Origin of the sequence: Paraburkholderia sp. UCT70, assembly GCF_050434085.1 — a bacterium.
Taxonomy (GTDB): Bacteria; Pseudomonadota; Gammaproteobacteria; order Burkholderiales; family Burkholderiaceae; genus Paraburkholderia; species Paraburkholderia tuberum.
This window is the reverse complement of the sequence record NZ_JBNPVZ010000004.1, coordinates 690576-1608708: the sequence shown is the minus strand read 5'-3', so window position 1 is coordinate 1608708 and position 918133 is coordinate 690576. Positions and strand designations below refer to the sequence as shown.

At 63.1% G+C, this 918133-nt stretch carries 788 protein-coding genes, 8 tRNA genes, 1 other RNA gene, 56 pseudogenes and 1 other annotated feature (1 of these 854 running past the window's edge); of the genes and pseudogenes, 403 read left to right on the top strand and 450 right to left on the bottom strand.

What is annotated here, in order from left to right; translation table 11 throughout:
- The 3 genes from alr to OKW41_RS32950 all read left to right on the top strand — a co-directional run.
- On the top strand, positions 1–349 hold the 3' portion of the coding sequence (alr, locus tag OKW41_RS32960; RefSeq protein WP_429575232.1) for an alanine racemase. Its footprint begins 722 nt before the window's first position; the window shows 349 of its 1071 coding nt (coding positions 723–1071); its start codon lies off the left edge, out of view; it ends in the stop codon at positions 347–349.
- A 3-nt stretch (positions 350–352) separates the two neighbouring features.
- Positions 353–1729: a DNA repair protein RadA gene (gene radA, locus OKW41_RS32955; RefSeq protein ID WP_184056927.1), complete on the top strand. Its 1377-nt coding sequence runs from the start codon at positions 353–355 to the stop codon at positions 1727–1729.
- Between the two features lie 153 nt (positions 1730–1882).
- Complete coding sequence (locus OKW41_RS32950) at positions 1883–2161, top strand: DUF2866 domain-containing protein (RefSeq protein WP_187615389.1); 279 nt, start codon at positions 1883–1885, stop codon at positions 2159–2161.
- Between the two features lie 70 nt (positions 2162–2231).
- Here the strand turns inward: OKW41_RS32950 and OKW41_RS32945 are convergent, their stop codons facing one another.
- Both OKW41_RS32945 and OKW41_RS32940 read right to left on the bottom strand, forming a co-directional pair.
- Complete coding sequence (locus tag OKW41_RS32945; RefSeq protein WP_018417629.1) at positions 2232–3287, bottom strand: CaiB/BaiF CoA transferase family protein; 1056 nt, start codon at positions 3285–3287, stop codon at positions 2232–2234.
- Positions 3288–3395: 108 nt separating this feature from the next.
- Positions 3396–5351 (bottom strand): ATP-binding cassette domain-containing protein, encoded by a 1956-nt coding sequence (locus OKW41_RS32940; RefSeq protein WP_429575231.1) that lies wholly within the window; start codon positions 5349–5351, stop codon positions 3396–3398.
- Between the two features lie 166 nt (positions 5352–5517).
- Between OKW41_RS32940 and OKW41_RS32935 the strand changes: the two genes are divergently transcribed.
- A complete protein-coding gene (locus OKW41_RS32935) occupies positions 5518–5997 on the top strand; it encodes a glutathione peroxidase (RefSeq protein ID WP_429450313.1) in 480 nt (159 codons plus the stop codon).
- A gap of 10 nt (positions 5998–6007) precedes the next feature.
- Here OKW41_RS32935 and cls read toward each other — a convergent pair whose 3' ends face one another.
- From cls to dapC, 6 genes are all read right to left on the bottom strand, one after another.
- Complete coding sequence (gene cls / locus OKW41_RS32930) at positions 6008–7495, bottom strand: cardiolipin synthase (RefSeq protein ID WP_429575230.1); 1488 nt, start codon at positions 7493–7495, stop codon at positions 6008–6010.
- A gap of 200 nt (positions 7496–7695) precedes the next feature.
- Positions 7696–8580 (bottom strand): 50S ribosomal protein L3 N(5)-glutamine methyltransferase, encoded by an 885-nt coding sequence (gene prmB / locus OKW41_RS32925; RefSeq protein ID WP_429450309.1) that lies wholly within the window; start codon positions 8578–8580, stop codon positions 7696–7698.
- Positions 8581–8594: 14 nt separating this feature from the next.
- Positions 8595–9734 carry a succinyl-diaminopimelate desuccinylase gene (dapE, locus tag OKW41_RS32920; protein WP_429575229.1) on the bottom strand — a complete coding sequence of 380 codons (1140 nt, stop codon included), beginning with the start codon at positions 9732–9734 and terminating at the stop codon, positions 8595–8597.
- 142 nt (positions 9735–9876) lie between these two features.
- Positions 9877–10242, bottom strand: a complete 366-nt coding sequence (locus tag OKW41_RS32915; RefSeq protein ID WP_429575228.1) for an ArsC family reductase — start codon at positions 10240–10242, stop codon at positions 9877–9879.
- Positions 10242–11069 (bottom strand): 2,3,4,5-tetrahydropyridine-2,6-dicarboxylate N-succinyltransferase, encoded by an 828-nt coding sequence (dapD, locus tag OKW41_RS32910; protein ID WP_008923562.1) that lies wholly within the window; start codon positions 11067–11069, stop codon positions 10242–10244. Before dapD ends, OKW41_RS32915 begins: the two co-directional genes overlap by 1 nt.
- Before the next feature lie 73 nt (positions 11070–11142).
- Entirely contained in the window at positions 11143–12363 is a 1221-nt protein-coding gene (gene dapC, locus OKW41_RS32905; RefSeq protein WP_429575227.1) for a succinyldiaminopimelate transaminase, read from the bottom strand.
- A gap of 305 nt (positions 12364–12668) precedes the next feature.
- Between dapC and OKW41_RS32900 the strand changes: the two genes are divergently transcribed.
- From OKW41_RS32900 to def, 5 genes are all read left to right on the top strand, one after another.
- Positions 12669–13754: a DMT family transporter gene (locus OKW41_RS32900; protein WP_429575226.1), complete on the top strand. Its 1086-nt coding sequence runs from the start codon at positions 12669–12671 to the stop codon at positions 13752–13754.
- Between the two features lie 184 nt (positions 13755–13938).
- Entirely contained in the window at positions 13939–17457 is a 3519-nt protein-coding gene (smc, locus tag OKW41_RS32895; protein ID WP_429575225.1) for a chromosome segregation protein SMC, read from the top strand.
- Positions 17458–17570: 113 nt separating this feature from the next.
- Positions 17571–18860: a cell division protein ZipA C-terminal FtsZ-binding domain-containing protein gene (locus OKW41_RS32890; RefSeq protein ID WP_429575224.1), complete on the top strand. Its 1290-nt coding sequence runs from the start codon at positions 17571–17573 to the stop codon at positions 18858–18860.
- 166 nt (positions 18861–19026) lie between these two features.
- Entirely contained in the window at positions 19027–21090 is a 2064-nt protein-coding gene (ligA, locus tag OKW41_RS32885; protein WP_429450296.1) for an NAD-dependent DNA ligase LigA, read from the top strand.
- Complete coding sequence (gene def, locus OKW41_RS32880) at positions 21090–21623, top strand: peptide deformylase (protein ID WP_184066191.1); 534 nt, start codon at positions 21090–21092, stop codon at positions 21621–21623. Before ligA ends, def begins: the two co-directional genes overlap by 1 nt.
- Before the next feature lie 96 nt (positions 21624–21719).
- On the opposite strand, the gene OKW41_RS32875 is transcribed toward def, so the two are convergent.
- From OKW41_RS32875 to map, 3 genes are read right to left on the bottom strand one after another with little or no spacing between them, the layout of a single operon-like run.
- A complete protein-coding gene (locus tag OKW41_RS32875) occupies positions 21720–23786 on the bottom strand; it encodes a pseudouridine synthase (protein WP_429575223.1) in 2067 nt (688 codons plus the stop codon).
- Between the two features lie 6 nt (positions 23787–23792).
- On the bottom strand, positions 23793–26372 hold the full coding sequence (locus OKW41_RS32870; protein ID WP_429575222.1) for a [protein-PII] uridylyltransferase: 2580 nt from the start codon (positions 26370–26372) through the stop codon (positions 23793–23795).
- Between the two features lie 29 nt (positions 26373–26401).
- On the bottom strand, positions 26402–27211 hold the full coding sequence (gene map / locus OKW41_RS32865) for a type I methionyl aminopeptidase (protein WP_429450290.1): 810 nt from the start codon (positions 27209–27211) through the stop codon (positions 26402–26404).
- Positions 27212–27762: 551 nt separating this feature from the next.
- On the opposite strand from map, the gene rpsB reads away from it, so the two are divergent.
- The 16 genes from rpsB (at position 27763) to OKW41_RS32785 (ending at position 44013) form a co-directional block, all read left to right on the top strand.
- A complete protein-coding gene (gene rpsB / locus OKW41_RS32860) occupies positions 27763–28515 on the top strand; it encodes a 30S ribosomal protein S2 (RefSeq protein WP_013089705.1) in 753 nt (250 codons plus the stop codon).
- A 216-nt stretch (positions 28516–28731) separates the two neighbouring features.
- On the top strand, positions 28732–29613 hold the full coding sequence (gene tsf / locus OKW41_RS32855; protein WP_429575221.1) for a translation elongation factor Ts: 882 nt from the start codon (positions 28732–28734) through the stop codon (positions 29611–29613).
- A gap of 222 nt (positions 29614–29835) precedes the next feature.
- Positions 29836–30549 (top strand): UMP kinase, encoded by a 714-nt coding sequence (pyrH, locus tag OKW41_RS32850; protein ID WP_090800588.1) that lies wholly within the window; start codon positions 29836–29838, stop codon positions 30547–30549.
- Positions 30550–30646: 97 nt separating this feature from the next.
- Entirely contained in the window at positions 30647–31207 is a 561-nt protein-coding gene (gene frr / locus OKW41_RS32845; protein ID WP_233801920.1) for a ribosome recycling factor, read from the top strand.
- A gap of 62 nt (positions 31208–31269) precedes the next feature.
- Entirely contained in the window at positions 31270–32049 is a 780-nt protein-coding gene (gene uppS, locus OKW41_RS32840) for a polyprenyl diphosphate synthase (protein ID WP_184022637.1), read from the top strand.
- Complete coding sequence (locus OKW41_RS32835) at positions 32043–32864, top strand: phosphatidate cytidylyltransferase (RefSeq protein WP_429450286.1); 822 nt, start codon at positions 32043–32045, stop codon at positions 32862–32864. The genes uppS and OKW41_RS32835 overlap by 7 nt, the downstream gene beginning before the upstream one ends.
- A 10-nt stretch (positions 32865–32874) precedes the next feature.
- On the top strand, positions 32875–34080 hold the full coding sequence (locus OKW41_RS32830; protein ID WP_429575220.1) for a 1-deoxy-D-xylulose-5-phosphate reductoisomerase: 1206 nt from the start codon (positions 32875–32877) through the stop codon (positions 34078–34080).
- Between the two features lie 7 nt (positions 34081–34087).
- Positions 34088–35482 carry an RIP metalloprotease RseP gene (rseP, locus tag OKW41_RS32825; protein WP_429575219.1) on the top strand — a complete coding sequence of 465 codons (1395 nt, stop codon included), beginning with the start codon at positions 34088–34090 and terminating at the stop codon, positions 35480–35482.
- A 67-nt stretch (positions 35483–35549) separates the two neighbouring features.
- Positions 35550–37853 carry an outer membrane protein assembly factor BamA gene (gene bamA / locus OKW41_RS32820; protein WP_429575218.1) on the top strand — a complete coding sequence of 768 codons (2304 nt, stop codon included), beginning with the start codon at positions 35550–35552 and terminating at the stop codon, positions 37851–37853.
- A gap of 89 nt (positions 37854–37942) precedes the next feature.
- The gene (locus OKW41_RS32815; RefSeq protein ID WP_026225318.1) at positions 37943–38464 is read left to right on the top strand and encodes an OmpH family outer membrane protein; all 522 of its coding nucleotides are present in this window, start codon (positions 37943–37945) and stop codon (positions 38462–38464) included.
- 95 nt (positions 38465–38559) lie between these two features.
- Positions 38560–39672: a UDP-3-O-(3-hydroxymyristoyl)glucosamine N-acyltransferase gene (gene lpxD / locus OKW41_RS32810; RefSeq protein ID WP_429450281.1), complete on the top strand. Its 1113-nt coding sequence runs from the start codon at positions 38560–38562 to the stop codon at positions 39670–39672.
- Positions 39673–39857: 185 nt separating this feature from the next.
- On the top strand, positions 39858–40322 hold the full coding sequence (gene fabZ, locus OKW41_RS32805; RefSeq protein WP_006048683.1) for a 3-hydroxyacyl-ACP dehydratase FabZ: 465 nt from the start codon (positions 39858–39860) through the stop codon (positions 40320–40322).
- 100 nt (positions 40323–40422) lie between these two features.
- Positions 40423–41211 (top strand): acyl-ACP--UDP-N-acetylglucosamine O-acyltransferase, encoded by a 789-nt coding sequence (gene lpxA / locus OKW41_RS32800; RefSeq protein ID WP_184056892.1) that lies wholly within the window; start codon positions 40423–40425, stop codon positions 41209–41211.
- A gap of 3 nt (positions 41212–41214) precedes the next feature.
- The gene (gene lpxB / locus OKW41_RS32795) at positions 41215–42384 is read left to right on the top strand and encodes a lipid-A-disaccharide synthase (protein ID WP_429575217.1); all 1170 of its coding nucleotides are present in this window, start codon (positions 41215–41217) and stop codon (positions 42382–42384) included.
- Positions 42381–43130, top strand: coding sequence for a ribonuclease HII (gene rnhB, locus OKW41_RS32790; protein WP_429575216.1), 750 nt, complete (start codon positions 42381–42383; stop codon positions 43128–43130). The genes lpxB and rnhB overlap by 4 nt, the downstream gene beginning before the upstream one ends.
- Positions 43131–43224: 94 nt before the next feature.
- The gene (locus tag OKW41_RS32785; RefSeq protein WP_429575215.1) at positions 43225–44013 is read left to right on the top strand and encodes a TrmH family RNA methyltransferase; all 789 of its coding nucleotides are present in this window, start codon (positions 43225–43227) and stop codon (positions 44011–44013) included.
- Positions 44014–44071: 58 nt separating this feature from the next.
- Here the strand turns inward: OKW41_RS32785 and ppsR are convergent, their stop codons facing one another.
- On the bottom strand, positions 44072–44887 hold the full coding sequence (gene ppsR, locus OKW41_RS32780; protein WP_013089690.1) for a posphoenolpyruvate synthetase regulatory kinase/phosphorylase PpsR: 816 nt from the start codon (positions 44885–44887) through the stop codon (positions 44072–44074).
- Positions 44888–45402: 515 nt separating this feature from the next.
- On the opposite strand from ppsR, the gene ppsA reads away from it, so the two are divergent.
- The 3 genes from ppsA (at position 45403) to OKW41_RS32765 (ending at position 49414) form a co-directional block, all read left to right on the top strand.
- The gene (gene ppsA, locus OKW41_RS32775) at positions 45403–47805 is read left to right on the top strand and encodes a phosphoenolpyruvate synthase (RefSeq protein WP_429575214.1); all 2403 of its coding nucleotides are present in this window, start codon (positions 45403–45405) and stop codon (positions 47803–47805) included.
- A 118-nt stretch (positions 47806–47923) separates the two neighbouring features.
- Complete coding sequence (locus OKW41_RS32770; protein ID WP_429575213.1) at positions 47924–48379, top strand: NfeD family protein; 456 nt, start codon at positions 47924–47926, stop codon at positions 48377–48379.
- Between the two features lie 87 nt (positions 48380–48466).
- A complete protein-coding gene (locus OKW41_RS32765; protein WP_184022647.1) occupies positions 48467–49414 on the top strand; it encodes an SPFH domain-containing protein in 948 nt (315 codons plus the stop codon).
- A 100-nt stretch (positions 49415–49514) separates the two neighbouring features.
- On the opposite strand, the gene smpB is transcribed toward OKW41_RS32765, so the two are convergent.
- Positions 49515–49961, bottom strand: a complete 447-nt coding sequence (gene smpB / locus OKW41_RS32760) for an SsrA-binding protein SmpB (RefSeq protein ID WP_013089686.1) — start codon at positions 49959–49961, stop codon at positions 49515–49517.
- Positions 49962–50061: 100 nt separating this feature from the next.
- Here smpB and OKW41_RS32755 point away from each other — a divergent pair, with 100 nt between their 5' ends.
- Entirely contained in the window at positions 50062–50499 is a 438-nt protein-coding gene (locus OKW41_RS32755; protein WP_018417666.1) for a type II toxin-antitoxin system RatA family toxin, read from the top strand.
- Positions 50496–50828 (top strand): RnfH family protein, encoded by a 333-nt coding sequence (locus tag OKW41_RS32750; RefSeq protein WP_429450271.1) that lies wholly within the window; start codon positions 50496–50498, stop codon positions 50826–50828. Before OKW41_RS32755 ends, OKW41_RS32750 begins: the two co-directional genes overlap by 4 nt.
- 70 nt (positions 50829–50898) lie before the next feature.
- Here OKW41_RS32750 and OKW41_RS32745 read toward each other — a convergent pair whose 3' ends face one another.
- The gene (locus OKW41_RS32745) at positions 50899–51885 is read right to left on the bottom strand and encodes a DMT family transporter (RefSeq protein ID WP_429575212.1); all 987 of its coding nucleotides are present in this window, start codon (positions 51883–51885) and stop codon (positions 50899–50901) included.
- 317 nt (positions 51886–52202) lie between these two features.
- Here OKW41_RS32745 and guaB point away from each other — a divergent pair, with 317 nt between their 5' ends.
- The 4 genes and pseudogenes from guaB to OKW41_RS32725 all read left to right on the top strand — a co-directional run bounded on the left by guaB (position 52203) and on the right by OKW41_RS32725 (position 57728).
- Complete coding sequence (gene guaB / locus OKW41_RS32740; protein WP_429575211.1) at positions 52203–53663, top strand: IMP dehydrogenase; 1461 nt, start codon at positions 52203–52205, stop codon at positions 53661–53663.
- 6 nt (positions 53664–53669) lie between these two features.
- On the top strand, positions 53670–54413 hold the full coding sequence (locus tag OKW41_RS32735; protein ID WP_429450266.1) for a hypothetical protein: 744 nt from the start codon (positions 53670–53672) through the stop codon (positions 54411–54413).
- A 215-nt stretch (positions 54414–54628) separates the two neighbouring features.
- The gene (gene guaA, locus OKW41_RS32730; RefSeq protein WP_013089680.1) at positions 54629–56212 is read left to right on the top strand and encodes a glutamine-hydrolyzing GMP synthase; all 1584 of its coding nucleotides are present in this window, start codon (positions 54629–54631) and stop codon (positions 56210–56212) included.
- Between the two features lie 222 nt (positions 56213–56434).
- A pseudogene (locus tag OKW41_RS32725) lies at positions 56435–57728 on the top strand (tyrosine-type recombinase/integrase).
- 131 nt (positions 57729–57859) lie between these two features.
- On the opposite strand, the gene OKW41_RS32720 reads toward OKW41_RS32725, so the two are convergent.
- The 3 genes and pseudogenes from OKW41_RS32720 to OKW41_RS32710 form a co-directional block, all read right to left on the bottom strand.
- Positions 57860–58006 carry a hypothetical protein gene (locus OKW41_RS32720; RefSeq protein ID WP_429575210.1) on the bottom strand — a complete coding sequence of 49 codons (147 nt, stop codon included), beginning with the start codon at positions 58004–58006 and terminating at the stop codon, positions 57860–57862.
- Positions 58006–58665, bottom strand: coding sequence for a hypothetical protein (locus OKW41_RS32715; RefSeq protein WP_429575209.1), 660 nt, complete (start codon positions 58663–58665; stop codon positions 58006–58008). The genes OKW41_RS32720 and OKW41_RS32715 overlap by 1 nt, the downstream gene beginning before the upstream one ends.
- Positions 58666–58765: 100 nt before the next feature.
- Positions 58766–59539, bottom strand: a pseudogene (locus OKW41_RS32710) (DUF932 domain-containing protein); the annotation flags it as partial.
- 806 nt (positions 59540–60345) lie between these two features.
- On the opposite strand from OKW41_RS32710, the pseudogene OKW41_RS32705 reads away from it, so the two are divergent.
- The 3 genes and pseudogenes from OKW41_RS32705 to OKW41_RS32695 form a co-directional block, all read left to right on the top strand.
- Positions 60346–60495 (top strand): annotated as a pseudogene (locus tag OKW41_RS32705) (IS6 family transposase); the annotation flags it as partial.
- Between the two features lie 492 nt (positions 60496–60987).
- Positions 60988–62121: a C1 family peptidase gene (locus OKW41_RS32700; protein ID WP_429575208.1), complete on the top strand. Its 1134-nt coding sequence runs from the start codon at positions 60988–60990 to the stop codon at positions 62119–62121.
- A gap of 60 nt (positions 62122–62181) precedes the next feature.
- A pseudogene (locus tag OKW41_RS32695) lies at positions 62182–62697 on the top strand (transposase); the annotation flags it as partial.
- A 28-nt stretch (positions 62698–62725) separates the two neighbouring features.
- Here the strand turns inward: OKW41_RS32695 and OKW41_RS32690 are convergent.
- The 5 genes and pseudogenes from OKW41_RS32690 to OKW41_RS32670 all read right to left on the bottom strand — a co-directional run.
- A pseudogene (locus OKW41_RS32690) lies at positions 62726–63769 on the bottom strand (IS256 family transposase); the annotation flags it as partial.
- A 70-nt stretch (positions 63770–63839) separates the two neighbouring features.
- Positions 63840–63995, bottom strand: a complete 156-nt coding sequence (locus tag OKW41_RS32685; RefSeq protein WP_429575207.1) for a hypothetical protein — start codon at positions 63993–63995, stop codon at positions 63840–63842.
- A 611-nt stretch (positions 63996–64606) separates the two neighbouring features.
- Positions 64607–65452: a hypothetical protein gene (locus OKW41_RS32680; RefSeq protein WP_429575206.1), complete on the bottom strand. Its 846-nt coding sequence runs from the start codon at positions 65450–65452 to the stop codon at positions 64607–64609.
- 310 nt (positions 65453–65762) lie between these two features.
- The gene (locus OKW41_RS32675; protein ID WP_429450257.1) at positions 65763–66188 is read right to left on the bottom strand and encodes a PRC-barrel domain-containing protein; all 426 of its coding nucleotides are present in this window, start codon (positions 66186–66188) and stop codon (positions 65763–65765) included.
- Between the two features lie 535 nt (positions 66189–66723).
- Positions 66724–67014, bottom strand: a pseudogene (locus tag OKW41_RS32670) (IS30 family transposase); the annotation flags it as partial.
- A 9-nt stretch (positions 67015–67023) separates the two neighbouring features.
- Here OKW41_RS32670 and OKW41_RS32665 point away from each other — a divergent pair.
- From OKW41_RS32665 to OKW41_RS32610, 12 genes and pseudogenes are all read left to right on the top strand, one after another.
- Positions 67024–67677: a LysR substrate-binding domain-containing protein gene (locus tag OKW41_RS32665; RefSeq protein ID WP_429575205.1), complete on the top strand. Its 654-nt coding sequence runs from the start codon at positions 67024–67026 to the stop codon at positions 67675–67677.
- 120 nt (positions 67678–67797) lie between these two features.
- Positions 67798–68397 (top strand): 2'-5' RNA ligase family protein, encoded by a 600-nt coding sequence (locus tag OKW41_RS32660; RefSeq protein ID WP_429575204.1) that lies wholly within the window; start codon positions 67798–67800, stop codon positions 68395–68397.
- A 507-nt stretch (positions 68398–68904) separates the two neighbouring features.
- Positions 68905–69306: a DnaJ family domain-containing protein gene (locus OKW41_RS32655; RefSeq protein ID WP_429575203.1), complete on the top strand. Its 402-nt coding sequence runs from the start codon at positions 68905–68907 to the stop codon at positions 69304–69306.
- Positions 69303–70031, top strand: a complete 729-nt coding sequence (gene tadA / locus OKW41_RS32650; RefSeq protein ID WP_429575202.1) for a tRNA adenosine(34) deaminase TadA — start codon at positions 69303–69305, stop codon at positions 70029–70031. The genes OKW41_RS32655 and tadA overlap by 4 nt, the downstream gene beginning before the upstream one ends.
- A gap of 26 nt (positions 70032–70057) precedes the next feature.
- Entirely contained in the window at positions 70058–70984 is a 927-nt protein-coding gene (ldcA, locus tag OKW41_RS32645) for a muramoyltetrapeptide carboxypeptidase (RefSeq protein WP_429575201.1), read from the top strand.
- Positions 70985–71302: 318 nt separating this feature from the next.
- The gene (locus tag OKW41_RS32640) at positions 71303–72016 is read left to right on the top strand and encodes a GntR family transcriptional regulator (RefSeq protein ID WP_429575200.1); all 714 of its coding nucleotides are present in this window, start codon (positions 71303–71305) and stop codon (positions 72014–72016) included.
- A gap of 367 nt (positions 72017–72383) precedes the next feature.
- Positions 72384–73866, top strand: a pseudogene (locus OKW41_RS32635) (NCS1 family nucleobase:cation symporter-1).
- A 48-nt stretch (positions 73867–73914) separates the two neighbouring features.
- On the top strand, positions 73915–74697 hold the full coding sequence (locus tag OKW41_RS32630) for an aspartate/glutamate racemase family protein (RefSeq protein ID WP_187618415.1): 783 nt from the start codon (positions 73915–73917) through the stop codon (positions 74695–74697).
- 194 nt (positions 74698–74891) lie between these two features.
- Positions 74892–75842, top strand: coding sequence for an allantoinase PuuE (gene puuE / locus OKW41_RS32625; RefSeq protein WP_429293195.1), 951 nt, complete (start codon positions 74892–74894; stop codon positions 75840–75842).
- Positions 75839–76360, top strand: coding sequence for a 2-oxo-4-hydroxy-4-carboxy-5-ureidoimidazoline decarboxylase (gene uraD, locus OKW41_RS32620; protein ID WP_429575199.1), 522 nt, complete (start codon positions 75839–75841; stop codon positions 76358–76360). Before puuE ends, uraD begins: the two co-directional genes overlap by 4 nt.
- Before the next feature lie 67 nt (positions 76361–76427).
- Entirely contained in the window at positions 76428–77438 is a 1011-nt protein-coding gene (alc, locus tag OKW41_RS32615; RefSeq protein WP_184056821.1) for an allantoicase, read from the top strand.
- Positions 77435–77947, top strand: coding sequence for an ureidoglycolate lyase (locus tag OKW41_RS32610; protein ID WP_429575198.1), 513 nt, complete (start codon positions 77435–77437; stop codon positions 77945–77947). The genes alc and OKW41_RS32610 overlap by 4 nt, the downstream gene beginning before the upstream one ends.
- Positions 77948–78042: 95 nt before the next feature.
- Here the strand turns inward: OKW41_RS32610 and OKW41_RS32605 are convergent, their stop codons facing one another.
- The 4 genes from OKW41_RS32605 to uraH form a co-directional block, all read right to left on the bottom strand.
- Positions 78043–79389 (bottom strand): type II toxin-antitoxin system HipA family toxin, encoded by a 1347-nt coding sequence (locus OKW41_RS32605; RefSeq protein ID WP_429575197.1) that lies wholly within the window; start codon positions 79387–79389, stop codon positions 78043–78045.
- Positions 79386–79652 (bottom strand): helix-turn-helix domain-containing protein, encoded by a 267-nt coding sequence (locus OKW41_RS32600; RefSeq protein WP_090800516.1) that lies wholly within the window; start codon positions 79650–79652, stop codon positions 79386–79388. Before OKW41_RS32600 ends, OKW41_RS32605 begins: the two co-directional genes overlap by 4 nt.
- A 270-nt stretch (positions 79653–79922) precedes the next feature.
- Positions 79923–81116 carry a urate hydroxylase PuuD gene (locus tag OKW41_RS32595; protein WP_429575196.1) on the bottom strand — a complete coding sequence of 398 codons (1194 nt, stop codon included), beginning with the start codon at positions 81114–81116 and terminating at the stop codon, positions 79923–79925.
- Between the two features lie 159 nt (positions 81117–81275).
- Positions 81276–81629, bottom strand: a complete 354-nt coding sequence (gene uraH / locus OKW41_RS32590; RefSeq protein WP_018417696.1) for a hydroxyisourate hydrolase — start codon at positions 81627–81629, stop codon at positions 81276–81278.
- Positions 81630–82175: 546 nt separating this feature from the next.
- Between uraH and OKW41_RS32585 the strand changes: the two genes are divergently transcribed.
- Positions 82176–83564 (top strand): 8-oxoguanine deaminase, encoded by a 1389-nt coding sequence (locus tag OKW41_RS32585; protein WP_429575195.1) that lies wholly within the window; start codon positions 82176–82178, stop codon positions 83562–83564.
- A 95-nt stretch (positions 83565–83659) separates the two neighbouring features.
- Here OKW41_RS32585 and OKW41_RS32580 read toward each other — a convergent pair whose 3' ends face one another.
- Entirely contained in the window at positions 83660–84592 is a 933-nt protein-coding gene (locus OKW41_RS32580; protein WP_429450233.1) for a LysR substrate-binding domain-containing protein, read from the bottom strand.
- Between the two features lie 270 nt (positions 84593–84862).
- Here OKW41_RS32580 and OKW41_RS32575 point away from each other — a divergent pair, with 270 nt between their 5' ends.
- The 4 genes from OKW41_RS32575 (at position 84863) to OKW41_RS32560 (ending at position 89788) form a co-directional block, all read left to right on the top strand.
- Positions 84863–86461 (top strand): ABC transporter ATP-binding protein, encoded by a 1599-nt coding sequence (locus OKW41_RS32575; RefSeq protein WP_429575194.1) that lies wholly within the window; start codon positions 84863–84865, stop codon positions 86459–86461.
- Between the two features lie 93 nt (positions 86462–86554).
- Positions 86555–87661 (top strand): ABC transporter permease, encoded by a 1107-nt coding sequence (locus OKW41_RS32570; RefSeq protein WP_429576521.1) that lies wholly within the window; start codon positions 86555–86557, stop codon positions 87659–87661.
- Between the two features lie 39 nt (positions 87662–87700).
- Positions 87701–88630 (top strand): ABC transporter permease, encoded by a 930-nt coding sequence (locus tag OKW41_RS32565; RefSeq protein ID WP_090800507.1) that lies wholly within the window; start codon positions 87701–87703, stop codon positions 88628–88630.
- A 63-nt stretch (positions 88631–88693) separates the two neighbouring features.
- Positions 88694–89788, top strand: coding sequence for a BMP family ABC transporter substrate-binding protein (locus OKW41_RS32560; protein ID WP_429575193.1), 1095 nt, complete (start codon positions 88694–88696; stop codon positions 89786–89788).
- A gap of 109 nt (positions 89789–89897) precedes the next feature.
- Here the strand turns inward: OKW41_RS32560 and OKW41_RS32555 are convergent, their stop codons facing one another.
- A complete protein-coding gene (locus OKW41_RS32555) occupies positions 89898–90107 on the bottom strand; it encodes a dodecin (protein WP_018435559.1) in 210 nt (69 codons plus the stop codon).
- 297 nt (positions 90108–90404) lie between these two features.
- Here OKW41_RS32555 and OKW41_RS32550 point away from each other — a divergent pair.
- Both OKW41_RS32550 and OKW41_RS32545 read left to right on the top strand, forming a co-directional pair.
- Positions 90405–91327: pseudogene (locus OKW41_RS32550) on the top strand (NAD(P)-dependent oxidoreductase).
- A 93-nt stretch (positions 91328–91420) separates the two neighbouring features.
- Complete coding sequence (locus tag OKW41_RS32545) at positions 91421–93013, top strand: ABC-F family ATPase (protein WP_429575192.1); 1593 nt, start codon at positions 91421–91423, stop codon at positions 93011–93013.
- Positions 93014–93121: 108 nt separating this feature from the next.
- Here OKW41_RS32545 and OKW41_RS32540 read toward each other — a convergent pair whose 3' ends face one another.
- Together OKW41_RS32540 and OKW41_RS32535 are read right to left on the bottom strand one after the other, a co-directional pair.
- Positions 93122–93325: a DUF1289 domain-containing protein gene (locus tag OKW41_RS32540; RefSeq protein ID WP_429450227.1), complete on the bottom strand. Its 204-nt coding sequence runs from the start codon at positions 93323–93325 to the stop codon at positions 93122–93124.
- A 123-nt stretch (positions 93326–93448) separates the two neighbouring features.
- Positions 93449–94750: an Nramp family divalent metal transporter gene (locus tag OKW41_RS32535; RefSeq protein ID WP_429575191.1), complete on the bottom strand. Its 1302-nt coding sequence runs from the start codon at positions 94748–94750 to the stop codon at positions 93449–93451.
- Positions 94751–95283: 533 nt separating this feature from the next.
- On the opposite strand from OKW41_RS32535, the gene OKW41_RS32530 reads away from it, so the two are divergent.
- From OKW41_RS32530 to OKW41_RS32515, 4 genes are all read left to right on the top strand, one after another.
- Positions 95284–96384 carry a polyamine ABC transporter substrate-binding protein gene (locus OKW41_RS32530; protein WP_429575190.1) on the top strand — a complete coding sequence of 367 codons (1101 nt, stop codon included), beginning with the start codon at positions 95284–95286 and terminating at the stop codon, positions 96382–96384.
- A 90-nt stretch (positions 96385–96474) separates the two neighbouring features.
- Positions 96475–97644 carry an ABC transporter ATP-binding protein gene (locus OKW41_RS32525; RefSeq protein WP_429575189.1) on the top strand — a complete coding sequence of 390 codons (1170 nt, stop codon included), beginning with the start codon at positions 96475–96477 and terminating at the stop codon, positions 97642–97644.
- Complete coding sequence (locus tag OKW41_RS32520) at positions 97641–98573, top strand: ABC transporter permease subunit (RefSeq protein WP_429450220.1); 933 nt, start codon at positions 97641–97643, stop codon at positions 98571–98573. The genes OKW41_RS32525 and OKW41_RS32520 overlap by 4 nt, the downstream gene beginning before the upstream one ends.
- The gene (locus tag OKW41_RS32515) at positions 98570–99388 is read left to right on the top strand and encodes an ABC transporter permease subunit (protein WP_018417711.1); all 819 of its coding nucleotides are present in this window, start codon (positions 98570–98572) and stop codon (positions 99386–99388) included. The genes OKW41_RS32520 and OKW41_RS32515 overlap by 4 nt, the downstream gene beginning before the upstream one ends.
- A 247-nt stretch (positions 99389–99635) precedes the next feature.
- Here the strand turns inward: OKW41_RS32515 and OKW41_RS32510 are convergent, their stop codons facing one another.
- Complete coding sequence (locus tag OKW41_RS32510; RefSeq protein WP_429575188.1) at positions 99636–101126, bottom strand: flavin-containing monooxygenase; 1491 nt, start codon at positions 101124–101126, stop codon at positions 99636–99638.
- 138 nt (positions 101127–101264) lie between these two features.
- Between OKW41_RS32510 and OKW41_RS32505 the strand changes: the two are divergent.
- A pseudogene (locus OKW41_RS32505) lies at positions 101265–101369 on the top strand (TetR family transcriptional regulator); the annotation flags it as partial.
- A 93-nt stretch (positions 101370–101462) separates the two neighbouring features.
- Here OKW41_RS32505 and OKW41_RS32500 read toward each other — a convergent pair.
- From OKW41_RS32500 to OKW41_RS32485, 4 genes are all read right to left on the bottom strand, one after another.
- Positions 101463–102647 (bottom strand): tetratricopeptide repeat protein, encoded by a 1185-nt coding sequence (locus OKW41_RS32500; RefSeq protein ID WP_429575187.1) that lies wholly within the window; start codon positions 102645–102647, stop codon positions 101463–101465.
- Between the two features lie 161 nt (positions 102648–102808).
- On the bottom strand, positions 102809–103489 hold the full coding sequence (locus OKW41_RS32495; RefSeq protein ID WP_429575186.1) for a PspA/IM30 family protein: 681 nt from the start codon (positions 103487–103489) through the stop codon (positions 102809–102811).
- Between the two features lie 460 nt (positions 103490–103949).
- Positions 103950–104615, bottom strand: coding sequence for a hypothetical protein (locus OKW41_RS32490; protein WP_429575185.1), 666 nt, complete (start codon positions 104613–104615; stop codon positions 103950–103952).
- A gap of 383 nt (positions 104616–104998) precedes the next feature.
- Positions 104999–105172, bottom strand: coding sequence for a hypothetical protein (locus OKW41_RS32485; RefSeq protein ID WP_429575184.1), 174 nt, complete (start codon positions 105170–105172; stop codon positions 104999–105001).
- Between OKW41_RS32485 and OKW41_RS32480 the strand changes: the two genes are divergently transcribed.
- Entirely contained in the window at positions 105171–107672 is a 2502-nt protein-coding gene (locus tag OKW41_RS32480; protein ID WP_429575183.1) for a penicillin-binding protein 1A, read from the top strand. The genes OKW41_RS32485 and OKW41_RS32480 overlap by 2 nt on opposite strands.
- An 82-nt stretch (positions 107673–107754) precedes the next feature.
- On the opposite strand, the gene OKW41_RS32475 is transcribed toward OKW41_RS32480, so the two are convergent.
- The 4 genes from OKW41_RS32475 to OKW41_RS32460 all read right to left on the bottom strand — a co-directional run bounded on the left by OKW41_RS32475 (position 107755) and on the right by OKW41_RS32460 (position 114655).
- Positions 107755–108114, bottom strand: a complete 360-nt coding sequence (locus OKW41_RS32475) for a hypothetical protein (protein WP_429575182.1) — start codon at positions 108112–108114, stop codon at positions 107755–107757.
- A gap of 687 nt (positions 108115–108801) precedes the next feature.
- The gene (locus OKW41_RS32470) at positions 108802–110367 is read right to left on the bottom strand and encodes an efflux transporter outer membrane subunit (RefSeq protein WP_429575181.1); all 1566 of its coding nucleotides are present in this window, start codon (positions 110365–110367) and stop codon (positions 108802–108804) included.
- A 14-nt stretch (positions 110368–110381) separates the two neighbouring features.
- Positions 110382–113510 (bottom strand): efflux RND transporter permease subunit, encoded by a 3129-nt coding sequence (locus tag OKW41_RS32465; protein WP_429575180.1) that lies wholly within the window; start codon positions 113508–113510, stop codon positions 110382–110384.
- A complete protein-coding gene (locus OKW41_RS32460; RefSeq protein ID WP_429450198.1) occupies positions 113507–114655 on the bottom strand; it encodes an efflux RND transporter periplasmic adaptor subunit in 1149 nt (382 codons plus the stop codon). The genes OKW41_RS32465 and OKW41_RS32460 overlap by 4 nt, the downstream gene beginning before the upstream one ends.
- A 218-nt stretch (positions 114656–114873) precedes the next feature.
- Between OKW41_RS32460 and OKW41_RS32455 the strand changes: the two genes are divergently transcribed.
- A complete protein-coding gene (locus tag OKW41_RS32455; protein ID WP_429575179.1) occupies positions 114874–115491 on the top strand; it encodes a TetR/AcrR family transcriptional regulator in 618 nt (205 codons plus the stop codon).
- Positions 115492–115576: 85 nt separating this feature from the next.
- On the opposite strand, the gene OKW41_RS32450 is transcribed toward OKW41_RS32455, so the two are convergent.
- Positions 115577–115789, bottom strand: coding sequence for a hypothetical protein (locus OKW41_RS32450; RefSeq protein ID WP_429575178.1), 213 nt, complete (start codon positions 115787–115789; stop codon positions 115577–115579).
- Between the two features lie 268 nt (positions 115790–116057).
- Between OKW41_RS32450 and OKW41_RS32445 the strand changes: the two genes are divergently transcribed.
- A complete protein-coding gene (locus tag OKW41_RS32445; RefSeq protein WP_429575177.1) occupies positions 116058–117122 on the top strand; it encodes a LysR family transcriptional regulator in 1065 nt (354 codons plus the stop codon).
- Between the two features lie 31 nt (positions 117123–117153).
- On the opposite strand, the gene OKW41_RS32440 is transcribed toward OKW41_RS32445, so the two are convergent.
- The 6 genes from OKW41_RS32440 to OKW41_RS32415 all read right to left on the bottom strand — a co-directional run bounded on the left by OKW41_RS32440 (position 117154) and on the right by OKW41_RS32415 (position 123392).
- On the bottom strand, positions 117154–117384 hold the full coding sequence (locus OKW41_RS32440; protein ID WP_184022698.1) for a DUF2795 domain-containing protein: 231 nt from the start codon (positions 117382–117384) through the stop codon (positions 117154–117156).
- 192 nt (positions 117385–117576) lie between these two features.
- On the bottom strand, positions 117577–117831 hold the full coding sequence (locus tag OKW41_RS32435) for a hypothetical protein (protein ID WP_184003891.1): 255 nt from the start codon (positions 117829–117831) through the stop codon (positions 117577–117579).
- A gap of 216 nt (positions 117832–118047) precedes the next feature.
- Positions 118048–119385, bottom strand: a complete 1338-nt coding sequence (locus OKW41_RS32430; RefSeq protein ID WP_184003889.1) for a C45 family autoproteolytic acyltransferase/hydolase — start codon at positions 119383–119385, stop codon at positions 118048–118050.
- 141 nt (positions 119386–119526) lie between these two features.
- The gene (locus OKW41_RS32425) at positions 119527–121260 is read right to left on the bottom strand and encodes a ClcB-like voltage-gated chloride channel protein (RefSeq protein ID WP_429450191.1); all 1734 of its coding nucleotides are present in this window, start codon (positions 121258–121260) and stop codon (positions 119527–119529) included.
- A gap of 112 nt (positions 121261–121372) precedes the next feature.
- Positions 121373–122110, bottom strand: a complete 738-nt coding sequence (locus tag OKW41_RS32420) for a glutathione S-transferase (protein ID WP_429575176.1) — start codon at positions 122108–122110, stop codon at positions 121373–121375.
- Between the two features lie 202 nt (positions 122111–122312).
- Positions 122313–123392 carry a YeiH family protein gene (locus tag OKW41_RS32415; protein WP_429575175.1) on the bottom strand — a complete coding sequence of 360 codons (1080 nt, stop codon included), beginning with the start codon at positions 123390–123392 and terminating at the stop codon, positions 122313–122315.
- 132 nt (positions 123393–123524) lie between these two features.
- Here OKW41_RS32415 and OKW41_RS32410 point away from each other — a divergent pair, with 132 nt between their 5' ends.
- From OKW41_RS32410 to OKW41_RS32375, 8 genes are all read left to right on the top strand, one after another.
- Positions 123525–124418, top strand: a complete 894-nt coding sequence (locus tag OKW41_RS32410; protein ID WP_429575174.1) for a LysR family transcriptional regulator — start codon at positions 123525–123527, stop codon at positions 124416–124418.
- Between the two features lie 235 nt (positions 124419–124653).
- Positions 124654–125448 carry a sugar phosphate isomerase/epimerase family protein gene (locus OKW41_RS32405; RefSeq protein WP_429575173.1) on the top strand — a complete coding sequence of 265 codons (795 nt, stop codon included), beginning with the start codon at positions 124654–124656 and terminating at the stop codon, positions 125446–125448.
- A 133-nt stretch (positions 125449–125581) separates the two neighbouring features.
- Complete coding sequence (locus OKW41_RS32400) at positions 125582–126565, top strand: sugar kinase (protein ID WP_429575172.1); 984 nt, start codon at positions 125582–125584, stop codon at positions 126563–126565.
- Positions 126566–126688: 123 nt separating this feature from the next.
- Positions 126689–127978, top strand: coding sequence for an MFS transporter (locus OKW41_RS32395; RefSeq protein WP_429575171.1), 1290 nt, complete (start codon positions 126689–126691; stop codon positions 127976–127978).
- Complete coding sequence (locus OKW41_RS32390) at positions 127978–128943, top strand: 2-hydroxyacid dehydrogenase (RefSeq protein ID WP_429575170.1); 966 nt, start codon at positions 127978–127980, stop codon at positions 128941–128943. The genes OKW41_RS32395 and OKW41_RS32390 overlap by 1 nt, the downstream gene beginning before the upstream one ends.
- A 54-nt stretch (positions 128944–128997) precedes the next feature.
- Complete coding sequence (locus OKW41_RS32385) at positions 128998–130092, top strand: LacI family DNA-binding transcriptional regulator (RefSeq protein ID WP_429575169.1); 1095 nt, start codon at positions 128998–129000, stop codon at positions 130090–130092.
- An 83-nt stretch (positions 130093–130175) separates the two neighbouring features.
- Positions 130176–131075, top strand: a complete 900-nt coding sequence (locus OKW41_RS32380; RefSeq protein WP_429575168.1) for a YhfC family intramembrane metalloprotease — start codon at positions 130176–130178, stop codon at positions 131073–131075.
- A 96-nt stretch (positions 131076–131171) separates the two neighbouring features.
- Positions 131172–131537 (top strand): DUF3022 domain-containing protein, encoded by a 366-nt coding sequence (locus tag OKW41_RS32375; protein WP_018417736.1) that lies wholly within the window; start codon positions 131172–131174, stop codon positions 131535–131537.
- Between the two features lie 51 nt (positions 131538–131588).
- On the opposite strand, the gene OKW41_RS32370 is transcribed toward OKW41_RS32375, so the two are convergent.
- Positions 131589–132026 carry a PGDYG domain-containing protein gene (locus OKW41_RS32370; protein ID WP_429575167.1) on the bottom strand — a complete coding sequence of 146 codons (438 nt, stop codon included), beginning with the start codon at positions 132024–132026 and terminating at the stop codon, positions 131589–131591.
- A 265-nt stretch (positions 132027–132291) separates the two neighbouring features.
- Positions 132292–132810, bottom strand: coding sequence for a Spy/CpxP family protein refolding chaperone (locus OKW41_RS32365; protein ID WP_184003867.1), 519 nt, complete (start codon positions 132808–132810; stop codon positions 132292–132294).
- A gap of 339 nt (positions 132811–133149) precedes the next feature.
- On the opposite strand from OKW41_RS32365, the gene OKW41_RS32360 reads away from it, so the two are divergent.
- Positions 133150–133608 (top strand): Lrp/AsnC family transcriptional regulator, encoded by a 459-nt coding sequence (locus OKW41_RS32360; protein ID WP_008922942.1) that lies wholly within the window; start codon positions 133150–133152, stop codon positions 133606–133608.
- A gap of 257 nt (positions 133609–133865) precedes the next feature.
- Positions 133866–134963 carry a saccharopine dehydrogenase C-terminal domain-containing protein gene (locus tag OKW41_RS32355; protein ID WP_429575166.1) on the top strand — a complete coding sequence of 366 codons (1098 nt, stop codon included), beginning with the start codon at positions 133866–133868 and terminating at the stop codon, positions 134961–134963.
- Between the two features lie 116 nt (positions 134964–135079).
- Here OKW41_RS32355 and OKW41_RS32350 read toward each other — a convergent pair whose 3' ends face one another.
- Both OKW41_RS32350 and cydX read right to left on the bottom strand, forming a co-directional pair.
- Positions 135080–135661, bottom strand: coding sequence for an AAA family ATPase (locus OKW41_RS32350; protein ID WP_429575165.1), 582 nt, complete (start codon positions 135659–135661; stop codon positions 135080–135082).
- Positions 135658–135804, bottom strand: coding sequence for a cytochrome bd-I oxidase subunit CydX (gene cydX / locus OKW41_RS32345; protein WP_429450171.1), 147 nt, complete (start codon positions 135802–135804; stop codon positions 135658–135660). The genes OKW41_RS32350 and cydX overlap by 4 nt, the downstream gene beginning before the upstream one ends.
- A gap of 339 nt (positions 135805–136143) precedes the next feature.
- Between cydX and OKW41_RS32340 the strand changes: the two genes are divergently transcribed.
- The 13 genes from OKW41_RS32340 to OKW41_RS32280 all read left to right on the top strand — a co-directional run bounded on the left by OKW41_RS32340 (position 136144) and on the right by OKW41_RS32280 (position 154882).
- On the top strand, positions 136144–136584 hold the full coding sequence (locus OKW41_RS32340) for a hypothetical protein (RefSeq protein ID WP_429575164.1): 441 nt from the start codon (positions 136144–136146) through the stop codon (positions 136582–136584).
- A gap of 178 nt (positions 136585–136762) precedes the next feature.
- The gene (gene corA / locus OKW41_RS32335; protein ID WP_429575163.1) at positions 136763–137740 is read left to right on the top strand and encodes a magnesium/cobalt transporter CorA; all 978 of its coding nucleotides are present in this window, start codon (positions 136763–136765) and stop codon (positions 137738–137740) included.
- Between the two features lie 316 nt (positions 137741–138056).
- Positions 138057–139031: a sugar ABC transporter substrate-binding protein gene (locus OKW41_RS32330; RefSeq protein ID WP_429450165.1), complete on the top strand. Its 975-nt coding sequence runs from the start codon at positions 138057–138059 to the stop codon at positions 139029–139031.
- Positions 139032–139387: 356 nt separating this feature from the next.
- Complete coding sequence (locus tag OKW41_RS32325; RefSeq protein WP_429575162.1) at positions 139388–140980, top strand: sugar ABC transporter ATP-binding protein; 1593 nt, start codon at positions 139388–139390, stop codon at positions 140978–140980.
- Positions 140980–142083 carry an ABC transporter permease gene (locus OKW41_RS32320; RefSeq protein WP_429575161.1) on the top strand — a complete coding sequence of 368 codons (1104 nt, stop codon included), beginning with the start codon at positions 140980–140982 and terminating at the stop codon, positions 142081–142083. The genes OKW41_RS32325 and OKW41_RS32320 overlap by 1 nt, the downstream gene beginning before the upstream one ends.
- Before the next feature lie 200 nt (positions 142084–142283).
- Positions 142284–143327 (top strand): LacI family DNA-binding transcriptional regulator, encoded by a 1044-nt coding sequence (locus OKW41_RS32315; protein WP_429450161.1) that lies wholly within the window; start codon positions 142284–142286, stop codon positions 143325–143327.
- 86 nt (positions 143328–143413) lie between these two features.
- Entirely contained in the window at positions 143414–144343 is a 930-nt protein-coding gene (rbsK, locus tag OKW41_RS32310) for a ribokinase (RefSeq protein ID WP_429575160.1), read from the top strand.
- A gap of 358 nt (positions 144344–144701) precedes the next feature.
- Positions 144702–146492: a methyl-accepting chemotaxis protein gene (locus tag OKW41_RS32305; protein ID WP_429575159.1), complete on the top strand. Its 1791-nt coding sequence runs from the start codon at positions 144702–144704 to the stop codon at positions 146490–146492.
- Positions 146493–146862: 370 nt separating this feature from the next.
- On the top strand, positions 146863–147624 hold the full coding sequence (locus tag OKW41_RS32300) for a 2-keto-4-pentenoate hydratase (RefSeq protein ID WP_090805819.1): 762 nt from the start codon (positions 146863–146865) through the stop codon (positions 147622–147624).
- A 581-nt stretch (positions 147625–148205) separates the two neighbouring features.
- Positions 148206–150128: a PrkA family serine protein kinase gene (locus OKW41_RS32295; protein ID WP_429450155.1), complete on the top strand. Its 1923-nt coding sequence runs from the start codon at positions 148206–148208 to the stop codon at positions 150126–150128.
- 162 nt (positions 150129–150290) lie between these two features.
- Positions 150291–151562 (top strand): YeaH/YhbH family protein, encoded by a 1272-nt coding sequence (locus OKW41_RS32290; protein WP_429575158.1) that lies wholly within the window; start codon positions 150291–150293, stop codon positions 151560–151562.
- A 178-nt stretch (positions 151563–151740) separates the two neighbouring features.
- On the top strand, positions 151741–153318 hold the full coding sequence (locus OKW41_RS32285) for a SpoVR family protein (RefSeq protein ID WP_429575157.1): 1578 nt from the start codon (positions 151741–151743) through the stop codon (positions 153316–153318).
- A 256-nt stretch (positions 153319–153574) separates the two neighbouring features.
- The gene (locus tag OKW41_RS32280) at positions 153575–154882 is read left to right on the top strand and encodes an MFS family transporter (RefSeq protein ID WP_187619489.1); all 1308 of its coding nucleotides are present in this window, start codon (positions 153575–153577) and stop codon (positions 154880–154882) included.
- A 135-nt stretch (positions 154883–155017) separates the two neighbouring features.
- Here the strand turns inward: OKW41_RS32280 and OKW41_RS32275 are convergent, their stop codons facing one another.
- Positions 155018–155236, bottom strand: a complete 219-nt coding sequence (locus OKW41_RS32275; RefSeq protein ID WP_429575156.1) for a hypothetical protein — start codon at positions 155234–155236, stop codon at positions 155018–155020.
- 154 nt (positions 155237–155390) lie between these two features.
- The gene (locus OKW41_RS32270) at positions 155391–156506 is read right to left on the bottom strand and encodes a glycosyltransferase family 2 protein (RefSeq protein WP_429575155.1); all 1116 of its coding nucleotides are present in this window, start codon (positions 156504–156506) and stop codon (positions 155391–155393) included.
- Between OKW41_RS32270 and OKW41_RS32265 the strand changes: the two genes are divergently transcribed.
- The gene (locus OKW41_RS32265) at positions 156505–156720 is read left to right on the top strand and encodes a hypothetical protein (RefSeq protein ID WP_429575154.1); all 216 of its coding nucleotides are present in this window, start codon (positions 156505–156507) and stop codon (positions 156718–156720) included. The two genes, OKW41_RS32270 and OKW41_RS32265, sit on opposite strands and share 2 nt — an antisense overlap.
- Before the next feature lie 12 nt (positions 156721–156732).
- Here the strand turns inward: OKW41_RS32265 and OKW41_RS32260 are convergent, their stop codons facing one another.
- The 3 genes from OKW41_RS32260 to OKW41_RS32250 all read right to left on the bottom strand — a co-directional run bounded on the left by OKW41_RS32260 (position 156733) and on the right by OKW41_RS32250 (position 159459).
- Entirely contained in the window at positions 156733–156960 is a 228-nt protein-coding gene (locus OKW41_RS32260) for a hypothetical protein (RefSeq protein WP_429575153.1), read from the bottom strand.
- Positions 156961–157037: 77 nt separating this feature from the next.
- Positions 157038–157967 (bottom strand): LysR family transcriptional regulator, encoded by a 930-nt coding sequence (locus OKW41_RS32255; protein WP_429575152.1) that lies wholly within the window; start codon positions 157965–157967, stop codon positions 157038–157040.
- 94 nt (positions 157968–158061) lie between these two features.
- Positions 158062–159459, bottom strand: a complete 1398-nt coding sequence (locus OKW41_RS32250; protein ID WP_429454463.1) for a DHA2 family efflux MFS transporter permease subunit — start codon at positions 159457–159459, stop codon at positions 158062–158064.
- 151 nt (positions 159460–159610) lie between these two features.
- Here OKW41_RS32250 and OKW41_RS32245 point away from each other — a divergent pair, with 151 nt between their 5' ends.
- Positions 159611–160471: a LysR family transcriptional regulator gene (locus OKW41_RS32245; protein WP_429450144.1), complete on the top strand. Its 861-nt coding sequence runs from the start codon at positions 159611–159613 to the stop codon at positions 160469–160471.
- A gap of 41 nt (positions 160472–160512) precedes the next feature.
- On the opposite strand, the gene OKW41_RS32240 is transcribed toward OKW41_RS32245, so the two are convergent.
- Complete coding sequence (locus OKW41_RS32240; protein ID WP_184022732.1) at positions 160513–160950, bottom strand: carboxymuconolactone decarboxylase family protein; 438 nt, start codon at positions 160948–160950, stop codon at positions 160513–160515.
- A gap of 242 nt (positions 160951–161192) precedes the next feature.
- Here OKW41_RS32240 and OKW41_RS32235 point away from each other — a divergent pair, with 242 nt between their 5' ends.
- The 6 genes from OKW41_RS32235 to OKW41_RS32210 all read left to right on the top strand — a co-directional run bounded on the left by OKW41_RS32235 (position 161193) and on the right by OKW41_RS32210 (position 167923).
- Positions 161193–162251: an NAD(P)/FAD-dependent oxidoreductase gene (locus tag OKW41_RS32235; RefSeq protein ID WP_429450143.1), complete on the top strand. Its 1059-nt coding sequence runs from the start codon at positions 161193–161195 to the stop codon at positions 162249–162251.
- A 499-nt stretch (positions 162252–162750) separates the two neighbouring features.
- Entirely contained in the window at positions 162751–164724 is a 1974-nt protein-coding gene (locus OKW41_RS32230; protein ID WP_429575151.1) for a hybrid sensor histidine kinase/response regulator, read from the top strand.
- A 117-nt stretch (positions 164725–164841) separates the two neighbouring features.
- Positions 164842–166038 carry an acyl-CoA dehydrogenase gene (locus tag OKW41_RS32225; protein ID WP_429575150.1) on the top strand — a complete coding sequence of 399 codons (1197 nt, stop codon included), beginning with the start codon at positions 164842–164844 and terminating at the stop codon, positions 166036–166038.
- A gap of 33 nt (positions 166039–166071) precedes the next feature.
- Positions 166072–166677: an SAM-dependent methyltransferase gene (locus OKW41_RS32220; protein ID WP_429450138.1), complete on the top strand. Its 606-nt coding sequence runs from the start codon at positions 166072–166074 to the stop codon at positions 166675–166677.
- Positions 166674–167339: a glycosyltransferase gene (locus OKW41_RS32215; protein WP_429575149.1), complete on the top strand. Its 666-nt coding sequence runs from the start codon at positions 166674–166676 to the stop codon at positions 167337–167339. The genes OKW41_RS32220 and OKW41_RS32215 overlap by 4 nt, the downstream gene beginning before the upstream one ends.
- Before the next feature lie 89 nt (positions 167340–167428).
- Positions 167429–167923, top strand: coding sequence for a DUF421 domain-containing protein (locus OKW41_RS32210; protein WP_429575148.1), 495 nt, complete (start codon positions 167429–167431; stop codon positions 167921–167923).
- Positions 167924–167975: 52 nt separating this feature from the next.
- On the opposite strand, the gene OKW41_RS32205 is transcribed toward OKW41_RS32210, so the two are convergent.
- The gene (locus tag OKW41_RS32205; RefSeq protein WP_429576520.1) at positions 167976–169379 is read right to left on the bottom strand and encodes an MFS transporter; all 1404 of its coding nucleotides are present in this window, start codon (positions 169377–169379) and stop codon (positions 167976–167978) included.
- Between the two features lie 230 nt (positions 169380–169609).
- Between OKW41_RS32205 and OKW41_RS32200 the strand changes: the two genes are divergently transcribed.
- From OKW41_RS32200 to OKW41_RS32190, 3 genes are all read left to right on the top strand, one after another.
- Entirely contained in the window at positions 169610–169753 is a 144-nt protein-coding gene (locus OKW41_RS32200; protein ID WP_018417771.1) for a hypothetical protein, read from the top strand.
- A gap of 446 nt (positions 169754–170199) precedes the next feature.
- Entirely contained in the window at positions 170200–172791 is a 2592-nt protein-coding gene (gene mprF, locus OKW41_RS32195) for a bifunctional lysylphosphatidylglycerol flippase/synthetase MprF (protein WP_429575147.1), read from the top strand.
- The gene (locus OKW41_RS32190) at positions 172788–174053 is read left to right on the top strand and encodes a virulence factor family protein (RefSeq protein ID WP_429575146.1); all 1266 of its coding nucleotides are present in this window, start codon (positions 172788–172790) and stop codon (positions 174051–174053) included. The genes mprF and OKW41_RS32190 overlap by 4 nt, the downstream gene beginning before the upstream one ends.
- On the opposite strand, the gene OKW41_RS32185 is transcribed toward OKW41_RS32190, so the two are convergent.
- Positions 174025–174306 carry a hypothetical protein gene (locus tag OKW41_RS32185; RefSeq protein ID WP_184022741.1) on the bottom strand — a complete coding sequence of 94 codons (282 nt, stop codon included), beginning with the start codon at positions 174304–174306 and terminating at the stop codon, positions 174025–174027. The two genes, OKW41_RS32190 and OKW41_RS32185, sit on opposite strands and share 29 nt — an antisense overlap.
- Before the next feature lie 129 nt (positions 174307–174435).
- Here OKW41_RS32185 and ilvA point away from each other — a divergent pair, with 129 nt between their 5' ends.
- Positions 174436–175992, top strand: coding sequence for a threonine ammonia-lyase, biosynthetic (gene ilvA, locus OKW41_RS32180; RefSeq protein ID WP_429576519.1), 1557 nt, complete (start codon positions 174436–174438; stop codon positions 175990–175992).
- A 238-nt stretch (positions 175993–176230) separates the two neighbouring features.
- The gene (locus OKW41_RS32175; RefSeq protein ID WP_429575145.1) at positions 176231–177421 is read left to right on the top strand and encodes a 4-hydroxybenzoate 3-monooxygenase; all 1191 of its coding nucleotides are present in this window, start codon (positions 176231–176233) and stop codon (positions 177419–177421) included.
- Positions 177422–177456: 35 nt separating this feature from the next.
- Here OKW41_RS32175 and OKW41_RS32170 read toward each other — a convergent pair whose 3' ends face one another.
- Positions 177457–178347 carry a helix-turn-helix domain-containing protein gene (locus tag OKW41_RS32170; protein WP_429575144.1) on the bottom strand — a complete coding sequence of 297 codons (891 nt, stop codon included), beginning with the start codon at positions 178345–178347 and terminating at the stop codon, positions 177457–177459.
- A gap of 179 nt (positions 178348–178526) precedes the next feature.
- Here OKW41_RS32170 and OKW41_RS32165 point away from each other — a divergent pair, with 179 nt between their 5' ends.
- The 4 genes from OKW41_RS32165 to OKW41_RS32150 all read left to right on the top strand — a co-directional run bounded on the left by OKW41_RS32165 (position 178527) and on the right by OKW41_RS32150 (position 183086).
- Entirely contained in the window at positions 178527–179408 is an 882-nt protein-coding gene (locus OKW41_RS32165; RefSeq protein ID WP_429575143.1) for an SDR family NAD(P)-dependent oxidoreductase, read from the top strand.
- A 10-nt stretch (positions 179409–179418) separates the two neighbouring features.
- Positions 179419–181197, top strand: coding sequence for an FAD-dependent oxidoreductase (locus tag OKW41_RS32160; protein WP_429575142.1), 1779 nt, complete (start codon positions 179419–179421; stop codon positions 181195–181197).
- Positions 181194–181532 (top strand): NIPSNAP family protein, encoded by a 339-nt coding sequence (locus OKW41_RS32155; RefSeq protein WP_018417780.1) that lies wholly within the window; start codon positions 181194–181196, stop codon positions 181530–181532. Before OKW41_RS32160 ends, OKW41_RS32155 begins: the two co-directional genes overlap by 4 nt.
- A 171-nt stretch (positions 181533–181703) precedes the next feature.
- A complete protein-coding gene (locus OKW41_RS32150) occupies positions 181704–183086 on the top strand; it encodes an MFS transporter (protein WP_429450120.1) in 1383 nt (460 codons plus the stop codon).
- A 46-nt stretch (positions 183087–183132) separates the two neighbouring features.
- Here OKW41_RS32150 and OKW41_RS32145 read toward each other — a convergent pair whose 3' ends face one another.
- The 5 genes from OKW41_RS32145 to kduI all read right to left on the bottom strand — a co-directional run bounded on the left by OKW41_RS32145 (position 183133) and on the right by kduI (position 187218).
- Positions 183133–183381 (bottom strand): hypothetical protein, encoded by a 249-nt coding sequence (locus tag OKW41_RS32145; RefSeq protein ID WP_429575141.1) that lies wholly within the window; start codon positions 183379–183381, stop codon positions 183133–183135.
- Positions 183382–183456: 75 nt separating this feature from the next.
- Positions 183457–183873 carry a PXPV repeat protein gene (locus OKW41_RS32140; RefSeq protein ID WP_429450118.1) on the bottom strand — a complete coding sequence of 139 codons (417 nt, stop codon included), beginning with the start codon at positions 183871–183873 and terminating at the stop codon, positions 183457–183459.
- A gap of 693 nt (positions 183874–184566) precedes the next feature.
- The gene (gene kdgR / locus OKW41_RS32135; protein ID WP_429575140.1) at positions 184567–185505 is read right to left on the bottom strand and encodes a DNA-binding transcriptional regulator KdgR; all 939 of its coding nucleotides are present in this window, start codon (positions 185503–185505) and stop codon (positions 184567–184569) included.
- 99 nt (positions 185506–185604) lie between these two features.
- Positions 185605–186375: a 2-dehydro-3-deoxy-D-gluconate 5-dehydrogenase KduD gene (gene kduD, locus OKW41_RS32130; protein WP_429575139.1), complete on the bottom strand. Its 771-nt coding sequence runs from the start codon at positions 186373–186375 to the stop codon at positions 185605–185607.
- 6 nt (positions 186376–186381) lie between these two features.
- Positions 186382–187218 carry a 5-dehydro-4-deoxy-D-glucuronate isomerase gene (gene kduI, locus OKW41_RS32125; RefSeq protein WP_429575138.1) on the bottom strand — a complete coding sequence of 279 codons (837 nt, stop codon included), beginning with the start codon at positions 187216–187218 and terminating at the stop codon, positions 186382–186384.
- A gap of 290 nt (positions 187219–187508) precedes the next feature.
- Here kduI and kdgT point away from each other — a divergent pair, with 290 nt between their 5' ends.
- On the top strand, positions 187509–188531 hold the full coding sequence (gene kdgT, locus OKW41_RS32120; RefSeq protein ID WP_429575137.1) for a 2-keto-3-deoxygluconate transporter: 1023 nt from the start codon (positions 187509–187511) through the stop codon (positions 188529–188531).
- Positions 188532–188562: 31 nt separating this feature from the next.
- Here kdgT and OKW41_RS32115 read toward each other — a convergent pair whose 3' ends face one another.
- Complete coding sequence (locus OKW41_RS32115) at positions 188563–189183, bottom strand: GNAT family N-acetyltransferase (RefSeq protein ID WP_429575136.1); 621 nt, start codon at positions 189181–189183, stop codon at positions 188563–188565.
- A gap of 121 nt (positions 189184–189304) precedes the next feature.
- Positions 189305–190750: an NAD-dependent succinate-semialdehyde dehydrogenase gene (locus tag OKW41_RS32110; RefSeq protein WP_429575135.1), complete on the bottom strand. Its 1446-nt coding sequence runs from the start codon at positions 190748–190750 to the stop codon at positions 189305–189307.
- A 293-nt stretch (positions 190751–191043) separates the two neighbouring features.
- On the opposite strand from OKW41_RS32110, the gene OKW41_RS32105 reads away from it, so the two are divergent.
- The 6 genes from OKW41_RS32105 to OKW41_RS32080 all read left to right on the top strand — a co-directional run bounded on the left by OKW41_RS32105 (position 191044) and on the right by OKW41_RS32080 (position 195896).
- Entirely contained in the window at positions 191044–191247 is a 204-nt protein-coding gene (locus tag OKW41_RS32105) for a cold-shock protein (protein ID WP_007181784.1), read from the top strand.
- Positions 191248–191283: 36 nt separating this feature from the next.
- Positions 191284–191694, top strand: coding sequence for a hypothetical protein (locus tag OKW41_RS32100; protein ID WP_429575134.1), 411 nt, complete (start codon positions 191284–191286; stop codon positions 191692–191694).
- A 380-nt stretch (positions 191695–192074) separates the two neighbouring features.
- A complete protein-coding gene (gene hpnJ, locus OKW41_RS32095) occupies positions 192075–193496 on the top strand; it encodes a hopanoid biosynthesis associated radical SAM protein HpnJ (RefSeq protein ID WP_018417789.1) in 1422 nt (473 codons plus the stop codon).
- Entirely contained in the window at positions 193493–194653 is a 1161-nt protein-coding gene (hpnI, locus tag OKW41_RS32090) for a bacteriohopanetetrol glucosamine biosynthesis glycosyltransferase HpnI (protein ID WP_429575133.1), read from the top strand. Before hpnJ ends, hpnI (OKW41_RS32090) begins: the two co-directional genes overlap by 4 nt.
- Entirely contained in the window at positions 194650–194838 is a 189-nt protein-coding gene (locus tag OKW41_RS32085; protein ID WP_429575132.1) for a hypothetical protein, read from the top strand. Before hpnI (OKW41_RS32090) ends, OKW41_RS32085 begins: the two co-directional genes overlap by 4 nt.
- Entirely contained in the window at positions 194835–195896 is a 1062-nt protein-coding gene (locus tag OKW41_RS32080; protein ID WP_429450101.1) for a lysylphosphatidylglycerol synthase domain-containing protein, read from the top strand. The genes OKW41_RS32085 and OKW41_RS32080 overlap by 4 nt, the downstream gene beginning before the upstream one ends.
- 17 nt (positions 195897–195913) lie before the next feature.
- On the opposite strand, the gene OKW41_RS32075 is transcribed toward OKW41_RS32080, so the two are convergent.
- Both OKW41_RS32075 and OKW41_RS32070 read right to left on the bottom strand, forming a co-directional pair.
- Positions 195914–197317, bottom strand: a complete 1404-nt coding sequence (locus tag OKW41_RS32075) for an ATP-binding protein (RefSeq protein ID WP_429450099.1) — start codon at positions 197315–197317, stop codon at positions 195914–195916.
- Positions 197314–197973, bottom strand: a complete 660-nt coding sequence (locus OKW41_RS32070) for a response regulator (RefSeq protein WP_090805227.1) — start codon at positions 197971–197973, stop codon at positions 197314–197316. The genes OKW41_RS32075 and OKW41_RS32070 overlap by 4 nt, the downstream gene beginning before the upstream one ends.
- Before the next feature lie 378 nt (positions 197974–198351).
- Between OKW41_RS32070 and OKW41_RS32065 the strand changes: the two genes are divergently transcribed.
- From OKW41_RS32065 to hpnK, 3 genes are read left to right on the top strand one after another with little or no spacing between them, the layout of a single operon-like run.
- Positions 198352–198702 (top strand): hypothetical protein, encoded by a 351-nt coding sequence (locus tag OKW41_RS32065; protein WP_184043340.1) that lies wholly within the window; start codon positions 198352–198354, stop codon positions 198700–198702.
- Positions 198703–198721: 19 nt separating this feature from the next.
- Positions 198722–199987, top strand: a complete 1266-nt coding sequence (gene hpnI, locus OKW41_RS32060; protein ID WP_429575131.1) for a bacteriohopanetetrol glucosamine biosynthesis glycosyltransferase HpnI — start codon at positions 198722–198724, stop codon at positions 199985–199987.
- Positions 199987–200817, top strand: coding sequence for a hopanoid biosynthesis-associated protein HpnK (hpnK, locus tag OKW41_RS32055; RefSeq protein ID WP_429576518.1), 831 nt, complete (start codon positions 199987–199989; stop codon positions 200815–200817). The genes hpnI (OKW41_RS32060) and hpnK overlap by 1 nt, the downstream gene beginning before the upstream one ends.
- Positions 200818–200855: 38 nt before the next feature.
- Here hpnK and OKW41_RS32050 read toward each other — a convergent pair whose 3' ends face one another.
- The 3 genes from OKW41_RS32050 to OKW41_RS32040 are packed head-to-tail and all read right to left on the bottom strand — an operon-like array spanning position 200856 to position 206438.
- The gene (locus OKW41_RS32050) at positions 200856–203915 is read right to left on the bottom strand and encodes an efflux RND transporter permease subunit (protein ID WP_429575130.1); all 3060 of its coding nucleotides are present in this window, start codon (positions 203913–203915) and stop codon (positions 200856–200858) included.
- On the bottom strand, positions 203912–205036 hold the full coding sequence (locus tag OKW41_RS32045) for an efflux RND transporter periplasmic adaptor subunit (protein WP_429575129.1): 1125 nt from the start codon (positions 205034–205036) through the stop codon (positions 203912–203914). Before OKW41_RS32045 ends, OKW41_RS32050 begins: the two co-directional genes overlap by 4 nt.
- Entirely contained in the window at positions 205026–206438 is a 1413-nt protein-coding gene (locus OKW41_RS32040; protein ID WP_429575128.1) for a TolC family protein, read from the bottom strand. Before OKW41_RS32040 ends, OKW41_RS32045 begins: the two co-directional genes overlap by 11 nt.
- Positions 206439–206659: 221 nt before the next feature.
- Here OKW41_RS32040 and OKW41_RS32035 point away from each other — a divergent pair, with 221 nt between their 5' ends.
- The 3 genes from OKW41_RS32035 to OKW41_RS32025 all read left to right on the top strand — a co-directional run bounded on the left by OKW41_RS32035 (position 206660) and on the right by OKW41_RS32025 (position 209676).
- Positions 206660–207322 (top strand): response regulator, encoded by a 663-nt coding sequence (locus OKW41_RS32035; RefSeq protein ID WP_429575127.1) that lies wholly within the window; start codon positions 206660–206662, stop codon positions 207320–207322.
- The gene (locus OKW41_RS32030; protein WP_429575126.1) at positions 207319–208683 is read left to right on the top strand and encodes an ATP-binding protein; all 1365 of its coding nucleotides are present in this window, start codon (positions 207319–207321) and stop codon (positions 208681–208683) included. Before OKW41_RS32035 ends, OKW41_RS32030 begins: the two co-directional genes overlap by 4 nt.
- 90 nt (positions 208684–208773) lie before the next feature.
- On the top strand, positions 208774–209676 hold the full coding sequence (locus tag OKW41_RS32025) for a ProQ/FinO family protein (protein WP_429575125.1): 903 nt from the start codon (positions 208774–208776) through the stop codon (positions 209674–209676).
- 27 nt (positions 209677–209703) lie between these two features.
- On the opposite strand, the gene OKW41_RS32020 is transcribed toward OKW41_RS32025, so the two are convergent.
- Positions 209704–211053, bottom strand: coding sequence for a TAXI family TRAP transporter solute-binding subunit (locus OKW41_RS32020; RefSeq protein ID WP_429450082.1), 1350 nt, complete (start codon positions 211051–211053; stop codon positions 209704–209706).
- A gap of 209 nt (positions 211054–211262) precedes the next feature.
- Here OKW41_RS32020 and OKW41_RS32015 point away from each other — a divergent pair, with 209 nt between their 5' ends.
- The 3 genes from OKW41_RS32015 (at position 211263) to OKW41_RS32005 (ending at position 213166) form a co-directional block, all read left to right on the top strand.
- The gene (locus OKW41_RS32015) at positions 211263–211733 is read left to right on the top strand and encodes a DUF2946 domain-containing protein (RefSeq protein ID WP_429575124.1); all 471 of its coding nucleotides are present in this window, start codon (positions 211263–211265) and stop codon (positions 211731–211733) included.
- Positions 211734–211842: 109 nt separating this feature from the next.
- Complete coding sequence (locus OKW41_RS32010) at positions 211843–212775, top strand: hypothetical protein (RefSeq protein WP_429450078.1); 933 nt, start codon at positions 211843–211845, stop codon at positions 212773–212775.
- A 19-nt stretch (positions 212776–212794) separates the two neighbouring features.
- Complete coding sequence (locus tag OKW41_RS32005; protein WP_429575123.1) at positions 212795–213166, top strand: copper resistance CopC family protein; 372 nt, start codon at positions 212795–212797, stop codon at positions 213164–213166.
- Between the two features lie 43 nt (positions 213167–213209).
- Here OKW41_RS32005 and OKW41_RS32000 read toward each other — a convergent pair whose 3' ends face one another.
- The gene (locus OKW41_RS32000; RefSeq protein WP_429293116.1) at positions 213210–214097 is read right to left on the bottom strand and encodes a LysR family transcriptional regulator; all 888 of its coding nucleotides are present in this window, start codon (positions 214095–214097) and stop codon (positions 213210–213212) included.
- Between the two features lie 132 nt (positions 214098–214229).
- Complete coding sequence (locus tag OKW41_RS31995) at positions 214230–214391, bottom strand: hypothetical protein (RefSeq protein ID WP_429575122.1); 162 nt, start codon at positions 214389–214391, stop codon at positions 214230–214232.
- Positions 214392–215044: 653 nt separating this feature from the next.
- Here OKW41_RS31995 and OKW41_RS31990 point away from each other — a divergent pair.
- On the top strand, positions 215045–215791 hold the full coding sequence (locus OKW41_RS31990) for a glucose 1-dehydrogenase (protein WP_429450071.1): 747 nt from the start codon (positions 215045–215047) through the stop codon (positions 215789–215791).
- A 115-nt stretch (positions 215792–215906) separates the two neighbouring features.
- Here the strand turns inward: OKW41_RS31990 and OKW41_RS31985 are convergent, their stop codons facing one another.
- Entirely contained in the window at positions 215907–216806 is a 900-nt protein-coding gene (locus OKW41_RS31985; protein WP_429450069.1) for a LysR substrate-binding domain-containing protein, read from the bottom strand.
- Between the two features lie 118 nt (positions 216807–216924).
- Here OKW41_RS31985 and OKW41_RS31980 point away from each other — a divergent pair, with 118 nt between their 5' ends.
- Positions 216925–218175, top strand: coding sequence for a 2-aminoethylphosphonate--pyruvate transaminase (locus tag OKW41_RS31980; protein ID WP_429575121.1), 1251 nt, complete (start codon positions 216925–216927; stop codon positions 218173–218175).
- A 48-nt stretch (positions 218176–218223) separates the two neighbouring features.
- Positions 218224–219027 carry a phosphonoacetaldehyde hydrolase gene (phnX, locus tag OKW41_RS31975; protein WP_429450064.1) on the top strand — a complete coding sequence of 268 codons (804 nt, stop codon included), beginning with the start codon at positions 218224–218226 and terminating at the stop codon, positions 219025–219027.
- A gap of 4 nt (positions 219028–219031) precedes the next feature.
- Here phnX and OKW41_RS31970 read toward each other — a convergent pair whose 3' ends face one another.
- Positions 219032–219961, bottom strand: a complete 930-nt coding sequence (locus OKW41_RS31970) for a LysR substrate-binding domain-containing protein (protein ID WP_429575120.1) — start codon at positions 219959–219961, stop codon at positions 219032–219034.
- A gap of 46 nt (positions 219962–220007) precedes the next feature.
- Positions 220008–221225 (bottom strand): amidohydrolase family protein, encoded by a 1218-nt coding sequence (locus OKW41_RS31965; protein ID WP_429575119.1) that lies wholly within the window; start codon positions 221223–221225, stop codon positions 220008–220010.
- A 301-nt stretch (positions 221226–221526) separates the two neighbouring features.
- Here OKW41_RS31965 and argG point away from each other — a divergent pair, with 301 nt between their 5' ends.
- From argG to OKW41_RS31935, 6 genes and pseudogenes are all read left to right on the top strand, one after another.
- Entirely contained in the window at positions 221527–222861 is a 1335-nt protein-coding gene (gene argG, locus OKW41_RS31960; RefSeq protein WP_429575118.1) for an argininosuccinate synthase, read from the top strand.
- Between the two features lie 179 nt (positions 222862–223040).
- Positions 223041–224072 carry a diguanylate cyclase gene (locus OKW41_RS31955; RefSeq protein WP_429450056.1) on the top strand — a complete coding sequence of 344 codons (1032 nt, stop codon included), beginning with the start codon at positions 223041–223043 and terminating at the stop codon, positions 224070–224072.
- Positions 224073–224229: 157 nt separating this feature from the next.
- Positions 224230–225765, top strand: coding sequence for a transglycosylase SLT domain-containing protein (locus tag OKW41_RS31950; protein ID WP_429575117.1), 1536 nt, complete (start codon positions 224230–224232; stop codon positions 225763–225765).
- A 117-nt stretch (positions 225766–225882) separates the two neighbouring features.
- Positions 225883–226401, top strand: a complete 519-nt coding sequence (locus tag OKW41_RS31945) for a RidA family protein (protein ID WP_429575116.1) — start codon at positions 225883–225885, stop codon at positions 226399–226401.
- Between the two features lie 75 nt (positions 226402–226476).
- Positions 226477–228303 (top strand): FAD-dependent oxidoreductase, encoded by a 1827-nt coding sequence (locus OKW41_RS31940; RefSeq protein WP_429575115.1) that lies wholly within the window; start codon positions 226477–226479, stop codon positions 228301–228303.
- Between the two features lie 179 nt (positions 228304–228482).
- Positions 228483–230629, top strand: a pseudogene (locus tag OKW41_RS31935) (D-(-)-3-hydroxybutyrate oligomer hydrolase).
- A 109-nt stretch (positions 230630–230738) separates the two neighbouring features.
- Here the strand turns inward: OKW41_RS31935 and OKW41_RS31930 are convergent.
- The 6 genes from OKW41_RS31930 to OKW41_RS31905 all read right to left on the bottom strand — a co-directional run bounded on the left by OKW41_RS31930 (position 230739) and on the right by OKW41_RS31905 (position 238452).
- Positions 230739–233606 (bottom strand): Hsp70 family protein, encoded by a 2868-nt coding sequence (locus OKW41_RS31930; RefSeq protein ID WP_429575114.1) that lies wholly within the window; start codon positions 233604–233606, stop codon positions 230739–230741.
- 5 nt (positions 233607–233611) lie between these two features.
- On the bottom strand, positions 233612–235459 hold the full coding sequence (locus OKW41_RS31925) for an Hsp70 family protein (protein WP_429575113.1): 1848 nt from the start codon (positions 235457–235459) through the stop codon (positions 233612–233614).
- Entirely contained in the window at positions 235456–236055 is a 600-nt protein-coding gene (locus OKW41_RS31920) for a DUF2760 domain-containing protein (protein WP_429575112.1), read from the bottom strand. Before OKW41_RS31920 ends, OKW41_RS31925 begins: the two co-directional genes overlap by 4 nt.
- A 333-nt stretch (positions 236056–236388) precedes the next feature.
- Positions 236389–236985, bottom strand: coding sequence for a hypothetical protein (locus tag OKW41_RS31915; RefSeq protein ID WP_429575111.1), 597 nt, complete (start codon positions 236983–236985; stop codon positions 236389–236391).
- Between the two features lie 39 nt (positions 236986–237024).
- The gene (locus OKW41_RS31910) at positions 237025–237192 is read right to left on the bottom strand and encodes a hypothetical protein (RefSeq protein ID WP_429575110.1); all 168 of its coding nucleotides are present in this window, start codon (positions 237190–237192) and stop codon (positions 237025–237027) included.
- A gap of 15 nt (positions 237193–237207) precedes the next feature.
- Positions 237208–238452, bottom strand: coding sequence for a tyrosine-type recombinase/integrase (locus OKW41_RS31905; RefSeq protein WP_429575109.1), 1245 nt, complete (start codon positions 238450–238452; stop codon positions 237208–237210).
- Positions 238453–238997: 545 nt separating this feature from the next.
- Between OKW41_RS31905 and katG the strand changes: the two genes are divergently transcribed.
- Entirely contained in the window at positions 238998–241256 is a 2259-nt protein-coding gene (katG, locus tag OKW41_RS31900; protein WP_429575108.1) for a catalase/peroxidase HPI, read from the top strand.
- 235 nt (positions 241257–241491) lie between these two features.
- Here the strand turns inward: katG and OKW41_RS31895 are convergent, their stop codons facing one another.
- Positions 241492–242508: an alcohol dehydrogenase gene (locus tag OKW41_RS31895; protein WP_429575107.1), complete on the bottom strand. Its 1017-nt coding sequence runs from the start codon at positions 242506–242508 to the stop codon at positions 241492–241494.
- A gap of 205 nt (positions 242509–242713) precedes the next feature.
- On the opposite strand from OKW41_RS31895, the gene OKW41_RS31890 reads away from it, so the two are divergent.
- The 3 genes and pseudogenes from OKW41_RS31890 to OKW41_RS31880 all read left to right on the top strand — a co-directional run.
- Positions 242714–243271 (top strand): carboxymuconolactone decarboxylase family protein, encoded by a 558-nt coding sequence (locus tag OKW41_RS31890; RefSeq protein WP_429575106.1) that lies wholly within the window; start codon positions 242714–242716, stop codon positions 243269–243271.
- Between the two features lie 37 nt (positions 243272–243308).
- Positions 243309–244185: pseudogene (locus OKW41_RS31885) on the top strand (helix-turn-helix domain-containing protein).
- Positions 244186–244273: 88 nt separating this feature from the next.
- Positions 244274–244912: pseudogene (locus OKW41_RS31880) on the top strand (amine dehydrogenase large subunit); the annotation flags it as partial.
- Here the strand turns inward: OKW41_RS31880 and OKW41_RS31875 are convergent.
- A pseudogene (locus OKW41_RS31875) lies at positions 244911–245498 on the bottom strand (SDR family NAD(P)-dependent oxidoreductase); the annotation flags it as partial. The pseudogenes OKW41_RS31880 and OKW41_RS31875 sit on opposite strands and share 2 nt — an antisense overlap.
- 153 nt (positions 245499–245651) lie before the next feature.
- Positions 245652–246344: an NnrU family protein gene (locus OKW41_RS31870; protein WP_429575105.1), complete on the bottom strand. Its 693-nt coding sequence runs from the start codon at positions 246342–246344 to the stop codon at positions 245652–245654.
- 359 nt (positions 246345–246703) lie between these two features.
- Here OKW41_RS31870 and OKW41_RS31865 point away from each other — a divergent pair.
- Positions 246704–247223, top strand: a pseudogene (locus OKW41_RS31865) (sulfotransferase family protein); the annotation flags it as partial.
- Positions 247224–247401: 178 nt separating this feature from the next.
- Positions 247402–248121 (top strand): response regulator, encoded by a 720-nt coding sequence (locus OKW41_RS31860; RefSeq protein ID WP_429450034.1) that lies wholly within the window; start codon positions 247402–247404, stop codon positions 248119–248121.
- 282 nt (positions 248122–248403) lie between these two features.
- On the opposite strand, the gene OKW41_RS31855 is transcribed toward OKW41_RS31860, so the two are convergent.
- Both OKW41_RS31855 and OKW41_RS31850 read right to left on the bottom strand, forming a co-directional pair.
- Positions 248404–252324, bottom strand: a complete 3921-nt coding sequence (locus tag OKW41_RS31855; RefSeq protein WP_429576517.1) for a YadA-like family protein — start codon at positions 252322–252324, stop codon at positions 248404–248406.
- Positions 252325–252936 (bottom strand): annotated as a pseudogene (locus tag OKW41_RS31850) (ESPR-type extended signal peptide-containing protein); the annotation flags it as partial.
- A 619-nt stretch (positions 252937–253555) separates the two neighbouring features.
- Between OKW41_RS31850 and OKW41_RS31845 the strand changes: the two are divergent.
- The 4 genes from OKW41_RS31845 to OKW41_RS31830 all read left to right on the top strand — a co-directional run bounded on the left by OKW41_RS31845 (position 253556) and on the right by OKW41_RS31830 (position 260422).
- Entirely contained in the window at positions 253556–256612 is a 3057-nt protein-coding gene (locus OKW41_RS31845) for an ATP-binding protein (RefSeq protein ID WP_429450032.1), read from the top strand.
- A gap of 908 nt (positions 256613–257520) precedes the next feature.
- On the top strand, positions 257521–257802 hold the full coding sequence (locus OKW41_RS31840) for a DUF4148 domain-containing protein (RefSeq protein ID WP_429573965.1): 282 nt from the start codon (positions 257521–257523) through the stop codon (positions 257800–257802).
- 388 nt (positions 257803–258190) lie between these two features.
- A complete protein-coding gene (locus tag OKW41_RS31835; RefSeq protein WP_429450028.1) occupies positions 258191–259174 on the top strand; it encodes a LysR family transcriptional regulator in 984 nt (327 codons plus the stop codon).
- A gap of 102 nt (positions 259175–259276) precedes the next feature.
- Entirely contained in the window at positions 259277–260422 is a 1146-nt protein-coding gene (locus OKW41_RS31830) for a porin (RefSeq protein WP_429450026.1), read from the top strand.
- 80 nt (positions 260423–260502) lie between these two features.
- Here OKW41_RS31830 and OKW41_RS31825 read toward each other — a convergent pair whose 3' ends face one another.
- The gene (locus OKW41_RS31825) at positions 260503–260790 is read right to left on the bottom strand and encodes a DUF4148 domain-containing protein (protein WP_429576516.1); all 288 of its coding nucleotides are present in this window, start codon (positions 260788–260790) and stop codon (positions 260503–260505) included.
- 303 nt (positions 260791–261093) lie between these two features.
- On the opposite strand from OKW41_RS31825, the gene OKW41_RS31820 reads away from it, so the two are divergent.
- The 3 genes from OKW41_RS31820 to OKW41_RS31810 are packed head-to-tail and all read left to right on the top strand — an operon-like array spanning position 261094 to position 267124.
- Positions 261094–264333 (top strand): efflux RND transporter permease subunit, encoded by a 3240-nt coding sequence (locus OKW41_RS31820; RefSeq protein ID WP_429450024.1) that lies wholly within the window; start codon positions 261094–261096, stop codon positions 264331–264333.
- A gap of 19 nt (positions 264334–264352) precedes the next feature.
- Positions 264353–265639, top strand: coding sequence for an efflux RND transporter periplasmic adaptor subunit (locus OKW41_RS31815; protein WP_429574239.1), 1287 nt, complete (start codon positions 264353–264355; stop codon positions 265637–265639).
- Positions 265640–265666: 27 nt separating this feature from the next.
- Positions 265667–267124, top strand: coding sequence for an efflux transporter outer membrane subunit (locus OKW41_RS31810; protein ID WP_429575104.1), 1458 nt, complete (start codon positions 265667–265669; stop codon positions 267122–267124).
- 14 nt (positions 267125–267138) lie between these two features.
- Here OKW41_RS31810 and OKW41_RS31805 read toward each other — a convergent pair whose 3' ends face one another.
- The 10 genes and pseudogenes from OKW41_RS31805 to glcD form a co-directional block, all read right to left on the bottom strand.
- A complete protein-coding gene (locus OKW41_RS31805; RefSeq protein ID WP_429575103.1) occupies positions 267139–268611 on the bottom strand; it encodes a heavy metal sensor histidine kinase in 1473 nt (490 codons plus the stop codon).
- Complete coding sequence (locus tag OKW41_RS31800) at positions 268611–269288, bottom strand: heavy metal response regulator transcription factor (RefSeq protein ID WP_429447499.1); 678 nt, start codon at positions 269286–269288, stop codon at positions 268611–268613. The genes OKW41_RS31805 and OKW41_RS31800 overlap by 1 nt, the downstream gene beginning before the upstream one ends.
- 244 nt (positions 269289–269532) lie before the next feature.
- Complete coding sequence (gene pyk / locus OKW41_RS31795; RefSeq protein WP_429450020.1) at positions 269533–270957, bottom strand: pyruvate kinase; 1425 nt, start codon at positions 270955–270957, stop codon at positions 269533–269535.
- A gap of 1 nt (position 270958) precedes the next feature.
- Positions 270959–272250: pseudogene (locus tag OKW41_RS31790) on the bottom strand (glycerate kinase type-2 family protein).
- Positions 272251–272263: 13 nt separating this feature from the next.
- Positions 272264–273055, bottom strand: coding sequence for a hydroxypyruvate isomerase (gene hyi, locus OKW41_RS31785; RefSeq protein ID WP_429575102.1), 792 nt, complete (start codon positions 273053–273055; stop codon positions 272264–272266).
- Positions 273056–273136: 81 nt separating this feature from the next.
- A complete protein-coding gene (gene gcl, locus OKW41_RS31780; RefSeq protein ID WP_429575101.1) occupies positions 273137–274912 on the bottom strand; it encodes a glyoxylate carboligase in 1776 nt (591 codons plus the stop codon).
- 400 nt (positions 274913–275312) lie between these two features.
- A complete protein-coding gene (locus tag OKW41_RS31775) occupies positions 275313–276953 on the bottom strand; it encodes an L-lactate permease (protein WP_429575100.1) in 1641 nt (546 codons plus the stop codon).
- Between the two features lie 295 nt (positions 276954–277248).
- On the bottom strand, positions 277249–278499 hold the full coding sequence (gene glcF, locus OKW41_RS31770) for a glycolate oxidase subunit GlcF (RefSeq protein WP_429575099.1): 1251 nt from the start codon (positions 278497–278499) through the stop codon (positions 277249–277251).
- Between the two features lie 22 nt (positions 278500–278521).
- Positions 278522–279586 (bottom strand): glycolate oxidase subunit GlcE, encoded by a 1065-nt coding sequence (glcE, locus tag OKW41_RS31765; RefSeq protein WP_429575098.1) that lies wholly within the window; start codon positions 279584–279586, stop codon positions 278522–278524.
- The gene (gene glcD, locus OKW41_RS31760; protein WP_429575097.1) at positions 279586–281085 is read right to left on the bottom strand and encodes a glycolate oxidase subunit GlcD; all 1500 of its coding nucleotides are present in this window, start codon (positions 281083–281085) and stop codon (positions 279586–279588) included. The genes glcE and glcD overlap by 1 nt, the downstream gene beginning before the upstream one ends.
- A 403-nt stretch (positions 281086–281488) precedes the next feature.
- Between glcD and OKW41_RS31755 the strand changes: the two genes are divergently transcribed.
- From OKW41_RS31755 to OKW41_RS31735, 5 genes and pseudogenes are all read left to right on the top strand, one after another.
- Positions 281489–282067 carry a winged helix-turn-helix transcriptional regulator gene (locus OKW41_RS31755; protein ID WP_429575096.1) on the top strand — a complete coding sequence of 193 codons (579 nt, stop codon included), beginning with the start codon at positions 281489–281491 and terminating at the stop codon, positions 282065–282067.
- A gap of 91 nt (positions 282068–282158) precedes the next feature.
- Positions 282159–282893: a FadR/GntR family transcriptional regulator gene (locus OKW41_RS31750; protein ID WP_429575095.1), complete on the top strand. Its 735-nt coding sequence runs from the start codon at positions 282159–282161 to the stop codon at positions 282891–282893.
- A gap of 449 nt (positions 282894–283342) precedes the next feature.
- Positions 283343–283723: pseudogene (locus OKW41_RS31745) on the top strand (YoaK family protein); the annotation flags it as partial.
- Positions 283724–283727: 4 nt separating this feature from the next.
- On the top strand, positions 283728–284099 hold the full coding sequence (locus OKW41_RS31740) for a DUF1275 family protein (RefSeq protein ID WP_429576515.1): 372 nt from the start codon (positions 283728–283730) through the stop codon (positions 284097–284099).
- A gap of 298 nt (positions 284100–284397) precedes the next feature.
- Complete coding sequence (locus OKW41_RS31735) at positions 284398–286044, top strand: peptidoglycan D,D-transpeptidase FtsI family protein (RefSeq protein WP_429575094.1); 1647 nt, start codon at positions 284398–284400, stop codon at positions 286042–286044.
- Between the two features lie 403 nt (positions 286045–286447).
- Here the strand turns inward: OKW41_RS31735 and OKW41_RS31730 are convergent, their stop codons facing one another.
- Positions 286448–287392, bottom strand: a complete 945-nt coding sequence (locus OKW41_RS31730) for a cupin (RefSeq protein WP_429450001.1) — start codon at positions 287390–287392, stop codon at positions 286448–286450.
- Positions 287393–287680: 288 nt separating this feature from the next.
- On the opposite strand from OKW41_RS31730, the gene OKW41_RS31725 reads away from it, so the two are divergent.
- The 6 genes from OKW41_RS31725 to OKW41_RS31700 all read left to right on the top strand — a co-directional run bounded on the left by OKW41_RS31725 (position 287681) and on the right by OKW41_RS31700 (position 295878).
- Positions 287681–289822, top strand: coding sequence for an FUSC family protein (locus OKW41_RS31725; protein ID WP_429575093.1), 2142 nt, complete (start codon positions 287681–287683; stop codon positions 289820–289822).
- Between the two features lie 264 nt (positions 289823–290086).
- Positions 290087–291013, top strand: coding sequence for a LysR substrate-binding domain-containing protein (locus OKW41_RS31720; protein ID WP_429449997.1), 927 nt, complete (start codon positions 290087–290089; stop codon positions 291011–291013).
- Positions 291014–291548: 535 nt separating this feature from the next.
- The gene (locus OKW41_RS31715) at positions 291549–292493 is read left to right on the top strand and encodes an NAD(P)-dependent oxidoreductase (protein ID WP_429576514.1); all 945 of its coding nucleotides are present in this window, start codon (positions 291549–291551) and stop codon (positions 292491–292493) included.
- A 189-nt stretch (positions 292494–292682) separates the two neighbouring features.
- Positions 292683–293699: a YncE family protein gene (locus tag OKW41_RS31710; protein ID WP_429575092.1), complete on the top strand. Its 1017-nt coding sequence runs from the start codon at positions 292683–292685 to the stop codon at positions 293697–293699.
- A gap of 194 nt (positions 293700–293893) precedes the next feature.
- Entirely contained in the window at positions 293894–294673 is a 780-nt protein-coding gene (locus tag OKW41_RS31705) for a sterol desaturase family protein (protein WP_429575091.1), read from the top strand.
- A 284-nt stretch (positions 294674–294957) separates the two neighbouring features.
- A complete protein-coding gene (locus OKW41_RS31700) occupies positions 294958–295878 on the top strand; it encodes a bestrophin family protein (RefSeq protein ID WP_429449991.1) in 921 nt (306 codons plus the stop codon).
- Positions 295879–296074: 196 nt separating this feature from the next.
- Here the strand turns inward: OKW41_RS31700 and OKW41_RS31695 are convergent, their stop codons facing one another.
- Positions 296075–297499: a PLP-dependent aminotransferase family protein gene (locus tag OKW41_RS31695; RefSeq protein ID WP_429575090.1), complete on the bottom strand. Its 1425-nt coding sequence runs from the start codon at positions 297497–297499 to the stop codon at positions 296075–296077.
- Between the two features lie 196 nt (positions 297500–297695).
- Here OKW41_RS31695 and OKW41_RS31690 point away from each other — a divergent pair, with 196 nt between their 5' ends.
- From OKW41_RS31690 to moaD (OKW41_RS31655), 8 genes and pseudogenes are all read left to right on the top strand, one after another.
- On the top strand, positions 297696–300023 hold the full coding sequence (locus OKW41_RS31690) for an FdhF/YdeP family oxidoreductase (RefSeq protein WP_429575089.1): 2328 nt from the start codon (positions 297696–297698) through the stop codon (positions 300021–300023).
- A gap of 59 nt (positions 300024–300082) precedes the next feature.
- Positions 300083–301477 carry a cytochrome ubiquinol oxidase subunit I gene (locus OKW41_RS31685; RefSeq protein ID WP_429575088.1) on the top strand — a complete coding sequence of 465 codons (1395 nt, stop codon included), beginning with the start codon at positions 300083–300085 and terminating at the stop codon, positions 301475–301477.
- Between the two features lie 45 nt (positions 301478–301522).
- Entirely contained in the window at positions 301523–302509 is a 987-nt protein-coding gene (gene cydB, locus OKW41_RS31680; protein ID WP_429575087.1) for a cytochrome d ubiquinol oxidase subunit II, read from the top strand.
- A 43-nt stretch (positions 302510–302552) separates the two neighbouring features.
- Entirely contained in the window at positions 302553–302978 is a 426-nt protein-coding gene (locus OKW41_RS31675) for a molybdopterin-binding protein (protein ID WP_429449983.1), read from the top strand.
- Positions 302979–303175: 197 nt separating this feature from the next.
- A complete protein-coding gene (locus tag OKW41_RS31670; protein WP_429575086.1) occupies positions 303176–303679 on the top strand; it encodes a radical SAM protein in 504 nt (167 codons plus the stop codon).
- On the top strand, positions 303670–304173 hold the full coding sequence (locus OKW41_RS31665) for a hypothetical protein (protein ID WP_429575085.1): 504 nt from the start codon (positions 303670–303672) through the stop codon (positions 304171–304173). The genes OKW41_RS31670 and OKW41_RS31665 overlap by 10 nt, the downstream gene beginning before the upstream one ends.
- Positions 304170–304729, top strand: a pseudogene (locus OKW41_RS31660) (molybdenum cofactor biosynthesis protein MoaE). The gene OKW41_RS31665 and the pseudogene OKW41_RS31660 overlap by 4 nt, the downstream one beginning before the upstream one ends.
- Before the next feature lie 35 nt (positions 304730–304764).
- Entirely contained in the window at positions 304765–305022 is a 258-nt protein-coding gene (gene moaD / locus OKW41_RS31655; RefSeq protein ID WP_429449981.1) for a molybdopterin converting factor subunit 1, read from the top strand.
- A 101-nt stretch (positions 305023–305123) separates the two neighbouring features.
- Here the strand turns inward: moaD (OKW41_RS31655) and OKW41_RS31650 are convergent, their stop codons facing one another.
- Positions 305124–306314, bottom strand: coding sequence for a D-alanyl-D-alanine carboxypeptidase family protein (locus tag OKW41_RS31650; RefSeq protein WP_429575084.1), 1191 nt, complete (start codon positions 306312–306314; stop codon positions 305124–305126).
- Between the two features lie 474 nt (positions 306315–306788).
- On the opposite strand from OKW41_RS31650, the gene OKW41_RS31645 reads away from it, so the two are divergent.
- From OKW41_RS31645 to OKW41_RS31630, 4 genes are all read left to right on the top strand, one after another.
- Positions 306789–308009 carry a class I SAM-dependent methyltransferase gene (locus OKW41_RS31645; protein ID WP_429575083.1) on the top strand — a complete coding sequence of 407 codons (1221 nt, stop codon included), beginning with the start codon at positions 306789–306791 and terminating at the stop codon, positions 308007–308009.
- 157 nt (positions 308010–308166) lie between these two features.
- On the top strand, positions 308167–308742 hold the full coding sequence (locus tag OKW41_RS31640; RefSeq protein ID WP_429575082.1) for a TetR/AcrR family transcriptional regulator: 576 nt from the start codon (positions 308167–308169) through the stop codon (positions 308740–308742).
- 292 nt (positions 308743–309034) lie between these two features.
- Entirely contained in the window at positions 309035–309460 is a 426-nt protein-coding gene (locus OKW41_RS31635) for an organic hydroperoxide resistance protein (protein ID WP_429449973.1), read from the top strand.
- Positions 309461–309510: 50 nt separating this feature from the next.
- Complete coding sequence (locus OKW41_RS31630) at positions 309511–310539, top strand: alpha/beta hydrolase (protein WP_429575081.1); 1029 nt, start codon at positions 309511–309513, stop codon at positions 310537–310539.
- A 202-nt stretch (positions 310540–310741) separates the two neighbouring features.
- On the opposite strand, the gene OKW41_RS31625 is transcribed toward OKW41_RS31630, so the two are convergent.
- Both OKW41_RS31625 and OKW41_RS31620 read right to left on the bottom strand, forming a co-directional pair.
- Entirely contained in the window at positions 310742–311290 is a 549-nt protein-coding gene (locus OKW41_RS31625) for a lytic transglycosylase domain-containing protein (RefSeq protein WP_429575080.1), read from the bottom strand.
- Between the two features lie 287 nt (positions 311291–311577).
- Positions 311578–312213, bottom strand: a complete 636-nt coding sequence (locus OKW41_RS31620; RefSeq protein ID WP_429575079.1) for a GNAT family N-acetyltransferase — start codon at positions 312211–312213, stop codon at positions 311578–311580.
- A 294-nt stretch (positions 312214–312507) separates the two neighbouring features.
- Here OKW41_RS31620 and OKW41_RS31615 point away from each other — a divergent pair.
- The 7 genes and pseudogenes from OKW41_RS31615 to OKW41_RS31585 all read left to right on the top strand — a co-directional run bounded on the left by OKW41_RS31615 (position 312508) and on the right by OKW41_RS31585 (position 318767).
- Positions 312508–313683 (top strand): annotated as a pseudogene (locus tag OKW41_RS31615) (IS3 family transposase).
- A gap of 455 nt (positions 313684–314138) precedes the next feature.
- Complete coding sequence (locus OKW41_RS31610) at positions 314139–314876, top strand: dienelactone hydrolase family protein (protein ID WP_429575078.1); 738 nt, start codon at positions 314139–314141, stop codon at positions 314874–314876.
- A gap of 737 nt (positions 314877–315613) precedes the next feature.
- A complete protein-coding gene (locus OKW41_RS31605) occupies positions 315614–316048 on the top strand; it encodes a phosphate-starvation-inducible protein PsiE (protein WP_429449960.1) in 435 nt (144 codons plus the stop codon).
- 760 nt (positions 316049–316808) lie between these two features.
- Positions 316809–317078: a hypothetical protein gene (locus OKW41_RS31600; RefSeq protein ID WP_429575077.1), complete on the top strand. Its 270-nt coding sequence runs from the start codon at positions 316809–316811 to the stop codon at positions 317076–317078.
- 12 nt (positions 317079–317090) lie between these two features.
- Positions 317091–317306, top strand: a pseudogene (locus OKW41_RS31595) (PAS domain-containing protein); the annotation flags it as partial.
- A gap of 818 nt (positions 317307–318124) precedes the next feature.
- Entirely contained in the window at positions 318125–318358 is a 234-nt protein-coding gene (locus tag OKW41_RS31590; protein ID WP_429449956.1) for a hypothetical protein, read from the top strand.
- A 202-nt stretch (positions 318359–318560) separates the two neighbouring features.
- Positions 318561–318767 carry a DUF6494 family protein gene (locus OKW41_RS31585; RefSeq protein WP_116120373.1) on the top strand — a complete coding sequence of 69 codons (207 nt, stop codon included), beginning with the start codon at positions 318561–318563 and terminating at the stop codon, positions 318765–318767.
- Between the two features lie 523 nt (positions 318768–319290).
- Here OKW41_RS31585 and OKW41_RS31580 read toward each other — a convergent pair.
- Complete coding sequence (locus tag OKW41_RS31580) at positions 319291–319896, bottom strand: response regulator transcription factor (protein ID WP_429575076.1); 606 nt, start codon at positions 319894–319896, stop codon at positions 319291–319293.
- A 620-nt stretch (positions 319897–320516) separates the two neighbouring features.
- Between OKW41_RS31580 and OKW41_RS31575 the strand changes: the two genes are divergently transcribed.
- The 3 genes from OKW41_RS31575 to OKW41_RS31565 all read left to right on the top strand — a co-directional run bounded on the left by OKW41_RS31575 (position 320517) and on the right by OKW41_RS31565 (position 324483).
- Positions 320517–321032, top strand: coding sequence for a hypothetical protein (locus OKW41_RS31575; protein WP_429575075.1), 516 nt, complete (start codon positions 320517–320519; stop codon positions 321030–321032).
- A 1103-nt stretch (positions 321033–322135) separates the two neighbouring features.
- Positions 322136–322513, top strand: a complete 378-nt coding sequence (locus OKW41_RS31570) for a response regulator (protein ID WP_429575074.1) — start codon at positions 322136–322138, stop codon at positions 322511–322513.
- A complete protein-coding gene (locus OKW41_RS31565) occupies positions 322510–324483 on the top strand; it encodes an APC family permease (RefSeq protein WP_429575073.1) in 1974 nt (657 codons plus the stop codon). The genes OKW41_RS31570 and OKW41_RS31565 overlap by 4 nt, the downstream gene beginning before the upstream one ends.
- 1 nt (position 324484) lies before the next feature.
- Here OKW41_RS31565 and OKW41_RS31560 read toward each other — a convergent pair whose 3' ends face one another.
- The 5 genes from OKW41_RS31560 to OKW41_RS31540 form a co-directional block, all read right to left on the bottom strand.
- Entirely contained in the window at positions 324485–324892 is a 408-nt protein-coding gene (locus OKW41_RS31560) for a universal stress protein (protein ID WP_429449944.1), read from the bottom strand.
- Between the two features lie 140 nt (positions 324893–325032).
- Positions 325033–325377, bottom strand: a complete 345-nt coding sequence (locus OKW41_RS31555) for a hypothetical protein (RefSeq protein ID WP_429454456.1) — start codon at positions 325375–325377, stop codon at positions 325033–325035.
- Between the two features lie 5 nt (positions 325378–325382).
- Positions 325383–325718 carry a hypothetical protein gene (locus tag OKW41_RS31550; RefSeq protein ID WP_429449942.1) on the bottom strand — a complete coding sequence of 112 codons (336 nt, stop codon included), beginning with the start codon at positions 325716–325718 and terminating at the stop codon, positions 325383–325385.
- On the bottom strand, positions 325715–326413 hold the full coding sequence (locus OKW41_RS31545; protein WP_429449940.1) for a response regulator: 699 nt from the start codon (positions 326411–326413) through the stop codon (positions 325715–325717). Before OKW41_RS31545 ends, OKW41_RS31550 begins: the two co-directional genes overlap by 4 nt.
- A 21-nt stretch (positions 326414–326434) precedes the next feature.
- On the bottom strand, positions 326435–326830 hold the full coding sequence (locus OKW41_RS31540) for a potassium-transporting ATPase subunit C (RefSeq protein WP_429449938.1): 396 nt from the start codon (positions 326828–326830) through the stop codon (positions 326435–326437).
- 356 nt (positions 326831–327186) lie between these two features.
- On the opposite strand from OKW41_RS31540, the gene OKW41_RS31535 reads away from it, so the two are divergent.
- On the top strand, positions 327187–328320 hold the full coding sequence (locus OKW41_RS31535) for a porin (protein WP_429575072.1): 1134 nt from the start codon (positions 327187–327189) through the stop codon (positions 328318–328320).
- 162 nt (positions 328321–328482) lie between these two features.
- Here the strand turns inward: OKW41_RS31535 and OKW41_RS31530 are convergent, their stop codons facing one another.
- From OKW41_RS31530 to OKW41_RS31520, 3 genes and pseudogenes are all read right to left on the bottom strand, one after another.
- A complete protein-coding gene (locus tag OKW41_RS31530) occupies positions 328483–329460 on the bottom strand; it encodes an IS5 family transposase (protein WP_429575071.1) in 978 nt (325 codons plus the stop codon).
- Between the two features lie 702 nt (positions 329461–330162).
- Positions 330163–330656, bottom strand: a pseudogene (locus OKW41_RS31525) (alpha/beta hydrolase).
- Positions 330601–331080, bottom strand: coding sequence for an alpha/beta hydrolase (locus tag OKW41_RS31520; protein WP_429575070.1), 480 nt, complete (start codon positions 331078–331080; stop codon positions 330601–330603). Before OKW41_RS31520 ends, OKW41_RS31525 begins: the two are co-directional and overlap by 56 nt.
- Before the next feature lie 68 nt (positions 331081–331148).
- On the opposite strand from OKW41_RS31520, the pseudogene OKW41_RS31515 reads away from it, so the two are divergent.
- Positions 331149–331889: pseudogene (locus OKW41_RS31515) on the top strand (IS256 family transposase); the annotation flags it as partial.
- A gap of 136 nt (positions 331890–332025) precedes the next feature.
- Here OKW41_RS31515 and OKW41_RS31510 read toward each other — a convergent pair.
- From OKW41_RS31510 to OKW41_RS31440, 15 genes and pseudogenes are all read right to left on the bottom strand, one after another.
- Positions 332026–333147 carry a porin gene (locus OKW41_RS31510; protein WP_429575069.1) on the bottom strand — a complete coding sequence of 374 codons (1122 nt, stop codon included), beginning with the start codon at positions 333145–333147 and terminating at the stop codon, positions 332026–332028.
- A gap of 54 nt (positions 333148–333201) precedes the next feature.
- Positions 333202–333702, bottom strand: a pseudogene (locus OKW41_RS31505) (hypothetical protein).
- Between the two features lie 503 nt (positions 333703–334205).
- Positions 334206–334775, bottom strand: a complete 570-nt coding sequence (locus OKW41_RS31500; protein WP_429449932.1) for an NADPH-dependent FMN reductase — start codon at positions 334773–334775, stop codon at positions 334206–334208.
- Positions 334772–335014, bottom strand: a complete 243-nt coding sequence (locus tag OKW41_RS31495; protein WP_429449931.1) for a hypothetical protein — start codon at positions 335012–335014, stop codon at positions 334772–334774. The genes OKW41_RS31500 and OKW41_RS31495 overlap by 4 nt, the downstream gene beginning before the upstream one ends.
- Positions 335011–336336 (bottom strand): homogentisate 1,2-dioxygenase, encoded by a 1326-nt coding sequence (gene hmgA, locus OKW41_RS31490; RefSeq protein ID WP_429575068.1) that lies wholly within the window; start codon positions 336334–336336, stop codon positions 335011–335013. The genes OKW41_RS31495 and hmgA overlap by 4 nt, the downstream gene beginning before the upstream one ends.
- Positions 336337–336364: 28 nt before the next feature.
- Positions 336365–336688, bottom strand: coding sequence for an NIPSNAP family protein (locus tag OKW41_RS31485; RefSeq protein ID WP_429449927.1), 324 nt, complete (start codon positions 336686–336688; stop codon positions 336365–336367).
- Between the two features lie 22 nt (positions 336689–336710).
- A complete protein-coding gene (gene fahA / locus OKW41_RS31480; RefSeq protein WP_429575067.1) occupies positions 336711–338030 on the bottom strand; it encodes a fumarylacetoacetase in 1320 nt (439 codons plus the stop codon).
- Complete coding sequence (locus OKW41_RS31475; protein WP_429449924.1) at positions 338027–338794, bottom strand: SDR family NAD(P)-dependent oxidoreductase; 768 nt, start codon at positions 338792–338794, stop codon at positions 338027–338029. Before OKW41_RS31475 ends, fahA begins: the two co-directional genes overlap by 4 nt.
- Positions 338795–338825: 31 nt before the next feature.
- Complete coding sequence (locus OKW41_RS31470; protein WP_429575066.1) at positions 338826–340322, bottom strand: aldehyde dehydrogenase family protein; 1497 nt, start codon at positions 340320–340322, stop codon at positions 338826–338828.
- A gap of 2 nt (positions 340323–340324) precedes the next feature.
- Positions 340325–341935 (bottom strand): GMC family oxidoreductase, encoded by a 1611-nt coding sequence (locus OKW41_RS31465; RefSeq protein ID WP_429575065.1) that lies wholly within the window; start codon positions 341933–341935, stop codon positions 340325–340327.
- Positions 341932–342618 (bottom strand): ABC transporter ATP-binding protein, encoded by a 687-nt coding sequence (locus OKW41_RS31460; RefSeq protein ID WP_429575064.1) that lies wholly within the window; start codon positions 342616–342618, stop codon positions 341932–341934. The genes OKW41_RS31465 and OKW41_RS31460 overlap by 4 nt, the downstream gene beginning before the upstream one ends.
- A complete protein-coding gene (locus OKW41_RS31455) occupies positions 342615–343379 on the bottom strand; it encodes an ABC transporter ATP-binding protein (RefSeq protein WP_429575063.1) in 765 nt (254 codons plus the stop codon). The genes OKW41_RS31460 and OKW41_RS31455 overlap by 4 nt, the downstream gene beginning before the upstream one ends.
- Positions 343376–344320, bottom strand: coding sequence for a branched-chain amino acid ABC transporter permease (locus OKW41_RS31450; RefSeq protein WP_429575062.1), 945 nt, complete (start codon positions 344318–344320; stop codon positions 343376–343378). The genes OKW41_RS31455 and OKW41_RS31450 overlap by 4 nt, the downstream gene beginning before the upstream one ends.
- Positions 344317–345213 (bottom strand): branched-chain amino acid ABC transporter permease, encoded by an 897-nt coding sequence (locus tag OKW41_RS31445; protein ID WP_429575061.1) that lies wholly within the window; start codon positions 345211–345213, stop codon positions 344317–344319. Before OKW41_RS31445 ends, OKW41_RS31450 begins: the two co-directional genes overlap by 4 nt.
- A 12-nt stretch (positions 345214–345225) precedes the next feature.
- On the bottom strand, positions 345226–346542 hold the full coding sequence (locus OKW41_RS31440) for an ABC transporter substrate-binding protein (protein ID WP_429575060.1): 1317 nt from the start codon (positions 346540–346542) through the stop codon (positions 345226–345228).
- A gap of 147 nt (positions 346543–346689) precedes the next feature.
- Here OKW41_RS31440 and OKW41_RS31435 point away from each other — a divergent pair, with 147 nt between their 5' ends.
- The 8 genes and pseudogenes from OKW41_RS31435 to OKW41_RS31400 form a co-directional block, all read left to right on the top strand.
- Entirely contained in the window at positions 346690–347478 is a 789-nt protein-coding gene (locus OKW41_RS31435) for an IclR family transcriptional regulator (RefSeq protein ID WP_429575059.1), read from the top strand.
- Positions 347479–347660: 182 nt separating this feature from the next.
- Positions 347661–347756: pseudogene (locus OKW41_RS31430) on the top strand (LysR family transcriptional regulator); the annotation flags it as partial.
- Positions 347757–347999: 243 nt separating this feature from the next.
- On the top strand, positions 348000–348920 hold the full coding sequence (locus OKW41_RS31425) for a LysR family transcriptional regulator (RefSeq protein ID WP_133664551.1): 921 nt from the start codon (positions 348000–348002) through the stop codon (positions 348918–348920).
- A 95-nt stretch (positions 348921–349015) separates the two neighbouring features.
- Positions 349016–350425 (top strand): FAD-dependent tricarballylate dehydrogenase TcuA, encoded by a 1410-nt coding sequence (gene tcuA / locus OKW41_RS31420; protein WP_429575058.1) that lies wholly within the window; start codon positions 349016–349018, stop codon positions 350423–350425.
- Complete coding sequence (gene tcuB / locus OKW41_RS31415; protein ID WP_429576513.1) at positions 350412–351626, top strand: tricarballylate utilization 4Fe-4S protein TcuB; 1215 nt, start codon at positions 350412–350414, stop codon at positions 351624–351626. Before tcuA ends, tcuB begins: the two co-directional genes overlap by 14 nt.
- A gap of 65 nt (positions 351627–351691) precedes the next feature.
- Positions 351692–353008 carry an MFS transporter gene (locus OKW41_RS31410; protein WP_429576512.1) on the top strand — a complete coding sequence of 439 codons (1317 nt, stop codon included), beginning with the start codon at positions 351692–351694 and terminating at the stop codon, positions 353006–353008.
- 222 nt (positions 353009–353230) lie between these two features.
- A pseudogene (locus OKW41_RS31405) lies at positions 353231–354531 on the top strand (ATP citrate lyase citrate-binding domain-containing protein).
- 10 nt (positions 354532–354541) lie between these two features.
- Positions 354542–355754: pseudogene (locus tag OKW41_RS31400) on the top strand (CoA-binding protein); the annotation flags it as partial.
- A gap of 489 nt (positions 355755–356243) precedes the next feature.
- Here OKW41_RS31400 and sucD read toward each other — a convergent pair.
- From sucD to oxc, 20 genes and pseudogenes are all read right to left on the bottom strand, one after another.
- Entirely contained in the window at positions 356244–357125 is an 882-nt protein-coding gene (gene sucD, locus OKW41_RS31395) for a succinate--CoA ligase subunit alpha (RefSeq protein ID WP_429575057.1), read from the bottom strand.
- Positions 357126–357255: 130 nt separating this feature from the next.
- Positions 357256–358425 (bottom strand): ADP-forming succinate--CoA ligase subunit beta, encoded by a 1170-nt coding sequence (gene sucC, locus OKW41_RS31390; protein ID WP_429451608.1) that lies wholly within the window; start codon positions 358423–358425, stop codon positions 357256–357258.
- Between the two features lie 141 nt (positions 358426–358566).
- Positions 358567–358725 (bottom strand): annotated as a pseudogene (locus tag OKW41_RS31385) (electron transfer flavoprotein subunit alpha/FixB family protein); the annotation flags it as partial.
- Positions 358715–358822, bottom strand: a pseudogene (locus OKW41_RS31380) (electron transfer flavoprotein subunit beta/FixA family protein); the annotation flags it as partial. The pseudogenes OKW41_RS31385 and OKW41_RS31380, both read right to left, overlap by 11 nt.
- A gap of 123 nt (positions 358823–358945) precedes the next feature.
- Positions 358946–359980: a 2-dehydropantoate 2-reductase gene (locus OKW41_RS31375; RefSeq protein ID WP_429575056.1), complete on the bottom strand. Its 1035-nt coding sequence runs from the start codon at positions 359978–359980 to the stop codon at positions 358946–358948.
- Between the two features lie 136 nt (positions 359981–360116).
- Positions 360117–360353, bottom strand: a complete 237-nt coding sequence (locus tag OKW41_RS31370) for a formate dehydrogenase subunit delta (protein WP_429449891.1) — start codon at positions 360351–360353, stop codon at positions 360117–360119.
- 8 nt (positions 360354–360361) lie between these two features.
- Positions 360362–363337, bottom strand: a complete 2976-nt coding sequence (gene fdhF / locus OKW41_RS31365; RefSeq protein ID WP_429575055.1) for a formate dehydrogenase subunit alpha — start codon at positions 363335–363337, stop codon at positions 360362–360364.
- Positions 363338–363351: 14 nt separating this feature from the next.
- Positions 363352–364935, bottom strand: a complete 1584-nt coding sequence (locus tag OKW41_RS31360; protein ID WP_429575054.1) for a formate dehydrogenase beta subunit — start codon at positions 364933–364935, stop codon at positions 363352–363354.
- Positions 364932–365405 (bottom strand): NAD(P)H-dependent oxidoreductase subunit E, encoded by a 474-nt coding sequence (locus OKW41_RS31355; protein ID WP_429576511.1) that lies wholly within the window; start codon positions 365403–365405, stop codon positions 364932–364934. Before OKW41_RS31355 ends, OKW41_RS31360 begins: the two co-directional genes overlap by 4 nt.
- Before the next feature lie 83 nt (positions 365406–365488).
- A complete protein-coding gene (gene oxlT, locus OKW41_RS31350) occupies positions 365489–366820 on the bottom strand; it encodes an oxalate/formate MFS antiporter (protein ID WP_429575053.1) in 1332 nt (443 codons plus the stop codon).
- Positions 366821–367043: 223 nt separating this feature from the next.
- Positions 367044–367949: pseudogene (locus OKW41_RS31345) on the bottom strand (HPP family protein); the annotation flags it as partial.
- 83 nt (positions 367950–368032) lie between these two features.
- Positions 368033–369445 (bottom strand): pyruvate kinase, encoded by a 1413-nt coding sequence (gene pyk, locus OKW41_RS31340; RefSeq protein ID WP_429575052.1) that lies wholly within the window; start codon positions 369443–369445, stop codon positions 368033–368035.
- A gap of 50 nt (positions 369446–369495) precedes the next feature.
- On the bottom strand, positions 369496–370887 hold the full coding sequence (gene pntB / locus OKW41_RS31335; RefSeq protein WP_429575051.1) for a Re/Si-specific NAD(P)(+) transhydrogenase subunit beta: 1392 nt from the start codon (positions 370885–370887) through the stop codon (positions 369496–369498).
- Between the two features lie 9 nt (positions 370888–370896).
- Entirely contained in the window at positions 370897–372480 is a 1584-nt protein-coding gene (locus OKW41_RS31330) for a Re/Si-specific NAD(P)(+) transhydrogenase subunit alpha (RefSeq protein ID WP_429575050.1), read from the bottom strand.
- A gap of 1 nt (position 372481) precedes the next feature.
- Positions 372482–373261, bottom strand: a complete 780-nt coding sequence (locus OKW41_RS31325) for a fumarylacetoacetate hydrolase family protein (protein ID WP_429449880.1) — start codon at positions 373259–373261, stop codon at positions 372482–372484.
- Between the two features lie 109 nt (positions 373262–373370).
- The gene (gene frc / locus OKW41_RS31320) at positions 373371–374618 is read right to left on the bottom strand and encodes a formyl-CoA transferase (protein ID WP_429575049.1); all 1248 of its coding nucleotides are present in this window, start codon (positions 374616–374618) and stop codon (positions 373371–373373) included.
- A gap of 93 nt (positions 374619–374711) precedes the next feature.
- Positions 374712–374960: a hypothetical protein gene (locus OKW41_RS31315; RefSeq protein ID WP_429449876.1), complete on the bottom strand. Its 249-nt coding sequence runs from the start codon at positions 374958–374960 to the stop codon at positions 374712–374714.
- Between the two features lie 101 nt (positions 374961–375061).
- Positions 375062–375493, bottom strand: coding sequence for a PAS domain S-box protein (locus tag OKW41_RS31310; RefSeq protein ID WP_429449875.1), 432 nt, complete (start codon positions 375491–375493; stop codon positions 375062–375064).
- Positions 375494–375612: 119 nt separating this feature from the next.
- Positions 375613–376863: a formyl-CoA transferase gene (frc, locus tag OKW41_RS31305; RefSeq protein WP_429449873.1), complete on the bottom strand. Its 1251-nt coding sequence runs from the start codon at positions 376861–376863 to the stop codon at positions 375613–375615.
- Positions 376864–376889: 26 nt separating this feature from the next.
- Complete coding sequence (gene oxc / locus OKW41_RS31300; protein WP_429575048.1) at positions 376890–378638, bottom strand: oxalyl-CoA decarboxylase; 1749 nt, start codon at positions 378636–378638, stop codon at positions 376890–376892.
- A gap of 352 nt (positions 378639–378990) precedes the next feature.
- On the opposite strand from oxc, the gene OKW41_RS31295 reads away from it, so the two are divergent.
- Positions 378991–379377, top strand: a complete 387-nt coding sequence (locus OKW41_RS31295; RefSeq protein ID WP_429575047.1) for a hypothetical protein — start codon at positions 378991–378993, stop codon at positions 379375–379377.
- Here the strand turns inward: OKW41_RS31295 and OKW41_RS31290 are convergent.
- Positions 379374–380341: pseudogene (locus tag OKW41_RS31290) on the bottom strand (LysR family transcriptional regulator). The gene OKW41_RS31295 and the pseudogene OKW41_RS31290 sit on opposite strands and share 4 nt — an antisense overlap.
- A 192-nt stretch (positions 380342–380533) precedes the next feature.
- Here OKW41_RS31290 and OKW41_RS31285 point away from each other — a divergent pair.
- On the top strand, positions 380534–381481 hold the full coding sequence (locus OKW41_RS31285; RefSeq protein WP_429449869.1) for a LysR family transcriptional regulator: 948 nt from the start codon (positions 380534–380536) through the stop codon (positions 381479–381481).
- A 597-nt stretch (positions 381482–382078) separates the two neighbouring features.
- Here the strand turns inward: OKW41_RS31285 and OKW41_RS31280 are convergent.
- The 3 genes and pseudogenes from OKW41_RS31280 to OKW41_RS31270 form a co-directional block, all read right to left on the bottom strand.
- Positions 382079–382351 (bottom strand): annotated as a pseudogene (locus OKW41_RS31280) (NAD(P)(+) transhydrogenase (Re/Si-specific) subunit beta); the annotation flags it as partial.
- 405 nt (positions 382352–382756) lie between these two features.
- On the bottom strand, positions 382757–383476 hold the full coding sequence (locus OKW41_RS31275; RefSeq protein ID WP_429449867.1) for a GntR family transcriptional regulator: 720 nt from the start codon (positions 383474–383476) through the stop codon (positions 382757–382759).
- The gene (locus OKW41_RS31270) at positions 383460–383687 is read right to left on the bottom strand and encodes a hypothetical protein (RefSeq protein ID WP_429575046.1); all 228 of its coding nucleotides are present in this window, start codon (positions 383685–383687) and stop codon (positions 383460–383462) included. The genes OKW41_RS31275 and OKW41_RS31270 overlap by 17 nt, the downstream gene beginning before the upstream one ends.
- A 434-nt stretch (positions 383688–384121) precedes the next feature.
- Between OKW41_RS31270 and OKW41_RS31265 the strand changes: the two genes are divergently transcribed.
- Together OKW41_RS31265 and OKW41_RS31260 are read left to right on the top strand one after the other, a co-directional pair.
- Positions 384122–384370, top strand: a complete 249-nt coding sequence (locus OKW41_RS31265; protein WP_429575045.1) for a hypothetical protein — start codon at positions 384122–384124, stop codon at positions 384368–384370.
- Between the two features lie 100 nt (positions 384371–384470).
- Positions 384471–385038, top strand: a pseudogene (locus OKW41_RS31260) (IS6 family transposase); the annotation flags it as partial.
- Between the two features lie 128 nt (positions 385039–385166).
- Here OKW41_RS31260 and OKW41_RS31255 read toward each other — a convergent pair.
- Entirely contained in the window at positions 385167–386162 is a 996-nt protein-coding gene (locus OKW41_RS31255; RefSeq protein WP_429576510.1) for an IS5 family transposase, read from the bottom strand.
- Between the two features lie 92 nt (positions 386163–386254).
- Between OKW41_RS31255 and OKW41_RS31250 the strand changes: the two are divergent.
- Positions 386255–386395: pseudogene (locus OKW41_RS31250) on the top strand (IS6 family transposase); the annotation flags it as partial.
- A gap of 206 nt (positions 386396–386601) precedes the next feature.
- On the opposite strand, the gene OKW41_RS31245 reads toward OKW41_RS31250, so the two are convergent.
- Positions 386602–386928, bottom strand: a complete 327-nt coding sequence (locus tag OKW41_RS31245; RefSeq protein WP_429449863.1) for a DUF4148 domain-containing protein — start codon at positions 386926–386928, stop codon at positions 386602–386604.
- Between the two features lie 203 nt (positions 386929–387131).
- Here OKW41_RS31245 and OKW41_RS31240 point away from each other — a divergent pair, with 203 nt between their 5' ends.
- The 3 genes and pseudogenes from OKW41_RS31240 to OKW41_RS31230 form a co-directional block, all read left to right on the top strand.
- Positions 387132–387437 carry a PepSY domain-containing protein gene (locus OKW41_RS31240; RefSeq protein WP_429575044.1) on the top strand — a complete coding sequence of 102 codons (306 nt, stop codon included), beginning with the start codon at positions 387132–387134 and terminating at the stop codon, positions 387435–387437.
- A 202-nt stretch (positions 387438–387639) separates the two neighbouring features.
- Positions 387640–389379 (top strand): phage integrase family protein, encoded by a 1740-nt coding sequence (locus OKW41_RS31235; protein ID WP_429575043.1) that lies wholly within the window; start codon positions 387640–387642, stop codon positions 389377–389379.
- A 101-nt stretch (positions 389380–389480) separates the two neighbouring features.
- Positions 389481–390170 (top strand): annotated as a pseudogene (locus OKW41_RS31230) (IS256 family transposase); the annotation flags it as partial.
- Positions 390171–390212: 42 nt separating this feature from the next.
- On the opposite strand, the gene OKW41_RS31225 reads toward OKW41_RS31230, so the two are convergent.
- Positions 390213–390668 carry a GNAT family N-acetyltransferase gene (locus tag OKW41_RS31225; protein ID WP_429575042.1) on the bottom strand — a complete coding sequence of 152 codons (456 nt, stop codon included), beginning with the start codon at positions 390666–390668 and terminating at the stop codon, positions 390213–390215.
- Positions 390669–391110: 442 nt separating this feature from the next.
- Between OKW41_RS31225 and OKW41_RS31220 the strand changes: the two genes are divergently transcribed.
- The 4 genes and pseudogenes from OKW41_RS31220 to OKW41_RS31205 form a co-directional block, all read left to right on the top strand.
- On the top strand, positions 391111–391503 hold the full coding sequence (locus OKW41_RS31220; protein ID WP_429575041.1) for a hypothetical protein: 393 nt from the start codon (positions 391111–391113) through the stop codon (positions 391501–391503).
- A 60-nt stretch (positions 391504–391563) separates the two neighbouring features.
- Positions 391564–392091, top strand: coding sequence for a cyclic-phosphate processing receiver domain-containing protein (locus OKW41_RS31215; protein ID WP_429575040.1), 528 nt, complete (start codon positions 391564–391566; stop codon positions 392089–392091).
- A 587-nt stretch (positions 392092–392678) separates the two neighbouring features.
- On the top strand, positions 392679–393749 hold the full coding sequence (locus tag OKW41_RS31210) for a DNA-binding protein (RefSeq protein WP_429449852.1): 1071 nt from the start codon (positions 392679–392681) through the stop codon (positions 393747–393749).
- Between the two features lie 141 nt (positions 393750–393890).
- A pseudogene (locus OKW41_RS31205) lies at positions 393891–394352 on the top strand (FMN-dependent NADH-azoreductase); the annotation flags it as partial.
- 59 nt (positions 394353–394411) lie between these two features.
- Here OKW41_RS31205 and OKW41_RS31200 read toward each other — a convergent pair.
- Complete coding sequence (locus OKW41_RS31200) at positions 394412–394819, bottom strand: hypothetical protein (protein ID WP_187617906.1); 408 nt, start codon at positions 394817–394819, stop codon at positions 394412–394414.
- 296 nt (positions 394820–395115) lie between these two features.
- Here OKW41_RS31200 and OKW41_RS31195 point away from each other — a divergent pair, with 296 nt between their 5' ends.
- A complete protein-coding gene (locus tag OKW41_RS31195) occupies positions 395116–396468 on the top strand; it encodes an MFS transporter (protein WP_429449848.1) in 1353 nt (450 codons plus the stop codon).
- A gap of 61 nt (positions 396469–396529) precedes the next feature.
- Here OKW41_RS31195 and OKW41_RS31190 read toward each other — a convergent pair whose 3' ends face one another.
- Positions 396530–399064 carry a penicillin-binding protein 1A gene (locus OKW41_RS31190; RefSeq protein WP_429449847.1) on the bottom strand — a complete coding sequence of 845 codons (2535 nt, stop codon included), beginning with the start codon at positions 399062–399064 and terminating at the stop codon, positions 396530–396532.
- A gap of 134 nt (positions 399065–399198) precedes the next feature.
- Here OKW41_RS31190 and fabV point away from each other — a divergent pair, with 134 nt between their 5' ends.
- Positions 399199–400395: an enoyl-ACP reductase FabV gene (fabV, locus tag OKW41_RS31185; RefSeq protein ID WP_429575039.1), complete on the top strand. Its 1197-nt coding sequence runs from the start codon at positions 399199–399201 to the stop codon at positions 400393–400395.
- 82 nt (positions 400396–400477) lie between these two features.
- On the opposite strand, the gene OKW41_RS31180 is transcribed toward fabV, so the two are convergent.
- The 3 genes from OKW41_RS31180 to OKW41_RS31170 form a co-directional block, all read right to left on the bottom strand.
- Positions 400478–400822 (bottom strand): hypothetical protein, encoded by a 345-nt coding sequence (locus tag OKW41_RS31180; protein WP_429575038.1) that lies wholly within the window; start codon positions 400820–400822, stop codon positions 400478–400480.
- 157 nt (positions 400823–400979) lie between these two features.
- Positions 400980–401603, bottom strand: coding sequence for a glutathione S-transferase family protein (locus OKW41_RS31175; protein WP_429336474.1), 624 nt, complete (start codon positions 401601–401603; stop codon positions 400980–400982).
- Positions 401604–401687: 84 nt separating this feature from the next.
- Positions 401688–402587, bottom strand: coding sequence for a LysR substrate-binding domain-containing protein (locus tag OKW41_RS31170; RefSeq protein WP_429575037.1), 900 nt, complete (start codon positions 402585–402587; stop codon positions 401688–401690).
- A 94-nt stretch (positions 402588–402681) separates the two neighbouring features.
- Here OKW41_RS31170 and tam point away from each other — a divergent pair, with 94 nt between their 5' ends.
- Both tam and OKW41_RS31160 read left to right on the top strand, forming a co-directional pair.
- Positions 402682–403479 (top strand): trans-aconitate 2-methyltransferase, encoded by a 798-nt coding sequence (gene tam, locus OKW41_RS31165; protein ID WP_429575036.1) that lies wholly within the window; start codon positions 402682–402684, stop codon positions 403477–403479.
- Between the two features lie 258 nt (positions 403480–403737).
- On the top strand, positions 403738–404103 hold the full coding sequence (locus OKW41_RS31160; RefSeq protein ID WP_184033689.1) for a hypothetical protein: 366 nt from the start codon (positions 403738–403740) through the stop codon (positions 404101–404103).
- A 203-nt stretch (positions 404104–404306) separates the two neighbouring features.
- Here the strand turns inward: OKW41_RS31160 and OKW41_RS31155 are convergent, their stop codons facing one another.
- The 6 genes from OKW41_RS31155 to nirB all read right to left on the bottom strand — a co-directional run bounded on the left by OKW41_RS31155 (position 404307) and on the right by nirB (position 413966).
- On the bottom strand, positions 404307–404672 hold the full coding sequence (locus OKW41_RS31155) for an ArsR/SmtB family transcription factor (RefSeq protein ID WP_429449839.1): 366 nt from the start codon (positions 404670–404672) through the stop codon (positions 404307–404309).
- Entirely contained in the window at positions 404656–405117 is a 462-nt protein-coding gene (locus OKW41_RS31150) for an SRPBCC family protein (RefSeq protein ID WP_429449837.1), read from the bottom strand. Before OKW41_RS31150 ends, OKW41_RS31155 begins: the two co-directional genes overlap by 17 nt.
- Positions 405118–405249: 132 nt before the next feature.
- On the bottom strand, positions 405250–406617 hold the full coding sequence (locus OKW41_RS31145) for an MFS transporter (RefSeq protein WP_184033681.1): 1368 nt from the start codon (positions 406615–406617) through the stop codon (positions 405250–405252).
- Positions 406618–406785: 168 nt separating this feature from the next.
- A complete protein-coding gene (locus tag OKW41_RS31140; protein ID WP_429575035.1) occupies positions 406786–410970 on the bottom strand; it encodes a molybdopterin-dependent oxidoreductase in 4185 nt (1394 codons plus the stop codon).
- Positions 410971–411020: 50 nt separating this feature from the next.
- A complete protein-coding gene (gene nirD, locus OKW41_RS31135) occupies positions 411021–411386 on the bottom strand; it encodes a nitrite reductase small subunit NirD (RefSeq protein ID WP_429449833.1) in 366 nt (121 codons plus the stop codon).
- Positions 411387–411425: 39 nt separating this feature from the next.
- Positions 411426–413966 (bottom strand): nitrite reductase large subunit NirB, encoded by a 2541-nt coding sequence (gene nirB, locus OKW41_RS31130; RefSeq protein WP_429575034.1) that lies wholly within the window; start codon positions 413964–413966, stop codon positions 411426–411428.
- A gap of 594 nt (positions 413967–414560) precedes the next feature.
- On the opposite strand from nirB, the gene cobA reads away from it, so the two are divergent.
- Positions 414561–415361, top strand: a complete 801-nt coding sequence (cobA, locus tag OKW41_RS31125) for a uroporphyrinogen-III C-methyltransferase (protein ID WP_429575033.1) — start codon at positions 414561–414563, stop codon at positions 415359–415361.
- 38 nt (positions 415362–415399) lie between these two features.
- On the opposite strand, the gene OKW41_RS31120 is transcribed toward cobA, so the two are convergent.
- Positions 415400–416281: an MOSC domain-containing protein gene (locus OKW41_RS31120; protein WP_429575032.1), complete on the bottom strand. Its 882-nt coding sequence runs from the start codon at positions 416279–416281 to the stop codon at positions 415400–415402.
- 570 nt (positions 416282–416851) lie between these two features.
- Here OKW41_RS31120 and OKW41_RS31115 point away from each other — a divergent pair.
- Positions 416852–417256: a heme-binding protein gene (locus OKW41_RS31115; protein WP_013089473.1), complete on the top strand. Its 405-nt coding sequence runs from the start codon at positions 416852–416854 to the stop codon at positions 417254–417256.
- An 81-nt stretch (positions 417257–417337) separates the two neighbouring features.
- The gene (locus tag OKW41_RS31110; protein ID WP_429575031.1) at positions 417338–419512 is read left to right on the top strand and encodes a malate synthase G; all 2175 of its coding nucleotides are present in this window, start codon (positions 417338–417340) and stop codon (positions 419510–419512) included.
- Between the two features lie 71 nt (positions 419513–419583).
- On the opposite strand, the gene galU is transcribed toward OKW41_RS31110, so the two are convergent.
- Both galU and OKW41_RS31100 read right to left on the bottom strand, forming a co-directional pair.
- Positions 419584–420501: a UTP--glucose-1-phosphate uridylyltransferase GalU gene (gene galU, locus OKW41_RS31105; protein WP_429449823.1), complete on the bottom strand. Its 918-nt coding sequence runs from the start codon at positions 420499–420501 to the stop codon at positions 419584–419586.
- Positions 420502–420786: 285 nt separating this feature from the next.
- Positions 420787–420930, bottom strand: coding sequence for a hypothetical protein (locus tag OKW41_RS31100; RefSeq protein WP_429449821.1), 144 nt, complete (start codon positions 420928–420930; stop codon positions 420787–420789).
- A 258-nt stretch (positions 420931–421188) separates the two neighbouring features.
- Here OKW41_RS31100 and OKW41_RS31095 point away from each other — a divergent pair, with 258 nt between their 5' ends.
- Complete coding sequence (locus OKW41_RS31095; protein ID WP_429575030.1) at positions 421189–422436, top strand: acyltransferase family protein; 1248 nt, start codon at positions 421189–421191, stop codon at positions 422434–422436.
- A gap of 47 nt (positions 422437–422483) precedes the next feature.
- Here OKW41_RS31095 and OKW41_RS31090 read toward each other — a convergent pair whose 3' ends face one another.
- Both OKW41_RS31090 and OKW41_RS31085 read right to left on the bottom strand, forming a co-directional pair.
- Entirely contained in the window at positions 422484–423218 is a 735-nt protein-coding gene (locus tag OKW41_RS31090; protein WP_429575029.1) for a hypothetical protein, read from the bottom strand.
- Positions 423219–423634: 416 nt separating this feature from the next.
- Entirely contained in the window at positions 423635–424030 is a 396-nt protein-coding gene (locus tag OKW41_RS31085) for a hypothetical protein (protein ID WP_429575028.1), read from the bottom strand.
- A 188-nt stretch (positions 424031–424218) separates the two neighbouring features.
- Between OKW41_RS31085 and OKW41_RS31080 the strand changes: the two are divergent.
- A pseudogene (locus OKW41_RS31080) lies at positions 424219–425205 on the top strand (IS5 family transposase); the annotation flags it as partial.
- Positions 425206–425339: 134 nt separating this feature from the next.
- Here OKW41_RS31080 and OKW41_RS31075 read toward each other — a convergent pair.
- From OKW41_RS31075 to OKW41_RS31040, 8 genes and pseudogenes are all read right to left on the bottom strand, one after another.
- Positions 425340–425825 carry a lysozyme inhibitor LprI family protein gene (locus OKW41_RS31075; RefSeq protein WP_429449814.1) on the bottom strand — a complete coding sequence of 162 codons (486 nt, stop codon included), beginning with the start codon at positions 425823–425825 and terminating at the stop codon, positions 425340–425342.
- The gene (locus OKW41_RS31070; RefSeq protein WP_429575027.1) at positions 425809–426285 is read right to left on the bottom strand and encodes a lysozyme; all 477 of its coding nucleotides are present in this window, start codon (positions 426283–426285) and stop codon (positions 425809–425811) included. Before OKW41_RS31070 ends, OKW41_RS31075 begins: the two co-directional genes overlap by 17 nt.
- Before the next feature lie 119 nt (positions 426286–426404).
- Entirely contained in the window at positions 426405–426836 is a 432-nt protein-coding gene (locus OKW41_RS31065) for a hypothetical protein (RefSeq protein ID WP_429575026.1), read from the bottom strand.
- A gap of 123 nt (positions 426837–426959) precedes the next feature.
- Positions 426960–427127: a hypothetical protein gene (locus OKW41_RS31060; protein WP_429575025.1), complete on the bottom strand. Its 168-nt coding sequence runs from the start codon at positions 427125–427127 to the stop codon at positions 426960–426962.
- 236 nt (positions 427128–427363) lie between these two features.
- Positions 427364–427987 (bottom strand): annotated as a pseudogene (locus OKW41_RS31055) (IS30 family transposase); the annotation flags it as partial.
- A 524-nt stretch (positions 427988–428511) separates the two neighbouring features.
- On the bottom strand, positions 428512–430965 hold the full coding sequence (locus OKW41_RS31050; RefSeq protein ID WP_429575024.1) for a glycosyltransferase family 4 protein: 2454 nt from the start codon (positions 430963–430965) through the stop codon (positions 428512–428514).
- Positions 430962–432428 (bottom strand): flippase, encoded by a 1467-nt coding sequence (locus OKW41_RS31045; protein ID WP_429575023.1) that lies wholly within the window; start codon positions 432426–432428, stop codon positions 430962–430964. The genes OKW41_RS31050 and OKW41_RS31045 overlap by 4 nt, the downstream gene beginning before the upstream one ends.
- 62 nt (positions 432429–432490) lie before the next feature.
- Complete coding sequence (locus tag OKW41_RS31040) at positions 432491–434692, bottom strand: hypothetical protein (protein WP_429575022.1); 2202 nt, start codon at positions 434690–434692, stop codon at positions 432491–432493.
- Between the two features lie 559 nt (positions 434693–435251).
- Here OKW41_RS31040 and OKW41_RS31035 point away from each other — a divergent pair.
- Genes OKW41_RS31035 through gmd form a run of 3 tightly spaced genes read left to right on the top strand, consistent with a single transcriptional unit; the run spans position 435252 to position 438180 of the window.
- Positions 435252–436334 (top strand): acyltransferase family protein, encoded by a 1083-nt coding sequence (locus tag OKW41_RS31035; protein WP_429449803.1) that lies wholly within the window; start codon positions 435252–435254, stop codon positions 436332–436334.
- Positions 436331–437080, top strand: a complete 750-nt coding sequence (locus OKW41_RS31030) for an SGNH/GDSL hydrolase family protein (protein WP_429575021.1) — start codon at positions 436331–436333, stop codon at positions 437078–437080. Before OKW41_RS31035 ends, OKW41_RS31030 begins: the two co-directional genes overlap by 4 nt.
- A 56-nt stretch (positions 437081–437136) precedes the next feature.
- Positions 437137–438180 carry a GDP-mannose 4,6-dehydratase gene (gene gmd, locus OKW41_RS31025; RefSeq protein WP_090804840.1) on the top strand — a complete coding sequence of 348 codons (1044 nt, stop codon included), beginning with the start codon at positions 437137–437139 and terminating at the stop codon, positions 438178–438180.
- Positions 438181–438222: 42 nt separating this feature from the next.
- Here gmd and OKW41_RS31020 read toward each other — a convergent pair whose 3' ends face one another.
- The 15 genes from OKW41_RS31020 to OKW41_RS30950 all read right to left on the bottom strand — a co-directional run bounded on the left by OKW41_RS31020 (position 438223) and on the right by OKW41_RS30950 (position 456716).
- The gene (locus tag OKW41_RS31020; protein ID WP_018418019.1) at positions 438223–438588 is read right to left on the bottom strand and encodes a response regulator; all 366 of its coding nucleotides are present in this window, start codon (positions 438586–438588) and stop codon (positions 438223–438225) included.
- Between the two features lie 31 nt (positions 438589–438619).
- On the bottom strand, positions 438620–439600 hold the full coding sequence (locus OKW41_RS31015; protein WP_429575020.1) for a chemotaxis protein CheX: 981 nt from the start codon (positions 439598–439600) through the stop codon (positions 438620–438622).
- Between the two features lie 33 nt (positions 439601–439633).
- Entirely contained in the window at positions 439634–440173 is a 540-nt protein-coding gene (locus tag OKW41_RS31010) for a hypothetical protein (protein WP_429575019.1), read from the bottom strand.
- Positions 440170–440901, bottom strand: coding sequence for a methyl-accepting chemotaxis protein (locus OKW41_RS31005; protein WP_429575018.1), 732 nt, complete (start codon positions 440899–440901; stop codon positions 440170–440172). Before OKW41_RS31005 ends, OKW41_RS31010 begins: the two co-directional genes overlap by 4 nt.
- A gap of 37 nt (positions 440902–440938) precedes the next feature.
- Positions 440939–443317, bottom strand: coding sequence for an ATP-binding protein (locus OKW41_RS31000; RefSeq protein WP_429575017.1), 2379 nt, complete (start codon positions 443315–443317; stop codon positions 440939–440941).
- Positions 443318–443645: 328 nt separating this feature from the next.
- Positions 443646–444812, bottom strand: a complete 1167-nt coding sequence (locus OKW41_RS30995) for a glycosyltransferase family 4 protein (protein WP_429449792.1) — start codon at positions 444810–444812, stop codon at positions 443646–443648.
- A 70-nt stretch (positions 444813–444882) separates the two neighbouring features.
- Positions 444883–446112, bottom strand: a complete 1230-nt coding sequence (locus OKW41_RS30990; RefSeq protein WP_429336445.1) for a glycosyltransferase family 4 protein — start codon at positions 446110–446112, stop codon at positions 444883–444885.
- Positions 446109–447611, bottom strand: coding sequence for a glucose-6-phosphate isomerase (locus OKW41_RS30985; protein WP_429575016.1), 1503 nt, complete (start codon positions 447609–447611; stop codon positions 446109–446111). Before OKW41_RS30985 ends, OKW41_RS30990 begins: the two co-directional genes overlap by 4 nt.
- Positions 447612–447614: 3 nt before the next feature.
- Positions 447615–448775, bottom strand: a complete 1161-nt coding sequence (locus OKW41_RS30980) for a glycosyltransferase family 4 protein (protein WP_429575015.1) — start codon at positions 448773–448775, stop codon at positions 447615–447617.
- Positions 448772–449713 (bottom strand): glycosyltransferase family 2 protein, encoded by a 942-nt coding sequence (locus OKW41_RS30975; protein WP_429575014.1) that lies wholly within the window; start codon positions 449711–449713, stop codon positions 448772–448774. The genes OKW41_RS30980 and OKW41_RS30975 overlap by 4 nt, the downstream gene beginning before the upstream one ends.
- Before the next feature lie 56 nt (positions 449714–449769).
- Positions 449770–451968, bottom strand: a complete 2199-nt coding sequence (locus OKW41_RS30970) for a polysaccharide biosynthesis tyrosine autokinase (RefSeq protein WP_429576509.1) — start codon at positions 451966–451968, stop codon at positions 449770–449772.
- A 136-nt stretch (positions 451969–452104) separates the two neighbouring features.
- On the bottom strand, positions 452105–453310 hold the full coding sequence (locus OKW41_RS30965; protein WP_429575013.1) for a polysaccharide biosynthesis/export family protein: 1206 nt from the start codon (positions 453308–453310) through the stop codon (positions 452105–452107).
- The gene (locus tag OKW41_RS30960; RefSeq protein WP_429449783.1) at positions 453304–453759 is read right to left on the bottom strand and encodes a low molecular weight phosphotyrosine protein phosphatase; all 456 of its coding nucleotides are present in this window, start codon (positions 453757–453759) and stop codon (positions 453304–453306) included. Before OKW41_RS30960 ends, OKW41_RS30965 begins: the two co-directional genes overlap by 7 nt.
- Positions 453760–453792: 33 nt before the next feature.
- Positions 453793–455238 carry a UDP-glucose dehydrogenase family protein gene (locus tag OKW41_RS30955; RefSeq protein WP_429575012.1) on the bottom strand — a complete coding sequence of 482 codons (1446 nt, stop codon included), beginning with the start codon at positions 455236–455238 and terminating at the stop codon, positions 453793–453795.
- Positions 455239–455318: 80 nt separating this feature from the next.
- Positions 455319–456716 (bottom strand): undecaprenyl-phosphate glucose phosphotransferase, encoded by a 1398-nt coding sequence (locus OKW41_RS30950; RefSeq protein WP_429449780.1) that lies wholly within the window; start codon positions 456714–456716, stop codon positions 455319–455321.
- Between the two features lie 605 nt (positions 456717–457321).
- Here OKW41_RS30950 and OKW41_RS30945 point away from each other — a divergent pair.
- Complete coding sequence (locus tag OKW41_RS30945) at positions 457322–458881, top strand: mannose-1-phosphate guanylyltransferase/mannose-6-phosphate isomerase (RefSeq protein WP_429575011.1); 1560 nt, start codon at positions 457322–457324, stop codon at positions 458879–458881.
- Positions 458882–458950: 69 nt separating this feature from the next.
- On the opposite strand, the gene OKW41_RS30940 is transcribed toward OKW41_RS30945, so the two are convergent.
- On the bottom strand, positions 458951–460141 hold the full coding sequence (locus tag OKW41_RS30940; RefSeq protein ID WP_429449776.1) for a transposase: 1191 nt from the start codon (positions 460139–460141) through the stop codon (positions 458951–458953).
- A gap of 580 nt (positions 460142–460721) precedes the next feature.
- Positions 460722–461021, bottom strand: coding sequence for a YciI-like protein (locus tag OKW41_RS30935; RefSeq protein WP_018418036.1), 300 nt, complete (start codon positions 461019–461021; stop codon positions 460722–460724).
- A gap of 447 nt (positions 461022–461468) precedes the next feature.
- On the opposite strand from OKW41_RS30935, the gene OKW41_RS30930 reads away from it, so the two are divergent.
- The 3 genes from OKW41_RS30930 to OKW41_RS30920 all read left to right on the top strand — a co-directional run bounded on the left by OKW41_RS30930 (position 461469) and on the right by OKW41_RS30920 (position 463434).
- A complete protein-coding gene (locus OKW41_RS30930) occupies positions 461469–461768 on the top strand; it encodes a PsiF family protein (protein ID WP_429575010.1) in 300 nt (99 codons plus the stop codon).
- A 242-nt stretch (positions 461769–462010) separates the two neighbouring features.
- Entirely contained in the window at positions 462011–462460 is a 450-nt protein-coding gene (locus OKW41_RS30925) for a hypothetical protein (RefSeq protein WP_090804804.1), read from the top strand.
- A gap of 386 nt (positions 462461–462846) precedes the next feature.
- Complete coding sequence (locus OKW41_RS30920; RefSeq protein WP_429575009.1) at positions 462847–463434, top strand: BPSL1445 family SYLF domain-containing lipoprotein; 588 nt, start codon at positions 462847–462849, stop codon at positions 463432–463434.
- Positions 463435–463638: 204 nt separating this feature from the next.
- On the opposite strand, the gene OKW41_RS30915 is transcribed toward OKW41_RS30920, so the two are convergent.
- The 10 genes from OKW41_RS30915 to mltG form a co-directional block, all read right to left on the bottom strand.
- Positions 463639–464706, bottom strand: coding sequence for a glycosyltransferase family 4 protein (locus OKW41_RS30915; protein ID WP_429449772.1), 1068 nt, complete (start codon positions 464704–464706; stop codon positions 463639–463641).
- Positions 464707–464963: 257 nt separating this feature from the next.
- Positions 464964–466376, bottom strand: coding sequence for an alpha,alpha-trehalose-phosphate synthase (UDP-forming) (gene otsA / locus OKW41_RS30910; protein ID WP_429449771.1), 1413 nt, complete (start codon positions 466374–466376; stop codon positions 464964–464966).
- 179 nt (positions 466377–466555) lie between these two features.
- Positions 466556–467779 (bottom strand): mechanosensitive ion channel family protein, encoded by a 1224-nt coding sequence (locus tag OKW41_RS30905; protein WP_429449769.1) that lies wholly within the window; start codon positions 467777–467779, stop codon positions 466556–466558.
- Between the two features lie 119 nt (positions 467780–467898).
- Positions 467899–468255, bottom strand: a complete 357-nt coding sequence (locus OKW41_RS30900; protein WP_027197711.1) for a Rap1a/Tai family immunity protein — start codon at positions 468253–468255, stop codon at positions 467899–467901.
- A gap of 213 nt (positions 468256–468468) precedes the next feature.
- On the bottom strand, positions 468469–469200 hold the full coding sequence (locus tag OKW41_RS30895; protein ID WP_429575008.1) for an ankyrin repeat domain-containing protein: 732 nt from the start codon (positions 469198–469200) through the stop codon (positions 468469–468471).
- Between the two features lie 52 nt (positions 469201–469252).
- Complete coding sequence (locus OKW41_RS30890) at positions 469253–470044, bottom strand: TatD family hydrolase (protein ID WP_429575007.1); 792 nt, start codon at positions 470042–470044, stop codon at positions 469253–469255.
- A gap of 93 nt (positions 470045–470137) precedes the next feature.
- On the bottom strand, positions 470138–470653 hold the full coding sequence (locus OKW41_RS30885; RefSeq protein WP_429575006.1) for an N-acetyltransferase family protein: 516 nt from the start codon (positions 470651–470653) through the stop codon (positions 470138–470140).
- Between the two features lie 49 nt (positions 470654–470702).
- Positions 470703–471746 carry a DNA polymerase III subunit delta' gene (locus OKW41_RS30880; RefSeq protein ID WP_429575005.1) on the bottom strand — a complete coding sequence of 348 codons (1044 nt, stop codon included), beginning with the start codon at positions 471744–471746 and terminating at the stop codon, positions 470703–470705.
- A 95-nt stretch (positions 471747–471841) separates the two neighbouring features.
- Positions 471842–472462, bottom strand: a complete 621-nt coding sequence (gene tmk, locus OKW41_RS30875; RefSeq protein WP_429575004.1) for a dTMP kinase — start codon at positions 472460–472462, stop codon at positions 471842–471844.
- The gene (gene mltG / locus OKW41_RS30870) at positions 472462–473472 is read right to left on the bottom strand and encodes an endolytic transglycosylase MltG (RefSeq protein WP_429575003.1); all 1011 of its coding nucleotides are present in this window, start codon (positions 473470–473472) and stop codon (positions 472462–472464) included. Before mltG ends, tmk begins: the two co-directional genes overlap by 1 nt.
- Before the next feature lie 619 nt (positions 473473–474091).
- On the opposite strand from mltG, the gene OKW41_RS30865 reads away from it, so the two are divergent.
- Both OKW41_RS30865 and OKW41_RS30860 read left to right on the top strand, forming a co-directional pair.
- Positions 474092–475159 (top strand): YgfZ/GcvT domain-containing protein, encoded by a 1068-nt coding sequence (locus tag OKW41_RS30865; RefSeq protein WP_429575002.1) that lies wholly within the window; start codon positions 474092–474094, stop codon positions 475157–475159.
- 145 nt (positions 475160–475304) lie between these two features.
- Complete coding sequence (locus OKW41_RS30860) at positions 475305–476171, top strand: NRDE family protein (protein ID WP_184003551.1); 867 nt, start codon at positions 475305–475307, stop codon at positions 476169–476171.
- 65 nt (positions 476172–476236) lie between these two features.
- On the opposite strand, the gene OKW41_RS30855 is transcribed toward OKW41_RS30860, so the two are convergent.
- The 5 genes from OKW41_RS30855 to OKW41_RS30835 form a co-directional block, all read right to left on the bottom strand.
- Positions 476237–477196 (bottom strand): alpha/beta hydrolase, encoded by a 960-nt coding sequence (locus tag OKW41_RS30855; protein ID WP_429576508.1) that lies wholly within the window; start codon positions 477194–477196, stop codon positions 476237–476239.
- Between the two features lie 92 nt (positions 477197–477288).
- On the bottom strand, positions 477289–478170 hold the full coding sequence (locus OKW41_RS30850; RefSeq protein WP_429449750.1) for an SDR family oxidoreductase: 882 nt from the start codon (positions 478168–478170) through the stop codon (positions 477289–477291).
- A gap of 52 nt (positions 478171–478222) precedes the next feature.
- Positions 478223–479221: an NADP-dependent oxidoreductase gene (locus OKW41_RS30845; RefSeq protein ID WP_429575001.1), complete on the bottom strand. Its 999-nt coding sequence runs from the start codon at positions 479219–479221 to the stop codon at positions 478223–478225.
- A gap of 28 nt (positions 479222–479249) precedes the next feature.
- On the bottom strand, positions 479250–479735 hold the full coding sequence (locus OKW41_RS30840; RefSeq protein WP_026225390.1) for a PaaI family thioesterase: 486 nt from the start codon (positions 479733–479735) through the stop codon (positions 479250–479252).
- A 64-nt stretch (positions 479736–479799) separates the two neighbouring features.
- The gene (locus OKW41_RS30835) at positions 479800–481305 is read right to left on the bottom strand and encodes a PLP-dependent aminotransferase family protein (RefSeq protein ID WP_429575000.1); all 1506 of its coding nucleotides are present in this window, start codon (positions 481303–481305) and stop codon (positions 479800–479802) included.
- A 178-nt stretch (positions 481306–481483) separates the two neighbouring features.
- Between OKW41_RS30835 and OKW41_RS30830 the strand changes: the two genes are divergently transcribed.
- Positions 481484–481876 (top strand): hypothetical protein, encoded by a 393-nt coding sequence (locus OKW41_RS30830; protein WP_429574999.1) that lies wholly within the window; start codon positions 481484–481486, stop codon positions 481874–481876.
- A gap of 68 nt (positions 481877–481944) precedes the next feature.
- A complete protein-coding gene (locus tag OKW41_RS30825; RefSeq protein WP_429574998.1) occupies positions 481945–482454 on the top strand; it encodes an LEA type 2 family protein in 510 nt (169 codons plus the stop codon).
- A 20-nt stretch (positions 482455–482474) separates the two neighbouring features.
- Here OKW41_RS30825 and OKW41_RS30820 read toward each other — a convergent pair.
- The 3 genes and pseudogenes from OKW41_RS30820 to OKW41_RS30810 form a co-directional block, all read right to left on the bottom strand.
- Positions 482475–483654: pseudogene (locus OKW41_RS30820) on the bottom strand (acetyl-CoA C-acyltransferase).
- Between the two features lie 147 nt (positions 483655–483801).
- Positions 483802–485892, bottom strand: coding sequence for a 3-hydroxyacyl-CoA dehydrogenase NAD-binding domain-containing protein (locus OKW41_RS30815; RefSeq protein WP_429574997.1), 2091 nt, complete (start codon positions 485890–485892; stop codon positions 483802–483804).
- Between the two features lie 147 nt (positions 485893–486039).
- Complete coding sequence (locus tag OKW41_RS30810; RefSeq protein WP_429574996.1) at positions 486040–487731, bottom strand: 3-(methylthio)propionyl-CoA ligase; 1692 nt, start codon at positions 487729–487731, stop codon at positions 486040–486042.
- 154 nt (positions 487732–487885) lie between these two features.
- On the opposite strand from OKW41_RS30810, the gene OKW41_RS30805 reads away from it, so the two are divergent.
- From OKW41_RS30805 to OKW41_RS30785, 5 genes are all read left to right on the top strand, one after another.
- The gene (locus OKW41_RS30805) at positions 487886–489442 is read left to right on the top strand and encodes a protein adenylyltransferase SelO (protein WP_429574995.1); all 1557 of its coding nucleotides are present in this window, start codon (positions 487886–487888) and stop codon (positions 489440–489442) included.
- Between the two features lie 74 nt (positions 489443–489516).
- The gene (msrB, locus tag OKW41_RS30800) at positions 489517–489939 is read left to right on the top strand and encodes a peptide-methionine (R)-S-oxide reductase MsrB (protein WP_429574994.1); all 423 of its coding nucleotides are present in this window, start codon (positions 489517–489519) and stop codon (positions 489937–489939) included.
- Between the two features lie 162 nt (positions 489940–490101).
- Positions 490102–490632 (top strand): septation protein A, encoded by a 531-nt coding sequence (locus OKW41_RS30795; RefSeq protein ID WP_429449732.1) that lies wholly within the window; start codon positions 490102–490104, stop codon positions 490630–490632.
- Between the two features lies 1 nt (position 490633).
- Positions 490634–490945: a BolA family protein gene (locus OKW41_RS30790; RefSeq protein WP_187635237.1), complete on the top strand. Its 312-nt coding sequence runs from the start codon at positions 490634–490636 to the stop codon at positions 490943–490945.
- 10 nt (positions 490946–490955) lie between these two features.
- Positions 490956–491735 (top strand): peptidylprolyl isomerase, encoded by a 780-nt coding sequence (locus OKW41_RS30785; protein WP_429574993.1) that lies wholly within the window; start codon positions 490956–490958, stop codon positions 491733–491735.
- A gap of 165 nt (positions 491736–491900) precedes the next feature.
- Here the strand turns inward: OKW41_RS30785 and purL are convergent, their stop codons facing one another.
- Positions 491901–496010: a phosphoribosylformylglycinamidine synthase gene (gene purL, locus OKW41_RS30780; RefSeq protein WP_429574992.1), complete on the bottom strand. Its 4110-nt coding sequence runs from the start codon at positions 496008–496010 to the stop codon at positions 491901–491903.
- 315 nt (positions 496011–496325) lie between these two features.
- On the opposite strand from purL, the gene OKW41_RS30775 reads away from it, so the two are divergent.
- From OKW41_RS30775 to pgi, 3 genes are all read left to right on the top strand, one after another.
- On the top strand, positions 496326–497621 hold the full coding sequence (locus OKW41_RS30775; protein WP_429574991.1) for an NAD(P)/FAD-dependent oxidoreductase: 1296 nt from the start codon (positions 496326–496328) through the stop codon (positions 497619–497621).
- Positions 497622–497799: 178 nt separating this feature from the next.
- Entirely contained in the window at positions 497800–499440 is a 1641-nt protein-coding gene (locus OKW41_RS30770) for an NAD(P)H-hydrate dehydratase (protein ID WP_429574990.1), read from the top strand.
- 347 nt (positions 499441–499787) lie between these two features.
- Positions 499788–501410, top strand: a complete 1623-nt coding sequence (pgi, locus tag OKW41_RS30765) for a glucose-6-phosphate isomerase (protein ID WP_429449721.1) — start codon at positions 499788–499790, stop codon at positions 501408–501410.
- Between the two features lie 136 nt (positions 501411–501546).
- Here pgi and OKW41_RS30760 read toward each other — a convergent pair whose 3' ends face one another.
- Positions 501547–502233, bottom strand: a complete 687-nt coding sequence (locus tag OKW41_RS30760; RefSeq protein ID WP_026225394.1) for an ABC transporter ATP-binding protein — start codon at positions 502231–502233, stop codon at positions 501547–501549.
- Here OKW41_RS30760 and OKW41_RS30755 point away from each other — a divergent pair.
- A complete protein-coding gene (locus OKW41_RS30755; RefSeq protein ID WP_429449719.1) occupies positions 502232–502936 on the top strand; it encodes an arylesterase in 705 nt (234 codons plus the stop codon). The two genes, OKW41_RS30760 and OKW41_RS30755, sit on opposite strands and share 2 nt — an antisense overlap.
- 117 nt (positions 502937–503053) lie before the next feature.
- Positions 503054–503395, top strand: coding sequence for a hypothetical protein (locus OKW41_RS30750; RefSeq protein ID WP_026225396.1), 342 nt, complete (start codon positions 503054–503056; stop codon positions 503393–503395).
- A gap of 80 nt (positions 503396–503475) precedes the next feature.
- Here the strand turns inward: OKW41_RS30750 and OKW41_RS30745 are convergent, their stop codons facing one another.
- From OKW41_RS30745 to tig, 8 genes are all read right to left on the bottom strand, one after another.
- A complete protein-coding gene (locus tag OKW41_RS30745) occupies positions 503476–505413 on the bottom strand; it encodes a SurA N-terminal domain-containing protein (protein WP_429574989.1) in 1938 nt (645 codons plus the stop codon).
- An 86-nt stretch (positions 505414–505499) separates the two neighbouring features.
- Positions 505500–505576: transfer RNA gene (locus OKW41_RS30740), tRNA-Asp, on the bottom strand.
- Between the two features lie 47 nt (positions 505577–505623).
- Positions 505624–505699, bottom strand: a tRNA-Val gene (locus tag OKW41_RS30735).
- A gap of 101 nt (positions 505700–505800) precedes the next feature.
- Positions 505801–506073, bottom strand: coding sequence for an HU family DNA-binding protein (locus OKW41_RS30730; protein ID WP_018418077.1), 273 nt, complete (start codon positions 506071–506073; stop codon positions 505801–505803).
- A 319-nt stretch (positions 506074–506392) separates the two neighbouring features.
- Complete coding sequence (gene lon, locus OKW41_RS30725) at positions 506393–508813, bottom strand: endopeptidase La (protein ID WP_429449714.1); 2421 nt, start codon at positions 508811–508813, stop codon at positions 506393–506395.
- A 201-nt stretch (positions 508814–509014) separates the two neighbouring features.
- Entirely contained in the window at positions 509015–510286 is a 1272-nt protein-coding gene (gene clpX / locus OKW41_RS30720; protein ID WP_013089402.1) for an ATP-dependent Clp protease ATP-binding subunit ClpX, read from the bottom strand.
- Positions 510287–510482: 196 nt separating this feature from the next.
- Positions 510483–511136: an ATP-dependent Clp endopeptidase proteolytic subunit ClpP gene (clpP, locus tag OKW41_RS30715; protein ID WP_013089401.1), complete on the bottom strand. Its 654-nt coding sequence runs from the start codon at positions 511134–511136 to the stop codon at positions 510483–510485.
- Between the two features lie 194 nt (positions 511137–511330).
- Positions 511331–512677, bottom strand: a complete 1347-nt coding sequence (gene tig, locus OKW41_RS30710) for a trigger factor (protein WP_184063592.1) — start codon at positions 512675–512677, stop codon at positions 511331–511333.
- 542 nt (positions 512678–513219) lie between these two features.
- Between tig and OKW41_RS30705 the strand changes: the two genes are divergently transcribed.
- The 4 genes from OKW41_RS30705 (at position 513220) to OKW41_RS30690 (ending at position 517289) form a co-directional block, all read left to right on the top strand.
- Entirely contained in the window at positions 513220–514365 is a 1146-nt protein-coding gene (locus OKW41_RS30705) for a glycerate kinase (protein ID WP_429449712.1), read from the top strand.
- A gap of 63 nt (positions 514366–514428) precedes the next feature.
- Entirely contained in the window at positions 514429–514878 is a 450-nt protein-coding gene (locus OKW41_RS30700) for a MarR family winged helix-turn-helix transcriptional regulator (protein WP_429574988.1), read from the top strand.
- 118 nt (positions 514879–514996) lie between these two features.
- On the top strand, positions 514997–515284 hold the full coding sequence (locus OKW41_RS30695; RefSeq protein WP_429449708.1) for a hypothetical protein: 288 nt from the start codon (positions 514997–514999) through the stop codon (positions 515282–515284).
- Positions 515285–515795: 511 nt separating this feature from the next.
- Positions 515796–517289 carry an integrase arm-type DNA-binding domain-containing protein gene (locus OKW41_RS30690; RefSeq protein WP_429574987.1) on the top strand — a complete coding sequence of 498 codons (1494 nt, stop codon included), beginning with the start codon at positions 515796–515798 and terminating at the stop codon, positions 517287–517289.
- Here the strand turns inward: OKW41_RS30690 and OKW41_RS30685 are convergent.
- The 9 genes from OKW41_RS30685 to OKW41_RS30645 all read right to left on the bottom strand — a co-directional run bounded on the left by OKW41_RS30685 (position 517286) and on the right by OKW41_RS30645 (position 523694).
- A complete protein-coding gene (locus OKW41_RS30685) occupies positions 517286–517501 on the bottom strand; it encodes a hypothetical protein (protein WP_429574986.1) in 216 nt (71 codons plus the stop codon). The two genes, OKW41_RS30690 and OKW41_RS30685, sit on opposite strands and share 4 nt — an antisense overlap.
- Positions 517502–517626: 125 nt before the next feature.
- Complete coding sequence (locus OKW41_RS30680; protein WP_429574985.1) at positions 517627–518052, bottom strand: hypothetical protein; 426 nt, start codon at positions 518050–518052, stop codon at positions 517627–517629.
- A 161-nt stretch (positions 518053–518213) separates the two neighbouring features.
- A complete protein-coding gene (locus OKW41_RS30675) occupies positions 518214–518426 on the bottom strand; it encodes a hypothetical protein (RefSeq protein WP_429574984.1) in 213 nt (70 codons plus the stop codon).
- A 130-nt stretch (positions 518427–518556) separates the two neighbouring features.
- Entirely contained in the window at positions 518557–518874 is a 318-nt protein-coding gene (locus OKW41_RS30670) for a hypothetical protein (protein WP_429574983.1), read from the bottom strand.
- 373 nt (positions 518875–519247) lie between these two features.
- Positions 519248–519433 carry a hypothetical protein gene (locus tag OKW41_RS30665; protein ID WP_429574982.1) on the bottom strand — a complete coding sequence of 62 codons (186 nt, stop codon included), beginning with the start codon at positions 519431–519433 and terminating at the stop codon, positions 519248–519250.
- 558 nt (positions 519434–519991) lie between these two features.
- Positions 519992–520537 carry an HAD domain-containing protein gene (locus OKW41_RS30660; RefSeq protein WP_429574981.1) on the bottom strand — a complete coding sequence of 182 codons (546 nt, stop codon included), beginning with the start codon at positions 520535–520537 and terminating at the stop codon, positions 519992–519994.
- A gap of 229 nt (positions 520538–520766) precedes the next feature.
- Positions 520767–521171, bottom strand: a complete 405-nt coding sequence (locus OKW41_RS30655) for a hypothetical protein (RefSeq protein ID WP_429574980.1) — start codon at positions 521169–521171, stop codon at positions 520767–520769.
- Between the two features lie 23 nt (positions 521172–521194).
- The gene (locus OKW41_RS30650) at positions 521195–521632 is read right to left on the bottom strand and encodes a hypothetical protein (protein ID WP_429574979.1); all 438 of its coding nucleotides are present in this window, start codon (positions 521630–521632) and stop codon (positions 521195–521197) included.
- 592 nt (positions 521633–522224) lie between these two features.
- Positions 522225–523694 (bottom strand): hypothetical protein, encoded by a 1470-nt coding sequence (locus OKW41_RS30645; protein ID WP_429574978.1) that lies wholly within the window; start codon positions 523692–523694, stop codon positions 522225–522227.
- Between the two features lie 504 nt (positions 523695–524198).
- On the opposite strand from OKW41_RS30645, the gene OKW41_RS30640 reads away from it, so the two are divergent.
- The 9 genes from OKW41_RS30640 to OKW41_RS30600 all read left to right on the top strand — a co-directional run bounded on the left by OKW41_RS30640 (position 524199) and on the right by OKW41_RS30600 (position 531614).
- The gene (locus OKW41_RS30640; RefSeq protein WP_429574977.1) at positions 524199–524948 is read left to right on the top strand and encodes a hypothetical protein; all 750 of its coding nucleotides are present in this window, start codon (positions 524199–524201) and stop codon (positions 524946–524948) included.
- 522 nt (positions 524949–525470) lie between these two features.
- Complete coding sequence (locus tag OKW41_RS30635; RefSeq protein WP_429574976.1) at positions 525471–526088, top strand: hypothetical protein; 618 nt, start codon at positions 525471–525473, stop codon at positions 526086–526088.
- Between the two features lie 147 nt (positions 526089–526235).
- Complete coding sequence (locus OKW41_RS30630) at positions 526236–526499, top strand: hypothetical protein (protein ID WP_429574975.1); 264 nt, start codon at positions 526236–526238, stop codon at positions 526497–526499.
- A gap of 67 nt (positions 526500–526566) precedes the next feature.
- Positions 526567–527043: a hypothetical protein gene (locus OKW41_RS30625; RefSeq protein ID WP_429574974.1), complete on the top strand. Its 477-nt coding sequence runs from the start codon at positions 526567–526569 to the stop codon at positions 527041–527043.
- 830 nt (positions 527044–527873) lie between these two features.
- Positions 527874–529397, top strand: coding sequence for an IS21 family transposase (istA, locus tag OKW41_RS30620; protein WP_429571429.1), 1524 nt, complete (start codon positions 527874–527876; stop codon positions 529395–529397).
- 5 nt (positions 529398–529402) lie between these two features.
- The gene (gene istB, locus OKW41_RS30615) at positions 529403–530191 is read left to right on the top strand and encodes an IS21-like element helper ATPase IstB (RefSeq protein ID WP_429571136.1); all 789 of its coding nucleotides are present in this window, start codon (positions 529403–529405) and stop codon (positions 530189–530191) included.
- Between the two features lie 250 nt (positions 530192–530441).
- On the top strand, positions 530442–530768 hold the full coding sequence (locus tag OKW41_RS30610; protein WP_429574973.1) for a hypothetical protein: 327 nt from the start codon (positions 530442–530444) through the stop codon (positions 530766–530768).
- Positions 530769–530912: 144 nt separating this feature from the next.
- The gene (locus tag OKW41_RS30605; RefSeq protein WP_429574972.1) at positions 530913–531362 is read left to right on the top strand and encodes a hypothetical protein; all 450 of its coding nucleotides are present in this window, start codon (positions 530913–530915) and stop codon (positions 531360–531362) included.
- A 63-nt stretch (positions 531363–531425) separates the two neighbouring features.
- Positions 531426–531614 (top strand): hypothetical protein, encoded by a 189-nt coding sequence (locus tag OKW41_RS30600; RefSeq protein ID WP_429574971.1) that lies wholly within the window; start codon positions 531426–531428, stop codon positions 531612–531614.
- A gap of 577 nt (positions 531615–532191) precedes the next feature.
- Here OKW41_RS30600 and istB (OKW41_RS30595) read toward each other — a convergent pair.
- Positions 532192–532950: an IS21-like element helper ATPase IstB gene (gene istB / locus OKW41_RS30595; protein WP_429571338.1), complete on the bottom strand. Its 759-nt coding sequence runs from the start codon at positions 532948–532950 to the stop codon at positions 532192–532194.
- A 14-nt stretch (positions 532951–532964) separates the two neighbouring features.
- Positions 532965–534506 (bottom strand): IS21 family transposase, encoded by a 1542-nt coding sequence (gene istA, locus OKW41_RS30590; protein ID WP_429571339.1) that lies wholly within the window; start codon positions 534504–534506, stop codon positions 532965–532967.
- Between the two features lie 222 nt (positions 534507–534728).
- Between istA (OKW41_RS30590) and OKW41_RS30585 the strand changes: the two genes are divergently transcribed.
- The gene (locus OKW41_RS30585; RefSeq protein ID WP_429574970.1) at positions 534729–535091 is read left to right on the top strand and encodes a hypothetical protein; all 363 of its coding nucleotides are present in this window, start codon (positions 534729–534731) and stop codon (positions 535089–535091) included.
- A 314-nt stretch (positions 535092–535405) separates the two neighbouring features.
- On the opposite strand, the gene OKW41_RS30580 is transcribed toward OKW41_RS30585, so the two are convergent.
- The 14 genes from OKW41_RS30580 to OKW41_RS30515 form a co-directional block, all read right to left on the bottom strand.
- Positions 535406–535942, bottom strand: coding sequence for an EcsC family protein (locus tag OKW41_RS30580; RefSeq protein ID WP_429574969.1), 537 nt, complete (start codon positions 535940–535942; stop codon positions 535406–535408).
- 634 nt (positions 535943–536576) lie between these two features.
- A complete protein-coding gene (locus tag OKW41_RS30575) occupies positions 536577–540356 on the bottom strand; it encodes a helicase-related protein (RefSeq protein WP_429574968.1) in 3780 nt (1259 codons plus the stop codon).
- 44 nt (positions 540357–540400) lie between these two features.
- Positions 540401–543637: a DUF1156 domain-containing protein gene (locus tag OKW41_RS30570; RefSeq protein ID WP_429574967.1), complete on the bottom strand. Its 3237-nt coding sequence runs from the start codon at positions 543635–543637 to the stop codon at positions 540401–540403.
- Between the two features lie 13 nt (positions 543638–543650).
- On the bottom strand, positions 543651–544232 hold the full coding sequence (locus tag OKW41_RS30565; RefSeq protein WP_429574966.1) for a DUF7680 family protein: 582 nt from the start codon (positions 544230–544232) through the stop codon (positions 543651–543653).
- 16 nt (positions 544233–544248) lie between these two features.
- Positions 544249–547470 carry an ATP-binding protein gene (locus tag OKW41_RS30560; RefSeq protein WP_429574965.1) on the bottom strand — a complete coding sequence of 1074 codons (3222 nt, stop codon included), beginning with the start codon at positions 547468–547470 and terminating at the stop codon, positions 544249–544251.
- A 103-nt stretch (positions 547471–547573) separates the two neighbouring features.
- Positions 547574–548374, bottom strand: coding sequence for a hypothetical protein (locus tag OKW41_RS30555; RefSeq protein ID WP_429574964.1), 801 nt, complete (start codon positions 548372–548374; stop codon positions 547574–547576).
- A 53-nt stretch (positions 548375–548427) separates the two neighbouring features.
- A complete protein-coding gene (locus OKW41_RS30550) occupies positions 548428–549099 on the bottom strand; it encodes a hypothetical protein (protein ID WP_429574963.1) in 672 nt (223 codons plus the stop codon).
- A 14-nt stretch (positions 549100–549113) separates the two neighbouring features.
- Complete coding sequence (locus OKW41_RS30545) at positions 549114–549911, bottom strand: TIGR04255 family protein (RefSeq protein WP_429574962.1); 798 nt, start codon at positions 549909–549911, stop codon at positions 549114–549116.
- 494 nt (positions 549912–550405) lie between these two features.
- Entirely contained in the window at positions 550406–550678 is a 273-nt protein-coding gene (locus OKW41_RS30540; RefSeq protein ID WP_429574961.1) for a hypothetical protein, read from the bottom strand.
- 117 nt (positions 550679–550795) lie between these two features.
- Positions 550796–551746, bottom strand: a complete 951-nt coding sequence (locus tag OKW41_RS30535; RefSeq protein ID WP_429574960.1) for an ADP-ribosylglycohydrolase family protein — start codon at positions 551744–551746, stop codon at positions 550796–550798.
- Positions 551747–551849: 103 nt separating this feature from the next.
- Positions 551850–552374, bottom strand: coding sequence for an HD domain-containing protein (locus tag OKW41_RS30530; RefSeq protein WP_429574959.1), 525 nt, complete (start codon positions 552372–552374; stop codon positions 551850–551852).
- Positions 552375–552562: 188 nt separating this feature from the next.
- Positions 552563–552859, bottom strand: a complete 297-nt coding sequence (locus tag OKW41_RS30525; RefSeq protein ID WP_429574958.1) for a hypothetical protein — start codon at positions 552857–552859, stop codon at positions 552563–552565.
- Positions 552860–553509: 650 nt separating this feature from the next.
- Positions 553510–553821, bottom strand: coding sequence for a hypothetical protein (locus tag OKW41_RS30520; protein WP_429574957.1), 312 nt, complete (start codon positions 553819–553821; stop codon positions 553510–553512).
- Between the two features lie 2 nt (positions 553822–553823).
- Positions 553824–554354 carry an NUDIX hydrolase gene (locus OKW41_RS30515; RefSeq protein ID WP_429574956.1) on the bottom strand — a complete coding sequence of 177 codons (531 nt, stop codon included), beginning with the start codon at positions 554352–554354 and terminating at the stop codon, positions 553824–553826.
- A gap of 552 nt (positions 554355–554906) precedes the next feature.
- Here OKW41_RS30515 and OKW41_RS30510 point away from each other — a divergent pair.
- On the top strand, positions 554907–555938 hold the full coding sequence (locus OKW41_RS30510; protein WP_429574955.1) for a helix-turn-helix transcriptional regulator: 1032 nt from the start codon (positions 554907–554909) through the stop codon (positions 555936–555938).
- A gap of 1087 nt (positions 555939–557025) precedes the next feature.
- Here OKW41_RS30510 and OKW41_RS30505 read toward each other — a convergent pair.
- The 10 genes from OKW41_RS30505 to OKW41_RS30460 all read right to left on the bottom strand — a co-directional run bounded on the left by OKW41_RS30505 (position 557026) and on the right by OKW41_RS30460 (position 566359).
- On the bottom strand, positions 557026–557436 hold the full coding sequence (locus OKW41_RS30505; protein WP_429574954.1) for an AAA family ATPase: 411 nt from the start codon (positions 557434–557436) through the stop codon (positions 557026–557028).
- Complete coding sequence (locus tag OKW41_RS30500; RefSeq protein ID WP_429574953.1) at positions 557433–557624, bottom strand: hypothetical protein; 192 nt, start codon at positions 557622–557624, stop codon at positions 557433–557435. Before OKW41_RS30500 ends, OKW41_RS30505 begins: the two co-directional genes overlap by 4 nt.
- Positions 557625–558066: 442 nt before the next feature.
- Positions 558067–558348 (bottom strand): cyclic-phosphate processing receiver domain-containing protein, encoded by a 282-nt coding sequence (locus tag OKW41_RS30495; protein ID WP_429574952.1) that lies wholly within the window; start codon positions 558346–558348, stop codon positions 558067–558069.
- Between the two features lie 332 nt (positions 558349–558680).
- Positions 558681–559496, bottom strand: a complete 816-nt coding sequence (locus tag OKW41_RS30490; RefSeq protein ID WP_429574951.1) for an HNH endonuclease — start codon at positions 559494–559496, stop codon at positions 558681–558683.
- A gap of 56 nt (positions 559497–559552) precedes the next feature.
- Positions 559553–560245: an OmpA/MotB family protein gene (locus tag OKW41_RS30485; protein ID WP_429574950.1), complete on the bottom strand. Its 693-nt coding sequence runs from the start codon at positions 560243–560245 to the stop codon at positions 559553–559555.
- A gap of 8 nt (positions 560246–560253) precedes the next feature.
- Positions 560254–561756: a hypothetical protein gene (locus OKW41_RS30480; RefSeq protein ID WP_429574949.1), complete on the bottom strand. Its 1503-nt coding sequence runs from the start codon at positions 561754–561756 to the stop codon at positions 560254–560256.
- A gap of 501 nt (positions 561757–562257) precedes the next feature.
- The gene (locus OKW41_RS30475) at positions 562258–562533 is read right to left on the bottom strand and encodes a hypothetical protein (RefSeq protein WP_429574948.1); all 276 of its coding nucleotides are present in this window, start codon (positions 562531–562533) and stop codon (positions 562258–562260) included.
- Positions 562534–563443: 910 nt separating this feature from the next.
- Positions 563444–565363, bottom strand: a complete 1920-nt coding sequence (locus OKW41_RS30470) for a diguanylate cyclase domain-containing protein (protein ID WP_429574947.1) — start codon at positions 565361–565363, stop codon at positions 563444–563446.
- A 10-nt stretch (positions 565364–565373) separates the two neighbouring features.
- A complete protein-coding gene (locus OKW41_RS30465; RefSeq protein WP_429574946.1) occupies positions 565374–565697 on the bottom strand; it encodes a hypothetical protein in 324 nt (107 codons plus the stop codon).
- A gap of 359 nt (positions 565698–566056) precedes the next feature.
- A complete protein-coding gene (locus OKW41_RS30460) occupies positions 566057–566359 on the bottom strand; it encodes a hypothetical protein (protein ID WP_429574945.1) in 303 nt (100 codons plus the stop codon).
- 294 nt (positions 566360–566653) lie between these two features.
- On the opposite strand from OKW41_RS30460, the gene OKW41_RS30455 reads away from it, so the two are divergent.
- Positions 566654–567916 (top strand): IS110 family transposase, encoded by a 1263-nt coding sequence (locus tag OKW41_RS30455; protein WP_429443797.1) that lies wholly within the window; start codon positions 566654–566656, stop codon positions 567914–567916.
- A gap of 371 nt (positions 567917–568287) precedes the next feature.
- On the opposite strand, the gene OKW41_RS30450 is transcribed toward OKW41_RS30455, so the two are convergent.
- The gene (locus OKW41_RS30450; protein ID WP_429574944.1) at positions 568288–568965 is read right to left on the bottom strand and encodes a hypothetical protein; all 678 of its coding nucleotides are present in this window, start codon (positions 568963–568965) and stop codon (positions 568288–568290) included.
- A 426-nt stretch (positions 568966–569391) separates the two neighbouring features.
- On the opposite strand from OKW41_RS30450, the gene OKW41_RS30445 reads away from it, so the two are divergent.
- The 3 genes from OKW41_RS30445 (at position 569392) to OKW41_RS30435 (ending at position 573646) form a co-directional block, all read left to right on the top strand.
- On the top strand, positions 569392–570417 hold the full coding sequence (locus OKW41_RS30445) for a hypothetical protein (protein WP_429574943.1): 1026 nt from the start codon (positions 569392–569394) through the stop codon (positions 570415–570417).
- Between the two features lie 1967 nt (positions 570418–572384).
- Complete coding sequence (locus OKW41_RS30440; RefSeq protein WP_429574942.1) at positions 572385–572675, top strand: hypothetical protein; 291 nt, start codon at positions 572385–572387, stop codon at positions 572673–572675.
- Positions 572676–573412: 737 nt separating this feature from the next.
- Positions 573413–573646 carry a hypothetical protein gene (locus OKW41_RS30435; protein WP_429576507.1) on the top strand — a complete coding sequence of 78 codons (234 nt, stop codon included), beginning with the start codon at positions 573413–573415 and terminating at the stop codon, positions 573644–573646.
- Positions 573647–573716: 70 nt separating this feature from the next.
- On the opposite strand, the gene OKW41_RS30430 is transcribed toward OKW41_RS30435, so the two are convergent.
- Positions 573717–574244: an H-NS histone family protein gene (locus OKW41_RS30430; protein ID WP_429574941.1), complete on the bottom strand. Its 528-nt coding sequence runs from the start codon at positions 574242–574244 to the stop codon at positions 573717–573719.
- A 343-nt stretch (positions 574245–574587) separates the two neighbouring features.
- Between OKW41_RS30430 and OKW41_RS30425 the strand changes: the two genes are divergently transcribed.
- The 3 genes from OKW41_RS30425 (at position 574588) to OKW41_RS30415 (ending at position 582018) form a co-directional block, all read left to right on the top strand.
- Positions 574588–574968, top strand: a complete 381-nt coding sequence (locus tag OKW41_RS30425) for a helix-turn-helix domain-containing protein (RefSeq protein WP_429574940.1) — start codon at positions 574588–574590, stop codon at positions 574966–574968.
- Between the two features lie 35 nt (positions 574969–575003).
- Positions 575004–576008, top strand: a complete 1005-nt coding sequence (locus OKW41_RS30420; protein ID WP_429574939.1) for a hypothetical protein — start codon at positions 575004–575006, stop codon at positions 576006–576008.
- A 508-nt stretch (positions 576009–576516) separates the two neighbouring features.
- Positions 576517–582018: a DUF4011 domain-containing protein gene (locus tag OKW41_RS30415; RefSeq protein ID WP_429574938.1), complete on the top strand. Its 5502-nt coding sequence runs from the start codon at positions 576517–576519 to the stop codon at positions 582016–582018.
- A gap of 570 nt (positions 582019–582588) precedes the next feature.
- Here OKW41_RS30415 and OKW41_RS30410 read toward each other — a convergent pair.
- The 3 genes and pseudogenes from OKW41_RS30410 to OKW41_RS30400 form a co-directional block, all read right to left on the bottom strand.
- Positions 582589–583308 (bottom strand): H-NS family nucleoid-associated regulatory protein, encoded by a 720-nt coding sequence (locus tag OKW41_RS30410; protein ID WP_429574937.1) that lies wholly within the window; start codon positions 583306–583308, stop codon positions 582589–582591.
- A gap of 183 nt (positions 583309–583491) precedes the next feature.
- Positions 583492–584073, bottom strand: a complete 582-nt coding sequence (locus OKW41_RS30405; protein WP_429574936.1) for a hypothetical protein — start codon at positions 584071–584073, stop codon at positions 583492–583494.
- 119 nt (positions 584074–584192) lie between these two features.
- Positions 584193–585151: pseudogene (locus tag OKW41_RS30400) on the bottom strand (SOS response-associated peptidase family protein).
- A gap of 191 nt (positions 585152–585342) precedes the next feature.
- Here OKW41_RS30400 and OKW41_RS30395 point away from each other — a divergent pair.
- Both OKW41_RS30395 and OKW41_RS30390 read left to right on the top strand, forming a co-directional pair.
- A complete protein-coding gene (locus OKW41_RS30395; protein WP_429576506.1) occupies positions 585343–585816 on the top strand; it encodes a PRC-barrel domain-containing protein in 474 nt (157 codons plus the stop codon).
- A gap of 430 nt (positions 585817–586246) precedes the next feature.
- Positions 586247–586463: pseudogene (locus OKW41_RS30390) on the top strand (hypothetical protein).
- A gap of 89 nt (positions 586464–586552) precedes the next feature.
- Here the strand turns inward: OKW41_RS30390 and OKW41_RS30385 are convergent.
- The 5 genes and pseudogenes from OKW41_RS30385 to OKW41_RS30365 form a co-directional block, all read right to left on the bottom strand.
- Positions 586553–586748: pseudogene (locus tag OKW41_RS30385) on the bottom strand (DUF3562 domain-containing protein).
- A 279-nt stretch (positions 586749–587027) separates the two neighbouring features.
- Positions 587028–587411: pseudogene (locus OKW41_RS30380) on the bottom strand (Ku protein); the annotation flags it as partial.
- A gap of 488 nt (positions 587412–587899) precedes the next feature.
- Complete coding sequence (locus OKW41_RS30375; protein ID WP_187635659.1) at positions 587900–588064, bottom strand: DUF2934 domain-containing protein; 165 nt, start codon at positions 588062–588064, stop codon at positions 587900–587902.
- Positions 588065–588567: 503 nt separating this feature from the next.
- Positions 588568–588792: a dodecin family protein gene (locus tag OKW41_RS30370; RefSeq protein WP_018419043.1), complete on the bottom strand. Its 225-nt coding sequence runs from the start codon at positions 588790–588792 to the stop codon at positions 588568–588570.
- A gap of 491 nt (positions 588793–589283) precedes the next feature.
- Positions 589284–589973: a Uma2 family endonuclease gene (locus OKW41_RS30365; RefSeq protein ID WP_429574935.1), complete on the bottom strand. Its 690-nt coding sequence runs from the start codon at positions 589971–589973 to the stop codon at positions 589284–589286.
- Positions 589974–590515: 542 nt separating this feature from the next.
- On the opposite strand from OKW41_RS30365, the gene OKW41_RS30360 reads away from it, so the two are divergent.
- Both OKW41_RS30360 and hfq read left to right on the top strand, forming a co-directional pair.
- Positions 590516–590725 carry a hypothetical protein gene (locus tag OKW41_RS30360; protein WP_429574934.1) on the top strand — a complete coding sequence of 70 codons (210 nt, stop codon included), beginning with the start codon at positions 590516–590518 and terminating at the stop codon, positions 590723–590725.
- Between the two features lie 76 nt (positions 590726–590801).
- Positions 590802–591065 carry an RNA chaperone Hfq gene (gene hfq, locus OKW41_RS30355; protein ID WP_429448856.1) on the top strand — a complete coding sequence of 88 codons (264 nt, stop codon included), beginning with the start codon at positions 590802–590804 and terminating at the stop codon, positions 591063–591065.
- A 343-nt stretch (positions 591066–591408) separates the two neighbouring features.
- On the opposite strand, the gene OKW41_RS30350 is transcribed toward hfq, so the two are convergent.
- The 8 genes and pseudogenes from OKW41_RS30350 to phaP all read right to left on the bottom strand — a co-directional run bounded on the left by OKW41_RS30350 (position 591409) and on the right by phaP (position 596632).
- Positions 591409–591744, bottom strand: coding sequence for a hypothetical protein (locus OKW41_RS30350; RefSeq protein ID WP_429448854.1), 336 nt, complete (start codon positions 591742–591744; stop codon positions 591409–591411).
- An 86-nt stretch (positions 591745–591830) separates the two neighbouring features.
- Positions 591831–592034 carry a cold-shock protein gene (locus tag OKW41_RS30345; RefSeq protein ID WP_187635655.1) on the bottom strand — a complete coding sequence of 68 codons (204 nt, stop codon included), beginning with the start codon at positions 592032–592034 and terminating at the stop codon, positions 591831–591833.
- A gap of 251 nt (positions 592035–592285) precedes the next feature.
- Positions 592286–593026, bottom strand: a complete 741-nt coding sequence (locus OKW41_RS30340; protein WP_429574933.1) for a 3-ketoacyl-ACP reductase — start codon at positions 593024–593026, stop codon at positions 592286–592288.
- Positions 593027–593091: 65 nt separating this feature from the next.
- Positions 593092–593475 carry a hypothetical protein gene (locus tag OKW41_RS30335; protein ID WP_429574932.1) on the bottom strand — a complete coding sequence of 128 codons (384 nt, stop codon included), beginning with the start codon at positions 593473–593475 and terminating at the stop codon, positions 593092–593094.
- Positions 593476–594232: 757 nt separating this feature from the next.
- Positions 594233–594610 (bottom strand): response regulator, encoded by a 378-nt coding sequence (locus tag OKW41_RS30330; RefSeq protein ID WP_429448123.1) that lies wholly within the window; start codon positions 594608–594610, stop codon positions 594233–594235.
- 253 nt (positions 594611–594863) lie between these two features.
- A pseudogene (locus OKW41_RS30325) lies at positions 594864–595315 on the bottom strand (VOC family protein).
- Positions 595316–595410: 95 nt separating this feature from the next.
- Complete coding sequence (locus OKW41_RS30320) at positions 595411–595650, bottom strand: DUF2442 domain-containing protein (RefSeq protein ID WP_429574931.1); 240 nt, start codon at positions 595648–595650, stop codon at positions 595411–595413.
- A gap of 400 nt (positions 595651–596050) precedes the next feature.
- On the bottom strand, positions 596051–596632 hold the full coding sequence (phaP, locus tag OKW41_RS30315) for a TIGR01841 family phasin (protein WP_429574930.1): 582 nt from the start codon (positions 596630–596632) through the stop codon (positions 596051–596053).
- An 821-nt stretch (positions 596633–597453) separates the two neighbouring features.
- On the opposite strand from phaP, the gene OKW41_RS30310 reads away from it, so the two are divergent.
- Positions 597454–597717, top strand: a complete 264-nt coding sequence (locus OKW41_RS30310) for an XRE family transcriptional regulator (RefSeq protein WP_429361891.1) — start codon at positions 597454–597456, stop codon at positions 597715–597717.
- A gap of 156 nt (positions 597718–597873) precedes the next feature.
- Here OKW41_RS30310 and OKW41_RS30305 read toward each other — a convergent pair whose 3' ends face one another.
- Positions 597874–598425, bottom strand: a complete 552-nt coding sequence (locus tag OKW41_RS30305; RefSeq protein WP_429574929.1) for a hypothetical protein — start codon at positions 598423–598425, stop codon at positions 597874–597876.
- Between the two features lie 419 nt (positions 598426–598844).
- On the opposite strand from OKW41_RS30305, the gene OKW41_RS30300 reads away from it, so the two are divergent.
- Both OKW41_RS30300 and OKW41_RS30295 read left to right on the top strand, forming a co-directional pair.
- Positions 598845–599117: a hypothetical protein gene (locus OKW41_RS30300; protein WP_429574928.1), complete on the top strand. Its 273-nt coding sequence runs from the start codon at positions 598845–598847 to the stop codon at positions 599115–599117.
- A gap of 70 nt (positions 599118–599187) precedes the next feature.
- A pseudogene (locus OKW41_RS30295) lies at positions 599188–599337 on the top strand (cold-shock protein); the annotation flags it as partial.
- 304 nt (positions 599338–599641) lie between these two features.
- On the opposite strand, the gene OKW41_RS30290 reads toward OKW41_RS30295, so the two are convergent.
- The gene (locus OKW41_RS30290; protein ID WP_429574927.1) at positions 599642–599821 is read right to left on the bottom strand and encodes a DUF2934 domain-containing protein; all 180 of its coding nucleotides are present in this window, start codon (positions 599819–599821) and stop codon (positions 599642–599644) included.
- 242 nt (positions 599822–600063) lie between these two features.
- Positions 600064–600366, bottom strand: coding sequence for a hypothetical protein (locus OKW41_RS30285; RefSeq protein WP_429574926.1), 303 nt, complete (start codon positions 600364–600366; stop codon positions 600064–600066).
- Between the two features lie 879 nt (positions 600367–601245).
- Between OKW41_RS30285 and OKW41_RS30280 the strand changes: the two genes are divergently transcribed.
- Positions 601246–601755 (top strand): hypothetical protein, encoded by a 510-nt coding sequence (locus tag OKW41_RS30280; protein ID WP_429574925.1) that lies wholly within the window; start codon positions 601246–601248, stop codon positions 601753–601755.
- Between the two features lie 423 nt (positions 601756–602178).
- Here the strand turns inward: OKW41_RS30280 and OKW41_RS30275 are convergent, their stop codons facing one another.
- Together OKW41_RS30275 and OKW41_RS30270 are read right to left on the bottom strand one after the other, a co-directional pair.
- Positions 602179–602367 carry a CsbD family protein gene (locus tag OKW41_RS30275; RefSeq protein WP_429574924.1) on the bottom strand — a complete coding sequence of 63 codons (189 nt, stop codon included), beginning with the start codon at positions 602365–602367 and terminating at the stop codon, positions 602179–602181.
- Positions 602368–602983: 616 nt separating this feature from the next.
- Positions 602984–603330, bottom strand: a pseudogene (locus OKW41_RS30270) (nitrite reductase); the annotation flags it as partial.
- Positions 603331–603593: 263 nt separating this feature from the next.
- Here OKW41_RS30270 and OKW41_RS30265 point away from each other — a divergent pair.
- Positions 603594–605008: pseudogene (locus OKW41_RS30265) on the top strand (PLP-dependent aminotransferase family protein).
- A 78-nt stretch (positions 605009–605086) separates the two neighbouring features.
- Here the strand turns inward: OKW41_RS30265 and OKW41_RS30260 are convergent.
- A complete protein-coding gene (locus OKW41_RS30260; protein ID WP_429574923.1) occupies positions 605087–605290 on the bottom strand; it encodes a DUF2970 domain-containing protein in 204 nt (67 codons plus the stop codon).
- Between the two features lie 591 nt (positions 605291–605881).
- Between OKW41_RS30260 and copM the strand changes: the two genes are divergently transcribed.
- Positions 605882–606256 (top strand): CopM family metallochaperone, encoded by a 375-nt coding sequence (gene copM, locus OKW41_RS30255; protein ID WP_429574922.1) that lies wholly within the window; start codon positions 605882–605884, stop codon positions 606254–606256.
- A 68-nt stretch (positions 606257–606324) separates the two neighbouring features.
- Here the strand turns inward: copM and OKW41_RS30250 are convergent, their stop codons facing one another.
- The 4 genes from OKW41_RS30250 to OKW41_RS30235 all read right to left on the bottom strand — a co-directional run bounded on the left by OKW41_RS30250 (position 606325) and on the right by OKW41_RS30235 (position 608780).
- Complete coding sequence (locus OKW41_RS30250; RefSeq protein ID WP_429576570.1) at positions 606325–606507, bottom strand: hypothetical protein; 183 nt, start codon at positions 606505–606507, stop codon at positions 606325–606327.
- Positions 606419–606703 (bottom strand): hypothetical protein, encoded by a 285-nt coding sequence (locus OKW41_RS30245; RefSeq protein WP_429574921.1) that lies wholly within the window; start codon positions 606701–606703, stop codon positions 606419–606421. Before OKW41_RS30245 ends, OKW41_RS30250 begins: the two co-directional genes overlap by 89 nt.
- 149 nt (positions 606704–606852) lie before the next feature.
- On the bottom strand, positions 606853–607548 hold the full coding sequence (locus tag OKW41_RS30240) for a glycine zipper 2TM domain-containing protein (RefSeq protein WP_429574920.1): 696 nt from the start codon (positions 607546–607548) through the stop codon (positions 606853–606855).
- 521 nt (positions 607549–608069) lie between these two features.
- Positions 608070–608780, bottom strand: a complete 711-nt coding sequence (locus OKW41_RS30235) for an SWIM zinc finger family protein (RefSeq protein ID WP_429574919.1) — start codon at positions 608778–608780, stop codon at positions 608070–608072.
- A 444-nt stretch (positions 608781–609224) separates the two neighbouring features.
- Between OKW41_RS30235 and OKW41_RS30230 the strand changes: the two genes are divergently transcribed.
- Positions 609225–609698, top strand: coding sequence for an HU family DNA-binding protein (locus OKW41_RS30230; RefSeq protein ID WP_429574918.1), 474 nt, complete (start codon positions 609225–609227; stop codon positions 609696–609698).
- A gap of 238 nt (positions 609699–609936) precedes the next feature.
- Here the strand turns inward: OKW41_RS30230 and OKW41_RS30225 are convergent, their stop codons facing one another.
- Positions 609937–610140 carry a hypothetical protein gene (locus OKW41_RS30225; RefSeq protein WP_429574917.1) on the bottom strand — a complete coding sequence of 68 codons (204 nt, stop codon included), beginning with the start codon at positions 610138–610140 and terminating at the stop codon, positions 609937–609939.
- Between the two features lie 765 nt (positions 610141–610905).
- Here OKW41_RS30225 and OKW41_RS30220 point away from each other — a divergent pair.
- A complete protein-coding gene (locus OKW41_RS30220; protein WP_429574916.1) occupies positions 610906–611334 on the top strand; it encodes a hypothetical protein in 429 nt (142 codons plus the stop codon).
- Positions 611335–611635: 301 nt separating this feature from the next.
- Here OKW41_RS30220 and OKW41_RS30215 read toward each other — a convergent pair whose 3' ends face one another.
- Together OKW41_RS30215 and OKW41_RS30210 are read right to left on the bottom strand one after the other, a co-directional pair.
- Positions 611636–611815, bottom strand: a complete 180-nt coding sequence (locus OKW41_RS30215) for a DUF2934 domain-containing protein (RefSeq protein WP_133662093.1) — start codon at positions 611813–611815, stop codon at positions 611636–611638.
- Positions 611816–612181: 366 nt separating this feature from the next.
- Entirely contained in the window at positions 612182–612439 is a 258-nt protein-coding gene (locus OKW41_RS30210; RefSeq protein WP_429574915.1) for a DUF4148 domain-containing protein, read from the bottom strand.
- Between the two features lie 1458 nt (positions 612440–613897).
- Between OKW41_RS30210 and OKW41_RS30205 the strand changes: the two genes are divergently transcribed.
- The 8 genes from OKW41_RS30205 (at position 613898) to OKW41_RS30170 (ending at position 622972) form a co-directional block, all read left to right on the top strand.
- On the top strand, positions 613898–614773 hold the full coding sequence (locus OKW41_RS30205; RefSeq protein ID WP_429574914.1) for an SDR family oxidoreductase: 876 nt from the start codon (positions 613898–613900) through the stop codon (positions 614771–614773).
- Between the two features lie 115 nt (positions 614774–614888).
- Complete coding sequence (locus OKW41_RS30200; RefSeq protein ID WP_429574913.1) at positions 614889–615695, top strand: alpha/beta hydrolase; 807 nt, start codon at positions 614889–614891, stop codon at positions 615693–615695.
- Between the two features lie 909 nt (positions 615696–616604).
- Entirely contained in the window at positions 616605–618038 is a 1434-nt protein-coding gene (locus tag OKW41_RS30195) for a hypothetical protein (RefSeq protein WP_429574912.1), read from the top strand.
- Positions 617974–618672, top strand: a complete 699-nt coding sequence (locus OKW41_RS30190; RefSeq protein WP_429574911.1) for a phage virion morphogenesis protein — start codon at positions 617974–617976, stop codon at positions 618670–618672. Before OKW41_RS30195 ends, OKW41_RS30190 begins: the two co-directional genes overlap by 65 nt.
- 1620 nt (positions 618673–620292) lie before the next feature.
- Positions 620293–620559, top strand: coding sequence for a hypothetical protein (locus tag OKW41_RS30185; RefSeq protein WP_429574910.1), 267 nt, complete (start codon positions 620293–620295; stop codon positions 620557–620559).
- Between the two features lie 36 nt (positions 620560–620595).
- Entirely contained in the window at positions 620596–620781 is a 186-nt protein-coding gene (locus OKW41_RS30180) for a hypothetical protein (protein ID WP_429574909.1), read from the top strand.
- A 966-nt stretch (positions 620782–621747) separates the two neighbouring features.
- Positions 621748–622071 (top strand): hypothetical protein, encoded by a 324-nt coding sequence (locus tag OKW41_RS30175; RefSeq protein WP_429574908.1) that lies wholly within the window; start codon positions 621748–621750, stop codon positions 622069–622071.
- 562 nt (positions 622072–622633) lie between these two features.
- Positions 622634–622972, top strand: a complete 339-nt coding sequence (locus tag OKW41_RS30170; RefSeq protein WP_429574907.1) for a hypothetical protein — start codon at positions 622634–622636, stop codon at positions 622970–622972.
- Positions 622973–623014: 42 nt separating this feature from the next.
- On the opposite strand, the gene OKW41_RS30165 is transcribed toward OKW41_RS30170, so the two are convergent.
- Positions 623015–623101 (bottom strand) — tRNA-Leu (locus OKW41_RS30165).
- 422 nt (positions 623102–623523) lie between these two features.
- Here OKW41_RS30165 and OKW41_RS30160 point away from each other — a divergent pair.
- Positions 623524–624360 (top strand): squalene/phytoene synthase family protein, encoded by an 837-nt coding sequence (locus OKW41_RS30160; protein ID WP_429574906.1) that lies wholly within the window; start codon positions 623524–623526, stop codon positions 624358–624360.
- A 35-nt stretch (positions 624361–624395) separates the two neighbouring features.
- On the opposite strand, the gene OKW41_RS30155 is transcribed toward OKW41_RS30160, so the two are convergent.
- A complete protein-coding gene (locus OKW41_RS30155; protein WP_429574905.1) occupies positions 624396–625853 on the bottom strand; it encodes a DUF1800 family protein in 1458 nt (485 codons plus the stop codon).
- 385 nt (positions 625854–626238) lie between these two features.
- Complete coding sequence (locus OKW41_RS30150; protein ID WP_429449704.1) at positions 626239–626565, bottom strand: hypothetical protein; 327 nt, start codon at positions 626563–626565, stop codon at positions 626239–626241.
- Between the two features lie 227 nt (positions 626566–626792).
- On the opposite strand from OKW41_RS30150, the gene ompR reads away from it, so the two are divergent.
- From ompR to OKW41_RS30135, 3 genes are all read left to right on the top strand, one after another.
- Positions 626793–627527, top strand: a complete 735-nt coding sequence (ompR, locus tag OKW41_RS30145; RefSeq protein WP_006048917.1) for a two-component system response regulator OmpR — start codon at positions 626793–626795, stop codon at positions 627525–627527.
- A gap of 43 nt (positions 627528–627570) precedes the next feature.
- Positions 627571–628920 (top strand): ATP-binding protein, encoded by a 1350-nt coding sequence (locus OKW41_RS30140; protein WP_013089393.1) that lies wholly within the window; start codon positions 627571–627573, stop codon positions 628918–628920.
- Positions 628921–628996: 76 nt separating this feature from the next.
- The gene (locus OKW41_RS30135) at positions 628997–629545 is read left to right on the top strand and encodes a peroxiredoxin (protein ID WP_090804730.1); all 549 of its coding nucleotides are present in this window, start codon (positions 628997–628999) and stop codon (positions 629543–629545) included.
- Positions 629546–629579: 34 nt separating this feature from the next.
- Here OKW41_RS30135 and ispF read toward each other — a convergent pair whose 3' ends face one another.
- A complete protein-coding gene (gene ispF / locus OKW41_RS30130; RefSeq protein WP_018432029.1) occupies positions 629580–630059 on the bottom strand; it encodes a 2-C-methyl-D-erythritol 2,4-cyclodiphosphate synthase in 480 nt (159 codons plus the stop codon).
- An 82-nt stretch (positions 630060–630141) separates the two neighbouring features.
- Positions 630142–630855, bottom strand: coding sequence for a 2-C-methyl-D-erythritol 4-phosphate cytidylyltransferase (ispD, locus tag OKW41_RS30125; RefSeq protein WP_429449702.1), 714 nt, complete (start codon positions 630853–630855; stop codon positions 630142–630144).
- 122 nt (positions 630856–630977) lie between these two features.
- Between ispD and mfd the strand changes: the two genes are divergently transcribed.
- The 4 genes from mfd (at position 630978) to mscL (ending at position 637531) form a co-directional block, all read left to right on the top strand.
- Entirely contained in the window at positions 630978–634457 is a 3480-nt protein-coding gene (mfd, locus tag OKW41_RS30120; protein ID WP_429574904.1) for a transcription-repair coupling factor, read from the top strand.
- Positions 634458–634629: 172 nt separating this feature from the next.
- On the top strand, positions 634630–635862 hold the full coding sequence (argE, locus tag OKW41_RS30115) for an acetylornithine deacetylase (protein ID WP_429449698.1): 1233 nt from the start codon (positions 634630–634632) through the stop codon (positions 635860–635862).
- A gap of 91 nt (positions 635863–635953) precedes the next feature.
- Positions 635954–636988 carry a threonine ammonia-lyase gene (locus OKW41_RS30110; protein ID WP_429574903.1) on the top strand — a complete coding sequence of 345 codons (1035 nt, stop codon included), beginning with the start codon at positions 635954–635956 and terminating at the stop codon, positions 636986–636988.
- Between the two features lie 99 nt (positions 636989–637087).
- The gene (mscL, locus tag OKW41_RS30105; protein WP_429574902.1) at positions 637088–637531 is read left to right on the top strand and encodes a large conductance mechanosensitive channel protein MscL; all 444 of its coding nucleotides are present in this window, start codon (positions 637088–637090) and stop codon (positions 637529–637531) included.
- A 123-nt stretch (positions 637532–637654) separates the two neighbouring features.
- On the opposite strand, the gene OKW41_RS30100 is transcribed toward mscL, so the two are convergent.
- The 4 genes from OKW41_RS30100 to OKW41_RS30085 form a co-directional block, all read right to left on the bottom strand.
- Positions 637655–639628 (bottom strand): response regulator, encoded by a 1974-nt coding sequence (locus OKW41_RS30100; protein ID WP_429574901.1) that lies wholly within the window; start codon positions 639626–639628, stop codon positions 637655–637657.
- 59 nt (positions 639629–639687) lie between these two features.
- Entirely contained in the window at positions 639688–640179 is a 492-nt protein-coding gene (locus tag OKW41_RS30095; protein ID WP_429574900.1) for a response regulator, read from the bottom strand.
- An 80-nt stretch (positions 640180–640259) separates the two neighbouring features.
- The gene (locus OKW41_RS30090) at positions 640260–641870 is read right to left on the bottom strand and encodes a sensor histidine kinase (RefSeq protein WP_429449688.1); all 1611 of its coding nucleotides are present in this window, start codon (positions 641868–641870) and stop codon (positions 640260–640262) included.
- Complete coding sequence (locus OKW41_RS30085; RefSeq protein WP_429574899.1) at positions 641867–642187, bottom strand: hypothetical protein; 321 nt, start codon at positions 642185–642187, stop codon at positions 641867–641869. The genes OKW41_RS30090 and OKW41_RS30085 overlap by 4 nt, the downstream gene beginning before the upstream one ends.
- A 68-nt stretch (positions 642188–642255) precedes the next feature.
- Here OKW41_RS30085 and OKW41_RS30080 point away from each other — a divergent pair, with 68 nt between their 5' ends.
- On the top strand, positions 642256–642747 hold the full coding sequence (locus OKW41_RS30080) for a hypothetical protein (protein WP_027197613.1): 492 nt from the start codon (positions 642256–642258) through the stop codon (positions 642745–642747).
- Positions 642748–642897: 150 nt separating this feature from the next.
- Here the strand turns inward: OKW41_RS30080 and OKW41_RS30075 are convergent, their stop codons facing one another.
- The gene (locus tag OKW41_RS30075) at positions 642898–645381 is read right to left on the bottom strand and encodes an AsmA family protein (RefSeq protein ID WP_429574898.1); all 2484 of its coding nucleotides are present in this window, start codon (positions 645379–645381) and stop codon (positions 642898–642900) included.
- A gap of 170 nt (positions 645382–645551) precedes the next feature.
- Here OKW41_RS30075 and OKW41_RS30070 point away from each other — a divergent pair, with 170 nt between their 5' ends.
- Together OKW41_RS30070 and OKW41_RS30065 are read left to right on the top strand one after the other, a co-directional pair.
- Positions 645552–646292, top strand: coding sequence for an ABC transporter ATP-binding protein (locus tag OKW41_RS30070; RefSeq protein WP_184033411.1), 741 nt, complete (start codon positions 645552–645554; stop codon positions 646290–646292).
- Entirely contained in the window at positions 646289–647095 is an 807-nt protein-coding gene (locus tag OKW41_RS30065; RefSeq protein WP_429574897.1) for an ABC transporter permease, read from the top strand. The genes OKW41_RS30070 and OKW41_RS30065 overlap by 4 nt, the downstream gene beginning before the upstream one ends.
- Before the next feature lie 82 nt (positions 647096–647177).
- Here the strand turns inward: OKW41_RS30065 and OKW41_RS30060 are convergent, their stop codons facing one another.
- Complete coding sequence (locus tag OKW41_RS30060) at positions 647178–647726, bottom strand: DUF6013 family protein (protein ID WP_429574896.1); 549 nt, start codon at positions 647724–647726, stop codon at positions 647178–647180.
- A gap of 233 nt (positions 647727–647959) precedes the next feature.
- Complete coding sequence (locus OKW41_RS30055) at positions 647960–648976, bottom strand: zinc-binding alcohol dehydrogenase family protein (protein WP_429574895.1); 1017 nt, start codon at positions 648974–648976, stop codon at positions 647960–647962.
- Between the two features lie 111 nt (positions 648977–649087).
- On the opposite strand from OKW41_RS30055, the gene OKW41_RS30050 reads away from it, so the two are divergent.
- The gene (locus OKW41_RS30050) at positions 649088–650056 is read left to right on the top strand and encodes a LysR substrate-binding domain-containing protein (protein ID WP_429574894.1); all 969 of its coding nucleotides are present in this window, start codon (positions 649088–649090) and stop codon (positions 650054–650056) included.
- Between the two features lie 22 nt (positions 650057–650078).
- On the opposite strand, the gene OKW41_RS30045 is transcribed toward OKW41_RS30050, so the two are convergent.
- The 4 genes and pseudogenes from OKW41_RS30045 to OKW41_RS30030 all read right to left on the bottom strand — a co-directional run bounded on the left by OKW41_RS30045 (position 650079) and on the right by OKW41_RS30030 (position 655749).
- Positions 650079–650381, bottom strand: coding sequence for a hypothetical protein (locus OKW41_RS30045; RefSeq protein WP_429574893.1), 303 nt, complete (start codon positions 650379–650381; stop codon positions 650079–650081).
- A gap of 87 nt (positions 650382–650468) precedes the next feature.
- Positions 650469–653252, bottom strand: a complete 2784-nt coding sequence (gene ligD, locus OKW41_RS30040) for a DNA ligase D (RefSeq protein ID WP_429574892.1) — start codon at positions 653250–653252, stop codon at positions 650469–650471.
- 48 nt (positions 653253–653300) lie between these two features.
- Positions 653301–654312: pseudogene (locus OKW41_RS30035) on the bottom strand (Ku protein).
- A gap of 201 nt (positions 654313–654513) precedes the next feature.
- Positions 654514–655749 carry a cytochrome P450 gene (locus OKW41_RS30030; RefSeq protein WP_429574891.1) on the bottom strand — a complete coding sequence of 412 codons (1236 nt, stop codon included), beginning with the start codon at positions 655747–655749 and terminating at the stop codon, positions 654514–654516.
- A 281-nt stretch (positions 655750–656030) separates the two neighbouring features.
- Here OKW41_RS30030 and serB point away from each other — a divergent pair, with 281 nt between their 5' ends.
- Entirely contained in the window at positions 656031–656870 is an 840-nt protein-coding gene (gene serB, locus OKW41_RS30025) for a phosphoserine phosphatase SerB (RefSeq protein ID WP_429574890.1), read from the top strand.
- Between the two features lie 132 nt (positions 656871–657002).
- Here serB and ltrA (OKW41_RS30020) read toward each other — a convergent pair whose 3' ends face one another.
- The 6 genes from ltrA (OKW41_RS30020) to rimO all read right to left on the bottom strand — a co-directional run bounded on the left by ltrA (OKW41_RS30020) (position 657003) and on the right by rimO (position 664450).
- The gene (ltrA, locus tag OKW41_RS30020; protein WP_187620135.1) at positions 657003–658370 is read right to left on the bottom strand and encodes a group II intron reverse transcriptase/maturase; all 1368 of its coding nucleotides are present in this window, start codon (positions 658368–658370) and stop codon (positions 657003–657005) included.
- A gap of 469 nt (positions 658371–658839) precedes the next feature.
- The gene (locus OKW41_RS30015; protein WP_429574889.1) at positions 658840–660024 is read right to left on the bottom strand and encodes a cystathionine beta-lyase; all 1185 of its coding nucleotides are present in this window, start codon (positions 660022–660024) and stop codon (positions 658840–658842) included.
- An 84-nt stretch (positions 660025–660108) separates the two neighbouring features.
- Positions 660109–660777, bottom strand: coding sequence for a hypothetical protein (locus tag OKW41_RS30010; RefSeq protein ID WP_429574888.1), 669 nt, complete (start codon positions 660775–660777; stop codon positions 660109–660111).
- Between the two features lie 63 nt (positions 660778–660840).
- On the bottom strand, positions 660841–662025 hold the full coding sequence (gene bktB / locus OKW41_RS30005) for a beta-ketothiolase BktB (RefSeq protein WP_429449663.1): 1185 nt from the start codon (positions 662023–662025) through the stop codon (positions 660841–660843).
- Between the two features lie 85 nt (positions 662026–662110).
- Entirely contained in the window at positions 662111–663061 is a 951-nt protein-coding gene (locus tag OKW41_RS30000; protein ID WP_429574887.1) for a sugar kinase, read from the bottom strand.
- 3 nt (positions 663062–663064) lie between these two features.
- Positions 663065–664450 carry a 30S ribosomal protein S12 methylthiotransferase RimO gene (rimO, locus tag OKW41_RS29995; RefSeq protein WP_429574886.1) on the bottom strand — a complete coding sequence of 462 codons (1386 nt, stop codon included), beginning with the start codon at positions 664448–664450 and terminating at the stop codon, positions 663065–663067.
- Positions 664451–664465: 15 nt separating this feature from the next.
- Between rimO and OKW41_RS29990 the strand changes: the two genes are divergently transcribed.
- The 7 genes and pseudogenes from OKW41_RS29990 (at position 664466) to OKW41_RS29960 (ending at position 671787) form a co-directional block, all read left to right on the top strand.
- Positions 664466–666127 carry a recombinase family protein gene (locus OKW41_RS29990; RefSeq protein WP_429574885.1) on the top strand — a complete coding sequence of 554 codons (1662 nt, stop codon included), beginning with the start codon at positions 664466–664468 and terminating at the stop codon, positions 666125–666127.
- A 720-nt stretch (positions 666128–666847) separates the two neighbouring features.
- Positions 666848–667288 carry a helix-turn-helix domain-containing protein gene (locus OKW41_RS29985; RefSeq protein ID WP_429574884.1) on the top strand — a complete coding sequence of 147 codons (441 nt, stop codon included), beginning with the start codon at positions 666848–666850 and terminating at the stop codon, positions 667286–667288.
- Between the two features lie 538 nt (positions 667289–667826).
- Positions 667827–667970, top strand: a pseudogene (locus tag OKW41_RS29980) (IS256 family transposase); the annotation flags it as partial.
- 51 nt (positions 667971–668021) lie between these two features.
- Positions 668022–669044: an IS30 family transposase gene (locus tag OKW41_RS29975; RefSeq protein ID WP_429448106.1), complete on the top strand. Its 1023-nt coding sequence runs from the start codon at positions 668022–668024 to the stop codon at positions 669042–669044.
- Between the two features lie 36 nt (positions 669045–669080).
- Positions 669081–670202, top strand: a pseudogene (locus OKW41_RS29970) (IS256 family transposase); the annotation flags it as partial.
- A 291-nt stretch (positions 670203–670493) separates the two neighbouring features.
- A complete protein-coding gene (locus OKW41_RS29965) occupies positions 670494–670955 on the top strand; it encodes a hypothetical protein (protein ID WP_429574883.1) in 462 nt (153 codons plus the stop codon).
- Between the two features lie 361 nt (positions 670956–671316).
- The gene (locus OKW41_RS29960; protein WP_429574882.1) at positions 671317–671787 is read left to right on the top strand and encodes a hypothetical protein; all 471 of its coding nucleotides are present in this window, start codon (positions 671317–671319) and stop codon (positions 671785–671787) included.
- 284 nt (positions 671788–672071) lie between these two features.
- On the opposite strand, the gene ltrA (OKW41_RS29955) is transcribed toward OKW41_RS29960, so the two are convergent.
- The 5 genes from ltrA (OKW41_RS29955) to OKW41_RS29935 form a co-directional block, all read right to left on the bottom strand.
- Positions 672072–673550, bottom strand: a complete 1479-nt coding sequence (ltrA, locus tag OKW41_RS29955; protein WP_429574881.1) for a group II intron reverse transcriptase/maturase — start codon at positions 673548–673550, stop codon at positions 672072–672074.
- Positions 673551–674329: 779 nt separating this feature from the next.
- Positions 674330–674851, bottom strand: a complete 522-nt coding sequence (locus tag OKW41_RS29950; RefSeq protein ID WP_429574880.1) for a hypothetical protein — start codon at positions 674849–674851, stop codon at positions 674330–674332.
- 191 nt (positions 674852–675042) lie between these two features.
- The gene (locus tag OKW41_RS29945; RefSeq protein WP_429574879.1) at positions 675043–675306 is read right to left on the bottom strand and encodes a hypothetical protein; all 264 of its coding nucleotides are present in this window, start codon (positions 675304–675306) and stop codon (positions 675043–675045) included.
- A 447-nt stretch (positions 675307–675753) separates the two neighbouring features.
- Complete coding sequence (locus OKW41_RS29940; RefSeq protein WP_429574878.1) at positions 675754–676230, bottom strand: DUF2628 domain-containing protein; 477 nt, start codon at positions 676228–676230, stop codon at positions 675754–675756.
- A gap of 196 nt (positions 676231–676426) precedes the next feature.
- Positions 676427–676693, bottom strand: a complete 267-nt coding sequence (locus OKW41_RS29935) for a hypothetical protein (RefSeq protein WP_429574877.1) — start codon at positions 676691–676693, stop codon at positions 676427–676429.
- A 605-nt stretch (positions 676694–677298) separates the two neighbouring features.
- On the opposite strand from OKW41_RS29935, the gene OKW41_RS29930 reads away from it, so the two are divergent.
- The 3 genes from OKW41_RS29930 (at position 677299) to OKW41_RS29920 (ending at position 679193) form a co-directional block, all read left to right on the top strand.
- Positions 677299–677727 carry a hypothetical protein gene (locus OKW41_RS29930; RefSeq protein WP_429574876.1) on the top strand — a complete coding sequence of 143 codons (429 nt, stop codon included), beginning with the start codon at positions 677299–677301 and terminating at the stop codon, positions 677725–677727.
- Between the two features lie 96 nt (positions 677728–677823).
- A complete protein-coding gene (locus OKW41_RS29925; protein ID WP_429574875.1) occupies positions 677824–678231 on the top strand; it encodes a hypothetical protein in 408 nt (135 codons plus the stop codon).
- A gap of 65 nt (positions 678232–678296) precedes the next feature.
- On the top strand, positions 678297–679193 hold the full coding sequence (locus OKW41_RS29920) for a hypothetical protein (protein ID WP_429574874.1): 897 nt from the start codon (positions 678297–678299) through the stop codon (positions 679191–679193).
- Positions 679194–679296: 103 nt separating this feature from the next.
- Here OKW41_RS29920 and OKW41_RS29915 read toward each other — a convergent pair whose 3' ends face one another.
- The 8 genes from OKW41_RS29915 to OKW41_RS29880 form a co-directional block, all read right to left on the bottom strand.
- Entirely contained in the window at positions 679297–679866 is a 570-nt protein-coding gene (locus OKW41_RS29915) for a hypothetical protein (RefSeq protein ID WP_429574873.1), read from the bottom strand.
- 178 nt (positions 679867–680044) lie between these two features.
- A complete protein-coding gene (locus OKW41_RS29910) occupies positions 680045–681511 on the bottom strand; it encodes a hypothetical protein (protein ID WP_429574872.1) in 1467 nt (488 codons plus the stop codon).
- 54 nt (positions 681512–681565) lie between these two features.
- Positions 681566–681904, bottom strand: coding sequence for a hypothetical protein (locus OKW41_RS29905; protein ID WP_429574871.1), 339 nt, complete (start codon positions 681902–681904; stop codon positions 681566–681568).
- Positions 681905–681906: 2 nt separating this feature from the next.
- Positions 681907–682407 carry a hypothetical protein gene (locus tag OKW41_RS29900; protein ID WP_429574870.1) on the bottom strand — a complete coding sequence of 167 codons (501 nt, stop codon included), beginning with the start codon at positions 682405–682407 and terminating at the stop codon, positions 681907–681909.
- Complete coding sequence (locus OKW41_RS29895; protein ID WP_429574869.1) at positions 682385–682516, bottom strand: hypothetical protein; 132 nt, start codon at positions 682514–682516, stop codon at positions 682385–682387. The genes OKW41_RS29900 and OKW41_RS29895 overlap by 23 nt, the downstream gene beginning before the upstream one ends.
- A gap of 134 nt (positions 682517–682650) precedes the next feature.
- Complete coding sequence (locus OKW41_RS29890; RefSeq protein WP_429574868.1) at positions 682651–682905, bottom strand: hypothetical protein; 255 nt, start codon at positions 682903–682905, stop codon at positions 682651–682653.
- The gene (locus OKW41_RS29885; protein WP_429574867.1) at positions 682905–683729 is read right to left on the bottom strand and encodes a hypothetical protein; all 825 of its coding nucleotides are present in this window, start codon (positions 683727–683729) and stop codon (positions 682905–682907) included. Before OKW41_RS29885 ends, OKW41_RS29890 begins: the two co-directional genes overlap by 1 nt.
- 159 nt (positions 683730–683888) lie before the next feature.
- Positions 683889–684557, bottom strand: a complete 669-nt coding sequence (locus tag OKW41_RS29880) for a hypothetical protein (protein WP_429574866.1) — start codon at positions 684555–684557, stop codon at positions 683889–683891.
- A 315-nt stretch (positions 684558–684872) separates the two neighbouring features.
- On the opposite strand from OKW41_RS29880, the gene OKW41_RS29875 reads away from it, so the two are divergent.
- The 4 genes from OKW41_RS29875 (at position 684873) to OKW41_RS29860 (ending at position 689151) form a co-directional block, all read left to right on the top strand.
- On the top strand, positions 684873–685439 hold the full coding sequence (locus OKW41_RS29875; protein WP_429574865.1) for a recombinase family protein: 567 nt from the start codon (positions 684873–684875) through the stop codon (positions 685437–685439).
- Positions 685440–685790: 351 nt separating this feature from the next.
- Positions 685791–686162: a hypothetical protein gene (locus OKW41_RS29870; protein WP_429574864.1), complete on the top strand. Its 372-nt coding sequence runs from the start codon at positions 685791–685793 to the stop codon at positions 686160–686162.
- A gap of 650 nt (positions 686163–686812) precedes the next feature.
- The gene (locus OKW41_RS29865) at positions 686813–687889 is read left to right on the top strand and encodes a hypothetical protein (RefSeq protein WP_429574863.1); all 1077 of its coding nucleotides are present in this window, start codon (positions 686813–686815) and stop codon (positions 687887–687889) included.
- 449 nt (positions 687890–688338) lie between these two features.
- On the top strand, positions 688339–689151 hold the full coding sequence (locus tag OKW41_RS29860) for a hypothetical protein (RefSeq protein ID WP_429574862.1): 813 nt from the start codon (positions 688339–688341) through the stop codon (positions 689149–689151).
- Positions 689152–689263: 112 nt separating this feature from the next.
- Here OKW41_RS29860 and OKW41_RS29855 read toward each other — a convergent pair whose 3' ends face one another.
- Both OKW41_RS29855 and OKW41_RS29850 read right to left on the bottom strand, forming a co-directional pair.
- Positions 689264–689497: a hypothetical protein gene (locus OKW41_RS29855; protein ID WP_429574861.1), complete on the bottom strand. Its 234-nt coding sequence runs from the start codon at positions 689495–689497 to the stop codon at positions 689264–689266.
- Positions 689498–689572: 75 nt separating this feature from the next.
- Entirely contained in the window at positions 689573–689929 is a 357-nt protein-coding gene (locus tag OKW41_RS29850; RefSeq protein WP_429574860.1) for a transcriptional regulator, read from the bottom strand.
- 347 nt (positions 689930–690276) lie between these two features.
- Between OKW41_RS29850 and OKW41_RS29845 the strand changes: the two genes are divergently transcribed.
- Complete coding sequence (locus OKW41_RS29845; protein WP_429574859.1) at positions 690277–691071, top strand: hypothetical protein; 795 nt, start codon at positions 690277–690279, stop codon at positions 691069–691071.
- A gap of 319 nt (positions 691072–691390) precedes the next feature.
- Here OKW41_RS29845 and OKW41_RS29840 read toward each other — a convergent pair whose 3' ends face one another.
- The 3 genes from OKW41_RS29840 to OKW41_RS29830 all read right to left on the bottom strand — a co-directional run bounded on the left by OKW41_RS29840 (position 691391) and on the right by OKW41_RS29830 (position 693756).
- Positions 691391–692437, bottom strand: coding sequence for a hypothetical protein (locus OKW41_RS29840; protein ID WP_429574858.1), 1047 nt, complete (start codon positions 692435–692437; stop codon positions 691391–691393).
- 383 nt (positions 692438–692820) lie between these two features.
- Positions 692821–693072: a hypothetical protein gene (locus tag OKW41_RS29835; protein ID WP_429574857.1), complete on the bottom strand. Its 252-nt coding sequence runs from the start codon at positions 693070–693072 to the stop codon at positions 692821–692823.
- Between the two features lie 129 nt (positions 693073–693201).
- A complete protein-coding gene (locus tag OKW41_RS29830) occupies positions 693202–693756 on the bottom strand; it encodes a hypothetical protein (protein ID WP_429574856.1) in 555 nt (184 codons plus the stop codon).
- Positions 693757–694032: 276 nt separating this feature from the next.
- Here OKW41_RS29830 and OKW41_RS29825 point away from each other — a divergent pair, with 276 nt between their 5' ends.
- Positions 694033–694665, top strand: coding sequence for a hypothetical protein (locus tag OKW41_RS29825; RefSeq protein WP_429574855.1), 633 nt, complete (start codon positions 694033–694035; stop codon positions 694663–694665).
- A 214-nt stretch (positions 694666–694879) separates the two neighbouring features.
- Here the strand turns inward: OKW41_RS29825 and OKW41_RS29820 are convergent, their stop codons facing one another.
- The 3 genes from OKW41_RS29820 to OKW41_RS29810 form a co-directional block, all read right to left on the bottom strand.
- Entirely contained in the window at positions 694880–697606 is a 2727-nt protein-coding gene (locus OKW41_RS29820; RefSeq protein WP_429574854.1) for a phage/plasmid primase, P4 family, read from the bottom strand.
- Between the two features lie 569 nt (positions 697607–698175).
- Positions 698176–698706 (bottom strand): hypothetical protein, encoded by a 531-nt coding sequence (locus OKW41_RS29815; RefSeq protein ID WP_429574853.1) that lies wholly within the window; start codon positions 698704–698706, stop codon positions 698176–698178.
- Positions 698703–699224, bottom strand: coding sequence for a helix-turn-helix transcriptional regulator (locus OKW41_RS29810; protein WP_429574852.1), 522 nt, complete (start codon positions 699222–699224; stop codon positions 698703–698705). The genes OKW41_RS29815 and OKW41_RS29810 overlap by 4 nt, the downstream gene beginning before the upstream one ends.
- 44 nt (positions 699225–699268) lie before the next feature.
- Between OKW41_RS29810 and OKW41_RS29805 the strand changes: the two genes are divergently transcribed.
- Positions 699269–700822: a hypothetical protein gene (locus OKW41_RS29805; RefSeq protein ID WP_429574851.1), complete on the top strand. Its 1554-nt coding sequence runs from the start codon at positions 699269–699271 to the stop codon at positions 700820–700822.
- 449 nt (positions 700823–701271) lie between these two features.
- A pseudogene (locus OKW41_RS29800) lies at positions 701272–702504 on the top strand (IS3 family transposase).
- Positions 701550–701666 (top strand) — a sequence feature (AL1L pseudoknot). (Overlaps the previous pseudogene by 117 nt.)
- Before the next feature lie 31 nt (positions 702505–702535).
- Here OKW41_RS29800 and OKW41_RS29795 read toward each other — a convergent pair.
- The 3 genes from OKW41_RS29795 to OKW41_RS29785 all read right to left on the bottom strand — a co-directional run bounded on the left by OKW41_RS29795 (position 702536) and on the right by OKW41_RS29785 (position 705331).
- A complete protein-coding gene (locus OKW41_RS29795; RefSeq protein WP_429574850.1) occupies positions 702536–703891 on the bottom strand; it encodes a hypothetical protein in 1356 nt (451 codons plus the stop codon).
- Positions 703888–704187 carry a DUF5681 domain-containing protein gene (locus tag OKW41_RS29790; protein WP_429574849.1) on the bottom strand — a complete coding sequence of 100 codons (300 nt, stop codon included), beginning with the start codon at positions 704185–704187 and terminating at the stop codon, positions 703888–703890. The genes OKW41_RS29795 and OKW41_RS29790 overlap by 4 nt, the downstream gene beginning before the upstream one ends.
- A 274-nt stretch (positions 704188–704461) precedes the next feature.
- Entirely contained in the window at positions 704462–705331 is an 870-nt protein-coding gene (locus OKW41_RS29785; RefSeq protein ID WP_429574848.1) for a hypothetical protein, read from the bottom strand.
- Between the two features lie 293 nt (positions 705332–705624).
- On the opposite strand from OKW41_RS29785, the gene OKW41_RS29780 reads away from it, so the two are divergent.
- The 3 genes from OKW41_RS29780 to OKW41_RS29770 all read left to right on the top strand — a co-directional run bounded on the left by OKW41_RS29780 (position 705625) and on the right by OKW41_RS29770 (position 707403).
- Positions 705625–705930, top strand: a complete 306-nt coding sequence (locus tag OKW41_RS29780; protein WP_429574847.1) for a hypothetical protein — start codon at positions 705625–705627, stop codon at positions 705928–705930.
- Positions 705931–706146: 216 nt separating this feature from the next.
- The gene (locus OKW41_RS29775; protein ID WP_429574846.1) at positions 706147–706425 is read left to right on the top strand and encodes a hypothetical protein; all 279 of its coding nucleotides are present in this window, start codon (positions 706147–706149) and stop codon (positions 706423–706425) included.
- Positions 706426–706611: 186 nt separating this feature from the next.
- The gene (locus tag OKW41_RS29770) at positions 706612–707403 is read left to right on the top strand and encodes a TIR domain-containing protein (protein WP_429574845.1); all 792 of its coding nucleotides are present in this window, start codon (positions 706612–706614) and stop codon (positions 707401–707403) included.
- A gap of 251 nt (positions 707404–707654) precedes the next feature.
- Here the strand turns inward: OKW41_RS29770 and OKW41_RS29765 are convergent, their stop codons facing one another.
- From OKW41_RS29765 to OKW41_RS29735, 7 genes are all read right to left on the bottom strand, one after another.
- Positions 707655–708698: a tRNA dihydrouridine synthase gene (locus tag OKW41_RS29765; RefSeq protein ID WP_429574844.1), complete on the bottom strand. Its 1044-nt coding sequence runs from the start codon at positions 708696–708698 to the stop codon at positions 707655–707657.
- Positions 708699–708971: 273 nt separating this feature from the next.
- On the bottom strand, positions 708972–709643 hold the full coding sequence (phaR, locus tag OKW41_RS29760; protein WP_429574843.1) for a polyhydroxyalkanoate synthesis repressor PhaR: 672 nt from the start codon (positions 709641–709643) through the stop codon (positions 708972–708974).
- Between the two features lie 137 nt (positions 709644–709780).
- The gene (locus OKW41_RS29755) at positions 709781–710521 is read right to left on the bottom strand and encodes a 3-ketoacyl-ACP reductase (RefSeq protein WP_429449652.1); all 741 of its coding nucleotides are present in this window, start codon (positions 710519–710521) and stop codon (positions 709781–709783) included.
- Positions 710522–710748: 227 nt separating this feature from the next.
- The gene (locus tag OKW41_RS29750) at positions 710749–711930 is read right to left on the bottom strand and encodes an acetyl-CoA C-acetyltransferase (RefSeq protein ID WP_429449649.1); all 1182 of its coding nucleotides are present in this window, start codon (positions 711928–711930) and stop codon (positions 710749–710751) included.
- A 197-nt stretch (positions 711931–712127) separates the two neighbouring features.
- Positions 712128–713942 (bottom strand): class I poly(R)-hydroxyalkanoic acid synthase, encoded by a 1815-nt coding sequence (phaC, locus tag OKW41_RS29745; RefSeq protein WP_429576505.1) that lies wholly within the window; start codon positions 713940–713942, stop codon positions 712128–712130.
- A 606-nt stretch (positions 713943–714548) separates the two neighbouring features.
- Complete coding sequence (gene pgeF / locus OKW41_RS29740; RefSeq protein WP_429449647.1) at positions 714549–715412, bottom strand: peptidoglycan editing factor PgeF; 864 nt, start codon at positions 715410–715412, stop codon at positions 714549–714551.
- Positions 715409–716659 (bottom strand): RluA family pseudouridine synthase, encoded by a 1251-nt coding sequence (locus OKW41_RS29735; protein WP_429574842.1) that lies wholly within the window; start codon positions 716657–716659, stop codon positions 715409–715411. The genes pgeF and OKW41_RS29735 overlap by 4 nt, the downstream gene beginning before the upstream one ends.
- Positions 716660–716697: 38 nt before the next feature.
- Here OKW41_RS29735 and OKW41_RS29730 point away from each other — a divergent pair, with 38 nt between their 5' ends.
- Positions 716698–717558, top strand: coding sequence for an outer membrane protein assembly factor BamD (locus OKW41_RS29730; protein WP_090804648.1), 861 nt, complete (start codon positions 716698–716700; stop codon positions 717556–717558).
- Positions 717559–717651: 93 nt separating this feature from the next.
- Here the strand turns inward: OKW41_RS29730 and rlmD are convergent, their stop codons facing one another.
- The 6 genes from rlmD to surE form a co-directional block, all read right to left on the bottom strand.
- A complete protein-coding gene (rlmD, locus tag OKW41_RS29725) occupies positions 717652–719082 on the bottom strand; it encodes a 23S rRNA (uracil(1939)-C(5))-methyltransferase RlmD (RefSeq protein ID WP_429574841.1) in 1431 nt (476 codons plus the stop codon).
- 149 nt (positions 719083–719231) lie between these two features.
- Positions 719232–720008 carry a 3'-5' exonuclease gene (locus OKW41_RS29720; protein WP_184064915.1) on the bottom strand — a complete coding sequence of 259 codons (777 nt, stop codon included), beginning with the start codon at positions 720006–720008 and terminating at the stop codon, positions 719232–719234.
- Positions 720009–720012: 4 nt separating this feature from the next.
- On the bottom strand, positions 720013–721101 hold the full coding sequence (gene rpoS / locus OKW41_RS29715; RefSeq protein ID WP_018418126.1) for an RNA polymerase sigma factor RpoS: 1089 nt from the start codon (positions 721099–721101) through the stop codon (positions 720013–720015).
- Positions 721102–721112: 11 nt separating this feature from the next.
- Complete coding sequence (locus OKW41_RS29710; RefSeq protein ID WP_429449642.1) at positions 721113–722063, bottom strand: peptidoglycan DD-metalloendopeptidase family protein; 951 nt, start codon at positions 722061–722063, stop codon at positions 721113–721115.
- Between the two features lie 5 nt (positions 722064–722068).
- Positions 722069–723280: a protein-L-isoaspartate(D-aspartate) O-methyltransferase gene (locus OKW41_RS29705; RefSeq protein ID WP_429574840.1), complete on the bottom strand. Its 1212-nt coding sequence runs from the start codon at positions 723278–723280 to the stop codon at positions 722069–722071.
- The gene (gene surE / locus OKW41_RS29700) at positions 723277–724035 is read right to left on the bottom strand and encodes a 5'/3'-nucleotidase SurE (protein ID WP_429449638.1); all 759 of its coding nucleotides are present in this window, start codon (positions 724033–724035) and stop codon (positions 723277–723279) included. Before surE ends, OKW41_RS29705 begins: the two co-directional genes overlap by 4 nt.
- Positions 724036–724379: 344 nt before the next feature.
- Between surE and OKW41_RS29695 the strand changes: the two genes are divergently transcribed.
- Entirely contained in the window at positions 724380–725354 is a 975-nt protein-coding gene (locus tag OKW41_RS29695) for an NADPH:quinone oxidoreductase family protein (protein ID WP_429574839.1), read from the top strand.
- A 78-nt stretch (positions 725355–725432) separates the two neighbouring features.
- Here the strand turns inward: OKW41_RS29695 and OKW41_RS29690 are convergent, their stop codons facing one another.
- The 8 genes from OKW41_RS29690 to ffs form a co-directional block, all read right to left on the bottom strand.
- A complete protein-coding gene (locus OKW41_RS29690; protein ID WP_429574838.1) occupies positions 725433–726257 on the bottom strand; it encodes an ABC transporter permease in 825 nt (274 codons plus the stop codon).
- Positions 726258–726328: 71 nt separating this feature from the next.
- Positions 726329–727141: an ABC transporter ATP-binding protein gene (locus OKW41_RS29685; protein WP_429574837.1), complete on the bottom strand. Its 813-nt coding sequence runs from the start codon at positions 727139–727141 to the stop codon at positions 726329–726331.
- Between the two features lie 127 nt (positions 727142–727268).
- The gene (locus OKW41_RS29680; RefSeq protein ID WP_429574836.1) at positions 727269–728306 is read right to left on the bottom strand and encodes an ABC transporter substrate-binding protein; all 1038 of its coding nucleotides are present in this window, start codon (positions 728304–728306) and stop codon (positions 727269–727271) included.
- A 160-nt stretch (positions 728307–728466) separates the two neighbouring features.
- Positions 728467–729708, bottom strand: a complete 1242-nt coding sequence (locus OKW41_RS29675; protein WP_429574835.1) for a CaiB/BaiF CoA transferase family protein — start codon at positions 729706–729708, stop codon at positions 728467–728469.
- A 108-nt stretch (positions 729709–729816) separates the two neighbouring features.
- Positions 729817–730413, bottom strand: a complete 597-nt coding sequence (gene recR, locus OKW41_RS29670) for a recombination mediator RecR (protein WP_018418135.1) — start codon at positions 730411–730413, stop codon at positions 729817–729819.
- A gap of 227 nt (positions 730414–730640) precedes the next feature.
- Positions 730641–730967 carry a YbaB/EbfC family nucleoid-associated protein gene (locus OKW41_RS29665; RefSeq protein ID WP_008923976.1) on the bottom strand — a complete coding sequence of 109 codons (327 nt, stop codon included), beginning with the start codon at positions 730965–730967 and terminating at the stop codon, positions 730641–730643.
- Between the two features lie 73 nt (positions 730968–731040).
- Positions 731041–733608 (bottom strand): DNA polymerase III subunit gamma/tau, encoded by a 2568-nt coding sequence (locus OKW41_RS29660; protein WP_429574834.1) that lies wholly within the window; start codon positions 733606–733608, stop codon positions 731041–731043.
- Positions 733609–733790: 182 nt separating this feature from the next.
- Positions 733791–733889: signal recognition particle sRNA small type (gene ffs, locus OKW41_RS29655), an RNA gene on the bottom strand.
- A 509-nt stretch (positions 733890–734398) separates the two neighbouring features.
- On the opposite strand from ffs, the gene trxA reads away from it, so the two are divergent.
- From trxA to OKW41_RS29620, 7 genes and pseudogenes are all read left to right on the top strand, one after another.
- Positions 734399–734725: a thioredoxin TrxA gene (trxA, locus tag OKW41_RS29650; protein WP_013089343.1), complete on the top strand. Its 327-nt coding sequence runs from the start codon at positions 734399–734401 to the stop codon at positions 734723–734725.
- Positions 734726–735006: 281 nt separating this feature from the next.
- Positions 735007–736275 carry a transcription termination factor Rho gene (gene rho / locus OKW41_RS29645; RefSeq protein WP_026225411.1) on the top strand — a complete coding sequence of 423 codons (1269 nt, stop codon included), beginning with the start codon at positions 735007–735009 and terminating at the stop codon, positions 736273–736275.
- A 150-nt stretch (positions 736276–736425) separates the two neighbouring features.
- Positions 736426–737067, top strand: a pseudogene (locus OKW41_RS29640) (MFS transporter); the annotation flags it as partial.
- A gap of 15 nt (positions 737068–737082) precedes the next feature.
- The gene (locus OKW41_RS29635) at positions 737083–737916 is read left to right on the top strand and encodes a zinc-dependent peptidase (RefSeq protein WP_429449625.1); all 834 of its coding nucleotides are present in this window, start codon (positions 737083–737085) and stop codon (positions 737914–737916) included.
- 178 nt (positions 737917–738094) lie between these two features.
- On the top strand, positions 738095–738358 hold the full coding sequence (locus OKW41_RS29630; protein WP_090804621.1) for a type B 50S ribosomal protein L31: 264 nt from the start codon (positions 738095–738097) through the stop codon (positions 738356–738358).
- A gap of 307 nt (positions 738359–738665) precedes the next feature.
- A complete protein-coding gene (locus OKW41_RS29625; RefSeq protein WP_429449623.1) occupies positions 738666–740423 on the top strand; it encodes an ArnT family glycosyltransferase in 1758 nt (585 codons plus the stop codon).
- Between the two features lie 2 nt (positions 740424–740425).
- Positions 740426–741805, top strand: coding sequence for an MATE family efflux transporter (locus OKW41_RS29620; RefSeq protein WP_429574833.1), 1380 nt, complete (start codon positions 740426–740428; stop codon positions 741803–741805).
- 121 nt (positions 741806–741926) lie between these two features.
- Here OKW41_RS29620 and OKW41_RS29615 read toward each other — a convergent pair whose 3' ends face one another.
- Together OKW41_RS29615 and OKW41_RS29610 are read right to left on the bottom strand one after the other, a co-directional pair.
- Positions 741927–742337 (bottom strand): carboxymuconolactone decarboxylase family protein, encoded by a 411-nt coding sequence (locus OKW41_RS29615; RefSeq protein ID WP_429449619.1) that lies wholly within the window; start codon positions 742335–742337, stop codon positions 741927–741929.
- Entirely contained in the window at positions 742256–742783 is a 528-nt protein-coding gene (locus OKW41_RS29610) for a MerR family transcriptional regulator (RefSeq protein WP_090804611.1), read from the bottom strand. Before OKW41_RS29610 ends, OKW41_RS29615 begins: the two co-directional genes overlap by 82 nt.
- 310 nt (positions 742784–743093) lie before the next feature.
- Here OKW41_RS29610 and OKW41_RS29605 point away from each other — a divergent pair, with 310 nt between their 5' ends.
- Together OKW41_RS29605 and OKW41_RS29600 are read left to right on the top strand one after the other, a co-directional pair.
- Positions 743094–743672 carry a ComEA family DNA-binding protein gene (locus OKW41_RS29605; protein ID WP_429574832.1) on the top strand — a complete coding sequence of 193 codons (579 nt, stop codon included), beginning with the start codon at positions 743094–743096 and terminating at the stop codon, positions 743670–743672.
- A gap of 101 nt (positions 743673–743773) precedes the next feature.
- Positions 743774–744205: a YidB family protein gene (locus OKW41_RS29600; protein ID WP_018418148.1), complete on the top strand. Its 432-nt coding sequence runs from the start codon at positions 743774–743776 to the stop codon at positions 744203–744205.
- A 179-nt stretch (positions 744206–744384) separates the two neighbouring features.
- On the opposite strand, the gene clpB is transcribed toward OKW41_RS29600, so the two are convergent.
- On the bottom strand, positions 744385–746982 hold the full coding sequence (gene clpB, locus OKW41_RS29595) for an ATP-dependent chaperone ClpB (RefSeq protein ID WP_090804607.1): 2598 nt from the start codon (positions 746980–746982) through the stop codon (positions 744385–744387).
- A 171-nt stretch (positions 746983–747153) separates the two neighbouring features.
- Positions 747154–747684 carry an Rrf2 family transcriptional regulator gene (locus OKW41_RS29590; RefSeq protein ID WP_429574831.1) on the bottom strand — a complete coding sequence of 177 codons (531 nt, stop codon included), beginning with the start codon at positions 747682–747684 and terminating at the stop codon, positions 747154–747156.
- A gap of 266 nt (positions 747685–747950) precedes the next feature.
- On the opposite strand from OKW41_RS29590, the gene OKW41_RS29585 reads away from it, so the two are divergent.
- The gene (locus OKW41_RS29585; RefSeq protein ID WP_429574830.1) at positions 747951–748505 is read left to right on the top strand and encodes a group III truncated hemoglobin; all 555 of its coding nucleotides are present in this window, start codon (positions 747951–747953) and stop codon (positions 748503–748505) included.
- 74 nt (positions 748506–748579) lie between these two features.
- Here the strand turns inward: OKW41_RS29585 and moaE are convergent, their stop codons facing one another.
- From moaE to OKW41_RS29555, 6 genes are all read right to left on the bottom strand, one after another.
- On the bottom strand, positions 748580–749056 hold the full coding sequence (gene moaE, locus OKW41_RS29580; RefSeq protein ID WP_429574829.1) for a molybdopterin synthase catalytic subunit MoaE: 477 nt from the start codon (positions 749054–749056) through the stop codon (positions 748580–748582).
- 56 nt (positions 749057–749112) lie between these two features.
- Positions 749113–749370, bottom strand: a complete 258-nt coding sequence (moaD, locus tag OKW41_RS29575) for a molybdopterin converting factor subunit 1 (protein ID WP_090804599.1) — start codon at positions 749368–749370, stop codon at positions 749113–749115.
- A gap of 45 nt (positions 749371–749415) precedes the next feature.
- The gene (locus tag OKW41_RS29570) at positions 749416–750651 is read right to left on the bottom strand and encodes a molybdopterin molybdotransferase MoeA (RefSeq protein WP_429574828.1); all 1236 of its coding nucleotides are present in this window, start codon (positions 750649–750651) and stop codon (positions 749416–749418) included.
- A 245-nt stretch (positions 750652–750896) separates the two neighbouring features.
- Positions 750897–752348: a threonine synthase gene (gene thrC, locus OKW41_RS29565; protein WP_429574827.1), complete on the bottom strand. Its 1452-nt coding sequence runs from the start codon at positions 752346–752348 to the stop codon at positions 750897–750899.
- Between the two features lie 8 nt (positions 752349–752356).
- Entirely contained in the window at positions 752357–753688 is a 1332-nt protein-coding gene (locus OKW41_RS29560) for a homoserine dehydrogenase (protein ID WP_429574826.1), read from the bottom strand.
- Positions 753689–753778: 90 nt separating this feature from the next.
- The gene (locus OKW41_RS29555) at positions 753779–755026 is read right to left on the bottom strand and encodes a pyridoxal phosphate-dependent aminotransferase (RefSeq protein WP_429574825.1); all 1248 of its coding nucleotides are present in this window, start codon (positions 755024–755026) and stop codon (positions 753779–753781) included.
- A 457-nt stretch (positions 755027–755483) separates the two neighbouring features.
- On the opposite strand from OKW41_RS29555, the gene OKW41_RS29550 reads away from it, so the two are divergent.
- The 13 genes from OKW41_RS29550 to OKW41_RS29490 all read left to right on the top strand — a co-directional run bounded on the left by OKW41_RS29550 (position 755484) and on the right by OKW41_RS29490 (position 768562).
- Complete coding sequence (locus tag OKW41_RS29550; RefSeq protein ID WP_429449601.1) at positions 755484–755858, top strand: Mth938-like domain-containing protein; 375 nt, start codon at positions 755484–755486, stop codon at positions 755856–755858.
- 110 nt (positions 755859–755968) lie between these two features.
- Positions 755969–757813, top strand: a complete 1845-nt coding sequence (locus OKW41_RS29545; RefSeq protein WP_429574824.1) for a glycosyltransferase family 39 protein — start codon at positions 755969–755971, stop codon at positions 757811–757813.
- Positions 757814–757837: 24 nt separating this feature from the next.
- Positions 757838–758209: an SMR family transporter gene (locus OKW41_RS29540; RefSeq protein ID WP_013089326.1), complete on the top strand. Its 372-nt coding sequence runs from the start codon at positions 757838–757840 to the stop codon at positions 758207–758209.
- A gap of 192 nt (positions 758210–758401) precedes the next feature.
- Positions 758402–759553: a DegT/DnrJ/EryC1/StrS family aminotransferase gene (locus OKW41_RS29535; protein WP_429574823.1), complete on the top strand. Its 1152-nt coding sequence runs from the start codon at positions 758402–758404 to the stop codon at positions 759551–759553.
- A gap of 6 nt (positions 759554–759559) precedes the next feature.
- Complete coding sequence (locus tag OKW41_RS29530) at positions 759560–760603, top strand: glycosyltransferase (RefSeq protein ID WP_429574822.1); 1044 nt, start codon at positions 759560–759562, stop codon at positions 760601–760603.
- Positions 760600–761529 (top strand): formyltransferase, encoded by a 930-nt coding sequence (locus OKW41_RS29525; protein ID WP_429574821.1) that lies wholly within the window; start codon positions 760600–760602, stop codon positions 761527–761529. Before OKW41_RS29530 ends, OKW41_RS29525 begins: the two co-directional genes overlap by 4 nt.
- Positions 761526–762572, top strand: a complete 1047-nt coding sequence (locus OKW41_RS29520) for a bifunctional UDP-4-keto-pentose/UDP-xylose synthase (protein WP_429449592.1) — start codon at positions 761526–761528, stop codon at positions 762570–762572. The genes OKW41_RS29525 and OKW41_RS29520 overlap by 4 nt, the downstream gene beginning before the upstream one ends.
- Before the next feature lie 10 nt (positions 762573–762582).
- Complete coding sequence (locus OKW41_RS29515; RefSeq protein WP_429574820.1) at positions 762583–763476, top strand: polysaccharide deacetylase family protein; 894 nt, start codon at positions 762583–762585, stop codon at positions 763474–763476.
- Positions 763477–763673: 197 nt separating this feature from the next.
- On the top strand, positions 763674–764135 hold the full coding sequence (locus tag OKW41_RS29510; RefSeq protein ID WP_429449588.1) for a peroxiredoxin: 462 nt from the start codon (positions 763674–763676) through the stop codon (positions 764133–764135).
- Between the two features lie 117 nt (positions 764136–764252).
- Complete coding sequence (locus OKW41_RS29505) at positions 764253–764387, top strand: hypothetical protein (protein ID WP_260321379.1); 135 nt, start codon at positions 764253–764255, stop codon at positions 764385–764387.
- 103 nt (positions 764388–764490) lie between these two features.
- Positions 764491–766338, top strand: a complete 1848-nt coding sequence (locus OKW41_RS29500; RefSeq protein WP_429449586.1) for a PhoH family protein — start codon at positions 764491–764493, stop codon at positions 766336–766338.
- Positions 766339–766552: 214 nt separating this feature from the next.
- A complete protein-coding gene (locus OKW41_RS29495) occupies positions 766553–767704 on the top strand; it encodes an NlpC/P60 family protein (RefSeq protein WP_429449584.1) in 1152 nt (383 codons plus the stop codon).
- Between the two features lie 51 nt (positions 767705–767755).
- Entirely contained in the window at positions 767756–768562 is an 807-nt protein-coding gene (locus OKW41_RS29490) for an SDR family oxidoreductase (protein WP_429449582.1), read from the top strand.
- 141 nt (positions 768563–768703) lie between these two features.
- On the opposite strand, the gene OKW41_RS29485 is transcribed toward OKW41_RS29490, so the two are convergent.
- The 10 genes from OKW41_RS29485 to OKW41_RS29440 all read right to left on the bottom strand — a co-directional run bounded on the left by OKW41_RS29485 (position 768704) and on the right by OKW41_RS29440 (position 776673).
- Positions 768704–769714: an inorganic phosphate transporter gene (locus tag OKW41_RS29485; protein ID WP_429574819.1), complete on the bottom strand. Its 1011-nt coding sequence runs from the start codon at positions 769712–769714 to the stop codon at positions 768704–768706.
- Positions 769714–770340 carry a DUF47 domain-containing protein gene (locus OKW41_RS29480; RefSeq protein WP_018418171.1) on the bottom strand — a complete coding sequence of 209 codons (627 nt, stop codon included), beginning with the start codon at positions 770338–770340 and terminating at the stop codon, positions 769714–769716. Before OKW41_RS29480 ends, OKW41_RS29485 begins: the two co-directional genes overlap by 1 nt.
- Positions 770341–770455: 115 nt before the next feature.
- Positions 770456–771844 carry a replicative DNA helicase gene (locus tag OKW41_RS29475; RefSeq protein ID WP_184029116.1) on the bottom strand — a complete coding sequence of 463 codons (1389 nt, stop codon included), beginning with the start codon at positions 771842–771844 and terminating at the stop codon, positions 770456–770458.
- Positions 771845–772013: 169 nt separating this feature from the next.
- Entirely contained in the window at positions 772014–772466 is a 453-nt protein-coding gene (gene rplI, locus OKW41_RS29470) for a 50S ribosomal protein L9 (RefSeq protein WP_187618805.1), read from the bottom strand.
- A gap of 27 nt (positions 772467–772493) precedes the next feature.
- Entirely contained in the window at positions 772494–772769 is a 276-nt protein-coding gene (gene rpsR / locus OKW41_RS29465) for a 30S ribosomal protein S18 (RefSeq protein ID WP_006048825.1), read from the bottom strand.
- 2 nt (positions 772770–772771) lie between these two features.
- A complete protein-coding gene (gene priB / locus OKW41_RS29460) occupies positions 772772–773071 on the bottom strand; it encodes a primosomal replication protein N (protein ID WP_008922420.1) in 300 nt (99 codons plus the stop codon).
- A gap of 69 nt (positions 773072–773140) precedes the next feature.
- Positions 773141–773515, bottom strand: coding sequence for a 30S ribosomal protein S6 (gene rpsF, locus OKW41_RS29455; RefSeq protein WP_090804556.1), 375 nt, complete (start codon positions 773513–773515; stop codon positions 773141–773143).
- Between the two features lie 189 nt (positions 773516–773704).
- A complete protein-coding gene (locus tag OKW41_RS29450) occupies positions 773705–774721 on the bottom strand; it encodes an anti-sigma factor family protein (RefSeq protein WP_429574818.1) in 1017 nt (338 codons plus the stop codon).
- Positions 774711–775583, bottom strand: a complete 873-nt coding sequence (locus tag OKW41_RS29445) for an RNA polymerase sigma factor (protein WP_429574817.1) — start codon at positions 775581–775583, stop codon at positions 774711–774713. The genes OKW41_RS29450 and OKW41_RS29445 overlap by 11 nt, the downstream gene beginning before the upstream one ends.
- A 175-nt stretch (positions 775584–775758) precedes the next feature.
- Positions 775759–776673 (bottom strand): LysR substrate-binding domain-containing protein, encoded by a 915-nt coding sequence (locus tag OKW41_RS29440; protein WP_429574816.1) that lies wholly within the window; start codon positions 776671–776673, stop codon positions 775759–775761.
- 172 nt (positions 776674–776845) lie between these two features.
- Between OKW41_RS29440 and gcl (OKW41_RS29435) the strand changes: the two genes are divergently transcribed.
- The 3 genes from gcl (OKW41_RS29435) (at position 776846) to OKW41_RS29425 (ending at position 780545) form a co-directional block, all read left to right on the top strand.
- Positions 776846–778621, top strand: a complete 1776-nt coding sequence (gcl, locus tag OKW41_RS29435; RefSeq protein ID WP_429574815.1) for a glyoxylate carboligase — start codon at positions 776846–776848, stop codon at positions 778619–778621.
- Positions 778622–778750: 129 nt separating this feature from the next.
- Complete coding sequence (hyi, locus tag OKW41_RS29430; RefSeq protein ID WP_429574814.1) at positions 778751–779560, top strand: hydroxypyruvate isomerase; 810 nt, start codon at positions 778751–778753, stop codon at positions 779558–779560.
- A 73-nt stretch (positions 779561–779633) separates the two neighbouring features.
- Complete coding sequence (locus OKW41_RS29425) at positions 779634–780545, top strand: 2-hydroxy-3-oxopropionate reductase (RefSeq protein WP_429574813.1); 912 nt, start codon at positions 779634–779636, stop codon at positions 780543–780545.
- Positions 780546–780804: 259 nt separating this feature from the next.
- Here the strand turns inward: OKW41_RS29425 and OKW41_RS29420 are convergent, their stop codons facing one another.
- The 6 genes from OKW41_RS29420 to OKW41_RS29395 form a co-directional block, all read right to left on the bottom strand.
- Positions 780805–781851, bottom strand: coding sequence for an asparaginase (locus tag OKW41_RS29420; protein ID WP_429449566.1), 1047 nt, complete (start codon positions 781849–781851; stop codon positions 780805–780807).
- A gap of 178 nt (positions 781852–782029) precedes the next feature.
- Entirely contained in the window at positions 782030–782956 is a 927-nt protein-coding gene (locus OKW41_RS29415) for a CysB family HTH-type transcriptional regulator (protein WP_429574812.1), read from the bottom strand.
- A 118-nt stretch (positions 782957–783074) separates the two neighbouring features.
- Positions 783075–784133, bottom strand: coding sequence for a sulfate/molybdate ABC transporter ATP-binding protein (locus OKW41_RS29410; RefSeq protein WP_429449561.1), 1059 nt, complete (start codon positions 784131–784133; stop codon positions 783075–783077).
- A complete protein-coding gene (cysW, locus tag OKW41_RS29405; protein WP_429574811.1) occupies positions 784134–785141 on the bottom strand; it encodes a sulfate ABC transporter permease subunit CysW in 1008 nt (335 codons plus the stop codon).
- A complete protein-coding gene (gene cysT, locus OKW41_RS29400; protein ID WP_429449557.1) occupies positions 785138–786034 on the bottom strand; it encodes a sulfate ABC transporter permease subunit CysT in 897 nt (298 codons plus the stop codon). The genes cysW and cysT overlap by 4 nt, the downstream gene beginning before the upstream one ends.
- A 160-nt stretch (positions 786035–786194) precedes the next feature.
- Positions 786195–787241, bottom strand: coding sequence for a sulfate ABC transporter substrate-binding protein (locus OKW41_RS29395; protein WP_429574810.1), 1047 nt, complete (start codon positions 787239–787241; stop codon positions 786195–786197).
- Between the two features lie 310 nt (positions 787242–787551).
- On the opposite strand from OKW41_RS29395, the gene lexA reads away from it, so the two are divergent.
- From lexA to OKW41_RS29380, 3 genes are all read left to right on the top strand, one after another.
- On the top strand, positions 787552–788202 hold the full coding sequence (lexA, locus tag OKW41_RS29390; protein ID WP_429574809.1) for a transcriptional repressor LexA: 651 nt from the start codon (positions 787552–787554) through the stop codon (positions 788200–788202).
- A 90-nt stretch (positions 788203–788292) separates the two neighbouring features.
- The gene (locus OKW41_RS29385; RefSeq protein WP_429574808.1) at positions 788293–788637 is read left to right on the top strand and encodes a hypothetical protein; all 345 of its coding nucleotides are present in this window, start codon (positions 788293–788295) and stop codon (positions 788635–788637) included.
- 119 nt (positions 788638–788756) lie between these two features.
- Positions 788757–789374: a DUF2939 domain-containing protein gene (locus OKW41_RS29380; protein ID WP_429574807.1), complete on the top strand. Its 618-nt coding sequence runs from the start codon at positions 788757–788759 to the stop codon at positions 789372–789374.
- Positions 789375–789492: 118 nt separating this feature from the next.
- Here OKW41_RS29380 and OKW41_RS29375 read toward each other — a convergent pair whose 3' ends face one another.
- The gene (locus OKW41_RS29375) at positions 789493–789957 is read right to left on the bottom strand and encodes a universal stress protein (RefSeq protein WP_429574806.1); all 465 of its coding nucleotides are present in this window, start codon (positions 789955–789957) and stop codon (positions 789493–789495) included.
- A 420-nt stretch (positions 789958–790377) separates the two neighbouring features.
- Here OKW41_RS29375 and nodI point away from each other — a divergent pair, with 420 nt between their 5' ends.
- Positions 790378–791292 carry a nodulation factor ABC transporter ATP-binding protein NodI gene (gene nodI / locus OKW41_RS29370; protein WP_429574805.1) on the top strand — a complete coding sequence of 305 codons (915 nt, stop codon included), beginning with the start codon at positions 790378–790380 and terminating at the stop codon, positions 791290–791292.
- 19 nt (positions 791293–791311) lie between these two features.
- Positions 791312–792139 carry an ABC transporter permease gene (locus OKW41_RS29365; protein WP_184043958.1) on the top strand — a complete coding sequence of 276 codons (828 nt, stop codon included), beginning with the start codon at positions 791312–791314 and terminating at the stop codon, positions 792137–792139.
- A gap of 91 nt (positions 792140–792230) precedes the next feature.
- Here OKW41_RS29365 and OKW41_RS29360 read toward each other — a convergent pair whose 3' ends face one another.
- A complete protein-coding gene (locus OKW41_RS29360) occupies positions 792231–792653 on the bottom strand; it encodes a hypothetical protein (protein WP_429449545.1) in 423 nt (140 codons plus the stop codon).
- Between the two features lie 281 nt (positions 792654–792934).
- On the bottom strand, positions 792935–793918 hold the full coding sequence (locus OKW41_RS29355) for a LysR family transcriptional regulator (protein WP_429574804.1): 984 nt from the start codon (positions 793916–793918) through the stop codon (positions 792935–792937).
- Between the two features lie 256 nt (positions 793919–794174).
- Between OKW41_RS29355 and OKW41_RS29350 the strand changes: the two genes are divergently transcribed.
- Positions 794175–795599, top strand: a complete 1425-nt coding sequence (locus tag OKW41_RS29350; protein WP_429574803.1) for a M20 family metallopeptidase — start codon at positions 794175–794177, stop codon at positions 795597–795599.
- 95 nt (positions 795600–795694) lie between these two features.
- On the opposite strand, the gene OKW41_RS29345 is transcribed toward OKW41_RS29350, so the two are convergent.
- A complete protein-coding gene (locus OKW41_RS29345) occupies positions 795695–796747 on the bottom strand; it encodes an NADP(H)-dependent aldo-keto reductase (protein ID WP_429574802.1) in 1053 nt (350 codons plus the stop codon).
- 168 nt (positions 796748–796915) lie between these two features.
- On the opposite strand from OKW41_RS29345, the gene OKW41_RS29340 reads away from it, so the two are divergent.
- The gene (locus OKW41_RS29340) at positions 796916–797143 is read left to right on the top strand and encodes a DUF3820 family protein (RefSeq protein WP_018418198.1); all 228 of its coding nucleotides are present in this window, start codon (positions 796916–796918) and stop codon (positions 797141–797143) included.
- A gap of 247 nt (positions 797144–797390) precedes the next feature.
- Positions 797391–797636 carry a hypothetical protein gene (locus OKW41_RS29335; protein WP_018418199.1) on the top strand — a complete coding sequence of 82 codons (246 nt, stop codon included), beginning with the start codon at positions 797391–797393 and terminating at the stop codon, positions 797634–797636.
- A gap of 225 nt (positions 797637–797861) precedes the next feature.
- On the opposite strand, the pseudogene OKW41_RS29330 reads toward OKW41_RS29335, so the two are convergent.
- Positions 797862–798160: pseudogene (locus OKW41_RS29330) on the bottom strand (sulfotransferase); the annotation flags it as partial.
- Here OKW41_RS29330 and OKW41_RS29325 point away from each other — a divergent pair.
- The 6 genes from OKW41_RS29325 (at position 798041) to OKW41_RS29300 (ending at position 806318) form a co-directional block, all read left to right on the top strand.
- Positions 798041–798295 carry a hypothetical protein gene (locus OKW41_RS29325; RefSeq protein ID WP_429574801.1) on the top strand — a complete coding sequence of 85 codons (255 nt, stop codon included), beginning with the start codon at positions 798041–798043 and terminating at the stop codon, positions 798293–798295. The pseudogene OKW41_RS29330 and the gene OKW41_RS29325 overlap by 120 nt on opposite strands.
- A 191-nt stretch (positions 798296–798486) precedes the next feature.
- Positions 798487–798852 (top strand): hypothetical protein, encoded by a 366-nt coding sequence (locus OKW41_RS29320; protein WP_429449531.1) that lies wholly within the window; start codon positions 798487–798489, stop codon positions 798850–798852.
- Between the two features lie 124 nt (positions 798853–798976).
- On the top strand, positions 798977–799978 hold the full coding sequence (gene dusA / locus OKW41_RS29315; protein WP_429574800.1) for a tRNA dihydrouridine(20/20a) synthase DusA: 1002 nt from the start codon (positions 798977–798979) through the stop codon (positions 799976–799978).
- An 89-nt stretch (positions 799979–800067) separates the two neighbouring features.
- Positions 800068–800143, top strand: a tRNA-His gene (locus tag OKW41_RS29310).
- Positions 800144–800285: 142 nt separating this feature from the next.
- Complete coding sequence (locus tag OKW41_RS29305) at positions 800286–801143, top strand: hypothetical protein (RefSeq protein WP_429574799.1); 858 nt, start codon at positions 800286–800288, stop codon at positions 801141–801143.
- 1077 nt (positions 801144–802220) lie between these two features.
- Positions 802221–806318: an NACHT domain-containing protein gene (locus tag OKW41_RS29300; protein WP_429574798.1), complete on the top strand. Its 4098-nt coding sequence runs from the start codon at positions 802221–802223 to the stop codon at positions 806316–806318.
- Positions 806319–806712: 394 nt separating this feature from the next.
- On the opposite strand, the gene OKW41_RS29295 is transcribed toward OKW41_RS29300, so the two are convergent.
- The 18 genes from OKW41_RS29295 to OKW41_RS29210 all read right to left on the bottom strand — a co-directional run bounded on the left by OKW41_RS29295 (position 806713) and on the right by OKW41_RS29210 (position 827636).
- The gene (locus OKW41_RS29295; RefSeq protein WP_429574797.1) at positions 806713–807018 is read right to left on the bottom strand and encodes a holin; all 306 of its coding nucleotides are present in this window, start codon (positions 807016–807018) and stop codon (positions 806713–806715) included.
- Positions 807019–807030: 12 nt separating this feature from the next.
- Entirely contained in the window at positions 807031–807483 is a 453-nt protein-coding gene (locus OKW41_RS29290; RefSeq protein ID WP_429574796.1) for a D-Ala-D-Ala carboxypeptidase family metallohydrolase, read from the bottom strand.
- Between the two features lie 85 nt (positions 807484–807568).
- Entirely contained in the window at positions 807569–815404 is a 7836-nt protein-coding gene (locus OKW41_RS29285) for an LPD38 domain-containing protein (RefSeq protein ID WP_429574795.1), read from the bottom strand.
- On the bottom strand, positions 815397–816074 hold the full coding sequence (locus OKW41_RS29280) for a glucosaminidase domain-containing protein (protein ID WP_429574794.1): 678 nt from the start codon (positions 816072–816074) through the stop codon (positions 815397–815399). Before OKW41_RS29280 ends, OKW41_RS29285 begins: the two co-directional genes overlap by 8 nt.
- A gap of 14 nt (positions 816075–816088) precedes the next feature.
- On the bottom strand, positions 816089–817396 hold the full coding sequence (locus OKW41_RS29275) for a hypothetical protein (protein WP_429574793.1): 1308 nt from the start codon (positions 817394–817396) through the stop codon (positions 816089–816091).
- A gap of 11 nt (positions 817397–817407) precedes the next feature.
- Positions 817408–818436: a hypothetical protein gene (locus tag OKW41_RS29270; protein ID WP_429574792.1), complete on the bottom strand. Its 1029-nt coding sequence runs from the start codon at positions 818434–818436 to the stop codon at positions 817408–817410.
- Positions 818433–818840, bottom strand: coding sequence for a hypothetical protein (locus tag OKW41_RS29265; protein ID WP_429574791.1), 408 nt, complete (start codon positions 818838–818840; stop codon positions 818433–818435). Before OKW41_RS29265 ends, OKW41_RS29270 begins: the two co-directional genes overlap by 4 nt.
- 87 nt (positions 818841–818927) lie before the next feature.
- Entirely contained in the window at positions 818928–820574 is a 1647-nt protein-coding gene (locus tag OKW41_RS29260) for a hypothetical protein (protein ID WP_429574790.1), read from the bottom strand.
- A 2-nt stretch (positions 820575–820576) separates the two neighbouring features.
- Positions 820577–821194 (bottom strand): hypothetical protein, encoded by a 618-nt coding sequence (locus OKW41_RS29255; RefSeq protein WP_429574789.1) that lies wholly within the window; start codon positions 821192–821194, stop codon positions 820577–820579.
- Positions 821195–821554 (bottom strand): hypothetical protein, encoded by a 360-nt coding sequence (locus OKW41_RS29250; protein ID WP_429574788.1) that lies wholly within the window; start codon positions 821552–821554, stop codon positions 821195–821197.
- Between the two features lie 103 nt (positions 821555–821657).
- On the bottom strand, positions 821658–822278 hold the full coding sequence (locus tag OKW41_RS29245; protein WP_429574787.1) for a hypothetical protein: 621 nt from the start codon (positions 822276–822278) through the stop codon (positions 821658–821660).
- The gene (locus OKW41_RS29240) at positions 822271–822954 is read right to left on the bottom strand and encodes a DUF6682 family protein (RefSeq protein ID WP_429574786.1); all 684 of its coding nucleotides are present in this window, start codon (positions 822952–822954) and stop codon (positions 822271–822273) included. The genes OKW41_RS29245 and OKW41_RS29240 overlap by 8 nt, the downstream gene beginning before the upstream one ends.
- Entirely contained in the window at positions 822954–823526 is a 573-nt protein-coding gene (locus OKW41_RS29235; protein ID WP_429574785.1) for a hypothetical protein, read from the bottom strand. The genes OKW41_RS29240 and OKW41_RS29235 overlap by 1 nt, the downstream gene beginning before the upstream one ends.
- A gap of 74 nt (positions 823527–823600) precedes the next feature.
- Positions 823601–824131, bottom strand: a complete 531-nt coding sequence (locus OKW41_RS29230; protein WP_429574784.1) for a hypothetical protein — start codon at positions 824129–824131, stop codon at positions 823601–823603.
- A gap of 64 nt (positions 824132–824195) precedes the next feature.
- Complete coding sequence (locus tag OKW41_RS29225; RefSeq protein WP_429574783.1) at positions 824196–825128, bottom strand: hypothetical protein; 933 nt, start codon at positions 825126–825128, stop codon at positions 824196–824198.
- A gap of 8 nt (positions 825129–825136) precedes the next feature.
- Entirely contained in the window at positions 825137–826276 is a 1140-nt protein-coding gene (locus OKW41_RS29220; RefSeq protein ID WP_429574782.1) for a hypothetical protein, read from the bottom strand.
- Positions 826277–826623: 347 nt separating this feature from the next.
- Entirely contained in the window at positions 826624–826785 is a 162-nt protein-coding gene (locus OKW41_RS29215; RefSeq protein ID WP_429574781.1) for a hypothetical protein, read from the bottom strand.
- Between the two features lie 23 nt (positions 826786–826808).
- Positions 826809–827636, bottom strand: coding sequence for a hypothetical protein (locus tag OKW41_RS29210; RefSeq protein WP_429574780.1), 828 nt, complete (start codon positions 827634–827636; stop codon positions 826809–826811).
- 116 nt (positions 827637–827752) lie between these two features.
- On the opposite strand from OKW41_RS29210, the gene OKW41_RS29205 reads away from it, so the two are divergent.
- The gene (locus tag OKW41_RS29205) at positions 827753–829132 is read left to right on the top strand and encodes an IS4 family transposase (protein WP_429443705.1); all 1380 of its coding nucleotides are present in this window, start codon (positions 827753–827755) and stop codon (positions 829130–829132) included.
- 158 nt (positions 829133–829290) lie between these two features.
- On the opposite strand, the gene OKW41_RS29200 is transcribed toward OKW41_RS29205, so the two are convergent.
- Genes OKW41_RS29200 through OKW41_RS29165 form a run of 8 tightly spaced genes read right to left on the bottom strand, consistent with a single transcriptional unit; the run spans position 829291 to position 836306 of the window.
- On the bottom strand, positions 829291–829890 hold the full coding sequence (locus OKW41_RS29200; RefSeq protein ID WP_429574779.1) for a hypothetical protein: 600 nt from the start codon (positions 829888–829890) through the stop codon (positions 829291–829293).
- Between the two features lie 19 nt (positions 829891–829909).
- Positions 829910–831196, bottom strand: coding sequence for a hypothetical protein (locus OKW41_RS29195; RefSeq protein ID WP_429574778.1), 1287 nt, complete (start codon positions 831194–831196; stop codon positions 829910–829912).
- Between the two features lie 3 nt (positions 831197–831199).
- Complete coding sequence (locus OKW41_RS29190; RefSeq protein ID WP_429574777.1) at positions 831200–831616, bottom strand: hypothetical protein; 417 nt, start codon at positions 831614–831616, stop codon at positions 831200–831202.
- A 1-nt stretch (position 831617) separates the two neighbouring features.
- Entirely contained in the window at positions 831618–831902 is a 285-nt protein-coding gene (locus OKW41_RS29185; protein WP_429574776.1) for a hypothetical protein, read from the bottom strand.
- A 26-nt stretch (positions 831903–831928) separates the two neighbouring features.
- Positions 831929–833938, bottom strand: a complete 2010-nt coding sequence (locus OKW41_RS29180) for a portal protein (RefSeq protein ID WP_429574775.1) — start codon at positions 833936–833938, stop codon at positions 831929–831931.
- Positions 833935–835401, bottom strand: a complete 1467-nt coding sequence (terL, locus tag OKW41_RS29175; RefSeq protein WP_429574774.1) for a phage terminase large subunit — start codon at positions 835399–835401, stop codon at positions 833935–833937. The genes OKW41_RS29180 and terL overlap by 4 nt, the downstream gene beginning before the upstream one ends.
- Entirely contained in the window at positions 835385–836143 is a 759-nt protein-coding gene (locus tag OKW41_RS29170) for a terminase small subunit (protein ID WP_429574773.1), read from the bottom strand. The genes terL and OKW41_RS29170 overlap by 17 nt, the downstream gene beginning before the upstream one ends.
- A 4-nt stretch (positions 836144–836147) precedes the next feature.
- On the bottom strand, positions 836148–836306 hold the full coding sequence (locus tag OKW41_RS29165; protein ID WP_429574772.1) for a hypothetical protein: 159 nt from the start codon (positions 836304–836306) through the stop codon (positions 836148–836150).
- A 630-nt stretch (positions 836307–836936) separates the two neighbouring features.
- Between OKW41_RS29165 and OKW41_RS29160 the strand changes: the two genes are divergently transcribed.
- Positions 836937–837410: a hypothetical protein gene (locus tag OKW41_RS29160; RefSeq protein WP_429574771.1), complete on the top strand. Its 474-nt coding sequence runs from the start codon at positions 836937–836939 to the stop codon at positions 837408–837410.
- 97 nt (positions 837411–837507) lie between these two features.
- Here OKW41_RS29160 and OKW41_RS29155 read toward each other — a convergent pair whose 3' ends face one another.
- Entirely contained in the window at positions 837508–838092 is a 585-nt protein-coding gene (locus OKW41_RS29155) for a hypothetical protein (protein WP_429574770.1), read from the bottom strand.
- Positions 838093–838113: 21 nt separating this feature from the next.
- The gene (locus OKW41_RS29150; RefSeq protein ID WP_429574769.1) at positions 838114–838494 is read right to left on the bottom strand and encodes a hypothetical protein; all 381 of its coding nucleotides are present in this window, start codon (positions 838492–838494) and stop codon (positions 838114–838116) included.
- A 69-nt stretch (positions 838495–838563) separates the two neighbouring features.
- Here OKW41_RS29150 and OKW41_RS29145 point away from each other — a divergent pair, with 69 nt between their 5' ends.
- Positions 838564–839187, top strand: a complete 624-nt coding sequence (locus OKW41_RS29145; RefSeq protein WP_429574768.1) for a hypothetical protein — start codon at positions 838564–838566, stop codon at positions 839185–839187.
- 111 nt (positions 839188–839298) lie between these two features.
- Here OKW41_RS29145 and OKW41_RS29140 read toward each other — a convergent pair whose 3' ends face one another.
- The 3 genes from OKW41_RS29140 to OKW41_RS29130 are packed head-to-tail and all read right to left on the bottom strand — an operon-like array spanning position 839299 to position 840205.
- Positions 839299–839592 carry a hypothetical protein gene (locus OKW41_RS29140; RefSeq protein WP_429574767.1) on the bottom strand — a complete coding sequence of 98 codons (294 nt, stop codon included), beginning with the start codon at positions 839590–839592 and terminating at the stop codon, positions 839299–839301.
- 2 nt (positions 839593–839594) lie between these two features.
- Entirely contained in the window at positions 839595–839810 is a 216-nt protein-coding gene (locus OKW41_RS29135; protein WP_429574766.1) for a hypothetical protein, read from the bottom strand.
- Positions 839807–840205, bottom strand: coding sequence for a hypothetical protein (locus tag OKW41_RS29130; RefSeq protein WP_429574765.1), 399 nt, complete (start codon positions 840203–840205; stop codon positions 839807–839809). Before OKW41_RS29130 ends, OKW41_RS29135 begins: the two co-directional genes overlap by 4 nt.
- A gap of 50 nt (positions 840206–840255) precedes the next feature.
- Between OKW41_RS29130 and OKW41_RS29125 the strand changes: the two genes are divergently transcribed.
- The 9 genes and pseudogenes from OKW41_RS29125 to OKW41_RS29085 all read left to right on the top strand — a co-directional run bounded on the left by OKW41_RS29125 (position 840256) and on the right by OKW41_RS29085 (position 845172).
- Positions 840256–840387 (top strand): hypothetical protein, encoded by a 132-nt coding sequence (locus OKW41_RS29125; protein WP_429574764.1) that lies wholly within the window; start codon positions 840256–840258, stop codon positions 840385–840387.
- Entirely contained in the window at positions 840384–840554 is a 171-nt protein-coding gene (locus OKW41_RS29120) for a hypothetical protein (protein ID WP_429574763.1), read from the top strand. Before OKW41_RS29125 ends, OKW41_RS29120 begins: the two co-directional genes overlap by 4 nt.
- Positions 840551–840784: a hypothetical protein gene (locus OKW41_RS29115; protein ID WP_429574762.1), complete on the top strand. Its 234-nt coding sequence runs from the start codon at positions 840551–840553 to the stop codon at positions 840782–840784. Before OKW41_RS29120 ends, OKW41_RS29115 begins: the two co-directional genes overlap by 4 nt.
- Positions 840781–841704 carry a YqaJ viral recombinase family protein gene (locus OKW41_RS29110; protein ID WP_429574761.1) on the top strand — a complete coding sequence of 308 codons (924 nt, stop codon included), beginning with the start codon at positions 840781–840783 and terminating at the stop codon, positions 841702–841704. Before OKW41_RS29115 ends, OKW41_RS29110 begins: the two co-directional genes overlap by 4 nt.
- Positions 841701–842372, top strand: a pseudogene (locus OKW41_RS29105) (RecT family recombinase); the annotation flags it as partial. The gene OKW41_RS29110 and the pseudogene OKW41_RS29105, both read left to right, overlap by 4 nt.
- Positions 842373–842877: 505 nt before the next feature.
- Positions 842878–843066 carry a hypothetical protein gene (locus OKW41_RS29100; RefSeq protein ID WP_429574760.1) on the top strand — a complete coding sequence of 63 codons (189 nt, stop codon included), beginning with the start codon at positions 842878–842880 and terminating at the stop codon, positions 843064–843066.
- Positions 843067–843134: 68 nt separating this feature from the next.
- Positions 843135–843725: a hypothetical protein gene (locus OKW41_RS29095; protein ID WP_429574759.1), complete on the top strand. Its 591-nt coding sequence runs from the start codon at positions 843135–843137 to the stop codon at positions 843723–843725.
- Between the two features lie 27 nt (positions 843726–843752).
- Positions 843753–843983, top strand: coding sequence for a DUF4224 domain-containing protein (locus OKW41_RS29090; protein ID WP_429574758.1), 231 nt, complete (start codon positions 843753–843755; stop codon positions 843981–843983).
- Complete coding sequence (locus OKW41_RS29085; protein ID WP_429574757.1) at positions 843952–845172, top strand: hypothetical protein; 1221 nt, start codon at positions 843952–843954, stop codon at positions 845170–845172. Before OKW41_RS29090 ends, OKW41_RS29085 begins: the two co-directional genes overlap by 32 nt.
- Before the next feature lie 487 nt (positions 845173–845659).
- Here OKW41_RS29085 and OKW41_RS29080 read toward each other — a convergent pair whose 3' ends face one another.
- Positions 845660–846475 carry a sterol desaturase family protein gene (locus OKW41_RS29080; protein ID WP_429452204.1) on the bottom strand — a complete coding sequence of 272 codons (816 nt, stop codon included), beginning with the start codon at positions 846473–846475 and terminating at the stop codon, positions 845660–845662.
- Positions 846476–846561: 86 nt separating this feature from the next.
- Between OKW41_RS29080 and OKW41_RS29075 the strand changes: the two genes are divergently transcribed.
- Positions 846562–847488 (top strand): LysR family transcriptional regulator, encoded by a 927-nt coding sequence (locus OKW41_RS29075; protein ID WP_429574756.1) that lies wholly within the window; start codon positions 846562–846564, stop codon positions 847486–847488.
- Between the two features lie 34 nt (positions 847489–847522).
- Here OKW41_RS29075 and OKW41_RS29070 read toward each other — a convergent pair.
- Positions 847523–847722: pseudogene (locus tag OKW41_RS29070) on the bottom strand (IS5/IS1182 family transposase); the annotation flags it as partial.
- On the opposite strand from OKW41_RS29070, the gene OKW41_RS29065 reads away from it, so the two are divergent.
- The 4 genes from OKW41_RS29065 to OKW41_RS29050 all read left to right on the top strand — a co-directional run bounded on the left by OKW41_RS29065 (position 847688) and on the right by OKW41_RS29050 (position 849795).
- Positions 847688–848017 (top strand): Abi family protein, encoded by a 330-nt coding sequence (locus tag OKW41_RS29065; protein WP_429452200.1) that lies wholly within the window; start codon positions 847688–847690, stop codon positions 848015–848017. The pseudogene OKW41_RS29070 and the gene OKW41_RS29065 overlap by 35 nt on opposite strands.
- 65 nt (positions 848018–848082) lie before the next feature.
- On the top strand, positions 848083–848811 hold the full coding sequence (locus OKW41_RS29060; RefSeq protein WP_429574755.1) for a methyltransferase family protein: 729 nt from the start codon (positions 848083–848085) through the stop codon (positions 848809–848811).
- A gap of 290 nt (positions 848812–849101) precedes the next feature.
- Positions 849102–849174: transfer RNA gene (locus OKW41_RS29055), tRNA-Arg, on the top strand.
- Positions 849175–849525: 351 nt separating this feature from the next.
- Positions 849526–849795, top strand: a complete 270-nt coding sequence (locus OKW41_RS29050) for a hypothetical protein (protein WP_018418204.1) — start codon at positions 849526–849528, stop codon at positions 849793–849795.
- A gap of 224 nt (positions 849796–850019) precedes the next feature.
- Here OKW41_RS29050 and OKW41_RS29045 read toward each other — a convergent pair whose 3' ends face one another.
- Entirely contained in the window at positions 850020–850262 is a 243-nt protein-coding gene (locus OKW41_RS29045; RefSeq protein WP_429574754.1) for a DUF6566 family protein, read from the bottom strand.
- A 145-nt stretch (positions 850263–850407) separates the two neighbouring features.
- The gene (locus OKW41_RS29040; RefSeq protein ID WP_013089281.1) at positions 850408–850605 is read right to left on the bottom strand and encodes a hypothetical protein; all 198 of its coding nucleotides are present in this window, start codon (positions 850603–850605) and stop codon (positions 850408–850410) included.
- Between the two features lie 241 nt (positions 850606–850846).
- Between OKW41_RS29040 and OKW41_RS29035 the strand changes: the two genes are divergently transcribed.
- Positions 850847–851107 carry a hypothetical protein gene (locus tag OKW41_RS29035; RefSeq protein WP_429449515.1) on the top strand — a complete coding sequence of 87 codons (261 nt, stop codon included), beginning with the start codon at positions 850847–850849 and terminating at the stop codon, positions 851105–851107.
- A gap of 35 nt (positions 851108–851142) precedes the next feature.
- On the opposite strand, the gene OKW41_RS29030 is transcribed toward OKW41_RS29035, so the two are convergent.
- The 4 genes from OKW41_RS29030 to ssuD form a co-directional block, all read right to left on the bottom strand.
- Positions 851143–851358: a TOBE domain-containing protein gene (locus tag OKW41_RS29030; RefSeq protein ID WP_008922916.1), complete on the bottom strand. Its 216-nt coding sequence runs from the start codon at positions 851356–851358 to the stop codon at positions 851143–851145.
- Positions 851359–851415: 57 nt separating this feature from the next.
- Complete coding sequence (locus OKW41_RS29025) at positions 851416–852435, bottom strand: ATP-binding cassette domain-containing protein (RefSeq protein WP_429574753.1); 1020 nt, start codon at positions 852433–852435, stop codon at positions 851416–851418.
- Entirely contained in the window at positions 852432–853280 is an 849-nt protein-coding gene (gene ssuC, locus OKW41_RS29020) for an aliphatic sulfonate ABC transporter permease SsuC (RefSeq protein ID WP_429449511.1), read from the bottom strand. Before ssuC ends, OKW41_RS29025 begins: the two co-directional genes overlap by 4 nt.
- 74 nt (positions 853281–853354) lie before the next feature.
- Positions 853355–854515 (bottom strand): FMNH2-dependent alkanesulfonate monooxygenase, encoded by a 1161-nt coding sequence (ssuD, locus tag OKW41_RS29015; RefSeq protein ID WP_429574752.1) that lies wholly within the window; start codon positions 854513–854515, stop codon positions 853355–853357.
- Between the two features lie 118 nt (positions 854516–854633).
- On the opposite strand from ssuD, the gene OKW41_RS29010 reads away from it, so the two are divergent.
- Both OKW41_RS29010 and OKW41_RS29005 read left to right on the top strand, forming a co-directional pair.
- Positions 854634–854882 carry a hypothetical protein gene (locus OKW41_RS29010; RefSeq protein ID WP_429574751.1) on the top strand — a complete coding sequence of 83 codons (249 nt, stop codon included), beginning with the start codon at positions 854634–854636 and terminating at the stop codon, positions 854880–854882.
- A 168-nt stretch (positions 854883–855050) separates the two neighbouring features.
- Positions 855051–855476, top strand: coding sequence for a hypothetical protein (locus tag OKW41_RS29005; RefSeq protein ID WP_429449505.1), 426 nt, complete (start codon positions 855051–855053; stop codon positions 855474–855476).
- A 64-nt stretch (positions 855477–855540) separates the two neighbouring features.
- On the opposite strand, the gene OKW41_RS29000 is transcribed toward OKW41_RS29005, so the two are convergent.
- Positions 855541–856677: an enoyl-CoA hydratase/isomerase family protein gene (locus OKW41_RS29000; RefSeq protein ID WP_429574750.1), complete on the bottom strand. Its 1137-nt coding sequence runs from the start codon at positions 856675–856677 to the stop codon at positions 855541–855543.
- A 48-nt stretch (positions 856678–856725) separates the two neighbouring features.
- Positions 856726–857574: a TetR/AcrR family transcriptional regulator gene (locus OKW41_RS28995; protein ID WP_429574749.1), complete on the bottom strand. Its 849-nt coding sequence runs from the start codon at positions 857572–857574 to the stop codon at positions 856726–856728.
- Positions 857575–857718: 144 nt separating this feature from the next.
- On the opposite strand from OKW41_RS28995, the gene OKW41_RS28990 reads away from it, so the two are divergent.
- Positions 857719–858693, top strand: a complete 975-nt coding sequence (locus tag OKW41_RS28990; protein ID WP_429574748.1) for an NAD-dependent epimerase/dehydratase family protein — start codon at positions 857719–857721, stop codon at positions 858691–858693.
- Between the two features lie 98 nt (positions 858694–858791).
- Here the strand turns inward: OKW41_RS28990 and OKW41_RS28985 are convergent, their stop codons facing one another.
- Together OKW41_RS28985 and OKW41_RS28980 are read right to left on the bottom strand one after the other, a co-directional pair.
- Positions 858792–859076 (bottom strand): DUF1488 domain-containing protein, encoded by a 285-nt coding sequence (locus tag OKW41_RS28985; protein WP_184029285.1) that lies wholly within the window; start codon positions 859074–859076, stop codon positions 858792–858794.
- Between the two features lie 194 nt (positions 859077–859270).
- Positions 859271–859558 (bottom strand): hypothetical protein, encoded by a 288-nt coding sequence (locus OKW41_RS28980; RefSeq protein ID WP_184068631.1) that lies wholly within the window; start codon positions 859556–859558, stop codon positions 859271–859273.
- A gap of 288 nt (positions 859559–859846) precedes the next feature.
- Between OKW41_RS28980 and OKW41_RS28975 the strand changes: the two genes are divergently transcribed.
- Together OKW41_RS28975 and OKW41_RS28970 are read left to right on the top strand one after the other, a co-directional pair.
- Positions 859847–860038 carry a hypothetical protein gene (locus tag OKW41_RS28975; protein WP_187630069.1) on the top strand — a complete coding sequence of 64 codons (192 nt, stop codon included), beginning with the start codon at positions 859847–859849 and terminating at the stop codon, positions 860036–860038.
- Between the two features lie 82 nt (positions 860039–860120).
- Entirely contained in the window at positions 860121–860510 is a 390-nt protein-coding gene (locus OKW41_RS28970; RefSeq protein WP_090805720.1) for a hypothetical protein, read from the top strand.
- Positions 860511–860556: 46 nt separating this feature from the next.
- On the opposite strand, the gene OKW41_RS28965 is transcribed toward OKW41_RS28970, so the two are convergent.
- Positions 860557–860895 carry a DMT family transporter gene (locus tag OKW41_RS28965; RefSeq protein ID WP_429574747.1) on the bottom strand — a complete coding sequence of 113 codons (339 nt, stop codon included), beginning with the start codon at positions 860893–860895 and terminating at the stop codon, positions 860557–860559.
- A 4-nt stretch (positions 860896–860899) separates the two neighbouring features.
- Complete coding sequence (locus OKW41_RS28960; protein ID WP_184043993.1) at positions 860900–861397, bottom strand: heme-degrading domain-containing protein; 498 nt, start codon at positions 861395–861397, stop codon at positions 860900–860902.
- A 223-nt stretch (positions 861398–861620) separates the two neighbouring features.
- On the opposite strand from OKW41_RS28960, the gene OKW41_RS28955 reads away from it, so the two are divergent.
- The 7 genes from OKW41_RS28955 to OKW41_RS28925 all read left to right on the top strand — a co-directional run bounded on the left by OKW41_RS28955 (position 861621) and on the right by OKW41_RS28925 (position 867215).
- Positions 861621–861697, top strand: a tRNA-Met gene (locus tag OKW41_RS28955).
- 359 nt (positions 861698–862056) lie between these two features.
- Positions 862057–862602 (top strand): NUDIX hydrolase, encoded by a 546-nt coding sequence (locus tag OKW41_RS28950; RefSeq protein ID WP_429449499.1) that lies wholly within the window; start codon positions 862057–862059, stop codon positions 862600–862602.
- Between the two features lie 9 nt (positions 862603–862611).
- Positions 862612–863349, top strand: a complete 738-nt coding sequence (aat, locus tag OKW41_RS28945; protein WP_429574746.1) for a leucyl/phenylalanyl-tRNA--protein transferase — start codon at positions 862612–862614, stop codon at positions 863347–863349.
- Positions 863350–863450: 101 nt separating this feature from the next.
- Positions 863451–864320, top strand: a complete 870-nt coding sequence (locus OKW41_RS28940) for an arginyltransferase (protein WP_429574745.1) — start codon at positions 863451–863453, stop codon at positions 864318–864320.
- Between the two features lie 127 nt (positions 864321–864447).
- Positions 864448–865470 (top strand): quinone-dependent dihydroorotate dehydrogenase, encoded by a 1023-nt coding sequence (locus tag OKW41_RS28935; protein ID WP_429574744.1) that lies wholly within the window; start codon positions 864448–864450, stop codon positions 865468–865470.
- Positions 865471–865575: 105 nt separating this feature from the next.
- Positions 865576–866370, top strand: coding sequence for a cystine ABC transporter substrate-binding protein (locus OKW41_RS28930; RefSeq protein ID WP_429449494.1), 795 nt, complete (start codon positions 865576–865578; stop codon positions 866368–866370).
- 185 nt (positions 866371–866555) lie between these two features.
- Entirely contained in the window at positions 866556–867215 is a 660-nt protein-coding gene (locus tag OKW41_RS28925; RefSeq protein ID WP_027197491.1) for an amino acid ABC transporter permease, read from the top strand.
- Positions 867216–867249: 34 nt separating this feature from the next.
- Here OKW41_RS28925 and OKW41_RS28920 read toward each other — a convergent pair whose 3' ends face one another.
- The 4 genes from OKW41_RS28920 to OKW41_RS28905 form a co-directional block, all read right to left on the bottom strand.
- Positions 867250–868296 (bottom strand): Gfo/Idh/MocA family protein, encoded by a 1047-nt coding sequence (locus tag OKW41_RS28920; protein WP_429574743.1) that lies wholly within the window; start codon positions 868294–868296, stop codon positions 867250–867252.
- Positions 868297–868482: 186 nt separating this feature from the next.
- The gene (locus tag OKW41_RS28915) at positions 868483–869202 is read right to left on the bottom strand and encodes a FadR/GntR family transcriptional regulator (protein WP_429574742.1); all 720 of its coding nucleotides are present in this window, start codon (positions 869200–869202) and stop codon (positions 868483–868485) included.
- A gap of 385 nt (positions 869203–869587) precedes the next feature.
- Entirely contained in the window at positions 869588–870001 is a 414-nt protein-coding gene (locus tag OKW41_RS28910) for a flavin reductase family protein (RefSeq protein WP_429576504.1), read from the bottom strand.
- 37 nt (positions 870002–870038) lie between these two features.
- On the bottom strand, positions 870039–871901 hold the full coding sequence (locus OKW41_RS28905; RefSeq protein ID WP_429574741.1) for an alpha/beta fold hydrolase: 1863 nt from the start codon (positions 871899–871901) through the stop codon (positions 870039–870041).
- Between the two features lie 468 nt (positions 871902–872369).
- On the opposite strand from OKW41_RS28905, the gene OKW41_RS28900 reads away from it, so the two are divergent.
- Positions 872370–873839 carry an oligosaccharide flippase family protein gene (locus tag OKW41_RS28900; RefSeq protein WP_429574740.1) on the top strand — a complete coding sequence of 490 codons (1470 nt, stop codon included), beginning with the start codon at positions 872370–872372 and terminating at the stop codon, positions 873837–873839.
- A gap of 98 nt (positions 873840–873937) precedes the next feature.
- Here OKW41_RS28900 and OKW41_RS28895 read toward each other — a convergent pair whose 3' ends face one another.
- Positions 873938–874471 carry a GNAT family N-acetyltransferase gene (locus tag OKW41_RS28895; protein ID WP_429574739.1) on the bottom strand — a complete coding sequence of 178 codons (534 nt, stop codon included), beginning with the start codon at positions 874469–874471 and terminating at the stop codon, positions 873938–873940.
- A 369-nt stretch (positions 874472–874840) separates the two neighbouring features.
- On the opposite strand from OKW41_RS28895, the gene OKW41_RS28890 reads away from it, so the two are divergent.
- Genes OKW41_RS28890 through OKW41_RS28870 form a run of 5 tightly spaced genes read left to right on the top strand, consistent with a single transcriptional unit; the run spans position 874841 to position 881240 of the window.
- Positions 874841–875092: an acyl carrier protein gene (locus tag OKW41_RS28890; protein ID WP_013089253.1), complete on the top strand. Its 252-nt coding sequence runs from the start codon at positions 874841–874843 to the stop codon at positions 875090–875092.
- Positions 875089–876396 (top strand): acyl-CoA dehydrogenase family protein, encoded by a 1308-nt coding sequence (locus OKW41_RS28885; protein WP_429574738.1) that lies wholly within the window; start codon positions 875089–875091, stop codon positions 876394–876396. Before OKW41_RS28890 ends, OKW41_RS28885 begins: the two co-directional genes overlap by 4 nt.
- Entirely contained in the window at positions 876397–877464 is a 1068-nt protein-coding gene (locus OKW41_RS28880; protein ID WP_429574737.1) for an amino acid--[acyl-carrier-protein] ligase, read from the top strand.
- The gene (locus OKW41_RS28875; protein WP_429574736.1) at positions 877461–878534 is read left to right on the top strand and encodes a DUF1839 family protein; all 1074 of its coding nucleotides are present in this window, start codon (positions 877461–877463) and stop codon (positions 878532–878534) included. Before OKW41_RS28880 ends, OKW41_RS28875 begins: the two co-directional genes overlap by 4 nt.
- 57 nt (positions 878535–878591) lie before the next feature.
- Positions 878592–881240 carry a glycosyl hydrolase 2 galactose-binding domain-containing protein gene (locus tag OKW41_RS28870; RefSeq protein WP_429574735.1) on the top strand — a complete coding sequence of 883 codons (2649 nt, stop codon included), beginning with the start codon at positions 878592–878594 and terminating at the stop codon, positions 881238–881240.
- A gap of 164 nt (positions 881241–881404) precedes the next feature.
- Here OKW41_RS28870 and OKW41_RS28865 read toward each other — a convergent pair whose 3' ends face one another.
- Positions 881405–881554, bottom strand: coding sequence for a hypothetical protein (locus tag OKW41_RS28865; RefSeq protein WP_429449474.1), 150 nt, complete (start codon positions 881552–881554; stop codon positions 881405–881407).
- Between the two features lie 315 nt (positions 881555–881869).
- On the opposite strand from OKW41_RS28865, the gene OKW41_RS28860 reads away from it, so the two are divergent.
- Both OKW41_RS28860 and OKW41_RS28855 read left to right on the top strand, forming a co-directional pair.
- A complete protein-coding gene (locus OKW41_RS28860) occupies positions 881870–882604 on the top strand; it encodes a Crp/Fnr family transcriptional regulator (RefSeq protein WP_184044020.1) in 735 nt (244 codons plus the stop codon).
- 36 nt (positions 882605–882640) lie between these two features.
- Complete coding sequence (locus OKW41_RS28855) at positions 882641–884026, top strand: undecaprenyl-phosphate glucose phosphotransferase (RefSeq protein WP_429449472.1); 1386 nt, start codon at positions 882641–882643, stop codon at positions 884024–884026.
- 276 nt (positions 884027–884302) lie between these two features.
- Here the strand turns inward: OKW41_RS28855 and OKW41_RS28850 are convergent, their stop codons facing one another.
- From OKW41_RS28850 to OKW41_RS28840, 3 genes are all read right to left on the bottom strand, one after another.
- Positions 884303–884725 carry a helix-turn-helix domain-containing protein gene (locus OKW41_RS28850; protein ID WP_429449470.1) on the bottom strand — a complete coding sequence of 141 codons (423 nt, stop codon included), beginning with the start codon at positions 884723–884725 and terminating at the stop codon, positions 884303–884305.
- Positions 884722–884979 carry a type II toxin-antitoxin system HigB family toxin gene (locus OKW41_RS28845; RefSeq protein ID WP_429574734.1) on the bottom strand — a complete coding sequence of 86 codons (258 nt, stop codon included), beginning with the start codon at positions 884977–884979 and terminating at the stop codon, positions 884722–884724. Before OKW41_RS28845 ends, OKW41_RS28850 begins: the two co-directional genes overlap by 4 nt.
- Before the next feature lie 241 nt (positions 884980–885220).
- Entirely contained in the window at positions 885221–886450 is a 1230-nt protein-coding gene (locus tag OKW41_RS28840) for a glycosyltransferase family 4 protein (protein WP_429574733.1), read from the bottom strand.
- 379 nt (positions 886451–886829) lie between these two features.
- On the opposite strand from OKW41_RS28840, the gene OKW41_RS28835 reads away from it, so the two are divergent.
- Positions 886830–887048: a hypothetical protein gene (locus OKW41_RS28835; protein WP_429574732.1), complete on the top strand. Its 219-nt coding sequence runs from the start codon at positions 886830–886832 to the stop codon at positions 887046–887048.
- Positions 887049–887097: 49 nt separating this feature from the next.
- Here OKW41_RS28835 and rpiA read toward each other — a convergent pair whose 3' ends face one another.
- Positions 887098–887793, bottom strand: coding sequence for a ribose-5-phosphate isomerase RpiA (rpiA, locus tag OKW41_RS28830; protein ID WP_429574731.1), 696 nt, complete (start codon positions 887791–887793; stop codon positions 887098–887100).
- A gap of 206 nt (positions 887794–887999) precedes the next feature.
- Between rpiA and OKW41_RS28825 the strand changes: the two genes are divergently transcribed.
- The 4 genes from OKW41_RS28825 (at position 888000) to OKW41_RS28810 (ending at position 889255) form a co-directional block, all read left to right on the top strand.
- The gene (locus OKW41_RS28825; protein ID WP_429574730.1) at positions 888000–888632 is read left to right on the top strand and encodes an RNase A-like domain-containing protein; all 633 of its coding nucleotides are present in this window, start codon (positions 888000–888002) and stop codon (positions 888630–888632) included.
- Entirely contained in the window at positions 888601–888687 is an 87-nt protein-coding gene (locus OKW41_RS28820) for a hypothetical protein (RefSeq protein WP_429576503.1), read from the top strand. The genes OKW41_RS28825 and OKW41_RS28820 overlap by 32 nt, the downstream gene beginning before the upstream one ends.
- 13 nt (positions 888688–888700) lie before the next feature.
- Positions 888701–888862, top strand: coding sequence for a contact-dependent growth inhibition system immunity protein (locus OKW41_RS28815; RefSeq protein WP_429576502.1), 162 nt, complete (start codon positions 888701–888703; stop codon positions 888860–888862).
- Between the two features lie 120 nt (positions 888863–888982).
- Complete coding sequence (locus OKW41_RS28810) at positions 888983–889255, top strand: contact-dependent growth inhibition system immunity protein (protein WP_429574729.1); 273 nt, start codon at positions 888983–888985, stop codon at positions 889253–889255.
- A 93-nt stretch (positions 889256–889348) separates the two neighbouring features.
- Here the strand turns inward: OKW41_RS28810 and rlmB are convergent, their stop codons facing one another.
- Both rlmB and rnr read right to left on the bottom strand, forming a co-directional pair.
- Positions 889349–890092 (bottom strand): 23S rRNA (guanosine(2251)-2'-O)-methyltransferase RlmB, encoded by a 744-nt coding sequence (gene rlmB, locus OKW41_RS28805; RefSeq protein ID WP_184029367.1) that lies wholly within the window; start codon positions 890090–890092, stop codon positions 889349–889351.
- Between the two features lie 132 nt (positions 890093–890224).
- Positions 890225–892708: a ribonuclease R gene (gene rnr / locus OKW41_RS28800; RefSeq protein ID WP_429574728.1), complete on the bottom strand. Its 2484-nt coding sequence runs from the start codon at positions 892706–892708 to the stop codon at positions 890225–890227.
- A 414-nt stretch (positions 892709–893122) separates the two neighbouring features.
- Here rnr and OKW41_RS28795 point away from each other — a divergent pair.
- From OKW41_RS28795 to OKW41_RS28785, 3 genes are all read left to right on the top strand, one after another.
- Positions 893123–893209, top strand: a tRNA-Leu gene (locus OKW41_RS28795).
- A gap of 225 nt (positions 893210–893434) precedes the next feature.
- Positions 893435–893521: transfer RNA gene (locus OKW41_RS28790), tRNA-Leu, on the top strand.
- A 152-nt stretch (positions 893522–893673) separates the two neighbouring features.
- Positions 893674–894906 carry a tyrosine-type recombinase/integrase gene (locus OKW41_RS28785; protein ID WP_429449284.1) on the top strand — a complete coding sequence of 411 codons (1233 nt, stop codon included), beginning with the start codon at positions 893674–893676 and terminating at the stop codon, positions 894904–894906.
- Positions 894907–895438: 532 nt separating this feature from the next.
- Here OKW41_RS28785 and OKW41_RS28780 read toward each other — a convergent pair.
- From OKW41_RS28780 to OKW41_RS28770, 3 genes are all read right to left on the bottom strand, one after another.
- Positions 895439–896245: a sensor histidine kinase gene (locus tag OKW41_RS28780; RefSeq protein ID WP_429574727.1), complete on the bottom strand. Its 807-nt coding sequence runs from the start codon at positions 896243–896245 to the stop codon at positions 895439–895441.
- A 1126-nt stretch (positions 896246–897371) separates the two neighbouring features.
- Entirely contained in the window at positions 897372–898649 is a 1278-nt protein-coding gene (locus OKW41_RS28775) for an ATP-binding protein (RefSeq protein ID WP_429574726.1), read from the bottom strand.
- Positions 898633–899391, bottom strand: a complete 759-nt coding sequence (locus OKW41_RS28770; protein ID WP_429574725.1) for a response regulator — start codon at positions 899389–899391, stop codon at positions 898633–898635. Before OKW41_RS28770 ends, OKW41_RS28775 begins: the two co-directional genes overlap by 17 nt.
- A gap of 319 nt (positions 899392–899710) precedes the next feature.
- Between OKW41_RS28770 and OKW41_RS28765 the strand changes: the two genes are divergently transcribed.
- From OKW41_RS28765 to OKW41_RS28750, 4 genes are all read left to right on the top strand, one after another.
- Positions 899711–900976: an efflux RND transporter periplasmic adaptor subunit gene (locus OKW41_RS28765; protein ID WP_429576501.1), complete on the top strand. Its 1266-nt coding sequence runs from the start codon at positions 899711–899713 to the stop codon at positions 900974–900976.
- 12 nt (positions 900977–900988) lie between these two features.
- Complete coding sequence (locus OKW41_RS28760) at positions 900989–904216, top strand: efflux RND transporter permease subunit (RefSeq protein WP_429574724.1); 3228 nt, start codon at positions 900989–900991, stop codon at positions 904214–904216.
- On the top strand, positions 904213–905640 hold the full coding sequence (locus OKW41_RS28755) for an efflux transporter outer membrane subunit (RefSeq protein WP_429574723.1): 1428 nt from the start codon (positions 904213–904215) through the stop codon (positions 905638–905640). Before OKW41_RS28760 ends, OKW41_RS28755 begins: the two co-directional genes overlap by 4 nt.
- A gap of 231 nt (positions 905641–905871) precedes the next feature.
- Complete coding sequence (locus OKW41_RS28750) at positions 905872–906147, top strand: hypothetical protein (protein ID WP_429449272.1); 276 nt, start codon at positions 905872–905874, stop codon at positions 906145–906147.
- Here OKW41_RS28750 and OKW41_RS28745 read toward each other — a convergent pair.
- Positions 906116–906241: pseudogene (locus OKW41_RS28745) on the bottom strand (IS110 family transposase); the annotation flags it as partial. The gene OKW41_RS28750 and the pseudogene OKW41_RS28745 overlap by 32 nt on opposite strands.
- Before the next feature lie 127 nt (positions 906242–906368).
- A pseudogene (locus OKW41_RS28740) lies at positions 906369–907045 on the bottom strand (IS3 family transposase); the annotation flags it as partial.
- Positions 907046–907671: 626 nt separating this feature from the next.
- Here OKW41_RS28740 and OKW41_RS28735 point away from each other — a divergent pair.
- The 8 genes from OKW41_RS28735 (at position 907672) to OKW41_RS28700 (ending at position 917718) form a co-directional block, all read left to right on the top strand.
- Positions 907672–909039: a TolC family protein gene (locus tag OKW41_RS28735; RefSeq protein WP_429574722.1), complete on the top strand. Its 1368-nt coding sequence runs from the start codon at positions 907672–907674 to the stop codon at positions 909037–909039.
- On the top strand, positions 909036–910094 hold the full coding sequence (locus OKW41_RS28730; protein WP_429449268.1) for an efflux RND transporter periplasmic adaptor subunit: 1059 nt from the start codon (positions 909036–909038) through the stop codon (positions 910092–910094). The genes OKW41_RS28735 and OKW41_RS28730 overlap by 4 nt, the downstream gene beginning before the upstream one ends.
- Positions 910091–913144: an efflux RND transporter permease subunit gene (locus tag OKW41_RS28725; RefSeq protein WP_429574721.1), complete on the top strand. Its 3054-nt coding sequence runs from the start codon at positions 910091–910093 to the stop codon at positions 913142–913144. Before OKW41_RS28730 ends, OKW41_RS28725 begins: the two co-directional genes overlap by 4 nt.
- A gap of 492 nt (positions 913145–913636) precedes the next feature.
- Positions 913637–913933, top strand: coding sequence for a hypothetical protein (locus OKW41_RS28720; RefSeq protein WP_429574720.1), 297 nt, complete (start codon positions 913637–913639; stop codon positions 913931–913933).
- A gap of 233 nt (positions 913934–914166) precedes the next feature.
- A complete protein-coding gene (locus OKW41_RS28715) occupies positions 914167–914442 on the top strand; it encodes a hypothetical protein (protein ID WP_429449262.1) in 276 nt (91 codons plus the stop codon).
- An 819-nt stretch (positions 914443–915261) separates the two neighbouring features.
- Positions 915262–915936 (top strand): response regulator, encoded by a 675-nt coding sequence (locus OKW41_RS28710; protein ID WP_429449260.1) that lies wholly within the window; start codon positions 915262–915264, stop codon positions 915934–915936.
- Positions 915917–917368, top strand: a complete 1452-nt coding sequence (locus tag OKW41_RS28705; RefSeq protein ID WP_429449258.1) for a sensor histidine kinase — start codon at positions 915917–915919, stop codon at positions 917366–917368. Before OKW41_RS28710 ends, OKW41_RS28705 begins: the two co-directional genes overlap by 20 nt.
- Positions 917369–917469: 101 nt before the next feature.
- Positions 917470–917718, top strand: coding sequence for a hypothetical protein (locus OKW41_RS28700; protein WP_429574719.1), 249 nt, complete (start codon positions 917470–917472; stop codon positions 917716–917718).
- The last annotated feature ends 415 nt before the right edge of the window (positions 917719–918133 follow it).

Genomic DNA, 918133 nt, shown 5'->3' with positions numbered 1-918133 from the left:
CGTGCAGACGCTCGGCGAAGGCAGCTCGGTCGGCTATGGGTCGAGATTCACTGCGCGCGGTCCGATGCGCATCGGCGTGGTCGCGTGCGGTTACGCGGACGGCTATCCGCGCGTCGCGCCGGAAGGCACGCCGGTGATCGTCGATGGCGTGCGCACACGGATCGTTGGACGTGTGTCGATGGACATGCTGACCGTCGACCTGACCCCGGTGCCGACCGCCAACGTCGGCTCGCGCGTGGAATTGTGGGGCACCGCGCTGCCCATCGACGACGTCGCGCAGGCCTGCGGCACGATCGGCTACGAGCTGATGTGCGCGGTCGCGCCGCGTGTGCCGGTTCGGGCGGAGTAACGCGTGGCGAAAGCGAAGACGTTGTACATCTGCGGGGAATGCGGCGGACAGTCGCCGAAGTGGTCCGGTCAATGCCCGTCCTGCCAGACGTGGAACACGCTCGTGGAATCGGTCGCGGAGGCGCCGTCCGGTCACCGTTTCCAGTCGCTCGCGAAGAGCACGCCGGTACGGCGTCTCGCCGACATCGACGCGTCGGACGTGCCGCGCTTTTCCACCGGCGTCAGCGAATTCGACCGCGTGCTCGGCGGCGGCCTCGTGCCGGGCGGCGTGGTGCTGATCGGCGGCGATCCGGGCATCGGTAAATCGACGCTGTTGTTGCAATCGCTCGCGGAAATCGCGGCGGACAAACGCGCGCTCTATATCAGCGGCGAAGAATCTGGCGCGCAGATCGCGTTGCGCGCGCAACGGCTGGCGTTGCTCGAACCCGGCTCGAAGGCAAGCGAGTTGCAATTGCTCGCGGAAATCCAGCTCGAAAAAATTCAGGCGACGATCACGGAGCAACGGCCTGAAGTCGCCGTGATCGATTCGATCCAGACCGTCTATTCGGATGCTTTGACATCGGCGCCGGGCTCGGTCGCGCAGGTGCGCGAGTGCGCGGCGCAACTCACGCGCATCGCCAAGCAGTCGGGCACGACGATCATCATGGTCGGGCACGTGACGAAAGAGGGCGCGCTCGCAGGTCCGCGCGTGCTCGAACATATCGTCGATACGGTGCTGTATTTCGAGGGGGATACGCACTCGTCGTACCGTCTCGTGCGCGCGATCAAGAACCGTTTCGGCGCGGTCAACGAACTCGGCGTGTTCGCGATGACCGAGCGTGGTTTGCGCGGCGTCGCGAATCCGTCGGCATTGTTTTTATCGCAGCACGAGCAGTCGGTGCCGGGCTCATGTGTGCTCGTCACGCAGGAAGGCACGCGGCCGTTGCTCGTCGAAGTGCAGGCGCTCGTCGATGCGGCCAACGCGCCGAATCCGCGACGCCTTGCGGTCGGCCTCGAACAGAACCGGCTCGCGATGCTGCTCGCGGTGCTGCATCGGCACGCGGGCATCGCCTGTTTCGATCAGGACGTGTTCCTGAACGCGGTGGGCGGGGTGAAGATCTCCGAGCCCGCCGCCGACCTCGCGGTATTGCTCGCGATCCATTCGTCGATGCGCAACAAGCCGCTGCCGAAGGGGCTCGTCGTATTCGGCGAAGTGGGCCTCGCCGGCGAAATCCGGCCGTCGCCGCGCGGTCAGGAGCGCCTGAAGGAAGCAGCCAAGCTCGGCTTCTCGGTGGCGGTGATTCCGAAGGCCAATGCGCCGAAACAGCCAATCGAAGGCTTACAGGTCGTTGCGGTCGAACGGATCGAACAGGCCATCGACCGCGTCCGCACGCTCGAATAGGCGGGGGCCGGGACGGCTCGCCAGTACTTTGTACGCTTGCGGTCCTGTAATGCCCGGTAAATATCTTCATATTGGCTGTAACCTGGTCGCCATACCTTTTTTCTAAGCTGCAACGATATGCATCCCGTCTGATGCTCGAAAAAGGATCGCGCCTTGAAACAGTCTCGTGAAACCGCTGCCCACCATAACATCCAGGTGCGCGGCTGCCGGGTCTCCGCCCCGATTCATCAGCCGTGGGGCGGCGCTTGCCGGATCGTCGAGTGGATCGACACCGCGGGTCAGATCTCGCGGCGGGTGGTGGCCGAAGACGCAACGGCCGCCGAAGTGCGTGCCACGATCAGCCGCCATGTGGAAGGCCGCAAGCACCTGCTGTACGACGACGAAAAGTCGCCGCGGCAAACGCTGCCGAGGCAGACGCCGACGCGGCGTTGACGGCGGCGGGTTTTTCGATTGACCGGGCCTTGATCTTCATTGCGCCCGCGTCGCGGCTGCGCCACGCGCATTAGGCCCCGTCGTCGTGTGAGTCGGCAGCGCTCGCGGCCACCGCCGCATACGCGTGCGGATTGAACAGCGGATGCTGCGCCGCTTCAGCGGGCGTCAGCACCGGCGACACGCAGCAGTCGAGCGATTCCAGCGATTCAACCCATTCGCCGAGCGTGCGCGTCGCAATCAGATTGGCGACTTCCTGAATGAGTGCCACGGCATCGGGACCGCCGATCGCCTGACCCAGGCTCCAGTGACGCGTCGCCCATTCCGGCCGATCGAGCGCCATGCACAGCGTTTCCCAGAACTTCAATTCGAGCGCGCCGACCGCGAGCCAGCGTTCATCGCTGGTGCGGTAGAGGTTGTAGCAGGGCACACCGCCGTTCAACAGACCACTGCCCGCGGCGGGCGCCGCACCTTCGTTGACGAGCGACACCTGCGCGACGAAGTTGTGCGCATAGCTCGTGTGCGTCATCGATACATCGACGAAGCGGCCCGCGCCGCCTCGCGCGACATGCCACAGCGCCGCGAGAATTTGCGTGACCGCGCTCAATGCGCCGCCGAGCAGATCGGCGATCTGGAAGTTCGGCAGGATCGGCGCACCGTCGCGGTTCGCCAGTTGATCGAGCACGCCTGCATAGCCGATGTAATTCAGATCGTGGCCGGCATGGTCCGCGAACGGACCGCTCGCGCCATATCCGCTGATCGCGCAATAGACGAGCCGCGGATTGGCTGCGCTGAGCGTCGCGTAGCCGAGGCCGAGCCGCTCCATCACGCCGGGCCGGAAGCTCTCGATCAGCACGTCGGCTTCAGCCGCGAGTGCGCGCAGCACCTGGCGTCCTGCTTCGGACTTGAGGTCGAGGCGCGTCTCGCGCTTGCCGCGATTGACCATCCGGTAAAACGCGCCGGGTCGGCCCGCGACACGATCGCTCGACGACTGCATCATCGTGCGAGTCGGGTCGCCCGCGCCGGGCGCCTCGATCTTCAGCACATCGGCGCCGAGCTCGGCGAGGCGCAGCGCGGCCACCGGACCCGGCAGCAGACGCGTGAGGTCGAGCACGCGCAGTCCTTGCAACGGCGGCGCATCGGCTGCCGATGCAGCTACGGATTCTGGGGCCGATAAGCCGGACGTTGAATTCGCAAATGACAAAGCCAAGCTCCCGTGGATGCCGGCGCGGTGCCGCTAGCCGATCTGTTCGAGTTCCTCGTGCGTCTCGAGCCATTCGGCTTCGAGCGTGTCGAGGCGCGCGTTCACGTCTGCCTGACGGCGGATCGCCTCCGTCAGCTTGCTCTTCTGCTCCGGTTCGTAACTCGCGGGATCGGCGACGAAAGTATCGAGCGTCGCTTTCTCCGCGTTGAGTGCGTCCATTTCCTTTTCGATCTTCGCGATGCGGCTTTGCAGCGGCTTCTTCAGATGCGCGAGCTTCTGCCGCGTTTCCGCTTCGAGGCGGCGCTGTTCCTTGCGATTGACGTTGCTGTCGCCACTTGCCGCGCCGTTGGACGCTGCGTCCGACGCACCGGAAGCATTGGCCTTCAGCGCGGCGCGCTGCTCGGCCGCATGCTGCAGCAGCCAGTCGCGGTAGTCGTCGAGATCGCCGTCGAATTCCTGCAGACGATGCTTCGCGACCAGCATGAACTGATCGGTCGTCGCGCGCAGCAGATGCCGGTCGTGCGAGACCAGGATCAGCGTGCCTTCGAATTGCGCGAGCGCCATCGTCAGCGCGTGGCGCGTTTCGAGGTCGAGGTGGTTGGTCGGCTCGTCGAGCAGCAGCAGGTTCGGCTTTTGCCAGATGATCAGCGCGAGCGCGAGGCGTGCCTTCTCGCCGCCCGAGAACGGCGCGATCTTCGCGGTCGCCATGTCGCCGGAAAAGTTGAAGCTGCCGAGGAAGTCGCGCAACTCCTGCTCGCGCGTGTCGGGCGCGAGACGCGCGAGGTGCTGCAACGGGGTGTCGTCCGGACGCAGCGTTTCGAGCTGATGCTGCGCGAAGTAGCCGATGCGCAGACCCTTGCCTTCGCGTACGTGGCCGCTCAACGGTTCGAGCGTGCCCGCGAGCGTCTTGATCAGCGTCGACTTGCCCTGGCCGTTCGCGCCGAGCAGGCCGATGCGCTGACCATTCTGGATCGACAGCATCACGCGCTCGACGATCGGAATCTCGCTGCCGTCTTCGGCATGGTAGCCGCAGCGCACGTCTTCCATCACCATCATCGGATTCGGCGCGGAGTCGGGAGTGCGGAACTCGAACGTGAACGGCGACGCGACGTGCGCGGGCGCGATCAGCTCCATCTTCTCGAGCGCCTTCACCCGGCTTTGCGCTTGACGCGCCTTGGTGGCCTGCGCCTTGAAGCGGTTGATGTAGCTCTGCAGATGCGCGACCGTGCGCTGCTGCTTTTCGTACGCGCTCTGTTGCAGCGCGATCTGCTGCGCGCGCAGCACTTCGAATTGCGAGTAGTTGCCGCCGTAGCGTTTGATCTGCTGGTTCTCGAGATGCAGCGTGACGTTGCAGACGGAATCGAGAAACTCGCGGTCGTGCGAGATCACGATCAGCGTGCCCGCATAGCGATTCAGCCAATCTTCCAGCCAGACGATCGCGTCGAGGTCGAGGTGGTTGGTCGGTTCGTCGAGCAGCAGCAGATCGGAGCGGCACATCAGCGCCTGCGCCAGATTCAGGCGCATGCGCCAGCCGCCCGAGAAGCTGCTGACCGGCTCGCGGGTCTGGTCGAGCGTGAAGCCGAGGCCGAGCAGCAACGCTTCGGCGCGAGCCGGCGCGGTGTAGCCGTCGGCGTCGGCGAACGCGGCGTGCGCTTCGGCTTCTGCCGCGCCGTCGTGCGCGGCGGAGGCCGAAGCGATGCGCGCTTCGATGTCGCGCAGCGCGGCGTCGCCGTCTAGCGTGTAGGCGAGGGCGGTTTTGTCGACGGCGGGCGTTTCCTGCGCGACGTGCGCGATGCGCCAGGTCGGCGGGATCGAGAAATCGCCGCCGTCCGCATGCAGCTCGCCGAGCAGCACGGCGAACAGCGTCGACTTGCCCGCGCCGTTCGCTCCGACGAGGCCGGCTTTTTCACCGGGGTTCAAGGTGAACGTGGTGTTGTCGAAAAGCGGCTTGGTGCCGCGTGCGAGGCTGAACTGATTGAAGCGGATCACGACGTGGCCGGCTGAAGAAAACCGCTATTTTAGACTGCCCGGCGCGTTGCCGGGCGCGCGGCGCCGATGGCCCGGCTGTCACTTTACGCGCGGCCGCCATCCGCCATCCGGCTAACTGTATCGGCAGCGCTTTTGGCATAGACTGACGGCTTTCACAGGAGGGCACATGACATCGATTTATTCGTTCTCGGCACGCACGCTCGGCGGCGCGGAAGCGAGTCTCGCGAAGTACGAAGGCAAGGTGATACTGATCGTCAATACCGCGAGCGAATGCGGGTTCACGCCGCAATACGCGGGCTTGCAGAAGTTGTATGACGCGTACGCGGCGCGCGGGCTCGCGGTGCTCGGTTTTCCGTGCAACCAGTTTGGCAAGCAGGAGCCGGGCGACGCCGCGCAGATCGGCAGCTTCTGCGAGAAGAACTACGGCGTGACGTTTCCGATGTTCGACAAGATCGACGTGAACGGCCCGAACGCGCACCCGCTGTTCCGCTATCTGACGATCGAGGCGCCGGGACTGCTCGGTCTCGAGGCGATCAAGTGGAATTTCACGAAGTTTCTGATCGGCCGCGACGGCAACGTCGTCAAGCGCTATGCGCCGCTGACCAAGCCCGAGGCGATCACCGGGGATATCGAAGCGCTGCTGTAGGCGGGCACGCCTACAGGATCGGCGAAAAGAGCCGCGCGACGTGCATCAGCATGCGTCGCAGCGCGTTCGACTTGCGGTACTCGTCGCGGTCGATTTCGCGCGACTCGGCAAAGTCGTCGAGCAGCATCGTCTCGACTTCTAGCGCGAAGCCGCGGTCGACGGTCAGCACCATGATCTCGAAGTTCAGGCGAAACGAGCGGTTGTCGAGATTGGCGCTGCCGATCGCGGCCGCGCTGCTGTCGATCAGCACGACCTTCTGATGCAGGAAGCCCGGCTGATAGCGGAAGATGCGAATGCCCGCGCGCAGCGAGTCGTACGCATAGAGCTTCGACGCCGCGAACACCACGAGGTGATCGCGCCGGCTCGGAATCAGGATGCGCACGTCGACGCCGCGCAGCGCAGCGAGGCGCAACGCAGCGAATACGGCTTCGTCGGGGACGAGGTAGGGCGTCGTGATCCAGATGCGTTCACGTGCCGCGTTGATTGCTTCAACGAAAAACAGCGAGCAGGTCTCCTGCTTGTCGGCCGGGCCGCTCGGCAGCACGAGGCAGTGCATGTTGTTCGCGGCGCGCTCGTTGGCGCCGTGGTCGCCGGGCTGGTCGAAGGATGGGGTCACGGAATCCGCGGCCGGCGCGTCGAACTCGGGCAACTGCTGCGTGGCCCAGTACCAGTCCTCGATGAAGACGAACTGGATGCTTGCGACCGCCGGACCACGCACTTCGATGTGCGTATCGCGCCACGGCGACAGCGGCGGCTTCGCGCCCAGATATTCGACCCCGACGTTATGACCGCCGACAAACGCGCGCTCGCCGTCGACCGCCACGATCTTGCGGTGATTGCGGAAATTCAGTTGCAGACGGTTGACGAAGCGGCGGTTCGTGGCGAACGGCTGCATCTCGATGCCGGCGGCGCGCAGCGCCGCGACGTAGCGGTGCGGCAGATCGAAGCTGCCGATACTGTCATACAGGAAGTAGACCCGCACGCCCTGTTTGGCTTTGGCGATCAGCGCGTCCTTCAGCATGTCGCCGAGCGCGTCGTCGCGCACGATGAAGAATTGCACGATCACATAGCGGCGCGCGTTCTCGATCGCCTCGAAGATCGCCTCGAAAGTCGCCGTGCCGTTGACCAGCGTGCGCACGGTATTGCCGGGCAGGAACGGCATGCCGCCGAGGCGCGTCAGCGACTGCACGAGCCGCGAGCCGAGCTGCTGCGTCGGCACCCCGGCCGACGACGCCTGCGTGTCCCACACCAGCGGATGCGCGCGCGTGCGCAGCAGCTCGTTCTCGACGCGGCGCGCGTCCGCGTAGCCGGCGAACTTGCTGCGGCCAAGGAACAGGTAGGGTACCAGCGTCAGATAAGGCATCGCGACCAGCGACACAGCCCACGCGATCGCCCCTTGCGAGGTGCGGGTATGGAGAATCGCGTGAGCGGCCGCGATGATGCCGAGAATGTGGGCAACAACAACCAGCGTGCCGACGTGAAGCAGGTCGAATGACATAAGCTCGCGAACAGTTGGCGAAGCGCCGTGGTTCAGGAAACGGAGGCGGCACGGGCTCGCTCCGTGGTCTGCGGCGAACGCGTCGGGCAACGGGCTCAGGCTGCGGTTGCGGGCAAGGCCACGCGCTATCGCGGCGATTGCTCGTGACCCTGCCTGAGAAACGCGCTTGAAACGACGATCAAACGGTCAGCATGCCGGACTCAGACCGGCAAGTCGCTGGCCTGGATCAGAAACACGTTGTCGTCGCCGGCGCTGGTCGACAGCCACACGAGGTCGAGACCGCCGAACGCGGCCTCGACGTGCTCGCGTTCGTTGCCGATCTCGATGACGAGCACGCCGTCTTCGGTCAGCCAGTTGCGCGCGTCCGCAATGATCCGTCGCACGATGTCCATGCCGTCGGCGCCACCCGCGAGCGCCATCTCCGGCTCGTGCTTGTATTCGGCCGGCAGCTCCTGCATCGACGTGGCGTTCACGTACGGCGGATTGCTGATGATCACATCGTAGCGGCGCTGGGCGAGCGGCGCATACAAATCGCCTTCGAACAGCGCGATGCGCTCGTCGAGGTGGTAGTCCAGCACATTGCGCGTCGCGACTTCGAGCGCGGGCGCGGACAGATCGACCGCGTCGACGTCGGCGTTCGGGAACGCGTGCGCGGCGAGGATCGCGAGGCACCCGGAGCCGGTGCACAGTTCGAGCACCGCGCCGACCTGCTCGGGGTCCTCGACGTACGGCTGCAGGCCGTCCTGCAGCAGTTCGCCGATGAACGAGCGCGGCACGATCACGCGCTCGTCGACGTAAAAGCGATAGCCGTGCATCCACGCTTCCTGCGTGATGTACGCGGCCGGCACGCGTTCGGCGGCGCGTCGCTCGATCACTTTCAGCACCGCCTCGATTTCGGCCGTGGTCAGGCGTGCGTCGAGAAACGGTTCGAGCAGGTCGAGCGGCAAATGCAGCGTGTGCAGGATCAGATAGGCGGCTTCGTCGTAGGCATTGGCCGAGCCGTGGCCGAACGACACTTTGGCCTCGCTAAAACGGGACACTGCATAACGCAGCAGGTCGCGGACGGTGCAAAAAGGTAGCGTCATCGCAAAGTTCCAGGTTACGCGATCAGTTGTTCGAGCACGCGGCGATACACGTTCTTCAGCGGCTCGATATGGGCGACTTCGATATGTTCGTCGATCTTGTGGATGCTCGCGTTCAGCGGACCGAACTCGATCACCTGCCTGCAGATGCGCGCGATGAAGCGGCCGTCCGACGTGCCGCCGGTGGTCGACAGTTCGGTGTCCACGCCGGTTTCGTCCTTGATCGCTTGCGCGAGCGCGCTCGACAGCTCGCCGCGCGGGGTGAGAAATGGCAGGCCGCTCACGGTCCATTGCAGTTCGTATTCGAGGCCGTGTTTGTCGAGAATCGCATGCACCCGCTTTTGCAGTCCTTCGACGGTGCTCGCGGTCGAGAAGCGGAAGTTGAACATCACGTCCGCGTGGCCGGGGATCACGTTGGTCGCGCCGGCGCCGCTGTGGAGGTTCGACACCTGCCAGGTGGTCGGCGGGAAATATTCGTTGCCTTCGTCCCAGCGCTCGGCGACGAGTTCGGCGAGCGCTGGCGCCAGCAGGTGCACCGGATTCTTCGCCAGATGCGGGTAGGCGATATGGCCCTGCACGCCCTTGACGATCAGCTTGCCCGACAGCGAGCCGCGCCGGCCGTTCTTGACCATGTCGCCGAAACGCTCGCTCGAGGTCGGCTCGCCGACGATGCAGTAGTCCATGCGCTCGCCGCGCTGCTGCAATGCTTCGACGACCTTGACGGTGCCGTCGGTGGCGGGGCCTTCCTCGTCGCTCGTGATCAGGAACGCGATCGAGCCGCGGTGCTCGGGGTGCGCGGCGACGAACTCCTCGCTCGCGACGACGAAGCCGGCGATCGACGCCTTCATGTCCGCCGCGCCGCGGCCGTACAGCTTGCCGTCGCGCTGGGTCGGCTCGAACGGCGCCGAGTGCCATTGTTCGAGCGGGCCGGTCGGTACCACGTCGGTGTGGCCGGCGAACGCGAGCAGCTTGCCTTGCGTGCCGTCGACGCCGCGTTTGACGGCCCAAAGGTTGGTCACGCCGTTTGATTCTATCGTCTCATGCTCGAAGCCGAGCGCGGCGAGGCGCTCGATCAGGAGACGCTGGCAATGCTGATCGTCGGGCGTGACGGACGCGCGCGCGATCAGTTGTTCGGTAAGGGCGAGGGTGCCGGACATGGATTCAGTACAAGCCACTTTGAAATGAAAAAATGCCGGCTCGCGGTGAGGGCACCGCAGCCGGCAACAGCCTTTGAACGACGCGGCGCGAGGCCGCGCGTTCGACTACCTCGTGCTCGAGCCTGGCGCTTCAGCGCCGCGCTCAGACAAACAGCGCCGCGTACTCGTCCGCCGAAAAGCCGAGCGACTTCACCCGCCCGTTCACGACCAGCACCGGCCGCTTGATCACCGACGGCTTGTGGATCATCAGCGCGATCGCGCCCGGCTGCGTTTCCGCGGCCGCCTTCATGTCGTCGGACAGAGCGCGCCACGTCGTGCCGCGGCGGTTCAGCAGCGCGTCGAGCTTGACGTCCGTGAGCCAGTCCTGCACGAGCGGCTCGGTCACGCCGGCCTTCTTGAAGTCGTGGAACTCGAACTCGACGCCGTGCTCTTCGAGCCACACACGGGCCTTCTTCACAGTGTCGCAGTTCGGAATGCCGTAGACGACGGTTTTGGTGCCGCGCGCCATCAATCGCCTCGCAGCAACTCGTTCAGGCCGACCTTCGCGCGCGTCTTCGCGTCGACCTTCTTGACGATGACCGCGCAGTACAGGCTGTGCGTGCCGTCCTTCGACGGCAGGTTGCCCGCCACCACGACCGAGCCCGCCGGAATGCGGCCGTACGTGACTTCGCCGGTTTCGCGGTCGTAAATCTTGGTGCTCTGGCCGAGGTACACGCCCATCGAGATCACCGAGTTTTCCTCGACGATCACGCCTTCGACGACTTCCGAGCGCGCGCCGATGAAGCAGTTGTCTTCGATGATGACCGGGTTGGCCTGCAGCGGCTCCAGCACGCCGCCGATGCCGACGCCGCCCGACAGGTGCACGTTCTTGCCGATCTGCGCGCACGAGCCGACGGTGGCCCACGTGTCGACCATCGTGCCTTCGTCGACGTACGCGCCGATGTTGGTGTACGACGGCATCAGCACGACGTTCTTCGCGATGAACGAGCCGCGGCGCGCGATCGCGGGCGGCACCACGCGGAAGCCGCCGGCGGCGAAGTCTTCAGCGGTGTAGTTCGCGAACTTCGACGGCACCTTGTCGTAGAACTGGCTGTAGCCGCCGGCCGGCATCGGCGCGTTGTCTTCCAGACGGAACGACAGCAGCACGGCCTTCTTCAGCCACTGGTTGACGACCCAGTCGCCGTCCTTCTTTTCGGCGACGCGCAGCGCGCCCTTATCGAGTTGCTCGATCGCATGGGCGACGGCTTCGCGCACTTCTGCCGGCGCGGCTTTCGGCGACAGTTCGGCGCGGTTGTCCCAGGCGGTATCGATGATGCTCTGAAGTTGTTGCGACATATGCGTGATTATCTGAAGGGTTGAAGTCTGAAGAAGGGGATGCCGTGTAGCTCAAGCAAGGCTTAGGCTGCACTCAGTTGACACTGAGCGAGCGGCAGAATTCGACGATCCGCTGTGCGCCCGCCGTGCATTCGTCGACGTCGGCGACGAGCGCGAGGCGCACGAAATTGCGGCCGGGGTTCACGCCGTGCGCGGCGCGCGCGAGGAACGAGCCCGGCAGAACCGTCACATTATAGTCGGCGTAGAGGCGCAGGGCGAACTCGGTGTCCGTGAGGCCGGTGCGCTCGACGTTGGCCCACAGGTAGAACGCGGCGTCGGGCAGGCGCACGTCGAGCACGTCGGCGAGCATCGGCGTGACGGTCGCGAACTTCCGCAGGTACCTGGCGCGGTTCTCGCGCACGTGCGTCTCGTCGCTCCAGGCGACCACGCTCGCGCTCTGGAACACGGTCGACAGCGCCGTGCCGTGGTACGTGCGATACAGCAGGAATGCCTTGAGAATCGCGGCGTCGCCGGCGACGAAGCCCGAGCGCATGCCCGGCACGTTCGAGCGCTTCGACAGGCTCGACAGCATCACGAGGCGCTCGAAACCGCGTCCGAGCTTGTGCGCGGCTTCGAGGCCGCCGAGCGGCGGCTTCGACTCGTCGAAATAGATTTCCGAGTAGCACTCGTCCGAAGCGATCACGAAGCCGTAGCGGTCCGATAGCGCGAACAGCTCGCGCCAGTCGTCGAGCGTGAGGACGGCGCCGGTCGGGTTGCCCGGCGAGCAGACGTACAGCAGTTGCGTGCGGGCCCACACGTCGGCGGGCACCGCCGAGTAGTCGCACGCGAAGTTGCGCGCCGGGTCGCTGTTGACGAAGTACGGCTGCGCGCCGCCGAGTAGCGCCGCGCCTTCGTAGATTTGGTAGAACGGGTTCGGACAGAGTACGATCGCAGGCTCGCCGTCAGCATCGCGGCGCGGATTGAGCACCGTCTGCGCGAGCGCGAACAGCGCCTCGCGCGAGCCTGCCACCGGCAGCACCTCGGTCAGCGGATCGAGCGGCGGCAGGTTGTAGCGTTGCGCGACCCATTTCGCGATCGACTCGCGCAGCGGCGCCGAGCCGAGCGTGGCCGGATACGCGGCGAGGCCGCCGAGCGAATCGATGACGGCGTCGCGGATCAGCGGCGGGGTTGGATGTTTCGGCTCGCCGATGCCGAAGCTGATGTGCGCAAGGCCGGCCGGCGGCGTGACGTCCTTGAAAAGCAGGCGCAGCTTTTCGAACGGATAGGGCTGAAGGGAGTCGAGTAGCGGATTCACGGACGAAATGGCCTGATCGGGGATGGACGCGGACGAATGGCGGGACAACCGGGCACGCGCGCCGGCGGGCGGCGGCGAACGGACGATTATAGCGTGGCGCGCCCGCGGACCAGGCGGGAGCCTGACGCGCGGCGCGGGAGCAATCCGCGAGGCGGCACACCGGGGCGCCGCGGCGGGAACGGCGCGAAATCCGCCACGGTTCGCGTAAAAGAATACGCAGGAGCAGCAATGTACGCAGCAGTTCAGGAGACGGCCGGCTGGATCCTCATACGACCCGCCCACGACGCCCGTCGGAGTCCCGCCCCATGACCAACTGGCTTCGCAACGGCTGGCCGACGCTCGCGATCATGCTGGGCGCGTCGGTCTGGGGGATGGTCTGGTATCCGCTGCGGATGCTGGCCGCGCTCGGGGTGACCGGCACCGCCGCGAGCGCGCTCACGAGCGGCACCGGCTGCCTGTTCGTGCTGCTCGTGCGGAATGGCGCGCTGAAGACCGTGCGGTGGCACTGGCTGCTGCCGGCGCTCGCGCTCGCCGCGGGTGTCACGAATCTGGGCTTCGTGTGGGGCGCGATCCACGGTCAGGTGATGCGCGTGCTGCTGCTGTTCTATCTGACGCCCGCGTGGACCGCGCTGTTCGCGCATTTCATCCTGCACGAGCGGCTCTCGTGGTCGGGCGCGGCGCTGGCCGCGCTGTCGCTCGCGGGCGCGATGACGATGCTATGGTCGCCGCGTCTCGGCATTCCGGTACCCGGCAATCCCGCCGAATGGGCCGGGCTCGCCGGCGGCATGGGCTTCGCGATGAGCAACGTGCTGATCCTGAAGACGAGCCGCGTGCTGCCGGACATGAAGCCCGAAATGCGCACCGCGGTGATCTTCGGCGGCGCGGCGCTGTTCGGCGCGCTCGCGTCGCTGTTCGAGCCGATGCCCGCGCCGCCCGTCGGCGCGCATCTGGGCACGGCGGCGCTGCTGGTGCTCGGTCTCGGTCTGCTGCTCGCGTCGAACAACATGCTCGTGCAATACGGGCTCTCGCGCGTGCCGGCCAATCGCGCGTCGATCATCATGCTGTTCGAACTCGTCGTGACGGCGCTGTCGGCGTGGCTGTTCGCCGGCGAAGTACCGGGCCCGCGCGAATGGGCCGGCGGCGCGTGCATCGTGCTCGCGTCGGCCTTGTCGAGTTGGGTGCATCGGACGAAATTGGCGCCGCCCGATCCGGCCATCGGGGACACGGACGGGCCCGGCGGCGACGATGGACGCGGTGGTCAATGCGGTGCCAAACGCGGTGCCAAACGCGGTGCCAAACGCGGTGACCAACGCGGTGACGAACACGGCCCTGACGGCGACAGTGACGGCCACCGAAAGGGCGGTAAGAATCGTCCACGCGCGATGGTATGATTCCCCCTCATTAGCCGGCGCAAGCGTACCTGCGTGTGCCTCAGATATGCATGAGCGCATGCAGCCGGCAACCAAATTGCGAAGGCTCGCGAGGTTGCGTGGGGCCGTCCCGCTGCGGCGGTGAACGACTGGCGCAACCTCGCGAGCCACCTATCACTCTCTCTTTTCAAACAGCGAAATCGCCGTGCGGCTCACCTCGATCAAACTCGCTGGTTTCAAATCCTTCGTCGATCCCACGCATTTCCAGGTCCCAGGCCAGTTGGTTGGCGTGGTCGGTCCGAACGGGTGCGGCAAATCCAACATCATCGACGCCGTGCGCTGGGTGCTCGGCGAATCGCGCGCCTCTGAATTGCGCGGCGAGTCGATGCAGGACGTGATCTTCAACGGCTCGACCGCCCGCAAGCCCGGCAGCCGCGCGAGCGTCGAACTCGTGTTCGACAACGCGGACGGCCGCGCCGCCGGCCAGTGGGGCCAGTATGCGGAGATCGCCGTGAAGCGCGTGCTGACGCGCGACGGCACGTCGAGCTACTACATCAACAATCTGCCGGCGCGGCGCCGCGACATCCAGGACATCTTCCTCGGCACCGGCCTCGGGCCGCGTGCGTACGCGATCATCGGGCAGGGCATGATCGCGCGGCTGATCGAGGCGAAGCCCGAAGAGCTGCGCGTGTTCCTCGAAGAAGCCGCCGGCGTGTCGAAGTACAAGGAGCGCCGCCGCGAGACCGAGAACCGTCTGCACGACACGCGCGAGAACCTGACGCGCGTCGAGGACATCGTCCGCGAGCTCGGCACGAATCTCGAGAAGCTCGAGGGGCAGGCGGTCGTCGCGACCCGTTATCGCGAGCTGCAAAGCGACGGCGAGGAAAAGCAGCGTCTGCTGTGGTTGCTGCGCAAGAACGAGGCGGCCGGCGAGCAGCAGCGCCAGCAACGCGCGATCGAGCAGGCGCAGATCGACCTCGAGGCGCAAACCGCGAAGCTGCGCGAAGTCGAGGCGGAACTCGAAACGCTGCGCGTCGCGCACTATTCGGCGAGCGACGCGATGCAGGGCGCGCAGGGCGCGCTGTACGAGGCGAACGCGGAAGTGAGCCGGCTGGAAGCCGAGATCCGCTTCATCGTCGAATCGCGCAACCGCGTGCAGGCGCAGATCGCCGCGCTGACCGCGCAGCGCGAGCAGTGGCAATCGCAGGCCGACAAGGCGCAGGACGATATCGCCGTCGCTGAAGAGCAACTGGCCGTCGCTGAAGAAAAAGCCGTGCTCGCCGAAGAGGACGCCGCCGCGAAGCACGATGCGCTACCCGCCCTCGAAGCGCGCTGGCGCGACGCCCAGGCGGAGCTGAACACCGAGCGCGGCGGCATCGCGCAGACCGAGCAGGCGCTGAAGCTCGAAGCCGCGCATCAGCGCAATGCCGATCAGCAGTTGCAGCAGCTGCAGCAGCGCCATGAGCGGCTGAAATCGGAAGAGGGTGGCCTCGACGCGCCCGACGAGGCGCAGCTCGAGGAATTGCGCGTGCAGCTCGCCGAGCACGAGGAAGTCCTTCACGACGCGCAGGGCCGCCTCGCCGACGCGCAGGAAACACTGCCGCGGCTCGACGGTGAACGCCGCGCCGCGCAGGAGCGCGTGCAGGCCGAAAGCGCGCAGATCCATCAGCTCGACGCGCGCCTCGCCGCGCTCAGGCAGTTGCAGGAAAACGTGCAGACCGAAGGCAAGATCCAGCCGTGGCTCGACAAGCACGAGCTGGGCAGCCTGCCGCGTCTGTGGAAGAAACTGCATGTCGAGGCCGGTTGGGAAACCGCGCTCGAAGCGGTGCTGCGCGAGCGCCTCGCCGCGCTCGAAGTGTCGAATCTCGACTGGGTCAAGGCGTTCGCAACCGACGCGCCACCGGCCAAGCTCGCGTTCTACGCGCCGCCCGCGGCTGGGCAGCCGGCCCCGGCGGCGGGCGCGCTGCGCTCGCTGCTGTCGCTCGTGCGCATCGAGGACGCGGGTATCCGCGCGGTGCTGACCGACTGGCTGGGCCTCGCGTTCGTCGCCGACGATCTGCAGCAGGCGCTTTCGATGCGCACGCAGCTGCCCGAGGGCGGCGCGTTCGTCGTCAAGGCGGGGCACGTGGTCACGCGCGTCGGCGTACAGCTGTATGCGGCCGATTCCGAGCAGGCCGGCATGCTCGCGCGTCAGCAGGAAATCGAAAACCTCGGCCGCCAGGTGCGCGCACAGGCATTGCTCGCCGACGAGGCGAAGGCCGCCGCGATCCGCGCCGAAGCCGCGCACACGCAAGCCGCGCAGGCGCTCGCCGAGCTGCGCCAGCAGGCCGAACGCGCGACGCAGCGGGTGCACGCGTTGCAGATGGACGTGCTGAGGCTCACACAGGCGCACGAACGCTACACGCAGCGCAGCACGCAGATTCGCGAGGAACTCGAAGAAATCGCCGCGCAGATTGACGAGCAGCGGGCGCTGCGCGCCGAGTCGGAAGCGAACTTCGAGCGTCACGACGGCGAGCTCGCCGAACTGCAGGCGCGCTTCGAAGACCACCAGCTCGCGTTCGAAGCACTCGACGAAGAACTGACGACTGCCCGCGGCGAAGCACGCGACCTCGACCGCGCCGCTACCGACGCGCGCTTCGCCGCGCGCAACATGGCGAACCGCATCGACGAATTGAAGCGCAGCATCCAGGTCGCGCACGAGCAGAGCGAGCGCGTCGCGGGCGCGCTCGAAGACGCGCGCGCCGAACTGGAAACGATCAACGAGCAGACCGCGCACACCGGGCTGCAGGACGCGCTCGACATCCGCGCCGTGAAAGAAGAGGCGCTGCGCGCCGCGCGCGTCGAGCTCGACGACCTGACCGCGAAGCTGCGCTCGGCCGACGAAACGCGCCTCACCGCCGAGCGCGCCCTGCAGCCGCTGCGTGACCGCATCAATGAATTGCAGTTGAAGGAGCAGGCCGCGCGCATCAGCGGCGAGCAGTTCGTCGAGCAACTGGCCGCGGCCGGTGTCGATGAAGCCGAACTGCAAGCCAAGCTGACGGCGGACATGAAGCCGTCGTACCTGCAGGGCGAAGTCACGCGCATCAACAACGCGATCACCGCGCTCGGGCCGGTCAACATGGCCGCGCTCGACGAGCTGAAGGCCGCGACCGAGCGTAAGAGCTTCCTCGATTCGCAGTCGGCCGACCTGACGAGCGCGATCGAAACGCTCGAAGACGCGATCCGCAAGATCGACGCCGAAACGCGCACGCTGCTGCAAAGCACGTTCGACGAAGTGAACCGTCATTTCGGCGAGCTGTTCCCGCGTCTCTTTGGCGGCGGCCAGGCGAAGCTGATCATGACCGGCGACGAAATCCTCGACGCCGGCGTGCAGGTGATGGCTCAGCCGCCGGGCAAGAAGAATTCGACGATTCACCTGCTGTCGGGCGGCGAGAAAGCGCTGACCGCGACCGCTCTCGTGTTCGCGATGTTCCAGCTGAATCCGGCGCCGTTCTGTCTGCTCGACGAAGTGGACGCGCCGCTCGACGACGCCAACACCGAGCGTTTCGCGAATCTGGTACGGGCGATGTCCGACAAAACCCAGTTCCTGTTCATCTCGCACAACAAGATCGCGATGGAGATGGCGCAGCAGCTGATCGGCGTGACGATGCAGGAGCAGGGCGTCTCGCGGATCGTCGCGGTCGACATGGAAACGGCGGCGGGTTTCGCCCAGAATATCGTTTGAGTTAACGCCTTCGCGGGCATCCGCATCCACCGCAGCGGCCTGATCGAGCGCCGCGCGGTACGTGGAGCGGACGAGAGGCTCGCGCGGATAGAAGAATTGCTGATGGAGCATGCATGGACGAGTTGACACTCGGTTTGATCGGCGCGGGTGCCGTGGTGGTGGGGGGCGTGGTCGCGTACAACGCGTGGCAGGGCGCGAAGGTCCGCCGCAAGATGCCGCGGCCGATGCCGGCCGACACCGCCGAGAGCTTTGCGCGGGACGAGCATGAGGAGCAGAGCCCGTTCATCGAGCCGGCCCGGCCGACCACGCGGCGCGAGCCGAGCGTGAGCGCCGAGGCGGCCGCGGACCCGACCGCGGCGCGCGTCGAGCCGACGTTCGGCGCGGGCGCCGCACCGCTCGATACACCGGCCGATATCCAGGCCGAGATGACGTCGCCGAACGGTTATCCATCGGCGGACGCCGATACCATGGGCGAAGGCGAACATGCGGCGGCGCCGGGCGCGCCCGCGGCCCAGCCCGCGTCCGCCGGGCACGAGCGGGTCGAACCGATCCTGCCGGCCGCCACGACGATTTCGTCGACGCCGCCCGCGATCGTCGATCGACGCATCGACTGTATCGTGCCGATCCGGCTGAACGGCCCCGTGGCCGGCGACAAGGTGCTTCCGCTCGCGCAGCGCTTGCGTCGGGCGGGCAGCAAGCCCGTGCACATCGAAGGCAAACCCGAAGGCGGCGGCTCGTGGGAGCTGCTGCAGAACGGCACGCGCTATGAAGAGCTGCGCGCGGCCGCGCAGCTCGCGAACCGTAGCGGCGCGCTGAACGAGCTCGAATTTTCCGAGTTCGTGACCGGCGTACAGCAGTTCGCCGATGCGCTCGACGCGGCGCCGGAATTCCCCGACATGCTCGAAACCGTCGCGATGGCGCGCGAGCTCGACGGCTTTGCCGCCCAGTGCGACGCGCAGTTGTCGATCAACGTGCTGTCGGACGGCGCGCCGTGGTCGGCCAACTACGTGCAGGCGGTCGCATCGCAGGACGGTCTGCTGCTGTCGCGCGACGGCACGCGCTTCGTCAAGCTCGACTCGCGGCAAAGCCCGGTGTTCATGCTGCAGTTCGGCGACACCAACTTCCTGCGCGACGACCTCACGTACAAAGGCGGCGAGATGATCACGCTGGTGCTCGACGTGCCGGTCGCCGACGAAGACATCCTGCCGTTCCGGCTGATGTGCGATTACGCGAAGTCGCTGGCCGAGCGCATCGGCGGACGCGTGGTCGACGACGGTCGCCGGCCGCTGCCGGAAAGCGCGCTGCTCGCGATCGAAAAACAGTTGATGACGCTGTACGCGAAGCTCGAACAGGCGGGTATTCCGGCGGGTTCGCCGGCCACGCGGCGCCTGTTCAGCCAGTAAGCCTTTTGCAGCGTTCTACGCGTTTTGACGACGGCCGCACGATGTGCGGCCGTCGTCGTTTCCGGCTTGCGTCGCAGCGCGGCCCGCCCCGAATCAGCGATGTAAAGGGGCACGCTTCCTGCGATAATCCGATGTCCGACTTTCTTCTCGAGAAGCTTCCGACAGCATGGCCCGATCCTCCGTCCCTCCTTCCGCAACCAGCGCTCCGGCCGAGCGGGCCGTGTGGTTGCGCGCGGAACTCGAACGCGCGAACTACGCGTATTACGTGCTCGATCAACCGGACCTGCCGGACGCCGAGTATGACAAGCTGTTCAAGGAGCTGGAGCGCATCGAGGCCGAGCATCCCGATCTGATCGTGCCGGATTCGCCGACGCAGCGCGTCGGCGGCGAGGCCGCGAGCGGTTTCGAGCCGGTCGTGCACGATCTGCCGATGCTGTCGTTGAACAACGGTTTCGCCGACGAAGACATCGTCGCGTTCGACAAGCGCATCGGCGACGCGCTCGGCAACAACGCGAGCGAGCCGCCGGTCCCCGTCGACTACGCGGCCGAGCTGAAATTCGACGGCCTCGCGATCTCGCTGCGCTACGTCGACGGCGTGTTCGTGCAGGCCTCCACGCGCGGTGACGGCACAACCGGCGAGAACGTCACCGAAAACGTCCGCACGATCCGCTCGATTCCGTTGAGGCTGAAGGGTAAGCGCGTGCCGCGCGTGCTCGACGTGCGCGGCGAAGTGCTGATGTTCAAGCGCGATTTCGAGCGCCTGAACGAACGCCAGCGCAGCGCCGAACAACGCGAATTCGCGAACCCGCGCAACGCGGCGGCGGGCAGCTTGCGGCAGCTCGATTCGAAGATCACCGCGCAGCGGCCGTTGTCGTTTTTCGCGTATGGCATCGGCGTGCTCGAAGGCATCGAGATGCCGGCCACCCATAGCGAACTGCTCGACTGGTACAAGGAGATGGGCTTGCCGGTCAATGGCGAGCGCGCGGTCGTGCAGGGCGCCGAAGGCCTGCTCGGCTTCTTCCACGCGGTCGGCGAGAAGCGCGACAGGCTCCCCTACGACATCGACGGCGTGGTCTACAAGGTCAACCGGCGCGACGAGCAGGATGCGCTCGGTTTCGTGTCGCGCGCGCCGCGCTTCGCGCTCGCGCACAAATTCCCCGCGCAGGAAGCGTTGACGAAGCTGGTCGCGATCGACGTGCAGGTCGGCCGCACCGGCGCGATCACGCCGGTCGCGCGGCTGGAACCGGTGTTCGTCGGCGGCGCGACGGTCACGAACGCGACCTTGCACAACGAGGATGAAGTGCGCCGCAAGGACATCCGCATCGGCGACACAGTGATCGTGCGGCGCGCCGGCGACGTGATTCCGGAGGTGGTCAACGCGCTGCTCGAGCGTCGTCCGGCCGACGCGCGCGAGTTCGTGATGCCGACGCAGTGCCCGGTGTGCGGTTCGGCGATCGAGCGGCTGCCCGACGAGGCGATCGCGCGCTGCACGGGCGGGCTCTTCTGTCCGGCGCAGCGCAAGCAGGCGTTGTGGCACTTCGCGCAGCGGCGCGCGCTCGACATCGACGGCCTCGGCGAGAAGATCATCGATCAACTGGTCGAACAGAACCTGGTGCGCACGCCGGCCGATCTGTTTAATCTCGGCTTCACGACGCTCGCGGAACTCGACCGCTTCGCCGAAAAGTCCGCGCAGAACCTGCTCGACTCGCTCGACAAGGCCAGGCACACGTCGCTCGCGCGCTTTATCTACGCATTGGGGATTCGCCATGTCGGCGAATCGACCGCGAAGGATCTCGCGAAGCACTTCGGCTCGCTCGATCCGATCATGGATGCGTCGCTGGAGGAACTGCTCGAAGTCAACGACGTGGGGCCGGTCGTCGCCGAATCGATCCACCAGTTCTTCGCCGAGGACCACAACCGCACGGTGATCGAACAGCTGCGCGCGCCGGGCAAGGTCACGTGGCCCGAGGGGCCGCCAGCGCCGAAGGCGCCGCAGGGCGTGCTGGCCGGGCAGACGGTCGTGCTGACCGGTACGCTGCCAAACCTGTCGCGCGAGGACGCGAAGGAAATGCTCGAGGCGGCCGGCGCGAAGGTGGCGGGGTCGGTATCGAAGAAAACCAGTTACGTGGTGGCGGGGGCCGACGCGGGCAGCAAACTTTCGAAGGCCGAGGAACTCGGCATCCCCGTACTCGACGAAGATGGTATGCGCAAGCTCCTGGAGGGGCACTGATGATTCACGACATTCTGAAGATGGGCGATCCGCGCCTGCTGCGAATCGCCGAGCCGGTCGTTCACTTCGACACGCCCGAGCTGCACCGGCTCGTGGAAGACATGTTCGAGACCATGCACGCGGCGAACGGCGCGGGTCTCGCCGCGCCGCAGATCGGCGTCGATCTGCAGGTGGTGATCTTCGGCTTCGGTTCGAACGAGCGCTATCCGGACGCGCCGCCGGTGCCCGAAACGGTGCTGATCAACCCGACCGTCACGCCGGTCTCGCAGGACATGGAAGAAAGCTGGGAAGGTTGCCTGTCGGTGCCGGGGCTGCGCGGCGTGGTGAGCCGGTTTTCGATGATCCGTTATCACGGCTTCGATCAGTTCGGCAATCCGATCGACCGGGTCGCCGAGGGTTTTCACGCACGGGTTGTGCAGCACGAATGCGATCATCTGATCGGCAAACTGTATCCGATGCGGATTACCGATTTCTCGAAGTTCGGCTTTACGGAGGTCCTGTTCCCGGATCTCGATACGAATAGCGACGACTGACACAGCTGCCGCCAACAAAAAACCCACGCCAAAGTGCGTGGGTTTTTTGTTGTGCCGATGCGCCCGCTCTCAGCAAGGAGGCGCATTGGACGGACCTCAGAACGACTCGTCTTCCGACAGATAGCGCCACTGTCCCGGCGGCAGCGCGCCGAGCATCACCTGGCCCATGCGCACGCGCTTCAGGCCCACCACCTCGAGACCGACCAGTTCGCACATGCGGCGAATCTGACGCTTCTTGCCTTCGCGCAGCACGAAACGCAGTTGCTCGCCGTTCTGCCAGCTGACCTGCGCGGGCTTCAGCGCGACGTCGTCGAGCGACAGGCCGTGGCGCAGCAGCGCGAGTTTTTCGGCCGGGAAATGGCTTTCGACGTCGACCGTGTGATCGCCGTAGGCGACGCGCACCAGATACTCCTTGTCCACGTCCGAGTGACCGCCGATCAGTTGCTTCGCGATGCGGCCGTCCTGCGTCAGCACGAGCAGGCCCGTCGAATCGATGTCGAGACGCCCGGCCGGCGCGAGCTGGCGCAGATGCGACGCCGAGAAGGGGATCCCCGAACGGTCGCCTTCCCAGCGATTCTCCGGCGTGACGAGCGTGATGGCCGGCTGATAGCCGTCCTCCGCCTGGCCAGACACGAGCCCGACCGGCTTGTGAACGATCACGGTCACCTGGCTCGACTGAAAGGCTTCGGCGGCCGGGTCGATGTCGATGCGCTGATCCGGGAACACCTTCGTGCCGAGCGTATCGATGCGCTCGCCGTCGACCATGACCCAGCCTTTCTCGATCCATTCGTCGGCCTCGCGACGCGAGCACAGGCCGAGCTTGGACATCAGCTTGGACAGACGCAGCATGCCCGGCGCGTCTTCGCGATCGCGGCGGGGCGGGTGCGGGGTGTCGATGGTGGTGTCGACGGGGCGGGCGGTTGCTGATGCCGAGGCTCGCGGCTTGGCGGCGCGGGTTGGTCGGTCGTCGCCGAAGCGGCGTTTCGGGGCCGGCAACGTGTCGTCGAAGCTGCGCGCAGGGCGCTCGCGACGCTCGGTGCGTTCGCCGTGGCCGCCTTTTGCCGGCTTCGCGAAGCTGCGCTCGCCACGCTCGCTTTCGAAGCGGCGCGAGGTGCTGTCGCCGCGCGCGCCTCGATCGCCACCGCGACGCTCCTGCGGCTCACCGCGATCGCTACCGAAGCGCGGACGGTCGGCGGCCTCGCGCTCCCGGCGCACCGGACGATCGCCACGCGCGCCGCCTTCCGACGGCCTGCCTGTGCCTGGACGCGGACCGCTGAACGGACGGCGTTCGCCGGCGTCGCGGCCCGGTGCGCGCTCACCAAAACTGCGCGGTGCGCGCTCGCCGCGCTCCGCATTGCCCTCGAAACGACGGGGTGCGCGTTCGCCACGCTCGCCGAATTCGCGCCGAGGAGCGCGTTCGCCACGCTCAGCGTTGCCTTCGAAACGACGGGGTGCGCGTTCGCCACGCTCGCCGAATTCGCGCCGAGGGGCACGTTCGCCACGCTCAGCGTTGCCTTCGAAACGACGCGGCGCGCGTTCAGTCCGTTCGCCGAATTCGCGCCGAGGAGCGCGTTCGCCACGCTCAGCGCTGCCTTCGAAACGACGCGGCGCGCGTTCAGTCCGTTCGCCGAATTCGCGCCGAGGAGCACGTTCGCCACGCTCAGCGTTGCCTTCGAAACGACGCGGCGCGCGTTCAGTCCGTTCGCCGAATTCGCGTCGAGGCGCACGTTCGCCACGTTCAGCGCTGCCTTCGAAACGACGCGGCGCGCGTTCAGTCCGTTCGCCGAATTCGCGCCGAGGCGCCCGTTCGCCACGCTCGGCGCCGCCCTCAAAACGACGCGGCGCGCGTTCTCCGCGCTCGCCTCCCTGAGCCGCACCTTCGAAGCGGCGCGGTGCGCCCGCGGCAGCCGCGCCCCGTTCGCGCACGCCCGACCCTTCGGCACGCGGCGCGCGTGCACCGGCGCCCGCCGGCTTCGCACCGACCGGCCGCTTCGCGCCACCACCCGTCGATGCCGCGCCTTCGCGCTTCGCGCCGGCCTCGGCCTCGAATGGCTTCGGCCGCGCTGGACGGGTCGGCTTACGCGCCGACGCGCTGCCGGGGCGGACAGGGGCGCGTTCGGACGACGCCGGCCGCGGATGCTTCGCTGTTAATTTGATTCGCATGAAATCTCACACTGCGATCGCGCGCAGTAGTTCGGTCTCGACCTGAATTTGCAGGCGGTTGTCCGACAGGCTGTGTCCTTCGAGCAGAAACACGTCCTCGACGCGTTCGCCGAGCGTATTGATCCGCGCCGAGGCGACGCCGACCCGGTGCTCAGCCAGCACGCGCGCGATCGAATAAAGAAGGCCCGGCCGGTCGTTCGCCGACACGGACAGGATGTAGTATTGGCCGCGCTCATCGGCCCGCAGGTCGACGCGCGGCGTAATGGGGAAGGTGCGCGATAGCCGTGACAGCCGGCCCTTCGACGGTCCCGGCAGCAAGGTGCCGTGGCCCGCGAGGCGCGCGGTCAGCTCCTGCTCGACCAGATTGGCGATGTCGCGATAGTGCACGTCCTCTTCGGTATGCGCGACGAGGAAGTTGTCGAGCGCGTAGCCATGGCGCGTCGTGCTGACGCGCGCATCGAGCACCGACAGGCCGTTGCGGTCGAAATACGCGCAGATGCCCGCGAACAGATCGGGCTGGTCCTTCACGTAGACGAGCACCTGCAGTGCCTCGCCGATCGGCGACGGCCGCGCGCGTACGAGCGGCGTCGGCGTTTCGACGTGGCGGTACAGCACGCGCGTCTGCCACGCGATGTCCGCCGCGTCGTGGCGCAGGAAATAGCCGACGTCCAGCTTGTCCCACAGCGCCCGTTGCGCGCCTTCCGGCACGGTTTCGAGACGCAGCAGCGCGAGCGCCTCTTCCTGGCGCGACTTCAGCTCGGAATGCTCGTCCGGCTGGGCACCGCCAAGCACGGCGAGCGTGGTGCGGTAGAGGTCTTCGAGCAGCTTGCCTTTCCACGTGTTCCAGACCTTCGGGCTGGTGCCGCGGATGTCGGCGACGGTCAGCAGATAGAGCGCGGTCAGGCGGCGCTCGGTGCCGACCAGCTCGGCGAAGCGCTTGATCACTTCAGGGTCGCTCGTGTCCTGCTTCTGCGCGACCTGGCTCATCGTCAGATGCTGCTTCACGAGCCACACGACCAGCTCGCCATCCTCGCCTTCGATGCCGTGCTGGCGGCAGAAGCGCCGTGCGTCGGCCATGCCCAGCGTGGAATGATCGCCGCCGCGGCCCTTCGCGATGTCATGAAACAGCGCGGCCACGTACAGCACCCACGGCCGGTCGAAGTTGACGATCAACTGGCTGCAGAACGGGTATTCGTGCGCATGCTCGGCGACCGCGAAGCGGCGCAGATTGCGCAGCACCATCAGGATGTGCTGATCGACCGTGAACACGTGGTACAGGTCGTGCTGCATCTGCCCGACGATGCGCCGGAAATTCAGCAGATAACGCCCGAGCACGCTCGTCTGGTTCATCAACCGGAACGCATGCGTGATACCGGCCGGCTGCTTCAGGATTTCCATGAAGAGCCGGCGATTTTCCGGATCGCGCCGCCAGTGCTGGTCCATCACGTCGCGGGCGTTGTAGATCGCGCGCAGCGTGCGCGCCGACAGTCCCTTCACGCCGGGGGTGCGCTCGTATAGCAGGAACGCCTCGAGGATCGCATTCGGCTCGCGCTGGAACACGTCGTCGGAGGCGATTTCGAGCATGCCCTGCTTTTCGACGAAGCGATCCGACAGCACGCGCGTGATGCCGCTCGTGCTCGGAAACAGCTGCGCCTCGATGTTCTGGATCAGGATCGTCGCGAGTTGCGTGACCGCTTTCGCGGCCCAGTAGTAGCGGCGCATCAGCTGCTCGCTCGCGCGCTTGGTCGCGGTCGGCTTGAGGCCGAAGCTTTCCGCGACCGGCGTCTGCAGGTCGAACACCAGGATGTCCTGGCGGCGCCCGGCGATCACGTGCAGCCGCGCACGCAGCGACTTCAGAAAGCCTTCGTTGTGGCGCAGCTCGCGCGCCTCGCGCTCGGTGATGAGTCCGCGTGCTTCGAGTTCGCGCCAGCTGCTGCCGAAGCCGGCCGCCTGTGTGATCCACAGGATCAGTTGCAGGTCGCGCAGCCCGCCCGGGCTTTCCTTGATGTTCGGCTCGAGCGCGTAGGGCGTGTCCTGAAACTTCGCGTGACGCTGGCGCATTTCGAGCACCTTCGCCTGGAAGAACGCCTTCGGGTCGAGCGCCGCACGGTAGCGCCGAGCGAAATCGTCGAACAGTGCGGTGCTGCCGGTGATGCGGCGCGCTTCCAGCAGCGAGGTACGCACCGTGACGTCGTTGGCCGCTTCCTCGATGCATTGCGACACGCTGCGCACGCTGCTGCCGAGTTCCAGCCCGAGATCCCACGCGAGACTGATGAAGCGCTCGACGCGCGCGTCCAGATGCTCGAGCCGCGCGTCGGGCAACAGCACCAGGATGTCGATGTCGGAGTGCGGCGCGAGTTCGCCGCGCCCATAGCCGCCAACCGCGACCAGCGCGAGGTCGTCGGGCAGCTCGCAGGTGTCCCAGGCGGCGCGCAGCGAATGGTCCGTGGCGCGCGCGAGGGCGGCCATCAACGCGTCGACGTTGGTGGCCGTTCGGAAGCGTTCCAGCAACTGGGCTTTGGCCACTTTGTAGTCCGCCTTGAGCGACGAGGCATGGGAGGGGGCGACGGCTGGAACGCTACTCATTGGCAGGAAGGCGGTGTGGTCGGAATCGGTCAGGCCGTGGCCGCGACCACGGGCGGACGCGCGGGCGTGCCGGCCGACACGGTCAGCACGTCGTAGCCGGTCTCGGTGACGAGCACCGTGTGCTCCCACTGCGCGGACAGGCTGCGGTCCTTGGTCTTGACGGTCCACTGGTCGGGCATCGTGCGGATGTCACGGCGGCCCGCGTTGATCATCGGCTCGATCGTGAAGATCATACCGGCCTGCAGTTCGAACCCGGTGCCGGGGCGACCGTAGTGCAGGATCTGCGGATCTTCGTGGAATACGGTGCCGATGCCGTGTCCGCAATATTCGCGCACCACGCTGTAGCCGAGGCCTTCGGCGTGCTTCTGGATCGCATAGCCGATGTCGCCGAGATGCGCGCCGGGTCGCACCTGGTCGATGCCGAGCCACATGCATTCGAAAGTGGCTTGCACGAGGCGCTTTGCCATGATCGACCCTTCGCCGACGATGAACATGCGGCTCGTGTCGCCGAAATAGCCGTCCTTGATCACGGTGACGTCGATGTTCAGCGCGTCGCCGGTTTTGAGCGCCTTGTCGCCCGGAATGCCGTGGCAGATCACGTCGTTGACGGAAATGCAGGTGGCTTTCGGGTAGGGCGGGTAGCCGGGCGGCTGGTAATTCAGCGGCGCGGGGACCGTGCCCTGGTCCTTCAGCATGTATTCGTGACAAAGATGGTCGAGCTCGCCAGTGGTGACGCCGGCCTTGACGAACGGCGTGATGTAGTCGAGCACTTCGCTCGCGAGCCGGCAGGCGACGCGCATCTTCGCGATATCGTCTTCGTTTTTGATGGTGATAGCCATGGTTTCCTCGGAAGCCTTGCTGGATAAGGCTTGCTGGGTGTTGCGGTGGCCGGGCGGAGGGGCGTCTGCCGGGCACGGAATGCCGGTCGATCCTTAACGCCCCCCGCGCGTGGCGGAATCGAGCCATTTTACAGCAGTGGGGGCCGGGTCGTTGCGCTGGATCGGGCGGCAAGGGCGAAAAGCGCCAGAATCGGCAAATTGGCGGCCCAAAGGACGCCAGGCCGGGCTTCGGTCCCGGCGGCGCGGTCCCGTGCGTAGGACCATCGGCCGGTGGTCGGGCCGGTTGAGTCAGTCGGTCGTCGCGTGCTATACTCTTCGGCTAAGTCGGTCCTAGTCCGCTTTTATTCGCGAGTCCGCAAATTCGCGCATGGCAGCTGGGCGGAGCGGCTTCTCGCGGCACTCCGGTTGTTGGGTGTCGTGAGTTGGAGAAAGTCGTGTCAGGCAACCAATTCGCAAGCCGGCGCACCCAGGGTGTCGTCGCGTGCCCAAGGTAGAGGCGGGCGCGGCCGATACGGCAGCCGGTTTAAGACCCAACCCTCGTGGAGAATTTCATGGCAGTTACGATGCGTCAAATGCTGGAAGCAGGTGTCCACTTCGGTCACCAGACCCGCTTCTGGAACCCGAAGATGGCCCCCTTCATTTTCGGTCATCGCAACAAGATTCACATCATCAACCTCGAAAAGACGCTGCCGATGTACAACGACGCGCTGAAGTACGCGCGTCAGCTGGCATCGAACCGCGGCACGATCCTGTTCGTCGGTACGAAGCGTCAATCGCGTGACACGATCGCCCAGGAAGCGCAGCGCGCTGGTATGCCGTTCGTGAACGCGCGCTGGCTCGGCGGCATGCTGACCAACTTCAAGACGCTGAAGGTTTCGATCAAGCGCCTGAAGGACATGGAGGCGGCGCTGGAAGCCGGTGAAACCGAGCGCATGAGCAAGAAGGAAGCGCTTCTGTTCGAACGTGAAATGGCCAAGCTGCAGAAGTCGATCGGCGGCGTGAAGGACATGGGCGGCATTCCGGACGCGATCTTCGTGGTTGACGTCGGCTACCACAAGATTGCCGTGACCGAAGCAAACAAGCTCGGCATTCCGGTCATCGCCGTGGTCGATACGAACCACTCGCCGGAAGGTGTGGACTACGTGATCCCGGGTAACGACGACGCCAGCAAGGCCGTCGCCCTGTACGCGGCTGGCGTGGCCGATGCGATCCTCGAAGGCCGTGCCAACGCGGTCAACGAAGTGGTCCAGGCTGCGCGTGGCGGCGACGGCGACGAGTTCGTCGAGGTCAACCCGGAAGCGTAAGGCTGCCCAGTGTCCGGCATAAAAGGGGGCTTTCTACAGGCCCCCTTTTTTTAAGTCGCGACGTCTATGACAGTTGTTGTAACGGGCATCTGGCAGAGTGCTCGAGGCGACGCGAGGCGCGTCGCTCACAAAATGCGCGAAAACGCTGAAACGAATTCCTGCCGCCGGCATCGAAATGCGGGCGGCGTGTGACAGACAGAACTCAAGGAGCAAATGATGGCGGCAATTACCGCAAGCATGGTTGCAGAACTGCGCGCGAAGACCGACGCGCCGATGATGGAATGCAAGAAGGCGCTGACGGAAGCCGACGGCGATCTGGCGCGCGCTGAAGAACTGCTGCGCGTGAAGCTCGGCAACAAGGCGAGCAAGGCGGCATCGCGCGTGACGGCCGAAGGCGTCGTCGCATCGTTCATCAACGGCAACGCTGGTTCGCTCGTCGAGCTGAACTGCGAAACCGACTTCGTCTCGAAGAACGACGACTTCCTCGCGTTCTCGAAGAAGATCGCCGAACTCGTCGCGACGCAAAACCCGGCTGACGTCGCGGTGCTGTCAGCCCTGCCGCTCGACGGCCAAACCGTCGACGCAGTGCGCCTCGCGCTGGTCGGCAAGATCGGCGAAAACCTGTCGATCCGCCGTTTCGTGCGCTTCGACACCGCGAACAAGCTGGCGGCGTACCTGCACGGCACGCGCATCGGCGTGCTGGTCGAGTACACCGGCGCGGACGAACAGGTCGGCAAGGACGTGGCGATGCACATCGCCGCGATGAAGCCGGTTTCGCTGTCGTCGGACGACGTGCCGGCGGACCTGATCGCCAAGGAACGCAGCATCGCTGAACAGAAGGCCGCCGAATCTGGCAAGCCGGCTGAAATCGTCGCGAAGATGGTCGACGGCAGCGTGCAGAAGTACCTGAAGGAAGTGTCGCTGCTGAACCAGACGTTCGTGAAGAACGACAAGCAGACGATCGAGCAGATGCTGAAAGCGGGCAACTCGAGCGTGCAGAAGTTCGCGCTGTTCGTGGTCGGCGAAGGCATCGAGAAGAAGCAGGACGACTTCGCAGCGGAAGTGGCCGCCCAGGTCGCTGCTGCAAAGCAACAATAAGCGTTACCTAAGCTTCACCGCCGTACCGTTTGGACCCGCGGCGAGGCAAGACCTCGCCGCGGTCGACAGCGCCGCAAGGCCGCGCACGAGTTGACCCTCGCCGCGCAGCCGCCGCTGGCGAACCTCAGGGTTCGCCAATTTGGCGGTGCTTGCCCGAATCAGCATTTCACCCCTACATTAGTCCCTTGTTGTTGCCCTGTTCTGCGCGATCTGGATACCCCTATGCCCACTGCCTATAAACGCGTCCTGCTCAAACTCTCCGGTGAAGCTCTGATGGGCGACGATGCCTTCGGCATCAATCGCGGAACCATCGAACGAATGGTGGCGGACGTGGCCGAAGTGGTCCGTCTCGGAACGCAACTGGCCGTGGTGATCGGCGGCGGCAATATTTTTCGCGGCGTCGCGGGCGGTGCGGCGGGTATGGACCGCGCAACGGCCGACTACATGGGTATGCTCGCCACGATGATGAACGCGCTGGCGCTGCAGGACGCGATGCGTCACGCCGGCATCGAGGCGCGCGTGCAATCGGCGCTGCGCATGGACCAGGTCGTCGAGCCGTACATCCGGCCCCGCGCGATCCGCCAGCTCGAGGAAGGCAAGGTCGTGATCTTCGCGGCCGGCACCGGCAACCCGTTCTTCACGACCGACACGGCCGCTGCATTGCGCGGCGCGGAAATCGGCGCGGAAGTGGTGCTGAAGGCGACCAAGGTGGACGGCGTCTATTCGGCCGATCCCAAGAAGGATTCGAGCGCGACCCGCTATAGCACGATCAGCTTCGACGAGGCAATCGGCCGCAATCTGCAGGTGATGGACGCGACGGCTTTCGCTCTGTGCCGCGACCAGAAGCTGCCGATCCGCGTGTTTTCGATCGTCAAACCCGGTGCGCTCAAGCGCATCGTGCTAGGTGAGGACGAGGGTACCCTCGTCCACGTGTAAACTTCGTTTACATTACGTGGGCTTTGACGCGAGCCCGGGCCGCCGCATCGCGCGCGCCGGGCGGCTCGCACCGTTTTGAAGGTTCGGAGGTTTAAAAATGTCTGTGGCTGATATCAGGAAGGGCGCTGAACAGAAGATGCAGCGCTCCATCGACGCGTTCAAGAACGACCTGTCGAAGATCCGCACGGGCCGTGCGCACACGGGCCTGCTCGATCATATCCAGTGCGACTACTATGGTTCGCCGGTGCCGATTTCGCAGGTCGCGAACCTGACGCTGATCGACGCGCGCACGATCGGCGTGCAGCCGTGGGAAAAGAAGATGATCCAGGTCGTCGAAAAGGCGATCCGCGAGTCGGATCTCGGTCTGAACCCAGCTACGCATGGCGATGTGATCCGCGTACCGATGCCAGCGTTGACCGAAGAGCGTCGCCGCGAGCTGACCAAGGTCGTTCGCAGCGAAGCCGAAACGGCCAAGGTGGCTGTGCGCAACCTGCGCCGCGACGCCAACGAGCAACTGAAGAAACTCGTCAAGGACAAGGAAATCTCGGAAGACGACGAGCGTCGTGCCGGTGACGACGTCCAGAAGCTGACGGACAAGTTCGTCGCCGAAATCGACAAGCTCGTCACAACGAAAGAAGCCGAGATCATGACGGTCTGACGCCGTTCGGCTCAGCACCTTCTGATTTCCACTTCTTTACTGGCATTACTGTCCCGACGGCCATGACCTATACCAGCTCAACCGTGCGCGTGCCTGAAGTCGCCGCGGTGCCGCGACATATCGCGATCATCATGGATGGCAACGGCCGTTGGGCCACGCAGCGACGTCTGCCCCGCGTGGCGGGCCATACGCGCGGCGTCGACGCGGTGCGGGCGGCCGTCGAGGCGTGCGCGCGGCGGGGCGTCGAATATCTGACGCTGTTCGCGTTCAGCTCGGAGAACTGGCGCCGTCCGAACGAGGAGGTATCGTTCCTGATGCGCCTGTTCGTCACCGCGCTCGAGCGCGAGATCGGCAAGTTGCACGCGAACGGTATCCGATTGCGCGTGGTCGGCGATCTCGAGCGTTTCGACGACAAGATCCGCGATCTGATCAAGCGCGCGGAAACCAAGACCGCGCGCAACACCCGTCTCACGCTGACCATCGCCGCGAACTACGGCGGGCGCTGGGACATCATGCAGGCCACCCGCAAGCTCGTCGAGCAAGCGGCGGCGGGCAAGCCGGTCGAGGTCAACGAGGACGCGTTCGCCGAGCACCTGTCGATGGCCTACGCACCCGAGCCGGACCTGTTCATCCGCACCGGCGGCGAGCGCCGCGTCAGCAACTTCCTGCTGTGGCAGCTTGCCTACACCGAGTTCTATTTCACCGACACGTTCTGGCCGGATTTCGACGCCGACGCGCTCGGTCACGCCATCGCTTCGTACACGGAGCGGGAACGCCGCTTCGGCCGCACCAGTGCTCAGCTTGAGCCGCAATCGCAGAACGTCGATTCGCTTCCATGCTAAAGACCCGTGTCATCACGGCGATCGTGTTGCTGGCAGTGTTCCTGCCCGTCACGCTGTTCGCGCCTGTCGGCGCATTCGGCGCGCTGATCGCTTTCGTCGTCGTGTTCGCCGCGTGGGAGTGGGCGCGCCTGCTGAAGCTCGGTGGCGCGGGTCCGGTGCTGTACGCGCTCGTCGCGGCACTCGGACTCGTCACCAGTACGCGGGTGGGCATCGGCACCGAGCCTGCGCGGCCGTTCTTCCAGGCGGCGGCGATTTTCTGGGTGATCGCCGGTCCATTCGTGCTGCTGCGCAAGCCCGTGCTCGCGCAGGGCGCGTGGCGCGCGTTTCTGTTTCTTGCCGGAATCGTCGGTTTCATCGCGTGCTGGCATGCTCTCGTCGCCGCGCGCATGCAGGGTGTGCCGTTCGTGCTGTCGCTGCTGCTATTGGTATGGCTCGCCGATATCGGCGCATACTTCTCCGGGAAGGCATTTGGCAAGCACAAGCTGGCGCCAGCGATCAGTCCGGGTAAAACCTTGGAGGGGGCGATCGGCGGCTGGCTGCTGGTCATGATCGTCGCGGCGGCGGCGATCTTTTTGCACGCGTTCGAGCCGACCCTGTATTCTGCGCTGCTGGCGCAACTGGGTGCGCTGCGCACGGTGCTCGCGCTGACCCTGCTGGTGGTTTTCAGCGTGGTCGGTGACCTGTTCGAATCGATGATGAAACGTCAGGCCGGCGTCAAAGACTCGAGCGGCCTGTTGCCGGGGCACGGCGGCGTGCTCGATCGCATCGACGCGTTGATGCCGGTGCTGCCGCTCGCCATGCTGCTGCTCGGCTAGAGAAAGAGATATGCAAAAACGTCTGACATTGCTCGGTTCCACGGGCTCGATTGGAGACAGTACGCTCGACGTGGTCGCGCGTCATCCCGAGCGTTTTTCGATTTACGCGCTGAGCGCGCATCGCAACGGCGACAAGCTCGTCGGGCAATGCCTGCGCTTCGCGCCCGAAGTAGCGGTGGTCGGCGACGCTGACACGGCCGCGAAGGTCGCCGCGAAGCTGCGCGAAGCGGGCAGCAAGACCGAGGTCACGTACGGGCCGCAGGCGCTCGTCGACGTCGCGAAGAGCGAGGGCTGCGACACGGTGGTCGCGGCGATCGTCGGCGCGGCCGGTCTCGCGCCGAGCCTTGCCGCGGCGCGCGCCGGCAAGCGAATCCTGCTCGCGAACAAGGAAGCGCTGGTGATGTCCGGCGCGATCTTCATGGACGCGGTGCGCGACCACGGCGCGGTGCTGCTGCCGGTCGACAGCGAACATAACGCGATTTTCCAATGCCTGCCGCGTGAAGCGTCGCTGCATGGCGGCGTTTCAAAGATCATCCTGACCGCATCGGGCGGCCCGTTCCGCACGCGCGAACCGGCCACGCTCGTCGACGTGACGCCTGACGAAGCCTGCAAGCATCCGAACTGGGTGATGGGCCGCAAGATCTCGGTCGACTCGGCCACGATGATGAACAAGGGCCTCGAAGTGATCGAGGCGCACTGGCTGTTCAGCCTGCCCGGCGAGCGCATCGACGTGCTGATCCATCCGCAGAGCGTGATTCATTCGCTGGTGTCGTACGCGGACGGTTCGGTGCTCGCGCAACTCGGCAACCCCGACATGCGCACGCCGATCGCGCACGCGCTCGCGTTTCCGGATCGCGTCGATTCCGGGGTCGCGCAGCTCGATCTCGCGGAGATCGCGTCGCTGTCGTTCGAAAAACCCGACTACGCGCGCTTCCCGTGCCTCGCGCTCGCCATGAAGGCGCTTGCGGAAGGCGGCGTCGCGAGCGCGGCGTTGAACGCCGCGAACGAGATCGCGGTGGAGGCATTTCTCGCGCGCCGCATCGGCTTCATGGCGATCGCCGAGGCGGTCGACTCGGTGCTGAACGCGTTGCCGAACCGCAGCGCGCACGCGCTCGACGACGTCATCGAAGCGGACGCCGCCGCGCGCCGAGCTGCTACCGAATTCATCGCGCGTCTGCCTGACGGCGCCCGTCGCACGGAACGCGCCGTCCAGTGAGGCGTTTATGAATCTGCTGATCGAACTGCTCGCTTTCGCGGTTGCGATTGGCGTACTCGTGGTAGTCCACGAGTACGGGCACTACAGCGTCGCGCGTCTGTGCGGCGTGAAGGTGCTGCGCTTTTCGATCGGCTTCGGCAAGCCGCTCGTTCAGTGGGTCAGTCCGAAGACGGGCACCGAGTGGACGATTGCCGCGCTGCCGCTCGGCGGCTATGTGAAGATGCTCGACGAGCGCGAGACCGGCCCCGGTTCGATTCCCGAAGCGGATCTGCCGCATGCGTTCAACCGCCAGTCGGTGTGGCGGCGCTTCGCGATCGTCGCGGCCGGTCCGGTCGCGAATTTCCTGCTCGCAATCGTGCTGTTCGCGCTCGTGTTCGCAACTGGCGTGACCGAACCGGCCGCCGTGATCGCGACACCCGCGCCGAACACGCCGGCCGCGCTGGCGGGCTTCGAGGGCGGCGAGACCATCGTCGGTGTGCGCACCGGCCGTAGCGATGAGACCGAGCCGGTGCGGTCGTGGTCGGATCTGCGCTGGAAGCTGCTCGGCGCCGCGTTCGATCAGCAGCGCATCGTGCTCAGTGCAAAGGACGTGCACGGCACGTCCGATTTTCCGATGGACCTGCGCGGCCTCGACGAGAAAGACGTCGACGACGATCTGATGTCGCGCCTCGGCTTCGAGCCCGGCGGCGGCAAGCTGACGGTGGCGGGCGTGCAGGCGGGCAGCGCCGCGCAAAAGGCGGGGCTCGTCGCCGGCGACCGGCTGCGCGCGATCAACGGCACGCCGACCGATAATGCCTCGGCCTTCATCGCTTTTGTAAAATCGCACGCCGGCGTGCCGGTCACGCTGCGGGTGGAGCGCGGCGGCCGTGGCGGTCATGCGGCGGGCGCGTTCGAAGAAATCACCATCGTGCCGCAGCTGCAGCGCGATGCGGCGAGCGGGCAGCAGATCGGCCGCATCGGGGCGGAGCTGGCGACCCAGGTGCCGTCGATCGACGTGCGCTACGGGCCGCTCGAGAGCCTCCACCTCGGCGCGCGCCGTACCTGGGATCTCGCGGGGTACTCGGTCAGGATGTTCGGCCGGATGATCGTCGGCGAGGCGTCGCTGAAGAATCTGTCCGGTCCGGTGACGATTGCCGACTACGCGGGAAAGAGCGCACGTCTGGGTCCTGCCGCGTTTCTGTCGTTCCTGGCCCTTGTCAGCATTAGCCTCGGCGTGCTGAACCTGCTACCAATTCCGGTATTGGATGGGGGTCATCTGTTATATTATTTGGTTGAAGCTGTGACCGGTAAAGTTGTCTCCGATCGCTGGCAACTCGTTTTTCAGAGGGCGGGGCTTGCCTGCATCGTCGCGTTGTCGGCGATTGCGCTGTTCAACGATCTGGCTCGTTTAATCCATTTTTAAAGTGTCCGGCGGCGTTCACGAGGGCGGCCGCCAGGCCTGATGCAGCTATACATACTGGGGAAGCACGTTGTTCAAACCTCATCGCTTTGGTCCAAAGACGGTTGTAGCCGCGGCGTTCGCCGCGCATGGGCTGGTTGCTCACGCAACGACGCCCTTCGTGGTGCAAGACATTCGCATTGAGGGATTGCAACGCGTCGAACCGGGCACGGTGTTCGCGTACCTGCCCATCAAGCAAGGCGATACCTTTTCCGACGACAAGGCGTCCGAAGCGATTCGCGCGCTGTACGCGACGGGCTTCTTCAACGACGTCAAGATCGCGACCGAAGGCAACGTGGTGGTCGTGCAGGTGCAAGAGCGCCCGGCCATCGGCACGATCGACTTCGCCGGTATCCACGAGTTCGACAAGGACAACCTGATCAAGGCGCTGCGCGCGGTCGGGCTGTCGCAAGGCCGCTACTACGACAAGGCCCTCGTCGACAAGGCCGAGCAGGAACTGAAGCGCCAGTATCTGACGCGCGGTTTTTACGCGGCTGAAGTCACCACGACGATCACGCCGATCGACCGCAACCGGGTCGGCATCCTGTTCTCGGTGGCCGAAGGTCCGAGCGCGAAGATCCGTCAGATCAACTTCATCGGCAACAAGACATTCAGCACCGGCACGTTGCGCGACGAAATGCAGTTGTCCACGCCGAACTGGTTCTCGTGGTACACGAAGAACGACCTGTACGCGAAAGACAAACTTACCGGCGACCTCGAGAACGTCCGCTCGTACTACCTGAACCGTGGCTATCTCGAGTTCAGCATCGAATCGACCCAGGTGTCGATTTCGCCGGACAAGAAGGACATGTACCTGACGGTCACGCTGCATGAAGGTCAGCCGTACACGATTTCGAACATCCGCCTCGCCGGCAATCTGCTCGACCGCGAAGCGGAACTGAAGAAGCTGATCAAGATCAAGCCGGGCGACCGCTTCTCGGCCGAAAAGCTGCAGGCCACCACGAAGGCGATCGTCGACAAGCTCGGCGAGTACGGCTACGCGTTCGCGACCGTCAATGCACAGCCGCAGATTGACCAGAACAACCACACCGTCGACCTGACGCTTCAGGTCGACCCGAGCCGCCGCGTGTACGTGCGCCGCATCAACGTGGTCGGCAACACGCGCACGCGCGACGAAGTGGTGCGCCGCGAAATGCGCCAGCTAGAAAGCTCGTGGTTCGATTCGAACCGTCTCGCGCTGTCGAAGGACCGTATCAACCGTCTCGGCTACTTCACCGACGTCGACGTGACCACGGTGCCGGTCGAAGGCACGCCCGACCAGGTCGACATCGACGTGAAGGTCGCCGAAAAGCCGACCGGCGCGATCACGCTTGGCGCGGGCTTCTCATCGACGGACAAGGTCGTGCTGTCGGCGGGTATTTCGCAGGACAACGTGTTCGGCTCCGGCACGAGCCTCTCGGTGAACATCAATACCGCGAAGACGTACCGTACGCTGACGGTCACGCAGGTCGACCCGTACTTCACGGTGGACGGCATCAAGCGGATCACCGACGTCTACTACCGCACGTACCAGCCGCTGTACTATTCGACCGATTCGAGCTTCAAGATCGTCACGATCGGCGGTGACCTGAAATTCGGCATTCCGTTCTCCGAAGTCGACACGGTGTTTTTCGGCGTCGGCTTCGAGCAGAACCAGCTCGACATCGACTCAAATACGCCGCAAAGCTATATCGACTACGTGAACCAGTTCGGCCGCGTGTCGAACAACGTACCGCTGACGGTCGGTTGGTCGCGCGACGCGCGTGACAGCGCGCTGGTGCCGAGCCGCGGCTACTTCACGCAGGCGAACGCCGAGTACGGCACGCCGGTCGGGGGCACGCAGTACTACAAGGCCGACATCAACGCGCAGTACTATTACTCGTTCGCGCGTGGCTTCGTGCTGGGCTTCAACTTCCAGGGCGGCTACGGTAACGGCCTCGGCGGCAAGCCTTATCCGATCTTCAAGAACTACTTCGCCGGCGGTATCGGTTCGGTGCGCGGCTACGAGCCGAGCTCGCTCGGTCCGCGAGACGCGAAGACCAACGACCCGATCGGCGGCTCGAAGCTGCTCGTCGGCAATATCGAGCTCACGTTCCCGCTGCCGGGCACGGGCTACGATCGCACGCTGCGTGTGTTCACGTTCCTCGACGCCGGTAACGTGTGGGGAACGGAAGGTAACAGCATCGGCGCAAATGGCCTGCGTTACGGCTACGGTGTGGGTCTCGCGTGGATCTCGCCGATCGGCCCGCTCAAGTTGAGCCTTGGCTTCCCGCTCACGAAGCACACTGGCGACCAGTACCAGAAGTTCCAGTTCCAGATCGGGACGGCGTTCTGATCGGGCGGTGGGTGTTCCCGGCGGCCGGCGTTGCCGGCGGCCGGCTGCGGCGGCGGACCCGGCCAAACTACAGTATCGAGAGGATGACTTTGCTAACCGGTATGTTTTCGAAACGTGTAGCGTGCGCATTGGCGCTGGCAATGACCCTCGGGGTCGGCATGGCGCACGCGCAGGAGGCGAGGATCGCCGCGGTGAATTCCGACCGCATCCTGCGCGAATCGGCGGCGGCGAAAGCCGCGCAGCTGAAGCTCGAGGCCGAATTCGCGAAGCGGGACAAGGATCTCGCCGACATGGCGCAAAAGCTCAAGTCGATGTCCGATGCACTCGACAAGAATGGCGCGACAATGTCGGCGACCGATCGCGCGCAAAAGCAGCGCGACCTGTCGCAGCTCGACTCGGACTTCCAACGCAAGCAGCGTGAGTTCCGCGAAGACCTGAACCAGCGCCGCAACGAGGAACTCGCGGCGGTGCTCGATCGCGCGAACAAGGTCATCAAGCAGATCGCCGAAACGCAGCACTACGATCTGATCGTCCAGGAAGCGGTGTACGTGAGCCCGCGCATCGATATCACCGACCAGGTGCTGAAGGCACTGGCGGCATCGGGCAACTAAGGGCAATTGAGGGCAACTGAGGGTGGCGCACGGCCGCCCCGCACGCCTCGGCGCGCGCCCTCGCAATGATTGAACAGGTTGGAGACAGGATAGGCATGGCATTTGCGCTCGAGGACATCGTCCAGCGGTTCGGTGGTGAAGTAGTCGGTAACGGGGCGCAGCGCGTGAGCAGTCTTGCGCCGCTCGACCAGGCAGGCCCGGACCAGTTGGCGTTCCTCGCCAATCCGAAGTATCTGTCGCAGGTCGAAACGACCCGCGCCGGCGCAGTGCTGATCAATGCCGGCGACCTCGCGAAGCTCGCCTCGCGCGAAGGTCGAAACTTCATCGTCACGCCGAATCCCTACGCTTACTTTGCGCGCATCGCGCAAACCTTCATCGACCTGGCCGGGCCGAGGGCGGTCCCCGGCGTGCATCCGAGCGCAACCATCGATCCTTCCGCCCAGGTCGCCGCGAGCGCGGTGATCGGTCCGCGTGTCACCGTGGAAGCGGGCGCAGTGATCGGCGAGTACGCGCGGCTCGACGCCAACGTCGTAATCGGCCGCGGCACCCGCGTCGGGGCGAACTCACATCTGTATCCGAACGTGACCGTGTACCACGGCTGCAAGCTCGGCGAGCGCGTGATCGTCCATGCGGGCGCGGTGATCGGCTCGGACGGCTTCGGCTTCGCACCAGACTTCGTCGGCGAGGGCGACGCGCGCACCGGCAGTTGGGTGAAGATTCCCCAGGTCGGCGGCGTGTCGATCGCGAACGACGTCGAAATCGGCGCGAACACCACGATCGACCGCGGCGCGATGGCCGACACGATCATCGAGGAGTGCGTGAAGATCGACAACCTCGTGCAGATCGGCCACAACTGCAAGGTCGGCGCCTACACGGTGATCGCGGGCTGCGCGGGCATCGCGGGCAGCACGACGATCGGCCGTCATTGCATGATCGGCGGCGCGGTCGGCATTGCCGGACACGTGACGCTCGCCGATTACGTGATCGTCACCGCAAAGTCGGGCGTGTCGAAGTCGCTGCTGAAGCCCGGCATGTACACGAGCGCGTTCCCGGCCGTGAACCACGCGGACTGGAACAAAAGCGCCGCGCTGCTGCGCAATATCGACAAGCTTCGCGATCGCATCAAAGCGCTGGAGAACGCCACCGTCGACAAAGCCGGCAATGCCACTGACGGCGCCGCAGGTCCACCCGCAGGCAACAAGATCTGACAGTTATCCCGGCGACCCATCGGCACCGCGTAAAATAGTGGTCGAGCATCATGAAGCAAAGCCGGTGGCCGTGACCGGGTGGCACGGCCACCGGTCATCAGAGGCGCCGGTCGTGCGCGTTTTCAACCCACCTGCACCAGCATCCGCAGTCATCATCGCGCAGTCAATGCGTGAGCAGAAACACCATGAGCACCGAAAAAATCAATCTCGACATTCATAAGATTCTCACGCTGCTGCCGCATCGTTATCCGATCCTGCTGGTTGACCGGGTGCTCGAACTCGAACCGCACAAGAGCATCAAAGCGTTGAAGAACGTGTCGATCAATGAGCCGTATTTCCAGGGACATTTCCCGACGCGGCCGGTGATGCCAGGCGTGCTGATCCTCGAAGCCCTCGCGCAGACCGCGGCGCTGCTGACGTTCTCGGAAGAACCGAGCGATCCGTCGAACACGCTGTACCTGTTCGTCGGCATCGACAACGCGCGCTTCAAGCGCGTGGTGGAACCGGGCGATCAGCTGATCCTGAACTGCACGTTCGAGCGTCACATGCGCGGCATCTGGAAGTTCAAGGCGCGCGCCGAAGTGGATGGCGTCGTCGCGGCGGAAGCCGATCTGATGTGCGCGGTGCGCCACACGGACAAAGACGCGTAAAGCCCGCGTCGGGGCAGGTCGCGGCGCGGCAAGGCGCGCGCGCGGCGGCCCTGACGGCAAGGCCATCCACACAACGCAACAGAATCAGAAGCGAGGACGCATGAGCAGGATCCATCCCACCGCGATCATCGAAGCGGGCGCGCAGCTGGACGAATCCGTCGAAGTCGGGCCCTATGCGGTGATCGGCGCACACGTGACGATCGGTGCGCGCAGCACGGTCGGCTCGCACAGCGTGATCGAAGGCTATACCACGCTCGGCGAAGACAACCGCATCGGCCATTACGCATCGGTCGGCGGGCGTCCGCAGGACATGAAGTACCAGGACGAGCCGACCAGGCTCGTGATCGGCAACCGCAACATGATCCGCGAGTTCACGACGATCCACACCGGCACGGTGCAGGACGCGGGCGTCACCACGCTCGGCGACGACAACTGGATCATGGCCTACGTGCACATCGGTCACGACTGCCACGTCGGCAACAACGTGATCCTGTCGAGCAACGCGCAGATGGCCGGTCACGTGACGATCGGCGACTACGCGATCATCGGCGGCATGTCGGGCGTGCATCAGTTCGTGCGCATCGGTGCGCATTCGATGCTCGGCGGCGCGTCGGCGCTCGTGCAGGACGTGCCGCCGTACGTGATCGCCGCGGGCAACAAGGCCGAGCCGCACGGCATCAACGTCGAAGGGCTGCGCCGCCGCGGCTTCTCGGCCGACGCGATCTCGGTGCTGCGCACCGCGTATCGCGTGCTGTACAAGAACGGCCTGTCGCTCGAAGAAGCGAAGGTGCAACTGAAGGAACTCGGTTCGGCCGGCGGTGACGGCGACGCCCCGGTGCAGACGCTGCTCGCGTTCGTCGAAGCGTCGCAGCGCGGCATCATCCGCTAACCGATGACGTTGCAACTCAGTCCGCTGCGCGTCGCGATGGTGGCCGGCGAGCCGTCCGGCGACCTGCTCGCCGCGTCGCTGCTCGACGGCCTCGCCAGCCGGTTGCCGGCCGCCACGCAGTACTACGGCATCGGCGGTCCGCGCATGATCGCCGCGGGTTTCGACGCCCACTGGCCGATGGAAAAGCTGACGGTGCGCGGCTATGTCGAAGCACTGCGGCACATTCCTGAAATCCTCGGCATCCGCAACGAGCTCAAGCGTCAGCTGCTCGCCGAACCGCCGTCCGTGTTCGTCGGCGTCGACGCGCCCGACTTCAATTTCGGGCTCGAGCACGCACTGCGCGACGCCGGCATTCCGACCGTGCACTTCGTCTGCCCGTCCATCTGGGCGTGGCGTGGCGGGCGCATCAAAAAGATCGCCAAGGCCGTCGACCACATGCTGTGCGTGTTCCCGTTCGAAACCGCGCTGCTCGAAAAGGCGGGTGTCGCGGCGTCGTACGTCGGTCATCCGCTGGCCGATCAGATCCCGCTCGAACCTGACACCCTCGGTGCGCGCCGCGCGCTCGGTCTCGCGGAAAGCGGGCCCGTGATCGCGGTGCTGCCGGGCAGCCGGCGCTCCGAGATCGACCTGATCGGCCCGACGTTCTTCGCGGCGATGGAGATGATGCAGCACCAGGAGCCCAGCGTGCGCTTCGTGATGCCGGCGGCGACGCCCGCGTTGCGCGCGTTGCTGCAGCCGCTCGTCGATGCGCATCCGGGTCTCGCGCTGACCATCACCGAAGGCCAGTCGCAACTCGCGATGACCGCCGCCGACGCGATTCTCGTGAAGAGCGGAACCGTCACGCTCGAAGCCGCGCTGCTGAAAAAGCCGATGGTGATTTCGTACAAGGTGCCCTGGCTGACCGGCCAGATCATGCGCCGCCAGGGCTATCTGCCGTACGTCGGCCTGCCGAACATCCTGGCCGGGCGTTTCGTGGTGCCGGAGATCCTGCAGCACTTCGCGACGCCGCAGGCGCTCGCCGAGGCGACGCTGAAACAGTTGCGCGACGACGCGAACCGGCGCACGCTGAGGGAAATCTTCACGGAGATGCATCACGTGCTGAAGCAGAACACCGCGCAGCGCGCGGCCGAAGTCGTGGCGAGCGTCGTCGAGCAGCGGGCGGGGCGGCCATGACCGCCGCGGGCGCGCCTCGCCGGAAGATCGCGGCCACCGTTCGGGTAGTGGCGCAAGTCGGCCTGAACTTCGAGAGCGCCGACGACATCGTCTGCGGCGTCGACGAGGCAGGGCGCGGACCGCTGGCCGGTCCGGTCGTCGCGGCGGCGGTGGTTTTCGATCCCGCCAAACCGATGATCCGTGGCCTCGACGATTCCAAGGCGCTGAGCGCACTCAAGCGCGAAGCGCTGTACGACAAGATCGTCGAGCGCGCGCTCGCGTACTGCATCGCATCGGCGACAGTCGAGGAAATCGATTCGCTGAACATCCTGCACGCCACCATGCTCGCGATGAAGCGCGCGGTCGAGGGCCTGTCGGTCGTGCCGACGCTCGTGAAGATCGACGGCAACCGTTGCCCGACGCTCAGCATCCGTAGCGAGGCGGTGATCGGCGGCGACGCGCTCGTGAAGAGCATCTCGGCGGCGTCGATTCTCGCGAAGGTCACGCGCGACCGCATGCTGGTCGAACTGCACCAGGCGTATCCGATGTACGGCTTCGACGCGCATGCCGGCTATGGCACGCCGCAGCATCTCGCGGCGCTGCGCGAACATGGGCCGTGCGAGCATCATCGGCGCTCGTTCGCGCCGGTGCGCGAAGCGCATTTGCGGTTCGGCACTGGCGTGCCGTTGCCGGCGGCGGACGCCGTCATCGTGGCCGACGCGCTGCTGCTCGACGGCGATGCGTTCGGCGAAGCCGGTCTCGCGTGACCGACCCCGTCAGCGCGGCTCGAGCGCGCTCCGCGCTTGCGTGCCGTTGATTCGCCACTGATTCCTTTTCCATTTCTCACCGCCTTCGCTGCCTGTGAAAGCAATTACCTCGCGGGACAATCCACTCTACAAGCGCCTGAAGGCACTGGCCGGCTCGACACATCAACAGCGCCGCAGCGGCCATGCGCTGCTGGAGGGCTTCCATCTCGCGAGCACGTATCTCGACGTCGCAGGTCAGCCGGAGCTATGCGTCGTCACCGACGGCGCGTTGCGTCACGACGAAGCGCAGGCGATCGTGTCACGCATCGACGAGCATCGGCTCGTGACGCTGCCGGAGGCATTGTTCGGGCAATTGTCGAATGTCGTGCATGGGGTCGGGATTCTGCTGCTCGTCGAGAAGCTCGACGCACCGCTGCCCGAGCGCGTCGAGCAAAACTGTCTCGTGCTCGACGGCGTGCAGGACGCGGGCAACGTCGGCTCGATTCTGCGCAGCGCAGCGGCTGCGGATATCGAGCACGTGTTCTGCGCGCCGGGCACCGCATACGCATGGTCGTCGAAGGTGCTGCGCTCGGGGATGGGCGCGCACTTCCTGTTGCAGATTCATGAGGATGTCGAAGCGCGTGCGCTGATCGAACGTCTCGCGGTACCGATCGTCATCACCGATTCGCACGGTGCCGAAGCGATCTATGACAGCGACCTGAACAGGCCGCTCGCGTGGGTGTTCGGCAACGAAGGGGCGGGCGTGTCGCAGGCGTGGCGCGATGCCGTGTCGTTGCGGGTGACGATTCCGCAGCCCGGCGGTATGGAGTCTCTGAACGTGGCGGCCGCCGCGGCGGTCTGCGTGTTCGAGCAGTGCCGGCAGCAGCGCGGGCGCAAAAAGTAGACTTAAGTGGCGTTGCGAGGGCTCTGGCCCGGCAACGCAACGCCTGCTCGGCCATCCCTCAATACGACGGCCGATCCAGCTTGATCTCCTGCAGGATCGTCGTCGCGATTTCCTCGATCGACTTGTGCGTCGACGACAGCCACTTGATCCCCTCGCGCCGCATCATCGCTTCCGCTTCGTTGATCTCGTAGCGGCAGTTTTCCAGAGCCGCATACTTGCTGCCCGGCCGCCGCTCGTTGCGGATTTCCGACAAGCGCTGCGGATCGATCGACAATCCGAACATCTTCTGCCGATGCTCGAGCAGAGGCGTGGGCAGCTTGCCGCGTTCGAAATCCTCGGGAATCAGCGGATAGTTTGCCGCTTTCACGCCGTACTGCATCGCCAGATAAAGGCTCGTCGGCGTCTTGCCGCTGCGCGACACGCCGACGAGGATCACGTCGGCGTCCGCGAGATTGCGGTTCGATTGACCGTCGTCGTGCGCGAGCGAGAAATTGATCGCCTCGATCCGGTTCTTGTACTCCTCGGTGTCCGCGTTCTGGTGGCCGCGGCCCATCGCGTGGCTCGACTTCAGTTCCAGTTCCTGCTCGAGCGGCTCGACGAAGGTCTGGAACATGTCGAGCACGAGCGCGTTCGAATCCTTGACGATCTGATTCGACGAGCTATCGACGAGCGTGGTGAACACGATCGGTCGACGGCCGTCCTGCACGACCGCTTCGTTGATCTTTTCGAGCGTTGCGTAGGCCTTCTCGGTCGAGTCGACGAATGGCACGCGGACCAGGCGGAATTTCTGGTCGAACTGGGAGAGGATCGAATGCGCGAAGGTTTCGGCAGTAATCCCGGTACCGTCTGAGACGATGAATACGGTGGGCGGCATCAGAGGAGCTGTGAACGTGAAAGGCAAATGAGCCGGAAGGCGCGAGCGCGACAACGCGCTCGAATCAAACCGCGCGGCGGCGGGCGCGCCACGCTCGTGCCCCGCGCGGGCGATCTCGCAAAAGCCCGCTGGCTCGGTCGGCGCGCGATTCGAGGCGCAATTCTCGACCGACTGCCACATTTCAGGAGTCGGCACGGTAGAATAGCGGCAACCTGTTGGATAAGCAATTGCAGGCGATTGGCCGCTAACTTGCCGCGAACGATCGTTCAACGTCACGTTATCTAATGTCAATATGCGTTGAACGCAACAGATCGAGCGGTAAGTCCGCTCAACCGCGTTCTTCGGTGCGTCCGCCTCGTGCTCCACGGCCGGCGCGCCATGCAACGCATCTCCGCCGTCCACGCGATTGCTTATCTAACAGGTTGTGCAAGACACGGGGTCGAGGCTTCCAATGGGCTGCCCGTGTTCAAGCCCACTTGCACGGCCGTGAATTTCTTTCACACTTAGGGGCTTGTATGACTAACGCAGTTACCGTCGCAAAGGACAAGGCGTATGTAGTTCCGTTCGAGCAGTTGCGGATGACCGACGTGGAGATCGTCGGCGGCAAGAACGCGTCGCTGGGCGAGATGATCAGCCAGCTCGCCGAAGCCGGAGTGCGCGTGCCGACCGGCTTCGCGACCACCGCGCTCGCGTTCCGTGACTTCCTTCAGCACAACGATCTGACCGAGCGCATCGCCAAACGTCTCGAGACGCTCGACGTCGACGACGTGAAGGCGCTCGCCGAAGCGGGCAAGGAGATCCGTCAATGGATCGTCGACGCGCCGCTGCAGCCGCAGCTCGAGGCTGACATTCGCGCGGGGTTCGACACGCTGCAACAGAGCTCGCCCGAGGAGCTGTCGTTTGCCGTGCGTTCATCCGCGACCGCGGAAGACCTGCCGGACGCATCGTTCGCCGGTCAGCAGGAAAGCTACCTGAACGTGGTCGGCATCGACGACGTGCTCGATCGCATGAAGCACGTGTTCGCGTCGCTGTATAACGACCGCGCCATCTCCTATCGCGTCCACAAGGGCTTCACGCATGCTGAAGTCGCGTTGTCGGCTGGCGTGCAGCGCATGGTGCGTTCGGACGTCGGCGCCGCGGGCGTGATGTTCACGCTGGACACCGAATCGGGCTTCAAGGACGCCGTCTTCATCACGTCGAGCTATGGCCTCGGCGAAACCGTCGTGCAGGGCGCGGTGAATCCGGACGAGTTTTACGTGTTCAAGACCACGCTCGCGCAGGGCAAGTACCCGATCATCCGCCGCTCGATCGGCTCGAAGCTGATCAAGATGGAGTTCACGAAGCCGGGCGAGTCGGGCCGCGTGAAGACCGTCGACGTCGCGCACGAACAGCGCAACCGCTTCTCGATCACCGACGAAGACGTGATCGAGCTCGCGAAGTACGCGGTGATCATCGAGAAGCACTACCAGCGTCCGATGGACATCGAGTGGGGCAAGGACGGCCGCGACGGCAAGATTTTCATCCTGCAGGCGCGTCCGGAAACGGTGAAGAGCCAGGGCGGCGGCAAGGCCGAGCAGCGCTTCAAGCTGAAGGGCCAGTCGAACGTGCTGGCAACGGGCCGCGCGATCGGTCAGAAGATCGGCGCGGGTCCGGTACGCGTGATCCACGACCCGTCGGAGATGGACCGTGTGCAGCCGGGTGACGTGCTTGTCGCCGACATGACCGATCCGAACTGGGAGCCGGTCATGAAGCGTGCGTCGGCGATCGTCACGAACCGTGGCGGCCGCACCTGCCATGCGGCGATCATCGCGCGTGAGCTGGGCGTGCCGGCCGTGGTCGGCTGCGGCGACGCGACCGACGTGCTGAAGGACGGCGCGCTCGTCACCGTGTCGTGCGCTGAAGGCGACGAAGGCAAGATCTACGACGGCCTGCTCGAAACCGAAGTCACCGAAGTGCAGCGCGGCGAACTGCCGCCGATTCCGGTGAAGATCATGATGAACGTCGGCAATCCGCAGCTCGCATTCGACTTCTCGCAACTGCCGAACGCAGGTGTGGGTCTCGCGCGGCTCGAGTTCATCATCAACAACAACATCGGCGTGCACCCGAAGGCGATCCTCGAGTACCCGAACGTCGATCAGGACCTGAAGAAGGCGGTCGAAAGCGTCGCGCGCGGTCACGCGTCGCCGCGCGCGTTCTACGTCGACAAGCTGACCGAAGGCATCGCGACGATCGCGGCGGCGTTCTATCCGAAGCCCGTCATCGTGCGTCTGTCGGACTTCAAGTCGAACGAGTACAAGAAGCTGATCGGCGGCTCGCGCTATGAGCCGGACGAGGAAAACCCGATGCTGGGTTTCCGCGGCGCGTCGCGCTATATCGCGGAAGACTTCGCCGAGGCGTTCCAGATGGAATGCGTCGCGCTGAAGAAGGTGCGTGAAGAGATGGGCCTCGACAACGTCGAGATCATGGTGCCGTTCGTGCGTACGCTGAAGCAGGCGGAGCGCGTGGTCGGGCTGCTCGCGAAGTTCGGCCTGAAGCGCGGCGAGAAGGGCCTGCGTCTGATCATGATGTGCGAAGTGCCGACGAACGCGATCCTCGCGGAAGAGTTCCTGCAGTACTTCGACGGATTCTCGATCGGCTCGAACGACCTGACGCAGCTCACGCTCGGCCTCGACCGCGACTCGGGCATGGAGCTGCTCGCGGTCGATTTCGACGAGCGTGATCCAGCGGTCAAGTTCCTGCTCAAGCGCGCGATCGAAACCTGTCTGCGTCTCGACAAGTACGTCGGTATCTGCGGCCAGGGGCCGTCGGATCATCCGGACTTCGCGCAATGGCTGACTGACGAAGGCATCAAGTCGATCTCGCTCAACCCCGACACGATCATCGATACGTGGCAGCAGTTGGCAAAGGCGAAGCAGTAACTCGCGAGGTATCGAATGCCGCTTTCGCAGGCGGCATTCGGCACGCGTTAAAGGCACGTGCGCTTCGTGCTATAAACACCCCGGTAGAACCGGGGTGTTTTGCTTTGTGGAGGTCGACGTGGCGCCTGGCGGACTGTTCTGGTGGATCGGGGCGGGTGTGCTTGTCGTGCTGGAACTGATGAGCGGCACCTTCTATCTGTTGATGATCGCGTTCGGCTTCGTTGCGGCCGCGCTTGCGCGCATTGCCGGCGCCGGGACCGATCTGCAATTCGTAGTGGCGGCGCTGGTTGCGCTCGCGGCGGTCGTGGTGCTCAGACGCTCGCGCTTCGGCCGTCGTAGGCGCGAGCAGGCGTCGCGCAATCCGGACGTCAATCTGGATATCGGGCAGACGCTGAACGTGCCGGCCTGGCAGGGGCGCAAAGCACGCGCGACCTATCGTGGCGCGGCATGGGACATCGAGCTGGCCGCGGGCGAACCCGAAGACGCGCAGGTCTACGAGATCAAGGAGTTGAGGGGCAGTTGCCTCGTCGTCGTCGCGAGCCGGCAGCCGAAGGCGCGCGCGAGCGCGTCCTGACGATCTGAGCGCCGGCCGCCCAAGCTGAAAATGCAGGCCCGACCAACCTGCGCACAACTATTCGAAGCAGAATCGGAGGGTAGCGATATGGATTCAACCATCGTCGGGGCAGTGCTGCTGATCGTCGTGATCGTGCTCGCGTCGCAGACCATCAAGATCGTGCCGCAGCAGCATGCGTGGGTGCTCGAGCGCCTCGGCCGTTATCACGCGACGCTGACGCCGGGTCTGAGCTTCGCGTTCCCGTTCGTCGACCGGGTCGCGTACAAGCACGTGCTGAAGGAAATTCCTCTCGAAGTGCCGAGCCAGGTCTGTATTACGCGCGACAACACGCAACTGCAGGTCGACGGTGTGCTGTATTTCCAGGTCACCGATCCGATGAAGGCATCGTACGGATCGAGCAACTTCGTGTTCGCGATCACGCAGTTGTCGCAGACCACGCTGCGCTCGGTCATCGGCAAGCTGGAACTCGACCGGACCTTCGAGGAGCGCGATTTCATCAATCACAGCATCGTGTCCGCGCTGGACGAGGCGGCCGCGAACTGGGGCGTAAAAGTGCTGCGCTACGAGATCAAGGACCTGACGCCGCCAAAGGAAATCCTTCACGCGATGCAGGCGCAGATCACCGCCGAGCGCGAGAAACGCGCGCTGATCGCGGCATCGGAAGGGCGCAAGCAGGAGCAGATCAATATCGCGTCGGGCGGCCGCGAGGCGGCGATCCAGAAGTCCGAGGGCGAGCGTCAGGCAGCGATCAATCAGGCGCAGGGGCAGGCCGCGGCGATTCTGGCGGTGGCCGAGGCGAACGCGCAGGCGATCCAGAAGATCGCGGCGGCGATCCAGCTGAACGGCGGCATGGACGCGGTGAATCTGAAGGTGGCCGAACAGTACGTGAACGCGTTCTCGAACCTGGCCAGGCAGGGCACGACACTGATCGTGCCGGGCGACATGTCGAACATGAGTTCGATGATCGCGTCGGCGCTGACCATCGTGAACAGGAGCAAGGCGGCAGCGGAGCCGCCGCGCGGCGACTTGCGCTGACGAACGGGCAATGCATGCGCAATGAGTGCGTGACGTAAAAGCAAATGGCCCGCACATCGATGCGCGGGCCATTTTTGCATGAGCCGGAAACGAATCGCGTTCAGGTCGGCGAGCGCATCAAGCGCGCCTTCTCGCGCTCCCAGTCGCGCTTCTTCTCGGTCTCGCGCTTGTCGTGCATCTTCTTGCCCTTCGCGAGACCGATCTCGCATTTGACGCGACCGTTCTTGTAGTGAAAATTCAGCGGCACGAGCGTGTAGCCGCGCTGCTCGACCTTGCCGATCAGCTTGCTGATCTCCTCGCTATGCAGCAGCAACTTGCGCGTGCGCACCGGGTCGGGATGGATGTGCGTCGACGCTTCGGGCAGCGGGCTGATGTGCGTGCCGATCAGGAACAGCTCGCCGTTGCGGATCACCACGTAGCCTTCCTTGATCTGGCCGCGCCCGGCGCGCAACGCCTTGACCTCCCATCCTTCGAGCACGAGGCCTGCCTCATAGCGTTCCTCGACCGAGTAGTCGTAGAAGGCTTTTCTGTTGTCAATGATGCTCATGAATGGAAAGTGCCCAACTCGTTTAAAATCACGATTTTAGCAAAGCGGGGCAAGGAAAGCCCGCGGCGCTCGTCCACCGTTGCCACGCGCTGTTCAATTTATGGCAGATGTCCAGAAAACCGTTTTGATTCGCCATTCGGCGGAGCAGATGTTCGACCTCGTCACCGACGTCGACGATTACCCCAAGTTCCTGCCATGGTGCGGGGGCATCGAAATTCGTCACCGGGACGACACCAGCATGGAGGCGAGGATCGATATCAACTTCAAGGGCATCAAGCAGCATTTCGCCACGCGTAACTCGATGGAGCGCCCCACCCGCATCGACATGGAATTCGCCGACGGTCCGTTTCGCAAGTTCACCGGTTTCTGGCGCTTCACGCCGCTGCGCGCCGATGCGTGCAAGATCGAATTCGCGCTGCACTACGAGTTCACCAGCATACTGCTCGAGAAGATCATCGGGCCGGTGTTCAATCACATCGCCAATACCTTCGTCGAATCTTTCGTGAAGCGCGCCAACCAGCGCTATGGTCAGTCATGAGCGCGCGGCTAACGGTAGAGGTCTGCTATGCGCTCGCTGCCGAGCAGACGCTGATTGCGGTCGAGTTGCCCGCGGGCGCGACGCTGCAACAGGCGATCGGCGCAAGCGGGATTCTGCAGCGCTTTCCGTCGATCGATCTGAACACGCAGAAGGTGGGCGTGTTCGGCAAGCTCAAACCGCTCGATACAGTGCTGGCGGACCATGATCGCGTCGAGATTTACCGGCCGTTGCTGGTGGACCCGAAGGTGTCGCGCCAACGCCGCGTCGAAAAGACACGCAAGGCGGGGTCGATCGAGGGGCGGCGTTGGTTGAACAAGGATTCGCGCTAGGCGGCGCTAGTTGGGGGGGCGGTGGATTTTTTCGCGCGCCGCCCGTTTTGCATCATCGCGTCACATCACCTCAAGGCGCCGCCGTCTGCGCCTTATCGTTCATGCCCTCGATGCGCGCCGCCCCCGACGAATCGTCGTCCGAATGCCGGCGCACCGACCACCAGACCCCCGCCACCAGTAGCAGGATCGCCGCGAGTTCGAGCGGGCGTGGCAGGCGCTCGTCGTAAATGAACGCGAAAAGCAGCGCGAACAGCGTCTCGAACACGATCATCTGGCCGGACAGCGTTAGCGGCAGCCGTTTTGCCGCGGCATTCCACAGCCCGTTGCCGAGCCACGACGCGCCGATCGCGAGTGCGAGGTTGAGCAGCCAGAACGTGTGCCAGCGCGGGTCGGCCAACTCACCCTGCGGGCCGCCCGACGGCAGCACCGCGACCACGAGCCACAACGCGCCGCCGAGCGCGCCGGTCACGACGCCCCACAGCACCGACCACTCATTGCCGCTGAAATGCGTCTGACGCTGCAGGTAACGGGCGTTCTCGACCGCGAACCAGGTCCAGCAGATGAGCGCGCCCACCGCGCAGGCCACGCCGAGCAGGCGCGTCGCGATGCTCACCGGCGCCGCGCCCGCCACCGTAAAGACGTCGATATTGATGCAGACGATGCCCGCCACCACGGTCGCGAGCGGCCATGCGAGGCGCGCGAGCGGCACCGCGCCGTGATCGCGCCGGCCGACCAGCGTAACCGTGACCGGCAGCACGCCGACGATCAGCGAGGCCGGCGCGATTCCGATCAGGTGCACGGCGGCCGTCAGCAGCAGGTAATAGACGATATTGCCGGCCAGCGCGAACTTGACGAGCGCGATCAGATCCTCGCGGCTCAGCCGTTTGGCGAGCGAACGCGCGATCGGTAGCGCCGCGGCGAGCGACACGACGCCGTACATCGAGTAGCGGCCGGCGACGAGCAGGAGCGGGGAGACGTCGGGCAGCACCCGCGGCACCAGAAACACCATGCCCCACAAGGCTCCGGCCATGACCCCATACACGACACCGCGCTGCATCGACTGCCTCTGCTGGATAAACTGGAATGGCCGGCAGAATAGCGGTTTTGCGAGCGGGGCGTCTTGTTCGATCCTGCATTCAGGCCGCTCGACCGCCGCTCGACAGGGTACGTGCCGCGAAAATGCCGCCGGCTCTGCTCCGATTTTGCCTGCGGACGCGCAAACGAAACCCGATCGAACCCGACGCGAACAGGCAAGCGAAATCGGCGCATGCCGGAGCGGCAAAAAATCGTCTGAAATTCGCTAAGCTGCTGTTCGCGCAGTGAAAACCGGGGTGGTATCGCGTATAATTCGCTTTTGCGCCTATAGGATTTGCCATGCGTCTGATCCAAACAGCACTCACATTCGATGACGTGCTCCTCGTCCCGGCCTTCTCCGATGTTCTGCCGCGCGACACCAGCCTCAAGACCCGGGTGACCCGCAACATCTCCCTCAATATGCCGCTCGTGTCCGCCGCGATGGACACGGTCACCGAAGCACGTCTGGCAATCGCCATGGCGCAAATGGGCGGCGTCGGCATCATCCACAAGAACCTGACGCCGGCCGAGCAGGCGCGTGAAGTCGCGAAGGTCAAGCGTTTCGAGTCGGGCGTCGTGCGCGATCCGATCACCGTGCCGCCGCAAATGAAAGTGCGCGACGTGATCGCGCTGTCACGCCAGCATGGCATTTCGGGCTTCCCGGTCGTCGAGGGCTCGCAGCTCGTCGGCATCGTGACCAACCGCGACCTGCGCTTCGAAGAGCGTCTGGACGAGCCGGTGCGCAACATCATGACGCCGCGCGAGCGCCTCGTCACCGTCAAGGAAGGCACGCCGCTCGCCGAAGCGAAGGCGCTGATGCACAGCCACCGCCTCGAGCGTGTGCTGGTCGTCAACGACGCATTCGAACTGCGCGGCCTGATGACCGTCAAGGACATCACCAAGCAGACCGAGCACCCGGACGCATGCAAGGACGAGCACGGCAAGCTGCGCGCGGGCGCGGCGGTCGGCGTTGGCGCGGACAACGAAGAGCGCGTCGAGCTGCTCGTGCAGGCCGGCGTCGACGTGATCGTCGTCGATACCGCGCATGGCCACAGCAAGGGCGTGCTCGAGCGCGTCAAGTGGGTCAAGCAGAACTTCCCGCACGTCGAGGTGATCGGCGGCAACATCGCAACCGCCGCGGCCGCCAAGGCGCTCGTCGAATACGGCGCGGACGGCGTCAAGGTCGGTATCGGCCCGGGCTCCATCTGCACGACGCGAATCGTCGCAGGCGTCGGCGTGCCGCAGGTCACCGCTATCTCCAACGTGTCCGAAGCGCTGAACGGCACCGGTGTGCCGGTCATCGCCGACGGCGGCGTGCGCTTCTCGGGCGACGTCAGCAAGGCGCTCGCGGCGGGCGCCAGCGCGGTCATGATGGGCAGCATGTTCGCCGGTACCGAGGAGTCGCCGGGCGAGGTATTCCTGTACCAGGGCCGCCAGTACAAGTCGTACCGTGGCATGGGCTCGGTAGGCGCCATGAAGGACGGCGCGGCGGACCGCTACTTCCAGGACAACTCGGCCAACATCGACAAGCTGGTGCCGGAAGGCATCGAAGGTCGCGTCGCGTACAAGGGTTCGGTCAACGCGATCCTGTTCCAGCTGATCGGCGGCGTGCGCGCGAGCATGGGCTACTGCGGCTGCCGCACCATCGCCGAAATGAACGAGAAGGCCGAGTTCGTGCAGATCACCGGCGCGGGCCTGCGCGAGTCGCATGTGCACGATGTGCAAATCACCAAGGAAGCGCCCAACTACCACGTGGACTAAACGCCCATGAAGCCACTGCTGCGCGTTGTACTGATCCTCGATGCGTTGTTGCTGCTGGCGTTCGGCCTGCTGTTCGTGCTGACGCCGTGGACCTCGCTGTACGACGCGTTGCAACTGGTGCCAACGGAGCCGATGCTGGTCGGCCAGGCGTTCGGCGTCGCGCTGATCGGGCTCGCGTGGCTCGCGGTGCATGCGTCGTTCGACGGGGCGCTGACCTCGACGGTCGCGAAGATCGTCGGTCATGTGCACTGGCTGATCGGCGTGCTGATGCTGGTCTGGCTGCTGGGGCTGCATACGCCGTCGCTGACCGGTTTCGGCCAGATGGTGGCGGTGCTGGCCGGTGTCGTGCTGGTGGTGATCGGGCTCGGCGGCGTGCGACTGTCGGGTGCGGTGCGACGGCGCGAGAAGGGGATCGTGATCAAGCCCTCGTCGAGCAAGGCCGACAGTCGTGCCGATAAGCGTGCCGCGAAAGAAGCCGAAAAGGATGCCGCACGGCAGCGTGAACCCGAACGCGACAACGCGCGCGAGCCACGTGCCTCAGCGGGCTTTCCGGTCTATCACGCCGAGCCGGTGCCAGAGCCCGTCGTGCCGGTCACGCGGCCGGCCAATCCGGCTGCCGCGGCTTCCGTTGCCACTACCGCGCCGCTTCATCCGGCCGCAAGCGAGCCCGGCCTGAGCGAGTCCGAACGCGCAGCGCGCGACACCAGCAACGACGTGCCCGGCGCACCCCGCCCGCCGTTTCATGGCTGAAGCGCCGCGCGCCAGGCCGTTTGCCGAAGCTACCGGATTTCGTTCGCGCGCATCGCAGGCGGCGAGTTCCGTGATTGGCCGCGCCCTTGTGCTTCATCGTAATGTTGGCTGTCCGCGCCGCGCCAAGACCGTCGCCGCGTGGACCGCTTTGAATTCGACGCCGCGCCTCGCGCGCGGCATTCCGTATCCGCTCACTTCTGATTCCGTCCGCTGCCATGCATGACAAGATCCTGATTCTCGACTTCGGTTCGCAAGTCACCCAACTGATTGCACGTCGCGTTCGCGAAGCCAACGTGTATTCGGAAATCCATCCGTACGACGTCGACGCGTCGTTCATCCGCGACTTCGCGCCGAAGGGCGTGATTCTGTCGGGCGGCCCGAGCTCGGTCACCGAGGAAGACACGCCGCGCGTGCCGCAAGCCGTGTTCGAACTCGGCGTGCCGGTGCTCGGCATCTGCTACGGCATGCAGGCGATGGCGCAGCAGCTCGGCGGCAAGGTCGACATCGGTCATCTGCGCGAATTCGGCTACGCCGAAGTGCGTGCGCGCAACCATACGAGCCTGCTCGAAGGCATCAGCGACTTCACCACGTCCGAAGGCCACGGCATGCTGAAGGTATGGATGAGCCACGGCGACAAGGTGCTGGAGATGCCGCCGGGTTTCGCGCTGATGGCATCGACGGAATCGTGCCCGATCGCCGCGATGGCCGACGAACAGCGCCGCTTCTACGGCCTGCAATGGCATCCGGAAGTCACGCACACGGTGCAGGGCCGCGCGATGCTCGAGCGCTTCGTGCTGCAGATCTGCGGCGCGAAGGCCGATTGGGAAATGGGCCACTACATCGACGAAGCCGTCGCGAAGATTCGCGAGCAGGTCGGTAACGAGCACGTCATTCTGGGCTTGTCGGGCGGCGTGGATTCGTCGGTGGCGGCGGCGCTGCTGCACCGCGCGATCGGCGATCAACTGACCTGCGTGTTCGTCGACCATGGCCTGCTGCGCCTGAACGAAGCCGAGCAGGTGATGGCGCTGTTCGCCGATCACCTTGGCGTGAAGGTGATTCACGTCGACGCGAGCGAAGCATTCCTCGGTAAGCTCGCCGGCGTGACCGATCCTGAAGCGAAGCGCAAGATCATCGGCGCGGAGTTCGTCGAAGTGTTCCAGGCCGAAGCCGGCAAGCTGACCGACGCGAAGTGGCTGGCACAAGGCACGATCTATCCGGACGTGATCGAATCGGCGGGCAAGGGCAAGAAGGCCGCGCAAACCATCAAGAGCCACCACAACGTCGGAGGTCTGCCGGAGACGCTGAACCTGAAGCTGCTCGAACCGCTGCGCGAGCTGTTCAAGGACGAAGTGCGCGAGCTTGGCGTGAAGCTCGGTCTGCCGCACTCGATGGTGTATCGCCATCCGTTCCCGGGTCCGGGTCTGGGCGTGCGGATCCTCGGCGAAGTGAAGCGCGATTTCGCGGACCTGCTGCGCCGCGCGGACGCGATTTTCATCGAGACGCTGCGCAACACGATCGACAAGGAAACCGGCAAGTCGTGGTACGACCTGACGAGCCAGGCGTTCGCGGTGTTCCTGCCGGTCAAGAGCGTCGGCGTGATGGGCGACGGGCGCACCTACGAGTACGTCGTCGCGTTGCGCGCGGTGCAGACGCTCGACTTCATGACCGCGCATTGGGCGCATCTGCCGCATGAACTGCTTGGGCATGTGTCGAACCGGATCATCAACGAAGTGCGCGGGATCAACCGGGTCGTCTACGACATCTCGGGGAAGCCGCCTGCGACGATCGAGTGGGAGTGATTTAGACTGCTCCCAAGTCGTTTCGGGAGGTCCGGTTTTTCCTGTTTTTCCGTTAAAAAACAGCGGATTATTGTCGGTCGTGATCCGCTGTGATCCGGACAGTGCCCGGAGGAAATGTCGGTATCGCTGACGGTATCGAGATTTCTCCCTCGGACGGCCTTGTCCGATACCGTCACATCGATCTGACGGTATTGGCTGACGGTATACGTTCGAGGTGTTCTTATGCTCACAGACATGCAGTTGCGAGCGCTGAAGCCGGCCAAGAAGATCTACAAGGTGGCCGATCAGCGGGTCTATATGCGGCAGTGACGCCGTCAGGCGCGGTGAGCTTCCGGTACGACTACCGGGTGAACGGTCGCCGGGAAACCCTGGTTGTCGGTCGGTACGATCCATCACTTTCTGCACGGAAGCCACGCAAGCCAGACGAGCTCGGATTCGGAATGGCTATCAGCCTCCCGGAAGCCCGGCTTCTGCGCGACCAGGCCTACGGAGCAATCCAACGTGGAGAAAGTCCTTCACGGGCGAAAGTCGAGAAACGGATCGAGGCGTCCGAGGCGCAGACGTTTGGTAAATGGGCGGAGAAGTACTTTGCGGAGACTGCTCTTGCCGATTCCACACGATCGATGCGCAAATCGGTGTACGAGCGTAATCTTGTGTCGGAATTTGGCCGGCTGAAGTTGGAAGAGATCACGCCCGCGCGACTGATGGCGCGCTGCGAGAAGATCAGGGAGAGGGGCGCCGCGGCCCCTGCCGTGCAGGCGCGCGACATCGTTCTGCAGGTCTACCGTTTCGTGCAGGCGCGAGGACTAAAGGTGGACAATCCTGCGGAGGCCATCCGCCCGTCTGCCATCGCTACGTTCAAGCCGCGTGATCGGACACTGACGCCGACCGAAATTCATGTGTTTTTCAGTGCACTGGAACGCACGCCGACGATGCCTACGCTGCGTCTCGCTATCAGGTTCATGCTGCTCACGCTGGTGCGCAAGTCCGAGTTCATCTTGGCAATGTGGACCGAGGTAGATTTCGACGCCGCAGTCTGGACAATTCCGAAGGAGCGGATGAAGGCCGGTCGCCCCCACAATGTCTATCTGAGCCAGGCCCTAGACATCCTGGTCGCATTCAAGACGTGCTTCGGAGCGAGTTCGTACGTGCATCCGGGCCGCTATGAGACCGCCTCCCCAATAAGCGCAGCGACGCTAACCGCGTTATTGACAGCACGGTCAAGCTGATGCGCGACGACGGGGCAGATTTTGATCCTTTCACGGTGCACGATCTGCGTCGGACGGCCAGCACGCTGCTGCGCGAAGCAGGGTTCAACACCGACTGGATCGAGAAATGCCTCGCTCACGAACAACGTGGCGTGCGCGCGGTCTACAACAAGGCCGAGTATGCAGAGCAGAGGAGGGAGATGCTCCAGGCGTGGGCAGATATGCTGGACGGCTGGATTGCTATGAATCCAAAGGTGAGCGTCCTGGCGTCGGCACAGCCAGTCAAGACTCGTGAGTGCAACTCTTGAGCTCGAACTTGTATGTGCTCAAGAATGTGCCCGTTTGCACCCTGATTGCCATGTTTGACGCTGGGAGGCAATAAACAAAACCCTTCCTGCCATGTTCGAACACACGAAACACTTGCGCAACTGGGACGCGTTCATACATACCGGGTCATGTCGGGGTTCAGCGCGCCCGCCAGCGCATTGATCGCATGCGGCTTTTCCTCTCCAGCGATGCCGTCGAGCAGCGTGCCCGTGCAGAACGCGAGCAGGTCGAGCAGGGTCGTGCCGGGGTCCTGCTGCATCAGCCACGGCAGCAGGTCGGCGCGTCTCGCGGGGAGCTCGGAAATCCAGCGTGCGCGCAGGTCTCGATGGCGTTCCACGCGGGGCTGGCGGGCAGGTCGTCTGCTGCACGTAGCAGGCTGTCGTGATTGTTCTCGCCGGAAAGCGCCAGGTATCCGCGCGTGGACGTATGCCCGTAGTGTTCGGGCAATGCCTGCGGGATCAATTGCCGGAGGATGGCAGCGAGCGCAACGGCGGGCTGTGCGACCAGTTCCGCGTGGACAGCGGCGGTACGGTGTGCGGTGAGCCGCTGACAGAGTTTCGCGCTGTGGACAGGCTTGACCTTCGGGGTCGGTGTGTCCGCTGCGTCCTGCGCTTCGGCTTCCGGCGTGCCGGGGACGGTCGCGCCTGCCGCATCGAGCGCGGCGCTGTTCTCGCGCCTCACGAGGCCGCGCTCGATGAGAAGTTCGCCTTGCGGGCCGACGATCACGAACGCACCGGCCTCGGCTATCTGATCCGTATCCCAAACCACGATGCGGCTTGCGAGCGCGACGAGCGCCGTATTGACGCGCCCGATTTCCTCAATGAGACGGTCGGCTTCCTCATAGGCATTTTCGTCGTCCTCCGACAACGCCTCGAGCTTTTCGGCCAGTTCGTCCTGCTGCGCGGTACGCGAAACCAATTCGCGCTGCTCGTCCTCCGCTTACGGACGCTGGACCGGACGCGGCCTGCCGTGGCGGTTCAGTTCGCTGCAACAGTTCCGAGTCCGCGATGTATCCCGCGTTCTGGTCGATGCCGGTGATGGGGCGGGTAGATATGGAACGCCCGGTGCGCGAGCGTCCGTGCAGGCCGCCCCTGGTCAGGTTTTCCTGCACCCGGTTAAAGACGGTCCAGAGGTCATCGCGCCGATCCTCGAAGCGACGCGGGGAAAGCAACTGGATTTCATTGATGGGGGCGGGTGCTTCGGCATCGGTCGAGTCGTAACGCAACACGAGTGCGGAGCGGGCGAACGCCTGCTGTTCGTCGCGGTCGAGCATCATGGCGCGCATGCCGTTCTTCTGCTCGCGGATCTGGTCGAAGCCGTCGAGCACGTCGAATGCGCCATTGATCACGTTCTGGATGACGTTGCCTTTGTGTGGTATGCGGATATCGGCGATATTCTCGCCCGCGACCATGCCGTTCTGGCAGACAAACCGGAATGTGTCCGCGAGCATCTGGTAGCTGCTGGTGCCATCGTGCGAGTTCAGCAGCACGATTTCGTCGGCTTCCTCGCCGGTGATCTGGTCAGCATGCCGAAGCCGGAGCATGTGTTTGGTGAATTCGCGCTTGCCCTCATCGCGCACGCGGGTCTGGCAGATCATGAACGGCTGAAAGCCTTCGTTGCGCAGGTCGCGTAGCACGTCGATGGTGGGAATGTAGGTGTAGCGTTCGGAGCGGCTTTCATGCTTGCCGTGCGCGAAGGGGGAAGGGGCTACGCGGCGGATCTGGTCGTCCGACAGAGGGGAATCGGCGCGCAGCATCGGGGCGCCGTAGTGGAAGGAAGAAGCGAGTTGCATGGCAATCTCCACAGTCAAGGTTTGGGACCTGAACCGGGCGAGGGGATGTGCCTCGCCGTCGCGGCTGGGCACGTTCCGGTGGAACTCGAGGTTGGCTTTGCTGCCGCCAGGCTCCCGGGTTCCCGCCCGTGCGACTTGAGGAGCCGATAGCGGGCAGGCGTCAAGGAAAGAGGCGAGGGAGGGGCGCGGGCAACACGGTCCCTCGCCGCTTGATGCCTGCCCGCTATCGGCTACGGTCGCGGGTCAAGGGCGGGAACCTGGGAGTCGGGTGCATGCCATGCCTCGCCAGAAAGCGACGGGATTGACTGCTGTGCTGGAGTTGATGACTGACAACTGGCGCCATCAGGTGATTAACGACCGTGCGCGGCGGCAGGCCAGGCTGCACTCCGAGTCCCCGGATTGATGGCAGTCATGCAGCCTACCGTTCCACGGCCGCGGCCCGGGCCTCTCACTGTGAAGTGCATCGGGACCTTGCCGGCATAAGGACGCGAGCAAGTTCTCGGCCATTGGCGACATTGGAGCGAACTGGGTTCTACGTCAGTAATACGGCGGACTGCTGACGTTGTCGGCATGAAGCAGAGGAGCGGCAGCTTTCCACATCAGCGAACTCACACTTTCGACCCATAAGCGTCATTCGAGTCCCACTTCGCAACGTCCGAAGTTGGACCGACAGGCGACCCTATGGAACTGATCAGCAACCCGTCACCATCAGGCGAGCCATCATCTATGCTGCGACACGGGAAACTACGGTTCTGTTGCAGTAAGGGGCCGGGTTAAAATTCGGCAGCAAAATGTTGAGCTGGCCGATGAAGAAGACAAAGATGCCGCAAACCACACTTGTCCCTGGCCTGGCCAAGATCCTGAAGCGCCTTCATTACCCGCTTGAAGTGATTTTGCTGTGCGTGCGATGGTACGTGGACAATTCGCTGAGTTCGCGCAATCTCGAGGAGATGATGATGAGGGCGAGTGGAAGATCCTCAATCACCATTCGCCGGCGATGCCGGAGTGACACGCCGTGGCGTGAAGGACGGTGACAGTGGCGTGCCTGGCGATCCATCGCCATGGCACCGGCGGACCGTGCGCGTAGTGCGGCGACCTTCTTGGAAGCTAATCGCTTTCGGCGACCATTCCATCTATCTGGGGTGCTTTCAGGATTCGGACTTTTCGTTCCGAATCCTGAAAGCACCTGTATACGCCCGTATATCCAAGCGACGCTAAACGCGGTGCCGGTATATCCCACCGTACAGGCGTTCCTGACTTTCGTGTGATAGCCCAATTCCGGTGGCGGCTGTAATGTAAGGCCATACCCGATGCAGTCGCGCTTTACGCCGCACTGGTCCCCGGTCTGACCCGCGCAGGTGGCATTGAGCCATATCGGGGTTCGTCAAAACATCGCGTCGTTTGTGTTCGCGGCAGCGCCGTCGCACCGGCGCAGACGAGATAATCTCATGAAACTTGCCCGTGTAACCCTGCTCGCCATTCTCTTTTCGCTTCAAGCTTGTGGGGGCGGCGGGGGCGATGGCAGCAGTGGAAACAGTAGCAGTAGCAGCTCCTCAGATACCGGCTTCTACGCGCCGAGCTACGGTGACGCGAGAAGCGACACCCGCTATGAGGCCGACCTGTCCAGCGTCACCCGTCAGGTGATCAGCTACCAGGACGTGGGAAAGGACCTTGTTTCCAACATCGGGGTCTCCGACTCGATGATCAAACTCTTCGGCGACTACAAGGTGCGGCTGACCCAGGCGAGCAAGAACAGTTGCCCGAGTGGCCTGGAAGGTTGTGACACGGCCGATTCGGACTCCTTGGGGGTGGGCCACAGTGCTCTTATCACGAATCTCGAATCCCTGAAGAGCGATATCAAAGATCAGAGCGAACGGGGCACGTGCGTAGCGTTCTCCCTGAACGCCGCAACGGAATTGCTGCTCTCGAGGCAGCAGAACAGTACCAAACTGTCGGAACAGAACACGTACTTCCAGGGAAAGCGACTGACCGACACCTGGAACAACGCCGGACTCGACCCGTACGACACCATCGCTGCATTCGTCGACAACAAGACCAAGTTCGTTCCGGAGAAATCCTGGCCATACAATGGCGATGACAAGTATTGCACCAACTACAACCGCAAGTATCCCAATGCCACCTGCTCGGCTACCGAGGCGCAGGGTGGTGGCAGCGATACCCGGCAGCAGGATTCTACCGCAGCGAGTTCCTCGGGATTTCGGACGACCACGGCGCACAAGCTCTATGCGTCCATTGGCCGGATCAAGCAAGCGCTGTATCGCGGCTACCCTGTGGTCATGGCCATCAACGCGAACTTCGATTTCCAGGTTGCGACGTACAAGGGCGGCGTCGTGTCGTGGGTCATCAAGGCGGACAACTGCGGGACCAGCCTGTGCGGTCACGAAATTCTAGTCGTCGGCTACAAGGACAGCGATCAGGTAGCGGGCGGCGGATATTTCATCATTAAGAACTCCTGGTCATCGGGCTGGGGCGACGGCGGGCTGGCCTACGTCACTTACGAATGGCTGCAACACAGCTTGCTGGACGCACAAGCGCTGGTTCGGATCGACAGCGCGGATTAGTAGAGCGAAACGGTATTGACAACTTACACTATCGGTCAGCTTGACCTTGCCCCTGTTTCGAGAATCCTCAGCTATTTCGGACTCAACCCCTGCGTCTATCAGACCGGTGCGCAACCCGCCAGGCACGGCCGTATCAGCAGGCGGGGACGCTCCTATGCGCGTGCGATGCTCGTTGAAGCCGCATGGTCGGCGGCGCAGTCAGCCGGACCGCTACGCGCATTCTTCCTGCGCATCCGGGATCGGCGCGGCCAGCAGATTGCCGCTGTCGCGACAGCACGCAAGATCGCCGTTATGGTGTGGTACGTCCTCACACGCAATGAGGCCTTCGCGTGGGACCGGCCGGCGCTGACCGCGCGCAAGAACCGCTCACTCGAACTGCAGGCCGGCATGCCTGCGCGCCGCGGCGGCGCGAAAGGCAGTGCAGCAGCCTACAATCTGAAGAGCGTGCGTGACCAGGAACGGGCGATGGCCGAGCAGGCCGAGCGGGCGTATCACCGGCTGTTCTCCCGCTGGAAACAGGCTCGGCCTGGCAACAAGGCCGCCTCAACGCAATGGCCGCCGAGGCAGACGTCATGAAGCTCAAAAAATATCGATCTTGAGGCTTGTCAATTTCATCCGTCGTGCGCAAATGCTGCCAGTGCTCGGCCGGGAAGTCGTAAAACGCCAGCAGGCTCTCCCGGTCCTTCTTCAACGTCTCTGTTGCCTTCGGATATTTCGCCGCGTAGACCGCCACGAAATGATCAAACGCGGTGTACGCGTCGGTGCGCGTGGCGGCCATCCAGATTGCCTGCAGAACTGCTTTGGCTTTGCCTTGCTGTGACTTCGGCAGCGCGTTCAGGACGTTGCCCATCTTGTGGAACCAGCAGCGCTGGCCGCGCGTGGCGGGAGACACCTCCTCCAGTGCGGTCCAGAAACCCATTGCGCCGTCGCCGACTGCGAGCAACGGACCGGCCTGCAGGCCACGCGATTTCAGATCGAGCAGCAGTTCCTGCCACGACGCCTTCGACTCGCGATACCCGTCGCCGATCGCCACACGCTCCTTGCGCCCATCCGGCCTCACGCCGATGATCACCAGCAGGCATTGACCCTCCGAGTTCTCGCTGCGCAGCCCGGTGTGAATGCCATCGACCCACCAGTACACGTAGCGCGACTTCGACAGATCACGTCGGCTCCAGTTGAAATGCTCATCGGCCCATTGCGCCTTCAGACGACTTACCACGTTCGCCGACAGACCTTTGGCGTCCTCGCCCAGCAGCACACTCAGCGCCTCGCTCATGTCGCCGGTCGAAATGCCTTTCAGATACAGCCACGGCAGCGCCGCACTCACGCGCGGCAATTTCCGCACATACGGCGGCACGATCGATGAATTGAACTTCACGCCTGAGCCTGAGCGATCGCGAACCTTCGGCACCTTCACCGGAATCGGACCGGCCGCTGTCAACACCTCGCGCTCCGGCAGATAGCCGTTGCGCACCACGGCACGCTGGCCGTGCAAGGTCTTGATGTTCTCGAATCGCTCCAGCAGCGCCGACAGCTCCGCTTCAATTGCTTGCTGGATCACCTGCCGCGCGCCCTGGCGCACGAGATCGTCCAGGCCAAGACCGACTTCCGATAGACCAACGACTTCTTTTTCCGTAAACTTGCTCATGGTGGATGGTTTGATGTTTGCTGGTTTCCGACTTCGACAATCAGATTCTCAGCTGAAACCTCCACCGCCTTCAATCCTCCGCCTCAACTCCCCCGTACACCACTTTCGACTTTTGCTCATTGGCAAACCAGCTCACAAATCGCTCCCGCGGGATCGCTTTAAGTACTACGATGCGTTCGGCGCTATCGACCGCATGAGTCTGCATCACGTTCTTCGCCAGATCCACGCCAACTCGAGTAATCCTGTTGATGACTTCCCCCTTCCCGGAAGGTTGTAACACCAGCCATGATGGCACCAGACGGTGTCGATCCTGCAATCGGGGAGGTCCTTACCAATTCGTTGAGGAACCCAACGTCGGCGCTGCAAAACGTTCGTCGAACAGGTCCTATCGGCCAACTCCCGCCATTCGACCTTAGGTGCAGGAAGACATTCGAATGTCGGTACCACCCAAAAAAACAGCCTCTCAGTCTGGGGAAGATCGGCGCCGCTTCTCGGCCTTATGCGAAAGGGTGAGCCGACCACGATGAGACGGAGGGCTGCCCGCACAAGAAAAGCCCGCAAGGGATCGCAGGCTGTGGGACAGTCATTCGCGGTTGCGGGCTGTACGAATGGCGCTGGTAACTATAGATCTCGTGGCGCGCACGCTCTTCATTTGGGGCTGACCGAGTCGCACGCACTCTGTACGACGCCGTCATACGCACGGCTCGAATGATCAGCGACGCGGTAACTCACCACCTTTTCATTGCGGATGAAAACTTCGGTAAGCAGGGTGCCAACATAGCCGTTGTAACTGCTACGGTTCTGATCGGGACTGGATTGCAGTGGCCCGGTCAGCCCCTAAAAGCCAGGAGGGCGCGGCAAGGGTAGGCCGGGTGGGGGGGGTGGCAGGGATGGCGGGGACGACAGGGACGGAGGGGACGGCGGGGACGGAGGGGACGGCGGGGACGGCAGGGACGGAGGGGAAGGAAGCTTTGGCAACCCACCTACGGGCGGCTTTAGCATACTGATAACGGATTTGAGCTTCTGGGCGATGGCCTCGGTGACCGCCTTTTTCGCTTCGTCCGCGAGCGCCTCGCACACGGCACGGATGATCTCGGGCGGAGCGGCGCCGTTTGTGGTCGCGCCGATATTGGCGAGATGCAGCGGAGCCAGCGGTACCGTAAGCGGGCCTCCGGGCAGGTGAATGTCAAGTGAGAGCGCGCCGCCCATGACGGTGAGGTTGCGGATGATGACCTTGCGCGCGTTGCTGCGGGCCTGGATGGCAGCCGGGGTGGCGGAATAGGCTTGGGCTTTGTTCTTGATGGTCTCCAGGTTGCTGGTGGCGGTGGGACTTTGCGCCTCGTAAGTAATCTGCGGTGCGATGACTGTGGCGGAATCAACAATGACAGGGCCGCCGCCGAGAAGTGAGCCGCTCTCCACATGCAAGGCGATACGGTCCACCACTACGGCGTAGGGCGAAGAGAAACCAGTGGGGTTGCCCACGGTAAGTCCATGAAGCGCGCCCACGCCGGTTAAGGGCGAGAATTCGACGCTACCCACGAGCACCTGCGTCTGGGTCGCAAGCGCGCCTTCCGTCTCGATGGCGGACTTGATGGATGGTTCGAACCGGGCGAGCAGGGTCCACAGCGCAATAGCGGCGACGGCGAGCAGGGTGGCAACGGCAAGTCCGAGGGTTTTTTGCATGGTGTTGGGTGATCCATGAAAGGCGATGGCCCGTCCAGACGCGCGGCCGTGTTAATCAGCAGTCGCCAATATTGACTACAGAAGTGGCTTGGAAATGGAAAAATGGGAAGGCGGTTTGAAGGGGCTTTGTTCGGACGGGCTACTCTGCAATGCTCCCATCCGAACAGCGCGGGGGCGGGGTGTTGAGTGCGCAGCGTAAGGGGGACTGAAGGGGCAAGCGGTTGAGCGCGAAGCTCGAGTCCGGCGATAGGTCGTTGCCGACTGATCTTGCCAGCCGCAACGACCTCAGCTTAGGACTGTTGAAAACAGGTCACTCTGCCTGAACCTTTTTCGGCTTAGGCGGCGATTGCACCTTCGCGTACTGGAACTCAGGCGTTGCCTTCAGGGCGTCCTTGGTGGCGCCCGGCAGATATAGATTGCCGCCGCGCACGTCGAGTGCGGCGATGGGCACCGCTACGTCATGCGTGGCGACGCCGAGGAAGCCGCCTGTAGCGACGATGGCCGCCGACACGGAGCCGTCCGGCGCCACGATCAGATCTTTGACCGCGCCGATTTTTTCGTTCTGGTCGTTGTAGACCGATTTGCCCAGCACGCTCTTCTTGACGCTCCATCCCTGCAAAAGCGCCTGGGACTGCTGGATAGTGACGCTCAGAGTCTGTGTGCCGGCGACCTGTGCGTGCGCATCGATACATGCTGCAAGTGCCACTGCTACCAATACTGCCTTGTGCAAAGCCATATCGTTCACTCCATGGTTAGATTCGGTTTCTGGCACGTTCTTCGGCCCCCGGGGGCGACGCCGGCCAATGTCCCTTCGCTACCGCGGGCAATGTCCCAATGCCAGTTCAAGGTTGGGACGGCGGGAGTCGCATAGGTTAGTGAAACACCGGCCCGGCGCGGCCGAGAGCCTGTATGCCAGATCGTTGGGCGCCAGTTTATCCACTTGCTGTCGGCTTACAAGCCCCTTGGCGCCAACTCATAGTTCCCGTTTTTGCAACCTTGCCGGCCTACCGTGCGACAGAACCAACGACGCTTAAGCAAGTCGAGCAGCCGACCCAGACCGTGTACCATCCATTGCTAGCGCAATGCGATCGTTGTCACAACTGGCTGCCAATGGACGAAGCCCGTGTGTCGGAACGCCGGCAAGTATTCGATGTGCCCCCGACAGCCTGTGATGGGATCGAGCACCTGTCCCCCGTCCGATTGACGATGAACTGCTACCTGTAGACCATGCCTGACGAACTTACGTGTATGACCGACGTAAGTTGGCGGATTCAACCGGTCGATGCAATAGTTCGATGGAATCGTTCAGCCGGTGTCTCGTAATCCAGGGTCTTTCGTGGTCGCTCGTTCAGCCGTCGTGCCACGGCGTTGAGTTTGGCCTGTGAGTAGACCGACAGGTCGATGCCTTTCGGAAAGTACTGTCTTAACAGGCCGTTGGTATTTTCATTCGAGCCGCGTTGCCAGGGGTGTTTGGGATCGCAGAAATACACGGCAATGTCGGTGGCAATGGTGAACCGTTTGTGGTCCGCCATCTCTGTTCCCCGATCCCACGTAAGCGGTTTCAGTCGAGCGTGAAGGAGCTGGCCGGGCGTGAGCGCGGTCGACTGCGCTTCGCGGCAACGCCGTCGATCGCGGCGGCGATCGTGCCGAAACTGCTCGCCGAATATCGCGCGCTGTACCCGAACATCGAGGTCTCGGTCGACGACGCCGCGCCCGATCGCCTGACCGCGTCGACGCTGACGGGCGACGTCGAGTTCGGCATCGGCACGATCAGCGAGCGCCCCGAGGGCATCACGCTGCAATGCCTCGCGCGCGACAACTTGTGCGCGGTCTGCCGCAAGGATCCGGCACTCGCGAAAAAGCGGCGTGTGAGCTGGAAGGATGCGCTGCAGTATCCGTGGATCGGCATCAAGTCGACGAGCGGCATCCGCGAGTTGATCGACGAAACGTTGTTCACGCTCGGCATGCGCAAGGCGGTCGAGTACGAAGTGTCCTATATGACGACCGGGCTTTCGATGGTGCAGGCCGGTCTCGGCATCGCGATTTTTGCGGGCATTCTGCTCGGGTCGTTTCCACATCGCGATCTGGTCGCGCGCAGGCTCGAAGCGCCGCTCGTCACACGCGACGTGAATCTGATCCGACGCGCCGAGCATTCGCTGTCGCCGGCGGCCGAGTCGTTTATCGAGCTTTGGTACAAACGCATCGGCAAGCCGGCCGGTCTGTAGCGCGTCGCAGTTGCACACGGCCTGTCGTACTGTATGAATATACAGTATCATGACCGCAATGGGCCGCTTGTGCGGCGGTGTGCGGATCGACGGAAAGAATCAGCGAAGGAACGAGGCGCGATGCCTGAACAACTGTGGTTGCCCGGGCTTGAGGCGCCGTCCCCGCCCACCGACGGGCTCTTTTTCGCGGTCTATCCCGATGCCAATACCGCGGCCGGTATCGCGAAGTTCGCGCAGCAGCTTTGTGTGGAGGCACGCGTGCGCAGCGGCGTGCGCGGCAAACCGCTCGCGGCGAACCGCTTGCACGTCACGCTCAGGCATCTCGGCAATTTCGCGGGCGGCTTGCCGGCGGATGTGGTCGAGGCGGCGAAACGGGCGGCCGCGGCAGTCAGCATGGCGCCGTTTACGGTCGAATTCGACGCGGTCGCCAGCTTCGCGAAAAGGCCGCGGCTCGGGCCGGCGGTGCTGGTGGGCGAGCATGGTGTGGACGGACTGCAGGCGCTTCACGATGCGCTCGAAGCGGGCTTGCGCGACGACGGCATCGAGCCCGACGCACGTTTTACGCCGCACGTGACGCTGGCGTACGGGATGCAGTGGATCGAGCGCCGTACGGCCGAGGCGGCGTGCTGGAATGTGCGCGAGTTTGCGCTGATGCACAGCCTGCTGGGACGGACCAGACATATCGTCCTCGCGCGTTGGCCGTTGGTGGCGCCGAGCTGAGGGAGGGGCGTAGGCCACCTCGGTAACGAATTCGCGGCTGTTTCGCGAGGCGCCGGCTAGAACCGCACGCTCGTCCCGCAGCCCCCGGCATAGGCGCCGCCGCTCGCCGCGGCGCCACCGCAAAAAACGCCGCAGCCGGAAAGCAGCACGGCCGCGGTAATCGCCGCCAGCGCGCTACGCACGCCGATCCGCCGAGACGCTTGCCGGCCCCCTCGCACTGGCTGCGCGGCGCAGATCGGACGCGGTTCCGCGATGGGAAGAGCACTGGGACGGCCGATCGGTTTGAATGGCATGGCGGCATCAAATTCGACGAGAGACAACCTCTGCGTGCCGCGACGGTTAAGCGCCGCGCGCATTGTGCGACTTGATGACTTACTCTAAGTCCACGCTGAAGCACCGTCAAATGCCGGGTTGCCGGCAAATCGGCGCCTTTATGCCGTCAAGTGAGCACGGAGCGCCCATGCGCTCCCTGATAGAATGCTCGGGCCGCAACGTTGTGGATTGCAGATGAAATTGCTTGATGCGCTTGTCGAACAGCGTATTGCCGCCGCCGCCGCGCGCGGAGAGTTCGACGACTTACCGGGAGCGGGCGCGCCGCTAGCCCTCGACGACGATGCGTTGGTGCCGGAAGAGGTGCGCGTCGCCAACCGGATTCTGAAAAATGCGGGCTTCGTGCCGCCCGCCGTCGAGCAGCTTCGCGCGTTGCGCGATCTGCAAACGGAGCTGAATGCCGTGAGCGATCAGGCGACCCGTTGCCGTCTTCAGGCGCGCATGCTCGCGCTCGATATGGCGCTCGAATCGCTGCGCGGCGGCCCGATGGTCCTGCCGCGCGAATATTGCCGCCGCATCGCGGAGCGTCTCTCTGAGCGCGTGGGCAATGTCGATGTAGCCGCCGCGGGTTCGCAGTGAACGAGCCGCTCCCGTGTGCCGCCTCGATCGGCTCTTCTGCGCAAGCCGAGGCCGGTGAGAAATCCGTTGGCGCTTGCATCGGCGCGGTCTTCGCACCGGCGGCTGATCACCCGATGGCCGCTGCCGCCATCCCTCCCGGAAATTCCGACGCTCCCATCATCTCCGAACGCGACCTGCGCTTCATGACGCTCGCTCAGGCCGCCGCCGAAGAAGCGCGCGCAGCCGGCGAAGTACCGGTCGGCGCGGTGCTCGTGCGCGGCGACGAAGTCATCGCCACGGGCTTCAATCATCCGATCGGCGCGCATGACCCGTCCGCGCACGCCGAAATGGTCGCGCTGCGCGCAGCCGCGCAGTCGCTCCAAAACTACCGTCTGCCGGGTTGCGAACTCTATGTGACGCTCGAGCCTTGCCTGATGTGCGCCGGCGCGATCATGCACGCGCGCATCGCCCGTGTCGTGTTCGGCGCGCGCGATCCAAAAACCGGCGCGTGCGGCAGCGTCGTCGATGCGTTCGCGAATCCTCGGTTGAACCATCACACGACGGTCAGCGGCGGCGTCCTCGAAGCCGAATGTGGTGCCGCGCTCAGGTCGTTTTTTGCCGAGCGGCGTCGGACGAGTCGCGCAGCCCGCGCGGCGGCGCGCGGCGAAACGGCTGAAGCGGCCGAAGCGGCCGTGGACACCGCCACACCCTCCAGCAGCGAACCGCCCCCAACCACGCCGCTCTAAAACAACAACGCCCAACGGGTTTCGCCATGACCGCATCTCGCACCATCGAACTGATTGCACCATCCGGCTATCCGCATGATCCGGAGGTGCTGCATCGCGCGCTGCATCGGCTGCGTGCGCAGGGGCATCGAGTCGACGGCGAGGAGGCCGCGAAGCGCCGCTTCCAGCGCTTCGCCGGCACCGACGGCGAGCGCGCGGCCGATCTGAACCGGCTCGCCGATCCATCGCGTGAGCTGCCCGATGTCGTGTTGGCCGTGCGCGGCGGCTACGGCGCGGTGCGGATTCTGCACGGTCTCGACTACGAGGGGCTGCAGCGGCGGCTCGCCGATCAGCCTATAGCGCTGGTCGGTCACAGCGACTTCACCGCGATCCAACTGGCGCTGCTCGCGCGCGCCGGCTTGAAGACCTTCGGCGGCCCGATGCTGATGAGTGATTTCGGCGCCGAGCAGGTCAGCGAATTCACGATGCGGCATTTCTGGTCGGCGTTGACGCAGCCGACCATCACGGTCGCGAGCGACACGCCGCAAGCGCAGAGCGTCGACGTAACGGGCACGCTGTGGGGCGGCAATCTGGCGGTGGTGGCGTCGCTTGTCGGCACGCCGTACATGCCGCCGGTGCAGGGCGGCATCCTGTTCGTCGAGGACGTCAACGAGCAGCCGTTCCGCATCGAGCGGATGATCTATCAACTGCATCTGTCCGGCATCCTCGCGCAACAGAAGGCGCTCGTGCTCGGTGATTTCTCGGGCGGCAAGCCGTACGACTACGACAACGGCTACGACCTGCACGCGATGGTCGAGCAAGTGCGCTCGCTGATCGGCATTCCTGTCGTGACGGGGCTGCAGTTCGGGCACGTTCATAACATGGTGACGCTGCCGGTCGGCGCGGACGCGCATCTGGTCGCTAATGCGCATGGCTTCAGGCTGACGGCGTCGGGCTATCCGAGTATTGGCTGAAGCCGTCGTGGGCGGGGCGGAGGCGGGCGGATCGCCCGCTTTTTTTGCGTCAGTAACGCAACTAACTGTCAGTATCTCCACACTCACCACCTCCCACACCCATCGCCAATGTTTGCAGTTTTTGTTGACAAAAACTGGTTGCCAATACTCGTCTTGGCATCATCAAAACCAGGTAAGATTCCCGCCAGACAGCCGCGCAGCTTGGGTCACAGCCTTCCGCTGACGCAGCGTAGCACGAAAACTGTCGAAAATAGACGAAAAAATTGTTGACAATATTTGCGTCCGTCCTATGATGACCAACATACCGAGACGCCAATCATGTCCGACACCGAATCCGTCGCGAACAGTTCGAAGCCCGAAGCAATCGCCGAGCGCATCCGCGCGGCGATCCTCGAGCACCGGCTGGCACCCGGCGCGAAGCTCACCGAAGCTCAGCTATGCGAAGTATTCGGTGTGAAGCGCGGCCCCATCCGCCAGGCGCTATTGCAGCTGGCGAGTGAGCGCCTTGTCGATCTCGAGCCGAATCGTGGCGCGTTCGTCGCGAGTCCGTCGTTGCAGGAGGTGCACGAGGTGTTCGAAATGCGCCGCATCATCGAGCTGGCCGTCGTCGAAAAGATCTGTAGCGGACACGGCATGCGGCGTCTGAGGAACATCGGCGGCATGATCGGCCGGGAACGCAAGGCATTCGAAACGCGGGATTTTCCGGCATGGATCCGCTTGTCGGGCGAGTTTCATACGGAGCTCGCGAACCTGACCGGCAACTCAGTGTTGTGCGATTGCCTGAACGGGCTGGTCGCGCGTTCCACGCTGATTTCCGCGCTGTACGAATCGCTCGGACGCAGCCCGTGCTCGTTCGAGGACCACGAAGCGATTCTCGCCGCGCTCGACGCCGGCGATGCGAAGCAGGCGGCCGCGCTGATGTCGCGCCATCTGCAAAGCGTCGAGTTGAAGATGCTGGATCGCCCCGCGCGCGGGGCAGCGGATCTGCATGAAGTATTCGGCGCGCTTGCGTCGAAAGAAGCATCCACCTAGACAGCCGAAGCCGACTCCACCCCAGGCTGAGGCAAGCAGCAGGCGAGCGCCCGTTCGTGGTGCGCGCCGCACTGAATTGAACTGAACCGATAGATGCACGGCCAGGCGGCCTCGCGTGAGCGCCGCCGGCCCGAACACGCACGTTCGTCGCGAGACGACGGACGTCGGGTAGCGACGCATCGCCGGAAAGCCGTGGCGGCTGGCGATGCGACAACCACAAGTACGTCAGTACGGAGACACGCGCGGCACGGTCCGGGACCACGACGCCGACTTCTTCGACCCACGCGGGACGAGAAGCGAGCAACTGGCATGGCCGATGCAATGTCCGTCGATGCTCTTTCGACGGTCCCTATCCAAAGGAGGAATCATGGCTCAGTTCAGTGCAGCGCCAGGCAGTCACCCCATCTCCAACTATCCGGACGGCACGGCTCAAACCGATCCGTCGATGCCGGCCGGCTACAGCGAGCGGCTCTACAACGAGGACCTCGCGCCGCTGCGCGCGCAGAACTGGAACGCGTACAACATCTTCGCGTTCTGGATGTCGGACGTGCATAGCGTGGGTGGCTATGTATTCGCGGGGAGTCTGTTCGCGCTCGGCCTGACGAGCTGGCAGGTGCTGGTGTCGCTGCTGATCGGCATCACGCTCGTGAACGTGCTGTGCAACCTGATCGCGAAGCCGAGCCAGCTGAACGGCGTGCCGTATCCGGTCGCGTGCCGCGCGACCTTCGGCGTGCTCGGCGCGAATGTCCCCGCAGTGATCCGCGGCCTGATCGCGGTCGCGTGGTACGGCATCCAGACCTATCTCGCGTCGAGCGCGCTAGTGATCGTCGTGCTGAAGTTCGTGCCGCAACTGCTGCCGTATGCGGATGTGCATCGGCATGGCCTGCTCGGTCTGTCGACGCTCGGCTGGGCGGGCTTCATGGTGCTGTGGGTACTGCAGGCGCTGGTGTTCTGGCACGGCATGGAGACCATCAAGAAGTTCATCGACTTCGCCGGGCCAGCCGTCTACGTCGTGATGTTCATTCTCGCCGGCTACATGGTGTATCGCGCGGGTTGGCGCAACATCGGCATCAACCTCGGCGGCGTCAAATATCACGGCATGGAAGTGGTACCGGTGATGATCACGGCAATCTCGCTGGTGGTGTCGTACTTCTCCGGACCGATGCTGAATTTCGGTGACTTCTCGCGCTACGGCAGGAGCTTTCGCAGCGTCAAGCGCGGCAACTTCTGGGGCCTGCCGGTCAACTTCCTCGCGTTCTCGCTCGTCACGGTGATCACGACCGCGGCCACGCTGCCGGTGTTCGGCGAACTGATTACGGACCCGGTCGAGACGGTGGGCCGCATCGACTATCCGATGGCCGTGATTCTCGGCGCGCTGACCTTCACGATCGCGACGATCGGCATCAACATCGTCGCGAACTTCGTGTCGCCGGCCTTCGACTTCTCGAACGTTGCACCGCGTCTGATCAGCTGGCGCGCGGGCGGCATGCTCGCGGCGGTCGCGTCGGTGTTCATCACGCCGTGGAACCTGTTCAACAATCCGGCCGTCATCCACTACACGCTCGACGTGCTCGGCAGTTTCATCGGACCTTTGTACGGCGTCCTGATCGTCGACTTCTACCTCGTGAAGCGTCAGAAGATCGTGCTCGACGATCTGTACACGGTCGCGCCGAGCGGCTCGTACTGGTATCGCAACGGCGTCAACTATCGCGCGGTGGCCGCGTTGCTGCCGGCCCGCGCTGATCGCGGTGATCTGCGTGATGGTGCCGGGGCTCGACGGTTGCGCGAATTTCTCGTGGTTCATCGGCGCCGGACTCGGCGCGCTGTTTTACCGGATGCTCGCACGCTGAGTTTCGCGGGCTTTCGCCGCTGCAATAACGAGTCGAACAGGAGTCGCCATGCGTATCAAACTGATCAATCCGAACACGACGCGCCGCATGACCGAGGCGATGGGGCGCTGCGCGCGCGACGTCGCCGCGCCCGGCACCGAAGTGATCGCCGTCAATCCGACGATGGGCCCGCCGTCGATCGAGGGCTATTACGACGAAGCGCTCGCCACGCCCGGTCTGCTCGCCGAAGTCGCGGCCGGCGAACTGGACGGCTGCGACGGCTACGTGATCGCGTGCTTCGGCGACCCCGGTCTCTATGCGGCCCGCGAGTTGGCGCGCGGCCCGGTGATCGGCATCGCCGAAGCGGCGATGCACGCGGCGAGCGTGCTCGCGCCGGGCTTTTCGGTCGTGACGACGCTCGCGCGCACCTGCGGCATGGCCTGGCATCTGGCCGAGCGCTACGGCATGAAGCGGTTCTGCCGCAACGTGCGTGCGACCGACGTCGCCGTGCTCGATCTCGACAAGCCGGGCTCGGCGGCGCGCCGCATCATCCTCGACGAATGCCGGCGCGCGCTCGCCGAGGACGGCTCGGACGCGATCGTGCTCGGCTGCGCGGGCATGGCCGAACTGTGCGCGGAGATCGAGGACGCGCTCGGCGCGCCGGTGATCGAAGGCGTGACGGCGGCCGTCAAATGGACTGAGGCGTTGGTGACGCTGCGTCTCGCGACGGCCAAGCGCGGCGACTACGCGCGGCCGCTCGCGAAGCGCTACGACGGCGCGCTCGCGTCGTTCAGCCCCGGTCCGCTGCGGGTAAACGCCGAGTCGGCGGACTCGCACATACACTCGCTGTAACACGCACTATCTGCCCGGCTGTATGGGCGCACCGGGGTGTTTTCGCTACACTGGGTCAACTCGGCGCTGCGGTTTGCGCAGCCGCTGAAGCCGCCTGTTGCGTGGCTACACGTGTGAACCCCGCACCGTTGTCGAGGGGTTTCGAACCGCGTTCACGCGCATTCCTGGTCCCGTCACTACGCATCCGTCAAACCATGCCACTCGACCCGAACTACCCGCGCGATCTGATCGGCTACGGCCGCCACCCGGTGCATCCGAACTGGCCGGGGCGAGCGCGCGTTGCGGTGCAATTCGTCCTCAATTACGAAGAGGGCGGCGAAAACTGCGTGCTGCACGGCGACCCCGCTTCCGAGCAGTTCCTGTCGGAGATCGTGGGCGCGGCGGCGTATCCGGCGCGGCACATGAGCATGGAGTCGATCTACGAATACGGCTCGCGCGCGGGCGTGTGGCGCATCCTGCGCGAATTCGAAAGGCGCGACCTGCCGCTGACGGTGTTCGGCGTCGGCATGGCGATCGAACGGCATCCGGAAGTTGCGCGGGCGTTCGTCGAACTCGGACATGAGATCGCGTGCCACGGCTATCGCTGGATTCACTATCAGGACATGTCGCCGGAGCAGGAAGCGCAGCACATGCGCCTCGGCATGGAGGCGATCGAGCGCGTGACCGGCGTGCGGCCGCTCGGCTGGTACACCGGCCGCGACAGTCCGAACACCCATCGGCTGGTCGCCGAATACGGCGGCTTCCTGTACGACTCCGATTACTACGGCGACGACCTGCCGTTCTGGATGGACGTCGAGGTGGCGGGCGGCAAGACCGTGCCGCAACTGATCGTGCCGTACACGCTCGACACCAACGACATGCGCTTCGCCACCCCGCAAGGCTTCAACACCGCGGACCACTTCTTCACCTACCTGCGCGACGCATTCGACGTGCTGTACGAAGAGGGCGACGAAGTGCCGAAGATGCTGTCGATCGGCATGCACTGCCGGCTGCTCGGGCGGCCGGGGCGTTTCCGGGCGCTGCAGCGCTTTCTCGACCACATCGAACAACACGATCGCGTGTGGGTGTCGCGGCGCGTCGATATCGCGCGGCACTGGCACGAAACTCATCCTTACCAGCAAGACAACCGCGAGGCTGCGGCATGAAGGCGATGCAATACACCCTGGACCAACTCAACAGGATCTCGACCGACGCGTTCGTCGCGGCGCTGTCGGGCGTCTTCGAGCACTCGCCGTGGGTCGCGGAGATCGCGGCGCGGGAGCGGCCGTTCGCGAGCATCGACGAGTTGCATCGCAGGATGTCGCAGATCGTCGAAACGTCTGGCGAGGACAAGCAACTCGCGCTGATGAACGCGCACCCGGAGCTGGCCGGCAAGGCCGCGGTGCGCGGCGAGCTGACCGCCGAGTCGACGCGCGAGCAAAGCGGCGCGGGTCTCGCGCAATGCACGCAGGAAGAGTTCGACAAGCTGCATGCGCTCAATCACGCGTATCGCGAGAAATTCGGTTTTCCGTTCATTCTCGCGGTGCGCGGCTACGACCGCCACGGCATCATCGCGGACTTCGAATCGCGCGTGAACAACAGCCGCGCCGACGAACTGCGCGCGAGCCTCGATCAGATCTATCGCATTGCACGTTTGCGGCTCGACGACCTGATCGGCGTGTGACGCGCACTGCGTCACGCAGCGAGCCGTAACGTTTTTCCCGCACCAATCGATCTCAAGGACGACAAAGATGGCACTTCCGATTCTCGACCCCAACGCACCGGAATTCACGCGCCGTTACGTGAACCTGGCGGACCCGCGTCTGGGCGCGCAGGCGCTCGAGGCCAGCGACGAATTCTTCGCGCCGAAGGACCGCATGCTGAATCCGGAACCGGCCGTCTTCATTCCGGGCAAGTACGACGACAACGGCAAGTGGATGGACGGCTGGGAAACGCGTCGCAAGCGCACGACCGGCTACGACTGGTGCATCGTCAAGCTCGCGCGGCCCGGCGTGATCAAGGGACTCGACCTCGACACGAGCCACTTCACCGGCAATTTCCCGCCGGCGGCGTCGGTCGAAGCGGCGCGCGTTGCGGATGGCGAGCCGAATCAGGCGACGCAATGGACGGAGATCGTGCCGTCGACCACGTTGCAGGGCAATAGCCACCACTACCTCGAAGTCGGCGACGCGAGCGCGTACACGCATCTGCGCGTGAACATCTATCCGGACGGCGGCATCGCGCGTCTGCGTGTTTACGGTCAGCCGCAGGTCGACTGGGCCGGCGCGAGCCGCACCGAGCAGTTCGATCTCGCGGCGATGGAAAACGGCGCGTATCTGGTCGGCGCGAACAACCAGCACTTCGGCGCGGCCTCGACGCTGCTGATGCCGGGTCGCGGCGTGAATATGGGCGACGGCTGGGAAACGCGTCGTCGTCGCGAGCCGGGTAACGACTGGGCGATCATCGCGCTCGCGCAGCCGGGCGTGATCCGCAAGATCGAAGTCGACACCGCGCACTTCAAGGGCAATTATCCGGATCGCTGCTCGATCCAGGCCGCGTACGTGAAGGGCGGGACCGACAGCTCGCTCGTCACGCAGGCGATGTTCTGGCCGGTGCTGCTCGGCGAACAGAAACTGCAGATGGACAAGCAGCATTTCTTCGAGAGCGAGATCGCGGCGCTCGGGCCCGTTACGCATGTGCGCTTCAACATCTATCCGGACGGCGGCGTGTCGCGTCTGCGTCTGTGGGGTACGCTCGAATGAAAACGCTCGCCATCGAACCGCTGACGATAGAGGCGTTCGCCGCATTCGGCGACGTGATCGAACTCGAAGGCGCGAAGCAGATTCCGATCAACCTCGGCACGACGATCCGCTATCACGACCTCGCGAAGGTCGACGTGGCCGACGAGCACGGCCGCACGCTCGTCAATCTGTTTCGTGGCCAGCCGCGCAAGCTGCCGTTCGAAGTGAAGATGCTCGAGCGTCATCCGCTTGGCAGCCAGGCGTTCGTGCCGCTCAACGACAAACCGTATCTGGTCGTCGTCGCGCCCGCGGGCGAACTCGACACGAAGAAGATCCGCGCGTTCGTCACCACTGGCTGGCAGGGCGTCAACTACGCGAAAGGCGTGTGGCACCATCCGCTGATCGCATTGGGCGAGACGAGCGACTTTATCGTCGTCGATCGTGGCGGCGAGGGGCTCAATCTGAGCGAGCAGGATCTGGCGGAGTCGCTGTGGCTCACGGAAGATGCGCTGAGCGCGGTGGCGGTTTGATGGCGATGCAGCTGCCGGGTCGCCGGCAGCGTTGTGGTTCGAAGAACAGGCCCGCGACGTGCGTTACGTCGTGGGCTTTTTTGCATGGATGGCGATCACTTGCGCCTGCCAAGCAGCGGCGAATGCCCAATGACTTCCCTGGACCGCTCGGGCGGCTCCGGCGCCGAAAATCCCGCTGCTTCGATGGCCGGCTTGAGCCCCCTGAATTGCAGGCTTTTCTTCGGCGAGCGCAGCGATGTCATGCCGTCGTCCCATGCATGCAGCATCTGCTTGGCGACCGCACGCCACTGCGGTTCGTTGCGCGCTGCTTCGATCAACTCGTGGCCGACGTCGACAGCGGAGTCGCACAGCGCTTCAACCATCTGCGCATATTGCCGCGGGGCGATGCTCATGCGCGTGTTGAAAAATCGTTCCAGCGTTTTACCCGCTGCCCAGGTTTTGCGGCCGTCGACAGGCAGCCCGGGCGGATTGGCTGCGAAGCGCGGATAAGCCTGGGTCGTCACGACATCGTAGACGGGCGTGAACGCGACATCGTCGACCGAGGTATAGAACAGTGCGACGTTCTTGGTGTGGCAGTCCGCATTGCGCACGACGTAGTTCGTCAGCAAATGCCAGCCGAGCTGCTGGAGTTGCATCCGCATGGTGTCGCGATCGAGCAGATACGCTCTTGCCGCGTTGAGCATTTTCTCGCTCGTCGAATTGTATTTTTCGTGCGGTGGCAAGCCGAGCAGACCGCACAAGTCTTCGACGCCATACGCCGGCAGTCCCTGCGCGTCGACATCGAAGCGCTCGACGACGAGCGCCCTGCCATCGTCTGACATCCGCGTGCGCGCAACGTGCGCCACCCCCAGCCGCTCCAGCACCCGCATCGAATGGAACTCGTTGAAACCGAGAAAGGGCGTGTTGTCGTCCGAACCTTTGACGATGTGACGGCTCGTTCGAATCGTCGGCTTACCGAGCTGCAACGGTGTCGATGCGGCAGACTGCGCCTCCGGCGCGATGAACTTCGGCACGACGCCCGAAATGGCCGCTCGCGCGTATTCACGTACGAGTTGCGCGAAATGTTCGGCGGTGTTGTCGCCGTGCAGGATGTGCTGGACGTCGAGCGCCTGGAGTTCGGTGCCCGGCGCCACGCCTTCGGGCGTCACGGTGACCCGGCCGATCCCCATCGAGCCCACGACGGCGAGCAGTGACAGATCGGTTCCGTCGAGCAAGGGCCCGAATTGCTCTCGGATCAGATTCAGCAGATAGCCTTCGGGCAGGTTCTGCCGGAAAAACGGATGCAGGTCGCGTGGCCAGCGCCAAGGCTCTTCGCGCACCGGCATCGTCAGGCTGACGAAGTCGGCCGCGCTCGCATCGCCGTGATATTTGAGGACATAGTCGTCGCGCTCGCGAAACAGCGTGGCAACGTTCTTGCCTAGCACCTGAACGTCGAGCTTCATGGCTGCGCGTCCGGGCTGCGCTGTTCAGCAAGGATGTCTTCCAGCGTGCGGCCATGTCCATGCGCGACGAACTTGAGGTCGTAACCGGCAACCTCGAGCAGGCGCACGAGCACGGACACGCTCATATCGTTCCTGGCGAGCGTTTCCATCCGCGCGACGGTCGTGCGGGCCACGCCCGCGCGGCGCCCAAGTTCTTCCTGCGATAGTTTGCTGTCGCGTCGCACGGCTTTCAGCATGTCCGAGACATCGGCGAGGGTGGTCATTTGTAGCCTCAGGGCGTCAAATTCAACGTATTTGGCATTTATTGTAGCCCAAGAGACACAACAAGGTTATTCGTATTTGTGTCTCTAGGGCTACATTTTATGTATCTTTGACGATTTTTGTAGCCCAAGGGCGACAAACTCCGATTATCGATCTCGCTGACCGCACACGTCACCTTCCCAAACAACAACGGGCTTGCCGCTCTCGCGACAAGCCCGCTTCGCACCCCAGCCTCTGCCTCGGCACCGGCTCCGTGATCCGGACAGACGTCCTTACTTCGCCGCGCCGCCTTCGAACCACGCGGCGATCTTCATCCGCTCGTCGTCGGTCATATGCGTGACGTTGCCGAGCGGCATCGCCTTCAACGTGACCGCCTGCTGGTAAATGCGCTGCGCGTTCTGCGAAATTTCGTCGGGCGTATCCATCAGCACGCCGGCGGGCGCGCTGCCCATCATCGTCGGATGCGCGGAGTGGCAGGCCACGCAGCGCTGCTGCAGCACCGGCGCGATGTCGGCGACCTTCAGCGTCGGCGCGTTGGCGGCCTGCGCCTGCGGCACCACCGGACGCGGCATGGTCCACACGAGTGCCGTGCACATCAGCGCGACGCCGACGAGCGGCAGATACCACAACACCTGGCCGCGATGGCGCATAACGAAGAACTGACGGATCAGCGCGCCGGCCAGCATGATGACGACGAGCACCGCCCAGTTGTACGGATGCGTGTAGGTCATCGCGTAGTGGTTCGACAGCATCGCGAACACGACCGGCAGCGTGAAATACGTGTTGTGCACCGAGCGCTGCTTGCCGCGCTTACCGTAGATCGGGTTCGGCGTGTCGCCCTTCAGCATCGCGTCGACCATCTTGCGCTGGCCCGGAATGATCACGAAGAACACATTGGCCGACATGATCGTCGCGAGCATCGCGCCCATGATCAGATACGCTGCGCGGCCCGCGAAGATATGGCAGGCGAGATACGCCGCGATCAGCACATAAACGCCGACGCAGATGCCGAGAAGTTTGTCGCGTGTGCCGAGAATGCGGCACAGCGAGTCGTAGACGATCCAGCCGGCCGCGAGGAAACCGATCGCCGAGGCGACGGCGACCACCGGCCCCATGTCGAGCACGTTCCTGTCGATCAGGTAGGTGCTCGGCGAGAACAAATACAGCACGGTAAAGAGACCGAAGCCCGACAGCCAGGTCGTGTACGACGGCCATTTCGACCAGTGCAGGTCTTCGGGCATTTCGGGCGGCGCGACCGTGTACTTCTGCATGTTGTAGAAGCCGCCGCCGTGCACGTGCCACAGCTCGCCGAACACGCCGCGACGGCGCTGGTTCGGATCGCTCGGCGGCTTCAGGCTGTTGTCGAGCGCGACGAAATAGAACGATTCGCCGATCCATGCAATGGCGGCGACGACGTGGAACCAGCGAATCGCGAGGTTCAACCAGTCGGTGATAAAGCCTTCCATGAAACTCCTCCACTTCTGATTCGTTGCGCGCGCGATGACGTTCGACGTCGTCGGTCATCGCGCCGACTGCGGATAGAAGACGCAGCGCGGTTGTTATGGGTATCGCGGGGCGCTCGTGCCTGTTCGTGCCGGTTCGGACGCGGCTCGCATCCAGCAGGGCTAGCTGCCCCGATACGTGCTGTACGAAAACGGCGACACCAGCAGCGGCACGTGATAGTGCGCGTCGGCATCGGCGACGCCGAAGCGCAGCACGACGCGATCGACGAAGCGTGGTTCCGGTACCTTCGTGCCGAGCGACGCGAAGTAGTCGCCCGCGCCGAACACGAGTTCGTACTCGCCCGCGACGAGCGCGTCGCCTTCGAGCAGCGGCTCGTCGCAGCGGCCGTCGTGATTGGTGACCGTGGTTTTGAGCGCGCGGCGCGTGTCGCCCGCGAGCGCGAAGAGTTCGACCTTGATGCCTGCGCCGGGACGGCCGTTCGCGGTGTCGAGCACGTGGGTAGTGAGCTTGCCCATTCGCAATTGTCCTTGTGTGAATGCGAGGTGTCGGCGGCGGCCCGATCCATTACGTTTGCGGCGGATCGAGGCTCCACGTCAGTGGCTACATACCCGTCGGCGAATCGAAGCGAGCGCCGTGGCAGCCATTGTAGAAAGGATGCTCTGTCCCGAGCGCGAGCGATAGGAAAGATAATAGTTCGCGCATGATGGACAGCCAGACGAAAGCCGCGCCGGCTCATCGGCCGATCGTACCGGCGCCAAAAATGCACCACTATATTGGCGGTGTGAAGTTGGGTATCGCAACCGCGCGGGTTGTCAGCGGGATTTTGGCTACCGAAGGTAAGCGTTGTGCGGCGCGACCCACGCGAACCCGATGCGGTTCGCGCGAGGTGGCGGCGCGACACACCCGTGCAAAGGCAGGCCTTTGGCATGGAAAACCCCGAAGACGGCGACTCACGCTGGGTAACCGGGCCAATGGCGTTCAACGGAACGCGACGGCACGGTGGCGTGCCGCCGCATCGCGTTCGAACGGCTTTGCATGCAGGCAATCAGGCGGACAGACGAATGACGATGAATGAAGCACTGAAACAACCCGGTAAAACGATGCTTGTGAAGCACGCGGACGTGCTGGTCACGATGGATGACGAGCGGCGCGAACTGCGCGACGCCGGGCTGTATATCGAGGACAACCGGATCGTCGCGGTCGGACCGACCGCGCAACTGCCGCAATCGGCCGACCAGGTACTCGACCTGCACGGCCATCTCGTGATTCCGGGCCTCGTCAACACGCATCACCACATGTACCAGAGCCTCACGCGCGCGATTCCCGCCGCGCAGAACGCCGAGTTGTTCGGCTGGCTCACGAACCTGTACAAGGTGTGGGCGAACCTCACGCCTGACATGATCGAAGTATCGACGCTGACCGCGATGGCCGAGCTGCTGCTGTCGGGCTGCACGACGTCGAGCGACCATTTGTATATCTATCCGAACGGCAGCCGTCTCGACGACAGCATCGCGGCCGCGCGCCGAATCGGCATGCGCTTTCATGCGGCGCGCGGCAGCATGAGCGTGGGACGCAAGGACGGCGGCCTGCCGCCCGATTCGGTGGTCGAGCGCGAAGCGGACATCATGAAGGACACGCAGCGTCTGATCGAGACGTATCACGACGATGGGCGCTACTCCATGCTGCGCGTCGTCGTGGCGCCGTGCTCGCCGTTTTCGGTGAGCCGCGACCTGATGCGCGAATCGGCGGCGCTCGCGCGCCAGTACGGCGTGTCGCTGCATACGCATCTGGCGGAGAACCTCAACGACGTCGCGTACAGCCGCGAGAAGTTCGGCATGACGCCGGCCGAGTATGCGCACGATCTCGGCTGGGTCGGTCATGACGTATGGCATGCGCACTGCGTGCAACTCGACGACGCGGGCATCGCGCTGTTCGCGCGCACCGGCACCGGCGTCGCGCACTGTCCGTGCTCGAACATGCGGCTCGCGTCGGGCATCGCGCCGGTCAAGCGCATGCGGCTCGCGGGCGTGCCTGTTGGGCTCGGCGTCGACGGCTCGGCGTCGAACGACGGTGCGCAGATGGTCGCCGAAGTGCGCCAGGCGCTGCTGCTGCAGCGCGTCGGTTTTGGGCCCGATGCGATGACCGCACGCGAGGCGCTCGAAATCGCGACCCTGGGTGGTGCGCGCGTGCTCAATCGCGACGACATCGGCGCGCTCGCGCCCGGCATGGCCGCGGATTTCGTCGCGTTCGATCTGCGTGAGCCGCATTTTGCCGGCGCGCTGCACGATCCGGTGGCGGCTCTGGTATTCTGCGCGCCGTCGCAGGTCAGCTATAGCGTGATCGACGGCAAGGTGGTGGTGAAGAATGGGCAGTTGGCGACGCTCGAACTCGGGCCGGTGATCGAGCGGCATAACGCGCTCGCGCGGCAGCTTTACGAGGCGGCCGCTTGAGCTCGAGCGGAAGGGGCGGCACTCGCGCCGCGCGCAAGCCGCGAGTCGCCGATCCGTGAGCGGCGGTGCCAATGCGATCGGCGCCGCATGCGGCGTCAGGGCTTGTCGATCAACGTCCGGGTCGCCTCGCCAACCACGCCGCGCAGCCAGCGCACTTCGTCGGAGTAATGCACGCGCTCGTGCCACAGCTGGTAGTACTGCATCGGCGGGAAGTCGAGCGGCGCGGGCATCACGGTCAGCGGCAGAAACTTCGCGTAGTAGTCGGCAAAGAGGCGCGTCGTCGTGAAGATCAGATCGGATTTGATCAGCACGTACGGCGCGAGATTGAAGTAGGGCAGCGTGACGACCACATGGCGCTTGAGCCGCTCGCGCGCGAGATGCACGTCGATCGCGCCGCGCTGGCCGACCGAATACGGCGTCGGCGCGAGATGTGGCGCGTTCAGGTACTGGTCGAGCGTGAGCCCGCCGCGTTTGGCGAACGGATGCGTGTTGCTCATCAGGCACACGATCTGATCGACGAACAGGTTCGACAGATGCAACTGCTCGGGCGGCTCCGGCCAGTTGCCGACCACGATGTCGAGCTTGCCGTCCTCGAGCGCGAGTTCGTAGTCGAATGCGGGGCCGAGCGAATGGAATTCGAGCGTCGCGTTCGGTGCGGCCTTGCGGAAACGTTCGACGACCGTCGGCACGAACAGTACGTTCAGGTAGTCGGGACAGCCGATCCGGTAGCAGCGGATCGACGTGGCCGGATCGAAGTTGTGCTGCTGGAACTTGATGCGCTCGATTTCGCGCAGCGCGTTCTGCACCGGTTCGAGCAGGCGCAGACCGTACTCGGTCGGCACCATGCCGGACTTGCCGCGCACCAGCAGCGGGTCGCCGGTGATGTCGCGCAGACGGCGCAGCGCCGCGCTGATGGCGGGTTGGGACTGGTTCAGTTTGACGGCGGCGCGGGTGACGCTGCGCTCCATCAGTAGCGTGTGCAACACGCGCAGCAGGTACGTGTCGATCGCCTCGCGTTGCTGGCTCATGGATTCTCCGAATATATGTTCTGGCTGATCGAACGAGCGTGGGGGTATACGCGTTTTAATATGGACGAAAAACGGCGTCAAGGGCGACATACCCGCAGAGCTTGTAGCGGCGGGGGTTTGCGGAAATTTTGTCAACTCGACTGAGTGGGGCGAATTAGGTATTGTCATCCGGTTGTGGTGACGGATCGCCCGCCGGCGGGGCGGACCGATAGTCCGCAATCCGGCGGCAAGCAGGCGGCAAGCAGCGTCACGAACGCACTACGGAATCTCATGAGCGACACTCCACTTAGCGACGACGCGCAACTCACCGGCCAGGCGGTGCCTCGGCTCGCGCTGACGGGCATCACGAAGCAGTACCCGGCCGTGCGCGCCAACGACGATGTCACGCTCGTCGTCGCGCCCGGCGAAATCCATGCGGTGCTTGGTGAGAACGGCGCGGGCAAAAGCACGCTGATGAAGATCATCTACGGCGCGGTGCGACCCGACGCTGGCGAGATCCGTTGGGAAGGCGAGACGGTCGACATCGCGAGCCCGGCCGCTGCGCGCAAGCTCGGCGTCGGCATGGTGTTCCAGCACTTCTCGCTGTTCGAGACGCTGACGGTCGGCGAAAACATCGCGCTCGCGCTCGACGAACCGTTCGATCTGAAGACGTTGGCGAAACGCATTCGCGAGGTGTCGGCCGACTACGGGCTCGACATCGATCCGCAGCGGCATGTCCACAGCCTCACCGTCGGCGAGCGGCAGCGTGTCGAAATCGTGCGCTGCCTGCTGCAGAATCCGCGTCTGTTGATCATGGACGAACCGACCTCGGTGCTGACGCCGCAGGCGGTCCGCAAGCTCTTCACGACGCTGCGCCGGCTCGCGGCCGAGGGCTGCAGCATCCTCTACATCAGCCACAAGCTCGACGAAATCCAGGAGTTGTGCGACACCGCGACGGTGATGCGCGGCGGTCGCGTGACCGGCCATGTGACGCCGAAGAACGAGACGCATGCATCGCTCGCGCAGTTGATGGTCGGCCACTCGCTGCCGGACTACACGCGGCGCGAGCACAAGCCGGGCGCGGTGCTGCTCGATGTCAGGCAGTTGTCGGTCGCGAGCGACGATCCGTTCGGCACCTCGTTGCGCGACGTGTCGTTCAGCGTGCATGCGGGCGAGATCTTCGGCATTGCCGGTGTGTCGGGCAACGGGCAGGCGGAACTGCTCGCGGCGTTGTCCGGCGAGAAGCGCGCTGAAAAACGCAGCCTGCCGGCCGATGCGATCACGATCTGCGGCAAACCGGCCGCGCGCCTCGGCGCGGGCGCGCGGCGCGCGCTCGGCTTCGGCTTCGTGCCCGAAGAGCGGCTCGGCCGCGGCGCGGTGCCGGCGATGAGCCTCGCCGACAACGCGCTGCTCACCGCGCATCGGCAGAGCATGGTCAACTCGGGCTGGATCAAAACGGGTGTGATGCGCGCATTCGCGAAGCGCTGCATCGACGCGTTCGACGTGCGCTGCGGCGGCCCCGACGCGCTCGCGCAAAGTCTGTCGGGCGGCAATCTGCAGAAATACATCATGGGCCGCGAGATTTTGCAGGCGCCGAAGGTGCTCGTGGTCGCGCAGCCGACGTGGGGCGTCGATGTCGGCGCGTCGGCGTTCATCCGTCAGCAACTGCTCGATCTGTCGGCGCGCGGCGTCGCGATTCTGGTGATCTCGGAGGAACTGGAAGAGCTGTTCGATATCTGCGATCGCATCGCGGTGCTCGCGGGCGGCCGGCTTTCGCCGGTGCGCGCGACAGGTGCGACCAACGCCGAGGAAATCGGCCGCTGGATGGCGGGGCTGTTCGGCGACCGCGAGGGCGCGGCGCCCGCGGCGGATCAGCCGGCGCATGCATGAGGCGAGGCGTTGCCCGCCGGCCACGCCAGGACGCTAACCACGCACGCGAATGCGGACCCTGAAGAACAGAACCCGAACAAATACACGCTACCCATGACGCTTCCCTATCGACTCGAAGCCCGCACGTCGCCGTCGCGCACGATGCAGCTCGCCGTGCCGCTGATCGCCGCGTTGCTGACGCTCGCGATCGGCTTCCTGATCTTCGGCCTCGTCGGCCGCGACCCGTTGCAGGCGATGCACGGGTTTTTCATCGAGCCGCTGTCGAGCATCAACGGCTGGTCGGAGCTGCTGCTGAAGGCGTCGCCGTTGTGCCTGATCGGCCTCGGTCTCGCGATCGGCTATCGCGCGAACGTGTGGAACATCGGCGCCGAAGGGCAGATGCTGCTCGGCGGCATCGCGGCGAGCGGCGTCGCGATCTATTTCGATCAGGCGAGCGGCTGGTGGATCCTGCCGACCATGATGGCGGCCGGCGTTCTCGGCGGCATGGCGTGGGCCGCGATTCCCGCGTTTCTGAAGAGCCGCTTCAATACCAACGAGATTCTCGTGAGCCTGATGCTCACGTACGTCGCGACGCAACTGCTGATCTATCTCGTGAGCGGCCCGTGGCGCGATCCGCAGGGCATGAACTTCCCGCTGTCGGAGATGTTCAGCGGCGACGCGCTGTTTCCGACGCTGTATGGCGACTGGCACTGGAAATTTCTGCGTGGCACGCGCCTGAACGCGTCCGTGTTCCTCACGCTGATCGCGATTCCGCTCGTCTGGCTGTTCATGCGCAAGAGCTTCGCGGGCTACCGGATGAACGTCGGCGGACTTGCGCCGCTCGCCGCGCGTTACGCCGGTTTCTCCGACAAGAAGACGATCTGGACGTCGCTGCTGATTAGCGGCGGCCTCGCGGGCCTCGCCGGTATGGGCGAAATCGCCGGTCCGATCGGCCAGTTGCAGGCGACGTGGTCGCCGGGCTACGGCTTCACCGCGATCATCGTCGTGTTCGTCGGCAGGCTGCATCCGCTCGGCATCGTGCTCGCCAGTCTGCTGATGGCGTTGCTGTATCTCGGCGGCGAAGCGGTGCAGACCTCGATGCAATTGCCGCAGGCGCTCTCGGGCGTGTTCCAGGGGCTGCTGCTGTTCTGCCTGCTCGGCGCCGACCTGTTCGTGAACTACCGCGTGCGGCGCCGCTCGGCCGCAGCAGTGGCTCGTTAAGTTTGCCAATAAGCTCGCTAATCCGCTTTCAGACTCGATATGGATATCCAGCAAGCCAGCGCGCTCACGTCGAGCGCGATCACCGCGTCGATCCCGTTGATGTTCGCGGGCGCCGGCGAACTCGTCGCCGAAAAATCGGGCGTACTCAATCTTGGCGTGGAAGGGATGATGCTGATGGGCGCCGTCAGCGGCTACGCGGTCACGTCGATCACCGGCAGCCCGTGGCTCGGCGTGCTCGCCGCGATCGGCGCCGGTCTCGCGATGTCGCTGCTGTTCGCGTTCCTCACGCTGACGATGCTCGCCAACCAGGTCGCGACCGGCCTGTCGCTGACGATCTTCGGCATCGGGCTGTCCGCGTACGTCGGCAAGCCGTACACGTCGGCGGCGGTGCGCGCGACGATCGATACGTGGACGATCCCCGGCCTGTCGAACATCCCGGTGCTCGGCCCGGCGCTGTTTACCCTCACCCCGCTCGATTACCTCGCGTTCCTGATGTTCGCCGCGATCGGCTGGTTCCTCTATCGCACGCGCGCGGGACTCGTGCTGCGCTCGGTCGGCGAATCGCCGCAGGTCGCGCATTCGGTCGGCTTTCCGGTGGTCGGCGTGCGCTATGGGGCGGTCGCGTTCGGCGGCGGCATGGCGGGGCTCGCGGGCGGCTACTATTCGATCGTCAATCTGCACCTGTGGCAGGAGAATCTGACCTCGGGCCGCGGCTGGATCGCGCTCGCGCTCGTGGTGTTCGCGACGTGGCGCCCTGGGCGACTGCTGATCGGCTCGCTGCTGTTCGGCGCGGTGACGGGGCTGCAGTTCTATGCGCAGGCGATCGGTGTGCCGGTGCCGACGCAGTTCCTCGCGATGCTGCCGTACGTCGCGACGATCGTCGTGCTCGCGCTGATCTCGCGCAATCCGAACACGATTCGCCTGAATGCACCCGCGTCGCTCGGCAAGCCGTTTTTCTCGGCGGGCTGACGGCGACACAGGTTCTTTATCGATCCGCTCAAACTATTCGCTCATTACGACAGGGGAAAAAACATGAAGAGAAGAAATCTGCTGACCGCTTTCGCTTGGGGTGCGGCGTCGCTGGCGCTTGCGGCGCCGCTCGCGCAAACCGCGCAGGCCGCTGACGTGCCGGGCGTCGCGTTCGTCTATCTCGGCAATCCGGGCGATGCCGGCTGGACCTTCGCGCACGATCAGGGCTCGCGGGAAGCCGAAGCGAAGTTCGGCAACAGGATCAAGATCACGCGCGTCGAGAACGTGCCCGAATCGGCCGACTCCGAGCGCGTGTTCCGCGATCTCGCGAACAAGGGCAACAAGATCATCTTCGGCACGAGCTTCGGTTTCCAGGACTTCCAGCTCAAGGTCGCCAAGGACTTCCCGGACACCATCTTCCTGCACGCGACCGGCTACAAGAAGGCGCCGAACTTCGGCACCTACGACGTGCGCATGTACCAGGGCGCGTATCTGGCCGGCGTCGCCGCGGGCTACGTGACGAAGAGCAACACGCTCGGCTTCGTCGCGTCGGTGCCGATTCCGGAAGTGGTGCGCAACATCAACGCGTTCACGCTCGGCGCGCGCTCAGTGAATCCGAAGGTGCATACGAAGGTGATCTGGATCAACAGCTGGTTCGATCCGGGCAAGGAAAAGCAGGCCGCCGAAACGCTGATCGGCCAGGGCGCCGACGTGCTGCTGCAGAACACCGATTCGAGCGCGACGCTCGCGACCGCGTCGGAGAAGCACGTGCACGCGTTCGGCTGGGACTCGGACATGAAGAAGTTCGGTCCTGATGCGCATCTCGGCTCGGTCGTCGCGCACTGGGGCGTGTACTACAGCGCGGTGATCCAGCAGGTGCTCGACGGCAAGTGGAAGAACGATCCGGTGTGGTGGGGCATTCCGCAGAAGGCTGTCAACCTCGAGGACCTGAACACGTCGGCGATTCCGGCCGATGGGCAGAAGCAGGTTGCCGCGAAGCGCGACGAACTCGCGAACGGCAAGCGCGACGTGTTCACGGGCCCGATCAAGGATCAGTCGGGCACGGTGAAGGTGCCTGAAGGCAAGACGCTGACCGATGCGGAACTGCAGCGCCTGAACTGGTACGTGGAGGGTGTCGACGGGTCGCTGCCGAAGTAAATCGGGCGGTCCGTTGTTGAAAAAAAGCTGCGTCCAGCCCCGCCTGGACGCAGCTTTTCTGTTTGCGGCTTGCGCGTGGCAACGGGCAAGCGTGTCGTGCGGTCGCCGCTCAGTCCTCGATGCGCAGGCCGACCTTCAGCGTTACCTGCCAGTACGCAACCTTGCCGTTCTCGATCTGGCCTCGCGTTTCCGTGACCTCGAACCAGTGCAGATTGCGCAGCGTTTCCGACGCTTTGGCAATCGCGGTGGTGATCGCGTCGTCGATCGATTTCTTCGACGAACCGGTCAGTTCGATCTTCTTGTAAACGTGTTCTGACATGAGTTCCTCCTTGGTGTGCGCCGCTGGTCAGTAAAACGCTGCTCGGAAACGTGCATGGAAAAAAGTATAGGCAACGGTTCGCGCAGTCCGACGGACATATGCGTCCTCGCCAGCGCAATCGCCTGCGCGGCGGATCAGACGTCGCCGCTCGAACCATCGATACCGCACATCGCATGCCCGGTATCGCGCGACTTCAGCGCGGTGCGCGGTCGCTATCATCTGTACGCAACATAAGCCATTCAATCTGATAGCCGACGAGGTTCGAACGTGGAAACTGGTTTTTGCGGCCCCGGTCTGATGGGCGCGCCGATGATCCGGCACCTGCTGCGCGCGGGTCATAGCGTGCATGTGTGGAACCGCACGCGAGCCAAGGCCGAGGCCTTGCGGGCCGAGGCCGCGCACGTCGTCGATACGCCGCGTGAGCTGGCCGCGCGCTGCGACGCGGTGCTGCTGTGCGTAGCGGACGCGGCGGCGGTCGAGCAGATCGTGTTCGGCCCGGCGGGACTGCTCGATGGCGGCCCTGCGGCGCCGCGCCGCATGCGCTGGATCGTCGATCATTCGAGCATTGCGCCGGCCGCGACGCGCGCGCTGGCGCGACGGGTGGCTGATTTCGGCGAGGCGGGCGGGGCGGCGGACGGCGCGGGCGGGCACGGGAACCTCTCGGGATGGCGCTTCGATTGGCTGGATCGACGCGCCGGTTTCGGGCGGCGTCGCCGGCGCCACAGCGGGCACGCTCGCGATCATGGCCGGCGCCGCCGCCAGCGATCTCGCAGCGGTGCGCCCCTTGCTCGATGCCAATGCCCCCCGCGTCATGCACATGGGCGAGGTCGGCGCCGGGCAAACCGCGAAGCTCTGCAATCAGGCGATCGTCACCGCGACCGTCGCCGCGATCGCCGAAGCGGTGAGCCTCGCGCAGCGCAGCGGTATCGACGCCGCGAAGCTGCCCGAGGCGCTCGCCGGCGGCTGGGCCGATTCGGTGCTGCTGCGGACTTTCGTACCGCGCATGACGCAAAGCGGGCTCGCGCCGATCGGCGCGTTGCGCACGTTCCAGAAGGACGTCGATACGGTCGCGGCGACCGCCTGAGACCGGCACGCCGATGCCGGTCGCGTCGACGGTCCAGCAATTGCTGCGACTGGGTGCCGCGATGGGGCTCGCCGACGCGGATTTTTCGGCCTTTATCGACATTCTGCAGACGCCGCGCGGCGGCTCGAGCGGGTGACGCGGGCCGCGCCGGAACAACTGTCGGGTTGAAATCTCCAAACCTGCTAAAATGTTAGGTTTTTCGCCGATATCACATTCAAAGGGACGCGCTGTGCTGTCTACTGCCAATATCACCATGCAATTCGGGCCGAAGCCCCTCTTCGAGAACATTTCGGTCAAATTTGGGGGAGGGAATCGCTATGGCTTGATCGGTGCGAACGGCTGCGGTAAGTCCACCTTCATGAAGATTCTCGGTTCGGATCTCGAGCCCAGCTCGGGCAACGTGATGCTCGAGCCGAACGTGCGTCTGGGCAAGCTGCGCCAGGACCAGTTCGCGTACGAAGACGTGCGCGTGCTCGACGTCGTGATGATGGGCCATGCCGAAATGTGGGCCGCGATGACCGAGCGCGACGCGATCTACGCGAACCCCGACGCGACCGACGACGACTACATGCACGCGGCCGAACTCGAAGCGAAGTTCGCCGAGTACGACGGCTACACGGCCGAGGCGCGCGCGGGCGAACTGCTGCTCGGCATCGGCATCGCGATCGAAGACCACAACGGCCCGATGAGCAACGTGGCGCCTGGCTGGAAGCTGCGCGTGCTGCTCGCGCAGGCGCTGTTCTCGAAGCCGGACGTGCTGCTGCTGGATGAGCCGACCAACAACCTCGACATCAACTCGATCCGTTGGCTGGAAGATGTTCTCAACCAGTACAACTCGACGATGATCATCATCTCGCACGACCGGCACTTCCTGAACCAGGTCTGCACGCACATGGCCGACATGGACTACGGCACGCTGAAGGTCTATCCGGGCAACTACGACGACTACATGCTCGCCAGCACGCAGGCGCGCGAGCGTCAGCAGACCGCCAACGCGAAGGCGAAGGAGCGCGTGGCCGATCTGCAGGACTTCGTGCGCCGCTTCTCGGCGAACAAGTCGAAGGCGCGCCAGGCCACCAGCCGTCTGAAGATGATCGACAAGATCAAGATCGAGGAATTCAAGCCGTCGTCGCGGCAGAACCCGTTCATCCGCTTCGAGTTCGAGAAGAAGCTGCACAACATCGCGGTGGTCGCCGACAGCATCTCCAAGAAATACGAGCGCTCGATCTTCAATAACTTCAGCATCAGCGTGCAGCCGGGCGAGCGCATCGCGATCATCGGCGAGAACGGCGCGGGCAAGACCACGCTGCTGCGCTCGTTGCTCGGCAATCTGCAACTCGACCACGGCACGGTGAAGTGGGCGGAAAACGCCAACGTCGGCTACATGCCGCAGGACACGTACGAAGAGTTTCCGAGCGACGTCACGCTGATGGACTGGATCGACCAGTACCGCAAGGAAGGCGACGACGAGCAGATGGTGCGCGGCACGCTCGGCCGGCTGCTGTTCAATGCGGACGACATTCGCAAGTCGGTCAAGGTGCTGTCGGGCGGCGAGAAGGGCCGCATGATCTGGGGCAAGCTGATGCTGGGCCGCCACAACGTGCTGCTGATGGACGAGCCGACCAACCACATGGATATGGAGTCGATCGAGTCGCTGCAGATCGCGCTCGACAAGTTCGACGGCACGCTGATTTTCGTCTCCCACGACCGCGAGTTCGTGAGCGGCCTCGCGAACCGGATCATCGAAGTGAAGACCAATGGCACGCTGAACGACTTCGGTGGCAACTACGAGGACTTCCTGACGAGTCAGGGCGTGCAGTAAGCGTTTCGATTCACGCTGATCGAATCGCGTCGCAGCAAAAAGCCCGCTTCGTCGAAGCGGGCTTTTTTTTATGGTCGCGTCAACGTGCGATGCGCGCAACGAACACGCTCACACCTTGTCGTTCTGAAACCGCATCGCCGTGCCTTCCCGTTCGATCCGGGCCCAGATCGCGCGCTTTTCCTCGTCGCTCAGAAACACCCAGTTCGACACCTCGCTGGCGGTGCGGCCGCAGCCTTTACAGACCTCGTCGAAGAGCGTGGAGCAGACGCCGATGCACGGGCTGTCGGGAAGATCGTGGAGATTCGAAGTCATCGGAAACCTTGAGGCGGGGAGGCGAAGTCCCGCTATGTTAACCGATGCGCGCCGTGCGCCTTGCGTGCGCCGCTCAGCGTCGTGCGAACTTCATGTCAATTGCGCTGACCTTTGCGTCTGCGATCACGCCGAAGTCGCCAGTTGCCACATCAGCGCGCCATTGAGCGCAATGATGAACGCCGCCGACAGCCACGACAGCACGAGCGGCACGCCGTGCACGCGCCAGCCGCGCATCAGCGCCGCATCGGAAGCGCAGCGGATCAGCGGCACGACCGCGAGCGGCAATTGCAAGCTCAGCACGACCTGGCTCGCGACCAGCAACTGATTCGAGCCATGCTGGCCGAACACGCCCACCGCGAGCAGGGCCGGCCCGATCGCGAGCGCACGCGTGAGCAGCGCGCGTTTCCAGCGCGGTAACCGCAGCCGCAGGAAGCCCTCCATCACCGTCTGACCGGCCAGCGTGCCGGTGACGGTCGCGCTGAGTCCGCACGCGAGCAGCGCCGTCGCGAACAGGATGCCGGCCCAGCGGCTGCCGACGAGCGGCGCGATCAGCCGATGCGCATCGGCCAAATCGGTCACGTCGCGATGGCCGCTGGCATAGAACACGGCGGCCGCGACGATCAGCAGCGCCGCGTTGATCACGAACGCGAACGCAAGCGACCCAAAGGTATCGAGATTGACGACGTGCAGCGCGGCCTTGATCTGCGCGTCGCTGCTGTCGGGCGCGTGATGCTTGACCAGCGCCGAATGCAGATACAGGTTGTGCGGCATGACCGTCGCGCCGACGATGCCGGCCGCTAGCCACAGCATGCCCGCGCTCCTGATCAGCTCCAGGCTCGGCGCGGTGCCGGCGAGCGCCGCGTGCCAGTCGGGTCGCGCGAGCGCGAGCTGCACGACGAAGCACAGGCCGACGAAGCCGATCAGCGCGGCGATCACCGCCTCCAGCCTGCGGCCGCCTTTCTGCTGGAGCGCGAGCAGCGCGAAGGTGCAGACCGCCGACATCAGCACGCCGACCGTCAGCGACACGCCGAGCAGCAGTTGCAGCGCGACCGCGCTGCCGACCACCTCGGCGACATCGCAGGCGATGATCGCGACCTCGCTCGTCAGCCACAGGAACAGCGTCGCGCGCCGGCCATTGCGCTCGCGGCACAATTGCGCGAGGTCGCGCCCGGTCACGACGCCGAGGCGCGACGACAGCCATTGCATCAGCATCCCCATCAGGCTCGACAGCAGCACGATGCCGAGCAGGCGGTAGCCGTAGCCCGCGCCGGCGCCGAGCGCGGTCGCCCAGTTGCCGGGATCGATATAGCCGACCGCGATCAGCGCGCCGGCGCCGAGGAACGAGAACCAGTGCGCCGGACGCGTCGGCTCGACCGGCAGACGTCGGCGCCGGTTGGGACGCGTCGCGAAAGGATTGGTGTTCATCGTGCCAGAGCTTCTGGGAAACGCATCCTGTTGAAAGTCACATGCCCATCGCACGCGCGCAGCGGCTGGCCGGCCATCGCACGACGACGTCGCGCAATACGCATCAAAAGATCATGATAGGAGCATTCGAGCCGTCGTGGCGGCGCCGCGGCGCATGAAAGGCGCGCCGGACGCCGACGCGGCTCTGAACCGGCGAGCACCGTCCGGCACTCGCGCGGGCCAGGGCGGCGCGCCACCCAGGTGCGAGCCAACGCCGACCTGACAACCAGATGACAGCGACTCGACGAAACCCCGCAGCCGGTGCCCGGCGCGGATAAAGCGCGACCGACGCCCGCGTATTTTTCGGTAGACAGGCGCCGATAACCCGTTAAAATTGCGCCCATTTTGCAAGGGTGCGGCCAGAGCCTGTACCGTTTGCGCGACAGCTCCGGGTTTTTTTTTGTGCGGGCAATAATTGGTGGTAGTTTTCGGGGTTTTCAGGGGACCGTGCGGGTGACGGCGCGGCTTGAGTGACGAGAGGATCGGAGAACGGGATGAACAAGCGGATAGTGGGGCATATGGCGGCGCTGATCTTGTGCGCGGCGCCGTGGTTGACGGCCGCTGCGAAGGATACGCAGCTCAACGTGTATAACTGGTCCGACTACATCGCGAAGGACACGATCCCGAACTTCACCAAACAGACCGGCGTCCAGGTCAAGTACGACAACTACGACAGCGACGACACGCTGCAGGCGAAGCTGCTCACCGGCAATTCGGGCTACGACATCGTCGTGCCGACCAGCAACTACGCGGGCAAGCAGATCGCCGCGGGCATCTTCGAGCCGCTCGACAAATCGAAGCTGCCGAACCTGAAGTACCTCGACCCGTCGCTGATGGCGCTCGTCGCCGGCGCGGATCCGGGCAACAAGTACGTGGTGCCCTGGGCGTACGGCACGACCGGCCTCGGCTACAACGTGACGAAGGTCCAGCAGATCCTCGGCAAGGACGCGCCGCTCGATAGCTGGGACATCCTGTTCAAGCCGGAAAACATCTCGAAGCTCAAGGCCTGCGGCGTGTCGGTGCTCGACGCGCCGGACCAGATGTTCGCAGCCGCGCTGCACTACATGGGCAAAGACCCGATGAGCACGAACCCGGCCGACTACCGCGCCGCGCTCGCGATGCTGAAAAAGATCCGCCCGTACATCACGCAGTTCAACTCGTCGGGCTACATCAACGACCTCGTCGGCGGCGACATCTGCTTCGCGTATGGCTGGTCGGGCGACGTCGTGATCGCCAAGCATCGCGCGATCGAGGCGAAGAAGCCGTACAAGATCGAGTACTTCGTGCCGAAGGGCGGCGCGCCGGTGTGGTTCGACGTGATGGCGATTCCGAAGGACGCGAAGCACAAGGAAGCCGCGCTCGAGTGGATCAACTACATCGAGACGCCGCAGGTGCACGCTGCGATCACCAACGCCGTGTACTACCCGAGCGTCAATATGGAAGCGCGCAAGTACGTGGACAAGGACGTCGCGAACGATCCGGCCGTGTACCCGTTGCCGGAAACCATCAAGACGCTGTTCCTGTTGAAGCCGCTACCGCAGGAAATCCAGCGGCTGCAAACGCGGCTGTGGACCGAGTTCAAGTCCGGCCGCTAAGCGGGGCAACAAACAGATAAGAAGCCTATGAAGCCCTCGGTGTTCACCGGGGGCTTTGTTCGTCAAACGCCGGAGTGAAGCAGCATTATGATGAGTAGTGACCAGCCGGGCGCGCTGGCCGGGACGGCGGCCGTGCCGTCGACAGGCTCGAAAGCCGTTACGGGCGACGCAACGGAGCAGTTCATCCAGATCGTCGATGTCGTGAAGAAGTTCGGCGAAACCGTCGCGGTCAAAGGGGTCAATCTGACGGTGAAGAAGGGCGAGCTGTTCGCGCTGCTCGGCAGCTCGGGCTGCGGCAAGTCGACCCTCCTGCGCATGATGGCCGGGCTCGAAACCGTGACGTCGGGCAAGATCCTGATCGATGGCGAAGATCTCGCACAACTGCCGCCGTATCGCCGGCCGGTCAACATGATGTTCCAGTCGTACGCGCTCTTTCCGCACATGACGGTCGAGGCGAACGTGGCGTTCGGTCTGAAGCAGGAAGGCGTGCCGAAGGCCGAGCTGAAAGACCGCCTGCACAACGCGCTCGAACTCGTGCAGATGGGCCGCTTCGCGAAGCGCAAGCCGCATCAGCTATCGGGCGGCCAGCAGCAGCGCGTTGCGCTCGCGCGCTCGCTCGTCAAGCGGCCGAAGCTGCTGCTACTCGACGAGCCGATGTCGGCGCTCGACAAGCAGATCCGCCAGCGCACGCAGATCGAGCTCGTCAACATTCTCGACCAGGTCGGCGTCACCTGCATGATGGTCACGCACGATCAGGAGGAAGCGATGACGATGGCCAACCGCCTCGCCGTGATGAGCGAAGGCCAGATCGTGCAGCTCGGCACGCCGCATGAAGTCTACGAGTACCCGAACAGCCGTTTCTCGGCGGAATTCATCGGCTCGACCAATCTGTTCGAAGGCCATACGGTCGAGGACGAACCCGATCACGTGTTCATCGAAACGCCGGATCTGACGTGCCATTTGCACGTCAATCACGGCATCACCGGTCCGCTAGGCATGCCGGTGACGATCTCGGTGCGGCCCGAACGCATCGCCCTCACGCGTAAGCCGCCGGAGGGCGCCTACAACTGGGGCAGGGGCGTCGTCACGAATATTGCGTACATGGGCGGCTATTCGCTGTATCACGTGAAGCTCGACGGCGGCAAGACCGTGATCGCGAACGTGACGAGCCTGGCGCTCACCGAAATCGATCCGCCGACCTGGGGCGACGAAGTCTACGTGCGCTGGAGCGCATCGGCCGGCGTGGTGCTGACGTCATGAAAGAGGCGCTTTCGTCTTTTTTCGCGTGGCCCGCGCGGCGTCTGAAGTTCAGGGGACGCACCGCGGTGGTGGCGGGGCCGTTCATCTGGCTGCTGCTGTTTTTCCTCGTGCCGTTCCTGCTGGTCGTGAAGATCAGCTTCGCCGATTCGCAGCTCGGCATTCCGCCGTACACGCAGCTCGTCACCTTCGCGGAAGGCGCGCTGCACATCACGCTCGATCTGTCGCACTACGCGTTTCTGTTGACCGACAGCCTGTACTTCGCGACCTATGTGAATTCGGTCGTGGTCGCGGCGATTTCGACCGTGCTGTGTCTGCTGATCGGCTATCCGATGGCGTACTACATCGCGCGCTCCAATCCGGCCACCCGCAATCTGCTGATGATGGCCGTGATGCTGCCATTCTGGACCTCGTTCCTGATCCGCGTGTACGCATGGATCGGCATTCTGAAGAACAACGGGCTGCTGAATAACTTCCTGATGTCGCTCGGTCTGATCCATTCGCCGATCGAGCTGTATCACACGAACACGGCGGTCTATATCGGCATGGTCTATTCGTACCTGCCGTTTCTCGTGATGCCGCTGTACGCGCATCTCGTGAAAATGGACCTGACCTTGCTGGAAGCCGCCTACGACCTCGGCGCGAAGCCGTGGAAGGCGTTCTGGCAGATCACGCTGCCGCTGTCGAAGAACGGCATCATCGCGGGCTGTCTGCTGGTGTTCATTCCGGCGGTCGGCGAGTACGTGATTCCCGAGTTGCTCGGCGGCGCGAACACGCTGATGATCGGCCGCGTGATGTGGAATGAGTTCTTCGACAACGCCGACTGGCCGATGGCGTCCGCCGTCACATGCGCGATGGTGTTGCTGCTGCTGGTGCCGATGGCGCTGTTCCAGCATGCCCAGGCGAAGGCATTGGAGGAGGGCCGCCAATGAAGCCGAATCGCATGCTGCAGTTGATCGCTCTGGGCATCGGCTTTCTGTTTCTGTATATCCCGATCGTCAGCCTCGTCGTGTATTCGTTCAACGAATCGCAACTGGTGACGGTGTGGACGCGCTTCTCGACGCGCTGGTACGCGGCGCTGTTGCAGGACGGCGAGCTGATCACGTCGGCGTGGCTGTCGCTGCGTATCGGCCTGCTGACGGCGTTCGCGTCGGTGATCATCGGTACGTGGGCCGGCTTCGTGCTCGCGCGCATGGGGCGCTTTCGCGGCTTCACGCTGTACACCGGCATGATCAACGCGCCGCTGGTGATCCCCGAAGTGATTCAGGGCATCTCGCTGTTGCTGCTGTTCATCGAAATGGCGCGCTGGATCGGCTGGCCGGCCGAACGCGGCATCTTCACGATCTGGATCGGTCACGTGATGCTGTGCATTTCGTACGTCGCGATCATCGTGCAATCGCGCGTGCGCGAACTGCATCCGTCGCTCGAGGAAGCCGCGCTCGACCTCGGCGCGACACCGCTGCGCGTGTTCTTCTTCGTCACGCTGCCGCTGATCTCACAGGCGCTGGTGTCGGGCTGGCTGCTGTCGTTCACGCTGTCTATCGACGACGTGGTGCTGTCCGCGTTCCTGTCGGGTCCCGGTTCGACGACCTTGCCGCTCGTCGTGTTCTCGCGCGTGCGACTTGGTCTGAACCCGGAGATGAATGCGCTCGCGACGCTGTTCATCGCGGTCGTCACGGTCGGCGTCGTCGCGGCGAACTTCTTCATGCAGCGCGCGGAGCGCAAGCGGGTCATGATGGCGGTTTGAGCTTGCGCGACGCGCGGACATCGCGCGCGACGCGTGATCGAACTGGAAATCGCGGCCCTCACTTCTTCTGACGATAGCGATGATCGAGTCCCTTCTGCGCGTGCTGGACTGGCAGCCGCTCTATCGGCTGTGGGAACTGATCGTGATCATCGTGAAGTTTCTGTGGGAGCTGTTGCAGTTGCTGAGCGGTGGCGGGTAACGAATGCGCCGGCCCATGCCCGCGGCGCCGGATTGCCATTGTGCGGACTCAACGCGCGAAGCAGTAATCCTGCGGGCGCACGCGACGCGTACGCTTGCGAAAGCTGAACGTGAAGCCGGGCCAGATCGCGGTGACTTTGCCGCTCTGCGTTTGATACCAGCTGTGGCAGCCGCTCGTCCACACCGCGTGCCGCATCTCCTGTTGCAAACGCGCGTTGAAATCGCGCTGCACGTCGGCGCGCAAGGTCATCGTGCGCGCATTCTGTTTGCGCAGCACGCGCAGGCAATCGCCGATATACCGCAGTTGCGACTCGATCATGTAGATCATCGAGTTATGGCCGAGCCCCGTGTTCGGGCCGACGATCATGAAGAAGTTCGGGAAGTTCGCGATGCTCGTGCCGAGATAGGCCTCGGGGCCATCGCGCAGCCATAGCGAGCTGAGGTCGGTGCCGTCGAGGCCGGTCACTTCGAACGGCGCGGGCACGTCGTTGACCTGGAAGCCGGTGCCGCAGATGATCGCGTCCGCGCGGTGATGCAGACCGTCGTCGGTCACGATGCCATCCGCGACGATCTCGCGGATACCGCTCGTCACGACGTCGACGTTCGGCTGACAGACGGCCGGGTAATAGTCGCTCGACAGCAGCACGCGCTTGCAGCCGAGCCGGTAGTTCGGCGTGAGCTTCGCGCGCAGCGCCGGGTCCTTGACGCGTCGCTGCAGATAGCTGAGGCCGAACTTCATCGGCATCTTCATCAGCTTCGGATTGACGACGAACGCGATCCCACGCGACTCGAGCTGCCAATAGATCGCGCTGCGAACGAAGCGCTGCGTGAACGGCAGCGTACGGAACAGCCATTGCGCGCGCAGGCCGATCGGCTTGTCGCGCTTCGGCATCACCCACGGCGCGGTGCGCTGGAACAGAGCCAGATGCGCGACACGCGGCTGGATTTTCGGCACGAACTGGATCGCGCTGGCGCCGGTGCCGATTACCGCGACGCGTTTGCCGTTGAGCGGATAGGCGTGATCCCAGCGCGCCGAGTGGAACAGCTTGCCCTCGAAACGTTCGATGCCGGCGATGCGCGGCAGCGCGGGACGCGACAGCGGACCGTTCGCGGCGATCAGCACGTCGGCCTCGACGATTTCGCGCGCGCCGTTCGTGTCGAGCTCGACGAGCCAGATCTGCCGCGCTTCGTCGAAGCGCGCCGCGCTCACTTTCGCATTGCAGCGCACGTAGCGATCGACGCCGTACTTGCGCGCGCAGTGCTGCAGATACGCGAGAATTTCGGCCTGGCTGCTGAACGAGCGCGACCACGCCGGATTCGCCTCGAACGAGAACGAATAGAGATGCGAGGGGACATCGCAGGCCGCGCCGGGGTAGGTATTGTCACGCCATGTGCCGCCGATGCCGCTGGCGGCTTCATAGACCGTAAACGACGTGATGCCCATTTGCTGCAGACGGATGGCCATGCCGATGCCGGCAAAGCCACTGCCGACGATAGCAATGCGCAGCGCGGTGGATGAAGCGGAAGGGACAGGCGTCACAGCGGTCTCCGGCACGGGGCGAAAGCGGCGGGTGAAACGATAGCGGCTACGGCGCGCTGGACTCGCGCGGCGCGACGGGCAGGGGCGAAATCGCGCGTCTACAGCTGTCTACACACGGCTTAACGCGCAGGGTAGACAGACGCATTGATCGATTACGCGGAACGTTTCATCGTGCGGCTGTTTGCGGGGGCGGTCGTGCTCGCGCAGCACGAGGGTAGCCAGGCGGAGTCGGCGCGGGCCTGACTCGAAAAAAGGCGGTACACAAAACCGGCAGGCAAAAAACAGGCTCCGCGAAGGAGCCTGTCTTTTCATTCGACGCGGATCGATCGGGTTCGATCAGGTATCGGTCCAACCGCCGGAATCGTCGTTGCTGCCCATGTCGATGCCGCCGCCGCTGCCGTCATCGTTCCAGTCGTTCGAACCCTGACCGAAGTCGAGGCCGCCGCCGTTTCCGCCGTCGTTGCCGCGCCGGCGCAGTTCGTCGGGGTCGACGATCACGTCGCGCTCGACTACGCGGTCACGCCCATGACCGAGCGCCTCGCCAAGCAGCACGCCGGTCAGCAGACCGCCCATGCCGCCACCCATGCCACCGCCTTGCTGCACGATGACCTGCGGCGGCTGCTGATAGGGACCCTGTTGCGGATACGGCGGTTGCGGGTTGCCGAAGCGCTCGGCCTCCTGCGCGTACGTCGATTGCTGAGCGCTGCCCACGGACGCGGCGGTTGGATCGGGCCGGCCGTCGGCGCGCGCGCGCAGGCTCGCGATGCGCTGCTCGAACTCGTCGAGTGCATAGGGCGGCAGCGGATTCTTGCCGTTCGACAGCGTTTCGACGGCGCCGCGCAACTGTTCTTCGGTCGCTTCCACGTCTTTCTCGAGCAACTCGTGACCCGGCGCGGTGGACAGCTTCACGTCGAGCTTGATCGAACGCACCGTGTTGAGCATGTCGGTGGCGCGCTTCAATTGCGCGCGGCGATCCTCGTCGGCGCGCGTGTCTTCCTGGCTGCGCGCGCGGCGCAAGGTCCAGCGCAGCACGAGCGCGATCACCGCGATCAGAACAATGATACCGATCCACATACCCACCCCCGGACCATGCCGTTGTTGCGCTTGTGACATCATCGCCGACTGTTGCTGCACAGCAGGCGCATTCTGCTGCGCGAACGGATTCGCGGCGTGACGGGTGACGTTGCCGCCCGCGCGTTCCGCGTCGCGGCGCAGGCGCGCTTCGGTTTGCGCGAAGCGGCCCGGGTCGGTGAAGCGGATCTGCGGATCGAGCGTCTTTGCCTGTTGGACCTGCGCGAGCGCCTCGGCGGAACGGCCTTCGCGATCGAGCACCTGGGCGTACAGATAGTGCGCGTGTGCGTTGTTCGGATGCGCTTGCAACACTTCGGTGAGGCCGGCGTCGGCCTGCTGCCAGTTGCCCTGCGACATCGCCGATTCGATTTGCTGGGCGGTCGGCACCGCGAACGCCGCGGCCGACACGAGCAGCAGCGAAGCGAAGGCGGTTGCGAAAAGTTTTTTCATTTGCGGACCGGGCGGGGCGCGCCCGTCTCCATCAGTCGATTGCGGTGGCTGCCTGTGGCGGCCGGTATGCCGGTGCGTTCAGAAGCGAGCGCACCGGCATGTACTGCTACTGCTGTCATTGCTGCGTGTACTTGCTGCGAGGAAGTACACGCATCGAGCATTTACTGCGCCGGCGTATTGAGCTGCTTCTTCAGCGCTTCGAGCCGGTCGTCGACGGACGGGCCGCGGTTCAGATCCGCGAGCTTGTCGTCGAGCGCCTTGCCGCTTTTCTCGTCGGCGGAGTTCAGACGTGCGTCGGAACGCGCGTTCGACAGCGCGACTTTATCTTCGAGCTTCTGGAAATCCTCGGACAGGTTCGTGCCGCCGATGCCGCCGAGTGCGGTGGCCGCGGTATCTTTCGCCTGCGCGATCTGCTGCTTGGCTTGCAGGATGTTCGAGCGCCCGTTCAGGTCGTTGCGGCGCGTGCGCATGTCCTCGATCTGGCTCTTCAGTTGCGCGACCGACGGCTCCAGCGAAGTCAGTTCTTTGGTCAGCGCATCGCGTTCGGCTTCGGCCGTGGCCTGCGCGCTGAGCGCTTCACGCGCGAGCGCTTCGTCGCCGGACTGCAGCGCACGGCGAGCACCGTCTTCATACTTCTTCGCCTTGTCCGCGGCAACATCGCGCTTGCTTTGCTGGGTGGCGACCTGCGCCTGAATCTCGATCAGCGAGTTTTCGGCCTTGCCGATGCTGTCGTCGAGTTCGCGCACGATCTGGCGCGAGTCGCGCGACGGATCCTGCACCGAATCGGCCGCATCGTTCAAAAGACCTTTGAGCGTGCGCGAAATGCTGTCAAAAAGCGACATGAAAACCTCCAGAGAATGTGAGCGGCGCCGACGATGCGTGCGCGCCTGACTGCCTTGAACTACTGCTACTTTACGCCGCCGTGCGCCATGCTGCGCAACGTTCGGACCGGAGTTCGGGGCGCACTTGCCAATTGCAATAGCGCGGTCCGTTTTTGTTGAGGCGCAATGCCGGTTGAGGATTGCCTGGATGATGGAAAGCCGCGATGGGCATGGACTTGACGGCGGATATTACACCATCAGCTGTCTTAAAGATGGCTTAAACGATGCGGCTAGCCGAAGACTCGAACGATGCGCGAAAAGCCGCTGTTTGCGGGTGTGGGCGGGCGTTACCGAGCGGTGTTTCACGCAGGTGTCACTGATGTAACGATATGCAACGGGGACTCGCTGCGTACGCTCGCCTGCATCGCTCGGATGCAGTGATTGCGGCTCGGTGCGCAGTAATTTTCCGTCACGCTTTCCGTCACGCGAAACGGCCGCCTTCGGCGCTTGGGTCGCTGTGCGGTTCGTCGTCGTCGGAGTCCTGGTCGTTGGGGCGGCGCTTGAGTGAGTTGCGCAGACGCGCCGACCTGCCGGGTAGCCGTTTCGACGCGGCGTCGTCGATTGCGTCCGCTTCGGCGTTTACCGCGTTTTCGGCGGCTCGTGCTGCCGTCAGACGCGCGACGGCTTCGGCGGTGGCCGCGGCCTGTTCGTCCTGCCCGGCGGCGAGCGCGGCGGCGACACCCGCGGGAAGCAGCGGGGCGGGGGCATCCGCAGCGTCGGTCGCGAGAGCGGGGCGACCGGCTTGCTGCATCGAGGGCGAATCCACGGCATCGGCCGCGCCAGCCGCCGCCGGAGCCGCCGCGTCTTTCTCATCCGCTTGCAGCGCTACCGGCAGCGCGGCGCGCGCATAGCGCGTACCGCGCGCGACGCGCTGCAGCGCCGCGTTCAGCGGATCGGGCGCGCGCGGCGCGCGCAGCCGGTCGACGATGCTCGCGGCCTTGACCTGTTCGCTGGTCGCGCCGAAGCTCAGCACCGCGCGCCGCATCAGTTCACTCACGCTGATGCCCAGATCCTCGGCAGTCGCGGTGATCGCACGTTTCTGCGCGGTCGTGACGAATACGACGATGCGCTCACTGGGCTTGGACATGATCGACTCGCAGTCTTGTTAGCATGGGCGGATCGGCGCGTGCCTCCGGATACGGTGTCGGAACCCGTCATCGGAACTGCCGTTGGATCCCGCCGTTGGGGTCCCCGTCGCGCGCATCGAGGGACGCGCGCGGGGTTCATCATATGACGAGTTGCGCCGCCACGGAACAAGCGCGGTGCGAAAATCCCGTGACATCAATGAGTTGTAGTGTTTGCGGCCGGTTTGTCCACAGCCCTTTCAACAGAAAATGTTGATAACCCCGCATATGCAGCGCATCGCACGCTGCAATGCGCGCTGCGCGAAATTACAGACCCTTACCAGAAAAAGGCGGCCGGCGAAGGGAATTCTTACAAAAAAACTGCCTTGGACCGCTGCCGATTTCTTTAAAATGCGCTGTTACGTTGCGCCGGACATGGTCCGAGGCGTGCCGTGCGGCCGGCCGGGGGCGAGGTCCGCAGGGCGGCGTACGTCCCGGCCAGGATGTCGAACACGACCCATGCGCGCGCCGCGAGCGCGTGCAGACAGGCGCGCAGTTGCGGGCCCATTATTCCAGTCATGCCAATCATCAAACGACCGCATTCCTCGAACTCTCCGGCCGGTGAAGACCGGGACTCCCACCAACGCACCCCTGGACGCAATGCCGCCTCGCGCGAGCCCGAGCGCGGCCGTCGTTCGATCGGCGCGTCGCTCGTGCTGTGGTTCTTCGGCCTGATCGCGACCGTCGCCGTGGTCGGGGCGCTGATCGTCGGTTATGCGCTCGTCGTGATGGGGCCGCAATTGCCGTCGCTCGACGCGCTGACCGACTATCGCCCGAAAGTTCCGCTGCGCGTCTACACCGCCGATCACGTGCTGATCGGCGAATTCGGCGAGGAGCGGCGCAGCCTGGTGCGCTTCCAGGACATCCCCGACCAGATGAAAAAAGCGGTGCTCGCGATCGAGGACTACCGCTTTTACGAACACGGCGGCGTCGACTTCGTCGGCATCCTGCGCGCCGGTTTCGCCGACCTTGCGCATGGTGGCGCGTCGCAGGGCGCGAGCACGATCACGATGCAGGTCGCGCGCAACTTCTTCCTCTCCAGCGAGAAGACGTACACGCGCAAGATCTACGAGATGCTGCTCGCGTACAAGATCGAGCGAGCGCTGACGAAAGACCAGATCCTCGAGCTGTACATGAACCAGATCTATCTGGGCGAGCGCGCGTACGGCTTCGCCGCGGCCGCGCGCGTGTACTTCGGCAAGGACCTGAAGGACCTCACGCTGGCCCAGGCCGCGATGCTCGCGGGCCTGCCGAAGGCGCCGTCCGCGTACAACCCGGTCGTCAATCCGAAGCGCGCGAAGATCCGTCAGGAGTACATCCTGCGACGCATGCTCGAGCTGAACTACATCACGCAGCAGCAGTACGACCAGGCCGTGAAGGAAGAGATTCACACGAAGAATTCGGGCAACGAGTACAGCGTGCACGCCGAGTACGTCGCCGAAATGGTGCGGCAGATGATGTACGCGCAGTACAAGGACGAAACCTATAGGCGCGGCCTGAACGTGACCACCACGATCGATTCCGCCGATCAGGACGCCGCGTATCGCGCGGTGCGCAAGGGCGTGATGGACTACGAGCGGCGCCACGGCTATCGCGGACCGGAAGGCTTCGTGCAGTTGCCCGAGGCGGGCGACGACCGCGACCAGACGATCGACGACGCGCTGACCGATCACCCGGACAACGGCGAGATCATCGCCGGCGTGGTGACGGACGCGAGCGCGAAGCAGGTGGTCGCGCAATTGGTCGACGGCACCCAGGTGACGGTGTCGGGCGACGGCCTGCGCTTCGTCGCCGCGGCGCTGAGCCCGCGCGCAAACGCGACGCTGCGCATCAAGCCGGGTTCGATCGTGCGCCTCGTCGCCGACGACAAGGGCAACTGGCAGATCACGCAGTTGCCGCAGGTCGAGGGCGCGCTCGTGTCGCTGACGCCGCAGGACGGCGCGATCCGCGCGCTGATCGGTGGTTTCGACTTCAACAAGAACAAGTTCAACCATGTAACGCAAGCGTGGCGGCAGCCGGGTTCGAGCTTCAAGCCGTTCATCTATTCGGCGGCGCTCGACAAGGGGCTCGCACCGGCGACGATCATCAACGACGCGCCGCTGTACTTCCCGCCGAGCACGCCGGGCGGCGACGCGTGGGAGCCGAAGGACGACGACCAGCCTGACGGTCCGATGTCGATGCGCCTCGCGCTGCAGAAGTCGAAGAACCTCGTGTCGATCCGCATCCTGTCGTTCATCGGCACCAGGTACGCGCAGGACTTCGTCACGCAGCGCTTCGGCTTCGACGCCGACAAGACCCCGCCGTATCTGCCGATGGCGCTGGGCGCGGGCCTCGTCACGCCGCTGCAATCGGCGGGCGCGTACTCGGTGTTCGCGAACGGCGGCTACCGGATCAATCCGTATCTGATCAACGAAGTGACCGACGCGCGTGGCGTGGCGATCTCGCGCGCGCAGCCGCTCGTCGCTGGGCACGACGCGCCGCGCACGCTTGAGCCGCGTAACGCATACATCATGAACAGCCTGTTGCACTCGGTCGCGACCGCGGGTACGGGCGCGGGCACCAACGTGTTGAAGCGCTCGGACCTGCAGGGCAAGACCGGTACGACCAACGACGCGAAGGACGGCTGGTTCGCCGGCTATCAGCAGTCGCTGGTGGCGGTCGCGTGGATGGGCTACGACCAGCCGAAGAGTCTCGGCAGCCGCGAATTCGGCGCGCAGCTCGCGCTGCCGATCTGGGTCGAGTACATGCAGCGCGCGCTGCGCGGTGTGCCACAGGCCGAGCCGCAGCAACCCGACGGTGTGACGGTGATGAACGGCGAGCTGTTCTTTACCGACAAGTTGCCGGGGCAAGGCTTCGTCGCGAGCATCGGTCTCGATTCGGGCAATCCGATGGCCGGCGCGACCGATGCGGTGGGCGGTGTCGGCCCGGCGGGCATGACGCCGCCGGTGGTGCCGCCGCCGAGCGTGTCGACGACCGAGAAGAAGCAGATTATGGATCTGTTCGAGTCGAACAAGCCTTGATGTCTCGGATGGCGGATGCGCGGGGGGCCACGGATTCTTAAGCGATACGGGCACGGTCCCGCTCTCGCCGCATACCGTCATGTCAGCGGCGAAACACCTCGACGCGAGGCACATCGTCGGAAAAAGCGGACTGAAGTGCCCACTCCTCGTAGCGTTTCGCGCCGGCAAGATGCTCCGATAACTTCATGGTCAGATCATGCCAGGCTGAATCGCCTTCCGGCACGGTCATGGTACGGCCATCGTCTAGCCGGACGAGCAATACGATCGAATTTCCAAGCCATTGTTCTGACCGCGTAGCGACGATTTCGCAAATATCTCCCCAGGCAATGTGTTGCTCGCCTTGCTGATTTGTCACGACGAGACCCTTATCGCTCAGGGATAGAGCGAAGGAGAATCTGCGTGACGGCAGACGTCCTAGCGGCCAGGAGTTGATCCGGCTCATTATCATGTCGTAGCTCTATTTCCATTTGATTGGGGCGAGGCGCCAGATATTCTCTGCGGCCTCCTTGCCGACATTGTGGCCGAGCCAGCTCGCCATCATTCCACCGGCAATACCCCCCAGCACAATTGCCCCGCCTTCCGCCAACTCTCCTACGACCGGAATCATCAACGATGGCGCGGCCCATGTGCCAGCCCATGCCGCGCCAGCCGCCGCACCTGCCCACATGCCTCCCGTGCCCGCTGCCAATCCACCGATGGCTCCTGCAAATTCCTCAGTCGCTACTCGCTCTTAAGAATCAGTTAGACGGGATTGCCGATCGCGATCCGGACTTTGATGTCTTCATCGTCATTCGATCAGAGACCGGTCATTTGCCTCTCGAAGCGCAACGGTCGCAGTGTCTATCTGAGGCGCTTGCTCGTCTTGAGCCCGAGTTCAAAAGCTCGCAAGAGTGGGCAAGTCCTTTCGCGCCTCAAGCATGCATCGATCTGATAGCACGATTCAGTGATCGATAAACACCGTTGAGGCGCTGCAGAGCACGTGTCCTGTGGCTTGCTTCTGATTCGTTTCGCACCGTACAAACAAATCGTATTAGGTTCAATGCGTTAGCCCGTTGTTCAGACAGTTTTCAACAGGCTCATCAACACGAACTGGGGATAAGTGCGCCGCGTTCCGTACGGAATCCGGGATTTAGTTGGATGTCGCCGTGTTCGTCGTCCCAACCGATGCAGGCGCAGAAGCCGAAGTCGCCGCAGCCGATGATGCGCCGGCCTGATCAACCGGCGGATTCCCCATCGCCTGAAACAGCGCGGCCGTATCCGTCAGCCGCGCGCTCATATAGCGGATCTCGTCGAGCTGCGCGTTGCGCCATTGCTGCTCGCTCGAACGCGTCGCGGCGACGGGCAGCGCGCCGAGCCGATAGCGCGCCGAGGTCTCGTTGAACACGCCCTGTGCAGAACGCGCGGCGACGTTCGCGGCGTCAAGCGACTGCGCGTCGTGCTCGAGTGAGGCGAGCGTGTCGGCGACGTTCTGAAACGCGGCCAGCACGGTCTGTTTGTACTGCGACACGCTCGCTTCGTACGTGTGCTGTGCCGCGCGGCGCTGCGCGAGCAGCGCGCCGCCATGAAACAGCGGTTGCGACAGCGACGCGCCGATGCTCCAGATCGCCCCCGCACCGGACATCGCGACCGGCCAGCTAAACCCGCCTTGTCCCATCGATGCCGACAGCGACAGACTCGGGAACATCTGCGCGGTGGCGACGCCGACATCGGTCGCGGCGGCCTTCAGCGCGGCGTCGGCGGCCTCGATGTCAGGCCGCGTGCGCAGCAGCTCGGACGGCACGACCACCGGCACCTGCTCCGGCACATGCAACTGCGCGAGATCGATGTCGTCCGGCGCGGCATCGGGCGTGCGGCCGAGCAGCACCGCGAGCGCGTGACGTGTGGTGAGCCACTGCTGCTTCAGCGCCGGCAGACTTGCCGACACGCTCGCCGCGCTCTGCTGCGCGTTCAGCAGATCGGCATGCGATACCGCGCCGAGCGCGAAGCGCCGTTCGGTATCGCGCGCCTGATCATTGGCGAGGACCACGAGCCGCTCGGTCGTGTCGATCTGAGCATGCAGCGCGGCGCTCGTGATCGTCGCGGTCACGATGTTCGCGGCGAGCGCGCGCCGCGCCGCCTCGAGCTGGTAGACCTGCACGTTCACGCGCGCGGCGAGCGCCGTGTTCGCGAGACGCGCGGCGCCGAACAGATCGAACGTGTAGTGCGCCTGCAACTGGCCGACGAACACGTTGTACAGAAACGTGTTCGGTCCGATCTCGGGGATCGCGAGCGCGCGATTGCGGGTGGCCTGGCCGCCGGCGTCGATGGTCGGCAGCAGCGAGCTGCCGACCTGCGCGCGCAATTGTTCGCGCGCGGCGGCGAGACTGCGGTCGGTCGCGTCGAGCGTCGGACTATTGCGCAGGCCTTCGTCGACGAGCGCGTTCAGCGCATCCGAGCGGTACAGCTTCCACCATTCGGGCACCGGCTGTGCGCCGGTCACGAACTGCTGCGTGACGCCCTGCGCGGGCACGGTTTGCGTCGGTAGCGGCTCGGCACCGTAGTGCGCGGGCTGCGGCATCGCGGGCGCGTCGCCGTTAGGTCCGAACGAGCAGGCGCCGAGCATGCAGGTGATGCTGGCGATGCTGGTGGCAAGCGTGATACGGGCCAGCGCGTCGAAGCGCGCGCGGCGGTGGCGGGAGAGGGCGGGAATAGTCATGCTCGTGCTCATGCTCAGTTACCCGTGTGCGTGGCGCCGGCACCGGACGGCGTCTGCGGCTCTCGCTCGTCGGCGCGTACGCGGAACGACGCGGCGTACAACGCGGGCAGATAGAACAGCGTGAGGATCGTCGCGCTCGTGATGCCGCCCATCAGCGCGGTCGCCATCGGCCCGAAGAAGTTGGAGCGCAGCAGCGGGATCAGCGCGAGCACGGCGGCCGCGGCGGTCAGCGTGATCGGCCGGAACCGCCGCACGGTCGCGCCGACGATCGCATCGAAACGCTTGTGCCCCGACGCAATGTCCTGCTCGATCTGATCGACGAGAATCACCGAGTTGCGCATGATGATGCCGAACATCGCGATCACGCCGAGCATCGCGACGAAGCCGAACGGCTGGCCGAACAGCAGCAAGGTGAGCACGACGCCGATCAGGCCGAGCGGCGCGGTCAGGACGACCATCAGCACGCGCGCGAAGCTTTGCAGCTGGATCATCAGCAGCATGAGCACCGCGATCACCATGATCGGAATCTGCGCGTTGATCGAGGTTTGACCCTTGGCGCTTTCCTCGACGGAGCCGCCGATCTCGATCCGGTAGCCGACCGGCAGCGTCGCGCGGATCGGCGCGAGCGCGCGGTCCACCGCGTGCGTGACGTCGATGCCTTGCGCGCCGGCCGACACGTCCGACTGCACGGTGATGGTCGGCTGACGGTCGCGTTCCCAGATCACGCCGTATTCGAGGTCGTTGCGCAGATGTCCGAGCGTGCCGAGCGGCACCGGCCCGTTCGGCGTCGACATCGCGAGCGCGGTCAGCTGCGACGGGTCGACGCGTTCGGCGCGCGGCGCGCGCAGATCGACGCTGATCAGCTTGTCGCGCTCCCGATACTGCGTGACCGTGTAGCCGGACATCGTCATCGCGAGAAAGCTGGCGATGTCTTCGGACGTCACGCCGAGTTCGCGCGCGCGTTTCTGGTCGATCTCGAAGCGCACCGAGCGCTCGGCGGGTTCGTCCCAGTCGAACTGCACGTTGCGCGTGCCGCGATTGGCGCGCATCGTCGCGGCGACGCGTTCGGCGATCGAGCGCACGGTCGCGATGTCGTCGCCGCTCACGCGGAACTGCACCGGATAGCCGACCGGCGGCCCGTTCTCGAGGCGCGACAGGCGCGTGCGGATCGCCGGGAAGTTGTTGAGCAACTCCGGTTCGAGCCACTGCGCGAGCTTCTCGCGATCCTTGACCGACTTCGCGGTGATCACGAACTGTGCGAAGTTCGGCTGCTGCAATTGCTGATCGAGCGGCAGATAGAAGCGCGGCGCGCCGGTGCCGACGAAGCTGACTGAGTGATCGATTTCAGGCCGCCCTTTGAGAACCTGTTCGAGGCGCTGCGCCTGGCGCAGCGTTGCATCGAACGACGCGCCTTCGGGCAGCCGCACATCGACCAGCAACTCCGGCCGGTCCGAGCTCGGGAAGAACTGCTGCGGCACGAGCGAGAAGGCGGCCATCGCGAGCACGAACAGCAGCACGGTGATCGCGAGCACGACGAAGCGCCGCTCGATGCACCAGCCGATCCAGCCGCGCAAACGCGTGTAGAAGCGCGTGTCGTAGATGTCATGTTCGTGATCGTCAGGCTCGTGCGCATGGCGCTTGCGCTCGGGCAGCATGTGATAGCCGAGCAGCGGAATCAGCACGACCGCCGCGAGCCACGACGCGATCAGCGCGATCGCCGACACCTCGAAGATCGAGCGCGTGTACTCGCCGGTGCTCGACTTCGCGAGCGCGATCGGCAGGAAGCCGGATACGGTGACGAGCGTGCCGGTCAGCATCGGAAACGCGGTGCTGGTGTACGCGAAGGCCGCGGCGCGCGTGCGGTTCCAGCCTTGCTCGAGCTTCACCGACATCATTTCGACCGCGATGATCGCATCGTCGACGAGCAGGCCGAGCGCGAGCACGAGTGTGCCGAGCGATACCTTGTGCAGGCCGATATCGAACAGGTACATGCACAGCGCGGTGACCGCGAGCACCACCGGAATCGAGATCACGACCACCATGCCGGTGCGCACGCCGAGCGACACGAGGCTCACGATCAACACGATCCCGACCGCTTCGGCGACCGCTTCGAGGAAGTCGTTGACCGAGCGCGCGACCGCGTGCGGCATGCTCGATACTTCGACGAGATTCAATCCGGCGGGCAGCGCGGCGCGCAGTTGGGTCATCTGCTGGTCGAGCGCGCGGCCGAGGCGGATCACGTCGCCGCCCGGCTGCATCGTCACGCCGATACCGAGCACGGGTTTGCCGCCGAAGCGCATCTGCGTGACGACCGGGTCGTCGTAGCCGCGCTTGATCGTCGCGATGTCGCCGAGACGGAACGTGCGGTTGTTGATGCGGATCAGCGTGTCGGCGAGCGCGCCCACGTCGTTGAACTGGCCGCTCGGGCGCACGAACACGCGGTCGTCCGTGGTGGTCAGCGTACCCGCGGGAGCGATCGTGTTCTGCGCGTTGATCGCCTGCCCAAGCTGTTGTGGCGAGATGCCGAGACGCGTCAACTGCGTGTTCGCGATCTCGATGTAGATGTGCTGATCGGGATCGCCGAAATAGTCGACCTTGCCGACGCCCGGCACGCGCAGCAGCACCGAGCGTAGCTGGTCCGCGTAATCGTGCAGTTGCGCGGCGGAAAAGCCGTCGCCTTCGAGCGTGTAGATGTTGGTGTAGACGTCGCCGAATTCATCGTTGAAGAACGGGCCCTGGATGCCCGGCGGCAAGCTCGTCGCGATGTCGCCGACTTTCTTGCGCACCTGGTACCACGTCTCGGGCACCTGGCTCACCGGCGCCGAGTCCTTCATCGTGAAGAAGATCAGCGATTCGCCGGGACGCGAGTAGCTGCGCACGAAATCGATGTGCGGCGTTTCCTGCAGCTTGCGGCCGATGCGATCGGTCAACTGCTCCTGCACCTGGCGCCCGGTGGCACCCGGCCAGTACGTGCGGATCACCATCACGCGGAACGTGAAGGGCGGGTCTTCCGACTGCGCGAGCCGCGTGTAGGCGAGGATGCCGAACGCGGTGGCGAGCGCGATCAGGAATACGACCAGCGCCTGATGACGCAGCGCCCACGCGGACAGATTGAAGCGTCCTTCTTCGTGCGACGTGCTCATGAAGCGAAGTCCTCGGGATGCAGCGGCGCGATCGCGCGGACTTTCTGGCCGGCGCTCACGGTGTGCACGCCTTGCAGCACGACGCTTTCGCCATCTTTCAGGCCGTCGCTGACGACGAATGTGCGCTCGTAGTAGCGCGTGACGGTCACGCGACGCAGCTCGACCGTGTTGTCCGCGGCGCGCACGACCCACACGGCCGGTTCGCGCCCCTCGTGAAACAGCGCGGTGACCGGCAGCGTGAACACGCCGTGCTGCGCGGCGGCCGCGGCGAGCGGCACGGCCGGCGTGACGTCGGCGGTCATGCCGAGGCGCACGTCGGCGCCGGCATCGAGCAGGGTCAGACGCGCGCGCCAGGTGCGGCTTTGCGGATCGGCGGCCGGCGACAGCTCGCGCACGCGTGCGCCGAGCTTGCGGCCCGGCAGCGCGGCGAGCGTGACGCTCGCGTTCTGGCCGACCGCGAATGCGGCGAGCGCGCTTTCGGGCACGTCGCACAGCACGTCGACGTCGCCGCTCCACGCGAGGTTGTAGACGGCCTGACCCGCCGACACGTTCTGGCCCGTGTCCGCCTGTTCAGCCGTGATGACGCCCGCATGACCGGCGACGAGCGTCGTGTACTGCAACTGGTTCTTCGCGAGTGCCGCCTGCTGCTGCGCCTGATCGCGCTGCGCGAGCGCGGACGCGTAGGCGTTGGTGGTCTGTTCGAGCTGCGCGGGCGCGATCAGGTTCTCTTTGGTCTGCGCCCTGTCGCGTTCGAGCTGCTGCTGAGCATAGACGAGGTTGTGCTGCGCGGCGTCGAGCTGCGCTTGCGTGCTCGCGGCGTTTTTCTGCGCATCGGCCGGGTCGAGCAGCGCGACGACTTCGCCGCTTCTCACCCTGTCGCCGAGCCGTACCCGCCGCTCGATGATCTTGCCGGCGACGCGGAACGACAGCGGCGTCGAATAGCGCGCCTGCACTTCGCCGGGCAGCGACGCCGCCTGCAGCGCGTGGCCGTCCGCATGCACGGCGAGCGCGACCACCGGGCGCGGCGCGGGCGTCGCGGCTTCCTTCTTCGAGCAGGCCGCGAGCGCGAGCACGCCTGCCAGCGCCAGCGCGCAGGTCTGCCTGGAGAAACCGCGGTGAGAGGATGGGGGAGACTGCTGGCGCATCGCTGACGATGCGGGAGAACCGGGACGCTTCACAATTACCCCAACTGGAGACAGCGAACGAACACGGCAAGCCGCGCGGCCCGCCAGCGAAGACCCACATGCCGCGTCATGCTAATGGCATACAGGGATGGCTTTGAATGACGAAATGCATTCTAATACAGTCATGTATCTGAATGTCTAGATGGATTTGAATTCTTTTGGGTGCTAGGCTTGCGGCCATGAAACGTCAAAGACTGACAAGAGAGCAGAGCAAGGACCAGACGCGGGAGCGGCTGCTCGATGCCGCGCAGGCAACTTTCATGAAGAAGGGCTTCGTCGCGGCGAGTGTCGAGGACATCGCGGCGGCGGCCGGCTATACGCGCGGGGCGTTCTATTCGAACTTCCGCAGCAAGACCGAGCTGTTTCTGGAGCTATTGCGGCGCGATCACGAAGCGATGCAGGCGGGCCTGCATGCGATCTTCGAAAGCGCGGCGTCGCGCGAGCAGATGGAGGCGCGCGTGCTGCGCTACTACAGCTCGCTGCATCGCGAGAACAAGTGTTTTCTGTTGTGGGTGGAGGCGAAGCTACTGGCGGTGCGCGACGGCCGTTTCCGGCTGCGCTTCAACGCGTTCATGCACGAGAAGATCGAGCAGTTGAGCGCCTATGTGCGCGAGTTCTCGGAGCGCGTGGGCACGCCGATGTCGATGCCGCCCGAGCAGCTCGCGATCGGCCTGATGGGTCTGTGCGACGGCGTGCAGTTCTTCTACACCGTCGATCCGCAGAATGTGCCGGCGGAGATGGCCGAAACGGTGCTGGCGGGGTTTTTCTCGCGCGTGGTGTTCGGGCGCGATGCGTAACGGTAGACGTTCAGCCTGGAGGCGCGGATGCGCGAATGCGCGACCCGGAGGGATCGCGCATCAGATACGGTTCAAGGCGGAAAAATCATTCGACCGGCAGTCGCGCGCAGGCCTCGGCGGCGGGCGCCGCGCACGCGAACGCGTATTGGCCGCTGGCGTCGAGGATTTTTTCCCCGGCGTGCAGGGCAACCTTGATATCGGGGCAGCGCTCGTAACCGATATAGGCCGAGCTCGCGGCGGCCGACCAGCAAACCAGCGAAAACGCGATCTTTTCCAGCAGACGAAAACGATGTGGCATGGCGATGTAGCGGTAACTTTCTGGGCGCTATCTTACCAGTAGACTAGGGTTTATACCTAGCTAAAATCCACGATAGACGCCGTAATAGTGGCGCGATGGACACGCCGCGCCGAATCTGACCGGAATGTCATGTCTGGGTCAGGGTTGGGACATGTCCTATAGCTAGAATCGGTTGCGTTGGGCGGACCCGCGCGCGCCCATGCGGCGCGGGTCGACACAGGCGGCAACGGTTGCGCCGGCCCGGCTTTACCGAGGCAGGAGTCGTCCCATGAATCAACTGCAGTCGATGCGCGTGTTCGTCAAGGTTGCGGACCTCGGCAGTTTCGTCGGCGCGTCGGGCGCGCTGGATCTGTCCACCGCGGTCGTCACGCGGCACGTCGCGGATCTCGAAGCGCGGCTCGGCACGCGACTGCTGAACCGCACCACCCGCCGTCTTTCGCTGACCGAATCCGGCGCGACCTATCTGGAGCGCGTACGCCACATCCTCGCCGATCTCGAGAGCGTCGAGCAGATGGTGGTGGCGCGCAATCACGAGCCGGTCGGCACGCTGCGCATTGTCGCGCCGGTCGTGTTCGGGTTGCACAGTCTCGCGCCGGTCGTGCAGTCGTACGCGGCGCGCTATCCCGACGTCGTGCCCGACGTCACGCTCGCCGACCGCCACGTCGATCTGGTCGAAGAGGGCTTCGACGTCGGCATCCTGGCTGCGCGGCACATGCGCAGCGCGAGCATCGTCACGCGGCGGTTGACGACCGGCTACATGACGGTTTGCGCGACGCCCGAGTATCTGGCGCAACACGGCACGCCGAAGCGCCCCGAGGATCTGCTCAGGCATTCGTGCCTGAGCAGGCCGGCCGAGCAGGGCGGCGAGGAGCGGTTGTTCAATGGGCCGGACGGCGAAGTGCGGGTGCGGCCGACCAACGCGATCGCGGCGAACAACGCCGAGATGCTGCGGCAGTTCGCGCTGCTCGGCATGGGCGTGGCGATCCTGCCGAGCTACCTGATCGGCCGTGATCTGACGGCGGGGCGGCTCGTGCGTCTGCTCGACGCGTACAGTCTGCCGCCCATCGAAATCACGATTGCGTATCCGAGCCGGCTGCATCTGCCGGCGAAGGTGCGGACGTTCATCGACCATCTGGTCGAGCATTTCCAGCCGGAAAGCGCGCAGGCGCGGGATTCCCGTAGCGTGGCGCCGGTGCGGGTGGTGGCCGGGGTGAGCGGGTCCGACGCTCCGATGGCGCGAGAGACCGCCGACGACGCGCTCGGAAACAGCCGCACGACGCGCCGTGTGACGCGGGTGGCGCGCGCGCGGATCGCGGCGTCGTCGCAGTTCTGACGTGTGAGGTGAGGCGAGGCTGAATCCGGGTTCAGATCCCTAAGCCCGGGCCATAGTTGCCGCCGATCAGGCGCGTGACCGACTCGATGTCGACATAATCCTGCTCCGGCATACCATCGAGCATCGCCAACACCTCGTTGCTCGCGCCGGCTTCGCGCGCGGCGTCGACGAGTGCGTCCTTGTTGGTCGGGAATTCGACTTCGCTGAGAAAATCGGCGATCTGCAGATCGATCGATTCGCCGGGGATGTCCGAGGCCGTCATGCGCATGCTCCTGGTGAGCTTAAGTTAGTCACGTCGTTATTGCTGCCACGAAAAGCCGGCGCCTCGCCGCGATGAGTTTCTCGCAGTCTGTTGCAATCCCGCGCGCATCGCTACCCCGTCGTCATGACAGCCGGCGCAAACCGGGCAGGCGCGCCGTCGTAGCCGCGCCGCCGCCCGCCGTTGCGGCGGCCCTCACGTGGTCAGATGCTCGTTCTGACCGGTCAGGCTGCGTTCCAGATGTCGGGACTTCGGCAGCGCAATATGCTCCCAGTGCTGCGGACGGCTGGCGTCGGTGCTCGACACGTCTGGGGCCGGAGGCGCGACCGGCGCGGCGTTCGCGCGTTGGGCAAGCGTGATGGAATCCGTGCTGTCCGAGGCGGTATGAACCGGCGCGGCAAAGCACGAGGCTGACAGCGTCACCATGATTAACAGTGTCGAGGTTTTCATCGCCCGACCTCCTAAAGCTCATGCGGCGCTGACAATCGAGCAAACCCTGTGCCGTCCCGCGTCGAGAGGACGGTGCAAGCCGAGGACGGCATGGCGCTGCGCGGCCCAGGCTCCTTACCATCTTAGATGGCAAATACTGCAACGCGCGCACATTTGCGACAAAACCGTATTGTAAATTCCATCATCGCACGAACAGGCGCGCTCGTCCGCCATGCGCTAGCGCAGCACATCGAAGCGCGTCCACGGCCACGACGGCCGGTCGCGCATATAGCCGTTCAGCCAGTTCCACTGCGGATGCCGCTTCATGAACGCCTGCGCGTCGAACGGCCGGCCGCACGGATGCCCCCAGCGCGCGGTGAAGGCCATCTCGCGGGCCATTTCGCTGTCGACCACCTTGCCGTCGTTCGCGCCCCACGGATTGAACGGCCCGTGATCGGTGCCGCCGAAGCGCGCGTCATCGAGCTCCAGATGCCCGCAGATCGTGCGCGAGCACGGGTTGTCGTTGCGATCGAGATAGACGTCGTGATGATCGGCGATCATCTGCTTCGCGAGCTCGACGTCGATGCTGCCGCGATGCAGTTCCTCGAGCTGCATGAAACGCAGACGCCGCGCACCGTTCTTGCGCACGTCGGTATAGTCCTCGCCTTCGCCGATGCATTCCTGGTTGCGGATCTTCAGATCCGTCGCGGTGTTGTAGCCGCTGTAGAAACCGTCTTTGGTGGTCTCGAAGCCCGCATAGTGCAGCCCGAGTTCGTAACGCGCGATCTCGCCGGTCTTCGTGTCGCCGAGCAGCCAACTGTTCGCGTAGCCGCCGTTGTTCGCGAGCGAGAACATGTCGCACCATTCCTTGATGCTGTTCGCATATTGCGACGCGCGCCGCGAGCGATAGAACTCGGGCGCACCGGCCGCGTTGTAGCCCGCGAAGTTCGAGATCGTCGTTTCGGTGATCATCAGGCCGGCCGCCGTGACCCAGAAATCGGTCAGGCTCGAGATGCAGCCCGGCAGGCCCTGCATCAGGATGCGGTTGCCGCGGTCGGGCACGATGTCGAACACGACGTTGAACGCGTCGCCGGCCGCGTAGCGGTCCCACGAGTTGTGCGCCATCACGATACGGCCGTCGCGCGTCGCGTTGCCGGTCGCGATGAACGCGCTGCAGTGGTGACCGCGCCGGCCGCGCCACAGTTTCGCGCCCAGATGCGGCTGCGCCTGCGCGGCGTGCGTCGGCCACCAGCTTTGCAGCAGATCCATGTAGCCGTTCCACGCGAGCACTTCGGCGAACGGCAGCTTCGCGCCGTCGGCGATGCCATGGATTTCATCGGCGAATTCGGTGTCGAGCTTGCTCGCGAACTGGCTCGTCGCGGCATTGACGAAGGTGTCGAACTCCTCGCCGGTGTCCCATTTGGCGAGATAGCGCGCGGTGCGGATCGCGTTTCTGATTTCGTCGGCGAGCAACTGGCCGTGCTGCTCGCCGCGATCGTACGGCTCGCCTTCGATATGCACGAAAATCCAGCCGGCCTGATCGCGGCGTACGGCCTCGGGGGACGGTTCGCTCATCTTCGCTCCGACGATACGGCGGGCGCTGTCGCTGCGCCCAAGCTGGGCTCACGCGTGCCGGCCGCGTGAACGGCCGGCGGTCTGTCCATTGTAGAGAATCCGCGGCGCTTTGCATCGCGCCCCGCGAAGCCTTCGAAAGCTCTAGCGCGACGGATTCATGCGGAAGTACGCATCGAGCAGCGAGGTCTTGTAGACGACGCCGGCGAGCTTCGGATGCGCGGTGCTTTCGATCACCGGCAGCCGCTCGCCCTGAAACGCCATGAAGTGCTGTAACGCGATGGCGAGCGACATGTCCGGCGTCAGCACGTCGAAATGCGGCTGCAGATAATCGGCGGCGGTTTTCATCGACGTGTCGCGCCGCTCGAGCAGATCGGACGTGATGTCCTTCAGCGCGACCACGCCGAGAAACGCGCCCGAGTCGTTCGCGACGTACAGATACTTGACCGGATACTCGAGGAACACGCGCGTCATGTCGTGCACGGTCGCGTTCGGCGGCACGACGGTCTGCGCGGGGCGGATCAGCTCGCGCATCTGCGTCGCGCGCAATCGCGAGCGCTCCTGCTCCTCGCGATTGCGGCGCAGCGTGATCTCGTACATCGAGGTCTTGCCGATCGCGCGAGCAATGAAATACGCGACCACGCACGACAGCATCAGCGGCAGCACGACCTGATAGCTCAACGTCATCTCGAAGATCATCAGGATCGCCATCAGCGGCGCCTGGGTCGCGCCCGCGAGGAATGCGCCCATGCCGACCATCGCATAGGCGTAAGCGGCCGACGTCGCATGCGGCCACAACGCGTGCATGCCCTGGCCGAACAGCGAGCCGACCGCCGCGCCGACGAACAGCGTCGGCGTGAACACGCCGCCCACCGCGCCGGAGCCGGCCGTCGCCGCGGTCGCCGCGAGCTTGCAGACGAGCACGAGCAGGAGCGCGGACCATGTCCACGGCGAATGCAGGATCGAGTTCACGACGCTGTAGCCGTTGCCCCACACCTCGGGCTCCGCGACCGAAATGATGCCGACCACGAGACCGCCGAGTGCGAGCCGCACCGGCAACGCCACCGGCAGCTTGCGAAAGGCCGCCTTCGATGCGTCGAGCAGCCGCAGAAACTGCGGCGCGGCCGCGCCGCACAGCGCGCCAAGCGCGACGAACAGCAGCACCTCGGGACCGGTCACGGTCGGAAACTCCGGCATCTCGTAGGGCGGCTTGTAGCCGGCGAACTCGCGCATCGTGATGTTCGCGACGACCGCCGCGACCAGTACCGGTCCGAAGCTTTCCATCGCGATCGAGCCGAGCACGATCTCGGTGACGAAAAACGCGCCCGCGATCGGCGCGCTGTACGCGGACGTGATACCGGCCGCCGCGCCGCACGCGACGAGCAGGCGCAGCCGCGGCGGATCGAAGTGGACCCAGCGGCCGATCAGCGACGAGGCGAGCGCCGCGAGCTGTACCATCGGACCTTCACGACCGATCGAGCCGCCGCTCGCGATCGTGAACAGCGACGACACGCTGCGCCACAGACTCAGCCGCACCGGCACGGCGCCGTCGCCGATCGCGACCGCTTCCATGTAGTCGCTGTGTGTGTTCCTGTCGGCGTAACGCTGCGCGATCAGCAGAAACACGCCGGCGACGAGACCGCCCGCGGCCGGCACCCAGATGCGCATGGTCCACGGCAGGCTGCGCGCCGTTTCGACGAAGCTGCCGGAGCGGCCGGTCATCGCCAGTTGCAGCAGTTCGATGCACCAGCGAAACGCGACGGTCGCGAACGCGCCGGCAATGCCGACCACGACCGACCAGACCAGCATCGTGTGGGCTTCTGAGAGGCGGAACAGGCGTTGGGCGCGGGTGCGCAGCTTCAGCAGGAATGAAAGCACGTCGTCGGTACGGGGCGTGAAGGAAGGTTGAAAAAACCGCAGCACAACAGCAGCGCGCCCGCCTCGAATGGCGGGCGCGCGGCGGCGAGCGGGCGGGGGCGGGCGGCGCGGTTCAAGTCGCCGCCTTGTCGAGTTCAGGATAGTGCCGGAAGATGCAGCTTTCGTTATGGCCGATGCGCCGGTCCGAGTCCAGATACGCGGCGATGTTCGGTCTTGCGATCACGGCGTCGTGCAGCGCGGCGAGCCGCGGATAGTGCTCGCCGAAGCGCTTCAGCGCGCGCGGAAACGCGTACAGCAGACCGTCGATCAGCTGGAACATCGACAGGTCGACGTAGGTCAGGGTGTCACCGACCATGAAGCTGTTGCCGGCCGGATTCTGCGCGAGCACGCGCTCGAAGTACGACATGAACTTCGGAATCCGATGGTCGATGAAATCGTTCGCGCGCACCTTCGCCGCGTCTTTCTGCTCCTCGTAGTAGAGGCCGCTCGCGAGCGGATGGTGGGTGTCGTGCGCTTCGGTGACGACGTCAGCGATCGTCAGCTGCAGGCCGTTCGCGACGTAGCGCAGGCTGTCCACCTCCGGCGCGAGATTCAGGCGCGGGCCGAGATAGAACAGGATGTTGGCGGTCTGCGCGATCACCAGATCGCCGTCTTTCAGAAACGGTGGTGCGAACGGCGGATACGGCTCGTCGGGGCTTTGCATCACCGCCATCATCGCCTCGGTGCCAAGGCCCTTCGAAGGCTTGCCGCGCGCGACTTCGACATAGTCGACGCCGGCTTCCTCCAGCGCGAGCCGCACGAATTCGCCGCGGCCTTGCAGGCCATCCCAGTAGTACAGTTCCAGGCTCATCGATCGATCCTCATTCCGGTCGCCCGGACGCGTCGCGGGAAGGCGGTTTCACCGCTGCCATCGGACGTCGCGCACGAGCGGGTTGGGGGAGCAAAGTTCGCAGCAACGAGTATGCCGTGTGATCGGCCGGGATGGTGCGCCAGAAAGCGCAAAACCCCGCGCGCGGCGGGGTGTCGGGGAAGGCGGGAGAGCCGGCGACGGCTCAGTGGAACAGGTGCTGGACGGTCCATGTGATGCCGAGTCCGCCGGCGATCAGCCATACATACAGAATCAGGCCGGTGGTCAGCGCGCGCGGACCCGCTTCGCGAATCTGCGAGAAGCGCGTTTCCATCCCGAGTGCGGTCATCGCCATCGTCAGCGCGAAGGTGTCGAACAGGTTCAGCGTCGAGGTGGCGCTTTCCGGCAGCACATGCAGCGAGTTGATCGCCACGCAGGCGAGGAAGCCGAGTGCGAACCAGGGGATCGCCAGCTTGCGCGGGGCGGCGCCGTCCGTGCCGCCATCCTTCGCGCCGCGCGTCGGGCGGTTCACCCACAGGCCGACCACCAGCAATACCGGCACGAGCAGCATCACGCGGGTCATCTTGACGATCGTCGCGATGTGCGTCGCTTCGGGGCTCACGTTGCTCGCCGCGCCGACCACCTGCGCGACTTCGTGGATCGTGCCGCCGAAGAACAGGCCGGCGCCGACCGTGTCGAGATGCAGCCAGCCTGCGTTGAACAGCACCGGGTAGAGGAACATCGACAGCGTGCCGAACAGCACGACGCTGCCGACCGCCATCGCGCTCTTGTGCGGCTTCGATTGCAGCGTCGATTCGAACGCGAGCACCGCGGCCGCGCCGCAGATCGCGCTGCCGGCCGCCGTCAGGAGCGCGGTGTCGCGATCGAGCTTCATGATTTTCATGCCGGCCCAGGTGCCGATCACGAGCGTGCTGACGACGATCAACACCGACTCCGCGAGACCCGGCAGGCCCACCTGGGCGATTTCCTGCAGGCTCACACGCAAGCCGAAGAACGCGACCGCGATGCGCAGCAGCTTGCGCGCCGAGAAATTCACGCCGGCCGCCCAACTGGCCGGCATGCTGTCGCGCAGCGCGTTGCCGTAGATCGCACCCGCGACGATGCCGACGATCAGCGGACTCAGGCCAAGGCCGGCAATCGCCGGAATCGCCGCGATGCGCGTGACCGCGGCGGCGAACAGCGCGACGAACAGTACGCCGTTGAGCTGGCCGCGGGTGGACAGCGCGGGGGAGGCGGCGGCGAGCGGGGCGCTGGGTGTGGACATGATCGGTGGCTTCGTAACGGACTTGCGTGGGACTGCATGGGCAGCAATGGGGCTAATCCTAAATTAGATATATCGATATGAAAAATCGTGATTTAGAATGTGAAGTATCGGCTCAACGGATATTTAATCGAGATGACCCCGGATCAACTTATAACGTTCGCCGCCGTCGCTGAGCATCGCAACATCAGCCGGGCGGCAGTGGCGCTGCATCTGTCGCAGCCGGCGGTGTCCGGCCAGCTGAGGCAATTGCAGGACGAGTTCGGCGAGCCGCTGTATCAGCGCGACGGCCGCGGGGTGCGCCTGACGCCAGCCGGCGAGCAGCTCGCCGCCTATGCGGCGCGGCTGCGCGACACCTGGCGGCAGGCGCATGCCTATCGCGACGCGCTGCGCGGTCTCGAACAGGGCACCTTGCGGATCGGCGCGAGCACGACGCCGGCGAGTTACCTGCTGCCGTACCTGATCGCCGAATTCCATCGCCGCTATCCGCACGTGACCGTGCATACCGCCAACGGCAACACGGCCGAGATCGTCGGCGCGCTCGGCTCGGTCGACATCGCGATGATCGAGGGTCCCGCCGGCGCCGATCTGCCGCCGGACACGGTCGTCCATGCGTGGCGCGAGGACGAGATCGTCGCGATCATGCCGCGCTCGCATCCGCTCGCGCAGGCGGACCACGGCGGGCGCATCGAGCTCGCGGCGTTCGGCGCGTATCCGCTGGTGCTGCGCGAGGAAGGCTCGGGCGTGCGGCAGACGGTCCAACGCGAGTTCGCACGCGCGGGCGTGCCGATGCGCGTGGCACTCGAAATCGCGGGGGTCGAAGGGGTGAAGGAGGCGGTGCGGGCGGGGATGGGTGTCGGTTTCGTGTCGGCGATGTCGATGCGGCATGAGGACGGCGCGCTGCGGCTCATGTCGCTGAGCCCGCAGCCGCTGACGCGGCGGCTGTCGATTCTGGTGCCGCATGCGAGCGCGCCGTCGCGGGTGGTCGAGCAGTTTCTGGCGATGTGCGTCGCGGACGAGGGCGGCTGACTTCCGCGCTGGCAGCGTATGGGATCGCGAATCCGAACTGCGCGGGGCGCTGCCGTGGCCGGCGCGCTTAGCTTCACGCTCGCCATATGCCGGCCGCGCCTGGGGATTTCCTCTATGGTGCGCGATGGCTGTCCCGAGCACCATTCGCACATCGCAGCGCCCCGGCGCTTTTTTTCTACGTTCGGTTGGAACCGGTTCCAAAAGCGGTTTCGCTTCAGAATTATGTGAGTTGGATATGGCTGATGCAGTGGAGATCGTGGTCGTCGCCAGCGCGTTCGGTGTGAACGCCGTGCGCGCCGACGGCCATCTGAAATGGGCGCAGGCGGCAAAGCGCGCCGGCGCGGCGGGTTTCGAAGTGCGCCGAGAGCTGTTCGCGAGCGACGCGGACGCGGACCCGCAACGGCTGCGCGCGCTCGGCGCGGCGTTGGTCGATCTCGGGCTGTGGTCGGTGTTCTCGACGCCGGCATCGTTGTACGCGGCGGACGGCCAGCTCGATACCGACGCACTGCGTGTCGCGCTCGATCAGGCGGCCGCGCTCGGCGCGCGCTTCGTCAAGCTGCAACTCGGCGGCTTCGCGGGCGAGGCTCACGGCGCGGCCATCGTCGCGCACGTCGCGAGCGGCTCGGGCACCACGGGCGGTGCGCAGCCACGGCTCGTCGTCGAAAACGGGCAACTGGCGCAGGGCGGCTCGCCCGCGCAGTTCGTCGGGCTGTTCGATGCGCTCGCGCGTGAAGGCCACGCGGGCGTGCTCGGCATGACCTTCGATACCGGCAACTGGGCGTGGCTCGACGTCGCGCCGCTACCCATCGCGCCGCAGCTCGCGCCGTACGTCGGGTACATCCATTGCAAGACCACCACGGGCGAGGGCGCGCGGCGCTTTGCGAGCGCGCCGGCCGAGGATGACGCGCCATTGCGCGCGCTCCTCGACCGGCTGCCGCGCGATGTGCCGCGCGGCATCGAGTTTCCGTTCGATCCGAGCCGAATCGACGCGGATGCCGCGCGTTATGTGAGCTGGCTTGCGCGCGTGTAGACGCGCGCGACGCGGCATCACGAAGCGCCTCGGTCGAAGCCGTAGGGAGCAGACGAGGCAGCAACCCAGGCAGCAAAGAACGCATTCCACGCAACACGAATCACCGCATCAGCAGCACCACCAGGAGGCCAGCATGACCCACCCTTACCCCGCCCTCGACGTGATCACCTACGGCGAAGCGATGGCGATGTTCGTCGCCGCCGAAGCCGGCCCGCTCGCGGGCGTCGGGCACTTCACGAAGCGCATCGCCGGCGCGGATCTGAACGTCGCGATCGGCTTGTCCCGACTCGGCTTCAGGGTGGGCTGGATGAGCCGCGTCGGCGACGATTCGTTCGGCCGGTACGTGCGCGACACGCTGACGAAAGAGGGCATCGACCAGCAATGCGTGAGCACCGACGCGCGCCATCCGACCGGCTTCCAGCTGAAGTCGAAGAGCGACGACGGCAGCGACCCGGCGGTCGAATACTTCCGCAAGGGCTCGGCGGCGAGCCATCTGTCGCTCGACGACTACGTCGCCGATTACGTGCTGCCCGCGCGTCATCTGCATCTGACCGGCGTCGCCCCGGCGATCTCGGCAAGCTCGCGCGAACTCGCATTCCACCTGGCCCGCGAAATGCGCGCTGCCGGCAGGACGATCTCGTTCGACCCGAACCTGCGTCCGACGCTATGGCCCTCGCGCGCGGCGATGGTCGAAGGCTTGAACGCGCTCGCCGCGCTCGCCGACTGGGTGCTGCCCGGCATCGGCGAGGGTGAGATTCTGACCGGCCACACGCAGGCGGAGGACATCGCGAAGTTCTATCTCGAGCGCGGCGCGCGCGGCGTGATCGTCAAGCTCGGCGCGCAGGGCGCGTATTACCGCACCGCGACCGATGCCGCGACGATCGCCGGCCGGCCGATCGTGAACGTCGTCGATACGGTCGGCGCAGGCGATGGTTTCGCAGTCGGCGTGATCAGCGCGCTGCTCGAAGGCCGCACGCTCGCGCAGGCGGTCGCGCGTGGCAACCGGATCGGCTCGCTCGCGATCCAGGTGATCGGCGATTCGGAAGGTTTGCCGAACCGCGCCGAACTCGACGCGCTGGAGCTGGCCGAGGTACCGGGCATCGCAAGCGCGGCCTGACGCGGATCGGACCGCATCGATAGCGCTGCATCCACAACCAGCATCGACGACAACAAGAGCGCCCACAGCGCGCCCAGATTTTTTCATCATTGATTCGGGACGACGCCGTCCAAGGAGACTTCCATGACCTCATCGCTTGCGATTCGCCGCTGGTGGACGATCATGCCGATCGTGTTCATCACCTACAGCCTCGCGTATCTGGATCGCGCGAATTTCGGCTTCGCGTCAGCGGCCGGCATCAACCAGGATCTCGGCGTCAGCAAGGGGCTCGCGTCGCTGATCGGCGCGCTGTTCTTCCTCGGCTATTTCTTCTTCCAGATTCCGGGTGCGATCTATGCCGAGCGCCGCAGCGTGAAGAAACTCGTGTTCTGGAGCCTCGTTCTGTGGGGCGGCTGCGCGGCGTTGACCGGCATGGTCAGCAACATTCCGTCGCTGATGGCGATCCGCTTCCTGCTCGGCGTCGTCGAAGCCGCGGTGATGCCGGCGATGCTGATCTTCATCAGCAACTGGTTCACGAAGAGCGAGCGCTCGCGCGCGAACACGTTCCTGATCCTCGGCAATCCGGTCACGGTGCTGTGGATGTCGGTCGTGTCGGGCTATCTCGTGCATTCGTTCGGCTGGCGGCAGATGTTCATCGCCGAGGGCGCGCCCGCGATCATCTGGGCGATCTGCTGGTGGTTCCTCGTCAAGGACAAGCCCGAGCAGGTGTCGTGGCTCACGCAGCAGGAAAAGGACGCGCTCGCGCAGACGCTGCGCGCGGAGCAGGCCGCGATCAAGCCGGTGCGCAACTACAGCGAGGCGTTTCGCACGCCCGCGGTCATCAAGCTGTGCGCGCAGTATTTCTGCTGGAGCATCGGCGTGTACGGCTTCGTGCTGTGGCTGCCGTCGATCCTGAAGAACGGCTCGTCGTTCGGCATGGTGGAGACCGGCTGGCTGTCGGCGCTGCCGTATCTGGCCGCGACGATCGCGATGCTTGCAGCTTCGTGGGCATCGGATAAACTCAACCGCCGCAAGGTGTTCGTGTGGCCGTTCCTGCTGATCGGTGCGATTGCGTTCGCGGCGTCGTACGGGCTCGGCTCCGCGCATTTCTGGGTCTCGTATGCGCTGCTCGTGATCGCGGGCGCCGCGATGTACGCGCCGTATGGACCGTTCTTCGCGATCGTACCGGAACTGCTGCCGAAGAACGTCGCGGGCGGCGCGATGGCGCTGATCAACAGCATGGGCGCGCTCGGTTCGTTCGTCGGCTCGTACGTGGTCGGCTATCTGAACGGCGCGACCGGTTCGCCCGCGGCATCGTATGCATTCATGAGCGTGGCGCTCGTCGCCGCGGTGATCCTGACACTCGCCGTCAAGCCGGCCGCCGCCGAACAACGTGGCCCCGCTCGTCCCACCGTCGCAAGGAAAATTAGCTGATGAACAAGATCGTCGCCTGGAAGTCGCTGCCCGAGGATGTGCTCGCCTATCTGCAACAGCATGCGCAGGTCGTGCAGGTCGATCCGTCACAGCATGATGCGTTAGTCGCCGCGCTGCGCGATGCCGACGGCGGCATCGGCGCGAGCGTGCAGATCACGCCGGCGATGCTCGAAGGCGCGAGCCGGCTGAAGGCGCTGTCGACGATCTCGGTCGGCTACGACCAGTTCGACGTCGACGACCTCACGCGCCGCGGCATCGTGCTCGCGCACACGCCGGACGTGCTGACCGAATCGACCGCCGATACCGTGTTCTCGCTGATCCTCGCGTCCGCGCGGCGCGTCGTCGAGCTGGCCGACTGGGTCAAGGCGGGGCAGTGGCGCACGAGCATCGGGCCCGCGCAGTTCGGGCTCGACGTGCAGGGCAAGACGATCGGCATCGTCGGGCTTGGACGCATCGGCGGCGCGGTCGCGCGACGCGCGGCGCTCGGCTTCAACATGAAGGTGCTGTATACGAACCGCAGCGCGAACCGGCAAGCGGAACGCGCGTATGGCGCGCGGCGCGTCGAGCTCGCTGAATTGCTCGCGCAGTCCGATTTCGTCTGTCTGCAGGTGCCGCTCACGCGAGAGACGCGGCATCTGATCGGCGCCGCCGAACTGCGCGCGATGAAGAAGAGCGCGATCCTGATCAACGCTTCACGCGGCGCGACCGTCGACGAACCGGCGCTGATCGAGGCGCTGCGCAACGGCACGATTCACGGCGCGGGCCTCGACGTGTTCGACACCGAACCGTTGCCTGCCGACTCGCCGTTGCTCGCCATGCCGAACGTGGTCGCGCTGCCGCATATCGGCTCGGCGACGCACGAGACCCGTCATGCGATGGCGCTCAACGCGGCGGAGAACCTGGTCGCCGCGCTCGACGGCACATTGACGACCAACATCGTCAACCGTGACGTCCTGGCGAAGTGATTCGCAGGGCGGCGCGCAAGCTCCCGCCCTCGGACCGACACGAGCGATGAGCGAATGAGCACGACCCCGCCCCCGGCCAGCATGCCGCCTGGTCCCCCGAGCGCGCCGACGCGCCGCGCGACGATCACCGATGTCGCGCGTGAAGCCGGCACCGGCAAGACCAGCATCTCACGCTATCTGAACGGCGAGTTCAGCGCGCTGTCGCCCGAGCTGCGCGCGCGCATCGAAGCCGCGATCGCGCGGCTCGACTATCAGCCGAACCAGATGGCGCGCGGCCTGAAGCGCGGCCGCAACCGGCTGATCGGCATGCTGGTCGCCGACCTGACCAATCCGTACTCCGTCGAAGTGCTGCAAGGCGTCGAGGCCGCGTGCCACGCGCTCGGCTTGATGCCGCTGATCTGCCACGCGGCGAACGAAGTCGAGATGGAGCGGCGTTATCTGCAACTGCTGACCACGTATCGCGTGGAAGGTGTGATCGTCAACGCGCTAGGCGTGCGCGAGGAGACTTTGCGGCCGGTCGGCGACGGCGGGATTCCGGCGGTACTGGTCGACCGACGCGTGGAAGGGCTGGTCGCCGACATGGTCGGTCTCGACAATGGCGCGGCCGCCGCGCTCGGTACGCGGCATCTGCTCGAACGGGGCTTCGAGCACATCTGGTTCGTCGTGCAGCCGTTCGAGCAGGTCAGCTCGCGGCAGTTGCGCGTCGAAGCATTCGATCGGACGATGCGCGACGATGGCCGCGCGCGCGGTCGTACGCTGGTGCTCGATCTCGCCGATGCAACTGCGCTCGAGGGCGGTCTCGCGGAGCTGGATCGCGCGATCGACTCGCTGGGCGGGGCCGGTGCCGAGCCCGCCGGCGCCTCCCCACGCGTCGCGCTGTTCGCGGCCAACGCACCGGTCGCGTTGCGTCTCGCGCTGCATCTGAACGCGCGTTACGGCGCGCACTGGCAGAGCCGCGTCGCGCTGCTTTCCATCGACGATCCGGATTGGGCCGAGCTCGCCGGCATCACGACGATCCGCCAGCCGACCTACGACATCGGTTATCGCGCGGTCGAATTCCTGCACGAGCGCATCGAAGGCGCGCAGACGGGCGCGCGCGACTGCCTGCTGCCCGGCGAGTTGATCGTGCGTGCGTCGACCGCACGCTGATTTCCGGCCAATCTGCGATGATGCGGGCTGCGGCGCGCAGCGGTTGCGCGCCGGGGATTGCAAGGAACCCCGCAAGGATACTCATGGTCGTGCCACCGCTTACCCTCGCGAGCCTCGCGCTCGCCACGCTCGTCATCGCCGCTTTACCGTTTCTGATTTACCGACAATTGCACCGTCCGTTCGCGCTTCGGCCGCGCGACGCGATCGCCGGCGTCGCGGTGTTCGCGCTGTTCGCGATGGTCATCGAGCGTGCGCTGCACGACTATCTGTTGCGCGGCAACGAAACGACCGCGGCGTTCCTTTCGCAGCCGCTCGCGTTCGTCGTCTATGGTGCGCTGGCCGCGGGCGTTTGCGAGGAAGTGGGGCGGTTCTTCGGCATGCGGCTGCTCATGAAGCGCGCGGCGGCGCGGCCGGCCGTGCGCAAGAAGGCGAACGTCGACGCGCCCGCCGGCGTCGATGCAAGCGCGGGCGCGAGCCCCGCCGCCAGCACGACCGCCGACACGCGCACCGCCGCATTGCGCGCCGACGATGGCGCCGCGCTCAGCTACGGCCTCGGCCACGGCGGCGCGGAAGCATGGATGGTCGGCGTGTTCGTGCAGTTCCAGTGGCTCGTGTTCGCGGTCCTCGAAAACCGTGGCCAGCTCGGCGATTACCTCGGCAATCTGCCGGCCGAAGCGGTGATGCGCGTGCATCTGATTCTCGCGAGCCTGACGCCGCAACTGGCCGGCATTTTCGCGCTCGAACGCGTCGCGGCGCTGGTGTTCCAGATCGGCCTGTCGGTGCTGATGTGGCGCGGCGTGCGGGCCGGCTCGCGCGGCATCCTGCCGCTCGCGATCGGGGTGCACGCGCTGATCGACGTGCCTGCGGCAATGACGCAGGCGCGGCTGCTGCCGCTCGCGGCGGCCGATACGATCTATGTGGTGGCGGCGGTGTTCGTCGCGGGACTGCTAATACGGATTTACCGGCGGCCGGCGGCGGCGTGAGCGGATGAGCCGCTGGACAGCAGGCGCCTCGCTATCCCTTCGGCGTTTCTCTAAAATGCGCCTACGTTTCAGGATCTTCATTTCCCGGCAGCCTTCATGGAAGCTTACCAATACGACTGCGCGCATCCGGAGTTCGACGAGCTCGCGCGCGTCATCAGCGATCTGTTTCCCGAGCAGACGCAGTTCATCGAGCGTGCCGCCGACGATGGCACGCCCACACTGACGGTTCACTGGGTAGCAATGCGCTTCGGTTCCACCGCGCGCCGTATCGCGATGACGGTCGCGATCGCGCCGGCGGCGCTCGCGCGTTATCGCGCGATGCCGGCGCGGTTGCGTGGCCGCAGCTTTGCGGTATTGCGCGCGTACGTCGAAGCGAGCCTGGGCTCGCTCGAAGAAATGTACGCGAACGGCCAGGCGGTCCCGCGCGAAGTCACGGTCGATCTCGGCGAAGAGTTCGCGTGAAGCACGAATGAAGCGCGAATGAAGCACGAATGAAGCGCGGGCGAAGCGGATTCAATCCGCGAGCCGATAGACCTTCGCGAAACGCGCGGCCTGCACGACGCCATAGTCGCCGGGCGCGTACTGCATGACCCAGTCGCCGGCCGCGCCGTGCAGCACGTCGCCGCCGCTCGCGGAGCGTGCGAGCGAGAAGGACTCGTCCATCCGGCGGGCGAGTACGACCGCCGGGCGGTTGCGGTAGGCGCCGGCTTCGCCGTGCGCGAGCGCGGCATCGGCGGGCAGGTACTTCGCATCGAAGCGCTCGCGCGACACGACCCAGCGCTCGCCGGTCGAGCCGGTGATCAGCGCATCGCCGCGCACATAGCGGTTCGGGCCTTCGAGGCTCATCAACTGGCCTTCGGCGACGGCGAATTCGACGCTTACCGTTTCGTCCTTGACGACGCGTTGGGCGTGCGGATCGTCACGCAAATCGAGATTGCTGAGTTCGGTCATGAAGCGGGTGGAAGATTAGGGGGTGAGCGTTGCGGCGAGACTTGCCGCTTTGCGGCGATCGTGCGTCGAGTCGCTGGGACGGGTAGCCGGCCCAGACAGCGCGCCCCCGAATAATGCCAGATGCATGAGCCGGGCAGGGGAAGGCGAAAGGCTGAGGCGTGGTGAGAAAGCCGCTGTTCGGGCGCCGGCGGAATTGCCGAAATCAACCGCGTCCGAATCGACCCGCGCCCGCAACGGGGCAACCCCCGCCGCGGGCGCTCTTTCATTACGGCTTGACGGTCGCGTCGCTCGCGGCTTCTGCCGCGGGCTTGCCGCCCTTGCCCTTGCCATGGTGGCCGCGATGATGACCCTCGGGGCCGCCCTGGTGGAACGTCGCGTCGGCGAGCTTCTTCTGCTCCGGCGACAGGCTGCTATACAGCGGATCGAACGCATCGACGAGCTTCTTCATGCCGTCCGCATGCGCCTGCGCGATCGTTGCGTACTGTTTCATGTCGTCGAGCGCGCTCACGTTGGTGGCCGCCTTGCGCTGCTCGAACAACTGGCCCATCGTTTCGCCGTTGCTGCGCATGACGTCGGCGAACGCCTTCCATTGCGTTTCCTGCGCGGGCGTGATCTTCAGTTGCGAGTGCAGATAAGCGATGCGGTCTTCGACGTTGCGTTCGTGGCCGGCCTTGGCCGCGGAAGCCGAGGCCGTGGTGTCCGGCGCTGCGGCCGGCGCGGCGGTTTGGGCGAACGCGCCGCCCATCGAAACGGCCGTAGCCAGCATAACCAGTGCTTTTTTCATCGAAACTCCTGATGTCTGTTCGTTATTGAGACACGGCGCGCGGCGAGCGTTTTGCCCCGCGCCAGCGGCGAATGGCGCCGCACCGCAAGCGGCTGCCGCATTCGCCCGTCGCCGCTATTAGTAACACGTTAACCCTACAATACGGTGCGTGTGCGACAAACGCTTACAACCGAAACGAACGCGAAACGGCTCGCGCCTGAGCGGCAATCGCGCCGACATACTGCGCCGGGGCCGCCCCACAGTGTGCCGTGCATCTGTGACCGTACCGCGTGACATGGCGCCGCTGCGTGCAGACGCGCGATAATCCGCGACATTCCACACCAACTTCCTTCCCCTTCGATGAGACCTCCGCGCCTCGACCAGCTCGACGACCTCGACCGCAACCTCGTTGCACTGCTGCAAGCCAACGCGCGCGAGAGCGTCGCGAATCTTGCGCGGCAGCTCGGCGTCGCGCGCACGACCGTGATCGCGCGCATTGCGCGGCTCGAGCGCAGCAACGTGATCGCCGGCTACAGCGTGAGGCTTGGCCAGGACGTGCTCGATTCGAGCATCGTCGCGTATGTCGGCATCATCATCGCGCCGAAGCACGGGCCGGCCGTGCAGAAACGCCTCGGCAAAATGCCCGAAGTGCAGCTGCTGTGCGCGGTCAGCGGCGAGTTCGACTACGTGGCATGGCTGCGCGCCGATTCGCCGGAGCGGCTCAACGATCTGCTCGATCAGATCGGCGGGCTAGAAGGCGTCGAGCGGACCACGACGTCGATCATTCTCGCGCGCAAGATCGACCGCGGCACGGTGTGAGTCGGCGCGCGGCGTAACCTCTTCGCGAGTGCTGCGAGAGTCCATCGTTGACGCCATTTTTACGCTGTTTCGACAAATCGTTTAACCGGTTCGTCAGAACGTCGAACCTGATGGTCATACCGCAGCATTTTGCGCGTATGAACTGTTTTTGCTTCTTCCTACACTGTCATTCAAGGGTTCGGCCCGCAGGCGCCGCGCGCAACACGCGGCGCACTTCCCAAGCTCGCAGACAGCACATGGATAACAAGGAGAAGCAGATGAAAGTAGCTATCGTTGGCGCAGGTCTGATCGGTCACACCAGTGCCCATATGCTGCGCGAGACGGGCGACTACGAAGTCGTCGCGTTCGACCGCGATCAGCACGCGCTCGACAAGCTCGCCGCCCAGGGCATTCCCACCCGCCGCATCGATTCCGCCGACGCCGCCGTGCTGCGCGCCGCGATCCAGGGCTTCGACGTGCTGATCAACGCGCTGCCGTACTACCTCGCGGTCAACGTCGCATCGGCCGCGAAGGGCGCGGATGCCCATTATTTCGACCTGACCGAGGACGTACGCGCGACGCACGCGATCCGCGCGATCGCCGAAGATGCCGATCACGCATTCATGCCGCAGTGCGGTCTCGCGCCGGGCTTCATCGGCATTGCCGCGCACGAGCTCGCGAATCGCTTCACGGAAATCCGCGACGTGAAGATGCGCGTGGGCGCGCTTCCCGAGTTTCCGACCAATGCGCTGAAGTACAACCTGACGTGGAGCGTCGACGGCCTGATCAACGAGTACTGCCAGCCGTGCGAGGCCATCCGCGATGGCCGCACGCAATGGGTGCAGCCGCTCGAAGGCCTCGAGCATTTCTCGCTCGACGGCACCGAGTACGAAGCGTTCAACACGTCGGGCGGGCTGGGCACGCTGTGCGAAACGCTGGCGGGCCGCGTCGAATCGCTCGACTACAAGTCGGTGCGCTATCCGGGTCATCGCAACCTGATGCAGTTCCTGCTCGAAGACCTGCGTTTGTCGAGCGACCGCGATACGCTGAAGACCATCATGCGCCGCTCGGTGCCGTCGACCGCGCAAGATGTCGTGCTGGTGTTCATCACCGTGAGCGGCATGCGCGACGGTCAGCTGGTGCAGGAGGTGTTCACGCGCAAGATCTTCGCGAAGACCGTCTGCGGCGTGCCGATGAGCGCGATTCAGATCACGACCGCCGGCGCGATGTGCGCGGTGCTCGATCTGTTCCGCGAGCGCAAGCTGCCGCAGAAGGGCTTCGTGCGCCAGGAGCAGGTGTCGCTCGGCGATTTTCTGGCGAACCGCTTCGGCAAGTTGTACGAAGGGCAGTCGTTGGAGGCGATGGCGACGGTTTGAGGCCGGCATGGCTCGCGTCGAATGAAAATCCCCGTACGTCGCCGACGTACGGGGATTTTCCGTTTTTCAGCCATCATTGGGCCAGCGCGGCACTCGCCAGACAGAAGGGAGGGTCGTCATCCAGCCACGATTTGCGCGACGAGCGCTTCATGGTCCGCCGAACTGGGCGCGGTATTGTCGAACATCAGCAGACCCTTGCGGCTCGCGCCGCTCGGCTCGAAGCGCCGCCGCCGGTAGTCGTCCCAGTGCGCGAGCTTGTACGCATCGTTGGGATTCGCGCGCGCGACGATCCGCTGCCGCGCCACGTCCTCCGAGGTCCGCACCCACACGACACGCAACCTCACGTCCGGCGCGACGCCGAGCCACGCATGATCGAACAGCCGCCGCTCGCGCACCTCGCGAGACAGCGGGCCGACGACCAACGCGCTGATGCCGAGTTCGAGATTGTCACGCGCCGTATCGATGAGGCCGCGATACTCGGGGTCGCGCAGATGCTGCAGGAAAAGAGGGCTGTCGCGATCGTTCGGATTGCCGGTCAGCATCGCCATCGCGGCCGCGCTATAGCCGCCGTACAGCGTGTCCTTGTCGAGCAGGCAGAAGGGGGTGCCGCTCACTTTCATCAGCGGGCCGAGCAGTTTTTTCGCCAGCGTCGTCTTGCCCGTGCCCGCATGACCGCAAAAGAAAACCAGAGAAGTCACGCAGGCCTGTCCTCACGCGGCGCGGCGGCGGCTTCGGGGCGCGGGTCGCGCGCGAACGTGCCGTTGGTCTCGAGCCACATCACGTTGATGATGCCGAAGCCGAGCGCCACACCCACGCCGAGAATCCAGGTGAAATACCACATCGCAGTCTCCTTGATCGTGCGTCCGGCGACGCGGATCGACAGGCATGCCGGCAACCGACGATGGCCAGCCGCGAGCGCGGCCGCCTGCACCGATCATGAAGAAGAACGCCGCGCCATGCAAGAGGCGCGGCGCCCGAGCTCCGTGCGCCGTGGCTGGCGGTATGTCCGCGCGTTGCTATGATGCGGAACGGTCATGCGTACGAGCGTACCGTGTCCGCCGAACCGGCGGACGCGGAGCGACGACCCACACCGTGTAGTCGGAAACTCGGGCCGCAATCGGGAGCACAGGGGAGAACCAGCATGCCGATGCGCCTGTCTTGCCGCTGCCGAGCCGCACGGATGGCCGGGTCCGCACGCTGCGCCGCGTTGGCCGCATGCGTCGCGCTCAACGTGCTCACGCTGGCCGGCTGCGCGTCGACGCCGGCCGAGCCGGTACCGTTCAAACCGGTGCCTGCCGAGCGCATCGTCAGACAGGGCTATACGGCGCCGGGCCCCGGCCTCGTCGCGGTGGACGTGCGGCGCGAGCGTTCGCGCGACGTGATCGTGCGGTTCCGCAATGCGCTCGTCTATATCGACGGCGAGCGCGTGACCGACCTGATGAACGGCGAGCACGTGGTGTTCTATCTGCCGCCCGGCGCGCATCGGATCGGCGTATCGACGCAGTTCGATCCGGTCATCGAGCTGAACTTCGTCGTGACGGCCGACCCGCGCTACACGAACCGCGCCTCGGTCACGTTCAACGACGATCACCGCATCGGCCTGCAGCGGGTCGCGCAGTAGCGTGCGGTCGAGCATTAACAATTGGATACGCGCGGCTTAGGTATCGCGCCTTAACATGGCGGCTGATGCAAGCGGCCTGGAAGCGTGCTTGTCCGTTCATGCCGACCCGTCGACCGTCTTACGCAATGCTTACGTGAGAGGGTGGCGAGGTCTGCTTTGTATGCAAGGTAATCCGAACATGCTGATCAATTGCGCCGCCTATCAGGACGGCCGGAAACTCGCCGACATCGATATCGACAGCATCAGCGACTACGTCGCGCGGCCCGAGTGCTTCGTCTGGGTCGCTCTGAAAGACCCGGAGCCCGAGGAACTCGCGGCCATGAAAGACGAATTCAATCTGCACGAGCTCGCGATCGAAGACGCGCAACACGGTCATCAGCGCCCGAAAATCGAGGAGTACGGCGATTCGGTCTTCACCGTGATGCACACGGTCGAGATGGATGAGACAGGCGAGCTGGTGATCGGCGAAGTCGACGTGTTCGTCGGCAGCAACTATGTGCTGTCGGTGCGGCGCGGCACGCGCATCGGCTTCAAGAGCGTGCGCGCGCGCTGCGAGCACGAACCGCATCTGTTGAAGGAGGGCTCGGCGTTCGTGCTGTACGCGCTGATCGACGACGTGGTCGACCGCTATTTCCCGATCGTCGAGGCGATGAGCACCGAGCTCGAAACGCTCGAGGACCGCATCTTCGAGAAGAACGATTCGGCCGCCTCGCGCGCGATCGTGCAGGACCTGTACACGATGAAGCGCCGGCTCGTGATCCTGCAGCACCATATCGTGCCGCTGCAGGAAGCGGTCGGCAAACTGACGGGCGGCCGCATTCCGAGTGTTTGCGCAGGCATGCAGGCGTACTTCCGCGACGTCTACGATCACCTCGACCGGATCGTCAGAACCATCGAGGGGCGCCGCGAAATCGTCGTCACGGCGGTGCAGGTGAACCTCGGCATGATCTCGCTCGCCGAGAGCGAAATCACCAAGCGGCTCGGCTCGTTCGCCGCGCTGTTCGCGGTGCCGACCATGATCGCCGGCATCTACGGGATGAACTTCGAGCGCATTCCCGAGCTGCATTTCAAGTTCGGCTATCCGGTCGTTCTGGTGGTGATGCTGGCGATCGACTTCGTGCTGTACCGGCGTTTTCGCAAGGCCGGCTGGTTGTAGCTGGCGCACCTTTCAATTTCCTCGGGGTTTCACTTGCGGCGCGCGCGATACCAGGCCAGCATAAGCGGCCTGTGTGTCGCGCCGCACGCGACGCACAGGCGTCATCGACTGCACGGACTGAGCGAGGGACCCTTGCCACACGCTGCCCGGATCGATCGAGCGCATTGCGGCGCCGCAGATGTTGCGCGCAGGTGCGTTGCAACACTGCGAATCGTTGACATTCCGAAAGGCGTGCGCTGAGAATAGACCTCGCAAACGTTTGCGCATCACAAAAAAACACGGCTCGCCCGCGAGCCTGACAACCCTGGAGACACGCATGAGCCATCGAACCCGTCGTCGCATTCTTGCCGCCGCAGTTCTCGCCACCGCCTCCGCCGTCCTGCCTTTTTCCGCCGCCCACGCGCAGAACGCCCCGGCTCATAAGCCGAAGGTCGCGCTCGTGATGAAGTCGCTCGCCAACGAATTCTTCCTGACCATGGAGACCGGGGCGAAAGACTATCAGAAGCAGAACCCCGGCAAGTTCGACCTGATCACCAACGGCATCAAGGACGAAACCGACACCGCCAACCAGATCCGCATCGTCGAGCAGATGATCGTGTCGAAGGTCGACGCGATCGTGCTCGCGCCGGCCGATTCGAAGGCGCTCGTGCCGGTCGTCAAGAAGGCGGCCGACGCGGGCATCATCGTCGTCAACATCGACAACCGGCTCGATCAGGACGTGCTGAAGTCGAAAGACCTGAACGTGCCGTTCGTCGGCCCCGACAATCGCAAGGGCGCGCGGCTCGTCGGTGACTACCTCGCGAAGCGCCTGAAGGCCGGCGACGAGGTCGGCATCCTCGAAGGCGTGTCGACCACCACCAACGCGCAGCAGCGTACCGCGGGCTTCAAGGACGCGATGCAGGCAGTCGGCGCGAAGATCGTGTCGGTGCAGTCGGGCGAGTGGGAAATCGACAAGGGCAACGCGGTCGCATCAGCCATGCTCAACGAGTATCCGAACCTGAAGGCGCTGCTCGCCGGCAACGACAACATGGCGATCGGCGCGGTGTCGGCCGTGCGCGCGGCCGGCAAGCAGGGCAAGGTGCTGGTGGTCGGCTACGACAACATCAACGCGATCCATCCGATGCTGAAGGACGGCCGCGTGCTCGCCACCGCCGACCAGTACGCGGCGAAGCAGGCCGTGTTCGGCATCGATACCGCGTTGAAGGCGCTGAGCGAAAACAAGAAGCAGTCGCAGCTGTCGGGCGTCGTCGAAACGCCGGTCGATCTGGTGACGAAGGACACCCTGAAGTAAGCGCGCCGCGCCCGGCGTGAAGCACGAGCCGGGCGCAGCCGGAAAAGCGCACGGGAAGCCGTAAAAATCGCCACGAATTATGCGGATAGCATGTTTTAGAGGCAAACCACCACCCAGCGATCCGCTTTTATTCAACGAACGCTCAAGAATCCCGCCGCACCGCCGTTAATCCCAGAGATAAGCGTCATGACGGCGGCTCGCGTGGCGAGAGGGAGCGCGGCCATGAGCGCCTGTGCATTCCCGCGCAGTGGGCCGCCATGACTCGTGGCAGCCGGGCGCGGTGTGCTGTGCGGCAAGCGCAGCGGACCGCCGGGGCGCCACGAGGGCGCCAGAAGCGCCATGCAACCAGGAGCGCGATGGATTCGACCGACCACGACGCCTTGCCTGTCGTACTGAGCGTCAGCGGCATCGGCAAGACCTATGCCGAACCGGTGCTCGCCGACGTATCGCTGTCGCTGCGAGCGGGCGAGGTATTGGCGTTGACCGGCGAGAACGGCGCGGGCAAGAGCACGCTGTCGAAGATCATCGGCGGGCTGGTCGAAGCGAGCGCGGGCACGATGCGGCTTGCCGACGCGCCGTACGCGCCCGCGAGCCGCACCGAGGCCGAGGCGCTCGGCGTGCGCATGGTCATGCAGGAGTTGAATCTGCTGCCTACGCTGTCGGTCGCCGAGAACCTGTTCCTGAACCGGCTGCCGCGTGCGGGCGCGTTCAGCTTCGGCTGGATCGATCGCGGCAAGCTGCGCGAGAACGCGCGCGAGGCGATGGCGCAGGTCGGGCTCGACGCGATCGATCCCGACACGCTGGTCGGCGAACTGGGCATCGGTCATCAGCAGATGGTCGAGATCGCCCGCAACCTGATCGACGACTGCCGCGTGCTGATCCTCGACGAGCCCACCGCGATGCTGACCGCGCGCGAGGTCGATCTGCTGTTCGAGCAGATCGGGCGGCTCAAGGCTCGCGGCGTCGCGCTCGTCTATATCTCGCACCGGCTCGAGGAGCTGGCGCGGGTCGCCGAGCGGGTCGCGGTGCTGCGCGACGGCCGCCTCGTGCATGTCGACGCGATGGCGAACCTGACGAGCGAGCAGATCGTCACGTGGATGGTCGGCCGCGAGCTCGGCGAGCATATCGATCTCGGCGAGCGCAACATCGGCGCGCCGCTCCTGAAAGTGGAGCGGCTCGCGCGCGGCAAGGTCGTGCGCGACGTGTCGTTCGAGGTGCGCGCGGGCGAGATTTTCGGTGTGAGCGGACTGATCGGCGCGGGCCGCACCGAGCTGATGCGGCTCATCTACGGCGCCGACCGCAAGGACGGCGGCAGCGTGTCGCTCGCCGCGACGCCGGGCGCGTCGCCTACGCCGGTGCGAATCGACTCGCCGGCGGACGCGGTACGCGCGGGTATCGCGCTGATCACCGAAGACCGCAAGGGCGAAGGCCTGCTGCTGCCGCAACCGATCGCGGCCAACCTGTCGCTCGGCAATCTCGGCAGCGTCGCGCGGCACGGCCTCGTCGACGCGAAGCGCGAGAACGCGCTGGCGCACAAGCAGATCGCCGCGATGCGCATTCGCAGCTCGGGGCCTGCGCAGATCGTCGGCGAGCTGTCGGGCGGCAACCAGCAGAAGGTCGTGATCGGCCGCTGGCTCGCGCGCGACTGCCGCGTGCTGTTGTTCGACGAACCGACGCGCGGCATCGACGTCGGCGCGAAGTTCGATATTTACGGCCTGATGGGCGCGCTCGCTCGCGCCGGCCGCGCGCTCGTCGTGGTGTCGAGCGATCTGCGCGAACTGATGCTGATCTGCGACCGGATCGGCGTGATGTCGGCGGGCAGCATGACAGGCGTGTTCGAGCGCGCGAGCTGGAGCCAGGATGCACTGCTCGCGGCTGCGTTCGCCGGCTACCGCGGCCGTGACGCGCTGCTGCACACGCACGGCGTCAACGAAGCAGGGAGTCTGTGATGACCGATCAATCGTGGCGCGAGGCGGCGGGTGTCAAACAGGACGGCCAGTTGGACGGCCAGTTGGACGGCCAGCAGGACGGCAAGCAAGGCGGTGCGCCGGACGCGCCCGCCGTGACGCCGCCCGCCGATCCGTCGGCGCCGCTCGCGAGCGGCAAGCCGGCCGGCACGCGGCTCGGCTTTTCGAACTACCTGGGCCTCGCCGGCGCGCTGCTCGCGATGATCGTGCTGTTCTCGTTGCTGAGTTCGCACTTTCTGACCTACGACACATTCAGCACGATCGCGAACCAGATTCCGGATCTCGTCGTGATGTCGGTCGGCATGACCTTCGTGCTGATCATCGCGGGGATCGATCTGTCGGTGGGCTCGGTGCTCGCGCTCGGGGCGTCGGTGGTCAGCGTGGTGACGCTGAAGTGGGGCTGGGGGCCAGCTGCCGGCGCGCTGCTCGGGGTCGCGGTCGCGGCGCTGACCGGCACCGTGACCGGCGCGGTGACGGTGGGCTGGCGAATTCCGTCGTTCATCGTGTCGCTCGGCGTGCTCGAGGCGGCGCGCGGCATGGCGTATCAGATGACCAATTCTCGCACCGCGTATATCGGCGATGCGTTCGATTTTCTGTCGAACCCGATCGCGCTTGGCATCTCGCCGGCCTTTCTGATCGCGGTCGCGGTGATGGTGATCGCGCAGCTGGTGCTGACGCGCACGGTGTTCGGGCGCTATCTGGTCGGGATCGGCACCAACGAGGAAGCGGTGCGGCTCGCGGGCGTCAATCCGCGGCCGTACAAGGTGATCGTGTTCGCGCTGATGGGCGCGCTGTCCGGACTCGCGGCGCTGTTCCAGATCTCGCGGCTCGAGGCGGCCGATCCGAATGCGGGTGTAGGCCTGGAGCTGCAGGTGATCGCGGCGGTCGTGATCGGCGGCACGAGTCTGATAGGCGGGCGTGGTTCGGTTATCAGCACGTTCTTTGGCGTGCTGATCATTTCGGTGCTGGCGGCGGGCCTCGCGCAGATCGGCGCGAACGAGCCGACCAAGCGCATGATCACCGGCGCGGTGATCGTGGTGGCGGTGGTGCTCGATACGTACCGCAGCCGTCGCAAACGCGCCTGAGGTGTGCGCCGCGGCGTACCGATGAATGAGTGCATGGGACCGGAGTAAGCGCTAAAGCGCTAACTCCGTTCGACCGCGATGAAACTGCATGGGACCGGAGTAAGCGCTAAAGCGCTAACTCCGTTCGACCGCGATGAAACCGCATGGGACCGGAGTAAGCGCTAAAGCGCTAACTCCGTTCGACAGGAGAGCAACAGGTTATGACGACGATCAAGGATGTGGCGGCGGTGGCGGGCGTGTCGTTCACGACGGTATCGCACGTCGTGAACAACTCGCGGCCGGTGTCGGCCGATGTGCGCGCGAAAGTCGAGCACGCGATCCGTCAACTGCACTATGTGCCGTCGGCGGTCGCGCGCTCGCTGAAGGCGCGCTCGACCGCGACGATCGGACTGGTGGTGCCGAACAGCACGAACCCGTATTTCGCGGAGCTCGCGCGCGGCATCGAGGACGGCTGCGCGCGCAATGGCTACTGCGTATTCTTCTGCAACTCCGACGATGACCCCGCGAAGCAGCGCAACTATCTGCGCGTGCTGCAGGAAAAACGCATCGACGGGTTGATCGTCGCGTCGGCCGGCGACGACGCCGTGCTCGCGCAGGCGCTCGCCGACGCGCGCGAGCCGCTCGTGGTGGTGGACCGCAACATCGAGGGAGTCAGCGCGGACCTCGTGCAGATCGATCACGAGAAGGGCGCGTATCTGGCCACCCGTCATCTGCTCGAGCTCGGGCATGTGCGGATCGGTTGCATCACGGGGCCGGTGCGGACCGCGGTCAGCGCGATGCGGGTGCACGGCTTCATTCGCGCGATGGCCGAGCGTGGCATCGAGATTCCGGCCGATGCGATCGTCGAAAGCGATTTTTCGGGGACGGGCGGACATCGCGCGGCCGCGCAGCTGTTCGATACGGTCAGGCCGTCGGCGATTTTCGCGGGCAACGACATGATGGGCATCGGCGCGTTGCGCGCGGCGGCGGAGCGCAATATCAGCGTGCCGCGCGATTGCTCGATCATCGGTTTCGACGATATCGAGCTGGGCCGCTTCACGTTCCCGTCGCTGTCGACGGTCGGACAGTCGGTGCGCGCGCTTGGCGACACGGCCGCGCAGACGCTGATCGACCGGATCGCCGAGGCGTCGTCGAACAGCACCGCGCGGGCGCCTGCGCGCCGCCGCGTGGTGTCGCCGCGGCTGATCGTGCGGGAGTCCACCGCGACATGGGCGGGCGAGGAACGGCGGGATCTGGCGGCCTGATGCGCCGGATCAAGGACGCATTAGGGGCGCTCGAAGGACGCGCGCGCAATAGCGACGCGACCCGTCGCGCAACGGAGGACACTCGAGTGGCAAGCAACCCAACGCGCGCACGCGTCACGGTGGTCGGTAGTCTGAACATGGACCTCGTGGTGCGTTCGCCACGCCTGCCCCAACCGGGCGAGACGCTGGCCGGCCGCGGCTTCGCGCAGGTCGCGGGCGGCAAGGGCGGCAACCAGGCGGTCGCGGCCGCGCGGCTCGGCGCGCAGGTGTCGATGCTCGGCTGCGTCGGTGCCGATGCGAATGGCGCGCAGCTGCGCGCGGGCCTCGAAGCGGAGCGCATCGACTGCGCCGCGCTCGAAACCGGCAGGGAGCCGAGCGGTGTTGCGCTGATCGTCGTCGACGATGCGAGCCAGAACGCGATCGTGATCGTCGCGGGCAGCAACGGCGAGGTCACGCCGGCCACCATCGCGCGACACGAAGCGACGCTCGCCGCCGCCGACGTCGTGATCTGTCAGCTCGAAACCCCGCCCGAATCGGTGCGCGCCGCGCTGGCGGCGGCGCGGCGGCTCGGTAAGACCGTGATCCTGAATCCGGCGCCCGCCACCGGCCCGTTGCCGGCCGACTGGCTGCCGCTGATCGACTACCTGATTCCGAACGAACTCGAAGCCGCCGCGCTGAGCGGTCTCCCCGTCGACTCGCCCGAGGACGCCGCACGGGCCGCTGCCGCATTGCGCGCGGCCGGCGCGCGCAACGTGCTGGTCACGCTCGGTGCGCGCGGCGTGCACGCGTCGCTCGAAGGCGCGGCCGCGACGCTGTACGACGCGCCGCGCGTCGAGGCGGTCGACACGACCGCGGCCGGCGACACCTTCATCGGCGGCTTCGCGGCGCAGCTCGCGCAGGGCGCGAGCGTCGATGCGGCGATCCGCTTCGCGCAGCGCGCCGCCTCGCTATCGGTGACGCGCGCGGGCGCCCAGCCATCGATTCCGACGCGCTCCGAGGTCGACGCATTGGACTGATGCCGCGGTGGCGTTGGCACCGCGCACGCTGCCTGATCGAACTGTACTGCCACCGCTTCGCGCGACTCCGAACGGCTCGCATCTCCACCCATTCCCGCCGCCAAAACGTCAAAAATCGTGCTTTGACGAATATCGCCGCGTTTCCCGGCGCGCCGCGAATACACTCGTTTCCGGTCAACTTGCTTTCAACGTCTTACAACGTCTTTGTTCATACCTTTTAAATGCTTCAAGTCTATGAGTGCGCTGCCGTAAACGGAAATTAGAGCGCTCTATCAAAAAAAGCGCCGGACCTAACACACGCCGCCCCCACGCTGCGTAGGCAGCCGCCGCTCACTGAGTACAGCACACAGGACCAAGCATGTTGAATAAAGGCATCACGATCAAGGCGCGAATTGGCCTCACGATGGCGTTCCTCGCCGCGTTGCTGGTTGCGATCGGCGTTTTCGGTGTGTTCGGCATGAGCCGTTCGAACGACGCCTATGAGGACACGTTCACCAACGCGATGCCGAGTGCGGTGAACATCGGCAACGCGGAAATCTACGCGGCTCGCGAACGACTCGCGCTCGACCGCGCCGCGTTCCTGGTCGGCACGCCGGAAGCGGCCTCCACCATCGAGCGCGGGCGCATGCTCGGGGGCACGTCCGACATGTGGTGGAAAAAATATCTCGATCTGCCACGCAACGCGGACGAAGACCGGCTTGCGCAGGACGTCGCCGCGAAGCGCAACGCGCTGCATCAGCAACTCGAAACGTTCGCGGCGGCGATCACGGCGAACGATCAGGGCAAGCTGGTCGAGGACGCGAAGAATCTGCAGGTCGTCTTCAACGACCTCGTCGGCGCCGACGACGCGCTGCGCAAATACCAGTTCGATTCGGCCAGGCGGGGCTTCGACTCCGCGCAGAGCAGTTTCCAGACGTTCCGCGTGGTCAGCATCGGCGCGCTGGTGGTCGGCGTGCTGGCGGCGGCGCTGTCGTATCTGACGCTGAGCCGCTCGATCGCGCGTCCGCTCGAGGAAGCGCTCGGCCACTTCGATGCGATCGCGGCCGGCGATCTGCGTCGTCCGGTGATCGCGACATCGCGCGACGAAATGGGGCAACTGCTCGAAGGAATCGCCAGAATGCAGCGCAGTCTCACCGAAACGGTGCGCAGCGTGCGCGGCGGTAGCGAGTCGATCGCGACCGCGACGCGCCAGATCGCGGCGGGCAACATCGACCTGTCGTCGCGGACCGAGGAGCAGGCGTCGGCGCTGCAGGAAACCGCCTCGAGCATGGAGCAGCTGACCGGCACGGTGCGGCAGAATGCCGACAACGCGCGCCAGGCGAGCGCGCTCGCGGCCAACGCGTCCGAGATCGCCAACAAGGGTAGCGCGGTGGTCGGCCAGGTGGTCGGCACGATGGGCGACATCAACCAGAGCTCGGCGAAGATCGCCGACATCATCTCGATCATCGAAGGCATTGCCTTCCAGACCAACATCCTCGCGCTGAACGCAGCCGTCGAGGCGGCGCGCGCCGGCGAGGAGGGGCGCGGCTTCGCGGTCGTCGCGGGCGAAGTGCGCAGCCTCGCGCAGCGTTCGTCGGCGGCGGCCAAGGAGATCAAGGAGCTGATCGATACGTCGGTCGAGCGCGTGCAGTCGGGCTCGGCGCTCGTCGACGAGGCCGGCCGCACGATGAGCGAAATCATCGGCGCGGTGCAGCGCGTGACCGACATCATGGGCGAGATCGCGGCGGCGTCGGAGGAGCAGAGCGGCGGCATCGACCAGGTCGCGCGCGCGGTCACGCAGATGGACGAGGTCACGCAGCAGAATGCGGCGCTAGTCGAAGAAGCGGCCGCCGCCGCGTCGTCGCTCGAGGAGCAGGCGGCGCGGCTGCGCAGCGCGGTCGCGGTGTTCCAGGTCGACGACAGCGGCCGTGGCGGTCACGAAGCGGCGTCGGCGCTTGTGGCGCCGAAGCGCCCGGTGTCCACGAGCCCGGTCGCAACACGCGCACGCAAGCTCACGCCGGCTACCGCGCAGGGGGCGTTGCCGGCGAAGTCATCGATCCCGGCCGCGGCCGCTGTCACGCCGCAGGTAGCGGCCGCGTCCACGTCCACGCGCGCGCCGGCCAGGTCCGCGGCGACGGCCGGCAGCGATCAGGATTGGGAGACCTTCTGAGCTGGCTCGGATTCAGGTGTACATGGGCAGCGGCGCTGTCGTGCGTCAGGTGAGTCGAGACGCGCCGTTCGGCGCAACAACCGTTCCCGTTCGCTAGCTGTCCGGCATCCGCGTCGCACCCGCGACGCGATCGCTTCGCGAACAGCCGCGCCTGGACACCCCATGCGCGGTTTTTTTCAGCTCCGGCAAGAATTAACGTTTGCGCGCCGCCACCGCCACCTTTCACCGGCGCGTGTCGCGATCCGGTACATTGACGGGCACGGCCCCGATCCGTTTGCGCGGCGCGCGGCTGCCCGCACCTCCAACAGGTGGCTCCCACATATTGCTACGTCCTGCGAACCCTGCCATGCGCCAGCCACAAAGAACCGACATGACGCGATACGATCTTGCGCAACGCCTCGTCGAGGCACGCCGGCAGCGCCGGCCGATCGACGCGCCCGCACCCGACAGCCTGCCGCCCGACGCGGCGACCGCCTACGCGATCCAGCAGGCGGTGATCGTGGGCCTCGGCGAGTCGACCGGCGCGTGGAAGATCGGCGCGAAGTCGCCGGGCGGCGCCGCGTCGGGCGCACCGATTCCGGCCTCGCTGGTGATGCCGTCGCCAGCGAGGCTCGCGCATGACGGATTCTTTCGCGTGCTGGTGGAGCTCGAGATCGCGTTCCGCTTCGACGTGACGATCGAGCCGCGCGCTCAGGCATATGCGCGCGACGAGGTACTGTCGAAGGTCGGCGCCGTGCTGCCGGCCATCGAGATCGTCGACAGCCGCTTCGCCGAATGGCCGAACGTCGCGCCGCTCGCGCAGTTGGCCGACGCGCAGAACAACGGCGCGCTGATCACCGGCCATCCGGCCGTCTATGCGAGCCTCGCGCGCGGCTTCGACTTCGTGTCGCCGGAACTGGAGCTGAGTTTCAACGGCCGCTCGCTGATACCGGAAGTGACCGGCAATCCGGCAGGCGATCCGCGCGAGCTGCTCGTGTGGTTCGTCAACCATTGCGCGGCGATGGGCATCACGATCGAGCGCAACTGGACCTTGACCACCGGTTCATACGTCGGCGCGCACAAGATCGACGAACCCGGCATCGTGCGTGGTCATATCGACGGATTGGGTGAAGTGGAAATTGAACTGACCTGATCGATGCTGCGGCGCTTGTAACCGCAAATTACAACGCTTGATTCCAAACGGCTGCCCGCGTGCAGCCGTTTTTATTTTGGCGAATTTGAAACGGTGGCAGTCTTTGAATCGTTAACCTGTTCGAATGCATTTGTTGCAACTTTGCCGCTGCCACACCTATGAGAGCGCCCGAACTCATCACGTGCATGCTTTTTGTGACGAAATGTGCGTGCGCAGACAGCCGCATTTTGGTGGAGGGTCGACGGTGCGGGTACGGGATGTGCAATAGCAACGCGGTGACATGACGCGATGCAGCGGTCCGGCGAAGTCGTGCAGGAGCACTGACTAGCGATGCGGTGCTGAAGAAAGTAGCGATACAGCGGTGCGGCAGATGATGTGATTGGTTGCTGCGTGAGTAAAAAAATTGTACGTGGTCGAATCTTTGTTTCCAGGTGAGGATTGTAGCGTGGCGGTTGCGGCGCGATTTTCGCAACGTAGTCCGTGAAAAAAAATTTAAAAGGGTTTAGGATGAATTCGAGCGATGTCGTTTCCGAATAGCGCGCCGCGCACGACATCGCCCCAGACTTCGGCGAGGAGGTAGCATGGATATCTACAGCAGTTTCGCGACCCGCTTCGAGAAAACACGGGAGGACGAACTCTCGCTCGAGGAGTATCTCGCGCTCTGCAAAGACAATCCCGCCGCGTACGCCACTGCGGGCGAACGCATGTTGACGGCAATCGGAGAACCGGAACAGATCGACACTCGCAACGATCCGCGTTTATCGCGTATCTTCGCGAACAAGGTCATCAAGGTATACCCCGCATTCCGTGAATTCTACGGAATGGAAGAGGTGATCGAACAGGTGGTCGCCTACTTCCGGCATTCGGCCCAGGGGCTCGAAGAAAAGAAGCAGATCCTGTATCTGTTAGGACCGGTCGGCGGCGGCAAGTCGTCGATCGCGGAACGTCTGAAGCAATTGATGGAACGCGTGCCGTTCTATGCGATCAAGGGCTCGCCCGTCAACGAATCGCCGCTCGGTCTGTTCGACTACGAGGAAGACGGTCCGATCCTCGAAGAGCAATATGGCATTCCTCGTCGCTACCTGCGAGGCATTCTGAGTCCGTGGGCGGTCAAGCGCCTGCACGAGTACAACGGCGACGTCCGCAAGTTCCGCGTGGTGCGCCGCTATCCGTCGATCCTTCGCCAGATCGCTATCTCGAAGACCGAACCGGGCGACGAGAACAATCAGGACATTTCGTCGCTGGTCGGCAAGGTCGACATCCGCAAGCTCGAACAGTACGCGCAGGACGATGCCGACGCGTACAGCTACTCGGGCGGCCTGTGCCTCGCGAATCAGGGCCTGCTCGAGTTCGTCGAAATGTTCAAGGCGCCGATCAAGGTGTTGCACCCGCTGCTCACCGCGACCCAGGAAGGCAACTTCAAGGGCACGGAAGGCTTCGGCGCGATTCCGTTCGACGGCATCATCCTCGCTCACTCGAACGAATCGGAATGGAAGGCATTCCGCAACAACCGTAACAACGAGGCACTGCTCGACCGGATCTTCGTCGTCAAGGTGCCGTACTGCCTGCGCTATAGCGAAGAGGTCAAGATTTACGAGAAGCTGCTGCGCAACTCGTCGCTCGCCAACGCGGTCTGCGCGCCGGGCACGCTGAAGATGATGGGGCAGTTGTCCGTGCTCACGCGTTTGCACGAGCCGGAGAACTCGAGCCTGTTCTCGAAGATGCAGGTCTACGACGGCGAGAATCTGAAGGACACGGACCCGAAGGCGAAGTCGTATCAGGAGTATCGCGACTTCGCGGGCGTCGACGAAGGCATGACCGGCGTATCGACCCGCTTCGCATTCAAGATTCTGTCGCGCGTGTTCAACTTCGACTCGACCGAGGTCGCGGCCAACCCGGTGCATCTGATGTACGTGCTCGAACAGCAGATCGAACGCGAGCAGTTCCCGCCGGAAACCGAGCAGAAGTATCTGTCCTTCATCAAGGACGTGCTCGCGTCGCGCTATGCGGAGTTCATCGGCAAGGAGATTCAGACCGCGTACCTGGAGTCGTACTCCGAGTACGGTCAGAACATCTTCGACCGCTATGTCACGTATGCGGACTTCTGGATCCAGGATCAGGAGTTCCGCGACCACGACACCGGCGAGAGCTTCGACCGTGCCGCGTTGAACGCCGAGCTGGAGAAGATCGAGAAGCCCGCGGGCATCAGCAATCCGAAGGACTTCCGCAACGAGATCGTGAATTTCGTGCTGCGTGCGCGGGCTGCGAATGCGGGCAAGAACCCCGCGTGGATCAGCTACGAGAAGCTGCGCGTCGTGATCGAAAAGAAGATGTTCTCGAACACGGAAGAGCTGTTGCCGGTGATCTCGTTCAACGCGAAAGGCTCGGCCGAAGAGCAGCGCAAGCATGAAGACTTCGTCAATCGCATGGTGGCGAAGGGCTATACGCCGAAGCAGGTGCGCTTGCTGTGCGACTGGTATCTGCGCGTGCGCAAGTCGTCATGATGCGCGCATGATACTCATGGTGTGCCGCCCGTACGGTTCGACCGTACGGGCAACCGGCGAGGCGCAAGCCGCATAGCATTGCACTGCGCGGCGGGCGTCTCGCGCACCCGAAATATTAGTGCGGCCGCAGGGAATCGCGGTTGCATGGACGGGAGACCGGGCGTGCTTCATCAAATCATCGACCGCAGGTTGGCAGGCAAGAACAAGAGTATTGCGAACCGTGAGCGCTTTTTGCGCCGCGTCAAAAACTATATTCGTCGTGCCGTTTCGGAGGCGGTGCGCGATCGCAGCATCAAGGACATCCAGAACACCCAGAGCATCACCATTCCGCGCAAGGACATCGCGGAGCCGTCGTTCCGTCATGGAGCGGGCGGCCGGCGCGAGATGGTGCATCCCGGCAACTCGGACTACATCCGTGGCGACAAGATCCAGCGCCCGCAAGGCGGCGGTGGCGGCGGCGGAGGCAGTCAGGCCAGCAACGAGGGCGAGGGTCAGGACGACTTCGTGTTCGAGCTGAGCCGCGAAGAGTTCATGCAGTATTTCTTCGACGACCTCGAACTGCCGCGTCTCGTCAAGACCCATCTGATGGCCGTGCCGACGTGGAAAAGCGTCCGCGCGGGCTGGGCCGCGGAGGGCACGCCAAACAATATCGACGTGGTGCGCTCGTTGCGCAGCGCGCTCGGCCGGCGCATCGCGCTCGGCGCGCCGCTCGTCAACCAGCTGCACGAAATGGAGCGGCAGCTCGAAGAGTTGAGGGCCGATCCCGCCGATCGCCGCGACGAGATCAAGCTGCTCGAGGACGACATTCACCATCTGAAGGGACGCATCTGGCGGATTCCGTTCATCGATCCGTTCGATCTGCGTTACGTGAATCGCGTGAAGCAGCCTACGCCGTCGAGCCAGGCGGTGATGTTCTGCCTGATGGACGTGTCCGGTTCGATGGACGAGCAGCGCAAGGATCTCGCGAAGCGCTTCTTCATCCTGCTGTACCTGTTCCTGAAGCGTAACTACGAGCGCATCGAAGTCGTGTTCATCCGCCACCACACGCGCGCCGAGGAAGTCGACGAAGACACGTTCTTCCACTCGACGGAAAGCGGCGGCACCGTGGTGTCGAGCGCGCTCGAACTGATGCGCAAGGTGATGGACGAGCGCTACTCGCCGACTGAATGGAACATTTACGGCGCCCAGGCGTCCGACGGCGACAACTGGACCGACGACTCGCCGAAGTGCCGCAAAATACTCTCGGATGACATCCTGGAGAAGGTGCGGTATTTTGCGTATATTCAGGTGACGCCCGAAGAGCAGAATCTGTGGCTCGAATACGCGCAACTGGCGCTGTCGCAACCGCACATGGCGATGAAGAAGGTCGAAACCGCGGCCGATATTTATCCGGTGTTTCGCGAGCTGTTCGAGAAGCAGGCGGCGACTTCCTGATGGGATACTGGTGGCGCACGAAGCGCCTGAACGACGAAGCGCGCGGCGATTCGTACGACAAGGGGTGACCCGCCGTATGACCGCGCCGCAGCGCAACAAAGGCGTGCCGCAGCGACAGTCGGGGCATGCCGAGGCGTGAGCGGCCAGCACGGGGCCGCTCGCGCCGGAGCAGTCCGCGATGCTGCAGCACGGGACACGCCGGAACGCCCAACGAGGGCAAAGGGAAGTCCGTATGAACGTAGCCGATAGACGGCCTCTGCCGTGCCCGTCCGACTGGACCTTCGAATTGATCGAAGAGTACGACTCGCATATTGCCCGTGTTGCGGAGCAATACGAGCTTGACGTATATCCGATCCAGCTCGAACTCATCAGCGCCGAACAGATGATGGATGCCTATGCGTCCGTCGGCATGCCGGTGAACTACCGTCACTGGTCGTTCGGCAAACATTTCCTTGCTACCGAAAAAAGCTATCGCCGCGGCCAGATGGGGCTCGCGTACGAAATCGTCATCAATTCGAACCCCTGCATCGCCTATCTGATGGAAGAGAACACGATGACGATGCAGGCGCTCGTCATCGCGCATGCGGCCTACGGCCACAACTCGTTCTTCAAGGGCAACTATCTGTTCCGCTTATGGACGGACGCGCACGCGATCATCGACTACCTCGTCTACGCGAAAAACTACATCGCGGAATGCGAGCAGCGCTATGGGCTTGATCGCGTCGAGGAATTGCTCGACTCGTGCCACGCGCTGATGAATTACGGCGTGGACCGCTACAAGCGGCCGCAGAAGCTGTCGCTCCAGAAGGAGTTCGCCGCGCGTCGCGAACGTGAGGCGTATCTGCAGTCGCAAGTCAACGAGTTGTGGCGCACGTTGCCCACGCGCCATACGCCGCTGCCCGAAGAGGTCGAGGGGCGCTATCCGCCCGAGCCGCAGGAAAACCTGCTGTATTTCGCGGAGAAAAACGCGCCGCTGCTCGAAGCGTGGGAGCGCGAGGTGATCCGCATCGTGCGCAAGATCGGTCAGTACTTCTATCCGCAGCGGCAGACGCAGGTGATGAACGAAGGCTGGGCGACGTTCTGGCACTACACGCTGCTCAATACGATGTACAACCAGGGCAAGCTCGAAGACGGCTTCATGATGGAGTTTCTCCATTCACACAGCAACGTCGTCTATCAGCCGCCGGTCACGAAGCCGTATTACAGCGGCATCAATCCGTATGCGCTGGGCTTTTCGATGATGAGCGATATCCGGCGCATCTGCGAAGCGCCGACCGACGAAGACCGCAAGTGGTTTCCGAATCTGGCCGGCAGTCCGTGGCTGCCCGCGATGCACTACGCGATGCGCAACTTCAAGGACGAGAGCTTCATCGCGCAGTATCTGTCGCCGCATCTGATCCGCGAAATGCGCCTGTTCTCGGTGCTCGACGACGACATGCGCGACGCGCTCGAAGTGTCGGCGATTCACGACGATAGCGGCTACCAGTACGTGCGCCAGGCGTTGTCGCGGCAGTACGACATGCATCACCGCGAGCCGAACATTCAGGTGTGGGCCGTCAATACACGCGGCGATCGCAGCCTGACGTTGCGGCATTTCATGAGCGACAACCGGCACCTGTCGTCGGATAGCGAGGAGGTGCTCAAGCACATGGCGCGCTTGTGGCAGTTCGACGTGTACCTCGAGAGCGTCGACGAAAACGGTACCGTCAGAAAACGCTACGACTGCCGGTATATGCCGCCGTCCGTGAGAATCTGAGCGCCGCCTGACTCCCGCCTGAGCGGTCTGTGTCGCCCGTCAAGCCCCTGCCAGTCCCCAACTGGCAGGGGCTTCGTTCTGTTGGTGCGCAAATCCGGCCGACCCGGGGCTTTCATCAGGCCACGCTGACAAAAAACCTTCCTGTGCTTTCATTTATGTAAAATTCGCGCACCCGCGACGGTCGCTCTGGCTGGGCGCGCGACATCAAGGCGGCGCCACGACCGTCCTCCTCGTTTAAATAAGGAAAGACACCAGCATGAACGACCAAACCGAACAATACGTCGTGGCCTCGGCGCACGACACGCGGCGCCGCATTTTTGCAATCGTCGGCGCTTCATCGGGCAATCTCGTCGAGTGGTTCGACTTCTATGTGTATTCGTTCACGGCACTTTACTTCGCGCCGTCGTTCTTCCCGAGCGGCAACACGACCACGCAGTTGCTGAACACGGCCGGCGTGTTCGCCGCGGGCTTCCTGATGCGGCCGATTGGCGGCTGGTTCTTCGGACGGCTCGCCGACAAACGTGGTCGCCGCACCGCGATGATGGTGTCGGTATTCATGATGTGCGGCGGCTCGCTGGTGATCGCGATGCTGCCCACCTACGCGCAGATCGGCGCGCTCGCGCCGGCGTTGCTGCTGCTCGCGCGGCTGTTGCAGGGGCTGTCGGTGGGCGGCGAATACGGCACCAGCGCGACCTATATGAGCGAAGTCGCGTTGAAGGGCCGGCGTGGCTTTTTCGCGTCGTTCCAGTATGTGACGCTGATCGGCGGCCAACTGTGCGCGCTGCTCGTGCTCGTGACCCTGCAACAGACGCTGACGACCGAAGAGCTGAAGGCGTGGGGCTGGCGTGTGCCGTTTGTGATTGGCGCCATCGCCGCGTTGATCGCGCTCTATCTGCGTAAATCCCTTGATGAAACCACCACCGCGGCGATGCGCCAGCGCAAGGAAGCGGGCACGCTGCGCGGGCTGTGGGAGCACAAGACCGCGTTCATGACGGTGCTCGGCTTCACGGCCGGCGGCTCGCTGATCTTCTATACGTTCACCACCTACATGCAAAAGTACCTGGTCAACACGGCCGGCATGCACGCGAAGACCGCGAGCTCGGTGATGACCGCCGCGTTGTTCGTCTACATGTTGATGCAGCCGGCGTTCGGCGCGTTGTCGGACCGCATCGGGCGGCGCCGTTCGATGCTGTGTTTCGGCCTGTTCGCGACGCTCGGCACGGTGCCGCTGCTGCATGCGCTGAAAGACGTGACGAGCCCGTATGCGGCCTTCGCGTTGGTCGTGGTGGCGCTCGCGATCGTCAGCTTCTATACGTCGATCAGCGGCCTGATCAAGGCGGAAATGTTTCCACCGCAAGTGCGTGCGCTTGGCGTAGGGCTGTCGTATGCGGTCGCCAATGCGATCTTCGGCGGCTCGGCCGAATATGTCGCGCTGTGGCTGAAGTCGGCCGGTGTCGAGACGATGTTCTTCTGGTACGTGACGGCGCTGTGTGCACTCGCGGGTATCGTGTCGCTGCGCATGCGCGATCCGTCGTCGGAAGGGTATCTGCGGCACGAGCCGTGAACCGCTAGTCGGACACGGCGAAACGTCGTGCCGCGGTGGCAGCGTTCAGGCGGCGGTCCAGGGCAACCGGGCCGCTGTTTTTCATGGCATCGACGTTTGCGCGTCAATCCGCAAGCGAGGATCAGCGCGCTTCGCTCAACTGACGATCCGTGTCCCCCACGCATGCAGCAGGTCGCACAAGCTCTCGGCCTGTTCCATCCTCGCGCCGCTGCGCAGATGAATCTGCACCGCGCGGCCGGCGATGCCGTCGATCGGTTGCGCGAACCATAACTCGACCGCGAGGCCTAGTCCTTCGGGTTGATCATCGACGACCGGTTCGATCACGCGCGGCTTGAACCACGTATTGTCTGACATGGCGAAACACCTCTGCTGCGAAGACGGCTCGTGCTCATCGTAATCAGCGGCGCGGGCGGGACCAGGTAACGAATACGCGTTTGCCAGGCAGGGAATGCCTGGCAGAAAATCGCCTTGCACCCGCTCGCGCCGGTCGCGACGCGCCTGTCGCAGCTCATATCGGCTTCGGCCCGTTGTCGACGAACTCATCGACCCTCGCGGCCTCATTCACCGTGGCCGCGCCAACGGCCGCGACCGTCGCCATCGAAGGCGTCGCCGCTACGCCGGCGACAGCCTCGGCCGCCGCGCGCGGCATCGGCAGACGGCCACGCCAGGCCGCGCGCGCCAGCATCAGCAGATGGTAGCAAAGCCGCGCGCTAAAGCCGTAGTTGTAGGCGAACAGATGCGCGCTCGCGATCCGCCAGCCCGCGCGCGCCTCGCCGTTTCTCGCGTGAATCGACACCGCGATCGGTACGAGCCGCCGCAGCGCCTGCCGCCGCGACGGTTCGAGCGGCGCCGGCAGACGCAGCGACTTCACGAACGCATAGGCGCTCAACGTTGCGGCCATGCTCGTGCCGCGCGTGCTGTGCGAGACCGACGTCGCGGTCTTCCGATACACCGACACATAGTCGTGCAGATAAAACACCTCGCGCGCGGCCAGGCATAGCTCGGTGCCGAACACGTAGTCGCAGCAGACGCCATACCGCGCGTCGTAGCCGACCCGCTTGACGAGCCGCGCGTCGGCCATCCAGCCGTTGTTCGGAAACATCTGGATCAGGCCGGTGCGGCCCGCGAGCGGCTGGAGACCCTCGCGGGCCTCAGTGCGCCGGAACGCCTCGTTCAGGCGCGCGCTCGCGGCGAGATCGATCGCGCCGTCGTGATCCGCTTCGTATTGCGCACCGAATGCCGCATCGAGCCGCGGATAGCGCTGCCATAACGACACGAGTTTGTCGACGGCGTCGCTCGTCAGCAGATCGTCGTCGTGGATCAGCAGGATCTTGTCGCCGCGCGCCCGCTCGAACAGGCTCGACACATTGCGCGCCTGACCAAGCGGCGGCTCGTGCTTCTCGTAGCGCACGCGCGGCTCGTCGCGGTAACGCTGCAAGATCAGTTGCCGCGAGCGCGCGTCCGTCGAATCGTCGCCAATCACGATTTCGACATGCGGATAGCTTTGCGCGAGGCACGAGTCGACGCATTCGATCAGCAGGTCGGGACGATTGCAGGTGGGCACGCAGATGGACACATGGGCGACCGCCGCACGGGCGAGGGGAGAACTTGACGCGTTGGACATGATGACGCCTTTTATCGATCGGAAGCGGCAAAAACCGGCGGAAAGCGGCAGCCGGTTCGCAGGCGCACACCTTGCTGCAAGCAGCAAAATAGTCCAAGGCGTCAAAAAAATATTCGGTAAAAATGAGGAAGAAATGTTTGCTTACAGAAAGGTACTGGAAGGGAAAAGTGATGCGGCCCGGGTGCACGACGCAGCCAGGGCCGCTCTGATATAGGGTTCTATTTTTTCAACCGACTGACGGTTCGCCCTCGCCGGGCTTTTTGCCCGGACGGTCCGCCGGGGACTGCTTGTGACCTTCGTCGTGGCGCTCGGGCATCTTGCTCTTCGCGTTGTCGCTATGCACGGCGTGGTGCGGATGCGCGAAATCCTCGGTCTGGGCGCTGGCCTCGCTTTTCGATTCGTTGTCGGCCGCGCTTTTTGCTTCGCCTTGGGATTTTTCCGTCGTTTTGCTCATTGCTGCTCTCCTGGAGGGAAGACAAGCCTCCGGCAGCAAGACGCGGACCCGGGCGGGAGCAAACAGACGTTCCGCGCTCAGGCAACCGCGTGGCGCGGCCTGCCGCCCGTCAGCGACATGATGAAGTCGAGAAACACGCGCACCTTGGCCGGCGGATGATGTCGTGACGGATACAGCGCAAACAGCGGGTACACCTCGTCGCCCCAATCCGGAAAGAGCTCGATCAGCTTGCCGCTCGCAAGCAGCGACTCCGCGCCGAGCGCGAGAATCTGCGCGATGCCCTGGCCCGCGACGCATACGCTATGCAGCGTGCCGACGTCGTTGACGGTCAGCCGCCCCTGCGGCGTCAGCGCAAGCTGCTTGCGGCCGCGATGGAATTCCCAGCTGAACGGATAACCGGTGAGCGGATCGCGAAACTTGATGCAGATATGCCGGCCGTCTTCGAGCTCGCCCGGATTCGCCGGCTTGCCATGCTTCTTCAGATACGACGGCGCCGCGACGGTCAGGATGCGCGTATCGAGCAGCTTGCGGGCGACGAGCGTCGACACCGGCGGGTCGCCGAAGCGGATCGCGACATCGAAGCCGTCCCCGACCATGTCGCCCAACTGGTCGCGCGTGACGAGTTCGAGCTGCAGGTCCGGATGTTTGTCGATGAAGCCGCCGAGGCGCGGCCCGAGCACGAGCCGCGAAAAGAACGGGTCCATGTTGACGCGCAGACGCCCGCGCACCGCGGTCGCGCCCTGCGCGGCGGAGGCGGCCGCTTCCTCGAGTCCGCCGAGCAGCGGCACGATCTGCTCGTAGAAACGCCGGCCTTCGTCGGTCAGCGTGACCGAGCGCGTGGTGCGGTCCAACAGACGAATGCCAAGGCGTGCTTCGAGCCGGGCGACCGAGCGGCTTACGCCCGATTGCGACATGTCGAGCGCTTCACCGGCGGCCGCGAAACTGCCGCAATCGACGATCGCAGTCAGGACGCCCATGCCGTTCAGCACGCGCTCATCGAATGGCATCGGGGCTCCCTGCCTGGTAGCCATGGATGCCCGACATGCTAACGCGAAGACCTTTCGAATGCATGCGCTGGCACGCGCTGAAACGCGTCGCGTCTCAACGCCCCGCGCTCGGCGCAGCCTGGCCGCGAATCACGCGCGTGCCCGATGGGTCGTCGAGGTGGCGGAAGATCCACGCGGACACGAGCGTGATCGCGCCGACGCACACGAATGCGAGCCGGAAGCCGAGCGCCGCCGACCATTGCGCCGCGAACAGATTGACGAGCCCGCCGCCGATCGACACGCCAAGCCCGATCGCAAGCATCTGCACCATCGAGAACAGGCTATTGCCCATGCCGGCGTCTTCGTGCGACAGGTCCTTCAGCGTGACACTGTTCATCGCCGCGAACTGCATCGAGTTGGCCGCGCCGAACACCGCGAGGATCGCGATTTCGATCACGAGCGGTGTGCCGCGCGAAATCAGCGAGAACGCGACGATCGCCGAGCCGACGATGATCGTGTTGACGAGCAGGAACGTGTCGTAGCCGTAGCGGCGCACGAGCGGCGCGATCCAGCGTTTCGCGAGCGTGCCGGCGAGTGCAGCGGGCAGCATCATCAGACCCGAGTGCAGCGGCGAGTAGCCGAGCTGCAATTGCAGCAGCAGCGGCACGAGGAACGGCACCGCGCTCGAACCGACCCGGCATACGAGGTTGCCGATCAGGCCGACGCTGAAGTTCGGCTCGCCGAACAGCGACAGCTTGAACAGCGGATCGCGGCGGTTTCTGGCGTACGGAATGTAGGCGAGCGCGCTGGCGACGGCCAACGCGAACAGCCCCGCCGACCACGCCGCTCGATGCGAGGAGACCGGCGCGTCGATCGCGAGCGAAAACGCGATCATGCACGACGACAGCAGGGCGCAGCCGATCACATCGAACGGCGGCGCCTGCGCCTCGTCATGCGACGGCAGAAAGCGGTGCACCGCGTACAGACCGAGCGCGCCGATCGGCACGTTGATCAGAAAGATCCAGTGCCACGTGATCGCCTGCACGAACCAGCCGCCGAGCGTTGGCCCGGCGATCGGGCCGAGCTGCCCCGCGATCGATATGAACGCGAGCGCCGACACGTATTGCTCGCCCGACACGCTGCGCAGCACCGCGAGGCGTCCGATCGGCAGCAGCATCGAGCCGCCGAGGCCTTGCAGCACGCGCGCCATCACGAGCTGACCGAGCGTGTGCGCGCTCGAGCAGCAGATCGAGCCGAGCACGAACACGAGAATGGCGGCGAAATAGACGCGGCGGGTGCCGAAGCGGTCGGCAAGCCAGCCGGAGGCGGGCGTCAGCATCGCCATCGTCAGCGTGTAGGCGACGACGACCGGTTGCATCGCGAGCGGCGCGACGCGCAGGCTGTTCGCGATCGACGGCAGCGCGGTGTTGACGATCGTCGTGTCCAGCGACTGCATGAAGAAGCCGGCGGCGACGATCCATAGTAGGGCGGTTTGAGAGGAATCCTTGGTCATGTTTTCGATAGCCGGCGCGGCGGCGGCAAAGCGCCGCCAGAGCGGGGCCAGGCGGAATTCCGTCATCTTATTGACATCCTCGTCAATCGGGAACCCCACTAAGCTCGCTGACTGTTATCGACAATGCCGATAAGCAGCGCCACAATCACGCATGCTCAATCCAGTCTGGCTCAAGACCTTCTCGACCGTCGCGGCTTGCCATAGTTTCACCGAAGCGGGGCGGCGGCTCGACCTGACGCAGTCGAGCGTCAGCGAACATATCCGGCGCCTCGAACAGAGCGTGGGCCGGCGCCTGTTCGTGCGCGACACCCATTCGCTCGCGATGACACCCGACGGCGAAGCGATGCTCGCGCATGCGAGCGTGATCCTGCAGGCGCTGTCGCGCGCGGAATCGCAGTTTCGCGCGCCGCGTCTGAAGGGGCGCGTGCGGCTCGGCTCGTCGGACGACATCGCGCTCGGCCCGCTCCCCACCGTGCTCGCGGCGTTTCGCAACGCACATCCCGACGTCGAACTGGAAATCACGATCGGCATGACGGGCAGGCTCTACGAGTTGCTCGACGCGGGCGCGATCGATCTGCTGGTCGGCAAGCGCCGGCTCGGTGACCGGCGCGGCGTGCCGCTCTTCACCGGGCGCCTCGAATGGCTCGCGCGGACCGGCACGCTCGTCGATCTGAGTCAGCCGCTGCCGCTGATTCTGGTCGCCGAGCCGAGCGTGACGCGCGCGGTCGTGCTCGATGCGCTCGCCGAAGCCGGCGCGAGCTGGCAGATCGTTTGCACGAGCAGCAGTCATTCCGGCTGTATCGCGGCCGCGCGCGGCGGACTCGGCATCACCGTGCGGCCGCAGTATCTGGCCGCGCGCGGCCTCGCGCCGCCGTTGAATGCGGCCGGACTGCCGACGCTGCCGTCGGTGGAATTCATCGCGCTGGCCGCGAAGCGCTTGAGTCGCCCGGCGGGCACGCTGCTGCAGTTGCTGCATGACAGCGACCTGCGCGGGTCGTGGATCGGGGAGTGAGGCGGGCAGTGCGTCGCCTCATGCTGCCGTCATACCGCCGCTCAGGCCGGCATCTTCCGGAACGAGATCGCGAAGCGGTTCCATGCATTGATCGCCGAGACGAGCAGCGTCAGGTCGACCAGTTCCTCGTCGCTGAAATGCGGCCGCACCGCTTGCCATACCGCGTCGGGCACATGATCGTGCGACACCAGCGTGAGCGCTTCGGTCCACTCGAGCGCCGCGCGTTCGCGGTCCGTGAAGAACGGCGTTTCGCGCCACACGACGACGGTCGCGAGACGCCGCTCGGTTTCGCCGCCCTTGCGCGCGTCCGCCGTGTGCATATCGACGCAATACGCGCAGCCGTTGATCTGCGACGCGCGCAACCGCACCAGTTCGGTCAGCGATTTTTCGAGCGACGATTTGCCGATGCGCTCTTCGACGCCGAGCAGCGATTTGATCGCGGCGGGATTGGCTTTGTAGAAGTCGAGGCGTTGTTCCATGATGGGCTCCTGGGCGGGTTTGACGATGCGATGCATCGGACTGGGGTTAGCTTAGTCCGTCGTTTGGATCATAAAAATGGCCGATTCCAGATATTTTCAGGTAGCCACTTTCGGGCGTTGAACGGGCACGCCTAGCACCCTTACCGTCGACGATGGCATCGTTGCCGCGTGCGGGCCGATTCGGTATGGTGGGTCATCGACGCTTCCATTGCGCCTTTCACCGTGATCCGGAGACCTGCCCCATGACCGTTGCCACCGATCCGTCCGCTGTGCCCACCTCGCCGATCCGCACCGATGTCCTGATCGTCGGCGCCGGTCCCGTGGCTCTGTTCGCGGCATTCGAGGCCGGCGTGATCGGCCTCACCTGTCAGATCGTCGACATACTCGGACGGGTCGGCGGCCAATGCATCGAGCTGTATCCCGACAAGCCGATCTACGATATCCCCGCGATTCCGTCGTGCACCGCGCGCGAACTGGTCGAGCGACTGGTCGCGCAGTGCAAGCCGTTCGATGTGCCGATTCATCTGGAACAGCGCGTCGACACGGTCGAGCAGCGCGACGACGGACGCTGGACCGTGCGCACGCAGCGCGGCCTCGTGTTCGATGTCGCGGCGATCCTGCTCGCCGCCGGTAACGGCGCGTTCGTCCCGCAAAAGCTCACGCTCCCCGAGGCCGAGTCGCTGGAAAAGCGCCACGTGCACTACAGCGTGCCGCGCCTCGCCGATTTCGCCGACAAAATCGTGGTCGTCGCGGGCGGTGGCGATTCGGCGCTCGACTGGGCGCTGGCACTACGCAAGGTCGCGCGGCGCGTGACCCTCGTGCATCGGCGCGCCGGCTTCAGCGCGGCCGATTCGAGCGTCGAGCTGATGCGGCGCGCGGTCGACGCTGGCGAAATGGACTTCGTCGTCGGCGGGATCGCGGCGCTCGATGTGAAAGACGGCGCGCTGCGTTCGCTCACGCTGCGGCAGATCGACGGCGAGACACAGCTCGAAGCCGAACATCTGATCGCGCTGTATGGACTCGTCGCCGATCTCGGACCGATCGCGCAATGGGGACTGACGATTCATGGCGGCCGCGTCGACGTTGATACTTCGAACTACGAAAGCTCGCGGCCGGGCATTTTCGCCGTCGGCGACATCGCGAACTATCCGAACAAGCAGAAGCTGATCCTGTCGGGCTTTCACGAGGCGTCGCTCGCGCTGCGCAAGGCGTACGCTTACGCGTATCCCGACAAGAAACGCGTGCATGTTCATTCGAGCTACGACGCGAAGCTCGCGGAAAAGATCGGCGCGGCGGCTTGACGGGCGCGCCCGCGCAGCAGCAGTTTCGATTCGCGACGCGTGCCGATTCTCAACGATGTCGAGCCGGGCCGGCCGTTGGCATCACGCGACGGTCGGCCCTCCGTTATCTGCTCGTGTTCCTCGCGGCAGGCAGTATTTTCCAGCGGGTCGACTCGCAGCGGCCGCGGCGCTCGCGGCCTTGTCTTTCTTGCTAGCCTCATGGTGGCCAATCGCGCAGCCCGCCGCGTCGTGAATACCTTTTTCAATTGACACGCCTGTTTTTGCCAACGAAGGCCAAAACGGAAAGCCAAAACCGCGGCGCGGCGACGTTTTCCGTCATGACCCGCTAGCTATCGCGAGGCTCGCCGTTATAAGCTTGGCGCCTTATCAGCCGGCGCGCGAGCGCCCTTGGCGACGCATCCCGGCCCCTCCGTGGACCGCGCAACCGCTTGCGCGACGGCTTCGCCGCCGGCCAGGCGCGAGGTTTGCTTAAAACGAAAATTCCAATGACGTGTCCGCCATGACCCAGCTCGATGCTTCTACTTCCCACGACCACGCCGAGCGCGCTCGAGTGCAGGCCGAGGCCGCGCCGTCAGCGCCCGTCGGCGTCGATTATTTGTCGCTCGTGCAGGCGATTTCGGACTACGCGATCTTTCTGCTCGATGCGAAAGGCAACATCGTCAGCTGGAATGCCGGCGCGCAGAAGTTGAAGGGCTATGCGCAGAGCGAGATCGTCGGCCAGCATTTCTCGCGCTTCTATACCGAGGAAGCCGTTGCGCGCGGCTGGCCGACCTACGAGCTGGAACAAGCGGCGCTGACCGGCCGTTTCGAAGATGAAGGCTGGCGCGTGCGCAAGGACGGCACGATGTTCTGGGCGAACGTCGTGATCACCGCGATACGCAACGAGAAGGGCGAGGTCACGGGCTTCGCGAAAATCACGCGCGACCTGACCGCGCAGCGCGAATACCTCGAAGCGCTGCGCCAGAGCGAGGAGCGCTTCCGTCTGCTCGTCGATAGCGTGAAGGACTACGCGATCTTCATGCTCGATCCGCAAGGCTTCGTCGTCAGCTGGAATTCGGGCGCCGCGCGCATCAAGGGCTATACGCACGACGAAATCGTCGGCCGGCACTTCTCGCAGTTCTATGTGCCCGAGGAGGCCGCGGCCGGCAAGCCCGCGCGCGAGCTGGCGATCGCGCGCCAGATCGGCGCCGTCGAAGACGAAGGCTGGCGCATGCGCAAGGACGGTTCGACGTTCTGGGCCAACGTGATCATCACGGCCGTCTATGACGAATCGCGACGCTTGCGCGGCTTCGCCAAGGTCACGCGCGATTTGACCGAGCGGCGCCGGCGCGAGGAACTGGAGCGCTCCGGGGAGCGCATGCGCGAATTTCTCGCGACGCTCGCGCACGAACTGCGCAATCCGCTCGCGCCGGTGCGCAACGCGGTCGGCACGATGCAGATGGAAACCGATCTGAGCCCGGTGGTCGCGCGGGCGCGCGATCTGATCGATCGCCAGGTCACGCACCTGACGCGACTCGTCGACGATCTGCTCGATATCGGCCGCATCATGTCCGACAAGGTCGAACTGCGTATTGCGCGCGTCGATCTCGCCGAGCTCGTCGCGCGCGCGATCGAAGCGGCGCGGCCGTTCACCGACTCGCGCGAGCAGCGCGTGGTCGCGCATGTACCCGACGCCCCCGTGATGATTCGCGGCGACATGACGAGGCTCGTGCAGGTCCTGCAAAACCTGCTGCACAACGCGTCGAAGTTTTCGCCGAACGGCAGCGCGATCGAGATGCAGGGACGTGTCGACTTTCGTATGGCGGTGCTCGAAGTGCGCGACCCCGGCTGCGGCATTCCGGTGCGCTCGCTCGACAAGATCTTCGAACTGTTCGCGCAGGAGAAGGAAGGGCAAAGTTTCGGCGAGGGCGGCCTTGGGATCGGCCTGACGCTGTGCAAGTCGCTCGTCGAAATGCATGGTGGCAGCATCGTCGGGAGCAGCGAAGGACTGGGACTCGGCAGCACGTTCACGCTGAGTCTGCCGCTCGCCTCCGCGCAGTCCGACACCGCGGAGAGCGGCACGATCGATGCCGAGCCCCACGTGCAGCCGCTGCGCATTCTCCTCGTCGACGACAATCGCGATTCGGCCGACAGCCTCGCGATGCTGCTCGAACTGAAGGGCCACGAGGTGCGTATCGCCTACGAGGGCGAGCAGGCGCTGCAGTTCGCGCCGCGCTTCTCGCCGCATCTCGCGCTGATCGACCTCGCGATGCCGAAGATGGATGGCTATGCGACGCTCGCGGCGATGCGCGCGCTGCCCGGGATGTCGCGCACGATGTACGCCGCGATGACGGGTTTCGGCCATGCGAGCGATCTCGATCGAACTCGCCACGCGGGTTTCCATGCGCACCTCGTGAAGCCGGTCGAGATGGCGGTCCTCGACGCGTTGCTCGCGAAGGCGGATGGACGTCTGAGCGGAAGCGGCGGGACGTAGCCGCTTTTTCGCTGCGCGGCTGTCTCGCCAGCCGGGGCACGGTGTTTGCTGCCACTCTGCATACGTTCCGGTCCGCCGCTCGGCGGGCCGTGGATCGAACCGGTGCAGGGAGGCACGATGCTCGACATGCGCGACCACGCGGCCAGCTTCAAGGCCCAGTCAAGGCAGGTCTCAAATCAACACGGTGGCCGCGCACTACGCGCGAGCGCCCGCGCGCCGCAGCCCGGCAAGCCCGCTATCTCGCTCGACGATTTTCTGCGCGACGCGCGTTTCGATGTGAACGATCCCGCTGCCCTCGGAGCACTGCTCGCTGATCTGATCGAGCGCGGCTACGATCGCGCGCCGACCTTGCCATGGCCGGGGCATGGGGAGACGCTGGTGCGCTGGCGCGCGCTGGCCGCCGTCGCCGCATGCGACCTCGGCCTCGTCAAACTGTTCGAAGGCCATACCGATGCGCTTGCGATTCTCGCCGAACTCAATGGTCCGCTGCCGCCCGCGGCAAGCCGCTGGGGCGTGTGGGCCGCCGAGGCGCCGCACGCGCGGGTGCGCGCCATCGACGAAGGAATCCAGAGCGTTGCCGGCGAGGGCGCGCAGGTGCGCCTGTCCGGCACCAAAGCCTGGTGCTCCGGTGCGCAGGTGCTCACCCATGCGCTCGTGACCGCATGGCGCGACGACGAGCCCGTGCTCGCGGCGCTCGCGCTGGACCGGAGCTCGATCTCGATCGATACATCGAAGTGGCAGGCCGTCGGCATGCAGGCGACCGCGAGCGCGGATGTCACGTTCAAAGAAACCGTGGCGACGCTCGTCGGCGCGCCGCATGCGTATCTGCGCCGCGCGGGCTTCTGGCATGGCGGCGCCGGTATCGCCGCGTGCTGGTACGGCGCGGCCGCGCAAATCGCGCGCACGCTGCGCGACGCGTGCGCCCGGCACGCGGACGCGCATCGGCTGGCTCATCTCGGTGCCACCGATGTCGCCTTGCAGTCGGCCGCCGCGCTGCTGCGCGAAACCGCCGCGTGGATCGACGCGCAGCCGTCGGCCGATGCAGCGACGCGCGTGTTGCGCGCGCGTCTGGCCGTCGAGCAGGCCGCGAGCGCCGTGATCGAACACGCGACACGCGCGCTCGGCGCGGGCCCGTTGTGCCGCGACGCGCGCTTCGCGCGGGCGCTTGCCGACCTGCCGGTGTTTCTGCGGCAGAGCCACGCGGAACGCGACCTCGCAGCGCTCGGCGAACGGCTCGTCGAGGCCGGTGACACGACTGACGCGCCGGCATCGCATCAGGCGTCTTCGCAAACACTCGCGCCGTGGACGCTATGACTTTTTTCCCCCAGCCTTGGGAGGATCGCTGAGATGAGCTCGACGGTGCTGTACTTCGATGAACTCTACCGACACAGCGACGATCCGTGGCGTTTGCGCGAAGGCTGGTACGAACGCCGCAAGCGTTCGCTGACGCTCGCGCTGCTGCCGCGGGCGCGCTATCGCAACGCGTTCGAGCCGGGCTGCGCGAACGGCGAGTTGACGGCCGGGCTCGCGACGCGCTGCGACGCGCTGCTCGCCGCCGATCTGCACGCGCGCGCCGTCGAGCTTGCGTGTGAACGCGTGGCGGGCGCATCGAACGTGCGGATCGAGCAGCGCAGGGTGCCGCGCGACTGGCCGACGGAGCACGGGCCGTTCGATCTGATCGTGATCAGCGAGTTCGCGTACTACCTCGACGCGGCCGAGCTCGAAACGCTGGCCGCGCGCATCGCCGGGTCGCTGACGCCGGACGGCACGCTGCTCGCCTGTCATTGGCGCCGGCCGTTCGCCGAAGCGCGCGAATCCGCCGACCATGCGCACGCGCTATTCGATGCGCGCTGCGGTCTCGCGCGTCTCGCGCATCACGACGAAGCCGACTTGCTGATCGACGTGTGGTCGCGCGACGCACGTTCGGTCGCGCAGCGCGAGGGGCTTCTATGATCGGCGTGATCGTTCCGGCGCATAACGAAGAGGCGTTGCTCGCACGGTGCCTCGCGGCCTTGCTCGAAGCGTCGCGACACGAAGCGCTCGCCGGCGAGCAGGTGCGGATCGTCGTTGCGCTCGACGCGTGCAGCGATTTCAGCGGAGCGATCGCGCGCGCTTACGGCGTGCAGACGCTGACGCTGAAGGCGCGCAACGTCGGGATCGCGCGAGCGCTCGGCGCATCGCTGCTGCTCGCGCACGGCGCGCGCTGGCTGGCGTTTACCGATGCCGACAGCCGCGTGTCGCCCGGTTGGCTGGCCGCGCAACTGGCGCTCGGCGCCGATGCGGTGTGCGGCTCGATCGCCGTCGACGACTGGAGCGCGCATCCGCACAGCGTGCGCGAATATTTTCGCAAGACGTATGTCGACGCCGACGGACATCGTCATGTGCACGGCGCGAATCTCGGCGTTTCCGCGGACGCCTATCGGCGCGCGGGCGGCTTTCCGCCGCTCAAGTGCAGCGAGGATGCCGCGCTCGTCGATCGCCTGATCGCGACTGGCGCGCGCATCGCGTGGAGCGCCGCGCCGCGCGTGACCACGAGCGCGCGCAGCGTGGCCCGCGTGCGCGGCGGTTTCGGCGATACGCTCATCTCATGGGCGACGGATGGCGCGCTGGCCTGAGCGACGGCGATGCGTCGCGGGCTCGTCTCGCTCGCAACTATCCGGACACCAGAACATTCGCACGGCAATACGCCGCGGGGAGGACGAACATGATGGACGCGTTTTTCGTTCTATTCGGCCAAGGCAGGGAGCTCGATCCGTTGCAGATGGGTATGCGCTCGATCGCCGTGTTCGTGATCGCGCTCGCGCTGATCCGTGTATCGGGGCGCCGTTCATTCGGGCAGCGCTCGCCGTTCGATTCGGTCGTCGTGATTCTGCTCGGCGCGACGCTGAGCCGCGCGATCGTCGGTGCGTCGCCGTTTATCGCGACCGTGGTCGCGTCGTTCGCGATCGTCGTGTGTCACCGGGTGCTCGCGTGGGCGTTCATACGCTCGCGCCGCTTCGAGCTGCTGGTGGGCGGCGCCGAGCGCGAGGTGTTCAGCGACGGCAAGTTCCACGCGAACGAAATGCACGCGGCGCTCGTCACGCGCACCGACATCGAGGAAAGCGTGCGGCAGAAAACCGGCTCGCTCTCGATGGACGACGTGGCCGCCGCGATTCTCGAACGCAATGGCGAAGTGAGCGTGATTCGCAAGCGCGCGTGAGCGCCCGAACCCGTGAAGAGCGGGGCGCTCGCGCGGGGACACGGCAGCCGGCTCAGCCGCGCCCGCCTCGCGAAATCTCCGCGCCCGCGCCGCGCGGCAGGCGCAGCGTGACCGGAATCGACGCGAACGAGCATAGCCCGACCACGAGAAACGCGGGCCAGAAATCCGACCAGGTGATGCTCGGGTGCCCATGCAGCGCGCGCGAAATCTGCAGCACGATGCCGCCGACCGTCACGCCGAGGCCGAGCGACATCTGCTGCACGACGCTGCCGAGGCTCGTCGCACGGCCGACGTCGCGGCTCGCGATCTCCGCGTAGGTCAGCGAATTGAGGCTCGTGAACTGCAACGCGGGGAAGAAGCCGCCGAGCAACACGACGATCCAGATGATCCACGTCGGCGTGTGCGGGAAAAACAGCCCGCACGCGGCGATCGAAATGCCCGATAGCGCGGCGTTGAACACGAGCACCTGGCGAAAGCCGAAGCGGCGCAGCACCGTGGAGGCGATCGTGCGCATGAACATGCCGCCGAACGCGGACGCGCAGGTGATCAGCCCCGATTGGAACGCGCTCATGCCGTGGCCTTCCTGCAGCAGCAGCGGCAGCAGGAACGGCAACGCGCCGAGACCGATGCGAAATAGCGAGCCGCCGAGCACGCTCGCCTGGAAAGTCGGCACCTTGAAAAAACGCAAATCCAGAAGCGGCAGTGCGACGCGCTGCGCATACGCGACGTAGATCGCGAGCAGCACCGCGCCGAGCGCGCACATACCGAATGCGTCCGTATTCGAAATCAGTTCGCCGCCGACCAGCGACAAGCCGAGCAACAGCAGCACCGCGCCCGCCGCCGACAGCAGGAAGCCGATCCAGTCGAGCGGGCCGGGGTCGGGCTCGCGCGTATTGGCGATATAGCGATTGGTCAGATAGATGCCGAGAATGCCGATCGGCACGTTGATGAAGAAGATCAGCCGCCAGTGCAGATACGTGGTGATGAAGCCGCCGAGCAGCGGACCGGCGGCGGGGCCGAGCATTGCGGGCACGCTCAGGTAATTCATCGCGCGGATGAAGTCGGCTTTCTCCACCACGCGAAAGATGATGATCCGCCCGACGGGCACCATCATCGCGCCGCCGACGCCCTGGATGAAACGCGCAACCGTGAAAGTGGCAAGCGAGTTCGACGCGGCGCATAACAGCGAACCCGTCACGAAGATGCCGATCGCGGTGCGGAATACCGTGCGCGCGCCGAACTTGTCGGCGAGCCAGCCGCATACCGGGATGAACACGCCGAGCCCGAGCACGTAGCTTGTCACCGCGATCTTCAGCGTGACCGGATCGCGCCCGAAATCGCGTGCCATGGCCGGCAGCGCGGTGACGATCACGTTGGCGTCGACGCTTTCCATGAACATCGCGCACGCGACGATAAGAGGCGCAATCAGAGCTTTTTGGGTCTGGGCGACGGTCATATCGGCGAGCCTGCGGCGAAGCGTCGCAGGCAAAGGGGTCATTATTGCACCTGTACGGTGCGGATTGTTAATACCTGCACGATCGATGCGGCCCCTTTACGAATTTTCGGTATCCGGTGCGCTACGTTGGCGTCGCGAGTCGCCAAAAAATATTGTTTTTGTTGCGCTGCGGCACGAAGTCGCTATAATCGGGTTATTGCTTAGGTAGAAACCCTTAATAAGGAGCCGCCATGAACACCGCATCGAATGTCGTCCGTTCCACCCCCGCTGCCAACACGTTCTTCGGCAAGCTGCGCGCGCTGGCGCTGCATGCGCTGAACCTGCATCTGCAAAACTGCGCAGTGATCGCCGAAGCGTACCGGCGCCCGAACTAAGCGCGAGTTTCCCGCGCGGGCCCCGCAAGCCCGACTGTCGTGTCAATGCCCGCTCGAGTAGCGGGCATTGTGCTTTCTGGCCCCGTCAGGCGGAGCACGTTCAGCGAGTCGGCTCCCCAGTCCCACCAGATAGACGCCCGCCGTCAGCCAATTCCGAGCTGCCATCGCCGTTTCCCTTCCTGATACGTGCTTCCGCTCCCGATTACGGCACGCCCAGCCGTGATCTTGATGCCGCGGTTGCGCCGGCCCGATGCCTCGCATCACGCGAGGAAGCCTTACAATCGCGCGCTTTTGACGCGCGACGCGCAAGTGAACTGACGGCAAAATTGCTAATGCTGTCAACCTTTTGCACGTTTTGCCGTTATCACTTTGTAATCGCCGCCACAGGCGATACCGCGCGTGACGACCCGTCGCCGCGACCGCTCCTCGCAAGGCCCGCATTGACCATGTTCCACCGACTTCAACACAGCTTCGAGCGCCTCCCGGCGCTGCTCGGCCGTGCATCGAAAGCGCTTGGCAGCCGGGGCCTTCTGTCGCCCGTGCTCGCGCTCGTCATTTGCGGGTTGCTGCTGGTCGTGCTGCAGCATCTGTCCGAGGCAGTGAATTACCGTTCGGTGATCCGCGAACTGCGCCAGCTGTCGGCGCGCGAGTGGATCGGTGCGCTCGGCGCGACCGCGCTCAGCTACGTCGCGTTGGTCGGGCGCGACGCGGTCGGCCTGCGCTACCTCGGCGCGAGCGTGCCGCGCGCGGCGCTGTGGGTCGGCGCGACGGCCGGTTCGGCGCTCGGCAATGCGACCGGTTTCGGCGCGCTGACGGGCGGAGCGGTGCGCGCGCGCGTGTACGGCGTCGCGAACATCACGCCCGCGCAGATCGGCCGCATGACGGTGTTTACGAGCGTGTCGCTCGCGCTCGCCCTCGTCTTGATGACCGCGCTGGGCATGGTCTGCATGGCGGGCCAGCTCGCGCCGATGCTGCATCTGTCGCCAGTCGCGCTGCGCTGGAGCGGCGCTGCGCTGCTGCTCGCGCTGGCGCTCGCCGCGGCCGCGTGCCGTCGGCAAACCCGGCCGATCCGCACGCGCTGGCAGTGGCTCTCGTTCGATATTCCCGCGCGCCGCGATCTGCTCGCGCAGGTTGCGCTGGCGGTGCTCGACGTGGTCGCCGCAGGCCTCGCGTTGTGGGCATTGCTGCCGCATGCGAACGTGAGCTTCGTCGGCTTCATCACCGTCTACGCGGCCGCGATGCTGCTCGGCCTGATTGGCCATACGCCCGGCGGCGTCGGCGTGTTCGAAGCGGCGATGGTGTTCACGCTGAGCGGCAGCGTGCCGATGCATCAGATGGTCGCCGCGCTGCTCGCGTATCGCGCGATCTATTTCGGCGTGCCGCTGATCGTCTCCGCGGCGCTGCTCGCGGGCTTCGAGGGGCGCGCGCTGAAGAATCGTCTGTCGATGTTGCAGGCGGAGCGCGTGTCGGAACTCGCGCCGCTGTTTCTGAGCCTCGTCACGTTCGTGGTCGGCGGCATGCTGGTCATTTCGAGCGCGACGCCGGCGTTCTGGCAACGCATTCATATGCTGCGCGACCTGGTGCCGCTGTGGGTGCTCGAAAGCTCGCAGATGCTATGCAGCGTGCTCGGCGTGCTGCTGCTGTTCGTCGCGCGCGGCCTGCTGCGGCGGCTCGATGCTGCATGGTGGATGACGCTCGCGCTCGCGTTGCTGAGCCTCGCGCTGTCGCTGACCAAGGGTCTCGCGTTCGTCGAAGCCGGTGTGCTCGGCATGCTGATCGTGCTGCTGCTCGCGACGCGCAAGCGCTTCAACCGTCATTCGTCGCTGTTCGCGGAGCGTTTCACGGCCGTCTGGCTCGTGTCGGTCGCGATGGTGCTGATGCTCGCGACGTGGGTCATGCTGTTCGCTTTCCGTGACGTGCCGTACACGCGCGATCTGTGGTGGCAATTCGCGTTCGACGAGCGCGCGCCGCGCGCGCTGCGCGCGACGCTCGCCGCGAGCGTGTTCGCCGCGACCTTCTCGTTCTGGCAATTGCTGCGTCCGGCGCCGGGTCGCTTCGTGAAGCCGGCGCCCGAAGATCTGCACGACGCCGCGCGCATCGTGCGCGCGCAGGAACGCAGCGATGCCGGTCTCGCGTTGATGGGCGACAAGAGCTTCCTGTTTTCGGAGTCGCGCGAGGCGTTCCTGATGTACGCGAAAAACGGCCGCACGTGGGCCGCGTTGCACGATCCGGTGGGGCCGCGCGAAGAGTGGGCGGGTCTCATCAGCAAGTTCGTCGCGCTCGCGCATGCACATGGCGGTCGCGCCGCGTTCTACCAGGTGCGCGCGAATGCGCTGCCGCTGTATCTCGACGCTGGCCTCACGCTGATGAAGCTCGGCGAGGAAGCGCACGTCGTGCTCGACGACTTCGATCTGAAGGGCTCTCATCGCGCGCATCTGCGCTATGCGCTCAAGCGCGGCGAGCGCGACGGCTTTAGCGTCGAAGTGATCGATCAGGCCCATGTGCCGGCCTCGCTCGAAACGCTGCGCGGCATTTCCGACGGTTGGCTCGACAGCCGCGACGCGCGCGAGAAGAGCTTCTCGGTCGCGGCTTTCCATGACGAATACCTGGCCGCGCAGTCGGTGATGCTGGTGCGCCAGAACGGCGAGCCGGTCGCATTCGTGACCTTCATGACGACCGATATGAATACCGAGGCGACCGTCGGCGTGATGCGTCACGTCGAAAGCGCGTCGCCGTATGCGATGGAATATCTGTTCACGCAGCTCGCGCTGCATCTGAAACAGGCGGGCTTCCGCTCGCTCAGTCTCGGCATTGCGCCGCTCTCCGGCGTGCAGCCGACGCCGCTCGCGTCGCGCTGGCATCGGCTGGCCGGCATCGTGTGGCGCTTCGGCGGCCGCTTCTACAATTTCCGCGGACTGCGTGCTTTCAAGAGCAAGTTCCAGCCGCGCTGGGAGCCGCGTTATCTCGCGGCATCCGGTTCGGGCGTGTTCTTCACGCTCGCGGACCTGTCGCTGCTGGCAGGAGGCCGGCGTTCATGACATTGCATCCGTTGTTCCGGCTCGCCATCGCGGCGAGCGTTCTGAGTTGCGGCGCGCTCGCGCACGCGGCCACCACCACCGTGCCCGGCGGCCGCTATGGCGACGTGCGCGTGACGCAGCCCGAGGGGCCGCTGCGCGGCTTCGTCGTGCTGTATTCCCAGGCAAGCGGCTGGAGCGCAGCCGATCAGCAGAGCGCCGATGCGCTCGCGAAAGCGGGCGCGATGACGGTCGGCGTCGATACCGCGCACTACGCGGCCAACCTCGCCGCGAAAAAGGAAACCTGTCATCAGCTGGTAGGCGATGCGGAGGCGCTGAGCCATCAGCTCGAACGGCAATCGGAGTCGAGCCGCTACTTCGCGCCGATCGTCGCGGGTACGGGGCAGGGCGCGACGCTCGCGATGCACGTGCTCGAGCAGGCGCCGTCCAATACGATCGCGGGCGCGGTGTCGGTCGACGCCGATCACACGCTCGACGCGCGCTTCGAGCCGTGTCCGCCGGACCCGACCGTGATTCGCGACAAGGTGCCGGGCTTCGTCGAAAGGGCGAGCACGGGAAATGCCGATCGCGCGCGTCTCGTTGCATTGCTGACGCCGCATCTGCAGCCGGTCTCGATCAGCGCCGACGACGTGTCCGACCTGCCGCTGATCGAATTGCCGGCCGCGCATCCGAACGGCTTGATGGCGATCGTGATTTCCGGCGATGGCGGCTGGCGCGATCTCGACAAGACGATCGCGCAGGCACTGCAGAAAGATGGCGTGTCGGTGGTCGGCTGGGACAGCCTGCGTTATTTCTGGAGCGAGAAGCCGCCCGCGCAAACGAGCCGCGATCTCGCGCGGGTGATGCAAACCTATGGCGAGCGCTGGCACGCGCAGCATATCGCGCTGATCGGCTATTCGTTCGGCGCCGACGTGATGCCGTTCGCATATAACCGTCTGCCGCAGGCGCAGCGCGATATGGTGTCGCTGATTTCGCTGCTCGGCTTCGCGTCCGACGCCGATTTCCAGGTCCGCGTCGGCGGCTGGCTCGGCATGCCCGCGAGCGACAAGGCGCTGAACGTGCGCCCCGAGTTGACGCATGTGCCGCCGTCGATCGTTCAATGCTTCTATGGCGAGAGCGAGACCGACACGCTGTGTCCGGCGCTCGACAAGACCGGTGTCGAAGTCATCCGCACGAGCGGCGATCATCACTTTGGCCGCGATTACAACGCGCTCGAGCAACGCATTCTCGCGGCATTCAAAAAGCAGAGCGGCGTGCGCGATTGATGTCGGTGTTGGTCGTCTCAGCGGGGCGCGCTTGCCGGTGCGCCCCGTTTTTCTTGTGTGGCACTGCCGCACTGCGCGGAGATTGACAAAGCTTGCCGAGTCGACGAAGATCGCCGACATGAACTGCCTCGACATCCGTATTGCGCTGATTATTAGCATCATTCATCGAATGGTGGGTTAGCGCGCGTCGACTTGCAGTCACACATAACCCGCCAAACGAGGCGGGTTTTTTTATGTCCGCTTTCAGGTTCATTCTCTGCCTGCCTCCTGGCGAACATGCCGCGATTGCTATCGTTTGATGTCGATCGCCGTTGATGCGTTGTTGCATCGAATGTTGCCACCCAGGAGCTTGCCGTGCTGTTAAACGAACTCGAACAGGCCGCTGCAGCGGCCGGGCGCGTCGCCGTCTCACGACTACCTGAAAAAGACCCTGACCGCGCGCGTCTACGACGTGGCGCGCGAGACCGAACTCGAACGCGCGCCGAACCTGTCGGCGCGGCTGCGCAACCCGGTCTATCTGAAGCGCGAGGACAACCAGCCGGTGTTCTCGTTCAAGCTGCGCGGCGCATACAACAAGATGGCGCATATTCCGGCCGAGGCGCTCAGTCGCGGCGTGATCACCGCGTCGGCGGGCAATCATGCGCAGGGCGTGGCGTTATCGGCGGCACGCATGGGCGTGAAGGCGATCATCGTCGTGCCGGTGACGACGCCGCAGCTCAAGGTCGACGCGATCCGCACGCATGGCGGGCCGACCGTCGAGATCGTGCAGTTCGGTGAGTCGTATAGCGACGCCTATGGTCACGCGGTCAAGCTGCAGGAAGAGCGCGGCCTGACTTTCGTGCATCCGTTTGATGACCCCTACGTGATCGCCGGCCAGGGCACCGTCGCGATGGAAATCCTCAGCCAGCACCAGGGGCCGATTCACGCGATCTTCGTGCCGATCGGCGGCGGCGGTCTCGCGGCCGGTGTCGCCGCATACGTGAAATCGGTACGCCCCGAGATCAAGGTGATCGGCGTGCAGACCGACGATTCATGCGCGATGGCCGCATCGTTGAAGGCGGGCGAGCGCGTGACGCTGAACGAAGTGGGCCTGTTCTCCGACGGCACCGCGGTGAAGCTCGTCGGCGAAGAAACCTTCCGTCTGTGCCGCGAATATCTCGACGAAGTGCTGCTCGTGAACACCGATGCGCTGTGCGCCGCGATCAAGGACGTGTTCCAGGACACGCGCAGCGTGCTCGAACCCGCGGGCTCGCTCGCGGTGGCCGGCGCCAAGCAGTATGCCGAACGGGAAGGCATCGAGAACCAGACGCTGATCGCGATCACGTCGGGCGCGAACATGAACTTCGACCGCATGCGCTTCGTCGCCGAACGCGCGGAAGTGGGCGAAGCGCGCGAAGCGGTCTTCGCGGTGACGATTCCCGAAGAGCGCGGCAGCTTCAAGCGCTTCTGCGAGCTGCTCGGCACGCGCAGCGTCACCGAGTTCAACTACCGGATCGCCGACGCGAACTCGGCGCATATTTTCGTCGGCGTGCAGATCCGCAATCGCAGCGAATCGGCGCAGATCGCCGGCACCTTCGAAGCGCACGGTTTTGCCACCGTCGACCTGACCTTCGACGAACTGTCGAAGCAGCACATCCGCTACATGGTCGGCGGCCGCTCGCCGCTCGCGCGCGACGAACGACTGTTTCGCTTCGAGTTTCCGGAACGTCCGGGCGCGCTGATGAAATTCCTGTCGTCGATGGCGCCGAACTGGAACATCAGCCTGTTCCACTACCGCAACCAGGGGGCGGACTACAGCTCGATTCTGGTCGGCATTCAGGTGCCCGGGAGCGACCACGCGGCGTTCGAGCGCTTCATCGAAACGCTCGGCTATCCGTGCTGGGAAGAGAGTAAAAATCCCGTCTATCGACTGTTTCTTGGCGAGTTGAAGCTCGTTTAGCGGATCGGGGTTTACCTGAGGGCACGCCATGCCGCAGCACGAGCCGCGTGTCGTCCAAATCGCCGGAAAACCCCGCCAGTCTTGCGTTTTCGGCCGAAACAGCCGCGCGGCGCTGGCTCCCGCCTTACACCTTCTATCGCGCAACGCGATACGGCCTATCCGCCATATCGCATTGCGGGATAGGCGTAGCGATCGTCACACTGAGCGCAAATTTCATCACCGCATTCAGGAGACATACATGCGCACCCAAGTCGGCATCATCGGTGCAGGGCCCGCTGGCCTGCTTCTTTCCCATCTGCTTCATTTGCGCGGTATCGACTCGGTCGTGCTCGAAACGCGCACGCGCGATCAGATCGAATCGACGATTCGCGCCGGCGTGCTCGAGCAGGGCACGATGGACCTGCTGACGCAAACCGGTCTCGGCGAACGCATGAAAGCCGAAGGCGCGCTGCATCACGGTTTCGAACTCGCGTTCGAAGGCAAGCGTCGCCGCATCGATCTGACCAGCCTCACCGGTCATGCGATCACGGTTTATGCCCAGCACGAAGTTATCAAGGATCTAGTCGCGGCGCGCGTCGCCGCGGTCGCCGAACTGCGTTTCGGCGTATCGGAGACGTCGGTGCACGGCATCGATACCGATAAGCCGTCGATCCGCTATCGCCACGAAGGCGCGGAGCACGAACTGCAATGCGACTTCGTGATCGGCTGCGACGGCTCGCAAGGCGTGTCGCGCCAGGCGATCCCGCAGACGCTGCGCAAGGATTTCGAGCGCGTCTATCCGTTTGGCTGGTTCGGCATTCTGTGCGAAGGCCCGCCGTCGTCGGACGAGCTGATCTACGCGCGCCACGAGCGCGGCTTCGCGCTGATCAGCACGCGCTCGCCGAACGTGCAGCGCATGTATTTCCAGTGCGATCCTAAGGACTCGGTCGACAACTGGTCCGACGATCGCATCTGGGCCGAGCTGCATGCGCGCGCTGATTCGGACGAAGGCCACAAGATCATCGACGGCAAGATCTTTCAGAAGAACATCGTCGGCATGCGCAGCTTCGTGTCGACGACGATGCAATACGGCCGCCTTTTCCTCGCTGGCGACGCTGCGCATATCGTGCCGCCGACTGGCGCGAAGGGCATGAACCTCGCGGTCGCCGACGTGAACGTGCTCAGCAAGGCGCTCGACGCGTTCTACAAGGAAAACCGCGCCGATCTGCTCGACCGTTACAGCGAAACCGCGCTCAAGCGCATCTGGCGCGCCGAGCACTTCTCGTACTGGATGACCAGCATGCTGCATCGTATCGAAGGCGCTTCGGCGTTCGAGCAGCAACTGCAGGTTGCCGAGCTCGAGTACGTGACGACGTCTCGCACGGCCGCGACAGTACTGGCGGAGAACTACGTCGGCGTCGCCGGCGCGCAGATGCAGGCGCAGCTGTAAGCGCTACTGCAAGCACCGCGCGATCATCGGGATCGCTAATTGATCGACAGATCCCGATGCGCGGCCGCCTGAAACTCCTTGGGCGTGACGCCGGTCCGCTTGCGGAAATAGCGGCTGAAATAGGCCGCATCTTCGAAACCGAGCGCATGCGCGATCTGTTTGATGCTCGAACCCGAGTAGACCAGATCGCGCTGCGCCTCGCGTATCAACTGATCGTTGACGAGCGACAGCGGCGAATGGCCAAGCTCCTCACGACAGATGCGCCCCAGTTGCGCTGCGGTCACCCCCAATTTTTCCGCATAAAAATCGATTGGCAGATGCTCGCGCACATGCGTGGCGATCAGTTCGCGTAGCCGTTTGATCTGCGCGGCGCGCCGGTCATTGACGGTCGCGCCCGCGCTCGAGGCGGCATCGGTCAGCCGGGCGACCTGCACAAAAAGTGCAACCATCAGCGACATGCCCGCGGCGATATGGCCGCGCGCGCTGTCGCGAAATTCCTGCTCCAGCAAACCGAACAAGGGCATCAACGTGCGCTCGCCGACCGAGGGCCGCACGGGAATCAGCGCGGGCCGTTGCAGCACCGGCACGAGGCCCGGCGACACCGCTTTCGAAATCGACTCCAGCGCGCGCTGCGCGGCCGTAATCACGAGCCCGTCGATCTCCGGCGAAAACACGAAACCGTGCACCGTTTGCGCTGGAATCAGGATCAGGCATGGCGCTTCGATCGTGAGCTTTTCGCTTTCGATCAGCACGTGGCCCGAACCGCTGCGGATATAGAGAATCTGCAGCAATGCATCGTGCCGGTGCGCGGCGATATGCCAGTCGTTCGGACGACTGCGCTCGACGATCCATTCGAAATTGAACGCGTCGTACCACGGCGGCCGCGCGGACTCTCCGTACAGATCGTAGTTAGGGATATTCCTCATGCGGTTTTGTCTCCAATGTTCGAATTGTCCTGCGATGTGCTGCCTTTGTCCAATTTCGTCCGGAACCGCGTGGCTATACTTTTTTCCATCGAAGACGCGGTCGAATGACGCAGTCTGGTGAAGCCGGCCAACCTAAGCTCGCCGCGATCGTGAACATGGAGATCGGGAGGACTAAGCAAATGAATCAACGGGAAGATCGGCGCGACACACCCGCCAACGCGCGACACTGGCTCGGGCTCGAAGGCAGCGTCTGCGTCGTGAGCGGCGCGGCGGGCGGCATCGGCAGCGCGATTGCTCAGGTGTTGGGCGACGCTGGCGCACGCGCGGCGCTGCTCGATCGCGATGAGCAAAAGTGCCGTGACGTCGCGCAAGCGCTGAACGCGAGCGGTGTCGAAGCGCTGGCGCTCGCCTGCGATATCGGCGACATCGATAGCGTGCGCGGCGCGGTGTCGGAGGTCGAAGCGCGCCTCGGCGTCGCCGATGTGCTCGTGAACAACGCGGGCCTGTTGCGCCCGGGGGGCATCGAAGAGATTGGACTCGATGCATGGAATGCGATGCTGCGCGTGAATCTGACCGGCTACATGCTGTGCTCGCAGCAATTCGGTCAACGCATGCTGAAGCGCGGCGCTGGCGCTATCGTGCATGTCGCGTCGGTGGCCGCGCATCATCCGCAGACCTATAGCGGCGCTTACAGCGCGGGCAAGGCCGGTGTCACGATGCTGTCGAAGCAGATCGCGGCGGAGTGGGGACCACGCGGCATTCGCAGCAATACCGTGTGCCCGGGCATGATCCGCACGCTGCTGTCGGCGGCGTTCTACGAGCACGGCGATATCGAACGCCGGCGCAGCGCGATGACGGCGAGCCGCCGGATCGGCGAGCCGAACGATATCGCCGATGTCGTCGCGTTTCTCGCGAGCGAACGCGCGGCCTATGTGAACGGTGCCGAAGTCGTCGTCGATGGTGGCTTCGAAAGCATGCTGATGGACCTCGTGCCGCGTCCCGGCTTCGAAGCCAACCAGGCCGCGCAGGCCACCCAGGCCGACCGCCAGGTCCGCGCGTAAGGAGACCATCATGACCAACGCAACACGCGGCGCGACACTCACGTGCGACGTGCTCGTGATCGGTTCGGGTGCGGGAGGGCTGTCGACCGCGATCACCGCGCGCAAACACGGTCTCGATGTCGTCGTGATCGAGAAGGAGCCGTTCTTCGGCGGCACGACCGCGTTTTCAGGCGGTGTGCTGTGGATTCCGGGCAACCGTCACGCAAAGAGCAACGGCGTCAGCGATACGCGCGAAGCGGCGCTGACCTATATGCGCAGCGAAACCGGCGCGTGCTTCGATGCCGCCGCCGTCGACGCGTTTCTCGACACGGGCCCTGAGATGCTCGACTTCTTCGAGCGCGAAACCACCGTCAAATTCGTGCCGACGCTGTATCCCGACTATCACCCGAACGTGGGCGGCGGTGTCGACATTGGCCGCTCGGTCGTCGCCGCGCCGTTCGATGCGCGCGCGCTGGGCCATGACATCTCGCGATTGCGCCCGCCGCTGAAGACGATCACGTTCATCGGCATGATGTTCAACTCGTCGAACGCGGACCTGAAGCACTTCTTCAATGCGACGCGTTCGCTCACCTCCGCGCTTTACGTCGCGAAGCGCCTCGCGAGCCATCTGAAGGACCTTGCGCTGTACCGGCGCGGCGTGCAGATCACGAGCGGTAACGCGCTCGCCGCGCGGCTCGCGAAGTCCGCGCTCGATCTCGGCATTCCGATCCATACGAACACGGCCGCTCGCGAGCTGACCGTGGCGAACGGCAGCGTGACCGGCGCGCTCGTCGCCGGACCGCAAGGCGAGATGCGCATCGTCGCGCGACGCGGCGTCGTGCTCGCGTGCGGCGGCTTCTCGCGTGACGTCGCACGGATCGCCCGCGCGTATCCGCATCTGCGGCGCGGCGGCGAACACCTGTCACCGGTGCCGCGCGGCAATACGGGCGACGGCATCGGCATGGCCGAACGTCTCGGTGCGCAGGTGACGATCCGTTATCCGCAGCCCGCCGCATGGATGCCGGTGTCGCGCGTGCCGATGAGCGACGGCAGCGTCGGTGTGTTTCCGCATCTGGTGGATCGCTACAAGCCTGGCGTGATCGGCGTGACGCGCGCGGGCAAGCGCTTCACCAACGAAGCGAATTCGTATCACGACGTGGGTGCCGCGATGATCGAGGCCTGCGCAAACGAACGCGAAACCGCGATGTGGCTGATCTGCGATCACGCGACGATCCGCAAATACGGGCTCGGTTATGCGAAGCCGGCGCCCGTGCCGCTCGGCCCGCTGCTGCGCAACGGCTATCTGAGCAAGGGCCGCACGCTCGCGGAACTCGCGCGCAACGCGGGTCTCGCCGGCACGGCGCTCGAGGCGACCGTGAAGCGCTACAACGCCGACGCGGCGCGTGGCGAAGATCGCGAATTCGGCCGCGGCACGACGTCGTTCAATCGCTATCTGGGGGACCCGGAGCACCAGCCGAACCCGTGCGTCGCGCCGATCGGCGACGGTCCGTACTACGCGCTGAAGGTCGTGATGGGCGATCTCGGCACCTTCGACGGCATCTCGACGAACGTGACCGGCGAAGTGCTCGACGTGAAAGGCGCACCGATCGCCGGCCTGTACGCGGTCGGCAACGATCGCGCGAGCGTGATGGGCGGCAACTATCCGGGCGCGGGTATCACGCTCGGGCCGATCATGACGTTCGGCTATATCACTGGCCGTCATCTCGCGGGCGCGAGTGTGAAAAGCGCGAAGAGCGCAAGCAACGCGGACCCCCGCGCAGCCGAAACCGTATTGAGGACCGGCACATGAGCCAGGGCAAACCTTTCGTCGATCATCGCATCTACACGATCCGTCCGCGCGGCATGGCGGAGTTCATCGACGTTTTCGACCGGCTCGCGATGCCGATTCAGCTCAAGTATCTGGGCGCGCCAGTCGGCTTTTACATGAGCGATATCGGCGCGCTGAACCAGGTCGTGCATCTGTGGGGCTACGAGAGCATCGGCGACTACGACCAGCGCCGCACCGCGCGCGACGCCGATCCGGAGTGGCCCGCTTATCTGCAGGCGTCCGCGCATCTGATCGTCGCGCAGGAGAGCCGCATCATCAGGCGAGTCGACTTCAGGACGCTGACGATGCTGCGCTAGCCGCCCGTTCGAGGAGGAGACAGGCATGAACGAACGGACAGCGCGACGCTCGCAAGCACGGTCGCGACCACCGTCGCGGCGACCGCGTGTTGAACAGCAATTCGAACAATAAGAAAACACCGCTTCATCTCAAGGAGACATCGCAATGAACCAGCTGAAAGGAGCACGCACATGAGCCGCTCCGAACGCAGTGTAGACGTGCAGGCCTTTGTCGACGGACAGCGCTTTTCGCCGTTTCAATGGACGATTCTGGTGCTGTGCTTTCTGGTCGTCGCCGCCGACGGTTTCGACACCGCCGCGGTCGGCTTCATCGCGCCGTCGCTCGTGCAGCAGTGGGGCATCGCGCGCAGCGCGCTCGGCCCGGTGATGAGCGCGGCGCTGGTGGGACTCGGCATCGGCGCGCTCGCGGCCGGCCCCTGCGCGGACCGCATCGGACGCAAGACGGTGCTAGTGCTGTCGGTGTTCTTCTTCGGGCTGTGGAGTCTCGCGGCGGCCCGCGCGAGCTCGATCGAATCGCTGACCTTGCTGCGCTTTTTCACCGGTCTCGGTCTCGGCGCGGCGATGCCCAACGCGGTCACGCTGATGTCCGAGTACGCACCCGCGCGGATTCGCGCGGTCGCCGTCAATGCGATGTTCTGCGGCTTTTCAGGCGGTCTCGCGATCGGCGGTCTCGCATCCGCATGGTTGATTCCGCATTTCGGCTGGCCGAGCGTGCTGGTCGCCGGCGGCGCCGGTCCGCTCGTTCTGAGCGTGATGCTGATACTGTTTCTGCCGGAATCGGCGCAATTTCTCGCGGTGCGTAAGCGCGCCGATCAACGGATCGCGCGAATCCTGCAACGCATCGCGCCCCACGACCGCTTCGACGGATGCCGTTTTTTTGCGGTCGACGTGCGCCGCAATACCGGCGACGCGCGTTCGCAATGGGCGCTCGCGATCATCCTGTCGACGCGCTACCGCTTCGGCACGCTGATGCTGTGGCTCGCCTATTTCATGGGGCTACTGATTTACTATCTGCTGACCAACTGGCTGCCGACGCTGTTCAAGGACACCGGCTTCTCCGGTGAAAAGGCCGCGTTGATGACGTCGCTGTTTCCGCTCGGGGGCATCCTCGGCAATCTGTGCGTCGGCTGGGTGATGGATCGCTTCGCCGGGCATCGCGTGATCGCGTTCACCTATGTCCTCGTCGGCGCGCTCGTGTTGCTGGTCGGGCGGGGCGTCGGCCATCAGGTCTGGCTCGGGACGCTGATCTTCCTGACCGGCACGGTCGCGACCAGCGCGGTCACGTCGATGTCGGCGCTCGCGGCAAGCTTCTATCCGACCCGGGCGCGCGCGACGGGCGTGGCGTGGATGCTGGGAATCGGCCGTGTCGGCGGCGTGACGGGCGCGCTCGTCGGTGCGGCGTTGATGGAGCTCGGCTGGCAGTTCGGCGCCGTGTTCAGCCTCCTCGCGGTGCCGGCCGTGATCGCGGCGGGCGGGGTGGTATTGATGATGCGGCGCGAGCCGCTCGATCACGCATCGGTCGATGAAAACGTCGGCGCCATAGCGATCGAATGAGCGCGGCGTCGGGCGTGCCGCTACGTCTCGAAAGACGCGCGACGACTCAGGACGCGCGCAGCAACGCCATTTCGTTGTGCAGCAGCGCGAGCAATTCGTCGTCGGTTGGCCGCGTGCCCCAGTGGCGCGCGCCGGCCACCGACGCGATCGCCATCCATGAATGCGGTGGAAACCATTCGCGCACCAGCGTGCCGTCCTGGCGCAGGCACAGCTGGCCGGTCAGCTCGCTGTATTCGGCGCAAATCTGCGCGCCGTCGACCTGCGCGGTTACTCGTCTCGGATCATTGCGTAGCACGTCGTCGCTCCTGTCAAAGGGGTGGCGCGAATGCAAGCGCGACACGGTGGCGCGATGGACGCCACCTGCCGTCTATCAATGGTCATGCTCGCGATCGTCATGACCATGACCGTGCCAGCCGTTGTCGTGCCAGTCGCCGTGCGGGCCGCGTGCATCGCGCCATTCGTCGTGGCGATGTTCCCACTCGCGCCGCTCCCACTGGCGACGCTCCCAATAGCGATGACCATCGTAGTAGCGTTCGCCGTACCAGCCCGGAGCGACTATGACCGCGGGAGGCGGCGCAGGCGCATAGACGGGCGCGGGCTGCACATAGACGGGCGCGGGCTGCACGTAGACGGGCGGCGGAGCCTCGACCACGGCGGGCGCGACCGCGATGCCCGGCACGCCGATATTCACGCCGACATCGACGTGCGCGAAAGCGGCCGTCGATGCGCCGATCGCGAGACCCGCGACGACGGTCAACGATACCCAGCGGTTGCGTGAAAGACTCATGATTGTTCTCTGTTGTGTGGATGTCTGTGATGAAGTGGCGAGCCGGACGCGCACCTACTGCGCGTGATGGCCCGATCAATAACGTTCGTAGTAGTGGTCATGATGCGGATGATCGCCAGGGACGACGATGCAGCCGCTCAACGCGCCACCGAGCGTGGCGGCAAGAATGACCAATGCGAGGATTTTTTTCATGATGTTGCTCCCTGAAATCTGTGATGCGAGTGCCTGTCGTGCGAAGCATTTCATCTGATCCGCTTTCGTTTGAACCGAACTCTACTGAGCGGCGCGATTACCGGTGTGTTTGTGTGTAACAGGACGTGTCGATCCGAGCTCGCGCCGAAACGTCGATGCGAGTGCGATGAACGAGGAGGGAAGGCGCCGTGGGTTACGGGTCGAAGTGCCGGGCGACTGTCAAGCGCGCGGTCAAACCCTTGAAGGGTCTATGAAAAAAACCGCATTCAAAGGCAGACGAAGTATGGATTCGAAGCGAAGGTTCGGCGCCTCGGTTGCTGAAAAAAGAAGCGCATCAAATTTTGGCTTATGTATGCGGCGCAGATACATTCGGTTGCAGACTGGGTAAGAAGTTCGGTAGTGCGCTCGGGCGAGCGTGATGGAACGACGCTACACCTGTAGCGTCATCAGCTTGCCTTAAGCTTCGGTGGGATCGGTAAATACGCATCGCGCGCGCGCAACCTACTGCGCGGCCGCGGGCTCCGGGGCGGTCGCTTCGCGATAGCCGAGCCGCGTCGAAATCGCGAGACCGGTCTCTTTGAGCAACGCGACGTAATGCTGCTTCGTGTCGGCACCGCAGCGCATCGTCGGAAACGAAATCGACAGACCGGCGATCACACGGCCGAAGCGGTCGAACACGGGCACCGCGATGCATTGCAGGCCTTCTTCCTGCTCCTCGTTGTCCTCGCCGTAGCCCTGCTCGCGTACGCGCGGCAGGATGCTCAACACCGCTTCGGCGCAGGTCAAGGTCTTTTGCGTCGACTTGCGAAATTCGATGTGCGAGAGCACGTCACGCGCGTCGGCCGGGTCCATCCATGCGAGCAGCACCTTGCCGATCGCCGTGCTATGCAGCGGATTGCGCCGGCCGATCCGCGACTGCATGCGCAGCCCGTAGTCGGCGTCGATCTTGTGGATGTAGATGATCGCGTCGTCGTCGAACGCGCCCAGGTGTACCGCTTCGCGCGTCATCTGGCCGATGCGGCGCATCTCGATGTCGGCCTCGCGCACCAGATCGACGCTTTCGAGCGCTTTCGCGCCGAGCTCGAACAGACGGATCGTCAGCCGATAGCGCTCGGTTTCGACTTCCTGGGTCACATAGCCGAGCGCCTTCAGTGTTTGGATCACACGATGCACGGTCGTCTTCGACATGCCGAGCCGCTGCGACAGCTCGCTGATGCCGATCTGTCCGGTGTCGCCGATCGCGCCGAGAATCGCGAACACGCGCCCGATCGACGACGCCGATTCGCCGCGCTCACCGCTGTCCGCATCGAGCGACGCTGCGCCGGCGGGTTCCTTGCGGGCTTTGCCGCGGGTCTTATCGAGCGCCTTGTCGAGCGTCTTGTCGCGCGCAGTGTTCCTCGCAGTATTCCTGTGTGTTCCCGTTGCCGCCATGTCCGTCATTCCCTGTCTGTGCCAACTCGCCGCTGCGGCATCGAGTCGATGCTCAGCGGCGCGAGAGCATAGCGCGTCGCGCGCACTCGTGGCGAGCTTGTGCCGTCCCTAGCGCGCGAGCCAGCCGCCATCCACCGCCAGTGTATGCCCATGCACGTAGTCCGACGCCGACGAGGCGAGAAAAACCACCGGCCCCGCGAGATCGTCGGGCACGCCCCAGCGGCCGGCCGGAATGCGGCCGAGTATCTGCTCGTTGCGCTGCGCGTCGTCGCGCAACGCCGCGGTGTTCGCGGTCGCCATATAGCCGGGCGCGATCGCGTTCACGTTGATGCGTCGCGCGGCCCATTCGTTCGCGAGCAGTCGCGTCAGACCGAGCACGCCACTTTTCGACGCGGTGTACGACGCGACGCGGATGCCGCCCTGGAACGACAACATCGACGCGACGTTGATGATCTTGCCGCCGCTTTGCTGGCGCACGAACTGACGCGCCGCGGCCTGCGACAGGAAGAACAGGCTCTTGAGATTCACGTCCATGACCGCGTCCCAGTCGTCTTCGCCAAACTCGAGCGCGTCTTCGCGACGGATGATGCCTGCGTTATTGACGAGCACGTCGATGCGGCCGAACGCTTCGAGCGCGGCGCGCACGATGTCGTCGACCGAAAAGGTCGACGCGAGATCGGCGCGCACGTCGGCGAAGCGGCGCCCGAGCGCCTCGACGCGCGCGGCAGTCGTGCCCGCGTCCGCGCGACTGACGCCGACGATGTCGCAGCCGGCCGCGGCGAGCGCGACGGCCATGCCGGCGCCGAGGCCGGTGTTGCTGCCGGTCACGATGGCGACCTTGCCGGTCAGATCGAAAGTGTTCACTGTGTTCGGACTCATGTTCGCTCAGCGCAGCTCGCGGACCGCGAGATGGTCCATGTCACCGAACACCTGGTTCTCGCCGACCATGCCCCAGATGAATGTGTATGCGCGCGTGCCGACGCCCGAATGGATCGACCAGCTCGGCGAGATCACCGCCTGCTCGTTGCGCACGACGATGTGCCGGGTTTCGTGCGGCTCGCCCATCATGTGGAAGACGGCGGCGTCGTCGGCGACGTTGAAGTAGAAATACACTTCCATGCGGCGCTCGTGCGTGTGGCAGGGCATCGTGTTCCACAGGCTGCCCGGTTCGAGCTTCGTCATGCCCGTCGACAGCTGGCAGGTCGGCAGCACGTCGGGCACGATGAACTTGTAGATGGTGCGGCGGTTGCTCGTGGCCGGATCGCCGAGGATTTCGGGCGAGGCCTGGTCGAGCGAGATCGTGCGGGTCGGATAGCTGGTGTGCGCGGGCGCGCAGTTCAGATAGAACTTCGCCGGCTGGGTGGCGTCGGCGCTGCCGAACGCGACCGCTTGCGCGCCCTTGCCGATATAGATCGCCTCTTCGCGGCGCACCGTGTGGCGCGTGCCGTCGACGTCGACCCAGCCGTCGCCGCCGATGTTGATCGCGCCGAGTTCACGCCGCTCGAGCAGATAGTCGACGCCGATCGCCTTGCCGAGCGAGCCCGGCACTTCGACCGCGCGCTCGACCGGCCACACGCCACCGACGATGATCCGGTCGATATGGCTGTACGTGAGCTTCAACGCATCGCGCTCGAAGATCTGCTCCACCAGAAACTCGCGACGCAGCCCGGTGGTGTCGAGCGTCTTCGCGTATTCGCTGTTGATGGCCTGTCTCACGTCCATTGATCGTTCTCCTGTCGGTATGCGGGGCGCGGCGCCGCCTTGTGCCCGAGACTGTAACGCAGAATCTTGATTTCGGAACACCGGTCCGAAAATATTGTGACGGGTGATCGCGGCTGACAACGCATAGCGCGAACGACCGGGGAAACGATAGTCAGGTTTAAGAAAATAAAACGGAACGGCGTTCCTTTCATGATGCTATATTGCGCCGGACAGGGAGAGCCCGGCGTAGAACGGGACACCAACGCGGGTCATTGGCCCGTCAACGGGACGCCACCGTCCATGGAGGAGGCATGAAGATCAAGAAGGCCATCGACCGCATTCCTGGCGGTCTGATGCTGGTGCCGCTGCTGCTCGGCGCCTGTGTGCATACGTTCGCGCCGGGTGCGGGCAAATACTTCGGCTCGTTCACCAACGGCCTGATTACCGGCACCGTGCCGATCCTCGCGGTATGGTTCTTCTGCATGGGCGCGACGATCGACCTGCGCGCGACCGGCACCGTGCTGCGCAAGTCGGGCACGCTGCTCGCCACCAAGATGCTGGTCGCGTGGATCGTCACGCTGATCGCGGCGCGCTTCATTCCGATCGATGGCATCAAGACCGGGCTGTTCGCGGGACTGTCGATGCTCGCGATCACCACGTCGATGGACATGACCAACGGCGGGCTGTACGCGGCCGTGATGCAACAGTACGGCACGAAGGAAGAGGCGGGCGCGTTCGTGCTGATGTCGGTCGAATCGGGGCCGCTGATCAGCATGATCATTCTGGGTGCGACGGGGGTCGCGTTCTTCGAGCCGCGCCTGTTCGTCGGCGCGGTGCTGCCGTTCCTGATCGGGTTTGCGCTCGGCAACTTCGATAGCGAGCTGCGCGAGCTGTTCGGCCGCTGCGTGCATCCGCTGATTCCGTTTTTCGGCTTTGCGCTCGGCAACGGCATCGATCTGAACGTGATCGTCACGAGCGGCCTGCCGGGCATCGTGCTGGGGCTTGGCGTGATCGTCGTGACTGGCGTGCCGCTGCTTCTCGCCGATCGCTGGATTGCCGGCGGCAATGGCGCGGCGGGGCTGGCGGCGTCGTCGACGGCAGGGGCCGCGGTCGCGAATCCGGCGATCATCGCCGACATGATTCCGAGCTTCAAACCGCTGGTGCCGGCCGCGACCGCGATGGTCGCCACCGCTTGCCTCGTGACCGCGATTCTGGTGCCGATCCTCACGGCGCTGTGGGTGCGCCGGCATCATGCGCGCGACGCGCTGCGCGAGGAGTTCGCCACCGCGACGCAGGCGGCGCCGCTCAATGAGCAGCGCGATGCGCCCGTTTGAATGAGTCGGTAGCAGGAAGCCGGCGCGCCGCTCAGCGCGCCAGCTTCGCTTCGAGCATCGCTTTCACCGCCGGCCATTCGTCGTCGATGATGCTAAAGCGCACCGAATTGCGCTTGCGCCCATCGGGCATGATCCGCTCGTGCCGCACGATGCCTTCCTGTTGCGCGCCGATGCGCAGGATCGCCGCGCGCGATTTGTCGTTGAGCTCGTCGGTCGTGAACTGCACGCGCACGCAGCGCATCACGTCGAACGCGTGGCACAGCAGCAGATATTTCGCCTCGGTGTTCACGACCGAGCGCTGCGCCGAGGCGGCGAGCCACGTATGGCCGATTTCGAGCTTGCGGTTCGCGCGATCGACCTTCCAGAACCGCGTACTGCCGACGATCCGGCCAGCGCGGTCATTCTCGTCATCCTCGTCGCGCCGCACGATCACGAACGGCATCACCTTGCCGGCCGCACGGCCGGCGAGCGCGGTGGCGAGATAGGCGTCGATCGTCGCCGGGCCCGGCACGACGGTCGGCTTCATGTCCCACAGTTGCCCGTCGGCGGCGGCGTCGACGAGGGCCTGCGCGTGCTCCTCGCGCAGCGGCCGCAGCTCGACCAACGAGCCGCTCAGCGTGGGCTGCATCGATTCGGCAGAAATATCGTTCATGGCAATAAAAAAGGTCCGCGAGCGGAAGACTCGTGGACCTGGCAGATCGGTTGAGCCGCGCTCGGGAACGATGCGAGCGGCAAAACCGCGGCGCCGTTCCCGAAGCGCGTGATTGACGTGATTAAACCGACATCACCGTGACCGCCTTGGTCACGAGGTAGGCTTCCATCGCCTCCGGGCCGCCTTCCGAGCCGTAGCCGGAATCCTTGACGCCGCCGAACGGCATTTCCGGCGTCGGCGTGGCAGGCTGGTTGATCCACAGCATGCCGACTTCCATGCGCTGCGACAGCAGGTGCACGTTGGCGAACGACTTCGTGTACGCGTAGCCGGCGAGGCCGAACGGCAGGCGGTTCGCTTCGGCGATCGCTTCTTCGAGCTTGTCGAAGCCGCGAATCGCGGCGACCGGGCCGAACGGCTCGTTGTTGAACACGTCGGCTTCGAGCGGCACGTCGGTCAGCACGGTGGCCGCGAAGAAGTTGCCTTCGGTACCGACGCGCTCGCCGCCCGTCGCGACCTTCGCGCCGGTCTTGCGGGCGTCGTCGACGACCTTGGCCATCGCCGTCAGCCGGCGCGCGTTGGCGAGCGGCCCGAGCGTCGTGCCTTCGGCGAGACCGTCGCCGAGCTTCAGGCTTTCAGCGTGCTTGACGAGCGCCGCGGCGAACTCCTCGCGGATGCTGTTGTGCACGAGAAAACGCGTCGGCGAGATGCAGACCTGGCCCGCGTTGCGGAACTTCGCGGCGCCGGCTGCCTTGACGGCGAGCGCGACGTCGGCGTCTTCCGCGACGATCACCGGCGCGTGGCCGCCGAGCTCCATCGTCGCGCGCTTCATGTGCGAGCCGGCCAGCGCCGCGAGCTGCTTGCCGACCGGCGTCGAGCCCGTGAACGTGACCTTGCGGATCACCGGATGCGGGATCAGGTAGCTCGAGATTTCAGCCGGATCGCCGAACACGAGGCCGACCGTGCCGGCCGGCACGCCGGCCTCGACGAAGGCTTGCAGCAGCGCCGCCGGCGACGCCGGGGTTTCTTCCGGCGCCTTGACGAGGAACGAGCAGCCGCAGGCGAGCGCCGCCGACAGCTTGCGCACGACCTGGTTGACCGGGAAGTTCCACGGCGTGAACGCCGCGACCGGGCCGATCGGCTCCTTCAGCACCTGCGACTGCGCGGCAAGGTTGCGCGACGGCACGATGCGGCCATACACGCGGCGGCCTTCGTCCGCGAACCATTCGATGATGTCCGCGGCCGCCAGCACTTCGCCGCGCGCCTCGGCGAACGGCTTGCCCTGTTCCTGCGTCATCAGGCGGCCGATGTCCGCGGCGCGCTCACGCACGAGGGCGGCGGCACGGCGCATGACGGTTGCGCGCTCGTTGGCCGGCACCTTGCGCCAGGCTTCGAAGCCGCGCTGCGCGGCTTCGAGCGCGCGGTCCAGATCGGCGATGCCGGCATGCGCGACCTTGCCGATGGCATGGCCGGTCGCGGGGTTGATCACGTCGAGGGTCTTGCCGCTGGCGGCGTCGCACCATTCGCCGTTGATCAGAAGACGGGTATCGGTATAGCTCGAGATGGCCATGCTGGGTTCCTGTGAGTGGGAAAGCAACTGGTCGCGCGGACGTGCGGTACGAGGCGACACTCCTGCGCGGCCATGAATGAATTGCGGATACTATTTATCTTATCTGATTGCGGGCAATCGCACCGGGCGCGGCCCGCAGGCGCCCGGTCGCGGCATGCGGCTTGCTGAGGCTTGGCACCGGAGCGATTTTGCGGGTCGTGCCGGGGCGCCGCGTCAGCGCTGCACGAAACGCTTGCAGGACGCAGCGCTTCATCCATTCAACCGCTACTACAGCGCATCACGAGGACATCGCCATGCCAACCGGAACAGTGAAATGGTTCAACGACGCAAAGGGCTTCGGCTTCATCACTCCCGATGACGGCGGCGAAGATCTGTTCGCCCATTTTTCGGAGATTCGATCCGAAGGTTTCAAGTCGTTGCAGGAAAACCAGAAAGTCAGCTTCGAAATCAAGCAGGGGCCGAAAGGCAAACAGGCCGCCGACATCAAGCCCGTGTGACGCCGGCCGGGCGGCTCATCCGCATGCGAGCCAACCATGGATAAGGCCGCCGCCTACGCGGAGATCGAGCGCAATGGCGGCGCCGCCTATGCGAAAAACTTCGCCGCGCGCTATCCCGACGAACCGCTGACGCCGTTCTGTCATCGCTATCTGTTCGAGCAGGCGCAGCGCGACGACGCGGCGCATGAGGCGGCCGCCGCCACGCACGACGACGAGCGCGGTTTCGCGCTGAGGTCGCTCGCGCGCATGGAGGCGTCGTCGCATATCGCGCAGGCGGCGGCGAGCGCGTCGCGCGACGCTGCGGCCGCCGCCCACACGTCGGCGCGCGCGGCGCGGCGCTCGGCCTTCTGGACCATGATCGCCGCGCTCGCGTCGGCGCTCGGCGTAGTGGTAAACGCGGCCCTCAATCTCGGCTGGCTCGAATGGGCGAGGCATATCGCGCGATGAGCGACGCGTCGGGCCGAGCGTTCGGGCCCGTGAACGTGGCGTGAATCGGCGACGCCGGCGGGGCTCGCCCGCACGCCACGCGACAACCTATCCATTTACCACACCGATACGACATCGATACGACACGATTGCACGAGCGCGTCGATTGCACAAATCGCCCATCGGAGCATGCCGCGCGCGGTCTGAACGCAGTATTATTCTTCAGGTTTCCTTCAGCTTTGCTCCGTACTATTTGCGCCACTGCCCGTGGCCTTTCCGGACCGCGGCCGCCGCTACGTGCATGTCGAGCACAGGCTTTCTCGACCTGCATTCGGGCAATGGAACAGAATAGATTCCCGACTGAAAACCCAAAGCGCCTATATAGGCTTGCTGGAGCATCCATGAAAACTCTGTTCTTGCAGGCGCCGTCGTACGACGGCTTCGATGGTGGCGCGGGTTCGCGCTACCAGGCCAAGCGTGAAGTTCGCTCGTTCTGGTATCCGACGTGGCTCGCCCAACCCGCGGCACTGGTTCCCGACAGCCGCGTGCTCGACGCCACGGCAGACGGCCTGTCCGTCGACGCCGCCCTCGACATCGCCTCGCAATACGAGCTGGTGGTGATCCACACCAGCACTCCATCCTTCCCGACCGACGCGTTGTTCGCCCAGGACCTCAGGAAGCGCAAGCCGTCGCTGCTGATCGGCATGGTCGGCGCGAAGGTCGCGGTCGATCCGCATAATTCGCTGACCGCGACCGAGGCCATCGACTTCGTGTGTCGCGAGGAATTCGATTTCACCTGCAAGGAAATCGCCGAAGGCAAGCCGTTCGCGCAGATCCTCGGCTTGAGCTATCGCACCCCCGACGGCTCGATCGAGCACAACGAATCGCGCCCGATCCTCGAGAACATGGACGAGCTGCCGTTCGTCGCGCCGATCTACAAGCGCGATCTGACCATCAAGAATTACTTCAACGGCTACCTGAAGCATCCGTACGTGTCGCTCTACACCGGTCGCGGCTGCCGCTCGAAGTGCACGTTCTGCCTGTGGCCGCAAACGGTCGGCGGTCATCGCTATCGGGTGCGTTCGGTCGAGAACGTGCTCGAGGAAGTCAAGTGGATTCGCGACAACATGCCCGAAGTCAAGGAGATCATGTTCGACGACGACACGTTCACCGACTTCAAGCCGCGCGCCGAAGAAATTGCGCGAGGCATGGGCAAGCTCGGGGTCACGTGGTCGTGCAACGCGAAGGCCAACGTGCCTTACTCGACGTTGAAGATCATGAAGGACAACGGCTTGCGCCTGCTGCTGGTCGGCTACGAGTCCGGCGACGACCAGATCCTGCTGAACGTCAAGAAGGGCCTGCGTACGGACATCGCGCGGCGCTTCGCCCAGGACTGCCGGACGCTGGGTATCAAGGTGCACGGCACCTTCATTCTCGGCTTGCCGGGCGAGACGCCGGAGACGATCCAGAAGACCATCGAGTACGCGAAAGAGATCAATCCGCTGACGATCCAGGTGTCGCTCGCCGCGCCGTACCCGGGCACTACGCTCTATAACCAGGCGGTCGAGAACGGCTGGCTCGCGGAGAACAAGGTGATCAATCTCGTCAGCAAGGAAGGCGTGCAACTGGCGGCGATCGGCTACCCGCATCTGTCGCGAGACGAGATGTACCATCAGCTCGAAAACTTCTATAAACGCTTTTATTTCCGGCCGTCGAAGATCTGGGAGATCCTGCGCGAAATGCTGACGAGTTGGGACATGATGAAACGGCGCCTGCGCGAAGGCGTCGAATTTTTCCGCTTCCTGCGCGCGCACGAGGCGTGAGCGCCGCACACCTCGCCGCCGTCACGCTCGCGTACGCGTGCGCGGCGGCGACCGTTGTCGGCATCGGCTACACCGTGCTCGCGAGCGCGCTGATCGGGCGCTTCTTCGCGAGGGATGTAGCCGAACCCTCCAGCTTTCCACCCATTACGGTTATCAAACCGTTGCATGGCAACGAGTGGGCGTTGCTCGACAATCTGTCGAGCTTCTGCGCGCAAAATTATCCTGGGCCCGTGCAATTCCTGTTCGGCGTGCATGACTGCGCCGACCCCGCGCTGCAAACCGTCAACGAACTGCGGCGTCTCCATCCTCAGGCGGACATCACCGTCGTCGCCGATGCGCGTCTGTATGGCCCGAACCGCAAGATCAGCAATATCCTCAACATGGTGCCGCAGGCGCGCCACGACGTGCTCGTGTTCGCCGACAGCGACGTGTGCGTCGGCCCGGACTATCTGCGCAACGTGATCGGCGAATTGCAGCAGCCGGGCGTCGGGCTTGTCACCTGCGCATATCGCGGCCAGCCCGATCCGGGTTTCTGGCCGCGGCTGTCGGCGATCGCAACCAATTACCAGTTCCTGCCGGGCGTCGTCACCGGACTCGCGCTCGGGCTCGCGCGGCCGTGCTTCGGCCAGACCATCGCGATGCGGCGCGACACCTACGAGCGGATCGGCGGTTTCAAGCCGTTCGTGCAGCATCTGGCCGAGGACTACGAGATCGGCGCGGCGGTGCGCGCGGCGGGCGAGCAGGTCACGATTCCGCCGTTCGCAATCGCGCATGCGTGTGTCGAAGCGAGCGCCGCGCAACTCGTGACGCACGAACTGCGCTGGAGCCGCACGATTCGCCGCATCGATCCGCTCGGACACTTCGGCACGGCGCTCGTGCATCCGTTGCCGTTCGCGCTGCTCGCGCTCGCGTGCTCGGGCGGCGCGCCGTGGGCGTGGCTGCTCGCGGCAGTGACGGTGGTTGCGCGTCTCGCGTTGAAGTGGCGCGCGGATCGGGCGTTGCGTCAGCGCTACCGCGATCTGTGGCTTCTGCCGTTATGGGATATCGTATCGTTTGCGATTTTCGTCGCGAGCTTCCGCTCGTCGCGGGTGATCTGGCGGGGCTTCAGCTTCAAGGTCGACGGCGATGGGCTGCTGTCGGCGGCGCAGGACGAATGACGAACGAACGGCAGATTGGGCTGGCAATGAACGAAGAAGTTTCGAGCGGGCGAAACGGGAGCGCCCTGGAGACGCACGGCAGCGCCCCGGCGACACCGGCGGCGGCGCGCACGGCAACGCATGCCGTGGCAGGCGGCGTGCGGCGCACGACGTATATCGAGGTCGTGTGCGAGGTGCCCGCATGATGAAGCATCTGGGCCGCGCGGCTGCGCTCGCGGGTTTGCTGATCTCTTTGTGGCTCGTCTGGCGCGAAGATCCGCGCGCGGTGCTCAGCGCGTTGCGCGCGGCTGGCGCGGGCCTCGTGGTGGCCGCGCTCGCGCATGTGCTGCCAATGATCGCCAACGCGTGCGACTGGCGCTCGCTGATTCGCGGCGCGAACCGCCCCAGCTTCGGCAGGATGCTTCATCTGGTGTGGGTGCGCGAATCGGTCAACTGCATGCTGCCGGTCGCGCGGATCGGCGGCGAACTCGTGTCGTTCCGTATGTTCAAGCGCTGGGGCGTCAGGCCGTCGACAGCGGTGGCCAGCACCATCGTCGACATGCAGCTGACCGTGATCAGCCAGCTGATGTTCACGATGGTCGGGATTGGTTTTCTGTTCGCCAATGCGCAATCGGGCGCGCTGCGGCTCGCCGGGCAGCTCGCGTGGGGCGTGGTCGCGTTGACGCCGGTGCTGTTGCTGTTCGGGCTCGTCCAGCATGCCAATCCGTTCGAGCGCATCACGCGCGTGGCGAACCGCGTGACGAGCGGCAAGCTAACCGCGCTGGTCGGCCAGTCCGCGCAGATCGATCAGTCGATCAAGGTGATCTGGCGCCGCCGCGCGGTCGTGCTGCGCTATCTGTTCTTCTGGCAGCCGCTGCAATGCGTGCTCACCTCGCTCGAAATCTGGCTCGCGCTGTATTTCCTCGGCGCACGCGTGACGCTCGTCGAGGCGATCGTGATCGAATCGCTGATCCAGGCGGTCAGCAGCGCCGCGTTTTTCGTGCCGGGCGGTCTCGGCGTGCAGGAGGGCGCTTTCGTACTGATTGGCGGCGCACTGGGACTCGACCCCGCCACCAGTCTCGCGCTCGCGGCCGCGCGGCGAATTCGCGATCTGTTGATATTCGTGCCGGGCCTGATCGCGTGGCAGCTGTTCGAGGCGTCCGGCAGCGCGCGGCCGCATGCCGCGCCGCACGGCGTGCGCGCCGAACTGGCCAAGCAGCGTTCGGGCGTCGCTGACGCGAACCGGGGCGGCGAGCGGCGCTGAGCGATTGGCGCGCGCCTTCAGCGCGTCGCGCGATAGGCCGGAAACGACACCCGCACCGCAAGCCCCTGGTCCCCGATCCCGGCGCCTAGCTGCAGACTCGCGCCGAAATGCTCGGCGATCCGCGCAACGATCGACAAACCGAGCCCGCTGCCGGTCGCCTGATTGCCGGTAGCGCGGAAAAAGCGGTTCGTGAGCCGCGCGAGATCGTCCGGCGCGACGCCGGGGCCGTCGTCGCGCACGATCAGCTGCACCTGCTCGTCGGCACGGCGCACCGCCACTTCGACATTGCCGCCCGAGCGTCCGTACTTGATCGCGTTATCGAGCAGATTGTCGAGCAGGATGCCGATCAGCACGGGCTCCGCGTCGATCTCGGCGAGCATGTCGCCGACCAGCATCACATTGATGTGCTTCTGTTGCGCATTGCGCCTGTTCGCGAGCAGCGTATCTTTCGCGATCGCCGCCGGCCTCAGCGGCTCGGTGGGCAGCTTCTCCTGCACGTCGAGCCGCGCGAGCAGCAGCAGTTGCTCGGCGAGCCGCGCGCTGCGATCGACGCCTTGCACGACGCGCTCCATCGCGAGCCGCTGCAGCGCGATGTCGGGCTCGGCGAGCGCGACCTGCGCCTGTACCTTGATCGCGGCGAGCGGCGTCTTCAGTTCGTGCGCGGCATCGGCGGTGAAGGCGCGCTCGAGCTCGCGCGCATGGTGCAGACGCGCCAGCATCTGGTTGATCGCGTCGACGAGCGGGCGCACCTCGAGCGGCGTGCGGCCGATGCCGACCGGTTCCATGCGGTTGATGTCGCGCGAACGGATCGCGGCCGACAACACCTTCAGCGGCGCGAGACTCCAGCCGATGCTGAGCCACACGAGCACCGCGAGCACTGGCAGCGCGATCAGCGTGGGCCGCGCGATGCGGCTCGCGACACCGCTCACCAGGTCGCTGCGGGTGTTGGCCAGTTCGAACACACGCACGCAGTGACCGAGCGCCGTTTCGCGCAACGTGAACGAGTGATAGAGCCGACCGCCCAGCGTGACGTCCTGCGCGCCGCTCGCGGGCGGCAACGGCAAATCCCACGCGGCGAGCGCATGCAGTTGCGGGCTGCCCGCCAGAATGGCGCCGTTGGCCGCGCGCACCTGGAAGAGGGCGTCGCGCGGCAGCGTGTCGTCGTCGTCGAGATCGCTCGCGCCGGCCTCACCGCCTCTCTCTTCTTCGCGCACGTCGATGCGCGCATTGGCGAGCGTCATCAGATTGGTCGAATCGAGCAGCGCGAGCATCTGCGCGAGTTCGGCGAGACGCGCTCGTTCCCACGCGGCGACTTCGTGGCTCGCCTGCCGGTAGCTCGACACGAGCGCACCGCCCCATACGATCGCGATGCTGGCGAGCACGAGCAGCACGAGGCGCCGTCGAATCGACGGACCGATCATTCTTTCTCCATCACATAGCCGATGTTGCGCACGGTCTTGATCAGGCTTGCGCCGAGCTTCTTGCGCAGGTTCGACACGTGCACCTCGATCGCATTGCTTTCGATTTCTTCCTGCCAGCCGTACAGGCTTTCTTCGAGCCGCGAGCGCGACTGAGGAATGCCGAGATTGGTCAGCAGTTGCAGGAGGATCGCCCATTCGCGCGACGTGAGCGGCACGCGCGCCTCGTCGATCTGCACCGTTTGCGCGGCCGGATTCACTGTCAGATTCTGGTAACGAATCAGATCGATACTGCGACCTTGTGCGCGGCGCAACAGCGCGCGGCACCGCGCCACCAGTTCGGTGAGATCGAACGGCTTGCCGAGATAGTCGTCGGCGCCCGCTTCGAGTCCGCCGACGCGATCGACGACCGTGCCTTTTGCGGTCAGCACCAGCACCGGCACGTCATTGCCGGCGTCGCGCACGCGTTTGAGCAGTTCCGTGCCGCTCACGCGCGGCAGGCCGAGGTCGAGTACCACCAGGGCATATTGAGTCGTGTCGAGCGCGAGGCCGGCCTTGTGGCCGTCGCGTGCCCAGTCGACGGTGAAGCCGGCCTGACGAAGGCCCGCCTCGACACCGCAGCCGATGAGTTCGTCGTCTTCTACGAGGAGTAAGCGCATGAGGCAAATATTCCATTGTGGGGCTTTATTGCATAACGTCGAGCATTTTGATGCAAGCGGTATTGATGCAGACGAACAATCTGCCGCGTTCCGAAGTGTAACCACGCCGTTCGTTAGCCGCTTCATGCCATGCGTGTGCTTAAGGTTTCCTTCAGCTTGAATCGATACCATCGACGCGCTATAAAATGGTCGTCGCAGATCGTAATGCATGTGCGAGACCACGTTGTCGTCAGACCATCGCAACCTGATCGTAAGGACTTCGATGGAGCGACCGCGAGGCATTCTTTATGCTGGTCGATGGCGTCAACGGACGATCTCGACGAGTCCCGCCCATTGCCAGCATCCGGTCAGGCCGCAAGGCCGCGCACGAGGCACGTTATGAAGCGAGTCACCATCGACATGCTACGAGCCCATCTGCTAGTCGCGTCTCTGACGGCCGCAGGCACGGAAGCGCTGCTGTGCATGGCGTTGCCGGTACTGCCGGTCTCTGACGCTTTTTTCGCTTCGGCATCGTTCAGGCTGTTCGCGCTCGCGCTGATCATCGGCGGCGTGGTGATCGCGCGCGAATTTGCCGAGGTCGCCTTCGAGGTCGCGGTGCGGCGCGACTGCGCGACTCGCGCTGCTCGCGGCGCATGGCCCGCCGTGATCGCAGCGAATTGTCCGCGCCGGTGGCTCGTCGTGCTTCATCTGCGACTAACGGGGCAACCTTTCGTGCTGGCCGAGCACTGACGGACACGGACGACACACAATGGCGGCGCACGCGTTGATTGCATGTCAATGGCTTCTGTTAGCCGCCTGCGTTAGCGCTTCGATCTACACGGTAGCCGCCGCGCTCGCCATGCCGTTTTTCACCGCCCGACATAAATCGAACCATCATGGGGGCAGGGCCGTCAATCGCGCGCTCAGCCGTTCGCTGATGGATTCGCTCGATTGTCCAACCGGGCCGTTCGCGCAGGTCGGTGTCAGCGTGCTGAAGCCGCTATGCGGCGCCGAGCCGCGTCTCTACGAAAATCTGCGAACCTTCTGCGAACAGCGACATCAGCATTTTCAGCTGGTGTTGGGTGTGTCGTCGCCGCACGATCCCGCCATCGCGGTGGTACGCCGTTTGCAGGCCGCCTATCCGAAGTGCGACATCGAGCTTGCAATCGACACGCGCGTACACGGCAGCAATCTGAAAGTCAGCAACCTGATCAACATGGCGGCACGCGCGCGCCACGACGTGATCGTGATCGCCGACAGCGACATCGCGGTCGACTCGGACTATCTCGACAGCGTCGCCGCGCCGCTCGCGGACCCGAACGTCGGCGTGGTCACGTGCCTGTACGTCGCGCGCGGCGTCGGCGGCTTCTGGCCGCGTGTCGGTGCGCTGTTCATCAACGAGTGGTTCGCGCCCTCGGTGCGGGTCGCCCATGCGATGGGCTCGCGCCGCTTCGGCTTCGGCGCGACGCTCGCGTTGCGGCGCGCGACGCTGGAGCGCATCGGCGGCTTCGAAGCGCTGAAAAACTGCCTCGCCGACGACTACTGGCTCGCCGAGCACGTGCGCGCGCTCGGTCTGCAAACGGTGCTGTCGCGCGTGATGGTCGCGACCGACGTGATCGAGCCGACCTTCGCGGCGCTGTGGCAGCGCGAAACGCGGTGGTTGCGCACGATCCGCTCGGTCAATCCGCCGGGCTTCGTGTCGCTGCTGATCACGTTCCCCACGCCGTGGCTGTTGACGAGCGCGGGGCTGACCGTGTCGTTCGCGACGTGTGCTCACGCGCCTTTCGCGGCGGTGGTCGCGAGCGCGTCGGCAACCGCGGTCTGCGTTGTCGCGCGCCTGCTGCTGCACCTGCGCGCGGCACGCCGCGCGCGCACGTTCTGGCGCGATCTGCCGCTGGTGCCGTTGCGCGATACGCTGCTCGCGCTCCAGTGGCTCGTCAGCGCGTTCGGTTCGCACGTCGTTTGGCGCGGCGAGCGCATGCAGCTCGGCACGCCGTCCGCCGAGCGCAGCGGCCGGCTGGACAGCCTCACGTGATGGAGAGCGCAAAACCCACCCAGTCGCGCGGACTGATCACCACTGCCGACGATTTCGGTCTGCATCAGCGCGTCAATATCGCGGTCGAGCGCGCGCATCGCAACGGTGTGTTGCGCGCCGCGAGTCTGATGGTTGGCGCGCCGGCCGCCAAAGACGCGGTCGCGCGCGCGCGTATGCTGCCGGAACTGCGCGTGGGCCTGCATCTGGTGCTGGCCGACGGCGCCGCGCTGGCGCCGCGCGAGCAGGTCGCCGCGCTGCTCGACGAGAATGGCCGCTTCGGCAGCAACATGGTGCGTGACGGTGTGCGCTTCTTTTTTCTGCCGCACGTGCGCCGGCAGCTCGCGCACGAAATTCGCGCGCAATTCGAAGCCTTCGCCGCGACCGGCCTTACGCTCGACCACGTGAACACACACAAGCATTTTCATCTACATCCGACCGTGCTGGGCCTGATCCTCGACATCGGCCGCGACTACGGCATGAAGGCGATGCGTTTGCCGTTCGAAGCGAACGCGCCGCTGTGGCTGCGGCCGTGGATCGCACACGTGAAGACGCGGCTCGAGCGCGCGGGGATCGCGCACAACGATTACGTGGTCGGCATCGCGGCGAGCGGGCGCATGGATGAGGCGACCTGGCTCGCCGCGCTCGCGAATCTGCCGCACGGTGTCGGCGAAATCTACTGTCATCCCGCGCTGGCCGGCGACGCGCTGAGCGACGGCATGCACGACTACCGGCATGCCGACGAGTTGCAGGCGCTGCTGTCGCCACGGGTGGCCGCCGCGATCCGCGCGCTTGGGGGGCGGCTCGGCGGGTTCGCGGATGTGCTTGCGTAGCGCCATGCTTCGCGAAACGCGGAAAACTTTGGCCACGCTCACACCGGCTGCTTTTTCATCAACAGCTTCAGCAACGCCGGCAGCAGCAACAGCACGAGCGGCAACTGCACGATCAGTCCCGAAATGATCGCGATCGCGAGCGGTTGCTGCATCGCCGAGCCTTGCCCCAGCGCGAACGCGAGCGGCAACAGCGCGAGGATCGCGGCGATCGTCGTCATCGCGATCGGCCGCAGACGGTTGCGGCCGGCGGCCTGCAACGCGTCGTCGAAGGGCATCTCGTCGTCGCGCACCAGCGCCTGCAATTCCGACACATAAAAGATCGCGACCTCGGTCACGATGCCGATGATCATCGTCATGCCCATCATCGCGGAGATGTTCAACTCGATGCCGGTGATCCAAAGGCCGATGAACACGGCGCCGGCCGCGAGCAGCGGCATCACCAGCACCGCGAGCGCGACGCGCAGGCGCTCGTACAGGAACAGCAGGAGGCCGAACACGAGTGCGATCGCGGCGCCGAACACGGTCAACAGACCCTTGAAGGCGATCTGCTGTTGCTGGTACAGACCGCCGAGCTCGTAATAGACGCCCGACGGCAGCAGGTTCGCATCGCCGAGCGCCTTCTGCACGTCGGCGATCGTCGAGCCGAGATCGCGCCCGGCGATGCGCGCGGTGACCGCGACCATCCGCTTCAGATTCGAGCGGCTGATCTCGGGCTGACCGGTGACGCTCACGCGATCGGCGACGCGCTTCAGCGCGAACAGATGTCCGTCCGGCGCGCGTATCTGTAGCTGACCCAGTTGCGTATCGGTCATCTGGCGCGCGCCGTTCACGCGCACGCGCACGCCGACCGTTTTCGGGCCGCTCTGGAACTGCGTCGCGACATTGCCTTCGAGCATGTCGGCGACAGCCTGCGCGATCGCTTGCGGGTCCATGCCTTCGGCCGCGGCAGCGGCGGGCAGGATGTGCAGTTCGATCGCGTCGCCGGCGGGATTGATGCCGTCGTTCACGTCGACGATGCCCTGAATCTGGCCGATGCGCGCGGCCACCTTGCGCGCGGTCGTGTCGAGCGTGTGCTGGTCGTCGGAGAAGATCTTGATCTGCACCGGCTGCGGCACCGCGGTCAGATCGCCGATCAGGTCTTCCATCAGCTGCGCGAGCTCGATGCTGACGCCCGGCACCTGCGTGTCGATTTGCGAGCGGATTTCTTCCATCACGGCGTCGATCGGCTCGCGTTTGCCGGACTTCAGCCGCACGAAGAAGTCGCCCTTGTTCGGCTCGTTCAGATCGCCGCCGAGGCCCGCGCCGGTGCGGCGCGAATAGGTCGCGACGTTCGGATTCGCGCGCACGATCTGCTCGATCTGCTTCATCAGCCGGTCCGTTTCGGTGATCGAGGTGCCCGGCTGCGTGTGATAGTCGAGCACGAAGCCGCCTTCGTCCATGCTGGGCATGAAGCCGCTGCCGACGCGCGTGAACGCGAACGCCGCGATGACGATCAACGGCACGACGCCGAGCAGCACGAGCGGTGGCCGCGCGATCACGCGCCCGACCGTCACCGCATAGCGCCGGTTCAGCCACGCGGCGAAACGTGTTTCCTGGTGCTCCTCGGCGTCTTGGGGCTTCAGCCAGTGGTCGCACAGGATCGGCACCGCGAGCCATGTGACGAGGAACGAAATGAACAGCGCGCTCGCCATCGTCAGCGACAGCGCCTTGAAAAAGGCCCCCGTCACGCCCGACAGAAACGCGAGCGGCACGAAGATGATCAGTGTCGCCGCTGACGAACCCGCGAGCGGCCGCGTGAATTCGAGCGCCGCGGCCATCACGCGGCCGTGGAACGCGCGCGCGCCGGCTTCGCGCATGCGCCGCACGATGTGCTCGATCATCACGATCGCGTCGTCGATGACGAGGCCGACCGCGGCCGCCATACCGCCCAGCGTCATGATGTTGAAGCCCATGCCGAACACGTCGAGCAGCAGGATCGTCGCGGCCATCACGACCGGCACCAGCGCGACCGCGATCGCGGTGATCTTCCAGTTGCGCAGGAAGAAGAACAGCGTCAACGCCGCGAGCACGATGCCGATCATGATCGCGTCGCGCACGCTGGTGGCAGACGCGATCACGAGTTCGCTCTGGTCGTACCAGTTCGACAGATGCACGCCCGCGGGCATCTGCGGCTCGAATGCCGCGATCTTCGCGCGGATCGCGCGCGCCATCGCGACACTGTTGGCGCCGGGCTGCTGGTACACGTTCAGTAGCACCGCATCCTGGCCATCGGCGGTGACGCGCATCCATTGCGGCACCACGCCCTGGCTCACCACCGCGACGTCGCCCAGACGGATCTGCGCGCCGTTCGCATTGCCGTTGGCGGACACGACGACGTTGCGCAATTCGTCGAGCTGCGTGATCGTCGAGTTCGTGACGACGAGGTACAGCTTGTCGTGATCCTCGATGCGGCCGTTCGCCATCAGCACGTTGCTCGCGCCGATCGCCTTCGATACGTCGGCGAGCGACAGCTTGTACGCGGCGAGGCGGGCGGGATCGACCGCGACTTCGAACTCGTCCTGCGCGCCGCCGGTCACCTCGACGCGCGCGACGCCTTCCACCGACGACAGCAGCGGCCGCATCTGGAACTGCGCGAGATCGTGCAGCGCCGATAGCGACTGCCGCGTCGACGTGAGGCTGTACGCGAGCACCGGAAACACGGTCGGGTCCATGCGCCGCACCCGCATCGTCGTGCCGGGCGGCAGCGTCGCGAGAATTTCGCCGATCGCCGACTGCGCCTGCAACGTCGCCTGCGCCATGTCGGTGCCCCAGTCGAAGTTCAGCGAGATCTCCGCGGCGCCGCGGCTCGTCCTCGAATCGACGTCGCGCACGTTCGGCACGCGGCGCAGCGCTTCCTCGACCGGCATTGTGACGAGCGTCGTCATCTGCTCGGCGGGGCGGTCGCCCGCGTCGAGCGACACGACCGCGCGCGGAAACGCGACGTTCGGAAACAGCGAGATCGGCAGACGGAATGCGCTCAGCGCGCCGGCTATCGCGAGCAAGGCGATGACGAACAGCAGCGAGCGGCGATGCGTCTGCATCCATTGACCGAAGTTCATCGCGCGCCATCCCCGCCGGCGCGTACCGCCATGCCGTCTTTCAGCTCGTAGTTGCCGCTGCTCACGACGCCGAGCATGGGGTCGAGCGGACCGTCGACGCCGTAGCGCTCGCCGTTTTCGACCGCGATGCTCACCGCGACGCGGCGCGCCTTGTTTTGCGGCGTGATCTGGAACACGTACGCGTGTTGGCCATCCTGCAGCACGGCCGCGCGCGGCACGATCCAGTGCGTGCCGGTGCGGGTCGCGATGTCGCCAGAAACGCGTGTGCCGGGGATGAACGGCGTCTGCGCGAGCGGTACCGTCGCGCCGATGTTGACCAGTTGCGATTGCGGATCGATCGCGGCTCCGACGAGCACCACGCGGCCTTCGATCGACGTCTGTGCGAGCGCCGTGGACAGGCCGTGCAGCGTGACGATGTCGCCGGGATGGATCGTTGCGGCGTCGGTGGGCTCGACGCCGAGCGTCACGTTTGCGCGCGCGTCGCGGCTCGCGACACTCGCGAGTTGCAGAATCGCCGCGCCGGCCTGCACCTGGTCGCCTTGTGCCGTCGATAGCTGCAGCACCACGCCGTCGAACGGCGCGGTCACGACCTTGTTGCCGCTCGTGATGCCGGTCTGATTCTGCGCGGCGAGCGCTTCGCGCGCATCGTCGACGGCCTTGCTCGCGCTGGCGAGCTGCGATTGCGTCGCGAGCCCCTTGTCGTACAGCGACCGGGTACGCACGAGTTCGCCTTGCGCGAGCGTCAGCGCGCTTCTCGCCTGGGTTGCGGCAAGCACGGCGGCAGGATCGGCCTGCACGACGAAGAGTGGCGTACCGCGTTTGACGGTCTCGCCCGCCTGCACGCGCATCTGCACGATACGCGACACGTAGGGCAGGTTGATCGTTGTCAGGTTCGACGCGGTGGCCGCGACGATCCCGAAGCCGCGCACCGGCTGCGCGATTGCGGCGCGCTGCACGCGCACGGTCTGTACCGCGACCGACGGTCGAGCTTCGCTGGCGGCGTTGTCGTCCGCACGAACCGGATGGACCGATGCATACAGCAGGATCGCGCAAACGAGCGGCGCGGCGACGGCCGCAACGCGCGGCCACGGATGCCGCGACGAGAATAGGCTATTTCGCATGAGTGTCGATGAAAGTCTGAGCGGAAGAGAAAGCATCGGGAATCGCGCTGCCGAGCAGCGCCTGCAAGCCGATGCGTTGTTCGGCGAGCGCTTCGCGCAGCGTCGCGACGTCGATGCGTTTCGCGAGCGCGGCGCTTTGCGCATCGGTGTATGCGCCGAGCACGAGGTTGTGTTCGGCGTAGGCCGCCGCGGCTTCGCGCGCGGCGCGCTCGACGCCGGGCAGCGCGGCTTCGGTCTGCTGCAATTGGCGCGCGAGAATCGCGCTGTCTTCGCGCAGCCGGGCGACGTCCGCATACGCCTGGTTCAGGCGGGTCTGGTACTCGTCGCGAAGCCGCTGGCGGGTCGCTTTTTCGATCGCGACATTGCCCTGGTTGCGGTTGAAGATCGGCAGACTCAGGTTGACCTGAAAGCCGCTCGTGTAGATGTTCGACGTGTCGCGCGCCCGCACGAAGCCGACCGACAGACTCGGGAACTGGCTCAGAATCGCCGCGCGATATTTCTGCTCCTGGGCTTCGTAGCCTGCCTGCAGCGCGATCAGGTCGGGGCGGCGGCGGGCGAGCTCGGCGAGCGCGGAGTCGAGTGTGGCGTCGGGGAGCGGCGCGACGTCATCGTCGCTGCCCGATTGCAATTGCAATTGCACGTCGGGCGCGAGACCCAGCAACGCATTCAGATCGTGATGGGTTTGCGCGGCCGCGCGCTCGGCATCGGTGTATTGCTTGCGTGCGTCGCCGTAGGCGAGCAGCGCGGCGGTGAGCGTATCGTCGGTCAGATTGCCTGCGGCGCGCGCCGCGGCCATGCGCTCGTAGCGCGTGCGCGCGAGATCGCGCTGCTGTTGCAACAGCGGCAGCGTGCGCTGCTGGAAGCAGCGCTTCACGAACAGTTGCCGCGCTTGCGCGACGACCTGCCATTCCTGCCACAGCAGGCCGAGATCGGTCTTCGCGAGCGTCGCGTCGGCGGACTGTTTATTCGCGCTGCGCAGCACGATCGCCATCACGTCGATGCTGAGGCCATAATTGAACGCGCGCGTGGCGCCGGCCGCGCCTGGATAATCGCTCGACACGCTCAGTTGCGGATCGGGCAGCAGACCCGCCGAATATGCCTGCGCGCCGGCAATGCCGAGATCGTCGCGGGCCAGCTTCAGATCGGGGTTGTTGGCGACCGCGAGCATCGCGACTTCATCGATGTCGAGCCCGTCGGCGGGATCGAAACGATGCGCGGCCAGTTCGGGCAGCGGCATGCTAGCGGGATCGATGCGGATCCGTTCGAGCGATCGCGCGGACGTCGAGGTGTCCTGCGGCGCGAGCGGCTCGCGGTGATAGGTCGCGCAGCCGCTCATCAGCAGCACGCACAACGGCATCAGTGCACGCCGACGCAGCGCCGCGACGGGATGGAAATCAGGCAAAATCCGGCTCCTGCGAATCATCGGAAGGGGCGAGCGACTCGCGAACGAGGCCTCGCAGAGAGGGCTGATTGTCCGCAGCGCGCGCTTAAGACAGGCTTAACGTCGAATCGCGCGACCCGGGCCGTGCGAAATCGACGCGTCATCAGTATCTCGTAAGGGTTCGTTAAGCTGCCGCGGCCGATAATGCGGCGGCCAAAACCGCACGAAGGAGAGGAGAGGCCATGCGCCTGCTACTGGTCGAAGACGACGACATGATCGCAGAATCGGTGCTGGGCGCGATGCGCCGCGCCGGCTACGCGATCGACTGGGCCGAGGACGGTCGCGCGGCGGAACTGTCGCTCGATAACGGCGTGTACGACCTCGTGCTGCTCGACCTCGGCCTGCCGAAAAAAGGCGGCATCGACGTGCTGAACGCGTATCGCCGCAACGGCGGCGCGGCGCCCGTGATCATCCTGACCGCGCGCGACGCGGTCGACGAGCGCATCCGCGGTCTCGACGCCGGCGCCGACGACTACCTGATCAAGCCGTTCGATCTCGACGAACTGGCCGCGCGCATTCGCGCGCTGCTGCGCCGGCGCACCGGGCAGAAGCAGCCAGTCTACAGCCACGGCGAACTGACGCTCGACCCCGCCGCGCATGAAGTCACCAAGGACGGCGTGCCGCTGCCGCTGGTGCCGCGCGAATTCGCGTTGCTGCAGGCGCTGATCGAGGAGCCGACCCGCGTGTTCACGAAGGCCGAGCTCGAAGAAAAGCTATACGGCTGGGGCGAGGAAGTCGGCAGTAATACGATCGAAGTGCATGTGCACAGTCTGCGGCGCAAGATCGGCGCGGACCAGGTCGTGACCGTGCGCGGGGTCGGCTACCGCCTGAAGAGGTGCGGATGACGTCGATTCGCCGCTGGCTGCTCGGCTGGCTGATCTTCGGCATGGCGGCGGCGTCGATGGTCGCGGCTTTCGCGATCTTCCATACCGCGCGGCGCGAGGCGAGCGAACTCTTCGACTACGAACTGCGCACCGTCGCGCTGTCGCTGCCGTCAGCGCTGAGCGGCGTGGGCAGCCGCGAGCGGCGGGACCCCGACCTCGGCGATCTCGCCGACGACCGCATCGTCATCGAAATCTGGGACCGCAGCGGTACGCTCGTCTATCGCTCCGCGCGGGCGCCGGTGTTCGAGCGTCTGCCGCCGGGCTTTCACACAGTGCCGCGCGGCGAATACCACTGGCGCATCTTCGGCGTCGCGCAGACAGACCGCTATGTGCAGGTCGCGCAACCGGTCTCGGTGCGCGAAGAACTCGCGTTGCATCTCGCGCTGCACACGCTGTGGCCGCTCGGCGTGCTGCTGCCGGTGACGATCGCGCTGGTGCTGCTGGTGGTCGCGCGCGGGCTCGCGCCGATCGGCGGGCTGTCGCGCGCGCTCGCGACGCGTTCGATCGATTCGCTCGAACCGCTGCGGCTCGACGGCAACCTGCCGGTCGAAATCCGGCCACTCGTCGAAGCGCTGAACGATCTGCTGCAACGGTTGCATACGGCGTCGCAGGCGCAGCGCACGTTCATCGCCGATGCCGCGCACGAGTTGCGCTCGCCGCTCGCGGCGCTGAAGCTGCAACTGCAGGCGGCGTCGCGCGATGGATCGCTGAGGGGCGAGGGGCAGACGCTCGAGCGCGTCGAAAATCGGGTGAACCGGATCATCCACCTCGTGCAGCAACTGCTGACGCTCGCGCGCGAAGACTCGCAGCCGGTCACGTCGACGGTGCCGGTCAGCCTGCGCCGCATCGGCGAGCAGGCGGTCAGCGATTGTTCCGTGCTCGCGGAGTTGCGCGAGATCGATCTCGGCCTCGAATGCGAACACGCGCGCACACCGAACGACGCCTATACGGTGCTCGCGGAGCCGCACAGTATCAGCGTGTTGTTAGGGAACCTGATCAATAACGCAATCCGTCATACGCCGCCGGGCGGCCGTGTCGACGTGGTGCTGCGACGCACGGGCGAGCGCGTGGGCTTTGAGGTCGTCGACAGCGGCTCGGGAATTCCGGAGGCGGAACTCGAACGCGTGTTCGACCCTTTCTATCGCGGCGAGGAGTCGAAGGGCGAGGGCAGCGGGCTCGGTCTCGCGATCGTCGCGCGGATCGCCGAGCGGCATCAACTCGGCCTGTCGCTGAGCAACAATGTCGGGGGGCCCGGTTTGCGGGTGTCCGTCACGGGGCTGCGCGCGCCCGCCGCCCACGCGCCCGTCACGGCCGCGAATTGACGATCGTCACTGCGGCTCGGGTTGTCACAAGCACGTGGGCGCACGCTGCTACAATCTCATTTTTACAGATCGACAGATTGGTTGTGCACTATGGGTTTCGAACAACTCGCTGAACTGAAGAAGCAACTGGCCGCGGCGCGCGCCGCCGCAGAGTCCGCCGGCAAGCCCGATCGCAAATCGGCCGCGCGCCCCGCTTCGAAGTCCGCTGGCAAGCCCGCTTCAAATTCAGCGGCACATCCTGGTTCACATGCCGAGCGTGGCGCCAATCCGGGCACGAAGCCCGGTGGCCGGCCCGGCGCGAAGCCGGCTGCGAAGGCCGGCGCTCGCCCGGACGGCAAGCCGGGCACGCGAGCCGGCCGCCCGCAGCCGGCGGGCCACACCGCGCCCGCCAAGCCGGCGGTGGACGCCAAGCCGGTGGACCCGGTGGTGCGCTCGATCGGTCGTCTCCAAAAACGTTTTCCGGTTGCTTTCCCGAAGAATCCGGCCCCGAAGCTGCCGCTGAAGATCGGCATTTTCGAAGACCTCGTCGGGCATGCGAAGGAGCTGTCGCTGAGCGAAGCCGAACTGCGCGACGCGATCAAAACATGGTGCCGTGGCGGGCGCTACTGGAAGAGCCTCGTCGAAGGCGCGGCGCGCGTCGACCTGGCGGGCGTCGAAGCCGGCAAGGTCACGGCGCAGGAAGCGGCGGGTGCTCAGCGCCTGCTTGCGCATCGCGCGGCGAAGGGCGCGCAGAAGGCCGCCACCGCGACGGCAAGCGCGAATGCGCCGACCGATGCAGGTACGCCGGCCGAGGGCGCGGCCGCTGAAGTGTCACATGCCGAAGCAGCGGTAGCGGCAGTCGCGGAACAAGCGGCCCGCCAGGCGGATGTCGCTGCTGCGTCGCCGGAAGCCGCAGCGGCGGATGCCGCGGGGAGCGCGGACACCCAGGCGCAGACCAGAGCGCAACACGAACCGCCAGCCACCGCTCCCGCCGCGCCCCCCTCCCAAGCCTAACCTTGGCACAGCCCGTCATGGCCTCGATCACGAGGCCATGACGGGCGGCGCAGCCGTCAACCGGCTGCGCACGAATCCCACATGCTCGCGCAGCACGTAAAACGCATCCGCATACGCAAGCGGCATGCGCAGGTGGCTCAGCGCCGCCTCGATCTCATCCAGTTGCCCCAGTAGCTGCGTGCGCTCCTCGTCGGTTGCGCCGGCGAGCGCGTGCCGCTCGATCGCGATCAGCGAACCGTAATAACGATAGATGCGCGAGCGCACCCGCCACCGGTACAGCGCCGGAATCACGCGCATGGCGGGCAACAGCAGCACGGCGATCGGCAACAGCAGGACGAGCGTACGATCGCCGATGCTCGCGAGCCAGAAAGGCAGCGTCCGATATAAAAAGCCCTTGCCGGTCCGGTAATAGCGCTGCGCGTCTTCGCTGATCGGATATTCGTGCTCGACCGGGGTCGGGAACTGGCCGGCGCGCTGCAACAGGCCCGCGGCGCCGTGCACTTCCTGCGCCGCCTCGATCAATAGGTCCGAAATCGCCGGATGCAGCGTGCTGCGCGCGACGAGTTCGACCGTCGGACTAATCAGGTGAACGGTCTCGGGCGGAATGCGCCGCTTCAGATCGAGCACGCCGGGCGGCAAGTCGATCTGGTCGAGAAACGGAAAGACGCGTGTATAGGCGCTCGCTTCGTCGAAATTCATCACCGAGATGCCGGGTACGCGCAACAGCCGCAGCATCAGGCCGCGCGTGGCCGAATCGCCGCTCAGAATCGCCGCGTCGACCTCGCCTGCAACCAGCTGCGTGGCGGCCTGCAGGCCGTCGCTCGGCACTAGCGTCGTGGCGCCGCCGGGCTCGATGCCGTTCGCCGCGAGCAGTTGCAGCGCGAGCAGCCGCGTGCCGCTGCCTTCGCGGCCGACTGCGATCCGCTTGCCTTCGAGCTGCGCCAGTTGGGTGAGCGCCGCGCCGCGATAGAACACGACGATCGGCACATAGAACACGCTGCCGAGCGACACCAGCGACGAAGTATCGAGCCCTTCGGCCACCCCGCCCTGCACGAGAGCGATGTCGACGTGCTGCTTCGGATCCAGCAGCCGCTGCAGGTTCTGCACGGAACCTTCGGATTCGAGCACGTTCAGGCGGATGCCGTTGCGCGCGAGGATCTTGCGGTACTGGTTCGCGGTGACGACGAACGAGCTGTCGCGCGGGCCGGCGCTGATCGTGATCGTGCGCGGCGGCGCCGGATTGGCGATCCAGACGATCAGCACGATCGCGAACGCGATCAACAGCGCCGTGATGAAGTAGGGCAGCAGGTGCTCGCGCCATTCGGCGCGCGTAGGTTCGGCGGGAAAGTGCGGAGGCCGCGGACGCTGCGCTTTCATGAAGACTCCGTGCGGGAAGCCAGGTGAAGGCATTGTCGCCTGTGCGGGGCGGCTTTGCCGTCGACGGTTCGCTTTATTGACCGGGCGCGCGGCGGTCGACGAAGCCTGCCACCCACAGCCGAAGAATAACGACGTACATGGCATAATTTGCCGCAAATCGCGGTCTGGCAGTAGTGGACTGCAAAAACTCGCGGCGTGGCGCTGAACGCATGATGAATCGTTGGCATCGGAAGATCGGCAGTTGGCTGGGATTGCTCGCGATCCTGCTGACGACGCTCGCGCCGACCATCTCGCAAACGCTCGCCGCCCACTATCGCGCCGACGCGATGATGGGCGGGCATTGCCAGATGACGTCGATGGACGACACGGCGTCGATGCCAGGCATGCGGATGCAGGACGACACGCCCGACACCACCCAGGCCACCGCCAACCGGCCTGACGACTCCGATGACTCCGCCACGCCTGCCAGCCATGCCGGCGCAAAGCACGCCCAGATGTCCGGCGATGCCTGCGGCTATTGCAGCCTGCTCGCGCATCTGCCAGTGATGCCGAGCGTCGGCATGCTGTTCGTCGCCGCGGTCCGTGCGCGCCAGCATACGGCCGCGGCGCGCTTCGACAGCGTGCGCCGCGTCGAACCGCTGAGCTTCGCGCAGCCACGCGCCCCACCTTCCGCCTGCTGATCCGAATTCGTTACGACGCGATGCGCGAACCCGCATCGCGCCCGCTCGCGCGCGTCCGTTCGACGACGCGCGCCGGCCTCGTCTCAACCGATCAGACAGGATGCACCCGATGCACACACCAGCAATGCGCGGCGGCCGTCCGCCGCGCGCGGCGCCGCTCGTCGCGGCCGCCACCTATGTCGCCTACACCGCTTACGCCGCGTGCGGCGTCGTAGGCCTCATCGCCGCGCCGTCCATCGCGCACGCGCACGCGATCGCGGGCGACCGCGTGTTCCCCTCGACGCTCGCCGTCGACGACCCCGGCGTCGGCGACGAAGCCAACTTCGAGTACGGCCATCAGCGCGTGCCCGGCGACGACGGCGACCAGAGCATCAACACGTTCAGCTTCGAGTACGACAAGCTGATCACGCCGCGTCTGGCGGTGTCGATCGACGGCGGGTACGTGATGCAGAACAACCCGCGCGCGGCCGGCTTCAACAACTTCGGCGTCGGCCTCAAGTACCTGCTGTACGTGAACGAGCCGCACGAGCTGATGACGTCGATCGGCGTCGCTGCGGAGCTAGGCGGCACCGGCAGCCGCGCGATCGCCGACAACTTCTCGACGATCTCGCCGACCATCTACATCGGCAAGGGCATGGGCGATCTGCCCGCTTCGCTCGCGTATCTGCGCCCGGTCGCGGTCACGGCCGAGGCGGCCTCCGCGCTCACCACCGGCGCGGGCCAGCCGAACGCGTTCAACTACGGCTTCACCGTGCAGTACAGCCTGCCGTATCTGCAGCAGCATGTGCACGACGCGGGTTTGCCACAGCCGTTCGCGAACCTGATTCCGCTCGTCGAGATTCCGCTGTCGCGCAGCCAGGGTCAGACGACCGGCACGGTCAATCCGGGCTTTATCTGGATCAATCGCTATGGACAGTTCGGCGTCGAGGCGCAGATTCCGATCAACCGCGCGAGCGGCTCGCACGTCGGCATTCTGGTGCAGGCGCACCTGTTCTTCGACGACATTGCGCCGACCACGCTCGGCAAGCCGCTGTTCCCGTAAGTAGCACAGGAGAAAGACGATGAACAACAGCTTCAAACATCACGCGATGCGCGCGGCGGCACTGATCGCCGGCGTGACGCTCGTGAGCGCGGCGTTCGCGCATGTGTTTCCGCAGAAGCAGGAGCCGGGCGCGGGCGCATCGGTGGCCGCGCCCGCGCAGGTCAAGGTGACCTTCGACGGGCCGCTCGAACCGGCGTTCAGCTCGCTCACCGTCACCGATGCGAGCGGCAAGCCGGTCAGCACGCAGAAGTCCTCGGTCGATGTGCAGCAGCCCGCGGTGATGACGGTGCCGCTGCCGGCGCTCGCGGCCGGGCGCTACACCGTGCATTGGGTCGCGGTGGCGTCGGACGGACATCGAACGCATGGGGATTATGGGTTCGATGTGAAGTAGCGCGGTATGATGCGCCGCGTCGCCGTGCTCACGCACGCGGCGCTCAAACGCGCTTGAACAACTGCCGCGCGAGCGAGCACATCAGCATCGTCGCCGGCGATTCGTCCTGCAGGCGCCGGCTCATGATGATCGGCGACGCGGCGCTTGCCGACGGAATCGGCCGGTACGCGACGCCATGCGCGCGCAAGCCCTCGACGCTCTCCGGCACGAGACACACGCCGACCTGCGCGGCGACCAGCCCCAGCGCGGTCTGCAACTCCCGCACTTCATGGATCGCTTTCGGCTCCAGCGCCTGATCGTGCATTGCCGAGATCTGCTGGTCCGCATAGCTCGGCCGCGGCGTGCTCGGATAGACGATCAGCGTTTCCTCGGCGAGCGCGGCGAGCGTGAGCGGCTTCTTTTGCCGCGCGAGGGGATGGTCCTGCGGCAATGCGGCGATCATCCGTTCCTCGACCAGCACTTCGCGCGCGAGTTGCGCATCGTCGAAGCGCAGCCGGCCGAAGCCGACGTCGATGCGGCCACCTTTGAGCGCGGCCAACTGCTCGATCGTGAACATCTCGATCAGCGACAGTTCGATGTGCGGCGCGGCCTCGCGAAACGAGCGGATCACCGCGGGCAGCGCGCCATACAGCGTAGACGGTACGAAACCGATCACGATGCGTTCCGCGAGTTGCGCGAGCCGGCGCGTGAGCGGCGCGAGCTCGTCGGCTTCATCGATCAGACGTTTCGCCTGCGTGTAGAAAATGCGGCCGGCTTCGGTGAGCCGCAACGGCCGCGAGCCGCGCTCGAACAGCGGCAGGCCGACACTTTCCTCGATCTGCTGGATCTGCCGCGACAGCGGCGGCTGTGTCATATGCAGACGATTGGCCGCCCGCGTGATGTTCATCTCCTCGGCGACCGCGATGAAGTAGCGAAGTTGGCGAAATTCCATGCATGCCTCTGAGGTGTGATGCGTCGGCGATTGGTGTTGCGTTGGTCTGCTGCGCCTTGGGCGCTGCCGGTTGCGGTACGGCTCTGCCGCCGCGGCGCCGCGCGAGGGCAACGAATGATAGCAACAGCGCCGCTAAATACCGGCCAGATGACGCACGAGCGCCTTTTCCGCGCGCGGCGGCGCATTCAGCTCGCGCGTGCTGTTGCCGTCGTCCGTCACCAACGGGTGGCAGCTGTTTGCGGGATCGGGCGTGCGCGCGCTCGTCGAACGCTTATGGCCGATGCTGGCGGGCATCGTACTCGGCACGCCCGTTGCGGCAGCTCGGTCAGCGCGTGCGCGGGCGTATCAGTGCGGCGAGCTTTCGTGGCTGGTTCTTTATCTGTCTGCTCGGCCCCGACGTTCAATCGATGGCGCGCGCATTCGTTTAAAAGACGTTGGGAGCAGCGGATCGCCGAGGAGGGAGATCGTGTGGCCCATTATTCTCGATACGCTCGGCGCGCTCGCGGTGCTCGCGAGCGTGGCCGCGCACATCGCGCTGCTGCTCAGCAGCGAACCAAAGCGCGGTGAATAAAAGCGCTTTGAGTGTGTAGCGCCTGATCGTGGCGTCTGCCCGTAGGAGTCTTGTGCGGATGCACGTCTATGCTGCTGCGTGCCGCTCTTGCGGTCGGTCAGCGCGCGCTTGCGCGACGCCGACGCCGACGCCGCGGCGCAAGCCAAACAGCATCAATCGTCGTCAACCACGCGTAAACCTGGCCATCGAGGTCTGATGCGAATCGATTGTTCGTCGGAAGCGGCGTATCAATTCGTCTCGAGCCGCTTTATCCGGCCTCGCGCCATGCCTAAATTAACGACCAGTGACAGCGCCACTGCATTTCCGGCTTTTATTGGCGTGGACCCCGTGACTCCTCGCGAGGCATGCCGGCGCGAACCATTGAAAGGACACGATGATGAGCAAGCTCACAGGCAAGGTAGCGGTTGTAACGGGTGCATCGAAAGGCATCGGAGCGGCGATTGCGAAGGCATTGGCGGCGCAAGGCGCGTCGGTCGTGGTGAACTATGCGTCGAGCCGCGCGGGCGCCGACAAGGTGGTCGCCGATATCACGGCGGCGGGCGGCAAGGCGGTCGCGGTTGGCGGTGACGTGTCGAAGGCCGCGGACGCGAACGGCATTATCGATACGGCGATCGAAACGTACGGGCGGCTCGACGTTCTCGTCAACAACTCGGGTGTCTATGAATTCGCGGCGCTCGAAGAGATCACCGAAGCGCACTTCCATAAGCACTTCGATGTCAACGTGCTCGGGCTGCTGCTCGTGACGCAGGCGGCGGCCAGGCATCTGGGCGAAGGCGGCAGCATCGTCAACGTGAGCTCGGTCGCGAGCCGCATCACGCCGCCGACCACCGTGGTCTACACGGCGACCAAGGGCGCGGTCGATGCGATCACCGGCGTGCTCGCGAAGGAACTCGGACCGCGCAAGATCCGCGTGAATTCGGTGAATCCGGGCATGGTCGAGACCGAGGGCACCCACAGCGCCGGCGTGATCGGCTCGGACTTCGAAACGTGGGTGGTCAGCACGACGCCGCTCGGCCGTATCGGCCAACCCGACGATATCGCGGATGTCGTCGCGTTCCTCGCGTCGGATGACGCGCGCTGGTTGACGGGCGAGAGCCTGATTGCGAGCGGCGGCTCGCGTTAAGTCTGAAGGGGTTGCCAACGCTGGTGGCAACCCGCGGAACAATTCGAGCGCGATCGCGGGCGGCGGGGCCGGCAGCATGAAGGCCACGCCGCTCCTTGCAGCGACGGCGCGCGAGCTACGCGCGTTGAACATCGGCCCCCGAGACCTCTGTTTCGGCTCCCGGCAACTCCACCGCAAAAAACGCGTCGAGCAGATTCGAACCCGGCCGCTCGGCGAGCCGCGTCAGCGATTCGATCATCTGCACGCGGCAATCGAGCAGCGACACCATCCGGATCCGCCGCGACTCGTTGAACTCTGCGCGCGCAATGACGCCGACGCCGATTCCCTGCGCGACCGCTTCCTCCAGCGCCTCGCGGCCATCCACGTACATGACCGGCTCGACTTGCAACGACTCGCGCACGAGCTCGATTTCGAGCAGTTGTTGGGTGACCGATTGCGGCTCGCGGAAGATCATCGGCTGTTCGACGAGCTCCGCGTAACTCAGCCGGCGCTTCTTCGAGGCCGGGTAGCTCGCCGGCACCATCGCGACCAGCGGATCGCGCCGCAACACGCGCGACTGCAAGCGGCTATGCACCTGCGGCGCGGCCGTGATCGCCGCGTCGACCGCGCTCGACAGCACGCGCTGCATGCACTCTGCCGCATTGGCGATCGACAGCGTGACGACGATGCCCGGGTGCCGCTGGCGAAACGCGCCGATCAGCGCGACGGCGAGATCGGGCGCATCGGCCGCGAGCGATAGCGAACCCGACTCCAGCCCGCCCGCCGATTCGAGCAGTTGGCGCGCGTCCCGCTCGCAACTGAGCATATGCCGTGTCACGCTGAACAGGCGCAGCCCGAGTTCAGTCGTCTCCACGCCGCGCGGCCCGCGCTCGAACAGCTTGACGCCGTAATCCTGTTCGAGCCGCCGCACGTGATCCGACACCGCCGGCTGTGTCAGCGACAACGCCTGCGCCGCTTTCGAAAAGCCGCCATGTTCCGCGACCGCATGGAACGCCCGCAATTGCGCGTATTGCACGTGTGCCTCGCCAGCAGATAAGTTTTTGCGATACCGTCATCGATTATATCGATTTTGCCGATGGACAACGCTTCTGTATCGTGTGAGCTATCGACATAGCGATATTGGAGTTGCGGACATGGAAAGCGCGATCGGCGGTGCGGCGGCGACGTTGGCCGTGGCAGCCGCGGCAACATCGACCCGTTGCACCACACCCTGCGCCGCGCCGGCTGGCGGCGAGCCTTATCTGCTGACGCCGGGCCCGCTGACCACGGCACTATCGACGAAACAGGCGATGCTGCGCGACTGGGGCTCGTGGGACGGCGACTTCCGCGCGATGACCGCCGAGTTGCGCGCGAGCGTGCTGGCGATCGCCGGCGACACCGCGGGCGACTACGACTGCGTGCCGCTGCAGGGCAGCGGCAGCTACTGCGTCGAAGCGATGCTCGGCAGCCTGATTCCGCGCGACGGCCACGCGCTCGTGCTCGCGAACGGCGCGTACGGCAAGCGCGCGGCGACCACGCTTGGCTATCTCGGCCGCGCCTGCACACTGCTCGACAAGGGCGACTACCTGCCGCCGCGCGGCCTCGAAGTCGAGCGCATGCTTGCCGCCGATCCATCGATCACGCACGTGGTCGCGATCCATTGCGAAACGAGCTCGGGCATTCTCAATCCGCTCGATGAGATTGCAGCCGCGGTCGCCAGGCAGGGCCGCAAACTGCTGATCGATTCGATGAGCGCCTTCGGCGCGGTGCCGCTCGACGTGCGGCAGATCGCGTGCGAGGCGTTCGTGTCGTCGGCGAACAAGTGCATCGAGGGCGTGCCGGGTTTCGGCTTCGTGATCGCGCGCAAGAGCGCCCTGCGCGAGGCGAAAGGCCGCAGCCATTCGCTCGCGCTCGATCTCTTCGATCAATGGGACGTGATGAATCGCACGGGCCAGTGGCGCTTCACGCCGCCCACGCATACGGTGGCCGCGTTCCTCGAGGCGCTGCGTCTGCACCAGCTCGAAGGTGGGCAGCCCGCGCGGCTCGCGCGCTACGCCAACAATCGCGACGTGCTGGTGGCCGGCATGCGCGAGCTTGGCTTCGAGCCGCTGCTCAACGGGCGCTGGCGCTCGCCGATCATCGTGACGTTTTTTTCGCCGGCGCATCCGTCGTTCGAGTTCGCGCGCTTCTATGAACTGATGAAGGCGCAGGGCTTCATCATCTATCCGGGCAAGCTGACGGTGGTCGACAGTTTCCGCATCGGCTGCATCGGTCAGGTCGACGAGCAGGTGATGCGACGCGTGGTCGATGCCTGCGCGCAAGCGCTGCGCACGATGGGCGTCACGCACGCGGGGCCGCCGCCCGCCGCGCTCGACGAACGCAAGGCGCTCGCGCAGGCGGCCTGAGCCGCGACAGCAAACCCGATACATTCGGATTCCTGGGGATTCAAGCAGATGAAACACGTGAAGGCAGTGATTTTCGATTGGGCCGGCACGGTGGTCGACTACGGTTCACGCGCGCCGATGGCGGCCTTCGTCGAGACCTTCGAGCAGTTCGGCGTGCCGATCACGATCGACGAAGCGCGCGGCCCGATGGGCATGGCCAAGCGGCCGCATATCGCGGCGCTGATGGCACTGCCGCGCGTCGCGCAGGCTTGGGCCGAGCGCCACGGCCATACGCCGACCGACGCCGATATCGACGCCGTGTACGACGTGTTCGTGCCGAAGAACATCGCGGTCGCGGCGAGCTACAGCGCGGTGATCCCGGGCGTCGCCGAAGTCGCGAGCGCCTTGCGTCAGAACGATATCCGCATCGGCACGACGACCGGCTATACCCGCGAGATCATCGACGAAATCGTACCGGGCGCGGCCGCGCAGGGCTTTGCGCCGGACAGCATCGTGTGCACCGGCGATACGCCGGAAGGGCGGCCGTCACCGTACATGATCTACCGGACGCTGCCGCAGCTCGGCGTGTGGCGCGCGAAAGAGGCGATCAAGGTCGACGACACCGAGGTCGGCATCGAGGAAGGCATCAACGGCGGCACGTGGGCGGTCGGCGTCGCGGTGAGCGGCAACGCGTTCGGCATGAGCGAGGCCGAGGTGAAGGCGTTGCCGGCCGACGAATTCGCCGCGCGCCGCAACGCCGCGACGGCCAGGCTGAAGGCGGCGGGCGCGCATTACGTGATCGACAGCGTCGCGGATCTGATGCCGGTCGTGTACGACATCGACGCACGGCTCGCGCGCGGCGAACGGCCTTGAAGCGTCACTTGAAGAAACCGACCGCGAGATCGATGAACTCGCGCACCTTGCGCGGCACGAACTCGCGGCTCGGATACACCAGCGACACGGCCACGTCGCCATTGAGCACCGCATAGCCGTCGAGCACGCGCACCAGCGTGCCGGCGCGCAACTCGTGCTCGACCATTTCGAGCGGCAGCAGCGCGATGCCCATCGCGCCCAGCGCGGCCTGCTTCTGCATGATCATGCTGTTGACCGTGAACGATGCATCGATGGCGATACTCTCGCCGCTGTCGTCGCCGTCCTCGCTCGCGCTTTCGGCATCGCCGTCACCCTTGCGGAAGATCCACATCGGGCCGGTCGTGTCGAACGGCGCGGCAATCAGCCGATGCCCGTCCAGTTCGGCCGGCGTTTGCGGATGACCGGCCTGCGCGAGATACGCGCCCGCTGCCACCGGCACCGCGTGCGAGTTGATCAGACGCCGCGCCACCAGCGACTCCGAGCGGATCATATGCTCGGTCACGATGCCGACGTCGAAGCCGCCTTCGAGCAGATCGACCCGTTTTTCCGTCAGCGTGACGCGCAGGTTGACTTGCGGAAAGCGCGCCTGATATTCGGCGAACAGCGGCGTTAGCCGAAACAGCGAAAAACTGCCGAGCGCGACGATGCGCAGGTCGCCGGCCACGTCGCGCGACGCCGTGGTCGCGCGCGACTCCACTTCCTCCAGTTCGGCGAGCAGCACGCGGCAACCGTCCGCGTATTGCGCGCCGGCCTCGGTCAGCACGACCTTGCGCGTGGTGCGCTGAAACAGGCGAATGCCGAGATGCTGTTCGAGGCTCGACACATGACGCGTGACGACCGACGTCGACACGTTCAGTTGCCCGGCGGCCTGCGCGAAGCTGCCGACATCGGCCACCTTGACGAAGGCCTGCATGGCCTGAAAAAGATTGATCATTCGAGTCCAAAAAAACGTCTTTGTTGTAGCGGACGGCGTGGCTGAACTACCGCGCGACCAGCGCGCCGTCGCGCGCGGCGACGCGGCCGTTCGCAATGACCAGCTTGCGCGCCGGCCGCGCGACGAGCGCATGCGCGAGCGTGTCGGCGTCGACCAGCACGAGATCGGCGCGTGCGCCCGGCTGCAAACCATAGCCTTCGAATCCGCACGCGCGCGCGGCGGTTCCGCTGACGCAATCGAACGCGAGCGCGAGATCGTCGTCGCGGCGCAGGCCGTAGCGCATCGCGATCAGCATCGCCCGTTCCAGCATGTCGGGCGAGCCGTATGGCGTCCACGTATCGCGAATCCCGTCGTTGCCGCCGAACAGCGTGACGCCGTGCGCGAGGCAAGCCGTGAGCGGCGGCACCGGCACCGACGGCGGTGCGCTCGTCAGCAGCGCGACGCGCAGCTCGGCGATACGCGCGAGCAGCGCATCGCGTTCGCGCTCGGGCAGCGCGCCGAGACAGAACGCGTGACTGACCACCACTTGCCCCTGCATGCCGTGCGCGGCGACGCGATCGAGCAGCAGACCGAGCGTGAACGCGCCGATCTCGCCGGGTTCGTGCAGATGAATGTCGATCGGTTTGCGATGACGCTCGGCGAGCGCGAACGTCAGATCGAGCGACTTCACCGGATCGCCGTCGATCAGCGCGGGATCGAGCGCGCCGAGCACGTCGGCGCCCGCGGCCAGCGCCCGATCGAGCAGCGCGTCGGTGCCGGGCCGGCCGAGCAGCCCCGATTGCGGAAACGCGACGATCTGCAGATCGAGCACGTCGCGCAGGGTGTCGCGCGTGGCCAGCACGCCGTCGAGATGGCGCAGGCCCGCGTCGGTGTCGATATCGACGTGCGTGCGTACGCGCGTCGTGCCGGCCGCCAGAAACGCGCGCGCGAGCGCGAGCGATTGCGCGCCCGCGTCGTGGCCGCTTTCGGCGCGCCAGCGGCGCTCGTTTTCGATGCGATCGATCAGCTTCGGCCCGACTTCGTTGCGATACCAGCGCAAGCCCCAGTTGGTCTTGTCCAGATGCGTATGCCCTTCGACGAAACCGGGCAGCAGCAGCGCGTCGCCGCCGTCCTCGACCGGCACACCGGGCTCGCGCGGCAGAGCGGCGCCGAGCGCGGCGATCCGGCCATCGACGATCGACACCTCGGCGCGCGTGCCGTCGGCGAGCCGCACGTGGGTGACCAGCGAGGCGTTCGTCGTGGGGCGCGGGGTGGTCGTGGTCATGGGCGGCGGGCAAGGGGAATGAACGGGACGAACGGAGTGAACGGCCGGTGCGTTGACGCAACCCGCGATGCTACCCTTAGACGATAATAAATCCGCCCCCGTTACGGCAAATACAGCGTGAATTAATCCGGAAATTCGGCGCGGCGAGATTGCGGCGCGAGGCCGCGCCGACCGGCAATATCCAAGGCCGGACGGCGGTTCACGGTATACTCCCGCGTAACTTGCCTGAACGCCAGGCTTGCCCGATACTCAGCTATTACCCCCAAAATCTCCCCGTACGTCGAGTTTAACGCTACTGCTTATGAGTACAATCCTTGAAAGTCTTCCGATCGGCCAGAAGGTCGGTATCGCGTTTTCCGGCGGCCTCGACACTAGCGCCGCGCTGCACTGGATGCGCAAGAAGGGCGCCATGCCGTACGCCTACACGGCCAACCTCGGTCAGCCCGACGAAGACGATTACGATTCGATCCCGCGTCGCGCCACGCAATATGGCGCCGAAGGCGCGCGCCTGATCGACTGCCGCGCGCAGCTGGTCGCGGAAGGCATCGCGGCGCTGCAGTGCGGCGCGTTTCATATCTCGACGGCGGGCGTCACCTATTTCAACACGACGCCGATCGGCCGTGCCGTGACCGGCACGATGCTGGTCGCCGCGATGAAGGAAGACGGTGTCAACATCTGGGGCGACGGCAGCACGTACAAGGGTAACGACATCGAGCGTTTCTACCGCTACGGTCTGCTCGTGAACCCGGACCTGAAGATCTACAAGCCGTGGCTCGACCAGTTGTTCATCGACGAACTCGGCGGCCGTTCTGAAATGTCGGAATTCATGCGCCAGTCGGGCTTCGACTACAAGATGTCGGCCGAAAAGGCGTATTCGACCGACTCGAACCTGCTCGGCGCGACGCACGAAGCGAAGGATCTCGAAAGCCTCGAGTCCGGCATCAAGATCGTGAACCCGATCATGGGCGTCGCGTTCTGGCGCGACGACGTTCAGATCGCGAAGGAAGAAGTGACGGTCCGCTTCGAGGAAGGCCAACCGGTCGCGCTGAACGGCCAGACGTTCCCGAACGCGGTCGAGCTGCTGCTCGAAGCGAACCGGATCGGCGGCCGTCACGGTCTCGGCATGAGCGACCAGATCGAGAACCGCATCATCGAGGCGAAGAGCCGCGGCATCTATGAAGCCCCGGGCCTCGCGCTGCTCAACATCACTTACGAGCGTCTCGTCACCGGCATCCACAACGAAGACACGATCGAGCAGTTCCGCGGGAACGGCCGCCGCCTCGGCCGTCTGCTGTATCAGGGCCGCTGGTTCGATCCGCAGGCGATCATGCTGCGCGAAACCGCACAGCGCTGGGTCGCGCGCCCGATCACCGGCGAAGTGACCGTCGAGCTGCGTCGCGGCAACGACTACTCGATCCTCAGCACGAAGTCGCCGAACCTCACATATCAGCCCGAGCGTCTGTCGATGGAAAAGGTCGCATCGACGTTCTCGCCGCGCGACCGCATCGGCCAGCTGACGATGCGCAACCTCGACATCACCGACACGCGCGACAAGCTGCGCATCTACTCGCAGGTGGGCCTGCTGTCGTCGAACGAGACGTCGGCGCTGCCGCAGGTGAAGGGCGACAAGGAGTAAAGCGGCGCGTCTGATTACCTGAACGTCGCATCGATCGATGGGCCGGCTCGCGAGAGCCGGCCCATTTTCTTTGGGGCTCCCGGATGCGCTCCGGCGCTTGGGCGCGATCCCACATTCTGTGCTCAAGTTTCGCGTGCCTATGCCGTTGACATAAGCTAAGCCCATTCTGGAACCCTTCCGTGCAACTCGCTTACAGTAACGACCGCCTCGCCAGCCGGATGCCAGTCGACTCGACCGCCGCCGGCGAACCCGAGGTCGAGTCTTCGGTCATCGAGTGGCTGTTGCACGACGACCAGGTGATGCGCGAGTGCTTCACGCATGCGGCGGAGATTCTGAAGAGCGTGACCGGCGCGGCAATTACCGCGATCGTGCTGCTCGACGAGGAGTATCAGCACTATCGCGCCGAGGTCGGCATGGCGATGCCGCTCGTCACGCGTGCGCGCTCGCTCGCCGACTACGCGGTGCGCGATGCCGACCTGTTCGTGATCGAGGATGCGCACAACGACAGCCGCTTCGGCGAATGCATGCTCGTCAAGCGTCATCCGTTCGTGCGCTTTTACGCGGCGATCGCGTTGCGCGCGCCGAACGGCGAGATCGTCGGCGCGCTGTGCGCGATGGACCCGGCGCCGGGCCGGCTCGACGCGGGCCGGCGCGGCGTGTTTTACCACCTGCGCGCGATGATCGAAAACGATCTGAAGATGCGCACGGCCACCGCGATCGATCCGCTCACCCAGTTGTACAACCGGCGCTTTCTGCTCGAAACCATCGCGCGCCGCTGGAAGGAGGCGCGCGACGGCGACGTGATGGGCTCGGTGGTCGTCGACGTCGACTGGTTCAAGCAGTACAACGACACCTACGGTCATCAGGCCGGCGATCACTGTCTGAGTCTGGTTGCCTCCGTGATGCAGGCCGCCGCCGACAGCGAGCGCATCGTGGTCGGGCGCATGGGCGGCGAGGAGTTCGGAATGCTGGTGCTCGAAGCGCAACCATCGATGCTCGAAGACACGCTCGAAACGCTGCGCCAGCGCGTGGCGGACCTCGCGATCGAGCATCGCGCGTCGCCGCTTGGGGTGGTGACGGTCAGCATTGGCGCGTCGCTCACGCGTATCAGCGACCTGTCGCGCCCCGCGCATCGCGACGGTTTCGCGAGCGCTGACCGTGCGTTGTATCGCTCGAAGCATAAAGGACGAAATCGCGTGACGATGGCGTAGCGGGCGTTGGCGATTGCGTCGGTACGGCTCTATCTTCAGTCATGGCGGATTGCTTATAGGACCATCGTCCCATTTTCAGCCGTTGCCATCGTGGCAATATGAATGCGCGTAGTGAACGTCGACGCAGTCGCCGGGTGCGACAGCAGGGTGTTTTACGATGCGCATCATTCAAACGTTGCTGTACATCGCGGCGTTCTGCTCAGGCATGATCGTCGGCCCCGCGGCGTGCGTCGCCGCCCAAAGTGTCGCCGCGCAGCCGGCCGCCTCGTCGGCCCTCCCGGCATCCCCAACCGCCGCGGCGTCGGCTCCCGCAGCGCGCCGGATCGATCTCGGCAATCAACCGTTCACGGGCGATTTCGACGCCATGCTCGACCGGCGTCTGATCCGCGTGCTGGTTCCCTACAGTCGAACGCTCTATCTGAATGAGCAAGGTCACGAACGTGGGCTGACCGCCGGTCTCATGCGGGACTTCGAGCGTTATGTGAACAAGAAGTACCGGGCGACGCTCGGCAAGCGTCCGCTCACCCTGGTCATCATTCCGATGACTCGCGACCAGTTGCTCCCGGGGCTGGTAGCGGGCCGGGGCGACATCGCCGCGGGCAATCTGACGGTCACGGAGGTCCGCCTGAAGCAGGTCGACTTCGTGGCGCCGCGTGACCGGACAGCAGTACGCGAAGTGGTCGTGACCGGGCCGAAGTCGCCGGCCCTCGCGAAGCTCGACGATCTCAGCGGTAAGACGGTCCATGTGCGGCCCAGCAGCAGCTATTACGAGAGCCTGAACGCGTTGAACGCGCGTTTTGGCAAGGAAGGCAAAGCTCCGGTGAAACTCGTGCCGCTGCCCGACGCGCTCGAGGACGAGGACGCAATGGAGATGCTCAATGTCGGGCTGCTCCAGATCCTCGTCGTGGACGACTGGAAGGCAAAGGTATGGGCGCCGGTACTGGCTGGAATCGTCGTGCATAACGATATTTCGGTGCGCGACGAAGGCTACATCGGCTGGGCGGTGCGCCTCAAGAGCCCCAAACTGCGGGACGCGATCAACGACTTCTACCTGAATTACGTGAAGAAGCAGAGTGTCGCGGAAGTCCGTCTGCAGCAGGAAATGAAGCGCATCAAGCAGATCTCCAACAATACGGAGTCAGCGGAGCTGAAGCGGTTCGGGCAGACGGTCGGTCTTTTCGAAAAATACGGTGCGCAGTACCGCTTCGATCCGCTTTTGCTTGCGGCTCAAGGCTATCAGGAATCCCAGCTGAACCAGAGCGCCCGCAGTCACGTTGGCGCAATCGGGATCATGCAGTTGATGCCAGCCACGGGGAAGGAACTTGCGGTTGGCGACATCAGGGTGGCGAAGTCCAACATACATGCGGGAGCGAAATATCTCGATGTGCTGATGGCCCGTTACTTTCCCGATGCTCACTTCTCGGAAAGGGACCGCTCGCTGTTCGCATTCGCAAGCTACAACGCAGGACCCGCAAAGATCGCCAGAATGCGCAAGGAAGCGGCGGCGCGCGGTCTCGATCCTAACAAGTGGTTCAACAATGTCGAAATCGTAGTCGCCGAGAAAATCGGCATCGAACCAACGACGTACGTGCGCAACGTCTTTAAATATTACGTTGCGTACCGGCTCGTCCGGGAGGCCGAGGCCGGACGCGCTCGCGCTATCGGGCAGATGCGCAAGCAGGGCGGAGCGTGAGGGAAGCGGGGCATCTGAAAGCGCTGTCACCGCAGCGACGTGCCGCAGCCACGCCGCGGCGCGATTATCGAGGCGCGCGCGAATAAACGCCGTCGGGCCTTCACGTGGAGTCTGAATATGTCGACCGTTGAAGATCGCTTGCACGCACTTGGCTACGTCTTGCCGGAACCGTTGCGGCTTCCTCCAGGCCTGACGCTTCCGTTCCCATGGGTGCGGGTAGTCGGCCGCAGGGCTTGCATCTCGGGCCATGGGCCGACCAACGTGGACGGTTCGCTGGCCGAGCCACTTGGCAAGGTGGGCAGTCAGGTCTCGCAGGAGCAGGCCTTCGTGGCGGCTCGTCTCACCGCGCTCGCTATTCTGGGCAGCCTCAAGCGCGAGCTCGGAAGTCTGGAGCGCATCGCCTGTTGGACGAGGGTGTTCGGCATGGTCAACTCGGCACCCGGGTTCAACCGACAGCCCGCGGTGATCAACGGCTTTTCGGAACTGATACTCGCTGTCTTTGGCGAGGAGCGCGGCGTTCACGCTCGCAGCGCGGTGGGACTGGCCGAGCTTCCCTTCAACATTCCCGTGGAGATCGAGGCTGAAGTCGAACTTTTTCCACGAGACGCTCGAGCGCTTGCATCGAGCGAGGCGTGAGCTCGTGCCGCCACCGCGGTCGCGAGCGATCGTCTGGGAAATGGAAACGATCACGTTTCAGCGTGGAGGAGCGCCATGGCGAAGCGCCGTGATCTGATCAGGTGGCTTGCGGCTGTCCCGCTGTTCGCCTCTATCTGGCCGTTGCTTCGGCTCGATGACGCTCGCGCTGCGCAGACCCCGCGACGCGTACGACCGGGCGAACCGGGATGGCCCACGCCTTCGGACTGGGCGCGACTGAAACAGCAGGTGGATGGCTACCTGATCCGACCGGAGTCACCACTCGACCTCTGTCGTGAATCTCCCGAGAACGCCGAATGCCTTGCACTCTTCCGTGAACTCAAAAATCCGTACTTCATCGGCGACAGTCCCGTTCTGACACAAACCTGCGAGTGGGTCGGCGCGTGGAAAGCCGAACCCAGTGCCTACGTGGTCGCCGCGAGACGGGTCGAACATGTGGCGGCGGCCGTCAACTTCGCGCGTGAACGCAATCTTCGCGTCGTCGTGCGCGGCGGGGGCCATTCCTATCTCGGCACCTCGAACGCGCCGGGTTCCTTGATGATATGGACGCGCGCCATGAACGAAATCAGGAATCACGATGCTTTCGTTCCGAGCGGATGTGACGGGGTCATTCCACCCGGACCCGCGGTAAGCGTCGAGGCAGGCGCGATCTGGATGCATACCTATGAAGCCGTTACCGGAGGCGTGGGTCGGTATGTACAGGGCGGCGGTTGTGGAACAGTGGGAGTCGCGGGACTGATTCAAGGCGGAGGTTTTGGAACGCACTCCAAACAATTCGGCATTGCATCTGCTTCACTGCTCGAAGCGGAGGTCGTTACGGCGGACGGTGTGGTCAGGGTTGTCAACGCCCGAAGAGAACCGGATCTCTTCTGGGCCTTGAAAGGTGGGGGTGGCGGTACCTTCGGCGTCGTCAGCCGCCTGACTTTGCGCACGCACGAACTGCCGGCCGTGTTTGGCCTCGTATCCTGCGCAGTCGTGGCCCGCTCGGATGTCGCCTACAAACGCTTGCTGGGCCGCTTCGTCGCTTTTTACGCCGACAGCCTATGCAATCGCCACTGGGGTGAACTCGCTACGCTGCTGCCCGGCAAGCGCCTGCGCATCGACATGAGCTTTCAGGGACTCGGCAAGGAAGAGGTTGCAACGCTCTGGAAGCCGTTCTGGGACTGGATTGGCTTGCAGGACGACCTGACCATGATGGCCGCGCCCTCGATCGTCGCCGGTCCGGGGCGGTTGCGCTGGGACGGCACGGCGCTCGCGCGGTTCGTGCCCGGGCTGGTCGTCTTCGATGACCGACCCGGCGCGCCAGATGCCAATTTCTTCTGGGCGTCGAATCTCGCCGAGGCCGGTCATGTGATCCACGGCTTCGACTCGCTGTGGTTGCCTGCAGCAATGCTGGCGCGCGAGCGCCAACCCGAACTCGTCGACGCGCTGATGGGCGCTACGCGTTACTGGCTTGTCGAACTTCATTTTCAGAAAGGGCTCGCCGGCGCCCCTGCCGATGTCATTGCCGCCGGCCTGCAAACCCCAGTCAATCCAGTCGTGGCGGAGTCGTTCGCATTGGCGATCGTCGCGAGCGAGGGGCCACCGGCATTCGACGGACTGACAGGTCATCAACCCGATGTTTCGAAGGCACAGCGAGATGCGAAGCTCATCGGATTGGCCATCAACGAACTCGGGAAAATCGCAACGGCCGGTGGCGCATACGTCGCCGAGAGCAGCTATTTCCAGAAGGACTGGCAAGCGGCGTATTGGGGGGCCAACTATGCACGTTTGCTGTCGATCAAGCAGCGTTACGACCCGCACGGAGTTTTCTTCGTTCGCCACGGTGTCGGCTCCGAAGACTGGAGCGACGACGGGTTCACCCGCATGGCCGATTCCGACTAGCCGGCCGGCTGTTTCGCCCGAATCCTGATGCTCGTTATGGGTATGACCGTGTATTGACTCCAGAGAGAGGTCAATGCACGCTAGCGATGCATCGGTATCCGAAGCATCTCGTTCTAACGAACCAGATGGAGCGGGGTCGGCAACAAGTTGGGTACCGTTGCCAATACAACGTCGTATAAATGACGGAGACAGAAACGATGACAACAGCGAAAAAAATCCCGGCGGCCATGCGCGACCCTTGGAGGCTCGGTACCGCCGCGACCGTGATGGCGTCCGCAATCGTGCTGGCGGGCTGTGGCAGCGGCAACGACGGGCTGCAACCGCCGGCGCCGAGCAACGTGCTGCCTGGCTTCATCAAAAGCGCGGTGACGACGAAATCTTATGACGGCAACAGTGACGATCTGCTGACCGCGGGCCTCGGCAAGACCGGCCTCGCATCGGCGAAGGCGCCCACCATCGCGAATGCGGCGCAACCTACGGCCGCCGAATTGCGGCGTCTCGCGATCTGGTCGAACTATCGGGCGCTCGTCGACATGACGGCGAACGGCGGCTATGGACGCTTCTGGGGGCCCAACGTCGACCTGAACGGCAACGACACGCTTGGCGAAGGCAAGATCGCGGGCAAGGAATACCTCGCCTATGCCGATGACGGCAGCGGCGCGCAGAACGTTAGCCTGCTCGTGCAGATTCCCGCGAGCTTCAATCCGGACCAACCGTGCATCGTCACCGCGACGTCGTCCGGTTCGCGCGGCGTGTACGGCGCGATTTCGGCGGCCGGCGAGTGGGGCCTGAAGCGCGGCTGCGCGGTGGCCTACACCGACAAGGGCAGCGGCAACGGCGCGCACGAGCTGTCGACGAATCGCGTGACGCTGATCGACGGCACGTTGCAGGATGCGACCGCCGCGGGCACGGCGAGCCTCTTCACAGCGAAGCTCGGCAGCAGCACGCTGGCGGCGTTCAACGCGCAGTTCCCGAACCGCTATGCGTTCAAGCATGCGCACTCGCAACAGAACCCTGAGCAGGACTGGGGCAAGAACACGTTGCAGGCGATCCAGTTTGCGTATTGGGCGCTCAACGATTCGTACGGCGCGTTGAATGGCTCGACGCGCACGGTGCGCTATGCGAGCGGCAGCATCACGACGATCGCCGCGTCGGTCAGCAACGGCGGTGGCGCGTCGCTCGCGGCGGCCGAGCAGGACACGTCGGGTCTCATCACGGCGGTGGTGGTCGGCGAGCCGCAGGTCAATCTGCGGCTTGCGCCGCAGGTATCGGTCGCGCAGGGCGGCGTGCCGGTCGGCGCGTTCGGCAAACCGCTCGCCGATTACATGACGCTCGCGAACCTGCTGCAGCCGTGCGCCGCGCTCGCGCCCGCCGCGACCGGCGCACCGTATCTGACCGCGCTGCCGAGCGCGACCACCACCGCGCTGCGCACCGCGCGTTGCGCGTCGCTCGCGGCGGCCGGCGTGATCGCGGGAACGGATACGGTCACGCAGGCCACCAATGCGCTCGCGCTGCTGCATCAGAACGGCTATCAGACCGACTCGGACCTGCTGCAAGCGCCGATGTGGGACTCGCAGGCGGTGCCGGGGCCGTCGCCGTGACCTATGCGAATGCGTATGCGCGCGCAAGTGTCGCCGACAACCTGTGCGACTTCAGCTTCGGCACCACCAGCGCGGCTGGCGCAGCCGGCGTGACGCCGGCGGTGTCGCCGATGCTGACGGTGTTCGGCAACGGCAACGGCGTGCCGCCGACCAATGGCATCAACCTCGTCTACAACGCGGGCGCCTCCGGCGCGGTCGATCATCGGCTCGCGACCGCCGATGCGAGCTACGCGGGCGCCGCATGCCTGCGAGCGCGGTGGACAAGCGGTTCGTTGAATGCCAGCGTCGATGCAGTTCGCGTGAATGCGAATCTGCATGGCAAGCCGACCATCATCGTGCAAGGACGCGCGGATGCGCTGGTGCCGATCAATCACGCGTCGCGGCCGTATCTCGGATTGAACCAGGTGGTCGAGGGCAGCGCGAGCAAGCTGGCGCTGTACGAAGTCACGAACGGTCAGCACTTTGACGCGTTCCTCGGCGTCGCCGGTTTCGATACGCGTTTCGTGCCGTTGCATTACTACAATCTCCAGGCGCTCAACCTGATGTGGGCTCATCTGAAGAACGGCACGCCGTTGCCGCCGTCGCAGGTGATCCACACGATACCGCGCGGCGGCGTGCCCGGAGCCGCACCGGCGCTGACCACGGCCAACCTGCCGGCGATCGCGGCGACCCCGGGTGTCAATGCGATTACCGCAACGAATGGCGCCGTGAACGTGCCGAATTGAGCGGCGCGTGCTGAAGCAATGCGCGCACACAGGTATCCGCCTGTGTGCGCGTTGCTGTGCATCTGGACGCCGCACGAGCGGTGCTGAGCTTCGCGCCGCGCAAAACGCTTTAGCCGCCGATCAGCTTCAACCCGACCGGCAGCGATTCGCCGAACACGCGACCTTCGTCGGCGTTATCGAGCGCGACGACTTCGCTGACCATCGTGACCCAGGCGCGCGGCGCGCTCGCCGCTTCGAGGCGTCGCACGACGCTCGCGCGCAGCGCGTCGGGCAGATCGCGCGAGCGGTCGCCGGTCATGCGGGCGATCTGGACGGCCGCGAAGGCGGCGGGGTCGACCTTCTTCCAGTCGAGCGCGAGGATCGCATCGAGCCATTGCGCGGCGACCTCGGGCGGCACGACGCTATGCGCGCTGCCGTAAAACGGCTGGCGCGCGCCGATCCGTCCGACCGCCCACCAGCTTTGATGGTTTTCCGCGGGTTTTTTCAGGCGAGCGAGCACCGCCTCGCCGAGTTCGATCTTGCGTTCGGCCGGAATCCGTTCGAGCGATGCGGACAGGCGCAGCATATCGGCGAAGCCGGTCTTCGCGACATCGAACGGCAGCTTGTGACGCGATTGCGCGGCCTTCTGCAGATAGTCCATCGCGTCGAGCACGCGCAGCTGCGCATCTTCGCCGAGGCCACCGGCCGCGCGGCGCCACAGCGTCCACCATTCCGACCATACCTGGCTGTCGGTCACGTACTGGATGCCATCGTCGAACAGCGTCCACAGTTGCTCGACGCGCCATTCGTCGAGCGGATAACCGAAGCCGGGCCGCACGCAATAGCCGGCCAGATTCAGCCACAGCCGTTCGTGATCGGCCGAGCGGCGGCGGCGGCGCGCGCGCTCCCACAGCGCGCCGAACAGTTCGCGCAGCAACGCGCTGTTCCAGCTGTCGCGCGGGCCGAGCAGATGTTCGAGCTGCGCGCGCAGTCGTTTGATCTCCTTCGGGTCGACGTTTTGCGCGCGGGCGCCGAAGCAACGGTCGATCAGTTCGATCGCGCGATCGAGCGCCGGGTGGCGTTGCGGTGCGCCCTCGGCGGATAGATCCACTTGCGCGTCGGCGTGGCGCAGCTGGAATTCGAGCAGCCAGCGTTGCGATGGCTCGTCGAGCTCGATGCAATGGACGTCGAGCGTGCCGACCTCGGTCAGCGACGTCGCGATGCGCACGGCGGTTTCGCTAGCGCGATGGCCGTCGCGTGGCTGGACGATCGTCGCGATCGGCGGCAGACGCACGAAGTCGCCGCCCGCGAGGTCGACCAGTTCGCCGGGCTGATACGCGGTGTCCGCGCTCGACGACACCAGGTGAAAGCGCACCGGATGCCCGAGCCGCAGCGCGAACGTGCGGTCCGCGATCAGAATCTCGTGACCTTCCTCGGTGCCGCGCGGCAGCAGACAGATGCCGCGTTGCGCCAGCGCTGCGTCCGGCTCGGCGTCGTCTTTGCCGGCCGGCGTTTCGTCGAGCACCAGAAAATAGCTGCGCGGCGAACCGCCGCCGATTTTCGGCGCGAAGCCCGCGCGCGCGAGCGTATAGGCGACCGCGCCGCGTGCGACCGCGACGTCCGGGTTGTCGTTGTGCAGCACGTTGAGCGGCGCGCCGCGCCACCCGCCGAGCGTGTCGGCCAGACGCCGCGACAGCGCGTCGGCGCGGAACACGCCGCCGTTGAGCAGCAGCGTGTCGGGAACGGGCAGGGCGGCTGTGCCGGATGCGTCCGGCGTGCTGGAATCCGCGCCCAGGGCCTTGCGCGACTGCGCGGCGAAACGTTCGAGAAATGCCGCGATATGCCGCGTGACCGCCGCATCGGTCGCGTACGGCAGGCCGAATTCGACGATTGCGCCGCGCGGCCGGCCCGGACGCTCATCGGCGGCCACCCGCGGCAAGAAACCATCGACGATGATCTTCTCGACCTCGTCGCGCGTGACCTGCGTCGTGCGCGCGCCGCCGATCAGCTTCGAACCCGCGCCGAGCAAGGTGACCGGCGCCGACTCGGGCGCCTGCGCGCCGAGCAATTGCTCCTTCGCGACGCGGCATCGCTCGACCAGCTGCGACAGGCTCGCCGCCGATAGCCGTTGCGGCGCCTGCGCACCGCCGCCGGCACCACCCAACAGCCGCGCCTCGACCAGATGCGCGAGCGCGAGGTCCATGTTGTCGCCGCCGAGCATCAGATGATTGCCGACACCAACGCGCGTCAGGCGCGGCTCGCCGTCGTCGGACAGGCCGACTTCGATCAGCGTCAGATCGGTGGTGCCGCCGCCGACGTCGCAGATCAGCACGAGCCGGGTGTCCGCCAACTCGTCGGCAAGCGTGTCGCGATGCCGGAACAGCCAGTCGTAGAACGCGGCCTGCGGCTCTTCGAGCAGCCGCAGCGACGGCAGCCCGGCGAGCCGCGCCGCTTCGACGGTCAACGCGCGCGCGCCTTCGTCGAACGATGCGGGCACCGTCAGCACGACGTCCTGCTGTTCGAGCGGCGCCTTCGGAAAGTGCTGGTTCCATGCGGCGCGCACGTGCGCGAGGTAGCTCGCGCTCGCGTCGAGCGGCGAAATCTTGCGGACGTCGTCGGGCGCGCCCCACGGCAGGATCGGCGCGACGCGATCGACCGACGCGTGCGACAGCCAGCTTTTCGCGCTCGCGACGAGCCGCCCCGGCACCTGCGCGCCGAGCAGCCGCGCGAGCCGGCCGACCACGACCGGCTGCGTCGCGTCCTTGCCGTGGCCCGACGCCGCACGCGCACCGGACCACGGCAACTGCAGATCGGCCGCGCTCAGTTCGCCGTCGGCCGCCTGATAGCGCACCGACGGCAACAGCGGCCGCGCGGCGACTTCGCCGGGGCTCACGAGTTGCTCGATCTCGAACACACGAATCTGCTGCGATCCGGCTTGCGCGTACGCGAGCACCGTGTTGCTGGTGCCCAGATCGATGCCGACGCTGTACCGCTTCATGTCAATCACGCATTCGCGTTGCCGCGCACGTCGAATTCGACTTTCCAGCGCTCGTCGGAGCCGCGCGGGATCGCTTCGAGTTCGAGCGTGCCCGCCTCGGTCACGCGCGCGTGCAGCTTCACCGGCACGACTTCGCCGGCGGTGCGGCCGGCCGCCGGCAGCGTCGCCTGGATTTCCTCGAGTTCCTGCAACTCCTCGGGGCCCCAATAATCGAGCAGCGTGCCGACCTGATCCTGACGACGCACCGACGAGCCGAAGAAGCGGAAATGCACGGGCTCGCCGACGACCAGCCCGAACTCCTGCGCGGGGAGCTCGGCGTCGGTGCCTTCTTCCATGCCGAACGGCGCGACGCACAGCGCCTGCACCGGCGGCTCGAGCCCGGGCACGGCCGGCATCGCCGATTCGATCGCGATGTAGTACGCGCGCGCGGTGCCGCCGCGAATCCGCACGCCGCGGCCGCGCCGCACGTAGCCGTAGTACGCCGCGCCGCGCGCGACCGCCAGATCGAGGTCCGCGCCTTCGAGCAGACGGGCGGGCGCCGCGCCTTCGGCCGCGAGCCAGCCGTTCAGCGTGCCCATGATCCGTTCGACGAGCAGCGTCGACTTGAACACGCCGCCGTTGAACAGCACCGCGGTCGGATGCAGGAAAGTCGCGTTGGGCGCGACATGCTCGCGCAGCCCTTCGAGTTCCGCCAGCGCGCCGACCTGACGCCCGAGGAACGCCGCCAGATGCCGCGTGATGCCCGCGTCCTGCGCATACGGCAGGCCGAGCTGCGTCAGACCGACCCGCGCGCGGCTCACCGGACGCGCGGCGCTGTCGATCTGCGGGAAGAAGCCGTCGAGGATCGTCTGTGTCAGTTCGGCGCGCGTCAGCTCGGTGCGGATCGAGCCGCCGATCAGCTTCGAGCCGCGGCTCGGCACGACGAGCGGCACGGTGTCGGTGGCGGGATCGCTGAGCAGCGTTTCCTTCGCCGCGCGGCACGCGTAGGTGAGCGCGCGCAGTTGCCACGCGTCGGCCTGGGTACCCTGCGCGGCGAGCTTGCGCGCGACCACGTGCGCGAGCGCGAGGTCCATGTTGTCGCCGCCGAGCAGGATGTGATCGCCGACCGCGACGCGATGCAGTTCGAGATTGCCGTCGCGCTCGATCACCGCGATCAGCGACAGGTCGGTCGTGCCGCCGCCGACGTCGACGACGAGGATGATGTCGCCGACCTCGACCTGCTTGCGCCACTGCCCGCCGCTCTTCTGGATCCAGCTATAGAGCGCCGCCTGCGGCTCTTCGAGCAGCGTCATGCGGGTGAAGCCGGCGCCCTCGGCGGCCTCCGCCGTCAGCTCGCGCGCCGCGGGGTCGAACGACGCGGGGATCGTCACGGTGACGTCCTGCTCGCCGAACGGCGCGTCCGGATGCGCGTGGTCCCACGCCTCGCGCAGGTGCGTCAGGTAGCGCACCGAGCTTTCCAGCGGCGACACACGCGCGACTTCGGGCGGCGCGTCGTTCGGCAGAATGCCCGCGCGCCGGTCGACGCCCGGATGGCACAGCCAGCTTTTCGCGCTCGACACGAGCCGGATCGGCGTGCCGGCGCCGCGGCTGCGCGCGAATTCGCCGACCGCGAATTCGCGCTGGCCGGTCCACGGCAGGTAGAGGTCGCCGGAGGCCAGTTCGTCGGGATGCGGCAGGTACAGGAACGAGGGCAGCAGCGGCAGATTATCGATTGCGCCGGGGCCCGTGAGCTGGGCGATCGACAGCACGTCCTGGGTGGTTTTCTCGCCGTCGCTCGCGTGCGTGTCCACGTAGGACAACGCGCAGTGCGTGGTGCCGAGATCGATGCCGATCGAATAGCGTGCGTCGCTCATAGCTCCACCTCCGCCGGTGCGATGACTTTTGCGTTATGACCGTCCGCCAGCTTCGGCAGACGCACATCCTCGACGCGCCAGCCGCGATGGCTGATGCTGCCGTTGAACGGCGCACTGCCGACCACGTTGCCGGTCAAACGGACCGAGCTCGCGTCGAAGCCCGCGGGCAGCGTCACGCGGCTACCTTCGGCTTCGTCGCGCACCGGGCGGATCGTGAAGTGCTCGCGCAGCGTCGCGCGGCAGCCTTCGTGCACGAGGCGCGCGGCCGCGCCGATGTCGGCGTCGCTATAGGCCTTGATGTCTTCCTCGACGAAATCGATGAAGCGCGCGTCGCGTTGCAACAGGCCGAGCAGTTGCAGCGCGGCGTCGGGGGAGGCCTCCTTCAGCACCGGCGCGGGTTGCGGCTTCGGTTGCGGGGCGGCGGCGCGGGCCGGGGTTGCCGTGGCGGCGGGGGCGGCTGCCGGGGCCGCGCCGATCTTTTCGCCGTTGCGCAAGCGCAGGACCTCGGCGGCGAAGTCGCCATTGCCGAGAATGCTGAAAAACGTGCCGACGGCCAGCGAAATGCGGCCGAGGAAGGATGGTTTCGAATCGCTCATAAAGGCTCCTGATCTGCTCTGTTGGGGACGAGCGGTCCTCGCCGCGCCGCGTGCGCCGGGCAGCGAAGCTGACGGGCCGGGCGGGGCTGTGATGTTGCGGGTCGGCGCGCGGCCCGGGGCGACGATGCAACCGCCGGGCCCTAAAACGGTTTGGGACGCTTCGCGACCGGGTCGGCCGCGCGTGCGGCGCGCGCAAAACCCGTATTTTGCCTTGCGGCGCGCCCGACGCGGGCAAAGCCGGCAATTCTAGCGGGCAATGGGGTGGGATTGGCGGGGAGTTGGGGGAAGCGGGCGATGCAGGAAGGCGCTTTGACAGCGCGCCTATCAGCGACGTTACGACTTCTTCGGATCCTTCGACACCCGCTTTGCCGATGGTGCGGGCGCGGGCCTGACCGGCCCGGCGACGTGCATGACGACGCGGCGCGGTTGTCCGTGCGGGACCGTCGCGGGTGCAGACCTGACCGGTCCGGCGGCGTGCCTGTCGGCTCGCGACGGCTGTTCGTGCGCGGCCATCGCCGGCGCCGGGCCGCCCGGGTGCCCGAGCGGCGGATGCGCGCCGCCCGGATGCTCGCCGCCGCCCGGATGCTCCGGCAGATGACCGTCATGGCTCGCCATCACGCGATGCAGTTCCTCACGGCGATGGAAAACCTCGGCGCGATGATCGCCATGAGAATAGAACTGGCGATGCCGGACGCCGTCCCGGCCGACGACCCAGATATACGTATCGCCGCCGACGATCACCACATCGCGATCGACCACATTGGCGACATACACATCGGTCGGCAACGGCTGATACGCGGTCACGGTCACTTCGTTGACCCGGTTCGGGGCGCTGACGAGCCGGCCTTGCCCACTGGTCACGCAGCCCGCGAGAAAGGTAGCGCACGCAGCCGACGCCAACAGCGCGTTCGTGATGGTTTTCAAGTTCATTCCCCGGTTTGTATTAGTTATTTGTCGAGCGACGCCCGTTTAACGGTCGGCGTTTTGCATTCTTGAGATATGAATCGACGACCAGGGAAATGAGCGGGTAAACGCGCTGGCGCGCGCAGGCGCAAACGCATGCCCGGCGCGCATCGCCTGATGAATTGATCCAACGGAAATAGAAAGAAATAACGCAAAAATTCCGGCGTGTTTCACACGCCCGATCCGCGCTTAATTGCCGCCCGCATTGCCGTCTTTAGACTTCGCGTCGTCCCAGTTCATCCGGTGTCGATTAACGGTCTCGGTATGCCGCGCGTCGTCCTCGGTGTGGAGGTAAAGACTGGTCGTATTCAGCGAAACGTGGCCGAGGTTGTCGCGGATCGTGCGCAGATCGACGCCGCCGTCCGCCTGATGCGAACCGGCCGTATGCCGCAGCCAGTGCGCCGACGCGCGCTCGAGCTCGTCGGCGCGATCGGTGAATTCGGGACCGCGCGCACGCAGCCACATGGCCGCGCCCGCGAAGATGCCCTTGATCGCGTCGTGAATCGCCGAGCGCGACAGGCAGCGGTTGCGGCCCTTGAATGGCAGCACGAGCGGCGTTTCCTCGGCGCGGGTCGGCAGGGCGGCGAGTCCATTGAGCGTGCGGTAGCCGCGCAGCTCCTGAACCAGTTCGGCCGACACCGGCACGATCCGCTCCTTGTCGCCCTTGCCGAGCGTCTCGAGCCACCACTGGTCCTGACCATCGGCGCCGAGCCTTCTGAAGAACTGGCCCATCTGCCCGCCAGCCACCTCGGAAATGCGCATGCCCTGCAAATAGAACAGCGTGGTCAGCCAGCGGCAACGCGCGTAGTAGGCGCGTTGCGCATCGGTATCTTGCGGCAGCTGCTCGACGAACAGCTTCACTTCGTCCCACAGCGACGTCGACAGATAGCGCGTCACGCGCGGCGCCGAGCGCTTCGCGCGTTGTCGCAGGAGCGCCATCGGATTGCCGCGCAGATAGCCGGCATTGACGAGCCACGTGAACATCGCGTTCAGGATGATCAGCGCCTGGCGCTGGCTGGCCGGCGACAGCGGCCCGTTGAACGGCCGCCAGCGCGCGTCGCCGCGCGCGTACTTGCCGCCGTTCGCCGACACCCAGCGCGTGGCCGGCTGCGGATCGGCGATGAACGCCCTGAACAGCAGCAGATCCTCGTGCGTCAGCGACGACAGCGGCTTGCCGAGCTGCACGACGGCCCACAGCAGTAACCGCTCCGCTTCCTTGCGGTAGTTGTCGAAGGTGGTCTTGGTGTCCGCGTAATTGGACAGCCAGGCGCGCACGGCGTCGAGGTCGTTGCGCGCCGATAGCTGCGAGTTTTCCGCCGCGCCGCGATTGGTGCCGTCGCGGCCATCGAGCAGTTCCGGCACGACGAGCGATTCGACGGGCTGGACGGTGGCGAGCTCAGCGTTCGGGGCAGCTTTCGGCACGGCTTTGGACACGGTTCGGGACACTCCTCGGGCGCACGCCGGTTGGCGTCATTCTGCTCCGCTCAGGTGCTGTCAGAAGCGCTCGCCTGAAAAGAAAGCAGTGCCCACTCTGTTGCGGACGAAACGCGAAACCCTATCACACAGTCGGCTGCGCCTGGCGCAAAACAGCCAGGTGCGCTCAAGCTTCGACGCGGTGACGATCGATCGGCATACAGTGATGCAGGGCGCCGCTCGTTTTCCGCCCGCTATAGTCGCCGTCTATTACCAGCATTGCCGTATTCGAATTCTATTGAACTTTGTCCTCGCCTATATTCGAATAGGAGTGGCGCGCCGACCGGAGTCATCCGTTACAGAAACGGCTACGTTTCACTCGACCCTGGATTTCATGAGTGCACTGCCGAGTCATTCGGCTGACCGTCGGGTTTTCGGATCGTCAAATTGCCACGCAAGCCTGACACGATGACAAACGCATAACAAGTACCTTGCATGGGATTGGAGAAAGTGCCGAGGCACCGACTCCGATCGACAACGGAGACATCCTCCAAAGGAGAGAACGCATGTCAAACGAAGCAAAGTGCCCGTTCATCCATACCGCCGGCGGCGGGACGACCAATCGAGACTGGTGGCCGAAGCAATTGCGCCTCGACCTGCTCAACCAGCATTCGAACCGCTCCAATCCGCTAGACAAAGACTTCAACTATGCCGAGGCGTTCAAGAGCCTCGACTACACCGCGGTCAAGAAAGACCTCGCCGCGCTGATGACCGATTCGCAGCCCTGGTGGCCCGCGGACTTCGGCCACTACGGTCCGCTGTTGATCCGTATGGCATGGCATAGCGCCGGCACGTACCGCATCGGCGACGGCCGCGGCGGCGCAGGGCGCGGCCAGCAACGTTTCGCGCCGCTCAACAGCTGGCCGGACAACGTGAGCCTCGACAAGGCGCGCCGACTGCTGTGGCCGATCAAGCAGAAGTACGGCCAGAAAATTTCGTGGGCCGACCTGATGATCCTGAGCGGCAATGTCGCGCTCGAAACGATGGGCTTCAAGACTTTTGGTTTCGGCGGCGGCCGCGAGGACACGTGGGAACCGGATCAGGACGTCTACTGGGGCAATGAAAAGACCTGGCTCGGCGGCGACGTGCGCTACGGCAAGGGCGCGGCCGGCAGGGAAAGCGACGAAGGCGTGATCGTCGCCGACGAGGAATTGCACGGCACTGAGAAGAGCCGCACCGATCCGCCCGGACGCAACCTCGAAAACCCGCTCGGCGCGGTGCAGATGGGCCTGATCTACGTGAATCCGGAAGGCCCGGACGGCAATCCCGATCCGCTCGCCGCGGCAGTCGACATCCGCGAAACGTTCGGCCGCATGGCGATGAACGACGAGGAAACGGTCGCGCTGATCGCCGGAGGCCACACGTTCGGCAAGACGCACGGCGCGGGTCCTGCCGATAGCGTCGGCCCTGTACCGGAAAGTGCTGGCCTCGAGAACCAGGGGCTCGGCTGGCGCAGCAGCTTCGGCACCGGCAAGGGCGGCGATACGATCTCGAGCGGAATCGAAGTCACGTGGACCGCGACGCCGACGCAGTGGGACATGAGCTACTTCCAGAGCCTGTTCGGCCACGAGTGGGAGCTGACGAAGAGCCCGGCGGGTGCGAACCAGTGGGTCGCGAAGGACGCGCAGGCCACGTATCCGCACGCGCACGACCCGTCGAAGAAAGTGCTGCCGACGATGCTGACGACCGACCTGTCGCTCCGCCTCGACCCGATCTACGAAAAGATCTCGCGGCGCTTCATGGCCAACCCCGACGAGTTCGCCGACGCGTTCGCGCGCGCGTGGTTCAAGCTGACGCACCGCGACATGGGTCCGCGCGCCCGCTATCTTGGCCCGGAAGTGCCGTCGGAGCAACTGCTGTGGCAGGACCCGATTCCGGCCGTCGATCACCCGCTCGTCGACGACAAGGACGTCGCGGCGCTGAAGCAGAAGATCCTCGCGTCGGGGCTGTCGGTGTCGCAGCTGGTCACGACCGCGTGGGCCTCGGCCTCGACGTTCCGCGGCTCGGACAAGCGCGGCGGCGCCAACGGCGCGCGCATCCGGCTCGCACCGCAGAAGGACTGGGCCATCAACCAGCCCGCTGAGCTCGCGAAGGTGCTGAAGGTGCTCGAAGGCATCCAGAGCGAGTTCAACGGTGCGCAGTCCGGCGGCAAGAAGATTTCGCTTGCCGACCTGATCGTGCTGGCGGGTGGCGCCGGTATCGAGCAGGCCGCGAAGAACGCCGGGCAGCAGGTGACGGTGCCGTTCTCGCCGGGTCGCATGGATGCGTCGCAGGAGCAGACCGACGTCGAAGCGATCGCGGTGCTGGAGCCGGTCCACGACGGCTTCCGCAACTATCTGGGCGGCAAGTTTCCGGTGGCGGCGGAGAAGCTGCTGATCGACAAGGCGCAACAGCTGACGTTGACGGCGCCCGAGATGACGGTGCTGATCGGCGGCCTGCGCGTGCTGAAGGTGGGCGCCGGCAGCGATGGTGTGCTGACGAGCAAGCCGGAAACGCTGTCCAACGACTTCTTCCGTAACCTGCTCGACATGGGTACGGAATGGACGCCGGTGTCGGAGGCCGCGGAAACGTTCGAAGGTGCCGACACGAAGAGCGGCGAGGTCAAGTGGACCGGTACGCGCGTCGATCTGGTGTTCGGCTCGAACTCGGTGCTGCGCGCCTTGAGCGAGGTCTACGCGAGCGAGGACGGCAAGGAGAAATTCGTGCGCGACTTCGTTGCCGCGTGGGTCAAGGTGATGAATCTGGATCGTTTCGATCTGGCTTGATCCAGCCAGTGCTGGCGAGTGGTTCTTTGCCACGTCGACGCAGTTTTTGAAGGTGGATTTGCGAAGTCATCGAGCGCGCTTGCCGGGATGCCGGCAGGCGCGCTTTTTCTTCGCCTCGTCACTGCTTCCGCGCCGCCGCCTTTCAGATGTTCGAGCACCGGGTGCCGATGACACCCGTGCTGCCCGTAACCAGTATGGTCATACAATCTCCATTGCCTCCGCCGGAGGCAACCACTCAGACCATCTTCAACACCACCCTGAAACGCGCGTGACCGCTCATCATCCGGTCGAAGGCCTGCGCTGCCTCGGCGAGCGGATACTCTTCGATCATCGGCTTGACACCGGTGAGCGCGCTGAACGCGAGCGTGTCCTGCGAATCGGCCGAGGTGCCGGAGGGCCAGCCTTGCACCGAGTTGCGTCCCATGATGAACTGCACGATCGGCACTTCGACCGGCTCTTCGGACACGCCGACCATCACGAGCTTGCCGTTCAGGCCGAGACCGCCGAGCGTCGCGGTCATCGCCTTGCCGCTCGTCACCGTGGCGAGTATCAGCTTCGCGCCGCCCAGTGCCTGCAGTTTCTCGGCGACGTTTTCCGTTTTGCTGTCGATGTAGTGATGCGCCCCCAGTTGCTGCGCGAGCGGGGCCTTGTCCTGACCGCGCGCGATCGCCACCGTGCGAAAGCCCATCTTGCGCGCGAACTGCACGCCGAGATGACCGAGGCCGCCGATCCCGAGAATCGCGACCACGTCACCGGCGCGCGCGCCGCTATTGCGTATCGCGTTGAACGTCGTGATGCCCGCGCAGAGCAGCGGCGCGGCATCGACGTCGGACAGATCGTCGGGAATGCGCGCCAGGGCTTCGACCGGGGCCACCATGTATTCGGCGTAGCCGCCGTCGTAGCTGATGCCGGGGATGAGGGCGAACTTGCACAGCACGAAGTCGCCCTGGCGGCAGTGTTCGCATTTGCCGCAATGCCCGCCGTGCCAGCCGACCCCGACACGCTGCCCGTCCTGCCAGCCCTCGACACCCGCACCGACCGAATCGATCACGCCCGCGATCTCGTGACCGGGCACACGCGGATAGGCCAGGCCCGGCCACAGGCCTTCCTTGGTCATCGCATCGCTATGGCAGATGCCGCAAGCCTGAATTCTGATACGCACATGACCCGCGCCCGCCTCGGGCACTTCGCGTTCGACCAGTTCGAGCGGGCCGCCGGCCTGCTTCACTTCGACTGCTTTCATCGTGGGCATGATGTTCTTCCTTTCCAGTGACGAACGGGACAAGAGGGGAACAAACTCCAAAATGATAGTCCGCGTCCAGGCGGCTCGCCAGAAAGAAGCCGCCGCCGCGTGGTTGATGGCGATGACATCCGATGTAATTGGCGAGCCGCGCGGCTGCCTCTACTCTTCGACTACCGCGCCGTCGCTCCGATGGCGCACACGTCAAGGAGATACCATGTCCAGCTATCCCGTTCACACGATCGAGTCCGCTCCCGAGCAATCGAAACCCGTGCTCCGCAAACTGCAGCAGGCGTTCGGCCTGATTCCGAACATCGCGGCCAAGATGGCGGCTTCGCCGGTGCTGATCAACGGCTTCATCGGCCTGTTCGAGCGCGTGCATGCGAGCAGTCTGACGGAACCGGAGATCCAGACGCTGCTGCTCACCAACGCGGTGACGAACGCGAGCGAATGGGCGGTTGCGTTTCATACCGCGCTCGGCATGAACGCGGGCCTGCGTCGCGCCGATGTCGAGGCGATCCGCCACGGCGGTCTGCCCGACGACACGAGGCTCGCGGCGCTGTCGACGCTCGCGCGCACGCTGATCGAAAAACGCGGCCGCCTCGCCGATGAGGACCGGCAACGCTTTCTCGCGGCAGGTTTCAGCGCGGAGCAGATTCTCGAGGTGGTTGCGGTGGTCGCCGCGTCGACGATCACGAACTACACCGGCAGCGTGACCGAGCCGCCGCTCGAAACGCAGTTCGCCGAATTCGCGTGGCACGCGCCCGCGCGCTGAAGCGATCCCGTTCAGGCATCAACAGGAGGGCAACACCATGAACGTCACGAGTCACGATCCGAAAGTGCAGCCTGGCGATCTCGGCAGTCTGTTGCGCTATTGGCGTGACGTGCGTGGCGTGAGTCAGCTCGATCTGTCGCTCGAGGCCGGCATCTCGCAGCGGCAGATCAGCTTCATCGAAAGCGGGCGCAGCGTGCCGGGCCGCGACACGCTGCTGACGCTTGCGCAGACCCTCGACGTGCCGCTGCGCGAGCGCAATGCGCTGCTGCTTGCGGCGGGTTATGCACCGATCTATTCGGAAGCACCGTGGAATGCGCAGGAAATGCACGGCGTGGTTCGCGCGCTCGAACGGGTCGTGCGTCAGCATGAGCCGTTTCCGGCGCTCGTGATGGACCGCGACTGGAACGTGCTGATGACCAACGACGCGGCCCCGCGCTTCTTCAACTGCTTCATCGACATGACCGCGCGCGAAGGCCCGGCGCAACATGCTGCATCTGATCTTCGATCCACATGGCATGCGTCCGTTCGTCGCCGAGTGGGAGGAGGTCGCGCGAAGTCTGTTGCAACGCGTGTATCGCGAGTCGGTCGGTCATGTAATCGGCGCCAACACGAAGCGTCTACTCGATGAACTGCTTGCGTATCCCGACGTGCCGCGCGACTGGAAGACGCATCATGGCTCGTCCACGACACCCGCGACGCTGCCGATGGTTCCGCTCGGCTTCATCAGCGAGGGCGTGGTGCTGCGCTATTTCTCGATGGTCACGACCGTGGGCACACCGCAAAACGTGGCCGCGCAGGAGTTGCGCATCGAATGCATGTTCCCCGCCGACGACGCCACCGAAGCACGCCATCAGCAGCTGCTCGCGGCGCATGCGTCCCCGCAACCTCCAATATCGGCAAACCGTATGCCGTGATGCGCCGACCCGCGTTTCAACGGCGAGCTGCCGCGGCATCACTTCGCGGTGATTCGCCTTGCAAAGAAAACGGAGATGGGCGCTGCTGATGGCGAGCAGCGTCGCGATATCGACTCAGGTACTCGCAGTCGAACAAGCAGAAGACCTGACGATCGCGAAGATGCCGGCGTAAAGCCCGCATCAGGTGTACGTCATGGACGTGAACTTCCGTTCGATGACGGACGCGCGCACGTACGTGATCGACGCCGACAGCAACCGCCTGCTCGGCCAGATCGATGCCGGCTTCGCGCCGGGTCTCGCGATCAGCCCCGACCACAAGACGAGCTACGTCGCGACGACTTACTTCGCGCGCGGCTCGCACGGCGGGCGTACCGACGACGTCGAAACGACCGACAACACGACACTGCAGATCACCGGCGAAGTCGCGATTCCGCCGAAGCACGCGCAAAGCGTGCCGTCGCCGTACAACACTTCGATGTCCAAAGAGGGCAGGTGGCTCTACGTGTCGAACATCACGCCCGCGACATCGGTCACCGTGGTCAACACGGCCACGCATCAGGTCACGGCCGAAATCGACACGGACGGCTGCGTGCTCGCCAATCCGTCGGGTAACGACCGTTTCACGTCGCTGTGCGAAAGCGGCAAGGCGTTGACCGTCGTGCTCGGCGCGAACGGCAAGGAGAAAAGCCGTAAATTATCCGACGCATTCATCGATGTCGCCAAAGATGCATCCCGGCGAGCGTCGCGTGTGATTCGGCGGGATGCATCGGCGACTTGATGATGTCGGGCGACACCGCGTTGGCGCGGATACCGGCGCGCGCATATTCGATGGCGAGCGAACGCGTCGCGGCATTCAGGCCGCCCTTCGTCAACGACGCGAGCACCGACGGAACCTTGCTGTTCGCCTTTTCGGCGAGCGTCGTGGTAATGCTGACCACGTGACCGCTGCCGTGCTTCTGCATCGCGTCGATCGCGTACTTGGTAATGTAAAAGAAGCCGTTCAGGTTGACGCTCAGGATTGCCGCGTAGTCTTCGGCGGTGTACTGCGTGAACGGCTTCGCGATGAAGATGCCCGCGTTGTTGACGAGCGTATCGACGCGTCCGAAGTGCTCGATGGCAGCGTCGACGACGCGGCGGGCGGTAGCGGCGTTGCCGATGTCGCCGGCCACAGCGACATAGTCGGCCTCGACGGCCGGTGCGATGGAACGAGCCGTGGCGACGACGCGATGACCCTGCGCGCGGAAGGCTTTGACGGTTTCAGCGCCGATGCCTTGCGATGCGCCAGTGACGATGACGACTTTGGAAGTGCTCATGGTTTGTCTCACAGTGTGATTGATCTGGCCTGCTGGCCGTTCGAATCGATGGACCCGATGGAGGGCACTGTAGGCGCATCCGCCGCGAATTCGAACACACACCGTGGACAAAGAGTCTTGCGCCACGAGAACAGATCTCGTGGAATCTGCCGGCTAGAGCCAGCGCCAGATGCCCGCGGGCCAACCGGAGAGCGGGATATGCGCCCAGGTCGCGACGAGCCAGAAAACGACGCCGCCCACCAGCGCGTGCATGCCGAACCCGCCCAGCCGCGCGCGGCCGGCGGCGATCGCCGCGAACGGCAGATAGCTCGTCTTCGATTCCCATGCGGGCCACAGATCGGGTTGCAGCCGCCGTTTCTTGCGGTCCTGTAGCGCGGCACCGACCAGCGCGAGGATGATGATCGCCCCGGCAAGCACGATGTTCCGGGTGACCGGGAACACGGCGATATGGCACAGTCCCCAGAGCGCGAACGACCACATCATTGGGTGACGGGTCACTGCGTACACGCCGCGCGCCGCGTCGGGAAACGCGGCGGGTCGGCCGCCGGTGGGCAACGCCGGGTTGCGGATCAGGGAGCCCATCAGAAGGATCGACGCGATCAGCATGAGCACGGTCACAACTGCCCACAGCGCGTTGCCTGCCGGCCATAGCGGATCGGAGACGGGCGTCCTGTCGTAAGCCATGACCATCCAGCCGAACGTCAGTATCGCAATCAGCGAATAGACGCCCATGGCGCCCCGTTCGCCGATTGCCCGGACCATACCCGCCCGCAGCGGATGGGACAGGAGAAAGTGGCTGGCGACAAAAGCGAATGCCGCCACGACAAGTATGTCGATGCTTTCCATTGGCCCGGCTCCTCAAGTCAGATGATCGGTCGACCGCGTGCATTGCGAGAATACTACTTCGCGCGCCACAACGAATGCAGCGATCGCTTCGCGATTTCGATTGCCGCGCGTCGCAAAACCTTGATTGGCAGTGTCGTCGTCGCAATGGCCGGGACACTCGGCATCGCATCGACTGCGCAAGCGGGGCAATGGGCCGCCAACCATCCCCGGCGCGTCGAAGTGAACAACCGTCTTGCCAACCAGAACAATCGCATACGTCGAGAGGCGAGGCTCGTAGTCTGCATAGCGTCAACGCCCCCGAGTATTAGAGACGCCAAACGATTGCGACTGAATCAATGTTCCGGGAACGCAGCTGGTGCTATCTCGAGCGCGTCGAGGCGCTTGCACAGGGCCGTTCGCGTCTCGTCGACAAGATGCCGGCCAATTTCCTGCGTGCCGGGCTGATTCCGCTGGTCCTGCCGGGCGCGCGCATCATTCACGCGCGGCGCAAACCGGTCGACACCTGTCTTTCCTGCTACACGAAACCGTTTGCGGGCGATCAGCCGTTCGCTTACGAGCTGACCGAACTCGGCGAGTATTCCCGTTACTACGAGCGGCTCATGGCACATTGGCGCAGCGCGCTACCGGCCGGGCGCTTCATCGAGGTCAATTACGAAGCGGTCGTCGATGACCTCGAAGGCGAGGCGCGACGTCTGGTGAATTTTCTCGACCTGCCCTGGGATGACGCTTGTCTGCGCTTCCATGAAAACCGTCGCGTCGTGCGCACCGCCAGTCTTAATCAGGTGCGTCAGCCGATCTATAGGAAGCTCGACAGGTCGCTGGAAGCCGTATGAGGCTTATCTTGGTCCATTGCTGGAGGCGCTGGACAGAACGGGTTAAGAGGGTTGCGCGTAGCGCATTCGATGTTTCGGGGAGGTTCATCCCGACTTACCTGGCTGCCAATCCGTCGACGCGATGAGTTAAACGCCTCATGTATTGCGCTGAAACGAAGCGCGAGATCGCATTATGTGAAGGTAAACCCGCCGAGCGCATATAGCTCACGGTGACTATCATAGTGATGTCCTATTTCAATGACATTGACAATATGGTCGCCTCCGAAATTCGGGTCATACTGGCTGATGACCACCCCATGATGCTGATCGGTATCGAACACGAGTTTGCAGAGGTGAGCACGATCCGACTGGTAGGGAAAGCCAGCAACTCGACTGAACTGATCGCGCTTCTCACGAACGCGCAATGTGACGTTGTCGTATCCGATTACGCGATGCCTGCGGGCGAATACGGTGATGGAATTGCTCTGTTTTCGTTTATAAAGCGCCGGTATCCTGACATCAAGATCGTTGTGCTGACGATGCTGGACAACCCGGCAGTAATACGTGCGCTCGTGACGCAAGGTGTAATGTGCATCGTGAGCAAGTCCGACGCTGCCACCCACCTTATCCCCGCCGTTCATGCCGTCCATCATGGCGGCAAATATTATTCGCCGACCATCAACGAGATCGTCCAGTCGATTGACTGGAACCGCCGGGGCAGGGGCTCCTCGGACGTCCTGAGTCAGCGCGAATCCGAAGTTGTGCGCCTTTTTGCATCGGGCCTGACGGTAAACGAAATTGCCGAACGGCTGAGTCGCAGCAAGAAAACCATCAGTACTCAGAAAATGAAAGCGATGGAAAAGCTCGGCATTGAGCGAGAAGTCGATCTGTTCCGATATGCGTTGGATAATGGAATGGTGACTTCGGCGCAGAAAACACCGGACAGTCCTCCTTCCACAGAATGAACACAGGAAGCGACCCTGCGCTTTCATCGCGCTGCTCGAAAAACCGTCAACCTTCTTTGTGCGGGGGGAATTGAAGCGAGTTACCGCTTGGCAACCGACGTCAGGTTGTCCGAAATGACTTAACTGCTAGAGTCCCGTTCACTGCAACTCTATCCTTGGGTGCGGCAAGTGGGCAAGGCAGGTTCTAGAAGGGCAGTTCAACTGCCACTTTGTTCCCACGAAAGAAGTCTGGGGATCGTGAAAAATCGGGAGAGGGCACACGCACCCTTTCCCGCCAACCGCTTACCACTGATACGAGGCACCAATCCCGGCAGTCGTGCCACCCGCGGACATCCCAACACCCGCTTTCACTTTGATGTTGTCCTTGATACGAGCAGTACCGCCCAGTGCGATCGCCTGATAACCGTTGTAAGTCGCTGCCGCGATACCGAACGACAGTTTCTTGCCTTGATCGACTTCTGGAATCATCGTCAGCGCGGTAGCGGCGGCGATTCCCGAGTAGGCGTTCCTGGCGAGATTGTTGACTGCCTGGTTGGTCGCGTTGATACGCTGATCGGTGTAGTTGTTGGCCTGCTGAACGCCTTGTGCGACCGAGCTGTTCATCTGACCGACATTGACTGCATCCGTGTCTGCGGTACCCGATGCGACGTTGGTGATCTGGCGTTCGTGACCCGCTGAACCCACCGACACCGAGTTATCGCGGTCCGTCACCGAGCCCTGACCCAACGCCACCGAGTTCGAATTGCCAGCCTGCGAGCCCGTGCCGATCGCTGTCGAGTCGACGCCGGTCGCCGCCGCATTGGTGCCCACTGCCACCGCGTTCTCCGCTGCGGCGCTGGCGTTTGCCCCGACCACCGTGCTGCCCGCACCGGTACCCGGCATCGCCGCGTTAGCCACTGCGTCATTGTTGCGGTCCGACGACGAAACATCCGGGGTGACCGGCTGGATGTTCGACACCTGGGAACCGAGATCCTTCACCTGGCCGTTGAGATCCGTCACCTGGTCCTGCAACGCCGACAGCTGGCCGAAGTTCACCGCGTCGTACTGGCTCGTGCCGTTGGCCACATTGGTCAGGACCACCGGACCCGCGCCCAGGCCTCCACCCAGCGTCACGGAACCGAAGTTCACCGAACCGTCAACGTTACGGTCGTACTGCACCGCGCCCGACAGTTGCGTTCCGACATCGCCCACCTGGGTCTGCAGCTTCGTGATGTCCGTGGTGTTCTGCGTGACCCGGTCATCCAGGTTGGTGACGGCATCGCCTACGCTATGCAGGGTCGTACCGCCCACGCTGTAGCTCGGTGCGCTGATCGTGCCGTCCGCGTTCACGGTCGAGCCGCCACCCAGTGCCTGGGCCATGCTCGACGCCGTGCCATACAGCTGGCTGCCGTTCACCGCATCCACGCTCGACGCGTTCACCGCGCCTGCGGCCACGCCTGTCACTGTGCGGTCGCCCGCCGTGCCCGCCATGTTCACCACCGTACCGTCGGTGTCCTTGGCAACCGTAATGTCACGGGTGGTCGCGTCCTGCTGCACCAGACCCACCGAGCCATCAGCCAGTTGGTTCTGCACGTTCGTGATATTCGCGGTGTTCTGCGCGATGTCACTCGCGTTCTGCGTCGTACGGCCGTCGATGTTGGTAACAGCATCGCTGATGCTATGCACCGTCGTGCCGCCCACGGCGTAGCTCGGTGCGCTGATCGTGCCGTCCGCGTTCACGGTCGAACCGCCACCCAGTGCCTGGGCCACGCTCGATGCCGTGCCGTACAGCTGGCTGCCGTTCATCGCGTCCGTGCTGCTAGCCGACAGCGTACCGGCCGCCACATTCGTGATCTGGCGTTTGAGCGTCGCGTTGCCAACCGACACCGCATCGTCGCGGTCTGCGATCGAATCTGCACCCAGCGCCACCGAATTCGCCGCCTGTGCATTCGCCTTCGCGCCAAGTGCCGCGGATTTGTCGCCCGAGGCAGTCGAAAAGTTACCCATTGCCGCTGCACTTCCTCCCGTGGCAAGGGCGTTGTACCCCAGCGCAGAACTATCCGTACCCTGGGCCATCGCGCCTGCGCCGACCGCGGTTCCATGCGAGCCAGCTACGGTGTATGCGCCCAGCGCTACACCAGAATAACTATCGCTTACGGCCGTGTCGCCAAGTGCAATACCGCCCAGCGAAGCACGAGCGTTAGCTCCGATAGCAACACCATTGATATCCGTGTTGGAGCCGTTGCCCGAGACAAGAGGATTATTCCAGCTAGCGGTTGCTGCGCTGCCCACATTGGCGGATGCGCCCGCACCGACCGCAACCGACTTGGCTGCCGCGATCGCATCGTCCGTGCCATCCTCCAGACCGCCCGCCTTGAAGTAGCGACTCGCGTTCGCGATTGCCTGGTTGGTCGCGTAGAGCTGCGAACCGTTCACCACTTCGGTGCTGGTGTCGCTCAGCGCACCGGCCTTCACGCCGCCCAGCGTGCGCACGCCATTCGCGCCGGTGAAGTCCACCGTTGTGCCGTCCAGGTCCCTGGCCACCGTGATGGCCTTGCTGGTCGCGTCCTGCTGCACCAGGCCGACGCTGCCGCCGTCCAGTTGCTGCGTCAGGTTCGTGACCGAGCCTTCCACGTTGGTCACGCGGCCGTCGATGCTGGTGATCGCCGTCGTGTTGGCCGCAACGTTCGTCGTGTTGGCGGCGATATTCGTCGTGTTGGTCGTCACGTTCTGATTGGTCGCGTGCAGCTGCGAACCATTCACCGCTTCGGTGCTGGTATCGCTCAGCACACCGGCCTTCACGCCGCTAAGCGAGCGAGCGCCATCGGTGCCACCGAAGTCCACCGTTGTGCCGTCCAGGTCCCTGGCCACCGTGATGGCCTTGCTGGCCGCGTCCTGCTGCACCAGGCCGACGCTGCCGCCGTCCAGTTGCTGCGTCAGGTTCGTGACCGAGCCTTCCACGTTGGTCACGCGGCCGTCGATGCTGGTGATCGCCGTCGTGTTGGCCGCAACGTTCGTCGCGTTGGCCGCGATGTTCGTCGTGTTGGCCGCGATGCTGGCCGTGTTGGTCGTCACGTTCTGGTTGGCCGCGTGCAGCTGCGAACCGTTCACCGCTTCGGTGCTGGTGTCGCTCAGCGCACCGGCCTTCACGCCGCTCAGCGAGCGAACGCCATCGGTGCCACCGAAGTCCACCGTCGTGCCGTCCAGGTCCCTGGCCACCGTGATGGCCTTGCTGGCCGCGTCCTGCTGCACCAGGCCGACGCTGCCGCCGTCCAGTTGCTGCGTCAGGTTCGTGACCGAGCCTTCCACGTTGGTCACGCGGCCGTCGATGCTGGTGATCGCCGTCGTGTTGGCCGCAACGTTCGTCGTGTTGGCCGCAATGCTGGCCGTGTTGGTCGTCACGTTCTGGTTGGTCGCGTGCAGCTGCGAACCGTTCACCGCTTCGGTGCTGGTGTCGCTCAGCGCACCGGCCTTCACGCCGCTCAGCGAGCGAACGCCATCGGTGCCACCGAAGTCCACCGTCGTGCCGTCCAGGTCCCTGGCCACCGTGATGGCCTTGCTGGCCGCGTCCTGCTGCACCAGGCCGACGCTGCCGCCGTCCAGTTGCTGCGTCAGGTTCGTGACCGAGCCTTCCACGTTGGTCACGCGGCCGTCGATGCTGGTGATCGCCGTCGTGTTGGTCGCGATGTTCGTCGTGTTCAGCGTAGTACGGCTGTCGATGTTGGTAATTGCATCACCGATATTGCTGACCGTGGTGCCACCCACACTGTAGCTCGGCGCGCTGATCGCGCCGGTCGTCGAGTTATAGACAGCATCACCGCCGAGCGCTGCTGCCGCACTGGCGCCAATGCTGTTCGACTTTGCCGCTTCCGATTGCAACTGGCTAACATTCACTGCATCCGTTGCAGCCGAACCCGCCGCCACGTTCGTCACGCGACGTTCACTGCCCGACGAACCCATCGACACTTCGCCGCTGGCCGTGCCCGACAGTGCAGTCGTACCCGGGTTGTAAGCTGCTGCGCTAAGGTCGGCCGTCGTGGTCGAACCCGAACCCAGGGCCACCGAGTTAGCCGCCGATGCAGAGGCGCCATGACCCAGTGCCACTGAGTTATCCCCTGCCGAATCAGCGAGCAGACCCATCGCAACTGAGTAGTTCCCTGTCGAATTGGCGTATGCACCCATCGCCATGGAGGCAGTCCCTTCCGAAGTAGCTAGCTGACCAATTGCAATGCCAGCGTCGCCTGTGCTAAGTGCGCCAAACCCCAAAGCGACTGAGTTCCTAGCCGATGCGCTCGCCTGAAGGCCGAGTGCTGTCGCCCCGTCCCCGCTTGCATTGGATTCTGCGCCGACTGCTGTGGAGCCCTCCCCACTCGCCGCGGCGCCTGCGCCGATTGCGCTTGACTGTACCGCGTTGGCGATTGCATCGCGACCAATTGCAGTCGCCTTGTCCGCAATGGCCCTGGCGTTATCACCGAGTGCCGCAGCACCATCGCCGACTGCGTTCGCATTCGTGCCGATAGCCGTAGCACTATATGCACCTGCCGACGTACCAGAAGTTGCGAAAGCGTTATACCCCATAGCTATGCTGTTGACATTCGTACCATCAGTCTTTGCCCCTGAGCCAATTGCAATCGAATGTAATCCCTTGGCGACACCTCCGCCCGCGTTGTACTGTGCGTGCGCTGCCGGCGCCCACGAGGCTACGGCCACAACCGCAGTCGCTACAACTGCACAAACCTTTGCCTTGTTACGCTTGCCGCCCGCAACAGCATTCTCGGAGGCTGCCACCCACGACCCAAGGGCTTCATTCCAGATAGTGCGATAGGACTTGTTCATTACATGATTCCGTTTAAAGTTTGAAAAGGAATTGAGTTATGCGAACTAATGCCAAATTGCCGTTGCCGTTTTTTGCCGTTCAATATCAGCTGCAAAAAGGAGGCATAACGTTCCCGCAAGCTCATGGCCGCCGTAAGAACCGGCCAGATTCTGCTGCGCCACTCGGGGATTGGCCTGTGCTGAATCTCTCTAACTGGGTTCAGTCTATATTTTTGAGATGGGGCGAAAATAGGTCGTGTCCGAATCGGAGCTGGCCGGTGTTTGAGCGCTGCAGCGCTTGAGATGGCGGTGCCGCCGGTTATTGCGGACGGCGTGGCAACGTCAGAAATCTTGACCGCGCGACAGGTAGTAGAAAGAGGCGCCCTTTGTGTTTCATCGAGTATCGGCGGCACTCCAGCGACGTCCGTCGCCCATGCTTGCGCCGACGAGTGCAACTGCGCGCTGAAGGGGATTGAGTCGTGCATCGCCGAACAGGCAACCACCAGTAGACAATCCGAGGGCAGGCGCAAGCCGCAAAGACTGCCCGCCGCAGGCGGCTCGATCGACGCCAGACACGCAACCGGTCGGAATCGCCGTATGATGCTGAAACCATCCCTTGCGTCCCTGATCCAGGTCCGCCATGCCGTCAAAGAGCATAGATTCCAGCGGGCATGAACGCGTGGTTCATCCGCCCACCGGCGATTCGCGCGTTGATGAGCCGAGCAGACTGAATCGCTATCAGCGGACGCTCGTCATGGGGGCAGGGGTCGCTGTCTCGTTTGTGCTGGTGCTGTTGACCGGCGTCGTGCTGAAATCGGCGGTCACGGACTACATCGACGATCGCTATACCGATTTCGCTCTACGGCAGACTCGCCTGCAACTGGAGTTTCTGGAGCGGGAAAGAACGCTGAGAGCCGCCATCCTGCATGAAGAGTCGACGTGGGGCACGCGGGCTCCTCCACCCGCGACCCTCATCGACGAGTTTGCCGCGCAGCATGGACGAGTCGTTCTGCAGAGGCACAGGAATTTCGACCCGGTGATGATGCTCGGCGATGTGGGTCCGTCGCAGCACGCATCGGAGTTCGCGCCGTATCTGGCGCTCGGTGTTGATTTTGACTATCGTCTCGGACCTTGGGCCAAGGTGCAGACCAGTGCCGTGTCAGGCTATTTCTATTCGCCTGACCGGCGGTTCCTCGGCATTGTTCCTGCTCCGGCATCCGGCGATCTGCTCAAGCAGAGCGGCGCGCAAGACGTCCACGAGCTTCTCGATCGCATTGCACCGGATATCGGCGACCTGACCGACCCAACTGTGGTCAAGCGGTTAGGTGAGGACAGGAGTGCAACATGGTTTCCGCCAGCCACCGATCCCTTTAGCGAACAGCCCGCCATCCGGCTGGTCATGCCGGCCTTTAGCGACGGCAAGATATTCCTCGTGGCTGTCCGCAAGATCTACGTGGCCCCCCTGATCGAAATGCTTACCGGGGAGAAGCGCTACGATGAACAATCGCTGCTGCTCGATTCCGCCGGCAATGTGATCCTCAGCACAGCCAAGCCGGGTACCGGCGCCGCGCTGACACAACGGATTCTCAATTCCCGTACGCAAGGGATGCAACCCGCCGGAGGAGTCCATCGCTCCCGGAATGGATTGTTCATGGCCAGTGCGGAGGTAACGGACTCCGGCTGGACGCTCGTTCACGCATTCACGTGGCGCACCATTTTGCGTGACATAGGTGCACGCCTCGCCGTTTACGTTGCCGCGATGCTGCTGGTCGTGGCTTTCATGTGGGTGCTTCTGTTGATGCTCGATCACAAGCTGTTCAAACCCGACTACGAACGTTCGCAGCGAATATTCGAAAGTGAAGCCCTGAACCGCACGATGGTTGCTGCAGCACCGTCGGGATTCGCCCTGCTGTCTTTCGAGCAGGGCGATATTCTGTTGCAGAGCAACCTGATGCGTACCTACGAAGCGAACACGCATCCGGATGAACCAGGCTTGCACACCCGCCTGCTCGGTCTCTATGACCGCAGCCCCGACGCGCCCGCGTGGCAGTCCGATCTGGAGATGCCGCTCAGACTTGCCGACGGCCGCGTGGACGATCTGCTAGTGAGTATGGTGCGTACCAGGTATCGTGGGAAAGAGGTGCTGCTTTGCAGTTTTTCCGACATTACGACTCTGAAGAACACGGAGCGCAAGCTGGACGAGGCGCGTGCGGCAGCAGACGCCGCCAACGAGGCGAAATCTGCGTTCCTCGCGATAATGAGCCACGAAATACGTACGCCGCTCAATGCCATTCTCGGCAACCTCGAGTTGCTCGGACGCTCGCCGTTGTCACCGTCGCAGGAGGAGAGAGTAGGGGTCATCACGTCGTCGTCCACTGCGCTGCTAGGGATCATCAACGACATTCTCGATTTTTCGAAGGTCGAGTCTGGCCAGATGACGCTCGAGTCGATCAGTTTCGATCTCGGTGATGTCATTCGACAAGTGGGTGCGATGTTCGAACCCGTCGCGCATGCGAAGGGACTCGAATTCGACTGCGTGATCGACGATGCGCTCGCGCCGCGCTATCTGGGTGACCCAACGAGAATCCGGCAGATCGCGGTCAATCTGGTCAGTAATGCGATCAAATTCACTGCTACTGGCGACGTACTGCTCGAGGTTTACCGCAAGGACGACACGGCCGACGATTCGCCCATCGTGATTGGCGTGAGCGACACCGGCATCGGCATGACGCCCCAGCAGCAGGAGACGCTATTTCATGCATTTACCCAGGCCGATTCGTCGATTGCCAGGCGCTATGGCGGAACAGGACTCGGACTTGCCCTCTGTCTGCGCCTGACCGAATTGATGCATGGCACGATCCAGGTGAAGAGTGAGTTGAATGACGGCAGTACCTTTGTCGTGACGTTACCCATTCCGGTGAGTACTGACACACCGGTCGTCGCCCCAGACGATAGCAAAGCCAAATGGGAGTCCACCGGGATCGACACACGCGCCATTCACATTCTTGTGGTCGACGATCAGCTTGCAAATCGGGAATTGATCGCCGCGCAACTTGCTACGCTGGGATACGAGGCCGATATCGTCGATAGTGGCGGGGCGGCAGTGCGGCGCTTCAATGAGCGCCACTATGATCTTGTGATGACCGACATCAATATGCCAGGGATGGACGGGTACGCGCTCGCGCGGTGTCTGCGCGACCAAAGCGCGACGGTGCCGATCATCGCTATTACTGCGCAAGTGGGTGCGGAAGAGCGTTCGCGATGCAAGAAGGCCGGAATCGACGAGGTCCTGCTGAAACCCGTCCTGCTTGGCACCATGGATGCGACGGTGAGGCGGCTGGTCAAGGAGGCCGGCAAACGCCCCGCAAGTGACACCGCAGCCAGGCTCGACATTTCGCATGGGCCATTGCCCGAGCCCATCCATGCTGCGATGAGCCAGGCACTGAAGGAATCGCTCGAGGCGCTGTATGTCGCCATTGAACGGGTCGATATAAAAACGGTGCTGGCCCATCTTCATTCGCTACGCGGCTCCTTCGCGATGATTCAGGAGACCGCGGTGGCGAATGCGTGTGCACAGATGGAGCAGCAAGCCAGAAATAACGACATTCCTGCCGTCAAGGATGGGCTCGATCGTTTCGAACCACTCGCTTATTCGACGCTCGCGCGGCGCGTGATAAGCGCGCAGCCAGAGGCGTGAGTTTTTTTCTGCAGCGCTGAATCAGCAGGCGTCCGGTCACGAACAGACGCTTGTGAATGACCTAACGATTGAATAATCCGCACGCCAATCCTGAACACGACATTATAGTACTAATGTCGTGTTCAGGATTGAATTGTGTAGTATATGGTGCGTTTTACGTTGTATTATCAACATATCCATAAGTGATTCCACCTAAAGGCGTCTGCAAACTGACGCAAATCCCGGGTTAAGGCGGGATATTTCGGTATCCAATGTTTTTGCCAAATTTGCGTGGCTCTCGAATCAGTAGATCCACCCAATGTCATCTAAAAGCGTCAGTCTTTCCCACCGAAAAACATCTGAAAACCTCGGTGTTACTTCCGAATCTGAGCAGTGCCGGTCAACCGCGGACGACATTGCAACAAATTTACGCTGCGTCACCCCTCTCGAGCCAGACGGAATCTAAATCGAACCCCGAAAGTGACGGAAAGATTACAAATCCTTCTGACGCTTCACTGGTGTTCAGGGGAAACTGATAGTCAGGTAAGTACACGACGGGGCGCGGTCGACGACTACCGGGCGAAGACGCGCCTCGTCGCATCCACGCCAGAGACCGTCATGGATCCGGGCCTGTTGGGGGATCAACAAGGTTCATGATTATCCTCTGCCCTGTCCTCTGCAGTGCATAAGCGCGGACCTTGCTCAGCCCCCTACCTCAACGCCTTGTTGCGGCAGAGGCCGCAGCTATCATCCCACGCCGCAATATCGCCAAAGACCGAAAGAAGATATCAAAATCGTAATCAGGCTGTCAGTCTGGGAGCAACGTCAATTGACGACAATGGGCTCATCGGTGCATTGCGTCGGGCATGCCCTGATGAGATCCGATCAACGGGCCGATTGGCAAATTCTTAGAGACTTCGGAGAAAACTGTGAAAAAGACAACACATATAGCGATTGGCGTCCTTGCGTGTTCGATCGCGATGAGTGCCTTGGCGCAGACGCAGCCCACTGGCAAGACCCGGGCGGACGTTCGCGCGGAACTCATCGAGGCGCAACGGGATGGTCTGGTGCCTACGCCGAAGTACGACTACCCGCCAAGCGAAGCTGCGATTGAACGCAATAAGGCACTGTATGCGATCACTCACAAAGGTGAAGAAGTATCTCCTGTTTCAGCGGCGCCAACGCAATCTTCCAGTGAAACGGTGCAGTGACAAGCCTGCCAGGAATGTCTGCGTCTGCGCGCGAATGTCAAACGTGGAGTCGAAGATGACTTTATTGAACATAGCAATCCTTTCCGCTTTTCTTCTTGCGCCCGTTGAGGTCGCCTACGCACGTGATGGACCTCGTGAAGAAGGATTAGGGTAAGGAATACAAAGAAACATGCAATGCCCGCCTCGGACGCACATGGATCGGCAAAGCCGGCGATTTCGGAAGACCGCGCGGTCTGTCGGCGGAGAAATGCGTGTGACGTAGCGTAAGGTCAATGGGCCGCGCCGTGAAGCGAGGCGCATCGTTCATGCGCAGGCAATCTGTTCTTTCCTACCCAACGGCTCGCGAGCGAGCTAGCCTAAAATCCCCCGACCGCTGCGAAACGATTCCATGAATCAATTAGCCTCCGTTCGCATTTTCGCCAAGGTTGCCGACTGCCTGAACTTCGCCGAGGCGGCGAAGCAGCTTGGTATCTCGAATTCGGTCGTCACTCGCAGCGTGGCGGTACTCGAGCAACATCTCAGCGTGCGCCTTGTCAACCGGACCACTCGCCGGGTGTCGCTGACGCCTGCCGGCCAGTTGTATCGGGAGCATTGTGGTGAACTGCTCAGGCAGCTCGCGGCGATGGACGAATGCATGGCAGCTGCTGCCGGCCAACCCGCCGGATCTTTGCGTATTGCGGCATCTTCTTTATATGCTTCGACCGATCTGCCCGAAGTACTAGCGGCGTACCGGGTGCAAGAGCAGCGTACGCAGTTCCATCTGACCGTATTCGATAACATGGCCGATGTCACGGTGGCAGACTTCGATGTATGCTTCAGCGCCGAGCGCTACCTGCGTGATTCGTCGCTGGTTTGCCGGCCGCTCGCACAGACGCGGGACGTAATTGTCGGGAGCCCCGTGTACTTCGCACGTCGGCGGCCGCCACGCACCCCCGAGGAGCTGTCGTCGCATGATGTGCTGGTCGCGTCGGACGCGCCGAGTCGTTACTGGGAGTTTCGTGACAAGCATGGCACGCAGCGCGTAGTGGTACGGCCGATTCTGAGCATGCAAAACCCACTGCTCATAAAGCGCGCAGTCCAGGCGGGCCTCGGCATCGCCCGGCTTTCGCGCTCGCTCATTCAAGGTGAGCTGGCAGACGGCTCATTAAAGCCAGTGTTCGAAAACATCGAATTGTGCGGCGACGCGCGGACAGTGTGGGTGCTCTATTCCGGACAACCGTACATGGCGGTGGCGCTCCGCAGTTTTGTCGATTTCGTGGTAGAACGTTATCGCCAGAATCCACCTGAAGACAAGCGCGAAACTGTCGTTCCCGTGGGAGCAGCACAACACCATTTCAGCAATACTGAACTGCAGTGGACGGGTATTTTGTAGGTCCTAAAGTGCAAATACCTTTCGTCAGATCCCGGCTCCGCGCACCGGCGCGCGAGCTAGATCATGGCGAGGTACTCAAGCAAACCTTAGGAATCTACACTCATGAAGCGACTCCTCATTACGGGCGCAGCGATCGGTTGCACGATCGTCCCGATGGCCGCGCTGGCGCAAAGCAGCGTCACGCTGTATGGCCTGATCGACGAAGGTCTGAACTATACGAACAATACCAAGCAAGGTTCGGCTGTGCAGATGGAAAGCGGCTTTGCACAAGGCAGCCGATGGGGCGTGAAAGGCAGCGAAGATCTGGGCGGTGGCACGAAGGCCCTCTTTCAGCTGGAAAATGGCTTCGACGTCAACTCCGGCGCACTTGGACAGAGTTCGCGCATGTTCGGCCGGCAGGCGTACATCGGTTTGAGCAACACGAAGCTCGGGACCCTGACAATGGGCCGTCAGTATGATTCAGTCGTCGACTATCTCGCCCCGCTTACGGCGAACGGCAATTGGGGCGGCTATCTGTTGTCGCATCCGTACGACAACGACAACACGGACAATTCGTTCCGACTGAACAACAGCGTGAAGTACACCAGTAACGTCTACGGCGGCTTTTCTTTTGGCGGTCTGTACGGTTTTAGCAATCAGGCGGGTGGCTTTGCTGACAACCGGTCGTATAGTCTCGGCGCCCAATTCGTCGCTGCCAACGTTTCAGTCGCAGCGGCGTACATGCAGATCAACAACCCGGGCGGAAACTCCGGTGGGTCGCTTGCAGCCGACGACACGAATTTTTTCGCGAGTCGCCAACAGGTGTGGGGCGCCGGGATTAACTACACGATCGGCTCTGCGATACTCGGCTTCGTATATAGCCACACGGCACTTAATAACGCGACGGGCTCCGTCTATGTCGGCAACTTCGCGAATACGGCAAGCAGCCTGAAGTTTGACAACTTTGAATTGAACGCGAAGTATCAGTTCCTGAAGAATGCGTTCGTCGGAGCGATGTATAACTACACGATCGGTCACTTCAATAGCGCCGCCGGCGATTCGAAGCCGACGTGGCATCAGGTTGGACTGATGGCGGACTACAACCTGTCGCCGCGTACTGACGTGTACGTGCAGGGTATGTATCAGCACCTGGCGGGCGGCAGTGCGTCAGCGGCGCCGCTCAACACGGCGTTTATCACGGGTGCAGATTCGCCTTCGACGACAGCAAATCAGGTCATCACGCGCGTAGCCATTCGCCACCAGTTCTAACCGGTTCGCGCTTCATCGCGCCATCCCGCGCCCACGCATCGAGAGTCCATACGTGGGCGCGCGTTGGTCTTCCCTTTGCATCAGTCACACGTGACGCCCCAATCCGTCGGGCTCGTAGAGGCGAACGCCGTCGCGCTAACCGGGTCGTTCTGGTACCCGATTGCGTAAAGCTCCTTGTTGCGGCCAATTCTCGTGGCTGGCAACGGATAGTTGTTCTCCGGTACCGGCAAGAGCCCATCGGCCTGTGCCTGCACCAGTTGCTGGCGTACTTCGGCGCGCGTCATTCCCGGAATGGCGGTTTGGGCGGAAGCGCTCGAGCCAAAAGTAAGGCTGACTGCGGCGGGTGCGACTGCAACGCTTGAAAGCAGCTTGATCGTGCTTCTCCTATCAGGTTTGGAATTGTGGACATAGCCATGCTTTCCATTCCGATCGCACGACCTGGCCTTTCTCTGACCACGCGACTACGGATTTGCTATCTGCGTGCGGCGGCTGTCGATTGCATTCCCGAAGCGCGTCCGGTTATCCGGCAGATGACAGACTTGTATTGTGGCTGACCGGAACCGGTAAGCACGGCCCACACATACTCCAGACTAGGCCTGAATTCAAGCAGCAGTTTTACTGCGCGAGCCTTGGGTGGGGCAACTCTATTTGCTATTTATCAGGAATTCGTCATGTGGATTGTGAGGCTTGCCCTGCGCCGCCCGTACACATTCGTGGTCCTCGCCGTGCTGATCCTTATCGTCGGCCCGCTTGCGATACTGCGCACGCCGACCGATATCTTCCCGAACATCGATATCCCGGTGGTCAGCATCGTCTGGACGTACAACGGCTTTTCCGCCCAGGACATGGCCAATCGCATCACATCGAATTACGAGCGCGCGCTGAGCTCGGACGTCGACGACATCGAGCATATCGAGTCGCAATCGCTGAACGGCGTCTCGGTGGTGAAGATCTTCTTCCATCCGGGCGCGGACATCAATCGCGCGATCGCCGAGGCAGCGTCGAACTCCGCATCGATCCTGCGCGTGCTGCCGCCCGGCACGCTGCCGCCCAACATCATTACCTATAACGCCTCGACGGTGCCGATCCTGCAACTCGGCCTCTCCAGCGACACGCTCTCCGAACAGCAGCTCTACGACCTCGGCAACAGCCAGATCCGCACGCAACTGGCGACGGTGCAAGGCGCGTCGGTGCCGCTGCCGTTCGGCGGCAAGGTCCGGCAGATCATGGTCGATATCGACCCGCGCGCATTGCAGGCCAAAGGCCTCGCGCCGCTCGACGTGGTCAATGCCGTCAACGCGCAGAACCTGATCCTGCCGGGCGGCACCGCGAAGATCGGCACGAAGGAATACAACGTGCAGATGAACGGCAGCACGGACACCGTAGCCGCGCTCAACGATCTGCCCATCAAGACGGTGGCGGGCGGCGTGGTGTATGTGCGCGACGTCGCCCATGTGCGCGATGGCTACGCGCCGCAAACCAACATCGTGCGCAGCGACGGCAAACGCGCCGCGCTTCTTACCATCGAAAAGTCCGGCAGCGCGTCGACGCTCACCATCATCCAGCAGGTCAAGGCGATGCTGCCGCATATCGTGGCCGGCTTGCCGAGCGCGCTGCACGTCACCGCACTGTCGGATCAATCGGTGTTCGTGAAGTCGGCCGTCGTGGGCGTGGCGCGCGAAGCGCTGATCGCCGCCGCCCTCACCGCCTTGATGATCCTGCTCTTTCTCGGCAGCTGGCGCGCCACGCTGATCATCGCGGTGTCGATTCCGCTCGCGGTGCTGACCTCGCTGATCGCGCTGTCCGCGCTTGGCCAGACCATCAACATCATGACGCTTGGCGGCCTCGCGCTCGCCGTCGGGATTCTCGTCGACGACGCCACGGTCGCCATCGAAAACATCACGCATCATCTGGAGAACGGCGAGCCGCTGCACGACGCGATCCTGAACGGTTCCGGCGAAATCGCCGTGCCGACGTTCGTATCGACGCTGTCGATCTGCATCGTGTTCGTGCCGATGTTCCTGCTCTCAGGCGTGGCGCGCTATCTGTTCGTGCCGCTCGCCGAGGCGGTGGTGTTCGCCATGATCGCGTCGTACTTTTTCTCGCGCACCCTGGTGCCGACGCTCGCGATGTACCTGATGCGCGCACGCAGCAACGCGCTGGTGGCGGGCAATGGACCGATTGCGCGCCTGATCCGCTTTCAGGCCGCCTTCGAACATCGCTTCGAGCGGCTGCGCGAACGCTATCGCGGCGTGCTCGGCGCGGCGATAGCGAGTCCGCGGCGGTTCATCGCGATCTTCCTGCTGTTTTGCATCGGCTCGCTCGCACTGGTGCCGTTTGCGGGCCGCGACTTCTTCCCCGCCGTCGATACTGGCGAGATCCGCCTGCATCTGCGTGCGCCGACCGGCACGCGTATCGAAGACACCGCGCGCCTCACCGACGAAGTCGAAGCCCGTGTGCGCAGCATGATTCCGAAGCAGGAACTCTCGGCGATGCTCGACAATATCGGCGTGCCGGTGAGCGGGATCAATCTGACCTACGACTCATCGGACCCGATCGGCCCGGAAGACGCCGACGTGATGATCACCCTCGCGGCGAAGCACAAACCGACCGCTCAATATGTGGCGAGACTGCGCACGACGCTCGCCAGGGATTTCCCCGGCGTCACGTTCGCCTTTCTGCCCGCCGACATCGTCAGCCAGATTCTCAACTTCGGGCTGCCCGCGCCGATCGATATCCAGATCGTCGGCAACAAGCTCGACGCCAACCGCGCCGTGGCGAACCGCCTGCTCGCGCAACTGCGCGGCGTGCGCGGTCTCGTCGATGCGCGTATCCAGCAGCCCGGCGATGCCCCCGCGATCAACGTCAATGTGGACCGCACGCGGGCGATTCAGGCCGGCCTGCTACAACGCGACGTGTCGCAGAACCTGCTGATCGCGCTGTCCGGCAGTTCGCAGACCACCCCGAATTTCTGGCTCGATCCGCACAACGGCGTGAGCTATCCGCTGATGGCGATGATGCCGCAGTACGACATCAACTCGTTGCAGGCGCTCGCCAATATTCCGGTCGCGCAAACCGGAGGCACCGGGTCCGGCGTGATGACCACGGCCGCAAACACGGGCGGTCCGGCGCCGCAAAACCTGCTCGGCGCGTTGAGCACACTGACACGCGTCACCCAGCAAGCCGTCGTCTCGCACTACAACGTGCAGCCGGTGCTCGACATTTTCGCGTCGGCGCAAGGACGCGACCTCGGCGGCGTAGCAGCAGACGTGACCCGGCTCGTCGATCAGATCCGGCCGCAATTGCCGCCTGGCGCGTCGATCGTCATGCGCGGCCAGGTGCAGGCAATGCACGACTCGTTCAGCGGTCTTGCGAGTGGCCTCGTGTTTGCGATCGCCCTGGTCTACCTGCTGATGGTCGTCAATTTCCAGTCGTGGCTCGACCCGTTCATCATCATCAGCGGCTTGCCGGGCTCGCTCGCGGGCATCGCATGGATGCTGTTCAGCACCGGCACTCGCCTGAGCGTGCCGGCGCTCACCGGCACCATCCTGTGCATCGGCATAGCCACGGCCAACAGCATTCTGGTGATCAACACCGCGCGCGAATTTCACCACGGCGGCAAGCCGCCGCTGCGGGCCGCGCTCGAAGCCGGTTTCAGCCGCTTCCGTCCAGTGCTGATGACCGCGCTCGCCATGCTGATCGGGATGCTACCGATGGCGCTCGGCCTCGGCGATGGTGGCGAACAGAACGCGCCGCTCGGACGCGCCGTGATCGGCGGCCTCGCGCTCGGCACGGTGTCGACACTACTGTTCGTCCCGGTCGTCTACGGGATGGTGCATGCGTGGCTCGACAAACGCCGCGCGGCACGCACCGACACGCAAGAATCCGGCGTTCCCGCCCGCACTCATTGATTCCGACGAGACCTTGCCCATGAACGATTCATCCCTTCCGCCCGAGCTTGGCGAGCGGTCCAAAGCGTCCGCCGGGACCGCCGAGACCGCCGACACCGCGCGTTTGCATAGCGCCAGGGAAACCCGGCATGCCGGCGCCACGCCGGCAGCGGCCGCCAGCATGAACGCGCGCCGCCGCCTCTGGCCGCTTGCGTTGACCGGACTTGCCGCGGCGTTGCTGATCGTCGGCATCGTGCCGCGTCTGCACGCCAGTGCCGCGCTGACGCAACAGACGCAGGCGCAAAGCATGCTCAGCGTGTCGGTCGTCGCGCCGCGCGCCGCGCCGGCCGTCCACGAACTGCTGCTGCCCGGCGCGGTTACGCCGTTCGCGGAAGCATCGATCTACGCGCGCACGAGCGGCTACCTCGCGCACTGGAACACCGACATCGGTACACAGGTGAAAAGCGGTCAGACGCTCGCGACCATCGAAGCCCCCGAGCTCGACGCGCAACTGCGCCAGGCCCGTGCCGACGAAGCCACCGCGCAGGCCAATTTCGACTACGCGAAGACCACCGCGCAGCGCTGGCAGGAGATGCTGAAGACACAATCGGTCGCGCAGCAGGAAGTCGACACCAAGGTCAGCGACATGGAAGCGCGCCGCGCGATGCTCGCGTCGACGCAGGCGAACGTCGCGCATCTGGCCGAGCTTGTCTCATACGAGAAGATCACCGCGCCGTTCGACGGCGTGATCACTGCGCGCAACGTCGACGTCGGCGCACTGGTCACGGCGGGCGGCACGCCGGGCACCGCGGGCATGTCGGGCGAGCTGTTCCACATCCAGCAGACCGGCGTGCTACGTGTCTTCGTCGATGTGCCGCAGAACGACGCGCCCTACGTCACGCCGGCGACCGGCGTGTATCTCACCGCCCAGCAGTATCCGGGCCGTCGTATCGCCGCGAAGGTGGCGCGCAGCACCGATTCGATCGATCCGTCGAGCCGCACGCTGCGCGTCGAGATCGACGTCGATAACAAGGATGGCGCGCTGATGCCCGGCGCTTACACGCAGGTGCATCTGCAGTTGCGATCGACCACGCCGGCGCTCGACCTGCCGGTCAGCGCCTTGCTGTTCCGGCCGGACGGCGTGACGGTCGCCGTGGTCGATAGCAACGGCCGGGCGCTGCTCAAGACCGTGCATATCGGCCGCGATTTCGGCACGCACGTGGAAATCACCACAGGCCTCGCCGCCACCGACCGCGTGATCGACAACCCCGGCGATTCGCTGAACACCGGCCAGATCGTGCAGATCGCGCCGGCCATGCCTGGCTAGGCGCATCGTCACAGAAAGGATTCACCGATGGTTTCCCTGTCTCTTTCACGGCCGGTGCAGCGCCGCACGCTGGTGGCCGGGATGATCGGCGCGCTGCTCAGCGCGTGCTCGACCTTGCCCTCCTATCAGCGCCCGAGCGCCGAGATTCCCGCGCACTATGCGGGCACCGCACCCGGCTGGGCGCAGGCCGCACCGGCTGACGCCACGCCGCGCGGCCCATGGTGGACGATCTTCAACGATCCGGTGCTGAATCAACTCGAAGCGCGTATCGACGTGTCGAACCAGACCGTGCGCAAGGCGGTCGCGCAGGTCCAGCAAGCGCGGTCGATGGTGGACTATCAGCGCGCCGGCTTTTTCCCGACGATTACCGCTGGTGTCGCGCAGGATCGCTCGCGGACCTCACAGAATGTCGAAGGCAAATCGCTCGCGGGCAAGACCGTGCCGGACTATTCGGCGGGCGTGTCGGCGAGCTGGGAGCCGGATCTGTTCGGACGCGTGCGCGATAGCGTGAACGGCGCGCAGGCCGACGCCCAGGCGAGCGCAGCCGACCTCGAAGGCGTGCGCCTGTCGATGAGCGCGGATCTCGCCGCCGACTATTTCTCCCTGCGCTCGCTCGACACGCAGAAGAAGCTGCTCGACGACAGCGTGAGCGCCTACGCGGCCGCGTTGAAACTGCTGCAGCAGCAACTGAAAAACGGTGCGATCGATGCGTCCGCGGTCGCCCAGGCCACGACGCAACTCGAAGCGACGCGCACGCAGGACACCGACATCGATGTGACGCGCGCACAACTGCAGCACGCGATTGCCACGCTGACCGGCGAGCCGGCTTCGAGCTTCACGCTGCCGCCGAACGGCTCGGCTGTCACACCGCCCGCGATTCCGGTCGGCTTGCCGTCGCAACTGCTGGAGCGGCGCCCGGATATCGCCGCCGCCGAACGGCGCGTGGCGTCCGCGAATGCACAGATCGGCGTGGCGCACGCGGCGTTTTTTCCGGATCTGGTGCTGTCCGCGAGCGCCGGCCTCGAAAGCACGTTTTTCGCGCCGTGGCTGAGCGCGCCGAGTCTGTTCTGGTCGCTCGGTTCGCAACTGGCCGGCACGCTGTTCGACGGCGGCAGGCGCGAAGCCGGGTTGCAGGGCGCCACGGCGCAATACGACGGCGCGGTCGCGGACTATCGCCAGTCGGTGCTGGTGGCGTTCCAGCAGGTCGAGGACAACCTGTCCGCCTTGCATTCCCTCGCCGACGAAGCCGCCAGCCAGCAGCGCGCCACCACGGCCGCGGATCTGTCGTTGCGGCTCACGACGAACCGCTTCAAGGCGGGCGCGGTCAGCTACCTCGACGTGGTGACCGCGCAGACGATTGCGCTGACGAACCAGCGAATCGCGGATCAGATTGCCGCGCGGCAGTTGGAATCGAGTGTGTTGTTGCTGAAAGCGCTGGGTGGGACGTGGGGTGGCGAAAGCAAGAGCGCGGCGGGGTCTGTGTAACCGGTTGTACGCCTTCACCTGGCGCGCGGGAACCTCAGCACAAAGCGCGTACTCCGTGCATCGCTCTGCGCATGCACCGAGCCGCCGTGCAACTCCATGATCGTGCGCACGATCGCAAGCCCGAGCCCCGTCGATCCCGTCGAGCCTCGCGACAAGCCCGATGACGGCAGCGAACTGCGTGACGGATCGATGCGATAGAAGCGGTCGAAAATCCGCTCCAGATGTTCGGCGGCAATAGGCTGCCCTTCGTTCGACACGGTCACGCGCACCGCGTCGGCCGATGCGCTCGCGTCCAGCACGATCTCGCCGCCTTGCGGCGTATAGCGGATCGCATTCGCGAGCAGATTACTGACGGCGCGGCGAAACAGTTCGAGATCCGCCGTCAAGCTCGCCGTGCCGCTGACACGCACACGCACGAGCGCCTCTTCGGCAATCCCTTCGAAGTACTCGGCGATATGGCTCAACTCTTGCGCCGCATCGAACTCACGCATGTGCTTGACGAACTGCGGATGTTCCGCGCGCGCCAGAAACAGCACGTTCTCGATCATTCTCGACAGCCGGTCGCACTCTTCCAGATTCGAGGCGAGCAGCGACTCGTATTCATCGACGGAACGCGGCCGGGCGAGCGCCACTTCGGCGGCGCCGCGCATGTTGCTGAGCGGCGTGCGCATGTCGTGCGCGAGGTCGGCGGTGAAACGCGACAGACGCTGAAACCCGTGATCGACGCGCTCGAGCATGGCGTTCAGCGACGCCACCAGCGTCTCGAGTTCGCTCGGCACACGCGCCACCCCGATCCGCGTATTGAGGCGATTCACCGTGACCAGGCTCGCGCTAGCCGCGATATCGCGCAACGGCCGCAGCACGGCGCGGATCAGCAGATAACCGAGCAGCATCGCCAGCATCACGCCGGCTACGCCCGCCAGGTGAAGCCTGTCGCGGTAACGGTCCAGCAGCAGCCAGCGGTCGCTCATATTGCGCGCCACGAGCACGCTCGCCGTTTCGCCGTCGCGTAGACGCGCGTCGGTGAGAATGCCGCGAATCGGCGCGCCGTTGCGGCCGGTCCACTCGCCGATATCGGCCTCGGTGATACGCGCCGAAGCCGCAACGCGCGCGAGCGGCGGCAATGCGGCGAGCGTCGCCGCGCCGCTCGCCGCGCCGCTCGCCGCATTGGGCACGGCAAAAGTCCCGGCGATGTTGTGTTCGACTGCCCGGTTGCCATCGGGATCGAACACTTCCATCGACATGGCCTGATTGCCGAGCACGATGCTGATCAAACGGTCGCCATGCTCGCGAATGCCCTTCGACGTCTCCAGCTCCTCGGCAAGCCGCCGTGCGTGGCGCGCGGCAAGCACGATGTCGAGATTGTCCTGCGCCTTGATCTGCTTTTCGAGCGCGAGATACAGAAAGCTGCCGACCAGCACGAAAACCGCCAGCGTCGTGGCGCCGAAGGCAAGCGCGAGCGTCGCGGCAAGCGAGCGCACGCGCATCAGGCAGTGTCCTTCAGTTCGAGCACATAGCCGACGCCGCGCACCGTGTGAATCAGCTTGATGGGAAAGTTGTCGTCGATCTTGGTGCGCAGCCGGCGAATCGCCACCTCGACCACATTGGTGTCGCTGTCGAAATTCATGTCCCACACGTACGACGCGATCTGCGTGCGGCTCAGCACTTCTCCCTGACGGCGCGCGAGCAGTTGCAGCAGCGAGAATTCACGTGGCGTGAGATCGATGCGCGTGCCGCCCCGCTTGACGCGGCGGCGGTACACATCCATCTCCAGGTCGCCCACCTTGATCAGTTCGCTTTCGCGCGGCGGCCCGCGGCGCGCCAGCGTCCGCACGCGCGCCAGCAGTTCGACGAACGCAAAAGGTTTGACGAGGTAATCGTCCGCGCCGAGCTCCAGGCCGCGCACGCGGTCGTCGATCTCGTCGCGCGCGGTGAGGAACAGCACCGGCGTGGCGCGCGTGCTGCGCAACGTCCTGACGACGGTCCAGCCGTCCATGCCGGGCAGCATCACGTCGAGCACGATCACGTCGTATTCTTCTTCCTGCGCGAGGATCAGCCCTTGCGGGCCATCGTTCGCGACGTCGACCGCGTAGCCGGATTCCTCCAGACCTTTCTTCAGATAGGCCGCTGTTTTTGGCTCGTCCTCGATCACCAGGATTCGCATCGGTTGCTCCGCTTGCGTTGACCATCAAATGATACCGTCAAGCACCCGGGCGGGTGATTACGATCCGGTAATATGCGTTCGCACGGCCACCGGCCATGCCTGCTGTCCCGTTGAACATGGACATCCGCAGTTTGCTGACCGGTTGACGCTGCGAATGCCTAATTGAAACCGCCAAGGGTAACGGGCTGACTACATTACTTTTAAGCGTGCGCTACTAAAATAGACCCGTTACCCAACTTAACGCTCACGCCATTGCATCGAGCTTAGCAATTTGCAGGAGATTGGTCGTCCCTGATTCCCCAAATGGCAATCCCGCTGCAATCACCACCGAATCACCTTGACGCGCAAAGCCTTCGCTCGCTGCCGCTTCGCAAGCGAGTTCGATCATCTCGCCGACGTCGTGTGCGTTTCTAAACGGCAACGCGTGGACACCCCAAACAAGGGCGAGTCTGCGAGCGATCAACACCGAAGGTGTCATCGCTATAATCGCTGTGGATACCCGCTCTCTAGCCGCGCGAAGGCTCGTGAATCCCGACGATGTGTACGTCACGGTAACTGCGGGCGCGATTATCCGAACGACTTGCCGTAAGGCGCAACAAATTGCGTCTGCCGTTGTTGACTGCGCCTTGGTATGTGACGCATCGATTCCGGTTCGATACTCGGGATCGCGTTCGACCCGTTCAATGATCCGATTCATGACAGATACCGCGTCCAACGGAAATCTTCCGCTAGCCGATTCCGCAGAAAGCATGACAGCGTCCGCACCTATGTAAATAGCGCCCGCCACGTCGGAGGTTTCCGCTCGCGTTGGAACCGGCGAATTTGTCATCGATTCGAGCATCTGCGTTGCGACGATGACGGGCTTTCCGGCTTCCCGACAGCTCCGGACGATTCGCCGCTGCAATTCGGGGATCTGTTCCGCAGGAAGTTCGACCCCAAGGTCTCCCCGTGCCACCATAATCCCATCGCAACGCTCAATGATCTCGTCGAGATGGTCAATCGCAAGCGGCTTCTCAAGCTTCGCCATGATCCACGCCCGATCGCCGATGATGGCACGGGCTTCGTCAATGTCTTCCGGGCGCTGCACGAATGACAGTGCAACCCAGTCGACCCCGTTCTCGAGCCCGAACGAAAGGTCCTCACGATCCTTGCGGGTAAGCGGCGATATAGGCAGCATCGCGCCTGGAACGTTGACACCCTTCCTGTCCGAGATCCGACCTGCGACGATGACGGAGGTTTCGGCGAAGTCACTACCTTTCGCTTCTACACGCAGCTTCACCTTGCCGTCATCGAGCAACAACTCTGAGCCTGCTTCGATTGCGGCAAAAATTTCAGGGTGCGGCAAAGGCGCGCGTTCGCTATCGCCCGGTGTCGGATCCAGGTCGAGCCGAAACTTTTGGCCGACCGAAAGCTCGACCGCTCCGGCCTGAAATGTTCCCAGCCGAAGCTTCGGTCCCTGCAAATCCAGGAGGACGCCGATCGGCCGACCGGATTCCTTTTCGAGGTTTCTGATGGCGGAAAGCCGTTGCAAGTGGTCTTCGTGGCTTCCGTGGCTGAAATTCAGCCTGAATACGTCAACGCCAGCATCGAATAGCCGTTGGATCATTCCACTTTCTGAGCTAGCCGGACCAAGAGTTGCGACGATTTTTGCATTGCGAGACCGCTTCATTTCAATTCTCCTGCTGATGGTCAGCGCTTTTCGGAAGTACCAGAACAGCGCGAAAGTCATTCACATTCGTCAGCGTCGGCCCACAAATGACCGAGTCCCCAAGCCCTCCGAAAAAGGTGTGGCCGTCGTTGTTATCAAGACTCGCCTGCGGGTTCATCCCGCTCTTCCAGGCACGGTCTAACGTATTGGGTGAGATAAAGGCCCCTGCTATCTCGTCCCGACCGTCAACACCGTCGGTATCACAGGCGATTGCATGCACCCCATCTTCCCCCTCCAGGGCAATGGCAAGCGACAAGAGGAATTCGACATTTCGTCCACCACGCCCGTCGCCCTTCACCGACACAGTGGTCTCGCCGCCGGAGAGCAAAATACATGGCGCCTTAAAGGGCTGATTACGTCGGGCGACCTGGAGAGCAATTCCCGCCATGACCTTCCCGACATCTCGTGCCTCACCTTCTATCCGGTCGCTCAATATGTAGCAAGGAATCCCTGCAGCCTTCGCAACTTCCGCCGCAGCCTCAAGCGCAATCTGTGGGGCGGTGATTATCTGATAAGCAGAACTCGCCAAAGAGGGGTTACCCGGCTTTATCGATTCTCCCGCCCCGCTCTCCATGATTTGCATGGCGGCCAGTGGCATCGCAATGCCGTAGCGTCGGATAATGCTCAACGCGTCCGCGCAGGTCGATGGGTCAGCAACAGTTGGGCCGGATCCGATATCGACCGGCGAGTCACCGGGCACATCCGAGATCACAGCGTCAATAGTTGCGCCGGATGACATGCGGCAGCAAGACGCCCTCCCTTTACAGCCGAGAGGTGGCGACGAACGCAGTTGATTTCGCTAATCGCTGCTCCCGAATTAAGCAACGCACGGTTGATATCCTTCTTTTCTTCCAAGGTTAATGGATCAAGCGGCAAAGACAGCAGCGATGACGCACCTCCAGACATAAGGCAAAATACGAGATCGTCTTCGGTCAGGCCGCTTACCAGGTCGAAGATGGTCCGGGTTCCGCGCAAGCCGTTAATATCGGGAACTGGATGCGCTGCTTCGACTATCTCGATCCGGCCGCATTGGACAGCGTACCCATATCGCGTTACCACCATGCCCGTCAGTTCACCAGGCCAAATCTTCTCGAGCGCACTGGCCATCGAAGCTGATGCCTTTCCCGCGCCAATGACAATCGTCCTGCCGATTGGTGGCGGTGGCAGAAACGGCGCTATGCATCGCGACGGCTGAGCAGCTTCCACAGCAGCCGAAAACATTTTGTTAAGCAACTCGCGTGGCTCGTTCTTCATTGCAGTATGAGGCTCATTTGGCATAGGACGATCGGTCGATGCTTTTCAGCCAGCCCAGGCCTTCTGCAGTCGTCGTGTGCGGCTTGTATTCGCAGCCAATGTAGCCGCCATAGCCAAGCGAATCGAGGAATTCGAACAGGAACGGGTAGTTGATTTCGCCGGTGCCGGGCTCGTTGCGGCCCGGGTTGTCGGCGAGCTGGATATGCGCGATCAACGGCAGGTTCTTCCTGATGGTCGCCGCTAGCTCGCCTTCCATCCTCTGCATGTGATAGATGTCGTACTGCAGGAAGAGATTGTCCGAGCCGGTGGCGCGGATGACGTCCAGCGCTTCCGACGAACGGTTCAACGCGAAGTCTGGAATGTCATACGAGTTGCACGGCTCGACGAGCAGCTTGATTCCCTCCAGCTTCAGCGCAGTGGCGGCGAAGCGCAGGTTGTCAACAATCGTCGAACGCGCCTTGTCCGCGTCCACGCCCTTCCGAATGCCGACCAGACAGTTCAGTTGCGGCACCTTCAGCGCTTTCGCGTATTCGATCGCGCGGCCGACGCCATCCTGGAACTCGCTCACGCGATCCGGCAGTGACGCGATGCCGCGTTCTCCGGCATCCCAGTCGCCGGCGGGCAGGTTATGCAGCGCAAGCTTGAGGCGGTTCTGCTGCAAACGGTCGCTCAGTTCGGCAATCTTGTACGGGTACGGAAAGAGAAACTCCACCGCATTGAAGCCCACATTTGCCGCCGCGGCGAAGCGCTCGAGGAACGGGACTTCGTTGAACAGCATGGTCAGGTTGGCTGCAAATTTCGGCATGGTCCCTTTCTCTCTGGTCGGTCAGTTGTATAGCGGATCCCGGGCGAACGGAAGGTTCGCCCGGCTGATGCCCCGTCGAACTCAATCCAACAGGCTGACGGCGCTCGGTGCATCGGCACGTGTGACGGCGAGCTCTTCAAACTCGTTGATCGCATCGATCTCGGTGCCCATCGAAATGTTGGTCACACGTTCGAGAATCACTTCGACGATCACCGGCACGTTGAACTCGGCGAGCATCGACTGCGCTTTTTGCAGCGCCGGCTTCAGCTCTTCCGGCTTGAACACGCGAATCGCCTTGCAGCCGAGACCTTCGGCGACCGCGACGTGATCGACGCCATAGCCGTTCATCTCCGGCGAGTTGATGTTCTCGAAGCCGAGCTGCACGCAGTAGTCCATCTCGAACGCGCGCTGCGCCTGGCGGATCAGCCCGAGGTACGAGTTGTTCACGACGACATGCACGTACGGCAGCTTGAATTGCGCGCCGGCCGCGAGCTCCTCGATCATGAACTGGAAGTCGTAGTCGCCGGACAGCGCGACGATCGGCCGTTGCGGGTCGGCCGCGCGCACGCCGAGCGCCGCCGGAATCGTCCAGCCGAGCGGGCCGGCCTGACCGCAGTTGATCCAGTTGCGCGCCTTGTACACGTGCAGGAATTGCGCGGCGGCGATCTGCGACAGGCCGATCGTGCTCACGTAGCACGTGTCGCGGCCGAACACCTGGTTCATCTCTTCGTAGACGCGCTGCGGCTTCATCGGCACGTTGTCGAAGTGCGTCTTGCGCAGCATCGTGCGCTTGCGTTGCTGGCAATCGGCAACCCACGCGCCGCGATCCTTCAGCTTGCCCGCGGCCTTCCATTCGCTGGCGACTTCGACGAACAGTTCGAGCGCGGCCTTCGCGTCCGACACGATGCCGAGATCCGGGCCGAACACGCGGCCGATCTGCGTCGGTTCGATATCGACGTGCACGAACTTGCGGCCCTTCGTATAGACATCGACGCTGCCGGTGTGACGGTTGGCCCAGCGGTTGCCGATGCCGAGCACGAAGTCGGACGCGAGCATCGTCGCATTGCCGTAGCGATGCGAGGTCTGCAGACCGACCATGCCGGCCATCAGCGGATGGTCGTCGGCAATCGCGCCCCACGACATCAGCGTCGGGATCACCGGCACGCCGAGCGTTTCGGCGAACTTCACGAGCAGGTCTTCGGCCACGGCGTTCAGCACGCCGCCGCCCGACACGATCAACGGCTTGTCGGCATCGTTGAGCAGTGTGAGCGCGGCTTCGATCTGCTTGCGGGTCGCCTTCGGCTTGTAGACCGGCAGCGGCTCGTACGTGTCGATGTCGAATTCGATTTCGGCGAGCTGCACGTCGATCGGCAGATCGACCAGCACCGGGCCCGGGCGGCCCGAGCGCATCAAATGGAACGCCTGCTGGAACACGCGCGGCACCAGCGCCGGCTCGCGCACGGTCACGGCCCACTTGGTGACGGGCTTGGCGATCGATTCGATATCGACGGCCTGGAAGTCTTCCTTGTACAGACGCGCGCGCGGCGCCTGGCCTGTGATAGCCAGAATAGGAATCGAGTCGGCCTGCGCGGAGTACAAACCGGTGATCATGTCGGTGCCGGCGGGGCCCGACGTGCCGATGCACACGCCGATGTTGCCCGGCTGGGCGCGCGTATAGCCCTCGGCCATGTGCGACGCACCCTCCACATGGCGCGCGAGCACGTGACTGATGCCGCCGGCTTTGCGCATCGCCGAGTAGAACGGGTTGATCGCTGCGCCGGGCACGCCGAACGCGGTATCGATGCCTTCTTTTTCGAGCACCAGAACGGCGGCGTCGACGGCTCTCATCCTTGCCATGATCGTATCCTTCAATTATTTCGTGGACGAACTACACCTCATCGATACTTTATTACTGCGTTTTAGTTTGCATAAGACCAGAAAGAATCACCTAAGTCGATATCAAATGTATTGAATAGATCGACGATTAGTGGCGCATTCAAGGAAGACGCCGCCTCAGCGGACGATGGCGCTTAAACGTTTCGGAGTGGCTGTCTACGATTGCTCACGACTCAGTGGCTACGAGAGTCGGACGTCCGGCCTGGTAATCGCCAACCTTTGGCTTGATAGCGGATGCAAGGGAAGAGAACGGCATACCCGAAGTATGGCAATGCCGTTCAGTACCCATCGCAGGTCAGCCGCATCGCAAACCAGCCACTCCTGCGGCGGGCGGAAAGCCGTCTGCTGGGGCGGTACCAGGTTAATGATGCAAAGTCGGGATCATCCACGACAGCACGTGCTGTTGCAGAATCACGAGCAGTCCAAGAAGGAACGTCAGAAATATGCTATGCGAGAAGGTCCGTGCGAAAACGATGCCTTCCTTCCCCTTCAATTCCGTCGTTGAAACGCCAGTCGCGATGTTTTGCGGCGAAATCATCTTCCCCATCACCCCGCCCGACGAGTTGGTTGCCGCCATCAGGACTGGATCAAGCCCCAATTGTCGGGCCGCCACGACCTGCAAGTTGCCAAACAGCGCGTTGCCCGACGTATCGCTTCCGGAGAGAAACACCGCTATCCAGCCGAGCGACGCTGATATCAATGGGAAAAATGCTCCCGTCGACGCCACGCCCAAGCCTAACGTGTAGCTCATCCCCGAATAGTTAAGCAGATACGCCAGCCCTACAATCATCATTACGGTTGCTATTGCAATCCGCGTCTGCCGCCACGTTTTGACTACGCAACCGAAAAAGTCACCCAAACCAGTTCGAGTCCAAAGGGTAGTGATGATTGCCGCCAGAAGAATTGCTGTCCCGGTACCCATCGGCTGGAAATCCCAGACCGCCGCGTAAGGCTTGTTATAAAGCGTGACAAAGACGGCGTTGTGCAAGCCCGGCCACTGAACTTTGAGGTCGCCAATTGTAGCGATCTGTGCATGAACCCAGACGATGACCACTACAGAGACGACGATCCAAGGCATCCAGCCACCGTAGCCGATGCGTTTGCTGCCGGTCGCGATTTCCCCAGACCGGATCACTGCAAACGCGGGGTCCGGCTCTGGCTTCCAAACCCTGAGAAACGCGATCGTCACGATTAACGAGGTTAGCGAGGCGAGCACGTCGGTGAGTTGATAGCCCAAATAATTGGAGGTTATGAACTGCGTGAAAGCAAAACTTCCACCCGATACGACAAGGGCTGGCCACAACTTTCCGATTGAACGGATTCCACCATACATTGCAACGACATAGAACGGCAGGAGAAATGCGAAGAACGGCAGTTGTCGACCGACCATGGCAGCAAGCGTGTCCGAGGGGAGCGATGTCACCGCGCCGAGCACCGTGATTGGTACACCAAGCGCACCAAATGCCACCGGAGCTGTATTGAATATCAGGGCGTAAGTAAGAGCCTCAAGCGTTGGAAAGCCGAGTCCGACGAGCAGCGCGCTGGTAATCGCGACCGGAGTACCGAATCCTGAAATACCCTCAAGCAAGCAGCCGAATGAAAAGGCGACTACAAGCAGGACAAGGCGTCTGTCGTCAGGTAAGTGATCTAGCATCCACTGACGAAACTGGTCGAAACGCCCGGACTTAACCGCAATGTTGTAAAGCAGTAGAGCGGTGAACACGATCCACATAACCGGGAGCAGCGCGAGAGCCATGCCGGCAGCAACCGAGTTGAAAGCAAGACCGGCAGGCATGCCCCAAATTGCTATGGCGATAACTAGTCCAGTGATCAGGCCTGCGAGGGAAGCCTGCCACGCAGGGCGACGCAGAATGCCAAGCATTACAAGTGCAACGACAATCGGTATCGCAGCTACCACGAACGAAAGAAGCAGTGAGTTGCCCACGGGGGTAAGCGGCTGCGTATAAATCGCACCTGCTGACAACGGAATGGCCGGATTCATTCTGTCTCCTGTGCCCGATCATCTCGGACAACTATTCATTTACGAACCAGTTCGACGGCGGAAAAGTGCCGTCGCCTGGAGTACGTTGGACGCGACACACGAAGCCGCCTCGATCGCATGGGTAACGACCCCTTCTTTCAGGCCGTGCATCGCGTATCTTCCCCCGTCGGAATTCAGATCCGGAGGACAGGTCAAGCGGAATACTTGCGCACAGGTTCGCCCGTGGGCGCGTGGAGCAGTCTTGAAGAGCCTTGGCGCCCGCCCTTGAGACTGCGACGCCAATTGCAATTTCGGCTCAAACTCCGTGTCCGATGCGCCCTCCCGCGCGTTCCGGGAGCGACTCCTCAACGAGTTCGATCCAGTGGCGAACTGGAGTCCGGCTTGCACCGCTCAGATGCGTCTGGCAACCGATGTTGGCGGTGACGATCGTATCCGGCTTACCACTCTCGAGTGCGTTGAGCTTGTTCTCGCGAAGCTTGGCTGCCAATACGGGCTGAGTAATCGAATATGTACCAGCCGAGCCGCAGCACAGGTGAGCGTCTGGGACTGCTGTGAGATCGAAGCCCAGTTGCTGAAGAATACGTTCAACGGCCCCCCCCAGCTTCTGCGCGTGCTGCAAGGTACACGGGCAGTGAAACGCGACGCGCTGGGTTGCCCCACCTCTTAACTCGTTCAACGGCTCTGCCGCAAGAATTTGAGCAAGATCACGGGCAAGCTCGCTGACGCGCTCCGCCTTGTGAGCGTACGCTGAATCGCGCTGCAGCAATTCACCGTACTCTTTGACGAAGGCACCGCATCCACTCGCCGATATTACAATTGCTTCGGCGCCCGCTTCGATTGCGGGCCACCACGCATCGATATTCCGTTTTGCACGCTCAAGCCCAGCTGCATGAGCCCCGAGGTGATAATCGGTTGCGCCGCAGCAACCAGCGTCCTTAGCAGGGGAAACGCTAATACCAAGTCTGTCCAGCACGCGTGCAGCCGCTGCGTTCGTGTTCGGCGACAGCGAGGGTTGAACGCAGCCTTCGAGCATCAACATACGACGCTGATGCTGAGTTGGTGGCCGAAGTTTCGCGGTGACATGGCGAGGCGGGATTTTCTGCTTCACTGAAGCTGGCAACAGCGGATGCATTGCCCGCCCCGCCCTGAGCGCAGTAGCAAACACTCTTGCGCGAGGTACTACATGGCGCAAAGCAGCGCGAAGCAACCTTTCGGTTGTCGGCCGTGCAACGCGACGCTCGACCTCCGCACGGCCGATATCAAGAAGCTTGTGGTACTGCACTCCCGACGGACACGTGGTTTCGCAGTTTCGGCAACTGAGGCATCGGTCGAGATGAAGCTGCGTTTCCGCAGTGACAGGCTCCCCCTCGAGTACCTGTTTGATCAAATATATGCGCCCGCGCGGACCGTCGAGTTCATTACCAAGCAACTGATAGGTCGGGCAGGTTGCGTTGCAGAACCCGCAATGTACGCAAGAGCGGAGAATGCTCGCCGCTTCATCTGCGCGCTCGAGCTTCTTTGCTTCTTCGCTGAAATTCGTTTGCATCGGATTACTCGCTGGCAGTCGCTCAGATTTCCGCGTAGATGCGGCCCGGATTAAAGATGCCGTGGGGATCCAGCCGCTGCTTCAACTGACGGTGGTACCGCAGCAGGGGCGCAGGTAGCGGGTGAAACGGCTCGTTTGTCTCATGCGAACGCAAGGCAGTCGCATGTCCACCATGCCTTTGGGCGATCTGACGCAGTTCATCTGCTGGCGCTGAAGTGGTAAGCCAGCGTTGAGCGCCCCCCCAATCCAGTAAGGTATCGCCCGGCAAATCGATAACGGGAGCGGTCGGAGGCAGCGAGATTCTCCACAACGGATCCCGCCCGTCAAAGAATGGAAGACGAAATTCGCGCAACGCCGTCCAGAAGGTGTCGTCAGCCTCCTCACCGCCAATGAGCTCGCGTGCCGCACGAACGGAGCCATTGCCCCCTTCGATACGAAGGTGAAGCATGTTCGACGTGTAGCACGCGCCGGCGATGGGCAGCCCCGAACGTCGCCACTCGGCAAGCCTGGACAGTGCATTCGCGACGTCGGTCTCAAGTTCCAGATGAACTGTCGCGCGCGGCTTCGGCAGGACTTTCAGCGAAACTTCCGTGATCAATCCGAGGCAGCCGTAGCTTCCTGTGAGCAAACGTGAAACGTCATAGCCCGCGACGTTCTTCATCACTTCGCCACCAAAACGCATGTGCTTGCCGTTGCCAGTGATCGCGCGACAGCCCAAGACGAAATCGCGCACCGACCCGGCCCACGGACGGCGCGGACCAGACAAACCACTCGCCACCATCCCACCAACCGTCGCAGCTCCCCCGAACGCTGGCGGCTCGCACGGAAGCATTTGACCGGCAGCATCCAGCACGGCATTTAATTCAGCGACAGGAGTGCCAGCCCGAGCGGTAACGACCAGTTCGGTCGGATCGTAGCTGACGATGTCTCTGTGCTTGCGTGTATCGAGAGGTTCTGCATCGACTATACGTCCCAACGCCAATTTGCTGTCACCGCCGCGGATTCGAAGTGGTGTCCGCGTGCTGATGGCCTGCATCACTTGCTCAATGAGTTGCGCGCTGTTGTCGGGGTTCATATCGCGGCGCATCAGAAGCGCTCCAGTTCAGGGAAAGGAAGTTGTCCGTGATGCACGTGCATTGATCCAAACTCGGCACAACGGTGCAGCGTGGGTATGTTTTTGCCAGGGTTCAGCAAGCCGTTCGGGTCAAACGCCGCCTTCACCGCGTGGAATACGAGCAACTCGTCGCTGTTGAATTGCGCGCACATCTGATTGATCTTCTCGCGACCTACGCCGTGCTCACCCGTAATGCTGCCGCCCACTTTCACGCACAGTTCAAGGATTCGTGCACCGATCGCTTCCGCTCTGTCCATCTCGCCCGGGACGTTTGCGTCAAAAAGAATGAGCGGATGCATGTTGCCGTCGCCCGCGTGAAATACGTTCGCAACGCGCAATCCATATTCGATGGACAAGTCAGCAATTCCTTTTAGAACGTGAGGCAACTGCCGGCGTGGAATCGTGCCATCCATACAGTAATAATCTGAAGAGATTCGACCGACAGCGGGAAACGCATTCTTTCGTCCTGCCCAGAATTTCTGACGCTCGGCTTCGTCCTTCGCGTGACGCACATCGGTTGCACCCGCCATACGCAAGATCGCATCGACGCGCTCCACGTCCTCCTCGACGTCCGAGTCAGATCCGTCGAGTTCGCATAGAAGGATTGCTTCAGCCTCGACCGGGTAACCAGCACGGATAAAGTCCTCGGCAGCCCGGATGGCGAGGTTGTCCATCATTTCAAGACCCCCGGGAATAATTCCATCGCCGATAATCTTTGCCACTGCGGCACCGGCGCGTTCGACATCGTCAAAACTGGCGAGCAACACCTTCGCGCTTTGCGGCTTCGGAAGCAGCTTGACCGTAACTTCGGTCACGATTCCGAGCATCCCTTCCGAGCCAGTAAAGAGCGCCAACAGATCAAATCCAGCGCTATCCAGGGCCGCGGAACCCAACGTCAGACGCTCACCCTCAATAGTCAAAATCTCAACTTTCAGGATGTTGTGAACGGTCAGACCGTATTTGAGACAGTGCACGCCGCCAGCGTTCTCGGCCACATTGCCGCCAATCGAACATGCGATCTGGGACGACGGGTCAGGGGCATAGTAAAGGCCGTACGGCGCCGCTGCTTGTGAAATTGCGAGATTGCGGACGCCCGGCTGCACCCGCGCCGTACAAGCATCTACGTCGAATTCGATGATCTTGTTGAAGCGGGCCATCACGAGCAATATCCCTTTCTCAAGAGGCATCGCACCTCCCGAAAGTCCCGTGCCTGCTCCCCGGGCAACTATCGGTATCCGGCGCCGGGCAGCGTACTTCAACAATTGCTCGACCTGCTCAATCTTGTCGGGCAGAGCAACAAGCATTGGCGCGCATCGATACGCTGAAAGCCCGTCGCATTCAAAGGGCCGCATGCTTTCTTTGGAGTCCAGCAATTCCATGTCCGGCAGCAGGGTCCGGATCTCCCTTACGAGCGTGTCCCTGTCGTGCGACGGAAGAACACCGTCGATCACTTCGTCGTAGAGGTAGCTCATTGCCCATACCCCGCCGTCATTGCTTGACAACAGGTGGCGCAAGTACTCGGCGCGTGGACGGGAGGCTCAATCGGCCTGACGAGCGGATGATGGAATTTCTGTGACATTTCGTCTCCTTCACATCGCAGCCCTCGCATAGCGCACGCAGAGCTCCGACCCTATGATTCTGTTTTGGTCTGTTGGCCGACTGGTCGACCACCCGACCAGACGAATCGTAGTCGCGTGCACCGACCGTGGAAACGGGTGGAAACCCTAAAAACGGCACGTCGCGCCAGAAATGAAACCAGCGCCCTAGACGGCGAATTTGCGAGTCAGGTGCCGGCCACACGCATGACTACGTGGAAACAACCAGGAACTTGACCACCAAAATTCGAGATGACTCGAAGGCCGACGTTAGGACCTAATGCTTGATTTCCTTACCGCCCCACCCAAGTCCCCCCGCCCGTCGATCGCCCGTAGCGGCCCCCGACGGATCGATTGGTCCGGCACCCGGAGCATTGACGAACGACCACGCTGCCTTTACAGTTCCCGGAGTGATCAAACCTCCTCACTGGACCATACTACCCTTATGGTTACTGAACCGAACCGGCATCCGAAGACCTCGTATACCGGGACCACTTCAGAGCGGGACACGTTTGCGCGCGATGTCCTTGAACGCGTTACCTCGAAATGGCCACTGAAAGTACTTCAGGTAGTCGCCGAAACAGACCAACCACTACGATTCTCGAGGGTTCTCGAGCAGGTCCACGGTATAAGCCAAAAGATGTTGTCCCAAACCTTACGAACGTTAGAGAAGGAAGGACTGGTCACGCGCACTGTATTCGCGCAGATTCCTCCACGCGTCGAATATGAAGCAACCAAGCTCGGCCGCGATTTGCTCGGTGAAATCGTCCCGGTTTTTCGCTGGATTGCGGCCCGGGAGTCGGCGTTTGTAGCAGCGAGAGCAACGTTCAGTTGTCCGACGAAACCAAGCGAAAGTTGAAGCGTTGATCGCATTCACGACCAGAACTTCCCGCATGAATCAGGCGGGAAGTTGAACCAAAAAATCTAGAGACGCGAAGGAGCCGGCGTAGATGTCTTTTTCCCCAATCACCCCACCACCCCGATTCCGCCTGTCCGACGCCGTCTGCGATCAACTCGAACAACTGATTGTTGACGGGACACTGCGAGCTGGAGAATCGCTACCATCGGAGCGCGACCTGGCGCAACGTTTGAACGTATCTCGCCCGTCGTTACGAGAAGCATTGCTCCGACTGGAAGGTAGCAAACTGATTCAATCCAGGACGGGAGGCGGATATGTCGTCGCAAACTCCAGTTCGCCCCTCATCGCGGACCCGTTGGCGCACTTGATAGCGCGCCACCGCAAGGCGGCTGGAGATATTCTGGAAATGCGTGAAGGACTGGAAGCCGTGACAGTCGAGTTGGCAGCCACACGCGCGACGAAATCCGATATCCGGCAGGTCAAAGACGCCTTGGACGCCCTCGAATCGGCGTTTACCAAGCAGGACCCATACGCCGTGCACGCTGGGCAAACATCGCTGCCGCTGCTTGATGCCGCTTTCCATTTGCGAATTGCCGAGGCTACTCACAACATCGTCCTCGTTCATGTGATGCACGGTCTGTACAACCTCGTACAGAAATCGATTGAAGAAACCTACTCAACATTCGAGAAAAGAGACGCAGACTTGTCGCATCTGATGGAACAGCATCGGCATATCTACGATGCTATTGAGCGTCACGACCCAATTGCCGCACGCAACGCGCTAGTCACCCATCTTGGCTTTATCCGGGAAAACGCTTCCCGCTAGGAAGAGCGTTTTCCGACTCACTGGCCCGAGGACCGCCGAAAAGCATCCGCTGAAGTATTCGCAAGGATGCTAAAGCTTAAGTACCTGCGCCAAATTCGGCGAGTGTACCAGCGCTGTCCAGTCGAGATCCTCCCAACCACATGCGACTGCAGCAACTCGCCTATCACACACGACGCTGGCGACGGGCATGGAAGCCGCAACGTGTTCTGCCTCCCCAAGCGCCATGTCACAAAACCCACGCCGCCATGTTTGATGACCTAATGACCTGCATGCACTTCTACAGGCGGGCCGTCGAGGTAAGCCCTTTCCCGCAAATCTGATTTCCCGGCAGAGAGCTTCTTGCGACGTGAGTCACATCGGTATCCTTTGCGTGTCCGCTGTCATGCTTGACGCACATCAACACAAGCCAAGGCGGAAAACACCTGGTCTCTTTCGAGCATCGCGGATCGATGCGTCACCACGCCAGAAACAGGGATCTCCAGCAAATGCCTCTAGACCAAACCGTCCTGTCGTCACGTCACGAACTGCGTTTGGCCTGGTCGCTCGCGGCAGTCGCCGGCTTTCTCAATGCGACGGGCTTTTGTGTCGCGGGTATTTTCTCGGGCAACATGACTGGCAATGTGACGTCATTGGCAGACAGGATCGCCACAGGCGACCCGCGTTCGGGGCTCTCACTCCTCGTGATCATCGTGCTCTTCATTGTGGGAGCGATGCTTTCTGCGCTTCTTCTCGAGTTTCGCGGTGCAGGTAACCGGGCGCATGCGTGCGCGATCATCTTCATGGCGGAAGCCGTGTCGCTTGTGGTTCTCGCAGTTATAGACGTGAAGGTTCGCACTGCAAGCGGCCTGGTGCTCGTTTTTCGGACTGAGTTTTCTCATGGGTTGCCAGAACGCGGCCGCCGCCGTCGTTTCCAATTTCCGGGTGCGCACTACTCATTTTTCGGGCACATCGACCGATATCGGAGTGAAACTCGGTCTTATCTTCGCTCATGCACTTCAGAGGAATAAGCTGCCTGATCAGGTTGAGCACTTCCACGAACTGAAAGCCAAAGCGCTGACGATGGCAGCATTTTGCGTGGGTGGCGTCGCAGGTGTGATCTCCTATAGCGTGGCCGGAAAAATGAACCTACTTATATCCGCGCTCGGGATCGTTTTTCTCTCGATCCCGCCGCTCATCGTTTCGCGCAGCCCGCAGGTATCAGCGTAGTTTTGCAATGCCTGCGGGGGCGTCAACCACATGCCCAATTCGAGCGACGTATTGTCGCGTCCAACCCCGTAGGTTCCGGATTTTTTTATTCTTCTGACTCCGCACGCCCGCTCGCTTCTTTGCCGAATCCGTCTTTCGACAGCACAAGCAAAGAAATTCCCAGTGGGTCGGCGGATCGTCGATCGTTTCGGAAATCACACTCACTAGTTATTAGATGCCGCGAAACGTCACTTTCAATCAAACGCCACTCGTGAAGGCAAACGTTTCCCGCGGACGGTCGACGCTAGTGATGATTTTCATGTCGATCGCGTTTGGGTCCTGCGCGGCCCGTGCCTTCTGGATTCAGGTTATCGATCGCAAGTTCTATGAAAAGGAAGGCGCCTCGCGAGTTGAACACATCATCGACGTTGGCGCTGAACGCGGAAAGATAATAGACAGGAACGGGATGGTGCTGGCTACAAATGTTCTCGTGAAGTCCATCTGGGTCGATCCTAAGGAAATTCCCGAAGACCTTGAACCCGGCAAACTTGCGATGCTGTCGCGGCTACTCGACATGCCTGCGCAGCAGATCACCGCACAATTCGACAGGGACAAAACATTCGTCTACCTGAAGCATCAGGTACCGCTTGGCGAGGCTGACAAAATCAAGTTTCTGGGCATCCCGGGAATCTACCAGACTACGGAGTACAAGCGTCTATACCCTGAAGAGGAAGTCACCGCACAACTGGTCGGCTTTACCCGCATCACGGGTGAAGGCGAAGACGGCGTAGAGCTTGCCCAAGACGCGAAGCTTGGAGCCGTGGACGGCACCAAGTTGGTCATTCGCGATAGAGTGGGACACGTCGTCGAAGATCTGGAGAACGTGAATGCTGCACGTCCTGGCGTCGACGTCCAGCTTGCCCTCAACGGCAGTATCCAGTACAGCGCCTTCAACGCGCTGCGCTCAGCCGTCATCAGTAGCAACGCGCAGGCCGGCTCCGCAGTTGTCGTCGATGGCCATACCGGTGAGATTCTGGCTCTCGCAAATTATCCGAGCTACGACCCGAACGATCGTTCCTTGCTACAAGGGCCTGCGTTGCGTAACCGTGTGGTGACGGACGTATTCGAACCAGGTTCGATATTGAAACCGTTTACGGTCTCACTAGCTCTCGACCTGCGCCGGGTTTCGCCTGATTCGCTCGTGGAGACGAACCGAACGTTCTCCTTGGACGGAGCCACCATCACGGACGACGCAAATTTCGGCACTTTGACTGTTGCTGGGGTGATCCAGAAGTCAAGCAATATCGGCGCAACGAAAATAGCCCTAACGATGAAGCCCGAGGAAATGTGGAAGATGTACACTGCCCTCGGATTCGGGCACGCTCCAGACCTCGGTTTCCCCGGCGCTGGTGTCGGCATCGTGAGACCGTGGCGAAAGTGGCATCGCATCGAGCAGGCGACGATGTCCTACGGATACGGCGTGTCCGTATCGCTAATCCAGCTCGCGCACGCCTACACGGTCTTCGCGAACAACGGCAGGCTCGTGCCGCTTTCGCTGTACAAGACGGACGAAGCGTCCATCAAAGGTACGCAGATTTTCACAGAGCACACAACGGATGAAGTCAGGGTAATGCTGGAGAGTGTGGTGGCGAAAGGCGGTACTGCTCCTCAGGCCGAAGTCCCTGGATACAGCGTCGGGGGAAAGACAGGAACGGCCTATACCGCCACCCGCCACGGATATGAGAGGAACGCCTACCGCGCATCGTTCGTGGGGGTTATTCCGATCAGAAACCCGAAGCTCGTGATTGCTGTTTCGATCGACAAGCCCAAAGGCGCGAAGCACTATGGCGGTGACGTTTCAGGACCTGTATTCGCCGAGATTGCGCAGGCAGCGATGCGCGTGCTCAACGTCCAGCCGGACGAGCCCGTGACCGAAGCGGCCCATCCAGAGCCGTTGTTGAACTAGCGTGGCGTGAGAAAAAGCTCGGTTACGACGATGGTGCTTAGCTGCCGGTTGCCGGAGGATCCCACGGTCATACGATATGGACCAGTTCACCCCCGTGGAATCTTGAATTACGAGGGGCCGGCTTCACGGCATAAGGACGCCCTTGCGATTACTCGACGAAACCCGGGGGCAGCAAAAAGGCGGAGACTTTTGGTCTCCGCCAGATTTTGGGCTGGTTAGCCCCCTCGTGTCGTCGGTTGTTCCGGATGCTTTGCGGTGAGCAAGTTCTGCCAACGGCACATCGCGTGCCGCGACACCTCGAATCCAGAGACCGCGTGCGCTGCGTCTGTTGCGATGAAACGCTGACCGCCTTGTTCCGTTAAGACGCGCACACGCAACCCGGAGCAAGGCACCCGGTGCCCACTCAATGTGCGAACTGGATATCCAGCGAACGCAGATACGTCTGAAGACCCGCGTCCTGGATTGGGATCACGTAGCCGTTTTCCCCGGACTCATTGAAGTGTGAGTGCCAGTAGCCCGGCGGCGTGACGAAAGCCATACCTGGTTCCCAGTCGACGCGCTCCGGGTTGACGATGTTGCCCTGCTCATCCAGTTCCGTTCCGACAAGCGTATAGCAACCGGGCTTGCACTCCGAAATGAAGTCGAGCGCGATCGACTGGTGGCGGTGTGGCTTTTGCACCGTGTTCGGCGCAATAACGCCAAACATTGCCCACATGGTGTGGGTCACCGTGCGAGTCTGCGGAAATTTCGCGTTGCCAAGCAGAATGCTGACGCGACTGCGCTGACCGGCGCCCGGTGCTCCAGCGACCTTCAGTAGTTCCTGTTCGGCGCGGACTGCGGGGTAAAGCGTCGGCGAAAAGCGCGCTTGCCCGACGTCCGCACCCAGATAGGCGAGCAACGGCGCATCGTTGACGTAGTAGAGCCGCGCGGTCGAGTCAGCCGTCAGCACTGCTTCTGCGCCACCGGGAAGCGCAAAAAAATCCCCCTTGGCGAACTGGAATGAAGTCTTTGGCTGTACTACGGCGCCCGAGCCTTCCAGAACGTAAAAAACCTGCGAAGTCGCGTTCGGGTTCAATGAAACCTTCTCGCCTGCGAGAATACGCACGAAGTTGGCGATCAGCCCAGGACCGGTAGCGGGGCCCTCGCAACGCAGTTCAGCAGACAGGTCAAGCGGCACTACACGCGTCGGACCGCTGTCGTAAAGCGAGGTCAGGAAAGAACGATACGGAACTCGCGAAATCAGCTTCGCGCCGATCGGATTGGCCGACGAAGTGTATTCGAAGTATTGAGCGCCTTGAGTCACTTCATCATCGAGCTCAAGCGTTGAAGCGAGGGTTTTGTCCAGCATGGAACACCTCCAGAAAGTGGACTAGTGAAGAACAGCACACTTATGCGCGTGAGATAGGGCGTTGCGCAAAAGGTTGATGTCACTATAGGAGCAAATTCTCGTGGCTAGAATCGCGCGCACCAAAAATCACCTTTGCAAAGAAGGGATAACTTCGGCCCTGTTCTTCCCGCAAAATTGAAACCTCGCGATAAACGCTCATCAGTTGGCCGAGAACACATAGCCGTTGTCGTTCCGTTAGGCCTGACACCCGCGGCATCTGGTACGCTCGCCTGGTCTTAGCCATGACGTGTGTGCGTCGCCATCAGTGAAGAGGAGCGTCGCGTGATCCTTTCTATCTTTCGTCGCCTGCCGCATCGAAACCAGGCCTTCTTTCGCAATCTCGCGCGTCAGCGCCCCGCGTGGATGGTTTCTTTCGCCATCGAGGAAGCAAGCCTGTCCGAGGGCCTCCGGGCAGCTAGCGCGTCGACCGCGATGCTGCTCGTCGGACAGATTTTGCATAACCCTCTTTTCTCCTGGGCCGCGATCGGCGCGTTCTGGACGTGCCTCGCCGATGCGGCTGGTTCGTCGCGCCGCCGTTTCGCGTCGATGATGGGATTCGCCGTGCTCTCCACCGTGTGTGGCGGCCTGACAGCGCTTGCCTCAGGCGCGGGCGCATTCGCGGCCTGCGCCGCGGTGCTAGCCGTCTCGTTCTGCGCCGGGCTTGCCTCCATCTGGTCGCCCGCCGCCTATCAGCTCGCGCTCGTGACGGCGACCACCTGCATCGTCATGGTGGATAGTCCGATGCACAGCATCAGCGGCGGTGCCCCGCTACTCGGTATCTACCTGAGCGGTTGCCTCGTGGCGACCGTCCTCAGCTTTAGCATCTGGCGCATTCACCCGTTCGGACCAAGCCGTTATGCCGTCCGGCTCGTGTATCAGCATCTGTCCGATTCGGCACGCGATATTGCCTCGCTGGCCACTGATCCCGCCGCCACACGCGCCGATTGGACGCGGCACGCGACCGAATTTCGCGCAATGGTCCGGCAGTCGCTGGAAGCCGCACGCAAAGCGCTGATCAGTTTGCCCCAGTCGCGCGTAGAAGGACGCCAGTTGTTCGGCGATCTGCAACTCGCCCTCGACGACGCCGACCAGATCCTAGTCAGCCTGATCGTCGTCTCAACGGCGGCCGACAATGCGTTGATTCCCGGAAACGCTCCGTGCCGGCCTGGGCAAGACCGCGCAGTACGGCTCGCACGCTGCCTCGGCCTGCTCGCAGAAGTGCTTGCCCGCATCGCGTTGGTCCTTGAAAAGCCGCTTTCGCCGTTCCCGTATCAACTGCGGGCGCGCCTGCCGACAATCGCCCGGCGACTCGAACAGGCCATGGATCATTCGCTCTCCATCCGCCTTTTGTCAGTCAACGCGCAGCGCTATCCGCCCGCAGCAACGGAACAGGACTGGTGGCGCGCCACGCTCGGCACCACGCGCAACGCGCTCAAAACGCTGCGGGCGAACCTGCGGCCTGGTTCCCCCGGCCTGCGCCACGCAGCGCGGCTTTGCCTGGCGACGACGTCCGCGTTCGTCGTCGTGCGAAGCTTTCACATTCCGTTTGGTTATTGGGCAACCATGGCGACACTGTTCGTGCTGCAACCCGCTAGCGGCACGACACTGTCCAGAAGCCTGGAACGCGCGGCCGGAAGTGCGGCTGGCGCCGCGCTCGCCGCGGTGATCGGGCTTATTATCCACAGCCCGCTTGCGATCTCGTTGGTCGTCTTCCCGCTGGTGTGCCTTACGATGGGACTACGGCGCGTCAGCTATAGCTTGTATGTCGTGTTCCTTACCCCATCGTTCGTGCTGGTCGCCGATTTCGCCAAGCCGGCGAACGAGTTCATGTACGCACTCGACCGACTCGGAAACAACCTGCTCGGCTGTCTGGCCGCAGTGCTCGCTACCTGGATCGTCTGGTCAGCGAAAGGCGGCGAAAGTCTCGGCGACGCCGTTGAGCGCGCGGTCGAAACCAACCTCGCGTATCTGGCCGCTGCGGCAGGAATTTCGCATCGATGCGACGGTGAGATCGAGGCACTGCGGCGCGCCGCGGGCCTCGCAAGCACACACGCCGAGGAGATTTATCGACGCAGTTGGCCAAGCCGCACGCCTCAGCGACGCAAGACCGTTGCGACGCTCTCGCTGCTGCGGCGGATTCTGGGAACGGCAGCCGTTGTCCGGGACTCGCCAATTCCGGCGGGAGGAAGTGCGCCGTTCCGTGATGTTCTCTGCACCGCTATCGACAAGATCCACGCACAGGCACACACGAGCACCGACGCGCCACCAAGTATTCCACGTGACATTCGGCTGCGTCCCATCGAGTATGAATTGCTGCGCCAGTTAATGGAACTGTGGACGCTGCGGCGCACCATCGTCGTGAAAGAGCGCGAAGGCGAGCCGGTAACCTAGCGGATACACCAGCCCTTCGGTTGCCTTGCCGACAAGGGTGCGAGGCCCTGTCATTCCCATTGCAGCTCGCGACCAAACCTTGCGTGGAGCCCAAAACAGCAACCCGCGTCCATGTGTTCGGAGCGCGTCGCCATTCGTACCATCAGCTCACGCCCAGTACAGTAGAATATTCAGCCCCCAGGCGATTGCCCGAGCTGCATGCGTGACTCGAGAGTGCGGCAGGCATTGGGCAACAACCTCGACTAGCTATCCCGGAAGCGGACCATGGACTACTTCTCTGCAATACGCGCTTTTCTTCATGCGGCGGAGCTCGGAAGTTTCAGCAAGGCGGCAGATAAAGTTGGGATTAAGACGTCTACCGTTTCGCGCTATATCAACGAACTGGAACGGGATCTGGGAATCGCGCTTTTCAATCGATCGACGCGAGGCCTGGTGACCACCGAAGGGGGACGGGTCTTCAGGGAACACGCGCTCATCGTCATCAAGAGCCTGGACGAAGCACGCGAAATCACAGCATCACTCAACACGTCCCCGCGCGGGCTCCTGCGCGTTACGATGCCGACATCATTTGGGCGCAGACATGTGATACGCCATCTGCCGGATTTCATGGATCGCTACCCCAAAATCGATATCGATGCGGTCGTCACCGACGACGTCCTGAACATCATTGATTCGGGCATCGACCTCGCGATCAGAATTGGTGTTCTCCCGGATTCGCAATTGATGGCGCGGCAACTGGCAGTACATCGAAGGATTGTATGTTCGAGCCCCGCCTATCTGGCACAGCACGGCACCCCAGCGTCTCCAGAGGAACTTGCAAGCCACACGACGCTACGCATGCCGCTTGCGCCAGACGACACATGGTTTTTCGTCAACCGCACGCATCGCACGGTCCCTCGAGAAGAATCTGTGCGACTCCAGAGCCGCTTGCGTGTCAACGATACCGAAGCGGTACTGGATCTCGCCATTGCCGGCCGCGGCATAGCCCTGCTACCCACCTGGGCCATCGGCCCCGCTTTCCGGAAAGGCAAGCTGGTGCAGATCCTTCCTGAGTGGGAAGCCCAGCCTACGCGCGCGGGGCCTGCGGTATGGGCCGTCTATCCCCCCAAGAAGACTGTGTCATCAAAGGTACGGGCGTTTCTCGACTTCTACGCAGCGATATTCGGTCAGGAAGGCTACTGGGAAAGCTGAACGGCCTCGGCCGTGACCCATGCGCGTTGACAGGCTCCGCCCCGGGTCAATCTCCGCGAGCAGCATGACCGCCGCGAATTCTGGCGGCCCTATCCTCAAAAGCGAATGGCGCGCTGTGCAGACCACTTCGAGCGGTCACAGTCGCGTCTGCTGTAGATGCCGACACGGCGGGTCGCACGGGCGCGCGAGGCATCCATGGCAAGGACGGTAACGCTAAAACACCGGCAAAACAGCCGTTACTGCCCCGCAAACGGGCGCAGTTCTTCGCCGCGGCGCCCCAACGATCCATTGCAAGCACATTGGGGCCCGGACAAACGCGACACCCGATGCCCGGCGCACGCATCGCCAGATGCGCAGACGCCATTGCGGCATACCCCTGTGCGCAAAGCAGAGTTCCCCATTAGGTCCTTCCGCACCATGCATGCGACAGCTATTCTGCACGTGACTACGCAGCACCGCTGTTTCGCACGCTCCCCGAGACCGGGCGAGTTACGCGCGTGCAACGGTGTCCGGTGATACACCTTCATTGAAAAAGATGACGACCTCCACACGAAATTCAGACGCAAGCGCTTTAGACCGCAGTACCAGCCAGCCAGGTACAGCGCCACAGCCAACCCGTGTCGGCGTCGTAGGTCTCGGGCGCATGGGATCTGCATTCGCCCGAAATCTGCTGGACGACGGCTATGAAACGGTCATCTTCAGCAAGTGTGGGAAAAACGTAGCCGCTCTAGAGGCAGCGGGGGCCAAGGCAGCAATGAAGTGGATTGATCTCGCCCACTGCGAAATCGTCATTAGCATGGTGCCTGACGATGAAGCGACCGACTCGGTCTCGATATCATTGGCCAATGTGCTCGATACGCATGCCATCCACATTTCAATGAGCACGATAAGCCCTGACGCGTCACGCCGGGCGTCGGAGCGGCACTCCCGTCTGGGGCAAGGCTACGTTGCAGCCCCCGTCCTTGGGAACCCAGACTTCGCTGCCGCCCGGAAGCTGTACATTCTCGCTGCGGGCCCCGATGAGCATGTGGAGCGATCGCTTCCTTTACTTGATCGGCTAGGTCAACGCATTTTCAATGTTGGGCAAAACCCTGAGTTAGCCAATACGTTCAAGCTCGCCGGCAATGCGCTGACGGCGGCCACGTTGCAGAGTATGGGTGAAGTGCTGGCCTTTCTGCATAAGGCAGGCGTTGACCCCAAGGTCGCGTTCTCCGTCTTCACGGAGTCCCTCTTTGATGGAAAAGTGCATAAGGCATACGGAAGAAAGATCGTCGAACAACGATATTCGCCGCCCGGTATGACTTTGCCGCTGGCGGTCAAAGATCTGCGTCTCGCTTTGGCGGAAGCGGAACAGCTTTCAGTGCCGATGCCAGTTGCAAGCGTCGTTCGTGACCGTCTGGTAGCTGCTGTCGCTCGCGGTTGGGAAGATCTCGACTGGTCAGCGCTCGGCAAGCTCGCCGAATTTAGCGCAGGCATCTGACCGGCATCGCTAAGTGTCGGGCTCGACGAAGCGGCGGGTTCGCCCGAACTCGGAATAGCGCCCAGCACGCGGCTGGCAGATATTCCTGGAGATTGGCTTTTTCCCCCTCTGTGGAGTCGGCAAGGAAGGCCTTGCACTCGTTGAGCTTTGAGCATCATTGCGCAATCTAATTCCGAAATGCCCTATTCCATGAAGCTTTCACGTCGCGCGCTGCTTGGCGGTGGCTTCGCCGTTCCGCTGGGTCTCGGCCTGTCGCCATTTCTCGCCCTTCGCTCGAGCCTCGCCAATGCGGCCTCCCCTTCTATCGCGATTGTGATGAACTCCGGCGAAGCCAGCGTCTCGGTGATCGACATGGCGTCGTGCAAAGTTGTCCGAACCTTGCCGACAATGCGTGAGCCCAGCCACTGGGCCCTTTCACCGGATAGAAGCAAGCTCTATATCGCCGACGCCAGCGGCAATGCGCTGTTCATAGTCGACCCGCGCAACGGCACGTCGCTTGGCCACAAAGTCATTGCCGATCCCTATCAGCTCGGCTTTACACCCGATCAACGTTACCTCGTCATCAACGCACTGCGGATCAACTACGTCGACGTGTACCGGTCCGATGACCTGACGCTGGTCAAGCGCTTCTCGCCCGGCGAGATGCCAAGCCATCTGGGCTTCTCGCCGGACTCGCGGTGGAGCTTCAATTCGATGCAGGAGTCTGGCACGCTCGTGTCGTTCGACCTGACGAATATGACGATCCGCTGGAAGTCGGAACTCGGCTCAACGCCCGCCGGCGTGCTTTGGCACAACGGCAAGGTGCTGGTCTGCGTGATGGGCAGCGACCATGTGGCGGAGGTCGACCCAGTAACGGGTAACGTGCTGCGGCGGGTCAAGACCGGTGTCGGTCCACACAATGTCTTCCTCACGCCGGACCGCAGGACGCTTTACGTCACGAACCGTGTCGGAGGCTCGCTGGCAGCGCTCGACTCCGCCACGCTTGAGCTGCTTCGCACGTATCCGCTTCACGCTGGGGGGCCAGACGATATCAGCGTTGCACCCGACGGCAAGCTATGGGTGACGCTGCGTTTCCGTGAACAGGTCGCCGTGCTCGATCCGGCCAGTGGCAACTACGAAACCATCGACGTGGGGCGCTCGCCGCACGGCATCTTTCTCAGCACTCAAATGACCCGGCCTGGTTTCGTTACAGCTGAAAACCTGTAGGGCGCATCATGCTTGTATTTCTCGACAGGTGGTTCAGTATGCTGGCCGGTGAAATCGACACGCATCTCATTCTGCCGGTGCTGTATCACTTCGGCTGGATGGACTGGGAGGAGTTGTCGTTCGACTGGGCGCTTGTCGGCGTCTACGGCCTATTCGCGGTGATCGTCACGTACGCAGTGTGCTGGCCGCTCGAAGTGTTCTTTCCGATCGAGCGCTGGGAAAACCGGAAAGCCGTGGTGATCGACGCGTTCTATACGATTTTAAACCGGGTCGGCGTATTGCCTGTCTTTAGTTTCCTGCTGTTTTATCAGGTACAGGTATGGGTGTACGGTTTTGTGATCGCGCACGGCTACATACCGCCGACGCTCGAGAGGCTTATACCACCGCTTCTCGGGCATCCCGTCATCACCTTCATTGCGTATGCGTTGATACTCGACTGTACCGACTATTGGCGTCACCGCCTGTCGCATTCATCTCGCAGCGCGTACGCACTTCATGCATTGCACCATGCGCAGCGGCAGATGAGTTTCTGGTCGGATGACCGCAACCATGTGCTCGATGAACTGGTCGCCGGCGTCTGGTTCGGCGCCGTTGGTCTCGCGATCGGCATTCCCCCGCTGCAATTTCCGCTGCTGTTCCTGATCATGCGCTTCATCGAAAGCCTGAGCCATGCGAATATCAAGCTTTCGTTCGGCTGGCTCGGCGACCGGTTGATTGTCTCGCCGCGCTTTCACAGGCTGCATCACGGCCTGCGGGCGGCGGGGCGAAACTCCTGCAATTACGGCGCTGTGTTTCCGATCTGGGACATCGTGTTTCGTACAGCCAATTTTTCTGACGAGTACCCGCCTACCGGAGATCGTCGCGCACCGGAATCGATGGCCACGGGCGGCTACCTCGCGCAGCAACTGGGCGGCTTCCAGTTTTTCCTTGAAGAATGGCGACAAGCGGCAAAGGCTGCGCGTTCTCAAAGTTGAAGTGCAACACCTTCACTCGTATAAGGTGTTGCCATGGAAAAACGATACCAATAGCGCCAGGCTGAAGAACCGCTGACGATTGCCAGGATGCCTCTGCAGGCACATACAACTGTCGGAACTGTACCCCTGACGAAGCCGCCAAAATGTAGCTCAAGCCTGCAGTCGATCGCATTTAATCTCCTGCTATGCACCCGCGAGCAGCAGGCAAACACGTCCTGCACCGTGATTCACCCTCTCACAGAGAGTGAAACGCCCCTTTTGACTGCCCATACGTTATCTCCGTCATGATCGTCCGCCCGGCGCCCAACTGGTTTCGCATGCTCTTTGTGTGGCACGGATCTGTCCTTAAGGCAATCCTTCCGCAACTGGCGCTCATGACGCTCGTGAGCGTGCTGGCCATGTGCACGCACGGCCGCATCTTCGGCGAAAAGATTCCGTTGAATACGACGCCCTTCACGCTGTGCGGTGTCGCGTTGACGATCTTCCTCGCGTTTCGCAACAGCGCCAGCTATGAGCGCTATTGGGAAGCACGCCGCCTTTGGGGCACCCTGCTCATCGCCGCGCGTACGCTCACCTCGCAGGTCCGCCGCTACGTGCCCGGCGACAGCGCCCTGTTCGACAACGCCGCTTTCGTTCGCCTCTTGATCGCATTCGCCTATGCGCTCAAGCATCAACTCCGTCACTCGGACCCGTCAGCCGACCTTGCGAAGCTGCTCGGCACCGCACAGGCCTCGGAGCTTCGCGGCCGCCTCTTCACGCCAATGCTGCTGCTCGACGAAGCGCGTAAGCGTCTCGCCGCGCTCAATCGCGCGGGCGTGCTGGCCGACATGCACCTCTGGATGCTCGACAGGCCGCTCGACGAACTCGGCGCGGCCGTCGGCGGATGCGAGCGGATCCACGCGACGCCGATTCCCTTCGCCTACGGCGTTCTGCTCCATCGAACCGTCTACGCGTACTGCGCCCTGCTCCCCTTCGGTCTCATCGACTCAATTGGCTTTGCCACGCCGCTCATCTGCGTATTCGTGTCCTACACCTTGCTCGCGCTGGAAGCCATCGCGAGCGAAATCGCGGAGCCCTTCGGCCTCGCGCCGAACAGCCTGGCACTCGATGCCATGACGCGCAACATCGAACGCGCCGTGCTCGAACTGAGCGACGAGGAAGTGCCGCCCGCGATCCAGCCCGGCCCGTGCTACGAGCTTAGCTAACGTCCAGATGCGGAGAACATCTCATGTCTAGCCCTTTGATGGCGAAACCAGCGTGCCACGCGCCGTGGTGTGCTTCGAACGATGGGCCATGTCCGCTCAGTCGGTGTGGCGAACCCGCTCCCCTTTTCTCCGGTGCGATGATAAAGCCGACGAGACCGGCCGCTTTCAGAGGCCTTAGCGTGCCTGGCAGCCTGCCTCAGCGCGCGCACGCCGTCGCCAGCTTGCCGACCGTGATGACAGCCTGCTCGATTTCGGTCGACCAGGGGCTGCTGTAGTTGAGGCGGATGAAATTCCGGTAGCTGTCCGATACCGAGAACATGTAGCCGGGGCCGATCGTAATGCGCTTTTCGAGCAAAAGCTTGTAGAGCATCATCGAGTCGACCTTCGAAGGCAGCTCGACCCACAACACGTAGCCTCCCGCCGGGCTCGATATGCGCGTGCCGACAGGAAAGAAGCGCGTGACCATCGCTCTCATCAGACTGGCCTGTTGCGCGTAGTTCCTGCGCACGCGCCGCAAGTGGTGCTCATAGCCGTCGCGCTCGAGATATTCCGCAATTGCCAGTTGTGGAATGACCGGGGTAGTCAGCGTGTTCAGGAATTTCAGCTTCTCTACCTGGTCGCGATAGCGCCCGGGCAGCGCCCAGCCGATGCGGTAAGCCGCCGTGAGACTCTTCGAAAATGACGCGCAGTGCAGCACCATTCCTTTTTTGTCAAACGACTTCAGCGTGCTCGGATGCGATTTGCCGAAGTACAGCTCGTTGCAGACGCCGTTTTCGATGATCGGAACGTCCGCGCCGGCAAGCAGTTCCACGAGCGCGCGCTTGCGCTCGTCCGGCATCTGAAAACCGAGCGGATTCTGGAAGTTCGGCATCACCATGCAGGCGGCAATCGGCTGCGAGTCGATGATGCGCGCGAGCTCGTCGATGTCGATGCCGTACTCCGGGTGCGTCGCCACCTCGATCGCCTTCATGCCCGAACGCTCGATGGCGTGGAGCATCGCGTAGAAGGTCGGTGATTCGACCGCAACGACGTCGCCCGCCTTGGCGACGGCCTGCAGGCACAGATTGATGGCCTCCGTTGCGCCTACCGTCACGATGATCTCGTTCGGATCGACGGTCATGCCGTTCTCGAGGTAGCGCCGGGCAATTTGCCGCAGGAGGTCGGGGCTGCCGGGCGGCAAGCCGTTCGTCACTCCCCACAGCGCCTTGTTGCGGCCGACCGCCCACGCATAGCGATTGAGCTTCTCGAACGGAAAGAGCTCGGGATCGGGATAGGGCGAGCCGAGCGGCACGGCCCGGTCGACACTGATCGAGCGCAGCGTCGAGAGCACGAGCCGGCCCACGTCGACGGAAGCAGACACGGCAATCGGTCGTGTCGGGCACAACCCGTGCGCGGAGCGGTCGCCTTCTTGCGCGCGCAGGCTCACAAAGTAGCCTGACTGGGGGCGGCTTTCCAGCAATCCCCGGCTTTCCAGCAACAGATACGCGCGAATCACCGTCGTGATGCTGATGCGGTGCTGCTGGCTCGCCTGTCGAACGGATGGCACCCGGTCGCCGGGCCGATACACGCCTTTACGAATCAGATTTTCGATGTCGTCGGCGAGCCTTTCATAAAGGTTCACAGTCCTTCCCCTGAACGCCGCACGCAGCACAGCGCTTCGACTGTGCTGCCACTCGGCGAACTGTACTTTAGCAAGTCGGGGGATTCTGTGCACTCGTGAACGCGGCCTTTGCTTTTACGCTTACGCCAATCAATCGCAGTATGCGGCTCTGTCGAAAAAAGACCGGGGCCCGCGCGAAGTCAACGGAGCCAAGGGCATGGACAAGGCAAAGCAAAAAGGCAAAATCGAGGCGTATCACCACCCCGCCGCCGGCTGGGGCGCACTGAAGTACGTCGCCATCAATCTGATCAAGGAGCGCGTTGCCGGCAGCAACTATCGTACCCTGTTCAAGCAGAACCAGCCGGACGGCTTCGATTGCCCCGGCTGCGCGTGGCCCGATCGCCAGCACGCGTCGACATTCGAATTCTGCGAGAACGGCGTGAAGGCCGTCGCGGCCGAAGCCACGACCAAGCGCGTCACACCGGCGTCTTTCGAGGCGAACACGGTCGAATCGCTCATGAAGCAAACCGATTACGAACTCGAGCAGCACGGCCGGCTCACCGACCCGATGGTGTACGACGCCCGCACGGACCGCTACCGGCCCATAGCCTGGGACGACGCCTTCGCGCTCATTGCAAGGCATCTCAACCAGCTGGATTCGCCGGACGAAGCCGCGTTCTACACGTCGGGACGCGCGAGCAACGAGGCCGCGTTCCTCTACCAGCTGTTCGTGCGCATGTACGGCACGAACAACTTCCCCGACTGCTCGAATATGTGCCACGAAGCAACCAGCCGCGGTCTGCCGACGACGGTGGGTGTAGGCAAGGGCACGGTCACGCTCGACGACTTCGAACTGGCGGACACCATTATCGTCTTCGGGCAAAACCCGGCCACGAACCATCCGCGCATGCTGGGCGAACTGCGTGAAGCGTCGCGCCGCGGCGCCACGATTGTGTCGGTGAATCCGCTGCGCGAACGCGGTCTCGAACGCTTCGCGAGCCCCCAGCACCCGGTCGAAATGCTGACCTTCAGCAGCACGAAGATCGCCTCGACGTTCATTCAGCCGAAACTGGGCGGAGACTTCGCGCTCATCAAGGGCGTGGCCAAGCATCTCATCGAGCTCGACGACGAGGCGCTTGAAAACCGCACGGAACGCGTGCTCGATCTCGACTTCATCAACCAGCACACCCTCGGCTTCGGCGCGTTCGCCGACGACCTGCGCAACGAGAGCTGGCCGCTTCTCGAAGCGCAGTCCGGCGTCGCCCGCGAAGACGTCGAAGGTCTCGCGCGCATCTATGCCAACGGCAAGCGCGTGATCGCCACCTGGGGCATGGGCATTACGCAGCACAAACATTCGGTGCAGACCGTGCACATGCTCTCGAATCTGCTGATGATGCGCGGCAATATCGGCCGTGAGGGCGCCGGCCTGTGTCCCGTGCGCGGCCACTCGAACGTGCAGGGCAACCGGACCGTGGGCATCGAGGACAAGCCCACGCAGGCCTTCCTTGACCGGCTGGGCAAGGTGTTCGACTTCGATCCACCGCGCGAGCATGGTCTCGACGTCGTCGAGACGGTCGAGCACATGATCGAAGGCAAAGTGAAGGTGTTCATGGGGCTGGGCGGCAACTTCGCCATGGCGACCCCGGACACGCGTCGCACCTTCGACGGCCTGCGTTCCTGCGACCTCACGGTCCACATCACGACCAAGCTCAACCGCAGCCATCTTGTGCACGGTGCCAATGCGCTGATCCTGCCGACGCTCGGCCGCACCGAGATCGACGTGCAAAACGGCATCGCTCAGGGCGTCACGGTCGAAGACTCGATGAGCATGGTGCACATATCGTATGGCATGAACAAGCCCGCCTCGCCGAACCTGATGTCCGAGACGGCAATCGTCGCGAACATCGCGCACGCCACGCTCGGCGACGAGAAGGTGGACTGGCTCGCGTATGCCCGCGACTACGCGAAGCTCCGCGACGCCATCGAGCAGGCCATCGAGGGCTTCGACCGGTACAACGAGCGCATCCAGCACCCGGGCGGCTTCCATCTGCGCGTCGCCTCGCGCGAGCGCGACTGGAAGACCTCGACCGGCAAGGCGAACTTCGTCGTGCACGCCGTGCAGCAGGACACGCCGATCGCCCGTGCGAAGGCAATTCACGGCGAACGCCTGATGACGCTGATGACCACGCGCTCTCACGACCAGTACAACACGACGGTCTACGCGCTCGACGATCGCTATCGCGGCGTCTTCGGCCAGCGACGCGTTGTTTTCATCAACCCGACCGACATAGCCACGCTCGGTTTCGAGAACGGCGACTGGGTCGACATGACCACGGTCTGGGACGACGGCATCGAACGCCGTGCGGACCACTTCCGCCTCGTCGAATACGACATTCCGCGCGGCTGCATCGGGGCGTACTACCCGGAGACGAATCCGCTCGTTCCGCTGTCGAGCGTGGGCGACGTCTGCAACACCCCGACCTCGAAGTCGATTCCCGTGTTGCTGCACCGTTCATCCGAGCCGCCCGTGCTGCCTGCGTTCTGATTGCCCACTGTCGCGTCGAGTCGCGCGCTTCCCTGTTCTCTAATCACCTGGTAATCACCATGTCTATCGAAGCCCTGAATCTGGCCCGCGGTCAGTTCGCCTTGACCGCGATCTTCCACATACTCTGGCCGATCCTCACGATCAGCCTGTCCGCCTTTCTGCTCGTCGTCGAAATCCTTTGGGTCAAGACGAGCGACGTCGTCTGGTACCGCCACGCGCGGTTCTGGAGCAAGCTGCTGCTGCTGAACTTCGCCGTCGGCGTCGTGAGCGGCATTCCCCTGGAATTGGAGTTCGGCACGAACTGGGGACCGTTTTCCCAATACACCGGCCAGTTCTTCGGCAATATCCTCGGCTTCGAGGGGGCAATGGCGTTCATGCTGGAGGCGGGCTTCGTCGGCATCATGATGCTCGGATGGGGTCGCGTGCCCAAAGGCGTGCACCTGTTCGCCACCGCGATGGTCGCGTTCGGCTCGTCCCTCTCCGCTTTCTGGATCATGGTCGCGAACTCGTGGCTGCAAACGCCGAGCGGCGTGACCGTGGTGGACGGCAAGCTCGTCGTCACCGACTACCTCAAGGCGATCTTCAGCCCGGACATGCCTTGGGGCGCGTCGCACATGTGGTTCGCCGCACTCGAAACGGGCCTCGTCGTGATCGCCGGCATCTCGGCATACTACCTGATCAAGCGTCGCGATCCGGCGTTCTTTGTCCGCTCGTTCAAGCTGGCCCTCCTGCTGTTGGTATTCGTCGCGCCCGTGCAGATCTGGCTCGGCGATTCGAGTGGCGTCGACGTCTTCAAAACGCAGCCGGCCAAGGGCGCCGCGATCGAGGGCCACTGGGAAACGAACGCACCCGGCACCGGTGCTAGCTGGTCGCTCCTTGCGTGGCCGGATGCCGCCAAACAACGCAACGACTGGTCGCTTGAAGTGCCCGGCCTGCTGAGCGTTCTCGGCACGCACAGCCTGCACGGTCAGGTCACGGGTCTGAATGACATTCCCGTCCAGAATCAGCCGCCGATGATCCCGCTGCTTTACTACGCGTTTCGCGTCATGGCAGGGATCGGCTTCCTGTTCATGGCGCTCGCGTTCTGGACCCTCTACGCATTGCGCAAGTCGGGCCGCCACCTCGACAAGCTGCTTGCGCAGCGCAAGCTGCTGCTCGCCTGGGTGCTGGCGATCCCGCTGCCGTACATTGCCGTCGAATGCGGCTGGATCGTGCGCGAGGTGGGCCGCCAGCCGTGGCTCGTCTACGGTCTGCTGCGCACCGAGCATGCCGCCTCCGCCATTCCGGCCGGCACCGTTTTGGGCAGCATGATCATGTTCTGCGCCTTGTTCGTCATCCTGATCGTGTCGTTCTTCGTGTTCGCCCGGCGCTGGCTGCGTCAAGGTCCCGATCTCGACCTGATGCCGCCGGCCGGGCCCGCACGCGAGGCCGTTGCGCACGCCGTCGACTATTGATCTGCGCCGTCTCCCCAATTCGCTTTCACCTTACAGGAAGTCATCATGACCCCCGCATCAACCCAGGACCTGTTGAATCACGCATGGTTCGGGCTCATCGGCCTGATGCTCGTGCTCTACGTCGTCATGGACGGCTTTGACCTCGGCGTGGGCGTGCTTACGCTGCTGCAGCGCCGCCAGAGCGACCGCGACCTCATGGTTCAGTCCATCGGCCACGTCTGGGACGCCAACGAAACCTGGCTCGTCGTGCTCGGCGGCGCCCTCTTTGGCGCCTTTCCGGCAGCCTATGCGATGATCCTCTCTGATCTCTACGTCCCCGTGATGGTGCTGATCGCGAGCTTCATCATGCGTGGCGCGGCCATCGAGTTCCGTCACGCGGCCCACTCGAGCAAGACCGTGTGGGACCGCGTTTTCGGCATCGGCAGCCTGCTCGCCGCGGTCTCGCAGGGCATCGTGCTCGGCAGGATTCTTACCGGCTTCGTGCCGGGCGCCTCGAGCCTCGGCTTCGTGGCGGTCACGGCGATCGGCGTCGTATCCGGCTATTGCCTGCTCGGCGCGACCTGGCTCGTGAAGAAGACCACGGGCGGACTCGAGAGCTCGGCGCGCCGCTACGCCATCGTTTCCGTCTTCACGACCGTGGCCGCCGCCCTCGTGGTTTCGTTCGCGACGCTGAAGCTGAGCCCGGTCGGCGTGACGCGCTGGCAGGAACAGGGCGTCTTCCATCTACTGATCGCGCTTGCGGTGCTCGCTGCGCTGGCGTTCCTGTATGTGCTTTACGCGATCCACATGCGTGGCGAACACGGCCCGTTCGTGGGGGCGACGCTGCTCTTCGTGATCTCGTTCGCGGGGCTCGCCATCAGCCTGTTCCCGTACATCGTGCCGGGCCAGCTGACCGTTGCCGCCGCCGCCTCGGATAGCGCGACGCTCACTTTCATGCTCTTCGGCATCGGCACCGTCTTCCCGATCATGGTCGGCTACAATCTCTACCAATACTATCTGTTCCGCGGCAAGGTGATGCTGGTGAAGCACTAGGCGGCCACCGCGCTCCGTCAACACCGCCTTGCGCGCGGACACCGTGCGCAAGGCATTTTTCTTAGTGTCGCCGCGGGCGAAGCGTCACCGGCAAGCGACCCTTCGGCACGCCAGTGTCCGCAGAAGCGCTCGACGAAGCCACCAGCGCACCTCGTACCACGGCCGCGAGGAGGCTCGCGCTCGTGCAATCCACGCGACCCTACGCGCATTTCGTGCGCAGTCCGACCTGATCGTGATGACGGGCGGCGCGTCAGTCGGCGAGCGCGACATGGCCCGCAGCGCGTTGACGTCGCTCGGAGCTTCCTTCGTTCTGTGCGGCATGCGCATGAAGCCCGGCAAGCCGGCCGCGCTCGCGCAACGTACTGCTTTAATCAGACGCGGACTGTGCATTCGGGGCGGAAGGCTGGCGCACTATCCTAAGCGCAACTTGTTCGCGGGCATCGTCCGGCTTTGGAGGCCAGTGCAGTGAAGCCCGATGCCCTACCCTTGTCGCCAGCTACGGACTCTCGAAGAGATCGTGAACGCCATCGCCGAGTCCCCCATCGCCGACGCCGCCGTACCCCAGAGCAGACCGGCCACGACGCCGTTCTCGACACGCTTGCGCGCCCGTTGCGCAGTGTGCGTCTTTCCGTCATCGACCAGTGCAACTTTCGCTGCGCCTACTGCATGCCGCGCGACGTCTTCGATGCCGATTACCCGTCCCTGCGCGCGTCCGAGCGTCTGTCGTTCGATCAGATGGAGAAAGTCGCGGGAGCATTCTCGTCGCTCGGCGTCGAAAAGATTTGCATCACCGGCGGCGAACCGCTCCTGCGGCGCGGACTCGAATCGCTCATTGAACAGCTCGCACGTCTTACGACAGTCAGCGGCAAGCCGACGGGCATCGCGATGACGACGAACGGCTCGTTGGTCGCGGCCCGGGCGCGCGCCCTTCGCGATGCAGGCCTCGGCCGCGTCACGGTGAACCTCGACGCCGTCGATGACGCCTTGTTCCGCCGCATGAGCGACGTCGCGCTATCCGTGTCGCGCATTCTCGACGGCATCGAGCAGGCCTGCCTGCGCGGTCGGACTCGCCCCGGTCAAGGTGAATGCAGTAATCGAGCGCGGCGTCAACGACAGCGAGATTCTGCCGCGCGTGCGCCTTCAGGAATAGGGATGTCGCTGTGCGCTTAATCGAATACATGGACGTCGGTGGCGCGAGCGCCTGGTCGAACGAGACGGTGCTCACGGCACGCGAAATCCGGGCCGTCGTTGAATCCGAATTCCCGCTCGTCCCGCTCGAGGACGGGCAGGAAGCGGCCACTGCCGTCAACTACCGGCACACGCACGGTCGCCGCGAAGTCAGGTTCATCGCGAGCATCTCGCAGCCGTTCTGCGGGTGCGTGCTCGCGCGCACGGGTGTCCGCCGACGGCCACCTCTACCCCTCCCTCTTCGCTACGCAGGGGCCGACCTCAAGCCGTGGCTCGGCGACGCCGTGCCGGTAGTGCAACTGGCCGCGGCCGTGCGTGCGCGCTGGCGCGCGAGACGACCGGTACCCGGAGCCGTGCGCGATCCGGCGCAAGCCGGATTCGGGCAAGGTCTGGCCCACGGTCCGCATGTCGCTGGTCGGCGGCTGACCGCCAGCAGCGCGCCTCACAAAACGTCCCTGGAGAAGAAGACTTTATGACGCATCCCACGCGCGCCCCGGCTGCCCTGCACGATGTCGCGGCGCCCCGCGAACATGGCGAAGACGTGACGCCGCGCGCGGGCATCGCCGCGGGGTGCGAAGTGCGGGTAGAGCACCAGCCGATCGACGTTCAGGCCAACTTCGCGCCGATATGCGCAACGCGAACGTGGGCGCGGTGGTCAGCTTCATCGGGCTCGTGCGCAACAGCGGCGAGTTCGACGACGTCGTCGCACTCGAGCTTGAACGCTATCCCGGCATGACGGAACAGCCGCTATGGAGCATTGTCGAAGAGGCCGTTGCACGCTGGAAGGTGGATGCGGTGAAGGTCGTTCACCGGATCGGCCGCGTCGCGCTCGGTCATGCCGTCGTGGTCGTGGTTGTGGTCGTGGCCGCGCCGAATCGCGCGGCCGCGTTGAAGGCGCGCGAGTTCGTGATGGACTTTCTGAATGTACATACGCCGTTCTGGAAGAAAGAGGTTCGCCGCGACGGCTCTGCCGAGTGGGTCGAAGCCAGAACGCGCGACGAGCAGGCCATGATGCGGAGGGGGCTGACTTAGCGTTGCCCCACCGCCCACGCAACAGGAATGCAACGATGAAACTCACCATCAAGTATTTCGCGAGCATTCGCGAACGAATTGGCATCCAGCACGAAATCGTCGATATCGATGCGCCGCATCTGACGGTGGACGCACTCCGGGCGAGACTCGCCTCGCGCAACGCACGGATAGCCGACGCCCTGAGCGAGGGCCGCCCGGTGCGTACCGCGGTCAACCACGAGTTGGTCGCTGGCACGTTCGTCGTGCGTCAGGACAGCGAAGTCGCGTTTTTCCCGCCTGTCACCGGCGGCTGACGAGGACGGACAACGCAGGCCGCGCGCCGGCGGGCGTCCGCGCACGGACGCCGTCGCTTGGCATGCTGGCGCAGGACGCCGCGAGCCGGGCCCCGATCCCGTCAGCCGGGCCGATTGAGGTGCAGCAGCATGAAGTCCCACGCTCGCGCAAGGAGTCCGGCCTGTGGAACTGCGTCGAGCGCGACAAGCGGCGCCTGTGCGAGAACCCGGCTGTCCGTTGAGACGAGTTCGACGTTCCCCACCTTCTGGTCCACGGCGAGCGGCGCGACGAGCGGTGACACGATTGAGACCTTCGGCTTGACGCCGCGATCCTGACCGGCGGGCACAGTCAGCATCAGGTCCTTCACCACGCCCACCCTGACGCTCAACGACGTGCCCTCGTAGAGGCGGGACGTCTCGACCGCCTGACCGGCCTTGTAGAACGCGACTTCCTCGAACGCATCGTAGGCGAAGTCGAGCATTTTCAGGCTGTCGCGCACACGGTCGGATGCTGTCGGGTCGCCCATCACGACACTGATGACACGCCGCGTCATACCGGGGGCGCCAGGTACGGGCCGCAGGGCGCTGGCGATCAGGCAATACCCGGCGGCATCGGTATGTCCGGTCTTGAGACCGTCGACAGTCGGATCGAGCCAGAGCAAGCGATTACGGTTTAGCTGTCGGATGTTGTCGTAGCTGAACGTCCTGACCGAAAAAATTGGATAGTTCTGCGGAAAATCGTGAATCAGGCGCATCGCGAGAATCGCCAGATCGCCTGCCGTCGTGTAGTGATTCGGTTCAGGCATGCCGTTGACATCCGCAAAGTGCGTGTGGCTCATCCCTAGCGCCTGGGCCTGGGCATTCATCATGTCGACGAAATGCGATTGCGTGCCGCCCACGATTTCCGCCAGTGCAATCGCGGCATCGTTGCCGGACTCTACAATCAACCCGTAGAGCAGATCGTGAACGGACACCGGCCTGCTCGCCTCGATGAACATCCTCGATTCGTCCTTGCCGACGGAACGAACGGCATCGCTGGGCAACACCGTTTCGTCCATGCGGATTTTATTGTCCTGCAGCGCCTGAAAGACCAGATACGCCGTCATGATTTTCGTGAGCGACGCAGGCTCCATGCGCGCCTCGGCGTCCTGCGAGGCGAGGATCTGATTGCTCGACGAGTCCATTAAGACCCAGGCGCGCGCCTTGACCGCGGGCGGTGCGGTCTGGGCCGGTGCGCTATTCGAAAACAGCGCGATCGAGCAAAGCGACGCGAGGAGGACATATCTCTCACGGAGGGACTTGCACAGACTCATACGCTCCTTGTGACGTTCAGTGTTGCTGGAATATGCTAAGGCAGTAGCAACGCGCGCACGCAACCGCGCGGTGCGCATCCCTCTTCATCCGGCCGATTGCGGGACAAGTACGGTAAAGGGCAGCCCGTGCGCCCCGGAAGTCCCTTTTCCAGAATACTGTTTTGCGCGCTGGGCACCGCCATGACGCACAGACGCCGCCTCTCGACAATTCACCATCTTCGAAAATCTGCTTTGCGCAACCGGTATAGCGGTCCCCAAACCACGCGTCCTAGACTACACGGGCCGGCTTCTGCTCCCTCGATCTCCGCCGATCGGACGGGCAGCGGATCGGGGCGCCGAGTGTCCAGACTGCTCGCGTCGCATGGGCAGGCGGCGCCCGGCTCGCATGCGGCACCCGCGGGCTCGCCTCTTCACGCCCGGTGTCCGATCGGCAGCCAGGCAGAAATCGCTACAACGGAAAAAGGAGAATTTTTGATGCTTTGGGGAAAAAAACTGGCCCACTGGTCGGAGGAAATACGGTCGACGTCAAACCTTCCAGCGCGCCTTGTGCTGTGGAATGGTGAGCACTTCGATTTTGGGACGTTCGCCGAGCCTCATGTCACGCTGAACGTCAGGAGCGCATCCGCGTTGCCGTTGCTCCTCGATCCGAGTCTCGACAATCTCGGCGAGGCCTACGTGAACGGCAAGATCGATATCGAAGGCAAACTCACGGACATCATCGACATCGGCTATGCGCTCGCCCGTAGCACTGTGACGAACACCCTCTCTGCTGTGCGCGCCATGCGCGCCATGAGTCACACGAGGCGGTCCGACAAGCGGGCAATCCAATATCACTACGATGTCTCGAACGAGTTCTACCAACTGTGGCTCGACGAAAACATGGTCTACTCGTGCGCGTACTTCGAGAACGGCGACGAAGACCTCGCCGCCGCCCAACTCAAGAAGATCGACCACATCCTCACCAAGATCCAGTTGCAACCCGGACAGCGCCTGCTCGACATCGGCTGCGGCTGGGGCGCGCTCGTGCTGCGCGCGGCCCAGAAGTTCGGCGCGCGCTGTGTAGGTATCACGCTTTCGCAGAGCCAGTTCGATCTCGCCGCTGCGCGCGTGAAAGCAGCCGGACTCGAGGATCGCATCGAGATCCGCCTGCAGGACTATCGCGACGTCGAAGGCCAGTTCGACCGCATCACGAGTGTCGGCATGTTCGAGCACGTCGGCTGCAGGAATCTGCCTGACTATTTCTCTCGGATCCGCGCGTTGCTCACCGACGACGGCATCGCGATGAACCATGGGATAACCTCCACCGGCGCGGACAGTCGCGAGACCAGCCTCGGCGGTAGCGGGTTCATCGACCGATACGTGTTTCCGGACGGCGAACTACCGAACATCAGTGTCGCGCTCGAGGCGCTGCAGAGCGGCGGACTGGAGGCGGTCGACATCGAGAACCTGAGGCGACACTATGCCCGCACGCTCAACACCTGGAGCGGGAACTTCGAGGCGCAAGCCGAGCAGGCCAGAAAGCTCGTCGATGAAGTGAAGTTCCGCATCTGGCGCGTCTATCTGGCGGGTTGCGCCTACGCGTTTGAGCACGACGACGTCTCGATCTACCAGATCGTCTGCCGCAAGGCCGGGCGCAGCGCGGCGACGCTGCCGTGGTCGCGCCGATACATGTACGAGCAGACGCTGCCGCGCTAGCGCATTGGCCCGGATTGATACACGCGGCGGCGCGGTGTCAGCATGCAAGAGATCGCAAGGCGCGGGCACGTGGCCTTTCCGACCCATCGAGCTCTGAAAACAACACAGTCGGAAATCCCACTTGACTAACTACCTATCAGTAGATAAAGTTAAGCCTATGGACACGACATCAACAGTACGCGAGCAGATTCTCGACCACGCGATCACACTGATTATGCTCCGCGGTTACAACGGCTTTAGCTACCGCGACCTGTCGGAACTGGTCGGTGTGAAGACGTCGAGTATCCACTACTACTTCCCGTCGAAGGACGATTTGGTACTTGAAGCGGTCAATGAGTACAGCAGCGAAGTACTCAATACCGTCAAGGCAATCGACGCTGCGTTGCCGGCCGATGCGAAGCTCAGCAAGTACACGAAGTTGTTTGGCAGAACCCTGGGGGACGGCAATCTGATTTGTCTGTGCGGCATGCTCGCGGCCGACATCGAATCGCTGCCGGACAACATCCGGCATGCGATACAGGCTTTTTTCAAGGCCAACGAAAGCTGGCTGGCGAAAGTGCTCGCGCAAGGTGCGCAGGAGCGTACGCTGACGGTCAACGGCAAACCGGAAAATGCCGCGCGCGCCCTCTTCGCGGCTTATCAGGGCAGTGTACTGGCAAGCCGGTTGTTTAAGACGAGGGCCCGGCTCGAAGATATCGAGGCTACCTTGAAAGTAAGTGCGGTAAAGCGGTAGTGCAGTAAAGCTGTATGGTGAGGTGGTGATTCACCTCTTTAATTGGCCGTCTATCTATCTTTGCATAGATAGACTAGGTTAGACGGAAAGCGAGGACATCATATCTCTCCTCGCCTATTTATCTATCTAGCGGTAGATGCATGTCGGCGAATCAACGACCATGAACATGAAACTCATTGGCGTTTTTGTACCATCCGGCGTGATCGCCGCCCGCGCATTGACCGATGGCGGCCGCGCGTAACGCCCACAGTCAACTATTTCCTCTACCACATCTTTGTATTGGGACTTGACCATGTCACTCGAAAAGGTTCTCTATCGCGCTCACGCCCACGCCACAGGCGGTCGCGACGGCCGTGCCGTCGTCCCTGAAGGCAAGCTCGACTTCAGGCTCACCACCCCGAGGGAACTGGGCGGGGCAGGCGGTGAAGGCGCCAATCCCGAACAGCTGTTCGCCGCCGGCTACAGCGCGTGCTTTCTCGGCGCGATGAAGTTCGTCGCTGCCCGCGACAAGATCGCCATCCCGGCAGATGTCTCGATTGACGGCAGCGTCGGCATCGGCGCCCTCCCGAACGGCTTCGGCATCGAGGTCGAACTGAAGATCGCGCTGCCCGGCATGGAGCGCGCAGCGGCGCAGGTCCTGGTCGAGAATGCTCATATCGTCTGCCCGTACTCCAACGCTACGCGCGGCAACATCGACGTCACGCTCACCCTCGTTTGATCCAATTCGTTACGACCATCCTCTAACCCGATCTTAAGAAAGCATCCGCCATGAAATCATTCAAGCCCCTGCTGGTTGCCGTCACCCTTGCTGCCAGCACTACGTGTGCAGTCGCGGCGAACTCCGCTGCGCCCGCTACGCCCGACCACGTAACAAGCCAGTTCCTTCAGGCGCTGAACAGCGGCACGGGACCCGCCCTCAACACACTGCCGCCAGCGAAGGCGCGTCAGGTGCTGGTCGACGCGCAGAACGGCGTGAAGGTCGATCTGTCCGGAATCGACGTATCCAGCAAGACCATCGAGCAGGACGGCATCACCGTGCCGTTGACCGTCGTCCGTCCTAAAGGGGCGACGGGCACCCTGCCGGTGTTCATGTTCTTCCACGGCGGCGGCTGGATTCTCGGCGACGTCCAGACGCACGAGCGTCTGGTGCGCGACCTCGTTGTGCAATCCGGCGCAGTGGCGGTGTTTGTGAACTACACGCCGTCGCCGGAGGCTCATTACCCGGTCGCGATCAATCAGGCCTATGCCGCCACGAAGTGGGTTGCCGCCCATGGCGGAGAAATCGGCGTAGATGGAAGCCGCCTCGCGGTGGTCGGCAACAGCGTGGGCGGCAACATGGCCGCGGTCGTCAGCCTGATGGCGAAGAACAAGCAGGGCCCGGTGATCCGCTTCCAGGGCTTGATGTGGCCGGTGACGGATAACAATTTCAATGATGGATCCTACAACGCCTATGCGGAGGGCCACTTCCTGACGCGCCCCATGATGAAATGGTTCTGGGATGCCTACACGACGGATCAGGCCCAGCGTAACGAGATCTACGCGTCGCCGTTGCGTGCCTCGGTGGATCAGTTGAAGGGCCTGCCGCCTGCGCTGATTCAGGTTGCGCAGTTCGACGTGCTGAGCGACGAGGGTGAAGCCTACGGCCGCAAGCTCGACGCAGCGGGTAACGAAGCCGCGACGACCCGTTATGACGGCACCATCCACGACTTCGGTTTGCTGAACGCGCTCGCCGAAGATGCGGAGACAAAAGCCGCGATTCGCCAGCTCGCGAACGAGTTGAAGACGCGATTGCAGTAATTGCACATAACCCCGATCGCGGTGCGGTAGCGAAGTGCCACTGCGCAGCGGTTGGCACGACAACCCACCGGCTACGGCCCACGGTCTGCGAACAACGAAGCCGCGTTACGCATGTGTCAGATCATTCTGACGCCTTGGGAGACAATCCGGCGCCCCGCCTGGAAATCGTGTAAATGCAGGTCGAGCAGCGCGGGAAAGGGGCTCACCCCCTGCGCAGACCGATCGCGAACTGCCGCATACTGAGCGCGACGCGACGCGCGTAGCCCTTGCTGCCACCGCTGTAGCGCATTAATGCCAGATTCAGATCGCCTTGCGTCGCGTCGAGATAACCACGAAGGATCGAAGAGCCGATGCGCACGTTCTCGGCGGGGTCGGACAAGTCCTTGTTCAGCGCGACCACCTGCGGATGGGCGGTCGGCAGAACCTGCATGAGGCCTTTCGCACCAGCCGCGCTGATCGCGTGACGGTCGAATCCCGATTCTGTCGCAATGATGGCGAGCAGGAGAACGGGCGCAATCGCATAACGGCTAGCTGCGCTCAGAACGGCTTGAGCAATCTGATCCGAGTCGTTACGCGTAACGTGGAACCGGCTGCGCAGCATCGATGCAATGTCGGCCCATGAAGGAGTCGGATCTGAGCCGGCCGTGCCACTGACGGCAGCCAATGGACCGGAAGCCGGCGATGCGTCGGCCGCGTGTGCGGAATTGCCCGGCGAAAGCGCGACCGCAATGCACGCTATCACTGTAGTCACTGTCAACCTTAACGTTGTCGTTTCGCTCCGGCGCATCTCGCTTCATCGTCGTTCAACTGGTTCAAAGTCTATGTCGGTCGCCGTATCGAAAAACAAGAGGCGAGCATGCAACGTAAACGCTGTATCAATCCGACGCACCATGACCGCGCCTTTACACAACTTTGATGTTTCGTGTTGCAGCCGTCTGGAAAGGCGCACTTCTGGCCAACGCCGCTAGTGGGCGCCACCTCTCATGCATCGCCGTTGTGATCAACTGCTCAGCGATCGGGTCAGGTTCTTCCGCAGGGTCATGCTACACAGGCTACGGCATAGCGCGGCAGTTCGAGCCGGCGCGACCAGGTCGCAAGGGTGCGTGCGGCAATCGCGGGCTTGCGTAGGATTGCGCTGTCGTAGCGTTTGCCGTCGAACCTCATGAAGTCCGCGATACGGAAGCCGTGGCTGCGGTAAAACGCAAGCAGATGCGTAGCGGGCTGTGGCGTGTCTAGCGCCAGTTCCGCATAACCCCGCGTCGCCGCCCAATGATCTGCAAAGGCCAGCAGCAGCGTCCCGATACCCCGCGTCTGCCACGCCGGATCGACGCCGAACTGTCGCATGCTGGCGATGTCTGCGTTCCGATACAGTTCGCACGGCGAATAGCGATCCGGCGCATGGAGCGTCACAGTGCCGATCAGACGTCCGTCACACACCACGACATAGCAATCGCCGCGTGTCGCGCGTGCCTTGGTGACCGAAACCGGTTGGTCTGTACAGGTGCAATTGAGCCCCATTGCACCGAGTCGGGCGAAAGCACGATGCAACATTGCGGTTAACTCATCAAATGAATCACGCTTTGGATCGAAGCGACGCAGAACGATGCGTCCCATGCCGCGACGAACATAAGTGACATCCACCGATTTCTTCGCTGCTGCGCCGTGCTTCACCATGACCCCCTCCGACTCTCATCAAGCTAGCCCCAAGTGTAGGTATTGCTGCGTATGCCTCGCAAGAAAAAATGCCGTAAAAAGCGCCGCTTACAGCGGTCAAATCCGTCTTTCGCTCGCTCATGATCCGCTGGCCATCCGGCCAGAACTGCCCTACATTTGCTTGTGATTGCGTGCAGGCCGGTTGGGTGGATGTTTGCCGGCGTCGTCGGTCTGCGTTCGGCAGCGTCGATCTGGGTGAGGTAGGCTGAAAAAATGGACGCCAACATTCCGTAAAATTAAGGAATGGAGGCATAGATGAAACGAATCCCCAAAGCCGTGTACACGAAGGAATTTCGTGAAGAAGCAGTAAAGCTAGCAATGACTGACGGCGTCAGCGTGTCCGAAGCGGCGCGTCGATTGTCGATTTCGATGAAGACGTTGGCGAACTGGGTTCGTGCCGCAAAGGACGGCAAGCTGGAGAACGTCGGGCAAACTCAGAAACCACAGACAGAGATCGAGGCGGAGCTGGGCCGGGTCAGGCGAGAGTTGGCAGAAGTGAAGATGGAGCGCGATCTGTTAAAAAAGTTTGCAACGTACTTCGCGAAGGAGTCGCGATGAAGTACGGCGTAATTGAGCAGATGCGACAGCAGTACCCCGTGCCGCCGATGTGTCGATTCCTTGGCGTGTCCACCAGTGGCTACTACGCCTGGCGCAAACGGCCGCTGTCGTTGCACGATCAGCAAGAGCCTCGGCTCGAAGCGCAGGTGCGTGCGGCTCACGAGCGTACTCGAGAAACCTTTGGCCCGGAACGGCTACAGAAGGACCTGGCGAACCACGGCGTCCAGATTGGCGTTCACCGCATCAAGCGATTGCGGGCAAAGCTTGGTCTGCGTTGCAAACAAAAGCGCAAGTTCAAAGCGACGACCAATTCGATGCACGACCTACCAGTCGCACCCAATATTCTGGACCAGGACTTCAGTGCAAGCGCTCCGAATCAAGCCTGGTGCGGTGACATTACCTACATCGCGACCGATGAGGGATGGCTGTATCTGGCCGGCCTCAAGGATCTGTATAGCGGAGAGATCGTCGGCTATGCTATGAGCGAGCGCATGACAAAACAGCTGGTAATGCAGGCGCTGTTTCGTGCTGTCGCGTCGCACCGACCACCGGCCGGTCTGATACAGCACACGGATCGCGGCAGCCCAGTACTGCGCCCACGCCTATCAGAAGCTCCTCAAACAGTTCGGCATGCAGGCATCAATGAGTAGACGTGGAAATTGTTTTGATAGCGCACCCATTGAATCGTTCTGGGGCTCATTGAAAGATGAACTCGTCTATCATCGCAAGTTCTCGACCCGCGACCAGGCCCGCAAAGAAATCACGGAATACATCGAAATTTTTTACAACCGGCAGCGAACACAGGAACGCCTGGACTATCTGTCGCCGGCCGCTTTCACGCAGCGATTCCATTTGAGTAAAATCGCTGCTTAACCCGTTGGCGTCCACGGATTCCGACCGACCTCATCGAACACGACCGTGGGAGGGCGTTGTATCGACGCAAGCGAAACGATGCGCGTGTCGAACCCGATTCGCTGCGGCAACGGGATAAAGAGCACCGCGATGGCGACGAGCACCGCCAATATTGCGGTGACGAACCGCGTACGGATTTTCATAGCGCCTTGTACTCTCCGCTGTCACATGCGAAGCTATTTTACGGCGGAGTGGAAAGGACGGCGATCGGCGGCACCCGACCCTCTAACGCCGTTCGACATAGCACCGTCTTGACGACAGCTTCCAAGGTACAACGGCCATTCCCTGACCATTAGACGTTTGGCGAAACGAGGGATCGGTTTAATGACTCAGGAGGTTAAATGCACACTGCTGAACAGAAACGGATGTTGACGATAGACTACTCTCGGCACACCCATCGGCAATAGGAGAATTTCATGCCCCACGAACGAGTGACTATTCGAACTCGGGACGGCGAATGCCCCGCGAATATTATGACGCCTGCTGGCGAGGGGCCGTGGTCACCGGTGATTTTCTTTATGGACGCTGGCGGGATCAGGCCTGCGGTGCTTGAGATGGCACAGCGTGTTGCAAACGCCGGCTACGTCGTGTTACTCCCCGACCTCTTCTACCGCTACGGCCCCTACGAAACCCTCGTGCCAGACGAAGTGTTTAAAGGCGACGTGCGCGCAATTCTAGGCCCATTGATGGCTACGACAGGGAATGATAAGGCTGCGAATGACACCGAGGCCTTCCTGGCCTATCTCGATGCCCGCAGCGATGTTAGGGGCACCAATGTCGGCGCAATAGGTTTTTGCATGGGTGGCGGTATGGCGATTACCGCGGCGGCCACCCATCCTGGTCGTTTTGTGACGGTCGCCAGCTTCCATGGTGGCAATCTGGCGACCGACGCGCCAACCAGTCCACATTTGCTCGCGTCCAACCTGAAAGCAGCGGTCTACCTCGCTAGCGCAGAGAACGATGACAGCTATCCGCCGGCGATGGCCGAGCGCCTGGAGAAGGCGTTCGTCGAAGCCGGTGTAAATTACCGCGCGGAAATTTACACCGCCGCTCACGGTTGGATGGTGCCGGACTTCCCAGTATACGACCATGCCGCCGCCGAGCGCGGGTGGGAAGCGTTGTTTGCGCTGCTGAATCAAAACTTGGGCGGTTGAAAATCAATCCGACGCCAGAATGGCGCCTTTGAATGGCCGGTATCAAGTGCGGAAGGCGCCGCTCGAGCGTCCTACCAAACGGCCAAGCGAACGTCCCTTGGTGGCCGACCTCGGTCCCACAGACACCTCCAGTAAACGGGCTAAACGCCGCCTATCGCGACGGACCGTCCTTGACCCTGAGCGGATACGTTGCTTGGAATTGGTCAGGTCACCGCGATTTCAGCGCATAGCCGGCGTGCTCGTCAAACTCAGTCCCCGATCTTGGAGCAGCCATCTCGCGGATAGTTATCCGATGCCGCGTCGCGCGACATACCTGTTTGCGTAATCCGCGATTGCATCGGCGGCGCGTCGCGGCGCGAGTCGCCTGAAGTCGCTGCGGGACGGACGCATGCAAGGGCGTTGGCCTACTCAGGTTCTGCCCCATTTACTATGCCAAACCTGTGGCGACTCTGTGACGCAGCTGTGCGCCACGCCAATATGCTACGTTACATAGCCGCGCCTCGGGTGTCGTTTCCCAAAGAGCGGGAGACAGCTGCAAATGGGCGCTGCCCGTTTGATCCGCGTGAAGCCCGCAATCTGTGCTGCGTCCATCGGCACTGGTCACTATCCCTCTTTCTCAACGGCACGCCCTGCGCGGTCACACTGCGTCCGCTGCAGGCGTGGCAAGCACTCGGTGCACTGGTGCCGACGAGCCGCTACGTTGCAATACCATTCCAACCCCACGAGGAGCAATGTGCATGAAGTATGAAGGCGCTCTGCACCACAGCATCAAGAGGCGGCTCGAGCAAGTGATAGAGATGGCCGAACTGGTCGGCTTGCTGGTCATCGGCATCGGGACCGCCCTGGCGATGGGGCACCTAATCTGGAACATGGCGGACTCCGGCGACGTTACACTGACCGATCTGCTGCTCATGTTTCTATACCTCGAAGTGTTCGCCATGGTCGGGCAATACCTGAAGGCTGGGCAATTGCCGGTGCGTTTTCCGCTCTACATAGCGATGGTCTCGATCGCGCGCGACGTTATCCTGCGCGCTGGCGCGAATACGGAGCTGCATCTTGTCGCCTCGGCCGGCGCCATCTTGCTGATAGCTCTAGGTGTGCTCTTGATTCGTTATGGACAGTCCAAGTATCCAAGCGATACCAACGAACGGCCTGACGAGGAGGCGCGTTAAGCGGGCACTGGAGATGTCGGTAGTCGCGGGACAACTCCGCGTCGTTTTCACAGAGGTATGCATGTCCGCGCCCGCGGGTGCGTCGCGGTGTGAAGGGTGCCGGAGAGACGGCCACTTTGCGCTTACTCTGCGCGAGGGACTGACGCGGGAGTGGCGTCGCGGTTATATGGATCGAGCGGGCGAAGTACGCCCGATACTTGAGCGCGAAGAAAGCCAGTCCGTCGTTGGTGCGACTGGCATTTCATTTTGGACGCGCAGTTTTCGAAGAACGCTTATGAATTTCGACTTTGGGATGGATACGCGATCGGCTGAAGTCGCAGACCCACTTCTGCCGTTGGACGCCTCATCATGTAGACGGCAGCTTTCGCGGCGCAACGGTCATCCGTGCCTCCGCGGCTGCCGATACGCTCTCGGCCATTGCGTACGGTCGCGCAGCGTTGGCCAAGGTCGACCGTTCGGCGGAAGGTAGCGGCGGAAGGTAGCTCCAGACAGGCGCTTTTGATCGTGACCCTCTCCGTTCACTTCATGAGCGTATCTTTTTCGCTGAGCCGCGTCGGTGGCGCGCCTGGCCCCAACCCTGGCCGAGATCCTATTGCGCCGCAGTGGTCGACGTGTATCCTGACCAGATGCATGCTGCTGTAAGCGTTGCTGGAGTTGCCGTCTCGTAGATTGCTTTTCGAGCGCACCTGCCCAGTTAAGGCGGAGAACGAAGCATCAAGCAAGGAGGGCCGCCGAATGATAGGAGGTGGACCGCAGCACCATGAACAAGCCACTCTCTTGGCGAGCCTGGAACGAATCGAAGCGGAGTGCGGCAAAGTCCGGCGAGAGCGCGGAAGCTCGCAAGACCGCCACGGAGGCAATTTGCGCCCGCGACGAGGCAGTGCGGGCCTTGCAGGATAGCGAGCAACAGTATCGCGATCTGACCGAGGCATTGCCCCAACTCCTCTGGCCCACGCGGCCCGACGGCTGGCATGTGTACTTCGATCAAAAATGGTGCGCTTACACGGGTCTGACCTTGGAGGAGAGCTAAGGCCACGGCTGGAACCATGCCTTCCATCCCGACGACCGCCAGCGCGCCTGGGAGCGCTGGAAGCAGGCAACCGAGACAGGCGAGGCGTACGAGATCGAATACCGCCTCCGGCGTGCGGACGGCAGTTACCACTGGGTTCTTGGCCGCGCGCTGCCTCTGCGCGATGCCTCCGGCCAGGTCGTCAAGTGGTTTGGGACCTGTACCGATATCGACGACCAGAAACGGGCCGAGGAAGCGCTACGCGATGCCAACCAGCGACTGGCCGAGTTGGACCGAAGGACTGATATGACTTTCCGTGAGCCAGTGGCTGGCCCGCCGCGAGGAACCAAACGCGGGTTAGCATCACTGCCAGATCCGCTCGTTGAATGTGCTTACAGCCTCCACTTCGTCGTCCGCGACACCTTCATCGCCGGGATTGCCGTTGCCAACCGCATCACTGGTGGTGGTCAATATTCCTGAGGGACTGAGCGCGACGATGTTCGCGACGATAGTGGCTTACCATGGAAATCGCCGCAATTACTAGCACCAATGAGCCGATCAAAGTTCCCATCAACGATTCACTCATTGCACCCCCTTCGTTACCTCCCATCTGTGGTGTCGACCGGCTGAGTTCCTTGCAGGTGTAACTGTCGATCATCGCGTTGAACGATTCGATCGAACGAGTCCCGAGGGTACGTTCCGGGCGCGTCGACCCTGGATCATGATGACGTGTTGCGTGCCAAGGCGTTGCATGCGTAACCCGTGACTTCTTGACGTTGCCAAATGAGAGCTGATGTGGCGTATGACGTTCACTTCGGGCCAAAGGCTCCGGCATGCCGCGACTCGGAACCACCCACCCGTAGGGAAGGGTCAGCGGGGCACGTGGTAATCGGCTGGCCATCAGAACCCCTTTCACAAACGGGGCTAAAAATGACTCCCCGCCAAACCAATTTGCCTTTATGTATTATTTATGCGTCCTGCGAGGAAAGGTAACGTTTTTCCCTTGACGAAGATGGGACGTTAAACTGCCATCGCCGATTCCGCGAACATCGATGAGAGGAGTTGCCATGGTTCTATATCACCACGGCGCAGCAATTCAGCCCTGCGTCACGAAGCATGGCAAAGCCTTTGTAGCGCGTGCATCGATCTTAGCGGAAGACGGTGAAGCTACTTCACTCGGGAATCTCGGAGAGTTCGCGAGTCAAGAATGCGCTTTCGCGTTTGCCGTGCGCAGTGCCACTGCATTCGTGGATGGCGAATCCCTGCCGCGCTCACCTTTTGAACTAGCTCAGGCCGCGTAGCAGCCGCGTAACGTGGCGGCAAGATCACGTCCCTCGCCGATGGCGCAGTGAATGCGGAAGTCGAACTCACCACCCTCGGCGGCGCCAAGATCGTCGCCATTGTCATCGGGGGCAGTTGCTCTCAATAGCATGTCGATGCCCGCCGGCCGGGCTTAACTTCACTGCCGGGAATCTCTCCTTCATCGGAAAATGGGAGCTGTCAATGAATGAAGAAGTCTTCAACCTCAGCATACGCAAGTTCTTAAAAATGGTTGGCGTCAATTCGCAGCGCGAGATCGAGCACGCGGTCGCCAAGGCCCTTGCTGACGGCACCATCGCAGGTACGGAATCGTTTCCCGCAAAAGTAACGCTGGAAGTTGCAGGGCTCAAGCTGAAAGTGGAGTTTGATGGCGAAATCACGCTCCAGTAAGTGCGAGATGACGTTTTCTGCACGGCAGCCGCGACGACTATCGGCAACGGTTCGCGACGGTTTTTCGACCAATGTGCCTTCGGCGACGTCAACCGCGACGGATCGCTGTCGCCAAAGGCAGGCACCGGGCCATCTACTGCCCCTTCGACCATGCTCTCGTTCGGGCATTCGAACGTCGGCTTTACCCGGCGACACACTACCTTCATTGCATCTTGCGCAGGTGTTCACGTGCCATCAACACCCATTGCGTGGAGTTGTCGGTGTGGATGGAATAGATCGGAATACAGAGGAATGTGGCGGAACAAGAAATATATTTTGGCTTTACCCCAGTTCCATTCAATGCACGTGGACTTTCACGCACTCACTGCTCACGCACACGAACGTCAACCGCACAGGTCATCATGTGCTCATCGCTTCCCATTGGGGGAGAACCGGAACGCGTTCGATGCTGCTGGCCAGCAAACGAGATGCTCGCATACCTTGCCTCGCGTTCGCTACGACCTTTCCATTCACGACCATTCGACTAGCACAGGCATTCACGACGATGCGACGGCTCCTCGAACATCGGTGTGACCTGCACTATACCCAGTGATGCGTCGCGGGTGCGCATTCCACTTGTCGCGCGCTGCCAGGCTATTTCCACGTCGCCAACGGTATCGGCGAAGAAGATCAGCAACGCCAGTATCAACATTGCGATCATCGGCCATCCGTTACGGAAACGACGGACATTCATTGCGAGCTCCCTCTTCAAGGCTACCGCGTCCACCGGTTTGTCGAGGAGCGCGACAGCCGGGCTCGCCTGCACCTGCAAACGCAACCCGTCGCTGGGGAACGCGCTCACGAAGATTGTCGGCGGCGCCGCGCCCAGCACGACAAGACGGTCGAGCAACTCCAGGCCTGACATCCCGGGTATGCGGATGTCGGAAATCAGAACTCCATTCTCGGTGCGCAGATGAGAGGTGCGGGCGGCCAGGTAGTCGGCCGCCAGTGAAAAAACCTGCGTCGAATAGCCAATCGACTGCACAAGACTTTCGATTGCGAGGCGCGACGATTCATCGTCGTCGATGATCCAGACCGTCCCAATGACGGGAGTCGGCAGCTGTTGGCTCGATGGACTTCTTGAGGGCATGAGTTGTCTGCCTTAGCTTACCCTGTCCAAACTAGACCCTCGAGCATCGACCTGTCCATTATACCGGCGTATGTTCTGCTATCCCTTCCGGAATGAATAGCCCGAAGCTCGGCACGGCATTGCGGCGTGGCGTGCGCGCTATCCTCAAAACGCCGCCTATGTCCGTTCGAGGTTGTAGCCGCCCCATGCCGGGGCCGCAGCGTTGTCCTCAATCCCAAGACCCCACCGTTGCTGATCAACATGCAGTCATGTCGTGGAAATGCCATCGGCCCGCATGACGCCACCTTGCGTCGGTAGCGACTAGGAAAGAAACCTGTGCCTGCGGCACCTCTGCTCCAGCCCGACGGTGGCCAGGGCGATACCGGCGTATAGCTGCGGAATACAACGGTTGGCAGAAGTCGAAACGCTCGCAGAATGGATTCGATACCAATCTTCGTCCTATCTTGGCAACCATAGGCGGTGCGGCTTGAAAGCGTGACTACTTCGAAGTTATGACGGGTCCCCTGTCGCGACTATCGGAACCAATGCGTTGCAAGCTGTTCACTCGTCGACAGCAAGTAATTCGTAAATGCTTGCAAAGACGCATTCTCGTCTCAGCCTGCCCGTGCAAAGGTTGAACCATGATCAGCAAACAAACAGGTCATCGCTTTGTTCCGCATGCGGACCCGAACGCGAGCGGCAGCAGCGCGCCGCCCGGGCTCGCGGTCATCACTGCAGCGCTCGTCGTCTGCTGGTGGGCACTGATCGAGACAGCTCTGGACTTCGCAATGACAGACGGCGACACCGCGCTGGCCACGACGATAGGCACACGGTTGATCGTGATTGTGTCCGGGCTCGCGGTCGTGCTCGAAGCACGAATTGCACGTCCCTTTTTCTGCTTTCTCTGCGCGATGAGCATACTGGCGGTCGCACCGACCGTTGCCCTCCAGTTCAACGACTCGCTGCTCCAACCCGCGGTCTCTTTCATCGACTGCGCAACCAAAGCGCTCTTTCTCACCTGCGCCTTTATCTCCGTAGAGAGAAGCCATGGCCGCAGCCACCGCGCCGGGAAGAACGCGTCCCCATTACCCGTGCTGTCGCCGCGCATCGCAAGCGCAGACAACAGTTTTCGCCAGACTTCAACCCAAGGTGACTGACATGGCCAACTCCTTGCACCACTGGATCTACATCGGCGCAAACGCATACGACGAATATACGTTTGTCCCTTGGCTTAACCGGAACGTTTACCGGAGAACGGTCGACCTGAGTCGAGTCTGCATCCAGTAACCGTTTATCTGTTTACGTCTGACTGCCTGATCTGACTAGCCGCACGTGGCTCGGAGATCGTCGTGCTGGATCTCAGGCAGCCTGTCTTTGCCATGTTGCGACGGAGACTGCTGTTCTTCTGTTCAAGCAGGAAGGGTCGCTGAAGTCCTACGTGTGCATGTTGCGCTCAAACGTTCTTCCTTCCCAGGCTCACGCAGCGCAGGGCGTTTTCCGGCGCTTGCTGTCTGCGGGTGGGAACTGATCAAGATATCTTTGGACTTCGCATTAACCGACAGCGACGCGGCACTCGCCGCGACGGTAGGCACAAGACTGATCGTGGTCGTGTCTTGACTTGCGCTCGTAGGCGACGCCCCGTTCGCGCGGCCCGTTTTTTGTTTTCTGTGCGCGATGAGCGTGCTTGCAGTCGATCCGGCCATCCCGCTTGAGCTCACAGACTCGCTCCTGGTGCCAGCCGTCTCGTTCATCGACTGCATAACGAAAACATTGTTTTCTCGCTTGTGCGTTTTACTCGTCTCGCAGGAATGGTCGTGACAAGCGCAACCACAGTCACGTTTTTGAAGCAGCCGTACTGCCGCCACGCGACTGACGCGCCGGCAACGCTTTCTCCCCAATCTTCATTTCGAGGTGACTTTCATGTCCAACCATTTGCACAACTGGATCTACGTTGGCGCGAACGCTTACGACGAATACACCTTCGTCCCATGGCTTAACCGGAACGTCTACCGGAGAACCGTCGACTTTTGCAGAGTTTGCATCCAATAGTAGTCCATACGTTTCCACCCAACGTCCCGCAATTCACCGATAGCACTCGACGTTAAGTCGGCCTCTCTGATGTCCAGGTGTTCGTCTTGTTCAGTTTGCGCAGGAGTGTTTAGTTCCCGAGAAACGACTTGGTGGGAACTAAGGTGGGCGAGATATCACCTGAGTTCGCGCAGTCGTTCCACACCTCAATGGCCTACAGAGAGCCCACGTGATGTTTTCAATATTGTTGGTCGATGATGAGCCGGATATCAGGTCCGCCTGGCAACTGATACTTGAGCTGGAAGGCTTCCACGCGCTTTGCGCGGAGAACGGTAAACGGGCGCTTGAACGCCTCGAACATCAACTACCCACCCTCGTAATCACGGACTGGACGATGCCACGGATGAATGGGGGCGAGCTGTGTCGCGAGATAAGGGGTCGACGCCGGCTGGCAGGTATGCCGATTATTATTCATAGTTCTATCGAACAACCTGCGGCAAGCAAAATCAGCTGGTCCGTTTTTCTCCGAAAGCCCTGCCAGGTGGACGTCTTTGTGGATACGGCACGTCGGTTGTGTGTGGACTCGGACCGCCTACTGGCGGAGACGTGAACACCTTCGACAACATCTGGCGTCGGATAGTTGGCAAGCCGCTGGACCCGCTCGATTCCCGGACCCGCCACGCCATCGCGGTCACGCCACTTCTCGCTTGGGTAGGGCTCGGTGCCGACGGCCTTTCATCGTCATGCTACGGGCCGGAAGAAGCTTTTCTGGCGCTGGGCCAGCACACCTCACTTGCATTGTTCCTCGCGCTGGCCACCGCCGCGACGGTCTTCATCATTGCGCTCGGGTACAACCAGGTCATCCAGCTGTTTCCAACGGGGGGCGGCGGCTATCGGGTGGCGACCGCCTTGCTGGGCCCACACCCTGGCCTGGTTTCCGGCGCCGCGCTGCTGGTCGACTATGTGCTGACCATTGCGACGTCGCTGGCGAGCGGCGTCGACGCGTTTTTCAGCTTGCTGCCGGTGGGCGCGCAGGCTTTCAAGCTCACGACCGAACTCACGCTGATCGTCCTGATGACGGGCCTCAACTTCCGCGGGATGCGCGAATCGATCTTGGTGCTGCTGCCGATCTTCCTCGGCTTTGTCGTGCTGCATCTTGGCCTCATCGTTTACGGCGTAGCGGTGCATGGCGATCATTTGGCCGACGTCGTTCCGGGCGCCATCGGCGAAGCGCGCAGCATGTCGCGTGTAGTGGGCCCGCTGGTGGTGGTGGCCCTGCTGATGCGTGCGTTCTCACTCGGCGGCGGTACGTACACGGGCCTCGAAGCCGTCTCGAACAACGTCAACATGCTGGCCGAGCCGCGCGTGCCGAACGGCAAGACGACGATGTTCTATATGTCCACCTCGCTGGCCTTCACGGCAGGCGGCATCATCCTGCTGTACATGTTGTGGCATGCTCAGGCGGTGGAAGGCCGGACGCTCAATGCGGTGGTGTTCGGCAGCGTCATCGAGCATCTCGGGCTCGGCTCCGCGTTTGCACGGCATGCGCTACTCGCTGCCGTGCTGGCCTTCGAGGCAGGGCTGCTGCTGGTCGGCGCGCAAACCGGCTTCCTCGACGGGCCTGCCGTGCTGTCGAACATGGCGTCCGACTCATGGGTGCCGCGCCATTTCCGTGACCTGTCCACCCGGCTTGTCAGACAGAACGGCATCGTCGTGATGGGTATCGCCAGCCTCGCGATCCTGCTCTGGACGCGCGGTGACGTTTCTATCCTGGTAGTGCTGTACAGCATCAACGTTTTCCTGACCTTCAGCCTTTCCCTGCTGGGCTTGTGCATTTACTGGTGGCGCCATCGGCGTGACGGGGAAAACTGGCTGAAGCACTTCGCGCTATCCGCGCTAGGGCTATCGGTCACCAGCACCGTGCTGGTCATTACGCTGATCGAGAAGTTTACGGCGGGCGGCTGGCTGACGGTACTGGTGACCGGCGCGGTGGTCGCGCTATGCATTGTCATCAAGCGGCACTACGGCGAAACCCGCGCACTGATTGCCAGGGAGGACGCCCTCTTCACCGGCGCTGCGCCCGATCCGGGCGACGCGGCCGCGTCACTCAGGCCAGATGCTTCCCAGCCAACCGCCATCCTGCTCGTCGGCAAGCATCGCGGTGCCAGCATGCACGCGCTGCTATGGGTGAACCGGCTATTTCCGGAACACTTCAGGAATGTGATCTTTCTCGCGGTCGGCGAAGTGGACGCGCAAAGCTATGAAGGCTCCGAGCACCTGGAGCGTTTGCGGCAAACGATTACGGCGTCTCTCGAGTATTACGTTGCGCACTGTCGCCGGCATGGCATCGCCGCCGAATACCGGATCGCGTTCGGCACCGACCCTGTCGAAGAGTTCCTCAAACTGGCAGAAGCCTCGATGGAGCAATTCCCGAACAGCGTCTGCTTCGCGAGCAAGCTGATTTTCAAACGGGTGAATGTCCTGACGGCGTGGCTGCACAATCACACACCGGTCGAGATTCAGACGCGCCTGCACCAGCAGGGCAAACAGATGGTGCTGCTGCCGATGAACGTCGGATGATTCAATGAACCATCGTCACCGGTGTGACCGTCCGCGTCAACAACGCCGCGAGCATGGCCAGGCGTCGGAAGAAGCCCATGTGGCTGGCGTCGATCACCATGACGTCGGGCCGGGTCGTGGTTGCGTAGTCGGCGATCGCTTTCGTGTGGTGGCCGAATACCCGTGTCCAGTGGTACGGCACGCCGGCTTCCTCGAGAATCGTGCGCGCGTCGAGCATCGCCTTCAGCGTTGCCTGCTCTTCCCGGCGCACCAGTGAGCTTCGGGTGTGGAAGGCTGCCGCGCGCCCCTGGTCGACGGGTTCGAGGACTTCCAGCAATTCGACCTCGGTGACGCAACGCTCCAGAAACATAAATGTCGCGAAACGTGCGGCCTCGGCCACACCGCTCTTGCCGAGGACGGGGATCAGCATTCGTATCATCGGGAACTCCTGGCCGCTACCTGGCAACCTTGTGCTTCGAGCTTATCTGAAGCCGCGTTAACGTCGCGTAAAAGTATCGGACAGTTTTTGCCGGCCACCGGACATTTGCCGCCCAGGCCGCGGATAGTCACTTACGCCTGCATTGCCGCAGGGTTCAGTTCGATATGCAAAATCACAAGCCACCGTTTCGGACAGTCTTCCGCGATCTGTAGATCCTGCTTGCCGTCATCGCCCTTTTTGACGAAGCCCTTCTCACGCGCGAAGCCGAACGCCCGCCGCGCATCTGACTGCAGCCAGAGCGTCAGCAGTCCACATGTCACGCAGCTGAAAAGCCAGATCGTTTCATGAGGCAGCGCCGTATCGAGCTCCTGCGCCACGTACGTAAAAATCGTCGTGAGCACCTGGTTGGTGACGAAGGCAATGGCAACGACCTTGCACATCCCTCTGAACATCATGGCTGGTCTTGAAGGTGTCATGGCATTCAAATCCCGAGCATGCGGCGAGCTTCGGCTTCTGCCAGCGCCAATGCTTGCGCGTAACTGCCCATCGGCCGGCCACAGCCACGCCCGATGACCTGATGAATCTGCTTGTGGCGCCAGGCGGTGGTGACGCGCAGTGCGCCTTCGAACATCTGGCCCGGAGCGGGGAACACGCAAGCCTCGACGGTGACGTTTCCCTTCGTTTGTTTGAATGCCATGCAACCTCCAGCAAATCCCATATTTTTTGCGGCGAAACGCCAGCCACAAACGATACGGATGTCGCCGTAAAGACCGCAAAAGGATTGCCGGAGGCCGCGTAAAAATCGTGTGAAACTCATTGCACACCGACGAGCCGATACCCCACACCCGACTCCGTGATGATGTGCTCGGGGACGCGCCGGATCGCTTTCGAGCTTGTGACGCAGGTCCCCATGTAGATCCGCAGGTAGTGGTGGTTATCGGTGCGCAACGGTCCCCACACTTCGCCGAGCAGTTGCTCATGTGTCAATACCCGCCCCGGATGCCGCAGCAGTGCGGAAAGAAGACGGTATTCAGTGGGACTGAGATGAACGATGCGGCTGCCTCGCACCACCGTCCGCTCGCCGAGATCGACCGTCACGAGGCCGAATCGCACCTGCGGCGCGCCGACCCGCCCGCAAGCGGCCTGCCGGCGCAAATACGCACGAATCCGCGCGCCGGGTTCGGGCAACCCGAACGGCTTGGCGAGGTAGTCGTCGGCGCCGGCGTCGAGCGCGGCGACGTTGTCTTCCTCACGGCTTCGTGCCGACAGGACAATCACCGGCATCGCAGACCAGCCGCGCAACTCACGGATTACCTCGGTGCCGCCCATGTCCGGCAAGCTGAGGTCGACGATGACAAGATCCGCGAGCCGCGTGGCCGCCTGCGCGAGGCCTTGCGCGCCGGTGTGCGCTTCGAATACGCTCATGCCGTCTGCTTCGAGGCGCGAACGAATGAAACGGCGTATGTACTTGTCAGCGTCGATTACAACAACGGTAACGGTGGGATCGCTCATAACGGCGACGACAAGCCAGGATTAATACATCGGCTTGAGGTCCTCCAGCGCGAGGTTGAGCTTCAGCACATTCCCGCGCGGCTCGCCGAAGATGCCGAACTGCCGCCCCGACGTGTTCCGGGCAACAAGGTCGGTCACCTGATCGAGCGGCAGGCCACGGGCTTTCGCCACACGTGCCGCCTGATAGGCGGAGGCCGCCGGGCTGATCTCGGGGTCGAGCCCGCTGCCGGACGAGTCCTGCCAGTTCGCGTTGGTCGCGAAGCTGATTGCCGTGTTGAAGGCAGCCTCGGGGGTCACGGGGCCGAAGCCTTGCGGGTTTGCGGGCAGCCATTGCTGCAACCGCAGGAACGCATACATCACGAGCACGCCGAGTGTGTTGAACACCAGCACCGCTAGCGCATAGTGCTTCCACGACATTTCAGCGGCGGGGTCCACCCCCGGCGAGTCTGTACAGCACGCGTTCTACCGTTCGTCCAAGGCGACGAACGACGACGGACGAACCGTCGAGCACCGCGGTCCGGTGAACGAAACCGCTCGTGTAGCGGCTCCCTTCGATCATCGTTTATAAAATCTTTGCGAAAAGGGAGCAACTCTTTTGATGAACCGCGATGGCAGTCCCCATAAAATCGCCAGGCTGACGGTACGGAAGCGAACCCCATTCAATGGATGGCCCGCATCACCACTACGAGAGGCCCTTCGTTGAACATGCATTTTTTCGAGATCGTGCTCACACCTCCCGACTCTTTGTTGGGCATTTCATGGAGTATATGTAAGTGAAAAAGAATACCATCGTGGCAGCAGCTTTGTCTGTCTGCGCCGTCGCGGCCCATGCGCAAAGCAGCGTCACCCTATATGGATTGATCGATACAGGTATCGTCTATACGAATAACCAAGGTGGCAGCAGCGCATGGCAGGAACAAAGCAGCATGCTGTCGAACGAAGTATGGGGCCTGAGGGGCAGCGAAGACCTCGGCGGCGGTCTGCATGCAATCTTCCGTCTCGAAAACGGGTTCAACATTCAAAACGGCAAGACCACCTACTCGGGCACAATGTTCGGCCGTCAGGCTTATGTCGGTGTGCAGAGCGACAACTATGGAACGCTGACGCTCGGCCGGCAGTACGACGCCGTGGTCGATAATCTCGGACCGATCGCACTGGCGAACAACGGGGACGGAAACAACCTGGCCGCGCATCCGTTCGATAACGACAACGTGGACGATTCGTTCTATATCAACAACTCGGTCAAGTACGTGAGCCCGACGTATCAAGGGTTGCAGGCCGAGGCACTGTACGGCTTGAGCAACGCGGCTGGCGGCTTTTCGAACAATCGCGCCTATAGCTTTGGCGTGACGTACAACAACGGTCCGATCAATCTGGCGGCTGCTTACCTCCAGCTTAATAACGGTGCATCTAGCGGTACCGGGGCAGTGTCGAACAACGACTTCGTAAACTTCCCCGCAGCGCGGCAGCGCGTGATGGGTGTCGGCGGCAATTACACGATCGGACCCGCGATGGTCGGCCTGCTGTGGACGCACACATTGTTCGACAATACGCAACCCGGTGCGAACACAGTGATCCTGCAGTCATTCGACACCCTGCACTTCGATAACTACGAAGTTAACGTGCACTATACGGTGACCCCTGCGATCTCGCTCGCCGGCGCGTACACCTTCACTCAGGGCGCCTTTGCTGGCGCCACCGGTTCGGCGGACCCGAAGTGGCATCAAGTGACCCTGATGGCAGATTACTCGTTCAGCAAGCGCACCGATGTCTACGTCGAGGGTGTCTACCAACACGCATACGGGGCTGCCGGCTCTGCGTTCGAGGGTGCATTTATTAATGGCTTGTCGCAGGCTTCAACAGGCAATCAGGTTGCCGCGACTGTGGGCATTCGGACGCGCTTCTAGTCGGCGCAGCGTTTAGTTAGGATTAGGGCAAAGCTGAACAAGCGGGTAAATCGGCGACGTGTCAGCGATTTGAACTTCGCCAAGTGATGAGGCCGAGCTTAAGCCCTTGCTTTTCGGCCCTCGCAGGCCTGTTGGGCGGGCACTTTGCCCGCCTTTCGCCCACTATGGGCGTACCGGTGCCATCAGTTTCTTGCGCGACAGGTAGACGTTCGCCAGTGCGAGCGCGACGAACGCCCGGTTGGCGTTCTTTGCCAGCCCTCGATAGCGCACCTTGGTAAATCCCCACAGGCGCTTCACAACCGCGAAGACGTGTTCGACTCGCGCCCGGATCTTCGACTTGTTGCGGTTCTTGCCGCGCTGCACCTCGTCGACTTCGCCGCCCGCACGGCGCGTGCGCTGATTGGTATAGTCGCGCGCCCTAGGCGCCTTGCTGTGGATCAGTGCCTTCTGGCTCGCATAGGCGCTATCGCCGTAGACGCGCCGCTCCTGCCCGTGCAGCAATTGCGGCAGTGGATGCTTGTCATGCACATTGGCGGGCGTGAGCACCGCGCTGTGCGCCAGGCCGCTCTGGCTGTCCACACCGATGTGCAGCTTGGCGCCGAAATACCATTGGCGACCCTTGCGGGTCTGATGCATCTCGGGGTCGCGCGCCTTCTGCTCATTCTTCGTCGAGCTCGGCGCGCCGATGATCGTCGCGTCCACGATGGTGCCGCTTTTGAGCTTCATGCCGCTGGCCTGAAGGACCCGGCCGACTTCGGCAAACAATTGCTCGCCCAGTTTGTGCGTCTCCAGCAGGCGCCGGAATTTGAGCAGCGTCGTCGCATCGGGCACAGCTTCGCAACCCAGGTCAATTCCGGCAAAGCGACGCAGGCTGGCGCTGTCGTAGAGGGCCTCTTCGCAAGCGAAGTCGGCCAGATTGAACCAGTGCTGCACGAAGTGGATCCGCAGCATGCGCTCCAGACCAATTGGCGGGCGGCCATTGCCGCGCTTCGGATAATGCGGCTCGATCACCGCGCACAACTGCGCCCATGGCACGATCGCATTCATCGTGTCGAGAAACTCGTCGCGCCGCGTGCGTTTGCGGTGGGTCTCGAAACCCGCACCTTGATCGGCTGCCATCGCCAGCGTCTGCTGTTTCATCCTGTTCTGCCTTCCTCGTTTAATCCGATCTCTATAACGCTTGACGTGCCAGATTGGTGGACTTAATCAGTGTTGCCTTAGACACTCGCCGCGACATCGGCGCATCGCCCGGCCACCCGGTATCGATGTGCCGACGTATGCTCCAGCGCTTTCGGCCAACGCGGCTCAACTGTTCAGCTTCATTAGCGCAAACCCTGTCGGTTTCTGGTTCCATGTCCACGCGAAGCGCGCTTATCCTTCTTTTCCGCCTTCAGCTTTTTTGCGCATCACTCCGCAAGGATCCAGCTAACAGCGTCTCGAGCCGCCGCTCTTGCACTCCGTGGGCAGACGGCGGCAGTCATTCAGTCCTGGTTCTTGCCCGGTGATCGCTCAACTTCCGACCCGAGTGCGGCGACCGTTGTACTCCAGAAGCCGCCTTCCGATTGATGGAAGCGTGGGTGGCCGAGAAGAGACCACAACAGCCTCTCGCGGTGGCCGGGACAGACGTCTTAACTTACCGCAGAGCAGATTCTCGTAACGATATTCGGTATCGACACGTGACGATGCCTTGCATGAACGTGAAGTCGAATGCTCTGATGGCCGCGGCACGATGCCGTTACGCAAGGCGCCGCTCAAGGTTGCACGGCTTACTTTAGACGCGCTTGCAACTCGTTGGCAAGCTGCCTGGTTGCGGCTTTGGTCGGCGCGTCGCCAGCGAGTGCATTAAGCAAGCCAAAGTCGTGGATCGTACCGTTGAGCGGACCGTGGTGACTCATTGCCCGCAGCGTCGAGTTTGCGACCGTAGGCCTCGCCTTCATCGCGCAGCACGTCGAACTGCGCCACCTGGATCATCGCTGGCGGCAGACCGTTCAGCTGATCCGTTGAAGCACGCAGCGGTGAAGCGGAAATCTCGTTACGCTGCTTCGGATCTTTTGTATAAGCATTCCCGAACCACTTCATCATCGGCCGGGTCAGGAAATGGCCTTCCGGATAGGCGTTGTACGAGCCGTCGCTGAAATTGGCGTCCGCCACCGGCCACATCAGGCCTTGAAGCGGATTGCGAGGCCCTGCTTGTTCTTCGCCATCAGTGAGACGACCGCGGCCATGTTGCCGCCGACGCTGTTCCCCACTACCGCGAGGCGGCTGCCGTCCACATCGATTTCATCGCCACGTGCGGCGACCCACCTGGTGGCCGCGTACGCCTGGTTGATCGCCACCGGGTAACGCGGCCACAGCCCCGGATTGCACGACGAAGTCGCGCACCAGCCGCTCGTGGGTCTGGAAGTCCCCAAGGATCGATCCGCCGCCGTGGAAGAACATGAAGACCGGCATCGTGCCAGTTGCGCCGTGCGGCTGCACAATCGTGATCGGCACGGTGATGCCGTCCTGCTCGATGGTCTTGTTCGACACATCAATGCCGGACAGATCAACCTTCACGCTGTTCTGCGCGTCGATCAGCACCTGGCGCGCCTGAGCCGGTAACAACGCGTTGATTGCCGGTCCTGTGCCGCTGTTCAGCGCATGCAGGAACTGGCTGGTCACCAGATCGGGCGAGGCCGGTGTTGCCGGGCTTGCGGCAATGGCGAGGGTGGAACCGGCCGCAAGAACGGCAGCGAGCAGTAAGGGCTTGACGGTCTTCATGGCTTGTTCCTGTGCGAGTCGGTTGGACGCGTGGTTAAACGATCGTAAGGGTGACGTCGATGGTGCCGCGGGTGGGGAAGGTTCGCGATCGGTCAGGATCAGGCGTGAAATTCAATTCATCGATTGTGCCGCCATATGTGAGGAAGTCACCGCGCGTGAGTGCCGCGCTGCCGTGGCTGTATTTGAAGGGCATTTCGACGGGCGACATGAGCGAGGCGCTGAGCGTGCTACTGGGCGACGATGCCAAGGGTCTGTCGGCGAACGTGGTGAGTCGCCTGACGGCCCAGTGTGCCGACGAGCATGCGAGCTGCAGCCGGCGTGATCTGTCGAAGTCGCACTACGTGTACTAGCGAGTCGACGGCATTCACACCGGGCTGCGCAGCGGGAACTCGGACGGTCAATGCCTGCTCGTGATCATCGGCGTGAGGCCGGATGGGCGCAAGGAGCGTGTGGCAATTGGCGACGGGTATCGCGAGTCGAAGGCGTCGTGCCAGGAACTGCTGCTCGATCTGAAAACGCGTGGCCTGCAGGCCGGTCCGTTGCTGTCAGTCGGCGATGGCGCGATGGAATTCTGGGCCGCGCTGGAAGAAGTGTCTCCTGCTACGCGAGGCCAGCGCTGCTGGTTCCACAAGATGGGCAACGTCCTGAGCGCGCTGCCGAAGTCACAGCAAGGCAAAGCCAAAGCAGATCTGCAGGCGATCTGGATGGCCGCCATGCGCGCCGACGCGTATGCCGCGTTTGATCGTTTCGTGACGGTCTACGCGGCGAAATATCCGAAGGCACCAGAGACGTTGAAGAAGGACCGGGAACAATAGTCCAACAAACCCTGCATCGCGGCGCAGTTTTTGTGAGACGCTCGCGTCCCATCCGATACGCCCGCATGCCATCGCGTGTCAGCGGATGCCCGGGACACAGACCTGTGCTCACCCGGACACCCGCCGACTGTCAGAACAGGTGACGAATGCCCACCTGTACCGCCGTTTCGCTCTGGCCGCCGTCCGGCGTCAAGAACGATCCGGTCGTGATGCTGGCCCCCGCCATCTTGTACCGAGCGGTGTTGTAATTGTTCAGACGCGAGGCTACGCCATACAGTCGCGTCCGTTTCGAGACATCGTAGTTGACGATGACGCCATACTGCCTTGCGTCATTGCCGAGCGACGAGCTGTCTTTGACAAACGCGTACCCGGCGCCAATGCTCAAGAAGGGATTGACACGGAAATCGGCAGACAGCGAATAGGTGCTGTGGTAGTCACCAGGAACGTTGCCTACAGGGCCGACAGCCGGATCATATTTTCCGGCCGGATTACTCAACGCATTGCCTGTCGTAGCAGAGATCACCTCGTTCGCGCGGAAATAGCCGACGTAGATCTTCCCGCGACCGTAGTCATAATTGCCGCCGGCCATAAACTCCTGCACCCGGTTGGAGCTCGTTGCATTGGCGGCGTTCAGGTACGCGAGCGCAAGGTAAAGAGGACCCTGATTGGTTTGGGCAGCCGCTTGGTAGACGGCGTTTCCAGCTAACGTCTCCGGCCGTCCGCCCACCGAGTAGTGAACTTCGAGCTGAGTGTTGGCGATCTTTGGAGAGATATAACTGATGTCGTTATCGAAGCGCGCTGCCCAGCTGGCAAAATTGTTGTACCCCGACCCGTACGTCGCCGCACCGAAGGCGTCGAGTTTGGCGCTATAGGCGAACATCGGCGTGTTTTGACGCCCAAACCTCACCTCCCCGTAGCCCGCTGAGATACCGATCCAAGCTTGCCGGTCAAAAAACCGATACGCGTTCTGCTGCTGTCCCGTGCCCGGATCAAAACCGCTCTCAAGGTCGAATGTCGCAGCGTATCCCCCGCCCAGGTCTTCCTTTCCGAGCAAACCCCAACGGCTCGTGAGTTCCCCGTTGTTGCCCAGCACATACAGCGAAGTATTCTTCCCGCCAACTTTTACCGACTGGTAGCCGCCAAAAACGTCAAGGATTCCGTACAACGTCAACGATGATTGCGCGTGAGCCTGCGACACACCGATTGCGCCAATCGCGGCACCCAAAAACACTGCTTTGATTTTTTTGTTCACTTGTCCCCACATCTCCTGATTGATTGATTGATTGATGTCCTAGAGTCTTTGAATTCAGCTGGCTGGGTGCAGGGCCAGCATGCGCTTGACAATCAGCGCAAGCGGCACCGTGAAGCGGAAGTGAGACATGAACCCATCAATGATCACGACCGGATCAAATAATTCGGGTGATTGTTGGAGGCGATCATGATCGCCGCATGCATCACGATCCACGCGAAGATGGCGTAAAACAATGCCACCAACGTCGCCTCGTACCCGCGTCGGCTAAAGTAAGGCCAAATCGCGGCAAACAAGACGCCCCAGCCAAGCGCGAAGAAGAAGTGAATTGCTGTTCCAACGAAGTTACGCCCATATGCCGATCGACTCTTGCACCTCCTTGCCGAACACCAAGGCCGTTGCATTGCGTGGAATGCCAGCGAGCGACATCAAGTGCTGCGCGCCTACCCAAACAGGGGCCTCGAAAATCCAAATGATCAATGCTCCGGCCAACCCGCCGGCCACTCCGGCGCGAATGATGGCCTTGCGGTTCGGCATCTCCGACGCATTCGTCTTCATTCCCTTGCCGAGTTCGTTGCCGCTCATGCTGAAATTGCTCCCATGTCCCCTCTCCTCATAAAGCTCATTTAAAGAATGTCATTCCTCTTGCTGTCCGCACGAACGATGGCCACACGGCTCTTTCAAGCCAACTCACGTTTCCACGATAGCGATTGCCGCGACAACTGCGGGCACGGCAAGAAAGGAAAACACCGTCGCAAAGCTAAAGCCCAGCGACAGCAGTGCGCCCCCCACAGGGGGTAGTAGTCCTGCGGTCGCTCCCGGAGCGTCCTGTCCAGTGAGGCTTTCAGTTTTTGCGTCCGACACGCCACGCTGAGATCTCGCAAGCCATTGAAAAATCTAGTATTCCTAAATAAAAGCACCAGATTTTTGCGCGAAAAAGGCTAATACCCCTCATAGAGATGAAGCGCAACCGTCGCAACTCGCCGCTCAAGCGGCGGCCCGAACGGCCCCCTCCGCCTGATCTCGCCTCGCCGGTATCAGTCGCCCTCCCCTGTGCCGTATCAGCCCGACATGGCCCGAACTTCGGCCGTCCAAACCGCGAGCGCCGACATCTGGCCTTGCACGAAGGAACGGGTCGCCTCGTCCACGCAGCGGCCTTCTGTGTCGAACTTGCCCACGGCATGGGCGATGAATACCTCGGGCTTGGCCAGCACCATCGCGTCCATGAAGAGCAGCACCTTGCGCAGTTCGTACTGAACGCGCGCGCCACCCACCGGCCCCGGCGCGGCAGACAGGATCGCGACAGGCTTGCGCCGCAAGGGTTGATCGTCGCCGCGCGAGATCCAGTCGAGCGCGTTCTTCAACATGCCGGGGATCGAGAAGTTGTACTCCGGCGTCGCGATCACCAGCGCATCGGCCTTGCGCAGCCGTTCGCGCAGCGCGAGCACCTCGGCCGGCATGCCGCGCGCCATGCTGTCGGCGTCAAAGGGCGGAATGGCACGCCAGTCGACCACATTGAGCGTCATGCCCGGCGGCATGGACTCCGATGCGAGCGTCAAGGCCATCCGGTTGATCGAGGCCGAACGCAGGCTGCCGCAGAGGCCGACGACGTCGATGGGTGGATGCGTCATGAGGCGTGCGTCCCTGGGCTCATTGCTGCGGGCTGCCGGCCTGCGCGACCACGCCGCGCCAGCGCTCGATCTCGCGCTCCACCGTGGTCCTCATCTTGGTGAGGCGAGGAAGGCGACGCCTCGCTTCCGAGGTTGGTCATGGTCGCGAGGAAGGCCGAGTCTTTTGCCGCGGCGCGCACGCCGTCGTTGAGCAGGTTGACGATCGACTGTGGAAGGGTTCGTCTGTCGATGCCGCTCATGCTCGATCTCCTTGGTTCACCAGTCCGCTGCGAAAGCCATCCCACACCGTGTCGTAGTCTGGCTGGAGGTTGTCGGCCTTCAGGGCCCGGGGCGTCGGTCGGAACACATGACGGCTCTCGAACATGAAGGCCAGCGTGTTGTCCACGCGGTGCGGCTTGAGGTCGGCGGTGCTGGCCTTGTCGAAGGTCGCCGCGTCCGGGCCGTGCGGCAGCATGCAGTTGTGCAGGCTGATGCCGCCGGGCACGAAGCCGTCGGCCTTGGCGTCGTACACGCCGCGCACCAGGCCCATCAGTTCGCTCATCACGTTCCGGTGGAACCAGGGCGGACGGAACGTTTCCTCGGCTACCAGCCAGCGCGGCGGGAAGATCACGAAGTCACAGTTGGCCACACCGGGCGTGTCGGTGTTCGACGTGAGCACCGTATAGATCGAAGGGTCCGGGTGATCGAAGCTGATCGTCCCGATCGCCATGAACCGCGCCAGGTCGTACTTGCAGGGCGTGAGGTTGCCGTGCCATGCGACCACGTCCAGCGGCGAATGGCCCTGCCCGCCCTCCCACAGATGCCCGAGGAACTTGTTGACGATGCGCACCGGGCCCGTCTCCTCCTCGAAGCCGGCCACGGGCGCCAGGAAGTCGCGCGCATTCGCCAGGCCGTTGGAGCCGATCGGTCCGAGCTCGGGCAGCCGGAACGGCGTGCCGTAGTTCTCGCAGACGTAGCCGCGTGCCTCGGCTTCGAGCAGCTCCACGCGAAAACGCATGCCGCGCGGAATCAGCGCGATCTCGCCCGGGCTCAGATTCAGGCGGCCGAGCTCGGTGTGAAGCTTCAACACGCCGGCCTGCGGCACGAGCAGCAGTTCGCCATCCGAATTCATGAAGTAGCGCCGGTGCATCGACCGGTTGGCGCAGTAGACATGCGTGGCCACGCCGGTCTGCGCATGCGCATCGCCATTGCCCGCGATGGTCACGATGCCGTCGATGAAGTCGCATCCCTCGGTGGGCATCGGCCAGGGGTTCCAGCGCAGGCGGTTGGCGGGCGTCTCGACCTCGTCGAACGGGCCGGTGTGCCAGCGGCCGTCGTCGATGAGTCGAAACGGCTCGTGCATCGCACTGGGATGCATGCGGTACATCCAGGTGCGCAGGTTGTGGTCGCGCGGCGCGGTGAAGGCCGTGCCGGATAGCAGCTCGGCATAGAGGCCCAGCGGCGCCTGCTGCGGCGAGTTGCGTCCGATCGGCAAGGCGCCCGGTTGGGCTTCGCTCTCGAACTGGTTGCCGAAGCCGCCCTGGTAACGCTCGGTGTCTTCGATGACGGGGGTCGATGGCATGGTTTCTCCTGTCACTTCGTCGCGACGATCACGGTTGCCACAAGGGCTTAAAGAAAGGCGCCGGCAGCAGGATCTGGGACTCCTGGCTCTGCAGCAGCGGCAGCATCCTGACCACGTATGCGCGCCAGTCGGCATCGGCCATGAGCGCCTCGCGCCGCTCGGCGCGCTCGTTCATGTCCTCGTAGGCCCACATGTGGACGATCTGGTTAAGCGCACCCGATTCGCTGCGGTAGTAGCCGACCATGCGCCCGAGGATGCGGCGCTGGATCGCGAGGCCCTCGGCCTCGTACAGGGCCAGGTAGTCCCGCCACTTGCCGGGATGGGTAATGTAAGTGCGTTGTTCGACGAGCATTTCGTGTGTCTCCGGTGCCAGTTCAAGAAGTCGGGGCAACGAGCCGCGCGGCGCAGCGACCGAAGCCGATCCCGATGCGGCCTGGCGCTTCGCAGCGGCCGGTAAGCGCGAGTTCGTCCCCATCGGCCAGAAAGGTGCGCTGCTCGCCGGTCGGCAGCGTCAGCGGCTGCGAGCCGCCCGCCGTGATCTCCAGCAGGCTACCAAGCGCATCGGCGTCGGCCCCCGAGACCGTGCCGGACCCCAGCAGATCACCGGTGTCGAGCGCGCAGCCGTTGCTCGTGTGGTGCGCGACCATCTGCGCGAAAGTCCAATAGAGCAGCTCGGAGCCCGAGCGCGACAGGCGGATCGGCGGCAGGCCCTGTTCGGCCATCCGGCTGCTTTGCAGATACGCATCGAGCGCGATGCGCAGGCCGCCGCGGTGCGCATCGTCTTCGCCGCAGAGGTACGGCAACGGGGCTGGATCGCCTGCGGGCCGCCTCGCCGCGGGCGCGCGAAACGGGGCCAGTGCTTCCGCGGTCACGACCCAAGACGCGACGGTGGTGGCGAAGCTCTTGGCCAGGAAGGGGCCGAGCGGCTGGTACTCCCAGGCCTGGATGTCGCGCGCCGACCAGTCGTTGAGCAGCGAGAAGCCGAAGATGTGCCGCCATGCCTCGTCGACCGCCACCGGTGCGCCGGCGGTCGACGCCGTACCGATGTAAGCGCCGAGTTCGACCTCGTGGTCGAGCCGCTGCGCCGGTGCGAAACGCGGCACCTCGTCAGCGGGGCCCTTCAACTGGCCGTGCGGCCGCTGTACCTTCGCCCCGCTCACGCGCACGCTGTTGGCGCGGCCGTTGTAGGCGATGGGCACATGCTTGTAGTTCGGAAGCAGCGGCATGTCGGGCCGGAACAGACGGCCCGCGTTGGTCGCGTGATGGACCGAGGCGAAGAAATCGGTGAAGCCCCCGATCCTGACCGGCAACGCCAGCTCGACCGCATCGATTGCATGCAGCGCGTTGGCCACGGTCTCGCGCTGCCGCTCGGCGCCTGCGGCTAGCAGCTGCGACGCGCGCGCACGCAGAGCCGAGGCGGCACCGAGGCCCAGCGCCATCAGGTCGTTCAACGTCGGCGCGCGGCATGCCGATGCGGCCGCGTGCGCCCGGCCCGCGAACAGTTCGAGGCAGGCCCCGACCTCGAGGATGCGGTCGCCGATGCCGATACCGCAGCGCAGCGCCTCGCCGGGCAGCCGACGGAACACCGCCAGCGGCAGATTCTGGATCGGGAAGTCTGCGCCCGCGGAGTTCGCCGTCTCGACCCAGCTGCGCAGGTTCGGGTCGTGCGTGGCGTTGATCTCGAGCGTGCTCACAGGCTGTGCCCTCCGTCGATCACGATGCGCGTGCCGGTGGCGGTGCGCAGGTGGGTCACGCAGGCCAGCACCGACAGCGCCACGTCTTCGGGCGAGACCACGCGTCCCAGCGGCGTGAGCGCCGCCTTCTTCTCGAGCTCGTCGCGATGGCGGCCCTGGACGAAGCCGGTATCGACTGCCGCGGGCGAGACGCTCAGAAAGCGCACGCCGGGCCCGAAGGCGCGTGCGAGCGACACCGTCATCGTGTCGAGTCCACCCTTGGCCGCGCAGTAGGCGATGTTGCTGCCCAGCCCGGTGAAGGCCGACACCGACGAGACGTTCACGACCGTGGCATCACCCGCCGCGCGCAGCAAAGGCATCAAGGCGCGGATGATGGAGAAAGGGCCGCCGACGTTGGCATGCAGGATTTCGTTGAAGAGCGCCATGTCCAGCGTCTGCAGGTCGGTGTGCGCGATGCGCTGGGTGAAGCCGGCCGAATTGACCAGCACGTCGACGCGGCCGAAGTCCGCCGCGAGCCGACGCGCCATGTCGGCGTGCGCGGCCGCGTCCGTCAGCGGCATGTGCAGGGTCTGGTGGCCGTCGCCGGCCAGCTCGGCGCGCAGCGCCTGGGCCCGGTCTTCGCCGTGATGGAAGCCGATCACCACCGTGGCTCCTTCTGCAGCCAACAGGCGCACGCAGGCGGCGCCGATGCCGCTGCTGCCGCCGGTGACCAGGGCCACCTTGCCGGCCAGCGGCTTGTTCGGATCGAGAGAGGAAGACGTCATAGGATGGTATGCGGAACGCGGATGGCTGGCTTCACGCATAGCGGACCAGCACCGATTTGATTTCAAGGAAGGACTCGAAGGACTCTTCGCCCAGGTCTCGGCCGTGGCCCGAGGCCTTGCGCCCGCCTTCTGGCAGCCCGGGCCAAGGCATGGGTTCGGTGTTGACCGCCACTTTGCCGGACCGGATGCGCGGCACCACCGAATGCATGGTCGAGAGGTCGCGCGTCCACAGGCAGGCCGACAGACCGTAGGGCGTGTCGTTGGCCATCTGCACCGCCTCGTCGACCTCGTCGAAGGGCGTGACGGTGATCACCGGGCCGAAGAGTTCTTCCTGCACGATGGCCGCCTGCTGGTCGGCCGCCGCCACGACGGTGGGCCGCACATAGAAGCCGCGGGCCTCCACGCGGGGCGCCGCGGTCAGCAGCTCGGCGCCGGCACGCTGCGCGTCATCGAGATGGCGCAGCACATGCTGCTGCTGGCGCGCATTGACCAGCGGCCCCAGCTCGGTGCCCTGCGCAAGGCCGGCGCCCATGCGCATCGCATCTGCATGACGCGCCAGCCGCGACACGGCCTCGTCGTAGAGGCGGCGCTGCACATAGAGGCGCGAACCCGCCACGCAAACCTGGCCCGAGTTGAGGAAGATGCTGCCCGCGATGCCGGGAATGGCGGTGTCGAGATCGGCGTCGGCAAACAGGATCTGCGGCGACTTGCCGCCGAGTTCGAGCGTGGCTTTAGTGACGTTGCGCGCCGCGGCCAGGGCCACCTGCTTGCCCGTCGAGGTCGAACCGGTGAAGGTGATCTTGTCGATGCCCGGATGCGCGGCGAGCGCCGCACCGACCGAAGCCCCCGTGCCTGTGACCACGTTGACCACGCCGGCCGGAAAACCGGCCTCGCGGACCAGTTCTGCGAGATGCAGCACGCTCATCGAGGCTTCCTCCGAAGGCTTGAGCACGACGGTGCAACCGGCGGCCAGCGCCGGCGCGAGCTTCCAGACCGACATCATGAGCGGCACGTTCCAGGGAATGATCGCGCCCACGACGCCCAATGGTTCTTTCTGCGTGTAGCCGAAGAAGGCCGAGCCGGGAATGGGCACGCCGACCTGCACCGTGCGCCCCGTCGCATGCCCAGCGAGCCCCGCCATGTAGCGCAGCACGTCGATGGCGCCGCCCACGTTGAGTTCGCCCGCCATCCACAACGGCATGCCGACGTCGAGCACTTCGAGTTCGGCTAGCACCCGTCGGTCGCGCTCGACCAGGTCGGCCAGCCGTCGCAGCAATGCCTCACGCTGCGCCGCGTGCAACTGCGGCCAGGGACCGTGCTCGAAGGCGCGCCGCGCCGCATCGACCGCGGCGTCGATCGATGTCGCGTTACCCGCGGCCAGGCGGGCGATAAGCTGTCCGCTGCTCGGGTCGATGACGTCGAGGCTGTTTTCGGTGGCGTGCCATTCGCCGTCGATGAAGACGCGAGGTGCCGCGTCGAGCGCTTGCCGTGTTGCGCTGGAAACCAGCGACAGATCGTTCTCGAACATAGTCAGGCTTTCCCGGTAAGGATGAAGTCGGCAGCACGCTCGGCGATCATGATCGTGCCGGCGTTGGTGTTGCCGCGTGGAATCGCCGGCATGATGGACACGTCCGCCACGCGCAGGCCCTGTATGCCGTGCACACGCAGCCGGGTGTCGACCACGGCCTGCGGGTCGATGCCCATCTTGCAGGTGCCGCCCGGGTGGTAGACCGTCTTCGCGTAGTGGCGCACGCGCGCATCGATGGTCGCGTCGGCATCGCCGGCGAACTCCGGCAGCGGCTCGATCTCCCGGCTGACCAGAGCCGCGAGCGACGGTGCAGCCAGGATCTTTCGCGCCAGGCGCACGCCCTCGCGCAGCACGCGCACGTCGTCCTCGTCGGCCAGGGCGCCGGCGTCGAGCCATGGCAGCGCGAGCGGGTCGGCACTGCGCAGGCGCAGTTCGCCACGCGACTTGGGCGCCAGCAGGCAGGGGTTTAGCGTCAGGCCATGGACCATGGGCGGCTCGCGCTCCACGTCGCCCACCAGCACCGGCAGAACATGGAACTGGACGTCGGCACGCCCATCGCCATCCAGGTCGAAGAAGCCGCCCGACTTCACCACGTTCGAGGTCATCAGGCCCGTCTTGAAGAGCAGCCACTGCGCACCATGCCGCAGCGCCGACAGGCCATTATCGTGACCGAAGAGGCTGATCGGTTCACGGGTCTGCCCGTAGACCGGCACCTCCAGATGGTCCTGATAGTTGCGCCCGACCCCCGCCAGGTCCTTGACGACCGGGATGCCCAGCGACTGCAGTTGCGCGCCCGGGCCGACACCCGACTGCAGCAGCACCTTGGCGCTGCCCAGGCCGCCCGCGCAGAGCACCACCTCGCGCCGCACGCTGAAGCGGACCTTCGCATGCGAACCCTTGCTCTCGACGCACTCCAGGCCCACCGCACGCCGGCCCTCGAACAGCACGCGCGCGGCTGTGAGGTCGGTGCGCACCTCGAGGTTGGGGCGCGACATCGCGGGCCGCAAGTAGAAGCGCGAGGTGTTGCCGCGCTCGCCTTCGAAGGCGGTGATCTGGTAGAAGCCCGCGCCCAGTTGCGTGGGGCCGTTGAAGTCGTGATTGAAGGGCAAACCGGCTTCCTGCGCAGCACGCACGAAGGCGGCATTCAGCGGATGCCTGTATGGCGTGTCGATCACCTTGAGCGGGCCGGCGGCGCCGTGCAGCGCATCCGACAGGCGTGCATTGCCTTCGGACTTGCGGAACCAGGGCAGCACGTCGTCGTAGCCCCAGTCTTCGCAGCCGCCGTCGCGCCAGTCGTCGTAGTCCTGCCGGTCGCCGCGGATGTAGATCATCCCGTTCATCGATCCGCTGCCGCCCAGCGTGCGCCCCTGCGGCACGTAGGTGTGCCGACCGCCCAGGCCCGCCTGCGGCTCGGACTTGTAGTCCCACATGCGGTGCGTGCCGAAGACCCGGCTGAAGCCCGCGGGCATACGGATGAAGATGCTGTCGTCCTTGGCGCCGGCTTCGATCAGCAGCACGCGCAGGGCCGGATCGGCCGACAGCCGATTGGCCATCACGCAACCGGCCGAGCCGCCACCGACGACGATGTAGTCATAGTCTTGCGACGTGTTCACAGGAATAACTCTGAGTTGGAATGGTTGGAAATCTCGTCGAGGCGCACGCGCCCGCGTTCGATGGTCTGGCGCAGGTCGCACAGCCCCGGAAGATTGGCGCCTTCGGAGTCGGTGACGAGAATCGTTGGCCCCTGCTGGCGCAGCGCGCGCAGCACCGCTGCCAGGCGCTCGACCAGCGCGGGGGCCACGCCTTCGAAGGGTTCGTCGAGCAGCAGCAGGCGCTGGCCCTGACAGATGGCGCGCGCCAGTGCGGCGAGCTTCTGCTGGCCGCCCGAAAGCTGGTTGCCGCGCCGGTCGATCAGCGGCGCGAGCTCGGGGATCATGTCGAGCACGCGGCTCACGCGCCGGCCGCGCTCGGCCACATCGATTCGCGCCACCTCGAGCGGCAGCACGATGTTGGCGCGCACGCTGAGCTCGGGGATCAGGCGTCGGTCCTCGGGCATGTAGCCCAGGCCCAGCGCGACGCGCTTCTGCGGCGTCCAGGTCGTCACGTCCTGGCCGTCGATCCGCACCTGCCCCGATCGCGCGGGCAAGGCCCCGACGATGGCGCGCATCAGCGTGGTCTTGCCGGCGCCGTTGTGGCCCACCACGCCTAGCACGGTGCCGGACGCCGCGCGCACATCGACCTGCTCGAGCACGGAGATCGGGCCGAAGGCGACGCAAAGCGCTCGTGTTTCGATCATGCGGCACCTGCCTTTGCGCGAAGAACGGCCTTGGAGACCACGGCGTCGCGCATCACGGCTTCGGGCTCGCCGTCGGCGATCATGAAACCGTCACGGAACGCCATGATGCGGGTGACATAGCGCCGAACGATGTCCATGTCGTGCTCCACGAAGAGCACAGTCACACCATCGGCGCGGATCGCGTCGAAGACCACCTCCATCAGAGGCAGCTTTTCCGCCGACGACACGCCGCTGGTGGGCTCGTCGAGCAGCAGAAGCTTGGGCCGTAGCGTCAGCGCCATCGCGATGTCGATGAGCTTGCGCTGTCCCTGCGGCACCAGGCTGACCGGGCGCTCGCCAATGGACTGCAGGCCGAAACGAGCCAGCACCTGGTCTGCGGCGGCGCCGTTCGCGTCGGAGTGCAACGGCTTCAGCAGCCCCTGCTCGCGCTGCGCCGCGAGGGCGAGCGACAGCAGGATGTGTTCGCGCACGCTCATCCCCACGAAGAGCTGCGGCACCTGAAAGGAACGCGCCATGCCGCGGTCGACCATCTGGCGCGGACTGCAGCCCACGACGTCCCGGCCTTCGAGCAGGAGCTCACCGCTGGTGGGCCGCAGGTAGCCGGTCACCATGTTGAGGAAGGTGGTCTTGCCGGCGCCATTGGTGCCGATCAGGCCGACGACCTCGCCGTGCGAGATGCGCACGCTGACCGCGTTCACCGCGATCACCGCACCGAAGCGCACCGTGAGCGCGCGGGTCTCGAGCAAAGGTGCCGCGCTCATGCCGGGACCTTTCGCGTGCCCGGCAGGATGCTGGACAGGCCGCTCGGGAAGCGCACGATCAGCAGCAGCAGCGTGGCGCCGAGCACGAACTTCCAGTACTGCGGCGCGTACTCGAACGCCATCGCATGGATGGCCTCCAGCACGAAGGCTGCGGCCAGCGAACCCCAGACGCCGCCGGCGCCCGCCAGGATCGCGATGAACACGAACTCGCCCGAAGTCATCCAGAAGCCCATGCCCGGATCGACCTGCCCCACGAGGATGGCGACCAGCGCACCCGCGCAGCCGGCGAACACGCCCGACGCCGTGTACTCGATGTGGATCAACCGGCGCGCCGAGTAGCCCAGATACTCCACGCGGACCTCGTTGTGGCGGATCGCCGGCCCGACATGGCCCATCGCAGTCTGCAGATAGCGGGAGATGCCCCAGGCCGTCAACAAAGCCAGCACCGCCGTGAGCAGGTAGACCGAGCGGATCGCGTCGAGGCCCGCGGTCTGCATCGTGAAGAATGAGGCCCGCGCCACCGAGAAGCCGTCGGTCGAGCCCAGGCTCTGTGACTTGAGCAGCACGCCGTAGAGGATCATCGACAGCGCCATCGAGAGCATGGCGAAGAAGATGCCGCGGTATCGGCGCATGAGAAAGCCGACCACGAAGGCGGTGAACCCGGCCACGACGCCGGCGAGCAGCAGCAGCGCCAGCGTGTCGCGCACGCCGAGCCACAACGTGCCCAGGCCGGCGACGTAGCCGCCCATGCAGTAGTAGAGCGCGTGACCGAAGGGCACGAGCCCGGCGCGCAGCAACAGCAGCAGACCGAAGGCCACCAGGCTCCTGGCCAGGGCGACGGCCGCGAGGCTCATCAGCCAGCTCGGCATGAAGATGGCACCTGCGACGAAAAGGACCAGCAGCGCCAGAAGGCCTGCGTCGGAACGTTGGGAACCGCTCATATCTTCCTCAGGGCGGATTGCGGAAAGAGCCCTTCGGGCCGTACGGCCAGCACCAGCGCCATCACCGCATAGACGATGAAGACCTCGGCAAAGGGAAACAGATGGATCGTCGAAGCCCGTGCCAGGCCCACGACCAGCGCGCCGATGGCAGCGCCGGGAATGCTCCCCATGCCGCCGATCACGACGACGGCGAAGGTCACCACGATGACCTCGGCGCCGAGGCCGGGTGCGACCTGGATCATGGGCGCCGTCAACGCGCCACCCAGCGCGGCCAGCACCGCGCCGAGCACGAAGGTGCCCAGGTACAGGCGCTCGACGCCGATGCCCATCGCCGCCGACATCTCCGGGTCGCGGATGATCGCGGTGAGGCAACGGCCGGTGCGCGTGCGCTGCAGCAGCCACCACAGCGACAGGCCGACCACGATCGCGGCTGCCAGCAGCACGAACTCGTAGTTGTTGAACCGCAGGCCGTTGATCTCCGAACTGCCGAGCAGCCCGTAGGGCACGCTCGCCGACCGCGCGGCCGTGCCCCAGATGAACTGGATGACGTCGTCGAGCATGAGCAGCAGCGCGTAGGTAGCCAGCGCCAGAGAGACTTCGTCCCGCCCGCGCAGCCGCCGCAGCACGCCGCGGTCGAGGATCAGCCCCACCACCACCCCCGCAAGCACGGCGGCCCCGAGCTGGATGGCGAAGGCCATGAAGGAAGGCGGCCGGTCAGCGAACCAGTAGCCCATGGCCGTGGCCGCGACGTAGGCGCCGATGGCGTACAGGTTGCCGTGCGCGATGTTGAGGACCTTCATGACGCCGAAGATCAACGTCAGCCCGGCGGCGACCAGGAACAGCCAGGACGCGTAGATCAGGCCGTCGATCAGGATGGTGACAAGGGTGGACATGCGGGGCGTCCCTCACTTCGCCGCGACGATGCCGTCGCACTTGCGCCCAGGCATTCCGCCCTTGAGCCACGCCTCGCTCCTGGCGCCTTCGGGCGGGTTCACGCACTCGGCGGGAAAGCGCATCACGTTGCGCACCGAGACGCTCTTCTTCGCCGCATCGAAGTAGACCTCGCCCACCGCCATGTCCTGGATCGCCTGGTGGCCGTTGCCTAGCGCGAGGCGGATCGTGCCGCTGGGCGTCTCGATGCTGCGGCCCTTGAGCGCCTTGACGAGTTCCGGCGTGCCCGTCGCGCCCGCCTTCGTCGCGGCGTCGTAGGCAGCCTTCAAGGCGAAGAGCGTGTTCGCGTACTGGTAGGCGGTGTAGACCGGCGCATCCTTGTAGGCCGCCCGATAGCTGGACACGAACCAGTCGTTCAGCGGCGATGCGGGCGCGAACAGGCCGTTGGTCCCGCGCGCGGTGAAGATCACGCCGTCGGGAATCTGCGCGCCCATGCGGTACATCGACAGCTCCAGCAGCGGCGCTAAGATCTTCGACTGCTCCTGCAGACCGCGCGGGCGCATCTGCATGAAGAAGGCCTCGAGGTCGGCGCCGGCCATCGAGGTGTGCAGAATGTCGGGGCGGCTGGTCGCGAGCGCCGAGATCTCGGCCGAGTACTGCCCTGCCCCAGGTGTCGGCCACTGCTCGGCGACTACCTGCACGTTGGGCTTCACGGCCCTGAGCGCCGCACTGAAGTCGCGCCACGAATCCAGCCCCAGCGCAGAGTTGGGATTGATGTGGCCGACGGTCCTGGCGGCCGGCAGTTTCGCCTGCGCATACAGGGCCAGCGCCACGCTGTCCATCGTGGTAGTGCCGGCGGTGCGGAAAACGTACTCGTACTTCGCGTCTTCGAAGATCCGCGGGGTGGCGCAGGTGGACATCACCGTCAGTACCTTGAGCTCTTCGGCCACCGGCGCGATGGCCAGGCAGGTGGCGGCGGACCCGAAGCCCATCACCACGTCGGCGCCCTGCTTCTCCACCAGGCCGCGGAACTCGGCGACCTGCTTCGCATTGCCGCCGTTCTCGTCCAGGAAGATCAGCTCGACATCCTTGCCGCCCAGGCCCTTCGAGGTGTTGTAGGGCGCCGGCAGCGTGCCATGGTTGATCGCCTCGGCCATCAGCCGCGCCGCGTTCTGGCCCGGGCCGTTGACCACGGACAGCGGACCAGTCAGCGGCGTGACCACAGCAATGCGCACCTTGCCGTTCTGCGCCTGCGCGGCGCCGAAGGCACCCCACAGGCAGGCAGCGCTCAGCGCCACGGTGGTCCAGCGACGCATGTTTCGAGAATTCATCCTGTCTCCTTCTGGTTGGGCCCGGTTCACTCGGTGCCTGGAGCGCCCTGTGATGGATGTCCAATTAACGGAACATTCCAGAGCACCACGCGACGAATTGTTATCTAATGGCCGGACACAAACCAGCGCTTTGTCCATTAATCGAACATGAAAACAAGCTCCGATGCAGGCTCACTCAAGCGGGGAGTCGTGCTGCTGAAACTGCTGGCGACGGCCGGCAACCGCGGACTCGCACTGTCGGAACTGGCGGCGAAATCGCAGCTACCGCATCCCTCGGTGCATCGCCTGCTGGGCCAGCTCGCGGCCGAGCGGCTGGTGATCCACAACAGCGAGACGCGGCGCTACAAGCTGGGGCCGCTGGCCTTCGAGCTGGGCGTGGCCGGCTCGACGATGCATGACATCCGTGACCTGTGCGAACCGGCAATGAACCTACTGGCCCAGGAGACCGGCGACACGATCTACCTGGTCGTGCGCAGCGGCTTCGATGCGGTGTGCATGCACCGGCGCGAGGGCGAATTTCCGATCCGCGCCCTGGTGCTGGAGGTCGGCAGCCGACGCCCGCTCGGCGTGGGCGCGGGCGGACTCGCCATCCTCTCGGCCATCGGCGACGAGGAGCGCGCCGAGATCATCGCCAGGGTGGCGCCCGGTCTGTCCGCTTTCGGCAAGCTGTCCGCAGAAGATCTGGCCGAAGCCTGCGCGCGATCACGCGAGATCGGCGCGGCCGTGATTCAGAACCGCGTCAGTCTCGGCGTGCGGGCTGTCGGTGTCGCCTTTCGCGACTCGATAGGTCAGGCAGTCGGCGCATTGAGCGTTGCGGCCCTGACCCAGCGACTGAATCAGCGTCGCACCAACCAGGTCGCGGAGATGCTCCTCAGTGCAACAAGGTCCGTCGAAATCTCGATGCGCAAGCGCGCAACCAGTCTGCCTCTTCCTTGATGAGAACGCGGCGCGCCGCACGAGGGGAACAAGGCATAGAAGCAATCAGTGATCAGGGGCGGGAAACGGGAGGAATGGACCATGATGCTTGCCGTCTCCGTCCCGCCTCATCACTTCGCCCGACTTGCTTCCTTGGAGTGCGGCCCTTCCGCTTCTGGCTGTCAGCCGAGGAATTTACGATGATCGAGTTACGACACCTTCGCTACTTCGTCGCCGTTGCCGAAGAACTCAACTTCCGCCGCGCTGCGGAACGAGTGCACATCGACCAGACTCCCCTCTGGGGGTCGTCTTGATGGCGCGCTCCATAGCCGCCTGACAACCCGCCTGCGGATCGAGCGATCTCGGTCCGAACCGTTCTACCTATTGAAGAGGACAGGCAGAAGCGCGACGCCAGGACCGATTCAGATCCCGAGCTTATCGGCTTCCCGACGAATCAAAGAGTCACGTTGCGGGCGCGTTTCGTTTGCCCTTTTCCGTTGCTCTGCGAGAATGCAGCCCATGCAAAGGCTCCGGAGAAACGCATGGAATTGCGACAGTTACGATATTTCGTCAGCGTCGTGGAGCACGGAAGCATGGGCCGCGCGGCGCTCGAACTCGGCGTGGTCACGTCCGCGCTGAGCCAGCAGATCAGCCGGCTGGAGAGCGAGCTATCGACCCGACTGCTGCAGCGCACGTCTAGCGGCGTTGTGCCAACCGACGCTGGGCTCGCGTTCTGGCGGCAAGCGCAGCTTGCATTGCGTCATGTTGACGATGCAGCGCTTGCCGCCCGGCAGGCCCGTCTTTCGGGCCATGTGAGCGTGGGCCTGGCACCGAGCACCACGGGCGTACTGGGATTGGCCTTCATGCAGGCGATGCGCGAACGCTACCCCGACGTCCGGCTGCGCATGGTCGAGAGTTTGTCGGGGTATCTTGCTTCCATGCTTGGCGCGCGGCAGATCGATCTCGCGATCCTGTTCCACGAGGAGCCGGCCCAACGTTGGAGCGTCATACCGTTGCTTGACGAACGGCTGTTCGTCATCGGCACCAGCACGCTTCACGGCATGCCTGCCGGCTCACAAGTACACATCGCGAAGCTGGGCGAGCTGCCGCTCATTCTGCCGAGCGGATCACACGGCCTGCGCGCGCTGTTGGCCGCCTCATTCAAACGCGCAAGGTACGAGCCGCGTATCGTCGCCGAAGTCGATGGCCTTGCCATGCTGATGGACGCGGTGCGCGGCGGGCTTGGGGCAACGATCCAGCCAGGCGCGGCGCTGGCGCGCCCGGAAAACGCGGCTTTAGCGAGCGTCCAGATCGCGGATGCCGACGCGAGAAGACCGAACCTGATCGTCAGCGTCTCCGATGACGAATTGTCGCCCGCCGGGCTCGCTGCGCGGGTCGTGCTTGCCGATGTCGCCCGGGCGGTCGTAGCCGAAGGCCGCTGGCCAGGCGCGACTCTGCGCTAGAGGACCCTTCACGAAAACTGAAGCCCCCTTGCCGCTTTGCTGATGGCGGCGGATGTCGTCGCCTCCTACAGTTCGTCTCAAAGGAGACAACTGAGATGATCGACGTTCTCATCATAGGCGGCGGCAATGCAGCGCTATGCGGCGCCCTCATGGCCCGCGAAGCCGGCGCCTCCGTGCAACTGCTCGAATCGGCACCCAGGGAATGGCGTGGCGGAAACTCCCAGCACACACGAAATCTGCGCTGCATGCACGATGCGCCCCAGGATGTGCTGGTCGACGCCTATCCCGAAGAAGAATTCTGGCAGGACCTGCTCAAGGTCACTGGCGGCCTGACGAACGAGCATCTGGCGCGTCTCGTGATCCGTGCGTCGTCCAGTTGCAGGCCGTGGATGCAGAAGCACGGCGTGCGGTTCCAGCCACCACTGTCAGGCGCATTGCATGTGGCCCGGACCAATGCGTTCTTCATGGGCGGCGGCAAGGCGCTGGTTAATGCGTATTACCGCAGCGCTGAAGCGTATGGCGTCCAGATTCGCTACGACACCCCGATAGACGCCATCGAGCTCGATGGCGACCGGTTCGTCGCTGCGAGAAGCGGCAAGCAACGTTTTGAAGCGCGCGCGTGCGTGCTGGCGGCCGGCGGCTTCGAATCCAATCGCGAATGGTTGCGAGAGGCGTGGGGCCAGAATGAACGCGGCGAGTGGCCCGCCGACAACTTCCTGATTCGCGGGACCCGCTTCAACAAGGGCGTATTGCTGAAATTCATGATCGATGCGGGCGCGGATGCAATCGGCGACCCCTCGCAATCGCATTGTGTGGCAATCGACGCACGCGCGCCTTTGTATGACGGTGGAATCTGCACCAGGATCGATTGTGTATCGCTCGGCGTAGTCCTCAACCGCGACGCGAAGCGCTTCTATGACGAGGGCGAAGACTTCTGGCCAAAGCGGTACGCGATCTGGGGCCGCCTTGTGGCGCAGCAGCCCGACCAGATCGGCTACTCGATTATCGATGCCAAGGCCGTCGGCCGATTCATGCCGCCGGTCTTCCCGGGTGAGCGAGCCGACACACTTCCGGAGCTCGCCCGAAAACTGAAGTTGCCCGAGTCAACCTTCGTCAAGACGATCGACGCGTACAACGCCGCGTGCAGGATCGGAACGTTTGACCATACTGCGCTCGATGACTGTCACACCGAAAACCTGCTGCCACCCAAAACTCACTGGGCGCGTCCGATCGATACGCCACCCTTCTATGGCTATGCATTGCGACCCGGCATCACGTTCACGTACCTCGGGCTCAAGGTCAACGACAAGGCCCAGGTGCATTTCGGCGGACGCCCAAGCGACAACCTTTTCGTAGCAGGCGAAATGATGGCCGGCAATGTGCTCGGCAAGGGTTATACGGCGGGCGTCGGCATGTCAATCGGCACCGCCTTTGGACGCATTGCGGGCGCTGAAGCGGCAGAGGCCGCTACCCAACACAATGGAGTTCACCGTGCACAAGCTTGAAGCACTGGCTCGCGAGGCTCAGGAACTCGCGTCGGCTCCCTCCGGTATCCATCGCTCCATGAGCGAGCTGCCGTCTCCGGTCATTCGCGTTCTTCCGTTGACCGACAACGAAGCTGAAGTCGCAAGACAGATGCAGATATGCAATGCCTGCCGCTATTGCGAAGGATTCTGTGCAGTCTTTCCGGCCATGACGCGCCGACTCGAGTTCGGCAAGGCCGACGTCAACTATCTCGCCAACCTTTGCCACAACTGCGGAGCGTGCTACCACGCGTGCCAGTACGCCCCGCCGCATGAGTTCGCGGTCAACGTACCGAAGGCGATGGCTCAGGTTCGGATAGAGACCTACGCCGAATACGCATGGCCGTCCTTTATGGGCGCGCTTTACAAGCGTAACGGCCTGACCGTCTCGCTCGCGCTTGCAGCCGGTCTCGCGTTTTTCCTCGTTCTCGGCGTCTGGCTGAAAGGGTCACTCACCGGCGAGCGCACGGGCGGAAACTTCTATGCCGTGTTCCCGCACAACCTGCTCGCTGCGCTTTTTGGAGCGGTATTCGGCTTTGCGATCCTTGCACTCGGAGCCGGCGTGACGCGATTCTGGCGTGATGTGTCCGCCGGGACGGCGGCCTCAGTTCCCGCCGTCGCCGAGGCGACGAAGCATGTGCTTGGACTCACTTACCTCGACGGCGGGCACGGAGACGGCTGCAATGAATCGAGCGACGCGTTCACACTCGCACGTCGCCGCTTTCACCATTTCACGTTCTACGGCTTCATGCTGTGCTTCGCGGCCACCGTCGTCGCGACCTTTTATCACTACGCGCTGGGGCTGCACGCTCCCTACGCGTTGTACTCCCTACCTGTGCTTCTCGGCACTACGGGCGGGATTGGCCTGCTTATTGGGCCGGCGGGGCTGCTGTGGCTCAACCTGCGCCGCCACCCGAATCACGGCGATCCGAAGCAGAAACCGATGGATAGAGGCTTCATTGCGCTGCTCCTGCTCACCAGTGCAACCGGGCTCGCGCTTCTGGCCCGGCGCGACACCGCTCAAATGGCATGGTTGCTCGCGGCACACCTGGGCGTAGTCATGGCGCTCTTCGCCACGCTGCCGTACGGCAAGTTTGCCCACGGAATCTATCGGTCGGCTGCACTCCTGAAGTCGTCGATCGAAAAGCGACAAGTCAATACCCTGCAAACCGGGTCCGACTGACCGCAAACCGGTCGAACGCTGTCGACCGGCCGTTAGCAATAAAAATACATCCATGGAGACAAATCATGAACGCCTCATCGTTAGCGGCGAAAGATCCGGTTGGCGCTCGCACGTCAAAGTTCAGCGCAGTCCTGCGCGTCACCAGCGGCAACTTTCTGGAACAGTTCGACTTTTTTCTATTCGGCTTTTATGCCGCCCAGATTGCCAGGGTGTTCTTCCCGTCCAGTAGCGAGTTCGCATCGCTGATGTTGACGTTTTCCGTCTTTGGGGCGGGGTTCCTGATGCGACCGCTCGGCGCCATCGTGCTTGGGGCGTACATCGACGAAGTCGGCCGCCGTAAGGGGCTCATCGTGACGTTGTCGATCATGGCGAGCGGCACGATCCTGATTGCATGCGTGCCGGGGTATACGACGATCGGCATGCTCGCGCCTGCACTGGTGCTGGCGGGACGACTTCTGCAGGGCTTTTCGGCCGGCGCCGAGCTCGGCGGCGTCTCGGTGTACCTTGCGGAAATGGCGTCGCCAGGCCGCAAAGGCTTTTATACGAGCTGGCAATCGGCGAGCCAGCAGGTCGCCATCGTGGTCGCAGCGGCGCTCGGCTATTTCCTTAACAGCTGGATGACGGCGAATCAGATTGGCGCGTGGGGCTGGCGTATTCCGTTCTTCATTGGCTGTGCGATCGTGCCGTTCATTTTCTTCCTGCGGCGCTCATTGCAGGAGACGGAGGAGTTCAAGAAGCAGCGCCATCATCCGCGCGTCGGCGAGGTGTTTCGAACGATGCTGGCAAACTGGCGCACCGTCTTTGCAGGCATGCTGCTCGTCGCGATGACGACCACCACGTTCTACCTGATCACCGTGTACACCCCGACTTTCGGCAAGACGGTGCTGAAGCTCACGACTGCGGACAGCCTGCTGGTCACTATCTGTGTTGGCATATCCAACTTTATCTGGCTACCGATCGGCGGTGCGTTGTCGGATCGTATTGGGCGCCGGCCGATCCTGATCGCGATCACACTGCTTGCCATCTGCTCGTCATACCCGGCTCTTTCCTGGTTGGCGGCTGCGCCAAGCTTTGGCCGCATGCTCGCGGTGCTGCTGTGGTTGTCGTTCTTTTTCGGGATGTATAACGGCGCGATGGTCGCGGCGCTGACTGAAGTCATGCCGGTCAACGTGCGCGTCGCTGGTTTCTCGCTCGCTTTCAGCCTTGCAACCGCCGTCTTTGGCGGATTTACTCCCGCCGTGTCGACCTATCTCATTCAAGTGACCGGCGACAAGGCGGCGCCCGGCTATTGGTTGAGTTTCGCAGCCGTATGTGGCCTCGTCGCGACGCATGTGCTTTATCGACGAGGCGGTGCAGCGGAGCGATCGGCGACCGTCGCCTGACGAGTCGCGCAAGGCACGCATCTCGTCGCCTGGCCCGCAGAGCGGCCGGACCAAAATGCCAATGCGCCCCGCTCCGAATGATTCGGTTCCAACAGCCTTTGCTCGCCGCTCGCCGCGGCCCGGCGAACCGGCATCTCGCGACCGGGTTCACCGCTGTGCGCCCGCAACGTGCTGTTTTGTAAGCAGGCGAAGTGCATTGCTCAAACTTCAGGAGACATTTCCATGCAAATCACCGGTATGTTGCACGGCGCGCGCCTGCTGCAATTCGTCGGATTTCCGGCCAGCGAAATTTTGGGTCCGAGCGCCAGCGAAGAGGAAGTCAAGGCGCTGATCGACCGTCATCGCCAGATCTTCATCAAGCCCGTCTTCAAGGGCGGAGTCGGCAAGAAAGGCAAGGCAGGTTTGCTTGGCCGCGCGACCGACCTGAAGACCGCGCTCGCGGAAAAGGAGCGGCTCTACTTCGCCGAGCATACCGTCGGCCACATCAAGGCGAAGGCGAATGGCGTCACCTTCGAAGCCGGTGTGCCGGCCCAGCATGAGGTCTACTTCTCGATCACGGATTCCACCCGCTTTCGTGCGCCGACCATGACGCTCTCGCACGTGGGCGGCATGGACATCGAGGAGGTCGACCCGAAGCAGGTGGCGATGGTGCCGTTCGATGCGCTGACCGGGTTGAAGGCGTTCGTCGTAGCGAATGCACTGAGCGAGATCGGCGCGCCGAAGGAGATCATTTCGCCGCTCGTGCAGCAGTTGCCGAAACTCTGGGAACTCTTTCACGACTTCGGCATGACGACGCTTGAGTTGAACCCGATCCGCATGCGCGAGGACAGGCACGGTCGCCTTACGCCGGTTGCGTGCGACTTCAAGTGCGGCTTCGATCGCGACGATCCGCGCTGGGCGCGTCTTGGCCTGCCGCCCCATCTGTTCGCCGCCGATTACTCGGATTTCGAGCAGGAGATCAACCAGCTTCGCACCCATCAGGGTCAGAGCGACGTGTATGTGATCAACGAGAAGGGGACGATCCTCGCCCCGACCTTCGGCGGCGGCGCCAACTCGCTCGTGACCGAAATGCTCGGCGACGCCGCGATCATCTCGTCGGATTTCGGCGGCAATCCGCCTTACGCGAAGATGAAGGAAGTGGCGCGCATCTGTTTCAGGCACTGGCTCGAACAGGCGAACGTGCTCTTCATCATTGGCGGCAAGTCCAATAACACGGACATCTACGAGACGCTGCGCGCGCCATGGCCGACGCCCTGCGCGAGCACTTCAGCGAGCACGGACCGACGCCGCTCTATGTCGTGCTGGGCCGCGGAGGTCCGAACCTCGTGCGGGGCATGTCGGCGCTGAGGGACACATGCGACTCGCTGGGCCTGCCTTATCGGCTGTTCGGCTTCGACTCTGACATCAGCGAAGTGATCCAGTACGCACGCCAGGCGGACGCCTGGATGCGCGCCGGCGGCCGCACCGAGATCGCAGCAAGGATTGGCGCGTCACCGAGGCAAACCGAAACGGCTCGTGCCTGAGGAGATCGACATGTACAAGCAAGGCAGCAATACGTTCAAGTATTTCGTTGGCGTCAACTCACTCGCACAGATCGCCACGCGCGAGGATCGCGTGTGCGTGCTCAACATCCTGGGCGGTGAATCGTCGGACGTGACGCCCGTGAGTCACGCATTCTCGGGCGGTAACGTCGTATTCGGCACGGCGCCGGGCAAGGGCGGGCAAGTGCTCGCGACGCCGGCCGGCGATATCCCCGTGTACAACAACGTCCGTGAGGGGCTGCAGGCGGGACACCGGTTCAACTGCGGCGTCGTTTACCTGCCGCCGTCCGCGGCCCGCGACGGCGTCGCTGAACTGATCCGCGTGAATCCCGAGTTGCGGAAGATTTTCATCATCACCGAGAAGATCGCGGTCCACGACGCCCGCGAAATCCGCGCGATGGGCCAGCAGGCGGGCATCGACATCTTCGGCGCGAACGGCCTCGGCGTCGCCGATTCGTGGAATCGCGTGAGGATCGGCGGAGCGCTCGGCGGCGACAATCCTGACGATTCGTTGCGCAAGGGCTCGATCGCGATCTTCTCCAACTCCGGTGGCTTCAGCACGACGATTGCGCAATACCTGCGCATGGGTGGCTGGGGCACGTCGACGGTCATTTCCAGCGGCAAGGACGTCTACATCCACTATGCCGCGCCGGAATTCGCGTTCGCACTCGCCAACGATGCGCGCAGCAAGGCTGCGGTGCTTTACTGCGAACCGGGTGGCTACTACGAGGCCGATGCGGTCTTCACGAAGCCAGTCGTCGCGTGCGTCGTGGGACGGTGGAAGAGCCGCCTCACGCGGGCAGTCGGCCACGCCGGCGCGATGGCCGGCGGCAACGACGATGCGCAAGCCAAGGAACGCTGGTTCATGCAGAAGTTCGGCGTCGAGCGCCTCTTCACGCCGGATGATCCATGCTGCTCGACGAAGGGTGCCGTGGTGACGAACATCGCGCACATCCCGGCCGCGCTGAGCGCCGTGATGCGCGCCAACGCGACGATGCCCGATTTCGAGTCGGAGGGCAGTCTCGCACTCAAACCGTGGTTTGGCTCCGATCAGGGCATCGCGCTGCCGGACGGCCTCGGGATTCCGGTCGTGGAAGGTGTTGCGCCATATAACGAGCAGGTCCATCAGGTCAATCGACAGATCGGCGTGATCGCTCCGCGCCAGGCGCTCAAGGACGCATCGGGCGCGTCGCAGATGGCTGCTGTGCTTCGAACGCATCAGTCGGGCCAGGGCATGCAGTTCATTGATGGCGCGGCGCGCCACGAACAGGCACGTCATTTCAATTTGTATTTCTGACGATCTTATTCTGTTGATCAACCCGATAGTCGCCATTTCCCGCAGCTATCCATCCTGCTTCGCAGGCTCCTGAATGTTATCGCCATTCGGGAAGCCGAACGGTCACGAAACTAGCAACCAGTTGCAAGACACCCGCCTACACGATGATCAACCTGCGGCACTACTGCCGCAGCTAATCGAACGGCGTCGCTGAGGTTTTCGGTTCCGGCGCAGTGCGTCGTGATCCAGCTCACGCCCACCTTGTCAAACTCAGCCTTTATCACCTCAATCCTGTCTTCAATTCAGTCTTGTCGTAACCGTTTTCAGTCCTGACGATACGGTGAAAACCCATCATGGCCGATCACATCAAAACCTGCAACCAGTAGCAGCTTCTCCGACCTTCCCGGCCGTCGGCCGGCTAGATGATCGACCTCAGAAGACGCGCCATTTCCGACGGGTTCTTCGTGACCTTGATGCCGCAGGCATCCATGATTTCCAGCTTTGCTTCAGCGGTGTCCGCGCCGCCCGAGATCAGCGCGCCGGCGTGGCCCATGCGCTTGCCCGGAGGCGCCGTGACGCCAGCGATGAAGCCAACCACCGGCTTCTTCATGTTGTCCTTGATCCACTCAGCAGCGTTCGCTTCGTCCGGACCGCCGATTTCGCCGATCATGATGACGGCGTCCGTATCCGGATTGTCGTTGAACATCTTCATCACGTCGATGTGCTTCAGACCGTTGATGGGGTCGCCGCCGATGCCGACTGCCGACGACTGGCCGAGGCCGATCGCGGTCAGCTGGCCGACTGCTTCATACGTCAGCGTGCCCGAACGCGACACGACGCCGATGCGGCCCTTGCGATGGATGTGACCCGGCATGATGCCGATCTTCAGCTCGTCCGGCGTGATCGTGCCCGGGCAGTTCGGTCCGAGCAGCAGCGTCTTGCGGTTTTCGCGACGCATACGGTCCTTGATCTCGATCATGTCGCGCACGGGAATGCCTTCCGTGATACAGATTGCGAGATCCAGGTCGGCTTCGACTGCTTCCCAGATGGCGGCGGCAGCGCCTGCCGGCGGAACGTAAATCACCGACACGGTCGCGCCCGTCTCAGCCTTGGCTTCAGCGACGCTCGCGTAGATGGGGATGCCTTCGAAATCTTCGCCGGCGCGCTTCGGGTTCACGCCCGCGACGTACGCTTCGCGGCCGTTTGCGTATTCACGGCAAGCACGTGTGTGGAACTGACCGGTCTTGCCGGTGATGCCCTGCGTGATGACCTTGGTGTCTTTGTTGATCAGAATCGACATGTATTGACCTCTGTTCGTTTGGCGTCGCGCGGTAGCGCCACTCGGCGCGATGCTTCACGCCTGTGTCGCTTGCGCGCCGCCACTCGTAAACCTGGCAAATGAGCTGGTAAATGCGCCGTGGACAGCTGGCTTACGCCTTGCCCGAAGCAGCTGCGACGACCTTCTGAGCCGCCTCTTCCATGCTGTCCGCCGAGATGATCGGCAGGCCGGATTCGGCGAGCATCTTCTTGCCCAGGTCTTCGTTCGTGCCCTTCATGCGGACCACGAGCGGCACCTTCAGCGACACGGCCTTCGACGCCGCGATCACGCCTTCCGCGATCACGTCGCAGCGCATGATGCCACCGAAGATGTTGACCAGAATCGCGGTCAGGTTCGGGTTCTTCAGCATGATCTTGAACGCTTCGGTGACCTTCTCGGTCGTCGCTCCTCCGCCGACGTCGAGGAAGTTCGCCGGTTCGCCGCCGAACAGCTTGATGGTGTCCATCGTTGCCATTGCGAGGCCGGCGCCGTTCACCAGACAGCCGATGTTGCCGTCGAGCGAGATGTACGCGAGGTCGAACTTCGACGCTTCGATTTCAGCCGGATCTTCTTCGTCCAGATCGCGGTACGCGACGATTTCCGGGTGACGGAACAGCGCATTCGAGTCGAAGTTGAACTTCGCGTCGAGTGCGATGACCTTGCCGTCGCCGGTCAGGATCAGCGGGTTGATTTCGGCGAGCGATGCGTCGGTTTCCCAGAATGCCTTGTACAGGCCTTGCAGGATCGCGCGAGCTTGCGGGATCGAAGCGTCGGGCACGCCGATCTTCTTCGCGAGGTCGTCTGCTTCCGGGTCCTTCAGGCCAGTCGACGGATCGACGGCAACCTTGTGGATCAGCTCAGGCGTCTTTTCCGCGACTTCTTCGACGTCCATGCCGCCTTCGCTCGACGCCATCACGACGATCTTCTGCGAAACGCGATCGATCACGAGACCGACATACAGTTCCTTCTTGATGTCGGCGCCTTCTTCGATCAGCAGGCGGTTCACCTTCTGGCCTTCCGGACCGGTCTGGTGCGTGACGAGCTGCATGCCGAGGATCTGGTTCGAGTACTCGCGAACCTGTTCCAGCGACTTGGCGACCTTGACGCCGCCGCCCTTGCCACGGCCACCCGCGTGGATCTGAGCCTTCACGACCCACACCGGGCCGCCCAGCTCTTCCGCGGCCTTGACCGCATCATCCACCGAGAAGACCGGCTTGCCGCGCGGTACCGCGACGCCGAATTTCCGCAGGATTTCCTTACCCTGGTACTCGTGAATCTTCATGCGTGATTCCCTTCAGTCTGAGAGTTGGATTGCATTTGTTTATGTTGGCTAAGGAAGGCTCATCTTCGGTACGGGGCGTACATATTCTCGCCGTGAAACGCTAGTACTGCCTGCAAGCAATTGCGCAGCAAGTCCACGGCTCTATAACGCCTTGGCAACGGCTGGCACCGCTTCGAAGAGATCGCCGACGAGCCCATAGTTGGCCACACTGAAGACCGAGGCTTCTGGATCCTTGTTGATCGCGACGATCACCTTGCTGTCCTTCATTCCCGCGAGGTGCTGGATCGCCCCTGAGATACCGCGCGTCCGCCAGCGGCTCCACGCCGTCGTTTGAGTCGATGAGGATCGCGGGGTCCACATCGAACGCGAGCGCCGTGCGCAACGTTTCCTGAGTCTGCTGATCGGTCGCTACATCGATGTGTAGGAGTATCCCGGCGGTCGAATCGAAATCCGGGCCGACGCCAGGGCTTTGTCAGCAGTCTGGCAACGCTAAGCGTTGTCTTCGGTAGTATCTCTGGATCTATGCAGCTTGCGACACCTCTGTCACCCGGTTTTTGCGTTCTAGAGGCGCAAACCGAACAGGCATTTGCTGGGCGATCCGCTCGCGCATCTTGATCAGCGCCAGCACTGTGTCTATGGTCGGCGTCGCCTGCCCGACCAGCCGGCCCATCTCCTGGACAACGGTGAGCAGCGGGTCGATCTCCATCGGGCGGCCGGCTTCGAGATCCTGCAACATCGAGGTCTTGTGCGCACCAACCGCACCCGCGCCATCGATACGCTTTTCGACATCCACGCGGAAATGCACGCCAAAACGGTCACCAATCGCTTTCGCTTCCATCATCATGGTCCGCGACACCGCGCGTGTCGCCGGGTCGCTCGTGATAACGTCCAGCGTTGCGTGGGTTAGAGCGCTAATCGGATTGAAACAGAGATTGCCCCACAATTTCAGCCAGATCTCGTCACGGATATTGTCGCGGATCGGTGCGTCCAGATCCGCAGCAATAAAGATTTCGTGCAGCCTCTGGACTCGCCCAGTGCGCTCACCACTGGGCTCGCCGATCGGGAATTTCTTCCCGTACACATGGCGAATCACGCCCGGTTCGACGATTGCGGTTGCCGGGTACACCACGCAACCGATCGCACGTTCAGGCCCGAGCACGTTCCACTGCTTGCCGCCCGGATCAACGCTGTCGAGCGTGGTGCCGGCGAATTCGCCGCCGTGTTTGTAGAAATACCAGTAAGGAATCCCGTTCACCGCGGTAACAACCGCCGTGTCGGGTCGCAGCAAGGGCTGCATCGCACCCACCACGCCCGGCACCGCATGCGCCTTCAGTGCAACGATCACGTAATCCTGCGTCCCGAGTTCACGCGGATCCGCCGAGCAACGCACCTTGACGACACGCTCCACGCCATCGATCTGCAGACGTACGCCGTTCGCCTGCATGGCGGCGAGGTGCGGGCCTCGCGCGAGGAAACTAACGTCGGCTCCTGCCAGTGCGAGCTGCGCGCCGAGGTACCCGCCAATTGCTCCGGCGCCATAAACACAGATCTTCATCTGTCTCTCCCTGTTTTGAAGTTACGAATGCTGTCGAGCCGACATGGGCATCTATTTCGGCGTGGGTGGCGCGAATTTTTACGCCGGTACGGCCTAGCCCTTAGCGGTATTGCGGGCGCACGCCTACGCTGGGCGATTATGTTTGATCTGGTGTCAGCTCAGCGCGGTGGCCCGCGAGTGCCTCTTGAACAATCTGGCACAACGTCCCTTCGTTTGAAGTATCGAGCGCGGCCAGCAACGCGCGCCGCATGCGCGGCTCCCAGAAGCGGCGGATATGATCGGCGATGCCGGTGAGCGCCTCTTCGTGGTCCGGCATCGATTCGAAGAAATCGCCTATCCGGTTCGCCATGTCGATCAGGTTCTGATTGTCCATCGCTCGCCTCACTTGCCCGACGTCGTGCTGGCCAGCTCGCGCTGCTTCAGCAGATCGAGCTGCTCGCTGTTGAAGCGCGAATAGTCCTGCTGCCATTGCGACGGTTGTTCGACCGGCATCACCTGCACCGCGGTCACCTTGTATTCCGGACAGTTGGTCGCCCAGTCCGAGCTGTCGGTCGTGATCACGTTCGCGCCCGATTCGGGAAAGTGGAACGTCGTGTAAACGACACCCGGCTGCATCCGCTCGGTCACCTTCGCGCGTAGCACGGTCTGTCCCGCACGCGATTCGATGCCGACCCAGTCGCCGGTCTTGATGCCGCGCTCTTCGGCATCGTGCGGATGCAGTTCGAGCCGGTCCTCGTCGTGCCAGCGCGAGTTCTCGGTACGGCGCGTTTGCGCGCCGACGTTGTACTGCGAGAGGATGCGGCCCGTCGTGAGCAGCAACGGATACTTGCGCGTAACCTTCTCCGGCGATGCGATGAACTTCGTGATCACGAACCTGCCCTTGCCGCGCACGAAGGTGTCGACGTGCATCGTCGGCGTGCCGTCGGGCGCGTCCTCGTTGCATGGCCACTGGATGCTGCCGAGCTCGTCGAGCTTCTGGTACGACACGCCGTGGAAGGTCGGTGTGAGCCGCGCGATCTCGTCCATGATCTCGGACGGATGCGTGTAGTCCATCTCGTAGCCGAGCGCGCGCGAGAGCAGCACCGTGACTTCCCAGTCGGCGTAACCCGGCACCGGCGGCATGACTTTGCGCACGCGCGAGATACGGCGCTCCGCGTTGGTGAAGGTGCCGTCCTTTTCGAGGAACGACGAACCGGGCAGCAGCACGTGCGCGTACTTGGCGGTCTCGTTCAGGAAGATGTCCTGCACGACGATGCATTCCATCGACGACAGCGCCGCCGACACATGATGCGTGTTCGGGTCCGACTGCACGATGTCTTCGCCCTGGCAGTACAGGCCCTTGAAGGTGCCGTGCACGGCGGCGTCGAACATGTTCGGAATGCGCAGGCCGGGTTCCGGCTGCAACGTCACGTTCCACGCTTCCTCGAACAGCGTGCGCGTGACGGTATCGCTGATATGGCGGTAGCCCGGCAGTTCGTGCGGGAACGAGCCCATGTCGCACGAACCCTGCACGTTGTTCTGGCCGCGCAGCGGATTCACGCCCACGCCTTCGCGGCCGATGTTGCCGGTCGCCATCGCGAGGTTGGCGATACCGATCACCATCGTCGAGCCTTGCGCGTGTTCGGTGACGCCGAGGCCGTAGTAGATTGCCGCACGACCTCTGCAAGTCCCTGTGGGATTGCCACCGGTGGCATAGATGCGGGCAGCTTCGCGCACCTGCTGGGCCGGCACGCCGGTCACCGCTTCGGTCGCTTCCGGTGCGTTTTCCGGCAGCGCGACGAAATCGCGCCACTGCCCGAACGCGCGCGTTTCGCAACGCTCGGCGACGAACGCTTCGTTCAGCAGGCCCTCGGTCACAATCACATGCGCCAGCGCATTCACCACGGCCACGTTGGTGCCCGGGCGCAATTGCAGATGATGCGACGCCTTCACGTGCGGTGTATCGACGATATCGATCCGCCGCGGATCGACGACGATCAGCTTCGCGCCCTCGCGCACGCGGCGCTTCAGACGCGAGCCGAACACGGGGTGGCCGTCGGTCGGATTCGCGCCGATCACCATGATGACGTCGGCTTTATCGACCGACGCGAACGTCTGCGTGCCCGCCGATTCGCCGAGCGTGGTCTTCAGGCCATAGCCGGTCGGCGAGTGGCAGACGCGCGCGCAGGTGTCGACGTTGTTGTTGCCGAACGCGGCGCGCACGAGCTTTTGCACCAGATAGGTTTCTTCGTTCGTGCAACGCGACGACGTGATGCCGCCGATCGAATCGCGCCCGTGCTTCGCCTGAATCCGGCGGAATTCCGAGGCCGCGTACGTGAGCGCTTCGTCCCAGCTGACTTCGCACCACGGGTCGGTGATCTTCGCGCGGATCATCGGTTTGGTGATGCGGTCCTTGTGCGTCGCGTAGCCCCATGCGAAGCGGCCCTTCACGCACGCGTGGCCTTCGTTGGCGTGGCCGTTCTTGTGCGGCACCATCCGCACGACCTCGTTGCCCTTCATCTCCGCCTTGAACGAGCAGCCGACGCCGCAATACGCACAGGTGGTGACGACCGAATGCTCCGCCTGGCCGAGCATGATGACGGACTTTTCCTGCAGCGTCGCGGTCGGGCACGCGGCGACGCACGCGCCGCACGACACGCATTCCGATTCCATGAACGGCTGGTTCTCGCTGGCCGCCACGCGCGATTCGAAGCCGCGCCCCGCGATGGTCAACGCGAACGTCCCCTGGGTTTCCTCGCACGCGCGCACGCAGCGATTGCAGACGATGCACTTCGACGGGTCGTACGTGAAGTACGGGTTCGACTCGTCCTTCCGGTCCTTCAGGTGATTCGCGCCGTCGAAGCCGTAGCGCACTTCGCGCAGGCCGGTCACGCCCGCCATGTCCTGCAATTCGCAGTCGCCGTTGGCGGGGCAGGTGAGGCAGTCGAGCGGGTGGTCGGAGATGTACAGCTCCATCACGTTGCGGCGCAGCGATTGCAGACGCTCGGTTTGCGTGCGCACCTTCATGCCGGCTTCGACCGGCGTCGTGCACGACGCGGGATAACCGCGCCGGCCTTCGATTTCGACCAGGCACAGGCGGCACGAGCCGAACGGTTCGAGCGAATCGGTCGCGCACAGCTTCGGCACGTTGACGCCGGCCTCGGCGGCGGCGCGCATCACCGAGGTGCCGGCGGGAACCGTCACCGCCTCGCCGTCGATTTCCAGCGTGACGTCAACGTCGGCGTGACGCGCGGGCGTGCCATAGTCGGTGTCGTCGAACAGCGGGCGTGCCGCGCGTTGTTGTGATTGCGCCTGCGCCTTGCACGCGCAGTGGCCGGAGCCGCAGCCGCCAGCGGGAGAGTTGAGCACGTCGGACATGGTGGGCTCCTGGGTCAGGCCGCGGCCGCGTTGGGCGCGTGATGGGACTCGTCGGGCGACGCGTCGGCGAGACCGAAGTCTTCGGGGAAATGGTCGAGCGCGGACAGCACCGGGAACGGCGTCATGCCGCCCATCGCGCACAGCGAGCCGGACACCATCGTGTCGCACAGGTCGCGCAGCAATTGCACCTGACGCGTCGACGTGTCGCCGCTGCGAATCCGCGCGATCACCTCGACGCCGCGCGTCGAGCCGATCCGGCACGGCGTGCACTTGCCGCACGATTCGAGTGCGCAGAAGTGCATCGCGTACTGCGCGAGTTCGGCAAGGTTCGACGTGTCGTCATGCACGACCAGACCGCCGTGGCCGATCACCGCGCCGACCGCCGCATAGGCTTCATAGTCCATCGGAATGTCCCACTGGCTTGGCGGCAGATAGGTGCCGAGCGGACCGCCGACCTGCACCGCGCGCGCGGGCCGGCCGCTCGCCGTGCCGCCGCCGTAGTCGTCGAGCAGTTCGCGCAGCGTCACGCCGAACGCGAGTTCGACGAGGCCGCCTTGCTTCACGTTGCCGGCGAGCTGGAACGGCAGCGTGCCGCGCGAACGGCCCATGCCAAAGTCTTTATAGAACGCCGCGCCGCGCGCGAAGATGATCGGCACGGTGGCGAGGGTAATGACGTTGTTGATCACGGTCGGCTGGCCGAAGAGGCCGGCGAGCGCCGGCACCGGCGGCTTCGCGCGGACGATCCCGCGTTTGCCTTCGAGCGATTCGAGCAGCGCGGTTTCCTCGCCGCATACATACGAGCCGGCGCCTTTCGCGACGAACAGCTCGAAGCGATGCGCGCTCGAGCCGAGCACGCTGTCGCCGAGCCAGCCGGCGGCGCGCGCGCGGGCGATGGCCGTTTCGAGCGTCGCGATCGAATGCGGGTACTCGCTGCGCACGTAGATGTAGCCGACCGTCGCGCCGGTTACGACGCCCGCGATCAGCATGCCTTCGATCAGCATGTATGGATCGCTTTCCATCACGAGGCGATCGGAGAAGGTGCCGGAGTCGCCTTCGTCGGCGTTGCAGACGACGTACTTCTGCGGGGCTTTCGCGCCGCGCACCGTGCGCCACTTGATGCCGGCCGGGAAGGCCGCGCCGCCGCGGCCGCGCAGACCGGATTCGATCAGCGCTTCGCAGGCGGCATCGCCGTCGGTTTGCAGGGCGTTGCGTAGGCCTTCGAGGCCGCCGTGCGCGACGTAATCGTCGATGGACAGCGGGTCGGTGATGCCGATCCGCGCGAAGGTCAGGCGCTGCTGCTTCTTCAGATACGGAATCTCGTCGACCACGCCGACGCGCCGCGCATGCTCGCCGCCTTCGACGAAGCCGGCGTCGAACAGCGCGGCCACGTCGCCTGCTTCGACGTTCGCGTAACCGATGCGGCCTTTGGCCGTGGCGACTTCGACGAGTGGTTCGAGCCACAGCAACCCGCGCGAACCGTTGCGGATCAGTTCGATCTCGATGCCGCGGCGCGCGGCTTCGGTTTCGATCGCTTCGGCCAGCGCATCGGCGCCGAGCGCGAGCGCCGACGAATCGCGGGGGACGTAGATGCGCGTCATGCCGTCACCTCCACGCACTTGCTGGCGGCCGCGAAAATCGCGTCGAATTTTTGCGGCGTGACTTTGGCTTGCAGCGTGCCGTTGAGCACCAGCGCCGGCGACAGCGCGCATTGTCCGAGGCAATACACCGACTCCAGCTCCACCGTCGCGCCATGCTGATGGCCGGCGTCGAAGCGGCAACCGGTGTGCGCCTCGATATGCTGCGCGAGCGCTTCGGTGCCCATGCTGCGGCAGGCTTCCGCGCGGCACAGTTGCACGGTGACGGCTGCGGCGGGCTGCGTGCGGAAGTGGTGATAGTAGGTAATGACGCCGTGCACCTCAGCGCGCGACAGGTTCAGCGCACGCGCGAGCGGCGCAACCGCGTCGGGCGGCACAAAGCCGAGTTCGTCCTGGATCGCGTGCAGCACGGCAAGCAGGGAACCACCACGGCGACTATGCCGCTCAATCAACTCACTAAAATCGGCCAAGATGTTCTCCTGCGGAGCGGTATTGGGATGCCTTCACGTTCGGATCCGACATTGCATTGCGAACACCCGCGTTTCTTTAATGGCACTCACTCATGCGAACCGAGAGGCAACGGTTGAAAGTCGTCTTCCGATACTTTGCTGGGCGCAGCAGAGTTCAGAATCCAGCGGCGTCGCATCGGATACAGGATGACCTTCGCCGACACGCCGGCCAACATCGAAATACACGCAACGAAGACGAACACCGTGTTCCAGCCTCCTTGCGCCGCCAACAGCGAAGCCACTGGCACCATCATCGCGGCGGTGCCTTTGGCCGTATAGAGCGTGCCGGCATTGCCTGCGGCATATTTCCCACCAAACGTGTCGGCACAGGTTGCCGGAAAGTTCGAGAAGACATCGCCGTAGCACAGAAAGACGAGCCCGGAAAACGTGATGAACAAATAGGGGTTATGGCCAAAATGCATCAGCCCCAACAAAGCCAGCCCTTGTCCGAGAAAGGTCATGAACATGGTGTTCTCACGCCCGATCCGATCAGAGATGAAACCGCATAACGGGCGTGTGAAGCCGTTGCACAGATTGTTGATCGACAGCGTCATCGCTAGCAGCGGCAACGTCACGCTCAGCACGCTGACCGGCATCGTCGCAAAACCGTATGACTTGGCGATCGGACCGATCTGAGCTGTAGCAATGATCCCACCTGACGCGACGCACACGAACATGGCGTACATCACCCAGAAAACCGGTGCACGAACCATCTGTTTGGTCGTGTAGTCAGTTTTCGTTGCGACAATGCGCTTGGCACCCGCCGCATGCGCCGGCGGCTTCGGGCGCACCAGCAAGGTTGCCAGCAGAAGAATGCAGACGCCCTGGAACACGCCGAAGAACACTAACGCATGCTCGTAGCCGGAGCGCTGGATCATGTTGGAAATCGGAATCACCGTCAGCGCCGCGCCGGCGCCAAAGCCCGCCGCAGTCAGACCCGCAGCCAGCCCGCGCTTGTCCGGAAACCACTTGAGCGCCGTGCCCACACAGGTGCCGTACACACACCCTGCTCCGACACCGGCAATCACAGCAGCGACGTAAAGCACCGGCAGACTCGGCGCATAGGCATCGAGAACCCAGCCGAGCGCCGCGCAGATCGACCCACCGATCACCACCGGACGAGGACCGAATTTGTCCACCAGCCAGCCTTCGACGGGCACCAGCCAGGTCTCGGTAACGATAAAAATCGAAAACGCCAACTGGATCGCTGCTTGGCCCCAGTGATGTTTGGCGTCCATCGGGACGACAAAGAGGGTCCACGCGTATTGAAGGTTTGCTATGAGCCCCATGCACGCGATGCCGGCCGCCAGTTGGACCCAACGGTTATGCCGGCGTGCCGTATAGCCGCTAAAGGCTGTTTCAGTGTGTGCCACGTTCATTGTCTCCGTCTATTGACTTGTTCGCTTGCCTGATAAAAACACCTGCCCGTCTACGCGGGACAGCCATGATGCTTGAAGACCGTTCCGGGTAAACTCCTGCGCGCGTTGCCATCAGGACAGCTGATCGATATCGTGGCGCGCTGCACTGGCACCCGCTTCGAAACCCTGGCTCCGTTAAGGCTTAAGCCATGATGGGTGGCTTCGACAATTAACGAAAATTAAAGATTCTTATGCTTTGGATTAGCCATCGCTTATGCACTCGATAAGCTTGCTTCGCCACGCCCCCAAAGTCCCCAAGATCGCTCAGCGCAACGCTACCGATCACCCGGTTAGCCGGGTCGGTGACCGGCAGTGCTTTTACGCGGTGTCTTAGCAGCAAACGCCGTGAGGCTTCTCTCTTCATGGATGCCGGTACGGAAATCGGCGGCCGCGACATGATATTTGCGCAGGTCAATTCGCTAAACACGCGGGCATACCCTTGCAACTGCGCGTCGCGCAGCAACGATTCGAGATCGTCGGTGTCAATGTCGAGCCATTCGCTGCGCCGCCTAAGCACCGCTTCCAGATCGCCGCGCGTGAAACCCGAGGGCATCCCCATCGACGCATTCGCACCTTGGGTCGGATTTTGCGCGCCGACATGCGGATAGCGATGTCCAGTCAGCGCATGAAAGACGATCGCGGCGATGAGCAAACTGAATGTCGGCACGGCGATCGGTACGAGGATGAAACCGTAGCCCATTGCATGAATCGCCGGACCACCCAGCACGGCAGTCAGTGCGACCGCGCCTGAGGGCGGGTGCATGCAACGCAGCGCAAACATCGCGCAGATCGCGAGCGCCACGGCTAGCGCTCCGGCTTCGACAGGATGGACGATCCAGCGCGCACACGCGACGCCGACGGCAGCCGAAACGAGAATGCCGCCGATGATCGACCATGGCTGGGCCAGCGGGCTCGCCGGGACGCCAAATAGCAAGACGGCAGACCCGCCCATGGGTGCGACCAGCAGGGGAATCGTCGCGTCGGCTCCGAGCAGAACATGCATCGAGCCACCCGTGAACGCGATGCCCACACAGGATCGAAAGCGCTCCGACCACCTGATTGCTACGCGGTGCGGAGTGAAGCCAAGCAACCGTCAAACAACGGCAGACGCCGTCTTCGTTTGTGACACGTCTATGTCTCCGTCTACCCACTGCACTTCGTGCCCGGCGTCGCTCAGACTCGGGCAATGCGCAGCAGATTGGTGGTACCCGACTCGCCGAACGGCATGCCCGCTGCGATCGCCAGTTGATCGCCTGAATTGGCAAAACCCAGCCTCGCGGCAATGCCGCACGCGGCACTTACCATCTCGTCGACCGATCCGACGTCAGGGCTGACCGTGGAATGGACGCCCCAAACCAGCGCAAGACGCCGCGCCGTCGACAGCTTCGGCGTGATGCTGAGAATCGGCGCGGCCGGCCGCTGACGGGCAGCCCGCAGGCTGGTGTGTCCGGATGTCGTGTATGTCACCGTTGCAACCGCAGCGATGGTCTGCGCAACATCGCGCAGTGCCGCGCAGATCGCGTCGCCCGGTGTACCGAGCGGAAGCTCGTGCTGGGCATCGAGCAGGTTACGGTAGAGCGGATCATGTTCGACCTCCTTGATGATCCGCTCCATCATCGCCACGGCCTGCACCGGGAAGCCACCGCTGGCCGATTCCGCAGACAGCATGACCGCGTCCGCGCCATCGTAGATGGCCGTCGCGACGTCCGATGCCTCGGCACGCGTGGGCACCGGGGCTGAAATCATCGATTCGAGCATCTGGGTCGCGACGATCACCGGCTTGCCGTGGCTGCGGCAGGATCGAAGGATGCGCTTCTGCATGCCCGGCACGCGCTCGGGTGGAAGCTCGACGCCCAGGTCGCCGCGTGCCACCATCACGGCGTCGGCGGCATTCACGATCTCGTCGAGCCGCTCGAGCGCCGCCGGCTTTTCCAGCTTGACCATGAGCCCCGCGCGTTCGCCGATGAGCGCGCGCGCGCCGATCAAATCTTCCGGACGCTGGACGAACGAAAGCGCAATCCAGTCAGCGCCCAGTGACAACGCAAATTCCAGATCGATCAGGTCTTTCTGGGTCAGCACTGGAATCGGCAAGATCGCGTCGGGAACATTCACCCCTTTTCGATCCGACAGGATTCCGCCGTGCATCACCCGGGTGCGGATCCGCTCGCCGTTGTTGTCGAGCACTTCCAGGCGCAATTTGCCGTCGTCGAGAAGCAGCGACTGGCCAGCGGCGACCACCTCGAAAAGCTCTGGATGGGGCAAGCAGACGCGCTTGACGTCACCGTGCGCCGGGTTCCGGTCGAGCGCGAATTCCGCGCCCTCGGCGAGCATCACCCTGCCTTCAGCGAAAGGACCCACGCGCAACTTCGGTCCCTGCATGTCCGCGAGAATCGAAATGGGCCGGCCCGCAGTATGTTCGACCTCGCGAACAAGCTCATACCGGCGCCGGTGATCCTCGTGCGAACCGTGGCTAAAATTCAGCCGGAAGACATCCGCACCGGCGCGAACGAGTTGCGCAATTGTTTCGAGATTGGAGGTCGCGGGGCCGAGGGTCGCGACGATCTTTGCTTTGCGTAGGTGGATCATGATCGATCAGTAATGTGAAGTTAAGGGGAAGTGAGCGCGGTAACAGCGTGTCAAGCGTCAAGCTGCCTGAGCAACGCATCGACGCTGCCCTTCGCATCGCCGAACAGCATCCGCGTGTTGTCCTTGTAGAAGAGCGGGTTGTCCACGCCCGCATAGCCGGTCGCCATGCTGCGCTTGGATACGACCACCGTGCGCGCCTTCCACACTTCGAGCACCGGCATCCCCGCGATCGGACTGCCCGGATCTTCGAGCGCACCCGGGTTCACGATATCGTTGGCGCCGATCACGAGCACGACATCCGTGTTGGTGAAGTCGTGATTGATTTCATCCATTTCGAGCACGATGTCGTATGGCACCTTCGCTTCTGCAAGCAGCACGTTCATGTGGCCCGGCAACCTACCGGCGACCGGATGGATACCGAAACGCACCCTCACGCCGAGACCGTCGAGCTTGCGCGTGATTTCGCTGATGGTCGCCTGCGCCTGCGCCACGGCCATCCCGTAGCCGGGCACGATGATGACCTCGGACGCATCGCGCAGAATCGCGCTAACTTCGTCAACCGTGGTGGGTACCACCTCTCCCGCGACGTCCGCGGAACGCGTGCCGTTAGCCGCACCGAAGCCGCCAAGAATGACCGACACAAAACTGCGGTTCATCGCGCGGCACATGATGTAGCTGAGAATCGCGCCGCTCGAGCCCACCAGCGCGCCGGTCGTGATCAACAGGTCGTTGCTCAACATGAAGCCCGTGGCGGCGGCCGCCCATCCGGAATAGCTGTTCAGCATCGACACGACGACCGGCATGTCGGCGCCGCCGATGGCTATCACCAGATGCACGCCAAGCGCCGCAGCGAGCACGATCATCACGAGCAACGCGAGAACGCCGTCCGCGCCTGACGGCACCGTGAGGAACCGGTAGCCGATCGCGACGCACAGCACCAGCACGGTCAGGTTCAGCAGATGCCGGCCCGGCATCACGAGCGGTTTGCCGCTGATCGTGCCCTGCAGCTTCAGAAACGCGACGATTGAGCCCGTGAACGTGATCGTGCCGATAAAGACGCCAAGATAGATCTCGGACAGGTGGATCACCCGCTCCGCGCCGCCGAACTGGCCGGCTGGCATCAGAAAGTTGGTGAACCCGATCAGCACCGCGGCCAGCCCGACAAAGCTGTGCAGTATCGCGACCAACTGCGGCATCTGTGTCATCTCAACGCGCCGTGCCAGCAGTGCGCCGACGGCTGCGCCGATCACGGCCGCCGCCAGCACGACTGCCAGCCCCGCGCCTTGCGCGATCAGCAGCGTGGCGAGGACCGCGATCAGCATGCCCACCACGCCGTACAGATTGCCGCGGCGCGCGCTCGTCGGATGACTCAGTCCGCGCAGACTCAGGATAAACAGTGTGCTCGCGCCTAAATACGCAATGTTGCCGATTCCGTTCAACATGAGTTGTCCTTAGTTGCGCTGGAACATCTTCAACATGCGCTGGGTCACGAGAAACCCACCGGCGATATTGATCGTGGCGACCAGCAACGCGACACCGCCGAGCACCGTCACCAGCAGGTTCGGTGTGCCAAGTTGCAGCAGCGCGCCGATCACGATGATCCCGCTGATCGCATTGGTCACGCTCATCAGCGGCGTGTGCAAGGCCGGTGTCACGTTCCAGACCACCTGATAACCGACGAATACCGCCAGCACGAATACAGTCAGATGCGCGACAAACGCCGGCGGCGCGAGCGCGCCGAGCGCCAGCAGCGCCAACACCGCGATCGCCAGCAGCACCAGCGACGTGTGGCGCGAACGGCGCGCGGCGGCGGCTTGCTGGTTGGCGTCGATCGGGCTCGTGACGGGCTTCGCGGGCGGCGCACGGTGCGTCGCGATCGCGGCTTGTTTCGGCGGGGGCGGCGGCCAGCTAACAACGCCTTGATGCACGACCGTCGCACCTCGCATCACGTCGTCACCCATGTCGATGCACGGCACGCCGTCTTTCTGCGGTGTCAGATCGGCCAGCAGATGACGGATATTGGTGCCGTAGAGCTGACTCGACTGCATCGCCATCCGGCTCGGCAAGTCGGTATAGCCGACGATCGTCACGCCGTTGACGGCTACCACCTCGCCGGGTTGCGTCAGTTCGCAATTGCCGCCCTGCTCCGCTGCCATGTCGACGATCACGCCGCCCGGCCGCATGGTCTCCAACATGGCTGCGGTAATCAGCTTGGGCGCGGGCTTGCCAGGAATCAGCGCGGTGGTGATGATGATGTCGACGTCCTTCGCCTGCGCCGCGAACAGCGCCATTTCCGCTTCGATGTACTTCGCGCTCATTTGCTTCGCGTAGCCGCCTGAACCGCTGCCGTCTTCATCAACGTCCAGTTTGAGAAACTCGGCGCCCATGCTTTCGACCTGCTGCTCGACCTCGGGGCGCGTGTCGAATGCGCGCACGATCGCGCCCAGACCGCGCGCCGCACCGATGGCGGCGAGGCCAGCAACACCCGCGCCGATCACCATCACCTTCGCGGGCGGCATCTTGCCCGCTGCAGTGATCTGCCCGGTGAATACGCGCCCGAAGTGCTGCGCGGCTTCGATCACCGCGCGGTAACCGGCCATGTTCGCCATCGAGCTGAGCGCATCGAGCTTCTGCGCGCGCGAGATGCGCGGCACGCAGTCCATCGCCAGCACGCTAGCGCCGCCGGCCGCGAGATGCTCGAGCAGCACCGGGTTCTGCGCGGGCCAGATGAAGCTGATCAATATCGCGCCCTTCTTCAGCAACGCCCCTTCATCGACACCGAGCGCCGGATTAAACTCCGGCGCGCGCACCTTGATCACGATATCGGCCTCGGCCCACACGGCACGGGTATCGGTGACGACTTGCGCGCCAGCCGCGCGATATGCATCGTCGTCGAACGCCGCCCTTAGGCCCGCGCCCACCTCGACGCTCACTGCGAAACCGAGCTTCAGCAACTGACCGACGGTTTCGGGCGTCGCCGCGACGCGACGTTCCCCGGCGCGAATCTCGCGCGGTACTGCAATCGTCATCGCCATATCAGATTTCCGTTGACAGCGCGTTCGACAGCACGCCGATACCGTCGATCGATACGTCGACCGTCGAGCCGTCCTTGATCGAGCCGACACCAATCGACGTACCGCAAGCGATCACGTCGCCGGGCAGCAACGTCATATCGTGCGAGATCAGGCTCACCTGTTCCGCAGGCGAAAAGATCATGTCCGCCAGCGGGTAGTTCTGCCGCTCCACCTCGTCGAGCCGCGTCACGACACTGGCCGTACGCCAATCGAAGTCGCGCTGGATCACGGGTCCGATACAACTGAACGTATCGAAACCCTTCGAGCGGCACCATTGCGCAAAGTTGACATCCTCGTTCAGCAATTCGGCCGCCGTCACGTCGTTGATACAGGTGAAGCCAAAGATGTGATCGTTTGCCTCTTCCACCGATACGTTGCGACAGCGCTTGCCGATTACGATCGCAAGCTCCCCTTCATACGCGATCTTGCCACTGTAGTCTTTCGGACGACGAATGGGTTCGCCTGGACCGATCACCGAGGTCGGCGGCTTGATCAGGAACAGCGGGTGGGACGGCGCGGCCTTGCCAAGTTTCTCCGACAGCGCATGGAAGTTATTCCACAGCGCGACGACCTTAGTCGGAACACACGGGTTGAGCAGCGTAATGTCGTCCCGGCTCAACACGTTGCCGCTTGGGACGGCGTCACCGAACATATCTCCTTCGTATTCGGTGACGCGATGGCTTTCCTGCACGCCGAAGCCCGTCTGGCCATCGGCGAGCCGAAAACGTATCCACGATTTCATCGGAATGTCTCCTGCGCGATTCATTGGGGTGCACTGACGCGGCCCGGCGGGTCGCGCCGCAACATCTTGTCCCGCGCGTCAGACGCGCGGTCAGGCACGGCTTACGCGGTCATAACGCGCCGACCGCACGCAAATGCACGATCTGGTCCGCCGAATAGCCGAGCTCGGCCATCACCTCGTCGGTGTGCTCGCCAAGCAGCGGTGAGCGCGTAACTTCAGTGGGACTGTCCGACAGCTTGATCGGATTGCCGACCGTCAGATACTTGCCGCGCACCGGGTGATCGACCTCGACGATCGTGCCGGTCTTGCGCAGCGACGGCTCCTCGGCGATCTCCTTCATCGACAGGATCGGGCCGCATGGAATGTCGTACCTGTTGAGCGTCTCCATCGCCTCGTACTTCGTCCGGGTCATGGTCCAGCGCTCGATCTCGGCAAAAATCTCCTTCAGGCGCGGCAGCCGCGCGGCAGGCGTCGCGTAGTCGGGATCGGTGGCCCATTCCTCCTTGCCGATCACATTGCAGACCTTCGCCCACACCGGCGCCTGGGCGATGAAGTAGATGTACGCGTTCGGGTCCGCCTCCCAGCCCTTGCACTTCAGAATCCAGCCCGGCTGACCACCGCCGGAAGCGTTGCCGGCGCGCGGCACCGCTTCGCCGAAGGTGCCGTTCGGATGTTGCGGATACTCCCGCATCACGCCCGTGCGTTCGAGCCGCTGCTGGTCGCGCAGCTTCACGCGGCACAGATTCAGCACGCCGTCCTGCATCGCGGCGAGCACGTATTGACCTCGCCCCGTCGTCTTGCGCTGATAGAGCGCCGTGACGATGCCGAGCGCAAGATGCAGCCCGGTGCCGCTGTCGCCGATCTGCGCGCCGCTCACGACCGGCGGGCCGTCGTCGAAGCCGGTGGTCGACGCCGCGCCGCCCACGCATTGCGCGACGTTCTCGTAGACCTTGCAGTCCTCATACGGCCCGGGACCGAAGCCCTTGACCGACGCCACGATCATGCGCGGGTTCAGTTCCTGGATACGCTCCCAGCTGAAGCCCATCCGCTCGAGCGCGCCCGGCGCAAAATTCTCCACCAGCACGTCGCACCTCCGGATCAGCGCTTCGAGAACCCGCTTGCCTTCCGGGTTCTTCGTGTCGATCGTCACCGAGCGCTTGTTGTGGTTGAGCATCGTGAAGTAAAGACTGTCCGCCTCCGGAATGTCGCGCAGTTGCACACGCGTGACATCGCCTGCGCCCGCCCGCTCCACCTTGATCACATCGGCGCCGAACCACGCCAGCAACTGCGTGCACGTCGGACCCGATTGCACATGCGTGAAATCGAGAATCCTCACGTCCTCCAATGCCTTGCCCATGTTGCGTCTCCCTAAATTGATCTGTATCTGGTCTGAGCATCGCGCGCGCATTACGCCTCTGATTTCCACCTGGCCACAACGGTACCGCTAGCGTTACCGGGTTGCCGGATTGAGCAGCGCCATCGCCATGCGACGCGCGCCGGCAATGGCCGCCGCTTCGCTTTCAAAGACGACCTCGTCGACAACCTGCCGGTAGGGCAGGAGGTTGGGTTGCGCCTGATGCTTTTCTTCGACCGTGCGGATTGCAAAATAAGCAGCCCATCCGCCGTTGTGGATCAACTGCATCGCGGACAGCTCAAGCCGATATTGCCCAAATACCTCTATGTGCATTGGATTCTTCATGGTAGATCGTCACGATAGCCGGCCAACCGGATCCGGGCGGCCCGGAGCGCGGTTCTCGACCGTCCCGGAACGCGCGTTCGGACATGGCATGACTGCGCCTTTCACGCTCCAACGCGGGCTTCCAGTTCGGCAAGGCGTTTGCGCAGATTGCGCTCCTCCTGGAAACGACTGGTTTCATCGCGAATCACCGCAACGATCCCGGTCAACTCATGTTCCGGTGAATGCAGCAGCGCAACCGTAAATGCGATCGATAGGGAGCGCCCCTCTTTATCCACCGCAGGAACGCGCAGCACATCGTTACCGTAGCGGGTTTGCCCGCTTGCCATCGTCTTGTGATAGCCATCCCAGTGACGTCCGCGCAAACGTGCCGGAATAATCAGGTCCAGTGACTGCCCCAGGGCCTCGCTTTGCGTGAAGCCAAACATGCGCTCGGCAGCAGGGTTCCACAGTGTGATGCGCCCCTGGGCGTCCGAAATGATGATTGCATCACCGATTGCTGCTACCAATTGCTCAAAGTCGATGGCTGTTTGCATAGGGCTACCTGGATTCGAAAAGACTACTGTTCAGTCACTACGGCGTCCATCCAGGGCGCCGCACCTGCATACCCCGACAATGAGAGCCCGGCTACTCCGAGCTCTGCCTGCCAGCGCCGTCAGACAGCCTTGATTTCGCGCAGATTGAAGACTTGCTGCTTGCTATATCCAAGGCTCGCCAGCACCTCGTCGGTGTGCTCGCCGAGCAACGGCGACGCGGTGATTTCAGGCTGAAGATCGGAGAACTTGATCGGGCTGCCGACCGTGAGGTAGGAGCCGCGCTTCTTGTGCTGGACCTCCACGATGGTGCCGCTCGCGCGCAACGACGGATCGTTCGCCAGTTCCTTCATCGTCAACACCGGCGCACACGGAATATCGAATTTGCGCAGGATGTCGACCGCCTCGAACTTGGTCTTGTCGGCGAGCCACGCCTCAATGGTCGCGAAGATATCGAAGATATGTGGCTGACGCGCCTCGGCCGTCTTGTAGGCCGGATCGTCGATCCACTCGGGCTTGCCCAGCGCCTTGCAGATCGGCTCCCATGCGTGGCCCTGGATGGTGAAGTAGATATACGCGTTTGGATCCATTTCCCAGCCCTTGCACTTCAGAATCCAACCTGGCTGGCCGCCGCCGCCGGCATTGCCGCCGCGCGGCACCACGTCGCTGAAAGTGCCGTGCGGATACTGCGGGTATTCCTCGAGGTAGCCGACCCGATCGAGACGCTGCTGGTCGCGCAATTTGACGCGGCACAGGTTCAGCACGCTGTCCTGCATCGACACCGCCACCTTCTGGCCCTTGCCGCTTTTATCGCGGCCGATCAGTGCGGTCAGAATGCCGATCGCCAGATGCATGCCGGTGTTGCTGTCGCCCAGCGCCGCTGCGCTGATCGTCGGCGGGCCATCCCAGAAGCCGGTGGTGGAAGCCGCACCGCCTGCGCATTGGGCGACGTTCTCGTAGACTTTCAGGTCATCGTAATGATGGCCGTCGCTGAAACCCTTCACCGATGCCACGATCATCTTCGGGTTGAGTTCGTTGAGGCGCTCCCAGGAGAAGCCCATTCGGTCGAGCGCGCCTGGGCCGAAATTCTCCACCAGCACATCGGATTCGCGAATCAGCTTTTCGAGCACTTCCTTGCCTTCGGGCTTCTTGGTGTCCAGCGTCAGCGATTTCTTGTTGCTGTTCAACATCGTGAAATACAGCGCGTCGGCGTCGGGAATATCGCGCAACTGATTGCGCGTCACGTCGCCTGAGCCGGGGCGTTCAACCTTGATCACGTCAGCGCCGAACCAGGCCAGCATCTGCGTGCATGCGGGTCCAGCTTGTACGTGGGTGAAGTCGATTATCTTGATTCCGTCGAGGGGATTGGTCACTTTGCTTCTCCTGATGATTAATGGCGTTACTTCTTCATCGCCGCACTTTGGGGGTTGAGATTCGTCAAGCGGCCGCTCTCCGTTCCCGCTGCTTCGTCGATGACGGCGTTGATGAGCGTCGGCTTTCCCGACTTGATGGATTCGATCAGCGCCTTCTCCAACTCCTCTGGCGTCGTGACGTGATAGCCGATGCCGCCGAACGCCTCGATCATCCTGTCGTAGCGCGCACCCTTGACGAAAACCGTCGGCGCCACGTCCTTGCCTCCGGAGTGGTTGACGTCGGTGCCGCGATAAACGCCGTTGTTGTTGAAGACGATCGTGCAAACCGGCAAGTCGTAACGGCAGATCGTCTCGATCTCCATGCCGCTGAAGCCGAATGCGCTGTCGCCCGCAACCGCGATCACCTGCTTGCCGGTCTCGACCGCCGCGGCGACCGCGTAACCCATGCCAATGCCCATAACCCCCCACGTACCGACATCCAGGCGCTTGCGCGGCTTGTACATGTCGACAATGGCGCGGGTATAGTCCAACGTGTTGGCCCCTTCGTTGACGAGCGTGATATCCGGGTTCGCCTTGATCACATCGCGAATCACGCGCAGCGCGCTGTGGAAATTCATTGGCGTTGGATTCTTGGCGAGCATCTCGGCCATCTTCGCCAGATTCTTGTCCTTGCGTTCCGCGAGTGTGTCGATCCACTCCGCGCCAGGCTTCGGGAAGCTCGAATCGATGCCAGCCAGGAGGGCCGACACGCAAGAACCGATGTCGCCGATCACCGGCGCGGCGATGGGCACGTTGCTGTCGATTTCCGTCGGCGTGATGTCGATCTGGATGAATTGCTTCGGCGCGCCCCACGTCTTGCCCTTGCCGTGCGACAGCAGCCAGTTCAAGCGAGCGCCGATCAGCATGACGACGTCCGATTCCGCGAGCACGAACGAGCGCGCGGCCGAGGCCGATTGCGCATGGTTGTCGGGCAGCAGGCCTTTGGCCATGGACATCGGCAGATACGGAATGCCGGTCTTTTCGACGAGCGCACGAATCTCGGCGTCGGCTCGCGAATAAGCGGCACCTTTGCCCAGAATGATCAGCGGACGCTTGGCGCTCCTCAGCAAATCGAGAGCACGCTCGACAGCGTCAGGCGCCGGAAGCTGGCGTGGCGCCGGGTCAACGACGTGTACGAGTGAGTTCCGGCCCTTCGCGGCATCGATGGTCTGCGCGAGCAGCTTGGCGGGCAGGTCCAGGTAGACGCCGCCGGGACGCCCGGATACGGCCGCGCGGATCGCACGCGCAACCCCGATGCCGATGTCCTCGGCGTGCAGTACGCGATAGGCCGCCTTGGCGTGCGGTTTCGCGACGTTCAGTTGATCCATCTCTTCGTAGTCGCCCTGCTGCAGGTCGACGATCTCGCGCTCGCTCGAGCCGCTGATCAGGATCATCGGGAAACAGTTGGTCGTCGCATTGGCAAGCGCCGTGAGCCCGTTCAGGAAGCCGGGCGCGGAAACGGTCAAGCAGATTCCGGGCTTCTGCGTCAAGAAACCGGCAATTGCGGCGGCATTGCCCGCGTTCTGCTCGTGTCGAAAGCTGATGACGCGCATCCCCTCGGCTTGAGCGAGCCGCGTCAAATCGGTGATGGGAATACCCGGCAGACCATAGATCGTGTCGATGCCGTTCAGTTTCAGCGCATCGATGACCAGATGAAATCCGTCAGTCATTTCGGTTGTCCCGCGTTTCTGTGCTTCTTCTGCAGCGCTCTGCAGGGTGCTCCCAGCTTCTGCCATGACGTCTCTCCTCCTTGGCGGGGCGTTGTGTGATTCGTGATATACAATATTCCACATACAGTATTAGTCAAGCGTATTTTTGGAGACGGGGCCGATTGTTGCAGCGCGGCTGGCCGCATTCGCTTGAGGCGAAAGGGAATCACGCACGAACTGTTTGCATTGCACAAACGGGCTGCAGACGGAGGTTTACGATAAGTACTGGAATTTCGGCGTCGCCTTCGAATGAACTCCTGGCCTCGTGGCGCCGAAATACATAAGACAATAGTTATCGTTTATACAAAAAACTTTAACTATCGTATATTGATTCGCGATCCTATCCTTCATCCAAGCCATCCAACTGAAGGAGAAAATCATGGGCCGCTTACACCTTGACGGACTCGAAACCGTGCGCGACCACACCGTGCAGGCGCAACTTTGTGCCTACAACATGGCTTTCTCCGAACTGGGTCTGCGTTTCCGTTGGGACGCGCAAACCTTCGCCTCACTCGCAACGATCGACGACGAACGGGCGCGCATCGCCGCGTACATCAAGGCTCATCATTCGCATTTGCTGAACGCCTACAGCGCGGAATTTCTGAGTCAGGCCATTCTCGACAGGAAGAACGCGCATACCCTGGGAGGTTTCGCGGCAAACGGAAAAATTGCGAATGTGAGTCGCGCGTCGGACTCGTCGCAAGGCTATTCGCGGAGGGCGTGCGTGCCAGACGAGCCGGGTGTGCCTGCGCTCGCGGGCGCTTAAGGCGCGTTCAGCGACGTGGCCGGCATCTGCCCGTTCGCGCTGGCCCACAGTTCATCTACCGACTGGGCAGTGGATGCGCCGGCACCTGCGAATTGAGCCCACGCTGCTGCCGCGTTCGGCTTGAGCGAACGGTTGCGACGGCGCACTTGCATCGTCGTCAGCATCACCTCCGGGAGCAGCGGGAGCGACACGAGACGTTCGGATGGAGCGGGCCAGTGCTCGTCGACCGGCAGTACGCCGACACCCAGCCCCAGTTCGATCATCCGCAGTACAGCGGCGACGTGACCCAGTTCCTGTATCGGTCGCCCTCGGACGCAATGTGTGCTCAAGGCACGTTCGACGACGCTGTGGCTTCCGGCATCGGAATTGAGCGTCATGAGCGGCACGTCGCTCAGTGCACTCCAGGCGGCGAGCGTGGTGCGTCGCGCAAGCGGATGCTCGCCGGACAAGACAGCAGAGAGGGGGTTAAGAAAAGCGCTTGCGCGTGCAACTGGTCGGCCGCCAAAGGCTCCGCGTCCGACACCACGCCGAAGTCGACTTCCCCTTGTTCGACGCGGGTCAACACCGCGCATTGCGGCCGGTCCTGTACCGACACGATCAGATCAGGAAATGCCTCAGCACAGCGTGCAAGACCGCCTGGCACCCAGTTCGATGACAGCACTGGATTGCTGACGATGACCACCACGCCGGTGTGCCCTTCATACGCGGCCCGATTTTCGCGTAACGTCAGATCGATATCATCAAGCAGGCGACCGATGCGGCACGCGAGGCTCGCACCCGCCGTCGTCAATTCGACCTGCCGCGTCGTCCGGTCGAACAGTTTCAGTTCGATCGCTTCTTCGAGTTCGCGCAAGCACCGGCTCACCGCAGACTGCGTGAGGTTGAACCCGCGCGCCGCGCGCGTAAAGCTTCGCTCACGCGCGACGGCGACAAATACTTTTAACTGTTGCAACGAAACGTTCATCAGGCAACCAAACGGGCGCTATTCACTCGTCTGCTCCGGCTATTGGCCTCAGGTGCGAAGGGCGGTTTGCGCTGGTCGGGGCCTGATGGTTGATATCGTCGAGGCGCCCGGTCTCCATGCCAGGGTCATTGCTGAATTACCTATAGTTAAAGGTTGTTACCATATTGATTCACATTCGCCTATATATCGGCCATGACGATGAGAAACGCGACACTCCGGCAGTTGAAGGTCTTCGAGACGGTGGCCCGCCGCCTGAGCTTCTCGCGTGCCGCGGAAGAACTTCATCTGACCCAGCCGGCTGTCTCCAGCCAGGTCCGGCTACTCGAAGAGCATGCGGGGCTGCCGCTCTTCGAGCAGCTCGGCAAGAAGATCTATCTCACGCCCGCCGGCCATGAGATGCTTCACTACAGCCGCGCAATCATCCAGCAGTTCCACGAAGTGGACCAAGCGATGGGTCAGCTGAAAGGCGTCTCCGGCGGCAAGCTCAATGTCGCCGTGATCAGCGCGGGCGACTACTTCTTCCCGCGCCTGCTCGCCGAATTCACGCGCCGCTATCCGGGCGTGGTCCTTAATCTGGCGGTACACAATCGCGAGGAACTGCTGCATCAACTCGCGACCAATCAGACCGACCTCGCGGTGATGGTGCGCCCGCCGCATGAGATGGACACCACCAACGAACCGTTTGCACCGCACCCGTATGTGATCGTCGCCGCGCCATCGCATCCGCTCGCGCACAAGCGCAACATCACGATGAGTCAATTGGCGGGGGAAGCCTTCATCGTTCGCGAGCACGGCTCCGATACGTGGAATTCGATGGAAGAAGGTTTTGCCGGACGAATCGCCAACCTGAAGATCGCGATGGAGATCAAGAGCACTGAGACGATCAAGCAGGCTGTGATTGCCGGCATGGGCATCGCGTTCCTGTCCGCGCATACGATCAGCCTCGAATTGCAAGTGGGCAACCTCGTCGTGCTCGACGCCCAGGGCTTTCCGGTGATGTTCAACTGGTACGTCGTGCACCGGAAGAACAAGCGTCTGCCGCCCGTTGCGGTGGCCTTTAAGCGCTTCCTGATGGAAGAAGGTGCGGATCTGATCGAGAACATCACACGCGTGAAGGCGCTCAGCAAGAGTAAGCAATAGGCTTTGGATCGCCTGTAAAACTTCATTTATTGCAAGTTCGTCGCCAGCTCTATGTTTTCTCACTCGTCTGCACGGGAGCCGGGGGCCGTGAATCACGCTTCGGTTGTGTCTCGTTCCGGTGCGCACAATATCTTTGGCGGCTGCGATAGCGCCATTCGACTCCGCTGCGATACGCGCTCGTGCGTACAACGTGCTGAGTGTCGTCGCGCAGTGCCCATGGTTGCGCGAATTCGCCGCCAGCAGCGGGTGCATTTGATCGTCGCGCCATTCGAAGCGCCCGAGCCAGCCAGGTCGCTGCACGAGGCCGCAGCGCGCATGAGACCGGTGGCCGTATGTGCGGCGAGCGCGTGAAGAGGCACTTCGGCGGCGGCTGCCCTCATCAGATGCGCGCCCAGTGCGGCAGCCAGTCCGCTCATCGCGAGCAACGCGGCGAGCCCGAAGGTCTGCGTCGGTTCCGTTACGAAGCCGTAGCCAAGACATACACACAGCACGAGCGCCGTGAGGTTGACGACGGTATAGCCGGGGCGCGCTCCCGAGCGCCCCGGCTATCGCACCGCGCAGTTTGCAGAACGCGATCGTCGATGCGGTGAAGATCAGCGCGCCGATTAAGACCACGGCGCACAACTCGACACGCTCCACAGCCGCCTTTGCATATGCAGTCGCCGACAGGTACCGCGCGAAACCGCCGGAAATGGCGGCGAGGCCCATACCGATGCCGAGCGACGCCACGAGGTACGGCCTGCGTGTCAGTTCGCGCCGCCGCACGCGCCAGGCGCCCAGCACCGCGCCCGCGATTGCCGCCGCGATAACGTCGCTTCCAGCACCGACGCCCGCCGCGAGCAGCCCGGCAAGCGCTGCGGTCGGGAGCATCGCACACAGATGGCCGTGCCGGCGGCCGCGTTGGCGGACGCCGCGAGCCTCGCCTGAACGACGACACATCGCAGCAAGGACGAAGGAGCGCACATGCCGCAAGGGTGGGGGAATACCGTGTGGGCAGGAAGGGGTTTTCTACTGGCTATCGCACTGGCTGCGGTGCTGGCCGGCACGGAGCAATTGGCGGTCGCGTCGCGGGGGCGCGGGTGAGATCCGGAGCGAGGGACAACAAGGATGGGGGCGCTACCGTCGCGCAAACCATCGTAGCGAGCCGGGGTCAGACGACCTGCATCGGCATTGGCTGCGATCCGGCGAAACCCACGAACTTCATCGATGGCACACCAAAACAACAAGGCCAGTGGTGACAGCACCGCTGGCCTTGTTGTTTTTGACAAGCCACCGTCAATCCAGAAAGTCGCAGTTCGCTTCGACGAACGCTGCAAGATCGAGCGAATGCTGGCGCACGAGCCGCTCGACCAGTTCGGTATCGCGCCGCTCGAGCGCCTCGATGATTCGACGATGATCGGCGATCGAACGCGCTGCCCGATCGCTCCGCGAAATCGTCATCCGGCGCATCGCACGCACGTGAATGAAGATGTTCTTGATCGTGTCGAGGATGATCTGCGACTTCGATAGCTCGACGATTGCCTGATGAAAGGCAATGTTTGCGTCCGAGTATTCGGCAATGTGCTCGGCAGGCGCGGCGTCGCCCAATTTGTCGAACATATGGCGCAGGCGCGCGATTTCCTCGTCCGTTGCATGTAGCGTGGCCAGGCGCGCCGCCATGCTTTCGAGCGCGGCCCACATCTGGATCATCTCGACGATCTCACGTTTGCTCTTTCGCACGATGTAAATGCCGCGGCGCGGCACTGTGCGCAGAAACCCTTCCTGTTCGAGCTGCGTCATCGCTTCGCGCACTGGTGTGCGGCTCACGCCGAGAGATTCGCACAACACGCGCTCGTCGAGTCGAATTTCTTCGCGCGTCTGGTAGATGTCAGTATCGGCAATGGCCTGGCGCAGCATTGCGTAGGCCTTATTGCGCAAGCTCGCGCTTGCCCCGATCGGCTGCAGTGACAGCGTCAACGACGCGACCAATGCTTCAGTTTCAAGTTCTGACGACACTGATCGCCTCTTGTTGAATATGCGCGCGATACGTTGCCGCTGTCGCGGTCGAACTGAACTCCCCGTCCACTGCGCCCAACCGGGCGAAACGGCCATGTTGTGCTGCGCGTTCCACGACCGGCTGCGGAATCCACCAGCTCAGCAGGACGGTAGCGGCAGAGCCTAACCCTGCGACGGCGACGGCAAACAGCGCCAGAAAAACAAAATCCATTTGTAGCTCCGAATGATTGAGTCACGAGACGACTGAATCATATGCTGCATCGCCGCAAACGTCAATATTCTGTATTCAGTATATCACACATCGTGTTGTCTCGATATTGCCTAAAGTTATCATGACTGCAGCTTGGTGGTGACACACAAGATGTGTCCCGGCGGCTTGACGGGCTATAGATCTGCGCCCCTCTGGCTGCGCAGCAGGTATCTGAGGCCACGCCGATCCGGTATCGTGCGCAGGAACCCAAATTCCAGAGGCTCATCACACGCGGCCTATTCATAAGTCTTCGTTTATCGTTATCGACGAAAACATTAATTATCATTCATTGCTTGCCGCTCCTATTCTGTAATCACCGCCGTCGCAACGCGCAAAAGTAGTCGCAATCGATCTGTCGACCAGCGCAAGCAGGGGAGCGGTTGAAGGAGAAGGCCATGAACACCGCCGAGAAGTCTCTGCGCCACCTGGTAGAAAAATGGCTTGCGCCCACCCCGACGGTGCGGATCCGCGTAGTCCAGTTTGGTCGCATGCGCGCAGACAAGATGCGCTATGCGCACATCGAGGCATCGACTCTGACCGGAACGCGCGCAATATTCTTCTTTCGACATGCTGACGGATGCTGGTGCGTGTTTCCGCCTCAGATCGCGCGGCCGTCGATGACACGTTATCCGCTGTCAGCGTGACCCTCCGGCATGACCGTTCTGGAATGGCTCAAAATGCGGTTCTTTTGCATTAAGGCGGTCCGCTATGATGGGCGGAACGACACGAACGACAGAAAGCTCGATGAACACGTTGAATCCGGCGGGGGCCCGAGTGCTGAAACGACTGCATTATCCGCTCGACGTGATTCTGACTTGCGTGCGCTGGTACGTGGCCTATCCGCTGAGCCTTCGGCACCTTGAAGACATGATGGCTGAGCGCGGCGTTTCGGTCGACCATTCGACTGGCACCGCTGGGCCATCAAGCTGTGGCCGGTGCTGAAGAAAGCGTTTCGCCGCCGCAAGCGGCCGGTGGGTACGAGCTGGCGGACGGACGAGACGTACCTCCGCGTCAAGGGGGAATGGCGGTATCTTTACCGGGCCGTCGCGACATGGACGGCAACACCATTGACTTTCTGCTACGCGCCCATCGGGACAAGACTGCGGCCCGGCGTTACTTTGAGCGATCGATCGCCCGGAGCGGTGTACCCAAAACGGTAACCATCGACAAAAGCGGCGCCAATCTCGCCGCGCTCGAAGCGATCAATGCCGATCGTGGAGCGCCCATCAAGATCCGCCAGTCCAAATATCTCAATAACCTGGTCGAGCAGGACCATCGGGCGATCACGCGACGAACGCGGCCCATGCTAGGGAAACGCTGATCAATGGACCAACTGCCCAAGTTGCAGGCGAGATGGCGTCGAAATTTTCAAATGACGAAGCGGATTGACACTCAATTCGGTGAATTGGACGCGTAAACGAGCCTTCCTGCTCGCGTTTCTCATACGCATGACGGATTGCTCCCATGGACCGATCGCAAGAGATTTCGCGCAACCACCAGATTTGCCAAAGCGAACAGGCTGAACAGTTGTGCGGTGTTCTTAGCCAAGCCCTTGTATCGCGTCTTGCGATGGTGAAACAGATTCTTGACGATATGGAACGGATGCTCAACCCGCGACCGGATCTGCGCCTTGGTTCGCTCGACCGCAATCACCAAGTCCTTCAGCGCTCCCTCCTGCATCGCCTTGATCCTTCCCCGCTTGGCAGCGACGTTCCACTTCACGGTCTTGCCCGTCATTTCCTCGCGCTTCTCTACGCCAATGTAGCCCGCATCGGCGAACGCTTGCTCCTCATGTCCGTGCAGCAGGGCATGCGCTTGCGATACATCCGATACGTTGGCCGCCGTGCCAACCACACTGTGGATCAGACCCGAATCGGCATCGACGCCAATGTGGGCTTTCATCCCAAAGTGCCATTCGTTGCCCTTCTTGGTTTGATGCATTTCCGGGTCACGACTCTTCCCGGCGTTCTTGATCGACGGCGGCGCTTCGATTATCGTCGCATCAACCAGCGTGCCTTCTTTCATCATCAGCCCACGCTCGCACAGCGAGATGCCAATCTCGTCGAACAACTTGCGTGTCAGTTTGTGTTCGATCAGCAGGCGCCGGAACTTCAAAAGCTTGGTTGCATCAGGCACGTTCTCGACCGCCAGATCAATGCCGGCGGCGAAGGCTCGCAGCGCGATGCTGTCATACAGGGCGTCTTCCAGTCCTTCATCCGACAGCCCGTACCACTGTTGCAAGAAGTAGATTCGCAGCATTCGCTCCAGGCCAATCGGCGGGCGGCCTCGCGTGCCCTTCGGACAGTGCGGCTCGATTGCCGACAGCAAGCGCTGCCACGGAACTATCTTCTCCATCTCGGCCAAGAAGCGTTGGCGCCTCGTCACTCGCTTCTTGCCTGCAATTTCCGCTTCCGCGAAGCCAATCTGCCTCTTCATCATCGTGAGTCTGTTCCGTGAGCTGCCTTCTATAACGTCCTCAGCTACGCCAGCGATGACCGATGTATCGAGCTGAATAAATCAGCGTTTCCCTAGGGTTCAAGACCTTTCGCTGTGCCCGGCTTGTTCTGGCCGGCATTGAGATTATGCAGACGATCGCCAAAGGACAGATGGAATGGGCTCGCGGAACCCACCCGTCCGCCCCGGATCAATTCTACGAGCTCGCAAGATAAGCAGTACTTCGCATATCGATTCCGCTCGCTCTTTGAGCCTTACCGCGACAAAGCCCAAATTGGCGCGGCCTATCTGCCGTCATTTCACGGATGGGAGCGCCTTTGGATCTTCTCGTCGAATCCTCAATAAAGGCATTCGGTTCGAATCCGGCTTACTCTCAGTGCGCTGCCGTTACTCGACGCGGACGTACCCGACCCGCGCCTGTTCAGTGATGCGCGAAAAGATGCGTCGAATCAGATGCCGGAGCGATGCGTCTGCCGGATTGCGAAGCATCACTGGTTGCGCTTCCCATGCCGGAATCTGACCCGGCGCCTGCGACATTTTTGCTGGCAATGCGAGCCTCTGCCGCCTGTATGTCCGACGGGTAAGTCGATGTATCACGTTTTGCGGGATAGTACCCAGCATTCCCGATCTGGATCAGTTCAGCGCGGACTTGTGCGCGCGTGAGCGGAACACTGGCCTGTTGGGCAAAAGCAACGACCGGGACGCCCAGCATAATGGCCGTGGCAAAGGTAAGGAGAACAGATTTCATGACAGTTCCTGGTTTGCTGGAAATAAAAATTGGCGATGAACCGGTTGCTACAATTCCAATTCTAGGAGAGCGCTAACTTAGGGGAACCTTAGCAAACGGAAAATGCAGCCCGCGCTGCGGGCTTTCGAAATCCATGCGGTTCAGCGTGGCTTAATCCTGCAGTGCCATCATCGATTCTGAATCAATCAACACTGGAGTACGAAATGAAGAAGGAACTCGGTATTGTCCTGGTCGCAGTCGGCGTGCTTGCGACGAGCTTTCCCGCCTATGCATTTACCGGTCAAGAATACGCGAAAGACGCGAACATCAGCATCGAACAGGCGCGCGCTACCGCCTTGAAAGCACAACCCGGAAAAATCACCGATGAAGAGTTGGAGAAGGAAGCGGGAGGCAGCGGGTTGCGCTACTCCTTCGATATTGCGTCGAAACGGGGCACGCAGGAAGTCGGTGTCGACGCGCACACCGGAGCCGTTCTTGAGAACAAGGCGGAAGGACCGAACCCCGACTGATCACCGGCGATCGAATTCGACATAGCATGTATCGAGCGTTCGATTACGACAGCGGCGGAGTCTGACGCAAGTCAATGTTGTAGTGACCCGGTGTGGACAGGACACGGGACAGATAGCAGCGGCTGGAATATTCGGATCAACCGTGCCATTAAGATAAGTTTTCTTATCAAAATGTCTCTGTTTGTCGTCTAAACTTGAGGCCATGAAAACGCGTCACACGTCCCTGCCCTCCCCCGCACCCTCCGGCCCTCCCGGCTTTCCTGACGCCGACGAACTCGCCGTACTGCGGGCCTGGTACGCCGGCCTGCCGGCGCGGCAGGCGGTGGCGCGCTACCTGCCCGTGGCCGTCGGTGACGGCCGATCCGCGCGCGGTGTAGTTGGGCGAATCCGTCGCACGCTGCTGGCCGCCGCACAGGCGCTTCACCGCGCCGATCTCGCCGCCCTGCTCGATCATCCGGCCGACCAGCGCGAACAGCATGCAAAAACCGTCGCGCACGTGATCGAACTCCTGCGCACCGCTGTGCCACCCGAGCCGCAGATCGCCGACGACATCGCGCAATGGCTATCCCGTCGCGCCGTGCGCGTGCTGCGCGCCCACGGCATCACGACGCTGGCCGACCTGACCGTGCGGATTCCGCGACGACGCCAATGGTGGAAAGCGGTCCCCGGTCTCGGCGCGGCGAGTGCGCGCGCGATCGAGCAGTTCTTCGCCGCATGCCCCGCCCTCACCGACAAGGCCCGCGCGCTGGTGGTGGCAAGCCAGCGTGGTGACATCGTGCCGTGGGAAACCCTGCGGCTGGCGCACGAGGTCGATGGCACCCGCGGTACGTTCCGCGCGCCCGTCGCGACCTGTACGCTGGACGCGTCCAATGACTATGAGGCCGTGCAGACCTGGCTCGCGCTGCAGGAGTCGCCCGCCACGCGGCGCACCTACCGCAAGGAGGCCGAGCGCCTGATCCTGTGGGCGATCGTCGAGCGGGGCCGCGCGCTGTCATCGCTGACGACCGACGACGCAATCGCGTACCGGGCGTTTCTGCGGCATCCCTCGCCGCGTGCACGCTGGGTGGGTCCGGTACGGCCGCGTACGTCGCCTGACTGGCGGCCGTTCAACGGCAATCTCTCGGACCGCTCGGTTGCGCACGCGCTGTCGATCGTCGGCGCGCTGTTCCGCTGGCTGATCGGGCAGCGCTACGTGCTCGCCAATCCGTTCTCAGGTGTGAAGGTGCGTGGCGGCAATGGCGCAGCGACGCTCGATGCATCACATGCTTTCACCGAAGGCGAATGGGCGCTCGTGCGCACGATCGCCGACGGACTCGAGTATCCGGATCGGACTGCGTCCGGCACACCTTCAACCGGCTGGAGCAAGGCGGCCGCGCAGCGGCTGCGCTTTTTGCTCGATTTCGGCTACGCGACCGGACTGCGCGCGAGCGAACTGGTCGGCGCGACGCTCCGGGACGTCAGGACCGATGCCAGCGGCGATCACTGGTTGCGCGTGACCGGCAAGGGCAAGAAGATTGCGATGGTCGCACTACCACCGCTCGCCTGGGACGCGCTAGCGCGCTATCTGGCCGAACGCGGCCTGCCGGTTCTTCCGGCGCAATGGCGTCCGCAGACGCCGGTGATCGGTAGTCTCGAAACGGACAGCGCCGCGGCGATCAGCAGCGTGCGGCTGTGGGGCGTGCTCAAGCGCTTTTTTGTGCTCACGGCAGAGCAGATCGAGGCCGACCATCCGCCGCTGGCGACGAAGCTGCGCGATGCCAGCACCCACTGGATGCGCCACACGCACGCCACTCACGCGCTCAGCCGCGGCGCCGAACTGACGACGGTGCGGGACAACCTGCGGCACGCATCCGTCTCGACGACGTCGATCTATCTGCACAGTGATGAAGTGAAACGGGCGCGGCAGATCGGGGGAGCTTTTGGTACTGATAGACGCCGGTAGTCAGATGCAATCAGTCGGAGAACAGCTGGCTTCCCCCTGTCCAAAGCGGCAAGGCCTGTCACTTCCGATACACCGACTTCGCAATACCTGAAATGCATCAGATGTGCAAAAATCATCGTGGCCTGATGCAAAGCGCCGTCCTTGCCGCCCATGGAAACGGGTTGCTCAAGCAGCTCACGAAGATGCTGGTGGAGCGAGCGCTTGAGACGGAGATGTCCGAGCACCTGGGCCATGGCAAGAGCGAAGCGGTGACTAATGCCACTGGCAACACCCGGAATGGGCATAGCGCCAAGACGCTGCAGGGGGAATTTGGCGAGTTGCCGCTCAACATCCCGCGCGACCGTCAGGGGGCGTTCGAGCCGAAGCTGGTGGAGCGCCATCAGACGCGCTGGACGGGCTTCGACGACAAGATCATTTCGCTGTATGCGCGTGGCCTGAGCGTGCGCGAGATCCAGGGGCACCTGGAAGAAATGTACGGCACGGAGGTCTCGCCCACGCTCATCTCGGCGGTCACCGACGCCGTCAGCGAGGAGGTGAAGGTCTGGCAAGGCCGTGCGCTCGATGCGCTTTACCCGATCGTCTATCTCGACTGCATCCACGTCAAGGTGCGCGACAGCGGCGCGGTGCGCACCAAGGCAGTGTACCTGGCCATCGGCGTGAACATGACCGGTCACAAGGAGGTTCTGGGACTGTGGATTGCCCAGACCGAGGGTGCCAAGTTCTGGTTGCAGGTGGTCACTGAGCTGAAGACGCGCGGCGTGCAGGACATTTTTATCGCCTGCGTCGAGGGTCGCGCCGCATCTAGGCCACGCGATCCGCCGTCAGCTGTTCGACTAGTTGGGTAGGTAAGGCACCCTTCGACCGTATCGTCCGTCGATTGTATCGGCCCGGCTAAACAATTCGCCCACACGCTCGAAGCCTATGCTCCGGTAGAAACCAAACGCGCTCTCGCGAGCGCTACACCACACCATGCGTCCAGCCGCAAGCTTCGCATGATCGATGCACTTTTCGGCGAGGGCAGTGCCAATGCCGTGGCCACGCCAGCTGGCTCTGATCGCCATCCCGCAAAGTCTCCGTGTCAGCTCGGGCACGGGGTTTGCCCGTGCGATGGTGCTCACCCCTATGAGTTCATTACCAAGAAAAGCACCGAGATGAAGCGTGTCTGCCTTCCTGTCGGAGCGAAGCTCGCTGCGTCCCGCTGGTGAGTCGGCGTGAAGAACCCGCTCGCGAAGGAGCAGTACCTCCGCGAGCGTGACGGACGCGGTTCGGATACTCGTACTAGTCGTCATCTTCTTCCAGGCGACGTGGGTTAGGACGAGCCACGACGCAGCAGCTCTCGCACATCCAATTGTCGACGTTCTCGCTCAGCGAGTCGAGTGGCTGCAGTTGGCGTCGGTAGCGGACGTTCGCTGGCGGACAGCGGTTGACCGGAACGGGGCGTGAAGACTCATTCGACGGCGGTGAGATGTGCCATTCTTCGACGCCGATTTGCGAATGTCCGCAACATAATGTGCGGCCGTCCCACGCGAATCAGCGACAATGAGGCGCGCCTGGTCCCCCGAAGCATGCGCTCGATCGCGCCCGTAACGCGATTGCCGAGGCGGAGTAAATCAAGGCACCTAAGGCGCGTGAAGAGCAACAAGCGGAGAGCGCATGAAGCGGCTCGCCGACCAAAGACACCGCAGGCGCGCAGCGAGGCAACGCTGCCGGGCGACCGCGAGGAGAAATTTTATGTTGATTGCGAGCGAACTTGCGAAGATCGCCACGGAGTTTCCAGATGATCTTGTACGGATGAGGAACTGTCTCAGGCGCATCGGCCGCACGGCGCCAGACGACGTTCTCATGCTTGCATGGGCCCGGTATTCGGATCGCCTGTGCGCAAGTTGGCTGACGCTGCCGGAGAATGAGACCACGCTGACAGAGATATTGCAGTCTTATCTCCCGGAGTCCGGTGTCCCGACCGGAGAGGCGATTCTCACCACCCTTGAGGAAGCAGAAGGCGAAAACAGGAATGCTGTCCTCCTGTTACCGCTGGATCTGCTGGATCGGCTCGGATGGAAAACTGGCGACACACTTTCACTCAGCGAAGATTCCGGGGGCGGGCTCGCGCTGCGCCGTGCATGACGTGCAAACGACGCGTTCGGAGCATGCTTTACTTCCCCTTCGAGAAAACTTGAACCCGTTATGCCATATCGCCTGTTCGTCGATGATCTTCGGGATCCAGGCTCGCCGGCTTGGGTAGACGTCCGCGACTCAATGTCAGCATCAGGGGCGGAAGCCGATGGCTGTCCCGACGAGATTCCGTTCGACCATGACCTGGGTGGCACCGACACTGCCATGCCCATCGTAAAGCGGCTAATCGAACTGGACCTCGACGTGGGTGGTCAATTCATTCCAACCACCATTCACTTCGCTATTCACAGCGCAAACCCGGTTGGCGAGGCACGCGCATTTGTCGAGGGGAGTTTTCCGCAAGATAAGGTAATTGTGGCTGTGGTGGCTCATTCGTGTAAGCAGCGAGAAGAAATCTCACGGGCACTCGCGGCCGACAATTCGATCGATCAGTCGCAGATGATCGAAACTCGTGATGCAACTGTGGGTGTAATCGAGAATCGTAGGCGTCCGCCCTCTCGACCAGTAACAACGTCCTTCTCCCGATTTGGCTGCACGTGTCTGCCAGCTCCAACTCCGCGGATCGACCAACCCGCGTGAAGGCCGGGAGCCTCCAACGCGGTTATCGCTCATACGCTTGCGGACACGGGAGTTTGCGGTTGCAAGCTAAAATGCAGCCCGTCATGTCATGAACTCCATTCTAAGAGTGATCGAGAGCAGATGGCACCATAGCCCGCGCCAGTTTATGGACCCGCGTGATGTCGCACGCCAGCAAAAATCTGTGCGAGCACACTGCTTGATCAGGCCGGTTGAAATATCGACACGTTGCACGGACGACCAGGAGGACGTTCCAGCGTCCATCGACGATCGTGTCTGGCTTGCTCTGGTTCGACTATGTCGCCGCGAACAATTCAGACCAGCAATCGATTGTCGTTAGCGAACAGTTGCGATGCAGTATCGCAAACTCACAAAAAAGCTCTACGAAACCGACACAGAACCATTGAGATGCATTTTCAGTGGGAACGAATATTTTGACATGAGTTTGCGCGTACTTGAGTCCACGGCAATGTGATACGAAAGCTTCTTGAAATATCTCGCGATCTTTTAATTTTCAATAACTTAACTGAGAATCCGCCGACAGGAGTTTGCGCGGAATCACTCCATATTCCCCCAAAGCCGCTTCCACCATGACCCTCGAAGCCGACATCGAAGTCGTCCGTCAAAACGCGTCGGACACGCAGACGCTTTATCGCGAGGTCTGCGCGTTGCTGTTTTTCCGTTACGGCGAAACACCGACCGCGAATCGCCTGTACCAGCTGGTGCGCAAAGGCAGCATGAGCGCGCCGGCCAAAGCGTTGCGCGATTTCTGGACCGACGTGCGCGACAAGACGCGTGTGGACGTCGGCCGTCCGGACTTGCCGCCCGAGGTCGCAGCGGCTGCCGGCGAATTCGCGGCCCAGCTGTGGCGTCTGTCGAGCGACGCCGCGAACGCCGCGCTCGACGTGTTCAGGCAGGACGCGGACGCGCAAATCGCCGCCGCGCAAGAACAGGCCAGGCAACAGGACAAGCAGCGTCAAGACGCCGTCGACGAAGCCGAACAGGCGGCCAACGATGTCGCGACCCTGCGCGCGCGGATTGCCGGACTCGACGCGCGCATCGTCGAGCTGCAGACCGCCAACGACATGCTGACGGCGCAACTGGCGACATCGAAGGAAGAAATCGCGGCAGGAGCCGCCGCGCTCGCCGATGCCCGCCGCGATTTCGCCGACGAACTCGCGAAGCTGCGCCGCTCGCACGAGCAGAACGAGCAGCGGCTCGCCGCGGCGGAAAAGCGCGCCTTGCTCGAAATCGACGGTGAACGAGCGTCGGCGCAACGTCTGCGCAAGGAGCTTCAGGCGAGTCACGAGCGGGCGGCGACGCTCGAAGCCGAATCGCGGGCCGAGCGGGACGCGATTCGGGACGAGTTGGCCGCATCGAAGGCAGAACTGGCTGCCTCCGCTGCGCGGCATGCCGCGACCCGCGGGCAGCTTGCGGAAAAGGATGCGCTGCTGGCTGAACGGTTGGCGGCGACCGACCTGTTGCGCCAGCGTATCGACACGCTTTCGCGGCAGATCGAGACGGCGCGAACAGAAAAAACGTCCGCGCGCCCTGCCCGCCGCGCCCGCGAAAAATCACCTGTGCAGGGCCGCGCGATGGTGGGCTTCTCGGGCGCACCGTTCGTCAAACGTTCGACCAACGCCAAACCACGCGAAGACTGAGGACTGCCGGCGTCCCGGCGGCATGTCACCACGCGAGTCGCGATAAGTGGTTACCTTGAATTCGACAAAACCGGTTATTCCACCAAGCCAGTCGACCCTCTAACCTGATCTCACGTCAAACCCACCGCAAGGATGGACCACATGAAGATCATGCGCGTCGACGCCAGCGCGAAGCGCGAGCGATCCAATTCCCGCGCGCTCGCCCGCTATTTTCTCGAGCGTCTGCGCGAAGCACGCGTCGACTTCGACGTCGATTATCTGGACTTGACAGTCGACACGCCACCGCACGTCACCGAAGCGTTCGCGATCGCCACATACACGCCCGCGCACGAGCGCACGGCGGCGATGCGGGCGACGCTGGCGTCATCGGATGCCCTGTGCGCGCGCCTTCTCGCCGCCGACGCGTCGGTGTTCGCCATGCCGATGTACAACTGGTCGATGCCGTCTGCGTTCAAGGCGTTCATCGATAGCATCACGCGGACCGGCGTGACCTATCTGCACACGGAAGACAGCGGCATCGTCGGACAGCTCGGGCGGCACAAGGTGTTGTTCATCACGAGCCGCGGCGCGGATCTGCGCGCGGGCTCGCCGTACGAATCGATGTTCGATAAAAAGTGATCGTCATGGGGCGGCGGCGCCCGCCGCCCGCACGCAACGCTGCATCAGAACCGCGGATGACACTCGAAACTGACCGACGACCCGTGCTCGGTCATCGCGCTGACGCCGCTGACCGTCTCCGTATTCACGCTGCTTTGCATACCGCGACGATCGCAGTAGTCGCGCGCCTCGTTCATCGCGAGTTCGTGCGCGCGCGCCCAGGCCATGCGTCCTCCGGTCGCGCTGGCGGCGACCGTGTAGCTGCCGGGCTTGCCGCTCGCGACCACATCCGTGCTCGACGCGCACCCGACGAGACTCGCGCACGCGAGCGCCACCGCCGCCACCCCGCGCATGCGCGTGTGCAGCGGCGCCCTCTTCCTTTCCGTGCTTTCCGCTCGCGCGACGGACGCGACTTCGCGTACCCGCACCGTTTTGCGCGCCTCAGCGAGCATGTCCGAACCCTGATTCGACATCGTGGATCACCTGCATTTTTAACCGATTAATCAGGCAGCAATTATCCGGAATCGTTCGCCCAAGATCAGCCGATACAACCGAAAACACTGTTGCGCCACTCCTAACAATGAACGCGAGCGCCACGCCGCGACGGCGTCCGCAATGAGCGGACCACATGGTTCACAAAAGACCTTCCGGAATCCCTTTTGAGCGTCTAGTCTGTAACGATGCCTGTTCGACGGACAGGCATTTCGAACCGCAGACGGACCCCACCACATAGCGGCATACACCGGTCGCCGAACCGGAGGAGACATATATGGATCTCGAGGCACGTACCCTTCATCGCGTCACGGTTCGGCTCGTGCCGTTCCTGATGCTGTGCTATTTCATCGCCTATCTCGATCGCGTCAACGTCGGCTTCGCGGCCTTGCAGATGAACAAGGCGCTCGATCTGTCCGCGAGCGCGTTCGGCTTCGGCGCGGGCGTGTTCTTTATCGCGTACTTCTTTTTCGAAGTGCCGTCGAACCTGCTGCTCGAACGATTCGGCGCGCGCCGCTGGATCGCGCGGATCATGTTTACGTGGGGTATTCTCGCGGGCGCGATGGCGTTCATCCCGGACATCTCGCGCTTCACCGGGCTCTCGCCCGCGCACGTATTTTTCGGCCTGCGCATTCTGCTTGGCGTCGCCGAGGCCGGCTTTTTCCCGGGCATCATCTTTCTGCTGACCTTGTGGTTTCCGGCCGCGTATCGCGGGCGCGTGGTCGGCTATTTCATGGCGGCGATTCCGCTGTCGACGGTGATCGGCGGCCCGATCTCCGGCGCGCTGCTGTCGCTCGACGGCCGCGGCGGACTCGGCGGCTGGCAGTGGCTGTATCTGATCGAGGCGGCGCCGGCGGTATTGCTGTCGGTCGCGGTGTTGTTGTATCTGACCGACAAGCCCGCCGACGCCACCTGGCTCAGCGCCGAGGAGCGCGACTGGCTGATCGCGCGGCAGAAGCAGGAGCGCGAGCATCGCGAGGCGGTGCGCCACTTCAGCGTGAAGGAGGCGCTGATCAATCCGCGCGTGCTCGCCATCGCGCTGATCTATTTCGGGGCGAACGCGACCAACTACGGCCTGAGCTTCTTCCTGCCGCAGATCGTGAAGTCGTTCGGCCTCACTAATCTGCAGACGGGTTTCGTGACGTCGCTGCCGTACGTGGTCGGCCTCGTCAGCATGATTTTGTGGGGACGGCATTCGGATCGCCATCTTGAACGCCGCTGGCACGTCGCGATTGCGCTGTTCGTCGCGGCGGCCGGCATCGCAGCCGCGGCCGGCCTCGACAATCCGGTGCAGAAGATGATCGCGCTATCGATTGCCGGCTTCGGCATCTTCGGTTGCCTGCCGGTAATCTGGACCTTGCCGGCCGCGTTCCTGTCGGGCGCGGCGGCCGCGGGCGGCATCGCCGCGATCAACTCACTGGGCAACCTGGCGGGTTTCTTCGGGCCGTTCGCGATGGGCTGGATCAAGGACAGCACCGGCGGCTTCGGCGCCGGGCTGCTATGCCTGTCGGGCGCGGGACTCATCGGTGTGGCGGCGGTGTTGCTGCTGCATCACGACACGTCGCTCGAGACGACGCATGGCAATCCGCATGCGCGACCGCCGGGTGATGCGGGCGTCGCGAGGTACTAGCCCTTCTGCCTTACCCCGTTCAATACGCACCCGGGCAGCGCGCCCGGGTCGCAGTTCGCGTTCAGTTCGCCTCGCCCCCGTTATTCACTCCTTCGCCGCCCTGCCCAGTCGCATCGGGCGGCACGAGGTCGTCTGGCGTCGGGGTCGGCGCGAGCGCTGCCGCACCGCCGCCATGCGTTTCGCCATCGACGGTAATGGCGGGCGCCGGCGTGGGAACCGCTTCCGACCCCGACCCCGTCGCCGGCAGCATCGGTGGCAGCGCGCGCGCTTCGCCCTGCATCGCGGACGCGCCCGCTGCCTCTGACGCCGCCGCCGGTGCCGCCACGGCAGACGTCGGCGGCTGCACCGACGCCACCGGCGCGCGCCGCGCCGGAGCACGCGCCACGACCTGCTTGTCCGGCTGCGCCGGCGTGCGCGTGAACAGGTGCCCGATCCAGTCGCGCAAGCGTTCGGCGCGCTCGGCGAACCAGCCCGGCTGCTGCGCGGTATCGAACTTCATGTGGCCGTCGACGAGCCGCGAGCGCTGCGCGCGCTGGAAGAAATCGCCGACGATCGGCAGCGCGCTATGCGCACCCTGCCCCCAGTAATCGCTGCGCAGCGTCACGCGGCTGTCGTTGAAGCCGACCCATGCCCCCGCCACCAGTTGCGGCTGCATCAGGATGAACCAGCCATCCGCGTTGCCCTGGGTCGTGCCGGTCTTGCCCGCGACATCGCCGCGCACGCCGAAGCGCGTGCGGATGCTCGCGCCGGTGCCGCGGCTGACCACGTCGCGCATCACGTCGACGAGCGTGCGCGCCGTGTCGGCGGGCAGCTCGCGACTCGGCGTGGCCGGCTTGAATTCGGCGAGCAGGTTGCCGTTGCGGTCCTCGATGCGCGTGACCATCAGCGGCTCGACGTAGCCGCCGAGGTTCGCGATCGTGCCGTACGCCGACACCATTTCCTTAAGCGTGACCGGGCTCGTGCCGAGCGCGAGCGACGGCACCGGGTCGAGCTGGCTGTCGCGCACACCCATCGCGCGCGCGAGCTTTGCGACCCTGTTCGGACCCACCGACTCCATCACCTGCGCGGTGATGCGGTTGCGCGAATAGGCGAGCGCGTCGCGCAGGCTGATCATGCGGCCGCTCGGCTCGTCCTCGTCGTTCGGCTTCCAGATTTCGCCGCCGGCGAGTTCGATCTGAACCGGATTGTCCGGCAGTTTGTCGTCCGGCTTCGCGCCGGCCTCGAAGGCCGCCGCGTAGACGAACGGCTTGAAGGTCGAGCCCGGCTGACGGCGCGCCTGCTGCACGTGATCGAACGGATCAACGCCAAAGTCGCGGCTGCCGACCCACGCCTTGATCTCGCCGGTACGTGGGTCCATTGCGAGGAAGTCGGCCTGCACGCGCGTCTTCGTGTCGCACACGCTCTGCACGAGCTGGCGATCGGCGAGCAGGCGTTTCAGCGCCTCGTCGTCGGCGAGGCCCGTGTCTCTGGCCGCGCGGAAGTCAGGCGTTTCGCGCAGGAACGTGCGCAGCAGGTCCTTGTCCGCCGAGCAGCCCGCGCGCGTGCCCCACGCGGAGTTCGCGATGTTCTGCAACTGGTTGCCCTGCAGCGTGACCGCCTGGGTCGCCATCGTCTGCAGACGCGAGTCGATCGTCGTGCGCACGACGAGTCCATCGGAATAGATGTTGTAGTCGTTGCGATCGGCCCACGCGACGAGCCATTTGCGCAGTTGCTGCGTGAAGTGCGGCGCGGGTCCGGGCGGCTCGATCTGGCGCTCGAAGTCGAGACGCAGCGGCTTGCGGGCGAGCGTGTCGTACTGGGCGGGTGTCAGCTTGCCGTACTTGACCAGCTGCGCGAGCACCGTATTGCGCCGCTGCAAGGCGCGCTCGGGGTTCAGCACCGGGTTGTAGTACGCGTTGCCCTTCAGCATGCCGGTCAGCGTCGCCGCTTCGAGCACGTTCAGGTCGGATGCGGACTTGTCGAAATAGGTGCGCGCAGCCATCTCGATGCCGTACGCGTTGTACAGGAACGGGACCGTATTCAGGTAGGTTTCGAGGATCTCGTCCTTCGTGTAGAACGCCTCGATCTTCAGTGCGGTGATCGCTTCCTTCAGCTTGCGCGTCAACGTCGGCGCGCGGCCGATTTCGTCGGGATACAGATTGCGCGCGAGCTGCTGCGTGATCGTCGAGCCGCCCTGGCGGTCGCCGGAGAACGTGTGCAGCGCGGCCGAAGCGGTGCGCCGCCAGTCGAGCCCGAAATGCTGATAGAAGCGGTGATCCTCGGTGGCGATCAGCGCGTTCACGACGTTCGGCGAGATGTCCTTCAGCTTGACCCACTCGCGGTTCGACGGCTTGAACTCGGCGAGCAGCTTGCCGTCCGCCGACACGATCTGCGCGGGCTGCTCGATCTTCGCCTTGCGGATGTCGCCGATGCTCGGCGTGAACGGAATCAGCAGCAGCACGTACAGTACGAATAGCACCGGCAGCGCGGCGAGCCCCCACGCGAACGTGCGGCGGGTCGGATGGCGCAGATGCCACGCGGCCTTCGCGAACAGCGGGTTCGCGAGCGTCAGCCCTTTGTCGAGGGCCGCCAGAAAGGAGGAAAAGAGGCGCTTCACTTGCTGTCGTCGGCTGGGAAAGGCGCAATCGTACCAAGATGTGGGGGGTGCGCCGGTTTTTGCTTCGTTCGCGGCATGGAGTGCGGCTCCGGCGGGGCCACTATAATGTCGCCAATTCCGACAAGAGGTGCTTCATGATCATCAAACCGCGTGTGCGTGGCTTCATCTGTGTATCGACCCATCCGACCGGCTGCGAAGCCAACGTCAAGGAACAGATCGAGTATGTGAAGGCACGCGGCCCCATCGCCAACGGCCCGAAGAAGGTGCTCGTGATCGGCGCGTCGACCGGCTATGGCCTCGCCGCCCGCATTAGCGCAGCGTTCGGCTCGGGCGCGTCGACCCTCGGCGTGTTCTTCGAGCGCGCCGGCAGCGAAACCAAGGCTGGCACGGCCGGCTGGTACAACACCGCCGCGTTCGAGAAGTTCGCCACCGCCGAAGGCCTGTACGCGACCAGCATCAACGGCGACGCGTTCTCCGACGAAGTGAAGGCGCGCACGATCGAAGTGATCAAGCGCGATCTCGGCCAGGTCGATCTGGTCGTCTATAGCCTCGCGGCGCCGAAGCGCCAGCACCCGAAGACCGGTGAAGTGTTCAGCTCGGTGCTCAAGCCGATCGGCAAGGCTGTCAATCTGCGCGGCATCGACACCGACAAGGAAGTGATCAAGGAAACCGTGCTCGAACCGGCGACGCCGGAAGAAATCGCGCACACGGTCGCGGTGATGGGCGGCGAAGACTGGCAGATGTGGATGGACGCGCTCGGCGAAGCCGGCGTGCTCGCCGACGGCGCCAAGACCACCGCGTTCACCTACCTCGGCGAGAAGATCACCCACGACATCTACTGGAACGGCTCGATCGGCGCGGCCAAGAAAGATCTCGACCAGAAAGTGCTCGGCATCCGCTCAAAGCTCGCGGCCAAGGGCGGCGATGCGCGCGTCGCGGTGCTGAAGGCAGTCGTCACGCAGGCAAGCTCGGCAATTCCGATGATGCCGCTCTATCTGTCGCTGCTCTTCAAGGTGATGAAGGAACAAGGCACGCACGAAGGCTGTATCGAGCAGGTCTACGGCCTGTACAAGGACAGCCTCTATTGCAGCCAGCCGCATCTGGACGACGAAGGCCGTCTGCGCGCCGACTACAAGGAACTCGATCCGCAGGTGCAAGGCCGCGTGCAGGAGCTGTGGAACCAGGTGAGCAACGACAACATCTACGAACTCACCGATTTCGCGGGCTACAAGACCGATTTCCTGCGCCTGTTCGGCTTTGAAATGAAGGGCGTCGATTACGACGCGGACGTCAATCCGGACGTGCAGATTCCGAATCTCGTGCAGGTTTGAGCCACCGGGGGGCGGGCCCGCTTCGCGAGTTCGCCCCTGATGTTGCCCCTCCTCGCCTCTCTCCCCTCACTCCTTCAACACGTCAGCACGGGTAAGCGCCCTGCAACGCGCGCAGAATCGCCAGCCCGATTGGAAAATCGTCGGAAATGCCCGGATGGTTCGCGAAGAACGCATCGAGCAACGGATAGACCGTCTGGTTGCCGATCGCGAGCGTTTGCGGCGGACAGAACAGCTGCGGCTGTTTCCTCGAGACCAGATCGCCGTTCGCCCAGCCGAACGCGTTGATCGTGCCGGTGATGTACGCCGCATAGATCGAGTTGTTGTCGGCGTGTGCCCAGCGCTTGTATTGCGCGGCCGTCATCTCGGCGCTCGCGTTCAGAGTGAAGCACGCCGCCAGCAAAGCCAGCGCGAATTTCGTTAACCGCATCGTTGAACCTTCAATGTCGCTAAATGGCCGCCATTGTAGGCGACGCGGGGTGCACCGCGCAGCAGCCGTCGAGCGCGGGAATTCACAAGCAGAGTGTAAGCACTTGAAGGCGGATTCTGTAAGCATCGACAGATTGCAGAAGCGCGCGAATCAACGATTACGGCGTGCCGTTTCGGCAATGCTTGCGATACCCGTCGCGCTCGGCCAGGCGCGCCATATAAGCGGCCAGCGCCGGCAAATCGTCGTGCTGCTGCGGCGTTTCGAGCCAGCGGTTCGCGGACAGCGCGATCGGAATATCGGCGAGCGAAAACGCGTCGCCCGCGATATACGCACCGGTGCGCGCGAGTTGCTGCTCGACGATCGCCATATGCTTCGACCAGTTCGCGCACGACGCGGCGATCTGCCGCGGATCCTGATGCTCGGGCGAATGCCGCACGAGCGCGAGAAACGCGTAGCTCCACGAGCGGTTCAATTCGCTGGCCTGCCAGTCGATCCATTGATCACAGCGCGCGCGCTCGACCGGATCGGCCGGATACAGCCCGTCACCCCGATAACGGTTCGCGAGGTAACGGATGATCGAGTTCGATTCCCACAACACGAAGTCGCCGTCGCGGATCACGGGGACCATCGCGTTCGGGTTCAGCGCGCGGAATTCGGCGACCTCGGTCGAGCGAAAGCCCGAGCCCCAGTCTTCCTGTTCGAACGCAAGCCCAAGTTCCGCGCAGGTCCACAACACCTTGCGCACGTTGATCGAGGTGGTCTTGCCGAGTATCTGCAGCATGAGTCGTTGGGTGCCGCGTGGATTGAACGGGTTGAAGGAATGAAACCCGGAAGCCAGCCAGTTTGCCTTGCGCGCGGCGCGCCGTCATCCGGTTTTCAGCGTCGCCTGTTCGCGGATCATGTCGTACAGCGCCTGCGCGGCCGGTGACAACTGCGCGGTCTTGCGCGCGACGAGCACCAGCGTGCGCGACACGGTGGGCTGCGTGAGCTCGAGGGTGCGCACGCTCGGATACGCGCCCTTCTGCAGCGCGAGCGCGGGCACCACGGCCGCGCCGACGCGTTGCGCGACGAGTCCGACGGCGGTCGAACTGCGCTGCACCTCGTAGAACGAACGCAGCGCGAGCTCGCTCGATTCCAACGCGACGTCGAGCAGCGCGCGATTGCCGCTGACCTCGCCGGCGAAAATCAGCGGGAACGGCTGCAACTGCCGCCATGCGATGCGCCGCCGCTTCGCGAGCGGATGGTCCTCGTGGCAGATCAGCACGTAGCGGTCTTTGGTGAGCGCCACGGTGGCGAGATCGGGATGATGCTCGCGCGCGATGTTGATGCCGAACTCGACCTCTCTGCGCAACACGGCCTCCTCCACCGCCGACGACGCGTGATCGAGAATCTTGATGCGATTGTGCGGATAGCGCGCCGAATACGCCTGCAGGATGCGCGGCAGATACTGCACGCCGACGGTCGGCACGCACGCGATCGACACGTCGCCGCGTCGCGCGATGCCCGTTTCGCGGATCTCGACGAGCGCGTCCGCCAGTTCGCCGAGCAGCCGACGCGCCTGCGGCAGAAAATTGCGACCGATTTCGGTGAGCGCCATCGAACGCGTGGTGCGTTCTATCAGCGTGACGCCGAGATAGCTTTCGAGCTTGCGCAGCCGCTGCGTGATCGCGGTTTGCGTCACGTGCAGCGAATCCGCCGCGCTCTGGAAGCTGCCGCGATCGGCAATCGCGACAAAAGCCTGCACGCCGAGCGTGTCGATTTTCATTAGAAAAATGAAGTAATCGGGATCATAAATTCATTTTACTCCGGGCTGTCAGCGGCCGAGAATGGCCGTAACGAACCCCGCGAAGGAGCAAAAGATGACCGACAAAACCGCGAACAAGCATAGCGATTGGCACGCGAAGCAGTACATGCTGTTCGAGAACGAGCGCACGCGGCCGGTCCGCGATCTGCTCGCGGCGGTGCCCTTGAACGGCGCGCGGCTCGCGGTCGACATCGGCTGCGGCCCGGGCAACTCGACCGAGGTGCTGGCCGAGCGGGTGCCGGGCGCGTCGGTCAGCGGCATCGATAGCTCCGCCGACATGATCGCGGCGGCCCGTCGGCGGCTGCCGCAATTCCGCTTCGACATCAGCGACGTTTCGACGTGGGACGCGCACGGCCCCTACGACGTGATCCTCGCGAACGCGGTGCTGCAATGGGTGCCGGACCACGAGCGGCTGTTCCCCGCGCTGGTGGCAAAACTTGCCAGGGGCGGCAGCCTCGCCGTGCAGATGCCCGACAATCTCGACGAACCGGCGCACCGGCTGCTGCGCGAAATCGCCATCGACGGGCCTTGGGCGACGAAGCTGAAGGGTATCGAGCGCACCATGCGCTACGACGCAAACTGGTACTACGCGCTGCTCAAGCCGCTGTGCGCGCGCGTCGACGTGTGGCGCACGGTCTATCACCACCCGCTCGCGGGCACCGACGCGGTGGTCGAATGGTTCAAGGGCAGCGCGCTGCGGCCGTTTCTCGCCGCGCTCGACGACGCCGAACGCGGCGCGTTTGTGCAACGCTATCGCGACGAAATCGTCAAAGCCTACCCGGCGCTCGCCGATGGCACGGTGCTGCTGCCGTTTCCGCGGCTTTTCATCGTCGCGACGCGCGGCGAACGTTGAAGCCGCGCCGGGAACCGCTGCGAGCCGGTAAATACCGGCGCTTCAGCGGCGGGTCGTCCCGGGGCGATCAGATTGCCAGCGCACCACGCTGACGCACCGCCCGAAAGCCCCACCTGTGGCGGCGCCGCACGCTAGGGGTGGTCAGGAATTGCCGCCCGGGAATTCCGCATGCTAATGTTTGTAAAAAGCGTGTGTAAAAAGCGGAGGACGGCGCCCGCCGGCCTCACCGGGAAGCCATTTACTGCAGCGAGCGTCGCCATGAGTGATGTACGCCAACATCTGAGTCCCCGTGACCGCCTGGAGCTGTTGTGCTGGCTCACATGCGGAAGCCTCGGCGCTTATTATCTGAACGAAGACTGGCCCGACGCGGCGTTTCACGTGCAGTCCGCGCACAAGTGGCTCGACCGCCGCGCGCGCGAAGCCGACTGGCTGTGCGTCGCGAAGCTGTCGGCCACCGCGGTCGAAATCGCGCGGCGCCACGCGCGCTTCGTCGATGCCGACTGGGCGCGCGACGCGGTTGAAGAAATTCTCGATACCGACGAACTCGACCCGCAAGCCCGGCTCGTCCGGCAGGTTCTGGCCGACTGCCAGAGCGCGCTGGCCGACAAGCGGATCGCCGATTAGGCGCGGGCTCGTTTTTCTTCCTTTTTTACAGCGGATTGGGGGCCAATTTTTTGGCCCCTTTTTGCGTTGTTCCGCGCTTCCGTGCACGATGCGCCGCTTGCAGTCGGTAAAAAATGCGGCACCCGCCGTCGCGCACAGCCTACCGGCAGGCGGCCAATCCGCGTGCCGGCTCGGTTCGTGCAATCACCACGGACGCCTGCCCTTCATTCTTCGACCATCGTCTTCAGCTTCAGCAGCGCCTGATCCCACTGCCGCGAAATCGCGTCGAGCGCGCGGCGTGCCGCGTCGAGATCCGCGGGCTCGAACGCCCACAGGCGCTCGCGTCCGACCTTCACGTCGCGCACGAGGCCAGCGTCGGCCAGCACCTGCAGATGCTGCGTGACCGACTGCCGCGTGATGTCGGTGCCGGCCGTCAGCTGCGCGATCGACATCGCACTGCCCGCGCACAACGCCGCGACGAGACGCAGACGCGTCTCGTCACCGAGCGCTGCGAACACCGCCGCCGAACTGCGCAGTGTCGCCGCCTTGAGGCCCGCCCTCGCGGGGGCCGCCTTAGCTCGCGCCGACATATCGCTCGACGTTGACCATCTGCTGCTCCCAACCGCTGTCGTTCAGCCGGAACGCTTCCGTGCGGCGCCCGACCGGCAACTGGTCGAAGCCCGATTCGACGACGCGCAGCAGCGTGCCCGACTCGACGTCGCTCAGATCGAATTCCACGAGCGTGGTCGGCTCAGGCGTGTAGTCGATCGTGATGTCGATCGCGGCCGGATGCCAGCGCCACGACAGATGATGCTCGGGCTCGACACGCTCGACCAGCACGTTCATCAGCAGATGCTCATAGCCTGGATAGGTGATGTGCCCCTGCGTGGATTGCCCCGCGACGAACTGCTTGCCGGTGAGGTTCACGCCGAACCATTTGCCGAATTCCTCGGCGTTGGATAGTGCGCGCCAGACGCGCGAGCGCGGCGCCTTCAACAGAATCTGCTTTTCGATGCGATCGGTCGATGAGTTCATATGCAGCCTCCTGACTGCATATTAGAAACACGGCGACCGATATGCAAGCATTCGACTGCGCTTTATTCAGACCATGATGCGTGCGGCGTGCGGCGTGCGGCGCCGGCACGATCGGACGCCGCGCGCCGCGCCTTACTCCGTCGCATGCGCGTGCATGACGCCGGTTTGCATCGACCACGCCATCCACGGCCGGCGCAGCGCGACGATCGCGAGGAACGCGCAAGCCGACAGCGTGCCGAACGTCGCGAAGCCCATTTGATAGCTGCCGGTGCTCTCCTTCGCGATGCCCATCACGACCGGCAGATAGAAGCCGCCGATGCCGCCCGCCGCGCCGACGATGCCGGACATCAGCCCGGTGCGGCCGGCCCAGCGATGCGGCACGAGCTGGAACGTCGCGCCATTGCCGAGTCCGAACGCGACATACAGGCACAGCAGCAACGCAATGCCGCCCGCGAGCGACGGCATCGCCGCCGCGAACAGGAAATCGCAAACCGCGATGATCGCCAGCAGCACGGTCAGCGCGCGCACGCCCGACACGCGATCGGCAATCAGGCCGCCGAGCGGGCGCACCATCGCGCCGGTCGCGGCGAGCAGCGCCATGAACAGGCCCGCGTCGATTTTCGACAGTTGATAGAGGTTGGTCAGCAGCAGCGATACATACGAGGACATGCCGACGAAACCGCCGAACGTGATGCTATAGACGAGCATGATGACCCACGTATCGCGCTCGGCGAGCACCGAGCGGTAGCGTTGCGGCAGCACCGCGATCGCCAGCAGCGCACCTATCACCGGCAGCAGCAGCACGCCGGTCTTGCCCGCGCCGAATAGCCCCGCTTCGACGAGCAGCACGAGCGCGATCAGGCCGACCAGCGTCGTCGCGAAACTGCCGAAGGCGCGCAGCACGCTGCCGGTTTTGATGCCCGCGTCGTTGGCCCAGAAGTACAGCGTGATCGCGGCGATCGCAAGCAGCGGCAAGGCGCCGCCCGCGGCGAGTTGCCAACCGTAGCGCGTCGCCAGTTGCGGGAACAGGAAGCCGTCGAGCACCGCGCCGATGTTGCCGGCCGCGGCCAGCCCCAAGACGAGGCCCTGCACTTTCGGCGGATAGTTGCTGCCGGCCATCGGCAGCGCGACCGCGAAGCTGGCGCCGCCGACGCCGAGGAACACGCCGAGCACCAGCAGCATTTCGTACGACGGCACCGATTGCAGCAACGGCAGCACGATCGTCGGCACCGCCGACAGCAACACACCCATCAACGCAATGCGCTTGCCATGCGCGGACTGATACAGATTGCCGAGCGTCACGCGCAGAATCGCCGCGGACAACACCGGCACCGCGACGAGCAGCCCCTGCTGCGCGGGCGTCATCGCGATGCTCTTGCTGATGAACGGGGCGAGCGGCCCATACAGCACCCAGACGGTGAAGCCCGTGTCGAAATACAGAAAGCAGGCGACGAGTGCGCGCCAATCACCGCTTCGCAGGGAGTGCATCACGTTTTTCATCAGAGATCCTCAGTAAATAAAATGCCGGGTAGTCCAGTTGCTGCGTTACTGGTGTTTTGCGCCGGCATGTCGACCAGAGTTTTCACTCGGACTCGACATGCAAGCGTCATGCCATCGTGCTGTCTGTTGCGAGGCCTTTTAAGGCATCTTCTGAAACGCATCGGCAGCTCAATACACGTCGCGTGCATAACGCTTTTCGCGCGTCAGACGGCTCACGTATTCGAGTGCTTTCTCTTCGCTCATGCCACCGTGAGTCGTGATGACGTCCTTCAGCGCCGCATCGACATCGCGCGCCATCCGGTTCGCGTCGCCGCATACATAGAAGTGCGCACCGTCTTCGAGCCATGCCCACAGTTGCGCACCGTGTTCGCGCATGCGGTCCTGCACATAGATCTTGTCGGCCTGGTCACGCGAGAACGCGACGTCGAGCCGGGTCAGCAGACCGCTCGCGCGCATCGCTTCGAGTTCGTCGCGATAGTAGAAGTCGGTCGCGGCATGCTGTTCGCCGAAGAACAACCAGTTGCGTCCGCGCTCGCCGCGTGCCTGCCGTTCGTGCAGAAAGCCACGAAACGGTGCGATGCCGGTGCCCGGCCCGACCATGATCATCGGCGTGTCAGATTGATGAGGAGGACGAAAGTGCGCGGACTTCTGCACGAACACGGGCACGTCGGTGTCGCTTGCGCGATCCGCGAGAAACGTGGACGACACGCCCTTGCGGTGCCGCCGTCCGTTGCCGTAACGCACCGCCGATACCGTCAGATGCACTTCGCCCGGATGCGCCTTCGGGCTCGATGCAATCGAATACAGACGTGGTTGCAGGCGTTTCAGCATGCCGGTCAACTCGGCGGCCGAGAGGCTCACCGGAAACTCGTGCAATACGTCGGCGAGCTGCTGTCCCCATAGCCATTGCTTCAGATCCGCCTTGCGTTCGGGCGCGAGCAGATCGCCCAGCGCGCCATTGCCGCTGCGCGCCGCGACGAACGCGAGCGCCTCGGCGCTCGGCCGCGCGATCTCGTAGTGCTTGCCGAGCGCATCGGCGAGCCGCATGTCGCCGATACCCGCGACGTGCACCGATGCCTCCGCGTGCAAACCGCTCAGCATGATCAGTTCGTCGACGAGTTCGGGGCAGTTGCTCGGCCACACGCCGAGCGCATCGCCCGCTTCGTATTCGAGGTTCGTCTCGCCCGTTTGCAGCGACACGTAGCGCGTATCCTTCGCGGCGCCCTGCCGGTTCAGGCGCAGATTGCCGACGACGCGCGACGCGGCCGGCCGCGCCTTCGTCGGCACCGCGCCCACCACCGCGTTGATCATGCCGCCCGGCGGCACCGCGTACAGCGCGGCATCCGCCTGCTTGATGCAGACGATCACGCGTTCGAGCCATGCATCGGCGCTTTGCTGATATTCAATATCGCAATCGACACGCTCGGTCAGACGCAGCGCACCCTGCGCGGCGAGCCGCTCGTCCAGACGGCGGCCGTGACCGCAGAACTGATCGTAGTTGCGATCGCCGAGCGCGAGCACCGCGAAACGAACGCCGTCGAGGCGCGGCGCCGTGGCGGCGTTCAGTTGCGTCCAGAAGTCCTGCGCGTTGTCGGGCGCATCGCCGTCGCCGAACGTGCTCGTCATCAGCAGCACGTATTGCGCCTTCGCGAGCGTCGCGACCGAATAGTCGGCCATGCACGCGGTGCGGATTTCGAAGCCCGATTCCATCAGACGCGTCGCGTAACGCTCGGTCAGCGATTCGGTGTTGCCGGTTTGCGAGGCCCACAACAGCGTGACCTTCGGCCGCACGCGCACGATGCGTACGCCCGATTCGCGTGCCTCCTGTTGCGTGGAATCCGGCGGCAAGGCAGCGGCTGACGTCTGGGCCATCGTCGCGCTGCGGCTATACAGTCCCGCAAGCAGACCATCGACATAGAGCCGCTTCACCGCGTCGAACGGTGCGCTGTGCGGCAGCACCGGCACGTTGGCGAGTCCTTGCGCTTCGGCCGAACGCAGGCCACTGACGAAACCCGCCAGATACGCGCGCTCCGCATCGCTGAGCGACGGCATGGGCGCGGGCTCGGGCGGCAGCTGCAGCAAAGTCGTGAGGGCTTCGATACGAGGCATGGGTTGATCCTTGGCGCTGGGCGCTAAAACCGCTGCGTCGGCGGGGGTAGAGAGCGCATCGTGGTCATTGCGAGTGCTCGCGTCGCGATCCGCCGTCACCCGACTCAGCGCGACCGCACAGACTTTCAGTTCGGGCTGCAGAGAAACTGGATCGACCGCGTCGTTGGTCACCGCATTGATGCACAGCTCGTCGCCGAACACGTCGTTCCAGTGCATCGGCGCGAAGCACTGACCCGCGCTCACACGATCGGTGACGACGGCGGGCAGGACCGCGCGGCCGCGCCGCGAACGGATCTCGACTGCGTCCTTCGCGCGAATCCCGAGTTCGGCCGCGTCGTCCGGATGAATTTCGACGAAGGGTCCTGGGTTCAGCTTGTTCAGCATTGCGACCTTGCCGGTCTTGGTCATCGTGTGCCACTGATGCTGCAGACGGCCCGTGTTCAACACGATCGGAAACTCGCGATCGGGCAACTCGGCCGCGGGCTGATACGCACGCGCGAAAAACTTCGCCCTGCCGCTCGCGGTCGGAAAAGCAATGCGCGGGTGGCCGCCATCTTCAGACTTCCTGAGCGTCTGGCTCACGCCGTCATTCAGATAGCGAAGCGGATTGCGCTCGGACGAATCGGCCGACGCGATCGGCCACTGCAGTGGCGAGTCCTTCAAGCGGCGATGACTCGCGCCGCGCAGGTCGTAGCCGGTCGCGGGGTTCGCCGCGCGCGTAAGCTCGGTGAACACTTCGTCGGCGCTCGCATAGCTGAACGCATCGGCAAAGCCCATTTCACACGCGATGCGCGCGATGATCTGCCAATCGGGCAGCGCCGCGCCGGGCGGTTCGATGGCCTGCTGCATCAGCGTCAGATTGCGCTCCGAATTGACCATCACGCCTTCGGCTTCGGCCCACAGCGCGCCGGGCAGCAACACGTCGGCGTAGCGGTTCGTTTCGGTATCGAGGAACGCGTCCTGCGCGATCACGAGTTCGGCCGCGCGCAAACCGGCGATCGCGGTCCGCCGGTTCGCGACGGTCGCGACCGGATTCGTGCAGATGATCCAGCACGCCTTGATGTCGCCCGTGGCCATGCGCGCGAACATGTCGATCGTGCCGTTGCCCGCGTCCGCTTTGAGCGTGCCCGGTGCGATGCCCCACAGTGCTTCGACGAACGCGCGATCTGCGGCGACCAGCGCCGAACGCTGCCCCGGCAGAGCAGGGCCCATATAGCCCATTTCGCGGCCGCCCATCGCGTTCGGTTGGCCCGTCAGCGAGAACGGTCCACTGCCGCGCCGGCAGATGCGGCCCGTCGCAAGATGCAGATTGCACAGCGCGTTGGTGTGCCACGTGCCGTGCGTGCTCTGGTTCAGGCCCATCGTCCAGCAACTCATCCAGTCTTTGGCCGACGCGATCATCTGCGCGGCGCGGCGGATGTCGTCGGCGGCGAGGCCCGTGATGCGGGCGACGTTCTCCGGCGTGTACCCGGCCAGAAACGCGGGCATCGCGTCCCAGCCTTCGGTGTGTTCGGCGATAAAAGCCGCATCCGTTGCGCCGTTTTCGTGCAGCAGATGCAGCAGACCGTTCAGCAGCGCGAGGTCGGTGCCGGGTTTGATCTGCAGGAACAGATCGGCTTTCTCGGCGGTCGTGTTGCGTCGCGGATCCACGACGATCAGCTTCGCGCCCGCCTTCACGCGATCCATCATGCGCAGGAACAGGATCGGGTGGCAGTCGGCCATATTCGCGCCGCTGACAAAAAACAGATCCGCGTGATCGAAGTCTTCGTACGAGCCGGGCGGACCGTCCGCGCCGAGCGACAGCTTGTAGCCGCTCGCCGCGCTCGCCATGCACAGGCGCGAATTCGCTTCGATATTGTTCGTGCCGATAAAGCCCTTCGCGAGCTTGTTGACCAGATACTGCGCTTCGAGCGACATCTGCCCCGACACGTAAAACGACAGCGCATCGGGACCATGCTCGTCGAGCACACGCCGCAGACGCGCGGCGGTATCGCTCAACGCCTGCGCCATCGGCAGCGGCACCGGGTCTTCGTCGCGCGCACGACGCACGAACGCGCCTTCGAGACGACCCGACCTGCGCAGCGCGACGTGGGCCGACTGCCCTTTGGTGCAGAGCCGGCCCAGGTTGGCCGGATGCTCCTTGTCGCCAGCGATCTTCACGACCTGGCCGTCCTCGACGTGCAGCACCATGCCGCAGCCGACGCCGCAATACGGACACACGCTCTTTACGCTGGTAGCAGACATGCGCGAATGATCGGGTTGAAAAATCGGAACGATGGACAAAGGCCGCTACCTCAAACCGCGACCCACACCTGGCCGTTTTCGACGCGCGTGGCAAATGCGCTGACCGAATACGACGGCGTTTCGAGGCATTCGCCGGTGCGCAGATCGAAGTGATGCTTGTAGATCGGCGACGCGACCACGATGCGCTCGCCGAGGCTCCCGACGATTCCGCGCGACAGCACCGCCGCGTGCGAACCCGGATCGAAGTTTTCGATCGCGTAGACCGCGGGCTCGGCCGGCGACTCGACTTCGCCGCCATCGACGTGAAACACGGCCACCTGTTCGCCATTGACGAGCGCGCAAACGCCGGTGTTCGGCACGATGTCGTCGAGTGCGCAGATCGCGGTCCAGGCGCGGGGCAAGGTTTCGTTCTTCATGACTGGGCTCCTTTTGAGTTAAGCGGGAATCGGATGAGGTCAAACCGTCTCGACGACAACGGGAATCTCGATGCGCTGCACCTGCCGCTCAGCGAGCGTTGCCGGCCGGATCTGTCCGCGCTCCTCGACGAACGCGACGTTGCTATCGGACTCGCCGCTGTTGACGAAATGGCGGAAGCGCTTGCGCGTTTCGGGATCGGTGACGGCCTTTTTCCATTCGCACTCGTACGTGTCGACCACATGCTGCATCTCCACTTCGAGCTCGTTGGCGACGCCAAGGCGATCGTTGACGATCACGTCGATCAGATAGTCGAGCCCGCCTTCGAGGTTGTCGCGCCACACGCTGGTGCGTTGCAGTCGGTCGGCGGTGCGCACATAGAACATCAGGAAGCGGTCGATATAGCGCACGAGCGTCGCCTTATCGAGGTCCGCGGCGAGCAGTTCCGCGTGACGCGGCTTCATGCCGCCGTTGCCGCACACGTACAGATTCCAGCCCTTCTCGGTCGCGATCACGCCGACGTCCTTGCCCTGCGCTTCCGCGCATTCGCGGGTACAGCCCGACACGCCGAACTTGATCTTGTGCGGCGTGCGCAGGCCCTTGTAGCGATTCTCGAGTTCGACCGCGAGACCGACCGAATCGCCGACGCCATAACGGCACCACGTCGAGCCGACGCACGACTTCACCGTACGCAGCGATTTGCCGTACGCGTGACCCGATTCGAAGCCGGCCGCGATCAGCTCTTCCCAGATCAACGGCAATTGCTCGACGCGCGCGCCGAACAGATCGACACGCTGGCCACCGGTGATCTTCGTGTAGAGGCCATATTTCTTCGCGACCTGCGCGACCGCGATCAGGCCGTCGGGCGTCACTTCGCCGCCCGGCATGCGCGGCACGACCGAATAGGTGCCGTCGCGCTGGATGTTCGCGAGGTAGTAGTCGTTGGTGTCCTGCAGCGACGCGTGCTCCTTCTTCAGCACGAATTCGTTCCAGCACGACGCGAGAATGCTCGCGACCGCCGGCTTGCAGATGTCGCAACCGAGCCCGCGGCCATGCTTCGCGAGCAGCGCGCCGAAACTGCGCACTCCCTCGACGCGCACGAGGTGATACAGCTCCTGGCGCGAATACGGGAAGTGCTCGCAGACGTGGTTGTTCACCGCGAGGCCCTGCTTCTTCATCTCGGCCTTCATCACCTGCGTGACGAGCGGCACGCAGCCGCCGCACGAGGTGCCCGCGCCGGTCGCGCTCTTCAACGCGCCGATGTCGGTCGCGCCCGCGCACACGGCTGCGCACAGCTCGCCCTTCGACACGTTGTTGCACGAGCAGATCTGCGCGGCCGCGGGCAACGCCTCGACGCCGAGCGCCGGCTTCGCGCTGCCGTCCGCTTGCGGCAGGATCAGGAATTCGGGGGACGCTGGCAGCTCGATACGGTTCAGCATCATCTGCAGCAGCGTGCCGTATTCGCTCGCGTCGCCGACCATCACGCCGCCGAGCAGATGCTTGCCGCAATCGGACACGACGAGCTTCTTGTAGATCTGCTTGCGTTCGTCGCTGAACTGGTAGGTGCGGCTGCCCGGCGTATTGCCGTGCGCGTCGCCGATGCTGGCGACGTCGACGCCCATCAGCTTCAGCTTCGTGCTCATGTCGGCGCCCGCGAATTCGGCCGGGTCGCCGAGCAACTGCTTCGCGACCACGCGCGCCATCTCGTAGCCGGGCGCGACGAGCCCGAACAGCTGGCCGTGCCACAGCGCGCATTCGCCGATCGCATAGATGTGCGGATCGCTGGTGCGGCACGCGTCGTCGATGGCGATGCCGCCGCGCGCGCCGAGTTCGAGGCCGCATGCGCGCGCGAGATCGTCGCGCGGACGGATGCCGGCGGAGAACACGATCATGTCGGTGTCGAGATGGCTGCCGTCGGCGAACTGCATGCGGTGCGTGCCCGCTTCGCCGTCGACGATCGCCATCGTGTTCTTCTGCGTGTGCACCGTGACGCCAAGCTCTTCGATCCGGCCGCGCAATACCCGGCCGCCGCCGTCGTCGACCTGCACCGCCATCAGGCGCGGCGCGAATTCGACCACGTGCGTTTGCAGACCCATATCGCGCAGCGCCTTCGCGCATTCGAGACCGAGCAGGCCACCGCCCACGACCGTGCCCGTTTTCGAGCGGGCGCCGCATTCGCGCATCGCCTCGAGATCGTCGATCGTTCGATAGACGAAGCAGTCGCCGCGCTCGCGGCCCGGCACCGGCGGCACGAACGGATAGGAACCGGTCGCGAACACGAGGCGGTCGTACGGCAGCGTTTCGCCGGTCGCGACCGTCACCGTGCGCGCGTCGCGATCGACCGCGACCGCCCGCGCGTTCAGCTTCAGTTGCACGCCGTGGCGCTCGAAGAAGCCCGGCTCGACGAGCGACAGGTCATCGGCGGTCTTGCCCGAGAAGAACTCGGACAGATGCACGCGATCATAGGCCGCTCGCGATTCTTCGCCCAGCACCGTGATGTCGAGATCGTGCGCGGCCCGTTGCGCCAGGCATTCGACCAGTTTGTGGCCGACCATCCCGTGACCGATAACGATGATTTTCATGAGCGCGCTGTCCTCTGGTGTCCGGCGAAAGCGATTGCGGAAATAAAAACGGCGTCCCGCGAATCCAGCCGAGGGGCCGAATTCGGGGGACGCCGTTGTCCTGTTGGGTGCTGCGGGGCGCGTGCAGTTGTGCTGCAAGCGCGACGAACCCACGTTGGTCCGATGGCAACGCTTATTGCAAGGGCTGTGCCAATTTCGATAAATGCGCCCGAAAGCGCGGTGTGGCGGGGATTTGCGGCAAGTCGCGCGGCTTCGGACCGGATCCGGCGCGCGACGCGTTTTGAGGCGGCCAAGCACAGGGATGGTGCGACGCAGCACTGTCGACGTGCGAAACGAAGGCGCACGGGCGTGCGATCGCCGTCATGTTTTCCGCGTGAATCGCAATGTGTGGCAACGGCTTGCGCGCCTTGATCGGATCGATGGCGTGGTCCTTGCCTTGCTCTTGCGCAACGTCATCGCGGCAACGTCGTCGCGACGCGCAGACTCAACCGTCGACAGGCAATGCAATGGACAACGGCGTCCCCTCGTGATCTTCACGGGCGGGCGCCGTTTTCGTTTCGGGCCGACAGAAACTAACGGCATAAGGACACCAACATGAACACCAACACCGGCAAGGTCACGCTGCTGAGTGCGGGCCCGGGCGACCTCGACTTGCTGACGCTGAAGGCCGTCAAGGCGCTAGCGGCCGCCGACGTCGTGCTGCTCGACGACCTCGCGAATCCCGACATCGTGACGCTCGCGCCGCAGGCGCGCGTGATTCGCGTCGGCAAACGCGGCGGCTGCCGCTCGACGCCGCAGGCGTTCATCGAGCGGCTGATGCGGCGTTATGCGCTGAAGGGGCTGCACGTGGTGCGCGTCAAAGGCGGCGAAGCGCTGCTGTTCGGTCGCGCGGGCGAGGAACTCGCGGTGCTGCGCGATGCGGGCCTCGCGGTCGAGATCGTCAACGGCATCTCGTCGGGCTTCGCGGCCGCCGCGGGCCTCGGCATGTCGCTCACGCATCGGCGGCATTGCCACGGCGTGAGCTTCGTCACCGCGCACACCGAAGATCACGGCGAGCCGGACTGGGCCGCGCTTGCCGCGACGCGCACGACGCTCGCGATCTATATGGGTATGCGGCGCATCGACGGCATCGCCGCTGCGTTGCTCGCGCACCTGCCGGCCGAAACGCCGGCCGCGGTCGTGCAGTGGGCCGGCGGCAGCGACGAGCGGCGCCTGTTGACGCGGCTCGATCGGCTCGCCGCCGATTCGCTCGGCGCGGGCTTCGGCAGTCCGGCGGTGATTCTGGTGGGCAATGCGGTTGGCGAGAGCGCCGAAGCGCCTTGCTGGGAACGCGAAGCTCGCGGCAATCAAGATGGGCAAACACTACCCGCGTCGGCCATGGCGCGGGCAGCCTGATCGGCGATCGAAGCGGGCTTCGCCCGCCTTGCATCCCATCAATCGCCGAACCCGAGCTCCGCGTCGACCTGCTGCCCGACGCGCAGCCAGGCCCCCGCCCCGCTCGCGACCAGTGCGTTGTTGCCGAACGTGACCGCGCCGTCGAAGCGTTCGCTGACGCGATAACCGAGCATCGTGTCGGTCGGCTCGTTCGGCCAGTCGGGATCGGGCGCGCCGCGCGCCTGATCGATGGTCGGCATCGGACAGCGCGAGCACAGCTTGACGAGCCGTAACTCGACGCGCGCGCTCGAGTCCGCATTCGCGCCGACGGCGAGCGTCTCGACATAGTCCTCTTCATAGGCATCGAGGCCGCTGAGCACGATATTGGGCCTGAAGCGATCGATTCTGATCGACGGTGCGCCTTTGCCGTTCAGGCGCGCGTTCAGATCGTCGAGCGAGGCCTGGCCGACCACCAGCAGCGGAAAGCCATCGGCAAAAAAGGTCGTGGCGCCCCCCGTGCTGTCCGTATAGTCCGGATCGACGATGCGTTCCCGCTCGGGATCGAAGCGCAGCAAGCGCGCGGGCAGACCGAGGAATTCCGTGAACCAGGCCGCCGTTTCTTCGCCGGTGTCGAGCCCATAGGCCGCGTCGCGCCACACTGCGGTAACGACCCTGGGTGCCGCGGCGAGCCGCGCGGCATCGAGCGGCGTGCGCAGCTCACGCATGCCCGGCGCGCTGACGATCAGATCCTCTGCGCCGAGTTCGACCTTGATCAGCGCCATGCGCGGATACGCGCGCTGCGTGAACATCGCGCCTTCGGGATCGACGATCATCCAGTTGCGGTCGTATTCGAGGCCCGTCGCCAACAGCCGCGCCTCGGTGAGCGCGATGCCCGCGCAGGATTTGATCGGATAGACGAACAGTTCGTTGATGGTAGGCATGGTTGCACACGCGTCGGGAGCGCAGTTCCGGCGAAGATCGGGGACTGAAAGTAGATCCGTATAGTACCGAAATTAGTGTTGACGTGGACGTGCGAGCCGGACCCTCTCATCGGGCTTTGGCTAACCGGTGTTCGCGTCGCCCATGCGCGGGTCTGGCTCACTCGTGAAAGCGTGAACCGGGCCTCGTTCGCTTGCCGCTGTCATCCAACGATGAACCGAAGCCGTCGCCCCCGCTACGGCTCGCGGCGCGACCATTGTCTGGCCGTAACGAATGCTTCGAAAACCAGCTCATCTGCTGGTCTACCTCGTTATTTCTGAACCAGGCCGCGCTTGTGGACCTCCCCGCGCGTGGCGTTGCGGCGGCACTGTCGAGCGCACGGGCTGAGCCGCCTGGAGAGGCCGCCGTTTCGCGCTGCCTCGCGCGGAAGTAAAATCGTCGGATCAGTCGCGCGCCGGAGAGCCGCAAGAAGCTTGCAACGGAGCCCCGAGGATCTCCTGAAGCGCCGCATCGCCGGTTACCGAAAGAAGCTGTAGAAGCCACCTTCCCATCACCGAGACAGGAAATTCATTATGCTGACCAAACCCGTGTTGACCGTCGCCGAGACGACCCGCATTGTCGATGCCGCCCGCGCGGAAGCCGAGAAAAACAAATGGCCCGTCGCGATCGTCGTCGCGGACGACGGCGGCCATCCGCTCGCGGTGCTGCGTCTCGACGGCGCGGCGCCCTCCACCTCGTATATCGCGACCGAAAAAGCGCGCACCGCGGCGCTCGGCCGGCGCGAAACCAAGGTCTATGAAGACATGATCAACAACGGCCGCACCGCGTTCCTCAGCGCACCGCTGCAGGGCACGCTCGAAGGCGGGGTGCCGGTGATCGTCGACGGCCACGTGGTCGGCGCGGTCGGCGTGTCGGGTGTCAAGTCGGAGCAGGATGCGCAGATCGCGAAAGCCGGCATTCAGGCGCTCGGCGTGTAAAGCGCCGAGCGCCAAAGCAATCCCGAGACACAAACGCGGACCGACGCCCCCTCGTCGGTCCCATAACAGATGGAGCAGTCGATGACTCAGATGAACCCACGCGGCGGACTGCAGGTCGCCGCCAACCTCGACCAGTTCGTTGAATCCGAAGCCCTGCCCGGCACCGGAATCGACAGCGCCGCCTTCTGGTCGGGATTCGACGCCCTCGTGCACGAACTGGCGCCCAAAAATCGGGCGTTGCTCGCCGAGCGCGACCGCCTGCAAAGCGAACTCGACAACTGGCATCGGGCCAATCCCGGCCCGGTGCGGGATCTGCGCGCGTATCGTGCGTTTCTCGAAGGCATCGGCTACATCGTGCCCGTGCCCACCAGCGTCCAGGCCACGACCGACCACGTGGACAGCGAAATCTCCGGACAGGCCGGCCCGCAGCTCGTCGTGCCGCTGTCGAACCAGCGCTACGCGCTGAACGCCGCAAACGCGCGCTGGGGTAGCCTGTACGACGCGCTGTACGGCACCGACGCGATCCCCGAAACGGACGGTGCGGAAAAGCAGAAGGGCTTCAACCCGGTGCGCGGCGCAGCCGTGATCGCGTACGCGCGCAAGTTCCTCGATCAGGCCGCGCCGCTCGCGAACGGCTCGCACGCGGACGCAACGCGCTATAGCGTCGAGAACGGCCAACTGGTCGTCGCGCTGAAGAGCGGCACCACGGCGCTGAGGACACCCGCGCAGTTGGTCGGCTATCAGGGCGACGCGAGCACGCCGTCGGCGGTGCTGCTCAAGCACAACGGCCTGCACGTCGAGATCCAGATCGATGCGAACGATTCGGTCGGCAAGACCGATGCGGCCCATGTCAAGGACGTCGTCGTCGAAGCGGCCGTCACGACGATCATCGATTGCGAAGACTCGGTCGCGGCCGTCGACGCCGATGACAAGGTGCAGCTCTATCGCAACTGGCTCGGCCTGATGAACGGCGACCTGACCGAAGAGGTCACGAAGAACGGCAAGACCTTCACGCGCCGGCTCAATGCCGATCGCGAATACATCGGCGCCGACGGCAAGTCGCAGGTCAAGCTGCATGGCCGCTCGCTGCTGTTGATCCGCAACGTCGGCCATCTGATGACGAACCCGGCCGTAGTGACGAAAGACGGCCACGAGATTCCGGAAGGCATTCTCGACGGGGTGATCACGACGCTGTGCGCGCTGCGCGACCGCCACAACAAGCTGAACTCGCGCACCGGCTCGATCTATATCGTGAAGCCGAAGATGCACGGACCGGCCGAAGTCGCGTTCGCGAGCGAACTGTTCGCGCGCGTCGAAGACCTGCTGAAGCTGCCGCGCAACACGATCAAGATGGGCATCATGGACGAGGAGCGCCGCACCAGCGTGAATCTGCTCGCCTGTATCGCCGAAGCGTCGGCGCGCGTCGCGTTCATCAACACGGGCTTCCTCGATCGCACCGGCGACGAGATGCACTCGGCGATGGAAGCGGGCCCGATGATGCGCAAGGGCGACATGAAGTCGAGCAAGTGGATCACGTCGTACGAGCGCAGCAACGTGCTGGTCGGTTTGAGCGCGGGCCTGCGCGGCCGCTCGCAGATCGGCAAAGGGATGTGGGCGATGCCCGACCTGATGCACGCGATGCTCGAGCAGAAGTTCGGCCATCCGAAGGCTGGCGCGAACACCGCGTGGGTGCCCTCGCCGACCGCGGCGACGCTGCACGCGCTGCACTATCACCAGGTCGACGTGCATGCGGTCCAGCAGGAACTCGAACGCACCGACTATGCGACGGTGCGCGACGAACTGCTCGACGGCCTGCTGACGATTCCGGTCGTCGAAAAGGCGCAATGGAGCGACGACGAAATCCGCGCCGAAGTCGACAACAACGCGCAGGGCATTCTCGGCTACGTAGTGCGCTGGATCGACCAGGGCGTCGGCTGCTCGAAAGTGCCGGACATCCACAACGTCGGCCTGATGGAAGACCGCGCGACGCTGCGTATTTCGAGCCAGCACATCGCCAACTGGCTGTATCACGGTGTGATCAAGCGCGAGCTCGTCGAGGAGACGTTCAAGCGCATGGCCAAGGTGGTGGACGCGCAAAACGCCGGTGATCCGCTCTACCAGCCGATGGCGCCCGGCTTCGACACGATCGCGTTCAAGGCCGCGCAAGCGCTCGTCTTCGAGGGGCGCCAGCAGCCGAGCGGATATACCGAGCCGTTGCTGCACAAGTTCCGGCTCGAGGTGAAGAAGCAGGGTTGAGGCCGTCCGGCCGAAACGACGACGGGCGCCGTGCAATGCGGCGCCCGTTTTTCCTTCCAGGTCGTGTCACTTCACGCGGCTTCTGCCGTCAATTGCGCCGCCTCGCCACCTGACGCTTCGTTCTGCATAAAGGCTTGCAGATACGCCTCGAATTCAGCCTTCACCTCGGGATGGCGCAGTGCGAATTCGACGGTCGCCTTCAGATAGCCGAGCTTGCTGCCGCAATCGAAGCGCGTGCCGAAGTAGCGATACGCTAGCACCTGCTCCTCGGTCAACAATGACTGCACCGCGTCGGTCAGTTGCAGCTCGCCGCCCGCGCCCGGCTTCAGCGCGCGGATATGCTTGAAGATCGTCGGCATCAGCACGTAGCGGCCCACCACGCCGAGATTCGATGGCGCCTCGTCCGGCGCTGGCTTCTCGACGATGCCCGACAGCTTGATCACGTTGTCTTCCCACTCGCGGCCGTCGACGACGCCGTACGAGCGGCTGTCCTCGCGCGCGATCGTTTCGACGCCGATCACCGAGCTGTGATAGTGGTTGAAGGTATCGACGAGCTGACTCATCACGGGCTTCGCGCTATGCAGCAGGTCGTCGGCGAGAATCACCGCGAACGGGCTGTCGCCCACCAGTTTTTCGGCGCACAGCACCGCATGGCCGAGACCGAGTGCTTCGGCCTGGCGCACGTAAAAGCAGTCGACGTTGGCCGGCTTGATGCTGCGCACGAGGTCGAGCAGCTTCTGCTTGTTGCGCGCTTCGAGTTCGGACTCGATCTCATAGGATTTATCGAAGTGATCTTCGATCGCGCGCTTGCTGCGGCCCGTCACGAAGATCATCTCGGTGATGCCGGCGTCGATCGCTTCTTCGACCGCGTACTGGATCAGCGGCTTGTCGACGATCGGCAGCATTTCCTTCGGACTTGCTTTGGTGGCCGGCAGGAATCGTGTCCCGAGGCCCGCTACGGGAAACACGGCTTTGGTGACTTTCAGCATGGTAGGCATTCCCACATCGGTTAGAAATTGGTGTGTTCGCGGACCTGGCGGCCAATCAATGCCGGCGCAAAACCAGCAGAAAAACTGCGAGGTTCACGGAAGCGGTCTTTCTCCGATTCAATTCGGATAATTCACGCATTAATCGCAATGCGATATTGTGAAAAATTGAGGAAATTATTACGTATCTATTGCCAGTTGGTGATCGAGCAAATCCGAAAGTCTTACCTTTCGGACGGCCCCTGGCACGGGTCGCCTGGCGACCCGATGACCGGCTTCGGCAGCACGTCATTCCTGTTCGTCGACCGGTGGCAGCTTGCCTGGGTTCATCCGGTAACGACCAATCGGCTCGTTGCGCAAGGCATCGCGGTAGGCGGAGGCGGCCACCAGGATCAGCAGGACGGCCACGCCGGCCAGTAAATGCAGGTTCATGACTTCACCTCGGGGTCAGAAAATCCTTGCTTTAAATTAGCACGACAAAAGCGATAAATAATTCGATACCCCATCCGTCGACGCGCAATTACAATTCGTCACAAAATCGATGTCGGATTCAATGCGAAATGGAATTTTTTAATCATTTTTCAGGATTGCGGTGTTCTAGCATGGATGCGTCGCGGGTGCGCAAGACGCCCGCTCGAAGGCCTGTTCCGCGCCATTTTTTCTTTTTTCCGCTTCAGATAAGGACCGCGTATGAGCGACCCAGCACTGGATGCCGCCGGCTCATCCCTGCCCCTCTCCCCGCTGCCGCGCCCGGAGAAAAACCCGGCCGCGGCGCATGCGCGCAGCGACGCGCGTGTCGATAGCGCCAGCAAGGAGCACGCGATCGACGCGATGCGAGGCTTCGCCGCGTTACTGGTCGCCTACTTTCATTGCCGCCAGATCGTGTGGGTCGGCATGCAGGCGTTTCATCAGAGCGTCGGACATTCATTGAGTCCCGGCAGTCTCGCCGCGTATCTGACGTTTCCGATCGCATGGGGCTCGGCCGGTGTGCCGATGTTCTTCGTCATCAGTGGCTACTGCATCCATCGCGGCGGCGCGCTGCGGCTCGCGAGCAATCCCGCTTACCGGCTCGATGCAGGCAACTTCTGGCTGCGGCGCTTCGCGCGCATCTACCCGGTGCTGCTCGCGGCGCTCGTACTGACCTTCGCGCTCGATTCGTTGAGCCTGCAATTGCCGCCCGTCAGTCACAAGATTCGCGACATCGGCTGGCATCCGTTTCTGGTCAACCTGTTTTCGCTGCAGGGTGTGGCGGGTAAAACGTATGGCTCGAACGGCGCGCTGTGGACGCTGTCGCTCGAAGTGCAGTTCTATGCGATCTATCCGCTGCTGTTCGCGCTACGCAGACGCATCGGCATGAACGCCGTGCTCGCGCTCGTCGGCGCGATCAACGTTGCGTCCGCGTACGGGTTGGAGCGCCACGATCTGCAGTTCTTCACGTCGTACTGGTTCTCCTGGACGCTCGGTGCGTGGATCGCCGACGCCAAAGCGCGCAACGTGCGAGCGGCGCGTGCGCCGGCATCGCTGTATGTGCTCGCGGCGGTATTGATCGCGGCAGGCTGCGCCGCGTTTCATTTCGGCCAGTACGGCGCGTTCCAGATCTGGGCGCTCGGCTTCGCCTGTTATCTGTACAAGGCGCTCGATGCGCGCAAGGACCCGCAACGCGAAGCGAGCGGCGTGCTCGCGCTGCTTCGCGCAGGGTCGCACGCGCTGTCGCGCTTGCTGTCCCGCGTCGGCGACTTCAGCTTCTCGCTGTATCTGATCCATCTGCCGATCTTCGTGTTGCTGTCGGCGTGGCTGTTTCGTTCGTCGCTGCAGATGTCGATCTGGCCGTCGTTCGGCTATATGCTGGTCGCGGTGCCGGCCGCCTATGTGTTCTATCGGCTCGTTGAGTTGCCTGCGATGAAGTGGTCGGCGAGTTTTAAGCCTAAAGGGCGCTGATAGAACGTCGACATTGGATCAATCCCGCGCGTTCGGGTGCTTCACCATCATTTGATCTCGTTGAATAGCAACGTCGATACCTGGTGCTCATCCTGAATGGAAAATTGAAACGGTATCTCTGGATGCGTAAATTTGAGCCGGAGTTGCTTTAGAGCCGGGACCGGGACAAATCGCTGATCTCTAAACGCGTAGTACGACACTAACAGGCCAACGCGGGATGCCTGTGCATCGTCGAATACGTAACTGTTATTCGGAAAGGCAAGCTTCCCTTCCTTCATCGCCACGACGGCCCGACATGACGAAAGTAAACTCGGCAGATGAAGAAACGTCGGCTTGCGCGCTAGAGGGTTGACCAGCAGCGAGATCTGCCGGTATCGATTTCCGGCTTCGCCCGAACCGTTGCCGTGCCCTTCCACGCAGAGTAAGGGCGGATGCGTATCGGTTCGCGCTGCAATGAATACGTTGGCTGATTGCGGAAAGATTTCCGACACATGCTCTCCGGGGAATGTCGTAGCGTGCGCAAAGCGATAGGATTTGCCGTCGACTACCAGGCGATCCTTCCAGAGCTCAATGTTTAGCGTTTTCCGTTCCAGTTTGGCTTGCAGCTTCATAAAAGTGCCTGGCTCGCCTGGGTAGGAATAGACCACGCCGGCGTTTTGATCGGTCGGGTCCCCGTTTTGTTTGATCGGGTCGCCAAACACTGCCCCCGCTTGGGCAACGTACAAGGCTTCGTAGCTGTCGTAAGACTGAGCCGCATGTGCGCTGCCAGATAGGGCGGCCATAGCCGCCACCAGTATCGTAGTGATTCTCCATCGGTATGCTTTGGCGCCTGTCGCTTTCAGATAGTCGGGCTTAAGCGTCCAGAAAATCGTGCTTCCGTGGGCAGCACTGGAAAAGCAATCGCACATCCTTATTGATCGGATCACTCATCGCCCATCCCCTGCACGCCAAGCCACGACGATCAAATTCGGATGATCCTTCACCGGAAATGAACGCGTTTTCCCTTGTGCAAGCGGCACGTCCTCAACGGGCGTGCGTACGCAGTTCAACAGCTTGTCGCACGTCCACGCGCAGTTCCCTCTCGTTACAGATCGGACTCAACTCAATTTCGATTTATTTCTTGCGTCCAAGAATCGTTTTAACCGTTAAGCATTCCGGATGCTCCGACGATTCCATATCGTCCGGACAAGACAACCATTCATAAAATTCGAGCCGCTGTTTTGCTGCATCCTGCCTGCAGGCCGCCACCTGGAAGTCTGTAGCGCTTGGTGCGTCCCTGCAAATCGATAATGCCGTGAACAAGTGCGCCCGATGGAAGTTGGGCGGTGTAATACGTATTAGGGAGTGCATTACCTCCAGCATCGGCTAGCGTGAACCGCTGATCGAAACGATTCCGTGAGCGTCCGCGACAATCGCACGCCCATGCGTAACCGAGGGCTTCGGCCATGTCGTAACCGTTTGAATACGACTTCAGCCTATCGAACGGAAACCATTCGCCGGTTTCGGGGTTCAGCGCCATTGCAGACGGCATTGGCGGGAAGTTTGAGTAGATTGAATAGGTGATACGGCAAGCTTGGCACTCTTCCTCGTCCATGGCACTTTTCTGATTCTGTTGTTCCGTTTGACCTCTGCTGATTTTCCCAGAACACACCCGACGAATTAATCACCCAAAGCAGCCACGGTCAACAGCTTTAAGGAAACACTGATTTATTCGGCTCGGCGGTCATCGCATCGGCCACCGAGGACGTTGTAAAACGAGGCTCACGGCACGGATCCACGGCGATGAAGCGGCAGATCGGTTTTGCAGAAGCGGAAAGCAAGGGCGCGAAGCGCGTAACCAGGCGGCAGCGCTTTCTGGCGGAGATGGACAAGGTTGTCCCGTGGACACGTTTGCTGTCGGCCATCGAGCCGTACTACCCGAAGGCTAAGCGGGGCCGACCGCCGATTGGCCTGGAACGTATGCTGAGAATCTACTTCCTCCAACAGTGGCACGGGCTGTCGGACGAAGGGTTGGAAGACGCGCTGTATGACAGCATCGCGATGCGTGCGTTTGCCGGCATCGATCTGGCGGTCGAGGACGTGCCAGACGCGACCGCGTTGTTGAAGTTCCGCCGTCTGCTGGTCGAGCATGACTTGACGCGCAAGCTGTTCGACGAGATCGGCATTTCGCTGTGCGAACGCGGCTTGCTGATGATGGAAGGCACGTTGGTCGATGCGACGATTATCGAGGCGCCGCCGTCCACCAGGAACGCCGGGAACAGCCGCGATCCCGAGATGCATCAAACGAAGAAGGGCAACGAATGGCATTTTGGCATGAAGGCGCATATCGGCGTCGATGCCGACTCGGGTCTGGTGCATAGCCTGGTGGGTACATCGGCCAACGTATCGGACGTATCGCAAGCCCATGCCTTGTTGCACGGGCATGAGCAGGAAGCGTTCGGCGATGCCGGCTACACGGGCGTTGAAAAGCGCGACGAGATGCACGGAAATCCGGTGCAGTGGCGTGTGGCTGTCAAGCGCGGAAAAATCAAGGCAATGCGTGACGGTGCGCTGAAGGATCTGCTGATCCAGGTCGAGCGAACCAAGGCGCAGATTCGCGCACGGGTCGAGCATCCGTTTCATGTCGTCAAGAATCTGTTCCGCCATCGCAAGGTCCGCTACAAAGGTCTAGCCAAGAACACGGCGCAACTGTTCACTCTGTTCGCCTTGGCCAATCTGGTGATCGCGAAGAACCGACTGCGCTCGACACATGGGGAAAGTCCGTCATGTGTACGAAAACGCGAGCAGTTGGCCCGTATTCGAGCAAAACTCATCCCGGTCACAACAAAAATTCGTTCGCCGTTCTGACGCTTTCAAACTGACTCGTCGACAACGGTAGCGGCGAAGCATTGATCAGCGTTTCCCTAGTCTCTTAAGACTTCCTGCAATTCCTTGACTCTGTCTCGGGTGATATTTGCCATACACTCCCAAAAGAAAATATAGCGCTCGGCAGCCTCACCCATCATATAGGTTTCGGTGTAACACTCGTTATCGCGGTACTGTGCCCAAGCGTCTTGCGACTTCAAAAAGTAAGGGAGAGCTAACGGTTCGCCTTCCGCTTTAAGTGAACTGTCATTGCCTCCAATCTTGGATTTCGCCGATCGCAGGATTTTATCCAGTGCACGGGCCGCATGATCGAATTTACGGTGCGAACACTGCGCCAAGTCGTCATTGCTTGCATGCTCCCCAGTGTCACACATATGCGCCACATCGGCGGCGCTATGACCTGAAAAATACTGATCCGGCGATTTAAAATAGTGATAATCGAATTTACCGGAATACACGGTCTTAGCGGGTGCAATGATCGGAGCGATCGTGAGTGCGAGTATTAGACTAGTGCGATGAATCATAGACCCCCGCCTCAAACATTTCCGCTTCACGGTGTCGACGCCGCAGCAATCCCTTAAGCGGGTGGCCCTTAACCGTGGCGTACTGCCTCATCTTATCACCTACCTTGTTGTAATCACCAGTATTAACGAAATCGAGCAGACTGTCGCCATGATGTTGAAGGTTGTACATAAAGCACACAAGTGCATCGTATTCAAATTGAAACAGCGGGAGCCGAATTTTTCGATTGATCGTATTTTCCGCCCACTTGACATCTTCCTTAAGTAGCGTCTCGGCCTGTGCTTCGGTTATTCCTTTCTGAAATGGCTTTTCCGATGCGGCGCTGGATATTTTCCCCAAATGAACAAGGTGCCCATATCCAACTGTTGCATTTCCGGCTTTGCTGCCGTCATTGTCGTACATGGTCGCGCTGAACTGTTCCCAACCTTTAAGGAACTTGGTTCCTGCGCGGAAAATTTCCACGGCTTACACAAGCGCGAGGAATATATGGTGACATTTGAATTAGGATCAGTATTGGTTACGCATTCGTGCAGCGGGTCGGTCACATTTACTCCATTGTATGAGTTACTTTGCGAGAATTGTTAGACAGACGCGCGGTGTCCAAGATAGATACGCACCGCTTGCGCGCCGTCTGTCTTGTGCCGCTGTGTACGTCCGATGGAATCAGTGACGCCGCGCGTTAGGAAACCTCGCCACTCAATCGTGTAATACGTGTCGGCGAGTGGCGATCCGTTGGCATCGCGAAGCGTAAGCTCTTCATCGAACAGGCTCGCAGATCGATTGCGACAGAGGCACCCCCCGCCTTGCCCTAACGCCTGCCTCATGTCGTAACCGGATGGGAGAGCCCTGATCGCATTAATCGGAATCCCCTCCTCGGATTTCTGGTTTATCGTCATTGCCTGAGGCATATCAGGCCACTCTTTGTATATCTTGAACGTGATACGACAATCAAGACATTCCTGGTTATCTGATCCCTCGAACATTTCCGCAAAGCGAGCCTTCATTTCTTCCATGATCTCCTCTGCGGAGCGCATCCTTTCGTACATTGGACCCTCCCATAGATTAATTCGCGCTCTCAGACCATTAGACCATTGAGCACGCCTAAGAGCACCATCAGTTATCCTCCACGTGATGGTTCATATCGAATACAACCGAATCCCGTCCTGCGGAAAGCATTCGCCGGTTTCGGCGTTGTGCGCCATTGCGGACTGCATTGGCGGGAAGTTCGAGTAGACTGAATAGGTGATACGGTAAAGCAGGTACTCATCCTTGCCCCCGGTTTCATCCCATTTCTGTTGTTCCATTTGACCTCTGCTGATTTCCCAGAACACACCCGACGAATTAACCATCTAAAACGCGACACGGTCAATGACTTTAAATTGAGACAAAGCCGTTTTGACAGATATTCACAATTGCTCCGGCCATCTCATTTTCAGGTGCATTTTTCCGATATCACCGTCCAACAAAAATGGCGGCATTGAGCCGCCTTCTCCGTAGTGATCGGCGCCAGTTAGTGCTTTGTCCACGAAGCGTGGCGGATTCAACCGGTCGATGCAATAGTTCGATGGAACCGTTCAGCCGGCGTTTCGTAATCCAGTGTCTTCCTTGGACGCTCGTTCAGCCTTCGAGCCACGGCATTGAGTTTGGCCTGTGAGTAGACCGACAGGTCGATGCCTTTCGGGAAGGACTGTCTCAACAGGCCATTGGTATTTTCATTCGAGCCCCGTTGCCAGGGGTGTTTCGGATCGCAGAAGTACACGGCAACGTCGGTGGCAATGGTGAACTGCTTGTGGTTCACCATCTCTGATCCCCGATCCCAGGTAAGCGATTTATACAGTTCCTTCGGCAGCTTTCCAGCATGTCTGATGAGCGCATTGACTACTGTTTCGCTGTCCTTGCTCGCGATCTTCACCAGCATTACATAGCGTGTCTGACGCTCTACAAGCGTTGCAATCTGGCTGCCGCCGCTGCCACACAGGAGATCGCCTTCCCAGTGCCCCGGCACCGCACGGTCTTCCACAGTGGCGGGGCGTTCACGGATTGATACCGCCTCACGGATCCTGCCGTGATCGTCCGTTTTCTGGGTGTGATGGCGCGAGCGGCGTATGGCCCGGGTGCGCCGTAGATGCTCCAGCAGTTCTTTCTTCAGTGCACCCTTAATTTGAGATTGAGACTTTTTGACAAATATTCACGATGATTTCGCGTATCTCATTTTCAATGCATATTTCCGCAATCGCGGTTCAACAAAAAGGGCGGCGTTGAGCCACTTTACCGTCAGGAATCGATGCCGGTCGGGGTTCGTCCGGTGTGCCGGTGTTCTGCGTGATCAGCGCTATTGCATCCATTGCAGCGGCGCGCTGCGGCTCGCGGATAATCCTGCGTGCCAGCTTGATGCGGGCAACTTGTGGCTGAGGCGCTTCGCGCGCATGCCGAAGTCTCGACGCGCAGGGTTTGATCCCAATCTGTGGGGCCACACTACTGCTTCATTCCTTGACGAACTCAAGCGCCTTCTGAGCGAGTAATCAACCTGTCGCCGCGCGAGGTGTTGTCCAGATTCTCTTGGCAACTCTAAAGCCACCCGGCGGTGCAATAAAAAAAACGGAGCGAAAGTCGTTCGAGACTTTCGCTCCGCTACGCCAAGCAAGGACTGGCCAAGCCCTCGTCTACCCTCGCGTAAAAATCACCTCGTCACCGCGCTGCCACGCCGGTCAGAATCTGCGCAACCCCATCCACATAGCTGCGCGTGCCGAAGCGCTCCTGCGCGGTCCGATAGCCGTTCCTGACCAGTTTGTCGCGCAAGTCGCCGTTCGAGCGCAATTCGGCGAGCGTATCGGCGAGCGCATGCGCGTCGCCCGGCGTACATAGCACGCCGTTCTCGTAGTCGTCGATAATTTCGAGCACGCCGCCTGCGCGCGACGCCACGACCGGCCGCTGCGCGAGCATCCCCTCGACGATCACGCGGCCGAACGGCTCCGGGGTGATCGACGTATGCACAACTGAATCGACCGCGCACATGCAGGCCGGAATATCGTGCTGGAAGCCGAGAAAATGCACGCGCTCGCCAAGCTTGTGCGCGGCGACGAAGGCGCGCAGTTCGCTCTCGTACTGGTCCTCGCCGAACAGCGCCGCGCCGACCAGCACCGCATGCATCTGCGGATTGAGCACCATCGCTTCGAGTAGCACATGCTGCCCCTTCCAACGCGCAAGCCGGCTGAACGAGCCGACGAGAAACGCGTCGCGCGGCAGATTCAGGCGCTCGCGCAGCACCGCTTGCGGCACCGTGCGCAATGCGTCGAACGGTTCCGCGGCGATCCCGTTGAACACGACGTCGATGCGCTTGCTGTCGAACCGCGTGAGCTTCGCAAACGCCTGCGCCGACGCAGCCGAATTGGCGATCACATGGGTGAGGCCGAGCCGCGCGCACCACTTGATGATCGCAAGCTGCTTGCCGCCGAAATGCTCGGCGCTGACGATGTCGCGCAAATGCCAGACCACCGGCCGTCGCGCGAGCTTGCCGGCCACCGCGCCGATGACCATCGCCCGCTGCGTGTTCGCGTAGATCACATCCACCTTGCGCGCGCGTTTCGCGGTGGCACGCACGAGTGAGATGAGTCCCTTCAACGCCTGACCTTTTGGCATCGAACCGCCCTGCTTGCGCACATTTTTGAGCGCGCCGGCATCGAGTACAGTGACCTCGACGCCGGTTTTCGCGAGTGCGGTGTTGAACGGCCCGTCGTCGAACAGCACGACCTCGATGCGCGAGCGCAGCGCCTTGACGATTTCGAGCAGCGACAGTTCGGCGCCGCCGAGCACGCCGCTCTGATCGACGGCGAGAATGCGCGGCACGTTCGCGGCGCCCTGCACGGCCGGCCGATACGGCGTATAGGCCGGCAGCGTCGCCGTGTGCAACGCGGGCACCGCCGCGCGCACCTGCGAGAAAAAGCGCTCGCGAAAATGCGCGGCCGAAAACTGCTCGGCGTTGCCGCGGCAATTCTCCGGCAGGAACCGGTGCCGAAGCTCGTCGAAACGATTCACGGCAGCGATGATCGAGTCGGTATCCTGCTCATCGAAGAACATGCCGGTCGGCTTCGGTTCGGACAGATCGCGCACCGTTTCGAGCGCCCCGCCCTTGCCGTACGCGATCACCGGCGTGCCGCAAGCCTGCGCCTCGACCACCGAAATGCCGAAGTCCTCTTCGGCCGCGAACACGAATGCCTTCGCGCGACTCATGCGGTCCTTCAGCACCTCGAACGGTTGATAGCCCATGATCTCGACGTTCGGCCCCGCCTTCGCGCGGATCTTCGCCATGTCGGGTCCGTCGCCGATCACGACGAGCTTGCGCTCGGGCATCCGCGCGAACGCCTCGACGATCAGATCGATTTTTTTGTACGGCACCATGCGCGAGGCGGTCAGATAAAAGTCTTCCTTCTCCGTGCACGGCGTGAACGCCTCGACATCGACCGGCGGGAAGATCACCTGCGCGTCGCGCTGATACACCTTCTTGATGCGTCGCGCGATGAACGCCGAGTTCGCGACGAAGTCATCGACCGAGTTCGACGTGCGGATATCCCAGTTGCGCATGTAATGCAGAATCAGCCGCGCCAGCGCCGACTTCGGGCCGTTGGTCAGCTTCGACTGCTGCAGATACTGATGCTGCAAATCCCACGCATAGCGGATCGGCGAATGCACGTAGCTGATATGCACCTGATCGGGACCGGTCAGAATGCCCTTGGCGACCGCGTGACTGCTCGAGATCACGACGTCGTACGCCGACACGTCGAGCTGCTCGATCGCGAGCGGCATCAGCGGCAGATACGAGCGGTACTTGCTGCGCGCGAGCGGCAACTTCTGGATGAACGACGTCGTCACCGGCTTGCCGCGCAGGAAGCTGCGATCGTCGAGAAAGTCCACGAGGCTGAACAGGTCCGCATCGGGAAAGCACGCGATGATCTGCTCGAGCACTTTCTCCGCGCCCGCGTAGGTGACGAGCCAGTCGTGCACGATCGCGATGCGCACGCTTTTGCTCGCGCGCGGTGCGGTACGGCGCGGTGCCGGCTGGATGCCGGGCACGCTCGTCAGTTCGTCGAGCGCGCTGCGCGTCGCGGGCCTCAACAGTTTTTTTTCAAGGACGTCTTGGTTCATGCGCTTTTCCTCGGATTCAGTCGCAATAGCAGTGAACGCGCAAGATTGCGCAAGGCGGGCGTCATCGTGATCGACCACGCGACGTTCGCGCCGACCATCAGCACACCGGCGGCGATCGCGAGCGCGAGGCTCGGCAGGAAGCTGGCGAGCCACAGGCTGGCGAGCAGGAAAGCGAGATGGGCGAGCATGTCGAGCACGATCTGGCGCGCGCGGATCGCGGCGAAACGCAGCAGCACCGCGTAGTCGAACATCGCGCGGGCAGCGACCGCGACCGCCGCGCCCGTGAGCCCGAAATGCGTGATACCGAGCCACAACGCGCCGGCGAAAAGCGGCAACTCGACGAGGCCGATGCGCGCGGCGGTGGCTGGATTGACCTGTGACTGAATCAGGATGCGCGTCACATTCGCCTGGCCGACGAGCCACACGGCGACGATCATGATGCGGCCCACGGGCGCCGCGACCGTCGCGATCTCGTTGCCGACCCACAGATGCAGGAACGGTTCGAGCACCAGCATCGCGATGAGCGCAACCGGCGTGAACACGCCGTTCAGAAATTCGAGCGATTGCTGCGTGATCGTGTCGGCGTCGGCGCGGCCGACTGCGGAAAGCCGCGGAAACAGCGTGCGTACCAGCGCGGTCGGCACGATGTTCAGACGCGTGACGAGGTTCTGCGGCACCGTGTAGTACGTGACGAAACGCGCGCCGAGCCGTGAACCGAGCATTACGCGATCGAGCGAATCGGCGACCATCGTCGTCACGCTGGCGATCAGCATCCAGCCACCGAAGTTGAACAGCCCCTTTGCGACGCCGAGCCGCGGCGGCTGAATGCTGCGTATTTCAAGCACTTTCAGCGCGTAGCGGCCGAGCAGCAACGCCGCGAGAATCCGCGCGACGACTGCCGCGGCGAGTACGTTCTGCAAAGTCGCGCCGAGCCACCACGCGGCACCGAGCGGCAGCAGCTGGAACAGGAACGTGCCGATCGTCTGGTTCGTGTTGTAGACGCCGAAGCGTTCCGCGCCATTGATCGCGCCCGCGAACACCCACGACACGTTCGCGATCGGAATCGCGACCGCGAGCCACGGCAGCGCCATATAGACTTCGTGCTGCAGCTCGGGCGATACCTTCGTGAAATACGCGGTGTACAGGAACGCGCCGAAGTAGATGATCAGACCGCCGACCACGCCGGTCGTCAGATTGAGCCACGTCGCGCTCCAGAACACGCGCGCGCTTTCCTGCTGATCGCCCGACGCGCGCGCCTTCGAAATATGGTTCTGCGCGGCCATGCTCATGCCGAGATCGAGAATCCCGAAGTAGCCGATCAGCGTCCACACGAGACTGATCACACCGTAGCGCTCGACCCCGAGCAGCCGGATATACGACGGCACGGTCACGAGCGACACGAACGTCGGCAGCACGAGCCCGAAAAAGTTGATCGCTACGTTCCTGAGAATGCCCTTGTCCATCGAATCCCTTCGGTTTTGCGGTTAGATTGCGTGCGGGGCTGCGTCAGCGAGGCCAACGCACCTCAAGGCTTCCAGCGATACATCAGCACCTTGCCGCGCGCGTCTTCCTCGACGAACACCAGGTACTCGCCATCGCCGCGCTTCGTCGCGCTGATACCGTTCGGCACGTCGACCCAACCCGACGCGCGGCCCACTTCGGGGCCCGGCCGGATCACGCCGAGTTCCTTGCCGCTGTCCTTGTCCCACACGTGCACCGCGCCGACCGGCTCGACGCCGAACACGTATTGCCCCTCGACCGTGACGCCGATGATCGTCGCGATGGGCTTGCTCTGCGTCTGCCACGGCAGCGTGATCGCGTAGCGCTGCACCGGCTTGCCGCTCGACCACTTGTCATAGCGCACCAGCACGCGCCCCACTTCCTTCCAGAAGCCCTGCGCGGTCGGCATATCGGCCGTATAGCCGCTCACGTACATCGTGTCGGTGTCCGATTCATAGATCGCGCGATGCAGTTCGCTGAACGGTGCCGGCACCGGGTACTGCGTCAGGTTCGAGTACGAGTAGACCGGGTTGCCCTTCGCGTCGAGTCCGCCGAAACGGAAGCGATAGATGCCCTTTGTATCCCGGGTACGCCAGATGTCGCCGGCCATGTCGACCCACCAGCCCCAGCCGCCCGCGAGCTTCGTGCCACTCGTGTTCAGCGTGTATTCGTCGCGATCGAAGCGCCCGTCGCCATTCGTGTCGCGCCAGATCCAGTCACCACCCGGCGGTGCATTCGGCACCTTCGCGACCGCGCGCTCGCGACCTGCGATAAATCCCGAGGGAATCGCGGTCTCGCCGTCATGCTGCGGATCGAAGCGATAGATCTTCAGATGATCCGCATACATATCGGTCAGATAGAGGAACGTGTGCCCCTTCAACCGCCGCGCGATCGGCAGACCCGGATACTGGTCGGTATGGAACACCGGATCGTCCGGGTACTTGAACCGATTCGACAGGAACCCCGCGTATTTCCAGTCCTGTCCAGACGGCTTCGACAAATCGAGTTCGAAGCGCTTGTTGCCGGTATAGACGCTGTCGGGCCGGGCCGGATCGATCCACGCGCCGTCGACGAACAGCAGCCCCTCGACCTGCCAGTTGCGCTTGCCGTTCGGCGCATAACTTTCGAGCGTCGCGCCGAGGCCCGCGCCGATCGGCTCGTAACGCGGACCGATGCCATTGGTCGACACGTACACGTTGCCGCGCGCATCGACACCCACGCCGGTCAACCCGTTGAATCGCAACGGTCCGGGCTTGCCCGCGACGCCGCTGAAAATGCCGCCGCGCTCGCCGAGCGTGCCCGACTCCGTGTAGCGGCCGTCGCGCTTCGTGAAGAACAGCACCTGCTGGCGCGGACCGTTATCGGCGATCAGGAGGCGGCCTTGCGCATCGACGGCGAGGCCGACCGCGACCGTATCGGCCGGCAGCGTGATGGTCTCGTCGATGCGCTGACCGGTCGCCGTGTAATGCTCGATACCCGGCGCGCGATCGCCGCGCGTGCCGCTGAGCACCCATAGCGTGCCGTCGGGCGCGAGCGCGATACGTCCAGGCTCGTGCACGTTCCACGTCGCTTTCTGCTGCATCGATTCGGCATCGTAGACTTCGATGCGATTGCGCGCGGTATTGGCCGCGAACAGCGTCGTGTCGTTCGCGGCGAGCCCGCCGATCTCGGCGTTCGTGCCGGTCGGCACTTCGTTCATCATCAGAAAGCCGGCCGCGAGCTGCGCGTGCGGGTCCGCGTTTTTAGCCGCGGGCTGAAACGGTGCCACGCGCTTCGGCTCGTCGATCAGGCGCCGCGAGATACCAAACCATTGCTTACCCTTGTCCGGCCACACGCCCGGCTCGACCAGACGTCCCTTTTCATTGCCGACCGCGATCGCGACGAACGCATACTTCCGGTTGACCGCGATCGCATTGCCGCCGGCGTTGCCCCAGCCATGCGTGCCGCCCGCGAAGCCGAGCATCTTGCCGTCCTGATAGACGCTCGCTTCAGCGCCGCTTTCGTCCCACGGCGCGTTCGTATAGACCTTGCCGTCGGGCGTGACCGCGATCGCGGTGATATCGATCTGCGTCCATGTGCCATCGCCAAAGCCGAAGCTGTTGCCGATCCATGAGGTCTTCGCGTTCAAAGCGGTTTCGGCGCGAGCCGGCAGACTGGCCGATGCGGCGACGACGCCGGCAGCGCAGGCTGTCAGGGCCAACCAGCTTTTGAACGTGATACGGCGCAAGGCGGAACCTCCAGTCGATGTCCGGTCAACGCGATGCACGCGGACCTGCGCCCGCTCGGGGCGAAATTCAGTGATGTGGCAAAGCGAAACGAAGCGCAACCGATTGAAGCGCGGCGCCTGAAGGCAGCCGTCCGCACGGCTAAGTTACGCGGAAAAAATGCGGTGACGAAAATCGAAAATAATTCAAAAATATTCGTCCGCTTATGCGTCGCAAAAAGAAACGATTTAAAAAAGCGATAAAAGCGCAAGCCTCGCCGTCAGTTGCCTCGGTCGCGACGATTCCCCGTTCCTACCGATGTGATATCACGCAATGCGCATTTATTACGGATTGCCCGATGCTCACCACATAAACATATAAATCTATCGAGAATGGCCAAAGAAATACCCTGTTTCAATCTGATTCAATTAGCCCATTCCAACGGGTTTTTTCTCGAGTTTCTTTTCCCTAGAATCGATTGCACTTCAGTTGCGACGCGAAGCGCGCGCCTGTTCGCTGGCAAGCCGTGGCGAACCGCGCGGCGCTTCGCCCGGCTCATCCGCTTTACACCATGGACGGTTCATGACAGCCAGCGCATTGCCCCTCGCGCCCTCCCATTCCCGCATCGTGCAGCTCGACGGTCTGCGCGCGATCGCCGTGCTCGCGGTGTTCGCGCAGCACGCGTTGAAAGCGCCGCTATGGATGGGCGTCGATCTGTTCTTCGTTTTGAGCGGCTTTCTGATCAGCGGCATCCTGCTCGATCGCAAGTCGCGCCAGCAGTCGTATTTCAGCTATTTCTATGCGCGGCGCGCGCGCCGCATCCTGCCGCCGTACCTGCTGCTGATGGCCGTGTCGTCGCTGCTGTTCGGCCTCGCGTGGGCGCAGCACTGGTACTGGTACGCGTTCTTCGCGACCAATATCGGCGATGCGCTCAATCAAAGCGGTCATGACAGCCTCAACGTGCTGTGGTCGCTCGCGGTCGAGGAGCAGTTTTATATCTTCTGGCCGTTCGTGATCCTGCTCGTGCCCGAGCGTCTGCTTGGGCTGGTGGCGGCCGCGCTGATCGTTCTGGTGCCGCTGCTGCGCGCGCTCGCGACGCCGTGGTTCGATTCGTTCTGGCCGATCTACTACCTGACGCCGTTCCGCATGGATCTGCTCGCGGCCGGCGCGCTGCTCGCGGTTGCCGTGCGGCGCGATCGCAATGCGCTCGAACCGTTCAAGGGACTCGCGGTGCTCGGCGCTCTGGCCGCGCTCGCGGTGCTGGCATGGCTGCATCTGCACTACCCGCGTTTTCGCGCAGCGAATACGCCGTTGTCGAATGCCGGGCTGTATAGCGTGTCGCTGGTGCTGTGTACATCGATCGTCGTCATCGCGTTGCAGAGCAAGGGCATCGTGAAGCGGCTGTTGTGCAATCGCGTGCTCGTTTATATCGGCACCATCAGCTACACGATCTATCTGATCCACCTGAGCGTGCTGTACATGGTGTGGCCGCTGCATCTGAATCGCTATCTGAGCGCCGCGATCGCGCTCGCTATCACGCTCGTGTACGCGAGCATCACGTGGTTCGCATTCGAGAAGCGCCTGATTTTCGGCGCGCGCGGGTCGGGAGCGACGACCCGCGCCGGCGCTGACGTTGCACGGCAAGCACCGCAAGGCCGCGCATGAACCGCCTGGCCGTTGTTGCTGCCCGCGTGCTGGGTGTCGTGTCGGCGCTGATGCTGATCGCGCCTACAACGCGCGCGGCCGTGGCCGGGCCGGCAGTGTCATCGCCGACGCAACTGCTGATCGACGCTTACGGCGACTCGACCACGCTCGGCATCACCTGCAGCGATGGCCACTGCGGCCCGCAAGCCCGCAACGCCGTCACGTATCTGCAGCAAGCGTTGCAGGCGCATGACGGCGAGCGCGTGCGCGTCACGAACTACGGCGTAGGCGGCACGATGGCCTGGCAGTTGCGCGACGGCACCGGCAATCGTCGCGCGGGGCCGACGGCGGGACTGCCGTGGCGCGAACGTCTCGCCGCCTCGCCCGCGCGGATCGTGTTGATCAACTACGGCATCAACGAAGTGATGCACAACCAGACGCCCGAGCAGTTTTACGCGGCCGAGACGTCGCTCGTGCAAACCGCGCGAGCGCTCGGCAAGGAGCCTGTTTTGCAGACCTCGAACCCGATGCCCGATAACCGGCTCAACGCCCGGCTCGCCGCGATGATAGCGATGACGCGACGCGTGGCCGCCGAACAGCAGGTGCCGCTCGTCGATCAATACATGTATGTGAGCAGCCTGCCCGACTGGAAGTCGCTGATGTCGGACGGCGCGCATCCAAAGCCGGAGTTGTACCGGCTGAAGGCCGAACAGGATTATCGGGTCGTCGAACCGTTGGTGCGGCGGCTGCTGGACAACGCGCATTGAGTCAGGCCCTTACGCGCGTTCCGCTCTCTTTTCTCTCACAAACTAGAAGGCAAGCTATGAGCCAACCACGCAAAGCGATCATCACCGGCGTATCCGGACAGGACGGCGCCTATCTGACCCGGCTGCTGCTCGACAAGGGCTATCACGTGACCGGCACCTACCGGCGCACGAGTTCGGTCAACTTCTGGCGCATGCGTGAGCTTGGCGTGCTCGATCATCCGAATCTGCGTCTCGTCGAACACGACCTCACCGACCTCGGCTCGACGCTGCGCCTGCTCGACGGCACGCAGGCCGACGAGCTGTACAACCTCGCCGCGCAGAGCTTCGTCGGCGTGTCGTTCGACCAGCCGGTGACCACCGCTGAAGTGACCGGCGTCGGCGCGCTGAATCTGCTCGAAGGCCTGCGTATCCTGAGCCCGAAGACACGCTTCTACCAGGCGTCGACCTCCGAGATGTTCGGCCTCGTGCAGGCGGTGCCGCAACGCGAAAGCACGCCGTTCTATCCGCGCAGCCCGTATGGTGTCGCGAAGCTGTTCGCGCACTGGTCGACGATCAACTATCGCGAGTCGTACGACCTGTTCGCGAGCAGCGGCATTCTGTTCAATCACGAATCGCCGCTACGCGGCCGCGAATTCGTCACGCGCAAGATCTCGGACACGGTCGCGAAGATCAAGCTCGGCAAGCAGGACGTGCTCGAACTCGGCAACCTGAGCGCGCAGCGCGACTGGGGCTTCGCACTCGAATACGTCGAGGGCATGTGGCGCATGCTGCAGGCCGACGCGCCCGACACCTTCGTGCTCGCGACCGGCCGCACCGAAACGGTTCGCGATTTCGTGCGCATGGCGTTTACGGCGGCCGGCTATCAGCTGGAATGGTCGGGCAAGGACGAGCGCGAGACCGGCATCGACGTCGCGACCGGCAAGACGCTCGTGCGCGTCAATCCGAAGTTCTATCGGCCGGCCGAAGTGGACCTGCTGATCGGCTGCGCGGACAAGGCGCGCGACACGCTCGGCTGGCAACCGCAAACCTCGCTCGAACAGCTGTGCCAGATGATGGTGCAGGCGGACATCGCGCGCAACGAGCACCACGAGACGTTCTAACACGGCATCCGTGTGCGGCGGGGCTCGCCGCACACTGCCCCGTCAACCCGCCAGTTTCCGGAACGTCTCGAGCACCGCATCGCCCTTGAACGGCTTGACGATCCAGCCCTTCACGCCGGCGGCCTTGCCGCGCTCCTTCATCGCGGGGCTGCTTTCGGTCGTCAGCATGATCACGTTGACGGTCTTGTTCGCGAGTTCGCCGCGGATTTTTTCGACCATCGTCAGGCCGTCCATATTCGGCATGTTCACGTCGCTGACGATCAGGCGGATATTCGAATCCGTTTTCAGCTTCGCAAGGCCATCCTTGCCGTCGATGGCCGTCGCGACGTCGAGACCGTTTTTCGCCAGAAAACCCGCGACTTCATCGCGTACCGTGCTCGAATCGTCCACCACCAGAATCTTTGCCATAACCATTCCCTTGCGTCACCGACGCGTCGTATCAAAACAGATCGAGTTCGCCGGACTCGACGAGATCGTCGACATCCACCGCGTTTTCAGAAAAATCTTCGGGTGACCAGCTCAGGTTGAAAACGAAGCGCTGGTCGATCGACACCGACTGTCCGCTCGCGGCGTCGCTCAATCGATATTGAAACCGCAACTGCGGATTGTCCGAGCCGAACGAGATGTAGCGATGCTTGTGATTGACCAGCAGTGGCACCTGCACCTGACTTGCTTCGCGAGCGTTCTGCTGACCGAGGAAGCGGTCCTTGAATGCCCCCCAGATCAGATTGGTCAATTCGCCGAGCACGTCGTTCAGATCGCGAAAGCCCGGTTGCCCCGCGCCCATGCCGGGGTCGCGTGCCGCGCGGTCGCGATCGATCATGCCGAGCAGCGGCTCCTCTTCGGCCTGCATCAACATATAGCCGCGACACCAGCTGCCTTCGAGCGGAATCAGGCTGAAGACCTCGCCGAAGATGATTCGATCGCGCACGATACTGGGCGTGTCGCGTTGCACCGTGACGCCGTCGAACAACGTGGCGAGCCGCGCTTCCGTGATCTCCGCGATACCGCGCACGAGCGCGTTCGGGAAGTCGAGGCTGAAGATGTATTGATCGACGGCTTCACGCAGCGTCGTCAGATCGGCGGCATTGAAATGCGCGCATGCCGCGTTCGTCAACGGCTTCGGAAGCCGTTCGAGCGGCGCGTTGCCGCTCGAACGCAGGATCACCGGCAGTTCGGGGCGCAAGGCATTGATGCGCGCGGCGGTCGTAGCCGCCTGCTCGACCGATCCGCCGTAGTTATCCGCCAGCAGAACGCCGCCGAGATCGATATTGGTGGCCAGTACCGAGCCGAGGCGGTTGCTGTCGCGCACCTTCAGTGCGATCAGGTTGTGTTCGTCGAAAAAGAGCTTCAGCGCTTGCGCGTGTGCCGGACAGTCGTCGAGCACGAGCAGCTTGCTGACGGGCTTGCTGGTATTCATCGTGTTTCAGTCTGCGAATGCAGTGTTGAGGGGCTAGAAAAGTTCGAGTTCGCCTTCGGCCTCGTCGGCCGTGGCGAGTTCAGCCTTGAAATCGAGCGGCGCCTGCGCGCATAGACATAACGTGACACCCAGCCGGGCCGCACCGCCGATCGTCAGCTCGTACGCCCACACGTGATCGGGCCGCAACTCGTCCAGATACTCGACACAGGCGCCGTTCAATTCATACGGCGTCGACATGCCAAGATCGGGGAAATGATTGACCAGTTGCTGGTTCATGTAGCCGCAGCACAGGTTGCCGAGTTCCATCAGCGTTTCCGACAGCGAACGCGTCGTGTCGCCGCTGGCGTAGTAGGCGTGCGTCGCGTCGTCCTTGCCGAAATGCAGCACGAACAGCAGACGAAAGCCGATCGACGAGATCGTCAACGCCATCGCGCAAGGTCCGGCCGGATGATCGCGATCCCACCTCGGCACCGCCGTGATCTCGCACGAATCGCCCGGCGTCGCGGGCAATCTCGCGCGGGCCGCGTGACAGAAGATGTCCGCGATGCTTTGCTTCGCCTGATCGGTAATCACGCCGCGGCCTGCTCGAGCCGGGATTGGAACTGGGTCGCCAGCACTTCGACACCGCCGAGCGACGCCGTGATCATCTTGCCGCCGGCCTGGATGTCCTGGAACGTCGCCGCCGTCGTCAGGTCGTTGCGATGCAGGCTCTCGCGATAGCTCTTCGACAACTCCTGCGAGCGCGACGCCAGCGAGCGCACTTCGCCCGCGACGATCGAAAAGCCGCGCCCCGCGGTGCCGGCGCGCGCCGCTTCGATCGACGCATTCAGCGAAACGATCAGCACGTGCTGCACGATCGACGACAGCTCCTGGTTCTTCTTGTGCATGTCGCGGTTCTGCGACATCAGCGAAATCATCTGCTCGTGCCAACGCTCGAACGTGATGGTCAGCGTTTTCAGACGGCCCGCCTCGTGCGCGATCCGCGTCGCATGCTGCAGCCATTCGTCGCTTCGCGAACTCGCGGCGTCGAGCGACGCCTGCAACGCTTCGCGATCGTGCGCGCACTGCCCGGCTTGCGCGCGCAGATCGGCGAGCATCGACTCCAGTGCGGCGCGCTCGCTGTTGGCCTGCTCGGCGAGCCGGACCGCCGCGTCGAGTTGCTGCTCGAGAGCCTGCCGCGCGAGCGCGTCGATACGTTGCGCCTGCGCACCCGCGCGAAGCTTCCGACGATAAAAAATTCCCGTCGCGAGTGCGCAGAGGATACCGCCAACGCCTGCGGCCAAAAGATAACTTTCAAGCACAACCTGCTCCCATCGCTTCGTTCAATCCATCAGGCCGTCAGCCTGCTAACGCATCCTCGTCACGCTCGCGCGCTGCATCGGCGGACGCGTCGAGACTGTCCACCGCCCAGTCCCCGGGGAACGACACGACGGTCTGAAAGCGGCGATAGTCCGCGCCGCGGCGATCGTCGGTGAAACGCAATTCGATGCGGCCATGCTCGCGCCGCACGAAATCGCGCACGGCATCCATGCCGACGCCGCGGCCCGAAATCTCGCTGACGGTCAGCGCGGTCGAGAAGCCGGAACGGAAAATCATCTCGGCAATCGCTTCGTCGCTGAGCGCGGCATCGGCGTCGATCCAGCCGCGTTCGATCGCGGCCCCACGGATTTTCGCGAGCGCGAGACCGCGGCCGTCGTCGCTGATGGTGATCTGCAGCGCGTGATGGTCGACGCCCACTTCCAGTTCGATGACGCCGGCCGGGTCCTTGCCGTTCGCGACACGCTCGGCGGCAGGCTCGATGCCGTGGTCGACCGAGTTGCGCAGCAGGTGCGTGAACACATTGCGCAGCGTATGGCTGACCTCGCTGCGCACGCGGTAGCCGTTGTTGTCGATGCTGACGACCGGCGCCTCCTTGCCGAGTTCGGCCGCCAGAGACGGCACCGAGTCGAGCACGCCCGCGAGCGCTTCGTAGATCGATTCGGTGCCCAACAGACGCAGTTCGCGCTGCAACGATTCGCGCATCGACACGAGCGCGTCCCGGTCGGCCGGATCGGCGCTTTCGAGCAGATCCAGCTGCTTCTGGATCAACTCGCGATCGACCATCAGGTAGCGATCCACCGCGCCGCTCTGGCCCGGCCCCTTGCGGCCGAGGCTCACTTCGTTGATCGTCGCGTAGGTTTCGAGCGCGGCCTTCACGCGCTGCAGATCCTCGATCAGAAGCTGCTGGTCCCACGCTTCGCTGCTGTCAGCGCGGCGCAATGCGTCGTAGCGCTGTTCGGTTTCGTGGACGATGCCGGTCAGATGCTGAAGGCTGTACGTGCGCGCATTACCCTTGACGGTGTGCATGTTGCGGAACAGCTCGGCGACGGCTTCGTGACTCGGCTCGTGATGCTGACGGATGATCCGTTCGTTCTCGCTGATGAAGCCCGTCGCGCTTTCGACGAAGTGATGGAACTTCTCCTGACTCACCGCGAGAATCTCGCCGATCATTTCCAGCCGGCGCTTCTGTTCGCCGGCCTCGGCGGCGAGCGCGCGCAGTTCGGTCACGTCGCGCACGCACAGCATCAAACGCAGCACGACGTCGTGTTCGTCGGTGATCGCCGACCAGCTCAGATCAAGCGTCTTCACGCGGCCATCGGCCATCGGCTTGGCGATCTCGTTGACGAGCAGGTGCTGATTGAACTCGAAGTTCATGCTGTCTTCACCGATGCATGCCTGCAGCGCCGCTTCGATCTGTGAGAGCGCATCGCTGTTGATATCGGTGCCGCCGAACACGAGATCGAGCAACGGACGGCCCGCAATCTCGCGCGTCTCGAAGATGGCCTCGAGATAGGCGGAGTACTCCGGATGCACGACCACGCCTTCGACCACCGTCAGAATCCCCTGCTGCATGTTTTGCAGCATCGCCTGGATATCGGCGGTCTTCTGCTTCAGTTGCAGCGAGCTTTGCTGGATCTTCTCGATCATGCCGTTGAACGCGACGATCGAATGACCGATCTCGTCCATGCGTCCGACCGGCACGCGGCGCGTGAAGTCCTGGCTCGCCGCGATCTCGCTCATCTCCACCTGCATGCGGCTCAGCGGCCGGGTGATCTGGCGATACAGCAGCGCGCTGATCAGCAACAGCACGACGATGGCCGCGCCGGTCGCGGCGCCGATCGCCGTCGTCGTGGTGGCGAGCGCGCTGTTCAGTTCGTCGATCGCGGCGTCTTTCTGGCGGTTCTTTTCGATTCGCAGCGTCTCGACGATGCCTTCGAGTTCATCGCGGTATTGCGCGACGTTCGCGAACAGATAGGCCTGCGCCAGTTCGTTCTTGCCGTCGGCCTTCATCTTCGCGGTGTCGTTGACCGCGTTGAAATAATTCGCGAGGCTGTCGCGCGCCTGGCTCACGAGCCCGGTTTGGGCCTGACCTTGCGCGGCCTTCGCCTGCACGTCGAGCGCCGCCTGCAACGACGCTTCCTTGCTCTTCAGCAGGTCTTGAGCCTGCGAGACCATGTTCGCGTCAGGCGCATAGACGAGCGTCATCATCGCGAGCTGCACGTCCTTGACCTGCGATACGAGGTCTGCCGACGCGAGCGCGCTCGGCACGACGCCCTGGGTGACCTGCCTGACGTTGGCGGCGCTGTTGCGGGTCTGAAGCACAGCGTATCCGCCAATGGCGGATAGCGCGACAAGCATCAGAATGACGAGAAGCGTGATGCGGTGGCGGATGGTCATCTGAGAATCCCCGAGATCTGAAAATACAAGGTCCCCGCTTTTTGGCGGGACGCCCGTGTGTTTTTGTACTTTCGGGCGCGGGGATTATCGTCGCGGATGTGTGACGTCAACGTGACGAAGTCGACGCCGGGCGCCACGTTTCAGGGATTTGAAAAATAAGGTTGGAAAATCGCGGCCAGGGGCTGATCCGGGCTCAAGTTCAACAGAAAAGTGCCGTTATTGGTAGCCTGTTTTTTTGCCGGTCTTGCGGCGACATGAACGCGAGGCCCGAACGCAGCGATCCGAGCCCCGCCCTTTTTTCATTCGATTGAACCGCCGCCGCTGCACTTCAATGCAGCACGCTCCCCGCAATCGCTTCGGCATACACCGCCGCGACCCGCTTCGCGATCACCGCGTTATCGAAGCGTTCGCGCGCATAGCGGCGGCATGCATCCGCATCGGGCAACTTCAGCGTACCGTTCAGCGCGCCGGCGAGACCCGCGGCGATCGCAGCTGCGCCGGTCTCCGGCAACACCAGATCGGGCGACAATCCCGCCACCGCCTCGGGCAATCCGCCGACCGGCGTCACCAGCACCGGCGTGCCCGACGCGAGCGATTCGACCGTGATGAGCCCGAAGCCTTCCAGCGCGACGGTCGGCACGACGCTGAGATTGGCCGCGCGATACAGCGCCGCCAGATGCTGATCGGGCACGAAGCCGAGCAGCTTCACGTTGTGTTCGAGCCCCGCGTCGGCGATGCGTGCCTCCAGCTCACCTTCGAGCCGACCCTTGCCCGCGATCAGCAGCAGCACGTCGGGCGCTCTGCGTTTGAGCAGCTTCACCGCATCGATCAGATCTTCGAGACCCATGCGCCGCACCAGCCGTCGCACCGCCAGCACGATCGGTCGGTCCTGCGGCAATTGCAGACGCAGACGCGCCTCGGCCTGCGTGATCGGCAGATTGAACTGCTCGACATCGACGCAGCCCGGCACCACGCGCACGCGCTCCGGCGAGATGCCGTAGCGCGTCGTGAGAATCTTGCCGAACGCGTCGGACAGTACGATCAACCGCGACGAACGCGCGTATACCGACTGCTCCAGATAACGCTTCGCGCGCTGGCCGAACGAATCGGCGCCTTCGACGTGGCTCTCGTCGGCCCACGGTCCCTGAAAATGCGACACCTGCGGAATGCCGCGCGTTACGTCGAGCCCCGGAAACGTATAGAGCGCGAAGTGCGACGAAATCACATCTGGCCGCGATGTGCGGATTTCGTGGCGTAGCGCGCGGCGTGCCGCCATTAGCCGCAGCGGCAGCGATTGCGCGGCGGGGCCGAAACCGTTGATCGCGCCACCGGTATCGGCCGCGACTTTCGGCGAGCCGGCGACGACGCCGCGCACCGCGACGCCCGCGCCCGGCAGCGCGCCGACCAGCGAGTAGTACATGCGGTCGAGGCCGCCCGCGCGTTCGGGAAACCAGTGCATCCCGATCTGTAGTGATTTGATTGAGCCAGTCGTCATGATGGTGTGCCCCTGTGTGTTGCTTCCGGTGAGTTGCTATGTGTAGACGTGGATGGCGCGCTTCGCGCGGTCATTCCACGCTCTTCTGTCCGGCGAGATGGTTCAGCGTCAGCGCATCGTTCTGCGCGACGACCGTCGCTTCCGTCTGGCTGCGCCGGCGGTTTTCCTGCTGCCCCGCCAGCTGCCGGTACAGCGCGATGTATTGCGCGGCCATGCGCGCCCAGCCGAAGCCGGTCGCGAGTTCGCTCGCGGCTTTGCCCATCGCGTGGCGCGCGCTGTCGTCGCCGGCGAGTTGCGCGACCGCGCGAGCGAGCGCTTGCGGGTCGTCGGGATCGTCCAGCACGATGCCGCACTCGGGCGTGATGATCTCGGCGCCGCCGGCCGTGCGCGCGGTCACGACGGGCAGCCCCGCCGCCATCGCTTCGAGCAGCGACAGACTCATCGCTTCGTAGCGCGACGGGAACACGAACGCGTCGACCGAATGCATCAGCACCGGCATCTCCTTCACGAGCCCGAGAAAATGCACGCGATGCGCGATGCCGAGCGCCTTCGCCTCGTCCGGATACGGGCTGCCCGGCAGAAAGCCGGCCACCGCGATCTGCACATGCTCGGGCAGATGCTTCAACGCGGCGAGCACGGTGCCGAGATTCTTGCGCGGCGTGCGCAGATCGCCGACGAACAGCAGCAGGAACACATCGTCTGGTAACCCGAACTTTGCGCGATCGCCGCTCGCCGCCGCGAAGCCCTGCGTGTCGACGCCGTTGTAGATGACGTCCACGCGGTTGCGCGGCGTGAGACCGATCGCGCGGATTTCGTCGGCGACCTTCTGCGACACCGCGGTGATCACCTTCGAGCGCCGGTACGCCCAGCGCTCGAGCAACGCGTTGCAGCGCGTATAGACCGACTGGTACGCGGACCACACGCCCTTCGTGAGACCGAACGGGTAGTACTTGCTCGCGAACCAGCCGCTATGCACGAAATGGGAGGTATTGACGTCGGCGCGCATCCACGTGATGAAGCCGTTCACGTGCAGCACGTCGTAGTCGCGGCGATGCGCGCGCAGCCACAGTGCGCTCTTCGCCGCGAACACCTGCTGGCGCAGCAGATTGGTGGGCCACCAGCGGCCGATCTTCACCGGCGCCCAGCGCACGTTAGGATGCGCGAGCAGCTCGGGCGCCACGTGCGACGCGACCAGCGTCACGCGGATGTTCTCGTCGAGCGCCGCGCGCGCGATCTCGTGGTTGACGCGCCCCTGGCCGTCGTTATGGCGCACTACGTGCGTGACAATGGCGACTCTCAATCCGTGCCTCCGTGGAGAAATAGCGTACGTGCGCGGTTCATTTTTTCGTGGTGAACCGCGGAAAGAATCGAAAAGGCGCCCATGAAAAGCAGCAGGCCGCCGGTGCCGACCAGCGAGTTCGTGAACACGAGCATCGCGAAGGTCGCAAGACACAGGCTCAGGCACGCGGAGACGAACTTGTCGTCGCGCAGCCTGAACGAGCCGAGCACCGCGCGCGTCAGCAGCCACACGATGCCGGACATGTACAGCAAGGTGCCGGGCCAGCCGAGCACGAACGGAATGTTCATCACGCCGCTGTCGAAGTTGCCGTACTGGCCGAGCTGGCCGCCGTCGTTGGAAAGTTTCGTCGAGGTGCCGGTCGCGCCCATGCCCTCGCCCGAGACGTCGGTAAACGCGGTCTTCGCGAAGGTCGCGTAGAACTCGTTACGCGCCGCGTAGCTCTGGTCGTCGTGCAGATTGACGATCGTGTTTAGCCGCGCCTGCATCCGTTCGGCCACCGGACCGACCGCGAGCAGCGGCACGCACAAGCCGGCGAGCAGTACCGCGCTCGCGACGATGCGCAAGCGCACCTTGTTGTTCGACTTCACGAGCTGGATCAAGAGCGCGATGACCCAGCCTCCCCACGTCGAGCGCACGAGGCTCAGCGCGAACGAGAAGAAGCCGAGCGCGGCGGCGATCCAGCGCACGCGATGCTGCGTGGCCATCACGAACACCATCGCGCCCATCATCGCGAACGCGAACGGGCCCGACGAGTTCATCGTGCTGAACACGCGTACGCCCATCGGCACCGGGTCGCCCTGCGAGTTCATCTGCGAGCCGAGCATCCACAGCGCGTCCCACGGCGGCATGATGAAAAACTGGATCAGGCCGTAGCCGCCCATCACCAGCATCCCCCAGATGAACGTGTTGATGATCGTGTCGCGATACTGCGGATACTGGCGCGTGTGCGCCATGATGTGAAAGCCGATCAGGATCGGGTAGAGCCAGTTCGCGAGGTCGTAGGTGGCCGCGAGCGGGCCGCTCGACATCACGCCGATCAGGAACGCGTAGATCAAGCCGAGCAGGATCAGCAGCACCGGCAAGCCTCGGCGCTGCGCGAGCAGCCGGTAGTAGCGCAGCAGCGACAGCCCGCTGATCATCGTGACGGCGAGCGGCGCGACCTGGATCAGGCTCGTCGGCGTGAACGCGCCCTTTGACCAGTCGGCGAGACGCCGCACTTCGGGGCTCAGGAACCACAGCCACCACATGAAGCCGATGTAGCGCGCCGGGCTCTTGAAGTAGAGCCACAGACCCGTCAGGATCGCCAGCACCGGAAACGCCAGCGTGAGCACCGTGCCCTGATGCGCGACGATCAGCACCGCGGCGATCAGCCACAGCAGGAGCGGCGGCAGCCATTCTCGCGGGCCGCCTGACAGCAGCCCGCTCGCGCCGTGTTTTGCAGGGGCGGCGTTGGCCGCGCCTGTCGGCGGCAACGGGTTCGCGCGCGGAATCGTCGACATCGCTTATAGGCCTCCGCGCGATTCGCGCCCGGGTGCGGCGGGCTGCGCGTGCGTGGCCGCGCCGGCGTGCGCGCTCGCCTGCCCGCGCGAGCTCAGCATCTCGCGCGTGATCCGCACGTGCTGCATCGCGTAGTGCTGGGTGGTCAGATCGCGCGCGAGCAGACCGGCCGCGGCTGCCTGCGCCTGGCGCAGCGCCTCGTCAGGCCCGGCGGCGAGCCGGTCGAGCGCATCGCGCAGTGCCTGCGGATTGAACGGCGGCACGTAGGCGGCTTCGTCGGCGGGGAAATAGTCGCGCAGCGCGCCGACGTCGGTCGCGACCATCGGCTTGCCGACCGCCGCCGCTTCGAGCATCACCGTGATACCCGACGCGTGCGAGTTCGGCCGCAGCGGCACGACAATCACGTCGGCCCAGTCGTACAGCTCGTGCTGCTTTTTGATGCCGGAAAACAGCGCGATCTCGACATTCGACGCGCGCAGCGACGCGGGAATGCGCCGCCGCGTCGCGAGCTTCACCGTGTAGCGCGGATCGTTGCCGACCGCCTTGATCAGCGTCTCCCAGTCGCGGTCGCGATCGTTGCCGATCGCCGCGATGCGCAGCGGCGTGCGAGGCGTCCACTGCGTCGGCGGGGTGACCGGGAAGTCGCGCGTGTTCAGGCCGTACAGCAGCGGCGTCGCGTCGCGGTGGAAATAGTCCTGGCACAGCCCGGCGTTTTCGCTCGCGAGTGTGGTCAGCCGATCGGCCCGCGTCATCAGCTTGCGATACAACCAGCTGCGCGCGATGCCGTACGACGGCCACTTGTCGAGCAGCCACACGCTTTGCGCGAGCAGCAGCGGCGACGCGCCCGGCCCCGCCTTGCGTCCGCACAGCAGCAGCATCAGCGCGGCGGACAGCCACTCCTGCTCGGTATGCGTCCAGATCACGTCCGAGCGCAGCATCTCCGCGCGATTGCGCCACGTATGGATGAAATCGAAGCCGAGCGCGGCCTTCAGCGCGCGCCGTACGAGCCGCACGGGCCGGCTTTCGCGCGCGTCTTGCGAATAAGTCAGCGCGAATGCTTCGGACTGCGCATGGTGATAACCGTACAGGCAGCCGATATCGTCGCCCTTGCGATAAAAACGCGGATCGGCGCCGTAAAAGAGATGAACGTGAACCTTCGTGCTCATGCGGACACTCCGCTCTTCGACAGCGCGCGCCGCGCCTCATGCGCGCCTGCGCGAACCTCGCGCCAGCGCGACAGCTTCAACTGCGCCTGCTTCGACAACAGCGCGAGCGCCGCATGCGTGAGGCCCGGATAAAGCCGTGTGCCCACCAGCGTCCACCACCACCACGCGGCTTCGCGGCGCAGCGGCGGCAACTGGTCGCGCAGGATCAGATGGAAGTTGAACGCGGCGTTGCGCAGCGCGGCCATCGTCTGCGCGTCGCGTTTGTCGTCGTCGTAACGCTCGGCCGGGAAATGATCGACCGCGATTTGCGGGTCGTACACGAGCTTCCAGCCCGCGTTTTTCACCGCGAGGCTGAACGCCATGTCGTTGTGCACCTGCGCGCCCGCGCCGCGCAGACGCGCGTCGAAGCGGATCGTGCGCACCGCATCGCGCCGGTAGCTCATGTTGGCGCCCTTCAGGATGTCCACCTCGCGCGCCGCACCGACACCCAGATGATGATTGCCGATGATCTTGCCGTGCGCGGTCACCTTGCCGACCAGCGGCCGCTCGCCGTCGAGCACGCGGCCTTTCTCGTGCACCCAGTCGCGCCCGCCCAGCGCGCCGAGGCGCGCATCGGCTTCGAACGCGGCCGCGATGCGCTCGACCCAGTCGCGGCGCGGCGCGGCGTCGTCGTCGGTGATCGCGATCACGTCGCCGCTCGCGGCGTCGAGCCCGCGATTCAGCGCCGCGACCTGGCCCGGTATGTCCACCGGCGCGATCACGAGCGGCAGGCGGCCGCCCGTGGACGGATCGCGCAGGCACGCATGCGTCGCGTCGTCGTCGACGCGCGCGACCACGATCACTTCGTCGGGCGCGCGCGATTGCCGTTCGAGCGCCGCGAGGCAGCGCGCCAGATCGGCCGGGCGGCGATAGGTCGGTACCAGTACCGTCAGTTTCATCGTGATGTCCTCTGTTCCTGTCGTGCAGAAGTCGGTGCTCGAGTGCGGAGCCCGCGTCACGTGCTCAGGTATGCCTGAGTCGCCGCGTAGCCGCGGTCGTAGCCGACCCGCGAGCGCGCCGGCATGCCGTTGAAGATGCCGCCCTGCACGTGTACGCCCGCCGAGCGCAGGCGTTTCAGCGCATCGGCCAGCTCGACCTCGCTGTGCATGCCCGAGCGCATCACGAAGAACGTCGAGCCCGCATACGCGCCGATGATCGACGCATCGGTCACCGCGAGCACCGGCGGCGTGTCGATCAGGATCACGTCGTAGCGCTTCGCGAGGCCGTCGAGATACTGCGGCAGACGCGGCGACATCAGCAGTTCGGACGGATTCGGCGGACGGCGGCCGCACGAAATGAAACTCAGGCCTTCGATGTTCGAACCGCGAATCGCCTCTTCCAGCGAGATCTGGCCGCTCAGCAACTCCGACAGGCCGTTCTCCTGCATGCCGCCGATCTGACGTTCGAGCGCGCCGCGCCGCATGTCGCCGTCGATCAGCAACACGCGCTTGCCCGAATGGGCGAGCAGCATCGCCAGGTTCACGCTGAGGAAGCTCTTGCCGACGCCGGCCATCGGCCCCGTCAGCATCACGATGCGGTTGCGCGCGTCCATCAGCGTGAACTGCATCGCGGTGCGCAGGCTGCGCAGACTTTCGATCGTCACGTCCTTCGGCCGCGCGTTCGCAAGCACTGGACGCAGCCGTTCGCCGCCCCGCGCATAGCTGTTTTCGAGCTGCACCTGCTCGGCGCTTTGCGGCACGAGGCCGAACACCGGCAGATGGAACGCGCGCTCGACGTGATCGGGGTCGTCGATGCCCTTGAACAGATTGCGGCGCAGGAACACGAAACCGGTGCCCGCGATCAGCCCGAGAATCACGGCCGCCGAGATGATCAGCATCTTCTTCGGCTTGACCGGCGCGCCGGGGCGCAGCGCGGCGTCGACGATATGGACGTTGCCACCGGTGCCCGCCTTCTGCACCGACAGCTCCTGCACACGATTGAGCAGCAGCACGTAAATGTCTTCGGCGACCTTCGCGTCGCGCTGCAACTGCACGGCCTTCACTTCGGTGGCCGGCAGATCGCGGAAGCGGTCCGCGTATTTGGTGCGCTGCGCCTGCAATTCGGTCATCTGCTGACGCGCGGCGACGAGCGTCGGATGGTCGTCGCCGTAGCGCTCGGCGAGTTGCGTCATCTGCAGACGCAACGCGGCGATCTGCTGCTCGTATTGCACGCTGCCTTCGAGGTAGACCTTCGCCTCGTCGCTCGCGTTGATCGAGCCGGACTGACGTTGATAAGCGGTCAGCGCGGCCTCCGCGCGTTCGAGATCGGCCTTCAGGCGCGGCTCCTCGCTCCTCAGGAAGTCGAGCATCTTGCTCGCGTCGGCCTGCTTGTTCGACACGTGCTCGCGCAGATACGACTGCGCGAGCGCATTGGCGACGAGCGCCGCATGCTCGGGACTCTTGTCCTCCAGCGAGATCTGGATCACGCCGGTCTGCTTGCCCTGCTCCTGCACCGTGATCGCCGACTGGAACGCGGTGATCGCATCGAGATCGTTCGAGCGCACGATGGTGAACTCCTGCCCGGGGCGCGCGACCAGCGTGTTGACGACCATCGTCACGCCGCCGCCCTGCGCCTGCTGCCCGACCTGGCCGCGCAGCAGCAGCGAGCCGTTCGGCGCGAACAGTTCATAGTGCTGCGCGTCTATCACGCGCAGCAGCAGCTTCTCGCCTTCGAGCGACGGCGTCACGTCGATCGAATCGACGTCGACTTCTTCTCCGCCCCATGCGTAGGACGTGAGCCCCAGCCACGCGCGCGCGGGCTGGCCCGGCGTCGCGAGGCGCGCGGCGATGTTGCCGAGCAGCGGGATCGTCTTCGGCGTAACGCTGAAGTTCAGCTTCAGCTGCTGCACGACCGGCGCGACCACGCCACGGCTCTTGATGATTTCGATCTCGGCGTCGGTCGGCAGCGACGTCGAGCCGCTGGTGATCGCGGCGCCGGTCTGCGTTTGCGTGAGCGCCTGCGACATGCTGTCGGACTGCTCGACGCGCACGTGCGCATCGGCCGAATAAGTCGGCTTGGCGAGGTAGCAGTACGCGACCGCCATCGCGACGATGATCGCGGTGATCGCGAGCAGCCACCAGATGTCGTCGAGGATCACCTGCACCAGTTGTCCGAGGACGACGTCTTCTTCTTCGGTCTTGATCGGACCAGCCATGTGTGGAGAGAGTTGATTGCTCACTGTTCCATCCCGTGTCGTTGGCTTCGGCTTTCGCGTCAGCGGTACTTCTGCTTTCGTTGCGCGTCCCGCACCGCCCGGACAACGGCGGCGCGGGACGTTACAGGCCAAACGTTCAGCGCGTCAGCTGCTTCAGATAGAACAGCGTCTGCACGCTCGGCAGCACCTGCTGCAACACACGGTTGAACGTGGTCGACGCGGCGGTGCCCACGTACACGACGTCGAGCGGTTGCAACTGGAACTGCGAGGACAGCATGATCGAGTCCGGCTGCGTCATGTCGAGGCGGAACACCTCGGGCGTGGTCGGATGCTCGCGCATGCCGCGCATCACGTAGATCTGGCGCGGATTGGCGTCGGTGTTGAGGATGCCGCCCCCTTGCGTGAGCGCGTCGGCGATTGTCATGCGGCCGCGCACGATCGGCACCTGGATCGGCGTCTTCACTTCGCCCATCACGAAGATGCGGCTGTCGGTGCGGTCCGGCACGTTGACCACGTCGCCGTTCTGCAGCATCACGTCCTGCGTGGTATCGCCCTGATCGAGCATGCGATCGGCATTGAGCACATAGAGCTTGTGGCTGCGCGTGAGTCGCACGCGCTGGATGTCGGCGTCCGGGTTCGTGCCGCCCGAGCGCGTGATCGCGTCGACCAGCGTCAGCGGCACGTCGCTGACCGCGAGCGGTCCCGGCTGCTTCACTTCGCCCGTGACCTGCACCTTCTGGCCGCGATACGACAGCACGCGCACGTCGACCTGCGGATTGCGGATATAAGGCACGAGGCGGGAGGCGAGTTGATCGCGCAACTCGGTCGTGGTCTTGCCCGCGGCCTGGATGCGGCCGACGAACGGGAAAAAGATCGTGCCGTCGGCGGCGATGGTCTGGCCGTACGGATCGGCCTGGCCCGGCAGCGCGGCCGTGTACGGCTGCTGCAACGCACCCGCGATCGTCTGCGTGGTATTGCCGCCCGAGGACAAGGTACTGCCCTGCGGCGTGGTCAGCTCGGGGTGATCCCACACGGTGATGCCAAGAATGTCCTGCGGCGCGAGGTGGTACACGTACAGCGACGGATCGGACAGCGCCGACGGCGGCAACGGCTGGGTCTTCGCGGCGGCGGCTTGCGCCTGCGCCATGATCAGGTTCGCGTCGATCAGATGGACCGGATAGGTTTCGCTCGGCGCCTGATCGTTGTCCTTGAGCCGCGACGTGTCGAGGTAATTGCCCGGTGCGGTCGCGCAGGCCGACAGAAAGGACGTCAGCAGAAGTGAGGCGGCGAGCTTCGTGCGCAAGCTCGCGAATGAGTTTTCGATGCGGGGTTTCTTCAGCATATTTTTTTCAGCCATCCCATGACCAGATGTTCGATGAGCACGAGACTCTCCCTGTATTCGTCTTCCTCGCCGCCGTGCGGATCGGCGACGTCCGAATCGGCTTCCCACTTGCCGAGCGGATAGACCTTGCCGCGTGCGGACGGATCGAGCGCTTCGACCTTGCTCACCTGCGCGCGCTCGGTCACCAGCACGAGATCGGCCGCGCGCACGAGCGAGCGCTCGAGGCGCCGCGCGTGGTGAACGCCGGCCGCGACGCCGCGCTCTTCGAGCAGGCGCCGCATCACCGGGTCCATGCCGTGGCCGTTCACCGCACGAATGCCCGCCGAATGAAACGCAATAGGTGCGGCCCCCGAGCGCGGCGCGCGCGCCTGGCTCGCCTTGAACAGCATCTCGGCGGCGGGCGAGCGGCACACGTTGGCGTGGCACACGATCAGAACGTTGTCGAACATGGCGGACTCTCTCGCGCGGCGATCGCGGTGGCCTCAGCGGCCGGAGGCTGCCGTCGCGGCGAGGTCCGCCGCCTGCATCGAACCGTTCGCGCCGACACGCGCCGGCGCGTTGCGCAACGCATGCCGCCGGCCGATCGCGTGATACTCGATGCCGAGTTCGAGCAGCACGTCCGGCTCGTACAGATTGCGGCCATCGAAGATCAGCGGCGTCTTCAGCATGCGCTTCAGCGCATCGAAATCAGGACTCTTGAAGACCTTCCATTCGGTCAGGATCACGAGCGCATCGACGCCGCTCGCCGCTTCCATCTCTTCAGTCACGAACGAAAGTCGCGCATGCTGCTGCGGCACGTCCTTCAGATCGAGCGCGAGCACGCGCTTCGCTTCGTCGATCGAGACCGGGTCGTAGGCCTTCACGCGCGCGCCGCGGCCGAGCAGCCCGGCGATCAGCTCGCGGCTCGGCGCCGCGCGCATGTCGTCGGTGTTCGGCTTGAATGCGAGACCCCAGACGCCGAACGTGCGGTCCGACAGATCCTCGCCGAGACGCGCGACGATCTTCTGCGCGAGGATCTGCTTCTGTGCATCGTTGACCGCTTCCACCGCTTCGAGAATGCGCAGGTTCGCATTGTGGTCGGCCGCGGTGCGGATCAGCGCCTGCACGTCCTTCGGAAAACAGGAGCCGCCATAGCCGCAACCCGCGTAGAGGAAGTCATAGCCGATGCGCGGATCGGAACCGATGCCGCGGCGCACCGCCTCGATATCCGCGCCGACGCGATCGGCCAGATTCGCGAGCTCGTTCATGTACGAGATGCGCGTCGCGAGCATTGCGTTGGCCGCGTACTTGGTGAATTCGGCCGAACGCACGTCCATATACAGCGTGCGCTCGCGATTGCGGTTGAACGGCGCATACAGGCGCTTCATCAGTTCGCGCGCCTTTTCGCCGGGCACGTCCTCGTCGCAGCCGAGCACGATGCGATCGGGCCGCGTGAAGTCTTCGACGGCCGCGCCCTCCTTCAGGAACTCCGGATTCGACACGACCGAGAACATCTGCTCGACGCCGCGCGCGGCCAGCTCGGCGGCAACCACTTCGCGCACGCGCGATGCGGTGCCGACCGGCACCGTCGATTTGTCGACGATCACCTTGAAGCCGGTCATATGGCGGCCGATGTTGCGCGCGGCCGCGAGCACGTATTGCAGATCGGCGGAACCGTCCTCGTCGGCCGGCGTGCCGACCGCGATGAACTGGATATCGCCGTGCGCGACCGCGGCCTCGACGTCGGTGGAGAACGTCAGGCGCTTCGCGCGGCGATTGCGCGCGATGATCTCCTGCAGCCCCGGCTCGTGGATCGGCACGCCGCCGTTGTTGAGCACGTCGATCTTGCGCGCGTCGACGTCGAGACAGAACACGTCGTGGCCGATGTCGGCCAGACACGCGCCGGTCACGAGGCCGACATAGCCGCTACCGATGATCGTCAGATTCATGGATTGCACCTCGGTAAAAAAGTTGATTCAGGAATGCGCTCGCGCGATGCGTGGCATCGGCGCGGCCCGGCGCCCCGCGTTCAATAGGCGTTGCTGCCCGCGAAGCCCTTCCACAGCGTCAGCACGACGATCTTGATGTCGAGCCAGAAGGTCCAGTGCTGCATGTAGTACAGATCGAGCTTTACGCGGCCCATCATCTTTTCGATGCGATCGGTTTCGCCGCGATAACCGTTGATCTGCGCCCAGCCGGTAATGCCCGGCTTGATCCGGTAGCGGTGCATGTAGCCCTTCACCAGATCCTTGTAGATGTCGTCGTGCTCGAGCGCATGCGGACGCGGACCTACCACCGACATCTCGCCGCGCAGCACATTGATGAACTGCGGCAGCTCGTCGAGGCTGGTGCGGCGCAGGAACGCGCCGACCGCGGTGATGCGCGGATCGCGTCGCGTCGCCTGGGTGATCTTGCCGGCCGCTTCCTTGTGGACCTTCATCGAGCGGAACTTTAAGATCTCGAACTCGCGGCCGTCGATGCCCTTGCGCCGCTGGCGGAAAAACACTGGCCCCGGCGAGCTGAGCTTCACCATCAGCGCGATCGCGAGCATCAGCGGCGCGAGCGCGGTCAGCGCGCCCAGCGCGAACACACTGTCGAACACGCGCTTGGGCAGCACGCGCAAATCGGTGATCGGCGAGGCGGCCAGATTGATCGCGGGCACGCCGAGCAGCTCGACCATCGGCTGATTGAACAGCGTCAGGCTGCCGACGTCGGGGATGAAGCGGATGTTCACGAAGTCGTTGCGCAGATCCATCACGAGGCGATGGATCGCCTTCTCCTTCGAGATCGGCAGCGCGAGCCACAACTCGCGGATCGCGCGCTGCCGTACCAGTTCGATCATGCGCTGATAGTCGCGCTCGACCGGCACGCCCGCGACCGCGTGCGCGGCGTCCGGGTCTTCGTAGGGATTGATCGTGCCGTCCTCGTCGAACACGACGACGGGCTTGAAGCCAGCTTCGGGACGGCCGCGCATCTGTTCGATCAGGAAGCGGCCGTACGGCGCGCCGCCGACGATCGCGACCGCGCGCTGATTGAAGCCCTCGCGGCGCAGCCCGCGCAGGATCGAATAGACGATCACCTTCGTGACGACCAGCAGCACGATCGACGCGAGCGCCCAGTAAACGAGCCACAGCCGCGACAGGCTGTCGGCGCGGTGCACGCTGAAGCTGATCAGCACGCCGGTCACTTCGACCATTAGCCAGCCGCCCGTGACGCGCGACAGCAGATCGTAGAGCGGCTTGCCACGCCACGACTGATAGATGCCGAGCGGCGGGAAGAACACCACCACGAGCAGGCAGCCGAACGCAAGCGACACGCTTTGCATATCGTCGAGCCATACCACTCTGCCGCTGTGCACGCCCGCCGCCAGCACCGCGGCGAGCGCGACCATGGCGATGTCGATGATTCTCGCTAGAACGCTCAGCATGCGCCGCCCCTCTGTTCGTCAGTCAAGTGCGATCCGTCGGTTGGTTGAAATGGCTGTTGCATACGCGTTTCATCGTTGGGCTTCTTTATTTCCGATCTGCCTGGCGGCGCGATTGGACTGAATGAGCCTGAATGGCCAGACCGCAAAATCCGAATGCGAATGGGTGAATACCCTTGTTCATACCTCAATAAAGCGGTATTAAAATTCCCACGACAAGACCGCAAAAAATCTCAAATTGTATCGGTCAAAATTTCGGCATTTTTTATGCATTTTGTGCGGCAATTGTTGCCGCAACGCGGCCCAACAGAAGGTTTCGGGCAGCCCATTCGAGCGCTTTTACATAGAAGCTTTCGCTTTGCCAACAGTTCTGGCGCGAAGCTCGGGCCCCACTCGTGCTGTCATTCTTGCGCATCATTAAGCGAAAAAAATGCTTGCTGATTTTTTCAGGTAATTTTTATTTATAAATAAATCGACGGGACATTTTTTGATGAATTTCGAATAAATTCGACGCGCCTTTTATCGGAATTGTATTTAACGCGCTTTTATTGATTCGCGACTTCGTGATAAAACTCCACGCATTCATCCAGCCTCGAGGAGAGTTCACCATGACAGCTCCGGCCCCGGTCACGCCTGCCGGCACCCGGCCCACCCCCGCCCAATCGCCCATGCCCTCAACCGCAACCAGCGTCAAGCTCAAGGTTCATCCCGTGATTCTCGCGGGCGGCTCGGGCACCCGGCTGTGGCCGATGTCGCGCGAGCAGCATCCGAAGCAGTTGATCGGCCTGCTCGGCGAAGAGTCGCTGCTGCAATCGACGACCCGCCGTCTCGATGGGCTTGAAGCCGGTTATCCGCTTGCCGGCCAGCTCGTGGTCGTCGCCAATGAAGAACAGCGCTTCACGACAGCCGAACAATTGCGCACGAGCGCCAAGCCGAGCCGGCTGATACTCGAACCTGTGGGCCGTGACACCGCGCCCGCGTTGACGGTGGCCGCGTTGTCCGTCGCCGCGCAGGATGAAGACGGCATCATGGTCGTGATGCCCGCCGATCACGCGGTCACCGACAGCGCAGGATTTCACGCGGCGGTCGCCGCCGGCGTACAGCATGCGGCCGCTGGCCATATCGTCACCATGGGAATCGTGCCGACGCGTGCCGAAACCGGCTACGGCTATATCCGCATCGGCGCGCCGCTCGGTTCTGACGATGCGCAGACCGCAGCAGCGGCTCGCCCCGTCGCGCATCGCCTCGACCGTTTCGTCGAAAAGCCGCATCTGGAACTCGCGCAGCGCTATGTCGAATCACGCGAATACTGGTGGAACAGCGGTATTTTCATCGTGCGCGCATCGACGTGGCTCAAAGCGATCCGCCATTTTCAGCCGGCCATTTACGAAGCATGCGAATCGGCCTTCGTGGGCAGCACGGCGGACGGCGACTTCTTCCGGCTGCAACGCGATGCGTTCAGCGGCTCGCCGTCGAATTCGATCGACTACGCGGTGATGGAAAAGCTCGGCGCCGATCAGAGCATCGCGTTGGGCGTGGTCGTGCCGCTTACGGCCGGCTGGTCCGACGTCGGTTCGTGGGACGCGATCTGGGAGATCAGCGAGAAGGACCCCGATCGCAACGTGAGCCGCGGCCGCGTGATGTTCGAAGGCGCGAACTCCACCTTCGCGCATTCCGAAGGACGACTGATTGCCTGCGTCGGCACGCAGGATCTCGTCGTCGTCGAGACCGCCGATGCGATTCTGGTCGCCGACAAATCACGCGTGCAGGACGTCAAGAAGATCGTCAACCGGATTCGCGAGGACGGCGGGCTCGAAGCGGCCAATCATCGCAAGGTGCATCGGCCGTGGGGCAACTACGATTCCGTCGACACGGGCGAGCGCTTCCAGGTCAAGCGGATCGTCGTGAAGCCGGGCGCGCGGTTGTCGCTGCAGATGCATCATCATCGCGCGGAGCACTGGATCGTCGTGCGCGGCACCGCGCTTGTCACGCGCGGCGACGAACGCTTTATCGTGTCCGAAAACGAGTCGGCCTATATTCCGCTCGGCGTTAAGCATCGCCTCGAAAACCCGGGCAAGATGCCGCTCGAAATGATCGAGGTGCAGTCGGGTTCGTACCTCGGCGAAGACGATATCGTGCGCTTCGACGATACGTACGGAAGGCAATGAGGCGCGACCGGTCGCAATGACGAAGCGGGAACCTGCGGCGGCGCAAAGCGGCCGCAGGCACCGCCGGGCTCATCCCACGTATGAAATGAGTTCTTTGTAGGTTGCGGAAAAGCGCTCCGCGGTGCCGCTGTCGGTAGTCACCGTGGGCGTGCTTGCCCCGCCCGCGGTCGCGGTGTCCGACGGATAGCGGCGCAGCGGCGCGCGCAATGCATTCAGTGATGGCTTCAGCGGCCCATGCAACGGCGCGCCGTGATTGCCCGGGTGATTCGCGATGCCATTGACCGATGCCGGTTCCGGCGCGTGACGCAGGCCTGACAACGAACGGTCCGCGGACCGCTGCGCAAGGTTCGCCGACGCGGGCGCGGCCGTTGCGTGGACCATCGTCGTGGCCGCCGCGTCGGTCGCGCATTCGCGATCGATCCACTGACGCGCCCATTCGAGCGCGAACTGCTGCGCGTGCCGCGCATCCGCGAAGCGCGGGCCGACGAGGCCAGAGCGCTCGACGCGCTTGCCGTCCCTGATGATCTCCGCCCACCCGCGATACATCGCATTCGGCACTTCCTCGACCACCACGTAGATCAGATAACCGCGCGAATCGGCGACCTGCATGCCGCGCGGGGCAAGGCCCATCGTCAGCGACGGGCGCGGGTCGTCGACCGCGACGGGCTCGACCGCGCCGGATGCGGCCGGTTCGACGCGCATCTCCGCCGCCATCGCGGACGTCGCGACTGCGGACGTCGCGAACGCCGATGTCGCCACCGCGCTCGCCGGCGCAAGCCCCGACAATTGCCGCGTGATGTCGCCGATCGGATCGGCCGTACGCCATTGGCTCAACGCGCTCGCAACGCCGGGCGCCTGCCACGACTCGGGACTCTTCCACGACACGCCGCGCAGATTGTTGTCTTCGCGCGGGCTCGGGGTTTGCGCAACCGGTGCCGCGGGTCTTGCCGTAACGGGCGGCGCCGGTTGGGGAATGTATGCGAACGTGCGCCCGCTCTGCGACAGCAGGCGGACCATCTCCAGCAGTGTGCCGTTCAGTTGCCACTCTTCGAAGCGGCGGCGGCAGGTGGGACCGGACGGATAGCGGCCCGGCAGCTTCGACCACGGCTCGCCGGTGGTCATGATCCACAGCACGGCATTCGTCACGATGCGCGGTTCGGCGCGCGGCCGGCCGCGCCGATTCAGACGGACGGCCGGCTCGTCGGAGACGAGCGGTGCGAGCAGCGCCCATTCGTCGTTGTTTAGCTCATCGAAAAACATTGGATTTTCTCCACGCGGCCTGGCCTGGCCGCGGCGTTGGGCCTGCCACGGATTCTCAGCGTTCACGATCCGTGTGCGGCCCTCGGTTGCACAAATTTGTTTTGTCCGTTCGGCTCGCTGGAGCAGCCCGCCCACACGTGGTGCGGCTCTTCCCTATTACGAAGCACAAAACGCGGTCTCACTCGTGCATGGGAAAATTTGTGCACGAAGCATACCATTCCAATCTTTGCATGAGTACGGTTGAGACAAGTGTTACGGATAGAAACAATCTTGTCGGTTTCGCTGCGTCGATTCTCGTATTGCCGTAACAGAAGCCGCTGCTTATCCGGCATCGGATCTGTCTATTGCAAAGCACAATACCGCATGACCGAACAGAATGGGCTTTAGAAATGCAATTGCCGATCCAGCATGCATTTCTATGCGCTTTGATGGTTGATGTGAACATCGGTTTCGAGCGTCGGCGAAAGGACTGTGACGCGCCCGCGCGGTGACATGGAGGCAACGGGAGGCGCGCACGCGGCCGCCGCGCATGCGCGGAGTTCGAGGTGTGACAGAAGCGACGAAGTCGCTTCGAACGATGTTACGGGCGCACTGGTTTCGATGCGTGCTCGCCGACGACCGTGGTCCATTCGCGCACGCGCCAACGCGTAACCAGTCCGGAGAGTACGTACGGATCGGCGGTAGCAAAGGCCTCCGCCACCGCAGGCGACGCGCCCGTGAAGAGCAGCACCGCACCGTCCGTCGGCTCCGCGAGCGCGCCGGCCAGCAGCAGTTCGCCGCGCTCGGCGGCGGCCCATGCGAGTTTCAGATGCGCGTCGCGATGCTCGCCGCGCCGCTCCAGATAGTCGGGTACCAACTCGTACATCAACAGGTAATGCATGGCGAGTCTCCTCGCGAGGTTGAGGGTTGGCAGGGAGCGGCATGCACCGGAGCGCAGTTGAGGATAACGGCGACTACCGAATTTCATGCCTATTTTCTATTCAGTTGCATTCGCAGCAATATGAAAATTCTCATTGCCTGTTAACCATAGATCAAAATAGCGGAAACCGTAATTTCGTTTCAATAAGCTTGAAATAATCGCCCCGAGCAATCATGCATTGCATGACAAAATTCGCGGTCTCGTTCATTCGATCGTTTCAAACGCCGCAGCGCCAGTTGCGCCACTGCTCAGGGAAAACGAGCGCGGACCGCTGTCAACCGGAATGCATTTTGAGCCGTTCTCGCAGACGGCATTTGCCATAATGGATGCGCCGATGGGCCCATGGATGCCGTCGTCGCCCGCGCGCATGAACGATCAGAAACGTTTTCACCACCGATGGAGTGTCCCATGAAAATCCAATCCGCTATCGCTACGCTGGTGTTGGGCGCGGTACTCGTATCGCCGGCGTTTGCGCAGAACAGCCAGCAAACCAGGATGGCCGACTGCAACAAGCAGGCCGGCGACAAGAAAGGCGACGAGCGCAAGGCGTTCATGCAAACCTGTCTTTCCGCGAAGCCGGCCGCTGCCGCGCCGATGAGCCAGCAGGACAAGATGAAGGTGTGCAACAAGCAGGCGGGCGACAAGAAAGGCGACGACCGCAAGGCCTTCATGAAGACCTGCCTGTCCTCCTCGGCGCCGGCCAACTGAGCGAAAGGCGGAGCCGTCCCTCACGCCGGCGCCCTCCGATCGACGCGGCGCCGGCGCATAGTTGCGCCCACGCGGCGCTCCGATCGCGTCCCCCCTCCCCGCTTCGTCGTCCACCCGCCGCAACGCGCCGTTTTCTTCTATGATGGCTGCGGAGACGGCCCACCCTCACTCATATAGAACCAAACAACTACGCGGGCCGCCATCTTGTCGTTGGTGCTACTGAGCATCGATCGGAGGCAAGGATGGTATCGAAGCACAAAAACCGCTGGTTAAGGCGGTGGTTGCTGGTCATCATATTCTGGGCCGTGCCTGTGGCGATCGTCGCGGTCAACGAGATCCGCGAGGAAATGTCGTACAACGCGGTCGATCTCGACCGCGCGCTCACCACCTGGAATTTCACCCAGGCGCAGCGCGCCGCCGGGGCGCCCGCACATTGCCATGGCAAGCCCGACGAGGCCAAGGCGGCCGGCTGCCCGGCCGACGTGCTGGCCGCCAACGCGCCGCGCCAGCAGGACGCGATCAACGAATACAGCGTGCGCCGCTCGACGCTATTCGCCTATCTGTGGCACGCGTTTGTCGGCTATTGGATGGTGCCGGCGGCTATGCTGTTCGCGATCGGCGCGATCATCGGCATGGTGCGCCGCGCGCTGCGGCGCCCGCCCGCGGTCAAGAGTCCGGCGAATCACGGGTGAGCGGCGGCCGCGCCGCTTGCACTTCGTCGCAATTTGCCGCGCCGAAACAACACACTCATTGCCATGTCGATGGGCCGCCGCGCGACGCGAAAATCGGTAAAAACCGGCGCATCGTGCGCCCGCGCCGAAGCGTCCCCACAATCGCCGCGGCTCGGGCGCTGTTCGGCGTCGCCCCTCGGATCGTCGCTCGATGCGTGCTCGGAAGTCGCGGGCAAGGCCGGTCAAATTTACTGGGAACACGTCTTGCGGTCAGGCTCAAACCCTTGTCCCATAAGGCTTTTCGCGTTGTCACGCAACGCGCCTTTTGCACCAGCCTGTGTTATAACTCAAAGGCAACCAGGCGACACCACCACGGTTGCGCCCCGGATCCATGACGGAGAAAAACGATGCAAAGACGACAGTTCATGTTGAAGACGACCGCTGCGCTTGCTTTCGGAGGCCTTGCACTCGCCGGGTGCACGACGACGGGCAACACGCCGGACAATGCTCATGTCGACGCCTCGAAACGGCAGTCGATCGACGCCAGCGTCGACGGCACGCTGTCCAAGCTGTTCACGACCGTGCCGGGCTCGCGCGAGCTGGTGTCGAAGGCGCGCGGCGTGCTGGTGTTCCCGTCGGTGCTGCAGGCGGGCTTGATCGTCGGCGGCCAGTATGGCGAAGGCGCATTGCGGGTGGGCGGCGCGACGGTCGGCTACTACAGCACCGCGTCGGGCTCGCTCGGCCTGCAGGCGGGCGCGCAGTCGAAGGCGATCATCTTTCTGTTCATGACGCAGGATTCGCTCGATAAATTCCGCAACGCGGACGGCTGGTCGGCCGGCGTCGATGCATCGGTCGCGCTCGTGAAGATCGGCGCGAACGGCGCCGTCGACACGACCACGGCCACCGCGCCGGTGCAGGTTTTCGTGTTGACGAACGCGGGCCTGATGGGCGACGTCTCGCTGCAAGGCACGAAGGTCACGCGGCTGAAGATCTGAGCGCGCTCATCGGCGCGCTTCACTGATCACTTGCGCGCATCGCGGCGAAGGCCGCGCGGAGGACCCTGCGCGGGTCGTCGCGCGGCCTTTTTGTTATGTATGCCGATGCCGACGCTCGGGAACGGAAAAACTCGCGCGCAAAAAAACGGCGCCGCGCATCGCGCACCGCCGTCCTTCGCTTCGACACGTTCCAACGATCCCGCGTCAACCGCCCGACGAATCGACCACCTTGAACCTCGAGCGCTTCTGTGCGCGAATCACCGACTGATACGCCTCCACATACTGACGCGCCATCCGGTGCGACGTGAAGCGCTCCTCGAAACGCCGCCGCACGCCCGCGCGCGACACCTTGTGCAGCCGGTTCACGGCGGCCACCGCGCCGATCTCGTCCTCGACGATGAACCCGGTCACGCCCTCTTCGAGCACTTCGGGCACCGACCCGCGGTTGAACGCGATCACCGGCGTGCCGCAAGCCATCGCCTCGATCATCACGAGACCGAACGGCTCCGGCCAGTCGATCGGAAACAGCAGCGCATGCGCGCCCGACAGAAACCCGGCCTTCTGATGATCGGCAATCTCGCCGATGTACTCGACGTACGGCAGGTCGAGCAACGGCCGGATATCGCGCTCGAAGTACTCGCGATCGGCCGCATCCACCTTGGCGGCGATACGGATCGGCATGCCGCAGCGGCCGGCGATGCGGATCGCCGTATCGACGCGCTTTTCCGGCGAAATCCGGCCGAGAAACGCGAGGTACTTCTGCTCGACCGGTTGCGGCGTATAGAGCTGCGCCGGCAGGCCGTGATAGACCGTGGTGAGCCAGCGCGCCTGCGGCAGCGGATGACGCTGAGCGTTCGAAATGGAGATCACGGGCGCGGTGTTGAATGTGTCGAACACCGGCTGCTGCTCGGGCAGATCGAGCCGGCCGTGCATCGTCGTGACAAACGGCGTGTCCTGCCGCTTGAATACCGAGAACGAGTAGTAGTCGAGGTGGAAATGCAGCACGTCGAACTCTTCGGCCTGGCGGCGCACGAGTTCCATCAACAGCATATGCGGCGCGATGCGGTCGCGAATGCCCGGATCGAGCCGCAGCGCGCGCGGCCACACCGCTTCGAGCTTCGCGCTCGTGACGGAGTCGCCGCTCGCGAACAGCGTCACGTCGTGGCCTTGCTCGACCAGCGCTTCGGTGATGTACGACACGACGCGCTCCGTGCCGCCGTAGAGCTTCGGCGGCACCGATTCGGTCAGCGGGGCGATCTGCGCAATCTTCATATTGTGTCTCCGTGAGCCGGCGGCTGGCGCGCAATCGCGATGCCGTCGGCGACGCCGAGTATGACAGCGCCATGACGTCGAAACAATGCGCGCGGTCCCTAAGCGTCGCATGCATCGTCGCTACGGGGAATTATTCCCTGGCATCGGTCGAAAAGCCGCAGGTCTTGCAATTGCTCGGTGCTGTTACAAGCGGCTTACATCCGGTGACACGCGGCCACGCGCCGGGTTTGCGCGGGCTCTGGGCCGTCGCCGCGCCGTCATTTGTGGCCGCCGCCCTCGCCCGACCCGCGCACTGGCATGCTGCGCAAATCCCTGAGGAAGCTGTCGCGCCACACTCCGAGATCGTTCTTACGCAGCGCGGCCATGTTGATCTCGTGACGCCGTTGGCGCGCGTCGAGCGGCATTTGCAGCGCACGTTGCAAGGCCTCGCACATGCCGATCGCATCGTGCGGATTGACGAGTAGCGCGCCAGAGAGCTCGGCGGCCGCGCCCGCGAAAATCGACAGCACGAGCACGCCGGGATCGTCGGGATTCTGCGCGGCCACGTACTCCTTCGCGACGAGGTTCATGCCGTCGTGCAGCGGCGTGACGAAGCCGATCTGCGACTCCCGAAACAGCGACATCAGCTTCCAGCGGTCGTACTGCTGGTTCAGATAGCGGATCGGCGTGTAGTCGAGCCCCGAGTAGCGGCCGTTGATGCGCCCTGCCTCGTATTCGAGATCCTGGCGGATCTTCTGATAGGTCGCGACGTCCGAGCGCGTAGGCGGCGCGATCTGCACGAGCGTGACGTTGCCGCGCCATTCGGGCGAGCGTTCGAGCAGCAACTCGAACGCGCGAAAGCGCTCGACCAGTCCCTTCGAATAGTCGAGCCGGTCGACGCTCATGATCAGCTTGCGCCCCTCGAGGCTTTGCTTCAGCTCGAGCACGTGCTGGCGGCTTTCGTAGCGCTTGGCCTGCTCGGCGATTTCGTCGGGGAACACGCCGATCCGGTAGACGCCGGTGCGCAGCTTGCGCCCGAACGCCTCGACGATGCCGTCCGCGCTCACCGTGCCGCGCGCGTGACGCGTCACGTAGTCGTGGAATGCCTGCTGGTCGGTGGCGGTCTGGAAGCCGAGCAGGTCGTAGCACGACATCGACTTCACCAGTTCCTCGTGCGGCGGAATGTTGAGCAGGATCTGCGGCGCGGGAAACGGAATATGCAGGAAGAAACCGATGCGGTTCGTCACGCCCTCGCTGCGCAGCGCCTCGGCAAACGGGATCAGATGGTAGTCGTGAATCCAGATGATATCGTCGGGTTCGAGCAGCTTGACCAGCTTGTGAGCGAGCCATGCGTTGACGCGCCGGTAGCCCGCGTACTCCTCGCGCTCGTAGCGCGCGAGGTCGTTGCGGTAGTGGAATACCGGCCACAGCGTCGCGTTCGAGAAGCCGCGGTAGTACTGGTCGTAGTCCTTGCGCGTGAGGCCGACGGTTGCGAAGGTCACCGCGCCGTCCTGCTCGAGCATCGGCCCCGCGTTGGCGACCGTTTCGCTGACTACGTCGCCGCTCCAGCCGAACCAGACGCCGCCTGCATCCTTCAGCGCGCCGAATACGCCGACCGCGAGTCCACCCGCCGATCCCTTGGTCTCCGTCGGCGTCGCGACGCGATTCGACACGACGATCAATCGGCCCATAGTGCATGTCCTCCGTCATTCTTGCGATGCGCCGCGACGCCTGAGCAGGCGTGGCGCGCCCTTTAGCAGCAATCGGCGTGCCCGCGCATCGCCGGGCTTGCCGAGGGCGGTCGCCGCACGCCGCTCGCGATACCCAACTCGCGATTTGCCACTCGCCACGCGCGATTCGCGACGCCCGGCTAAGCCTGCTCCTTCGCCTTCTGCGCGACCTCGCCCGCGCCAGTGCGGCCGACGCGGCTCGCCACCGGATCGGCTTCGGTATGCGCGGCGGTGCTGCCGGCTGGCGCCTGCCGGCTGCGCGGCAGCCAGTCGCTCGGGCCAGCGCCGCTGGTCTCCAACTCCGCCGACACCTCGGCACGCGCCCGCGGCAGGTATTCCGGGTAATGCCGATGAACGAAATCGAGCAGCCCTTCGCGCACGCGGCAGCGCAGATCCCACGCAAGGCCGGAATCGGGCGCGCTGACGAGCGCGCGCAACTGCATCGCGCGCTCGGTGCAGTCCGTCACCTGCAGCACCTGCACGCGACGGTCCCACTCGGGCGCGTTCTCGACGATGCGCGCAAGCTCCTCGCGCAGCGGCGCGAGCGGCATCCGGTAATCGACGAACAGGAACACGGTGCCGATGATCTGCGAGCTGCTGCGGGTCCAGTTCGAGAACGGATTTTCGATAAACCATTGCAGCGGCACGATCAGACGGCGCTGGTCCCACAGCCGAACCGACACGTACGTGCCGGTGATCTCCTCGATGCGCCCCCACTCGTTCTGGATCACGACGACGTCGTCGAGGCGGATCGGTTGCGACAGCGCGATCTGCAAACCGGCGATCAGATTGCCGAGCACCGGCCGCGCCGCGATACCGGCGACCAGACCGGCGACACCCGCCGACGCCAGCAGGCTCGCGCCGATCTGCCGCACGTTGGGCAAGGTCATCAGCGCACCGCCGACACCGATGATCACGATCACGATCATCACCGAGCGCGCGAGTACGCGCGCCTGCGTATGGATGCGGCGCGCCTGCAGGTTATCGGAGGAATCGAGCGGATGGGCGCGGATGATCGCTTCGCCGATCGCCGCGGCCGAGCGCACCGACAGCCACGTCAGCGCGGCGATCAGCGCGATGCCGGTGATGTCGCGCACCGGTTCGATGAAGTTGAGGGTGTCGGGTGCCTCGGACCAGACCCACGCGAACACGAGGAGCACGAGGGCGAACAGCGACGGCTTGTCGATGTAGCGCAGCACGACGCTCGTCAGCGCGTGCGGCCGCGCGAGACGCTTCACGACGCGCGCGCCGAAGCGGTGAATGCCGCTCGCCACGATCGCCACGATGGCCGTCACGATCAGCGTGCCGAGCCACGTATGCAGCGGCGCGGCCGCCACGCGGTAGAAGTCGTCGATAGTAGGCATAACGGGCATGTTCCTCCGGGCTCGATGAGCGGCGGCGCGCCTGCGCGACTACTGACATCCGGGGCGCACGACCGCGCCTGGGCGTTACAACGGGTTCTTCGATGCGCCGCGGTTATCGATCAGCCGCCGCTCTTGCAGGGAAACGCCTTGCCGAGACCCAGCGAAATCGCCGTGCTCGCGTTGTAGCTCGCGGCGTTCGGGTTCTCGGCGATGTACTTGCGCACCGCGTCGGTCAACTGCGCCGAGCGCGCATCCGGCGGCAGGCAGAAGTACTGGCCGACGCGCGGACCGGTGGTGCCCCCGATCGCGTCGATCGTGTTGAAGATGCCGTCGGCCGCGCCTTCGATGTAGGCCGCGCAGGCGCTACGCGAAGCCACGTCCGTCTTGGTGCACAGCTTGTTGAGGTCGCCTCCCGTAAACGCAGCTGCCGAAAGCGGCAAGGCAAGCGCGCCGGCGAAAATCAAAGCCCGCAGCATGGTGTTCCTTTCCAGGGTTGTTTATTCACGCGGTCTTTCTGCCGCGTCCGGACGGCGCGCTACGCGGCGCGCCGAAGTCGTCATTCTGCACTGTTTTACGCGGCGGCAGCAGGCCGACAGCCGCGCGGCTCGGACAAAACGGCTGCAAAGCGGCACGGCATGGCGAGGCGCCTGACGCTTCGCGGGCGCACCGCGCCGCCTGCCGACAAAACGTCATTGCTTCTGCTGCTGCGTCTGCTGCATGCGCGCCGTGAGCCCTTCGACGACGTCCGGCTCCTTGTAGGTCTTGGCGAAATCGAGCGCGGTCATGCCGATCTGGTTTTTCACCGACAGGTCCGCGCCGTTGTCCAGCAGCAGCTTGACGGTGGAAACGTGGCCGCCGCGCGCGGCCATCATCAGCGGCGTGGTGCCGTTCGGCGAGCCCGCGTCGACGTAGGCCGAGTGGTCGAGCAGCACCTTGACGATGTCGTCGTGGCCGTTCGCGGCCGCGTAGTGCAGCGGCGCCCAGCCCTTCTTGTTGACCTCGGCGTCCTTCGCGATCAGCAGATTCACGAAGTTCAGGTCGCCGACCAGCGACGCCATCATCAGCGCGTTTTCGCCGGCCTTGTCCTGAATCTCGATATCGGTCTTTGGATTCGCAAGCAACGCGGCCGCGACCTTGTCGGATTTCTCGCGCGCGGCGATCACGAGCACCGGGATGCCCTGATTGTCGACGCTGTTCGGGTCCATGCCCTTCGCGAGCAGCTTGTTGACGCCGTCGACGTCGTCGAACTTGACCGACTTGATCAGCGAGTCGATCGGCGCCGCATGCGCGGGCACCGCGACGAGCGCCGCGCACGCGAGCGCGGCGGCGCACGCGAGATGGCGCGCCGGCGCGAGAGCCCGGGCGGCCGACCCGGCGGACAGCGGTTGAAAATCAGCGGACGTCGTCGAAATATTTTTCATATGGTACTTTAGGAAATCTTCCTATCCCTTTGATGTTACGTGGCTTTTTGGATCAGATTCCGACCGGCGCGGCGAGTCCGAACAGTCTGAAAAAGTTTTGCGTGGTGGCGGCGGCCAGCGCCTCGTCCGGCATCTCGCGTTGCTGCGCGATGAAGCGTCCGACATAACTGACGTACGCAGGTTCATTCGGTTTGCCGCGATACGGCACCGGCGCCAGGTACGGCGAGTCGGTTTCGATCAGCAGACGGTCGAGCGGCACGCGGCGCGCGACGTCCTGCACATCGGTCGCGCTCTTGAACGTGACGATGCCCGACAGCGAAATGTAAAAATTCTGCGCGAGCGCCTGCTCGGCGATGGCCCACGGTTCGGTGAAGCAATGCATGACGCCGCCCGGCACGCCGGCGCGCTCCTCGGCCATGATGCGCAACGTATCTTCCGACGACGAGCGGGTGTGGATGATCAACGGCTTGCTGGTCGCGTGCGCGGCGCGGATGTGCGTGCGAAAGCGCTCGCGCTGCCACTCCATGTCGGCGATCGAGCGGCCTTCGAGGCGGTAGTAATCGAGCCCGGTTTCGCCGATCGCGACGACCTTCGGGTGCCCGGCCAGTTCAACCAGCTCGGCTACGCTCGGCTCGCGCATGTGCTCGTGATCGGGATGCACGCCGACCGACGCGTACACGTTGTCATAGCGGCTGGCGATGTCCAGTACCGACGGCAGCGTTTCAAGATCCACCGACACGCACAACGCGTGCGAGACCGAATGGCTGCGCATGTTTTCGAGCACTTGCGGTAGACGGTCCGCGAGTCCTTCGAAATTGATATGGCAGTGTGAATCGACAAACATGGTCAGGTCCTGCGAAAAAGGGGCTTGCGGCTGGGCGATGGCGTGGCCGGGGCCGCTTGGGACAGCTCAGGTGGCGCTGCTTACGCAGCGTGCTCAACCGGCGTGCGCAAGACGCTTGCCAAGAATCACCAGATCGCGCTCGACGCCATCCAGCACCGCGACGCGCGGTAGCGTGCCCCATGCATCGAAGCCGAAGCCGCGGAACAGCCGCACGCTCGCTTCATTGTGACCGAACACGAAGCCGAGCACCGTATCGATGCCTAGACCCGGTGCCGCCTCGAGCGACGCCGCCAGCAGTTGCTTGCCGAGTCCCTGGCCGCGCGCGCGTTCGTCGAGATAGATGCTGACTTCGGCGGTGCGCCGATAAGCCGGCCGGCCATAAAAATCGGAAAAGCTGAGCCACGCGATCACGCGGCCCGCCTGCTTCGGATCTTCGACCACCCACAGCGGCCGCTTCTGCGGGCTGTGCGCATGAAACCACCCATGCCGGCTCTCGACGCTGACCGGCTCGAGGTCCGCGGTGACCTGGCGCGACGGGATCGTCGAATTGTAGATGGCGACGATCGCGGGCAGATCGTCGAGCGTGGCGTCGCGGTAGGAAAGGCTCATGGCGGGTTGGCTTGAATGAAAAAAGACGGAAGGCTGTCCGGCTGCGGGCTCACGCAAACAGCGCGCGATAGCCGATGAACAGTTCCTCGAACACGAGCCGCGCGTTCAACGGATGGTTCTCGACCGCGCGCTGGCGTGTGACGGTGCGCAGAAAACGCGCGAATGCATTGGCGTCGGCCTGGGCGGCGCAGCGGGTGAGCGCGGCTGACGCCTGCGGGAAATAGCGCGGCGCGCCGGCGGTGCGCTGCGCGAGCAGATCGTACATCCAGCGCTGCAGCCAGCCGAGCACGAGCGGCACTGGGAGCTTCTGCAGCGCCTCGCCGCACGCGAATGCGTCGCACCCGGCGCCGGCCGCGAGCTGCTTGAGCGTCCAGTCGCGCAGCGGACGGTTTTCGTCGCTGGCGAGCGCGAGCGCGGCGAGCGGCGCGCCACCCGCTTCGGCGAGCAGCGCGCGGGCGTCGTCGACGCCTTGCGCGGCCAGCCACTGCGCGGCGGTGTCCGGCGCGGGCACGCTCATCGGCCACTGACGGCAGCGGCTAATGATGGTCGGCAGCAAACGGTCGACGCGCGCCGACACCATCAGGAACACGACGCCCGCGGGCGGCTCTTCCAGCGTCTTCAGCAACGCGTTGGCGGCCGCGACGTTGAGCGCCTCGGCCGGATACAGCACGACGACGCGCGCGCCGCCGCGATGCGAACCGACGCCGACGAAGTCGAGCAGACCGCGGATCTGTTCGATCTTGATTTCCTTGCTCGGCGTGCGGGTCTTCTTGCCTTCGTCGCCATCGGCTTTTTCGGCCTTGTCGTCGGCGCCGTTCGCGGCGTTCGCGAGGCCGGCTTCGGCGGCGAGTGCCTCCGGCACGACGATGCGGTAGTCGGGATGATTGCCCTGCGCGAACCAGTTGCAAGCCACGCACGCGCCGCACGGCTCGCCGTTCGGTTGCGGCGCCTCGCACAGCAGACCCTGCGCGAGGTGCTGCGCGAAACGCAGCTTGCCGATCCCCGCCTGGCCGTGCAGCAACAATGCGTGCGGCCAGTGGCCGTGCAGCTGCTGCAGGCGATTCCAGTCATCAGCTTGCCACGGATAGATCATCGTTTGTCTTTTTGAATCAATCGGTTGTAGGCGCCACTTCAGATGTCGAGTGAACATCGTACGAGATTATAAGAAGCGTTTATATCTATTTCGAATCAGATGGTTGCAATCAACTCCTCAAGCTGCTTCTGAATTCGAACGATGCTCTGCGAAGAGTCGATGATAGCGAAACGGTATGGCGCTTCTTCGGCGCGGCGCATGTATTCGGCGCGCGTGCGCTCGAAAAACGCCGCCGACTCGCTCTCGAAACGATCCGGATTGCGCGCCGCGCTGCGCCGCTCGCTGGCGACGGCGGGCGGCAAATCGAACAGCACGGTCAAATCCGGCTGGAAACCGCCCTGCACCCAGCGCTCGAGCGTCTCCAGCTTGTCGCGCGGCAAGCCGCGGCCGCCGCCCTGGTAGGCGAAAGTGGCATCGGTAAAACGGTCGGACAGCACCCAATCGCCGCGCGCGAGCGCCGGCTCGATCACCTCGGCCAGATGCTGACGGCGCAGCGCGAACATCAACAGCGCTTCGGTTTCGAGATCCATCTTCTGATGCAGCACGATATCGCGGATCTGCTCACCGAGCGGCGTGCCGCCCGGCTCGCGTGTCATCACGACCGAGCGGCCGCTCGGCGCGAGCTTCGCCTCGAGCCGTTCGCGGAACCAGCCCAGATGGGTGGTCTTGCCCGCGCCGTCGATGCCTTCAAACGTAATGAATTTGCCGCGCGCCATCATTGCCCTCGAATGTATTTGTCCACGGCCTTGTTGTGTTCGCCGAGGGTGTCAGAAAAGATGCTGCTGCCGTCGCCGCGCGACACGAAGTACAGCGCGTTGCTTTGCGCCGGGTTCATCGCCGCCTGCAGCGACGCGACGCTCGGCAGCGAGATCGGCGTCGGCGGTAGGCCCATCCGCGTGTAGGTATTGTATGGAGTGTCGGTCTGCAGGTCTTTCTTTCTGATGTGGCCGGCGTAGCTGTCGCCCATTCCGTAGATCACGGTCGGGTCGGTCTGTAGCGGCATGCCGGCGCGCAGACGGTTGGCGAACACCGCGGCGACGAGCGCCCGGTCGGACGCCTTGCCGGTTTCCTTTTCGACGATCGACGCCATCGTCAGCGCGTCGTACGGGGACTTATACGGCAGGTTCGGCGCGCGCGAGAGCCACGCCTCGTCGAGACGCACGCGCATCAGACGGTAAGCGCGGCGATAGATGTCGAGGTCGCTGGTGCCCTTGTCGAACAGGTAGGTATCCGGGAAAAACAGCCCTTCGCCGTTGCCGATCGACGCCTCGGGCGCGCCGATTGCGCTCATCAGATCGGCGTCGCTCATGCCGAGCGTGTCGTGCTTCAGCGCGGGATTGGCGTCGAGTTCAGCGCGCATATGTTTGAAGGTCCAGCCTTCGATGACCGTCGCCACATATTCGTTGACGTCGCCGCGCGCGATTTTCTGCAGCACCTCGTAGGGCGTGATGCCGCTCTTGAACTCGTAATTGCCGGACTTCAGCTCGCTTTGCAGCCCGAGCAACCGCGTCATCGCGATGAACAGCTCGGGCTCGACCGGCACGCCGCCGCGATTGAGCTGCAGCGCGACGCTGCGCAGGCTGCTGTGCGGCTTGACGGTGACGTCGAGTTGCGTCGGGGTCAATTCGAGCGGGCGGGTGGCCCAGTAGTATCCAGCGGCGATGGCCGCCGCGGCCAGCACAACGACGAGCGCGCCGGCGACGAAACATTTCTTCAGAAGGGACACGACAGGAAAGAATTAGCGTTTAGATGGCAACGAACTGATTTTTAACGGGAAAGTCTGACGTCGGTCAACATTGAGACTGTGCCGTTTTGCAGCCCTTTCGGCCTTTTGCGACCTGTATTGTATAGATGCGGGCACCAGATGGTCACGGCCGGAAACAACAATATGAAATCCGCTGGCGTCGGTCTGATGCTACTCGAGTCGTACGCTGGCGCAACATAGGTCAGAGTTTCAAAGGTTCGACAATTCCCGACCAAACGCCTTTTCGGCTCCTGCCGCTTTTGACTGTTGTCGACAGTTTCAAACGACGGTTCAGGCTCGTCCGCCTTACTCAGTGACCTCGCCGCAGCCCACCCCGGCGGCGGCTCGTCTGTGACCGCGGCAGCGGACAGCAGATCCGGCACGTCGGGTGCCCGCCCATCTTGCGCCGGACCCTCTGGCAGAACACCCCAACATGGTCACAATATGGGCACAGCCGGAGGGTGATAACGTGCAATCCCCTGCTGCGCAAGGCTCTCAGAAAGCCTTCATCCGCCAGGGACTTGCGAAACGCGACAGGGCTGGACTGAATATAATGACTGTTTGCCTTAGCCAAAGTCAGAATTGACTGTTCCCGGAATCCATGAACACACCGCTCGTGAACGCCTCAGGTAACGCTTCCGGTCTCACTCCCGCCGTGGCGGCGCCCGCCGCCCTGCCCATCCTGCCGCGCCCGTCGGCCGAAGAATTCACCGCCGTGCTCGAGCATGGCGCGTACATGCCGCTGTCGCAGTTCGGCGTGATCGACACGACCGGCGACGACGCGGCGAGCTTCCTGCACGCCCAGTTGACCAACGACGTCCAGCATCTCGACGCCGCGAACGCGCGCCTCGCCGGCTACTGCTCGGCCAAGGGCCGGCTGCTCGCGTCGTTCCTCAGCTGGCGCAGCGGCGATACGATCCGCCTGCTGGTATCGAAAGACGTGCAGGCCGCGGTGCAAAAGCGGTTGTCGATGTTCGTGCTGCGCGCAAAGGCCAAGCTCGCCGACGCGAGCGGCGAGTTCGCGGTGGTCGGCCTCGCGGGCGACGTGCGCGGCGCGCTGTCTGGCGTGTTCGACGCGCTGCCCGACGGTGTGCACGTGCAGGTCGACGGCACAGCGGGCACGCTGATCCGCGTGCCCGATGCGTTGGAGCGGCTGCGCTATCTGTGGATCGGCCCGAAAGCGCAGATCGAAGCGCTGCTGCCGTCGCTCGACGGCAGGCTAAAGCGCGTGTCGCCGGCCGTGTGGGACTGGCTCGACATCCGCGCGGGCGAGCCGCGCATCACGCGGCCGGTCGTCGAGCAGTTCGTGCCGCAAATGGTCAACTTCGACGTGCTCGGCGCGGTCAATTTCCGCAAGGGCTGCTATCCGGGTCAGGAAGTGGTCGCGCGCAGCCAGTATCGCGGCACGATCAAGCGGCGCACGTCGCTCGCCAACGTCGCCGGCGAGCTGGACACGGTGCGGCCCGGCAGCGAGCTGTTCCACTCGGACGATCCGGGCCAGCCGTGCGGGATGATCGTCAACGCGGCATCGGCGCAAGGCGGCGGCGTCGATCTGCTGGCCGAGACCAAGCTCACGGCGCTCGACAGCGGCAGCGTACATCTCGGCGCGGCCGACGGCCCCGCGCTGCGCTTCCTGACGCTGCCCTACGGGCTGCCTGCCGAAGTCTGATCGTTGGAGAGGGTAAAAAGCGGCGCAATCGGGCGCCGTTTTTTATTGACTGCTTTATTCTCGCCTGTTTTTTGCCGCTTTCGTTTGCCGCCTGCGTCGCTGCATCAGGCGGCCGCCCCATGCTCTGAACGGGAGATGCTCCCCGATGTGCCTGATCGTTTTCGACTGGCGACCTGATGCGCTCGATGGTCCGCTGTTCACGCTCGCCGCGAATCGCGACGAGTTCTTCCGCCGCACGGCCGAGCCGATCGGCTGGTGGCGCGACGCGCCGGAGGTGCTGGGGGGCCGCGACCTCGTGGGCGGCGGCACGTGGCTCGGGTTGTCGCGCGACGGCCGGTTCGCCGCGCTGACCAATTACCGCGCGCCGGGCGAAATGCGCGCCGATGCGCCGACTCGCGGCACGCTCGTCAGCGACTGGCTCACGAGCGCCGCGCGCGACGCCGACGGCAATCCGCACGAGACGCCGCTCGCGTATCTGCGGCACGTCGCGCAAACCGGCGACATCTACAACGGCTTCAATCTGCTGGTCGGCGACTGGACGCGTCGCGAGCTCGCGTGGTACTGCAATCGCGGCGCCGTCGACGCAAACAGCGGTCCCGCGCTGCTCGCGCCGGGCACGCACGGCATCTCGAACGCGGTGCTCGATACCGCGTGGCCGAAGCTGGTCAAAAAGCGCGGCGAGCTCGGCACGCTGCTCGCGCGCGATCCGATGCCGCCGCTCGAACGCCTGATTGATCTGATGCGCGATCCGCGGCTCGCGCGCGACGACGAATTGCCGTCGACCGGTATTCCGCTCGAACGCGAACGCGTGCTGTCGGCGGCGTTCATCGAATCGCCGGACTATGGCACGCGCAGCACCACCGCGCTGCGCGTCGCCGCCTATGGCGACGTGATCGGCGTCGCGGTCGCCGAGCGCAGCGACGACAACGGCTCGCACCGGATCGTGCGGCCCGGCGATTTCGAGCGCAGCTTCGCGTTCAATGTCGAGCGCGACCGGATGAGCGTGGCGTGATCGTTTGAGCACCGCCTGGCCGGCGCATTCGCCGCCGGCCGCTCATCGCTTCGCGATCACCGCCCTCACCCGATGCCGAATGCCGCGCGCAACGCCGCCGCGGCGTCCGCATGCGCCTGCGCGACTTCGGGCACGAAGCCGCCCATCTTGAAGAACTCGTGGATCATGCCGGCGTAGCGTTTGAGCGTGACCGGATTGCCGAGCGCACGGAGTTTCTCCGCATAGGCATCGCCCTCGTCGCTGAGCGGATCGTATTCGGCGGTCGCGATCCACGCGGGCGCGACGCCGCGAAAATCCGGCGCACCGCGCTCGCCGTCGAGCGGCGCGAAACGCCAGTCGTCGCGATCGCCGCTATCTCGCACGTAGTGCTCGAAGAACCACTGGATGGTGTCGCCCGACAGCAGGAAGCCGTCGGCGAGGCGCGAGTGCGAGTCGGTCTGCTGATGGCCGGTCGTGCCCGGATAAATCAGCAATTGCAGCGCGAGTGCGAGGCCGGCGTCGCGCGCGAGCACCGCGCAAACCGTCGCGAGCGTGCCGCCCGCGCTATCGCCGCCCACCGCGAGCCGCGTCCCGTCGATGCCGAATTCGGCCGCGTGCGCGTGCAGCCAGCTGAGGGCGTCGAAGGCATCGTCGACAGCGGTCGGAAACTTGTGCTCGGGCGCGAGCCGGTAATCGACCGACAGCACCGCGCACTGGCCGTCGCGCGCGAACATCCGGCACAGCGCATCGTGCGTATCGACGCTGCCGACCGTGAAGCCGCCGCCGTGGTAGTACACGAACGCCGGCAGCGGCTCGGCCCAGCTCGGCTCGACCGGGCAGTAGAGGCGCGCGCGGATCGTCGCGCCGTCGCGCGTCGGCACGCGCAGATCTTCGACGGAGAACATCGGCGCGCTCGCGATCTCGAGGATCGGCGCGCTTTTCTCGTACGACGCGCGCGCCGCTTGCGCCTTCATCTGGTGATACTGCGGGCGTTTGGCCCGCGCGATCATGTCGAGCACCTGCTCGATCGTGGGATTCAGCGGCATGGTTTCGGCAACGCGGTGCGCGTCGCGCATCGGGCGGCGCGCAGTGCGCCAAGGGTTGACAAAAGCCGGTGCACCGACCGCGCAGCCGGCCGCTACTGCGCGTTCTTCACCTCAGGCTTCAGCGACATCGGATCGGATGGCTCGCGCAACTGCTCGATATCCTCGTGACGCAGCTTCACGGTCGCCATGATGCCCGGATGCGTGATGATATAGAAACGCCGCGCGGCGATCGCCTCGAACGCGATGTCGGCGACATCGTCGGCGGTGAGCTTGCCCGACTGCACCGCGCGCTGCAACTGCTTGCCGGCCGAGATCTGCGAGCGCGTCGGCCGGCCCGCGTTGCGCAACTCGTCGGGACGCGCGCGCTCGGCCTCCGCGATGCCGGTCGGCACGAAGGCGGGACACAGCAGCGAACAGCCGACCTCGCCGCCCGCGCCGGCCTGCGCGAGCTTCAGATCGTGATACAGCGTCTCGGTCAGCGCCACCACCGCATGCTTCGACGCGTTGTAGATGCCCATTGCCGGCGGCGCCAGCAGCCCCGCCACCGACGCCGTATTGACGATATGCGCGGGCTCCTTCTGCGCGAGCATGATCGGCGCGAACACGCGCACGCCGTGCGCGACACCCATCACGTTGACGCCGAACACCCACGACCAGTCGTTCGCCGAGCTTTCCCACAGGAACCCGCCGGTGCCGACGCCCGCGTTGTTGAACAGCACGTGGACCTTGCCGAACGCGGCGAGCGCCGCCTGCGCGAGCGCCTCGACCTGCGCGGCGTTCGATACGTCGGTCGGCACGCCGATCGCCTCGGCGCCGGTTTCGCGCAATGCGTCGACGGTTTGCGCGAGCTGGTCCGCGTTGACGTCCGCGAGTACGAGCTTCATGCCGAGCGCCGCGCCCTTGTGCGCGAACGCGCGGCCAAAGCCGCTGCCCGCGCCGGTGATCACCGCCACCTTGCCCGCGAATTCGAACATCCTGTGAGTCCCTGGTTGAGTGGCGGCTTGCCGTTGCATGATGACGTCGCGCTCAGATCAGCTTGACCAGTTGCTTGCCGAAGTTACGGCCCTTCAGCAAGCCGATGAATGCCTCGGGCGCGGCTTCGAGCCCGTGCGCGATCGTCTCGCGATAGTGCAGCTTCTTTTGCGCGACGAGCGTGCCGAGCTGCTTGAGCGCCTCGGGCCACACGTCCATGTGTTCGCTGACGATGAAGCCCTGCACGAGCAGCCGCTGCGTCAGCATCAGCGACGGATGCTTGAGCGGCAGCGGCCGGCCGTCATAGCCCGCGATGAAGCCGCACAACGCGATGCGCCCGAACGCGTTCATGCGCGCGAGCGTCGCGTCGAGCCCGTCGCCGCCGACGTTCTCGAAGCAGCCGTCGACACCGTCGGGCGTGACGGCCTTCAGATCCTGGTACAGGTTACCGGCCTTGTAGTCGACGCACGCGTCGAAGCCGAGCGTCTCGACCACATAGCGGCACTTGTCCGCGCCGCCCGCGATGCCGACCGCGCGCGCGCCCGCCGCCTTCGCGAGCTGACCGACCACGCTGCCCACCGCGCCGCTCGCCGCGCTGACGACCACCGTCTCGCCGGCCTTCGGCGCGATGATGCGGTTCAGCCCGTACCATGCGGTGACGCCCGGCATGCCGACCGGCCCGAGATACGCCGACAGCGGCACATGCGTGTCGTCGACCTTCTGCATGCCCGTGCCATTCGAGGTGCCGTACTCCTGCCAGCCGAACATCGCGACGACCTTGTCGCCGACCGCGAACTTCGGATTCCTCGTCTCGACGACCTCGCCGACCGTGCCGCCGATCATCACTTCGTTCAGCGGCTGCGGCGCCGCGTATGACTTGCTGTCGTTCATGCGTCCGCGCATATACGGATCGAGCGACAGATAGTGGTTGCGCACCCGTACTTCGCCGTCGGCGAGCGGCGCGAGCGGCGTTTCGACGAGCCTGAAGTTATCGGGCGTGGCTTCGCCTTGAGGGCGCGAAACCAGCAGCAATTGGCGATTGATCTGGGCCATGCGGTCGTCTCCTTGGGTTGTTGGGTGCTCAGTCGCTCGGACCGGGCTTCGCCGCCGGGTCGCTGCGCAGACGCTGCCGCGTGACGTCGCGGCCCACCGCGAGGCGGCGCATGTATTTGAAGGTGCCGAGCGCTTTCGCGACGAAGTGGCCTTCGCTGTCGCGGATCTCGCCTTCGCAATAGGCCATCGTCGTCGAGCGATGCAGCACGCGGCCGGTCGCGCGCAACTCGCCGCGTCCCGGCTGCATGAAGTTGACCTTCATCTCGACGGTGACGACGCCGACGCCGTCGCCGGCGAGACTGCGCGCGGCCATCGCGAGCGCGACGTCGGCGAGCGTCATCGTGACGCCGCCATGCGCGACGTCCCACGTGTTCATATGATCGCGTTGCAACGGCAGCACGACTTCGCTGACGCCGTCGGCGGCCGACAACAACTGTGCGCCGAGACGGTCGATGAAGGGACTTTCGGGCAACGATGCATGGCCCGTTCTGGATGAGGTGGATGGATCGGTCATGGCTCAGATATCTGATTTCGTAGCCGACGGCGCGTGTCGAGCCTACGGCGGGAAATGATACCCGCTATCGCGTTGGGGCATGAGCTGCCATCCGTGCCGCGAGGCGCCCTAGTCTGCGCACCGCTTCGTCGGTCAGATCCAGATCCGCACTCGGACAGCTGAGCCGAATGAAGTGATCGAAACGCCCGGCGTTCGAAAATACCGTGCCCGGCATGATGCGAATACCGTCATGCAACGCGGCGTCGAATAAAGCCGACGACGATACGTGACGCGGCAATTCGATCCAGAAAAACATCCCGCCGCGCGGCGGCGTGAACCGCGTGCCGTCGGGAAACGATGCCGCCACCGCCGCGGCCATCCGCTCGCGCCGCAGTTGCAAGCTCTCGCGCAAACGCCGCAAATGGCGCTCGTACGCGTTCGTCTCCAGGAAGCCGGCGAGCACGACTTGCGACAACTGCTCGTTGTGGCGCGACTGCGCGAACTTCAGCATACCGATGCGCGGATGCCACCGGCCGCCGTTGATCCAGCCAACGCGCATGCCAGGCGCCAGCGTCTTGTTGAACGATGTGCAATGGATCACGGTGCCATCGGTGTCCCAGGCTTTCAGCGAGCGGGGCGGCGGCGCGGCATCGACGAGCTCGCGGTAGGGATCGTCCTCGATCAGCGCGATGCCGGCGCGCGCGCACAGTTCGACGAGGCTCGCCTTGTGCGCGTCGGGCATCACGCTGCCGAGCGGGTTTTGCAGATTCGGCACCACCACGACCGCCTTGATGTCGGGATGCGTGTGCAGCGCGAACGCCAGCGCCTCGATCGCGAGGCCGGTGCTCGGGCTGGCCGGAATTTCGAGCGCGCGCAGACCGAGACTTTCGAGCGCCTGCAGCAAACCGAAGAAGCACGGCGATTCGACCGCGACCGTGTCGCCCGGCTGCGTCACCGCGCGCAACGCGAGGTTCATCGCTTCGACGCCGCCGTGCGTCATGATGATGTCGTCCGCGCCGATCTGGCTGCCGGCCTCGAGCGCGCGCCGGGCGATGATCGCGCGCAACGCCGGATCACCGAGATCGGGCCCGACGGCGGTCAGCAAGGTCGGCCGCCGGCGCAACGCGCGCACCGCGGCCTTTTGCAACACATCGGTCGGATAGAGATCGGGCGACGCGGTCGCGCCGCCGAGATTCAGCGCGTGCGGATAGCGCTGAAATTTCGACACGAGCGCCGAAATCTCCGAGTGAATGCCAACGAACTGCGCGGCGGCGCCGGGCTGCATCGCGAGATCGGGCTCGGCGGCGCAGGGCAACGCAGCCGTCGGCGGCACGCGCACGAAATAGCCGGCGCGCGGCCGGGCGTCGATCAGCGCGGCGCGTTCCAGTTCGCGATAGCTCTCGGTCGCCGTCGCGAGGCTCACGCGGTGGCGCTGCATGAACGCGCGCATCGACGGCATGCGGTCGCCCGGGCGCAGCACGCCGTTGCCGATCGCGCGGCGGTATTGGTCGGCCAGTTGCCGGTAAAGCGGCTGGCGCTCGGCTGGCCGGTCCGTCGACGGAGCTTGCGGGGTGAAGAGGAGTTCGCTCATGAGCCGATGGTGCGGATAGTTCGCGCGCGGCGACAGATACACATCGACGTGATTCGGACCGATACAGCGTGACGAAACGCGCCACTGTACCGGTTCAGATTGTCGACACCTGCGGCTGTTTTCATCTGGACGGATTCCCTAAGCTGTGTGACACGAAGACGGCTTAAAGGAATCGGTCATGCCTGTGCGTCCATACCACGATCGCTTTTTACCCGGTGCAGAACTGGATTACACCGCGGCGTCGCATCTTGCCGCCGGACAGATGGCCCTGCACGACTTGCGCGCCCGCAGTTCGATCATCGCGGTCGAAGGTGCATTGCAACTCGTCTTCCGCGATCATTCGCTGGCCTGGCTCGGCAACGACGCCCCGCTCACGTCGCTCAGGTTGCACGAAGGCGAGCGGTTTATGACATCGCAACGTGGCGTCGTGTCGATCCGCGCGACGCTGGCCGATCGCGCCGCGTTCATCGTGCTGCCTGCACGCGCTGAACACAGCGCACGCGGTTTCGTTCTGCAAGCCGCTCGGCGTCTCGCTTGCGTCGTGCGCACACGGTGGCGGCGCGCCGCCTGAAACGTCGCTGCGCGCGCCACGTGGCCGTTACAATGCATGACCAACCCGCTTCGTTCGAGGTGCAGGTCATGTCATTCTTTCGCGCGCTGCAGCCGGGCCTGGTCTCACGGGTGTGGCGCCTGTTCGCCGCCGTCGTCGCTGTCACGCTGACACTCGCTGGCTGCGCGGGCCTGTTCGGCGCCGACCCGTTGCGCGTCAATGTGGCGGGCATCGAGCCGATCGCTGGCCAGGGCATGGAGATGCGCTTCAACGTCAAGCTGCGCGTGCAGAATCCCAACGACTCCGCGATCAGCTTCAACGGCGTGTCGGTCGATCTCGAGCTGAACGGCAAGCCGTTCGCCAGCGGCGTCAGCGACCAGAGCGGCACCGTGCCGCGCTTCGGTGAAACCGTCGTCACCGTGCCGCTGACCGTGCCGGCTTTCGCCGCGGTTCGTCAAGCCTTTGCGCTAGCCGGCGCCGCGCAGTCGGGACAGGTTCCGTACGTTCTGCGCGGCAAGCTCGCGGGTGGCGTGACCGGTACGACGCGATTCACCGATCAGGGGACGCTGAGCCTGCCGTCGTCGGACACGGGCTCGTAATGACGCCGGCCCACGCCCGCTCAAACCACTTCGAACAAACCCGCCGCGCCCTGCCCGCCGCCGATGCACATCGTCACGACGACGAACTTCACGCCGCGCCGCTTGCCTTCGATCAGCGCATGGCCGACGAGCCGCGCTCCCGACACGCCGTACGGATGGCCCACCGCGATCGCGCCGCCGTTCACGTTCAGGCGGTCGTGCGCAATGCCGAGCTGGTCGGCGCAATAGAGCACCTGCACCGCGAACGCTTCGTTCAGTTCCCACAGGCCGATGTCCTCGACCTTGAGGCCGCGCCTTCTTCAACAGCTTCGGCACCGCGAACACCGGCCCGATGCCCATCTCGTCGGGCTCGCAGCCGGCCACCGCGAAGCCGCGGAAGATGCCGAGCGGTTGCAGCCCTTCGCGTTCGGCCAGCGTCGCGTTCATCACGACGCAAGCGGATGCGCCGTCCGAGAACTGGCTCGCATTGCCCGCGGTGATCACGCCGCCCGGCTGCGCGGTGCGGATCTTCGACACGCCTTCGAGCGTCGTGTCGGCGCGAATGCCTTCGTCGCTGCTGACGGTCACTTCCTTCGTGTAGAGACGGCCGCTCGCCTTGTCGGCGACGCCGGCGAGCACCGTCAACGGCACGATTTCGTCCTTGAATTTACCGGCTTCGAGCGCGGCCGCCGCGCGTTGCTGCGAGCGCACGCCGTATTCGTCCTGGCGTTCCTTCGAGATCGAGTAGCGCTTCGCGACGTTCTCGGCGGTCTGCAGCATCGACCAGTAGATTTCCGGCTTGTGCTCGGTGAGCCAGCCGTCGGTCATCATGTGGCCGTTCATCTCGTTCTGCACGCACGAGATCGACTCGACGCCACCCGCGACGTACACGTCGCCCTCGCCGGCGATCACGCGCTGCGACGCGAGCGCGATCGTCTGCAATCCCGACGAGCAGAAACGGTTCACGGTCATGCCCGGCACGCTGACCGGCAAGCCCGCGCGCAATGCGATCTGCCGCGCGATATTGCCGCCCGTCGCGCCTTCCGGATTCGCGCAACCCATGATCACGTCCTCGACGCGCGCCGGATCGAGCTTCGCGCGCTCGACCGCAGCCTGCGTCACGTGGCCGCCGAGCGTCGCGCCGTGCGTCATGTTGAAACCGCCGCGCCACGATTTGGCGAGACCCGTGCGGGCGGTGGATACGATTACGGCGTCAGTCATGCATGTCTCCAATTGCAGTGTCAAAAGTGGCGCGCCGGCTCACTGCCGTGCGTTCAAATGCGCATCACCGCGCCGCCTCTGTCGTTTGATGCGAGCGATGCGGGGGAAACCCGCACCGCTCAATTCGTGGGCTGAAGCCAGCCGCGCTCAGCCGTTGAACCCGCGACCTTCGGCCGCGAGCTTCGCGATGCTCGGCGCGAGCTTCCACGCGTCGCCGTTCGGCCGCGCCGCATAGCGGCGAATCGCGCGCTCGACGTTGTAGAGCCCCACCGTGTCCGCGTACAGCATCGGGCCGCCGCGATGCAAGGGGAAGCCGTAGCCGGTCAGATAGACCATGTCGATATCCGACGCCTTCGACGCGATGCCTTCCTCGAGAATCTTCGCGCCTTCGTTGACGAGCGCGAACACCAGACGCTCGACGATTTCCTCGTCGCTGATCTTGCGGCGCTCAGAGTTGGTTTCCTTCGAGTACTCACCGATCATTTCGTTGACCACGCCCGAAGGGTATGCGGTGCGATCGCCCGCCTTGTAGTCGTACCAGCCGCCGCCGGTCTTCTGGCCGAAGCGGCCCATCTCGCACAGACGGTCGGCGATCTTCGAGTAGTGCATGTCGGGGTGTTCGAGATAGCGGCGCTTGCGGATCGCCCAGCCGATGTCGTTGCCGGCGAGGTCGCTCATGCGGAACGGACCCATCGCGAAGCCGAACTTCTCGATGGCCTTGTCCACCTGCGCTGGCAACGCGCCCTCTTCGAGCATGAAGAGCGCCTGACGAACGTATTGCTCGATCATCCGGTTGCCGATAAAGCCGTCGCACACGCCCGACACCACCGCGGTCTTCCTGATCTTCTTCGCGAGCTTCATCACGGTGGCGAGCACGTCCTTCGCGGTCTCCTTGCCACGCACGACTTCGAGCAGCTTCATCACGTTGGCCGGGCTGAAGAAGTGCATGCCGACCACATCCTGCGGACGTTTCGTGAACGCGGCGATCTTGTCGACGTCGAGCGTCGACGTGTTCGACGCGAGGATCGCACCGGGCTTCGCGACTTCATCGAGCCGGCGGAACACCTGCTCCTTCACGCCCAGCTCTTCGAACACGGCTTCGACGATCATGTCGGCGTGCTTCAGGTCGTCGTAGGAGAGCGTCGGGCTCAGCAGCGCGAGGCGCTGTTCCATCACCTCGGGCTTCAGCTTGCCTTTCCTGACGGTCGCCTCGTAGTTCTTGCGGATCGTCGCGAGACCGCGGTCGAGCGCTTCCTGCTTCGTTTCCAGCAGCGTGACCGGAATGCCCGCGTTCAGGAAGTTCATCGCGATGCCGCCGCCCATCGTGCCGGCGCCGATCACGGCGACCCGATCGATGTCGCGCACCGAAGTATCCGACGGCACGTCGGGAATCTTGCTCGCCGCCCGCTCACCGAAGAACGCGTGACGCAGCGCGCGGCTCTCCGGCGTCTGCACGAGCGCGATGAAGCATTCGCGCTCGAATGCGAGGCCCTTGTCGAAGCCGTCCTTCACACCGGCTTCGACCGCGTCGATGCATTTATGCGGCGCCGGGAAGTTCTTCGCGATTGCCGCGACACTATTGCGCGCGAACTGGATGAAACCGGCCGCATTCGGATGTTCGATCTTGCGGTCGCGCACCTTCGGATGCGGGCCGGCCGCGGCGCCGACCTTGCGCGCGAACGCGAGCGCGGCTTCGGCCAGTTCGGCGGGATTCGCGACGACTTCGTCGAACAGCCCCGAATCGGCGAGCTTTTCCGAGAGCACCGGCGCGCCCGACACGATCATGTTCAGCGACGCTTCCAGACCGATAGCGCGCGGCAGACGCTGCGTGCCGCCCGCGCCCGGCAGGATGCCGAGCTTCACTTCGGGCAGCGCGATCTGCGCGCCGGCCGCGGCGACGCGGTAATGCGCGCCGAGGGCAAGTTCGAGGCCGCCGCCCATCGCGACGCTGTGGATCGCCGCGACGACCGGCTTCGCGCTGCCTTCAACGGCCTTGATGACGGTCGCGAGCGTCGGCTCCTGGGTCGCCTTCGGCGTATTGAATTCGGTGATGTCGGCGCCGCCCGAAAAAGCCTTGCCCGCGCCCGTCAGCACGATGACCTTGATGGCCGGATCGTTCTGCGCGCGCTCGAGCCCTTCGACGATACCCACGCGCGTCGACAGACCGAGCCCATTGACGGGCGGATTGTTCAGCGTGAGGACGGCCACGCCGTCATGATTTATGTAGTCCACTGCCATCTGCGTGCCTCCGTGCGATCCATGCATTGAGGCGGCGCGTGATACGCCGCCCGTCCGGTTCATCGAGCCTGCTTATGGTCAGACTTTTTCAAGCGACGGTTCCGGGGTCAGCAGGCACGATACACCAAAAAAGAACGAACGTTCAATTTATTCCAGAGTGGGGTTTCCCCTGGGACTCGGGGTCAGCGGACAGCTGCGGCCGTCTTCGAGCGCGGACGGCAGCACGTGGTCGCGGAACAGATCGCGCAGCTTCAGCTTCTGCAGCTTGCCGGTCGCCGTGTGCGGTAGTTCGTCGACGAACACGACGTCGTCGGGGATCCACCACTTCGCGACCTTGCCGTCGTAGTACGCGAGCAGTTCGTCGCGGGTGACGTCTTGCCCCGCGCGTTTGACGACGACGAGCAACGGGCGCTCGGTCCACTTCGGATGCGCGCACGCGATGCACGCGGCTTCCGCGACCGCCGGATGCGCGAGCGCGACGTTCTCGACGTCGATCGAGCTGATCCATTCGCCGCCCGACTTGATCACGTCCTTCGAGCGATCGGTGATGTGCAGGAAGCTGTCGGGGTCGATCGTCGCGACGTCGCCGGTCGGGAACCAGCCGTCGATGAGCGGCGAGTCTTCCTTGCGGAAATACCGGTCGATGACCCACGGCCCGCGCACGTGCAGATCGCCGAACGCGACGCCATCCCAAGGCAGCTCGCGGCCATCCTCGCCGACGATCTTCATGTCGACGCCGTAGATCGCATGACCCTGCTTTTCGAGCAGTTTGCGCTGATCTGCGAGCGGCCGCTGGCTCTGCTCCCAGGTCAGCTTCGACAAGGTACCGAGCGGCGACATCTCCGTCATGCCCCATGCATGGATCACCTGCACGCCGTAGTCGTCCTCGAGTATCCGCAGCATCGCGGGCGGACAGGCGGAACCGCCGATCACCGTGCGCTCGAGCGACGAAAACCTCGCGCCCGTTTCGCGCAGGTGGTTCAGCAGACCGAGCCACACGGTCGGCACGCCGGCCGAGCACGTGACGCGTTCGCTCTCCATCAGTTCGTACAGCGACTTGCCGTCGAGATCCTTGCCGGGGAACACGAGCTTCGCGCCGGTCAGCGGCCCCGCGTGCGCGAGGCCCCATGCGTTGACATGGAACATCGGCACGATGGGCAGCACCGAGTCGCGCGCCGACAGGTTCATTGCGTCGGGCAACGCCGCGCCGAACGCGTGCAGCACCGTCGAGCGATGGCTATACAGCGCGCCTTTCGGATTGCCGGTCGTGCCCGACGTATAGCAGAGATACGACGCCTGGCGCTCGTCGAGCGCGGGCCAGTCGAAGCGGCCGTCCTGCCCGTCCATCAGCGTTTCGTAGCACAGCACCGACGTTTGCATCGGCGGCCGATGCGCTTCATCGCATAGTGCGATCCAGCCGCGCACGCGCGGGCACTGCGGCGCGAGCGTGTCGACCAGCGCGGCGAACGTCGTGTCGAACAGCACGTACGCGTCGTCGGCATGATTGACGATGTAGGCGATCTGGTCGGGGAAAAGCCGCGGGTTGATCGTGTGACACACGGCGCCGAACCCGGTGGTGCCGTAATACGCTTCGAGATGCCGGTAGCCGTTCCACGCGAGCGTCGCGACGCGTTCGCCCGGTTCGACACCGAGCGCGATGAGCGCCTGCGCGAGTTGCTTCGCGCGCTGCTCGCAATCGCGATAGGTGTAGCGATGCAGGTCGCCTTCGATGCGCCGCGACACGATCCCGGTGCTGCCGAAATGCCGCGCGGCATGCGCGAGCAACGATGACACGGTGAGCGGCACGTCCATCATCTGGCCCAGCAGCGGCGTCGTCATAAGGCGGGGTCTCCTCGGCTTGTTAGTGGGTCGATGGGTTGGCGGAAGATCTGGCGGCGTCGAGCGCAGCAGCGTGGTCCGAACGATGAAGGCGGCCGCCCAGCAGCGCCGCGGGCGCGGACTTACAATATCGGCTAATCCAGAGGCGCTCAACATGTCGTTTTCCCCAAGCTTTGCAGGGCTATCCGCAGCTTTGACGGATCTTTCCAACACACTCGCCACTCCCCCAGCCAACGCGTTCGCGCGGCTCGGCGGCACGTTCCTCACGCGCCTGCCCGCCGCGCCGCTCGACGCACCCTATCTCGTCGGCTTCTCGGCCGGGACCGCCGCGCGGCTCGGGATGCCCGAGGGCATCGAGCGCGATCCGGGCTTTATCGAGCTGTTCTGCGGCAACGCGACGCGCGACTGGCCGACCGACACGCTGCCTTACGCGTCGGTGTACTCGGGGCATCAGTTCGGCGTGTGGGCCGGCCAGCTCGGCGACGGCCGCGCGCTCGGTCTGGGTGAGCTCGAACACGACGGCGAGCGCAACGAACTGCAGCTCAAAGGCGCGGGCCGCACGCCCTATTCGCGCATGGGCGACGGCCGCGCGGTGCTGCGCTCGTCGATCCGCGAATATCTGTGCTCGGAGGCGATGCATCATCTCGGCATTCCGACCACGCGCGCATTGTGCGTGATCGGCTCCGACCAGCCGGTGCGGCGCGAGACGATCGAAACCGCCGCGGTGGTCACGCGCGTCGCGCCGAGCTTCGTGCGCTTCGGCCACTTCGAGCACTTCTACGCGAACGATCGTGTCGACGCGTTGCGCGCGCTCGCCGATCACGTCATCGAGCGCTTCTATCCGCATTGCAAGGAGGCCGACGATCCGTATCTGGCGCTGCTCGCCGAGGCGGTGCGCTCCACCGCGGATCTGATGGTCGACTGGCAGGCGGTCGGTTTCTGTCACGGCGTGATGAATACCGACAACATGTCGATCCTGGGCCTGACGATCGACTACGGCCCGTTCGGTTTCATGGATGGCTTCGATGCCGGCCACATCTGCAATCACTCCGATACGCAGGGCCGCTACGCCTACCGGCTGCAGCCGCAAATCGCGTACTGGAACCTGTTCTGCCTCGCGCAGGGACTGCTGCCGTTGTTCGGCGAGAAGCACGACGAAAGCGTGCGCGCCGACAAGGCGGTCGAAGATGCGCAGCACGTGCTCGCCGGCTTCAAGGACCGTTTCGCGCCAGCGCTCGAAAACCGCATGCGCGCGAAGCTCGGCCTCGAACAGGCGCGCGACGGCGACGACGCGCTGGTCAACCGGCTGTTCGAAGTGATGCACGCGAACCGCGCCGATTTCACGCTGACGTTCCGCACTCTCGCGCGCCTGTCGAAACACGATGCGAGCGGCGATACGCCGGTGCGCGACCTGTTCCTCGATCGCGTCGCCTTCGACGCATGGGCGAACGACTATCGCGCGCGACTCGCCGAAGAGTCACGCGACGACGTTGCGCGCGCCATTGCAATGAATCGCGTGAACCCCAAATTCGTACTTCGCAACCATCTGGCGGAAACGGCGATCCAACGCGCGAAGGAGAAGGATTTCTCCGAGGTGGAACGGCTCGCGGCCGTGTTGCGTCACCCGTTCGACGAGCAGCCCGAATACGCGTCGTATGCGGGCCTGCCGCCCGACTGGGCGAACTCACTGGAAGTGAGCTGTTCGTCGTGACGCATCGGCGCAGCTGAATGCCACGGCTGCCTCGCCAGAAAACACTGAGACAAACCCGAGACAGGAACCCGACCATGAGCAACCCCGACGATCTCAAGCATGATGCCCCAGCCGTGCAGAAGAGCGACGCCGAATGGCGCGAACAGCTGTCGGACATCGAATACCAGGTGACGCGCCATGCGGCGACCGAGCGTCCCTTCTCCGGCCGCTACAGCGATCACTGGGAACGCGGTATCTACGACTGCGTGTGCTGCGGCACGCCGCTGTTCGAATCGGACACCAAGTTCGACGCCGGCTGCGGCTGGCCGAGCTATTTCCGCCCCATCAACGGCGAGGTGATCGCCGAGAAGACCGACCGCTCACACGGCATGCTGCGCATCGAGGTGCAGTGCAAGAACTGCGGCGCGCATCTGGGCCACGTCTTCGAGGACGGACCGGCGCCGACCGGTCTGCGTTACTGCATCAATTCGGCTGCGTTACAATTCGAGCCCAAGTAACGCGGCGCGGCAGCATCCCTGCCCGCCTTCGGCGCCGCACTGGAAGTGCGCGCGGCGCCCTTCCAATGCGGCAGTCCCGCTCGCCAGCGGGCACCGCGCACCTTGCACGCCAGGCGGGCGCGCTTCAACGTTCGACTCACTCTCCGACTTCCCGATCAGATAATGAAATTCCTGTTCGATCTGTTCCCGATCATCCTGTTCTTCGTGGCCTTCAAGATCTGGGGCATTTTCACGGCGACGGCAGTGGCGATCGTCGCCACGCTGGTGCAGATCGCGTGGGTGGCGTTCCGCCACCGCAAGGTCGATCCGATGCTGTGGGTGAGCCTCGGCGTCGTCGTGGTATTCGGCGGCGCGACGCTCGTGCTGCACAACGACACCTTCATCAAATGGAAGCCGACCGTGCTGTACTGGGCGTTTTCGGTCGCGCTGATCGTGTCGCAGCTCGGCTTCAACAAGAACCTGATCGAAGCGATGATGGGCAAGCAGATCACGCTGCCGCACGCGATCTGGGGCAAGCTGAACCGGATCTGGGCGGTGTTTTTCGTGCTGCTCGGTCTGCTGAACCTGTTCGTCGCGTATCACTACACGACGGATCAGTGGGTCAATTTCAAACTGTTCGGCGCGACCGGCTGCCTGCTCGTGTTCATCGTCGGACAGAGCCTGTGGCTGTCGAAGTACATGAAGGAGGAATGACATGAGCGACCTGTTCATGCACGCCACCACCGCCGAGCGCGCCGCGCTGATCGAGGCGCGCCTCGCGGCCGCGCTCGCGCCCGTCGAATCGATCCGCATCACCGATGACAGCGCGCAGCACGCGGGCCATGCCGGCGCCTCGGCCGGCGGTCATTTCAGTGTCACGATCGTGGCCGTCGCGTTTGCCGGTAAGCCCCGCGTGGCGCGGCATCGCATGGTGTATGATGCGCTGGCCGATGCCATGCAGCGCGGCATTCATGCCCTTGCCATCACGGCGTATACGCCCGAAGAATTTGCTTTGTTGCCCCGCTAGGAACCTTTCGATGACCTTGAAGAAAACCCGCCTCTGGGTATTGCTGGCTGCGTTCGCGGCCGCACCTGCATTCGCACAGAACATCGCCGTGGTGAACGGTACGCCGATTCCGAAGTCGCGCGCCGATGCATTGATCCAGCAACTGGTTCACCAGGGACAGCAGGACACGCCGCAGCTGCAGCAGGCCGTGCGCGAAGAGCTCGTGAATCGCGAAATCCTGATGCAGGAAGCGCTGCGTCGCGGGCTGCCGAACCGTCCGGACGTCAAGGCGCAAATCGCGGTCGCGCAGCAAACTGTCGTGCTGCGCGCGCTGATCGAAGACTTCGTGAAGAACAATCAGCCGACCGACGCCGAAGTCACCGCGCGCTACAACGCGCTCGTCAAGGATGCGGGCGGCAAGGAATATCACCTGCACCATATCCTCGTCGACAACGAGCAACAGGCGAAGGACCTGATCGCGAAGATCAAGGCCGGCGCGAGCTTCGAGAACCTGGCCAAGCAGTACTCGAAGGACCCGGGATCGGGCAAGAACGGCGGCGATCTCGACTGGTCGGACCCGAAGGCCTACGTACCTGAATTCGCGGACGCGGCCACGCATCTGCAGAAAGGCCAGATAACCGACACGCCGGTGCATACGCAATTCGGCTGGCACATCATCCGTGTCGACGACATCCGCGCCGTCACGCCGCCGCCGCTCGAGCAGGTGCGCGCGCAGATCGTGCAGCAGATCCAGCAGGAAAAGCTGCAGGCGTTCGAAGAGAATCTGCGCAAAAACGCGAAGATTCAGTAAGGGTCGGCGGGAAGATCGTCTTCGGATAGTCCGCCTGGCTCTGAAGCCTGAATGCGATAAAGCCGCCCGTGGGCGGCTTTTTTGTTGCTGCAAGATTTGCAGCGGCGGCGTGCGTGGCTGCCGCAAACAGGAGCCGCAGCACGCGGGCGGCAGCCCCTCGACTCATCAACCGAGCCAGCGACGCGCGTTCTGGAACACGCGCAGCCACGGGCTCGCGTCCGTGCCGATCTCGCCCCAGCCCTGCGGATGCCAGCTCATCTGCACCGCGCGATGCACGCGCTCCATGTGCGGCATCAGCACCGTGAAGCGGCCGTCGGCCGTCGTGACCGATGTGATGCCCTCGGGCGAACCGTTCGGGTTGAACGGATACTGCTCGGTCGCCTGATCACGGTGATCGACATAGCGCATCGCGACCGCGACCTTCGACTTGTCGCCCTGCTGCGAGAAGTCCGCAAAGCCTTCGCCGTGCGCGACCGCGACCGGAATGCGCGAGCCTTCCATGCCGGCGAAAAAGAGCGACGGCGATGCCTGCACCTCGACGAGCGAGAAGCGCGCCTCGAACTTCTCCGACTTGTTGCGCGTGAACTTCGGCCATGCTTCGGCGCCGGGGATCATCGACGCGAGGCTGCTCATCATCTGGCAGCCGTTGCAGATGCCGAGTGCGAACGTGTCGCCACGACTGAAGAACGCGGCGAACATGTCGGCCAGTTGCGCGTTGAAGCGGATCGTCTTGGCCCAGCCTTCGCCGGCGCCCAGCGTATCGCCGTACGAGAAGCCGCCGCACGCGACCGCACCCGCGAAATCGGCGAGGTTCGCGCGGCCCGCGAGCAGGTCGCTCATGTGCACGTCGTGCGCGTCGAAGCCGGCGCGATCGAATGCATAGGCCGTCTCCAGATGCGAGTTCACGCCCTGCTCGCGCAGGATCGCGACGCGCGGACGCGCGCCCTTGCCGACGCCCCGAAGGAAGTCCCCTTGGGGGATGAACGGTGCGGCGACGTCGTCTGCCGGATCGAAGCTCAGCATCGGCGTGATGCCCGGGTCGGCCGCGTCGAGCAGCGCGTCGTATTCGGCGTCGGCGCAAGCCGGGTTGTCGCGCAGACGCGCGATGCGCCAGCTGACTTCGCTCCACGTGCGATGCAGTTCGGCGCGCGGCGCTTCATAAAGCTTCTTCGCGTCGCGATAGATCTCGATCACGTCGCGCTCGTTGGTCTTGCCGATCACGTGCGAGCAGGCCGACAGACCGTGTTCGCGCAGCGCGGCGAGCACAACGTCGCGATCGGCCGCGCGCACTTGCACGACGGCGCCGAGCTCTTCGTTGAAGAGCGCGCGCAGCGTGCGGTCTTCGCGGCGGCCGCTGGTCTGCTTCGCCCAGTCCTTCGCGTCGCCGTAATCGGATTCGTGATGCGGGTCGAGCACGAGCATGTCGACGTTCAGCGACACGCCCGCGTAACCCGCGAACGCCATTTCGCAGACCGTCGCCCACAGCCCGCCGTCCGAGCGGTCGTGGTACGCGAGCAGCTTGCCGTCGCTATTGAGCGACTGGATCGCGTTGAAAAAGCGCTTCAGATCTTCCGGATCGTCGACGTCCGGCACCGTGTCGCCGACCTGCTGCGTGACTTGCGCGAGAATGCTGCCGCCCAGACGCTGCTTGCCGCGGCCGAGATCGATCGCGATCAGCACCGACTCGCCGACTTCGCTCACACGCTGCAGTTGCGGCGTCAGATGCTTGCGGACGTCTTCAACCGGCGCGAACGCGGAGATGATCAGCGACACCGGCGCGACCACTTCCTTCGCGACGCCGCTCTCTTCCCAGCGGGTGCGCATCGACAGCGAATCCTTGCCGACCGGAATGCCGATACCGAGCGCCGGGCACAGTTCCATGCCGATCGCCTTGACCGTGTCGTAGAGCGCGGCGTCTTCGCCAGGCGCGCCGCACGCGGCCATCCAGTTGGCCGACAGCTTGATTTTGTCGAGCGACGCGATCGGCGCCGCCGCGATGTTGGTGATCGCCTCGCCGACTGCCATACGGCCAGAGGCCGGTGCGTTGATGACGGCGAGCGGCGTGCGCTCGGACATCGTCATCGCTTCGCCGCTGAAGCCTGCGTAATCCATCGTCGTGATCGCGACGTCGGCCACCGGCACCTGCCACGGACCGACCATCTGATCGCGCGCGGTTGTGCCGCCGACCGAGCGGTCGCCGATCGTGATCAGAAACGACTTGCTCGCGACCGTCGGATGACGCAGCACGCTCTGCGCGACGTCCTGCAGCGCGAGGCCGGTCACGTCGACCGGTTCGAGCCTGCGCTCGGCACGCTTTACGTCGCGGTGCATACGCGGCGCCTTGCCGAGCAGCACTTCCATCGGCATATCGACTGGCTGATGCGCGCCTTCCTGCTGTTCGGCATCGATCAGCTTCAGCTGACGCTCGGCGGTGGCCGTGCCGATCACCGCGAACGGGCAGCGCTCGCGCTTGCACATCGCCTCGAACACCAGCAGATCGGCCGGCGCGATCGCCAGCACGTAGCGCTCCTGCGCTTCGTTCGACCAGATTTCGCGCGGCGACAGACCGCTTTCTTCGAGCTGGATCTTGCGCAGTTCGAACAGTGCGCCCTTGCCCGCACCGTCCACCACTTCGGGGAACGCGTTCGACAGACCGCCCGCGCCGACGTCGTGAATACTGAGGATCGGGTTCTTGTCGCCGAGCTGCCAGCACGCGTTGATCACTTCCTGCGCGCGTCGCTCGATTTCCGGGTTGCCGCGCTGCACCGAGTCGAAGTCGAGCTCGGCGGTGTTGGTGCCGGTCGCCATCGAGCTCGCGGCGCCGCCGCCCATGCCGATGCGCATGCCCGGGCCGCCGATCTGGATCAGCAGCGAGCCTTCCGGCAGATCGTGCTTGTGCGTGTGCTCGTCGGAGATATTGCCGATGCCGCCCGCGATCATGATCGGCTTGTGATAGCCGCGCACGAGACCCGCGACGTTCTGCTCGTAGGTGCGGAAGTAGCCGCCGAGGTTCGGCCGGCCGAATTCGTTGTTGAACGCGGCGCCGCCGAGCGGGCCGTCGATCATGATCTGCAGCGGCGAGGCGATGCGGTCCGGGCGGCCGTACGCTTCGTGCTGGTCGGCCGGATTGCGCTGCGCGAGCGGCTGAGCGGTGTCGCGGGCGTTTTCCCACGCCTCGACGCCGTCCGGCAGTTCGAGGTTCGATACCGTGAAGCCCGCGAGGCCCGCCTTCGGACGCGCGCCGCGGCCGGTCGCGCCTTCGTCGCGGATTTCGCCGCCGGCGCCAGTCGCGGCGCCCGGGAACGGCGAGATCGCGGTCGGGTGGTTGTGCGTTTCGACCTTCATCAGCGTGTGCGTGAGCTCGACGCTGCGGCCATAGTGCTCGGGCAATTCGCTCGCGCCGAGGTCGGCCGGCGTGCGCGGGAACCAGCGCTCGGCCATGCCGCCGACCATGATCGCCGAGTTGTCCGAATACGCGACGATCGTGCCCCGCGGGTTCAGCTTCTCGGTGTTGCGGATCATGTTGAACAGCGACATGTCCTGCTTCTCGCCGTCGATCGTCCAGTCCGCGTTGAAGATCTTGTGGCGGCAGTGCTCGCTGTTGGCCTGCGCGAACATCATCAGCTCGACGTCGGTCGGATTGCGGCCGAGCTTCGTGAATGCGTCCACCAGGTAGTCGATTTCGTCGTCGGCGAGCGCGAGGCCCAGTTCCGCGTTGGCGGTTTCGAGCGCGGCGCGGCCGCTCGCGAGCACGTCGACGGTTTGCAGCGGCTTGGCCGGCAATTCGTCGAACAGATGCAACGCGTGGTCGCGCGACGGCGCGACGCTCTCGGTCATGCGATCGTGCAGCGCGGCGGCGACGGCCGCGCGCGCTTCGTCCGACAGCGTCTTCTTGCCGCCGAGCAGGCCGCTTTTCAGCGTCACCGAGTACTCGACGCCGCGCTCGATGCGGCGCACCTGCGTGAGCCCGCACAGATGCGCGATGTCGGTTGCCTTGCTGGCCCACGGCGACACGGTGCCAAAGCGCGGCAAGACCAGGAAGGTTTCGACCGCGCCACGCTCCTTGCCTTCTTCGAACGGATCGCCGTAGTGCATCAGCGCCTCGATCTTCGCGCTGTCTTCAGCGGACAGTTCGGTCTGCGCATTGACGAAGTGCAGATACTGCCCGCGCACGCCGGTGATATTCGGGTCGATGCGCGTGAGCGTGTCGAGCAGGCGGGTTTGACGGAAATCGGAGAGGGCCGAAGCGCCGGGGAAACACGAGAAGTGGGCCATGGGACTTGACGTTGCGTCGCTCATTGATGCCGGGGAGCCGCGCATGCAGGCGACGTGAGGCGGAAAGGAAGTCCGGGATTATACCCCGGGAACGGGCTTCCAGCGGGCTCCGGGGTGCGTGGGCGGCGGGCCCCGCGCCTGCCCGCGCGACGCGTCGCCGCGGTGCCCGTCGCGTCGCCGCGCGGGTGTTTTGACTGCTATCATTCGCGTTTCACCAGATCGGCGCACGCGGCCCGGGCTTCACCCGGCAGCGCGCCGCATGTCACAGCCAACGGGAACGCGCGCGAGCCGCCCGTCGGCACATCGAATCAGAGCATGGATGTCATCGTCATTGGCGGCGGGATAGCGGGCGTCGCCACCGCTTATCACCTGCGCGCGGCCGGCCACCGGGTATGCGTCGTCGAGCGTCACGCGACCGTCGCGCAAGGCGCCACCTACGGACAAGGCGGCAACGTGCTGCCGACGCCGCTCGACGTCTGGTTCGGCCCGACCTTCATGGCGAGCCGCTACAACGCGAAAAATGGCGTGATCAGCAAGACCGGCTTCAACGGCGCCGCGCGGCAGTTCATCAAGCAGCTCGGAGCATGGCAGGAGCCCGAGGCGTTCGCGCGCCAGTACGCGCTGCTGCGGCCGCTGATCGAATCCTCGCGCGATGCGATGGCCGACGTTGAAGCCCGCTTCGGCCTCGAATTCGAACAGACGAGCGGTCTGCTGTACCTCGTGCGCAGCGCGCACGAATGGGAGCTGAACGCAGCCGCGCTCGATCTGCTGCACCGGTTCGAGGTGCCGCATCACGTGCTGAGCCAGGCCGAATGCGCGGCGTTCGAGCATGCGGTCCCCACAGATCCTGAATTCGCCGGCGGTGTGCTGTTCGAGCACGAGCGCACCGCGAACTGTCCGCTTTTGACCAAGCTCGTCAAACAGGTGCTCGATACCCAAGGCGGCGTGCAGTTCATGCCGAACTGCGAGGTGACCGGCATTCGTCTCGAAAGTCAGCGCGCGGCGGTCGAACTGGCGCCGCGCGACGGCGCGCCCCGCTCACGCGAGATCGACGTGGTCCAGGCCGATGCGGTCGTGGTCGCCGCCGGGCACGGCAGCCTGGCGCTGCTCGAACGCGCAGGGCTCAGGCTGCCGCTGCATCCGCTGCGGCTGCATTCGCTGGTCGCGCCGATCGCGCACGAGGAATGCGCGCCGCACGTCGCGATCGTCGATGCGGTCAAGCGCATCGGCATCAGCCGCATGAACCATCGGCTGCGGATCGCAGGCGGCGCGGTGCTGCAAAGCACGAGCCAGATCGACAAGCCGCTCGGCGAAGCGCTGACCAAGGAGGCGCTCGCGTTGCTCGGCCAGGCGACGCACGACTGGATTCCGGGCGCCGCGCGCATTTCGGCGGCGCTGCCGTGGGAAGGCGTGAAACTGCTGTCGCCCGATGGCTTGCCGGTGATCGGCAACGCGCTGCATCCGCGGCTGTTCATCAACGTCGGGCATGGCCCGGCCGGCTGGGGCCTCGCCTGCGGCGCGGGCAAGCTCGTTGCACAGCTGATGTCGGGACAGACGCCGACGTTGCCGCAAGACACGCTCGCTGCATTGAGGCCGGAGCGGTTCCAGTAAGGTTTCGTGCTGTTCCAGGCGGGTATGGCGGGCTGACAGCCCGCTGTCGATACCCCGCGTTCATCGCACCGCTTCCGCCGCACGCACCGAAACAGCCGCACGCGGTGCGCCTATCGGCACTAACATAGCGATTCCAAAGTCTGCCCGCCGCGCCGCGGGCGCACCGCCAGGTTTCGCCATGACAGACGCAGAAAACTCGCTGCTCTCCCTTTTCGATCCGCTGACCGACTCGCAGCCGCTTGCGCTGCCGCTGCTGACTCTGACCGACTTGCGGATCGCCGAATCCCAGGCCGCCGCGGCCCTGCCCGAGCACACGCTGATGGCGCGCGCCGGTCACGCGGCCGCGCGCTGGCTGCTCGAACGGATCGCCGCGGATACGTCGGTGACGAAGTCGCAGCAGCGCGCGTGGCTGGTCGCCGGCCCGGGCAACAACGGCGGCGACGCGCTGGTCGTCGCGACCGAACTGCACAAGGCCGGCATCGCCGTCGAAGTCTGTATGCCGGTTGAAGTGAAGCCCGCCGACGCGCGCTGGGCGCTCGACGCCGCGCGCGCCGCCGGCGTGCCGATCGACGCGGCGCCGCCCGCCTCGCTCGACGGCTATGGCTGGCTCGTCGACGGTATGTTCGGCATCGGTCTCGCGCGGCCGCTCGACGGCGTCTTCGCGACGCTCGCGCGGCAGCTGTCGCAGCGCACGAAGGCGCGCCCGACACAAGGCGCCGTGCTCGCGCTCGATGTGCCCAGCGGGCTCGACAGCGACACCGGCGCGGTGATCGGCGACAACGGCGCGGCGGCGGTCCATGCGACGCACACGATCACGTTCATCGGCGCGAAGCCGGGGCTTTTCACCGCGCAAGGTCGCGATCTCGCCGGGCGAGTGACGGTCGCACCGATCGGGCTCGTGGCAGGGATCAACGGCCGGGGCAGCCCAGACGCTGCCACCAGCGCCTCACGTGCGGCGATCCAGCTCAGCGCGCCCGATCTCTTCGGCCCCTTCATGCCCCCACGCAACTTCGCGACCAACAAGGGCACCTTCGGCAGCCTCGCGGTGGTCGGCGGCGACACCGGCATGTGCGGCGCGCCGATTCTCGCGGCACGCGCGGCGCTCTACACCGGCGCGGGCAAGGTCCACGTCGCGCTGCTCGGCGAAGGCGCCCCGCCCTACGATCCGCCGCACCCCGAACTGATGCTGCATCCGATCGACACGCTGCCGCTCGATTCGATGGACGCGCTCGCGATCGGCTGCGGCATGGGGCACGGCGAACGCGCGACGCGGGTACTGCACGACGTGCTGCAACTCGACGTGCCCAAGCTGTTCGATGCCGACGCGCTGAACCTGGTCGCCAAGGATCCCGCGCTCGCCGCGGAAGTCACCGCGCGCGGCGTGCAAGGCGATCCGTGCATTTTCACTCCGCATCCGCTCGAAGCGGCGCGCCTGCTTGGCAGCGATGCGGCGAGCGTGCAACGCGACCGTCTCGCGGCCGCGCGCGCGCTCGCGGCGCGTTTTGCGAGCGTCGTCGTGCTGAAGGGCGTCGGCACGATCATCGCCGCGCCCGACGGCCGCCTCGCGCTGAACCCGACCGGCAACGCCGCGCTCGCGACGGGCGGCACCGGCGACGTGCTCGGCGGCATCATCGGCGCGCTGCTCGCGCAGCATCTGCCACGCTTCGAGGCGGCGCTCGCGGGCGTCTATCTGCACGGCCTTGCCGCCGATACGCTGACCGCGCAGGGCCACGGCCCCGCCGGGCTGACGGCCGGCGAGCTGGCACCGATGGTGCGTACCTTGTTGAACCGGCTGTTCTATTCGGCGCCGCTTGCTTGACGCGCGCGATTGCTCTGAATACGAATCGCGTTCGCGGCGCTCGTTCACACCGATGAAACATCGCGATCCCAATCATTGCGAGCGCGCGCAACGCCCTGCTGCCCGTCGCGCATCCCCGCTATACTGATTGCCTGCGCCGCGCGTCGGATCAATCGCGGGTCGCGGCGATACTCCAGCGGGCGCGGGCGCCGTCTCGCGTTTTCGCGAAGTTCATCCGCTTCGCGAAGTATCGTCGGCACCTGTCCCGATCCGGGCCGCGTGGCATCGCTCTGACTGCATCGCCGCATCATTCTCGGCCGCGCTTCATGCGCGCGCCTTCCTTCGTGCCCCTTGGTTAGACGGACGCTATGACCCAGAACTCGCTCCCCTCCTGGTCCTCGCTGCAGACGCATTACGACACGATTCGCGATGCGCATCTGCGCGACTGGTTCGCCCCCGAGAACGATCCCGCTCCCACGCGCGCCGAACGCTTCACGTTCGCGGGCGGCGGTCTCTCAGCCGATTTCTCGAAGCACCGTATCACCGCCGAAACCCTGCAACTGCTCGTGCAACTCGCCCGCGAAGCCGGCGTCGAGAAGCGCCGCGACGCGATGTTCGCGGGCGAGGTCGTCAACCCGACCGAAGGCCGCGCCGCGCTGCACACGGCCTTGCGCGCAACCGACCCGAAGGCGCCGTTCTTCGCCGAAGTGCAGTCCGAGCGCAAGAAAATGGCTGCGTTCGCCGAGCAGGTCCGCAGCGGCGCATGGACCGGCTACACCGGCAAGCGGATCCGTCATGTCGTGAACATCGGCATTGGCGGCTCGGATCTAGGGCCGAAGATGGTCGTGCACGCGTTGCATCATCTCGCGACGCCCGAGATCTCGACGCACTTCGTGTCGAACGTGGACGGCGCCGATCTGTACAACGTGATGCAGCAGATCGATCCCGAAGAGACGCTCGCGATCATCGTGTCGAAGACTTTCACGACGCTGGAGACGATGACCAACGCGCGCTCGCTGCGCGACTTTTTCATCCAGAAAGGCTGCCCGGAAAGCGCGCTGGCGAAGCACTTCGTCGGTGTGTCGGCCAATACGGCCGAAGTCGTCAAGTTCGGCATCGCGCAAGAGAACGTGTTCGCGATGTGGGACTGGGTCGGCGGACGCTACTCGCTGTGGTCGGCCGTCGGTCTGTCGATCATGATCGCGGTAGGTCCGCAACAGTTCGACGAGCTGCTCGCCGGCGCCAACGAGATGGACCAGCACTTCCGCACCGCGCCGCTCGACAGGAACCTGCCGGTGCTGCTCGGCATGATCGGCATCTGGTATCGCAACTTCTTCGGCTCGCAGAGCTATCTGGTCGCGCCGTATTCGCAGGCACTGCATTTCCTGCCGTCGTATCTGCAGCAGCTCGAAATGGAGAGCAACGGCAAGTCCGCGCGTCTCGACGGCGCGTTCGTCGACTATGCGACTTCCGCAGTCACGTGGGGCGAGCCGGGCACGAACGGTCAGCACGCGTTTTTCCAGATGCTGCACCAGGGCCCGACGATCGTGCCGATCGATTTCATCGCGCTGCTGACGCCCGAGCATCCGCTCGCTAGCCATCATCCGAAGCTGCTCGCGAACTGCTTCGCGCAGAGCGAAGCGTTGATGCTCGGTCGCACGCTCGAGGAAGCGAAGAAAGTGGCCGGCCCCGACAAGCCGGAACTCGCGCCGCACCTGACGTTCCCGGGCAACCGCCCCACCGCGACGCTGCTGCTCGACGCGTTGACCGCGCGCACGCTCGGCGCGCTGATCGCGCTTTACGAGCACAAGGTGCTGGTGCAAGCGTCGGTGTGGAACATCAACCCGTTCGATCAGTGGGGCGTCGAACTCGGCAAGATCCTCGGCAAGGTGGTCGAGGCCGATCTGGGCGCGGCGAGTGCCGACGTGAAGAAACATGACTCGTCGACGTCGGCGCTGATCACGCGGGCCCGGGCTGCGTTGAAGCGCTGAATGGAAGTCTGGAGTGCACGATAGCGGGCGATAACGCGCCATAAACAGAAGAAAGCGGGCTACGGCCCGCTTTGTTTTTGCTTCGACGACGACATGCTCGAGGTACGCGAGCGCAAGCCCGCGATCCGCCAGACCATCAAGCGAGCCGCCCCGCTTCGATCGTCACCGTCGTATCGCAACGCCGCGCGAGTTCGATGTCGTGTGTCACGAGCACGAGCGTCGCGCCGTGCGCGCGATTCATCTCGAACATCAGATCGATCACCGCGTGGCCGGTGGCCGCGTCGAGACTGCCGGTGGGTTCGTCGGCGAACAGGATCGCCGGGCGCGTGACGAACGCGCGCGCGAGCGCGACGCGCTGCTGCTCGCCGCCCGACAGCAGCTTCGGATAATGACCGGTACGCTGCCCGAGCCCAACCTGTTCGAGCAGTTCACGCGCACGCGCGGCGGCCTCGCGTGTGCCGATGCCGCCTTGCAGTTCGAGCGGCAACGTGACGTTTTCGAGCGCGGTCAGATGCGGCATCAACTGAAACGACTGGAACACGAAGCCGACCGCGCCGCTGCGCAACGCGGCGCGGCCGTCTTCGTCGAGCTCGCCGAGTTCGCGCCCGAGCAGCCGAACCGAGCCCGCGCTAGCACTGTCCAATCCCGCGAGCAAGCCGAGCAGCGTAGACTTGCCCGACCCGGATGCACCGACGATCGCGACGCTGCTGCCGGCATCGATGGCAAGATCGATGTCATCGAGAATCGTCAGTTCGCCCGCAGCATCCTTAACCCTCTTGCACAAACCCCGCACTTCAATGACTGGATCAGTTCTGTTTGGCATGGTGAAGCGTAGATTGAAAGTGCGCGCCATCGCCCCTCGCGCCGCGGCGCTGTCTGCGGCATTCGGCGCGACCATGATGGCCGCCGCGCTGGTTTCGTTACCGTTGCGGGCTCACGCGGCGAATACGCCCGACCCCGCGAAGCCGGTGATCGTCGTGCTCGGCGACAGCATCTCCGCTGAGTACGGGCTGCCCCGCGATACGGGCTGGGTCGCATTGATGCGTCAGCGTCTGGCCGAAGAGCGCATCGATTATAGCGTCGCCAATGCGAGCATCAGCGGCGACACGACGAGCGGCGGACGCGCGCGTCTGCCCGCGCTCATGGAACGGCTCAAACCGAGCATCGTGATCGTCGAGCTCGGCGCCAACGACGCGTTGCGCGGCGTGCCGCTCTCGACGACCGAGGACAACCTGCGCACGATCATCGAACAGGCGCAGCAAGGCCACGCGAAGGTCGTGCTCGTCGGCATGTACGTGCCGCCCAATTATGGCCCCGACTATACGCAAAAGTTCCACGGCCTCTACGGCCAGCTGTCGAAGGAGTTCCATGTGTCGCTCGTGCCGTTTCTTCTCGCCGGCATCGCGGATAAACCGGATATGTTCCAGACCGATCAGATCCACCCGACGCAGCAGGCACAGCCGCTGCTACTCAACAACGTGTGGCCCGCTCTCAAGCCACTTCTTCGCACAAGTTCGCCGCACTGAAAGATCTGCTAACGACTTGTTTCCGGAACCTGGGGGAACTCGGATCGCCGAGCCGTTCGACATATGGGCAATCCCTGCCACCCGACTCATTCTTGAGCGACTTCTGAGGAGATAACGTTGAAATATTTACCGTTAATCGCTTTGACCGTTGCCATCTCGGCTTGCGCGGCTCAACCGCCAGCCGGCGTTCAGTCGGTGGGTCAAAGCCAGCAGCCGCCTCGCGCCGTCGCAACCTGCATCGCGCAGAAATGGGCGGATAGTTCGCAACAACAGGTGGTCTCGCAAAACACCCTCGCCAACGATCAGGCCATGGACGTCTACGTCCCGGGCCAGCAGCCGCCCAACGGCGCGGCCGCGGTGGTCCGTCCTTCGTATAGCGGCAAGGGCACGTGGGTCGGCTTTCGCGCCGGCGGTGCTGGCGGTGGCAACGCCACCGGCGCGATCAGCGGCTGTCTGTAAAGCTGCCACCTGGCTGTAGATAAAAAAGCCCCGCAAATGCGGGGCTTTCTTTTGGACGAGCAGGTAATGCTTACTGCGGCTTACTGATCGGCCGGCTGGGCGGCGCTGTCGAGCGTACCGTAGAACTTCACCTTCGAGCGCTCGCGCAGCGCTTTCAGATAGGCTTCGGCCTGCGACTGCGCGTCCACCTGCGCGATCTGCTGCTGCGCGACAGCGAGATGCTGCGCGTCGGTGGCCGCGGGCTGCACAATCTGGTTCACGCGATAGATCGCATAGCCGTCGTCGCCGAGATCGACACCGACGTAGGCCGGCAACTTTTGCGCATCGACCTTGTAGATTGCGCTCAGTGCGGCAGGCGGCACGCCCTGCGCGTCATTGCGCGACACCTTCAGCGGCGACGAGAAACTGGCGGTCGCCTTCGACTTCTCGAAATCGGCCAGTTTCGCGACGCCGTCCTTGTGCGCTGCTTCGTTCGCCTGCACGGCGATCACCTTCTGACGCACCGCGTCCTTCACCGCGTCGAATGCGGGCACGGCAGCGGGCTTGTAGTCGGTCACACGCGCGGCGATCAGCGTGTTGTTGCCGACGTCGATGGCCTGCGTATTGTTGTGCGCCGATACCGAGTCATTCGCGAACACGGCTGCGAGGAACTTCGGGTTGTTCAGCGGGCTGTCGGGCGGCAGCTTCGGATCCGGCTGCGGCGTGACCGTCGCCGTCTGGATCTGCAGCTTGAATTTGTCAGCGGCCGGCTGCAGGCTCTTGGCCTTTTCATAGACGAGCGACGTGAAACCTTCCGAGCTGTCGGTGAACGCCTTGCTCGCCAGTTGCGTCTTCAGCTCCCTGGCGATCTGGTCCTTCACTTCGTCGAACGACTTCGTGACCGCCGGCTTTACATCGGTGACCTTGATGATGTGGAAACCGAAGTCGGTCTGAACGATGCCGCTGATTTCGTCCTTCTTCAGCGCGAACACCGCGTCGTCGAACGCCTGGCCGCCCGCGATCATGCCGCGGCCGAAGTAACCGAGATCGCCACCCTTCGATGCCGAACCCGGATCCTGCGAGTTCTGCTGCGCGATCTGCGCGAACTGGTCCGGATGCGCCTTGAGCTGCGCGAGCAACTCCTCGGCCTTCTGCTTCGCTTTGGCCTTGTCGGCCGCGCTCGCGTCCTTCGGTGCCGCGATCAGGATATGGCTCGCGCGCACTTCGCCCTCGGTGCGGAAGTGGGCGATGTTGTTGTCGTCGTAGTACTTCTTCAGGTCCCCGTCGCTCGGCTGCACCGATGCGCTCAGCGCGGCCGGCGACATCACCAGGTACTGGATCGTCGCCGTAGCGGGCGTCGCGAAGTCGTTGCGATGCGCGTCGTAGTACGCTTGCAGTTGCGCATCGGTCGGCTGGATCTTCGCCGCGTAATCGTGCGGATGGAACGCGATGCCCTGCACTTCACGCTGCTGCTGCGCGAGCTCGGTCAAGTGCTGCGCGAGCGTCTTCGACGTGAACGCGCTCGCCTCGATGCTCGCGGGCAGTTGTTGCATAGCGAGGTTGTAGCGCACGCGCTCGTCGTACTGATCGGGCGTCATGCCCTGCATCGCGAGCAGTTGCTTGTAGCGGTCGAGGTCGATCGACCCGTCGGGATTCTTCAGCGACGAGATCACCGGATCGGACAGCAGCGCGCGGCGCACCGCTTCGTCCGATGCGCTCAGATGCAGACGCTGCGTTTCGTCGGCAAGCACACGCTGCTCGATCATGCCGTCGAGCATCTGGCGACGGCGCTCCGGCGTGTCGAACGACTTCATGTCGAACTTCGCGCCGAGCATCTGACGCCCGCGGTCGATCTGCTGGCGCATCGCGTCGTCGTATTCGACACGGGTGATCTTGTGACCGTTGACACTCGCGACGTTTGCACTTTCGTCAAAGAAGCCGCGGAAACCCTGAATACCCACGAAACCCAACCCCGGCAAAATGACGAGGATGAGCATGAACATCATCAGGCGTTGGTGATTGCGGAAAAAATCGAGCATGCGTGAGGGGTGCCAAAAACAGAACGCCCGATCTTACAACAGCGGGCAACAAAAAAGGCGAACCGGAGTTCGCCTTTCGTGGATACTGGCGGAGTGGACGGGACTCGAACCCGCGACCCCCGGCGTGACAGGCCGGTATTCTAACCGACTGAACTACCACTCCTTATACTGCACTTTTGCGACTGGAAACACTGCAGCCGAATCTGAAACTGGTGGGTGCTGAGAGGCTCGAACTCCCGACCTACGCCTTGTAAGGGCGCCGCTCTACCAACTGAGCTAAGCACCCGTTTCGTGATTCAGTGCTTGATGTGTTTTCTGCCTTGCCGCTGCCCTCCCCGTGAATCGTTCATGCAGTCGGGTTAAGCAATTCCTAAAGCAGCAAGCCCATTAGTTTAGCGCATCCTTCAGAGCTTTTCCAGGCCTAAATTTAGGAACTTTTGCTGCCTTGATTTTGATCGCGGCGCCCGTGCGCGGATTGCGTCCGGTGCGCGCGGTGCGCTTGCCGACCGCGAACGTGCCAAAGCCGACCAACGTCACAGATCCGCCCTTCTTCAACGTGTTTTTGACGCCCGCGATGACTGCATCGAGCGCACGGCCCGCCGCGGCCTTCGAAATGTCGGCTTGCTGTGCGATGTGATCGATCAATTCCGTCTTGTTCATTCAAACCCCCGTGAATGTTTATTGGCAATCGTGACAGTGCTTTCCAGCACCTCCCGCCACGCGGCCGGCGCGAACGCCAGGCCGCCTCATTAGAAGCGGCCGAAACCCTTGTGTCAACCGGGGTTGAGCCTGATCGGCGTTATTTTAGAGGGGCGCTTTTGTCACAGTATGTTGCAGCGGAAAGACTGGCGATGCGGCCTAGCGACGAAGCCGCGCGGGCAAAAAAAACCCGCGGCTCTTGACCGCGGGTTTTCCGCTTCAGCAAACGACACCGCTGCAGAATGCTTTGGCGTCAGCGCATTCTGATGCGCATCGAACCTTAGTGCTTGACGACGTCCGTCGCGGCATCCTTGCCCGGCTCAGCCCCGACCGGCGCCGAGGGCTTCGGTTCGTCTTCCGGTAACGCCTGCGGTACACGTTCGAGCGCAAGTTCGAGCACCTTGTCGATCCAGCGGACCGGCACGATTTCGATCGCGTTCTTCACGTTGTCCGGAATCTCCGTCAAGTCCTTGACGTTTTCTTCCGGAATCAGCACCAGCTTGATGCCACCGCGATGCGCTGCCAGCAGCTTTTCCTTCAGGCCGCCGATCGGCAGAACTTCGCCACGCAGCGTGATTTCGCCCGTCATCGCGACATCGGCGCGCACCGGAATACCGGTCAACACCGACACCAGCGCGGTCGTCATCGCGATACCAGCCGAAGGACCATCTTTCGGCGTCGCGCCTTCCGGCACGTGGATGTGAATGTCCTGCTTCTCGAACGCTTCGTCCTTGATGCCAAGACGACGCGAACGCGAACGCACGACCGAGCGCGCCGCTTCGACGGATTCCTTCATCACGTCGCCGAGCGAACCCGTGCGGATCACATTGCCCTTGCCCGGCATCACCGCGGCTTCGATGGTCAGCAGATCGCCGCCCACTTCCGTCCACGCGAGACCCGTGACCTGGCCCACCTGATTTTCCTTCGCGGCCAGACCGAAGTCGTACTTGCGCACGCCGAGGAACGTGTCGAGGTTGCTGCCGTCGACCTTCACCGCGCCTTCCGCCTTCTTCAGCAGAAGCATCTTCACGACCTTGCGGCAAATCTTCGAAATTTCACGCTCGAGCGAGCGGACGCCCGCTTCGCGCGTGTAGTAACGAATGATGTCGCGGATCGCAGTTTCCGTCACATCGACCTCGCCATCCTTGAGGCCGTTGTTCTTCTTCTGCTTCGGCAGCAGATAACGCTGCGCGATGCTGACCTTCTCGTCTTCCGTATAACCGGACAGACGAATCACTTCCATCCGGTCGAGCAGCGGCGGCGGAATGTTCAGCGAGTTCGACGTCGCCACGAACATCACGTCCGACAGATCGAAGTCGACTTCGACGTAGTGGTCGGCGAACGTGTGGTTCTGTTCCGGATCGAGCACTTCCAGCAGGGCCGACGACGGATCGCCGCGGAAATCCTGACCCATCTTGTCGACTTCGTCGAGCAGGAAGAGCGGATTGCGCACGCCGACCTTGGTCAGGCTTTGCAGGATCTTGCCCGGCATCGAACCGATGTACGTGCGACGGTGGCCACGAATCTCGGCTTCGTCACGTACGCCGCCCAATGCCATGCGCACGAACTTGCGGTTCGTCGCGCGCGCGATCGACTGACCGAGCGAAGTCTTACCGACGCCCGGGGGCCCCACGAGGCACAGGATCGGCGCCTTGACCTTGTCGACACGTTGCTGGACCGCGAGATACTCGAGAATGCGTTCCTTCACTTTCTCGAGACCGAAGTGGTCTTCGTCGAGCACGCGCTCCGCATTCGACAGGTCGTTGTTGACCTTGCTCTTCTTGCGCCACGGCAAGCCGATCAGCGTGTCGATGTAGTTGCGCACGACCGTCGCTTCCGCCGACATCGGCGACATCAGCTTGAGCTTCTTCAGCTCGGCGTCGGCCTTCTTCTTCGCTTCCTTCGGCATGCGGGCGGCCGTGATGCGCTTCTCGAGTTCTTCGAGATCCGCACCTTCTTCGCCTTCGCCGAGTTCCTTCTGGATCGCCTTGACCTGTTCGTTCAGGTAGTACTCGCGCTGACTCTTCTCCATCTGACGCTTCACGCGCCCGCGGATACGCTTTTCGACCTGCAGGATGTCGATCTCGGCTTCGAGTTGCGCGAGCAGATGCTCGAGCCGCTCGATCACCGGGAACATCTCGAGGATGTGTTGCTTCTGGTCGAGCTTGAGCGGCAAATGCGCCGCGATCGTGTCGGCGAGACGCCCTGCCTCGTCGATACCCGACAGCGAGGTCAGGATCTCCGGCGGGATCTTCTTGTTCAGCTTCACATACTGGTCGAACTGCGACACGATCGCGCGACGCAGCGCTTCGGTTTCAGCGCTGTCGGCGTGGTCAGGTTCGAGCGGCATGACTTCGCACGAGAACTGAGTTTCCTGTTCTTCGATGGAAAGCGTCTTCGCGCGCTGCAAGCCTTCGACGAGCACCTTCACGGTACCGTCGGGCAGCTTCAGCATCTGCAGGATGTTGGCGATACACCCTACTTCGTACATGTCCTTTTCGGTCGGCTCATCTTTCGCAGCCGTCTTCTGGGCGACGAGCATGATGTGCTTGCCGCCTTCCATCGCTGCTTCGAGAGCCTTGATCGACTTCGGGCGGCCTACGAAGAGCGGAATCACCATGTGCGGGAAAACGACTACGTCGCGCAGCGGGAGCAGCGGCAGCGTAATGCGTTCCGGCGGGAGGAGTTGGGTTCCTGACATTTCATTTCCCCATGAGTGGAATCAGTTCGTTCGATAGGTGAGGCCAGCAGAAAATATTGCAAGCCTCCGCGTGTGGGAAAAGTTCAGTGACTCCGAAGGTTCAGTGACTCCATAGTTGAGAACAACCAGCCTGACCACACGATAAACGAAAAAGCCGTTCACGTCGCCATGAACGGCCTTTTTGCAGAACTCGAAAGCCGATCAGTTCGAACCCGCGACCTTCGGCGCGTCTTCGTAGATCAGCAGCGGTTTGCCGTCGCCGTCGATAACGTTGTCGTCGATGATGACCTTGCTGACACCTTTCATTTGCGGAAGATCGTACATGACATCAAGCAACGCCTGTTCCAGAATCGAACGCAGGCCCCGCGCGCCCGTCTTGCGGCGGATCGCCTTGCGCGCCACGGCCTGCAACGCGGCGGGACGGATTTCGAGCTCGACGCGCTCCATGCTGAACAGCTTGTGATACTGCTTGACCAGCGCATTCTTCGGTTCGACGAGAATCTTCATCAGCGCCGCTTCGTCGAGCTTGCCGAGCGTGGCGACCACCGGCAGACGGCCGATCAGCTCCGGAATCAGGCCGAATTTGATCAGATCTTCCGGCTCCACTTCGCGCAGCACTTCGCCGGCGTCGCGGTCCTGCTTGCTCTTCACGCTCGCGCCGAAACCGATGCCGGTCTTCTCGGTGCGATCGACGATGACCTTCTCGAGGCCGTCGAACGCACCGCCGCAGATGAACAGGATGTTCGTCGTATCGACCTGGATGAAGTCCTGGTTCGGATGCTTACGGCCACCTTGCGGCGGCACCGACGCCATCGTGCCTTCGACCAGCTTCAGCAGAGCCTGCTGCACACCCTCGCCCGACACGTCGCGCGTGATGGACGGGTTGTCGGACTTGCGACTGATCTTGTCGATTTCGTCGATGTAGACGATGCCGCGCTGGGCCTTGTCCACCTCGTAATTACAATTCTGCAGCAGCTTCTGAATGATGTTCTCGACGTCTTCGCCGACATAGCCAGCTTCCGTCAGCGTGGTCGCGTCGGCAATCACGAATGGCACGTTCAGAAGGCGCGCGAGCGTCTGCGCAAGCAGCGTCTTGCCGGAGCCGGTCGGGCCGATCAGCAGGATGTTGCTCTTGGACAGTTCGATTTCGTCCTTCTTGTCGAGATGCTTGAGGCGCTTGTAGTGGTTGTAGACCGCGACCGCGAGAATCTTTTTCGCGCGCTCCTGACCGATCACGTACTGGTCGAGAATTTCGCGGATTTCCTGCGGGGTCGGCAGATCGGACTTGGACAAGCCGGCCTCGATGCCCGCGCCTGCAGCCTCGTCACGAATGATTTCGTTGCACAGATCGATACATTCATCGCAGATGAATACCGACGGGCCAGCAATCAGTTTCTTGACCTCATGCTGGCTCTTGCCGCAAAACGAGCAATACAACAGCTTTTCGCTGTTAGAACCTTTCTTGTCCGCCATAGATGTGTGAGCCTCCGGACACCGGATTAGATAATACGCCGTTTGCCCCCGCCACGCAGTTTGGGCGCGGCAGGGCTAGTGAGCACGATAACGGCGCTTGCCGCAGACGCCCGGACGGAAGTTGAACATTCACAACCGACCCGATGACGGTTTTGCCGCAACAGTGGGCAAAACAGCAGAGCAAAACCGTACCAGATCAGGGACGCTTGTGCGCCACCTGGTCGACGAGGCCGTACGCCTGCGCGTCATCGCCGGACATGAAATTGTCACGGTCGGTGTCACGCGCGATACGTTCGACGGGCTGACCGGTGTGGTGCGCGAGCAGATGATTCAGCCGATCCTTCAGGTACAGGATTTCACGCGCCTGGATTTCAATGTCCGATGCCTGGCCGCGCGCGCCGCCGAGCGGCTGATGAATCATCACGCGCGAATTCGGCAGCGCGAAACGCTTGCCCTTTGCACCGGCCGCGAGCAGGAACGCGCCCATGCTCGCCGCAAGCCCCATGCACAGCGTCGAGACGTCCGGCTTGATGAACTGCATCGTATCGTAGATCGCCATACCGGCAGACACGGAGCCGCCCGGACTGTTGATGTAGAAGTAGATGTCCTTGTCCGGATTCTCGCTTTCGAGAAACAGCATCTGCGCAACCACCAAATTGGCCGTCTGGTCGTTCACTTCGCCCACGAGGAACACGATGCGTTCCTTCAGCAGACGCGAATAAATATCATAGGAGCGCTCGCCCCGGCCGCTCGTTTCCACGACGATCGGCACCAGACCGAGTGCCTGCGCTTCGAGATCCCGGGACGACTGGGAGGTCAACGTGTCCAGCATTTGGGCGCGAAAGGTCATGCAATGGATCCTTGTCTGGAAATATTCTGAATATTAGCTGCTGGACACAGGTTGGTGCGACGAGCCCGTATTCAAGTGCCGTCTTCGTGTGCGCCGCACGACCGGATCCGGTACGTCACACAGATTCATGGCACAAAAAAACGGCGTGCGGGCCGTCGGTCGCTCCGACAGCCGGCACGCCGCTGCAGCGACGCTTACGCTTGCGCCGTTGCGCTTGCCAGTTCCTCGAAGCTCACTTCCTTGTCCGTCACCTTGGCCTTGCTGAGGACGAAGTCGACGACGTTGGCTTCAACGACATACGCTTCCATTTCAGCAAGACGTTGCTGGTTGGAATAATACCAGCGGACGACTTCCTTCGGGTCTTCGTAGCTTTTCGCGAATTCATCGACTTCGGCACGGATCTGCTCCGGCTTCGCCTGCAGTTCGTTCGCCTTCACGAGCTCGGCCAGCACGAGACCCAGCTTGACGCGGCGCTCGGCCTGCTCCTTGAACATCGCGGCCGGGATCGGCGCGTCCTTCGCGTTCGGCACGCCGCGCTGTTCCAGATCCTGGCGAGCCATCGCGACGAGGCGCTCCTGATCCTGCTCGATCAGCGCGTTCGGGACGTCGAGCTCCGAGATTTTCAGCAGTGCGTCCATCACCTGGTTCTTGACGATGGCTTGCGTGCGGCGCTTCGCTTCGCGCTCGAGGTTGTCCTTGATTTCAGCGCGCATCTTGGTCAGATCGCCGTCTTCGATGCCGAGCGATTTCGCGAATTCGCCGTCGACTTCCGGCAAATGCGGCCATTCGATCTTCTTCATCGTGATCGTGAATTGCGCCGTCTTGCCCGCCACTTCCTTGCCGTGGTAGTCGTCCGGGAATTTCAGGTCGAATTCCTTCGCTTCGCCGACCTTCAAGCCGAGCGCCGCTTTTTCGAATTCCGGCAGCATGCGGCCTTCGCCGAGGATGAAGCCGAAGTCTTCGGCGCTACCGCCCTGGAATGCTTCACCGTCGATCTTGCCGACGAAGTCGACCGTCACGCGGTCGCCGTCTTTGGCGGCCGTGTCCGCGCCGCCGTCGCCGTGCTCGCCTGCCTCGCCACGAGCGTGGAAGTGCACGCGCTGTTTGCGCAGGATGTCCAGCGTGCGGTCGATTTCCGCTTCGCTGATGCTGGTCATGGTGCGCTCGATTTCAGCCGTGGCGACGTCGCCCAGTTTCACTTCCGGATACACCTCGAAGGTCGCGTCGAACGCGTAGCTGCCTTCACCAGCGTCGGTCTTCGGCGCGAAGCTCGGCTGACCCGCGACACGCAGGTTTTCGGTGCGGCTGATGTCGAAAAATTCCTTGCCGACCTTGTCGCTCAGCACTTCGGCTTCCACCTGGCCCGAATACTGTTGCGTCACCATCTTGAGCGGCACCTTGCCCGGGCGGAAACCCGGCATGCGCACGTTCTTCGCGAGTTGGCGGATACGCGAATCCACTTCCTTCTGCACGGCATCCTTCGGCAGGGAAATCGTCACGCGGCGTTCGAGCTTGCCGAGGTTTTCAACAACGTTAGCCATGGCTTCAATCGTCCTAAAATTATTCGAGCGAAACAGTTATCTTCTCCGTGCTGCCCGTCGATGTCGCTTCGCATCGATTTGCGCCGATTGCATCGATCACGCGCCTGCGCCGCGGGCTTGCAGGCCGTCGGCAGCACGGTTGAGTCCAAAGAGCCGAATATTTTAGCAAACTATTTGCGCGCCTAGCCGGGATTCGATGATTGCATCGAGTTTTCCCTGCATTCCAGGCGTTTTGAGGGCCATTTTCGGTTAGTTTTGACACAGCGAGCGCGATTTGCCGCTGGCATCGCTATCCGGTTAGCGTCGTGCGTTCCTCGGCGCTCTTTCGTCATGCAACAGAACCTTCGCGTGGACGCTCGCACCCGCTCGCGGCCGACGTGTCGTGGCGGCGATCCCGCCTATGCCTTTCGACATATTCAGCCGACGCCCCCATGCTGATAAGCTAACGCACTCGGTCGGGCCGCCACCGCCGGTCACCAGCAGCCGGTCGCTTCATCCGCTCCAGCAACCGCTTACAACGACCCAAACCTCTCAGAGACACCATGCCGAATTCGTCGCCCTCGCCTGTCGTCGTCATCGCTCCCGATTCATTCAAAGGCTCCCTCAGCGCGGAACAGGTCGCGCAGGCGATCGCATCCGGCGTCCAGCGCGCACGCCCCGACGCGAGCGTGCGCATCTGTCCGATGGCCGACGGCGGCGAAGGCACGCTCGACGCAATGCTCACGAGCGGCGGCGAGCGCCGCACGCTTAGCGTGCGCGGCGCGGCCGGTCCGACGCGCGCAGCGCTGACGGGCCTGCTCACGGACGGCAGCGCCATCATCGAAACGGCGGAAATCGTCGGCATTACGGACCCCGTCGGCATGGGCGTGCCGGTCGAGGCGCGAAGCACGCGCGGCATGGGCGAAGCGATTCGCGCGCTGCTTGATGCCGGCGTGCGGCGCTTTTTCGTCGCGCTCGGCGGCAGCAGCACGAACGACGGCGGCGCCGGCCTGCTGACCGGCCTCGGCTTGCAACTGTTCGACGCGCAAGGCAACGTACTCGAAGGCACACCCGAGCAGCTTGCGCGCGTGGCGCGGGTCGATGCGTCGCTGCTCGACGCGCGGCTTGCCGACACGCAGTTCGTCGGCATGTCGGACGTCGACAATCCGTTGACCGGCGAGCACGGCGCGACCGCGATCTTCGGTCCGCAAAAAGGCGTGAAGCCAGAACAGGTCGCGCCGATCGACGCGGCGCTCGCGCGCTTCGCCGATCTGCTCGAAGCCGCGCTCGGCCGCACGGCGCGTGACCTGCCGGGCGCGGGCGCGGCGGGCGGCCTCGGCTTCGCATTGCACATGCTCGGCGCGCAGTTCGAGCCGGGCGCGGAAACCGTCGCGCGGCAAATCGACCTCGACGCCGCGCTCACGGGCGCCAACTGGCTGATCACCGGTGAAGGCCGTTCCGACGTACAGACGCTGCACGGCAAGGCGCCGTTCATCGCCTGCGCGCATGCGCGCGCCGCGGGCGTGCCCGCCACGCTGCTGTCCGGCGCGATCGACCCCGCCGCGCTGCCGCGTCTTGCCGAATACTTCGGCGGCTGCTTTTCTCCGGCGCCGGGGCCGATCACGCTCGACGTCGCGATTCGCGACGCGGCGCGCCTGCTCGCCAACGAAGCCGAGCAGCTGACGCGCCTGAAATACGGCGTGCGTTGACCCGCGAAACGGTTGCCGCAACAATCACAGCGCCACGACCGTTCCACTCATCACGGGGTGACCATGAAGGACTCCGCCAAAGCCGGGCTCGAGCAGTTCCTCACGTATCGTCTGCATGTACTGAACAAACTGGCCGAGCGCGGCATCAGCGCGCGCTACGCGGCGAAGCTCGACGTGACGCTGCCCGAAGCGCGGGTGATTGCGACGGTGGGGTCGTTCGGACCGTTCTCGATCATGGAGTTGGCACGCCATGCCAATCTCGACAAAAGCCAGGCGAGTCGCGCGGCCGAAGCGCTGATCCGGCAGGGACTCGTGCAGCGAGAATCGAGCGCCGCGGACGGCCGCGTCGTGCTGGTCTCGCTGACGCAGGAAGGCCGCGCGCTGTATCGCAAAGTGATGCCGATCGCGCGCAAGTGGAACGGCGATATGTTCGACTGCCTCAACGAAGAGGAAAGGGCCGCGTTCGGCGGGGCGCTCGACAAGGTGATCCGTGCCATGAACGCGCGGGAGTGATAGCGCGCGGCGAACCGGCCGTGTTTGAAAAGCGCCGTTTCACGGCATGGGCGGCGCGTGTCAAGATTGAGCCTTGGCCAACGCGCCTTCACCCTCTTTTTCATCCAGGGACGTTTCAGTGGACATCAACAAACAGGTCGCGGCACTCACCGCGTCGGAACTCCAGACCGCCGGCGCGAGCCAGGCGACCGCGATCGCGGTCAGCGTCGTGCTGCGTCATCTTCGTTCGCCGGAACTGGCGAAACTGCTGTCGTCGGCATTTGAAAGTCATCAGGCGGTGATGCTGCAAACGCCGTGGCCGGACCAGATGCTGCAGGCGTTCGAGTCGACGCGCCGTTTCCTCGAAGGCGCCGCGCAAGCGGAATTGCCGGGCTCGCAGGAAGCGCCGGGAGCGCCGGGTGCCTGAGTCGCGCGCTCGCGATGAAAGGCAGCGGAGCAACACTGAGGCCTTTCAGAAGACCGCGCAAAAAAGAAAAACCCCGTCGGTCCAAAGACTTGACGGGTTTTTTCTCGACTACCAATAAGTGGTGCGAGGGAGGGGACTCGAACCCCTACACCCTTGCGGGCGTCAGGACCTAAAACATCTACCCGAGTATAAACAGGTCCTGCACAAATTTCGTTCAGTAAGATAACTTCCCGCAAACCCTTACCCAGCAACGCACTGTTTATATTTTCGCAGCAGTTCGCTTGCGAGACGCAGCGGGACACCAATTTTAATTGCAGGTTTCGAGGGTCGTTTTACGGCGTTTTGTGAGTGCACGCACATCTCGCAGCAAGTATCGCACGAGACGTGTTGCGATACGCCCATTTTGCACCCAAAATCAGGGTTAGTCTCGTAGAGCTGCGAGACAGTTCGATTTCAGATAATTTGCGGGCCGCGAGACAACTGCCGCGTCCTATTTTGCGAGCGAGACCACATGGCTGTATTAACAATGACCCCGGACGAGGTTGCTAACCTCACGTGCGTACCGGGCAAGCGGATGACTATCTACTACGACGTCGCGATGAAGAACGAACTGCTCTTCCGCGTGATGAAAACCGGCACGCGCACGTGGTTGGTGGAGACGGCCAACGCGCTTGGCACTCGCGTACAACGTACCTTGGGGCCCTATCCGCAAATGGACCTGGCAACGGCCCGTCGCGAGTGCGTTCGAGTCTGCGCCGACATTGCTGCCGAAGGTGCGGAAGAAGTGTCTGACCTCTCGAAAAAGACGCTTTGGCAAATTCTCGAAGATTGGCGCGATACCACCCATCCCAAGGAATCGACGCTGCGCACCTACGAGCGTGTTCTCAAGACGCACGCCGCAGAGTGGCTGCACAAGCCGCTTCGCCTCTTGAAGCGCGAATGGCTCACTGAAGCCTGTCGGCGTATTGCTGAAGACCGCGGCGCGGCGCGCCAATCCGACCATCTTTTTCAAACCATCCGGGCGCTGTCGAATCACGCAAAGCTGCCCTCAAACCCTGCCGCCGGCATGCGTAAGCGCGTCAAGCAGTCGAGTGTCGAGGGTGCGCGCCCACTGTTCGCGGGTGTGCTGCGCAGCCTGTTCGATGCCATCGACATGCTGGACCCATATCCACGGGCTTACTATTACACCCTCCTGTTTACAGGGTTTCGCGCAGAGGGCGCGCGAGCAATGGAGTGGCATCTGCTCAAGCTTAAACAGGGAGGTGCGTCTACCTACCTCATTCCGAGCAAAGCGACGGGGTTCAAGGACGGTGGCGACTGGGAGTACCCGTTGCATCCCTTTCTCGCGGAGGAACTGCGCAAGTTGCGGGCGTTTCATGCGAAGCGCGGTCTGGGTTCGAAGCACATATTCCCCTCGCTTTCGTCGAAGGATGTGCCGGACACTGCGACGACGAAAAAACAACGACGCGAATATGTGTACCACTACAACGGTTCGCTTGCGCGACTTCGCGAGCTGACGAGTATGCCTCAGCTGCGAAACAACGACCTGAGAGACACAGTCGCGAGCTACTCGATGGCCCTCTTTGGCAAAAATATGATTACGGAAAAACTGCTCGACCACCGTATCGAAGGAGTGAATGTCAGCGCACAAAATGTGGGCATGCTTTACGTAGGCGCGCTCCCCCGCTCATTCGAAGCCTCCGCTCAGGTCCGGAAGGTCTGGGCAGACACCAGCGAGGCGTGGCGTCCATTTATAGAAGCGTACGGTGATGCACTGCTCATGCTCGCCGGCCGGCTCCAGGAAAGGGACATGACGCCGTACCAAAACGATTTGTATAAGTCGAAGGTTAAGCCTGTTTTTCGGGTAGACCAGGACTTCAAACTCGAGGATGGCTTTTCGACGGAGCGTTGGCTTACGTTTGTTGCTCAGGCTCCCCAAATGGCGCTCAATGCTGAGGCGGCTCACGATGCAGCGCAGCGTTTGGTCGAACTGCCGACAAGCTAGGCACGTTTGAGGACGTTGTCGAACCACAGACCGGTGCGCCAGTCGTTCGCGTACGCTTCCACGAGCAGCCGATAGCGCGTATCCATCGGCTCGCTTATGTCCAACTGCTGACAGTAGCGTCTCGTGTCCACAGCCGCGAGCCCCTCTGCAAGAAATGGCTTCAGCCCGCCGTCCACGATGCGTATCGCGATGCGCTCAAGAAAAAACTCCATCGCGGCTTGGTCGTGTCGCTCTTCGTGCGTCGCTCACCTCGATACCTGTGTTTTTATACAGTATATCGAGATGATGCAATGGGGCCACGCAATGCATGGTCCTTAACGCTGGTCCCGCTATTCAACTACGCGAATTGCAGCTCCCGCTCAAACGCGTCGGCGAGTGCGCCAAACGAAGTACAGTCTTCTTCTGAGAAGAAACATTCCTGCAGCGACCAGAAGTAGCGGTCATTAACCCAATACATCTCGCTACCATCACGCATCAGTCCAACAAGGGCATCAATGTCGACGCTGTCAGCGAAGAGCTGGTCCGCGAGCCCGTCCGTATCGAGCACGCCCGCTTCTGCGGCGGCAGCTAGGCTGTCGAAGAACCAAGTCAGCACCGGTGCGCCGGGTTTTTGCGTCAGTGCTTCGACGCTCATTGGCGTCAACGTCTTCGTGACGTGATTCCAACCGCCGAACTCGATTAGCGCGCTTGCTGCACGTTGACCTTCCTCGTTTTCGAACAGCAGCGGCGTAGGACGCGCTGCGTAAGCTTCAATTTTTGCCATCAAAATCCTCGTCTGTTGTGCACCGGCTCTTACCCTAGCCGGCAACAACGCCGGCACGTGGATTAACGACCTTCCTTACAATTCCTTGAGCACAAAATAAGGGGCACGAGCGGCGTGCACCTGCCGTGTGTTGTACTTTTTGTGGAAAGTCCAGTACAGCCCTAGCGTTTATGTTCCTCGGTGGCCTTGAGATACTCGGCAAAAGCCTTGGCTTGTCGCTCTTTCGCTGCGGCGATATACGCCTCCGCCTCTGCGTCGTCGAAATCGCGCCGGCCGTCCGCGTCGCGGGTGCAGACTAGGTCGCCGCGCGCCACCAGCTTTAGCACGTGTGCAGGGCTCACAAAAAGTCGCCGCGCGAGTTCAGGCACGTCCATGGCGCCCCCGGATGAGTCGGCCGATTGCGTGCCCTGCGATTGCTGCGCACGCGGGCACCGCCAAGAGAATCCAGTTTTCGCGCCAAATTTGGGGCAGGTCGACGTGCATGAATGTGCTCCGTGTTTTTTGCTACCAGTGAAGCAGGATGCGCAGGCGAGTCATGAGCCACTGCAGCTCTTCGGGTGAGCACCAGCCTTTGCCCGCGACTGCTTTGCGCACGCGTTCGAGCGTCTCGCCCCGAGCGTTGCCCGAGTGCTTTTCAGCGTCCTTGAGCGTCTTGGGCACAAACTGCCGTGCCAAATCTTCACAAATGTCCCAACGTTCCGCGCGCTGCTCATCTGATTGCAAAACGTACCAGCCGCGTGACAGCACGACGCCGACTTTCGTTTGAACACCAGGAACGACAGCTGGCATGCGCTCCCGAGGAAAATCGTCCGGCACTTTCATTGCGGCAAACCCGCAGCGAAAATTTTGCGAGCAACTGACACGACATCGTCTTCCTGCTCAACGGGTGTCGGCGCGAGATAGTACTGATGCACGTCACCGACAACTACGCTCGGGTATGCGCCGCGCGGCGTGCGAGCAACGTCGAATCGTGCTGTTAGCGCGTGGTCGCAATGAACAAATATCGTGAAAGTGTCTAGCTGCGGATAGGGGCCGTCCGGCCTCAGGTGCTGTAGCGCGCGGGCTATGCGCTCAAAATGATTCTCGCCGTCAATGAACCTCGCCGACCCCTCGCACACGACTGGAAACGTTGATGCTGGCGCATCTCTAACGTACGCGCCCGCGTGAATCCGAACGTCAACGCGATGAAATGTATTCATGGTTTCTGGGGACGACCACGGGACAGGCGGTCGGTCAGATACACGCGACCAAGCGCGTCAGCATACGTCTCCACGTCTGTAATCTCGCTTCCGCACTCCGGGAAGTCGTAGTGGCTGTAGTGAAACACCGACCAGTGCGGGTCTAACTGCTTCAAATGCTCAATCAGCTCGAATACCATCATCCGCTCTCTCCAAAATTTTGCGAGCAATCGTCACGACGTCGTCACCTATCGTAAAAGGCACGGGGGCAATGTCGATGCGATGCTGCGTGCTATGCACGCTGGCGTACGCAAGCCCGTCCCTGCACACTACGCTTACTCGTAGCGAGGCCCGCACCTGAGTGTCAGCGGGCCCGTCGAGCCGTATTTCGTGCACGAAAACCGTAAATCTGTCGGACACAGGATAGGGCCCGTGGGGGTCCGGCCTGTTGAGTGCGCGACGCGCGCTTTCCCATCTCGGCTCTCCGTAGACCAAGGACGTCCCCTCGCACACGATAGTCAGTGTGTCGCCACTGCAGTCTCCGAGGTAAACGGCTACATCCCTTTGTACTGGGCCTTCGACGCGGTACGCGTGCTCGCTGTCGCCCGCTCTGGGCGGACGCGCTAGCCGCTGCTTTTCCCGGTACGCGACGACGCTTTCACGGTCGAGCGTCAAATCTCCGACTGCTATCAGGCGCAGCACGTGCGCTTCGCTTATGTGCAGAACGGCCGCAGCTTCTGCCTCGGTAAAGTCAGCCATCGTCACTCCCCGTGCATAGCAGCCAGTTTTGCTCGCAAATCGGCGAGCACCACCGGCGTGCTGATGCCCTGTATCTCGTGTGTCCTGACCAGTTTGTCGCGGCACCACGTGGGCCAGTGCAGGTAATCGTCATCCACAGCCAGCCAATCGTCGGGTTTGCGACGCAAGACGTCTGACCATACCTGCATGCCACGCGGTGCTTGCCGAAAAGACTCTGCGTCCATGGCGCCGTGATACGTCGCCCCTATCACCCTTTCTCGCAGTTCTGGTGGCAGCTTGCGCGCGACACGTGCAACGCTCTTGTACATGCGGACCCAGCTCGTGCTCAGCACAATGCGCACTCCGGGATATGGCAGCAGCACTCGCTCTAGCAGTTCGGCATGCTCAAAAAGCGTGTGTCCCTCAGGCGATGCGATGTAAGGCCCGCGCCCGGTCCGCATGTGCACGTCTTCAGGGTGGAGGACCCCATCGAAGTCCAGATAGAGAATTAGGCCGCCCGTAGCCACAGGTGGCGGCACTGCAGGCGGTGGGGTTGGAATATCGCTCATTGCGTTGTGTTGTCGTACAGCCCCGCTTCCTGCTGCATCCGCCCCAGTTCGCGCAGCCCTCTGCTAGCAATTTTTCTGCGCTTCTTACGCTACGCCTCGGCTCTTTCTCGCAAAATGTACTTGCGTCCGCGAATAACGACAACGGGGCGAAAGATGTGCTTGCGCATCAGCTTTTTGCGCACATAGCGCGGGCTGACGAAGAGACGCCGCGCTACCTCCGCGACTGACATTAGCTCGTCCATTGTCTTGTCGACCAAACACGCTGTACTACATCCACCGAATTCGCGTTCGGCGTAACCGGCACCCACTCGCTTAGTCCCGTCTTTGCCCATCCTCCGCCCGGAAGCGGACTGTGCATCCAGAATCCCCGTGCCTCACCGCCTCGCACGTCGACAACAAGTCGTAATCGCACGGTGTCAGGCGTCGAGGTCTCCGACACAAGGGCAAGCAAGATGCACGGTTGCGCTGGAAGCTTTTCCGGCGCCTCTTTCAGTTCTCTATAAAGCGCAAGCGCCGAAGTCAGCGCGTGGCGATACTTCAGCGTGGGCCCAGCAATCGCGAGGGCAGCTATTCGCTCCTGCTTTACACCCTGCAAGTGTGAAACGAGAACCACAAACTCGTGTTCCTTTTTCATCTCAGCATTCCTCCCCGGTTGCGTTAGCGGTACCCGTTTAAAAAGTCGTCCCAGTCGTGCGCGTATGCGCAGTCGCGCGCGGGAATTGACGAGCCAGCCAGGTTTTCGCCAAAAAACGTTCGGGTTGGCTCAGGTATTTCGTCCAGCCGCACATAGTGCATGCCATCATCGCGCACATGCACCGGGGCGGTGGGCCGTGTGGGTCGTGGTGGCAGTTCCTCCTTGCCTTCATTCAGCGCTGCGGCAATGCATCTGCCGACGAGGTCCCACACCGATGCCGACCATCTGGGGTATTTGCGCACATGTGCTACGTTGCCAACGGACTCCAGCAGGCCTTCCTGCAATTCCACTTCGTAGTCAGCCAGCGCTCCATTCTTGACTCGGCTGATGTCAGCCGTCGCAATGACCCGCTTGCCACTCTCACGGCCGCCTGGCCATAGTTCAACCGTCACTCTCAGCATCGTCCCTTCTCCGTAACGCGCTAACTGTATTTCGTCATGCTAGCATATGCGCGCATTTTAGTTAGGACAGCGACCTTTGTTGCATCATGCAACTAAGTTTGAAAGCCGTGAATGCCTTTACTGGTGAGGCTTTTCGGGCGAATACGACAAATCTAAAACGGGGTGGAAATGAACGTTACGTACCTGGCAAAACTGGAGCTGAACCTCGGCGTGGGTCCGCGACAGGTGCTCAGCAAGTTGAAGATGGCGTTCGACAGCGACAGCGCGGAGGACCGGTCGCTCCTGCTTACCGTGAACTACGCTAAGCGGCCAGCAGGGTGCAGGCATAAGCTACACACTATTTACGCTGCATCAGGGCGCGACTGGTCGCTGGGTTTCGCCAGCGACCGGGGCGCTTTTCCGAATTGCTGTGCTCTATAAACGATGTGCTGGGCGTCTGCTTGCGGTGGCCCTATGCAAGGCTGCAGGTCACGCAGGTAGAATTTGTGGAAGAGGAGGAGGAGCCTGCACAGTTATCCACAGAGACACCGGCCGCGGCGGCTGTCGTTGCGACATAAGCGCAGTTATGTCGAAACGGCGAGTCACGCTCGGCTCAGTGTGGCCGCCCCTTGTCAATCCAATCCTGCGTCTTACCCATCGGAAGGCAATGGCGGGCACAGTTGTATGCCTCGAGATGCTCCAATTCGGAGTTCAGCAGATTGTTGAACGCAGCAATATCGACTTCGGGGACCTTAACCGCTTTAATAGCCTGGTCGAGGGTGGAACCGAAGAGAACAATCTGGCGCATTGCGTCGCCCAGATGTGCGCGGTAACGGACCCGCAGAGGGTCGGGTCGCGTGGACTGTTCAGACATGCTTTTCACCAATGGTAGGCTCATCTCAACGCGCCGAGGGTAGGCGTCCCGCAGACCTTGGCGATGCTCATCTGTCATTGAATTCTCCAGTTCGTCGAACCAGGCGAACAGTTCCGGCCAGTTGTTCAAACTGAACACTCTCGTGCCATATCGCTCCGACAAGCGCACGCCTCGGTGCGAGACCAGTTCCGCCATGGGCTGGTCCATGATGAAGGCGTCCACGTACGGAGCGTAAGTCGAGATATGCGAAACGTCGAAGAAGACCCCGGATAGCCTTCCTAATGCACGCTCGCGATTCGCGTACGAACCGGCCTTCACTTGCGCTTTCAGCGTCGCGTACATGTGCGCTCGCAGCCATTGATGCGCGCAACTCTTGAAATGCTGCGAATCGAGGAACCGGGCGCACTGCCTGAGCCGCTCGTCGGGTGGCGTCTCCTCGGGCAACTGGGCAAGCAAGCCCTGCACGACCATTGACATCACCGGCGAGTCAAACAACGCCATGTAGTCGCCTCCGCCCACGCCTACCATGAATTCAAGGTAGGCGTCCATATAGCCCTTAGCCGCTGCGTTATATTCAGCATCGACGTCCTGGTCGAAGGTGTTCTGCGACTCTCGCCAACCCGGAAACAGGTCTACTAATCCCTCTACCGACTCCAACTTCAACCGTGCCAGCAACTCTGCGTCGCCGTGATAACCGCCTACCTCGATTCGGAAGTAGCTGTCCCAGTTGCTGACGTGCCCAGGCTTCAGGGCATCGCTCAATTCCGGCTGCTGGTCCGCAGGGCCGTTTTGCTGCCACCGCATGAAGGCACGATGAAGTTGAAACCGGTCCACTTCCGACGACTGCTTGAACTCGGCCCCACGACTGGCAGATTTGATAAACGGATACAGCTCGCCGAATCGCGGCCAGAGATGGGTTTCGTCTTCGTGAATCGATGAAAACGGAGCCACCAACAGCTGGTCGGCCGCCAATTTCTGAATGCGCTCGGCCGCTCGGACGAAGCGGTCGTCACCACCACGAAATGCGCCGCTGAAAAAGAACTGGTCGAGGTAGATGACTTTCTTTCTGACTGCCGGCAGCAAAATGCTTTGCGAGTAGCGGCACCGCATGCAGCCTCGCAAAACGTGGTCGCCGCAGACGTTCACGTTGCCGAACGAGTTTTGCTGTTTGCAGCCCGGGCAATCGCCTAGAACGTAGGTAACCAGCATGTCTGCCTCTCAGAGCGAGTTGTTGTTCGCAAATCATACTGCGACGGTAGTCCCGCGCTATATGGCAGCTGGGAATACACCTCGCACCCGTCGCCCAAACTGAGAAAAGGTAAGTTTGGTATCCCGGCGCCGGAGGGTGGCGAAGCCCTACTGACGGAAGCGGCAATGCCAGCCGCGTTGGCAACCCCGAAAGACACCGTGCTGGCTCCTCCGCAGAAGCCGAAAGCCCACAAACTGCCGCAGGAGCGCTCACGTTCGTAGCGCGAGCAGCGTACGTCTGGTTAGACGAATCACTCTAATATAAATTGAGGGCAGTTAAATCATCGGTTTAGCGCATCAAGGATGTCTATCGCACCTTAACCGAGGAATTACTCTGGGGTGCTCTGGATATGTCTGGTGAGCGGTAGCCTATACGGACTACAGCAGCCGGCAGCAACGCGAAAAGCAATATTGTCGTCGGTCGGCTTGCTTCTTTCAACACGACCACATGAGACATCAACAACGATGACGAACGACCCAACCTCAGTTCCCTCCAACCTGCACGCGGTCAACTCCGGCGCGGACATTCTGGCCATCTTGCGAGACCATTTAACTCGCGATGATGAAACGCAGGACCAAAACGAAGCCTGCGAACAGGCTTTCGAGTTGGCGAAAAACTCGGGCTATCAGCGGGGAGATACAGCGGTCGACCTGCTGCTGTATCTCGTCGCCGTGGCGTCCTATGAAACAGAGAATGGAACGCTTGAGGAATCGTGCGACGAGTTATACAGGTTACGCGGAAAAGAACTCTATGGCGTCTACGTCCGGCGGAACAGCGATGGCGAAGATGAAGTCATCTGGCGAGACGAAGGGGGCGATATTGATTACGCGTATCTTGAGCACATCTGCAAGTACGCTCAACTGCCCGCCGACCTGCGCCCTGATTGGCTCGATGATGACGGCGTTTATCTGTACGTCTACGGTCCGCAAAATGGCGGTAGGTGGGTCACGCTGTTTGAATTGAAATCGATGTGTGACGCCGACTCCGGGCGCGGGGTGGAGATTTGCATCGATGACATTCCTGCAAGCGATTACCCAGAGTTGCTAGCCTTGCAAACGTCAGATGATGTAGATGCCCTTGTTGAAGCTGAGGTGCGCATCGACCGCTCCGGTCAGCGACGCATAGACCTCCGACAGCTAAGACGTCTAACGGGAGGCAAACTCCCGATGCCTCTTCACCAACTTGCGGCTTGTTGCTCGCACGCGAATTGGTGAGCCTCTTTCCTTCTTTCCGTACAAGGCCGGCGTCGACCGGCCATCTAATAACGATGATAACCCTCAACGCGAATATGGATAAAGTCTCAACGGGTCCTTCCGGTTTCATCACTCCAGCACGTATGTCTGTGGACGAGCTCAAGCGGCTCGTGGCAGCAAATAAGCTCGAGCTGCATCTCACTTGGCGGTGGGTCGGCCGCTCGAGGCACGGTGTACTGACTGTGACCAAGGAGGGAATCCAGCTGTTTTCCGAGTCGTTTTCCCGCAGCACCAGAATGTGGGGGGCGGCTGACGAAAAATTCGACCTTGTACGCACTGGCAGCCCAAAGCACCGCGCGGTGGTGAAAGCAATCGCTTCGCTCACAGACAGATTGGCCAGACAGGCCAAGCGTGCGGATGCATTGAACATGGCATCCGAAGTACACGCGTCTCTCAGTTGCTGCGAGCCTCGAACTCCTCGGGTGCGCCGCGAATTCAAATGACCAAGAAATAAAACGGACCCATTCCCACCTGAGTGCGATTATGAACACGCGCCAACTGATTATCGACCAATACGAATTGGGAGCGTTTTCCCCCGCTGAGCTGCGGGAAGCGCTCGAACTCGACATTGATTTCGTCTACGCGTTCGACCCAGAAAAGCTGCGAGAGGTTGGTTTCGAGCACTATGCTAAGGCCGAAACGCTCGCTGAGCCCACGTCCGAGCCGCTCTTTGTCGACAAGGCGCCGGACACTCCCCCGGCGCAGCCCGCCGCGCACTTCATCGCCTACCGCGCAATAGGTTTGTCCGCAGACGCTCCGCTCATCGCGGTGTACTCAGCCGAGCACTTCCAGTCGCTTCTTGCCGACAGCGAAGCCCCAGCCGCTGCTGCGACTAGCAGCTACCGCGGCGAGCAGCTCTTTGTCGCCAGCCTCCTGTCAGCAGAGCGCGTCGCTGCCTACAGGGACCTTGAGGTCAGGGAAGGCGCCGCCGTCATGGCGCAGTTGTTGGCACTGAGCGCGCCTTCCAGTCACGGGTTCCTGACGCCCGTGCACGGCTTCGGTAGCAGCGTTCCTGCTGCCATTGACCACCTGAAAGCACGCGCCGTGTATGTCGTCCAGGCGACCGGCGTCTTCGTGACCTGCTCGCAGCCGACACTTTAGAGGAAGTCCTCTAAATATTTTGCCAGCGGCCCCCCTGCCTTGCGCCCAATCAGGCGCATTAAGCGGGGGCTGCTTTTATGGGCTGCCTATACAACGTATACAGCCCTCAGGGAGCTGTCCTTAAAACCACTCTCACGGATTACCCAAATGAACGCACCCTTTCTCATCTCCCAAACCGCCGAGCAATCTGGCTACGGTTCTGACTATTACAAGGTCGTCCGTGGCCTTACCGAGGCGGAAATCGAAGCCGCTCGTGCAGGTACGCCGGTCTACTTCCGCGCTGACCGCTCAAGCAGGGGAGCCCTTGATACGAACTGGCGCACCGTACGCGTGCACGGCAAGCAGACCTTCCCTCGCGTGCCTAAGGCAGACGCGGTGACGATGCTGCGCAAGCAGACCGGCCTTCTGTAAATCGCAATGGCGCGGCAGGCGCTGCCGGCCCCTGATTCCAAAACAAACACTCTCAACGGTCGACCAAATGAACACCAACGAAACCTACGCCGGCGCCGACATCCTCGCGATTGTGCGCGCTCACTTTGCCGTCAGCGGCGCTGCCGCGGCCGGGCTGACGCCGGAGCAGGCGGTCGCCAGCGGCCGCAGCTACAACGACACCGCAATGGACCTGCTGCTTCACATGCTGTCGGTCCAAGTGCCTGACACGGAAAACGGCACGCTCGAAGAATGCTGCGAGGAGCTGTCCCGCTGTGCGCTTAACACGCAGACGGACCTGGGCCTGGGCGTTCGCGTTCGCGAATACGAGTCCGGCGCGCGGGAAGTCAGCTGGGGCTTTGGCGACGACTACGGGACCACCGTCCTTCGCGACCTTCTCCAGCACGCCCAGCTCCCTGCGGACACGGTGCCGGCGTGGTTTGACGGCGAATGGGTTGAAGTTTTCGAATATGGCACGAACGGCGGCCGGTGGGTCACGAAAGCAAGCCTCGAGGCGCTCGACTGACCCGCACTGACACCCAGGCCGGCAGCGCCGGCCCCTTGATACCAAAACACACACTGACCGCATGGAGGTGCTGCTTCAGGGTCAACCGGGGCAACGCCATGGCTTCGGGCACTTCGACCCTGTGTCCGTAGAACTGGTTTTCTGACTCAAGCGTCGCAATGCATCTTCTCACGCGGCGCATTGATATCGAGGGCCGAACTTGTACTAGGTAACTCCGGCTCGACCACGGCTTCCGAAAAGGATTACGCATAAATTAGGTCTACTATATGTAGTATCAACCTGGTATTATGCGCACATGCTCCAGACTATCATCGACAATAGCGACTTGCTGTTGACGCTCGGCTTCTTCGCTGCGCTTTTCGGCTTCGCTTTTCCAAATACTCTCGGTAACGGAAACGCGGAGTTCTATGCGCGGCTCGAGCAGCAACGCAAATAGCACGTAACGCGTCTCAAAAGAGCCTCGCCAACCTCGGCGGGACTTTCGCTCGTTTGGCAGACAGGAAGTCTCAATAGCAGGTCAATCCGGTCGTGAAAATTTTCATGACCGGACTTGCCATTAAAGCATTGTCACGGATCGGCGTAATGAGGCCATTTCGGGATCGGCGTAATCGAGCCACCAGATGATCGCCGTAATCGAGCCAGTGCAGGATCGGCGTATTGGAGCCACTCGATGATCGGCGTATAGGAGCCACCTCAGGATCGGCGTAATCGGGCCACTTGACCGGCTCGTTGTTATGTCGGGCTGCAGCCCGAAACGCATTTCGAATTTCCGTAACCCGGTACCTTCGGATTCTTTGCCCGGAGGGCCGATGAGTAACAGGAGGTTCGAAGTGTTTGAGTATCGACAGGTTCTGGCGCGTATGCGTCAGGGCGATTCCGACCGCGACATTGCCGGCGCGCGCCTGATGGGGCGCAGCAAGCTGAAGACCGTACGGCAGGTCGCGCTCACCCACGGCTGGCTCGACCCGGGCAGGCCCTTGCCAGACGATGCCGAGCTCGCGGGCATCTTCGGCCGTGACCCGAAGGTGCCGCGTAGCCGCATCTCCACACTCGAGCCGTTTCGCGATCTGTTGCGCGGCTGGTTCGACGCCGACGTACAAGGCACTACGATCTTCAGTGCGCTGCAACGCAACCACGGTTACACCGGCAGCTATTCGGCAGTGCGCCGCTTCCTGCTGCACTTGAAGGCCGAGCGCGGCGTCACCGCAACGACGATTCTTGAGTGGGCGCCAGCTGACGCCGTGCAGGTGGACTTCGGCTCGGGGCCAGCGCTCACGCACGAGTCCGGCATCCCGCTCAAGACGTGGTTCTTCGTCATGACCCTGTGCTGGTCGCGGCATCAGTACGCCGAGATCGTACTGGACCAGACGGTCGAGACATGGCTGGCCTGCCACCGGCGTGCGTTCGAATGGTTCGGTGGTTGTCCAGGCCGCGTCATCATCGACAACGCGAAGTGCGCGATCATCAAGGCCTGCACGTACGATCCCGAGGTGCAGCGCTCGTATGCTTCGGCTGCCGAAGCATACGGTTTCCGGATCGACGCATGTCCGCCACGTGACCCGCAAAAAAAGGGAATCGTTGAATCGGGCGTCAAATACGTCAAACGATCCTTCGTGCCGCTGCGCGAGTTCCGCGATCTCGCCGATGCCAACCGGCAGTTGCGCGACTGGGTGATGCAGCAGGCCGGTGTGCGCGATCACGGCACGACACGTGAACAGCCATTGACGCGATTTACGATCGAGCGCCCGCTGCTCACGCCGCTGCCCGATGTGCCGCCGGTGCTCGCCGTGTGGAGCGAGGTCAAGGTGCATACGGATGGACACGTCGTCTACAGGAAGGTGTTGTATTCCGTGCCGTTCACGCTGGTGGGCAAGCAATTGTGGCTGAAGGCGACCGACACAGTGGTGCAGGTGTTCCACCGGCATGAACTCGTCGCAACACACGTGCGCAAGCGCAAGCCCGGCGATCGCTCGACGGTACGGGACCACCAGCCACCTGAAGCACAGGCCTGGCTTGAGCACAACCCGCAGTGGTGTCTGGCCCGGGCAAAGGAGATCGGGCCAGCCTGCCACGCGGTGATTCTCGCGCTGTTCAACGATACGGTGCTCGTGAACCTGCGCGGCGCGCAGGGCATCGTGCGTATGCGCGAGAAGTACGGCGATGCACGACTGAATGCCGCCTGCGAACGCGCGCTCACGTTCGCCAGCCCGAAGTACCGCACCATCAAGACCATTCTCGACAAGGGGCTGGACAGCCAGCCTGCGGCGGCCCCGGCGCAAACGCCGGCACCCGCCGACACCTATCTGAACGGCGGCCGCTTCGGCCGCGACCTCCAATCTATCCTGCTGCATTGAACATCATGAATCCGAGTCCAGAACTGAATTCCATCCTCAAGCAACTGCGCCTCTCGGGCATCCTCGACTCGCTCGAACAGCGCAACCGGCAGGCCATCGACGGGCAGCTTGCCTACACCGAATTCCTCGCCATGCTGTTGCACGACGAGGTTGCGCGGCGCGACCAGAAGAAACTCGGCGCGCGGCTCGCCCGCGCCGGCTTCGCGCTGGGCAAGACGCTCGAGAGCTTCAACTTTGACCTGCTGCCCAAGCTCAATCGGGCGCACATTCACGATCTGGCCACGGGCCGCTACATCGACGAGAAGGTCTGCATTCTGATGGTCGGCCAAACGGGCGTCGGCAAGTCGCATCTGGCTCAGGCCCTGGGCCACTGCGCGGCCCGCCAGGGGCGCGACGTGCTGTTCATCACGCAGACTGACCTGCTCAAGAAGTTGCACGCCGCGCGCGCTACCGGCCTGTACGAACGCAAGTTCCAGCAGTTCGTGCGCGTGCCGCTGCTGATCGTCGATGACTTCGCGCTCAAACCCCTGCATCCGCCCCACGACGAAGACTTCCACGATCTGATTGCCGCCAGGTACGAGCGCGCGGCGTCAGTCTTGACTTCAAATCTCGACTTCAGCGAATGGGGCGACGCGTTCCCCGACAACCGTATCCTCGGCGCCGCCACGCTTGACCGGCTACGCCACGGCGCCTATCGCGTGGTGATCGAAGGCGACAGCTTCCGCAAGCCCAAACCAATGCCTGAAAACAGCGAAAACGCCGTTGCAAAATCTGGCAAAAAACCGCATTCTTGAGTCCCTTCGAAATCGCGTTTCGGGGCCACTTCTGGTGGCCTCATTATGCCGATCATCACCGGCTCGATTACGCCGATCCGTGACAAGCATCTCACAACTCTCCCAATGCCTGAAACGACGTTTTCGGGGTTCCTACAGGTTGTATGCAGCAAACACTGCATCGGTGCGACGGCATCGTTAACTAACGCCCTTCGGATACCTCGCCGAAGGGCGAGCGGAACTAAGGGGCACAAACCTCGAGGTAATTCACATGGCAATTTCTCTGGCATTGCTCCCGCTGTTGGTGCAGTTCGCAATCCTGGCCGCAGTTGGCTGCGCGTCGAGCGAGATTACTCGGCGCACGTTGGTGCTGCATCGTCAGGGCTTCTTCAAAATGATTCCCAACTTAGCAATCGTAGCTGCATCGGCATTCGTCGCTTTTGCACTCGCCGGCCCGGTCCTCGCAGCGGTAGCCGCCATTTGCTCACTTAACGTACTCATGATGGTCGCCGGTGTCCGCCGACACGTCGTTTGGCAACGTCGGTCCCTGGCAAGTTCGGACGCTCGATACAAGGCTCTTTTTGCACGAAAGAACTGATTCCTGATTCCAAAGCCCTGGCTAACCCCGGGGCTTTTTCTCGGGCTCCCGACCTAAAGAAAATGGCTCATGTGCCGATAACCAAATACGAATGATGCCCTCGACGAAGAGGGTCCCCTTCCATTTCGATTTGAAGAGCCGTTGATGTCAGTCCTTGAATTCAAGCGTAAAGCCGTACCCTTGCACAGCAAGGTTGACGCATTGGCCCGCGAAGAGTCCTCTATCGATTTCGTGCCCGACGAGTGGGAAGTCGACGAACACGGCTTCTACGCAGCTTCAGACTCCGACTGGCTGAGCACGGAGGCTCACTTTGCCCGATACGGGTATCGAATCTGCCGGCACGGGCCGCTCGATAGCTATAAGGCCGGAATGCGCTACTTAGGCGGATTCCTGTCAAAGATTGGTTACCTTCGCGAGCACCCTTGGCACTATCAGCTTTTTACGAAAGACTGGACCGAGGACGAGCATGCATACCTGCGAGCAGTGTCCGATGCGGACATCGAGCGCGTCTTCGAGTTAGTGCCAAAAACTCGTTTTCTTGGCGAGATTGGCAGGAAAATGCGCATGCCCGAAGGATGCGCGCTGATAAGCTGAGTTAATTGCTGACCAGACACGGGTGCCCTTTGAGGTTGTTTATATGGCGTCGCTAGACGTCATATGAAAATCTCTGACCTCATTTCTCGACTCGAACGCATCCTTGACGAGTATGGCGACCTTCCGTCATACATCCCCGATGACTATTTCCACAAACTCGACCCAATACAGCCCGAGGTCGAGCTCGTGCGCGGCAAGCTGGTCCTTTTGCTCGCATCCGTCAAAGCGACCAACGCCCCTGATTATCACTGACGCATCCCCCCTAGAACTTTCGGCATTGACGCGCACGAAGAGAGCCCGCAAAGCAGGCTCCCAAAAATCACGCTTAGCTACGCTGTCATCTTTTACTTGCATCCGTGAACGCAAGCAACCTCAAATGTCGAACAATCGTCCGATAGCTTCCCCGTCCGAGTTCCAGCCGCACGTTTGTCGGCCCTAGTTTTCGCCGCTGCCGTTGTAATGCTACGCAAGCGCAGACGACATCTGCTGCGGACACCCCTTTCCTTCCTCTCATTGATGACCTCAATCACGAAGCGCCGAGTCCCATGACCGGGCACATCTCGTGTAGTCACCAACGAAATTTGGTAATCGAAACCGAGTGCGAAGCAATTGGAATTCATCCATCCTGGCTGCCAATACATCACGATGGAGTTTATCGAAATGGAAGCAACTCGCCTTGATACCCAGTCTCCCGGAGTTCCCACCTGCATATTCCACGCAAATCGAGCGGCCATTCTGCGGCAAAGCGAGCAAGCATTCCACGCGAAACCGAGCAGGCATTCCACAACAAAGCGAGCGCTGCGGACATGGCGACGCGGGGTGAGTTTTTTTACTCCTTCCCGCCTTCGGCGGTCAAACTATTTCGGCGCTTGCGCATCGATTCGCCTGAGAGCGTGAAGCGATGCGCGTTGTGAACCAGCCGGTCGAGAATTGCATCAGCGAGCGTCGGATCTCCGATGGCAGCATGCCAGCTGTCGACTGGAATCTGGCTGGTGACGATCACCGAGCGCCGGCCGTGCCGGTCGTCGAGCACCTCCAGCAGATCGCGCCGCGCCGCATCTGACAGCGGTGCCATGGCCAGGTCATCCATGACGAGGATGTCGGTCTTGGCCAACTGTGCCAGCAGCTTTGCGTAGCCCCCACTGCCGTGCGCGATGGCCATCTCCTCGTTGAACTTCGGCATGCGCAGATAGCAGGCCGAGAAGCCCTGGCGACACGCCTGGTTGACCAGCGCGCATGCAAGCCAGCTTTTACCGAGCCCGGTTGGTGCGACCAGAATGATGTTCTGGTGCGCCCGTACCCATTCGCCAGTGAGCACCCGGGCGAGCAGCGCACGATCCAGTCCACGGGGCTCGCGGTAGTTGATGTCTTCGGGCACCGCGTCCGGGAAACGCAGCTTCGCGCGGCGTAGCCGCGCCGTGAGCAGGCGCGACTGACGTTCGCTTGCTTCCCGTTCGACGAGCAGCCCCAGGCGCTCCTCGAAGCCGAGCTGGTCGATGCTGCTCTGGGATTGCTGGTCGGCCAGCGCGGCGGCCATGCCGAACAGGCGCAACTCGTGCAGCCGCTCGACAGTTGGATGATGCAGCATGTCATGATCTCCTTTCAGTGGTAGTAAGACGGTCCACGCACGTTGGCATGCGCGAGCGGCAATTCGGTCTGGGCGGCGGCCGTGTCGGCCCTGTTCTCCAGACCGTTCTTCAGCGTCGAGGCGATGAACCGATAGCTCGGCGCTTTAAGATCAATGGCACGCTGGCAGGCGGCTTCCAGTCGCGCATGGCCATAGTCCTTGCCCATGCGCAGCACGCCCAGACAGGCGCGGTAAGCCTGCTGTGGATGCTGGCGACCGCCAAGCAGGTGTTCGATGACTGCGGCGGTGTGCGGGCCGATCTCCATGGCCCAGTTGATCAGCCGCTGCGGATTCCACTCGGTGGTCGCTGCCCGATGATTCGCCGGCATGTGGGCGGCGATCGTGGTGTGATGGCCGCGGCGCTCGCTCTTCGCGTGCGCGGCAATGCGCTGACCGCGCAGGAAGATCTCGACGGTCGTCTTCGTGTGGCGCACCTCCACCTGCTCGCGGGCGTGGCTGTATGAGACGGAGTAAAAGTGTTCGTCGAGCTCGACATGGTAATCAATGCCGACGCGAGCAACCTTCCACTGCGCATACTGGTAGGGTCTGTCTGGCAGCGGACGAAGTGCCGGACGATCAAGTTCCTCGAAGGCGCTGCGGCGGCAACCGGGCAGTTTCTTGAACGGCCTGTTGTTCAGTTCAACGAGGAGTGCCGCGATCGCGCGGTTGGCTTCGTCGAGGCTGAACAGCCGCTGGTTGCGCAGCCGTGCCAGAATCCAGCGCTGCGCCAGGAGCACCGACTGCTCGACCTTCGCTTTATCACGGGGCCGACGTTTGCGGGCTGGGATGATCGCCACGGAATAATGCGCGGCCATCTCTCCATAGGTCCGGTTCAGAACCGGATCGTAGAAGTCGGCTTTGTGCACGCCGGACCTCAGGTTGTCGGGGACCAGGATCTCGGGACAACCGCCAATGAAGTTCAAGGCGCGCACATGCGAGCCAATCCAGTCCTCAAGCTGCTGGGTCCAGGTGACTTCGGCGTAGGTGTAGTTTGATGCGCCGAGCGTCGCGACGAATACCTCTGCTTCACGGATCTCGCCGGTGTGCGGATCGACGATGCCCAACCTGTTACCCGAATAGTCGATGAACAGCTTCTCCCCGGGCGTGTGCGTCTGGCGAAGCGTGACCGGCAACGCTGCCGCCCATCGCTCGTAATACTTGCAGAACCAGCTGTAGCCGTAGCCTTCGGGCTCCTGCGCTTTGTACTCGTTCCATAGCAGGTCAAGCGTCACGCCTTTCCTGCCGAGCTCACGATGTACCATCGGCCAATTGGGCATCGGCCGTGTCCGGCTTGACGACGGCGGCGGCGGGAATAGCAGCGCATCCAACGCTGTCTCCTCCATCGTCATCGCCTTCTCGAAGTCCAGTTGTGCGCGCCGTACGCGATCCAGATAGTCCCAGACCGTCGCGCTCGATGCGCCTATCGTCGTCGCGATCTCACGCTGGCTACGCTGGCACACAAAGCGCAGGCGTAGCACTTCCTTGATTTGACGCATGGATAACCTTTTATTCGACATTCGCTCGCTCGACAAAATCGTCAAGCGTGCCATGGTTATCCCGCGTTGCCGTCCCTCCAGCTTACCGCTCGGTTACGCGTGGAAATCGCGCTCGGGCAGTCGCGGAATCCCTGCTCGATTTGCCGTGGAATCGACGCTCGGCTTGCTGTGGAATCCGTGCTCGGTTCGCCGTGGAATTGGTGTTCGGTTTGGCGTGGAATACGCATTCCCACCGTACTGCACATGTCACCAGCCGTGATGGTCGCGGCACTTATGTCGGCGCAAAAGAACGGTCTGAACCTGCGCGAGTGGCTCGACCGCGCTGTCGCGAGTCTCATCGCGGACGACCATCCCGAAGGCGCAGCACCGTGGTCCGTGCAGGCGGCGGATTTGTTTGCACAGGTGGCCAACTGTTCGCCCGAACTATTGCATGGAAGGTGGGCGGCGCTGCTCGAGCTCGTGCGACTGGACCGCTCGCTGTGGCACGAGCCGACGCAGACCGTCGGCGAAATCGAGGACGGAGAACCGTTGAGTGAGCCGTACCTGTCGCCGGCTCGGCTGCGAAAAGCATGGCCAAGACTGGTCGGGCAGGTGTTTTGCCTGTGACGGGTCGGCGGGAAAATGGTGAGCCAAGCCCCGAAGAAGCTTCGATAAATCTATGGGTTGGGGTATGGCGGCGTCGGGTGTAACAACATGTGGTCGGCTTGGAGCCGAAGTTCCATGCCTGAACCTGCTAGAAATGCATTCCGACAGCTACCTCTCCCGCTCTCGCCCCTCGCGAATCCGCTCAAACAATAAGGCGCAAGACGGCAAACCACTAGCCCAGCTTTTCACGCTGCTTCGTCTCAGCAGGTACACAATAGCGCTAGACGTCAAATGTCGTCGCCGGGCGCCACGACGAACGCTACAGCACACCGGAATCAACCCATTGCGCTAACTGTATTGGCCGACTCGATAAATGTGTCGCGTGCAACGTTGCCGACAGTGTTCGTGGTTACTGAGTCAAACGTGGCACCCACCACGCCTCCAAGAAAGGGGACCGCCTTTCCAAGGTTAACGACGCCTGTATTGCCAAACTTTGTCAACAAGCGGAAACTGACGGCCTGGTTAATCTTGGTTATCGTTGCCCCGCTGATGCTTTTAATGGAGTTGATAGCCACTTTTTGAGCGACGGCGATTCCCGCATCTTTCAAAATATCCTTTGCCGCACTTCCAGCGAGACACGTATATGCCAAGGCTTTGACGCGGTCATCGCGCGGGTCATGTCCCCCGATGTAGGCAATAGCGGTAATCATCCGCAACTGAACATAGAGGACGCTTGCCACGTTAGCGGGAATTGTTACGGGCAAGGTGATTAAGCCACCGAGACCGGTCAGGAAGCCCGAGGTCGTCGCTTTAGTGTTTTGCCAGCGAATTAGCGAGTTCGCTGCGTCAACCGACGAACCATTGTTCTTCATATATTGCTCGGCCAGTTCTTCAGCGGTAGCAGGGGTGTTTTGTCTCTGATGGCGCCTGGCACGCACAGCACGCTTACATACTGCGAGTTCGGACGCCCTGTAAGGCGTATCGGCGACGGCGACCGCCTCAGATGGATGGACAAGACGGACGCAAAATGCGGCTGTACTACAGTCGTCCGCCGACTTCATTCACTTGACATCGTCAGCCGAACGTGCATCTGGATGCACGGTTTTTCCGGACGTGCGGATTCCCACTAGCGGTGCCTGCTTCTTGCCGCCGTTGCCAGTTTGAGCAGCATGCCGAAAATCGTGTGACCAGACAGATTGTGCGTGAGTGTTGATGACAAAGTCGCTTCTTGACTGGCAGGCTGTCCTGTCCACCGTCGACAAACGCCTCAATATTATGTCGGCGTCAACCAGCCCGTGGAAAATCAGGGGCGCTCGGTACGGCCCGCTTCCTCAATGTCAAAAGCCCTTTCTAGTCGGCCGTTGGATGCCGGATGCCTGCCCTTACGAAGACTCGCGCGGCAACCTACTGGCAGCCGCTCGCCAGTTACACCCACTTTCTCATCGAGCGGCTCCATCACATTCGCTGATTGCGACGCCAGGTACTGGACCTGTCGCCATACCGGCGTCAATACGGGCGAAGCTGCCCCGACGCCCGCATAAGCCGCTGCGCCAGCTCCCGCAGCTCAATCTCATCCTCTGCCGCCCCCTTTCTGGCCTTCTTGAGCGCCAACCGCTCCTTTTTGAGCGTGTTGGCGATAAAAGGCTGATAGAACGGCGGCACGCACAAGGCCGCACCACTCGCCTCCAGCAGGCCCAATGTCATTTCCGCGTTGACAAGTGCCGCTTCGAGCTTCGATGTTCGAAGCACCCTCGAACCGTCGGGCAGGTAGTGTGCCAGTTCCGCCAGCCTCGCCCCGCTTGGCGCGCCACCAATCAGACTTGCCGCAGCGGCCAGATGAGCCTTCTCGTGCACGGCCCCGGCGCGCGCGGAGACGGCTTCTACGCGCCCCCACCGTTGAAGCCGAGCACCCACCTCCGCCGCGCGGGACGCCGCCGGCGAGATGCCACTGCCGGCTTCGGCAAGCCTGCCCTCATCGACTTCGACAGGCAGTTGTTCAAAGCGGTCAACCTGCACGAGACCGCCGTTAGTCCCAATAGACCAGGCGACCGACGTCGCATGCGAGCCGGGCACAGGAACTTCCGTTCGCACCAGCGCACCGGGCGCCTCGGCGAGCCCCACCATGAAGCTAAGTAGAACTTCGAATTTCGGGTCACCCCAAGTCGCAAAGTGCAGCGCTTCCGTTCTGTCGGGCACCCCACGCTCGTACAACGGCCGCGATATGGTAAGGAAGAATGGCTCCTCACCCGGAATGCCTCGCACAAGCAGCGCTTCCCCATGGTCCGCCCGCACGACCTCCGAGCCGAGCGCCTTCAGCGTCATGGAACCGGTCAGGACGGCGAAAATCTGCTCGAGGGTGACGGGCAGGGGTTCCGTCGCCAGTTCCTCATCGAGCATCGCGTAGAGCGAGTACAGTTCATCCGGCGTCAGCTCCATCGCTTGTGTCCGCTCCCTCGCGAGCTGCAGCCGCTGCCGGACCCTCGCCTCGAGCTGCTCGCGCGTCAGCTCCCCCGCCGCCAGCTGGCGCAAGTCCGCTGGCTGCACGGGCAGAAGGATGACCTGTTGTGCACCGACCATCCCCGCCGCGCCACCGATGCGCTGCTGCAGGCGCACGTAGAGCTCTTCCTCCGCCGTTCCCGGGTACGCGAGGTTCGCCACATGGATGACATTGTGTTTCTGGCCAATCCGGTCAATCCGGCCAATACGCTGTTCGACCTTCATCGGGTTCCACGGAAGGTCGAAATTCACCAGCAGGTCCGCGCTCTGCAGGTTCAGACCTTCTGCGGCCGCATCGGTACACAGCAGCACGTCGATGTCACCCGACATGAACCGGCGCTTGACGTCCTCCCGGGTGGCGCCTGTCCATGACAGCGTGACCGGGTCCATGTAGGCGCATCTCGGTCCAGAAAAGATGCCAACCCGCACGGCAGGCGCACTTCGCTCAATCCAGGACTGGATGTCTTGCAGGGTGTCGAGGAAGCGCGTGAACAGGACAAGCTGGCGTACGCGCCGGTCCGGCAGGACCCGGGCCTGCAGTATCTGCAACAACGCCCGCACCTTGGGCGAGGGCTTCAACGCCAGTGGCTCGAGGTGGCCGATGAGTTCCTCCAGACGGTCGCGCTCCCATTGCAGGTCGGTTTTGCTGCGCGTGTGAAGGCCAGCGAAGGTCACGTCGTCTTCAGCGGTGTCTTCCTCGTCATCAACAGCCTCTTCCCACTCCTCCTCGCCCCATGCCTGCTCAGGCAACCGCCCCTCGATGGCTTGCGACACCTTTTCCTTGCGGCGCAGCAGCGTATCGAGAATGGCCTTGTAGCTCGACGCGAACCGCAGGTTGAAGAAACTCAGCATGAACCCCATGGCGGTCCGCTGCTGACTGTGCGTCTTGACCTGCTCCGCCAGCTCCTGACAATAGGGCTCGAAGCGCTCATACACGGCCCGGTCCTCAGGTGTCAGCTCAACCGGCGGAAGATGGACGCGCCGCTCTGCCAGATTCCCGGACAACTTGCCGTTTTCGCGGTATTTTTGAAGCAGACCACGATTGTGGCGCATCATCACGCGCGAGAGCGGCGCTACGGCGAACAGCAGCCGGGTGACCGCGCGGAGCGCCGGTGCTGCCGGAGCACCGGGTGCAGATTCGATGGTGCCAAGCCAGTGTTCCAGGTCACGCCGGTCACGGCCGCGCAGCAGCGTGCGTTTCACGAACCCTGCCACGGCCTCGTCATAGGTCATCACATGCCGGACGACCCTGGCTAGGAATGCCCATTCCAGGTCCTGCAGGGTTACGCCACGGCGCAGCTTACCCAGCAACTCGTAGTAGGCCAGCGCGACCTGCGGCTCCATGCCGAACGGCCCCAGCCGCCGGGTCAGTGTCGCCAGGTCAATCGCCTCGATGGGTTCTATCTGCACCGGCGTGGCCGTCGCGAGCCACAGGCTGCGCGCCTTGCCTCGCAGAACGTTCTGTGTCGCCCTGTACAGCCGGTTCCATTCGGGCAGCCGGTCCGCCCAGCTGGTGGGGTTAGAGCGGCGGGCGTAGTGCGCCTCATCCAGCAGAACCACGTCCCAGTCTGGCGCGGAAGTCAGGTCTGCCTGGCGTTGTTCGCGTACGATGAGACCCGTCGACACGATGTTGAGGTCGGCCGCAAACAGGGATGTCGCCGGCCGTTCCTCCTCGACGGGAAAGAGCACCTTTTGGCGAATCCGCCCACCGGCCAACGCTCGTGCGAACGGCAGGAAAAACTTGTCAGCGAGCTCACGCTGCCACTGGGGCGCCACGCTCGCCGGGGCCGCTATCAGCACGCGCCGCACATACCCAGACAGGTGCAGCGCGCGCAGCGCCAGCCCGGTTTCGATGGTCTTGCCCAAGCCGACTTCGTCGCAGAGCATCCAGGACAGTGGCCATGCGTCCACGAGCCGGCGGGCGACGATACGCTGGTGCGGCCAGGCCTCGATGGGCGCGGTCTCAATGCCCAGATACTGGCCATTGCGCATGCGAGGCGCGTCCTTGATGAAGGCGAATGACAGCCACTCTGCCGCGCTTGGCTTCAGGTTCACGGGTGCCGCGCTGCTGCTGTCGAGTTCCAACGGGCGTTTGTCATCCGGATTCAACGCGGCAAACGAAATCAGTCGTTGCCTGACAGCGTCCGGCAACGTGACAACCCGGAACGCCGGGTGTTCGTTATTCCACAGTCCGGCGAACTCCAGTTCCGCCTCGTCAGCACGCTCTCGCGCTTCGTCGCTGCGCCAGGCGCAGTGCACGTCGATGTTCTCGGCGTTCAACAGGAGCGCCGTCTTCGACTCGTTCAGCGACCCAGACACGTACATCCGGTCGCCCGCCGCATCCTCTAGCACCGCCCACTTCTCGTGGACGTAGCCATCGACCTGGGACTCCAGCGGCAGAGCCTGCCCGGTCTGCGCATGCACACGCAGCGCGACGCGCACCTCCAGCAGGCCGGCCTTGACCATCCACGCGAGCAGCTCGACACCTCGCGCCTCAGCCTCACTCCAGTTGGCCTGCTCCCCGAGCCCGGCACTCAGGCCGGCCACCAGGCGGTCCTGTTCACCTTTCAGGATGGCTTCGACATCCTTTGGCTCAAGGTCGGCGCCGACAATCAGGCGCATCTGCCCCGCCCTTCCGACAAAGGAGGAGAAGCCCTGAGACGCAGCCGCGAGTGAAGTCGAGCGGAAGTACCCTGCAACCCGGTCGTAGCGCACCGCGCGCTGCAGTACCGGGATATAGAAGTCATGCAGGATACTGACTGCCTTCAGCCCGGAAGTCTTGTACGACAACCGCCAGTTCCAGTCACGAAACCCGCTGCCAGGCGCTGCCGTCATCACGCCACCGCTGCGGACCGCGTGCGCAGGCCGAACAACAAGCTGTCAGCGGCCTTCTTGAGGTCGCGGTCACCGCACTCCAGTGCCCACACTTCCAATAGGTCAATCACGCGCTCGATGTGGTCCTTGGCGTGGGTCTCAACGTAGGCACGGGCCACGGGGATATCGCCCTGCGCATACTTGACCAGCGCCCCCTGCATCACGTCCCACAGGCTCTGAGGGCGCTCCAGGCGCTTCGCTGAGCGTTCATGCGGCTGCGCGACGCGCAGCTTCGAGCCCTTGCGTACCACTGGAGCGTGGTAGCCCACGTCGTCAGCCGCCTGGCCCTGTCCGCGCCGGCCCGTGGCCTCCTGGTTATAGCCCAGCAGGCGGTCGCCGGCTTCCAGCCGGTAGCCTGCCGATTTGGCCTCCATACGCACGTTGAGCGACTTGGCCACGTTGTTGGCCTCGTCAAAGGCCATCGCGCCGAGCCCGAAAATGCCGAACAACGTTAGCGCCATGGAGGTCTCGGGGTCGAGGTCATCCACCGCGAGCCGGCCATGGGTGATGCGGTTGATTTCCTGCGCGGCAACCACGCGTGCCGCTTCGTTCATCGCACGGATTGGGCCGACGGGTTCGTTGCCGTCGACTACCGGCCACGCTTCGGAAAGCACCTGCAAGGCGCGGCCATATGAGGCGACCATGCGGTCCACAGGGTTGAGATGCAACGGCTCAAAATCCTTGAGCGCGCGTTTCACCGCTTCGCGAACCTTGTTCGCGACGCCCGTGCCGCCCAGTCCGGTCCAGGTGGAAGGCACGCGGTCCTCGATGGAGCGCTTGCGGCAGGTTATGAAGATAGAACTCGCAGCAGCAGCGAGGTCTTTCTGGTGCAGTGAGTTCTCCCCCTCTGACTCCACAGGGAAGCTGGCCGTAATCTCCCAGCCGGAGTCGATGAGCGACCGCGTCAAGGTTTCCCACGCATCCTGTTCCTTGTGGGTGAACATAAGGGTCATAACCCCACCGTCCTTCAGCACGCGGCGACAATCTAGAAAGATGGCCGCCATCATTCTTTCGTACGTCTCCTTCGCAGCCTGTTTCCCACCATCTCTCGCTGGATTCGCTACAGCCTCGTCACTCTTGTTTGTCATTCGACGAGCAAAGAGAGCCGGATAGAGCCCCTTGAGGGTCCGCTTCTGCCAGACGTAGAAGAAGTCCGACAGCTCCGCATACTGAACATTGTTGTAATACGGGGGGTCGGCGACGATAAGGTCGACGCTTCCAGACTCAACCACCGACATAGATGCCGCAGCCCCATTGACGATGCGAAGGGGCGGCGCACCGGAAGTAGCCCGATACGCAGGCTCGGCGAGCTCCGCTATTCCCTTGAACGCATCCAGCACCTGTGACAAGCCCCAGGCGGCCCCTGAATTCGGCCCGGAAAAAATCATTTCGCCAAAGGTCCACTTCAAGGAAAAGTCGTGGCGCCCAAACGTCCCCTTGATGACGCCGCGCGTGAACTCCCAACGGGTGTGCTTGCTGTTGTAGTCAAGTCCCTTGTCGATTGCGAACTGCAGGTACGTTACTACCGCCCGCCCCCTTTCGACTCCGAGTTCGGAGAGGATTTGGGACTGCAACTTGTTCAGCTCATCTATCAACGTGACGTGGCCGAGAGTCTGGCGGGGCGTAAACATGTCGAGCCAGTGCGTAATGCCAAACTTGACGATGCCATCCCGTTGGTCACGACGATGACCATATGGAATATCTTCCGTAGGAATTAACCCTGCTTCGTCCCATTGAGACCAGTTCTCCTTGAGTTTCGCTTCCGCAAGTCGCAGCCCCTCGAAATCGCGCTCATTGGGAGCTCGAAAGTAGCGGACCTTTTCAGTCTTAAGTTCGCCAGCACGGGTACCGCTCGCAAAGCTTTGGGGATGACCGTTCCGGTCGAGCTTGGGCTGCAGACGAATTGCCACGGTGCAATAGAGCCGGTCGGTCCACTTTCCAAGTGGGGACTCCCCCCGTGCCTGAGCCTTGATTTCCTCCCCGTCGATGGCCTGTTTGCAGTGCAAGCACTGCCCTACACCGTCGCTGACCGTATAGGCGTCCAAATTCTCACCACGCGGCCCCCGCCCGTTCTCCACCCGGTAGGTCTCAAACCGGACTTTGCCATTGCGGACAGCGCCATCAGTCACCACGCGGACGCCCCACGGGTCGCCCGCCTCCTTCGAAAGCCAATGGGTGTTCAACAACGGTGCTTCGCCACCGCAGTGGGGGCAGGTCACCTGACGGGTATAAAGATAGGAGGTAACTTGTTCCTTGTTGAATGTGTCGAACAAATCGCTATTGCGCCCCAAGGCTGAGCGAAGCAGCGGTACCTCGTGCTCAGGCAAATCACCTTCCGCCAAGAAAACCTCTGGCAAATCATTGTCGAGTCTCCTGAGCAAAGCCCTTCCGAATCGCTCAATATCTTCCTTCAATCCCGCACCAAAGCGTGCCGGATAGTCCAGCGTCGCATGGAGAATGGTTGTCGCCACCGGGTTCAGCTCGTTCGCCACGACGGTGTGACCAAGACGCAGAGCTTCGAAAGGAATTGAGCCCCCGCCTGAGGTCGGGTCGAGCACGACCTTCCCAGACGGTCGATACGGCACTTCGGTGCTATAGGCTCGGTCATACCCATATAGATTGGGCACACGAACACCGTGCTCCTTGCCAATCACCATTAGCGCCTTGAACCACGCTGGGTCGCCGACGCCTCTCTCAACTAGCAAATATTCCAGCGATTCAGCCATTGCGACGGGAATGGCCTTCGACTGTTCAACCCACTTCCGAATAACGGGGTTGTACGCGAGCGCGGGGTCCCTGTCGCAAAGCTCCTGAATGATTCGGTTGTTTTCGTCCCTCTGCTCCTGCTCTGCTGCCAGGGCTCGCAAGACTGGCGGACACACGGGCAACACCTCCTTGCCCTCCCTTCGCTCAACACGCGCCAGAAGAGCGCTGTTCAACGTCCATCGAGCACTACCTAGGATGGCCTGTCGCGTTTCGATGCCCAGTTGACGGATGAAAGTATCTGGGTCAGTCGTCGCCGGGTCCAACGACGCCACAATCGCCGCCCGCGAAGGGGTTAACGGGCGGCGAGCCCACCACACGTGCAGGAAATAGAGCGGCGGCAAAGCCGAACTCGCTCCGCGCTCACGTTGGGTTTCAGCGCCGACCTGGTGGCATGGGAAGCCTGCTTCAATCAGACGAACGTCTTGGGTCATCAGTGTTCTTCAGTTATTTGGTTCGTAGAGCGTCGAGCATGCGCGCCACTCCGGGGTCGTTGGGCTGCCCGCCAAGGAGCAGGCGCAGTCCCGAGATGGCCCAACGATTTGCGTCGGGACCGAAGTCAGTGATACGAGACAGCCAGTAAAGCGCTTCCTCTCGAGAGAACGCCAGCACCCGGCGGGCAATCAGTTCAACGCGCTCAGTATCAGCCAAACGCTCTTGAAGCCTAAAAATCAGCGCCAGCTTAGCACCGGCCTCCTCGTCAAGCGGCAAGGTCACCCTCTGCCTGAGTCCTTCCTGCGTCAGGAAGCGGTCGACTTGCGTCGGCACCCCCGCCGCATCCACCACTGAAGCACAGGTCTTCCTCAGTAAGGGCAGCAAGCGGCGCAACGTTTCTCCCTTCACGAAACCACGCTCCACTAAGCTTTCACCACGACTCGCGGCCACATCATCGCGGCTGACTCGCTCCTTCACCACCAACACCGGCGGGGGCTGGTCTTTCCATTCAGTGATGCGCAGGACGAATGGTGCGCCTTTCACCAGACCCTTTAGCTGGCGGTCATAGTGTTCTTGCAGTGGCAATTTAGCCATGTTGTGTGTGACCCACTCAGGCGCCCTTCAGCTTGTTGACAAGCGCGCAGTCCTTCGCGGGCTCCTTGATTTCGAGTTCGGCACCCGTGGCAGGTCCCACCACAGCAGCGGACATCAGCACCTCGAAAAACTCCTGAAGGAGTTTCATGTCGTCGGAGTTAGCGTTGGTCAGTTGGACGCGCAGAGCTCCGCCGCCCGGCAGCAAAAGGTCATAGACGTCCAAATAATCCACCGTCGACTTGCCGCCGTCGGCCAAGTATATGCTGCCGAGCCGCTTGAGCAGGGGCAAGAGCTTTGCCCTGGATTGCTCGGCTTCGACCCGGAAGCTGCTGTTCACAGAACCCGTCAACCAACCACGTTCCGCCGCCTGGGCTCGGGTGATAATGCTGTGCTCGGGCTTCACCGATTCCAGCAGTGTGTTGCCACCGGTCTTGAGTTCGGGTTTAGTGGCCTGCTCTGGCTCGCCCACGAAGTAGGCAATAGCCTCTTCATTGGCGAGAGAATTCAGCGCGTCAAGCACCAGATTTTGAGGCACGTTGCCATGCTGGGTCGAAATGACGGTCAACACGTCAGTCACCTTGGCCGCCCCTTGGTGAAGAACAGCGTCACGCGCCCAGTCCTTAACCTTTGCGGGACTGACGCTACCGGCCATCCAGTCGCGTTTTTTCGCCCCCGACTCTGTCACGATGCCCCAGCCCGCCTCTTCGAGGTTGACATCCATCGGGACGCCGCCCTGTTCGCGCGCGAAAAACTTGTCAGGACGGTCGTTGTTGTCCAGCAACCGGTACACGCACCAGTACCCCTGCACGGCGCCCTGACGCAAGATACGGTCAAGCAATTCGGGGCGTTCGAGCACCGGCCAGGTTCTGCGCTGGCTGAAGTTGCTGCGCACTGTCTGAATCTGCACGGCATCGACCGCGTCAAAGAAGAGCTTGTTGAGCTGCAACAGCTTTTCCTGGGTCAACGCATCGTCTTGAGTGATGAGCTCACCGTCGTTCTTCAGCACCTCACGCACCTTGGCGATGAGGGCAACGCCGGATTCACCACTCGAAGTACGCACCTCTTTGCGAGCGAGGCTGCCTGATGCGGACGGATACCAGAGCGTGTCGTACAGACGGACTGTTTCGGTTTCGAGAGCCTTCTCGCGCTCGGCTCGTTGGGCGCGAAAGTTCTCTGCGTCCAAGTGCTTATCCGAAAGGCCGTACGCCCCGGGTTGGTCGGCCAACCTCTTCATCGCGATGACCTGCTTCGCGATACCCAAAAGTTTCTCGTAGCCTTGGGCAATGCGCTGCGTCTTGTCTTCATTCCAAGGGCCGTCTTGCGCCGCCTTGCAGGTTTGTGGCAGCAACAGCATAAGCAGGTTCTGATTGCGCCGGGGTCCTGTAGAGGCCTCGATAATCATTTTCTCGGCGTCGATAGTCGAAGTGCCCAATGCAATCACAGCCAGCTGAGGCTGACCAAACTTGTCCTCGACATGTCCAGGCTCGAATACGTCGTGGACGATTCGGAACAGACCCGACCCGTCTTTGATGGCGCTACGGACAATAGTCGCGACATACTCCTGCGCATGCGAATCATTGATACCGTTACGGATGCTGCCCAATGCACGGTTGACCGACGGGTCCAAGCTGGCATAGTAACGACCGTCTCGCTCGCGTAGGTAGAAGGCTTCGTCTTTGAGAGCATTCAGCGCCATCTCGACCTGTGGTCCGGACATGTCGGGCATTACGCAGGATAGCTGTGCGTCCTGTTCGGTGATGCCAAATACGTTGGAGGCGAGCCCCTCGGAGCGGCCGGCGAGGCTGTGAAGGAAAGCCGCGCGCCAGACCACGACATGCATCGGTACGCCGGCCGGATGTGGATTAGCGCGGTCACACAGTTCAGCACGGCTGAATCCCGACTGCATTTCGGCAGAACCGGGGCCGCCCACGTCGGTATTTACGACGACCTGAAGCTCGCCCGAGCCGGTACGGCCTAACAGTTCATTGAGGATGCGCTCATCCTTCAGGTCGATGTCACCCGTTTGCACCAAGGCGAGTGGTCGCTTCTTTTCCCAAAGGTTACGGATGACGAGCGACAGCATCCGCAGGACGCCGCGCGTGCCCTGGAAGTTCTCTACCGACGCGAGTTTCTGGTTGAGAAACTCGATAAAGGTCGGATGGAACGGATAGTAAGCCTGGACCCGCTCAATGTAATCGCCCCCTTGCGCGTACGCTGGCAGATAGCTCGAGGACGCCTTATACGCATGGGCATACAGCTGGGCAACTTCAGCAGCAAGCGCCCGGTCGATATTAGTGAAAAGGCGACGGGCAAGCAGCCTGGAGAGTTCTGAGGCTGCCACGGGAACGACCGTGGTAGCTGCTCGCGCAACCACGCTGTTAGTGCCCTCAGCGGCCTTCTCGGCTAGAGCTACTGCCTCGGCCTCCGAGACCTCTTTACCGACTACTTTGCTCACGACCTCTTTCAAAGTCTTGGCTTGACGCGAGAAGGCATCGCTCGCTCCCGATAGCGTGATGACCACTGAAAGCCCCGGGTTGGTCTGCGCATAGTTCAGCAACGTCATCAGAAACGCCTGAAGCTGCTCAGCGCCATTTGCGCGCGCGGCCTCAAGTCGGGTCGCATACTGGGCCATTTCATCCAGCATAACGAGCACCTTTCTGCCCGCGAAAACGGCCTTCATAAACTCCCGGCCGGGGGACGAGAAGCTCGAGACGTCGTCGTTCAGGGCTTTGTAGAGCGTCTCGCCCCCGACCTGAAACGCAATCTCGCCCCAGAGGGTATATGGTTGAACCCGGGCTCCTTTGACGGCCTGAACGGGCAATTCGTCACCCACGACGCCCACCACGGCGACCTCACCTTCCGACGGCAGGTGCTTCGCGTCAAGCAGCGCGTCCGTGACTCCCGCAAGGGATTTGCCGCGCTTGGCGATGTGTGTCAGTCCAATTAGCGTGTGGGTCTTGCCTCCGCCAAAGCCCGTCTCCAGACGATGTACTGCTGGCGCAGTCAGGTCGCCGGAGAGCCTCCGAAAGACATCGCCCAGTACCTGCCGCATCCCGTTGGTTGGATAGGTAGCCTCGGTGAAAAAAGTCTTGGCGTCGGTATAGACGGCACTCGCCGCTGCTGCCCCGCCAGCATAATGTTCAAAGACCGCCGAGAGGCTGGCTGTGAAGATTTCCGGATTAAAACTGCCTGTGATGAGGTCGTCGCGGGGCTGACAGGCTTGGTATATGTTTGTCATCGGCGTTTCTTAGTGTCAGTGGTCTCAGCGGAGAGGTTCAGGGTAGACTGCTTCCGACGATTCTCCGGAAATGGTCGAGTATCGTTCTTCGGTGACAGTCAGGTCATGGCTGTTCCAGCAAGGGCTGTTGCGGCACGTCTTCCAGGCTCATATAGTCGAGCCGCCATTGCTTTAGCAAGCGACTTTGCTCGATAGTCATCACGCTGTCGGACACCGGTACGCACGACAACAACCGGATATTCGTCCAGGCGCCGCCTCGAAAACATGCGTGCTCAAAGGCATTCTCAATTTCATCGGCTGCCTTCTGCGTTGCCTCGTACGCGAGTTCTTCGTCCTGTGAGCTGTAATACAGAAGTGAGATGCGCAACTGATATATGTCATTCGGACCATCGCGCCGTATTTCCGCTCCATCATCAACGTCGAACAACACTGCCAACACATGCTCACTTGGCTCGTCGAGGGCCTTTGCAATTTTTTTGTCGAGCCTACCGGGCTTTTCCTTCAAGCGTCGCTCGAACTCATCGGCAAACGCAGACCGACGGTACCGCGACGCCAGCCACTTTTGCAGTGTCACTAGCGCGTCGGGCGCCAAGCGCCAGTTGACGCGTGGTGTGCTCGAAAGTACTTGTTCCTTGGGCAACGACATTTTGTCCGTGGCCACAAGTTCGACCGCTACCAGACCCGCCTCAGTCTGCACGCACACATGCAGACGCCTAGCAGTTTTGGCGTGAGAGTCCGCACCAAGTGCGGCAATTCGCCGACCGACGATGACTTCGACGCATGGTTCGCGGTCACTGCTGTTGGCAATGTCGCAGTCGTGAGACACCACAATGACCACTGTGTCGTCCGGGTGCTCCGCGTGCACGAGGCCGAAATCCGATGCTGTCTGGTGCTCGAGCACCAAGCCTTGCCTCCACGGAGTTTCACGACTTTGTGTATCCGACATTGTGCCTCGCGTCAAGCGTCGTCCTCAAGGCTTGGGGAGCCATAGTCGTCCACGTACACAGGTGCCCGCTTGCGGCCGCGAAATTGCTTTGACAGGTGCGCTCGCTGGGCGTCCTCGCGCTCGAGAGTTTTCAGAAGGGCCTTCGCAACGTCAACTGCATCGCCGCCATTTAGCACGGCATCGAGCACCGTGCCGCCTCCCGTAACCTTGCGGCGCAGCGTCTGTGCACCCACCGACACACCCGCATCAGAAAAAACATCTGCGGCACGGGCCAGCATCGCTAGTCGCTCCATTGCTTCGGCGCTAGGTTGAGCTCCGTCCTGCCAAGCGTACACAGCCTGGCGAGACACCCCGAACAGATTGGCCAACTCAAGCACAGGTGGCTTCAACACCTCGCGAATGCGTGCAAGGTCCTCCGCTGGTGTGCGAAGCAAGTCGACTGGGGCACACGTCTGCTGCCTGGTTGCAGCCTCGGAATTCTCGTATTGAATGCCCCAGTTTGACGTCGCGCTACGCTGCTCCAAAAAATGCGGCGTTAGAAGTCCCATCGTGCCAACAACATAGTAGGCATGAGATAGGGACGGCAGCGCTCCAATTTCGAGCGCATCCTCACCGAAGTCCGAGTTCGAACCCGTCAGCGGCCGGAATACAGGCGTACGTGGCATACCGGTTACGGCATACATGCTTGCCTCCTCAATTATTGCCACGCCTTCAAGGCGTAGTCGGTGACAGTGGCTTCGAATGCCATACGAATTCTGGAATGAAGCGTATTCAAACGCTTTCGCAACTCGGTCAGGCTAAAGGGCTCGCGCCCATCGCGCGATGCGTCCGTGTCTATGATGGCATGGACACCATTCACCTGTTGAAAGCGCGGCGGCACCTGCAACCCCTGCGGCTGCAAATCAAACGGGAAGCCAAGCGGACCATTACGGATGATGGTTCTGGACAATAAATTGGCGTCCGGCATTGGAATGTGCGTCTCAGACAGAGACAGACCGATGGGGACGTCCTCCGGCAATCGACCCATCAGGCCAACGACACCTGGGGCAAGATACTTCGCTAATTCAGCTTCCCCACCCTTAGGTACGACTGCATCTAGATAGCGAATTCCAACGCGCTCCGAATAAGCGAGCGAAAGGCACGAGTGCACAATCTCCAAACCAGTGAAAAACTGCTCGGAAAAAGTCTGAAAAGTATCGTACTCGGTTGTCTGGAACGAAAGTGAATTCTGCTCGAGAATGAAACCCCGAGTCCCATCCATGCTCAAAAATGCGTGCCGCAGCGTCGCCGTCGGTATAGGGCGCGGCGCTCCTGGGTCACCATCAACAGGCGTCAAGTTGATGACGAGGGTATTGGAAGGCCGATGGTCAGGAAATCCGGCCCTGCGCATGCTTTCCTGGATATCCGGCACGAATCGTTCAAGCTGCAGAATGGGGTTATGGCGCACTTGGGCAATGGTGAAGTACACCGGTGCATGCTTCATCTTGGTGCCCATGAAACCTCTCGCTTGACAGTGGACTTGACACTTTACACTATACTTGACACCGGCGCCTCTGGGCAAATTCCTTCTGCGCGCCAGGAATGATGCGGCAAGAGGTCACTGGCATCGCTCAACATATAAAAGAAACCGGCCTGGCGACGGGTTCAGTGCGCCATGCGCATCTAAGCGCCAGCGACCCTACAATCCGACAGGAAACAGGGGTAACACGGCAACGGAAACAAACTGGAAGCCCCGCGCTATTGAAGCGCCCGCGGGGCGGGCACCCAAAAAAGCGGCGAGCCCGTTTCGGGAACTCGCCGCTTGACCATGCTTCGCAGCGTGACTATCGATGCGTGCCTCGGTCGAGCGGAGCCAATAGGTCTCAAAATGTCGAACAATCTTCCGTTAGCGTCCACCAGGAGCAAAAACCTGCAAAATATTGTTTTTACGCACTTTCCCGCTCCATAGCCGGCGGCTGAGCTGGCTATGGAGCACGCGTTTGCGCAATCTCACTCACGAGGCTTCGTCAGCTCCGGAAAGGCCTTCAGCGCATCGAGTATTCGTTCTGCCACCTGGTTCCGAATAAAGCGAGACTCCTGAACTTCGTCGCCTGCGTGAAGCGAGAGAAAGGCCCATACAAAGTCAGCGGCATCAAAGGCAATGGCATATGTTCCATCGGACCCCCCGTGCTCGCCATCCCCTGTTTCAAGCTCGCGACGCAGCCGTTGAGCAGCGAAGCCATGCCGTGCAATTTTTTCTAATAGGTAAACCGGGGCTGTCATAAATTCTCCTTGAAAGATGCCCGTATGCCTGAGTCGTTTGGAGTTCCTGGGTGACATTGCGGTTCGCTGCGCACCCATCACGTGCTTTACTTCTTGTAGGCGTTGGCGGGCTTCGCCTCACTGAAATCCTTGCACGAAAGACGACTCACGGAGGAGTCTCTCCACAATGACCTTCCCCTTAAGAGCCTCCCGCCACCGCGTCGGGATTCCAGCATATTCGTACACGAGACCGGCCAGTCCGCCCGCGATGCAAGCAGTCGTGTCCGTATCATTGCCCAGCATGACCGCGCGACGCACGCATGACTCGTAGTCAGTCGTTGTCAGCAGGCATTCAATCGAAGACCACAGGCTATCCACAACATAGCCCGAGCCACGCGGTGGTTCCGCACGAGCGCTCAAGACTAACTTCGCTTCCCGCTCGTTCTCGGTGCCTGCAAATCGCCGACGGAGCTCGCTCTCAGCGAGACCTACCGCCTCGTTTGCTGCCAACCCATTGAGAATCCCGGCGGCCGACAGGGCGTACAGCGCACAGCACAGTTGCGAGCGGACATGTCCATGAGTCACGACGCCTTGCCGCATGGCTAAGTCGATGACGTCATCTGTTGATTGTGCGGCGAACACGACCGGCAGGCAACGCATCAGCGCACCATTCCCGTTGTCCCGCTCTCCGTTCGGACCGGCCTGGCTTGCTTCGACGCCCCTTTGCAACGCGCCGAGAGCTCGTCGCGTCTGGATGCCAACGTCGAAAACGTTGGTGTCAGGGGTCATGTGCCCAGTCTCGTACCATTGCACCAACTGGCGACCAAAGTCATCAAGGTCGAGCGAGGCATCCCGGCTGAGACTGGCAAGCAGGCAGAGCGCCTGCGCCCCGTCGTCACTCCATGTCCCTATAGGGACACCGGCGTGCGCACGACGAAACCCTCTCGGTGGTGTCATCTCGATTTCATGCAACGGCGGAATTTCGGTCGCGTCATGAAACTCGTACGGTACGCCGAGCGCGTCGCCAACCAGCAAGCCGTACAGACCGCCGCGAATACGTTCCCGGTGCTCCAGATTTCGATTCGTCATGTTGCTCCCCCTTCCTCATTGTTGGTGTCTTGCGCAGGTAGATATTGACCGCATGCCGACTCCGCGCAGGAAGTACCGCAATTTCAGCCATTCGCCCTTGTTATTAGGCTGACGGCTCCGCCTCGTATGCTTTCTCGAAAACCGCCTCCAGCACAGGATGCACGCCGCGAAGCCCATCTACCACGGCTTTGGCCCACGCAAAATATTCCCGCTTTCGCTCGACCGACCAGTTTGCCGGTGGGCAAGCCGCAATATCGCGAAGGTTGCAGATTTTGTCGGCAAGCTTTACGAGCTTCGCTCCCCTGCTAATGTGGGGAGCGTGCTCGACCTGCAAACGCTTTCGCTCTGCCTTCGGCAAAGTCTTGTCGTCAGTTACCTCTGCGACGATGTCAGCGACCTGTTGGCCAAACTGGACTAGCAGTTCCTCCATCGAAGTGTCTGTATCTTCAACGGTGTCGTGGAGAATTGCAGCGATGAGGACAGTTTCATCATCTACATTACCTTCGTTCGCCAATACATCTGCCAGCGCAACGGGGTGGTTGATGTATGGCGACGCGTCGGCGTCCTTGCGCCGCTGGTTGCGGTGCTTGTCCGCAGCGAATGCGGTCGCTCGAATTAGTTTGTTCATGTTTGTTTCCCATTTTGACCAGAGCTTGGAGACCACGGTGGCACCAAGAGCCGCACCAGCTTCCTGCTGAATCTATCGGTCGTCGAGCGATGCGTCCTGAGCGTAGTTGACTGCGCCCAGTTTCCCGTGCGCTATTGGAACCACCGTTGAATCGCAGCAATACCAAAAACCGCTGAATCGACAGTCGGTTACGGCTGCAAGCAAACGTGACCTTTGAATTCGAAACCCATCGAGTCGTAGTAGCTCCCACCCGCGAACCGCGGCTCCAGTGAATTCAACACGCTTATGGCGCTTTCTGCGGTCACCTCGGACAGACGCTCCGGCGGTACAGGCGCGCGATACCATCTACCAGAACGACTGAAAGACTCATACTCGATGAAGAAGCGCAGCCAGACCGTGGAACAGCGCGTGCATTTGCTCAGCGTCACATCGCCGTAATTGCTGTTCGTCGTATCGACCCCGCTGAATATTACTTCGGGATTCACGAGACCGCCCGCTGGCTCGAAACACTTGCAGCCTGTTGGATGCACTGATTGCATGATTCGTACTTTCCGTTGTTGTCTTGCTCGGCCGATGCGTCGAGCTTGCCTCGGGTGAGATGCGACGCTACGAGCACATCGTGGTGGCGTCCATCGCGTCAACCTCCGCGACCTCTTCCTCGACGTAACTCTGGGTGGGCTCCGCACAAGTCGGGCAGTAAACCGCTATCTCGCGCTCGTCCAGAACCCTCGCCGATATAAGCCACGGTTGAGACGCGTCTTCGTACTCGCCAACGTTTACCGTTACATGTGGTGCGCTTCGGCCCACCGGCCTGCGGCAAAGAGAGCAACTCGCGGTCATGCTGAAGGGCTGATATGCCAGTTGAAGCGTTGAGACGACAGCAGCCTCCGCGTCACTCCAGCACAAGTTGCCGCAGAAATCTGCGAGCACGTCATCGGTAAGCACTGCGATTACCGTACCCTCCTCAGACTCCGAAACCGTCTGGCTACGCTTCGACAGGCTGAAATATCGCGGCCTAAGGTCGCAACCACACGCTCCACAGTGCCGCCCCTCAAATGACCTTATCATTTCGCCCCCCGATTTCCCTCTCCGCCGTCGCCGGCATATCCAATCCCGACCAGTGGCCTCACCTCAACTACTCTGCACGCTGGTAATCGAACATGACAGACCAGACGTCCATGTAGGCATCATGTCGGGCGCGGTCTCGCACCTCAGACTTGAAATTGGGATACGTTATGCCTCGAACAGCCTCCGCAATCTTTTCCGCCACACGCTCTCTCGGCAGGCGAGCACGGTAACCGTAATCAGTTCCGCCGCCAACCTTGACGTTCGCTTCAGGAAATACCTTTTCAATCTCGCCAGCACGGCGTGCACGGACCAGCAGAGTTGTGCCATCGCCGCCTTTGTCTACGACGGAAAGAAATGCATCGGTAAAGAAAATCCACAAAGCTAGCCTCCGGTTGGTGACGTACTCTGTCCCAGAGCCTTCTCGAGAGCGTTGATGAGCGGCTGGTCGTTGACGTGATGCAGGAACCCGCCGAGCTTCTTGAATGGGACCAGATGGACGGCCTGCGACTCCCATCCCATCGCAGCGGGTGTGCCACCGATACGGCGGGCCAGGTAATAGCGAGTGTAGGTCAGAGAACGGACGGAGTCCGCGAGAAATGCGGTGATTTCAACCTGAAGTCCACACTCTTCGAATGCCTCGCGAATCGCCGCGGCCTGCCGGGGCGAGTTCTTTTCGACACGCCCCTTCGGGAACGTGTTCTGATACCCCGCATAACCGTTCGACGGGGAGACAAGCCAAATCCGTCCGTCCGCTTCGCAGACAACTACGCCCGCTGCTTCGTCTTTGCCTTTGGGACAGTTGAACGGCGGTTCAACGATATCGGCCTGTCCAACTACGGTGTTCCATGCTTCATGAGACTGCGGTGCGTCGGACCACGGTTCAAACGGGATTCCGCTAAGCTGGGCCGGCATGGCTCCGTCAGGGACAGTTGATGCGGCAGAGTCAGGCTGGCTCCAAGTTTCAGGCAGGGTCGGCTTGCTTGGGTGTTTCAGCAAGACGGGCTTTCCAGAATCATCGGGTCTGGGGTGGTATACGTTGGCCATTTGGGTTGGTTCGTAAATTCATCACTTAAGGTCTGATGGCACGGCCTAGTCCCCCACATGCGTTATGACCGCGGTGCAGCGGAAATCATCTGCAGCATCGAGAGGTCAGTACTAGCGCATATGCTTTCTGAATACGCCTCGCATTGCGAGCCACGAGGTCGGCGCATACGATGTCTCGGCAAGGTCACTGACGACGAAGAGCAGATACACCTTCTTGCCGGAACCTCAGTTAACTTTGGAATAACGGCCCGCCACAAACAGACTTTAGACCCATCACAAGAATATTGTTCGCTGAATAAGGCGACGACACCTGCGACCGACCGCGCTTTCACTTCCCACGCTGATGTCTTCGCCGTTCCTGTTGCAAGTGTACCTATGGTATGGGACATTTCTTGTCCTGACACAAGTCCCAAAATTTCGATGGCCAAACTCGATTCCGAAATTCTTGCCGTGCTGCCAACACGGCGTTCGCAACAGCCGTGGCTCACAACGCCGGAGGTGGCAGGCGCGCTGAGGCGCGCGGGCATCGACGTTGCGCACGTCAAGACGGTTCAGAGGAGACTGGAAGCCCTCCTAGATGAAGGTGTTGTGCAAAACCGGCGCGTCGGCAAAGCCCTTGAGTGGCAGCGAAAAGAGGGAGCGAGTGGCATTGCCGCCAAGGCTGGGGCGATGATGACCTTCGACGAAGCGCTCGCGTTGCAGGTGTTGCGGCAGTTCGCAGCCCGTCAGATTCCCGCCCTCGTCAGCTCTGCCCTGGATGGGCTATTTGATGCTGCCAGCGAGCGCCTGGCACGAGGCGCCGTGCACGAAGGCCGGCGCCACGCGAGTTGGCATCGCAAGGTGGCCGTAGTCGATGGAGGGTTTCAGGTCATCCGGCCGCAAGTCAAGGAAACTGTCTTCCAGGCCGTATCGCAGGCGCTGTTTGCCGAGCAACTGCTGCAGATTAGCTATCGGGCAAGGTCGAATCCAACAAGGGAGCCCGCTCCCCAGGTTGTCATGCCGCTCGGGCTCGTCGAGGCAGCCGAGCTGGTCTACCTCGTTGCGAAGCCGCCCGCCAAGCCCGCCGCGGTCATGTATCGGCTTGACCGCATGGAAATTGCGGAAATCTGCCTTGAGTCGTTCACGTATCCCCGGGACTTCTCCCTTTCCCGATATGTTGAGGAAGAGCGGCATTTTGATTTCTTTCCAAAGGGCGAGATTCAGGTCGTTCTTCGGTTTGCAGGCGACGCCTGCCATGCCGTCATCGAAACGCCGATATCGGCGGACCAGACCGTAGAAAAAGGCGATGATGGCTGGGTAACGATACGGGCCACGGTCATGCTCAGTGACCGCCTGCATTGGTGGATTCGCGCATTCGGGCCGTACGTCGAAGTGCTCGAGCCGCCTGCGCTACGGCAACAATTCTCCGAGGAAGCGAAGCGGGCCCATGAGCTCTACTACACCGCCGGCTAGAACTCTGCGTCGCTCGCTGCAAGAGCTGTTCTCGGACCCAAACTTAACGCTAGTCGACGATGCGCACGCCGCAATGTCGATGCGGCAAGCGCGCCTGCTGGCGCAGGTCATGGCAGGCTCTCGCTACGCATCTGCCCGTACCGCGACCTCGTGTCGCCCAGAGACAAGTTCATCGCCCGCAGTATTCATGACCTCATCGGCGCCCGGTGCCGCTGGAAATCGGTGCTCCCGTCGTTCATTCTTCCCACAAGCCTAGTCTGTCAGATATCGTCTCCATAGACGACCCAGCCGCTGCAAATCCAGGCATATCTTGCTCGACGGTTACGATACAACCGCGCCATTGCAGACGTCCCACCGCACCTGCCGTTACCGGCGACACGACGTGCACCGCGCGGATGCGTCTCGACAGCATCATGTCGCCGGAACAATGCGGCTATCGGTCCATCGCGCGTGCGCCAGCCATCACACGCAGATAATTATCAGCGCAAGGACGACTGCGTCTCGCTCCGCCGTCATTTCGCACCATTCGCAGCTCCGCTCACGGCCAGAACTGGCCAATTCACTATAGAGACACCAGATGTCTCAATGCGCAACGACAATAGGTCATCACCAGCCAGCAAGTTCTTTGGCCAGTGACGGGATGGGGCACAGGCGTTCCAATGCGCAGGCAGATTCATACCGCGTACGCCCTGCTTCAGGAATGCGAGCGACTTGACGTCGCTATGAACCGAACTCCGCCGGACAGATGACCGCCGCATGTCAGAGGTCATTTGAAAGAGCATAAGAACCTGTGAGAACTCGATGAAATCCAGTGCAAAAGGAACGGGCACCGTCCAAAGTCCTTACATGGCCCAAAACGTTGACGCCGCAATCTCTCACCTCGAACGGGTGCTATCGTCAGAAGGCGCACACTCGTTGTTCGGCCAAACATACTGGCGGGTCCGGGTCATGCAGGTGAGCGCGACACCGGGGCTAATGCATAGCCAACGAGTGCGACTAAATCGACTGTTGGACCTTATTGCGGACGCTGCAGGTACGTCACCGCATCAAAGTCCTGGCACTGAAAACGCATTTGCAGAAAATATGCCTATCTGATGTTCGTGGTCTTCGTCCATTCACCAGTCGGACGGCAGCAACTATAGAGCGGATGCCGACGCCAGTCATTGGACACGCGCACCATACGAGCGCCTCTGAGCCCTCGCGAACTCGCTGCAGGAAGACGGTGGTGCATCACGGCTCTTGTCTCCTCCGCGAGAAAAATCACGACTTTGGCTGGCGTCGATGCCGGGCAACTTGTCATCGCGCCGACCAGCACCGGCTGGCCCGCGGCAATCGCCAACGCGATTTGTGTCAGAAGCATGCTTTTGCCCGTTCCGCCAGGCGCCGCGACGACGCCGACGGAACCGGCCAGCAGTCCCGGCAAAACGTGGTCGAGCGTAGGCGGAGGTGTGGTGAGGGTCAGGCGGATGTCGAGCCGCAATTCGTCGAGCTTCATCATCGAACGCCTCCCACCACATGCTCAGCGAGCCATGCATCCACATCGCACTCGCGCCAACGCAGCAGTCTGGTTCCCGGGATTTGCAGCCGCGGCGGCACCGCCATCGGATTGCGGCGGAGGTCCTTTTTGATGGTTGCTGGACTGCGTCCAAGCAGCGCAGCGAGTTCGTCAAGGTCGAGGAGTTTCACGGTTTCTGGTCCCAAAAGAAACGGTTTTTCGGGACACGAGCTGGCGTTAGGTGCCGACACGTGCCATTACGTGCCAAGAGGCGACGTAACTGGAGCGTGTAGGCCGACGGGTTTATACCAACGTTTGAGAGGTCCGATTCTTCAGCGACGGCCGATTGCTCAACACCGGCTTCTACTGCCGCGGCGTTAGTAGCTCTTTAAGGAGGGGAAGGCGGCTGCGACAGCCGTCCGCCCGCGACTCCGTCACACCGCAGTCCGGCCGAGGAACAGACCGACCATTTCACGAAAGGCCAGCGACTAAGGCAGCACCGCCGGAGCTGTTCTACACACCTTTTTCTCCCGCGGCGGCAAGGCGGGTTGTCTCGCAAAAAAACGTTCAAAAACCACAACCCACGGGCTCGGCCTGATTGCTCCCGATACTGGAGATAGGAACGCAACAGGCTCACAATATTCTCTTTGCCGACCGGATTGGCGCTGTGGGCAAAGAATGTAAGTCGCTTGGGATGAAGCGGCCGCCAGCGTCCAGCTCCAGTTCTATCAATCGGTTGACAACGGCCATTGCTGTATCGTCGCCGCCGAGGTTGTCGTCGAACGTTATCTCGAACGGACATCCGCAGGACTCCAGCAGGGCGATTGCTTGGCCAGAACTGCGAGCGATAGTCCATGGGGTCGACACCGAATCACGAAGGTCGTCGATGAAGAGTCTGTAGCCGTCGCCCGTCATGCTGGGACCTACCCTTCGCGACCTGCGGCTGAGCCTTTTCCGCCTTCCTGCCCATGAATATGACAGCGCGCAGGTGGGCGGCATCTGAATCAGGAGAGGCAGCGGCGCAAGTCCCGCTTCGAGGTCGCGCACGCCGTGGTGCTGGCGGCCTCTCACGAGTATCGTGGGCGAGAAAAGCTGCTTATCCTCAACTCGTCGCTTTCGCCCCAAAGGCTCGATGCGATTGAAGCGCATGACAAGAAGCAGGAGTCGGACGTCGACCGGCTACCTAGCGTGCTTTTTGCTGCCGCGAGACGCGCTACCCTAAACCCGACGCCGAGAAAAGACCACCGCTACCGCTCCTTCGAAAAGGGTCGACGCATTCTTTCCCCGTAGACTCTTTGAAACTCGATGTAGTCTCGCGAGCGACGCATGTGTTCATGGAGCGGTTCAGCGGCATGACAGCCGATGCATAGAGCTGCTAGGTTCTTGTCTCGGTTATCATTTTTTTGACCGTTACGATGATGCACATGAAGAAAACGCGGATGCTCGCTTAGGTCCAACAAGCAGGCCTCGCATTTATGCCCGCGCACCCGCCGGACCGTGCTCGAAATGAGTGCCCAACCCTCGGCGTAGTCATTGACCTCCGCGTCATTTGATGAGTGCTTTGGCTTTACAGCCAATAGGTCACGCGGATACTTCTTGAAAAAGTCCGGCAGCGCAAAGCCCTTGACGTGTTCGGTCCGCACCGACTTTGCCAAGTGGTAGCCGAAGCCGTTCCAAGAGATATGTACCAAGCAGTTCTGACAGACATTCAGGCGAACCTCTTTAGGCTCAACTGCAGAACCAATGAGGTTGACATCGAAAAGGCCCGTTTCCTTACTCGCGACAACGTAACGCCCGCCCCTATTGTTTTGATGCATCTTGCTGAGCGTGCCGCAGAAGGCGAAATGGTATCTCGGCATTTGCTCTCGATTAACCATCGCGTTCACGTCTCGAATGTAGACGAGAACCCGTCGTCCCTTGTAGCCAAGGGTACCGTCCTCAAGGACCTCGATATCGTCAGCATCGACGTCGATTCCTCGGGTCTGTAGAAGCTCTTCTATCGAAAGCTCTATCTCCTTATACTCCACTTTCTTCGCGAAGGGAGCGGCGAGTGGCGCGCTCATTTTGGTTCGAAGACCATTGAGGGCAGGCCACCCTAGGAAGTCAGGGAGCTCCATATTTATTTGCTTTGCAACTTCTGAGCGATGAGGTCCATTTTCTCACTCGCGTTCGTCACGATACGAAACTCGACGCGCTGGTTGGCCTGTTGAGCCGCAACCGATGCGTCATCGGGTGTCAGGGGATGCGAAGACGACAGACCGTTGGCCGTCACGTGCTGTACAAGCCACTTCTCGTGTGGTTCAACTGCGGACAAGGACATCAGATATTCGAGCGTGCTGCGCGTGCGCGCCTGAGACAACTCCATGTTGCGGAAATATGCAGTCTTCTCGTCCGTTGTGCCGGTCCACGCCGCGCTGGTGTGCCCTTCAATCCGAATTTCTTTGACAGCGTTCTGGTACTGGCCAGAAGTCAGTAGCGCAATGTATCTGGGAAAGAACTGACGCAACACCTCCTTGAACCGCGGACGTAGCTCCGAGGAGCCCGTTGCGAAGAGGACCGTGGGGTCGTTAAAGCGAATAGTCATATCGCCAAGAATCTCGGCGTTCCATTGCTTCAGGTCCTTCGCGAACTCTTTCTGCAGCGCCAACTGCAGGTCCTGCTTGGTGGATTCGTATTCCTTCACCACGAGGGTGGTCGTCTTCTCGACACGGAGCATGAATGCGGCCGTCAGAAGCATGAATACCATCATCAGTCCAGTCATCAGGTCCGCCATCGGTATCCAGTATGACTGGTTGCTGTTTTCGCCTTCCATGTGTCACCTTAGGCCGTTCCGGCCATGCGCACGACGTCACGCAACCTGTCGGTGAGGGGGCCGTAGTCTGATACGAATTTCTCGGACAACGACGCCAGTTGCCGGCCCAGTGACTCAAGGCTCTTGGTGAGTTCCTCCTGAAGACCCCTATCGAGGGTGACCACACTCTGGCGGACATGCTCCATGGACTTGCCTAGGCTTTCGTTGACTTCCGACTGAGACTTGCTGAGCGTGTCGACAAGGAGTTCTTTCATCTCTGCGGACGACGTCTGCAACTGCGTGCCGCACGTCTTTACGACGTCGGTGACATCGGCCTGCGATTTTTTGAGAGTCTCGGAAAATAGGTCCTTCATTTCGCTGAGAGACGTCTGCATCTGGCTGCCGGATGTCTTGATGACCTCGGCGACGTCGACTTGCGACTGCCTGAGGGTCTCCACCATCGCGTCTTTCATCTGGGCGGCGGACAGTTGCAACTGTGCACCACTGAGGTTGACCGACTCTGAGATGTCGGATTGCAGCTTCGCTACGTTTTGCTTCATCGACTCGGTCATGTCATCAATTTTGCGAGCGAACTCAGGGGTGACGTCCTTCATCTGGGTAAGAACGGCCGCCATCGAGCGCTGTGACTCGTCAATCTGCTGATGCTGACTGACAAGACCCTGGAGCGTGGTTTCGAGAGCGCTGGCCACATCGCTGAACCGAGCGGCACGGTCGATAAAGGCAGCCAAACCGGCCGCAGACTGACGCAGGTCGTCGGCCGAGGATTTCTGCACCGCCTGGAGCTTGTCAAGCTCCTCCTTGTACTGCTGCTGCCAGACCACCAACTTCTCGACGGCGGAGTTCAACTGCTTGAAGTTGTCGCCGAACTGCTCGTTAATCTGCGCATTGAAGTCCTTTATGACCTCTTTCAACGCGTCTATGAGAGCCTTGGAGCCATCCTCGGACATGCGCTGCGCGAACGTGTCAAACGAGTTCCGCATCTGCTTGAGTTCGTCGACCTGCTCCTGCCGCATCAGCTTTAATTGGGTGAGCAGACTACCTTCCTCAGTGCCCGAAAGGCTGCGCTGAAGTGCCTGCGTTGCTGCGACCACATCGTCGAGCGTCGCTGATTTTGGCGCGCCCGCCGTTTGTGGAATCGGAGCTTTCTGAAAGTAGTGGCGTGCCCTCAACACGAGCGACCCGCCAACACCACTCACAGAGGCCCAGAACGCAGTCTTCACACCTTCCAGCAGATGAGGGACGCTGTCAGAGACATTAGAAGCGTCAAAATGAAGCAGCGCGGTGGCGATTCCGAGAAAGCATCCAAAAATCCCCACGGTAGTAAGGATTTCAGGCCCGTGCACGACAGAAAACCGGTTAAATCGAACGAACGCAAAAAAGACGGTCAGACCAATATTGATGCAAATGAACACCAACGTTGGTGTGTCTGAGATAACAGTCGCCAGCGGCCCCGCTGCAAATACGCTAGGTGCAAGAAGGGCGCAAACAAGTGGAAGAAGCAGCTTTTTCATTTTCAGTTTCTTTATCTGCTTTGCATCGAAGCCCCCGAGGCCACTTCCGGCCTTCAATGCCTCCTGCGCTACAGAATGGTCTCAAATCACTTTCGAACTAAGCGACTGCATAACGGCAAATCGTACAGATTCTTTAATTACTTTGGAAGCGCAGAAATGCGCCAGTTCGAACACGGGACAATAAAATACTTTGGACGGCGCACGCATGACCGGTAGCTGCAAGTATGAGATTAGTTCATGGTGTGAGCGCACCGGACTTCTTTATGAGCATGGCGAGGCCGCTGCATGCGGTCCTCGACGCCTTCCGCCGCTTTCCTCAGAGTGAAGTGCGCCGTGCCGTGGTATGTGCGATTCGGCGCGCGCGCCGGGCCGACTGAGGACTGGAACGAGCGAAGTGTGCCGCCGCATAACAACGGAGCTGACCGATTCTGGCGCCCAAGCCGGGCGTTACCCAAAATCCGATGCTCTTTATTCCGCGCAGACGCGGGGTTACCGACTCATCTACCCTGTTGTCCGTACGTACCGCTCGACCATCACCACGGCTGCCTCCAGCACCGACAGCAGCCCCGCGTATTCGTCACCAATGAAGTCAACTCCGTCTAACCCGCCGCCACTGTCAGCGCAGCGGCGCACCCCGTTACCGCCAGGCGCGCTGCTGGCGGCAATTTTCTTGCGGTCCGGGACGTGAAAGTACTCGTCCGGCGGCAGGCTGAGCGGGCCAAACATTTCGCCGAGGGCTTGGCCAACAAAAGAGATGGCGAGTTCGCGCGGGGTCATGTCGTTTCTGTAGCGGGAGAGGTTGTCACCTATGGCGAACCGCGTCCGACGCACACCACAGCGCCAGACTTTGGGCATCGCCGGCAACCGGACCAACGACTTTTGTTGCCCGCGCCGTCCGCACATGCACAGTAGGAACCAAGGCGAGTCCTCAATATCCCTTTGCGAGCACCTCAACCGGCGACCTTCCGGCACACCCGGGTTATCCCCAGAATTTGTTGGCAAACCTGGGGACAATCTGCGGGCGTGCGCAGTAAGTCTTTGATTGAAGAGAGATGACGGTCGCAAATACAATGCCGGCATGAAGGCACTTGAACGCCAAGGTGGGCCACCCGGTTACCGCTGTTACCTCGTTACCGCCAAATCCGCACTCATAGTCGGTCAGCGATTGGAAAAGTACCGTGGCGGAACTGGTGTCGCACCCAGGCTCAACGGCCAATATAATAGGCGGCTGCCAAATTTACCACCGCTCGATACCACCAACGAATCACAAAACGAAACTCAAATGCCTCTTCCAAACGGTGTTGACCCAACAGGGACGATTCAGAACATATGCCCTTCCGCGGCATGGCTCGGGAATCGAGGCGAAATTCACGATGCAGAAAGCCTCGGCAACTCGGTCCGCGAGCGCTAGCCGCCGTTCGTTGGCGACAAGAAACGGCTCGGAGGCGAGACTGTGAACCGGGACCAGCAGGACAACCGCGTCCTGCTGGTCTTCGTCGCAATTGCTGTTCACCGACACCGCACCAGTGCCATTGAGCACGATGTCTTCGTGCGGAGGCTCAGCGGCAGATTTTCCGTAAAAGTTAGTGCATTGGGCGCAGGGTTGAATCTAAAGGCCCTTTGTCGGGGCTGGTTCAAGTCCCAGTTTGCTCTGGTCGCATTTTCCGCTAGTCCGGCATAGCGTAGCTCAGGCGAAATGGGAGCTAGACGTCACCCTGTCTTGCACTCTCCCCACGCGGTTCCGTCCCGTCCGCTTTGCAACGTACAAAGCTGAGTCAGCGTGCTCGAACAAATCGGCTGCATCGACTGGCTGGCGTAGGTCCCTATGCGCCACGCCGATGCTGAGCGTCACGACACCCAGCGGGCTACCCAGATGTTTCAGCTGCAAAGACTCGACAGCGGCTCTGATGAGCTCGGCAGTGCGCGCGGCTTCGTCCTGTTCGCAATTCTCAAGCACAACAACAAATTCCTCTCCGCCGTAACGGGCGACCAAATCTCGGTTTCGAAGCGTCATAGCGATGGATCGCCCGACTACCTTGAGACACTCGTCACCAGCCTGGTGACCGTACTCGTCATTAAAATTCTTGAAGTAGTCGATGTCTGCGAACAGGACAGCCACCGAGCCGCCAGATATTGCATCCGCATGTGAAGCCAACAATTCTTCCACCTTGCTATCAAGGTAACGACGGTTTCGCAGGCCCGTGAGGCTATCGACGAATGCCATGTGCCGGAGCTGTTGCTCATCCGCAAGGTGTTTTTGTTCTGCAACGACATAGAGGTCGACATCTCGAACGGTGAACGCCAGCGCGGGCCGCTCGCCCGGAACGCCAGATGGCATTGCTGCGATAAAACTTCGAACCCAGATGTAAGTGCCGTCCGAGCGATGCAGTCGGTACTGAGCCGATTTCTCCTGTGCGGTCGCTCCCGCGTGCAAAAGCGCCCTCTGGAGTTCGAGGTGGTCATCCTTATGGACCAGGTCGAGCATCGATGTTCCTGGCAACATCTCCGGTCTGAACCCGAGAACTGTGTTCACGCGCGGGGAGACATATTGGATTACTCCGTCAGCGGACAGTTCCATCACAACCTCCTCGGACCGCTCGGCTAGGTTCCTGAACCGACGCTGTCCTTCCGATAGCGCAGACAACAAGGCTGTCCGCTGCGTCTGCAAAACCGTAATCGGTAACACGATGGACAAAGCCGCTACTGTGAACAGTTGCAATGCGAGAATTCGGTCTTGCATTGTGGCAAACGGAAAGAGCCAGAGCGGGCCGGTTCCGTGCACCGTCAGGGGAACCGAGATAGTAATGAATATCAAGGTCCCCAAAAGCACTGTCGACAATTCTGCGTGGAACGCCAGTAATGCGAGTGGTGGAAGCATCCAGTACAAGTCGACGTACGACGTGTGCGAGAAGATTATGGTCGCCACCGCTCCTGTCAACGCCAGAAGCAAGATTGACTTTACCCGGTTGCGCCGGTCCAGCAGAGTTCTCCATTCCCCCGACAACAGAACTAGCGTCACGGGCGTGAAAATAAGAAACCCGAGCGCGTCGGAAATTACCCAGTTCGAAAATGACGAAAACGGGTGGCTAGTAAAAATTCCTTGAAGCAGGAGAACGGCGACCACTCCCGAAAGCACCGGTGCAACGATGCAGGCGCCCGCCACGAATCGGATGAACATCTTCGGCTGCAGGAGCGCCCTGGCTGATTTCACGCCCGGCAGCATCAATGCTGCGGCACAGGTTTCCACCAAGCCTGCCGCCGTGAACGAGAACGCAACGTAGAAGGTCTCGTCGCCCATCAGGTTTGCAAGCATGAGCCCAATAGCAGCGCCAGCAAGATAAATCGGCTTGTGCCGTCGCCTCAACAGCATCATTTGGCCAAGGAGGTAGCCGTCGGTAACCCAGATGGCAACGAGCTCGCCCGCCATCGTTTTCAGCTGTCCGCTGATAACAAGAAGTACGAAACCGGCAACCAGCCCTACGAAGCCGACGCGTGCATCTCGCCACAACTCGTCTTGTGCAACCATCCCTCTCAGCTCGCCGACAGCACGATTCAGTCTGGCCGCACGAGCCTTGGCGACATGCACTTTCCCCGCATCCTCCGCCATCTGCCCCGCCTTACATTCTGTAGTCTTGTTTCGGTCTTCCGGAAGCACGATATATCGGCAATGGACTGCACAACTTGAGCGCCCCCGTGGAAAAGGAATAGAGGGAATTGACTAGAAGGGTTTGACATTGTCTTGAGGATGACCCTGCGCGAGCGCACGCGCGGCGATGGAGCGCTACTCCCGTGAAATCGGCATGGATAACCCCCATTGCAGGCCGCGCCCGTGCGGTAAATGCGGTTCGACTCGTCTGCCCCTTTCCATTTCGCAAATAGTCCACATAGATTTTGCCGATTCTGTCGGAGGTGCCCGATGTAGCCGAAAATCGGTCGGGCATCCCCTGAATGACGATGGGACGTCGGGTGAACCGAGATTATGCGTGCGCAACCTCGAACCGATTGCCGACATATGGAAGGCGATTCGTCGACGCGCTCATCGCGCAGTGGCTAACTGAGACCCACCGTATATAAGATATGCCGGTTTGCCGGTTTGCCGATATGCCGCTTATCTAATCGGCGGCATTCTTTGAGCCCAAGGCCTCGCCTCTTCGAATGCTGCGGCGGCCCGGAAAATGTCCGTCTCACGGCCGTCCTCTGACGCCAATGTCTTCGTCAAACTGGTCAAAAACCCAGTTCTTTTGTCTCGGGTGACGAAATGCGCAGCGCCGAAATTTACGCTTTTCCGCAGACGCCGCGCTCAGGTCATCACGTCGGCATAACATGCGGCGATGTCCGCCGACCGTGCAAGGACCGCGAACAGACACGTCAGCATTTCGCCGTCCAGTCGCGCACCGTCGAGTCCCGCGTGGCGCAGAATTTCTGCTGCAAGCCTGCTGCTGGCTACATCACGATGCCCCTGCCAACTTCCATGCTCGATGTCTGTGGCGGAGAGGCAGTCCGTGCATTCCAAATCGCACTCGTCGGGCGGAATGGCGAGATAACCGAAAAGCTCGGCGACAGCTGCGCCGACGTAGGTGATGGCCAGTTCGCGAGAATTCATAGCGTATGGGAACGTGATGGTAGTCCGACGTATTATAGATAGTCCGTTCCGCTTTCATCGATACTGGTGGGACTGGCAGCTCGCTGCCAGTCAATGCGGAACATGCACCCGTGGACTACGAATAAGTCGACCCAAACGCCTGGACGATTGCCGCTTTAGCTTCGAGTCCACGGGTGCGCTTGCGTCCGATAACGAATACTCAGGGTTCGCCGTCACACCGGCTCACTATATTGCCTTCGCTGAACGCAAGCATGCATGTCCCTACCGGGTAATCTATCACTTGCGGAGGTTCGCATGGCGCCGCTATCGAATCAGCATTTCAAGGCTTTTGTCGGCATCGACTGGGCCGATACCAAACATGACATCTGCCTGCAGCAGGCTGGCGACGACAGGCGCGAGTTCGACTGCATTCCTCACCAGGTTACACGCATCGATGAATGGGCAAAGGTATTACATCGGCGCTTTGGTGGCCCCATCGCGATCGCGCTTGAGCTGGCCAGAGGGCCGATCGTCTCTGTGTTGCAGAAACATGCGTTCTTCACACTGTTCCCGGTCAATCCCGCAATGCTTGCGAAGTACCGTGAGGCGTTCAAACCGAGCCGGGCCAAGGACGATCCCACCGATGCCGAGCTGGCACTCGACCTGCTGCTGCGCCATCCTGAGCGGTTCAGCCCGCTCAGGCCGCAGAGCGCCGGCATGCGTTCCTTGCTGAGCCTGATCGAACAGCGTCGTGAACTGGTCGGCGACAAGACCCGGTTCACCAACCGGCTAACCAACGCACTCAAGCAGTATTACCCTCAACCCCTGGAATGGTTCGACGATATCGACACGGTACTGTTCTGTGATTTCCTGACCCGCTGGCCAACTCTGCCAGCAGTCAGGCGCGCGAGCAGAAAGACCCTTGAAACGTTCTTCCATGCGCACAACTGTCGGCGGGCCAAACTGATTGAGGGACGTCTGGAGTCGATCCGTTGTGCTGCATCGCTCACTGATGATCCCGGGATCGTTGCGCCTCACCGCTTGCTCGCATTGATGTTGGTTTCGCAACTGCGCACAGCGCTCGCCGCGATCGACGTGTTCGACAAGGAGATCGCGGCAGTCGCACGCACACTGCCCGACTTCGACCTGTTTGACAGCTTGCCCGGCGCAGGTCCGCATCTGACACCGCGCCTGCTGGCTGCATTCGGTGAGCAACGTGACCGCTTCAGCGGCGCTGATGAACTGCAGAAGTACTCCGGCATCGCGCCGGTCACCGAGCGCAGCGGCAAGAAGTGCTGGGTGCACTGGCGCTGGCAATGCCCGACCTTCCTGCGCCAGACCTTCGTCGAATGGGCCGGCCAGACCATCAACAAATCGTTCTGGGCCGGCGCCTATTACCGGCAACAGCGGGCGAAGGGCAGCTCGTATCAGGCCGCCGTGAGGGCGTTGGCGTTCAAGTGGATACGGATCCTCTACCGCTGCTGGCAGACCGGCACACGATACGACGAGAGCGTCTACCTCAACGCCCTCAGGAAGCGTGGTTCGTCACTCCTCAGGAACCTCGAACTTCCGGGGTAACCCGTTCCGGTCGACGATGACGCAGCTGGTTCCGGGGCCGTGGGTTGCCTCCATTTGACGTGATGTCGCGAGTTGTCCACGGCCGGCCGGCGGGTCGCCTGTTATGACCATGACGCTGGCCGGCGGTGGGCAACTCGCCAGGTGGGCGCGCGACGTTTCTTCGACATACGCCGTTTCATGAATGAGCGACGCCCGAGACTACAGGGTCAAGGATGTGGGCTGCACATGCCCTCGGAAAAACCTTGACGGACTGCCTCAGGGCGTGAAGCGGGCGCACCGTACCCGCATCTGCACTGGCAATCTTTCGCCCGGAAGATGCCCTACTCCGGCGATACAACATGAAAGTGCTCGCCGCAGCGAGCCCCGTCGAATCAGGTGATGCGATGCCCAGCGGTCAGACTCGCCAACGCGCTGTCAATGGAAGCTAGCGGCGAAGACCGCTCGCTCGAACTGGTCGGGACCACGGTAAAAACGGCCTCAGGAATGACGAAAGAAACACAGACATCTGTGACCTCTGGCAAACCGGGAAACCGCTTCATCGAGTCGATGCGCATCGCGCTTTCGAGCATATGCCGGCCGTTTGCCATCACTTCGGCTGCATCCACATCCGCGAGTGATTGCATCAAGGTCCGCACCTGGGTTATTTCCTGCACGAGCAGCTTCCGGCGAATGAGCAGCGCTTCCTCCGTGTCGTTGCGGCCAAGCGACAACTGTACCGGCGCGTCCTGGAGCGACTCGAGCAGCGCGACGACGGACGGCTCGAACAGCGGCAGCACGAACCGGTGCTGAAATGTGCCGACCTGCTGCGCGAACAGGCCGTAGTTACCAGACGCCCCGCCAGTCAGCACAGTCATCTGCATGGTGCACTCACCCATGGCGGCGGCCAGCGCATAGAACATCCGCTCATCGACGTCCCCGCACAGGTACCAGCCGCTCACCCTTCGCTGCAGTGCCGGTCTGTCTGCCAGGCGTTCATTCACTTCGTCGGGCCGCATCACACGTCCGCTACTGACGAGCACACCCTCGATGACCATCGGTTCAAAAAACATCTTCTTTTGTCCTCACACGTGCGCGGTATTGCGCACCCCCATGTAGCGACCCGGGAGAGATGGCCATTGTATTGACCGACGCCGGGCTCCCATCGTCGGCTGACCGTGACTCGGCGGCAGATGTCTGCGGTAGCCCCGAGCCTCCGTCTTGTCAGGCCGCTTATCCCCAGCAGCACGCGGACGATTTTCGTACATGAACAATTCCTCCCGGGCGGGGGGGGGGGTGCAGCGACGTGACGCCTGAACAACGTGGGCGGGGCGGGCTCGTTTTGGCAGTCTCAGGCAGCGCAGTGCCAGGCTTAACCTCGGGTGGGACGCGTCCGCGGAAACAGCGCCGACGCATAAATGAGGCCGGCTGCATTTTAGAATGCTCGCGCATATAACTATTGCGAGCTATTCGTTTGACGCCCTACCCCAGGAGGTCAAATGCGTAGCAGTCACCCACCAAGCCAGTCAGACAACGAAGCGCCACATGGCGCTGTGAGTAAACGCAGTCGCGCGCCTCTACATCCAGATATATGGAAAATCGCCGCCAGTCTGGATGCGCGCACGAAGGTGGCGCTCAGGGAAGCGCTGGCCCGAGCAGGCTTTTCCCGGCGCGCGAGCGATATCGACGCGCTCATCGCGGCCTGCAAAAAAGTCGACGAGGTCCGTCAGGGCCGGCTACGGTACCGCGTGACGCCGATGCCGTCGCTTCTCGAACGCCTTCGCAGACAACGAATGAATGCGGTTCGCGCTACGGCACGCAAATTGTTCCGCCATGGTGCGGCGGGCGGCCATTCAATGACCGTGAATTTCGCCACGACCGCGGGTGACGTGGACTACTCCGTGACGATAGGCCGGAATTGGGATACCTATGCTGGCGCATACAAGGGTTGGGCCGCCAAAGAGGACCATCATGTATTGTGCGTGCCTGCTGACTGGCGGCAGCGCGTCCTCGCTCGTGGGCTCGCGGTCCTGGGTGGCATGATGACCCTGGATGCACACGTGCTCGAGCCCGTCGGTGGCATACGACTCTTCGCTGCAACCTGGGCGAGCCAGGGCCGAGGCTATGACATCCATGTTCACGGCGGATTTATTGCCGTGCTGGACGACGAACATTACCATGCGGAAACCGCCGAAATGGCTCGTCGCGGCGTTCAGCGGAAAGCGAAACTGCGGCGCACTTACGTTGAGAACTACGAGTCGACAGCCGAGGCGTTCGCCGCGCGCTACGCCCAGTTCACTGACGTGGTAACACTGCAGGATGCGCGCACCACCGGCAGCTGCGAGTATGGGATTCGTTCATGGTGTGAGCGCGTTGGGCTTGATTACGAGGTTGGCGAAGCGCCCCTGCAGGCTGTGCTCGAAGCGTTCTGCCGGTTCCCGCAGGCGGAGGTACGCCGGGCTGTGATTCACGCGGTCCGGCGCATACGCCATGACCAAAAAGCCGGTCCGCTTTCTGCCGCATAACAGGGGGGCCCGCACCGTAGTACCGGGTGCTGGACTCCTGACGTAGTGAAACGGTGGCTTGCGATTGACGGGCCACCGTTCAATCAGTCGGAGCCGCTCAGACAGCTGACTATAACCACCATCATTCATCGCCGGGAGCTGTTGCAGTCGCGAAATGCATGCAGGCGTAACAACGCATGGCGTGGGTCGAGTGTGCTACTTGGCCTTACGGAAAGACCTGCCACCGGAGTCGAGAAGAAGTAAGGCCCGCGAGTGCGGGCCCGCAATCAACCACGGTTTAACTCTACGCACTGCAACAGGTAATAAGACTGCAATCCGCTTTATCGCCGATAGGTTCCGTCACACCGACGGCCCCGGTAGTCCCGGAACGCCAGCAACCGCAAGTGGCGGACAATTGTTCCGTAGCAGCCTGTTCCAAGCTCAAGGCGAACGTTTGTCGAACCAATTCGCCGGCGCTGCTTTCGCAGGGACAATGCCCTCCTTCCAGAAGACATCGCCGAACGAGGAGAATGAGTTCTCGCTATCCCCGCACCCCTTGCCCACCCTTTTGACTGCAACGCCTTAAGTAGGCTGTCCTTTCCCGAATCTACCGCATCTTGCCGGCAACAAGAAACGCATTCTCCGCCCCGACGTTATCTCCTATGAGACCGACGGCGTAACGTGGCACGAGATTGACCGCAGCAAACGCGGCGCAGACCGAGAGGCCGCACTCGCGGCATTGACCCGGCGCGTTGGCAGCAAACTGGTGACAGGCGACGTACTACGACGCGTGGTTGTCCATGCAAAAAATGAGCGTATTCTGAAGCGCGCGCTCGCCATTCTTCGCGAACAGGTGAAAGCATCGGACCGACCGCATGCACCGACCGACCGGACTTTTCGGGAAGTTGACGAAGGGTTATTCGAGGTTTGGTCCGAACTTGAGCCTCGTACATCGGACGGGCGCATTGGCCTTGTTGACCGATGCGTCGGGCACGTGGTCGTTCAGCTCATTCCAACCTGGCTTCCCAAGGTGAGACTCAACGCAAAAAACAAGCATCCTTTGAGCGGATGGCTCGGCGAAAACTACTTGCCATACCGCCGGCCTGACTCGCTCGGTCTATGGCCAAAGCCCACTTCGCCGCTGCGCTCGACGAAGCCGGAGGTCATTTCATGGCACTGGCTATATAAGGAGATGGGAGTCGTTCCCATCTTCAATCGATTGAGTACATAAAGCATGCAGGCGTTCGGAAATGTGGCCGTGGTACCGGTGGAAAAACAGACAAAGTCCACCGGCAGGGTCTACTGGGAATTTCGTATGTGCGAGAGTCAACGCGGCACTGACGACTCTCCGGCGTGTGAGACCGGACGACCCGGGCCTCGTAAAGGGCGATTTTGTCAAAGTTACTGGAAAACTCAAGGCGGACTTCTATCTGTCGCGCGAAGGCAAACCGACGGGTACATTGCTCGTCATTGCGTTCGAGGCAGCAAAGATTGCGAAGCCGGCGCCCCAGCCTGCGCCGGCGACTGAAGCGCCGCAGGAAGCATAGGCTACCTTGCTTGATTTCAGCCACCCCTATGGGGTGGCTCTCATTTTGGTAGTCGTCCAGCTATCTAGCGCGCCGCCTTGCATGTGGCGAGGACTTCGCCCCGACCGGGCGCAACATCCGTCGCTATCGCCCGTTCCGCCACTTGCCTCATCTAAAGCGTCTCTCAACTCAATCTAAAACGGCCGAAGCGGCAAATATAAACGTCCGCTCCCTATACGCCGGACACATGACGCAAGCCGACAAACGCGGGTACTACTCCGCGCGGCGACCGCGGGACATGTGCTTAGTTCGAAGCGAGGACGTTCTGATGCACACGCAAACCGCTCCGCAGCACCTTAATTTCGACCACTTCATGCACGTGACCGTCGACACTCGTCACACGTCCGCAGCGTACTCGGACTCCACTGAAACCAACCTCGACTAAACGATGGAGAAGGACTCGTGACATATCTCGAAAACGCCGCGCCCGATTTACATGTGCCCACTATTACGCACGAAGAATTTGTTCTGCGTATGTCTGCCGCCAAGCTGGGGATGAATATTTGCCATACCAGTGCGATGTTCGATTATTTTAACGCTTATATCCATGGCCTCCGCCGTCACTACCATGGCAAGCAATTCGGTTCCAACGAAAAGCTAACGGCGTTCATCAAGAGAGGTGGGGCTTCGAGGGTCGGACTTGAAGACGGGCTTGCCGGAACAATGTGCGACTTTCAAAGATTCTTAGACTGAATTTGCCTCAGCGAACCATAGGGGATTCCATCGCGTCACCCCGCCGAGAAGATGAAGCATCGACCACAGCCCACCGCCTCGGCCAGATACTCGTCCGGCTCCTCTCTTCCAGCCAGTTCCACGGCGTCCCCGTCTCGCGGCGGCGATTGCTTCTCAGGTTGCTCCCGACTCGCTTTCAGCGCCGCCCTCAGCCGGCGGTGCTACCAGCTCGCGCAGCCGGACTTGCCCGCATACTTCTAGGCAGGACGCAGAACTCAAAGACTACCGCGCCCTCCCGTGACGTTCGCGCAGCCTACTTTCGGTGCCCTTTTACCCGCGCTCCCCAAGCCTCATCACCATTGCGAACAGGCAAACTCCTATCGTGGCGAACTCAGCGCGTCGCGGATACAGCCGCATATGCGCTTGTCAATGGCTCACACAAGTTGCCCCAAAAACCAAAAAACGGGTTTTCCTGTCGAGTTGCGGGACGCGGTCCCATTGATGTAGTGTTGACAACACCTTTTCGGCATGGTCCACCAGCGCCAACCGTTCGAGCTCTCCGGAGTTTGGTAAAGCTGTCGCAAGTATCGCCGTCGGGCCCTCGTCCAACTTGCTGCTCGCAATTCGAATCCGAGCAGGTCCATCAGACCGGATGAATCTCATAATCTTTAACGAGGTTCGTTTTGGTTCGTTTTTTCTATCCGCCTGACCCTTTTCGTACACTCGTTGGCCATTTCGACGCCTGCAGTGGCATCTCAATCGGCAACCCGATAAGAACCGCCTTGATTGCAACGACGCTGGTCTTCGCGACAGCAGGCACGGCAAACGCCGCAGGTTGCATCAAGGGCGCGGTGGTCGGCGGGGTCGCTGGGCATTACGCGGGCCACCACGCTGTCGTTGGTGCAGTCGGTGGCTGCATGGTCGGCAGGCACCTTGCGAAACAGCACGCCCAACAGCAGGCCGCGCAAAGTCAGGCAGCACAGGCGCAATGAAACTTCGTCAGCTCGGTGTACCCGGTGGAACCAGAAAGTCGCTGGTCCACCGGGCATCTGAAAACTACGCTTAGACCGTCAGCTCGACGCCATGCTCGGCCGGGGACACCGGGGCGGGCACGGCCACGTTCGTGTGCGGCGCTTTTTTCGCCGGCGCCTTCTTAGCCGCCGCCTTCTTAGCCGGCACCTTCGCGCTCACGGCCTTCTTGGCAGCCACTTTCTTCACCGTAACCTTCTTCGTCAGTGCCGTCTTTGTCGCTGTGCCCTTCGTGGCCGTAGTCTTGGGCTTGCTCGCAGCGCCAGAATCCGCAACCCAGCTAACGCCATCAATCAAAAACTTCGTCCTGTCTTTCGCACCGGCTAGCCACGTCGGAGCGGGACCGCGTCCGCTCCAAGTCGCGCCCGACTTCGGGTCGGCATATTTCGCGGGCTGCGGACCTTTCTGCTGTCCCTTGCCCGCAGTCGCACCGACCGCCTTAGAAGCCTTCTTGCCGGTAGCTTTTGCATTCCTCACATCGCCGACCGCCACCATGCCAATCACTCCAGCACCGCCTGCTATCAGGAATTTGCTGCGATCCTTGACGTTAGCAATCCACATCGACGGGCGACCATGCCGGTTTGCACCCGCATGCCTAGAATCGGTTGCGCTGTCCGTTTGTGGTGCGAGTCATTTCTATCAGAGCGGCTTCATGATGGCAGGCGGTGCGGGCCGATGCCGGCATGCGTCTCGATATGGCCTCGGCGCCGACAGGCAAGGTTCTAAAGCCCCTAGAGCTCGGATGCAGTTTCGTGACTGCGCGGGCTGCCGTTCCAGACTCCATCGCTGCCTTGAATTGCAGCACTCGGCGAGCCTCATGGGCAAGAACGCAAATATTGTCCGCTTCCGAACATAAAGTTGCCCGAGATTCGAATACGCTTGGTGTGTCATATCCAGTACACAGATGGCAACCGCGATGGAATTTGGCGCATATATCCGGGAAAGGCGAGAAGCGCTTCTTACCTCAAGGACGTCACCAAGCCGTGCGCCGGCGTACTCACTGCGCGGGGTTGCCCGGCATCTCGAAATTGAAGCGTCCTATTTGTCCAAGGTTGAACGCGGGGTGGTGTCCCCTCCGAGCGACCAAACCATTCGACGACTAGCAGAGGTGCTCGGAGAAGACGTCGATACGTTGATGCTGCTCGCCGGAAGGGTGTCCCCGGAGTTGCAGGAAATCGTCGGTGCGCGCCCACGAGTCTTTGCAGAGTTGATTCGAGAACTGCGTGATACACCTGACAACGCAATTTTGAGGCTAGTGCGAGAAGTTCGCGACGGCCAATGGTAGTGACTTTCGACAACAACACACGGGAGTTTGACCACATGCTCACCCTTGAAAAAAATACGCTGGTCTTCCGCTTTCCCGAAGTTCACCCCGATGCGGTTTGCGACATCGAGTTTCAGCGCACGCTGCGAATTCCCGACGACAATCGCGAATACCCGCTCCCTCCGGGGCTGGGCTACTTCTCCGTCTCGCACGTAGACGATTACGCGGACCGGGTTCCAGCCCAGTGGGTAGAGCATGGCGGCGTTTTCTTTCCGATGGCCCAGGCTGAAGCAATGTGGATTCGCTTTAGCTCCGACTATCCTTTCGCCATCAAGATTGCAGTCGGTAAGGTAAATGCCGTGTCTGGCCAGCCATGGAGTCCCACGTTGCAAGCAAGGACCTCGGGCAGGGACGGTTCAACAGAGCAGGACTACGTGACCATTCCGAGACAATCATGGCTTGACGGGTTCAATATCGGTCTCGGGCTGGTTCGACAGTTTGTCGCCATGCCGCTCGGCGGCGGATACACGGTAGAGGCACAGCTGACGGGCGCAGAACAATACGGCGGATTGCAGATTATTGCCATCCCGTTGAAAGCGGAACATTATAGGCCACCTGCTCCGCACCACTTCACGGACGAGCTACAGGCCTCGCCTCGACGAGGAGGAGGAATCAAGTCGAGCAGCATGGGATTGGCCGCAGGCGGGCTGATGAAGCAGAAAATCCACGAGGACCCGTTCGGCTATGAGAAATGGGACCAGGCGCATAGCTCGCGTTGCTTCGTCCACATCCTCAACAGCGCCCAATACCAGCCGGTCACCGGGAAACGGCCGCCGGGGAACGTACCTACGGCGGCAGACTATGCTAAGACGGGGCTGCCCTGGTTCATGCTGTACGACGAAAACGAGCCAGCCGTGCTCGCGCCAAGCAAGCTCCGCGAATTGGACAGCGTTGCAGCCCTCGGCGTGAAAAAAGGCGAAAAGCCGCTTCCGGACAACGCACCATTGCTTAGGAAGCTGGTGGTCGCTGGAATTAGAAAGGTTCGGGAAGGCCGCTTCTAAAGACCTTCGCTGCGTTCGACTCAAGGCTAAAGCGGCCGATATAGACCCTCGGCGTCTTGCGCAGGGTAGTACGTTGTGAATAGCGCTTTTTCCCTTCAGCCTTTTAGTTCCCTTCAGCCTTTTTAGTTTCGAGCGCCAGAAGCCAACCGACTGCAGGGGCTATGCGGCTCGCACCAGTGCCGTGTACCGTCTCCCGCAACGCGCTGGTTCCGTTGGCAAGAAAGCTTCCTTGATTCGGACAGCGGCTGAGGCCGTGATGCTCAACGCCACCATCTGAAACAGGAATGCGAACATGTAAGCCGTAGAAAGAGAAATTGGTTAGAAAAGTGTGCTACCCCTCGTGCATCCGCTTCCATGTATTTCCGTTGCTGAATCTAGTCGGTAAGATGTCCCGCACTGCCGCTGTCCGCCGGTGGCCGTCGCCCGCGGTCCTCATGCGGAGTGGGCTTTACGACCAGCGAGGGCAGCACGACAAACGAAGAGCGAGCTATCGCCTGCGAGGACTGTTGTGAACCAAAAACAAAACGACGTAGAAGCGAAAGCGCCGGGGTCCGAGGAAAGCGTTTTCTCAGGCAACCTTCCCATTCGAGAGGCCTTGAATCAACTTCGGCTGCGGCTGCTCGACTTGACAAGCCGCAATCGGTTGCTGAATTTCACTCCATCGGCAGGCAAAACGCTACAGTTCGTTCATTGCAGCGCGGAGGCGGTGTACAGGCGGCTCATTGAGAATCCAAACGCAACCAGTGTCACGCTCGTGGGCGTCCCGGAACCAGAGCGTTCCGCCTGGGTTTCGAAAAATGGCAGGCTCACCCGTCCCGAAGCGCGTGACTACGCCTCCTCGATTGGGCTGGCGACGTCCTATGAGTTGCCTGCGGACAACATTAAGCTGCCAGCGACTTCTGAGTCCGGCAGCCAGATGACGGCCCTCTACTACGCGGAAGACTTAGCCGGCCACTGCCGCAAAATCGAACGGGAAGCAAAGCTGGCGCTCGAAGAGACCGGTGCGAACATGCTCTATCTCGCCCTCGGTTTCTTGGATTATCCCGAAAAGGCAGACAGCGACAAACTGTTCAGAGCACCGCTCGTCAGCGTGCCGGTCAATCTCGTACGGGTCGAAGGTACAAAGCACGATACCTACCGAGTCGCATTCACGGGCGAAGAACTGACTGAGAACATTTCTTTGCGCGAAAAGCTGAAACGGGACTTCGGCTTGTCTCTGCCCGTTTTCAACGAGGAAACTCACTCACTCTCGAGCTATCTCGACGAGGTAGAAGCGACAATAGAACTGCTGCCCCGCTGGAAAGTCCGCCGCATGGCGACGCTAAGCCTGCTTTCGTTCGCGACCATGTTGCTGGTTCGGGAGTTGGGGCCGGAGAACTGGCCGACGGTTAACAGTGAATCCGCGTTGCTCGCCCACCCCGTCGTCAGGCAGGTGTTTGAAGGGAGTGCGCACAAGTCCGACGGCGCCCGCGAGCAATACGCCCCGGAATATCCAATCGACGAGCATGCGCACGCAAACATTCCGCTCATTTACGACGCCGACAGCTCACAGCATAGCGCGCTTATTGACGCCATCGAAGGCAAAAACGGCGTAATCGAAGGGCCACCCGGCACCGGTAAGTCGCAGACCATCACAAACTTGATTGCGGCAGCTCTCTTCATGGGCAAGAGTGTCCTTTTTGTATCGGAGAAGCTTGCAGCTCTCGAGGTCGTCAAAACCCGACTCGCGCAAGCGGGGCTGGAACCTTTTCTCCTCGAGCTCCATAGCAACAAGACCGACAAAAAACGCGTTCTCGACGACATGGAGAAGCGCATCAGCTTCAAGCCGGTCATTCCTGCGGGACTCGACGAGCGTATCGAGACCCTCAGGGCCAAGCGCGACGAACTCAAGGCCTACGCCGACCTGCTAAACAGCGTCCACGGCAATTCGCAAGAATTGACCGTCCATCAAGTGCTTTGGCGCGCAGAGCGATACCGCCAGCAGTGCGAGGACGCGGCGAAAGTAGCGGAGGAGCTGCTCTACCCGCCAGCTCCGAATGTCACGCTAAGCCAGTTCAAAGCTCTCACTGACCGACTGAGTTACGTGGCAAAGCAGTTCCAGCTCATCGACGGCCTTGCTTCCAGTCATCCGTGGTGGGGATTTTTCCCGGAAGAACTGCAGCCGGGTGACGAGGTCCGGCTGGAAAGACTGCTCTCGCAATACATCGAACGGTTTGAACGCTTTGGCGCGGCAATGCGTGGGTGGGAGGCCGTTCTCGGCGAGGGGAACCTCGACTGGTCGCATGAGGCGGCCGAACCGCTGACTTCGAGCCTAGAGGCGCTCGACCCGAGCCGCCCAGACGACATTGCCTTCGATTCGCTGCCGAATCTGTTCACTGCGGACGATACCAACGGCGACCTCGCCGAACAGGCACTCAAACGTCTCGACGCCCGCCTGCAAAACTTGAAAGCGGTGCATGAGGACGCCGGCCGGTTTTGGCTGCGGGACGCGCCGCCTAGTGACGAGGAGCTTCGAGCCTCAGAAGAGCACGGCAAAGTCATCGCTCGGATGGACCTCGGCACCTTGGTGATGTCTGAGGCACAGCGCATTCCCGAGACGCTCAGGTCCGGCATAAGCCGTGCCGAGCGCGGACTGTCACAGTTGACGCAATTGGCGGCGGCTTCCGGACTGCCATTTGACACGTCAGCATCTGGACTTGCACAGACGAAAGCCGTGCTCGCCGTCGTAAAGGGTGCGCCGGACGCAATACATCATTTTCGACATGACGGACTACTGGGAGCGAACAGCGCATCCGTGTTGCGCAAGGCAAAGGTCGACCTAGCGGAACTGGACGGGAGGCGCGCAAAGCTCGATGAGACTTTGTATCTCGATGCGATACCCAAAACGGAGGACGTCGAGGCGGCGGTCGCCACGCTTCGGCAAGGCTCCGCTTGGTACCGCATATTTCAAGGCCCATGGCGGCGCGCTGGTAGTTTGCATCGGGGCCTGGAGCGCAGCAAGAAGAGTAAGAAGAGCCACGATGCCCGCTTGAAAGACCTGGAAGTGCTGCTTTTGCTGCAGGCCGACACGTCCGAGTGGGAGCAACGCGAGAGCGTAAAGCGAGTAGCCGGCGAACACTTCGATGGTCGGAATACGCCCTTTAAGGAACTCGCCCTGACCGCCGACTGGCTGGTCGACGCCAAGCGCGCTCTAACTGCCGCGCAAGTCCCGACGACGATATTTGACCCGTTATCCGTCGACGCTAATCGCATCGCCGCGCTTCGTGCCTATGCTCAACGCGCAGACGCCGCTCTCGGGGAAGTTGACGCGTTCTGGGTCGCGTTTAAAGAAGGTATCCCTTCGAATTCGGTCGCCGCGATGCAGGTACAGCAAGTCAATGCTGTGCAACAACAGCTTGAGCTTGTCGAGCGGTTCGCCCATCAGTTGGAGGGCGCACTTGCAGCTTACTCATCCAATGTTGCGCCGTCGTCCTCGTTCTCCCATGCGGTGCACGCCGTGAAGGGTGCGCACACGGCAGCCGGCTTGCGGCGCGCGGTAGACGCTGACCTCGAGGCTCAACTCTTGCTCGGCACGCGGCTTAAAGGAAAATCGACCGACCTCCGGCCGGTTCTGGCGGCGCTTACCTACGGACGACTCGTCAAGCAGGCCAAGCTTCCGGCCGCCGTTGAGGGGGCGCTCTTATCGCCCTCATGCGCTCGGAACCATGCGAGGCTGACGGCCGTGATAAGAGAAATAGTCGCCGCCTGGGAGGCGGTAAGCTCATTTTCGCGAGACATGGGCGGGTTCGGCTCTTTCGATTTTTCGCAATGGATGGGAGGAAAGACGCTTGGGCAAACCGAAATCGGCGCCGAGGCGGCTGGGCGCGCGAGGCTTGCCGTCGCCAACATGGACGCGTTGCTGCCGTGGGTCCAATACTTTCAGCTTCGGAGCGACGCCGAAAAGTACGGACTCAAGCCGTTCTACGAACTGGTCGAATCGGGGCAAATCCAGTCCGAACATCTGGTCGACGTGTTCGCCTACCGCTTCTACTCCTCCATCGCGGATACGCTCTTTCGCTACTTCCCGAGACTGAGCCGCTTCAGCGGAACCCGTCACTCGAGTGTGCGCGCCGACTTTGCCGCGCTCGACCGCGAAATAATCCGCCTCAGAGGCCAACAGGTGGCAGCGCAATGTGGCCGTCAGCGTCAACTCCCTGAGGGGCGTAACGGCGTGCGCGTCGCCGACAAGTCGGAGATGTCGCTGATTAGGTTTCTGGTAAAGCAATCGCGCCCGCGTGTGCCTGTGCGAAAAATGCTCCAGCAAGCCGGCACCGCTATCCAGCAGTTGAAGCCGGCCTTCTTGATGGGTCCCGAGGCCGTCGCCAAATTCCTCACGCCCGGCGCAATCCACTTCGACATGGTCATAATGGACGAGGCGTCACAGCTCAAGCCGGAGGAGGCAATCGGCGCCATCGCTCGCGGGAGGCAGCTTATCGTTGTGGGCGACCCTAAGCAGTTACCTCCGACTTCGTTCTTTTCGAGTATGGGGCAGAACGCCGACGGAAATGGCAACCAAATCGCGGCCGTCGATGCTGAGAGCATCTTGGACCTGTGCATTAGTCACTTTCAGCCTATTCGCTCGCTGCGCTGGCATTACCGGTCGCGACACGAATCGCTTATTGCCTTCAGTAATTCGGAATTCTACGACGGCAAGCTCGTCGTCTTTCCGTCGCCTTATCCGAAGGGAAAAGCCTTGGGCGTTCGCTATCACTACGTTGGCGACGGGGTATACGAGAACCAGATGAACGACGTCGAGGCGGCGCGAGTAGCGGACGCAGTCGTTGACCACATTATGACGCGCCGGGAGGACTCACTGGGTGTCGTCACGCTGAACGTCCATCAGCGAGACCTTATTGATGAAAAGCTGGCGGAGCGGCTGCGCAGCCTGCCGGCGGCGGACGACTACAGAAAGCATTGGGACTCGGTAGGCATGGACCTGTTCGTCAAGAACCTGGAAAACGTCCAAGGTGACGAACGCGACTGCATCATCATTTCGACAACGTTCGGGAAAGCGAAAGGGACCACGGTTGTACGCCAGAGCTTCGGACCGATTAGCCAGCAGGGTGGATGGCGGCGGTTGAACGTGCTCTTCACCCGAGCGCGGAAGTCCGTCGCAGTGTTCAGCTCAATGCAACCAGAAGACATCGTGCTCGATGAGAAAACACCACTGGGTACCCGTGCGCTTCGAAATTACCTTGCGTTTGCGCGCACCGGTACCTTGCCGCATGAAAAGGAGACAGGGCTTGAACCCGACAGCGACTTTGAGGTCGCCGTCATCGACGTTCTTCGGGCAAGTGGCTATGAGGTGACTCCCCAGCTTGGCGTGGCCGGGTTCCGCATCGATATCGCGGTAAAGCATCCCGACTATCCCTCTTCGTATCTCGCCGCCGTGGAGTGCGATGGCGCGACCTATCACTCTGGCGTCTCCGTGCGAGACCGGGACCGCATCCGTCAGGAAATCCTCGAAAGCCTGGGCTGGAAAGGGAAAATCTGGCGCATCTGGTCAACCGATTGGTTCCGTAGCCCCCGTAGTGAAACGGCGAAGCTTCTTTCGTTCCTCGAATCGCTCAAGCAGGCAGCAGTGCCGCCCGAGCTGCTTGCGGCGCTCGTACCCGCGCTTTTGGAACCGGCATTTGATACGGCGGAGGCGCCAAAGGTCAGGCCAGCCGCGTTACCATCGCGCGCGTCTATGATGGACGACTTATTCGCGTTTGCTGACCAGTTTGAAATATCAGTCGGCGACATCGTGACCTACAGCCCGGCTGACAATCACAACGATACGCTGACTGTGCGCATTACGGCCCACCGGACGGACGTTGCCCAGGGATTGATTGCTCAACAAACCCCACTTGCGCAAATCCTCCTCGGGGCGACTGTCGGCGAAACGGTTGTTTTACGTGTTCCTGCCATGCCCACGCAGGCCCTCCTCATTCGCGAGGTCAAGCGAGACAGTGAGAACGAAGCTGCCTGACGGGACCCGACCGCCAAGCGGCCGTTCATCGCTCGCGACACCGCGTCATGATGCGTATTCCGTAGGTGGCGCACATATCGATAATCAGTGTCCCGCCGTCCACCCATCCCTCCGGGTCGCCCTTGCACTGTCTCTTGTCACGCAGACAGGTGGGCCTGCCGATTTCGAGGGCGGACACGTCATTCTGGGCGATGTCCTGAAGGACGATATGGCGAGCGACCCGCTTCGCGGCATGGCGGCAGCGGCTCTTGCGGACAGCGCGAGGCTTGGTCGTGGCATGGACGCCGACCTTGAGATGGCCAAGGACATGTATGCCACGGCCTTGGAGCTTGGACACCGGTCGGCCGCGTATAACTTGGGCTTGTACTGGGAGGGACGCTGGGGTACGAGTGCTCCCGGCGACGTCGTCCCCGACAGCACAAAGGCGGCACAGGCCTACAAGCGTGGCGGTTCGAACGCAAAATGCGCCGCCCGCCTGGACGCATTGCGGACCCGTTCGAGGTAAACCACGCCAATCGCGCGTGCCGACGCAAAAAAAAGCGAGCTCTGTGTGCTCGCTTACACGGTCGATTAAGCAGCCGCAGCTTCCGGCGCAGCCGCGACATTCGTCGTCGTGCCCACCTTTTTGGCGCCAACCAGTTTCTTCGCCGGTGCCTTCTTCGCTACCGCCGCCTTTGTCGCGGGTTTCTTCGCGACGACTGTCGGCTTGCTCGCAGCGCCAGAATCTGCAACTCCGCTAACGCTAGCAATCAGAAACTTTGCCCGGTCTTTCGCACCGGCTAGCCACGCCGGAGCCGGACCGCGCCCGCTCCAAGTCGCACCGGACTTCGCGTCGCGATACTTAGCCGGCTGCGGACCTTTCGGCTGACCCGTGCCAGCAGCGGCGCTGACTGACGACGAGACCTTCTTGCCCGCAGTCTTGGCCTTCTTCGCACTTGCCACGCCTGCAGCGACGACTGCATCGGCACTACCCTCAATCAGGAATTTGCTGCGGTTTTTCGCGTTCGCAATCCAACCCGGAGCGCGTCCGTGTCCGGACCATGTAGCCCCTGTCTTCGGGTCCTGATACTTCGCTGCGGACGGCTTGGCGACGACCGCAGATTTAGCTGCGGCTTTCGGTCCACGTTTCTTGCCACCAGCATCCGCATCGATGTCGGCGGTTGTCAGGCCGTGCGTTGACATTAACTCGCGAATCTTTTCGATAACAGCACTCGACTTTTTCGCGATGAGTGCGTCTGCTTGGTTCTGCAGTTTTTGGATTTTTGCTTGCAAGGATTCCAGGGGCGTCATTCGCACCTCCGTCGTTGAGATGGTCGCACTATGCCATGCGGGTGACGAAGTCGGCTAGTTCGGCGACCGCGGTCACGAAAGGGCTCCCTCGCACAAGACCCGAAGAATTGCGATAAAGGTTTCCGCTTTAATCGTTGTCCACAAAATCGGCCGCGGTCACCTACTCTCAACGGGGATTTCAAGCTAGGGTTCGCTCAACTCACCTTCCAGAACCCATTGGCGCTCGCTTTCTGATAGCCGCTTAATCCGGAGTGTGCCCGCGCCCTGCAGTCCATTGAATTTACCTGTCGCTCCGCTGACTTCCCACAGGCCGTTGAAAGCAGAACGCGGCTCGCCGCGTTTGCCTGCCACGGTTATCTGCCGCAGTTGCGTCTTCAGATAGAGTATGTCGCCGGGGCCACGAGTGATGACAAGATAGCCGGTTCCCCGACCATTGGTTTCGGGCCCCAAGGTCACCTCGTGGAATCCCCACTCCTGTACCGTCGCGCCGCGAAGCGCTCCCTCAGTCACCACCTTGCCCGAGCGACGCACCAGCGCGACATATCGATTACTGCCGTCTGCAAACACCAGTCTTGTGTATTCATTGGGCAACCCCGGCTCACCCTTCTTTATGTCAAACCGGAGTTCGACTGTGAACGGCTTTGCCTGAGTCAATTGGCCGGCGTGCGGCTGATTTTGCTGTTGTTCTTCCGGTATCGCCGGCGCACACACAGCGCCCAGGGTCATCAAGCTCAGGATGCATGCAAGGACGATTCGATGCTGCATGTTGCCTCCCGTTATGCTCGCTCTTCCGGCAATGCACGGCGCTTTTCCTGTGCGTACCTTATCTCCAGGCACGCCATATCACAGTGAGAACTGGAAAGGCGTAGGAGAGGTGATGGCCTTCATGCAGCCATCCGATGTTCGTAGAAGGGACGGTCCCTGTCATCAAGAATTGCATGCAATGCCGCTAGGTCGCCTGAATTGGGATTTAACCATGCATCATGTTTTCAGGATTGATGGGGATGATGCAACGGTCGTGGCCGGCTGCGGCGACTTCCGGCGGAGGCTCGTCAGTAATCGCCGCGAATGAGAGTAAATCGGGTTCCCCAGGCGCGGACCAGCGCGACCACAAGCAAGCTACCAGCATCTCGTGTGCGGGCTCGGGGCAGAACTCCAAAACAACGTTTCGGTCTTCTTCGCCCTCGGCGAGTACGCGGCCCTCCATCTTGGCTCTGCTGACATTCTCGTAGAAGGTACTGACCACAAGGATGCCGTGCGAATAACCAAAAGGCGGCTTCCAATACCCACCCAGATTGTCGCGACGCGCGTTGTAGGTGCCAGGATATTTGACGTCGTAGGATGCCGGCTTGCCTGCAATGCGGCATTGATAGCGCATAGGCTTTATGACACGCTGTCCGTTTTCCATAACCATGACTGGCGCGTAATGCCCCGGGAATATGCGCGAGTCACGTGGCTCAGGTTCGGTGCGCCGAATGTCGTCGAGCCAACCGAGAGCCTGTTCAATCTTGTTCGCTGCGATGCGCTTGCTCTCGGTCGCTGCTTTCGTGACTTTTGTCTGCAGTGAGCGCTCCGCATCGGCGGGGCGGCTGCGCTGTTTGAACAGGTCTTGCTCTAGCTTGGTCACCTGTTCGGCGTTAAACCGGTCGATGAGAGTCTTGACCTCACGTTCGTCGTCCGACTGCGGGTCGAAAAACGCATCTTCCATCGCTTTTGGCACCTTTGCCTTACTACCCTCCGCGCGCTCGAAGAAGAGCTGAACAAACTCCCGAATGCTGATGACAGCGCCGAACATTTTTACGAACCGCCGGTAGTCCGCCAGAATCTGAGCCGAATAGCACATCAGAACCTCCGTTTTCCACCTATGATGATTGTCGCTTTGCCGGTGCCACCCTGTAAATTTTTACCTGATTTCAAGGCGCACATGCCACGCCTCCGCCCGCCTGGTCTGGCCTGCTGAAGTCACGTTTCGTCCGCCAACCTAGGCACGCGGCTTGCGCGTCGCAGGCGCACCCTTTGTTAAGGAGGTGAATGATGGGCTCAATTAACCCGCAACGTGGCCCTCAAGGCGGAGCCAACATCGTCGGCGGTGGTATCGGCGACGGGCCGGGACCAGACGTCATGGCTGCCGCGACGCTCGACGGGACCAAGGTGATGTCTTCAGACGGCGAACACGTGGGAAAGATTTCAGACATCATGCTTGATGTCCGCAACGGACGCATCGCCTATGCAGTGCTGTCTGAAGGCGGTTTCCTTGGGATGGGGTCCGACCTGCATGCCATCCCATGGAGTGCGCTGACCCTCGATACGGACCAGAAGTGTTTCTTCGTCGACATCACGGCACAGCGCCTCAAGGAGGACCCGGGCTTCGACAAGGACCACTGGCCCGCCATGGCAGATGCGAAATGGGGAGAGTCAACGTACAGCTACTACAATCGGCAGCCGTACTGGTCCGCGACCCAGGAGGTGGTGGAGAGTGACCCAGCTTTCCGGCCGAGTGAGCACTGAAAAACATATCCGTTAAGCCGGTGTTCTGTCAGTCAGTCGCTTTAGTGTCTATGCCACGGCGTGTGGCGCGTTGACCGTATGGTGCGCGACCGTCATTACTGCCAAGGCTGCGATAGCTCGTGCGTGGGAGAAGTTGTCGGCTGCAGCGATTCGCTGAAGCGTCGCAATGTGGAGAAGAAACTGTGAAATTGTGTGGCGGCGGATTGATGTTGCTAGCCTGCATGTCGACCGCATTCGCCGGCGAGCACTATATCGAGGTCTGGGACCCACCAGAGGCGCGGTGCGGGATACATCAGCAGGCCACAAGGCAGCATATCGTCGGTGATGGTGCGCGAGTTGTTGCGCCAGACGTATAAGAAATTCCACGGCAGATAACTCGAAACGTACATCGCGTGAATTCGCACCGTTCAACTGTCGAGGTTACGCGCTAGTGGAAGCTGAGAGCTACATGGGACCGCATCTGGGGCCACGCCATCGTTCAACAGGACGACATTCTTGACCAGGAACGATATGCGGCAAGCGGCACCATCACCCAGCACAACAAGCTTGTTGAAGCCTCGGGCGTCCTCGGCAGCTTTGAGACCGAAGAAGAGGCCGAGCTAGTCGGTCTAGACTGGGCACGTGCTTGGGTGGAGAGCCACTGCTGAGTGCTCGAGGCCCGGAGTGCGCGACATCCAAGGCTTAGCTCGCCCCGAACTCGGGCAAGCTGACTCGGCAGTGTACGGAAGATTCTGCACTACGTTGCTGTTCGGGATTTCAGGCCTTCCCGTACGCGCTTTGCTGCAAAAAGAGGAACGTAATCCAGAATGCGCGCTTCACGCTGATAATCTGTAACGGCGTCAGCGTACATCTTCGACACCAATTCTTCGTCGGTTGTGCGTGGACTCGGCGATGTCATGGACAATTTTCTGCGGGTCGGCGGCCGTCTTCATATGTCCTCCATTCACTACTGGCAGCAATGTAGTGAAGGTCGCGACCGTGGAAACCGCAAATAGAATCGGTCAATGAAGCGTGCGCCACAGGCCTGCATCCTCGAATGCTGACATGCATATTCAGTGCCACACGTATCCCTTAGCGCACGCGGTCACGAGGCATCGCCGTGAGATTCGACGGCAGCCTAGCTCGCCATGAGGCTTCGATTCACTTGAAGTTCGCGTTTGACGGCCGTCGCGACGGCGACCTGCGTCAAACACCGCGCGCGAGAGCTGCCTTTGCCGCAGCAGACTGTAGAGTTTGGCTCCCCGCTTGTCCGGTGCAATGAAATAGGCCTTATCAGTACAGCTGGTCGACCGATTCCTCCGGCATGAAGGAGACAATCTCGACAATATGAGTGGCACCTTCTTCCAGCGCCTTCAGTTCGTCGGGAGTGAATACAATGAACCGCCCTTTCTCAAACTCGTAATCCTTCTTCATGTCGGCACGTGCCACGACCTTGCCGGTGGCTTCACAAACGTACTGCTGCTTCACCCGGCCGCCTTCCGGCGACGGGAAATTGAAGCCTACCCCTGAGGCACTCTCGGTGGCCGAATACAGTTTGACCGGAATGGAAACCAGCGGAAGGAAAGGGTCAACGATGCGATTGAGCGCGCTGTCATGGACTTCTCCTCGTAGCCGGCGGCGGGAAGCTCGCGCGGTTTCTTATTACGGCTGGACCAGCCAGCTGTTGGAGCTAGCCGATACCCTCCCGGCTTTCGCAAGCTTAGCACCGGGAAACCGGTTTCCAAAGGCCGAAGCAACTCAGATGCCCGTGGATGCTCGTAGGCCGCCTTCAGTTGCACAGACCCGCCGTTTGCACGCGAACTGAGCTTTCTGTTCGTCCAAAGCTTTCGCAGAGTCAGTCCAACTCCGAGACGTCGCGCGCCTTGCGCTCGGTCATGCGCGAACCGCCAGTTGTTTTCGCAGGGTATCCAGGTGTGCTACCTGCTAGCGCCGCCGATTTTGGCTCACTGGAAAGCACCCGAACTGGTAAGGAGCAAGGCGACACCCGGACGGTCGGGGTACCTGAGACCGGTCCGGTCAATCGCCAAGACAGGCGCGTGAGGACCCTTGCTCTGGCGCCCGCATTGCCTTTGGCGCGCGCCGCTCAGGCTACTGTGTCGCCCTCAGATGCTGCCGGTGACTGGTCCGCACCCAACTGCTGTCGAGCCTTCTCCCAGTACTCGTCCGCGCGTCCTTCGGGAGAGCCGTCCTTCTCCCACAGATAGAAAGCAAGTGTTCGGATTTGTTCTTCAGTGACTGGCACGTCCATCTCAACCTCCTTAAAGAAAGTGGCCCGGGCGGGCAGGCTAATTACGGCTAGTCGATGGTAGCAAGGCGCCTGCTTGATGCCGCTGGTCGTCGGCGACTCACCGTCTCAGTCTGGCACGGACCGTGGTTGCCCGAACGCTCTTCGCACGTGCGAGTGGTTGTAGCGCTGCAGGCGCCAATGTAAAAAATACTCCTGCCCCATCGGCCAGCGGCGGTTTGACCGTGGCGCGACAGTAGCCGGGCCCGGATGGACTGCGCTATCTGCGATGCGACGAACGTGGTCGAATTTACGTGCGTTGAAGGCGAGCGCGTCCCGCCAGCTCGCAGCGACAAGGGGCGCAGGACGGACCGAAGCCCGCTGCGACGCAGTCATACCGCCCGGCTGAACTGCACGCTAGCGTGAGCATTCTGGGAGTTGCGCCGTCCGCAACTGCCGTACAAGCTCGATGCCGCAAACTTGCAGTGTCGTAAGCCTCTTCTCTGCCGTGGTTCGGGGTCGCCGTTTCATGCTTCGTACTTGAACGACAAAGATACTCGCGCCCGGTATTCAACGACCTTGCCGCTATCGACCCTCATGTCGAGCTTGCAGACTTCGGCGACTCGCAAATCACGCAGCGAGTTCGCTGCAATTTCCACAGCATTTTTCGCCGCATCCTCCCAGGAGGTTGGGCTGGTGCCGATAATTTCCGTGACGCTGTAGACGCTGGATTCGGTGTCTTGCTTGGCCATGATTCTCGCTCCTCTGGGTTAGGAGGCACGGTTTCCGCACCTCAATGATTTCATCATAGGCCGGCCTGCGTGCCACGCGTCGCTTGAAGTAGCAACGCGCGTTGCCATAGTCCCGCCAGGACGCGGGCCAATTTCCAATGGCGAAGCATGTTCGATTGCACAGCGAAACGCCGACACGCTGGCGGCCAGGCGCCAACGAGACGTTCATCGATTCCACATTAGCTTTTGCAGAAGCGGAGTAGATTGGGGGCACCACGCCGAGCCGTTGTCGAGCAGATTATGAATCGCCTTTATCAGCCGGCCCATAGGGGCGGGCTTCAGCAACAATACGTCCCATAGCGGCCCGTCACAGGCAAGAAATGCGGACGCCGCAGAGGTTGGCGTTGGCGATGGCTACAAAGCGGAAGTCCGCATCGAGGAACGACAGTTCTGCGCCGACGTGGTTGCGACACGTACCCGGGCCGACATCAGGATGAATTGACGCACACGGATTATGACTGCGCCGATGTCGCGCGATTCAGCAGCGGCGCATTAGCGTTGGCCTGCTTCGCCTCCCACTGCACCGAGTCATGGCTGACATCCCGAGCCCAGGTCATTTCCGCAACTCGATGGTGTATATCGTCGCAGACCAGGCTGCCGATGGTGCTGACCGACGCACTGACCTGGCAATAGAGGGGCTCGAGCGAGAGTGCTATCGCGAACGCGGAAGCCTGGCGTCGGCCCTCGGCTCCCCAAAATTCAAGTCCCCCATTCTGTCTGACCACAATCACCTCCTTCGCGCCGCCTTCCAGGTACGACGCGACCCTACGGTCCATCTCGCGCTGCCGGTCGCTATCGAGCAGCACTTCTACGCAAAGGTCGGGTACAAACGGCACGGGGGTGTCCCCATCAAGACCTTCCCATTTTTCGGGCGCCATCCATACCACGTCCGGGACCCTGATACCAAACGATGGCGTCACCACCGGCACTGCCATGGCGGCAAGGTGCCCCATCTGTTCGGACAGCTGACAGTAAATGTCTGTGAAGGCCAGCTGGCGCGTCCCCGACGGGCAACCATTCGCCACCACCTCGCCGAACCCGTTCAACTCGTACCGGTCGCGCGCGGCATGTTGCGCGGTCGCGACAAGGCGATGCCATGCGGCAAGCAATCCGTTGCGGTCCAGCAGGATGGGCGTGTCCATGGTTGTCTCGCAGTGGCATTCATTTAAGCGTATACCCTCTCTCTGTGGTTTAACAACGTGTAACACTTCTTTGGTGCTGTGCAGTGCACAATTACAGCTCGGCGAGCAGCCGTTATCGAGTGTCGGCAGCCGCACACTGCGGACTGTCGGTTTCCTTGCTCCTGGAGGCCTTGCAGTCTAGTATTCAAGTAGTTTCTCAGGTTCGCTGTGCACTGCCGCAGGAGGCAACCGATGAGAGCCAGGACACGACGTGCTGAAAGGACATTGGGTGGCGTCAACCGCGTCCGCACCTGCGCGGTGCTGAGTGCGGTCGCGACCCGGAATACAATGCGATTGGCAGCAACGGAAGGCACCACCGAGGCCGCCTTGCCACACGACGTCCAGCACCGCGAGTCACATGAGCCGTCAACGGAGATTCGTGTCCGTCGGAGGCCGAAGCGGGTGCTTAACTGAACTGGCGGGGACGCACGCAAGTTGGCGGGGCCGGGCAGCGCCTCGAGGCAGTCAGCTTAGAGTGAGCTCTGCCGCTGAGGAGTTCCGATATGAAACTTGACGCCGCCACTTTCCGGCAATTGCGTCGCCTGGCTCCCGTCCTCGACGACGTCCTTAACGCAGGCGAGGTCGAGTATGCAGACCAGGCTGTGAATCTCACTGCATTGGCAACCCTGTGCTCACAATTGTTCGACGCATACCGCCACTTGCATCCGAACGATACGGAGCAGGCATGCCTCGACGCCCTCGAGTCGCGGTAACACACTTCCTCTGGACTGGCTCGCGGCTTCAGGTATCGCCCGTACAATCAAAGAACCTATCGCTTTGGCCCAGAACATGACCGCACGCCCATGCGTACAGGACGATTTTCTGCAGACGCTCTTAAAGGCCAAGACCACCGTCAACGTGTTCCTCGTGAACGGCATCAGACTGAGTGGTCAACTGGCCGGCTTTGACCAGTTTGTAGTGCTGCTGGAGTCTGGCTCGGGCGTGCAACTTGTTTTCAAGCATGCCATTTCGACCGTGATGCCGGCCAATGGCAGGGGCCCGGCACGCGATTCCGGCGCGGCGGTGAGTCGGGACAAGCCGAGCAACTTGTGAGTTCGCGTCCGATGAGAACTGTCATGACATGCTGTGGTCTACGCTTGACCTGCGCATAGTCAGGCGACGTCCACGTCGGGAAGGTCAGACAGGCGCGCACAATCCGTACTCTTCGGAACGGTAACTCCGGCGCGCCAAAGGGTCACGTCGCGTTCTGGTACGCCGAGTGACCTGGCCACCCGACTGGAAATCACCTTTGCACGCTTGATGGTTATGTCCAGCCGTGCAGCGAAGGCTCGCCTGGAACAATGGCGCCGCTAGCTGCGAAGTCGCATCACCGTTCCGTTGCCGTATTCACGGACGCAATCCGTCTCCCGCGACAACAGAGGCACGCCAGCGTCATTCACTCGTTAAAGAGGTCGCGGCACGGCCCGTCATATCGAACGTCGAGCGATGACTCGTCCTTGAAAACGAGTCGCTTTACAACTCCGGAATCCTGGACTTTTTGAACGGCGTCCCGTTTCACGAAGACGCCTGGACGTTCATCGGGCAGAACCAGCTGCATCAGCGGACCGTACTTTTGCATGGCGTGGAAGAAGCTGGACTCCAATGAAGGTTCTCTCACACCCAGCCAGTAAACCAGGGCTGCGCCAGGATTTCGGGCGTCGCGTGCGAGAAAGCGCAACGTCTTGCGGGTACCCTGGTAGGACGAGGGTTCGATATGCGACACATCGTGCATGCGGGTCTCCAGCTGGTTGTCCGTACGTTTTGCAAAACGGGCTGCGTAACGTCCCATTCATCGCGACGAGGCAAGCGTCGGGCTTGTTACAGCGGCTTGATGTTGGCAGCCTGCTTGCCCTTCGGCCCCTGCTTCACGTCGAAGCTGACCTTCTGATTCTCCTGCAATGATTTGAAGCCGCTGCCCTGAACCTCAGAGAAGTGGGCGAACAGGTCTTCTCCGCCGTCGTCCGGCGTGATAAAGCCGAAGCCCTTGGCGTCGTTAAACCACTTTACAGTTCCGGTTGCCATATTCACTCCACAAAAGTTTAATGTCGCATTCGCGTTTGCTGTATTTTCACAGCGCGGCGAATCAGGAGGAAGAGTCTCACCACGCTGACACTGTCTTCGCGAGTCACATCGGTCGTCGATGTGCGCGACCGGCCCAGTATTACGCCATCAGTGTGGGGCGCCGCGAAGCCGCTTGCGTCTCGTCGCCACTTCGACGGGAACGCAGGCCTGGACAGCTAGCGGCACGCGTAAAGCACGCGTCCATCGAGGGCTCAACCCATGTGAAGTCCACCGTTGAGCGAAAAATCAGCACCGGTCGCAAAGCCGGACTCATTGCTGGCGAGCCACGAGACAATTGAAGCAATTTCCGACGCCTCTCCGAGACGGCGCACCGGAATGCCCTGAATAATTGCGTCCAGTACTTCAGGACGCACCGCACGAACCATGTCCGTGCCGATGTATCCGGGGGAAACCGTATTCACCGTGATGCCCTTCGTTGCCACTTCCTGGGCAAGCGACATCGTGAAGCCGTGAATACCCGCCTTGGCAGTCGAGTAGTTCGTCTGGCCGAACTGCCCCTTCTGGCCATTCACGGATGAGATGTTGATGATTCGCCCCCACTCCCTGCTGACCATCCCCTCGATGACTTGTTTGGTCACGTTGAACAGGCTCGTCAGGTTCGTGTCGATGACATCGTTCCAGTTCTCTCTGGACATCTTGCGAAACGTGCCATCCCGCGTAATGCCGGCATTGTTCACCAGCACGTCAATCTCACCGACCTCTTTCTTTACCTTTGCAAAAGCGGCTTCCGTGGACTCCCAGTCACCGACATTCCCTTCGGACGCGGTAAAGGAAAAGCCAAGCGCCTCCTGCTCCTTCAGCCATCTTTCCCGCCGGGCAGAGTTGGGTCCACAACCGGCGACGACCGTGAATCCGTCCTTGAACAACCGCTGAGAAATTTCTGTGCCAATTCCACCCATGCCGCCGGTGACATAAGCGATTCGCTTTGACATGCTCTTCCCTCCGGTGTTGTTGTGGTTAAGGATTGAAACTTGTGGTTCGCCTGCATGTATGCGGCTCACGCTGCTTCGCGCGCGTAGGCCGCCCGTGAGGCCGTACCTTTCAGCTTCCGGGCGGCAGGTTTGCGAGCAGATACAGGTACTGGCGGCGCGCTGGGTACCTCCTCTGGCAAACGGCCGCGCTCAATAAAGAGCTGGAGCACCTTGCCCGCCAGCGGATTCCCGCGCTGCTCCAGTCTTCTGGGCAGGGTGTGCGCAAATGATTTCAGGTCGTCGCGTCCGTGCGAGGCCTCGAACTCCAGAATGGTTTCCGAGACCGCAGCGAGCATGCTTTCCTCGTACAGCGTGCTCGCGATATGCGAGGCGCCTCGCGACAACTCCATCTCGTACTTATTGAGGCGCGGTGCCTGGTCGAACGCCGCATCCTGTTTAACTGCCTTCACATTGATTCCCTCCGGGTTTGCGGAAGAGACGCCTGCTGTGCCGCATCCGAAATGCGTACAACTGCATCATTGCGAGTACGATGCCGACCGGACTGCGAACTTCAGAACGTACGGGAATCCACGGAGCACAAACTCCCCTGGCCCGCGTTTCCCGCGAACTGCGAATCAGGCGACCGGAGGCTGCCCCGTGCAAAGCCAGTGAACATCGAGATGGAGGACGGCGGCGAGGCGCGTACAAGCGTTCAGCGGCGGCACGGTGATTCCGCGTCGCCAATATTGCACGTCATATTCGCTCACACCCAGCCACTTCGCTGCGCGTGCCGAACTGATGCCGGCGCGTGTCAATGCCCTGTCGAGGCGTGCGGCCAAGGCGCGCGTCAGGCGGTCATTGCCGACACTGCGCTCGAGATGACCGATACTTTGAGTATGTCGATTCATTTGTCTAACTTCTCTCAGATTATATTTTTTGCAATTCAACACCGGTTATTTCGGTGCCGGCCGAATCTACATATTTGTCATGACGGCCTCATGACGCCATGTTGCCTTTTCGCCGGCACGCCGGATGCCACTCTGGCGGGCGTTATAGTTGCGAGAACAACTATTCCTCCGCGCGTGCAGCGGCGCCAATCCATAAATAAATGTTCACGTTTGCCGTTGCACATATACGACAAAAAGGTCGTCCAAACCATCCGGACGAGCACAACCCGGGCTTGCGTTTAGCTCGGCCCTGGAGTGACCGCAGACAGCCAAGCAATGCCTAGGCGGCCAGGAGCGCGCTCGCCTCACCACAGCTTTGAGCATCTTCAATGACTTGCAAAAGTGCCTCGAGGGAGAACGGTTTGTGCAGACAGACATCGAAAAGCCGCGCGAGTCCGCCGTCCTCACTATCTCCTGTCATGGAGACCATGAAGGGCCGGTCAGCGAAAGGCGTATTGACAATCGACAGTGCGACTGCACTTCCTTTGATTCCGGGCAGGTTCTCGTCAAGCAGGACCAGTTCGAAAGCGCGGTAGCACAGCAGCGAGAGCGCGCTTTCTCCGTCTTCTACCACCGTGGCGCGGTGACCATAGCAGTCAAGCAGGAAAGCCAGACTGTCCGCGACCACTTCATTATCTTCGACGACCAGCACGTCCATTCAATGTCTCCTTAAATGCCAAAAAAACTCGGGTTAACATTGATTCGTATTATTATATTATCCTAATTGTTTTGGATGGCTTACGTATGTTAAATGGTTGCGCCCAACTTCACTAGGCTTTAGCTTAAAAATAGCAGCACGAACGTCCGTGAGTTCGGCGACGGCACTGTCAAAATCATTATGTATGTACTTGACCCACATCCGTAGCCAGCACTATTTAGCCACCTATAAAACTGATAACACGCCTTTCACGTCATGGAAACTTCACGCGACGAACCGTCGGTTTCCGCTGACAACCGCTATCTTTCGGATTTCCTCGCACCGGCGGACGGTGGGTTATGAAACGACTCACCGTCTGCCCCCAAGGCTCTTTCCTGCTCCTGACGGGCATTCGATGTCCTCGCGATTCAAGCTTCGCCGTTGCCTTTTCGACACTATCAATATCAAACTCGAGCCAGGCTTGTGGAGCAGGAATGTCGTCGGGCGAGGAGTCCTTGCCAAAACACGACTGCGCCGCCTGAGAAAGTGGCCACAGGGCAAAACTTTTTGCGCCCTTCAGAGCTTCCGTATGAAGGTAGCCACCACTCTCCTCCTTGAAGGGGATGCCGAGGTACTCGCCGTAGAGCTGGCGGCTTGCCCCACATCACGAACGATTGGACCAAAGCCCGCCATGAACAGAATTCCGGTGTTTCCGATTCGTTCCATGGCATCTCCCCAACAAATAATTGAACGTCCGCTCACGCGATGTATGGCGATACCGCTCCGGTGCCACGCAGGAGCCGCAAAGTCTTTGAAAGGCGTTAGCGACGTGCCGTATCAGACAGAAGGGCAAGCAGCGCAGACACGTTCACATCCTCATCGATTTGAGGCCACAACAACTGCTGGCGGTCCATCGAGATAGCAAATTGTTCGCGCTCAGCTGGCGTTGCTATCTCCAGAACAGGAAACCAGTTCAATGGGAATCGGACAGCCCGACCGTCGGACAGGTCCAGAAGCAAATGCGTGCTGTCGAAACGCACGTCAACTGCCGCACCGCGCATGCTTACCTCCCACGGCGTTGAAGAAAGAACGCACGACGACGCGAGTCAGCACTACCTGAATTGCCGACCGCCTGAAGCTTTGACGTGAAGCAAGGCCCGAAGGGTAAGCAGGCGGCAAAAATCTATCCCAGCTGACACCTCAGCGCAACTCGCTGACATGCACAAGAATGGTCCGCCCCAGTGGACCATTCTTTCTTCAGCTATGTGCCGTGACACGGTCTCCTCGGGTGCGTTGGTCCCGGCGCGAGCCTGGTAACAGACGTCGGCGGACATGACGTGCGCCCGAACGACCGACCAGCGCTCACGAGAACTGGGCTTGTCCGGTAGCGGCCAGGTCGCAGTGTGTGGCCAGGCACGTTAGCTCCTTGCCGCGCGACCACGGGTTCAACGTTCCTTCAAATTATTGCTTCGCCGCCTTCGCAGCTTTTGCTGCCTTATCGACTACCCCGTCAGCCGCTTCGGTCACCTCCGATGCGGCTTTTGTTGCGGCGTCCAGGTTACTTTGCGCGACTTCGACTGCCTGCTTCGTGGCCTTTTGCACGCTTTCCTGAGTGGTGTCGGCCAGCGTGATGGCTTGTTTCAGAAATGCGATTGTGGCTTCGGAGCCGACCGGGGCGCTTTGCGCGAAATTCTCGATGAACGATTGAACCTGGCGGCTGACCTCCTGGTACCGCGCATTGACGACCTCGGCCAGCTGCGTTTGCGTGGTCGAGGCAATCTCCGCAACCTGACGTTCGTACTTCAGGACCTTCTCCGCCGAGTGCAGCGCCAGCGCGTCCTGCAGACCGGTAACTTCCTGTCGGTCCTTTTTCGCCAGCCCGTCCTGCTCGCGTTGGTGCCAATCGGCGAGCGTCGTTTTCGCCGTATCCAGATTCAGTCTGACGAGCTTTTCCTCGCCCTCCAGCATTCTGCTGGCCAGGCCGAAAAAGAAGTCAAGATTGGCTTGCTGGGCTGTAGCAGCCTGTCTCTGAAAATCAGTCATGTTCGCCTCCAGAAGATGTATGCGGAACGCCCAGCATGTTCGGCAACGGTGACCAACTGATGAAGCGCGCCGTCTGGAAGCTCCCGGGTCGGCTGCATTTTCGACACCGGCTCCGCAGGCGTATTGGTCTCGGCCCCGAGCCCGTACAACGTCCTCAGCGCTGGGCTGCGTAAGGGTGCTCTGCGGACGTCGACAGATGCAGGAGCTGCAAACGACGAAAATTCAATTACAGGACCGTAGCGGTGGGGGCGCCAATTGAATCTGCCTATCTGGGGCACCCTTGAAGAAGGGTGTTTTTTCTCTCGCCGCCACCGGCTGGATGCGTCTGCGCCCTGATTGCGCTGGCGCTTTCGCCGGAGACCATCATCGCGATGTGTGACGAGGTCGTGGAACAGCGCGCCGCTCTTTTCCACGCAAGCAGATATTTCGCCGGCGGAACTTGCGGCACCCGCTGGTGACCAAAGCCGGTGACGCACGAACAGGTGCCGACCTTCGAGTAAGTTTTCCGACAGACCTACGTCTGCGAGCGTTGTCATTGCGCTGCTAATTCACTCGAAGACAGCGGCGGAGTGACTTCTGGCCGTGTACGGGATAGGGAAAACGGCACCCGTGTCGATTACACCGGGGCATTTAAAGCGTTAACGCAGAGCGGGGAAGACGCGCCGCAACGGGTGTTCAGGTGCAGTGAAGTTCACGCGAACGACCTGCCAGCCCGAGTGATGGCGTTCGACTGCAAGCATCAACATCGAAGTCGTGTCACACCTTCGTAGCGTGAAGTACCTAGGTTTGGTCACGATGAGTTACACGGAGCATTGCACGTCATGAATCGTCGTCTGAATCTTGATGTACATCTGCAAGGCACTCTCAAACACAACGGCTCCCGGCGGGCCTTCGCAGCACGACTGGACATGACCATCAAGCGCGCCAAGGTGACCTCCGGTCGGGTGGCCAGGTCACTCGGCGTATCGGAACACGAGGTGACCCTTTGGCGCGCCGGAGTTACCGTTCCGAAGAGTACGGATTGTGCGCGCCTTTCTGAACTTCTCGACGTGGACGTCGTCTGGCTATGCGCAGGTCAAGCGTAAGCGACAGCATGTCATGGCAGTTCCCATCGGACACGGCCTCGCACGCGGTTCGGCTTGTCGCCATTCACCGGTGCCTCGGTCGGGTCACGTGCCTGGCTCCTGCCATTGGCCGGCAGCCCGGTCGAAATGGCATGTTTGACACGCCGGCCTCACAACTTACGCGTCGGACTTCCACGGCCATGAGGGGTAGACTCGCCCGCTGCTTTCAACGCTCTCCCGTTGGTCCTCGGCTTGTCCGCCATTGCGCTCGACATCGCCAGCGCTCGGAGCCTCGTCCGCCTGCAAGCTCTCGGAACTGCCATCGGTCGAATCAGCGCACACGTCCTCGCCAGCTTTCACCGACGGCAGGCCCACACCGAACCACCGAACGTCGCTACGCAACGCAGCGACGTACGCACGCCATCCGTTTGCGTTGTCGGCAAACAGGCTCCGTCGAACAGTGGAAGCAAGACGCTTGCGATTCAGCTCAGGCTCAAGCAGTTCCCGTGGCCATGCGAAGAAGGCGTCTGACACCCGCTGAACAAACTGCTCTGCTGTCATCCGCGGCGATACCTGTTCCAGGAGCGGGAAGCCTCCAAGCGGGTCGTGCGCCGCGGCCAGTTCGCGTACGGTCTTGTGGCCGTCACCACATTTCAGGAGGAGGTGCATGACCTCCAGTACGTCACCAAGGTGAAGCAACAAGGCACGGCGCTCGAATGCATCATTCATCTGCTCATTTCTCTCTACGTGAGTCGAAGCACAATTCTAGCTTGCCAGTCGCGCAGCGCTGTGAGAGGCCCGGTGTTGCTTTGCCTCGAGCGGCAAAAACTCGGACTTCTCCGCGGACCTGTCTGACAAGGCGTCCATCCTGTCGCTTTATCAGCAATCCTGAACTGCCGATGCATGGCGAGGCGACAGGAGTCGCCCTCAGGCAACGCGGGCGCGCGGATTTCGATGGTCAGGGTACGAGCCGGACTGTGCCGTCGGCCGTCCGGCTCCTGGCAATTCTCTGAGGCCCACTCACCTCGAAATATCCGGTTTCAGAAATCACAAATCCCTGGTCAACATTGCGGGCGTCTGCGGCGTTAAGGAGATGAACGGTGAGAAACCGTCCCGTTACCTGAACGGAAAACCTGCTGGAGCGGAACATGAAAAACACGAACGAGGAGTCCCTGCGTTGTCAGGTTGAAAAGTGGCTCGCACCGGCGCCCACGATGCACGTTCATGTAACCAGATTCAGTCGCACCGCAGGGAATGGGAGACGCTACGTGTGCGTCGAAACGTCGTCACCAGCCGGAGCGCGCGCGTTGTTTTTCTTCAGGCACGATGACGGCAGGTGGAGCGTGTTCCCGCCCACTGCCAACAGGCGGAAGTCAACTGCAGAGCACCCTCTCGTGCAGGTGGCCGCTGCCACCTTTTGATGACGGTCACGAGTTTGCCGCGCTCACTCCCGGCGCTCGGGATTCAGAAGATGCCAAGGGCTTCGGGTTTATCACGCCGGACGACGGCGGGGACGACCTCTTTGCCCATTTCTCGGAAATCAGTGGGCAAGGTTTCAAGTCTCTGCAAGAGAATCAGAAGGTCAGCTTCGACGTCAAGATGGGTCCGAAGGGCAAGCAGGCTGCGAATATCAAACCGGTCCAGGAAGAAATCTGCGTCCTGGTGGCGCACGATTCCCGGTCCGTTGGGCATCGTATTTTCAGGGCGGAGTCGGCGCAAGAGCGCCGCCCGGCACCAAGCGCCGAGATTCCCCGTCACGCGAAGCTTGGGTACAGGCGGCGCCAGCTTGGACTGTCGTCGCGGTCGCACGCAGCGGCAACGAAGGAATACCGCGCAAGCACCGCGCCGCCGTGCAGTTCGCCAGCAAGAGGAATGTAGTGGCCTGGGTTATGGCTCGGCCACGCACTCAACGGCGTGGCTACTCCTCAGCGCTAGCCGGTTTTCGTCACCCTGGCAGCCGGCCCTTCGGGCCATCTCCGTTGCCGTCGGCTTCTGATTCTTCCTCATCTATCTGAAACTGCGCTTGTTCCCAATACTCGTCGGCGCGTCCCTCCGGGCTGCCGTCTTTTTCCCAGAGCTCGTAGGCCCTTGCACGAATCTTCTCTTCCCGCGAATCGTTATCCATTGCATGGCTCCTGGTAGGTTCCCCACGACCAGCTACTCATCAATTTGTACAGCGACCCTTTCGATGGCAGAAGGCGCAGGAGCTAACGACAGAACGTACAAACTCAAAGTCGGCGAATATATGAAAGCTGCCGGCATTTGATGTTCCGGACGCTATCCTGCAACCAAGGCAACCTGCCGCATAACGCTCCCTGACCGGGAGCCTGACCGTGCAGATTGCCGGGTACACGTCCAACGGCACGCCTAGTAAGCCTTCTTCATTCCGCCGCTGTCTGAGGCAGGCGCAGCCATTCCCCCCTTTTTCTGCATCTTCGGCTTCATCTGCTTTTGCGACATTTCACCTGACTTTCCCATAGTGTTTGCACCCGACGCGCCAGATGGTGACTCTGTCGTTCCGCTTGCATTCGGGGTTCCCATTCCAGTGCCACCCTGGCCTGCACCGGCGCCCCCGCCACCAGTTTTTCCCGCACCCTGCGCGTAGACGGCGCCCGACAGACTCAACATTAACGCCGAAGCAAGCAAGATTCCTTTCGTAGCAACTCGCATGATGGGCTCCTCCGTGTGCAGAGCGACCGGCTGCGACCCCAGGTCGGTGCAGTCCGTGTCCTGGTTAGCGCATTTCCCGTGCCGCTTCTGGCCATGGCATAAGGCCCTTGATTTCATCGTTGACGAAAACAACCAAGCTATCGTGCACACATCGACGGGCCGCGCGCCAGCACGCGAATGCCGCTGCGCTGAACTGGAGGAGTTTCCCAGCGCGCGCTCGCGTATTCAAGGCGGTCGACACAGCGTCTGCAGAATCGGCGGACGACTGACGAAGAATGACGCCGTTACATGCCGCACGTCATCTCACTGGCTGCATTGTTCGCCATCGGTACCACAGACGGCGGCAAGTGTGTCGGCCAAGCTTGCCCGGTGACTCTGGACCCCGACCGTCTCGCACGAGCCGGCTGCCGTCACAGTCACGGCAGCAGTCGCCCCATGTCGCCCGCAAAAAAGGGCTTTCTCCATGGCATGCGCGTTGCGCGCATAAGGGCATCCACTTTTCAGGAGAGCACCATGACAATCCACGAGAGTTCCATCCGCGGCCGGCAGCATGCGAAGCTGCTGCCGCCTGTCAGATAGTCGCACACAGGCAGACCCGGTACATCGGGTCGTTGCCTCCCTCACGGAGGACACCATGACGAATCGACGAAAGAGACAGACGCGCAACGTGCGCCGCGACGATGATAAAGATGAACGGCCTGGAGACGCCCCGAACACCTCTGGCTCACCGGTGCCTGACAGCGCTCCCCCACTCGTGCAGTCAGAGGACGATGACGCAATGGTTGACGAAGACGCGCCGGGACAGGAGTCGCCGGGGCGCGGTGTTGCGCCGGAACAGACCGTTTCCAGCCAGGCACGCAACGAGCGGAGATAGCTGCAATGGACGACCGATTTGACCGACGCGAACTGCTGCTTCACCTCGGCGACATGCTCGAAGTTTTGGGCTGTTTAGCCAGGACAGGTCGGCCGGAGGCGCTGGTGGTGCAGCTTGCGAAGGAGCAGAACTTGTCACAGGATTTCCGCTTCCTCCAGGCGCTTGGGCCGAAGATGACGGTGGCCGAGTTCAGCGCGGGCGTCGCCAGCGCGTTCTTCCTGTGGCCAAAGAAGCTGCTTGATACGGAGCTCAACCGGAATGCGCTTGCGTCAACCGTTCAGCACGACCTTTTTGATGGCAACCCTGACGGCTGGAACTCGTATGTCGGTCACCTCCGGAAGAAGGTGAAGTGGTTCGGGACGGGGCTTCCCCAGATGATAACGGACGCGTTGGCCGAGCCGTTGCACGATGCCGCGGAGGAAGTGAATCGAGTCGGGGTCGCGTCGTCCCCTGAGCGGGATGTGCCCGGCGAGCGGAAGGGTTGGCCTTGGCCCGAGCCAAGGAGGACAACCTGACCCCAGCGAGTCGTCGCATCCAACCCGGATTCAAGGTCCCCAACGCGGCCGGCCCCGCATTGTCAACGACGAAGTCTCTCTTTCGTGAACTGACGGTGCTTGTCGAGCGGCCGACAATCCATGCGAAGCGCCGACTGCGGCTTCCATTTTCGTCTGCGTTCCGAGAAACGTGCTTCGTTATGCCGCCGATGCCAGAGCGACCCACTGACCCTCAAACCTTCTGTGGCGCAACACGCTACCGAGGGGCGACATGACGGCGAGGACGCGCCGTTGAATCTTCCAGCTTAGCTAAACGTATTGGTAACCACGCGCAATGAGGCACCCATCCACCGCCGGTACCGGCGACCAACTTCGCGAGTCGGCCGCCTGATGAGGCCTTTGACGCTGGGTCAATGCATTGACCCAGCCCCGGGAGGCGTGCGGTTAATGGTGACGTGTCGTGCGGTCCTTCGCCGCTTCCTTGGCGTCACCGACGTCTTTCCTGGCTTGTCCCGCGGCTTGCTCAACATCGCCTTTCAGTTCCCGGGCCGGTCTGCCCGTAACCTTGCCCATTGCCTCATTGACCTTGCCCTTCATCTTTTGAGCCACGCCTTTGACCTGGTCCTTGTTCATGATGCCTTCCTCCGAGTATGCGACCGACGTCGCGTTAACCAGATTGCGATAAAAACAGTATAGGAAAAGCGGGGCGTTCGTGAAGCGGAGGGCGTGCACGAACACCAGGTTGCACGATTCGCGTATGGTAAATCGCCGACGACAAGACGCTCACGTGAGTAGCCCCGGGGCTGGCGCTTGCGATATGCGTCCTGCGGACGCGGAACGGTTGAAGCAATAGTGAATGAGGTCCTCGTTGCGCTCGATAAACGCGAGACTCGCCAACTCCTTCCTTCACGCGGCGTGCCCCTTCACCAAGACAACGCCTGCCCAGCACCGGGGGAAACGTGTTCTGAATTCAGATGGGACCGCACTCACTACGGCCCCTACAGCAGAGCGGCCCGGTAAGCCTCATCCCGCCTACGTTCGGCCGGACAGGAGACGGGTCGACAGGTCGCCGCGAGCAGGACAAGGAGCCCTTCGCCCATCCCTCAGTTCCTGCATTGCGGACTACTGGCCGTTTTGCCTTGAGCCGCTCGGTCCGCTGTTTGACGTCGCTGTTCGCGCCGCTACGTGTCCCCTTGAATTTACCTGTCGCTCCGCTGACTCGAGCCAGGCTTGTGGAACAGGAATGTCGTCGGACGTTCGTGCGCGTGGTGAAGTGAGCGGTATGCGTCGGCAGATGGGTCGCCCCCAGCTTTGCCTGCGCCTCGACGGCGCTCCGATAGACGTCGAAGGCAGGGTCATCGTATTCGCGGGCAATGCGGGCCAAAGACGCGCAGCTGTGCGCTCGACAGTTCGCCATAAGGCACAGCCACGCGCAACATGGGTGCGTGCCGTTGTACATACCATCCGTTTTGCAGTCTGAGCGGGCGAAAGTCTTCCTCGCTCAATTGGCCACTTTGCCAACGCTCCAGCTGGTCGCGGAATTGGGCGGCACGGCTTCTAACGAACGCTTTTGTCAAAATCGGTGTATCGATACATGGGTGGGAAGCTTCTCCGGTCATGCTTTTCCAGACGTGCGCTTTTGGGGCGCGGGGCAGACGGCTACGGTAGATGCGTCGACGATAGTCAGGAAGAAGCAGATGCGGTGGATTTGGGCGCAGCAGTGAGGGCTTGGTCAGGCTGCTAGCGTGAGGGGCCGTGAATCCGGGTAGCATGACAGCGAACCGTAGAGGTGACTCGGGGGCGTCACCACGGCTCAGGCGCCCCAAGTTCCCTTCAGCAGCGCGCCGCAAGGTCAATCAATGAATCGCTTCGAAACCATTGCAAATAACCTGGCAGAACAAATCCGCGCAGGGCACATCCCTGTCGGGACCAAGCTCCCGTCTTTGCGCCAAATCATCTCGCAGTACGGCGTCAGTCAGACACGGTATTCCGAGCCTACTATCTGCTCGAGCAGTGGGGTTTAGTCCGCGCCGAAGAACGCGCCGGCTACTTTGTCACCCGTGGCGCGGCTGTCGACGCGCGTGCGCCTGCCGAAAAGCCGGGAGAGGCGCCGAAGAAAGTCGACATCAGCGACCTGGTGTTTTCGGTACTGGAGTCGACCCGACACCCGGACATCGTGCCCTTGGGTTCGGCGTTTCCTTCGCCCAGGCTGTTTCCGTCGGCGCGGCTTTTGAAGTCTCTGGTGGCGGGCACGCGTTCGCTCAGCCCTTGGAGTACGGTCGAGGACCTGCCCGGTAGCGACCATCTCCGCCAACAGATTCGTTTGCGGTACATTGGGACAGGATTTGCCGTTGCGCCCGAAGAAATCATTGTGACCAACGGCGCGCTGGAGGCATTGAATCTTTGCCTGATGGCGGTGACCCGGCCGGGCGACGTCGTTGCCGTCGAATCCCCAGGGTTTTATGCCGCGCTGCAGGCAATCGAGCGACTCGACCTGAGAGCAGTCGAAATTCCAGTGAACCCAGTTTCGGGGTTAGACCTGGACGCGCTGCGAAGCGCGCTCGAGCAACATCCCATCCGGGCATGCTGGTTCATGCCCAACTTTCAGAATCCGACAGGGACCTCGCTGTCGGTCGAGAAGAAACGCGCATTGGTCGAGATGCTGCGCGAAAAGCAGGTCCCGCTCATCGAGGACGACGTTTATCAGGAGCTCCACTTCAGTCGTGACCGGCCTTTGCCCGCAAAGGCATTTGATACTGAAGGGCTCGTCATGCATTGCAGCTCGTTCTCGAAGACGCTCGCGCCAGGCTACCGCATCGGATGGGCGACTGCGGGCCGATTTGCTGACAAGGTGAGGCGACTCAAGCTGATGACGACGCTGTCTGCCTGCATACCTGCCCAAGCGGGGGTCGCCGACTATCTCGAGCACGGTGGATACGACAAGCACCTGCGCTCGCTGCGTTCGTCGCTTCAAGTTCAGCTTGAGCAGATGGAAACGGCTCTGCAGAAGTGGCTCCCCAGTTCGGTGACGTGGCTGCGCCCAGACGGCGGTTACATGCTTTGGGTGCAGCTCCCTCAATCGGTGAGAGCGATGGAGCTTCACGTGCTGGCGAGCAAACGCGGCGTCAGCATCGCGCCAGGGCCTATGTTCTCGGCAAGACGCACTTTCCAGAACTGCATTCGGCTCAACTTCGGGCATCCTTGGGACGCCCGCTTCGATGGCGCGATTCAAGCACTCGCCGACATCCTCGATGACCCTTCTGTCCACGAATGACGGAACGTGACCAACCAGCGCTGCGGTTTCGCTAACGAGACCGGAACCGCGTTGTCATCTTGGCGGCCGAGTAATTCCTCAGAATCCTTGAGCGGAACTCGTCCCATCGACAATCAGATGAACAGCGCCGAAGATGAGCAAACCAATCCCTATGGCGACGGCAACTGCGACAAACGGTAGCAGTAGCATGTTGACGTTAGCTAAATCCGCCTCGTGATTGGCGCGCTTGCGTACTCCAAAGAAGCTGGCCAGCACCATACAGACCATTCGGACAAGTTCCATGATTTTCTCCCGAAAACGAACCATACCGCCATGGTCCCGCACTTGGCACCCAACCAGAAGAAGCAGTTCTGGTCAAATCGAGGTAAGCAGTCGACTCCTGTTGCGGTTGCGACCGAACGCTAAATCCAGCCTCCGTAGTTACTAACTCGGCCTATCAACATCCGTCGCGAAGAAAGCGACCATGTCATTTAATATTCCTCGGAAGATAAACAACCGCTCTATCGCCGCCAGGATGACCAAAAATTCCGCTCGAGATGGCATTCCGCCAAGTCCCAATTCTAGTGCCCCGCCAGACTTCCGGCGTATGGAGCCAAAGGCATTTGAGGAGCTGACGTGCGCTGTTCTCGACAAGGAACCGGACGTAAAGAACTCTGATTTGTTTCATGTGGACGGGCAACCGCAGTATGGAATCGACTCCTGGGCTGATATGCGCCATGAGTTCGCGGTAGTGGTTGCCTCCTCGAAGTGCTACCGAAACCATCACTGACCGGCAGATTGAGGATTGGTCGAATGACTTTCTCAAACACCACGACTCTTACTGTAAAGCGAGAAACGTACGCCGCTTCATTTTAGCGGTGGCATCGCCAATTCATGCGCGCAAGTTGTGCAATATGGTGGTCCAGCAGAAATTGCGCTTCCATGAGCTCTCAGCAGAGTGCGTCGATGCCCGGGATGAATATGTCCAGTACGGCAGATACCGGGGCGGGTCCGTCGACAGCGGCGTTCAAGGAGGCTGACGAGCGCATGATGAAAGGTATGAGTTCCACTCCGTACACTGGAGATGCCGATAAGGATTTCGTGTCACACATGATTCACCATCACCAGGGCGCCATCGAGATGGCCGAGGTGGAACTGAAGTACGGCAAGGACCCCGAGTTGAAGCGGCTGGCCAAGAACATCATCAATGCCCAGCACGACGAAATCGGCTTTATGCAGAGATGGCAGACGAAACGTGGCGGCAAGTAACTGCCTGCGTCAACTCGGGCGAGTGCCCCAATACGGGCGCAACGCGGTTCCGGCTAAGGCTACGGCACCTACCGGGCTGCGAGAAATGGCTCTCGTCGAGGAAGAGTCGCGCTCAGTTCCGTCTGCGACCAATCACGCGCTATGAGGGCCAGCAGCGGCAAATCAGTCGTCGTCTTCGTGATGATGGCGTTCCCATCCACGGTGCCGACCGTGGTCATGCCATCGGCGCTCGTCGCGGTAACCGCCTTCATAGCCGTATCCGTAGCCATAGACTGGAGCCGTCGCGTAGACCACCGGGGGGGGCGCCTCGTACACGACCGGAGGTGGCGCGACATACACGGGACGAGGAACGCCCAGAAAAACTCCGACGTCTACGTGAGCGAAAGCCACGCTGGATGCACACACAGCGGAGATGCCCACGGCAAGAGAAAGGATAGCGCGCTTCATGGAGTTCTCCTGTCCTGCTCAGTTCTGACGGGTGCCAGACACGACGAACGGCGCCGATTATAAGGGTGCCAAGCCGCAGCAGGTACGGCCGGATTGTCAATTCTGTAACCGGCAGTAACCGTAATGGTCCCGCCGGTTTTGGAGGCTGATTACGACGCGCTCAGGGAGTCGCCCGAGACATGAACGCGCTCACCGACCTGGACCGGCGGCTGCGTCGTGTAGTTGAAATTCCGGTAGCTGCCGTCCTGCATTCTGACCTGCACCTGGTAGCTCGTCGCTTTGCGCACAGCATGCTCAATGCCATTGCCCGCAAGGCCACCGCCGACGGCGCCGGCAATCGTTGTCAGAACGCGACCACGTCCTCCGCCGACCTGATTTCCCAACAACCCGCCAGCGACGGCCCCGCCTACGGCCCCGAGACCCGTTGTTGGCTCGGATTCCTGGACCGTATTGACGGCGACTACTTCGCCGGTGTTCGGGTCAACGGCGACCGGCCTCGGCGCGGGTGTTGCGGAGGATTGATTTGCGTCGTTGTTCGCATAGCCGCGGGCCTGCTCAACGGGCACACTATGGCGATGATGGACGCGCGGCTGGGCGGGTGCTTCCTCCCGGGTCACGCGTTGCTCCCCGTTCGGTTGCGGCGAAGCGACCGGTGCGCTGGCGATTTGTGCCGCGACCGGTATAGCTTGCGTCGGAGGCGCCGTTACAGCCCGGGACGTCGGAAGAATGCCCGTCATCGCCGCGATACCTGTAGCGCTGGCGAGGATGACGGCCACGGCGGCAACTGCGACTAAAGGGTGAATGCGCCCACGCTGCGGTGAACTGGAGGTCAGGTTGGTGTTCATGTCGTGCTCCGTTGATGTGTGTCAGCGAGAAGAACGCCGCAACCGACAGAATGGTGCACCGGGTCACTGTGAGATTTGTAAGCAGGTGTATGCAGTGCGCTACGGAGGGTTCAAGGGGAAGCCTCCTGAAGGGCAGACCGTAGAAGCGTCAAGGACAGCCTCGCGTCGAGCCGCATTCTTTTTTAAGGATACGGCGCCGGAACGTTGGTTTCCACTCAGCGCTGACGCGACAGCATCGGCAACGTCCATGGCATGCAGAAAAAACGACCCGTACGTGCTGTCGGGTCCCATAAGGGACGGCTGTCGCCTGGGGTCAATGGCGGCACCGTAATGCCCTGTTGACCATGCCGCGGTGACCATCCGCTGCACGTGTGAAACGAACGCTCCTTACCGGCAGTTACGAACCGGGCGCGGTTTGGATACAAGGACGGCAGCGGAGACAAGCCAATCTGCGACGGGCGCGAGCGGAAATTGCATCGGGACGTTCGATGAGTTCAGGATGACGGCAATGCGCCGGGCTATCACTGACTCCGGTACTCGTTATCCGTGGCTGTGGAAACGGAGAGCGTCGCGATAAAATGCGGTGCTTGATAGGATTCGGGTAACAGAGCAACCCCAGGTATCGAAGTCTGCTGCGGAGGGCTCGCGCCGCGAACAGTAGCTCGTCGCGCGGCGTCATGTCGCGCTCGACCGCTTCCAGCAGCAGGTCGCGCAGGGTGGCTTCTTTCTTCATTGGTCTTGCGCTTCTTGCGAGGCTTCGCCGTCCCAGGCCCCTGGGCGTGGAACACTTCCTCGCCGGTGTTTTCAAGCCATGACAGCGCGACCGCAACCGCGTGCTCGCAAAAGACGCCGTCGCCTCCAACCGGGCAATTGCATTCATAGGTCAGCTCGCCGTCGCCGCCCACGCCCAACTCGACACTGTACCGGTGCGTGCCGCGCACATTGGCGCGAACGACGCTGTGACGCTCTTCCAGGCGAGACACGGCGCCGTCGTGGAAATAGGCTTTAACTCGCGCAAATGTCTTCAGGCCAGACAGCGACTGGACTTCGCTCAATGCAATGACATCGTGAAGTGGTGATGGCAATGGGAGGACGTAGACATGCTTGCATGAAGAAAGATGAATGAAACGGCGCGCAAGCAGTCCAGCTGCAACGCACACTGAAAGACCAACGGATAGCCGCAATCGTTTCGCATCTGCCGTTGACTGCCACGGCAGTTGCAGCTCAGTCAATCCATACTGATTGATACACGGCTGGTCAGCCAGTGTGCCGACAACGCCGGTCCGCGCTCGCCGAGAAAACGTTCTCGCACGCGGTTCAAGTCACACGCCGATAGCATTGAGCTTCCGCGAAAGCACCGCCGCGTCGCGCTCCCACCCTCACTGCGCTGACGGAGTCAGTCGGGGAGGCCTTCCAGCGGGGACAGTCACGGCCAGCAGCGCTGCTTCAATCCGGTCCGCAGGGTCTCACTGGCCGAATGTCCCTAAAGCAGAGTACAGGTCACCGCTTTATTAACTTCTACGCCAAAAATCCCTTGGTTTAAGGCCTCAGACATTGCGTCTTCATGGCGGTCTTGCTACGCTGGCGCCCAACCCGAGGATTTGTACCTTTGCGTTAGTCGGTGACGGCGCAAAGGCAAAGGTCTTGGGCAACCTTTGACTAGAAGCGAGGAACTCATGGCAACCACCACCACGAAGAAAACTGCGGCTCCGGCCACGAAGAAAGCGGCAGCTCCGGCTACGAAAAGAGTGACGGCCGCCAGCAAGAAAGCTCCGCCTGTCGCCAGGAAAGCTGCTGTGCCCGCAGCAAAAAAAGCCGTTGTGGCCGCTCCGTTGAAACCCATCAAGGATTCGTTTACGAAGGCATCGCTGACCGTTCATCTCGCAGAGCGCTCAGGCGTCGAACCCAAGGCGGCAAAGGCGTTGATGGCGGCGCTTGAAGAAACGGTGCTCGCATCGATTCACAAGAAGGGCGCGAAAGAGTTCACGCTCCCCGGCCTGCTGAAGGTTGTCGCGCAAGACGTACCCGCTAAGAAAAAGCGCTTCGGCAAGGACCCGTTCACGGGTGAAGACAAATGGTTCGCGGCGAAGCCCGCTTCGGTGCGCCTTAAGGTGCGCCCGCTGAAGAAGCTGAAGGACGCCGCACTGTAAGCGAAAGTGTTCTGACGTGATAGCGCCCCTCGCGACCAAAATCCGAGGGGCGTTTTTATTTGCGGCGCACGACGTCGGCGTAGCAATTGGATAGCGCGTCGTTTTGTGAGTGAACCGGTCGTGGTTGAGCGCCCGCCAGCTCGCGCGTGAGTATGACGCACGACACTTCTCGTCGGGCCGAAAGCCTCACTACGGTGCAACGGCATTCGACGGCGGCAAGCCTGGCGATGAAAAGCCTTCAGGCCAGCTCTTTGACCTGTCGCGTCGCCCGCTCCGAACCAAGGAGACACTCGAACATCCGAGCCTCAGCTTTCGCGATGTCGTTGAGGGAAGCAGCGCTGAGTTGCTCACTGAATACAGCAAGACCGGTGGATAAAGCCAGGTAATCTGCATCACAGACACGCCACCCGCCGCTTGCGTGCTCTTCGGCGTTGATACGCATAAGTGCGGCTTGTGCCGATTCAATCTCGCTCAGCGCGCTTGCCCAATGACCGAGCCGTCCGAGTTATTCCGCAATCAGAAGGGTTCGACCAAGCGCTGAAAACAGGTCGCGTGAGCCGTGGCCCCGTCGGAAAGCATCCAGTGCAATGTAGCACCGCAGAAGCATCGCCTGCGTCACGGACTCAAGCGAAGCGTGGCTGTAAGTCAGCGCGCGCAGTAAAGGTGACATTGCCGGGCGGCTGTGTTTTCGAGAGCGAATTTTGCGGTTCACGTTCAGTTGTCTGGTAGCGCGGTAAACGGCCAATATGTTGAGTTAGATGGACGAAAAGCAAGATGGCTGCACGACCGCTTTTTGCCGAGCCTCTCAAGGCTACGGCCAGATGGGCTCGTTAGCACGCTGTGACCCATGACACCGGCTCAAACCCGACGTATCTTGCAGCTCAAGGCGAGACACGCGCTGGCCGGACTGTTGTCGCCAATGCCAGCTTGACCCGCATGCCGTAATGCGGACGACAAGTTAGATGAGCTGCAAGGCGTCGATGCTGCAGCCTTGGCTCGATTGGCAGGTAGGCCAATCCGATGTCGGCATGCGGGTCAAAATCATTTTGGCGTCGACAGCAAATCTGCTTGTTCCCTCCCCCTGAGGTTACCGCGTGGTTTTGCCGAAGTACGCCGCTCGGCCGCTTAGCCTCCGGCCAACGGGCGTCGTGTATTATCGTGAACACCGACGTTGCCCCGAAACAGGTTGTCAACACAGGAGGAGCCAATGGACGTATCTTTTCTCATCGACCCACTGCGCGAGACTGTGACAAGTGTCCCGGATGGCTACGCGCGAGCCGCTGAACTGATAGGCACTGATACGGCGAGCGGCTCGCCGCTATGGTCGGAGGCGACTGACCCGGATGCCACTGTCGAGGTGATTACTGCGGACGACAGCCTGATAAACGAGCCCCTTTCGCGTGGCTTTTTCGTGGTCACCTTGACCAGGGACGGTGTACCTTATGAACGCCTATTTGCGGGCAAGGCAATTCTGAACGCCTATGGCAACCCGCCGTCGGACATCAAGGACCAAGTGAAGACGCTGAAAGCTGCACGAGAGCGCGTCAGGTTTCTCGGCTCGGAAGATGCGCTCCTTTGGTTCGAGCAGCACGCAGGCGGTGCCCCCTTCAACCTCGACGGGTCCACGGAAAACTGATTCTCAACGCCGAGCATTTTTGACTCTGTCGGAGACAGCCCTCGCTATACTAGGACCCTCAGTGAGGAACTCTATGTCGGCTATTCCTCAGCGAGCGCCGAGATTCCGCGTCAGGTGAAGCTTGGGTATAGGCGCCTGGCTAAACTGTCGCCGCGGTCGCACGCAGCGTGCAACGAAAGAATACCGCACAAGCACTGCGCCGCCGTGCAGTTCGCCAAGCAATACTAATGTAATGGCCTGAGTTATGGCTCGGCCACGCACTCAACCGCGTGGCGACGCCTCAGCCCGTAGCCGGTTTTCGTCACCCTGGCAGCCGGCCCTTCGGGCCGTCTCCGTTGCCGTCGGCTTCTGATTCTTCCTCATCTATCTGAAAGCGCGCTTGTTCCCAATACTCGTCGGCGCGTCCCTCCGGGCTGCCGTCTTTTTCCCAGAGCTGATAGGCCCTTACACGAATCTTCTCTTCCCGCGAATCGTTATCCATTGCATGGCTGGTGGGTTCCTCACGACCAACTATTCATCAATTTGTGCAGCGACCTTTTCGATGACAGAAGGCGAGCAAGAGCGAACGAAAGAACAGACCAACTCAAAGTCGGCGAACATATGAAGCGTTCCGGACGCTATCCTGCGCTCCCGGCAACCTGCCGCGTAACGCTCCCTAACCGCGAGCCTGACCGTGCAGATTGCTGGGTACACGTCCAACAGCACCACCTCGCATCCGGGTCTTCGCTTTCGCGCCCATCGTCCGCATTGTCGCGCAGCATCCCTGACCTTTTCCAGACCGCATATGAAAGTTGAACGACCCGGGATGGGACGCCTCAAACCCGACCAATGCGAGCAGGCACCGTGCTTATTGACCCCCATACTCCGCGTTTATGCGGTCGAGTTCGCCCGATTTGCGCGCTTGCAGCAACTCCTGCTTGACCTGGGCTCGGGTCTTTCCCGTTGGAGCGCCAGCGTCACTCCTCGTGGCGGGCACACCACCCACCGAGTCTGTCGAAGACACGGTGGAATTTGCGGGCTGCGTTGCAGGCGCCACATTTTGCGCGTGGGCATATCCGAATGCGAGAACGGCGGTGATAGCTGCCGCGACTTTGAGCGGTTTCATATCCATGTACTCCACAAAGTTTCGATTGGTTTGGTTTCTTGAACCGACTACCAGAACCGCTATTTCAAATAAGGTCTCCTGAAACTATCACGTCACGGGCAAAGCGGTCGGACAATTAGCCGCGACATGACGCTCCCCGATTGCGCTCTGATTTAATTGCCCGAAAAAACGTCGCACTGAGGCCTCGGCTGACCCCCTACCGCTTAAAACGAGACTCGAGCAACAACGACTCGCTGTCCAATTACGGTGTGGTCATCCAAATTTCCGCATGCGGGTCAAGCTGGCATCGGCGACCTCAGGCGTGCTAGCTGCCCTGATAGATATCGCAGGACAGGCCCACCGTGCACGAGGCACCGTTTCTGGCTTTGCCGCTGCCGCTGCTTCCGCCGGGCTGGGGCCCGTATCCCAGGTCAGGGGTGCGGTCCATAGTCGTGGCCGGCTGGGCAGTTGTCATGGGCTGCTGGGCAGACGACGGGTCAGTTGTGCCCGACGGTTGCATTTGCTGCGAGTGGGCGGCGCCGGTCACAGCGAGCAGGGATACCGCACTGACTACAGCTAAGAGCTGCACTTTCATCTCGTCACCTCTTTTTCGTCAACGGGTTGCGAATAACACGACCCGGAATAACAAGGGGATTGGCATCCCCACGAGCGCGCGATGGTTGCATTAGACCTGTTCTCGCGCCTTGCTGATTCCTGCTTTCGCTCCACCCAACGCCATACAGCGTCGTCCCCGATGCCGTTTAGCCGAGCAAATGCGAAGCTGGCTTGTGGCACCGTTGGTGCCCAAAGCCGGACTTATTCGATGACTACCTGGGTAATGACGCGAGGCTGGTACCGGGCGGGGCAGAAGGATGCGCAATAAGTGCGCTGGTGACAGGACGTTGTAACGTCAATTGACCAATAAGACCCTTGCTGCGCTTATGTTATAGAACGCCAAGGTCGTGATTGACAGCGGAATCGAGAATCGGCAAATCAGGGGCGACAGTCGCGCCTGGCCGCTCGCACTGCCATCGGAAACAGCGACACACCTGTCGCCCCCCGCATCCAGCTGCCCGAGGCCCCCGTAGATGCAGTCAACGCAGCGCACCGTCGGTGAATACGACGCCGTCAGAGAGTCGCTGGCGACGTGGACTCGCTCACCAATCTGCAGGGTCGCTGCCAGTCGCAGTTAGCACTGGCGTCAGTCGTCTGCGTACCACGCCAATACTTACTCCTGCCGCGGGCACCGAGTCTGCGCGATGCGCCTCGTAGCGTGCTGGCAGCATCTTGCGTGGCAAGGTCGCCAGTTGCACCATACAAAACACAAGCGAAGGAAGCCACGCGCGAACGACGGGTTCAGCGTCTGCGGCTCACGACGAGATGAGTAGCGTACGCCATCCCTTCACGAGTGACGTCTACATCGGCAACGGCGTGATGACGGCAGCAGCGTATGCTACAGGGAGTGTTCAGGAGACAACCATGACCCTTGCCGGCAAGACCATATTCATGTCTGGTGGCAGTCGCGGCATCGGACTCGCCATCGCACTCAGAGCCGCACGCGACGGCGCGAATGTCGCGATTGCCGCAAAGACCGCCGACCCAGACCCACGTCTCGAGGGTACGATTCACACGGCGGCTGCAGCTGTTGAAGCTGCTGCCGGCAGGGCGCTCCCGCTTGTTGTGGATATTCGCGACGAAGAACGCGTGAAAGCCGCGGTTGCCGAGACCGTTGAGTTGTTCGGTGGCATCGATATCCTCGTGAACAATGCCAGCGCCATTCGACTGACTGGCACGCTAGACACACCCGTCAAACGGTACGACCTGATGCACGGGGTCAATGGCAGAGGCACGTTCGTGTGCGCGCAAGCGTGCCTGCCGCATCTCCTCAATTCGCCGAACCCGCACATCCTCACGCTGTCACCTCCGTTGTTCCACGACGCAAAGTGGTTTAGCGACTTTCCGGCATACACCATCGCGAAATACACGATGAGCCTGTTCACATTGGCGTGGGCCGGCGAGTTCAGAGACCGTGGTGTCGCTGTCAATTCCCTATGGCCGAGAACTGCCATCGCGACAGTTGCTGTGCGAAACGAGATTGGTGGTACGGACCAGCTTGCGGCGTGTCGCAAGCCGGAGATAGTCGCCGACGCGGCCCACTATATCCTGACGCGCCCGGCTAAAGAATGCTCGGGCAACTTTTTCCTCGACGACGAAGTCCTGCTGGCTGCGGGCGTCCGGGACTTTGCTCAGTATGACGTGCAGGCTGGCGCTGCGTTACAGACCGATTTATTTGTGGAGGCCCTACCGGGCATGCTTCCAGCGGACAACATGATGAAACCGAGGCAGAACTCGTGAGATATGCAGCCATGCGATGAAGTGTGGGCGACGCCGCCGAACGGATGCCGGATTACGGTCACGACGTCGGCACAATGAGGCGCGTCCGCCAGTCAGGCAGCCGCGAGGAACGGATATGTGGTTGTTGTGGACGACCGTCCGCCTTGCCGTCATCGCCTACGTTGTGGCGGCGATAGCCCTTTACGTTTTCCAAGACCGGCTACTACTCCCTGCGGTCTCAAACGTGCCCGATATCGGGCTTGGACAACATACGGGCTATGATGTCCAACCTTGGCATCCCGCCAGCGGATACGCAGGATATGTCGTAACTCCGGACGGCCGCGAACCGCTCGGAACCTTTATCCTCTATCACGGCAACGCAGAGTCCGCAGAGAACAAGCTGCCGCTTGCAGATGTGTTCGTCCGCTCCGGTTATCGCGCTGTTCTTGTCGAGTATCCCGGCCATGGCAAGCGACCGGGTACGCGGACCATGAAAGCTGCAATGACGGCATCGCGAAGTGCGCTTGCTGAAAGCAGAGCCCAATGGGGCGGTCCCATCTTTCTGGTTGGCGAGTCGTTGGGTGCCGGTATGGCAGCGCAAGCCATACTTGGTGAAGAGTCGGTGGTCGCCGGCGCGCTGCTCATCACGCCGTGGGATTCGCTGGCAAGCGTAGCATCTGAGAAGCTGAGACTGTTTCCAGTGCGATGGATACTGCATGACCACTTCGATGCGGTCGCCGCGCTCGAGCGTTATACAGGTCCACTGGTTGTTGTCGGCGCGGCGAACGACACCCTCATCCCGGTATGGCACGCCGAACGGCTGGCCCTTGAGCATCCGCATGCGCAATTTATGCTCTTGCGTGACGCAGGGCACGACGACTGGTTCAGTTCGATGACGGCCGACCGTTGGCAACAGGCATTGCGGTTGCTGAAAGTGGACTAGCCGTTTCGGCAGGCCTCTCAGTCGCCGTCTCAAGGGAGTATCCGTTCAAGGCTTCCTCGCAGAGCCAAAAGCATAGACGGCATCGGCACTCGGCCCCCCTCTGCGCGGTCGGCGTTGAGCTGGCAACGAATGGCCCGCCTTGGCGGCCCATTCGTTTTTCTGTGCAGAGCAGCGCGACGTCGCTCGGATGCGACTTACATCTCGTCGCCGGTTCAGCTGAAGCACCAGCGAGGACATAAACGTCCAGGTGGAAACCGACCACGAAACCGTTTGTCGCTACCTCGTCGCCGACGGCCGAGGCATCACACCGCTACTAAAAAGCAATAGAACTCCCGACTGCTGCGCGTCGAAACGTGCTCAGAAGTAAGCCCAAGTTAGGCACGCGCTCCGCGCGCCGTTCGCTGCTTCGCACGTCCTCAAGAATGCCAGGTCCGGCATCGTTGCGCGTGCGAAAGAACTGGAGGGAATTGGCATTGGCGGCGAAGTGACCGAGGTCCCGCCAAACGGCTTCGAGCTAACGCGTCCTCTCAGCAACGAGCACTGGGGGCGGCGGCCACACCGCCCTCTTCGAAGTACGTGCGGTCAAGCGATAGCGCTATCCCGAACATCGAAGCTTGCCGCTGGCCCTTTACTCCCCAAACTTCGACCTCTCCGCACCGGCCTACGACAATGACCTCGCTGGCCCCGCCTTCCAGATACGCGCCAACCCTTCGGCAGATGTCCTGCGGCCCGTCCCTTCTCTTGAAGTCGCTATAGAAAGTGCACGAGACACGTTCAGCCCAGTACCGGTTTAAAACCATCGCAGTATACATTTTATAACCGCTCTAACGGGATGCCCTCATGACGACCACTGTATACACGTTCGACGCCCACGAATTCGCCACCTTCACGTTCGACGACATCATCGAGATGGTCGACCTCGATACCGACGTGCTGCACGCGGTCACACCTGCGCTACTGCGCGCGTGGCTCAAAGTCGCTCCGCGTTTGGACGCAGTGCGGATGAAGCAGCTGCTGACGGCAGCGATGCAAGCAGCGGACGATATCGAATGCAGCGACCGCCCGGGTTTCTCGACGCGCGTCACCGACCATACCTGGCTCGCGACGCTCGTTGCAATCACCGGCAATGCCATTTTCAACGAAGTCGACCGTCTGCATAACCTGGAGGTGGGCTACACGACCGAACTTATTGAGAAGCTGGATGCCGAGCGCGAAGTCAAGGCGGAAGCCATGCGTCAAGCCGGCGCTACGGAGGTCGTGCACGCCGAACTCGCCGAAGCTGTCAGTGCGATGGCTGAGGAGAATGGAGAGCCAGTTGCCGCGAAAGCCCCTGCTGCTACCCGTGACCCGGTTCGCGCTGCGGAGTTTCCGCTGGAATACATGCCGCCAGACAACGACTTGCTCGAGGGTGACGAGTCGCTTGCAACACATGACGCCGAAGCCGAGTTGTATCTGCCGGCCGCTCGTACGACGCAGCTCACCCTGCCGCACATTGTGATGCGCTCGCCTATTATCGCGATGAAGCCGCGCAACGCCGTCCGCCCTATGTTCACAGACGCCGAGCCGCTGCGCATTGCTCGCATCTCCGGAATGCGCCAAGGCACTGTTGACATGTCGTATGTCGGCGAAGAACTGCGCTCGGGCGATTGGGAGACCTTTGCGTACATCCTGCGCTTTGCCGCCACCGTGCCGCTTGGCGCGCGCACGCCCTCAATCCGCGTTGTCGACATGCTGAAGGCAATGGGTCGTGACCCGGGAAGCAACAATCGCAAGGAACTGGCGAAGCAGCTGCAGCGTCTGCGTAACGCCGAATTGCGCGTCTGGACAAACGACGTGGCTGTTGTCGAAAGCTGGCAAGCGCTTTTTCTGCAGGAGCCGCTTTTCAAGCGGGGTGACATCTCCGGCGTACGCACGTCTTTCAAGCTGCTCGGCGACATCGTCGAGGCCAAGTCGGAGAAAGGAAATACGCTGAAGTTCACGACTGAGCTGTCGCGCTATGTACGTGCGTTCTTTGGCCAGAAGTTGTCGAGCTGGTACTCGGAAAGCATGTATCAGCAGCTCACCGGCGACCTCGCAAAACGTCTTTTTCTTTTCTATCAGAGCCACGACGGTCGTTTCGACTTCACGTTTGACGAGCTGGTCGAATTCCTCGGTGCAAGCACGGACCGAGAGCAGTTCGGCCGCTCGCTGAAGGCCGCTCACGACGAGCTGACGGCAGCGTGTTTCATCAAGGGCTGGTCGCTTAAGGCTTCCTCGCGCCGCAACGGGCAAAGGGCCTATGTCCTGCACGGTCTCACGGTCGAAAAGAAGACTAAGGTTGACAAGGAATACGACCTCAATTGAGGCACGAAGCGCCCTGCGGGGCGCTTTTTTGATGGGTCTTGGGCTCCCGCAAACGGCGGCAGGTGTCGGCTACACGGTTGCAATCAACCTCGCTCCGCCCAAGTCAACGACTCAATACCCCCCGCTCGACCTAGCGCCCACTGAAAAAGGTTCGCCGCTAGCCACCCCCATCCAGCTTCTGCCGCCATCCGGTTTGCCGGCCGGGATGAACGCGGGCCATTCACCTACTCGTTCAATGTTCAATGACTTGCTGGACGCCTTTAACGCTTACAGCTTGCCCCTGCCCATCGACTACGAACACCAGAGTCTGACGGCAATTGACAAACCGAACCTACCCCGGCGTCAGGCTGGATTGACAGCATTTGCTACGACGAGTCGGGCGTCTGGGACATACGGCACGTCGGACTTGACTGGCCTGTTCCGCAGCATTGCGGCGACGCTCGAGCAGAACATCCAGGCCCGCTTCGATACGAAAACCGACCCCGATGGCGTTCGATGGCCAGCCCGGGCACCGAGCACGGCGAAGCAGCGCGCCCGGCAAGGCCACTCGCAGCCCGAAAATCTGATGCACCCCATAACCCCGACTTTCGAAACAGCATCAATTCGAACACCTTCTCAACCGAGCCAACCCTGACCAAAGGGGCTTAATACGGTACATATCACGAGCAACTCGACGGTCCTGGCAAGGGGCATCTCCCACGACGCGCATTTCTGCTTAGCGCAACCGGAGGGCTCGCTCAGCAAGACAGCGATGACATCGCGAGCACCGTGCAAGCTTATTTCAAGATGCTGATGCAGCAACCATGACTGTTCAAGAAAACCTGTTTTTTGCAGAAGGGCCGCTCATCGAAGCGGTGCGCGCTGGTGTACCGGACCGTGTGGGCGTCGGCGGGTACACCAACTTGCCTACGACTATCCAGACCGCGGGCGCAGTCCGGCGGCGTTCGTCGTCTGCGAAGGTGCGGGGCGAGGCAAGAGCGACGTTCCGGGTGCGGCGCTGAGCGCTCAGTATTGGACGGTCGCTGTGCTTGTTCGAAAAGGCGACGGCGGCGAGTCAGGCGGCCCAGCGCCCTAAGCGGGCGTGCCGTTGGCGCAACTACGCTTTGTTCGGTCTGCGCCTGCCGGGATGCACGCCGCTTTCTTTGTATGAAGGTCCATCGGTTCGTTATTACCCCGGCGGACACGCTGTGTCTAATTTGACCTATCAAATGTCGAGCCCATTGTTCGGGCACTGAAGAACGAGGCAACCGGACAAAAGACACGAAGCCGGAGTCATGTATTTTGCCCGGCTCTCGGGCGAGTTACACGTGTATTGACCGATGTAGTGACCCCTGTATTAACCCGTGTATTGACGAGGAAAAACGTGCGGAAAAATCAAGGAGTTGCCCCCTCCTTAACAAGAAACAGAGTAACAAGTAACAGTTAGGCGGGCGGGCATAGCCCGCCCTTGAGGCGTGCTTTGCACGCTGCGGTACAAGAGGCGCGCACCGCGCGCTAGCCCTTCCTCCCTTCAAACCGTTCAGGAATTTAAGAAAGTCCTCGGCTTTCCGGAGTGAGTGTGACCTACGGCACCCATGGGCAGGGAAAGACGGGGAGAAGAGTTTGAGACGAAGCGGGACTCTTCTAAGCGCGCTGGCAGCGCGCCCGAGACTCTTGTTGCGCGAAGCACATTCGTGCAATAGGGGCTTTGCGGGTCATGAGGGTCCGCTTCAAACAAAAAGTTGCCCGAGTAGCAAAACGGCGGCAGCGAGCGGCTACTCGCCGCACAAATCCTACTTCCACGGAACCCACGGCACTCACTACCAACGTCACCATTTTCAACGCGTCGTCTAGCCGTGTATTTCGCCGGCCATGACGTTTCGCTGAGCCACGTCAGCCGTCGTCCCAGGAAACTGGTTTTTCATATCCCCTGTTTAGGACGCTGTTTATTCGACGTCCAACAGGGGGTTACAACACCTCGTCCCTGGCGCTCAGCCTTGATGCATCAGGCGTTCCGGCGATTTGGACATGCTCCGCGCTCCGCCCGCTTCGGCGGGGAGCCACTTCTCTCTAACTGACCGGAAAACTCCGGGGCTCGACGCCCCTCCATGCTGCCATTCAGACCCCTCGCAAGCCGTGTATTTTGCCCGGATGCCCCTTCGTGGCCATGAGCGAAAGCGGCTGCGGTGGTGACTTAAAACCGGTCGCTATATGTCGTATGCGGGACTTGACCTGCACCCGCGCCTGACATCAATCAACACACTGGAAGACCACCATGTCCACCACTACGAACATCGAACTCGCGAAGCACCTGCCCGTCGTTTTGCCCGACGGTACGCGCACCTCTGTCAGCATCCCGGCCTCCGTCTACCACACGTTTCTCTCCCGGCTCGACGGAGACCGCGCTCGCTTCAATGAGCACCTGAAAGCGGCCTCGCTGACGGCCCGTCCGCGTCCTGGCGTGTCGCGCTCGCTTGCCATCCGCTTCGCGTTGGAAACAGTGCTCGGCGAAGTGGCCGCACCGGCGCCGGCCGAAGCCTGAACATCCATCCAACAACAACGACGAACTCTCTCTCACATGGAAAAATCCTACATCGACCTGCTCAGCGTCAAGGCGGGCCGCACCTCCGGCGTGTATCTGCAAGGCGAAGTCAAAGGCGAAGTCGTGTACATGCCCCTCACCCCGGACGGCGCGCGCCGGCTCTCGGAAGACCTCGCGAAAGCGGCACAAGCGTTTGATGCGCTGACCCAGGTGACCCACTGACGCGCTCACGCGCTGAGAACAAGGCCCGCTCTTCGAGCGGGTTTTTTGTTGGCAGCGAGCGGGGCTCGCTGTGGATTTGCGGCGGTGTTGCTTAGCGCAGGCGGGAGTGCTCAGCGACGCCGCAACCCTCAGCTCGCCATTCGGCTCCTCCCCGGTGCCCCGAAAACCCGTTTTCCGTACCCCGTGACGCGGTATCCCGCCGGGGAGTCGAATGTAAGGCAAGAGTCTCTGACGCGCAGGCTTCCGCACAACGGCAACCCCCACCCCGTGCAGGAGTCCCTGACACGCAGGCCTGCGTTGAGCACACCCGCCTGAGCCTCGAGGCACCAGCCGCTGTTCGCCGTTCTTGCAATCAAAGGGTTGCACATGCCTTGCCTGCGCACGAAGGAGTTACTTCCTTTGCCCACATCTGTATTGATATCAGGGCCGTGGACGGAGCCTTGCCTGCGCACGCGGGACTCTTTTAAATGAGCTTAGCTGTGTACAGAGGCGGCGCACGTCGAGTGCGCAGTGAGGACTCGGTGCGAGAGTTTGGAGGCGCAGGCGGGGTGGCTGCTCATTGCATGCAAGGGGTTGTCTTGAAACGCGCTGGCGTGTCTTGGTCAAAAGTGGCCAGATGAGCGGCCCGGTGGGCCGCACTTGATACCAATGAGATGCATGGCACTCCCGCGCTAGCCGCGCGCTTGCGCCCACGAGCTGTGAAACAGCTCGAACCTGCCCAGGCAGATGAGATGCAATGGATGTGCGTGTGATGTATGGCTTGTGTGCGGGTCTTGCACGGCTGCTGCGCGAGGAGTGCACAGATTACTATTTAGAAGACTTCCTCTAAAGAGCAGCGAAAATGCAAAAAGCGGTTCAGCAGATGGGGGGGTGGGTTTTTTGAGGTGCTTATACCCTATGTACTCGAAGCGAGCCACGAAATGAGCAGCGAGAGTACACCTCAAAACACTCTCACCGGAGGCCTCCATGCCCGCTCTCAAAAAATTCACTGTCATCGACCCGACCGACCGTCTGAACATCAGCCTGAAGATGTCGACGCGCACCGCTATTGAACAGTATCGCGTCTTCTATCAGCAGGCCTACGAAACACCGGTAGAGCATGGCGAACTGATTGAAGAAGTTGTGCGCTCATTTTTCGAAGCAGACGCCGATTTCCAAAAGTTCCAGAAACGCATGTCGCCGGCGGACAAGGCTGCCGTCGACAAAGCACTTGGTATCGACGGCGCCGGGTACACCCCGCGTCGCCTGAATGGCGGCATTTCGGACACGCTCATCGAAGAGCACGTGTAAGCGCCGAGCATCAGCGATGCACTGCCCCGTCACCCGGCGGGGTTTTCTTTGGTCGCGTGCCGCTACCACTCGAGTAGCGTACGAAGCCGGGCCAAAGCGTTCCTCAGGCGTGAGTCCCGAGACAAATCTCCCGTCCGGCATGCGGCGCAATGCCAGTTTCGGCTGTGCGCCGCCCAGGGACGCGGGTGTTGTGTCCCAGGGAAAGTCTTCAGGGACGGCGGGCGGCGGCTTGTTCGTTTCCATGCTGGTCTCAGTTCACGGTCTCCATCCGCAGATTTTACGCAAATCGGCGGGTACACTACGCGCATCGAAATTGGCGAAGGGATGGCCCGCATGGCGGACGGCTTGGTGACAATTAGTGCTGCAGTCATCGCAGCGAGCGGCGCACTCGCAGTGGCATACGCCAGCAACTTCTTGGCGGAGCAATATCGTCGGCACTTGGACAGTACGTCGTGGGCCAGCGCGCTTGCGGGTGAACTCGAGTCGCACGCGAGTGCGTTCAAGTTATTAAGCCGGTTTGCACGGAATGGTACTGATGGCGAGACAAGGGAAACCCCTCCCCTTGTACAGCATGCCGATGCCGACGGACCCGATGTTCGACAGCGCGCCTGCAAAGGTAGGCGTGCTCGGACCGGAACTTGCCGGCGAGTGTGCTTACGCGTATGAACAGCTACGCGCGTTTCGAATCGGCATGCAGGTTATTGCCGAGCACCGGAAGAAGATGGACCCCGGCCAAATAGCGAACAGACTGCTCTACCTGCTCCAGGTAATCGACACAAACGAACAACGACTGTCCGCACTGGTGCATGCACTGTATTCGTATTCCGCCGTGAAATTCGCTGACATGCCGGCGATGACCTGGTGGCGTAAGTCGCGGCGAGCAATCAGGGGGCGCGGGTGAAAGTAAAAGGCCACGTACCTTAACGGTACATGGCCTTCTTTATGGTGCGTGAGGCCGGACTCGAACCGGCACAGGGTTGCCCCCGTCAGGACCTAAACCTGGTGCGTCTACCAATTTCGCCACTCACGCGAATTTTTATACCTAGCAGGCAGGACCGCTGCGATATCGCATGCGATACGGCCTTCTGCGAGACGCCGAAGTATTGCGAGACACCGCGCAGACCCTTGTTTCACGCCACTCTGCAGCAGATTGAGTCCTGCACGCATCACGCGGAGCAACAGGACCTAAACCTGGTGCGTCTACCAATTTCGCCACCCTCGCAGCCGGGTACGCCGCGATGCGTCGCGCCCGATTGTCCTGTGCACTCCCAAGCGCGCTGAACACGCTCCCGAAAGCGTAAGCGCGAGATTCTAACCGATTGATTCGCGCTTGTCTGCATCCGGCGGTATCTGCGCGCGCGACGCCGATGCTACAATTTTCGGCTCGTCGAGACGGGCGCCGCGACGGACGTCGGCGCCCTTCTCGCCAGTCCTTCCCCACACTCCCATCCCGTGAATTTCGACGACTATTGCCAGCAGAAAGCGGCGCCCCCAGGATCGAGCACCTACTATGCGCTTCGCCAGGCGCGCGCCGCCAGTCAGCCGCTGTTGACGGCGCTCTTCGCATTGCGTCGCGAGTTCGAGGAAACGGTCAAGGAGACGAGCGATCCGGCGGTCGGCCGCACGAAGCTCGCTTGGTGGCAGAAAGAAATTGCCGCGCTGGCCGCGGGCTCGCCGTCGCATCCGGTGTCCAAGGCACTCGCGGCCTATCTGCCCGACGCGCAGGCCGAATATCGGGCTCTGCAGGAACTGCTCGCGGGCTTCGAGATGGATCTCGACCAGGCACGCTATCTCGACTATCCGAACCTGCGCCGCTATGTGCATGGTGTCGGTGGCAATTTTGCGTCGCTGGTGTCGCGCGCGGCTGCAATCGGATCGGCCGACGATGCCGCGCAAGCGTCGGCGTGGGCCGCTCCGCTCGGCGAGGCGCTGATGCTCGCGCAGTTCGTCGCCGAAACCGGCAACGATGCCCGGCACGGCCGCATCTACGTTCCGATCGACGAGATGCAGCGCTACAACGTCACCGCCGCCGATCTGATCAACCGCAAATACACCGACGCTTTTACCGAGTTGATGCGGTTCGAAACGAATCGCGCGCGCGACGCGGTGCAGACCGCGCTCGCCGTGGTGCCCGCCAGTGCGCGGCGCGCGCAGCGCACGCTGCTCGCGCTCGCGGCGCTCGCGTTGGCGTTGCTCGATGAAATCGAGCGCGACGGTTATCACGTGCTGCATCAACGCATCGCGTTGACGCCGATCCGCAAGCTATGGATCGCGTGGCGCGCGAAGTAGCCTGACAGCCGGGCGCGTCGATTCGCGCCCAGCGCTCACGCCCGCAGCAACGGCAGCGGCTCGAACCGCTGCTGCAGAATCGCAGGCGCGTCCAACCCCCACCAGGGCCCGAGCACCGTCGCATAAAGCTGGCGAAAATCCACGCCGACCGGCAGGTTGCCATTCCCATCGAGCCGCGCAAGCATCGGCGGCACGCCAAACAAACCGCCCTGCACGCGACCGCCCGTCACGAAGTGCGGCGCCACCGTGCCGTGATCGGTGCCGTTGCTCTGGTTCTCGCGCGGACGGCGCCCGAATTCCGCGTACGTCGTCACGAGCGTATCGTTCCACCGGCCCAACTCGACGAGCGCGGCCTGCATCGCCACCATCCCTTCCGCGAACTGTTTGAGCAACTCGGCCTGTTGTCCCGGCTGGTTCTGGTGCGTATCGAAACCGTTCAGCGTTAGCCGGATCACGGCCACGCCCTGCCCGCTCAACGGCTGCTCCACTGGCGCGCGTCCGGCGCCAGCTATCTTCAGGGTGTCCGAAGCGGCCAGCACCTGCATTGCCGTTTTGATCGAACTGCCGAACGCGCCGCCCGGAAACGCGGTCTGCAACTGAGGCTGCCCTTGCGTCGCACGCAGACGACCGGCCACTTTCACGATGTCGTTTTCGACGTCGAGAATAGGCGCGAGCGCGGGATTGCGCTCGTGCAAGGACACTGGCGTCGCGAGTCGAGAGGCCCTGACGAACTGTGCGGGATTGACCAGCGCGATCGCGCGCGCGCCGTTTGCGAGCGGCCCCATTTCGGCGCTGCCGATCACGACGCCGTCGGCCGCGAAACCGATGGGCACCGGCCCCATCGCGAACGCGCGCGTGAGCAAGCCGTCGCGCAGATATTGGTCGGAGCGTGACGCGGTATGCCAGATATCGATCGAACGGAAATGCGACAGGTTCGGCTGCGCATAGCTGACGCCCTGCGCGATCGCGAGCTGCCGGCTGCGCCAGAGCGGCATCAGCGGCTCCAACGCGGGATGCAGCGCGGTGCGCTCGTCGAGCTGGATCATCGGTTCGCGTTTGATGCCGATGTTTTTGCGCAGCACGAGGTACGCAGGATCGGCGAACGGGATCACGGTGTTCAAACCGTCGTTGCCGCCTTGCAGTTCGATGAGGATCAGCAGGTTGTCGTAACCACGCCCCGGCACGACGGGCGCATTCGACGCATCCCGCCGCGTGCCGCTCGCCGCGCTCTTCGCTCTGGCCGCGCCATTCATGCGCGGCGCCCCCGCAGTCTCGGTCGCGCGAAACAGCTGCTCGACGAACTGTTTGCGCGCGAGCAGCGTCGAGCTGTTGATCCAGGACGCGCCGCCCAGCCATCCTTTGACGTTCGGCGGATAGAACAGGTTCTCGCCGAGCGGGCGGATCTGCGCGGCGAACGGCGCCGTGTTGTCGTAGCCGACAGCGAATGCGCGCAGCGCGCCGATCACGAACTCGACCGGCGACTTCACCAGCACCCCGCGATTGCCATCGCTCCAAAACGCATCGCTGAGAAAAGAGCGCGCGCAGCGTCACCTCGATGTCGTGACCGCTCGCGCGAAACTGCGTGGCGATCGGCTCGACGCGTACCGGGTCCGGCGTGTCGGAGATGTGACGCTGATCCGGCGTCCATGCGTTGCGCTCGGCGCGCGCCGGGATCGGCTCGACTACCCAGTCGGGAGGTCGCGATATCGCTTCGCGGCGTGCGCTCGTGAGTGGCGTGACATCGTGAGCCGAGGCGCCTGTATGCACGAAGACGCGCACAAAAACGCGCCGGTGCTGGCGACTCAACGGAGCAGCGGATCAGAAAGTGGACGCTGAAGATGCAACGGGATTTTTCACGCGGCGATGCGCGCGCTGGGATTAACGCTTGTACAACTCGCGCACGGCGTCTTCGATGTGCTGCCGCAACAGCCGACGCTCTTCAGGCGTCATATGCCCGTCGCGGCGACGTTGATCGAGATCGGGAGGAACCGCGGTGCGCAGCATCGCGTCAGAGGCAGGGCGATCGATGCCCGGGTTGTGGCGGCTGGTTCTGCCATTGCCCGAGCGGGGCGCATGCTCGCTCGTCGCTCTATCTGCGGACGGCTGCGCATGAGCGAGCGTCGGGCCCAGTGTGCCTGCCAGCGTACCGGCAACCGCCAGTGCAATCACGCTCAGGCGCACGTTTGGCCAAACCCCTCCCTTCATTTTGTTCCCTTCGTGGCGCGGCAACCGGCTACCTCAGATGCGTATACAAACCCCGGTAACAGCCGGGTGCGAGAGTTTTGTCGAGTGAAGTATCCACCGAACAGCCGCATTCAGTAAAGCAGTCTAAACGCGCATACTTTACGTCGCGCCACACCGCGGGTAAATTTTGTAACCGACTGTAACCCCAGAAATGGTGTAACCGCGCACCACTTTCTAATCGCGCTAAGATGCCGACCATGGAAACCAAAAACCCTTCGAAAATCCTCGTCGTCGACGACGATCCACGCCTGCGCGATCTTCTGCGCCGCTACCTCGGCGAACAAGGCTTCAACGTCTACGTCGCCGAAAATGCGCCGTCAATGAACAAGCTCTGGGTGCGCGAGCGCTTCGATCTGCTGGTGCTCGATCTGATGCTGCCCGGTGAGGACGGCCTGTCGATCTGCCGGCGACTGCGCGGCAGCAACGACCGCACGCCGATCATCATGCTGACGGCCAAGGGTGAGGATGTGGATCGCATCGTCGGCCTCGAGATGGGTGCCGACGACTATCTGCCCAAGCCGTTCAATCCACGCGAACTGGTCGCGCGCATTCACGCGGTGTTGCGTCGCCAGTCGCCGTCCGAATTGCCGGGTGCGCCGTCCGAGACCACCGAGGTCTTCGAGTTCGGCGAGTTCGCGCTAAATCTCGCCACCCGCACGCTGACCAAGGCCGGCCAGGAAATTCCGCTCACCACCGGTGAGTTCTCGGTGCTGAAGGTATTCGCGCGTCATCCGCGTCAGCCGCTGTCGCGCGAAAAGCTGATGGAACTCGCACGCGGCCGTGAATACGAGGTCTTCGACCGCAGCCTCGACGTGCAGATCTCGCGTCTGCGCAAGCTGATCGAGCCGGATCCGGGCAGCCCGCGCTTCATTCAGACCGTGTGGGGCCTCGGCTACGTCTTCATCCCCGACGGTGCAGCCTGAGTTTGTGCTCCGTTTTCGTTTCTGTGTCACATAAGAAGGGCCCATGCGGATCGACCGGCGCCTCCTGACGCTCGCGTTCGGCGGCCTTTTCTGGCGGACCTTTCTGCTGATCGCGCTGTTGATCGCAGTCAGTCTCGCCGCGTGGTTCCAGAGCTTTCGCGTGATCGAGCGTGAGCCGCGCGCGCAGCGCGTGGCTCTGCAACTCGTCGCGATCGTCAAGCTCACGCGCACCGCACTCCTCTATTCCGATCCCGACCTGCGGCGTGCGCTGCTGCAGGATCTGGAGAGCAACGAAGGGGTGCGCGTGTACCCGCGCGAAGCCACCGACAAATACAAACTCCAGCCCGACGAATCGTTGAATCGCCTGATCGAGCACGACATCCGCGGCCGTCTCGGCGACGACACCGTGATCGCGCAGAGCGTCAACGATATCAACGGCGTATGGATCAGCTTCAAGATCGACGACGACGATTACTGGGTCGCGCTCGACCGCGATCAGCTCGACAACGCCACCGGCCTGCAATGGGCCGGCTGGGGCGTGTTCGCGCTCGCGCTGTCGCTGTTCGGCGCGGCGTTCATCACGAGTCTGGTGAACCGGCCGTTCGCGCGTCTGGCGATGGCCGCGCGCCGGGTCGGCTCGGGGCAATCGCCCGAGCCGCTGCCCGAGCGCGGCATGGGTGTGGCCGCCGAAACCAATCGAAGCTTCAACCAGATGGTGCGCGACCTCGAACAGCTCGAGGCGGACCGCGCGCTGATGCTCGCGGGCATCTCGCACGATCTGCGCACGCCGCTCGCACGGCTGCGGCTCGAGACCGAAATGAGCCCGTCCGATCAGGCCACCAAGGACGCGATGGTCGACGACATCGAGCAGATGGACATGATCATCGGCCGCTTCCTCGACTACGCGCGTCCCGTTCAGCGTGTGCCGGAACCGGTGGACCTCTCGGTGATCGCGAGCGAACTCGCAGCACGCATGCAAAGCGAGGACAGCATGCGGCTGATCACGCGGCTCGCTCCGTCGGCGGTGATCGAGGCCGATGAAACCGACATGCGTCGCGTGGTCGGCAATCTGCTCGAGAACGCGCGCAAATATGGCCTCAGCGACGGCGACGGTGTGCCGCACGTAATTCTCGAAACGCGCGTGTCGCACTCGCGCGTCGAACTCTCGGTGGTCGACGAAGGCCCCGGCATTCCCGAAGACCAGCTCGCGCTCGTCACGCGGCCGTTCTATCGTGTGAATTCGGCGCGCACCCAGGCCAACGGCACGGGCCTCGGCATGGCGATCGTGCAGCGGCTCGTCGCGCGTTATCGCGGCGCGCTACGGCTGCGCAACCGCTCGCCCGGACCAGGGCTTGAAGTGACGATCGAGTTTCCGCTCGCGAAAAGCGCGTGAGCCGACGACGCGCGGCACCGCGCGCCGTCGCCATTCGAAACACGCCGCTTGTTGCGACTTCCGAAGGAGCCTTTTCATGAAAACCGTTGGCGATAAACTCGAAGCGTTCACCGTCATTGCCGCCAAGCCGGGCTTCAACCATCACGAAGAACACGGCGTCTCGGCGTTCGAATACATCACCGAGCAGTCGTTTCCAGGCAAATGGAAAATCATTTACTTCTATCCGAAGGATTTTTCGTTGGTCTGCCCGACGGAAATCGTCGAATTCAGCAAGCTCGTCAAGGAGTTCGAGGACCGCGAGGCCGTGCTGCTCGGCGGCAGCGTCGACAATGAATACGTGAAGCTCGCGTGGCGCCGCGAGTACAAGGAGCTCGACAGGCTCAACCACTACTCGTTCGGCGACGTGAAAGGCGAGCTGATCGACCAGCTCGGCGTGCGCGACAAGGAAGCGGGCGTCGCGCTGCGCGCGACCTATATCGTCGATCCGGACAACACGATCCAGCACGTGTCGGTCAACAATCTGTACGTGGGCCGTAATCCCGAAGAAGTGCTGCGCATCCTCGACGGCCTGCAAACGGACGAGCTGTGTCCGAGCAATCGGACGATTGGCGGCGCGACGCTGTAAGCCGCACCGCCCGTCACCCAAACAAAAATCCCGTTCAGCTCCTGACCAACAACACCGCGGCCTGCGCCTCGATGCCCTCGCCGCGGCCGAGATAGCCGAGCTTCTCGTTCGTCTTCGCCTTGACGTTCACGCGCTCGATCGGCAGACCGAGGTCCGCCGCGATATTGGCGCGCATCCCTTCGATATGCGGTGCGAGCTTCGGCGCCTGCGCGATCACGCTGCTGTCGACGTTGCCAATCGCAAAGCCGGCCGCCTTCACGCGCGCCACGCATTCGCGCAGCAGCACGCGGCTGTCGGCGCCGGCGAACTTCGCGTCGGTATCGGAGAAGTGGCGGCCGATATCGCCCAACGCGGCCGCGCCAAACAGCGCGTCGGTGATCGCGTGCAGCAGCACATCCGCGTCCGAGTGACCGAGCAGCCCGCGCTCGTACGGAATCGTTACGCCGCCGATGATCAACGCGCGTCCCGGCACCAGCGCATGCACGTCGTAGCCCTGCCCAATTCTGAAATCCATGTGCGTCACGTCCTCAAGTGCTGAAGCTTTTAAAGCTTCTTTAAAGCCTTTCTAAATCTTTCCAATGTGCCCAGGCCCGGTTTCACGAACCGGCGGGGCGGCTCAGAATCGCCTCGGCCAGATCGAAATCTTCCGGATACGTGACCTTGAAGTTACGCAGGCTGCCTTGCACGAGCTTCGGCGCGTGGCCCGACCATTCGATCGCGCTCGCCTCGTCGGTCAGATCGTGGCCGTCGGCCTGGGCGCGCAGGATCGCCTCGCGCAGCATGCCGATGCGGAACATCTGCGGCGTCTGCGCCTGCCACAAGCCGTCACGCGCTTCGGTATGGGCGATGCGGCCATCGGCCGACGCGCGGTCGATACGCTTCAAGGTATCGGCGACCGGCAACGCCATGATGCCGCCGACCGCATCGTCCTTGAGCGAACCGATCAGCGTACGGATCAGCGCCGGCGTGATGCCCGGCCGGGCCGCGTCGTGCACGAGCACCCAGTCGGCGTCGTGGGCGCCGAACTCGGCGAGCGCGTGCAGACCGTTGAGCACCGACGCCTGGCGCGACGCGCCGCCCACGCGACGCACCGCGAAGCGCAGATTGCCGAAGCGGCGGGCGTCGAAGTGCTGGTCGTCGGGCGCGATGACGACGAGCGTCTGCGTGAATTCGCTGCACGCGTCGAACGCGGCGAGCGAGTAATGCAGCATGTCGCGGCCGGCGACAGTGCGGTATTGCTTGGGCATCGCGGCGCCGGAACGGCTGCCGGTGCCTGCGCACGGGATCAGGGCAAAGAGACGGGAAGTCACGAGTGCGGATGCCGCCAGGTCAAAGTAAAGGACGGATTTTATAATAGGTCCTTCGCATCCACGCCCGTACACGCGTAAACTTGGCCGTCGCGTGAGCCCCGAGCCGCCCCTTTTTCTCCTTTATGCCAGACATCGCCGCATCCTCGCAGTCCTCCCCGCCCGTCGCGCTCGTCAAGGCCGGCCAGCGTTTCGCCTTCGACGGCACGCGCGGTTCGTCCGACGCGCTGCTGATCGCCCGCTACCATCTCGCGTATCGCGAGAAGATGCCGCTGCTTGCGGTGGTCTGCGAAAGCGCGGTCGACGCGCAGCGGCTGTCGCAGGAAATCGGCTTCTTCGCGCCGGACGCGCGCGTGCGCCTCCTGCCCGACTGGGAGACGCTGCCTTACGACACGTTTTCGCCGCACCAGGACCTCGTCTCCGAGCGTCTCGCGACGCTGCACGATCTCGGCGAAGGCCGCTGCGACATCCTGCTCGTGCCGGCCACGACGGCCTTGTACCGGATGCCGCCTGCATCGTTTCTGGCCGCCTACACGTTCTCGTTCTCGCAAGGCGAGCGGCTCGACGAAGCGAAGCTGAAGGCGCAGCTGACGCTCGCCGGCTACGAGCACGTGAGCCAGGTGGTGCGTCCCGGCGAATATTGCGTGCGCGGCTCGCTGCTCGATCTGTTTCCGATGGGCTCGCCGCTGCCCTACCGGATCGACCTGTTCGACGACCAGGTCGACTCGATCCGCGCGTTCGACCCCGACACGCAGCGCAGCCTCTATCCGGTCAAGGACGTGCGCCTGCTGCCGGGCCGCGAATTCCCGTTCGACGAGGCCGCGCGCACCGCATTCCGCAGCCGCTGGCGCGAGACTTTCGAGGGCGATCCGAGCCGCGCGTCGATCTATAAAGACATCGGCAACGGCGTGCCGTCGGCGGGTATCGAATACTATCTGCCGCTGTTCTTCGAGGAGACGGCCACCCTCTTCCATTACCTGCCCGACGGTTCGCAACTCGCGTTCGTCGGCGATCTGGACGCGGCGATCCGGCGCTTCACCAACGACACGAAGCAGCGCTTCAATTTCCTGTCGCACGACCGCGACCGGCCGATTCTCGAACCGCAGAAGCTGTTCCTGTCGGACGAGGATTTCTTCACGTTCGCGAAACCGTTCGCACGGCTCGTGCTGCCCACCAACGGCGACGGCGCCTGGTCGATCGCGCTGCCGAACCTCGCGATCGATCGTCACGCCGACGATCCCGTCTCGGCGCTGCGCGCGTATCTGAGCACGACGCCGAACCGGGTGCTGTTCGCCGCCGAATCGGCGGGCCGCCGCGAGACGTTGCTGCAACTGCTCGCCGACAACCAGCTGAAGCCCGCCTCGGCCGACAGCTTCGCCGACTGGCTCAAGAGCGACGCGCGTTTCTCACTCGGCGTCGCGCCGCTCGCAAATGGCTTCGCGCTGCCGGGCGACGGCATCGCGATCATCACCGAAACCGAGCTGTACGGGCCGCTCGCGCGCCGCGCGGGACGCCGCCGCCAGGAACAGGCGAGCAACGTCGATTCGATGGTGCGCGATCTGTCCGAGCTGAAGCTCGGCGACCCGGTCGTGCATTCGCAGCACGGTATCGGCCGCTACATGGGTCTCGTGACGATGGATCTCGGCGAAGGCGAAACCGAGTTCCTGCACCTCGAATACGCGGGCGACAGCAAGCTCTACGTGCCGGTCGCGCAATTGCACGTGATCTCGCGCTATAGCGGCGCCGATCCGGAAAGCGCGCCGCTGCATTCGCTCGGCTCGGGCCAGTGGGAAAAGGCCAAGCGCAAGGCCGCGCAGCAGATCCGCGACACCGCCGCCGAGCTGCTCAACCTGTACGCCCGCCGTGCCGCCCGCGAGGGCCACGCGTTCGCGCTCGAACCGAAGGACTACGTGAAGTTCGCCGAAAGCTTCGGTTTCGAGGAAACGCCGGACCAGGCCGCCGCGATCGCGGCCGTGATCGGCGACATGACGAGCGGCAAGCCGATGGACCGGCTCGTGTGCGGCGACGTCGGCTTCGGCAAGACCGAGGTCGCATTGCGCGCGGCGTTCATCGCGGTGATGGGCGGCAAGCAGGTCGCGCTGTTGTCGCCGACCACGCTGCTCGCCGAGCAGCACACGCAAACCTTCAGCGACCGCTTCTCCGACTGGCCGGTGCGCATCGCCGAGCTGTCGCGCTTCAAGTCGACCAAAGAAGCCAACGCGGCGATCCAGCAGATCAACGAAGGCTCGGTCGACATCGTGATTGGCACGCACAAGCTGCTGTCGTCGGACGTGCAGTTCAAGCGGCTCGGACTCGTGATCATCGACGAGGAGCATCGCTTCGGCGTGCGTCAGAAGGAGGCGCTGAAAGCGCTGCGCGCGGAAGTCGACGTGCTGACGCTGACCGCGACGCCGATTCCCCGTACGCTCGGCATGGCGCTCGAAGGCCTGCGCGATTTCTCGGTGATCGCGACCGCGCCGCAAAAGCGCCTCGCGATCAAGACCTTCGTGCGGCGCGAGGAAGACAGCGTGATTCGCGAAGCAATGCTGCGCGAGTTGAAGCGCGGCGGCCAGGTCTATTTCCTGCACAACGAAGTCGAGACGATCCAGAATCGCCGGCAGATGCTCGAAGAGCTGGTGCCCGAAGCGCGCATCGCGGTCGCGCATGGACAGATGCACGAGCGGGAACTGGAGCGGGTGATGCGCGACTTCGTCGCGCAACGCGCGAACGTGCTGCTGTGCACGACGATCATCGAAACCGGCATCGACGTGCCGAGCGCGAACACGATCCTGATCCACCGCTCCGACAAGTTCGGCCTCGCGCAATTGCATCAGCTGCGTGGCCGCGTCGGCCGCTCGCATCACCAGGCGTACTCGTATCTGCTCGTGCACGATCCGCAGGGGCTCACCAAGCAGGCGCAACGGCGGCTCGAAGCGATCCAGCAGATGGAGGAACTCGGCTCGGGCTTCTATCTCGCGATGCACGACCTCGAAATTCGCGGCACCGGCGAGGTGCTCGGTGACAAGCAGTCGGGCGAGATTCACGAGATCGGCTTCCAGCTTTATACCGACATGCTCAACGACGCAGTGAGGGCGCTCAAGAACGGCAAGGAGCCAGACCTCACCGCGCCGCTCGCCGCGACCACCGAGATCAACCTGCACTCGCCGGCGATCCTGCCGTCGGACTATTGCGGCGACGTGCAGGAACGTCTGTCGCTGTACAAACGCCTCGCGAACTGCGAACACAACGATTCGATCGACGGCATCCAGGAAGAGCTGATCGACCGCTTCGGCAAGCTGCCGCCGCAGGCGCATGCGCTGGTGGAGACGCATCGACTGCGGCTCGCCGCGAAGCCGCTCGGCATTTCGAAGATCGATGCCGGTGAAGCGGTGATCGGCCTGCAGTTCATCCCCAATCCGCCCGTCGACGCGATGCGGATCATCGAGATGGTGCAGAAGCACAAGCACATCAAGCTCGCGGGTCAGGACAAGCTGCGTATCGAAACGCGCAGCCCGGATCTCGCGGTGCGCGTCGCGACCGTCAAGGAGACCTTGCGCGCGCTCGGTTCGCCGAGCCGCGGCACGGCGGCGGCGCCTGCTCGCTGAGCGCGGCACGCTGCGCGCACAGGCTCGTGAAAACCGCAGAAAACGGGGGGACGTCCCTCGTTTTTTGCATTGATGCTGCGCTGCGCCAACGCGAGCCCGGCTTTTTGGACATCCTTACGAAAATGCAATTTGGGATATGATCGATAGACACAAAACGCTGGGGAGTCATGTCATGTCTCATGTCGCTGAAACAGCGCAATCGTTGCAGTCGCCCGGCTCCTCCACGTCCCCCGCTTCTCCGATATCTCTACCCTGGGTCACCCGTCTCGTGTCGATGGACACGGTGAGCCGCAATCCCAACCTCGGCCTGATCGAAACCGTGCGCGACGAGCTGCGCGCGGTCGGTATCGACGCGACGCTGACGCACGGCAAGGGCGGCAAATGGGCGAACCTGTTCGCGACCATTCCCGCGCACGACGGCGAAACGAACGGCGGCGTCGTGCTGTCGGGCCACACCGACGTCGTGCCGGTGGACGGCCAGCAATGGGACAGCGATCCGTTCAAGCCGGAGATTCGCGGGGACAAGCTCTATGGCCGCGGCACCTGCGACATGAAGGGCTTCATCGGCGCGGCGCTCGCGCTCGTGCCGGACATGCAGCGCACGAAGCTCGCGAAACCGATCCACTTCGCGCTGTCGTTCGACGAGGAAGTGGGCTGCGTGGGCGCGCCGCTTCTGATCGCCGATCTGATGAAGCGCGGCGTGAAGCCGGACGGCTGCATCGTCGGCGAGCCGACCAGCATGCGCCCGATCATCGCGCACAAGGGCATCAACGCGTATCAGTGCTGCGTACGCGGCCAGGCCGCGCATTCGTCGCTGACGCCGAAGGGCTTGAACGCGATCGAGTACGCGGCTCTCCTGATCTGCTACATCCGCGACATGGCCGACCAGTTCCGCGCGCAAGGCCCCTTCGACGAACTGTACGACGTGCCGTTCAGCACCGCGCAGACCAGCACGATCACGGGCGGCAACGCAATCAACACGGTGCCGGCCGAATGCCAGTTCCAGTTCGAGTTCCGCAATCTGCCGACGCTCGATCCCGAGCAGATCTTCGCGCGCATCGACAGCTACGCGCGCGAAACGCTGCTGCCGAAAATGCTGCGCGAGCACCCGTCGGCCGCGATCGAGATCACGAAGATCGCCGCGGCGCCCGGACTCGATTCGTCTGAACAGGCCGCGATCACGCAGCTCGTACGCGCGCTGACGGCCGACCAGGACAAGCGCAAGGTCGCATACGGCACCGAGGCCGGCCTGTTTTCGAACGCGGGGATTCCGAGCATCGTCTGCGGCCCCGGCGACATCCAGCAGGCGCATAAGGCGAACGAATTCGTCGAGCTCGCGCAGCTCGTCGCGTGCGAGCGCTTCTTGCGCAAGTTCATCCACAGCATGTCGGTCGAGGCCGCTTAGCCCGTTTCGTTGCAGCGGCGCGCAGCCGCAGTGAACCTGCGCGCCGAGCCACGGGTCTCACAGCGACATCGACGACTCCGGAGCGACCGCCATGTCCAGCGCCATGCAGCAGCACACGGATCACACGATCGACGGTGAGCCGATCCCCACGCTCGACGACATCGCCGCGCAGCACTTCGCGTTGACGCCCTGGGTCGCGCGCACGCCGGTGTTCGACCGGCTCGACTTCTCGTCGCTGCGCGGCACCGTCGTCAATTTCAAGTTCGAGCTGCTGCAGGCGGGCGGCAGCTTCAAGGCACGCGGCGCCTTCACGAACCTGCTCGCGCTCGACGACGCGCAGAAGAGCTCGGGTGTCACCTGCGTGTCGGGCGGCAATCACGCGGTGGCGGTCGCCTATGCGGCGATGCGGCTCGGCGTCAGCGCTAAGGTCGTGCTGTTCAGCGCAGCGAATCCGGCCCGCGTCGCGTTGTGCCGCGAGTACGGCGCCGACATCGTCTATGCGGAAGATCTCGCCGAAGCGTTCGAACTGGTGCGCCGCGTCGAGGCCGAGGAAGGCCGCTATTTCGTGCATCCGTTCAACGGCTATCGCACGGTGCTCGGCTCGGCGACGCTCGGCTACGAATGGGCCACGCAAACGCCCGACCTCGAAGCGGTGATCGTGCCGATCGGCGGCGGCGGACTCGCGGCCGGGGTCTCCACCGCGCTGCGGCTCGCGAATCCGAACGTGCACGTGTACGGCGTCGAACCCGAAGGCTCGGACGTGATGAGCAAGAGTTTCGCCGCCAACCATACGGTCAGAATGGGCCACATGCACAGCATCGCCGATTCGCTGATGTCGCCGCATACCGAGCAATACAGCTACGAGCTGTGCCGCCGCCATGTCGATCGGATCGTCACCGTGTCCGACGACCAGTTGCGCGAGGCGATGCTGATCCTGTTCAATCAGCTAAAGCTCGCGGTCGAGCCGGCTTGCGCGGCCGCCACGGCCGGATTGCTCGGACCGCTGCGCGAACAGTTGCAGGGCAAACGCGTGGGCGTGCTGCTGTGCGGCGCCAATATCGACCCGGTCAGTTTTGCCGCGCATCTGGAGCGCGCGCGCCATAGCGAGTCACAGTTTCCTCATTAGCGACGCGCAGCAGATGCGCTTGTTGCCTTGCGGCTAAAGCACTAGCCTATCCGCTTCAGGTTGGTATGATTCGGCTATTCATATCAGGGAGGTGTATGCATGAGCATGATCCAGGAATTTAAAGAATTTGCCCTCAAAGGCAATGTGATGGATCTGGCGGTCGGTGTGATTATCGGCGGCGCGTTTTCCACCATTGTCAATTCCGTGGTTAAAGACCTGATCATGCCGGTTGTCGGGGTCGCTACCGGCGGCCTCGATTTCTCCAATCTGTTCGTTCGCCTAGGCCATATTCCGGCCACTTACAAAGGCAACCCCGAATCGTATAAAGACCTGCAGACGGCTGGCGTGGCGGTGTTCGGTTACGGTTCGTTCATTACCGCGACGATCAACTTCATCATTCTCGCGTTCATCATCTTTCTGATGGTCAAGTTCATCAACAAGCTGCGCAAGGAGCCGCAAGCCGCGCCGGCGGAGCCGCCGCCGACGCCGGAAGACGTGCTGCTGCTGCGCGAGATCCGCGATTCGCTGAACCAGCAGCGTTAATCGTCGAATCAAGCTCGGGTTGCACGGCCTGAGCCAGTGAAATTAAAAGGCCTGTTGCGATCGGCGTCGCAACAGGCCTTTGTGTTTTCACGCTGCCTCCAGCGCGCTGCGCTTTATCGAGCCTTACCCTTCCTTTTGCGCCTTCAATTGCGCCGCGCTTTCGATCATCGCTTCGAGCTGGCCGAAATTGACAGGCTTCGTCAGATGCGATGTAAAGCCCGCGCTCAAACAGCGGCGCACGTCCTCGTCGGTGCCGAAGCCGGTCAGCGCGACGGCTGGCACGTCGGAATGTTCGCGAAACGCCTTGACGAAATCGAGACCAGTGCCATCGGGCAATCCGACATCGCTGACAACCAGATCGAACCTGTGCAACTGCGTCGCCGCAAGCGCATCGTCGACGCGCCCGACCACCGTCACCTGATGGCCCAAGCCGCGCATCAATTGGGCCATCACGTCGGCGGTGTCGGCATGGTCCTCGATCAGCAGCACGGACAGCGAACTCGCCGGCTGCACGTTGCTCGGCACGATGACCGGCGGCGCGGGGGCCGGCGCGGCGGCGGTCGGCAGCGTGATCGTGAAGGTCGCGCCGCAATGCGGACCGGGACTCTGCGCGGTCACAGTGCCGCCGTGCACGTCCGTCAAAGCCTTCGTGATCGCGAGACCGAGACCCAGGCCGCCGAACTGCCGCGTCATGCTTTGGTCGCCCTGCTCGAACGCATTGAACAGCTTGCCGATCTGCTCCGGCTCGATGCCGATGCCGGTGTCTTCGACCGAGATCTGCACCTGCATGCGTTCGTCGCGTGTGCGCACATAGATATGGCCGCCGTCCGGCGTGAACTTCGCGGCATTTCGAATCAGGTTCCACAGCATCTGTTGCAGCCGCGCGCGATCGGCGAGCACGTAGTGATGCGTCGCGTGCTTCTCGACATGCACGTCCTGCTGCTTGACCTGGATTTCGCTGCGAAAGAGTTCGAGCACGCTGTCGATCACGTCGTGTACGTCGACGGTCTCCAGCGACAGCCGCAGCTTGCCGTTCGCGACGCGCGTCAGATCGAGCAGATCGTCGATCAGCCGCGCCTCCAGTTCGACGTTGCGGCGGATCATGCGCACGCTCGCACGCGCCTGCTCCGGCAGTTCCGGGATCATCTCGAGCACGCTCGCGCCCGCGAGCACCGGCGTGAGCGGTGTGCGCAATTCGTGCGACAGCATCGCGAGAAAACGGTCCTTCGCGCGATTCGCTTCTTCGGCGGCCTGGCGCGCGGCCTGCTCGGACTCGAGCAGTCGCTCGCGCTCCTCGATCGCCTCGCGCTGCGAGTGGATGTCGGTGCAGCTACCGAACCATTTGCTGACGTTGCCATCGGCATCGCGCATCGCGACCACGCGCACGTCGAACCAGCGGTACTCGCCGTCGTGGCGGCGAATCCGCATCTCGTGCCGATAGTCGCCGCTGCGGCTCGCGACGGCCTTCAGCCAGCTTTGCCGGATCTGCTCGCGATCGTCGGGATGCACGGCGTCGAGCCACGCGAGACCATGCGAGCCATGTTCGGGCAAGCCGGTGTAGTCGTACCACTGCTTCGACAGGAAGTCGCAATCGCCGGCCGCGTCACAGGTCAGCACGAGATGCGGCAACGTCTCCGACAGCGTGCGGTAATGCAACTCGCGATCGCGCAGCAGTAGCGCTTCGTCGGACGCGCGTTGCAGCCGCACCTGCGACAACACGCGCTCCACGGCCTCTGGCAGATAGTCGAGATAGTCGCCGGACTTCGGCACCACGTCGGACACGCCCGCGCGCAGCGCTTCGATCACGCGCGACTCGTCGGTGAAGCCGGTCACGAGGATCGCCGGAATGCGCACGCCCTCCGCGCGCAGACGCCGGAAGAAATCGAGCCCGGTCTCCGGTCCGCTCAGCTGATAATCGAGCACGAGCAGATCGGGGGCGCCGCGCGCGAGCCGCTCGCGGGCCGCCTCGACGCCGGCGCAGATCGTCACCCGGCAGCCGGCGCGTTCGAGCGACTTGCGCGCGAGCCGCAAGATGCCCTCGTCGTCATCGACGACGAGCACATAGGCGGCGTGCGGCGTGGACACTTCTTCGATCATGCAGGTGCTCTCCGGCTCGGTACGGTGCTCATCTTGTCATGAACGGCTTTCGGACGGCTTCAGGGCGGCGCGAGCCGATGCCCCGGCGGCAGTTTGACCACTTGCAGGAAAAAGCCGAGCCGACGCACGGCCTCGATGAACGCATCGTATTCGACCGGCTTGCAGAGATAGACGTTGCAACCGAGTTCGTAGCAGCGCGCGATTTCGCGCGGATCGTCGGTCGTGGTCAGCACGATCACGGGCACGGCGGCGGTCTCGGGGGCTTCCTTCAGACGCCGCAACACCTCGAAGCCGTCGACGCGCGGCATCTTCAGATCGAGCAGCACGACGAAATTCGCCAGATTCTCGCGCGGCGGATAGGGATGGCCGTCGGCGTCGGTCAACGGCTCAGCGGCCGCGGGGCCGAAGAAGTAATCGAGCGCCTGCTGGCCGTCGCGAAGGCGCACGAAGCCATTCGAAATGCCGGCGCGGCGCAGATTCCGCTCGACGAGCGTCGCGTGGCCGTCGTCGTCTTCGATCAGAACGATGCTGACCGTTTGCGCGTGATTCATAGGCTCTCCGTGCCAACGATTCGTCATCCATGCCGCCGGGAGAATGGCAGCGGCAGTGCCCGCGCCGGCGTGCGCCGCGCTCAGAGGCGCGCCGGCTGCTCGGGCAGCACCACGAAAAAGGTCGATCCGGCGCCTTCAGCCGATTCGACCCAGACGCGCCCGCCGTGCCGCTCGACCGCGCGCCGCACCACCGCGAGGCCGATCCCCTCGCCGCTTGCAACGTCCCCGTGCAGACGCTGGAACGCGCGAAACACCTTCGACAGATACACGGCCGGAATGCCGAGCCCATTATCGCGGACGTAATAGGTGCGCATACGGACCGCGCGCGGCTCGCTTTCGTCGACGGGTTCGGGCGCGAGCGCGCCGACCTCGATGCGCCCGCGGCGCGCCGGATCGAGGAAAGTCAGCGCATTGCCGATCAGGTTGCCGAAGATCTGCTCGACCGCCGCCGGATCGCCCCATGCGGGCGGCAGCTCGCGCACCGTGACGCTCGCGACGCGGTGGTCGATCGTGCCTTGCAGCCCATCGACGACTCGCGCCACCGCGCGCTCGACGCTGACCCGCTGCCACTGATATTCGAGCCGTCCCGCGCGCGAGATGCGCAACAGCGCGTCGATGATCGCCGCCGCGCGCGCGACCGCGGTGCGCAAATAGTGCAACGACTCGCGCACGTCGCCATCGAGGATCTGCGTCATGCGCCGTGCTTCGTTCTCCGACAGACGAGCCTGTCCGACGAGCACGTCGAGTTCGTCGCACGACACGTGCAGCTCTTTCGAAAACCCCTGCAGATTGACGAGCGGCGAGCGCAGATCGTGCGACACGCTGTAGATGAACATCTCGTTGTCCTGCGTTTCCTGGCGCAATTCCTCATTGACGGCCGCCAGTTCGCGCGCGCGTGCTTCGAGCTCCGTCTTCAGCGCCTCCTGCCCGGCTTCCGCCTCGCGCAGACGCGCATCGGTCTGATGTAGCACCGTGTCGAGCGCGGCGATTTCGTCGCTGCCCGACAACGGCGCCGCGAGCGGCCGGCCGCTGCCGAGCCGCTCGGCGTTATCGGTCAGCACTTCGAGGCGTTGGCCGATGCCGCGCGCGAACACGAAGGCGGTGACCGCCCAGATCAACATCGAGCCGAACACCGCGGCGATCAGTGCGCGCTGCTGAAGCTCGCGCCGCTCGCCGAGCGCGCTCGAGCGCTCGACGTCGAGCTCCGACGCCGCCGCGCCGAACTGGGCCAACTCGTCGCGGAACATGGCGATCTGCTCCGGCAACTCGCCGGTTTCGAGCGCGATATAGGGGCGTAGACTGCGCCCCTCGTGCAACGCCTGCGAGATCGCGACACTCTGTTCGCGATACGCGTCGATCGCGCGCCGCATGCTGCGCACGCGCTCGGCCTGGGCCGGCGTTTCAGCGACGAGCGCATCGAGCTTCGCGAGCCGGTCATTCAGGTCGACCCACACCGCATGGCGGTCGATCAGCGAGGCGCTGCCCGTCACCATCGCCGTGCGCACGCGCGCGGCCTGATGCAGCAGCGGATCGACGATGGCCGACGACTCGTAGAGGATCTGCTTGCTGTTGTCGACCCATCGCGCGGCCTGCGCGGTCCGCTCCTGGGTATCGAAGACGACCCCGAGCAGCGCGAGTTCGACCACGCTCGGTATCGCGATCAGCAGCAGACCTTTGGTGAATAGTTTCATGGTTCCGTCAGGGCGTTCAGGCTGTGGTTCAGGCTGCCACTCGAACGGCGGGGCTCGCGCGCACCCGTCGCGCCCTGCAAGGCGGGCGCCGCGCGGCTTGACGGGCCATTATCGACGTGAATCGGAGATATTTCAACGACGCGCCAGCAAGCGCTCGACCACACAAAAATGACTTTTTTATTGGGATGGGATGTTTTTTCCGCGCCGCCTGCGTCTATGATGGAGACAAGGTGTGCTGGGATGCGAATGCGCGCGGCGAGGCGGTTCGGCATGATTCGTGCGGGAGGCGGTGGCGCGATGCGGTAGCGTCGAATCATCGTGAATCCGGCCTTGTCGTATGCTATAAAAGATCGACGTGCGGCGCGCGAAAGCCGGGAGTGGTCGCATGAGGACGCAGCGATTCTTGCAATTCTTTTTCAGGCGAATTTTTATGTCCTTCCCGAAAAAGCGTAGACGCGCGAAGGTGGACGGCGACGAGTCGTTCCTCGCGGTTCTGCGACATTTCAAGCCGTTCGGTCAACTCGACACCAAGATTGCGCGGGCTCGCGCGCAGGACGAACCGGTGCTCTATGCACACGTGCTGCCCGGACTCGACGTGCTTCTATGCAGTGTGCGCGGCGCACAGCCGCCCTACCCCGCACCAGCCGAATTGCGGCGGCGCTGCATCGAATCCATTACCAACGCGCTGGAGCAGCCGCTCGATGGTCTCGAGAATGGCGGCTACTGGTACGAGGCCGACGGCTTCGGCTTCCTCGTGTTCGCGAGCCGTGCGCGCAGCAAGATTCTGACGGAGTTCGGCGCGACACGAATCGGTACCCGCCGCGGCGTGCGTCGCCAGGATGCGTCGGGCGATGCAACACCACGTTCGCTCAGATAGCGCCAATCGGGCGCCCTGAAGTTCAGGGCTACTGACAGGTCGTTCTCTTCGCTTCATCGAAACCCTGGCTCGACGGCAACCGCGCGCAGCTCCTCACGCGGCATCATACCGTTGATTCGGCGATCGCATCATCGACGCGCTCGCCGCGCATCAGCTGCCCTTGTATTCGGCCGCGCTCGCCGGCGACGACGTCGCTGGCTTACGATCCACCGCGGCTGGCGACGACGCGCCGCCCGAGGACTTGTTGACCGGCGCGCCCTCGAGCGACATCGGCGCCTTCGGCTGTTGCTTGACGCCCGGCGGCGGCGCCTTCGGCATCTGCCGCACTTGCGCGAGCAATTGCGCGCACGGTAGCGGCTTGTTGTTGCTCGGCGCGAGCAGCGGGATCAGCGCCGCGAACGGATTGATCAGCCCGAGCCCGACCGCCGCGCCGCCGCGCAACGCGAGCGCGGCCGCATTGACGCCGACGTGCGGATCCTTGAAGGTGCCCTTCACGTACAGCGGCGAGCGCAGCGAAATGACCCGGAAGCCCTTCGTATGCGGATGCACGCCCAGGTCCATCGTCTCGTCGCGCAGATTCACGTGACCGTCGATGTTGATCACCGCGTCGTCGGTATCGAGCGCGAACACGCGCGCTTCGAGTACGCCGTCCGTCGCGACGAAGTCGGCGGCCGCGCAGTTGATCTTCACGTCGCGATTGCCGAACAGCTTTTCGTAGACGACGTTCGCGACGTTGAGCCCGGCCGCCTCCATCAGCAGACGGCTCACGGTGCCGTCGGTCACGAGCGCCTCCAACTCGCCGTTCGATGTCGCCGCGAGCGCCGCCGGCGAATTACCGGTCGCGGACAGCGACGCATCGCCGTTGATCTCGCCGAGCGCGTTCTGCATTGTCTTGAAGCTCGGGAACAATTGCTTCAGCTTGACATGCCGCGCCGACGTCGCGAAGCGGCCCTTCAGCGGTGCCGCGCTGCCATCGAGATGAATGTCCGACGCGAGCGAGCCGCCCGCGACGCCGAACTTCAGCGGCACGAGCGACAGCACGCCGTCGGTCATCACAACGTGCGTGTACAGATCCGTGATCGGCAGGTTCGCGTTCTTGATGATGCGCCGGCCGGTGAACTTGACGTCGGCGTCGATCGCCTTCCAGCGGTCGGTGCGGAACTCCTCGACCGGCAGTGCGCGGTTGCTCGGCTGCGCGGCCGCGTCGCCGCGCCTCGCCTTGCTCGCGTTCGAATCGGCGCCGATCACCGGCGCGAGATCCGAGAACTGCAACAGATGCGACTCGAGTTCGCCCCGCAGCAGCGGACGTGGCTCGCGCCCGGTATAGGTCAACGACCCGTTCAGATCGCTGCCGCCGACCCGGCCTGTAAAGTTTTCATACGTGAACATGTTGCCGCTCGCTTTGAACTGACCGATCAGATGACCCTCGGTCGCGTACGGCGGGGTCTCGGGCAAGGTCACGCCGGTCAGCGAATACAGGCGCGCCATGCTGTTGCCCTGCAACCAGAGACGCAGATCGAGCGCCGCGAGATGCGCCGGATCGGTGACCGTGCCGACGAAGGCGATATGCAGATCGCCGGCTTTGACATCGGCTTGCACCGGGAACGGCCGGTTCGCGTCCTGCAGCGCGAGCACGCCGCCGAGCTTGCCGTTGCCCGACACCGGCGTGCGGTTGTATGTGCCCTTGACGGTCCAGCCGATCGCATAAAGCGGCGTCGCGCGCCTGGCGCCAGGCGCGCTGCCGCTCGCCCCCGAGACAGCCGCGGCCGGGCTGGCGCTCCCGCTGGTGGTTTCGGCCGGTGCGGCGGCGCCGCTCGTCGCGAGCGCGCCGGAACTCGCGGCCACGCCCGACGTTGCGGACGCGCCCGATGCGCCCGACGCCTGCGCCGCCGCTTCATAAGCCGCCGCTGCGGAAGCCGCCTTCGCCTCCGAGGCCGCCTGTGCCTCGGCCTGCGCGGCGAGTTGGCGCGCGCCCGCCCGGCCGACGGCCTGAGCCGACGCGCTGCGCGAGGCCGCTTCCTGCTGCTTCAGCGCGTCGCCGATCGGGATCGGCTGCCCGAGCGTATCGACGACCATCTGCACCTCGACCTTCTTCTGCTGATCCGACAGCGCGATGTTGCCCTTCGCGAACGCGATATCGTGCAGATCGAGCTTCCACGCGGTGGGTCCGCTCGACGACGGCAGCTTGAAGGTCCAGTTATTGCGCCCGTCGACAAGACGTTCCAGATCGACCGACGGATTCACGAGGTTGATCGCCGGAATCACGATGTCGTGCGCGAGCAGCGGCAGCACCTCGACTTCGAAGTCGATTTCGTCGAGCGTCGCGAACTGCGGCTGTTTGGTCCAGTCGGGATTGCCGATCGTGATGTTGGCCGCCGAAAAGCGCGGCCAGGGCACCCAGCCGCGCCAGCCGGTCTCGCCGACCGCATGACGCCAGCCTACCTTCAGGTCGCCGTTGATCGCAAACGGCCGGCCGATCGCCTGGCTGACCTTGTCGTCGATGTAAGGCCGCGCGCGGTTCCAGTCGAAGCTCAGGATGAAGATGACGAGCGCGACGATCAGGATCACGAGCGCCGCCAGCAGCCATGCAAAGATTTTTCCGACCCGTCGTCCGGTGCCGCTCGACCCTGCCATTGAAAGGCTCCGCGTGTTGTTCTACGTTGTGCAACGTGCAGCAGTTATCGTACCTGGCGCGCGAGCATGAATCGGCGCGTCGGTCGTGCGCTGTTGCGCCTCGTCGTTTTATCATGGCGCACGCTTTACCGACAGCCCGACCGGCACACCCTCCCCACGACGTTCCAACCATGACCGATGTTCCCTTCGTCCTCGCCGACGGCATCGTGCGGCGCGATGCGCAGCGCGGCCAGACGCTGTTGCAGCCAACCACCTTCGCCCTGCGCGCCGGCGAGCGCGTCGCGATTACCGGACCGTCCGGCTCCGGCAAGAGCGTGTTTCTGCGCGCGCTCGCGCTGCTCGATCCGGTCGATGCGGGGCGCATCCTGTGGCATGGCGCGCCGCTCGAGCGTGCGCGGATTCCGCGCTACCGGCGCGCAATCGCGTATATCCGGCAGCGGCCCGCGCTGATCGACGGCAGCGTCGAAGACAATCTGCGCTATCCGTTTGAGCTGCGGGCATATCGCGACGCGCGCTTCGATCGCACGCGCGCGGCCAGGCTTGCGATGCAGGCCGGCCGCGGCGAGGACTTTCTCGGCAAGCGCGCAAGCGAATTATCGGGTGGCGAAGCGCAGATCGCCGCACTGATTCGCGTGCTGCAACTCGCGCCCGAAGTGCTGTTGCTCGACGAGCCGACCGCATCGCTCGATCCGGCGTCGTCGCGCGCGATCGAAGCGCTCGTGCAGGCGTGGTTCGATGCCGCGCCGGGCGCTCACGCATCGATGTGGGTGTCGCACGATGTCGAGCAGGCGGCACGCATGAGCGAACGGCATCTGACGATGCGCGCCGGCGTACTGGCCGAACACACTTCCGTGCGGCGCGATGCGGACCAACGCGCTCCCGCGGACCAGCGTCGGGAGCCCCGCCAATGAGCCTGCAGAATCTGAGCTTATGGGACGTCGCGATCGCGACGCTGCTGATCGTCGTGAATGGCGCGGTGTCGGTCGCGCTGAAGCTCGATCTCGAGCGCAAGCTCGCATGGGCGGCGGTGCGCACCGTGATCCAGTTGCTCGCGATCGGCTACGTGCTCGGCTGGGTGTTCAGTTTCGCTCGCTGGTACGTCGTGCTGCCGCTGATGATCGTGATGACGCTGATCGCCGGTTTCGCCGGCGCGCAGCGCGGCAGCCACACCTATGCCGGACAACGCGCTGACAGCGTGCTGTCGATCTGGGTCAGCTCGTGGCTCGTGGCCGCGGTGGGACTGTTCGTCGTGATCCGCATCCATCCGTGGTACGCGCCGCAATATGCGATTCCGATTCTCGGCATGATCCTCGGCAACACGCTGACCGGTGTATCGCTCGGCATCGAGCGGATGACCGAGGAGCTGACCGCGCGGCGCGACCGCGTCGACATGGCGCTCGCGCTCGGCGCGACACGCTGGGAGGCCGCGCAGGCGCCGGCGCGCCAGGCGGTGCGCGCGGGCATGATGCCGACGTTGAACCAGATGGCGGTGGTCGGCGTTGTCAGTTTGCCGGGCATGATGACCGGTCAGGTGCTGGCCGGGCAGTCGCCATTGCAGGCGGTGCGCTATCAAATCGTCATCATGTTTCTGATCGCGGCGGCGTCGGCGCTGGGGACCGTGGGCGCGGTGCTGCTGACGTACCGGCGGCTCTTTTCGGCCGAGCATCAGTTCTTGCCGACGCGGCTCGTCGAGCGTGAGGCACGCAAAGGATGACGCACAAGGATGACGCGCTAGCGCGTGCTACGGCCGCGTGCTACGGCCGCGCACGCGGCCATCATGCCGCGCGCTCGAACCTTCACCGCTTCGCGGTGACGGCGATCTCCGTGCCGTCGGTCAGCGTCAGCGTTTTCGTCGTGCCGTTGACCGGCATCGTGAAACGCACGATCTGACTCACGCGCACATCGTTCGGACACTTGAGCGTCTTGCCGCCGCTCGTCACGGTTTTCACGCCATGCGGCGTCTGCGCCTGGAAGCTCAGCTGGACGGCCGCGGTGCCGTCGCTCGACACGACCGGCGCGAAGCGGATCTGCGTCTGGCGGATCATCGCGCCATTCTCGTCGACCGCCAGCGACGCATAGTCCGGGCATGCGTCCGTCGCGGCCACCGGACCGCCGGGCGGCACGGTCTTCCACGTGAAGTCGTCCGATTCGCCCGAGCGGATCGTGCGGGTCTCCTGGGAATTGCCGAACTGTTTCGACGTGACGCGAACGGTGTAGCGGATCGGACCGTCGAGCGCGGCCTTGTTGGTCACCGTGATCGGCGTGGCTGCGCGAGCAGCCGGCACGAGCGCGCAGGCGAGAGAAGCGACAACGGAAACGGCGGAGAGTTTGAAGCTGAAGCTCATACTGTCACCTCGTTGTTGTGCCGCTGCGCGCTCGCGTCGACGCGACTGCCTGTGCACTGTTCACGCACTGCCGAGGGCCGGCCGGTTCATACCGGCTTGCCTCGCCGCAAGACACGCAACCGTTTTGGCATGCTGCGTCGTCAGTCTAACGCCAAGCGCGCTGCCGCGCGTGCCGTGTCGGCTCTGGTGTTAACCCGCTTGCGGCGACGCGCTTTCTGCGCGTCGATTTCATCTCAGAAGCCGGTCAGCACCAGCTTGCCGATCGCGCGTCCTGCTTCGAGCAACCCATGCGCGCGACGCAGATTCTCCGCGTTGATGCGGCCGAGGTCCTGGCCGAGCGTCGTTCGCAACGTGCCCGCATCGACGAGCCGCGCGACCTCGGTCAGCAGCTTGTGCTGCTCGATCATGTCGGTCGTGCCGAACATCGAGCGGGTGAACATGAACTCCCAGTGAAATGCGGCGCTCTTCGCCTTCAGCAATTCGACGGGCACGGCGGCGCTGTTCTCGACGATCGTGCAGATGCTGCCTTGCGGCTTGATCAGTTGCGCGGCGGCCGGGAAATTACGGTCGGTGTCGTTGAAGATCAGCACGTAGTCGACCTGCTCGATGCCGATCTCCTTCATCTGCGCGGGCACATCGCCGAAATGATCGACGACGTGATCCGCGCCGAGATCCCGTGCCCATTTCGCCGATTCGGGCCGCGACGCGGTCGCGATCACCTGCAGCTTGCCGAGCTGCTTCGCGAGCTGGATGCCGATCGAGCCGACCCCGCCCGCGCCGCCGAAAATCAGCACCGTACGGCCTGCGTCGGCGCCCTGCGGCGATACGCCGAGGCGATCGAACAATGCTTCCCACGCAGTGATCGCGGTCAGCGGCAATGCGGCCGCGTGCGTGAAATCGAGCGACGCCGGCTTGTGTCCGACGATCCGTTCGTCCACCAGATGAAATTCGCTGTTGGCGCCCGGCCGGGTAATGCTGCCCGCATAGAACACCGGATCGCCGACCTTGAACAGCGTGACCTCGGGGCCAGCTGCGACGACAGTGCCGGCCGCATCCCAGCCGAGCACGCGCGGCGTCTTTTCGATGGTATCTTTCGGCGCGCGCACCTTGGTGTCGACCGGGTTCACGGAAATGGCTTCGACCTTGACCAGCAGATCGCGGCCGCTCGCTTCGGGTTTCGGGATCTCGACGTCGACGAGCGCTTCGGCGTGATCGATGGGCAGATAACGGTAGAGTCCGACGGCTTTCATGGCTGCTCCTTGTGGGTTCGGTTGATGTGATGCATGACTCGTATCGTAGGATGGTTCTTATTCTGATAAAACAGCCATAATCACTGAAACATTTTCTGGTTTTTCAGAATAATGGACGATTCAAGCCCGGCCGGCCCGTCCGTGCCCAACGAACGCGAACGGCTCGATCTGCTCGACGTCGCGTTGTTCGTGCGTGCCGCGCTGCTCGCCAACGTGTCGGCGGCCGGGCGCGAGTTCGGATTGTCGGCGGCGGTCGCGAGCGCGCGGATCGCACAACTCGAAAAGATCCTCGGCGCGCGTTTGTTGCATCGGACCACGCGCCGCATCAGCCTCACCCAGGACGGTGAAGTGTTCATGACGCGCGCCGAGGCGCTGCTCGACGCGGCCGCCGCAGCGCGCGCATCGGTCGGCCGCGCGCAGGCCGCACCGCAGGGACGGCTGCGCGTGTCGATGCCGTCGTCGTTCGGGCGTCAGCATGTGTCGCCGGTGATCAGCGAGTTTCTGCGCCGCTATCCGGGTGTCAGCGTCGATCTGCGCCTGACCGATCAGGTGGTCGATCTGGTCGACGCGGGAATCGATGTCGCGATTCGCGTCGGCGTGCTGAAGGATTCGTCGCTGGTCGCGCGGCGGCTCGCGGTCAACCGCCGCGTGCTGTGCGCGGCTCCCGCCTATCTGGCCGCGCGCGGCACGCCGCATCATCCGTCGGATCTCGCGCGGCACGAGTGCATCATCCTGTCGGAGCAGCGCGACTGGCGCTTCGTGACGCCCGCCGGTCCCCTCGACGTGCGCGTGAGCGGCCGCCTCGTCACCGACAACGGCGAGGTGATTCGCGACGCGCTGCTCGCGGGCTTCGGCATCGCGCTGAAATCGACATGGGACGTGGCGCCCTATCTGCGCAGCGGCAAACTCGTCAGCGTGCTCGACAGCTATCGTCTCGCGGACGACGTTGCGATCTGGGCCGTGTACCCAAGCCGCGCGTTCGTGCCGCCGAAGACGCTCGCCTTCATCGACTTCGTCGCCGCGCATTTCGGCGATCCGCCGTACTGGGATCGCGAGCCGGTTGGCCTGGCGGGCGCGTAGGCGCGATGCCCGCTACGCCGCGTCAGCGCTTGCCGCCCTTTGCGCCGCCCTGCTTGCGATCCGAGTTCACATCGGCATGCGCGTCGTTCTGCGTACGTTCCTGATACTCTCCACCGCCGCGGCGGTCGGTATCCTGCTGCCCGTGCTCGATGTCGTCATGCGCCTGCTTGCCGACATGGCGCGGCTCGTCCTCGTGCTGCGACTCGGGATGCTGGTCGGCTTCATGCGGCAGCGGCGCCGCGGCTTCCTGCAACGACTTCGGATCCTTGTTCGCGTGCGGGTCGGCTTGCGGGTCGCCATCGGTCGATTGCGGCAGGGTCTTCATTGCATTGCTCCTTCGCGAAGCGCGTTCGCGCGCAAAGTACGCACGGCGCAATCGCGGGTTGGATTCAGCCACTCGGACGAGCGCTCATCACGCGACGCCCAGACGTTTTTTTATCGCCGCGGTGATGCGCTGAGGCGTCTTTGCGTAGTCGGTCCACGGGTCGTTTCTGAGGCCGTCCACGCGCTCATGAACGTTGCGGATGCCCCATTGATCGCCGCTCGTCGTGCTCTCCAGTTCGTCCCACGCGAGCGGTACCGACACCCCGAGCCCCGGCCGCGCGCGTGCCGAGAATGCGGCCACCGTGCTCGAGCCACGGTTGTTGCGCAGATAGTCGATGAAAATCTTTTTCTTGCGATTCTGCGCGCCCATCTTCGCGCTGAAGTACTGCGGCAGCGTCGTCGCCATGTGCTGCGCGACCGCCTGCGAGAAATCCTTCACTTCGTCCCAGCCGGCCTGCTTCGCGAGCGGCACGACCAAGTGCAAGCCCTTGCCGCCGCTCGTCTTGCAGAACGACTTCAGGCCCAGTTCGTCGAGCAGCGAGCGGGTCAGTTGCGCGGCCTCGACCATGCGTTCCCAGCCGAGCGACGGGTCCGGGTCGAGATCGAACACCATGCGATCGGGCTTTTCGATATTCGACGCGACCGCGTTCCACGTATGAAATTCGACGGTGCCCATCTGCGCGGCGCCGACCAGCGCGGCGAGCGTGTCGATCGTGATCAGCGGAGGATGGCCCGGATCGAGTCCCTCGTGCTGCGTGACGTGCGGAATCGACAGCTTCTGACTGTGCTTCTGGAAGAACAGCTCACCGCCGATATCCTCGGGCGCGCGCACCAGCGCGACGGGCCGCTCGCGCAGATGCGGCAGCATCCATTCGGCGATTGATTCGTAGTACTGCACCAGTTCGAGCTTGCTTGCGCCGCTGCTCTTATCGATCACGCGATCGGGATGCGAGATGCGCACGCCGGCGATTTCGCTCTGTGCACGCGAGCGTGTTGCCGTGGTTCGGGCGGGCGCGCTTTCCTTGGCGGCGGGCCTGGCGGCACTGGCGGTCTTGCTGGTTGCGCGCTTTTTCGGCGCGTCTGTCCGTGGCGTATCGGCGGCGGCGGTTTCGGTTTGCTGTTGCACGTCGGCTCCTTGTCGGGCGGTTTCCCCGACGATCTGGCGCGCCGGCTTGTCGTCGCGCAGGCTGACGAACGACGCCTGGCGCACGATGCCGTCGCCCGTCCATTCGGCGAAGTTGCATTCGGCAACGAGCACCGGCTCGACCCAATGCACGGGCGTGCGGCTGCGCTCGCGCGGTGTGCTCGCGAACGGCATGCGCTTGCTCGGGTGCGCGTCGAGCGCCTGTTTGACCGAGCGCAGCAGCGCCGCGTCGAAGCCGGTGCCGACGCGGCCCGCGTACTGCAGCCGGCCATCGGCGTCGTAGACGCCGAGCAGCAGCGCGCCGAACGCCGCGCGGCTGCCGCCCGGCTCCGAATAGCCGCCGATCACGAACTCCTGGCGGCGCCGGCACTTCAGCTTGATCCACGACGGCGAGCGGCCCGACACATAGCTGCTGTCACGCCGCTTGCCGATGATGCCTTCGAGCGCCATGTCGCACGCGCTCTTGAGCAGCTCGTCGGCGCTGAACGCGAAGTCGTTCGAAAAGCGCAGCACGCGATCATCGACGCCTTCGAGCAGCGCCCGCAAAATCGCGCGGCGCTGTTCGAGCGGCACGTCGCGCAGGTCGTAGCCGTTCAGAAACGGCAGATCGAACAGATAGATCACGATGTCCTGCGGGCGATGCGCATCGAACGCGTTTTGCAGCAACTGGAAGTTGGGCACGTCGCGTTCATCGAGCACGACCGCTTCGCCGTCGAGCCACGCGCTTTGCACACCGAGTGCCGCGAGAGCCTCGATCTGCTTGCTGAACTTTGCGGTCCAATCGTTGCCGTTGCGCGTGAAAACGCTGACGGCCCCGCCCTTCGCTTTCGACGCGTGGTCGATGCGCGCGAGCACGCGGTAGCCGTCGAACTTGATTTCGTAGAGCCAGTCATCGCCCGGCGGCGCGCTGTCGACGAGCGTCGCCAGCTCCGGCTTCAGGCTCGCGGGCAAGGCCGCTGCGACCGCGCCTTCGATGGATGGCGATGCGGCGAGTTCGCGTAGCGACTGCGCGCTGCGCGTAGCGACGATGTCGGGGCGTTTGGGATCGGCTGCGCGGCGCAAGGATGCGGATTTCGCCGGCTTGCCCGCGCTCGTGGCCTTGCCGTTGCGCGAGGTTTTCGTCTCCGCTTTCGATTGCTTCGTTTTCCTGCCTTTCGAAGCTCCGTCGGCCAGCACGCTGCCCGGCAGCTTCTTCAGCACGTCGTAGTCGCTTTCGTCGCGCGCTTCCTCATCGCGCTCCTTGATCAGCAGCCATTGCTCCTTGTCGCCGCTGCCGCGCATGTGGCTCCGCACGAGCGTCCAGCCGCCATGCAGCTTCTCGCCGTGCAAATGAAACTTGAGCTTGCCGGCCGCGTACGACCGCGCGGCTTCGGCCGCGCCGCCCGCCGGCTCCCACGTGCCGCGATCCCACACGATCACGGTTCCCGCGCCATAGTTGCCGGGCGGAATCTCGCCCTCGAAGGTACCGTATTCGACCGGATGGTCCTCGACGTGCACCGCGAGCCGCTTGACCGACGGGTCGAGGCTCGGCCCCTTCGGAACCGCCCACGACAGCAGCGCGCCGTTCAGTTCGAGCCGGAAGTCGTAATGCAGACGCCGCGCGTCGTGCTCCTGGATCACGTAGGAGAGCGTATCGGGCGCGGCACGCTTGCGGGTCGTCGCGCCGGCCGGCTCCGGCGTGTCCTCGAAGCGGCGCTTGCGATGATAGTGGTCGAGTCGGTCGTTCATGGCGATGACTCCGGTGCGTTTGGTGCGATAGACGGCTGGGCCGCGCGCTCAGGCCGCCGCGCGCCGTTTGCGGGACGTTGCGGTGGTTTTCGACGTCGCGCGCCCGCTGCCGCCGCTACCGCTGCGACTGCGCGCCGTGCTTGCCGCGCGCGGCTTTTTGCGCGCGGGCGCGGCCGCCTCTTCATCGGACTCGGCTTCGCTATCGCTCTGATCCTCGTCCTCGTCGGCGGCGCGCTTGCGGCCCGTGGTGGCCTGCTTGCCCTTGCCGCGGCCAAGACTGCGGCGCAGCAGATCGGACAGGTCGAGAATGTCGGCGGACTTGCGCGACTCGTGCGGCGTTTCGACCTCGACGACCTCCTCGGTCTTGCCCGCCTGGATCTTGCGCTCGACGAGCGCCATGATGTCGTCGCGAAACGTATCGTGATACTGCATCGGGTCCCCACGTCTCGCTCATGTCGTCGATCAGCTTTTTCGCCATGTCGAGTTCTTTCGCCGACACGCCGGCGGCCTTCATGCCTTCGGGCGGCACGTTGAATTCGTCGAAATTGCGCACCTCGTCGGCCCAGCGCAGTGTGTTCAGCGCGAGCATCGGACCGAGCGGAATCAGCGCCGCCAGATGCTGCTTGTTGTGCAGCACGACACTGGCGACGCCGATCTTGCCCGACGCCGTCATCGCCTCGCGCAACAGCGCATAGACTTTTTCACCCTTGCGGTCGGGCGTCAGGAAATACGGCGTATCGAGATAGAGAAACGAGATGTCGGGGGCGTCGACGAACGCGAGGATGTCGACCGTCTGCGTCGACTCGGGGTTCGCCGAACGGATTTCGTCGTCCGACAGCACGACGTAGTGATCCTTCTCGTACTCGAAGCCGCGCACGATGTTGTCGCGGGTCACGTCCCTGCCGGTACGCTTGTTGATCTGCTTGTAACCGATCGGATCGATCGTGCGCTTGTCGAGCAGATTGAAGCCGACCTTCTCCGACTGCGTCGCCGGATAAAGCTGCACCGGTACGTGGACGAGCCCGAAACTGATTGCGCCCCTCCAGATCATGTGTGCCATCGCGCGCTCCCCTGTCCCATGGCCCTGAAATATCAGGCGCAGCAGCAAGCGTGCCCGCGTTTCGGCGCGCTCGACACTGCTGCCACGCGTAAAGCAGGAGCGGTTCGGCTCGGCGGCGTGCTGTCATGGGGTTGTAAGTCTTGCGACGAGGCGGCAAAACCTACGGTTTTCCTGGTGCGCGCGGTCTACGCGGCGCCCGCATCAAGGCTCGAGCAGGACCGGTACCGACGCAAACCCGCGAAACCGCACGCGCCCGCCCCGCGTCGGCTCACCATCGACGCGATACGCCGGGAAGCGCTGCACGAAGCGCCCGATCGCAATCCGCGCCTCCAGCCGCGCCAGCGACAGACCCGCGCACTGATGGATCCCGAACCCGAACGCGAGATGCCGGTTCGGGTCGCGGCGGATATCGAAGCGGTCCGGCTCGGCAAACTGCTCGGGATCGCGATTGGCCGCGCCGATGCACAGCGTGACCGGCGTGCCGCGCGCGAGCGCGACGCCGCCGATCTCGGTATCGACGGTGGCCATGCGATTGCCGAGCTGGTTCGAACTCTCGAAGCGCAAGCACTCCTCGACCGCGGTGCCGATCAACTCCGGCTCGCGCAGCAGCGCGGCACGCTCGTCAGGCCACTCGCTCAGCGTGACGAGCCCGTTGCCGATCAGGTTGGTGGTCGTTTCGTGCCCGGCGTTAAGGATGAAAATGCAGTTCTGCAGCAGTTCGGCTTCAGATAGCTGCTGGTCCGGCCCCTCCCCCTGGATCAGCCGCGTCAGCACGTCGTGCTGCGGATCGCCCGGCTCGCGGCGGCGTCGTGCGACGAGGCCGCGCAGATAGTCGACGAATTCGCTGACCGCGCGATTGCCGCGCTCGAACTGCGCGTCGGTCAGCGACGGCTCGAGCGCGCCCAGTATCGCGAGCGACCAGTCGCGCAGCGGCGCGCGTTCATCGTGCGGCACGTCGAGCAGATTGCCGATGACCTCGACCGGAATCGCCGACGCGAATTCGTCGATCAGATCGATACGCCCGCGCTGCGCGGCCGCATCGAGCAGGCCGTCGACGAGCCGGATCAGGGCGGGCTCCATCGCCGCGATCGCGCGCGCGGTCAGCGCGCCGGCGATCAGCTTGCGCACACGCGTATGGCGCGGTGGATCGTTGAACACGAGACTCGTGGTGTGATGCGCGTAGAGGAGAGAGTCGCCGTATTTCGGGCGGAACTCGACGGTCTTGTCGGAGCTGAAGGTCTTGGGGTCGCGGTAGACCGCCTGCACGTCGCGAAAGCGCGTCAGGAACAGCGAGCCGTCGGGCATGCGCCGGATTGGCTCATAGCTGCGCAGTGCGTGATAGACCGGATAGGGATCGGCGTAGAACGCCGGGCTCAGATGACGCAGATCGAAGTCGCGGGCAAGGGAGGATGCCTCGCTGGCCGTTGCCGGGGTCATGCGTTGTCTCCGTGGGGCGTCTTGTTGCGCCCGTGTGGGGTGGTGGGTTCGTGTGACCGTATTCGTTCGGCCTGTTCCGTTACGGCGATGCGCCGATCGCCGGCTTCAGCCAACGCGACGACTGCATCACATGATTCGATGCGCCAGTATGAACCGCACGCCGCCGGAGCGCACGGCAAGCCCGGCACAGCCGCCTGCGACGGGCCAACGCACAGAACCGATACAATAGCGGGATTTTCCGCGCGCCACGCGCCTCTTTCTTCCCGCGTCACCGGTCGTCCATGAACCTCGTCATTCAAAGCGTCGCCCCCCTTTCCGCCGACCACCACAAAACGCTCGTCGCGCTCGCACGCGGCTCGCACGCCGCCGTCATCGACGGGCACGCGATTCGCATCGCCGACGCGAACCTCGCGCAACGCGCCGACGTCGAAGCGTATTGCTATGCGCATCAACTCGACTACGCGTTTGTCGAAACCGGCCGCCAGTTGAGCGACTTCGGCCTCGTCGCGATGGACATGGATTCGACGCTGATCACGATCGAGTGCATCGACGAAATCGCCGATTTCTGCGGGCTCAAAGCCGAAGTCGCGGCGATCACCGAGGCTGCGATGCGCGGTGAGATCAAGGACTTCAACGAGAGCCTGATTCGTCGGGTCGCGCTGCTGAAAGGGCTCGACGCCAGCGCGCTCGAGCGCGTGTACGAGGAGCGGCTGCGGTTGTCGCCGGGCGCCGAACGCATGCTGGCCGGCGCGAAACAGGCGGGCCTGAAAACGCTGCTCGTGTCGGGCGGCTTCACGTTCTTCACCGCGAAGCTGAAGACGCGCCTTGGGCTCGATTTCACGCGTGCGAACACGCTTGAAATCATCGACGGCAAGCTGACCGGCAATATGATGGGCGAGATCGTCAATGCCGACGTGAAAGCGCGCACGCTGCGCGAAACCTGCGCGACGCTCGGCATCGAACCGTCGCGCGCAATTGCGATGGGCGACGGCTCGAACGACCTGAAAATGATGACCGAAGCCGGACTCTCCGTTGCATTCCGGGCGAAGCCGGTGGTGCGGGAAGCAGCCAGCGTGTCGTTCAATTTCGTTGGACTGGACGGTTTGCTGCGGTTGATTTGAGGCCGGCGCTCAAGGGATCCGTTCGGGTCTGCCTGATACTCAGGGCAATCGGCATAGGGGGCAGCCTGAGGCTGCGCCCCTGCCACACCACCCGGCATGCGGGTCCGCACCGGGCGGTTCGGGAAGTTGAGGTTAGGAGAGTCGGGGCACACCCAGCTGATCGAAGTAAGTGATGGTCAGCACGCTGTTGAGGAGCTTGCCGCTGTTGCACCACCAGCGGCGACTGTTCGCCGCCACCTGTTGTGCCACAGAGCATGACGCGCCCAGCGCGCGCAGTTCCCGGTAGATGGTTGAGCCACGGCGCCAATGCTTAAGCTGGATGGCGCGTAGTCGGTGGCGCAGCCACTCATCCAGCTCACGCCAGACTCTGGGGGTTTGCGCCAACCGGAAGTATGCCCTCCAGCCCTGCACATAAGTCCGCAACCGTGCCACCACGTCCTTCATGCTGCGCCCGCCAGATCGGCGGGTCAGTTCACGAATGCGGTGCCTGAACGCCAGCAGCGGTTTGGCCGCCACCTTGCGCTTGACCACACCGCCTGGAGCCACCCATAAGCTGTAACCCAGGAACTTGCGACCGAACACACTCGCGACCGCACTTTTGGTCTCGTTGACCTTCAGGCGCAATCGCCCATACAGACGTCGCAGCAGCACCATTACCCGTTCGCCCGCGCGGCGGCTACGAACATACACGTTCGCATCGTCGGCGTAGCGCGCAAAGCAGTGGCCCCGCCGCTCCAGTTCCTTGTCCACCTCATCCAGCAACACGTTGGCCAGCAGCGGCGATAGCGGCCCGCCTTGCGGCGTGCCCTGGGCTCGCTGCTGAACCACTCCATCATCCATGATGCCGCTGTTCAGATACGCCCTGATCAGCCGGATTACACCAGCGTCTCCAATGCGTTTCTGTAGGCGGTCGATCAGGATGTCGTGGTTGACCCGGTCGAAGAACTTCTCCAGGTCAACGTCCACCACGATTCGCCGGCCTGACTGCACGTACGACTGCGCGGCAAGCACCGCATCGTGTGCACGCCGTCCGGGCCGGAAGCCGTAGCTATGCTCGCTGAAGGTGGGATCCAGAACCGGCTGCAGCACCTGCAGCAGAGCCTGCTGGATCAACCGGTCCGTTACCGTCGGGATACCAAGCTCGCGCTCGCCTCCGTCCGGCTTCGGAATCGTCACCCGCCGTACCGGGCTGGGCCGGTACGTCCCCTTCAGCAGTTGTTCACGAATCGCTGGCCACGCCGTCACCAGATGGCGCGCAGTCTGGTCAACGCCCAGACCATCCACCCCAGCGGCTCCTTTGTTGGCCCGCACCCGTTTGAACGCCCGCTTCAGGTTCTCTCTCGTCAACGCCGCTTCCAGCAACGCTGACCCTGTGCTCCCGGGTTCATGCCGCGGGCAGCCGGCTTCGTCGCTCACAGGTACATGCGCAGCTTCACCACGCGCTGCTCCCGCTCGCCCCGTTTGCACGGGCATCTGACGCATTGCCTGCCGCATCGGCATATCCCTGAACACTCCTTCCCGTTCGGTCCTTCGTCACCAGCTTCAGCCTTGCCGACCTGTCCTGTGACTACTACGACCTCGGCTGACTTCTCGCTCCGGTTCGACACCGTTGCCCTTTCAGGCATGAGGCGAGATCTCCCCAGGTAAGAACGCACTCCTTCACCGCACAACCGCCGGATTTACGGCACCAATCCTTGACCACAAGAGCTTCGCAGATTCGTGCCCGCTCGCCCTGATCGGTGCCGCCTCATATCCGGTTCTTGTCCATCGGCTCACGGCTTTGCTCCACGCTTCCTCCCCACGCTCGGTCACCCTTACGCAGTTGCGCTTCACTTCATTCGCTGTGGTCAGCTTATGGGAGGACTTGCACCTCCAGGAGTGCGCCCATGCTGGGCGCACACAAAAAAGCCCGCCGGGAAGAGATCCCGGCGGGCTTCTCGAACAACGTGTCGAACAGGGCTAACGCGTGTTAAGCCAGCCTGGCCAGGCTCTGCTCGATATCCGCACGCAGGTCCGCCTCGTCTTCCAGACCGATATAGAAGCGCACCAACGTGCCGCGATGCGGCCACTGCGCCGCAGTGCGCATCGACGCGATGTCGTACGGCATCGCGAGGCTATGCGCGCCGCCCCAGCTCCAGCCGAGCGAAAACAGTTCGAGCGACTCGCAAAACGTGTCGATCCGCGCCGCGCTGTAGCGTTCGTCGAACACCACCGAGAACAGTCCGCCCGCGCCGCTGAAATCGCGCTTGTACACTTCGTGCCCCGGACAGTCGGCGAGCGCCGGATGCAACACCGCGACGATTTCCGGCCGGCTCTTCAACCACGTCGCGAGCGACAGCGCCACGCGATCGTGCTGCGCGAAACGCAACTGCATGCTCGGCAGGCTGCGCAGGATCAACGAGCAGTCGTCCGAGGACACGCCGATCCCCATGCGCATGCGCGCCGCCTTCAGCTTCACATGCACGTCGCGGTCGACTGTGATCGTCGCGCCCATCAGCACGTCGCCGCCGCCCGACTGGTATTTGGTCAGCGCCTGCACCGAGATGTCGACGCCGTGGTCGAACGGCCGGAACGCGAGGCCCGCGGACCACGTGTTGTCGATCGCGGTGACGACCTTGCGCGCGCGCGCCGCCGCCGTGATGGCCGGTACGTCGGGCACTTCCATCGTCACCGAGCCGGGCGCCTCGATCCAGATCAGGCGCGTGTTCGGCTGGATCAGACTGGCGATGCCCGCGCCGATCAGCGGATCGTAGTAGCGCGCCGTGATACCGAAATCGCGCGCGAGCCAGTCGCCGTGGTCGCGGTTCGGCGAGTACACGTTATCGGGAATCAGCACGTCGTCGCCGGCCTTCACGAGCCCGAAGTAGACGTTCGAGATCGACGACAGACCCGACGGCTGCAGCAGCGCATGATTGCCGCCCTCGATCGCGGCGAGGCGCTGAGCGAGCGCGATCTGCGTCGGCGTCGCATGCAGGCCGTAGCGCCATTGCGCGTCGTTTTTCCAGTCGAGCGCGCGCATCGCGGCGAGGTCGGGAAACACCACCGTCGACGCGCGCGTGACGGGCGTCGAGAACGATTCGAAGCCCGGCGTGATCTGGTCCTCGGCACGCACGATGCGGGTCTGCAGGCCATGTTTGAATTTGGATTCAGTCATGTGAAGCTCGGTGAAAAACATCGTGAAGCGAGCCTGAAGCAACGGCCGCGCTGCGCGATTCCGGATGCCCGGCGCGCGTGCGCATCAGTAGCCCGTTTGCAGGTTGCTGACGCCGCCCACTGGGTGCCCGCCGGCAGCGGGTGCCGGCGCGGGAGGCGCCGCTGCGCCGTTGGCCGCGGCCGGTTGCGGTGAGGGGGCTGCAGGCCTGGTCGCCGCACCGCCGGCCGAACCGGCCACCGGCACCGCCTGCCCTGCCGCCAGCGGCTTCAGGCTGAATTCCTGCGGGTTCGAATCGTCGACGTTCATGCGGTCGCCTTCGAGCGAGCCGTCCGCCGCGAACTTGCCGACCCAGTTGCCGGTGATATGCGTGCCGTCGTTCGATTCCTCGACTTCGAGCGTATCGCCGTCGCGATCGCCGGCGATCAGAATCACCTCGCCGCTATCGGTGTACTGATACTCGCCGTGCACGCCAGATGGATCGTCGGTCTTGGGCCCGAGCCGCAGCACGATCGGCCGCGCGCCGAGCGTGCCCGCGTAGCGCGGAAACTTCGCGAACTCGGGGCTCGGTTTCAGCGGCAGCTGGATCGGAGGCGGCGCGGCCAGTGCCTTGACCGCATCGCTTTCCGCCCACGCCTGCGACGGCATCCACAGCACCGTGCCGGCGCACAGCAGTGCGGCAGCGCTCGCCACCACGCCGGCGCGCAGGCGCAAGGCGCGCGTTGCCGAACCCTTCGTCACTTTCGCTTCCTGCATCCTGTCCATCCTTGTTACTGGTCCCTGCTCGCTACCTTTGCAGCGCCGGGCTGCCGTGCGCGATCAGAGACGCTCGAAAACCGCCGCGATGCCCTGCCCCCCGCCAATGCACATCGTGACGAGTGCATAACGCCCGCCAATGCGCTGCAGCTCGTACAGCGCCTTGACGGTAATCAGCGCGCCGGTCGCGCCGATCGGATGGCCGAGCGAAATGCCCGAGCCGTTCGGATTGACCTTGGCCGGATCGAAGCCGAGCTCCTTGCTGACCGCGCAGGCCTGCGCGGCGAATGCCTCGTTGGCCTCGATCACGTCGAGATCGGCGACCGTCAGACCCGCCCGCTCGAGCGCCTTGCGGCTCGCCGGCACCGGCCCGATGCCCATGTACGCCGGATCGACGCCCGCATGCGCGTACGACACGAGCCGCGCCAGCGGCTTCACGCCGCGCCGCTCGGCGACGCCGCGCTCCATCAGCACGACGGCCGCGGCCGCGTCGTTGATGCCCGAGGCGTTGCCCGCCGTCACCGTGCCGTTTTCCTTCGCGAACACCGGCTTCAACTTCGCGAAGTCGTCCGCCGTTGCGTTGAGCCTCGCGTGCTCGTCCGTGTCGAACACGACGTCGCCCTTCTTCGACGGAATCGTGATCGGCAGAATCTGTTCCTTGAAGTAGCCGCTCGTGATCGCGTGGGCCGCGCGACGATGCGACTCGAGCGCGAGCGCGTCCTGCGCGTCGCGCGAGATCTCGTACTTGCGCGCGACGTTCTCGGCGGTCACGCCCATGTGGATCGACTGGAAAGGATCGTTGAGCGCGCCGACCATCATGTCGACCAGACGCGCGTCGCCCATGCGCTGTCCGAAGCGCGCGGCCGGCATCGAGTACGGCGCGCGGCTCATGTTTTCCGCGCCACCGCCGATCGCAATGTCGGCGTCGCCGAGCAGCACGCTCTGCGCGGCCGAAACGATGGCCTGCAAGCCCGAGCCGCACAGCCGGTTGACGGTCAGCGCGGGCGTATGCTGCGCAACCCCGCCGTTGATCGCCGCGACGCGCGCGAGATACATGTCTTTCGGCTCGGTGTGCACGACGTTGCCGAACACGACGTGTCCGACTTCGTCGCCCGACACGCTCGCGCGCTCGAGCACTTCGCGCACCACGCGCGCGCCGAGATCGGTCGGCGCGAAATCCTTCAGGCTGCCGCCGAACGTGCCGATTGCCGTGCGCACACCGCTCACCACTACTACGTCCCGTTGCATCGCTTGCCCCTCCTGTTGTCTCTCCAGTTCGCCTGGATGATTGCGCCAACGCAGACCATGCTGCGCCGCGCAGCTTACGTAATATCTACCCCGCCAGCAGCCGCTCGACGGTCTCGCGCGACGGAATCGGCGCGACCGCGCCATAGCCTTGCGTGGACAGCGCGGCGGCAACGTTCGCGTAGCGCGCGGCGGCAAATGGATCGTCGCCCGCGACGATGCGCGCGATGAATGCGCCGCCGAAACAGTCGCCGGCGCCGGTTGCATCGACCGCATCGACGACGTGACCCGGCACGACGCGTCGCTCGTTAGGCGTCGCGATATACGAGCCGTCCTTGCCGAGCTTCAGCGCGACCACGCTCGGTCCGTGCGACAGCAGAAAATCGACGATCTCGTCACGGCCGGTCAGCCCCGTCAGTTCGGTCACATCGTCCCAGCTCGGCAGGCAGATGTCAGTCTGGCGGATCGCCTCGAGCATCACCGCGCGCGCCCGCGCCAGCGGCCACAGCTTAAGACGCAGATTGGTGTCGAAGCTCACGCGCGCGCCATTCGCGCGCGCATGCGCGATCGCTTCGAGCGCGGCGTCGCAGGCGCTGACGCTGATCGCGAGACTGATGCCGGACAGATGGACGACCTTCGCCGCCGCGAGCGCGTCGCGCGGCAGATCGGCGGGTGCATAGCGGCTCGCCGCCGAGCCCGCGCGCAGATAGTCGAACGCGTGGCCGTTGGGGCCGTGAGACACGAAATAGACGCCGGTCGACGCTTGCGCATCGATGCGCACGAGCGACGTGTCAACCTGCTCGCGCTCCCACAGATCGACCAGCAGGCGTCCGAAATGATCGGCGCCGACCGCCGACACGAAACCGGTCCTCGCACCCTGGCGCGCAGCCGCGATGCAGAAGTTCGACGTGTCGCCGCCGAAGCCTTGCAGGTAGTTCGGTTGATCCTTCGCCGACTGGTTGAATTCGATCATCGCCTCGCCGAGCGCGAGGATGTCCGGTGTGTGAGCTTCAGGCTGTGCGGCCGCGCTGTGCGTCATCGCTTAGACCTCGCCCCACAAATCGTGGCCGTCCGCGCCGGTGATCTTCACCGACACGAAATCGCCGACCTTGTAGCGCTTCGACGCCTTGGCGGACGGCGCGATATAGACGACGCCGTCGATCTCCGGCGCATCCGCCGCGGTGCGGCCGATGCCGCCGTCCGCGTTGATTTCGTCGACGAGCACCTTCAGCGTCTTGCCGACCTTCCTCGCGATGCGCTTGGCCGACACCTGCTCGGCCACTTCCATGAAGCGCGCGCGACGTTCCTCACGCATTTCATCGGGCAGCGCGCCGTCGAGTTCATTCGCGCTCGCGCCTTCGACCGGCGAATACGCGAAACAGCCGACGCGATCGAGCTCCGCCTCGCGGATGAAATCGAGCAGCGTCTCGAACTGCTCTTCGGTCTCGCCCGGAAAGCCGGCGATGAACGTGCTGCGGATCGTCAGATCGGGGCAGGTCTCGCGCCAGGCCTTGACGCGCTCCATCACCTTCTCGGCGTTGGCCGGGCGCTTCATGCGCTTCAGCACTTCCGGATGCGCGTGCTGGAACGGCACGTCGAGATACGGCAGCACGTGGCCCTTGTACGGACCCTCGGCCATCATCGGAATCACTTCGTCGACGCTCGGATACGGATACACGTAATGCAGGCGCACCCACGCACCATATTGCGCGGCGAGTTCGCCGAGCGCGGCGACCAGATCCGTCATGCGCGTCTTGATCGGCTTGCCGTTCCAGAAACCGGTGCGATATTTGACGTCGACGCCATATGCGCTCGTGTCCTGCGAGATCACGAGCAGTTCCTTCACGCCGGACTTGAACAGGTTCTCCGCTTCGAGCATCACTTCCGCGACCGGGCGCGACACCAGATCGCCGCGCATCGACGGGATGATGCAGAACGTGCAGCGGTGATTGCAGCCTTCGGAAATCTTCAGGTACGCGTAGTGGCGCGGTGTGAGCTTGACGCCCGCGGCGGGCACCAGATCGACGAACGGATCGTGCGGCTTCGGCAGATGGCTGTGCACCGCCTGCATCACCTCGCCGAGCGCGTGCGGGCCGGTTACGGCGAGCACCTTCGGATGCACTTCCTCGATCAGCCCCGAACCGCTCGCGCTCTTCTTCGCGCCGAGGCAACCGGTGACGATCACCTTGCCGTTTTCGTTGAGCGCTTCGCCGATCGCGTCGAGGCTTTCCTGCACGGCTTCGTCGATGAAGCCGCAGGTGTTGACGACCACGAGGTCCGCGCCGTCATAGGTGCCGGAGATTTCGTAGCCTTCGGCGCGCAACTGGGTGATGATCTGCTCGGAATCGACGAGGGCCTTGGGGCAACCGAGCGATACTATACCTATACGGGGCGATTCGGACTTGGTGATGCTCTGCAGCTTAGACATTTGGGGATTCTTGGAATGACAGCAAAGTCGAGAGTTTACAGCTATTTACGCTTCTCAGACCCGAAACAGGCGGCCGGTAGCAGTGCAGACCGCCAAATAGAGTACGCGAACCGCTGGGCGGCTGAGCACGCCATGCAGCTCGACGAGACCCTCTCCCTCCGCGACGAGGGGCTGTCAGCCTATCACCAGAAACACGTAAAGCAAGGGGCGTTAGGGGTATTCTTGCTCGCGGTCGACGAGGGGCGCATAGCGCCGGGCTCGGTTCTGGTCGTTGAAGGTCTAGACCGTTTGAGCCGCGCCGAGCCTATTCAGGCGCAGGCGCAACTCGCGCAGATCATCAACGCCGGCATTACCGTCGTCACCGCCAGCGACGGCCGAAAATACAACCGGGAAAAACTGAAAGCTCAACCGATGGACCTGGTCTATAGCCTGCTGGTTATGATCCGTGCGCACGAAGAATCGGACACGAAGAGCAAGCGAGTCAAGGCAGCGATCCGCCGGCAGTGTCAGGGATGGATCGCCGGTACATGGCGCGGCGTCGTGCGGAATGGCAAGGATCCACATTGGACCAGCCTCGGCACAGACAACCGGTTCGAGCTGGTTGCGGAACGCGCCGACGCGGTGCGCCTGATGATCGACATGTTTAAACACGGACATGGCGCCGTCAGGACGATTCGCGAGTTGGCGGAGCGAGGATTGTCGATCACAAATGGCGGCAACCAATCCCAGCACATTTACAGGGTCATCCGCAACCGCGCGCTGATCGGCGAGAAATCGCTTGAGGTTGATGGAGAGACGTATCGTCTCCAAGGCTACTACCCGACGCTTCTAACCGAGAACGAATTCGCCGAACTGCAGCACCTGGCCGAACAACGCGGCCGCCGCAAGGGCAAGGGCGAGATCCCGGGTATCGTCACCGGCCTGGGCATTACATACTGTGGCTACTGCGGCACGGCCGTCATCGGCCAGAACCTGATGACCCGGAAGCGAAAGGAGAACGGACACCCCCAAGACGGCCATCGGCGTCTGATCTGCGTAGGCTACAGCCACAATCAGGGATGTCACGTCGGCGGAAGTTGTAGTGTCGTACCGGTAGAACGCGCCATCATGAATTTCTGCGCCGACCAGATGAACCTTACCCGGCTTCTCGAAGGCGATGACGGATCGAAGGCCCTTGCCGCCCGCCTCGCGGCGGCACGGCAGCGCGCTAAAGACGTCGAAACGCAGATCACACGTGTCACCGAGTCCATGCTGGCAGATAGTGACGCCCCTCCCGTGGCGTTCGTGCGAAAGGCGCGAGAACTCGAGTCACAGCTCACCGCCGAGCAAAAGGTAATTGAGACGCTAGAGCATGAACTCGCGGCCAGCGCGAACAATGCCACCCCGGCGGTGGCGGAAGCATGGGCAATGCTGGTTCATGGCGTCGAACAACTCGACTACGAGGCGCGCACTCAGGCCAGACAACTCGTCGCCGACACGTTCAGCAAGATCGTCGTTTTCCGAAAGGGTTTCGACCTGGCTAACAACTCCGAGGACACGATCGACCTGCTCTTAATTGCCAAGCACGGCAATACGCGAATTCTGCGAGTTGACCGTCGGACAGGCGCATGGAAGGCGGCTGAAGATTTGGACTTGTCCGGCGAGATACCGATTCCCACCGGCTCGACCGTCGCCTAACTTCTGCCGCTGCCGATCTGCACCGCCACGGCTCAAGCCTCTATCGGCCGAGACCAGAACCACACACCACGTCCCTTATCGCGCCGCGCCGGATCGGTCCGCCGGCGGCCAGGAACGGTCCGTCGCACTCTGTCGGCGAACGTCTGCTGATGTGCAACGAGCCACCATTTGGCAAAGCGATGGCGAGCGACGATTCGACGGAGGAGCAGCTCCATTTTCAAGTGCTGTGTGCAGCGGCCCGGATTCGATGGCCATTCCGGCCGACCAAGACTATCCGCCCCCGTGCTTCTCGCCCAAGCCAGGGCTTCCGCAATGTGTCATCACGGACGGCATAACGGCTGGTGCGAACCCAGCCGTGAGCCGCGGTTTTCATCCATGCGTCAGCCTAACTGTCCGACCCCATCCTGCTCGCATAAGCCTGCGAGACACTGAGCACAGCAACGCCCCCCAAGACGATTGCGGTGCTAGCCGCGAGGCCCAGCATGAAGGTCACGAATCGATCAGACGATCGCGCGCCGACCTTTACTCCTCCGCGATTCAACTCAAAATCAAAGCTGCTTTCCCGGTCGTGGTTGCTCATATCTTTTTCTCCTCTGGCAAAGTCGACCCAAATGGCGACAATGCGTATTATGCATAAAAAAGCATAAAAGTTATGTTTGTTTCTTTTGTGCATTGAAATGCAATTTATGGCACACTGGTTGCTTTTTCACGGGTCGCGTCATGGCAGAAAAGAAACGAGCGGCGTACGCGGCGTTGGTCGGCGGTGTCTTGGCAGAAGAAAGAGAATTGCGGGGGGTGTCTCAGGGAGCCGCAGCTGGGGCGGCCGGGTTAAAGCAATCGACGTGGGCACGGATGGAGGCGGGCCGTGGCTGCACCCTCGAAAACCTCGGCAAAGCATGTAGCGCTTTCAAGCTTGAGCCATGGAAGCTGTTGAAGGTCGCAGACGACCGAGCGGAAGCCTTGAGGGGACAGGAGATTGAAGTTGTGTTTGAGTCAGAAACTCAAACGGTTGATACGCAGGGTGCTTGGTTGACCGGTAGCGAACTTGCTCGCGTAAGCCTTTCCGCTTTGGCCGCCAAGTCGTCATTAGCCGCTTTGGCTATTGCAGCGGGTGCCGGCATAGCTGGATACATCGACAGGCTTTTCGAGAAAAGGGACTGACGTCAAAGGCCACGCCGTATCACGCACTGATCAGCCGCCTCAACAGACCGGTGCGGACAATACTGGACATAAAACTTGATCTCTCACAGACGCAAAAGCCACCAGGAGTCGCGCATGGATCGACAACCGGCTCCTCCAATGTGGACAGCCTAATCCATCGTGAGCATGGACGGGAGCGAACACGTATCGGCGGCCGCCAGATACGTCCGACCGGGCGCCGTGGGCGGAATGGCCGCTTTGCAGCGCGGTGGTGACATTTGTAGAAACTAGCTGAGGGGCGGCACTGGGTCGGGCGCTGCCGATCGCGGGCGCGCGGCGTTCGGGTTGCGGATACCGTTCGGATCGGGCAGCACGCGGCCATGTTCAGCCCTTCGACCGCGCGCCGTGGCGTACATTCGGGTGTCGGCTCTGAGCGGGGAACCTGGAGTTAAGGTCGAAACTGGTGTTCGGGCGAGGCAGGGATTTGAAGGCGGTGGCGGTTTAGCTGAGAATGTTGCTTGTCTAGAGTAACAACCAGCCAAACCGAGATCCACCACCAATGAAGAAGGTTACAGAAGAAACGAGCGCGGGTAAATCGGAAGCGCCCGCCAGCGGTCTTGATGATTTGATCCAAGAAGGCGCGCGGCAGATTGTCCAACAAGCGATTGAGGCAGAATTGGCGAGCTTGCTCGAACGGTTTGACAAGGCGGCCTCAAATCTGAAGTGCAACACCTGTTTCGTATAAGGTGTTGCGATGCACGAAAGAACTCAGTATCAACAACTTCAGCCTGAAGAGCGCCTGATCATTGCAAGTCTGCATCTGCAGGGTTCGAGTATCCGGGCCATGGCCCGGATACTCGGTCGCTCGCCAGCCACCGTTAGCCGTGAACTGGCGCGAAACAGCTTGCCTGCTGGCTACGCGTCCGTGTCGGCTGAAGCGCTCAGTGCCGCACGCCGCAGCGCGGGTCGCCGCCCCCCAAAGCTTTGCCTGCAAAGCGTCTGCTGGCGCATCGTTCTCACTCTGCTCGAGTGGAAATGGTCACCTCAGCAGATATCGGGCACACTGAAGCGTATGTATCCGACCGACCCAACCCAGCAGGTTTCGCACGAAACCATCTACACGGCTATCTACGCCCAGCCGCGCGGCGAACTGCGCCGTCAGCTCATTGCGTGCTTGCGCCATGGCCACAGCACGCGCATGCCGCGTACACGGGGCACAGACCGGCGCGGACAGATTCCCGACATGGTCAGTATTCATGTGCGGCCGCCCGAAATCGAAGACCGACTGCTGCCTGGGCACTGGGAAGGCGACTTCATCAAGGGTGCCGGCAACCAGTCCTCGGTAGGCGTGCTGGTTGAACGGACCAGCCGTCTGGTGCTGCTTGCCAGGATGGAAGATGCCACCGCCGCTTCAGCGCTGGCCGGCTTCTCCGCCAAACTCAATTCGATTGTCGCGCCATTACGGCAGAGCTTCACCTACGACCAGGGCAAAGAAATGTCGCGGCATCAAGAACTCACCGCCGCAACCGGCGTGAAGGTGTACTTCTGCGACCCGCACAGTCCCTGGCAACGCGGCACTTGCGAAAACACCAACGGGCTGCTGCGCCAGTATCTGCCCAAAGGCACGGACCTTTCGGTCTACAGTCAGGACGAACTTGACGCTATCGCCGACAGTCTGAACAGCCGACCTCGTGCAACTCATGCCTTCCATTCGCCGTTCGAGGTCTTCGCCGCGACCCTTGCTTCAGCAAGTCAACCTCAAGGCTCTAAACATTAAACCCGCTGTTGCGCTTCACTCTTGAAACCGCCCAACGTAAAGACGCTCGATGGAAGGCGAACCGTGATTCGCAACGGCTACCTGCCAGAGCGTGAGGTCGTGACAGCGATCGGTCCGGTCACCGTGAAGGTGCCGAAGGTGCGCGATCGCTCAGGCTCGGGCGTGAAGTTCAATTCGGACATCGTGCCGCCCTATGTTCGAAAGTCACCCCGCGTGTCAGCAGCGTTGCCTTGGCTCTACCTGCGTGGCGTCTCGACTGGCGACATGAGCGAGGCGCTGAGCGTGCTGCTCGGTGAAGAGGCCAAAGGTCTTTCGCCGAACGTGGTTAGCCGTCTGAAGGCTCAGTGGGCCGATGAGCACGCCCTTTGGAATCAACGCGATCTGTCAAACGCGCGCTGGGTCTATTGGTGGGCTGACGGCATTCACACGGGGCTGCGCAGTGACGATTCGGATGGCCAGTGCTTGTTGGTCATCATCGGCGTAAAGCCGGACGGAACGAAAGAACGCGTGGCAATCGGCGACGGGTTCCGCGAGTCGAAGGACGCCTGGTGCGAGCTCTTGCTGGACCTGAAAGCGCGAGGCCTGCAAAGCGGCCCGCTGCTCGCGGTCGGAGATGGAGCAATGGGATTGTGGGCAGCATTGGCTGAAGTGTTTCCGAAGACCCGGCACCAGCGCTGCTGGTTCCACAAGACTGGAAATGTGCTCAACGCTTTGCCCAAATCACAGCATGGTCGGGCCAAAGCTGGACTGCAAGAGATTTGGCAAGCCGCCACGCGCGAAGAAGCGCTCGCGGCCTTCAACCGCTTTACTGATGCTTATTCGGCAAAGTATCCGAAGGCGACGGAGAAACTCACAAAAGACAGAGATCAACTGCTGGCCTTCTATGACTTTCCTGCCGAACACTGGCAGCACTTGCGAACGACCAATCCCATTGAGTCGACCTTTGCCACCGTTCGACATCGAACAACCCGCACGCGCAATTGCGTCTCGCGTGCGACGTTCCTGGGCCTCGCATTCAAGCTGATCGAGTCGGCGGAAAAATCGTGGCGGCGCATTCGTGCACCCGAAAAAATCGCCTCGCTGCTCGAAGGCGTCCCGTTCAAAGACGGACTACCGGTGACCGACAGCACACCGGCTCAGCAACCGCTTGCCGCCTGATCGCGCCGATTAATACGAACACCACATTTGACAATAACTCGGGAACCTGACGCCCGTGCTTGGCGACGGCGGCCTAGCTCGGCGGCGAACTACGGGAAGCGCAAGATGCCGATGCTAGCGTCATTCGAGCGTAGCCGCGTCCAAATGGCGACGAACTGCGGCAGCCAGCGCGGGCGGCTTTCCGAAAAATGGACTGGATTCCCATGGACGTGCCGGACCGCACAATTTGTCAGTTAACAAATGGATTATCGTGACCTAATCGGCCAACTATAACGAAAGGGCGTCCGCAAGATGAAGCGTTCGGTATCGACGATGTTATGTTGCTCTGCATTGCTTGCTTTCGGTGCCAACGCCGAGGAATCGGCGCAGGTGGTGGGGACCCCAAGAACGGCGAAGCTTGAAATGGATGACGGAGCCCTATTAATCGGCGCGGGAAACCTGACCTGTCGGCAGTTTGACGACGAGTTCATTAAACACGAACCCGCCCGGATGTATGGCATCAACCAGTGGGTCTGGGGATTCATGAGCGCCTATAGCGTGCGCAACAATTTTGGTGATAAGAGAAGGGCCGACGGGCTGGGTAATCTGCTGACCGCGCCGGACGGTGATACGGCGCTTGTCTTCCTCTCAAATTTTTGCTCTCTGAATCCGTCCGCACACGTTTTAGACGGCACGGTCGAACTCACGCGGAGATTTGGCGGCCACATAGTCTGGGGCGAAAGACGTCCAGCTCCCGGCTGGGAGGGTTTCTGACCGCATTACCCGACTGGCCAATGGCTCGCCAACCAACTTGACGCGGCGAGCGGCGGTTCCGCTTTTGGAAGCGGGCGTTGCGATGGCGCGAGTCCGAACGGCTGGTCAAGGACGGGTTCGGCCGACCGGGTCGGGCTGCAGGTCGGCCATGAGCAGCCTTTCTCGCGTCTATCAGAGCCGGTGTTTGTCAACGTAGTTGTCGCGTCGCTTTGTACGGGACGCGGTTCCGATTGCTGGCGCAGACTTTTTGCCTTTCGGGCTCCGTGTAGGCTTCCCGGTCAACGAATCGCGTGGTGCTACGCACATACAGGGAATTTTTACAGCTTTACGCTCGGCAGTCGAAAAATCAAGGAGGCCAAGAATGAAGAAGCTTTGGGGATTTCTCGCGCTTTTCGTAGGTGCTTTTCTATTCAAGTTTGCTCCAGTGCTCATGGGAGCGGCGGTGGGTTCTGCTGCAGGCCAATCCTATAGAAGCTCAAACAAAGAGGCCGAAATCGACAAGCAGCTAGTGGCTACAATGAATGAGATAAACAAGAACACACCTATGATGCTGGACAAAATCACGCGTCTGGATACCACGATCGGGCTACATCACCAGTTTACGTACGTCTACACGACGGTCGGCTACAAAGGTGCTGATATTCCGCGTGACGCGTTTGTAGCGCAACTTCGTCCGTACTTGGTGAACGGGCTATGCACCGGGGATGCCATGAAGGTCTTTAGGGACAACAACATCCCCGTCAACTACAGCTACAAAGGGGAAGACGGAGTTGCGATTGCAGTAATCACAATCACAAATAGCGACTGCAAGCGTGTTACTGGCGCTCTATGACGTGGTGCTGTGCTCGTCGCTCACGCCCTTTACGGCGTGAGCCATTTCGGGCGCACTTTAGGGACGATTAAGCATGACAGTTGACTCGTGTTGGTTGGATTGGGTTGGCACCGAATGAGCTCGGGTCTGCAGCAGGCCGGGCTCCGTGCCGGCCCGCAAGCTCGCGCAGCGGCACCAGCACACGGCGCCGAAGGACCGGAATGGGTCGAGGATTGCGGTAGGGATGCCCATTACTGAGCACCCCCCGCACAGATCCCGGCGTGCCCAATTCGGGCACCGGGCTCCTACCTCGGGTGTTTGACGGCGAAGCGCCGGTCAGGCCACGGATGAAGGATTCGAGGGGGCGGAAGCCAGGCATTGGCGATTCGTCTCATTCGCTCCCACGTCATGGCGTCCTTCTGACTGCGCCGCCGGAGCGTGCGCCGCCATAGAGCGGTGACGTGATGTCGAAATGCGCCGAGTGCCCGCGAGTTGGTAGGCACCGCGTGATACGCAAAGTATCCGCGAACTACCTGCCTGAGCCATTGCCCTTGCACTGGAATCGGTTCGTGCATGCGCGTCCGTAGCGCCTCCTTGATCTGCCTGAGTCTCGCCCGCATGCGATCCCCTCGGGTCTTCCGCTGCAACTGGAAAGCCCCGCGACGAGACCTGCCGCAGATAAAGATGAAACCCAGGAAGGTGAAGGTCTCCGGTCGGCCAAGACCCCGGCTCTGGCGGTTGACCGCTGCATAGCGGCCGAACTCCAGCAGCCTCGTCTTGTCCGGGTGAAGCACAAGCGAGAACTCCTCCAGCCTCAAACGCATCGCGTCCCAGAATCGCCGCGCGTCAGCTTCGTGCTCGAAACCGACAACGATGTCATCTGCGTATCGCAGAATGATGACGTTGCCTTTGGCTTCCCGCCGTCGCCACCGGTTGGCCCAGAGATCGAAGACGTAGTGCAGGTACACGTTCGCGAACAGCGGTGAAGCCACTGATCCCTGTGGTGTCCCTGTCTCACTGACGCTAAGCTCTCCGTCTTCCAGAACACCCGCCTTGAGCCACTTGCGCACAAGACGGATGATGCGCTGGTCGCCGATCCGGTGCTCCATGAAACGGACTAGCCATTCCTGGCTAACCGAGTCGAAGAAGCTCCGAAGATCCGCGTCCAGAATCCAGTTCACCGGGGTGTGGGTGATGGCCGTCGCCAACGCATCCAGCGCATCATGTTGACTACGCCCGGGCCGGAACCCGTACGAGAAACCCAGAAAGTCTTCCTCGTATATCGCGTTCAGCACTTCCACCACCGCACGCTGGACGATCTTGTCTTCCAGCGCGGCAATCCCCAACGGGCGCTGTTTGCCGTCCGGCTTCGGTATGTACTGTCGCCGAACAGGCAGTGCCCGGTACGCTCCGCTCTGTACCTGCGCGTACAGGCGCTGGAGATTCTCTTCCAGTCCCGCCTCGTAGTACCGCCACGTCAGGCCATCCACTCCGGGAGCCGCATTGCGTTTAAGCGCAAAGAATGCCCCTCGGAGCCGGTCGGCCGTAACGTGATGCAGAAGCGCGGTGAACCGTTCCTGCTTCCGCTGTCTTGCAGCTTGCCGTACACGTTCCAGCCCCTGTGGCACGCTTGCCCGGTTCTGCGCCCGGTGCGTGTGTGGCTGACCCGTGTTCCCCTCGGTCCCCGCCCTTGGCTCCGCCCACTCCGCAGCTGGTTCCCCAGCCTTGTTCGCAGGCTTCATCGCTACTACGGCGGAGTCTGACTTCTCCCGTCCGTTCATCATCGGCTACGGCTCCTCGCCTTCCCGATGCGGACCTGTCCATCCTGCAACAGGCCAGACTGGAGATCTCCCGGTTCCCGAACAAGGAGCGTGCGCACATGCCAGGTTCTACGACCACGCCGGGTCATCCGGGCGCTCGCGATTGCGCGCTCGGACGTTTTGTCTTCCGCTACACAGACAGCGTCGGCACCCGGAATCAGTTTTCTATCGTGGCTCAATGGCTGGCCTGCACGTACCCCTGCCGACGCTTCGCCGACATCCTCACGGATGCCTGCGCACGGCTCGGGGCCGATGTGGTTCGCTATTCCTTCATCGCAGTGGACTTGCACCACTTACTCCTTGCCGGTCTCCCGGCGCACCCGTGTGAAAACGCAAAAGTACTCGATTTTTGGGTGTCGCTTTACCCTTCCCGAGTTGCCACTAGGCCAACACAGAGCGATCTGGAGGGTCAATTTTTTCGAGCACCGCATTCCGCATGCGTTTTCACACGGCCTCGGTCGGGTTATGCCTGTTGCATGAAGCACGGGCCGGGAACGAGTCGCGTGCCCGGTCGTGAGACGCAGTGCGGCCAATTTGAGACGCTCGACGAGTGCCCAACTCCGTCTCCAACCACGCACAAAGCAGGCGCTCTGGCCCCAAAGGCAGAGCGTGCAGTGCAATTATTTACCGCATTGCGCATTCGTTTTTCCGTCTCGCGCTCGCCACGGCCATGTTCATTTCCATCGCAACGTGGAACAACCGCCGCCGTTCCACCCCGAATAGCGAGGGATGCCGATCCTCAATCAACCCGGGAAGTAACATTCGTGAAACCAGTTAAACACTGACTTTGCTTTTGACAAGTACAGGGTTGATACGAGAAATTTGCTGGCATCCTGCGACGGTTTGAAAACAATTGACATTTGGCTATTCTCGGAAAGGTTCTTTTGAAGAGTAATGCCGTAAAATACCCGTATCACCATCCAGCCATCCTCATCAAACATGAATTGGCTAGCCTCGAACTCTTTACCTTCAATGACCAATTCAGCTTCGACATCTTTTCTAATCGAAGTCTTCGCAAACATGGCTGCGACTTCTTTATTGAAAAGCCCAACAATCAAGGCGGCTGGATCTTGGGCGGAGTGAACGAATTTAACCTGCCAGACGTAATTATTCTTTGGATCAAGTGCCACACCATCGGCTATGCAATTCGTGTCCGCATAGCTTGTCTGCCATCCATCAATATTATTTGTGGTAGCCGCCAGTGACTGGTCTACCAAAAAGAACTGCAAGAATATTGATAACGCAACAAGTCTTATGTTATTCATGAGAAAACAATTTCAGATAACTAATCATAAATTTAAGAACTACGGCGAACAACTTTGTCGATAAACAGTTCCGCGCTATCGTTTACCGGCAAGTTTTTTTATGTTTACGTGCAATTGCATCTCATCAGGTTTAACGAATCCGCGTTGCTTTCTCTGCGGCCACCCGCAGGGCAGGCGGCCGCCTGCGCAGGTCAGTCGCAGCGCGTCAGAATCTGGTTGCCGACTTGCTGCGAATAACAGCGACGTTGCGCCTGATATCCCTGATTGTCGGTGTAATTCTCTTGGGTGTAGGCCATATTGCCGATCATCTGCGTCGTTGCCTGCGAACTCTGGTTCTGGCCGAAGTTGCCGTAGTTGTTGCCGCCGGGGATCGGTACCGGGTTCCATTGCAGGTTGCCAGCGTAGGCGGCACAGGGAAGCAGAGCCAGCGCGAAACAGGACAGGGGTTTTTTCATTGAGTTTGGTCTCCGTAGGCAAGCGATGAAACCCTAATTCTAGGCGTCGTGCCACGCTGCAACAAGCGCATTGTTGTTGCGCTGCACACGGTCGCGTCACTGAGCCCATCACCATTCCCAGGTGCCGGAAAAGTGACATCGAACGGCCGCTCTGCGAAAACTTGAGTGTCGGGTTTGGGTCGTCCTCTGTCATTCGCTCGTCGCACGCTGATCGTGTCAGCGCACGGCGCCTACGCAGCGAACTGCGCCGGACGAAGTACGGCGACGCGCGTCATAGAAAAAGGCTCCGAAGCGCCGCCTGTGTGTTCTCCAGTTGGGATCAGGTCGCTGGCCCCTAGTTCGTGCTGTACGGGCTGACGGCGCGATCTCCTGTGCGCGCCCCACGCGAAGCGCTATACGCAAACCGAATAGCGCGTCTGCAAGGGCCTATGGAAGCCACTGACGCGGCTACGGTGTAGTGAACTCGTGCCGGCAATAGCGACAGATCTTCGCCTCGGCGAGCACCGACTCCGCGCAGGCCGGACACTGTTTCTTCGCAGGTGAGGATTCGGGCTTCAGTTGGATTTGCGGCATAGCTTCCGGGCGGCGGCGATTAGCATCAAGCCATCCGCGCGATTGATAGGAGCGAGTCACAATGCCGCGCGCGCACAACGCCACAACGAACTGGAAGGTCATCGCGAGCGCGAAGCCGAGGATGCCGCCGCCGACACTCAGCCCGACGGATGCCAGAAACTCGATTGCCGCCCAGCTCCATGCGCCCTTGTACGCGAAGTACAGCGGTCCGAACAGCATTGCCCAAATAACCGAAGTGCCCGTCACCACCTCGATGTGGCCGTTCGATGGATGCTCGAACGAGCTGGGTGCGTAGTCCCGGGCAGAGCGGCGGTGGACAGAGAACGAGTCACTATCCGAGGTGTAATGCATGAGCGTGGTAGGCCTTCTTTCCTCAGTCATGTTGGTCCTGATGAGTTATGAGATTCAGATGGGCGACAACGACGCGTTCAAAGGAGGTTCTGCAACGGCTGGCAGTGTTCCCAAACCTTAATGATGATCGACTCTTTGACCGGCTTAGGGCCTTGACATTCTCCCCCGTGTAAAGCTTACGGGGCGCAGCGTGGGTTTACAAGTGGTTCTCGGTGGGTAACGACGGACAGAGATCTCCGCGCACTTGGTAGGTGACGCGGACATCGGGAAAATGCTTCGCCAGGGATTGCCGGGCCGGTTCGGGCTGGCGCTCCTCGTCGATGATCACCGTGAGGCACCTAGCGCTCCAGGCGATCTCGCCGGAGATGCCGCGCGCGAACAGGGCGCCGGCGAGTCGTTGCTGGAAGCGTAGGGTTTGCATGGTTAGCGGCGACGCTGAGATCACAGGCGCAGCGTCATTCATGCGCTGCGATGCTGCAGGAAATCCGCCCGAAAGGGCTCGCCGTACAGACAGCCGTTTGCCGCACGGGTGTCGGCGACGAACTGCTCGAGCGCGCCACGCTACAGACGGTCGCCGCCGATCACGCACCCGCGAATGACGGCGGAATAGTCCGATCCGAACACTTCGCCGTGCCGCATCACCATCGAGATCTGCGCCTTCAAAATCCTCATCGTCTGTCTCGAGATCCGTCCAGGCTGCGCGCTCGTAATCTGTCGGCTTCAACGGTTTACGGAAGACTAGGCGCGACGCGCTGAGTTCTCGCCCCTCGCGCATTTCCAGCGCCTGTCGCTGCGCGCCTGCTGTCGTCATATGCGCTGCGCCGCCGACTGATTCACGGGTCGGCCACGCCGCGTAGCTCATACAGAAAGTCTCGTCCGGTGATGATCATCCGCAACGCGCACGGCGTGGCGCGAAACCCGCGACGCTCGACGGCCCACAAACGACACTAAGGTGTCGTCCTCCAGCACCGCAGCCACTTATTTTTCCGTTTTTGCACGTTTTTATGCTTGACGATGCATTTTATCTGCGTGTATAGTGAATTTACGTTACAAAACGGAGATTTAAGTATGACAAAGCATATTTCAGTTCCTGTCGACGTCGATCTTTTTCTAAGTTTGGTGGACTTCTTGCGCAGCAAGAGCGACTCTCGCGAACCTGTTGAGGTGATCAGCACGGCCATCGAATATTGGCTCGACAGCGCCAGTTGGAAACCTGAGCTGCTTACGGAAAGCAGCACTCGTGGCTACCAGTGGAAGAGCTTGTTCCTGCCCGAAGGCACAGAAATACGAATGCAGTACAAGGGCGCCTATTCCTACGCAAAGGTCGAAGGCGACGAAATCATCTACAACGGCAAATCGATCTCGCCGGGCAGCCTCGCGAACACGATAGCGAGCAGCAGCAGAAATGCTTGGAAAGACTTGTGGGTTAAACGACCTGACGACAAGGAATGGCGTCTGGCGGACGACTGTCGCAATGAGCAAAACGACACGGCTTAACCGTGTGCCTAGCGATCACTATCTTTTTTGTTTCCTGACGCACCCCAACAACTCGCTGCGCCGGCGGATCCGGCACCACACCAGAGAGACCAAACCATGAACGCTGTCGTCTACACCACTGAAGGCATCATCCACAGCCCCGATCGCACCGCAATTGCGGCCAAGACAATGATCGCGCGCAGGCGTCGCCGCAAGCAAATCACAGCTCTTGAGGCGCGTCGCGCGTGGACGTCGATCGAGTGCGAGGACGACGATCTCGATAGCCAACTAGGTACACTGCTCAGCCATCCCGCCGTGTTCGGCCGAGACCCATTCGCCATCGTTCGCGGATCCATGATTGACGGGAAAACCTTGTTCCGTGATGCCTTGCAGGCCTTCGTTGACGAAACGAGGGCGCGGAATGGCTGCCTGCAGGGCGAACCGCTGCCGGTCTTTGAGCCGAACAGCTTGGCCTCATTCCTGCGGGGACGCCGCGAAGGCCTGAGCTCACTGGAGCGGAGTTGAATCTCCCCTTCCCGCGCGACGCGCATCCCGCGTACATGCAACCCTCTGGAGCGCCACGGAGGCCCTTGCTGGACAAGGATGAAACCCACGACACATCGATGCCCATGCCACCAAACTTTCCACCCCGCGTCGTTGCGCTCCGCGCTGAACTGATCAAAGCGATTCCTAAGGTGCCCAACACCAAGGCAACGGCGGCGCACATGGGCACCTTGGCCACGAATCACCTGATGTTGATCTACCTCACGTGGAGGATGCGCTTCGTGCCCGCCAAGCCCCGCAAAGTGGTGGTTTGGTCAGGCGGAGTTGATTCCTATCATTTCGCGGCAATCAGATCACAGGTCCGGCCTCTCGTCGGCAAGGTCGAACGCGGTCAGGACTTGACGCCGCACCTATCCGGCCTCGTCAACACCTTGGGCTTCGCGATGCCCGAGGTATCGGCTGAGAAACGTCGCCACGAAAAAGACCATGTACTGACTAAGACGGGCTTGCATCACTTTCATGTCGGGGCAGTAACAGGCGCCAACCCACGGGGCCGCAGCGGACGACTTGTGTTCGCCGATGTTAGCGATGACGAGTTCAAAATCATCGCGATCTCTGACCATGCCGCTTTCAGCATTGGATCAGCCGAATGGACACGGTTATTCAGAATCAGCAACCGGTACATCCAAAGTCAGCTACCGGCTGGAGCGGCGTACATGGCTTTTCCGACCGTCTCATCGGGTCATCCATTGGAATTGGTTGTGTACGCGGATCACTGCAACGAAACGATGATGCAAACCGACTCTCGCCTCGACGATCGCGCCTTCGTCGAGCGCCTCTACAGCGACAACAAGGCGGGTGACGGCCAACCTTTGCTACAGCCGGCGAGGCCGACATTGAAGTGGCATTTCGAAAACCGTGATTTCGGTATGCTGGAGACGAAGACGCGAACGTTCTTTCGAGTTTATTTCTCGCCCCGCTGATCGAGCTATTGAGTCGCGGACGTATCGCGATCGAGATGGTCGGGGGTCGCAAGGCAGCAGTGCGGCCGACTGCTGGCGATGAGTATGCATCGCCCGAAACGCGCTAAGGGAAAGCTGCATGGATGGGTCGAATCACATCCTCGGCCTCGACGCCGTCGATCAACTCATTGAACTCCCGTACAAGATCCTTGGCATAGAAATCGGCATTTTCGATCCTGAATACGAGATCTCGTCTGTTAAAGTCAAACGTGTTCACAGCCGGTTCACCAGCCACCATAGATTTTTTCCCACGATGCTGCTGTTTTGCGAATGGCATTCGTACTTTTGATAGCCGTTGATTGAATGCCGCGATGCGGGCCGAGGCTCCGCTAGAGAAGCAAGACCTAGCCTCCTTCATTGTGCGGGTGACCTCGTAGGCCCCTAGAACCCATAGCCAAAACTGCCCGTAGGTATTTAAGTGATCCTCGCCGTCGAAAAGACGCTCGGGTTCCTTCGACATAAGCTGATTGGCCGACTGTACAAACTGGTCTCCCAATTTTCGGAGCAACCGTACTTGCATGACCGAGTAGATCGAGAAACCAAGCAACGGGCATGACTGGTAAGGGTGTTCGGTCGCAGGCAACGTTTCCATTTTTTTCATCACGCTACAGAGCAGCTTGGGATGATGCCACACGAGTGCGCAGTCGCACCGACCGTCCACCTCTCGCTACGAATAACCGATTGCGATTTCCTTTGAGCGCCTTGAGCTGGCGAAGTCGTCCCTTCGCCGCTATATCGGTTTGCACACTGCCGTCGACGGCGCCCATCTTGGCTTAGCGTCTGCAAGAGTCCGAATCCTGAGTCAACGCCGTCTAGTCCGCGAACAGGTCAGCCGTGTAGAAAGGCGTTGTCATGGGAATCGATACAACGGCAGGCGGCGGCAGAGCACCGACCGCGCGTAACAGCCCGGCGGTGACTTTACCCACGCGGACCTCTCGACGCTGCTGTTGCCATTGGCCCTTCGGAGCACGCCGCGACGTCGTCGGCGCACACACCTGAGCGTCGTGCTCAAGCTGCGCGACTGCATCGCGTATTACCTGTAGCGGGTCGACATCCGCCGCCGGATGCACCTGGACAGCATCGATCGCCGCCGGCACTGGCACGACCATATCCGCCGCAGGACTCGCCACGATCGGCACGACGGTGTGTTCCTGCACGCTGTCGGCGACGGCAGCAATATCCACCACTTCGACCGTGTTGCCGATCGCCCGGTCATACAAATCTTCGTCGAGTAGCCAGTCCATCGCCGCCGGGGCGTGCCAGCCGAATTGAGGTGTGCGTTCCTCATCTCGCAGCACGGCGACGATCAGTTCCTCAGTGTCAACGCTCTCCGCGAGCTCGCGAGTCTTGACGCCGCCGCCGGCGCGGTACGTAACCGAACGCGCATCAAGGCGAGCCAGCCTCACGGGGGCGTTTCCTTTGCCGTTCCTGCCGATCCGGAGCTCACGTGATCGGTTATAACAACTAATGCATAGATGCTTGCCGATCAGCCGTGTCGCGCCTCGATGGCACCGTCCGCAGATCGTCATCCCGCTTAATCGGCCGATATTCAGATCCCGGCCAACGCCCGAGTGCATCGCGCCGAGCGGACAACGCCGGCACGCGTGGTAACGGTCCACGTGAACGTCAGGGGCATTTCCATTCGCCTTTCCAAATCGATCCGCACACGCCTCAGTGCTCAGCGTGGCCTTGTACCGATCGCACGTGAAATGCTTCACGCCAGGCAATACGTCGAGCTCGAAGTATTGCAGCACGGACTCAGACACGGCGATCTCCTTGGCGGGCAATGCTGGATTCTGTGAGCACGACTCGACCGGATCAATAGGCACCGACTCAGGCGTCGCATTAGCACGACGGCGCGCACGATACTCTGCTTGCTTCGCAAGCACTTGCTCGAGGTTCCGTTCGCGCCAGGCGCGCGAGCTCGCGCGATTGCGATCAGGATGCCGCGCGCGGTACGCTGTCGAGCGATCGTTCGGATCCAGCGGCGCAGGACGTTCGACGTCGTCGCCACCGCCGAGCCTGTAGACCGGCGCCAGATCCTTCCCGGTCCGCAGGTAGTCCACGATATGCACCTCACCCGCAGCGTGGGCGCGCGCGGTCGCATGACTTGCCGAATTCCGGTCGACCCCGAGCGTCCCTGCGATCGCCGTCGCCGTGAGGTTGCCATCGACAAGCAGACTTAATGCACGCACTCGAATGCTCGCCATGACAGTTCCTATCCGTTGTTGAATGCAGCCCGACTGCGTGCGCAGGGCCGCGAAGATCGCGCACGCCATAAAGCACGGCAGCAGCAGTCCGTTTACGCGCGGCCGCCACCAGGAACAACACTGTCACTCGCCGCGCTGCTGTACCAGCACGCCGTTATGCGCGTTCCAAGCCGCCCAGCGCAGGTCCGCCGGAACAGGACGGCCCTCGAGCCAAGCAGCAGCGCCAAGTGCGAGCGCTTCACGGGCCTCGCGCGCGTGGGTCGCGCCGGCATACGTGAATGCACCCTCTTCGGCATCTAACGCCGCCTTAGCCAGCACGCCTAGAACGGCGCTGGACATTGGTGCTTCAGGATCTGGGCCACTGTCGAGCAGGTAGGTCACGGGAGTAACGAACAGAACGGGCCGCGCAGGAACAGCCGCCGGCGCGGCCGCTTTCTTAATGAACACGATCGGCCGGCGCATGGTCACTGTCCGGAGAGACGTTTGATCAGGTACATCGGGATGGCGTTACGCGCGCGGAATGCCTTGTCGAGGTTCTCGAGGTCTTCGGCATTGAGATGGATTTTTCCCGACTTGGCATCAGCCAGCAGGCGGCGCAGCAATGGCTCCGACAGCGGACCCCGTAAGTCCTCCGGCGACACTTCCTGCGATTCCACATGCTGCTGGAGATCCTGCCTCAGACCCTCGAGGTGTAGCCCCGGATGTGATCCGGCAGCGATTTTCTCCGCCTTCTTTCCCTTGACCAGGACCTTGTCGCCGACCTTGGCCGTCTCACGGATCGTCACCTTACCGCCAGCCGCTTGAGCCTTGGCGAAAAAGTCTTTTAGGGATGTTGCCGGCACCGACTTAGCCAGCGTACTACGTGCACGAGCGGCCTTGCCGGCCGCCGATGTCCCATCGACGCGTCGAGCGCCAGCCGCCGCAAGGTCATCTAGAAGCAAATCAAAATTCGAACGGATCATCATCTACCTTTGTTGGTTGTGCCTGCACCACGCCTTGCGCGGGCGCTTTAGGCCTGGGGTTGCGCCGCGCGTCGCGCAGGTGACTACCCAGCGCCTCGAGCGCTGTGCTCATCGTCAGTGCGTTTCTGCATGCACCTTACGCGCCGATCGAATTCTTGAACTCATCTCGTTACCGCTTCCTGAGAAAGACCCTCGACGACCGGCGCCGAGGGTTTAAAGCCACGCGAGTCAGGCGCGGCACGGAGGTCAATCTTTCGAACCGATGATTGGCTTCGGCGTTTTGCGCTTTGCGACCTGCGGCGCTTGGTTGTGCATCAAGCCGAGCAGTGCGACGAGCGCCCCAGAATCACCGGCCAGTGCCTTGGCGATCGCCAGGCGAATCAGCTCTGGCGCCGCAACGCGGATTTCTTTGGCGGCCTGTTTGGTCAGGGTCACCATCGACACCGGCCGACCGCCAGCGAGACCGACGTTGTCAGGACCGAACGGCGCGGCGCCGGACATCACAGTTTCCCCAGGCGCACGAGCTCGGAGAGCGCCACGGACGGCTTATAGTGGGCAAGCACACTCGAACCCTTGGTGATCTGCTGCGCCACGCCGACGGCATAGGCGCCACGTACGGCGGCGAGCAGCGCTTGCTCGGCATCGCGCACCTTTGCCTGCACCGCGTCGACTGCAATGGTCGACACAAGCGCCTTGAGCTCCTGCTCGATTTTCGCGACCCATGTGCGTTCATTACTGGAGTCGACGCTCGAGAGCGCGTTGCGCAGCGGCTCCAGCATCGAGCTCAGTGACACGATGTCGGCGCCAAGTGCGACGAATTCGTCAGCCGATCCCTTCTGATCGGTACCCGCCAGGCGTGCGGCCGTAATCGCGTCACGCTTCGCGTTCAGCTCGGAGATCTTCGATTCGACTTCATCGAGCTTATTGCCGGCGACCTCGACCTTATCCATCACGCGGGCCAGCTTCTGCCTTGCCAAGGCCAGGGCATGTGCCGTCGCACCGAAACGGTCGTCACCTACGGAGATCGGGGCCACGCCATGAGGCGCGATGATGTCGTTCACGCGGGCGATTGTCTGCTCAGCGATCGCTACGCCGTCGGCCTCGACTGCAGCACGGTCGGCCTCAACCTGCTCGAGGCGGGCCGCCTCCGCGTGCCTCTGGGCTTCTTTCAGGTCATCATGAAGCGACGCCAGCGTGCGCTTGTGCGAGGCCTGTGCTTTCGCGTCGTTCGAGATGATCGCGGCGTTCACACGGCCGACGGTTTCGGTGATCTTGCCGGTAATCGTGTCGATGGTGCGCTGGTGCGCTGCTGCAACTGAATTCATTTGCTACTCCGTCTATTCGTTTTGGGTTCTAGTCCGCCGCAACGTGCAAGAGGACATGAATCTATGGTCGTGTCACGACCTGCGTATCCGTGAAATTTTTCGTTCTATCGGGAAAGAATCGGGGATTTTGTGGACGACCAGAAGGACGTCCGGTGATCGTCAGACGCCGAGCAATTCCACGAGGCGCGAATCGGGGGTATGGCTCATGCCCGCGCCCCCGAGATGCCTGGCTCCGATGTGGCCTACGGCGCGCATTGCTTCGACGGCGTCGATAAGCGCGCGCTCAGCGCAAATAACATGGCCAACCATAGTTTCCGCCAGGATGCCGTACCCGACCCGGTCCACTTCAGCGCTGCAGCGCGCGACGGCGGCAGCGGCAGCACCAGTATCGAGTTGCGCCAGCGCCGCCTGTGTCGCGGTCAGGCGCCTGGTAGTCGCACGGCACTCCTCGCCAAGCGCAGCGAAGCGGCGCAACTCATCGAAATCGAGATCGACTAGCTGGCGGTTTGCCAGGATTGCCTCCATGCGTGCGAGACATTCAGAAAAACGCCGCTCGAGCGCGCCAAGAGATTGCTGCAATGTCGCCAGTTCCTCGCTGATCTTCAACTCGACGTGATTGGCCCTCGATAGTGCAGTGGCCACGTCGTTGAGGCGATCGTCGTCGAGCGGCACGCGATAATTGACGTCGAAGCGCTTGAGCACCGCATTTATCACGCTGATTGAGCGGGCCGCGATCAGCTCTGCGGATCCCTCAACGATCAGTTCATCGATGGTTTTCGCCGGCACGGTTGCCGGATTCTGGTTCTGGACTGCGACAGCTTGATTCATCTCTTTCCTGCTCCGCGATATGGTTGTGTGCTGGGCGCGTCGTGCTCCCCCGATAATCGGAATCGTCATGTCACGACTGAATTTCAACGCCATCTATCGGGGAAGAAACGGAGAAAAAGACGCATAGACCGTTGTGCGCGAAACGTGAGCGGCCACCGGCAACGTCGCGTCGCGTCACTTTGGGGTACACCTATTCGTATCACCGGCGCATACCGCGATTGACGTAACAATAGGGTTCTGTTATTGATTTATTTACGCATTATCAAAAGCCCCTTAGAATCCAGGATTACATGATAAGAAAGGACGGAGCGAAAAATGGGCAAAGGCCAGCGGGTCGGATACAAGCGCGTTTCGTCGGTAGACCAATCGACCGAGCGGCAGCTCGACGGCGTCCCACTAGACCGCGTCTTTGAAGACAGGGCGAGCGGCAAGAACATGGACCGCCCGGAGCTCAGGAAGGCACTGGAGTATGTCCGCGACGGCGATACGTTGGTCGTGCACAGCATCGACAGGGCCGCACGCAATACAGCGAACCTCCTCGAGCTCGTCGAGTCGCTGATCGCCAGAGGCGTAACCGTCGAATTCGTGAATGAGAGCCTGACGTTTCGCGCCGGCGTCGCCGATCCAATGGCCGATCTCATGATGACCATGCTCGCCGGTTTCGCCCAGTTCGAGCGCGCCATGATCCGCGAGCGACAGCGAGAAGGCATTGCGATCGCGAAGGCCAAGGGGGACGTCTATAAGGGTCGCGCGCCGAAACTGAATGCTGAGCAAGTTGCCGACCTACGTGCACGCTGCGCAGCCGGTGAGGAGAAAGCCGCCGTAGCCCGCGCGATGGGGATCAGTCGCGTGTCGTTGTACCGCTACCTGGCGGACGCGTGAGCCAAAATCGCGAAGGAGGTAGGCGTCGGCACTGGCACCGGGCAGCGCATATTGAAGGCCGCAACTGACGCTGCACAATGACCGCAACTAGAGCGCATCCGGCATACTTCGAGAGATTCAAATTGTCGTTGTGTGCCAGATGAATACCATTTCGCCGCCTCCAGTCGGACACTGGAAACAATACAACATGCGAGACCGGCCATGTCACACACAGAAGATTTGCTTTATGCCATTCGTGGCGGTCTCAGCTTCGTTCGGCATACAGTGAGGGGCCTCGATGGAGACGTTCTCGATGTCGTCTCCGCGCAAACGATAACACTCAGCGCTTTTGCGAGACGCCAAGAGGTCTGTATGGACGCAATGCGCGGACTGGTAGCGTGCTGCGAGCGGCCGGGAATGATCCTCGACACGAACACGGTGGCGCAGCTAGCCAAGGTACGTGACGCACTTAAGCAGCTTGACGAATTCGGTTCAAAGGTTGAGCAGTCGCACGCCACTCGCCGAAGCGGCTACACCACGAGCGGCAACGGACGTGAGGACGAGAAGATCACAGAGGCCGACCAGATCGATCCGACAATGCCGTTACAGGAGCGTTTCAATCTTGCTCGCGCGAAGGCGCAGCAGACCGCGCCGTCTGGCGTCCGATACGTGACTCCGCCAAGCGTCGCGCGACTCAGAGCATTCTTGGATGAGCCCGAGGTCGACAAGGGCGAGCCGAAGTAGTTGCAACAGCAGTACGCACCGCGCCGCGCGCCGATCAGTCAGTAATCGGCTGACGCGACAGCCCCCCAAAATCGTATTCGTCGAACACGATCTCGACGGCATCCGTAAAGGGCGGCGCCTAGCGAGGAGCGGGGTCACCGTCCTTCACTTCGACGGCGACGATCGTTCGAGATCCGACGTCAGTGCACCGCCAGTGTGTCGTCGCGCCGGAGTAAAACGTCATGCCGATCTCGAATTCTGAATGCTCCATTTAGTCTCCCTAGTTCATTCCCAAGCGTCCTTAGCGACCTGCTCGATGAAGTCCATCATATCTTTTTCGCGGCGTTGTCGCGGATCGCGCGCGATCGCCGTGCGCATTCCTCGGCTAGCCGAGCGCGCTCGTGTCCGGTACGCCAGCCGCATACGGCGAGTTGTGAAGATCTGAAAGCCCTGTGATGAACCGCTCATAGGTGAACAGGACCACTATAAGCCAACTGCGACGGACCAGAGTGCGCCGCTGCTGCGTCGCTAGCCAGTTCCAGCCGACAGTGCGGGGCGTGCCTGCCGGGCAGTTGTACCGAGCGCCGTACGACGCCGATCGACGCGTTCTGCGGAACCTGGCGTAACGACAGTCGCCGACGTCGTTCCGGAGCGACATCACGTGCCCTAGAATGAGCACTGTTGACACAGGGTCACCACTGGACGAATACCAAATGGACGACAGCGACAATCCGCGCAGCGAGGGGAATGAGCTGAGCGAGCTGCAGGACATCCCGGAGTTGCCTACACAGAATCTCAAAACGTACGCGAGACTGTGGCAGTTCGAAACGTGGCTGCGCGAAATGGTGTACGTCGAGATTCGCGCGCAAACGGGTGACAATTGGGAAACCAAGGTGAAGAAGGCGGCTGGGCCACGGCAAGCTGACAAGCGTCTTACCCACATGCCAACGCGCGAGGAGGCATTGCTTAGCTACGCGCAGCTTTCCGAGCTTTCACGAATTGTTGCCGATGACTGGTCCCTGTTCGAGGGATACTTCCCCCCAAAGGATATTTGGGAAGGGAAGCTTGCCGAGATTAGCCAGATTCGCCACCGCGTTGCACACTTTCGACGAGGTCATCGTGATGACCTTACGCGCGTCGTCCAATTTCTGCGCGATATCGATCACGGGTTCTGGAACTTCTGCACATCGTACAACGACGCTCAACCGATTCTCCCCCAAGATAGAGACCCGCTCGTAAAGCATTTCTTTCATCTTGACCTGTTGCCATGGACTCAGACTGACGACGGAAAGTGGGCACGGATTGGTGCAGTGGATCCACGTGAGCCGTTGTTCGTCACAATCGAAGTACTGAGACGGCCATGGGCCGAATGGGCGGTTCCAGCCGCCGGTCAGCCGGGGCTTCTTTACGAAGTCCGAATTCACGCGCGCCAGCAACGTCACCTTGATCTCAAACGATTCCTAGATGGCACGAAGGCAGTACATAGACATTTGGTTCACATCTGTCTAGATGGCGGATCTAAGGCGGTTCGGGTCACGATCCCGGCTTGCCTTGGTCAGGGCGCCCTAATCGACGTCGTCACTCGCTTGGTCGAGGCCGCTCAGTATTGCGTGAAACCCGGGCTTTTCGAACGTCCCGACAAGATTGTTCAAGATCTCGCGAACACGTGGCCGGAGTACGTACTTGGACCACAAAACCCGCTGACATTCCTGTCTCCTGATATGCCTTGCTCGTTCTTTGCGGTGTAACGTTACAAATTCTGAATCTGTTGAGCGCGAAGCGTAGTTCTTCTATCGGTGGGTGTTTCGGAGCGCGGCGGTGAGTCCAGGGCTCAGATAGGGCGCGCTACTGGGCGCCTGAGGTGTAGATCCGCGACTGGGTGCCATCGCTCCAATCACGATAGTTGCCCACTACGAGTCGAGAACCCATCGCTGCAAACACGACAGTCGGCGCATGGCGCTCGACAATGTTGAGTTCGTTATTTTGCCAGACTGCAAGGCTCTTTTTTCTCAAATTTGAGAAGCATCTGCACGCAAACGCTGCGGATGTCTTCCGCCTCAGGCGCAACCATCGCTAGAAGCACGATAGGTTTCCACAGCGTGGACTATCATCATCGCTAGAAACACGATACTCACTGATATCAGGCCGCGATCGCACCTCATCATCGGGACAAATCGTACGCATAGGGAGATCGACGTTGACGACTGACGCACATATCTTTCAGATCACGCACACGGCCGCGCTGGTGTGTTCGCAGCTACCCCTGACCAATGGATTCGATCTGGTTGCGTTTCTCGACAGATGGCAAACGCTGATTGGCGCGGCGGTCGGCGGCATCATGGGTGTCGTGGGCGCACTCATCGTCGCGTCTCGCGCCACTCGACGGGAACGACGCATCGCAGCAGGCGCACTGCTGCCGGAGCTCATGAGCTTCCGTGGAGCTCAGGAAGGCCTCGAAAAGGCTGCTCGTGAGCGCAACCTGCCGAAGACAGAGGTGCCAAAAGCGATCTGTCGGAGTTTGCTAAGGGTTCAGCCTGTGGCAATCGTCTTGCATAGTCCCGCACTCGGCCAGCTTTCCGACATCGATGCTGCGCTCTACGCCCACCTTAACCACTGCCAGATGATTCATCGCTACTTCGCGCGTGATCTCGCCGAGTTTGCGCAGATGGACAACTCCGCGAAGGCGCCTATGCCAGCGGCGAATATCGCGGCGTCAGAGCAGCTGCTGCAGAAGAAAGCGGCCGACGTAGTGGCCAACTGGAATCTCATTGTGGAGCACGCCACGCTGGCGAATTACCTTCTCGATCGTTTCATTTTCAGGCGGTGGCCGGTCTGGATGTTCAAGCTCAGGATGCGCTTTTTCCCGATTGACCTTGATAAGCGCTCGGTTTATCTGATCAAGGAAGGAAGGAGACTCGCCGATGCGAATGCTGCCCCATCCAGCTCGATCGACCGGAACACGCCCATCAGAACACCTGGCTGCACGGACGACAGCGCGCGCAACAGATAGAAGATCTGATCGCACTCAGACGGACTTCCTTGCACGGCAAGGCGCCGCGTGGAACTCACTGGCGGTCCGGGCGCCCATAGGGCGCACGGATGCGTCGCCGAACTCATGCCGATCAGCCCGTAATCGGCTGACGCGACAGTCCTCCAAAATCGTATTCGTCGAACACGATCTCGACAGCATCCGAAAAGGGCGGTGCCTGGTGACGAGCGGGGTACTCGTTTTTCACTTCAACGGCCACAATCGTTCGTGACCCAACGTCCGTGCAGCGCCAAAGTGTCGTTGCGCCGGAGTAAAACGTCATGCCGATCTCGAATTCTGAATGCTCCATTAAGTCTCCCCAGTCCATACCAGCTCGTCCCTGGTGACCCGCGCGACGGCGATTGATACGCGAAACCACGAAAAGGACCGTTGGAAGGTCTTTTTATTCATGCAGCCGGTCCGCTGCGGTAAACGTGAAGTCCACACGCACCACCTCATACGGGAGCACGAAAGACCCGTCGTGTGTGCGTTCCAGTACGCCTACGTTCAGCAAAGCATGCATGTCTTCGTGGACATGGTCGACATCGCGGCCGAGCCGGCGCGCGAGCTCGTGAATCGATAGTGGCCCAGCACCCACCATCGTCCTGATCAGCTTCGCGCGCAGTAGCGTCAGCATCTGGAACAGCTCAGAGGCAGATCGGAAGGTAATGAGCGGTCCCTGTGCCTCGCCTTCCGTCGCAGCGACAACGCGGGCAGAAATTGAATCGCGAGAAGCGACGGTCAAGGTTACTTTGGTCACGGCTGCCTCCGGTTCAGAACTCCGCGTCTACCTGAAAACATCTGCGCAACTATCTGCGCGTTGCGCAGGCACAGGGCGACCCCAAGTCGCCGGACATGATACTCGCAGACTGCGCATAGCATGAGCCGCACGGTGAGCTTCTACGGGATCACAACACCGACGCTAGAGTCAAAATCGTCCATTGCATGTGGCGTTACATTAGCATCTCGACAAACGCGACAACAACAGCAGCAACAAGCCGGCGCGAGCAATACCTGCTCTGCTGACCTCGTCGCGTCCACCGCAAATTCATCACGTAGCGCGGCCGCCGCAGCGCCGCGAGTGGACGACGCCAGCAACCAGACGCCGTGGCGCGTGAGATCAAACGCTGGCCGTTTCCGGTCGCCGTCGAGATATGTCATTGCGATCATGTTCACCGCCGCGACGCCGTCGGGATTACCCGTCAGATGGCGCACCTTCTCGAGCAGCCTCCAGTGAGGCGTACCCAGCCGTTCGACAATCTGCGCGAGGTAAAGGTTGACGTGTTGCAGGTTGTCGCGCGCCCAACCCCAAGGTTTATATTCGGCACGTCGATTTGCTCACTAAAGATTTTGCAGAAATCTGCCGATAAAAACGTCTCCTCAATCATAAAAACAGCTATGTCAGACCAAGCAACATCAGACAACAAGGGTAATTCGAAGCTGCACACTAACATCCTGATGATCACGTCTCTGCTTGCGCTTTGCGCTGCCGCAGGCGGGTACGGTTATCACCTGGGATTGCATTCAGCCGGTGAAAGATATCAAGATCAAATTAATCTGTTGTCGGCAAAATCCGCCAAAAGCGACGCTTTGCTAGCGGAACAGTCTGCGGAAAACGTCAGTTTAAAAAGTCAAGTCACGCAGCTCATCGCCACCGACAAGACACGCCAAGCCAAGCTGGATGATTATGCTAACCAGATTACCGCCTTGAACGAACGCGCAGGAACCGCGAACTCCTGTAGCTTCGCAAAAGACCAGGTTGTATCTCTTCAGAATCAACTCGACTTGAATAAAGTGCTTATACCTGGGCAACCGCCGCAAACCATGTACGAATACTCGAGAGGATTGGTCACCGATCGACTAAAAACATATCAGGCAATATTAGAGAAATGCGCGCACTAAGTGCGTCGGCCTCGCTCCGACAATGCAGCTCCGGACGGGGCAGCGCCCTCGATACCGATCTCGACACAGTCTCAGTCACCAGCTATAGCGACGGGCACTCAGACCCCTGACGTTCCGCAACCAACAGACAGAAGATCTGTTGGCAGCGGTGCGCGGCGCCACTATAGGATTGGGTTTCCGGGATCCCGCGACTCGACCGGGCGCGCATAGGGCGCGGCATGCGCCGTCGTTGGTTACGACGGACCGACGCAGGTTGTACGTCGTGGTAATACGGCCGGGTTGAATACAAAACATCGGTGAGCTCTTTCGGCCTTCCTGTTCAAGCCGCTGGCTTTGACTTCCGTCGCTTGACAATCCAGACGCCTATCGGCACGAGGACCGCTGTCCAAACCCACTGCCAATAATCGGCGGCAAATTTTTGCACCCGCTGCAAGGGCGAAACCGTCACTTCGATATTCGTTGAAAACGTCCTCACGGCCCTCGGCATTGTTCCTCCGTTGACGACCAGCATTGCATCGAGCGTCAAAGCCAGCTTCTGTTTCCCGGCTGACTTGGGTCTGATCTGCCAAGACCAAACGGTTGCCTCCGTACCGCTAATGCCCTGCGTTTCCGGAGTATTTGGCGTGATCGTAAAGCCGTCGCCTGAGAGATGGGCCATCATCGTGTCAGACACTTTGATTGCAGCCGACTGCTTAGTGCCCTCGGAGGAAATCTCCGCCGCGAGTTCACTGGGAGATTTGTGCAAATCCAGACGCAGTTCAATATCGGCGGTTTCTTCGACATTGATCGGTGATGGGGCATTGAAGGCGATGTTTGCCGAAGCCATCCTCGCAATAAGCGCGTCCAACGAAGCATTAAAGTCGTCGTTGGAACCAGTGCGTACGTCAGCTTTACGCGGCGGCAAGCTCGACCTCCCGGCGGGCGGTCCTGCGGGCGAAACTGGAGCATTAGCATGAGGTTTAGCCGAGGTTGGGCGCGGGGGCTCCGACGCAGCGATCAATTGACTCAGGATCTCGAATTTCCGTTGTGTCGAAATATCGTCGCGATCCCGTAACGCTGTGCACATGGCGTAAAGGGTGTGCGCGGCGATAGCAGATTTGTCGCTTGCCGGTGCGTCCTTTTGAAGATTCCCAATCTCCATTTGGATCTCTCGCTCAAACCCGCCACCTACCCGTCCTGATTGGGTCAAACGACCCACGGCGGCTAGAATCTTGACATCGGTCTCTTTGGATAGCTCGGACGACGTCGCGAACGAACCGCAATCGATCTGTGCAACGGACAGAATGCTCCAGCCACAAAGCGAAACCCCAACAAAATGACGAACCAGCCTGGACTTCGCCAACGCCAACCATATAGGATCGCGCATCAACGTCTCCTCGCGTGATGGAGATTACACGTCGCTTTCCCGGCTCTTTTCCGCATCTCACATAACGGTAGCTTATGTGCGCTACGTGGGCAAGGCAGCTGTCGGAGGGCAGACCGGAGAAACTGTGACCTGGTGCCGACCAAACACCAAGCCTAGGTCTGCGCGACGACGACCAGTCTGCATCGCGCCCCACAGCCGACTGTTGCGCCACTTGAATTGCTCGCACGCATAATTGCGGCACCAGGGGCATTAGAGCTGCATGCCTCGCGGCCGTCGTCAACGTCCTTTTCGTTGATGATGAAGGTCGCGAGTTGGAGTGCGCGCGCAACTTCAAAACGGCCATCCGCAGGCGGCCGCGTTGCTCGTGATACCACACCTACTGATCACTCGCCGGCGCCGTTAGATAACACCCTAGACGCGACGCCATACCAAGCGATCACGTCTGCCCGTTCGCCGGCCGCGATCGCAGCGCCCAGCGCGACGAGCACGACGGCCATCTCACGCCGGAACAGATCGGCGCGCACCTCAGCGGTCTTCTCGCCGGCGACGAACCCTGCGCCATAGGCGGCCGACCGCACCGCTTCCATCGGATCCCTGCGACCGCCGCGCCGCGTGGTTAACTTCACTTCAGCCATTTCTACTTCCTTCATCAGACTGCCCGCACACGGTGGACCGGACACACATCATCAAGTAACGACCGCCGACGCACGAGGAGATTACCTATACGGCGTCGCCTGACCGCCACAGCTCGGCCTAGAAGTCGGCTACCTCGTTTCCGGCGCGATGCCGGCCAGTCGATCCCTTTGTGCCTGTGCCGCAGCATGCAGCTTCCGCAGGACTCGATCCGTGACGTCGGGCGCCTCGAGATTGAGCGCTTCGCCCAACGCTTCGCCCAACTCCTTCATCTGGTCCCTGAGCCGCTCGAGCTCGAGCACTTTTTCTGCGTGGTCCAGTGATAGCTTGCTAGCCAGCGCCTGAACGCGGATCGCCTTCTCGAGGAGGACCGGGTTTTTGCACTTGAGCGTGATCTCACCCGTCTTCGGATCTGGCACTTGCGTGACGCAGAACGAAACGAGCATCGCGACGTTCGCGTCCATTGCCGCCAGGCGGGTAGGCAGATCCAGCGGCACTGAGGACGCCGCCAGTTTGAGGACGGCCGGCATCGCCGCCTGATCCGGAGGCGCAGTAATCGCTTCGTCGCCGCCGGCGCGTACGATACGCAGCCAGGATTTCCACGCACTCAGCGGTACCGTCGCCTCGAACGTCGCACGCACGGCCGCGAGCGCGTCAGGCTTAGCCGACTCGATCGCCTTGCGCATGGCAACCATGCACGCGGCACGCTGGGGATGGGGAGCTCTGCTCACAGAGATACTCGGAGAAAGTTTCGATACTTCGATACTAACGTCACGATTCTCAGAGTGCCGATCCGCCAAGGCCCGGCGCGGCACAGCGCCCGGATAGTAATCGCGGCGCTTCCCGCGCGCGCCGCGCCTTTGGCCGGCCGATGCCGGCAATCGGGATCCGCGCATCTGCGGTAAACTCGCAACCGCCAATAGATTGGCTACCAAGCCTACAAACCAGGTTCGGGGAATGCAATGAGAGCCACCTTTATCGCCAGTACGCTCGCGCTCTGCCTTTTCTGCTGTAGCACAGCGTCGTATTCTGACGACCTCGCTGAGGCCGTTCAGGCTCAGTCGAAAATCAACGACATCCAGCAAAATCACGTCGCCGAGGAAAATCGATCTCGCTATATAACGCAGAACGCTCCGCTCATCGTTGGAGATATGGTGTTGCAGTTCTATCGTCAAGCGTCGAAAGCGGGAGTCAAATTTGAATCCGTCAATGTCTCACCGACCGAGGACCGAGGCGGCCTCTCCTACTCCATGCGTGTCCTGAAGTCGGAAGACAATGGCAATTTCAAGATAATCGAGCAGTGCTTCCTGAACTGCGACATTTTCCCGGCGATCAACCTCAGCGGTGGTGACCGGTCGCTGGTCTCTGTCTACGTTCTCCCAGATCCGAACGTCGCCGAAACCGAGAAGACGTGTAGTGACGGCAATGCAGCGATGTCCTGCCTGTGCGAGATATCAATCTTCAACGACAACAGAAAGGTCCTCTGCGGCGACCTGTTCGACCCGAAAAGACGCGAGGCGGTAACACGAGACACGGTCGCCTGGATGAAGCAGTCGTTGTCGGCTTATTTGAAAGGGATTTCCCATGATGACTGAGCATCGTGCATGGCCTTCCGCATGACCTAGCCCCTCCGTGGGCGCATTAGTGTAGGGAGTGTAGGTAAACCGCCTTTTTCCATAAACTCCTCCTATGAGGGGGTATATAGAGAGGGTTTAGGGAAAATGCTCTTCTCCCTACACTCCCTACACTAATTGCCGTCTAACCAACAAAAAAGGCACCCGAAGGTGCCTTGCATGGATGTCTCGAAGCTCAGAAGAGCACCGCGATTCCCTTGTACTGATTTCCTGCTGCACGCCGCGTAACGGTGATGCCGTCCCGCTCGAGCATGTTTTCCCTGAAATTCTTTTCGGACATCGGGCGGTATCCATTAGCCAACGCCCACACCTGATATTTCGAAAACAGATCTCGCGCGCCCGTCGTATTATCTGGCCCGAACGAGCAAATCTCGCATAGCCACTCGCCGATCACGTCCTCTTTTGCGCGGTACTCGCGCGTCGCGCGTTCGACTGCGCCCGGCCGATCGCAGAGCCCCCGCTCTTGCCACTTCAGGCAACCGGCGAGGATCCAGGCGAAGATGTGTTCGCGCTCCTCGATCAGCTTTGCGCCGAGCCCCTTGTCCATCTCGTGTTCTTCGAACTTGCGATTGAACGGCACCAGACGTACTCGGCGCCAGATCCCATTGTCCGTGCCGCGAATGGTCGGCTTATAGTTGCCAGCCATGAACAGTTTGAACTGCGGCAGGTATTCGAACTCCGGGCCGTAGAGATGGCGGCAGCTAATCTCCTCCTCTCCCGTCACCAGCTTAACGAGCGCTTCGGAGAGGGCACAGCCCCGCTCAGTCTCTCCAGAGATAATCAACCGTGCGCCAACCAGCTTCGCGAGCTCAGGCGTCGCGGCACCGCTAGAACGACGCTGCTCCATCAACGTATCGCTCGATATCGTGCGGTAGTAGTCGGCCCACACTTCGCGCATGACAGACGCCAGCACACCCTTTCCGTTGGATCCGCCGCCGAACCCGAACATGAAGAACTGTTCGCGCGTGGACCCGGTCAACGAGTACCCGAGAAACCGCTGCAGCCAGTCGATCATCTGCTGATCGCCGAGAAAGACCTCGTCGAGAAACTTTTTCCATCGCACCGCCTTCGACTCGTCGCCGACACCGCGCACACCGGCGCTTTTCGTGATCATGTCGGACTGTTGCGCCAGCCGGACCCGACCCGTGCGCAGGTCTACCACTTGCCGGCCGTCGTCAATGCCCATCACGAACTTATCGCCGTCGATATGTGCGAGCGGGATGCGCAGTTCATGGCGATCCGCGAGCAACTTGGTAGCGCTCTCGATCGTGCGCTTCTCACCCGACTTCCGCGCCCACTTGATGAAGTGCTCCGCTTGATGAAGGTAGTTTCGGCCCTCGTCATAGATGGACAGGCTCAGATCCGCCGCCAGCTGGCGCAACTTGCTACCGTCGAGATCCCAAAGCCAGCAACCGTTTTCCCAATGCAGCCACGCCTTTGTATCCGGGCAGTAGCGGAGATTGTTTCCATGAAACCCGAACAGCCGCTCCGCGTTACCTACTTCGGTAAGTGGACAACCGAACATGCCGTCGCGAGCGTCAGCACCCGGGAGACCGGCCACCGCGTGCTCCTTCATCTCCCGCGTAACACGCGGGGTGATTGGCGTCACCGCATGCTGTTCGAGGATCTCCTGTGGCAGGTCGACGGCCAACGTCGCCGGCACCATGTTCTTCACGCTCAACACAAAGACGTCAGCAAGCTTCTCATCGTCATTCGATCCCATCGCACCATCGGCCGCGAAGTCGATCAACTCCTCATCCTCAACCTGCAGCGCGCCCGCCAGCGCGTCGTGCTCGGCCACCGCCGGCGGGATCAGCGTGTTCGCGATCACCGCGCGCACCGCGTCGTCGCCCTCGAGCCTCGCCAGATCGTTGAAGTCGTTCGGACCTTTGATCTTGCCTGTTGCGTTGGCGACACCCAGCGCAGCATCGAACTGGGGCATCGCCACCAGCGCGTCGACCGCGTCACGGACCTCGTTCGCACGCATCAGGCCCGGGTTCTTCACTGGCCGCAAAGTCCACTGATCGTTGTCGCCGGCGACGACGATCGTCGCGTCCGGAAAGTTGTGGCGCATGAGTTCCGCCACCGGCAGCAGATTCGGCGCGTCGAACGCCACGATCACCGCATGCCCCGTCGCCGCGTGCAGCGACGCGCCCGTCGCGTAGCCCTCAACGAGCAGAATGACTTGCTTCCCTTCGTGCTCAATGGGCTTGCCGATCGAGAAGTAATGGCCGTGCTTGTTCGCGCCACTCAGATAGTCCTTGTCGCGGCCGAGCTTCTTCGCATCCGGCAGGATCGCCTGCAGCGAATGGATCTTTTTGCCGGGCGCCCAAATCGGGATCAGCAGCGCATTCTTCGAGATGATCGACACCTCGCCGGTATTCTGATCGACCTTCTCCCATGTGCCCACGCGCAGGCCATACGACTGAATTCCCTTGCGCTTCAAGTACGGATGATCGTCACCCTCGACATGCGTCGCCGCGTCCCAAATGCGATTAGCCAGCGCTGCCGCCGCCGCGTCGCGGGCAGACTCCTCAGCCGCGCGGCGCGCGCGATCCGCGTCCATCTTTTCACGGTACGCGCGCTTTTCCTCCGCGCTCATCGGCGCTCGCTTAACCTTCATGGACCAAGGGTGCTTGACGTCGTAGCCGTAGCGCTTATTGCAACCGAAGTTGCCAGCGGGCGTTTCGTCGAAGAAGGCGGTATAGAAACCGTTTTTGGTTCCCTTGTCGTCCCCTTCAACATAGATCCGGTGCAGCTTGCCGTCGATGATGACGTCGTTGATGTCGACGTTGATGTCCTTTTCAGCCATCGCCTCGACGAGCGATACACGTGCGTCCCATTCACCGACGCCCGTTCCTGCAGCCGTAGCTGCATCGTTGTTACCTACTGTCCCTTGCATCTGTCAGTTCCTAAATCGCCATCTCGCCATGGCGCCAGGGATTGGCTGGCAGCCTCCACCTGGTAATTTTTATGAACGCAGATCCCTCCGCGCCGCTTGTACCGCACGGCCGTCCGCGTTTGCTCGGAGTGCCATTCGACGAATTATCCATGCGGGGGGAGACACTCCAAAGGATTATATTTTTCGCCAGAGTAGGCCCGGGTTATTGACGCGCTATGGATCAGACCGTTTGTCGTGACAAGCCAAGACTCGTGAAATTTCCAACCGAGAACTGCTCATGGACCGGCAAAAACGCGATACAATACGTACATCCTTTGCATCACCCAAAGCGCCCCTGAATACCCGGCTCGCCACCGGCTCAGGGGTTTTGGCTTTGTGGGCTCTGGATTTATCCAGCACCTCCTCCGATCTCACCTCGCCCCACGCTAACACAGCGCGGCAGCGCCTCGAGCAGCTCGCCGCATACAGCGCATCGACGACGCCCTCCGACCGGGCCACGCGCTCGACGTCGCGCCTCAGGCAAACAAAAAGGCCGGACGGGCCGGCCTTCGTTGTTGCTGGCTATCCGCTCACGCGGCCGTGAGGGCGATCATCCGCAGGCCGAGTTCCGCAATCTCGCGTGTCTTGGGCGTCCCCATCTTGCTGTGTGCGCCGATCTGCATAAGCCGCATGAACAACTGTTTCTGGCACGCGATCAGTTCGACCTCGCCATCGAAGCCGGTCAGCTCGAGCACTCCTGGATCGGCCGCTCGCCAGCGTAGGATCGGCTGCTGCGCGGGTCTCGGACCACGCCGGCGCACAGACACCTGCGGCGGATTCATCGGCGCATACCAGATCGAGAAGTCCCAGCTAATGAACGCATTCCAGCCAAACAGGCGCGCCAATGGCGTCACCTGCTGGTCGATCTGCAGAGCCGAGCGCTTCTCGACGGAACCGTGGTTACCCTCGAGAAAATCAGCATCTGTCGAGAAGAACCTCGGGCGATATCCACCGTGCTCCGCCGCGAACTCCTCGACCGCTCGCTCCTGCATTCTGGGGAACAGCTCGCCAGTCCGCTTGATCACGCTCTCGTTGAGCTCTGCGTATTGTCCCGGCGTCATGCTGCACCTCCGCTCCGCTCTTCGATCCATTGGCGTACCACTTTCACATTCCAGCGAGCCGCTTGCGGACCGATCTGGACGGCCTTCGGAAACCGGCCAATAGCGCACCACGCATGCAATGTGCTGAGTCCGATCGACAGCACCTTGGCGACATCATCGGCGCGAATGAGCCCCTCGGCCGGCATCGTATACGCCCCCCTACTCTTTTCAGTCATGGTTTTAACTCCTCGTTGCAATGACTGAATTATTGCTGTCACGACGTAGCGGAATGGACGGGTAAAGACTGGTTCAGAGTAAACGAGACCGCCGGCAAAGGCTTTGCAGCGCATTCGATATACACCGCAATCTGGCGTTCTCGTCCCACACCTTGCGGTTGCCACACCGCGCACCAGCAGTTCTTTAATCTGTTGTTTGAGCGGCCTAAAGGGGCGCCGACGCTGATTCCGGCACATCAAGCCATTTTTCGGGGCGCAGGCCGGGCGTAATTCGATGTCGACAAGGCACGTCGTTTTGTACAATGCCACGCTCGTAGACAACGATACCCTTGACAAATGAGGACTAGATGATCGAGGTCGAGGCACAATATGATTGGAAAGGAAACTTGCGGCAGTTCTATCGCGCGGGAACCTGGATTCCAGTCGACCCCGGAAATAGACACTATCAGGAAATAATCTCGTCCATTGATGCTGGCACTTGCAGACTGTCTGAGCCTCAGTTTACCGATGCGATTGAGTACGTCTCTGAGGACGGCCGAGTAACGGGTTACGCCTGCGGAGCCAATTTTGTACCGATCGAAAACGGCAACGCCGTATACGAAATCCTCAACAAGCAGATAACTGCGGGGACGTGTAAGGTCACTGCGCCGGCCGCAACTGTGCCATTATCTCCCAGCTCGCAAATCACTGTCTTTCAGGTCGCAGTCATCTTTGAGAGATGCTGGCCGCATCTACAGCAAGCTGTACGCTCAAGGATTAGCTGGGCATTTAGCGACAATGCACCTACCAGAGAATTTGAGTTTTCCCTCTTTAATCTCGAGGGAGGAACCGAAACCGTCGATGCCTTAATATCCAAGAAACTTACTGGTGTCGCGCTCCCGCACCAAATTGGATCCCCGCCTAGCGTTGCCGCGTTCGTCGTTGACATTCCGGTTGGCGAACTGCGAAGGGTCTTGAAGCATTGCCTTAGAGTCGGCGACGAAAGCGTGAGGAGTCTTCTTGACGATCTGATCGCACAAAACTTGTGGCAAACAGGTCGAAAAAAGAGTGACGGTCCGAGTAGCCGATGGCTCCTGCATCAGGTCAACTTATATGTTCACGAATTCGTTTCAGATCTAGCGAATCGGGTCGTCGAGGGGTATTGGCTCGAATACGGCGGTCTGCCTGCAGGGTATCTTGCCCCCCGAACCGCGCAGAACGGACATCGCATATTCGCCAAAATGGCCGCCGGAAATGTCGTAATCCATCGTCTTCAACACGCTGGCTCCTTTGGTCTTCAGGTCCCCGGCACATGGGGACCGTCAGTCGGCCTTGCTGCGGTCTCTTTTGGAACAGAGTCGTCGATGTCTCCTTTGCGACGAGCACTCGCTCGCGTATCGATGATGGCTGAAAGTGGATTCACGATGGAGGCGTTGCTGCTCGTAAATTCGGTGCTCGAGGTTGCCGTGAAACAGGTCCTTTGCGCCGTAGTTCAAGATGACAACGAGTTGTTGCATCGAGTGGAATCCATCGGGCACCGACAACGGCTTGCGATTCTTGCAAACGTTGCCGCTGACGCCTCATTAAACGTTGGACCACAACTGGCGCAAAAGATCGCAGCCGCCGATAAACTCTACGATCACCGCAACGACTATATACATGACCTAGCCTTACCGGCGAAGAAGCTCGTCCTTGATGGAAAGGAGCGGAGCGATCTGTCAAAGATTCTCGATCAGTTTGTGACACCGCACGAGCAACAGCTTTTGTTCAACGCGATGCACTCTATCGTGCTCGGAGGTAAGCCCATCCGGCACGTGATCGCGGCTGCCCTGCCTCCTAAGAAGACCGGTATCGAAAAAGTAGTCACAACCGTAGTCAACCTGGTTAAGCAATGGCAGTTCGGGCGAGCGCGAAGAAAGTAGACGCAATCCATTAATTTCCGGCGCTTTTCCGACCCGTTCATTCGTAAATAGACTGCCTTCCGCACCCTACAAATAGGTCATCGGGGCTGCCGCTAGTTCAACAGATAAACAGTCTGATGCGCACGCAGCGCAGCGCCTTTCTCAGCGAGGACTTGGGGCACTAAAACGCTACTCAGGGCGCAGGTCGGGCGCACTGTAAGGGCGCGCGTAAGCCACGCGGCGCGCGCACCGCATAGCGCCGCCGGGGCCCAGTGAACGCGCCAGCCGTCGCGACATCAGGAGATGATCATCTCCTGATTATAGGGACTCTGCAGACCGGCCCCCGACTCCACACGGTTAATGAAACCATTGCCGCGCTCGAGCTTGAGCGTCTGAAAGAGGCCTTGATATGGGATGAAGTGAACCGCCCCGGATTTGGTGGAGGCTCCAACTCTTGAGAGAATGGAGCCATGAACAAGTCGAACAAATTTTCTGCTGAAGTCCGGGAACGTGCAGTGCGCATGGTGCAAGAGCATCGGGGCGAGTATCCGTCACAGTGGGCGGCGATCGAATCCATCGCCCCCAAGATCGGCTGCACGAGCCAGACATTGCTGGGGTGGGTCAAACGAGATGAAGTCGATAGCGGCGAGCGCGAGGGCGTGAGCACGTCGGAACGCGAACGTCTTAAGGCACTGGAGCGCGAAGTCAAGGAACTGCGCCGCGCCAACGAGATTCTGAAACTGGCGAGTGCGTTTTTCGCCCAGGCGGAGCTCGACCGCCGCCTGAAGTCCTGAAGGCCTTCATCGATCAGCATCGAGACACCTTCGGGGTCGAGCCGATCTGCAAGGTCTTGCGGATTGCCCCGTCGGGCTACCGGCGCCATGCTGCGCAGCGTTCGCGATCCGTCGCGCCGCTGCGCACGTGCGATACGCGATGAACGCCTGCGGCCTGAGATCCAGCGTGTCTGGCAAGCCAACATGCGTGTCTACGGAGCGGATAAAGTCTGGAAGCAGATGAACCGGGAGCGCATTGCGGTGGCTCGCTGTACGGTCGAACGGCTGATGAAGCAACTGGGTTTGCGTGGCGTAACGCGAGGCAAACGTGTTCGCACGACCATTGCCGATGCGGCGGCCGCTCGCCCGCTGGATCGGGTCAACCGGCAGTTCAGGGCGGACCGGCCAAACGAGCTCTGGGTTTCTGATTTCACCTATGTCTCGACGTGGCAGGGCTGGCTCTACGTGGCCTTCGTGATCGACGTGTTCGCCCGACGGATTGTCGGCTGGCGCGTCAGTTCGTCGATGACTACAGACTTCGTTCTGGATGCACTTGAACAGGCACTTTATGCGCGGCGCCCAGGCGGAGATGGAACGTTGATACATCACTCCGACAGAGGCTCGCAATACGTCAGCATTCGCTATAGCGAGCGACTGGCCGAAGCGGGCATCGAGCCCTCGGTTGGTAGCCGTGGCGACAGTTACGACAACGCACTGGCCGAGACAATCAACGGTTTGTACAAGGCCGAACTGATTCATCGCCGCACCTGGAAAACACGCGAGTCCGTCGAGTTGGCAACGCTGGAATGGGTGGCCTGGTTCAATCATCATCGATTGATGGAACCCATCGGCTACATCCCGCCGGCTGAAGCTGAGGCAAACTACTATCGGCAACTTGAAACATCGGTCGCCGAACCCGCATTAACTTAAACCAACCAGCCTCCACGATTCCCGGGGCGGTTCAGAAGTCCAGATCGATGCCGACGACGTAATGCACTGAAGAGAATTCCCCCTGGACAATCCGAACGTAGCTTCCCGGCTTGATGAGTTCGTTCGCGCGAATCCGTGCCATGCCGCTTTCGAGCAGGGAATTGTCCTTGTTCGATGCGACGACGATCGCCCGCCGATCGTTGATCCAGTTTGCCATGCTCGTGTTGCGGGCCGCCTGCAGGGGCGCCGGCTGTCCGCTAGACATGGTCGTCACGTCGTCACCGCCCATCTGCGTCGTGGTCTCCATGACGCGCACGCCGTAAAACTGCTCTGCCGAGTTGGCATACTGGCCGAAATCGACCGTGTTGACCGTCGCGCCCTGGATCGCGAACTGCTGTTGCTGAATGTCGCTCACGAGTTCGAAGCGCGGCGCCCGCGTCCAATAGTAATTCGCCACGTTCGAGTCGCTGCGCGAGACATTCAGGCTGATCACGTCCACATCCGGTACGTCGATAGGAATCAGCGCCAGCGCATCGCCCTGTATCAGGTTCCCATTGAGATCCTTGAGTGGTGCAGGCCGGTAGACGACGTACGCGCCATCTTCACGGTCCTCAATGAAGAGTTCGTTCCACGCCCCAACATCGCCGAATGAGGAAAGCAGCCCATAGATTGTGCCCTCCTGGTTCTGCACACCGCCGACGTCGACCGTGCCGTGCGCAACGGATATATCGGTCTTGAAGGCCGTCGGATTCGGCGAATTCGTCGGCATGAGCGACCCAAGAAACGGGTTGATGATTTTCTGAACAACCTGCGCCACAAAATCGGCTGCCTTCAGCGTCGTGACAAACCCCACGCCGAACCGCTCGAACAGCTTGAACGAAGACAGATAGTTTTCGCCCACCACGTAGCCCGGCATGTATTTGATCTGCATGATCTGCCAGAGTTTGCCCATGTCTTGTCCGGCGATCGTCACGGTGCGTTGAGGACGGCCGTCGTTGCCTATCGCCTGGTTGCGCGAGATCTCGGACACGAATCCACGCATCAGGATCGGCGGCTTGGTTGGATTGCCCGTCGACGCACTTGGCACGTTATGTCGCATGCGGATCTCGATGAAATCCTGCGGCTCGATCAGCCCGTACAGCGACTCGAGGGAACCACCCTGCGTATATGGTTTGTCCGCCACGGTCAGCGAGAACCCGCCCGCAGGCTCCCTGACTGACTTCGAAACGAGCAGGCGCCCCGCTTCGCCAAGGTACGGCGTCAGGTCGATCGTCCTGTTCGTGTCGAGCACACGTTGCGATACCGGCGTCTGACCGTCGACAGTCTGACGCCCGATAGTCTTGAAAACCACGACGCGCACGTCGGGCACGTAGAGCTGAACGTTCATGCCGCACCGCCGTCGATGCAGGGCAGAGCCGCCGAGCTTGTGCCAAGACCGGTCGCCGCGTTCTTGAGTGACTGGGGCGCCTCGAAGCCCGACGCGAGAATGATTACCAACGCGGCCGCACACTCAGCGTTTCCGGCCAGCGCGAGTCGCATCGTCGTCGCCACCAGCTCCGCAGCGTTATCGGCGATCAAACGCGCGAGCGCTCGCCGGGCCTTCTCCAGCGACTTCGCCGGGCCTGCAGGGTTGCCTGATTGACCGGGCTTGAATCTCGTGCCGGCGCCTTTTTCGGTTGCCATCGTGCTCCTTGTCGAATGGTTTCGTGCCGCTCGATCGAGCTTTGGCGCACACGCAGTTCCACTTTCCTGTCACGACCTGTGGCAGGCACGAAAAGATGCGATAGCAGGCACGCAGCAGGGACGTGAGCGACGCGGCGGCGGGGCGCAAAAAAGGCCGCTCGAAGCGGCCTGTGCCCAGCCCTACTGTCGACGCCGAGCTTTATGCCGGCGGTCGACTCGGAACCGCGTGAAACTCGTGGCCGGTGGTCCGCGATACAGCGCACCGACTCACGAATCAGCGATCCGTTAGCTGCACGAGCTTTGATGGATCGCACTCCAAATAGCGCTCACTATCGTCATAGCCGGGTTTACCGTCTCGTCGCAGACACGTCACCCACCAGACGTCGTCGCAACACGTGCTAACCACGTAAATCTCGTCCGGCGTATCTGTCCTTCCTTTCTCCGCCCGTGACAACGCGTCTGCGACAAGGTCGTGGTTGGTTAGTTGGATGTCGTCTTCTTCGAGCACCAAGACGGTACATGCGTCGTGATCTCGCTTCCACTCCGCGAGCTTCCCGTACTTGTCGTCACATGACTTCCTAATGCGATCGAACCTTGCCGCCTCAATGTTGCTTTCCACCAGATAAGCAACGCTGAACCGTCCACGAGGCCCCAATACGGCAAAGCGATGAAGCGAGACGGCGAAAGGAACCCCGGTGAGTGTCACCTTTTGAATCGGCGTGACGTAGCGGCCATATGGCGCGATCGGGAAAGTCAGCGCAGACTCCCGCACCCATTTCACGAGCACGTCTTGAATTTTCGCGATCTGAGCGGGCTTCAATCCCACTGTTGCATCGACCGGAACATGCAGTTCAAACGATTCCGTGCCGGGCAGGATACTCGCGAGCCGGCTCTCGATCGGACCGAAGAGGCGGCGGTTCCGTACCGTCATCGCGATCTGATCGGGGAACGGTTCGATCCCAGTATGTTCGAACGCGAAGAGACGTCCGCCGATGGTGCAAGCAAGATCAATCGGCGCGGCATGCCTGTCCCGTTCAGGTGATCGAACATCGTCGCCGCGACAGACGCCCTCGCGTGCCTCGATGTGCCGGAGGACAGCATCGAGAGCTTTCCCCTCGTTGAATCTTTTGCTGATCGCTTTCAATCGATTTTGCTCAGTAGTTGTGGCAGGCTCGGATAACGGAATCTTCGCACGACGACGCCAGCGTGAACACATCCTAAATCTGTCGTGCCATCGCCCAAGGTGCCCAACGGAGACAACGCCTGCGGGATCGACAGGATGCATCCGGGCGCAGGGCGGGCGCAGCGCTCCGCACCTCTCTCCCGGCATACGCGCATGCCTCCGGCGACGACCCGTGGCCGATGCAGGCAACTACAATACAATCCGATTCACTGCACGACCACGGAGGTACGCGTGAACGCAGAAACGGCGCAGCTGTGGCGTTTATCAACAGCATCATCGAGGATCGAACTATGACAATAGAATGTCCGCAGCAATACTCTGTGTGGGAAAACGATAAAGGCGGAAAGATCTTTGTTGAGGATGTCTACGACGAGGCGACGGACCCGGAGGTCGAGCTCGAGGAAGGCGACGAGCCGCAGTTCTTTGTAACCGTCGTACCGTACGCCGATCGCAATAACATGGATGTCCCCGCTGACGAGCTCGACTCTGAGCAGTGGGTCGAACTGATCGAGGTAGACGGGATTCGACAGACTGGAATCGAGCCGCCAAGTGGTGCATGAATATCGAGTGGCACCCCTCGTACTGCGCCCTAACTGCGCCCGGTACAAAGCGCCAAGCTTTGGAATGTGCGCCAGAAGCGCCTCCGGCGTCTCAAACAACAGATTATCAAACTGATAATTTCTCTTTTAAAACAAAGAGTTGAATCAAATCCACCGTAACGGTAGACTGCGAGGACGCCGCCCAACATCCTGGGCGCACGAACAGTCGGGAACTAGATGGAAGCGCAACAAATTGCTAAGAGCGACGAACCGGAGATTCGCGACCTTCAAAATTCGGTGATCAGCGCGATTAGCTACGCCGGATTCCACGTGACGACCGTGAACGGTGAACCCGCTATGCTCGCCATAGTGGACAAAGATGGCAACGTAATCGACTCAGGCGCCGGCGTCGCCATTGCAGCTTGGAACGTCGCAATCAACTCGTATCGCGGCTTCCTAAAGGGATCGGGACACCTGCGCGTGCACTCGGGGCCACCGAAAGGTATGAACACGTAGAGTGAGCGTCCGTTAAGGCGCCGTTTTCATTCATGACGCATCCCGTGTGCCAATCAGACCTCCGTTGGCGTGAGACGGCACAAAAAGAAACGGCGCTTCGGCGCCGTTCTCGTTTAAAGGGTTTCCGATCGCAGCCGCTTGAGATTGCCACTAACATAGGCCAATCTAACGAGACGGAGAATCGAATTGAGCAATGTCGGGATAGTGATGGCAAAACTGGCTGGCATTCGCAAGGCTGTCGCCAGGGAGCTAGAAGAAAAGATCAATGTCGATCGCGCGGGTGGAAGATTGCGAACAAACTTCGGCGCCGGGTCCGCCCACCATTTTCTGCAAGCTACGGAGCTCGTCGATCAGCTTCGTACACTCCTACCGGACCTGTACGGCGACTTCCACGTCATCCAGACGAAGCCGTTACAGGAAATGGCTGCGAAGAACCCGGACGGCTCCCCATTGTTCAATTACTCGCGCGGGCAACTCGAGCAGCTTGCTCGCGATGTCGACCAAATTATTGAGATTCGCGCGAATAGCGAACTCGTCCACTCTGCAACGGCGCGCACCGAGGAGTTAAAGCGCGTTTTCGTTTCTCACGGGCGCTCGAAAGACTGGCTCGAAGTGCAAGCCTACATTGAAAAGGACATAGGACTTTCAACAATCGAACTCGCCCAGGAAGCGAGCGCGGGCCAAACCATCATCGAAAAGTTAGAAGCAAATTCCGCCGAGTGCGATAGTGCAGTAATCGTAATGACCGGCGACGACCTCGACAGCGACGGACAAGCGCGTGCTCGCGAAAACGTGATCCACGAGATTGGATTTTTCCACGGGAAGTATGGGCGAGCGCGGGTTTGCCTGCTGCACGAAGAAGGCGTCAGCATCCCTAGCAACCTGTCAGGCATCGTCTATGTACCTTTCCCCAAGGGCTACGTCTCAGCTTCTTTTGGTGTCCTCGTCCGCGAACTCAAATCCATGTACAAGCTCTAGACCGAACGCACTGCAACTACTCTTGAGCCCCGCCCGATGCGGGGCTTTTGCATTCATGCCCTATCGTCGCCTGGTATATATAAATTGTGCTTCGGGCAGCCGAGAGAGACGAAGCCGACTTTCGGCGTGGCGCCCGGCACGGCCGGAGCGTTCGAGGGGGTGGAAGACATGGGGAACCGCTTGAAGACGTTAAACCCTGAATTGTAGCGGTTCGCCACCGCCACCGCTCGTAAGTCTTTGAATTCTAGTCTTCAAACGGGGATGGGTTCGGCAGGACCGGGTTGATTCAGCTCGCTATTTTCGTCGCTGGAAACGTGCTGACGCGTCGGCGCCGACGCGTCTCCGGCCGCCAGCGCCTGGCCGATTACCATAAGAATTTCGTCAGAGTCCTGCACTCGCCGGATCGCCGCATGCAGTTCGGCGGCTTGTGGCCAGGTCCTCTGCAGGTAGCTGAGCCACTTCTTGACGCGGCCGTGCTCATGGGTCAGCGTGCCATGCGCCCGCAGCTTGTTCATGTAGCCGACGATGGAACCCAGCACCTGCTGCCATTCGTCGGCAGATGGACACGGGTCGATGAGCCCGCGGATTCGCTGCGCGAGGAACGGATCCGACACGGCGCCGCGCCCGATCATCACGTCCGCGCAGCCGCTGACCGAGCGGCAACGCTGCCAGTCCGCCACCGTCCAGACTTCGCCGTTCGCGATGACGGGCACGTCGACGGCGTCGTCGATGCGCGCGATCCACTCCCAGTGCGCAGGCGGCCGATAGCGGTCGTCGCGCGTGCGCGCATGCACGACGAGCGAGGCCGCGCCGCCGTCCGCGAGCGCCTGCGCGCATTCGATCGCCCGCGACGTGTCGGACACGCCGAGGCGCATTTTTGCCGTCACCGCGATATCGGCAGGCACCGCGACGCGCACGGCCGAGACGATCTGGTTCAGCAACTTCGGGTTCGCGAGCAGCATCGCGCCGCCGCCGTGCTGATTGACGACTTTGGCGGGACAGCCGAAGTTCAGGTCGATACCGTAGGGCGACAGCATGGCCGCGTACGCGGCATTGCGTGCCATCCACTCGGGATCGCTGCCTAGCAGCTGGATCACCATTGGCGTGCCACTGGCGGTCACGCTCGCGTGCAGGATTTCGGGCGCCTCGCGCTCGTAGACGCGGGTTGGCAGCAGCGAGCCTGTGATGCGGATGAACTCGGACACGCAGCCGTCGAAAACGCCCGCGCTCGTCAGCACGTCGCGCAGCACATAGTCAGCGAGCCCTTCCATTGGGGCGAGAAACAGCCGGCTCATGAGCGGTGTGGGTGAACGGCGGGTCAGAGCAGAATGATCCGCGCGGCCTTCGCAACGGAAGACGCTGACGCGATCAGGGAGACGGTCTGAAACATAGGACGGGTCCAGCGGAAGAAACGGTAACGGCGCAAGCAGCGGTGTGCCGGCAGTGGACGCAACGGACATCGAGCCGCGGCCGGAATCCGCTTCCGACGGAAAAGCGTCCCCACGCGCGGGCCGCCATTGTAGCGCGTCGGCGGCTGCACTCCCGCGAGCTCGCCGCCATTCACTCCTTCACTTCTTCTCCGTCTCCGGATTGCCCTGCGGCGTGGCCGGCGCATTGCTCACATTGCTCACATTGCTCACATTGCTCACATTGCTCGCATTGCTCGCATTGCTCGCATTGACCGCATTGACCGCGCCGCCCGGCGTAAACGGGAACGTGGCGAACATGGTCTTCGCCTGATTCTGCATCTGTTCCTGCATCTGCACGAACATGTTCTTCGATTGCTCGATGTAGCTGGTCATCATGCCCTGCATCATCGGCGCCTGCATGTTCATGAACTGCGACCAGACTTCGGGGTTCATCGCCTTTCCTTCATAGAGATTCTTCGACTGGTCGGCAAGCTTCGCCTGAATGTCGATGAAGGCCTGGATGTTCTTTTCCAGATACGTGCCCATCATGCCCTGCATCGCATGACCGTAGAACCGGATGATCTGCGATAGCATCGACGACGAGAACATCGGCAGGCCGCCGCTCTCTTCTTCGAGAATGATCTGCAGCAGGATCGCGCGCGTCAGGTCCTCGTTGCTTTTGGCATCGATCACCTTGAAATCTTCCTGATCGAGCACGAGTTGCTTCACATCAGTCAGCGTGATGTAGGTACTCGTCTCGGTGTCGTAGAGCCGACGATTCGGATATTTCTTGATCAGTCGTTCGGCCGTTTTCTTTGTAGTAGTAGTCATGTAACGCCTTTAAGCTCGAGTTAAGCAAACGCGGAAACGGCGTCCGGGCTGTGCAACGGGATCCATTGCGCAGCCGGGACGCCGGCGAAACCATCTGAGCCGAAGCGCGCCGCCTTCCGGTCCGGCGCACTGATGGCTCAGCCCATATGCAAGCCGCCGTTCAGCGAAAAATCGGCGCCCGTGGCGAAGCCCGATTCTTCCGACGCAAGCCACGCGACGATCGAGCCGATTTCGGCCGGCTGACCGAGGCGGCGCACCGGAATCGTCGCGACGATTTTTTCCAGCACGTCCGGGCGGATCGCCTTGACCATGTCGGTGCCGATGTAGCCCGGCGACACGGTGTTGACCGTCACGCCCTTGGTCGCGACTTCCTGTGCGAGCGACATCGTAAAGCCGTGAATGCCGGCCTTCGCGGTCGAATAATTGGTCTGGCCGAACTGGCCCTTCTGGCCGTTCACCGACGAAATGTTGATCACCCGGCCAAAGCCCCGCTCGACCATGCCGTCGATCACCTGCTTGGTGACGTTGAACAGGCTGGTCAGATTAGTGTCGATCACCGCCGTCCAGTCTTCGTGCGTCATCTTGCGGAACACGACGTCGCGCGTGATGCCGGCATTGTTGACCAGCACGTCGATCTCGCCAACTTCGGCCTTGACCTTGTCGAATGCGTCCTTGGTCGATTGCCAGTCACCGACGTTACCCTCGGAGGCGACGAAGTCGTAGCCGAGTACCTTCTGCTCGTCGAGCCACTTCGCACGGCGCGGCGAATTCGGGCCGCAGCCGGCGATCACCCTGAAGCCTTCCTTGTGCAGACGCTGGCAGATGCTGGTGCCGATGCCGCCCATGCCGCCCGTTACGTACGCAATTCGCTGTGTCATAAACCACACTCCGTTATCGTTGTCGAGGCGCCTGCCGGCGGCCTCGCGCCTCGCCAGATGCTGGTTCGCGTTGCCGCCGGGCGACCGTCCGGCAACGCGCACTGCCGACACGAGTCACCTGTTGCAACGCGCCGCACCGCCAGTTGACGTGCGGCGCGGCCAGATGCCTGTGCTGGCGAAGACCGCGCGCGACCGGTCGCGAATGCGCGCGGCGTACCCAGCGTACTTTAAACGCGCTCGACCGCGAGCGCGACACCCATGCCGCCGCCGATACACAGCGACGCCAGACCCTTCTTCGCATCGCGCTTCTGCATTTCGTACAGCAGCGTGACGAGAATCCGGCAACCGGACGCGCCGATCGGGTGGCCGATCGCGATCGCGCCGCCGTTCACGTTGATCTTCGACGTGTCCCAGCCCATCTGCTTGTGCACGGCGAGCGCCTGAGCGGCAAACGCTTCGTTGATTTCCATCAGGTCGAGGTCGGCCGGCGTCCAGCCCGCGCGCTCGAGGCAACGGCGCGAAGCCGGTACCGGGCCCATGCCCATCACCTTCGGATCGACACCCGCGTTTGCGTATGCCTTGATACGCGCGAGCGGTGTGAGGCCGAGCGCTTCCGCTTTTTTCAGCGACATCACGAGCACCGCGGCTGCGCCGTCGTTCAGACCCGATGCGTTGGCCGCCGTGACCGTGCCTTCCTTCGAGAACGCCGGCTTCAGGCTCGCGAGTGATTCGGCCGTCACGCCATGACGCACGAATTCGTCGGTGGTGAAGCGCAGCGGCTCGCCCTTGCGTTGCGGAATCTCGACCGGCACGATTTCGTCGTTGAAGCGCCCCGCCTTCTGCGCGGCTTCCGCCTTGTTCTGCGACAGCGCCGCGAACGCGTCCTGCTGTTCGCGCGTGATGCCGTGCTCCTTCGCGACGTTCTCGGCCGTCACGCCCATGTGGTACTGGTTGTAGACGTCCCACAGGCCGTCGACGATCATCGAGTCGATCAGCTTCGCGTCGCCCATGCGGAAACCGTCGCGCGAACCCGGCAGCACGTGCGGCGCGGCGCTCATGTTTTCCTGGCCGCCTGCCACGACGATGTCCGCGTCACCGGCGACGATCGCGTTGGCCGCGAGCATCACGGCCTTCAGACCTGAGCCGCAGACCTTGTTGATCGTCATGCCCGGCACGGCCGACGGCAAACCCGCCTTGATCAGCGCCTGACGCGCGGGGTTCTGACCGGAGCCCGCCGTCAGCACCTGGCCCAGAATAACTTCGCTCACCTGTTCCGGCTTCACGCCTGCCCGTTCGAGCACGGCGCGCACCGCGAGCGCGCCGAGTTCAGGTGCGGCAATCTTCGCCAGCGACCCACCAAACTTGCCCACTGCAGTACGAGCGGCCGATACGATCACAACATCAGTCATTTCCATATCCTCCGGGCATCCCGGCCAACTCCGCCGCAGCCCGTTACGTTAAAAAATTGCGTTGCAACTTGCGTTGCTCTCACGCCTTCATCAACCAGACGCTCATTCACCTGCCAAACACCTATGCACCGGCCGACTGCGCACTATGTCGACGTCGACAGCAATGTCGTACGCGCGCGTCGAGCCTGTGCGTGAACCTACTCCCGTTGCCGCACGTAGCGGCCCGGCGCCGGCTCGATGACCGGGAATTCGTCGGAGCCCAAATTGGCGCGAGGCTTCACTTTCTTGCCGCCGTACTGATCGAGCCAGTCGGTCCATTCCGGCCACCAGCTGCCGGGCACTTCGGTCGCCGCGTCGAACCATTCGTCCGCGCTTTCGGGCAGCGTCTTCGCGTCGGTATCGAGCTTCCAGAAGCTGCGCTTTTTCTTCGCGGGCGGATTGATCACGCCGGCAATATGGCCCGACGCGCCGAGCACGAACTTTAGCGGCCCGGTGAGCAGCGGCGCCGACGCATACGCGGTTTGCCACGGCACGATATGGTCTTCGCGCGAACCGTAGATGAAGGTCGGCACGTCGATCTTCGACAGATCGATCGGCTCGCCGCAGGTGGTCAGCGCACCGGGCTCGCGCAGCTTGTTCTCGAGATACGTGTTGCGCAGATACCAGACGTACATCGGCCCAGGCAGACTGGTCGAGTCGCTGTTCCAGTACAGCAGGTCGAACGGTACCGGCGTGCGGCCCTTCAGGTAATTGTCGACGACGTAGTTCCACACGAGGTCGTTCGGGCGCAGGAACGAGAACGTGTTCGCGAACTCGACGCCGCGCATCAGTCCCGGCGGCGCGCCGTTCTTGCCGCCGATGCTCTGCTCGCGCATCTGCACGTGCGCCTCGTCGACGAACACGTCGAGCACTCCCGTGTCGGAGAAGTCGAGCATCGCGGTGAGCAGCGTCATCGACGCGGCCGGATGTTCGCCGCGCGCCGCAGCCACCGCGAGCGCGGTGGCGAGCATCGTGCCGCCGACGCAAAAGCCGAGCGTATTGATCTGCTCGCGGCCGCTGATCTTGCGCACGGTGTCGATCGAGGTGAGCACACCCTCGCCGATGTAGTCGTCCCACGTCTTGTGCGCGACGGACTGATCCGCGTTGCGCCACGAAACCAGGAACACCTGATGGCCCGAATCAAGCCCGTGCGCGACGAGAGAGTTTTCGGGTTGCAGGTCGAGAATGTAGTACTTGTTGATGCACGGCGGCACGATCAGGAGCGGCCGCTCGCGCACGGTCGCCGTGCGCGGCTTGTACTGGATCAGCTGCAGCAGATCGTTCTCGAACACGACCGAGCCTTCGGTGTTCGCGAGGTTCTCGCCGACCGCGAAACGCGATTCGTCGGTTTGGGAAATCTTGCCGCGCTGCATGTCGGTGAGCAGGTTCATCACGCCCTGGCGCAAGCTCTCGCCTTTACTGTCGAGCAGCGTTTTCTGCGCTTCGGGATTCAGCGCGAAGAAGTTGCTCGGCGAGGCCGCCGCGGTCCACTGCTGGACCGCGAAGCGAATGCGCTCGCGGGTTTTCGGCTGGGTGTCGAGCGCGTCGACCAACTGCTGCAGATAGCGCGCGTTCAGCAGATACCACGCGGCGGTGAACGCGTAGGCGGGCGCCGCGCTCCAGGCGTCCGCGCTAAAGCGCCGGTCCTTGAGCTCGGGCGCCTTGATCGCCGACGTGGTGGCCTGCTGGATCAGCTCCATCGCCTCGCGCGAATAGTCGGTCTGCAGCTTCTGCAAACGCTCGGGCGGAATCGCGGCGGTGGGAATGCTCAGCGCCGGCAACGACGGCAACGCACCGGCGGCCAGCTTGCTGAAGTCGGGCATGCCGGGAAACGCCGGTATTTGCGGGAAGCCCGCCGTTATCTGTGCAAGGTCCGGCATCTGCGGCATTGAGGGCATCTGAAATGCCGTGCCATCGGGCTGCGCGCCGAACGAACGCCAGGCGTTCATCCAGGCGTCGAGAAATTGCTGCATGCCTGCGGCTGACGATGCACCGCTCGTACCGGCCTGCTGCGTCTGCTCCTTCGAGGAGTCGGTGCTGGGGGAAGCTGAGGAATGAGATGCTGCCATACCTGCTTTTGACCGGTAAGTCCTTGCGGACGGGTTGAGAGGCAGGTCCGTGCGCATGTGGCGATTGCTCGCGACTTCGTCACGCCCTGTCCCATGAACGACGAGGAGCTTAGGAGGAACATTCTTGCTCCCCATCACAAGGCATGTCAATGCTTGCTCCAGATTTTGCCGCAGTGCGATAGTTTTTTAATTATCGTTTTCCCTGTATGGCAAATCGCGCTTTAACGAATCAAATGATGCCTGCCGCGGGTAAATCCGAAAAACTCCTACGGCGCATGGCAATTAAGCATATTTATTCGTTCGGTCGCCCACACAGCCGGCGGGCGATTCGCGCTATCGACGGGCCTTCCGGCAGCGCAACAAAAAATGCGTGTGAAGCCCGGGGAACGGGCCGTCAGCGACGGGTCGGCCGTGGGATTCGCGAATAACGACCCGGCGCGCATTCACGCGAAATAAAACCACCGCTCGATTTTAAAAGTATGACAAGATGCGTCCGCGCGCCATCCCGAATTAATCGGCAATTGATTGCGCCTGTTCGTCGATCCAGATCAACGCGGCCATGCGACCGGTCTCGCGATCACGGCGATACGAATAAAAACGCTCGCGCAACGTGACCGTGCACAGATCGCCGCCGCTGATGCGCGTTAGGCCGAGCCGCTGCAGGCGCAGGCGCGCCAGCGCCGGCAGATCGGCGAGATATTTGCCGGCATTCGCGGGATGCGCGACGAACGCCTGCGCGGTCGCGTCGCGTTGTGCATCGTCGGCACCGGTCATGAAGGCGTCACGCACGTCTGCGCCGACTTCGAATGCGGTGGGCCCGATCGACGGCCCGAGGTACGCATGCAGCTCGCTCGCCCGCACACCCGCCAGCGCCGCGACCCGCGCGGCGGTCTGCTCGACGATGCCCGCCGCGAGTCCGCGCCACCCGGCATGCGCGGCGCCGACCGCGCGCCCCGCTTCGTCGCACAACAGCACCGGCATGCAATCGGCGACCATGACGACGCACGCGATGCCCGCGCCATCGGTGACGCTCGCGTCGGCGCGCGCCGGCGCACCATGGTCGCGCGCGTGCGCGATCGCATCCTCGGCGCGGACGATGCCGGCGCCATGGATCTGTTCGAGCCACGCGGCCTCGCGAACACCGGCAAGCGCGACGAGCCGTGCGCGATTGCTCGCGACCGCGGCGGGATCGTCGCCGGTCTTCATGCCCAGATTCAGCCCGCCGGGCTGGTCGGCGCCGTCGCGCCAGCGGCCGAACGGCGCGTCGCTGACGCCGCCGTCGCGGGTGGTCACGAGCGCGCGCACGCGCGGCGACACGTTCCATGCGGGTTGCACGACATCGGCAAAACCCAGCTCCGGGAGATTGGTGCTCATGCGTGATCGTCCTCGTCGTGGTCGCTGTCTTCATCGTACGCGCCGTCGTCGAACGATCCATCGCAGTCCTCATCCTCGCCATACGCATCGTCAAACTCGCCCGAGTCGTCGCGACCCAGACCGAGCGCGGCCGACAACGCCTCGATGTCGGCCGGCACGTCGGCGCGCCATTGCATCGAGCGGCCGGTCTTCGGATGAATCAGGCCGAGCCGCCACGCGTGCAGCGCCTGGCGCGCGAAGCCGTCTGGCAGCGGCGTGACCGAGCGCTTGCCGCGCGCGCGTCCGTACACGGGATCGCCGAGCAACGGATGACCGATGTGCGCGCAATGCACGCGAATCTGATGCGTGCGCCCCGTCTCCAGATCGCAGTGAATCGCCGTGACCGGCTGACGCTGCCAGATCGCCGAGGCCACGCGCCGGAAATGCGTGCGCGCCGGCTTGCCGGCCGCGCCCGTCACGACGGCCATGCGCGTGCGCTCGCGCGGATCGCGGCCGATCGGCGCGTCGATCGTGCCTTCCTCGGGCAGGTTGCCCCACACGAGCGCGAGGTAGCGGCGCTTGACCGTGCGCGCCTGCAACTGGCGCACGAGGTCGGTCTGCGCCTCGAGCGTGCGCGCGACCACCATCAGCCCCGAGGTCTCCTTGTCAAGCCGATGCACGATGCCCGCGCGCGGCAGACCCGCCGCGGACTCGCCATAGCGGTAGAGCAGCCCGTTCAGCACGGTGCCGCTCCAGTTGCCAGCCGCCGGATGCACGACCATGCCGGCCGGCTTGTTGATGACGACGAGCGTGTCGTCCTCGTAGACGATGTCGAGCGGCACCGGCTCGGGCGTGAAGGCGAGCTGCTCTGGCAGCAGATCGGGCACGAGCTCGATCGTCGCGCCAAGCGGCACCGGCTGGCGGATCTTCGCCGCCTTGCCGTCGACGCGCACCCGCTGCGCCTCGATCCAGCTTTGCAGACGGCTGCGCGAGAACTCCGGGAATACTTTGGCGAGCACCTTGTCGAGGCGCTCGCCGGCCAGTTCGTCGGGTACCACGACGCTGCGCGGCGCTTCGTCGGCCACGCGCACGGGCACGGGTGCCGCCGCGGCCGCAGAGCCTTGCGGGCTGCTTGCGGCGAGCGCGTCGCTGGAGAAATCGTCGTCGAGGGAATCGACGCCCAACGCGTCGGCCGGGTCGGCGCTTACGCTATAATCTTCGTTGCTATTCCCGGCGCCTGCGGCGCCTGGAGTATTTGAGCGGGTCATTGAATCTGGGTCACCTGGACGTAAAGCTAGACTGGAAAATGCGAGCCTTGAACACCATCACTGAAGCGGCGATCAATTTGGCGGCCATCAAGAAGGCGGCCCGGAAAGTGGCCGGATACATTGCATGCGCCGCGGCCGTCGTCGCTGTTGCGGCTTGCCACGGCCTGCCGGAGAAGACCGACGAAACGGCAGCGTGGAACAACAACAAATTATATACGGAGGCGAACGACGCCCTGACCGGTGGCGACTGGGGCAAGTGCGCGAAGTATTTCGAGCTGCTCGAGGGCCGCGACCCGTTCGGCCACTTCGCCCAGCAGGCGCAGATCAACGTCGCGTACTGCAACTGGAAAGACAACGAAAACGCCGCCGCCGACCAGGCCATCGACCGCTTCATCCAGCTGCACCCGGATCATCCGGACATCGCCTACGCGTATTACCTGAAGGGCATGATCCACTTCAACGACGACCTCGGTCTGTTCGGCCGCTTCTCGGGCCAGGATATGAGCGAGCGCGATCCGAAGTCGCTGCGCGAGTCGTATGACGCGTTCAAGGTCGTGGTGGACCGCTTCCCGAACAGCAAGTACGCGGCGGACGCAGCGCAGCGCATGCGGTACATCGTGAATGCGCTTGCATCGCACGAAGTCCACGCCGCGGACTACTACTATCGCCGCGGCGCCTATGTCGCCGCCATCAACCGTGCGCAGCTCGCATTGCGCGAGTACAAGAACGCGCCGGCCATCGAAGACGCGCTGCACATCATGATCCTGTCGTACGAGAAGCTGAACAACCAGCAACTCGCCGACGACACTCGTCGCGTGCTGGCCGGCACCTTCCCCGACAGCCCGTACGTGACCGGCCACGCACGGCCCGGCACGGCGAAGTCGTGGTGGCAGTTCTGACGCCTCACGCGCCGACGGCACACTGACCTTCGTCTGAAAACGAAAACGCCACGACCTCGGTCGTGGCGTTTTCGTTTATGCGCGCCGCGAGACTCAATCGCGCTCGAACAGCGCAATCGATTCCACGTGCGACGTATGCGGGAACATATTGACGACGCCCGCGCCCACCAGCCGATAGCCGGCCTCATGCACGAGCAGCCCGGCATCGCGCGCGAGCGTGGCCGGCGCGCACGACACATAGACGATGCGCGTCGGCAGCGGCCCGTTGCCGTTCTGCGCGATCTCCGCGAGCGCCTTCGCGATCGCGAGCGCGCCTTCGCGCGGCGGATCGACGAGGAACTTGTCGAAGTGGCCGAGCGCGCGCAAGTCGTCGGCGGTGACTTCGAACAGGTTGCGGCACGCGAACGACGTATGCCCGGCGACGCCATTCAGCTCCGCATTCGCGAGCGCGCGCTGGGTCAGCACTTCGCTACCCTCGATGCCGACCACTTCCCGCGAGATTCGCGCGAGCGGCAGCGTGAAGTTGCCGATCCCGCAGAACAGGTCGAGCACGCGGTCGGTGCGTGCCGGCGCCAGCAGGCGCAGCGCGCGGCTCACCAGCACGCGGTTGATCGCGTGATTGACCTGGGTGAAATCAGTTGGCTTGAATGGCATACGGATGCCGTATTCGGGCAGCGTGTAGTCGAGCTGCACGTCGAGAGGATAAAGCGGCGTGACCGTGTCGGGACCGCCCGGCTGGATCCAGAACTGCACCTTGTGCTCGTCCGCGAACTCGCGCAGCACCTGCTCGTCCCCGGCCGTCAGCGGTTCGAGGTTGCGCACGACGAGCGCCGTGACCGACGAGCCGACCGCGAGCTCGAGCTGCGGTATGCGGTCGTAGAAAGACAGCTTGCGGACCATGAAACGCAGCGGCATCAGCATCGCCGACACATGCGGCGGCAGCACCTCGCAGGTCTTCATGTCGGCGATATAGCTGCTCTTCTTCTCGTGAAAGCCGATGCGCATGCCGCCGCGCTCCGGCAGATAGCGCACCGCGAGCCGCGCGCGATAGCGATAACCCCAGGACGGCCCGTGAATCGGCCGGAACACCGTTTCGGGGCGCAGCTTCGCCAGATGCTGCAGGCTGTCCTCGAGCACGCGCTGCTTGACCGCCACCTGCGCGCGCATGTCGAGATGCTGCATCGAGCAGCCGCCGCAGATGTTGAAGTACGTGCATTTCGGCGTCGTGCGGATCACGCTTTCGCGGAACACCTGGACGACTTCGGCCTGCTCGAATTTCGGCTTGCTGCGATGCGTCGAATAACTGACGAGTTCACCCGGCAGCGCGCCTTCGACGAACACGACCTTGCCCGGCGTGCCGTCTTCGCTCGTGGTGCGGCCCACGCCGCGCGCTTCCATATCGAGCGAAACGATTTCGATGAGCGGTTCGTTGCCGGTAATGACGGGCGCCGGCGCCGGGGCGTGCGCCCTGGCATGCTTCGATGAGCGCCGCGGCGAGCGACGTGGGGGGGCAGTTCGGGACACCTGCGGACTTCCTGACAAACTATGGGGGAAAGGCGAGATTGTAGACGAAGCGCCGGGCTTGCCTGCGATGCGGTGCGGGCCACACGCGGAGCGAGTGCGGATCGCGGCCCGGATTGCGGCTCCCCGGCGGATGCTCTGCTCGCGCGCGCTTACTGCTCGAACGCCGCCAGATACTCGGCCCACTGCGGCGCGCTTTCCAGCGCGAGCGCGTTCTTCACGAGGTTGATCTCGTCAGCATACTCCGACGGCGAAAAGCCACCGCGCATCAGTTGGAAGCGGCAATACAGCAGGTACGTATTGACGACGTCGGTCTCGCAGTAATTGCGGATTTCCTCGATACGCCCTTGCTGGAACGCCTGCCACACCTGACTGCCGTCCATGCCCATCTTGCCCGGAAAGCCGCACATCTTCGCGAGCGCGTCGAGCGGCGCGTTCGCGCGCGCCTGATACATCGCGAGCACGTCCATCAGATCGGTGTGTCGCGCGTGGTAGCGGCTGATGTAGTTGTTCCACTTGAAGTCTCGGTCGTCCTCGCCGAGATCCCAGAACCGGTAGGCGGGGATGCCGTTGACGAGCGCGCGGTAGTTGAGCACCGGCAGATCGAAACCGCCGCCGTTCCACGACACGAGTTGCGGCGTGTACTTTTCGATCACGCGATAGAAAGACTGCACGAGCGTCGCCTCGCCGTCCTCGGGCGTACCGAGCGAGCGCACGCGAAAACCGTTGTTGTCACGGAACACGCAGGAAATCGCCGCGACCCGCTGGAGGTGATGCGGCAGAAAATCGCTGCCAGTTTTTTCGCGGCGTGCGGCGAACGCGTGCTCGGCGACATCGGCGTCGCTCATCGACGCGGGCAAATCTTCAAGCCGGCGGATGCCGGCGACATCGGGAATCGTCTCGATGTCGAAAACAAGAATCGGTGTCATCAGGTCAGAGAACGGCGTCTTTGCGGACACCGTTTGAGGCAAAGAAGCGCTTCAGTCGCACCAGCGCTTCCTGTTGGATCTGGCGCACACGCTCGCGCGTGAGGCCCATTTCGTCGGCCAGCTCCTCGAGCGTGGCGGGCTCGATGTGATTCAGACCGAAGCGCCGCTCGATCACATGGCGGTGCTTGTCCGACAAACGCGCGAGCCATGCGCGTGTCAGTGTTTCAAGCTCGCGATGCTGCACTTCGGCGTCTGGCGACTGGCTCTGGTCGTCCGACAGCAGATCGAGCAGGCTGCTCGCCGGATCGAGATCGAGCGGCGCATCGAGCGAGGCGGTGTGCTCGTTCAGCGCGAGGATGTCGGTGACTTCGTCGGTGGTCTTGCCGGTCAGATAAGCGATGTCGTCGATGCTCGCGTCGCGGCGCTCGGCCGCCTCCCCCGAATTCATCGAGTTCTTTTCCAGATGGCGCTTCGCGCGCAACACCTGGTTGAGCTCACGAATCACATGGACGGGCAATCGCACCGTACGCGCCTGGTTCATGATCGCGCGCTCGATGCTCTGGCGGATCCACCACGTCGCGTAGGTCGAGAAACGGAAGCCGCGCGTCGGATCGAATTTTTCGATCGCGTGCATGAGGCCGAGGTTGCCCTCCTCGATCAGATCGAGCAGCGGCACGCCGCGATTCAGATAACCCTTGGCAATGCTGACGACCAGCCGCAGATTGCGCTCGATCATTACCTGCCGCGCTTCGAACTCGCCGGCCTTGGCAAGACGCGAATATTTCTGCTCTTCCTCGACGGTGAGCAACGGCTTCACGCTGATGCGATTCAGATAATGCTGGATCGTGTCGGCCGTGAGTTCGGCCTGCAGCAGTGCGCGGAAATCGTCGGCGTCGGGCGGCGCCTCGCCGGTGGTTTCGCGCGCGTCAGCGCTCTCGCTGTCGTCGAGGCCGCTCTGGCGTTCGTCGAGATCGCGCTCCTCCGCGACCTCTTCTTCCACTTCCGAAGCGCCGCTTTCGTCCACTGCGGCAGACGTGACTTCGCTGATCGTCTCAGACTCGGCTTGCGGCGGGCGGCGCTTCGATTTCGGCATGGTCGTATCGCTTATTGCGGCGGCAAATACTTCAGTGGGTCGACTGGTTTACCCTGTCGGCGAACTTCGAAATGCAACATCACACGGTCGGAATCGCTATTGCCCATCTCTGCGATCTTCTGCCCTTTCGTAACCGCGTCCCCCTCTTTTACCATCAAAGCGCGGTTGTGTGCATACGCGGTGAGATAAGTTGCATCATGCTTGATGATAATGAGATTGCCGTAACCACGCAGCCCATTTCCGGCATAGACGACGCGACCATCGGCTGACGCGTTAACCGGCTCGCCCGCGGAGCCGCCGATATTGACGCCCTTGTTGGTCGAGTCGTTGAACGTGTTGAGCAGCGGACCGCGCACCGGCCATGCAAATGCTACGTTGCCTGCCGCGGCGCTGCCGATGTCGGCGCTCGCCGCAGAGGGATTGGCCGGAGGCGCAGCTACCGCACCATTCGCGGGCGTACCGTTCGTCGCGCCGCCGTAGAGCGGCGGCATCGCGGCGCCGACCACGGCCGGCGCGTTGTTGTTCAGCGGTGCGCTTTGCACCGCGCCCGTGCTGCCGATCGGCGCGGTCGACACGCCCGGCGTCATGGCCGCGGTATTCGCGCCCGGCGGCACGACGCGCAGCAGCTGGTCGACTTCGATCTGATTCGGGTTGGTGAGGTTGTTCCACGTCGAGATGTCGCGGTAATTCTGGCCGTTTTCGAGCGCAATGCGGTACAGCGTATCGCCCGGCTTCACGCGATAGTAGCCGGGCGGCGGCGGGCCGAGCGGCACCGCCGGTTGCGCCGCGCCCTGCGCGGTGGCGAGCGTGCCGCCGCCGGAGCGGTCGACGACGGGCGCCTGGTCGAGCCGGGATGCACAGGCCGTCATCAACAGGGACAAGGCGAGCACGCACACGCTGCGCTGGGTTACGGTCAGGGGGGTATTCGGGGTGGTTCTCTGCATCGCGCGCAACATACTCATCGGTGTCAAATCACTCCGGATTTTAAGGGTACAAAGAAAACGCGATCAAGCCGCGACTCGCGCCATTGCGCGGGGCCGAGGCGCTCGACCAGCGTCAGCACCTGGCTCTGTCCTTCCTGCGAGCCGACCGGCGCAACCAGACGTCCGCCGATCGCGAGCTGCTCGAGCAACGCCTGCGGCACGTCGAGCCCGGCCGCCGCGATCACGATCGCGTCGAACGGCGCCGCCGACGGCAAACCGAGCCGCCCGTCGCCGTAATGCAGCCGGATATTCGGAATGCGCAGCGGACGCAGATTCGTCTTCGCGCGCTCGGACAGCGGCTTGATGCGTTCGATCGAATAAACCTCGCGCGCGACCTGGCTCAGCACCGCCGCCTGATAGCCGCAACCGGTGCCGATTTCGAGCACCGTGTTGAGCGCGCGCCCGGCCGCCGCGAGTTCGATCATTCGCGCAACCACCGACGGCTTCGAGATAGTCTGGTGATGACCGATCGGCAGCGCGGCATCTTCGTACGCCTGGGCCGCAAGACCCGGATCGACGAACATGTGGCGCGGCACCGCCGCCATCGCGTTCAGCACACGCTGATCGCTGACGCCATTGGCTCGCAGGCGTTCGACCATGCGTTCGCGAACCCGTTCCGAGGTCAGCGCCAAGGCGTTGTTCATCGCGCCGCTGGTCGCGCCGCCGAATGCGCCGCTCATTGCACCGGCCAACGCGGCGTTCGGCGCGGGTTTCGCGCTTTGCTGCAGTTGCGACTGAAGTGGCGATGGTGTCGCGCGTGCGCTGTGGCGAGGCGCATGCGTCGAGTTTTTGCCTGGCTTGACCGATGACTTCGGTGGTTGCTTGACAGGCTGCCCCGCCAATGCACCAGCCAACGAGTTCGCCGTTGTCTTTGCGACTGGCGCGGCTTGCGGCTTTGGCGGCATTGCACCGGTCGCCGCCGTTGACGTACCGAACGAAGCGCTTTGCGTCTTCGCCTGGGGAATCACCTGGGGTCGCGTCGCCGGCGTAGATTGCGCAGCAGCTGAGGTCCTCGCTTGCGCCCGTGCGGCCGCGCCGCCCTGCGTCGGTTTCGCCGACTGCTGCCGTGTGTTCAACGCCGCGCTCGCCGCGAGCGCCGCCGCGCGCATCTCACCCGGACGTCCCTCGGGCCGGCGCGGTTCGCGCACCAGGTCCTCGAGACCTAACGGAAAGCGCTTCGCGCGCTCGCCGGTCATGAACTGCCGCTCCCGGCGCGCAGCCAGTCGCGCGCCGCGGGCAGCATTTGCGTGTAGGTCAGATCGAGCTGCAGCGGCGTGATCGACACGGCGCCGTTGGCCACCGCATGGAAGTCCGTGCCTTCGCTCGCGTCGCGCGCCTGGCCCGAGGCGCCGATCCAATAGATCGGTTCGCCGCGCGGATTGGTCTGGCGGATCACCGGCTGCGACGGATGACGTTTGCCGAGTCGCGTGATCTGCCAGCCGCGCAGTTCGTCATACGGCAGGTTAGGAATATTGACGTTCAGCAGTGGATGTCCCGGCAGCGGCCGCGCGAGATAGTGCGTGACGATTTCGGCGGCAACGCGGGTCGCGTCTTCGAGATGCGCCCAGTCCTTGTCGACGAGCGAGAACGCGATGGCCGGCACCCCGAACATGATGCCTTCGGTGGCGGCTGCGACGGTGCCGGAATACAGCGTGTCGTCGCCCATGTTCTGGCCGTTGTTGATACCCGACACGACGAGGTCCGGTGTATGGTCGAGCATGCCGGTCAGTGCGATGTGCACCGAGTCGGTCGGCGTGCCGTTCACGTAGTAGAAACCGTTCGCCGAACGCAGGACCGACAGCGGCCGCCACAGCGTCAGGGAATTCGACGCGGCGCTGCAGTTCTGTTCGGGAGCCATCACGGTGACGTCGGCGATCGGCTTCAGCGCTTCGTAAAGCGCGGCGAGGCCCGGCGCCAGATAACCGTCGTCGTTGCTGAGTAGGATTCGCATGCGCCGATTGTAACCGAGGAAAGATGGCACGCGAACGACATGGACGGCGTGTCTGCGTGGCGTGCACAAGCGTCGTGCGAGCCAGTATTTTCCAGGTGCGCGGATGCTTGTATCGAACGCAAAGATGCTGCTTTGCACTGAACGCGCGGCCGTGCGCGCTCGTCAATGAATCGGCATCGTGTGCGTACTTCGCGCTGTGCAATGCAATACGGCTTGCGCGAGAAGCGCGCGCGACGCATCAAAAGCGCGCTGCACGTTGTAACCCGAAGCGCAATAAATCGCACGGTCGTGCGCTTTACTTTACACTCGAAAACAGTGCCAACCCTGAACGATACGGAGACACGATGCGCGCGATTCGCTGCAAGCAGTACGGGCCGCCCGAGAGTCTGGTCGTCGACAACCTGGCGGATCTCGAAGCGCCGCCTGGCCACGTCGTGATCGACGTGAAGGCCGCGGCCGTCAATTTTCCCGACGTGCTGATCATCGAGAACAAATACCAGTTCAAGCCGCCGCTGCCGTTCACGCCCGGTTCGGAAGCCGCGGGCATCGTGCGCGCGGTGGGCGAAGGCGTCACGCAGTTCAAGCCTGGTTCGCGCGTGGCCGCGTTCACCGGTTCCGGCGGTTTTGCCGAGCAGGCGCTTGCGCCCGCCGCGGCCTGCCTGCCGCTCGACGATGACGTGTCGTTCGAACTCGCGGCCGCGTTCACGCTCGCGTATGGCACCTCGCATCACGCGGTGGTCGATCGCGGCGCGCTGCAGCCGGGCGAGACGATGCTCGTGCTCGGCGCGGCCGGCGGAGTCGGGCTGGCGGCGGTCGAAATCGGCAAGGCGCTCGGCGCGCGCGTGATCGCGGCGGCATCGAGCGACGAAAAGCTCGCGACCTGCGTGAAGCACGGCGCGGACGCGACGATCAACTACAACACCGAGGATCTGCGCGAGCGCATCAAGGCGCTCACCGACGGCAAAGGTCCGGACGTGATCTACGACCCGGTCGGCGGCGTATATGCGGAGCCGGCGTTTCGCAGCATCGGCTGGAGGGGGCGTTATCTGGTGGTCGGCTTTGCGAATGGCGAGATTCCAAGGCTGCCGCTGAACCTGATGTTGCTCAAGGGCGCAAGCGTGGTCGGCGTGTTCTGGGGCGACTTCGCAAAGCGTGAGCCGCAGCGCAATCGCGCGGCATTCGAGCAGATGACCGGCTGGATTCGTGAAGGCAAGCTCAAGCCCTACGTGTCGGCCCGCTACTCGCTCGACGACACCGGCCGCGCGTTGCGCGACATGGCCGAGCGCCGCGTGATCGGCAAGGTGGTCATCACGCCGTAGCACAACCAATAAAGCAGCATCAAAAACCGCGCGGCGGCCGACTGCGATTTCGGCCGCCGCGCCGCTTGCGATCCACGTTCACAGCTTCTCGGTATCCCCGGTGCGCGGCTGCCACTTCATCAAACGCCGCTCCGCGGTCCCGACGATCGCATCGAGAATCAGCGCGAACGCGGTCAACACCAGAATCCCCGCGAACACCGTGTTGATATCGAAGGTGCCCTCGGCCTGCAGGATCAGATAGCCGACACCGCGCGCCGAGCCCAGATACTCGCCCACCACCGAGCCGACGAACGCAAGCCCCACCGACGTATGCAGGCTCGAAAACACCCAGCTCATCGCGCTCGGCAGATAGACGAAACGCAGCAGCTGTTTGCGGTTCGCGCCGAGCATACGCGCGTTCGCGAGCACGACCGGGCTCACTTCCTTCACGCCCTGGTAGACGTTGAAGAACACGATGAAGAACACCAGCGTGACGCCGAGTGCGACCTTCGACCAGATGCCGAGGCCGAACCACACGCCGAAGATCGGCGCGAGAATCACGCGCGGCATCGAGTTCGCGGCCTTCACGTACGGATCGAACAGCGCGCTCGCGGTCGGCGCGAGCGCGAGCCACAGGCCGACGCCGAGCCCGATCGCGGTGCCAAAGACGAACGCGAGCACGGTCTCGACGAGCGTGACCCACAGATGCAGATAGATCTCGCCGCCCGTGAACCATTCCCAGATCCTCTGCAGTACTTTCTGCGGCTCGCCAAAGAAAAACGCCGCCTTGTTCGGATCGTCGAAATAGAACGGCGGTATCAGCGTCGGGCTCGTCAGCACGTACCACAGCACGAAGCACAGCACGAGCAGCAGCCACTGCCAGATCACCAGATTCGCCCGGCTCGGGCGCAACGTCTTCCACATGACTTGGTTTGCCTTGGACGATTATTGAACACGTCTTCTTTTCGATGCGCAGGCGGGGATGCGCGGCACATTTAAACAGCGGTCAGTTGCTGCTGATAACCCTTGAGCACCTCATCGCGCAGCACACCCCATATCTGCGCATGCAACTCGACGAAGCGCGGATGCGAACGGATTTCGGCGACATCGCGCGGCCGCGGCAGATCGATCCGGAACTCGCCGATCGGATGCGTCGCAGGCCCGGCCGACAGTACCACCACGCGATCCGACATCGCGATCGCTTCGTCGAGATCGTGCGTAATGAACAGCACGGCCTTGCGCTTCGCGGCCCAGAGATCGAGCAGCTCGTTTTCCATCAGTTGCCGCGTTTGAATATCCAGCGCCGAAAACGGCTCGTCCATGAGGATGATGTCGGGGTCGAGGATCAGCGTCTGCGCCATCGCGACGCGCTTGCGCATGCCGCCCGACAGTTGATGCGGATAGCGGTCGCCGAAGCCGCCGAGACCGACACGCTTCAACCACTCTTCGGCCTTCGCGCGCGCTTCCGAGGCCGGCACGCGGTGAAACAACAGGCCGGCCATCACGTTGTCGAGCGCCGAGCGCCACGGCATCAGCGCATCTGCCTGGAACATATAGCCCGCACGGCGATTCAGGCCGCTGAGCTTTGCGCCGAACACGCTGACGCCGCCCGTCGACGGCTGGAGCAGCCCCGCGCCGATGTTCAGCAGCGTGGACTTGCCGCAGCCAGTCGGCCCGACGACCGACACGAACTCGCCGGGCTCGATACGCAGCGTCGTGTCCTTAACTGCTGTGTAGCGCTGGGCGCGGTTGTCACGCGCGGCGAACGTGCAGGTGATGTTTTCGAGCGCCAGGGCAGCAACGGTCATCGCACGGCTCGCTTCGGGAATCGGGTTAGCGGGGAGTTGTCGCGGCGACGCTGGGGCGACGGGTGTGGACGCGGCGAATCGCCCTGTCCACGTCCCATTCGATGCGCCTATGCGCGCGCCGCGTCGTTTATGCCTTGACGGTCGCGAGCGCCTTCTTCACGAAGTCGTTGGTCCACGTCTTCGACAGATCGATCTGCGCGTTCTGGACCACCGGATCGAACGCTTTCAGCGTCTTCAGCGACGTCGCGGGACCGTCGGCGGGCATCAGGCCGTCGGGCGACATCGCTTCGCGCACGTGCTGCCACGCGTCGAGATAGAGCGCGCGGTCGCCGAGCAGATAGCTCTCCGGCACCGTGTTGATCAGTTCGCTGCCGCTCGCGTTCTGCAGCCACTTGAGCGCGCGCACCATCGCATTGGTCAGCGCCTGCGTGGTGTTCGGATTCTTCGTGATGAACGACTGCGATGCGTACAGGCAGCCCGCCGGCATGTCGCCGCCGAACACGATGTGCGTATCGGTGAGCGTGCGGGTATCCGACACGACGCGCACGTCGCCGGCGCGCTCGAGGCGCGTGACGACCGGATCGAGATTGGCGATCGCGTCGATCTGCCCGGACTGCAGCGCGGCGATCGCGCCGGCACCGGCGCCCACGCCGATGAACGCGACGTCCTTCGGACTGAGCCCGGCTTTCGCGAGGACGAAGCTCGCCATGATCGACGTCGACGAACCCGGCGCGGTCACGCCGATCTTCTTGCCCTTCAGATCGGCGATCGACTTGTAGTTCGGCATCGTCTTCTTCGACACCGCGAGCACGATCTGCGGCGCGCGGCCCTGCAGCACGAATTCGCGGAACATCTGCTTTTGCGCCTGCAACAGCAGCGTGTGTTCGAACGCGCCGGAGACCACGTCGGCGCTTCCGCCGACCGCCGCCTTCAACGCCTGCGAGCCGCCCGCGAAGTCGGAAATCTCGACTTCGAGCCCCTCGTCCTTGAAGTAGTTGCGGCGCTCGGCGATCGTCAGCGGCAGGTAGTAGAACAGGTTCTTGCCGCCGACCGCGATGGCGACCTTGGTGGTCTCGGGCTTGCCCTGCGCGAAAGCGAACGGCGTGGCCGCGAGCGAGGCGCCCGCAAGCGCCGCACCGCCGGCGAGGAAGGTTCTGCGTTGCATGGTCCGTTGTCTCCAGATTTTTTGTAGTCCGGCTTTTTGACCGCCCGTGTGCGCGTTGCGCAAGCGCTTGGCCACGGTGTGGGGCTGCCGGTCGCGCGGCGCGAATCGTGCGTCAGCGCCGCGCTTTACGCGCCCTTCTCTATGCGTTGCGCTGTGCGCATCAGACGATCTGTTGCGCCCGCAACCGCGCGATGCCGTCAGCATCATAACCTAGCGATTGCAGGACTTCATCGGTATGTTCACCCAGTTCTGGCCCCAGCCAGCGCGTCTCACCGGGCGTCGCCGACAGCTTCGGTGTAATCGTGGGCAGCGTGATTTCCTTGCCGTCCTGCCACTTGAACCGCTGGATCATCTGCCGCGCGATGAACTGCGGATCGGTGAACATATCGGCGACGCTGTAGATGCGGCCCACCGGCACGTCGGCCGCGTTCAGCACCGCGAGCGCTTCGTCGATCGTGCGCGTGGACAGCCACGCGCCGATCGCGGCGTCGATTTCCTGCGTGCGCGGCACGCGGCCATCGTTGTGCGCGAGCGCCGGATCGTTGGCGAGATCGTCGCGTTCGATCGCGATCATCAGGCGCCTGAAGATCGGATCGCTATTGCCGCCGATCACGATGCTGCCGTCGCGGCATGGATACGTATTCGACGGCACGATGCCCGGCAGAGACGCGCCGGTACGCTCGCGCACCATGCCGTAGACGCCGTATTCGGGCACCACGCTTTCCATCATGTTGAAGACAGCCTCGTACAGCGCGACGTCGACGACCTGCCCCTTGCCGCCGTTCACCTGCTTGTGATGCAGCGCCATCAGCGCGCCGATCACACCGTGCAGCGCGGCGATCGAATCGCCGATCGAAATGCCGATGCGCGGCGGCGGCAGATCCGGATAGCCGGTGATATGGCGCAGTCCGCCCATCGACTCGGCGATCGCGCCGAAGCCGGGCCGGTCGCGATACGGGCCCGTCTGGCCGTAGCCCGACAGACGCACCATCACGAGGCCGGCGTTCTCGGCGGACAGCACGTCGTAGCCGAGCCCGAGCTTTTCGAGCAGACCGGGCCGGAAATTCTCGACGACGATATCGGCCTCTTTCGCGAGGCGCCGCACGATCTCCTTGCCCTCTTCGGCTTTCAGGTTGATCGTGACGGACTTCTTGTTGCGCGCCTGCACGGCCCACCACAGCGACGTACCGCCGACTTCCGGGTACAGCTTGCGCCATTTGCGCAGCGGGTCGCCGCCTTTGGGGTCTTCGATCTTGACGACGTCGGCGCCGAATTCGCCGAGAAAACGCGCGGCGAACGGCCCGGCGATCAGCGTGCCGAGTTCCAGCACCTTGACGCCGGCGAGCGGACCGCACGCGTCATGCGGTGCGGCGCTCGCGCCTGATTCGGGGGTGGCGCTCATGAGTCTCCCTGGTTCTGCATCGTTGTGTACCCGGTCTGTCTGGTTTGCAACGACTTGCGACGATGCGTGCCTGGACGGATATGGCGGCTGCCAACGAAAGCCGCCTGGCTACATCGAACGACGGTCGAGCATCGCGCGCGCGATCGTGCCCGCGTCGACATACTCGAGTTCGCCGCCCACCGGCACGCCGCGCGCGAGACGCGTCACGGCAAGGCCGCGCGCCTTCAGCGTCTGTCCGAGGTAATGCGCGGTGGCCTCGCCCTCGTTGGTGAAATTGGTGGCCAGCACGACTTCCTTGACGACGCCATCCGACGCGCGCTTCACGAGCCGGTCGAAATGGATTTCCTTCGGGCCGATGCCGTCGAGCGGACTCAACCGCCCCATCAGCACGAAATAGAGGCCGCGATAGGTCATCGTCTGTTCGAGCATGATCTGGTCGGCCGGCGTTTCAACGACGCACAGCAGCGACGGATCGCGCTCCTCATCGAGGCAGACCTCGCAGATCTGCGCTTCGGTAAACGTGTTGCACTTTTCGCAGTGACGCAGATGCTCGGTCGCGAACAACAGCGAGCGCCCGAGCTTTTCGGCGCCTTCGCGATCGTGCTGCATCAGGTGATACGCCATGCGCTGCGCGGACTTCGGCCCGACACCGGGCAGCGCGCGCAGCGCTTCGACGAGCGCCGACAGGGCGGAAGGTTGTTTCATGCGGATCGGCGTCGACGTGGGTGGTGCTCGGGTGGGCGAATTGGGATGCGGGGGTGTTGCTCGAACCGGGCCGCGCTTTCACGCCGTGACGAGGCTTTCACGCGCGGCTGCAGGTTCGATGTTTCCAGCCTGCGCGCGGCGCGCGGCGGCGAGCGTCTGCGTTCGCACCGCGGCAATGAACCGCCGCGGCGCTCACCCGCTTCGGCCCGTTCCCAATCAGAGCAGGTTCAGAACGGCAGCTTGAAACCCGGCGGCAGCGGCAGGCCGGCGGTCATGCCGCCCATCTTTTCCTGCGCGGTCGCCTCGGCCTTGCGCACGGCGTCGTTGAACGCGGCGGCGACGAGATCTTCCAGCATGTCCTTGTCGTCGGCGAGCAGGCTCGGGTCGATCGACACGCGGCGCACGTCGTTCTTGCAGGTCATCGTCACCTTGACGAGACCGGCACCCGACTGCCCCTCGACTTCGATCTGCGCGAGTTGCTCCTGCATCTTCTTCATGTTTTCCTGCATCTGCTGGGCTTGCTTCATTAGCCCGGCGAGTTGGCCTTTCATCATGGACGTGCTCCTTCTAGATAGCGTGGAATCTGGCATTCTGGCGCCGCGCTGCGACGACGCCGCGAACGATGGATCAGTGGGCCGGTGACGCGCCGTTCGGGGCGGCGTCCGGGGTAATCGGGCGGATCGAGCCCGGCACGATGCTCGCGCCGAACTCGCGAATCAGCGACTGCACGAACGGATCGGCGCTGATCTCGCGCTCGGCTTCCTGCTGGCGCTGCGCGCGCAGCTTCGCGTCGTGCGCGGCGGCGGTACGGCGCGCCGGGCCGACTTCGACCTGCACGTCGACGTTCTGGCCGAGCCGCTCGACGAGCGCCGCCTTCAGTTTAGCGACCTGCGACGCTTCTGCGTATTGCGGCACCGGCACGTTGAGCTTCAGCGTGCTGCCGTCGAGCGCCATCAGTTCGCTGTTGAACGCAAGCTGATTCGAGATGCCCTTCAGCGGCAGATCGACGGCGAGCGCCGGCCAGTCGCCGGTGAAACCTAGCGGATCGAGCGGCACGGCAGGCGGCAGCGGGCGCGTATCGGCGACCGGCGCCGGCGCGGCGGCCTGCGCGGCCGCGCCGTCCATGCGGACGTCGTCGGGGCCGCGGTCGAACACCGGCACGAAGTTGTCGTCTGGCGGAATGAAGTACGCGTCGTCCGCGGCCGACAACGGCATGTAGTCGTCGGGCGGCATGTCGTCCCATGGTGGGATCGACGGGCTGTTCAGCTGCGCATTGCTGCTCGCGCCGCTGTTTGCGTCGCGAGCGGGCGCAGCCTGCGCGGCGGTGTCCTGCGACACGCGGCGTGACGCACCGGGCGTCGGCACCGGCACGACCACACGCGGCGCGGCGGGTTTCGGTGCGGCCGGCTTCGGTGTGGCGGCTGCGGCCGGCTTCGCGGACACGTCCGTGTTAGCACGGCCACGGTCGGACGATACTTTCATGCCGGCGTTGCGCAGCACGTCGAGCGCGGCGCTGGCGCCGCCCGCGCGGCGCGGCGCGGAGTCGGCTGCGGCCGCCGGTGCCGCCGGTGCCGCCGTTGAAGCGGGCGCCACCAATTCCGGCCGCGCTTCCGGTTCCGGTGTCGTGGCCTCTTCCGCGCGACCAGGCGCGGCAGTTGCAAGCGCGCTCGGTGCGGACGAAGGTGCGATGTCGGAAACTCCGTTCGAGACCGGCGCGCTCGAGCTGGCGATCGTGGCGACGGCATTCGCGGGCGCGTCTTCCCACGGCGCCAGCGGGGGTGCCGTAGTGGCAGGCGCGTCTGTCACGCGGGCGACTTCGGCATTGGGCGATTGCGGTGCTTCTTCAGATTGCGCGGAGTCGGCTGCGGGCTTCGCGATCGGCTTTGCAGTCGGCGCGGTCGATTTCATCGCGTCGCCCTGCTCCTCGCCGGCAACGCCTACCTGAGGTCCACGAACGGGCGCAGCAGCTGCCATGGCCGTCACGGACGAAGGTGACAGCGCGCGCAGCGCGGCAACCGTCGGTGCACCAGAGCGCTTCGCACCGGCGCCGGCGCCGCCCGCACCGCTCTGCGTGCCAGCGGCTCCCGCCGCTCCGCCACCGCCGCCTGTCGGCGCCGGCTCGAACGCGAGCATGCGCAGCAGCGTCATCGTGAAGCCCGCGTATTCGTCGGGCGCGAGGCCCAGTTCGCTTCGGCCGATCGTCGCGATCTGATAGAACAGTTGCACCTGCTCGGCGCTCAACGCGTCGGCGAAACGGCGCAAGTCGGCCGCCTCCGGCCATTCGTCGAGCACCGACGAAGGCGCGAACTGCGCCCACGCGATCCGATGCAGCAGGCTCGCCAGGTCTTGCAGCGCCGTCGAGAACGACAGGCTGCGCAAGGCCATCTCGTCGGCGACCGCCAGCACCGCCGCGCCGTCGCCCTGCGCGAGCGCGTCGAGCAGGCGGATCAGATAGCTTTGGTCGAGCGCGCCGAGCATGCCGCGCACCGCGTCTTCACTGATCTGGTTCGCCGAATAGGCGATCGCCTGATCGGTCAGCGATAGCGCGTCGCGCATCGAACCGTCGGCCGCGCGCGCGAGGAGGCGCAACGCCTGCGCCTCGTGAGGCACATTCTCTTCGCCGAGAATGCGTTCAAGATGCGACACGATATGGCCGGCCGGCATCTGCTTCAGATTGAACTGCAGACAGCGCGACAGCACGGTGACCGGAATCTTCTGCGGGTCGGTGGTCGCGAGGATGAACTTGACGTGCGGCGGCGGCTCTTCGAGCGTCTTCAGCATCGCGTTGAACGCGTGGTTCGTCAGCATGTGCACTTCGTCGATCATGTAGACCTTGAAGCGCGCATCGACGGGCGCGTACACCGCGCGCTCGAGCAGCGCGGCCATTTCATCGACGCCACGATTACTCGCCGCGTCCATTTCGACGTAATCGACAAAGCGCCCTTCGTCGATCTCGCGACACGCACGGCATACGCCGCACGGCGTCGCCGTCACGCCGGTCTCGCAATTGAGCGCCTTCGCGAAGATGCGCGACAGCGTGGTCTTGCCGACGCCGCGCGTACCTGTAAACAAATAGGCATGGTGCAGACGGCCGCCGTCGAGCGCATGGGTGAGCGCGCGCACAACGTGCTCCTGTCCGACGAGCGAAGCGAAATCCTTCGGCCGCCATTTGCGTGCGAGAACTTGATAGGTCATCCGGAAATTGTATCAGTAACAATGGCGCGCAAAACCGATTCGGGAAGACGCGTGAAATGCGCGAAACGGCCACGACGACGCTCCATCCGAAGACGGCGAACGATCAATACAAAAGCTGGGAATGACTGAGGAGAAACTGCGGAGAAGCCGTGAAAACGGCCGCGGAGAAAAAAGCAAGGAAAGGTGACGAGCCCGACCCTCGGCACTGGTGGAAAACGGCTGTGGCTGCTTCGTTCCCGACCTGACCAGATTGACCATCCCTCCATGCGAGGAGGCCCGTCACGAAAGATTCTATCATTGCCGCGCGCATTGTGCGACTGTTGACATGAGCAAAACGCGAACGACGCTCCGCTTCGAACGGCTTCGCGCGGTTTGCAGCCGCTTTCTGCACGCCGCCAGACGCCCTCCCGGCCACCGCGGCGACGCCCGCCACGCGCGGCACTTGAGTTCGCCGTGCGCGACACCATTTAGATTGCAAGGCGGTCGCCGTGAGCCGCAGAAACCGGCCGACGCTGCGGCGGCAGCCTATTAGCCCCACTGCCTTGATGAGTACTATCGCCATCGGCAACGCATAGCGAATTAAGCTACACTGCCAGTTGAAAGACCCGCATACGCGACTCTTTCCGCGCATTCCGTGAAAATCCGGCGTTTTTTCAGACGGTTTTTCTGATTTTCACAGGCATGCGCGGCGAGGCTCTGGATGCGGCAAAGCGAACAGAAGTTTTCCCAGTTTTTGACGTATCGTGGCGAGCAATTCAGGCGGGCCTCGAACCGACAGAGGTATTCATAAATGAGCGAACAAATCAAGCATATTAGCGACGCATCGTTCGAACAGGACGTCGTGAAATCCGATAAACCCGTGCTGCTCGATTTCTGGGCCGAATGGTGCGGTCCGTGCAAGATGATCGCGCCGATCCTCGACGAGGTCGCGAAGGATTACGCCGATCGCCTGCAAGTTGCGAAGATCAATGTCGACGAGCATCAGTCCACGCCGGTCAAGTTTGGCGTGCGCGGCATCCCCACATTGATCCTGTTCAAGAACGGCGCCGTTGCCGCTCAGAAGGTCGGAGCTCTGTCGAAGTCGCAACTCACCGCGTTCCTCGACGGCAACCTGTAAAGCAAGCAGTACGCCGCGGCGCTCGCGGGTCCATCGCGCGCCGCAGGCAGTTGGAGAATCGGGCGCATCGGGTAAGCAAACCGCCGCGCCCGCCGGTCAAGCGTGTTGTCAGCCGGCAACACGCTTTGCAACAAAGATGCCACGCTGCCGCACTGGCTTAAATTGGCGTGTGCTATGCTAGAATCCACAAAACGTCGAAAAGACGTGTAAGTCTTTGAGCGGTTCCGCTCTCCCTCCTCCCAGATTTCATTTCGTCGCACCTTCTCCTGCGGGTTCTCCGTATGCATTTATCCGAGCTTAAGACTCTGCACGTGTCCCAATTGATCGAGATGGCCAATGGCCTCGAGATCGAAAGCGCGAACCGCCTGCGCAAGCAGGAATTGATGTTCGCCATTCTAAAAAAACGAGCCAAAGCGGGCGACACGATCTTCGGCGACGGCACCCTCGAAGTGCTGCCGGACGGTTTCGGCTTCCTGCGTTCGCCGGAAACCTCCTACCTCGCCAGCACGGATGACATCTACATCAGCCCGTCGCAAATCCGCCGCTTCAATCTGCATACGGGCGACACGATCGAAGGCGAAGTGCGCACGCCGAAAGACGGCGAGCGCTATTTCGCGCTGGTGAAGGTGGACAAGGTCAACGGCCAGCCGCCGGAGGCCTCGAAGCACAAGATCATGTTCGAAAACCTGACGCCGCTGCACCCGAACAAGGTGCTGCTGCTCGAACGTGAAATGCGTGGCGAAGAGAACGTGACCGGCCGCATCATCGACATGATCGCGCCGATCGGCAAGGGCCAGCGCGGGCTGCTCGTCGCGTCGCCGAAGTCGGGCAAGACCGTGATGCTTCAGCACATCGCGCACGCGATCAAGCAGAACCATCCCGACGTCGTGCTGTTCGTGCTGCTGATCGACGAGCGTCCGGAGGAAGTGACGGAAATGCAGCGTTCGGTGGCCGGCGAAGTGATCGCCTCCACGTTCGACGAACCCGCCGCGCGTCACGTGCAGGTCGCCGAAATGGTGATCGAGAAGGCCAAGCGCCTCGTCGAAATGAAGAACGACGTCGTGATTCTGCTCGACTCGATCACGCGTCTCGCGCGCGCTTACAACACGGTGGTCCCGGCCTCGGGCAAGGTGCTGACGGGCGGTGTCGACGCGAACGCGCTGCAGCGCCCGAAGCGGTTCTTCGGTGCGGCGCGCAACATCGAGGAAGGCGGATCGCTGACCATCATTGGCACGGCGCTAATCGAAACCGGCAGCCGCATGGACGATGTGATCTACGAAGAGTTCAAGGGCACCGGCAACATGGAAGTCCACCTCGAGCGCCGTCTCGCCGAGAAGCGCGTCTACCCGTCAATCAACCTGAACAAGTCGGGCACGCGCCGCGAAGAGCTGCTGATCAAGCCCGAAGCGCTGCAGAAGATCTGGGTACTGCGCAAGTTCATTCACGACATGGACGAAGTCGAGTCGATGGAATTCCTGCTCGACAAGATCCGCCAGACGAAGAGCAATTCCGAGTTCTTCGACATGATGCGTCGTGGCGGCGGCAGCTAACGCGCGACGTTCGGGCTGGCCGTATTAGTCGGCAACTGCAACGCATGAAAAACCGCTCGCAAACTGCGAGCGGTTTTTTTTCGTCCGTCGTCTGCAGAGACAATGCGCCGCCTTAACATCAGCGTGAACGTACACACGGTTTCTCGAAGGGGCCTCGGCTATCCCGTCGAGAACGCCGGGCGGCTCGTCGGCGTCACGTCGCTGATTTCGGCGAGCGCGCTGTTCGTCTATCTGCGTTTTGCGAAGCTGCTGCCGCGTAAGAAGTGGATCATCGTGCCGGGCTTCGCGGTGCCCGCGTTCGCCGCCGGGTGGATGACACGCATGTCGCCGGATGTCGGCGAGGCGGCGCTCGCCGTGCCGCTGCTGCTGCGCGGCCTGCTGTTGCTGTTCATCGTGCCGCCGGTCGCGAATCTGACGTGCCGGATCTTCTCGATCGAGGAGTTCACGCACGGCTGCCGGCCGAAAAACATCGTCCAGCAGTTGACCATCTCCTTCGCGACCGCCTCGGTGATCATCGTCGAGCAGCACCGGCTCGCGCTGCATCAAAGTCGCCTCGCAGAGTCCGTGAATCCGTACAATCCGGTCTACCAGAACACGCTCGCGACGCTGGCGCGCGGCTCCGCCGCCGCCGGTCATGCGGCGAGCGAGGCGCACGCGCTCGCGATCGCGTCGATCAGCCGGTCGATTGCGCAGCAGGCCAGTTTGCTCGCGTCGCCCGACGGTTTCTATTTTCTGATCGGCGTCGCGATATGCGGCGGCCCGTTCGCCGCGTGGCAAAAACAGATCGACTGAAGGTGGGCTCCAAGCATGCTGTCGAAACTCACGAACTGGCTGGGCGCACGGCGTCGCGAGCGCGCGCTGCGCGACTACGCGATCGACGATTCCTTGTGGCAGGCGACACTCGCCGACCTACCCTTTCTCACGCATCTGGAAGCGCCCGATCTCGCGCGGCTGCGCGAGATGACGAGCCTCTTCCTCGCGCAGAAGGAGTTCTCGACCGCGCACGAGCTCGAGCTGACCGATGCGATGACGGTCGGCATCGCCGCGCAGGCGTGCCTGCCGGTGCTGAACCTGAGCCTCGATCTGTATCGCGGCTGGGTCGGCGTGATCGTCTATCCGGGCGAGTTCGTGATCCGCAAGACCGTTGAGGACGAAGATGGCGTCGTGCACGAGATCGAACACGACGCCAGCGGCGAGGCGTGGGAAGGCGGCCCGGTGGTGCTGTCGTGGGAAGACGCGCAGATGACCGATGGCAGCGATGCATACAACGTTGTGATCCACGAGTTCGCGCACAAAATCGACATGCTCAACGGCGAAGCGGATGGCCACCCGCCGCTGATGCGCCGCTGGCACGCGCCGCTCGATGCGCAGGCATGGGCCGATGTGTTCGACCATGCATACGATCACTTCTGTGCGAAAGTCGACGCGGTGCCCGAGCGACGCTGGGCGCGTTTCGAACGCGAGTCGCTGATCGATCCGTATGCGGCGGACCATCCGTCGGAATTTTTTGCCGTATGCAGCGAGGCGCTGTTCGTGCGGCCCCAAGCGTTCGAGGCGGAGTATCCGGAACTGTACCGACTGCTCGCGCGCTACTACCGGCAAGATCCAGCGCGCGTCGGTTTGACGTTCACGCCCATTTGAGACGCCGCGGATGGGCGCCGCTTGCGCCGCAAGAGAATCCGCTGGCAGAAAAATCGCCAAGCGACTGATTTTCTGGCATAATCCCGGATTTTCGACCGTAGGCAAGTGGCTCGCGCCTGAAGGCAGTCCCATTCGAGGCTGCACGCGGGTTGGCTACCGCCAGATTAAAGGAAAGACCATGAAAGAAGGCATTCACCCGAATTACCGCGAAGTCCTGTTCGTCGACATGTCGAACGACTTCAGGTTCGTGACGCGCTCGACCATTCAGACGCGCGAAACCGCGGAATTCAACGGCAAGACCTACCCGCTCGCGAAGATCGAAGTGTCGTCGGAATCGCATCCGTTCTACACCGGCCAGCAAAAGATCATGGACACGGCCGGCCGCGTCGAGAAGTTCAACAAGAAGTTCGGCGCACGCGCTTCGGGCAAGGCAGTAAAGTAATACCGCAACGGTGCCGGCTTCCGGCCGGCAACAGAGCAAACAGAAAGGGCAGCGCGAGCTGCCCTTTTTTGTCGCCTGCGCTTGTGCGCCCGCTGGGTCGCACGCCGCGCGAAGCCTTCAGCCGGAAGGAGCACGCCGCGCTTTCGCGGCACTGTGTTACAGCTTGTCCATTGACGTTGCCGGGCGTTACCGGCCGTGACGTGCATCGCACGGCACGACTACAATGCCGGATGCTCGAAACGGGCCCTCGCGCCCTGACCTGCCGGGCCGCTCCGGCTGCATCGTTTATCCAGACTCCACACACCGCATGAGACCTGTCGTTCGCCTCACCGCCTCTGCGACCAGTGCGTTGCCGCGCTGGCTGCTGCTGGCCATCTGTATCGTCTACGCCTCGTTCGGCCTGTTCGGCCGCGATCCGTGGAAGAACGAGGACGCAGCCGGCTTTGGTGTGATGTGGACGATGGCGAACGGCGGCGCGCACGATTGGCTGCTGCCGAATCTCGTCGGCAAATATCTGACCGAGGACGGCCCGCTCGGCTACTGGCTCGGCGCGAGTGCGATCCGCATCCTTGCACCGTGGGTCGACGCGAGCAACGCGTCGCGCGTGTTCACGGGCCTGCTGTTCTGCGCGGGCTGTGCGTTCGTCTGGTACGCGGCGTATCTGCTCGGCCGGCGTGCCGAAGTGCAGCCATTCAAATATGCGTTCGGCGGCGAGCCGGAACCGCGCGACTATGGCCGCACGCTCGCCGATGGCGCACTGCTGATCCTGCTCGCGTGCTTCGGCCTCGCCGAGCGCGGTCACGAGACCACGCCGCAGCTCGTGCAGTTCGTCTGCATCGCGATGCTCGTGTACGGCCTCGTGCGCATGATCGACAAGCCGATTCAGGGCGCGCTGATCTGGGGTCTCGCGATCGGCCTCGTCACACTCGCGAGCAGCCCGGTGCTGGTCGGCGCGCTGCTGCTCGGCACGCTCGCGATGACGCTGATCGTACGCGAAACGCGATCGCGCTGGCTGCTGCTCGCGGGTCTGCCCGTGGCGCTCGTGCTCGCGGTGTCGTGGCCGATCATCGCGCTCACCGCGTTCCCGGACGACGCTGTCTGGTATCTGAACCAGTGGCTGCACGTGAGCCTGAGTTCGTTCGCGGGCCCGCCCGGCTCGGTCGCCGCGTATGCGCTGAAAAACCTGCCGCTCTTCACATGGCCCGCCTGGCCGCTCGCGCTGTGGTCGTGGTTCAGCTGGCAGGGACTGCGGCGCGCGCCGCACGTGGCGATTCCGCTGTCGGTGATCGGGCCGCTGTTCGTGCTCGTCGTGCTGCAAAGCCATCAGTCGAACCGACTCTACATGCTGCTGCTGCCGCCGCTTGCGGTGCTCGCCGCTTTCGCGCTGCCGACGCTCAAGCGCGGCGCGATCAACGCGATCGACTGGTTCGCGCTGCTGAGCTTCACGATCCTTGGCAGCTTCGTATGGCTCGTGTATGTGGCAGGCCTGACCGGCTTTCCGCATCCGCTCGCGCGCAATCTCGCGCGACTCGCGCCCGGCTTCGTGCCGCAGTTCAAGATTCTGTCGTTCGTGTGCGCGGTCGCGGTGACCGTGTGCTGGTTCCTGCTGGTGCGCTGGCGTCTCGCGCGTCATCCAAAGGTGCTGTGGCGCAGCGTCGTGCTCTCGAGCGCCGGCACCACGCTGATGTGGGTGTTGCTGATGACGCTGTGGCTGCCGGTCGTCAACTACAGCCGGACCTATCGCGACGTCGCGCAGCAGATCGCCAACCACTTGCCCGATGACTACACGTGCATCGCGCCGGTGCGCCTCGGCAATGCGCAGATCGCGACGTTCGCGTATTTCGGCGACATGCACTTTTCGTTCGACCAGGACTGCGACGTGATCCTGCGTCAGGACTCGCAGGACTACGGCGACCCTAGCGCGATGCCCGACTACATCTGGAAGCTCGTGTGGGAAGGCCGCCGCGCGGCGGACCGCGACGAGCGCTTCCGCCTGTACGTGCGCATCGACCGTCCCAAGCCGCCGCCCGGCAAGCGCCGCAACTGGCACAAGAAGCTCGACTGACCATGTTCGCCGACGTACGGAAGATCGCCGCGCTCGCGTGGCCCGTACTGATCGGCCAGTTGGCCATCATCGCGTTCGGCGTGATCGACACGGCGATGGTCGGGCGCTACTCGGCCGTCGATCTGGCCGCGCTCGGCCTCGGCTCGTCGATCTACGTCTCGGTCTATATCGGCCTGACCGGCATCCTGACCGCGCTGCAGCCGATCGCCGCGCAGCTGTACGGCGCGCGTCGCTACGGCGAGATCGGCGAAGAGGTCCGCCAGTCATGGTGGCTTGCCGCCGCGCTGACCGTGATCGGCTTTCTGATCCTGTTCTTCCCCGGACCGCTGCTGGCGTTGTCGCGGGTGCCCGACGCGCTGCACGAGCGCACGCTCGCGTACCTGCGGATTCTCGCGTTCGGGCTGCCCGCCGGCCTCGCCTTCCGGGTCTACGGCTCCGTTGCCAATGCGCTCGCCAAACCGCGGCTCGTGATGTTCCTGCAGATCGCCGCGCTGCTGCTGAAAATTCCGCTCAATACCTGGTTCATTTTCGGCGGCCTCGGCGTGCCCGCGCTGGGCGGTCCGGGCTGCGCGCTCGCGAGCACGCTGCTCAACTGGGCACTCGCGGCGCTCGGCATGCTGCTGCTCGCGCGCATCGACGATTTCAAGGCACTCGGCATCTTCATGCAGTTCTGCTGGCCGGTCTGGAAGCGCCAGGCCGCGCAACTGCGGCTCGGTATTCCAATGGGGCTGTCGTATCTGATCGAGGTCACGTCGTACACGTTCATGGCGCTTTTCATCGCGCGTTTCGGCACGACGACGCTCGCCGGACATCAGATCGCCGGCAACGTCGGCGCGGTGCTCTATATGACGCCGCTGTCGATCGGCATCGCGTCGTCGACGCTGGTCGCGCAGGCGCTCGGCGCGCATCGGCCGCAGGCGGCGCGCACGCTGTCGCGTCACGGCATCGCGATGGCGGTTGCGATCGCGTGCTGCTATGGCGCGCTCGTGCTCGTGCTGCGGCCATATATCGTCGCCGGCTATACGACGAACGCGCAGGTCGCGGCGAAGGCGTTGCCGCTGGTGCTGATCGTCGCCTGCTACCACCTGTTCGACGCGTTGCAGATCTCGACCGCGTTCGTGCTGCGCGCCTACAAGGTCGCGGTCGTGCCGACCATCATCTATGCGGTGGCGCTGTGGGGAGTCGGGCTCGGCGGCGGCTATGCGCTCGGCTTCAATACGACCGGCCTCACGCCGCCCTGGCTGACCGGCGCGCGCGGCTTCTGGGTCGCGAATACCGCAAGTCTCGCGATTGCCGGGCTCGGCTTGCTCGTGTACTGGCGAATCGTGAGCCAGCGCTATTTGCGCGAGGCTGCGGCGGCGCGGGTTGATTCGGCTGTTTGAGGGGATGGAGGGTTGGGAAGGCCACGAATAGTACCGACCGGACCGTTAGTTGCGCCCAAGCCAGGGTGAGAGACGACCTGTTCTGCATTCGCCTTTCCGTTCCCCACGCAGCTCAGCCCGCTCACGCCGCGTATGCGGCCTCCCCCTCCCGATCCTTGGCCTCGAAAATTTCCCGCGCCGCGAACAGCGCATTGAGCGCGGCCGGAAAGCCCGCATAAAGCGCCATCTGCATGAACACCTCGACGATCTGCTCGCGGGTGCAGCCGACGTTCAGCGCCGCCTCGATATGTACCTTCAGCTGCGGCTGCGCGCAGCCGAGGGTCGCGAGCGACGCGATCGTCGCAATCTCACGCGTGCGCAGATCGAGCTGCGGCCGGCTGTAGATGTCGCCGAAGCCGAATTCAATCAACAGGCGTCCGAATTCCGGCGCGACTGGCGCGAGCGCGGCAATTACCTGCTCGCCCGCCGAACCGTCGATTTCCCTGAGCTTGTCCCAGCCCCGCGCGTAGCGGTCGTTGTGTGCGTAGTCCATTGCGAGTCCTTATCGGGGTGTGAGGGCGACGAGGCTTCGTCGTCCTGTCGTGCCGGATCGGGCTCAAGCGCGCCGCTCGTGGCCGCCTCGTAGTACGCGATCTTGTCGTCGATCGCGCCGAGGTTGCTCTGCAGATCGGCGATCCGCGCGAGCAGCGCGGTGCGATGCGCAACCAGCAGGTCGCGGCGTGCGCGCATCGTCGGATGGCCTTGCGCGCGCAGCGCGGCGATCTGCTGCATGCCGGAGATCGACATGCCCGTTGCCTTCAGACGCATCACGAAGCGCAACCAGTCGAGATCGGCCGGCGAGTACAGCCGGTGTCCCGTCTGCGTGCGTCCGACCGGCCTGATCAAGCCGGCCTGTTCGTAATAGCGCAACGTGTGCGTGGACACGCCGATCGTTTCGGCGACCTGACCGATGGTGAGCGCGGTTGAGTGTTTCGACATGACGGACTCAGGTTAGGACTTCGAGTGCACTCTAAGTCAAGCGTCGGACGCTGTCATTCCTTTGCGTTGCTCATTCTTTATCGCAGACGAGTTATCGCGATCGATATCGACCGATAAATTCACCGGCATTGCATGCCGCTAAAAGCTTTAAATACTGTGTGGCGGATTTACTTGTCATCAATCGATCGGTATAAATCGTCCGCTATCTCAAATCGGGCCTGCGATTTGTCCTATGCTTAAACGCAGCGCCCGCTGACAGGATAGGTCGTCCGTTCCCGGCTAACTTTTTGCTCTCAATGGAGTGCTTGCCATGCTGAAGAAGCTTTTCATGCTTTGCCTCGCTGTGGCTTTGTCGCTGTCGGCCGGATTTGTCGCGGCCGTGGAAGTGAATACCGCCGATCAGGCCGCGCTCGAATCGGTCAAGGGCATCGGCCCCGTGCATGCGAAAGCGATTCTCGACGAACGCGCCAAAAACGGCCCGTTCAAGAACGCCGACGATCTCGCCGCACGTGTGAAGGGCATCGGGCAGAAATCGGTCGAGAACCTCGAAGCGGCCGGACTGACGATCAACGGCTCGTCGGCACCGCCGACCGGCGCGAAGACGTCCACCAAGTCGGCCACGAAGACCACACCGGCGGCTCCCGCGGCAACCACCGCCGCCGCGCCCGCTGCCACGACGGCAGCGCCGGCCGCGGCTGCGCCTGCCTCGGCCGCTAAGCCGTCGAAGTCGAAGAAGAAGGACAAGGCCGCTGCATCCGAAGCGGCAACCGCTACGGCTCCGGCCGCCGCGGCAGCCAGCGCACCGGCCGACGCGTCCGGCACCAAGGCTTCGAAGAAGAAAGCGAAGAAGAGCAAGGCGGCATCCGCCGCGGCTGCGTCCGGCGCATGATGCCGGCGGGGCTGCCGCCCTGCGTTTCACCGCGACGCGCAACCGCGCGTCGACGTCAACCGCCCGGCCGTCGTACGCGCCGGCATTCAAGAGAGACCGTCATGAGCCTACTCGACACCATCGGTTCCCTGCTTGGCAAATCGCCAGAAGGCGGCGGCCAGCAAGCGCTGATCGCCGCCGCGCTCGAATTCGTCAACAACCAGCCTGGTGGCCTGAACGGCCTGATCCAGCGCTTCCAGGAAAAGGGCCTCGGCGACGTCGTGTCGTCGTGGGTCGGCAATGGCGAAAACCAGCCGATCGCACCCGACGCGCTGCATAACGTGCTGGGCTCGGAAGCCGTGACCGGTCTCGCCGCCAAGGCCGGCGTCCAGCCGGATCAGGTGACGGGTCTGCTGTCGCAGATCCTGCCGCACGTCGTCAACGCGGCCACGCCGGAAGGCGAAGTGCCGGCCGATGGCAAGCTGAACGCGACCACGGTGCTCGGCGCGCTCGGCGGCCTGTCGGCGCTGCTCGGCAACAAGGGCAACGCTTAAGCACGCTGTGCGCCATGCGCTGGCGACTTGCAGAGACCTTCGCTCCACGATGATGCCACCGGTTTGAAATCGGCGGACAAAAGAAAACCGGCAACGAAGTCACCTTCGTTGCCGGTTTCTTAACGTTGGTGGGAACGACTCGCCTGCTATCGTCCCTTCGCGTCATCAAGCCATCGCCTTCAGTGCACGACGCGCTCGAACAGCAGCTTACCGTCGTCCACTTCGACCGGAATTACATCCTTCGGACCGAACTTGCCGGCCAGAATCAGCTTCGCTATCGGGTTCTCAATCTCCTGCTGGATTGCGCGCTTCAGCGGCCGCGCACCGAACAGCGGGTCGTAGCCGACCTTGCCGATGTGCTCGAGCGCCGCGTCCGATACCACCAGCTGCATGTCGAGCTTTGCGAGCCGCTCGTGCAGACGCTGCAGCTGGATCCGCGCGATCGACTGGATGTTCGAGCGATCGAGCGCATGGAACACGACGACGTCGTCGATCCGGTTCAGGAACTCGGGCCGGAAGTGCAGCTTCACCTCTTCCCACACGGCGTCCTTCACGGCTTCCTGCGGCTCGCCGACCATCGCCTGGATCACCTGCGAACCGAGGTTCGAGGTCATCACGATCACCGTGTTCTTGAAGTCGACGGTGCGGCCCTGGCCATCGGTCATGCGGCCGTCGTCGAGCACCTGCAGCAGCACGTTGAACACGTCCGGATGCGCCTTCTCGATTTCGTCGAGCAGGATCACGCTATACGGCTTGCGGCGCACGGCCTCAGTCAGATAACCGCCCTCCTCGTAGCCGACGTAACCCGGCGGCGCGCCGATCAGACGCGCGACGCTGTGCTTCTCCATGAACTCGCTCATGTCGATACGGATGAGATGCTCTTCCGAATCGAACAGGAACGACGCCAACGCCTTGCACAGCTCGGTCTTGCCGACGCCGGTCGGCCCGAGGAACAGGAACGAGCCATACGGACGGTTCGGGTCCGACAGACCCGCGCGCGAGCGGCGAATCGCATCGGCGACCGCGCTGATCGCCTCGTCCTGGCCGACCACGCGCTCATGCAGCTTCGACTCGATCTGCAGCAGCTTTTCGCGCTCGCCCTGCATCATGCGCGACACCGGAATGCCGGTGGCCCGCGACACGACCTCGGCGATTTCTTCAGCGCCGACCTGCGTGCGCAACAGACGCGGACGCTTCGGACTGTTCTGCTCCTCGGCCTCGGCGCGCGTGACTTCCTTCAGCTGCGCCTCGAGACCCGGCAGCTTGCCGTACTGCAATTCGGCCACCTTCTCGAGCTTGCCCTCACGCTGCAGACGCACGATTTCCGCACGCGTCTTCTCGATCTCTTCCTTCAGTTGCGCGCTGCCCTGCACCGCCGCTTTTTCCGCGGTCCAGATTTCATCGAGGTCCGAATATTCGCGGTTGAGCCGCTCGATTTCCTCTTCGATCAGTTGCAGACGCTTCTGCGACGCTTCGTCCTTCTCCTTCTTCACTGCTTCGCGTTCGATCTTCAGCTGGATCAGACGACGGTCGAGCCGATCCATCTCCTCCGGCTTCGAGTCGATTTCCATCTTGATCTTCGACGCGGCTTCGTCGATCAGATCGATCGCCTTGTCGGGCAGGAAGCGGTCCGTGATGTAACGATGCGACAGCTCGGCGGCCGCGACGATCGCCGGGTCGGTGATGTCGACGCCGTGGTGCAGCTCATAGCGCTCCTGCAGACCGCGCAGGATCGCGATGGTCGCCTCGACCGACGGCTCGTCCACCAGCACCTTCTGGAAACGGCGCTCGAGCGCGGCATCCTTTTCGATGTACTTGCGGTATTCGTCGAGCGTGGTCGCGCCGACGCAATGCAGCTCGCCGCGCGAGAGCGCCGGCTTCAGCATGTTGCCCGCGTCCATCGCGCCTTCGGCCTTGCCGGCGCCGACCATCGTGTGAATCTCGTCGATGAAGACGATGGTTTGCCCTTCGTCCTTCGCGATGTCGTTGAGCACCGCCTTCAGGCGCTCCTCGAACTCGCCGCGATATTTGGCGCCCGCGAGCAGCGCGGCCATGTCGAGCGACAGCACGCGCTTGTTCTTCAGCGTTTCCGGCACTTCGCCGTTGACGATGCGCTGCGCGAGCCCCTCGACGATCGCGGTCTTGCCGACGCCCGGCTCGCCGATCAGCACCGGGTTGTTCTTGGTGCGGCGCTGCAGGATCTGGATGGAACGGCGGATTTCGTCGTCGCGGCCAATCACGGGGTCGAGCTTGCCTGCGCGGGCGCGCTCGGTCAGGTCGATCGTGTACTTCTTCAGCGCTTCGCGCTGGCTTTCGGCGTCCTGGCTATGCACCTGCGAGCCGCCGCGCACCGCGGCGATCGCGGTTTCGAGCGCCTTGCGCGACAACCCATGCTCGCGCGCGAGACGGCCGGCCTCGCCTTTGTCGTCGGCGACCGCGAGCAGGAACATTTCGCTCGCGACGAACGTGTCGTTGAGCTTCTGCGCTTCCTTGTCGGCCTGGTTCAACAGACCGGTCAGTTCGCGGCCGATCTGCACGTTGCCATCGGTGCCTTGCACTTGGGGCAGCCGCGTGACCGCGTCGTTCAGTGCGGTTTGTAGAGGTTGTACATGCACGCCGGCGCGCGACAGCAGCGAGCGAGCGGAGCCGTCCTGCTGCGCGACGAGTGCCGCCAGCACGTGCACGGGTTCGATGTACTGATTGTCGTGGCCAACCGCCAGACTCTGGGCGTCCGCGAGCGCTTCCTGGAATTTAGTGGTGAGTTTGTCGATTCTCATCAAGAGACCTCCAATTTCGATTACCACCAAAATGAGGCGTTTTATTAGGGTTTCAAGCGCTTTTTTGGCCTCGGTCGCAACCATTTAACATTTGAGCGCAAGAACTGCCGCGATCCTTCCCCAGTGGCGCGGCCGGGCGGGTTTGCGCACCCGGGGAGCCGGCCGGATGTTCTAGTTCTTGTGGCCCAGCGTCGCCGGACGCCCGCCGCGCGTGCTATCCGATGCCACCGCAATCGGCAGCGGCACCATCTGAATCGTGGAGCCTAACCCGAGCAACGCCGCGAGCGGACTTTTCGGTTGCGCGACTTCGCCGATCGTAAAACGGTCGAGTTCGGCGAGAAAAGCGAGGTTTGCCGCCTGCAACGCGCCACGCAGCCGGCACTGCGTCGTGATGACGCAAGGCCGCTGTTGGCCCTGCCGGTCCGGCAGACAGCCGACCAGCGCAAAGTCGCTTTCCGTGACCCGCACCACGTCGCCCACGGTCAGCGACAGCGATTGCGCGCCGAGCCGCAAACCGCCGTTGCGGCCGCGCACGGTTTCGACCCAGCCGAGCTCGCCCAGCTGCTGCACGACCTTCATCAGATGGTTCTTCGAGATGCCGTAGGCTTGCGAAATGTCCTGAATCGTCGATAATCCGTCGCCCCGCACCGCGAGGTACAACAGCACGCGCAGCGCGTAATCCGTATAGTCGGTAAGTCTCATAGGTCCCGGTATAGCTTGAAAGGCTGCGAGCAAGTGCCTTGAACGTCCCGATAACCGCGTCGAGGCAAGGGTTGCCGGGAACGAGCGCTACGCCCTAACATGACTGGCTGGCATGACTGGCTGGCGGGCGTCGTTCCGCGAATCGCGTTGCAAAACTGTTTCGGATAGCAATAGTAGCTTTTTCCGCATCAACCGTTTGTTAGAAAAACGGGAGGTTCAAGGTTCAGTTCAGCCGTCATCGGCAACCGCAATTTTCTGGAATCCGCATGAATCCGTCTTTCCCCGCCGCGCCGCCGGTCGAACGCGCGGCCGAACCCACCGACGCCAATATCCGCGACCTCGTCTATGGCTTTTACGATCGCGTGCGTGCCGACCCGCTGCTCGGTCCGGTCTTCGACGCGAAGCTCGCGGGCCGCTGGGACGACCATCTGCCGAAGATGTGCACATTCTGGAGCAGCCTCGTGCTCGGCGCGAAGCAGTATCGCGGCAACGTGCAGCAGGCGCATCAGCCGCTCGAACGCATCGAGCCGCAGCATTTCAGCCGCTGGCTGTATCTGTTCCTCGATACGGTCGAATCGCGCTATCAGCCGGCCGCGGCGGTCCGTTTCATGGAGCCGGCGCTGCGGATCGCGCAGAGTCTGCAGCTGAGCCGTTTCGGCTGGGATTACAAGATCCCGCCGGAGCAGCAGGCGCTGCTCGAGCGGGTGGCGCCGAAGCGTCGGCCGCGAGATGGCGACGTTGACGACGATGGTGAGCATCCGTCGCGGCCGGCTGGGGAGCCGTTCCCGGTGCCGATCATCGGACGCTCGCGGGACGAGTGAATGTCGGCCTGCGCCGACGCCCCTCACACAAAGACGCCGCGTGCGCCGTCGCAACTCCGCGGCCAGCGACTCGTTTACTCCGGAGTCCGATTTCGCGAATCGATTCCCCAGCGCGCGAGCGCGGCATCGTCGGTCACGCGCGCGTCGACCCAGCGCTCGCCCGCGTCGGTTTTCTCCTTCTTCCAGAATGGCGCTTCGGTCTTCAGATAGTCCATCACGAATTCACACGACGCAAACGCGTCGCCGCGATGCGCGGCCGTCGTCGCAACGAGCACGATCTGATCGAGCGGATACAGCTTGCCGACGCGATGCACGATCAGCACCTCGATGCCCGGCCAGCGTTCGCGCGCACGCTCGACGATCGCCTCGAGCGACTTCTCCGTCATGCCCGGATAATGCTCGAGCTCCATCGTCTCGACCGCGCTGCCCTCGTTGAGATCGCGCACGGTGCCGACGAAGCACGCGACCGCGCCGATCCTCGGATTGCGCGCGCGCAGCGCGGCCACCTCGGCGCTGAGGTCGAAGTCTTCGGTCTGGACGCGAACGGGCATGGACGGCTCCTGAGGGCTTTTGTCGCTGGCGTGAACGTAATGTGCGAGAGCGCGGCTCAGCCGCCGGTGACGGGCGGAAAGAACGCGACCTCGCAGCCCTCGGTGATGCGGGTGCTCGCGCCGGTCATCACGTGGTTGCAGGCCATGCGCAGCGCGCGGCCTTCGGCGAGCGTCTCGGCCCAGATGCCGCCACGCACGCGCAGCCACGCGCGCACATCGCCGACGGTCGCGATGCCGTCGGGCACCTCGACGCTTTCGTCGGACGTATTGAGCGCTTCACGCACGCTCGCAAAGTATCGGAGTTCAATCTTCATCGGGATACCGCCGGTCTAAGCCGCGCATGCCGCGGACGACCGGCCTCAGTTCAGCAGTTCGGAAAACGGAATGAAGCGCACGGTTTCGCCGGCGCTGATCGCGTGGTTCGGCGGATTGTCGATCAGACCGTCGCCCCACACGGTCGACGTCAACACGGCCGAACTCTGATTGGCAAACAGATCGAGCCCTCCCGCCACATTGACGCGCGCGCGCAGGAACTCGTTGCGGCGATCGGCCTTGCCCTGCGTGAAGTCCGCGCGCAGCGACAGCGCGCGCGGCGCGACCGCCTGCACGCCGGCCAGCCGCAGTACGAACGGACGCACGAACAGCAGGAACGTCACGAAGCTCGACACCGGATTGCCGGGCAGGCCGATGAAAAACGTTTCGGCCGGCTCGCCCCCATTTGCACCACCCGCACCACCCGCACCACGCCGCACCGCGCCGAACGCGAGCGGCTTGCCCGGCTTCATGGCGATCTGCCACATCGACAGACGCCCTTCGGCCTCCACCGCCGGCTTCACGTGATCCTCCTCGCCGACCGACACGCCGCCGCAGGTGAGAATCAGATCGTGCGCCTCGGCGGCTTCTCGCAGCGTCGCGCGGGTCGCGTCGAGTTGATCGGCGACGATGCCATAGTCGGTCACGTCGCAGCCGAGCTTCTCGAGCAGGCCGCGCAGCGTGAAGCGATTCGAGTTGTAGATCGCGCCGGGCTTCAGCGGCTCACCGGGCATCGTCAGTTCGTCGCCGGTGAAGAATACGGCGACTTTCACGCGGCGGCGCACCTCGAGCCGCGCGCATCCGACCGACGCGGCAAGCCCCAACGCCTGCGGCGTGAGCCGCGTGCCGGCCGGCAGGATCACCGAGCCCGCGCGAATATCGGCGCCCTGTGCGGTGATCCACTCGCCCGCCTGCGGCCGATGCACGATCGTCACCTCGTCGCCAGCCACCTCGGTCTGCTCCTGCATCACGACCGCGTCCGCGCCGGCGGGCACCGTCGCGCCGGTGAAGATGCGTGCCGCGCTGTTGGGCGCGAGCGGCGTCGGCGCATGGCCGGCCGGAATGCGTTGCGAGACCGGCAGGCGGCTGCCGTGCGCGAGATCGGCGATGCGGACCGCGTAGCCGTCCATCGCGCTCGTGTTCATCGGCGGCACGTCGAGCGGCGACGTGACGTCGGTGGCGAGCACGCGATTCAGCGCGTCGAGCGTCGGCAGCGTTTCGATACCGTCGAGCGCGCGCGCGGCGTCGAGCAGGATCGCCAGCGCATCGGCAGTGGCGAGCATCGGGGCGCGGGGCGTGGGTGTGGACATCTGGGGGGGTGGAAGCCGCAGGTTAAAAGAACATTGTAGCGGCCGATGCCGTTAGCCTGGGCGGCCGGGCGTTATGGGGAGCTTTTTGTGTTTTTCGATGCGTGGCCGCGGAGGGTGCGGCCAGCGTTTTCCCGTAGTGCGGGCGTGGGCGTCGATCAACGTGAAGCGACGCGGCATCCCGCGTGAGCCGTAAAACGGCTCACGCGGCCCGCTCGCCCTTATTCGCCGGTATTCGCGACGATGAAGTCCTTCACCCGCTGCGCATCCGCGGGCACGACCTCGAAGCGCTGCGGCAGCGACTCGAGCCCCGAGAACGCCGCCGGGCGCTCCGGCTCGCGCAGCAGCGCCTCGCGGATCGTCTCGCCGAACTTGATCGGCTGCGCGGTCTCGAGCACGATCATCGGAATGCCGGGCTGCAGATGCTCGCGCGCGACCTTCAAGCCGTCGGCCGTGTGCGTGTCGATCATCATGTCGTAACGCTGGAACACGTCGCGGATCGTGTCGACGCGGGTGTCGTGGCTGCTGCTGCCCGACACGAAACCGAACTCCTTTACGCGCGCGAAGTCGCCACTCGCCGCGAGATCGAAACCGCCCTTCTCCTCGACGTCGCGGAACAGTTGCAGCACGCGCGCCGGATCGCGGCCGAGCAGGTCGTACACGAAGCGCTCGAAGTTCGATGCCTTCGAGATGTCCATGCTCGGGCTGCTCGTGTGATACGTCTCGGCCGCCTTGCGTACGCGGTAAATACCAGTGCGGAAGAACTCGTCGAGCACGTCGTTCTCGTTGGTCGCGACGACGAGCTTCTCGATCGGCAGACCCATCATGCGCGCGATATGACCCGCGCACACGTTGCCGAAGTTGCCCGACGGCACCGTGAACGACACGCGCTCGGCGTTCGACTTCGTCGCGGCAAAGTAGCCCTTGAAGTAGTAGACGACCTGTGCGACGACCCGCGCCCAGTTGATCGAGTTGACCGTGCCGATCTTGTACTTCGCCTTGAACGCGTGATCGTTCGACACCGCCTTCACGATGTCCTGCGCGTCGTCGAACACGCCTTGCACCGCGAGGTTGAAGATGTTCGGGTCTTGCAGGCTGTACATCTGCGCGGTCTGGAACGCGCTCATCTTTTTGTGCGGCGACAGCATGAACACGCGGATGCCCTTCTTGCCGCGCATCGCGTATTCAGCGGCGCTGCCGGTGTCGCCCGACGTCGCGCCGAGAATGTTCAGCGTTTCGCCATGCTTCGCGAGCGCGTACTCGAACAGGTTGCCGATCAGCTGCATCGCCATGTCTTTGAACGCGAGCGTCGGACCGTTCGACAGTTCGAGCAGCGACAGCGGCGCGCCGGCTTCGACGCCGAGCGTCTTCAGCGGCGTGATCTGCGCGGCGCTTTCGTCGTCGCGCACGTTGCAGTAGGTCGCCGCCGTGTAGGTCTTGCGCGTCAGTGCGCGCAGGTCGTCGGCGGGAATGTCGTCGCAGAACTTCGACAGGATCTCGAAGGCGAGATCCGCGTACGGCAGCGTGCGCCAGCGCGTGAGTTCGTCCGCGGTGACGCGCGGATAGTCGGCCGGCAGATACAGGCCGCCGTCTTTCGCGAGACCGCCGAGCAGGATCTCGGAGAAGGTATGGCGCTCGCCGGCTCCGGCGCCGCGCGTGGAGAGGTAGTTCATAGTTCGGCCTAGTTCAGCGCTTCCATGCGCAGCTTCGTGACTTGCGAGACGACGGTCTCGAGCGCCTCGATCGACCTGATCGCGGCATTGACCTGCTTTTCGACCGTCTCGTGCGTGATCAGCAGGATGTCGGTTTCGCCCTTGCCGTTCGCGTCGACGAGCTCCGATTCCTTTTGCAGCAGCGCATCGATCGAAATGCCGCTGTCCGCCAGAATGCGCGTGATGTCGGCGAGCACGCCGGTCACGTCGGCGACGCGCAGGCGCAGGTAGTAGCCGCTCGTGACTTCTTCGATCGGCAGGATCGGGATGTTCGACAGGCTGTCTGGCTGGAATGCCAGATGCGGCACGCGGTGCTCGGGGTCGGCCGTGTGCAGACGCGTCACGTCGACGAGATCGGCGACCACGGCGGAAGCCGTCGGTTCGGCGCCCGCGCCCTTGCCGTAGTACAGCGTCGTGCCGACCGCGTCGCCATGCACGACGACCGCGTTCATCGCGCCTTCCACGTTCGCGAGCAGGCGCTTTTCCGGAATCAACGTGGGGTGCACGCGCAGCTCGATGCCCTTGTCGGTGCGTCGCGTGATGCCGAGCAGCTTGATGCGGTAGCCGAGCTCCTCGGCGTATTTGATGTCGATCGCGGCGAGCTTGCTGATGCCTTCGACGTACGCGCGGTCGAACTGCACCGGCACGCCGAACGCAATCGCGCTCATGATCGTCGCTTTGTGCGCCGCGTCGACGCCCTCGATGTCGAAGGTCGGGTCGGCTTCCGCGTAGCCGAGCTCCTGCGCGGCCTTCAGCGCGGTCGCGAAATCGAGCCCACGGTCACGCATCTCCGACAGGATGTAGTTCGTCGTGCCGTTGATGATGCCCGCGATGTACTGGATGCGGTTCGCCGTCAGCCCTTCGCGCAGTGCCTTGATGATCGGAATGCCACCCGCCACCGCCGACTCGAACGCGACCATCACGCCGTTCGCGCGCGCCGCCTCGAAAATCTCCGTGCCATGCACCGCGAGCAGCGCCTTGTTGGCGGTGACCACGTGCTTGCCGTTGTTGATCGCGCGCAGCACGAGGTCGCGCGCGATGCCGGTGCCGCCGATCATTTCCGCGACGATCGCGATCGAAGGATCGTCGACGACCGCGTTGAAGTCATCGGTCAGCGCCACGCTGCCGGCTTCGCCGCCGAGCGCCGCGGTCGCCTTGGCCGGGTTGCGCACGGCAATGCGCGCAATCTCGATGCCGCGACCCGCGCGACGTTTGATTTCTTCCTGATTGCGGCGCAGTACCGTGAAGGTCCCGCTGCCTACCGTGCCGAAGCCCAGCAGTCCAACTTTGATCGGTTCCATGCAGCGTGTGTTTCTAGTAGAGGTTTGAAAAGGGTGTCGGGGGTGGCACGAGCGGCGCGCCTCACGCGCCACATCGTACGCGAGGCCGGCTCAGGCTGTGTGACGTTTGCGGTAGCCGTCGAGGAAGCGCGCGATCCGGTTGATCGAATCCGCGAGGTCGTCGACGTTCGGCAGGAACACGACACGGAAGTGATCCGGCGTCTTCCAGTTGAAGCCGGTGCCCTGCACGAGCAGCACGCGCTCTTCGAGCAGCAGGTCGAGGATGAACTGCTGGTCGTTCTGGATCGGATACACCTTCGGGTCGAGGCGCGGGAACATGTACAGCGCCGCCTCGGGCTTCACGCAGCTCACGCCGGGGATCGCCGTCAGCATGTCGTAGGCGAGCTCGCGCTGCTTGTACAGGCGCCCGCCCGGCGCGATCAGGTCGTTGATGCTCTGATAGCCGCCGAGCGCGGTCTGGATCGCGTACTGGCCGGGCACGTTCGGGCACAGCCGCATCGACGCGAGGATGCCGAGCCCCTCCAGATAGTCTTTCGCGAGCCGGCGGTTTTCGCCGATCAGGCCCGAAACGGCCATCCAGCCGGCGCGATAGCCGCACGAGCGGTAGCTCTTCGACAGGCTGTTGAACGTGACGGTCAGCACGTCTTCGGACAGCGACGCCATCGATGTGTGCGTCTTGCCGTCGTAGACGATCTTGTCGTAGACCTCGTCGGCGAAGATCACGAGGCCGTGCTGGCGCGCGATCTCGATCAGGTCGAGCAGCAGTTCGTCCGAGTACAGCGCGCCGGTCGGGTTGTTCGGGTTGATCACGACCAGCGCGCGCGTGTTCGGCGTGATTTTCGCGCGGATGTCATCGAGGTCGGGCATCCAGCTATTCGACTCGTCGCAGATGTAGTGCACCGGCGTGCCGCCCGCGAGGCTCACGCCGGCGGTCCACAGCGGGTAATCGGGCGCGGGCAGCAGCACTTCGTCGCCGTCGTTGACGAGGCCCTGGAGCGCCATCACGATCAGCTCGGACGCGCCGTTGCCGATGTAGACGTCGTCCAGCTCGACGCCGTGCACGCCCTTTTGCTGCGTGTAGTGCATGATCGCCTTGCGCGCGGCGAACACGCCCTTCGAGTCGGAGTAGCCCGACGAGCTGGGCAGGTTCAGGATCATGTCCTGAATGATCTCGTCCGGCGCCTCGAAGCCGAACGGTGCCAGATTGCCGATGTTCAGCTTGATGATGCGGTGACCCTCTTCTTCGAGCCGCTTCGCATGTTCGAGGACGGGCCCGCGAATGTCGTAGCAGACATTCAACAACTTGTTGGATTTGAGAATCGGTTTCACGGCGGGCACTTCATCCTGGTTGATGGCTGGGGCAAACCTTGGGCAAACGGGGCCGGGCTGACGACGCCGGGCCGCTCGGATTCACCGCTACGGGGAATTCGGACGCGGCGGCGCCGGCGACGGCGGCCAGCCGCGAAATGGGGTCGAACTGCCGAGCGGCCGCGCTTTCCGGGTTCCGGCGTGTGGGAAAAAATGCAGCGAAAGCGGGCGATGCCAACCCAGGTAGCCGGTGGGCCACGCCGATGCGCCCAGCGCGGCTTGTGGCGGCACTTGAGCGAGGGGCGCCGCAAGGCGGCTAAAAAGTTATAATTTAGCGGATTTTGGCCGACTTCCGCAATGCACCACCCGCATCGGCAAGCCTTTTCGGCCTTCTCGTGTGTCACACGCGTCGAACCGCGCGGCCTGTGCGACGTGCAGCCAGGCCGACAACACGCATGACGTCTCACGACGACTTCGGAAAACCAATTTGAAATTACATCAGGATTCCAGCGGCGCGCTCAATACCGTTACCGGCTACGGCGCGGACTACGTCGAAATCAATCTGGTGCGTCACGCGGGCAGTATTCTCGTGCTGCCGGACGCGCCGGTCATTCCCTGGCCCGTCTCGTCATTCGAGCAGTTGAGCGCCGAGCATTTCGCGATGCTGGCCGACGCCGCGCCCGAAGTGGTCGTGTTCGGCAGCGGCGAGCGGCTGCGCTTTCCGCACCCGCGCCTGACCGCCGCGCTGACAGCGAAACGCATCGGCGTGGAAACGATGGACTTCAAGGCCGCCTGCCGCACCTACAACATTCTGATGGCCGAGGGCCGCAAGGTCGCGGCCGCGTTGCTGATCGAGGCCTGAGCGTGCCCGGCGCCGGCGCATCCCGCGCCGGCGCACCCGGCCGGCCCGGTTCTGGCCCCCCGCGTCGCGCCCGTGCGCGCGCCGTCGATAACAAGAAGGGTTGATATTTCATGAACGATACGCCGTCGAGGCTACCGCTCAACCGCACCGCGATCCTGTTGCTGGTGCTGGTTCTCGCCGTGATCTGGTTCGTGCCACTCGGCTGGCGCCATCTGCTGCCGAGCGACGAAGGCCGCTACGCCGAAATGGCGCGCGAAATGTTCGTGACCGGCGACTGGATCACGCCGCGCTACAACGCCTACAAGTACTTCGAGAAGCCGCCGCTGCAAACCTGGGCGAACGCGCTGACGTTCGCGTGGTTCGGCATCGGCGAATGGCAGGCGCGCCTCTACACCGCGCTGACGGGCTTCGCCGGCGTGCTGCTGATCGGCTTTACCGGCGCCCGCGTGTTCAACGCGGCGACCGGCGTGTTCGCGGCACTCGTGCTCGCCTGTTCGCCGTACTGGAACCTGATGGGCCACTTCAATACGCTCGACATGGGCTTGTCGCTCTGGATGGCGCTCACGCTGTGCGCGCTGCTGCTCGCCCAGCGCCCGAACCTGCGGCCCCCATGCGTGCGCGGCTGGATGTGGGTGTGCTGGGCGTCGATGGCGCTGGCGGTGCTCTCGAAGGGCCTGGTCGGGCTGATCCTGCCGGGCGCGGCGCTGGTGCTCTACACGCTGATCGCGCGCGATTGGGCGCTATGGAAGCGTCTGCATCTGGTGAGCGGGCTGATCGTTTTTTTCGCGATCGTGACGCCGTGGTTCGTCCTCGTCCAGCAGCGCAATCCGGAATTCCTGAACTTCTTCTTCGTCGTTCAGCAGTTCAAGCGCTATCTGACGCCCGAGCAGAATCGCCCCGGCGCGTTCTACTACTTCGTGCCAGTACTGCTGGTGGGCTTCCTGCCGTGGCTGTCGGTAACCGTGCAAAGCGTGCGCCACGCGTGGCGCCAGCCGCGTCAGCCGAACGGCTTCGCGCCGGTCACGCTGATGCTCACGTGGATCGTCTTCATTTTCCTGTTCTTCAGCGCGTCGCACTCGAAGCTGCTGTCCTACACGCTGCCGATCGCGCCGCCGATCGCGATGCTGATCGGCATGTATCTGCCGCTCGTCACGCGCGAGCAGCTGCGCCGGCATCTGGCGGGCTACGCGCTGTTTTTCGTGGTCGCCGCGTTCGCGGCGCTGTTCCTGCCGCGCTTCGGCACCGCGCGCAATCCAGCCGAGCTGTATGCCGAATACCGCGTGTGGGTGCTCGCCGCGCTAGCCGTCGCGTTCGTGCTCACGCTGTTCGCGCTGTGGCTGAACCGCCGCGGCCAGGGCGGCGTTGGCGCCAACGCGCGAGTCGGTCTCGGCAGCCTCGCCGCGTTCGGCGCGGGCTGGCTGCTGCTCGGCACCATCGCGGGCACCGGCCACGACGTGTTCGGGCGCCTGAGCTCCGGCGCGCCGCTCGCGCCCGCGATCAAGGCCGAGCTCGCGAAGCTGCCGCCCGACACGCCGTTCTACTCGGTCGGCATGCTCGACCACACGCTGCCGTTCTACATCGGCCACACGATGATCATGGTCGCGCACCCGGACGAGCTCGCATTCGGCGTGTCCGTCGAGCCGCAAAAATGGGTGCCGACGGTCGACGCGTGGATCGAGCGCTGGAAGGCCGATCGCTACGCGCTCGCGCTGATCCCGCCGCCGACCTACGACCGCCTCGTGAAGCAAGGCGTGCCGATGCAGGTGATCGCGCGCGATCCGCGCCGCGTGGTGGTGATGAAGCCGCTCGCCGACGCGGCTGCCGCCGCCGCCCCGGCCGCAGCGGCGGCAGCAGCACCCGCTACCCCCGCTAATGCCGCATCGGCAGTCGTGGAAGTGAGGCCCGCGGCATCGGCCACGCCGGCCCCCGTCTCCACGCCCGCGGCAAAGCCCTAACCCTTTCGAGAACCAGACCGTTCGATGAACCCGATTTCCCTGTTCTGCATCCTGGCCGGCGTCACGCTGAACGCCGGCGCGCAGCTGCTGCTCAAGGCCGGCACGAATGCCGTTGGACACTTCGAATTCACCCGTGCGAACATCCTGCCCATCGGCTTCAAGCTGGCAACCCAGCCGCCGATCATCGGCGGACTCGCCTGCTACGTGATCAGCGTGGCGGTGTGGATCATCGGGCTCTCGCGCGTGGACGTGTCGATCGCCTATCCGATGCTGTCACTTGGCTACGTCGTCAATGCGATCGCCGCGTGGTACCTGTTCGGCGAAGTGATGTCGGTGCAGAAGCTGGTCGGCATCGGCATCATTCTCGTCGGCGTGGTCGTGCTCGCGCGCAGCTAGGCGCGGCGCCTCGCGCAGGAGCCCGCGCGGCACACGCGCCGCCTAAGCGAGACGTAAGGTAGTCCGCGGTAAGCTGCGCGGTTGCGTTTTTTAAGCCGCGGCCTTGGGTTTGCGGGTAGTTTGTGGTTTACTTCGCGCCCATCGTACTTCGCGCCCGTCGGGCCGCGCCCCTTTCAATCGAGCGATGCATTCATGAGCCAGTCAAAAGTCCCGTTTTTGCCGTTTGTCAAACCCGAGATCGACGAGGAAACGATCCAGGGCGTCGCCGACGTGCTGCGTTCCGGCTGGATCACCACCGGCCCGCAGAACCAGAAGTTCGAGACCGCGCTGTCCGAGTTCTGCGGCGGCCGCCCGGTGCGCACCTTCAATTCCGGTACCGCGACGCTCGAAATCGGCCTGCGCATCGCCGGCGTCGGTCCCGGCGACGAAGTGATCACGACGCCGGCCACCTGGGTGTCGACCTGCAACGTGATCCTCGAAACCGGTGCGACGCCAGTGTTCGCCGACATCGACCCGATCACGCGCAACATCGATCTCGACCTGCTCGAAAAAGCGATCACGCCGCGCACCAAGGCGTTGCTGCCGGTGTTCCTGTCGGGCCTGCCGGTCGACATGGACCGTCTGTACGGGATCGCCCGCGCGCACGAGCTGCGCGTGATCGAAGACGCCGCGCAGGCATTCGGCTCCACCTGGAACGGCGAGCGCATCGGCAAGCTCGGCGACATCGTGTCGTTCAGCTTCCACGCGAACAAGAACCTGACCTCGGTCGAAGGCGGCGCGCTGGTGCTGAACAACGAGGAAGAAGCGGTGCTCGCGCAGAAGTACCGGCTGCAGGGCATCACGCGCACCGGCTTCGACGGCATGGACTGCGACGTGCTCGGCGGCAAGTACAACCTGACCGACGTCGCCGCGCGTGTCGGCCTCGGCCAGCTGCCGCATCTCGAGCGCTTCATCGCGCAGCGCAAGAAGCTCGTGCGCGCGTACTTCGCGCAACTCGAAGGCGGCGCGGCCGTTAAGCTCGGCGTCGGCCTGCCGCCCGCGGACTTCGAAAACAGCAACTGGCACATGTTCCAGATCACGCTGCCGCTCGAAAAACTGTCGATCGACCGCGCCGGCTTCATGGGCGAGCTGAAGGAGCGAGGCATCGGCTCGGGCGTGCACTACCCGGCGCTGCACCTGTTTTCCCTGTACCGCGCGCGCGGCTTCAAGGAAGGCATGTTCCCGCACGCGGAGCGCTTCGGCGCCACCACCGTCACGCTGCCACTCTTCACGCTGATGAACGAAGGCGACGTCGAGCGCGTGTGCCGCGCGGTCAACGAAATTTGCGAACACTACGGAAAATAAGCGGACATGACTTATTCGGAACATCGCGCCGTCGCACCGGAAGTGTCGATCATCATTCCGGTGTACAACGAGGAAGCCGGACTGGCCGCGCTGTTCGCGCGCCTCTATCCGGCGCTCGACGCGCTCGGCACCGGTTATGAAGTGATCTTCATCAACGACGGCAGCCGCGACAAATCCGCGGCGCTGCTCGCCGGGCAGTTCCGCGCGCGCCCCGACACCACGCGCGTGATCCTGCTGAACGGCAACTACGGCCAGCACATGGCGATTCTCGCGGGCTTCGAGCAGTCGCGCGGCGACATCGTGATCACGCTCGACGCCGACCTGCAGAATCCGCCCGAGGAAATCGCCAAGCTCGTCGCGAAGATGCGCGAAGGTTTCGACTACGTCGGCACGATCCGTCGGCAGCGCCAGGACAGCCTGTGGCGCCGCAAGGCGTCGCGCGCGATGAATCATCTGCGCGAGCGCATCACGCGCATCAAGATGACCGACCAGGGCTGCATGCTGCGCGCCTACAGCCGCCATATCGTCGATACGATCAACCGCTGCGGCGAAATCAACACGTTCATTCCGGCGCTCGCGTACACGTTCGCGCAGAATCCGGTGGAAATCGAGGTCGCGCACGAGGAACGCTTCGCCGGTGAGTCAAAGTACTCGCTGTACTCGCTGATCCGTCTGAATTTCGACCTCGTCACCGGCTTCTCGGTGGTGCCGCTGCAATGGCTGTCGTTCATCGGCGTGATCCTGTCGCTAGGGTCCGCGGCGCTGTTCGTCCTGCTGCTGATTCGCCGTTTCATCGTCGGCGCGGAAGTGCAAGGTGTGTTCACGCTGTTTGCAATCACCTTCTTCCTGCTCGGCGTGATCATCTTCGCGCTCGGCCTGCTCGGTGAATACATCGGCCGGATCTATCAGCAGGTGCGTGCGCGGCCGCGTTATCTGGTGCAGACCATTCTCGAGGAACGCGACGGCGGGGCCGTCGCCGAAGCGCCGCGTCAGACCGTCGTGCAAGGCGTGCAGCCGGTGCCGGTCGCCGACCAGGGACACCATCCATGAAGCCGCGCGCCGTCGTATTCGCGTATCACAACGTCGGCGTGCGCTGCCTGCAGGTGCTGCTCGCGCGCGGCGTCGAGGTCGCGCTCGTCGTGACCCACGAAGACAACCCGAGCGAGAACATCTGGTTCGGCAGCGTCGCATCGGTGGCAGCCGGGCACGGCATTGCCGTCGTCACGCCGGCCGATCCGAAGAGCCCCGAACTGCGCGCCGCGGTGAGCGCCGCGCGGCCGGACTTCATCTTCTCGTTCTACTACCGCCACATGTTGCCGCTCGACCTGCTCGCGATCGCCGCACGGGGCGCTTACAACATGCACGGCTCGCTGTTGCCGAAGTATCGTGGCCGCGTGCCGACCAACTGGGCGGTGCTCAACGGCGAAAGCGAAACCGGCGCAACACTGCACGAAATGGCCGCGAAGCCCGACGCCGGCGCGATCATTGCGCAAACACCGGTGCCGATCCTGCCCGACGACACCGCCGCGCAGGTCTTCGACAAGGTCGCGGTCGCCGCCGAGCAAACGCTGTGGCGCGTGCTGCCGGCGCTGCTCGCGGGCGAGGCGCCGCATCTGCCGAACGATCTCGCGCATGGCAGCTACTACGGCGGGCGCAAACCGGAAGACGGCCGCATCGACTGGAATCAGTCCGCGCAACAGGTCTACAACCTGATCCGCGCGGTCGCGCCGCCGTATCCGGGCGCTTTCACCGAGCTGAACGGGCGCCGTTTCATCGTCGCGCGCGCGCGTCTGGCCGCGCCCGGCGCGCTCCGCTCGGATTTGCCCCCGGGCCTGCACGTAAGCGATAATGCCGTTTTCGCGATCTGCGGCGACGGCCGCGCGATCAACATCCACGAATTGCGGCACCAGCACGACGGCGGCGAGTCTGCCGTCAGTCCGGCGGAGTTCGCCCAGCTCATCCAATCTCATTCATGAAAAAAGTCCTGATTCTGGGTGTGAATGGCTTCATCGGCCATCACCTGTCCAAACGCATTCTCGAAACCACCGACTGGGAAGTGTTCGGGATGGACATGCAGACCGAACGTCTCGGCGACCTCGTCAATCATGAGCGGATGCACTTCTTCGAAGGCGACATCACGATCAACAAGGAATGGGTCGAATATCACGTCAAGAAGTGCGATGTGATTCTGCCGCTCGTCGCGATCGCCACGCCCGCAACGTATGTGAAGCAGCCGCTGCGCGTGTTCGAACTCGACTTTGAGGCGAACCTGCCGATCGTGCGTTCAGCCGTCAAGTACGGCAAGCATCTGGTGTTTCCGTCGACCTCCGAGGTCTACGGCATGTGCACGGACGAGCAGTTCGATCCGGAAGAATCGCAGCTGTCGTACGGCCCGATCAACAAGCCGCGCTGGATCTACGCGTGCTCGAAGCAACTGATGGACCGCGTGATCTGGGGCTACGGCATGGAAGGCCTGAACTTCACGCTGTTCCGTCCGTTCAACTGGATCGGCCCGGGCCTCGACTCGATCTACACGCCGAAGGAAGGTAGCTCGCGCGTGGTCACGCAGTTCCTCGGCCACATCGTGCGCGGCGAGAACATCAGCCTCGTCGATGGCGGCGCGCAGAAGCGCGCGTTCACGGACATCGACGACGGCATCAGCGCGCTGATGAAGATCATCGCGAACAAGAACGGCGTCGCCACCGGCAAGATCTACAACATCGGCAACCCGATCAACAACTTCTCGGTGCGTGAGCTCGCGCACAAGATGCTGGCACTCGCGGCCGAATTCCCCGAATACGCGGACTCGGCCAAGAAGGTGCAACTGGTCGAAACGTCGTCGGGCGCGTACTACGGCAACGGCTATCAGGACGTGCAGAACCGCGTGCCGAAGATCGACAATACGAAGCAGGAACTCAGCTGGGCACCCACGTCGACTTTCGACGAAGCGCTGCGCAAGATTTTCGAAGCGTATCGCGGCCACGTCGCGGAAGCCCGCGCACTCGTCGAACAGCAATAAGGGCGCGTCCTTGGCTCGCATCGTCCTGAAGATCGACGTCGACACGCTGCGCGGCACCCGCGAAGGCGTGCCGAATCTCGCGCGCATCTTCGACCGCTTCAAGGCGCGCGCCACCTTCCTGTTCAGCCTCGGGCCCGACCACACCGGTTGGGCGATGCGCCGCGTGCTGCGGCCGGGCTTTCTGAAGAAGGTGTCGCGCACGTCGGTGGTCGAGCATTACGGCGTCAGGCAGTTGATGTACGGCGTGCTGCTGCCCGGTCCGGACATCGGCGCGAAGGCCGCGGCCGAGATGCGCGCGATCCACGAAGCCGGTTTCGAGTGCGGCATCCATACGTGGGATCACGTGTACTGGCAGGACAACGTGCGCACCAAAGATCGCGCGTGGACCGTCGCGCAGATGCAGCGGAGCCACGCGCGATTCATCGAGATATTCGGCGCGCCTCCCGTCACGCACGGCGCCGCGGGCTGGCAGATGAACGGCCACGCGTTCGAGCAGATCGACGCGTGGGGCATGCGCTACGCTTCCGACGGCCGCGGCCACTCGCCATATCTGCCGGTGGTCGACGGCAGGACGCTGAAGCACGTGCAGATGCCGACCACGCTCCCGACGCTCGACGAAGTGCTCGGTGTCGACGGTGTCGATACGCACAACGTCGCCGGGTGGATGCTGAAACAAACTGAAAAAAATCCGCACGACCAGGTGTTCACGCTGCACGCGGAACTCGAAGGACAGAAACTCGCGCCGGTTTTCGAACAGTTGCTCGAAGGCTGGCGCGCGCAGGGCCACACGTTCGCGACGATGGGCGATTACTACGCCACGCTAGACCGCGACACGCTGCCATCGTACCCTGTCGCGTGGGGCGAGATTCCGGGACGCTCCGGCGAACTGATCGTCCAGCCCTGAAGGCCCGCGACGCGGGAGGCGTTAGAAGGCGCGCCGCTGGTTGCCCGCCCGTCGCCCGCCTGTTACCCGCTTCCTTGCCGGGTCTGACGATCGGACAACCGCGCGCCGACCGTATTCCCGAACAACAACAACCTCGACGACAGACCGGCCGACGCCGCGGCACCTAGCGACGCCAGCCCCAACAACCGGAGAACCTCGTGTCCATCGCAGTCGACCAACCCATCCCCGACTTCACCGCCGCCGCGACGGGCGGCGAAATCGCGCTGTCAAAGCTGCGGGGCAAGAAGGTGGTGCTGTATTTCTATCCGAAGGACAACACGCCGGGCTGCACAACCGAAGGGTTGCAGTTCCGCGATCTGTATCCGAAGTTCAAGAAAGCCGGCGCGGAAGTGATCGGCGTGTCGCGCGACAGTCTGCGTTCGCATGACAACTTCAAGGCTAAGCTCGAACTACCCTTCCCGCTGGTTTCCGACCCGGAAGAAACGCTGTGCGCCCTCTTCGCCGTCATCAAAATGAAGAAAATGTATGGCAAAGAGGTACGGGGAATCGAGCGCTCCACGTTCCTCATCGACGCCGATGGCGTGCTGCGCCAGGAGTGGCGCGGCGTTAAAGTGCCGGGCCATGTCGACGACATTCTGGAGGCTGTACAAGCGCTTTGATGCGCGTTATATTGGCCCGCAATGAGTGCCTGTCCACCCCACATTTTTCTCCGCTGCGCCAGCCCTGACGGCCGCCTGACCGGATCCACCGGTGCCGTTCGGAGCGTGAGGCGCAACGTGAGCATCATCGTCGAGCCGCTTGCCCCGAATGCCGGGGCGGCGGCTTTTTTAATTGCGCGCGACCGTTCGTTCATTGGTTCACGCGCTTCCGTCAAGGAGCCTATCGAAAACCAGGCGAACCGGCATCTCTAGACCGAATGCGCGCCTCCTCGCGCAAACTCGATGTCCCATGAGGGCATCGTCAGAATGCGACGGGCGGCGCACGATATGTGACCCGATTATTTCGAGGGAAACCATGCCTTTGCCTACTCCCCCCAGCAAGCTCGGCAATCTTTTGTCGCCTGACGAATACAAGGCCAAAGCCGTCACGCCCGCGCGCTCCACCGCGAAAAAACAGGCGCGTGAAGGGGAATCCGCAGAGTCGGCCGATTACGGCCGCGCCAATGTCGCCACACCGATGGCGCAGGCCGCCAACGCCGCCACTACGTTATGGCCCGTGCCCGCCGTCGAGTCGCCGCCCGCCGCGCAACCCGCGCCCGCGCGCGGCCGCAAGACCAGGCAGACCGCCGCGCTGTTGCAGCCGGTTCCGTCCGCGCGAGCGCAGCTCGAAGCCGACGCGGCCGAAGCGCAGCCGGTCGTCGCACGCACGCCAGCCGCGAAGCAGCGCACGGACGAAACAGCCGCCGCGCCCGCCGCAGCGAGCCCTGCGGCCACGCGCAAGAAACGTGGCACGGGCACCATGCCAGCCGAGGTGCAGAAGCTTTTCGTGCTCGACACCAACGTGCTGATGCACGATCCGAGCTGCCTGTTCCGCTTCGAGGAGCACGACGTCTATCTGCCGATGATGACGTTGGAAGAGCTCGACGACCACAAGAAGGGAATGTCGGAAGTCGCGCGTAACGCGCGTCAGGTGAGCCGCACGCTCGACGCGCTCGTCGCGAACGCGGGCGACATGGCCGACGGCATTTCGCTCGCGCGTCTGGGCAGCCGCGAGGCGTCCGGGCGGCTGTACTTCCAGACCCGGCTGACCGCGATCGAGCCGGTCGAAGGTCTGCCCGAAGGCAAGGCCGACAACCAGATCCTCGGCGTCGTGCGCGCGCTGCAGCGCGATCGCGCGGATCGCCAGGTCGTGCTGGTGTCGAAAGACATCAACATGCGCATCAAGGCGCATGCGCTCGGTCTGCCCGCCGAAGACTACTTCAACGACCAGGTGCTCGAGGACAGCGACCTGCTGTACACGGGCATCCGCACGCTGCCGCAAGACTTCTGGACCAGGCACGCGAAGGGCATGGAAAGCTGGCAGGACACAAAAACCGGCACCACGTACTACCGCGTGACGGGTCCGCTGTGCGCATCGATGCTGGTCAACGAGTTCGTTTATCTGGAGCCGCAGAACGGCGAGCCCGCGTTTCATGCGCTGGTGCGCGAACTGAACGGCAAGACCGCGCTACTGCAAACGCTGCGTGACTATGGCCACCACAAGAACAACGTGTGGGGCATCACGGCGCGCAATCGCGAGCAGAACTTCGCGCTGAACCTGCTGATGAATCCGGACATCGACTTCGTCACGCTGCTTGGCCAGGCCGGCACCGGCAAGACGCTGGTCGCACTCGCGGCGGGTCTCGCGCAGGTGCTCGACGACAAGCGCTACAACGAGATCATCGTGACGCGCGCGACGGTGCCGGTCGGCGAAGACATCGGCTTTCTGCCGGGCACCGAAGAGGAAAAGATGCAGCCGTGGATGGGTGCGTTCGACGACAACCTCGAAGTGCTGCAGAAAACCGACGACGCCGCCGGCGAATGGGGCCGCGCCGCGACCCAGGAGCTGATCCGCTCGCGCCTGAAGATCAAGAGCATGAACTTCATGCGCGGCCGCACGTTCGTCGACAAGTATCTGATCATCGACGAGGCGCAGAACCTGACGCCGAAGCAGATGAAAACGCTCGTCACGCGCGCGGGTCCGGGCACGAAGATCATCTGCCTTGGCAACATCGCGCAGATCGATACGCCTTACCTGACCGAGGGCAGTTCGGGCCTGACCTATGTGGTCGATCGCTTCAAGGGCTGGGCGCACAGCGGACACGTAACGCTCGCGCGCGGCGAGCGCTCGCGCCTCGCTGACTACGCGTCGGAGATTCTCTAGAGGTTCGCCGGTTTTTTTTCCGGCTTTTGATCGCAGGCCGCGTCCGGTTCGTTCCGGACGCGGCTGTTTTTATTGCGCCGGCGTTCCCCGCAGGCAACACTTAGCGCACAAACTTCAAGTAATTTATCAACAATTCTTGCCGCAGCCTTGTTGGGCGGCTACCATCCCGACATCGTCAGTGAGTAAATGGGCGCTTACCGCCCGTGCCGTCTTCATGCGCCGACTCGCCTTATCGCTGCTGCCCGTCCTGCTGCTCGCCGCCTGTGCCGGCGCGCCGCAGAAGACGTCGCGCGAGTTAGGCGGCAGCGTCGTCGCGAACGGCGCCTATCGCGCGCCGCCGCCCGGCTTTCCCCACTTCGTCGATCACAGCATCGGCCGCGAGGAAATCTCCATTCAGGCGATGAGTCTCGTCGGCGTGCCCTACCGGTGGGGCGGCAATACGCCCGACAGCGGCTTCGATTGCAGCGGTCTCGTGCGGTACGTCGTGCTGCGCGCGGCGTCGGTGAACCTGCCGCGCACGACGGCCGAGATGAGCGGGCGCGGCGAGTCGGTCGAACCGGACGAAATCGCGCCAGGCGATCTGATCTTTTTCAACACGACGGGGCGCGCGCATTCGCACGTCGGCATCTACGTGGGCAAGCTGCGCTTCGTCAACGCGCCATCGACGGGCGGCACCGTGCGGCTCGACTATCTGACCAATCCCTACTGGGCGAAGCGCTTCGACGGCATCCGCCGGATGGCGGGACCGGCGGCAACGCCGGCGCCGTTCGATACGCCGAGCTATCAGGCTGCGGCGCCGCGAACCGAGCGAGGTGCTGCGGTCGCGGCGACGGGCACGGCAACAACCGTGGCAGTTCCGGCTGCGTCGACCTACGCGGGCCCGACGGCGCTGTCCAGCGCGCCGTCGATGGCAACGGCCCGGCCGGTCGCGAGCGCGACGCCGGCGACCCGTGCAGGCGGCGGCACGCCCGTCGTGCAAGCCGATCAATTCGAGCCGCCGCCGTCGGGCCTCGGCGCCGCGCAGCTGCAGGCACGCTCAGCGGGCGCCGTGGCAGCGACGATGGTCCCCGCGGCTCAGACGAGTACGTATGAAAGCGGCGCTGCTTCGCCCGCTCAACCGATGCAGTCCGCGACGACCGCCCGCACCGTTGCCCAACCTTCACCCGACCCGATCGACGCCGCCGCCGATGCATTCGAACCGCCGCCACCCGCCCCCATCGCGGAACGCCAGGCCCGGCAGATGCAGCAGACCGAAGCCACTGGATCCGTGCAGCTCATGCGTGCGTCGACGGCTTCCCACGGCTTGCCCGCACCCACGCAAAGCAGCGACGACCCGATTGCCCGTTTCGCGAACGGCAACTTCTGACGCCGTGATCTGCTATCGTCATCGATATTCTTTCGACGGCGGGTAACGACCATGGAACTCGGGCTCAGAAATAAGGTGGTGCTCATCACCGGCGGCAGCAAAGGCATCGGTTTCGCGTGCGCGCGCGCCTTCGCACAGGAAGGCGCGAAGGTCGCGATCGTGTCGCGCGACCCCGCCAACCTTGCGCGCGCCTACGAACAGCTGAAACAGGAAGGATTCCACGTGCACCGCACGCGCGCCGACCTGCACGAATCGCACAGCGCCGCCGATATCGTCGAGGAAGTCAGCACCGCAGTGGGCCCGATCGACGTGCTGATCAACAGTGCCGGCGCCGCGCGCCGGTACGACCCCGAGACGCTCGATGCCGACGCATTCCGCGCGACGATGGAAGCGAAGTATTTCCCGTATATCTACCCGCAGCAGGAAGTGCTGCGCCGTATGGCCGAGCGCGCGAAAGCCAACGGCGGTGCCGAGCCGGGCACGATCGTCAATATCATCGGCATGGGCGGCAAGGTCGCGAGCGACATCCATATCGCAGGCGGCGCGGCCAACGCGGCGCTGATGCTCGCGACCGTCGGCCTCGCGCACTACTACGCGCGCTATGGCATCCGCATCAACGCGATCAATCCGGGCTCGACGCTGACCGAGCGCGTCGAGGAAGCGGTCCGGCTGGAAGCGGCGCAGCAAGGCATCGGCAATGACGAAGCGCTGGCGCGCGGGCAGGCCCGGATGCCGCTCGGGCGCTATGCAAAGCCGGAGGAAATCGCCGACGTGGCGCTGTTCCTCGCGAGCCGCCGCGCGAGCTATGTGACGGGCGCGATCATTCCGATGGATGGTGCGAACGCGCCGCTGATCTGAACGCGCCGTGCAACGCGCTTTTTAGTCGAACTGCGTAGGGACACCGGTGCGATGCCATGGGCGGCATGTAGCCGAAGCCCGCGCGTGCTGTTCAGCCGAACTCAGCCGAATCCGGCAGCGCAGGCCTGCATCGCATGGTGATTACAGGAAGTGGTGGCCCAGCCACCAGGCCCCGCCGGACAGCACCGCGGAAGCCGGGATCGTCAGAATCCAGGCCCAGACGATGTTGCCGGCGACACCCCAGCGCACCGCGCTCAGCTTCTGCGTCGCGCCGACTCCGACGATCGCGCCGGTGATCGTATGCGTGGTAGAGACGGGAATGCCGAGCGCCGAGGCGGTAAAGAGCGTGATCGCTCCGCCCGCCTCCGCGCAGAAGCCGCCGACCGGCTTCAACTTCGTGATTTTCTGGCCCATCGTGCGCACGATGCGCCAGCCACCGAACAGCGTACCGAGACCCATCGACAGATAGCAGCCGCCGATCACCCACAGCGGCGGCGCGTCCGCCTTCATCGATGCGAAGCCGCTGGCGATCAGTAGCATCCAGATGATACCGATGGTTTTCTGCGCGTCGTTGCCACCGTGACCCAGGCTGTACAGGCCAGCGGAGAGCAATTGCAGACGCCTGAAGCGCCGGTCGACCTTGCTAGGCGGCGTGCGGAAGTACAGCCACGACACCAGCAGCATGAAAAACGAGCCGAGCACGAAGCCGAGCAGCGGTGAAATGAAGATGAACGCGACGGTCTTCATCAGGCCATCCCAGTTCAGCGATCCCCAGCCAGACTTCGCGAGCGCCGCACCCATGAGGCCGCCGATCAGCGCGTGCGACGAGCTGGACGGAATGCCGTAGACCCAGGTGATCACGTTCCACGCGATCGCGCCGACCAACGCGCCGAAGATCACGTAGTGGTCGACGATGTCCGGGTCGATCGTGCCCTTGCCGACGGTCGTGGCCACCTTCAGGTGAAACACGAAATACGCGATGACGTTGAACGCCGCCGCGAACGCCACCGCCTGCTGTGGCTTCAGCACGCCGGTCGACACGACCGTGGCGATCGAATTCGCCGCGTCGTGAAAACCGTTCATGAAGTCGAACACCAAAGCAATGGCAACCAGGCCGGTGACGACCCAGATAGCGAGTTGTATCGATTGCATTATGCGTTTTCCAGCACGATGCCTTCGATGATGTTGGCCACATCCTCACACTTGTCCGTGATCGTTTCGAGCAGCTCGTAGATCGCCTTGAGCTTGATCAGGACCTTGACGTCGTCTTCCTCGCGGAACAGCTTCGACATCGCCGCGCGCAGCACGCGGTCGGCTTCCGATTCGAGCCGGTCGATGTCCTCGCAGGCCTTCAGGATCTGACTCGCCTGCTTCATGTCCGACAGCAGGCTGACCGCGAACTGCACGCGCTCGCAGGTCGCCGTGCAGATATGCGCGAGCTGGCTCGCCTCCGACGTGACCGCTTGCACGTCGTACAGCGAGATCGCGGTGGCGACGTCCTCCATCAGGTCGAGGATGTCGTCCATCGTCGTGATCAGCTTGTGGATCTCGTCACGGTCGAGCGGCGTGATGAAGGTCTTGTGCAGCAGGTCGATGGCTTCGTGCGTGAGCTTGTCGGCCGCTTTCTCGGCCTTTTGTACGTTCTGCTTGTGGGTTTCGGCGTCCTGCAGATTGTCGATCAGGAGTTCGAGTTCGCGGCTTGCCGAGATGATGCACGTTGCGTGCGAATTGAAGATTTCAAAGAACTTGCCCTCGGTGGGCATGAATCGACCGAACATTGGGATCCTGGAAATGGGTCACGTTATGGCTGACATAAAACCGCCAGATTGTACCGTTCCGCCATCATTGCCGCACTCGCGACAGCGCCGTTACAACAGCCCACGGCGCCTTGCGTCACTCGCCGCCGTAGAAGTTCTGCGCGCCCGCAAAGTTGTCGAACTTCGTGTATTGGCCGTGGAAAGTGAGCCGAACGGGACCGATCGGACCGTTCCGCTGCTTGCCGATGATGATCTCCGCGGTGCCCTTGTCGGGGCTGTCCGGGTTGTACACTTCGTCGCGGTAGATGAACAGGATCACGTCGGCGTCCTGTTCGATAGCTCCCGATTCGCGCAGGTCCGACATGATTGGCCGCTTGTTGGGCCGCTGCTCGAGACCGCGGTTCAGCTGCGACAACGCGATCACCGGCACGTCGAGCTCCTTCGCGAGGCTCTTCAGCGAACGCGAGATTTCCGAGATTTCGGTCGCGCGGTTTTCGCCCGACGACGAGCCGCTCATCAGCTGCAGATAGTCGATGATGATCAGTCCGAGCTTGCCGCACTGGCGCGATAGCCGGCGCGCGCGCGAGCGCAGTTCCATCGGGTTCAGACCGCCGGTTTCGTCGATGAAGATCTGCGCCTCGCTCATTTTCTGCACCGCGTGCGTGAGCTTCGGCCAATCCTCGTCGGTCAGGCGCCCGGTTCGCATGCGATGCTGGTCGAGCCGGCCGACCGAGCCCAGCATACGCATCGTGAGCTGCGTGCCCGGCATTTCCATCGAGAACACCGCGACGGGTAGTCCGTACTCGACCGCGACGTATTCGCCGATGTTCATCGAAAACGCCGTCTTACCCATCGACGGACGGCCCGCGACGATGATCAGCTCGCCGCCGTGCATGCCCGAGGTCATACGATCCAGATCGACGAAGCCGGTCGGCGTGCCGGTCACGTCGCTCGGATTGGCCGTGTGATAGAGCGTGTCGATCCGCTCGACCACCTGAGTCAGCAGCGGCCCGATCTCGAGAAAGCCCTGGGTGCCGCGCGCGCCGTCTTCGGCGATCGAGAACACCTTCGATTCCGCTTCGTCCAGCAATTGCCGGACTTCCTTGCCTTGCGGGTTGAACGCGTCGGCGGAGATTTCATCGGCGACCGACACGAGCCGGCGCAGCACCGCGCGGTCGCGCACGATTTCCGCATAGCGGCGGATGTTGGCCGCGCTCGGCGTGTTCTGCGCGAGCGCGTTCAGGTAAGCGAGGCCGCCGACCTCTTCCGCCTTGCCCGAAGTGCCGAGCGCTTCGTAGACGGTGACCACGTCGGCCGGCCGCGTGGCCGCAATCAGCTTGCCGATGTGCTCGAAGATGATGCGGTGGTCGTAGCGGTAGAAGTCGCTTTGCGCGAGGAAGTCGGCGATGCGGTCCCAGGCCGCGTTATCGAGCAGCAGGCCGCCCAGCACCGATTGCTCGGCTTCGATCGAATGCGGCGGGACTTTCAGCGACTCGAGTTGGGGATCTTTGGACGGTGCGTTCATGGGGAGGAATTATCGGGCAATCCGGCGACGGCTGCGAGCGGAAAAAACGCAAATACGGGGATATACGAGAGATAGTCGGGCACAAAAAAAGCAGGGGCCGGTTTCCCGGCCCCTGCTCTTCACCAGCAATACGCTGGCTGATCCTGCCTGATGCTTAGATGCGGTCGGCTTAGACGTGCTCGCCGATCACGGCGACCGTCACATCGACGAGAACGTCGGTGTGCAGCGAAACCTGAACCGGGTGCTCGCCAACCATCTTCAGCGGGCCTTCCGGCAGGCGCACTTGCGCCTTTTCCACTGCGAAGCCTTGCTTGCCGAGCGCTTCGGCGATGTCAGCGTTGGTCACCGAGCCGAACAGACGGCCGTCGACGCCAGCCTTCTGATTGACCTGAACGGTCTGACCTGCCAGCTTTTCGCCTTGAGCCTGAGCGGCTGCCAGCTTTTCAGCGGCGTGCTTTTCGAGTTCTGCGCGGCGCACTTCGAATTCAGCGAGGGCTTCCTTCGTTGCACGGCGAGCTTTCTTGTTCGGGATCAGGAAGTTACGTGCGTAACCGTCCTTGACCTTCACGATGTCGCCGAGGTTACCCAGATTGACGACTTTTTCCAGAAGAATGATTTGCATTCGGATGCTCCTTATCGCGTCGTCGGGTTAGGCCTTGTGCTGGTCGGTGTACGGCACCAGCGCGAGGAAACGTGCGCGCTTGATAGCCGTGTCCAGCTGGCGTTGATAATGCGACTTGGTACCCGTGAGACGTGCCGGCGTGATCTTGCCGTTCTCGCCGATGAAGTCCTTCAGCGTTTCGATGTCTTTGTAGTCGATGTACTCGACGCCAGCTGCCGTGAAACGGCAGAACTTCTTGCGCTTGAAGAGCGGGTTCTGTTGCTGACGACGCTTGTCGAATTTCTTACCAGTCGGGCGGGGCATGATTAGTCCTTTCCAATGTCCTGCAATGCTGTGATGTGAAATACCAGAGTTCGCGCGTTACGGTGCTTTTTAGCCAGAAAACCTGTGAAGAGCGTTTCGACGCCCATCTGACAGTTTTCGAGCTTACCGCTCGCTTCGCCCGCGGCGACCGCCTGCATGGTCAATTCGACCTGACGGGCAATGCCCGCCTCGACGACTTCCGTGCGGTGGTGCAACGTGCAGCTTGCAATCGGAACGCCGGCGGGGGTGTACCGCACCGGTTCGCGTTCGACGACGCTCGCCGTAAGTTGCAGCCGGTTCATGTACCTGTTTATGTCTTCGTGTACGTGAGCGGAGCGACGCTGCGTGTCTGGCAGCTTAAATAATGAGTCTTAAGCCTGCGCTTCGGTCGGCTGAGCTGCTGCCGACTTCTTGGCTTCTTCGCGCTGCACTTCCTTCATCATCGGCGACGGGCCGGTTTCGGCCTTCTTCATCTTGACGATGAGGTGACGCAGAACGGCGTCGTTGAACTTGAACGCGTGTTCCAGCTCGTCGAGCGTGGTCTGGTCGCACTCGATGTTCATGCAGACGTAGTGAGCCTTCGCGAGTTTCTCGATCATGTAGGCCAGTTGGCGACGGCCCCAGTCTTCGACGCGGTGGATCTGACCACCGTGCGACGTGATCGTGCCCTTGTAACGCTCGATCATGGCGGGCACCTGCTCGCTTTGATCGGGATGCACGATAAAGACGATTTCGTAATGACGCATTACACACTCCTTGTGCTGACTTTTGGATAGAAGCCGCCCGGGCGTCGGAACCGGTGCGGCAAGTGAGAAGCCAAAGAGTGTAACCCGAATGGGGACGGGTTGCAAGGAATTCCGCCGATTCGGCGGCGGAATCGGATGTATTTTCAAGAGCTTAGGGTGGGGGTCGCGGAAGTCGGGCCGTTCTTGCCCTCAACCCGCTTCCGTGCGCTGGCTGCCGCTCTGCAAACGCGCTCTGAGCGCCGCTTCGAGTCCCTTGAGCGCATCGGGTGCGGCGTCCGAGATCGCCCACCAGGTCATGCCCGCCGCGTCCCAGTGCGCGATCGAATAGCCGTCGTGGGCGAGCGATGCCGGCGTCGCGCCGTCGGTGCCACGCGTTGTGGACTGCGGAAACACATACACGTCGATCACGTGCTTGCCGTAGCGGTACACGAGCACCGCGACCCGCTGGTGCGCGACGTAGTCGAGCCGGCCCCCCTCCAGCGCGAAGCCGGCCGCCGCGAGGTCCTCGACCGGCGGCGAATAGTCGAGCCGACCGTTGAACCATGGCTTGACCGTGTGACGGTCGGTCGAAATTACGTCGATGTCGCGGCCGGAAACCTGCGCGCGCACATGGCTTTCGATGAGTTCGTCGGTGAATGGCGTGAATTCGGCGGGACGGCGCAGCGTCAGCGTCAGGACAGCGGTGGCCACACACAGCGCGATCACGAGCACCGCGAGACCGCCGCGCGCGACCACGCGGTTGGCGCCGCGGGCGGCATGCGGTCCGTTGAAGCCGATTAGCCGGCCGCGTGAATCGCCCGAGCGACCCGGACCGCTGAAGCCGCTGAGCCACCGGTCGAGCCACGCGGGCCGCCGCGCCCAACGCCGCTGACGCTGAGGTTCGTACGTCGCCATGTCGGTCATCCCGGCGCTAGCGCTGCCGGTAGACTCCTCCTCCGCATCTTCAGGCGCCGCCGTCGTGGCCAACACCGCAGTTCCTCCCTCGACCGCGCCGGGCAAGCCCGCCACGATCCGCGCCCGCAACGACTGCGGCGCCCGATGATACGGCGCCGCGCGCAGCGCGCTGCTCAGCGCGCGCAGGTTGTCGCTCGCGCGCCGGCAGTCGTCGCAGCTCTCGATATGCTGCTGGACCCGGCGCGCATCGGGCGCCGGCAGTTCATGATCGGCATTCGCATCGAGGAGCGGCCGAGCTTCGTTACAGTCCATCCGGCGTCTCCTGAGCGGGGTCGGCGACAGCGCCGGGAATGTTGAGGGGCCGGCCGTCCGCAAACGCCCGGAGTTGCGTCACTGTTGCGGTGGCGGGCACGACCGCCGATGATGCCGCGCGGCCGTCGCCGGAACTTCGCGGTGGCCGGTCGGACGGCGCGCAGGGCGTGGACGACCCCGAGGGCGCGACTGCCGCCGACTGCACGACTCGCCCGGACTGCGCCCGCTGCTCCAGCGGCGCTTCCGTCGACCCGCGCCGGTCACCCTGCCCGCCTTTGCGCCCCCCGCCAACCGACTCCCCCCCGCCTCGCTGCTGCGCCATCAACACCTCCGCCAGCTTGCGCCGCCCACGCGCGAGCCGCGACATCACCGTACCGATCGGCACATCGGCCACCACCGCGATCTCCCGATATCCCATCTCCTCGAACTCGCGCAAGATCAGCACCTCGCGATACTCGACCGGCAAACGCGCCAACGCGTCGTGTACCTGGCGTGCATCCTCGTCGCGGATCAGCAGCGTCTGCGGATCGTCGCCGCCCGCGCTCCAGCCGTCGAGGGTCGCGTCGTCCATCGTTTCGTCGAACTCGAGCATGTCGTGCGACGGCGCGCGCCGGCGCCATTCCGTGTACCAGGTGCGGCGCACGATCGCGAGCAGCCACGGCCGCGCGGAGTCGCCGCGAAACGTATCGAAGAAGCGGAACGCGCGCATGAATGCTTCCTGCACGACGTCCTCGGCATCGTTCGGATTGCCGCACAGCCAGCGCGCGAGGTTGTACGCGGCGTCGAGATGCGGCAACGCCAGCTGCTGGAAGCGGCGGCTTTTCGCTGCATCGGCATCGGCGTCTGAATCGGTCTGGACCACGTGGGCCCCTCCAAGGGCATGGCGGCTGCGTCGTGCGGGTCGCTGTCGCGCGTCCCGCGTGGTGTCGTTCCTGACGTGTCTTTCACAGCAGAACTGGCCATAGACCAAGTTTATTCCCGACTCAGGCGAGCATTCGCAAGAAAGATCGCGATCGCCTGCGCGCCCCGCTCGCCAGCTAGTACGATGGCCGGTTCCAGTAGTCGTCGCTCGCGTACACGTCTTTCAGATAGTCGATGAAATAGCGCACGCGCGCCGGCACGAAGCGCTGCTGCGGATAGACCGCAAGAATGTCGTAATCGGGCAGCGCATATTCGTCGAGCACGGTTTCGAGCTCGCCGCGCGCGAGCTGCCGCTGGATTTCCCACGTCGAACGCCAGCCGAGTCCGAGCCCCTCCGAAACCCAGCGATGCAGCAGTTCGCCATCGTTGCAGTCGAGCGAGCCGCCCACCCTCACCGTCGCGAGCTTGCCGTTGCGGCGGAAATACCAGCCGCGGTTCTGCCCGCCTTGCAGATTGAACGCGAGACAGTTGTGGGCCGGCAGATCCTCGAGCGACTTCGGCTTGCCGTGACGGCGAAAATAGTCGGGCGTACCGCACACCACGCGCCGGTTCGACGCGAGCTTCACCGCGACGAAGTTCGGATCGACCGCGCCGCCGATGCGGATCGACAGATCGTAGCCCTCGCGCACCAGATCGACGACCCGGTCGGTCAGATTGAACGACATCTGCAACTCGGGTTTGTCGCGCAGAAATGCAGGCGCGAGCGGCGCGACGTGCTTACGCCCGAACGCCGCGGGCGCCGACACGATCAGATGGCCGTTCACCGCGCGGCGCCCCGCGCTCAGTTCGTTTTCCGCCTGATCCCATTCGCTGAGAAGCCCGCGGCAGCGTTCGAGAAACGCGGCGCCGTCCTCGCTGACGACGAGCCGTCGTGTCGTGCGATACATCAGCTTCACGCCGAGGCGCTTCTCGAGCGCATCGATGCGCCGCCCGAGAATCACCGGCGACACCCCTTCCTCCAGCGCCGCCGCCGCGAGACTGCCCGCATCGGCGACCCGCACGAAGGTTTCGATCTGTTTGAAGCGGTCCATGTTCGTCTCCCACCTGTCTCTTGCCGGGGCTGATGCCGGCCGTGCGCCGGGCTTCACGTCATTCCATACTTTTTGTTTCGGAATAAGCGACCCGGACTGATCTTATCAAACCTTCGGCGCAGGCCTACAGTGTCCCTCAACCGACGTAATTCCCGACCTTGAGGAGACATTCATGGCCAAAATGAGAGCCGTCGACGCCGCCGTTCTGGTGCTCGAAAAAGAAGGCATCGATACCGCGTTCGGCGTGCCCGGCGCAGCGATCAACCCGTTCTACTCGGCGATGCGCAAAGCCGGCGGCATCAGTCACGTGCTCGCGCGCCATGTGGAGGGTGCGTCGCACATGGCCGAGGGCTATACGCGCGCCCAGCCGGGCAACATCGGCGTGTGCATCGGCACGTCGGGCCCCGCCGGCACCGACATGATCACCGGTTTGTACTCCGCGCAGGCCGACTCGATTCCTATTCTGGCCATCACAGGCCAGGCGCCGCGCGCGCGTCTGTACAAGGAAGACTTCCAGGCCGTCGATATCGAATCGATCGCGAAGCCCGTCACCAAGTGGGCGGTGACCGTGCGCGAGCCGGCGCTCGTGCCGCGTGTGTTCCAGCAGGCGTTCCACCTGATGCGCTCGGGCCGTCCGGGTCCGGTGCTGGTCGATCTGCCGATCGACGTGCAGCTCGCCGAAATCGAATTCGACATCGACACCTACGAACCGCTGCCGGTCTACAAGCCGAAGGCCACCCGCAAGCAGATCGAAGCCGCGCTCACGCTGCTCAACGATGCCGACAAGCCGCTGATCGTGTCGGGCGGCGGCGTGCTGAACGCCGTGGCCGAAGACCTGCTCGTGAAGTTCGCCGAAACGCTCGGCGTGCCGGTGATCCCGACGCTGATGTCGTGGGGCGCGATTGCCGACGACCATCCGCTGATGGCCGGCATGGTCGGTCTGCAGACCTCGCATCGCTACGGCAATGCGACGATGCTCGCGTCCGACTTCGTGCTCGGCATCGGCAACCGCTGGGCCAACCGTCACACCGGCAGCGTCGATGTCTATACGAAGGGCCGCAAGTTCGTGCACGTCGATATCGAACCGACGCAGATCGGCCGCGTGTTCGGCCCGGATCTCGGCATCGTGTCGGACGCGAAGGCCGCGCTCGAACTGTTCGTCGAAGTCGCCAGCGAATGGAAGGCCGCGGGCAAGCTGAAGGATCGCGGCGCGTGGGTTGCCGATTGCCAGCAACGCAAGCGCACGATGCTGCGCAAGACGCACTTCGACAACGTGCCGATGAAGCCGCAGCGCGTCTACGAAGAGATGAACCAGGTGTTCGGCCGCGACACGTGCTACGTGAGCACGATCGGCCTGTCGCAGATCGCCGCCGCGCAATTCCTGCACGTGTACAAGGCGCGCAACTGGATCAACTGCGGTCAGGCCGGCCCGCTCGGCTGGACGATTCCGGCGGCGCTCGGCGTGCGCGCGGCCGACCCGCAACGGCCGATCGTCGCGCTGTCCGGCGACTACGACTTCCAGTTCATGATCGAGGAGCTCGCGGCCGGCGCGCAATTCAAGCTGCCGTACGTGCATGTCGTCGTGAACAACTCGTACCTCGGGCTGATCCGCCAGGCGCAGCGCGCGTTCGAGATGGACTACTGCGTGCAGCTCGGCTTCGAGAACATCAACTCGCCGGAGACGAACGGCTATGGCGTCGATCACGTCGCGGTCGCCGAAGGTCTCGGCTGCAAGGCGATTCGCGTGTTCAAGCCGGAAGAGCTGAAGCCGGCGCTGCAAAAAGCGCAGTCGATGCTCGCCGAGTTCAACGTGCCGGTGATCGTCGAAGTGATTCTCGAGCGCGTGACCAACATCTCGATGGGCACCGAGATCGATGCGATCAACGAGTTCGAGGAACTCGCGGAAAAGCGCGAGGACGCGCCGACGGCAATCAGCCTGCTCGATTGAGCGTTGCGTCTTCACGGTATTCGCAGCATTCAGCGCGCTCGATGCGCGAGGGCCGAGTTCATGCTCTGCGCCCTCGCCTCATCACGACCAGCGTGCCACTCCCTGACCGACCTGAGAGACAAAAGCACCATGCCGAAATTCGCAGCGAACCTGACGATGCTGTTCAACGAAGTGCCGTTCCTCGACCGTTTCGCGGCGGCGGCCAACGCCGGCTTTCATGCCGTCGAATTCCTGTTTCCCTATCCGTATTCGATCGCCGAATTGAGCGCACGTCTGCAACAGAACCGCCTCAAGCTGGTGCTGCACAACCTGCCGGCCGGCAACTGGGAAGCCGGCGAACGCGGCATCGCGTGCCTGCCCGATCGGGTCGCCGAGTTTCAGGAAGGCGTGGGCCGCGCGATCGACTACGCAAGCGCGTTGAAGGTGCCGCAACTGAACTGCCTCGTCGGCATTCCGGGCGCGAACGTCGACGCCGATACCGCCCGCGCAACGATCGTCGACAACCTGCGCTTTGCCGCGCGCGAACTCAAGAAGACCGGCATCCGGCTGCTCGTCGAGCCATGCAACTCGTACGACATTCCGGGCTTCGCGCTGAACCGTTCGCGCGATGGACTCGACGTGATTCGCGAGGTCGGCTCGGACAATCTGTTCCTGCAATACGACATCTATCACATGCAGCGGATGGAAGGCGAACTCGCGGCGACGATCGAAAAGAACCTCGCGCAGATCGCGCATATCCAGCTCGCGGACAACCCCGGGCGGCACGAACCGGGCACCGGCGAGATCAACTATCCGTATCTGTTCGCGCTGCTCGACTCGCTCGGCTACGACGGCTACGTCGGTTGCGAATACAAGCCGCGCACGACGACCGATGCCGGCCTCGGCTGGGTGCAAAGCGTGGCAGGTCAGGCGCGTGGCGCGGCGCATGCGGCGGCTTGAGGCGCCTTGGGGTTCCTGATGGAACCCTGAAGCCTCAACGCACGTCCCCTAATAACCCTGGAGATTCACACACATGGCAAAGATCGGCTTCATCGGACTCGGCATCATGGGCGCGCACATGGCGCGCAACCTCATCAAGGGCGGTCACTCGCTGTTCGTGAACGGCGCGTATCCGGTGCCAGACGACATCGCGAAGAGCACGAGCGTGGTCGCCAGTTCGACCGCGGTCGCGCAGGCCGCCGACATCATCATGATCATGGTGCCGGACACGCCGGACGTCGCCAACGTGCTGTTCGCCGACGACGGCGTCGCCGCCGGCCTCACCAAAGGCAAGCTCGTCATCGACATGAGCTCGATCTCGCCGCTCGACACCCAGGCGTTCGCGAAGAAGATCAACGCGCTCGGCGTCGACTATCTCGATGCGCCGGTGTCCGGCGGCGAAATCGGCGCGCGGGATGCGTCGCTGACGATCATGGTCGGCGGTCCCGAGAAAGCCTTCGCGCTGGCCAAGCCGTTGTTCGAGCTGATGGGCAAGAACATCTCGCTGATCGGCGACAACGGCGCGGGTCAGACCTGCAAGGTCGCGAACCAGATCATCGTCGCGCTGAACATCGAAGCGGTCGCGGAAGCGCTGCTGTTCGCGTCGCGCTCGGGCGCCGACCCAGAGCGGGTGCGGCGCGCGCTGATGGGCGGCTTCGCGTCGTCGCGGATTCTCGAAGTGCATGGCGAGCGCATGACGAAGCGCTCGTTCAATCCGGGTTTCCGGATCGAGTTGCATCAGAAGGACCTGAATCTCGCGCTCGATGGCGCGCGTAAGCTCGGCATCGCGCTGCCGCATACCGCGAGCGCGCAGCAACTGTTCAGCGTCTGCGCCGCGAACGGCGGCAAGGCGTGGGATCACTCGGCGATGGTGCGCGCGCTCGAAATCATGGCGAATCATGAAGTCGCGCAGGCGCCGGATAGCGAGGAAGCGAAGGCGGCTTGAGGTCTTCGTGTTTCCTCTTCAGTTCAGCTCGCCGTTGATTCCGCTGGTTGCCGCTTCGGCATCGGCGACGTCACGGTGAACACAGGTGGGGCGCCCGTTCGTTGCACGGCAGCTTGGGTTGCCGGCGCGGCGCAATGGGCAAATCGCGCCGCTCTGGGCTGAGAGCGGCAAGTGGGGTCCGCAGCGGCACCCGTCGGTGACGGGGAAGCCTTGGTCGGTCAGACGTCATCGTCGGGTGTCCGGCTGTCGGATTCGCCAATCAATACGTATCGAACACCTTCTGCAACGCCGCCGGCGCAGTGTGGCCCGCGGCCAGCGCCAGCATCAGCAGCACCCTCGCCTTGTACGGATTCAGCGAACCCGCGCTGACGAAACCGAGCGCATCGTCGGCCGCCGCGCCGTTGCGCATCACATGCCCCGAACCCACGCGCGACGAGCGCACCACCGCCACGCCGCGCAATGCGGCATCGGCCAGTGCCTGCTGCAACGACTGGTGGATCGAGCCATTGCCCGTCCCCGCCACGACGATGCCGCGCACATCCGCGGCGACCAGCGCATCGATGGCGATCCGCGACACGCCCGCATAGCTCGTGACGATCTCCACCTGCGGCCACGCCGCATCGATTGCGAATTCGCTCGCGACCGTATGCGCGCGCACCACGCCGCGCTGGAATTCGACGCGGCCATCCTGCACCCAGCCGAGCGCGCCGATTTCGGGCGACTGGAACGCATCGACCGCATACGTGCTCGTTTTCACAACGTCGCGCGCGCTATGAATCCGGTTGTTAAACGCGACCAGCACGCCCTGCCCGCGTGCCGCCGCGTGCGCGGCGACCGTCACCGCGTTTAGCAGGTTCAGCGGACCGTCGGCGGACAGCGCCGACGCTGGACGCATCGCCGCGGTCAACACGACCGGCTTGTCCGACTTGACGGTCAGATGCAGCAGATAGGCGGTTTCCTCGAGCGTATCGGTACCGTGCGTGACCACCAGGCCGTCGACGTCGTCCGTCGCGAGCAGCGCGTTGACGCGTTGCGCGAGTGTGGTCCAAAGCGGCAGCGACATGTCCTTGCTGTCGACGCTGGCGATCTGCTCGGGCGCGATCCGCGCGACCGTAGACAAAGCCGGCACCGCCGCGAGCAGCTGATCGACGCCGACGACGCCCGCCTGATAGCCCGACGTATTGGCGGCATCCGGGGCCGCGCCGGCGATCGTGCCGCCGGTCGCGAGCACTGCGATGCGCGGCAGCGTCGACGCGGTGCTATGGCCGGGGGGAATCGGGAGAGAGGGAGAAGTCGAGGTATTCATGGCGGCGATTGTAAGCGATGCGCTTCGCGTCGCCATGCGTGGAAGACCGGACGCGGGTTCGGCTTGCGCGAGCGTGCGCAACGCGCGAGCGGGCTTAAATCTCATGCGGTGCCCAATTGCACTCATCACCACAAGTATTGACGACGGGTGCAAGTCCCACCCTAAGCTGCTCGCGGCTCTAAGCCGCCTCGCGCAACTGCGCCGCGATGTCTTCCTCGCTCAACTGCGGCGCGAACATCTCGATCAACCGATAGGCGTACGCGCGCAGGAACGCGCCCTTGCGCAAGCCAACGCGCGTCGTGCTCGCCTCGAACAGATGCTGCGTGTCGAGCGCGACGAGTTCGCTGTCGCGCTTCGGGTCGTAGGCCATTGCCGCGACCACGCCGATGCCCATGCCGAGTTCGACGTAGGTCTTGATCACGTCGGCGTCGATCGCGGTCAGCACGACGTCGGGCAACGCACCCGCTTTCGCGAACGCCTGATCGATATGCGAGCGGCCGGTGAAGTCCTGGTCGTAGGTGACGATCGGAAATTCGGCGATCTCGTCGAGCGTCAGATTCGCTCGGTCGACGAGCGGATGATCCTTCGGCACCACTACGACGTGATGCCACGAATAGCACGGGAACGTGACGATGTCGGGAAAACGGTCGAGCGCCTCGGTCGAGATGCCGATATCCGCTTCGCCGTTGATGATCATCTGCGCGATCTGCTGCGGGCTGCCCTGGCGCAGCGCCAGATGCACTTTCGGGAACACCGACGTGAACTGCCGAACCACCTTCGGCAATGCGTAGCGTGCCTGCGTGTGGGTGGTCGCGACGACGAGGTGGCCGCTGTCCTGATCCGCGTACTGACGCGCAACGCGGCGCAGATTCTCCGCATCGAGCAGCATCCGCTCGATCAACTGATGCACGGCCTTGCCTGGTTCGGTGAGCCCGGTCAGACGCTTGCCGCGGCGGATGAAGATGTCGACCCCGAGTTCGTCCTCGAGATCCTTGATCTGCTTCGATACGCCCGACTGCGACGTGTAGAGCACGTTCGCCACTTCGGTCAGGTTCATGTTCTGCCGCACGGCTTCGCGCACGAAGCGCAATTGCTGGAAATTCATCGTTGTGTCTCCGGTTCTGCCAGAGTTGAGTTATTGGAGCCGCAAATGTCAGGCGATCCACGCGGTACGGCTGATACGTTCTCTCCTGTCCTCAGTGCCGCACAGCGGCGCCGCCACCTCACTGCGCCGGAAACACCCGCAGCGCGCGCGGCACCGCGGTCACGCCGTCGCCGACCGCGAGTTGCAGATCACGCCACGTTTCGCGATCGAGTTCGGCTTCGAGCAGATTGCCCTCGCGACCCGAGAGCTCGACGCGCACCGAACCGCCGAGCGTCACCACGCGCCGCACGTCGACGACAATGCCCTCGCGATGCCCCGCCGCCTGCGGATACAACTGCAGATCGTGCGGCCGCACATAGGCGAACGCCGGGCCCCTAAAACCCGCCGCGATCGCGACCGGCAGCGCCGCGCCATCGACGACGAAGCCTTGCGCATCGACGCTGCCGTGCAGGCGGTTCGCCGCGCCGAGAAACTCGTAGACGAACGGCGTCTGCGGATGGTCGTACACCTCCTGTGGGCTGCCGACCTGCTCGACATGCCCGCGATCGAGCACGACGATGCGGTCCGCCACTTCGAGCGCTTCTTCCTGATCGTGCGTGACGAAGATCGTCGAAATATGCAGATCGTCGTGCAGGCGACGCAACCAGCTGCGCAGTTCCTTGCGCACCTTCGCGTCGAGCGCGCCGAACGGCTCGTCGAGCAACAGCACCTTTGGCTCCACGGCCAACGCACGTGCGAGCGCGATGCGCTGGCGCTGGCCGCCGGACAGCTCCGACGGATAGCGCTGTGCGAGCCAGTCGAGCTGCACGAGCTTCAGCAACTCATGCACCTTCTCACGAATCACCTTCTCGGACGGACGTTCCTTGCGCGGCTTCACGCGCAGCCCGAACGCGACGTTTTCGAACACCGTCATATGACGGAACAGCGCGTAGTGCTGGAACACGAAACCCACCTCGCGCTCACGCGCGCCGACCGCCGCGACATCCTGGCCTTGCAGCTCGACCTGGCCGCCGTCCGCGTATTCGAGGCCGGCGATCACACGCAGCAACGTCGTCTTGCCGCAACCCGACGGCCCGAGCAGCGCGACGAGTTCGCCCGGCGGAAAGTCGAGCGACACGTTGTCGAGCGCGACGAAATCGCCGAAGCGCTTTTGCAGGTTACGAACGGTGATACCCATTTACAGCTCTCCTTGCTTGAGCGGATGTCGCTGCGACGCAGGCGTGGCGTTGACGAAAAACGAATGAGAAGCGGACTGCGCGCTATTGGCCTGCGAAGCGCCGGACGGCGACACGGGCCCCGCATACGCAGGCACTTCGCGCGCCGCCGACAGTTCCGCCGACATATGACGCTCGGCCAGCAGCTTGAGCCCCAGCGTAACCAGCGCCAGCAGCGCGAGCATCGAGGCCACGGCGAACGCGGCCGAGAAGTTGTACTCGTTGTAGAGGATTTCGACGTGCAGCGGCATCGTGTCGGTCTGCCCGCGAATATGGCCCGATACGACCGACACCGCGCCGAACTCGCCCATTGCGCGCGCATTGCACAGAATCACGCCGTACAGCAGACCCCACTTGACGTTCGGCAGCGTGACGCGACGGAACGTCTGCCAGCCCGATGCGCCGAGCACGTGCGCGGCTTCTTCCTCGTCGTTGCCCTGCGCCTGCATCAGCGGAATCAGCTCGCGCGCGACGAACGGGAACGTGACGAAGATCGTCGCGAGCACGATGCCCGGCACCGCGAAGATGATCTGCACGTTGTGATCTTCGAGCCACGGGCCGAACCAGCCCTGCGCGCCGAACATCAGCACGTAGATCAGACCGGAGATCACCGGCGACACCGAAAACGGCAGATCGATCAACGTGGTCAGCAGCGCCTTGCCACGGAATTCGAACTTCGCGATACACCACGACGCCGCAAGGCCGAACACGAGGTTCAGCGGCACCGCGATCGCCGCGGTGAGCAGCGTCAGTTTGATCGCCGACAGCGCATCCGGATCGGCGAGCGCTTCGAAGTAAAAACGCAGCCCCTTGTTCAGCGCCTGGTAGAACACCGCGGCGAGCGGCACGACCAGAAACAGCGCGAGAAACAGCAGTGCGAGGCCGATCAGCAGCCAGCGCACGACTGCCGGCTCGCTGACCGGATCGGGGCGACGCGCCACGCTCGCCGGGTTGGTCGGAACGCGGCTCATTGCACACCTCCACCGATAGCGGCGACGCTCGTGGCCACTGGCGCCGATCCCGTATTGCCGCGGCTCGTGCGCCGCTGCAGATACCACTGCAGCGTGTTGATCAACAGCAGCATCAGGAACGACACGACCAGCATCACGACCGCGAGCGCCGTCGCGCCCGCATAGTCGTATTGCTCGAGCTTCGTGATGATCAGGAGCGACGTGATCTCGGACTTCATCGGCACATTGCCGGCGATGAAGATCACCGAGCCGTATTCGCCGAGCGCGCGCGCAAAGGCGAGCGCGAAGCCGGTCAGCAGCGCCGGGAGCACGGCCGGCAGCACGACGCGGCGAAACGTGAGCCAGCGCGACGCGCCTAGACACGCGGCCGCCTCCTCCTGCTCGCGCTCGAACTCCTCGAGCACCGGTTGCACGGTGCGCACGACGAACGGCAGGCCGATGAACGTCAGCGCGACCAGCACGCCCGCCGGCGTGAACGCGATCTTGATGCCGAGCGGCGCGAGGAACTGGCCGATCCAGCCGTTGCCCGCATACACGGCCGCGAGCGAAATGCCCGCCACCGAGGTGGGCAACGCGAATGGCAGATCGACGACCGCATCGACGATACGCTTGAACGGAAACGTGTAACGCACCAGCACCCACGCGACGAGAAAGCCGAACACCGCGTTGATCAGCGCGCCGCCTAGCGCCGAGAAAAACGTCAGCCGATACGACGCGAGCACACGCGGCGACGTGACCGCGCGTACGAACTGATCCCAGTCGAGCGTCGCGGTTTTCAGAAAGGTCGCCGCCAATGGAATCAGCACCACGAGGCTCAGATAAGCCACCGTGATGCCGAGTGTCAGGCCAAAACCGGGCAATGCGCTCGGCTTGCGGAAGGTCAACGTGGTCATGCTGGATACTCGTTCATGGTTGATGCTCGCGCGGTTGTTCGTTTTGCCGTGCTGCCGTACTGCGGTACTGCCGCACTGCTGGCCACCGGACCCCGGTTAGCCGAAAGCGCGCCCATTGGGCGCGCCCTCTTTCCCCTGGCTGTGATTCAGGCGGTGGTTCTTACTGCGGCTGATAAATCGAATCGAACACGCCGCCGTCCGCGAAATGGGTCTTCTGCGCGTTGGTCCAACCGCCGAACGAATCGTCGATCGTGTACAGCTTCAGCTTCGGAAACTTCGCGGTCAGATCGGCGGGCACCTTGCTGGAACGCGGACGATAGAAATTGCGCGCGGCGATCTCCTGACCTTGCTCGCTATACAGGAAGTTCAGATATGCCTCGGCCAGCTTGCGCGTGCCGTGTTTGTCGACGACCTTGTCGACCAGCGCGACCGGCGGCTCGGCCAGAATGCTCACCGACGGCACCACGATCTCGAACTTGTCCGGACCAAACTCCTTCAGCGACAGGAACGCCTCGTTTTCCCACGCGATCAGCACGTCGCCGATACCGCGCTGCACGAAGCTCGTGGTCGCGCCGCGCGCGCCCGAATCGAGCACGCCGGCGTTCCTGTACAGCTTGCCGACGAACTCCCTGGCCTTCTGGTCGTTGCCGCCCGGTTGATGCTCGGCGTACGCCCACGCGGCCAGATAATTCCAGCGCGCGCCGCCCGAGGTCTTCGGATTCGGCGTCACGATCGACACGCCCGGTTTCACCAGATCGTCCCAATCCTTGATGTGCTTCGGGTTGCCCTTGCGCACCAGAAACACGATCGTCGACGTGTACGGCGATGCGTTGTCCGGCAGACGCTTTTGCCAGTTCTTGTCGACGAGCCCCTTGTTCGCGATCGCGTCGATGTCATAGGCGAGCGCGAGCGTCACGACGTCGGCCTGCAGTCCGTCTAGCACCGAGCGAGCCTGAGCGCCCGAGCCGCCGTGCGACTGCCTGAAGGTGACGGCTTCGCCGGTCCTGGCCTTCCATTCCTTGCCGAATGCCTGATTGACGTCCTGATACAGTTCGCGCGTCGGATCGTAGGACACGTTCAACAGCGAGGTGTCGGCGTGCGCGACGCCGCTTGCGCCCAACATGCCGAGCGCCCCCGCCGCGCCGACGGCGAGCGCCGCGATCAGTCTTCTGGTTCGAGCCGCAAGCCCCGTATGCCGATGGTTCATTTCAATTTTTCTCCGCGTGATGTCCGCTGATGAGCGTCTGGTGTTGTTCTGCGTCGCGGTCACGTGCACATGAGCGCCAACCGGAGGCCAGTCTATCGAAGCGCCTTCATCATTAAAAATAATGTTTCTTCATTTTTTAATACTCAAAAGTGGTAACGACAGATGCTCCGGCTGTTGGAACGCCGAAAACGCCGTCGTGTCGCCGATAAACGACGTCCCAGCGCGACCCTTGCGCCGAACTTAAAGTAAAGCTTGAAATGCGCCGAATACTGTATAAAAATACAGTCACCTGTTCATACATACAGTGGCTATGACAAAACTCACCGCACGACAGCAGCAGGTTTTCGATCTGATCCGCCGCGCGATCGAACGCACCGGCTTTCCTCCCACTCGCGCGGAAATTGCCGCCGAACTCGGGTTCAGCTCGGCCAATTCCGCGGAAGAACATCTGCGCGCGCTGGCGCGCAAGGGCGTGATCGAACTCGCGGCCGGCGCGTCGCGCGGCATCCGCCTGCTGTCCGGGCAGGAGGACGCGCCGTATCAGTTCACCCTGCCGCATGCGGGCCTGATGCAGTTGTCGTTGCCGCTGATTGGCCGGGTCGCGGCGGGTAGCCCGATCCTCGCGCAGGAACATATCTCGCAGCACTACGCGTGTGACCCGGCGCTGTTCTCGAGCAAGCCCGACTACCTGCTGAAGGTGCGCGGCCTGTCGATGCGCGACGCGGGCATTCTCGACGGCGACCTGCTCGCGGTGCAAAAGCGCACCGAAGCGAAGGACGGCCAGATCATCATTGCGCGGCTCGGCGATGACGTGACGGTCAAGCGTCTGAAGCGCCGGCCGAACGGCATCGAACTGATCGCCGAAAACCCCGATTACGACAACATCTTCGTGGAAACCGGCTGCGCCGATTTCGCGCTCGAAGGGATCGCGGTCGGGCTGATCCGCCCCAGCGAGTTCTGATCTTTCGCTGTCGCCGGAACGCTTGCGCCGGTTTGTCCAACCCAAGCCGCATTTACGCCCGCATCTACGCCGCACCGCCTGGAGAGATTCATGGAACGCCTTGCCCTCCTGTTGCCCTTTCGCCAGTTCGGCCGTCTGCGCCATCTGCGCAAGCTCACGCCCTGCGCGCTAATCGAGGCGCCCGCTGCGCGCACGCCGTCGCTGTTCGACGCGACTGCCGAAGCTTCCGGTCTGCCGTCGTCGTTGCCGGCGTTCGCGCGCGTGTCGCTGAATTCGGCGCTGAACATCGCCGAGCCCGCGCGTCGCGCGCCGGTGCGGGTCTATCATGGACCGTCGCGACTGATCATGGTCGGCACGGTCGACGCCGTATGCCGTATGATCGATCGTTGCATAGCCGACGAAGCCAACGTGCACGGCGCGGTGTTCGAAGCGTGAGCGAATCCTGAGTACGCATGCAACAAGCACTTCGGATGTTCAGAGATTCGCGCGGGATGGGATCGTTTCGACCTCGCCGTGGTCGACGTTAGATCATCACTGACGTGGAGTCCCATTCGATGACAATTCGGAAACGCACACAGGGCAGCGCCACCCGGCCGCTGCTGATCACGCTGATCGTGGTGATCGTGATTGCCGCGCTGGGCTTTATTTATGCGTCACCGTATCTCGCGGTGAACAATCTCAAACGCGCCGCCGATGCGCGTGACGCGCAAACCGTCAATCAGTATGTGGACTTTCCTGCGCTACGCGATAGCCTGAAGCAACAGGTGGGCGCCATGCTGACACGCCGGCTTGAGGCGGATGCCGGCAACAAGATGGCCACGATCGGCGCGGTGATCGGCGTGACGCTGATCGGCCCGCTCGTCGATGCCTATGCGACACCCGACGGCGTCGCGGCGCTGCTGAACGGCATGCCGCCGCGTGGCACGCCGGGCGAGCAACCGTCCGCGCCGCCAGCCGCGGGCGGCGAAGCGCCGGCCGCGCCAGCCGCGGGCGACACCACCACGCAGGCAAGCGCACCGCCGCCCGGGCGTCAAAGCACGGCGGGCTATCGCAGTCTCAACGAGTTTGTCATCACGTACCGGCGTGGCGAAGGTAACGCGAATTATTCGGCAATCTTTCGTCGCGAAGGTCTGGTCACGTGGAAGCTCGCGGCGATCAATCTGAACGAGTGAGGTCGAAGCCTGGCCGGATGGGATGCGTGGCTGGCCATCGGGGCCGGCCACGCGACAGGGTCTATACACATCTGGGCTAGATGACGGGGCGCGCGGCTTCGCGTCCCTCACTAGCCCATTACGCCGCAGCCGCCTGCTGCTCCTGCGCGGACGAGCACGCCACCAGAATGCTGCACGACACGCGGTCGAGCAGCGGCGTGTTGCCCGCCCCCATCCACCACCGCGACAAACCAGTCCGGCAGCGATGACCCACCACCACGAGGTCGACCTGCAACTCGTTGGCAAGATTGGCGATCTCGTCGATCGGATGACCGAATGCGAAATGCCCTTGCGCGCTCACACCTCGCTCGGTCAGCCAGTTCACGCCCTCCTGCAGAATCTCGCGGGCCGTTTTTTCGAAGCTGCCGCAGGCGACGTCCGTCAACAGGCCCGCGCTCTGCGCGATGCTCGAACGCATGTCGACGACCGACAGCAGATGCGTTTCCGCCTTCAGTTCCAACGCCAGATCGGCACCGCAACGCAGGGCTTTGCGGCCTTCGCGCGAGCCGTCGTAGCACAACAGGATTTTCTGGTAGCTCGCCATCTGCTTTCTCCATTCGCGCGGAAAGCGCGGTCTGAATCAATCATGGTGCGCCGCAATTCGGCTTGCAAGGGATGGAAAACGCTAAGTGCATACTCGGTGCATGCCGATCCAGTCTGCACAAGCGTTGGGCGATCCGACGCAGCGTTTGCACACGGATGCCGCAATGCAAAACTTCGTTTGCGAACGCTGCGTCGACACACTGCGGGCCGGTTGACGTGCCAGTCGTGCCACCGCCAATCAGCGGCGCCAAGCGACACCGACGAGCGCATCGCACCCACGCATGACGCGTTCCCGGACACCCCCTCGCATCAGCGATCCGATACCTGGAGTAAGCGGCTTCGCGTGCGCAATGCGTGCATCGCAGGTATGTTGTGTGTCTTGCGCGTACGTTGTGTCTTTTTCCGGAGCCTTGCTCGAGCCATGCCCACCGCCCCCATCGAGTTCCATCAGGTCAGGAAAAGCTACGGCGAAAAAACGGTCGTCGACGGATTGTCGTTTCATGTGAACACCGGCGAATGCTTCGGGCTACTCGGCCCCAACGGCGCCGGTAAGACCACGACGTTGCGCATGCTGCTCGGCATTGCGGCGCCCGACGCCGGCGCGATCCGGCTGTGCGACGAGCCGATTCCGGGCCGCGCGCGCCTCGCACGCTCGCGCGTCGGCGTGGTGCCGCAGTTCGACAACCTCGATCCCGATTTCACGGTGCGCGAAAATCTGCTCGTGTTCGGTCGCTACTTCGGTCTGAGCGCCGCGCAGTGTCGCGCGGTGGTGCCGGGTCTGCTCGAATTCGCTCGCCTCGAGAACAAGGCGGACGCGCGCGTGAGCGAACTGTCGGGCGGCATGAAGCGGCGCCTCACGCTCGCGCGTGCGCTGATCAACGATCCCGATGTGCTGATCATGGACGAGCCGACCACCGGTCTCGATCCGCAAGCGCGCCATCTGATCTGGGAGCGGCTGCGCTCGCTGCTCGCGCGCGGCAAGACCATCCTGCTGACCACGCACTTCATGGAAGAAGCCGAACGGCTCTGTCATCGACTGTGCGTGATCGAGGAAGGCCGCAAGATCGCCGAAGGCGCGCCGCGCGAGTTGATCGAGTCCGAGATCGGCTGCGACGTGATCGAGATCTACGGCCCCGATCCGTTTGCGTTGCGCGACGAACTCGCGCCGCTCGCCGAGCGCACCGAGATCAGCGGCGAGACGCTGTTCTGTTATGTGAACGACGCGCAGCCCGTGCATATGCGCCTCAAGCAGCGCGCCGATTTGCGCTATCTGCATCGGCCGGCGAATCTCGAGGATGTGTTTCTGCGGCTCACCGGTCGCGAAATGCAGGACTGAACCGATAGCGAGACACTTGATGGACGCACGTACTTACGAAACCCACGACGGCACGCCATCGGCGCAAGAGCCGTTCGGTGCCTTCCCCGCCAACGCCACGAACTGGATCGCGGTGTGGCGCCGCAACTACCTGGTGTGGAAAAAGCTCGCGATCGCGTCGATGTTCGGCAACCTCGCCGATCCGATGATCTATCTGTTCGGTCTCGGCCTCGGGCTCGGGCTGATGGTCGGGCACGTCGACGGCGTGTCGTATATCTCGTTCCTCGCGGCGGGCACGGTGGCGTCGAGCGTGATGATGTCGGCGAGCTTCGAGTCGATGTATTCGGGCTTTTCGCGCATGCACGTGCAGCGCACGTGGGAAGCGATCATGCATACGCCGCTCACGCTCGGCGATATCGTGCTCGGCGAGGTGGTGTGGGCCGCCAGCAAATCGGTGTTGTCGGGTGTGGCGATCATGCTGGTGGCGGGCGCGCTCGGCTATGCGAGTTTTCCGTCTATGCTGCTCGCGCTGCCGGTCATCGTGCTGGCCGGTCTCGCGTTCGCGAGCCTCGCGATGATCGTGACGGCGCTCGCGCCGTCATACGACTTTTTCATGTTCTATCAGACGCTCGTGCTCACGCCGATGCTGCTGCTCTCCGGCGTGTTCTTTCCGATCTCGCAACTGCCCGGCGCCGCACAAGCGGTGACTGCCGCGCTGCCGCTCGCCAATGCGGTCGATCTGATGCGCCCGGCGATGCTCGGTCGGCCGATGGAGCACGCGGCGCTGCATGTGAGCGTGCTGGCCGCTTATGCAGTCGGCGGCTTCATCGTGTCGGCGATCCTGTTTCGGCGTCGCATGATGAAGTAAGCCGAACGTGCGGGCGGCGCGTTGCGCCCGCACCCGCGCAAGACGCGGGCCGCGTCGGTCGTCGCACGGCGTGTTTGCTATCGTTGCGCGCTCATTCCTCGTCATCGCTCCACGGAATGTCGACGTCGGAGATGAACGCGACCGTCGCGAACGGGCCGCCGTCGTGACGCCCGATCTTGCCATCGGCGCGCTGCCACTCCACCCGGAACACGGTGGCCGGATCATCCGCGATCAGCCGCACCGTGCGCAATTCGTCGGGATCGGCGTCCTCGACGGGACCGTCGAGCGAAATCAGCAGCGCCTGTGGCCATAGACCATCGGCGGGATCGTAGATCTTGTCGCCGTCGTGAATCAGCGTGAAGGCTTCCACTCCGATGGTGGCCGACGCATCGACGATCATCTTGGCGAGCGCACGCAACAACGCGGTCGCTCGCGCCGAGTTCGCCTGACGGATCGCGAGATCACCGCGCGTGAGAGCCTGCTCGAGTTTTGGATTGGTTTTCTGTTGCGCCATGGCTGTGTTGGTCCTATCGCTCTGTTGTGGGCAACGCGCCATCGGGACGACGCGCCGCGCTTCTATTTGGGTCCATCTATTGTCGCTCGTGTGCATTGCAGCATCGCGGGCTAGGCGGCAGGTCCGCGGTTTGACTGTCATTGTTCCGCATTTCCCCTGATCGTGGCGCGCACCATCAGGATCGTTTTCTCAGGGCCGTCCTTGCCGTCCACCACAGTTTAGGTCGTGATTCGGATTCCGGGAGAACATTTGCCGCTTAGTGCCCTGGCATGTGTCGCATTTCATGCATCGGCTCGCGGGCGCCGCGGCGTACGTTTACCGCGTCCACCTGTGACCTTCGACGCCTGCGCCCCAGCCGGCTTCGCATCCGCGATCCGCGCGATCAGATGGTCGCGAAACGTGCGCACCGACGGGGGCAACTCGCGCCCCGCCATCGTCTGCACCTGGATGCTGCGCTGGCGCATCTGCGGGTCGGTGAGCGGAATCACGACGAAGCCGTCGTCAGCATAGCGGTCGCGCACCGACAGCAGCCCCGTGAACATGATCGCTCCGGACCGCTGCGCGTAGCGATAACTCGCGCCGCTGTTGTTGCAGATCAGGTCCGGCTCGAGGAGGATGCCTTCGAGCGCGCACGTGATGTCGATCAACTGGCGAATCGTGGTGCCCGTCTCCGACAACACGAGCGGATAGCGACTCACCTCGGCGAGCGACAGTTTCGCGCGCGCCGCAAGGGGATGATCGGAGCGCAGCAGCACGAACACCGGCGCGCGTTCGGTGTGCTCGACCTTCACGCCCTTCTCCGGCGCGAGGCTGAACGACAGCGCGATATCGACGTCGCCGTCGCGCACGTGGCGAGTGGCGTCGGCCGGCGACATCACGGTCAGCGTGAAATCGATGCCGGGGTGCTCGGCGCGGAAATTCGCAATCGCGGCGGGCAGGAAGTCGACCGCAAAACCCTCGGCGGTCGCGATCTTGATCCGGCTGCCGTGCAAGCTCGCGAGACCGCTAATCTCGTTCATCACGTGCTCGGCTTCGAGCAGGCTGCGTTGCGCGTACGCAAGCAGCCGCTCACCGGCCTCGGACAGCGTCATGCCGCGCGGACGCCGCTCGAACAGTGTCACGCCGAGCTCGCTTTCGAGCCGCACGATTTGCCGGCTGATCGCCGATACCGCGACGTGCAGCCGCTCGGACGCGTCGCTCAGCGAGCCGCTGCGCGCGACTTCGACGAAATAACGCAACGCGATGCCATGCAGTGAACGTGCCATCCTGGACGCCTCGATCAAATCTGTTACAACGGTGCCATGGGTGGGCGGGTACCGCGGTTCGAGCCGACGCGCGACGCTTTGCTTTTCCGGCAAGGCAAGCTTCGAAACATGATCATTGTGACAAAAATGGCGCACTTCTAGAATCGGTTGCGATGACGTTGCAGGCGATTCGCCTGAACGCCGCGCCGAGCATCGAGCCATCGAGCCTGGCGGCCCTCCGCCCCTTCACCCATCCCCCCGCATCGGAGACATCGACATGAGCCGCAACCAGGCCATCGAGCTTGCCACCCGGCACTTCGAATCCGGCGCTTTTCTCGCCGATCTGAACCGTCGCGTCGCTTTTCGCACCGAAAGCCAGGAAAGCGATCGCGGCGCACTGCTGCTGTCCTATCTGACCGACGAAATCCAGCCCGAAGCGGAGCGCCTCGGCTTCAGCACGCGCATCGTCGATAACCCGGTCGATGGCTTCGGTCCGTTTCTGATCGCCAACCGTCACGAAGGCGATCATCTGCCGACCGTGCTGATCTACGGCCACGGCGACGTCGTGCGCGGCTACGACAGCCAGTGGCGCGCGCCGCTGACGCCGTGGGCGGTGACCGTGGAAGGCGAGCGCTGGTTCGGTCGCGGCACCGCCGACAACAAAGGCCAGCACTCGATCAACCTCGCCGCGCTCGCGAGCACGCTCGCCGCGCGCGACGGCAAACTCGGCTTCAACACGAAGCTGTTGATCGAGATGGGCGAGGAAACCGGCTCTCCGGGGCTCGACGCGATCTGCCATGCGCGTCGCGACGAACTCGCCGCCGACGTGCTGATCGCCTCCGACGGTCCGCGTCTCGCAGCGCGTCGTCCGACCGTGTTTCTCGGCTCGCGCGGCGCGGTCAATTTCAGGCTGTCGCTGAACCTGCGCGACGGCGCGCATCACTCGGGCAACTGGGGCGGCTTGCTGCGCAATCCGGCGACGGTGCTCGCCAACGCGCTCGCGAGTCTCGTCGATGCGCGCGGCGTGATCGCAGTCGACGGCCTGCGTCCGCCGCCAATCCCCGAGGCCGTGCGCCGCGCACTTGCCGACATCACGGTGGGCAACGGTCCGGGCGACCCCACCGTCGATGACAACTGGGGCGAGCCGGGTCTTTCCGCGCCCGAGCGCGTGTTCGGCTGGAACAGCTTCGAAGTGCTGGCCTTCAAGGCGGGTAATCCGGAGAACCCGGTCAACGCGATTCCGCCGTCGGCGTTCGCGGTCTGCCAGTTGCGTTTCGTGGTCGGCACCGATTGGGAAAACCTCGGCAAGCATCTGCGCGCGCATCTCGATGCGCACGGTTTTCAGCTGGTCGAAATCGACGTCGAACGCGGCGCGCCAGCCACGCGGCTGGATCCCGACGATCCGTGGGTCACGTGGGCGATCGCGTCGCTCGAAGCGACCACCGGCAAGAAGACCGCGCTGCTGCCGAATCTCGGCGGCACGCTGCCGAACGAGGTATTCGCCGACACGCTCGGTCTGCCGACGATCTGGGTGCCGCATTCTTATCCGGCCTGCTCGCAGCATGCGCCGAACGAGCACCTTCTAGCTCCGGTGGTGCGCGAGGGCCTGCAGATGATGGCGGGACTGTTCTGGGATCTCGGCGAGAATTCGCCGCTTGCGGCGAAGCGCGAGACGGTGGATACGGCAAAGGCCGCGGGTTGAGTTCGGCCGATGCCGAGTGATTCGCTGCACCTTCCGCGGCCGCCCCGGCAATCGACCGGGGCCACCGCGGCAAGCGCGTCGCGCTTACCTCGACATCAAGGCGCCGGATTCGGCTGCAGCTCGTGCAGCCTGTCGATTTCCGCCAGCACTTCCGGTGACAGCTTCACGTCCGCGCTGGCGATGTTTTCCTTCAATTGTTCGAGCGAGGTCGCGCCGATCAGATTGCTGGTCACGAACGGCCGGCTATTGACGAACGCGAGCGCGAATTGCGCGGGGGTCATGCCGTGGCGCTTCGCGAGCTCGACGTAACGCGTGGTCGCCTGCACGGCTTGCGGCTTGCTATAGCGCTGGAAGCGCTCGAACAGCGTGATGCGCGCGCCGGCAGGACGCGCGCCGCCTTCGTACTTGCCCGACAGCCAGCCGAACGCGAGCGGTGAATACGCGAGCAGACCGATGTTGTCGCGATGCGCGTACTCGGACAGACCCACTTCGTACGTGCGGTTCAAGAGGCTGTACGGATTCTGGATGCTGACGATGCGCGGCAAGCCGAGTCTTTCGGCCGCGCGCAGAAACTGCGCGACACCCCACGGCGTTTCGTTCGACACGCCGATCTGGCGCACCTTGCCAGCCTTCACGAATTCGGCGAGTACCGTCAGCGTTTCCTCGATCGGCACCGTGTACGCGTCGTCGACCCACGGATACGACGGGCGGCCGAACGTCATCGTGCTGCGATCGGGCCAGTGCAGCTGATACAGATCGACGTAGTCCGTTTGCAGACGTTCGAGGCTGTCGTTGAGCGCCTCGGTCAGGTTCTTGCGATCGAACTGGTTGCCCTCGCCGCGAATATGACGCGGATTGTGCGGCTGACGCGCGCGGCCCGCGATCTTGGTTGCGAGCACGATCTTCTCGCGCGCGCTCTTGTGCTGCGCGAGCCACGTGCCAATGTAGCGCTCCGTCGAGCCTTGCGTTTCGGCGCGCGGCGGCACCGGATACATTTCCGCGGTGTCGATCAGGTTCACGCCGTGATCGAGCGCGTAGTCGATCTGCGCGTGCGCTTCCTGCTCGGTGTTCTGCTCGCCCCACGTCATCGTGCCGAGACCAATCAGGCTAACCTGCACGTCGGAGTCGCCGAGTCTGCGGTATTCCATCTAACTTGTCCTGTTGAAGAGGTGAACGGAAAGCGCAGACGTTACCACGCCGGCGCATTACCTGCAGCAAGGCTAGAATGCGGGGCCATGCGTTGCAGCGCGCCGCCTGGTGCTTGCGCGTTGCGCGCTTTGCGCTCTCGATGCGCGTTTCATCATGACTTCGTTGCCATGAATCACGAACACCTCGAATTGCTGGTCACGCGCGTGATGCCCTACGGGAAATATAAAGGCCGCGTGATCGCCGACCTGCCCGGCCACTATCTGAACTGGTTCGCGAGCCAGGGCTTTCCGCCCGGCGAGATTGGCCGTCTGCTCGCGTTGATGCACGAGATCGATCACAACGGTTTGAAACCGCTGCTCGATCCCTTGCGCAAACCGAAGCCCCTGGAGCGTTGAGACCGTGGCCGTGAAAGCGTTGCCAAGCCGGCTGAAAGTCGCGACGCAGGCAAGCTGCAAGCACTGTGGGACAGTACAAATTCATACAGGTTTTTTCTTGCGGATCGCGTTTGCGTGGCCTTTAATCGGCATAGGTCGTCGCGCTGTGAAACGTCGAGAGTGAAGCGGATCAGTCGTCATTCGCTGAACAATTTCGATGTGTTCCGGCGCCCTGCGATCCCCCGCCTTCGTGACTCCCTGAATGTCCATGTCGCAATTCAGCCTGTCGGCGTTGCTCGAATTCATCGGCCACGATCTGTCGCCGGTGCGCGCGGTCATCCTGTTCTTCGTGATCGGCTACGTCGTGGTCGGACTGCCCGTGCATTTTCGCCAGGGCGCGGCCTCGCGCGACATCTGGGGCACGGCCGCCGGCGTAACGATGGCCGCGATCTACGCGGCGTTCATTGCCGGCGTGTACCCGTGGCTGCATCACGTGTCGGTGATCGCGCGTTGAGCGTTGGCCGCCGTCAGGTCGGGGCGAGACCTTCCCATAGCGGTTCACCAATTCGCCTCGGGGCTGCCAGCGCCGCATCGACGTTCGATACAACGGTCGGCGCACCTGTGCCGAACTCGCGGTGCTGACACGCCGCATCGTCTCGCGAAATGCGCGGCAACGTTGGTCCCACTCGAGCCCGCAATGCGCGAGCATGCGACGCACGTTCGCCTCGCAAGCGTTGACCAGCTCCTCGTGCTCGATCTCGATCATCACGCCCGCGGGTAGAACGCGCCGCCAGCGCGTTATCAACTCATCGTACGCGCGCTGACAGCGGCCCAGCTCGCCGAGGTGGCAGCCGAACGACACGTCGTAAAAATGCGCGAGAAAATCGATCGACAGGTCTGTAATGGCGGGCGGCGGCCATGATTGATGCGCGCGTTCGGCAGCGCGAGATGAATGAGGCCGACGTTGATGAAGTTGAACGGGTATTTGTCGGCAAAGCACGCGAGCGGTCCAAGCGATTCCGCCTCGTTGTCGCGCATGCCCTGGCGATACAGCACGTTGCCTTTGAGCAGATGATCGAACGGGGCGGGCAAGCGAATCGCTTCCGACTTAAACGACGAATCGTCCGATGGAAGTTAGCAGCCACGCCCTTCAGTAACGTATCAGATCGTTAACGAAGTGTTACCGCAACGCCGCTCGGTAATACGCGAGAAGATTGGCGAAACGGTCGAGCGTCGCGGCAACCGCTCACGTGGTCGAAGCCCCGAGCGCGCACCGCCGCACCGGCGCCGGTAACGCTCGGACACAAACGCGGCTGAACTCCGTTGCGCGCGGTTTTTCTGAGGTTTACGTGAAGGAGAAAATCGTGACCAGGCTCATTGCATCGATGACGCTGATAGCGGCCGCGGCAGCGAGCATCACTGGATGCGTCGTCGCGCCGCCAGCGGACTACGGCTATGCGCAACCCTACTATCCCTACGCGTATGGACCGCCTTACTACGGACCGGCGTACGGCTCGGTTGGTATCTATGGCGGTTTCGGAGGGTCGTGCTGCTATTACGGACATGGGTATTGGCACGGGCGCGGTGGATGGCATGGCGGTGGCGGGCACGGCGGGCACGGCGGATGGCATGGCGGCGACGGCGGATGGCACGGTGGCGGATACGGCGGCATGCACGGTGGCGGCAGCTCGTGGAGCAGTGGTGGCGGGATGGGGGGACATGGACATTAAGGCATGGACGCATTGACGAACCGGTGCCCGCCTCTGTCGCGACAGTGATATGGCTCCAGCGCGCCCGGCGGTTTCTGGCCTTGCGGTAAAATTATTGTTTTGATTCAAGCCGCTTGGCCGCTCCATGTCTTTACCTCGCACTCCCAGCCCCCGCCGCGTGTCCGTCGCCCCGATGATGGACTGGACGGATCGTCATTGCCGCTCGCTGCATCGAATGATTTCGCGCCATACCTGGCTTTACACGGAAATGGTGACGACCGGCGCGCTGCTGCACGGCGACGTGCCGCGTCATCTCGCATTCACGCCCGACGAAGCGCCAGTCGCGCTGCAACTCGGCGGCAGCGAGCCCGACGATCTCGCGCGTTCGGCCAAGCTCGGCGAGCAATGGGGCTATGACGAAATCAACCTGAATTGCGGCTGCCCATCCGAGCGCGTGCAACGCGGCGCGTTCGGCGCATGCCTGATGAACGAGCCGCAACTCGTCGCCGATTGCGTGAAGGCGATGCGCGACGTCGTATCGGTGCCAGTCACGGTCAAGCACCGCATCGGCGTCGATACGGTCGAGGAATACGGCTTCGTCCGCGATTTTGTCGGCACGATCGCGCAAGCCGGCTGTGAGGTCTTTATCGTTCATGCGCGCAACGCGATCCTGAAGGGCCTGAGCCCGAAGGAAAACCGCGAGATTCCGCCGCTCAAGTACGACTACGCGTATCAGTTGAAGCGCGATTTTCCGCAACTGGAAATCATCATCAATGGCGGTATCAAGACGCTCGACGAAGTCGACGCGCATCTTCAGCACGTTGACGGCGTGATGCTCGGGCGCGAGGCGTATCACAATCCCTACCTGCTCGCCGATGTCGACGCGCGCTTCTACGGCTCTGTGCAGGCGCCGCTGACGCGCGAGCAGGTCGAAGCGAAACTGATCGAGTATTGCGCGACCGAAATGGCACGCGGCACCTATCTCGGCGCGATCACGCGCCATGCGCTTGGGCTGTATCGCGGCGAAGCGGGTGCGCGTGGTTGGCGTCGAGTTTTGTCCGACAGCAAGCGACTTGCGGCCCGTGATCTGACCATCTTCGACGAAGCAAGACAGCATCTGCGCGAGCCCATCGAAATTTTTGAATAAAGGACTAGGCAAACCACAATCTAGTGCCTATAATCTCGTTTCTTCGTCGGCGAGACAGGTTTTTAGAGCAAGTCAAGCGGATGTTAGTGGTGGCTGTAGCTCAGTTGGTAGAGTCCAGGATTGTGATTCCTGTCGTCGTGGGTTCGAGTCCCATCAGCCACCCCAAAGAATTCAGCAATATCAAGCGCTTAGCCGCTGCCGAAGATTTCACGACGTGAAATTCGGAACAAAAATTAGCATCTCGGAATCGAGCCCGCACTCAGTTGCGGGCTTTTTTGCATCTCGTCGTCTTTAGTTGGGTTTTGCAATGACCGCCGAAAAACCTGTCGGGCAGCTCTTCTCCCACACGTACTTGGAGCGCGGTGCGCCAGCATCGGACTCCCCCTCTTTCCGAGAACGGCTTGCGGTCTTCCTCGATAAGCGCTTTGAACACGCTGGATACGAATTGTCGTCGTATCTGGCTATGGAGACCGGGTACGTTAGCGCGTTCGCCTGCCAACGTTGGTCGGAAACTCTTCAAGCTCTGACCATCGCTCAGTTGCTAGACGTAATCACGCTTGTTTGGCGTTTTTGCCAAATTAAGCGCCTTGTGTCGTTGGACAGCGCATGGATCGGCTTCGTGGCACGTGCGCTTTCCGAAGGAAACCTGGGCTATCGACTCGATCCGAGGTGCGGCGTGCACTACCTCGTGGACAGCGAATTCGAGCACAATCGCGTTTCAATGCTCCGTGCGCTCGAGTCCGCCCGTTACGCCGCGGTTCGGCACGAATTCGAAGCCGCCCACGACTATTTAACGGCGTCGGATCCAGACACGAAGGCCGCGGTCAAATCGATCTTTGAGGCAATGGAGATCTTGACGCGCCTCATGGTGACAACCAAAAATCTGAACAAATACTGTGCGCAGAACCAGTTGAAAGACCTGGCACTTAAAGCTATGGGGACAGATCCGGCCACGGAAGGGGTCATCCGCGCAACCTTCGACGCGCTTGGAGAATGGATCGACGGCATCCACCTGTATCGCCACGGACAGAGCACTCAAACGCCAATCGCCCCGCCGCTGCCGCTCGCCGTTCATATCGTGAGCATGGCGTCTACATACATTCGGCTTCTAGTCGACGTCGATCTGGCAACGCTTGCCAATCCTGCGGCTTCAGATTCAGTTTGAAAATATGTGCCGGCCGCACCGGCGGCACACCCGGACGGCTTCCACATCGACGCGTTGCGGCCTCGCAGCCGCGAACTCAGGTGACGTCGCTTCGCAAACGACCGTTGGCAACTCTATGTGTCCGACGGGTGACCGAGCGGCTCTTCCCGGCCCGCTTGACAGATGCGGCCACGAGGTTCACATCTTCCTAGCCACGGTCCGGCGCAGCCGTGCGCGGCAGACGACCCAATTGTTCGAGTCCCGCTAACCGCGCGAGTCCAATATCCGTTTTTCGTGCAATTGAAAAGGCGGTGAAGGGCCATTATTTCACCAATTATACTGTACGTTCATACAGTACTTTGGCGTGCCCAATGCCGCAAATTCGATACACTCACGCCGCGACCGACCACCCCTGCCGTTGGTGCGAGCATTGGGTGGTGACATCGCCGGCGGGATCACATGCCCTATGCCTGTGGAACGAGCAGAAGCAGGTGCGAGCGCAGCCAGAGCGGATGCATGCATTGGCTACGAGCGATAGGGTCAGACGATGGCCTCGAGGAACGTCCACGTCGACGGTAGCTGGGTGCGGAATGTCTGCCCGACGAATCAGGCTGCGCGACGATTTCAGGGTTGTGCGACGGCTCACCACGAGCAGAAGTAGAAGACTTTTTGACGGGTTGCTTGGTTCCTCTCCGGGCACCCGTCGTGACGTTGTTGACTCTTCCGCAGCACCCTGACCGGGCGGCGGCTTTTTTATTTTTTCGGGAATTTCTGGGCCGGTAGATAGCGCCCCGTCGCTGGCGTTCGAGCCCACGCGATTTCAACCTCACTTTCCAAAAGTACCACTGTCATTCAAAGCCTCGTCAACAGCCGGCTTATCCTCGGCCGACCCGGCCTGCAATTTTAGCATTACTCGAAGGCGGCTTGCGGTAGAGCGGTTGCAAATGAGAGAACCCGAACACTTATCCCGTAACCGTCGAACATGTTGTTATCTTCCATCACCACCGCGAAATATTGGTATCTTGGGACGAATGCACTACGCTTTTCTGAACGTGAATCGACGAATCCGGTGCCTCGATAGCGGTGAATCCAAGAGAAATGACGATCTCTTCAAGCATCCTTGCGACGCTATCTAAATATTCAGACAATAAGCTTGCGCTCGCGTTGGTGGGGGTATTCGCAGGTGCTGTCCTGACAAAGCTAATCCCATTCACGGGAAAGATGCTTTGGGAACTCTTGGGTTTGATCGGCCGTAGACTCGGGGGGCGGCTGGCCTACATTGGACTTCAACGAAAATATCTTGACTGGATGGTCACTGAACATCGCGAACTACGCTTACCTGGAATCGTTAGCGCGGAGGCAACAAAAAAGCCCAAGTTGGAACAGGTGTTTGTTTCTCTTTTTGTTGTAGAGGCCCAGCGAACATGGTCAGTGAAGCGGTCTGAGGACGAACGTCTTGACTTCGCCAAAGATGCAACGTGGAAGGAGCTTGGAGATCTTCTTCGACTGCATCGCGCGGGAAAGCGATCAGTATTTGATTTAGATAGTGTCCTAGTTCATTTCAGAATTGCCAAAGAACGCATGTTTGGGCCGCCCAGTTCAAACGAGCGAGAATCCGAGGCCCTCCGAGAGCTCTCGCGAAAGACAGCTTGGTTAGAGAAACACGACGATATCTCGCTCGAAATTTTGAGCCGAATAAAGCTAGGCCGGCTTCTACGGTTGCACAAGCGAATTGCAATTCTGGGTGCTCCTGGTGCGGGAAAAACAACGCTTTTACAGTATCTCGCTCTTGATTACGCCCGTCAGCGCGCTGGCGATAAGATGCTACGATCTCACGGAACGACTCGACTTGGCAGCGGAGAGTGGAAACTGCCGATTTTTCTCCGATTGAGTACAGCGGCCACACTCCTGACTGAATCGATCTCTAAAGGAGAACCACCGACAATATTAGACATCGTTCAACGTACAATTCCTGCAGAGCTCCAAAGGCATCCCGCGTGTGTCGCGTATTTCCGTTATCGTCTAGAACGCGGCGAGTGTCTCATACTCCTGGATGGTCTTGACGAGGTCGCTACGCAGCAAGAGTTCGATCTCGTCGTCGATTCGATTAAGAATTTCGTTACTTTTTATCCAAGAAATAAATTTGTAATTACGTCAAGAATTGCCGGTTGGCGAACCGGCGTCACATCCGATTTTGACCTGTTCGCCGTCGAAAATCTGAGTTCAACTCAAGTTGAAAACTTCGTCGACGCTTGGTATGCAGCCGTGGAACAAAATGCCGTCGTAGGCCGACTCGAGGACGAAGGGAAGGCGCAGAGACGTGCTAGAGAGTACAGGGCCGCGCGCAAAGCTGCGGAACTAAAACTTGCGCTCACAGATAACCCAAGGATCAGGCATTTGGCTGAAAATCCGATGCTTCTTTCGATAATAGCATTGGTCCATCGTAGCGTTGCCACTCTACCGCGCGAGAGAAGTAAGCTTTACGGCCAATGCAGCAAGATATTCCTTGAGCAGTGGGACATATCAAGGGGAGTGCGGGTCGACGATACTAATCTAAAGTTCGAACAAAAGGAGGCAATTTTGCGACGTGTAGCTTTTGCAATGCACTCCGGGGAAATCGGTGATAAGGGAGGTGGAAGAGAAGCCGCGAGGAAAGATGTCGAGGAGATCATCGCGGTGATACTGCCCAGCTTGGGAAGAGCTAGAGAAGATGCCAAGCATTTGCTGAACAGGCTGATCGAGCGAAGCGGCATCTTAATAGAGCGCCGCCCCGACGTATTGTCGTTTGTCCATCAGACGTTTCAAGAATTTTTTGCTGCCCAGTTTCTGGCATACTCCGGGTTACCTGAACATTCTCGATTCCTTTTGCACCATACTCGTTTATTGAGCACTTGGTGGCGGGAGGTGGTACTTTTATACGCTGGTCTGATCGCGGATACAAGCGACTTCATAAACGGCATTCTGACTAGTCGGGAAGACGATCTCTGTCGCGGGACACTGCGATTGGCGGCACTTTGTGTCGGAGAGGCGGCTTACGTGGCGGACGAAACAAGAATGCTAGTTGCTGGGCAAGTCCTAGGCGTGCGTACACTTGGATTCACAGATGTGGTGCCGCAACAAAATAGGCGGCCGATGATAAGTTACCTTATTGATTGGGCGAAGAACGAGGATTGGCACGTTCACGCCGCGCTGACGTCGGTGCGCGAGGCCCAGAATGCTGGTCGACATAATTCGTTAAACGAAAAGCTTCTTGTTTCCGCGTCGTCGTTAGAGGCCGATATTTCGATTGCCTCCTTAAAATCGTTTGAGATAATTGACCCGGAACGCGTCAATAACGAATTGATCGATCTAGTAATTGAAAAAGCGACGAGCCCCGATACGACCGCGAGGCGCGCTGCGTTTGTGAGCTTGAGAAAATTTGAGGCTACCCAATTCAAAAATAAAATCGAGAACCTGTACATAGCTGCAGCTTCCGATTCGGATGGTGAGATCCGGTACGTTGGCGCGATGGGACTTTTGCGATGTGTCGAGTCGAACGCCCATACAGCGAGCTTATCCAAACTTGCAAGCGCGAAGGATCTGCTCCCGAATGGACACTCATACGACGCTAGTGCTTACGGCGATTACGATCCAGCAAAGGCGGCGCTATCGGTATTAATACCGATGCCGCTAGAAACTCGAATTAAAATCGTGGCGAAATACGCGTGCGGGTTACGTTTCGCGAACGAATTTACCAATACCTTACTTGGTCGCCTTGAGCGTGATTTTGGTCAATCAGGCGTTGCTCAGACTGTGTTGAAATCCATCGCCGATGGAGCGAACGATGAGGTGGAGGAAGTGGGGGATTTGATTATCTTGTTGCGTCAGCCGTCGGACATTTTGATCAAGGCAGAAGCAATCGAAACGCTGATAGCCAAGTTTGCAAAACCACATCAAGCCCGCTTTTCTTTCTTGGCGCTCGCATTCCTAGGATCTAGAGGCTTGCAGCAAAAAGTTCTACAGAACGCGGAAGCTCTCATCGCGCATGCGGAGTCGTCTTCGCGGACTGGGGGTTTGTTGATCGTCGAGACGCTCGGATCGGATGTCGGCGCGACCAAATCGCTAATAAGTGCTGTGGAGGCGTCCTTTAGTAGCACTCTGATATCTGAGCGATTTGTGGCGGCGAGAGCATTAGCCGTAATTGCCCCCCCTGACAGGGTCAGAGAAGTTCTTCCGAGATTTCTTAAAATGTTGGACGAATCTCACGATGCGGCCAAAGTGAGTGCCCTAAAGGCGCTCGGAACGCTTGCCGCTCGTAACCTCCTTGATGCGCTCGGTATCGAGGCGCTCGTTCGTGCGATGCATGCCAAGCAGCATCGGATACGCATCGCGGCCGCCGCCGCAGCAGCTTCTCTTCCTTCTGCTCTGCTCACGCAATCGTTAGTATCTCAGATCATATCTTCCACCTTCGACTCGGAGGCCGAGATGCGTCGCCGCCGCAGCCCGTTCTACCGATTTTCAGTTCAGGTCAATCAGAGGGTTTTATCAAAACTGTCTAGGAGAGTCTCTACATTCTCGTGGACAGAAAGAGAAGCGATGGCGACCTCAATAAGACACGGACTGTCGAAGAACCCAGAAGCGTACAAGATATTATCGGAAGCTCATTTCGAGGCTTGGGTCAGGTGGATCGAACAATCCAATCACAATTATGGGATGAATCTATCTAATGCATCCGATCGTGCGGTACCCAGTGAAATTAACTCTCTCTTCCCGGCGTCCATCGAATTCATTGATGTTGAAACTGGATGGGGTAGCAACTCAAAATGGATTCCAAAGCATCCAGAAGATATATTGACACTCCAGACGGAAGGCCTTTTCGAGAAAAAATTAGACGTTGTTTTAAACGGTTCAGACGAGATAAAAAAATCCCTGGCGCTGAATTTGTTGATTCGATGCCATATCAGATGCTCACCGGAAGTGGCGTCAAATTCCTTTGCTTCGCTTTTCGATTCTGTCGACGAAAAATTGAGTGTTTGGGCGATTACCAATGCCTTGAAGGTAGTGGATTGTGCTGGTAGTCGTTCGTTATGCGAAGCCATAGGTCGGAAGCTCGAGGACAACAGCGCTGTCGTTAGAGAAGCGGCGTGGCGTGCTTTGGCGCTCTCGTACTTTCCTGACATGCCTACGATCGCACGTTTTAGGCAAGGGATAAGCTGATTCGTCGGGTGGCTTCGAATACGGAGCGCTTATGCGCATTTACTTTAGCCGAGTCGACGTAATGCTGTGTGTATCGTGTTCTCCAACATCGGCAATTTAACACGACCAAATATCGAGCGGCTCGAATCGCCGGGATGACCTGATGACGGGACGGACAAGCCGACCAGAAGGCCGCAATCCGACGGGAACCGACGTTCGAGTGTCCCTCTGAGCGCCCAAACGAACGGCTGACGATGGCATCACTCCATTGGCCATCGACCCCGAAAATGAGCGACTAAGCGTTTATTGTCCGCTGCTGCTATCCGCCACTCCGCCTGTACCGGTAAGCCTCACCGCCCCTCCCGATTCAGACGGGTGAAACGCGTCTAGGGCGAGCCGTCTGCTACTGCGGACCTTATTCGCCCCGATCCTTGCGGTCATCGGGAATCTTGCCAAGGATTTTCTGCGCCAATGCTTCGAGCGCCGACTGCCCTAGGATACCGAACGCCGATGCAATTCCCACCAACGCCGTCGGTGGCATTTCCTTGAACACCATCAGCACTGCACCGGCGCTCGCGGACAGGCCGGCGCCCACAATCATCCGGCCGACGACAAGGCGAGCAGATATCTGCTCGCCGCCCACCAGAAGCTTTCCCAAGCCGATCACGGCGCCAAGGCCGAAGAGAACGATGAGTTCCTTTTCGTGTTCGTCCAGTTGCATTGATCCCCCTGATTACGCAAGGCCGTTTGCATAGGTCGTCGCTCCCGGCCCAAAGTTGGCGGTCAGGATCTGCCTTGCAGGCTTCTCCCCGGTGGCGGGAATCGCCAGATGTACCCAAGTTCCTTCGAGGATCATTTGCTGGAAGCCGATATTCGACGCGGCGATCTTCCGGCAGATTTCGAGCGGACTGCCAAAGCCTGGGCAGATGAAGTCGCCGGCCAGCCCCGTCATGTGCGCGCTGTTGGCCGCTCCACCGACCGCCGCGTTGAGCGCGGGCGAGCGATAGCCGGACGACACCAGCACGGGTCGCGAGCCGAGCAGCGCGCGCACCTGCTCGAGCGTTTGGGCGGTACGTGTCAGGTTCTCGATGATCGCCGGCGACGGCGTGTTGTCGATCCGGCGTCGTGCTGCGGTCTCGCTCTGCGTCAGTTCATCCAGCGAGAAATGATCGGTAAGTCGTGTCATGCAGATACCCCAATAGAAACGGCCGCACGCGCGGCCGTAAACGAAAAAACCGCCCGAAGGCGGTCACTGACAGTCGACATTGTTCCTATTGCGCTTGAAGTTCGCGGTGGGCGCGGTTCGCCTGCATCTGGGTGGCACGCACACGACGGCTAATTTCGTTGACACGTTGCTGGCGCTCCGTCGCATCCTCGATTTGGCGTGCCTCCTTGGCCTCCGTGTAGAGCTTTTTGATTTCACTGTTAGCCGCTTTGTACAACGCTGCGATGCGCTCGACGTTCGGGTGCTCCGCATCGAACTCGTCGAGCCTGCCCTGCCGCTCCGCGTACTGACGTTCGTTCGTCAGCCTGTCGGCTTCCGTCGACCGCTCGCGGAACTCCACCATGTCCTGCCGAAGCGGTCCGGAGCCGAACGAGCGGACGAGCGGAATATCGGTCAGGCTCTTGTCCGTCCCTGCGTCTTCGCCCAGCGCCTGAATTGCCTTGATCGCATCAAGCGCACCACCGCCCCCATAGCTACGCAGCAGATGGGAAATCGTCTCCGGATAGACGTCGACGCCAGTGCTGTCGTACAGGTCTTTGGCAAGCCCGCGGAAAAGCGCCGAGGTCTGCGGCCACCCCTGCTCGAATTTCAGCTTGTTGCCGGTCCACTCGTCGGGTTTGTGGATGGGGCTACCCTGCCCGGTCTGGTTCAAAGCGAGCTGCAGGAGCGGCTTCGCTATGCTCGGCATAAACTGCTGCATCACCCAACCCGCCATGTCCTTCGATGGATCGATGTCTGTCGGATCGACTGGCGAGAAATTGGACAGCAACCCGTCTTTCGCGACGTTGCCAGCGAACGTGCCAACGTCGTCGATCCCATCGGCATAGCGATGCGTGGCGGCCGCTAGTGTCAGTGCAATGCGTCCAAAGCCAAAACCGACGGGCAGCTTCCAGCCGCGCCCGTCAGGATCGCTCGGATCGATCATCGTCAGGAAACGGCCGGACTGCGAAAGCGGAATCTTGTTGAGCTTGTCGACGCCGTCGTCGTCCTGACCGCCCATCGATTTGAGCGCGCCGTAGAGGCTGTACATCAGCGCGTAATGCGCCAGCATCACGGCCGCACCGCGCGGCGTGCGCAGTGCCTGCGCCATGCGACGCGCGTCGAACAGTGCAGGGCCGGCGAAGGTGTAGATCGCGCCGAGCTGTTGGCCGAGCTTGCCTTTCGTCTCGAAGTTCATCGTGTCCTTCACGTACAGCGCTGCATCTCTCTCGGGCACGCGTGACTCGACGAGCGCCTTGAACAGCGACACTCGCGACGACATTTCCATGTGCTCGTTCACGCGATCGATGAAGTCGCCGATCTTCCCGGCGGCCGCCTTCGCCTTGAACTTTGTCGTCGCGCCGACCATCTTGCCGAACTCGTTCTCCAGGTTCTTCATCGTGTCGTCGCGGAACAGATCCTGATACAGCGTCGAGCCACCGAGCTTTTCGTAGCGCTCCGCCCACTTGTGATACTCGCCGGCGGGTTTCATGCGCCAGTCCGCGGTGAACCCAACGTTGTTGGCGAGTGCGCGCCGCACGGCGCCGATCTTGTCGTCGGTCGGTGCATCCGCCATCACCAGCGACATCATGGATTGCACGTCCCGCAGCTTGTTCATTGGCGGGAACATCGGGTTGTAACGTGTATAGATCGCGGATAGCAGACGCGTTGCCCGTTGCGGCAATGAAAACACGCCGTCGATCTGCGCTCGATTTGCGCCCTGGAGCGCGTCGAGCACCTTGCGGTTGCCGATATGGACGATCGTCGTCTGGTTGCCGTCCCGTAGCACAAGCGCCTCGGGAGACATCGCCGCGTTAGGCTTCACGCGCTCGTGCACGATGCCGTCCTGCCCGACGTATTTCTCGAATATCTCGTAATGATTCGGCGCCTCGTTGATCCGCGCGGACAGCAGCGCCTTTGCCGATGGCGTCGCCTTGATGAACTGCACCATGTCGCGCTTGAGCTGTTGCCAGCCTGCGCGCCGGATCGCGCTGTCGCTCGCTTCAAACACGTTCTGCAACACGTTGTCGGCGAGCGTGCCCGAGCGGCCCATCGCCTGCTTTTCCTTGGGCGACTTCAGGCCACCACCACCGCTCGAGCTTGACGTCTCACTGTCCGCAGCGTTGGGGTCGCCCTTGAGCGGCACATACCACTGATACTTCGGGCGGCCGGATTCCATCTCAGGCGTCAGCAGACCAGCGTCGCGAAGGGTCTGGTCGCGATAGTCGAGCATGGGCTTCAGGTGCTCACCATAGAACTTCTCGTAAAACTCGATCAGGCCAGGCGCGTCCCGGCGAACGTCACGCTCGAACGCGTCGATCTCTTCGTTCGTGCGGCCCGAACCGGCAAGGTCGCGTCCGTCCGTTTTGCGCGCGATCTCGGCGTTGCGCTCGCGGCCGTGCTTGATCAGATTGCCGACGGTTCCGGTATCCATCAGAAACTGCTGCCACCCCTCATCGCCCGGCCGCGATGCGTACCAATCCAGCTGGGCGAAGTCGCGCTTGTATGCGTCGCTCAGCGCCTTCATAGTCGGGTCTACGCTCTGGCGTACGAAGTCCTGCCGCGTCTTTTCCGTCGCCCCCTGAAACAGACGCACGGTGTTGCGCAGGGTTCGGCCCGCCGGCGTGTCGCCGGTGCGTCGGATGATCTGCTCGATCGGATTCAGATGATCGAACAATGACGTCGTGACGGTCTCAAGCCATTTCGGTTGCGCAGCAGATCCGCCCTCGGACAGGAAGGTGCGCGCCGCGCTCTTTGCCGCCGTCGGATTGCGCGACATGGCGCGCATGTTCTCCCAAAATGTCGGCTTGCGCTCCACCTGTGGGACCGATGAAGCCGGCGCGCCTGCTCGCGCGAAATCGGCTGGTTCGTTATCCGTTATACTGCTTTCGGAGGTATTACCTATGGCACGCTCTGCACTCCCCGATGCGTCGGCACTCTCGCCCGACGCGCTGCTATACGACTTCGAAGGTTCTGGCATCCCGGTTTCAATCCGCGAACCGCTGGCCGGCGAATACTGCGCGGCTTGGGACACTGACCCGCCGCGCAAATTTTCGTCTGAATCAGCGCGGCGCAACGGTAACCCGTTGTCCCCCGAAGAATTCATATCGTTGGTGCGCAAGGCACGCTCCCACGCAGCGTCGTAAATCTCCCGCATCTTCCGGTCAAGTTCGCCTACGCGCGCTTCTTTGTGAGGCGCGTTACTACCTGCTTCCAAATCCCGAGCGATCCGCGACCGCTCAATGTAGAGCGAGTGCGCCTGTTTTTTCGCCGCGATCATTTCCGGGACATTCACCTGTATTTCCGCCGTGACGCCGTTGGAACGAACATTTAATTTCGCGTCTCGATACCCGTCTCCCGAAGCTTTACTCTCACGCGCCAGCAGGTTCCGCGAATCGCCGACGATGTCAAACCGTTCGCCAATCTGGCGAATCGCGTCGCGTGCTGCGTCGACGTTCGGCGCGACAATCGTTCCACGTAGCACGTCCTTGATCTTCGTCGCGTCGCCCGCGTAATCGCTCACCACTTTGTCGATCGCGCGCTCGCGTCCTTTCAGTTCCGGTGTGAGTGCGTAGCCGTTCATAGCCTCTGCGATGCCGCGCAGCGCTTTATCGAATTCCGGCTTCGCCGCAGCGGCGTCGCGGTATGCTCTCTCGAACACCTGCCGGTTTTTGACGCTCAGATCTCGTATCGTGGGCGTTCGGCCCGACGTCGAGAATTCGGTGGCCAGCTCGTCGCCTGTGACGCTGCGCCCGCGCTCGCGCAAGTAGCGCTGCGCGTCGCGAAGCGTCGCTGCGACCTCGGCGTCTGTCACATCGCCGCGCAGCAGTCCAGCCCGTTTCAGAAACTGACGCACCGCGTCGATCACCCGACGCACGACGCTGTTCTGCACGTTGCGCTCGGCCATGAGCGCGATCATTTCCTTTGCGCGACGCTGGTCAGGCAAACCGGGCTGCGTACGATCGACCTCCTCGCCAATCTCCCTGAACGCCTTGTTCCCCAGCCGCTCGGCTGCAATGACTCTGCCGGTCAGCTCGCGCATCGTGTCGCGGCCGACCATGTTTTCGAGCCCGTAGTGCCCGATCAATTCATGGCGTGCGACCTCGCGTGCGCGGGCGGGACTGGCAAGATTGTCGGCGATGAGGGCGACGCGATTCGTACGTGGATCGAAGAAGCCTTCGACGTCGTGCGCCCCCTCGGCCTCGGCCTGCCGGCGCACATATTCCGGCGCGTCCGCGAGCGTGTCATACACGTCGACGTGATGGCCGTGCGTATCGCGCTCGATTGCGCGGCGAACGGCGTCACCCGTCATGCGTCCAGAAACAGAAAGCCCCTCACGTGGAGGGGCTTCGTGGTTCGGTGCGGTTGTGTCGGATCGTCGTCGATCACTTGAGAACAGCGGATCCTGCCCGTTGGCTGCGGCGCGATCAGCATCGCGATCGCTACCAGTCAGCCTGAAGTCGGAGCGCTGCGCGTCCGCCTCGGCCCGCTGGTCCGCGGCGCGCTGTGCCCGTTCATCTTCTGCTTTCGCGGCGCGCTGACGCTCGACACGCTGGCGCAACGTCTCGGGCGTCGGATTGGTCAGGAGCGGTGCATCGGCGGCTGGGCCGTTCGCCGCAGCCTCGCGCGCGCGCCGCCGCTCGGCAACACGATCCTGAACGCGTTTCGGAGTCGGCCGCTGCGTTACCGCTTCGCCGGATCGTTCGCCGCCGGCTGGTTGCTGCGCAGCTTCGCCACGTCCGGCGGCCCCGACTTCTTCAGCAGGTCGACCGTTTGCACGTCCTGCGGTCTCAGCGCCTTGCCGGCTATCACTCGTCGCAACAGGCTCACGCCCTGCGGCGAGCCCCAAATCTTGCGCCCTTCTGGTGTCATTGTTGACCTCGCTTAATACCTGTTCGCGCGTTGCGCGCTCAACCGAACCGAACATGTCTTCGGTCGGCTTCACCGATTCACCGTACGCGAAATCGGCCACGCGTTTTAGCGTCTCGCCGATCCGCTTACCTGAACGCACATTGTCTGCGAAAAGCTGCACAAACTCACGCGCCTCCGGATTCAGTGCAAGGTCCTGCTGTCGCGCGAACTCGTTCAGCCGTACACCCTGACGCCGAGCATTGACGGCCGCGCGCGCTGCTTCGGTCACGAGCGACCGAACGTCCAGATCCCCGGCGCCGTCGAGCCTCGCCATTGAGCCCGCCGCGTCGGCCATGCCCCCGAGCACCGTGCGCGCCTCCGGATCGGTTGCCTGCGCGTACAAGCGCACGAGCTCCGGGTCGCCGTATGCCTTCTGGAACGTGGCGGCCATAAGGCGATCGACGGCCTGGCGGGTTGGCGTGCCATCCGGATTAAGCAGCCCGACCTGTTCCGACGTCGGCATGGATTGAACGAACTGCCGCACCGATTCAGGCGTGGGTTCACCGGCATCGCTAAATTCGAGCTTGTCGAGATCGACGCGGTTCATGTCGTTCTGTGCCTGCTCGACGGGCGACAGTGCCGCGGTGCCGGCCGTGTTCGACACGTCGCCGATATCGGCTGTAACGTGATCGCGTGGCATCACGCGGACCAGTACCGGTTGACGCATGCTGCTAATCACCTTCTGCGAGACGCCTGTCAGCTCGGCATCGTGTGCGATGCCCTGCCTGTATGTATCGGCGGTACCGCGCTCGTACGCGGCCTGAAGTGCAGCCGCGCGCCCGTTGCCGGCAATCGCGCGCAACTGCGTGCCAGTCCCTTCGGCATACCCGGCGACCGGCGAACCGTCGGCCCGGTTCGACGGCAGCAACGAGCCCGCGTCGACCACTGCGTACTGCACGGGGATGCGCCGGCCGTCGGCAGCTACCGCAAAGTCCTGGCGGCCGAGCTGGTCAGCGGGAATGTCCGCGCCCGGGTTCGCCTCGACGACCGGCGCACCGTTGGCAAAGTCGCGCGAGAACGACAGTCGAGCGTGATCCGGATCGGCGGCGATGGAGTTCATTTGCGCTATCGCGGCGGCCGACGAGCGATCGCGGTTCTGCAGGACGACCGGCCTGCCGGTCAGTGAAGCATCGGTCGATCCAGTTGCTGCATCTGTCGCGCTACCTGCATCGCCAGCGCCATCCTCTCGGACAGCGGCTGTATCAGTTGCAGGCTCCTGTTCTGGTACGCCACGACCTGACGCATCAGGCGCAGGTTCGACGGCTTCACCAGTCGTTTGCGTGGCGTCACGCGCGCGAGCTTCCTGTGCATTGCGGATATCTCCTGTAAGGCCGGTGTCGACCGCGGCCTGTCGTGCTGCTCGGGCATCAGCGGATTGTTGGTAGGTCGGGCGTTGAACGTTGCCGGACGCATCCGCGACGAGATTGCCGCTGGTATCCGGCATGTCGGGCGATGGCAGTGCCGGCGTGGCTTCGGGCGCTTCGAGCTGGCGGGGTTGTGCCTGCTCTTGCAAACGAGACAGCAGACGTTGCGCGGCACGGCCGAGCGAGTTCTGCATTTGCGCTGTCTGCTCGAGCGTACCGTTCCGCAGATCGGACGTCAGGTGGTTGCCGATGTAATCGCGGTTCACGATCTTGGGCAATCCGTCGAGGATCGCCTGCACGTCGGCAGGCGTCGCGTTGTATTGCGACTCACCCATCGCAAAACCCTGTGGCGCGTCCGGAGCGCCAATGCGATATGCCGGAGCGGGCAGCGCAAGCGGATCAGCGGACGCGCCGGCGGGGGGCGCGCTGTCTGCGGTGGTCTCGGCAGCAGCATGCGGTCGACCGCCGATCGTGCCGCCCAACACGCCGCCCATTACTGCGCCTTCCGCCGTCGATCGCGCGACACCTTCGGTCAGCGACTGGTCCGGCAGAAAGTTACGGATTGCGGCATTTGACGCGAGCTGAGTGCCGCCGCTCTGCGCAGCGTTCGTGGCCGCTTCCAGCGCGGCCACCGCGGGGCGTTGCAGTCCCGTGGTCAAGCCGGCGAGGCCGCGCTCTACCGGTGCGATCCGCCCCGTCACCGCGCCCAGCAGCGCGCTACCGAAGACTTCCGGCCAATTTCGTGCGATGCCGGCGAGCTCGGCTTTTGCGTCTGCCTCGTTCATTCCCGAGTTGCGAAGCTGCGCATAAGCGGGGCTGCGCGTCATCAACGAGGCGTCCGGCGTGCCCTGCAATTTGCCGTAGATCAGACCGCGTGCCTGGCCGCCGCTCTGCGCGCCGAGGACTGCCGGAACAACAACCGGTGCGGCCGGCCCGCTGATCGCGCCCGCAACAAGGGCAGGCGCAAGGCCGCCCACGACGTTACCCGCAGTTTGAAGAGGACTGCGCCCCATGCCGGCGATGGTCGGCATGATCCCGGTACCGCCTTGCGCCTCGTCGGCGGCCACCTCGCGCGCCACGCGTGCGCGTTCATCACGAACGACTGCCGATTGATTCGCCTCGCTTTCGTCGACCACGCCCTGAATGCCCCGCGACAAGGCGTTGCCCGGGCTCGCCAAATCGGAAATCGACTTGACGCCGCGTAGCGCCGCATTGATAGGCGTGCTGAGAGTGTCGCCGACGAATTCAGCCGTGGAGCGCGTCGGCGCCTTCGGCTTGTCGCCAGCGTATTGCTGCTCGAAGTACGTGCGCAGCGTGCCGGGATCTTCGCCGTGCGCTGCCGCGATATCGCCGATTACCTTGTCGCGATAGTTGTTCCAGATCTGTTGCTTCGCGTCGTAGTCCGTCGCATCGAAGTTGTTCGCCGCTTTATAGGCATCCCACGTCGGCGCAGCCGGTCCCATCTGCTGCAGACCTTGTGGCGGCTGCATGCCTGACGGATCGAGACCGTAGGCGGCGATCGGCGGAGACGCCTGTGGCTGATACGGTGTCAGCACGCCGAGCGCCCGCAGTCGACCCGCCGTGTCTTCTTCGGCAATGTTGTACGGGTTCAGATTTGTATCAGGCATTGTTCACGATGCTGCGGATATAGTTGTCGATCCATGCGGAATAGTCCGGCGTCTGCGCAGCAGGCGTTGGTGCTGCGTCCTGTCCTTGCGTCTGTTGCGACGCCATGCTTTTCGAAATCGCGCCGGGCGCAGTGGTGATCTTCCCGATCTTCGGCCCGCTCGCTGGACCTGCCGCCGCCGGCGCGATTCCATAGAGCGCATCCGCGTCGATCGGATAATCGGTCGGTGCATCGGCGCCGAGTCCTGCCGTCGGCGCACCGGTCAAGCCACCATAGATGCTGGCCATCTTGTCGACGTATCGGGGGTCTTCCGCATAGCCGCCAGCCTTCAAGGCCGACGAGAAGCGCATAACGTCGTCGCCAGCGCCGAGCGCGCCGGGGTAACGGCGGGCGAGCAAGGATGCGTAGTCATTGCCGAATGCCTCCGGAGTCGCATAGGCGCGGTACGCGTCACGGCTGCCCGTCATGTTGTCGCGAGCGCGTACACCACGCCCCGAAGAGTCTTTGATGTTTCCGAGGTTGTTGGTGCCCGGAATAACGGATTTGCCCCATCCCGTCTCAAGCCCCCATTGCGAGAGCAGAACATCGCGAGATATGCCGGTCTGTGCTGCCACCCGATCTGCGACGGGTCCGTATTGCAGAACGAATCGGGCGCGCTGGTTGTCGCTCATAACGGCGTCCTCGCTCAATTGCCGCGCAGCAGTTTCAGCAGCGCGAGGTCATTGGCGCTCAGGCCGCCCGGTGCGGCTGGAACGCGTTGGGCAGCATTCGAGATAACGGGTAGTTGCCCCGCGCCGCGTAGCGCATTCAGATAGACCGGCTGCGGAGCTTCGGCCGCCGCCTGCATCTGCCTCAGGGTCAGCGGTGCGGCCGTCGGCGCGGCGGCCGCTGCGCCCGGTACAACGGGCGAGACTGGAGGAACAGAAGCGGCCGGCGGCGACGATGGCACGGCCGAGGCCGTGTCATCTGCATAGCCGAACGGATTCGAAGCGTTACCCGTCATGCTGGCGCCAGGAGCACCAGCACCGCCGCCGCCCGTGATCGCATTCATGCCGGACGTACCCGTACCAGCGGGCGCCCCGGCCGGCTGGCCCTGCAACTGCCCCAAGACCTGATTGATGCGCTGTAGGGTCTTCGCCTGTTCGACAGGGTTGCCCTTCTGCGATGTGTAGAGACGCTGCAACGATGTCAGTTGGGCCTGCAAGACCCGGACGTTGCCCGCACCACTGCTGCCGCTATCCCCGTATCGCATCGCATCGTATCGATCGCGCTGCGCGAGCTGATCGCGTCGCCATTGATCCTGCGCCGCCATGCTGTCGAGGTTGCCGTAGTAGGCGGCCGCCGGGTCGACGTTGCCGCTGAAGGCCACGGTCGCCGGGATCTGACCGCTGCGCGAAAACGGAGTGGAGCGGTTCCCATTGGCGTCGGTGTACACGAGGTTTCCGTTCGCGTCGGAGCTCGCCGTGATCCCATAGCCGAGGTCTTGCAGTCCTTGGGTCGTCATTCCAGCGCCGAGCGTGCCGCCGAGCGCGCCACCCAGATTGGCCTGCATCTGACCCGCGGCGCGCTGCTGCTCGAGTGCAGCATTCGTGAGGTACGGATTCGCCGCGACCTGTTCAGGCGGCAAATTCGAGAACACATATCGGGCGATGTCGGCCGGGTTCGTCATGCCCTGCTGCGCCGCTTGCGCGCGGAGTTTCTGGATTGACTGCTCCGCGACCAGCTTGTCGAGGTTGACGCCCGACTGCTGCGCGTTGAACGACGCATTGTTCACGCCGTGCTGCACCATGTCGTTGTAGCCAGTGTTCAGCGTGTCGTACCTGATCGAGTTCGCCGTCGCGTTCGCGTCGGACGCTGTCATCTTCTCGGGCATCTGATAGTCGGCGAGGTACCGGTCGCGCATCTTGTTTGCGGCGCTCAAACCAGACGTCAGCGAATCGTCGCGCACCTTGTTGAAACCGCCCGCGAAGTCGGCGATGCCGTAGTAACCCATTGCGTTTTACCTCAAGCGAAAGTCGACGATGGACCGAGGGTATTTGCGTCCCAAAGCGTGCCGCTGTTCGACGCGCCGAACCCATAGCCGAGCCCGCCGGGCCCCATGAGACCGGCGCCGCCAAATCCGACCGCCGACGAGAAAGAACTAGAGCCGCCGATGCTTGAACTGGTGCGGCCGCCCTGTGCCGAGCCGAACCCCGTCGGCGCGCCGACCATCGACAGACCGGCACCCATCAGGCCACCAAGGCTCGACAGGATCGCGCCATAGAACTGGTTGCGCGCCGCGAGCTCGATGTCTGTACCTCGCTGGAACCCCTGCGCAGCCGCGTTCATTTCGGTGACGGACGAAGCCTGTATGTTTCGCCCGATATTGAAGAGCTGGATCTTGCGATTGAAGAACTTGTCGCGGCGCGACTCCTGCCGCTCCTCGAGGAAGCGCCGCACGCGCTCTTTCGCTTCGCCGCCGGCGCGCGCTTCGTCGATGGATAGCTGTCGATCGATCGCGATCACCGATCCGATGCAGTAACGGTTGCGGCGCCGCTGCGCCTGTGCGCGTGCAATGCCGAACTGGCGCCGGATATCAACGATCGCGCGGTTCGCTTCCTGTTCGATCGGCTCGAGGTACTCCGGCCGCGCACACTCTGCGTCGATGGTTGCATCTTCACAAGCCGCGAAGTGGGCGCTGTAGCGCTCATACTCGCGCTCGGCAATCTGTTGCTGACGGTCTGCAATTTCGTATTGCTTTTCTGCTGCGTCCTTGGCCGCCTCGAGCGCGTTGTTCGCCAGCAAGGTTTGTGCGGCCGCATATGCGGCTTGCGCGACGATCCACGCGTCACGCCAATTCTCTTGTTGCTTTTGCCACTCTTCGAGGTTCTTTTGCTGTTGCTCGCGCAAAGCCTTGTCGCTTTCCAGCGCCTTTTCGGCCCACACGTCAGCGTTCGCCTGATTTTGCGACCAAACCTTGTCCAACGCCGAGAAATAAGCGCTGCTGGCTGGGCTCTCCATATCCCCCCAGTTCGTGATGAACGTGTCGCTCATGACCGCACCGTCTTGGCCAACACGATTGCGGCGCGTGCATAGCCTCGTTCAGCCGCGGCCGGCATGCCGTTGTCGACAGATTCATCGCCTACGACAAGGTATTCGACGACATCTGCCTTGTTCGATTTGGCCCACGCCTCCAGAGCGTCGAGTAACGTACCTCGCGACTGCTGGGTCCGCACGGATGGACGAAGGTACGAAAACACCTCTCGGGCGACACGTCGGCCGACGAACACGTCATCCTCCACCTTCGCGGCCATGAATCCCGCGACCGAATCGTCTACTACCAGAGCTGCGAAATAGCGGTGCGAAGCACCGCCAACCGCAACGCTCGAAATCCCTTGCGCCACCAGCAACGCGTTCACATTACCGCCCCCTGCCTCTGCGGCCGCGTCGGGAAGCAACTGCAGCACCTGTTGGACATGCCCGAATGACAGATCCTGTTGGGCGTATATCTTCATGTCGATTCGATTCCAGAAGAGTATTGAAGGTCACGTTGCAAGTTCGCGCACGCTGCTCGCAAACTTGATTTCGCGTACACGCTCGACGCCCGAAACCTCGACAGCGAAATCCACACCGCGCCGGTTTGGTGGAAGCCTGAAGGGTTGAGAGCGCCTGACGGGTCGATCGAGCGCGAGCCGTTCGTCGGCCACGAACTTGAACTGGACGCCGAATGGCGCGATCTTCGATCGCGCGTACGCGTCGAGCGTCACCAGCGCAGCCGAAAAATTCATCTGTCCGGGCGTGGCCGTGGTCCTGCTGAGCCATCGGTAAGGGATGTATTCGGCACCCGCGTCCCACTCGTGCACGATGTTTCCGAACGCGAGATACAACTTTCCGTCCCGCCCGGTATGTGCAGCGTTCGGCGTCAACGTGAGCGGCATCAGATCGTTGTTTTGCAGTCCGTCGTTTTCGATGCCGTCGCGGATGTCGAACAGAAACCCTGCGCAGTTCGTGAACCCCGCGTATTGCCCTTCGACGGTCGCAGCAATCATCGTATGGGGCAGCAGCGCCTGCCAGTCGTCCGACGCATACCACGGGCCCGTGACCATGCTCATGCGGTGGCCCGACAGATACATGAGACCGCCCAGCGTCGCGTACATCGCACCGTCGGGTGCCTGCACGGCGCTCTTGCGCGAGACGATCGGCGCGGCCTTTGGAAAGCGGAACACCTTCCGGCAACATTGGCCGTCCGGACATTCTTCGGTGATCGCGTACGGGTGGCCGTCGGTCATCGCGTACAGAATCCCGTTCTGCCATTTCATTGCGCGCACGTTATCGTCGAGCACGAGCAGATAGTCGACGGGCCACGCCTGCGGCTGATACGGCTCGCAGAACCAGACCTGATTGCCGATCGAACCGGCAAGTACGCCGTTCTCGAGCTGCGTAATGTTTTCGAGGCCGTCAGGCGGCGGCGTGTACTGCTCCGACACAAGCGGCTCGCCGAGCTCGTCAGTGTTCGCCGCGTCGACGTATTGCTGCGCGACCGGCGCAAGGTCTGTGACAAACAGGTAGACCGTCGTGGTCTGCTGGGCGGGCTGCGTGCCGTCGATGAACTGCGACGCGACGCGATACAGGCGGATGGCGGCGATGTCCCAATCAGCGGGCGGTGCTGGAATGTCCACCGCGGCGGCGGCGCCTTCGTGCATGTCGAGCAGTTCATTGCTCGGCAACGATGGCGCGCCCTCCTCGCCGAAGCTGTTCACGTACGTGTAGACGTAGAGCCTGCTGCTAGTGATCCTGTCGGGCAGCGCGGCGTCGAGCGCCGTTGCGACCGGTGCGATATCGGGCAGCGGCAGACCGACACGACGCCACACGAACGGATCGTCGCCGTCGGGCATTTCCGCGACGACCGGATACGACTCAACACCGGTCACATAGACGCGCTCGCACGTCGGTAGCCACTCGGCCACCTCGACGCATGGATCCGCCCACGTGAGCCAGCGGCACCCGAAACGGTGCATGGTGCGCACACAGGACGCGTCCGACGTGTAGACGGGCGCCGGTCGACGAAACGGCTCGAGCACCCCGTGCCACAGCTTCACGTTCTCGGCTTCGGCCGCCATGTTCTCGCGCAGCAGCGCGGACGCGTAGCGCGGCACCACGCCGCCGAAGCGATTGATCTTGACGGCTGGCATGGTCAAGCGCTTCCACCGTTACAGCAGCCACCGCCTGTGAACACGATGTTGGTTCCTGAGACGATCGACGTGATGTAACCATCGCGCACGACGATCGTCGCGTTCACATATTCGCCGTCCGGGACCTGGGTCACGAGCGGCTTCGATGAAATCTCGCCGCGCTCGTCCTGCGTATATTCCGCATTGCCCGCGCGCCACGTAGCGCCCGCGTGCGCCGGTACGTCCACCGTGACGCTGCAGTCGGCCTGCGTGACCTCGACACGATCGGAGCCCGGCAGCACTTCGCAGACGGCCGGTTGCACCCCACCGAAGCCCTGCGTGATGAAGTCGGCCAGATTCATCGGCGTCCAGGCAAACGAGACGCACGAGCCGGCCGTATGGCTTGCCGCTTCTGTGCCCTCGATATTGCGTTCGATCATCACGGCGCCGGCGATAAGTCCGGTCACTTTGACGATCTCGAAGCGGTGCGCGCCTCCGACAATCAGCCGCGTGTAGTCGCCGGCGCCGGACAGCGCCGCGGCGATGCGCGCGATATCGTTGTCATGGAGCGGCAGAACGAGTGCGTCAGCAGTCAGCCGGCCGCGCAGCGTGGCCGAGAAGCCCAGCATTGGTCGAAACATTTAGCAGCCTCGGGGAACGTCGTAGGGTGGGACGTAAATTTCGATAACGGGCGAGCAATCGCGCGCGCCACTACCACAGTTGAGAAATCCGCAACCGGCAGGCGAACCGTCGAAAACGTCGCAGTCCGCCGTGCGTTCGATGTTCTCCGCGCCGGTCACATGGCAGTCGTCGCGCAGCTCGACGACGAGCTCGCCGCACGTCGATCCGGATACAGAGAAGCGAGCCTTGTAGAAGCCCGGCGCCGCGCAGAACAGCCGCCGGTCCCACTCGAACACCATGCGGCCGTTGTCGTCGCGCTCGGCCGCCGCGTAGCGGATCGGTTCGACGTCGACCCCGATGCGGTGCAACTCGAGGCGCACGCATTGGGGATCAGCTGCGCACGGGCTCGACGCAGCAAAGCTGAAGGCAGTTCTGGCCACAGTCCGATCGAGCCGGACGATTGAAGGACGTCGCATGTGGACCTCAGACAAAGCGCGGGGCGAGTGCTACTGTCGTGGCCGTCGTATCGCTCTTGAGCGCCTGCACACGGGCACGGGCAATGCGCTCGGCGAAGCTGAGACCGCGCGACGTCGCGAGCCGGGGATCGGTGAATTCGTAGCCCGGCAACTGGTAGATGCGCGCGAGCGCGCCATCTTCGATCGCGTTTTGCCAGTCGTCATACAGGACTGAATCGACCTCACACGCCGATTGCGTCGGCGTGACCACAAACCGGATCTCGATAGCGTCTGGCACGTCTTTCTGAGGCGATGCAGAAAGATGCACAAGGCCATCGCGAATGGTGTACCGGACGCCCCAATGGCCAAATTCGAGGTGGTCGCGCTTCGCCCGGTACGTGCTGGTCCCGACCCGCACCTCCGTTACACGCGCGATCTGCTCGCTGTCGTCGGGCCAGATCGGGTAATCGACGACATGCCGCTGCTGGTCGAGCGTCACCCGCCGGCGCAACGCATTGCTGCGTCGGCAGAATTCAATGCACGTCTGGCGGATGTACGCGATCGCCATCGTCTCGGGCAGACCTCGCGCGGCAGCCATCACGAAAGGCAGGAACGCATCCAGCGGTGTGCGCTCGATGAAGTTATCCATTCGATGCCCTCACTTCCTTGTCGTACTTGTCGTCGACCTTTTGCGACAGACCGATGAGGCTGTAGAAGCTGTTCTGGTGGGCTGTCGCGTTCGCGGTGCTGCTCTGGCTGTCCTGCTCTTTCGAATAGGCGCGGTAGAGCATCCATTCGATCGCCGCATTGTGGAAACGCTCAGGCATGGGAAGCGGATCCTTCGCCCCGGCGTGCGCGGGCACGGCGGTGAAATTGACCATGACAGCGACGTGCTCCCCGGCCGGCACCGGCGGATCGACGTAGAAGGCTGTCTGCTCTACCGGGTCGATCGAAAACGAACGCACCACATATGCGCCCGCGCGCGGGCCGCACGCGAGCGGCGCGAACCAGTTGGCAGCAATACGCGCGGCGGCGGCGTCTGTCTGTGTCGGCTGACCGATGACGCGGCCGAAGCTGTCGAGCGTGCCGTCGACGCGATAGAAGTGCGTCGCGCCGTCGGGCAGTTGCTGGCGCGCGCCCGGTCCGAGTTCGACTTTGCGCGACGTCGAGGCGAGATCGGGACGCAGCATCACGAACTGGAGCGCCGCGTCGTTCGCGTATTCGATCAGTTCGGGCTTCGTCCACTGCTGCATCTTGAACCCCGCCTCGGCGTCGCTCAGAAGCTGCGCGACCTCGAGGATCAGATCGCCAACGGTGCCGGACATTACGAGACCTTACGCGCGCGCCTGGTCGGCGCCGGCGGCGGGTCGCTCTCGGGCGCGTTCGACTGCGTCGCACCGTCGGCGACTGGTGCGTCAGTCGTGCCTGGTTCGCCGTCCGCGGTGCCCTCGCCCTGCTCACCCGAAGCGCCGCCGTCCATCGCACCACCCGCGCCGGTGAGCGCGTCAAGATGCGATTGCAGCGTGAGCACCTGTGCCTCGAGTGCCGCGCTGCGCTCGCGCTCGTCGAATAGCTCCTGCTCCAGCTCGACAACGCGCGCCTGATATTCCGCGCTGTTGTCGGGTTCCTGATCGGCCGGCAGTGTGAACAATACGCCGGACTTTATAGGCGCCGTGCCTGCGCCTCTGTCGTCGCGCAGACCGGACTGCAGCGTGTCGCGGCCGCCTGCGCCGGCGTCAGTCACGATAACGCCGACCTGTTCTTTGGGATTGCCTTGCGGCGTGAACGTCCGCGTCTCGCTGTCGTACTGGCCGGGGATAAGACCAGGCTGGAAGGCGAGCGCCGGATGCGCCGGATACACCACGCCGTGCGCGTCCTGATATGCAAACTGTTTCATGGGGAGCCCTGAAAAGAAGAAGGCCGCGGCGGTGTTCCGGCGCGGCCCTGGTTGCGATCCCTGCTACGTGCGGATCAGTTGCCGATCTGCGGCGTGATGACGATCGGCGACACCCAGAAGCGCAGATCGGTCGGCACGCTGGCCGGAAACGAGGTCAGCTCGATGTCCAGCAGCTCGACGTCCTTGACCCAGACAGGCGCATCCAGCATCGCCGCATTGGAATCGACCGTCGCCGCGCTGACCGTTTCCAGTGCGAGGCCGCCGAAGTGCGTCTTGATCGCGAACGTCACACCCTGCTCGGGGTTCTCGACGCCCCAGGCATAGCCGACCAGCAGCGAACCCGAACCGATCGCGCACGCGCCGATGATGTCACCCTGCGAAAGCGTGACGCCGTCATCGGCGAGGCGACGCAAGTACTGCTGCAGGCCAGCCTGTCGCCGCGTGTCCTTCTGGCTGAAGTCGAACAGTCGCGTATTCGAAAACATTGCCGGCGCGCGGTGGGCGGCCTGCGAGAGATGATCGCCACGGCGCAGCATCACCGACGGATACATCTCGTTGTTGGGGTTGCGGCTCGGGGCGCCGCCGTGCTGGAGTGCGTGATACATGGATTTGGCTCCTAAAGAGATGCGGGGTCGACCGGCGCACGCGAGCGCGCCGCCGGCGAGGCGATCACGAGAATGTGCAGTACAGCGCGGCGAGCGCGTCCTTCAGGAACGGCTTGTGACCGTAGACCCACAGGCCGCGGTAGTACTTCCCGAACGACTTCTCCATCGTGATGATTTCGTGGTCCTCGAGCTGCTGCGCGAAGCCCGTCGCCTTCTTGTGGCCTGCGACGATCCAGTACGCCGTCTTGCCGACAGCGAGGTCGGGCACCGTGGGAACCTGATCGGTGAAGTAGACGTTGAAGCCCATGATGACCAGCGGAAATTTGCCGTTCAGGATCGGGCTTTGCGCCATGCCGGTCAGGTACGCGGCCTTCAGGTCCGAGGACATCAACGCGTTGCGCGCCACGTTGGGCAGGATGACGAACATCTGCCCGTCCTCCCAGCGGCACGCCTCGCGCAGCACGACGTCCAGACGCGTCAGCACCTCGATGATGTTGGCCGCCGTGATCGGCACCGGATTGCCGATTTCACCCAGGTCCTGGCTCTGCGATTCCTTGCCGGCGTTCATGCCCTTGTTCGTCGGCGCGGTTTCGAACGCCATGCGCATCAGGACTTCCGGGTCCAGCAGGCGCTTCATGTTGTAGTCGGCGCGCTTCAGGAACGACTCGACCCACTTGTCGATGAAAGCAATCTGCTTTTCGTCGATGCGGTCGAGCTTGACGTTGTAGTACTTCGCCCGGTCGACCACCATCGTGATCGATTCGCTTTCCAGTTCCTGCGGGTTGAGGGTGCCGTTCTTCTGGTACTCCTCGATCGAGACTTCCGGCTCGATGAAGTACGTGATCTGGTCGCCCGATTTGTTCAGGTCGCCGGCGTAGTCCGTATCGGTGATGTCGCCGGCGACAAACGAGCAATACCCGCGGGCGATCAGGCGATCACCGAAGTGCGGCGTGATAAGCGCGTCGCTGTACTGCGAGTAACCTGCCGAAGATTTCATTTCCTACCTCATGTCTGTGAAACAAGGCCCGCTCTCTGGGCCTCGTTGAACGCTGTTTCGAACTGCATGAAGTCCTCTTTCGAGATCCGGCCGGTGCGCATGGCATCGACCTTTGCGCGGTAGTCGGATGCGCGAAACCTCGGCGCTTTCACGCCGGACGGATTCGCTGCAGTTCGGTCTGGTGTCGCGAATTGAGCAAGGCCGGTGGGCTGCTGCGTGGCCTGCGCCGTGGTCTGTTGCGCGGCATGCTCTGTCGTCTGCGCATCAGCAGCGGGCGCCGGGCGCGACTTTTTGAACTCGTCGAAAATGCCGACGATCGTCTCCATGTCGCGCGCCTTGTGCGCCGTTCTCAACGCCTCGGCCACGTTCATTCGCGTGTGTGGGATGGGCTTCTTCAGGAACTCCTGCCAGTCGGGCGCCGTAGTGATCGCCTCCATATCGCCGACGTGCCTGCTGACGTCTCGCACGAACTGCCCTTCCTCGGTCTGTCCGATGCGTTCCGTCACGGTGCCGGCCTGACTCTCGAGCGTCGCGATCTTCTTCAGCAGCGGCGCCGTCGCGCGAGCGATCAGCTTCTCGGCGACTGGCATAAAGTCGCCATACGTGTCCTGCTCTTCTTCACTCAGCTCGGGAACTTCAGGCTCAGTCGCAGTAGCGCTCGCCGTGGCGTCGCTCGCCGTCGTGCTACTGGCTGCCGCTCCTGTCCGCTTCAGCTCCGCAAGTTCCTGGCGTGTCTCCATCAGGAGATCGGTGAGGTGTGCGGTGCCGCGCGCGGCTTCCTTGGCTTCGGCAAGCTGATCTTTCAGGCGCTGGATATCGGCCTTATAGCGGCCTTCCATGCGTCGATAGTTGGCATCGGCGCCAGCATCTGCATTGGCTTCGACTGTGGTCGCGGTCGTCGCGGCCGCAGTACCGTCGCCGTCGTCCGTCGAGGTGGCGTGCGTTGTCGCGACCGCGGTGCCCGTCTCGATTGCAGACGGATCGCCCGTTTGCTCGGTCAGCGGGGCGTTGCCATTCAACGTTTCTGCGTTAGCTGCATCATTCGTCGGAGTGCCGGAAGTGGCCGCCTGGCCAGCCGTGGGGTCCGCTGCGATTGGTGCGCCGTCGGTTGCGTTGAATTTGCCCTTCAGGTGTCGGGGGAGTGCCATCGTTCAATCTCCGTGAGCCGCCATCGGGCGGAAGTCACAAACAAAAAGCCCGCGAGGGCCAAGCCAAATCGCGGGCGAAAAAAAACCGACGGGCATTGCTGCCGGTCGGTGCATTGGTGCGGAACTGATCCGCGTCTGTTACTGATTCGGTTTCAACATGGAAACCAGTTCGCCGAGGCATCGGGCCTCGCCCTGCAATCGGCGAATGCTGCTTTCGTCATCGGCGCGCACACATTGATCCTGTGCACGCGTCAGCCCCTCTCCAAGCCATGCGATGAAGGTTTCCCATGCCTGGCCGCGTCGCTGTAGCTGCTCGATCGCTTCGAGCTGGTGGGCGTTCGGCGCCCTCATCGGGAACCGGTGCCGCCACAGTTACACGACTTCGTCGGCATGCGTACACCGCTCGAATCGGTCGCGCTTCGCGCGGGCTTCGCCGGCGCGCGCGGAATCGTGTTCTTGACGGACTTCTGTACGACTTTCGGCGTCGGCGCCGATGCGGTAGCTTTCATGATGTTTTCCGGAGAGAAATGGTTTAAGGCTCGAACGGCAGCAAAGGAATTGGAGTAAAGCCGCTCACACCCGCACCGAGCTGGTTGATTGCCGTGGCAAGCTTGTTGAACTGCTCGCCGTTGATTGCGTCGTGCATATACGCGCCCGCAGCGACGCAGGCAAGCTGTCGGTTCTTCATCGCGGGAGTGACGCTTACACCGAGCAATGCAGAATCCGCCTGCGTGCGTCCAAACGAGATGGTGTCAGCGCGCGAAACCGCCGAGTAGGCTCCAATCGCGACGGCCCCTTCGGCGTCAGCACCACATACCGAGTTAAAACCCATTGCCGTGGAGTGAGCCACCCTGCTATTGCAATACGGGCCAACGGCTACAGCCCAGTTCGCAGCAACCGCGTTTCTTCCCGCAGCAAGCCCGATAGCCCCGGAGCTGGAGCCCCCTCCGATTGCAGTTGCGGCGCCGTCTGCATTTCCGCATATCGCAACAGCATAGGCTCCGGTCGTTGTTCCCATCATCGCGACGGACAGGAGCCCGCTGGTCGCATGGTCGGTGTGCGTGCCCATGATCGCAACACCGCGACCCGCCACAGAACCATTACCGATTGCGACGCCACCCAGGGCCGACACCGCGTTGGCGCCCACCGCAACACCACCGGCCCAAGGTGCATCCGGGGCCTGCGCACCGTTACCGATCGCGACCGAGCCATCAGACTCAGCGGCGGAATTCACGCCAGCAGAGACGGATGAATCGCCAGCTGCATGAGCCGCGTGGCCAATGCCAACTGAGCGGGTGCCACCTGCGAGAACGTCCGCCATTTTGCTGCCCGGCGTGACAATCGCGGGAATCCCTGCCATGGAAGCTCAGGATTACCCATAAGTCGCTCGCGACTGTGCGATTGAAGGGCGATGGCTTGTAAACGGTGACGACCGATGTTAACTTTGATCCGGTTCGTGATCTGTGATGTCGGGCATTGTCGGACACATCTGACCTTGATGATTGGGCAAATGAAGAGTTTGGCGCCGCCGAGCTCGGCGACGCTCGCCTGACCAGACGGCTCGTGACGCTGGCACGCAAGCTTTCGTTGGGCCCACATTGCTCTTTTCCGCAGTCGTTCAATGGTTCGGAGCTGAAGGCGGCATATCGTTTTTTCGACAACCCGCACGTGGATGTCGATGGCGTGCTGGGTGGGCACATCGGTCAAACGCTGTGTCGTATGCAACAGGTGCCAGTCGTCCTTGCTGTTCAGGACACCACCGAGTTCAATTTGTCTCATCTGCGGGCAACCGAAGGTCTGGGATATGGCTCCGATCCACATGTGCGTGGTTTCCTGATACACAGTCTGCTTGCGCTCACGCCAGAGGGGCTGCCACTCGGGGTGATCGGGATGAAGACCTGGATACGCAGGCACGAGGAGTTGGGCAAGAAACATCTGCGTGGGCAACGAACCGTACAACAGAAAGAGAGCGCGAAATGGCTCGAAGGCATCGAGCAACTGGGCGTACTCAAGACGCACTGTCCGTGCACGCATGTCATCGGCGTGAGCGACCGTGAAGGCGATGTCTATGACGTGTTCCTGGCGCAGCGGCCTGCCGGTGTCGACTGGTTGGTGCGCGCGTCGTGGAACCGACGCGTTGCTCACCCCGATCGATATTTGTGGGAAACCGTGCTGGCCTCGCCAGTGCTTGGAGAGGCGCAACTGCAGGTGCCTGCACGCGAAAACCGCCAGGCACGCACCGCACGGCTGGTTGTGCGCTGCATGCCCGTACGCCTTCGTCCGCCGCAAAATCGTCGTCGCGAGAAGCTTCCCGAAATTGAAGTGTTTGCAATTCATGCACAGGAAACGAACTTGGACGAAGGAGCAGAGCCATTGGAATGGCTTCTACTGACTTCGGTGCCTACGCAAACACACGCAGAGGCCCTCGAGCGTCTTGCATGGTATGCGCGCCGATGGACGATTGAATCGTGGCATCGTGTGCTTAAAAGTGGCTGTCGCATTGAAGCCCGCCAATTTGGCAATCTCGATCGATTCGTCCGCGCCACCGCATTGTTCGCCGTCGTAAGCTGGAGGATCCTGTACTCCATGTTGCTTGCCAGGCTTGATGGCAACCTGCCATGCGAAGTATTGCTGCAGCCAATCGAGTGGCGAGCCCTCTACTGTCGTACGCATGGCAGTACCGAAATACCTGATAAACCGCCGTCACTCGCGCAGGTCATCTTGTGGATCGCCAGACTCGGCGGATATCTCGCTCGAAAGCATGATCGTCCACCTGGTCCTACCGTCATCTGGCGTGGATTTCTTGTCCTGCACGAAATCACGATGATGTACCGAATATTCAGGCAAAACGAATAGCACCATCACATTACTTGTGGGTAATCCTGAGGCCATGGAAGGGGGGATTGTGTCCCCCGGTTCGAATCTATCGTGCCGGTCTTCGTAAAGGCCGACGGGGACGATCTCTGCCATGTCTGATCTACTCCGTGATGATGTGGCGGCTTATCAGAAGGACTTCAGGGGAACGGAACGAGTGTCAGACGCTGGTAGACGCGAATGACGCCGTTGTTCGCCGTAAAATTCACGTTGACAAGCATGGGGTTCAGAGTGAGCGACGAGCCTGGTGGCAACTGCGCCCGTGCGGAGTTGACAAGATAGATCCCCCAGGAAGGAACCGGTACATCGCTGTCGGGCTTGACGGCCAGTCGCCCCGTCGAACCTCCTATGAGGTTGAACAATGAAAGAACAGACCCGCTCAGGGTCGCTTCATAGTGACCCAGCGCACTTGCTATAACCGGCGACACACTGACATTCAGGAAGCAAAGGCAGACCTTATTCAGGAGCGCGTCCGGGATAAGCAGTTGAGTCGCGGCGATGTTCCACGCCAGCGGGCTACCGGCGCTCACCCATTCGGCCTGCGAAAGGTCATTGTTGTTGATGGCCATCGCATACGAGTCTGACTTCACGGCAGGGACGAACAGTCCGCCATCCGCTCCTAGCCGTAAGCTGTTACTCGACTCGGCAGACAGTTGAACAGCGCCGCCTGCCAATACATCGCCGGCAGCGAGAGGCCTGTGGTAATCGCCGTCCTGAACGACAGGGGGTTTCGTTGCCATGAAATACTCTCCTGTTCAGTTACACGTAAAACGGGACTTTTCGACCGCCACCGATGTCAGCCCAACCGGTCGGCTCACCAAGCAACGCAGCGCGGCCTCCGTACGCAGTGGTGGGGATGTCCGTACCGGTCGATTGGGGCGGGTCTTCACCAAGCAGAGATTGGAGGACAACCCTTGCGCCTTGCTCGTCTATCGTGAGCAGATTGCCGGTGGCGACAAGTGAACGGATCGCCACGCCGTCGGCCGTCAGCATGACGCCACCATTCGGATCAATCCGCAGTTGCAGCGGAGCCGCGACTGAGCCATCGCCGGCGAACGCTGAACCCGCATTGATGGGGATCAGTTCGCTGAGGTCTACAGTGAAAGTTTCTCCACCTTCAACGCGCAGCGTCATCGTGTGCGTCACAGGATCGTAGTCAACCAGCTCAAGAAACCTGTCCATCGGGATACTACCGATAGCCTGATTGATCCGGTCGTCCACTTCCCCGCACGTGGGAATCGCATTGCCCGGCAGATGTCGCGACCCATCGCAGCGCTGGAACACGCTCGCGATTTTGTCGGGCGATACCTCGATGTCCTTGATCGCTTCCTGAATGCAGCACGCGAGAGCCGCGCAAAGCGCGCTCGCGAGAATCTGCTGCGCCTGCTCGTTGTTGGCGATCGCGGACGCGACCCGCAAGACGTCGATCCGCGGGTTCGGATAGTTCCCGGTCAGGTCCCCACCCGCCTCGCCCGATGGCGAAACTGATTCGGGGATCATCTCGCCCAGCAGTTGCGTGAGTAGAACCTTGGCAATCGGGTCGCTCATGATCCTGCCGATGGCGGCCAAAGCGTTCAGTCTGGGGTTCGGATAGTCTCCTTCGAGGTCTCCACCGGCCGGCCCGCTCGGCGGTAGCGTGGCCGGGCTCTCTCCGCAGCAGCGAGTCATGTTCATTGCTCCAAGTAAAAATTCGTGGGTCATCGAGGCCGCGAAATAGCTCACGTATGCGCCACCGAGTGCCCCTTCAAGGATGAAGCGATATCGACCGGGAATCGCGATCGCAATCTGGTTGCACTTCCGGGTCATAACGACCTGGCGGCCGCTCATCATGTACGGGGTGAAGTACTTCCCCTCGCCCGGTCCATCGACAAGCTCAATACGCACGCTTTCGCCGAGGCCGAGCGCATGCGCGCGAACGATGACCGGCTCATCGTCCACCTGAATAGTTGCCGAGACCGGATCGAGCGAATCCGGCCCGAACAGTACTGTCGCGCTCAAAAACGCCGTGCGGCGCGTACGGGTCGAACCTCCAGAGTTGAGCGCCATCGCTTACCCCTTGCTGCACTGCATGTAGGCAGACAGCCATTCATGCGACATTGCAACCGGATGCGCGCGTACGACGACCAGGCCGAGCGCCGGCGGATCGCCGTCCGTGCGCTGCAGCACAAACCGGTAGCGGCCGGGAATGCCGATCGGCAACACGTTGCGCCGCGCGGTCAGCGCGGATTGACCATCGAACGGACAGAACGGCGCGAACATGCGGCCGGCCCCGTCGCCGTCGACCATCTCGACCAGCACTACATCGCCGTCGGTGAGGTTGTACGCTCGCACCACAATCGGATCGTTCTCGACCTGCACGACATGCGACAGGTTGCTCGAGCTCTCGGCGCCAAAGATCAGGCCCGCACGGTCGGCGTCGCCGCCGGCTCGCACCTGACGGCGTCCTACGTTCGTATGGAGTGCCATGTCAGATCACCTGTCCCGGTCGCAGCTCGCCAGCGATCGCCGTATTCAGGCGCCGCTGCATCGACCACGAAGCCTCGCTTTTCATCGGCACGAGCAAAATCGGGTTGTGCCAGTAGAGCGAACGGCGGCCATGCTGACCGACGCCGCGCTCGTCGTAGGTAAAGACACGCGGCCCGAACGCCACGACGGCGCGACCGTCGGCCGTGATACTCGTCACGCGGCCGTCACCGAAAAAGAGGTCATAGACCGGATCGCCCGGGTCTACGTCGTATCCGTCGAGTTTCATGAAGCCCTCATAGCAAAAGAGCCCTGTCACGGGCTCGGGATTTGACCACCTTGCATTGCCTGCGCGGCGGCGGCCTGCCGGCCATCGAGTGCCGGCGGTGGCGTGCCGGGTTGCATCGACGGCTGGGATGCACCGGGTGCACCGCCGCCGCCGAATGCACTCGCAATTTCCTGATCGACCTGGTTGTCAGGGAACCACGGCGTCACGTCGTAACCCTGCTCGCTGAGCCATTGCTTGAGCATGTCCTGCGCGGCCTGCTTCGGCACCAGTCCCCCTTCGACATACGGCGTGACCGCCTGGAGGGTTTCGATGCTGCGGGCCTGCGATTGCTCTCGCTGCAGGATGCCTTCGGCGCCCTTCGCGACGACCTTGGAATCGGCCTTGATCGTCGGGTCCGGATCGAACAGCATGTTGAACGTCCAGTACTGGCTGATGATCGGCTCGATGCCGTCACGGTCCATGTTCATGATGACGTTCTTGATACCCTTCAGCGCACCGCCATACAGGAGCGACAGACCGCCCATCGTCTGCCCGGCGCCGCCGACCTGGCTATTGCCATACGTGTACGCGGGAATGCCGCTAAAGTCGTCGGCCAGTTTCGAGAACCGATCGAAAATATTCATCAGCTCCGCGGCGATCGAGGGTGCTATGACGTAGCGCACCGCCGGCCCGCTCCCTGCATTGCCGGGCTTCGTGTAGTAGACCTTCCACGGCCCGATCTCTTCCGGCTTGTCCTCCGACTCGTCGAGGCGATCAATGTCGATCTCGACCATCGGCCCAGCAGCGTGGCCCATATTCTTTAGCAATGCGCGCACCGCGGAGTTCGCCGAACGCTGGATATCACGGATGAACTGCGGCACTCCTTCGCCCCAGAATTGCCCAGGGAGCTTGTTGAAACTCGTCACGTGATACGGTCGACGTCCGAGCGGATCGGGGTTCAGCAGCGCGCGGATGGCGTAGTCGCCCACCAGCCATACGTTGCACTCGTATTGCGCTTCCGGGTCGTCGACTTTGATGCCCCATTCCTGCAACAAGCTGCCTTGCACGCGTCCCCAGAAGTCCAGCACGTCGATGGTTTCGCTCGTGTGCCAGAGCGTGCCCTGCTTCTTCTCGTCGTGCGCTCGGGCGCCGTCACTCGACAGCCAGTCCCGAAAGCCGCTTTCATACTCCGCGATCACCATACGGATCGCGTCCTCGTTGAAATTGGGCAGGCCAATGCACTCGAACAGCTTGGCCTTGGTCATCCGCATGCGCTCGATCAGATTGTTCGCGTCCTGCGGGTTGGTCGCTTCGGGCGACGGATACAGGTCGATCGGCGACACGCGTTCTGGCACCTGCATCAGCTCATTGTTCGTCACCAGCGCGTTGCCGTTCCATTGCAATGTGCGGCGATACCGAACCACTGGCCCCTTCAGGACGCCGCCCGGATACGTCACGATGTCCGACTGCCACTGCTCGAATACGGCACGCCAGCCAGCCTCGGTCATCTGGTCGTTGATCTTGTCCGTCATGCGCGAACACGCTTCCGCGGCGAGGCGCTGCATCTCGCGTAGCGCGGTGGCTTTCAGCTCCTTTGCCCGCGTTTCGTCGAGCACGGGGTTCGGATAGCCACGCGCAATGACCTCGCGAATCACGAGGTCCGAAACCTGATTGAGCATGTAGTCGGGCAGATCCGGGATCGGCGTCGGCTCGATCGTCCACGGCATATCTGCCGCGTTGACCAGCACGTCCTTGATCCATGACTCGGCCGCGCGACACTTCAGTCCGGTGATATTGATGAAGATGTCGATGCCGCCCAGCTTCTGCAGATCCTCGGCGTCATATTCGCCGTTGCGCTGCCGGGTGCATCGCAGCATCGTTCTCTCGATGCCGCTGCTCTCGCGGTGCGCGTGGTTCGTTCGCCAGCACTCACGGACATGCGCCGCGAGTTCGCTGATTGGCCGTTCAGCCTGCTGCTCCTTCGCCTTCTGAAAGCGCGCGCCCGGCGGCGGCTGCTCGATGGGCGACGCCTTCATCCCGATAAGCGATTCGCTCATACGATCATCACCTGTTGTTTCGTCCGTGTGCGGTTCGGCCCCACGCTAGGCCACTTGGTCGGCATATCCTTGATACCGGACAGACCGTCAAAAAAATCGTCATGCCGCCCCGCGGGGAACGGCAGATATTCGTCGTTCACGAATTGCGCGATCAGATCGCGCGGCTGGCCGTCATAGCCCGTCTTCCACATAGTTTCCGGAAACCACCAGCGCTCGGCTTCGAAGTCCGGCGCGAGGCGCTCGATGCGGGGGTTCTTTTCGCCGACTTCCGACAGCGCGATTACCTTGAACCGGTAGTTCTCGCGGCCCTGCGCCTCGAGCAGATATTCGATGTCCTGCTCGTGACCGGTCTTTTTGTAACCAGTCTCGGCGGGTTTCCATTTGCGATGGAGTCCGATCACGCCCTCGGCGCGCTGCTTCAGCGTCAGCTTGTCGTATATGGTGTCGAGCAGGTAATAGTTCGAATCCATATGCAGGCCGATGATGTGCATCGCCGTGTAGTCGCTGTTCTTCTTCTGCGTGCGGGCTGGATCGATCAGCAGATAGCGATTCATCATCCACGCCGCCTGCATCACGTCCTTGGCGTTGTAGTAGCGCAGCCAGTCCTTCAGGAACGTGCCGCCGCCCTTCTTCGGCGGCTTCCCTTGAAAAAGCGCCAACCACTCACGCGAACCGACTGCGAGCCGCTTCTTGTCGAGCGCACCGGCAGAGAACCGCTCGGGTACCAACGCCTCGCCCGGTTTTCGGCCTAGCTCATCGTCCTCTTCGGCGATCGCCGGCAGACTGATGACGTGCCAGCCCTCGTGCTGGTGCTCACGCAGCAGCCAGCCAGCCAGATCGTCGTCGTGCCAGCGCGTGTGCATCACGATCAGGATCGAGTCCTCGGCGAGCCGCGTGTACACAACCGACCGATACCAGTTCTTTACGTGCTCGCGGAACGTATCCGAGTCGGCCTCGGCGCGCGACTTGAACGGGTCGTCGATGATGAACACCTTCGCCGGGAAACCGGTACCGCCGCCGCGGATCGTCACGCCGAGATACTTGCCGCCCTCGGTCGTGCTGAAATTTGCCTTCGCCGTCGTGCTCGGGTCCAACACGCACGACGGGAAAATCGCGCGGTGCATCGGCGACGATACCGCGCCACGTACCGAGCCGCCGTTCAGCTCGACCAGATCGTCGCCGTAGCTCGCCGCGATGACCGGCCAGTCCGGATGCTTCCCCATGATCCACGCGGGCAGCTTGCGTGACACGATTTCGCTCTTGCCGTGCTGCGGCGGCGCAAAGACCATGATGCGGCCACGGCCGGCCGCAACGGCTTTCTCCAGCTCGCGGGCCAGATAGCGATGAAAACGATTCGCGCGGTACCGCGGATCGACCAGCAGCGAGTAGACGACCAGACTATCGCGGCCGCTCGCGACCATCGCAGCCGTCTGGTCGACCGGCTGCTCAATCGTCGATGACATACCCTGCGGCGCGCAGCATCTCCTTCGCGACGCGCTCCTTCTGATCGGGTGCGATCGAATCCCCGATCTCGGCGAGGCCGACCGCGCCGCTGTGCTTGTGGTCGTGCACCTGTCGGAACATGCCCAGATGCTCGCCGAACTTCACGAGCGCCGCGTCGCGCGCGTGCATCTTCACTTCGATGCAGTCCTTCGTCACCTTCACGCCCGCGTACAGCGTGCGGGCGGCGTCCGACAGGTGGCGCGTGTCCGGTACGTACACGTCTGGCACGCCCTCGCCGAAGCATTCAGGGCACGCCGGGTTCGGTGCTTTGAGCTTGTGATACCCGACGCCGCCCATCTCGTCGAACGCGGTCGCCGGCGCATCGTCGTCAGCCTCTCGCTGCTCGGCGAGGTACAGTGCGTAATCGCGTTCGCGCTCGCCGGCCGTGCGCTGATAGCGAAAGCCCTTGCCGTAGCAGTACCGGCAGCACAGCCGGCGGTGCTGGATCAGTTCGTTCGCATCTGCCGTCGCGATCGTCCAGAGCATGTTGGCGACGTCGTCCTGCTCTCTCTCGACGCGCTCGCGCAGCTTCGCCTCACCGTCTTCGATCAGCTTCTGGATCTCTGGCTCGCGCAGCAGGCGGCACGCCGCTGATTCCGCCGCGTTGCCAGTCGCCTTGAATCCGGCCCGCTGATACGCGGCACCGCCATTGCGGTCGATCAGGTACTCGGCGACGAACCGCAATTGCTTCGCTGTTGCCATGTCGTTACAGCACGCGCGCGAGCACTGCGCCGGCGCCGAGCCCGACCAGCAGCGCGAGGAGGATCCGTGCGCCGATACAGCACCGGCAGTCAGTGCCTTCGGTGAGCAGCGCGAGCGCGCGCCCGACGCGGCTATCGTCGCGGTCGCAGGGGTTAATTTTCATCGTGCTCTCCGTGGTGGCCGCGGCGGCGGCGGCGGCGGAGGCAGCTTTTTTTTGCACGGGCAACCCATACAGACTCCTATAGGCATTTGGCCAGCGGATTCCGCACTGGCGATTGCGCTAGAAAAGATTCGATGGTCGAGCGGCGGCAGAGATCGTGAATACGCGTTTGACCCGCAGTCATGGACTGGCGAAACATCTCTGCGTGATAGGATCTCAATTCCCCAAAAAAACCAAAAGAAGACCAATGACAACTCCCAAAAAGCCAAATCTTGGCAATTTAGCCCTCGAACACATGTTGCGAGCACCGATGCCTCAACCGCGCCAGCAAAGCACGCCGTTACCAGGCCACGTCCATGTCCCCAGGCAACCGACGCCAGCCCCAAAAACCAATCCCAATCCCAATCCCCAGAAATAAGACTTAGGGTTATGCGATACGGATTAACAATCCTGTCAACGGGAAAACCTATGGCAACTTCGAAAAAACCAGCCGGTACGCCGACGTTCGATCATTCATTGCGGGCGCCTATTCCAAAGCCTCGCGGAACGGTCGTGCCTGGACATGTGTCGCGCCAGCCGGTGCCCCCGGCAAAGCCGACGCCGAGTCCAAATCCCAAATCGAAGGGGTAGCAAGTGGAACGCGACGAGTTGCTATTTCAACTCGGCTATTCCGCTCGGCTTGAGCGTATGACGTCGACTCTGCTAGGCCGTATCGATCGCGGGACATCGTTCGCCCAGCTTTTTCTCGGTGCGTCGATCTTCGCGAACGGTCCGAATTGGCTGCAGTACGTGATCGCAACGTTGCTTTGCGCTATCACGGTTTTCGTCATCGTCTATCAGCCGGCAGTCAAACAGATGCTGGCTGCAGCGCAACGTGACGCGTATGACTGCCTTCTGGTAAAGGCGAGGGATCTTCCGGACGCAGAGATATCTGAGCAGCTAGTAGCGATTCAGAAGCAGGACTCAGCAGTTTTGGGCGCGCTTTGCAATCCGGCCCATCTGGGAGAGTGCATCAGGCTGGATCGTGAGCCCAATGTCACGCTGGATCGACACGAGCGTCTTGTTGCATGGCTTGCGGGCGACCTACCGCGATTACCGAACGCCTAAACAGGCTCCTCAAACGCCAAAGCCCGCTCAGTGGCGGGCTTTGGACGCAGCTCTGGCGCTGCAATAGTGCCTATTTTCGTTGCCAAAATACGAAAGGTCAAGCAGCTTGCGTTTCGCCAACAATCCCCACCTCCCGCAAGAGCCCATCGGCGCGCACTAGCGCCTTGTCGAGTTCGCCAGGCTGCTGCCGTGATCCGACGAGCGCCGTTTCGATCTGGACCGCGTGCTTGGCAACGGTCTGCGCGTGGACGCCGTATTGACTGCCCAGCGTCCGGTATTCGGACTTCTGGCGCGTCAGCGCGTTGCGCACCAGTTCGCGATGCAACCGGACGTTGCGAACGCATCCTGGCAGCAGCACCGCGACGTGATGCTGCACCAGCCACTCGATTACCGAATTCCATGCCTTGTTCGGCCGGTGGCCGGAACAGCAATCGGCGCCGCACGAACACGGGAAATCCGGCGGCGAGTACCTGACGAATAGCACGGCCTGCTGCACGAGCGGCAGCTTCTCGACCTCGGCAAGCACGAAGCCCGCCTGCCCGGCGCCGTCGATTCCACTGAGCCCGCGCCCCGATCCCGGCGGCCCATACATGCGCGCCATCAAACTCTTGCCGTACTGCTGCGAGCTGAACGAATACGCGTAGCGCAGCGCATGCGCCGCATCATTAAAGACCGCTTCCATGTTGCTCACTCCCGTAAATCCTCACCTTTGCCGCGTCAGCAGCTTGCGCGCCGCGGCGATCGCCGACCCGTCGCGGACCATCTTTCCCGTCACGCGCACGACGCACCAGCCGGCGAGCGTCGCGGCCAGATACTTCCGCGCGTCCTGCTCGAACCCGGTGCCGCGTGTGTGCCGGCCGCCGGAATGAATCCCGCCCTCCACTTCGATCGCGACGCGGCGCTCAGGCCAGCAGAAATCGAAACGCCACTTACGCTGCGGGTCGAACTGATACTCACGCGCCGGCGCCGGGAGCTTGTCGGCGCGCACGTGCAGCGCGAACAGTTCTTCGATCGAGCTGGGTGGCGCTGGCGCCTTGTGCGTTGTAGCGTTGGTTTCAATCATCCTCTGTGCTGACGCGCTCACCGGCCGCTCCTAAAGTTTTTCGGCGCCATGTCGATAGGTTTGGCATGGCGAAATTTCAGAGAGGGCTGCATGATCAAGTGGGTGTCGTTTATTGTGGCGAGCGGTGTGCTCGGTTTTACTGCCGGCGGATTCGCTTCGCATTTCCCTGGAAGCAGCAATGATTGGGCTTCCTGGGTGCAGGCAGTCGGATCGATCGGCGCAATCGTCGGGGCATTTCTCTTTGGCGATCGCGACGCAAGGCGGCGTAGAGCAGAAGGTGCAGCAGCAAGGCAGAATCTCGTGGACTTCGCCGTTTTGCAAGTCGAGCAAGTCAGCCAATGCGCCAATACGATGTCGTATCGAACCTTTATTCAAGCGTGGGAGGAAACACTTAGACCTAGCATTCTGCAGGCCCGTCGCGCCATCGCCGTGATCAGATTGGATGAGCTCGGCTCGCCGGAGGCGGTATTTGAATTTGCTGCAATCCAATTGAGTTTGGACCAGTATGACGAGCTCATTTCCGACGAGATCCGAAAGGGAACCGATGGGAGCGAAACGCGTCGCACCCTGATCTCCATTGCGGACCTGTGGGCGCATACGGTCGGAGAAAAGGCCGATACACTCGCCCGAATCGTCGGACGTCGCCGCTGGTCGGTTCAGTGGGACGGCCGTCAGGAAAGCTCGCAAAATCAGTTTGCGGAAGAGCATGTTTGACTTCTCCAGTTGAGTCCGAAGGCAATTCAACACCAGCGAATCTGATCGCGACGCACCGCCGTTCAGCCTGATCGCCAGCACTTGACTTCCCGTCCTAAACGTCAAGATTAGTTAGCAATTGCAATCCGCCACAGGCGGCTCGCTGTCCCACCACGCGCCCTCGACCGGCGCACGCTTCGGCACTGGCACAGGACGCGCCCTTACCGGCCGCGCCTCAAGCGTCACCGATTGCGACCCACCTGAACATTTCTGAACATTCGCCGCATGTGTCGGGTGTGCACCCTCGGGAAACGTCAGTCCCAATGCGGCGTACGCGACGCGATAGACGTTCGTCGGCTTCGGCGGCCGCCCTGCCTCGTATTCGTCGACGAGCTTGCGCGCCCATGCTTTCGGATCGGCCGTCATGGTCAGAACGACATCCGGCCGAAGTACTCGACGCGCTGCATCGCGATCGCGCTGTACGACATCTCGGCGCCGAGCACAAAAAACTCGCGCCCCGGATTCGCCTGCGCGAGCCGCTCGGCTTCCGCGGCGGCGCTGCCGAAGCTCGGATGCCGATCGCCCATCGGCGTCGCGCAAGTCGGCGACCATACGAGCCAGAATTTGTCTTCCTGGGTTTTCATGCCGCATGCCCTCCCCGTTGCTGTGTACGTACCTGCTCGAGCTTCGCGATGCTCGCCGCGCGGTCCAGTCCGTGAATGCTGATCGTCAGCCGCTTCGCCTCGTCGCAGAGTTGCGCATCGGTCATGGTCCGCAGCGGTACAGGCTTCGGAGGCGCAAGCGCCTTCGCGACGAACGCATCGAGGAAACCAGCGTTCACCGCTGTCATGTCGCGGTCGTGGTCGCGGCCATGCAATCGTTCGACATGGAGGATGGTGAAGTTGTGTGTGCAGCGTTCCTCGAAAGTGGTTCCGCGCTGCGCTCGCTGATCGCCGGTCGCTTCTTCGAACTGCTGGCGCGCGAGTGTTTCGAGGAGGCCGAAAAGGTCGTCCAGAGAATCGAGCGTGACGACGTGCACGAGGATGTGAAGCCGTCGCATCGCACCTTCGTTATCGCGGGGGCGCAGTAATGTCGGCACTCGCAAAGGACTTGCTCGCGCTCCGCGCGCTGCCGGCGCCGAACGGCGCGCAACACGGCGCGCTGACCGAGCACCTGATGCGCGCGATCGCTTGCGATCTCATTGCGCGAGGTGCCGCGTGAACGCCCGCTTCATACTCGGCCGCGCGGCCGGCGATAACGCCTTGCTTGGCGCCTGCCCGCGCGCGCGCCGTCGCCTTCGAGCCGTCGCGACCATGCTCGCCTTTGGCGTCGCGGCCGGTGCTTTCCTCTGGCTCGTCGTCGCGCTGCGCGCTGGTGGTGCCGCATGAGCTCGACCTTCACCTTTCTTGGCGTGTGGACGTTGATCGCCCTCGCCTGCAGCGGCTTGTGGGCCTTCGTCCGCAGCGATCGCGCCGTGCGCAGACTCGATGCGTTCGAGCGCTGTCACCCTGGGTGGACATGGTTCGCAATGGTCCTGCTACTCGTCTCAGCCGCTCTCGCTTTGGTCTACCTCAACACCGATGCGGTCCCCATTCTTTCGCAAGGAACCAACAGATGAACGCAAGAGAACAATGGCTCGCCGATCGTCAAGCGGGTATTGGTGGATCGGACGCGGCCGCCGCGCTCGGTCTGAGCCGCTACAAGACCGCCTATCAATTGTGGGCGGAAAAGACCGGCCGGCTCGAACCGGAAAACCTCGATGACGTCGAGCGCATCCGGTTCGGAAACCTGATGGAAGAAATCATTGCGCGGGAATACGCCCGTCGCAACGACGTGAAAGTCCAGCGTCGCAATTCCATCATCACCCACCCAAAATACCCATTCATGCGCGCGAACGTCGACCGTGTAATCGTCGGCGTGCGCCGCGGGCTCGAATGCAAGAACGTCGACGGCATGGCGTTCCGCTTTGGCGAGTGGGGCGAGCCAGGCACTGACCAGGTGCCGGACGAATATCTGCTGCAGTGCCATCACTACATGACCGTGCTCGACTATCCCGAGTGGCACCTTGCCGCTTGCGTCGGCGGCAACAGCCTGCGCACGTACGTCATCGAGCGCGACGCCGAAACCGAGGAAATGCTGATCGAGCAGGAGCACGCGTTCTGGCAGTTCGTGGAGCGCGACGAGGCGCCGTCGCTCGACTACGACCACGCCACGACCGAGGCCGTGCTGAAACGCATGCATGCGGGTACCGACGGCGACGAGATCGCTCTGCCGCCCACAATCGCCGATTGGCACGCGGTAAAGCTGGACGCCGACGAGCACATCAAACGATACGAGGCCGTCAGCGACGCCGCGAAGAATCACATCCTCGAAGCTCTCGGCAACGCCGCCGCCGGCCTGCTGCCAGACGGCGGCACGTACACCCGCAAGCTCATCAAGAAAAAGGAATTCACCGTCGAAGCCAGTTCGTACATCAGGCTCGGATACACGAAGCCCAAGGGCGCGAAGGATATCGACGAAACCAAGGAAGCAGCATGAACACTACTCCGCAGATCGAGCGCACCTCAACCTTCTCCAGCGCGCCCACATTGCAGCCCCTCTCGACCGCCGACATGGTGCTCGACGTCGCGACGATCGAATCCGTCAGCCGGGTTGCCGAGATCATGTCGCAGGGGCGCGCCACCATCCCGAAGCACCTGCAGGGCAACAAGGGCGACTGCTTTGCGATCGCGATGCAGTCCATGCAATGGGGTATGAACCCCTTCGCCGTCGCGCAAAAGACCCACCTCGTAAGCGGCACCCTCGGCTATGAGGCGCAACTCGTGAATGCCGTAATCACGGCACGCGCGCCTGTCACTGGCCGTATCAACTACGAATGGTTCGGCGAGTGGGACAGGATCGCCGGGCGCTTCAAGGAAGTACCAGCGAGGAACAACCCCGACGAGAAGCGCATTGTGCGTGACTGGACAATCGAGGACGAGCAAGGACTCGGCGTGCGCGTATGGGCGACGTTCAGAGGCGAAGCCGAGCCGCGTGAACTGCGCTTGCTCCTCTCGCAGGCCGGCGTACGCAACTCTCCGCTGTGGGGACAAGACCCTAAGCAGCAGCTCGCGTATCTGGCCGTCAAGCGCTGGTCCCGTCTGTACTGTCCGGACGTCATCCTCGGCGTGTACACCCCCGACGAAATCGACGAAGGCGAGCACCGCCAGCCTATCGACATGGGCCGCGCCGACGAAGTGCGCGCCGCAGCCGATATCCAGGGCGGCAGCAAAACAGACTCATTGCGCTCCCGCATGTCCAGCAAGCGCACGGGCGCCACTGCGGCCGACGTACCGAACGCCGACGCCATGATCCGCGCGATCGAGAACGCGACCACGGCTCACGAGCTCAAAGTCGCAATTTCCCGCATCGACGAAATTACGAGCGACGTCGACCGCGAGCGTGTGCGGACCGCGTATCAGGAAAAGATCCGTATCGAAAAAGAACGGACGCAGCAGCCGGCAACCGCGCAGACGGAGCAGCCGCAGCAGACAGACAGCGGCGCGCCGCAGCTTGCACCGTACGAAACCATGCTGTCTCGCATTCAGCAGTGCAACGACGTCGAAGTGCTGGACGTCCTGGCCGATGAAGCGCGCGCCTATCGGGAAACTGAGCGCATCAAGCTCGACCAGGCATATCAGGACCGCCGCGAGATCCTGCTCGGAGCCTGACATGCGCCACGTCTCTACAACCGAAATGATTCAGCGACTGTCCGGCCTGCTCGACACGAATGACCTGTCCGAATGGGAACAGGGATTCGTGCGCCAGCTAGACGCGATCCGAAGCGCTGGCCACGTCACAAGCCTGACCGACAAACAGTTCGACCGGCTCGACGAGTTGCACGCGAAGCACTTCGCCTAACCCCCGCGGCTCGCCGGTAGCCGCTGAGACATTCCAACGCCTCGAAGCCGGCAGCTATCCCTCGGAATTTGCGGGCGGCCCGCACGGCGCCCGGCTTTTTTTCAACAGTGAACCGAATGCATCCCTACAAAAAATCGCGCATACCGCGCGACCGGCTCGAGCGTCGCGCCGCAGATCGCGCACACAAAAAGGCGCTGGCACGCACCGGTAAGAGCCAGGCACAGGCAGCAGCCGACGTATCGCGGCTTCATGCCGACGGCTTTGCCCTTATGTGGTACGCGTGTGCTTGCGGCCACCGCGAGCGCATCTGGAACAGCCGCGACAGCGTTACACCGTACGTGGTGCCCTGCCCTTCGTGCGGTAGCTCGTCGCTTACGCATGTGGACTGGCACGATGACCAGATCCGCTCTACCTACGCGCCGCACGACGGGCAACGCGTGTTCGTGGACATGGCACGCGACCAGGCGGAACGGATCGTCGAGCGCGCGTTTGTTCGGCTCGGTTTGACGCGGGACCATGCGAAATTTGCGTCGTCCGTCGACGAGTTGCTGGGGCACACGACGGGGGAGTCGCCGCTCGTCGCGATCGCAGGCGACGTCGCCTACTACGCGCCGCGACAGGAGCCTGAGAAGCAATGCAACAGCACAAGGAATGATTGAGACCACAGGCAAATAGTGGGGTGTAAATTGAGCGACTATCTATCAGCGCACGAGCTGGCGGACCTCATCGACTGCAAGCCCAACCAGCGCATCGCGATGCAACGCTGGTTGAAGGACAACCACTGGAAGTTTGTGGTCGATAGAAACGGCCTCCCGAAAGTCTCGCGCGCGTACCGCGACATGAAGCTCGGCGTCACGCCGACGGATCACACCAACTCGAAATTCGATGCCGCGCCAAACCTCCAAGCCTTCGCCTGAAAAGCGGGCCGCAGTCAACGAACCGACCGGCATAGACCGGCTGTACAAGCGCACCGGTGTCCGCAAGGTCTCGTTCTGGTACAAGTTTCCGGACGGTCGCAGCGAGACGTTCGCGACTGCACCGCGTGGAGATCGCGTTGCGCTCGCTACCGCCGAGCGCAACGCGATGCGTAAAGCGCTCGACATGCAGGCTGGTCAGATCGTCGCCGGCTCCGTTGCCGCCATGGTCGAGCGCTTTCGCGACGAGGTCGCGCCGACGCACTTTCGCGATCAGTCAAAAGATGGTCTCGCCGTCCGACGCGGCGCATACGAGCGCCTCATCAAGTTCTTCGGCCGGATGGCGCCGATGGCTCTCGAAACGTTCCACGGCTATCAGTTTCTCGACGCGCGAGCGAACGCGGGCGCGCCGATCGGCGCAAACAAGGACATGGCCCTCATGCAAACCATCTGCAACTACGCGGTGCGCTGGGGTGTGATCAAGCAAAACCCGTTCATCGGGATGATGCTGAACACCAACGACCCGGACGTGCGCACGATCGAGCGACATCAAGTGCTCGCGTTCTACGTATGGGCACTGCGCCAGAAGCAGTCGTATCGCACCATGGGACTAGCCGCGATGTTCTGCTACCTCACCGGCTTTCGTGCGGCGGAGATCCGTCCGTTCCACCTGTCCGGCCTGACCGATGCCGGCGTGCGCGTCGTCGGCGCGAAGCGGAAAAAAGGCGAGGCCGAAGTGCACAAGCTGCGGCAGTGGTCGTGGCGGCTGCGAGCCGTCACGGAGCGCGCGAAGCGCGACCGAGCAGTCGCCAGTCTGTTCCTCTTTCCGACGAGGACCGGCCAGCCGTATTCGAAAAGCGGCTGGAATGCCGTCTGGCAGGACGCCATGTATGCCTATATCGGCTCGTTCGACAAGAAGATCGCGCTCGAGGCCGATGCAAAGCGCATGCATGAGGCTGCGCAGCGCATCGCAAATCGGATCAACGCGCCAATCCGCGGCGGCATCATGGAGTTGCAGATCACCAAGCATCCGGAGTACTTCGCACTCTCGGATGTTCGGCCGACGGCGATTAGCGCAAAGCTCGAGCAGCACGACGCGGACGCCTACGACTTCGCCGCTCACGCAAGTCCTAGCACGACACACCGCCACTACGATCGGCGTCGGGTCAAGGTGGCAAAGGCCACAGAGTAAGTACATCGCGAGGAGCTGGCTGCCTACTTTTTCCCCGTCTCGATCAACCGGCTGCATCGATCCGTGTCCGCGACCTACACGATCTTCGCCAGCGGCGATCAAACGGTCGGCCGCGGCAGGTCACGAAAATCTGACGCATCCGAGCAAGCGCGCGTGGACTGGCCGGGTTTGCGTCGCGAATTCCTCGCGACTTCCGGCATGGGAAACGGCTCAGTTCGGCCATGAAGCGTCATTCGCCTGCACCGGCGCTCGGACATTGGGACGTCGGCTACACCCGGGAAGCGGCCGTCGGCCACCGGCCCAGTGCCTAACAACGCGATCAACACGCTAGACGGCGGCGCCGGTTATCACAACGTTAAATGACTGCTCTGGCCGACAGGCGGAAGGAATCGCGGCGTGAACGTATGGCGTTTCTAAACGATTACCGCGTAGCGGTTTTGTTCAATCCTCCCAAAACGGAATTCGTCACTACGGCCTAGCCCACACGCTATTCCCCGGGCGCAGTTTGCCCCGCCTTGCGCTCGACCAGGATGGGGGACAGCAGCTGCTGGGGCCAGTGCGCCTGTTCGCCGGGCAGCCCGTAATGCGCAGGCCGGCCCGCGGGAATGAGCAAAGTGCCGAAAATCAAGTCGTAGAACGAGATCATCACCGCGAAATTGCGGTAATTGGCGCCATCCTTGCCGAAACCATGATGGGTGTGATGGATGCCGGGCGACACGACCACATGTTCCAGCGCCCAGAACACCCGGCCCAGAACCGGCATGCGGCGAACCTTATCGTCCCAGCGGAAGTTGCTGTGGGTAAAAACGTTCCAGGTGCCCAGGATCAGCGACGCCACGGCAACCTCCTTCTCCAGCCCCAGATAAACGGCAAAGCCGTACACCCAGCTCGTCGGCAGCAGGAACCACCAGAACGGATGGATGCGAAAAATAACCCCCACATTCAAATATTTGCCGGAATGATGCGTGCGGTGGATCTGCCATAGCCAAGGGTGCCGCCAACGCCGTGCTGCATGCGCCCAGCGATGCACCCAGTAGAAGCAGAAATCCGCCACCAAGATCACCCCCGCGAGACCCAGCCCGAAACTGACATGGCCCAGCGCGCCCTTTTCAGCCGGCAATGCGAAGGTCGCCACCGAGCCGATAAGAATCGCCACCAGCGGGCGCAGCATGAAGCCGGCGCCGAATGTAATGACATTGATCAGCCAATCCTCGCGCGAATAGATCTTCTTATGCCGGCCGCAGATGATCTCGATGCCAAGCAGCAGCGCAAAGGCAGGCAGCAAATACCGTCCGTAATCCATGATTCGTTCCTCCTGTGCCGAAACTATGGATACAATGGCACCATAAGTAAAATTCATTCCACGTATATTTAGGATAACTCCGACTCATGGATGTCGAGTTGCGCCAGTTGCGCCATCTCGTCGCGGTGGCTGAAGCCAAAAATCTTTCGCGCGCAGCGGAGGCGCTGGGGCTGACCCAGCCGGCGCTGAGCCGCTCCATCGCCGGGCTGGAAGCGGCCTATGGGCTGAAAATTTTCGACCGTACCCGGGTTGGCATGTCGATCACCATTCTGGGAGAGGCAGTGTTGGAGGAGGCCCGGCGCCTGCTGCTGGCGGCGGGCGGATTTGACCATAACCTGCGCCAGCTGGGCACGGCTGAGACCGGCCAGCTTTGCTTTGGCATGGGGCCGCTGCCGGCGGCGATCCTGCTTCCCGACCTGCTACCTGCTTTGGCGCGCGCCAAGCCCCGGCTGCATGTGCAAAGCGTGGTGCGCCCCGCGCCGGACCTGGTGGCGGCGCTGCTGGCGGGCCAGCTGGAATTCTGCCTGTTCGCGGAAGGGCAGGTGCCGTTGCCGGACATGCTTAGCGTACGCAGCATCGGGACGATTACCGTGGGGGCCTATATCAGAGCGGGGCATCCTTTGGCCGGACGGAGCGAGCTGACCTCCGAAGATTTTCTGCCATTTCCCGTTGGCTCCGTGGGATTCCGGCGAGGCGGCAAGGCGGAGCAGGATTTTCCCTTAAGTCCAACCGTGCAATGTGAGAATTACTATATTTTGAAGCAGATGATGCTGGAGACCGACATGATCTGGCTGGCTTCACCCGAGCTGCTGCGGATAGAAATGGCGGCGGGGTTGGCGGTCCGGCTTGCTTTGCCGGAAATTCTGCGGGTGCCGCCGAGTGCGGTCCTGCAGATCGTCAGGCTGGCGAACCGCACCGCCTCGCCAGCCGCGCGGCTGGCGCTGGAGCTGCTGGACCGGCAATTCGCCGCCATGCGCCGCGGATCGGAAACATACGCAGATTCAGGCACGTAACGTAATTGAGGCGTTTCTAGGCCGTAGTGACGAATTATTCGAGCAGAATTGCGATTGAGGCGAGGATGACGAAGCCTCTGTAATTGGCGAGGAGCTTTTCATATCTTGTTGCGACCCGGCGGAGCTGTTTTGTTTTGTGCAGAACCTATCGACAAGGTTGCGCTCCTTGTAGAGCGCCTTCGCGTAGTCGATTTGGGATTTGCGGTTTGATTTTGGCGGCAGCGCGGATTCTGAGTCGGGGCTTCGTTGTCACACAAGACGAGAAGTCGGACCCGTTCGGCATCCTTCAAACCGTTGGTTATTACAGGTTCAGCGCTTTTGCCTGCCTTTCCAGCACAAGAACGCCCCCATCAAAGGGAAGTTCGTCGCCAACACAAAGCTTCGCGCCATCATGGCGCTGTACTACTTCGACACCGACCTGCGGGCACTCTGCGGCCAAGCGCTAGAAAAGATCGAGATCTACATCAGAAATATTATCTGCGACCACGAGCCGGAGTTACGGCCCGCACTGGTACATCGACAGCGCTAGCTTTCGACAGAACTTCAACGACCTATTAGGCGTTGGGAACCGACGTTGCTAGCGCGGTGACCGCAATGACGGAAATGGGTCGCCTGCTGCCTGTCGGCCTCAGGCACATGTCGGCCAATAGCAGCCGACGGCGTAAAGACAATCATTCCGTAAGCGGCCATTCAGCCGGCAATGTGCTGCAGCATGCCCTTGACCAAGGCATCGAAGGCAACCCGGGCAGCGTGGGCTATTGCGCTGATCGGTGCATCATAATCCAGGTGTCGAGTTGGAGCGAAAAGCTGGAGGCGCGTATGGCAGGCGATGATCGCAGCGAGGAAGCGGAGACAGGCATGGTGCCGCAAGTCGCAAACCGCGGGATCATGCGGCCGCCTTTTGTCTACCTGGGAGCGATCGCCCTTGGCCTGTTGCTGCATTTCGCCTGGCCAGTGCGGCTTGTGTCTCGTACAGTGAGTGGGCCGCTCGGGAGCACTGCAGTGTTGGTCGCTGTCGTGCTGTTTCTCTGGGCTGTGCGCACGTTTCGGACCGCTGGCACGCCCGTCCCGGGGAATCGTCCCACCACCACGATCGTGCGCACAGGTCCCTATCGATACAGCCGCAATCCCATCTATCTGTCTTTCTCGCTGCTCCACCTCGGCGTCGCATTCGGGGTCAACAGTATTTGGCTACTTGTCACCCTCATGCCAGCGGTGGCGCTGATGTCGTTCGTGGTCATCCCGCGAGAGGAGCACTACCTGAAAAGCCGCTTCCCGTCGGAATACCTGGCCTACAAGGCTTCTGTGCGTCGCTGGCTGTAGGCAGCCGCCGAGCAAGGGCATGAGCCGACGCGCAGGAGCGCGCGGCTCATGCCTGGCGTTAGATGACCGCTTCAGGAAAAGGCAACTTCCGCTTGGGGTCGATCTGAGCCTGTGCTCGTCGTTGCAATTCACAACGAGCGGGCGACCACCAACACCGCTGCATGCACATACAGTCCCAGAAGCACAATGCACGGTCCGAATTTTCGGAACGACTCACCGCGAACCCGCATGCCACCGTGCGTGAAAGGGCGCGTCTGTTCCGAATTTAGTTTGTGGGATCCTTGTCTGACGCGGCTGCGAGGCATTTTGACGGCTGGATTGCGATTCCTGTCGTCGTGGGTTCGAGTCCCATCAGCCACCCCAAAGAATTCAAGCAAACGGCGTTGTGAGCAATCACAACGCCGTTTTTGTTTTGCTGACGGCCTTCTGCATTTTCCACGATGTCTGTGCGGTTTTCCGCCCCGCAATCACCCCTTCCCGCCTTCTCCCGCCTCTCAAAAACTGCTTGGCCAACAGGGCCAGTTCACCGGTCCGCCTTGCGGCGCGTACGTCTGAACGATTGTTTCTTCGTCGGAAATAGTAAATTCAGATTATCGGCACAAATTTTCAATAGTAGGGGTATACACTGGCTTCCATCGACGTTGCAGACACCTGGTTCACTGGCTCCTGCAACATCTTCCTGAAATGCAGTCGAAACGTTATCGGAGTCCTACCATGAAGACCAAGTTTATCGCCGCCCTGCTGGTTGCCGCTTCCGCCTCGATCGCCGCTCCCGCTTTCGCCAGCGGCTATGGTCCGGCACCGTACTACCGTCCGTCGGTTGGCGCGCCGGCTTCGCAACAAGGCCAGAACGCGCAGACCGTCGCTGCTGAACGCGCCAACGCGCAATCGAATGCATACGGTGGCGTGAATAGCGTGTCGACGCAATCGGGCACGCGCAGCGAACCCACGTCGGGTCCGCAATCGGTGTTCTTCGGCCACTAAGCCGCCAGCAGTACCGTCAGATCCGCTGCCTCTGAAGGCAGCGATCAAACTGGGCGCCGCGCATGCAGTATCGATGCCGGCGCCCAGTTGCATGTACGGCAGCCGTGGTACCCGGTACGTTGCCCGGGTAGCGTTCGGTTTGCAACCGTTGTCTCGTGCGCCTGCCGCTTCCTTGCCTCATCCGAACACGGCGTCCCCTTCCGTCGCGATGCGGCTATCCGCGTCTAACTCGCCAGCCCCGCATCGATCAACTCGCGCGCCGCGCGAAAAGCCGCCTCGGCGGCCGCATGCTCGGTGGACCACAAGCTATCGATATGCACGAGCTGCCAGTCGACCACCGTCGAATCGTTGCGCAGCACCCGGAAATGCGCCTTGACGCCAGTCAGCACCTGTTCGACCGCCACCTCGATGTCGTAGTCGCCATAGCGCGCCTGATAGTCGCCCATGTCGACGCCCTTCGGCTCCATGCTCGTCTCCGTGGTTTCGCTAATCGCGGGTAGGCGGACGCGCGCGTCCGCTGGCGTCGCGCTGGCCAATCACCTGCTCGCGACTCCCCGCGACGCGCCGCCTCGCTCTACACACCGGCCGTGCGGCCGGCCGCCGATCAGCGGATCAGTTGCAATCGCCGGAAAGATACTGCCGGCCGTTGCAGTTGATTTCGACCCCACCGCTGCCCGCTTCGGCAACCAGGTCGCATGCCAGCAACTCCGCCGCAACGGACTGCGCGACTTCGGGCGCCGTCTGTCCGACGCCGACGTCGTTCAGACGCCGCAACGCTTCGACCGCTTCAGGACTCAAGGACTTCGACATGGCCGTCTCCGTCGGAATGCTCAATTCATCGTAGCAAGTTTCATCGGCGGATGCAGGTGTGCGCGGCTGACGAGCCCGCTCCCCGGAGCGTCGAGTCTGGCAATTGGCGTCTGAAACCGGCGTGACCGTTAGGAGCACGCCTCAACGCGCCAGCAGCGGCCCCGGAACGCGGCCTGCTACTAGCTAATCGTGCACACAGCCGCGTGTCTGCAGACGGCGCGCGACATCGAAGGAGAACGACATGAAGCGAGGCAATTGGGCCACGTTGACGGCCACCGCCGCCGCGCTGGCGGCGCTCTTCGCGAGCGGCGCGAGCGCCGTCGCGCAGACGGCGCCCAGCGCGCCGCCGGACAGCCATGCGCCGATGGCCAAACCGCCCGAGGCGGCATCGGGCGCCGGCGGTTCGAGCAACCCGGACAACATGCCGATCAAGCGGCCGGCGAAGCCGACCAACGACCACATGTCGCACGAGCCGCCCGCAAGCGGCGCAAACGCGAAATAGCCGCTGCGCACGCCGCTCGCATTGGCGGAGCGTCATCAAAGCCGCGCGATCGACACCTCGGTCGACTTCACGAGCGCGACCACCTCCGAGCCGACTTTCAGTTCGAGTTCGTCGACCGAGCGCGTCGTGATCACCGACGTGACAATGCCGAACGGCGTCTCTACGTCGACCTCGGAAACCACCGAGCCGCGGATGATTTCCTTGACCTTGCCTTTGAACTGATTGCGCACGTTGATGGCGGAAATGCTCATTTCAGATAACTCCACAGAAGCAGTTGATAACGGATCGGATCGATTTGCCAGGAAAACTCAGACGGCCCAGCGCACTTCGGTCGGCCGCGTGAGACGACCGGGTTCGGGCAAGCCATACGGGTCGTAGGGCTGATACGCGCGATGCGCCAGCGTGTCGTCGTTCGGCGCGTTTTTCAGCACGCGTTGCAGCACGTGGTCTTCGAGTGCGGCGAAGCCCGCCGACGCCCGCGCGCGCGGACGTGCGAGCGCGACCGGCTGATCGAGCGCGATGCGGCCTTCCTCGATCAGCAGAATCCGGTCGCCGAGCGCGACGGCTTCGTGCACGTCGTGCGTGACGAGCAGCGCGGTGAAGCGATGCTCGCGCCACAGCCTTTCGATCAGCGTGTGCATTTCGATGCGCGTCAACGCATCGAGCGCGCCGAGCGGCTCGTCGAGCAGCAGCAATTGCGGACGATGCACGAGCGCCCGCGCGAGCGCGACGCGCTGCCGCTGACCGCCCGATAGTTGCGCGGGCCAGTCGTTCGCGCGTTCGAGCAGGCCGACTTCGGCGAGCACCGCGCGCGCATCGTCGCGCGCGCCGCGGCCGAGGCCGAGCATCACGTTTTGCAGCACGCTTTTCCACGGCAGCAGACGCGCATCCTGAAACATGATGCGGGTGTCGAGCGGACCGCCGTTCCCGGCGCGCTTTTCGAGCACACCCGAGCTGGCTTCCTCGAGACCCGCGACGAGCCGCAGCAAGGTCGACTTGCCGCAACCGCTGCGGCCGACGATCGCGACGAAGCTGCCCCGCTCGATCGACAGATCGAAGCCCGACAGCACCTCGCGCTCGCCATAGCGCTTGCCCACGCCGCGCAATTGCACCGCGTAGTCGCTCGCGGGGCGCGCGTCGCTGCGGGCCAGCGCGGGAGCGGGTTGCAAGCCGGCTTGCGAGCCGTGATGAGTCCCGGCCGCCCCGTCCCGCTCAACCTCCGCAGCCTCGTTCGCGTCGTGATCCGCGAGCCGCGGCTGCGCGAGTTCGGTCTCGAGATCGCTGCCCGCGATGCCGCCGAACGTCGTCGATAGCGTCGTTGCGCTCATGCTTTTGCTCCTCGCTGATAGGCCGGATGCCAACGCAGCGACACGCGCTCGAGGCTCTTCGCGAGCATGTCCGCGAGTTTGCCGAGCGCGGCGTACAGCAAAATGCCGACCACCACCACATCGGTTTGCAGGAATTCGCGCGCGTTCATCGTCATGTAGCCGATGCCCGATTGCGCGGAAATGGTCTCGGCGACGATCAGCGTGACCCACATCAGACCGAACGCGAAACGCACGCCGACCAGAATCGACGGCAGCGCACCCGGCAGAATCACGTGGCGGTACAGCGCGAAACCTTTGACGCCATAGCTGCGCGCCATCTCGATCAGGTTCGCGTCGACCGAACGGATGCCGTGAAACGTGTTCACATAGACAGGGAAGAACACGCCGAGCGCGACGAGGAACACCTTCGCTTGTTCCTCGATGCCGAACCACAGGATCACGAGCGGAATCATCGCGAGCGCGGGAATGTTGCGGATCATCTGTACGGTCGAATCGAGCACGATTTCCGCGGGTTTGAAGAGACCCGTCGCCAGTCCGAGCACGAAACCGATGCCGCCGCCGATCGCGAAGCCCGACACCGCGCGCCAGGTGCTGACCTTCACGTCGGCCCACATTTCGCCGGACTGGATCAGCGACCATGCGGCCTTCACGACCGCGAGCGGCTCGGGCAGCACGCGCGTCGACAGCGCACCGCTGCGCGCGGCGATTTCCCACGCGAGCAGGATCGCGATCGGCGCGAGCCACGGCAGCAGGTGCGCGCCGAAACGGCGCAGCGCGGCAGCGCGCGTCGTGGACGCGGGCTGCGGGGTTGCCGCCTTTCCCGCGCTCAAAGTGGTATCACTCATGTTGGCTTTTCTCCTTGCCTGTCGATCGTCGTGCGCGTGTCGCGCAAGCCGCGCGACCCACGCTATGGGCGCGCTCAACTCGCGCTCGCCGCCTTCGGCAGATAGCTGGTGCCGACGATTTCGCCGAACGGCCCCGACAACGGCCCGTTGGCAACCTTGCTGAAGCGTTGCGGCAGCAGCGGAAACACGAGTTCGGCGAAACGGTAGGATTCCTCGAGATGCGGATAGCCCGACAGGATGAACGTCTCGATGCCGAGCGCCGCGTACTCCTTCATACGCGCGGCCACCTGCTCCGGACTGCCGACCAGCGCGGTGCCCGCGCCGCCGCGCACGAGCCCCACGCCCGCCCACAGGTTCGGATAGATCTCGAGCTGCTCGCGCCCGCCGCGCTTGCCGCCGTGCAGCGCGGCCATACGGCGCTGCCCTTCCGAATCCATCTTCGCGAACGACGCCTGCGCACGCGCGACCGTGTCGTCGTCGAGCTTGCTGATCAGTTTGTCGGCCGCGGCCCACGCTTCCTCCTCGGTCTCGCGCACGATCACGTGCAGACGGATGCCGAAGCGGATCCGCCGGCCGCGCGCCGCGGCGCGTGCGCGAATGTCGGCGATCTTCTTCGCGACCGCTTCGGGCGGCTCACCCCACGTCAGATAGGTGTCAATGTGCTCGGCCGCGATATCGTGCGCGGCCGCCGACGAGCCGCCGAACCACAGCGGCGGATGCGGGTTTTGCACCGGCGGATATAGCGCCTTGCCGCCCTTCGACCGCAAATGCTTGCCGTCGAAATCGATCGCTTCGTTGCTGTGCGACGCGGCGAGCAGCTTGCGCCAGATATGCAGGAATTCGTCGGTGATTTCGTAGCGCGTGTCGTGATCGACGAACACGCCGTCGCCGGCCAGTTCGGCCGCGTCGCCGCCCGTCACCACGTTGATCAACAAACGCCCGTTCGACAGCCGGTCGAACGTCGCCGCGATACGCGCGGCGAGTCCCGGCGACGACAGCCCCGGGCGAATCGCGACGAGGAACTTCAGCCGCTGCGTCACGGGAATCAGGCTCGACGCGACGACCCAGGCGTCCTCGCACGAGCGGCCGGTCGGCAGCAGCACGCCCTCGTAGCCGAGCGTGTCGGCGGCGACGGCGATCTGCCGGAAGTAGTCGTAGTCGGCTGCGCGTGCGCCTTGGGACGTACCGAGATAGCGGCTGTCGCCGTGAGTCGGAATGAACCAGAACACATTCATGTTGTTGCTCCTGCCTGTTCCTGACGTAATGAAAACGGTGAGCACGAGCGCTGGCCGCGCGCATCGAGCCGGCAACCGGCAAGGCGCTGCGACGCGTTGAAGGATTGAGAAACGGACGATGGACTCAGGCCATCGGCAACTGCGTCAAATCGATGAAGGCTATGCGCCGGGCCGACGACACCGCGAACACGACCGCGCGCGGGCCCTGCGACAACGGAGATTCGGCGTGCGGCTCGACATTGCGACGGCTTTCCTCGACCAACGTGCGCGTGGTGCGCTCGATTTATCTGATGACGGCGACACCCGCGCCGTCTGCATGAGGAAACAGTCTATGGAGCGGTCCGCGGCTTTTGAACGATTTTTTTGAGCTTAGGATTTCCGCTTTCGTGATTAGCCCGGTGCTACCGCATGGGGTTGTTGCGCTTTATACACGCGGCCCCGGCCGCCCAACCCCGGTCGATATAATGGCGCTCGTTTCCAATCACCCGGTACAGGTCTTCCGATTCGCGTCGCCTGTACGTTGCCGGTGCAATGCATGCAAAAAATTATTCTGCCGTTCGTCGCCGGTTTTCTGGCTTCTTTGTTCTTTCGCGAATCGACGCTGGCGCTGATGCACGCTGCCGGCATGATCGACCCCAGCGGTTTTTCGACCGCGCCGTTTTTGCCGCTCGGCCTGCCTGAGTTCATCGCGAACGCAATCTGGAGCGCGTGCTGGGCCGTGCTGATGGCCTGGCTGCTGCGCGTCGCGCCGCATCTGCGCGCGCCGTGGGTACCCGCGTTCGTGTTCGGCGGCATCGTGCTGACGGCGGCGAGCGTGTTCGTCGTCGATCCGCTGCGCGGCATCTGGCCGAGCGGCAACATGCTGCCGCGCCTCGCGGTGGGCTTCACGGCGAACGCGATGTGGGGCTGGGGTGCGCTCGTGTTCATGCGCGCGTTCATGGCGAGCGAGGCAGAGGAATAAGCGCGGCGAACATGAATTCGCGCAACGCGTAGATTCGCGCGGGCGGGTTCGCGAGGCCGCGCGTTCACCCGCGCAGAGCGCCCAGCGGGTGTTCGTTCGCCGGCCACGGGCTGTCGAACATCTGCTCCACATCGGCCCGGTTGACGTCCTCGATGCGCGCGAAACGCCAGCGCGGCGCGTTGTCCTTATCGATGATGCGTGCGCGAATGCCTTCCACCGTATCGCCGCGCAGAAAGCTCGAGCGCGTCAGATCGAGGTCAGTGCGCAGCACGTCGGCCATCGACCCTTCCGCGCGCGTGACCACTTCGAGCGAGACCGCCATCGACAGCGGCGAGCGCTCGCGCAGCACCGCGATCGTCTGCTCGGCCCACTCCGCCGCGTCGCCACCGCGCTCGCGTTCCTGTTCGAGCGACTTGAGTATCCGCGCGACGTCGGGCAGCGCGAAATGCCGGTCGATCAACGTCCGCGCCTTCGCGAGCGCGCTCTCCTCGGGCCGCGGCGCGACCTGATACGCGAGCGTCTCGCGCTCGACGCACGCAACCACATCAGCACCGCGCTCGAACGGTTCGCGGCTCAACGTATCGACGAGCGCGGGCAACGCCGCGTCGTCGATGTAGGCATCGGCGAGGCCCGCGTACAGCGCGTCGGCCGCGCCGATCGTCTCGCCGGTCACCGCCAGATAGCGGCCGATCGCGCCGGGCGTGCGCGCGAGAAACCAGCTCGCGCCGACATCCGGAAAGAGGCCGATACGGGTTTCGGGCATCGCCATCTTCGTCGATTGCGTGACGACGCGCAGGCCGCCGGTGCGATGTGCGCCCTGCGAAATGCCCATGCCGCCGCCCATCACGATGCCGTTCATCAACGCGATATACGGCTTCGGATACACGAAGATCGCGTGATTGAGCCGGTATTCCTCGCTGAAGAACGTATCGCGCGCCTCCTGGTCGCCGGTTTGCGCCGCTTCGTACATGAAGCGGATGTCGCCGCCCGCGCAGAACGCGCGCTCGTGCCGGCTGCGAACGACGACGGCCAGCACCTCGGGGTCCTCGCGCCACTGGTCGAGCGCCGCGTGGATCGCGCGGATCATGCCGGTCGACAGCGCGTTCAGCGCTTTCGGCCGCTCCAGTTCGATGAGACCGATGCGCTTGGCTACGTGGGTCGCGATTTCGTCGCTAGTGGCGGGCGAGGCGGACGTGGACATGGAGAACTGGGCGCGGCGCGGCGCGGCATGAGGTGGAACTGAACGTTATCACGGGCCTGCCGCTTTGCGTTTGGTTGGGAGCTCGGGGGCCGGGTCCGTGGAGCCGGCCGACTTGGCGTGGCGCCGCGCGACGGTTTTCTTGCCGCGGACTGCGGCGCTGTTCGATGCGCCCGCCGCCACGGCCTGCGGCACACCGAGCCATGCGTCGAGCGTCACGCCGACGAGCGTCTCGAGCGGCGCGCTCGGAAACACCGGGCACGTGAGATTCAGCGCGACGATGCCATGCAGACTCGCCCACAACGCCTCGGCCCAGATGGCCGGCTCCATCGATGCGACCGACGCCGACAGACGCCCCGCTGCTCGCAACTCGTCGAGCGCGTCGATCATGATGTGCAGCGCGGCCTCGTCGGGGTCGTCGTCGGCAACGCTGCCGGCGGCGTTGCCCAGGGAGGCGGTCGAACCACCGGTCCCGGCGTTCGCGCTTGTGTCGCCCGTGTTGCCGTCGTGTTTGCCAGTGCCAACCCCGCCGCTGAGCGCCGCGCCGGTATAGCTCGGGTCCTCCATGAAAATCAGCCGGTACGTTTCAGGATGCTCGACGCCAAACGCCACGTACGCGCGCCCGAGCGCCTTCAGCCGTTCGGCGGGATCCGCGATCTGCACGAGTGGCACGAAGGTCGCGAGCAACTGCGCGTAGCCTTCGGCGCACAAGGCCCGCGCGATGTCGTCGCGACTCGCGAAATGCAGATACAACGTGGCGGGCGAATATTCGATCGCGTCAGCGATCTTGCGCATCGACAGCGCGGCAAAGCCCTCGCGCACGACGATGCGCCGCGCGGCATCAAGGATGCGTTCGCGCAGTGCCTGCTTCTGGCGGTTTTTTCGTTCGGCGATTCCCATGACTCGCAATTTTCAGATTGACAAACTGAAAAGTCAATTTAAACTGAACATCGTTTACTGAACAATGTTCAGTAAATTTTCATCTGTCAAATCGAGCAGCCACGAGCGCGCGACGATGTTGCGCCGCCATCTGAGGGAGTCGTCATGCAAGCCACGGGAAAGGTCGGTTTATTCGGTGCAGCGGGCGCTGCGGGCCAAAGCATCGCGACGGCGCTTGGCGCGGCGGGCCGCGATTACCGGGTGGTCGGCCGCTCGCGCGAGGTATTGCAACGGACTTTCGGTGACGACCCGCACGCGGAGATCGTCACCTGGAACCCCGATGACCCCGCCTCGATCCGCGCCGCGGCCGCCGGTCTGCAGACCGTGATCTACCTCGTCGGCGTGCCCTACGACCAGTTCGCGCAGCACCCGCCGTTGATGGAGAAAACGCTGGCTGGCGTGACGGCCGCCGGTGTCGAGCGCTTCATTCTGATCGGCACCGTGTATCCGTATGGCCGCGCGCGCGGCAACCCGGTCCGAGAAGATCATCCGCGCGAGCCGCACACGTTCAAGGGCCGCATGCGGCTTGAACAGGAAAAGCTCGTGCTGGCCGCGCATGGCCAGAAAGGTCTCGAAACGCTGGTATTGCGACTGCCCGATTTCTACGGACCGGGGGTCGAGCGCAGCCTGTTGCACGGTGTCTTCGTTGGCGCCGCTACCGGCAAGCGCGCGCAGGTGCTCGGTCCCGTCGACGTACCGCACGAATTCATCTATCTGCCGGATGTCGGTCCCGTGGTCGAACGACTCACGCGCACGCCCGAGGCCTACGGCCGCTGGTGGCATCTCGGGGGCGCCGGCACGATCACGCAGCGCGAGGTGGCTCGCGAGGCCTACGCGCTCGCGGGTTCCGGGCCGAAGCTGATGGTGGCCGGCAAGGGCATGCTGCGCGTGCTCGGGCTATTCAATCGGCTGATGCGCGAGTTGGTCGAGATGAACTATCTGATGACCGAGCCGGTCGTGCTCGACGATTCGGCGCTGGCGACGTTGATCGGGCCGCTAACGAAGACGTCGTATCAGGAAGGGATCAGGCGGTGCTTCGAAGCGGCGCGCGAGGTAGTGTCGGCACGCGACATGATTTAGCGGCAAGGCGTTGGCGATGCGATGCGTAGGTGAAATGAAACCCGCAGAGATGGACCTGCACCCGGCCTCTGGCGCCGATGGTCCGTCGGCAGGTCCGCTTAGCCTGCCATCTGCCCCGGCGGAAAGTGGCCACTCTTGAGCAGCACGGGTGTGCCGTTACTGATCTGCAGATGCTCACGCGCAACGGCCTCGATGCGCGGCCGGCCCGCATCGAACGCGCGCAGCCAGCCGTCGAGGTCCTCGCTGTAAGCGCCGAAATGATCCTCGAGCGCTTCCACCGAGATCGCGCACGGCACCGGCTCACCATCCACCAGCGCGGAAAACACGACGGTCAGGTTGGAGTCGCGGTAAGCAGGCGCGTCTTCGGGAAAACGGATTTTCATGGTCGCCTCGTCAGAAGTTGGCGGCGGGAACGTAGCTTGCGCGGAAGGCCGCTGCGCGCCGCCGATCCTCGCAAGTCCCGCTATGGTACTCGCGCCGCCGGATCACGGTCCAGCGCGCGCGCCTGATTCAGGGCATCGCGCGCTGCCTTGGCGAGCCCATCGGCGGGCCCTTTGCATGGAAATCGCCGACACGCTCACGGCCCATCCAGCAATCGGTCGACATACTCGCGGGCCGCCCGTTCGACGAACGCGAGCGCCTCTTCTTCACTGTCGAAGCGTTGCCGGTCGCCGAGCTCGAGCAGCGTTTCCATCCGGTGCGGATCGTCCGGGCCGAGCTCGGCGAGGCTGACCGTGCCGACGTAAGTACCGTCCGCTTTGGTGTGCGCGTCGCCCGACGTGCCCGACGTGCTGCCCCCTGGCACGAGGCGCGCGGCGGCGCTGATGTAATAGCCGCGATAAGGGCCACTGACCCGTTCAGCCATCTTCGTTCTCCTGTTGCGGTTGCAGAGCTGGCGCCAGTCGCAACGGCGCCGCCCTGATGCTTCAGCATGCGGCGCGCCGCTGCACTGGGTGTGTGCGGGCGGCCCGTCCCATAACGATAAGGCGCGTTGCCGCGCGATAAGTTCTGCTCGCGAGACGCGCCCCCCGCGCCGCACCAAAAGCCGCGCCGCACTTCAGCCGTGCGCGCTGGTCGAACGGTCCATATCGGCATGCTCCATGCTGTCGCACGGTACCTGTTACGACGCCATTTCGAGGCCAGCGAGCGCAATATGGGAAAATATTTTCTGCAGGATCATGAACTGCCCGAGCCGGATGCGGCGAACCGCTGGTTCGAGTACGCCGAAAGTCACGGCATCGACATCCCGAAAGCGATCGGCATCTGGGAAGACGCAGCCACTGAAGAAGGCGCGGAAGCCCGGCGGCTCCTCAACGCGGCGGGCATCACCGTCGAAACGACCTGAGCCGTGGCGCACGCCCTCGCGCTCCACAGCGGCCGACCCGGCCCGGCAGACCCCCTCTATCTGAATGAAAGGACACAACACGATGCAATTCACGACGCAACCGCGACGCGCCGGCCGATTCCACCGCCTCCGATCCAGCGCCGCGCTTGCCCTCGTGCGTCGCGCGTCGCTGTCGGCCGCCTTGCCCGCCGCGCTGCTGCTCGCCGCGGGACTGGGCGGCTGCGCGTCGTCGAACACGACCACGCTGATCAATCTGCCGAACGGCCAGACCGGCTTCGCGGTCAACTGCAGCGGCGCCGACGCCGGCTCGAGTTGGGCCTCGTGCTACGTGCAAGCGGGTAAGGCCTGCGGCGCGACCGGCTACGACATCGTGTCGAAGGATAACGACGAAGGCGGCACCGCCGGCGGCAGCGTCACGAACGTGGCGTCGGCGAACGTGAAGGGCCGCTCGATGATCGTGCGCTGCAAGTAAGCCGATTTACGTGCCTGGCGGCAATCGCGGCGGCTGGCGCGGGCGCTCAATGCGCCTGCATCTTCGAGAAGAGATTCAACACCGCGACGCCAGCGACGATCAATCCCGGCCCGATGATCGCCGGCACGTCGGGTACCTGCCGGTACAGCACTAGCGCGACCAGCGTGATCAGCACGATCCCCGCGCCGGACCAGATCGCGTAGACGATGCCGACTGGAATGCTTCGGAGCGTCAACGACAGGCAATAGAACGCGATGCCGTAGCCGAGCACGACGGCCATCGACGGCAGCAGCCGTGAAAAGCCGTCCGAGGCCCGCATCGCGGAAGTCGCGATCACTGCGGCGACGATCGCGATCGCGAGCAGCGCATACGGGGGTACGCGCATCGCGTCAGTTTTTCGCGAGCGCGAGCTTGCCGTAGTCGTGACCGAGATGCGCGCACAGCGCTTCGACCACGAGTTCATGATCGGCGCGCTGCGGCAGACCGGACACCGTGATCGAACCGATCACGCCCGCCCCTTCCACCGCCAGCGGAAACGCGCCGCCGTGCGATGCGTACTCGGTGGCCGGCAGTCCGTGCTTGTCGGCGAGCGTCGCGCCCGCGAGCTGCATTTTCAGACCGATCGCGTACGAGCTACGGCGAAATTGCGCGACGGTGTTGCCCTTGCGGCGCGCCCAGTCGACGTTGTCGGGCGTCGCGCCGTCGAGCAGGCTGAAGAACAGCGGCTGGCCGAACGTGCGCACGTCGATCGCAGCGGCAATGCCGCGCGCTTTCGCGACTTCGTGCAGATACGCGCCGACTTGCCACGCGCGGTCGGCATCGAAGCGGGGAAACACGAGGGTCTTTTCCTGAATGGCGATGACCTGCAGGTCGTGAGCGATATCCATGGGGTTCAGAACGGGTCGGGGCATCAGAGTCAAAGGGGCCGCCGTCGTGAAGATCCGGCGAGCCGCGTGGAGAATCTGAATTCTAGCGCAGCGTCCGCGCACGGCTTTCCAGAGCCTTTCCGATAGCCGACGTCGCGCGGGCGGAGCGAAGCGCAATGAAGCCAATTCTTACATGGCTATTGCGCTGGCCGTCTGGCTGGTCTATAATCTTTTCTTCGACGGACGCGGGGTGGAGCAGTCTGGCAGCTCGTCGGGCTCATAACCCGAAGGTCGTAGGTTCAAATCCTACCCCCGCAACCAACCGAAATCATTGAAGGGTTACAACGCATTGGCGTGTAACCCTTTTTTGTTTTTGTGGCCTTGGTCTGGCGACCCCTTGACCGCCCCACCCTCAAGCGAAAAAAAGCGCGTCAACTGAATGACGCGCCAAGCTACGAGGCAATGTACAAGAGAGAAAAGATGACTGCGGTGGACGCGGTGGCCTCCATCGCAACCATCAGGACCGATGCTATCAGCGCATCCAAAAATTGACTGTCAATCAATGTCAGACGCGACGGCGCTCGCCGCCTTGGACATCGTCTCGCGCAGCCCCTGTCGGCGCCTCAGTAATCCCCCGCCCCGGTGATAAACTCCTATCACCCTTTCTCGTCCCCTTTCCAATGAAATTCTGTTCTGTCTGCGGCCACGGCGTCAGTCTGAGCATTCCGCCGGGCGACAATCGCGAGCGCTTCGTATGCGGCAGTTGCGGCACCGTGCATTATCAGAATCCGCGTAACGTGGTCGGCACCGTTCCCGTGTGGGACGAAAAGGTGCTGCTGTGCCGTCGCGCGATCGAGCCGCGCTACGGTTACTGGACACTGCCCGCCGGCTTCATGGAAATGGGGGAAACGACGGCCGAAGCCGCCTCGCGCGAAACGCTCGAGGAAGCCGGCGCCCGCGTTGAGGTGCAAAACCTGTTTTCGCTGCTGAATGTGCCGCACGTGCATCAGGTGCATCTGTTCTACATGGCGCGGCTGCTCGATCTCGACGTCGTCGCCGGCGAGGAAAGCCTCGAAGTGAAGCTGTTCGAGGAGCACGAGATTCCGTGGGACGAGATCGCGTTTCCGACCGTCGGCCAGACGCTGCGCTTTTTTTTCGCCGACCGCGCGGCAGGCAGTTTCGGCCTGCATACCGGCGACATCTTCCGCTCCCTGCGCGAAGGCTGAGCGGCGCGCATGGTTCCCTGGCTCGGAGCTGACGACCCGTTTCCGCCCGTCGAGCGCGCGCTCGGCGCCGCGAGCGGCGCGCCCGGTCTGCTGGCGGCAAGCGGCGATCTGCTGCCGTCGCGCCTCATCGACGCGTATCGGCGCGGCATCTTCCCGTGGTATTCGGACGGCCAGCCGGTGTTGTGGTGGAGCCCCGATCCGCGCATGATCCTGCGCCCCGCCGAGTTCAAGGTGTCGCCATCGCTGCGCAAGACGCTCAAGCGCGTGTTGCGCGACGACGCGTGGGAAATCCGCGTCGATGACGATTTCGCCGCCGTGATGCGCGCCTGCGCGCAGGCGCCGCGCCACGGTCAGCGCGGCACGTGGATCACCGCCGACGTCGTCGAAGCCTATTCGTCGCTGCACCGCCTGGGCGACGCGCACAGCATCGAAACCTGGCTCGAGGGCAAGCGTGTAGCGGGATTGTATGGCGTGTCGCTCGGGCGGATGTTCTTCGGCGAATCGATGTACACCGACGTCACCGACGGCTCGAAAATGGCGCTGGCCGCGCTGGTCGGCCACTTGCGACGTCACGAAATAGAAATGATAGACTGCCAGCAGAACACGTCGCATCTGGCGTCGCTCGGCGGCCGCGAGATAGCGCGCAAGGCGTTTGTCGCGCATGTTCGCGCGTCTGTCGGCGCACCGGCCATCCCGTGGCGCTTCGACAAGACCGCCCTGCTCGACATCCTCGCGCGGGCGGCGTAGGAAAAATCAGGCCGAATCCGGTCCGCCGCCCATCGAATAGCGGCATCAACCGCCGGGCGTGCCGGGTTTGCATTACCAGAGACGCTTCGAGAGCTGCCAACGTGACTCACCCCAACGAGCTGCCTCTTTCTCCGCTTTCCGCGCTGCAATTTTATGCAACGGCGCCCTATCCCTGCAGTTACCTGGACGGCCGCATTGCGCGCTCGCAGGTCGCCACACCCAGTCACCTGATCAATTCGGACGTCTACACCGACCTCGTCAAGGCAGGCTTCCGGCGCTCGGGCGTGTTCACGTATCGCCCGTATTGCGACGGCTGCCGCGCGTGCGTGCCGGTGCGCGTGCCGGTCGAGCGTTTTCAGCCGAACCGCACGCAGCGGCGTGTATGGCGAAAGCACGGCGACCTGATCGCGACCGTCGCGCCGCTGCACTACGACGAGGAGCATTACGCGCTGTATATGCGCTACCAGTCGGCGCGCCACGCGGGCGGCGGCATGGATCGCGACAGCCGCGATCAGTACGAGCAGTTCCTGCTGCAAAGCCGGATCAACTCGCGGCTCGTCGAGTTTCGTGAGCCAGCGCCGCTGCGGCCCGATGGGCGACCTGACGGGCGACCTGACGGGCGACCTGACGGGCGACCTGACGCGCGGGGCGCGCTGCGCATGATCAGCATGATCGATATCCTCGGCGACGGGTTGTCGTCCGTGTACACGTTCTTCGAGCCGAGCCTGCCGCACGCGAGCTTCGGCACCTACAACATCTTCTGGCAGATCGAGCAGGCGCGCAGCCTGAACCTGCCGTACGTGTATCTCGGCTACTGGATTCGCGAAAGCCCGAAAATGGCGTACAAGGCGAATTTCCGGCCGCTCGAAGGCTTGATCGACGGCGCGTGGCGCGTGCTCGATCCGGCCAGCATCGACCTGCCGCCGGTCGATTTCGCGATGCATGGACGACGCGGGCCGCTCAGGCCGTAAGTCGAGGCGCCGGCCGTCGAGTCGTTGCCGGGTCCTGCTCGTCGCCGGCAACGCCCCACCAGTCTCATCAAAGCCCAAAGCCGGTAAAATAGCGGGTTCCCATTTTCCGGCCGTCCGGCTTCATCCCGTGCTCAGCTCCCTTTATCCGCTCTTTCGCGCCCAACTCTTTCGCATGGACGCGGAAGACGCTCACCATCTGACTTTGCGCATGCTCGGCGCCGCCGGTCGCACCGGCCTCGCCGGCGCGCTCGGGGCGCGCGTGCCGGATTCGCCGCGCACCGTGATGGGCCTGACGTTCCGAAACCCGGTCGGACTCGCGGCGGGCCTCGACAAAGACGGCGCGTGCATCGACGGTCTGGCGGCGCTCGGCTTCGGCTTCATCGAAGTGGGCACCGTGACGCCACGCGCGCAGCCGGGCAATCCGCGTCCGCGCATGTTCCGGCTGCCGCAGGCGAACGCGGTGATCAACCGGATGGGCTTCAACAACGCCGGCGTCGACCAGTTCGTGAAGAACGTCCAGGCCGCGCGCTATCGCGGCATCCTCGGTCTTAACATCGGCAAGAACGCCGACACGCCGATCGAGCGCGCCGCTGAAGACTATCTGTACTGCCTCGAGCGCGTGTACCCGTTCGCGAGCTACGTGACGGTCAACATCTCGTCGCCGAATACGAAGAACCTACGCCAGCTGCAGGGCGCCGACGAACTCGACGCGCTGCTCGCCGCGCTGAAGGACAAGCAGCAAAGACTCGCCGACATGCACGGCAAGCTCGTGCCGCTCGCACTGAAGATCGCGCCCGACCTCGACGACGAGCAGGTCAAGTCGATCGCCGACACCTTGCTGCGCCACAAATTCGAAGGCGTCATCGCGACCAACACTACGCTGTCGCGCACCGCTGTCGCCGGCATGCAGCATGCTGACGAAGCCGGCGGCCTGTCGGGCAAGCCGGTGTTCGACGCGTCGAACGAGGTGATCCGCAAGCTGCGCGCCGAAGTCGGCGAGGCCGTGCCGATCATCGGCGTCGGGGGCATTTTCTCGGGCAACGATGCGCGCGCGAAGCTCGCGGCCGGCGCGTCGCTGGTGCAGCTTTATACTGGTTTCATCTACCGCGGTCCGACGCTCATCGCCGAATGCGCGCAGGCGCTGCGCTAGGCATCCGCGCCGCCGCATATAGACATAAACAAACGGTATTTAGGTTGCGATAGGCTCGTTTGCTATGCTCTCGACCGTCAAAACATCAGACGTACAAGGAACACGATGAAATTCGGCTTGCTGAAGAAGCTCCTCGCCACCGCGCTGATCGGCGCGTCGCTGACCGCCGTTACCGCGCACGCGGAAGACCTGCTCGACCAGGTCAAGCAGCGCGGCACGCTGCGCGTCGGTCTCGAAGGCACCTTCCCGCCGTTCAACTCGAAAGCGCCGTCGGGCGAGCTGGTCGGCTATGACGTCGACATCGCCAAGGCGGTCGCGGCCAGGCTCGGCGTGAAGCCCGAGTTCGTCACGACCGAGTGGAGCGGCATCATCGCCGGTCTGCAGGCGGGCAAGTTCGATGTAATCGTCAACCAGGTCGGCATCACCGACGCGCGCAAGCAGACGCTCGACTTCTCGCCGGCGTACACGTACTCGGCGGCGCAACTGATCCAGCGCAAGAACGACACGCGCCAGTTCACCTCGCTCGAAGACCTGAAGGGCAAGAAGCTCGGCGTCGGTCTCGGCACGAACTACATGGACATGGCGAAGGCAGTGCCGGGCATCGACGTGAAGACTTACCCGGGCGCACCCGAATACCTGCGTGATCTGGCCGCCGGCCGGCTCGACGCGGCGTTGAACGACCGTCTGATGCTCGCGTACCTGCTGAAGAACTCGAACCTGCCGCTGCGCACCGGCGCGAACGTCGGCCCGGGCAACCCGTCGGGCATTCCGTTCAGAAAGGGCAACCCGAAGTTCGCGCAGGCGATCGACGACGCGATGACCCAGCTCGAAGCGGACGGCACCTTCACGAAGATCTCGGACAAGTGGTTCGGCATCGACGTCAGCAAGCCGATCAAGTAACACGCGTGCAGTCGAACGAAGGGCGGCATCGATCACGATGCCGCCCTTCGCGCTTTTGCGGCCCACGCGAGCTGCGGGAGCCGAACCGCGCGTCGCGTATACGCCAAGCCGCATCGCGCGGCCCGCGCCTGAACGCGCGCCAAAGTTTATGATGTGCGCTTTGTGCGTCAATAAGAACACTGCCCATGTCCATCACTTCCCTGCTGCTCCAATCGCTGCCGGTGCTCGCACAAGGCGCGCTGCTGACGATCAAGTTCGCGATCCTGTCGATGATCTTCGGCCTGATCGGAGGCGCCGTGCTCGCGTTGATGGGCATCAGCCACAGCCGTCCGCTGAACTGGATCGCGCGCGTCTACGTGAGCGTGATGCGCGGCACGCCGCTGCTCGTGCAGATCTTCGTGATTTATTACGGTCTGCCGAGCTTCGGCATTTCGCTCGATCCGACGCCGGCTGGCGTGATCGCGTTGTCGGCGAACGTCGCCGCGTATCTGTCCGAGAGCATGCGCGGCGCGATTCTGGGCATCCACCAGGGCCAGTGGCTCGCCTCGTACAGCCTCGGGCTGTCGCGGCGTCAGACGCTGCGCTACGTGATCGCGCCGCAGGCGCTGCGCATCGCGGTGCCGAGTCTGTCGAACAGCCTGATCAGCCTGATCAAGGACACCTCGCTCGTGTCCGTCATCACGGTGACCGAGTTGCTGCGCAGCGCGCAGGAAATCATCGCGTCGACCTACCAGCCGCTGCCGCTTTATCTTGCGGCCGCGGCCGTGTACTGGGTGCTGTGTCAGGTGCTCGAGTGGGCGCAGCGCTGGTATGAGCGGCGGCTGTCGCTGCCGACGCGGCACTGAGCGCCGCCCGCTCCTTTTCTTTGCCCCCAGCGGCTCATTCCCCAGCGAACTTGAGCCCCAACGCCGCGCGCGCCGCGTCGGCCATCGCGATCATGTGTCGGGACGTGTCGTGCGGCATCAGCGGACTCTCCAGCACACCCGCGCGAATCAGCTCGCAAAAGTGCGCGGTCTCGTAGTTCAAACCGCCGCCTTCGAACGGTTCGTCGAGTTCGACGACGCGGCCATCCGCGTAACGGATCGTCGCGCGCGACGGGTTCCACCACGGCTCGTGCAGCGTCACGTGACCGCCTTGGGCCATCAGCAGCGCATCGCCCTTGCCATGCAGATCGAGCCCGCAGAATAGTTGCGCGATGCCGCCGCGCTCGTGCTGGCTGTTCAGACTCGCGAACGTATCGACGCCGGTCGCGCCAAGCCGGCCGAAGGTCTGCACGTCGCGTGGCGCGCCGAGCCAGTCAACCGCGAGAAACATCTCGTAGATGCCAATATCGAGCAGCGCGCCGCCCGCATGCTCGACTGACAGCGACGGATGATCGGCCGGCACGCCCGGCACCGAGCAGCCCGCGCGCACGAGCCCGACCTGGCCGATCGGCTCGGCCGCGAGGCGCTCGCGCAACCTTCTGTAGAGCGGATAGAACGACGGCTTCATCGCTTCCATGAAGAGCCGTTGCGAAGCGCGCGCGGAGTCGAGCACGCGCTCGAGCTGCGGACGATTGATACACGCGGGTTTCTCGCACAGCACGTGCAGCCCGGCTTGCAACGCGGCGATCGCATAGTCGGCGTGACTGTCCTGCAGCGTCGCGATATAGAGCGCGTCGATGCCGCTCGCGAGCAGAGTGTCGAAACTGTCGCAGACGGCGCCGCCGAATTCATCGGCGAACGCCTGGGCCGGTTCCACGCGACGCGACCACAGCGCCGCGAGCCGCGTCCGCGGCACGAACGCGAGCCCTTGCGCGAAGCGGCGCGCAATCCGGCCGGTGCCGACGATCCCCCAGCGGATCTCGCGCGATGAAGTGGTGTCCTGCGTTGCCCGATCGGTCGCTTGGGTGGTGGCTGCGTACGGTGCCGCTGTCGTATCTGTCATCGTGTGTGCAAAGGTCCATGCGGTTCGGAACAGCCGCTATTGTCACCGATGCCGCTTGCGAACGCGGCGAACCCGGCCAATCGAACCATGCGGCATCACTGCCGCGCACCGACCTTCGACACCCCACCCCGCCGCTCCCGCGGCCGGACGTTCACAGATACGCTCAGCCCGCGCTCGCAATCACGCTCAAACCCGCGCTGGCGGCTCCGATGAAAACCGCCCGCCGACCTCCTCGGCCGCGTAATCGATCATCGCGAGCGCAGCGATCTCGGCCTCCTTCGGATCGCGCCGCTCGATCGCTTCGATGACGCGCTGATGCGACGCGATCGCACTCTCCCACAGCCCTTCCCGGTCGTGCACGATCGGATTGAGGGTCGACAGTGCGCCGCGAACGATCGCCGCCATCTGCTTAAAAAACTGGTTGCCGCTCGCGATCACGATGCGCGTATGGAACAGCTCGTCGGCTTCCTGATAGCCGGCCTCGCCCGGACGGATCATGCGAAACGCCTCGAACGCCTCGCGAATCGCCGCGACGTCCGCGGCACTGCCGCGCGCGGCCGCCTGCGCCGACGCGCGCGGTTCGATCAGGATGCGAAACTCGATCACGTCACGCAGAAACATCGGATCGGGCTTCGCGCGGAAACGCCAATTGACGACGTCCTCGTCGATCATGCGCCAGTCGCTCATCGGCCGGATGCGCGTGCCGATCTTCGGCCGCACGTCGAGCATGTCGCGCGCGAGCAGCATCGATAGCGCCTCGCGCATCACGGTGCGACTCACATCGAATTCCTTCGACAGCACATCCTGCGGCGGCAGAATCGCGCCGTATTTCTCCTCGACGATGCCGCTGACGAGCCCGTCCATGACTTTGCTCACCAACGAGCGATCCTTGTTTGCGTGTTCCATGACATATCCCCGAAGCGGTGTTGACCCCGCGTGGCCTGTTGATGAAGGGCCCGTACGTATCTGTTATGCAAGTAGGATCATTTTTCGATACGTTGCAAGCTTCGAAACGGATGCGCCAGTTGGGACACTTCCTGACAGGGTTATCCCTCTGAAGATTTGTTTCGTTCGTGTAACGCCATCTGTTTCGCCAGGCACAAAGCTCGCCCGTCAAAGCGTGCCTGCGTTGTGGGGTTTGAATTGTGCGCATTCGCACGTTGGCGTGATGAAATTGTCTGATTTGCACGGACGCGGTCGGACGCCTGCGTGTTCCGGCGAACAAGGATGTCGTGCGAAGCGCAAGCGGCGCAGCTGGGTCCGCGGCGCGCGGACGCCGTATCACGCCGTATCACGCCGAGTCTTCGTTCGACGCGCTCGCCGCGACCGACGCATAGCGGCTGCCGAAGAACAGCAGCGGCGCGTGCTCGTCGAGCGAGAACACCAGCACCTCGCCGACGAACAGCGTATGGTCGCCGCACGGATGGCGGTCCACCACGCGCGCGGCGAAGCGCGCGGCCGCATGCTCGAGCAGCACGACGCCGGCGAGGCCGTCGACCGCCGCGAAGCGCGGCGCGCAAGACGGCGCGAAGCGGCTCTGCGCCTCGCCCGCGAAATGCCGGCTGTGCGGCTCCTGCGCCTCCGACAGCACGCTGACGCCGAACAGCTCGGCGTCCATCAGCCGTGCATGCATGCGCGCACGATGCCCGACCGACACGACGATCAGCGGCGGCTTCAGGGACCCGGGTATGCGCGCGACACACAGTGCGGCCTGGGCGGCCCTGTCTGTCCGCGCGTGCTCCCTACGCTTCTCCGAACGGACGCAACGCCCCCGCGGCGCAATGTTCATCGTGCTCCGGCTGCTGCCTGTGCAGCTCGCCGTCGAGCGTCGCGCTGTCGGGCTGACGCAGCTTCGTGAAGCCGCCGCGATAGACCTTCTCGACGTAGGACATGATGTTTTCCTGCGCCACCGACGACAGGATCGCGTGATCGGTGTGCTTGCAGAAGGCCACGTGAATGCGCGTGAAGCGCGCGAGCCGCGTGCCGCGCACGCCGAAGTAGCGCTCGAGCTCCTCGACGCCTTCGTCCAGCACACCGAACACCAGGTGCGTGTCGACGCCTCGTGCTTCGAGGTTCGCGAACAGATGCCGCTCGTCACGCGCGCCGAGTTCGAGGCCACACAGTTGCTCGATCCGGTCGGCCAGCGTTTGGCCGGTCCGCGCGAGCTGGCGTACCACCAGCACGCGCACGAGGCCCCAGCCGCCCGTCTCGCCCTTGAGCACACGCAGCCATTTGCCCGGCTGCTTCATCGAGCGCATGTAGTTGCGCGTCGAGCCGAACGCGGACACCGGGATCATCGGCTTGCCGTGTTCGTCGCAGACGTTATGCCATCTGAACTTCTGCACGTTGACGATGACCGCGCCCACCACCGCCGCTTCGCGCGTCGCCGCATGCAGGCCGGTGTAGGCGCCCGAGCAGATGCCGAGCAGCAGCGCGCCCGCATGACCGCGCGCGGCAAGCCAGCGCGATGCGCACGCAGCGTCGCCGGCACTCGACTGAGAGTACAGCGCGTCGAGGCTCAACGTGTCGCACGACGGCATGCTGTCGCCGACACCACCGACGTCGATGCGCAGCGACGCGATCCCCTGGCGTGCGAGACGCCGCGCGAAATGCACGCCGAAACGCCCATTGCCGATCCGCGACACCGCGCCGGTATTGAGCAGCAGCACCGCCGGGGCGCGCGCCGCCGCGGCGCCGTCGGGCCGGCAGTAGATGCCGAACACCTTGCCGTCGTTCAGCCACACCGGCGTCTCGTGCAGCCTCGGCGCGACATAGTGGCCGCCCGCCGGCTCTTCGCCTCGCTCGGGCACGCGCGTCAGCGTTCGGGCCGTTTGCGCGCTCCCCGCCAGCAGCCAGTTCTCGATGGTCTCGAACGCGGCGTGCGGTATTTCGCTTTCGAGCGGTTCCATCATGAAGCGGCTGTATTCGTCGAACGGGTGACGCTCGAGCTCGACGCCATGTTCGCTGTAATGCGCGGCGAGCGCACCGGCGCGCGCCGGGTTCAGTGAATCGAGCAGCAGCACGCGCGCGGCCGGCCGGCTCGTCGCGCGATACAGATCCGCCGCGAGCAGGCTTTGCAGCGTGTCGCGATACATGCGGAAGCCATACGCTTCGACGAACTCGTCGGTATCCGGCTCGACCACGCAATCCATCGCGGCCGGATCGTTCAACCACTGCCGGTAATGCGCGCGCAATTCGCGCTGGTAAGTCTTGCCCGACAGCACCGGCGACATCAGCACGAGACCGTGCACATCGCCAAGTTCCTGCGCGGCAAGCGCGGCCAGCATGCCGCCGAGACGCAGACCGCACACGCTGACACGCTCGACGCCGGTCGCCTCGCGCAACTGCGCGACCGCCTGCTTGACGCTGTCGATCCATGCGCGCCACAGGCCGGCGTCGGTCGGATCGCCGGCTGAATCGCCGGTCGCCGGGTAGTCGAAGCGCAGCACCGGCATGCCGCGCGCGGCGAGGCGCTCGGCGAGCCGGCGCATGCCGCGATACGTGCACAGCGTGTCGTAGCCAAACGGGGAACACATCACAACGCCATCCGGGCCGTTGGCTGGATGCAACCAGCCGAATTTGCCGTCGAAGACGATGGGTCTCACAGTCCGCTCCTTACTCTTCCTTTTCAAGTGATTACAACAAAGGTCCTCTCGCGCATATGTGCGTCGCGCCACATTGGTTTGGGCTCCGAATCGCGCTGCGCTGGCGTGTGTGTCGAGGAGCGTGCTGTGCAGTGCAGCATGCCCCGCGCGTGGACCGACGCGCGGCGGATCGCGTCGCTCATGCGCTGTAGTCGATGCCGGCGGCTGCGTGCAGCGTGCCGCGCAATACGTGATGGAGACGGCGCGGGCGCGCCCGGGCATGCTCCGCAATGCGGTGCGCGCGGCCGTCTCGTGGCCAACGACCGCGCTACCCTATGACCATTGCCATTTAACCCCCTCTCGATCGCGGCTATCTGTACGGCCACCCACACAGTCACGCGGCGCCCGGGGGCAAGATGCAAGACCTGCGAAGCGTTGATGCCGCCGCGTGCGTCCGCGCGGCCCTTCTCACCGGCCCGGCAATGGAACATGGAACGAAGCATCGTCAGGAACATCTTCATCAACTTTGCCGGCGCCGTCGCGCCGACCTTCGTTTCCCTCGTGACCGTGCCCACCTACATTCATCTGCTGGGCGCCGAGCGTTACGGGGTGATCAATCTGGTGTGGGCGCTGATCGGCTACTTCAGCGTCCTCGATCTGGGCACCAGTCTGGCGACCGAAAACCAGATCGCCAAGGCTCGCGCGGCCAGCTACGATTCGATCGAACCGATCTTCTGGAGTGCGTGGTTCATGAATCTCGGTACCGGCATCATCGGCGGCGCGCTGATTTATGCCGGAGCCATCGTCTACATCACCTACGGCGTGAAAATCGAGCCGACGTTCCAGCATGAAGTGATGGCGAGCCTGCCGTGGATCGCGGTCGCTGTGCCGATCGCGAACGTGACCTGGGTGTTCGCGGGCGCGATTACCGGCGTCGAGTGCTTCACGAGCTACAACATCAACCAGACGCTCGGCACCGCGCTGTTCCAGTTGCTGCCGATCGCGGCGGTCCTCTGTTTTTCGCCGTCACTCGCGATCGCGATTCCAGCCGCCGTGATCGCGCGTTTCGTCAGTGGCCTGATGCTGGGGGTGGCCGCCATTCGCGCGCTCGGCATTCGCCGTATGCGGATGCCGCAATGGCGCTTGATGATCGGGCTGTTCCGCAACGGCCGCTGGCTGCTGATGTTTTCCGGCGCCAACATGATCGCGTCGACGCTCGACCGCGTGTTCATCGGCGGACTGCTCGGCGCGCGCTTCGTCACTTACTACGCGACGCCGCAAAACCTGATCAATCGATTGAACCTGCTGCCGCTCGCGATGGTGCGCACCCTGTTTCCGCGACTGTCGGCGGCGTCGCGCGAGGATGCGGACGCGCTCGCGCACAACGCGCTCGCGTTTCTCAATGGAGCATTTACGCCATGTGTGATCATCGCGCTGTTCGCCCTGAAGCCGTTCTTGCTGCTGTGGCTCGGACCGCAGCTCGCCGCCGCGGCGCCGGTCGCGAGCGTGCTGATCCTCGGCGTATGGCTGAGCGGCCAGTCGAGCATCCTCGGCAGCCTGTTGCAGGCGCAGACCCATCCCGTGGCAGTGGCGAGCGTCAACTGGCTCCAGTTGCCGTTCTTTACCGGCGCGTTATGGTGCGGCATCCACTGGTTCGGTATCATGGGCGCGGCGGTCGTCGTCGTGCTGAAGGTGCTGCTCGATTACTCGGTATTGCTCGCGTTCTCACGGCTGCATGCATGGACGATCGTGCGCAACATGCTCGCGCATCTCGCGTTTCTGCTCGTCGCGCTCGCGCTCGCGGATTCGATCAGCGCGTTGCTGTTGGCGATCGTCGTCGCGCTCGCGTTGAGCGCGGCGAACTTCGGCATGTCGCTGCGCGGGTCGAGCGAGTTGCGCGACGCGCTTTACAGACTCTGGCTGCGTTGCGCGCCGTCGTCCGGACGGGCACAAGGCTGAGTCCCGGCGCGCGCAATCAATGACGCCGGTCCACCGCTTGTTCACGGTCGGTGGACCTGGATGCCAAGGCTGAAAACACGTACCCAGCCGACGCGGCATCACAACAGTTCGAACGTATTGACGAACGATGCGCCGTCGCGCTCGCGGCGCCTCAGACCGAAGCGCGCCTGAGCGCCGCGCACCTGACGCGTGAGACCGATGAACGGCATACCGTGTTCGAGGTACGGTCCCTCCGTCTTGCGAAAGCCGAACTGCTCGTAGAACCCGCGCAAGCCAAGCGGTGCGCTCACGCGCGTGGCGCGGCCCGGCCAGCGTTGGGCCACCGCTTCGAGCACACGCTCGATCAGCATCTCGGCGGTGCCGTCGCCGCGCCGCAGCGGACTCGTCAGCACCTTGTCGACCGTCACTTCCGGATCTTCGGAATCGCCGGGCTGCACCCGCGCATAGGCTAGCACCGGCATCGGCCGCGCCATGTCTTCGACCGCGAACACATGCAAGGCCTGCTCGTCGCGACCGTCCGCGTCGAGGCACACATGCGACTGCTCGACGACGAATACCGCACTGCGCGCACGCAGCACGACATACAACTCACGTACAGATAGCTGATCGAACTCCAGCGTTTTCCAGTTCATCACGCCCCCGGCTGTCAAAAATTTTCGGCGGGTCCGGCAATGCCTGCCGTGCGCGACGGCAGGCCGATCCATGACGGTCCCTCATCATCGACTACACGGTAACGTGCGCGAAAGATGTGCTTCCGTGCGCCATCGCACTGACGCTCGGGGTTGAGAATTGTTAAATACGAGCCAACGTAGCGCAGCCTTGCCACGTGCGCCCGGTATCGCGGATGGCATCACGTAGGCCCGCCTGCAACACCGCACTGCACCATCGCGAACGCACGCCGCGGTCTTCGCACCGCACGAACTTACACACGAAAATCAGGTGCCGACGTCATTCGACCTCGGCGCCCATCGGCAGACCTTCGACCATATGGGGAGCACTGCATGAAAACTGCATTGAGACGCATCCTTTCTGAATCCGCACGCCTGGATGTCCCAGTGGAAAGCCTCGCCGACGATGCCGACCTCTATGCTGCCGGACTCTCATCGCTCGCGACCGTGCATCTGATGCTTGCCATGGAAGACGAATTCAACGTCGAAATTCCTGACCGTATGCTGACGCGCCGCCTGTTCTCGAGCATCGACTCGATGGCCGCCGCGATGACGGAGTTGCAGCAGGCCAAGGCGGCAGCATGAGTGCGCCGCTGCTGGGTCAGGCCGCCGCAGCGGCCTGCGGGGCGGCGTCGAACTCGACTACTGACACACGGACCGGCGATGGCCAGGGCGCTGGCACCGGGGCGCTGAGCGCGCTCGATACCGGTCCCGAATGGCGTGCTGCAGCGCATCGTTGCGCGGCGATCGCCTCGCAGTACGCGGACGCCGTGGACCGCGAGGCGCGCTTTCCGGTCGAGGCGTTCGACGCGCTCAAGGCCGAGCGTTTGCTGTCGGCGATGGTGCCGACCGCTTTCGGCGGCGCGGGCCTGTCGCTTGCCGATATCGGTGCGATCTGCGAAACGCTCGCGCAGGGCTGCGCATCGACCGCGATGATCTATGCGATGCATCAGATCCAGGTCGCGTGCATCGACTCTCATCGCGGCGCCTCCGCCTGGCAAGCGAGCCTGCTTGCACAACTGGCCGAGCAGCAATGGCTGCTCGCGTCGGCGACGTCGGAAGAGACGATCGGCGGCAACATGCGCACGAGCGCGTGCTCGGTGGAGCTCGATGGCGCGCGTTTTCGGATCGAAAAGCTCGCACCGACGATCTCGTACGGCGCGCACGCCGACGGCATCCTCGTGACCGCGCGGCGCACCGCCGACGCGGCCGCGTCCGACCAGGTGCTGATCGTCGCGCTGCGCGCCGATACGCAGCTCGAGCGGCGCGGCGGCTGGGACGCGATGGGCATGCGCGGCACCTGCAGCGAGGGCTTCCGGCTCGTCGCGACGGGACTGGCCGAACAGATCCTCGCGACGCCGTTCGCCGACATCGCCGATCAGACCATGCTGCCCGTGTCGCACACGCTGTGGGCGTCGGTATGGACCGGCCTCGCCGTCGACGCGGTCAATCGCGCGAAAGCGTTCTTCCGCGCGCAGGCGCGCGCGAAGCCCGGCACGATGCCGCCGGCGGGCCTGCGGCTCGCCGAAGCGGTCGGGCTACTGCAGATGATGCAGGCGCGTCTATCGGTCGCGCTGGAGGCCGCGCGCGCCGCGCATCAGGCACGCGAGGGCGCGATCCAGGCGGACGCCCCGCTCGCGGCGATGCTCGGTTTCGCGTCGGACATGAACACGCTGAAGACCAGCATTTCGACCACCGCGCTGCAGGTCGTACAGGAAGTGCTGATGATCTGCGGCATGGCGGGCTACAAGAACGGCACGCCCTATAGCGTCGGCCGCCATCTGCGCGACCTGCACTCGGCGCCCTTGATGATCAATAACGACCGTATCGCGCAGAACACCGCGAGTCTGCTGCTCGCGCAACGTCCTGCCGCGCCGGGGAGACCCTGAATGAAGCTGATGACCGATACCGCCGCTATCGCCGCGGCCGCCGCCGCCACGGACGTGGGGCCTTCGCTCACGCTGCGCGACGAGATGCTGGTCGCCGGCCTGCTGATCGATACCGGTGAAAACGGACTGTATGGCCGCAGCCAGGTTTTCGAGGACGTGATCGAGCGACTGAACCTCGCGATTACGCAGCTGGGTAAAGATCAGCAAGCCGAAGTATTGCGTTTTCCGCCCGCGATGCGCCGCACCGACTTCGAGGATAGCGAATACCTGAAGAGCTTTCCGAATCTCGCGGGTACCATCCATTCGTTTTGCGGCGACGACATGGGCCACCACCGTCTGCTGCGCGCGCTCGACGATGCGATGGCCGGCAGCGACGACGACCGCGGCGACGCGTGGCTCGCGCAACAGAAACCGACGCGCGTCGTGCTGACGCCGGCCGCCTGCTATCCGATCTATCCGGTGATGGCGCGGCGCGGCGCGCTGCCCGCCGACGGCCGCACCGTCGACGTGCTGTCGTACTGCTTCCGTCATGAGCCGTCGCTCGATCCGGGCCGCATGCAGATGTTCCGTCAACGGGAATACGTGCGTCTCGGCAGCCCCGAGCAGGTGATGGCGTTCCGGCAGATGTGGATCGAGCGCGGCTCGCTGCTTGTGAAGCTGCTAGGCTTGCCGGTCGAAGTCGATCTCGCGAACGATCCGTTCTTCGGCCGCGGCGGCAAGATCGTCGCCGATAGTCAGCGCGCGCAAGCGCTCAAGTTCGAGTTGCTGATCGCGGTCGCCGATCCGCGCGGCAAGACGGCCTGCCTGTCGTTCAACTATCACATGGACCACTTCGGCGCGATCTGGAAGATCGCCTGCGAAGACGGCGCGACCGCGCATACGGGCTGTGTCGGCTTCGGCATGGAACGCATCACGCTCGCGCTGTTCCGTCATCATGGGCTCGACGTCGACGCGTGGCCCGACGACGTGCGCGCGCTGCTGTGGGGCGATACCGAGACCCGCGTCGCGGATGCGCTGCAGGCGGCGCAATCTACGCAATCCGCGACCGTCGCCGGGGAGCGCGCATGAATCCATCGCCGACTTCGGCGCTTGCCGGCGCGCTCGCCAACTCGTCGTTGCCGCGACGCCCAGGCGATCCGCCGACGCATCAGCAGACCCACGCGGTGCCCGGTGCCGGCACGCAGTTGCGCGAGCACGTAGCGCACGCGCTGCATCAGGGCGAACGCGTTTGGCAGGAGACCAACTGCTATGTCGATCTGTGGATCGAGCTGCTGCACGGCTTCGGGCTCGATCCGCGCGCGGCGCTCGCGTTCACGGTCACCCAGGATTTCGAAGGCGATCAGTTCACGTTCTTCAAGTTTCCGCTCGATGATCTCGAACGTCTGTATGGCACCCAGGTGCAGGAGCTCGCGATCTACGACTCGCTCGAAGAACGCGTGCTCGCGCAGACGTTGCGCGGCCACACCGTGCTCGTCGAAGTCGACGGCTACTACCTCCCCGATACGCGCGCGACCTCGTATCGCCGCGAGCATCCGAAGACCACGATCGGCATCGACTTCGTCGACACCGCCGCGCGCCGCCTCGGCTATTTCCACAACACCGGCTACCACCGGCTCGAGGGCGACGACTACGACGGCGTGTTTCGCAAGCTGCCGCATTTCACCGCGCAGCCCGATCTGCTGTTTCCATACGTCGAGTTCGCCAAGCAGGCGCGGCCCGCGCTCGAAGGCACCGCGCTCGCGGAGGCGTCGGCGGAACTGCTGTGCGCGCATCTGGAACGGCGTCCGTTGACCAATCCGATTTCGCAATGGCGTGCCGCGTTTCCCGCGCATCTCGATACGCTGTTCGAGCGCGACGAGGCGTACTTCCATCTGTACTCGTTCAATCTGATGCGGCAGCTCGGCGCGAACTTCGAGTTCCTGTCGAAATATCTGCAGTGGCTGTTCGCACAAGGCTTCGAGATCCCGCCGACGATTCCGGCCGCCGCGCAACGCATCGCGTCGGAGTCGATGGTGATGCAGTTCCGGCTCATTCGCGCGATCGCGCGCGGCCGTCGCGATACCTGCGAAGACTGCTTCGACGTGCTTGAAAGCGCTTATGAAAAAACGCTGCCACCGCTGGCCGCTCTGGTGCGCTAATACGGTGATGCGTTGTCGCGCGCACTTCGTGCCGCGCGGTTTTTCCGGGAATTGACCGTGGATCTATCGACACTCGATCCGCCCGCTGACGAGAGCGATGCTGGCCGTGCGCGCGCGACCGGCGCGATCGCGCAAGCGCATGATGCAGGCACTGCCCGCGCCGCGCCCTCGCTATGGCCGCAACGGCTCGACACCGGCTGGGCCTGTCTGAGCACCCCGCCGCACGCCTATGAGTCGCCGGCCGATCTGCCCGCGCAAGGCTGGCTCGCCGCGCAGGTGCCCGGCACCGTCGCGAGCGCGCGGCTCGCCGCCGGTCTGCTCGATGTCGATCACCCGCCACCGCTCGCATTCGACGATCACTGGTATCGCGTCACGCTGATCGGTACGGGGCGGCGCCGCTTGCGTTTTCATGGACTCGCGACGCTCGCGCAAGTGTGGCTCGACGATGTGAAGCGGCTCGATTCCGCATCGATGTTCATCGCCCATGATCTGGATATCGAACTGGATGGCCGCGCGACGCTCGTAATGTGCTTTCGCTCACTGACGCCAGCGTTGGCGGCCAAACGCTCGCGTGCGCGCTGGCGGCCGCGGCTCGTGTCGCCGCCGACGCTTCGCAGCGTGCGCACCACGCTGCTCGGCCATATGCCCGGCTGGTGTCCGTCGATTCAGACGGTCGGCCCGTGGCGTCCGATCGAAATGCTCGGCGACGCGCCGCACGCATTCGACACGATTGATCTGACCAGCCGGCTCGAGCAAGAGGATGGGGTTGTTTCGTTGACTTTACGTTTCGTACGCCCCCACGACGTCGCGGCCTGCCGCGCGACACTTTCTTGCGGCGACCATGTTTCGTCCTTGCAATGGCACGATGCACATACACTCACCGGCGACGTGCGCGTGCCCCACGCGAAACGCTGGTGGCCGCATACGCATGGAGAGCCCACTTTATATCCTCTGACGTTGCAGCTCGTCGACGGCAACGTGATCTCTCAGTCTCTGGGCTCGATCGGCTTTCGTCGTCTCGAAGTGGACCGCGGCGCCGATGCTGCGGGTTTCGCCTTGCGCGTGAACGAAGTGCCCATATTCTGTCGCGGCGCGTGCTGGACCAGCGCCGATCTCGTCACGCTAGCAGGCACCGAAACGCAATTGCGCCATACGTTCGAGCTCGCGCGCGCCGCTGGCATGAACATGCTGCGCGTCGGCGGCACGATGCTCTATGAGTCCGATCTGTTTTATGCGCTCGCCGACGAGTATGGCCTGCTGATCTGGCAGGACTTCGCGCTGGCGAATTTCGACTACCCGAACGATGCCGCGTTCAGCGTGCTGATCGAGCGCGAAGCGAGCCAGTTCCTGAGCCGCACGCGTCGCTTTGCCTCGCTCGCGGTGCTGTGCGGCGGCAGCGAGGTCGACCAGCAGGCGGCGATGTTCGGACTGCCCGCGGCGCAGCGAGCGCAAGCGTTGTTTACCGAGCTGCTGCCCGCGCTCGTCGCGCGCGATCGCGAGGACGTGCCCTATGTCAGCAATTCGCCGTCGGGCGGCGCGTGGCCGTTTTCGACTAGCGAGGGCGTCACGCACTATTACGGCGTCGGCGCGTATCAGCGCCCGCTCGCCGACGTGCGCCGCGCGCAGGTGCGCTTCGCGGCCGAATGCCTGGCATTCGCCAACGTCCCCGACGAGGCGACGCTGCACGACGCGCTCGGCACGATCCACACGCACGATCCGCGCTGGAAAGCCGCCGTGCCGCGCGATCCTGGCGCAGGCTGGGATTTCGACGACGTGCGCGATCATTATTTGCAGGCGCTTTACGGCGTCGAGCCGGCGCGCTTGCGCTATGAAGATGCGGCGCGTTATCTGGATCTGTCGCGCGCGGTGGTTGCCGAGCTGATCGGCGACGTGTTCGCCGAGTGGCGGCGCGCGGGCTCGTCGTGCGGCGGCGGCCTCGTGTGGCAGTTGCAGGATCTGCGCGCGGGCGCGGGCTGGGGCGTGATCGACGCGACGGGACGGCCGAAAAGCGCGCTGCACGGCTTCGCGCAGACACTGCAGCCGTTGCAGATCACGCTCACCGACGAAGGCCTGAACGGCCTCGATATTCATCTGATCAACGAGCGCGCACAAACGTTTTGCGGCGAACTCGAACTGGTCTGTCTGCGCGACGGCAGCGTGAAAGTCACGTCCGCGCGACGCGCGCTGACGCTTGCCCCGCGCAGCCTGCAACGCATCAGTGCGGCCGCGCATCTGGGCCAGTTCTTCGATTTCACGCATGCGTACCGCTTCGGCCCACGCGCGCACGATCTCACGATTGCAACGCTCTACGATGCCACGAGTGGCGAGATCGTGTCCGAAGCGTTTCATCTGCCCGAGCGTAGCGTGCACGCGCGTGATGACATCGGTATGACCGTCGAGGTCGAACGTCGTGGCGACGGCAGCGGCTGGCAGCTTGCGATCGAAACGAAACGCTTTGCGCGCTTCGTTCATATCATTGACCCCCGTTATCGCGCGGCGCGCGACTGGTTCCATCTCGCGCCGAACCGGCGCTGTGTCGTGCCGCTGCACGCGCTCGAATCGCTGCTGCCGACCGCCTTCGCGGCGTCGCCGCAAGAACTCGTTGCTCCTGCATCAAACGCGGCCTTTAAAGTGGATGAAACATGCGGGGCACCCCAGGGGGAAGTCCGCGCGATCAATGCGCTATCCGCCATTTTCTACGGCTAGTGGTCATTCCGAACTAGTCGCACGTACGCGAAGCGCCCCAAAGCTCGCTTCGCAGGTCTCGAACTGTCTGCCCGGCTCGCTCACTGTTGGCTCGAACGCGACTGTTGCCTGCTCTGAAAGGCCTTACGTGCGACAGCGCACGCACTCCATTTAACACTTCTGAATCATTTCCGGCACTTCACGAGGAGCGCTTCAAAACGTGCATGCGGCGCCAGGTTCAAATCTGAGACAGCTTCGACAGCACCCCAGTTTTTGGCCGTGAAGCCTTTGATATCAAGGGATTCGCCCAAACCCAAAGCTTTCATACGATGCATTCCCCATCCGGCGGGGGTGTGCAGAACTGAAACAAAAGGCCGCTTTTACTCTCCCGACGCGCTCCGGGTTTCTTCGCTGCGCCGCATCAGCAGGCGTTTTCCCTAACGTTGGCACGGTCCTCGCTACTACCTCAACGCAACAGAGTGTCACCGCACACGAGCGCAACAACAGAGGCGGTGGCAGACAGGCCTAAAACGGGGCCGATGCCGTTCATCCTGGCTGCCCGCCGGGCAGCCCACTTCCGAGGATGCGGGCATCGGATCAAATAAACGGAGAGAGTCGCGCGAGGCGCGACTTTCATGCGAGGACCGATCATGTTGACACTTCAATCCGATTTGCACGGTAACCATCTGCTGGGCGCAATGCCGTCGCACGAATGGCAGGCACTAGCTCCCCACCTCGAACTGGTTCATCTGCGCACCGAGCAACTGCTATGCGACTCGGGTCAACGGATCCATCATGTGTACTTCCCCACCACCGCGATCATCTCGATGCTCTCGACGATGGAAGACGGCAGCTCCGTCGAGATCGCCGCGGTCGGCCGCGAAGGCATGACCGGCGTGCCGGTCCTCACGGGCGGCGAAACCATGCCGAACCGCGTACAGGTGCAATGCGCGGGCTTCGCCTACCGGATGAGCGCACAGGCGCTCAAGCAGCAGTTCGCGCGGTCCGACTTTCTGCGCCGCCTGATGCTGCTGTATATGCACGCTCTTCTGACCCAGGTCGCGCAGACCGCCGCGTGCAATCGCCATCACGCGCTCAACAAGCAACTGTGCCGCTGGCTGCTGATCGAGGTGGACCGCGTGGCGTCGAACGATCTGACCGTCACGCAGCAGCTGATTGCCGACATGCTCGGCGTGCGCCGCGAAGGCATCACCGAAGCGGCCGGCAAGCTGCACGACGAAGGCCTGATTCATCATAGCCGCGGTCATATCAAGGTGCTCGACCGCAAGGGCCTCGAAGCCCGCGCGTGCGAATGCTACGGCCTCGTGAAACGCGAATTCGATCGTCTGCTGCCGCGACTGCGCCAGGCCGAGACCGTCGAATAAGCGGCACGCGGCTCGATGACCGTGGTCGATTTGCCTATGTTCAGGATTACTGCTCGATGTCTCGACGCACTGTTCGTGATTGCAGGCGGTCTGCTCGCCCACTGGATGCGCTTCTCCGCGCCGATCGCGTTCGCCGATACCGAGCGTCTTCTGATCGCGTTCAAGTGTGTGCTGGTTCTGTTGCTGTTTCCGGGCTTCGGGGTCTATGAGACGTGGCGCGGCAAGGCGCTCGCGCCGGTGCTCGCGCGAATCGCCGCCGCGTGGCTCATGGTGGTCGCGACCGCGCTCCTGCTCGCATTCACGCTGCATCGGACGGATGCGGTGTCGCGCCTGTGGCTCGGCTACTCGACGCTGATCTCGGGCGCGTTGATCATCGCGACACGCTGCATCATGCACGTGGTGCTGCGCTTCGTACGTCGCCGCGGCATGAACGCGCGCACCGTCGCGATCGTCGGCGCACCGGGGTTTGCGCGCACGCTGCTCGCGCATCTCGAGCATGCGCCGCAAGCGGGCTTCAAACCGGTGTGCGTGTTCGACACCAGCGTGCAAGGCCACGACGCGTATGGCGCGCGTCTGACCCGCCTACCCGTGCTGACGGATCTGGAAGCGTTCGCGACGAAGGTGCGCAATGAACGCGTGAACGAAGTGTGGCTTGCGTTGCCCCTTTCCGAGGAACACACGATCTACCGCTTCACGCGCACCTTCAGACACGACTTCGTCAATCTGCGCTTCATTCCCGACGTGCGCAGTCTGTCGCTGTTCAATCATGCGATCGTCGATGTCGTCGGTTTGCCGACGCTGAATCTGAGCGCGACGCCATTCTCGTCGCCGCAGATGTGGCCCAAGCTGATGTTCGACCGCCTGTTCGCGGCGCTCGCGCTCTTCGTGCTCGCGCCGGTGTTCGTCGTGCTCGCGATCGGCATCAAGCTCACGTCGCCGGGACCGGTGTTTTTCCGGCAGATCCGCAAGGGCGTCGACGGCCTGCCGTTCGCCATCTACAAGTTCCGCTCGATGACCGTGCACCAGGAAGAGCGCGGCCAGATCACGCAGGCGACTCGCAACGACTTGCGCGTGACGAAGCTCGGCAGCTTCATGCGCCGCACGAGTCTCGACGAGTTGCCGCAGTTTCTGAACGTGCTGCTCGGTCAGATGTCGGTGGTGGGTCCGCGTCCGCATGCGGTCGAACACGATGATCTGTACAAGGACCAGGTATACGGCTACATGCACCGTTACCGCATCAAGCCCGGCATCACCGGCTGGGCCCAGGTCAACGGCTATCGCGGCGCGACCACCAAGGTCGAGAAGATGGAAGCGCGCGTGAAGTTCGATCTCTTCTATATCCAGAACTGGTCGTTCTGGTTCGACATGAAGATCGTCTTCATCACGATTTTCAAGGGCTTTGTTGGCCGCAACGCGTTCTGACCATGCCATCGAGGGAATCGCATCCGGGAGTGTCGGTCATCGTGCCGGCACTGCGACGCATACGAAGTGCGGGTACTGAAGGCGGTGCGCTGAAGGATCGCCGGAATGCGCCTGCGTTTCATTCGAGAAAAACACCCAACCGCGCAACAACGCGTACACGCCGCTGCGAATGGAAGCGCCAACTCGGGCGGCCCGATCGACAGCCGCCGTCGTTGACGCAAGATGAGCAGCCGCGACGGACCACTTCATGGACGGGTCCGCCGCGTGGCACCGCCTCTACAGGAACGCGCTGACATCGGTCTGAAACCGTACCGCGAGCGCCTTGGCGACTTTCTTGCTGATCGCGCGGCGCCCCGCGAGAATATCGCTGACCACGGTCGGCGACGCGATGCCGGCCAGATCCTTCTGCTTGAGACCATGCGTGATCAGCAGATGGCGCAGGACCTCGCGCGGCTCCGCTTTTGGCATCGTCAGGTTGCGCGCTTGCCAGTGACCGACCAGTTCCGTCACGATCGCGTGCAGATCGGCGAGCGGATCGTTGTCGTGGCCGCTTAGATGATCGGACAGGGAGTTGGCGACTCGCACCATCTGGTGATAATCCTCTTCGGTGCGAATCGGCGTGATCGGCAACTGGCTCTTCAGCGCAGCCCACGTTGCGGAGATGTCGGGAAAAGGTCCCGGAAGGCGATCGGCATTCATGAGTTTAAATTCATCCTCGTCCAAAAAGCCGTCGGCGCGTTAATCGGTGACGCGCGAATGACGACTGCCTGTTGTAGTGAATCGCCGTTACGCGCAGAATTGCCGGCACGGCGAACTTCGCAGTGAGGAAATTCAGCGATCACGATAGCGAACGTCTGCTTCAGGTCGTTATGGCCACGCGAGGCATGCCGCGCCAGCGAATATCTCGCCCACAGCGCGTGGCGCGCACCCCGATGTCGTTTTTTGAAGTCCAATACTGCCTGCTTGACAATGGCCCGCCGCGGCTGGCATTGCACGCGCGGCGCCTATCGCGCGATACGCGATACGCGCTGCCGACACAAAGCGCGAAGCGGACGCGCCCACACCAAGAGCCGCCCGGACGCGTTGGTCAGAACGGCTCGTTACTGCCCGTTGCGAAATCACTGCATGACGACGAAAACCTCTTTCTCTCCTATCGAAAACTCCACGAGGCGAGAACAGCGAAAGACCCTCACCTCATTGCCTCCACCTGCTTTTCGGCGCCGTGTCGCTGGCGATGCCGAGTTCCCGGGTCGCGAGATCGGGCTGCGCCCATCTCAACTGCTCCCCCAGCTCCATCGCCGGCAGACCCTGAGCGACCGCCGCAATCGTGCGCGTGACTTCGGCCATGAACGCCCGCCGAAACACCTGAGCCGAAAACCGCTCGGCATTCGCGCGACAGGCCGCCGGCGTGATGTATGCGCTCAAGCGCTCGAAGCGGTCGATCGCGTCGAGCATTGACACCGCCGTCTGACGCGCGAAGAAAACGCCGGTCGGGTGCGGGTCGCCGACCGGCACTACCGTTTCGAGCGCCCCGCCCCTGGCGAACGCAATGACCGGCGTGCCGCAGGCCTGCGCTTCGAGTGGCACGATGCCGAAATCTTCCTCGGCGGCGCACACGAAGGCTCGCGCACGCGCCAGATACTCCTTCAGTACGCCGAATGGCTGATAGCCGAGGACCGTCACGTTCGGTCCTGCCTTCGCGCGGATCGACGCCATCTGCGGCCCGTCGCCGATCGCGATCAGCTTGCGCTGCGGCGTCGCGTTGAACGTCTCGACGATCAGATCGATGCGTTGGTGCGGCACCATCCGCGACACGGTCAGATAGAAATCGTCTTTTTCGGTGCGCAGTTCGAATTCGTTCACATCGACGGGCGGTGGAATCACCGCGGCATCGCGCCGATAGGTTTTCATCATGCGCCGCGCGACCGAATGCGAATTCGCGATCAGACGATCGACACCATTCGTCGACTGCGCGTCCCAGCCGCGCAGATAATGCAGCAACACCCGCGCGGCCCACGACTTCGCCCCGCGCAGCAGATTCGCTTCGCGCAGATACTGATGCTGCAGATCCCACGCATATCGCATCAGCGAGTGCACGTAACTGATGTGCGTCTGATGAGGGCCGACCAATACGCCCTTCGCGACTGCGCAAGAACTGGTGATGATCAAGTCATAGCTCGACAGATCGAACCGTTCGACGGCGAGCGGCATCAAGGGCAAATAGGCGCGATAACGACTGCGCGCAAACGGCAGGCCTTGAATGAACGACGTGGTGACCGGCTTACCGGCAAGCGGCGTGCGATCTTCGAGGAAATCGACGACGCTGAAAACGTCGGCGTCGGGAAAGCACTCGATGATCTGCCCGAGCACTTTCTCGGCGCCGCCGGGAGCGACCAGCCAATCGTGCACGATCGCCACTTTCATATGCCGTCCTATCTGTCACGAATCGCCAGCTGGCCTCAGAGAAGAGTGTATGTGCCACGCTCCTGCCTGTGCGTGCGCGTGCCCACATTCGACGTGCGACAGTACGCGAGTAATTCGGAGAGTCCGTTCGCGTCTGCAAAAACACGGCTTCATTCCCGCGCTTTCGTATGTGCACTACGCCTGACGTATCGCCCCACGCCTGCTCGCCAGTCCAGCCCACACCTTTACGATCGGAGCGCTGCGCGAGCGACGGGCGAGCGACGTCGACGGCCGCAGTGCCTCGCGTGCCTCGCGTGCCGTTTGGCGATCGGAGCACTCAGTTGGGAGGGCCGGGTTCGCCCTGGGGGAATTCGCCGTGCGCTGCACGGCGCGCGACGCAGTGGTGCTGCTGTTGGACGGTCCGTTGCGCGTGCGCTTCGAAGCGCTTGGCGCGCGGATGATCGACGACGCGCGCGTGTCGGGCATCGCGCGGCGGGCCCCGGCGGCTAATTGTCTGCGCACGCTGCCGGGCATTTTCCGCCAGGTGCGCGCGATTGCCGCCGCGGCGGGCGGTATAAGCGGGATCGGGCGGCACGACCGCAACAAAAAACGCGTGTGAACCGTTGGAGCGGCTCACACGCGTCAGAGCGAACAGAAACGCAATTCGCTTAATTCTGGCCGTACTTGATCGTTTGCACGCCGGTGTCCGTGCCGAGCAGGCACAGATTCGCGCCGCGGCCCGCGAACAGGCCAACCGTGACGACGCCGGGCCATGCGTTGATATGCGCCTCGAGCGTGCGCGGGTCGCTGATGCTCAAGCCCTTCACGTCGATGATCTCGTTGCCGTTGTCGGTGATGAACGGCACACCCTCCTTCGTCACACGCACGACGGGCACGCCGCCGAGCGCCGTCACGCGCCGGCCGATCGCGGTGCGCGCCATCGGCACGACTTCGATTGGCAGCGGGAAATGGCCCAGCTTCTCGACGACCTTGCTCGCATCCGCGATGCAGACGAATACTTCCGACACCGACGCGACGATCTTCTCGCGCGTGAGCGCGCCGCCGCCGCCCTTGATCATCGCGCCGCTGTGATCGATTTCGTCGGCGCCGTCGACGTACACCGGCAGCGAGTCGATCTCATTCAGGTCGAGCACTTTGAAGCCGTGCGATTGCAGACGCGCGGTGGTGGCGAGCGAACTCGACACCGCGCCGCGATAGCGGGATTTGGTGGCGGCCAGCGCGTCGATGAAGCAGTTCGCGGTGGAGCCCGTGCCGACGCCGATCACCGAGCCTTGCGGCACGTTGGCATTCACGTAATCGGCGGCGGCCTGGCCGACCAGTTGCTTGAGTTCGTCTTGAGTCATGGGAGAGGCGGGAAAAGCGTGAAAAACCCGTAGTTTACCGGAGTGGCGCGGAGAAGGCCGGGTTTGGGTGGCTTTGTGCCGCGGACCACGCTTGTTTGCCGGACACGATTGGACACATTGAGACACCGGATTCATCCATCGCCCATTTCATACCGCTGTGGTCGCTTGCCAGTTTTTAGGCCCGCGAGACCGCAGATGATTCTGGAATGTCGCAGCAATACGATGAAGATGGTGTGCGCGCGGTGCTCAGTGCCCCGCAACTGGCCGCCGTACTGACGCGCGGACCGATCAGCCAGACGGAGATGCTGACCAACCGGCTATGGGGTGGCCTGCAGGTCGCCGCAGGGCTGACGGGCCAGGAGAAGGCCACGCTGACGCAGCAGAGCACGACGAAGCTTGCCGAGACGCTGAAAGCCCGCTCGGAGCTGGCGAACCAGATTGGCGTGTCGCTCGATATCGTCGTGCCGTTCGGATTTGCCGGCTCGATCAAAGCCGCGCGTGTCGCGCGGATTACGATGGGGCGGATTAGTCTGGATGCGCACGAGACCGAAGCTGGTAGCCTGATCGGCGGACATACGATATTGAAGCATGTGGGGAGGACTGAGGCGCAGTTGCGGGAGAGGCTTAGGTTGGAACCGAAAAGAGACGTAGTATCGTCGTTTCGGGATTTGCAGGCGGCGGAGTGGGCGATCTCGAAGGTGATGGACTCCAACACGCCAAGGATCAGGAGTTGGGCTCAGTCAAACCCGACGCGCCTCTTGATTCTCCATCAGGATCGACGAAACGTCGTACCCACAATTTTATGCATTGCTTGGTGGCTATCTCAATCAGGACTCTGACATTTGGGGAGAGACTGTGGAGGAGATAGTCTCCTGCTTCAAGAGAGAGAGATAGTTCGCCCGAAGAGATCCGGGATACGCTAGCCGAAATAGAGAAATTCAGAAGGGAGGCAGGCGAAAAACTCGATGAAAAAATTTATGATGCGTACGGCTTTGATTTCAACCCCGTCTTATGGGGATACACAACCAGCTCCTTCCTTGATGAATTAGCAAAAATCCTCACCACGTAGTGTCCGAGCGCAACAGCAACAGGTTTATTTTTCTGAAAGAAGGACGTCTGAGTCTTCACCTGGTGAAGACAGGTCTTCGAGGAATTGAAGAGAATTCTCATCACTCAGTGAAGACGAGTCATGCGATCAGATCGCCACCCACGGATGTACGAACCGTTCGGTGCCTATTTCAACCAAGGACTTCGATCTGTGGGGAAACACCATCCCGGAAAATCATCGCGTGCTACAAGAGGGACAGAATTGATCGGCGAAATTGATCTATTCATGAATGCGCACCCGATGCAACTTGATCCCGCTTTCGAAAGGGAATACGACACTGGCTTTTGCCCCAAATTGTGGGGCTACACGACGAAGTCCTTTCTTGATGAACTAAAGTGCCTCCTGCGCAAATAGCTGTATTTTCCGCACTCAAAGCAAAACGCCCGGAACCACCACTGCGTTCCGGGCGCCAACAATCGGCCAACAACAAGAACGACGACAGAAAAACTACTTCTTCACCGCCCGCTGCCGCACAGCCTCGAACAGACACACTCCGCTAGCCACGGATACATTCAAACTCTCCACCGTCCCCGCCATCGGAATGTTCATGACGACATCGCAGGTTTCACGCGTCAGGCGTCGCATGCCCTCGCCTTCGGCCCCCATCACGAGCGCCACCGGCCCGTCGAGTTCCGTTTCGTAGACACTCTTCTGCGCGTCGTCGGCCGTGCCGACCACCCAGACACCCGCGTCCTTCAGTTCGCGCAGCGCGCGCGCCAGATTCGTGACCGTGATGTACGGGACCGTGTCGGCCGCGCCGCTCGCGACTTTCGCGGCGGTCGCGTTCAGTCCCACCGCGCGATCGCGCGGCGCGATCACCGCGTGGGCGCCGGCCGCGTCGGCGACCCGCAGGCAGGCGCCGAGATTGTGCGGATCGGTCACGCCGTCGAGCACGAGGATCAGCGGCGAGCCGCTGATGCCGTCGAGCAGTTCGGCGAGATTCTGCGCAAGCGGCAGATCGCCCGCGCGCGCGACCACGCCCTGATGACGTTCCGTGCGCGCGAGGCCCCACAGACGCGTTTCGTCGGCGGCGATCAGACGCACGCCCGCGTCCTTCGCGGCATGCAGGAATTCGGTCATACGACGGTCCTTGCGCGTCGCGTCGTAATAGACATCCTCGACCGTCGACGCATCGTGCCGGATACGGGCGGTCACTGCGTGGAAACCGTATAAGACCTTATGACGTGCCATGACTGAACAACCTTTGATGGGGCGCGCATTCAACGCGCGCCACTGTGATGAATATGAAACCAAAAGGCAGACCGCGCGCAACCGGCACGTGCTCACGTGCCCGCTGCGCGCGGTCCCGGCGCTGTGAAAGCCTCAGCGCTTCTTGCGTGCCTGCTTCGACGCCGCCTTGGTCGCGACACCGTGCTTCCTCGCCACGCGCGCTTCCTTGACCGCCGCGCTCTGCGCGGGCGCGGCCTTCTTGCGCCGCGGACCCGGCACCGACGCGCCACTTTCCACCGGCGGCATCACGCGCACGCGCGGGCCAGCGCCTTCTCCCTTGTCCGCCGCGATACCGCGTGTCAAAGGCGGCTTGATCGGCGTATCGCGCACAAGGCGGAAGTCGATCTTGCGCGCGTCGAGATCGACGCGGCTCACCTGCACGCGCACGCGATCCGACAGCCGGTAGCGAATGCCGGTGCGCTCGCCGCGCAGCTCGTTCTTGATCTCGTCGTACTGGAAGTAGTCGGAGCCGAGTTCGGTCACATGCACGAGGCCTTCGATGAACAGCGAATCGAGCTGCACGAAAATACCAAACGACGTGACGCCGTTGACCATGCCGCCATACTCTTCGCCGAGCTTGTCGCGCATGAAATAGCACTTGAGCCACGCTTCGACATCGCGCGATGCTTCGTCCGCGCGGCGCTCGTTCGCCGAGCAGTGCAGCCCAAGTTCTTCCCAGATCGCCACGTTGTTCGCGCGCCCGCGGGCGCCGCGCTTTTCCTCGTCGGCCTGCTGCATCGCGCGGGCGCGCGGCGACAGTGCGGTATTGAGCTCGACGCCGTGCGGCGGCTGCGGCTGATACTTGCGGCCCTGCAGGATCGCGTAGATCGCGCGATGCGTGAGCAGGTCGGGGTAACGGCGGATCGGGCTCGTGAAGTGCGCGTAGGCCTCGTAGGCGAGGCCAAAGTGGCCGATGTTGTCGGGGCTGTAGACCGCCTGCTGCATCGAGCGCAGCAGCATCGTCTGCAGCATCGAGGCGTCGGGCCGGTCGCGGATCTGCGCCATCAGTGCGGCGTAGTCGCTCGCGTGCGGCGTGTCGCCGCCGCCGAGCGTCAGACCCATGCCGCGCAGGAAGGTACGCAGGTTCTCGAGCTTTTCCGCGCTCGGGCCCGCATGCACGCGAAACAGGCCCGGATGCTTGTTGCGCTTGAGGAAGTCCGCCGCGCACACGTTCGCGGCCAGCATGCATTCCTCGATCAGCTTGTGCGCATCGTTGCGCGTGCGCGGCACGATCTGCTCGATCTTGCCCTGCGCGTTGCAGACGATGTACGTCTCCGTCGTATCGAAGTCGATCGCGCCGCGCTTCTGACGCGCCGCGAACAGCGCCTTGTAGACGCCATACAGATTCTGCAGTTGCGGCAGCAACGCGGCGCGGCGGGTCGCTTCCGGGCCTTTGGTGTTTTTCAGCACCGCGGCGACTTCGGTGTAGGTGAGCCGCGCGGCCGAATGCATGACGCCCGGATAGAACTGATACGCCTTCACGTCGCCACGCGCGGTGACGATCATGTCGCACACGAGCACGCAGCGGTCGACTTGCGGATTCAGCGAGCACAGTCCGTTCGACAGCTTCTCCGGCAGCATCGGGATCACGCGGCGCGGGAAATACACCGACGTGCTGCGCTCGATCGCGTCGGTATCGAGCCCGCTTTGCGGAAGCACGTAATGCGACACGTCCGCGATTGCGACGATCAGGCGGAAGCCGTCGCCGCGGCCCACCTGCACCGGCTCGCAATAGACGGCGTCGTCAAAGTCGCGCGCGTCCTCGCCGTCGATCGTGACGAGCGGCACGTCGCGCAGATCGACGCGATGGCGAATGTCGACCGGGCGCACTTCGTCGGGCAGCTTCGCCGCTTCGGCCAGCGCGGCCTCGCCGAACTCGTGCGGCACGCCGTACTTGCGCACCGCGATTTCGATTTCCATGCCAGGGTCGTCGATATCGCCCAGCACTTCGACCACGCGGCCGAGCGGCTGCGAATGACGGCTCGGAAAATCGGTCAGTTCGACCACCACGACCTGGCCAACTTTCGCCTTGCGGGTGTTCTGCGTGATCAGGATGTCGTGGCCGATGCGCTTGTCTTCGGGCGCGACGATCAGCGCGCCGTTCTCGTTGAGCAGACGGCCGATCACGCGCTTGTTCGCGCGGTCGGTGACCTCGACGATGTGCCCTTCCGGCCGCCCGCGCCGGTCATAGCCGACGATGCGCGCGAGCACGCGGTCGTTGTGCATGACCTTCTGCATCTCGCCGTTGGGCAGGAACAGGTCGTCCTGGCCGTCGTCGCGAATCAGGAAACCGTAGCCGTCGCGATGGCCCTGGACGCGGCCCGCGACGAAGTTCGACGGATGGGTCAGTTGATAGAGATTGCGCTGATCGAGCCGGATCTGGCCGTCGCGCTCCATTGCGCCGAGACGCTTGAAAAATCCTTCGCGCTCCTGGCGCTTGATCGACAGGGCTTCGGCGATGTCGTTCGCGGCAAGCGGCATTTCACTCGTGCGCAGCACGCCGAGGATTTCTTCGCGGCTTGGAATCGGATACGGAAATTTGCTCAAGGGCTTGTCGATGATTTTTTCTCGTTGCATGGACGTCGGTCGGCGATGTGATCCGGCCTGGAAGGCGTTTGCGTATTGCGCGCAGTCGCGCTCGGCTGCATCTGCACGGCGGCTGCGCTGGCTCGGTCATTGCACCTGCTGCTTTCTGCTCTTCTGCTCCACTGCGATTTGCACCGGAAACTGCCTGGGTCCGGCTCGTTCGACGCCAGCCGACGCGCGTCCGCCTGATCGCATGTCGACACTCGCGTCGGGACGCCGGATGTGCATCGTGCCAACGAACTACTGCGAGGCATTCTAACACCCGTGTCGGGCACCACGCGGGCCTGCGGCGGTGGTTGGGACGCATAGTGCGCCGGGCTCGCCGCGAGGTTGAATCGCGTTCGGCAAATCGCTTGACAGGTCGGGACCTGACGTTATAATGACGGTCTTTGCTGTTCATCATCTGCCCAGGTGGCGAAATTGGTAGACGCACTAGGTTCAGGTCCTAGCGGTGGCAACACTGTGGAGGTTCGAGTCCTCTCTTGGGCACCAGATTCAAAAGTAGAGCCGCCTTTTGGCGGCTCTCTTTTTTGTAAGGCCTGGTAGTCGAAATCGTTGTTTGTGTTTCGATTGGCGGATCAGCAGGACGGTGGTTCAGCAGCGATTGCATTACTTCGCTGCGCGTTCAACCGAGCGGATGAGAAAAGCAAGTTTGTTTGAAGCAGGAATTGACAAGCTTAATCATCTTGCTAAAATAGCGGTCTAGCTTGAAGACGTGCCCAGGTGGCGGAATTGGTAGACGCACTAGGTTCAGGTCCTAGCGGTGGCAACACCGTGGAGGTTCGAGTCCTCTCCTGGGCACCAACAGCTATTCCGGCGTAAGCCGAAGAAGTCCGAGAAACCCCGTAAAGTCAACGTCTTACGGGGTTTTTTGTTCTCTACAGATCCCTTGCGTTCCACTGACATCGACGATTTTTGCGTATGCTGTTGCGTATACCAGATTCGGGGGCAAACCCATGCCCAGACGCGTCGAACCGAAGTCAGAGTTGGTGTTCCGTGCAGCTAAAGCGCGTGCGCGCTCCTACCTTCACGCAGATGGAAACGGACTCGCCCTGAGAGTCCAGCCAAACGGCGCCAAGACCTGGCTGTTCCGCTACCGACGACCGAGCACGGGCAGGGAGAACTTCCTCAGCCTCGGCCCCTACCCCGATATCACGCTCGTTGATGCACGACGGTCGGCCACTACCGCGCGCAATCTTGTACGCGAGGGCACCGATCCGGTAGAACATCGCCGGGCCGAATCCACAGCACGCAAACGCGTAGCCGAAGGCGCCTTCCATCTCGTGGCGCAGCGTTGGCTCGACTTCAAACGCAAGGAATGGGCAGACGAAACCTACCGGAAAGCGGAGTTTGTCGTACGCGAATACCTGACTCCCGCGCTCCGCAACAAGCCCATCTCGACGCTTGCCACGCCGGAGGTCAAGCCCATACTCGAAGCGATCGCATCCCACGCGCCCAACCTCGCGACCAAAGCAAGGCAATATGTCGGTGGCATCGTGACGTACGCCGTTCAGAACGGACTGCGCGAAGATGGCGCCGCCTTGACACTCCGCGGCGTTGTGCCACGCCACAAGAAAGGCCACATACCAGCGATCACCAGGCCTGCGGACATCGCTCCGCTCGTTCTTGCCATCGATGCCTACGAGTCGCCTATTACACGCGCCGCCCTCAAGCTCACCATGCTGACCGGCCTTCGCCCAGGTGTAGTTGCCGCAGTGCCGTGGGACGAGGTAAACCTCAAGACAGCTGAATGGCATGTTGCAGCCGAGCGGATGAAAATGCGGCACGATCATATCGTGCCATTGCCGAAACAGGCCATCGCCGTCCTGAACGAGTTGCAGTCACTTACCGGTAAGGGGCACTATGTCTTTCCGTCCCCTGCCCGCCAAAAGACTCCTCATTTACATCGAGATGCATTGAGCAAAGCACTGCGAGAGATGGGCTTTCAAGGAAAACACGCGACGCACGGTTTCCGGGGCATGCTCCGCACGGTCGGACGAGAACGACTCGGTATGGATATCGATGTACTGGAAGCGCAACTGGCACACGCCAAGCGTGGCGATGTACAAAAGGCCTATGACAGAACAACGTTTGACGACGATCGTCGCAGGGTCATGCAGGAGTGGGCCGACTATATTGATCGGCTAAGCATGCCAACGACGGCCGCAGGATCAAGCAAGCAAACCTGAGCACCATACCCACTCAATTGACAACCACCCGCCGCAAACCCACCGCAGAGCCTCGCTCGGCTCCCATTGCACCCGCCGATACCGCCAGCGATACCGGCATTTCATCCTGGCACTCAACGGCTTTAGGTGGGCCGCATCGGAAAATCAACGCCCCCCGCCTTAAAAAATCGTGAAAGCCACGCATCTCAAGACGACTTGGCAGGTTGATACCGTCATCGGTACCGTCAAGTCACGCCCTTTTGCAACGCGATCAACCCTGAACCGCGGTTCGAGCTTCTCTGACTACAACGACGACTTTTGAAGATAATCGGAAGCATCACGCGCAACCGACGTTGCAGAGCCAGCCGGCTCAGCCCGGAAGTTGCAGGTCCACAGCAGGCTCGCCGGGACGTCGGCGAGATTCGCGTGTTCCATGAATGCCTCAGTGCTTCCGAACGTTTTCACCCGATGGTCGCTTAACCGTAGCAGCCATACGAGCGCGCTGCGCACGCGTTCGTCGTCCTCGACCTCGAACACTTTGGGAGGAGCGTGTTCATGATTTTCGCGGCGAACCGGTTTCTACTTCCGTGCCCCGCGCGGGGAGCAGGATATGAAACACTGCGCCGCGTTCGCCATTACTTTCGGCCCACAGGCGCCCACCATGCATGGTGATGATGGTGCTGCTGATCGACAGGCCTAATCCCAGCCCGTGTGCCTTCGACGTGATATACGGCGTGAACAATCTGCCGATCTGCTCGGTGCTCAAACCCAGGCCGCGATCGCTTACAGCAATGCTTACGCCGCTTCTGTCCAGCGCGCCCATCACTGCTACGGAAACAACCCGGTCCTCTGCGGAACATCCTTCTACCGCATCAAACGCGTTCGTCAACAAGTTGGCCATGACCTGCTGCAGCTGTATGTTGTTGCCGTGCACGACCGGCAAGTCCGGGACGATATCTAACGACATCTGTATGTCGCGCACGGCAGCATCGCGACGCATGCGCTGAACCACTGAGCGGACCAGGTTGCCCATGTCGAGGGGGAGCGTTTCGTGGGGAGCCCGTCTGGCCAGCTGCTGCATCGTCCGGACAATTTCGTTGGCCCTGAAGCTGCTATCCGCGATGTCCGCCATCGCCTCGCGCAACTCAGACAGGTTTGGCACATCCATCCCGAGAATCCGCTGCGCCGCCTCTGCATTGCTCAGGATCGCCGTCAGCGGCTGCCTGATCTCGTGGGCTCCTCCACCTGTCATAAACTCCAGTTCCGACATCCGTGCCAGATGCGCCCCCAGTTCCTCGTCCCGACCAGCTTTCACCTGCTCGAAAACCAGCCTCCAGGGGGCGAAAGCTCGGTTGGGCACCGCGTGCTCTTGATGTTCACGGCAACACAGCCTCCGTCCTTGCGGCTTGCAATGACGGGTTTCATTGCGCCGCGGGCGGACGGCTCATCACCGAAAGATCGCACTTCGGTCGGGGACTCTCCACCGGGTGCTGTCAACTGAGGAAAGACTGTGCCGCAGCACATGCCGGAGAGTTCTTCCGTCGTATAGCCGAGCAGCGATGCTGCGCAGGCGTTGGTGCAGATGATCGTAAGCCAGTCGTCCACAACAGCGACTGGATATGGAACCAGTTCGATCAGCGATTTGATGCAATCTCTGCGAAACCGAAAGTTGCATCTTCGTGTCCAGCAAGCGGCCCGCCCGATCCTGCGCAGGAAAAGTCATGACAAATCCCCGTACCAATGCTTTCGATGTCCACGCGGAAACGCGCCATTGCAGCAGGATTGTGACGGCATTCACAGCCTCGCACCGGACAGGTCGATTTGGTCCGCTCATTCCGCCGACTAATCAGCCGGAAGTAGTGGATAGGCAGAATGGGCGCCAAGGGGGACACGACATTCAGGACTGGCCGGACTGACCACCTTTCCCATATTAGTAAGATTTCCATTACTTGCCCACGCCATATTTTTTACCGCTTTCCGCCGCCGATCGCCTATAGGGCGACGATCTGTCCGCACCCGGGCACCTTGATGACCGTTGAACCCTAAATGCGGCCGTAGAGGTCACGCGGGGTGAACGTCCGGAGAGGGTCTCCCTTCGGGGTTGGGCGCCCCTGGCCGCTGCTTGCTGGCGAACGCGGCCATGATGAATTGGCCGCTGGTGGCGATCCTACACCCTACATCCGCGCTCTCGAGGCGTTCGCAGGAACGCGCGGTCTGCTTCCCGAGCAATTGTGGGATCTGCCCGATCTGCCCAACACGCCCTTCGTGACCGGCGGGCCGACGGGCTCAGCCACACCGCTCGCGTGGGCCCACTCCGAATACATCAAGCTCGTTCGCTCCGCTTCTGATGGTCACCATCCAGACTGAGGCGCGCGCCATTCAGGTCCATGCCGATGGCGCGCGCCATCTGGCTCACTCTGGGCAGCGCGTCACGCAGCAGCGGCGATTCGTTGCGGTTGCCCGCAGCGGCGACGAACTAGGGTGCTTCAACGTGTGGGGCTGCGCCTCCGAAACATCATCGCGATGACGAGGCCGCCATCGGACGCGTTGGAGATTTGAAGTGTGCCGCCGTGATGGCGAACGAGACGGCGCACGATGGCGAGACCGAGGCCGCTATGCGCGGTGCCACCGCGCGCGGGATCGAGCCGCACGAAAGGGCGCAGCACGCGGTCGAGGTCGGGCGCGGGCACGCCGGCACCATGGTCGCGCACCGCGAGTTCGTAAAGCTCCTCATGCGCTCGCGTGGATATTTCGACGGGCGGCTCGCCGTAGGTCAGCGCATTCTCGACGAGGTTCGACAGGATGCGGTCGACATCGACGATGGGCAGCGTGAAGCCCGGCCCCGCGCGCAGGTCGAGCGTGACGAGCGCGTCTGCGTCCTGTTCGCCGCCAGGACTCAGCGCGTCCCTGTAATCGCGGCGGCAGTGCGCATCCACGCTGATCTGCGGCGAGCCTTCGGGGCTCTCCCTGGCAAAGTCGAGGAACTGCGTGATGACGCGCGACATGGATTCGGCATCGCGTAGGAAACCATCGCGATCGCCCGGATCGGCAAGCAGGTCCGCACGCACCTGCATGCGCGTGATCGGCGTGCGCAGATCGTGCGCGATGCTCGCGAGCATCACGGCGCGCTCGCGCTCGGCCTCGGCCAGTTCGCGCGTCATGTCGTCGAAGTCGCCGATCAGTTCGCGGAGCTCGCGCGGCCCGCGCTTGCGCACGTGGCTCAAGTGATGGCCCATGCGATGCTCGCGCGCGGCTGCGGCGAGGTCGCGGATCGGCCGGTTGAGTTGCCAGGCAAGCACGACAGCGACCACGATGGCGAACACCAGCGTGAGAGTCAGCACGCCGGTGAAACGGCTCGGCGGCACCTCCGCCTGCGGCAGCACGATGCCGCGCGAGCTGCCCGCGGGCAGGACGCGGAGCGTGCCTTCGCTGTCCAGCGCGACGTGGCTGCCTGCGGGCAGGACGCGCCTCAGACGCTGCTCGAGCGGCCCTATCGTGTCGTTGAGGAAACGCTGAGCGTCGGCGGGCGGGAGCCCGTGAATGTCCACCAGAGAAATGCCGAGGATGTCCGCCACGGAACGTTCGTGCCCGGTGTCCTGCTGGCTCATTTGTGCACCGGCCTCCACAACGCGCGAAATATGGGACGCGGCGAGGCTCGCCCGTGTGCGGTCGATCAGCAGCAGCGACGTGAGGTGCACGAGTAGGAGCAGGCCAACCGTGGTAACTACGAGCCGGCCAAACACCGTATCAAGCGGATTCTTCATCGGCCGGGTTGTCGGGAACGAACATGTAGCCGACGCCGCGCATGGTTTGCAGCCGGCGGGGATTGGACGGGTCGTCCTCGATCAGCCGGCGCAGGCGCCACACCGGTACGTCGATGCCGCGTTCCGTGACTTCGGCATCCGGGCCGTGGAGCAGCTCGATGAGGCGCGTACGCGAAAGCGTTTCCATGGGGTGCGAGGCGAGCACTTCGAGCAGCGCGTATTCGCCGCCCGTGAGCTTCACGGGTTCGCCGTCGCACAGGAGCGTGCGCGTCGAGAAATCGAGTTCGAAACGTCCGAACCGGCACGGCGCGCGCTTCTCCGGCGCCGCCGTGGTCTGCGGCTGGCCCTGCCGGCGCAGCACCGCGTGGATGCGCGCGAGCAGTTCCTGCGGCATGAAGGGCTTGCCGAGATAGTCGTCCGCGCCGAGTTCGAGCCCGAGCACACGGTCCACGCCTTCAGCGCGGGCCGTGAGCATGACGACCGGAATCGTGTCGCCGCTGGCTCGCAGCTGCTTGAGCGCCGTGAGGCCATCCACACCCGGCATCATGAGGTCCAGCACGATGATGGATGGGCGCTCGCGTTCCAGCCGCCGCGCCAGATTCGTGGCGTCGTGCAATACGGAGAACGCGATGCCGCGCTGCTGGAAGAACTTGCGCAGCAGATCGCGCAGTTCGGCGTCGTCGTCGACGAGCAGGACTTGCAGGGCGGAATCGGGCGTGGAAGGTGCGTGCACTTCAGGCATTCGGGGCGGCATGAGGACGGGGTTATCGTAGCCCGGAAAGGGCACGATTGGCTTTCGGAATATTACTGAGATCTGCGGTCGCTAACGCAAAGGCCGCGTCGTCCCGCGTTTCGTGCGCCGAACGCCCGAATCTCTTTCGCCGGTCTTGATGCGTCACTGGACAGTAAGTTTCCGTAAGCACGAAAACATGCGGCATCGGTAGCTTTATGCCTTGCCCAGCACCCGGTCCCGCTACGGCTTCCATTAAGGCTCCCGCCACGGCGCCCGGTGCGGTCCCGTTCTCGCGTTGCGAGGCATTGCGATGTCCAACAGGTCAAAGATGAAGACGCCAACCACCCTGATCCACGATGCGCACCACCGCCTGCACCGCCTGCGTTGGAGGCCGCGTCGGCTGTTTGCAGCACTCTCGATGCTCGCGATACTGGGCACCGCCGGCTGCAACAGGCAAGCAGGCGCACCCGCCGGCTTTCCCGCGCAAACCGCCCAAGTGGGCGTACTCACGCTCGCACCGCAGCGGATCGTAGAGACCACCGAGCTCTCCGGCCGGCTTTCCTCGCAGAAGGTCTCCGACGTCCGCCCGCAGGTGAGCGGCATCATCCTCAAGCGGCTCTTCGTGGAAGGCAGCGACGTGAAGGCGGGCCAGGTGCTCTACCAGATCGATCCTGCCACCTACCAGGCCGCCTACGACCAGGCACGCGGCACGCTCGAGAAAGCGCGCGCCACGCTGGCCTCCGCGAAGACGAAGGCGGACCGCTACACGGACCTCGTGAAGATCAACGCCGTGAGCAAGCAGGACTACGACGATGCGGTTGCCGCCGTTCGCGAGGATGCCGCGGATGTCACCGCCGACGAGGCATCGCTCGAATCCGCGCGCGTGAACCTCGAATACACGCGCGTGCGGGCGCCCATTTCAGGCCGCATCGGCGCATCGACCGTGACCGAGGGTGCGCTCGTCACCTCGGACCAGACCACCGCGCTCGCCACGATCCAGGCGTTCGACCAGATGTATCTCGACGTCACGCGCCCCAGCACGGAATGGCTGAAGCTGCGCAAAGCGTTCGCCTCCGGGCGTCTGAAGAAGACCGGCAGCGACAGCGCCATCGTCACGCTGGTGATGGAAGACGGCACGGAATACGCACACCCCGGCGCGCTGCAGTTCTCCGGCGTCACGGTGGACGCCACCACGGGTTCGGTCACGTTGCGCAGCACGTTCCCGAATCCCGAACGCGAATTGCTGCCCGGCATGTTCGTGCGCGCGAGCCTGGAAGAAGGCGAGAACGACAACGCGATACTCGTGCCGCAGATGGCAGTAACACGCGCGTCGGACGGCAAGGCAAGCGTCTACGTCGTGGACGCGTCCGGCAACGCCCAGCAGGCGACCGTGGTCGCCGACAACGCGTTCGGCGACCAATGGATCGTGACCTCGGGCCTGCACGCCGGTGACCGCGTGATCGTGAGCGGTTTGCAGAGCGAGCATGCGGGGGCGCCGGTCAAGGTGGTCGCCGATACGTCGCAGACGGGATCGAATGCACCATCGGATGCGTCAGCAGCAAGCACGGCCGCGGCCGTGTCCGCGCAACGCTAGGCGGAGAACGACATGGCAGAGTTCTTCATCAAGCGTCCGATTCTCGCGTGGGTCGCCGCCATCGTCATCATGCTGGTGGGTGCCGCCGCGGTCACGAGCCTTCCCGTCGAGCAGTACCCCACCATCGCGCCACCCTCGGTACAGGTCACGGCGACCTACCCCGGCGCCTCAGCCGACACCGTGGCGGCAACCGTCACCCAGGTAATCGAGCAGAAGCTGAGCGGCATCGACAACGTGCTGTACATGTCCTCCACGAGCAGTTCCGCGGGGCAGGGCACCATCACGTTGACGTTCAATCCCGGCACGAACCCCGACATTGCGCAGGTGCAAGTCCAGAACAAGGTGACGCAGGCCACGCCCACCTTGCCCCAGACCGTGCAGGAACAAGGCGTGCAGGTGGCGAAGGCATCGACGAACTACCTCATGATCGTCGCGCTCTCGTCGCCGGGCGGCACCTGGAATTCAGTGGATCTCGGCAACATCATCGCCACCCAGATCGAAGATCCGCTCTCGCAGCTCAACGGCGTGGGCGACGTCACGCTGTTCGGCGCGCAGCACGCCATGCGCATCTGGCTCAACCCGGTGAAGCTGCGCAGCTACGGCCTCACGGCCTCGGACGTCACCACGGCGATCACCAATCAGAACGTCGAGCTCACCACCGGCCAGGTGGGCGGCGCGCCCGCAACGGACTCGCAGGCCATCAACGCGACCATCCGCTCATCGAGCCTGCTCACCACCGCCGACCAGTTCGCCAACATTCTGCTGCGCGTGAACAGCGACGGCTCCCGTGTGCTGATCAAGGATGTCGCGCGGGTCGAGGTGGGCGGCGACAGCTACGAGACCTCGTCGCGCCTGAACGGCAAGCCCGCGGCGGCACTTGCCATCAAGCTCGCCACCGGCGCCAACGCGCTGCAGGCCGCAAACGCGGTTCGTGCGAAGCTTGCCGAACTCCAGCCGCAGTTGCCGAAGGACGTGGCGCTCAGTTATCCGTACGACACCGCGCCGTTCGTGCGCATCTCGATCGAAGAGGTCGTGAAGACGCTGTTCGAAGCCGTCGTGCTCGTGTTCCTCGTGATGTACCTGTTCCTGCAGAACGTGCGCGCCACGCTGATTCCCACCATCGTGGTGCCGGTGGCGCTGCTCGGCACGTTCGGCGTGATGTCGATGATCGGCTTTTCGATCAACGTGCTTTCGATGTTCGCGATGGTGCTCGCCATCGGCCTGCTCGTGGACGACGCGATCGTCGTGGTGGAAAACGTCGAACGCATCATGATCGAGGAGAAACTCGAACCGAAGGAAGCCACGCACAAGGCGATGGGCCAGATCACGGGCGCGCTGATCGGCGTGACCACGGTGCTCACCGCGGTGTTCATCCCGATGGCGTTCTTCTCGGGTTCCACCGGCGCGATCTACCGGCAGTTCTCCATCACGATCGTCTCCGCGATGCTGCTTTCGGTGATGCTCGCGCTCACGCTCACGCCGGCCTTGTGCGCCACGCTGCTCAAGCGTGCCGACGTGGAACATCACGAGAAGCGCGGCTTCTTCGGCTGGTTCAACCGCTGGTTCACCAAAAGCAATGCGGGCTACAGCAGCTCGCTCGCCCGCGTGGTCGCGAAGCCCACGCGCTACATGCTCGTCTACGGCGTGATCGCCGGCATCGTGGCGTTGCTCTACGTCACGCTGCCCTCCTCGTTCCTGCCCGACGAAGACCAGGGCTACTTCATCGTGTCGATCAGCGCGCCCGCGGGCACCCCGGCCTCGCGCACGCTGAAGACGGTGGAGGCAGTCGAGCACTACGTGCTGAACGACGAACCGGGTGTCAAGCAGGTCATCGCCATCAACGGTTTCAGCTTCAACGGCCAGGGGCAGAACAACGCCATCGCCTTCGTGAGCCTCAAGGACTGGAGCCAGCGGGGCTCTCATGACAGCGCGCAGGCCATCATCGCGCGCGCCAACCAGCATTTCGCGGCGAACCGCGATGCGCAGATCTTCGTGCTGAATCCGCCCGCCATTCAGGAACTCGGGACGCAGAGCGGCCTCGACTTGGAGATAGAAGACCGCGGCGGCGCCGGGCACGACAAGCTCCTCACGGTGCGCGACCAGTTCCTCGGCATGGCGTCGAAGGATCCCACGCTCGCGATGGTGCGCCCGTCCGGCCTCGAAGATACGCCGCAGTTGCAGGTGGATATCGACCGCGAAAAGGCCAACGCGCTCGGGCTTTCCATCTCGGACGTCAACGACACGTTGCAGACCGCGTTCGGTTCGTCCTACGTGAACAACTACATCGACACGGGGCGTGTGCAGAAGGTCTACGTGCAGTCGGATGCGCCGTATCGCATGATGCCCACCGATCTCGGCGACTGGTATGTGAAGGCGAGCAGTACCTCGTCGAGTTCGTCTTCGTCTTCGTCTTCGTCTTCGTCGTCTTCGACAACCACCACCACGAGCACCAGTAGCAACACCACAGGCTACGACTCCACCATGGCGCCGTTCTCGTCGTTCGCGAAGAGCCACTGGACGTTCGGGCCGCCGCAGATCGAGCGCTACAACCGGCAACTCGCCACGGGCATTTCAGCCGCCACGCGGCCCGGCGTGAGCACCGGCGAAGCGATGAACGCGGTCGAACAACTCGCCCGCAAAATGCCGCCCGGCTTCGCCGTGGAATGGACGGGACAGTCCTACCAGGAGAAGCAGGCCGGCTCCCAGGCCACGATGCTCTACGCGATCTCGCTCGTCATCGTATTCCTGTGTCTCGCGGGCCTTTACGAAAGCTGGTCGATCCCGCTCGCGGTGTTGCTCGTCGTACCGCTCGGCGTGCTCGGTGCGCTGCTCGCCGCGCATGGACGCGGACTCTCCAACGACATCTACTTCAAGGTGGGGCTGCTGACCACCATCGGACTCTCCACGAAGAACGCGATTCTGATCGTCGAGTTCGCCAAGGACCTTCAGGCGCAGGGACACAGCCTCGTCGACGCCGTGCTCGAAGCCGCCCATATGCGCCTGCGCCCCATCCTCATGACCTCGCTCGCGTTCGTGTTCGGCGTGCTGCCGCTCGTTATCAGCACGGGCGCCGGCGCCAGCGCGCGCCATGCGATCGGCACGGGCGTGACGGGCGGCATGATCGCCGCCACGGTACTCGCCATCTTCTTCGTACCTGTCTTCTTCGTCGTGGTACGCAGACTGTTCAAGGAACACGGCCACACCATGGATGCGGCCGAAACCAACGAGGGCAACGCATGAAACGCACACTGATCGCCCTTCTGTGCGCCGCCGCGCTCGGCGCCTGTTCGCTGGACCCGGCCTGGCAACGCCCGTCGGCGCCCGTCGATAGCACGTGGTCCACCGCGCCCGCGCCGGCGCAGTCGAAAGCGGCAACGGCGGCCACCGCTGCCCCGCTCGCCGCTGACCTCGGCTGGCGCGACTTCTTCAAGGACCCGTGCCTGCAGAAACTGATCGAACTCGCGCTCGCGAACAATCGCGACATGCGCGTGGCCGCACTGAACGTGGCCGAGTACGAGGCGCAGTACCGCATCGCGCGCGCCAACATCGGTCCGACCATCAGCGCGTCGGGGTCGGTCACGCGCGAACGCTGGGAAGGCTCCACCAGCGCGTATAGCTCGAGCAGCGCGAGCGTGGGCCTCACGTCGTGGGAAATCGACTTCTTCGGCCGCCTGCGCAGCCTGAAACGCCAGGCGCTCGAGCAATACCTCGCCACGGACGCCGCCCGCACGAGCACGCAGATCAGCCTGATCGCGACGGTCGCCACCGACTATCTGCAACTACACTCAGACGAAGCCCTGCTGCAGATCACGCAAGACACGGTGGATGCGGACCAGCACACCTACGATCTGACGGTCAGCATGATGAAGATGGGCAGTGCATCGATGCAGGACGTGCGCCAGGCCGAAAACTCGCTTGCCGCCGCGCGTGCGAGCCTCGCCTCCTACACGCGCGCAGTGGCACAGGACCGCAACAACCTCGTCGCGGAAATTGGCGCGCCGCTGCCCGCCGATCTGCCCCAGGGTCCCGCGCTGATGGAGAACGAGAACACGCTCGCGGACATCGGTGAAGGCGTGCCATCGGATCTGCTCACGCGCCGCCCCGACATCGTCGAGGCCGAGCACACGCTCAAGGGCGCCAACGCGAACATTGGCGCGGCACGCGCCGCGTTCTTTCCGAAGATCGAGCTCACGGCGTCGGCGGGCAGCACCAGCAGCAGCCTCTCGAATCTCTTCAAGGCCGGCACGGGCGCGTGGACCTTTGCGCCGTCCATCTCGGTTCCGATCCTGGACTTCGGCTACAACCGGGCCTCGCTCGACGTCGCGAAGGTAGAGAAGGACATCGACATCGCCAACTATGAAAAGGCCATCCAGACGGCGTTCAAGGAAGTGTCCAACGCGCTTGCGGGGCGCACGACCTACGTATCGCAAGTGGCCGCGGACCGCGACTACGCGAACTCGGCGCAGCAGTACTACGATCTCGCGCAGGCACGCTACCGGGCCGGGACCGACAGTTTCCTGACCTTGCTCGACGCCCAGCGCACGCTCTACAGTGCGCAACAGCAGCTTGCGACGGACACGCTCGCCAGGCAGTCGAACCTGATCACGCTGTACAAGGTGCTGGGCGGCGGCTGGTCGGAAACGAGCGCCGTGGCGCAGCAGTAGCCATACGTCCCATAAATCGACATCAAGGGAACGCCGATCCGATGTACCAGGCAACCTTGATTACTCGAAAAATGCACAGAGCGTGAGAGTACGGACGATGGGTCGTTCCCGGGAGGGCTGACCTATCGTCCCTGCCGTATGTGCCGCCGTTACCTCCCTGACGGCAATCGTCAACACTCGCCATCTCAAAATAAAGTGGCGATCTGCGCCTGAACGATGAGGCTGTTGCGCGTGCGGTTGCGAGCAGCGGTTTCGGTCTATTTCCTCTACACAAGTGCCGACAGCGAACTCGCACCGCAAGAGGATCAAGGGGTCGTCATTCTGCAGCCGACTTCCGCGCCGGACGCGACGCTGCAGCAAAAGGAGGCGTTCGGCCGTCAGGTCGCCGACATCATGGCCAACGTTCCCGAGGCCGCGCAGACGTTCCAGGTCGAGAGCCCGTCGCAGTCGATTGCCGGCGTGACGTTCAAGCCGTGGCGAAGTACTCCAGAAATCCGACGCGCTTAATCGCCTTGTTCACGATCTCCCCTGTTTCGAGGTCCACGTGGTGCACCTGAAACACTGACTTTGCTATGTCAACTCCAACTGGCGTAAGCTGCAGGGCGGATCCTCCGATTTGCCTGTGAAGACCTTCATGATCTTCCATCTTGGGCACTCTGATGCCGTCGGCTCGTGAGGATCCGTCTGCATCCGGGCTTACCCTGGCGGATCGCAGGGTTGGGAGACGTTCATTTCATTGCCTCAACTTCAGCAGGCGGGATGTAGCCGATGGGTTCCATCAATCGATGATGATTGAACCAGGCCACCCATTCCAGCGTTGCCAACTCGACGGACTCGCGTGTTTTCCAGGCGCGGCGATGAATCAGTTCGGCCTTGTACAAACCGTTGATTGTCTCGGCCAGTGCGTTGTCGTAACTGTCGCCACTGCTACCAACCGAGGGCTCGATGCCCGCTTCAGCCAGTCGCTCGCTATAGCGAATGCTAACGTATTGAGCCTCTGTCGGAGTGATGTATCAACGTTCCATCGCCGCCTGGGCGCCGCGCATAAAGTGCCTGTTCAAGTGCATCCAGAACGAAGCCTCTAGTCATCGACGAACTGACGCACCAACCGACAATCCGTCGGGCAAACACGTCGATCACGAACGCCACGTAGAGCCAGCCCTACCACGTCGAGACATAGGTGAAATCAAAAACCCGGAGCTGGTTTGGCCGGTCTGCCCTGACCTGCCGGTTGACCCGATCCAGCGGGCGCGCGGCCGCCGCATCGGCAATGGTCGTGCGAACACGTTTGCCCTCGCATTACGCCACGCAAACCCAGTTGCTTCATCAGCCGTTCGACCGTGCAGCGAACCACCGCGATATGCTCCCGGTTCATCTGCTTCCAGACTTTATCCGCTCCGTAGACGATCGGTAGTTCACGCAAGCCGCTCACCGATGGGCGTTGGCCTCCGCTCCCCCCAGGATAAGCGACCTGCAGTGCCCCGGTGCCGCGCGGACTATATGGGTCTCCCGGGCGATGAACGGCTCGGTATATTGCGCGGCGTCCATCGCGAATCCCTGATTGACCGGCGCGCCTCCAAAGGCGCAGAGGGTCGTGGTAGGGGTGCCAGTCATGGTCGAGCGCAATGCGGCGATCGCGGTGCCGCACATCCGGTTGCCTGTGAGGCTCAACACGCCGATGACCCTGCTGGTCCCCGCTTGCGGCTTCAACTATTCCAGTCGCGTGTAAATAGCGAGGGCGAGGGCCCATTGTCGCCGGGCAATCTGCTCAACCTTACCCGGATGTAACGTTCGGCCAAGGTTCTGGCAACGTTGACCGGCCAATATGACTTTCGTGAGACCGGCATGTGGGTCCTCCGTCAACAGGTACGACGTGCCGCGAACGGATCTCCACAGCGGATCCGCCCCGCAACATAAACGGTGCGCTCTGGAGTGTCGACAATGGGCGGCAGGCAAATTTGGCAGACGATGAGCTGTGGACCTGCACCGTGCGCAGGGACACGACCTCAAAAAGTTGGCGGGACAGATGCCATGAGAATTTATGTCTTTCTATTCGCTCTTGCCAACATGGTGTCTGGCTGCGTTACCTACCAGCCCAAACCCCTCTCTGAAATTCCCCCGCTGCCCGATGCGGTCTTGTCGGAATCCGACAAGACAATGTTGGTGAGCAAGGCCGAGCAAATCCGCCACCCGCGCATCGCCCCCATCACGCTCGACTTCTCCAGACCCTTGACCGGCGATGAACTCGCCGTAATCGCCGTGCTGATCAACCCCGATCTCAAGGCCCTGCGCGCCAAGGAAGGGGTTGCAGAAGCGCAGGTGTTCGATGCGGGCTTACTACCTGACCCACAGCTCGCGCTAGGTCTCTCTCTTCCAACGAGTCGGCAGCCCGGTCTGGTCAATGCCTACAATCTCGGCCTGAACTGGGACATCCTCAGCCTCATTACCCGTCGGGCCAGCGAGCGAATCGCCGTGGCCAAACTATCCGCGGTGCGTAATGACGTGGCCTGGAACGAATGGATGATCGCCAACCATGCCTGGCTGCTTGCCGAGCGGGTGACGTATCTTCAAATACAGGAACGCCTGGCCCGCGATGCAGCGGCTACCGCGGCGCAGCTATGCGAAATCAGCCGGCACAATCTTCAGCGACACGATATCAAGATCGATGAATTCGCCCTGCGCCAAGTGGCTTATCTCGATGCGCAGGATCGAACGCTCGCCTTGACGCGGGAGCTGGAAAAAGCCCGTCAGGAATTGAACCAGGATCTCGGGCTGCCGCCGTCGGAGCGATTGGTCGTAGCGGCCAGACCGATTTCCGTGCGGCCGCATTTGGATGCCCAGGCGCTATTTGATACGGCGCGAGATCAACGACTCGATCTCATCGCCTTGCGCGCCGGCTACGCGGCGCAGGAAAACCAGTTGTATAAGGATTTGCTGGCCCGTTTTCCACAGATCAACCTGGGCTTGAATCGTGCACGCGACACCGGTGATGTCACCACAATCGGTTTCAGCATCAGCATGACGCTACCGGTCTTCAACGGCAACCGGGGGACTATTGCCGTTGCCCGCGCGACCCGCGAGCAGCTCTATGTGGAGTACCTTGCCAGGCTTTACAAGACGCGAGCGGATATCGCGGCGCTGGTCGCCGATCTGGAACGGATCGATCGGGAGATGGTGCCGCTGCAGAACCAGTTGCCGGAACTTCAGCGCGCAGAGCAGCGCATGCGAGGCGGCGTGGACAGCGGCGACGTGACCCTGATCAACTACGAAACGGTGCGCGCGAGCTTGCTCGACAAGCGGCTCAAGCTTTCCAGTCTTGAACAGGCGGCATCGGAAGAGCGGATAGCGCTGCAGCTCGCCACGGGTGCGCCGTGGCGTTCCCAGGAGAGCGCTCGATGAGGATAGCAATCGCCATAATCGGCGCTGCGCTGCTCTGCATGGGCTGCAGCGGCAAGACTGCCGATGCCAACCAGGCGCAGTCCGCGGCAAGCCCGCCGCCCGTGCGGGTCATGGTGACGGCCGCGAAACTCGCGCCGATTACCAGGACCCTTACGGCTTACGGCACCGTGGAATATTCCCCCGACGGCGCGCGCAGAATAAGCGTGCAAGCGGAGGAAGTCGTGACGCAACTGTTGGTCGCCGTGGGACAGCCGGTGAGCAGAGGCGACAGTCTGCTTACATTGGAACCCAGTGCCAACGCCCGCCTCGAACTTGATAAAGCACGGATCGAAGTGCAGTTCGCGCACAAGGAGGTGCAGCGCCTGGATGATCTTCGCCAGCGGCAACTCGCAACCAACACCGACGTGCAAGCCGCCGAGAAGTATCTCGCTACGGCAGAGGTGGCGCTCGCCAACATCGCCCGGCGCCATGAAGGAGGTGGACCGCATGTGGTGCGGGCCAATGTAGCGGGAACCGTGCAGACCGTCACTGTGCAGGTCGGGCAAGTGGTGGCGCCAGGCGCGCCTCTGGTCACCATCGGCAACCGCGATCGCTTACGCGTCAAACTAGGCTTGGAGCAGGACGATCTCGCGCGGATCCACATCGGTCAACGCGTCGAAGTGGTTCCGATCAACTCGGCGGAAACGCCGATATCGAGCACCGTAGAGAAGATCTATCGGCAAATCGATCCAACGACTCGCCTGGCGGACGCGGTGATCCCCTTGCCACGGGCGCATGGCTTGCTTCCCGGTGCGATGGTGCGGGCGGAAATCGTTGTCGAAGCGAATCCGCACGCACTCGTGGTACCGCGCTCCGCCGTGCTCTCCCAGCAAGGCAAGTCATATGTATTTGTGGATGATCACGGGCACGCCAGGGAGCGTCCGGTGGAAACCGGTGAGGACAATGGGAAAGTCATCGAGATCCGCAAAGGGCTCGTCGCGGGACAAAGCGTCGTCACAGTCGGCAATGCCGAATTGACAGCCGGCATGGCATTGCACACGGAGCCGCAAAAATGATTGGCGCGTGGCTGCAGCAGCACCGCCGGTCGCTGCTAATAGTGACCGTTCTGCTCGCCCTGGGCGGTGGTTTCGCGGCGTTCAGCCTGCCGGTTGCGCTGTTCCCCAACATTCAGTTTCCGCGCATCATTGTCGGCGTTGATGCCGGCGACCGGCCGGTCGATCGCATGATCCTGGAAGTCACCCAGCCCCTGGAACAGGCGTTGAGAGGCGTGCCGGGCGTGCAGGACATACGCTCCACGAGCAGCCGGGGCTCGGCGGAGATCTCGGTGAACTTTGCTTGGGGCACCGACATGATCACTGCACTCGTCCAGGCGGAGTCAGCGGTGAACAAGCTGTTGCCCAACTTGCCGCGCGAAACCAAATTCACCGCCCGGCGGCTGGACCCCACCGTATTTCCTGTGCTGGGTTTGGCACTCACTTCGAAGACGCGCGATCTGGTCAGCCTGCGCGATTTTGCCTATTATCAACTGCGTCGCGAAATATCCACGGTGTCCGGCGTCGCGAACGTGGATACGCTGGGCGGCAGGCAAGAGGAATATCATGTGCAGGTCGACCCTGCACGGCTGCGCGCACTCGGGATTTCGATCAATAGCGTGGTCACCGCGCTTTCCGCGAGCAATGTCGTGACCGCGGTCGGCCGGCTCGAGGATCAGTACCGGCTTTATCTGCTTTTGTCGAGCACGCCCTTGCGCGGCCTCGACGATATCCGGCACACCATTCTGCGCAGCGGCAGCAACGGCGTCGTCACGCTGGGGGACGTTGCAGACGTGCGGCGCGACACAGTCCCCGAATGGACGACCGTGACCGCCAACGGCAGCGATGCGGTGCTGGTCAATGTGTTCCAGCAGCCAGGCGCGAACACCGTCGCCATCACTCAGGAAGTGAAGGCGGCTGTGGCCGCTTTCACCGTTCCCGCCGACATTCAGATCAAGCCTTATTACGATCAATCGAAATTGGTGCTGGCTTCCGAAAAAAGCGTGCGCGATGCGATCGCCATCGGCGCGATTTTCGCCGCCGCTGTGCTGTTCCTGTTTTTGTGGAATTGGCGCGTCACCCTGATCATCGCGCTGATGCTGCCGACGGTCCTGGCCGCTGCCATCTTGCTCCTTCACATGCTAAACATGAATTTAGACATGATGACTCTGGGCGGTATGGCCGCGGCGGTCGGGCTCATCGTCGATGATGGCGTCGTGATGCTGGAACATATCATGCGCCGGCTGAAACAAGAGCCGCAGTTGGGGAAAGATCTGGAGAAGAATAGCGTAACGCGTCGCGATACGGTGCTCAGGGGCGCCATGGAAATGAGCCGCCCGTTATTGGGTTCGTCGCTGGCGACTACGGTGATCTTCCTGCCGCTGGCTTTCCTGAGCGGCGTCGCAGGCGGGTTCTTCAAGGCGTTAGCGCTGACCATGGCCTCGGCGCTGTTCATTTCCTTTTTTGTGGCCTTTTTCGTGGTGCCGCTGCTGGGCGAGTTCTTGCTGGCAGGAGCTCAGCCCAAGACAAGAAAGCAGTACATCATGCACTGGCTCGAGGCCCGCTACAGAGTCTTGATGGGCGGGCTTCTCACGCGTCCGCTATGGGCATTACCGATTGTCGCGCTACTGTGCATCGCCGGTTTTTTCGCTTATACGCAGGTCGGTTCAGGCTTCCTGCCGCACATGGACGAAGGAGGATTCATCCTCGATTACAAGGCCGCGCCCGGGACTTCCCTAACGGAAACCGATCGCTTGCTGCGCCAGGTAGAGCAGATCATTGCGAAAGTGCCGGAGGTGGACAGCTATTCGCGCCGCACCGGGTTGCAGCTTGGCGGCGGCCTTACGGAAGCGAACGCGGGCGACTTTTTCATTCATCTCACCGTCAGGCGTAGCCGTGGGATCGACGCGATCATGTCGGAAGTACGCCAGCAGGTGCAGCAAGACGTGCCGGGACTGCAGATCGAAACCTCGCAACTGGTCGAGGATTTAATTGGCGATTTGACCGCGGTTCCCCAACCCATTGAGATAAAGATATTCAGTAGCGATGTGAGTGTCTTAAAGAGCCTGCCATCCAGAATTGCCGCAGAGATTTCCAAGGTGTCCGGCGTAGTGGAGGTGAAGAATGGCATCGTGATAGCGGGAGACGCTATCGACATCGAGATCGATCGGGTCAAGGCGGCGCTCGAAGGATTGGATGAAAAGTCGATCACCGGCCAGATTCAGGACCAGCTCGGCGGCAATGTGACGAGTCAGATACAGTCCAAAGAGAAGATCATCGGCGTGCGGATCTGGACGCCCCAGCGCCTGCGCGAGCGAATTTCGCTACTGCAGAATACACTGCTGCAGGCGCCCGATGGGCATTACCTGCCCTTGAAACGCGTGGCGCAAATAAAGATCGCCGTCGGGCAGCCGCAAATCACTCGTGAAAATTCCCGGCAGATGGTGGCGGTCACGGCGCGCATCGTAGGGCGCGACCTGGGCTCGACCGTGCAGGACGTCAAGACCGCCCTCGGCAAGCTGCAACTTCCTGGCGGCGTGCAATTGAAATATGGCGGTCTGTATAAAGAGCAGCAGAAATCATCCCACGATCTGCTCATCGTGTTCGTCGCCGCGGTACTGCTCGTATCCGTCTTGCTGCTGTTCCTGTATGAGCGGCTCACTGTCGTTATAAGCATACTCGCAACGACTTTGCTCACCCTCACGGGCGTGTTCGTGGGGCTCTGGCTCACGGGTACCGAGCGCAATATCTCGGCGATGATGGGCATGACAATGATCGTTGGCATGGTCACCGAAATCGCCATCTTCTACTTTGACGAGCTTGATGTGGCAACGCGACCGGGGCCTGAGGCATTGATTGATGCCGGCGTTGGTCGCATGCGCGCGATCCTGATGAGCGCCATCATCGCCATTTTGGCCTTGTCGCCGCTAGCGTTGGGGCTCGGCGCTGGATCGGGGATGCTGAAGCCACTCGCCATCGCCATCATTGCTGGCCTCATCGTGGCGGTGCCGCTAGTGTTGCTGCTGATGCCCGCCCTCTACGCTTCGATGAACCGCCTGTTGGAACGGGACTGAGCGCTCGCGAGGAGCACATTTACAAGGGGAACGAAGAAGCGGAAAGCAGCACGGTCGAACTCCTGGGTTTACGGAGTTTGGAAAAAACTGGGCACCCACGTCATCAGGAATGTCATGGGGGATGGGCGCTACCCAGGAGAGAGTGAGTATTAGCTGTTTCGTCGCGACCTGGAGGACGATCAGCGCAAAGAAATCGCCTCGCCGCTCCCGGCCAACAAGATAGCTTGACTGCTGACTTCGGGCCCATTGCGTTACGAGGCCGATCAAGACGCGCGAATTTTGCATACCGGACTGCCTTATTGCGGCAAAACCCAATTCGCCAATCCTTACCTGGATGTAACGTTCGGGAAAGATCCCGGCAACGTTCAGGGGCCAATATGAATTCTGTTGGGCCGTCTTGCCGGTACCTGTCAGCGGTACCACGTGGCGAACGTAGCCACTCGACAATTCATTTTGACGCGGCACATCGCCGCTCCGTACGGAGGATTCATCATGCGTCACATCTCTCATCTTGCAGTCGCCATTGTGCTCTTTGGAACAACCGCCGGCGCTGCATTCGCGACTCCCTCAACCAGCTATACGACGACGGTCCATTTGCGCGACAGCAAGCAGGTGGTGTGTGCCGTGAACGAGCCGGCCGCCCTCGCGCAGCAAGCTACCGGCCAGACGCTGACCCGGCGGGAGCGCAACGAAGCTCAAATCGATGCGACCGCGCGCCTGAGCAGTGCACAACACAGCAAAAACGATTATCCGTCGCCGGCCACCGCACCGAGGGTGCACTGCTCCTGAAAACGACCGTGGCGGACGGCACGGGCGGGCGGGCGGTCCGCGCTCGTCAAGACAGTCACAACCTGCCTGGGAGGCGTCCCTCAAAAATATTGAACTACCCTCTCCCGCGCTGCTGCACGCCGTTTGTCAATTGCCGGTCCTTCTATCCGCTTGACCGAGAAAGAACCTGTTGATGCGATCAATGGCAAACAGTCGCAGCGCCCTCTTTATTCAATTTCGATCGGAGTCATATCATGAAAACTAGGCTTATCGCCGCAGTTCTCTTCGCACTTTCCCCATCGATTGCTGCCCCGGCCTTTGCCAGCGGTTATGGTCCGGCTCCGTTCTACCGTCCCGGCGTCGGCGCTCCCGCGTCTCAGCGCGGACCAAGCGCGCTGACCGTAGCAGCCAGGCGCAACAACGCTGCAACTGCAAACATTGGCGGCTATGGCGGCGTGGATGCAGCATTGTCCCAATCGGGCGGCCGGCAGGCTGCGGCAGGCCAGCGCGCTCTCTTTCGCGCTCACTAAGCGCAGCCGGGCGCAAGCTCAGTCCCTCGCCGACCCATGAGGATCTGTCTTTGTTGGCCGAGATCCTGAAAGCGGATCCCTCTCGGATAGTTATGCCGAAAAAACCATGACAGCGCCGTATAGTGGCGCTGTAACTCGCATACCCTGTTCTCCAGTTTAACGAAATATTAACGGTCAAAAACCTCAGTCATGCTGCAAACGAAGCCGGGCGCAATTCATGCCGCTGGCTATTAAATTCGAGACTACGCGGATGCGCGGACGGAATTCGGTTACGACCGTCGCAAAGGATCAGAGCGGCGCCGAGCAGATTGGCTGTGCTCAAGCGATCGCCACCCAGAGGTACCCAAACTGCCCGCCGAATACGGGCTCGAGGACGAGAATCAGCGCGATCCTGCTGGGTGGCGACTCGACCTGCGCCCTGCTCTGAACGAAGTAGCCGATCGCGGTACCGCCGATACCTGTGATTACGATAGTCGAAAGGGCCTGCGCCGTGTGCGGCATCGAGAACTGCGTTTGGATTAGTACAGGAGGGAGCACCCATCGGCGACGGTCGAATGCGGACGGGCTTTCAGATCGTGATCCCGTCGCCATGGCTGCTATGGACGCCGCGCCCGGACCGTCGCAATGCCGACTGCGGCTCCCGTCACAAGTACCGGGCAAGATGGTCCGGACGGTCTTCCTGCCGGCATGAACTGGCAGATTGAAATGCGTCACGCGATCACTGCCGCCCCCGAACCCGCTCGAGTCGTACAATGTCCGGCAGATCCGGAATGCTCCTGCGGAAAAGGTCCCGACCGGGGACGGCGAGGAAGAACCATCATGCGCGTGCTGGTCGTTGAAGACGATCGGAAGATCGGCTCGTTTGTCGTGACGGCGCTGCAGCAGGCCGGCTTCGCGGTCGACCATGCGGAAGACGGCGCGAGCGGACTGGATCTGGCGCTCGCGACCGCCTATGATGCAGCCGTCATCGATATCATGCTGCCCCGACTGGACGGACTCTCGCTCATCGAGACACTGCGCCGTGAGAAAGTCACCACACCGGTTATCATCCTCAGTGCCAGGCGCACCGTCGATGATCGGGTCAAGGGTCTCCAGACGGGGGGCGACGACTACCTGACCAAGCCTTTTGCACTGACTGAACTGCTGGCGCGCGTCGGCGCGCTGATCCGCCGGGCCACCGGCGCGACTGAACCGACCCGGCTGGTCGTCGGTGAACTCACGCTTGATCTGCTCGCACGTGAAGTATCGCGGGGGGACCACAGGCTCGATCTGCAGCCGCGTGAACTGTCCCTGCTCGAGTACCTGATGCGCAATGCGAACCGCCCGGTGTCGAAGACGATGATCCTGGAGCACGTGTGGGATTACAGCTTCGAGCCACAGACCAACGTGGTCGACGTGCTGGTCTGCCGCCTGCGCAACAAGGTTGATCGTGATTTTCCGGTGAAGATGATTCATACCATCCGGGGAGTGGGGTATGTTCTTAAAGGCCCTTGATCCCCTCCGCAAGACGATCAGCTTTCGACTCGCGCTGTGGTATTCGGCGTGCTTCATTCTCAGCACCACCTTGCTTTTCGCGCTCGCCTATTTCCTGCTCGCCTCCACGCTGCAACAGCATGATCGCGACGACGTCGAGCAGCGGCTTCGCCAACTGGCCGCCCAATATCAGGCAAGCGACCTCGCCGGCCTGAAAAAGGAACTGGCGCTGGAGACCCGGCTACGGAAGTCAAAGCCGTTCTTTATCCGCATTGCCGGACCACGCAATACGACGGTCTTCCTTCAGATCCCGGATCAGTGGGCGGCGTTCGACGTGAGCCGGCTCGAGCGCACACCGCTCGCCGGTCCCGGCGATCTGATCCGTGTGCCGGCACAAGATGATGAGGCGGTTCTCGAGATTGCCAGCACCCGTCTGCCCGACGGCGGCGTTCTGCAGGTCGGCAAAAGCACCGAGCAGCGTGACAGCGTCCTCGAGAGCTTTGGGCGGATCGTCGCCGGTGTCATGGTCCCGATGGTTGTTGTCGGCGTGTTCGGCGGGGTGTTTCTCGCGCGACGATCCCTGCGGCCGGTTCGCCAACTCATTCAGGCCGTCCATGCGATTGAGGCAGGGGCCATGGAGGCGCGGGTGCCGGTCCGCGAGAGCGGTGACGAACTGGACGAACTCGGCAAGCTGTTCAACAGGATGCTGAACAAGATTGCGACGTTGATCCTGGGCATGCGCAACGCGCTTGACAACGTCGCCCATGATTTGCGCACGCCGGTGGCCCGCATCCGTGGCATCGCGGAAATCGCGCTGCGCTCGGAGCGCGACCCGGATAGCTGCCGGGAGGCGCTGGCGGACTGCATGGAAGAATCGGATCAACTGCTTCAGATGCTGAACACGTTGATGGACATTTCCGAGGCAGAAACGGGCACGCTCAAATTGCACCTGGAACCGGTAGACATCCCGGCTCTCCTGGCCGATGCCGTCGACCTCTACCAGCTTGTGGCTGAAGAAAAAGCCATTGCCGTCTCGATCGTCGCACCGCCGCACATGTGGTTGACAGCGGACCGCAGCCGCCTTCGCCAGGTCATGGGAAATCTGCTGGACAACGCCATCAAATACACACCGGCGGGCGGCCGGGTCGAGGTGCAGGCCGACGCTTCGCAGAACACGCTGGTGATCCGCGTCGCGGACACCGGCATCGGCATGACGCCCGACGAGCTATCGAAAAGCTGGGACCGGCTGTTTCGAGGCGATCGCAGCCGCTCGCAGCGTGGCCTGGGACTGGGCCTTAGCCTCGTGAAGGCCGTCGTCGAAGCGCACCAGGGCCACGTCACAGCGTCCAGCAACCTGGGCGCCGGGTCCGTCTTCACCGTCACGCTTCCCGTCGCCTTTCCCGGCGGGAGCCCGTTCCCCCCGAACGACCAGTCAACGCTTACCAGGATGTAACGTTCGGGAAAAGTCCCGGCAAGATTCAGCAACCAGTATGGTTGCTGTGGGGCCCGTATGCGAACTCCGGTCCCAGCGCAGGACCTCTGAAGGAGACGCGGATGAACATCGGCGAAAAGTCCTTGCACTGGCTGGTCGACAAATGGCTTGCGCCAGGCCCGGCGATGCCTGCTCACGTCACCCGGTTCAGTCGCACGCGTTCCACCCGGAAACGCTATGTACAAGTCGAGACATCGCGATCGGCCGGCACACTGACCATCGTATTCTTTCGACATGACGATGGCTCGTGGTGCGTGTTTCCGCCGGAAACCGACCGACCGGCGATGGGCATTGGTCACCGCGCACGGTGACACGGGCCAACCGAGGGTACAGGCAACATCGCCACCCGGTGCGGGGTCGACTGTCCGGGTCATCGGGCAACGGAACGGCCGCTACCCTTGCGCGCCGTGCAAGCGCGAATCGCTTCTCTGTGAACGCGTCCTGGCACGATGTGGAACACAGCAGTGTCAAATCAGCTGCATCAGAGCAAGCGCGGTGCGGCGGCAAGCCTGCGCGCGCGGACCGATCGCGGTGCGAGCGTCGTCGGGGAGGAACGCCCATTCGGTCGCCCTGTTCAGGCGCAGCATGCTGACGCGCCGTGGCACATTGACCGTCACGAAGTTGAATCGGGGGACCGGTCCGCTGAATCCGTCTTCACGCACGCTCTTCCCTCGTCTTCACCGGTCAGCGCCCATTTCCTTCCCGTCACCCGTCAATCCTTACCGC

Excerpts from the sequence above, each read along its gene's own strand:
- OKW41_RS32340 (WP_429575164.1), top strand. The coding sequence starts at position 136,144 with ATGGCCGGGTCCGCACGCTGCGCCGCGTTGGCCGCATGCGTCGCGCTC.
- OKW41_RS28825 (WP_429574730.1), top strand. The coding sequence starts at position 888,000 with ATGTCGCAGCAATACGATGAAGATGGTGTGCGCGCGGTGCTCAGTGCC.
- OKW41_RS30550 (WP_429574963.1), bottom strand. The coding sequence starts at position 549,099 with ATGTATGCCGTAACCGGTATGCCACGTACGCCTGTATTCCGGCCGCTG.
- OKW41_RS29450 (WP_429574818.1), bottom strand. The coding sequence starts at position 774,721 with ATGGACTGTAACGAAGCTCGGCCGCTCCTCGATGCGAATGCCGATCAT.
- OKW41_RS31895 (WP_429575107.1), bottom strand. The coding sequence starts at position 242,508 with ATGCCCACGATGAAAGCAGTCGAAGTGAAGCAGGCCGGCGGCCCGCTC.
- OKW41_RS31735 (WP_429575094.1), top strand. The coding sequence starts at position 284,398 with ATGTCGATCGCGTTTGGGTCCTGCGCGGCCCGTGCCTTCTGGATTCAG.
- OKW41_RS29495 (WP_429449584.1), top strand. The coding sequence starts at position 766,553 with ATGCGCCGACTCGCCTTATCGCTGCTGCCCGTCCTGCTGCTCGCCGCC.
- OKW41_RS30655 (WP_429574980.1), bottom strand. The coding sequence starts at position 521,171 with ATGAAAAAGGAACACGAGTTTGTGGTTCTCGTTTCACACTTGCAGGGT.
- OKW41_RS29045 (WP_429574754.1), bottom strand. The coding sequence starts at position 850,262 with ATGGAGCCGAAGGGCGTCGACATGGGCGACTATCAGGCGCGCTATGGC.
- OKW41_RS31810 (WP_429575104.1), top strand. The coding sequence starts at position 265,667 with ATGGTTTCCCTGTCTCTTTCACGGCCGGTGCAGCGCCGCACGCTGGTG.
- OKW41_RS30955 (WP_429575012.1), bottom strand. The coding sequence starts at position 455,238 with ATGAATCTGACGATCATCGGTAGCGGCTATGTCGGCCTCGTGACCGGC.
- OKW41_RS31095 (WP_429575030.1), top strand. The coding sequence starts at position 421,189 with ATGAGCGACCCAGCACTGGATGCCGCCGGCTCATCCCTGCCCCTCTCC.
- OKW41_RS30840 (WP_026225390.1), bottom strand. The coding sequence starts at position 479,735 with ATGACCGATCCATCCACCTCATCCAGAACGGGCCATGCATCGTTGCCC.
- OKW41_RS30210 (WP_429574915.1), bottom strand. The coding sequence starts at position 612,439 with ATGAAACCGCTCAAAGTCGCGGCAGCTATCACCGCCGTTCTCGCATTC.
- OKW41_RS30940 (WP_429449776.1), bottom strand. The coding sequence starts at position 460,141 with ATGTTTTTCGATGAGCTAAACAACGACGAATGGGCGCTGCTCGCACCG.
- OKW41_RS31470 (WP_429575066.1), bottom strand. The coding sequence starts at position 340,322 with ATGTTCGAGAACGATCTGTCGCTGGTTTCCAGCGCAACACGGCAAGCG.
- OKW41_RS31610 (WP_429575078.1), top strand. The coding sequence starts at position 314,139 with ATGCCCCACGAACGAGTGACTATTCGAACTCGGGACGGCGAATGCCCC.
- OKW41_RS29710 (WP_429449642.1), bottom strand. The coding sequence starts at position 722,063 with ATGAGTATGTTGCGCGCGATGCAGAGAACCACCCCGAATACCCCCCTG.
- OKW41_RS32485 (WP_429575184.1), bottom strand. The coding sequence starts at position 105,172 with ATGACTGGAATAATGGGCCCGCAACTGCGCGCCTGTCTGCACGCGCTC.
- OKW41_RS29305 (WP_429574799.1), top strand. The coding sequence starts at position 800,286 with ATGACCGCCGAAAAACCTGTCGGGCAGCTCTTCTCCCACACGTACTTG.
- OKW41_RS30985 (WP_429575016.1), bottom strand. The coding sequence starts at position 447,611 with ATGTCGACGATTCCGCGCGCGAACCCGTTGCCGCCGACAGGCGCGGCC.
- OKW41_RS29440 (WP_429574816.1), bottom strand. The coding sequence starts at position 776,673 with ATGGACCGCTTCAAACAGATCGAAACCTTCGTGCGGGTCGCCGATGCG.
- argE (WP_429449698.1), top strand. The coding sequence starts at position 634,630 with ATGTCTCATGTCGCTGAAACAGCGCAATCGTTGCAGTCGCCCGGCTCC.
- OKW41_RS31030 (WP_429575021.1), top strand. The coding sequence starts at position 436,331 with ATGAACCGCCTGGCCGTTGTTGCTGCCCGCGTGCTGGGTGTCGTGTCG.
- glcF (WP_429575099.1), bottom strand. The coding sequence starts at position 278,499 with ATGCAAACGAATTTCAGCGAAGAAGCAAAGAAGCTCGAGCGCGCAGAT.
- OKW41_RS31115 (WP_013089473.1), top strand. The coding sequence starts at position 416,852 with ATGCTGACCAAACCCGTGTTGACCGTCGCCGAGACGACCCGCATTGTC.
- OKW41_RS32595 (WP_429575196.1), bottom strand. The coding sequence starts at position 81,116 with ATGGAAGGCTTTATCACCGACTGGTTGAACCTCGCGATTCGCTGGTTC.
- thrC (WP_429574827.1), bottom strand. The coding sequence starts at position 752,348 with ATGAACTACCTCTCCACGCGCGGCGCCGGAGCCGGCGAGCGCCATACC.
- OKW41_RS29325 (WP_429574801.1), top strand. The coding sequence starts at position 798,041 with ATGATTGATGCGCGCGTTCGGCAGCGCGAGATGAATGAGGCCGACGTT.
- OKW41_RS29345 (WP_429574802.1), bottom strand. The coding sequence starts at position 796,747 with ATGGAATACCGCAGACTCGGCGACTCCGACGTGCAGGTTAGCCTGATT.
- OKW41_RS30505 (WP_429574954.1), bottom strand. The coding sequence starts at position 557,436 with ATGATGAAGCTCGACGAATTGCGGCTCGACATCCGCCTGACCCTCACC.
- OKW41_RS30890 (WP_429575007.1), bottom strand. The coding sequence starts at position 470,044 with ATGTTTGTCGATTCACACTGCCATATCAATTTCGAAGGACTCGCGGAC.
- OKW41_RS31440 (WP_429575060.1), bottom strand. The coding sequence starts at position 346,542 with ATGAATTCTCGAAACATGCGTCGCTGGACCACCGTGGCGCTGAGCGCT.
- pgi (WP_429449721.1), top strand. The coding sequence starts at position 499,788 with ATGACCCAGAACTCGCTCCCCTCCTGGTCCTCGCTGCAGACGCATTAC.
- OKW41_RS32755 (WP_018417666.1), top strand. The coding sequence starts at position 50,062 with ATGGCAGATGTCCAGAAAACCGTTTTGATTCGCCATTCGGCGGAGCAG.
- OKW41_RS31310 (WP_429449875.1), bottom strand. The coding sequence starts at position 375,493 with ATGCAAACAGCCATCGACTTTGAGCAATTGGTAGCAGCAATCGGTGAT.
- OKW41_RS29490 (WP_429449582.1), top strand. The coding sequence starts at position 767,756 with ATGGAACTCGGGCTCAGAAATAAGGTGGTGCTCATCACCGGCGGCAGC.
- OKW41_RS28920 (WP_429574743.1), bottom strand. The coding sequence starts at position 868,296 with ATGACAGATACGACAGCGGCACCGTACGCAGCCACCACCCAAGCGACC.
- OKW41_RS32360 (WP_008922942.1), top strand. The coding sequence starts at position 133,150 with ATGAGACCTCCGCGCCTCGACCAGCTCGACGACCTCGACCGCAACCTC.
- rho (WP_026225411.1), top strand. The coding sequence starts at position 735,007 with ATGCATTTATCCGAGCTTAAGACTCTGCACGTGTCCCAATTGATCGAG.
- OKW41_RS32535 (WP_429575191.1), bottom strand. The coding sequence starts at position 94,750 with ATGAACACCAATCCTTTCGCGACGCGTCCCAACCGGCGCCGACGTCTG.
- OKW41_RS30855 (WP_429576508.1), bottom strand. The coding sequence starts at position 477,196 with ATGCCGCTGAATCCCACGATCGAGCAGGTGCTCGACATGATCGCGCGG.
- OKW41_RS31495 (WP_429449931.1), bottom strand. The coding sequence starts at position 335,014 with ATGAGCGGCATCGACAGACGAACCCTTCCACAGTCGATCGTCAACCTG.
- pyrH (WP_090800588.1), top strand. The coding sequence starts at position 29,836 with ATGCCCACTGCCTATAAACGCGTCCTGCTCAAACTCTCCGGTGAAGCT.
- cobA (WP_429575033.1), top strand. The coding sequence starts at position 414,561 with ATGAACACCAACACCGGCAAGGTCACGCTGCTGAGTGCGGGCCCGGGC.
- OKW41_RS28965 (WP_429574747.1), bottom strand. The coding sequence starts at position 860,895 with ATGCGCGTACCCCCGTATGCGCTGCTCGCGATCGCGATCGTCGCCGCA.
- OKW41_RS30810 (WP_429574996.1), bottom strand. The coding sequence starts at position 487,731 with ATGACGACGCCGCTGCTGGGCCAGATGATGGACGTGCCGCTCACCGTG.
- OKW41_RS29945 (WP_429574879.1), bottom strand. The coding sequence starts at position 675,306 with ATGAAAAAACCCCTGTCCTGTTTCGCGCTGGCTCTGCTTCCCTGTGCC.
- OKW41_RS30475 (WP_429574948.1), bottom strand. The coding sequence starts at position 562,533 with ATGACCCCGCGCGAACTCGCCATCTCTTTTGTTGGCCAAGCCCTCGGC.
- tam (WP_429575036.1), top strand. The coding sequence starts at position 402,682 with ATGACCGACAAAACCGCGAACAAGCATAGCGATTGGCACGCGAAGCAG.
- OKW41_RS32540 (WP_429450227.1), bottom strand. The coding sequence starts at position 93,325 with ATGACTTCGAATCTCCACGATCTTCCCGACAGCCCGTGCATCGGCGTC.
- OKW41_RS30050 (WP_429574894.1), top strand. The coding sequence starts at position 649,088 with ATGGACGATTCAAGCCCGGCCGGCCCGTCCGTGCCCAACGAACGCGAA.
- OKW41_RS31460 (WP_429575064.1), bottom strand. The coding sequence starts at position 342,618 with ATGATCGAAACACGAGCGCTTTGCGTCGCCTTCGGCCCGATCTCCGTG.
- OKW41_RS28985 (WP_184029285.1), bottom strand. The coding sequence starts at position 859,076 with ATGAAAATCCGTTTTCCCGAAGACGCGCCTGCTTACCGCGACTCCAAC.
- OKW41_RS29245 (WP_429574787.1), bottom strand. The coding sequence starts at position 822,278 with ATGGATAACTTCATCGAGCGCACACCGCTGGATGCGTTCCTGCCTTTC.
- OKW41_RS32750 (WP_429450271.1), top strand. The coding sequence starts at position 50,496 with ATGAGCGCGCGGCTAACGGTAGAGGTCTGCTATGCGCTCGCTGCCGAG.
- OKW41_RS30370 (WP_018419043.1), bottom strand. The coding sequence starts at position 588,792 with ATGGCCAAGCAAGACACCGAATCCAGCGTCTACAGCGTCACGGAAATT.
- ompR (WP_006048917.1), top strand. The coding sequence starts at position 626,793 with ATGCCGACCATGGAAACCAAAAACCCTTCGAAAATCCTCGTCGTCGAC.
- OKW41_RS32765 (WP_184022647.1), top strand. The coding sequence starts at position 48,467 with ATGGATTCAACCATCGTCGGGGCAGTGCTGCTGATCGTCGTGATCGTG.
- OKW41_RS29815 (WP_429574853.1), bottom strand. The coding sequence starts at position 698,706 with ATGACGCCGGGACAATACGCAGAGCTCAACGAGAGCGTGATCAAGCGG.
- OKW41_RS28760 (WP_429574724.1), top strand. The coding sequence starts at position 900,989 with ATGGCAGAGTTCTTCATCAAGCGTCCGATTCTCGCGTGGGTCGCCGCC.
- moaD (WP_090804599.1), bottom strand. The coding sequence starts at position 749,370 with ATGAAGATTGAACTCCGATACTTTGCGAGCGTGCGTGAAGCGCTCAAT.
- OKW41_RS31550 (WP_429449942.1), bottom strand. The coding sequence starts at position 325,718 with ATGAGTTTCACACGATTTTTACGCGGCCTCCGGCAATCCTTTTGCGGT.
- OKW41_RS31520 (WP_429575070.1), bottom strand. The coding sequence starts at position 331,080 with ATGAAGACCGTCAAGCCCTTACTGCTCGCTGCCGTTCTTGCGGCCGGT.
- OKW41_RS30690 (WP_429574987.1), top strand. The coding sequence starts at position 515,796 with ATGGCTGTATTAACAATGACCCCGGACGAGGTTGCTAACCTCACGTGC.
- OKW41_RS32410 (WP_429575174.1), top strand. The coding sequence starts at position 123,525 with ATGACCCCGGATCAACTTATAACGTTCGCCGCCGTCGCTGAGCATCGC.
- OKW41_RS31835 (WP_429450028.1), top strand. The coding sequence starts at position 258,191 with ATGAATCAATTAGCCTCCGTTCGCATTTTCGCCAAGGTTGCCGACTGC.
- ppsR (WP_013089690.1), bottom strand. The coding sequence starts at position 44,887 with ATGCCGCCCACCGTATTCATCGTCTCAGACGGTACCGGGATTACTGCC.
- lpxD (WP_429450281.1), top strand. The coding sequence starts at position 38,560 with ATGGCATTTGCGCTCGAGGACATCGTCCAGCGGTTCGGTGGTGAAGTA.
- OKW41_RS30360 (WP_429574934.1), top strand. The coding sequence starts at position 590,516 with ATGAAACTTGACGCCGCCACTTTCCGGCAATTGCGTCGCCTGGCTCCC.
- OKW41_RS31845 (WP_429450032.1), top strand. The coding sequence starts at position 253,556 with ATGCCGTCAAAGAGCATAGATTCCAGCGGGCATGAACGCGTGGTTCAT.
- OKW41_RS29790 (WP_429574849.1), bottom strand. The coding sequence starts at position 704,187 with ATGGCAACCGAAAAAGGCGCCGGCACGAGATTCAAGCCCGGTCAATCA.
- OKW41_RS29110 (WP_429574761.1), top strand. The coding sequence starts at position 840,781 with ATGAACGCAAGAGAACAATGGCTCGCCGATCGTCAAGCGGGTATTGGT.
- OKW41_RS32320 (WP_429575161.1), top strand. The coding sequence starts at position 140,980 with ATGACCGATCAATCGTGGCGCGAGGCGGCGGGTGTCAAACAGGACGGC.
- glcE (WP_429575098.1), bottom strand. The coding sequence starts at position 279,586 with ATGCGCCGCGATATGAACCCCGACAACAGCGCGCAACTCATTGAGCAA.
- OKW41_RS30070 (WP_184033411.1), top strand. The coding sequence starts at position 645,552 with ATGACCGATGTTCCCTTCGTCCTCGCCGACGGCATCGTGCGGCGCGAT.
- OKW41_RS31270 (WP_429575046.1), bottom strand. The coding sequence starts at position 383,687 with ATGGATTTTGTTTTTCTGGCGCTGTTTGCCGTCGCCGTCGCAGGGTTA.
- OKW41_RS30245 (WP_429574921.1), bottom strand. The coding sequence starts at position 606,703 with ATGAAGCGCGCTATCCTTTCTCTTGCCGTGGGCATCTCCGCTGTGTGT.
- OKW41_RS30535 (WP_429574960.1), bottom strand. The coding sequence starts at position 551,746 with ATGACGAATCGAAATCTGGAGCACCGGGAACGTATTCGCGGCGGTCTG.
- clpB (WP_090804607.1), bottom strand. The coding sequence starts at position 746,982 with ATGAGAATCGACAAACTCACCACTAAATTCCAGGAAGCGCTCGCGGAC.
- OKW41_RS31450 (WP_429575062.1), bottom strand. The coding sequence starts at position 344,320 with ATGAGCGGTTCCCAACGTTCCGACGCAGGCCTTCTGGCGCTGCTGGTC.
- OKW41_RS32900 (WP_429575226.1), top strand. The coding sequence starts at position 12,669 with ATGACCAACTGGCTTCGCAACGGCTGGCCGACGCTCGCGATCATGCTG.
- OKW41_RS31645 (WP_429575083.1), top strand. The coding sequence starts at position 306,789 with ATGCTTTGGGGAAAAAAACTGGCCCACTGGTCGGAGGAAATACGGTCG.
- OKW41_RS29145 (WP_429574768.1), top strand. The coding sequence starts at position 838,564 with ATGATCAAGTGGGTGTCGTTTATTGTGGCGAGCGGTGTGCTCGGTTTT.
- OKW41_RS29960 (WP_429574882.1), top strand. The coding sequence starts at position 671,317 with ATGAAGAAGCTTTGGGGATTTCTCGCGCTTTTCGTAGGTGCTTTTCTA.
- OKW41_RS29830 (WP_429574856.1), bottom strand. The coding sequence starts at position 693,756 with ATGCGCAAGGCGATCGAGTCGGCTAAGCCTGACGCGCTCGCGGCCGTG.
- OKW41_RS30785 (WP_429574993.1), top strand. The coding sequence starts at position 490,956 with ATGACCTTGAAGAAAACCCGCCTCTGGGTATTGCTGGCTGCGTTCGCG.
- OKW41_RS30250 (WP_429576570.1), bottom strand. The coding sequence starts at position 606,507 with ATGAAGGCGGTTACCGCGACGAGCGCCGATGGCATGACCACGGTCGGC.
- OKW41_RS30465 (WP_429574946.1), bottom strand. The coding sequence starts at position 565,697 with ATGCCCGACCGATTTTCGGCTACATCGGGCACCTCCGACAGAATCGGC.
- OKW41_RS31830 (WP_429450026.1), top strand. The coding sequence starts at position 259,277 with ATGAAGCGACTCCTCATTACGGGCGCAGCGATCGGTTGCACGATCGTC.
- OKW41_RS29230 (WP_429574784.1), bottom strand. The coding sequence starts at position 824,131 with ATGTATCACGCACTCCAGCACGGCGGCGCCCCGAGCCGCAACCCCAAC.
- OKW41_RS31920 (WP_429575112.1), bottom strand. The coding sequence starts at position 236,055 with ATGAGCGATTCGAAACCATCCTTCCTCGGCCGCATTTCGCTGGCCGTC.
- OKW41_RS28885 (WP_429574738.1), top strand. The coding sequence starts at position 875,089 with ATGAGTGCGCCGCTGCTGGGTCAGGCCGCCGCAGCGGCCTGCGGGGCG.
- OKW41_RS29910 (WP_429574872.1), bottom strand. The coding sequence starts at position 681,511 with ATGGCGTGCGCGATCTTCGCGGCCCTGCGCACGCAGTCGGGCTGCATT.
- OKW41_RS29255 (WP_429574789.1), bottom strand. The coding sequence starts at position 821,194 with ATGTTTCGACCAATGCTGGGCTTCTCGGCCACGCTGCGCGGCCGGCTG.
- OKW41_RS30945 (WP_429575011.1), top strand. The coding sequence starts at position 457,322 with ATGACAGCTCCGGCCCCGGTCACGCCTGCCGGCACCCGGCCCACCCCC.
- OKW41_RS30140 (WP_013089393.1), top strand. The coding sequence starts at position 627,571 with ATGCGGATCGACCGGCGCCTCCTGACGCTCGCGTTCGGCGGCCTTTTC.
- OKW41_RS29195 (WP_429574778.1), bottom strand. The coding sequence starts at position 831,196 with ATGGCGCTCAACTCTGGAGGTTCGACCCGTACGCGCCGCACGGCGTTT.
- OKW41_RS28975 (WP_187630069.1), top strand. The coding sequence starts at position 859,847 with ATGGGAAAATATTTTCTGCAGGATCATGAACTGCCCGAGCCGGATGCG.
- OKW41_RS30365 (WP_429574935.1), bottom strand. The coding sequence starts at position 589,973 with ATGGACACGCCCATCCTGCTGGACCGCAACGGATTGCTTGCCGCATGG.
- OKW41_RS29585 (WP_429574830.1), top strand. The coding sequence starts at position 747,951 with ATGAATCCGTCTTTCCCCGCCGCGCCGCCGGTCGAACGCGCGGCCGAA.
- OKW41_RS31075 (WP_429449814.1), bottom strand. The coding sequence starts at position 425,825 with ATGATTCATCGCACTAGTCTAATACTCGCACTCACGATCGCTCCGATC.
- OKW41_RS29115 (WP_429574762.1), top strand. The coding sequence starts at position 840,551 with ATGAGCTCGACCTTCACCTTTCTTGGCGTGTGGACGTTGATCGCCCTC.
- OKW41_RS30350 (WP_429448854.1), bottom strand. The coding sequence starts at position 591,744 with ATGCACGATGTGTCGCATATCGAACCCTCGTCCTACCAGGGTACCCGC.
- surE (WP_429449638.1), bottom strand. The coding sequence starts at position 724,035 with ATGCGAATCCTACTCAGCAACGACGACGGTTATCTGGCGCCGGGCCTC.
- uraH (WP_018417696.1), bottom strand. The coding sequence starts at position 81,629 with ATGGGCAAGCTCACTACCCACGTGCTCGACACCGCGAACGGCCGTCCC.
- OKW41_RS32445 (WP_429575177.1), top strand. The coding sequence starts at position 116,058 with ATGAATCAACTGCAGTCGATGCGCGTGTTCGTCAAGGTTGCGGACCTC.
- OKW41_RS31915 (WP_429575111.1), bottom strand. The coding sequence starts at position 236,985 with ATGAACTTGAAAACCATCACGAACGCGCTGTTGGCGTCGGCTGCGTGC.
- tcuA (WP_429575058.1), top strand. The coding sequence starts at position 349,016 with ATGATCGACGTTCTCATCATAGGCGGCGGCAATGCAGCGCTATGCGGC.
- OKW41_RS32465 (WP_429575180.1), bottom strand. The coding sequence starts at position 113,510 with ATGAGCACGTCGCACGAAGAAGGACGCTTCAATCTGTCCGCGTGGGCG.
- ispF (WP_018432029.1), bottom strand. The coding sequence starts at position 630,059 with ATGGATTTCAGAATTGGGCAGGGCTACGACGTGCATGCGCTGGTGCCG.
- OKW41_RS30055 (WP_429574895.1), bottom strand. The coding sequence starts at position 648,976 with ATGAAAGCCGTCGGACTCTACCGTTATCTGCCCATCGATCACGCCGAA.
- OKW41_RS28880 (WP_429574737.1), top strand. The coding sequence starts at position 876,397 with ATGAAGCTGATGACCGATACCGCCGCTATCGCCGCGGCCGCCGCCGCC.
- OKW41_RS32915 (WP_429575228.1), bottom strand. The coding sequence starts at position 10,242 with ATGGCGCGCGGCACCAAAACCGTCGTCTACGGCATTCCGAACTGCGAC.
- OKW41_RS31700 (WP_429449991.1), top strand. The coding sequence starts at position 294,958 with ATGATCGTCCGCCCGGCGCCCAACTGGTTTCGCATGCTCTTTGTGTGG.
- rpsF (WP_090804556.1), bottom strand. The coding sequence starts at position 773,515 with ATGCGTCATTACGAAATCGTCTTTATCGTGCATCCCGATCAAAGCGAG.
- OKW41_RS32325 (WP_429575162.1), top strand. The coding sequence starts at position 139,388 with ATGGATTCGACCGACCACGACGCCTTGCCTGTCGTACTGAGCGTCAGC.
- OKW41_RS29200 (WP_429574779.1), bottom strand. The coding sequence starts at position 829,890 with ATGGCAACGAAACCCCCTGTCGTTCAGGACGGCGATTACCACAGGCCT.
- prmB (WP_429450309.1), bottom strand. The coding sequence starts at position 8,580 with ATGACGCTACCTTTTTGCACCGTCCGCGACCTGCTGCGTTATGCAGTG.
- OKW41_RS32200 (WP_018417771.1), top strand. The coding sequence starts at position 169,610 with ATGAACACCGCATCGAATGTCGTCCGTTCCACCCCCGCTGCCAACACG.
- OKW41_RS31890 (WP_429575106.1), top strand. The coding sequence starts at position 242,714 with ATGTCCAGCTATCCCGTTCACACGATCGAGTCCGCTCCCGAGCAATCG.
- OKW41_RS32830 (WP_429575220.1), top strand. The coding sequence starts at position 32,875 with ATGCAAAAACGTCTGACATTGCTCGGTTCCACGGGCTCGATTGGAGAC.
- OKW41_RS31200 (WP_187617906.1), bottom strand. The coding sequence starts at position 394,819 with ATGTCGAATCAGGGTTCGGACATGCTCGCTGAGGCGCGCAAAACGGTG.
- OKW41_RS30830 (WP_429574999.1), top strand. The coding sequence starts at position 481,484 with ATGCCTGTGCGTCCATACCACGATCGCTTTTTACCCGGTGCAGAACTG.
- OKW41_RS31360 (WP_429575054.1), bottom strand. The coding sequence starts at position 364,935 with ATGACGCGCATCTACGTCCCCCGCGATTCGTCGGCGCTCGCGCTCGGC.
- alc (WP_184056821.1), top strand. The coding sequence starts at position 76,428 with ATGGCACTTCCGATTCTCGACCCCAACGCACCGGAATTCACGCGCCGT.
- OKW41_RS31970 (WP_429575120.1), bottom strand. The coding sequence starts at position 219,961 with ATGATCAATCTTTTTCAGGCCATGCAGGCCTTCGTCAAGGTGGCCGAT.
- nodI (WP_429574805.1), top strand. The coding sequence starts at position 790,378 with ATGCCCACCGCCCCCATCGAGTTCCATCAGGTCAGGAAAAGCTACGGC.
- OKW41_RS30190 (WP_429574911.1), top strand. The coding sequence starts at position 617,974 with ATGTCCTGCACGGTCTCACGGTCGAAAAGAAGACTAAGGTTGACAAGG.
- OKW41_RS31325 (WP_429449880.1), bottom strand. The coding sequence starts at position 373,261 with ATGAAATCGTGGATACGTTTTCGGCTCGCCGATGGCCAGACGGGCTTC.
- dusA (WP_429574800.1), top strand. The coding sequence starts at position 798,977 with ATGTCTTTACCTCGCACTCCCAGCCCCCGCCGCGTGTCCGTCGCCCCG.
- frc (WP_429575049.1), bottom strand. The coding sequence starts at position 374,618 with ATGGGCAAGGCATTGGAGGACGTGAGGATTCTCGATTTCACGCATGTG.
- OKW41_RS30605 (WP_429574972.1), top strand. The coding sequence starts at position 530,913 with ATGTCAGTCCTTGAATTCAAGCGTAAAGCCGTACCCTTGCACAGCAAG.
- OKW41_RS29675 (WP_429574835.1), bottom strand. The coding sequence starts at position 729,708 with ATGAGCGCCACCCCCGAATCAGGCGCGAGCGCCGCACCGCATGACGCG.
- istB (WP_429571136.1), top strand. The coding sequence starts at position 529,403 with ATGAATCCGAGTCCAGAACTGAATTCCATCCTCAAGCAACTGCGCCTC.
- OKW41_RS30650 (WP_429574979.1), bottom strand. The coding sequence starts at position 521,632 with ATGCTGAGAGTGACGGTTGAACTATGGCCAGGCGGCCGTGAGAGTGGC.
- OKW41_RS29155 (WP_429574770.1), bottom strand. The coding sequence starts at position 838,092 with ATGGAAGCGGTCTTTAATGATGCGGCGCATGCGCTGCGCTACGCGTAT.
- OKW41_RS30490 (WP_429574951.1), bottom strand. The coding sequence starts at position 559,496 with ATGAGCGCGCCACTCGCCGCTCCCTTCGCGAAGAAAGTGGAGTATAAG.
- OKW41_RS32560 (WP_429575193.1), top strand. The coding sequence starts at position 88,694 with ATGAAGAGAAGAAATCTGCTGACCGCTTTCGCTTGGGGTGCGGCGTCG.
- frr (WP_233801920.1), top strand. The coding sequence starts at position 30,647 with ATGTCTGTGGCTGATATCAGGAAGGGCGCTGAACAGAAGATGCAGCGC.
- OKW41_RS32405 (WP_429575173.1), top strand. The coding sequence starts at position 124,654 with ATGGCTGATGCAGTGGAGATCGTGGTCGTCGCCAGCGCGTTCGGTGTG.
- OKW41_RS29525 (WP_429574821.1), top strand. The coding sequence starts at position 760,600 with ATGAAGCCGCGCGCCGTCGTATTCGCGTATCACAACGTCGGCGTGCGC.
- OKW41_RS31860 (WP_429450034.1), top strand. The coding sequence starts at position 247,402 with ATGTCCTATTTCAATGACATTGACAATATGGTCGCCTCCGAAATTCGG.
- OKW41_RS29625 (WP_429449623.1), top strand. The coding sequence starts at position 738,666 with ATGAGACCTGTCGTTCGCCTCACCGCCTCTGCGACCAGTGCGTTGCCG.
- OKW41_RS29125 (WP_429574764.1), top strand. The coding sequence starts at position 840,256 with ATGTCGGCACTCGCAAAGGACTTGCTCGCGCTCCGCGCGCTGCCGGCG.
- OKW41_RS29360 (WP_429449545.1), bottom strand. The coding sequence starts at position 792,653 with ATGGCGCAACAGAAAACCAATCCAAAACTCGAGCAGGCTCTCACGCGC.
- OKW41_RS32495 (WP_429575186.1), bottom strand. The coding sequence starts at position 103,489 with ATGTCGCTTTTTGACAGCATTTCGCGCACGCTCAAAGGTCTTTTGAAC.
- OKW41_RS31930 (WP_429575114.1), bottom strand. The coding sequence starts at position 233,606 with ATGAAGCGGTACAGCGTCGGCATCGATCTGGGCACCAGCAACACGGTG.
- rimO (WP_429574886.1), bottom strand. The coding sequence starts at position 664,450 with ATGTCTAAGCTGCAGAGCATCACCAAGTCCGAATCGCCCCGTATAGGT.
- OKW41_RS32875 (WP_429575223.1), bottom strand. The coding sequence starts at position 23,786 with ATGCGAATCAAATTAACAGCGAAGCATCCGCGGCCGGCGTCGTCCGAA.
- OKW41_RS32265 (WP_429575154.1), top strand. The coding sequence starts at position 156,505 with ATGATGACGCCTTTTATCGATCGGAAGCGGCAAAAACCGGCGGAAAGC.
- OKW41_RS28915 (WP_429574742.1), bottom strand. The coding sequence starts at position 869,202 with ATGGAACACGCAAACAAGGATCGCTCGTTGGTGAGCAAAGTCATGGAC.
- OKW41_RS30770 (WP_429574990.1), top strand. The coding sequence starts at position 497,800 with ATGACAGACGCAGAAAACTCGCTGCTCTCCCTTTTCGATCCGCTGACC.
- OKW41_RS31570 (WP_429575074.1), top strand. The coding sequence starts at position 322,136 with ATGTTTTCAATATTGTTGGTCGATGATGAGCCGGATATCAGGTCCGCC.
- OKW41_RS30670 (WP_429574983.1), bottom strand. The coding sequence starts at position 518,874 with ATGAAAGTGCCGGACGATTTTCCTCGGGAGCGCATGCCAGCTGTCGTT.
- OKW41_RS30790 (WP_187635237.1), top strand. The coding sequence starts at position 490,634 with ATGAGCGACCTGTTCATGCACGCCACCACCGCCGAGCGCGCCGCGCTG.
- OKW41_RS30240 (WP_429574920.1), bottom strand. The coding sequence starts at position 607,548 with ATGAACACCAACCTGACCTCCAGTTCACCGCAGCGTGGGCGCATTCAC.
- OKW41_RS28735 (WP_429574722.1), top strand. The coding sequence starts at position 907,672 with ATGAGAATTTATGTCTTTCTATTCGCTCTTGCCAACATGGTGTCTGGC.
- OKW41_RS28715 (WP_429449262.1), top strand. The coding sequence starts at position 914,167 with ATGAAAACTAGGCTTATCGCCGCAGTTCTCTTCGCACTTTCCCCATCG.
- OKW41_RS30515 (WP_429574956.1), bottom strand. The coding sequence starts at position 554,354 with ATGCCGGCCCAGCTTAGCGGAATCCCGTTTGAACCGTGGTCCGACGCA.
- OKW41_RS31295 (WP_429575047.1), top strand. The coding sequence starts at position 378,991 with ATGGGCCGCTTACACCTTGACGGACTCGAAACCGTGCGCGACCACACC.
- OKW41_RS29365 (WP_184043958.1), top strand. The coding sequence starts at position 791,312 with ATGGACGCACGTACTTACGAAACCCACGACGGCACGCCATCGGCGCAA.
- OKW41_RS30320 (WP_429574931.1), bottom strand. The coding sequence starts at position 595,650 with ATGCGCGGTGCGGCAGTTGACGTGCGTTTCGACAGCACGCATTTGCTT.
- OKW41_RS28950 (WP_429449499.1), top strand. The coding sequence starts at position 862,057 with ATGAAATTCTGTTCTGTCTGCGGCCACGGCGTCAGTCTGAGCATTCCG.
- OKW41_RS32655 (WP_429575203.1), top strand. The coding sequence starts at position 68,905 with ATGAAATTGCTTGATGCGCTTGTCGAACAGCGTATTGCCGCCGCCGCC.
- lon (WP_429449714.1), bottom strand. The coding sequence starts at position 508,813 with ATGTCAGGAACCCAACTCCTCCCGCCGGAACGCATTACGCTGCCGCTG.
- OKW41_RS31940 (WP_429575115.1), top strand. The coding sequence starts at position 226,477 with ATGGCGAAGCGCCGTGATCTGATCAGGTGGCTTGCGGCTGTCCCGCTG.
- OKW41_RS32680 (WP_429575206.1), bottom strand. The coding sequence starts at position 65,452 with ATGCAAAAAACCCTCGGACTTGCCGTTGCCACCCTGCTCGCCGTCGCC.
- OKW41_RS32600 (WP_090800516.1), bottom strand. The coding sequence starts at position 79,652 with ATGACCACCCTCGCCGATGTCTCGGACATGCTGAAAGCCGTGCGACGC.
- OKW41_RS30545 (WP_429574962.1), bottom strand. The coding sequence starts at position 549,911 with ATGGGCACCAAGATGAAGCATGCACCGGTGTACTTCACCATTGCCCAA.
- OKW41_RS28980 (WP_184068631.1), bottom strand. The coding sequence starts at position 859,558 with ATGGCTGAACGGGTCAGTGGCCCTTATCGCGGCTATTACATCAGCGCC.
- OKW41_RS29735 (WP_429574842.1), bottom strand. The coding sequence starts at position 716,659 with ATGACCCGCTCAAATACTCCAGGCGCCGCAGGCGCCGGGAATAGCAAC.
- OKW41_RS31245 (WP_429449863.1), bottom strand. The coding sequence starts at position 386,928 with ATGAAATCTGTTCTCCTTACCTTTGCCACGGCCATTATGCTGGGCGTC.
- OKW41_RS29560 (WP_429574826.1), bottom strand. The coding sequence starts at position 753,688 with ATGGAACCGATCAAAGTTGGACTGCTGGGCTTCGGCACGGTAGGCAGC.
- OKW41_RS30450 (WP_429574944.1), bottom strand. The coding sequence starts at position 568,965 with ATGTTTTTTGAACCGATGGTCATCGAGGGTGTGCTCGTCAGTAGCGGA.
- OKW41_RS29040 (WP_013089281.1), bottom strand. The coding sequence starts at position 850,605 with ATGTCGAAGTCCTTGAGTCCTGAAGCGGTCGAAGCGTTGCGGCGTCTG.
- OKW41_RS28770 (WP_429574725.1), bottom strand. The coding sequence starts at position 899,391 with ATGCCTGAAGTGCACGCACCTTCCACGCCCGATTCCGCCCTGCAAGTC.
- OKW41_RS32530 (WP_429575190.1), top strand. The coding sequence starts at position 95,284 with ATGAACAAGCGGATAGTGGGGCATATGGCGGCGCTGATCTTGTGCGCG.
- kduI (WP_429575138.1), bottom strand. The coding sequence starts at position 187,218 with ATGGACGTGAGACAGGCCATCAACAGCGAATACGCGAAGACGCTCGAC.
- nirB (WP_429575034.1), bottom strand. The coding sequence starts at position 413,966 with ATGAAAATCATCGTTATCGGTCACGGGATGGTCGGCCACAAACTGGTC.
- OKW41_RS30880 (WP_429575005.1), bottom strand. The coding sequence starts at position 471,746 with ATGATCTATCCGTGGCAAGCTGATGACTGGAATCGCCTGCAGCAGCTG.
- OKW41_RS31455 (WP_429575063.1), bottom strand. The coding sequence starts at position 343,379 with ATGAGCGCGGCACCTTTGCTCGAGACCCGCGCGCTCACGGTGCGCTTC.
- OKW41_RS30405 (WP_429574936.1), bottom strand. The coding sequence starts at position 584,073 with ATGCAGCATCGAATCGTCCTTGCATGCATCCTGAGCTTGATGACCCTG.
- OKW41_RS30065 (WP_429574897.1), top strand. The coding sequence starts at position 646,289 with ATGAGCCTGCAGAATCTGAGCTTATGGGACGTCGCGATCGCGACGCTG.
- OKW41_RS32430 (WP_184003889.1), bottom strand. The coding sequence starts at position 119,385 with ATGAGCGAACCGTCCCCCGAGGCCGTACGCCGCGATCAGGCCGGCTGG.
- OKW41_RS32270 (WP_429575155.1), bottom strand. The coding sequence starts at position 156,506 with ATGTCCAACGCGTCAAGTTCTCCCCTCGCCCGTGCGGCGGTCGCCCAT.
- OKW41_RS30775 (WP_429574991.1), top strand. The coding sequence starts at position 496,326 with ATGGATGTCATCGTCATTGGCGGCGGGATAGCGGGCGTCGCCACCGCT.
- OKW41_RS29410 (WP_429449561.1), bottom strand. The coding sequence starts at position 784,133 with ATGGGTATCACCGTTCGTAACCTGCAAAAGCGCTTCGGCGATTTCGTC.
- OKW41_RS31050 (WP_429575024.1), bottom strand. The coding sequence starts at position 430,965 with ATGAACCAAGACGTCCTTGAAAAAAAACTGTTGAGGCCCGCGACGCGC.
- OKW41_RS30580 (WP_429574969.1), bottom strand. The coding sequence starts at position 535,942 with ATGAAGAACAATGGTTCGTCGGTTGACGCAGCGAACTCGCTAATTCGC.
- OKW41_RS32890 (WP_429575224.1), top strand. The coding sequence starts at position 17,571 with ATGGACGAGTTGACACTCGGTTTGATCGGCGCGGGTGCCGTGGTGGTG.
- OKW41_RS32230 (WP_429575151.1), top strand. The coding sequence starts at position 162,751 with ATGACCCAGCTCGATGCTTCTACTTCCCACGACCACGCCGAGCGCGCT.
- OKW41_RS30000 (WP_429574887.1), bottom strand. The coding sequence starts at position 663,061 with ATGACGCACAGCGCGGCCGCACAGCCTGAAGCTCACACACCGGACATC.
- serB (WP_429574890.1), top strand. The coding sequence starts at position 656,031 with ATGAACCTCGTCATTCAAAGCGTCGCCCCCCTTTCCGCCGACCACCAC.
- OKW41_RS30835 (WP_429575000.1), bottom strand. The coding sequence starts at position 481,305 with ATGAGCGAACTCCTCTTCACCCCGCAAGCTCCGTCGACGGACCGGCCA.
- OKW41_RS31140 (WP_429575035.1), bottom strand. The coding sequence starts at position 410,970 with ATGTCTGCTACCAGCGTAAAGAGCGTGTGTCCGTATTGCGGCGTCGGC.
- OKW41_RS29140 (WP_429574767.1), bottom strand. The coding sequence starts at position 839,592 with ATGACGGCCGATCCGAAAGCATGGGCGCGCAAGCTCGTCGACGAATAC.
- OKW41_RS32630 (WP_187618415.1), top strand. The coding sequence starts at position 73,915 with ATGCGTATCAAACTGATCAATCCGAACACGACGCGCCGCATGACCGAG.
- OKW41_RS30950 (WP_429449780.1), bottom strand. The coding sequence starts at position 456,716 with ATGCTGAGCGTTCTAGCGAGAATCATCGACATCGCCATGGTCGCGCTC.
- phaR (WP_429574843.1), bottom strand. The coding sequence starts at position 709,643 with ATGACTACTACTACAAAGAAAACGGCCGAACGACTGATCAAGAAATAT.
- OKW41_RS32190 (WP_429575146.1), top strand. The coding sequence starts at position 172,788 with ATGACATTGCATCCGTTGTTCCGGCTCGCCATCGCGGCGAGCGTTCTG.
- OKW41_RS30665 (WP_429574982.1), bottom strand. The coding sequence starts at position 519,433 with ATGATGGTATTCGAGCTGATTGAGCATTTGAAGCAGTTAGACCCGCAC.
- OKW41_RS30195 (WP_429574912.1), top strand. The coding sequence starts at position 616,605 with ATGGTCGACCTCGATACCGACGTGCTGCACGCGGTCACACCTGCGCTA.
- OKW41_RS30200 (WP_429574913.1), top strand. The coding sequence starts at position 614,889 with ATGTGGTTGTTGTGGACGACCGTCCGCCTTGCCGTCATCGCCTACGTT.
- OKW41_RS30205 (WP_429574914.1), top strand. The coding sequence starts at position 613,898 with ATGACCCTTGCCGGCAAGACCATATTCATGTCTGGTGGCAGTCGCGGC.
- OKW41_RS29135 (WP_429574766.1), bottom strand. The coding sequence starts at position 839,810 with ATGAAAACCCAGGAAGACAAATTCTGGCTCGTATGGTCGCCGACTTGC.
- OKW41_RS31085 (WP_429575028.1), bottom strand. The coding sequence starts at position 424,030 with ATGGACGAGGAAGAGTGCCAAGCTTGCCGTATCACCTATTCAATCTAC.
- OKW41_RS31225 (WP_429575042.1), bottom strand. The coding sequence starts at position 390,668 with ATGACGACTAGTACGAGTATCCGAACCGCGTCCGTCACGCTCGCGGAG.
- OKW41_RS30090 (WP_429449688.1), bottom strand. The coding sequence starts at position 641,870 with ATGAAACTATTCACCAAAGGTCTGCTGCTGATCGCGATACCGAGCGTG.
- OKW41_RS31100 (WP_429449821.1), bottom strand. The coding sequence starts at position 420,930 with ATGAACCTGCATTTACTGGCCGGCGTGGCCGTCCTGCTGATCCTGGTG.
- ssuC (WP_429449511.1), bottom strand. The coding sequence starts at position 853,280 with ATGAGTGATACCACTTTGAGCGCGGGAAAGGCGGCAACCCCGCAGCCC.
- hyi (WP_429575102.1), bottom strand. The coding sequence starts at position 273,055 with ATGCCGAAATTTGCAGCCAACCTGACCATGCTGTTCAACGAAGTCCCG.
- OKW41_RS31065 (WP_429575026.1), bottom strand. The coding sequence starts at position 426,836 with ATGGAAGAAATGAAGGCTCGCTTTGCGGAAATGTTCGAGGGATCAGAT.
- OKW41_RS31035 (WP_429449803.1), top strand. The coding sequence starts at position 435,252 with ATGACAGCCAGCGCATTGCCCCTCGCGCCCTCCCATTCCCGCATCGTG.
- OKW41_RS32160 (WP_429575142.1), top strand. The coding sequence starts at position 179,419 with ATGACCAACGCAACACGCGGCGCGACACTCACGTGCGACGTGCTCGTG.
- OKW41_RS30420 (WP_429574939.1), top strand. The coding sequence starts at position 575,004 with ATGCTCACCCTTGAAAAAAATACGCTGGTCTTCCGCTTTCCCGAAGTT.
- OKW41_RS28710 (WP_429449260.1), top strand. The coding sequence starts at position 915,262 with ATGCGCGTGCTGGTCGTTGAAGACGATCGGAAGATCGGCTCGTTTGTC.
- OKW41_RS31180 (WP_429575038.1), bottom strand. The coding sequence starts at position 400,822 with ATGCGGTTAACGAAATTCGCGCTGGCTTTGCTGGCGGCGTGCTTCACT.
- OKW41_RS29905 (WP_429574871.1), bottom strand. The coding sequence starts at position 681,904 with ATGCGCCGGCCGATCGTGTTCATTAAGAAAGCGGCCGCGCCGGCGGCT.
- OKW41_RS31715 (WP_429576514.1), top strand. The coding sequence starts at position 291,549 with ATGACGACCTCCACACGAAATTCAGACGCAAGCGCTTTAGACCGCAGT.
- OKW41_RS29925 (WP_429574875.1), top strand. The coding sequence starts at position 677,824 with ATGAACGCTGTCGTCTACACCACTGAAGGCATCATCCACAGCCCCGAT.
- cysW (WP_429574811.1), bottom strand. The coding sequence starts at position 785,141 with ATGAGCCGCGTTCCGACCAACCCGGCGAGCGTGGCGCGTCGCCCCGAT.
- OKW41_RS28705 (WP_429449258.1), top strand. The coding sequence starts at position 915,917 with ATGTTCTTAAAGGCCCTTGATCCCCTCCGCAAGACGATCAGCTTTCGA.
- OKW41_RS29935 (WP_429574877.1), bottom strand. The coding sequence starts at position 676,693 with ATGAATGACGCTGCGCCTGTGATCTCAGCGTCGCCGCTAACCATGCAA.
- OKW41_RS31370 (WP_429449891.1), bottom strand. The coding sequence starts at position 360,353 with ATGGACAATCAGAACCTGATCGACATGGCGAACCGGATAGGCGATTTC.
- OKW41_RS29350 (WP_429574803.1), top strand. The coding sequence starts at position 794,175 with ATGAGCCGCAACCAGGCCATCGAGCTTGCCACCCGGCACTTCGAATCC.
- OKW41_RS30290 (WP_429574927.1), bottom strand. The coding sequence starts at position 599,821 with ATGGATAACGATTCGCGGGAAGAGAAGATTCGTGCAAGGGCCTACGAG.
- OKW41_RS29570 (WP_429574828.1), bottom strand. The coding sequence starts at position 750,651 with ATGCTCGCCACTGCCGATGCGCTGGCGATCCTGCTCGACGCCGCGCGC.
- OKW41_RS32935 (WP_429450313.1), top strand. The coding sequence starts at position 5,518 with ATGACATCGATTTATTCGTTCTCGGCACGCACGCTCGGCGGCGCGGAA.
- OKW41_RS30110 (WP_429574903.1), top strand. The coding sequence starts at position 635,954 with ATGTCCAGCGCCATGCAGCAGCACACGGATCACACGATCGACGGTGAG.
- istB (WP_429571338.1), bottom strand. The coding sequence starts at position 532,950 with ATGCTGCATCATCCAACTGTCGAGCGGCTGCACGAGTTGCGCCTGTTC.
- OKW41_RS30570 (WP_429574967.1), bottom strand. The coding sequence starts at position 543,637 with ATGACCCAAGACGTTCGTCTGATTGAAGCAGGCTTCCCATGCCACCAG.
- OKW41_RS32205 (WP_429576520.1), bottom strand. The coding sequence starts at position 169,379 with ATGACCGTCGCCCAGACCCAAAAAGCTCTGATTGCGCCTCTTATCGTC.
- OKW41_RS30915 (WP_429449772.1), bottom strand. The coding sequence starts at position 464,706 with ATGAAGATTGCGCAGATCGCCCCGCTGACCGAATCGGTGCCGCCGAAG.
- OKW41_RS31485 (WP_429449927.1), bottom strand. The coding sequence starts at position 336,688 with ATGCTCGTCGAACAACGCACTTACATTACCCATCCCGGCAAGTGGCGG.
- OKW41_RS30430 (WP_429574941.1), bottom strand. The coding sequence starts at position 574,244 with ATGTGGATTGCTAACGTCAAGGATCGCAGCAAATTCCTGATAGCAGGC.
- OKW41_RS29260 (WP_429574790.1), bottom strand. The coding sequence starts at position 820,574 with ATGCCAGCCGTCAAGATCAATCGCTTCGGCGGCGTGGTGCCGCGCTAC.
- OKW41_RS29475 (WP_184029116.1), bottom strand. The coding sequence starts at position 771,844 with ATGAACGCACCGTCCAAAGATCCCCAACTCGAGTCGCTGAAAGTCCCG.
- ssuD (WP_429574752.1), bottom strand. The coding sequence starts at position 854,515 with ATGAATGTGTTCTGGTTCATTCCGACTCACGGCGACAGCCGCTATCTC.
- gmd (WP_090804840.1), top strand. The coding sequence starts at position 437,137 with ATGAGCCAACCACGCAAAGCGATCATCACCGGCGTATCCGGACAGGAC.
- OKW41_RS30185 (WP_429574910.1), top strand. The coding sequence starts at position 620,293 with ATGTCCACCACTACGAACATCGAACTCGCGAAGCACCTGCCCGTCGTT.
- OKW41_RS31990 (WP_429450071.1), top strand. The coding sequence starts at position 215,045 with ATGAGCAAGCTCACAGGCAAGGTAGCGGTTGTAACGGGTGCATCGAAA.
- OKW41_RS30560 (WP_429574965.1), bottom strand. The coding sequence starts at position 547,470 with ATGACAAACATATACCAAGCCTGTCAGCCCCGCGACGACCTCATCACA.
- msrB (WP_429574994.1), top strand. The coding sequence starts at position 489,517 with ATGAGCAACCCCGACGATCTCAAGCATGATGCCCCAGCCGTGCAGAAG.
- OKW41_RS32285 (WP_429575157.1), top strand. The coding sequence starts at position 151,741 with ATGCTGCAGCACGGGACACGCCGGAACGCCCAACGAGGGCAAAGGGAA.
- OKW41_RS31630 (WP_429575081.1), top strand. The coding sequence starts at position 309,511 with ATGAAATCATTCAAGCCCCTGCTGGTTGCCGTCACCCTTGCTGCCAGC.
- OKW41_RS31605 (WP_429449960.1), top strand. The coding sequence starts at position 315,614 with ATGAAGTATGAAGGCGCTCTGCACCACAGCATCAAGAGGCGGCTCGAG.
- OKW41_RS31500 (WP_429449932.1), bottom strand. The coding sequence starts at position 334,775 with ATGACGCATCCACCCATCGACGTCGTCGGCCTCTGCGGCAGCCTGCGT.
- OKW41_RS30470 (WP_429574947.1), bottom strand. The coding sequence starts at position 565,363 with ATGGCGGAGGATGCGGGGAAAGTGCATGTCGCCAAGGCTCGTGCGGCC.
- ppsA (WP_429575214.1), top strand. The coding sequence starts at position 45,403 with ATGACTAACGCAGTTACCGTCGCAAAGGACAAGGCGTATGTAGTTCCG.
- OKW41_RS30980 (WP_429575015.1), bottom strand. The coding sequence starts at position 448,775 with ATGAGCACGAAGGTTCACGTTCATCTCTTTTACGGCGCCGATCCGCGT.
- OKW41_RS31945 (WP_429575116.1), top strand. The coding sequence starts at position 225,883 with ATGTCGACCGTTGAAGATCGCTTGCACGCACTTGGCTACGTCTTGCCG.
- OKW41_RS31640 (WP_429575082.1), top strand. The coding sequence starts at position 308,167 with ATGGACACGACATCAACAGTACGCGAGCAGATTCTCGACCACGCGATC.
- OKW41_RS29420 (WP_429449566.1), bottom strand. The coding sequence starts at position 781,851 with ATGAATACCTCGACTTCTCCCTCTCTCCCGATTCCCCCCGGCCATAGC.
- OKW41_RS32380 (WP_429575168.1), top strand. The coding sequence starts at position 130,176 with ATGGTCGTGCCACCGCTTACCCTCGCGAGCCTCGCGCTCGCCACGCTC.
- OKW41_RS32870 (WP_429575222.1), bottom strand. The coding sequence starts at position 26,372 with ATGAGTAGCGTTCCAGCCGTCGCCCCCTCCCATGCCTCGTCGCTCAAG.
- OKW41_RS31090 (WP_429575029.1), bottom strand. The coding sequence starts at position 423,218 with ATGGCCGCCCTATCTGGCAGCGCACATGCGGCTCAGTCTTACGACAGC.
- OKW41_RS28930 (WP_429449494.1), top strand. The coding sequence starts at position 865,576 with ATGAAATTCGGCTTGCTGAAGAAGCTCCTCGCCACCGCGCTGATCGGC.
- OKW41_RS30705 (WP_429449712.1), top strand. The coding sequence starts at position 513,220 with ATGCCGAATTCGTCGCCCTCGCCTGTCGTCGTCATCGCTCCCGATTCA.
- OKW41_RS32475 (WP_429575182.1), bottom strand. The coding sequence starts at position 108,114 with ATGAGCCGGATCAACTCCTGGCCGCTAGGACGTCTGCCGTCACGCAGA.
- OKW41_RS32275 (WP_429575156.1), bottom strand. The coding sequence starts at position 155,236 with ATGTCAGACAATACGTGGTTCAAGCCGCGCGTGATCGAACCGGTCGTC.
- OKW41_RS31995 (WP_429575122.1), bottom strand. The coding sequence starts at position 214,391 with ATGCCCGCCAGCATCGGCCATAAGCGTTCGACGAGCGCGCGCACGCCC.
- OKW41_RS28990 (WP_429574748.1), top strand. The coding sequence starts at position 857,719 with ATGCAAGCCACGGGAAAGGTCGGTTTATTCGGTGCAGCGGGCGCTGCG.
- rlmB (WP_184029367.1), bottom strand. The coding sequence starts at position 890,092 with ATGGCACGTCATAAGGTCTTATACGGTTTCCACGCAGTGACCGCCCGT.
- OKW41_RS32175 (WP_429575145.1), top strand. The coding sequence starts at position 176,231 with ATGCGCACCCAAGTCGGCATCATCGGTGCAGGGCCCGCTGGCCTGCTT.
- sucC (WP_429451608.1), bottom strand. The coding sequence starts at position 358,425 with ATGAAGATTCACGAGTACCAGGGTAAGGAAATCCTGCGGAAATTCGGC.
- OKW41_RS31145 (WP_184033681.1), bottom strand. The coding sequence starts at position 406,617 with ATGAAAAACGTGATGCACTCCCTGCGAAGCGGTGATTGGCGCGCACTC.
- OKW41_RS30135 (WP_090804730.1), top strand. The coding sequence starts at position 628,997 with ATGAAAACCGTTGGCGATAAACTCGAAGCGTTCACCGTCATTGCCGCC.
- OKW41_RS29220 (WP_429574782.1), bottom strand. The coding sequence starts at position 826,276 with ATGGCACTCCCCCGACACCTGAAGGGCAAATTCAACGCAACCGACGGC.
- OKW41_RS29880 (WP_429574866.1), bottom strand. The coding sequence starts at position 684,557 with ATGAATCAAGCTGTCGCAGTCCAGAACCAGAATCCGGCAACCGTGCCG.
- OKW41_RS29615 (WP_429449619.1), bottom strand. The coding sequence starts at position 742,337 with ATGGACTACGCACACAACGACCGCTACGCGCGGGGCTGGGACAAGCTC.
- OKW41_RS32185 (WP_184022741.1), bottom strand. The coding sequence starts at position 174,306 with ATGAACCTGAAAGCGGACATAAAAAAACCCGCCTCGTTTGGCGGGTTA.
- uraD (WP_429575199.1), top strand. The coding sequence starts at position 75,839 with ATGAAGGCGATGCAATACACCCTGGACCAACTCAACAGGATCTCGACC.
- OKW41_RS30375 (WP_187635659.1), bottom strand. The coding sequence starts at position 588,064 with ATGGACGTGCCAGTCACTGAAGAACAAATCCGAACACTTGCTTTCTAT.
- OKW41_RS29035 (WP_429449515.1), top strand. The coding sequence starts at position 850,847 with ATGAAGCGAGGCAATTGGGCCACGTTGACGGCCACCGCCGCCGCGCTG.
- ligD (WP_429574892.1), bottom strand. The coding sequence starts at position 653,252 with ATGAACGACCGACTCGACCACTATCATCGCAAGCGCCGCTTCGAGGAC.
- OKW41_RS31445 (WP_429575061.1), bottom strand. The coding sequence starts at position 345,213 with ATGTCCACCCTTGTCACCATCCTGATCGACGGCCTGATCTACGCGTCC.
- OKW41_RS29005 (WP_429449505.1), top strand. The coding sequence starts at position 855,051 with ATGCAAAAAATTATTCTGCCGTTCGTCGCCGGTTTTCTGGCTTCTTTG.
- OKW41_RS30480 (WP_429574949.1), bottom strand. The coding sequence starts at position 561,756 with ATGAAAAAGCTGCTTCTTCCACTTGTTTGCGCCCTTCTTGCACCTAGC.
- OKW41_RS31540 (WP_429449938.1), bottom strand. The coding sequence starts at position 326,830 with ATGTCGTGGAAGCACTATGCGCTAGCGGTGCTGGTGTTCAACACACTC.
- OKW41_RS29060 (WP_429574755.1), top strand. The coding sequence starts at position 848,083 with ATGACGGAAATGGGTCGCCTGCTGCCTGTCGGCCTCAGGCACATGTCG.
- OKW41_RS30175 (WP_429574908.1), top strand. The coding sequence starts at position 621,748 with ATGCCCGCTCTCAAAAAATTCACTGTCATCGACCCGACCGACCGTCTG.
- OKW41_RS28810 (WP_429574729.1), top strand. The coding sequence starts at position 888,983 with ATGCGATCAGATCGCCACCCACGGATGTACGAACCGTTCGGTGCCTAT.
- OKW41_RS31210 (WP_429449852.1), top strand. The coding sequence starts at position 392,679 with ATGACCCTCGAAGCCGACATCGAAGTCGTCCGTCAAAACGCGTCGGAC.
- OKW41_RS31170 (WP_429575037.1), bottom strand. The coding sequence starts at position 402,587 with ATGAAAATCGACACGCTCGGCGTGCAGGCTTTTGTCGCGATTGCCGAT.
- tsf (WP_429575221.1), top strand. The coding sequence starts at position 28,732 with ATGGCGGCAATTACCGCAAGCATGGTTGCAGAACTGCGCGCGAAGACC.
- OKW41_RS32305 (WP_429575159.1), top strand. The coding sequence starts at position 144,702 with ATGTTGAATAAAGGCATCACGATCAAGGCGCGAATTGGCCTCACGATG.
- OKW41_RS30260 (WP_429574923.1), bottom strand. The coding sequence starts at position 605,290 with ATGGAACTTGTCCGAATGGTCTGTATGGTGCTGGCCAGCTTCTTTGGA.
- OKW41_RS32395 (WP_429575171.1), top strand. The coding sequence starts at position 126,689 with ATGACCTCATCGCTTGCGATTCGCCGCTGGTGGACGATCATGCCGATC.
- OKW41_RS32605 (WP_429575197.1), bottom strand. The coding sequence starts at position 79,389 with ATGAAGCTCGACGTTCAGGTGCTAGGCAAGAACGTTGCCACGCTGTTT.
- OKW41_RS30585 (WP_429574970.1), top strand. The coding sequence starts at position 534,729 with ATGTCACCAGCCGTGATGGTCGCGGCACTTATGTCGGCGCAAAAGAAC.
- OKW41_RS30995 (WP_429449792.1), bottom strand. The coding sequence starts at position 444,812 with ATGACGACTGGCTCAATCAAATCACTACAGATCGGGATGCACTGGTTT.
- rplI (WP_187618805.1), bottom strand. The coding sequence starts at position 772,466 with ATGCAAATCATTCTTCTGGAAAAAGTCGTCAATCTGGGTAACCTCGGC.
- fdhF (WP_429575055.1), bottom strand. The coding sequence starts at position 363,337 with ATGTCCGACGTGCTCAACTCTCCCGCTGGCGGCTGCGGCTCCGGCCAC.
- OKW41_RS30540 (WP_429574961.1), bottom strand. The coding sequence starts at position 550,678 with ATGACAGCCCCGGTTTACCTATTAGAAAAAATTGCACGGCATGGCTTC.
- OKW41_RS32570 (WP_429576521.1), top strand. The coding sequence starts at position 86,555 with ATGACGCTTCCCTATCGACTCGAAGCCCGCACGTCGCCGTCGCGCACG.
- OKW41_RS31425 (WP_133664551.1), top strand. The coding sequence starts at position 348,000 with ATGGAATTGCGACAGTTACGATATTTCGTCAGCGTCGTGGAGCACGGA.
- OKW41_RS29835 (WP_429574857.1), bottom strand. The coding sequence starts at position 693,072 with ATGGCTGAAGTGAAGTTAACCACGCGGCGCGGCGGTCGCAGGGATCCG.
- OKW41_RS29750 (WP_429449649.1), bottom strand. The coding sequence starts at position 711,930 with ATGACTGATGTTGTGATCGTATCGGCCGCTCGTACTGCAGTGGGCAAG.
- OKW41_RS30080 (WP_027197613.1), top strand. The coding sequence starts at position 642,256 with ATGAGGACGCAGCGATTCTTGCAATTCTTTTTCAGGCGAATTTTTATG.
- OKW41_RS29890 (WP_429574868.1), bottom strand. The coding sequence starts at position 682,905 with ATGTCCGGCGCCGCGCCGTTCGGTCCTGACAACGTCGGTCTCGCTGGC.
- OKW41_RS30345 (WP_187635655.1), bottom strand. The coding sequence starts at position 592,034 with ATGGCAACCGGAACTGTAAAGTGGTTTAACGACGCCAAGGGCTTCGGC.
- OKW41_RS29590 (WP_429574831.1), bottom strand. The coding sequence starts at position 747,684 with ATGAGACTTACCGACTATACGGATTACGCGCTGCGCGTGCTGTTGTAC.
- OKW41_RS30220 (WP_429574916.1), top strand. The coding sequence starts at position 610,906 with ATGGACGTATCTTTTCTCATCGACCCACTGCGCGAGACTGTGACAAGT.
- OKW41_RS30685 (WP_429574986.1), bottom strand. The coding sequence starts at position 517,501 with ATGGAGTTTTTTCTTGAGCGCATCGCGATACGCATCGTGGACGGCGGG.
- OKW41_RS29335 (WP_018418199.1), top strand. The coding sequence starts at position 797,391 with ATGTCGCAATTCAGCCTGTCGGCGTTGCTCGAATTCATCGGCCACGAT.
- copM (WP_429574922.1), top strand. The coding sequence starts at position 605,882 with ATGCGCGCAAGTTGTGCAATATGGTGGTCCAGCAGAAATTGCGCTTCC.
- OKW41_RS29530 (WP_429574822.1), top strand. The coding sequence starts at position 759,560 with ATGACTTATTCGGAACATCGCGCCGTCGCACCGGAAGTGTCGATCATC.
- OKW41_RS30970 (WP_429576509.1), bottom strand. The coding sequence starts at position 451,968 with ATGGCTGGTCCGATCAAGACCGAAGAAGAAGACGTCGTCCTCGGACAA.
- phnX (WP_429450064.1), top strand. The coding sequence starts at position 218,224 with ATGAAACACGTGAAGGCAGTGATTTTCGATTGGGCCGGCACGGTGGTC.
- OKW41_RS28875 (WP_429574736.1), top strand. The coding sequence starts at position 877,461 with ATGAATCCATCGCCGACTTCGGCGCTTGCCGGCGCGCTCGCCAACTCG.
- mfd (WP_429574904.1), top strand. The coding sequence starts at position 630,978 with ATGCCAGACATCGCCGCATCCTCGCAGTCCTCCCCGCCCGTCGCGCTC.
- gcl (WP_429575101.1), bottom strand. The coding sequence starts at position 274,912 with ATGGCAAGGATGAGAGCCGTCGACGCCGCCGTTCTGGTGCTCGAAAAA.
- OKW41_RS32110 (WP_429575135.1), bottom strand. The coding sequence starts at position 190,750 with ATGGCCATCTCGAGCTATACCGATACCCGTCTTCTGATCAACGGCGAA.
- OKW41_RS32490 (WP_429575185.1), bottom strand. The coding sequence starts at position 104,615 with ATGTCCAAGCCCAGTGAGCGCATCGTCGTATTCGTCACGACCGCGCAG.
- OKW41_RS31045 (WP_429575023.1), bottom strand. The coding sequence starts at position 432,428 with ATGGACAAGGGCATTCTCAGGAACGTAGCGATCAACTTTTTCGGGCTC.
- OKW41_RS29075 (WP_429574756.1), top strand. The coding sequence starts at position 846,562 with ATGGATGTCGAGTTGCGCCAGTTGCGCCATCTCGTCGCGGTGGCTGAA.
- OKW41_RS32375 (WP_018417736.1), top strand. The coding sequence starts at position 131,172 with ATGGAAGCTTACCAATACGACTGCGCGCATCCGGAGTTCGACGAGCTC.
- OKW41_RS30455 (WP_429443797.1), top strand. The coding sequence starts at position 566,654 with ATGGCGCCGCTATCGAATCAGCATTTCAAGGCTTTTGTCGGCATCGAC.
- rnr (WP_429574728.1), bottom strand. The coding sequence starts at position 892,708 with ATGCAACGAGAAAAAATCATCGACAAGCCCTTGAGCAAATTTCCGTAT.
- OKW41_RS31690 (WP_429575089.1), top strand. The coding sequence starts at position 297,696 with ATGGACAAGGCAAAGCAAAAAGGCAAAATCGAGGCGTATCACCACCCC.
- OKW41_RS32720 (WP_429575210.1), bottom strand. The coding sequence starts at position 58,006 with ATGCAGCAGGACCCCGGCACGACCCTGCTCGACCTGCTCGCGTTCTGC.
- OKW41_RS31000 (WP_429575017.1), bottom strand. The coding sequence starts at position 443,317 with ATGACCATCCGCCACCGCATCACGCTTCTCGTCATTCTGATGCTTGTC.
- OKW41_RS29280 (WP_429574794.1), bottom strand. The coding sequence starts at position 816,074 with ATGAGCGACAACCAGCGCGCCCGATTCGTTCTGCAATACGGACCCGTC.
- OKW41_RS31220 (WP_429575041.1), top strand. The coding sequence starts at position 391,111 with ATGTTGATTGCGAGCGAACTTGCGAAGATCGCCACGGAGTTTCCAGAT.
- OKW41_RS32585 (WP_429575195.1), top strand. The coding sequence starts at position 82,176 with ATGACGATGAATGAAGCACTGAAACAACCCGGTAAAACGATGCTTGTG.
- OKW41_RS29355 (WP_429574804.1), bottom strand. The coding sequence starts at position 793,918 with ATGGCACGTTCACTGCATGGCATCGCGTTGCGTTATTTCGTCGAAGTC.
- glcD (WP_429575097.1), bottom strand. The coding sequence starts at position 281,085 with ATGAGCTACCTCTACGACGAAGTGATCGACGGTGTTCTTCCGTCGCAC.
- OKW41_RS30885 (WP_429575006.1), bottom strand. The coding sequence starts at position 470,653 with ATGAGCCTTTCCTACCGCGACGCCACGCTCGACGATCTGCCCGCGATC.
- OKW41_RS30645 (WP_429574978.1), bottom strand. The coding sequence starts at position 523,694 with ATGCTGGTTACCTACGTTCTAGGCGATTGCCCGGGCTGCAAACAGCAA.
- OKW41_RS32515 (WP_018417711.1), top strand. The coding sequence starts at position 98,570 with ATGAAGCCGAATCGCATGCTGCAGTTGATCGCTCTGGGCATCGGCTTT.
- OKW41_RS29610 (WP_090804611.1), bottom strand. The coding sequence starts at position 742,783 with ATGTCGAAACACTCAACCGCGCTCACCATCGGTCAGGTCGCCGAAACG.
- OKW41_RS28755 (WP_429574723.1), top strand. The coding sequence starts at position 904,213 with ATGAAACGCACACTGATCGCCCTTCTGTGCGCCGCCGCGCTCGGCGCC.
- OKW41_RS32140 (WP_429450118.1), bottom strand. The coding sequence starts at position 183,873 with ATGAGTCTTTCACGCAACCGCTGGGTATCGTTGACCGTCGTCGCGGGT.
- OKW41_RS30850 (WP_429449750.1), bottom strand. The coding sequence starts at position 478,170 with ATGTTCGAATTCGCGGGCAAGGTGGCGGTGATCACCGGCGCGGGCAGC.
- OKW41_RS32280 (WP_187619489.1), top strand. The coding sequence starts at position 153,575 with ATGAACGACCAAACCGAACAATACGTCGTGGCCTCGGCGCACGACACG.
- gcl (WP_429574815.1), top strand. The coding sequence starts at position 776,846 with ATGGCCAAAATGAGAGCCGTCGACGCCGCCGTTCTGGTGCTCGAAAAA.
- OKW41_RS30965 (WP_429575013.1), bottom strand. The coding sequence starts at position 453,310 with ATGCTGAAGAAACCCCGCATCGAAAACTCATTCGCGAGCTTGCGCACG.
- OKW41_RS32420 (WP_429575176.1), bottom strand. The coding sequence starts at position 122,110 with ATGAGCCTGGAACTGTACTACTGGGATGGCCTGCAAGGCCGCGGCGAA.
- OKW41_RS32235 (WP_429450143.1), top strand. The coding sequence starts at position 161,193 with ATGACCGTTGCCACCGATCCGTCCGCTGTGCCCACCTCGCCGATCCGC.
- OKW41_RS32450 (WP_429575178.1), bottom strand. The coding sequence starts at position 115,789 with ATGCCACATCGTTTTCGTCTGCTGGAAAAGATCGCGTTTTCGCTGGTT.
- OKW41_RS29775 (WP_429574846.1), top strand. The coding sequence starts at position 706,147 with ATGGAAGCGCAACAAATTGCTAAGAGCGACGAACCGGAGATTCGCGAC.
- OKW41_RS30425 (WP_429574940.1), top strand. The coding sequence starts at position 574,588 with ATGGCAACCGCGATGGAATTTGGCGCATATATCCGGGAAAGGCGAGAA.
- cls (WP_429575230.1), bottom strand. The coding sequence starts at position 7,495 with ATGTCATTCGACCTGCTTCACGTCGGCACGCTGGTTGTTGTTGCCCAC.
- hpnI (WP_429575131.1), top strand. The coding sequence starts at position 198,722 with ATGGCGGCGCACGCGTTGATTGCATGTCAATGGCTTCTGTTAGCCGCC.
- OKW41_RS32745 (WP_429575212.1), bottom strand. The coding sequence starts at position 51,885 with ATGCAGCGCGGTGTCGTGTATGGGGTCATGGCCGGAGCCTTGTGGGGC.
- OKW41_RS30565 (WP_429574966.1), bottom strand. The coding sequence starts at position 544,232 with ATGGCTAAATTGCCACTGCAAGAACACTATGACCGCCAGCTAAAGGGT.
- pyk (WP_429450020.1), bottom strand. The coding sequence starts at position 270,957 with ATGAAGCGGTCTCGCAATGCAAAAATCGTCGCAACTCTTGGTCCGGCT.
- OKW41_RS28900 (WP_429574740.1), top strand. The coding sequence starts at position 872,370 with ATGGAACGAAGCATCGTCAGGAACATCTTCATCAACTTTGCCGGCGCC.
- OKW41_RS29225 (WP_429574783.1), bottom strand. The coding sequence starts at position 825,128 with ATGAAATCTTCGGCAGGTTACTCGCAGTACAGCGACGCGCTTATCACG.
- OKW41_RS31285 (WP_429449869.1), top strand. The coding sequence starts at position 380,534 with ATGACGATGAGAAACGCGACACTCCGGCAGTTGAAGGTCTTCGAGACG.
- OKW41_RS30920 (WP_429575009.1), top strand. The coding sequence starts at position 462,847 with ATGCAAAGACGACAGTTCATGTTGAAGACGACCGCTGCGCTTGCTTTC.
- OKW41_RS28970 (WP_090805720.1), top strand. The coding sequence starts at position 860,121 with ATGCAATTCACGACGCAACCGCGACGCGCCGGCCGATTCCACCGCCTC.
- OKW41_RS30150 (WP_429449704.1), bottom strand. The coding sequence starts at position 626,565 with ATGAAGGGAGGGGTTTGGCCAAACGTGCGCCTGAGCGTGATTGCACTG.
- OKW41_RS29985 (WP_429574884.1), top strand. The coding sequence starts at position 666,848 with ATGGCAGAAAAGAAACGAGCGGCGTACGCGGCGTTGGTCGGCGGTGTC.
- OKW41_RS29755 (WP_429449652.1), bottom strand. The coding sequence starts at position 710,521 with ATGACACAGCGAATTGCGTACGTAACGGGCGGCATGGGCGGCATCGGC.
- OKW41_RS30085 (WP_429574899.1), bottom strand. The coding sequence starts at position 642,187 with ATGATTCGACGCTACCGCATCGCGCCACCGCCTCCCGCACGAATCATG.
- OKW41_RS29990 (WP_429574885.1), top strand. The coding sequence starts at position 664,466 with ATGACAGCAAAGTCGAGAGTTTACAGCTATTTACGCTTCTCAGACCCG.
- OKW41_RS31195 (WP_429449848.1), top strand. The coding sequence starts at position 395,116 with ATGGATCTCGAGGCACGTACCCTTCATCGCGTCACGGTTCGGCTCGTG.
- OKW41_RS29535 (WP_429574823.1), top strand. The coding sequence starts at position 758,402 with ATGAGCCAGTCAAAAGTCCCGTTTTTGCCGTTTGTCAAACCCGAGATC.
- OKW41_RS31240 (WP_429575044.1), top strand. The coding sequence starts at position 387,132 with ATGAAGAAGGAACTCGGTATTGTCCTGGTCGCAGTCGGCGTGCTTGCG.
- OKW41_RS32520 (WP_429450220.1), top strand. The coding sequence starts at position 97,641 with ATGAAAGAGGCGCTTTCGTCTTTTTTCGCGTGGCCCGCGCGGCGTCTG.
- OKW41_RS29600 (WP_018418148.1), top strand. The coding sequence starts at position 743,774 with ATGAGCCTACTCGACACCATCGGTTCCCTGCTTGGCAAATCGCCAGAA.
- OKW41_RS29240 (WP_429574786.1), bottom strand. The coding sequence starts at position 822,954 with ATGTCCGGCACCGTTGGCGATCTGATCCTCGAGGTCGCGCAGCTTCTG.
- OKW41_RS31815 (WP_429574239.1), top strand. The coding sequence starts at position 264,353 with ATGAACGATTCATCCCTTCCGCCCGAGCTTGGCGAGCGGTCCAAAGCG.
- OKW41_RS30075 (WP_429574898.1), bottom strand. The coding sequence starts at position 645,381 with ATGGCAGGGTCGAGCGGCACCGGACGACGGGTCGGAAAAATCTTTGCA.
- OKW41_RS31820 (WP_429450024.1), top strand. The coding sequence starts at position 261,094 with ATGTGGATTGTGAGGCTTGCCCTGCGCCGCCCGTACACATTCGTGGTC.
- OKW41_RS29340 (WP_018418198.1), top strand. The coding sequence starts at position 796,916 with ATGAATCACGAACACCTCGAATTGCTGGTCACGCGCGTGATGCCCTAC.
- OKW41_RS32390 (WP_429575170.1), top strand. The coding sequence starts at position 127,978 with ATGAACAAGATCGTCGCCTGGAAGTCGCTGCCCGAGGATGTGCTCGCC.
- OKW41_RS31710 (WP_429575092.1), top strand. The coding sequence starts at position 292,683 with ATGAAGCTTTCACGTCGCGCGCTGCTTGGCGGTGGCTTCGCCGTTCCG.
- oxc (WP_429575048.1), bottom strand. The coding sequence starts at position 378,638 with ATGGCAGAAGCTGGGAGCACCCTGCAGAGCGCTGCAGAAGAAGCACAG.
- ltrA (WP_429574881.1), bottom strand. The coding sequence starts at position 673,550 with ATGATGAACGGACGGGAGAAGTCAGACTCCGCCGTAGTAGCGATGAAG.
- OKW41_RS32010 (WP_429450078.1), top strand. The coding sequence starts at position 211,843 with ATGCACACACCAGCAATGCGCGGCGGCCGTCCGCCGCGCGCGGCGCCG.
- OKW41_RS32470 (WP_429575181.1), bottom strand. The coding sequence starts at position 110,367 with ATGACTATTCCCGCCCTCTCCCGCCACCGCCGCGCGCGCTTCGACGCG.
- OKW41_RS32075 (WP_429450099.1), bottom strand. The coding sequence starts at position 197,317 with ATGATCGGTCCGTCGATTCGACGGCGCCTCGTGCTGCTCGTGCTCGCC.
- OKW41_RS29165 (WP_429574772.1), bottom strand. The coding sequence starts at position 836,306 with ATGAAAATTAACCCCTGCGACCGCGACGATAGCCGCGTCGGGCGCGCG.
- guaB (WP_429575211.1), top strand. The coding sequence starts at position 52,203 with ATGCGTCTGATCCAAACAGCACTCACATTCGATGACGTGCTCCTCGTC.
- OKW41_RS28890 (WP_013089253.1), top strand. The coding sequence starts at position 874,841 with ATGAAAACTGCATTGAGACGCATCCTTTCTGAATCCGCACGCCTGGAT.
- OKW41_RS28865 (WP_429449474.1), bottom strand. The coding sequence starts at position 881,554 with ATGCATCGTATGAAAGCTTTGGGTTTGGGCGAATCCCTTGATATCAAA.
- OKW41_RS30180 (WP_429574909.1), top strand. The coding sequence starts at position 620,596 with ATGGAAAAATCCTACATCGACCTGCTCAGCGTCAAGGCGGGCCGCACC.
- OKW41_RS32675 (WP_429450257.1), bottom strand. The coding sequence starts at position 66,188 with ATGGCTTTGCACAAGGCAGTATTGGTAGCAGTGGCACTTGCAGCATGT.
- OKW41_RS29545 (WP_429574824.1), top strand. The coding sequence starts at position 755,969 with ATGAACGATACGCCGTCGAGGCTACCGCTCAACCGCACCGCGATCCTG.
- OKW41_RS29875 (WP_429574865.1), top strand. The coding sequence starts at position 684,873 with ATGGGCAAAGGCCAGCGGGTCGGATACAAGCGCGTTTCGTCGGTAGAC.
- recR (WP_018418135.1), bottom strand. The coding sequence starts at position 730,413 with ATGAAACAACCTTCCGCCCTGTCGGCGCTCGTCGAAGCGCTGCGCGCG.
- hpnJ (WP_018417789.1), top strand. The coding sequence starts at position 192,075 with ATGAAAACTCTGTTCTTGCAGGCGCCGTCGTACGACGGCTTCGATGGT.
- OKW41_RS30460 (WP_429574945.1), bottom strand. The coding sequence starts at position 566,359 with ATGAATTCTCGCGAACTGGCCATCACCTACGTCGGCGCAGCTGTCGCC.
- guaA (WP_013089680.1), top strand. The coding sequence starts at position 54,629 with ATGCATGACAAGATCCTGATTCTCGACTTCGGTTCGCAAGTCACCCAA.
- otsA (WP_429449771.1), bottom strand. The coding sequence starts at position 466,376 with ATGGGCCGATTGATCGTCGTGTCGAATCGCGTCGCGACGCCGACGGAG.
- OKW41_RS30285 (WP_429574926.1), bottom strand. The coding sequence starts at position 600,366 with ATGCGAGTTGCTACGAAAGGAATCTTGCTTGCTTCGGCGTTAATGTTG.
- OKW41_RS32070 (WP_090805227.1), bottom strand. The coding sequence starts at position 197,973 with ATGCGCTTACTCCTCGTAGAAGACGACGAACTCATCGGCTGCGGTGTC.
- hfq (WP_429448856.1), top strand. The coding sequence starts at position 590,802 with ATGACCGCACGCCCATGCGTACAGGACGATTTTCTGCAGACGCTCTTA.
- OKW41_RS32660 (WP_429575204.1), top strand. The coding sequence starts at position 67,798 with ATGCCTGAACAACTGTGGTTGCCCGGGCTTGAGGCGCCGTCCCCGCCC.
- rpoS (WP_018418126.1), bottom strand. The coding sequence starts at position 721,101 with ATGCCGAAATCGAAGCGCCGCCCGCCGCAAGCCGAGTCTGAGACGATC.
- OKW41_RS30635 (WP_429574976.1), top strand. The coding sequence starts at position 525,471 with ATGAACACGCGCCAACTGATTATCGACCAATACGAATTGGGAGCGTTT.
- OKW41_RS31150 (WP_429449837.1), bottom strand. The coding sequence starts at position 405,117 with ATGAACTCATCGACCGATCGCATCGAAAAGCAGATTCTGTTGAAGGCG.
- cydB (WP_429575087.1), top strand. The coding sequence starts at position 301,523 with ATGACCCCCGCATCAACCCAGGACCTGTTGAATCACGCATGGTTCGGG.
- OKW41_RS29695 (WP_429574839.1), top strand. The coding sequence starts at position 724,380 with ATGCGCGCGATTCGCTGCAAGCAGTACGGGCCGCCCGAGAGTCTGGTC.
- OKW41_RS31670 (WP_429575086.1), top strand. The coding sequence starts at position 303,176 with ATGCCGCGCGACGTCTTCGATGCCGATTACCCGTCCCTGCGCGCGTCC.
- OKW41_RS31375 (WP_429575056.1), bottom strand. The coding sequence starts at position 359,980 with ATGAAGATCTGTGTTTATGGCGCCGGAGCAATTGGCGGGTACCTCGGC.
- OKW41_RS29425 (WP_429574813.1), top strand. The coding sequence starts at position 779,634 with ATGGCAAAGATCGGCTTCATCGGACTCGGCATCATGGGCGCGCACATG.
- pntB (WP_429575051.1), bottom strand. The coding sequence starts at position 370,887 with ATGTTGAACGGAATCGGCAACATTGCGTATTTAGGCGCGAGCACACTG.
- OKW41_RS29895 (WP_429574869.1), bottom strand. The coding sequence starts at position 682,516 with ATGAGCACAGCGCTCGAGGCGCTGGGTAGTCACCTGCGCGACGCGCGG.
- OKW41_RS29380 (WP_429574807.1), top strand. The coding sequence starts at position 788,757 with ATGACAATTCGGAAACGCACACAGGGCAGCGCCACCCGGCCGCTGCTG.
- lexA (WP_429574809.1), top strand. The coding sequence starts at position 787,552 with ATGACAAAACTCACCGCACGACAGCAGCAGGTTTTCGATCTGATCCGC.
- OKW41_RS31730 (WP_429450001.1), bottom strand. The coding sequence starts at position 287,392 with ATGCTGGACAAAACCCTCGCTTCAACGCTTGAGCTCGATGATGAAGTG.
- OKW41_RS29870 (WP_429574864.1), top strand. The coding sequence starts at position 685,791 with ATGGACGCAATGCGCGGACTGGTAGCGTGCTGCGAGCGGCCGGGAATG.
- OKW41_RS30760 (WP_026225394.1), bottom strand. The coding sequence starts at position 502,233 with ATGCCAAACAGAACTGATCCAGTCATTGAAGTGCGGGGTTTGTGCAAG.
- OKW41_RS32050 (WP_429575130.1), bottom strand. The coding sequence starts at position 203,915 with ATGAACTTCGGTCAATGGATGCAGACGCATCGCCGCTCGCTGCTGTTC.
- OKW41_RS32210 (WP_429575148.1), top strand. The coding sequence starts at position 167,429 with ATGATGGACGCGTTTTTCGTTCTATTCGGCCAAGGCAGGGAGCTCGAT.
- OKW41_RS29665 (WP_008923976.1), bottom strand. The coding sequence starts at position 730,967 with ATGATGAAAGGCCAACTCGCCGGGCTAATGAAGCAAGCCCAGCAGATG.
- OKW41_RS31235 (WP_429575043.1), top strand. The coding sequence starts at position 387,640 with ATGAAAACGCGTCACACGTCCCTGCCCTCCCCCGCACCCTCCGGCCCT.
- OKW41_RS29635 (WP_429449625.1), top strand. The coding sequence starts at position 737,083 with ATGCTGTCGAAACTCACGAACTGGCTGGGCGCACGGCGTCGCGAGCGC.
- OKW41_RS29080 (WP_429452204.1), bottom strand. The coding sequence starts at position 846,475 with ATGGATTACGGACGGTATTTGCTGCCTGCCTTTGCGCTGCTGCTTGGC.
- pyk (WP_429575052.1), bottom strand. The coding sequence starts at position 369,445 with ATGATCCACCTACGCAAAGCAAAGATCGTCGCGACCCTCGGCCCCGCG.
- OKW41_RS30660 (WP_429574981.1), bottom strand. The coding sequence starts at position 520,537 with ATGAGCGATATTCCAACCCCACCGCCTGCAGTGCCGCCACCTGTGGCT.
- kduD (WP_429575139.1), bottom strand. The coding sequence starts at position 186,375 with ATGAGTCCGAACACAGTGAACACTTTCGATCTGACCGGCAAGGTCGCC.
- OKW41_RS32435 (WP_184003891.1), bottom strand. The coding sequence starts at position 117,831 with ATGAAAACCTCGACACTGTTAATCATGGTGACGCTGTCAGCCTCGTGC.
- OKW41_RS30330 (WP_429448123.1), bottom strand. The coding sequence starts at position 594,610 with ATGGACGTGCTGGTCGTCGAAGATAATGAAGTGGTCGCGGACAGTCTG.
- OKW41_RS30485 (WP_429574950.1), bottom strand. The coding sequence starts at position 560,245 with ATGGAAGGCGAAAACAGCAACCAGTCATACTGGATACCGATGGCGGAC.
- OKW41_RS28850 (WP_429449470.1), bottom strand. The coding sequence starts at position 884,725 with ATGAATGCCGATCGCCTTCCGGGACCTTTTCCCGACATCTCCGCAACG.
- ltrA (WP_187620135.1), bottom strand. The coding sequence starts at position 658,370 with ATGCCGATGCGGCAGGCAATGCGTCAGATGCCCGTGCAAACGGGGCGA.
- OKW41_RS30825 (WP_429574998.1), top strand. The coding sequence starts at position 481,945 with ATGTCATTCTTTCGCGCGCTGCAGCCGGGCCTGGTCTCACGGGTGTGG.
- OKW41_RS30935 (WP_018418036.1), bottom strand. The coding sequence starts at position 461,021 with ATGCATTACCTGTTGATGTACGAGTTGGTACCCGACTATCTGGAGCGG.
- OKW41_RS32300 (WP_090805819.1), top strand. The coding sequence starts at position 146,863 with ATGACGCGATACGATCTTGCGCAACGCCTCGTCGAGGCACGCCGGCAG.
- OKW41_RS31215 (WP_429575040.1), top strand. The coding sequence starts at position 391,564 with ATGCCATATCGCCTGTTCGTCGATGATCTTCGGGATCCAGGCTCGCCG.
- OKW41_RS32085 (WP_429575132.1), top strand. The coding sequence starts at position 194,650 with ATGACGAACGAACGGCAGATTGGGCTGGCAATGAACGAAGAAGTTTCG.
- OKW41_RS28730 (WP_429449268.1), top strand. The coding sequence starts at position 909,036 with ATGAGGATAGCAATCGCCATAATCGGCGCTGCGCTGCTCTGCATGGGC.
- dapE (WP_429575229.1), bottom strand. The coding sequence starts at position 9,734 with ATGTCCGGCACCCTCGCCCTTACCGAACAACTGATCGCGCGCGCGTCC.
- argG (WP_429575118.1), top strand. The coding sequence starts at position 221,527 with ATGAGTACAATCCTTGAAAGTCTTCCGATCGGCCAGAAGGTCGGTATC.
- OKW41_RS32005 (WP_429575123.1), top strand. The coding sequence starts at position 212,795 with ATGAACAACAGCTTCAAACATCACGCGATGCGCGCGGCGGCACTGATC.
- OKW41_RS28785 (WP_429449284.1), top strand. The coding sequence starts at position 893,674 with ATGCCCAGACGCGTCGAACCGAAGTCAGAGTTGGTGTTCCGTGCAGCT.
- OKW41_RS29965 (WP_429574883.1), top strand. The coding sequence starts at position 670,494 with ATGAAGCGTTCGGTATCGACGATGTTATGTTGCTCTGCATTGCTTGCT.
- OKW41_RS30060 (WP_429574896.1), bottom strand. The coding sequence starts at position 647,726 with ATGAGCTTCAGCTTCAAACTCTCCGCCGTTTCCGTTGTCGCTTCTCTC.
- OKW41_RS30275 (WP_429574924.1), bottom strand. The coding sequence starts at position 602,367 with ATGAACAAGGACCAGGTCAAAGGCGTGGCTCAAAAGATGAAGGGCAAG.
- OKW41_RS28855 (WP_429449472.1), top strand. The coding sequence starts at position 882,641 with ATGTTCAGGATTACTGCTCGATGTCTCGACGCACTGTTCGTGATTGCA.
- OKW41_RS32035 (WP_429575127.1), top strand. The coding sequence starts at position 206,660 with ATGCGCCTGCTACTGGTCGAAGACGACGACATGATCGCAGAATCGGTG.
- OKW41_RS32115 (WP_429575136.1), bottom strand. The coding sequence starts at position 189,183 with ATGAACGATATTTCTGCCGAATCGATGCAGCCCACGCTGAGCGGCTCG.
- OKW41_RS29620 (WP_429574833.1), top strand. The coding sequence starts at position 740,426 with ATGTTCGCCGACGTACGGAAGATCGCCGCGCTCGCGTGGCCCGTACTG.
- ligA (WP_429450296.1), top strand. The coding sequence starts at position 19,027 with ATGGCCCGATCCTCCGTCCCTCCTTCCGCAACCAGCGCTCCGGCCGAG.
- OKW41_RS31060 (WP_429575025.1), bottom strand. The coding sequence starts at position 427,127 with ATGGAACAACAGAAATGGGATGAAACCGGGGGCAAGGATGAGTACCTG.
- OKW41_RS31635 (WP_429449973.1), top strand. The coding sequence starts at position 309,035 with ATGTCACTCGAAAAGGTTCTCTATCGCGCTCACGCCCACGCCACAGGC.
- OKW41_RS29270 (WP_429574792.1), bottom strand. The coding sequence starts at position 818,436 with ATGAGCGACACGTTCATCACGAACTGGGGGGATATGGAGAGCCCAGCC.
- cydX (WP_429450171.1), bottom strand. The coding sequence starts at position 135,804 with ATGTGGTATTTCACCTGGATTCTCGGCGTGGGTGTGGCGCTCGGCTTC.
- OKW41_RS29855 (WP_429574861.1), bottom strand. The coding sequence starts at position 689,497 with ATGGACTGGGGAGACTTAATGGAGCATTCAGAATTCGAGATCGGCATG.
- OKW41_RS30925 (WP_090804804.1), top strand. The coding sequence starts at position 462,011 with ATGGTATCGAAGCACAAAAACCGCTGGTTAAGGCGGTGGTTGCTGGTC.
- clpP (WP_013089401.1), bottom strand. The coding sequence starts at position 511,136 with ATGACCTTTCGCGCCCAAATGCTGGACACGTTGACCTCCCAGTCGTCC.
- OKW41_RS30280 (WP_429574925.1), top strand. The coding sequence starts at position 601,246 with ATGGACGACCGATTTGACCGACGCGAACTGCTGCTTCACCTCGGCGAC.
- katG (WP_429575108.1), top strand. The coding sequence starts at position 238,998 with ATGTCAAACGAAGCAAAGTGCCCGTTCATCCATACCGCCGGCGGCGGG.
- OKW41_RS30700 (WP_429574988.1), top strand. The coding sequence starts at position 514,429 with ATGAAGGACTCCGCCAAAGCCGGGCTCGAGCAGTTCCTCACGTATCGT.
- OKW41_RS32525 (WP_429575189.1), top strand. The coding sequence starts at position 96,475 with ATGAGTAGTGACCAGCCGGGCGCGCTGGCCGGGACGGCGGCCGTGCCG.
- OKW41_RS31315 (WP_429449876.1), bottom strand. The coding sequence starts at position 374,960 with ATGAAGAATCCAATGCACATAGAGGTATTTGGGCAATATCGGCTTGAG.
- OKW41_RS29520 (WP_429449592.1), top strand. The coding sequence starts at position 761,526 with ATGAAAAAAGTCCTGATTCTGGGTGTGAATGGCTTCATCGGCCATCAC.
- OKW41_RS31720 (WP_429449997.1), top strand. The coding sequence starts at position 290,087 with ATGGACTACTTCTCTGCAATACGCGCTTTTCTTCATGCGGCGGAGCTC.
- OKW41_RS31020 (WP_018418019.1), bottom strand. The coding sequence starts at position 438,588 with ATGGCAAAGATTCTGGTGGTGGACGATTCGAGCACGGTACGCGATGAA.
- OKW41_RS30845 (WP_429575001.1), bottom strand. The coding sequence starts at position 479,221 with ATGGCCCAGATCAATCGCCAATTGCTGCTGGTTTCGCGCCCTCAAGGC.
- OKW41_RS32480 (WP_429575183.1), top strand. The coding sequence starts at position 105,171 with ATGCCAATCATCAAACGACCGCATTCCTCGAACTCTCCGGCCGGTGAA.
- OKW41_RS32700 (WP_429575208.1), top strand. The coding sequence starts at position 60,988 with ATGAAACTTGCCCGTGTAACCCTGCTCGCCATTCTCTTTTCGCTTCAA.
- kdgR (WP_429575140.1), bottom strand. The coding sequence starts at position 185,505 with ATGACGGACATGGCGGCAACGGGAACACACAGGAATACTGCGAGGAAC.
- OKW41_RS30975 (WP_429575014.1), bottom strand. The coding sequence starts at position 449,713 with ATGAAACTGACGGTACTGGTACCGACCTATCGCCGCCCGGCCGATCTG.
- pgeF (WP_429449647.1), bottom strand. The coding sequence starts at position 715,412 with ATGAGCACCAATCTCCCGGAGCTGGGTTTTGCCGATGTCGTGCAACCC.
- cysT (WP_429449557.1), bottom strand. The coding sequence starts at position 786,034 with ATGACCACGTTGACCTTCCGCAAGCCGAGCGCATTGCCCGGTTTTGGC.
- OKW41_RS30095 (WP_429574900.1), bottom strand. The coding sequence starts at position 640,179 with ATGAATCACGCGCAAACGGTCAGCATCGTTCTGATCGAAGACGACGAC.
- OKW41_RS28725 (WP_429574721.1), top strand. The coding sequence starts at position 910,091 with ATGATTGGCGCGTGGCTGCAGCAGCACCGCCGGTCGCTGCTAATAGTG.
- OKW41_RS30745 (WP_429574989.1), bottom strand. The coding sequence starts at position 505,413 with ATGCTCGATTTTTTCCGCAATCACCAACGCCTGATGATGTTCATGCTC.
- OKW41_RS32460 (WP_429450198.1), bottom strand. The coding sequence starts at position 114,655 with ATGCGCCAGCAGTCTCCCCCATCCTCTCACCGCGGTTTCTCCAGGCAG.
- OKW41_RS32170 (WP_429575144.1), bottom strand. The coding sequence starts at position 178,347 with ATGAGGAATATCCCTAACTACGATCTGTACGGAGAGTCCGCGCGGCCG.
- OKW41_RS32365 (WP_184003867.1), bottom strand. The coding sequence starts at position 132,810 with ATGAAAAAAGCACTGGTTATGCTGGCTACGGCCGTTTCGATGGGCGGC.
- phaC (WP_429576505.1), bottom strand. The coding sequence starts at position 713,942 with ATGCAGCAATTTCTCGACGCCTGGATGAACGCCTGGCGTTCGTTCGGC.
- OKW41_RS31530 (WP_429575071.1), bottom strand. The coding sequence starts at position 329,460 with ATGAAACAGCAGACGCTGGCGATGGCAGCCGATCAAGGTGCGGGTTTC.
- OKW41_RS31580 (WP_429575076.1), bottom strand. The coding sequence starts at position 319,896 with ATGCCCTCAAGAAGTCCATCGAGCCAACAGCTGCCGACTCCCGTCATT.
- OKW41_RS31585 (WP_116120373.1), top strand. The coding sequence starts at position 318,561 with ATGAATGAAGAAGTCTTCAACCTCAGCATACGCAAGTTCTTAAAAATG.
- OKW41_RS32415 (WP_429575175.1), bottom strand. The coding sequence starts at position 123,392 with ATGTCCACACCCAGCGCCCCGCTCGCCGCCGCCTCCCCCGCGCTGTCC.
- OKW41_RS31160 (WP_184033689.1), top strand. The coding sequence starts at position 403,738 with ATGAGTGATGTACGCCAACATCTGAGTCCCCGTGACCGCCTGGAGCTG.
- OKW41_RS28765 (WP_429576501.1), top strand. The coding sequence starts at position 899,711 with ATGAAGACGCCAACCACCCTGATCCACGATGCGCACCACCGCCTGCAC.
- OKW41_RS29235 (WP_429574785.1), bottom strand. The coding sequence starts at position 823,526 with ATGAAACAGTTTGCATATCAGGACGCGCACGGCGTGGTGTATCCGGCG.
- OKW41_RS29630 (WP_090804621.1), top strand. The coding sequence starts at position 738,095 with ATGAAAGAAGGCATTCACCCGAATTACCGCGAAGTCCTGTTCGTCGAC.
- OKW41_RS29605 (WP_429574832.1), top strand. The coding sequence starts at position 743,094 with ATGCTGAAGAAGCTTTTCATGCTTTGCCTCGCTGTGGCTTTGTCGCTG.
- OKW41_RS32215 (WP_429575149.1), top strand. The coding sequence starts at position 166,674 with ATGATCGGCGTGATCGTTCCGGCGCATAACGAAGAGGCGTTGCTCGCA.
- OKW41_RS31110 (WP_429575031.1), top strand. The coding sequence starts at position 417,338 with ATGACTCAGATGAACCCACGCGGCGGACTGCAGGTCGCCGCCAACCTC.
- OKW41_RS29900 (WP_429574870.1), bottom strand. The coding sequence starts at position 682,407 with ATGATGATCCGTTCGAATTTTGATTTGCTTCTAGATGACCTTGCGGCG.
- hpnK (WP_429576518.1), top strand. The coding sequence starts at position 199,987 with ATGGAGAGCGCAAAACCCACCCAGTCGCGCGGACTGATCACCACTGCC.
- OKW41_RS30730 (WP_018418077.1), bottom strand. The coding sequence starts at position 506,073 with ATGAACAAGACGGAATTGATCGATCACATCGCACAGCAAGCCGACATT.
- bktB (WP_429449663.1), bottom strand. The coding sequence starts at position 662,025 with ATGCAACGGGACGTAGTAGTGGTGAGCGGTGTGCGCACGGCAATCGGC.
- OKW41_RS32315 (WP_429450161.1), top strand. The coding sequence starts at position 142,284 with ATGACGACGATCAAGGATGTGGCGGCGGTGGCGGGCGTGTCGTTCACG.
- priB (WP_008922420.1), bottom strand. The coding sequence starts at position 773,071 with ATGAACCGGCTGCAACTTACGGCGAGCGTCGTCGAACGCGAACCGGTG.
- OKW41_RS30225 (WP_429574917.1), bottom strand. The coding sequence starts at position 610,140 with ATGCGTATCAACGCCGAAGAGCACGCAAGCGGCGGGTGGCGTGTCTGT.
- OKW41_RS30010 (WP_429574888.1), bottom strand. The coding sequence starts at position 660,777 with ATGCAGGAAGCGAAAGTGACGAAGGGTTCGGCAACGCGCGCCTTGCGC.
- tig (WP_184063592.1), bottom strand. The coding sequence starts at position 512,677 with ATGGCTAACGTTGTTGAAAACCTCGGCAAGCTCGAACGCCGCGTGACG.
- def (WP_184066191.1), top strand. The coding sequence starts at position 21,090 with ATGATTCACGACATTCTGAAGATGGGCGATCCGCGCCTGCTGCGAATC.
- OKW41_RS29275 (WP_429574793.1), bottom strand. The coding sequence starts at position 817,396 with ATGGGTTACTACGGCATCGCCGACTTCGCGGGCGGTTTCAACAAGGTG.
- OKW41_RS30675 (WP_429574984.1), bottom strand. The coding sequence starts at position 518,426 with ATGGACGTGCCTGAACTCGCGCGGCGACTTTTTGTGAGCCCTGCACAC.
- OKW41_RS32065 (WP_184043340.1), top strand. The coding sequence starts at position 198,352 with ATGAAGCGAGTCACCATCGACATGCTACGAGCCCATCTGCTAGTCGCG.
- OKW41_RS29885 (WP_429574867.1), bottom strand. The coding sequence starts at position 683,729 with ATGAATTCAGTTGCAGCAGCGCACCAGCGCACCATCGACACGATTACC.
- OKW41_RS29030 (WP_008922916.1), bottom strand. The coding sequence starts at position 851,358 with ATGAGCATTTCCGCCATCAACGTGCGCAATCAGTTCAAAGGCAAGGTC.
- uppS (WP_184022637.1), top strand. The coding sequence starts at position 31,270 with ATGACCTATACCAGCTCAACCGTGCGCGTGCCTGAAGTCGCCGCGGTG.
- hyi (WP_429574814.1), top strand. The coding sequence starts at position 778,751 with ATGCCGAAATTCGCAGCGAACCTGACGATGCTGTTCAACGAAGTGCCG.
- OKW41_RS32080 (WP_429450101.1), top strand. The coding sequence starts at position 194,835 with ATGATGAAGCATCTGGGCCGCGCGGCTGCGCTCGCGGGTTTGCTGATC.
- OKW41_RS30680 (WP_429574985.1), bottom strand. The coding sequence starts at position 518,052 with ATGGCAAAAATTGAAGCTTACGCAGCGCGTCCTACGCCGCTGCTGTTC.
- OKW41_RS32100 (WP_429575134.1), top strand. The coding sequence starts at position 191,284 with ATGGATAAGGCCGCCGCCTACGCGGAGATCGAGCGCAATGGCGGCGCC.
- OKW41_RS32640 (WP_429575200.1), top strand. The coding sequence starts at position 71,303 with ATGTCCGACACCGAATCCGTCGCGAACAGTTCGAAGCCCGAAGCAATC.
- OKW41_RS29950 (WP_429574880.1), bottom strand. The coding sequence starts at position 674,851 with ATGAATAACATAAGACTTGTTGCGTTATCAATATTCTTGCAGTTCTTT.
- corA (WP_429575163.1), top strand. The coding sequence starts at position 136,763 with ATGCTGATCAATTGCGCCGCCTATCAGGACGGCCGGAAACTCGCCGAC.
- nirD (WP_429449833.1), bottom strand. The coding sequence starts at position 411,386 with ATGAAGAACGAAACCTTGCCCCGCGCCTGGACCGCGATCTGCGCACTC.
- mscL (WP_429574902.1), top strand. The coding sequence starts at position 637,088 with ATGAGCATGATCCAGGAATTTAAAGAATTTGCCCTCAAAGGCAATGTG.
- OKW41_RS29085 (WP_429574757.1), top strand. The coding sequence starts at position 843,952 with ATGCCGCGCCAAACCTCCAAGCCTTCGCCTGAAAAGCGGGCCGCAGTC.
- OKW41_RS31755 (WP_429575096.1), top strand. The coding sequence starts at position 281,489 with ATGCTTGATTTCCTTACCGCCCCACCCAAGTCCCCCCGCCCGTCGATC.
- OKW41_RS29180 (WP_429574775.1), bottom strand. The coding sequence starts at position 833,938 with ATGAGCGAATCGCTTATCGGGATGAAGGCGTCGCCCATCGAGCAGCCG.
- terL (WP_429574774.1), bottom strand. The coding sequence starts at position 835,401 with ATGTCATCGACGATTGAGCAGCCGGTCGACCAGACGGCTGCGATGGTC.
- OKW41_RS32165 (WP_429575143.1), top strand. The coding sequence starts at position 178,527 with ATGAATCAACGGGAAGATCGGCGCGACACACCCGCCAACGCGCGACAC.
- OKW41_RS29025 (WP_429574753.1), bottom strand. The coding sequence starts at position 852,435 with ATGAGCGCAACGACGCTATCGACGACGTTCGGCGGCATCGCGGGCAGC.
- OKW41_RS32385 (WP_429575169.1), top strand. The coding sequence starts at position 128,998 with ATGAGCACGACCCCGCCCCCGGCCAGCATGCCGCCTGGTCCCCCGAGC.
- OKW41_RS32045 (WP_429575129.1), bottom strand. The coding sequence starts at position 205,036 with ATGCGAAATAGCCTATTCTCGTCGCGGCATCCGTGGCCGCGCGTTGCG.
- OKW41_RS30930 (WP_429575010.1), top strand. The coding sequence starts at position 461,469 with ATGAAAATCCAATCCGCTATCGCTACGCTGGTGTTGGGCGCGGTACTC.
- OKW41_RS29050 (WP_018418204.1), top strand. The coding sequence starts at position 849,526 with ATGAAGACCAAGTTTATCGCCGCCCTGCTGGTTGCCGCTTCCGCCTCG.
- OKW41_RS30600 (WP_429574971.1), top strand. The coding sequence starts at position 531,426 with ATGAAAATCTCTGACCTCATTTCTCGACTCGAACGCATCCTTGACGAG.
- OKW41_RS30625 (WP_429574974.1), top strand. The coding sequence starts at position 526,567 with ATGAACACCAACGAAACCTACGCCGGCGCCGACATCCTCGCGATTGTG.
- OKW41_RS29940 (WP_429574878.1), bottom strand. The coding sequence starts at position 676,230 with ATGCATTACACCTCGGATAGTGACTCGTTCTCTGTCCACCGCCGCTCT.
- dapD (WP_008923562.1), bottom strand. The coding sequence starts at position 11,069 with ATGTCGCAACAACTTCAGAGCATCATCGATACCGCCTGGGACAACCGC.
- OKW41_RS31435 (WP_429575059.1), top strand. The coding sequence starts at position 346,690 with ATGAAAACAAGCTCCGATGCAGGCTCACTCAAGCGGGGAGTCGTGCTG.
- OKW41_RS32330 (WP_429450165.1), top strand. The coding sequence starts at position 138,057 with ATGAGCCATCGAACCCGTCGTCGCATTCTTGCCGCCGCAGTTCTCGCC.
- OKW41_RS32155 (WP_018417780.1), top strand. The coding sequence starts at position 181,194 with ATGAGCCAGGGCAAACCTTTCGTCGATCATCGCATCTACACGATCCGT.
- aat (WP_429574746.1), top strand. The coding sequence starts at position 862,612 with ATGGTTCCCTGGCTCGGAGCTGACGACCCGTTTCCGCCCGTCGAGCGC.
- OKW41_RS29485 (WP_429574819.1), bottom strand. The coding sequence starts at position 769,714 with ATGCAATCGATACAACTCGCTATCTGGGTCGTCACCGGCCTGGTTGCC.
- OKW41_RS30015 (WP_429574889.1), bottom strand. The coding sequence starts at position 660,024 with ATGACTGAATCCAAATTCAAACATGGCCTGCAGACCCGCATCGTGCGT.
- OKW41_RS32020 (WP_429450082.1), bottom strand. The coding sequence starts at position 211,053 with ATGAAAGCGCAGCGTCCGCGGCCTCCGCACTTTCCCGCCGAACCTACG.
- OKW41_RS29010 (WP_429574751.1), top strand. The coding sequence starts at position 854,634 with ATGGACTCAGGCCATCGGCAACTGCGTCAAATCGATGAAGGCTATGCG.
- OKW41_RS28775 (WP_429574726.1), bottom strand. The coding sequence starts at position 898,649 with ATGAAGAATCCGCTTGATACGGTGTTTGGCCGGCTCGTAGTTACCACG.
- OKW41_RS29730 (WP_090804648.1), top strand. The coding sequence starts at position 716,698 with ATGCGAGCCTTGAACACCATCACTGAAGCGGCGATCAATTTGGCGGCC.
- OKW41_RS32835 (WP_429450286.1), top strand. The coding sequence starts at position 32,043 with ATGCTAAAGACCCGTGTCATCACGGCGATCGTGTTGCTGGCAGTGTTC.
- OKW41_RS28860 (WP_184044020.1), top strand. The coding sequence starts at position 881,870 with ATGTTGACACTTCAATCCGATTTGCACGGTAACCATCTGCTGGGCGCA.
- OKW41_RS30795 (WP_429449732.1), top strand. The coding sequence starts at position 490,102 with ATGAAATTCCTGTTCGATCTGTTCCCGATCATCCTGTTCTTCGTGGCC.
- OKW41_RS32245 (WP_429450144.1), top strand. The coding sequence starts at position 159,611 with ATGCTCAATCCAGTCTGGCTCAAGACCTTCTCGACCGTCGCGGCTTGC.
- galU (WP_429449823.1), bottom strand. The coding sequence starts at position 420,501 with ATGCTGAAAGTCACCAAAGCCGTGTTTCCCGTAGCGGGCCTCGGGACA.
- OKW41_RS31980 (WP_429575121.1), top strand. The coding sequence starts at position 216,925 with ATGGAAAGCGCGATCGGCGGTGCGGCGGCGACGTTGGCCGTGGCAGCC.
- OKW41_RS29795 (WP_429574850.1), bottom strand. The coding sequence starts at position 703,891 with ATGAACGTTCAGCTCTACGTGCCCGACGTGCGCGTCGTGGTTTTCAAG.
- OKW41_RS32355 (WP_429575166.1), top strand. The coding sequence starts at position 133,866 with ATGAAAGTAGCTATCGTTGGCGCAGGTCTGATCGGTCACACCAGTGCC.
- OKW41_RS31805 (WP_429575103.1), bottom strand. The coding sequence starts at position 268,611 with ATGCGCGTGCGCTCGCTTGCCGCGACGCTCGCGCTTGCCTTCGGCGCC.
- OKW41_RS31775 (WP_429575100.1), bottom strand. The coding sequence starts at position 276,953 with ATGAATCCGGCCATTCCGTTGTCAGCAGGTGCGATTTATACGCAGCCG.
- OKW41_RS29285 (WP_429574795.1), bottom strand. The coding sequence starts at position 815,404 with ATGCCTGATACAAATCTGAACCCGTACAACATTGCCGAAGAAGACACG.
- OKW41_RS32015 (WP_429575124.1), top strand. The coding sequence starts at position 211,263 with ATGATGAATCGTTGGCATCGGAAGATCGGCAGTTGGCTGGGATTGCTC.
- rseP (WP_429575219.1), top strand. The coding sequence starts at position 34,088 with ATGAATCTGCTGATCGAACTGCTCGCTTTCGCGGTTGCGATTGGCGTA.
- OKW41_RS28895 (WP_429574739.1), bottom strand. The coding sequence starts at position 874,471 with ATGAACTGGAAAACGCTGGAGTTCGATCAGCTATCTGTACGTGAGTTG.
- OKW41_RS30395 (WP_429576506.1), top strand. The coding sequence starts at position 585,343 with ATGGGCTCAATTAACCCGCAACGTGGCCCTCAAGGCGGAGCCAACATC.
- OKW41_RS29690 (WP_429574838.1), bottom strand. The coding sequence starts at position 726,257 with ATGTGGAAGACGTTGCGCCCGAGCCGGGCGAATCTGGTGATCTGGCAG.
- OKW41_RS31175 (WP_429336474.1), bottom strand. The coding sequence starts at position 401,603 with ATGCTGCAGATACTCGGCAAGACCACCTCGATCAACGTGCGCAAGGTG.
- OKW41_RS31650 (WP_429575084.1), bottom strand. The coding sequence starts at position 306,314 with ATGAGTCTGTGCAAGTCCCTCCGTGAGAGATATGTCCTCCTCGCGTCG.
- moaE (WP_429574829.1), bottom strand. The coding sequence starts at position 749,056 with ATGCCCGTTCGCGTCCAGACCGAAGACTTCGACCTCAGCGCCGAGGTG.
- OKW41_RS32500 (WP_429575187.1), bottom strand. The coding sequence starts at position 102,647 with ATGAAAAAACTTTTCGCAACCGCCTTCGCTTCGCTGCTGCTCGTGTCG.
- OKW41_RS29540 (WP_013089326.1), top strand. The coding sequence starts at position 757,838 with ATGAACCCGATTTCCCTGTTCTGCATCCTGGCCGGCGTCACGCTGAAC.
- OKW41_RS29975 (WP_429448106.1), top strand. The coding sequence starts at position 668,022 with ATGCACGAAAGAACTCAGTATCAACAACTTCAGCCTGAAGAGCGCCTG.
- lpxA (WP_184056892.1), top strand. The coding sequence starts at position 40,423 with ATGAGCAGGATCCATCCCACCGCGATCATCGAAGCGGGCGCGCAGCTG.
- OKW41_RS28700 (WP_429574719.1), top strand. The coding sequence starts at position 917,470 with ATGAACATCGGCGAAAAGTCCTTGCACTGGCTGGTCGACAAATGGCTT.
- OKW41_RS29680 (WP_429574836.1), bottom strand. The coding sequence starts at position 728,306 with ATGCAACGCAGAACCTTCCTCGCCGGCGGTGCGGCGCTTGCGGGCGCC.
- OKW41_RS32400 (WP_429575172.1), top strand. The coding sequence starts at position 125,582 with ATGACCCACCCTTACCCCGCCCTCGACGTGATCACCTACGGCGAAGCG.
- OKW41_RS29215 (WP_429574781.1), bottom strand. The coding sequence starts at position 826,785 with ATGAAAGCTACCGCATCGGCGCCGACGCCGAAAGTCGTACAGAAGTCC.
- OKW41_RS29375 (WP_429574806.1), bottom strand. The coding sequence starts at position 789,957 with ATGGCGAGCTACCAGAAAATCCTGTTGTGCTACGACGGCTCGCGCGAA.
- OKW41_RS32150 (WP_429450120.1), top strand. The coding sequence starts at position 181,704 with ATGAGCCGCTCCGAACGCAGTGTAGACGTGCAGGCCTTTGTCGACGGA.
- OKW41_RS29705 (WP_429574840.1), bottom strand. The coding sequence starts at position 723,280 with ATGACCGGCGAGCGCGCGAAGCGCTTTCCGTTAGGTCTCGAGGACCTG.
- OKW41_RS29930 (WP_429574876.1), top strand. The coding sequence starts at position 677,299 with ATGACAAAGCATATTTCAGTTCCTGTCGACGTCGATCTTTTTCTAAGT.
- OKW41_RS32370 (WP_429575167.1), bottom strand. The coding sequence starts at position 132,026 with ATGACCGAACTCAGCAATCTCGATTTGCGTGACGATCCGCACGCCCAA.
- moaD (WP_429449981.1), top strand. The coding sequence starts at position 304,765 with ATGAAACTCACCATCAAGTATTTCGCGAGCATTCGCGAACGAATTGGC.
- istA (WP_429571339.1), bottom strand. The coding sequence starts at position 534,506 with ATGTCGAATAAAAGGTTATCCATGCGTCAAATCAAGGAAGTGCTACGC.
- OKW41_RS29720 (WP_184064915.1), bottom strand. The coding sequence starts at position 720,008 with ATGACACCGATTCTTGTTTTCGACATCGAGACGATTCCCGATGTCGCC.
- OKW41_RS31590 (WP_429449956.1), top strand. The coding sequence starts at position 318,125 with ATGGTTCTATATCACCACGGCGCAGCAATTCAGCCCTGCGTCACGAAG.
- OKW41_RS30640 (WP_429574977.1), top strand. The coding sequence starts at position 524,199 with ATGACGAACGACCCAACCTCAGTTCCCTCCAACCTGCACGCGGTCAAC.
- OKW41_RS30900 (WP_027197711.1), bottom strand. The coding sequence starts at position 468,255 with ATGCTGCGGGCTTTGATTTTCGCCGGCGCGCTTGCCTTGCCGCTTTCG.
- OKW41_RS29385 (WP_429574808.1), top strand. The coding sequence starts at position 788,293 with ATGGAACGCCTTGCCCTCCTGTTGCCCTTTCGCCAGTTCGGCCGTCTG.
- OKW41_RS30410 (WP_429574937.1), bottom strand. The coding sequence starts at position 583,308 with ATGACGCCCCTGGAATCCTTGCAAGCAAAAATCCAAAAACTGCAGAAC.
- OKW41_RS31950 (WP_429575117.1), top strand. The coding sequence starts at position 224,230 with ATGCGCATCATTCAAACGTTGCTGTACATCGCGGCGTTCTGCTCAGGC.
- OKW41_RS32565 (WP_090800507.1), top strand. The coding sequence starts at position 87,701 with ATGGATATCCAGCAAGCCAGCGCGCTCACGTCGAGCGCGATCACCGCG.
- tmk (WP_429575004.1), bottom strand. The coding sequence starts at position 472,462 with ATGGCGCGCGGCAAATTCATTACGTTTGAAGGCATCGACGGCGCGGGC.
- OKW41_RS28720 (WP_429574720.1), top strand. The coding sequence starts at position 913,637 with ATGCGTCACATCTCTCATCTTGCAGTCGCCATTGTGCTCTTTGGAACA.
- OKW41_RS29000 (WP_429574750.1), bottom strand. The coding sequence starts at position 856,677 with ATGTCCACGTCCGCCTCGCCCGCCACTAGCGACGAAATCGCGACCCAC.
- lpxB (WP_429575217.1), top strand. The coding sequence starts at position 41,215 with ATGACGTTGCAACTCAGTCCGCTGCGCGTCGCGATGGTGGCCGGCGAG.
- OKW41_RS31560 (WP_429449944.1), bottom strand. The coding sequence starts at position 324,892 with ATGCTGATCCCCGTCCTCGGCAAGAGCGGTGTGGCCGAGGCCGCACGT.
- OKW41_RS29805 (WP_429574851.1), top strand. The coding sequence starts at position 699,269 with ATGATCGAGGTCGAGGCACAATATGATTGGAAAGGAAACTTGCGGCAG.
- OKW41_RS29210 (WP_429574780.1), bottom strand. The coding sequence starts at position 827,636 with ATGGCAGGGATTCCCGCGATTGTCACGCCGGGCAGCAAAATGGCGGAC.
- OKW41_RS30340 (WP_429574933.1), bottom strand. The coding sequence starts at position 593,026 with ATGTCAAAGCGAATCGCTTATGTCACCGGCGGCATGGGTGGAATTGGC.
- OKW41_RS30815 (WP_429574997.1), bottom strand. The coding sequence starts at position 485,892 with ATGGCAGTGGACTACATAAATCATGACGGCGTGGCCGTCCTCACGCTG.
- OKW41_RS31575 (WP_429575075.1), top strand. The coding sequence starts at position 320,517 with ATGATCAGCAAACAAACAGGTCATCGCTTTGTTCCGCATGCGGACCCG.
- map (WP_429450290.1), bottom strand. The coding sequence starts at position 27,211 with ATGGCTATCACCATCAAAAACGAAGACGATATCGCGAAGATGCGCGTC.
- OKW41_RS29820 (WP_429574854.1), bottom strand. The coding sequence starts at position 697,606 with ATGCAAGGGACAGTAGGTAACAACGATGCAGCTACGGCTGCAGGAACG.
- OKW41_RS31600 (WP_429575077.1), top strand. The coding sequence starts at position 316,809 with ATGAACAAGCCACTCTCTTGGCGAGCCTGGAACGAATCGAAGCGGAGT.
- OKW41_RS31475 (WP_429449924.1), bottom strand. The coding sequence starts at position 338,794 with ATGACGTCTTCCTCTCTCGATCCGAACAAGCCGCTGGCCGGCAAGGTG.
- OKW41_RS29825 (WP_429574855.1), top strand. The coding sequence starts at position 694,033 with ATGAGAGCCACCTTTATCGCCAGTACGCTCGCGCTCTGCCTTTTCTGC.
- phaP (WP_429574930.1), bottom strand. The coding sequence starts at position 596,632 with ATGACTGATTTTCAGAGACAGGCTGCTACAGCCCAGCAAGCCAATCTT.
- OKW41_RS29395 (WP_429574810.1), bottom strand. The coding sequence starts at position 787,241 with ATGAACCATCGGCATACGGGGCTTGCGGCTCGAACCAGAAGACTGATC.
- OKW41_RS29500 (WP_429449586.1), top strand. The coding sequence starts at position 764,491 with ATGCCTTTGCCTACTCCCCCCAGCAAGCTCGGCAATCTTTTGTCGCCT.
- OKW41_RS31410 (WP_429576512.1), top strand. The coding sequence starts at position 351,692 with ATGAACGCCTCATCGTTAGCGGCGAAAGATCCGGTTGGCGCTCGCACG.
- OKW41_RS31750 (WP_429575095.1), top strand. The coding sequence starts at position 282,159 with ATGTCTTTTTCCCCAATCACCCCACCACCCCGATTCCGCCTGTCCGAC.
- OKW41_RS31555 (WP_429454456.1), bottom strand. The coding sequence starts at position 325,377 with ATGACACCTTCAAGACCAGCCATGATGTTCAGAGGGATGTGCAAGGTC.
- rpsB (WP_013089705.1), top strand. The coding sequence starts at position 27,763 with ATGGCAGTTACGATGCGTCAAATGCTGGAAGCAGGTGTCCACTTCGGT.
- OKW41_RS29660 (WP_429574834.1), bottom strand. The coding sequence starts at position 733,608 with ATGACCTATCAAGTTCTCGCACGCAAATGGCGGCCGAAGGATTTCGCT.
- OKW41_RS32555 (WP_018435559.1), bottom strand. The coding sequence starts at position 90,107 with ATGTCAGAACACGTTTACAAGAAGATCGAACTGACCGGTTCGTCGAAG.
- OKW41_RS29415 (WP_429574812.1), bottom strand. The coding sequence starts at position 782,956 with ATGAATTTCCAGCAATTGCGCTTCGTGCGCGAAGCCGTGCGGCAGAAC.
- OKW41_RS31870 (WP_429575105.1), bottom strand. The coding sequence starts at position 246,344 with ATGGAAAGCATCGACATACTTGTCGTGGCGGCATTCGCTTTTGTCGCC.
- OKW41_RS32225 (WP_429575150.1), top strand. The coding sequence starts at position 164,842 with ATGCTCGACATGCGCGACCACGCGGCCAGCTTCAAGGCCCAGTCAAGG.
- OKW41_RS32030 (WP_429575126.1), top strand. The coding sequence starts at position 207,319 with ATGACGTCGATTCGCCGCTGGCTGCTCGGCTGGCTGATCTTCGGCATG.
- OKW41_RS29480 (WP_018418171.1), bottom strand. The coding sequence starts at position 770,340 with ATGTTCGGTCGATTCATGCCCACCGAGGGCAAGTTCTTTGAAATCTTC.
- OKW41_RS32025 (WP_429575125.1), top strand. The coding sequence starts at position 208,774 with ATGGGTTTCGAACAACTCGCTGAACTGAAGAAGCAACTGGCCGCGGCG.
- OKW41_RS30305 (WP_429574929.1), bottom strand. The coding sequence starts at position 598,425 with ATGAATGATGCATTCGAGCGCCGTGCCTTGTTGCTTCACCTTGGTGAC.
- OKW41_RS31620 (WP_429575079.1), bottom strand. The coding sequence starts at position 312,213 with ATGGTGAAGCACGGCGCAGCAGCGAAGAAATCGGTGGATGTCACTTAT.
- sucD (WP_429575057.1), bottom strand. The coding sequence starts at position 357,125 with ATGTCGATTCTGATCAACAAAGACACCAAGGTCATCACGCAGGGCATC.
- OKW41_RS31685 (WP_429575088.1), top strand. The coding sequence starts at position 300,083 with ATGTCTATCGAAGCCCTGAATCTGGCCCGCGGTCAGTTCGCCTTGACC.
- OKW41_RS30755 (WP_429449719.1), top strand. The coding sequence starts at position 502,232 with ATGGTGAAGCGTAGATTGAAAGTGCGCGCCATCGCCCCTCGCGCCGCG.
- hmgA (WP_429575068.1), bottom strand. The coding sequence starts at position 336,336 with ATGCCATCGACCCCCGTCATCGAAGACACCGAGCGTTACCAGGGCGGC.
- OKW41_RS29170 (WP_429574773.1), bottom strand. The coding sequence starts at position 836,143 with ATGGCAACAGCGAAGCAATTGCGGTTCGTCGCCGAGTACCTGATCGAC.
- OKW41_RS32735 (WP_429450266.1), top strand. The coding sequence starts at position 53,670 with ATGAAGCCACTGCTGCGCGTTGTACTGATCCTCGATGCGTTGTTGCTG.
- OKW41_RS31800 (WP_429447499.1), bottom strand. The coding sequence starts at position 269,288 with ATGCGAATCCTGGTGATCGAGGACGAGCCAAAAACAGCGGCCTATCTG.
- OKW41_RS29865 (WP_429574863.1), top strand. The coding sequence starts at position 686,813 with ATGAGCACTGTTGACACAGGGTCACCACTGGACGAATACCAAATGGAC.
- OKW41_RS30530 (WP_429574959.1), bottom strand. The coding sequence starts at position 552,374 with ATGAACAAACTAATTCGAGCGACCGCATTCGCTGCGGACAAGCACCGC.
- OKW41_RS30045 (WP_429574893.1), bottom strand. The coding sequence starts at position 650,381 with ATGAAGACCCTGCCGCAATCGACCGATGGCGACCCGCAAGCCGACCCG.
- ldcA (WP_429575201.1), top strand. The coding sequence starts at position 70,058 with ATGACCGCATCTCGCACCATCGAACTGATTGCACCATCCGGCTATCCG.
- OKW41_RS29100 (WP_429574760.1), top strand. The coding sequence starts at position 842,878 with ATGCGCCACGTCTCTACAACCGAAATGATTCAGCGACTGTCCGGCCTG.
- OKW41_RS31120 (WP_429575032.1), bottom strand. The coding sequence starts at position 416,281 with ATGCCTACCATCAACGAACTGTTCGTCTATCCGATCAAATCCTGCGCG.
- OKW41_RS30495 (WP_429574952.1), bottom strand. The coding sequence starts at position 558,348 with ATGACGGGCGACGGCTACAGACTCTTCATCGACGACCTTCGTGATTCG.
- OKW41_RS32295 (WP_429450155.1), top strand. The coding sequence starts at position 148,206 with ATGGATATCTACAGCAGTTTCGCGACCCGCTTCGAGAAAACACGGGAG.
- puuE (WP_429293195.1), top strand. The coding sequence starts at position 74,892 with ATGCCACTCGACCCGAACTACCCGCGCGATCTGATCGGCTACGGCCGC.
- oxlT (WP_429575053.1), bottom strand. The coding sequence starts at position 366,820 with ATGAACGTGGCACACACTGAAACAGCCTTTAGCGGCTATACGGCACGC.
- OKW41_RS32240 (WP_184022732.1), bottom strand. The coding sequence starts at position 160,950 with ATGGAACAACGCCTCGACTTCTACAAAGCCAATCCCGCCGCGATCAAA.
- OKW41_RS29765 (WP_429574844.1), bottom strand. The coding sequence starts at position 708,698 with ATGAGCCGGCTGTTTCTCGCCCCAATGGAAGGGCTCGCTGACTATGTG.
- fabV (WP_429575039.1), top strand. The coding sequence starts at position 399,199 with ATGATCATCAAACCGCGTGTGCGTGGCTTCATCTGTGTATCGACCCAT.
- OKW41_RS29300 (WP_429574798.1), top strand. The coding sequence starts at position 802,221 with ATGACGATCTCTTCAAGCATCCTTGCGACGCTATCTAAATATTCAGAC.
- OKW41_RS31255 (WP_429576510.1), bottom strand. The coding sequence starts at position 386,162 with ATGAAGAGGCAGATTGGCTTCGCGGAAGCGGAAATTGCAGGCAAGAAG.
- OKW41_RS31265 (WP_429575045.1), top strand. The coding sequence starts at position 384,122 with ATGAACACCGCCGAGAAGTCTCTGCGCCACCTGGTAGAAAAATGGCTT.
- OKW41_RS30445 (WP_429574943.1), top strand. The coding sequence starts at position 569,392 with ATGCGTAGCAGTCACCCACCAAGCCAGTCAGACAACGAAGCGCCACAT.
- OKW41_RS29685 (WP_429574837.1), bottom strand. The coding sequence starts at position 727,141 with ATGACCGTTGCTGCCCTGGCGCTCGAAAACATCACCTGCACGTTCGCC.
- OKW41_RS30630 (WP_429574975.1), top strand. The coding sequence starts at position 526,236 with ATGAACGCACCCTTTCTCATCTCCCAAACCGCCGAGCAATCTGGCTAC.
- OKW41_RS32610 (WP_429575198.1), top strand. The coding sequence starts at position 77,435 with ATGAAAACGCTCGCCATCGAACCGCTGACGATAGAGGCGTTCGCCGCA.
- OKW41_RS32220 (WP_429450138.1), top strand. The coding sequence starts at position 166,072 with ATGAGCTCGACGGTGCTGTACTTCGATGAACTCTACCGACACAGCGAC.
- kdgT (WP_429575137.1), top strand. The coding sequence starts at position 187,509 with ATGAAGATCAAGAAGGCCATCGACCGCATTCCTGGCGGTCTGATGCTG.
- OKW41_RS29295 (WP_429574797.1), bottom strand. The coding sequence starts at position 807,018 with ATGCAACTGGACGAACACGAAAAGGAACTCATCGTTCTCTTCGGCCTT.
- OKW41_RS28995 (WP_429574749.1), bottom strand. The coding sequence starts at position 857,574 with ATGGGAATCGCCGAACGAAAAAACCGCCAGAAGCAGGCACTGCGCGAA.
- OKW41_RS28960 (WP_184043993.1), bottom strand. The coding sequence starts at position 861,397 with ATGGATATCGCTCACGACCTGCAGGTCATCGCCATTCAGGAAAAGACC.
- OKW41_RS30860 (WP_184003551.1), top strand. The coding sequence starts at position 475,305 with ATGTGCCTGATCGTTTTCGACTGGCGACCTGATGCGCTCGATGGTCCG.
- OKW41_RS32455 (WP_429575179.1), top strand. The coding sequence starts at position 114,874 with ATGAAACGTCAAAGACTGACAAGAGAGCAGAGCAAGGACCAGACGCGG.
- OKW41_RS29185 (WP_429574776.1), bottom strand. The coding sequence starts at position 831,902 with ATGAAACTCGACGGATACGACGTAGACCCGGGCGATCCGGTCTATGAC.
- OKW41_RS30510 (WP_429574955.1), top strand. The coding sequence starts at position 554,907 with ATGGCCAAACTCGATTCCGAAATTCTTGCCGTGCTGCCAACACGGCGT.
- OKW41_RS32440 (WP_184022698.1), bottom strand. The coding sequence starts at position 117,384 with ATGACGGCCTCGGACATCCCCGGCGAATCGATCGATCTGCAGATCGCC.
- OKW41_RS29290 (WP_429574796.1), bottom strand. The coding sequence starts at position 807,483 with ATGACACGACTTACCGATCATTTCTCGCTGGATGAACTGACGCAGAGC.
- OKW41_RS29190 (WP_429574777.1), bottom strand. The coding sequence starts at position 831,616 with ATGGCACTCCATACGAACGTAGGACGCCGTCAGGTGCGAGCCGGCGGC.
- clpX (WP_013089402.1), bottom strand. The coding sequence starts at position 510,286 with ATGGCGGACAAGAAAGGTTCTAACAGCGAAAAGCTGTTGTATTGCTCG.
- OKW41_RS32255 (WP_429575152.1), bottom strand. The coding sequence starts at position 157,967 with ATGCCATTCGATGAGCGCGTGCTGAACGGCATGGGCGTCCTGACTGCG.
- OKW41_RS32575 (WP_429575194.1), top strand. The coding sequence starts at position 84,863 with ATGAGCGACACTCCACTTAGCGACGACGCGCAACTCACCGGCCAGGCG.
- OKW41_RS32250 (WP_429454463.1), bottom strand. The coding sequence starts at position 159,459 with ATGACCAAGGATTCCTCTCAAACCGCCCTACTATGGATCGTCGCCGCC.
- OKW41_RS30895 (WP_429575008.1), bottom strand. The coding sequence starts at position 469,200 with ATGAAAAATATTTCGACGACGTCCGCTGATTTTCAACCGCTGTCCGCC.
- OKW41_RS30610 (WP_429574973.1), top strand. The coding sequence starts at position 530,442 with ATGGCAATTTCTCTGGCATTGCTCCCGCTGTTGGTGCAGTTCGCAATC.
- OKW41_RS32580 (WP_429450233.1), bottom strand. The coding sequence starts at position 84,592 with ATGAGCCAGCAACGCGAGGCGATCGACACGTACCTGCTGCGCGTGTTG.
- OKW41_RS32105 (WP_007181784.1), top strand. The coding sequence starts at position 191,044 with ATGCCAACCGGAACAGTGAAATGGTTCAACGACGCAAAGGGCTTCGGC.
- OKW41_RS30100 (WP_429574901.1), bottom strand. The coding sequence starts at position 639,628 with ATGATCGAAGAAGTGTCCACGCCGCACGCCGCCTATGTGCTCGTCGTC.
- rpiA (WP_429574731.1), bottom strand. The coding sequence starts at position 887,793 with ATGACTCAAGACGAACTCAAGCAACTGGTCGGCCAGGCCGCCGCCGAT.
- OKW41_RS31545 (WP_429449940.1), bottom strand. The coding sequence starts at position 326,413 with ATGAGCGATCCCACCGTTACCGTTGTTGTAATCGACGCTGACAAGTAC.
- mprF (WP_429575147.1), top strand. The coding sequence starts at position 170,200 with ATGTTCCACCGACTTCAACACAGCTTCGAGCGCCTCCCGGCGCTGCTC.
- OKW41_RS31330 (WP_429575050.1), bottom strand. The coding sequence starts at position 372,480 with ATGGCGATGACGATTGCAGTACCGCGCGAGATTCGCGCCGGGGAACGT.
- OKW41_RS29840 (WP_429574858.1), bottom strand. The coding sequence starts at position 692,437 with ATGCGCGATCCTATATGGTTGGCGTTGGCGAAGTCCAGGCTGGTTCGT.
- OKW41_RS31925 (WP_429575113.1), bottom strand. The coding sequence starts at position 235,459 with ATGAGCGACGCACGCTATTCGATCGGCATCGATCTCGGCACCACGCAC.
- OKW41_RS28925 (WP_027197491.1), top strand. The coding sequence starts at position 866,556 with ATGTCCATCACTTCCCTGCTGCTCCAATCGCTGCCGGTGCTCGCACAA.
- OKW41_RS31015 (WP_429575020.1), bottom strand. The coding sequence starts at position 439,600 with ATGAATACCAGCAAGCCCGTCAGCAAGCTGCTCGTGCTCGACGACTGT.
- OKW41_RS30030 (WP_429574891.1), bottom strand. The coding sequence starts at position 655,749 with ATGACCCCGGCAACGGCCAGCGAGGCATCCTCCCTTGCCCGCGACTTC.
- smpB (WP_013089686.1), bottom strand. The coding sequence starts at position 49,961 with ATGAGCATCATTGACAACAGAAAAGCCTTCTACGACTACTCGGTCGAG.
- trxA (WP_013089343.1), top strand. The coding sequence starts at position 734,399 with ATGAGCGAACAAATCAAGCATATTAGCGACGCATCGTTCGAACAGGAC.
- OKW41_RS30310 (WP_429361891.1), top strand. The coding sequence starts at position 597,454 with ATGAATCGTCGTCTGAATCTTGATGTACATCTGCAAGGCACTCTCAAA.
- OKW41_RS30805 (WP_429574995.1), top strand. The coding sequence starts at position 487,886 with ATGTCGTTTTCCCCAAGCTTTGCAGGGCTATCCGCAGCTTTGACGGAT.
- OKW41_RS30300 (WP_429574928.1), top strand. The coding sequence starts at position 598,845 with ATGAAAAACACGAACGAGGAGTCCCTGCGTTGTCAGGTTGAAAAGTGG.
- rpsR (WP_006048825.1), bottom strand. The coding sequence starts at position 772,769 with ATGCCCCGCCCGACTGGTAAGAAATTCGACAAGCGTCGTCAGCAACAG.
- OKW41_RS31965 (WP_429575119.1), bottom strand. The coding sequence starts at position 221,225 with ATGACCACGACCACCCCGCGCCCCACGACGAACGCCTCGCTGGTCACC.
- rnhB (WP_429575216.1), top strand. The coding sequence starts at position 42,381 with ATGACCGCCGCGGGCGCGCCTCGCCGGAAGATCGCGGCCACCGTTCGG.
- OKW41_RS32260 (WP_429575153.1), bottom strand. The coding sequence starts at position 156,960 with ATGAGCAAAACGACGGAAAAATCCCAAGGCGAAGCAAAAAGCGCGGCC.
- OKW41_RS30215 (WP_133662093.1), bottom strand. The coding sequence starts at position 611,815 with ATGGATAACGATTCGCGGGAAGAGAAGATTCGTGTAAGGGCCTATCAG.
- OKW41_RS30230 (WP_429574918.1), top strand. The coding sequence starts at position 609,225 with ATGGCAACCACCACCACGAAGAAAACTGCGGCTCCGGCCACGAAGAAA.
- fabZ (WP_006048683.1), top strand. The coding sequence starts at position 39,858 with ATGAGCACCGAAAAAATCAATCTCGACATTCATAAGATTCTCACGCTG.
- OKW41_RS30865 (WP_429575002.1), top strand. The coding sequence starts at position 474,092 with ATGAACACACCGCTCGTGAACGCCTCAGGTAACGCTTCCGGTCTCACT.
- OKW41_RS31155 (WP_429449839.1), bottom strand. The coding sequence starts at position 404,672 with ATGTCGGCGCGAGCTAAGGCGGCCCCCGCGAGGGCGGGCCTCAAGGCG.
- OKW41_RS28840 (WP_429574733.1), bottom strand. The coding sequence starts at position 886,450 with ATGAAAGTGGCGATCGTGCACGATTGGCTGGTCGCTCCCGGCGGCGCC.
- OKW41_RS30960 (WP_429449783.1), bottom strand. The coding sequence starts at position 453,759 with ATGTTCGACAACGTTCTGATCGTGTGCCACGCCAACGTGTGCCGCTCG.
- OKW41_RS30905 (WP_429449769.1), bottom strand. The coding sequence starts at position 467,779 with ATGCCTACTATCGACGACTTCTACCGCGTGGCGGCCGCGCCGCTGCAT.
- purL (WP_429574992.1), bottom strand. The coding sequence starts at position 496,010 with ATGGCCCACTTCTCGTGTTTCCCCGGCGCTTCGGCCCTCTCCGATTTC.
- OKW41_RS32000 (WP_429293116.1), bottom strand. The coding sequence starts at position 214,097 with ATGGAATTTCGCCAACTTCGCTACTTCATCGCGGTCGCCGAGGAGATG.